872 protein-coding genes, 4 tRNA genes, 1 other RNA gene, 10 pseudogenes and 2 riboswitches (2 of these 889 cut by a window edge) are annotated in these 922,746 nt (G+C 41.5%); of the genes and pseudogenes, 414 read left to right on the top strand and 473 right to left on the bottom strand.

Going from position 1 to position 922,746, the window contains the following annotated elements; genetic code table 11:
- A protein-coding gene (gene rbtA / locus IEV39_RS08310) for a rhombotarget A (protein WP_005284562.1) crosses the window boundary here: on the top strand, nt 1-1,602 show its 3' portion. It extends 267 nt beyond the left edge of the window; only the last 1,602 of its 1,869 coding nucleotides appear in the window; its start codon lies beyond the left edge, outside the window; it ends in the stop codon at nt 1,600-1,602.
- Between the two features lie 14 nt (nt 1,603-1,616).
- Entirely contained in the window at nt 1,617-4,055 is a 2,439-nt protein-coding gene (locus IEV39_RS08305; RefSeq protein WP_005284564.1) for a CSLREA domain-containing protein, read from the top strand.
- Between the two features lie 55 nt (nt 4,056-4,110).
- Here the strand turns inward: IEV39_RS08305 and IEV39_RS08300 are convergent, their stop codons facing one another.
- The 5 genes from IEV39_RS08300 to IEV39_RS08280 form a co-directional block, all read right to left on the bottom strand.
- Entirely contained in the window at nt 4,111-4,500 is a 390-nt protein-coding gene (locus IEV39_RS08300) for a DUF3106 domain-containing protein (protein WP_005284567.1), read from the bottom strand.
- Nucleotides 4,490-4,813, bottom strand: coding sequence for a hypothetical protein (locus IEV39_RS08295; protein ID WP_005284570.1), 324 nt, complete (start codon nt 4,811-4,813; stop codon nt 4,490-4,492). The genes IEV39_RS08300 and IEV39_RS08295 overlap by 11 nt, the downstream gene beginning before the upstream one ends.
- Nucleotides 4,800-5,417 (bottom strand): RNA polymerase sigma factor, encoded by a 618-nt coding sequence (locus tag IEV39_RS08290; RefSeq protein ID WP_005284572.1) that lies wholly within the window; start codon nt 5,415-5,417, stop codon nt 4,800-4,802. Before IEV39_RS08290 ends, IEV39_RS08295 begins: the two co-directional genes overlap by 14 nt.
- Before the next feature lie 160 nt (nt 5,418-5,577).
- Nucleotides 5,578-6,354 (bottom strand): TrmH family RNA methyltransferase, encoded by a 777-nt coding sequence (locus IEV39_RS08285; RefSeq protein ID WP_005284576.1) that lies wholly within the window; start codon nt 6,352-6,354, stop codon nt 5,578-5,580.
- A gap of 59 nt (nt 6,355-6,413) precedes the next feature.
- Nucleotides 6,414-7,385: a class 1 fructose-bisphosphatase gene (locus tag IEV39_RS08280; protein WP_005284579.1), complete on the bottom strand. Its 972-nt coding sequence runs from the start codon at nt 7,383-7,385 to the stop codon at nt 6,414-6,416.
- Nucleotides 7,386-7,562: 177 nt separating this feature from the next.
- Here IEV39_RS08280 and IEV39_RS08275 point away from each other — a divergent pair, with 177 nt between their 5' ends.
- On the top strand, nt 7,563-7,742 hold the full coding sequence (locus IEV39_RS08275) for an NF038105 family protein (RefSeq protein ID WP_005284582.1): 180 nt from the start codon (nt 7,563-7,565) through the stop codon (nt 7,740-7,742).
- Nucleotides 7,743-7,806: 64 nt separating this feature from the next.
- Here the strand turns inward: IEV39_RS08275 and pal are convergent, their stop codons facing one another.
- From pal to IEV39_RS08215, 12 genes are all read right to left on the bottom strand, one after another.
- Nucleotides 7,807-8,373: a peptidoglycan-associated lipoprotein Pal gene (pal, locus tag IEV39_RS08270; RefSeq protein ID WP_005229441.1), complete on the bottom strand. Its 567-nt coding sequence runs from the start codon at nt 8,371-8,373 to the stop codon at nt 7,807-7,809.
- 22 nt (nt 8,374-8,395) lie between these two features.
- Nucleotides 8,396-9,679, bottom strand: coding sequence for a Tol-Pal system beta propeller repeat protein TolB (gene tolB / locus IEV39_RS08265; protein ID WP_005229443.1), 1,284 nt, complete (start codon nt 9,677-9,679; stop codon nt 8,396-8,398).
- A gap of 98 nt (nt 9,680-9,777) precedes the next feature.
- Nucleotides 9,778-11,229, bottom strand: coding sequence for a cell envelope integrity protein TolA (gene tolA / locus IEV39_RS08260; RefSeq protein WP_005284586.1), 1,452 nt, complete (start codon nt 11,227-11,229; stop codon nt 9,778-9,780).
- Nucleotides 11,230-11,232: 3 nt separating this feature from the next.
- Complete coding sequence (gene tolR / locus IEV39_RS08255) at nt 11,233-11,685, bottom strand: protein TolR (protein ID WP_005211482.1); 453 nt, start codon at nt 11,683-11,685, stop codon at nt 11,233-11,235.
- Nucleotides 11,685-12,383 (bottom strand): protein TolQ, encoded by a 699-nt coding sequence (gene tolQ, locus IEV39_RS08250; protein ID WP_004771450.1) that lies wholly within the window; start codon nt 12,381-12,383, stop codon nt 11,685-11,687. Before tolQ ends, tolR begins: the two co-directional genes overlap by 1 nt.
- Before the next feature lie 24 nt (nt 12,384-12,407).
- Complete coding sequence (gene ybgC / locus IEV39_RS08245) at nt 12,408-12,815, bottom strand: tol-pal system-associated acyl-CoA thioesterase (protein ID WP_004771451.1); 408 nt, start codon at nt 12,813-12,815, stop codon at nt 12,408-12,410.
- 132 nt (nt 12,816-12,947) lie between these two features.
- Nucleotides 12,948-13,856, bottom strand: coding sequence for a hypothetical protein (locus IEV39_RS08240; protein WP_005284593.1), 909 nt, complete (start codon nt 13,854-13,856; stop codon nt 12,948-12,950).
- A 91-nt stretch (nt 13,857-13,947) separates the two neighbouring features.
- Nucleotides 13,948-14,943 carry a Holliday junction branch migration DNA helicase RuvB gene (gene ruvB / locus IEV39_RS08235; protein ID WP_005229454.1) on the bottom strand — a complete coding sequence of 332 codons (996 nt, stop codon included), beginning with the start codon at nt 14,941-14,943 and terminating at the stop codon, nt 13,948-13,950.
- A gap of 7 nt (nt 14,944-14,950) precedes the next feature.
- A complete protein-coding gene (gene ruvA, locus IEV39_RS08230) occupies nt 14,951-15,556 on the bottom strand; it encodes a Holliday junction branch migration protein RuvA (protein ID WP_005284596.1) in 606 nt (201 codons plus the stop codon).
- A gap of 8 nt (nt 15,557-15,564) precedes the next feature.
- A complete protein-coding gene (locus IEV39_RS08225; protein WP_005284598.1) occupies nt 15,565-16,239 on the bottom strand; it encodes a hypothetical protein in 675 nt (224 codons plus the stop codon).
- Nucleotides 16,239-17,579 (bottom strand): deoxyguanosinetriphosphate triphosphohydrolase, encoded by a 1,341-nt coding sequence (locus IEV39_RS08220; RefSeq protein ID WP_005229461.1) that lies wholly within the window; start codon nt 17,577-17,579, stop codon nt 16,239-16,241. The genes IEV39_RS08225 and IEV39_RS08220 overlap by 1 nt, the downstream gene beginning before the upstream one ends.
- A gap of 257 nt (nt 17,580-17,836) precedes the next feature.
- Nucleotides 17,837-20,005 carry a tetratricopeptide repeat protein gene (locus IEV39_RS08215; RefSeq protein WP_005284600.1) on the bottom strand — a complete coding sequence of 723 codons (2,169 nt, stop codon included), beginning with the start codon at nt 20,003-20,005 and terminating at the stop codon, nt 17,837-17,839.
- Nucleotides 20,006-20,546: 541 nt separating this feature from the next.
- Between IEV39_RS08215 and purL the strand changes: the two genes are divergently transcribed.
- Together purL and IEV39_RS08205 are read left to right on the top strand one after the other, a co-directional pair.
- On the top strand, nt 20,547-24,377 hold the full coding sequence (purL, locus tag IEV39_RS08210) for a phosphoribosylformylglycinamidine synthase (protein WP_005284602.1): 3,831 nt from the start codon (nt 20,547-20,549) through the stop codon (nt 24,375-24,377).
- A gap of 75 nt (nt 24,378-24,452) precedes the next feature.
- Complete coding sequence (locus IEV39_RS08205; protein ID WP_005284605.1) at nt 24,453-25,649, top strand: multidrug effflux MFS transporter; 1,197 nt, start codon at nt 24,453-24,455, stop codon at nt 25,647-25,649.
- Between the two features lie 86 nt (nt 25,650-25,735).
- Here the strand turns inward: IEV39_RS08205 and IEV39_RS08200 are convergent, their stop codons facing one another.
- On the bottom strand, nt 25,736-26,656 hold the full coding sequence (locus IEV39_RS08200) for a DUF8370 family protein (protein ID WP_005284609.1): 921 nt from the start codon (nt 26,654-26,656) through the stop codon (nt 25,736-25,738).
- A 223-nt stretch (nt 26,657-26,879) separates the two neighbouring features.
- Here IEV39_RS08200 and IEV39_RS18610 point away from each other — a divergent pair, with 223 nt between their 5' ends.
- Complete coding sequence (locus IEV39_RS18610) at nt 26,880-27,011, top strand: KGW motif small protein (protein ID WP_005284612.1); 132 nt, start codon at nt 26,880-26,882, stop codon at nt 27,009-27,011.
- A 62-nt stretch (nt 27,012-27,073) separates the two neighbouring features.
- A complete protein-coding gene (locus IEV39_RS08195) occupies nt 27,074-27,388 on the top strand; it encodes a YqfO family protein (protein ID WP_005284614.1) in 315 nt (104 codons plus the stop codon).
- A 6-nt stretch (nt 27,389-27,394) separates the two neighbouring features.
- Here IEV39_RS08195 and IEV39_RS08190 read toward each other — a convergent pair whose 3' ends face one another.
- Both IEV39_RS08190 and IEV39_RS08185 read right to left on the bottom strand, forming a co-directional pair.
- A complete protein-coding gene (locus IEV39_RS08190) occupies nt 27,395-28,537 on the bottom strand; it encodes a glycerate kinase (protein ID WP_005284618.1) in 1,143 nt (380 codons plus the stop codon).
- 130 nt (nt 28,538-28,667) lie between these two features.
- Nucleotides 28,668-29,468, bottom strand: a complete 801-nt coding sequence (locus IEV39_RS08185) for an enoyl-CoA hydratase-related protein (RefSeq protein WP_005284621.1) — start codon at nt 29,466-29,468, stop codon at nt 28,668-28,670.
- Between the two features lie 107 nt (nt 29,469-29,575).
- Between IEV39_RS08185 and IEV39_RS08180 the strand changes: the two genes are divergently transcribed.
- The gene (locus IEV39_RS08180) at nt 29,576-30,148 is read left to right on the top strand and encodes a nicotinate-nicotinamide nucleotide adenylyltransferase (RefSeq protein ID WP_167510607.1); all 573 of its coding nucleotides are present in this window, start codon (nt 29,576-29,578) and stop codon (nt 30,146-30,148) included.
- A 13-nt stretch (nt 30,149-30,161) separates the two neighbouring features.
- On the opposite strand, the gene IEV39_RS08175 is transcribed toward IEV39_RS08180, so the two are convergent.
- The 8 genes from IEV39_RS08175 to dapD all read right to left on the bottom strand — a co-directional run bounded on the left by IEV39_RS08175 (nt 30,162) and on the right by dapD (nt 35,326).
- Nucleotides 30,162-30,524 (bottom strand): glyoxalase superfamily protein, encoded by a 363-nt coding sequence (locus IEV39_RS08175; protein WP_005284625.1) that lies wholly within the window; start codon nt 30,522-30,524, stop codon nt 30,162-30,164.
- Nucleotides 30,525-30,536: 12 nt separating this feature from the next.
- Entirely contained in the window at nt 30,537-31,103 is a 567-nt protein-coding gene (locus tag IEV39_RS08170; protein ID WP_005284628.1) for a CAP domain-containing protein, read from the bottom strand.
- 114 nt (nt 31,104-31,217) lie between these two features.
- A complete protein-coding gene (locus tag IEV39_RS08165) occupies nt 31,218-31,679 on the bottom strand; it encodes a peroxiredoxin (RefSeq protein WP_005284631.1) in 462 nt (153 codons plus the stop codon).
- A 19-nt stretch (nt 31,680-31,698) separates the two neighbouring features.
- The gene (locus IEV39_RS08160; RefSeq protein WP_005284633.1) at nt 31,699-32,385 is read right to left on the bottom strand and encodes a Dph6-related ATP pyrophosphatase; all 687 of its coding nucleotides are present in this window, start codon (nt 32,383-32,385) and stop codon (nt 31,699-31,701) included.
- 94 nt (nt 32,386-32,479) lie between these two features.
- Nucleotides 32,480-32,902, bottom strand: a complete 423-nt coding sequence (locus tag IEV39_RS08155) for a hypothetical protein (RefSeq protein ID WP_005229494.1) — start codon at nt 32,900-32,902, stop codon at nt 32,480-32,482.
- A 32-nt stretch (nt 32,903-32,934) separates the two neighbouring features.
- Nucleotides 32,935-33,603 (bottom strand): 7-cyano-7-deazaguanine synthase QueC, encoded by a 669-nt coding sequence (gene queC / locus IEV39_RS08150; RefSeq protein WP_199949367.1) that lies wholly within the window; start codon nt 33,601-33,603, stop codon nt 32,935-32,937.
- A 74-nt stretch (nt 33,604-33,677) separates the two neighbouring features.
- Complete coding sequence (gene queE / locus IEV39_RS08145; protein WP_005284637.1) at nt 33,678-34,388, bottom strand: 7-carboxy-7-deazaguanine synthase QueE; 711 nt, start codon at nt 34,386-34,388, stop codon at nt 33,678-33,680.
- A 116-nt stretch (nt 34,389-34,504) separates the two neighbouring features.
- A complete protein-coding gene (gene dapD, locus IEV39_RS08140; RefSeq protein WP_005229497.1) occupies nt 34,505-35,326 on the bottom strand; it encodes a 2,3,4,5-tetrahydropyridine-2,6-dicarboxylate N-succinyltransferase in 822 nt (273 codons plus the stop codon).
- Between the two features lie 556 nt (nt 35,327-35,882).
- Here dapD and carO point away from each other — a divergent pair.
- Nucleotides 35,883-36,632 (top strand): ornithine uptake porin CarO, encoded by a 750-nt coding sequence (gene carO / locus IEV39_RS08135; protein ID WP_005284641.1) that lies wholly within the window; start codon nt 35,883-35,885, stop codon nt 36,630-36,632.
- Between the two features lie 103 nt (nt 36,633-36,735).
- Here carO and IEV39_RS08130 read toward each other — a convergent pair whose 3' ends face one another.
- From IEV39_RS08130 to IEV39_RS08105, 6 genes are all read right to left on the bottom strand, one after another.
- Nucleotides 36,736-37,659 (bottom strand): CysB family HTH-type transcriptional regulator, encoded by a 924-nt coding sequence (locus IEV39_RS08130; RefSeq protein WP_005229503.1) that lies wholly within the window; start codon nt 37,657-37,659, stop codon nt 36,736-36,738.
- A gap of 74 nt (nt 37,660-37,733) precedes the next feature.
- Nucleotides 37,734-38,804 (bottom strand): sulfate/molybdate ABC transporter ATP-binding protein, encoded by a 1,071-nt coding sequence (locus IEV39_RS08125; RefSeq protein WP_005229505.1) that lies wholly within the window; start codon nt 38,802-38,804, stop codon nt 37,734-37,736.
- A gap of 11 nt (nt 38,805-38,815) precedes the next feature.
- Nucleotides 38,816-39,715 (bottom strand): sulfate ABC transporter permease subunit CysW, encoded by a 900-nt coding sequence (gene cysW / locus IEV39_RS08120; RefSeq protein ID WP_005284645.1) that lies wholly within the window; start codon nt 39,713-39,715, stop codon nt 38,816-38,818.
- On the bottom strand, nt 39,712-40,545 hold the full coding sequence (gene cysT / locus IEV39_RS08115) for a sulfate ABC transporter permease subunit CysT (protein WP_005229508.1): 834 nt from the start codon (nt 40,543-40,545) through the stop codon (nt 39,712-39,714). The genes cysW and cysT overlap by 4 nt, the downstream gene beginning before the upstream one ends.
- Nucleotides 40,546-40,620: 75 nt before the next feature.
- On the bottom strand, nt 40,621-41,223 hold the full coding sequence (locus IEV39_RS08110; RefSeq protein WP_005284649.1) for an RBBP9/YdeN family alpha/beta hydrolase: 603 nt from the start codon (nt 41,221-41,223) through the stop codon (nt 40,621-40,623).
- Between the two features lie 31 nt (nt 41,224-41,254).
- Nucleotides 41,255-42,262, bottom strand: a complete 1,008-nt coding sequence (locus IEV39_RS08105) for a sulfate ABC transporter substrate-binding protein (RefSeq protein WP_005284652.1) — start codon at nt 42,260-42,262, stop codon at nt 41,255-41,257.
- Between the two features lie 252 nt (nt 42,263-42,514).
- Here IEV39_RS08105 and pabC point away from each other — a divergent pair, with 252 nt between their 5' ends.
- The 3 genes from pabC to tmk are packed head-to-tail and all read left to right on the top strand — an operon-like array spanning nt 42,515 to nt 45,007.
- Nucleotides 42,515-43,327: an aminodeoxychorismate lyase gene (gene pabC, locus IEV39_RS08100; RefSeq protein ID WP_005229514.1), complete on the top strand. Its 813-nt coding sequence runs from the start codon at nt 42,515-42,517 to the stop codon at nt 43,325-43,327.
- Nucleotide 43,328: 1 nt separating this feature from the next.
- Complete coding sequence (mltG, locus tag IEV39_RS08095) at nt 43,329-44,408, top strand: endolytic transglycosylase MltG (RefSeq protein ID WP_005284655.1); 1,080 nt, start codon at nt 43,329-43,331, stop codon at nt 44,406-44,408.
- Nucleotides 44,408-45,007: a dTMP kinase gene (gene tmk, locus IEV39_RS08090; protein WP_005284658.1), complete on the top strand. Its 600-nt coding sequence runs from the start codon at nt 44,408-44,410 to the stop codon at nt 45,005-45,007. Before mltG ends, tmk begins: the two co-directional genes overlap by 1 nt.
- Nucleotides 45,008-45,260: 253 nt before the next feature.
- Here the strand turns inward: tmk and nadB are convergent, their stop codons facing one another.
- A complete protein-coding gene (gene nadB, locus IEV39_RS08085; protein ID WP_171067885.1) occupies nt 45,261-46,898 on the bottom strand; it encodes an L-aspartate oxidase in 1,638 nt (545 codons plus the stop codon).
- Nucleotides 46,899-47,270: 372 nt separating this feature from the next.
- On the opposite strand from nadB, the gene IEV39_RS08080 reads away from it, so the two are divergent.
- From IEV39_RS08080 to IEV39_RS08025, 13 genes are all read left to right on the top strand, one after another.
- A complete protein-coding gene (locus IEV39_RS08080) occupies nt 47,271-48,647 on the top strand; it encodes a Do family serine endopeptidase (RefSeq protein ID WP_005284665.1) in 1,377 nt (458 codons plus the stop codon).
- Between the two features lie 116 nt (nt 48,648-48,763).
- Nucleotides 48,764-49,222, top strand: coding sequence for an acyl-CoA thioesterase (locus IEV39_RS08075; protein WP_005284669.1), 459 nt, complete (start codon nt 48,764-48,766; stop codon nt 49,220-49,222).
- Nucleotides 49,223-49,448: 226 nt separating this feature from the next.
- Nucleotides 49,449-49,634 (top strand): hypothetical protein, encoded by a 186-nt coding sequence (locus tag IEV39_RS08070; RefSeq protein WP_005284672.1) that lies wholly within the window; start codon nt 49,449-49,451, stop codon nt 49,632-49,634.
- Between the two features lie 289 nt (nt 49,635-49,923).
- On the top strand, nt 49,924-50,037 hold the full coding sequence (locus IEV39_RS18665; protein ID WP_009514844.1) for a hypothetical protein: 114 nt from the start codon (nt 49,924-49,926) through the stop codon (nt 50,035-50,037).
- Between the two features lie 529 nt (nt 50,038-50,566).
- Nucleotides 50,567-52,384 (top strand): translation elongation factor 4, encoded by a 1,818-nt coding sequence (gene lepA, locus IEV39_RS08065; RefSeq protein WP_005229528.1) that lies wholly within the window; start codon nt 50,567-50,569, stop codon nt 52,382-52,384.
- A gap of 71 nt (nt 52,385-52,455) precedes the next feature.
- Complete coding sequence (lepB, locus tag IEV39_RS08060; RefSeq protein WP_005284675.1) at nt 52,456-53,319, top strand: signal peptidase I; 864 nt, start codon at nt 52,456-52,458, stop codon at nt 53,317-53,319.
- Nucleotides 53,320-53,343: 24 nt separating this feature from the next.
- Nucleotides 53,344-53,721: a DUF4845 domain-containing protein gene (locus IEV39_RS08055; RefSeq protein WP_005284677.1), complete on the top strand. Its 378-nt coding sequence runs from the start codon at nt 53,344-53,346 to the stop codon at nt 53,719-53,721.
- On the top strand, nt 53,690-54,385 hold the full coding sequence (gene rnc / locus IEV39_RS08050; RefSeq protein WP_004771512.1) for a ribonuclease III: 696 nt from the start codon (nt 53,690-53,692) through the stop codon (nt 54,383-54,385). The genes IEV39_RS08055 and rnc overlap by 32 nt, the downstream gene beginning before the upstream one ends.
- A gap of 4 nt (nt 54,386-54,389) precedes the next feature.
- A complete protein-coding gene (era, locus tag IEV39_RS08045; protein WP_005284681.1) occupies nt 54,390-55,418 on the top strand; it encodes a GTPase Era in 1,029 nt (342 codons plus the stop codon).
- A gap of 15 nt (nt 55,419-55,433) precedes the next feature.
- The gene (locus tag IEV39_RS08040) at nt 55,434-55,631 is read left to right on the top strand and encodes an NF038104 family lipoprotein (protein WP_005284684.1); all 198 of its coding nucleotides are present in this window, start codon (nt 55,434-55,436) and stop codon (nt 55,629-55,631) included.
- A gap of 9 nt (nt 55,632-55,640) precedes the next feature.
- Nucleotides 55,641-56,348 (top strand): DNA repair protein RecO, encoded by a 708-nt coding sequence (gene recO, locus IEV39_RS08035; RefSeq protein ID WP_005284688.1) that lies wholly within the window; start codon nt 55,641-55,643, stop codon nt 56,346-56,348.
- A gap of 55 nt (nt 56,349-56,403) precedes the next feature.
- A complete protein-coding gene (gene pdxJ / locus IEV39_RS08030) occupies nt 56,404-57,132 on the top strand; it encodes a pyridoxine 5'-phosphate synthase (RefSeq protein WP_005284691.1) in 729 nt (242 codons plus the stop codon).
- Between the two features lie 4 nt (nt 57,133-57,136).
- Complete coding sequence (locus IEV39_RS08025; RefSeq protein ID WP_005284694.1) at nt 57,137-57,793, top strand: MiaE family protein; 657 nt, start codon at nt 57,137-57,139, stop codon at nt 57,791-57,793.
- A 110-nt stretch (nt 57,794-57,903) separates the two neighbouring features.
- Here the strand turns inward: IEV39_RS08025 and IEV39_RS08020 are convergent.
- From IEV39_RS08020 to gloB, 10 genes are all read right to left on the bottom strand, one after another.
- Nucleotides 57,904-57,979 (bottom strand) — tRNA-Asn (locus IEV39_RS08020).
- A gap of 9 nt (nt 57,980-57,988) precedes the next feature.
- Nucleotides 57,989-58,064: transfer RNA gene (locus IEV39_RS08015), tRNA-Asn, on the bottom strand.
- Nucleotides 58,065-58,206: 142 nt separating this feature from the next.
- Complete coding sequence (locus IEV39_RS08010; RefSeq protein ID WP_005284697.1) at nt 58,207-59,433, bottom strand: multifunctional CCA addition/repair protein; 1,227 nt, start codon at nt 59,431-59,433, stop codon at nt 58,207-58,209.
- Between the two features lie 96 nt (nt 59,434-59,529).
- Nucleotides 59,530-61,800, bottom strand: a complete 2,271-nt coding sequence (locus tag IEV39_RS08005; protein ID WP_005284700.1) for an NADP-dependent malic enzyme — start codon at nt 61,798-61,800, stop codon at nt 59,530-59,532.
- Between the two features lie 191 nt (nt 61,801-61,991).
- Nucleotides 61,992-64,862 (bottom strand): bifunctional diguanylate cyclase/phosphodiesterase, encoded by a 2,871-nt coding sequence (locus IEV39_RS08000; protein ID WP_005284702.1) that lies wholly within the window; start codon nt 64,860-64,862, stop codon nt 61,992-61,994.
- 119 nt (nt 64,863-64,981) lie between these two features.
- A complete protein-coding gene (locus IEV39_RS07995; protein WP_005284706.1) occupies nt 64,982-65,698 on the bottom strand; it encodes a 16S rRNA (uracil(1498)-N(3))-methyltransferase in 717 nt (238 codons plus the stop codon).
- Nucleotides 65,699-65,720: 22 nt separating this feature from the next.
- Nucleotides 65,721-66,557, bottom strand: coding sequence for a methylenetetrahydrofolate reductase [NAD(P)H] (metF, locus tag IEV39_RS07990; RefSeq protein WP_005229551.1), 837 nt, complete (start codon nt 66,555-66,557; stop codon nt 65,721-65,723).
- A 73-nt stretch (nt 66,558-66,630) separates the two neighbouring features.
- Nucleotides 66,631-68,013: an adenosylhomocysteinase gene (ahcY, locus tag IEV39_RS07985; RefSeq protein ID WP_005284710.1), complete on the bottom strand. Its 1,383-nt coding sequence runs from the start codon at nt 68,011-68,013 to the stop codon at nt 66,631-66,633.
- 301 nt (nt 68,014-68,314) lie between these two features.
- Nucleotides 68,315-68,521: a hypothetical protein gene (locus IEV39_RS07980; protein ID WP_004771531.1), complete on the bottom strand. Its 207-nt coding sequence runs from the start codon at nt 68,519-68,521 to the stop codon at nt 68,315-68,317.
- A gap of 299 nt (nt 68,522-68,820) precedes the next feature.
- Entirely contained in the window at nt 68,821-69,552 is a 732-nt protein-coding gene (gene gloB, locus IEV39_RS07975) for a hydroxyacylglutathione hydrolase (RefSeq protein ID WP_005284713.1), read from the bottom strand.
- A 352-nt stretch (nt 69,553-69,904) separates the two neighbouring features.
- On the opposite strand from gloB, the gene IEV39_RS07970 reads away from it, so the two are divergent.
- A complete protein-coding gene (locus tag IEV39_RS07970) occupies nt 69,905-70,891 on the top strand; it encodes a hypothetical protein (RefSeq protein WP_005284715.1) in 987 nt (328 codons plus the stop codon).
- Complete coding sequence (locus IEV39_RS07965) at nt 70,885-71,754, top strand: arginase family protein (RefSeq protein WP_005284719.1); 870 nt, start codon at nt 70,885-70,887, stop codon at nt 71,752-71,754. The genes IEV39_RS07970 and IEV39_RS07965 overlap by 7 nt, the downstream gene beginning before the upstream one ends.
- A gap of 54 nt (nt 71,755-71,808) precedes the next feature.
- Here IEV39_RS07965 and IEV39_RS07960 read toward each other — a convergent pair whose 3' ends face one another.
- The 9 genes from IEV39_RS07960 to IEV39_RS07920 all read right to left on the bottom strand — a co-directional run bounded on the left by IEV39_RS07960 (nt 71,809) and on the right by IEV39_RS07920 (nt 81,206).
- The gene (locus IEV39_RS07960) at nt 71,809-72,504 is read right to left on the bottom strand and encodes a methionine ABC transporter permease (protein WP_004654491.1); all 696 of its coding nucleotides are present in this window, start codon (nt 72,502-72,504) and stop codon (nt 71,809-71,811) included.
- Nucleotides 72,501-73,529: a methionine ABC transporter ATP-binding protein gene (locus IEV39_RS07955; RefSeq protein ID WP_005284722.1), complete on the bottom strand. Its 1,029-nt coding sequence runs from the start codon at nt 73,527-73,529 to the stop codon at nt 72,501-72,503. The genes IEV39_RS07960 and IEV39_RS07955 overlap by 4 nt, the downstream gene beginning before the upstream one ends.
- Nucleotides 73,530-73,601: 72 nt before the next feature.
- On the bottom strand, nt 73,602-74,477 hold the full coding sequence (locus IEV39_RS07950; RefSeq protein WP_005284725.1) for a MetQ/NlpA family ABC transporter substrate-binding protein: 876 nt from the start codon (nt 74,475-74,477) through the stop codon (nt 73,602-73,604).
- A 609-nt stretch (nt 74,478-75,086) separates the two neighbouring features.
- The gene (gene purD, locus IEV39_RS07945; protein ID WP_005284728.1) at nt 75,087-76,373 is read right to left on the bottom strand and encodes a phosphoribosylamine--glycine ligase; all 1,287 of its coding nucleotides are present in this window, start codon (nt 76,371-76,373) and stop codon (nt 75,087-75,089) included.
- 179 nt (nt 76,374-76,552) lie between these two features.
- Nucleotides 76,553-78,127, bottom strand: coding sequence for a bifunctional phosphoribosylaminoimidazolecarboxamide formyltransferase/IMP cyclohydrolase (purH, locus tag IEV39_RS07940; protein ID WP_005284731.1), 1,575 nt, complete (start codon nt 78,125-78,127; stop codon nt 76,553-76,555).
- A gap of 80 nt (nt 78,128-78,207) precedes the next feature.
- Nucleotides 78,208-78,477: a DNA-binding transcriptional regulator Fis gene (fis, locus tag IEV39_RS07935; protein ID WP_001086304.1), complete on the bottom strand. Its 270-nt coding sequence runs from the start codon at nt 78,475-78,477 to the stop codon at nt 78,208-78,210.
- A gap of 374 nt (nt 78,478-78,851) precedes the next feature.
- Nucleotides 78,852-79,712, bottom strand: a complete 861-nt coding sequence (locus IEV39_RS07930; protein ID WP_005284735.1) for a DUF3426 domain-containing protein — start codon at nt 79,710-79,712, stop codon at nt 78,852-78,854.
- Nucleotides 79,713-79,726: 14 nt separating this feature from the next.
- Complete coding sequence (gene prmA / locus IEV39_RS07925) at nt 79,727-80,629, bottom strand: 50S ribosomal protein L11 methyltransferase (RefSeq protein WP_005284737.1); 903 nt, start codon at nt 80,627-80,629, stop codon at nt 79,727-79,729.
- Nucleotides 80,630-80,813: 184 nt separating this feature from the next.
- Nucleotides 80,814-81,206 (bottom strand): hypothetical protein, encoded by a 393-nt coding sequence (locus IEV39_RS07920; protein WP_005284740.1) that lies wholly within the window; start codon nt 81,204-81,206, stop codon nt 80,814-80,816.
- A gap of 251 nt (nt 81,207-81,457) precedes the next feature.
- Here IEV39_RS07920 and mnmG point away from each other — a divergent pair, with 251 nt between their 5' ends.
- Both mnmG and IEV39_RS07910 read left to right on the top strand, forming a co-directional pair.
- On the top strand, nt 81,458-83,338 hold the full coding sequence (gene mnmG / locus IEV39_RS07915) for a tRNA uridine-5-carboxymethylaminomethyl(34) synthesis enzyme MnmG (protein WP_005284743.1): 1,881 nt from the start codon (nt 81,458-81,460) through the stop codon (nt 83,336-83,338).
- 118 nt (nt 83,339-83,456) lie between these two features.
- Nucleotides 83,457-83,789: a DMT family transporter gene (locus tag IEV39_RS07910; RefSeq protein ID WP_005229577.1), complete on the top strand. Its 333-nt coding sequence runs from the start codon at nt 83,457-83,459 to the stop codon at nt 83,787-83,789.
- A gap of 226 nt (nt 83,790-84,015) precedes the next feature.
- Here the strand turns inward: IEV39_RS07910 and IEV39_RS07905 are convergent, their stop codons facing one another.
- Nucleotides 84,016-84,237, bottom strand: coding sequence for a DUF6500 family protein (locus IEV39_RS07905; protein ID WP_005284747.1), 222 nt, complete (start codon nt 84,235-84,237; stop codon nt 84,016-84,018).
- A gap of 316 nt (nt 84,238-84,553) precedes the next feature.
- On the opposite strand from IEV39_RS07905, the gene IEV39_RS07900 reads away from it, so the two are divergent.
- The 4 genes from IEV39_RS07900 to IEV39_RS07885 all read left to right on the top strand — a co-directional run bounded on the left by IEV39_RS07900 (nt 84,554) and on the right by IEV39_RS07885 (nt 89,997).
- On the top strand, nt 84,554-86,743 hold the full coding sequence (locus tag IEV39_RS07900; RefSeq protein ID WP_005284750.1) for a TonB-dependent receptor: 2,190 nt from the start codon (nt 84,554-84,556) through the stop codon (nt 86,741-86,743).
- A 308-nt stretch (nt 86,744-87,051) separates the two neighbouring features.
- Nucleotides 87,052-87,237, top strand: a complete 186-nt coding sequence (locus IEV39_RS07895) for a hypothetical protein (RefSeq protein WP_005284754.1) — start codon at nt 87,052-87,054, stop codon at nt 87,235-87,237.
- A gap of 329 nt (nt 87,238-87,566) precedes the next feature.
- Entirely contained in the window at nt 87,567-88,886 is a 1,320-nt protein-coding gene (locus IEV39_RS07890; protein ID WP_005229589.1) for an NCS2 family permease, read from the top strand.
- 112 nt (nt 88,887-88,998) lie between these two features.
- Nucleotides 88,999-89,997: an adenosine deaminase gene (locus IEV39_RS07885; protein ID WP_005284758.1), complete on the top strand. Its 999-nt coding sequence runs from the start codon at nt 88,999-89,001 to the stop codon at nt 89,995-89,997.
- A gap of 56 nt (nt 89,998-90,053) precedes the next feature.
- Here IEV39_RS07885 and IEV39_RS07880 read toward each other — a convergent pair whose 3' ends face one another.
- Nucleotides 90,054-90,611 carry a cytochrome b gene (locus tag IEV39_RS07880; protein ID WP_005284762.1) on the bottom strand — a complete coding sequence of 186 codons (558 nt, stop codon included), beginning with the start codon at nt 90,609-90,611 and terminating at the stop codon, nt 90,054-90,056.
- 225 nt (nt 90,612-90,836) lie between these two features.
- Between IEV39_RS07880 and IEV39_RS07875 the strand changes: the two genes are divergently transcribed.
- Nucleotides 90,837-91,220: a hypothetical protein gene (locus IEV39_RS07875; protein ID WP_004771561.1), complete on the top strand. Its 384-nt coding sequence runs from the start codon at nt 90,837-90,839 to the stop codon at nt 91,218-91,220.
- 36 nt (nt 91,221-91,256) lie between these two features.
- Nucleotides 91,257-91,829 (top strand): annotated as a pseudogene (gene rnhB, locus IEV39_RS07870) (ribonuclease HII); the annotation flags it as partial.
- Nucleotides 91,830-91,885: 56 nt separating this feature from the next.
- Here rnhB and csrA read toward each other — a convergent pair.
- The 3 genes from csrA to alaS form a co-directional block, all read right to left on the bottom strand.
- Nucleotides 91,886-92,149, bottom strand: a complete 264-nt coding sequence (csrA, locus tag IEV39_RS07865) for a carbon storage regulator CsrA (RefSeq protein ID WP_004771563.1) — start codon at nt 92,147-92,149, stop codon at nt 91,886-91,888.
- A 237-nt stretch (nt 92,150-92,386) separates the two neighbouring features.
- Nucleotides 92,387-93,667 carry an aspartate kinase gene (locus IEV39_RS07860; RefSeq protein WP_005229607.1) on the bottom strand — a complete coding sequence of 427 codons (1,281 nt, stop codon included), beginning with the start codon at nt 93,665-93,667 and terminating at the stop codon, nt 92,387-92,389.
- A gap of 66 nt (nt 93,668-93,733) precedes the next feature.
- Nucleotides 93,734-96,424 (bottom strand): alanine--tRNA ligase, encoded by a 2,691-nt coding sequence (gene alaS / locus IEV39_RS07855; protein ID WP_171067872.1) that lies wholly within the window; start codon nt 96,422-96,424, stop codon nt 93,734-93,736.
- Between the two features lie 257 nt (nt 96,425-96,681).
- On the opposite strand from alaS, the gene IEV39_RS07850 reads away from it, so the two are divergent.
- The 6 genes from IEV39_RS07850 to IEV39_RS07825 all read left to right on the top strand — a co-directional run bounded on the left by IEV39_RS07850 (nt 96,682) and on the right by IEV39_RS07825 (nt 102,343).
- Nucleotides 96,682-97,707 carry a type I glyceraldehyde-3-phosphate dehydrogenase gene (locus IEV39_RS07850; RefSeq protein ID WP_005284773.1) on the top strand — a complete coding sequence of 342 codons (1,026 nt, stop codon included), beginning with the start codon at nt 96,682-96,684 and terminating at the stop codon, nt 97,705-97,707.
- A gap of 39 nt (nt 97,708-97,746) precedes the next feature.
- Entirely contained in the window at nt 97,747-98,061 is a 315-nt protein-coding gene (locus IEV39_RS07845; RefSeq protein WP_005284776.1) for a hypothetical protein, read from the top strand.
- Nucleotides 98,062-98,131: 70 nt separating this feature from the next.
- Nucleotides 98,132-99,226 (top strand): hypothetical protein, encoded by a 1,095-nt coding sequence (locus IEV39_RS07840; RefSeq protein ID WP_005284778.1) that lies wholly within the window; start codon nt 98,132-98,134, stop codon nt 99,224-99,226.
- A 177-nt stretch (nt 99,227-99,403) separates the two neighbouring features.
- Nucleotides 99,404-100,570, top strand: coding sequence for an ATP phosphoribosyltransferase regulatory subunit (locus IEV39_RS07835; protein ID WP_005284781.1), 1,167 nt, complete (start codon nt 99,404-99,406; stop codon nt 100,568-100,570).
- A 57-nt stretch (nt 100,571-100,627) separates the two neighbouring features.
- Nucleotides 100,628-101,947: an adenylosuccinate synthase gene (locus IEV39_RS07830; protein ID WP_005284784.1), complete on the top strand. Its 1,320-nt coding sequence runs from the start codon at nt 100,628-100,630 to the stop codon at nt 101,945-101,947.
- Nucleotides 101,948-102,025: 78 nt separating this feature from the next.
- Nucleotides 102,026-102,343 (top strand): putative quinol monooxygenase, encoded by a 318-nt coding sequence (locus tag IEV39_RS07825; RefSeq protein WP_005284787.1) that lies wholly within the window; start codon nt 102,026-102,028, stop codon nt 102,341-102,343.
- Between the two features lie 327 nt (nt 102,344-102,670).
- Here IEV39_RS07825 and IEV39_RS18500 read toward each other — a convergent pair whose 3' ends face one another.
- On the bottom strand, nt 102,671-103,681 hold the full coding sequence (locus tag IEV39_RS18500; RefSeq protein ID WP_032883236.1) for a helix-turn-helix transcriptional regulator: 1,011 nt from the start codon (nt 103,679-103,681) through the stop codon (nt 102,671-102,673).
- A 202-nt stretch (nt 103,682-103,883) separates the two neighbouring features.
- Here IEV39_RS18500 and IEV39_RS07815 point away from each other — a divergent pair, with 202 nt between their 5' ends.
- Nucleotides 103,884-104,618, top strand: coding sequence for a proteasome-type protease (locus tag IEV39_RS07815; protein WP_005284795.1), 735 nt, complete (start codon nt 103,884-103,886; stop codon nt 104,616-104,618).
- Between the two features lie 48 nt (nt 104,619-104,666).
- Here IEV39_RS07815 and alr read toward each other — a convergent pair whose 3' ends face one another.
- The 3 genes from alr to IEV39_RS07800 all read right to left on the bottom strand — a co-directional run bounded on the left by alr (nt 104,667) and on the right by IEV39_RS07800 (nt 107,699).
- On the bottom strand, nt 104,667-105,737 hold the full coding sequence (gene alr, locus IEV39_RS07810) for an alanine racemase (protein WP_005284798.1): 1,071 nt from the start codon (nt 105,735-105,737) through the stop codon (nt 104,667-104,669).
- A gap of 59 nt (nt 105,738-105,796) precedes the next feature.
- Nucleotides 105,797-107,242: a replicative DNA helicase gene (gene dnaB, locus IEV39_RS07805; RefSeq protein WP_004771579.1), complete on the bottom strand. Its 1,446-nt coding sequence runs from the start codon at nt 107,240-107,242 to the stop codon at nt 105,797-105,799.
- 121 nt (nt 107,243-107,363) lie between these two features.
- Nucleotides 107,364-107,699, bottom strand: a complete 336-nt coding sequence (locus IEV39_RS07800; RefSeq protein ID WP_004654415.1) for a winged helix-turn-helix transcriptional regulator — start codon at nt 107,697-107,699, stop codon at nt 107,364-107,366.
- A 133-nt stretch (nt 107,700-107,832) separates the two neighbouring features.
- Between IEV39_RS07800 and IEV39_RS07795 the strand changes: the two genes are divergently transcribed.
- On the top strand, nt 107,833-108,387 hold the full coding sequence (locus IEV39_RS07795) for an NAD(P)H-dependent oxidoreductase (protein WP_005284802.1): 555 nt from the start codon (nt 107,833-107,835) through the stop codon (nt 108,385-108,387).
- Between the two features lie 90 nt (nt 108,388-108,477).
- On the opposite strand, the gene rplI is transcribed toward IEV39_RS07795, so the two are convergent.
- From rplI to ppsA, 10 genes are all read right to left on the bottom strand, one after another.
- Nucleotides 108,478-108,924 (bottom strand): 50S ribosomal protein L9, encoded by a 447-nt coding sequence (gene rplI / locus IEV39_RS07790; protein WP_005229629.1) that lies wholly within the window; start codon nt 108,922-108,924, stop codon nt 108,478-108,480.
- 12 nt (nt 108,925-108,936) lie between these two features.
- Nucleotides 108,937-109,164, bottom strand: coding sequence for a 30S ribosomal protein S18 (gene rpsR / locus IEV39_RS07785; RefSeq protein WP_000090661.1), 228 nt, complete (start codon nt 109,162-109,164; stop codon nt 108,937-108,939).
- A gap of 11 nt (nt 109,165-109,175) precedes the next feature.
- Entirely contained in the window at nt 109,176-109,559 is a 384-nt protein-coding gene (rpsF, locus tag IEV39_RS07780) for a 30S ribosomal protein S6 (protein ID WP_004638540.1), read from the bottom strand.
- Between the two features lie 381 nt (nt 109,560-109,940).
- Nucleotides 109,941-110,819 (bottom strand): heme o synthase, encoded by an 879-nt coding sequence (gene cyoE, locus IEV39_RS07775; protein WP_005284809.1) that lies wholly within the window; start codon nt 110,817-110,819, stop codon nt 109,941-109,943.
- A gap of 10 nt (nt 110,820-110,829) precedes the next feature.
- Nucleotides 110,830-111,159, bottom strand: coding sequence for a cytochrome o ubiquinol oxidase subunit IV (locus tag IEV39_RS07770; RefSeq protein ID WP_005229635.1), 330 nt, complete (start codon nt 111,157-111,159; stop codon nt 110,830-110,832).
- Entirely contained in the window at nt 111,159-111,779 is a 621-nt protein-coding gene (gene cyoC / locus IEV39_RS07765) for a cytochrome o ubiquinol oxidase subunit III (protein ID WP_005229636.1), read from the bottom strand. The genes IEV39_RS07770 and cyoC overlap by 1 nt, the downstream gene beginning before the upstream one ends.
- A gap of 4 nt (nt 111,780-111,783) precedes the next feature.
- Nucleotides 111,784-113,775, bottom strand: a complete 1,992-nt coding sequence (gene cyoB, locus IEV39_RS07760) for a cytochrome o ubiquinol oxidase subunit I (RefSeq protein ID WP_005229638.1) — start codon at nt 113,773-113,775, stop codon at nt 111,784-111,786.
- Between the two features lie 3 nt (nt 113,776-113,778).
- Entirely contained in the window at nt 113,779-114,831 is a 1,053-nt protein-coding gene (gene cyoA / locus IEV39_RS07755; RefSeq protein ID WP_005284813.1) for a ubiquinol oxidase subunit II, read from the bottom strand.
- A 298-nt stretch (nt 114,832-115,129) separates the two neighbouring features.
- Nucleotides 115,130-115,894 carry an RDD family protein gene (locus tag IEV39_RS07750; protein WP_005284816.1) on the bottom strand — a complete coding sequence of 255 codons (765 nt, stop codon included), beginning with the start codon at nt 115,892-115,894 and terminating at the stop codon, nt 115,130-115,132.
- Nucleotides 115,895-115,961: 67 nt separating this feature from the next.
- Nucleotides 115,962-118,340, bottom strand: coding sequence for a phosphoenolpyruvate synthase (ppsA, locus tag IEV39_RS07745; RefSeq protein WP_004771590.1), 2,379 nt, complete (start codon nt 118,338-118,340; stop codon nt 115,962-115,964).
- Between the two features lie 158 nt (nt 118,341-118,498).
- On the opposite strand from ppsA, the gene ppsR reads away from it, so the two are divergent.
- Both ppsR and IEV39_RS07735 read left to right on the top strand, forming a co-directional pair.
- A complete protein-coding gene (gene ppsR, locus IEV39_RS07740) occupies nt 118,499-119,335 on the top strand; it encodes a posphoenolpyruvate synthetase regulatory kinase/phosphorylase PpsR (protein ID WP_005229647.1) in 837 nt (278 codons plus the stop codon).
- 80 nt (nt 119,336-119,415) lie between these two features.
- Entirely contained in the window at nt 119,416-120,132 is a 717-nt protein-coding gene (locus tag IEV39_RS07735) for a hypothetical protein (RefSeq protein WP_005284821.1), read from the top strand.
- A 41-nt stretch (nt 120,133-120,173) separates the two neighbouring features.
- On the opposite strand, the gene IEV39_RS07730 is transcribed toward IEV39_RS07735, so the two are convergent.
- Complete coding sequence (locus tag IEV39_RS07730; RefSeq protein WP_167510609.1) at nt 120,174-121,175, bottom strand: LLM class flavin-dependent oxidoreductase; 1,002 nt, start codon at nt 121,173-121,175, stop codon at nt 120,174-120,176.
- A 143-nt stretch (nt 121,176-121,318) separates the two neighbouring features.
- Entirely contained in the window at nt 121,319-121,816 is a 498-nt protein-coding gene (locus IEV39_RS07725; protein ID WP_005229653.1) for a glycine zipper 2TM domain-containing protein, read from the bottom strand.
- 246 nt (nt 121,817-122,062) lie between these two features.
- On the opposite strand from IEV39_RS07725, the gene IEV39_RS07720 reads away from it, so the two are divergent.
- Nucleotides 122,063-122,776: a pseudouridine synthase gene (locus tag IEV39_RS07720; protein ID WP_005284828.1), complete on the top strand. Its 714-nt coding sequence runs from the start codon at nt 122,063-122,065 to the stop codon at nt 122,774-122,776.
- A 26-nt stretch (nt 122,777-122,802) separates the two neighbouring features.
- On the opposite strand, the gene IEV39_RS07715 is transcribed toward IEV39_RS07720, so the two are convergent.
- From IEV39_RS07715 to imm48, 4 genes are all read right to left on the bottom strand, one after another.
- Complete coding sequence (locus IEV39_RS07715) at nt 122,803-123,246, bottom strand: GNAT family N-acetyltransferase (RefSeq protein ID WP_005229658.1); 444 nt, start codon at nt 123,244-123,246, stop codon at nt 122,803-122,805.
- 98 nt (nt 123,247-123,344) lie between these two features.
- Nucleotides 123,345-123,653, bottom strand: coding sequence for a type II toxin-antitoxin system RelB/DinJ family antitoxin (locus IEV39_RS07710; RefSeq protein WP_005229661.1), 309 nt, complete (start codon nt 123,651-123,653; stop codon nt 123,345-123,347).
- Nucleotides 123,654-123,762: 109 nt separating this feature from the next.
- Nucleotides 123,763-124,677 carry a pseudouridine synthase gene (locus IEV39_RS07705; protein ID WP_005284833.1) on the bottom strand — a complete coding sequence of 305 codons (915 nt, stop codon included), beginning with the start codon at nt 124,675-124,677 and terminating at the stop codon, nt 123,763-123,765.
- Between the two features lie 38 nt (nt 124,678-124,715).
- A complete protein-coding gene (gene imm48 / locus IEV39_RS07700; protein WP_227554506.1) occupies nt 124,716-125,237 on the bottom strand; it encodes an Imm48 family immunity protein in 522 nt (173 codons plus the stop codon).
- Here imm48 and tsaE point away from each other — a divergent pair.
- From tsaE to IEV39_RS07675, 5 genes are all read left to right on the top strand, one after another.
- A complete protein-coding gene (gene tsaE, locus IEV39_RS07695) occupies nt 125,231-125,707 on the top strand; it encodes a tRNA (adenosine(37)-N6)-threonylcarbamoyltransferase complex ATPase subunit type 1 TsaE (RefSeq protein WP_005284838.1) in 477 nt (158 codons plus the stop codon). The genes imm48 and tsaE overlap by 7 nt on opposite strands.
- Entirely contained in the window at nt 125,697-127,667 is a 1,971-nt protein-coding gene (gene mutL, locus IEV39_RS07690; protein ID WP_005284841.1) for a DNA mismatch repair endonuclease MutL, read from the top strand. The genes tsaE and mutL overlap by 11 nt, the downstream gene beginning before the upstream one ends.
- 6 nt (nt 127,668-127,673) lie before the next feature.
- Complete coding sequence (miaA, locus tag IEV39_RS07685; protein ID WP_005284845.1) at nt 127,674-128,618, top strand: tRNA (adenosine(37)-N6)-dimethylallyltransferase MiaA; 945 nt, start codon at nt 127,674-127,676, stop codon at nt 128,616-128,618.
- 92 nt (nt 128,619-128,710) lie between these two features.
- The gene (hfq, locus tag IEV39_RS07680; RefSeq protein ID WP_005229674.1) at nt 128,711-129,226 is read left to right on the top strand and encodes an RNA chaperone Hfq; all 516 of its coding nucleotides are present in this window, start codon (nt 128,711-128,713) and stop codon (nt 129,224-129,226) included.
- Nucleotides 129,227-129,307: 81 nt separating this feature from the next.
- Nucleotides 129,308-130,165: an EamA family transporter gene (locus IEV39_RS07675; protein ID WP_005284849.1), complete on the top strand. Its 858-nt coding sequence runs from the start codon at nt 129,308-129,310 to the stop codon at nt 130,163-130,165.
- 34 nt (nt 130,166-130,199) lie between these two features.
- Here the strand turns inward: IEV39_RS07675 and nfsB are convergent, their stop codons facing one another.
- From nfsB to IEV39_RS07660, 3 genes are all read right to left on the bottom strand, one after another.
- On the bottom strand, nt 130,200-130,853 hold the full coding sequence (nfsB, locus tag IEV39_RS07670) for an oxygen-insensitive NAD(P)H nitroreductase (RefSeq protein WP_005284852.1): 654 nt from the start codon (nt 130,851-130,853) through the stop codon (nt 130,200-130,202).
- A gap of 238 nt (nt 130,854-131,091) precedes the next feature.
- Nucleotides 131,092-131,808, bottom strand: a complete 717-nt coding sequence (locus IEV39_RS07665; protein WP_005284856.1) for a UDP-2,3-diacylglucosamine diphosphatase — start codon at nt 131,806-131,808, stop codon at nt 131,092-131,094.
- A gap of 79 nt (nt 131,809-131,887) precedes the next feature.
- A complete protein-coding gene (locus IEV39_RS07660) occupies nt 131,888-132,397 on the bottom strand; it encodes a peptidylprolyl isomerase (RefSeq protein WP_005229682.1) in 510 nt (169 codons plus the stop codon).
- Between the two features lie 167 nt (nt 132,398-132,564).
- Here IEV39_RS07660 and IEV39_RS07655 point away from each other — a divergent pair, with 167 nt between their 5' ends.
- Complete coding sequence (locus IEV39_RS07655; RefSeq protein WP_005284860.1) at nt 132,565-134,292, top strand: glutamine--tRNA ligase/YqeY domain fusion protein; 1,728 nt, start codon at nt 132,565-132,567, stop codon at nt 134,290-134,292.
- A gap of 417 nt (nt 134,293-134,709) precedes the next feature.
- On the opposite strand, the gene IEV39_RS07650 is transcribed toward IEV39_RS07655, so the two are convergent.
- The 5 genes from IEV39_RS07650 to exaC form a co-directional block, all read right to left on the bottom strand.
- The gene (locus IEV39_RS07650; protein ID WP_005284863.1) at nt 134,710-135,423 is read right to left on the bottom strand and encodes a glutamine amidotransferase; all 714 of its coding nucleotides are present in this window, start codon (nt 135,421-135,423) and stop codon (nt 134,710-134,712) included.
- A 118-nt stretch (nt 135,424-135,541) separates the two neighbouring features.
- Complete coding sequence (gene eutC / locus IEV39_RS07645; protein WP_005284866.1) at nt 135,542-136,354, bottom strand: ethanolamine ammonia-lyase subunit EutC; 813 nt, start codon at nt 136,352-136,354, stop codon at nt 135,542-135,544.
- A gap of 12 nt (nt 136,355-136,366) precedes the next feature.
- On the bottom strand, nt 136,367-137,752 hold the full coding sequence (locus IEV39_RS07640; RefSeq protein ID WP_005284869.1) for an ethanolamine ammonia-lyase subunit EutB: 1,386 nt from the start codon (nt 137,750-137,752) through the stop codon (nt 136,367-136,369).
- A 23-nt stretch (nt 137,753-137,775) separates the two neighbouring features.
- Entirely contained in the window at nt 137,776-139,206 is a 1,431-nt protein-coding gene (eat, locus tag IEV39_RS07635) for an ethanolamine permease (protein ID WP_005284873.1), read from the bottom strand.
- A 260-nt stretch (nt 139,207-139,466) separates the two neighbouring features.
- Nucleotides 139,467-140,978 (bottom strand): acetaldehyde dehydrogenase ExaC, encoded by a 1,512-nt coding sequence (exaC, locus tag IEV39_RS07630; RefSeq protein WP_005229695.1) that lies wholly within the window; start codon nt 140,976-140,978, stop codon nt 139,467-139,469.
- 124 nt (nt 140,979-141,102) lie between these two features.
- On the opposite strand from exaC, the gene IEV39_RS07625 reads away from it, so the two are divergent.
- The gene (locus IEV39_RS07625) at nt 141,103-142,281 is read left to right on the top strand and encodes a sigma-54-dependent transcriptional regulator family protein (protein WP_005284878.1); all 1,179 of its coding nucleotides are present in this window, start codon (nt 141,103-141,105) and stop codon (nt 142,279-142,281) included.
- Nucleotides 142,282-142,300: 19 nt separating this feature from the next.
- On the opposite strand, the gene IEV39_RS07620 is transcribed toward IEV39_RS07625, so the two are convergent.
- A complete protein-coding gene (locus IEV39_RS07620) occupies nt 142,301-143,266 on the bottom strand; it encodes an alpha/beta hydrolase (protein WP_005284880.1) in 966 nt (321 codons plus the stop codon).
- A 195-nt stretch (nt 143,267-143,461) separates the two neighbouring features.
- Between IEV39_RS07620 and IEV39_RS07615 the strand changes: the two genes are divergently transcribed.
- The 7 genes and pseudogenes from IEV39_RS07615 to IEV39_RS07585 all read left to right on the top strand — a co-directional run bounded on the left by IEV39_RS07615 (nt 143,462) and on the right by IEV39_RS07585 (nt 153,114).
- Entirely contained in the window at nt 143,462-145,174 is a 1,713-nt protein-coding gene (locus tag IEV39_RS07615; RefSeq protein ID WP_005284882.1) for a DEAD/DEAH box helicase, read from the top strand.
- A gap of 12 nt (nt 145,175-145,186) precedes the next feature.
- Entirely contained in the window at nt 145,187-145,549 is a 363-nt protein-coding gene (locus IEV39_RS07610) for a 5-carboxymethyl-2-hydroxymuconate Delta-isomerase (RefSeq protein ID WP_005284886.1), read from the top strand.
- Nucleotides 145,550-145,774: 225 nt separating this feature from the next.
- Nucleotides 145,775-148,579: a type VI secretion system Vgr family protein gene (locus tag IEV39_RS07605; protein WP_005284888.1), complete on the top strand. Its 2,805-nt coding sequence runs from the start codon at nt 145,775-145,777 to the stop codon at nt 148,577-148,579.
- 9 nt (nt 148,580-148,588) lie between these two features.
- Nucleotides 148,589-150,382, top strand: a complete 1,794-nt coding sequence (locus IEV39_RS07600) for a hypothetical protein (protein ID WP_005284891.1) — start codon at nt 148,589-148,591, stop codon at nt 150,380-150,382.
- A gap of 9 nt (nt 150,383-150,391) precedes the next feature.
- Entirely contained in the window at nt 150,392-151,390 is a 999-nt protein-coding gene (locus IEV39_RS07595; RefSeq protein ID WP_005284894.1) for a PIN domain-containing protein, read from the top strand.
- 49 nt (nt 151,391-151,439) lie between these two features.
- Nucleotides 151,440-152,282 carry a hypothetical protein gene (locus IEV39_RS07590; RefSeq protein WP_005284897.1) on the top strand — a complete coding sequence of 281 codons (843 nt, stop codon included), beginning with the start codon at nt 151,440-151,442 and terminating at the stop codon, nt 152,280-152,282.
- A 19-nt stretch (nt 152,283-152,301) separates the two neighbouring features.
- Nucleotides 152,302-153,114 (top strand): annotated as a pseudogene (locus IEV39_RS07585) (DUF7738 domain-containing protein).
- A 224-nt stretch (nt 153,115-153,338) separates the two neighbouring features.
- Here the strand turns inward: IEV39_RS07585 and thiM are convergent.
- Entirely contained in the window at nt 153,339-154,154 is an 816-nt protein-coding gene (thiM, locus tag IEV39_RS07580) for a hydroxyethylthiazole kinase (protein WP_005284906.1), read from the bottom strand.
- A gap of 33 nt (nt 154,155-154,187) precedes the next feature.
- Nucleotides 154,188-155,348 carry a hypothetical protein gene (locus IEV39_RS07575; protein WP_005284909.1) on the bottom strand — a complete coding sequence of 387 codons (1,161 nt, stop codon included), beginning with the start codon at nt 155,346-155,348 and terminating at the stop codon, nt 154,188-154,190.
- Nucleotides 155,349-155,719: 371 nt separating this feature from the next.
- Between IEV39_RS07575 and IEV39_RS07570 the strand changes: the two genes are divergently transcribed.
- A complete protein-coding gene (locus tag IEV39_RS07570) occupies nt 155,720-156,193 on the top strand; it encodes a DUF2147 domain-containing protein (protein ID WP_005284911.1) in 474 nt (157 codons plus the stop codon).
- Nucleotides 156,194-156,404: 211 nt separating this feature from the next.
- Entirely contained in the window at nt 156,405-156,878 is a 474-nt protein-coding gene (locus IEV39_RS07565) for a DUF2147 domain-containing protein (protein ID WP_005284914.1), read from the top strand.
- 57 nt (nt 156,879-156,935) lie between these two features.
- Here the strand turns inward: IEV39_RS07565 and IEV39_RS07560 are convergent, their stop codons facing one another.
- The gene (locus IEV39_RS07560) at nt 156,936-157,193 is read right to left on the bottom strand and encodes a hypothetical protein (RefSeq protein ID WP_005284917.1); all 258 of its coding nucleotides are present in this window, start codon (nt 157,191-157,193) and stop codon (nt 156,936-156,938) included.
- Nucleotides 157,194-157,535: 342 nt separating this feature from the next.
- Between IEV39_RS07560 and pepN the strand changes: the two genes are divergently transcribed.
- The 6 genes from pepN (at nt 157,536) to IEV39_RS07530 (ending at nt 165,175) form a co-directional block, all read left to right on the top strand.
- Nucleotides 157,536-160,142, top strand: coding sequence for an aminopeptidase N (gene pepN / locus IEV39_RS07555; RefSeq protein WP_005284921.1), 2,607 nt, complete (start codon nt 157,536-157,538; stop codon nt 160,140-160,142).
- A gap of 112 nt (nt 160,143-160,254) precedes the next feature.
- Nucleotides 160,255-160,941, top strand: coding sequence for a dienelactone hydrolase family protein (locus IEV39_RS07550; RefSeq protein WP_005284924.1), 687 nt, complete (start codon nt 160,255-160,257; stop codon nt 160,939-160,941).
- A 64-nt stretch (nt 160,942-161,005) separates the two neighbouring features.
- On the top strand, nt 161,006-161,443 hold the full coding sequence (locus IEV39_RS07545) for an RDD family protein (protein ID WP_005284927.1): 438 nt from the start codon (nt 161,006-161,008) through the stop codon (nt 161,441-161,443).
- Nucleotides 161,444-161,754: 311 nt separating this feature from the next.
- Nucleotides 161,755-162,450, top strand: a complete 696-nt coding sequence (locus IEV39_RS07540) for a PA4824 family protein (protein ID WP_005284929.1) — start codon at nt 161,755-161,757, stop codon at nt 162,448-162,450.
- A 56-nt stretch (nt 162,451-162,506) separates the two neighbouring features.
- A complete protein-coding gene (locus tag IEV39_RS07535; protein WP_005229734.1) occupies nt 162,507-163,226 on the top strand; it encodes an MgtC/SapB family protein in 720 nt (239 codons plus the stop codon).
- A gap of 116 nt (nt 163,227-163,342) precedes the next feature.
- Nucleotides 163,343-165,175, top strand: coding sequence for a monovalent cation:proton antiporter-2 (CPA2) family protein (locus IEV39_RS07530; protein ID WP_005284934.1), 1,833 nt, complete (start codon nt 163,343-163,345; stop codon nt 165,173-165,175).
- 156 nt (nt 165,176-165,331) lie between these two features.
- On the opposite strand, the gene leuE is transcribed toward IEV39_RS07530, so the two are convergent.
- From leuE to aceR, 3 genes are all read right to left on the bottom strand, one after another.
- A complete protein-coding gene (leuE, locus tag IEV39_RS07525) occupies nt 165,332-165,982 on the bottom strand; it encodes a leucine efflux protein LeuE (protein WP_005284936.1) in 651 nt (216 codons plus the stop codon).
- A 74-nt stretch (nt 165,983-166,056) separates the two neighbouring features.
- A complete protein-coding gene (gene tal, locus IEV39_RS07520; RefSeq protein WP_005284939.1) occupies nt 166,057-167,046 on the bottom strand; it encodes a transaldolase in 990 nt (329 codons plus the stop codon).
- Nucleotides 167,047-167,149: 103 nt separating this feature from the next.
- A complete protein-coding gene (gene aceR / locus IEV39_RS07515) occupies nt 167,150-168,049 on the bottom strand; it encodes an HTH-type transcriptional regulator AceR (RefSeq protein WP_005284941.1) in 900 nt (299 codons plus the stop codon).
- 88 nt (nt 168,050-168,137) lie between these two features.
- On the opposite strand from aceR, the gene aceI reads away from it, so the two are divergent.
- The 5 genes from aceI to IEV39_RS07490 all read left to right on the top strand — a co-directional run bounded on the left by aceI (nt 168,138) and on the right by IEV39_RS07490 (nt 174,998).
- The gene (gene aceI / locus IEV39_RS07510) at nt 168,138-168,566 is read left to right on the top strand and encodes a chlorhexidine efflux PACE transporter AceI (protein WP_005229744.1); all 429 of its coding nucleotides are present in this window, start codon (nt 168,138-168,140) and stop codon (nt 168,564-168,566) included.
- Nucleotides 168,567-168,876: 310 nt separating this feature from the next.
- On the top strand, nt 168,877-169,281 hold the full coding sequence (locus IEV39_RS07505) for a hypothetical protein (protein ID WP_005284945.1): 405 nt from the start codon (nt 168,877-168,879) through the stop codon (nt 169,279-169,281).
- 138 nt (nt 169,282-169,419) lie between these two features.
- Nucleotides 169,420-172,878 carry a transcription-repair coupling factor gene (mfd, locus tag IEV39_RS07500; protein WP_032883145.1) on the top strand — a complete coding sequence of 1,153 codons (3,459 nt, stop codon included), beginning with the start codon at nt 169,420-169,422 and terminating at the stop codon, nt 172,876-172,878.
- A gap of 198 nt (nt 172,879-173,076) precedes the next feature.
- Nucleotides 173,077-173,511 (top strand): HIT domain-containing protein, encoded by a 435-nt coding sequence (locus tag IEV39_RS07495; protein ID WP_004771663.1) that lies wholly within the window; start codon nt 173,077-173,079, stop codon nt 173,509-173,511.
- A 50-nt stretch (nt 173,512-173,561) separates the two neighbouring features.
- Nucleotides 173,562-174,998, top strand: a complete 1,437-nt coding sequence (locus IEV39_RS07490; protein WP_005229749.1) for an adenylate/guanylate cyclase domain-containing protein — start codon at nt 173,562-173,564, stop codon at nt 174,996-174,998.
- Nucleotides 174,999-175,010: 12 nt separating this feature from the next.
- Here the strand turns inward: IEV39_RS07490 and IEV39_RS07485 are convergent, their stop codons facing one another.
- A complete protein-coding gene (locus IEV39_RS07485) occupies nt 175,011-175,466 on the bottom strand; it encodes an Rrf2 family transcriptional regulator (RefSeq protein ID WP_005284953.1) in 456 nt (151 codons plus the stop codon).
- Between the two features lie 112 nt (nt 175,467-175,578).
- Here IEV39_RS07485 and IEV39_RS07480 point away from each other — a divergent pair, with 112 nt between their 5' ends.
- Nucleotides 175,579-176,460 carry an NAD(P)/FAD-dependent oxidoreductase gene (locus IEV39_RS07480; RefSeq protein WP_005284955.1) on the top strand — a complete coding sequence of 294 codons (882 nt, stop codon included), beginning with the start codon at nt 175,579-175,581 and terminating at the stop codon, nt 176,458-176,460.
- 59 nt (nt 176,461-176,519) lie between these two features.
- Here IEV39_RS07480 and fdx read toward each other — a convergent pair whose 3' ends face one another.
- From fdx to IEV39_RS07440, 8 genes are all read right to left on the bottom strand, one after another.
- Nucleotides 176,520-176,858: an ISC system 2Fe-2S type ferredoxin gene (fdx, locus tag IEV39_RS07475; protein ID WP_005229757.1), complete on the bottom strand. Its 339-nt coding sequence runs from the start codon at nt 176,856-176,858 to the stop codon at nt 176,520-176,522.
- 17 nt (nt 176,859-176,875) lie between these two features.
- The gene (gene hscA / locus IEV39_RS07470; protein WP_005284958.1) at nt 176,876-178,735 is read right to left on the bottom strand and encodes a Fe-S protein assembly chaperone HscA; all 1,860 of its coding nucleotides are present in this window, start codon (nt 178,733-178,735) and stop codon (nt 176,876-176,878) included.
- 38 nt (nt 178,736-178,773) lie between these two features.
- Complete coding sequence (gene hscB / locus IEV39_RS07465; RefSeq protein ID WP_005284962.1) at nt 178,774-179,292, bottom strand: Fe-S protein assembly co-chaperone HscB; 519 nt, start codon at nt 179,290-179,292, stop codon at nt 178,774-178,776.
- An 86-nt stretch (nt 179,293-179,378) separates the two neighbouring features.
- Nucleotides 179,379-179,699 carry an iron-sulfur cluster assembly protein IscA gene (gene iscA / locus IEV39_RS07460; RefSeq protein WP_004661460.1) on the bottom strand — a complete coding sequence of 107 codons (321 nt, stop codon included), beginning with the start codon at nt 179,697-179,699 and terminating at the stop codon, nt 179,379-179,381.
- 29 nt (nt 179,700-179,728) lie between these two features.
- Entirely contained in the window at nt 179,729-180,115 is a 387-nt protein-coding gene (gene iscU, locus IEV39_RS07455) for a Fe-S cluster assembly scaffold IscU (RefSeq protein WP_004639432.1), read from the bottom strand.
- 91 nt (nt 180,116-180,206) lie between these two features.
- On the bottom strand, nt 180,207-181,424 hold the full coding sequence (locus IEV39_RS07450) for an IscS subfamily cysteine desulfurase (protein WP_005284966.1): 1,218 nt from the start codon (nt 181,422-181,424) through the stop codon (nt 180,207-180,209).
- A 1-nt stretch (nt 181,425) separates the two neighbouring features.
- Nucleotides 181,426-181,899: an Rrf2 family transcriptional regulator gene (locus IEV39_RS07445; protein WP_005284970.1), complete on the bottom strand. Its 474-nt coding sequence runs from the start codon at nt 181,897-181,899 to the stop codon at nt 181,426-181,428.
- Between the two features lie 107 nt (nt 181,900-182,006).
- Nucleotides 182,007-182,645, bottom strand: a complete 639-nt coding sequence (locus IEV39_RS07440; RefSeq protein WP_005284973.1) for a hypothetical protein — start codon at nt 182,643-182,645, stop codon at nt 182,007-182,009.
- A gap of 209 nt (nt 182,646-182,854) precedes the next feature.
- Here IEV39_RS07440 and IEV39_RS07435 point away from each other — a divergent pair, with 209 nt between their 5' ends.
- The 3 genes from IEV39_RS07435 to IEV39_RS07425 all read left to right on the top strand — a co-directional run bounded on the left by IEV39_RS07435 (nt 182,855) and on the right by IEV39_RS07425 (nt 185,762).
- Complete coding sequence (locus IEV39_RS07435; protein ID WP_004771675.1) at nt 182,855-183,310, top strand: phasin family protein; 456 nt, start codon at nt 182,855-182,857, stop codon at nt 183,308-183,310.
- 168 nt (nt 183,311-183,478) lie between these two features.
- Nucleotides 183,479-183,751: a non-specific DNA-binding protein Hbs gene (gene hbs, locus IEV39_RS07430; RefSeq protein WP_004639426.1), complete on the top strand. Its 273-nt coding sequence runs from the start codon at nt 183,479-183,481 to the stop codon at nt 183,749-183,751.
- Between the two features lie 139 nt (nt 183,752-183,890).
- Nucleotides 183,891-185,762, top strand: a complete 1,872-nt coding sequence (locus IEV39_RS07425) for a SurA N-terminal domain-containing protein (RefSeq protein WP_005284976.1) — start codon at nt 183,891-183,893, stop codon at nt 185,760-185,762.
- A 65-nt stretch (nt 185,763-185,827) separates the two neighbouring features.
- Here the strand turns inward: IEV39_RS07425 and IEV39_RS07420 are convergent, their stop codons facing one another.
- The gene (locus tag IEV39_RS07420; protein ID WP_005284978.1) at nt 185,828-186,682 is read right to left on the bottom strand and encodes a YbgF trimerization domain-containing protein; all 855 of its coding nucleotides are present in this window, start codon (nt 186,680-186,682) and stop codon (nt 185,828-185,830) included.
- Nucleotides 186,683-187,006: 324 nt separating this feature from the next.
- Here IEV39_RS07420 and ffs point away from each other — a divergent pair.
- An RNA gene (gene ffs / locus IEV39_RS07415) (signal recognition particle sRNA small type) lies at nt 187,007-187,103 on the top strand.
- A 10-nt stretch (nt 187,104-187,113) separates the two neighbouring features.
- Here ffs and IEV39_RS07410 read toward each other — a convergent pair.
- From IEV39_RS07410 to IEV39_RS07395, 4 genes are all read right to left on the bottom strand, one after another.
- The gene (locus IEV39_RS07410) at nt 187,114-187,596 is read right to left on the bottom strand and encodes a regulatory protein RecX (protein ID WP_005284981.1); all 483 of its coding nucleotides are present in this window, start codon (nt 187,594-187,596) and stop codon (nt 187,114-187,116) included.
- Nucleotides 187,597-187,642: 46 nt separating this feature from the next.
- Nucleotides 187,643-188,689, bottom strand: a complete 1,047-nt coding sequence (gene recA, locus IEV39_RS07405) for a recombinase RecA (RefSeq protein WP_005229770.1) — start codon at nt 188,687-188,689, stop codon at nt 187,643-187,645.
- 159 nt (nt 188,690-188,848) lie between these two features.
- Complete coding sequence (locus IEV39_RS07400; RefSeq protein ID WP_005229771.1) at nt 188,849-189,277, bottom strand: RNA-binding S4 domain-containing protein; 429 nt, start codon at nt 189,275-189,277, stop codon at nt 188,849-188,851.
- Entirely contained in the window at nt 189,261-189,965 is a 705-nt protein-coding gene (locus tag IEV39_RS07395; protein WP_005284986.1) for an HAD-IA family hydrolase, read from the bottom strand. The genes IEV39_RS07400 and IEV39_RS07395 overlap by 17 nt, the downstream gene beginning before the upstream one ends.
- Nucleotides 189,966-189,976: 11 nt before the next feature.
- Here IEV39_RS07395 and IEV39_RS07390 point away from each other — a divergent pair, with 11 nt between their 5' ends.
- Nucleotides 189,977-190,834 (top strand): 3'(2'),5'-bisphosphate nucleotidase CysQ family protein, encoded by an 858-nt coding sequence (locus tag IEV39_RS07390; RefSeq protein ID WP_005284990.1) that lies wholly within the window; start codon nt 189,977-189,979, stop codon nt 190,832-190,834.
- Nucleotides 190,835-190,885: 51 nt separating this feature from the next.
- Complete coding sequence (locus IEV39_RS07385; protein WP_005284993.1) at nt 190,886-191,617, top strand: histidine phosphatase family protein; 732 nt, start codon at nt 190,886-190,888, stop codon at nt 191,615-191,617.
- 138 nt (nt 191,618-191,755) lie between these two features.
- On the opposite strand, the gene IEV39_RS07380 is transcribed toward IEV39_RS07385, so the two are convergent.
- Nucleotides 191,756-192,172: a hypothetical protein gene (locus IEV39_RS07380; protein ID WP_005284996.1), complete on the bottom strand. Its 417-nt coding sequence runs from the start codon at nt 192,170-192,172 to the stop codon at nt 191,756-191,758.
- Between the two features lie 307 nt (nt 192,173-192,479).
- Here IEV39_RS07380 and IEV39_RS07375 point away from each other — a divergent pair, with 307 nt between their 5' ends.
- Together IEV39_RS07375 and IEV39_RS07370 are read left to right on the top strand one after the other, a co-directional pair.
- Entirely contained in the window at nt 192,480-195,278 is a 2,799-nt protein-coding gene (locus IEV39_RS07375) for a M66 family metalloprotease (RefSeq protein WP_005284998.1), read from the top strand.
- A 182-nt stretch (nt 195,279-195,460) separates the two neighbouring features.
- Nucleotides 195,461-196,729, top strand: coding sequence for a hypothetical protein (locus tag IEV39_RS07370; RefSeq protein ID WP_005285001.1), 1,269 nt, complete (start codon nt 195,461-195,463; stop codon nt 196,727-196,729).
- Nucleotides 196,730-196,776: 47 nt separating this feature from the next.
- On the opposite strand, the gene rpsT is transcribed toward IEV39_RS07370, so the two are convergent.
- Nucleotides 196,777-197,043, bottom strand: coding sequence for a 30S ribosomal protein S20 (gene rpsT / locus IEV39_RS07365; RefSeq protein ID WP_004771687.1), 267 nt, complete (start codon nt 197,041-197,043; stop codon nt 196,777-196,779).
- 213 nt (nt 197,044-197,256) lie between these two features.
- On the opposite strand from rpsT, the gene IEV39_RS07360 reads away from it, so the two are divergent.
- From IEV39_RS07360 to IEV39_RS07340, 6 genes are all read left to right on the top strand, one after another.
- Nucleotides 197,257-197,922: an NAD-dependent epimerase/dehydratase family protein gene (locus IEV39_RS07360; protein ID WP_005285004.1), complete on the top strand. Its 666-nt coding sequence runs from the start codon at nt 197,257-197,259 to the stop codon at nt 197,920-197,922.
- Nucleotides 197,923-197,934: 12 nt separating this feature from the next.
- Complete coding sequence (rraA, locus tag IEV39_RS07355; protein WP_005285006.1) at nt 197,935-198,447, top strand: ribonuclease E activity regulator RraA; 513 nt, start codon at nt 197,935-197,937, stop codon at nt 198,445-198,447.
- A gap of 12 nt (nt 198,448-198,459) precedes the next feature.
- The gene (locus IEV39_RS07350; RefSeq protein WP_005285010.1) at nt 198,460-199,248 is read left to right on the top strand and encodes a glutathione S-transferase N-terminal domain-containing protein; all 789 of its coding nucleotides are present in this window, start codon (nt 198,460-198,462) and stop codon (nt 199,246-199,248) included.
- A 116-nt stretch (nt 199,249-199,364) separates the two neighbouring features.
- The gene (locus tag IEV39_RS07345) at nt 199,365-199,718 is read left to right on the top strand and encodes a hypothetical protein (protein WP_005285013.1); all 354 of its coding nucleotides are present in this window, start codon (nt 199,365-199,367) and stop codon (nt 199,716-199,718) included.
- Between the two features lie 123 nt (nt 199,719-199,841).
- Nucleotides 199,842-200,129, top strand: coding sequence for a hypothetical protein (locus IEV39_RS18495; protein WP_005285016.1), 288 nt, complete (start codon nt 199,842-199,844; stop codon nt 200,127-200,129).
- Nucleotides 200,130-200,131: 2 nt separating this feature from the next.
- Entirely contained in the window at nt 200,132-202,345 is a 2,214-nt protein-coding gene (locus IEV39_RS07340) for a tetratricopeptide repeat protein (protein ID WP_227554505.1), read from the top strand.
- An 84-nt stretch (nt 202,346-202,429) separates the two neighbouring features.
- Here IEV39_RS07340 and IEV39_RS07335 read toward each other — a convergent pair whose 3' ends face one another.
- Nucleotides 202,430-203,965 carry an acetyl-CoA C-acetyltransferase gene (locus IEV39_RS07335; protein WP_005285023.1) on the bottom strand — a complete coding sequence of 512 codons (1,536 nt, stop codon included), beginning with the start codon at nt 203,963-203,965 and terminating at the stop codon, nt 202,430-202,432.
- A gap of 223 nt (nt 203,966-204,188) precedes the next feature.
- On the opposite strand from IEV39_RS07335, the gene IEV39_RS07330 reads away from it, so the two are divergent.
- The 3 genes from IEV39_RS07330 (at nt 204,189) to IEV39_RS07320 (ending at nt 207,833) form a co-directional block, all read left to right on the top strand.
- Complete coding sequence (locus IEV39_RS07330; protein ID WP_005285025.1) at nt 204,189-205,580, top strand: 3-oxoacyl-ACP reductase; 1,392 nt, start codon at nt 204,189-204,191, stop codon at nt 205,578-205,580.
- Between the two features lie 65 nt (nt 205,581-205,645).
- A complete protein-coding gene (locus tag IEV39_RS07325) occupies nt 205,646-206,500 on the top strand; it encodes a MaoC family dehydratase (protein ID WP_005285028.1) in 855 nt (284 codons plus the stop codon).
- A 79-nt stretch (nt 206,501-206,579) separates the two neighbouring features.
- Nucleotides 206,580-207,833: a serine hydrolase domain-containing protein gene (locus IEV39_RS07320; RefSeq protein ID WP_005285031.1), complete on the top strand. Its 1,254-nt coding sequence runs from the start codon at nt 206,580-206,582 to the stop codon at nt 207,831-207,833.
- Here IEV39_RS07320 and IEV39_RS07315 read toward each other — a convergent pair.
- Entirely contained in the window at nt 207,830-208,348 is a 519-nt protein-coding gene (locus IEV39_RS07315; protein WP_005285033.1) for a GNAT family N-acetyltransferase, read from the bottom strand. The two genes, IEV39_RS07320 and IEV39_RS07315, sit on opposite strands and share 4 nt — an antisense overlap.
- Nucleotides 208,345-208,944, bottom strand: coding sequence for a TetR family transcriptional regulator (locus tag IEV39_RS07310; RefSeq protein WP_005285036.1), 600 nt, complete (start codon nt 208,942-208,944; stop codon nt 208,345-208,347). Before IEV39_RS07310 ends, IEV39_RS07315 begins: the two co-directional genes overlap by 4 nt.
- A 126-nt stretch (nt 208,945-209,070) precedes the next feature.
- Here IEV39_RS07310 and IEV39_RS07305 point away from each other — a divergent pair, with 126 nt between their 5' ends.
- Complete coding sequence (locus IEV39_RS07305; protein ID WP_005285038.1) at nt 209,071-210,561, top strand: MFS transporter; 1,491 nt, start codon at nt 209,071-209,073, stop codon at nt 210,559-210,561.
- A gap of 41 nt (nt 210,562-210,602) precedes the next feature.
- Here IEV39_RS07305 and IEV39_RS07300 read toward each other — a convergent pair whose 3' ends face one another.
- On the bottom strand, nt 210,603-211,196 hold the full coding sequence (locus tag IEV39_RS07300) for a Maf family protein (RefSeq protein ID WP_005285041.1): 594 nt from the start codon (nt 211,194-211,196) through the stop codon (nt 210,603-210,605).
- On the bottom strand, nt 211,196-211,579 hold the full coding sequence (locus IEV39_RS07295) for a DUF2237 family protein (RefSeq protein WP_005229802.1): 384 nt from the start codon (nt 211,577-211,579) through the stop codon (nt 211,196-211,198). Before IEV39_RS07295 ends, IEV39_RS07300 begins: the two co-directional genes overlap by 1 nt.
- A gap of 140 nt (nt 211,580-211,719) precedes the next feature.
- Here IEV39_RS07295 and IEV39_RS07290 point away from each other — a divergent pair, with 140 nt between their 5' ends.
- Nucleotides 211,720-212,907 (top strand): phosphoglycerate kinase, encoded by a 1,188-nt coding sequence (locus IEV39_RS07290; RefSeq protein ID WP_005229804.1) that lies wholly within the window; start codon nt 211,720-211,722, stop codon nt 212,905-212,907.
- Between the two features lie 152 nt (nt 212,908-213,059).
- Nucleotides 213,060-213,314 carry a hypothetical protein gene (locus IEV39_RS07285; RefSeq protein WP_005285044.1) on the top strand — a complete coding sequence of 85 codons (255 nt, stop codon included), beginning with the start codon at nt 213,060-213,062 and terminating at the stop codon, nt 213,312-213,314.
- A 48-nt stretch (nt 213,315-213,362) separates the two neighbouring features.
- On the opposite strand, the gene IEV39_RS07280 is transcribed toward IEV39_RS07285, so the two are convergent.
- Complete coding sequence (locus tag IEV39_RS07280) at nt 213,363-213,746, bottom strand: hypothetical protein (protein ID WP_005229807.1); 384 nt, start codon at nt 213,744-213,746, stop codon at nt 213,363-213,365.
- A 255-nt stretch (nt 213,747-214,001) separates the two neighbouring features.
- Here IEV39_RS07280 and IEV39_RS07275 point away from each other — a divergent pair, with 255 nt between their 5' ends.
- The 18 genes from IEV39_RS07275 (at nt 214,002) to ahpF (ending at nt 232,861) form a co-directional block, all read left to right on the top strand.
- Nucleotides 214,002-214,580: a nitroreductase family protein gene (locus tag IEV39_RS07275; protein ID WP_005285047.1), complete on the top strand. Its 579-nt coding sequence runs from the start codon at nt 214,002-214,004 to the stop codon at nt 214,578-214,580.
- A gap of 48 nt (nt 214,581-214,628) precedes the next feature.
- Nucleotides 214,629-215,702, top strand: coding sequence for an NAD(P)H-dependent glycerol-3-phosphate dehydrogenase (locus IEV39_RS07270; RefSeq protein WP_005229812.1), 1,074 nt, complete (start codon nt 214,629-214,631; stop codon nt 215,700-215,702).
- A 75-nt stretch (nt 215,703-215,777) separates the two neighbouring features.
- Nucleotides 215,778-216,233 carry a phosphohistidine phosphatase SixA gene (sixA, locus tag IEV39_RS07265; RefSeq protein WP_005229814.1) on the top strand — a complete coding sequence of 152 codons (456 nt, stop codon included), beginning with the start codon at nt 215,778-215,780 and terminating at the stop codon, nt 216,231-216,233.
- Nucleotides 216,234-216,273: 40 nt separating this feature from the next.
- On the top strand, nt 216,274-217,413 hold the full coding sequence (gene gspL, locus IEV39_RS07260; RefSeq protein ID WP_005285052.1) for a type II secretion system protein GspL: 1,140 nt from the start codon (nt 216,274-216,276) through the stop codon (nt 217,411-217,413).
- Nucleotides 217,413-217,892 (top strand): type II secretion system protein M, encoded by a 480-nt coding sequence (locus tag IEV39_RS07255; protein ID WP_005285055.1) that lies wholly within the window; start codon nt 217,413-217,415, stop codon nt 217,890-217,892. The genes gspL and IEV39_RS07255 overlap by 1 nt, the downstream gene beginning before the upstream one ends.
- Nucleotides 217,893-218,323: 431 nt before the next feature.
- Nucleotides 218,324-219,331, top strand: a complete 1,008-nt coding sequence (locus tag IEV39_RS07250) for a quinone-dependent dihydroorotate dehydrogenase (protein WP_005285057.1) — start codon at nt 218,324-218,326, stop codon at nt 219,329-219,331.
- A gap of 1 nt (nt 219,332) precedes the next feature.
- A complete protein-coding gene (locus tag IEV39_RS07245; RefSeq protein ID WP_005229822.1) occupies nt 219,333-219,926 on the top strand; it encodes a CvpA family protein in 594 nt (197 codons plus the stop codon).
- Between the two features lie 24 nt (nt 219,927-219,950).
- Nucleotides 219,951-221,489 carry an amidophosphoribosyltransferase gene (purF, locus tag IEV39_RS07240; RefSeq protein ID WP_005229824.1) on the top strand — a complete coding sequence of 513 codons (1,539 nt, stop codon included), beginning with the start codon at nt 219,951-219,953 and terminating at the stop codon, nt 221,487-221,489.
- 101 nt (nt 221,490-221,590) lie between these two features.
- A complete protein-coding gene (locus tag IEV39_RS07235; RefSeq protein ID WP_165569296.1) occupies nt 221,591-223,480 on the top strand; it encodes a M48 family metalloprotease in 1,890 nt (629 codons plus the stop codon).
- Between the two features lie 124 nt (nt 223,481-223,604).
- Nucleotides 223,605-224,405 carry an undecaprenyl-diphosphate phosphatase gene (locus IEV39_RS07230; RefSeq protein WP_005229827.1) on the top strand — a complete coding sequence of 267 codons (801 nt, stop codon included), beginning with the start codon at nt 223,605-223,607 and terminating at the stop codon, nt 224,403-224,405.
- A 108-nt stretch (nt 224,406-224,513) separates the two neighbouring features.
- The gene (locus tag IEV39_RS07225) at nt 224,514-225,311 is read left to right on the top strand and encodes a PaaX family transcriptional regulator C-terminal domain-containing protein (RefSeq protein WP_005285062.1); all 798 of its coding nucleotides are present in this window, start codon (nt 224,514-224,516) and stop codon (nt 225,309-225,311) included.
- A gap of 125 nt (nt 225,312-225,436) precedes the next feature.
- Nucleotides 225,437-226,420 carry a fatty acid desaturase family protein gene (locus IEV39_RS07220; protein WP_005229831.1) on the top strand — a complete coding sequence of 328 codons (984 nt, stop codon included), beginning with the start codon at nt 225,437-225,439 and terminating at the stop codon, nt 226,418-226,420.
- Between the two features lie 63 nt (nt 226,421-226,483).
- Entirely contained in the window at nt 226,484-226,906 is a 423-nt protein-coding gene (locus tag IEV39_RS07215; RefSeq protein ID WP_005285065.1) for a PaaI family thioesterase, read from the top strand.
- Between the two features lie 174 nt (nt 226,907-227,080).
- Nucleotides 227,081-228,052, top strand: a complete 972-nt coding sequence (locus IEV39_RS07210; protein WP_227554512.1) for a putative solute-binding protein — start codon at nt 227,081-227,083, stop codon at nt 228,050-228,052.
- Nucleotides 228,053-228,227: 175 nt separating this feature from the next.
- On the top strand, nt 228,228-229,004 hold the full coding sequence (locus tag IEV39_RS07205; protein ID WP_005285071.1) for a hypothetical protein: 777 nt from the start codon (nt 228,228-228,230) through the stop codon (nt 229,002-229,004).
- A gap of 12 nt (nt 229,005-229,016) precedes the next feature.
- Nucleotides 229,017-230,141, top strand: coding sequence for a toxic anion resistance protein (locus IEV39_RS07200; RefSeq protein WP_005285074.1), 1,125 nt, complete (start codon nt 229,017-229,019; stop codon nt 230,139-230,141).
- Nucleotides 230,142-230,169: 28 nt separating this feature from the next.
- Nucleotides 230,170-231,084 (top strand): PepSY-associated transmembrane domain-containing protein, encoded by a 915-nt coding sequence (locus IEV39_RS07195; RefSeq protein ID WP_005285076.1) that lies wholly within the window; start codon nt 230,170-230,172, stop codon nt 231,082-231,084.
- A gap of 211 nt (nt 231,085-231,295) precedes the next feature.
- A complete protein-coding gene (gene ahpF, locus IEV39_RS07190; RefSeq protein ID WP_005285079.1) occupies nt 231,296-232,861 on the top strand; it encodes an alkyl hydroperoxide reductase subunit F in 1,566 nt (521 codons plus the stop codon).
- A 49-nt stretch (nt 232,862-232,910) separates the two neighbouring features.
- Here the strand turns inward: ahpF and IEV39_RS07185 are convergent, their stop codons facing one another.
- From IEV39_RS07185 to dnaE, 5 genes are all read right to left on the bottom strand, one after another.
- Nucleotides 232,911-234,935: an alpha/beta fold hydrolase gene (locus IEV39_RS07185; protein ID WP_005285082.1), complete on the bottom strand. Its 2,025-nt coding sequence runs from the start codon at nt 234,933-234,935 to the stop codon at nt 232,911-232,913.
- Nucleotides 234,936-235,059: 124 nt separating this feature from the next.
- Complete coding sequence (locus IEV39_RS07180) at nt 235,060-235,959, bottom strand: ABUW_2363 family tetratricopeptide repeat lipoprotein (RefSeq protein ID WP_005229843.1); 900 nt, start codon at nt 235,957-235,959, stop codon at nt 235,060-235,062.
- Between the two features lie 112 nt (nt 235,960-236,071).
- The gene (gene cysE, locus IEV39_RS07175; protein WP_005229844.1) at nt 236,072-236,884 is read right to left on the bottom strand and encodes a serine O-acetyltransferase; all 813 of its coding nucleotides are present in this window, start codon (nt 236,882-236,884) and stop codon (nt 236,072-236,074) included.
- Complete coding sequence (locus tag IEV39_RS07170; protein ID WP_005285085.1) at nt 236,877-237,716, bottom strand: RNA methyltransferase; 840 nt, start codon at nt 237,714-237,716, stop codon at nt 236,877-236,879. Before IEV39_RS07170 ends, cysE begins: the two co-directional genes overlap by 8 nt.
- A gap of 13 nt (nt 237,717-237,729) precedes the next feature.
- Nucleotides 237,730-241,293, bottom strand: coding sequence for a DNA polymerase III subunit alpha (gene dnaE / locus IEV39_RS07165; protein ID WP_005285087.1), 3,564 nt, complete (start codon nt 241,291-241,293; stop codon nt 237,730-237,732).
- Between the two features lie 215 nt (nt 241,294-241,508).
- Between dnaE and IEV39_RS07160 the strand changes: the two genes are divergently transcribed.
- Entirely contained in the window at nt 241,509-242,411 is a 903-nt protein-coding gene (locus IEV39_RS07160; protein WP_005285089.1) for a tetratricopeptide repeat protein, read from the top strand.
- Nucleotides 242,412-242,452: 41 nt separating this feature from the next.
- Here IEV39_RS07160 and IEV39_RS07155 read toward each other — a convergent pair whose 3' ends face one another.
- On the bottom strand, nt 242,453-243,883 hold the full coding sequence (locus IEV39_RS07155) for a pyridoxal phosphate-dependent aminotransferase (protein WP_005285092.1): 1,431 nt from the start codon (nt 243,881-243,883) through the stop codon (nt 242,453-242,455).
- Nucleotides 243,884-244,124: 241 nt separating this feature from the next.
- Between IEV39_RS07155 and msrB the strand changes: the two genes are divergently transcribed.
- The 4 genes from msrB (at nt 244,125) to IEV39_RS07135 (ending at nt 246,595) form a co-directional block, all read left to right on the top strand.
- Nucleotides 244,125-244,544, top strand: a complete 420-nt coding sequence (gene msrB, locus IEV39_RS07150; RefSeq protein ID WP_005285097.1) for a peptide-methionine (R)-S-oxide reductase MsrB — start codon at nt 244,125-244,127, stop codon at nt 244,542-244,544.
- Nucleotides 244,541-245,029, top strand: a complete 489-nt coding sequence (locus tag IEV39_RS07145; RefSeq protein ID WP_005229853.1) for a glutathione peroxidase — start codon at nt 244,541-244,543, stop codon at nt 245,027-245,029. Before msrB ends, IEV39_RS07145 begins: the two co-directional genes overlap by 4 nt.
- Nucleotides 245,030-245,095: 66 nt before the next feature.
- Nucleotides 245,096-245,899 (top strand): helix-turn-helix transcriptional regulator, encoded by an 804-nt coding sequence (locus IEV39_RS07140; RefSeq protein ID WP_005285102.1) that lies wholly within the window; start codon nt 245,096-245,098, stop codon nt 245,897-245,899.
- Between the two features lie 72 nt (nt 245,900-245,971).
- The gene (locus tag IEV39_RS07135; RefSeq protein ID WP_005285104.1) at nt 245,972-246,595 is read left to right on the top strand and encodes a LysE family translocator; all 624 of its coding nucleotides are present in this window, start codon (nt 245,972-245,974) and stop codon (nt 246,593-246,595) included.
- A 46-nt stretch (nt 246,596-246,641) separates the two neighbouring features.
- On the opposite strand, the gene IEV39_RS07130 is transcribed toward IEV39_RS07135, so the two are convergent.
- From IEV39_RS07130 to IEV39_RS07120, 3 genes are all read right to left on the bottom strand, one after another.
- Complete coding sequence (locus tag IEV39_RS07130) at nt 246,642-249,791, bottom strand: efflux RND transporter permease subunit (RefSeq protein WP_005285107.1); 3,150 nt, start codon at nt 249,789-249,791, stop codon at nt 246,642-246,644.
- Nucleotide 249,792: 1 nt separating this feature from the next.
- Nucleotides 249,793-250,983, bottom strand: a complete 1,191-nt coding sequence (locus IEV39_RS07125; RefSeq protein WP_005285110.1) for an efflux RND transporter periplasmic adaptor subunit — start codon at nt 250,981-250,983, stop codon at nt 249,793-249,795.
- Nucleotides 250,984-251,078: 95 nt separating this feature from the next.
- Nucleotides 251,079-251,531 carry an Lrp/AsnC family transcriptional regulator gene (locus IEV39_RS07120; RefSeq protein WP_005229861.1) on the bottom strand — a complete coding sequence of 151 codons (453 nt, stop codon included), beginning with the start codon at nt 251,529-251,531 and terminating at the stop codon, nt 251,079-251,081.
- A gap of 152 nt (nt 251,532-251,683) precedes the next feature.
- Here IEV39_RS07120 and IEV39_RS07115 point away from each other — a divergent pair, with 152 nt between their 5' ends.
- Both IEV39_RS07115 and IEV39_RS07110 read left to right on the top strand, forming a co-directional pair.
- Nucleotides 251,684-252,304, top strand: coding sequence for a LysE family translocator (locus IEV39_RS07115; protein WP_005285113.1), 621 nt, complete (start codon nt 251,684-251,686; stop codon nt 252,302-252,304).
- 193 nt (nt 252,305-252,497) lie between these two features.
- Nucleotides 252,498-254,702 (top strand): TonB-dependent receptor, encoded by a 2,205-nt coding sequence (locus IEV39_RS07110; RefSeq protein ID WP_032883146.1) that lies wholly within the window; start codon nt 252,498-252,500, stop codon nt 254,700-254,702.
- Nucleotides 254,703-254,745: 43 nt separating this feature from the next.
- Here the strand turns inward: IEV39_RS07110 and dapC are convergent, their stop codons facing one another.
- From dapC to IEV39_RS07090, 4 genes are all read right to left on the bottom strand, one after another.
- Complete coding sequence (gene dapC / locus IEV39_RS07105; RefSeq protein ID WP_005285120.1) at nt 254,746-255,915, bottom strand: succinyldiaminopimelate transaminase; 1,170 nt, start codon at nt 255,913-255,915, stop codon at nt 254,746-254,748.
- Nucleotides 255,916-255,940: 25 nt separating this feature from the next.
- On the bottom strand, nt 255,941-258,604 hold the full coding sequence (glnD, locus tag IEV39_RS07100) for a [protein-PII] uridylyltransferase (protein WP_005229869.1): 2,664 nt from the start codon (nt 258,602-258,604) through the stop codon (nt 255,941-255,943).
- 24 nt (nt 258,605-258,628) lie between these two features.
- Complete coding sequence (purT, locus tag IEV39_RS07095) at nt 258,629-259,846, bottom strand: formate-dependent phosphoribosylglycinamide formyltransferase (RefSeq protein ID WP_171067888.1); 1,218 nt, start codon at nt 259,844-259,846, stop codon at nt 258,629-258,631.
- A gap of 121 nt (nt 259,847-259,967) precedes the next feature.
- On the bottom strand, nt 259,968-260,357 hold the full coding sequence (locus IEV39_RS07090) for a tautomerase family protein (protein WP_005285124.1): 390 nt from the start codon (nt 260,355-260,357) through the stop codon (nt 259,968-259,970).
- 186 nt (nt 260,358-260,543) lie between these two features.
- Here IEV39_RS07090 and IEV39_RS07085 point away from each other — a divergent pair, with 186 nt between their 5' ends.
- Together IEV39_RS07085 and IEV39_RS07080 are read left to right on the top strand one after the other, a co-directional pair.
- Nucleotides 260,544-261,008 (top strand): hypothetical protein, encoded by a 465-nt coding sequence (locus tag IEV39_RS07085; protein ID WP_005285126.1) that lies wholly within the window; start codon nt 260,544-260,546, stop codon nt 261,006-261,008.
- A gap of 38 nt (nt 261,009-261,046) precedes the next feature.
- Nucleotides 261,047-261,520, top strand: a complete 474-nt coding sequence (locus tag IEV39_RS07080) for a hypothetical protein (RefSeq protein WP_227554504.1) — start codon at nt 261,047-261,049, stop codon at nt 261,518-261,520.
- A gap of 119 nt (nt 261,521-261,639) precedes the next feature.
- Here the strand turns inward: IEV39_RS07080 and IEV39_RS07075 are convergent, their stop codons facing one another.
- Together IEV39_RS07075 and IEV39_RS07070 are read right to left on the bottom strand one after the other, a co-directional pair.
- Complete coding sequence (locus tag IEV39_RS07075; protein ID WP_005285132.1) at nt 261,640-261,957, bottom strand: hypothetical protein; 318 nt, start codon at nt 261,955-261,957, stop codon at nt 261,640-261,642.
- Between the two features lie 203 nt (nt 261,958-262,160).
- Entirely contained in the window at nt 262,161-262,865 is a 705-nt protein-coding gene (locus IEV39_RS07070) for a Crp/Fnr family transcriptional regulator (RefSeq protein WP_005285135.1), read from the bottom strand.
- Between the two features lie 106 nt (nt 262,866-262,971).
- Here IEV39_RS07070 and IEV39_RS07065 point away from each other — a divergent pair, with 106 nt between their 5' ends.
- The 4 genes from IEV39_RS07065 to IEV39_RS07050 all read left to right on the top strand — a co-directional run bounded on the left by IEV39_RS07065 (nt 262,972) and on the right by IEV39_RS07050 (nt 268,940).
- Nucleotides 262,972-263,505 (top strand): Mpo1 family 2-hydroxy fatty acid dioxygenase, encoded by a 534-nt coding sequence (locus IEV39_RS07065; RefSeq protein WP_005285137.1) that lies wholly within the window; start codon nt 262,972-262,974, stop codon nt 263,503-263,505.
- Nucleotides 263,506-263,768: 263 nt separating this feature from the next.
- Nucleotides 263,769-266,633, top strand: coding sequence for a type VI secretion system Vgr family protein (locus tag IEV39_RS07060; protein ID WP_005285140.1), 2,865 nt, complete (start codon nt 263,769-263,771; stop codon nt 266,631-266,633).
- The gene (locus tag IEV39_RS07055) at nt 266,630-268,243 is read left to right on the top strand and encodes a glycoside hydrolase family 19 protein (RefSeq protein WP_005285142.1); all 1,614 of its coding nucleotides are present in this window, start codon (nt 266,630-266,632) and stop codon (nt 268,241-268,243) included. Before IEV39_RS07060 ends, IEV39_RS07055 begins: the two co-directional genes overlap by 4 nt.
- Nucleotides 268,230-268,940, top strand: a complete 711-nt coding sequence (locus IEV39_RS07050) for a hypothetical protein (protein ID WP_005285145.1) — start codon at nt 268,230-268,232, stop codon at nt 268,938-268,940. Before IEV39_RS07055 ends, IEV39_RS07050 begins: the two co-directional genes overlap by 14 nt.
- 160 nt (nt 268,941-269,100) lie before the next feature.
- Here the strand turns inward: IEV39_RS07050 and ychF are convergent, their stop codons facing one another.
- The 7 genes from ychF to IEV39_RS07015 form a co-directional block, all read right to left on the bottom strand.
- Nucleotides 269,101-270,192: a redox-regulated ATPase YchF gene (gene ychF / locus IEV39_RS07045; protein ID WP_005285148.1), complete on the bottom strand. Its 1,092-nt coding sequence runs from the start codon at nt 270,190-270,192 to the stop codon at nt 269,101-269,103.
- A 94-nt stretch (nt 270,193-270,286) separates the two neighbouring features.
- Nucleotides 270,287-270,946, bottom strand: coding sequence for a methionine ABC transporter permease (locus IEV39_RS07040; RefSeq protein ID WP_005285151.1), 660 nt, complete (start codon nt 270,944-270,946; stop codon nt 270,287-270,289).
- Nucleotides 270,927-271,997, bottom strand: coding sequence for a methionine ABC transporter ATP-binding protein (locus IEV39_RS07035; RefSeq protein WP_005285154.1), 1,071 nt, complete (start codon nt 271,995-271,997; stop codon nt 270,927-270,929). Before IEV39_RS07035 ends, IEV39_RS07040 begins: the two co-directional genes overlap by 20 nt.
- A gap of 11 nt (nt 271,998-272,008) precedes the next feature.
- Nucleotides 272,009-272,839: a MetQ/NlpA family ABC transporter substrate-binding protein gene (locus IEV39_RS07030; protein ID WP_005285159.1), complete on the bottom strand. Its 831-nt coding sequence runs from the start codon at nt 272,837-272,839 to the stop codon at nt 272,009-272,011.
- A gap of 27 nt (nt 272,840-272,866) precedes the next feature.
- Nucleotides 272,867-274,279 carry an LLM class flavin-dependent oxidoreductase gene (locus IEV39_RS07025; RefSeq protein WP_005285161.1) on the bottom strand — a complete coding sequence of 471 codons (1,413 nt, stop codon included), beginning with the start codon at nt 274,277-274,279 and terminating at the stop codon, nt 272,867-272,869.
- Nucleotides 274,279-275,502 (bottom strand): SfnB family sulfur acquisition oxidoreductase, encoded by a 1,224-nt coding sequence (locus IEV39_RS07020; RefSeq protein WP_005285164.1) that lies wholly within the window; start codon nt 275,500-275,502, stop codon nt 274,279-274,281. Before IEV39_RS07020 ends, IEV39_RS07025 begins: the two co-directional genes overlap by 1 nt.
- Nucleotides 275,503-275,515: 13 nt before the next feature.
- Nucleotides 275,516-276,727 (bottom strand): SfnB family sulfur acquisition oxidoreductase, encoded by a 1,212-nt coding sequence (locus IEV39_RS07015; RefSeq protein ID WP_005285167.1) that lies wholly within the window; start codon nt 276,725-276,727, stop codon nt 275,516-275,518.
- Nucleotides 276,728-277,086: 359 nt separating this feature from the next.
- Here IEV39_RS07015 and IEV39_RS07010 point away from each other — a divergent pair, with 359 nt between their 5' ends.
- Nucleotides 277,087-277,857: a glutathione S-transferase family protein gene (locus IEV39_RS07010; protein WP_005285169.1), complete on the top strand. Its 771-nt coding sequence runs from the start codon at nt 277,087-277,089 to the stop codon at nt 277,855-277,857.
- A 460-nt stretch (nt 277,858-278,317) separates the two neighbouring features.
- A complete protein-coding gene (locus IEV39_RS07005) occupies nt 278,318-278,788 on the top strand; it encodes an Lrp/AsnC family transcriptional regulator (protein ID WP_004771770.1) in 471 nt (156 codons plus the stop codon).
- Between the two features lie 44 nt (nt 278,789-278,832).
- Here the strand turns inward: IEV39_RS07005 and IEV39_RS07000 are convergent, their stop codons facing one another.
- Together IEV39_RS07000 and IEV39_RS06995 are read right to left on the bottom strand one after the other, a co-directional pair.
- Nucleotides 278,833-279,582 carry a YebC/PmpR family DNA-binding transcriptional regulator gene (locus IEV39_RS07000; protein ID WP_005285173.1) on the bottom strand — a complete coding sequence of 250 codons (750 nt, stop codon included), beginning with the start codon at nt 279,580-279,582 and terminating at the stop codon, nt 278,833-278,835.
- Between the two features lie 142 nt (nt 279,583-279,724).
- Entirely contained in the window at nt 279,725-280,270 is a 546-nt protein-coding gene (locus IEV39_RS06995; protein WP_032883237.1) for a 1-acyl-sn-glycerol-3-phosphate acyltransferase, read from the bottom strand.
- A gap of 278 nt (nt 280,271-280,548) precedes the next feature.
- Here IEV39_RS06995 and IEV39_RS06990 point away from each other — a divergent pair.
- Both IEV39_RS06990 and IEV39_RS06985 read left to right on the top strand, forming a co-directional pair.
- Nucleotides 280,549-280,625: transfer RNA gene (locus tag IEV39_RS06990), tRNA-Ile, on the top strand.
- A gap of 249 nt (nt 280,626-280,874) precedes the next feature.
- Nucleotides 280,875-281,276, top strand: a complete 402-nt coding sequence (locus IEV39_RS06985; protein WP_005285177.1) for a hypothetical protein — start codon at nt 280,875-280,877, stop codon at nt 281,274-281,276.
- Between the two features lie 460 nt (nt 281,277-281,736).
- Here IEV39_RS06985 and IEV39_RS06980 read toward each other — a convergent pair whose 3' ends face one another.
- From IEV39_RS06980 to IEV39_RS06955, 6 genes and pseudogenes are all read right to left on the bottom strand, one after another.
- Nucleotides 281,737-282,030: a hypothetical protein gene (locus IEV39_RS06980; protein WP_005285181.1), complete on the bottom strand. Its 294-nt coding sequence runs from the start codon at nt 282,028-282,030 to the stop codon at nt 281,737-281,739.
- A gap of 358 nt (nt 282,031-282,388) precedes the next feature.
- Nucleotides 282,389-283,371: pseudogene (locus IEV39_RS06975) on the bottom strand (DUF4882 family protein).
- Between the two features lie 153 nt (nt 283,372-283,524).
- Nucleotides 283,525-284,538 carry a fimbrial protein gene (locus IEV39_RS06970; RefSeq protein ID WP_005285190.1) on the bottom strand — a complete coding sequence of 338 codons (1,014 nt, stop codon included), beginning with the start codon at nt 284,536-284,538 and terminating at the stop codon, nt 283,525-283,527.
- Nucleotides 284,535-287,108 (bottom strand): fimbria/pilus outer membrane usher protein, encoded by a 2,574-nt coding sequence (locus IEV39_RS06965; protein WP_005285193.1) that lies wholly within the window; start codon nt 287,106-287,108, stop codon nt 284,535-284,537. The genes IEV39_RS06970 and IEV39_RS06965 overlap by 4 nt, the downstream gene beginning before the upstream one ends.
- 63 nt (nt 287,109-287,171) lie before the next feature.
- The gene (locus tag IEV39_RS06960; protein WP_005285196.1) at nt 287,172-287,906 is read right to left on the bottom strand and encodes a fimbrial biogenesis chaperone; all 735 of its coding nucleotides are present in this window, start codon (nt 287,904-287,906) and stop codon (nt 287,172-287,174) included.
- Nucleotides 287,907-287,986: 80 nt separating this feature from the next.
- Nucleotides 287,987-288,520 carry a fimbrial protein gene (locus tag IEV39_RS06955; protein ID WP_005285199.1) on the bottom strand — a complete coding sequence of 178 codons (534 nt, stop codon included), beginning with the start codon at nt 288,518-288,520 and terminating at the stop codon, nt 287,987-287,989.
- Between the two features lie 499 nt (nt 288,521-289,019).
- Here IEV39_RS06955 and IEV39_RS06950 point away from each other — a divergent pair, with 499 nt between their 5' ends.
- Together IEV39_RS06950 and IEV39_RS06945 are read left to right on the top strand one after the other, a co-directional pair.
- A complete protein-coding gene (locus tag IEV39_RS06950; protein WP_005229912.1) occupies nt 289,020-289,367 on the top strand; it encodes a hypothetical protein in 348 nt (115 codons plus the stop codon).
- Between the two features lie 135 nt (nt 289,368-289,502).
- Nucleotides 289,503-289,715, top strand: a complete 213-nt coding sequence (locus IEV39_RS06945; protein ID WP_005285202.1) for a hypothetical protein — start codon at nt 289,503-289,505, stop codon at nt 289,713-289,715.
- 45 nt (nt 289,716-289,760) lie between these two features.
- Here the strand turns inward: IEV39_RS06945 and bioB are convergent, their stop codons facing one another.
- Nucleotides 289,761-290,750 carry a biotin synthase BioB gene (gene bioB, locus IEV39_RS06940; RefSeq protein ID WP_005285204.1) on the bottom strand — a complete coding sequence of 330 codons (990 nt, stop codon included), beginning with the start codon at nt 290,748-290,750 and terminating at the stop codon, nt 289,761-289,763.
- Nucleotides 290,751-290,829: 79 nt separating this feature from the next.
- The gene (gene queG / locus IEV39_RS06935; protein WP_005285207.1) at nt 290,830-291,954 is read right to left on the bottom strand and encodes a tRNA epoxyqueuosine(34) reductase QueG; all 1,125 of its coding nucleotides are present in this window, start codon (nt 291,952-291,954) and stop codon (nt 290,830-290,832) included.
- 23 nt (nt 291,955-291,977) lie between these two features.
- On the opposite strand from queG, the gene IEV39_RS06930 reads away from it, so the two are divergent.
- On the top strand, nt 291,978-293,471 hold the full coding sequence (locus IEV39_RS06930) for a bifunctional ADP-dependent NAD(P)H-hydrate dehydratase/NAD(P)H-hydrate epimerase (RefSeq protein ID WP_005285210.1): 1,494 nt from the start codon (nt 291,978-291,980) through the stop codon (nt 293,469-293,471).
- Here IEV39_RS06930 and ruvC read toward each other — a convergent pair.
- Nucleotides 293,468-294,013 carry a crossover junction endodeoxyribonuclease RuvC gene (gene ruvC / locus IEV39_RS06925; protein WP_005229920.1) on the bottom strand — a complete coding sequence of 182 codons (546 nt, stop codon included), beginning with the start codon at nt 294,011-294,013 and terminating at the stop codon, nt 293,468-293,470. The two genes, IEV39_RS06930 and ruvC, sit on opposite strands and share 4 nt — an antisense overlap.
- Before the next feature lie 320 nt (nt 294,014-294,333).
- On the opposite strand from ruvC, the gene IEV39_RS06920 reads away from it, so the two are divergent.
- From IEV39_RS06920 to IEV39_RS06875, 10 genes are all read left to right on the top strand, one after another.
- A tRNA-Met gene (locus IEV39_RS06920) sits at nt 294,334-294,410 on the top strand.
- A gap of 189 nt (nt 294,411-294,599) precedes the next feature.
- Entirely contained in the window at nt 294,600-294,833 is a 234-nt protein-coding gene (locus tag IEV39_RS06915; protein ID WP_005229922.1) for a hypothetical protein, read from the top strand.
- 107 nt (nt 294,834-294,940) lie between these two features.
- A complete protein-coding gene (locus tag IEV39_RS06910) occupies nt 294,941-295,150 on the top strand; it encodes a cold-shock protein (protein WP_004661816.1) in 210 nt (69 codons plus the stop codon).
- A 479-nt stretch (nt 295,151-295,629) separates the two neighbouring features.
- Complete coding sequence (locus IEV39_RS06905) at nt 295,630-295,839, top strand: cold-shock protein (protein WP_004771798.1); 210 nt, start codon at nt 295,630-295,632, stop codon at nt 295,837-295,839.
- Nucleotides 295,840-296,317: 478 nt separating this feature from the next.
- The gene (locus tag IEV39_RS06900; RefSeq protein ID WP_005229924.1) at nt 296,318-296,530 is read left to right on the top strand and encodes a cold-shock protein; all 213 of its coding nucleotides are present in this window, start codon (nt 296,318-296,320) and stop codon (nt 296,528-296,530) included.
- A 529-nt stretch (nt 296,531-297,059) separates the two neighbouring features.
- Entirely contained in the window at nt 297,060-298,478 is a 1,419-nt protein-coding gene (locus tag IEV39_RS06895; protein ID WP_005285221.1) for an NAD(P)/FAD-dependent oxidoreductase, read from the top strand.
- 179 nt (nt 298,479-298,657) lie between these two features.
- Nucleotides 298,658-298,819: a hypothetical protein gene (locus IEV39_RS06890; RefSeq protein WP_005285224.1), complete on the top strand. Its 162-nt coding sequence runs from the start codon at nt 298,658-298,660 to the stop codon at nt 298,817-298,819.
- 34 nt (nt 298,820-298,853) lie between these two features.
- Entirely contained in the window at nt 298,854-299,339 is a 486-nt protein-coding gene (locus tag IEV39_RS06885) for a hypothetical protein (protein WP_005285226.1), read from the top strand.
- 160 nt (nt 299,340-299,499) lie between these two features.
- On the top strand, nt 299,500-299,934 hold the full coding sequence (locus IEV39_RS06880) for a putative hemolysin (protein WP_005285230.1): 435 nt from the start codon (nt 299,500-299,502) through the stop codon (nt 299,932-299,934).
- 186 nt (nt 299,935-300,120) lie between these two features.
- Nucleotides 300,121-300,693, top strand: a complete 573-nt coding sequence (locus tag IEV39_RS06875) for an FxsA family protein (RefSeq protein WP_005285233.1) — start codon at nt 300,121-300,123, stop codon at nt 300,691-300,693.
- A 47-nt stretch (nt 300,694-300,740) separates the two neighbouring features.
- Here IEV39_RS06875 and IEV39_RS06870 read toward each other — a convergent pair whose 3' ends face one another.
- Nucleotides 300,741-300,923 (bottom strand): hypothetical protein, encoded by a 183-nt coding sequence (locus IEV39_RS06870; RefSeq protein ID WP_005285235.1) that lies wholly within the window; start codon nt 300,921-300,923, stop codon nt 300,741-300,743.
- Between the two features lie 242 nt (nt 300,924-301,165).
- On the opposite strand from IEV39_RS06870, the gene IEV39_RS06865 reads away from it, so the two are divergent.
- Nucleotides 301,166-301,423, top strand: coding sequence for a hypothetical protein (locus IEV39_RS06865; RefSeq protein ID WP_005285238.1), 258 nt, complete (start codon nt 301,166-301,168; stop codon nt 301,421-301,423).
- A gap of 53 nt (nt 301,424-301,476) precedes the next feature.
- Here the strand turns inward: IEV39_RS06865 and metK are convergent, their stop codons facing one another.
- On the bottom strand, nt 301,477-302,643 hold the full coding sequence (gene metK, locus IEV39_RS06860) for a methionine adenosyltransferase (protein WP_004771809.1): 1,167 nt from the start codon (nt 302,641-302,643) through the stop codon (nt 301,477-301,479).
- A 383-nt stretch (nt 302,644-303,026) separates the two neighbouring features.
- On the opposite strand from metK, the gene tkt reads away from it, so the two are divergent.
- The 3 genes from tkt (at nt 303,027) to IEV39_RS06845 (ending at nt 306,140) form a co-directional block, all read left to right on the top strand.
- The gene (tkt, locus tag IEV39_RS06855) at nt 303,027-305,015 is read left to right on the top strand and encodes a transketolase (protein ID WP_005285242.1); all 1,989 of its coding nucleotides are present in this window, start codon (nt 303,027-303,029) and stop codon (nt 305,013-305,015) included.
- A 73-nt stretch (nt 305,016-305,088) separates the two neighbouring features.
- A complete protein-coding gene (locus tag IEV39_RS06850; RefSeq protein WP_005285245.1) occupies nt 305,089-305,622 on the top strand; it encodes a DUF3916 domain-containing protein in 534 nt (177 codons plus the stop codon).
- A gap of 17 nt (nt 305,623-305,639) precedes the next feature.
- Nucleotides 305,640-306,140, top strand: coding sequence for a hypothetical protein (locus IEV39_RS06845; RefSeq protein WP_005285250.1), 501 nt, complete (start codon nt 305,640-305,642; stop codon nt 306,138-306,140).
- Nucleotides 306,141-306,152: 12 nt separating this feature from the next.
- On the opposite strand, the gene IEV39_RS06840 is transcribed toward IEV39_RS06845, so the two are convergent.
- Nucleotides 306,153-306,563: an OsmC family protein gene (locus IEV39_RS06840; RefSeq protein WP_005285253.1), complete on the bottom strand. Its 411-nt coding sequence runs from the start codon at nt 306,561-306,563 to the stop codon at nt 306,153-306,155.
- A gap of 225 nt (nt 306,564-306,788) precedes the next feature.
- Here IEV39_RS06840 and IEV39_RS06835 point away from each other — a divergent pair, with 225 nt between their 5' ends.
- Nucleotides 306,789-307,367, top strand: a complete 579-nt coding sequence (locus tag IEV39_RS06835) for a YceI family protein (protein ID WP_005229947.1) — start codon at nt 306,789-306,791, stop codon at nt 307,365-307,367.
- Nucleotides 307,368-307,503: 136 nt separating this feature from the next.
- Here the strand turns inward: IEV39_RS06835 and IEV39_RS06830 are convergent, their stop codons facing one another.
- A complete protein-coding gene (locus tag IEV39_RS06830) occupies nt 307,504-308,181 on the bottom strand; it encodes a LexA family protein (protein WP_005285256.1) in 678 nt (225 codons plus the stop codon).
- A 136-nt stretch (nt 308,182-308,317) separates the two neighbouring features.
- On the opposite strand from IEV39_RS06830, the gene IEV39_RS06825 reads away from it, so the two are divergent.
- The 5 genes from IEV39_RS06825 to IEV39_RS06805 all read left to right on the top strand — a co-directional run bounded on the left by IEV39_RS06825 (nt 308,318) and on the right by IEV39_RS06805 (nt 312,033).
- Nucleotides 308,318-308,722: a hypothetical protein gene (locus IEV39_RS06825; RefSeq protein WP_005285259.1), complete on the top strand. Its 405-nt coding sequence runs from the start codon at nt 308,318-308,320 to the stop codon at nt 308,720-308,722.
- 162 nt (nt 308,723-308,884) lie between these two features.
- On the top strand, nt 308,885-309,433 hold the full coding sequence (locus tag IEV39_RS06820; protein ID WP_005285262.1) for a hypothetical protein: 549 nt from the start codon (nt 308,885-308,887) through the stop codon (nt 309,431-309,433).
- Nucleotides 309,434-309,636: 203 nt separating this feature from the next.
- On the top strand, nt 309,637-310,851 hold the full coding sequence (locus IEV39_RS06815; RefSeq protein ID WP_005285266.1) for a hypothetical protein: 1,215 nt from the start codon (nt 309,637-309,639) through the stop codon (nt 310,849-310,851).
- A gap of 177 nt (nt 310,852-311,028) precedes the next feature.
- On the top strand, nt 311,029-311,424 hold the full coding sequence (locus tag IEV39_RS06810; protein ID WP_005285271.1) for a hypothetical protein: 396 nt from the start codon (nt 311,029-311,031) through the stop codon (nt 311,422-311,424).
- Nucleotides 311,425-311,484: 60 nt separating this feature from the next.
- Nucleotides 311,485-312,033: a hypothetical protein gene (locus tag IEV39_RS06805; RefSeq protein ID WP_005285275.1), complete on the top strand. Its 549-nt coding sequence runs from the start codon at nt 311,485-311,487 to the stop codon at nt 312,031-312,033.
- Nucleotides 312,034-312,128: 95 nt separating this feature from the next.
- On the opposite strand, the gene IEV39_RS06800 is transcribed toward IEV39_RS06805, so the two are convergent.
- The 3 genes from IEV39_RS06800 to IEV39_RS06790 all read right to left on the bottom strand — a co-directional run bounded on the left by IEV39_RS06800 (nt 312,129) and on the right by IEV39_RS06790 (nt 314,319).
- A complete protein-coding gene (locus IEV39_RS06800; RefSeq protein WP_005285278.1) occupies nt 312,129-313,187 on the bottom strand; it encodes a bifunctional HD family hydrolase/N-acetyltransferase in 1,059 nt (352 codons plus the stop codon).
- 108 nt (nt 313,188-313,295) lie between these two features.
- Nucleotides 313,296-313,553, bottom strand: coding sequence for a YjhX family toxin (locus tag IEV39_RS06795; protein ID WP_005285282.1), 258 nt, complete (start codon nt 313,551-313,553; stop codon nt 313,296-313,298).
- Between the two features lie 232 nt (nt 313,554-313,785).
- Nucleotides 313,786-314,319, bottom strand: coding sequence for a lecithin retinol acyltransferase family protein (locus IEV39_RS06790; RefSeq protein ID WP_005285285.1), 534 nt, complete (start codon nt 314,317-314,319; stop codon nt 313,786-313,788).
- Nucleotides 314,320-314,489: 170 nt separating this feature from the next.
- On the opposite strand from IEV39_RS06790, the gene IEV39_RS06785 reads away from it, so the two are divergent.
- Complete coding sequence (locus IEV39_RS06785) at nt 314,490-315,227, top strand: phosphodiester glycosidase family protein (RefSeq protein ID WP_005285288.1); 738 nt, start codon at nt 314,490-314,492, stop codon at nt 315,225-315,227.
- Between the two features lie 44 nt (nt 315,228-315,271).
- Here the strand turns inward: IEV39_RS06785 and IEV39_RS06780 are convergent, their stop codons facing one another.
- The 4 genes from IEV39_RS06780 to putA form a co-directional block, all read right to left on the bottom strand.
- The gene (locus IEV39_RS06780) at nt 315,272-315,499 is read right to left on the bottom strand and encodes a hypothetical protein (RefSeq protein ID WP_004653128.1); all 228 of its coding nucleotides are present in this window, start codon (nt 315,497-315,499) and stop codon (nt 315,272-315,274) included.
- Nucleotides 315,500-315,748: 249 nt separating this feature from the next.
- Nucleotides 315,749-316,834: a tRNA (uridine(54)-C5)-methyltransferase TrmA gene (gene trmA, locus IEV39_RS06775; RefSeq protein ID WP_005285291.1), complete on the bottom strand. Its 1,086-nt coding sequence runs from the start codon at nt 316,832-316,834 to the stop codon at nt 315,749-315,751.
- An 83-nt stretch (nt 316,835-316,917) separates the two neighbouring features.
- A complete protein-coding gene (locus IEV39_RS06770) occupies nt 316,918-317,400 on the bottom strand; it encodes a GrpB family protein (protein WP_005285294.1) in 483 nt (160 codons plus the stop codon).
- A 119-nt stretch (nt 317,401-317,519) separates the two neighbouring features.
- Complete coding sequence (gene putA / locus IEV39_RS06765; RefSeq protein ID WP_005285297.1) at nt 317,520-321,281, bottom strand: trifunctional transcriptional regulator/proline dehydrogenase/L-glutamate gamma-semialdehyde dehydrogenase; 3,762 nt, start codon at nt 321,279-321,281, stop codon at nt 317,520-317,522.
- A gap of 120 nt (nt 321,282-321,401) precedes the next feature.
- Between putA and IEV39_RS06760 the strand changes: the two genes are divergently transcribed.
- A complete protein-coding gene (locus tag IEV39_RS06760) occupies nt 321,402-321,893 on the top strand; it encodes an Lrp/AsnC ligand binding domain-containing protein (RefSeq protein ID WP_005229968.1) in 492 nt (163 codons plus the stop codon).
- 44 nt (nt 321,894-321,937) lie between these two features.
- Here IEV39_RS06760 and putP read toward each other — a convergent pair whose 3' ends face one another.
- From putP to IEV39_RS06735, 5 genes are all read right to left on the bottom strand, one after another.
- Nucleotides 321,938-323,434: a sodium/proline symporter PutP gene (gene putP / locus IEV39_RS06755; RefSeq protein WP_005285301.1), complete on the bottom strand. Its 1,497-nt coding sequence runs from the start codon at nt 323,432-323,434 to the stop codon at nt 321,938-321,940.
- Nucleotides 323,435-324,094: 660 nt separating this feature from the next.
- A complete protein-coding gene (gene gcvH, locus IEV39_RS06750; RefSeq protein WP_005285304.1) occupies nt 324,095-324,469 on the bottom strand; it encodes a glycine cleavage system protein GcvH in 375 nt (124 codons plus the stop codon).
- Nucleotides 324,470-324,556: 87 nt separating this feature from the next.
- A complete protein-coding gene (locus IEV39_RS06745) occupies nt 324,557-325,582 on the bottom strand; it encodes an AraC family transcriptional regulator (RefSeq protein ID WP_005229974.1) in 1,026 nt (341 codons plus the stop codon).
- 128 nt (nt 325,583-325,710) lie between these two features.
- The gene (locus IEV39_RS06740) at nt 325,711-326,151 is read right to left on the bottom strand and encodes a MaoC family dehydratase (protein ID WP_005285306.1); all 441 of its coding nucleotides are present in this window, start codon (nt 326,149-326,151) and stop codon (nt 325,711-325,713) included.
- On the bottom strand, nt 326,151-327,998 hold the full coding sequence (locus IEV39_RS06735) for an ABC transporter ATP-binding protein (RefSeq protein ID WP_005285309.1): 1,848 nt from the start codon (nt 327,996-327,998) through the stop codon (nt 326,151-326,153). Before IEV39_RS06735 ends, IEV39_RS06740 begins: the two co-directional genes overlap by 1 nt.
- A gap of 195 nt (nt 327,999-328,193) precedes the next feature.
- On the opposite strand from IEV39_RS06735, the gene IEV39_RS06730 reads away from it, so the two are divergent.
- From IEV39_RS06730 to IEV39_RS06680, 11 genes are all read left to right on the top strand, one after another.
- The gene (locus IEV39_RS06730; protein WP_005285313.1) at nt 328,194-328,388 is read left to right on the top strand and encodes a hypothetical protein; all 195 of its coding nucleotides are present in this window, start codon (nt 328,194-328,196) and stop codon (nt 328,386-328,388) included.
- 94 nt (nt 328,389-328,482) lie between these two features.
- On the top strand, nt 328,483-328,788 hold the full coding sequence (locus IEV39_RS06725) for a hypothetical protein (RefSeq protein WP_005285319.1): 306 nt from the start codon (nt 328,483-328,485) through the stop codon (nt 328,786-328,788).
- A 545-nt stretch (nt 328,789-329,333) separates the two neighbouring features.
- Entirely contained in the window at nt 329,334-330,491 is a 1,158-nt protein-coding gene (locus tag IEV39_RS06720) for an OmpW/AlkL family protein (RefSeq protein ID WP_005285322.1), read from the top strand.
- Nucleotides 330,492-330,681: 190 nt separating this feature from the next.
- Entirely contained in the window at nt 330,682-331,011 is a 330-nt protein-coding gene (locus tag IEV39_RS06715; RefSeq protein ID WP_081401874.1) for a four-helix bundle copper-binding protein, read from the top strand.
- 259 nt (nt 331,012-331,270) lie between these two features.
- Nucleotides 331,271-333,133, top strand: a complete 1,863-nt coding sequence (locus tag IEV39_RS06710; RefSeq protein WP_005285325.1) for a non-contractile tail sheath protein — start codon at nt 331,271-331,273, stop codon at nt 333,131-333,133.
- Between the two features lie 206 nt (nt 333,134-333,339).
- Nucleotides 333,340-333,672 carry a hypothetical protein gene (locus tag IEV39_RS06705; protein WP_005285329.1) on the top strand — a complete coding sequence of 111 codons (333 nt, stop codon included), beginning with the start codon at nt 333,340-333,342 and terminating at the stop codon, nt 333,670-333,672.
- Between the two features lie 108 nt (nt 333,673-333,780).
- Nucleotides 333,781-334,065, top strand: a complete 285-nt coding sequence (locus IEV39_RS06700) for a hypothetical protein (protein ID WP_005285333.1) — start codon at nt 333,781-333,783, stop codon at nt 334,063-334,065.
- 80 nt (nt 334,066-334,145) lie between these two features.
- Nucleotides 334,146-334,595 (top strand): hypothetical protein, encoded by a 450-nt coding sequence (locus IEV39_RS06695; protein ID WP_005285336.1) that lies wholly within the window; start codon nt 334,146-334,148, stop codon nt 334,593-334,595.
- Nucleotides 334,596-334,736: 141 nt separating this feature from the next.
- Nucleotides 334,737-335,018, top strand: a complete 282-nt coding sequence (locus tag IEV39_RS06690; RefSeq protein ID WP_005229994.1) for a hypothetical protein — start codon at nt 334,737-334,739, stop codon at nt 335,016-335,018.
- 178 nt (nt 335,019-335,196) lie between these two features.
- Complete coding sequence (locus tag IEV39_RS06685; protein WP_005285339.1) at nt 335,197-335,448, top strand: hypothetical protein; 252 nt, start codon at nt 335,197-335,199, stop codon at nt 335,446-335,448.
- 215 nt (nt 335,449-335,663) lie between these two features.
- Complete coding sequence (locus IEV39_RS06680) at nt 335,664-336,440, top strand: hypothetical protein (protein WP_005285340.1); 777 nt, start codon at nt 335,664-335,666, stop codon at nt 336,438-336,440.
- Between the two features lie 102 nt (nt 336,441-336,542).
- Here IEV39_RS06680 and IEV39_RS06675 read toward each other — a convergent pair whose 3' ends face one another.
- The 10 genes from IEV39_RS06675 to IEV39_RS06630 form a co-directional block, all read right to left on the bottom strand.
- Nucleotides 336,543-337,793: a mechanosensitive ion channel family protein gene (locus tag IEV39_RS06675; RefSeq protein ID WP_005285342.1), complete on the bottom strand. Its 1,251-nt coding sequence runs from the start codon at nt 337,791-337,793 to the stop codon at nt 336,543-336,545.
- 118 nt (nt 337,794-337,911) lie between these two features.
- The gene (locus tag IEV39_RS06670) at nt 337,912-338,451 is read right to left on the bottom strand and encodes a DUF2058 domain-containing protein (RefSeq protein ID WP_005285344.1); all 540 of its coding nucleotides are present in this window, start codon (nt 338,449-338,451) and stop codon (nt 337,912-337,914) included.
- 3 nt (nt 338,452-338,454) lie between these two features.
- Entirely contained in the window at nt 338,455-339,135 is a 681-nt protein-coding gene (locus tag IEV39_RS06665) for a YoaK family protein (RefSeq protein ID WP_005285346.1), read from the bottom strand.
- 6 nt (nt 339,136-339,141) lie between these two features.
- Complete coding sequence (gene sstT, locus IEV39_RS06660) at nt 339,142-340,344, bottom strand: serine/threonine transporter SstT (protein WP_005285348.1); 1,203 nt, start codon at nt 340,342-340,344, stop codon at nt 339,142-339,144.
- Nucleotides 340,345-340,541: 197 nt separating this feature from the next.
- The gene (locus tag IEV39_RS06655) at nt 340,542-342,242 is read right to left on the bottom strand and encodes a SulP family inorganic anion transporter (protein WP_005285351.1); all 1,701 of its coding nucleotides are present in this window, start codon (nt 342,240-342,242) and stop codon (nt 340,542-340,544) included.
- 85 nt (nt 342,243-342,327) lie between these two features.
- Entirely contained in the window at nt 342,328-342,639 is a 312-nt protein-coding gene (locus IEV39_RS06650; protein WP_005285354.1) for an ArsR/SmtB family transcription factor, read from the bottom strand.
- A gap of 561 nt (nt 342,640-343,200) precedes the next feature.
- Nucleotides 343,201-343,767 (bottom strand): TetR/AcrR family transcriptional regulator, encoded by a 567-nt coding sequence (locus IEV39_RS06645; protein ID WP_005230011.1) that lies wholly within the window; start codon nt 343,765-343,767, stop codon nt 343,201-343,203.
- 478 nt (nt 343,768-344,245) lie between these two features.
- Nucleotides 344,246-344,758 (bottom strand): hypothetical protein, encoded by a 513-nt coding sequence (locus tag IEV39_RS06640; protein ID WP_005285358.1) that lies wholly within the window; start codon nt 344,756-344,758, stop codon nt 344,246-344,248.
- Between the two features lie 25 nt (nt 344,759-344,783).
- Nucleotides 344,784-345,839 (bottom strand): linear amide C-N hydrolase, encoded by a 1,056-nt coding sequence (locus IEV39_RS06635; RefSeq protein WP_005285360.1) that lies wholly within the window; start codon nt 345,837-345,839, stop codon nt 344,784-344,786.
- Nucleotides 345,840-346,050: 211 nt separating this feature from the next.
- On the bottom strand, nt 346,051-347,211 hold the full coding sequence (locus IEV39_RS06630; protein WP_005285363.1) for a cupin domain-containing protein: 1,161 nt from the start codon (nt 347,209-347,211) through the stop codon (nt 346,051-346,053).
- Nucleotides 347,212-347,403: 192 nt separating this feature from the next.
- On the opposite strand from IEV39_RS06630, the gene dnaX reads away from it, so the two are divergent.
- Nucleotides 347,404-349,473, top strand: coding sequence for a DNA polymerase III subunit gamma/tau (dnaX, locus tag IEV39_RS06625; protein ID WP_151027119.1), 2,070 nt, complete (start codon nt 347,404-347,406; stop codon nt 349,471-349,473).
- Between the two features lie 49 nt (nt 349,474-349,522).
- On the opposite strand, the gene IEV39_RS06620 is transcribed toward dnaX, so the two are convergent.
- The 3 genes from IEV39_RS06620 to IEV39_RS06610 form a co-directional block, all read right to left on the bottom strand.
- A complete protein-coding gene (locus tag IEV39_RS06620; RefSeq protein ID WP_005285372.1) occupies nt 349,523-349,966 on the bottom strand; it encodes an acyl-CoA thioesterase in 444 nt (147 codons plus the stop codon).
- Nucleotides 349,963-351,123 carry an iron-containing alcohol dehydrogenase gene (locus IEV39_RS06615; RefSeq protein ID WP_005285375.1) on the bottom strand — a complete coding sequence of 387 codons (1,161 nt, stop codon included), beginning with the start codon at nt 351,121-351,123 and terminating at the stop codon, nt 349,963-349,965. The genes IEV39_RS06620 and IEV39_RS06615 overlap by 4 nt, the downstream gene beginning before the upstream one ends.
- 325 nt (nt 351,124-351,448) lie before the next feature.
- The gene (locus tag IEV39_RS06610; RefSeq protein ID WP_005285378.1) at nt 351,449-351,706 is read right to left on the bottom strand and encodes a PAAR domain-containing protein; all 258 of its coding nucleotides are present in this window, start codon (nt 351,704-351,706) and stop codon (nt 351,449-351,451) included.
- A gap of 296 nt (nt 351,707-352,002) precedes the next feature.
- Here IEV39_RS06610 and IEV39_RS06605 point away from each other — a divergent pair, with 296 nt between their 5' ends.
- From IEV39_RS06605 to arsB, 3 genes are read left to right on the top strand one after another with little or no spacing between them, the layout of a single operon-like run.
- Nucleotides 352,003-352,326 carry an ArsR/SmtB family transcription factor gene (locus IEV39_RS06605; RefSeq protein ID WP_005230027.1) on the top strand — a complete coding sequence of 108 codons (324 nt, stop codon included), beginning with the start codon at nt 352,003-352,005 and terminating at the stop codon, nt 352,324-352,326.
- Between the two features lie 5 nt (nt 352,327-352,331).
- Entirely contained in the window at nt 352,332-352,805 is a 474-nt protein-coding gene (locus IEV39_RS06600; protein WP_005285380.1) for an arsenate reductase ArsC, read from the top strand.
- 7 nt (nt 352,806-352,812) lie between these two features.
- Nucleotides 352,813-353,865 (top strand): ACR3 family arsenite efflux transporter, encoded by a 1,053-nt coding sequence (gene arsB / locus IEV39_RS06595; RefSeq protein WP_005285382.1) that lies wholly within the window; start codon nt 352,813-352,815, stop codon nt 353,863-353,865.
- A gap of 215 nt (nt 353,866-354,080) precedes the next feature.
- Here arsB and IEV39_RS18490 read toward each other — a convergent pair whose 3' ends face one another.
- Nucleotides 354,081-354,416 carry a hypothetical protein gene (locus IEV39_RS18490; protein ID WP_005285384.1) on the bottom strand — a complete coding sequence of 112 codons (336 nt, stop codon included), beginning with the start codon at nt 354,414-354,416 and terminating at the stop codon, nt 354,081-354,083.
- Between the two features lie 547 nt (nt 354,417-354,963).
- On the opposite strand from IEV39_RS18490, the gene IEV39_RS06590 reads away from it, so the two are divergent.
- Together IEV39_RS06590 and IEV39_RS06585 are read left to right on the top strand one after the other, a co-directional pair.
- Nucleotides 354,964-355,413: a BLUF domain-containing protein gene (locus IEV39_RS06590; protein ID WP_005285387.1), complete on the top strand. Its 450-nt coding sequence runs from the start codon at nt 354,964-354,966 to the stop codon at nt 355,411-355,413.
- 39 nt (nt 355,414-355,452) lie between these two features.
- A complete protein-coding gene (locus IEV39_RS06585) occupies nt 355,453-355,920 on the top strand; it encodes a BLUF domain-containing protein (protein WP_005285390.1) in 468 nt (155 codons plus the stop codon).
- A gap of 46 nt (nt 355,921-355,966) precedes the next feature.
- Here IEV39_RS06585 and IEV39_RS06580 read toward each other — a convergent pair whose 3' ends face one another.
- From IEV39_RS06580 to IEV39_RS06570, 3 genes are all read right to left on the bottom strand, one after another.
- Entirely contained in the window at nt 355,967-356,227 is a 261-nt protein-coding gene (locus IEV39_RS06580; RefSeq protein WP_005285392.1) for a hypothetical protein, read from the bottom strand.
- 221 nt (nt 356,228-356,448) lie between these two features.
- A complete protein-coding gene (locus IEV39_RS06575) occupies nt 356,449-357,243 on the bottom strand; it encodes an alpha/beta fold hydrolase (RefSeq protein ID WP_005285394.1) in 795 nt (264 codons plus the stop codon).
- Nucleotides 357,244-357,731: 488 nt separating this feature from the next.
- Complete coding sequence (locus IEV39_RS06570) at nt 357,732-357,902, bottom strand: hypothetical protein (RefSeq protein WP_005285397.1); 171 nt, start codon at nt 357,900-357,902, stop codon at nt 357,732-357,734.
- 421 nt (nt 357,903-358,323) lie between these two features.
- Between IEV39_RS06570 and IEV39_RS06565 the strand changes: the two genes are divergently transcribed.
- From IEV39_RS06565 to IEV39_RS06535, 7 genes are all read left to right on the top strand, one after another.
- A complete protein-coding gene (locus tag IEV39_RS06565) occupies nt 358,324-358,833 on the top strand; it encodes a low molecular weight protein-tyrosine-phosphatase (protein ID WP_005285398.1) in 510 nt (169 codons plus the stop codon).
- Between the two features lie 13 nt (nt 358,834-358,846).
- The gene (murB, locus tag IEV39_RS06560; protein ID WP_005285400.1) at nt 358,847-359,881 is read left to right on the top strand and encodes a UDP-N-acetylmuramate dehydrogenase; all 1,035 of its coding nucleotides are present in this window, start codon (nt 358,847-358,849) and stop codon (nt 359,879-359,881) included.
- Nucleotides 359,882-359,889: 8 nt separating this feature from the next.
- Nucleotides 359,890-361,023 (top strand): YdcF family protein, encoded by a 1,134-nt coding sequence (locus tag IEV39_RS06555; protein WP_005285402.1) that lies wholly within the window; start codon nt 359,890-359,892, stop codon nt 361,021-361,023.
- Nucleotides 361,023-362,051 (top strand): alpha/beta hydrolase, encoded by a 1,029-nt coding sequence (locus IEV39_RS06550; protein ID WP_005230055.1) that lies wholly within the window; start codon nt 361,023-361,025, stop codon nt 362,049-362,051. Before IEV39_RS06555 ends, IEV39_RS06550 begins: the two co-directional genes overlap by 1 nt.
- 81 nt (nt 362,052-362,132) lie before the next feature.
- The gene (locus IEV39_RS06545) at nt 362,133-362,651 is read left to right on the top strand and encodes a DUF4124 domain-containing protein (RefSeq protein WP_005285405.1); all 519 of its coding nucleotides are present in this window, start codon (nt 362,133-362,135) and stop codon (nt 362,649-362,651) included.
- A gap of 59 nt (nt 362,652-362,710) precedes the next feature.
- A complete protein-coding gene (locus IEV39_RS06540) occupies nt 362,711-363,439 on the top strand; it encodes a hypothetical protein (protein WP_005285407.1) in 729 nt (242 codons plus the stop codon).
- Nucleotides 363,440-364,093 carry a hypothetical protein gene (locus IEV39_RS06535; RefSeq protein WP_005285409.1) on the top strand — a complete coding sequence of 218 codons (654 nt, stop codon included), beginning with the start codon at nt 363,440-363,442 and terminating at the stop codon, nt 364,091-364,093.
- A gap of 56 nt (nt 364,094-364,149) precedes the next feature.
- On the opposite strand, the gene IEV39_RS06530 is transcribed toward IEV39_RS06535, so the two are convergent.
- Complete coding sequence (locus tag IEV39_RS06530) at nt 364,150-365,820, bottom strand: FMN-binding glutamate synthase family protein (protein WP_005230063.1); 1,671 nt, start codon at nt 365,818-365,820, stop codon at nt 364,150-364,152.
- A gap of 294 nt (nt 365,821-366,114) precedes the next feature.
- Here IEV39_RS06530 and IEV39_RS06525 point away from each other — a divergent pair, with 294 nt between their 5' ends.
- The 3 genes from IEV39_RS06525 (at nt 366,115) to IEV39_RS06515 (ending at nt 367,988) form a co-directional block, all read left to right on the top strand.
- A complete protein-coding gene (locus IEV39_RS06525; protein WP_005285411.1) occupies nt 366,115-366,567 on the top strand; it encodes a hypothetical protein in 453 nt (150 codons plus the stop codon).
- A gap of 156 nt (nt 366,568-366,723) precedes the next feature.
- A complete protein-coding gene (locus tag IEV39_RS06520; RefSeq protein WP_005285413.1) occupies nt 366,724-367,203 on the top strand; it encodes a hemerythrin domain-containing protein in 480 nt (159 codons plus the stop codon).
- A 239-nt stretch (nt 367,204-367,442) separates the two neighbouring features.
- Nucleotides 367,443-367,988, top strand: coding sequence for a glycine zipper domain-containing protein (locus IEV39_RS06515; protein ID WP_005230070.1), 546 nt, complete (start codon nt 367,443-367,445; stop codon nt 367,986-367,988).
- Between the two features lie 163 nt (nt 367,989-368,151).
- Here the strand turns inward: IEV39_RS06515 and IEV39_RS06510 are convergent, their stop codons facing one another.
- Nucleotides 368,152-368,619 carry a hypothetical protein gene (locus tag IEV39_RS06510; RefSeq protein WP_005230071.1) on the bottom strand — a complete coding sequence of 156 codons (468 nt, stop codon included), beginning with the start codon at nt 368,617-368,619 and terminating at the stop codon, nt 368,152-368,154.
- A gap of 247 nt (nt 368,620-368,866) precedes the next feature.
- A complete protein-coding gene (locus IEV39_RS06505) occupies nt 368,867-369,049 on the bottom strand; it encodes a hypothetical protein (protein WP_005230073.1) in 183 nt (60 codons plus the stop codon).
- A gap of 325 nt (nt 369,050-369,374) precedes the next feature.
- Here IEV39_RS06505 and IEV39_RS06500 point away from each other — a divergent pair, with 325 nt between their 5' ends.
- The 5 genes from IEV39_RS06500 (at nt 369,375) to IEV39_RS06480 (ending at nt 371,132) form a co-directional block, all read left to right on the top strand.
- Nucleotides 369,375-369,536 (top strand): hypothetical protein, encoded by a 162-nt coding sequence (locus IEV39_RS06500; protein ID WP_005230075.1) that lies wholly within the window; start codon nt 369,375-369,377, stop codon nt 369,534-369,536.
- A gap of 91 nt (nt 369,537-369,627) precedes the next feature.
- Complete coding sequence (locus tag IEV39_RS06495) at nt 369,628-369,819, top strand: hypothetical protein (protein ID WP_005285416.1); 192 nt, start codon at nt 369,628-369,630, stop codon at nt 369,817-369,819.
- A 58-nt stretch (nt 369,820-369,877) separates the two neighbouring features.
- A complete protein-coding gene (locus tag IEV39_RS06490) occupies nt 369,878-370,144 on the top strand; it encodes a hypothetical protein (protein ID WP_005230077.1) in 267 nt (88 codons plus the stop codon).
- A gap of 273 nt (nt 370,145-370,417) precedes the next feature.
- A complete protein-coding gene (locus tag IEV39_RS06485; protein ID WP_005285418.1) occupies nt 370,418-370,846 on the top strand; it encodes a hypothetical protein in 429 nt (142 codons plus the stop codon).
- Nucleotides 370,847-370,904: 58 nt separating this feature from the next.
- Entirely contained in the window at nt 370,905-371,132 is a 228-nt protein-coding gene (locus IEV39_RS06480) for a hypothetical protein (RefSeq protein WP_005285420.1), read from the top strand.
- Between the two features lie 64 nt (nt 371,133-371,196).
- On the opposite strand, the gene IEV39_RS06475 is transcribed toward IEV39_RS06480, so the two are convergent.
- From IEV39_RS06475 to IEV39_RS06460, 4 genes are all read right to left on the bottom strand, one after another.
- On the bottom strand, nt 371,197-371,874 hold the full coding sequence (locus IEV39_RS06475) for a DUF421 domain-containing protein (RefSeq protein WP_005230081.1): 678 nt from the start codon (nt 371,872-371,874) through the stop codon (nt 371,197-371,199).
- Between the two features lie 102 nt (nt 371,875-371,976).
- Nucleotides 371,977-372,297 (bottom strand): hypothetical protein, encoded by a 321-nt coding sequence (locus IEV39_RS06470; RefSeq protein WP_005285422.1) that lies wholly within the window; start codon nt 372,295-372,297, stop codon nt 371,977-371,979.
- 94 nt (nt 372,298-372,391) lie between these two features.
- Nucleotides 372,392-372,589, bottom strand: coding sequence for a hypothetical protein (locus tag IEV39_RS06465; protein WP_005285424.1), 198 nt, complete (start codon nt 372,587-372,589; stop codon nt 372,392-372,394).
- A 243-nt stretch (nt 372,590-372,832) separates the two neighbouring features.
- Nucleotides 372,833-373,309 carry a CinA family protein gene (locus IEV39_RS06460; protein ID WP_005285426.1) on the bottom strand — a complete coding sequence of 159 codons (477 nt, stop codon included), beginning with the start codon at nt 373,307-373,309 and terminating at the stop codon, nt 372,833-372,835.
- A 230-nt stretch (nt 373,310-373,539) separates the two neighbouring features.
- Here IEV39_RS06460 and IEV39_RS06455 point away from each other — a divergent pair, with 230 nt between their 5' ends.
- Both IEV39_RS06455 and katE read left to right on the top strand, forming a co-directional pair.
- Nucleotides 373,540-374,949 (top strand): iron-containing redox enzyme family protein, encoded by a 1,410-nt coding sequence (locus tag IEV39_RS06455; protein WP_005285428.1) that lies wholly within the window; start codon nt 373,540-373,542, stop codon nt 374,947-374,949.
- Between the two features lie 10 nt (nt 374,950-374,959).
- Complete coding sequence (gene katE, locus IEV39_RS06450) at nt 374,960-377,149, top strand: catalase HPII (protein ID WP_289812224.1); 2,190 nt, start codon at nt 374,960-374,962, stop codon at nt 377,147-377,149.
- Nucleotides 377,150-377,201: 52 nt separating this feature from the next.
- Here katE and IEV39_RS06445 read toward each other — a convergent pair whose 3' ends face one another.
- The 3 genes from IEV39_RS06445 to IEV39_RS06435 form a co-directional block, all read right to left on the bottom strand.
- Entirely contained in the window at nt 377,202-378,170 is a 969-nt protein-coding gene (locus IEV39_RS06445; RefSeq protein WP_005285432.1) for a methyltransferase, read from the bottom strand.
- A gap of 54 nt (nt 378,171-378,224) precedes the next feature.
- Nucleotides 378,225-379,103 carry an SDR family oxidoreductase gene (locus IEV39_RS06440; protein WP_005285434.1) on the bottom strand — a complete coding sequence of 293 codons (879 nt, stop codon included), beginning with the start codon at nt 379,101-379,103 and terminating at the stop codon, nt 378,225-378,227.
- A gap of 147 nt (nt 379,104-379,250) precedes the next feature.
- Complete coding sequence (locus IEV39_RS06435) at nt 379,251-379,679, bottom strand: hypothetical protein (RefSeq protein WP_005285436.1); 429 nt, start codon at nt 379,677-379,679, stop codon at nt 379,251-379,253.
- 378 nt (nt 379,680-380,057) lie between these two features.
- Between IEV39_RS06435 and IEV39_RS06430 the strand changes: the two genes are divergently transcribed.
- Entirely contained in the window at nt 380,058-381,443 is a 1,386-nt protein-coding gene (locus IEV39_RS06430) for a KGG domain-containing protein (RefSeq protein WP_151027120.1), read from the top strand.
- Between the two features lie 251 nt (nt 381,444-381,694).
- Here IEV39_RS06430 and IEV39_RS06425 read toward each other — a convergent pair whose 3' ends face one another.
- Nucleotides 381,695-382,915: an iron-containing alcohol dehydrogenase gene (locus IEV39_RS06425; protein WP_005285442.1), complete on the bottom strand. Its 1,221-nt coding sequence runs from the start codon at nt 382,913-382,915 to the stop codon at nt 381,695-381,697.
- 507 nt (nt 382,916-383,422) lie between these two features.
- Here IEV39_RS06425 and IEV39_RS06420 point away from each other — a divergent pair.
- A complete protein-coding gene (locus IEV39_RS06420) occupies nt 383,423-383,665 on the top strand; it encodes a hypothetical protein (protein ID WP_005230111.1) in 243 nt (80 codons plus the stop codon).
- Nucleotides 383,666-383,711: 46 nt separating this feature from the next.
- Here IEV39_RS06420 and IEV39_RS06415 read toward each other — a convergent pair whose 3' ends face one another.
- On the bottom strand, nt 383,712-383,945 hold the full coding sequence (locus IEV39_RS06415) for a hypothetical protein (protein WP_005285444.1): 234 nt from the start codon (nt 383,943-383,945) through the stop codon (nt 383,712-383,714).
- A gap of 185 nt (nt 383,946-384,130) precedes the next feature.
- On the opposite strand from IEV39_RS06415, the gene IEV39_RS06410 reads away from it, so the two are divergent.
- The 3 genes from IEV39_RS06410 to hppD all read left to right on the top strand — a co-directional run bounded on the left by IEV39_RS06410 (nt 384,131) and on the right by hppD (nt 387,344).
- Complete coding sequence (locus IEV39_RS06410; protein WP_005285446.1) at nt 384,131-385,096, top strand: 5'/3'-nucleotidase SurE; 966 nt, start codon at nt 384,131-384,133, stop codon at nt 385,094-385,096.
- A gap of 11 nt (nt 385,097-385,107) precedes the next feature.
- Nucleotides 385,108-385,752, top strand: coding sequence for a hypothetical protein (locus tag IEV39_RS06405; protein ID WP_005285448.1), 645 nt, complete (start codon nt 385,108-385,110; stop codon nt 385,750-385,752).
- Nucleotides 385,753-386,288: 536 nt separating this feature from the next.
- On the top strand, nt 386,289-387,344 hold the full coding sequence (hppD, locus tag IEV39_RS06400) for a 4-hydroxyphenylpyruvate dioxygenase (RefSeq protein WP_005230119.1): 1,056 nt from the start codon (nt 386,289-386,291) through the stop codon (nt 387,342-387,344).
- 68 nt (nt 387,345-387,412) lie between these two features.
- Here the strand turns inward: hppD and IEV39_RS06395 are convergent, their stop codons facing one another.
- The 4 genes from IEV39_RS06395 to fahA form a co-directional block, all read right to left on the bottom strand.
- A complete protein-coding gene (locus tag IEV39_RS06395; protein WP_005285450.1) occupies nt 387,413-388,192 on the bottom strand; it encodes an IclR family transcriptional regulator in 780 nt (259 codons plus the stop codon).
- Between the two features lie 269 nt (nt 388,193-388,461).
- The gene (locus IEV39_RS06390; protein WP_005230124.1) at nt 388,462-389,010 is read right to left on the bottom strand and encodes a VOC family protein; all 549 of its coding nucleotides are present in this window, start codon (nt 389,008-389,010) and stop codon (nt 388,462-388,464) included.
- Between the two features lie 19 nt (nt 389,011-389,029).
- The gene (maiA, locus tag IEV39_RS06385) at nt 389,030-389,662 is read right to left on the bottom strand and encodes a maleylacetoacetate isomerase (RefSeq protein WP_005285453.1); all 633 of its coding nucleotides are present in this window, start codon (nt 389,660-389,662) and stop codon (nt 389,030-389,032) included.
- Nucleotides 389,649-390,953 (bottom strand): fumarylacetoacetase, encoded by a 1,305-nt coding sequence (fahA, locus tag IEV39_RS06380; protein ID WP_005285455.1) that lies wholly within the window; start codon nt 390,951-390,953, stop codon nt 389,649-389,651. Before fahA ends, maiA begins: the two co-directional genes overlap by 14 nt.
- A gap of 353 nt (nt 390,954-391,306) precedes the next feature.
- On the opposite strand from fahA, the gene IEV39_RS06375 reads away from it, so the two are divergent.
- Together IEV39_RS06375 and IEV39_RS06370 are read left to right on the top strand one after the other, a co-directional pair.
- The gene (locus IEV39_RS06375) at nt 391,307-392,695 is read left to right on the top strand and encodes an amino acid permease (RefSeq protein WP_005285457.1); all 1,389 of its coding nucleotides are present in this window, start codon (nt 391,307-391,309) and stop codon (nt 392,693-392,695) included.
- Nucleotides 392,696-392,989: 294 nt separating this feature from the next.
- Nucleotides 392,990-393,925, top strand: coding sequence for a dihydrodipicolinate synthase family protein (locus IEV39_RS06370; RefSeq protein WP_005285459.1), 936 nt, complete (start codon nt 392,990-392,992; stop codon nt 393,923-393,925).
- 71 nt (nt 393,926-393,996) lie between these two features.
- Here the strand turns inward: IEV39_RS06370 and IEV39_RS06365 are convergent, their stop codons facing one another.
- A complete protein-coding gene (locus IEV39_RS06365; protein ID WP_005285460.1) occupies nt 393,997-394,911 on the bottom strand; it encodes a DMT family transporter in 915 nt (304 codons plus the stop codon).
- Nucleotides 394,912-395,331: 420 nt separating this feature from the next.
- Here IEV39_RS06365 and IEV39_RS06360 point away from each other — a divergent pair, with 420 nt between their 5' ends.
- From IEV39_RS06360 to IEV39_RS06335, 6 genes are all read left to right on the top strand, one after another.
- On the top strand, nt 395,332-396,015 hold the full coding sequence (locus IEV39_RS06360) for a GntR family transcriptional regulator (RefSeq protein ID WP_005285464.1): 684 nt from the start codon (nt 395,332-395,334) through the stop codon (nt 396,013-396,015).
- A 187-nt stretch (nt 396,016-396,202) separates the two neighbouring features.
- Nucleotides 396,203-397,135 (top strand): 4-hydroxyproline epimerase, encoded by a 933-nt coding sequence (locus IEV39_RS06355; RefSeq protein ID WP_005285466.1) that lies wholly within the window; start codon nt 396,203-396,205, stop codon nt 397,133-397,135.
- Nucleotides 397,132-398,235, top strand: a complete 1,104-nt coding sequence (locus tag IEV39_RS06350; RefSeq protein ID WP_005285469.1) for an NAD(P)/FAD-dependent oxidoreductase — start codon at nt 397,132-397,134, stop codon at nt 398,233-398,235. Before IEV39_RS06355 ends, IEV39_RS06350 begins: the two co-directional genes overlap by 4 nt.
- The gene (locus IEV39_RS06345) at nt 398,236-398,466 is read left to right on the top strand and encodes a 2Fe-2S iron-sulfur cluster-binding protein (protein ID WP_005285471.1); all 231 of its coding nucleotides are present in this window, start codon (nt 398,236-398,238) and stop codon (nt 398,464-398,466) included.
- The gene (locus IEV39_RS06340) at nt 398,466-399,728 is read left to right on the top strand and encodes an FAD-dependent oxidoreductase (RefSeq protein WP_005285473.1); all 1,263 of its coding nucleotides are present in this window, start codon (nt 398,466-398,468) and stop codon (nt 399,726-399,728) included. The genes IEV39_RS06345 and IEV39_RS06340 overlap by 1 nt, the downstream gene beginning before the upstream one ends.
- 46 nt (nt 399,729-399,774) lie before the next feature.
- Nucleotides 399,775-400,557, top strand: a complete 783-nt coding sequence (locus tag IEV39_RS06335) for an AraC family transcriptional regulator (protein WP_005285475.1) — start codon at nt 399,775-399,777, stop codon at nt 400,555-400,557.
- 42 nt (nt 400,558-400,599) lie between these two features.
- On the opposite strand, the gene abaF is transcribed toward IEV39_RS06335, so the two are convergent.
- From abaF to IEV39_RS06320, 3 genes are all read right to left on the bottom strand, one after another.
- The gene (abaF, locus tag IEV39_RS06330) at nt 400,600-401,901 is read right to left on the bottom strand and encodes a fosfomycin efflux MFS transporter AbaF (protein ID WP_005285478.1); all 1,302 of its coding nucleotides are present in this window, start codon (nt 401,899-401,901) and stop codon (nt 400,600-400,602) included.
- A gap of 163 nt (nt 401,902-402,064) precedes the next feature.
- A complete protein-coding gene (locus IEV39_RS06325) occupies nt 402,065-403,645 on the bottom strand; it encodes an aldehyde dehydrogenase (NADP(+)) (protein WP_005285488.1) in 1,581 nt (526 codons plus the stop codon).
- Nucleotides 403,646-403,835: 190 nt separating this feature from the next.
- Nucleotides 403,836-405,407, bottom strand: a complete 1,572-nt coding sequence (locus tag IEV39_RS06320) for an APC family permease (protein WP_005285492.1) — start codon at nt 405,405-405,407, stop codon at nt 403,836-403,838.
- 353 nt (nt 405,408-405,760) lie between these two features.
- On the opposite strand from IEV39_RS06320, the gene IEV39_RS06315 reads away from it, so the two are divergent.
- Nucleotides 405,761-406,930 (top strand): MFS transporter, encoded by a 1,170-nt coding sequence (locus tag IEV39_RS06315; protein WP_167510600.1) that lies wholly within the window; start codon nt 405,761-405,763, stop codon nt 406,928-406,930.
- Nucleotide 406,931: 1 nt separating this feature from the next.
- Here the strand turns inward: IEV39_RS06315 and IEV39_RS06310 are convergent, their stop codons facing one another.
- Nucleotides 406,932-408,422: an amidase gene (locus IEV39_RS06310; protein WP_005285496.1), complete on the bottom strand. Its 1,491-nt coding sequence runs from the start codon at nt 408,420-408,422 to the stop codon at nt 406,932-406,934.
- Nucleotides 408,423-408,624: 202 nt separating this feature from the next.
- Here IEV39_RS06310 and IEV39_RS06305 point away from each other — a divergent pair, with 202 nt between their 5' ends.
- A complete protein-coding gene (locus tag IEV39_RS06305) occupies nt 408,625-409,104 on the top strand; it encodes a hypothetical protein (RefSeq protein ID WP_032869232.1) in 480 nt (159 codons plus the stop codon).
- Nucleotides 409,105-409,151: 47 nt separating this feature from the next.
- Here IEV39_RS06305 and accC read toward each other — a convergent pair whose 3' ends face one another.
- The 5 genes from accC to IEV39_RS06280 form a co-directional block, all read right to left on the bottom strand.
- On the bottom strand, nt 409,152-410,516 hold the full coding sequence (accC, locus tag IEV39_RS06300; RefSeq protein WP_005285498.1) for an acetyl-CoA carboxylase biotin carboxylase subunit: 1,365 nt from the start codon (nt 410,514-410,516) through the stop codon (nt 409,152-409,154).
- Between the two features lie 17 nt (nt 410,517-410,533).
- Nucleotides 410,534-410,956, bottom strand: coding sequence for an acetyl-CoA carboxylase biotin carboxyl carrier protein (accB, locus tag IEV39_RS06295; protein ID WP_005285506.1), 423 nt, complete (start codon nt 410,954-410,956; stop codon nt 410,534-410,536).
- Between the two features lie 27 nt (nt 410,957-410,983).
- Nucleotides 410,984-411,433 carry a type II 3-dehydroquinate dehydratase gene (gene aroQ / locus IEV39_RS06290; RefSeq protein ID WP_005285507.1) on the bottom strand — a complete coding sequence of 150 codons (450 nt, stop codon included), beginning with the start codon at nt 411,431-411,433 and terminating at the stop codon, nt 410,984-410,986.
- A 725-nt stretch (nt 411,434-412,158) separates the two neighbouring features.
- Complete coding sequence (locus tag IEV39_RS06285; RefSeq protein WP_005285510.1) at nt 412,159-413,181, bottom strand: ABC transporter substrate-binding protein; 1,023 nt, start codon at nt 413,179-413,181, stop codon at nt 412,159-412,161.
- The gene (locus IEV39_RS06280; protein ID WP_005285512.1) at nt 413,182-413,772 is read right to left on the bottom strand and encodes an ANTAR domain-containing response regulator; all 591 of its coding nucleotides are present in this window, start codon (nt 413,770-413,772) and stop codon (nt 413,182-413,184) included.
- A 535-nt stretch (nt 413,773-414,307) separates the two neighbouring features.
- Between IEV39_RS06280 and IEV39_RS06275 the strand changes: the two genes are divergently transcribed.
- The 5 genes from IEV39_RS06275 to IEV39_RS06255 all read left to right on the top strand — a co-directional run bounded on the left by IEV39_RS06275 (nt 414,308) and on the right by IEV39_RS06255 (nt 423,570).
- Nucleotides 414,308-415,660 (top strand): MFS transporter, encoded by a 1,353-nt coding sequence (locus IEV39_RS06275; protein ID WP_005230145.1) that lies wholly within the window; start codon nt 414,308-414,310, stop codon nt 415,658-415,660.
- A 28-nt stretch (nt 415,661-415,688) separates the two neighbouring features.
- A complete protein-coding gene (gene nirB, locus IEV39_RS06270; RefSeq protein WP_005285516.1) occupies nt 415,689-418,235 on the top strand; it encodes a nitrite reductase large subunit NirB in 2,547 nt (848 codons plus the stop codon).
- Between the two features lie 11 nt (nt 418,236-418,246).
- On the top strand, nt 418,247-419,866 hold the full coding sequence (gene nirD / locus IEV39_RS06265) for a nitrite reductase small subunit NirD (RefSeq protein ID WP_005285518.1): 1,620 nt from the start codon (nt 418,247-418,249) through the stop codon (nt 419,864-419,866).
- Nucleotides 419,867-420,184: 318 nt separating this feature from the next.
- A complete protein-coding gene (locus IEV39_RS06260; RefSeq protein WP_005285521.1) occupies nt 420,185-422,965 on the top strand; it encodes a nitrate reductase in 2,781 nt (926 codons plus the stop codon).
- The gene (locus IEV39_RS06255) at nt 422,962-423,570 is read left to right on the top strand and encodes an NTP transferase domain-containing protein (RefSeq protein WP_005285528.1); all 609 of its coding nucleotides are present in this window, start codon (nt 422,962-422,964) and stop codon (nt 423,568-423,570) included. The genes IEV39_RS06260 and IEV39_RS06255 overlap by 4 nt, the downstream gene beginning before the upstream one ends.
- A 15-nt stretch (nt 423,571-423,585) precedes the next feature.
- On the opposite strand, the gene IEV39_RS06250 is transcribed toward IEV39_RS06255, so the two are convergent.
- Complete coding sequence (locus IEV39_RS06250; protein ID WP_032883148.1) at nt 423,586-424,740, bottom strand: YbfB/YjiJ family MFS transporter; 1,155 nt, start codon at nt 424,738-424,740, stop codon at nt 423,586-423,588.
- Nucleotides 424,741-424,998: 258 nt separating this feature from the next.
- On the opposite strand from IEV39_RS06250, the gene IEV39_RS06245 reads away from it, so the two are divergent.
- Nucleotides 424,999-425,898 (top strand): LysR family transcriptional regulator, encoded by a 900-nt coding sequence (locus IEV39_RS06245; protein ID WP_005285530.1) that lies wholly within the window; start codon nt 424,999-425,001, stop codon nt 425,896-425,898.
- A gap of 110 nt (nt 425,899-426,008) precedes the next feature.
- Here the strand turns inward: IEV39_RS06245 and IEV39_RS06240 are convergent, their stop codons facing one another.
- Nucleotides 426,009-426,458: a hypothetical protein gene (locus tag IEV39_RS06240; RefSeq protein WP_005285531.1), complete on the bottom strand. Its 450-nt coding sequence runs from the start codon at nt 426,456-426,458 to the stop codon at nt 426,009-426,011.
- 594 nt (nt 426,459-427,052) lie between these two features.
- On the opposite strand from IEV39_RS06240, the gene IEV39_RS06235 reads away from it, so the two are divergent.
- The 4 genes from IEV39_RS06235 (at nt 427,053) to IEV39_RS06220 (ending at nt 431,319) form a co-directional block, all read left to right on the top strand.
- Nucleotides 427,053-427,268, top strand: a complete 216-nt coding sequence (locus IEV39_RS06235; protein ID WP_005285532.1) for a hypothetical protein — start codon at nt 427,053-427,055, stop codon at nt 427,266-427,268.
- Nucleotides 427,269-427,437: 169 nt separating this feature from the next.
- The gene (locus IEV39_RS06230; protein ID WP_005285542.1) at nt 427,438-427,887 is read left to right on the top strand and encodes a hypothetical protein; all 450 of its coding nucleotides are present in this window, start codon (nt 427,438-427,440) and stop codon (nt 427,885-427,887) included.
- Nucleotides 427,888-428,231: 344 nt separating this feature from the next.
- The gene (locus IEV39_RS06225; protein ID WP_005285544.1) at nt 428,232-429,686 is read left to right on the top strand and encodes a SulP family inorganic anion transporter; all 1,455 of its coding nucleotides are present in this window, start codon (nt 428,232-428,234) and stop codon (nt 429,684-429,686) included.
- A 442-nt stretch (nt 429,687-430,128) separates the two neighbouring features.
- A complete protein-coding gene (locus IEV39_RS06220; RefSeq protein ID WP_005285546.1) occupies nt 430,129-431,319 on the top strand; it encodes an MFS transporter in 1,191 nt (396 codons plus the stop codon).
- A 60-nt stretch (nt 431,320-431,379) separates the two neighbouring features.
- Here IEV39_RS06220 and IEV39_RS06215 read toward each other — a convergent pair whose 3' ends face one another.
- The gene (locus IEV39_RS06215; protein WP_005285547.1) at nt 431,380-432,816 is read right to left on the bottom strand and encodes a trehalose-6-phosphate synthase; all 1,437 of its coding nucleotides are present in this window, start codon (nt 432,814-432,816) and stop codon (nt 431,380-431,382) included.
- Nucleotides 432,804-433,664: a trehalose-phosphatase gene (gene otsB, locus IEV39_RS06210; RefSeq protein ID WP_005285555.1), complete on the bottom strand. Its 861-nt coding sequence runs from the start codon at nt 433,662-433,664 to the stop codon at nt 432,804-432,806. The genes IEV39_RS06215 and otsB overlap by 13 nt, the downstream gene beginning before the upstream one ends.
- A 253-nt stretch (nt 433,665-433,917) precedes the next feature.
- Between otsB and IEV39_RS06205 the strand changes: the two genes are divergently transcribed.
- From IEV39_RS06205 to IEV39_RS06165, 9 genes are all read left to right on the top strand, one after another.
- Nucleotides 433,918-434,106 (top strand): hypothetical protein, encoded by a 189-nt coding sequence (locus IEV39_RS06205; protein WP_005230176.1) that lies wholly within the window; start codon nt 433,918-433,920, stop codon nt 434,104-434,106.
- Between the two features lie 475 nt (nt 434,107-434,581).
- A complete protein-coding gene (locus IEV39_RS06200) occupies nt 434,582-435,457 on the top strand; it encodes a MaoC/PaaZ C-terminal domain-containing protein (RefSeq protein WP_005285556.1) in 876 nt (291 codons plus the stop codon).
- A 26-nt stretch (nt 435,458-435,483) separates the two neighbouring features.
- Nucleotides 435,484-437,760 (top strand): molybdopterin-dependent oxidoreductase, encoded by a 2,277-nt coding sequence (locus tag IEV39_RS06195; protein ID WP_005285557.1) that lies wholly within the window; start codon nt 435,484-435,486, stop codon nt 437,758-437,760.
- A 289-nt stretch (nt 437,761-438,049) separates the two neighbouring features.
- Entirely contained in the window at nt 438,050-439,081 is a 1,032-nt protein-coding gene (gene moaA, locus IEV39_RS06190; RefSeq protein WP_032883149.1) for a GTP 3',8-cyclase MoaA, read from the top strand.
- Nucleotides 439,082-439,105: 24 nt separating this feature from the next.
- Nucleotides 439,106-439,357 (top strand): MoaD/ThiS family protein, encoded by a 252-nt coding sequence (locus IEV39_RS06185; protein WP_005285560.1) that lies wholly within the window; start codon nt 439,106-439,108, stop codon nt 439,355-439,357.
- Between the two features lie 2 nt (nt 439,358-439,359).
- Complete coding sequence (locus IEV39_RS06180) at nt 439,360-439,875, top strand: molybdenum cofactor biosynthesis protein MoaE (protein WP_005285564.1); 516 nt, start codon at nt 439,360-439,362, stop codon at nt 439,873-439,875.
- 17 nt (nt 439,876-439,892) lie between these two features.
- Nucleotides 439,893-440,816, top strand: a complete 924-nt coding sequence (gene moaCB / locus IEV39_RS06175; RefSeq protein ID WP_005285565.1) for a bifunctional molybdenum cofactor biosynthesis protein MoaC/MoaB — start codon at nt 439,893-439,895, stop codon at nt 440,814-440,816.
- Nucleotides 440,816-442,045 carry a molybdopterin molybdotransferase MoeA gene (locus IEV39_RS06170; RefSeq protein ID WP_005285567.1) on the top strand — a complete coding sequence of 410 codons (1,230 nt, stop codon included), beginning with the start codon at nt 440,816-440,818 and terminating at the stop codon, nt 442,043-442,045. The genes moaCB and IEV39_RS06170 overlap by 1 nt, the downstream gene beginning before the upstream one ends.
- A 180-nt stretch (nt 442,046-442,225) precedes the next feature.
- Nucleotides 442,226-442,708, top strand: coding sequence for a winged helix-turn-helix transcriptional regulator (locus IEV39_RS06165; protein WP_005230190.1), 483 nt, complete (start codon nt 442,226-442,228; stop codon nt 442,706-442,708).
- Here IEV39_RS06165 and IEV39_RS06160 read toward each other — a convergent pair whose 3' ends face one another.
- Nucleotides 442,709-444,100, bottom strand: a complete 1,392-nt coding sequence (locus IEV39_RS06160) for an aminotransferase-like domain-containing protein (protein WP_005285569.1) — start codon at nt 444,098-444,100, stop codon at nt 442,709-442,711.
- A gap of 122 nt (nt 444,101-444,222) precedes the next feature.
- On the opposite strand from IEV39_RS06160, the gene IEV39_RS06155 reads away from it, so the two are divergent.
- Nucleotides 444,223-445,086, top strand: a complete 864-nt coding sequence (locus IEV39_RS06155) for a DMT family transporter (protein WP_005285571.1) — start codon at nt 444,223-444,225, stop codon at nt 445,084-445,086.
- Nucleotides 445,087-445,092: 6 nt separating this feature from the next.
- On the opposite strand, the gene IEV39_RS06150 is transcribed toward IEV39_RS06155, so the two are convergent.
- From IEV39_RS06150 to tusD, 4 genes are read right to left on the bottom strand one after another with little or no spacing between them, the layout of a single operon-like run.
- Nucleotides 445,093-445,404 (bottom strand): TusE/DsrC/DsvC family sulfur relay protein, encoded by a 312-nt coding sequence (locus IEV39_RS06150; protein ID WP_005230193.1) that lies wholly within the window; start codon nt 445,402-445,404, stop codon nt 445,093-445,095.
- Nucleotides 445,405-445,443: 39 nt separating this feature from the next.
- On the bottom strand, nt 445,444-445,728 hold the full coding sequence (locus IEV39_RS06145; RefSeq protein ID WP_005230194.1) for a hypothetical protein: 285 nt from the start codon (nt 445,726-445,728) through the stop codon (nt 445,444-445,446).
- Between the two features lie 11 nt (nt 445,729-445,739).
- Nucleotides 445,740-446,090, bottom strand: a complete 351-nt coding sequence (locus tag IEV39_RS06140) for a hypothetical protein (protein WP_005230195.1) — start codon at nt 446,088-446,090, stop codon at nt 445,740-445,742.
- Nucleotides 446,091-446,133: 43 nt separating this feature from the next.
- The gene (gene tusD / locus IEV39_RS06135) at nt 446,134-446,502 is read right to left on the bottom strand and encodes a sulfurtransferase complex subunit TusD (RefSeq protein ID WP_005230196.1); all 369 of its coding nucleotides are present in this window, start codon (nt 446,500-446,502) and stop codon (nt 446,134-446,136) included.
- Nucleotides 446,503-446,569: 67 nt separating this feature from the next.
- Here tusD and IEV39_RS06130 point away from each other — a divergent pair, with 67 nt between their 5' ends.
- The 4 genes from IEV39_RS06130 to IEV39_RS06115 all read left to right on the top strand — a co-directional run bounded on the left by IEV39_RS06130 (nt 446,570) and on the right by IEV39_RS06115 (nt 451,348).
- On the top strand, nt 446,570-447,577 hold the full coding sequence (locus IEV39_RS06130; RefSeq protein ID WP_005285574.1) for an SDR family NAD(P)-dependent oxidoreductase: 1,008 nt from the start codon (nt 446,570-446,572) through the stop codon (nt 447,575-447,577).
- 114 nt (nt 447,578-447,691) lie between these two features.
- The gene (gene fumC, locus IEV39_RS06125; protein ID WP_005230200.1) at nt 447,692-449,086 is read left to right on the top strand and encodes a class II fumarate hydratase; all 1,395 of its coding nucleotides are present in this window, start codon (nt 447,692-447,694) and stop codon (nt 449,084-449,086) included.
- Between the two features lie 119 nt (nt 449,087-449,205).
- A complete protein-coding gene (locus IEV39_RS06120) occupies nt 449,206-449,697 on the top strand; it encodes a hypothetical protein (protein ID WP_165569276.1) in 492 nt (163 codons plus the stop codon).
- 137 nt (nt 449,698-449,834) lie between these two features.
- Nucleotides 449,835-449,924: riboswitch (glycine riboswitch) on the top strand.
- 1 nt (nt 449,925) lies between these two features.
- Nucleotides 449,926-450,067, top strand: a riboswitch (glycine riboswitch).
- Nucleotides 450,068-450,103: 36 nt separating this feature from the next.
- Complete coding sequence (locus IEV39_RS06115; RefSeq protein ID WP_005230204.1) at nt 450,104-451,348, top strand: D-amino acid dehydrogenase; 1,245 nt, start codon at nt 450,104-450,106, stop codon at nt 451,346-451,348.
- Between the two features lie 51 nt (nt 451,349-451,399).
- Here IEV39_RS06115 and IEV39_RS06110 read toward each other — a convergent pair whose 3' ends face one another.
- Nucleotides 451,400-452,047, bottom strand: a complete 648-nt coding sequence (locus tag IEV39_RS06110) for an A1S_1983 family putative colistin resistance protein (protein WP_005285581.1) — start codon at nt 452,045-452,047, stop codon at nt 451,400-451,402.
- Between the two features lie 98 nt (nt 452,048-452,145).
- Between IEV39_RS06110 and ispF the strand changes: the two genes are divergently transcribed.
- A complete protein-coding gene (gene ispF, locus IEV39_RS06105) occupies nt 452,146-452,637 on the top strand; it encodes a 2-C-methyl-D-erythritol 2,4-cyclodiphosphate synthase (protein ID WP_005230208.1) in 492 nt (163 codons plus the stop codon).
- Here the strand turns inward: ispF and IEV39_RS06100 are convergent.
- From IEV39_RS06100 to glnL, 5 genes are all read right to left on the bottom strand, one after another.
- The gene (locus tag IEV39_RS06100; protein ID WP_005230209.1) at nt 452,625-453,149 is read right to left on the bottom strand and encodes a protein tyrosine phosphatase family protein; all 525 of its coding nucleotides are present in this window, start codon (nt 453,147-453,149) and stop codon (nt 452,625-452,627) included. The two genes, ispF and IEV39_RS06100, sit on opposite strands and share 13 nt — an antisense overlap.
- 145 nt (nt 453,150-453,294) lie before the next feature.
- Nucleotides 453,295-454,215, bottom strand: a complete 921-nt coding sequence (argF, locus tag IEV39_RS06095; RefSeq protein WP_005230210.1) for an ornithine carbamoyltransferase — start codon at nt 454,213-454,215, stop codon at nt 453,295-453,297.
- Between the two features lie 112 nt (nt 454,216-454,327).
- A complete protein-coding gene (locus IEV39_RS06090) occupies nt 454,328-454,969 on the bottom strand; it encodes a TetR/AcrR family transcriptional regulator (RefSeq protein ID WP_005285585.1) in 642 nt (213 codons plus the stop codon).
- A 138-nt stretch (nt 454,970-455,107) separates the two neighbouring features.
- On the bottom strand, nt 455,108-456,601 hold the full coding sequence (gene glnG, locus IEV39_RS06085) for a nitrogen regulation protein NR(I) (RefSeq protein WP_005285586.1): 1,494 nt from the start codon (nt 456,599-456,601) through the stop codon (nt 455,108-455,110).
- Complete coding sequence (gene glnL / locus IEV39_RS06080; protein ID WP_005285588.1) at nt 456,588-457,697, bottom strand: nitrogen regulation protein NR(II); 1,110 nt, start codon at nt 457,695-457,697, stop codon at nt 456,588-456,590. Before glnL ends, glnG begins: the two co-directional genes overlap by 14 nt.
- Nucleotides 457,698-458,025: 328 nt before the next feature.
- Here glnL and rimO point away from each other — a divergent pair, with 328 nt between their 5' ends.
- From rimO to lpxA, 12 genes are all read left to right on the top strand, one after another.
- The gene (rimO, locus tag IEV39_RS06075) at nt 458,026-459,369 is read left to right on the top strand and encodes a 30S ribosomal protein S12 methylthiotransferase RimO (protein ID WP_005230215.1); all 1,344 of its coding nucleotides are present in this window, start codon (nt 458,026-458,028) and stop codon (nt 459,367-459,369) included.
- Between the two features lie 52 nt (nt 459,370-459,421).
- Nucleotides 459,422-460,150, top strand: coding sequence for a UMP kinase (pyrH, locus tag IEV39_RS06070; protein WP_004772000.1), 729 nt, complete (start codon nt 459,422-459,424; stop codon nt 460,148-460,150).
- A 77-nt stretch (nt 460,151-460,227) separates the two neighbouring features.
- On the top strand, nt 460,228-460,782 hold the full coding sequence (frr, locus tag IEV39_RS06065; protein ID WP_004653307.1) for a ribosome recycling factor: 555 nt from the start codon (nt 460,228-460,230) through the stop codon (nt 460,780-460,782).
- A gap of 4 nt (nt 460,783-460,786) precedes the next feature.
- The gene (gene uppS, locus IEV39_RS06060; protein ID WP_005285589.1) at nt 460,787-461,536 is read left to right on the top strand and encodes a polyprenyl diphosphate synthase; all 750 of its coding nucleotides are present in this window, start codon (nt 460,787-460,789) and stop codon (nt 461,534-461,536) included.
- A gap of 2 nt (nt 461,537-461,538) precedes the next feature.
- Nucleotides 461,539-462,363 (top strand): phosphatidate cytidylyltransferase, encoded by an 825-nt coding sequence (locus tag IEV39_RS06055; RefSeq protein ID WP_005285590.1) that lies wholly within the window; start codon nt 461,539-461,541, stop codon nt 462,361-462,363.
- Nucleotides 462,364-463,560, top strand: coding sequence for a 1-deoxy-D-xylulose-5-phosphate reductoisomerase (gene ispC, locus IEV39_RS06050; protein WP_005285591.1), 1,197 nt, complete (start codon nt 462,364-462,366; stop codon nt 463,558-463,560).
- Between the two features lie 5 nt (nt 463,561-463,565).
- Nucleotides 463,566-464,921 carry an RIP metalloprotease RseP gene (rseP, locus tag IEV39_RS06045; protein ID WP_005285592.1) on the top strand — a complete coding sequence of 452 codons (1,356 nt, stop codon included), beginning with the start codon at nt 463,566-463,568 and terminating at the stop codon, nt 464,919-464,921.
- Nucleotides 464,922-464,955: 34 nt separating this feature from the next.
- The gene (gene bamA, locus IEV39_RS06040; RefSeq protein WP_005285594.1) at nt 464,956-467,484 is read left to right on the top strand and encodes an outer membrane protein assembly factor BamA; all 2,529 of its coding nucleotides are present in this window, start codon (nt 464,956-464,958) and stop codon (nt 467,482-467,484) included.
- Between the two features lie 44 nt (nt 467,485-467,528).
- Nucleotides 467,529-468,029, top strand: coding sequence for an OmpH/Skp family outer membrane protein (locus tag IEV39_RS06035; protein WP_005285596.1), 501 nt, complete (start codon nt 467,529-467,531; stop codon nt 468,027-468,029).
- Nucleotides 468,030-468,032: 3 nt separating this feature from the next.
- Entirely contained in the window at nt 468,033-469,103 is a 1,071-nt protein-coding gene (lpxD, locus tag IEV39_RS06030) for a UDP-3-O-(3-hydroxymyristoyl)glucosamine N-acyltransferase (protein ID WP_005285599.1), read from the top strand.
- Nucleotides 469,104-469,109: 6 nt separating this feature from the next.
- Nucleotides 469,110-469,595, top strand: a complete 486-nt coding sequence (gene fabZ, locus IEV39_RS06025) for a 3-hydroxyacyl-ACP dehydratase FabZ (RefSeq protein ID WP_004772011.1) — start codon at nt 469,110-469,112, stop codon at nt 469,593-469,595.
- A complete protein-coding gene (gene lpxA, locus IEV39_RS06020; RefSeq protein WP_005285601.1) occupies nt 469,592-470,380 on the top strand; it encodes an acyl-ACP--UDP-N-acetylglucosamine O-acyltransferase in 789 nt (262 codons plus the stop codon). The genes fabZ and lpxA overlap by 4 nt, the downstream gene beginning before the upstream one ends.
- 40 nt (nt 470,381-470,420) lie before the next feature.
- Here lpxA and IEV39_RS06015 read toward each other — a convergent pair whose 3' ends face one another.
- Entirely contained in the window at nt 470,421-471,359 is a 939-nt protein-coding gene (locus IEV39_RS06015) for an AraC family transcriptional regulator (RefSeq protein WP_005285603.1), read from the bottom strand.
- 189 nt (nt 471,360-471,548) lie between these two features.
- Between IEV39_RS06015 and IEV39_RS06010 the strand changes: the two genes are divergently transcribed.
- Both IEV39_RS06010 and gorA read left to right on the top strand, forming a co-directional pair.
- Entirely contained in the window at nt 471,549-472,793 is a 1,245-nt protein-coding gene (locus IEV39_RS06010; protein WP_005285605.1) for an alkane 1-monooxygenase, read from the top strand.
- Nucleotides 472,794-472,952: 159 nt separating this feature from the next.
- Nucleotides 472,953-474,305 carry a glutathione-disulfide reductase gene (gene gorA, locus IEV39_RS06005; protein ID WP_005285607.1) on the top strand — a complete coding sequence of 451 codons (1,353 nt, stop codon included), beginning with the start codon at nt 472,953-472,955 and terminating at the stop codon, nt 474,303-474,305.
- Nucleotides 474,306-474,383: 78 nt separating this feature from the next.
- On the opposite strand, the gene IEV39_RS06000 is transcribed toward gorA, so the two are convergent.
- From IEV39_RS06000 to paaZ, 5 genes are all read right to left on the bottom strand, one after another.
- Complete coding sequence (locus tag IEV39_RS06000; protein WP_005285609.1) at nt 474,384-475,583, bottom strand: acyl-CoA dehydrogenase family protein; 1,200 nt, start codon at nt 475,581-475,583, stop codon at nt 474,384-474,386.
- Between the two features lie 15 nt (nt 475,584-475,598).
- Nucleotides 475,599-476,885 (bottom strand): acyl-CoA dehydrogenase family protein, encoded by a 1,287-nt coding sequence (locus IEV39_RS05995; protein ID WP_171067890.1) that lies wholly within the window; start codon nt 476,883-476,885, stop codon nt 475,599-475,601.
- A gap of 388 nt (nt 476,886-477,273) precedes the next feature.
- Complete coding sequence (locus tag IEV39_RS05990) at nt 477,274-478,617, bottom strand: spinster family MFS transporter (protein ID WP_371873706.1); 1,344 nt, start codon at nt 478,615-478,617, stop codon at nt 477,274-477,276.
- 486 nt (nt 478,618-479,103) lie between these two features.
- Nucleotides 479,104-479,394, bottom strand: a complete 291-nt coding sequence (locus IEV39_RS05985) for a DUF1330 domain-containing protein (protein ID WP_005285614.1) — start codon at nt 479,392-479,394, stop codon at nt 479,104-479,106.
- Nucleotides 479,395-479,481: 87 nt separating this feature from the next.
- Nucleotides 479,482-481,584, bottom strand: a complete 2,103-nt coding sequence (paaZ, locus tag IEV39_RS05980; protein WP_005285616.1) for a phenylacetic acid degradation bifunctional protein PaaZ — start codon at nt 481,582-481,584, stop codon at nt 479,482-479,484.
- A 265-nt stretch (nt 481,585-481,849) separates the two neighbouring features.
- On the opposite strand from paaZ, the gene paaA reads away from it, so the two are divergent.
- The 12 genes from paaA (at nt 481,850) to IEV39_RS05920 (ending at nt 492,773) form a co-directional block, all read left to right on the top strand.
- On the top strand, nt 481,850-482,788 hold the full coding sequence (paaA, locus tag IEV39_RS05975) for a 1,2-phenylacetyl-CoA epoxidase subunit PaaA (protein ID WP_005285618.1): 939 nt from the start codon (nt 481,850-481,852) through the stop codon (nt 482,786-482,788).
- 34 nt (nt 482,789-482,822) lie between these two features.
- On the top strand, nt 482,823-483,113 hold the full coding sequence (gene paaB, locus IEV39_RS05970; RefSeq protein ID WP_005230234.1) for a 1,2-phenylacetyl-CoA epoxidase subunit PaaB: 291 nt from the start codon (nt 482,823-482,825) through the stop codon (nt 483,111-483,113).
- Between the two features lie 12 nt (nt 483,114-483,125).
- On the top strand, nt 483,126-483,881 hold the full coding sequence (gene paaC / locus IEV39_RS05965) for a 1,2-phenylacetyl-CoA epoxidase subunit PaaC (protein ID WP_005285620.1): 756 nt from the start codon (nt 483,126-483,128) through the stop codon (nt 483,879-483,881).
- A gap of 16 nt (nt 483,882-483,897) precedes the next feature.
- The gene (gene paaD, locus IEV39_RS05960) at nt 483,898-484,398 is read left to right on the top strand and encodes a 1,2-phenylacetyl-CoA epoxidase subunit PaaD (RefSeq protein WP_005285622.1); all 501 of its coding nucleotides are present in this window, start codon (nt 483,898-483,900) and stop codon (nt 484,396-484,398) included.
- 23 nt (nt 484,399-484,421) lie between these two features.
- Nucleotides 484,422-485,483 (top strand): 2Fe-2S iron-sulfur cluster-binding protein, encoded by a 1,062-nt coding sequence (locus IEV39_RS05955; RefSeq protein WP_005285623.1) that lies wholly within the window; start codon nt 484,422-484,424, stop codon nt 485,481-485,483.
- A gap of 10 nt (nt 485,484-485,493) precedes the next feature.
- Nucleotides 485,494-486,267: an enoyl-CoA hydratase-related protein gene (locus IEV39_RS05950; protein WP_032883242.1), complete on the top strand. Its 774-nt coding sequence runs from the start codon at nt 485,494-485,496 to the stop codon at nt 486,265-486,267.
- Nucleotides 486,267-487,058: a 2-(1,2-epoxy-1,2-dihydrophenyl)acetyl-CoA isomerase PaaG gene (gene paaG, locus IEV39_RS05945; protein WP_005285625.1), complete on the top strand. Its 792-nt coding sequence runs from the start codon at nt 486,267-486,269 to the stop codon at nt 487,056-487,058. Before IEV39_RS05950 ends, paaG begins: the two co-directional genes overlap by 1 nt.
- Before the next feature lie 2 nt (nt 487,059-487,060).
- Nucleotides 487,061-488,599: a 3-hydroxyacyl-CoA dehydrogenase gene (locus IEV39_RS05940; RefSeq protein WP_005285626.1), complete on the top strand. Its 1,539-nt coding sequence runs from the start codon at nt 487,061-487,063 to the stop codon at nt 488,597-488,599.
- A 12-nt stretch (nt 488,600-488,611) separates the two neighbouring features.
- Nucleotides 488,612-489,823 (top strand): 3-oxoadipyl-CoA thiolase, encoded by a 1,212-nt coding sequence (gene pcaF / locus IEV39_RS05935; protein WP_005285637.1) that lies wholly within the window; start codon nt 488,612-488,614, stop codon nt 489,821-489,823.
- A gap of 52 nt (nt 489,824-489,875) precedes the next feature.
- Nucleotides 489,876-491,165, top strand: a complete 1,290-nt coding sequence (gene paaK / locus IEV39_RS05930) for a phenylacetate--CoA ligase PaaK (protein ID WP_005285640.1) — start codon at nt 489,876-489,878, stop codon at nt 491,163-491,165.
- A 62-nt stretch (nt 491,166-491,227) separates the two neighbouring features.
- Nucleotides 491,228-492,193 (top strand): PaaX family transcriptional regulator, encoded by a 966-nt coding sequence (locus tag IEV39_RS05925; RefSeq protein ID WP_005285641.1) that lies wholly within the window; start codon nt 491,228-491,230, stop codon nt 492,191-492,193.
- Nucleotides 492,174-492,773, top strand: a complete 600-nt coding sequence (locus IEV39_RS05920; RefSeq protein ID WP_005285643.1) for a hypothetical protein — start codon at nt 492,174-492,176, stop codon at nt 492,771-492,773. Before IEV39_RS05925 ends, IEV39_RS05920 begins: the two co-directional genes overlap by 20 nt.
- A gap of 202 nt (nt 492,774-492,975) precedes the next feature.
- Here the strand turns inward: IEV39_RS05920 and IEV39_RS05915 are convergent, their stop codons facing one another.
- The 6 genes from IEV39_RS05915 to pobR all read right to left on the bottom strand — a co-directional run bounded on the left by IEV39_RS05915 (nt 492,976) and on the right by pobR (nt 499,369).
- A complete protein-coding gene (locus IEV39_RS05915) occupies nt 492,976-494,307 on the bottom strand; it encodes an APC family permease (protein ID WP_005285646.1) in 1,332 nt (443 codons plus the stop codon).
- 151 nt (nt 494,308-494,458) lie between these two features.
- Entirely contained in the window at nt 494,459-495,166 is a 708-nt protein-coding gene (locus tag IEV39_RS05910; RefSeq protein ID WP_005285648.1) for a cache domain-containing protein, read from the bottom strand.
- A 69-nt stretch (nt 495,167-495,235) separates the two neighbouring features.
- On the bottom strand, nt 495,236-495,955 hold the full coding sequence (locus IEV39_RS05905; RefSeq protein WP_005285650.1) for a FadR/GntR family transcriptional regulator: 720 nt from the start codon (nt 495,953-495,955) through the stop codon (nt 495,236-495,238).
- A 56-nt stretch (nt 495,956-496,011) separates the two neighbouring features.
- On the bottom strand, nt 496,012-496,782 hold the full coding sequence (locus IEV39_RS05900; RefSeq protein WP_005285652.1) for a nuclear transport factor 2 family protein: 771 nt from the start codon (nt 496,780-496,782) through the stop codon (nt 496,012-496,014).
- Between the two features lie 27 nt (nt 496,783-496,809).
- Nucleotides 496,810-498,240 carry a gamma-aminobutyraldehyde dehydrogenase gene (locus IEV39_RS05895; RefSeq protein ID WP_005285653.1) on the bottom strand — a complete coding sequence of 477 codons (1,431 nt, stop codon included), beginning with the start codon at nt 498,238-498,240 and terminating at the stop codon, nt 496,810-496,812.
- Between the two features lie 313 nt (nt 498,241-498,553).
- Nucleotides 498,554-499,369, bottom strand: a complete 816-nt coding sequence (pobR, locus tag IEV39_RS05890) for an IclR family transcriptional regulator PobR (protein WP_005285654.1) — start codon at nt 499,367-499,369, stop codon at nt 498,554-498,556.
- Between the two features lie 143 nt (nt 499,370-499,512).
- Between pobR and pobA the strand changes: the two genes are divergently transcribed.
- Complete coding sequence (pobA, locus tag IEV39_RS05885) at nt 499,513-500,721, top strand: 4-hydroxybenzoate 3-monooxygenase (protein WP_005285655.1); 1,209 nt, start codon at nt 499,513-499,515, stop codon at nt 500,719-500,721.
- Nucleotides 500,722-500,807: 86 nt separating this feature from the next.
- Here pobA and IEV39_RS05880 read toward each other — a convergent pair whose 3' ends face one another.
- Nucleotides 500,808-502,181 carry an ABC1 kinase family protein gene (locus IEV39_RS05880; RefSeq protein WP_005285657.1) on the bottom strand — a complete coding sequence of 458 codons (1,374 nt, stop codon included), beginning with the start codon at nt 502,179-502,181 and terminating at the stop codon, nt 500,808-500,810.
- Nucleotides 502,182-502,374: 193 nt separating this feature from the next.
- Nucleotides 502,375-502,680, bottom strand: a complete 306-nt coding sequence (locus tag IEV39_RS05875; protein WP_005285659.1) for a hypothetical protein — start codon at nt 502,678-502,680, stop codon at nt 502,375-502,377.
- A gap of 167 nt (nt 502,681-502,847) precedes the next feature.
- Between IEV39_RS05875 and ybaK the strand changes: the two genes are divergently transcribed.
- Complete coding sequence (ybaK, locus tag IEV39_RS05870; RefSeq protein ID WP_005285661.1) at nt 502,848-503,315, top strand: Cys-tRNA(Pro) deacylase; 468 nt, start codon at nt 502,848-502,850, stop codon at nt 503,313-503,315.
- A 92-nt stretch (nt 503,316-503,407) separates the two neighbouring features.
- On the opposite strand, the gene IEV39_RS05865 is transcribed toward ybaK, so the two are convergent.
- Nucleotides 503,408-505,636 carry a TonB-dependent receptor gene (locus IEV39_RS05865; RefSeq protein ID WP_005285663.1) on the bottom strand — a complete coding sequence of 743 codons (2,229 nt, stop codon included), beginning with the start codon at nt 505,634-505,636 and terminating at the stop codon, nt 503,408-503,410.
- 495 nt (nt 505,637-506,131) lie between these two features.
- On the opposite strand from IEV39_RS05865, the gene IEV39_RS05860 reads away from it, so the two are divergent.
- The 20 genes from IEV39_RS05860 to IEV39_RS05765 all read left to right on the top strand — a co-directional run bounded on the left by IEV39_RS05860 (nt 506,132) and on the right by IEV39_RS05765 (nt 530,898).
- Entirely contained in the window at nt 506,132-507,916 is a 1,785-nt protein-coding gene (locus tag IEV39_RS05860; RefSeq protein ID WP_005285666.1) for an IucA/IucC family protein, read from the top strand.
- On the top strand, nt 507,909-509,342 hold the full coding sequence (locus IEV39_RS05855; protein WP_005285668.1) for a lysine N(6)-hydroxylase/L-ornithine N(5)-oxygenase family protein: 1,434 nt from the start codon (nt 507,909-507,911) through the stop codon (nt 509,340-509,342). The genes IEV39_RS05860 and IEV39_RS05855 overlap by 8 nt, the downstream gene beginning before the upstream one ends.
- 22 nt (nt 509,343-509,364) lie before the next feature.
- Nucleotides 509,365-510,804 carry an MFS transporter gene (locus tag IEV39_RS05850; RefSeq protein ID WP_005285670.1) on the top strand — a complete coding sequence of 480 codons (1,440 nt, stop codon included), beginning with the start codon at nt 509,365-509,367 and terminating at the stop codon, nt 510,802-510,804.
- Between the two features lie 10 nt (nt 510,805-510,814).
- Nucleotides 510,815-512,656 (top strand): IucA/IucC family protein, encoded by a 1,842-nt coding sequence (locus tag IEV39_RS05845; protein ID WP_005285672.1) that lies wholly within the window; start codon nt 510,815-510,817, stop codon nt 512,654-512,656.
- An 8-nt stretch (nt 512,657-512,664) separates the two neighbouring features.
- On the top strand, nt 512,665-514,581 hold the full coding sequence (locus tag IEV39_RS05840) for an IucA/IucC family protein (protein ID WP_005285674.1): 1,917 nt from the start codon (nt 512,665-512,667) through the stop codon (nt 514,579-514,581).
- 6 nt (nt 514,582-514,587) lie between these two features.
- A complete protein-coding gene (locus IEV39_RS05835; protein ID WP_005285676.1) occupies nt 514,588-515,349 on the top strand; it encodes a (2Fe-2S)-binding protein in 762 nt (253 codons plus the stop codon).
- On the top strand, nt 515,346-515,963 hold the full coding sequence (locus tag IEV39_RS05830) for an RraA family protein (protein ID WP_005285678.1): 618 nt from the start codon (nt 515,346-515,348) through the stop codon (nt 515,961-515,963). Before IEV39_RS05835 ends, IEV39_RS05830 begins: the two co-directional genes overlap by 4 nt.
- Before the next feature lie 93 nt (nt 515,964-516,056).
- Entirely contained in the window at nt 516,057-518,249 is a 2,193-nt protein-coding gene (locus tag IEV39_RS05825) for a TonB-dependent receptor (RefSeq protein WP_005285679.1), read from the top strand.
- A 77-nt stretch (nt 518,250-518,326) separates the two neighbouring features.
- A complete protein-coding gene (locus IEV39_RS05820; RefSeq protein WP_005285681.1) occupies nt 518,327-518,620 on the top strand; it encodes a hypothetical protein in 294 nt (97 codons plus the stop codon).
- Nucleotide 518,621: 1 nt separating this feature from the next.
- The gene (locus IEV39_RS05815) at nt 518,622-520,145 is read left to right on the top strand and encodes a PepSY-associated TM helix domain-containing protein (protein WP_005285683.1); all 1,524 of its coding nucleotides are present in this window, start codon (nt 518,622-518,624) and stop codon (nt 520,143-520,145) included.
- Nucleotides 520,142-520,474, top strand: coding sequence for a hypothetical protein (locus IEV39_RS05810; RefSeq protein WP_005285684.1), 333 nt, complete (start codon nt 520,142-520,144; stop codon nt 520,472-520,474). Before IEV39_RS05815 ends, IEV39_RS05810 begins: the two co-directional genes overlap by 4 nt.
- A gap of 146 nt (nt 520,475-520,620) precedes the next feature.
- On the top strand, nt 520,621-521,259 hold the full coding sequence (locus IEV39_RS05805; RefSeq protein WP_005285686.1) for a GNAT family N-acetyltransferase: 639 nt from the start codon (nt 520,621-520,623) through the stop codon (nt 521,257-521,259).
- A gap of 235 nt (nt 521,260-521,494) precedes the next feature.
- The gene (locus tag IEV39_RS05800; RefSeq protein ID WP_005285688.1) at nt 521,495-522,805 is read left to right on the top strand and encodes an MFS transporter; all 1,311 of its coding nucleotides are present in this window, start codon (nt 521,495-521,497) and stop codon (nt 522,803-522,805) included.
- A 342-nt stretch (nt 522,806-523,147) separates the two neighbouring features.
- Complete coding sequence (gene mtlD, locus IEV39_RS05795; protein ID WP_005285690.1) at nt 523,148-525,277, top strand: bifunctional mannitol-1-phosphate dehydrogenase/phosphatase; 2,130 nt, start codon at nt 523,148-523,150, stop codon at nt 525,275-525,277.
- Between the two features lie 271 nt (nt 525,278-525,548).
- Complete coding sequence (locus tag IEV39_RS05790) at nt 525,549-526,172, top strand: 2'-5' RNA ligase family protein (protein ID WP_032883150.1); 624 nt, start codon at nt 525,549-525,551, stop codon at nt 526,170-526,172.
- Between the two features lie 2 nt (nt 526,173-526,174).
- The gene (gene cobU / locus IEV39_RS05785; protein WP_005285692.1) at nt 526,175-526,693 is read left to right on the top strand and encodes a bifunctional adenosylcobinamide kinase/adenosylcobinamide-phosphate guanylyltransferase; all 519 of its coding nucleotides are present in this window, start codon (nt 526,175-526,177) and stop codon (nt 526,691-526,693) included.
- Nucleotide 526,694: 1 nt separating this feature from the next.
- Nucleotides 526,695-527,765: a nicotinate-nucleotide--dimethylbenzimidazole phosphoribosyltransferase gene (gene cobT / locus IEV39_RS05780; protein ID WP_005285693.1), complete on the top strand. Its 1,071-nt coding sequence runs from the start codon at nt 526,695-526,697 to the stop codon at nt 527,763-527,765.
- On the top strand, nt 527,755-528,360 hold the full coding sequence (locus IEV39_RS05775; RefSeq protein ID WP_032883243.1) for a histidine phosphatase family protein: 606 nt from the start codon (nt 527,755-527,757) through the stop codon (nt 528,358-528,360). The genes cobT and IEV39_RS05775 overlap by 11 nt, the downstream gene beginning before the upstream one ends.
- 111 nt (nt 528,361-528,471) lie before the next feature.
- Nucleotides 528,472-530,055 carry a histidine-type phosphatase gene (locus IEV39_RS05770; protein ID WP_032883151.1) on the top strand — a complete coding sequence of 528 codons (1,584 nt, stop codon included), beginning with the start codon at nt 528,472-528,474 and terminating at the stop codon, nt 530,053-530,055.
- A gap of 99 nt (nt 530,056-530,154) precedes the next feature.
- Nucleotides 530,155-530,898 (top strand): adenosylcobinamide-GDP ribazoletransferase, encoded by a 744-nt coding sequence (locus IEV39_RS05765; protein WP_005285698.1) that lies wholly within the window; start codon nt 530,155-530,157, stop codon nt 530,896-530,898.
- 60 nt (nt 530,899-530,958) lie between these two features.
- On the opposite strand, the gene IEV39_RS05760 is transcribed toward IEV39_RS05765, so the two are convergent.
- The 5 genes from IEV39_RS05760 to IEV39_RS05740 form a co-directional block, all read right to left on the bottom strand.
- Entirely contained in the window at nt 530,959-532,422 is a 1,464-nt protein-coding gene (locus tag IEV39_RS05760; RefSeq protein ID WP_005285700.1) for a PepSY domain-containing protein, read from the bottom strand.
- A 3-nt stretch (nt 532,423-532,425) separates the two neighbouring features.
- Nucleotides 532,426-534,537, bottom strand: coding sequence for a TonB-dependent receptor (locus tag IEV39_RS05755; RefSeq protein WP_005285702.1), 2,112 nt, complete (start codon nt 534,535-534,537; stop codon nt 532,426-532,428).
- Nucleotides 534,538-534,612: 75 nt separating this feature from the next.
- Nucleotides 534,613-535,116, bottom strand: coding sequence for a hypothetical protein (locus IEV39_RS05750; RefSeq protein ID WP_005285705.1), 504 nt, complete (start codon nt 535,114-535,116; stop codon nt 534,613-534,615).
- A gap of 129 nt (nt 535,117-535,245) precedes the next feature.
- Nucleotides 535,246-536,337 carry a 3-deoxy-7-phosphoheptulonate synthase gene (locus IEV39_RS05745; RefSeq protein ID WP_005285707.1) on the bottom strand — a complete coding sequence of 364 codons (1,092 nt, stop codon included), beginning with the start codon at nt 536,335-536,337 and terminating at the stop codon, nt 535,246-535,248.
- 118 nt (nt 536,338-536,455) lie between these two features.
- On the bottom strand, nt 536,456-537,343 hold the full coding sequence (locus IEV39_RS05740; protein ID WP_005285709.1) for a sulfite exporter TauE/SafE family protein: 888 nt from the start codon (nt 537,341-537,343) through the stop codon (nt 536,456-536,458).
- 214 nt (nt 537,344-537,557) lie between these two features.
- Here IEV39_RS05740 and IEV39_RS05735 point away from each other — a divergent pair, with 214 nt between their 5' ends.
- Together IEV39_RS05735 and IEV39_RS18640 are read left to right on the top strand one after the other, a co-directional pair.
- Complete coding sequence (locus tag IEV39_RS05735; RefSeq protein WP_032883244.1) at nt 537,558-537,932, top strand: hypothetical protein; 375 nt, start codon at nt 537,558-537,560, stop codon at nt 537,930-537,932.
- A gap of 36 nt (nt 537,933-537,968) precedes the next feature.
- Nucleotides 537,969-538,157, top strand: a pseudogene (locus tag IEV39_RS18640) (hypothetical protein).
- Nucleotides 538,158-538,212: 55 nt separating this feature from the next.
- Here the strand turns inward: IEV39_RS18640 and IEV39_RS05725 are convergent.
- From IEV39_RS05725 to IEV39_RS05715, 3 genes are read right to left on the bottom strand one after another with little or no spacing between them, the layout of a single operon-like run.
- Nucleotides 538,213-538,491 (bottom strand): hypothetical protein, encoded by a 279-nt coding sequence (locus IEV39_RS05725; RefSeq protein WP_005285712.1) that lies wholly within the window; start codon nt 538,489-538,491, stop codon nt 538,213-538,215.
- Nucleotides 538,488-540,047 carry a PepSY-associated TM helix domain-containing protein gene (locus IEV39_RS05720; RefSeq protein WP_032883152.1) on the bottom strand — a complete coding sequence of 520 codons (1,560 nt, stop codon included), beginning with the start codon at nt 540,045-540,047 and terminating at the stop codon, nt 538,488-538,490. Before IEV39_RS05720 ends, IEV39_RS05725 begins: the two co-directional genes overlap by 4 nt.
- Before the next feature lie 2 nt (nt 540,048-540,049).
- Complete coding sequence (locus IEV39_RS05715) at nt 540,050-540,343, bottom strand: hypothetical protein (protein ID WP_005285714.1); 294 nt, start codon at nt 540,341-540,343, stop codon at nt 540,050-540,052.
- A gap of 248 nt (nt 540,344-540,591) precedes the next feature.
- Here IEV39_RS05715 and lpxB point away from each other — a divergent pair, with 248 nt between their 5' ends.
- Entirely contained in the window at nt 540,592-541,770 is a 1,179-nt protein-coding gene (lpxB, locus tag IEV39_RS05710; protein ID WP_167510601.1) for a lipid-A-disaccharide synthase, read from the top strand.
- A gap of 42 nt (nt 541,771-541,812) precedes the next feature.
- Here lpxB and IEV39_RS05705 read toward each other — a convergent pair whose 3' ends face one another.
- Nucleotides 541,813-542,682, bottom strand: a complete 870-nt coding sequence (locus tag IEV39_RS05705) for a DUF2797 domain-containing protein (RefSeq protein ID WP_005230343.1) — start codon at nt 542,680-542,682, stop codon at nt 541,813-541,815.
- Between the two features lie 38 nt (nt 542,683-542,720).
- Here IEV39_RS05705 and IEV39_RS05700 point away from each other — a divergent pair, with 38 nt between their 5' ends.
- Nucleotides 542,721-543,182: a DUF6231 family protein gene (locus IEV39_RS05700; protein WP_005285718.1), complete on the top strand. Its 462-nt coding sequence runs from the start codon at nt 542,721-542,723 to the stop codon at nt 543,180-543,182.
- A gap of 137 nt (nt 543,183-543,319) precedes the next feature.
- Nucleotides 543,320-543,940, top strand: a complete 621-nt coding sequence (locus IEV39_RS05695) for a YidB family protein (protein WP_005285721.1) — start codon at nt 543,320-543,322, stop codon at nt 543,938-543,940.
- Nucleotides 543,941-544,031: 91 nt separating this feature from the next.
- Here IEV39_RS05695 and IEV39_RS05690 read toward each other — a convergent pair whose 3' ends face one another.
- Genes IEV39_RS05690 through speB form a run of 3 tightly spaced genes read right to left on the bottom strand, consistent with a single transcriptional unit; the run spans nt 544,032 to nt 547,920 of the window.
- Nucleotides 544,032-545,537: a purine-cytosine permease family protein gene (locus IEV39_RS05690; protein ID WP_005285722.1), complete on the bottom strand. Its 1,506-nt coding sequence runs from the start codon at nt 545,535-545,537 to the stop codon at nt 544,032-544,034.
- A 52-nt stretch (nt 545,538-545,589) separates the two neighbouring features.
- Nucleotides 545,590-546,903: an MFS transporter gene (locus IEV39_RS05685; RefSeq protein ID WP_005285724.1), complete on the bottom strand. Its 1,314-nt coding sequence runs from the start codon at nt 546,901-546,903 to the stop codon at nt 545,590-545,592.
- Between the two features lie 54 nt (nt 546,904-546,957).
- Nucleotides 546,958-547,920: an agmatinase gene (gene speB, locus IEV39_RS05680; protein ID WP_005285726.1), complete on the bottom strand. Its 963-nt coding sequence runs from the start codon at nt 547,918-547,920 to the stop codon at nt 546,958-546,960.
- A 135-nt stretch (nt 547,921-548,055) separates the two neighbouring features.
- Between speB and IEV39_RS05675 the strand changes: the two genes are divergently transcribed.
- On the top strand, nt 548,056-548,973 hold the full coding sequence (locus IEV39_RS05675) for a LysR family transcriptional regulator (protein WP_005285728.1): 918 nt from the start codon (nt 548,056-548,058) through the stop codon (nt 548,971-548,973).
- A 53-nt stretch (nt 548,974-549,026) separates the two neighbouring features.
- On the opposite strand, the gene IEV39_RS05670 is transcribed toward IEV39_RS05675, so the two are convergent.
- The 4 genes from IEV39_RS05670 to IEV39_RS05655 form a co-directional block, all read right to left on the bottom strand.
- Nucleotides 549,027-550,121, bottom strand: coding sequence for a porin (locus IEV39_RS05670; RefSeq protein ID WP_005285729.1), 1,095 nt, complete (start codon nt 550,119-550,121; stop codon nt 549,027-549,029).
- Nucleotides 550,122-550,374: 253 nt separating this feature from the next.
- The gene (locus tag IEV39_RS05665) at nt 550,375-550,788 is read right to left on the bottom strand and encodes an HIT family protein (RefSeq protein WP_005230351.1); all 414 of its coding nucleotides are present in this window, start codon (nt 550,786-550,788) and stop codon (nt 550,375-550,377) included.
- Nucleotides 550,789-550,883: 95 nt separating this feature from the next.
- A complete protein-coding gene (locus tag IEV39_RS05660) occupies nt 550,884-551,153 on the bottom strand; it encodes a YARHG domain-containing protein (RefSeq protein WP_005230352.1) in 270 nt (89 codons plus the stop codon).
- A 707-nt stretch (nt 551,154-551,860) separates the two neighbouring features.
- Nucleotides 551,861-552,238 carry a hypothetical protein gene (locus IEV39_RS05655; RefSeq protein ID WP_005230354.1) on the bottom strand — a complete coding sequence of 126 codons (378 nt, stop codon included), beginning with the start codon at nt 552,236-552,238 and terminating at the stop codon, nt 551,861-551,863.
- A 403-nt stretch (nt 552,239-552,641) separates the two neighbouring features.
- On the opposite strand from IEV39_RS05655, the gene IEV39_RS05650 reads away from it, so the two are divergent.
- The 5 genes from IEV39_RS05650 (at nt 552,642) to IEV39_RS05630 (ending at nt 555,067) form a co-directional block, all read left to right on the top strand.
- Nucleotides 552,642-552,902, top strand: coding sequence for a hypothetical protein (locus IEV39_RS05650; RefSeq protein ID WP_005285731.1), 261 nt, complete (start codon nt 552,642-552,644; stop codon nt 552,900-552,902).
- A 387-nt stretch (nt 552,903-553,289) separates the two neighbouring features.
- Entirely contained in the window at nt 553,290-553,484 is a 195-nt protein-coding gene (locus tag IEV39_RS05645) for a hypothetical protein (RefSeq protein ID WP_032883245.1), read from the top strand.
- Nucleotides 553,485-553,553: 69 nt separating this feature from the next.
- Entirely contained in the window at nt 553,554-553,793 is a 240-nt protein-coding gene (locus IEV39_RS05640) for a hypothetical protein (protein ID WP_005285733.1), read from the top strand.
- Between the two features lie 343 nt (nt 553,794-554,136).
- Nucleotides 554,137-554,337: a hypothetical protein gene (locus tag IEV39_RS05635; protein WP_005230359.1), complete on the top strand. Its 201-nt coding sequence runs from the start codon at nt 554,137-554,139 to the stop codon at nt 554,335-554,337.
- 136 nt (nt 554,338-554,473) lie between these two features.
- Entirely contained in the window at nt 554,474-555,067 is a 594-nt protein-coding gene (locus IEV39_RS05630; RefSeq protein WP_005285736.1) for a lysozyme, read from the top strand.
- A 41-nt stretch (nt 555,068-555,108) separates the two neighbouring features.
- Here the strand turns inward: IEV39_RS05630 and IEV39_RS05625 are convergent, their stop codons facing one another.
- The 3 genes from IEV39_RS05625 to IEV39_RS05615 all read right to left on the bottom strand — a co-directional run bounded on the left by IEV39_RS05625 (nt 555,109) and on the right by IEV39_RS05615 (nt 556,608).
- Complete coding sequence (locus IEV39_RS05625; RefSeq protein ID WP_005285738.1) at nt 555,109-555,543, bottom strand: N-acetyltransferase; 435 nt, start codon at nt 555,541-555,543, stop codon at nt 555,109-555,111.
- Nucleotides 555,544-555,653: 110 nt separating this feature from the next.
- Complete coding sequence (locus IEV39_RS05620) at nt 555,654-555,971, bottom strand: DMT family transporter (protein WP_005285740.1); 318 nt, start codon at nt 555,969-555,971, stop codon at nt 555,654-555,656.
- 193 nt (nt 555,972-556,164) lie between these two features.
- The gene (locus tag IEV39_RS05615; protein ID WP_005285742.1) at nt 556,165-556,608 is read right to left on the bottom strand and encodes a BLUF domain-containing protein; all 444 of its coding nucleotides are present in this window, start codon (nt 556,606-556,608) and stop codon (nt 556,165-556,167) included.
- Nucleotides 556,609-556,864: 256 nt separating this feature from the next.
- On the opposite strand from IEV39_RS05615, the gene IEV39_RS05610 reads away from it, so the two are divergent.
- On the top strand, nt 556,865-557,077 hold the full coding sequence (locus tag IEV39_RS05610; RefSeq protein ID WP_032883155.1) for a hypothetical protein: 213 nt from the start codon (nt 556,865-556,867) through the stop codon (nt 557,075-557,077).
- A gap of 106 nt (nt 557,078-557,183) precedes the next feature.
- On the opposite strand, the gene IEV39_RS05605 is transcribed toward IEV39_RS05610, so the two are convergent.
- Nucleotides 557,184-557,636 (bottom strand): hypothetical protein, encoded by a 453-nt coding sequence (locus IEV39_RS05605; protein WP_005285744.1) that lies wholly within the window; start codon nt 557,634-557,636, stop codon nt 557,184-557,186.
- Nucleotides 557,637-557,718: 82 nt separating this feature from the next.
- Here IEV39_RS05605 and IEV39_RS05600 point away from each other — a divergent pair, with 82 nt between their 5' ends.
- Nucleotides 557,719-558,333 carry an isochorismatase family protein gene (locus tag IEV39_RS05600; RefSeq protein ID WP_005285746.1) on the top strand — a complete coding sequence of 205 codons (615 nt, stop codon included), beginning with the start codon at nt 557,719-557,721 and terminating at the stop codon, nt 558,331-558,333.
- Between the two features lie 66 nt (nt 558,334-558,399).
- On the opposite strand, the gene IEV39_RS05595 is transcribed toward IEV39_RS05600, so the two are convergent.
- The 3 genes from IEV39_RS05595 to IEV39_RS05585 all read right to left on the bottom strand — a co-directional run bounded on the left by IEV39_RS05595 (nt 558,400) and on the right by IEV39_RS05585 (nt 561,112).
- The gene (locus tag IEV39_RS05595) at nt 558,400-558,987 is read right to left on the bottom strand and encodes an RDD family protein (protein WP_005285748.1); all 588 of its coding nucleotides are present in this window, start codon (nt 558,985-558,987) and stop codon (nt 558,400-558,402) included.
- Between the two features lie 163 nt (nt 558,988-559,150).
- Nucleotides 559,151-560,023 (bottom strand): NAD(P)-dependent oxidoreductase, encoded by an 873-nt coding sequence (locus tag IEV39_RS05590; RefSeq protein ID WP_005285751.1) that lies wholly within the window; start codon nt 560,021-560,023, stop codon nt 559,151-559,153.
- A 3-nt stretch (nt 560,024-560,026) separates the two neighbouring features.
- Nucleotides 560,027-561,112: an alpha/beta fold hydrolase gene (locus IEV39_RS05585; RefSeq protein WP_005230371.1), complete on the bottom strand. Its 1,086-nt coding sequence runs from the start codon at nt 561,110-561,112 to the stop codon at nt 560,027-560,029.
- Nucleotides 561,113-561,247: 135 nt separating this feature from the next.
- On the opposite strand from IEV39_RS05585, the gene IEV39_RS05580 reads away from it, so the two are divergent.
- The 4 genes from IEV39_RS05580 to IEV39_RS05565 all read left to right on the top strand — a co-directional run bounded on the left by IEV39_RS05580 (nt 561,248) and on the right by IEV39_RS05565 (nt 564,885).
- Entirely contained in the window at nt 561,248-562,435 is a 1,188-nt protein-coding gene (locus IEV39_RS05580) for an O-succinylhomoserine sulfhydrylase (protein WP_005230372.1), read from the top strand.
- A 12-nt stretch (nt 562,436-562,447) separates the two neighbouring features.
- On the top strand, nt 562,448-562,777 hold the full coding sequence (locus IEV39_RS05575) for a YbaB/EbfC family nucleoid-associated protein (RefSeq protein WP_004772118.1): 330 nt from the start codon (nt 562,448-562,450) through the stop codon (nt 562,775-562,777).
- Between the two features lie 71 nt (nt 562,778-562,848).
- The gene (recR, locus tag IEV39_RS05570; protein ID WP_005230374.1) at nt 562,849-563,445 is read left to right on the top strand and encodes a recombination mediator RecR; all 597 of its coding nucleotides are present in this window, start codon (nt 562,849-562,851) and stop codon (nt 563,443-563,445) included.
- A gap of 297 nt (nt 563,446-563,742) precedes the next feature.
- Nucleotides 563,743-564,885, top strand: coding sequence for a ribonuclease D (locus tag IEV39_RS05565; protein ID WP_005285754.1), 1,143 nt, complete (start codon nt 563,743-563,745; stop codon nt 564,883-564,885).
- A gap of 24 nt (nt 564,886-564,909) precedes the next feature.
- Here the strand turns inward: IEV39_RS05565 and IEV39_RS05560 are convergent, their stop codons facing one another.
- On the bottom strand, nt 564,910-565,644 hold the full coding sequence (locus IEV39_RS05560; protein WP_005285756.1) for a class I SAM-dependent methyltransferase: 735 nt from the start codon (nt 565,642-565,644) through the stop codon (nt 564,910-564,912).
- A 170-nt stretch (nt 565,645-565,814) separates the two neighbouring features.
- On the opposite strand from IEV39_RS05560, the gene IEV39_RS05555 reads away from it, so the two are divergent.
- The 7 genes from IEV39_RS05555 to aroC all read left to right on the top strand — a co-directional run bounded on the left by IEV39_RS05555 (nt 565,815) and on the right by aroC (nt 572,075).
- Nucleotides 565,815-566,120 (top strand): YcgL domain-containing protein, encoded by a 306-nt coding sequence (locus tag IEV39_RS05555; RefSeq protein ID WP_005230383.1) that lies wholly within the window; start codon nt 565,815-565,817, stop codon nt 566,118-566,120.
- Complete coding sequence (locus tag IEV39_RS05550; protein WP_005230385.1) at nt 566,113-566,499, top strand: hypothetical protein; 387 nt, start codon at nt 566,113-566,115, stop codon at nt 566,497-566,499. The genes IEV39_RS05555 and IEV39_RS05550 overlap by 8 nt, the downstream gene beginning before the upstream one ends.
- A 35-nt stretch (nt 566,500-566,534) precedes the next feature.
- Nucleotides 566,535-567,386 (top strand): AAA family ATPase, encoded by an 852-nt coding sequence (locus IEV39_RS05545; protein WP_005230387.1) that lies wholly within the window; start codon nt 566,535-566,537, stop codon nt 567,384-567,386.
- Between the two features lie 12 nt (nt 567,387-567,398).
- Nucleotides 567,399-568,586, top strand: a complete 1,188-nt coding sequence (locus IEV39_RS05540; RefSeq protein ID WP_005230389.1) for a vWA domain-containing protein — start codon at nt 567,399-567,401, stop codon at nt 568,584-568,586.
- Nucleotides 568,587-568,628: 42 nt separating this feature from the next.
- Nucleotides 568,629-569,834, top strand: coding sequence for a tryptophan synthase subunit beta (gene trpB, locus IEV39_RS05535; RefSeq protein WP_005285759.1), 1,206 nt, complete (start codon nt 568,629-568,631; stop codon nt 569,832-569,834).
- Between the two features lie 125 nt (nt 569,835-569,959).
- Nucleotides 569,960-570,970 carry a 50S ribosomal protein L3 N(5)-glutamine methyltransferase gene (prmB, locus tag IEV39_RS05530; RefSeq protein ID WP_005285762.1) on the top strand — a complete coding sequence of 337 codons (1,011 nt, stop codon included), beginning with the start codon at nt 569,960-569,962 and terminating at the stop codon, nt 570,968-570,970.
- A 13-nt stretch (nt 570,971-570,983) separates the two neighbouring features.
- Nucleotides 570,984-572,075 (top strand): chorismate synthase, encoded by a 1,092-nt coding sequence (gene aroC, locus IEV39_RS05525; protein WP_005285763.1) that lies wholly within the window; start codon nt 570,984-570,986, stop codon nt 572,073-572,075.
- A 111-nt stretch (nt 572,076-572,186) separates the two neighbouring features.
- Here aroC and IEV39_RS05520 read toward each other — a convergent pair whose 3' ends face one another.
- On the bottom strand, nt 572,187-573,416 hold the full coding sequence (locus tag IEV39_RS05520; protein ID WP_005230393.1) for a GGDEF domain-containing protein: 1,230 nt from the start codon (nt 573,414-573,416) through the stop codon (nt 572,187-572,189).
- 297 nt (nt 573,417-573,713) lie between these two features.
- Between IEV39_RS05520 and IEV39_RS05515 the strand changes: the two genes are divergently transcribed.
- The gene (locus IEV39_RS05515; RefSeq protein ID WP_005285764.1) at nt 573,714-574,460 is read left to right on the top strand and encodes an iron-containing redox enzyme family protein; all 747 of its coding nucleotides are present in this window, start codon (nt 573,714-573,716) and stop codon (nt 574,458-574,460) included.
- 105 nt (nt 574,461-574,565) lie between these two features.
- Here IEV39_RS05515 and IEV39_RS05510 read toward each other — a convergent pair whose 3' ends face one another.
- The 3 genes from IEV39_RS05510 to IEV39_RS05505 all read right to left on the bottom strand — a co-directional run bounded on the left by IEV39_RS05510 (nt 574,566) and on the right by IEV39_RS05505 (nt 577,905).
- A complete protein-coding gene (locus tag IEV39_RS05510; RefSeq protein ID WP_005285765.1) occupies nt 574,566-576,794 on the bottom strand; it encodes a phosphocholine-specific phospholipase C in 2,229 nt (742 codons plus the stop codon).
- Nucleotides 576,795-576,821: 27 nt separating this feature from the next.
- Nucleotides 576,822-576,956 carry a hypothetical protein gene (locus IEV39_RS18605; protein WP_264821943.1) on the bottom strand — a complete coding sequence of 45 codons (135 nt, stop codon included), beginning with the start codon at nt 576,954-576,956 and terminating at the stop codon, nt 576,822-576,824.
- 250 nt (nt 576,957-577,206) lie between these two features.
- A complete protein-coding gene (locus tag IEV39_RS05505; protein ID WP_005285767.1) occupies nt 577,207-577,905 on the bottom strand; it encodes an NAD(P)H-dependent oxidoreductase in 699 nt (232 codons plus the stop codon).
- 128 nt (nt 577,906-578,033) lie between these two features.
- Here IEV39_RS05505 and IEV39_RS05500 point away from each other — a divergent pair, with 128 nt between their 5' ends.
- Nucleotides 578,034-579,059 carry a helix-turn-helix domain-containing protein gene (locus IEV39_RS05500; RefSeq protein ID WP_005285770.1) on the top strand — a complete coding sequence of 342 codons (1,026 nt, stop codon included), beginning with the start codon at nt 578,034-578,036 and terminating at the stop codon, nt 579,057-579,059.
- Nucleotides 579,060-579,062: 3 nt separating this feature from the next.
- Here IEV39_RS05500 and IEV39_RS05495 read toward each other — a convergent pair whose 3' ends face one another.
- From IEV39_RS05495 to IEV39_RS05465, 7 genes are all read right to left on the bottom strand, one after another.
- Nucleotides 579,063-580,007 (bottom strand): phosphatidate cytidylyltransferase, encoded by a 945-nt coding sequence (locus tag IEV39_RS05495; protein ID WP_005285773.1) that lies wholly within the window; start codon nt 580,005-580,007, stop codon nt 579,063-579,065.
- Nucleotides 580,004-580,654, bottom strand: a complete 651-nt coding sequence (locus tag IEV39_RS05490; protein WP_005285775.1) for a lysophospholipid acyltransferase family protein — start codon at nt 580,652-580,654, stop codon at nt 580,004-580,006. The genes IEV39_RS05495 and IEV39_RS05490 overlap by 4 nt, the downstream gene beginning before the upstream one ends.
- A 7-nt stretch (nt 580,655-580,661) precedes the next feature.
- Complete coding sequence (locus IEV39_RS05485; protein WP_005285777.1) at nt 580,662-581,084, bottom strand: hypothetical protein; 423 nt, start codon at nt 581,082-581,084, stop codon at nt 580,662-580,664.
- Nucleotides 581,081-582,451 carry a phosphatase PAP2/dual specificity phosphatase family protein gene (locus tag IEV39_RS05480; protein ID WP_005285779.1) on the bottom strand — a complete coding sequence of 457 codons (1,371 nt, stop codon included), beginning with the start codon at nt 582,449-582,451 and terminating at the stop codon, nt 581,081-581,083. Before IEV39_RS05480 ends, IEV39_RS05485 begins: the two co-directional genes overlap by 4 nt.
- A gap of 12 nt (nt 582,452-582,463) precedes the next feature.
- Nucleotides 582,464-584,212, bottom strand: coding sequence for a bifunctional alpha/beta hydrolase/class I SAM-dependent methyltransferase (locus IEV39_RS05475; protein WP_005285781.1), 1,749 nt, complete (start codon nt 584,210-584,212; stop codon nt 582,464-582,466).
- 10 nt (nt 584,213-584,222) lie between these two features.
- Nucleotides 584,223-584,858, bottom strand: coding sequence for a CDP-alcohol phosphatidyltransferase family protein (locus IEV39_RS05470; protein ID WP_005285783.1), 636 nt, complete (start codon nt 584,856-584,858; stop codon nt 584,223-584,225).
- Nucleotides 584,859-585,223: 365 nt separating this feature from the next.
- Complete coding sequence (locus IEV39_RS05465) at nt 585,224-585,460, bottom strand: VF530 family protein (protein ID WP_003651786.1); 237 nt, start codon at nt 585,458-585,460, stop codon at nt 585,224-585,226.
- 633 nt (nt 585,461-586,093) lie between these two features.
- Between IEV39_RS05465 and IEV39_RS05460 the strand changes: the two genes are divergently transcribed.
- From IEV39_RS05460 to IEV39_RS05435, 6 genes and pseudogenes are all read left to right on the top strand, one after another.
- The gene (locus IEV39_RS05460; protein WP_005285785.1) at nt 586,094-587,839 is read left to right on the top strand and encodes a ShlB/FhaC/HecB family hemolysin secretion/activation protein; all 1,746 of its coding nucleotides are present in this window, start codon (nt 586,094-586,096) and stop codon (nt 587,837-587,839) included.
- A gap of 56 nt (nt 587,840-587,895) precedes the next feature.
- The gene (locus IEV39_RS05455) at nt 587,896-594,150 is read left to right on the top strand and encodes a two-partner secretion domain-containing protein (protein ID WP_005285787.1); all 6,255 of its coding nucleotides are present in this window, start codon (nt 587,896-587,898) and stop codon (nt 594,148-594,150) included.
- A complete protein-coding gene (locus IEV39_RS05450) occupies nt 594,147-594,680 on the top strand; it encodes a hypothetical protein (protein ID WP_005285789.1) in 534 nt (177 codons plus the stop codon). Before IEV39_RS05455 ends, IEV39_RS05450 begins: the two co-directional genes overlap by 4 nt.
- 546 nt (nt 594,681-595,226) lie before the next feature.
- A complete protein-coding gene (locus tag IEV39_RS05445; RefSeq protein WP_005285791.1) occupies nt 595,227-599,144 on the top strand; it encodes an esterase/lipase family protein in 3,918 nt (1,305 codons plus the stop codon).
- A gap of 376 nt (nt 599,145-599,520) precedes the next feature.
- Nucleotides 599,521-600,673, top strand: a pseudogene (locus IEV39_RS05440) (IS3 family transposase).
- Between the two features lie 265 nt (nt 600,674-600,938).
- Nucleotides 600,939-602,033, top strand: coding sequence for a hypothetical protein (locus IEV39_RS05435; protein ID WP_005285796.1), 1,095 nt, complete (start codon nt 600,939-600,941; stop codon nt 602,031-602,033).
- A 1,013-nt stretch (nt 602,034-603,046) separates the two neighbouring features.
- Here IEV39_RS05435 and IEV39_RS18600 read toward each other — a convergent pair.
- The gene (locus IEV39_RS18600; RefSeq protein ID WP_264821945.1) at nt 603,047-603,160 is read right to left on the bottom strand and encodes a hypothetical protein; all 114 of its coding nucleotides are present in this window, start codon (nt 603,158-603,160) and stop codon (nt 603,047-603,049) included.
- 276 nt (nt 603,161-603,436) lie between these two features.
- Here IEV39_RS18600 and IEV39_RS05425 point away from each other — a divergent pair, with 276 nt between their 5' ends.
- Entirely contained in the window at nt 603,437-604,411 is a 975-nt protein-coding gene (locus tag IEV39_RS05425) for a phage exclusion protein Lit family protein (RefSeq protein ID WP_005285801.1), read from the top strand.
- 524 nt (nt 604,412-604,935) lie between these two features.
- On the opposite strand, the gene IEV39_RS05420 is transcribed toward IEV39_RS05425, so the two are convergent.
- Nucleotides 604,936-605,172, bottom strand: a complete 237-nt coding sequence (locus IEV39_RS05420) for a VF530 family protein (RefSeq protein WP_005285802.1) — start codon at nt 605,170-605,172, stop codon at nt 604,936-604,938.
- Nucleotides 605,173-605,449: 277 nt separating this feature from the next.
- Between IEV39_RS05420 and IEV39_RS05415 the strand changes: the two genes are divergently transcribed.
- Both IEV39_RS05415 and IEV39_RS05410 read left to right on the top strand, forming a co-directional pair.
- Entirely contained in the window at nt 605,450-606,196 is a 747-nt protein-coding gene (locus tag IEV39_RS05415; protein ID WP_005285804.1) for a hypothetical protein, read from the top strand.
- A 139-nt stretch (nt 606,197-606,335) separates the two neighbouring features.
- Nucleotides 606,336-606,881, top strand: a complete 546-nt coding sequence (locus IEV39_RS05410) for a hypothetical protein (RefSeq protein WP_005285807.1) — start codon at nt 606,336-606,338, stop codon at nt 606,879-606,881.
- Nucleotides 606,882-607,255: 374 nt separating this feature from the next.
- Here the strand turns inward: IEV39_RS05410 and IEV39_RS18485 are convergent, their stop codons facing one another.
- The gene (locus IEV39_RS18485) at nt 607,256-613,120 is read right to left on the bottom strand and encodes a dsDNA nuclease domain-containing protein (RefSeq protein ID WP_227554502.1); all 5,865 of its coding nucleotides are present in this window, start codon (nt 613,118-613,120) and stop codon (nt 607,256-607,258) included.
- Nucleotides 613,121-614,063: 943 nt separating this feature from the next.
- On the opposite strand from IEV39_RS18485, the gene IEV39_RS05400 reads away from it, so the two are divergent.
- Nucleotides 614,064-614,672 carry a hypothetical protein gene (locus IEV39_RS05400; RefSeq protein ID WP_005285814.1) on the top strand — a complete coding sequence of 203 codons (609 nt, stop codon included), beginning with the start codon at nt 614,064-614,066 and terminating at the stop codon, nt 614,670-614,672.
- Between the two features lie 274 nt (nt 614,673-614,946).
- Entirely contained in the window at nt 614,947-615,420 is a 474-nt protein-coding gene (locus IEV39_RS05395; protein ID WP_005285815.1) for an N-acetyltransferase, read from the top strand.
- Between the two features lie 158 nt (nt 615,421-615,578).
- Here the strand turns inward: IEV39_RS05395 and IEV39_RS05390 are convergent, their stop codons facing one another.
- From IEV39_RS05390 to IEV39_RS05360, 7 genes are all read right to left on the bottom strand, one after another.
- Complete coding sequence (locus tag IEV39_RS05390; RefSeq protein WP_005285817.1) at nt 615,579-616,016, bottom strand: hypothetical protein; 438 nt, start codon at nt 616,014-616,016, stop codon at nt 615,579-615,581.
- A 1-nt stretch (nt 616,017) separates the two neighbouring features.
- Nucleotides 616,018-618,336, bottom strand: a complete 2,319-nt coding sequence (locus IEV39_RS05385) for a hypothetical protein (protein ID WP_005285819.1) — start codon at nt 618,334-618,336, stop codon at nt 616,018-616,020.
- Entirely contained in the window at nt 618,326-619,906 is a 1,581-nt protein-coding gene (locus IEV39_RS05380) for a site-specific integrase (protein ID WP_005285821.1), read from the bottom strand. Before IEV39_RS05380 ends, IEV39_RS05385 begins: the two co-directional genes overlap by 11 nt.
- 6 nt (nt 619,907-619,912) lie before the next feature.
- Nucleotides 619,913-621,235: a tyrosine-type recombinase/integrase gene (locus IEV39_RS05375; RefSeq protein WP_005285822.1), complete on the bottom strand. Its 1,323-nt coding sequence runs from the start codon at nt 621,233-621,235 to the stop codon at nt 619,913-619,915.
- A 311-nt stretch (nt 621,236-621,546) separates the two neighbouring features.
- Complete coding sequence (locus IEV39_RS05370; protein ID WP_005285824.1) at nt 621,547-623,712, bottom strand: TonB-dependent siderophore receptor; 2,166 nt, start codon at nt 623,710-623,712, stop codon at nt 621,547-621,549.
- A gap of 153 nt (nt 623,713-623,865) precedes the next feature.
- Nucleotides 623,866-624,246, bottom strand: coding sequence for a Fur family transcriptional regulator (locus IEV39_RS05365; protein ID WP_005285827.1), 381 nt, complete (start codon nt 624,244-624,246; stop codon nt 623,866-623,868).
- A 142-nt stretch (nt 624,247-624,388) separates the two neighbouring features.
- Nucleotides 624,389-626,380, bottom strand: coding sequence for a TonB-dependent receptor plug domain-containing protein (locus IEV39_RS05360; RefSeq protein ID WP_005285829.1), 1,992 nt, complete (start codon nt 626,378-626,380; stop codon nt 624,389-624,391).
- A gap of 491 nt (nt 626,381-626,871) precedes the next feature.
- On the opposite strand from IEV39_RS05360, the gene dsdA reads away from it, so the two are divergent.
- Complete coding sequence (gene dsdA / locus IEV39_RS05355; protein ID WP_005285831.1) at nt 626,872-628,197, top strand: D-serine ammonia-lyase; 1,326 nt, start codon at nt 626,872-626,874, stop codon at nt 628,195-628,197.
- Nucleotides 628,198-628,292: 95 nt separating this feature from the next.
- Here dsdA and yddG read toward each other — a convergent pair whose 3' ends face one another.
- From yddG to gltS, 4 genes are all read right to left on the bottom strand, one after another.
- Nucleotides 628,293-629,177 carry an aromatic amino acid DMT transporter YddG gene (gene yddG, locus IEV39_RS05350; RefSeq protein WP_032883158.1) on the bottom strand — a complete coding sequence of 295 codons (885 nt, stop codon included), beginning with the start codon at nt 629,175-629,177 and terminating at the stop codon, nt 628,293-628,295.
- A 160-nt stretch (nt 629,178-629,337) separates the two neighbouring features.
- Complete coding sequence (locus IEV39_RS05345; RefSeq protein WP_005285837.1) at nt 629,338-630,138, bottom strand: SDR family NAD(P)-dependent oxidoreductase; 801 nt, start codon at nt 630,136-630,138, stop codon at nt 629,338-629,340.
- 154 nt (nt 630,139-630,292) lie between these two features.
- Nucleotides 630,293-631,456, bottom strand: a complete 1,164-nt coding sequence (locus IEV39_RS05340) for a zinc-dependent alcohol dehydrogenase (RefSeq protein WP_005285839.1) — start codon at nt 631,454-631,456, stop codon at nt 630,293-630,295.
- Nucleotides 631,457-631,741: 285 nt separating this feature from the next.
- Nucleotides 631,742-632,962: a sodium/glutamate symporter gene (gene gltS / locus IEV39_RS05335; RefSeq protein ID WP_005285842.1), complete on the bottom strand. Its 1,221-nt coding sequence runs from the start codon at nt 632,960-632,962 to the stop codon at nt 631,742-631,744.
- A 469-nt stretch (nt 632,963-633,431) separates the two neighbouring features.
- On the opposite strand from gltS, the gene IEV39_RS05330 reads away from it, so the two are divergent.
- Both IEV39_RS05330 and IEV39_RS05325 read left to right on the top strand, forming a co-directional pair.
- Nucleotides 633,432-634,073 (top strand): SOS response-associated peptidase, encoded by a 642-nt coding sequence (locus IEV39_RS05330; RefSeq protein WP_005285844.1) that lies wholly within the window; start codon nt 633,432-633,434, stop codon nt 634,071-634,073.
- Nucleotides 634,074-634,613: 540 nt separating this feature from the next.
- Nucleotides 634,614-634,967, top strand: coding sequence for a hypothetical protein (locus IEV39_RS05325; RefSeq protein ID WP_005285847.1), 354 nt, complete (start codon nt 634,614-634,616; stop codon nt 634,965-634,967).
- On the opposite strand, the gene IEV39_RS05320 is transcribed toward IEV39_RS05325, so the two are convergent.
- From IEV39_RS05320 to IEV39_RS05300, 5 genes are all read right to left on the bottom strand, one after another.
- Nucleotides 634,954-635,424 (bottom strand): BLUF domain-containing protein, encoded by a 471-nt coding sequence (locus IEV39_RS05320; RefSeq protein ID WP_005230460.1) that lies wholly within the window; start codon nt 635,422-635,424, stop codon nt 634,954-634,956. The genes IEV39_RS05325 and IEV39_RS05320 overlap by 14 nt on opposite strands.
- Before the next feature lie 140 nt (nt 635,425-635,564).
- Nucleotides 635,565-636,209, bottom strand: coding sequence for a glycosyltransferase family 2 protein (locus tag IEV39_RS05315; RefSeq protein ID WP_005285849.1), 645 nt, complete (start codon nt 636,207-636,209; stop codon nt 635,565-635,567).
- A complete protein-coding gene (locus IEV39_RS05310; protein ID WP_005285851.1) occupies nt 636,206-636,805 on the bottom strand; it encodes a class I SAM-dependent methyltransferase in 600 nt (199 codons plus the stop codon). The genes IEV39_RS05315 and IEV39_RS05310 overlap by 4 nt, the downstream gene beginning before the upstream one ends.
- A complete protein-coding gene (locus IEV39_RS05305; RefSeq protein WP_005285853.1) occupies nt 636,798-637,574 on the bottom strand; it encodes a PIG-L deacetylase family protein in 777 nt (258 codons plus the stop codon). Before IEV39_RS05305 ends, IEV39_RS05310 begins: the two co-directional genes overlap by 8 nt.
- Nucleotides 637,562-638,575, bottom strand: coding sequence for an acyl-CoA dehydrogenase family protein (locus IEV39_RS05300; RefSeq protein ID WP_005285854.1), 1,014 nt, complete (start codon nt 638,573-638,575; stop codon nt 637,562-637,564). Before IEV39_RS05300 ends, IEV39_RS05305 begins: the two co-directional genes overlap by 13 nt.
- 262 nt (nt 638,576-638,837) lie before the next feature.
- Here IEV39_RS05300 and IEV39_RS05295 point away from each other — a divergent pair, with 262 nt between their 5' ends.
- On the top strand, nt 638,838-639,071 hold the full coding sequence (locus IEV39_RS05295) for a DUF2171 domain-containing protein (protein WP_005230470.1): 234 nt from the start codon (nt 638,838-638,840) through the stop codon (nt 639,069-639,071).
- A 113-nt stretch (nt 639,072-639,184) separates the two neighbouring features.
- Here the strand turns inward: IEV39_RS05295 and IEV39_RS05290 are convergent, their stop codons facing one another.
- A complete protein-coding gene (locus tag IEV39_RS05290) occupies nt 639,185-640,117 on the bottom strand; it encodes an LpxL/LpxP family acyltransferase (protein ID WP_005285857.1) in 933 nt (310 codons plus the stop codon).
- Nucleotides 640,118-640,515: 398 nt separating this feature from the next.
- Nucleotides 640,516-641,691 (bottom strand): benzoate/H(+) symporter BenE family transporter, encoded by a 1,176-nt coding sequence (locus tag IEV39_RS05285; protein ID WP_032883160.1) that lies wholly within the window; start codon nt 641,689-641,691, stop codon nt 640,516-640,518.
- Nucleotides 641,692-641,785: 94 nt separating this feature from the next.
- Here IEV39_RS05285 and IEV39_RS05280 point away from each other — a divergent pair, with 94 nt between their 5' ends.
- A complete protein-coding gene (locus IEV39_RS05280; protein ID WP_005285862.1) occupies nt 641,786-642,355 on the top strand; it encodes a helix-turn-helix domain-containing protein in 570 nt (189 codons plus the stop codon).
- A 29-nt stretch (nt 642,356-642,384) separates the two neighbouring features.
- On the opposite strand, the gene IEV39_RS05275 is transcribed toward IEV39_RS05280, so the two are convergent.
- Both IEV39_RS05275 and mhpT read right to left on the bottom strand, forming a co-directional pair.
- On the bottom strand, nt 642,385-643,059 hold the full coding sequence (locus tag IEV39_RS05275) for a YjjG family noncanonical pyrimidine nucleotidase (protein WP_005285864.1): 675 nt from the start codon (nt 643,057-643,059) through the stop codon (nt 642,385-642,387).
- A 174-nt stretch (nt 643,060-643,233) separates the two neighbouring features.
- Nucleotides 643,234-644,490, bottom strand: coding sequence for a 3-(3-hydroxy-phenyl)propionate transporter MhpT (gene mhpT / locus IEV39_RS05270; protein WP_005285866.1), 1,257 nt, complete (start codon nt 644,488-644,490; stop codon nt 643,234-643,236).
- 163 nt (nt 644,491-644,653) lie between these two features.
- Here mhpT and IEV39_RS05265 point away from each other — a divergent pair.
- A pseudogene (locus IEV39_RS05265) lies at nt 644,654-645,089 on the top strand (hypothetical protein).
- An 85-nt stretch (nt 645,090-645,174) separates the two neighbouring features.
- Here IEV39_RS05265 and IEV39_RS05260 read toward each other — a convergent pair.
- The 10 genes from IEV39_RS05260 to IEV39_RS05215 form a co-directional block, all read right to left on the bottom strand.
- On the bottom strand, nt 645,175-645,624 hold the full coding sequence (locus IEV39_RS05260) for a YbaN family protein (RefSeq protein WP_005285868.1): 450 nt from the start codon (nt 645,622-645,624) through the stop codon (nt 645,175-645,177).
- Between the two features lie 25 nt (nt 645,625-645,649).
- Nucleotides 645,650-646,249, bottom strand: a complete 600-nt coding sequence (locus tag IEV39_RS05255) for a biliverdin-producing heme oxygenase (RefSeq protein WP_171067892.1) — start codon at nt 646,247-646,249, stop codon at nt 645,650-645,652.
- A gap of 32 nt (nt 646,250-646,281) precedes the next feature.
- Nucleotides 646,282-647,196, bottom strand: coding sequence for an energy transducer TonB (locus tag IEV39_RS05250; protein WP_005285875.1), 915 nt, complete (start codon nt 647,194-647,196; stop codon nt 646,282-646,284).
- Nucleotides 647,197-647,205: 9 nt separating this feature from the next.
- Complete coding sequence (hsmA, locus tag IEV39_RS05245; protein ID WP_005285876.1) at nt 647,206-648,696, bottom strand: hemophilin secretion modulator; 1,491 nt, start codon at nt 648,694-648,696, stop codon at nt 647,206-647,208.
- 82 nt (nt 648,697-648,778) lie between these two features.
- A complete protein-coding gene (locus IEV39_RS05240; RefSeq protein WP_005285878.1) occupies nt 648,779-649,570 on the bottom strand; it encodes a Slam-dependent surface lipoprotein in 792 nt (263 codons plus the stop codon).
- Nucleotides 649,571-649,755: 185 nt separating this feature from the next.
- Nucleotides 649,756-652,917 carry a hemophilin receptor HphR gene (gene hphR / locus IEV39_RS05235; RefSeq protein ID WP_276530027.1) on the bottom strand — a complete coding sequence of 1,054 codons (3,162 nt, stop codon included), beginning with the start codon at nt 652,915-652,917 and terminating at the stop codon, nt 649,756-649,758.
- Between the two features lie 195 nt (nt 652,918-653,112).
- A complete protein-coding gene (locus IEV39_RS05230; RefSeq protein ID WP_005285882.1) occupies nt 653,113-654,123 on the bottom strand; it encodes a FecR family protein in 1,011 nt (336 codons plus the stop codon).
- A complete protein-coding gene (locus IEV39_RS05225; protein WP_005285884.1) occupies nt 654,124-654,642 on the bottom strand; it encodes a sigma-70 family RNA polymerase sigma factor in 519 nt (172 codons plus the stop codon).
- A 296-nt stretch (nt 654,643-654,938) separates the two neighbouring features.
- Nucleotides 654,939-657,347 carry a TonB-dependent hemoglobin/transferrin/lactoferrin family receptor gene (locus IEV39_RS05220; RefSeq protein WP_005285886.1) on the bottom strand — a complete coding sequence of 803 codons (2,409 nt, stop codon included), beginning with the start codon at nt 657,345-657,347 and terminating at the stop codon, nt 654,939-654,941.
- A 107-nt stretch (nt 657,348-657,454) separates the two neighbouring features.
- The gene (locus tag IEV39_RS05215) at nt 657,455-658,147 is read right to left on the bottom strand and encodes a type 1 glutamine amidotransferase domain-containing protein (protein ID WP_005285889.1); all 693 of its coding nucleotides are present in this window, start codon (nt 658,145-658,147) and stop codon (nt 657,455-657,457) included.
- An 89-nt stretch (nt 658,148-658,236) separates the two neighbouring features.
- Between IEV39_RS05215 and IEV39_RS05210 the strand changes: the two genes are divergently transcribed.
- The 3 genes from IEV39_RS05210 (at nt 658,237) to IEV39_RS05200 (ending at nt 660,791) form a co-directional block, all read left to right on the top strand.
- A complete protein-coding gene (locus tag IEV39_RS05210; RefSeq protein WP_005285892.1) occupies nt 658,237-658,656 on the top strand; it encodes a MerR family transcriptional regulator in 420 nt (139 codons plus the stop codon).
- Nucleotides 658,657-658,765: 109 nt separating this feature from the next.
- Nucleotides 658,766-659,569, top strand: a complete 804-nt coding sequence (locus IEV39_RS05205) for a type 1 glutamine amidotransferase domain-containing protein (RefSeq protein ID WP_005285894.1) — start codon at nt 658,766-658,768, stop codon at nt 659,567-659,569.
- 184 nt (nt 659,570-659,753) lie between these two features.
- A complete protein-coding gene (locus IEV39_RS05200; protein WP_005285896.1) occupies nt 659,754-660,791 on the top strand; it encodes a hypothetical protein in 1,038 nt (345 codons plus the stop codon).
- A 309-nt stretch (nt 660,792-661,100) separates the two neighbouring features.
- Here IEV39_RS05200 and IEV39_RS05195 read toward each other — a convergent pair whose 3' ends face one another.
- Together IEV39_RS05195 and IEV39_RS05190 are read right to left on the bottom strand one after the other, a co-directional pair.
- On the bottom strand, nt 661,101-662,339 hold the full coding sequence (locus IEV39_RS05195; RefSeq protein ID WP_005285897.1) for an NADH:flavin oxidoreductase/NADH oxidase family protein: 1,239 nt from the start codon (nt 662,337-662,339) through the stop codon (nt 661,101-661,103).
- 173 nt (nt 662,340-662,512) lie between these two features.
- The gene (locus tag IEV39_RS05190; RefSeq protein WP_005285899.1) at nt 662,513-663,343 is read right to left on the bottom strand and encodes an alpha/beta fold hydrolase; all 831 of its coding nucleotides are present in this window, start codon (nt 663,341-663,343) and stop codon (nt 662,513-662,515) included.
- A 426-nt stretch (nt 663,344-663,769) separates the two neighbouring features.
- On the opposite strand from IEV39_RS05190, the gene IEV39_RS05185 reads away from it, so the two are divergent.
- From IEV39_RS05185 to IEV39_RS05175, 3 genes are all read left to right on the top strand, one after another.
- Nucleotides 663,770-664,666: a hypothetical protein gene (locus tag IEV39_RS05185; protein WP_005285901.1), complete on the top strand. Its 897-nt coding sequence runs from the start codon at nt 663,770-663,772 to the stop codon at nt 664,664-664,666.
- 35 nt (nt 664,667-664,701) lie between these two features.
- Nucleotides 664,702-665,946 carry a saccharopine dehydrogenase family protein gene (locus tag IEV39_RS05180; protein WP_005285903.1) on the top strand — a complete coding sequence of 415 codons (1,245 nt, stop codon included), beginning with the start codon at nt 664,702-664,704 and terminating at the stop codon, nt 665,944-665,946.
- Between the two features lie 99 nt (nt 665,947-666,045).
- A complete protein-coding gene (locus IEV39_RS05175; protein ID WP_005285905.1) occupies nt 666,046-667,038 on the top strand; it encodes an NAD(P)H-quinone oxidoreductase in 993 nt (330 codons plus the stop codon).
- A gap of 55 nt (nt 667,039-667,093) precedes the next feature.
- On the opposite strand, the gene IEV39_RS05170 is transcribed toward IEV39_RS05175, so the two are convergent.
- The gene (locus IEV39_RS05170) at nt 667,094-668,071 is read right to left on the bottom strand and encodes an NAD(P)H-dependent flavin oxidoreductase (protein WP_005285908.1); all 978 of its coding nucleotides are present in this window, start codon (nt 668,069-668,071) and stop codon (nt 667,094-667,096) included.
- 278 nt (nt 668,072-668,349) lie between these two features.
- On the opposite strand from IEV39_RS05170, the gene IEV39_RS05165 reads away from it, so the two are divergent.
- Nucleotides 668,350-668,652, top strand: a complete 303-nt coding sequence (locus IEV39_RS05165) for a DUF3817 domain-containing protein (RefSeq protein WP_005230555.1) — start codon at nt 668,350-668,352, stop codon at nt 668,650-668,652.
- A 70-nt stretch (nt 668,653-668,722) separates the two neighbouring features.
- On the opposite strand, the gene IEV39_RS05160 is transcribed toward IEV39_RS05165, so the two are convergent.
- The 4 genes from IEV39_RS05160 to IEV39_RS05145 form a co-directional block, all read right to left on the bottom strand.
- Entirely contained in the window at nt 668,723-669,754 is a 1,032-nt protein-coding gene (locus IEV39_RS05160) for a M20/M25/M40 family metallo-hydrolase (RefSeq protein ID WP_005285909.1), read from the bottom strand.
- Between the two features lie 176 nt (nt 669,755-669,930).
- A complete protein-coding gene (iaaH, locus tag IEV39_RS05155) occupies nt 669,931-671,394 on the bottom strand; it encodes an indoleacetamide hydrolase (RefSeq protein WP_005285911.1) in 1,464 nt (487 codons plus the stop codon).
- A 68-nt stretch (nt 671,395-671,462) separates the two neighbouring features.
- Nucleotides 671,463-672,194 carry a response regulator transcription factor gene (locus IEV39_RS05150; protein ID WP_005285913.1) on the bottom strand — a complete coding sequence of 244 codons (732 nt, stop codon included), beginning with the start codon at nt 672,192-672,194 and terminating at the stop codon, nt 671,463-671,465.
- A gap of 123 nt (nt 672,195-672,317) precedes the next feature.
- Nucleotides 672,318-673,337: an AraC family transcriptional regulator gene (locus IEV39_RS05145; RefSeq protein WP_005285915.1), complete on the bottom strand. Its 1,020-nt coding sequence runs from the start codon at nt 673,335-673,337 to the stop codon at nt 672,318-672,320.
- A gap of 114 nt (nt 673,338-673,451) precedes the next feature.
- Between IEV39_RS05145 and IEV39_RS05140 the strand changes: the two genes are divergently transcribed.
- The 4 genes from IEV39_RS05140 (at nt 673,452) to cueR (ending at nt 679,093) form a co-directional block, all read left to right on the top strand.
- A complete protein-coding gene (locus IEV39_RS05140; protein ID WP_005285916.1) occupies nt 673,452-674,984 on the top strand; it encodes a flavin-containing monooxygenase in 1,533 nt (510 codons plus the stop codon).
- Complete coding sequence (locus tag IEV39_RS05135; protein ID WP_005285918.1) at nt 674,985-675,827, top strand: SDR family NAD(P)-dependent oxidoreductase; 843 nt, start codon at nt 674,985-674,987, stop codon at nt 675,825-675,827.
- A 309-nt stretch (nt 675,828-676,136) separates the two neighbouring features.
- On the top strand, nt 676,137-678,623 hold the full coding sequence (locus IEV39_RS05130; protein WP_005285920.1) for a heavy metal translocating P-type ATPase: 2,487 nt from the start codon (nt 676,137-676,139) through the stop codon (nt 678,621-678,623).
- Nucleotides 678,624-678,634: 11 nt separating this feature from the next.
- Nucleotides 678,635-679,093 carry a Cu(I)-responsive transcriptional regulator gene (gene cueR, locus IEV39_RS05125; protein ID WP_005285922.1) on the top strand — a complete coding sequence of 153 codons (459 nt, stop codon included), beginning with the start codon at nt 678,635-678,637 and terminating at the stop codon, nt 679,091-679,093.
- A gap of 98 nt (nt 679,094-679,191) precedes the next feature.
- Here cueR and IEV39_RS05120 read toward each other — a convergent pair whose 3' ends face one another.
- The 3 genes from IEV39_RS05120 to IEV39_RS05110 form a co-directional block, all read right to left on the bottom strand.
- Nucleotides 679,192-679,380 carry a heavy-metal-associated domain-containing protein gene (locus tag IEV39_RS05120; protein ID WP_004653564.1) on the bottom strand — a complete coding sequence of 63 codons (189 nt, stop codon included), beginning with the start codon at nt 679,378-679,380 and terminating at the stop codon, nt 679,192-679,194.
- A gap of 164 nt (nt 679,381-679,544) precedes the next feature.
- Nucleotides 679,545-681,749: an OsmC domain/YcaO domain-containing protein gene (locus IEV39_RS05115; protein WP_005285924.1), complete on the bottom strand. Its 2,205-nt coding sequence runs from the start codon at nt 681,747-681,749 to the stop codon at nt 679,545-679,547.
- A gap of 247 nt (nt 681,750-681,996) precedes the next feature.
- Nucleotides 681,997-682,869, bottom strand: coding sequence for a LysR family transcriptional regulator (locus IEV39_RS05110; protein WP_005285926.1), 873 nt, complete (start codon nt 682,867-682,869; stop codon nt 681,997-681,999).
- An 89-nt stretch (nt 682,870-682,958) separates the two neighbouring features.
- On the opposite strand from IEV39_RS05110, the gene IEV39_RS05105 reads away from it, so the two are divergent.
- The 3 genes and pseudogenes from IEV39_RS05105 to IEV39_RS05095 all read left to right on the top strand — a co-directional run bounded on the left by IEV39_RS05105 (nt 682,959) and on the right by IEV39_RS05095 (nt 684,751).
- Complete coding sequence (locus tag IEV39_RS05105) at nt 682,959-683,858, top strand: DMT family transporter (RefSeq protein ID WP_032883161.1); 900 nt, start codon at nt 682,959-682,961, stop codon at nt 683,856-683,858.
- Between the two features lie 85 nt (nt 683,859-683,943).
- A complete protein-coding gene (locus IEV39_RS05100; protein WP_005285929.1) occupies nt 683,944-684,303 on the top strand; it encodes an ArsR/SmtB family transcription factor in 360 nt (119 codons plus the stop codon).
- A pseudogene (locus IEV39_RS05095) lies at nt 684,281-684,751 on the top strand (SRPBCC family protein). Before IEV39_RS05100 ends, IEV39_RS05095 begins: the two are co-directional and overlap by 23 nt.
- A 61-nt stretch (nt 684,752-684,812) precedes the next feature.
- Here the strand turns inward: IEV39_RS05095 and IEV39_RS05090 are convergent.
- The 6 genes from IEV39_RS05090 to IEV39_RS05065 all read right to left on the bottom strand — a co-directional run bounded on the left by IEV39_RS05090 (nt 684,813) and on the right by IEV39_RS05065 (nt 692,494).
- On the bottom strand, nt 684,813-685,976 hold the full coding sequence (locus IEV39_RS05090; protein WP_005285934.1) for a hypothetical protein: 1,164 nt from the start codon (nt 685,974-685,976) through the stop codon (nt 684,813-684,815).
- A complete protein-coding gene (locus tag IEV39_RS05085; protein ID WP_005285937.1) occupies nt 685,973-687,310 on the bottom strand; it encodes a TolC family protein in 1,338 nt (445 codons plus the stop codon). Before IEV39_RS05085 ends, IEV39_RS05090 begins: the two co-directional genes overlap by 4 nt.
- Nucleotides 687,307-688,893, bottom strand: a complete 1,587-nt coding sequence (locus IEV39_RS05080) for a GH3 family acyl-acid amido synthetase (protein ID WP_005285939.1) — start codon at nt 688,891-688,893, stop codon at nt 687,307-687,309. The genes IEV39_RS05085 and IEV39_RS05080 overlap by 4 nt, the downstream gene beginning before the upstream one ends.
- On the bottom strand, nt 688,890-689,678 hold the full coding sequence (locus IEV39_RS05075) for a hypothetical protein (protein ID WP_171067894.1): 789 nt from the start codon (nt 689,676-689,678) through the stop codon (nt 688,890-688,892). The genes IEV39_RS05080 and IEV39_RS05075 overlap by 4 nt, the downstream gene beginning before the upstream one ends.
- 186 nt (nt 689,679-689,864) lie before the next feature.
- Nucleotides 689,865-691,412, bottom strand: a complete 1,548-nt coding sequence (locus IEV39_RS05070; RefSeq protein ID WP_005285943.1) for a DHA2 family efflux MFS transporter permease subunit — start codon at nt 691,410-691,412, stop codon at nt 689,865-689,867.
- A gap of 20 nt (nt 691,413-691,432) precedes the next feature.
- Nucleotides 691,433-692,494 carry an HlyD family secretion protein gene (locus IEV39_RS05065; protein WP_005285944.1) on the bottom strand — a complete coding sequence of 354 codons (1,062 nt, stop codon included), beginning with the start codon at nt 692,492-692,494 and terminating at the stop codon, nt 691,433-691,435.
- Between the two features lie 718 nt (nt 692,495-693,212).
- Here IEV39_RS05065 and IEV39_RS05060 point away from each other — a divergent pair.
- On the top strand, nt 693,213-694,085 hold the full coding sequence (locus tag IEV39_RS05060; protein WP_005285946.1) for a bile acid:sodium symporter family protein: 873 nt from the start codon (nt 693,213-693,215) through the stop codon (nt 694,083-694,085).
- Between the two features lie 54 nt (nt 694,086-694,139).
- Here the strand turns inward: IEV39_RS05060 and IEV39_RS05055 are convergent, their stop codons facing one another.
- From IEV39_RS05055 to IEV39_RS05000, 12 genes are all read right to left on the bottom strand, one after another.
- Nucleotides 694,140-695,141 carry a 2-dehydropantoate 2-reductase gene (locus tag IEV39_RS05055; protein WP_005285948.1) on the bottom strand — a complete coding sequence of 334 codons (1,002 nt, stop codon included), beginning with the start codon at nt 695,139-695,141 and terminating at the stop codon, nt 694,140-694,142.
- Between the two features lie 155 nt (nt 695,142-695,296).
- Nucleotides 695,297-696,172 (bottom strand): glyoxalase III HchA, encoded by an 876-nt coding sequence (gene hchA, locus IEV39_RS05050; protein ID WP_005285949.1) that lies wholly within the window; start codon nt 696,170-696,172, stop codon nt 695,297-695,299.
- Nucleotides 696,173-696,280: 108 nt separating this feature from the next.
- Nucleotides 696,281-697,285: an NAD(P)H-quinone oxidoreductase gene (locus IEV39_RS05045; RefSeq protein ID WP_005285951.1), complete on the bottom strand. Its 1,005-nt coding sequence runs from the start codon at nt 697,283-697,285 to the stop codon at nt 696,281-696,283.
- Nucleotides 697,286-697,310: 25 nt separating this feature from the next.
- Complete coding sequence (locus IEV39_RS05040; protein WP_005285953.1) at nt 697,311-698,168, bottom strand: AraC family transcriptional regulator; 858 nt, start codon at nt 698,166-698,168, stop codon at nt 697,311-697,313.
- A 544-nt stretch (nt 698,169-698,712) separates the two neighbouring features.
- On the bottom strand, nt 698,713-703,566 hold the full coding sequence (locus IEV39_RS05035; RefSeq protein WP_005285955.1) for an RHS repeat-associated core domain-containing protein: 4,854 nt from the start codon (nt 703,564-703,566) through the stop codon (nt 698,713-698,715).
- 79 nt (nt 703,567-703,645) lie between these two features.
- Complete coding sequence (locus IEV39_RS05030) at nt 703,646-703,873, bottom strand: hypothetical protein (protein ID WP_227554501.1); 228 nt, start codon at nt 703,871-703,873, stop codon at nt 703,646-703,648.
- A gap of 317 nt (nt 703,874-704,190) precedes the next feature.
- A complete protein-coding gene (locus tag IEV39_RS05025) occupies nt 704,191-704,883 on the bottom strand; it encodes a GntR family transcriptional regulator (protein ID WP_005285959.1) in 693 nt (230 codons plus the stop codon).
- Between the two features lie 6 nt (nt 704,884-704,889).
- Nucleotides 704,890-708,495 carry an urea carboxylase gene (gene uca, locus IEV39_RS05020; protein WP_005285961.1) on the bottom strand — a complete coding sequence of 1,202 codons (3,606 nt, stop codon included), beginning with the start codon at nt 708,493-708,495 and terminating at the stop codon, nt 704,890-704,892.
- Between the two features lie 19 nt (nt 708,496-708,514).
- Complete coding sequence (gene atzF / locus IEV39_RS05015; protein WP_005285963.1) at nt 708,515-710,353, bottom strand: allophanate hydrolase; 1,839 nt, start codon at nt 710,351-710,353, stop codon at nt 708,515-708,517.
- A 248-nt stretch (nt 710,354-710,601) separates the two neighbouring features.
- Nucleotides 710,602-710,958 carry a winged helix-turn-helix domain-containing protein gene (locus tag IEV39_RS05010; protein ID WP_005285965.1) on the bottom strand — a complete coding sequence of 119 codons (357 nt, stop codon included), beginning with the start codon at nt 710,956-710,958 and terminating at the stop codon, nt 710,602-710,604.
- Between the two features lie 59 nt (nt 710,959-711,017).
- Entirely contained in the window at nt 711,018-712,127 is a 1,110-nt protein-coding gene (locus IEV39_RS05005) for an S-(hydroxymethyl)glutathione dehydrogenase/class III alcohol dehydrogenase (RefSeq protein WP_032883251.1), read from the bottom strand.
- 14 nt (nt 712,128-712,141) lie between these two features.
- Nucleotides 712,142-712,417, bottom strand: a complete 276-nt coding sequence (locus IEV39_RS05000) for a metal/formaldehyde-sensitive transcriptional repressor (RefSeq protein WP_004653592.1) — start codon at nt 712,415-712,417, stop codon at nt 712,142-712,144.
- Between the two features lie 296 nt (nt 712,418-712,713).
- Here IEV39_RS05000 and IEV39_RS04995 point away from each other — a divergent pair, with 296 nt between their 5' ends.
- Nucleotides 712,714-714,222, top strand: coding sequence for a phospholipase D family protein (locus tag IEV39_RS04995; RefSeq protein ID WP_005285971.1), 1,509 nt, complete (start codon nt 712,714-712,716; stop codon nt 714,220-714,222).
- 14 nt (nt 714,223-714,236) lie between these two features.
- Here the strand turns inward: IEV39_RS04995 and IEV39_RS04990 are convergent, their stop codons facing one another.
- From IEV39_RS04990 to IEV39_RS04975, 4 genes are all read right to left on the bottom strand, one after another.
- Nucleotides 714,237-714,860: a class I SAM-dependent methyltransferase gene (locus tag IEV39_RS04990; RefSeq protein WP_005285974.1), complete on the bottom strand. Its 624-nt coding sequence runs from the start codon at nt 714,858-714,860 to the stop codon at nt 714,237-714,239.
- Nucleotides 714,861-714,879: 19 nt separating this feature from the next.
- Complete coding sequence (locus IEV39_RS04985) at nt 714,880-715,470, bottom strand: uracil-DNA glycosylase family protein (protein WP_005285976.1); 591 nt, start codon at nt 715,468-715,470, stop codon at nt 714,880-714,882.
- Nucleotides 715,471-715,621: 151 nt separating this feature from the next.
- Nucleotides 715,622-716,545: a hypothetical protein gene (locus IEV39_RS04980; RefSeq protein WP_005285978.1), complete on the bottom strand. Its 924-nt coding sequence runs from the start codon at nt 716,543-716,545 to the stop codon at nt 715,622-715,624.
- A complete protein-coding gene (locus IEV39_RS04975) occupies nt 716,545-717,117 on the bottom strand; it encodes a DUF6932 family protein (RefSeq protein WP_005285983.1) in 573 nt (190 codons plus the stop codon). Before IEV39_RS04975 ends, IEV39_RS04980 begins: the two co-directional genes overlap by 1 nt.
- Nucleotides 717,118-717,302: 185 nt before the next feature.
- Between IEV39_RS04975 and IEV39_RS04970 the strand changes: the two genes are divergently transcribed.
- From IEV39_RS04970 to IEV39_RS18475, 4 genes and pseudogenes are all read left to right on the top strand, one after another.
- Entirely contained in the window at nt 717,303-717,521 is a 219-nt protein-coding gene (locus tag IEV39_RS04970) for an excalibur calcium-binding domain-containing protein (RefSeq protein WP_032883162.1), read from the top strand.
- 12 nt (nt 717,522-717,533) lie between these two features.
- Nucleotides 717,534-717,962: a hypothetical protein gene (locus IEV39_RS18480; protein WP_005285985.1), complete on the top strand. Its 429-nt coding sequence runs from the start codon at nt 717,534-717,536 to the stop codon at nt 717,960-717,962.
- A gap of 255 nt (nt 717,963-718,217) precedes the next feature.
- On the top strand, nt 718,218-718,466 hold the full coding sequence (locus IEV39_RS04960) for a CPCC family cysteine-rich protein (RefSeq protein WP_005285987.1): 249 nt from the start codon (nt 718,218-718,220) through the stop codon (nt 718,464-718,466).
- 30 nt (nt 718,467-718,496) lie between these two features.
- Nucleotides 718,497-718,583, top strand: a pseudogene (locus IEV39_RS18475) (SOS response-associated peptidase); the annotation flags it as partial.
- Between the two features lie 77 nt (nt 718,584-718,660).
- On the opposite strand, the gene IEV39_RS04955 reads toward IEV39_RS18475, so the two are convergent.
- The 11 genes from IEV39_RS04955 to IEV39_RS04905 all read right to left on the bottom strand — a co-directional run bounded on the left by IEV39_RS04955 (nt 718,661) and on the right by IEV39_RS04905 (nt 730,154).
- The gene (locus tag IEV39_RS04955) at nt 718,661-719,287 is read right to left on the bottom strand and encodes a glycine zipper domain-containing protein (RefSeq protein ID WP_005285989.1); all 627 of its coding nucleotides are present in this window, start codon (nt 719,285-719,287) and stop codon (nt 718,661-718,663) included.
- Between the two features lie 384 nt (nt 719,288-719,671).
- Nucleotides 719,672-720,265, bottom strand: coding sequence for a DUF4142 domain-containing protein (locus tag IEV39_RS04950; RefSeq protein WP_005285991.1), 594 nt, complete (start codon nt 720,263-720,265; stop codon nt 719,672-719,674).
- Nucleotides 720,266-721,364: 1,099 nt separating this feature from the next.
- The gene (locus tag IEV39_RS04945) at nt 721,365-721,706 is read right to left on the bottom strand and encodes a hypothetical protein (RefSeq protein WP_032883253.1); all 342 of its coding nucleotides are present in this window, start codon (nt 721,704-721,706) and stop codon (nt 721,365-721,367) included.
- A 379-nt stretch (nt 721,707-722,085) separates the two neighbouring features.
- On the bottom strand, nt 722,086-723,105 hold the full coding sequence (locus IEV39_RS04940) for a Csu type fimbrial protein (RefSeq protein WP_005285994.1): 1,020 nt from the start codon (nt 723,103-723,105) through the stop codon (nt 722,086-722,088).
- On the bottom strand, nt 723,096-725,555 hold the full coding sequence (locus tag IEV39_RS04935; protein WP_005285997.1) for a fimbria/pilus outer membrane usher protein: 2,460 nt from the start codon (nt 725,553-725,555) through the stop codon (nt 723,096-723,098). Before IEV39_RS04935 ends, IEV39_RS04940 begins: the two co-directional genes overlap by 10 nt.
- A 9-nt stretch (nt 725,556-725,564) precedes the next feature.
- The gene (locus IEV39_RS04930; protein WP_005286000.1) at nt 725,565-726,269 is read right to left on the bottom strand and encodes a fimbrial biogenesis chaperone; all 705 of its coding nucleotides are present in this window, start codon (nt 726,267-726,269) and stop codon (nt 725,565-725,567) included.
- A 71-nt stretch (nt 726,270-726,340) separates the two neighbouring features.
- Nucleotides 726,341-726,871 (bottom strand): Csu type fimbrial protein, encoded by a 531-nt coding sequence (locus IEV39_RS04925; protein WP_005286003.1) that lies wholly within the window; start codon nt 726,869-726,871, stop codon nt 726,341-726,343.
- A 615-nt stretch (nt 726,872-727,486) separates the two neighbouring features.
- Complete coding sequence (locus IEV39_RS04920; protein WP_005286005.1) at nt 727,487-727,933, bottom strand: hypothetical protein; 447 nt, start codon at nt 727,931-727,933, stop codon at nt 727,487-727,489.
- A 295-nt stretch (nt 727,934-728,228) separates the two neighbouring features.
- On the bottom strand, nt 728,229-728,546 hold the full coding sequence (locus tag IEV39_RS04915; RefSeq protein WP_005286008.1) for a hypothetical protein: 318 nt from the start codon (nt 728,544-728,546) through the stop codon (nt 728,229-728,231).
- Between the two features lie 375 nt (nt 728,547-728,921).
- Complete coding sequence (locus IEV39_RS04910) at nt 728,922-729,164, bottom strand: hypothetical protein (RefSeq protein WP_005230642.1); 243 nt, start codon at nt 729,162-729,164, stop codon at nt 728,922-728,924.
- A gap of 222 nt (nt 729,165-729,386) precedes the next feature.
- The gene (locus tag IEV39_RS04905) at nt 729,387-730,154 is read right to left on the bottom strand and encodes an AraC family transcriptional regulator (protein ID WP_005286011.1); all 768 of its coding nucleotides are present in this window, start codon (nt 730,152-730,154) and stop codon (nt 729,387-729,389) included.
- Nucleotides 730,155-730,255: 101 nt separating this feature from the next.
- Between IEV39_RS04905 and IEV39_RS04900 the strand changes: the two genes are divergently transcribed.
- Nucleotides 730,256-731,398: a multidrug effflux MFS transporter gene (locus IEV39_RS04900; protein WP_005286014.1), complete on the top strand. Its 1,143-nt coding sequence runs from the start codon at nt 730,256-730,258 to the stop codon at nt 731,396-731,398.
- A 74-nt stretch (nt 731,399-731,472) separates the two neighbouring features.
- Here the strand turns inward: IEV39_RS04900 and IEV39_RS04895 are convergent, their stop codons facing one another.
- The 4 genes from IEV39_RS04895 to IEV39_RS04880 all read right to left on the bottom strand — a co-directional run bounded on the left by IEV39_RS04895 (nt 731,473) and on the right by IEV39_RS04880 (nt 735,020).
- On the bottom strand, nt 731,473-731,688 hold the full coding sequence (locus IEV39_RS04895) for a hypothetical protein (RefSeq protein ID WP_005230645.1): 216 nt from the start codon (nt 731,686-731,688) through the stop codon (nt 731,473-731,475).
- A gap of 20 nt (nt 731,689-731,708) precedes the next feature.
- Nucleotides 731,709-732,815 carry a minor capsid protein gene (locus IEV39_RS04890; RefSeq protein ID WP_005286018.1) on the bottom strand — a complete coding sequence of 369 codons (1,107 nt, stop codon included), beginning with the start codon at nt 732,813-732,815 and terminating at the stop codon, nt 731,709-731,711.
- A 324-nt stretch (nt 732,816-733,139) separates the two neighbouring features.
- Complete coding sequence (locus IEV39_RS04885; protein ID WP_005286020.1) at nt 733,140-733,559, bottom strand: hypothetical protein; 420 nt, start codon at nt 733,557-733,559, stop codon at nt 733,140-733,142.
- Nucleotides 733,560-733,886: 327 nt separating this feature from the next.
- Nucleotides 733,887-735,020, bottom strand: coding sequence for an OmpW/AlkL family protein (locus tag IEV39_RS04880; RefSeq protein ID WP_005286022.1), 1,134 nt, complete (start codon nt 735,018-735,020; stop codon nt 733,887-733,889).
- 488 nt (nt 735,021-735,508) lie between these two features.
- Here IEV39_RS04880 and IEV39_RS04875 point away from each other — a divergent pair, with 488 nt between their 5' ends.
- The 5 genes from IEV39_RS04875 (at nt 735,509) to IEV39_RS04855 (ending at nt 739,037) form a co-directional block, all read left to right on the top strand.
- The gene (locus IEV39_RS04875; RefSeq protein ID WP_005286025.1) at nt 735,509-736,309 is read left to right on the top strand and encodes a hypothetical protein; all 801 of its coding nucleotides are present in this window, start codon (nt 735,509-735,511) and stop codon (nt 736,307-736,309) included.
- A 166-nt stretch (nt 736,310-736,475) separates the two neighbouring features.
- Nucleotides 736,476-736,712 carry a hypothetical protein gene (locus IEV39_RS04870; RefSeq protein WP_227554500.1) on the top strand — a complete coding sequence of 79 codons (237 nt, stop codon included), beginning with the start codon at nt 736,476-736,478 and terminating at the stop codon, nt 736,710-736,712.
- 252 nt (nt 736,713-736,964) lie between these two features.
- Complete coding sequence (locus tag IEV39_RS04865; RefSeq protein ID WP_005286032.1) at nt 736,965-737,372, top strand: hypothetical protein; 408 nt, start codon at nt 736,965-736,967, stop codon at nt 737,370-737,372.
- Between the two features lie 6 nt (nt 737,373-737,378).
- A complete protein-coding gene (locus tag IEV39_RS04860; RefSeq protein ID WP_005286035.1) occupies nt 737,379-738,200 on the top strand; it encodes a hypothetical protein in 822 nt (273 codons plus the stop codon).
- Between the two features lie 243 nt (nt 738,201-738,443).
- Nucleotides 738,444-739,037 carry a phosphatase PAP2 family protein gene (locus IEV39_RS04855; protein WP_005286038.1) on the top strand — a complete coding sequence of 198 codons (594 nt, stop codon included), beginning with the start codon at nt 738,444-738,446 and terminating at the stop codon, nt 739,035-739,037.
- A gap of 340 nt (nt 739,038-739,377) precedes the next feature.
- On the opposite strand, the gene IEV39_RS04850 is transcribed toward IEV39_RS04855, so the two are convergent.
- From IEV39_RS04850 to pyrG, 12 genes are all read right to left on the bottom strand, one after another.
- Complete coding sequence (locus tag IEV39_RS04850; RefSeq protein ID WP_005230671.1) at nt 739,378-739,638, bottom strand: hypothetical protein; 261 nt, start codon at nt 739,636-739,638, stop codon at nt 739,378-739,380.
- 172 nt (nt 739,639-739,810) lie between these two features.
- Nucleotides 739,811-740,908 (bottom strand): LLM class flavin-dependent oxidoreductase, encoded by a 1,098-nt coding sequence (locus tag IEV39_RS04845; protein ID WP_005286039.1) that lies wholly within the window; start codon nt 740,906-740,908, stop codon nt 739,811-739,813.
- 190 nt (nt 740,909-741,098) lie between these two features.
- A complete protein-coding gene (locus IEV39_RS04840) occupies nt 741,099-741,797 on the bottom strand; it encodes a histidine phosphatase family protein (protein WP_005286042.1) in 699 nt (232 codons plus the stop codon).
- A 189-nt stretch (nt 741,798-741,986) separates the two neighbouring features.
- On the bottom strand, nt 741,987-742,859 hold the full coding sequence (locus IEV39_RS04835; RefSeq protein ID WP_005286045.1) for an MBL fold metallo-hydrolase: 873 nt from the start codon (nt 742,857-742,859) through the stop codon (nt 741,987-741,989).
- Between the two features lie 2 nt (nt 742,860-742,861).
- Nucleotides 742,862-743,281: a DUF6691 family protein gene (locus IEV39_RS04830; protein ID WP_005286048.1), complete on the bottom strand. Its 420-nt coding sequence runs from the start codon at nt 743,279-743,281 to the stop codon at nt 742,862-742,864.
- Nucleotides 743,281-743,697, bottom strand: coding sequence for a YeeE/YedE family protein (locus IEV39_RS04825; protein ID WP_005286050.1), 417 nt, complete (start codon nt 743,695-743,697; stop codon nt 743,281-743,283). Before IEV39_RS04825 ends, IEV39_RS04830 begins: the two co-directional genes overlap by 1 nt.
- Before the next feature lie 134 nt (nt 743,698-743,831).
- Complete coding sequence (locus IEV39_RS04820) at nt 743,832-744,308, bottom strand: DUF6438 domain-containing protein (RefSeq protein ID WP_005230682.1); 477 nt, start codon at nt 744,306-744,308, stop codon at nt 743,832-743,834.
- A 158-nt stretch (nt 744,309-744,466) separates the two neighbouring features.
- On the bottom strand, nt 744,467-745,171 hold the full coding sequence (ispD, locus tag IEV39_RS04815; protein WP_005286054.1) for a 2-C-methyl-D-erythritol 4-phosphate cytidylyltransferase: 705 nt from the start codon (nt 745,169-745,171) through the stop codon (nt 744,467-744,469).
- The gene (ftsB, locus tag IEV39_RS04810) at nt 745,155-745,526 is read right to left on the bottom strand and encodes a cell division protein FtsB (protein ID WP_005230686.1); all 372 of its coding nucleotides are present in this window, start codon (nt 745,524-745,526) and stop codon (nt 745,155-745,157) included. Before ftsB ends, ispD begins: the two co-directional genes overlap by 17 nt.
- Nucleotides 745,527-745,651: 125 nt before the next feature.
- Nucleotides 745,652-746,941 (bottom strand): phosphopyruvate hydratase, encoded by a 1,290-nt coding sequence (gene eno / locus IEV39_RS04805; RefSeq protein WP_005286058.1) that lies wholly within the window; start codon nt 746,939-746,941, stop codon nt 745,652-745,654.
- Between the two features lie 45 nt (nt 746,942-746,986).
- Nucleotides 746,987-747,844, bottom strand: a complete 858-nt coding sequence (kdsA, locus tag IEV39_RS04800; RefSeq protein WP_005286061.1) for a 3-deoxy-8-phosphooctulonate synthase — start codon at nt 747,842-747,844, stop codon at nt 746,987-746,989.
- Between the two features lie 33 nt (nt 747,845-747,877).
- Entirely contained in the window at nt 747,878-749,509 is a 1,632-nt protein-coding gene (pyrG, locus tag IEV39_RS04795; protein ID WP_005230692.1) for a CTP synthase, read from the bottom strand.
- A 370-nt stretch (nt 749,510-749,879) separates the two neighbouring features.
- On the opposite strand from pyrG, the gene IEV39_RS04790 reads away from it, so the two are divergent.
- A complete protein-coding gene (locus IEV39_RS04790) occupies nt 749,880-750,386 on the top strand; it encodes a prolipoprotein diacylglyceryl transferase (RefSeq protein ID WP_032883254.1) in 507 nt (168 codons plus the stop codon).
- Between the two features lie 73 nt (nt 750,387-750,459).
- Here the strand turns inward: IEV39_RS04790 and IEV39_RS04785 are convergent, their stop codons facing one another.
- The 4 genes from IEV39_RS04785 to IEV39_RS04770 form a co-directional block, all read right to left on the bottom strand.
- The gene (locus IEV39_RS04785; protein WP_005286067.1) at nt 750,460-751,545 is read right to left on the bottom strand and encodes a YheT family hydrolase; all 1,086 of its coding nucleotides are present in this window, start codon (nt 751,543-751,545) and stop codon (nt 750,460-750,462) included.
- A 14-nt stretch (nt 751,546-751,559) separates the two neighbouring features.
- Entirely contained in the window at nt 751,560-752,279 is a 720-nt protein-coding gene (locus IEV39_RS04780; protein WP_005286069.1) for an SGNH/GDSL hydrolase family protein, read from the bottom strand.
- A gap of 39 nt (nt 752,280-752,318) precedes the next feature.
- Nucleotides 752,319-752,726 (bottom strand): nuclear transport factor 2 family protein, encoded by a 408-nt coding sequence (locus IEV39_RS04775; RefSeq protein ID WP_005286072.1) that lies wholly within the window; start codon nt 752,724-752,726, stop codon nt 752,319-752,321.
- Between the two features lie 67 nt (nt 752,727-752,793).
- Nucleotides 752,794-754,818, bottom strand: coding sequence for an NADPH-dependent 2,4-dienoyl-CoA reductase (locus IEV39_RS04770; protein WP_005286075.1), 2,025 nt, complete (start codon nt 754,816-754,818; stop codon nt 752,794-752,796).
- A 124-nt stretch (nt 754,819-754,942) separates the two neighbouring features.
- Between IEV39_RS04770 and IEV39_RS04765 the strand changes: the two genes are divergently transcribed.
- Both IEV39_RS04765 and IEV39_RS04760 read left to right on the top strand, forming a co-directional pair.
- A complete protein-coding gene (locus tag IEV39_RS04765; RefSeq protein ID WP_005286078.1) occupies nt 754,943-755,503 on the top strand; it encodes a PadR family transcriptional regulator in 561 nt (186 codons plus the stop codon).
- Complete coding sequence (locus IEV39_RS04760; RefSeq protein ID WP_005286081.1) at nt 755,503-756,423, top strand: alpha/beta fold hydrolase; 921 nt, start codon at nt 755,503-755,505, stop codon at nt 756,421-756,423. The genes IEV39_RS04765 and IEV39_RS04760 overlap by 1 nt, the downstream gene beginning before the upstream one ends.
- Before the next feature lie 47 nt (nt 756,424-756,470).
- On the opposite strand, the gene IEV39_RS04755 is transcribed toward IEV39_RS04760, so the two are convergent.
- On the bottom strand, nt 756,471-757,514 hold the full coding sequence (locus IEV39_RS04755; RefSeq protein WP_005286084.1) for a 3-deoxy-7-phosphoheptulonate synthase: 1,044 nt from the start codon (nt 757,512-757,514) through the stop codon (nt 756,471-756,473).
- 616 nt (nt 757,515-758,130) lie between these two features.
- Between IEV39_RS04755 and IEV39_RS04750 the strand changes: the two genes are divergently transcribed.
- A complete protein-coding gene (locus IEV39_RS04750; RefSeq protein ID WP_005286088.1) occupies nt 758,131-759,702 on the top strand; it encodes an ATP-binding cassette domain-containing protein in 1,572 nt (523 codons plus the stop codon).
- A gap of 55 nt (nt 759,703-759,757) precedes the next feature.
- Here the strand turns inward: IEV39_RS04750 and IEV39_RS04745 are convergent, their stop codons facing one another.
- The 5 genes from IEV39_RS04745 to argC all read right to left on the bottom strand — a co-directional run bounded on the left by IEV39_RS04745 (nt 759,758) and on the right by argC (nt 765,531).
- The gene (locus tag IEV39_RS04745) at nt 759,758-760,120 is read right to left on the bottom strand and encodes a YnfA family protein (RefSeq protein WP_005286092.1); all 363 of its coding nucleotides are present in this window, start codon (nt 760,118-760,120) and stop codon (nt 759,758-759,760) included.
- A complete protein-coding gene (clpA, locus tag IEV39_RS04740) occupies nt 760,120-762,405 on the bottom strand; it encodes an ATP-dependent Clp protease ATP-binding subunit ClpA (protein ID WP_004772396.1) in 2,286 nt (761 codons plus the stop codon). The genes IEV39_RS04745 and clpA overlap by 1 nt, the downstream gene beginning before the upstream one ends.
- Before the next feature lie 809 nt (nt 762,406-763,214).
- The gene (clpS, locus tag IEV39_RS04735; protein WP_165569270.1) at nt 763,215-763,628 is read right to left on the bottom strand and encodes an ATP-dependent Clp protease adapter ClpS; all 414 of its coding nucleotides are present in this window, start codon (nt 763,626-763,628) and stop codon (nt 763,215-763,217) included.
- A 22-nt stretch (nt 763,629-763,650) separates the two neighbouring features.
- Nucleotides 763,651-764,400, bottom strand: a complete 750-nt coding sequence (locus IEV39_RS04730; protein ID WP_005230716.1) for a DUF6776 family protein — start codon at nt 764,398-764,400, stop codon at nt 763,651-763,653.
- Between the two features lie 81 nt (nt 764,401-764,481).
- On the bottom strand, nt 764,482-765,531 hold the full coding sequence (gene argC / locus IEV39_RS04725; RefSeq protein WP_005286096.1) for an N-acetyl-gamma-glutamyl-phosphate reductase: 1,050 nt from the start codon (nt 765,529-765,531) through the stop codon (nt 764,482-764,484).
- A 295-nt stretch (nt 765,532-765,826) separates the two neighbouring features.
- Between argC and IEV39_RS04720 the strand changes: the two genes are divergently transcribed.
- From IEV39_RS04720 to IEV39_RS04710, 3 genes are all read left to right on the top strand, one after another.
- On the top strand, nt 765,827-767,338 hold the full coding sequence (locus IEV39_RS04720; protein ID WP_005286100.1) for a hypothetical protein: 1,512 nt from the start codon (nt 765,827-765,829) through the stop codon (nt 767,336-767,338).
- A gap of 146 nt (nt 767,339-767,484) precedes the next feature.
- Nucleotides 767,485-768,969 carry an alkaline phosphatase gene (gene phoA / locus IEV39_RS04715; protein WP_005286104.1) on the top strand — a complete coding sequence of 495 codons (1,485 nt, stop codon included), beginning with the start codon at nt 767,485-767,487 and terminating at the stop codon, nt 768,967-768,969.
- 120 nt (nt 768,970-769,089) lie between these two features.
- Complete coding sequence (locus tag IEV39_RS04710) at nt 769,090-769,701, top strand: CDP-alcohol phosphatidyltransferase family protein (RefSeq protein WP_005286107.1); 612 nt, start codon at nt 769,090-769,092, stop codon at nt 769,699-769,701.
- Here the strand turns inward: IEV39_RS04710 and IEV39_RS04705 are convergent.
- On the bottom strand, nt 769,698-770,393 hold the full coding sequence (locus IEV39_RS04705) for a M48 family metallopeptidase (protein WP_005286110.1): 696 nt from the start codon (nt 770,391-770,393) through the stop codon (nt 769,698-769,700). The genes IEV39_RS04710 and IEV39_RS04705 overlap by 4 nt on opposite strands.
- On the bottom strand, nt 770,393-771,064 hold the full coding sequence (gene rpiA / locus IEV39_RS04700; RefSeq protein WP_004772412.1) for a ribose-5-phosphate isomerase RpiA: 672 nt from the start codon (nt 771,062-771,064) through the stop codon (nt 770,393-770,395). Before rpiA ends, IEV39_RS04705 begins: the two co-directional genes overlap by 1 nt.
- A gap of 104 nt (nt 771,065-771,168) precedes the next feature.
- On the opposite strand from rpiA, the gene ilvA reads away from it, so the two are divergent.
- The 3 genes from ilvA to IEV39_RS04685 all read left to right on the top strand — a co-directional run bounded on the left by ilvA (nt 771,169) and on the right by IEV39_RS04685 (nt 774,852).
- Nucleotides 771,169-772,707, top strand: coding sequence for a threonine ammonia-lyase, biosynthetic (ilvA, locus tag IEV39_RS04695; RefSeq protein ID WP_005286113.1), 1,539 nt, complete (start codon nt 771,169-771,171; stop codon nt 772,705-772,707).
- Between the two features lie 155 nt (nt 772,708-772,862).
- A complete protein-coding gene (locus IEV39_RS04690; RefSeq protein WP_005286116.1) occupies nt 772,863-773,513 on the top strand; it encodes a potassium channel family protein in 651 nt (216 codons plus the stop codon).
- A gap of 1 nt (nt 773,514) precedes the next feature.
- Nucleotides 773,515-774,852: a TrkH family potassium uptake protein gene (locus tag IEV39_RS04685; RefSeq protein WP_005230730.1), complete on the top strand. Its 1,338-nt coding sequence runs from the start codon at nt 773,515-773,517 to the stop codon at nt 774,850-774,852.
- Here IEV39_RS04685 and IEV39_RS04680 read toward each other — a convergent pair.
- The 3 genes from IEV39_RS04680 to IEV39_RS04670 are packed head-to-tail and all read right to left on the bottom strand — an operon-like array spanning nt 774,840 to nt 779,494.
- A complete protein-coding gene (locus IEV39_RS04680; RefSeq protein ID WP_005286118.1) occupies nt 774,840-775,367 on the bottom strand; it encodes a cysteine peptidase family C39 domain-containing protein in 528 nt (175 codons plus the stop codon). The genes IEV39_RS04685 and IEV39_RS04680 overlap by 13 nt on opposite strands.
- Nucleotides 775,368-776,534: a phospholipase A gene (locus IEV39_RS04675; protein ID WP_005286121.1), complete on the bottom strand. Its 1,167-nt coding sequence runs from the start codon at nt 776,532-776,534 to the stop codon at nt 775,368-775,370. It abuts the gene before it with no gap.
- A gap of 20 nt (nt 776,535-776,554) precedes the next feature.
- Nucleotides 776,555-779,494 (bottom strand): insulinase family protein, encoded by a 2,940-nt coding sequence (locus tag IEV39_RS04670; RefSeq protein WP_005286124.1) that lies wholly within the window; start codon nt 779,492-779,494, stop codon nt 776,555-776,557.
- A 430-nt stretch (nt 779,495-779,924) separates the two neighbouring features.
- Here IEV39_RS04670 and IEV39_RS04665 point away from each other — a divergent pair, with 430 nt between their 5' ends.
- From IEV39_RS04665 to IEV39_RS04615, 11 genes are all read left to right on the top strand, one after another.
- Nucleotides 779,925-780,938 carry an adenosine kinase gene (locus IEV39_RS04665; RefSeq protein ID WP_005286128.1) on the top strand — a complete coding sequence of 338 codons (1,014 nt, stop codon included), beginning with the start codon at nt 779,925-779,927 and terminating at the stop codon, nt 780,936-780,938.
- A gap of 16 nt (nt 780,939-780,954) precedes the next feature.
- Nucleotides 780,955-781,260 carry a Rieske (2Fe-2S) protein gene (locus IEV39_RS04660; RefSeq protein ID WP_104021878.1) on the top strand — a complete coding sequence of 102 codons (306 nt, stop codon included), beginning with the start codon at nt 780,955-780,957 and terminating at the stop codon, nt 781,258-781,260.
- Between the two features lie 22 nt (nt 781,261-781,282).
- Nucleotides 781,283-781,894, top strand: a complete 612-nt coding sequence (locus IEV39_RS04655) for an OB-fold-containig protein (protein WP_005230735.1) — start codon at nt 781,283-781,285, stop codon at nt 781,892-781,894.
- Between the two features lie 553 nt (nt 781,895-782,447).
- The gene (cydP, locus tag IEV39_RS04650) at nt 782,448-782,639 is read left to right on the top strand and encodes a cytochrome oxidase putative small subunit CydP (RefSeq protein WP_004806751.1); all 192 of its coding nucleotides are present in this window, start codon (nt 782,448-782,450) and stop codon (nt 782,637-782,639) included.
- Nucleotides 782,639-784,216 (top strand): cytochrome ubiquinol oxidase subunit I, encoded by a 1,578-nt coding sequence (locus IEV39_RS04645; protein WP_005230736.1) that lies wholly within the window; start codon nt 782,639-782,641, stop codon nt 784,214-784,216. Before cydP ends, IEV39_RS04645 begins: the two co-directional genes overlap by 1 nt.
- The gene (gene cydB / locus IEV39_RS04640; protein WP_005286132.1) at nt 784,213-785,358 is read left to right on the top strand and encodes a cytochrome d ubiquinol oxidase subunit II; all 1,146 of its coding nucleotides are present in this window, start codon (nt 784,213-784,215) and stop codon (nt 785,356-785,358) included. Before IEV39_RS04645 ends, cydB begins: the two co-directional genes overlap by 4 nt.
- 14 nt (nt 785,359-785,372) lie before the next feature.
- Complete coding sequence (gene cydX, locus IEV39_RS04635) at nt 785,373-785,474, top strand: cytochrome bd-I oxidase subunit CydX (RefSeq protein WP_000270276.1); 102 nt, start codon at nt 785,373-785,375, stop codon at nt 785,472-785,474.
- 4 nt (nt 785,475-785,478) lie between these two features.
- Entirely contained in the window at nt 785,479-785,775 is a 297-nt protein-coding gene (locus IEV39_RS04630) for a cyd operon YbgE family protein (RefSeq protein WP_005230738.1), read from the top strand.
- A gap of 202 nt (nt 785,776-785,977) precedes the next feature.
- Entirely contained in the window at nt 785,978-786,235 is a 258-nt protein-coding gene (locus tag IEV39_RS04625) for a hypothetical protein (RefSeq protein WP_005286138.1), read from the top strand.
- A 1-nt stretch (nt 786,236) separates the two neighbouring features.
- Entirely contained in the window at nt 786,237-786,524 is a 288-nt protein-coding gene (locus tag IEV39_RS04620) for a hypothetical protein (RefSeq protein ID WP_005286141.1), read from the top strand.
- A gap of 2 nt (nt 786,525-786,526) precedes the next feature.
- The gene (locus IEV39_RS04615) at nt 786,527-788,179 is read left to right on the top strand and encodes a PepSY-associated TM helix domain-containing protein (RefSeq protein ID WP_005286146.1); all 1,653 of its coding nucleotides are present in this window, start codon (nt 786,527-786,529) and stop codon (nt 788,177-788,179) included.
- A 48-nt stretch (nt 788,180-788,227) separates the two neighbouring features.
- Here IEV39_RS04615 and IEV39_RS04610 read toward each other — a convergent pair whose 3' ends face one another.
- The 3 genes from IEV39_RS04610 to IEV39_RS04600 form a co-directional block, all read right to left on the bottom strand.
- On the bottom strand, nt 788,228-788,761 hold the full coding sequence (locus IEV39_RS04610; RefSeq protein WP_005286149.1) for a GNAT family N-acetyltransferase: 534 nt from the start codon (nt 788,759-788,761) through the stop codon (nt 788,228-788,230).
- A gap of 61 nt (nt 788,762-788,822) precedes the next feature.
- The gene (locus IEV39_RS04605; protein ID WP_005286151.1) at nt 788,823-789,512 is read right to left on the bottom strand and encodes a YccT family protein; all 690 of its coding nucleotides are present in this window, start codon (nt 789,510-789,512) and stop codon (nt 788,823-788,825) included.
- Nucleotides 789,513-790,694: 1,182 nt separating this feature from the next.
- Nucleotides 790,695-791,156, bottom strand: a complete 462-nt coding sequence (locus IEV39_RS04600; protein ID WP_032873215.1) for a hypothetical protein — start codon at nt 791,154-791,156, stop codon at nt 790,695-790,697.
- A gap of 425 nt (nt 791,157-791,581) precedes the next feature.
- Here IEV39_RS04600 and IEV39_RS04595 point away from each other — a divergent pair, with 425 nt between their 5' ends.
- Entirely contained in the window at nt 791,582-792,070 is a 489-nt protein-coding gene (locus tag IEV39_RS04595) for a pyridoxamine 5'-phosphate oxidase family protein (protein WP_005286161.1), read from the top strand.
- A gap of 208 nt (nt 792,071-792,278) precedes the next feature.
- Here the strand turns inward: IEV39_RS04595 and IEV39_RS04590 are convergent, their stop codons facing one another.
- The 5 genes from IEV39_RS04590 to IEV39_RS04570 form a co-directional block, all read right to left on the bottom strand.
- Nucleotides 792,279-792,875 (bottom strand): nitroreductase family protein, encoded by a 597-nt coding sequence (locus IEV39_RS04590; protein ID WP_005230755.1) that lies wholly within the window; start codon nt 792,873-792,875, stop codon nt 792,279-792,281.
- 132 nt (nt 792,876-793,007) lie between these two features.
- On the bottom strand, nt 793,008-793,598 hold the full coding sequence (locus IEV39_RS04585) for a tetratricopeptide repeat protein (protein WP_005286165.1): 591 nt from the start codon (nt 793,596-793,598) through the stop codon (nt 793,008-793,010).
- Between the two features lie 102 nt (nt 793,599-793,700).
- The gene (gene ftsY / locus IEV39_RS04580) at nt 793,701-794,816 is read right to left on the bottom strand and encodes a signal recognition particle-docking protein FtsY (RefSeq protein WP_005286169.1); all 1,116 of its coding nucleotides are present in this window, start codon (nt 794,814-794,816) and stop codon (nt 793,701-793,703) included.
- 116 nt (nt 794,817-794,932) lie between these two features.
- Nucleotides 794,933-795,262: a hypothetical protein gene (locus tag IEV39_RS04575; protein ID WP_005230763.1), complete on the bottom strand. Its 330-nt coding sequence runs from the start codon at nt 795,260-795,262 to the stop codon at nt 794,933-794,935.
- Between the two features lie 113 nt (nt 795,263-795,375).
- Entirely contained in the window at nt 795,376-795,735 is a 360-nt protein-coding gene (locus IEV39_RS04570) for a hypothetical protein (RefSeq protein WP_005286172.1), read from the bottom strand.
- A 226-nt stretch (nt 795,736-795,961) separates the two neighbouring features.
- Between IEV39_RS04570 and IEV39_RS04565 the strand changes: the two genes are divergently transcribed.
- The 3 genes from IEV39_RS04565 (at nt 795,962) to IEV39_RS04555 (ending at nt 797,477) form a co-directional block, all read left to right on the top strand.
- Nucleotides 795,962-796,195 carry an SEL1-like repeat protein gene (locus tag IEV39_RS04565; protein ID WP_005230766.1) on the top strand — a complete coding sequence of 78 codons (234 nt, stop codon included), beginning with the start codon at nt 795,962-795,964 and terminating at the stop codon, nt 796,193-796,195.
- A 334-nt stretch (nt 796,196-796,529) separates the two neighbouring features.
- Complete coding sequence (locus IEV39_RS04560) at nt 796,530-796,907, top strand: DUF2750 domain-containing protein (RefSeq protein WP_009512710.1); 378 nt, start codon at nt 796,530-796,532, stop codon at nt 796,905-796,907.
- 138 nt (nt 796,908-797,045) lie between these two features.
- The gene (locus tag IEV39_RS04555) at nt 797,046-797,477 is read left to right on the top strand and encodes a CBS domain-containing protein (RefSeq protein WP_005230768.1); all 432 of its coding nucleotides are present in this window, start codon (nt 797,046-797,048) and stop codon (nt 797,475-797,477) included.
- A 60-nt stretch (nt 797,478-797,537) separates the two neighbouring features.
- On the opposite strand, the gene IEV39_RS04550 is transcribed toward IEV39_RS04555, so the two are convergent.
- On the bottom strand, nt 797,538-798,752 hold the full coding sequence (locus IEV39_RS04550; RefSeq protein ID WP_005286176.1) for an aspartate aminotransferase family protein: 1,215 nt from the start codon (nt 798,750-798,752) through the stop codon (nt 797,538-797,540).
- Between the two features lie 164 nt (nt 798,753-798,916).
- On the opposite strand from IEV39_RS04550, the gene grxD reads away from it, so the two are divergent.
- Nucleotides 798,917-799,258, top strand: a complete 342-nt coding sequence (grxD, locus tag IEV39_RS04545) for a Grx4 family monothiol glutaredoxin (RefSeq protein ID WP_004772459.1) — start codon at nt 798,917-798,919, stop codon at nt 799,256-799,258.
- Between the two features lie 51 nt (nt 799,259-799,309).
- Here the strand turns inward: grxD and IEV39_RS04540 are convergent, their stop codons facing one another.
- A complete protein-coding gene (locus IEV39_RS04540; protein WP_005286180.1) occupies nt 799,310-799,633 on the bottom strand; it encodes a hypothetical protein in 324 nt (107 codons plus the stop codon).
- Between the two features lie 88 nt (nt 799,634-799,721).
- On the opposite strand from IEV39_RS04540, the gene IEV39_RS04535 reads away from it, so the two are divergent.
- Nucleotides 799,722-800,150, top strand: a complete 429-nt coding sequence (locus tag IEV39_RS04535; RefSeq protein ID WP_005286183.1) for a hypothetical protein — start codon at nt 799,722-799,724, stop codon at nt 800,148-800,150.
- Nucleotides 800,151-800,205: 55 nt separating this feature from the next.
- Entirely contained in the window at nt 800,206-801,126 is a 921-nt protein-coding gene (locus IEV39_RS04530) for a LysR family transcriptional regulator (RefSeq protein ID WP_005230772.1), read from the top strand.
- Nucleotides 801,127-801,157: 31 nt separating this feature from the next.
- On the opposite strand, the gene map is transcribed toward IEV39_RS04530, so the two are convergent.
- Nucleotides 801,158-801,952 (bottom strand): type I methionyl aminopeptidase, encoded by a 795-nt coding sequence (gene map, locus IEV39_RS04525; protein WP_005286186.1) that lies wholly within the window; start codon nt 801,950-801,952, stop codon nt 801,158-801,160.
- A 358-nt stretch (nt 801,953-802,310) separates the two neighbouring features.
- On the opposite strand from map, the gene brnQ reads away from it, so the two are divergent.
- Both brnQ and IEV39_RS04515 read left to right on the top strand, forming a co-directional pair.
- Nucleotides 802,311-803,612 (top strand): branched-chain amino acid transport system II carrier protein, encoded by a 1,302-nt coding sequence (gene brnQ, locus IEV39_RS04520; RefSeq protein WP_005286189.1) that lies wholly within the window; start codon nt 802,311-802,313, stop codon nt 803,610-803,612.
- 422 nt (nt 803,613-804,034) lie between these two features.
- The gene (locus IEV39_RS04515; protein WP_005230776.1) at nt 804,035-804,295 is read left to right on the top strand and encodes a hypothetical protein; all 261 of its coding nucleotides are present in this window, start codon (nt 804,035-804,037) and stop codon (nt 804,293-804,295) included.
- 13 nt (nt 804,296-804,308) lie between these two features.
- On the opposite strand, the gene IEV39_RS04510 is transcribed toward IEV39_RS04515, so the two are convergent.
- Nucleotides 804,309-804,764, bottom strand: coding sequence for a hypothetical protein (locus IEV39_RS04510; RefSeq protein WP_005286193.1), 456 nt, complete (start codon nt 804,762-804,764; stop codon nt 804,309-804,311).
- A 136-nt stretch (nt 804,765-804,900) separates the two neighbouring features.
- Between IEV39_RS04510 and IEV39_RS04505 the strand changes: the two genes are divergently transcribed.
- Both IEV39_RS04505 and IEV39_RS04500 read left to right on the top strand, forming a co-directional pair.
- Nucleotides 804,901-805,758, top strand: a complete 858-nt coding sequence (locus tag IEV39_RS04505) for an alpha/beta hydrolase family protein (RefSeq protein ID WP_005286195.1) — start codon at nt 804,901-804,903, stop codon at nt 805,756-805,758.
- A 647-nt stretch (nt 805,759-806,405) separates the two neighbouring features.
- The gene (locus IEV39_RS04500; RefSeq protein WP_005230779.1) at nt 806,406-806,870 is read left to right on the top strand and encodes a MarR family winged helix-turn-helix transcriptional regulator; all 465 of its coding nucleotides are present in this window, start codon (nt 806,406-806,408) and stop codon (nt 806,868-806,870) included.
- A gap of 50 nt (nt 806,871-806,920) precedes the next feature.
- Here IEV39_RS04500 and IEV39_RS04495 read toward each other — a convergent pair whose 3' ends face one another.
- The 5 genes from IEV39_RS04495 to IEV39_RS04475 all read right to left on the bottom strand — a co-directional run bounded on the left by IEV39_RS04495 (nt 806,921) and on the right by IEV39_RS04475 (nt 813,203).
- Nucleotides 806,921-807,586 (bottom strand): SOS response-associated peptidase, encoded by a 666-nt coding sequence (locus IEV39_RS04495; RefSeq protein ID WP_005286198.1) that lies wholly within the window; start codon nt 807,584-807,586, stop codon nt 806,921-806,923.
- 78 nt (nt 807,587-807,664) lie between these two features.
- Entirely contained in the window at nt 807,665-808,285 is a 621-nt protein-coding gene (locus IEV39_RS04490; protein WP_005230781.1) for a 2OG-Fe(II) oxygenase, read from the bottom strand.
- Between the two features lie 181 nt (nt 808,286-808,466).
- Complete coding sequence (locus tag IEV39_RS04485; protein ID WP_005286203.1) at nt 808,467-810,629, bottom strand: malate synthase G; 2,163 nt, start codon at nt 810,627-810,629, stop codon at nt 808,467-808,469.
- Nucleotides 810,630-810,919: 290 nt separating this feature from the next.
- Nucleotides 810,920-812,065: a cell division protein ZapE gene (gene zapE, locus IEV39_RS04480; RefSeq protein WP_009512745.1), complete on the bottom strand. Its 1,146-nt coding sequence runs from the start codon at nt 812,063-812,065 to the stop codon at nt 810,920-810,922.
- 118 nt (nt 812,066-812,183) lie between these two features.
- Nucleotides 812,184-813,203 carry an AraC family transcriptional regulator gene (locus IEV39_RS04475; protein WP_005286209.1) on the bottom strand — a complete coding sequence of 340 codons (1,020 nt, stop codon included), beginning with the start codon at nt 813,201-813,203 and terminating at the stop codon, nt 812,184-812,186.
- Nucleotides 813,204-813,358: 155 nt separating this feature from the next.
- Between IEV39_RS04475 and IEV39_RS04470 the strand changes: the two genes are divergently transcribed.
- A complete protein-coding gene (locus IEV39_RS04470; protein ID WP_005286212.1) occupies nt 813,359-814,873 on the top strand; it encodes a flavin-containing monooxygenase in 1,515 nt (504 codons plus the stop codon).
- A gap of 235 nt (nt 814,874-815,108) precedes the next feature.
- Nucleotides 815,109-816,335, top strand: coding sequence for a multidrug effflux MFS transporter (locus tag IEV39_RS04465; protein WP_005286214.1), 1,227 nt, complete (start codon nt 815,109-815,111; stop codon nt 816,333-816,335).
- A gap of 26 nt (nt 816,336-816,361) precedes the next feature.
- Here IEV39_RS04465 and IEV39_RS04460 read toward each other — a convergent pair whose 3' ends face one another.
- A complete protein-coding gene (locus tag IEV39_RS04460; protein WP_005286216.1) occupies nt 816,362-816,937 on the bottom strand; it encodes a TetR/AcrR family transcriptional regulator in 576 nt (191 codons plus the stop codon).
- Between the two features lie 208 nt (nt 816,938-817,145).
- On the opposite strand from IEV39_RS04460, the gene IEV39_RS04455 reads away from it, so the two are divergent.
- Nucleotides 817,146-818,063: a LysO family transporter gene (locus tag IEV39_RS04455; protein ID WP_005286218.1), complete on the top strand. Its 918-nt coding sequence runs from the start codon at nt 817,146-817,148 to the stop codon at nt 818,061-818,063.
- 12 nt (nt 818,064-818,075) lie between these two features.
- On the opposite strand, the gene pyrF is transcribed toward IEV39_RS04455, so the two are convergent.
- A complete protein-coding gene (gene pyrF, locus IEV39_RS04450) occupies nt 818,076-818,756 on the bottom strand; it encodes an orotidine-5'-phosphate decarboxylase (protein ID WP_005286221.1) in 681 nt (226 codons plus the stop codon).
- 113 nt (nt 818,757-818,869) lie between these two features.
- On the bottom strand, nt 818,870-819,418 hold the full coding sequence (locus IEV39_RS04445) for a helix-turn-helix domain-containing protein (RefSeq protein ID WP_005286223.1): 549 nt from the start codon (nt 819,416-819,418) through the stop codon (nt 818,870-818,872).
- A gap of 89 nt (nt 819,419-819,507) precedes the next feature.
- Between IEV39_RS04445 and IEV39_RS04440 the strand changes: the two genes are divergently transcribed.
- Both IEV39_RS04440 and IEV39_RS04435 read left to right on the top strand, forming a co-directional pair.
- Nucleotides 819,508-820,164: an AzlC family ABC transporter permease gene (locus IEV39_RS04440; protein WP_005286227.1), complete on the top strand. Its 657-nt coding sequence runs from the start codon at nt 819,508-819,510 to the stop codon at nt 820,162-820,164.
- The gene (locus IEV39_RS04435) at nt 820,161-820,487 is read left to right on the top strand and encodes an AzlD domain-containing protein (protein ID WP_005286229.1); all 327 of its coding nucleotides are present in this window, start codon (nt 820,161-820,163) and stop codon (nt 820,485-820,487) included. Before IEV39_RS04440 ends, IEV39_RS04435 begins: the two co-directional genes overlap by 4 nt.
- 83 nt (nt 820,488-820,570) lie before the next feature.
- On the opposite strand, the gene IEV39_RS04430 is transcribed toward IEV39_RS04435, so the two are convergent.
- The 28 genes from IEV39_RS04430 to IEV39_RS04295 form a co-directional block, all read right to left on the bottom strand.
- A complete protein-coding gene (locus IEV39_RS04430) occupies nt 820,571-820,936 on the bottom strand; it encodes a lipopolysaccharide assembly protein LapA domain-containing protein (RefSeq protein ID WP_005230795.1) in 366 nt (121 codons plus the stop codon).
- A gap of 14 nt (nt 820,937-820,950) precedes the next feature.
- Nucleotides 820,951-821,253, bottom strand: coding sequence for an integration host factor subunit beta (locus tag IEV39_RS04425; RefSeq protein WP_004653854.1), 303 nt, complete (start codon nt 821,251-821,253; stop codon nt 820,951-820,953).
- Nucleotides 821,254-821,409: 156 nt separating this feature from the next.
- Nucleotides 821,410-823,092, bottom strand: a complete 1,683-nt coding sequence (gene rpsA, locus IEV39_RS04420) for a 30S ribosomal protein S1 (protein WP_004639293.1) — start codon at nt 823,090-823,092, stop codon at nt 821,410-821,412.
- Between the two features lie 115 nt (nt 823,093-823,207).
- Nucleotides 823,208-823,888, bottom strand: a complete 681-nt coding sequence (gene cmk / locus IEV39_RS04415; protein WP_005230798.1) for a (d)CMP kinase — start codon at nt 823,886-823,888, stop codon at nt 823,208-823,210.
- A 9-nt stretch (nt 823,889-823,897) separates the two neighbouring features.
- Nucleotides 823,898-824,338, bottom strand: a complete 441-nt coding sequence (locus IEV39_RS04410; protein WP_005286233.1) for an SRPBCC family protein — start codon at nt 824,336-824,338, stop codon at nt 823,898-823,900.
- Between the two features lie 66 nt (nt 824,339-824,404).
- A complete protein-coding gene (gene tadA, locus IEV39_RS04405) occupies nt 824,405-824,914 on the bottom strand; it encodes a tRNA adenosine(34) deaminase TadA (protein ID WP_005230801.1) in 510 nt (169 codons plus the stop codon).
- A gap of 6 nt (nt 824,915-824,920) precedes the next feature.
- A complete protein-coding gene (locus tag IEV39_RS04400; RefSeq protein WP_171067740.1) occupies nt 824,921-826,045 on the bottom strand; it encodes an enoyl-CoA hydratase/isomerase family protein in 1,125 nt (374 codons plus the stop codon).
- On the bottom strand, nt 826,042-826,755 hold the full coding sequence (gene ung, locus IEV39_RS04395; protein ID WP_005230812.1) for a uracil-DNA glycosylase: 714 nt from the start codon (nt 826,753-826,755) through the stop codon (nt 826,042-826,044). Before ung ends, IEV39_RS04400 begins: the two co-directional genes overlap by 4 nt.
- Before the next feature lie 43 nt (nt 826,756-826,798).
- The gene (locus tag IEV39_RS04390; RefSeq protein ID WP_005286237.1) at nt 826,799-827,395 is read right to left on the bottom strand and encodes a 6-pyruvoyl trahydropterin synthase family protein; all 597 of its coding nucleotides are present in this window, start codon (nt 827,393-827,395) and stop codon (nt 826,799-826,801) included.
- A 107-nt stretch (nt 827,396-827,502) separates the two neighbouring features.
- Entirely contained in the window at nt 827,503-828,462 is a 960-nt protein-coding gene (gene gspK / locus IEV39_RS04385) for a type II secretion system minor pseudopilin GspK (protein ID WP_005286239.1), read from the bottom strand.
- A 4-nt stretch (nt 828,463-828,466) separates the two neighbouring features.
- Nucleotides 828,467-829,084 carry a type II secretion system minor pseudopilin GspJ gene (gene gspJ / locus IEV39_RS04380; RefSeq protein WP_005286243.1) on the bottom strand — a complete coding sequence of 206 codons (618 nt, stop codon included), beginning with the start codon at nt 829,082-829,084 and terminating at the stop codon, nt 828,467-828,469.
- Nucleotides 829,081-829,485, bottom strand: coding sequence for a type II secretion system minor pseudopilin GspI (gene gspI / locus IEV39_RS04375; RefSeq protein WP_032883255.1), 405 nt, complete (start codon nt 829,483-829,485; stop codon nt 829,081-829,083). The genes gspJ and gspI overlap by 4 nt, the downstream gene beginning before the upstream one ends.
- Nucleotides 829,486-829,651: 166 nt before the next feature.
- Nucleotides 829,652-830,200 carry a pilus assembly FimT family protein gene (locus IEV39_RS04370; protein ID WP_005286249.1) on the bottom strand — a complete coding sequence of 183 codons (549 nt, stop codon included), beginning with the start codon at nt 830,198-830,200 and terminating at the stop codon, nt 829,652-829,654.
- A gap of 11 nt (nt 830,201-830,211) precedes the next feature.
- The gene (locus IEV39_RS04365) at nt 830,212-830,820 is read right to left on the bottom strand and encodes a TetR/AcrR family transcriptional regulator (RefSeq protein ID WP_005230824.1); all 609 of its coding nucleotides are present in this window, start codon (nt 830,818-830,820) and stop codon (nt 830,212-830,214) included.
- Between the two features lie 41 nt (nt 830,821-830,861).
- Complete coding sequence (locus IEV39_RS04360) at nt 830,862-831,635, bottom strand: TatD family hydrolase (protein WP_005286252.1); 774 nt, start codon at nt 831,633-831,635, stop codon at nt 830,862-830,864.
- Nucleotides 831,636-831,659: 24 nt separating this feature from the next.
- On the bottom strand, nt 831,660-832,004 hold the full coding sequence (locus IEV39_RS04355; RefSeq protein WP_005230829.1) for a PilZ domain-containing protein: 345 nt from the start codon (nt 832,002-832,004) through the stop codon (nt 831,660-831,662).
- Nucleotides 832,005-832,362: 358 nt separating this feature from the next.
- Nucleotides 832,363-832,668, bottom strand: a complete 306-nt coding sequence (locus tag IEV39_RS04350; protein ID WP_005286255.1) for a hypothetical protein — start codon at nt 832,666-832,668, stop codon at nt 832,363-832,365.
- A gap of 204 nt (nt 832,669-832,872) precedes the next feature.
- Nucleotides 832,873-833,856 (bottom strand): DNA polymerase III delta subunit-related protein, encoded by a 984-nt coding sequence (locus IEV39_RS04345; RefSeq protein WP_032883256.1) that lies wholly within the window; start codon nt 833,854-833,856, stop codon nt 832,873-832,875.
- A 4-nt stretch (nt 833,857-833,860) separates the two neighbouring features.
- On the bottom strand, nt 833,861-834,622 hold the full coding sequence (gene kdsB / locus IEV39_RS04340; RefSeq protein WP_005286261.1) for a 3-deoxy-manno-octulosonate cytidylyltransferase: 762 nt from the start codon (nt 834,620-834,622) through the stop codon (nt 833,861-833,863).
- A 9-nt stretch (nt 834,623-834,631) separates the two neighbouring features.
- Nucleotides 834,632-835,639: a tetraacyldisaccharide 4'-kinase gene (gene lpxK / locus IEV39_RS04335; RefSeq protein WP_005286264.1), complete on the bottom strand. Its 1,008-nt coding sequence runs from the start codon at nt 835,637-835,639 to the stop codon at nt 834,632-834,634.
- Between the two features lie 2 nt (nt 835,640-835,641).
- Nucleotides 835,642-837,369 (bottom strand): lipid A export permease/ATP-binding protein MsbA, encoded by a 1,728-nt coding sequence (msbA, locus tag IEV39_RS04330; protein WP_005286267.1) that lies wholly within the window; start codon nt 837,367-837,369, stop codon nt 835,642-835,644.
- Nucleotides 837,366-837,794, bottom strand: a complete 429-nt coding sequence (locus IEV39_RS04325; RefSeq protein ID WP_005230836.1) for an ExbD/TolR family protein — start codon at nt 837,792-837,794, stop codon at nt 837,366-837,368. Before IEV39_RS04325 ends, msbA begins: the two co-directional genes overlap by 4 nt.
- Nucleotides 837,795-837,808: 14 nt before the next feature.
- Nucleotides 837,809-838,438 carry a MotA/TolQ/ExbB proton channel family protein gene (locus tag IEV39_RS04320; protein ID WP_005286271.1) on the bottom strand — a complete coding sequence of 210 codons (630 nt, stop codon included), beginning with the start codon at nt 838,436-838,438 and terminating at the stop codon, nt 837,809-837,811.
- A 47-nt stretch (nt 838,439-838,485) separates the two neighbouring features.
- Nucleotides 838,486-839,373, bottom strand: coding sequence for a ParB/RepB/Spo0J family partition protein (locus tag IEV39_RS04315; RefSeq protein WP_005286274.1), 888 nt, complete (start codon nt 839,371-839,373; stop codon nt 838,486-838,488).
- Entirely contained in the window at nt 839,370-840,152 is a 783-nt protein-coding gene (locus IEV39_RS04310; RefSeq protein WP_005286277.1) for a ParA family protein, read from the bottom strand. Before IEV39_RS04310 ends, IEV39_RS04315 begins: the two co-directional genes overlap by 4 nt.
- Nucleotides 840,153-840,169: 17 nt before the next feature.
- Nucleotides 840,170-840,805, bottom strand: coding sequence for a 16S rRNA (guanine(527)-N(7))-methyltransferase RsmG (gene rsmG / locus IEV39_RS04305; protein ID WP_005286280.1), 636 nt, complete (start codon nt 840,803-840,805; stop codon nt 840,170-840,172).
- Nucleotides 840,806-840,979: 174 nt separating this feature from the next.
- Nucleotides 840,980-841,669, bottom strand: a complete 690-nt coding sequence (murU, locus tag IEV39_RS04300) for an N-acetylmuramate alpha-1-phosphate uridylyltransferase MurU (RefSeq protein WP_005286283.1) — start codon at nt 841,667-841,669, stop codon at nt 840,980-840,982.
- Nucleotides 841,669-842,682 (bottom strand): aminoglycoside phosphotransferase family protein, encoded by a 1,014-nt coding sequence (locus IEV39_RS04295; protein ID WP_005286286.1) that lies wholly within the window; start codon nt 842,680-842,682, stop codon nt 841,669-841,671. Before IEV39_RS04295 ends, murU begins: the two co-directional genes overlap by 1 nt.
- Before the next feature lie 118 nt (nt 842,683-842,800).
- On the opposite strand from IEV39_RS04295, the gene IEV39_RS04290 reads away from it, so the two are divergent.
- Nucleotides 842,801-845,272, top strand: a complete 2,472-nt coding sequence (locus IEV39_RS04290; protein ID WP_005286289.1) for an LPS-assembly protein LptD — start codon at nt 842,801-842,803, stop codon at nt 845,270-845,272.
- Nucleotides 845,272-846,588 carry a peptidylprolyl isomerase gene (locus IEV39_RS04285; protein ID WP_005286291.1) on the top strand — a complete coding sequence of 439 codons (1,317 nt, stop codon included), beginning with the start codon at nt 845,272-845,274 and terminating at the stop codon, nt 846,586-846,588. Before IEV39_RS04290 ends, IEV39_RS04285 begins: the two co-directional genes overlap by 1 nt.
- Nucleotides 846,589-846,693: 105 nt before the next feature.
- Here the strand turns inward: IEV39_RS04285 and fba are convergent, their stop codons facing one another.
- The 3 genes from fba to IEV39_RS04270 all read right to left on the bottom strand — a co-directional run bounded on the left by fba (nt 846,694) and on the right by IEV39_RS04270 (nt 849,400).
- On the bottom strand, nt 846,694-847,731 hold the full coding sequence (gene fba, locus IEV39_RS04280) for a class II fructose-bisphosphate aldolase (RefSeq protein ID WP_005230849.1): 1,038 nt from the start codon (nt 847,729-847,731) through the stop codon (nt 846,694-846,696).
- Between the two features lie 203 nt (nt 847,732-847,934).
- On the bottom strand, nt 847,935-849,086 hold the full coding sequence (rhlB, locus tag IEV39_RS04275; protein ID WP_005230851.1) for an ATP-dependent RNA helicase RhlB: 1,152 nt from the start codon (nt 849,084-849,086) through the stop codon (nt 847,935-847,937).
- A 101-nt stretch (nt 849,087-849,187) separates the two neighbouring features.
- Nucleotides 849,188-849,400, bottom strand: a complete 213-nt coding sequence (locus tag IEV39_RS04270) for a cold-shock protein (protein WP_004653893.1) — start codon at nt 849,398-849,400, stop codon at nt 849,188-849,190.
- Nucleotides 849,401-849,757: 357 nt separating this feature from the next.
- Between IEV39_RS04270 and IEV39_RS04265 the strand changes: the two genes are divergently transcribed.
- The 6 genes from IEV39_RS04265 to IEV39_RS04240 all read left to right on the top strand — a co-directional run bounded on the left by IEV39_RS04265 (nt 849,758) and on the right by IEV39_RS04240 (nt 852,991).
- Nucleotides 849,758-849,997 (top strand): sulfurtransferase TusA family protein, encoded by a 240-nt coding sequence (locus IEV39_RS04265; protein ID WP_032883258.1) that lies wholly within the window; start codon nt 849,758-849,760, stop codon nt 849,995-849,997.
- A gap of 131 nt (nt 849,998-850,128) precedes the next feature.
- Entirely contained in the window at nt 850,129-850,998 is an 870-nt protein-coding gene (rpoH, locus tag IEV39_RS04260; RefSeq protein WP_005230860.1) for an RNA polymerase sigma factor RpoH, read from the top strand.
- A gap of 107 nt (nt 850,999-851,105) precedes the next feature.
- Entirely contained in the window at nt 851,106-851,471 is a 366-nt protein-coding gene (locus IEV39_RS04255) for a DUF423 domain-containing protein (RefSeq protein WP_005286299.1), read from the top strand.
- A gap of 9 nt (nt 851,472-851,480) precedes the next feature.
- The gene (gene thiS, locus IEV39_RS04250; protein WP_005286303.1) at nt 851,481-851,678 is read left to right on the top strand and encodes a sulfur carrier protein ThiS; all 198 of its coding nucleotides are present in this window, start codon (nt 851,481-851,483) and stop codon (nt 851,676-851,678) included.
- Between the two features lie 23 nt (nt 851,679-851,701).
- Nucleotides 851,702-852,487 (top strand): thiazole synthase, encoded by a 786-nt coding sequence (locus IEV39_RS04245; RefSeq protein WP_004639328.1) that lies wholly within the window; start codon nt 851,702-851,704, stop codon nt 852,485-852,487.
- Between the two features lie 177 nt (nt 852,488-852,664).
- Nucleotides 852,665-852,991 carry a hypothetical protein gene (locus IEV39_RS04240; RefSeq protein WP_005286306.1) on the top strand — a complete coding sequence of 109 codons (327 nt, stop codon included), beginning with the start codon at nt 852,665-852,667 and terminating at the stop codon, nt 852,989-852,991.
- Between the two features lie 71 nt (nt 852,992-853,062).
- Here IEV39_RS04240 and IEV39_RS04235 read toward each other — a convergent pair.
- From IEV39_RS04235 to yaaA, 3 genes and pseudogenes are all read right to left on the bottom strand, one after another.
- Nucleotides 853,063-853,676 (bottom strand): annotated as a pseudogene (locus IEV39_RS04235) (HD domain-containing protein).
- A gap of 9 nt (nt 853,677-853,685) precedes the next feature.
- Nucleotides 853,686-853,949: a hypothetical protein gene (locus tag IEV39_RS04230; protein ID WP_005286314.1), complete on the bottom strand. Its 264-nt coding sequence runs from the start codon at nt 853,947-853,949 to the stop codon at nt 853,686-853,688.
- 21 nt (nt 853,950-853,970) lie between these two features.
- Nucleotides 853,971-854,753, bottom strand: coding sequence for a peroxide stress protein YaaA (yaaA, locus tag IEV39_RS04225; protein ID WP_005286317.1), 783 nt, complete (start codon nt 854,751-854,753; stop codon nt 853,971-853,973).
- A gap of 126 nt (nt 854,754-854,879) precedes the next feature.
- Between yaaA and IEV39_RS04220 the strand changes: the two genes are divergently transcribed.
- Nucleotides 854,880-855,509, top strand: a complete 630-nt coding sequence (locus tag IEV39_RS04220) for an alpha/beta hydrolase (RefSeq protein ID WP_005230875.1) — start codon at nt 854,880-854,882, stop codon at nt 855,507-855,509.
- Between the two features lie 92 nt (nt 855,510-855,601).
- The gene (locus IEV39_RS04215; RefSeq protein ID WP_005286319.1) at nt 855,602-856,672 is read left to right on the top strand and encodes a DUF2157 domain-containing protein; all 1,071 of its coding nucleotides are present in this window, start codon (nt 855,602-855,604) and stop codon (nt 856,670-856,672) included.
- On the opposite strand, the gene rtcR is transcribed toward IEV39_RS04215, so the two are convergent.
- A complete protein-coding gene (rtcR, locus tag IEV39_RS04210; RefSeq protein WP_005286322.1) occupies nt 856,673-858,274 on the bottom strand; it encodes an RNA repair transcriptional activator RtcR in 1,602 nt (533 codons plus the stop codon). It lies immediately after the preceding gene.
- Between the two features lie 67 nt (nt 858,275-858,341).
- Between rtcR and IEV39_RS04205 the strand changes: the two genes are divergently transcribed.
- The 6 genes from IEV39_RS04205 (at nt 858,342) to IEV39_RS04180 (ending at nt 863,833) form a co-directional block, all read left to right on the top strand.
- On the top strand, nt 858,342-859,304 hold the full coding sequence (locus IEV39_RS04205; RefSeq protein WP_032883163.1) for a ribonuclease Z: 963 nt from the start codon (nt 858,342-858,344) through the stop codon (nt 859,302-859,304).
- A gap of 297 nt (nt 859,305-859,601) precedes the next feature.
- Nucleotides 859,602-860,870 (top strand): RtcB family protein, encoded by a 1,269-nt coding sequence (locus IEV39_RS04200; RefSeq protein WP_005286329.1) that lies wholly within the window; start codon nt 859,602-859,604, stop codon nt 860,868-860,870.
- Nucleotides 860,871-860,899: 29 nt separating this feature from the next.
- Nucleotides 860,900-861,457: a hypothetical protein gene (locus tag IEV39_RS04195; RefSeq protein ID WP_005286331.1), complete on the top strand. Its 558-nt coding sequence runs from the start codon at nt 860,900-860,902 to the stop codon at nt 861,455-861,457.
- 27 nt (nt 861,458-861,484) lie between these two features.
- Nucleotides 861,485-861,943: a DIP1984 family protein gene (locus IEV39_RS04190; RefSeq protein ID WP_005286334.1), complete on the top strand. Its 459-nt coding sequence runs from the start codon at nt 861,485-861,487 to the stop codon at nt 861,941-861,943.
- Between the two features lie 258 nt (nt 861,944-862,201).
- On the top strand, nt 862,202-863,251 hold the full coding sequence (gene rtcA / locus IEV39_RS04185) for an RNA 3'-terminal phosphate cyclase (RefSeq protein WP_005286337.1): 1,050 nt from the start codon (nt 862,202-862,204) through the stop codon (nt 863,249-863,251).
- Nucleotides 863,252-863,263: 12 nt separating this feature from the next.
- Nucleotides 863,264-863,833 (top strand): RNA 2'-phosphotransferase, encoded by a 570-nt coding sequence (locus IEV39_RS04180; RefSeq protein ID WP_005286340.1) that lies wholly within the window; start codon nt 863,264-863,266, stop codon nt 863,831-863,833.
- An 18-nt stretch (nt 863,834-863,851) separates the two neighbouring features.
- On the opposite strand, the gene IEV39_RS04175 is transcribed toward IEV39_RS04180, so the two are convergent.
- The 4 genes from IEV39_RS04175 to pheA all read right to left on the bottom strand — a co-directional run bounded on the left by IEV39_RS04175 (nt 863,852) and on the right by pheA (nt 869,521).
- Nucleotides 863,852-865,312 carry an aminoacyl-histidine dipeptidase gene (locus tag IEV39_RS04175; RefSeq protein ID WP_005286342.1) on the bottom strand — a complete coding sequence of 487 codons (1,461 nt, stop codon included), beginning with the start codon at nt 865,310-865,312 and terminating at the stop codon, nt 863,852-863,854.
- Nucleotides 865,313-865,415: 103 nt separating this feature from the next.
- Complete coding sequence (locus tag IEV39_RS04170) at nt 865,416-865,799, bottom strand: hypothetical protein (protein WP_005286345.1); 384 nt, start codon at nt 865,797-865,799, stop codon at nt 865,416-865,418.
- A gap of 287 nt (nt 865,800-866,086) precedes the next feature.
- The gene (locus IEV39_RS04165; RefSeq protein WP_005286349.1) at nt 866,087-868,336 is read right to left on the bottom strand and encodes a bifunctional prephenate dehydrogenase/3-phosphoshikimate 1-carboxyvinyltransferase; all 2,250 of its coding nucleotides are present in this window, start codon (nt 868,334-868,336) and stop codon (nt 866,087-866,089) included.
- A 75-nt stretch (nt 868,337-868,411) separates the two neighbouring features.
- The gene (pheA, locus tag IEV39_RS04160) at nt 868,412-869,521 is read right to left on the bottom strand and encodes a prephenate dehydratase (protein ID WP_004772565.1); all 1,110 of its coding nucleotides are present in this window, start codon (nt 869,519-869,521) and stop codon (nt 868,412-868,414) included.
- A 195-nt stretch (nt 869,522-869,716) separates the two neighbouring features.
- Between pheA and IEV39_RS04155 the strand changes: the two genes are divergently transcribed.
- Nucleotides 869,717-870,655: an alpha/beta hydrolase gene (locus tag IEV39_RS04155; RefSeq protein WP_032883260.1), complete on the top strand. Its 939-nt coding sequence runs from the start codon at nt 869,717-869,719 to the stop codon at nt 870,653-870,655.
- A 115-nt stretch (nt 870,656-870,770) separates the two neighbouring features.
- The gene (locus IEV39_RS04150) at nt 870,771-871,397 is read left to right on the top strand and encodes a hypothetical protein (RefSeq protein WP_005286356.1); all 627 of its coding nucleotides are present in this window, start codon (nt 870,771-870,773) and stop codon (nt 871,395-871,397) included.
- A gap of 50 nt (nt 871,398-871,447) precedes the next feature.
- Here IEV39_RS04150 and IEV39_RS04145 read toward each other — a convergent pair whose 3' ends face one another.
- Nucleotides 871,448-872,593, bottom strand: a complete 1,146-nt coding sequence (locus tag IEV39_RS04145) for an acyl-CoA dehydrogenase family protein (protein ID WP_005286359.1) — start codon at nt 872,591-872,593, stop codon at nt 871,448-871,450.
- 247 nt (nt 872,594-872,840) lie between these two features.
- Between IEV39_RS04145 and IEV39_RS04140 the strand changes: the two genes are divergently transcribed.
- Nucleotides 872,841-873,839: a glycosyl transferase family protein gene (locus IEV39_RS04140; RefSeq protein ID WP_005286361.1), complete on the top strand. Its 999-nt coding sequence runs from the start codon at nt 872,841-872,843 to the stop codon at nt 873,837-873,839.
- Between the two features lie 62 nt (nt 873,840-873,901).
- Here IEV39_RS04140 and IEV39_RS04135 read toward each other — a convergent pair whose 3' ends face one another.
- The 3 genes from IEV39_RS04135 to IEV39_RS04125 form a co-directional block, all read right to left on the bottom strand.
- Nucleotides 873,902-874,402: a hypothetical protein gene (locus IEV39_RS04135; protein WP_005286364.1), complete on the bottom strand. Its 501-nt coding sequence runs from the start codon at nt 874,400-874,402 to the stop codon at nt 873,902-873,904.
- Nucleotides 874,403-874,499: 97 nt separating this feature from the next.
- Complete coding sequence (locus tag IEV39_RS04130) at nt 874,500-874,772, bottom strand: YeaC family protein (protein WP_005230905.1); 273 nt, start codon at nt 874,770-874,772, stop codon at nt 874,500-874,502.
- Nucleotides 874,769-875,677: an NAD(+) kinase gene (locus IEV39_RS04125; protein ID WP_032869750.1), complete on the bottom strand. Its 909-nt coding sequence runs from the start codon at nt 875,675-875,677 to the stop codon at nt 874,769-874,771. The genes IEV39_RS04130 and IEV39_RS04125 overlap by 4 nt, the downstream gene beginning before the upstream one ends.
- A 234-nt stretch (nt 875,678-875,911) precedes the next feature.
- On the opposite strand from IEV39_RS04125, the gene mrcB reads away from it, so the two are divergent.
- Nucleotides 875,912-878,326 carry a penicillin-binding protein 1B gene (gene mrcB / locus IEV39_RS04120; RefSeq protein ID WP_005230907.1) on the top strand — a complete coding sequence of 805 codons (2,415 nt, stop codon included), beginning with the start codon at nt 875,912-875,914 and terminating at the stop codon, nt 878,324-878,326.
- Nucleotides 878,327-878,347: 21 nt separating this feature from the next.
- On the top strand, nt 878,348-878,893 hold the full coding sequence (locus IEV39_RS04115; protein WP_005286369.1) for a hypothetical protein: 546 nt from the start codon (nt 878,348-878,350) through the stop codon (nt 878,891-878,893).
- 2 nt (nt 878,894-878,895) lie between these two features.
- Here the strand turns inward: IEV39_RS04115 and IEV39_RS04110 are convergent, their stop codons facing one another.
- Nucleotides 878,896-879,807, bottom strand: a complete 912-nt coding sequence (locus tag IEV39_RS04110; RefSeq protein WP_005286373.1) for an NUDIX domain-containing protein — start codon at nt 879,805-879,807, stop codon at nt 878,896-878,898.
- Between the two features lie 176 nt (nt 879,808-879,983).
- Here IEV39_RS04110 and hemP point away from each other — a divergent pair, with 176 nt between their 5' ends.
- Nucleotides 879,984-880,154 carry a hemin uptake protein HemP gene (gene hemP / locus IEV39_RS04105; RefSeq protein ID WP_004661888.1) on the top strand — a complete coding sequence of 57 codons (171 nt, stop codon included), beginning with the start codon at nt 879,984-879,986 and terminating at the stop codon, nt 880,152-880,154.
- Between the two features lie 86 nt (nt 880,155-880,240).
- Here hemP and IEV39_RS04100 read toward each other — a convergent pair whose 3' ends face one another.
- From IEV39_RS04100 to tsaA, 5 genes are all read right to left on the bottom strand, one after another.
- Complete coding sequence (locus IEV39_RS04100; RefSeq protein ID WP_005286375.1) at nt 880,241-881,572, bottom strand: sensor histidine kinase; 1,332 nt, start codon at nt 881,570-881,572, stop codon at nt 880,241-880,243.
- 1 nt (nt 881,573) lies between these two features.
- Nucleotides 881,574-882,236 carry a response regulator transcription factor gene (locus IEV39_RS04095; RefSeq protein WP_005286378.1) on the bottom strand — a complete coding sequence of 221 codons (663 nt, stop codon included), beginning with the start codon at nt 882,234-882,236 and terminating at the stop codon, nt 881,574-881,576.
- Between the two features lie 103 nt (nt 882,237-882,339).
- Nucleotides 882,340-882,705: a NirD/YgiW/YdeI family stress tolerance protein gene (locus tag IEV39_RS04090; protein WP_005286380.1), complete on the bottom strand. Its 366-nt coding sequence runs from the start codon at nt 882,703-882,705 to the stop codon at nt 882,340-882,342.
- 87 nt (nt 882,706-882,792) lie between these two features.
- The gene (tfpB, locus tag IEV39_RS04085) at nt 882,793-884,571 is read right to left on the bottom strand and encodes a type IV pilus assembly ATPase TfpB (RefSeq protein WP_005286383.1); all 1,779 of its coding nucleotides are present in this window, start codon (nt 884,569-884,571) and stop codon (nt 882,793-882,795) included.
- Between the two features lie 47 nt (nt 884,572-884,618).
- Nucleotides 884,619-885,332, bottom strand: a complete 714-nt coding sequence (gene tsaA, locus IEV39_RS04080; RefSeq protein ID WP_171067895.1) for a tRNA (N6-threonylcarbamoyladenosine(37)-N6)-methyltransferase TrmO — start codon at nt 885,330-885,332, stop codon at nt 884,619-884,621.
- Between the two features lie 118 nt (nt 885,333-885,450).
- Between tsaA and IEV39_RS04075 the strand changes: the two genes are divergently transcribed.
- Complete coding sequence (locus IEV39_RS04075; protein WP_004772583.1) at nt 885,451-886,230, top strand: ferredoxin--NADP reductase; 780 nt, start codon at nt 885,451-885,453, stop codon at nt 886,228-886,230.
- 116 nt (nt 886,231-886,346) lie between these two features.
- Here IEV39_RS04075 and IEV39_RS04070 read toward each other — a convergent pair whose 3' ends face one another.
- Nucleotides 886,347-886,907 carry a TetR/AcrR family transcriptional regulator gene (locus IEV39_RS04070; protein WP_005230921.1) on the bottom strand — a complete coding sequence of 187 codons (561 nt, stop codon included), beginning with the start codon at nt 886,905-886,907 and terminating at the stop codon, nt 886,347-886,349.
- Nucleotides 886,908-887,355: 448 nt separating this feature from the next.
- On the opposite strand from IEV39_RS04070, the gene IEV39_RS04065 reads away from it, so the two are divergent.
- Entirely contained in the window at nt 887,356-888,210 is an 855-nt protein-coding gene (locus tag IEV39_RS04065; RefSeq protein ID WP_005286389.1) for a heme oxygenase-like domain-containing protein, read from the top strand.
- 174 nt (nt 888,211-888,384) lie between these two features.
- A complete protein-coding gene (locus IEV39_RS04060; RefSeq protein WP_005230925.1) occupies nt 888,385-888,840 on the top strand; it encodes a DUF441 domain-containing protein in 456 nt (151 codons plus the stop codon).
- A gap of 77 nt (nt 888,841-888,917) precedes the next feature.
- Here IEV39_RS04060 and IEV39_RS04055 read toward each other — a convergent pair whose 3' ends face one another.
- The gene (locus IEV39_RS04055; protein WP_005230927.1) at nt 888,918-889,838 is read right to left on the bottom strand and encodes a LysR family transcriptional regulator; all 921 of its coding nucleotides are present in this window, start codon (nt 889,836-889,838) and stop codon (nt 888,918-888,920) included.
- A 272-nt stretch (nt 889,839-890,110) separates the two neighbouring features.
- Between IEV39_RS04055 and IEV39_RS18465 the strand changes: the two genes are divergently transcribed.
- Nucleotides 890,111-891,004: a hypothetical protein gene (locus IEV39_RS18465; protein ID WP_005286393.1), complete on the top strand. Its 894-nt coding sequence runs from the start codon at nt 890,111-890,113 to the stop codon at nt 891,002-891,004.
- A gap of 121 nt (nt 891,005-891,125) precedes the next feature.
- Nucleotides 891,126-891,797 carry an epoxyqueuosine reductase QueH gene (locus tag IEV39_RS04040; protein ID WP_005286397.1) on the top strand — a complete coding sequence of 224 codons (672 nt, stop codon included), beginning with the start codon at nt 891,126-891,128 and terminating at the stop codon, nt 891,795-891,797.
- 52 nt (nt 891,798-891,849) lie between these two features.
- Here the strand turns inward: IEV39_RS04040 and IEV39_RS04035 are convergent, their stop codons facing one another.
- Complete coding sequence (locus tag IEV39_RS04035) at nt 891,850-892,641, bottom strand: DUF4198 domain-containing protein (RefSeq protein ID WP_005286399.1); 792 nt, start codon at nt 892,639-892,641, stop codon at nt 891,850-891,852.
- 262 nt (nt 892,642-892,903) lie between these two features.
- On the opposite strand from IEV39_RS04035, the gene IEV39_RS04030 reads away from it, so the two are divergent.
- Nucleotides 892,904-893,812: a nuclear transport factor 2 family protein gene (locus tag IEV39_RS04030; protein WP_005286402.1), complete on the top strand. Its 909-nt coding sequence runs from the start codon at nt 892,904-892,906 to the stop codon at nt 893,810-893,812.
- 230 nt (nt 893,813-894,042) lie between these two features.
- Nucleotides 894,043-895,257 (top strand): MFS transporter, encoded by a 1,215-nt coding sequence (locus IEV39_RS04025; RefSeq protein WP_005286404.1) that lies wholly within the window; start codon nt 894,043-894,045, stop codon nt 895,255-895,257.
- A 21-nt stretch (nt 895,258-895,278) separates the two neighbouring features.
- Here the strand turns inward: IEV39_RS04025 and IEV39_RS04020 are convergent, their stop codons facing one another.
- The 6 genes from IEV39_RS04020 to IEV39_RS03995 all read right to left on the bottom strand — a co-directional run bounded on the left by IEV39_RS04020 (nt 895,279) and on the right by IEV39_RS03995 (nt 900,852).
- Complete coding sequence (locus tag IEV39_RS04020) at nt 895,279-895,887, bottom strand: DUF2238 domain-containing protein (RefSeq protein ID WP_032883261.1); 609 nt, start codon at nt 895,885-895,887, stop codon at nt 895,279-895,281.
- A 93-nt stretch (nt 895,888-895,980) separates the two neighbouring features.
- Nucleotides 895,981-896,934: a siderophore ABC transporter substrate-binding protein gene (locus IEV39_RS04015; RefSeq protein WP_005286410.1), complete on the bottom strand. Its 954-nt coding sequence runs from the start codon at nt 896,932-896,934 to the stop codon at nt 895,981-895,983.
- A gap of 9 nt (nt 896,935-896,943) precedes the next feature.
- Nucleotides 896,944-897,708: an iron ABC transporter ATP-binding protein gene (locus IEV39_RS04010; RefSeq protein WP_005286413.1), complete on the bottom strand. Its 765-nt coding sequence runs from the start codon at nt 897,706-897,708 to the stop codon at nt 896,944-896,946.
- Nucleotides 897,699-898,655 (bottom strand): iron chelate uptake ABC transporter family permease subunit, encoded by a 957-nt coding sequence (locus IEV39_RS04005; RefSeq protein WP_005286415.1) that lies wholly within the window; start codon nt 898,653-898,655, stop codon nt 897,699-897,701. Before IEV39_RS04005 ends, IEV39_RS04010 begins: the two co-directional genes overlap by 10 nt.
- Nucleotides 898,645-899,601 (bottom strand): ABC transporter permease, encoded by a 957-nt coding sequence (locus tag IEV39_RS04000; protein WP_005286418.1) that lies wholly within the window; start codon nt 899,599-899,601, stop codon nt 898,645-898,647. The genes IEV39_RS04005 and IEV39_RS04000 overlap by 11 nt, the downstream gene beginning before the upstream one ends.
- A gap of 267 nt (nt 899,602-899,868) precedes the next feature.
- Nucleotides 899,869-900,852 carry an ion transporter gene (locus IEV39_RS03995; protein ID WP_005286422.1) on the bottom strand — a complete coding sequence of 328 codons (984 nt, stop codon included), beginning with the start codon at nt 900,850-900,852 and terminating at the stop codon, nt 899,869-899,871.
- A gap of 269 nt (nt 900,853-901,121) precedes the next feature.
- Between IEV39_RS03995 and IEV39_RS03990 the strand changes: the two genes are divergently transcribed.
- Nucleotides 901,122-902,579, top strand: a complete 1,458-nt coding sequence (locus IEV39_RS03990) for a DASS family sodium-coupled anion symporter (protein WP_005286425.1) — start codon at nt 901,122-901,124, stop codon at nt 902,577-902,579.
- Nucleotides 902,580-902,628: 49 nt separating this feature from the next.
- On the opposite strand, the gene IEV39_RS03985 is transcribed toward IEV39_RS03990, so the two are convergent.
- The 10 genes and pseudogenes from IEV39_RS03985 to IEV39_RS03940 form a co-directional block, all read right to left on the bottom strand.
- Nucleotides 902,629-903,129, bottom strand: a complete 501-nt coding sequence (locus IEV39_RS03985; protein WP_005286428.1) for a hypothetical protein — start codon at nt 903,127-903,129, stop codon at nt 902,629-902,631.
- Between the two features lie 10 nt (nt 903,130-903,139).
- Entirely contained in the window at nt 903,140-903,721 is a 582-nt protein-coding gene (locus IEV39_RS03980; RefSeq protein ID WP_005286431.1) for a hypothetical protein, read from the bottom strand.
- A gap of 93 nt (nt 903,722-903,814) precedes the next feature.
- The gene (locus IEV39_RS03975; RefSeq protein WP_005286434.1) at nt 903,815-905,239 is read right to left on the bottom strand and encodes a formylglycine-generating enzyme family protein; all 1,425 of its coding nucleotides are present in this window, start codon (nt 905,237-905,239) and stop codon (nt 903,815-903,817) included.
- A 408-nt stretch (nt 905,240-905,647) separates the two neighbouring features.
- A complete protein-coding gene (locus IEV39_RS03970) occupies nt 905,648-908,287 on the bottom strand; it encodes a bifunctional aconitate hydratase 2/2-methylisocitrate dehydratase (protein ID WP_005286437.1) in 2,640 nt (879 codons plus the stop codon).
- Nucleotides 908,288-908,546: 259 nt separating this feature from the next.
- Entirely contained in the window at nt 908,547-908,906 is a 360-nt protein-coding gene (locus IEV39_RS03965; RefSeq protein ID WP_005286440.1) for a hypothetical protein, read from the bottom strand.
- 104 nt (nt 908,907-909,010) lie between these two features.
- On the bottom strand, nt 909,011-909,472 hold the full coding sequence (locus IEV39_RS03960) for a DUF4124 domain-containing protein (RefSeq protein ID WP_005286444.1): 462 nt from the start codon (nt 909,470-909,472) through the stop codon (nt 909,011-909,013).
- A 127-nt stretch (nt 909,473-909,599) separates the two neighbouring features.
- Nucleotides 909,600-909,854, bottom strand: coding sequence for a hypothetical protein (locus IEV39_RS03955; RefSeq protein WP_005286447.1), 255 nt, complete (start codon nt 909,852-909,854; stop codon nt 909,600-909,602).
- A 94-nt stretch (nt 909,855-909,948) separates the two neighbouring features.
- On the bottom strand, nt 909,949-910,482 hold the full coding sequence (locus tag IEV39_RS03950; RefSeq protein WP_032883164.1) for a DUF4189 domain-containing protein: 534 nt from the start codon (nt 910,480-910,482) through the stop codon (nt 909,949-909,951).
- A gap of 396 nt (nt 910,483-910,878) precedes the next feature.
- Complete coding sequence (locus tag IEV39_RS03945; protein ID WP_005286454.1) at nt 910,879-915,384, bottom strand: translocation/assembly module TamB domain-containing protein; 4,506 nt, start codon at nt 915,382-915,384, stop codon at nt 910,879-910,881.
- A 48-nt stretch (nt 915,385-915,432) separates the two neighbouring features.
- Nucleotides 915,433-917,892: pseudogene (locus tag IEV39_RS03940) on the bottom strand (autotransporter assembly complex protein TamA); the annotation flags it as partial.
- A gap of 414 nt (nt 917,893-918,306) precedes the next feature.
- Here IEV39_RS03940 and IEV39_RS03935 point away from each other — a divergent pair.
- Both IEV39_RS03935 and coq7 read left to right on the top strand, forming a co-directional pair.
- A complete protein-coding gene (locus tag IEV39_RS03935) occupies nt 918,307-919,626 on the top strand; it encodes an MFS transporter (RefSeq protein WP_005286459.1) in 1,320 nt (439 codons plus the stop codon).
- Between the two features lie 3 nt (nt 919,627-919,629).
- On the top strand, nt 919,630-920,265 hold the full coding sequence (gene coq7 / locus IEV39_RS03930; protein WP_005286462.1) for a 2-polyprenyl-3-methyl-6-methoxy-1,4-benzoquinone monooxygenase: 636 nt from the start codon (nt 919,630-919,632) through the stop codon (nt 920,263-920,265).
- A 76-nt stretch (nt 920,266-920,341) separates the two neighbouring features.
- On the opposite strand, the gene IEV39_RS03925 is transcribed toward coq7, so the two are convergent.
- From IEV39_RS03925 to IEV39_RS03905, 5 genes are all read right to left on the bottom strand, one after another.
- On the bottom strand, nt 920,342-920,794 hold the full coding sequence (locus IEV39_RS03925; RefSeq protein ID WP_005286465.1) for a hypothetical protein: 453 nt from the start codon (nt 920,792-920,794) through the stop codon (nt 920,342-920,344).
- A gap of 137 nt (nt 920,795-920,931) precedes the next feature.
- The gene (locus tag IEV39_RS03920; RefSeq protein ID WP_005286468.1) at nt 920,932-921,483 is read right to left on the bottom strand and encodes a DUF2799 domain-containing protein; all 552 of its coding nucleotides are present in this window, start codon (nt 921,481-921,483) and stop codon (nt 920,932-920,934) included.
- A gap of 41 nt (nt 921,484-921,524) precedes the next feature.
- Nucleotides 921,525-921,959, bottom strand: coding sequence for a 2-amino-4-hydroxy-6-hydroxymethyldihydropteridine diphosphokinase (locus IEV39_RS03915; RefSeq protein ID WP_005286470.1), 435 nt, complete (start codon nt 921,957-921,959; stop codon nt 921,525-921,527).
- Nucleotides 921,916-922,296: a dihydroneopterin aldolase gene (folB, locus tag IEV39_RS03910; protein ID WP_005286472.1), complete on the bottom strand. Its 381-nt coding sequence runs from the start codon at nt 922,294-922,296 to the stop codon at nt 921,916-921,918. The genes IEV39_RS03915 and folB overlap by 44 nt, the downstream gene beginning before the upstream one ends.
- Nucleotides 922,297-922,322: 26 nt before the next feature.
- Nucleotides 922,323-922,746, bottom strand: partial view of an ABC1 kinase family protein gene (locus tag IEV39_RS03905; protein WP_005286474.1) — the 3' end only. Its footprint extends 875 nt past the window's final position; 424 of the gene's 1,299 nt are visible here — the last part of the coding sequence; its start codon lies off the right edge, out of view — the gene reads right to left on this strand; the stop codon is at nt 922,323-922,325.

Here is a 922,746-nt window from a genome sequence, read left to right as displayed (position 1 = left end):
GCTATCATGACTGCTCCAAGTACTGACTTTAATAATAATCAGAAAGGTCTGCATAATGCCACCATTAAAATGGCAGGGAACGATCGTTTATTTGTCATTAATGATGAGAATGTTGAAGAAACCTTGGTACCTGTAATTTTTATGGAGATAAATTTAAAGGGTTCTGGTTATAAAATGACCGATGGTGGGTTAATTTTTAATAGAGAGGCACTCAGTCTCCAGTATTCTCGTTTAACGGGAGGAAATGCAGTTCGAGGTGGCGCAATTTATAATGCAGGTACTGTAATAGATGAACAAAGAACAGCAAGTATCTTGAATATCAGTAATAGTTTGCTACAAGGTAATGAGGGGGATCAAGGCGCAGTCATTTATAGCGAAATGCCTTTATATTTAATTACGCAATCTGTGATTCGTGATAATGAAGGTGCAAAAGGGGAAACTGGCGCCTTACTTTACTCACAAACAGCATTTACAGATAAGACAACAGCGCAGGTGCTGGCTTCCCGTGTATCAGGTCTGCGCAATAGTACTGTTTTTCATAATAAGGGTGGCTATATAGCGAATATTCGTGGCGGGATGTTGTTAAATAACGTCACAATGATTAAAAATGCTGCAGGATTATTTTTACAGGCACCGATGAGAGAGGTTTCAACCACGACAGATGGTAAAACCACGACAAAACCGGAACCAAGTGCTTATATTTCCAATAGTATTATTGTTGCAAATGAAGCAAATAACTGTGCCAGTTCTGCCGATGACGAAGCGGTTATACAAAGTAATTTGATCACCCCGGAATGTGATCGTAATGCACCAAGTGGTAGCCCTAACTTTTTCATAGGAAATAATAAACTCATCGCAGGTGGAACTAATGATGAAGGCGAATGTGCTGCACCTCCTGCAGATGGCCTGTTATGCCCATATTACACACCAAAAGATCAAATGTTAGGTTATTTTAAGCCACGTTTATTGATGTCATATACCAAGCTTTCAGACTCTTTAATTGTGAACAAAGGGCGCATTTATAGTGATGGAACAACTGCTGGTTTTGCAAAAAGTTGTGAAGGTTCGGATCAGCGCGGTAAAAGCCGCAGTGGCTATGATGAATTGTGTGATCTGGGGGCAATTGAGCTAGTGATTAATCGTGCTGAAGTTCCTATTGCCGGGGAAGATATCTTATATGGAGAGATTGCCAAATTTAGTATTACTGATAGCTTGTTAGATGGAGAACTGCTTGATCCTGTTTCATGTGAAAAAGTTCTGGGCAAGCGTCAGGATGGTCTACCATGGCAATCAGGTTGTCTGGATATCCAGCAAAGACAAACGCCGTCCAAAGGTAAGTTAAGCATTGATCAGCAGGGCAATATTACATATGTACCCAATGGAAATTGGCACGGGTCTGATGAATTTAATATGCGGGTGATGACGACAACAACCCGTTTTAATGACATCTCAAATTATTACATTACGATCCCAACCACGATTGTTCAAGCTCCACCTAATAATTTTCAAAGTAAAACTGTCAATGTTGGTGGAGGCAGTTTTGGCATAGGTGCAATTTTTGCATTATTCGGGCTAATTGGATTACGTCGCTTTAAATCATAATCAGGGATGATGAGATGAAAAACTATAAAAAAACTTTGCTTGCGACCTTGGTGCTTGCGACGATGCCGCTTTTTGCAGCAACCAGTAGCGCGCCAATTCAGGTCACAACTTTTGTAGATGAAGATGGTGAAAATAACTCTGCCTGTTCATTACGAGAAGCACTTAAAACGGCAGCGGACAGAAAGTCTTATGGTGGATGTCAAGTCACAGATACTTCACCCGCTACCACTAAATCAATTCAATTAGATGCAGGTACTTATGTACTCGATAGAGAATTGGCCCCAAAGATTGATATTGTGATTTTGGGTAAAAGTCCTGTTGATTGGGAAAAAAGAAGTATTATTACTAATGATTATCCTGCACAAACAGCATTAAAGACCACAATTGATGTAAAAGGAAAAGACCGGATTTTCAATACCACAGGTAATAATAGTTCATTAACCCTGAATGATATCATTTTGAAAAATGGCAAAACCTCAGATCGTGGGGGAGCGATTTATGCAGGGGGCAATGTCAATTTACAAAATACTCAAATCCTAGATGGTCAGGCGGCGATCAGTGGAGGGGCAATCTTCTTGGCTGGGCCATCTTCCTCATTAAATATTAACAGTGGTCTACTGAAAAATAATAAGGCACCATTAGGTAGCCTACTTGCGATGAGTTGTATTAATGATAACGTGTATTCCAAACGGAATATTGAAGTAAAGGCGAGTAGCCTTATTGCAAATGGTGCAGCTAATTCAAGTAGTATGCTGGAGTTTTGTGGAGAACCTGTGGCTTCATTGAGCGCAAACACGATCGCTCAGAATACGGCTAGCTTATCAAATGGTAGCTTGATTAAGTTTACAGGTGATACTCAGGCAGGTACTACGCCTACAAATACTTCTAGTATTTTAAGTAACTTAAGTAGTATCAATTTACTTAGTAATACTATTGTGGAGAATAATGCTTACTCAGCTTTTCTATATGATAAGTTGGGATTGAAAGTCTTAAGCTTCAATGTGCTGGCCTATAATAATGGAGGTTATTCTTGCCGTTATTTGTTAGGAAACGTCACTGAAGAAAAGGATGTAGATATCGTCCCACTTTATAATGCAATCCCTTTGAGTGGAGCGAGTAAGTGTGATTTACCGACGCTGGCATTACCTGATAAGCATACCAATAAGGATATTAGTAATTTTAACATCCGTACGCTTTTAACTACCTTACAACCCGAATCAGAGTCTACAGCTTTCTTATCCTTATATTATCCGGTAGATACCAAGTCGAACACAGATTTGCTGAATACAGGTGTTACTGGTTGTAGTGCAAAAGATCAGCGCAATATTGCGCGTATTACGGATGGAACTTTACATTATGACCCGGACTCACGAAATTCCTGCGATATCGGTTCCGTAGAGTTGATGAAATTGACGGCGGGGGATGTCACTGATGTCTCCAATATTTCATTAACGACATTAGTCGCAAATTATAAGAACCAGCTAGACTTCTTTAACGATCTTGTTAAGCAGCCAAATAATCCTGATTTCTTAACTTATTATAAGGTGCGTGCTCAAGAGTACAAAAACCTGTATGAGAAGACCAAGAGTACTTTAAAATATAGAGCGATCTATATTGATTTAAAAAATTATCAGTTGCCGATTCCCCAAGAAACTCAGCAAGCTGATGGCACTTCTAAATTAGCATTCTTTAATAAACAAAATTATATTGTTACAACCAAGCCTTTAGGGAAAGGGCAAATCAATGCTGATGTTGAAAATATAGATGAAAGTGACGCTAAAAATCTGGTTTGTGAATGGAATGAAGATTTAGAGCAAATTATTTTCTATCGTAAAGATGATGGTATTACACAAGCAGGCGATAAAATTTTCTGTAAATATACCATTCAATATCGAGCAGATTCTTCAATTCATTCATCTGGATTGATAAGTGCAGCATTTTTAAATATCGCCCCGGAGGCAAAAGATACTTCGGTAACATTAAAGTATCAGAAGAAAGAAAAAGTTGCAGTTAATTTGCTGAACTTTGCCAATGATTATGGGGATATGGGAGAGGGTGGAAAAGGTCCGGAAAGTAACCCGAATAAGCCGCAATTCTGGAGAAATGCAGATGGGATTGAATTACCAATACGATTGTCGAATGTCCCATCAGAAAATATTAGTGTTACTGCTGATCGTAAAGGCCCTTGTCCCGAGCCTGATCAGCAGGAAACCTGCTATGGCGGCAATATCTATGTTCAGGAAATAAATATTTTTAACCCATTCAATTATTCATTTAATTATCAGGTTTATGATGCGGAAGGTTTAATTTCAAATACAGCGAATGTAAAAATTATAAGTACAGGTACGACCTCAGATGATACGCGTAAAGCTGGTGGGGGGGGCGGTAGCTTTGGTATCTACTCGCTCCTAGGTCTGTTTGGTCTATTAAGCTATCGTCGATTGAAAAAGTAAGTCAAAAAAAGAGCGCCAAATTAGGCGCTTTTTTTGGAATTGAAAATTAAAAAAATTAGTGTTCTGCGTATTTACTTAAATATTCTTCTCGGATATTGACGCGTTCTTCGGTACTCGCATTTTGCATACGTTTACGCAAGGTGGTGCGTTCCTGGGTACTCATTTTCTGCCAGACATCACGCATTTTCTGTTTTTCATCTTCCGGCAGTTGAGTAAACCATTCCATTCTTTGCTGGAGCTGTGAACTTTGTGTGGTTGGAATTTCCTTTAACGACTGATAGCGTTTAATTAAAACGCGTTGTTCTTCAGGAGTTAAATCATCCCACGCTTCTTCAGTCGTGGGTTTATTCTGTTTGGAAAAAATCCAGAAACGTTCTGAACCTGCAAAACTGGTTTGCAATAATCCAAGCGTACACACAACAAGTGCTAATCTTTTAGCTGCCATGTGGAACTTTATCCTCACCTAAAACCAGTAACATTTCCATATCTTCAACCATCTGAGGTGAAAGTTTCGGATTCACCACCACCTGATTCTGTGGTTTATCGATTAACTGTAAAGAACTTGGCAATACAGCAATGCCCATAATCGCGGCTGCAAAGACAAAGCCTGTCATTTTCCAGATACTGTAATAAGACGTTGGTTTCTTTTGTACGGTATCTAAAACATGATTCATCACCCGCATTTTATTGTGGTGCTGCTCTCTTGCAAGTTGATCAAGTTTGGAAGTCACTTGTTTAGCGAACTCATCTTTTTTCATCTGATGATCCTCCCGTATGTGGATTTAAGTGCTCTAAGGCAATTCTGAGTCCCTGAATTGCACGGTGATAATGTGTTTTTACACTACCTTCACTACAATCCATAATTTGCGCTGTCGTCATCGTATCAAAGCCTTCCCATGCTCTTAACATGAACGCTTGTTGTTGACGGACCGGTAGTTGATTGATTGCAGCCTGAATTTCCTCCATAGTCACTTCCTGATCAAGGAACTCAAATGGATTTGGAGTTGATTCATCGACTACATCAATGATTTCTTCGTCATCGTCTAAACTGATCTTTTTAAATAATGAGAATGGACTTGCCCGACGAGCCTCCTTTCTTCTCCAGTCCTGGAGCTTATTATTCAATATGGTATAGAACAGGGGATACCATTCATCGGTACTCTTATCGGCATAGGATTTATGCAATGAAATAAAGGCTTCCTGAACCAGATCCATTGCAATACCTTGTTGTCCCTGTGTCGCACTTTCCATCATCACAAGCGCACGACCAGTCACGTCTTGCATAAAGAAACGCAGACGTTGTTCAACCGTACTACGATCAGTACCGTTTTCTGTTCGAGCGTGTTTAGGTGCTAAATCCATAGAGATGGAAAATCCTGTCATGGATACCCACCATTATTATTTCAATTCATTAATCATATAACGTTGAAAATGGTGGGCGCGTTGACAACTTAAGCAATTATTTTTAGTAGTGTAATAGATTTTCCCAGTAAAAAACGCGTATTTAAAATAAAATAACGTTTTACTGACGTTGGCGCACCATTTCAAAGAAGCAGACGGAACCCGCAATTGCAACATTTAAAGACTCTTGACCACCCGGCTGAGGGATTGTAACCGCCTGAGCATGTTCTAGGGCGTAGTCACTCGCACCTTGACCTTCATTACCCAGAATCCATACACAAGGTTGGGTTAAATTTTGGGTATATAAACTGGTTGAACGATGTGAGCTGGTTACAAAGACAGGAATTTGAAACTTTGGAAGCAGGTCGTTGAGTTGGAAATTTTCAAAACAAATCAGACTGAAGTGGGCACCCATACCCGCACGTAATACACGCGGTGACCATAATGAAGCCGAGCCTTGCGTACAAATTACCTGTTTAATATTGGCAGCTGCCGCAGAACGCAACAGTGTACCGACATTTCCTGGATCCTGAACATTTTCAAGAATCAGTGTATCTGCTTTAAAATCAATGGTCACTGAGCTTTTTGGCAGATCAATAATGGCCAAGCAGGGCAAGGTTGTGCCTAGAGTACTCAAATCTTTATAGAGTACTTCGCTAATGACAAAAATATGCCCTTGGTGTAATTCAATCACCTGTTGTAACTCTGGGTGATTGAGTGCCTGTTCAGTGGTAAAGAGAGAAAAGATTTTTTTCTGCTGTTGTAACCAAGCCAGGCAAAGATGAGTACCTTCCAGAACCGTTTGCTGATGTTTTTTTCGGGCGCTGTTCAGCTCGATCAGCCCACGCAAATTTTTGATCTTTGCATTGTCTTTTGATTCTAGAAAAATAACTGCCATAAGATAAACATCCAAAAGGGCATTATAAATGGATGATAATGCCCTGATTATAAAATTAATTAGTGATAGCTGGTGACGCGTTCAACTTCATTCTTCGAACCAATAATCACTGGAACACGTTGGTGGAGTTCGGTCGGTTGAATATCCAGAATACGAACACGGCCTGTTGTAGATGCACCACCAGCCTGTTCAATCAACATGCTCATCGGGTTTGCTTCATACATCAAACGTAAACGACCTGCTTTTTTAGGGTCTTTCAAGTCATATGGATAAAGGAAGATACCGCCACGGCATAAGATACGGTGAATGTCACCCACCATGCATGCAACCCAACGCATATTGAAGTCTTTTTCACGCACCGAAGTTTTACCCGCAAGTAACTCATCAATATAACGTTTTACCGGATTTTCCCAATGACGTTGATTAGACGAGTTAATGGCAAATTCTTGTGTATCTGCTGAAACCTGAACTTTTTCAGAGGTTAATAAGAAGCTTTGTGTCTTCGGGTCAAAAGTAAAGAATACAACACCCGCGCCAACAGTCAGGGCGAGCATGGTTGATGGCCCATAAAGTACATAACCAGCAGCAACTTGCTCAGTCCCTGCCTGCATAAAATCAGCAGCTTGGGTGACTGCATTTTTTGCTGGAAGGATAGAGAAAATGGTACCGACACACATATTGATGTCGATGTTGCTTGAACCGTCTAATGGGTCAAATAACACCAGATATTTACCGTTTTCTTGAGCAGGGGTGAAGTCATCCAGTTCTTCTGAAGCCAAGCCACCTACTTGTGGATGTACTTTCAATGCATCAATCAGGTAATCATTGGAAATGACATCTAATTTTTTCTGGGTTTCACCTTGGACATTTTCGTTGCCCGCGCTGCCTAAAATACCTGCTAAAGCACCTTTCTGTAAGGCTTGGTCAATGGTCTGGCAAGTTGCTGCAATTGTTTCAATGACTTGTGCCAACTCTGGAGTCAAATTCCCATTTTGTTGTTCTAGGTATTGGGTCAAAGTAAGGTTTGACATATTGAATAGCTCCGATTTAGCCGTGTCAAAAATTGATAAAAATGAATGTGGCTATTCTAGATGAGATCGTCCCAAAATAAAAATTATCTTACTTTATTTATGTTGCTTTTATGATTACAACTAAGCCATTACATGCTATGTTGCATAGATACTAAACAGGATGTTTGGAGGCTAAAGATGACAACCAAGAATTTTGAGGCAACGCCCACGCCAAGTGAACCCATTAACTTAGATACGATTTCCAAAGAAAATGTGAAGGATGCATGGAAAGAGTATGAGGCCAAGCCAGAATATAAAGAGTTTAATAAGCATGATTTGATTGAGTCGATGCAAAATAAGCCTGACGCTCAATCATAGTCTTAAGCAATGAAATAAAAATGCTCACATGAAGTGAGCATTTTTATTTACAGCGAAACCACAATTATTTTAATAGTGGTGGAACTGCTTCGTAGTTAATTTCTACGCGGCGGTTTTCTTTCCATGCAGCTTCGTCATGACCTGCATTCACTGGAGATTCTTTACCGTAACTAACTGCTTCAAGCTGTTGCGGATTCACACCATTGGTGATCAAGAAGCTTTCAACGGCTTTGGCACGACGCTCACCAAGTGCCATGTTGTATTCACGTGTACCGCGTTCATCGGTATGGCCTGTAAGGGCAACACGAGAGTTCGCATTTGCAACCAGGAACTGGGCATGGGCTTGTAATGTTTGATAATCTTCGTTTGATAAATCACTGCTGTCATAGTTGAAGTGAACAACACGTTTTGCCAAGAATGCTTTATTGGCAGCAGTTACGCCTTTTGAAGATGCGCCAGCAAGATTTTGTGCATTTAAAGCAGCATCTTCACTTAAACCGTCAGTGCTGACTGATGATGCGCCATTCGGATTTGTGCCTGTGGTAATTTCAGCAGCAGGTTTACGGCTTGCACAACCCGTGAAAACCAGTGTCGCAGCAATCAGTGGCAGCGTTAGATATTTAATGTTCATATGATTCTCCAATCAATTAAATTTATTTTGGTGCCCAAGCAGGTTCACGAACTTCACCTTGTTCGCTTGGTAAATTCATGCGGAAACGACCATCAGTAGACATGACTGATAAAAGACCACGATTTCCTTCACGCGTCGCGTAAACCACCATTTGACCATTTGGCGAGAAGCTTGGTGATTCATCTAAACTGGTTGGCGTGAGAATATTGGTGATGCCTGTATTAATATCCTGAATCGCAACTTTGTAGTTACTGCCACTTGGACGATGCACCAGGGCAATCTTTTTACCGTCTGCGCTTAAGGTACCGCGCGCATTGAATGCACCTTTAAAGGTAAGACGCTTGACTGAACTGTCATCAAAGCTATAGCGGTAAATCTGTGGTGAACCGCCGCGATCCGAGGTAAAGATGAAGGATTTGCCATCTGGCGAATAACGCGCTTCAGTATCAATCGCAGAATCATTGGTCATGCGTTGTACTTGGCGGGTACTTAAATCCATTTGATAGACTTCAGGGTTGCCGTGCATCGATGCAGTAAATAGCATTGATTTACCATCTGGCGAGAAACTCGGTGCACCGTTTAAACCACGGAAGCTGGCTAGCACTTCGCGCTGGCCAGTCGCTAAGTCCTGTAGATAAATTGCAGGTCGTTTGGTTTCAAAAGACACATAGGCAATTTTCTTGGCATCAGGTGTCCAGGCCGGAGAAAGGATCGGATCACGTGATGACAGAACTGTTTTAGGTTGTTCGCCATCCGTATCTGCAATTTGCAAGGTATAACGTTGTGCAGGAGTCGCCTGATTACGTAATACATAGGCAATACGACCGCTAAAGTCACCTGCGATACCGGTTAAGGCCTGATAAATCGTATCACTGATCAGATGGCCTGCCTGACGCACACGTGAACGGGGTACAGTCAGGACTTCATTCAATAGATATTGTTGTTTTTGTACGTCATACAACTGGTAGTGAATTTCAAATGTATTGGCATCCACAGCCTTCATTTGGCCCACGACAACATAAGGCACACCCGCAGTTTGCCAATCGCCTGCCTGTACCTGATTAAGGCTGGCAGTTGCAGGTAGGTTCTGAGATGCACTGGTAAAACGGCCTGAACGATTCAAGTCGCTTTCCACAATTGGATAGATCGCATTGTCATTGGCAAATGGAATGATCGCGATTTTGGGTGCTTGTTCAGGTGCTTTAGCAATTTCTAGATGTAATTGAGCAAAAGTTGCAGTAGGAACAACTGTGCTAATTGCAGCGAAAACTGCTAAAGAGAGGAGGTGTTTACGAGTCTTGTCCATAGTTACAATTACTTGCGTCGTATTTTTGTGGCTGTTGATTATTTAACACAGTTATAGGCTTTGTGCTATTAAAAGCCTATAACGTTAACTATTCATTACTATTTTGCAGTAAAACTTGAAGTAAAGCTTCTTGCCTCACGGCGTGCAACAGGATCATCTGGCATTGGATAAGGTGCAGCAGCACGAACTGCAGCTTCTACACTTGCTTTCACGTCTGGATCGCTTGCAGAAACAACAACTGATAATACAGCACCGCTATCGCTCAAGGTAACACGTGCACTGGCACGCTGACCTGATGAACCAGCAGGCATATTCCATGCACGATAGATTTTTTGTTCAAAATCCCGTTTAGCTGTTGAGGCGATGCGTTTTGCATCGGCTTTTTTCTGAGCTGCATCCTGTTCCGCTTTTTTAGCAGCAGCGGCTTTTGCGTCGGCTTCTGCCTCAGCTTTACGTTTCGCGTCTGCCTCAGCTTTGGCTTTTGCATCGGCATCGGCCTTGCGTTTGGCATCCGCGTCAGCTTTCGCTTTGGCATCTGCATCAGCCTTACGTTTGGCATCGGCATCCGCTTTACGTTTCGCGTCTGCATCAGCTTTGCGTTTGGCATCTGCGTCAGCTTTTGCATCGGCATCAGCTTTGCGTTTGGCATCTGCGTCAGCTTTGCGTTTGGCATCTGCGTCAGCTTTTGCTTTCGCATCGGCATCTGCTTTACGTTTCGCATCTGCATCGGCTTTGCGTTTGGCATCCGCGTCAGCTTTGCGTTTCGCATCTGCATCCGCTTTACGTTTCGCATCTGTATCAGCTTTGCGTTTAGCATCTGCATCCGCTTTGGCTTTTGCATCTGCGTCGGCCTTGCGTTTGGCATCTGCCTCAGCTTTACGTTTCGCGTCCTGCTGAGCTTGAAGCTTGGCATTTTCAGCCGCTTTCTGCTGTTTTAACTTGGCATCTTGCTCTGCTTTCTGACGAGCTTTAGCATCTGCTTCAGCTTTCGCATTTTGTTCAGCTCTGCGTTTTGCTTCAGCTTCATTTTTAGCTTTTGCATCGGCTTGGCGTTTTGCTTCAGCTTCATTTTTTGCTTTCGTATCGGCCTGACGTTTTGCTTCAACATCTGCACGTTGTTTTTGTGCTTGTGCTTCTGCAAGTTTACGTTGTTGTTCCTCTTGCTGAGCGCGAGCAGCTTCTTCAGCTTTACGTTTTTGTTCAGCTAATTTTGCCTGCTGTGCTTGTGCTGCCTTTTGCTTCTCGGCTGCAAGTTGTTGAGCCGTTGGTGGTGGAGGGGCTACAGGAATATTTTCAGGTAGGGTCGGATCTACATTCGGACTGACCACTTCTGGTGCCTGTTTGTCAGCCGTGACCTGTTGTTCAGGCTGTTGTAGCGATGAAGGTAAATCTTCTGGCTTCACCAAAATAGTGGTGAGTTTTTTAGGCTCTTCTGGTGCTTTACTCAAGCCTAAAAACAGTAAGCCAACAATCGCGATTGCATGCACACCGAGTGTGAAACCCAGTGCAATCGCATTTTGTTTAAAAGGCGGCTCTTGAAATTTTTTCATAGCTTATTTTAACGGCTCAGTCAGTAAGCCAACTTGAGTTAGGCCGGCTTCTTGTAGACTCGCCATCAGTGAAACCACTTCACCATAAGGACGAGATTTATCACCATTCACCAGAACAGTCAGTTGCTTATTTTCTTGCTCGGCTTGAGTTTGTGCCTCACTTAAAAGGGTTTCAAGCTGGGCAAGTGATAGCGGTTCGCTGCCTTTGTGTTCTTGATATTGCAAAAAGATATCACCATCTTTACCAATCGTGACCATTGCTGGCATGTCTTTAGATTCAATTGGATGGTTATTGGCTTGAGGTAAATCCACTTTGATACCACTGGTAATCATGGGTGCGGTCACCATAAAAATAACCAGTAGCACCAACATGACGTCGATATAAGGAACCACGTTCATATCGCTTTTTAGTGGTTTCTTAATCCGCTCAAAACGTCCAGATCGTTGAATCGCCATTATGCATCTTCCTGTGTCGTTCCAATTGCTTGACGCTGTAAAAGAGCAACCATTTCTTCTGCAAATAAGGCACGGTCTGAATAGATTGATTCACCTTTGGCGGTATAGTGGTTAAACGCAAGTACCGCTGGAATGGCTGCAAATAAGCCGATTGCGGTAGCGATAAGGGCCTCGGCAATACCCGGTGCAACGGTGGCTAAAGTGACTTGATCAACTGCAGCCAGACCGATGAAGGCATTCATGATACCCCAGACAGTACCGAATAAACCGATATAAGGTGCAACCGAACCAATGCTTGCCAACGCACCTAAACCTTGCTCCAAACCACCTTGATCACGGCTTAAACCGACACGAAGGATACGTTCAGTTCCTTCGATAGTCTGGTTGGTATCTGCTTTACGTTTTTGTAATTTAAAAAACTCACCCAACCCTTGATAGAAGATATCTTCCAAACCACGACGTTTAGAGTTGAGTTGAGCATTGTTATAAAGGGTATTTAATTCGGCACCTGACCAGAACATCTTTTGAAAATGCTCATCATCTTGTCCTGCTTTTTTGAAGCCCATATGTAATTTTGCAATCAGATACCAGCTATAAATCGAAGCAAGTAATAAGATTAGCATGACCAGCTGTACAACAGGACTTGCTTGTAAAATAAGGTCGGAGATGTGTAGAGAAGATTCTAAATTAGTTGCCATAAGTTACTGTGCCGAAAGTTTATTTTAGTCCTGTGCCAATTCTTTTTGAATCAGGTCACGAATTTCATCAGGAAGTCGACGTGGCATTAACTCTTTGTTTAAACATGCCAACACAACCTCACCTGAAGCCAGCAAGATTTCACCACGATAAATATTTTGTTGCAACACAAATGATGCGGCTTTACACGAAATAACACGTGCTGTAACGGTAATTAAATCATCCATTAATATAGGTCGTACATATTTGACCTGAATCTGGTGCACTACAAAGTTGTAATCTTGTTGATGCCAGTAATGATCTACACCCGCAGCACGTAACCATTCAGTGCGCGCACGTTCCATAAAACGGATATGGTTGGCGTGATAGACGATACCACCTGCATCTGTATCTTCGATGTAAACGCGAATTTTAAATTCAAAATGATTAGCCATGTTTTTACCTATTTCCATGCTCAGTCGGCAGCAATCAGGGAATGATAGGGGGTCAATTCGAAGATGGAAATAGTAATAAATAACATATTGTTGAACTTGATAAAAAAGAAGCCCTCCGAGGAGGGTCTTTTTCTAATAATTTAAATCTTGCCAGTCTACAACTTTAGGAAAGCCAGTTACGCTTGAACCGTTAGAATAGGCACGCATTAAAGCTTTATAATCAGTGGTTCTGGTAATGGTAATAGAATTTCTACGGTTGCTACTATCCTCAATTACAATTTCAGCAAAACTTGGATAAAAAGCCAGTGCATCCTCAACACTTCCAAATTTGATTTGATTGTTAAAATTCACCGAGAATTCTTTGTTATTCGATATTCCGGTTAAGCTTCCTTTGGTGATAGATCCGGCAGGCCAAGGTTCAAAACTATAGTTAGTGAGTTTATAAATTTCTGTATAGTTTTTATCGGTCCAAGTAAAATCGATTTTACTGATGTCATATTTAAATGGACGTGAATCAGGGAAATAAGACAGGCTACTTTTGCTACCGCTATAGGTGGTTGTTTCGTTGTCCATTTCTACTTTAAACTGAGTGAGTGTCGTATCAATTTTAAAGTTATTCTCTACCCAATAACCCTGAGTATTAATCTTTCCAGATAAAAACATGGGTTCCTCAAAGATAGGCTGTGTAATTCCATCTTTTGTAAATTGGAGTTCACATTTATTGAGGGTAACACTTTGGCGATCTTTGCTGAAACTACCGCCTTTGTTACGGCAAGATGCCTTATAGCCGGATTGTTCTCCGCCTTGTATTAAATAAAAAACAGATTCAGCAAGCGTGATGGTATCAATCAGCTGATTTCCATTAATGCTTGATAAATTGATAATGGGTGCATAAATTATTTCAAGATTTTCTGGTTTGCTATAATCTAGTTTTTCTTTTCCTTGAAATGAATTGCTATTATCTGCATTATCATTTCCGCCCCCACAGGCTGCTAGAAATAAACTACTCACAAATACGGCAGTTAAAGTTTTAATTTTCATTTTTACCCTAAAAATAATGAGATGATTAAAATCATGGATATGCTATTCCAATCATCTCATTATATGAAGGGTTTAATTGAAAATATTTATATTACTCAGGTGGCGTCATACCAAATTGTAAATACGCCATATTGGTTGCAATACGACCGCGTGCCGTCCGCATCACATATCCTTGCTGAATTAAATACGGTTCAATCACATCTTCCAGCGTTCCACTGTCTTCTGCCATCGCTGCGGCTAAAGCTTCCACACCAGTTGGTCGACCTTCAAAACGTTCCAGCAACATACTGAGATAACGTCGATCGAGCGTATCTAAACCTGCTTTATCGACATTGAGCATGTCTAAAGCACGTTGTGCCATGTCTTGAGTCACTTCACCTGTGCCTTTGACTTGGGCATAGTCACGAACACGACGTAATAAACGGTTGGCAATACGTGGAGTGCCGCGTGCACGGCGGGCGATTTCGGTTGAACCCTCGTGGGTAATCGGCACGTCCATCAGATTGGCAGAACGTGTCACGATATGGGTCAAATCCTCAACTGAATAGAACTCTAAGCGTTGCACAATCCCAAAACGGTCACGTAACGGCGAAGTGAGTAGACCTGCACGTGTTGTAGCTGCAACTAAAGTAAACGCAGGTAGATCGAGCTTGATTGAGCGGGCAGCAGGGCCTTCACCGATCATGATATCCAGCTGATAATCTTCCATCGCCGGATACAGAATTTCTTCAATCACGGGTGAAAGACGATGGATTTCGTCAATAAACAGAACATCACCTTCTTCCAGATTGGTCAGCATGGCAGCCAAATCGCCAGCACGCTCTAACACTGGACCAGAAGTCGATTTTAAATTACCGCCCATTTCACGCGCGATAATATTCGCCAAGGTGGTTTTACCCAAGCCTGGTGGGCCAAAGATCAGAGTATGATCAAGTGCCTCACCACGACCACGGGCCGCGCCAATGAAGATTTCCATTTGCTCACGCACCACAGGTTGACCGATATAATCAGCCAAAGACGTAGGGCGAATGGCACGATCAAAATGATCTTCAGGTTTTTCTGTTCCGCTAATAAGACGATCTTGCATATATCTATTACTTCATCATGGATTTAAGCGCAGCACGGATAATGTCGGCTGACTCAGTATAATCTGCTTTAACGGCAGCAACGGCTTTTTGTGCTTCAGCCGGCTTATAACCGAGTGATTGTAATGCGGCTTCGGCTTCAGCAACAGGCGAGTTGGACATGAACTGGATTTGCGTTGCCGCAGCATTGCTTGAGCCACCTGCAGGATGGGCCAATGCTTTAAAACGATCACGTAATTCAATCATTAAGCGTTCAGCAGTTTTTTTACCTACACCCGGAACTTTAATCAGGGTATTTACATCGTCATGTTCAATGGTATGAATCAGTAATTCAACACTCAAGGTTGAAAGAATACCGAGTGCCATTTTAGGCCCTACACCGTTGACTTTGAGCAGTGTGCGGAAAATGGTTTTTTCCTGAGCATCGCTAAAACCATACAGTTGCTGCGCATCTTCACGAACCACTAAATGGGTCCATAACGTGACTTTTTGTCCTTTTTGTAATTGGCAAAATGTCGAAAGTGGGGTGTCAATTTCATAACCTACACCATTTACATTGAGTAATACGGTTGGGGCTTCCAGGGCAAACACTTCGCCAATCAAACATCCGATCATTGAATCTTTCACTTATTTGTTAATGGTTGAATAGTAGTAGCCATTTGTTCTAAACGCAAAATAGCTTTCAGGATTTCTTTGCGATTTCGTGCGGATTTTATCCAGGCAGGCAATCGGCTTAAGTAAGTTTTATTCTTATTGGTATAGCTTCTCTGTCTGAGCTCAGCAGAGATGTAAGCTTTCAAATCATTTAACTGTTCTGTGTTATACACGAAAATAAGACCATGCCTTGTTTCTGTGGTGAGATACAGCCGATAGTCAAAGAAAGGATCTTTATTGATTTCAAACCCGGATTTTCTCGAGATTTTATAGGTCAATGACGGATAAGGGGAATCATACACTTGCTCTTTTTGGCAGAAAGTACAATTCAGTTTGATAAAAGGGGGAAGAATACTGGGCCGAGCATAAGAGTGGGAAAAGTAATATTTCCCACGTTTACAAGTACAGGTTTGATTAATTTCTACGTTGATCTCGTCAAAATAGCCTAAGTTGTTTTGTTGCTGCTGGTCTTGATCAAAAGTTTTACAGCAGAATATACAACTAAAAATTATTTTTTTTTCAGTCTGATTATTTTGTTCGGGTTGAATTACTCGTGCATGACTCTGGCAGAAAGGACATACAACTAAAATAGGATACTTCGCAAAAGTACCCCAAGTCTTCCCGTCATCAAGAAACCGCTTCATTAAAAAAAGCCTATTTTATTGCCTTGCAACTCTTGCGCCAGACTATAAGCCTGATGGTCTGAGAACTTGCTAATAATATCAAGAACTTGCATAATATTATTATAATGGTTGTTTTGCAGATTTACGCCTGAATGTTGCAAAATTGACATCAATCGCTGCTCTTTAAAGCTGAGTGCCTTATGTGGCATGGTCAGGGGAATAAAGGCATCCAGAATGGTTTGCAAACTTTGATGTGCAATAATTTCTAAACCGGATTTTTGAGGATGTTCAAAGATACGGTCTCTGGCAAGATTCTTGGCGGTTTGAATACCGGCTTCAATATCCGGCGAACAATATTGTAACAGGCTACCTTTGAGCTGGCCTGTCAGAATTTCAAAGTGATGCTTGGCAAAAGCAGTGGTGACTTCATCGACCAAACGCTTCATGACGCGACCGCGTAAAGCTGCGATCTTCTGCTGCCAGGTGGTATGCGGTAAATGGAGTTCCTCGGGATAACCATAATCGGCAATCAGGTTCAGAAAAATCGGCTCAACTTCGGCATAGTTCAACATATTCAGAATAATGCCATCTTCCAGATCAATCAGCGCATAACACATGTCATCAGCAGCTTCTAATAAATAGGTCAGAGGATGACGGCAATAATGATATTCACCGAGTTGAATCAGGCCAAGCTGTTCAGCCAGTTGTTTTAAAATTTCTTTTTCAGATTGATAGCAACCAAATTTTGCCCGTTGATGGGAAGGCGTATCACCTTGTTCTTCAATGGTTTTGGATAGCCAAGGATATTTTAAATAAGCGCCTAGCGTGGCACAGGTCAGGCGCATTCCACCATCATCTGGATGATAATCAATCCGGCTAAGTAGGCGAAGTCCTTGGGCATTGCCCTCGAATTGACGCACATCGGCTTGTTCTTCAGGTGTCAGTTTGGTGAGGAAGTCCCGATGAGAGGCATCATCAAACCATTCACGAATGGCATATTCACCGGCATGACCAAAGGGTGGATTGCCAATATCATGGGCCAGACACGCCGCCTGAATGATCGCCCCGACATCGGCAGGTGAGATCCACATGGGTAATTCATCTTTAATTTTTTCAGCCGCAAGCATGCCGAGTGAGCGGCCGATACAAGACACTTCCAGTGAGTGAGTAAGGCGGGTATGAATACCATCGTGTTGTGTAAGCGGGTGAACCTGGGTTTTTCTATTCAGTTGGCGAAAGCTTTGGGAAAATATAATTCTGTCGTAATCTTTATGGAATGGGCTTCGAGCCAATTCGGTACTGCTTTTTTTACTGCCTAAACGAATTGCAGAAAGCAATTCTAACCAACGCATTTGTTCCATTTATCATTATTCACTATGAATTCAGTTTCATCATGCCAAAAAAAAGATTAAAGCACTAGAGTAGGGCGACATAAATTGTCTTGCTGCTTGTTTTAGGGGCTTAAGGCTATCGAAGCGACTTCTATCCTGCACAATAAACAGCCCACAAGCAGCAGGCTTATCGCGAAACGTCCTAGCAAGTCAGACAAAAGATCTGACTTATTCATACATTAAATAAAAACCTATAGATAAGTCTGACCAATGTCATTTAATTGAGCTTAAAAAAATCTGGAGAAGAAGCCCGGTTTTTTCCATGACTTCTTGTAGTGCGCAGCAATAGGGATATGGTCGCTATATGACAGGATATGATCCAGATGTTGGTGCGCCTGTTTGATCTGACCGCTGTTATAGTATGCTTCAGCTTCAAGCAGATAGATATATTCCATAAGGTCATTATAGGCCCAGGCTTGCTGTTTATAAATCATTCGAGACTGTTCAGCCAACTGATGTACCATTGCAAAATCACCCAATCTGAGAAAGCTTTTCATCAGGTATTGATTGAGCGAAGGAAAATCTTCTGGATCAAATTCCTGCTCTATTCTGGCTGCATGATGCTGATAAAACTGGATTGCTTGCTCATGTTGTTCAAGTAAGCAGTAACTTTTAATGATCAGGTAAATCGTCTTGTCCCAGTCCTGTTGTGCCATCATAAAACTGCGTTTCAACTTTAAATAGCGATAAGCGGATGCATTTATATTTTCATAATCCTCTAACTCATTATAGACCTGCATTAACACATAATGGGGTTGAGACGCGAGAGGGAAGCGCGTAGTAACACTTTCATAATAGTCTTTGCGAATCAATGCATCCTGATCTTCATACAGTTCATAAATCAGATTCTCTACGGCACATTCTGCCACCTGTAGGTTGCGATAATCTTCATCATGCAGATGAGGTTTCTTAGCAGCATATTGATATAGCTGAAACAGGACTTTTTCAGCTTCTTCCTGAATATTGTCGATTTTGCCTAATTTTGCTTTGCAGGCCACATACTCTGCCACCCGAATTTGATGTTCAGTAAATGGCACACAGCTTTCATCATATTTTTCAAAATATTCTGCTAAGGCATGCTCCATGTCTTGGTAATTTTGCGCCTCTTTATAAGCCCAGATTCGGGTAAAATGTAATTCCATAAACTCGGAGTAATTTAATCCTTCTGTAGCAATAGCAGCTGCCTGATCATAGTGTCCGGTTCTGATCAGCTTGATGGCATAGTTATTACAACACATCGCAAAATAATGGTAATTACCATGATAGTCGCTTGGGTATTTATTCTGCTCATAGTATTGTTTAAAGGCGTGATAAGACTGACGATAAATTTCACAATTTAAATGAGTCAGCTCGGATGTGATCTGATCATCGAAATCGTAATTTTCCTCATAAAACTCGTTTAGACTCACCCCTGCAGCATAGAGATCTCTGGGCAGGGCCGTGCTGAATACCGGCACATCCAGATTGATGGATTGTTGCAGCAGATATTTTGATTCCAGCCATCTACGCCAGGTCACAACATCCGGTTTTAAGGCTTGGGCTTTTTCCAGATAAGTGAATGCTTGCTGATATTGTTCGCTTTCATACAGATAAGTTCCAGCAAAATGCAAAGCAGCAGCCTCATCTGGATATTTTTCTATGGTGCTTAAACTGCGTTGGTAATAGGCAGATTCTGTCTTATTGAGTTGTTCATAATAGTTCCGCTCAATAATGATTTGGTAATAGCGCACTTCCGGATGCTCATAACCGTTGTTAATCAGCTCTTCAAAGCGGTGATACCAGCGGACTAGTCCGGTTGGGACTTCGGGTTGGTAATTTAATCCTTTAATCAGTTTTAATAATATTTTTTGCGCCAGCGTGATTTCTTGATGCTCATACGCAATTTCTGCCAAATGCAAATACTCGGTTTCATCTTCAACAGAGAGCAGATCAATACCATTTTCGATTTGCGTGATTAAGTCAGGATGTTGTTGTGACGCTAAAAAATACACTTTGTCGAGCCAAAGCTGTGAAATCATGATATCGCGACATTCACGGTTATGAGCATACTGTTGCTGATAAAGCTCAGTATATTCAGCATCATATTTTAAGAAATCGTTTACATCTTTCTGTTGTTTGGCGAGCAATAAATAATAACGCAGTGCTGCTTCTTTCTCATTTTCCTGCTGATAAAGGCGTTGTATCAGCGCTTTATATTGATCTGCATGTTCACTATTCAGCAAGGAGAGAGGTTGAGTTTTACTTTCCAAAGAGGCTTCATGCTCAAACAGATAGTCCAGCATGGTCTTGAGGGTATCCAGGTCGTTGGGATGTTCTGTTAGATATTCTTCAGCAGCTTCAATACATTGGGAAATTTTCTTTTGTTTAAATAGTTGCTCGATTATTTGCTTATTCATTGAAGCTCTCTAGGCCGTTCTAAGTTGTTAGGAAGACAGGTCTGTATTATATATTTTTTCAGGCAAGTTACTATCAAGCTATTGATCTGATCCGGGTCATGACCAATAGAGCTGAGAAAATTAAAGCTTAGCTATTGAGATAAACAGGAGATAGGCACTGGTGTAGGGTTTAAGCGATGCACCCATTCCACCGTATTTATCGAGTGGCTGAGCTTGTTGTGATCTCTGCTGAGATAGACCGGCGCATCAGCGTATAGAAAAGTCGTTTTATGGTCGGCTTGACTGGGTGTGTGGTATTTGCTGCCAGATCAGGAAACCAAATTTGGAATGCACCGATATTTTGTCCCTTGCAGTAAATGAATTGTTACGAATAAAGTAAAATGGATAAAGCTACAATAAATTAAGTCATTTGAAGCAGAAAACTCTGATTTTTAAGATGGATATGGCTAGCTGAAAAGCGCCTTTCACAGTAGAATATGCGCTCTCTTATAAGTCACATTGTGGTAGGTTCGTTAGACCCGCCCGTGGAGCCAAAGTCAACATGTTTATCGTGGCCGGTGCATCAGCACATTCTTCTTTCAAGAAAGCTCAACTCTTAAACCGATTAACGTCAATGAGTTCTGTTCAATCTTTTGACAGCCAGTGGGTTTATTTGTTTGATCAAGCGCTCAACGAGCAGCAACATCAATCGGCATTACAACTTTTAAACGATGGTCAATCTTTCGAACTTCGCCAAGCTGCAAGTGATGAAATCCAGATTTTAGTGACACCGCGTGTCGGGACAATCTCGCCGTGGTCATCTAAAGCAACAGATATTTTCAAAAACTGTAATACCCCGGTTCACCGTTTGGAACGTGGTCTGTTATTTACCTTGAAAGGGGTGAAAGAGATTTCAAACGAAGTGAAACTGGCCTTACATGACCGTATGACAGAAAGCGTTTTTGCTCATATTGATGATGCAAAAGCGTTATTCTCGGAAACCGCACCGAAGCCGTTAAACTCAATTGACATCTTGGGTCAAGGTAAAGAAGCATTAGTCAAAGCCAACAATGAGTTTGGCTTTGCTTTATCTGAGCAGGAAATTGATTACCTTACCGAAGCTTTTACCAAGCTCGGTCGTAATCCAAACGATATCGAATTGATGATGTTTGCTCAAGCAAACTCTGAACACTGTCGTCATAAAATCTTTGGTTCAGAATGGACAATTGATGGTGAGAAACAACCATTGTCCTTGTTCCAGATGATCAAGAATACCTATAAAGAATCGCCAACCGATGTATTATCGGCATATAAAGATAACGCGTCTGTGATCGTGGGTTATGACACCATGCGTTTTTATCCGAAAGCGGATGAAAATGGCCACTTCGTTTATAAATATAAGAGCCAGGCTGCTCATATCCTGATGAAGGTGGAAACACACAACCATCCAACTGCAATTGCGCCATTTGCAGGTGCTGCAACAGGTTCGGGCGGTGAAATCCGTGACGAAGGTGCAACCGGTCGTGGTGGTAAACCAAAAGCAGGCTTAACGGGCTTTACCGTTTCAAACTTGAATATTCCTGGTTTTGAACAACCGTGGGAAGAAAACTACGGCAAACCTTCACGTATGGCATCGCCATTACAAATCATGATTGAAGGTCCATTGGGTGGTGCTGCGTTTAACAACGAATTCGGTCGCCCTGCATTAAATGGTTATTTCCGTACTTTCGAACAGAATGTGAACGGTGAAGTGAAAGGCTTCCATAAGCCAATCATGATTGCAGGTGGTTACGGTAACATTCGTCCTGACCATGTTGAAAAAGATGCGATTCAACCGGGTGACTTGCTCATTGTATTGGGCGGTCCTGCCATGTTGATTGGTCTTGGTGGTGGCGCGGCGTCTTCTGTAGACAGCGGTACCATGGGTGAAAGTTTAGACTTTGCTTCTGTACAACGTGAAAACCCGGAAATGGAACGCCGTTGCCAGGAAGTCATCGATACTTGCTGGCGCTTGGAAGACTTTAACCCGATCGTGTCTGTACATGACGTGGGTGCGGGCGGTTTATCCAATGCCATGCCTGAGCTGGTGAATGATCATGAGTTAGGTGCGGTATTGAATCTTCGTAAGATTCCATCTTTAGAGCCAGGTATGAGCCCGATGGAAATCTGGTCAAACGAAGCACAAGAGCGTTATGTACTTGCGATTCGTCCAGAGTCTTTAGAACAGTTTGAAGAAATCTGTGCACGTGAGCGTTGCCCGTTTGCAGTGTTGGGTGAAGCGACTGAAGCGCGTCACTTAACTGTTGAAGATCCTTTGTTTGACAACAATGCGGTCGACATTCCAATGCAAGTGATGTTGGGCGGTACGCCACGTATGCAACGTGCCTATGAAACGATTGAACGTACTGGCAATGACTTTGATGCTGCAAAAGTTGATTTGAAAGATGCGATTTTCCGCGTCTTGAAAAATCCAACCGTTGCATCTAAATCATTCCTGATCACCATCGGTGACCGTTCGATTACCGGTATGGTTGCACGTGACCAGATGGTGGGTCGCTGGCAGGTACCTGTTGCCGATGCAGCAGTTACCACCACAAGTTTGCAAGGTTTCACTGGTGAAGCAATGGCAATGGGTGAACGTCCACCAGTCGCGTTGTTGAATCCGGCTGCATCTGCACGTTTAGCAGTTGCGGAAGCGATTACCAACATTGCGTGTGCCAACATCGAACAAATCAGCGATATCAAGCTTTCTGCGAACTGGATGGCAGCGGCGGGTCAAAAAGGTGAAGACCAAGCCTTGTTTGAAGGTGTGAAAGCGATTGGTATGGAAATGTGTCCTGCTTTAGGCATCGCAATTCCAGTCGGTAAAGATTCACTTTCAATGCGTACGACGTGGAACGATGGTGAAGAGAAAGCCGTGACTTCGCCAATGTCGGGTGTCATTACTGCATTTGCACCTGTATTGGATGTACGTAAAACTTTAACACCTGAACTTAAAAATTTAGAAGATTCAGTACTGGTGCGTATTGACCTATCTAAAGGCCAGTTCCGCCTAGGTGGTTCGATCTTGGCACAGGTGTATAAAGCCATTGGTTCAGTGACACCTGATGTCGATAGTTTTGATGACTTCAAAGCATTCTTTGCCCTGATTCAGGACTGGAACAATCGTGGTGTGATTAAGGCTTATCATGACATCGGTGATGGTGGTTTACTCGCGACTGTTGCTGAAATGATGTTTGCTTCACGCTTGGGTGTTGCTTTAGAAAATCAAAGCACTGAAAGCTTGTTTGCTGAAGAAATTGGTGCGGTGCTGCAAATCACAGCGGCGGATTGGGCACAGTTAGAAGTTGAGGTTGCAGCCTCTAGTCTGAAAGATGCCATTGCAGTGGTTGGTCGTGTAAATAGCACGGATCAATTGGCAGTCAATGGTTTAACGCTAGAGCGTGCTGAATTGCAACAAGCATGGGCAGAAGTATCGCATCAGATCCAACGCTTACGTGACAACGTAGAAACTGCGGATCAAGAGTTTGCATTAATCGCAGATAAAAACCATAAAGGTTTGATTGCACAAGCAACTTATGATTTGAATGAGCCTGTTGAAGCGCCGTTTATCAATACACGTCGTCCAAACATGGCCATCTTGCGTGAGCAAGGTGTCAATGGTCACGTTGAAATGGCTGCTGCATTTGACAAAGTTGGCTTCAATACCATCGACGTACATATGAGTGACTTGCTTGCAGGTCGTGTCAGCTTGAGCGATTTTGAAGGTCTAGTGGCATGTGGTGGCTTCTCGTATGGTGATGTCATGGGTGCTGGCGGTGGCTGGGCAAAATCAGTCTTGTTCAATGCCAAGTTACGTGACCAGTTTGAACAGTTCTTCCATCGTGAGAGCACCTTCAGCTTAGGCGTATGTAATGGCTGTCAAATGATGTCGCAACTTGCACCACTGATTCCGGGTGCAGAGCATTGGGGCCGTTTCCACCGTAATACCTCAGAAGTATTTGAAGCGCGTGCCGTGAACGTTCGTGTAGAAAAATCGGTGTCGGTCTTGCTTGAAGATATGCAAGGTTCGATTTTACCAATCGCGGTTGCGCATGGTGAAGGCCGTCTGGTTGCAACTGAACAGCAAATTGCAGCTTTAAATGCTGAGAACCAAGTGATCTTGCGTTATGTAGATAGCTTGGGTAATCCAACTCAACATTATCCGTTGAACCCGAATGGTTCACCTGAAGCAATTACAGGCTTAACCTCTAAAGATGGTCGTGCAACAGTGATGATGCCGCATCCAGAACGTAATTTCCGTGCTTTACAGCATTCTTGGAAGCCAGAAGACTGGGCAGAAGATGGTGCCTGGTTACGTATGTTCCGTAACGCACGTAAATTTATTGGTTAATCAATCCATGCCATAAGCCACCGTCAGGTGGCTTATTTAATTCCAAATACAATAATCTATCAATGGACAAGAAAAATGAAATCAAAAATCCATTTCCATGAATTTGCACTATTGATGGCATTACTGATGTCCATCGTCTCATTTTCAATTGATGCGGTTTTACCTGCACTGGGTGAAATTGGTCGTGTTTTTATCCTGCAAAATAGTAATCAGGCGCAATGGGTCATCATCAGTATTTTCTCTGGAATGACCATCGGTCAATTGATAGCAGGGCCATTGTCCGATGCGATTGGGCGAAAACGGATTTTATTTACAGGCATCGTGATTTACTTTTTAGGAAGCTTGTTGTGCTATTCCACCCAAAGTTTTGAATGGTTTTTGCTGGGTCGTTTTATTCAGGGTGTCGGTGTTTCTGGACCTTATGTCGCTTCGATTTCAATTGTGCGGGATAAATATAGCGGCGCACAAATGGCACGCATCATGTCGCTGATTATGATGGTGTTTATGGTCGCACCTGCGATTGCGCCGAGTTTGGGACAACTGATTATTCATTTCTTTGGTTGGCGCGATATTTTTGTATTGTATATGGTCTATGCCACGGTTGTGGGAGCATGGGTTGCTTTGCGCTTGGAAGAGACCTTAGTGCCTGAGAATCGTCTGCCAATGCGGGTACAAGCTTTTAAGGATGGCTTTAAAGAAGTAGTGAGCAATAAAACCACCATGAGTTATCTGCTCTGTGCAGGTTTCTGTTTTGGCGGTTTTATTGGCTACCTGGGCACTTCACAACAAATCTTTATGCAGCAATTCGGTAAAACAGGGCAGGAATTCAGTGCCTACTTTGCTTTATTAGCAGGTGTGATGGGGATTGCGTCTTTTACCAACTCTAGAATTGTGATGAAGTTTGGGATGCGTCCGATTTGTATTTATGGCTTTCTTGGCCTGTGTTTAATTTCATTGGTATTTTTGATCATCCAACTTGCAGGTGTAACCGTTTCATTCTGGATGTTTATGTTGTATGCCTGCATTCTGTTTTTATTGTTTGGTACGTTGTTTGGAAATCTGAATGCGATTGCCATGGAACCGATGGGGCATGTCGCAGGTATGGCTTCGGCGATTATAGGGGCATCTTCATCTGTACTGTCTTTAATACTCGCTTCGATTATTGGGCAGCTGTATAACGGTACTTTGATTCCAATGACTAGTGGCTTTGTGATTTTGTGTGGTTTGGCGTTTGCGATGACATTGTATGAGAAGAAAATAACTACCAAATAATTGCTATGAATCCTAGTCCAAAGTCTCTCTGAGAGATTTGGACTAAGTATAAAAATAATTTTCATTTTTGTTCTAATCTTCGTTTATTACGATTTCTTTCCTTTTCTTTTTATATATCGAGATCGTGCAACTTCTTTGTAATCTTTTAAAAGTTTTGGATTGCTTGCGATTAGTTTATCCATATTTTTTTTACCACCACGATATTCAGGATGCAGATTTCTCATGTCAGTAACATTAACTTTTCGCTCTTTAGTACTTTTTACTGAGTAGATAAATGAAGCTGTTGGTTGCTTTTTTAATACTTCCTTAACATAGAGTGGAGTTGCAATATTTGTAAAAAAGAATTGAGTATCATAAGAAATAATACCATCTAATATCTCGTTAGGGAGTAATACAATTGCACTGTGTACCTGTTCTTTTCCAAGAGGTACGTGAGGTAATTCAAATTTAGTTTTTTTCCACTCTTTATCTTGTTCGCAAAAATAATAGAAATTTTTTTTAGTGAGTTCTGTTGGAATATTGAGCTCTTTGCATTTTTCAAGTGTATATTGAGCAAAATGCTTCATACAAATATTTGTAGTAATATCTGAAATAGTGTCTGCACCAATACCTTCAGTAACCAAAATTAATTCTTCTAAATCCTCTAATAAACCAGTTTGAGCGGCTTTTGACTTTTTTAAAGAATGTAAAATCTTTTCAACTTTAATTTTTTCAGACCCTCTACCATTAAAACTCGCTGCTGAAAGACCTATACCTGTACATTTAGGTTCAGGAAAATGGTTGCATAACTCACTTGCTTTTTGATCATTACCATTTTTTAATGAAAGCATTAATTCTTCCATAAAAATTTTTTGGGTAGATAAAGCTTTTTGACAATAGATGTTTTTAGACCAAGTTAGATAATAACTATCAATAAATAAGGGAGTATCTTTTTCAAGATTAATATCCAAAAAATCTATTCCAGCATAGTTTTCTGGAATATTGAAGTGGTTTAAAAAAGTTTTCATAAAATCAGCCGTATAAAAAATATTCAAAAATAAAAAATACCATTATTTAAAATAATTTTTATATAAATTCTATATTGATGCGACATAACATGACGTATAATTTTTTCTAAAATAACCTTTAAATATCACTTTATTAACTTTCTCTTTTTGTGAAATAGAATTCACATGTGGTCTACTTTTTGCTTCTCATATTTCAACAATGAATAAGATATGCGAGAGCAATATGATGAAAAATGAAAACTATTTAAGAACAAGCTATTCAAAAGACAAAGGCTGGTTTTGGTTTGGCTTCACTGTGTTTATCCAATTGCTATTTATTGCGGTAAGTTATCTCATGATTAATCTTCCACTTTGATTGTTTAGCATTTATACCGTTATGATTGAAGCCAGATTGATTTTAATTTGAGCCATTTTACGATGTTAAAACTGATTTATTACGTGCCTGAATCTCATCTGGAAGCGACCAAACAAGCAATTTTTGATGCCGGGGCGGGTGGTATTGGAAACTATGAACACTGTGCTTGGCAAGTCAAAGGCATCGGGCAATTTAAGCCCGTTAAAGGTGCCAATCCGTTCTTAGGGCAACTGGATGAGTTAGAGCAACTCGAAGAATGGCGAGTTGAAACTATTGTTGCAGAAGAGAAGGCCAGTGCGGTGGCTAAAGCTTTAAAGGCAAGCCATCCATATGAAGAACCGGCCTTTGAGTTTATCCAGATTTTAGATATTCAATAAGCTTTATTATTTACCAGGCATCGTGCTTTGAATTAATCGGGCGATATCGGTTGTGCGTGTGCGGATCAACTCTGCTGCATTTTGACAGGCTTGTTCTAGCGTGCTTGGGCCGGAAGTTAAAGAAAAGGCAGCGGTAATGCCATGTTCGTATAAAGCTTGATAGTTTTGCCCAAGTGTTCCTGCAATCACAATCACCGGGATATTGGCAGCTTGTGCTATTTTGGCCACACCGAATGGGGTTTTGCCATTTAAGGTTTGTTGGTCAAGTTTACCTTCGCCAGTAATCACCCAATCCGCCCCCTGAATTTTATCGGCAAGTTGATTTAGTTCTGCAATGACTTCGACACCCGATCGAAACTCGGCCTTTAAAAATGTTTTAGCCGCAAAACCCAAGCCACCCGCAGCTCCCGAACCAGCCTCATGACGTTGATCAAAGCCAAAGTATTGAGCCGTAACGTCGGCAAAGTGGGAGAGGGCTTGATCTAAGGCCAACACTTGTTGAGGTGAAGCCCCTTTTTGCGGTCCAAAAATATGAGAAGCGCCATTAGGACCACATAAAGGATTGGTCACATCTGCAGCCAATAAAAATTTAGTCTGTTGAATTCGTGAATCAAAATTTTCCAGATCGATCTGTATCAGGTTTTGCAGGGCAAGACCACCAGCAGGCAAGACTTGATGATCCACATCCAGAAATCTGGCACCTAATGCATGGAGTAAGCCAGTACCTGCATCATTGGTTGCGCTACCGCCAATTGTCAGAATAATTTCCTTAGCACCTGCATCCAAAGCAGCCAGGATCAGCTCACCTGTACCAAAAGTACTGCTGCTACAGGCATTACGCTGAGAAGGTTTGAGTAACTGGATACCACTGGCTTGCGCCATTTCAATAATGGCGGTCTTTTCAGCCTCTAACCAGCCCCATTTTGCCAGTACCGATTCACCAAGTGGGCCTTGTACTCTTTGCTCTCGCCATTGACCTGAACAAGCCGCTAAAACTGCGTCAATTGTTCCTTCGCCGCCATCCGCCATGGGGCAATTCACGATTTCTGCATCAGGAAAAACCTGTTGCCAACCCAAAGCAATTGCTTCTGCTACATGCTGTGCGGATAAGCTGTCTTTAAATGAATCAGGAGCAATGATGACTTTCATAGTTTTAAAATTTAGTTTTGATCTGAGTCGAGCTTAGACGGTCTATTCTTAAATATCTATATGGATACGCAAAATAAAAAACCACTTAACTTTTAGGCTAAGTGGTTTATTTAAATGATTTAGGCAGTGATTAATTAAACTGAGAAAAATCAGGCTTACGTTTTTGCATAAAGGCTTGTACCGCTTCCATCATTTCTGGAGAACGTACACGTTGCATAAAGATTTCAGCTTCATCATCAACACACTGAATGATTTCAGCCAAGTCCTGTTTCATCAGTGCCTTACTTTGTTTGATCGACGCCAATGGTAATGCAGCTAAATGTTGCGCAGTTTGCTGTGCAGTAGCATACACATCTTCGACCACATCATTGACTAGATTGGCTTTTACCGCAGTTGCTGCATCAAATTTCTTCGCCGTGAATAATAACTCGGCTGCTTTCTGGTAACCTGCCTGTTTGACCAGTAAACGGCTAGCTGCACCTTCCGGAGATAGGCCAAGGCTGACAAATGGGATCTGGAACAGAGCCGTAGTGTCTGCAAACACCAGATCGGCATGTAATAAAATCGTAACCCCAATACCAATTGCAACCCCTTTGACTGCAATGATTAGCGGTTTTGAAAAACGGGCAGCTGCTTTTAATAATACAAATGGCGGTTGGTCGCCCGCTTTACCTTCATGCGGCTTTTGAATAAAGCCCATAAAGTCTTTCATATCATTACCCGCAGTGAAGTCTTGTTCTGCACCACGGAAGATCACCACACGAACGTCTTTATCCGCATCGGCTTCATCCAAAGCTTTTGCGATCCAAAGATAAAGTTCACCATAGAGTGCATTTTTTGCTTCTGAACGGTTAATGGCTAAGGTGAGTACGCCATCTTCTAAATTTGCTTGCAAATGTTGATGAGGTTGTTGAATACAGCTAAGTGTCATCGTACTATCCTTGCTTTAATCCAGATTGTTGTTAAGTGCACTCATTATGTCGCATATTTACCAGAATGGCACAACTGATGAGTTCACAAAAAAGTGAAATTAAGCCTATGTACACATTTGACTATCTTGTTTTTATTGGACGCTTCCAGCCATTTCATCTGGCACATATGCAAACCATTGAAATTGCGTTACAACAAAGTCAAAACGTGATCTTGGCTTTAGGTTCAGCTCAATTGGAACGGAATATCAAAAATCCTTTTCTGGCGGTTGAGCGTGAGCAAATGATCTTGTCGAACTTTTCTAAACAAGATCAAAAGCGAATTCATTTTGTGCATGTGGTTGACGTGTATAACGATGAAAAATGGGTCAAGCAGGTCAAAGATTTGGTCAATGGGATCATTCAACCAGATGCAAAAGTCGGTCTGATTGGTCATTTTAAGGATGAATCTTCCTATTATTTACGTTTATTTCCTGAGTGGCAGATGGTGGAACTGGAGAGTTTGAAAGATTCAATTTCAGCAACGCCCATGCGTGAAGCCTATTATCGTGGGGAGATTCAAACCGAGTTTTTCCCTGAAGGCACCATTCAGTTTTTAAATGACTTTCAGCAATCGGCGGTTTATCCAAAATTACAGCAAAAATTTAAGGACAATGACCGTTCCAATATCAATGAGTCTTGAGACAAAGGGAAGATTAAACATCTTCCCAAAAAATGATTCGATTTGAAAATGGATCGGTGATACTCAGTTCCAAGGTTTCCCAATCGGTTTTCTCTACTTGAGGCTTGTCAAATTTATAGTCTTTTGCATTCAGTTCTGCATGAAGTAAACTGAGATTTTCCCAGTAAATACGAATGGCACTGTGCGGGCTGGCATCTGCAAAATGCTCAGTTAAATGAATGATGCAATTCTCTCTGGAAATCTGTAGATAAAGTGGGAAGTTATCCCCAAAGCTATGTTGCCAGTCGAGTTGAAAGCCCAAATATTCCAGATAAAATGATTGGGCGAGTTCCACATCAAAAATACGGAGAATAGGGGTAATTGAGCCAGATTGCATGCTTATTCCTTTTTATCGAACACCAAATTGTTGAGTCCAATACGTTTTTTGCTTCGCGGATTGATCAACTGTACAGGCGATCGCATAATCTGTAAATTTTGGATGCATCAAATTGTGACAATGTACCGGACTGGCCAGCCATGTTGCCATCACTTCATTCAAGCTATTTTGTCCACGTGCCACATTTTCTCCACCGCCGTGGCCTTTAAATTGTGTCTTTAAGCGGCTTCTAAAATCGTGACCTGTGCTACTGGTGTGTCCGAGCATACTGTGTTGAGCCATATCCTGCGCATGCGCAAACGCACTTTGGGATAAAGCATTACTCCATTTTAACGGAGCTACGGCAGGGAAATGCTGACCACCACATTGCTGGGGATGCTGTCGAATTTCATTGATTGCATTCAGAATAGCCTGCTGATAAGCAGGGTTTTGTATATCCTGACAGCGTATTGAGGCGGTCGACTGATTAATTTGTGCGACAGTAAAGGACTGTTGTTGAGATGTCGCAGGTGTACTTGTACTACAAGCGGATAAGAACATGAGACAGCTAAGGCTAGAAAGTGGTTTTAGAGGATTCATTTTCAGTATCTTTTAATTATTTTTAATGTCCTTATCATACGCTAAGCAGCAAGTGAACAGCAATTTGCCTGAATAAAAAAGCGGATATGGAATCCGCTTTTTTACAGAATCGTCTTAAGCTGTTTGCAGGGCTTTTAAGTCTTCTAATACTTGTTCAGCATGTCCAGCCGCTTTGACTTTGCGATAGCTTTTTACTAACTGCTGGTTATGGAAAATAAATGTTGAGCGTTCAATGCCCATGACCTGTTTGCCATACATGTTTTTTTCTTTAATCACGTCGAAATGTTTACACAGCACTTCTTCTTTATCACTGATTAAATCAATACTGAGCGATTGCTTTTCGGTAAAGTTCTGATGTGCTTTAACTGAATCACGAGATACCCCGATAATCTGGCAGTTTAAGGCATCAAACTGATCTTTCAAGCAAGAAAAGCCTACTGCTTGAGTGGTACAACCTGGCGTTGAATCCTTAGGATAGAAATAGAGCACTAACCATTCACTGCCAGTTTCGGCCAGATTGATTTCACCTTGTGTGGTTGGGAATACATGATTGGGTAATTGAATATTCTCAGACATTGTTCATCCTTCGATAAAATTAGTTTTGCTCAAGCTCAAGCGGTAAAAAAGCATATTCTTCATGATAAACAATATCGCCGTGACGTACAGGAATAGCTTTGTTAAAAATTGGTCCATCAATCACGGTGGTGTGGAATTCACCGCCTTCACCACATGGATCAATGCCACGATCTTCCAATTCTTGGATGTATTCCAGCGTTAAAATCTTACCTAGATCTTCAACTTGCATACCCAGTTTCAGATTGATGGTGACGATGACACTTTTAAACCCCAGCTGAATAAATTCTTCGACCACTTCACGGTGAGGGCGTAACCAAAGTGGCATGCCCAGTTTCAGTCCCACTTGCTGGGTCACCCGATCATGCCAGCAGCCATGCTCCGGCATATCCAGATCACCGGTAACCAGCACTTCTGCGCCATGTTGTTTGGCTTGATCGAGCAGGGCAATGAATCTTGTCTCATAATCAGCCCAACTGGAAGAGGTCATATAAACGGGTAAAGCAACCGCATCTGCTTGTGCGCGGATAATATCCAGCGGCATGGCATGGGAACGAGAACGCTGACCTTGTTCTTCCAGCATGACAATGAGCCCAATCACAGTGCCTGTTTGCATGGCATGGTATAAGGCGAGGGAACTGTCTTTACCACCACTGAACGAGACAATAGATTGTCGTTGCTCGGCATTAGTTTTCCATTGATCTTGCATGGTGTTATTCAACTGATTCTAGATAAAGGGGATTTTAACAAAGCCCAATAAAAAAGCCTGCATAAATGCAGGCTTTGTTTTCAACAATACAGGCTTATTTTTTTGGAGCCTGTTGCTGTTGTTGAGCAGCTTTCATTGCTTCTTCAGTCAGTTTCTCTAACTTGCTGACAAGTGGAGCACCTAAACATGCTTGTAGGTCTTTATTTTGCTGTTGCACAAAACCTAAAGAGCTTGGGCTTTTCTTCGCATTGATTGCGCTCTGGATTTCCCATTTTTGCGCTTCAGTTACTTTACCTTGAGCATCAATTTGGCAACCACAGAACTTGCTAACTTCAGCCGCTGTTAATTTGCCGCCTTTTGCAGTCTGGTCTTTACATACGTTGACCAATGCTGCTTTTACATTGGTACTTTTATACGCAGTTTGTAATGGATTATCAGCTGCGTGAGTTGCTGTCGCAAAAAGTGCAGCAGCTGACATCATTGTAGAAAGAATAAGATTTGATTTAGAAAACTTCATATAATGTACCTAATTTTTTACCCTAATATCGATTATTCAGCGTAACGCGTAGGATCCGCAATACCTGCTTCGATAAAACCTTGTTGACGTAAACGACAACTGTCGCATTTGCCACATGCACGTCCTTGAGCATCTGCCTGATAGCAGGATACCGTTTGACTGTAGTCTACGCCATGTTCGATGCCTAAGCGTATAATATTCGCTTTGGATAAATGTAACAAAGGTGTTTCTATTTTAAGGGGTTTTCCTTCAACGCCCGCTTTGGTTGCTAAATGCGCAAGATTGGCAAAAGCGTCAATAAATTCAGGTCGACAATCTGGATATCCTGAATAATCAACAGCATTGATACCAATTACGATGGCAGCAGCGTCAAAAACCTCCGCCGCAGCAAGGGCATAAGACAAGAAAATTGTGTTACGTGCTGGAACATAAGTTACAGGAATCCCTTCTTGTAATTGTTCTGGGACTTCAATGTTATGATCTGTAAGCGCGGAACCGCCTAAATTGCCTAAATCAATATTAATGATACGGTGTTCAACGCCTGCACGTTGAGCGAGTGCTTTTGCTGCATCAAGTTCAGTGGTTGAACGTTGACCATACATAAAGCTTAGGGCGATACATTCATAATTAGCCTGTGCCCAGGCCAGACACGTTGTTGAGTCTAAGCCGCCAGACAATAATACGATGGCACGAGAACGCATATTATTTTCCATTATTCAACCTAAAATAAATTTGAGGAAACCATTTCTGTGGGAGATATGGTTTTCATAAGCTTTTAACGACCAGATTCATCATTCCATAACAGTTTGTGTAACTGTAGCTGGAAGCGAACAGGGAGATGGTCTTCTAAAATCCACTGGGCCAAGTCGCGTGCCAATGCTGGCAGGGCAACTGCACCTTTTTCCACTGCAAAAGCAGGTGAGAACCAAACCGTACTCACTTTATCTTGCAATTGGAACTGTTCCAGCTGTTGTTTTGACCATTCATAGTCTTCACGATTACAGATCACAAATTTAATCTGGTCATGCGAGGTGATATGGTCAAGATTGCTGAACAAATTACGGTGATCTTCTTTCGAGGTTGGTGTTTTTAAATCCAGCACTTTGGAAACACGTGGGTCAACCTTGGAAACATCCAAAGCGCCACTGGTTTCAAGAGAAACCTGAAAACCAAGATCACAAAGGCGTTGTAACAAGATCAGACAGTTTGGTTGTGCAAGCGGTTCGCCACCTGTAACACAAATATAAGGTGTTTTATGCTGGCTTGCGGTTTCGATAATCTGTTCCAGGGATAAACGCTCACCACCTTCAAAAGAATAGGTGGTATCACAATAACTGCAACGTAACGGACAACCTGTTAAGCGAATAAACACCGTCGGTAGACCAAAGGTATTCGCTTCGCCTTGCAAAGAGTAAAAGATCTCCGTAATGCGTAAACCAGCCGCAGGATCAGAGACAGGAATTGCAGAAGAACGTAAGGAAGCCATAAATAGTTACCACAGACAGGTGCCACACAAGCAGCATGCTACATAAAAAACAAAATCTCTACGACCATGACTGATCGTAGAGACGAGGAACCATTAAGTTCCGTATATATTACAAATTAGTCAGCGCGTAATAAATCGTTCAAGCTGGTTTTTGCACGTGTTTTTGCATCCACTTTTTTCACGATGATGGCTGCATATAAGCTGTAAGTACCGCATTTTGATGGAAGGCTACCCGCAACAACCACAGAGCCTGCTGGTACGCGGCCGTAGTGAATTTCACCCGTTTCACGATCAAAGATTTTGGTTGATTGACCGATGAAAACGCCCATTGAAATGACCGAACCTTCTTCAACAATCACGCCTTCAACGATTTCAGAACGTGCACCGATGAAACAGTTATCTTCAATAATGGTCGGGTTTGCCTGTAAAGGTTCTAAAACACCACCGATACCAACGCCACCAGACAAGTGAACATTTTTACCGATTTGTGCACATGAACCTACAGTTGCCCAAGTATCAACCATTGTGCCTTCATCTACATAAGCACCAATATTGACATAAGAAGGCATTAACACCACATTTTTAGCCTGGAAGCTACCACGACGGGCAACTGCAGGCGGTACTACACGTACACCCGCAGCTTTGAACTGTTCTTCAGTCCAGCCGGAATGTTTGGTATCTACTTTGTCATAGAAACGAAGATCACATGATTCGATCGGTTTGTTATCATTGAGTTTGAATGAAAGCAAAACGGCTTTTTTCAGCCACTGATGAACAACCCATTCACCATCGATTTTTTCGGCAACACGTAGTGTACCGTTATCTAATCCAGCCAATGCTTGTTCTACAGCTTGACGGATTTCAGTTGGGCAGTCCGCTGCACTATAGTTGGCACGGTCTTCAAATGCTTGCTCAATGATTGTAGAAAGCTGAGACATGATCTTCCTTCTTCCAAAAAAATTTTGAAGATTTTACACTAATTTTGTAGGGTCTGTTGCCATTTTATAAATAGGTTGCGTTATAAGCTAAAATTTTATCAGACGAGGTATGAAACGCAGGGAATGGCTATTCCCTTGCCAAGTTTCATAACGAAGTATGAGGGAGTTTTAGCTATAACCCTTTGGGACAAGGAGTTTTTTTGTCGCTACATCGTTATGTCTTGTTCATTTAGAAAGCCTAAACTTCACAAGCCATGCCTTGTATCGCCTAAAAAATCTCCATTGTCGCAACCATAGATAAAGTGGCAGCAGACCCTCAGAATCTTTGAAAAAAGTGGTTACAATATTTTGTTTTAAAATTGAGCAATAAAACTGTCATAAAAATGGAGCCTATTGTTTTTTATCTATAATTTATAAATACATAATTCCTTCGAATTTGTATCAAAAAATAACAAAAAATAATCAGTTTCTGTATAAAAAAATAGCGCTATTTATTTTATGCTGTGTCCACAGTAACAATTATACTTTAAATAAGAGCATTTTTGAGGAGACTTCAATGAAAGCTTTGCGTGTTATGTTAGCAGCAGGTGCATTAACAGCGATTGCAGGTACTGCATTTGCGGCAGATGAACAAGTTGTGCAGGAATCTGTGTACGCTTTTCCTTCATACTTAGATCCAGTTTCAGTTCGTGCTGAAGTGGGTACTACTGGTTACGGTGGGGCAATTTCATATAAAGTCAACCCATACGTTAGCTTAAGCCTTGGTTACAATGGTGGCGATATTTCTTGGTCAGATGACCTTAAAATTAATGGCTCTAAATATGACCTAGATATGGATAATAAAACAGCATATTTAAATGCTGAAATCCGTCCTTGGGGTGCAAGTGCCAATAACTTTGCGAATTCATTATATGTTGCGACAGGTGTTGGTTATTTAGATAATGACTACAAACTTGATCGTCGTGTAAGTCAGGGCCGTAACTTCAGTGTGAACAATACTGATTTTAATGCAACTTCTGATGTACATATCGCAGGTAAAATGAGTTATAAAGATGATATCGCACCATATGTAGGTGTCGGTATTGCACCGCAAGTCTATAAAAATATTGGCGTGTTTGGTGAGGTTGGTGCTTACTATACTGGTAATCCAACTGCATCTTTACGAAACGTAAATGGTGGTACAGCGAGTAATGGTAGCGGTGCTAACTTGAATGATGAAATTGCGAATGAAGAACGCAATATTGAAAACAAAAGTAAATATGAGTGGATGCCAGTTGCGAAAGTGGGTATGAGCTTCAAGTTCTAATCCATGCATTCCTTATAAAAAAACGAGCGTCATGCTCGTTTTTTTATGCCTGTAAATAGAGCAAATAAAAGGCGCATCATGCGCCTTTTATATTCAGGATCATTTATTCTTCGGGATAAGCGACTTTTTTCAAAGCTTTAATATCGGTTTCTGGGGAGCATAAGGAAATGAATTCATAACCATAGCCACGTAATAGATGTCCTTTACGTACTGCGATCCAAGTGGTATTCACACCAAACACATCAGTCTTAATCTGTTGTAGGCGATAATCACGTTCAGCATCATAAGCGACATCATTGACAATCCCGACGCCCATATTCAGTTCAACATAGGTTTTAATGACATCAGCATCGAGTGCTGACATTACGATGTCTGCATGAAGTTGTGCATCTTCAAAAGCTTTATCAATTTTTGAACGGCCCGTGAAACCGCCGTGGTAAGTAATCAGCGGATAGTCAGCCAATACATCCAGGCTGATTTTATCTAGTTTTGCCAATGGATGGTCTTTCGGGGTAATAATGCTATGGTGCCATTCATAATACGGCACACTGGCTAGATTTTCTTCTGTGGTTAATGATTCGGTTGCGATCCCGATATCGGCTTCACCCTGAAGCAGCATTTCTGCAATTTCAACAGGACTGGCTTGTTGTAAAACCAAATGAACTTTAGGAAATAGTTTCTTAAATTGATTCACAATCGGTGGCAACACATAACGCGCTTGGGTATGTGTGGTGGCGATGGTCAGTGTGCCTTCATCAACTTTATTAAAATCATCGGCGAGGCGTTTAATATTATCGGCATCGACCAACATGCGTTCCACGATGCTGAGTAAAGACTGACCTGGCTCGGTCAGACCCAGTAAGCGTTTGCCTTTACGTACAAATAACTGTACGCCGAGTTCATCTTCTAAATCTTTGATGTGTTTGCTGACGCCAGATTGAGAGGTATAAAGGGCCGCAGATGCTTCGGTTAAATTAAAGTTTTGGCGAACAGTTTCTCGAATAATTCTGAGTTGTTGAAAGTTCATAGTCTTTTTTCCACATAAGGTGAGAAACGGCTAAAGTCCTGCAAGGATAGTTTAACCGCCCTCAAAGTATTCTTCTAAGCAACTTGCGTTGATTGATCTGCAAATAAATGAAGTTGAGCAGCACTAATCCAAACGGTTTGATTTGGTTTGAATTGATGTAAATTCGCCTCTTCTACACTTAATAAAATTTCAATGGTTCGTCCACTACGATCTTGTAATTCAGCGACAACCCGGCCAGCAATCCATACTTCACGTAAGAAGGTTGCCTCAATGGTATTGGCTTGAGGCTGGGTATGAATATGTAATTCATTTGGTCGTGCAAATGCAATGACTTTGCCTTGCGGGGCCTCAAGGCTGGTTGGTAGCTGAATACGATCATCGCCGATACGGATAATACCGCCTGTATGCTCACCTTCAAAACGATTTGCTTGACCAAGGAAATCAAAAACAAAAGGCGTTGCCGGTTTTTCGTACACTTCGCGTGGTGAACCGATTTGTTCAACATCACCTTTGTTCATGACAATAATTTGATCTGCAACTTCCAAAGCTTCTTCCTGATCATGGGTGACAAAGATCGAGGTAATATGCAGTTCATCATGTAAGGTACGTAGCCAGCGGCGTAATTCCTTACGGACTTTGGCATCCAGTGCACCAAATGGTTCATCCAGCAACAAAACACGTGGTTCAACTGCAAGCGCGCGGGCTAAGGCAATACGTTGACGTTGACCACCAGAAAGCTGGGCCGGGTAACGATCTGCCAAGAAACCAAGTTGCACCAGATCCAGCAAGCGTGTCACACGTTTCTTAATTTCAGCTTCCGATGGACGTGTGGCACGCGGACGCACACGTAAGCCAAAGGCAATATTGTCAAAAACGCTCATGTGACGGAACAGGGCATAATGCTGGAATACAAAACCGACCTGACGTTCACGCACATGGATATCGGTTGCGTCTTCACCTTCAAGTAAAACCTGTCCGCCATCGGCAGATTCCAGACCTGCAATAATCCGTAATAAGGTAGTTTTACCACAGCCTGAAGGACCAAGTAGGGCAACCAACTCACCTTCAGGAAAATCTAAAGAGATATTTTTTAGCGCATGGAATGCACCAAAGTGTTTTTCAATATTTTTAACTTGAATACTCATGTGTTTATTCCTTAGTGGCTAGGTTGATCTTGAGTGGGCTGATGTTGATTTGCTTGTTCTTGGCGGACTTCGAGCCACGTTTTCAAGATCAAAGTGAGAATCGCTAAAAATGCCAGTAACGACGACACAGCAAATGCAGCACTAAAGGTATATTCGTTATAAAGAATCTCGACGTGTAGCGGTAAGGTATTGGTTTGCCCACGGATATGGCCAGAAACCACAGATACCGCACCGAACTCACCCATGGCACGGGCATTACACAAAATCACGCCGTAAATCAGACCCCATTTGATATTGGGTAAAGTGACTCTCCAGAAGGTTTGCCAGCCTGAAGCACCGAGTACAATCGCGGCTTCTTCTTCCTCGGTACCTTGTGCTTCCATCAATGGAATCAATTCACGTGCAACAAAAGGAACGGTAATAAAAATGGTGGCAAGAACAATCGCAGGCACGGCATACAGGATTTTGATGTCGTTATCCATTAACCAGCCACCCATCCAGCCTTGAGCACCAAAAATCAGCACCAGCATTAGACCCGCAATCACAGGAGAGACCGAGAACGGTATGTCTATAATCGTGGTGAGAATGGCTTTACCTCGAAACTGGAACTTGGCAACAGCCCATGCCGCTGCTACACCAAACACCACATTAATTGGAACTGCAATCGCTGCAGTGATTAAGGTGAGTTTGACTGCGGATAAGGTGTCCGAATCGGTCAGAGCATTGATATAGACTGCAATCCCTTGCTTGAACGCTTCAACAAAAACTAGAATCAGGGGTAACAGTAAGCAGCTTAAAAAGAAGATGAAAGCCACAGCAATTAAGCTATAACGTACCCAGATCGGTTCACGGGTAGCGTCTCTACTTTGCAGTTTGAGTGCCAAAGCATTGCTATTGGTATTTAAGCTCATTGTGCAACTCTCCCTGTACGGCGGCTTGCCCATGCTTGTACTAAATTAATTAAAAATAAGATGGCAAATGACAGAACAAGCATAACGACCGCAATCGTGGTTGCACCTGCATAATCATATTCTTCTAAACGAGAGATAATCATCAGTGGCGCGATTTCGGTTTTATAAGGCTGGTTACCGGCAATAAAAATTACCGAGCCATATTCTCCGACACCCCGGGCAAAGGCCAAGGCAAAACCGGTAAGTACCGCTGGAAACAAGATCGGCAAAATGATTTTAGTGATCGTCTGCCAACGATTTGCACCCAGGGCAGAAGCCGCTTCTTCTAGCTCGGTTTCAATATCACTCAATACAGGCTGTACGGTACGAACCACAAAAGGTAACCCGATAAAGATCAGTGCCAGTGTAATCCCGATTGGCGTATACGCTACTTCAATTCCAAGAGGAGAAAGATACTGTCCGATCCAGCCTGTTGGTGCATATAAAGAGGTAAGTGCGATACCTGCAACCGCCGTCGGTAACGCAAAAGGTAAGTCGACTAAAGCATCGATAATACGTTTACCAGGAAAGCTATAGCGAACCAGACACCAAGCCAGTAACAAGCCAAAAATAACATTCACTAATGCAGCAATTAGGGCTGCACTAAAACTAAGTTGCAAGGATTTTAAAATCCGTTCTGAGGTTAAGATTTCCCATAAGCCATCCCATCCAATCCCTAAAGATTTGATAAATACAGCAGATAAAGGAATAAGCACAATCAAAGACACGTAAGCGAGGGTGAAGCCTAATGAGAGACCAAACCCAGGCAGCACTCGGGAACGCTGCGACATGATATTTCCTCAAAGAGAAAGGTTTGCTAAAACCAGCAAATAAATAATGCGATAACTAAAAATATGGGGCGGAACTTAGGCAAACTTCAGATTAAAGTTTGCCTGACTCATTCGGGCAACGAACTGCGTCTTTTTTTCAGGTAACAGATAATTCAGGATTTCCGGAAAAGGACCGAATCCGGAAGCAACATTGACATGACCCACGGCGCCTAAATTAATCGGTGTCAGTTTCCATGCCTGGGCCAGTTGTAATGCATCGACATACCCCAGCCAAGGATCATTTTCACTAATCAATAAGGTGGTGGGTACCTCGATATTGAGCTGCTGAAAATACTGTTGATAGTCTGTCAAGCTATGACGTGCAAAGCCGGCTTCACCAAAACGTGCTGGATTGGCAGGCGCAACCAGAAGCAGGTTTTTAACTTTGGTCCGGAGTTCTGGATGTTCAGCAAGTGCAGCAACACTGGTCAAGCAGCCAAAGCTATGTGCCACGATTTGCACTGGCGCAGGCGCGGCTGCAACTGTTTTTACAAACTGGGCGATCCATTCACTTAATACTGGACGATCCCAATGTCTCTGTTCAACGCGAGAGCTAGACACGAGTTGCTGTTGTAACCAAGACTGCCAATGCTGCGCTTCGCTACCACCTACACCTGGAACAATTACCGTATGAATCATGTCCGCTCTCCCTATTTATCCGGCAAGTAAATTATTTGCCTGTGCTGTTCTGTTTGACGATCTGGTCAAAGATACCGCCATTATCAAAGTGGGTTTTTTGCACTTTGGTCCAGCCACCGAACTCTTGATCAATTGTCACCAGTTTCAACGGCTTAAACACATTGCTATATTTCTTTAATACCGCTGCATTACGTGGGCGGTAGAAGTTACGTGCAGCAATCTCTTGTCCTGCTGGTGAATACAGGTAGTTCAAGTAACCACGGGCGATTTGTAGATTGCCTTTTTTCTCGGCATTCTTTTCAACCACAGCAACTGGCGGTTCTGCAAGAATAGAAAGAGAAGGGGTGACGATTTCAAATTTACCTGGCTGCTCACGTACGGCTAGGTAGGCTTCATTTTCCCAAGCCAGCAATACATCACCGATACCGCGTTCAGCAAAGGTTGTAGTTGCGCCACGAGCACCTGAATCGAGTACTTTGGTTTGTTTATAAATTTGACGAACAAATTCTTGAGCTTTGGCGTCGTTACCGCCTTTCTGGTGTTTTGCCCATGCCCAAGCACCTAAGTAGTTCCAGCGTGCACCGCCAGAGGTTTTCGGGTTTGGTGTAATGATTTCTACACCTGGTTTAACCAAGTCACCCCAATCTTTGATTTGTTTTGGATTACCTTTACGAACCAGGAAAACAATAGTTGATGTGTATGGTGTAGAGTTATTCGGTAATTTCTTTTGCCAGTCTGCTGGGAGTAATTTTGCATTTTGAGCAATCTCATCGATATCTGCTGCAAGCGCAAGTGTAACTACATCTGCATTTAAGCCATCAATCACGGAACGGGCCTGTTTACCTGAGCCGCCATGTGACTGTTTAAAATCGATGTCCTGACCGGTACGCTGTTTCCAGAAGGTACCGAACTGTTTGTTGAAATCGGTATAGAGTTCACGAGTTGGGTCATAAGAGACATTTAAGAACTCTTGTGCCGCAAATGAAGAAACTGAGAGTAATGCAGCAATGACGCCGACTTTAACTTGAGAAAAACGCATGGAAAACCCCTTAAAAACTAAATCACTGTTTGGAATATGTACGCAGCATAACGCCAGTTTTTTTGCAAAAAAAATAATTAAAATCGAATTTGTTATGAAAAATATAGAAATAGATAAAACAGATAAGCTTTGCTGAATTATTGATATATAACACATTTTTAATTCACTTTTTTAATTGTTATAATTGTTTAAAATCAAATATTTATTTCTTTTTGGTCGTACGGTCTTGTTGAGTGAGTAGGTGCTTAGATCATGCAGTGTTATAAAAATGGACAGTTAATTGACGCCATTCCTTTACTAGATCGTGCTTTTCATTATGGTGATGGTTGCTTTACCACAGCACGTATTTTTCACGGAAATTTTGAGCTAAAAGAGTTGCACTTTGCACGTTTAAAACTGGCCTGTAATAGCCTAAGCCTCGATGCCGATTTATCCTTGATTGAAAAGTCACTTGTACATTTACAGCAGCAATATGCCATGCTGAATGGTACCTTAAAAGTGGTGATTAGCCGCGGTGAGGGAGATCGCGGCTATAGTCTACCGTTACATGCAGCCGATATTTATGTCTGGTATTACCCGAGAGTGACGCAGGTTTTTCAACCTGAATGGATTGAAAGTGGCCTGTTAAATCATGCCTTGGGGTTGAATATGCCACATCTGGTTGGATTGAAAACATTGAACAGATTAGAGCAGGTCTTACTCAAGCAAGAGGCAGATCAGCATGGCTGGCTGGAAGCATTGGTCAGTGATGTGCAGGGGGCTATTGTTGAAGGGGTGAGCAGTAATTGTTTTATTCGTATAAATGATCGGTGGATTACGCCTGAACTTCGCTATAATGGCGTCCACGGTGTGATGCGGGCTAAAATTCTATCGAGAATGCAGCAATATCAGGTTAAATGTGAGCAGCGTTGTATTGAGATGAACGAAATTGGTCGTATTCAGAGTTTATTCTTCTGCAATGCATTGCACCCGATGAAAGCGGTGATTCGATTTCATGACCGTTGTTTAGAGCAACAACCTTATCTTGATTTATTTGAAACGTTAAAACTTAGCCAGATTGATTAATATGCCAAAGCCGCCTAGTTCCAGCAAAAGTAAGAAAAAGCCAAAAGCGAAACCAAAATCCAGTTTTTCTTTTTTTAAAGCCTTTTTGATCGCCATTGTGGTTTTTATTTTGGTGATCTTTGGCATTGTATGGTCAAGTTTATTCAAAGCTTATCCAGTAGAAGGCAAGAAACAGCTTCTGGTCATCTCTTCTGGCGATACCTATTCACGTTTTATTGATCGTTTAGCCAAAGAAAATAATGTGAACTTTCCGATAGTTTTAAAGCTCTATCAGAAGTTTATGATTCATGACACCATGAAAGCAGGTGTTTATGAAATTACGCAAGGCATGACGGTCCGCCAGGTCATGGATATGCTGTCTGATGCAGATAATGCGCAGATGAACCGTGTTCTGGTGATTGAGGGAACCACATTTTCTCAGTTGATTCAGAATTTAAGAAAAGATTCGAATGTCACCAATACCTTGCTTGACCTTCCTCAATCTGAACTGTTAAAGCAATTAGACATTCCATATACGCATCCAGAAGGTCTATTTGCACCAGATACTTATTTCTTTGCCAAAGGTGAAACGGACAAGAAAATCTTAACTGATTTATATCGCCGTCAAATGAAATCATTAGATGAAGCCTGGGCCAAGAAAGCACCGAACTTACCGTACAAAGATAAGTATGAAGCCTTGATCATGGCTTCGATTATTGAAAAAGAAACCAGTCTGGATAGTGAGCTACAGCAGGTTTCAGGTGTGTTCGTCCGTCGTCTGAAAATAGGTATGCGCCTACAAACCGATCCAACCGTGATTTATGGCATGGGCGACAACTATAAAGGCAATATCACCCGTAATGACTTACGTACGCCAACGGCCTATAACACTTATACCATCAATGGATTACCACCAACACCTATTGCTTTGCCAAGTAAGAAAGCGATTGAAGCAGCGATGCATCCAGACGATGCCAAAAATATCTATTTTGTTGCTACAGGCAATGGTGGACATAAATTTACCGCGTCTTTAGAAGACCATAATCGTGCAGTGCAAGAATATTTAACTGTACTACGTTCAAAGAAAAAGCAGGGCGAATAATGTTTATTAGTTTTGAAGGGACGGAAGGCGTAGGGAAGACTACGCTGATTCGTAAAATTCATCAGTACTTTGAACAGCAAGGTAAAGAAGTGGTGTTGACCCGTGAACCGGGCGGCACCCCATTGGCTGAACAAATTCGTTCATTATTATTAGCAGTAAATCATGAAGAGCAAATGAGTCATGATACTGAGCTGTTATTGATTTATGCAGCACGTGCACAGCATTTACAGCAAGTGATTTTACCCGCATTAGAAGCAGGTAAAATTGTGCTGAGTGATCGTTTTACCGATGCCAGCTTTGCTTATCAATGCTCTGGACGTGGTTTAAGTCAGGAAAAGCTGCAACTGTTAAATCAAACTTTTGTGGCGAAAATGCCGAATATTACTTTTTGGTTAGATGCGCCGATTGAGTTGGGCATGACTCGTGCGCGAGAGCGCGGGGCATTGGATCGTTTTGAGCAAGAGAAATTAAGTTTCTTTGCTAAAGTTCGTGCGGGTTATGAGACCTTGTGGCAAGCAGAGCCTGAGCGGATCAAACGTTTGGATGCAACACAAAATGCGGGTGTTGTGTTTGAAGAAGCGCTGCAATATTTGAAATAGGCTTTAAACAATAGCTAATCTGAAAATAGTCTGATTTTTAGTATTTGAATCCAAGTTGTTATTTACTATCGAGATCGGCGGCATGGATGCCGCCAGTTGGACAGGGGTACCAAGGATGTACCCTCTGTCCAACAAGGGATTTTGATTACTTTGATCCTTCAAAGTAATGTATTGCCTATACAAACGAGATCTAATGATTCTGTTTATATGAGGCCATGCCAATCAAAAAATAATAGCTAAAATAAATTGAGTGTTATTCATTCACCAACGGCTGTTCTACTTTGAAATTTGGCGGTGTGAGCACCGTCTTACGAATCTCATTGGAGAGTTCAGGATAATCCAGTGTATAGTGCAAACCACGTGATTCCTTACGTTCCATTGCACAACGTACAATCATCTCAGAAACCAGAACCAAATTACGTAACTCAATCAAGTTCTTACTGACACGATAATCCTGATAATACTCGGTGATTTCATGCTTGAGCATTTCAATACGGTGTAAGGCACGTTGTAAACGTTTAGTGGTACGGACAATACCCACATAGTTCCACATGGTGGAACGTAGCTCATCCCAGTTCTGCAGGATCACCACATCTTCATCGGCATCGGTAACTTGCGTTTCATCCCAGGTTGGGACATCTGGAAATTGAAACTCAGCATCAAACTTCTGTTCAATATCTTCTGCTGCACTCATGCCATAAACGAAGCATTCTAGTAATGAGTTACTGGCCATACGGTTGGCGCCGTGTAGACCTGTATAAGAGGTCTCACCAATGGCATATAAACCATCGAGATCAGTCTGACTATGTTCATCGACCACTACACCACCACAGGTATAGTGTGCAGCTGGAACCACAGGAATCATATCTTTAGTGATATCAATGCCGAGTTCAAGCAGACGGGCATACAGTGTTGGAAAATGTTCAGTAATAAACTCTGGCGATTTATGGGTGATGTCTAGCCAGACATGACGAATCCCGAGACGCTTGATTTCATGGTCGATGGTACGTGCCACAATATCACGCGGTGCAAGTTCAGCACGTTCATCAAAACGCAGCATAAAACGTTCACCATCGGGGAGGCGCAAATAAGCACCTTCACCGCGCATCGCTTCGGTAATTAAGAACGAGCGTGCTTTCGGATGGTATAAACAGGTCGGATGGAATTGGTTAAATTCCATATTGGCGACACGGCAACCTGCACGATAGGCCATGGCAATCCCATCACCAGTCGCAATATCAGGATTTGAGGTGTAGAGATAGGCTTTCATTGCACCGCCACAGGCAAGTGCAGTAAATGGAGCTAAGAAAGTATGCACCTGTTCGCTGGCTTCATCTAAAGCATAGAGGCCGATCGCACGATTAGCTTGGTTTTGATGACCAAGCTTGTGTAGGGTAATCAGATCAATCGCAATATAATTTTCAAAAATTGTAATATTTTTTCTTTCTTTGGCGCGTTCAACCAGCGTGGTTGAAATGGCTTTGCCGGTTGCATCGGCAGAGTGAATGATACGGCGTTGTGAGTGACCACCTTCACGGGTGAGATGCAATTGTTCGTCTTCATCCAGCGTAAATTGCACGCCTTGCTTGAGCAGGAAGTCAACGGATGGTTTGCCACCTTCGACAGTATGTTTGACCGCATCTAGCTCACACAAATGACCGCCTGCAATCATGGTGTCATTAATATGTTGTTGAATCGAATCGGTTTCGTCTAAGACTGCCGCAACACCGCCTTGTGCGTAGAAGGTACTGGCTTCTGTCAGCGCCGCCTTTGCCAGAATTGCAATGTTATAATGACTTGGTAAAGAGAGTGCGAGGCTTAAACCTGCACCGCCACTGCCCACAATAATCACATCAAAATGGTGAATTGTTTTTAAATCAGGCATGTCAATCTGCTTCAGTTTTAAACGTTCGCTAATGACACCGCTTTTTTATCAAAAAGGCAAGGGCCAATCTGCCTGAAATTGAGTGAATTTTTAGCGAATGCGATTTATTTATTGATTAATTTGGCCTCATCTGTATGAATGAGAAAACGATTAACTTTCAGTACATGGTTTTAATCTAGCCTTAAGCTGTCCAAGATAAAACCTTAATTGAAAGGTGAACATCTGGAAAAGGCTCCATAATTTATTCACATTTCATTGTTCTATTTGGTTGTATGCATTGAAAATATAAACATTTTTTTACGAAAAGAATGCTAGGGTTATGCTACAAACATAGATCATAACTTTTATTTTAATCAACAGTATGTAGGTTCTTGCTTCATGAAAAGTCGCTATTTACAACAAGGAATGTATGCTGCGGTATTTACGGTAGCAGCTGCTCAAGTCAATGCTGCATCGCCAGTAGATTTTTCAAATCTCGTTGAGCAGGTCAGTCCTGCTGTGGTGAGTGTCAATGTGGTCAAGAAAATGACTCAGGAAGAGTTATTACAACAACAGGTTCCGGAAATTTTGCGTCGTTTTTTTGGTAATCAGGTGATTATCCCGCAACAACAGGGACCACAGGAAAAAACCGGCTACGGCAGTGCATTTTTTATTGGTAAGGACGGATACTTGTTAACCAATCGTCATGTGGTTGAAAATGCTTCCCGCATCAGTATTATCCTGAATGACCGCCGTGAAATTGACGCAACACTTGTTGGTAGCGATGAACGTACGGATATTGCATTACTTAAAGTCAATGGAAGCAATTTCCCGGAATTAAAAATTGGTAATGTTAACCAGCTTCGCGTTGGTGAACCTGTACTCGCGATTGGTTCGCCATTTGGCTTTGATTATTCCGCATCAGCGGGGATTGTCAGTGCCAAATCACGTAATATGAGTGGTGAAACTTCAGTACCGTTTATCCAAACAGACGCCGCACTGAACCCGGGGAACTCTGGTGGTCCATTGTTTAACCAGCGTGGTGAAGTGGTGGGGGTTAACTCGCGTATCTTCAGTGGTACCGGCGGTTATATGGGATTGTCTTTTTCGATTCCAATCGATGTTGCAATGGACGTGGTACAACAGTTAAAGACGACAGGTAAAGTAACACGTTCATATCTTGGTATCATGCTACAAGACATTGATCGGAACTTGGCCGAAGCTTATAAATTACCAAAACCGGAAGGTTCTTTGATCACGCAGGTTGCACCGAAATCACCTGCTGAAAAAGCAGGCCTAAAATCAGGCGACGTGATTTTAAAAGCCAATGGTGTGCCGATTTCACGCACAGGCGATTTACTTTATTCATTGAATCGCATTGCGCCAAATCAAACCGTGCAGCTCGAAATTTTACGTGATGATAAAACACGCACCATTTCTGCAACACTGGGTACCGCACCAGATGATACGGCTGCGGATGCTGAGAAAAATAATCCAACCAGCGGTTTGGGTATGAGTATTCGTGACCTGACTGCGGCTGAGCAAGCGCGTTTGGACATTCGCAGTGGTATTCTGATTCAGGATGTGAAACGTGGTGGCCTTGCATCATTATCAAATCTGGTCGCAGGGGATGTGATTGTTCAGGTTAATGGTGTAGCGATTACCAACAGTCAAATGTTCGCTAAAACGGTGGGTGCCTTGCCGAAGAATAGTGTTGCCCGTGTGACCATTATCCGTCAGGGCCAACGTGCAATTTTAGGTTTACGTCTGCCTTAAACCTGTTATGGTTGCTCAAAACCACTCTGAAAAAGGGTGGTTTTTTATTTTGTAATACACTGCAGTTTAGACTAGTGTATCTAGCTGAGTTTTGATTGATGAAAGAAGCCAGATAAATGAGTACGATTTTTGATTTGGAATTACGAGTTCAACCTGAGCATATCGATGTATTGGGCCATGTCAATAACGTGATGTATATCCAGTGGATGCAGGATGTCGCTGCAGCACATATCGAAACATTAGGATTGGGACTTGCTCAGTATCTGGAACTTAAACATGCAATGGTCGCGGTTGAACATCATGTGCAGTATCGCAAAGCCGCTCTGGAAGGTGAACACATCATCTTGCGTACATGGCTGGATGATATAAATGCCTTATATTCTTTCCGTCAGTATGCATTTTATCGTCCGAAAGACCAAAGTGTTCTGTTTATGGGAAATACCAAATGGGCCTGTATTGAAATTGAAACAGGACGTCCAAAACGGATGTCACCGAGTTTTACTCAGGCTTACCAACCAATTTCACCAGATTTAAATCCAATGGATTTTTCAATTTCATATCGGCAGTCTGAATAAATTCAGAAATCAGCAGCAAATGAATGATCCGAGGGCGGCATTTTACGATCAATTCATCAAACTAAGTTTAAAAATAGTGAATCAATTAACCTAAACTCGGATTAAATACTTAAAAAAACGTTTAATAACGTTGGCTTATGCGAAAAATTCAATAGATTAAGCTAATTGTATAATTTTTGTATATTGGTTATTTTGTAGCCTCTTAAATTGTGTTTTGGGGAACATGATGAATGACAACGTGGGGGTTGTTGTTTTTTATTTGCTGTGCTTGTTTGCAGGCATCGTACTTGTAATCGGAAGTGTTGTTTTTGATATGACCCTTCTCTTTGTGGGGCTAGGTCTGATTGCTTGCGCTTTTTTAATTAAATCCGAGTTTAATTTAACCGTGATGTTTTGGCATAAAATTGAATAATTAAAAAAAGATGATGAAAAAGCCGTACCGATCAAGTACGGCTTTTTTATGGGAGAAAATTTATCGCGATAGCTCAACCATTCATTTTGCGTTGAAGGCTGACATTGAAACCGAAATTTACGCAATTGAGCCTTTTTGATAGCTCTCACCGTGACTGTTTAATATCAAAAGGTGTGTAAAACCAAGCGAAAAAGCTGGTCGGATTAATTGATGCTTTTATCGGCGGTTATTTCACTGTTTTGAGTAAAATCTGTGATAATGGTCACAATGTTTTTAAAAATCATGAAGTATGGATATCTTAAAATTCGTAAAAAGCTTTAATACCGTGGGATGCTATTTAACTCTTGCCAGCATTTTGCTCGCGATTCTGATTTTTTATTTCTATTATGTAAACCCAAATTAATTTTAAAAATTAAATGGTTAAATAGGTTTAAAGTTATTCTGGAAGGGGGCTCATCCTGCTACTTTTAAATGGTTTAGTTTGTTCATTATCAGCATTTGCAACCATAAACCAAACATCAGGCGGAGAAGAAAATTTTTCTCAGGTTCGATATGCGCTTGTTGAACGCATATCGTGAGGTATCCTGTGGCTGTTTCGGATCATGCTCAACTCGTCATACAAGCTTTGCATTATCAAAATAAGGATGGAATGGCACGGCACCAAGACAGGTCATCCATTCTTAGCCTTGTACCACTCACAAACTCTGCAGCATTTTTTAAAGCGATTGTCAGGTTCTGGTGGGGGAAATTAATTTCTCGCTTAAATATTGCTTTCAGCATCGCGATGTAGTCTCGGTCACATATACTTTTAACACTATATTTTTAACATTGTTGTGCTTATACTGTGCCGAACTTTTTAAACATTATTTTTCGCAGCAATAGGCAATTATTTAATTGATTAGATTGCTGTGTACATATTCTTAAGGTAACCCATGGCGCAAGCTAAAAAATCCGTAGATATCAAAAATATACGCAATTTCTCGATCATTGCACACATTGACCACGGTAAGTCGACGCTGGCTGACCGTTTCATTCAAATGTGCGGTGGTTTACAAGATCGTGAGATGCAAGCTCAAGTATTAGACTCTATGGAGCTTGAGCGTGAGCGTGGGATTACAATTAAAGCCGCTTCGGTGACGTTGTATTACACTCATCCGAATGGTCAGGAATATCAATTAAACTTCATTGATACCCCAGGACACGTTGACTTCTCTTATGAAGTGTCACGTTCTTTGGCTGCGTGCGAAGGCGCATTGCTGGTTGTCGATGCTGCACAAGGGGTTGAGGCACAGTCGGTTGCTAACTGCTATACCGCAATTGAGCAGGGTCTGGAAGTTTTACCTATCTTGAACAAGATTGACTTGCCTCAGGCCGAGCCTGAACGTGTCATTCACGAAATTGAAGAAATTATCGGGATTGAAGCGACTGATGCACCAACCTGTTCTGCAAAAACTGGTCTAGGTGTTGAAGGTGTGCTAGAGCGTCTGGTTGATGTTATTCCAGCACCTGAAGGTGACCGTGATGCGCCATTACAGGCATTGATTATTGACTCATGGTTTGACAACTATTTAGGAGTTGTTTCTCTGGTCCGTATCAAACAAGGTCGCATCCGTAAGGGCGATAAGATGCTGGTTAAATCGACAGGTCAAACTCATCCGGTCACTTCAGTGGGTGTGTTCAATCCGAAACATACTGAAACCGACATCCTCGAAGCAGGTGAAGTTGGCTTCGTGATTGCGGGTATTAAAGATATTTTTGGTGCACCAGTCGGTGATACCATCACACTTTCATCTACGCCTGAAGTGGAAACTTTGCCTGGTTTTAAAAAGGTAAAACCACAGGTATATGCTGGACTTTTCCCGATTGATTCAAGTGACTTTGAACCGTTCCGTGAAGCATTACAAAAACTACAGATCAACGATTCAGCTTTATTCTTTGAACCGGAAAGTTCAGATGCATTAGGCTTTGGTTTCCGTTGTGGCTTCTTGGGCATGCTCCACATGGAGATCGTACAAGAGCGTTTAGAGCGTGAATACGATCTGGATCTGATCAGTTCTGCGCCAACGGTCATTTACGAAGCTTTGACCAAGAAAGGCGATATCATTTATATCGACAGTCCATCAAAAATGCCGGATGGTTCTACGGTTGAAGACTTGCGTGAACCGATTGCCGAATGCCATATCCTTGTGCCACAAGAATATTTAGGTAACGTCATGACGCTGTGTATCGAACGTCGTGGTGTTCAAAAAGACATGAAATTCCTGGGGAATCAAGTTTCTATTACTTTTGAAATTCCAATGGCTGAAGTGGTCATGGATTTCTTTGACAAATTAAAATCATGTTCACGTGGTTTTGCATCACTCGACTATAACTTCGTTCGTTTCGAAAGTTCAGCTTTGGTTAAGGTAGATGTATTAATTAATAGTGAGAAGGTCGATGCCTTGGCCATGATTTGCCACCGTCAGGATGCACGTCATCGTGGTATTGCATTGGTAGAGAAGATGAAAGATCTGATTCCTCGCCAAATGTATGATGTTGCGATTCAGGCTGCGATTGGTGCACAAATCATTGCCCGTTCTACTGTAAAAGCGATGCGTAAAAACGTACTGGCCAAATGTTATGGTGGTGACGTTTCACGTAAGAAGAAACTTCTTGCGAAGCAGAAAGAAGGTAAGAAACGTATGAAGCAAGTGGGAAGTGTTGAAATTCCACAAGAAGCGTTCTTGGCTGTATTGAAAGTCGATAGATAAAGAAATGAGGCTGGGGAAACCTCTGGTTTACCCAGCTGCAAAACGAGCAGTGAGACTGCAAGAGAGGGTTTGTGGATTTTGATTTTAATTTGATTCTGGTACCAGCGACACTGATTTTCTTTCTGGTGTGGTTGCTTGATAAATTTGTATTTAAACAACGTGCAAATAAAGGGCGGAATCAGGAAAACTTTCTTATCACATGGGCATATGACTTCTGGCCAGTGTTGGCAGTCGTGCTGATCCTACGCTCTTTCTTATATGAACCGTTTAATATTCCTTCTGACTCGATGGTACCGACCTTGGAGACAGGTGATTTTATTCTGGTCAATAAATTTGATTATGGTTTACGTCTACCTGTGGTCAATACCAAAGTGGTTAATGTTGGCGAGCCGAAACGTGGCGAAGTAATTGTGTTCCGTTATCCGCCACAACCTACGATTAGCTACATTAAGCGTGTAGTGGGTTTGCCAGGTGACCATATCCAGTTTAAAGCGGGTGAGTTGACGATTAATGGTCAGCAAATTGCAAAAGTTGCCACACAATTTTCACGTGTGAAAGACCAGCAAGACACGCCAACTGCTCTGTATTTTAAAGAAACCTTGGGTGAGCATCAGCATCTGATCCGCTATCTGGAAGGGCGTAACCCACTGGTTGAACAGTTCCAGTTTGCGCAGTTAAAAGGTGCTGAAGCCTTGGTGCCATTTGTTGCTAAAGCCAATGATGTCTTTATCAAAAGCAATGGACAGGATTGGGAAGTCACCGTACCTGAAGGTCAATATTTCGCAATGGGCGATAACCGGGACCAAAGTGCGGACAGTCGTTTTTGGGGCTTTGTACCTGAAGCGAATTTAACAGGTCGAGCTTTTTATATATGGATGCATAAAGAGCCAGGCTTTAATCTTCCAAGTTTTAACCGAAATGGTAAGATTGATTGATAAAAACATAAAGGAAATATAAAGATGCGTAAATCTCAACTTGGGACTTCGTATATTGCAATTTTATTTGGGGTGGTTTTATTTGCAGTTGCTGTAAAAGCAGCAATTGCAATTTGGCCAGCATACTGGGATGACAAGCTGATTAATAATCAGATTGAAAGCTTATTAAAAGATAGCCCAGCAAACATTACACCAAGTAAGTTTGCCTCCCAGATGGATCAACGTTTTGATATGAACGGGATCCGTGATCTACATTTTAAAGATATTGCGCAAGTGACTTATAAAGATGATCTTGTGGTAATCAAGAAGTATGAAATCCGTAAGCCTTTCATGCTAAATATTAGTCTAGTTATGACCTTTGAGAAGACTTTTGACCAAAAATCTGCAAAACAAGCTCAATGATACTCGGTTGCAAGGACGAATTGGTCACCAGTTTAAACAGATTGATTTGTTAAAACTGGCCTTAACCCATCGTTCTGTCAGCCATAAACACAATTATGAACGCCTAGAATTTCTAGGCGATTCGTTATTGGGAATGATCGTTGCGAATTATTTGTATAATGCCTATCCGCTGGAAAATGAAGGCCGCTTAACGCGAATGCGTGCAACGCTGGTTCGACAAGAAGCCTTAGGAAAAATTGCAAATGATTTACAACTGAGTCGGTCATTAATTTTAAGCACTGGCGAGCTAAAATCAGGTGGTCATCACCGTGAATCGATTTTGGCGGATACAGTAGAGGCAATTATTGGTGCTATTTATTTAGACTGTAATGATCTCAACCTGCTGGAACGCATTGTGTTAAAATGGTATGAACCATATCTTGATCATATCGAACCGACAGATCAACTGAAAGACCCGAAATCACGTTTGCAAGAGTATTTACAAGCACGTAAAAAACCTCTCCCAGTTTACGAGGTTGTAGATATTCAGGGCGATGCACCGAATCAGCATTTCAAAGTGGAATGTTTGGTCGATGGATTGCCAAAAATTCAAGGCGAGGGCTCAAGTCGTCGTTTTGCCGAACAAACGGCAGCGGCAGAGATTTTAAAATTATTGGAGCAATAACCTGATGTCCCATTCAGAAGAAAATAAGCTAGAAGCAGCAGCTGAGCAGCAAGACGGCAATAACTTGATTGATCAATTTTTTAGTTCTCAAGGAACCACGATTCCTTCAGATTTTAAAAGCGGTTTTGTTGCGATCGTTGGTCGTCCAAACGTCGGTAAGTCGACCTTAATGAACCATTTATTGGGTCAAAAACTGTCAATTACTTCACGTAAGCCACAAACCACACGTCATAAGATTGTTGGTATTGATTCTCGTGAAAAATCACAGGCAGTATTTGTAGATACGCCAGGGATGCACAAGAAAGAAGTCCGTGCCATCAACAAAATGATGAACCGTGCTGCTCACTCGGCATTGCGTGATGTGAATCTGGTTTTATTTGTGGTAGATGCACAGAAGTGGACTCAAAACGACGAACTGGTTTTGGAAAAGCTGAAAAATGCAGATATGCCCGTGATCCTCGTGATCAATAAGCTAGATACCTTCGAGAACAAAAACGAAGCATTGCCATTGATTCGTGAACGTGCCAAGTTAATGAACTTTGCCGAGATTGTTCCGGTATCGGCATTACGTGGCGCCAATCTTGAGCATCTGCGTGATACCATTGAAAAGTATCTGCCTTATCAGCCACCATTGTATTCACTGGACCAGATTACAGACCGTTCGGAACGCTTCCTTGCGAGTGAAATTATTCGCGAGAAAATCATGCGCCAGTTGGGTGAAGAACTGCCATACGATTTGACTGTACAGATTGAATCTTTTAAAACAGAAGAAGCGACTGTCAATGAAAAAACCGGTCGTTTAAAACCACCTTGTACTTATATTGATGCAACCATCTTTGTTGAGCGCCAAGGACAAAAAGCCATTGTAATTGGTGATAAAGGTGCGAAGCTGAAAAGTATCGGTATGGATGCACGTGCAGACATGGAAAAAATGTTTGAACAAAAAATCATGCTCACGCTTTGGGTGAAAGTCAAAGGCGGCTGGTCTGATGATGAGCGTGCTTTAAAGAGCTTGGGCTATAGCGATATTTAAGCAATGGAAACAGGTATGAAAACAACAATTCGTGTATTCGCAATCGTGACATGTATTTTCATGTTACAGGGCTGTATTCATAAACTTGTGACCGTACCTGTTAAAGTGGCTTATAAGACAACCAAAGGGGTGGTCAAAGGCACGGCTGCTGTGGTCGGTGCGGTTATTCCTGATGGCGATGATGAAGAAAAGGATGACAAGAAGAAGGACTAATCTCGTTCCATGATGCGTAATGAAGTCCTGCATGGCTATTTGATTCATCATCGTAAATATCGTGAAAAAAGCCATATTGTGCATTTATTTACACAAGAATATGGTCGGGTGGATGGAATCTTAAGACAGATTCCTCCACCGCAGTATCAACCTATTTGCTTGCAAGCGACAGGCAAATCCGAGCTTAAAAACTTCACTAAACTGGAAATTCTGAACCAGCCTGTTTTCTTTCATGGCGATGCTTTTTTTGCTGGGTTCTATCTCAATGAAATTGTGTTGCGCCTTTGCCCTCTGGAAGAAGCAATGCCTCAGACATTTGAGCAATATCAGTTGACCTTGTTGCAATTGCAGCAACTCGCCTCACATGAGCAAGCGTCCTTATTCTTGCGCCAAATCCTGCGTCAATTCGAGCATGTCTTATTGCAAGAGCTGGGCTATGCCATCGATTTTTCAGTGGATGCCAATCAGCAGCAAATCCTGCCACTTCGGCATTACCAGTTTCAGTTGAATGATGGCTTTTTGCCAGTTGCGCAAGCATCACGTTCGACACTTTCCGGTACATTGATTGCGTCTATGCAAAACTATGAAGATGGTCAGGATTTTTCTCACGAACAATTGCAATTATTGGGTAAACTATACCGTCAAATGATTAGCTCATTGCTGGGTGACCGGCCACTTAAAAGCCGTCAACTCTGGATTCAAAGTACACAAACTTGATATTCCTGATGTATTGAAAATCATTATTCAGGGCTCAACCGATAGGATATTTTTTATGGCTGCAATCTTGGGTGTAAACATTGATCATGTTGCAACATTAAGACAGGCACGTGGTACAACTTACCCTGATCCAGTTCAGGCTGCTTTGGTTTGTGAGCAAGCGGGTGCAGAGGGGATTACCTTACATTTGCGTGAAGATCGTCGCCATATTCAGGATGATGATGTACGTCGTATGCGTCCGTTGTTGAAAACGCGAATGAATCTGGAACTGGCTGTGACAGATGAAATGGTTGCATTTGCCAAAGAGATTCAACCGCAACATGTTTGCTTCGTCCCAGAGCGTCGCCAGGAAGTCACCACCGAAGGTGGTCTGGATGTTGTAGGGCACTTTGAAAAAGTGAAGGCAGCAACAGAAGCACTGACCGCAATTGGTAGTGATGTGTCGTTATTTATCGATGCAGATCTGGCACAGATTGATGCGGCTGTCGCATGTGGTGCGCCGACGATTGAAATTCATACCGGTGCTTATGCAGATGCAGAAACTGATGAACAGCAACAAGCTGAATTGGCGCGTATTATTAAAGGTGCAGAGTACGCAGCTGCCAAAGGTTTGGTGGTCAATGCAGGACATGGTTTAAATCTGGACAATGTCGCGGCGATTGCAGCGATCCCGCAAATTCATGAGCTGAATATTGGGCATTCGATTATTGCCGATAGCGTATTCGTTGGACTGGCTCAAGCAGTAAAAGATATGAAAGCAGCAATTCAGGCTGCTGCGAGATAAGTTTATGAGTAGTGTAAATTATGATGAGTTAATGCAACCCGTCATTGCGTTTTTGGGTTGTACAACACCTCAGGCATGGTTAGATGAAGCGGTAAATAACCTTGATATCTTGATGCAAGACCATGCCAACTGTGAAAAGAAAGCAGCAAGTACAGCCATGAATTTGATGTTCCGCTACAGCTTCTTTACCGATTTGCAAGTGAAATTGGCGCAATTGGTGCGTGAAGAGATGCTACATTATGAGCAGGTGCTGGAATTCATGAATAAGCGCGGCCAAGAATGGAAGGGCTTGAGTGCAGGGCGTTATGCAGGCGGGTTACGTAAAGAAATCCGTACTTACGAGCCTGAAGCATTGATTGATGTCATGATTATTGGTGCTTTTGTAGAAGCCCGTTCATGCGAGCGTTTCTATGCGCTGGCACCGATTGTTGATGATGAGCTGGGGCGATACTACCGTTATTTGCTTAAATCGGAATCTCGCCATTTTGAGGACTATTTAGCGTTGGCTTTAGATGTTGCAAAATCAGCGAAGCTCAAAGACCCGGAAGAAGATATTCAGCAGCGTATTGAATATATCCGTGAAGTGGAAAAAAATCTGATTTTAACTCCAGATGATACCTTCCGTTTTCATAGTGGTGTACCTGCAACAATGGCAGCTTAATCTGAATCTGAAAGAAAAAACCTCTGATCAGCAGAGGTTTTTTTATGGGAGTTTAATTTTATCATGTCATAAAAAAAGCCCCAATCAATGATCAGGGCTTTTTAGAATCTTGGCTCTCCCACCTGGGCTCGAACCAGGGACCTGCGGATTAACAGTCCGTCGCTCTACCGACTGAGCTATGGGAGAATAGTAGATTGGCTCTCCAACCTGGGCTCGAACCAGGGACCTGCGGATTAACAGTCCGTCGCTCTACCGACTGAGCTATTGGAGAATCTGATGCGCATTTTAGGCATGAAAAGCAGATGCGTCAACAACAATAATAAATAAAATTAATCGTTTGCTTGATTAATAATCTTTTCAGCGTAAACCGAGCAAAAAATGCGAGAAAAAGACCTTATTTACTTAAAAATTAATCAGTTAATGTGTTGTTCCTTGAACTTTGCCAATGCATCAATTCGATATTGAATCAGCATTTCTCCAATTTCAGGGCCGCTGACATGTTCGGGCAAATCCTGCGCACGTATATTTCTGACAATTTGCATTGCATCTAGCATATATTGGGCTTGCGGATAAGGACGTTGCTCTAAACCTAAACGACCTTTGGCATCACATTCACAGGCCTGTACAAAAGCCTCTACTTTTTCTGGTCGGCGTAGTACATCCAAACGCTGTAACAAACGCCATAAAGTACCCGGTTTCAGATTCTTTACCTGATGACATTTTAAATGCTCTTTACATACGATCAGGGCCAGATTTTTCAAGGCAGTCGGTACCTTCAAGCGGTCACAGATCTGGGTAACGGGTGGAATACCACGTTCTTCATGCATAATATGTCGTGGTAACTCGTCTACAGGGGTGAGTGCTTTGCCTAGGTCGTGTACCAGCACTGCAAAGCGCACTTCAAGCGCATAATTCGCTAAACAGGCCTGTTTTAGTGCCATCAGGGTGTGAATGCCGCAATCAATTTCAGGATGATATTCTGGACGTTGAGGAACGCCGAATAATGCATTGATTTCTGGGAATAAGACTTCCAAGGCATCACAGTCTTTTAAGATCTGGAAATACACATCTGCATGATCTTCCATTAAGGCACGAGAGGTTTCTTTCCAGACGCGTTCGGGCGTTAATGCACTTAATTCACCTGACTGGGCAATCTTTCGCATCAATTGCAGGGTTTCTTCAGCAACCTTAAAGCCGTAACTGGCATAACGTGCGGCAAAACGTGCTACGCGAAGTACACGTAATGGATCTTCGGTAAATGCATCTGAAACATGACGTAGAATTTTGTGTTGCAAGTCCTGCTGACCATCATAGGGATCATAGACTGTGCCATTTTCATCCATTGCCATTGCATTAATGGTCAGATCACGACGAACCAGATCGTCTTCTAATTTTACGCTGGTATCAGTGAAAAACTGAAAGCCATGATAACCCACACCAGATTTGCGTTCAGTACGTGCCAGTGCATATTCTTCTTTTGTTTTTGGATGTAGGAATACAGGAAAATCTTTACCGACAGGTTGATAACCTTCGGCCAATAATTGTTCAGGTGTTGCTCCAACCACCACATAATCTTTTTCGTGATAGGGATGGCCGAGCAAATGATCCCGAACTGCACCGCCTACTAAATAAACTCGCATGAAAAAACCTCGATTCTTCACACAATCATGCTACAGAATAGAGGTTTTCTCAAGCGCTAAGCGAAGCTTTTCCAGAAAAGCTTCGCTTAGGTGAACTTAGTTCTGGCTTTGTTGAATTTCAGCAACTGTTAATGCTGTCATATTGACCAGACGACGAGTCGTTGCCGTAGGTGTCAGAATATGAACAGGTTTTGCAGCACCGAGTAAAATAGGACCAATGGTCACATTATTCCCAGAAGTTGCTTTTAACAGGTTGAATGAAATGTTTGCCGAATCGAGGTTAGGCATAATCAACAAGTTTGCCGAGCCTTTGAAGCGTGAATTCGGGAATGCAAAATGACGAATATTTTCATCTAATGCAGCATCACCGTGCATCTCGCCTTCAACTTCAAGTTCAGGAGCCTGTTCAGACAACAAACGGTAAACTTCACGCATTTTTTGTGCGCTTGGATCGGTTTGATCGCTACCAAAGCTCGAGTGTGAAAGCAGGGCAACACGCGGTGTAATACCAAAACGGCGAACTTCTTCTGCTGCCAAAATTGTCATTTCAGCAAGCTGAGCCGCAGTTGGGTTGGTGTTTACATAGGTATCTGCAATAAATAAATTGCGATCTTCAAGCATCAAGGCGTTCAAGGTAAAGAATGTGCTACGACCTTCTTTTAAGCCAATGATATTTTTCACGAAATCCAAGTGAATGTCATAGCTTGAATAAGTACCACATAACATGCCATCTGCTTGACCAAACTTCACCAACATGGCTGCAATGAGTGTAGAACGACGGCGTGCTTCACGTTGCGCGTATTCAACCGTAACGCCTTTGCGTTGCATGATCTGGTGATATTCTTTAGAGAACTCTTCGTACTGAGGATTTTTTTCCTGGTCGACGATTTCAATGTTTACACCATGTTGTAAGCGTAAACCAAGCTTTTTGATATTCTCTTCAATCACGGCGGTACGACCAACAAGAATCGGTTTTGCCAAGCCTTCATCAACAGCAATCTGAACCGCACGTAATACACGTAGATCTTCACCTTCAGCATAAGCAATACGTTTCGGGTCGGTTTTTGCCTGTGCAAAGATCGGTTTCATCAAGAATGCCGAGTTATAAACGAACTCAGAAAGACGTTGACGATATGCAGAGAAATCTTCGATTGGACGGGTTGCGACGCCAGAATCTATTGCTGCTTTGGCAACGGCTGGTGCAATTTCCAGAATCAAACGTTGATCAAGCGGGCGAGGGATCAGGTAGTCACGACCAAATGAAGCTGATTTTTCACCATAAGTTGCAGCATCTGCTTCTACATGTGCCATACGCGCAATCGCGTGGACACAGGCAATTTTCATTTCTTCATTAATGGTTGTGGCACCAACATCCAGCGCACCACGGAAGATATAAGGGAAACAAAGTGCATTGTTCACTTGGTTCGGATAGTCAGAACGACCTGTTGCCATAATCACATCTGGGCGAACTTCGTGTGCATGTTCAGGTAAAATTTCCGGATCAGGGTTTGCCAAGGCAAAAATGATCGGGTTCTCAGCCATTTCCTTAACCATTTCTTTGGTCAAGATGCCTGCTGCTGAAAGACCGAGGAACATGTCTGCGCCTGCCATGACTTCATGCAACTGGCTGGCTTGAATGTCTTGAACATAACGTTTTTTAGACTCGTCCAGACCTTCACGCGCAGTGGTCAAAAGACCACGAGAGTCGGCAACAACGATGTTGTTTTTATTTACGCCTAATGCGCAAAGTAAATCTAGGCAAGAAAGTGCAGCAGCACCTGCGCCTGAGGCAACAATTTTAATTTCATCAATTTTCTTATTTACGATCTGTAAAGCATTGAGCAATGCTGAACCGACAATAATACTGGTTCCATGTTGGTCATCATGGAATACCGGAATTTTCATGCGTTCGCGAAGTTTCTTTTCGATATAGAAACATTCTGGCGCTTTGATATCTTCAAGGTTGATACCACCAAAAGTTGGCTCTAGGGCCGCAACGATATCAACGATCTTGTCTGGATCATTTTCATCAATTTCGATATCGAAGACATCAACACCAGCGAACTTTTTAAATAGAACGCCTTTACCTTCCATAACCGGCTTAGAAGCAAGAGGACCAATATTTCCCAAACCAAGAACGGCAGTACCATTACTCACGACGGCGACCAGATTACCACGTGCTGTATATTTTGCAGCGGTAGAAGGGTCACGTTCGATTTCTAAACATGGAGCTGCAACACCAGGGGAATAAGCAAGCGCTAGATCTCGTTGGTTAACGAGCTGCTTGTTTGGTGTCACACTGATTTTTCCAGGTGTAGGAAATTCATGGTAATACAAAGCGGCTTGTTTTAAAGATTGATCGTCCATCTGAGTCTCATTTGTTCCGATAATAATCAGACATATACAAGTCCAATTACTATATTAAGATAAGTGCACAAGAATATAGCACTAGTTCATGCTTTCGCACAGTCAAAAAAGCTTATTTTCACTCAACGTTACAGCGATTCACAGGCTAGATTTGCTGCGAAGAAAAGGACCAAAAAGCTTAAAATTTACGTTTAAATGGAATATCTTGCCGTTGACAGCTGTAGGTGCTGTTGCAGGTACTCCGTTGCAGCGGTCGCAGTTAATGGTTTCGAGAACAGGTAACCCTGTAATATGTCGCAGTTTTGTTTTTTGAGATAGTCGCGTTGCTGTTCGGTTTCCACACCTTCGGCCACAACTTTTAAGCCAATGGTTTTACCCATGGCGATCATGGCATTAACGATCGCATCCTGTTTCGGATTGCCAATTTTCAAAATAAAAGCACGATCAATTTTTAAAATGTCAATTGGATATTCGGTTAAGTAGGCCAGAGAAGAATAGCCGGTACCAAAGTCATCCAGTGCGATGCAAATCTGACGTTGTTTCAGGGCATTGAGAATGGTTTTAACATTTTCGGTATTTTCCAGAAAGGCGGATTCGGTAATTTCCAGTTCCAGATTTTTACCAGAAATGCCATACGTCATCAGGACATCATCAATATCATGCAGTAATTGACCGCGCAAAATCTGTTGGGCCACAATATTGACGGCAATATTGATATTATTAAAGCCAAGTTGCTGCCAGGCCTGTAACTGCTTGGCTGCTTCATGTAATACAAACTGTCCGATATCAGAGATCAAACTGGTACTTTCTGCCAAAGGAATAAAAATGCTTGGCATAATTAGTCCTTTGCTTGGATGTTTCCAGCGAATCAAGGCTTCAAAACCATTGATCTGGTCATCGATTGCGCTGATCTTCGGTTGATAGTAAACCACCAGTTCCTTGTTCTGAATGGCCTTTCGCAGATCAAGTTCCAGATCACTGTATTTGGCAACAAAATTGGCTCTTTCATTGGAATAATAATGGATGGTATTACCGCCTAAACGTTTGGCTTCATTCAGTGCCTGTTCAGCATGGGTATTTAAATTATCCACCTGACGGCCATGCTCTGGATAAATGGCCACGCCAATGGAAATGCTGACAAAATACTCCTGATCGGCAATATAAAAAGCCTTGCTAAAAGCTTCTACAATGTTATTGCAGAGTTGATGAATAGGCGGATGCAGATGGGATATCTCATAAATAATGGCAAAATCATCTGCGCTTAAATGCGCCACCAGCAGGGCATCAATATTACTGATGCGTAGACGTTGCGCCACCTGTTTAAGCAGCTCATTGCCGGCTTTATTGCTGATGATTTCATTGAGTGCGCGGAAACGGTCAATGTTTAGACGGATAACAGCCAAATGTTGAATGGCAGGTTCATTGACCAGATATTGATGCAGTTGCTGCTGATAATAAAAACGGTTGGGCAGGTCGGTTAGCGTATCGTAATTGGTCAAATACGATAAGCGCTGTTCCTGATGCTTACGTTCAGTCTGATCCGAAACAATACCGATATAATTAATAACGCGATCCTGTTCATCCTTGACCGCATTGATATGAATCCAGAGGAAACATGACTTATCTGAGATATAGGTTTCCTGAAATTCACCTTCATATTCCTGCGCTTCACGTAGGGTATCCAAGATGGAGAGATGGAAATTATGATGATGCTGTTTATTTTGTCTGGTAATTTCAAACAGCTGTTTGCCTACAACAGCTTGCTTATCCAGACCGGTCAGTTGTTCGTATTTAGGGTTGATCTCAACATAATTAAAGTGTTCATCCAGAATGAAAATACCTTCGGAGGCCTGTTCAAACACATTGGCAGCCAATTTCAGCCGTTCCTGATCTTTCTTTTCCTGATTGATATCACGGTGCACACCCACCATACGTAAGGCGTTGCCATTTTTCGGATCTCTTAAAATTACCTGACCGACAGCGTGAATCCAGGTCCAGTCGCCATTTTCATATTTAATACGAAAGGTTTCTTCATAACGTGGGGTTTGGCCGGATAAGTGTTGATGGAGCGTGTTTTTTACCCGTTCAACATCATTGGGGTGGGCAACCTCATTGAGCAGGCTATAAAGGTTCTGGGCGTTATGCTCAACTTCATGCGGTGGAGTTATATTATGAATGGTATTTTCAAGATTCCAGTCCCAATGCTGAATACCTGCAGTTTCGTGTGCCAATGCCAGACTCTGACGATTTTCCTCTAAACTTTCGTTCATCTGGGTCAGGTCAAAAGTACGCTCACGAACTTTTTGTTCGAGCAAATGATTATTGAACTGCAACTGGGCTTCGATATCTTTAGACTTGTTTACCTCATGCTGCAGTTGCTGGCACAGTTCTTCTGTCCAGTGGTTGTGCTGTTCTGCGACATCAATCAGCTGTTTATTTTTTTCAAGTACCAGTGCCAGATGCTTATGAATCTTGTAGGTGGCCTGGGCACAAAGTACGGTTGCGAAAAAAGATGAATAATAGGCCAGATAGAATAGATTATGTTCATGATCCCGTTGTATAAGCTGGGAAATAAATAATGGCGTGATACTCGGGATAAAAAATAAGAAGAAATAACGAATATGTTGGGTTAAAAAAGTCAGCGCAATAATATGAGAGGCAGTCAGTAATAACGCGGTAAGTGTTAAAACATGTGTGCCGATTAAATTCGGAACATCATTGCCTAAATAATCATTAATAATGACCGTATTGGCACCAATCAATAAACCGGTAAAAAAACAGATCAGCTGAAAGATAAGATGGGTGGTGTGGCTATAGCGAATCGCGGAGTAACGTTTTAATAAAAAATGACAAATACAGGAAAAACCAAACAGGATGGTAAGGGTTATACTCATCCAGGTGGTAAAAATATTGGATTCAAATGTATAAAAAGCGCCAAACAGCGCATAATCTAACAGACAAATACCAAACACACTTATGACAAATAAGCGAACATGATTCGGATAACTAATTTGATCCGTATAGATAAACTGTGGCAAGCTTTTGTCCTGTACCCCTAACATATAAAGCATAATCCTTTTCATTTTTTATCTATGTGCACAGTCTTTGTTTTTTTGTAAACATAGTCGATTTGCGCTTTAAATTAGCGCTAAATAAAATGGAAAGCAATGCTCAGGCATGATTAGGGAGCAAAGTGATAATTCAAAATGGATAAAGCCACAACCGGCGCGGTTTCTGTTCTTAAAACCCGATCTCCAATACACCAGTTTTTAAAATTATTTTGATTAGCAATGTTAATTTCTGCTTCACTTAGGCCACCTTCGGGACCAATCAGTAAGGCCAGATCCGGTGAACTATTTAACAGTACATTTTCCTGATCTTTATTCGGGGCAAGCACGAAACGGGATACAGGTAAATCGGACTCAACCCAGTCGCTGAGTGAAATTGGCGCAAGAATTTCTGGTACACGGTTCATGCCGCATTGTTCACATGCAGCAATGGCAACAGACTGCCAGTGATCCAGTTTCTTTTGATCACGATCATACTTTAAACGCATTTCGCAACGCTCACTGGTCAAAAGCTGAATGGTGCTCACGCCGAGTTCAGTGGCCTTCTGGATCGCATAATCCATACGATCCCCTTTACTCATGACTTGTCCTAAGATCACTTTAAAAGGGGCAGTACGATCTGCTGCATTAAATTGATCAACTGAAACAAAGGCATTTTTTTTGTTGATCTGAGTCAGTGTGACCACATATTCGCCACCTTTTCCATTGAAAAAGATGGCCTGTTCTTGTTCTTTGGCACGAAGCACGCGTACCCAGTGATGAAATACCGATTCTGTTAATTCAATGGTATGACCAGTATTTAATTCGGTTTCGATATAAAAACGATTCATGCTTGGGTAGGGCTCGTACAAATTAGTTTAAACCAAGATCAACAACCAGTTGTCGAGTCGGTTCGGTTTGGTTCATTGAGTAGAAGTGCAGGGTTGGTGCGCCACCCGCGATCAATCGCTCGCACAGATTGACAATCACTTCGTGACCGAAAGCTTTGATGCTTGCGCTATCATCACCATAGGCAGCCAGTTGCTTACGGATCCAGCGTGGAATTTCGGCACCTGTACCATCAGCAAAACGGATCAGGTTGCTTGCATTGGTGATCGGCATGATACCTGGTGCAACTGGAATATTCACGCCTGCTTTGGCAATTCGTTCAATAAAGTAGAAATACGCATCTGGATTGAAGAAAAATTGGGTAATGCCAGCATTGGCGCCTGCATTGACTTTCTCTACAAAACGCTGGATATCACCATCAAAACTATCTGCCTGTGGGTGCATTTCAGGATAAGCAGCGACTTCGATATGGAAATGGTCACCTGAATGTTCGCGAATAAAACGAACCAGATCCTGAGCATAAGGGAGTTCACCCAGGCCGACCTGACCTGACGGTAAATCACCACGCAATGCCACAATACGATCGATGCCTTGAGATTTATATAAGTCTAATAGCTCAGCGATACGTGCCTTATCATCCCCGATACAAGACAAGTGCGGTGCAACAGGGGTACCTTGACCATTAAAGTCATTAATCGCCGCTAAGGTACGTTCACGGGTAGAACCGCCAGCGCCATAGGTAATGGAGAAAAACTCTGGATTTAACAGTTGTAGTTCTTGGTGAACAACACGTAACTTTTCCGCACCCGCATCAGTTTTTGGTGGGAAAAATTCAAAAGAAATAGGAACACGCTTGGTCATTTCAAATCCTTTTTAACTCGCCTGGAAAATTTTAGAAAAAAGGGCAGTCCGTAAAACGTCTGCCCTGATGTTCTTAGTATTTATAAGCGTCAGATTTGAACGGGCCTTCTACAGGAACGCCTAAGTAATCTGCCTGTACTTGCGTCAACTGTGTAAGCACACCACCGAAGCCAACAACCATTGCCGCAGCAACTTCTTCGTCTAATTTCTTAGGCAGTACTTCTACGCGAATCGCCGCTTGTTTTTGATCGGCAGGCAAATCAGCAAATTTCTCAGCGAATAAATGCATTTGACCTAAAACCTGGTTGGCGAAAGAACCATCCATGACACGTGACGGGTGACCTGTGGCATTACCAAGGTTGACTAGGCGACCTTCTGAAAGAAGGATCAAATAGTTGTTTTCATCTTCTGAACGATATACTTGGTGGACTTGTGGCTTCACTTCAACCCACTTGTAACCACGGAGGTAAGCTGTATCGATTTCAGTGTCAAAGTGACCGATGTTACATACAACCGCACCCGCTTTTAAGCTATCTAACATGGCTGAATCACATACGTGATAGTTACCCGTCGTTGTTACAACAAGGTCAGTATTGCCGAGTAGGTCGTGATTGATGTCTTCTTTCTTGCCAGTTTGTACGCCATTTTTGTATGGAGAAACAACTTCGTAGCCATCCATACATGCCTGCATTGCACAAATCGGGTCCACTTCAGTAACACGTACGATCATACCTTCCTGACGTAAAGATTGCGCCGAACCTTTACCCACATCACCATAACCGATCACAAGTGCACGACGACCCGAAAGCAACATGTCAGTTGCACGTTTGATCGCATCATTTAATGAATGACGGCAACCGTATTTGTTGTCGTTTTTCGATTTAGTGATCGAATCATTCACATTGATGGCAGGAACTTTAAGTGAACCGTCTTTCCACATTTCCAATAGACGTTGTACGCCTGTTGTGGTTTCTTCGGTAATACCGTGAATGCGTTCTAACAGCTCAGGGTATTTTTCGTGAACAAGTGCAGTCAAGTCACCGCCATCGTCCAGAATCATGTTGGCATCCCAAGGCTGACCATTCACATTGATCTGTTGCTCTAGGCACCAGACATATTCTTCTTCTGTTTCACCTTTCCAGGCAAATACAGGCACGCCGCTTGCAGCAATGGCAGCAGCAGCATGGTCTTGAGTCGAGAAGATGTTGCATGAAGTCCAACGTACTTCTGCGCCAAGTTCAACCAATGTTTCAATTAAAACAGCAGTCTGGATGGTCATATGGATACAACCCAGAATTTTTGCGCCAGCAAGTGGTTTAGCAGCAGAATAACGCTTACGTAAGCCGATCAAAGCTGGCATTTCTGCTTCAGCAAGTTTGATCTCTTTACGACCGTAGTCAGCAAGGGAAATATCGGCAACTTTATAATCTGTAAATGAAGCATTCACCGCGTTCATCAGGATCTCCTAGAAAAAATAGTATGGATCATTCTGTTCGCGGATGCCGTTGTTGGCTAAAGCGAATGTTTAACCGATCGTCGAGCCTGGCAAATTGATCTTTAGTGCCGATCAATTGTCGCAGCATCCCTCGACTGGGCAATATGATACTTGGAAATCGGTTGCGTTCCAATGAAATTTTTATTGGAAATGGCTAGAAAATGAAGAATTAAAAAGGGAGATAAAGTTGGAACTATGTTTATCTTTATAAATCAAGGATTCCAAATCCCTTTGGAATCCTCGTGTTTTGGAAATTTTATCATTAGGCTTTTAAATGATCTTCGAATTCTTCACCCAACTGCATTGCTAAAGCATTACCAGAGAGATCGCCTGTCACCAAACCATATTCTTTTTTAAAGCTGAAGGTAAAACCACGGTTATCTGTAAGGTTTTTAACTGAATATCCCAATTTTTCTAACCAAATACGGAAAGCCAATACGTTTTTTGCTTTAACAACTCTGTTTTTCATGCCAGAGATCTCCTTGTGAACATGTATTTATTAATAAGGGTCAGCCAAATTTTTTTAAAGGGGCAATACATAGAATTATTTTGCCACGTGTAAGTAATGTAAAATTAGCGTAATTTTTCTAAGTATAATTTTATCTAGTGTTTTTATATCTATTTGAATTTAAATACTAAACTATTTTTAATTTTTGGGATTTAAAAATTATTTTTTAAATAAATATTTCATGACAAATGTAAAAAATGATTTCATTTTCTAGCTTAAATGAAGCGTAGAAAATGAATCGCTTAAATTAACATCAAACATTAAAACTGATCTTTCAGGCTACGGATGCGCGCGAACTCCTCAGCACTAACGGTACGTAAAAATGGATTGGTTGCAAGTTCCAGTTCAATAGTACTCGGCAAGGTGATTTGCTCTGCATCGCGTAATGCTTTGACCTGTCGCATCCGTTCTTGCAAGGCGACATTATGTGGCTCGACAGTCAAGGCAAACTCGCCATTGGCAAGGGTATATTCATGGGTGCAATACACTTTGGTCTGAATAGGTAATGCGGCCAGTCGATTTAAGGAATGGTACATTTGTTCTGCTGTGCCTTCGAATAAACGCCCGCAGCCCATTGCAAACAGGGTATCACCACTGAACAGGCTATCCATTTCTTCAATAAAATACGTGATATGACCTAAGGTATGACCTGGTGTTGCGATCACCTCAATTTTCAGATCATTAAAGTGAAAATGATCATTATTCTGTAGCGGATTTGAGATGAGAGAGATTTTGCTCAATTCATCTCGCGGCCCAAAGACTTCAATATTCTGATTGGCCAATAAGCCAGGGACACCACCGGTATGGTCTGGATGCCAATGGGTCAGCCAGACCTGTTTCAGCGTGAGTTGATGCTGCTGGCAAAAAGCGGTGACCAGATCGGCTTCTGTGGGATCGACCGCAACAACTTCTTTGCTGCGTGTATCTTCCAATAACCAGATATAATTTTTTAAGGCATTTTTGACGTCAATGACATGAATCTTATAGTGCATGACCGAATCCTGAATCTTTATTGCATGTGGTTATTGTGGGTGGGGGTACTAAACGTTTAGTGCCTGTCTCTAGTTTAAGTGCAAATGTCATTCAGTGCAAAAAAGCGCTGCATTTGTACAGTAATACTGACTTTTTAAGGCAGATTCTGACGTCGATATCCACGCAATTTATTAATAGTTGACAAGTGTTGTATTTTCAATAAAGATGAAAGAAAAGTTTTATAAGTGAATGATTTATATTCATCTTTAATCCTATAAGAAATACTTTATTAAAGCTAAACTATTTAAAAATTAGATTTAACAAAATAAGGATGAGATCGTTTAAATCATCATAACAAAGCAGGGGGAGCTTATGTCTGATGTGGCTGATCACGAAGTGGTCATGATTTTTAAAAAATATTTATTTCCGCTCTCTGCCAAACTGACAGAAATGTTGAATGAACACTTTAGCCATCAAACAGAGCGCAGAGGTTGTGGCTATACACAAGCGACGCGGGTGATTGCAGAGTTTGTTTCGCAGGTGCGTGATCCGGTTGGGTTTCAGGATTTACGCATTTTTGAAGATTATGAAAGCAAAGCGCTGAAAAATATTCTCAACCAATCTGCTTCTTATGGCCTGTCACTACAAACATGGCGTAATCTGGATATGAATGCGGATGTCCAGCAATATTTACAGCGTTTAGATGCACAAGAACCATTTACTCAATATTTGCGACAGGAAGTGGAATTCCAAGCCAAACTCAGAAATATTCATCAATATGCCCAGCTCGAAGAAAGTAAACTGATCTGTCAGTTGCTTGCCGATATTATCCTCCCTCATACAGCGCAGGATTTTGGCATGATCGAATGTCAGGCTTTGGCTGAAAAGCCGAAGGTAGGTTCTTGTCCCATGGCGGAAAAATTCTTTTTGCGCATTGCCCATCACCGTTTATTACGGCAGGGCGAAATCAATATTTTTGTGGACCAACATGATCAACCGGTTATGATGGAAAAGCTGAATATGGGGGATAACCATTCTTGTATCAGTCTGGTTCCTTTAATGATGAATGGGGTCCGATTACCGGCAGGCAGTTTATTCTCTACACATTATGAGATTGAACAACTCGAAAAGCATAAAAACAAGCAATATAAAGGTTATGTGATTCCGATTGCCAAAATGCATGGTTTCTGGTTTTTACGTCTAACCACCTTGGCTGTTTCGCCACAACATCGTGCGCGGGCATTTGGCTATCATTTTAAACAACAGGTCGATAATGGATTATTCAGACCGGATAGCACTGAGTTAAGTCAGCTGATGGATATTGCCAAAGATCAGATTTATGTAGGACATCCATGCTAAAGGCTTGTTACTCTCCGCGATACTTTGCACAGACGCATACCAATAGTATGGAAAAACTCACCGCTGTTGCCGATGTGCTGCGTACGCATCAAATGGCAGAGCTGGTTGATCCAGGGCTGATTGATATTGAGATCTTAAGAAAACTACATCATCCACACTACGTCGATGCTTTTCTATCAGGGCAATCGGCATTCGCCACCATTCAAGGTTTTAAGCCATGGAACGAGCAGTTGAGAGATGCGATTTTATCGGTTCAGGCGGGACAATTGCGAGGCGCTGAGATTGCCTTGAAAGAAGGAATCGCTGCCAATATTGCTCAGGGATTTCATCACGCCAGTTATGAATCGGGTGCCGCGTATTGCACTTTCAATGGTCTGGCACTGGTCGCGAAGCAATATCCTGAGAAACGGATCTTCATTTTGGATTGTGATCAACATGGGGGGGATGGTACGGCTATTTTTACCAACCGTATGACCAATCTGATTAATTTTGGCATTTTTGGTATCCGTTTTGGCTGCAAGGCGGGTGAACGTAGTCTGACCCGATATATTCATCCGAAACATGGAAATTTTGATTTGTATCGAGAGGCGATCTTTGAGGCTTTTCAGTATGCATCACGCTGGGAAGCGGATCTGATGGTTTATCAGGCCGGGATGGACTGTCATCAACATGATAAATATGGTTCCAGATGGTTGACCACTGAGTTGTTATTTGAACGGGATCGTATTGTCTTTGACATGGCCAAGAAAATGAAAATTCCGCTCTTGTTTGTATTGGCAGGGGGATATCAGGCGCTGGATGATTTGGTGCCTTTACATGTGAATACTTTTAAGGCCGCCAATGAAATCTATTTTTCCAACTAAAAGCTAAAAAAACAAAAAACGCTCAAGTTGAGCGTTTTTTTATGAACTCATGGATTAGCGCAATTTAGCCAACCAATCCCCAAGCATCTGTACCATTTGTACCAGTAGCAATAACACGATTACGGTTAAAATCACCACGCTGGTGTCGAAACGTTGATAACCATACGAAATTGCCAAGTCACCGATACCGCCTGCACCGACTGCACCTGCCATGGCTGTTGCGCCGATGAGCGAGATCGTACCCGTGGTTAAATTTAGAATCAAAGAGCTACGTGCTTCAGGGATAATAAACTTAAAGATAATTTGCCAAGGGGATGCACCCATTGCTTGAGCAGATTCGACAATGCCTTCATTCACTTCAAGTAACGAAGTTTCAATTAAGCGACCTAAATACGGACCGACATAAATGGTTAAAGGCACAATCGCTGCCCAAGTCCCAATTGATGTACCCACCAGCATTTTGGTGAGTGGAATCACAGCGATCAAAAGAATAATGAAAGGCAGGGAGCGCAGAGCATTCACAATTGGATTAAGGAAATAATAAATCGCACGATTTTGTAGGATACCGCCAGTGCGGGTCACGACCAGGGTAATACCCTGAATCAAGCCCCAAATACAACCAAATAGCAAAGAGAAGAATACCATCTGGAAAGTTTCTTGCAGCGCCGTTACAAACTGATCGATTGAGAGCGAGCTATGCCAAAAAGGAGCAGTGACTTGCGTGAGCCATTGTACAATTAAATCTCTCATTGGCTGACCACTCCAGATTGTTCTACTTTCACGCCTTGAAGTTCAAGGAACTTTACGGTTTCTTGAATGATCAACGGATCGCCCAGCAGTTGAATAAACATTTGTCCGATCACGGTACCATTAATCTCGGTCATGTTGGCAAACAGAATATTTAAGCTGACATCAAACTGTTTAATCGCAGCCTGAATCACGGTTTCCTGTGCTGAAGTACCTAGGAACTGCAGGCTATAGATACTATTGTGATGCTGGTGTTCAAGATTACTTAAAATATTGACAGGTAACTGCTGCTGCAAAACCGTTTGGATAAAGGTTTTGGTGGTTGGGTGCTGCGGCTGGCTGAAAATATCCAAGGTTGGACCGGTTTCAATCACATGACCTGATTCCATTACGGCTACATAGTCACATACCGATTCGATCACATCCATTTCATGGGTGACCATGACAATGGTAATGTTCTGCTCCTGATTGATCTTTTTTAAGAGTGCCAGAACTGATTTGGTGGTTTGTGGGTCAAGTGCCGATGTTGCTTCGTCACAGAGTAGAATCTTGGGATGATTGGCCAGCGCACGTGCGATACCAACACGTTGTTTTTGACCGCCTGAAAGTTCATCAGGGTAGGCATCTTTTTTATGTTTTAGATCGATAAAATCGAGCAATTCAGCCAGACGTTTATCCCGTTCAGCTTTACTGTGCCCCAATAATTTAAGCGGCATCTCAATATTTTCAGACACGGTTTTGGTCTGAAGAAGATTGAAGTGCTGAAAGATCATGCCAATATTTGCACGTTCTTGACGAAGTGTTCGTGCGTCCATCGCAGTAAAGTCTTTTTGATTGATAATGACTTGTCCCTGCGTCGGGCGTTCAAGCAAATTAATCAAACGGATCAGTGTACTTTTACCTGCACCACTATAGCCGATAATGCCAAAGATACTGCCGTCCGGGATCTCTAAATTGATCTGGTCCAGTGCATTGATCGTTTGACCTTTCAACTGATAGTGTTTCGAAATGTTTTTAAATTGGATCATGTTCGTCAGTACTATGGCAGAAAAGAAAAAACAGGCAAAATCACTTTGCCTGTTTTATTTGAGAGTATTATATTACGAATTCGCTTCGGTGAGATAGCTTGTTGGTTTGTTTACGTCAACTTTCGTACCCGCGAAGTGTTCTTGCACATATTTCTTCACCGCTTCAGTATGGTAAAGTGCGCCAACTTTTTGCAATACAGGATCATCTTTACGCGATTCTGCAGTGGCTAAAACGTTTACATTCAGCTTGGTGCTTTGATCTACAGGCTCATAGAAGATCGCATCTTTCAGAACGTTTAAACCACCTTCCATTGCCAGCGTATTGCCTAATAAAATCGCATCAACTTCGTCTTTAACACGTACAGCTGTTGCCATTTGAATTGGTTTGATCACAATTTTTTTCGGGTTTTCAGTAATGTCAGCAGGCGTGCCTTTTACCGGATCAAAGTCAGCTTTTAACTTGATTAAGCCCGCGCTTTGTAAAAGTAATAATGCACGTGATTCGTTCGCGCCGTCATTTGGAATGGCAATGGTGGCACCTTCAGCAAACTCTTCAACTTTCTTGACTTTGCTTGAGTAGATACCCATTGGCTCTAAATAGGTGGTTGAAACAGGTGCAATCTTATCTTTATTGGCAGCATTAAATGCCACAAGGTAAGCGTAAGACTGGAACGCATTCAGATCAACTTCTTTGTTTGCTGCTGCAGTATTCATTGCAACATAGTCAGTGAAGTTTTTAATTTCAAGTTTTAGACCTGCAGCTTTAGTTTCAGGTAAAGTTGCAATATAACGCCAGATATCGGCGTCAGAACCTGTAGAAGCGATTACAACAGTTTGTAATGCAGCAGCATCACCTTTTTGCTCGGTAGATGCGGTATCCGGTTGTTTACTGCAAGCTGCAAGTAATAACACCGATACACTTAAAAAAAGACTAATCAGCTTTTTCATGTATAAATCCTAATCGGAATAATGTCGAGAAAATCAGCCTTTCTCGAGCATTAATGATTGCAATAGGTTTGTATGTTGTAAATTGGCATCGCTCTTAAATAATCACGTGAATTATTCTTGAGGTTTTCGGTAGAGTCCTTTCCACAACACGCGAAAAATAAATGAATATTCATGTTCCCATTTAGTATATATACAGCGGGAAATAAGGTATTCATATCTTTTTCTAATCAAATTTGGATTTAGCTGCAATTTGTTTTGTTAGGCTAAATATTCTAATCATTTGAAATGAATGAAAAAGAATACTGATTTAACATAAAAACAACATCTAAAATTTCGGCAATCATAGCAATAATTTAGTGCAGGGGACAGAGCAACAGCGTGTACTATGAGGTATAAGACTATGATTATTTAAGAGAAATTGCAGCATAAGTAAATATAAATTGATGATAGTTTTATAGTTTTTTAAAAAAAATGCTGTAGCCGGTTGAATTAAAACATAAATATATATTTTTCTGAATTTTATATTTAAATAATGAATATAGAAGTGGAAATTATGCAATTTAAGGAATAAAAAAAGCCTTCCGAAGAAGGCTTTTTTACAGAATTTACTTATTCTGCTTTTTCACGGGCGATGGCGCGATAGCCAATGTCGCTACGGTATTGCATGCCAGTGAAAGTGACCTGACCACACACCTCTAGTGCATTGATTTGTGCTTCAAGTACCGTATCACCTAATGCCGTAACGCAGAGTACGCGACCACCTGCAGTAATCACATGACCATCAGCACTCATTGCTGTACCAGCATGGAAAATTTTGGTGTCTTCTGGAGATTGACCAAGACCTGAAATTACATCGCCTTTGCGTACAGTTTCAGGGTAACCACCAGCAGCAAGCACGATACCAATCGATTTACGCTCATCCCATTCAGCTTCCGCTGGCATGTTACCTGCAATACCTGCTTCTACCAAATCAACCAAAGATGATTTTAAGCGCATCATGATTGGTTGGGTTTCTGGATCACCAAAACGACAGTTGAATTCGATCACACGTGGTTGACCTTGTTCATCAATCATCAAGCCCGCGTATAAGAAACCTGTATAAACGTGACCGTCCGCAGCCATACCATCAACGGTTGGGCGCATCACTTCATTCATGACACGTTCAAAGACTTCCGCAGTCACCACAGGCGCAGGAGAGTAAGCACCCATACCACCTGTGTTTGGACCTTCATCGCCTTCAAAAATGCGTTTATGGTCTTGTGATGTCGCCATTGGCAAAATGTTGTTGCCATCGATCATGCAAATGAAGCTGGCTTCTTCGCCTGCAAGGAACTGCTCAATCACTACACGTGAACCTGCATCACCGAATTTGTTGCCTGCAAGCATATCGTCAATCGCAGCGAAAGCTTCTTCGTTGGTCATGGCCACGATCACGCCTTTACCTGCCGCAAGACCATCTGCCTTGATAACGATAGGTGCGCCATTTTGCTCTACATAAGCTTTAGCGGCATCGACTTCAGTAAAGACATCATAAAAAGCAGTTGGAATGTTGTGGCGCTTTAAGAAGTGTTTTGCAAATGCTTTAGAACCTTCTAGCTGAGCTGCATATTGGGTTGGTCCCCAGATTTTTAAACCAGCTTCGCGTGCTGCATCCACCACACCATTCACTAAAGGTGCTTCAGGGCCAACAATGACTAATGCCACATCATTTTCTTTGGCAAAAGCAATAATGGCTGGATTGTCTAAAATATCGAGTTCAACGTTCTTGCATTTGTCTTCAGTTGCAGTGCCTGCATTACCTGGCGCCACAAAAACCTGAGTGACTTTTGCATCTTGTGCGATTTTCCATGCAAGTGCATGTTCACGGCCACCGCTACCCAAAACTAAAATATTCATTATAAAGTTATTTCCCTTTTTCCGTATCTAAGAATATACCTGTTCAGAATAAAAAAGTCCCTCTGAATCTCCCCCAAACCCCTCTTTGTGAAAGAGGGGAGCAAGCTTATTCGGGTGAAAAAGTAAGTCCCCCTTTTTTAAAGGGGGATTTAGGGGGATTGCGTTGAGACTCAGATCATTTAGTGACGGAAGTGACGCATACCCGTGAACACCATGGCAATACCAGCCTCATCTGCTGCTGCAATGGTTTCTTCGTCACGCATTGAACCGCCTGGTTGGATAATGCATTTAATGCCAGCTTTGGCAGCGTTATCAATACCATCACGGAACGGGAAGAATGCATCAGAGGCCATGACTGCACCTTCAACCACTAAACCAGCATGTTCAGCCTTAATCGCAGCAATACGTGCCGAGTTGACGCGGCTCATTTGACCTGCGCCTACACCAATGGTTTGGCGGTTTTTCGCATACACGATCGCATTTGATTTCACATATTTTGCAACTTTCCATGCAAAGATAAGATCATCAATTTCCTGTTCAGTCGGTGCGCGTTTAGTCACAACTTTCAGATCATCTTTAGTGATCATGCCCAAGTCTTGGTCTTGAACCAATAAACCGCCATTAACACGTTTATAGTCAAGCTGTGGCGCACGTGCATCAATGGCCGGAAGTTCACCGCAGACCAGTACGCGTACATTCTTTTTCGCACCGGTAATTTCAAGTACACCTTCCGCAATGCTTGGTGCAATAATCACTTCAACAAATTGACGATCAACGATTGCTTGTGCTGTCGTAGTGTCTAATTCGCGGTTGAATGCAATGATGCCGCCAAATGCTGATTCAGGATCGGTTGCATAAGCAAGATCATAAGCTGCCTTGATGCCATCCAGTGAAACTGCAACACCGCAAGGGTTAGCATGTTTAACGATCACACAAGCAGGTTTCGCAAATGATTTCACACATTCAAGTGCTGCATCGGTATCTGCAATATTGTTATAAGAGAGTTCTTTGCCTTGTAATTGCTTGGCAGTAGAAACAGAAGCTTCTTTTGCATTTTCTTCTACATAGAAGGCTGCGTTCTGATGCGGGTTTTCACCATAACGTAAATCTTGTGCTTTATTCAGTTGCGTATTGAAGGTACGCGGGAAGAGATCCGCTTCGCCTTCTGCTTTACCCACGCGTGCACCTAAATAAGACGCAATCATGCCATCGTATTGTGCTGTATGCTCAAATGCTTTAACTGCTAAATCGAAACGTGTTTCATAAGACAAGCCAGCATTGGCTTTTAATTCAGCGATAACTGAATCATAGTCTGCTGCATTGACGATAATACCCACTGAAGCGTGGTTTTTCGCTGCCGCACGAACCATGGTCGGACCACCGATGTCGATGTTCTCAATGGCATCTGCAAGTGAACAGTTTGGCTTTGCCACAGTTGCCGCAAATGGATACAGGTTAACAATTACCAGATCAATCGGATCAATGTTGTGTTCTTGCATCACCGCTTCGTCCAGACCACGACGCGCCAAGATGCCTCCATGAATTTTTGGATGCAGTGTTTTAACACGGCCATCCATCATTTCAGGAAAACCTGTATGTTCAGAAACTTCTACGACGGCAATATTGTTGTCTTTAAGCAACTTATAGGTACCGCCCGTAGATAAAATTTCTACCCCTAGCGCTACAAGATTTTGAGCGAATTCAACGATTCCGGTTTTGTCGGATACAGAGATTAAAGCACGTTTGATAGTCATGATTTTAGTCAACAGTTTGAAGTCTACAGATTAAAACAAAGGCAAAAAAAATGCCCACGAGAACGTGAGCATTTTATCAATTATTCACTCATTAAACCGTGAGCTTTTAACTTTTTGCGTAAAGTTCCGCGGTTAAGGCCTAAAATCTCAGCAGCACGCGTTTGGTTGCCACGAGTATATTCTAAGACCACAGATAAAAGAGGTTTCTCCATTTCTGCTAAAACCATGTCATAAACTTGAGATGGTTGCTCACCTTGCAATTGTGCAAAATAATGACGAACTGCGCGATCTACATGGATGCGAAGAGCGACATCAGATTGAGCCGTAAAAATAGGAGATTTGCTATTCATGCGTGTTAATCCGAAAAATCAAAATATCACTTGGGTAAAGTGATATAAATGTGGTCTAAATTACTGAGCCCTGTTTTAGATCCTAAAACAGTGACTCTAAAACAAAAGGACTATTAGCTTGCCACAAATCCTCGAGTTGTGTAAAAAATAAGCGTAACAATAGTTAAATATTTGTTACCGCCTACTTTCAAAAACAAAAAAACCAACAATGCGCTTATTGGGTAAAAGCACAGTTCGTTTAACGATTTTATTGTCTGTAAATTACGAGGAGTAAGTGGGTCAAAGCATTCGTGGCGCGTATCATACCACTGTCAGCGAAAAAGTGAGCAAATTAACTGCACTTTTTTTTGTTTTTTTGTCACTTTTTTGAGCTTTTAGGGCTGTACAAATTCTAAACTATAGTCATTGAAGCTATTTTTGCTTTTTGGAATGGTAAATTCGAAGCGAAAAGGGCTATTGGATGGAATGCGTTGAATCGTTTTTAAACTGTCAACTAAATAGTCTTGCGGTTTTAAAACCGTAGATGAAATCGCTTCACCATTTTGTTTAAGTACCACTTTTATTGGAGGCAACACTACGCTATTGGCATCCTGATTAAGCAATACTCCTGAAAAACCTGTGGCATCCTGCTCAACCCGTTTCAATTTTACTTTCTCAAATGACAGCGACTGATATTGCTCATTGCTGATCTTGCAGTTGAAAACACCACAGACATAATTAAACATCTGATTTAATGCCGGGCTTTCATGCATGAGTTTCGGGTTAAACCATAAAATCTGGAAAGCAAACACCAGAATCAGGGCAATATTACCGATACCCCAAAGGGTGTAATACAACCAGCCATGTTGTTTGTCGTTATTTTCCTGCTCAATTAAAAGTGCATCTTCTGAAAGATTCAGGTTGGGCAGGGCGGTAACCGGTTCGGTATTAAAATAATTCAGGTTATTCAAATAGGTAAGCAGGTCAATATTGGAATTTTCGATTTTCTGGTCGAAGATGCGTAAGATCTGCATCTGTTTTTCTGCAAATGAGCTATCTGGCTGGATCGAGGAAAACAGTGAGCGATTAACGGGTGCTGGTGTCGCTTCACTGTCTGTTTCGAGCAAATTGGTTAATGCATTAAAGTTAATCACGCATTTTGGGCAACAAACCATGCCCTGTGCAACACTGAGTTGTGAAAGGGTCACTTTGTACACAGTTGAACATTTAGGGCAGCGGGTTTGTTTTTCACTCATAATTTATAAAATTCTCAGCTTGTTTTTCGTTTTCCTGAAATGCGGGACCAGTTTTCTTCACGCTTTTCAATTTCTAATATATCAAAAAACTCGGCGTAAACGCTAGAAACATCAGCAACTTGCTCTTCAATTACACCTGCTAGTGCGAACTCTCCCTCATTTTTTAATAAAGTTGAGAATTCAGGCGCAAGTGCCATCAGTGGGGCTGCAAGAATATTGGCAACCAGAATATCAGCCTGTTGAGGTTTGAATTCTTGATCAAACTCTTCAGGCAAGCCGACATATAGACGGTCAAGCACGCCATTTAACTCGGCATTCTGTTTGGTTGCGAGTACAGCTTGCGGGTCGATATCGGTTGCATAAACTTTTTTAGCACCTAATAAAAGGGCAGCAACGCCTAAAATACCTGAACCACAGCCATAGTCGATGACAACTTTATCTTTAACATCGGTTTTGCCTAACCATTGTAAGCATAAGAAAGTGCTGGCATGGTTACCTGTACCAAAAGCCAGACCTGGATCAAGCTTGATGTTGGTTGCATCGGCTTCAGGTGGTTCTAACCATTCAGGAACAATCCAGAATTTTTCACTGATTTGAATCGGTTCGTAATAATCCATCCAGGCACGTTCCCACACCTGATTTTCAAGGTATTCATGGCGCATCGGCACATCTGGAAGTTGAGCTTTAAGGAAAGTTTCCAAAGCATCTACATCAATCGGGTCATCTTCTTCTTGTTGGTAAATACCTGTAACGATGACTTTATTCCACAATGGTGTTTCACCTGGTAACGGCTCAAGCAGGGCCTGATCTTCTGCATCATCTAAAGTAACACTCACCGCACCTAATGAAAGAAGCAATGTTTCGGTCAGTTCAACTTGATTTTGATCAACAGTAATATGAATTTGTAGCCAGTTCACAGGAAAACCTAAATAAATGTATTTGTGGGTATTGTAATAGATTAAAACTTATTAAAGGGATTATAAAATAGACAGATTACAATTTTAAGAGCAAATATTTGACGGCGTGAGCGCTATAACATTGTTTTTAGATTTTATAGACAAAAAAAGAAGGTCATGAAGACCTTCTTTATTGTTGCTGCAATTATGGCGCAGTCTGCTCAACATCTGGAGCAACTGGCGGAGCCGGAGTTGCTGCCGGTGCATTCATCGCAGGCGCAGCTTCCATTGGAGCACTGCTCACTGGACGTGGCGCGGACTGGGTTTCAGAGAGACGACTTTGTGTGTCTACAGCAGCGTTAGAAGCTGGCATTGGCGGTTGGAATGCGAGTTTACCTGCTTCGTTCGGTTCACACGAACCGTTGAAAACAACGCCTTTATACGCAAATGAAACTGGGTCACCTTGTTTTTTGCCTTTACAAACCTGTTGATACTTTTTGGCTTGTGGGTCTTGGGTAGCTTTGGTATCCGCCGCATGTGCAGCTACGCTAAAACATAGGCTACAAATAAGAGATGAAAATAAAAGCTTTGTGTTCATATCATTTTCCTAAAGTATTTGTTATGCACTTTTTAGGATAAGAAATTCATCAAATAAAACAGTGGTGTTCGAGTTAATAGTTTAAGTAGCTCTGTTAAGTATAAGATGAAAATGCAACAGAACGTTTCTTTTTGTATGTTTTGTCAGCATAACTGCGGCTTAGAATCCAGCAGAATGTTGACGGTTTTTGCCAATTTGCTGCAAAACTCCTATATAATACTCTGTCATTTTTTGAATACATATTTACCACTATGCACTATCCTAAAGTTTACGACGTTATCGTAATTGGTGGCGGTCACGCTGGTACGGAAGCGGCTCTTGCTGCGGCACGTATGGGAAGACAAACATTATTGTTGACGCATAATATTGAAACTTTGGGTCAGATGAGCTGTAACCCAGCAATTGGTGGTATTGGTAAATCGCATCTGGTCCGTGAGATTGATGCCCTTGGTGGCGCCATGGCGCTTGCGGCGGATAAAGGTGGTATTCAATTCCGTATTCTCAATTCACGTAAGGGCGCTGCGGTTCGCGCAACACGTGCACAGGCAGATCGCGTACGTTATAAGGCTGCAATTCGCGATACGCTGGAAAATCAGGCCAATCTGGACATCTTCCAGCAAGCGGCAGATGACTTAATTGTTGAAGGCGATGCAGTGAAGGGCGTTGTGACCCAGATGGGTATTCGCTTTGATGCCAAAACTGTGGTACTCACAACCGGTACTTTCCTCGGTGGTGTGATCCATGTGGGTTTACAAAACTCGAGTGGCGGCCGTGCAGGAGATCCACCATCAATTGCACTGGCTCATCGTTTACGTGAACTTAAACTTCCTGTGGGACGTTTAAAAACAGGTACACCACCACGTATTGATGCTCGTTCAGTTGATTTCTCGGTCATGACGCCACAACCGGGTGATTTTCCATCTCCTGTCATGTCATTTATGGGTGACGCCTCAATGCACCCTGAGCAAGTCAATTGCTATATCACCCATACCAGTGAAAAAACCCACGAAATTATCCGTGGCGGTTTAGACCGTTCACCAATGTACACGGGTGTGATTGAAGGTGTTGGTCCACGCTATTGCCCATCGATTGAAGATAAAATTCATCGTTTTGCCGATAAAGATTCACATCAGGTATTCCTAGAGCCAGAAGGCTTAGATACCCATGAGCTTTATCCAAATGGTATTTCGACTTCATTGCCGTTTGATGTGCAGTTCAATTTGGTACGTTCGATCCGTGGTATGGAAAATGCACATATCCTGCGTCCGGGTTATGCGATTGAATATGATTATTTCAACCCACAAGCCTTGAAATTCACACTTGAAACCAAAGCGATTCAAAACCTGTATTTTGCTGGTCAAATTAACGGTACCACAGGCTATGAAGAGGCGGGAGCACAAGGTTTACTTGCAGGCTTAAATGCTGCACGCCGTGCTTGGGAACAAGACGAGTGGACCCCAAAACGCGATCAGGCTTACATGGGTGTGTTGGTTGATGACCTGATTACATTAGGCACCAAAGAGCCGTACCGTATGTTTACCTCTCGTGCGGAATATCGTTTGATGCTGCGAGAAGACAATGCGGATCAACGTTTAACCACGATTGGTCGTGAGCTGGGTCTGGTGGATGATGAACGTTGGGCGGCTTATAGCGAAAAAATGGAAGCAGTTGAGCGCGAAACATCTCGTTTACAACATTTGTGGGCTGCACCAAACAACCCAATGGGTAAAAAATTCGTTGAAATGACGGGTGCCGATCTCAGCAAAGAATGTAGTGCGGTTGATTTGTTGAAACGTCCAAATATCAATTTCAGTCAAATTGCGGAATTAACCGGTTCGGAAGTTTCACAGCAAGTCGGTGAGCAAATTGAAATTGCGGTGAAGTATGAGGGTTATATCAACCGCCAGCATGAAGATGTGGCGCAATTGAAGCGTCTTGAAGAAACCAAGATTCCTGCTGATTTTGAATATGATGGTATTTCAGGTCTATCACGTGAAATTACCTTGAAGTTAAAGACAGTTCGTCCAGAAACCTTAGCGCAGGCAAGCCGTATTCCAGGTGTAACACCAGCCGCTGTACAATTACTGATGATTACCATCCGTAAAAACAATATGGCCAAGAAGTCAGCCTAAGCTTTCAATTCGACTTGTTGAAATAAACACTAAAAACACCCTTTAACAGAAGGGTGTTTTTTTCTCTGAGTATTTTACTCTTATCGTCATAAATATAGACCTGCTGAGGTGCGGTGAAATGAAAAACTGGATTATTTTATTTATCGCAATTATCGCGGAAGTGATTGCCACTTCAGCATTGAAAAGCAGTGAAGGTTTTACCAAGCCGCTCGCTTCAATTGTGGTTGTGCTGGGGTATGTAATTGCATTTTACGGTCTCTCTTTGACGCTTAAAACCATTCCAGTCGGGATTGCCTATGCGATCTGGTCAGGTGTCGGGATTGTTTTAATTACCATAGTAGCCTGGTTCGTGTTTGATCAAAAACTCGATATATGGGGGATTATTGGAATTGCGCTGATTATGAGTGGCGTATTGATCTTGAATCTATTGTCAAAATCCAGTTCGCATTAACTTTTTTTAAAATAATAAAAAACCGAACTGGTTGAGTTCGGTTTAAAATCCTTTGGCTATTTTTATAACATCACTGCAATATTTTGCTTTTGATTCTGCTGCTCAATGTTTGTTTGGAGCTTAATTTGGCTATAAGCTTCTATTAAAAGAAAACATGTTGCTTAAAAACGCTTTGCTCCTTCAATTTATCATCCATATGACCCATGCATTTCCCATGACTCATTCTTTAAGTAGATTCACCCAGAATTAAGGCTTTAATTTTGGTAGCTTTCTCAAAATGATTAAGCTGATGCTTCATAATCCACCAGTGAGCAGCTTCCATTAAGCGTTCAGGATCATCATTTTTATTGGCAAAGAAAGCATAAAAAGAAAGCCCGACATCACTGCCTTTTTTGGCAATTTTTTCATTACAGACTTGAATGATTTTGGCTTGAAGTTCTTTTCTCATTTTTTATAGGAAAACAATTGAAGGCTAGATGGGCTGATTCTAGCACTTTCGAGCTAAGTCTTTATTGAATATTTGGGCAATTTCTCCTGTAGCTACACTTAGATGGTTCATGTCTTTTTAAGTGTAGAGTAGAGGGATTTGCGTCTGATTTAGGTTGAGTAGAGCCTTGGTAATTGTCTAGGTTGTTTAAGAAAACAACTAAAAAATTGGATTGGTAGAAAATATAGTGAAAATGAGAATGATTTTTATTAAAATTGTAATGTTTTATATTTTTTAATTTGTTTTTAATTTTTCGTCTGAATTTTTTGAGAGTTTTATGAGTAATTTTCACTTGGGTGGGAACAGCAAATCTGCTTTTAAGCTGAGTTTGTTAACCGTGATGATGTTGCAAGCGCATTATGCATTTGCAGATGAAGCAACAACGCCAACGGCAGTGATGCCTACCATTAAAATTGAAGCGATGAGTGAACTTGATCCGATCAAGAGCTATATCGATTATGAGCAGGCAAGTGTCACCCGTAATGGTTTGAAGAAAAAAGATATTCCGCAGACCATCGATACCATTGATGTGCAAAAGTACAAAATTTATGGTGCCAATGATCTGAGTGTCATGTTGCAAGGTACGCCAGGCGTTTCTACCAGTTATGACATGCGTGGAGATGGTATCAACTTAAGGGGATTTAATGCAGATACGGGCGATATCTATCGTGATGGTATTCGTGAAAGCGGTCAAGTTCGTCGTAGTACTGCAAATATTGAACGTATTGAAATTTTAAAAGGCCCTGCATCTGTACTTTATGGGCGTAGCTCGGGTGGTGGCGTGATCAATATGGTGAGTAAATTCGCCAATTTTGATTCTAAAAGTTCTGTTGGTGTTTATGCTGGATCATATGATAATTATGGTACCACAGTCGATTTCAACCAAGTACTGAATGACAACGTTGCGGTACGTTTGACAGGTGAATACGGAGAGTCGAATAGTTTCCGTTCAGGTATAGACAATAAAATCGAAATGCTTTCTCCAAGTTTTACTTATAAAAATGATGAAGGTTTAACTTGGACCATGCAATATACCTATGACAAGTTGCATCGAGTTCCTGATCGTGGACCGTCATATACATCGCTTCCAAAAGGTACCTCAATAAAAACTGGTTTTGCGCAACAGGGCGATTTTGTCAATGATGTATTGCAAGTTGCACGTTCTGACTTGAACTATGAGTTTGCACCAAATTGGAATTTCCATTGGGCGGTGAGTTATCGTCAGACTGAACAGAATTTTGATCATTTTTATTTAGGTGGCCTTTGCGCTACAGAAGATACCAAGATTTCAAATGCAGGTACTTGTAAAGGGCATGTTGGTGATATTTCACAAATTTATTACTGGCAAAAAACTGATAATAAAACAACAAGTAATACCTTTGATATTCGTGGTGAATTTGATACTGGGCGCATAAAACACAATCTTTTGGTAGGTGCAGATTGGACTTATGAGCAACGTGAACCTTTATTAGCGAACAAAAATAAAGATGGTTCTCCTATCTATGGTTATGTAAACCCTTTAACCGGTGAACGAACTAGCTCTAGAGGAACGGGTGATTTATTAATTAATACACATAACTATAACCAAGGTGAAGGTTATGGTTTATTTATCCAAGATCTCATCAGTTTTAATGATTATTTTAAAGTCATGCTAGGTGGTCGTTATGATTACTATGATACAACAACAACCAATCGACTTAAGGCAGCAGATGATATAAATCATAAACGTAGTATCGATGGTGAAAGCTTTAGCCCAAATATTGGCTTGGTGTGGCAACCAACAGAGCATCAGAGCGTTTATGCATCATATAGTAAGAGTTTTGCACCATTTGGTGGGCGTGTTGGTTTGAGCGTTGTTTCTGCTGATAGTAAATTAAATACTTTTGATGCAGAACCTCAATACAATGAACAGTATGAAGTGGGTATTAAAAGTGATTGGTTAAATGACCGTTTAAATACACAGCTTTCTGTTTATGATATCCGTAAAAATAATATTCGTTATTTACCTGATGCTGAAAAGCCTGATGATTGGGCTGTTGCAGGTCAACATGAATCTAAAGGGGTAGAATTTAGTTTTATTGGTCGAGTATTAGACAATCTCTTTATCCGTGGTGGCTACGGCTATACAGATGCTAAAGTGAAAAAAGATGTTAGAACACCTGCAAATGTAGATAATCAATTAGCACTTAATTCAAAAAATACAGGTAATTTGTTTGTTCGCTATTTACCAACAGAACAATTGTATGGTGAAGTTGGTGTGACTCACGTAGGTTCATATTATACAAATGTGAATAACCAAATTGCTGTTGATGGTTTTAACCGTGTTGATGCTGCGATTGGTTACAGTGCTAACCCTTGGAATATTACTTTAGCCGTTAATAACTTGACTAATAAAGAATATTGGCGCTCAGAGTCAATGCCGGGCACTCCACGCAACTTCTTGGTGCGTTTAAATTACCAATTCTAAATAAGTGGGTTGATTTTCTTTTAAGCATCTCTATGTTAGCAGAGGTGCTTTTTTATTGTCAGTCAATAAAATAGACCATGTAAATAAAGATGTAATCCATATCTATCTTATTGAATTATATAAAATGCTATTGCTTAAATTACGGTAATATTCTAATATCTAATTGTATGAAAAATAAGCGATAAAACTTAAAAATAACTGTATAATTGTGATGTGGTTCTCATTTTTGGTTTTATTATGCTTGTTTGTACCTGGTTTAATACTTTTTTGCTAGTATTAAAGAAAACATTAAAATAGAGATAATAATAATGAAGATTACACTTAGTTTGCTTGTAAGCTTTGCCATTGTCATTTTAGGCTATGTTGCCTATGTCGATGCACAAACCAAAAAGCGCCAAGAGCTCATGAAGATTGTACAGGATGCAGAGCATAGCCTGGATACGATTCAACACGATCCCCGCAACCAACTGTCTTCATATAAGCCAAATAATTAGTAGGCATTGATCAGGTATGGGGCTGGTAATGCAGTGGTTTACTTGGGATCGTCGATTAAATGGTCTTTTTTTGCTTGGCGATGCGCAAGTTTTAAATAGAATCTGTTAAAATATTTACCACTAAATAAAAAGCTGCATCAAGATATGCGGCTTTTTACGTTTTGATAGCGAAATTAAATTTATACATGTTGTCTATGTAACAAGTACCAAGCTGGCATATAGATTGCTTTCTAGCTTCGAGTACTCTTTTGTGCAAATTCAAAAAAGATTGCCGCACAAGAGTATAGATTTCACGTCCTACGATCTTAGATTTTAACAGGTGCTATGTTATGACAACGCCTAATGCTTCAGCTGGTTTGTTAGAACGCTTATTTAAATTAAGCGATAACAAAACTAACTTTAGAACAGAAGTTTTGGCAGGTGTAACCACATTCTTAACCATGTGCTACATCATTATTGTAAATCCGCTCATTCTTTCTGAAACAGGGATGGATCACGGAGCGGTGTTTGTTGCGACCTGTCTGGCTGCTGCAATCGGCTGTTTGGTCATGGGGATTATTGCGAATTATCCAATCGCACTGGCACCTGGTATGGGCTTGAATGCTTACTTTACCTATTCTGTCTGCTTAGGCATGGGTGTGCCTTGGCAAACAGCACTCGCTGCGGTTTTTGTTTCAGGGATTATTTTCCTTGCCATCAGCTTCTTTAAAATCCGGGAAGCAATTGTCAATGCGATTCCAATGTCACTTAAATTTGCCATTGGTGGCGGTATTGGCTTGTTTCTGGCTTTGGTTGCATTAAAGAACTCAGGCATTATTGTTGCCAATCAGGCAACTTTGGTTGGACTGGGTGATATTAAACAGCCAACCGTCTTGCTTGCCTTATTCGGCTTCCTGCTCATTGTGGTGTTGCATCAGTTTAAGGTACGTGGCGCTATCATTATCAGTATCTTGGCGGTGACTGCGATTGCAACCTTAATGGGCTTAAATGAATTTAAGGGCGTGGTTGGCGAGATTCCTTCGATTGCACCGACCTTTATGCAAATGGACTTTGAAGGTCTGTTTACAGCCAGTATGGTCGGCGTCATCTTTGTTTTCTTTATTGTCGATCTATTTGATAGTACAGGGACACTGGTAGGGGTTTCGCATCGTGCAGGTTTATTGCAGGATGGTAAATTGCCACGTTTGAAAAAAGCCTTATTTGCCGATTCAACTGCGATTGTTGCGGGTGCTGCTTTAGGTACCTCATCAACGACACCTTATATTGAATCTGCGTCAGGTGTAGCTGCAGGTGGTCGTACAGGTTTGACCGCTGTTGTGGTCGCATTCTTGTTTGTAAGCTGTTTATTCCTTGCGCCATTGGCTCAATCTGTACCAGGTTTTGCAACCGCACCTGCTTTATTGTTCATTGGTGTGTTGATGATCCAGGGGATCACCAATATTGACTGGGATGATATTACTGAAGCAGTACCTGCATTTTTAACCATTGTATTTATGCCATTTGCCTACTCAATTGCTGATGGTATTGCCATGGGCTTTATTAGCTACGCATTGGTGAAATTATTTACAGGTAAAGCGAAAACTGTACCGTATATGGTCTGGATCATCGCAGCACTTTGGGTATTTAAATTTGCTGCTTTTGGCGGCTAATCCAAGATTTATCATTTTTACATTATTCTTTGCTGCTATTGTTATTCCAGCAAAGAACCCGAAAAGGGTGTCCGTTTGGTAACACCCTTTTTTCTTTAGACGTGGAGTTTATATGAATCAAATCGAGCTGATTCGTGCCTTACCCAAAGCCGAATTGCATGTGCATATTGAAGGGACTTTCGAACCGGAACTGATGTTTGCAATTGCACAGCGTAATCAGATTCAGATTCCTTATCAATCTGTTGAAGAAGTGAAGCAGGCGTATAACTTTCACAATCTTCAATCTTTTCTAGATATCTACTATGCCGGCGCGAATGTGCTGGTACATGAGCAGGATTTTTATGACCTTGCTTGGGCATATTTTGAAAAATCTGCTGAAGATCGTGTTGTACATACTGAAATGTTCTTCGATCCGCAAACGCATACCGAGCGTGGGGTAGCGTTTGCAACGGTATTGGCTGGTCTTAAACGTGCTTGTAAAGATGCAAAAGAGAAGTTGGGCATTAGTTCCCAATTGATCATGTGCTTCCTACGCCATTTGAGCGAAGAAAAAGCGTTTGAAACGCTTGAGCAAGCATTGCCTTTCAAAGATGACATTATTGCTATTGGTCTGGACTCAAGTGAAGTGGGGCATCCTCCTTCGAAATTTGAGCGTGTATTTGCCAAAGCTCGTAAAGCAGGTTTCTTAATCGTTGCGCATGCAGGTGAAGAAGGTCCACCAGAATACATCTGGGAAGCGCTGGATTTGCTTAAAGTCAATCGTATTGACCATGGTGTACGTTCGGAAGAAGATGAACAACTGATGACGCGTCTGATTGCAGAAAAGATGCCTTTAACCGTTTGTCCTTTAAGTAATTTAAAGCTTTGTGTTGTGAATGATATGGCTGATCACAACATTCGCCGTTTATTACAGAAAGGTGTTCACGTGACAGTGAACTCAGATGATCCTTCGTACTTCGGTGGCTATATGAATGATAACTTCATTGCCATTCAGCAGGCGCTGGAGCTGAGCAATGAAGAATTAAAGCAGCTTGCGATTAACTCTTTTGAAGCTTCATTTATCTCGGATCAAGAAAAGCAAAAGTGGATTGCTGAAGTCAACATGCTTTAATTGTTTTCGTATAATAAAAAAACCGCTTTAAGCGGTTTTTTTATTATCTGGACATTTTATTTTTTAGGCTGGCGTAGCATGCTGAGTAGTACATTATCTTTATCAATTACATGATGTTTGATGGCCGCTAAAGCATGACCAGCAACCAATAGACCCGCAAACCATGAAAGATAAATATGGATGGGTTTAACAATGGCCATCAGATCAGGGTTGTCCTGTACTAAGCGTGGAATTTCGAATAAATACAGAACCGGTGCAGGGTGTCCGGCACTCCAGCTAAATAAACAGCCGGTAATAGGTAAAGCTAATAACATTAAATACAGCAAGAAATGTCCGACATGGGCCAAGCTTTTCATCATGGGTGACATGGTGTCTGGCAGTTGCGGAACGGGGTGGGTGTAGCGCCAGAAAATCCGGATCACCACCAAGAAAATAATAGTCGTGGCAATATTCTTATGTAGGGTGATGACGTCGCCTTTAAAGCTGCCATCAACCTCATAGCTCAGAAAATTACCACTGTAAAAACCAATCAGCCAGGCAGTGATAAAAATTGCAGCCATGAGCCAATGAATAACTTGTGCTGTACGGGTGTAATATTGTGATGAGGTTGACATTGCAACATCCTGGCATTTTTATAAATGGATATTTTAATTCTAATAACACCTTGTTATTTCTCATACAATGGAAATGTAACGGAGCGTTTTATGCTTAGAACGGTCATACAAAATTTTGCTCAGTTATAATTGTTATATTATGTAAAGTTTGCGCTGAGTCATATCATAAAGCCACTCATTTAGGCACAATACGCCTGCCAAAAATTTAGATACAGGTAAGAAATCATGAAAAAGTTGGTACTTATTGTTGCCCCTGTTGTTTTAGCCCTAACAGGATGTGTAACACCAGATGGCAGTAACTCGGCTGGCGCGACTTCTCAGCAATTGGGTATGGCGGCATTAAAAGTTGCGGTAAATGCGAAATGTATTAATGAGATTAATACCTTACCAGCTTGGAAAACAGCAACACGTGTAATGACTGCTGAACAACGTGAAAATATCCAGACTGAAGTCTGTGGTTGTGTTAGCGAAAAAGCACCAAACAGCGTAACAGCGGTTGAATTGGCGACAGCTGCCATTGATCCTACTGCTCGTGCAACCATTGTGACTCAAGTGGTTTCACAAACTGTAAATGCATGTGTGGCGGAAACGTTTAAAAAAGCAGGTTAATAAGATCAGGCTGAGTCATCAGCCTATTTTGAGAGAAGTAGTATGACAATTGCGGGTGTAGATGAAGCGGGACGTGGGCCTTTAGTGGGTTCTGTGGTTGCCGCTGCCGTCATTTTAGATCCAAATAATCCGATTCAAGGTTTAAATGATTCTAAAAAACTAACAGAGAAGAAGCGCGAAAAATTATTCTTGGAAATTCAGGAAAAGGCATTGGCATGGTCAATTGCTGAAGCAACCCATGCTGAAATTGATGAGTTTAATATTTTACAGGCGACTTTTCTGGCAATGCGTCGTGCGGTAGAAGGCTTGCATACCCAGCCGTTAAAAGTGATTGTGGATGGTAATCAGATTCCAAAAGGAATAACGATTGCGTGTGAAGCAATTGTCGGGGGAGATGCAAGTCATGCCGAAATCAGTGCAGCCAGTATTCTGGCCAAGGTCACACGTGATCGCCAGATGCAGGTGCTTGATCAGCAATATCCGGACTATGGCTTTGCCAAACATAAAGGATATCCAACCAAGGCTCATTTTGAAGCGATCGCGGCCCATGGTGTGATTGATCAACACCGCCGCAGTTATGGACCTGTGAAAAAAGCACTAGGTCTATAAACAATTAAAGCGACTATAAATAGTCGCTTTAATTGTTCAGAAAAGAATTCTGCACATTAACGGTTGAAGTTATTATGACGAGGGAACTCGTTATTATCTTCTTCATAAGAATGTTGATAATCTTGATCAAGATGTTGCAGATGCTCATGCATGGCACGTTCATGTTGGATACGTTGGTAAATTTCCTCACGATGCACAGAAACTTCTTTTGGAGCATTTACACCAATACGCACCTGATTGCCTTTTACGCCAAGCACAGTAACACTGACTTGATCCCCAATCATTAATGTTTCTCCGACACGACGGGTCAGAATCAGCATGTTTATCTCCTTGCTAAACGCTTAAACTTGCGACAGGGAATTCATTGTTCGAAAGCACAGCCTAATATACAGAAAATTCTAACAGAAATATGTAAAAAACATTCTTTTTCGTAAGTTCTGTGAGAATCTTCTTAAAAACCTCAGGGCTAATATAACAGAGCCACTATAAAAAAAACTATAGTGGCTCTGTTTTTTTTCTTATTTACTCACAAGTAAATATGTTTAAGCAGCTATTAATTAAGCACGAGCACTGCTTTCGCCGTGTTCACGGTCTAGGCCGAAAGCTGTATGTAAACAACGAACTGCCAACTCAAGGTAGTTTTCTTCAATGATCACAGAAACCTTAATTTCTGATGTAGAAATCATGAGAATATTAATGCTTTCTTCAGCTAGTGCAGTGAACATTTTGCTCGCTACGCCTGCATGAGAGCGCATACCCACACCCACGATTGAGACTTTTACGATGTCATCACGGGTTACAACTTCACATCCTTCAATGCTATTAGCAGTTTGGTCTAAAATCGCTTTTGCTTTCGCCAAGTCATTGCGGTTGACCGTGAAAGTGAAATCAGTCGTACCATCTTCTTCAACATTCTGGATGATCATATCCACTTCAATGTTGGCATTACTGATAGGTGACAAGATTTTAGAAGCAATACCTGGCTCGTCAGGAACACCCAAAATAGTTAATTTTGCTTCGTCACGGTTAAATGCAATACCTGCAATGATTGGTTGTTCCATGTCGTCTTCTGCCTCAGTCGTAATTAGTGTGCCTACGTTTTGTTTGAAATCTTCATCAAATGCGCCATCATCTTCATTATCAAAGCTTGATAATACGCGTAATGGCACTTGATATTTGCCTGCGAATTCAACAGAGCGAATTTGTAAAACTTTTGAACCTAAAGATGCCATTTCAAGCATTTCTTCAAAAGAGATACGGTCGACTTTTTTCGCTTTTGGCGCTACACGTGGGTCAGTGGTATAAACACCGTCCACATCGGTATAGATCTGGCATTCATCTGCTTTTAATGCTGCTGCAAGGGCAACACCAGAAGTATCAGAACCACCACGGCCCAGCGTTGTGATATTGCCATTGGCATCATAACCCTGGAAGCCAGCAACAACGATTACACGGCCTGCATCTAAGTCAGCCGTCATCACGTCAGTATCAATCGATTCAATACGTGCTTTGGTAAACGCGCTATCGGTTTTGATCCCAACCTGACGACCAGTATATGATTTAGCTTCTACACCAATTGAATTCAGTGCCATAGCTAACATGGAAATCGTTACTTGTTCACCCGTTGACACCATTTGATCTAATTCACGTGGGTCAGGAGTGCTGGTAATGGCTTTGGCAAGCGCAAGTAAGCGGTTGGTTTCACCACTCATTGCAGATACGACCACGACCACCTTGTGACCATGATCATGCCAGCGCTTGACACGACGAGCAACATTTAAAATGCGCTCAGGAGTACCCATAGAGGTACCGCCATATTTTTGAACGATTAATGCCATAGTTGTTCCATATAAGCCATGACCCTGAGAGGCATCAGGGTCAGTTACACAAAAGTGAAGTTTTGTTTATTGCTCAAGCCAGGCTGGTAATGCTGCCATCACTTGATCAAACTTCTCGTTAAGTGGCGCGCCACCTTGTGCTAAGTCAGGTTTACCACCACCTTTACCACCCAGCTCTTGAGCCAGGTGTTTGATGATGTCACCTGCTTTTAGAGTTGCAGCATATTGTTTAGCGACAGAGGCGATTAAACTCACTTTATCACCATCAACACCAGCTAAAATAATGACTGCATCTTCCAATTTTGATTTTACGCTGTCATGTAGATTGCGTAATGATTTGGCATCCAAACCTTGTACAGTGGTAATCAAAGTTTGACGACCCGCAATTTCTTTTACTTGATCCAACAGATCAGCCGCCTGGAAGCTGGCTAATTTTTGGTTTAGCTGCTCGATTTGCTTTTGCAGGCTAGAAGCGGTTTCGACAATCGCTTCAACTTTTTCAACGGTTTGATCTTTTTGTGCTTTTAACAAGCCATTGATGGTTTGGATATCAGTTTCAGCTTTTTGAACCACTTCAACTGCTTTGGTACCCGTCACGGCTTCAATACGACGAACGCCCGCAGCTACGCCACCTTCAGAAGTGATTTTGAACAAGCCAATATCACCCGTACGCTTCACGTGAATACCGCCACAAAGTTCGATTGAGAAGTTTTTCTCTTCAATCACTGAACCCATCGACAATACACGAACTTCTTCGCCATACTTTTCACCGAACAGCATCATTGCGCCTTTGGCTTTTGCTGTGTCGATATCAAGCAGTTCAGTGGTTACCGCAGTATTTGCAATTACTTCAGCATTAACTAAGCGCTCGATCTGTTGCAACTGTTCAAATGAAACAGGTTGATCGTTGGCAAAGTCAAAACGTAAAACGTCACTTGCAACCAAAGAACCTTTCTGTTGTACATGCTCACCAAGAATCTGGCGTAAAGCAGCATGAAGAAGGTGAGTCGCTGAGTGGTTACGCGCTGTTGCAGCACGGATGTCGGCTTTCACCGTTGCTTCAACATTTTGAGCTGCTTTTAGGTTACCCATGGTGACGATACCTTGATGGACAAAAGCACCACCAGATTTTTTGGTATCTTGTACTTCGAAGATACCGGTATCGTTCTTGAAGATACCTGTGTCACCGATCTGACCACCGCTTTCCGCATAGAAAGGCGTTTGATTTAGAACGATAAGTGCTTCGTCACCTTCGTTAATTTCATCAACCTGAACGCCATCTTTGTAGATCGCAACAATTTGACCTTGGCCTTGAGTCGCGTCATAGCCATCAAACTGAGTTTCGCCTTCAACTTTGACAATGCTGTTATAGTCAACTGCGAATTTACCTGCATCACGTGCGCGTTGACGTTGTGCAGCCATTTCAACTTCGAAGCCAGCTTCATCAATGGTAAGGTCACGTTCACGTGCGATATCAGCGGTTAAATCCGTTGGGAAACCATAAGTATCATACAGTTTAAATACGGTTTCACCTGGAATGACATTGCCTTTCAGTTGAGCCAATTCAGCTTCAAGTAACTTCAGGCCTTGCTCAAGTGTTTTCGCAAATTGCTCTTCTTCTTTCAGTAGTTGCGCTTCAATGCGTGCTTGCTGTGCAGCAAGTTCTGGATAAGCATCGCCCATCACTTCAATCAGCGGTTGCAACATCTTGTAGAAGAATGAACCGGTCGCACCGAGCTTGTTACCGTGGCGGACTGCACGACGAATAATACGACGCAACACATAACCACGCCCTTCATTTGAAGGATTAACACCATCAGCAATCAGGAATGAGCATGAACGTGCATGGTCTGCAATCACTTTTAAAGAAGCAGGGTATTCAACCGGTTTATTTTGTGCTTTCGCTTCAGCTTCAATCGCAGTGGTATCCAAACCAATGATTTCAGCCGCTGCTTTTAATAAGTGCTGGAACAAATCAATTTCATAGTTTGAATTAACGTGTTGCAATACTGCAGAAATACGCTCCAAGCCCATACCTGTATCGACAGAAGGTGCTGGAAGAGGGTGCATCACACCATCCGCAGTACGGTTGAACTGCATGAAAACGTTGTTCCAGATTTCGATGAAACGGTCACCATCTTCTTCTGGTGAGCCCGGTAAGCCACCCCAGATATGATCGCCATGATCATAGAAAATTTCAGAACATGGCCCACATGGACCTGTATCACCCATTGCCCAGAAGTTATCTGATGCGTACTGTCCGCCTTTATTGTCTCCAATACGGATAATACGATCTGCGTCTAGACCGATTTCTTTATTCCAGATATCAAAGGCTTCATCATCAGTGTGATAAACCGTGACATATAAACGATCTTTCGGTAAACCTAACCATTGTTCGCTGGTCAAGAATTCCCAGGCAAATTTAAGCGCATTTTGTTTGAAGTAATCACCGAAAGAGAAGTTACCTAACATTTCAAAGAAGGTATGGTGACGTGCGGTGTAACCTACGTTATCGAGGTCATTATGCTTACCGCCTGCGCGGACACATTTTTGTGATGAAACGGCACGGACATAATCGCGCTTTTCTAGACCTAAGAAACAGTCTTTAAACTGGTTCATACCAGCATTGGTAAATAGCAACGTTGGGTCGTTGGCGGGAACGAGAGAACTCGACGCGACGCGTGTATGCCCTTGCGATTCGAAATAACGCAAAAATGCTTCACGGATTTCAGCTGATGTCATAAAGCGAGTACTCACAACCAAGACACTCCATAATTTTGAATTTGGCTATATGCAACAAGGTACGTTGTTTTTAAAGTTTTACAATCGAACCCGGTGCGTGGCATAGATTTTAAAAGTGCTAAATTATAACGGAAAATACCCGCCTCACCAACGATTTTACAAGCAATATCATATAAAACTGTGTTTAAGCTAAAAATCTATATTCAATAGGGCAACTGATGTTTTACCATATAGCACAGAAAAGATGATGTTTTGATGAATAAGGACGCTACATGCAACGTATCGCTATCAATGGATTTGGTCGAATTGGTCGGAATGTATTACGTGCATGGTTTGAAAGTTCAAAACAGTTTCAATTTGAAATCGTTGCGATTAATGATGTGGCCGATGTTCAGACGCTGGTGCATTTATTTAAGTACGATACCACGCACGGTCGCTTTGCCGGACAAGTTGAAATTCTGATTGAAAATGAATGTATTTTTCTGAACATTCAGTCCAATCAACGCCAATTAAAACTACAAGTTCTGAAGCAAGAGCAACCTGAATTATTGCCTTGGGCAGATTTAAATATTGATGTAGTACTGGAATGTACCGGTCTATTCCGTTCACGTGTCGATGCAACCCGTCATGTCGAGGCAGGTGCGAAGCGTGTGATTATTGGGGCGGCGCCTTTTGACTCTGTAGATGCTGCGATTGTCTATGGTGTCAATCACAATGAGGTGAAAGCAAGCGATCAGATCATTTCCAGCGTATCGTGTACCACGCAAGCTTTAGTGCCGCTGGTTAAGATTATTGATGATGCCTTTGGTATTGATACCGCGTTAATGACAGAAATTCATGCGGTTACAGCCGATCAGTCAGTGCTGGATCATGCGCATCGGGATTTGCGTCGAGCACGTGCGTCTGGGCAAAATATTATTCCAACAACGTCGAGTGCATTAGGTGCGCTAAAACAGGTCATGCCAAAAATGGAAGACCGGATTGACGGTTATTCTATTCGTGTACCGACCATTAATGTGGCAGCGATTGATCTTACTTTTGTTTCGCATTCACCCATTACCGTACATAAAGTCAATGAAGTTCTCAGCAAAGCGGCTCAGTTTGATTATGCGCAGATTATGCAAGTGACAGATGAGGATCTGGTGTCGAGTGACTTTAATCATTCACCTTATTCTTTAATTGTTGATTTAACCCAAACCATGGTGGTGGGACACCAAGCGAAAGTTTTTGCGTGGTATGATAATGAGTGGGGTTATGCAAATCGTTTGCTGGATTTGTGTGAATCTTTTTGTACTTAATATTTTAAATAAGATATAAAAAATAATGTGGGGTATTCAATGACATTGATATTGATTTGGGGATTTATTGTTATTTTATTGGTGGCGGTGGCTTTTTTATTCTGGTTTCAGTTTAAAAATGTAGACGTACAAAACCAAGACCTTCAAGTTTTGCATCTTGAAGAAAAAGTTATGCATTTAGAGTTGCATCTTAAAAAGAGTCTGGAAATTATGCAGGACCTTGCCAAGAAAATGCATGTGCAACAGGAAGTGCTGGATCGGACCGTGGCAAATATGGCTGCATTAGAAAAGCAGAATGTTGAATTGGTGAATGTGTTAGAAATGATGGTTAAAGGTAGTAACAAGAGCCATTAAAATACATTTTGTATGATGTGGTTGATTTATATAATATGATTTTTATAAAAAAATAATATGAAGTGATTTTATGAAGTCGAATTTTAAAAACAAGGGTATCTGTATTCTCGCAAGCAGTCTGCTGCTATCGGCATGTGGTGGTGGAGGCTCTGGTCATAATGACCAATCTAAAGTTGAAGAAAAACCAACTCAGGAAGATGTGCTTTACCAAGTTTATTATCAGGAACCCAAACCTACTGACAATATTGTTGAAGACTATTTTGAGATAACAAACTATTTTATTAAGAATAATCAGATTAATTTTAATAAGTCACATAACGAGCCGTTAGAGCAGAAGATATTGACTGAAACAAAAGTGATAGCAAAAGGTACGCCACAATCGCATATCGTGAAACGGCTATCCTCTACACAATGGCTCTATGAACGGACACCTGAACTTAAGCAGAATTTAAACTTTCAACTGGTAAAATTAGAAGGTCAAAATATTTTTGATCGGGTAATGCCGGGTTATAGAGAGCATTTTGATTTAACAGCCAACCCTGAGCGACTTGACCAGAATTTAATTAAATTTTATTCCACTTATAAAGATGCTGTATTTCCTAAAGGGAGTTACTGTTATCGGCTAAAACAGAGCCAGTGGAACCAAGCTTATCTGGAGTCTTATTTTTCCTTCTCTGATTCTCCAACTTTTAATGAGCAGAAGCGGCAAATTGTCGATCGATATAATAGTCTGGGTGAAGATAAGAAATATTTCAGAATTTTGGATACTCAGTGGCATGGTTATAAACTGATTGGATTGGAAAACTTAGAGACAGCTGAAATAGACAGTAGATTAGGAAATAGTGAAAATCAAAGTACCAATAGCCAATTTTTTTCTAGTCATGTATGGGATGCGGACAAGCATTTAGCCTATGAAAAAAGTCATCCTTATCAAGGTGGAGATAGCCCAATTGATTTATGGATAAAGCAAAATCAACGATTGAATAATGCCAAATTAGAGAACGGCTGTTTTGCATTCAATACTCAGGCAGTCAACACACTCAAAAATCTGAATCTGATCAACTGGAAGCAAGGCGATAGTTCAGATGTTGGGCAGTTCTTAGGGATAAGAACAACGACGAGACTTTCAAATGTAAACACTCAATCTGTTGAATCTAATCATTAATTTTATATTCGAGTTGAGATAGACGGATTATGAAACTATAAAGATTTATGCAAATTCGAAGGTGCATCACATAAATCTTCGTGCTACACTACGCTGAATCGGGCATTCACCCGATTTTTTTATGTGGTTGCTTTTTGTGTGGATGCCTCCACATTGAACAGATTTTAGGTTTGGAACATGACCATTTCAGAGACGTGGTTGCTCCCTGACGGGGTAGCAGATGTATTGCCCGAACAAGCGCAAGTTGTTGAAACATTGCGTAGAGAAGCGCTAGATTTCCTCGCAGTTCGAGGTTATCAATTGGTGTATACGCCATTTATCGAATACATTGAATCGTTGTCTTTACTTTCAGAATCGAATCAAGATTTAGATCTAGTTACGTTCAAGGTCATTGACCAGCTGTCAGGCCGTTTGCTTGGCGTTCGTGCGGATATGACACCGCAAGTTGCACGTATTGATGCCCATGTACGTCCAGTCGAAGGCGTGGCACGTTATTGCTATGCAGGTTCAGTCTTGCATACCAAACCACAGAATTTTAATGCAACGCGTGCGCCTTTACAGTTAGGTGCAGAGTTGTATGGTCATGACAGCATCGAAGCTGATGTAGAAATGGTCAATGTGATGCTCGCTTTAATTGAGCACACGCATACGCTTGAAGGAGCGCATCTAGATCTGGGTCACGTCGGTTTATTCCGTAGTCTGGTGAAGTATGCGGGCCTGAATAAAAATACCGAAAGTGAACTTTCTGACTTATATCAGCGTAAAGCCTTGCCGGAGCTGGAAGAATTTACCCAGAGTTTGGCTATGGGTGCAGATTTTTATGCTTTAGGTCGTTATGCAAGTGATCTGGATGCATTGCAGGCACATTTAAGCCAGGAAATTTTAAACGATGTTGATTTCAAGATTGCCTTTGATGCATTGAAAACAACATTAGCGCAAATTCAGTCAAGCTGGCCGAATCTGAATGTAGGTATCGATGTGGTTGAACTACGTAGTTACCACTATCACACGGGCTTGATGTATGCCATTTATGCACCAAATCGTGCTGCGCCACTGGCTCAAGGTGGGCGATATGACGGTATTGGCGAACACTTTGGCCGTGCGCGTCCAGCAACCGGTTTTAGCTGTGACTTATATGCACTAGGTGCAACACAGTTTGTCGACATCGAAACTGTTGTCGCGCCAAAAGGTAATCAACAAGATTTATTCAATGCAATTGTAGATGCGCGTAGCCAAGGTTTACGTGTGGTGCAACTGTTAGGTAATGATGATTTAAGCTCAGTGCCCTATGCGACCCATCAGATGGTGTCTCAAAATGGTCAGTGGGTGATTGAAAAGATTTAATTGCCGGGTTTTAAGACTTGGTTTCCAATTTTAACAGCATGATGTAATGAGGCTATTATGGGCAAAAATGTTGTGGTACTTGGTACCCAATGGGGCGACGAAGGAAAAGGTAAAATCGTCGACCTGCTCACAGATCAAGCGGCTGCGGTAGTACGCTATCAAGGCGGTCACAACGCAGGACATACTCTTGTCGTAGGTGGTAAGAAGACTGTATTACACCTCATTCCATCAGGTATCTTACGTGAAAACGTATTGTGCTTAATCGGGAATGGTGTAGTTCTTTCTCCTGAAGCATTAATCAAGGAAATGGCCATTCTGGAACAAGAAGGCGTACCTGTTAAAGAACGTTTACGTATTTCTCCAAACTGTCCATTAATCTTGCCGAACCATATCGCGCTAGACCAGGCACGTGAGAAAAAACGTGGTAATGCCAAGATTGGTACTACAGGTCGTGGTATTGGTCCAGCTTATGAAGATAAAGTTGCACGTCGTGCAGTACGCGTCGCTGACTTGATCCGTGGTGGTGCGTTGCTTGAAGAAAAACTTCAGGAAATGCTTGAGTTGCATAACTTCCAGCTTTCTCAATTCTATGGCGTTGAAGAAGTTAAGTTTGAAGATGTACTTGCGCTTTGCAATGAATGGCGTGAAGTGCTTGAACCATTAGTGATTGACGTGACTAAAGTGTTACATGATTACCGTAAAGAAGGTAAGGCAATCATGTTCGAAGGCGCGCAAGGTTCATTACTTGACATCGATCACGGTACTTATCCATACGTAACAAGCTCGAATACTACTGCAGGTGGCGTAAGCTCTGGTTCAGGTATGGGACCACTGCATTTAGACTATGTCCTGGGTATTACCAAAGCTTATACAACACGTGTAGGTGCTGGTCCATTCCCAACTGAACTACACTACAATGCAGCAACCGATACTGGTGATGCGATTGGTCGTCACTTAGGTACAGTCGGTCATGAGTTTGGCGCGTCTACTGGCCGTCAACGTCGTTGTGGCTGGTTCGATGCAGAAATTCTACGTCGTTCAGTTGAAGTGAACTCATTGTCTGGTATTTGCTTGACTAAACTTGATGTATTAGATGGTTTAGAAGAAGTGAAAATCTGTGTAGGCTATGAAGATGTGGATTCAGGCTGTGCCGGTTCTTCTGATGCAATTTCATTCGAAAGCTTGAAGCCGATCTATGAAACCATGCCAGGTTGGAGCGAGTCGACTGTCGGTTTAACTCAAATCGATCAACTTCCTGTCAATGCATTGGCTTATGTACGTCGTATCGAAACGTTAATTGGTTGCCCAATTGATATCGTTTCAACAGGTCCTGACCGTGCAGAAACAATCGTATTACGTCATCCATTTTCAGCATAAGCTGAATAGATGACAAAAAAGCTCTCATGAATTTGAGAGCTTTTTTTATGCAAAAATTTCAGAAAAATAAGAGCCAATATGACCTTAAAACTGATTGTAGAAGACTTTATTCAACCCGAACACATTGAGATGGTTTTACCGCTGTATCAGGAACTGGTTGAAAAGACCAGATCTGAGGCAGGCTGTATTGCTTACGACCTTTATCATGATCATAAGCAGAAAGGGCATTTTGTTTTCATCGAAGAATGGGGTGATCGGGCTGCGCTGGATTTACATGTACAGTCTGAGCACTTTCAGCGCTTGGTGCCGCAAATTGATCAATATCAAACACAAGCTGGATGTTTTACGCATCTACATCGTTTTGAGACCTTGTTTGAGAATCAAAATGATCAGTAATATGGCTTTGATTTAGCAAATGGTGATAGCAAAAAATCAGCTTTGGATTCCAGACTTTGTTATTTCACAGCTTTAAGAATCCTCGTTATATTAGCTTTACGTTCAAACCAAGAGGGCTTTTAACTATGACGAAAAAGAGAATCCGTTACAATGGCTATGAATTGGCGTGCCGATGTTGATTTGCATTACAGCGCTAAAAAAGGTGCAAACCAATTTTGATCAAGGCGGGGAGAGAGGTTGGTTTGACGTTTAAAACAAGAATAATAATATTGAGTGATTAATAATAAAACCTATAAAAGTCAAAGAGAACCGAAAGGTTCTCTTTTTTTATTGCTCATTTTCTTCAATTTCTTTCACTGCATTATAAACAGCGGCAGGTTCGATATTCAGAATCTTTTTACCAAAACTTCTAAGCCACCACACCAGTTGTGAGGTAAAAGGAACGGTTGCAGAAACTTCAACAATATTCTCTTCCAAAGCTTGGATGACCTGATCTTTGCTAAGCTGACTTTCGTAGAAGCTTTTGGCGGTACTCTCGCTCATGGTCAGTTTTAACTGAATCTGTTCAGTTGGCTTGTTATAGTCGACCCGGAAGCCAAGAGCACCTGATTCAATATAATTATCAATATCAAAATTCACAGGATGCAATGCACGATTGTCCAGCACGGTTGCTGATTTAAAACGATGCAAGGCGAAGGTCTGGACTTCGGTTTTATCATTACGGGTACAGATCAGGTAAATCACGGCACCTTTTTGCACCAATGCCAATGGATTCAGGATATAGGTCTTATCTTCGCCCTGATGGGTTCTGGCACGGTAAATACATTCAATCTGTTTATCTTGTAATAAACCTTCGTAAATCGCCTGTTGGGCATGTTTGTCCACCACAGGTGGGATTAAAGGCTGTGTCGCAGGTACAATACGGACACGGTTAATCCATTGTCTTACGTTGTTCTGGGTCGAAAGGCTGCGCTTGGCAAGATCAAACCAGGGCATCATCTCTTCTAGCAAGCTGGGTGGGAGAAGGTGACGTAAATGTTCTTCTACCATCATGAAGGTCACCGCTTGCGAACTGGTCATGTGGGGCAAGCTTTGAATAGGCGCATCAGAACGCCAGCGCCAGCCTTGAGGGACGGTTTTATTACTCTCGATAGGGAAGCGTTGCGCAATCTGATTTAGATCGCGCTGAATCGTTCTCAGGCTAATATCAATGCCTTCACGTTCTAAAATTTCTTGTAATTCTCGGGTCCCCATCCATTTTCCGGTCGAAAGGCGGGATAAAATCTGCCACTGGCGATAAAGGCTATTTGAAGTTTCTTTTTCTTGTACGGATGACATAAGCGTAATACGTAATTCAATGGTCTGAAGCACACACAATAAAAAAACTATACCTATTTAGCAAGTCCATCCGATCCAGATTACGTATTTACGACTGAAATGAACACGCTTTTGCTTAAATATTTCAAATAAGGACAAAAAATATTCATTTATAAGGTGTCTACGCTTCAGGTTTGGGCTTGTTAAATGTAGAGAGAAAAAGATGACCTATTGTTGTGCTTTAAGACTGGAACAAGGCTTGGTACTAATCAGTGATACCCGCACCAATGCCGGGGTGGACCATATTTCCGTTTTTCGAAAGCTTCACACCTTTGGGGTAGATGGAGAGCGGTTTATTGCTTTGCAAACCTCCGGTAATCTGGCGACGACTCAGGCGGTGATTGGGCATTTGCAAAATGCGCTGACCTTACGGCAGGAACCGAATCTGAATACCGTCAATACCATGTTTGAAGTGGCTGAACTGATTGGTAAAACGTTACGTAAGGTGCTGGCAGATATTACTTCAGATCTGCATGAGCAGATGAATTACTCTTGCAGTATTCTGGTGGCCGGGCAAATTCAGGGCGATAAAATGCAGCTGTATAATGTCTATCCGCAGGGTAATTTTATTTGTGCGACCACAGATACGCCTTATTTCCAGATTGGTGAAAGTAAATACGGGAAACCGATTCTGGATCGAGCCTTGTATTATAAAATGCCTTTGGATGATGCATTGCGTTGTGCACTGATTTCATTTGATTCGACCTTGCGTTCCAATGTCTCGGTCGGCTTGCCACTCGATGCATTGGTTTACCACAAAGATAGCTTTAAGATTCCAACCGGTAAACGGATCAGTGAAAATGATCTTTATTTCACCCAGATCAGTAAGCAGTGGTCGGAAACTTTAAGACGTGGTTTACAAGAATTGCCAAAGCCGACAGCAGATTATGATTTATAAATCTAGGAAAATAAAAAATCCAGACATTGGCCTGGATTTTCGGTGTATTTAAATGACTTTACGCAGTGGCCGATTGCTTAAACGACACAATAACTCATAGCCAATGGTGCCGTTTGCAGTAGCAACATCATCCACGAGACGATGGGCGCCCCAAAGCTCTACTTTGGTACCAATCTCGGCTGTGATATTTGTCACATTAATCGCCATCATATCCATACTGACGCGTCCAACCACTGGAACCAGTTGCTGACCAATAGCTACAAAGTTTTGCTGGATATAGGCGCGTGGATAGCCATCTCCATAGCCAATCGAGACAATGGCAATTCTTGAAGGGCAGGTTGCTGCATAAGTGGAACCATAGCCGACACATTCACCTGGTTGAATCTGGTTCAAAGCCATGATTTCTGCGCTAAAAGTCATCACCGGTTTCAGATCGAGCTCATGCACATTCTTGTCAGCAAAGGGAGAGGCACCATATAGCATGATTCCCGGACGGACAAAATCAAAATGCAGTTCTGGATATTTATAAATCGCTGCTGAATTGCAGCATGAGGCTAATATTGGTGCGCATGCCTGTTTAACCTGCAAAAATTGTTCTATTTGTTGTTCGTTCAATGGATGATCGACATCGGCATTGGCAAAATGCATGGCAAGGACACAGGTAAAACCTTCTGCTTTTAAACGCTGGATGACCTCGATAATTTCGGTCACTTTAAAGCCTAAACGGTTCATTCCGCTATTCAGTTTGACCCAGACCTTTAATCCTAACGCATTATATGCTTGCTTGTGCTGGATCAGCCATTCGACTTGCTGGCTATGATGAACGATACATTCAAGTTTCTGTTCAATCACCTGTGCCATTTCATCTTCAGAAAATATACCTTCAATCAGCGTGATCGGTTGGGTGTATCCCAGTTGCCTGATCTCTAGCGCTTCTTCTAAACAGGCGACACCAAAGGCGTCTGTGGCGTCCAAGGCGGCTAAGCAATCTTTAACTCCGTGTCCGTAAGCATTGGCCTTGACCATACTGACAATTTTTGAATATGGAGCAAGTTGTTTAACGCGGTTGAAATTATATTGTAGTGCATCACTATCAATATAAACTGTTGCTTGGCGCACCCTGATTTCTCCTTTGGGACGACTTGGAAAGTAGATAAAGCAGCTAAATAGGGGAAGAATTATTCCTCATCATCATACTGGGCATAGAACTCAGGTGAGAGGTTACTAAAACGGGTATATTGACCTTCGAAGGCAAGGCGCACACTACCAATTGGGCCGTTACGCTGTTTACCAATAATGATCTCGGCGGTGCCTGCTTCTTTAGATTCCTTGTTATAGACTTCATCACGGTAAATAAACATGATCAAGTCGGCATCCTGCTCGATCGCACCGGATTCACGTAAGTCGGACATTACTGGACGTTTGTTTGGACGGTTCTCCAAACTACGGTTCAGCTGTGATAGTGCGATAACAGGACATTGCATTTCTTTGGCAAGCGCTTTCAGGCTTCGGGAAATTTCCGAGATCTCGCCGACACGGTTATCGCCCATACCGGGTACTTTCATCAACTGCAAGTAATCGACCATGATACAACCGATTTTGCCATCATGCATTTTGGCCACACGACGCGCACGGGCACGAAGTTCGGTAGGTGGCAGGGCAGAGGAATCATCGATATAGAGATGCATTTCCTGTAATTGCAGAATGGTCCCGGTGACTTTGGTCCATTCATCCGCATCCAGATTACCCGAACGTAAATGTCCTTGATGGACTTTACCCATGGCAGAAATCAAACGCATGGCAATCGAGTCGGCTGGCATCTCCATAGAGAATACCAGTGCTGGTAAGCGATTATATTGTAATACACTTTCAACCAGATTCATGGCGAAAGTGGTTTTACCCATCGATGGACGTGCCGCGACAATAATCAAGTCACCCGGTTGCATACCTGAGGTTTTATTATCCAGTTCTAGGAAGCCCGTGGTTAAACCAGTAATGTTGCCATCTAGTTTAGACAGTTCATCTAATTTGGTGATAACGTCCGCAGTCACAGAACTGATTGATTTTGGCCCAGAATCTTTTTTATTGTTGTTGTGCTGTTCCGCCAAAGAGAAAATACTGGTTTCTGCTAAATCAAGAATTTCACTGACTGGACGACCTTTGGTGTCATAGGCATTTTGTAAAATATCACTGCTGATCTTGATCATGTTACGTAGCGTTGAAAATTCCTTGATTTTATTGGCATAAATTTCAAGGTTGTAGAAGCTTGATGGCGAGTCTGCCATTAATTGCATCAAATATTCTTCACCACCAATGGCATCAAGCAGGTTTTGTTTGAGCAACCAGTCATTGACCAAAACCGCATCGTATGGCGAGTTTTCTTGAGCCAGTTTTTCAATGGCACGATAGATATATTTGTGACGCGTTGCATAGAAATCATTTTCTTTGAGTAAGTCACTGACTTGTTCAAAAGATTCAGCCACCGTCATTAAGGCTGCTAAGACTGCCTGCTCGATAGCGAGATTGTGTGGCGGGGTACGGAATTCTTTTAGCTGACCTGAGTCACTCACTTTACTCTCTGTGTTTGGAGAATTTTTTGTAAAATTGGCATTCGCCTGTGACATAACAAGACCTAATAAAAAAGATGAAACAATACCGAGTGACTATCTTAATCCAAATGAAGCTGATCTGGACAATTTAATTCAGGGAAAATTGTGTAAGTGGTGAAAAAGTGTGGTTCGAATTTTAGAGTCGATTTGAGGCGCCCCATTGGCACATCATATCTAACAGTGGAATTAAAGACAGGCCTCGCTCTGATAGGCTGTATTCAACTTTTGGTGGAATTTGAGGATATTCCTTACGAATAATCAATTGGTCTCGTTCCATTTCCTTCAAGGTCAGACTCAAGGTTTTAAAAGAAATATTACCGATGGAACGTTTTAACTCATTGAATCGCATGATGGATTTATGCTGATAAAGCCAATACATGATAATCATTTTGTATTTGCCGTTGATCAAGGAAAGCGTATATCCAAAATCTGTTTGCTCTAAGTCAATCTGGGGCGGGGCGCAAGTTTCCATAATTTTTTCTGACACTAACTTTTAGTCTAGTATATAACCATAATGACCGTACTTATATTATCTCTAGCATACTTCTATAATTAATTTCATATTGATTGCAGAAAGACTCAGATGTCTAATGGGATGCTTTGAAATGAAAAAAACACTCGTGATTGTCGCTCACCCAGATATTGATAACGCTGTTATTAATAAACGTTGGATTGAGGAGTTGAGCCAATATCCAGATGAATTCACTGTCCATCAACTTTATCGGCACTACCCAGATGGTGTTATTGATGTCACAACAGAACAAGCTTTGGTGGAAGCACATCAAAATCTGGTCTTTCAATTCCCGATCTACTGGTTTAACTGTCCACCGTTATTAAAGCAATGGTTAGATGATGTGCTGACTTATGGTTGGGCCTATGGCTCAGCTGGAAATCAGCTAAAAGATAAGAAAATAACCCTTGCAGTTTCCGCAGGTATTAAAGAAAAAGACTATACCACAGATGGTCGCTATCAATTTTCGCTACAACAGCTGTGTTTACCATTTGAATTAACCGCACGCTATGTGAAGGCTGATTATCAGCCGATGTATGCTTTTTATGGAATGGATACCAATCCGGAACAAGGGGAGGCTCTACCTACTGGGAATGAAATTAATCAGAGCGCAGTGAATTATGTGAATTATTTATTAGAGATGCATTAACTTATATTTTTAATAAGGGTTATTTGAGAAAACAAAAACAATAGACATAAAAAAAGAGCATGTAAAACATGCTCTTTTTCTTTGCAGAAATTACTCAGATACGATAGTAACGAGAACTTCAGCAACAACATCATGGTGCAATTGGATTGCGATGTTGAATTCACCAGTGTGACGAAGCGCACCGTTTGGTAAACGAACTTCTGCACGGTCTACAGTAAGACCAGCATTCGTTAAAGCATCAGCGATGTCACGAGTACCGATAGAACCGAAGAGTTTACCTTCATCACCAGCTTTCGCAGTGATAACGATGTTTACTTCGTTCAATTGTTCAGCACGTGCATTCGCAGCAGCTAATACTTCAGCTTCTTGCTTCTCAAGTTCAGCACGACGAGCTTCAAAAGCAGCAGTGTTTGCTTCAGTTGCAGCTACAGCTTTACCTTGAGGGATCAAGAAGTTACGACCGTAACCAGCTTTAACTGATACTTTGTCGCCTAATTTACCAAGGTTTTTAATGCGTTGTAATAAGATAACGTCCACAGCTCACCTCACTTACTTATGGTTGTCAGTGTACGGAATCAAAGACAAATAGCGAGCTTGTTTGATAGCTAACGCTAATTGACGTTGATAACGAGCTTTAGTACCTGTAATACGGCTAGGAACAATCTTGCCGTTTTCAGTGATGTACTGTTTTAAAGTGTCGATATCTTTGTAGTCGATGTACGCAACATTCTCAGCTGTAAAGCGGCAGAACTTGCGACGACGGTAAAAACGTGCCATTGATGTTCTCCTTATTCAGCTTCTTGAACTGCTTGTTGTGCTTCTTCACGTTGAGCTTTACGCGCACGTTTTTCTTCAGCACTCTTAGCAAGTAAAGATTCTTCAGTAATTGCGTGTTCACGACGGATGATGATGTTACGAATGATCGCGTCGTTATAACGGAACAATTCTTCTAATTCATCAAGAGTCGTTTGACCACATTCAACATTCATAAGAATGTAGTGTGCTTTGTGAATTTTGTTAATCGGGTAAGCCAATTGGCGGCGGCCCCAATCTTCTAAACGGTGAATTTGACCTTCAGCTTCTTTGATCTGAGAGATATAGCGTTCAACCATACCTACAACTTGATCGCTTTGGTCTGGATGTACCAATAGTACGATTTCGTAGTGACGCATTGTCAGCTCCTTACGGTTTAAGCAGCCCCTGATTATAAAAATCAGAAGCAAGGAGTCATAACTTAAAAAGTTATGTCGCAAATTGCGAAGCGGCGATTATAGTCAAATCAGCGTGATAAAGCAAATTTAGTGGGATTGTGTTTTTTAATTTTTTGTAGGGTCAGCAAAAAAGTAACAGCAATTTGTTTGGGAGATGAAATACAGTTTATGGAATTACAGCAAGGTACGAATAGGGTGAGAATTTTGGCTTAAATCAAGTGCAGAACAACTGAGGAGGGAGAATAAAAGAGAGTTCATTTAGGCAATAAAGAAGCGAATGTTTTTATTGCACGAAATGATTACAGCGAGGGAGAATAAAAAGATAGAGCGTTCTCTATCTTTTTAAAAAATAGGGAAGAATGGTGCAGGGCATTTGAAGCTAAAGCTAAAGCTTAAACTGATGACAGTAATCAGAATTACTGAAAAAAGGAAAAAGCGTTTTGCCCAAAGCTGATCGTCTTTAGCCTTAAATCCTAAAATACCAATGTAGAACCAGTAAATACAAAGTGCATTACAGATCACCAGGAAAATCATGTTGGTGTATTCATAAACATACAGTGCATTCATCGCAACAGTAAATAAAACCACATAAATCAGTGATTCAATCTTGGTTCTTAAAATCGAACGCGCTACAGGTAAAATCGGAACGCCTGCATTTTTGTAATCGTCAAAACGATAAATTGCAATCGCCCATGAATGTGGCATTTGCCATAAAGCATATGCAACAAAAATCAATAAGGCCGCCATATCGAACTGATGACTTACAGCCGTATAACCAATAACAGGAGGACTCGCTCCGGAAATACTACCAATGACGGTTTGATGGATTGTGGTACGTTTGGTCCACAAACTATAAAAACCGACATAGACCACAAAACCAATCACAGCGAATAAAAATGCATAAGCATTGACATAGAACCAGAGAATGCTAAAACCAATAATACCTAAGACCAAGGCATAGCACATGGCAACAGTAGGGGAAATGGTTTTAGTCACAAGCGCGCGGTTCATGGTGCGTTGCATTTTTTGATCGATGTCTTGATCAATTACATTATTGACGACACAACCAGAAGCAACCACAAAAGTTGTTCCAAGCAAGGTCAGTAATAATAAGAGGAAGTCTATAGAGCCTTGGGCGGCTAAGAAAAAGCCGCCCAAGGTGGTAATAAAATTACCGAAGAGAATTCCTGGTTTAGTCAGGAATAAATACTTTTTCCACATGACAATCAGTTTAGATCATCATGTTGTAGTGTAGGTAATTCATAATCCACACAGAGCCGACTAACAGTACAGCGATACATAAAATTGTGTAGATAAATGCAATAAGGTTCCAACGTTGGTCAGATGATGTATTCATGTGTAAGAAGTACACAAGTTGTACAAGCACCTGAGCAACGGCAGTGATTGCGATTACTGTAACTAAGACGCCACGACTGAAACCACCCGCCATCACCATCCCGAACGGGATGATGGTGAGGATAACAGAGAGGATAAATCCAACAGTGTATTGTTTAAAGTTACCGTGTGACGCACCTGCAGCATTATGCTCATGACTACTCATTAGAGAACTCCCAGTAAGTAAACGACGCTGAATACACAGATCCAAACGATGTCAAGGAAGTGCCAGAACAAGCTTAAGCAAGCAAGACGACGTGTATTCGGTAAAGTCAAACCATTCTTTTTGATCTGATACATCAATACCAGCATCCACACTAAACCAGAAGTTACGTGGATACCGTGTGTACCAACCAAGGTAAAGAACGATGATAAGAATGCACTGTGAGTTGGACCATGGCCTTCATGTACAAGGTGACGGAATTCGTAGATTTCCATCCCGATGAACGATGCACCAAAAAGGAATGTAATCAATAACCAAGTGATCACCTGATTTACATTCTTTTTATAAGATGCCAGTACAGCAAAACCAAATGTTACCGATGAAATCAATAAGGCAAATGTTTCAGTTAACACGAAGCCTAATGAATCATGGAACAGGTCATATGCACTTGGGGTTCCTGGTGGGATATGACTGCTTAATACAGCGAACGCGATGAAGAGTGATCCGAAAAGAATCAAGTCACTCATCAAGTATGTCCAGAAACCAAAGACCGTCAAGTCTGTATCATCATGCTCATGATGACCATCGTGGCCGTGGTTGTCGTGATGAAGTACTTCAGCCATTTCCTTAGTCCTTCTTCAAGTGTTTTTCAAGTAAAGCATAGCGTTCATTTTCAATACGCTCAACTTCAGCAGCAGGAACATAGTAATCCACATTCTTGGTGAATGAGCTTACGATCAAGCTAACAACAGCTGAAACAAATGAAACAACAACGAGCCACCAAATATGCCAGATCAGTGCAAAACCAAGAATGGTAATGAACATGGCAATGACGAAGCCAGCAGCACGATCAGTCGGCATGTGGATGTCTTCATATTTAGTATTACGTGCGTATGCTACACCATTTTCTTTGTCAGTCCAGAAACGGTCAATGCCGCTTGCATCTGGTTCATGCGCAAAGTTATAGAACGGAGCAGGGGAAGAAGTCGCCCATTCAAGGGTACGGCCATCCCATGGATCGCCAGTGTGGTCCATGTTGTCCTTACGTTGTAAGAAACCAACAATGATTTGCATCAAGAAGCATGCAATACCGATTGCAACAAGAACAGCACCGAATAACGCGATAGCCAAGTATGGATCCCATTCAGGGTTGTCATATGTATTCAAACGACGTGTCATACCCATGAAACCAAGGATATAAAGTGGCATGAATGCAAAATAGAAACCGAAGAACCAGAACCAGAACGCAGCTTTACCCCATGCTTCATTGAGCTTCCAACCAAACATTTTCGGCCAGTAGAAGATGATGCCGGCAAACATACCAAACACCACACCACCGATAATTACGTTATGGAAGTGAGCGATCAAGAATAATGAGTTGTGTACTAGGAAGTCCGCAGGTGGAACAGCCATAAGTACACCAGTTAAACCACCGATACCGAATGTTACGAGGAAGCCAAGCGTCCATAACATAGGCGTAGTAAAGGTGATGCGACCTTTATACATGGTGAATAACCAAGAGAAGATTTTCACACCAGTCGGAATCGCAATAACCATGGTCATGATACCGAAGAACGCATTCACGTTCGCACCAGCACCCATGGTGAAGAAGTGGTGAAGCCATACAACGAACGCAAGAACAGTAATCGCGATGGTTGCATACACCATAGACTTATAACCGAACAACGCTTTACGAGAGAAGGTTGCCACGATTTCTGAGTATAGACCAAATGCCGGTAATACCAAGATATATACTTCAGGGTGACCCCAAGTCCAGATCAAGTTCACGTAAAGCATTGGGCTACCGCCAAGCTCATTGGTGAAGAAATGGAAACCGAAGTAACGGTCAAGCGTCAACATTGCAAGGGTACCTGTTAATACAGGGAATGATGCAATGATGAGTACAGCCGTACACAGTGAAGTCCACGTGAAAATAGGCATGTCCATGAGTTTCATGCCAGGTGCACGCATTTTGATGATGGTAACAAAGAAGTTAACACCAGATAACAGCGTACCTAGACCAGAAACCTGAAGTGCCCAGATATAGTAGTCAACACCTACACCAGGAGAATATTGAATGCCAGATAGAGGAGGATAAGCCATCCAACCAGTCGCAGCAAACTCACCCAATACCAGTGAAAGCATCATCAAACCAGCAGCACCGGCGAATAACCAGAAGCTTAAAGAGTTCAATAATGGGAACGCAACGTCACGAGCACCGATCTGTAAAGGTACAGAGATGTTCATCATACCAACAACGAGACCCATGGCTACGAAGAAGATCATGATCACACCGTGTGCGGTGAAGATCTGGTCGTAGTGGTCAGGATGCAGGTAACCTTCACCGCCGCCTTTCGCGAGGAAAAGTTGTAGACGCATCATGATCGCATCGGCGAAACCACGCAACAGCATGACGACAGATACGATGATATACATGATACCAATCTTTTTATGGTCTACCGTAATAAACCACTCATTCCACAAATATCCCCATTTTTTGAAATAGGTGATACCGCCTAAAACAGCAATTGCACCAAGTGCCATAAAGACCATGGTGACAAGTACAAGGGGTTCTGTCGGGATCGAATCCCACCCAAGTTTACCAAAAATCATATCCATGTCTTATTCCCCTTGAGCAGCGTGTTCTGCTGCAGCATGAGTTTCTGCTGTTGCAAGTCCAGCAGAATGGTCAGCACCGTGATAGTTACTCATATAATGGTTGATAATTGTTTCAAACAATTTTGGTTCAACTGATGAGTAATAAGTCACTGGGTGTGGCTTAGTCGGGAACGGTTTCATCGCTTCAGCTTTAGCAAGCGCTTCTTCATCACCAGCAGCTTTAGCACGGTTGACTAAATGCTCGATCTGATGCTTAGAACGATCGCCATCTTTCAAAGTTGCTAATTCAGCTTGGTCAAGTGTACCTTTCTGAATTGCTTCAGGGTTAATACTTGTACCATTACCAGCTTTAACTGCTTCTACCCATTGCGCAAATTCCGGCTCAGTCACGCTGTGTGCTTTAAAGCGCATTTGTGAGAAACCATAACCTGAATAGTTTGCTGAGAAACCACGGAAAACACCTGGTTCATCTGCTAACAGGTGCAGGTGAGTTTGCATACCAGCCATTGCATAGATCTGGCCGCCTAACTGCGGGATGAAGAACGAGTTCATCGTAAAGTTAGAAGTGATCTTAAAGCTTACTGGTGTTTGCTCTGGGAAGCGTACTTCGTTTACCGTTGCAATGTTTTGCTCAGGATAGATAAAAATCCACTTGAACTGTTCAGCGACAGCTTGAATAGTTAATGGTGCTTTATCAGATTCTAACGGACGGTAAGGGTCGTACTTGTGGGAACCCCACCAAGTTAACCAAGCTAAAATACCAATAATAATGACAGGAACACCCCAAACAACGATCTCAATTGTCGTAGAGTGTGCCCAAGTAGGTTTATAGTCTGCATCTTTATTCGACGCGCGATATTTCCAACCAAACCACAATGCCATAATAATTGATGGAATTACCACCAATAGCATTAAATAGATCGCAGTCATCATCAAGTTACTTTGACCTTGACCAACTGGACCTTTATTGTTTAGAAGTACCATATCACCGCCACACCCAGTTAAGAGCGCGGCCATCGCAGATAAAGACAATACAGCTAAAATCGTTTGTCTCATTTTACAACCTCGGTGAAGAGTCCCATTCCCTAATTAAATTATGGGATAGCGATTAAAGTGTCGCGTGATTGATAAGAATTGTTTAAAAAATGCTTAGCAATCACGCGACACCGCTACGTTGTTGGGCATTATGCCTCATATTGAAGAACTAAGCTACTGATAAAGTGGCCTGAAATGCTTGTTTTAAAACCCGATTTATCTTGTAGGAATTAAGGTTGAGTTAAGTTCTTTTTGTATAGATATCAATTTAATATAAAAGAAAAGAGGATTAAATCCTCTTTTCTTTATCGAATTGTGACTACTGTTTAATTACCTTAGTTTTAGCCAATTTATCGTGCAGGGTTTGACGATTTTTGTTCAATGCGAAGAAAGCATAATCAACAATTGTAATAAATGGCATAAACAGTAAATTGAGAATAATAAAGAGAATGCTGCGCAACCAGAAAGCCCGAATTGAGCTGACCTGGGTCAATGTTTCAGCATCTACAATTTTAATTTTTGCAATTTTCTTACCAATACTCTGGCCTGATTTTGCAATAAAAAAGGCCTGAATCATCAACATGATAATCAAGTAGGCAAAAATACTCATCCAGGCTTCATTCGGGATGAGCTGCATCAGCTGTTGCTGTAATTCAACCGCTTTACTCGACGCCACTTGCGCTGTCTGTAATTGCTTTTGAATTTCAAATAATTCTTTATATTGAGCTTCATTAAAAAAGAATGAAGGAATGGCTGCCATTGGCAACCAAAGCATCAAGTCCAAGACTTTTGCCAGCGCACGAGAGTGAAAAGGCGCCAATTCAGGTTTGGCTTTTTGCTCCACCTTGATTTTAAAAGAAGACTCTTTGCTTTCGGTTGCAACGGGGGCAGCAAAAGCTGAGTAACCTACAGGTTCGTATACAAGTTTACCTTGAGTAAGTTCACCAAGTGTTTTCCATTCAGCCATACCTTCGTGCCAAGCCAGATCCGTCAATAAAACTTGTTGACTGGCAAGCATTTGGTTCACTTGTTCTAAACTATAGGGACCAGCTTGTTGATTGTTACGAGCCAAGTAAATTTGCATAAATAAAAATTCTCTATTCTAAAGATGAAAAAAGACCCTGCCAGAGAGGGTCTTTTTCTAAAAAAGATTAGGCTTTCTTGATTTGCTCTTCAGCAAGGAAGAACCAGGTGTCAAGGACTGAGTCAGGATTCAATGATACAGATTCAATCCCTTGTTCCATGAGCCATTTTGCAAGATCAGGATGATCCGAAGGACCTTGACCACAAATACCGACATATTTGCCTGCTTTACGGCACGCATGAATTGCCATAGAAAGAAGCGCTTTCACTGCTGGATCACGTTCGTCGAACAGGTGCGACACGATACCGGAGTCACGATCCAGACCAAGCGTTAACTGGGTTAAGTCGTTTGAACCGATCGAGAAACCATCGAAGTGTTCAAGGAACTGCTCAGCCAATAATGCATTGGTAGGAAGTTCACACATCATGATCACTTTGAGACCATTCTCACCACGTTTTAGGCCATTTTGAGCAAGTAATTCGATCACACGTTTAGCTTCAGAAACCGTACGTACAAATGGGATCATGATTTGAATATTGGTTAGACCCATTTCATCACGAACTTTTTTCAAGGCACGGCATTCAAGTTCAAAGCAGTCACGGAAGTTATCTGAAACATAACGACTTGCACCACGGAAGCCCAACATCGGGTTTTCTTCTTCTGGCTCGTACAGTTTACCGCCGATCAGGTTGGCATATTCGTTTGACTTGAAGTCAGACATACGCACGATCACAGGCTTATCTGCAAATGCGGCTGCAAGGGTAGAAATACCTTCAACCAGTTTCTCGACATAGAATTCGATTGGAGAAGAGTAGCCCGCAGTACGCGCCATCACTGCTGCACGTGTTTCGCGTGGCAAGCTGTCAATGTTCAACAATGCTTTCGGATGCACGCCGATCATACGGTTAATGATGAACTCAAGACGTGCAAGGCCGATCCCTTCATTCGGGATTTGGGCAAAGTCAAATGCACGGTCAGGGTTACCGACGTTCATCATGATTTTGAACGGTAATTGTGGCATAGAGTGAATTGAGTTGCGTTGCACTTCAAAGTCAAGCGCACCTTCATAAATGAAGCCAGTATCACCTTCAGCACATGAAACAGTCACTTCCTGACCATCAGCAAGTACTTCTGTAGCATTACCACAACCGACAATCGCAGGCACACCTAATTCACGAGCAATAATAGCTGCGTGACAAGTACGACCACCACGGTTGGTCACAATGGCAGCGGCACGCTTCATCACTGGTTCCCAGTCCGGGTCAGTCATGTCAGATACCAGTACGTCACCGTCCTGAACCTTATCCATTTCTTTAATTGAAGTCACAACACGAACTTTACCTGAACCAATGCGTTGACCGATTGAACGGCCTTCACAAATTACAGTACCACGTTGTTTTAACAGGTAGCGTTCCATTGTGCCGACATTCTGGCGGCTTTTTACTGTTTCCGGACGTGCCTGAACGATATAGATTTGGCCATCATCGCCATCTTTCGCCCATTCGATGTCCATTGGAGAGCCATAATGCTGTTCAATGATCAGGGCCTGTTTCGCTAATTCGTGAAGCTCGTGATCATTTAAGGCAAACTGTTGACGTTCCTGTTTCTCAACATCAACAATCACCACTGATTTACCCGCCGCACCTTCTTCACCATAAATCATTTTCTGGTGTTTAGAACCGAGGTTACGACGTAACACAGAATGTTTACCGGCGTTTAGCAGCGGTTTTGATAAATAGAATTCGTCAGGGTTAACCGCACCTTGTACGACCATTTCGCCCAAGCCATAAGATGCAGTAATGAACACCACATCACGGAAACCAGATTCGGTATCAAGCGTAAACATAACACCAGCAGCACCAGTTTCAGAACGAACCATACGTTGTACGCCAGCAGAAAGGGCAACAACACTATGTTCAAAACCTTGGTGTACACGGTAAGCAATGGCACGGTCATTATAAAGCGATGCAAATACTTCTTTTATTGCGATAAGAATGTTATCAATACCGCGGATATTTAAGAAAGTTTCTTGTTGCCCTGCAAATGAAGCGTCAGGTAAGTCTTCAGCAGTTGCCGAAGAACGTACAGCAACGGCAATGTCTGGGTTACCGTTTGAAAGTGCTGCAAAGGCATCACGAATTTCTTGTTCTAATGTCGCAGTAAGCGGAGTGTCAACAATCCATTTACGGATTTTTGCACCAGTCTCAGCAAGTGCAATGACATCATCAACATTGAGTTGGGTAAGTTCAGCCTGAATTCGAGCATTTAAGCCGCTTTGATCCAAGAACTCACGATAGGCAGCAGCAGTTGTTGCAAAACCACCTGGTACCGATACACCAGCATTGGATAAATGGCTGATCATTTCACCCAGAGATGAGTTTTTCCCACCTACGAGCTCGACATCGTGTTTTCCTAATTTTTCCAGACCGATTACGCGCGCTTCCAAAGTATTTACTCCACTTTTTTTGCAGTATGAATGACCATCATTGGTATGAAATTATACAAAAGTGCCTAGATTTAGTATTTTACTAAGCGACAGTCATGTTAGATGAGTTTACTATAAAGATTATAGAGCACTAAGACAAATGTTTAAGGAGAATTTTGATGCCCGTAAGTAAAGAAATTAAACGGAGCGTTTTTTTTATTTCAGATGGCACCGCAATTACTGCAGAAACCCTTGGACATTCACTACTTGCGCAATTTCCGAACGTGGATTTTGACATCCATATCATGCCTTATATCGCGACTGAAGAGGCCGCAATGGTGGCTGTGGCAGAGATCAATGCCTGCCAGTCTCGGGATGGCTCTTTGCCACTGGTTTTTGATACCTTGGTTGATCCGAATGTTCGTGAAATCATTAATACGGCCAAAGCGGTTAATCTGGATGTATTTGAAGGCCTGATCAGTAAATTAGAACAAGAAATCGGGGTACCGCCAACCACTTTGGTCGGGCAAACGCATGCGGTTACCGATTCTGAATATTATAAAGCCCGTATCGATGCAGTGCATTTTGCGCTGGACAATGATGATGGTGCCAGAACACGTCATTATGACAAAGCCGATATCATTTTGATTGGGGTATCGCGCTCTGGTAAAACCCCAACCTCGATTTATTTATCATTACAATTCGGGATTCGTGTAGCAAACTACCCTTTAACCGAGGAAGACCTGGATGACAACCGTTTGCCAAAAGTGCTGCGTGAACATAAGAATAAACTGTTTGGCCTGATGATTGATGCCGAGCGTCTGGTCGCGATTCGTAATGAGCGTAAGGCCAATAGTCGTTATTCAAGCTTTAGTCAGTGCCAGATGGAACTTCGTGCAGTTGAAGGCATCTATATCTCGGAAGGGATTAAATATCTCAATGTCACAGAAATGTCGATTGAAGAAATCTCAACCCGTGTTTTGCAAATGACCGGTTTAAAACGTCGTATTGGTTAAAGATGAGATTTAATAGAAAAAGCGTGGTCGATGTGCTGCGCTTTTTTCTATTTTGGCAATAATAAAAACAGGACAATAGAATGAAAAGACTGGTACTTCTTCTACCGCTTCTTGTGATTTCGCAAACGCATGCGGAAACCTTGGCACAATTTGAAAAAAAGCTCATTCAGAAATATGCAAATAAAGATTTTTATCAGGTCAATCAGGCAATCGAGTCGGAAATCGTCGAGAAAATCGAGCATGATCCAGCCAGCTTTAAATATTCCTTTCCTGCTTTGCAAGACCATTACCATATGCATATCCAGTTTTCGCCGGATCAGCAGTTGAGGTTTTATACTTTTGATGTCGGTGGTGGTGGAACCATGGGTGAATATTCTTCTTATGTACAGACTCAAAATGAGGGGAAGATGCGCTTAACACCTGTCGAGACAGGTTTTATTTTTGATGTAAAGCAAACGATATTGGCGAAGCAACCGGTTTATCTGGTTGAGAGCTATTATAAAGGTAGCAGTTGTGTCGGTGCTTATGCGATTGCTGCATTTCAGCCGACTAAAACGGGAGCGGTGCGGCCAATAAAGCTCTTCCAGACCAAAACAAAGCTGCTGGATCATATCCAGGTTGATTTTGACTGTAACAATCATGAAGGCCCGAATGATGTGCCTGACTATATTCGCAGTGATAAAAAATTAGAAACCATTGATATTATGCTGCTGGATCAAAACTCAAAACCACAGGCCAAGTATTTGCGTTATCGCAAAAGCAATACGGTTTATCAGTATGTAGGCGTCGTGAAGTAAGCATCATTTATGAGAAATAATGCTTACTTTTAGATAGCCATTTAGCTGTTTTTAAGGTCCATCAACAGGCTAAAGTTCTCTAACCGTTTCTGGGTGTCGTAAATATCACAGGTGAAAATAAACTCATCTACTTCATATTGACTGGCAATTTTATTTAAACCCGCTTTCACTGTTTCTGCTGAACCGATTTGCGCCATGGCATAGAAATTCTGAATGGCAAGTTGCTCAGAACTGTTTGCCAGACCTTGAGTCGATGCAATGGGTGGTTTAAGTTTTAGGCTATGGCCCCGGATCAGGTTCAAGATCCGTTGATAAGAACTGGTTGCCAGATGTTGAGCTTCTTCATCGGTTTCAGCAACCACGGTCGGGACACCCATCGATACATAAGGTTGATCCAAATATTCAGAAGGCTGGAAATTATCCCGATAGATGTCGATGGCCTGACCTAACATTCTTGGGGCAAAGTGCGAAGCAAATGAGTAGGGCAGTCCCAGCTTGGCTGCCAGTTGCGCACTAAATAAACTTGAACCGAGTAACCAGACTGGTACATGGGTATTTTGCCCAGGCGTTGCAATAATTCGTTGACCCGGTTGCGGTGCTTTAAAATATTGTAAAATTTCCTGCACATCTTGCGGAAATTGATCCTCTGTTTCCTGACGTCCTCGACGTAATGCGCGCATGGTCATCTGGTCGGTGCCCGGTGCACGGCCCAGACCCAGTTCAAAACGATCTGGATAAAGTGTTGCCAAGGTACCGAATTGTTCTGCCACCACCAATGGTGCATGATTGGGCAGCATGATCCCGCCTGAACCCAAACGGATCTTTTGAGTGTTTGCCGCAATAAAACCTAATAAAACCGCTGTGGCAGAACTGGCAATCCCATCCATATTGTGATGTTCTGCCAACCAAAAGCGTTCATAGCCTAACTTTTCGGCATGCTGTGCAAGCTCTAAAGCATGGCGTAGTGAAAATTCAATACTCTTATCATCTCTAACAGGAGCTAATTCCAGAATAGAGAACTTTATATCTTGTAGTGTTTTCATCATTACATCTCAAAACCATATATCGAAATACTACGATATATGTTTGAGTTTGTATATCGAATTTGTTCGATGTATTGTTTCAGCCTATAAAAAAAGCACCCGAAGGTGCTATAAAGGGTAAAACGAACAAGAAACCGACTGGATTAACGATTTTTGTACCAGCCACGATGGCGTCCATTGTCATGACGATAGTTATGACGTGAATTATAGTAACGGCGATCATCATAAGAACGGCGATTGTCATAACGGCGGTCATAGCGACTGTCTTCATCACGATCTTGGCCAACTTTTTGACCGAGCGCTGCGCCACCAGCCGCACCTAAGGCTGCACCAATATAACCGCCGTTGGAACCACCCATGTTACGACCTACGGTATATCCGCCGACGCCACCTAAACCACCACCAATGGCAGCTTCGGTACGGTTACGTTTATTACTGGAGGCAGCTGCACCACCAGCACCACCAATAGCGGAACCAATCATGGCACCTGTATCACCACCAAATTGTTTACCTAATGCGGTACCGACCACACTGCCTAACGCTGAAGTTGCCGCAACGCGGGTTGCATTGTCTGCATGTGCCACAGTCACCATTGACGAGGTTGCCAAGATAACGCTACATAACCACATATTTGCTTTCATGATGAAACTCCTTATCCATTCTTTTGGACAGTATTCTTTTTGCTTGGGACAAATGTAACAAGAGTTTTTAGTGAAATTATGGAGTGCAATATCTGGATTGAGAGTATTTCACGAGGGTTTTGTATGGGTTCTATTACAAGTGAAGAAATTGTGAATAAATTATAAAAATAAAGAATGAATAAGCAATGAACAACGGGCTTTGTGCTAATCAGGTACAATAGAAAAAGTTTGGTTTAGGATCTAGATATGCTGCTGGAAAAAATTTTGCAATCTCAAGGCTTTGGTTCACGTAAGTATTGCCAGCAGTTAATTAAAAATGGTTCTGTCCAGATCGATCAACAGATGTGTGATAATCCCAAACAGAATATCAATACCGATCAGTTGCTGTTTCAGGTGTTTGGTGAAGAATATCAATATCGTGAGCATGTTTATCTGGTTTTGAATAAACCGCAGGGCTATGAATGCTCACATCAGGCCACACATCATAAAAGTGTATTCAGTTTATTTCCTGAAATTTTACTGCATCGAGGTATTCAATGTGTGGGGCGGCTGGATCAGGACACGACAGGTCTGTTACTTTTGACTGATGATGGGCAATATTTACAAGCCTTGACTCATCCGCGCAAACATGTGCCTAAGGTGTATCATGTCACTACCGCAGATCCGATCACACCTGAGCAAATTCAGGGCTTACAGCAGGGTGTGGAACTTCGAAATGAAAAAGGAATCTTTGCTGCAACGGATGTTACATTATTTTCGGAACATCAGTTGAGCATGACCGTTCATCAAGGCGTTTATCATCAAGTCAAACGTATGCTGGCTGCCGTAGGGAATAAGGTTGAAGCATTACACCGACATCAAGTGGGTTTACTTGAACTGCCTGAGCTGCCAGAAGGAGAATGGATGTATTTAAGTGCTGAGCAAAAACAGTTGAGTCAAAATATTGTTGTAAACGGTTAAGCCTTGTCGTATTCCACAGCTCCTCATTATTTCAAGAAGCAATGATAGGTCTTAAATTCACTATCCTGAATAAATCCCATGTGTTCATATAGACGATGGGATTGGTAGTTATTTTTTTGAGTTTCCAGACTAATCCGTAGCGCATTTTCATGGCGTGCAAAAAGGATCGCGGTATCAATCAGTTGTTTGGCTGAACCCTGTTTGCGATAGCTTGGGGTGACATAAACATCATCTAGTATGTAATAGGTTTCACAGGCCACCGAAGAAAAAGCAAGGTAGAGTAGAACAAAACCTGTAATAACATCGTCTTTTACATGAATGAAAATGACACTTTCTTTATTGTCAAAACGTTGCTTGAGAAATTGATAAGATTGTTCAAGATTTGATGATGCACCGTAGAATTGACGGTATTCGTCAAACAAGACAGCAAGTTGATGAAGATCTTCCTTTGTGGCTCGCTTAACAATCATTCCAGCCCATCCTTACAGTTATAATTTTATTTGGACTGTCAGAATAGCGAAAAAAATTCAGCTTAAAAAATAAAAACTTGTTTATAAATGCAACATTGTTAAGTTTTGTCACTTTCACCCAATAGTGCATTTAGCTCTTCGAATAGATCTTCATGATCATCCTCAATCTCGATTGCAGACGGATTTTCGGCAGATGCAGCAGCTTTGGATTTACGTAATTTAAGCAATTGTTCCATATTAATGTTCTGGTTTTCAATTGCGAAAGGAATCGATTTGGTCAGGACAACCTGTTTGAAGAAAAGACGAACGGCTTGAGCAGGGGAGATACCCAACTGCTTAAAAACGGCAAAAGCCTGTTTCTTTTCCTGAGAATCAAGGCGAACCTGATAAACTTCTGTTTTACGCATAAAAAATGTAACCACATATTTTTAGTTATCGTCATGTATTTTAAACCATTGCAATGTAATTTCAATATTTTTGAGGTGAAAAAATAGAATTTTTGTCATTACGATGTATTTACAGTGTCAGTTCGAAATTAGATTTAAAGTGCATTTGCTGTTGTAATACCGGATCAACAAAATGAATCTCCTTGGCCAACAACTGTAATGGATGGCTGAAATCATCATCTGTTTTATGTGCGACCACTGGATAAAACGGATCATTTAAGATGGGAATGCCCAGAGAGTTGAGATGGACGCGTAGTTGATGCTGCTTTCCTGTTGTCGGTTTGAGCAGATATTTTGCAAGGTGCTGGTTGTGTTCCAGCAACTCGATCATTGTTTCCGTATTCGGGGTTTTATCGAGATTAATTTGCATGGTGTAAAAAGGGTTGCCTTTTTCCAGATGCAATTGCAAGCTTTGTGGAAAGTTGAGTTCTGCTCGATAGGCAGCAATGGCGTGATAGTTTTTTTTGACTTTGCGTTCGGCAAACAGCTGCTGATAAATGCCGCGGGTTGCAGGTGTTTTGCAGAATAAAACCACTCCCGCCGTTTCACGGTCCAGTCGGTGAATAGGTGTGAGCTCAGCATAACCGGTCTGCTTTTTTAATCTTACCAAAAGTGTTTCCTGAACATATTGTCCAGTTGGCGTCATGGTGAGGAAGTGCGGTTTATCGGCCACCAGCAAATCTTCATTTTCAAATAAAATTTCATGCTGAAAGGGCACATGGATTTCGTTTGCCAGAAAACGATAATAAAAGAGGTGGGTATTGGGTGTGTAGATGCTGTCGATACCGAGTTTTGTGCCATCTGCTGCATAGATCAGCCCATCGGCAAAGCGTTGTTGCCATTCTTCTGGCTGGATATGAGGAAAATGCTGGCAGAGATAGTCAAAAATGGTATTTGCACAACCATCATGAGGTAAAAAAACTTTACTGGCACTCACGCCATCGATCAGTGGCGGAGTAAAATCTGTATTTGAGAATTTATTCATTGAGTTAAATTATGCCCTTAAAAATCAAGATGCGCATTTTAAGGGCAAATCAGAGTAAGTATACCGTTGATGTTATTGCTTAGATTGACATAATCAGAATTGATGAATTGCCTGTGTCCATCAATTCCTCTATGAATGATTGCATGAGTGGTCGGGTGAAGCTCTTTGTCGCTAGCAACTTGAATAAGATGCTCTACGAAATCTTTAGCTTGTTGAGGGGTATATTTAAATTCTGCAGTCAAAATAAAAATGGCGAGTTTATGAATCTCTAAAGCGGGTAGTTGATTTAAAAAACATTGGGCATGAATGGCACCGAAACTAAAACTCGCAAGAATTTGCCTTTCTAGCTCAGTTGTTTTTTCAAAAGGTTTCCCAATGGATAAAAAAAGCTGATGCGTAAATTTCGAAATGAGTATCCGATGTTCTTCCACAACAGTTTCCTCAGAAAATAATTTAGAAGTTGTTTTAAAAAGTAGCAACTTCTTTCTATGGATTAGGCTTTGAAGCAGGGCAATGTTATCATAGCCAGCATCCCAATTTTGTTCTATTTGCCATGTCATATTCAGTGAAATTTAAATTAAATCATGAACAAGACACCCAACAGTTTGCACGCATCCTGTCTCAACATGTGCATTCAGGCATTATTTACTTGATTGGTGATCTGGGTGCTGGCAAGACGACCTTTACCCGTTATTTTTTACAAAATCTCGGCCATAAAGGGTCAGTAAAAAGTCCGACCTATACGCTGGTTGAACCCTATACCATTCAGGGTAAAGAAATTTTCCATTTCGATCTTTATCGCCTGGATGATCCTTATGAATTGGAGTTGATGGGAATTCGTGATTATCTGGAAACGCCTGACGCCTTATTTCTGTTTGAATGGCCATCCAAAGGTGGCGATGAGATTCCAAAGCCGGATATCGTGATTGATATTCAAAAATCAGAGGATGAGTTGACCCGGTCTGTCACCTTAACTACAGAATCAGAATCTTTAATTCAAATTTTGCAGGAACAATTGAATGGCGCATGATTCAACCCGTCGTATTCATACCCTTGATGCTGCATTAGCCAACCAGATTGCAGCGGGTGAGGTTATTGAACGTCCTTCATCAGTGGTCAAAGAATTATTAGAAAACTCGATTGATGCGGGCGCAACTGAACTGATTATCCGGATTGCTCAGGGCGGTTCAACCCTGATTGAAATCATTGATAATGGTAACGGGATTCATCCGGAAGATTTACCTTTAGCCGTGATGCGACACGCCACCAGCAAAATTCAGACTGCAGATGATTTACACGCGATTGTGAGTCTGGGCTTTCGTGGTGAAGCCTTGGCTTCGATTGCAGCTGTATCGCGTTTGACCTTGACCAGCAGTCAGGATGAGCAGGGTGTTGGCTATCAGGTTGAAGTGAACGGGACAGCATTTGATCATCAGCAGATTCAGGCGGTGGCTGCCCAGAAAGGGACGCATATTCGGGTGCAGGATTTATTTTTTAATGTGCCTGCACGCCGTAAATTCTTAAAAAAACCGACCACAGAATATAATCATATTGAAGAAATTGTGCGTCGTCTGGCTTTAACCCATTTCGATATTCGATTTGTACTGGAACATAACGATAATATCCGTTTAAACCTGCCGATCGCGGATAGTGGCGAATTACGTTATCAGCGGGTGCAACAATTATTGGGACAGCAATTTATCCAGAATGCCTACTGGATCGATTCGGATAGTATTAATATGCGTTTATCTGGCTGGCTGGGTCATCCATCCGATGCGCGGGCACAGGCCGATTTGCAATATGTCTATGTGAATGGTCGTATTGTGAAGGACAAGACCATTTCGCATGCCTTACGTATGGCCTATGACGGTATTCTGCATGGTCATCAACATTCATCCTATCTGTTATTTTTAGAAGTTGATCCTGAAAATATTGATGTCAATGTGCATCCGACCAAGCACGAAATCCGTTTTCTGAACCAGCGTGAAGTGCATGAGTTCGTACGGCATTATGCCAAAGCAACTTTGTCGCAATTCCAGACGGCAACAGCTGATCTGGCACAGGCCATGAAAACAGATGGGGCAGAGAATAATTTCAGTGCCCTAGCACAGCCAAAATATCAGGAACAATTTAATCTGCATCGTGCCGCTGTAGAAGCTGCACCACAGGCCGCCCAGTCTGCCGAGGTGTCGACCGATTTATTGACCGACTTTCATCAGAGTCGCCCGCAGGCAATACAGTACAATTCAGCGCAAACTCAGCAACCACGTTACAACGGTTCAGTTCAACTGAATAATGCCTTGAAAACCTATCTGGCACCTTTGCGTGATGATGAGCAAATCTCTCCAGCTCTTGATAAAGGGGGAGTAACAGATGATCAAGCAATGTCATCTCGAGTGGATGAGTTTCCGTTAGGTATTGCAATCGCACAGCTACATGGCATCTATATTCTTGCTCAGAATACGGAAGGCCTGATTATTGTGGACATGCATGCTGCACATGAGCGGATTCTGTTACAACAGATGAAATCGGCATGGGATAAGCCTGAGTTCTGGACCTCACAGCAATTGCTGATTCCGAAGGTGGTTTCGATCACCCGCATGCAGGCGACGCGGATCGAGGATCTACAGCCGCAATTGCAACGTTTAGGTCTGGAAATAGATCAATATGGCGATGAGCAGGTAATTGTACGTGGTGTTCCTGCGATTTTGCACAAGGCTGACTTTGCTAATCTGATTCCAGAATTATTAAATGATCTGGACCCCAATGATGAGGCGAGAGGTTTATTGCAAAAACGTGATGAGCTTTTGGCGGGCATGGCCTGTCATGGGGCAGTACGTGCCCATCGACAATTAAGCCTCTCAGAAATGAATGCCTTATTACGTCAAATGGAACAGACCGAATTCGCCAGTCAATGTAATCATGGTCGTCCAACCTGGCGCGCGTTTCCATTGCATCAACTAGATAAATTATTTGCTCGAGGAGAGTAGTTTTACATGTCAAATCAATTGCCCGTAATCAATTTAATGGGGCCTACCGCAAGTGGTAAAACCGCATTGGCATGTGAACTTTACGAGCGTGGTAATTATGAGCTGATTTCAGTAGACTCGGCTTTAGTTTATAAAGATATGGACATTGGTACGGCCAAGCCGACCAAACAAGAGCAGGAGCAGTATCCGCATCATTTAATCGATATTATTACGCCATTAGAAGTATATTCCGCAGCACAATTTGTAGAAGATGTATGTCCATTGATTGATGATATGCATGCGCGTGGCAAGACCCCGATTCTGGTGGGTGGAACCATGCTGTACTTTAAGTCTTTGCTGGAAGGGCTGGCTGATAATCTACCGAATGCAGATCAAAGTATACGCGATGCAATCAGTTCTAAAGCAGAGCAGGAAGGCTGGCAGGCGGTTTATGATGAGCTGGTTGCGGTCGATCCTGTGGCGGGACAAAAGTTTAAAGTATCAGATAAACAGCGGATTATTCGGGCACTGGAGGTGTATCGAATTACCGGTCAACCCATAACAAAATTACAAGCTGAACAACCTAAAAATCAACCATATCGTTACACATTTCATAACTACGCATTGATGCCAGATCGGTTAGAGTTACATCAACGCATTGAGCAAAGATTGCGCAAGATGTGGGATATGGGTTTTTTGAATGAAGTAGAGAGGTTGATTGAAAAATACGATTTAAATGATGATTTACCATCGATGCGGTCTGTCGGTTATCGTCAAGCTTTAGAATTTTTATTAAAAAGTGACTTGAGTCTCGAAAATAAAGTAGAAATGGAGAACAAAGCGCTATTTGCTACAAGGCAATTAGCAAAACGTCAATACACTTGGTTACGTTCTTTGCAAGAAATACACGATTTTAAAACTTACGTGACGATAAAGCAGGCGAAAGAAGACTTGCGAAACTTCTTTGGATAAAGCAAAATTCGCAAGCTGTCTTTTTAATAATTTTTAGTTGAAAAATAAAGATAGTTTTTTTGCGCTGATTTAAAAATTTTTTGGAGTTAAAAATGTCTAAAGGTCAAACTTTACAAGATCCGTTCTTAAATTCTCTCCGTAAAGAACGTATTCCAGTTTCTATTTTCCTTGTAAACGGTATCAAATTGCAGGGACACATTGAGTCATTTGACCAATATGTCGTTTTATTGAAGAACACTGTAAGCCAAATGGTTTATAAACACGCGATTTCTACAGTTGTTCCTGCGCGTAACCCACGTCCAGCTGGTGCTCAAGGCGCTGCAGGTGGCTTCCCGGCTCAAGGCGCTACTGGTGGCTTCGGTGGTCAAGGTTCTACTGGCGGCTTCGGCGGTCAAGGTGGCTTCGGTGGTCAAGGTGGCTTCGGCGGTCAAGGTGGCTTCGGCGGTCAAGGTGGCTTCGGTGGTCAAGGTGGCTTCGGTGGCGGTCAAAGCGGCTTCGGTGGTCAAGGTGGCTTCGGTGGTCAAGGCGGCTTCGGCGGCGGTCATCAAGGTGGCTTTGATGGCGAAACTAAATTTGAAGATGGTCAAGAAGACGAAAATAATCGTTAATTGATCGATGATCTTTAAGAAAATGCCAGTCTTTTAATCGACTGGCATTTTTTTGTGTTTTAAAAAGCTAGAATAAATATTATGGAAATGATTGTTGCTGCGGCATGTTGTAGTGTTCTCGTCTCGATTGTATTGAAATACCTGAAAGCCAAGGGATTCGATGTTTTTCAAATGATTGCATGGAATTATTTAAGTGCAAGCATTTTATGTTATTACTGGTTTAAAACCGATCTTACCCATATTTCTTTCAATCACACGCCTTGGTGGCTGATTTTAGTGCTTGCTGTGCTATTGCCGAGTATTTTTTTATGTCTGGCAAAATCATTGCAATTCGCAGGGATTCTTAAAACAGAAATTGCGCAACGACTTGCGGTGATTTTGTCATTACTCGCCGCTTATTTTATTTTTGGTGAGCAGTTTAGTCAGATTAAGTTGATTGGTGTGGTTCTGGGAATCATCGCAATTTTAGCCATCATTATTGGTCAGGCCACGGAGCAGGCCAGTAAAGGCATCAATTTAAAATCTGCGTTGTTTTTATTCAGTGTCTGGGCGGGTTATGCTGCAATTGATGTGCTGCTTAAATACAGCAGTAGTTTGGGGCTTCAATCGGCTGTTACGCTGAATCTTGCCTTTATTGGTGCTTTTATCCTTTCAATTGCATATATCGCGATTACACAGCCGAATTGGCAGCCTAAAAATATTTTTACGGGTTTAGTGCTCGGTGTACTGAATTTTGCCAATATCGCTTTATATGTCAAGGCACATATGCTGTTCAAGGAAACGCCTGCCATTGTTTTTGCGGGTATGAATATTCTGGTGGTGATATTAGGTGTATTGAGTGGGGTGATCTTCTTTAAAGAACGTTTACAGGCCTATACCTGGATTGGTTTGGTCAGTGGTATTGTTGCGGTACTTTGTTTGGCAAAAGCCATGATGTAAAAAGGGAGTAACCAATACTCCCTTTTTTGAATGCTTATAAACGTGTGAAAATCACGTCATCAGGGAGACGTGATTTAGGCAGTTTGGCATTAAAATCACTGTCACTGCGATAACCCAACGCCACGATGACCGAGGCTTTTAGACCCTTTTCGGTTAATCCAAATTCCTGATTGATGGTATCACGATCAAAGCCTTCCATTGGGGTGGCGTCGATGCCTTCCAGACCTGCAGCAAAAAGTAATTGTCCTAATGCCAGATAGGTCTGATTTTCCATCCAGGCAGGTAGATTTTTCAGTTCATTACGATAAAACTCGACATAGCCTTCGCGTGTCGTGCGTTGTCCCTGTTTGGCTGTTTCATCTTTAAAACGGCCACTGAGATCATCCTGTTGCAATAACTGTTCTAAATACTCAGCCGAGATATCAGTATGTGTACAAAAGATTAAAGTATGCGAAGAATGAAGCACTTTGGCAGCGTTATATACATAGTTGCCCGTCAATCCTGATGCGATACGTTGTTTAGCTTCATCTGTCTCAGCAATCAGAAAATGCCACGGCTGGATATTCACAGAAGAAGGGCTGAAACGTAAAATTTCTAAAAGCTTTTCAAACTGCTGTTTTGGAATTTTTTTCTCTGCATCATAAGCTTTGGTTGCATAACGTGTTTTTGCTGTAGCTAAGGTATCCATCCGTCATTCACTCAATTAAAAGTTTCATTTATTTTACTTGATCTTACTGCCGCTGAAAGTAGCTAAATGTGATTTTGATATCGATTTAAGTGGTATATGCGCTTGATCAGAATGACTAAACGCTGATCCAGCGTAAGAAGATTAAGACCTAATATCGCGCGGGGATTGAAATGAATTTAAACATTAAAAAGTACAGAAATAAGAAATAGATATTTTAGTAAGCAAGCTAGTTAAATACTTAATAATGCCACTGTTTAAAATCTAATTGATAATTTTCTTGTGGATTGAGCTCTAAGATCCAGGCTGTATCTTCACGCCAGTCGCCTAATACAATACGCTGCTTATTTTGCAGTTGATGGATTTCAGGACGATGAGTATGTCCATGAATTAAATAATCAACCTGTTCAATCACGGATTCTACGGCTTGAGCATTCACATCCATGATGTCATAACTTTTGAGCTGTTTGGTTGCACTACTTTTTTTACGGAAACCGTTGGCAAGTTTTTGCCTAAAACTGAGCGGCGTTCGTTTTATTAGTCCTAATAACACTGGATTACGAATCACTTTGCGGAAACGCTGGTAAGCCACATCATCGGTACATAAGGCATCGCCATGTTCAAGTCGGAATTTAATGTGATTAATTTCTAGGGTATAAACATCGGGCAGTAAAATAGCGTTGAATTGGTCCAAGAATTTTTGGCCTAAGGCAAAATCACGATTACCGACTTGGAAGTAAATCTGATTACCAGCAGCAGAAAAGGATTGTAGGGCAGTGACAATTTCATCCAACCATGGAGCAGTGTAATCATCGCCAATCCAGGCATTAAACCAGTCACCTAAAATATAGAGCTGGGTATTTTTATTCTTGTATTCGTCCAGTAAAGCCAAAAACCCTCGAACGAGTCGAGGGTGATCAGGTGACAAGTGTAAATCTGAGATAAACAGATAGGTCACATTTTTATCCTTTTTAATCTCCCTAAATCCCTCTTTAACAAAGAGGGACCTGCGTAGCGAGGCTACTCAGGAGAGATTATTATTCAGAAATAATTTTAGCAGATTCAATCACAACGTTTTCTAAAGGAACGTCAGCGTGGTAACCACGGTTACCTGTACGAACGCCTTTAATTGCTTCAACAACGTCCATGCCTTCAACGACTTTACCGAATACAGCGTAACCCCAGCCTTGAGCTGTTTTACCCGTGTGGTTCAAGAACGAGTTGTTTTTAACATTAATGAAGAATTGAGCAGAAGCAGAGTGCGGAGCTTGAGTACGCGCCATTGCAATTGTGCCTTCATCGTTGCTTAAGCCGTTGTCAGCTTCGTTTTCGATTGAATCACGCGTTGCTTTCTCTTTGAAGTTTTCGTCCATGCCACCGCCCTGGATCATAAAACCATCAATCACACGGTGGAAAATTACGCCGTCATAGAAACCGTCACGTACATATTCTAAGAAATTTGCAACCGTTTTTGGTGCTTTTTCAGCGTTAAGCTCAAGAACAATACGACCTTTGTTGGTGTTTAATTCGACTTGAGGAAAACTCATTACATTAATCTCCTAAACATGGGCAAATTGACCATGGGTTTTTGGTTGAGAGAAGCATAAGCAAACTGTAAACTACAAGGCAAGTAAAAAACGTTAAAATCTTTCATAAATAGTAAAGATTGCGTTTTTATTTCCCATTTTTAACTGTAAGAAGTGATTTACACCCTATGAAGCCAAATGATGTTGTTTCAGAACTGCCAAAGACCCCGACGCCGAATACTCAAGCCTCTGTCGATGCTGCGCAGCAAGAACAACAGGCAGGCTTAGATTTTGTTCGTCAAGTCATTACTGATGATTTAAAAGAAGGTCGTACCCAAAAAGTAGTGACACGTTTCCCGCCTGAGCCAAATGGTTACTTGCATATTGGTCATGTGAAAGCGATTTGTTTGAACTTTGGGATTGCCGAAGAATTCGATGGCTTATGTAATTTGCGTTTTGACGATACCAACCCAGATGCTGAAGAACAAGAATATGTTGATGGTATTGCCAACGACGTAAAATGGTTAGGCTTTAACTGGGATGGCGAGCCACGTTATGCCTCTGGTTATTTTGATCAGTTATATGCATGGGCGGTTCAGTTAATTGAACAAGGTGATGCCTATGTGGATTTGCAAACTCCAGAGGAAATCAAGCTAAACCGCGGTAATTTCGTTGAGCCAGGTAAAAACTCACCTTACCGTGATGCAACAGTTGCTGAGAACCTGGCACGTTTTGAACAAATGCGTAATGGTGAAATCCAAGAGGGCGGTGCTGTACTCCGTGCCAAAATTGATATGGCCAGCCCGAATGTGCATATGCGTGATCCGATTCTTTATCGTGTATTGCATTCAGAGCATCACCAAACCGGTGATAAATGGAAAATGTATCCAATGTATGACTATGCTCATCCATTGTCAGATGCAATTGAGGGCATTACCCATTCACTCTGTACCCTAGAGTTCCAGGATCACCGTCCATTTTATGACTGGATTGTCGAGAAAGTTCATTCGCAAGCAGTACCACGTCAGTACGAATCTTCTCGTTTAAATGTTGACTATACCATTACCTCGAAACGTAAATTGCGTAAACTGGTTGAAGGCAACTATGTACACGGCTGGGATGACCCACGTATGCCAACCGTGGTGGGGATGCGTCGCCGTGGTTTCACCCCTGAAGGCTTGCGTGACTTCTGTAAGCGTGTTGGCGTTTCAAAAACCGATGGTATCGTCGATGTGGCGATGCTTGAGTTCTGTATCCGTCAGTCATTGGAAAATGCTGCAGCACGCGGTATGGCAGTATTGAACCCACTTAAAGTCACGCTTACCAACTTACCTGAAGAATTGGAACTCACTCATGCACGTCATCCGAACGTGGATATGGGCGAACGCATTATTCCGTTAACGCGTGAACTTTATATTGATCGTAAAGATTTTGAAGAAGTACCGCCTAAAGGCTTTAAGCGTTTGATTCCTGAGGGTGAGGTGCGTTTACGCCATGCTTACGTGATCAAATGTGATGAAGTGATTAAAGATGCCAATGGTGAAGTGGTTGAGCTTAAATGTTCAATTGATCCGGAGACTTTAGGTAAAAATCCTGAAGGTCGTAAGGTGAAAGGTGTGGTTCATTGGGTTTCTGCGACCAAAGGTGTCCCGGCTGAAGTCCGCATTTATGATCGTTTGTTTAACGAAGCCGCACCAGATGCAGATGATGACTTTTTGGCTCATCTGAATCCAGAATCATTAAAAGTGGTTCAGGCCGTGATTGAACCTGCTTTGGCACAAGCAAAACCTGAAGATCGTTTCCAGTTTGAACGTGAAGGTTACTTTGTGGCGGATCAGCAGGATCATCAGGCAGAAAAACCGGTGTTTAACCGTATCCTTGATCTGAAAGACAGTTTTAAAGCCGACAAGAAGTAAGAGTAAAAAGGGCCTAAATAGATTAGGCCCTTTTTTAATTGGACATGATTAAAGCGGATTGATTTGATAAAAATAAACCAATAGCACAAGGAATAAAACAGAAGCTAGGAATAAATACGTATTCAGCGTATGAAAACTTTTGATGAATTTTAATATAACCATTTTTCTCAATCACAAAAATATTACCAATTATTTGGCAATCACTGCATATTCATTGAACATTAGAATGAATTGAATTCTCTTTCAATATTTCAGCCTTCCAAGGGCTATATTTGTCCTAAAGCGTATTTATTTTCTGTCTAAAATGTATTTATTTCTTTATTTTCATTCAGGGGGTTATTTGGAGGTGGGAGAAAAAGAAGTGCTTTAAAAATTAAAGCACTTGAGATGAGATGCTGTTTTTTGAAGCTTTGGAAATTAGGCATTTTCTAAGTTATTCAAAAAGTGTTGCACGACTTTTGCAGTCTGTTGTTCCAGTTGCATGGCATAGGTCAAATTATCTGCTCTGAGCTGAGGGATAGACAGGCCTGCATGATGTATTTCACAGGTATGGCCAATCAGCCATTTTTCAAAGTTCTCTCCGACCACTTCAAGATGGAACTGTAAAGCCAGAATATTATTACCGACAGAAAAGGCTTGATTAGGATAGATTGCTGAACTTGCCAATAAGGTCGCATGTTCTGGTAAATCAAAAGTATCGCCATGCCAGTGCAATACTTCTACATGCTCAAGTGATGCTAATGGATTATTTTCAACCGCTTTGATCTCTAGCTGACTCCAGCCAATTTCCTTTTGCTGCCCTGCATAAACTTTTGCACCTAATGCATGTGCAATCAATTGTGCGCCTAAGCAAATGCCGATGGTGGGTTTATTGGCTTTCAAACGTTGTTTCAGTCCGACAATTTCATCGAGCAGAAAAGGATAGTCTTCGGTTTCATATACCCCAATTGGTCCACCCAAGATTACAGTGAGGCCTTCATAATTCAGGGCCGGACTGAGATCATCGACACCTGCTTCAAAATAACGTACGCGAAAACCGAGCTGATAAAAGACATCTTCTAAAGAACCCAGATCTTCAAAGGCAAGATGTTGAATTACATTCACGGTTTTCATAAAGGTGGACTTTGTCATTATCGCGTACCAAGGATGGATAGAGGAAACTTAGGTATCTTAATGCATTTATACCGCAGATGGGCTCATCCTGTATCAAGTTACAGCAAGAAGGGCGGATTATTATTTAAAAAGCATGTCAAAATAGTAGCTTACGATTATAAGTCTCTTCCATTACAGGGACGACATGCTCATCTTTGAGATCAACGCCAGAACGTCCCAGCTGTCTGGAGTTATGCATCAAAGCCAGTAGGCGTTGTGTTGCAATAGGAATACTTAAACCCGCAGGGCGAATATTGGAAATACAGTTACGCTGTGAATCTAGACAGCCACTATGTGCTTCCCAAGTGTAATAAAGGCCCATACTGTCTGGAGAGCTAAGGCCGGGACGCTCCCCGATCAGCATAATGAGCATACGTGCTTGGAAAATTTCGGCAATTTCATCTCCTAAGGCGACGCGACTGCCAGTGGCTATAGCAATAGGGGCTAAAGACCAGTGTTGTTCAGAAAAAGGCTGAATAAGTGCCTGAATAAAAGGTAGTACATTTTCTTCAATGGCACGCGCAGATAAACCATCACCAATTACAATACAGATATCATAAGACTGGCCATCTGACTTTACTTGCTGAAGTTGCTCAATAGAGTGGCTACAAAGCAATCGCCCCAAATCCGGTCGTTTTAAGTAGAGTTCTTTATGCTCAGCCTGACTTTTTACATGTACTGGATTTAATCCCAGTTGTTGTAGCTGCTCAGCCAGTAATTCGACATTTAAAGACTGGAAAACTGCATCTTTTGCTTGAGCATGGCTCAATTGAAAATCGAGCAATGCATGAGTCGGAATACTGCATCCTGCACGTCCAATCGCGATGCGGGCATCAGTAAACTGTTTTAGCGTTTCCCACTGATCTTGATGAGACTGGGCTGGATATTGGATATCTTTTGAAAGTTTCATTTTTGCTCTTCCTTAATGCATGAACAGTTTGGAAAATTGAGTAGGGACTTGCTCTGCCCAATGAATCTGGTGCTGCTGTTGCCTCAAGATTCCTTGTTGTTCTAACCAGTGAGAAAATTCAGGTGCAGGTTTGAGTCCAAGTAATTGCCTGAGATAAAGTGCATCATGGAAGGAAGTGGTTTGATAATTCAACATGACATCATCTGAACCAGGGATCCCCATAATAAAGTTAATGCCTGCTGTCCCGAATAGGGTTAAAAGTACATCCATATCATTTTGATCAGCATCGGCATGGTTGGTATAACAAATATCGCAGCCCATCGGAACGCCAAGTAATTTGCCACAAAAATGATCTTCTAAGCCTGCACGAATAATCTGTTTACCATCATAAAGATATTCAGGACCAATAAAGCCGACGACCGTATTCACCAGTAAGGGATTATATTTACGCGCAACGGCGTAGGCTCGCGTCTCGATGGTCTGCTGATCAACGCCATGATGTGCATTGCTGGACAGGGCACTGCCTTGCCCGGTTTCAAAATACATCACATTGTGACCTACCGTACCGCGATTTAGCGCAAGTGTCGCCTCATAACCTTCTTGCAACATGGCAAGAGAGATACCAAAACCCTCATTGGCTTTTTGTGTACCTGCAATGGATTGAAACATTAGATCAATCGGGGCATTTCTTTCAGCCAGTTGAATACCTGAACTGATATGGGTCAAAACACAAGACTGGGTGGGAATCTGATATTCCTGAATGACATGATCGATCAGTTTTAGTAATTCAGATAAATTATGCAGATTATCTGTTGCTGGATTAATCCCGATCACGGCATCACCATTGCCATACATCAGACCATCTAAAATACTGGCAGAAATACCCAATACATCATCGGTTGGATGGTTGGGCTGCAAACGTGTGGATAGGTGACCTTTTAAACCGATGGTATTTCGGAATTGAGTAATCACCTCACATTTGCTTGCGACATAGATGAGATCCTGATTGCGCATGATTTTACTGACAGCGGCTACCATTTCGGGCGTTAAACCAGCAGCAAGCTGTTGCAGTTTTTCGGTCGTTGCATTTTCACTTAATAACCAGTTACGAAAATCGCCCACAGTAAAATGTGCAATCGGGGCAAACAGGTCTGCCCGATGTTCATCCATAATCAGTCGGGTAATCTCATCTGTTTCATAGTCCACAACTGTTTCATGTAAAAAGTTTTTGAGTGGAACTTCTGCAAGTGTCATTTGTGCAGCAACGCGTTCTGTGGCGTCTTGGGCTGCCACACCCGCCAACTGATCACCAGAACGTAAAGGAGTGGCTTTAGCCATCAAGGTTTTCAAGTCGGCAAAATTGTATTGTTGTTGAGCCACGATTTGACGATAGCGCATGTGATTCTCCTTAATCTGCTGATTTATTCCTGTTCATTGCTTTTGAGATGAGCAAACTCTTCCTCTGGTGTACCTTGTATTAAATGATGGCGACTATAGAACATGAAATAGCCAATAAATAGCACGTAGATTGTAGCTGCAATACACCAGACTTTTGGGTTGACCAGAAAACCCGCAATCACAGCAATAGCAGCAAGAATTAAAGCAATACCAGACGTAAAAATGCCACCAGGCGTTTTATAGGGGCGGTACATAAGTGGACGGGATAGACGCAATTTAATATGCGAAAGCATCATCAGCACGTAGGAGATGGTTGCTCCAAATACAGCAATTAAAATCAGTAAATCACCTTCTTTAGTTAAAGACAGTAAGAAACCAATAATGCCTGGAATAATAATCGCTAAATAAGGGGCTTTATTCTGATTGGTGAGGGAAAGTGAGGTTGGCAAATATCCTGCACGGGATAAGGCAAAGATCTGTCTTGAATAAGCATAGATAATTGAGAAGAAGCTGGCAACCAGTCCTGCAAGTCCTACAAAGTTTACAAAATTGGCGAGCCATGTACCTTGTCCGTAGACTTTCACTAAAGCATCAACCAATGGTGCACCAGAATGTTGCAAAGCGCTTGCACCAGCAGCACCTGCACCCAAGAATAAAATCAGCATGGCAAAGGCGGTTAAAATTAACATGGCTCCGATTAGCCCGCGAGGTAATGACTTGGCCGGATCTTTGGCTTCTTCGGCCGCAAGAGGAACACCTTCAACAGCCAAGAAAAACCAGATTGCATAGGGAACGGCAGCCCAGATTCCTAAATAACCATAAGGTAGAAACGAACTGGCACCACGTTGTTGACCTGCCGGAATATCAAACAGGTTATGCATACTAAAATGCGGGAACATGGCAAAAATAAAAACAGCCAAAGCAATTGCAGCAACCAGTGTAATGGCAAAGATAATTTTGAGGGCTTCTCCAGCACCTTTAAGATGAATACCCATAAAAATGAGATAACAGGCCAGATAGACTTGCCAGCCACCAATACCAAATAATGACTCACAATAAGCGCCAATAAAGGTGGCGATTGCAGCAGGAGCAATTGCATATTCGATCAAAATGGCCGTGCCAGTTAAATAGCCCCCTAGAGGCCCAAAAGCCGTACGGGCAAAACTATAACCACCACCCGCAGTTGGCAGCATGGTTGCCATTTCTGACATGGAAAGGCATAAGCATAAATACATAAAGGCGACAATTGTGGTGGCGACAAACATTCCGCCCCAACCGCCTTGGGCGATACCGAAATTCCAGCCGGCAAAATCTCCAGAAATGACATAGGCCACGCCCAGACCAATGAGTAATAACCAGCCTACAGCGCCTTGTTTAAGCTGTCTTTGTGCAAAATAATCCTCAGAAGAGCTTGGGGATACTGACAATGTAGACGTGTGTTCTTGATTGTTCATACAAAACTCCATGTATTCGATTTATCAGCAAGATGCAAAAGCAATGCCGATATTGCACACCTTGTGCAAATCTTGATTGTGAATATCGATGTTTTAATCTGTTGTCATAGCAATAAAAGGGAAATCACGGTTGTAAAAATGCTTTTTGTCTAAAAAGCTGCCAATAACGCTGTGTGAAGTGAATTTTCATTTTAGAAGCCAGCGTAGATTTTTAAAAAGAAACTTACGCTGGCTTGTTACAGATGCCTTGAATATCGGACTTAGAAAAAGCCCATTGCTTTTGTGGAATAACTGACAAGCAAGTTTTTGGTTTGCTGATAATGATCAAGCATCATTTTGTGATTTTCACGGCCTACACCTGACTTTTTATAGCCGCCAAAAGCAGCATGGGCAGGATAGATGTGGTAGCAATTGGTCCAGACACGACCAGCTTCAATTGCACGTCCAGCACGATAGGCGGTATGGGTAGAGCGTGACCAAACACCAGCACCTAAACCGTACATGGTGTCATTGGCAATCTGGATCGCTTCATCAAAGTCTTTAAAGGTTGTTACCGACAAGACGGGACCAAAAATCTCTTCCTGAAAGACTTGCATGTTGTTATGGCCTTTAAAAATCGTCGGTTCAATGTAATAACCATTACCTACTGCTTTGCGTTCATGACCACCTAGCAGTACCTCGGCACCTTCCTGTCGACCGGTATCAATACAGCGTAAGATTTTTTGTTGTTGTTCCAGTGAAGCTTGCGCACCCACCATCGTTTCTGTATCAAGTGGATGTCCCAGTTTAATGCGTTTTACCCGTTCAATTGCTTTTTCCATAAACTGATCTGCAATACTTTCCTGAATCAAGGCACGGGATGGGCAAGTGCATACTTCGCCCTGATTCAAGGCAAACATGGCGAAACCTTCCAGAGTTTTATCCAGAAAGTCATCGTCCTGATCCATGACATCAGCAAAGAACAGATTCGGTGATTTTCCGCCGAGCTCGAGCGTCACAGGAATGATGTTCTCTGTCGCATAACGCATGATCAGTTGCCCGACCTGAGTTGAACCTGTGAAAGCAATTTTGGCAATACGTGGACTGGTTGCAAGCGGTTGACCAACCTCAGCGCCATAGCCATTGACGATATTCAGGACTCCCGGTGGGAGTAAATCCTGAATTAACTCTGCCACCAATAAAATCCCAACCGGTGTTTGCTCAGCAGGTTTGATTACGACACAGTTGCCTGCTGCTAAAGCAGGTGCCAGTTTCCAGGCAGCCATGAGGATCGGGAAGTTCCACGGGATGATCTGACCCACTACACCCAGCGGTTCATGAAAATGATAGGCAATGGTGTCTTCATCTATTTCAGAGATACCGCCTTCTTGTGCACGAATACAACCCGCAAAGTAACGGAAATGATCAATGGCTAACGGAATATCCGCTGCAAGTGTTTCGCGGACTGGTTTGCCATTGTCCCAGGTTTCAGCAACAGCCAGCATTTCCAGATGAGCTTCCATCCGGTCTGCAATTTTTAGCAGTAAATTAGAACGCGTGGTTGGAGAAGATTTATTCCATTCCTTTTTGGCTTGATGGGCGGCATCAAGTGCCAGTTCAATATCTTCTGCACTTGAACGAGGGATACGTGTAAAACTTTTGCCATCGACAGGGGAAATATTGTCAAAGTACACTCCTTTGACCGGTGCTATCCATTTTCCACCAATAAAGTTTTCATATTGGGCTTTAAATTGTATTTTGGAATCAGGTTGATTAGGATCGATATAGCGCATAAACATATTCCTTTATGTGTAAGTTCATTTGAATAAAGTACCGAGTACGTTATTGAACAAAGATTAAATTGCCCAAGGTTGGGAAAAGGTTGGAACTGCCTGTAAATGGACAAGGAAATTACAAATGTTCACAAAGAAAGAGCTACTTCAGCAAAGGATGCTGGTCGAGCAATGTCGTACCCAAAGTGTTTTAAATCCAAAACATGCGGAGAAACTTGGACAGAGCATTGCGAGTTCATGGGAACGTTCCACGCAAGCCAATATTCCGAAAGAGCGCGATGCTGCGCCTTTACAAGATCAAAGTACTGAAAGTAAAAGTTCGTTGATGCAGGCATTGGAGTATTGCAAAGAAGACTTGAAGCATATTGCAGAACAATCTTCGATGGTGTTGGCGGTTGGAGATGTGGGAAGCACCATTATCTGGACAGCAACTAGTGCGCAAATGCGTAATGCAGCAGAACGGGTGCATTTTGTTGCAGGAGGACAGTGGCAGGAAGAGCTGGTTGGAACCAATGCGCTGGCTTTGTCTCTAAAAACCCGGCAATCCAGTTGCGTATTTTCTAATGAACATTACATGACTTCGGTACATGACTGGGTTTGTTATGCGGCTCCTGTAGTTGATCCTCACTCCAAACGGATTTTAGGGGTGGTAGATTTATCAACGACCTGGAAAAATCATAATAGTCTGGGGGTGCTGGCTGTTGAGCGGTGTGCTTCAATTATTCAAATGGCAATACAAGAGTTACAACAACAATCGCTATATTTAAGAACCTTTTCGGCCCCTCAGGCTTCATTTAATGGTAAAAATCTGCTGCTGACCCCGCGACAGATTGAAATCATGACGATATTAGCGTTATGTCCCCAGGGGATGAGCCTCGATCACCTGCATCAAGCACTGTATGGGGAACGCAAAGTCAGTATCGGAACTTTAAAGGCAGAGATGTTCCATTTGAGAGAGCGATTAGGAAATGCCTTGGGCTCACGACCTTATCAACTGAAAGTTCCAGTCGAAGCGGATTTTCTGCAACTGGAACAAGCACTGGATGCGGGCTATTTAAATAGCGCTTTACAATGTTATACCGGTATCTTTCTGGCGAAAACCGAGAGTCCATTTTTGTGTACATGGCGTGACTGCATCGAATCGCGGTTAAGTCATGCGATTTTTCAGGCGCAGGAAAGTGATATTTTATTCAAGCATCTGGCATACAATCCTGAAGCGATTGACGTTGTGGAAAGATTGATGGAATTATTACCTATAGATCATCCTGCAAAGCAGATGCTCAGACGCTATCGTGACTGCTGAGCATCGTAAACTCATGTGGTTATTTAAGTTTTTCTGCCAGCCAGTCAAACAGCGCTTGATAGACTTTTTCCCGTACCGGTGGAGCTGAAAGCACAAGGTCATGTAAACCATTGTGAATCGCTAGAGTTTGTACATCACCTTTCATTTTCTTGGCATTCTGTGTCATATCTTTGACATCCAAAATGACATCACTCTGCTGTGCATCAATACCCCATTTTCTCGGATTGTTGGATTGATGTGAGTGCATGATCAAGGTGGGCACACTTAAGCTCACGCCTTGATGAATTTCTTTTTGTGCTTCATGAATCGCCGTCACAAAACTTAAATTCACAAAGGGCATGGTTTTCGGTTTCCAGTCTAAATTGAAATCCCATTCCCCATAGAAATCTTGATGTAAGCTTGGGGTGTACCATGGGTTGAGACCACTTGGGAACTTCGCCTTTGGTAGTCGTTTACCAACTTCACTGAGCAAGGGAATGCCGAGTTTTTTCTCGATGGTACTTTTGTAGAAATCATAAAAAGGACTATTGGCCCAAACTGCTTTAATTAAACGGTGATCCGGATAATGTGCCGCATAAAGTGTCACAATCAAACCGCCAGTCGAATGCCCAGCCAATACCACCTGTTGATGATTTTCTTGTCCAATGATTTCTAGGGCTTTGCTGATTTCGGCATCGTATTCGCGTAAATCAAGTACATAGTAGAATTTCTGATGGGGCAGTCTGGAACGACCGTATTTTCTCAGGTCCAATGCATAAAAATCATAACCATGATGGTTAAACTGTTCTGCCATTTCTTTCTGAAAGAAATAATCGGCAAATCCATGAATATATAAAACTGCTTTTTTTGTGGTTTGAGCAGCTTTCTTGCGTACCAGCGTGGCTACAACTTTCCCATCATAATCATCAGCGAAATTTAAGGTTAGTTGCTGATAATCTTCACCTAGTATATCTGGCTGATAAGTATAAAGATTTGAAGTCGTCATTTTTATAGATCAAGTCTGAATTCATTAATAAATACCTTAAATGAAAACATCTGGATGTCAACGTAAATATACGATCTCAGCAGTTGAGTCACGGATCATCATTTCATGTTAGAGCGCAGATTGGTACTGGATTAGATTTTTATTTTTGCCAAAAAATCGTTAAGCTATGTGCTGTTGTTTTTGACTGAAGAAATTATGAAACAAGAGACTGCACTGAAGTTACTTAAAGCTGGGGAAAATGTTTTTTTGACGGGTTCAGCTGGTGCAGGAAAAACCTATACGCTTAATCAGTACATTCATTATTTAAAAGCACGTAAAGTTCCGGTTGCGATTACCGCATCGACCGGTATTGCGGCAACGCATATGAACGGGATGACGATTCATACTTGGGCGGGTATCGGAATTAAAGACAGCTTGAGTGATGATGACCTCAAGCGTATGAAAGAGCGTAAATATTTAAAAGAGCATTTGGAAAATGCCCAAGTCCTGATTATTGACGAGATTTCCATGTTGCATGCCAAGCAGCTAAATCTGGTCAATCAGGTCTTAAAATACTTTAAAGAAAGTGATGAAGCCTTTGGGGGCATTCAGGTGATTGTGGCTGGGGATTTCTTCCAGTTACCGCCTGTGGGCAGAAAAGATGAAAATAATCGTGATAAATTCTGTTTTATGTCCGATGCCTGGGTCGAAGCCAAATTCCGGGTCTGTTATTTAACTGAACAACATCGTCAGGATGACGAGATTCTTAACCAGATTTTGAATGCGATTCGGGCGCAAAATATTCAGGACAATCATATCTCGGCCTTACATCAGTCACGCCAGCATGACATTGGGGAAACCTTTACCCGGTTGTACACGCATAATATGGATGTGGATAATATTAACTATCAGCATCTCAATGAAATTGACAATGAAAGCCATCAATTTAATGCAGTGCTGGACGGTAATGAAAAGTTAATTGAAACCCTGAAATCTTCAGTCCGTGCGCCAGAAGAATTGACCCTTAAAAAACATGCCAAAGTAATGTTTGTCAAAAATAACTTTGATATGGGTTATATCAATGGCAGCTTGGGCGAAGTCATTGGCTTTGAAGAAGATGATAAGCAAGGTATTTTGCCGAAAGTCAAATTGACCGATGGCACCACTTTTCTGGTTGAGCCAGAAACATGGTCAATTGAAAATGAAGCAGGTAAGGTGATTGCCAGTTATCAGCAGATTCCTTTACGTCTGGCTTGGGCGATTACTATTCATAAAAGCCAAGGCATGACACTGGAAGCGGCAGAAATTAATTTAAGCCATACCTTTGAGAAAGGTCAGGGCTATGTGGCTTTATCCCGTTTGAAGTCACTGACAGGATTGAAATTATTGGGCTTTAATGAGCAGGCACTGGAACTGGATAGTCTGGCCATTAAAGCCGATCGCCGTTTTCAGGAACTGTCTGCCGAAGCGGAAGCCAACTTTGAAAATATTGATCTCACCACCCAGCACAATGCCTTTATTCGTCATTGTGGCGGTACGCTGAATGCGACTGAAATCGCACGCAATGAGAAGAAAATTGCCAAAGGTGGCAAGCAGAACTACGCTGCGGCGACCTTAGATGAAACCCGTGCTTTATTTGAAGGCGGTTATGAAATTGAAGATATTGCGCATGAGCGTGGTTTAACGCCTGCCACGATTATCAATCATCTGGCGCGACTGCATAAGGAGCAGGGGCTGGATATTTCGGTGGCCAATCCTGGTGATGAAGTGGTTGAAGAAGTGCGCAAGATTTATAAACGCTTGCATAAGCGTAAAAATCCGGAACATTTTACCGATGATGGTGCAATCAAGTTGCGTCCCATCGTGGAAGCCACCACCCCGCGTATGGCCTATGATCAGGTTCGTCTGGCTTTACTGTTTATTGAATAGGACAAATCAAACATGCCTCATCTCGTTGCCAACTATTCAGCCAATCTGACTGAACTGGATCAGCACACATTGCTCAGCAGTGTTAATTCGGCATTGATTGCAACCCAGCTGTTTAGCCCGAATGATGTAAAGTCGCGCATTTTTAAAGATGAGGCCTTTTTGATTGGAATGGGCGAAACACAAGATGCCTATATCCATTTAAAGCTGTATTTGCTCAGCGGTAGAACGGCGGCACAAAAGCAGGATTTAGGCAGCGTCTTATTGGCGATACTGGAACAAAAAAACTATCTGCCGGTAGCGAATCAATTACCGTTACAGCTATGTGTCGAAGTAATTGATATGCCAAGCGAATATTATTTTAAGACAAGCGTTTAATTTTATGTGAATCAACTGCACTTGATTGCAAAGGTGAAGTTGATTCGTTTTTGAATAAAAATTCCTGATTTTTAGACTTATCCGTACAGTGAGCTATGTTTTTATTTTCTCAGATGATTTTGTTCATGGGCAGAAAAGCTGGTGAGGGCGTAACATTAAAAATATAGACAAGTATGTATGCTGTTTATAAAATGCGCGAAATTTTATTAAATAATCTATAAAAAGATGCTGAAAAATATCTTTCAAGCTTTAGAGACTTTAGGGCTGAACGCGCAAAAACGTGCGATCCATGCTCAGTTCTCCAACTCATCTTTAAATGATCAAGTATTCTTACAATATGTAGAAGGCACTCATCAGCTCAATCAGGGTATTGAGCTTCAACTGCTCTGTCTTTCGACCAGTGCCGTCATTCCATTAAAAAGTTTTATTGGCAGTCAGGTTGCCATTGATATTGTGACTGATCGCGCTGAACTGACCCGTATCACCGGTATCGTGACCCAGGCTGATGTTGGGGCGAGCGATGGTTCGCTCACCTTGTATAAACTCGGTGTACAAGACCCGACAGCTTTATGGCAGCATCGACGTAATAGCCGTGTGTTTATGGCGAAATCAGTTCCAGACGTCATCCAGATCATCTTCAAGGAATGGCAGTCTAAAAGTCCGTTATTTGCAGCCAGTTTGACCCTGGATGTCAGCGGACTTAGCCAAGACTATGATGTCCGTCCTTTTATTATGCAGAGCAATGAAAGCGATTATGACTTTCTGACCCGTTTGATGCGGAGTGAAGGGATCAACTGGCTGATTGATGAAGCCCAGTTAAAAGTTGCCAGCTCAAGTGAGCAGATTCAGGCCCAGAAACTCAGACTGATTGATGATAATACTCAATATAACGCTTTGGATCGCCGTCATATCCGTTTTCATCGCAGTAGCGCCACGGAAACACAGGACAGTATCATGGCATTCGTCGCCCAGCGTACATTACAACCTGGCGCGGTACATGTACAACGTTGGCAAGCCGATGCTTTGCAACAGGAAGAAGGCGCGGGTAGTGTTCAGAGCAAGCATCAACATAGTGACCAGCATGATAACCAGCAACTGGCGCTCGAGCAGGCATGGCATTTTTCACCGGCCTGGATTCAGGACCTGAATGGTGAAGATGGCACCACCAAAGCAGGCAATGCCCAGATCGAAAAACTGAATCAGAATTTAGGACAATACTACGATGCTCAGGCCAAGCAGTTTGTTGCAAATTCGACAGTTCGGGATGCGCAGGTCGGTTACTGGTTTGAATTGAATGAACATCCTGAAATTGATCAGCATCAAGGCGCAGACAAAGAATTTTTAATTACCTCAAAACACTTTTATAACCAGAATAATTTACCCAAGGACCTGACGGATCAGGTTCATGCCTTACTTCAGCACAGTAATTGGCCGTTAAAAGGCCTGAATGCAGCACAGGCCGACGAACGCCAGGCGAATCAGCTGACGCTACAACGCCGTAATATGGCATTGGTGCCAGAATACAATCCTTTGCAGCATCGACCAGCAGCCCATCCACAACGCGCTCGCGTGGTGGGACCGAGTGGTAATGAGATCCATGTGGATGAATGGGGACGCATTAAAGTCCGCTTTTTGTTTACCCGTACAGAGGACCATAGCCACGATGGTGGTGCAGGTGCCAATGACAACGATACTGATTCTGCCTGGATCGATGTCCTAACACCGTGGGCGGGTGAAGGTTATGGCGCACGTTTCTTGCCCCGTATCGGTGAGATTGTGGTGATCAACTTCTTTGATGGCAATATTGATCGTCCCTATGTGGTGGGGAGGATTCATGAAGCACAACGGAGTCCAACCAAGTTTGACAATGTCGGCAAGCTGCCGGATACCAAGAAATTGGCAGGGATTAAATCTAAAGAATACCAAGGCGAAGGCTTTAACCAGTTACGTTTTGATGACACCACGGGTCAGATCAGTGCACAACTACAAAGCAGTCATGCTGCCAGCCAGCTGAATCTCGGTAAACTGAGCCACCCAAAGGACAAGGCTGAGAGTGAGGACCGTGGTGAAGGTTTTGAGCTGCGGACCGATCAATGGGGGGCTGTGCGTGCAGGTCAAGGTTTGTTGCTGAGTACGCAGAAACAGGATCAGGCCCAAGGCGAGCATCTGGATGCGCAGCCAGCCAAGCAACAGATCGAAGGCAACCAAAGCAATGCCAAAGCATTAAGCGAAGTTGCCAAGAACCAACAGACCGACGAAATTGAATCGGTTGAACAATTGAAAGCATTTGCTGAACAGATTGAAGCAAAAATTGCCAGATTTAATAAAGCTTTATTGCTACTGAGTTCACCGGCGGGGATTGGCCTGAGTACCAATGAAGATATCCATGTTTCTGCGGATGGGCAGATTAATCAGATTGCAGGCGATAGCATTAACCTGAGTACGCAAAAGAACCTGATTACGCATGCGCAAAATCGAATCAGTCTGTTTGCGGCGCAGAATGGCATCAAGCAGGTGGCTGCGAAAGGTAAATTTGAAGCGCATGCCCAATCGGATGGGATGGATTTACTGGCCAAGCAAGGCATCCAGATTATCTCGACCGAAGATCGTATAGAAATCATCAGTCCAAAAGAAATTGTAATTACAGCGGGTGGTTCTCAAATCAAGCTCAATGGCTCAGGGATTTTTCCGACCACAAGTGGCAAGTTTGAGGTGAAAGCAGGGCAGCATTTGTTTATGGGCGGGGCGAAAGCGAATGTACAATTACCCGCTTTGCCTAAATTCGATAATAAGAATTGGATTGCTTTGGAGTTACTGGATACCTTGGGTGAACCATATACTGATATTAATTATAAAATTCATTTTGAAAATAATCAGATTATTGAGGGTAAGCTTGACTCGGAAGGTAAAGCTCATCATGACAATGTTCCTCAAAAGGCGATTAAAGTGGAATACGAATTTGATCCAGGTGATGATCCTTGGCCAGATTTTGATGAATTATTCCAGGCAGTAGAAAGAAATATTAAGTAGAGAAAAAATATGTCGGATTTTTTAGATGATGTTGCAAATAGTGCAAAGAAAATAAAAAACACAATCACAGATACGATTTCTACTGGTGCTTCTAATGCACAAAAAACAGTTGCATCGGGATATGACACGGCTAAAAAAGGAATAAACCAGGCTCAAAAAGAAATTTCTGAGAATATAGATGCTGCTAAAAAGAAAGCGCAAGAAATCAGCACTGATATTTCTAAAAATTTAGATGAAGGTAAAAAGAAACTAGAGGCTGCAAAAAAACAGGTGCAAGGGGCTGCTCAACAGGCTGCGGATGCGGTTACTGATCAGACTATTAAAAATGCTTTAGCTTTTTTTTCAGCTGCACAAAAAGGTAGTGAGGCTGCTAAAAATGTTGGGATATGGCTATGGGAAGTTATAAAAGGTGACTTTCATGAAGATCCGACTACAGCACAAATTGCTACAGGTATGGTTGTTTCAATGATCCCTGTCGTGGATCAGATTTGTGATGTACGTGATTTCTTTGCATGTGCAATTCAAGTTAGAGAGAAGCCCGACGACAATATGCCTAAAATTATGATGGTAATTACCGTTGTTGGAATTGTTCCAACTGTAGGTTCTTTTGCAAAAGGTATGTTGAAAATTATACTTTCAACGCTTCGACGTAGTTTTAAAAATGTACCTGCCAATTTTCATCGTTTACCTGCATTCGAGAAAAAAATAGATGAAACGCTAGAAAAAGCTTTAAAACAAGTCAGAATATTTTTAAATAGGGCTGATGTTCAGAAATATATTCAATTTAAAAAAATTGGTGATCCTTATAAATTTGTAGCTAAAAAAATTGAAATAATAATTGCAGAAACAAGTAAAAATAGCTCATTTGCAATTAAACAATCAAAGTATTTATTGAGTAAATTTGATCAGCTGATTACTTATGTTAAGCGTCTGGGCGGAAATAATAAGCTAGTACAAGAAGCCTTGGAAGAGCAAAAAAAATTACAGGATTTTGTGAATAATAAATTACCAAAGCTGTTGCAAGATAATGAAGTCTTAGGAACAGTGATTAAAATGTTGAGAAAAATTCAACGTCGTTTAGAAATTGAAAGTGATATGGCTTTTCGGGCATCTGTAAATAAAACTAATCTGGATCGAGTCTGGTTTCCATATCTAGATGAACTAGAACAGATGAAAAAGAAAACTCCAAGTTGGGCTGACAGAAACGCAGGTAGATTAGTTAATAAAGCTCACCCAGATCCTGCACCTCCAGCTAATCAAGTTCAGTTTTTGAGTCAAGAATATCCAGATATTGGGGAGGGTTTTAAAACTTTTGCGAGGAATGCTGCAAAAGCGACAGAGTTTAAAGAAGGTGAAGTTTTATATCGAGTAATTTCTCCTGCTTCTATGGATAATTCAGTTTGCTGGATGCGGGAGTCAGAATTTAAAAAGCTCAAGAATAAGGATGACTGGCGTCGTAACTTTGCTGTATGGGGGAGCTGGAACAGCAATGGTGAATATGTAACCTATACTGTTCCTAAAGGAGGATTAAAAGCTTGGGAAGGAAAAGTGGGTGCTCAAGTTATGGATACTACAGGGAGAAAACCAGCAGGTCTGTCTGATGCAGAATGGGCAAAAAAGATGGAAGATGCAAAGGAGTTTTCCTTAGAAGGTGGAGCAATCCAAATTGTACTTGACCCTAAGATGCTGCAATCTTCTAATATTAGTGCACGCAAAGCAACAGGTTGGGGCTACGGTGATGATGAATTAGGTCATAAGGTTGATTTAGTTGGCGTACCAGTTCTTAAAAATAATGTTAAGTAGAGAGTAAAAATGATTGATCAGCAAAAATTAGAACTATTTCCAAAAGAAATTTATTTATTGGAACAATTTCTTTCGTATGATTATTACTATGAAACGGTAAAGTTATGGGAGGAGCTGATTCAATATGCTGAGGGATTATTAGACAAATATAGTGCTCATTTAGCACCCGATCATCGTGCCCAACATCCATCTCATCAAGCCGACTATGTGTGGGGAACCATCGTACTACCAAATTTTAAAGGCGTCCTCCATCATTTAGTTGATGGCTTGGATGACTTAAAAGAGGGCTTTTTGCCTATATTAAGAAGAATGAGTGGCATTCGTAATGCTCTTATTGCTCAATGGAGAGATTATCCCTATGACTGGATGGATCATGTTGAAAAAGGCTCGGCTGCTATTTATAAAGCTAAACAGGATATTGTATCAATAAGAGCTAATAATACCTTTATTGCAAGTGATTACTATGACTCGCAATGGGACTATAAAGATCTATTAAAAAATGATTTATATAAAAGAGATGTGGGTATAGAGTATCCTCCAATATTACCTAAATATTATTTAAATCCTAATATAAGTGTAAAAACTGATGAACCAATTATGGTGACAGGTTTTTATCGATCTACTGAACCATATTCAGCATGTAAGTTTCTGATGCATGAAGAAAAAATGTCAGCTAAGCATCCTGAAGACTGGAAATTAGCTCCAGCGGTTCAGTGTTTTAAAACGAATCCTGACCTTTTTACGACACCAGATACAATTGAAAATTCAGAAGAAGTAGAAACGACATGGATACTGGTGGAAAAAGTAGTTGAGGAGGGTGACGGCAGTTTGGTATTTAATGAAGAAAGAATATCTCAAAAAGGTGGAGAAAAAGTAAAGAAAGCTGGTTACTGGTCTACTCCCGCACAACCGGATACAAGGCTCTATTTTACTCAAGGTGCAATATTGCCAGTGCTTCCTGAAGCAGACTGGGGTGAGGTGTATTGGTATTGGGATGGTGACGAATAACTAATATGCCCTTCGGGGCATTTAAAATTTTGAGATTTATATAATTAAAATGATTGATTTAAAGAAGCTAGAGTTATTCCCTCAAGAGATCTATGCAATTGAACAATTTATTTCATATAACTATTACTATGAAACGGTAAAGTTATGGGAGGAGTTGATTCAATATGCTGAAGAACTATTAGATAAATATAGTGCTCATTTAGCACCCGATCATCGTACCCAACATCCATCTCATCAAGCCGACTATGGCTGGGAAACCATCGTACTACCAAATTTTAAAGGAGTGTTACATCATTTAGTTGATGGCTTGGATGACTTAAAAGAGGGCTTTTTGCCTATATTAAGAAGAATGAGCAGCATTAATAATGCTGCAATCGCACAGGGTAGAGATTATCCATATGACTGGATGGAAAAAATAGAAAAAGGAGCTGTCGAAAAATATGAGGCTAAAGAAAAAATTGTTCTAACTCGAGCAACGAATATCTATATTGCTAGTGATTATTATACAGCTCAATGGGATTATAAAGATCTATTAGAAGATGAGTATGTTGTGGGGATAGATTTTCCAGAGTATTTACCTAAATATCAGCTCAATACGAATATTATGGTTAAAACTGGTGAGCCGATCATGGTGACAGGGATTTATCGTTCAATTGAGCCATACTCTGCTTGTAATTTTATGATAAAAGAAGAAAAAATGTCAGCTAAGCATCCTGAAGACTGGAAATTAGCTCCTAAAGTTTTCAGCTTTAAAATGAATCCAGATCTTTTTACAACGCCAGATACAATTGAAAACCCACTAAGGGTTGAAACGACATGGATACTGGTGGAAAAAGTAGTTGGGGATGGTGATAGCAATTTGGCATTTAGTAAAGAGAAACTTTCTCAATAAACTTCATTACTGGTATAAAATGACAGATTACGCTAAAAAGATTCTATTAGGCTTTTTACCTATTATTTTATGTATGAGTTGCAGCAATGGTCAGCCAACTGCCCAGACAGATTCTGATACTGAAGGATTTGTAAAAAAATTAAATCCACAATATCGGTTTAAGGTGCATGGTTGTGCAATTAATTATAATGGTACAGATCTCTAGATGAACTCTGGTGTTGAGCTTTGGCTCAAGGCATTAGGAAAAAATTATAGAAAGGTGGACAGCACGGATGGAGCTAACTTAACCAATTTATATATCTATGATGATATAGGTGTTCGCTTGGTTGAGAGAAAGAATGACAAGCAAATCGATAGTTTGCGTTTCCGTTTAGAACGACCAGAGCATAATATAAAGAAAGAAACAGATGCAGAAATAGAAGAAGAGCTAAAGAAACCTGATACAGAGCAAGTGAGAAGTATCTTTAAAGATGCGATTGATGTAGATGGTGTACTTGTTGGTGCTTATCCAATGCATGATGAAATTAGAAGTAAATTTCATTCAAAAACACGGGTGAGCTACAATCTTACGTCGGTGTGTAATGAAAATCAAAAAGGTGAGGAATTTGGAATTGAGTTAAGTACCAGCTTTAATGATCCGGAAGTAATTGATCATATGTTTTTTTATAATTACTTAGATTCGATGACTGAGGAACAAAAAAAGGAATTAGGACGTAGAACTGATGAAAATGGCAGGGAAATTTGTGGCGAATATTTTGATGTAAAAACTATGAAAATTGTTCCAAGTTACTGTACGCCAGAAGAATTGGAAGAGGAAAAGAATAAGAAATAGTTTTAAGAAAATGACGTGTTCTTGGCAAAACTTTCCTGTGATTTAAATAGATTGTTTCTTATCTTTGTATGACTTAATAGCTGAACTTATTTTAATCAAGGTGATATATTACCATCGCATACTAAAGCAGATGGGGAAGCCTTAGGGTACTTGGATATTGAAAAATAATCTATCCCATAAAAAAACGCACTCATCAGTGCGTTTTATCTCGTCCATATGTTGCGTCAAACAACCTCAATATCAACATACTGCTGAATTAAATTATCATCAAGCATATGAACATAATCCAAAAATGCGATATTAAAACTACCGACAGTCTGCGCATGCTCAAAGGCCAGTTTTCCAGCAATGGCAAAATGAATATGTGCAGCCAGTGCTGCAATCGTAGCTGGAGCAACTGCATGATAGGCCGCGGTTAAAGCACCCAAGGCACAGCCAGTGGCGGTAATTTTAGGCTGTAAATGACAACCACCATTGACCTGAATAACCGCATCGAGCTGCTTGGATATGATGAAATCAGACTCGCCAGAGATCGCCACACACTCGGTGTGTTGCAATAAGCTTTTTGCCTGGGCATATACATCCTGACTGTTTAAGGTACTGTCTACACCTTTAGACTGAATCTGGTTGCCTGCTAATGTACTGATTTCAGAAGCATTGCCACGAATAATACTGGGGTGGAATTGCAGAAGCTGATCAACGGTTTCGCTACGCCATTTCAAAACTGCGCCATAACCTACCGGATCAAGTACCCAAGGCACCTGATGCTGCTGTGCCGTTTTCGCCGAAATTAACATGGCTTGGGTTTGCTCAGTGGTGGGTGTACCGACGTTTAGACTGAGTGCTGCACTGATTCTGGTGAAATCTTCAGCCTCAAAAGGATTATCAATCATGGCAGGCGAAGCACCTGCAGCCAGCAAAATATTGGCAACATAATTATTGGCAACGCTGTTGGTCATGCATTGCACTAAAGGAGCCTGTTGTTGTAAGGCACGCCAGGCTTCAATGACTTGATCAATCAGTTGTTGTTTTTGTGACATGACATATCCTTTATAGCAGCTTTAAGCAGGGCGTTAATGGGTGAAATAGTGATCTTGATGCTTACATTTACGGCAGATCAATGAGACATAATCCTGTGCATCATAATCTACGATCAGATCATTGGAACCACAATACATGCAACGTTTAACCGAATAAAAATTTAAACGGGGCTCGATTTTTCGCCAAGATTTCCAGACTGGCTGGATAAAAATACTTTCGTCATAACCCAGAAATTTAAACAATAATATTTCACTCATTTTACTGAATGGAATGGTGTAAGGGCGTGGCAAGGTGGTGGTTTCCCAACGTTCAGACAAAGCACGTTCACGATATTGTTCCAGCGTCTTTTTCAGCAAGTTGGTATTGATAAACTTGTCATTTCTCGGCTGTAAGGCTTTCTGTTTGTGCAGATATTCCAGTGCTGTCTGGATCAGATAGAAAATCTGCCCGACTGCAAGTCCTTCCATCAAGCGATAACAGAATGCCTGAAAAGGGCGGTTCCCCGCAATTTGAATACCCCAGGTGCGGCAAGAGAACTGCATGAATTGTACAATCTCTTGGTAGAGTACCAAGTACAGCACATCTTTGACTTCATCTGTACTTTTAAAGGGAATACCCAAACTCAGGTTTTCATAAAACCATTGACGTAATTGTTGAGCAATGCTGAACAGGCTTGGGTCCGCGTAGCCATCCAGCCGGATATTCAGATAAAAATGTTCAGTTTCGATATGGCTATCTTGCGATTTCAAGATCCCGGATTTCAGCAGTTCCTGGACAAGCTGGTGCTGAAACAGATAATTGGGAGTAAAGTCATGATATTTAATGTTTTGCCAATGAATCAGTTCATCATGCTGTACGTCTTCACGCGCGTAACCATCGAGCACACTCAGCAAAAATAGTTTATGCAAAAAACTGAGCTGATTAAGACCATAGACCACTTCATCTTTGACTTTATATTTACGTTGTTCTTGTAAAATGGTTTGTTGGGTCTGTTTCTTACGGCTAGCAGTACATTGGGCACAATGACAATTGAGTTTACTATCGCTTTTAAACACCCGATGCTGGCAATGACTACATTCATGAAACTGAAATTCTTGTGCATATTGTTCAGCTTCGACCCAGTTCATTGAGGCTTGGCACAGAGGGCAATGGCTACTTTCATCTAACTGTTTTTGTAGAATCTGTAAATCCATTGATGTTAAACCTATGACCATTTAAAAGGGAATTATACATACTCTGTAGGCAGAGTGATGCAAAGTTTATAGACAGTTAAGCTCTGTTATTCACATCAGCATGACGTTGCTGGATAGTGTCGTAATGACTGAATTCAACCAGATGTATAAAGCCAAAGTTAAATACCTTATACCTTTGTGGCGTTCAAAACGATGGGGTGAAATCTTACATGCTGTGCCAATCTGGCATCACTAATTCAATAATGTGTGAATTGATTAAAATTTTCTTTTATTTTAATGGATTAAATAATCATGCGTTGTGTTGACTGTTTGTAAACGATGGCATAAAAATGAAGTTATAGATGGATCTATTTTGCATTACGGAGATTATTATGCAAAAAAATGCACTCATGAAAGGAATCATGGGGAGTTGCTTGGCGGTATTCGCCAGCATGAGCTTTGCCGCAACACCAGAAGGCTTCTGGAAAAGTATTGATGACCGCACGGGTGAGCAACTTTCAATCGTTGAAATCAAGAAAAAATCAGATAATACCTATACTGGCACAATTGTATACCGCTATCCAGTGCCTGGCGGTACGGTCTTGACCCATTGTGTGAAATGTCCTGAACCATTCAAAAACAAACCTATTTTAGGGCTGCAAATTGCTTGGGGATTGAAAGAAGATCCGAAAAACCCGAATCAATATATCGATGGACGGGTATTAGAACCGAAAAGCGGCAATGTTTATAAAGGCAAAGCCCAACTCAGTGCTGATGGTAAGCGTTTACGTATGCGTGGGTATATGGGGGTTTCTGCATTGGGACGAACACAAGTCTGGCTGCGTACCGATAGTGCAAATCCATAACCGAGCCTGATTTTTAAGAAAGCCTAAACGACTGCTTTGGGCTTTTTTATTTGCCTAAAGAGTACTCATTCTCTTATGAAATTAATGCATAAAATCCGTTATTTCTTATACAAATGAACTCTGGCGTACAGTGTAACTTTATGAAAATTGTGATAATTTTCGTGCTTTAAACCTATCTCTTTGGATAGGTTGTTTTTTAGACGGGGTGAATATGCTAAATCGTATGCTCATGAAAGGAATCATGGGACTCACATTTGCTTGCGCGAGCGCAGCATCATTTTCAGCTTCAATTGAAGGTTATTGGAAAAGTATCGAAGAACGAACCGGTGAGCAACTTTCTATTGTCGAAATCCGTAAAGGCAATGACGGTCGTTATCATGGAAAGATTATTTATCGTTATCCAAATTCGCATGGAATTGCATTAACAAACTGTACCAAATGTGCGGCACCGAATACCAATAAACCGATTCTAGGATTGGAAATTTTGTCGGGTTTTAGAGAAGATCCAAATAAACCAGATTCTTATATAGATGGGCGTGTATTAGAGCCAACATCGGGTCGTGTCTATAAAGGTAAAGGTGTGGTCACGGGTGAAGGAAAGCGTTTACGTATGCGGGGTTATATGGGCGTTTCCGCACTGGGACGTACGGTGGTCTGGCTGCGTACTGATAGCGCCACGCCTTAAATGTAATAAAAAAACCTCGAATCGATTTCGAGGTTTTTTTATGGTTAAAGTGAATGGCTAAACAGGGCATGGTAAGTTTTCGTCCTCCTGTCCAATTTTTTTAGCGGCAATCAATGCCTGTACTTTTTTACTTGGCAGCTTTTCTTTGCCAAGCGCATCATAGGTATTCACAATATTGGTGACTTCTAGTGTGCTCAGCTCAATTCCTTCTGCAGTTAAAAAAACGGAAATGACATGATGATCCACACCTGCTTTTGCGAGATCATGGATTGCCTTGATATTTTCTAAACGGTAAAGATGTGCTTTTACTTCCATCGTCATCACCCTCTGTTATTTTATTGACCTAGATTGGCATAATTGATTAAGCAATAACCATGCACAAAATGTAAAACCCAATCAAAAAATGTAAGTTAGGCGATATAACGCAACCGGTTCTGTAGTTTTTATTTAAGAATGGAAAACTGTGTTGTAATTCTGTCTAAACGTCTAGGTTCTATCCGCATTCAATTTGAAAAGCGCGAGATCAAGCCCAATAAAACTGTTAAAACCAATGTATGCGTCTAAAGACAGGTTGTTCAAGTTGGCGTATGATCGATTGATCAAGAAGTCTTGCCAACAAGACCATCTAAACGACATGATGAAAGATAAGGAATACTGATGAATATTGCGGCACAGCCTCCTGTACAAACAGACCAAACCATTTATTTAAAAGATTATCAAAAGCCAGCTTTTTTAGTTGAATCGATCAACCTGGATATTCAGGTTTTTGATGAGCATACCCTTGTAGACTCGACATTGGTGATGAAGCGCCAGACTGCAGGTGATTTAGTCCTGCTGGGGCGTGATCTAGAATTAAAATCGATCCAGTTAAATGGTCAGGTGCTTAATGCGGATCAGTATCATCTGGACAGTGAACAATTGGTGATCACCGATGCACCAGATGAGGTCATTATTCAAACTCAGGTAGTGATTCACCCAGAATCAAATACCCAGCTTGAAGGTTTATACAAGGCGGGTGACTTGTTTGTGACCCAGAACGAACCTGAAGGTTTCCGTAAAATTACCTTCTATCCCGATCGTCCAGATGTGCTAGCTGAATTCACCACCCGGGTAGAAGCCGATAAGAAATATCCAGTATTGCTCGCAAACGGGAACTTATTGGAAACAGGTGATGCAGGTAATGGCCGTCACTTTGCGATCTGGCAAGATCCAACCAAAAAGCCCAGCTATTTATTCGCCTGTGTGATTGGTGATCTGGCGGTATTGAAAGATCGTTACACCACGTCTGAAGGTCGTGATGTGGCATTGGAAATCTATGCAATTGAAAAAGATATTCCTAAATGTCACATTGCGATGGAAGCTTTAAAGCATTCAATGCGCTGGGATGAAGAACATTATGGCCGCCCTTACGATCTTGATAACTACATGATTGTTGCGGTGAGTCAGTTCAACATGGGCGCAATGGAAAACAAAGGTTTAAACATCTTTAATACCTCATGCGTGCTGGCCGATGAAGAATACACCACCGATGCTGCGATTATGCGGGTACAGTCGGTAATTGCCCATGAATATTTCCATAACTGGACCGGTAACCGGATTACCTGTCGTGACTGGTTCCAATTGTGTTTAAAAGAAGGCTTAACTGTTTTCCGTGATCAGTCTTTCTCCGAAGATTTACAATCTGCTGCGGTACAACGGATTGATGATGTGGCGGTATTAAAATCGCATCAGTTCCCTGAAGATGCAGGTCCATTGTCACATCCGCCACGTCCGGATCATTTTGTCGAGATTAATAACTTTTACACCGCAACGGTGTATGAAAAAGGTGCTGAAATCAACCGCATGATGGCGACCTTACTGGGTAAGGAAAAATATCGTCAGGGTACCGATGAATACTTCCGCCGTCATGACGGACAAGCGGTTACGGTTGAAGATTGGGTGGCTGCATTGAGCGCAGGTTCAGGTGTTGATCTTTCTAACTTCCTGACCTGGTATAACCAGCCAGGTACACCAAAGCTAGAGGCCAAAGGTGAGTATGATGCAGCTGCACAAACTTATCGCCTCAGTTTTAAACAAAGTCTAAAAGCGCATCCTAAATATCCGGACTTGAAGGCAGTGCCAATTCCTGTCGCTTTGGCATTATTCAATGCCCATAGCGGTGAGCAATATACCTTGCACAGCGCAGATCTGTTTGTAAATGATGTCAAAGATGGCGTGTATTTATTTGACCAGAATGAAGCCACGATTGAATTTACAGGCGTGACTGAACAACCTGTTGTATCGTTATTGCGTAATTTCTCTGCACCTGTGAATCTGGTCTTTGATTATTCCGATAATGATCTGGCTTTCCTGATCCAGCATGAAACCAATGGCTTTAACCAGTGGCAAGCCACCCAAACCTTGCTCGAGCGGATTTTATTAGAAGATCATAAAGCCGATATTTATATTCAGGCCATTCAAAACACCTTGCCTGAGCTGGTCAATAAAGATCCTCTATTGGCATCACGTTTATTTGATGTGCCAAGCGAAAATTATTTAGGTAGCCGTATCGATCAGGACTATGAACCTGAGCTGGTGCTGGAAAAGCGCGAAGCCGTGTTGAATCGTTTAGCACGTGAGTTAGGCTCATTCTGGAAAGACACGTATCTGGCTCTAGATCCTGAATTGCAAAAAGAGTTTTCTCTGGCAATGGGGGTGCGTGCGCTGAAAAATATCATGTTAAATATGCTGGCGCGTAAGGGTGATGATGCGGTATTTGAGCTGGCTTATGCGCAATACCAGAACACGGGCAACATGTCTGAACGTTTAGGCGCATTACGTGTTTTGGTCTGGAACGATGCACCGCAGGCGCAAGCTGCATTAGCGGATTTTTATAACCGTTTTAAAGATGAAGCCTTGTCTCTGGATCAATGGTTTACCATTCAGGCCTCTAATCCAAATGCGACAGCTGAAACCATTGAATATCTCACCAAGCATGTGGACTATGATCTCGGTACACCCAACCGTATCCGTTCGGTTAGCGGCGGTCTGGCAGCCAATCCAGTAAATACCTGGAGCTTTGGTGTTGATCATTTCATCAGCTTGGCAGCTTATCTGGATGAAAAGAATCCAATCTTGGGTTCACGTTTACTACAGGTGCTTTCTCGCTGGTACACCTTGGCCGAACCACAACGCACTCAAGTCCAGCAAGCGCTTCAGGCCTTGCAACCGAAAGTAAAATCTAAAAATGTAGCTGAGACATTAAATAGCTTGTTAAGTATTTAATTCAAGTTTCAATTCCATTGCAAAAAGGATGTCGTCAGGCATCCTTTTTTATTTGACAATAATAATTGTCATAAATAGTATGAAAACGATTCGAATGCAATGGATGACTGCAATGGAAATAAAAACAATCACATTACCGACACGTCAAATTGAAGTAGAAGTGTATGCACCTGCACAGACTGCGGAAAATGCACCTGCAATTTTATTGCTACACGAGTTATTTGGCATACTTGATGTCTATCGGGAAGATGCTCAAGACTTAGCCGATCGCGGTTATCTGGTCTATGTGCCAAATCTGTTTAGTGGCGGCGCAGTGAAATACTGTATTCGCGCCATGGTAAGCAAAGCAGGTCGCAGTAACGCAGCTGATAGTGAGGTCAATCAGGAAATCCATGTATTGCTGGATGCGCTTAAAGCAGACCCAAGATCGAATGGTCGTTTAGGAATGTTGGGACAGTGCCTGACCGGGGGATACGTGATTCAGATGGCAAAACGTGACGATATGCTGGCGCCTGTAGTTTATCACCATTCTTTAGGGGTTGAAGGGGCTGGCATTCCGAAAAAAGAATCTCTGGATGAGGTGCGTATTTTACAGGGACATTGGTCAAACATCGATCCATTTTGTCCGGCCAGCAAACGCAATAAACTGATCCAGCAACTGGGAGATCGGGTAGAAGCCTATACTTATAACATGCCACATGGTTTCCGGAGTGTCAGTCGTGGTCTACCTGAAGCCAAACTGGTATGGCAGCGAACCGTTGACTTTTTTGATCGGGAATTAAAACAAAACATAATATAAATCATTGGAACAACAGGTTATTATTGCTAAATATTAACTTTTACAAATAAAAAGTGAGGGGAAAATGTCTGAGAAATACGAGTATGCCGGCTTCTGGATTCGTGTTGGTGCAGCAATTATTGATTCAATTATCGTACTGGTGGCCTTGATTCCATTAACCATGATTTTTGGTGGTGGTGAAACCACGGTCGCTTCTGATGGATTTTCATCGTTCCAGTTTATGTCTACTTCAGACTGGATCTGGCAAATCATTAGCGCCATATTTTATATTTTCTGCTGGATCAAGTTTGCTGGTACACCGGGTAAGCGTTTACTGCGTTTGAAAGTGCTGGATGAAAAAACTGGAGAAAATATTAGCGTTGGGCAAGGGGTAATTCGTTATATCGGTTATATTCCTGCAACGCTGGTGTTTTTTATTGGCTTGATCTGGGTGGCTTTCGATGCCAAGAAACAAGGCTGGCATGACAAAATGGCAAAAACTGTGGTGGTAAGAGAGCTTTAATTTAGCGTGAAATTTTATCATGTAATAAAAAATTCATGGGATAGGGCTTGTGAATCAGTTCGCATGTCCTATAATGCCTTTGAATTTATTCACGGAGATCCTAAATGGGTAGTTGTTCGAGGTTCGGGTTGATCAATCGATTAAACCAAAGCGAATACTGAGCAAGAGCGCCTTTTAGGTCGGCTGTCTTGCAATGAGATAGCTTTGAAATAAATTTTTTTAACCCTTCTGTATAATTTTGCTGTATTCACAAAATTTATTCTATTGACTGCAACCTGTTTAGTTTCTCACCTAAAATGGGGGAGAAGCCTATGTTCTTTCATGCGTCCATTCAATGGCTTGCTGTTATTCATGTATTTGTTTTATCTGGTTTATTGCTGACACAAAAAACCAAGGCGGGCCCACTGATCAATACCGATGATGTCTCGATTACAAAGGCACAGCATTGTCAGCTGGAAAGTACCTATACGCGTAATAAAGATGGCAGTTGGGGCTATCAAGTTGTGCCTGCCTGTAATCTTAATGAAAATTTAGAAATATCCTTAGGTTATCATTCCAGCAAGGATATTGATCAGATTCATGGTTTTTCAGCTCAGGCCAAAACCATATTAAAACCGATGGAAAATAATTGGGCGGTTGGCTCTAGTTTGTTGCTGTCACGAGATGATGTTTCACACCATGGTGGCCAACTGGACTGGTTTTTCAATGTACCTGTAAGTTTTGAATTTTTAGATCAACGTTTAGCTTTAGATACCAATCTTGGTTATCAACATGCCGATGAACATCTGGTTCGTTGGGGCGTGGCTTCAACCTATAACATAACGGATCGGCTGGGGTTAATTCTTGAAACCTACAATCAGGACCGTCAGGCACCGTTCTTTCAGACCGCAGTGCAGTACAGTATTATCCCCAATGTGTTAAGCCTGGAAGCATCCTTTGGTGATCGCTTACGTGCAGAGAAACAGCATTGGTTCGGCTTGGGGCTGAGTTTTACGCCGTCATCATAATTGCAGCTTTTCATAATATCCTTCATTCAAAATCATGAATAATAAAGAGGTGGAATATGCAATTAAAATTTCTGCAACATACAGATTTTTCTAATATTCTGGATACTTTAATCAGTCTTTCTGTCGCATTTATTTTAGGTGCGCTGATTGGTTTTGAACGTCAATACCGGCAGCGTACTGCAGGTTTACGGACCAATGTACTGGTAGCAGTCGGTGCTGCCATTTTTGTGGATATTGCGATTAATCTGACCGGCGCCGATGGGGCGGTTCGGGTGATTGCCTATGTGGTTTCAGGAATTGGCTTCTTGGGTGCAGGTGTGATTATGCGTCAGGAAGGTAATATTCATGGTCTCAATACCGCAGCGACCTTATGGTGTTCAGCAGCAGTCGGGGCGTCTGCGGGTGCAGATCTGGTGATTGAAGCGATATTGGCGACCTTATTTATTCTAGCGGCAAATACCTTGCTAAGACCGATTGTGCATGCGATTGACCGCCGTCCGCTGGATGATGATACTGAGGTCATGCATGTGATATATATTATTTGTGATCGTAGTCACAGCAAAGCCGTCATGGATGAGCTGAATCTGACCTTGATGCATCATCATTATCCTGCCAAAGATATTGAGGTCACACCTTTTGGTGAAAAAGAGGTCGAGATTGAAGTGACATTGATTGCCACCTCGATTGAAGCAGAAGAAGCGCAACATATCATTAACCACCTAAATGCCATGCCGCAGGTTCGTCAGGCCTTTTGGGACAAAAATACCATCAATTAAGTTTAGGAAAATCTTCCCCTAAAGCATCGAATTGGGATGCATTGTCCTATAAATGATATATATGGCCTGTATTGTTTCCTTTAAAATGAAACGCACATGATAACAATGAGAACAGTATGAGTTCAGAAGCACATTCTATCAGTTTAATTGCACCAGTGGTTTTGCTGGCTGCCGCTGTCGTTGCCGTCCCGATATTTAAGCGGATCGGGTTAGGTTCGGTACTGGGATATTTGATTGCCGGATTGATCATTGGGCCATTCGGGTTCGCATTTTTCCATGATTCCGCCTCGATTCTGCATATTGCGGAACTGGGGATCGTGATGTATCTGTTTGTGATCGGGCTGGAAATGCAGCCTTCTCATTTGTGGAGCTTAAGGCGGGAAATTTTTGGTCTGGGCACTTTACAGATCGTGGCATGTGGTCTGGCATTAACTGGGGTAGGACTGCTGTTTGGCTTTAGCTGGCAGGTGGCTTTCATCGGTGCTGCTGGATTTGTACTGACTTCAACTGCCATTGTGATGCAACTGTTGGGAGATCGGGGCGATATTACCCAGCCTCATGGGCAAAAGATTGTCGCTATTTTATTATTTGAAGACTTGTTGATTGTTCCTTTACTGGCCATTGTCGCCTTTATGGCACCAAACCATGTGGTGGAAAGTACCTCTACACGTCTTGAAAGTATCGGTATCGGTTTAATTGCAATTGCTGGACTGATAGCTGCGGGTTACTGGTTATTAAATCCTTTATTCAGGTTGCTTGCTGCTGCAAAAGCCCGTGAAGTCATGACAGCCGCTGCGCTTCTGGTGGTTTTAGGCGCAGCCTTGTTGATGCAGGTCAGCGGACTGTCTATGGCGATGGGGGCTTTCCTGGCAGGGGTATTATTATCGGAATCTACTTTTAGACATCAGATTGAAGCCGATATTGAGCCTTTCCGTGGATTATTGCTGGGCCTGTTTTTCCTGGGCGTCGGCATGTCGCTTGATTTATCTGTGGTTGTACAAAACTGGCAACTGATTCTGAGTGGCGTCATCGCCATGATGTTTGCCAAGGCGCTGATGATTTATATCGTGGCGCGTGTAAGCAAAAGCCCGCATACCGAAGCTTTAGATCGTGCGTTGCTGATGGCACAAGGCGGTGAGTTTGCTTTTGTACTGTTTGCCGCTGCAGTCAGTGCCCAGGTGATTGATAACACGGTCAAGTCTAATCTGACCGCGATTGTCGTGCTTTCTATGGTGTTGACCCCGATCGTGGGAATTCTGTTTAAACGCTTCACTGAAAGCAAAGATCCGATTAATCTGGATAATGTCACGGTTGCCGAAGGTTTGAGTGGCAGTATTTTAATGATTGGTTTTGGTCGTTTTGGTCAGGTTACCAGTCAGCTGTTACTGGCACGTGGTGTTGATGTGACCATTATTGATAATGATATCGACATGATACAAAACGCAGAGAAATTCGGTTTTAAAATTTATTATGGTGATGGTTGCCGTCTGGATATCTTGCATGCCTCTGGTGCTGCGACAGCACAAGCCATTGTTGTCTGCGTGGATAGTAAGGAAACCACCAACCGTATTGTCGAACTGGTCACACATGAATTTCCATTGGCAAAGTTACTGGTTCGCTCTTATGACCGTGAACATTCACTCTATCTGGTGAAACAAAAAGTGGATTATATGATTCGCGAAACCTTCGAGTCTGCAATCAAGTTTGGTGGCGTGATCTTGCAAGAGTTAGGGGTAGAGCAAGATGAAGTGCAACGGATTACCGATGAAATTCGTGACCGTGACGAAGAGCGTTTTGAAACTGAAATTGCCGCTGATGATGTATATGCAGGCGTGGGTTTACAATATACCCATGCACACCCACGTCCGACTGCTCCGTTGATTCGTCCTAAGCAGGCGGCCAGAATTTTAAATGACCAAGAGGCACAAAAGGATTTAGACGAAAAGTAGTCATCAAGACAATCTTGGTTGAGCCCTCATCCTGATGAGGGCTTTTTTATATTAGAGATAAATTAAATGAAATATCTCGAATAATGACCAGTGCTATGGGACTTCGATTTGAATATGTTTTGACTTAGCAACCGAATAGAGATCAGACTGAATCGATTAAGACAGGGTTGAGGTTGCCAGTCTTAAACCAAAACCAAAGAATAGAATCCCGACCAGACAAATACCTGCAGCTGCAATTTTATAATTATGTTTAAAGAAGTTTGCCAGTTTAATACCTGAAAAAATTAATGCGGTCAGATAACTGAAACTGACCAGTTGCAGAATGATCGCCAGAATTAAAAAACTTAAAGCCGGATAGGCATAACTTGGCTCAACAAACTGAACAAAGAAGGACAGGAAAAACAAGATTGCTTTCGGGTTAAGCAGGCTAATGCTTAACGCGGTACGGTAGGGATGAATCTGGTCCAAATTGGGTAAAGCCGCCAGCTCAGCATGATGCGGCGGCTTGTTCCATGTCTGGTAAGCACCTTGTAACAATTTAAAACCCAAATAGGCCAGATAAGCCGCTCCAGTAATTTTTAAAATCACAAACAGGATCGGAAAGGCTTTTAATAAGGAAGCTGCGCCCAGAACGGTACAGAGAATTAAAATAAAATCACCGGTAAAGACACCACAGGCTGCCGCATAGCCAGTACGGATGCCATAACGCGAGGCGACCGACATCACATATAATGAGTTGGGACCCGGTAATAACACAATTAAGATTGTCCCAATTATATAAGTGGTTAAATCTGTTATACCGAACACGATGAAAACTCATTAAAAAACCGATTTTCGCTAATATAGCAAAAATCGGTTTTTATGGGTGAAAATTCGACTAATTATGGCTTGATTTCAGCATCAATTCCAAAAGATTGACGCAGCAATAAACTCAGTTGATCTCGGGCTTTGATAAAGCCGTCGATACCGCCTTGCAGTAACTGGAATGCCATCAAATCCTGCTCAAGTTCAGCCTTAAAGCTTTCTTTGGTTTGCGCTGGACGCTCAATTTTTTCAGCTTGCTGGGCTGACTCAACGCTCAATTGGGCTTCAACCTTTTGCTGATCCTGTTCAAGTTGAGCCAACAGGTTTGGTGCAATCGTCAGTAAATCGCAACCCGCCAGACCCAATACCTGAGCGGTACTGCGGAAGCTTGCACCCATGACTTGGGTCTGAATACCTTGCTGTTTGTAATAATTGTAGATTTTCTTGACTGAAAGTACGCCCGGGTCTTGGGCAATTGGATATTGCTCAACACCTTCCGCTTTTTTATACCAGTCAAGAATACGGCCCACGAAAGGTGAGATCAGGGTAACGTTTGCATCTGCACAGGCTTGTGCCTGATGTAAACCAAACAGTAGGGTGAGGTTACACGGGATACCTTCGGCTTCGAGTACTTTAGCAGCCTGAATACCTTCCCAGGTTGACGCGATCTTGATCAGGATACGCGATTGCTCGATACCATACCCTTGATACAGCTTAGACAATTCGCGTGCTTTGGCAATGGTGGCGTCGGTATCATAAGACAAAGAAGCATCTACTTCAGTTGAGACCCTGCCTTCAATCAGTTTTAAAATTTCCACACCGAATTTTACGGTCAAGATATCAATGGTACGCTCGATTAACTCGTCGCTTTGATAACCTTCCTGTTTTGCTTGGGTATAGGCATCTTCAATCAGTGCACGGCTTTCCGGCAATTCCGCGGCAGCCGTGATCAGTGAAGGGTTGGTTGTTGCGTCGAGTGGACGAAATTTCTCAATTGCTTCCAAGTCACTACTATCGGCAACAACAGTGGTTAAATCTTTTAATTGGTATAAGGCATTCTGAGTCATTGATATAGCGTTCTTACTTAAACATATTATTGGTAATTTCTTTTATAACATAATCCAGCCCAAAGCAAAGCATCGCTTTTGTTGGCAGAGTTATTCCTTAAGGTTATCTTTTATTACTGGTGTGTTGACGTTGTTTCCGGATATGGTCAATCAGGAATCTTGCTGCTGCGCCGAGTTCACTTTCCCGGCTCCAGACCAGATCGACATAGTATTCAAATTTAGGTGTGAAATCATACAGATCCAGAATTTTTAGTTTTTTACGCAATTCAGGATTTTCATTAAACATCTCTAAAGGCAAAACCCCCCAACCCAGATTACGCACAATCATCATACATGCCGAATGATGATTGTCGGTACGCCAATAATCTTTGGAATAAAGTAATTCAGGTCGAATGGTGTTATCACGACTTGCCACTACAATTTGCCGGGTCTGCACCATTTGCTCAAAGGAAACCTTGTCCAGTTCTGCCAAGGGATTAATTTTTGCAATGACCGGAACAAGCGCTTCTCTTTTTAGCTCAACAAACTGTTCGCGACTGTCCAGTTGCTCCCGTTCAAACATCAGGGCGAGCTGAGCGCTTTGATCAAGCAACATTTGCAGAGCATCCTCTTGCGGTGCTGAAACCACATTCAATGACAGGCTCGGAAAATGTTGATCGAGCAGGGTAATGTAGTCTGTCCAGTTGGTATGTAGCAGCTCCGACACTACCACTATATTTAAGGTTGATTCCAGTCCCGTACTTAGCGCATGGGCATGTTGTTTCCATTGATTCATTTCGATCAATAATTGTTGGGTTTTTTCATATAAAACCCATGCTTCTGCGGTGGGCGTTGGTTCGCGGCCGATCCGTTCAAATAGTTTCAGATCGAGATCGATTTCCAGATTGGCAATCGACATACTGACCGCTGAAGGAACTTTACCTAATTTACGGGCAGCGGCAGAAAAGGAACCTGTCTCGATGACCGTCTGAAACATGAGAAGTTGTTCTTGATTAATATTCATTTGTCAAAAAAACTGAAAGAATCTGATTAGATTAATCAATATTATAAAAATAAAATAGCCACTATCCAAACAAGAGAGTGTTACAAAAATGTTGATTTCCAAAAGAAGACTCGTTCATGCGATCAGCTATGAAGTGATTTTATTGGTCATCATCGCGATTGCGTTAAGTTTTATTTTCAGTATGCCACTCGAAGTAACGGGTATTCTAGGTACGATCATGGCGGTGATTTCAGTATTCTGGAATATGATTTTTAACCATTACTTCGAAAAAGTAGAGCAGAAGTATCAATGGGAAAGAACAATCCCTGTCCGTATTCTGCATGCGATCGGATTTGAAGGCGGGCTGATGCTTGCAACCATTCCAATCATTGCCTATTTGATGAAAATGACCATCATTGAAGCCATCATTCTGGACTTTGGTTTGACCATGTGTATTCTGGTATATACCTTCATCTTCCAGTGGTGCTATGACATGATTGAAGGACGTTTCTTTCCAAATGCCAAACTGGCATCATAATTTATAATAAAGATTAAAAATGAAGCACTTTTCATTATTTGATGAAAGGTGCTTTTTTATTATTTGTAATTTATCTAATGAGATGATAAAAAATAGCCTAAGCAGGTTAAATGCTTTTAAACCGATCAAAATTACGATTTCACATGAATATAAAGGTCTTTAAACCGAAGAGATGATCTGATCTTGTTTTAGATGGAAAAGTAGGGACTTTAGGACTTTTAAAGCGCTTTTTGTTGAAATTTATTATGGTGATTATTCAAAAGAAATCATCTTAAAAAAAATCAATGAATACATAGAAAACAATGAAATTATGGAGATCGAATTTTTTGAACTACTTGATAGCGCAGTTAATCAGGCGTCTTTACTACTTCAATTGATACAAGCAACAGATACCAGCTTTTCAGCTGACTCCGTTGAAGCTGAAGTTCTAACGGCTCGTTATTTCCTAAAGCTTTTAGAGCATTACCAAAATGGACAGATAAGTCCTTTTGATTTATGTCGAATTTTTAATAATATCGAAATCGGTTTTATGGGAGCAGCAAGAAATCTTCCTGTAAACATCGCATATTATCCAACATGGTTGGGTAACTTATATAATGCATGCGACTGGTGTGATGAAACCTGGACACTTGAAGATAATCCTCATCTTCTTATCGAAGTAGAAAAGCAAATCCAGAACATTAAAGATTGGTTATCAAATCCGATTTTTAGGTAACATCGCTACTTTCTTGAAAATCGATGTGATCTTTTATAAAGATAATTTTGCATTCAGGATCAGCCAAAAAATTCCTATTCACAAAAAACATCATGCTAAAATAGGGGACTTATCTTTTTAGATTGCATGATTTTCTCTATGTTCCAACAAGAAATCTCTCAATTAAACCTACAACAATTTAAAGCGGGCGAGAAACGCTGGATCGGTTCCTTGCTGGGATCATCGGCTGCATTATTATTCAAAGAAATCGCAACTCAAAGCTCCAATCTCTATGTGATTGTGGCTCGAAATAATCAGCATCTGGCCCAACTGGAAAGTGAACTCGAGTTTTATGGGATTAAGCCGACGATATTTCCGGATTGGGAAATTTTGCCGTATGACCGTTTATCTCCGCATCAGGATATTGTATCTGAGCGTCTAGCGATTTTGTCGCATATGCCGCAAAAGGGCATTCTACTGATTTCGGCCAGTACCTTGGCCCAGCGTGTAGCGCCATATTCATGGGTGGTGGGTGAACACTTTGATATTAAGGTTGGGCAAAAGCTCGATTTAGAAGTACAAAAAAAGCAGTTGGTGCAAGCGGGTTATCGTCTGGTGGATACGGTATATGATCACGGCGAGTTTGCTGTTCGCGGTAGTATCATGGATATTTTTGCTTCTGGACAAGATCAGCCGATTCGGATTGACTTATTTGATGATGAAATTGAAAGCTTAAAATTCTTTGATCCAGAAACACAACGTACTACAGAATCATTAAAAAACTTCACGGTGTTACCTGCGAAAGAATTTCCTTTAAAACAAGGACGTTCTATTTTCAGAGACCGTTATGCGGAAAGTTTCCCAACGGTAAATCCAAAGAAAAATCCAATTTATCAGGATGTACTTGAAGGTATTTCGACCCCTGGATTAGAGTTTTACCTGCCATTATTCTTTGATAAAAAGGTGATGGAAGCGCAAAGTATGTTCACGACATACTTACCAAAGCATTGCGTTGTCATTACAAATAATGAAATTGAAGATGAATTAATCAATTTCTGGAAAGAAGTGATGCGTCGCTATGAAGACCGTCGCCATAATATTGACCAACCGATTCTGCCGCCTGAAGAACTGTTCTTGATGCCGAATCATGTATTGCAGGCACTCAATCAGTTCCCAAGAATTATAGCCTCAGCAGATGCATTTGAAGCAAAAGCAGGTGTATTAAATCTGGCTGCTGAGCAACCGCCAAAATTGCCCGTTGATCCGAAAAAGCCACAACCTTTCGACGCAGTTAAACAGTATATCGATCAGGCTAAACATCCTGTGCTATTGGTGGCAGAAAGTGCGGGTCGACGTGAAACCTTAAAAGATGCGCTACGTTCTGTGTTGGGCGAAATTCAGAATGTAGAGAGTTTTGCCCAGTTTCAGAAAGATAAATTAACGGTCGCCATTACCAGTGCCCCTTTAGATCGTGGTTTGTTGCTTACAGAGCAGTTATCGGTCATTTCAGAAAATCAACTGTATGAACATCGGGTGGTGCAGCGCCGTCGTAAGCGTCAGCAGGAAGTTTCAGAAGAATTTTTAATTCGTAGTTTAACCGAGCTCAGCATTGGCGCGCCTGTAGTACATATTGATCATGGGGTCGGACGTTATGCGGGCTTGGTGACGCTGGAAATTGATGAGCAGGATCATGAGTTTTTACAGCTGGATTATGCTGATGGCGCAAAAGTGTATGTTCCTGTCACTAATTTACATCTGATCAGCCGTTATAGTGGCGGGGACCCTGATCTGGCCCCGTTGCATAAGCTGGGTACAGATACCTGGAGCAAAGCGAAACGTAAGGCTTTGGAGCAGATTCATGATGTGGCGGCTGAACTACTGCACATTCAGGCGCGTCGTCAGTCCAAACCCGGTTTTGCTTTTGAGCTGGACCATACTGGCTATATGCAATTTGCCAGCGGCTTTGCTTATGAGGAAACGCTCGATCAGGCCAATGCCATTGAAGCGACTATTCATGATATGCAGCTGGCCAAACCGATGGATCGTCTGGTCTGTGGTGATGTTGGTTTTGGTAAGACCGAAGTGGCGATGCGTGCAGCATTTGTGGCGGTACAGAACAATAAACAGGTGGCGGTATTGGTGCCAACCACCTTGCTGGCACAACAGCATTATGAATCCTTTAAAGACCGTTTTGCCGATACGGCCGTGCGCATCGAGGTACTTTCTCGATTTGGTAGTAACAAAGCCCATTTAAAAATCATTGAAGATTTGGCCGACGGTAAGGTCGATATCGTGGTCGGCACACATAAAATCCTGCAAGAAAACGTGCAATTTAAGAATCTTGGCCTGATGATTGTGGACGAAGAGCATCGTTTTGGTGTGCGTGACAAAGAACGGATCAAGGCGCTACGTGCCGATGTGGATATGCTAACGCTGACAGCGACACCAATTCCGCGTACCTTGAATATGGCTTTCTCTGGCATGCGTGATCTCTCGATTATTGCCACGCCGCCAGCACGTCGTTTAGCGGTGAAAACCTTTGTTCAGGAGCATACCGATGATTCGGTGAAAGAGGCAATTCTGCGTGAATTGTTACGCGGTGGGCAGGTGTACTTCCTGCATAATGAAGTGGATACCATCGAACGGACAGCCGAAAATATCCGTCATCTGGTGCCTGAAGCACGTGTTGCGGTGGCGCATGGACAAATGCGTGAACGTGAACTTGAGCAGGTGATGCAGCAGTTCTACCATAAGGAATATAATGTATTGGTGTGCTCGACCATTATCGAGACCGGTATTGATGTACCGAATGCCAATACCATTATTATCGAACGTGCAGATAAGCTCGGCCTCGCACAATTACACCAGTTACGTGGTCGTGTTGGTCGTTCACATCATCAAGCTTATGCCTATTTGTTGGTGCCTTCTATCAAGCATCTGAAAGGGGATGCAGAGAAACGTCTGGATGCCATTCAACGTGCTTCAACGCTGGGTGCGGGCTTTATGCTGGCAACCGAAGATCTGGAAATTCGAGGCGCGGGTGAGTTGCTCGGTGAGCAGCAAAGCGGTTCAATGCAGGCTATCGGTTATAGCCTGTATATGGAAATGCTTGAGAAAGCGACCAAAGCAATCCAGAAGGGTAAAACACCAAACTTTGATGCCCCGCTGTCATTAACGGCTGAAATTAACTTACATATGCCGGCGTTGATTCCTGATGACTATCTTGGGGACGTACATCAGCGCCTGTTGTTCTATAAGCGCATCAGTAATACCGATAGTCAGGAAAAGCTCGATAACATCCGTATGGAGCTGATTGACCGTTTTGGGATTCCGCCACAACCGGTGAAACAGCTATTTAGCGTACACCAGTTGCGTTTAAAGGCAGAACAACTGGGCATTACCAAGATTGATATCAACAGCAATGGCGGTTATATCGAGTTTTCTCCAGACACACCTGTGCAGGCGATCAGTATCATTCAACTGATGCAGAAGCAGCCGACGTATTACCGGATGGAAGGCGGGCAACGCTTGAAAGTCATGGTGCAACTGGCTGAGTATGACAAGCGAATCCAGTTCATTATTGATCTGCTCAACAAGCTGGTGAGCGAGTTGAATTAGTATCTTGAAAAATGATCATTGAGTGTTAAATGAGCAAGTTTGGTTGTTTGCAAGATCGCGACATGTTTTTGGTCAGATGTTGCTGCAATAAATGAGGAAAATCATTGTTATTTGTAATCAAACGGGTGACTAAGAATATTCACATCAAAACTGATGTGATAGTATTGATCATCATTATTCTGCATCATTTATAAAGATATGTTTAGTTTGCATCCACAACTTGCTCAAGATACATTTTTTGTAGGCGACTTTCCGCTTTCAACATGTCGTTTAATGAATGATATGCAATTTCCTTGGCTGATCCTTGTACCGCGTGTACCAGGTGTTACAGAATTATATGAACTCAGCCAGGCAGACCAAGAACAATTTCTACGTGAATCAAGTTGGTTATCAAGCCAGCTTTCACGTGTGTTCCGTGCAGACAAGATGAATGTTGCGGCATTAGGGAACGTTGTTCCTCAGCTTCATTTTCATCATGTGGTGCGTTATCAAAACGATGTGGCATGGCCGAAACCTGTCTGGGGCACACCAGCAGTACCTTATAGTAACGATGTACTCGCGCACATGCGTCAAACACTGATGCTTGCGTTACGTGGTCAGGGTGATATGCCGTTTGACTGGCGTATGGACTGATCCAGAAAATAGAATAAAAACAGTATTCTATAATAAGAAAGGAGGACAGAGTGCCACTAGATAGGTTAATTGATAAAGAACCTAGACAGTTCGCTTATTTCCATCGTTTGATGGGATACTCGATTCTGTCACTGATTCTGGTAATTTATACATTTACCTCTACCAGTGCTAGCTACCAACTCTATCTCCTTCCATTATTATTGGCCTATTTTCTGTTTTGCCCGCGTTTGGAAAAATGGCTGCAATATAAATTTGATAAAAAAATAGAAAAAAACGTTCTATTTGCCAATGAAGCCATCCTTATTGCGCTGGTTCTTGCTGCATTACATCTAAGTCTGGTTCCAACATTTACCATCTTGTTTGCATTGCTCTATGTAGGGCTGAACAATAAGATTTCCTTGCCCGTCTCATGTCTGATCGGTTTGATTGGGGTAATGACTTTTTATTTTAGTACCTATGTCATTTTTGGGACTGAAGAGTATTTTGAACCGACCAATCCTGAACTGACTGTCGTGAGTCTGCTTGGCTTGATGATGTTTATCGTGATCGGTAACTATTACCAGCACCGTCGCCTGAATATTCTCGGGCAGCAACGCCAGCATTACCATAATCAGATGACTCGCTATATTGCTTTTGCCAATCAGCTCAGTCGCTATGCACCCTTGCAATTGTGGCAGTCGATCATGCGCGGCGAGGCGGAAGCGAAAATTGAATATAAGCGTAAAAAGCTCACGATCTTTTTCTCTGATATTCAAGGTTTCACGGAACTTTCAGAAACCCTGATCCCGGACGATTTAGCCTTCTTGCTGAACGACTATCTGAGTCATATGACCGAGATTGCCAAGCAATATGAAGCAACCGTCGATAAGTTTATGGGCGATGCGATTCTTATTTTCTTTGGTGATCCCAACTCACAAGGCGTTGAACAAGATGCAAAATCTTGTGTGGAAATGGCAATTGCGATGCGTCAACAAATGAAATTGTTACGTGAACGCTGGAAGAAAATGGGCTATCCAGCCTTGCACATCCGCATGGGGATCAGTACCGGTTATTGCCACGTTGGCAACTATGGCGCTTCACATCGTATGGCCTATACCATTGTCGGGCGTGATGTGAATTTGGCTGCACGTTTGCAGTCTGCTGCTGAGGTGGATGAAATCCTCATTGCCGATGACACCCATCAACTGATTAAAAACGAGTTTTTATGTGTGCCAAAAGTGCCGATCTATTTAAAAGGCATTCAAGGTCCAGTGAAAACCTGGCAGGTGATGGAAAAATTCACTGGCAAAAAGTCTGATACGCAACAATGGTTTGATTTTGATTATAAAGGCTTCCATTTGGTGCTCAATCTGGAAGAAGTGCAAAACTATGAATATCCAGAACTGGTCGAGATTCTGGAAAACATGGTGCAGCGTATCAAAACCCAGCAAAAAATTACCAATGCGCAGGGTATTCCTAAACTCACTTTAGATGATGAAGTGAGATAGACAATTCAATACTCAATGTTGAGTATGGCTATTCTGATGTTCATGCATCGCATATAAATGATCAAATTCTAAAGCCAGCGCTGCCAGCGTCGTGGATTTTAGCTGTCGGGTTAAAATGTACTGTGCATCCTGAATGGCCTGATCTAAAGCGGCGTTTACCACACGCTCAACTAAGCACTCTGGATCCTCTCTTTCATTACCGATTGCAAAAATAGTGGGTTCACCCACAGCTTGATAAATATCCCACAAGGTAATTTTTTCTAAATCTCCGGTTAGCTGCCAACCACCACCAGCGCCTTTTTCTGAGTGGACAAATCCTGCTTTTTTTAAACCTGACATGGTCCGTCTGACCACCACAGGGTTGGTTGATAGCATTTGCGCAATTTCTTCAGAGGTAAAAGTCTTCTGTTGTCTGGCCATATGTAAAAGCACATGCAGCATTCGGGAGAGTTTACTGTCAGTACGCATCTAATCAATCCAAACGAAATAAGCGAATGATTTAAATGTAACATCAAAAGTTGCAAATTAAAATAAAAAGTATTAACGTAACTTTAAAAGTTACATATAGGTGGTGAATCCTATGCAATATGATGTTGCGATTATTGGTGGAAGTTATGCAGGTTTGGCTGCGGCAATGCCATTGGCGAGAGCGCGCAGAAAAGTGTTGATTATTGATGCTGGAAAGCGCAGAAATCGCTTTGCCGAGTATTCCCATGGTTTTCTGACTCAGGATGGGACGCAGGCAAGTGAAATTGCGCAAATCGCAAAGCAGCAAGTTTTGGCTTATGAAACTGTGGATTGGCAGAATGGCAGTGTAGAGCGCGTAGAAAAAATTGAAGAGGGTTTTGTGGTAGGTATTGATGCAACACATTCAATTACGGCCAAGCGTCTAATCATTGCTGCTGGCATTAGCGATCAATTGCCTGATATTGCAGGTTTGACGGAACGCTGGGGCAAGTCAGTCTTCCATTGTCCTTATTGTCATGGTTATGAGTTGAATCAAGGTAAAATTGGCATTATTACCAGCTCAGAACATGCTGCTCATTTGGCAATGATGCTCCCAGACTGGGGCGAAACCACTCTGTTTATAAACGACTATCCGTTGGCTGATGAATTGCTTGAGCAATTAAAGGCGCGTGGCGTTGTAATCGAGCAGCGACTGATTCAGAAAATTATAGGGCAAAGCGATGTCTTGCTTGCAGATGGCGCTGTTATTCAGCTAGAGGGCATTTTTGCAACGACCAAATGTAGTATTGCTCAGGACTGGATTTTTAAGCTGGGCTGTGAGATGGAACAGAGTGCCATGGGTGAGGTGATTAAAACCAATGCCATGAAGGAAACTTCGGTTGCAGGAATTTTTGCCTGTGGTGATGTGGCGCGCTTGGGTGGTTCGGTATCACTTGCTGTTGGTGATGGTACTCTGGCAGGCGTCGCTGCGCATCGTTCTTTAATTTTTGTTTAATCATAAAAAAAGCTAGAGATTTACTCTAGCTTTTCTATTGCTTGAATCATGACTTGATCTTAATGATTTTCTGAAGCATGGTTGATGGTGTATTTAGGAATCTCGATTTCTAAATCTTCATCCACAATTTCAACCTGGCACGACAGACGTGAGTCAGGCTCTAAGCCCCAGGCACGATCAAGCAAGTCTGCTTCAACATCATTCATTTCTTCAAGGCTGTCAAAGCCTTTACGCACCACCACGTGACAGGTAGTGCATGCTGCAGACATATCACAAGCATGTTCAATTTTAATGCCATTTTTTAATAAACTCTGGCATAAATTGGCGTTTTGTTCGACTTCAAATTCTGCACCTTCAGGGCAAATTTGTGCATGAGGAAGAACTTTAATACGTGGCATATTGATCACCTATACCTTTAGTTTGAGTTTGACCAATCTTCAAGTTTCGTACCTTTTAAGGCATGGTCAATATGTCGGTTCATGCGAAGCGCAGCAAAGGCATCGCTGTGAATTTTAAGTTGCTGAACAGCATGTTCAATCGCTGCAAGCTCATCGGTTTTAAGACGAGCTTTCAACGCTTCAGCGGCAAGAATCAAGTCGCGCGCCTGTTGCTGAGAAAGTAGATCGGTATCTGCTTTCAAGGCTTGCTCTAAGGCTTCTAGCTCACGTTGTGCTTCAACTTTGGTTTCTTGCAAGTGGCGAAGCTGTTTATCTTCCTCCGCATGCTGGAAACCTTCTACCAGTAAACGTTCGGTATCTGAAGCGGATAAGCCATACGACGGTTTGATATCGATTTTCGCTTGCACACCAGAGGTGGTTTCTTTCGCAGACACAGTGAGTAAGCCATCGGCATCGACCTGGAATGTCACTTCAATACGTGCTTGACCCGCAGTCATTGGTGGAATGCCATGTAACACAAAACGACCTAAGGAACGGCAATGCTCAACCAGATCGCGTTCACCTTGAACCACATGGATCAACATCGCTGTTTGGCCATCTTGATAAGTGGTAAATTCTTGACGGCGTGCAACCGGAATAGCGGTATTACGTGAAACCAGACGCTCAACCAAGCCACCCATGGTCTCTAAACCAAGAGAGAGTGGGGTCACATCAAGCAATAATGAACCATCTTGGCTATTGCCGATGAGCTGGTTGGCGGTAATTGATGCGCCAATTGCAACCACTTCATCCGGGTTAATGGTACATAACGGTTCACGTTCAAACAGCTCACGTACCGCTTTTTGTACGGCATAAGAACGTGTTGAACCGCCCACAAGAACCACATGCTCAATATCATCGAGTTCAAGTTTGGCATCACGTAATACGCGTTTGCAGACACTCATGGTTTTGTCGAGTGCGACTTGAATAATCGATTCAAAAGTAGTGCGGTCGAGTGTTAAGCGATCATCCAGTAATTTTAATTCGGCCGATTCGTGATCGGTTAAATGTTCTTTGGCTTGACGTGCAGCAATAACAAATACCGCATATTCCTCATCGCTTAATGTTTCGATATTGAGCTGTTTTTTAGCCCATTTTACGATTAAACGATCAAGGTCATCTCCACCCAGTGCAGTATGTCCACCTGTAGCAAGGACTTCAAATACACCTTGGGAGAAACGCAAGATTGAAACGTCAAACGTACCGCCGCCGAGGTCGTAAATCACATAGTTGCGGTCTGTACTGAGATTGGTCTCTTGATCAAGACCATATGCCACCGCAGCAGCAGTGGGTTCATTCAATAAGCGTAAAACATTGAGTCCGGCAAGCTGAGCTGCATCACGTGTTGCCTGACGTTGTGCTTCATCGAAATAAGCAGGAACGGTAATCACTGCACCATTGACAGGATTATTCAGGCTGGCTTCAGCGCGATCTTTTAATTGTTTTAAGATCTCGGCAGAAATTTCGACCGGGGTTTTACGTCCGGCAGCCGTTTCAAATGCTGGCATTTCATTTTCTGCGCCAACAAGGGTATAGGGATGCTGGAATTTAATATCAGCCTGTGAACGACCCATAAAGCGTTTCACTGAAACAACTGTATTTTTGGGGTCGGTCATCATAAACGGTTTGGCTTCATAACCAAACGTTGTCAAATCTTTCGCGTAATGAACAATAGAGGGAAGTAGAACCCGATCTTTGTCATCATGTAGAACTTTCGGTTTTCCCGATAGCACTGTCGCCACTAAAGAGTGGGTTGTCCCTAAGTCGATCCCGATCGCAATACGATGTTCGTGTGGTGCGGTAGATTGACCTGGTTCAGCAATTTGCAAAAGCGCCATGCGTACGGTATCCCTTGAAAATAATCGGTAACAGCGGATTAAAAATCATCGTCTAGATCGAAGCTATCTTCTTCGTCCAGCATACGATCTTCAGCTTTATCAATATCATTCATGACACGTTGGAAAAAGCGTAGCTTACGAACAGTATCACGTGCCTCAGCCCAGTCTTCATCCGCATAATCGATTTTGAATTCGCGGACTAAACTATCAATCCATTGCTGAATTTCAACTTTTAAAGTACGGAGCTGCTCGGTTGAGGTCGCTTCATCCAGTTGCTCGCGCATTTCGAGTGCAGATTGCAAAAACTCAAAATCGTTGATGGATTGATCAAGATGATGATCTTGTTTTTTCAGGGCGAGCAGATAGGCAGCACGACTATCAACCAGTGACAATACTTTATAAGCCTGATTGATTTCGCTTGACTTGATCAGCGCCTGATCTTTGTCGCTGGCTTTATCCGGGTGATATTGCTGTTGCAAACTTAAAAACTGTTTTTTTAAAGCTGCTAAATCTATATCGAGTGCTTCTGGTAATTGGAACAACTCAAAATGATTCATGGGAGATGAATTCCGCTATTGATAAATACGTTAAAACAGTGCGGAACACACTGTTTTGACGAAAAGAAAGAGAGTAGTGGTTGGGGTTAAACAGTGAATGATTCACCGCAACCACATTCACCTTTTTGGTTTGGGTTGTTAAACTCAAAGCCTTCATTAAGACCATTTTTAACATAGTCCATCTCTAAACCATTGAGATAAACCAGGCTTTTCGGGTCTACAAAGACTTTAACGCCGAGTTGTTCAAATACTTGGTCGTGTGTGTCGATGTCATCGACAAACTCAAGTACATAAGCCAATCCAGAACAACCCGAAGTTTTCACACCAATACGAATGCCTTCACCCTTACCTCGGTTTTGCAGGTAATTGCTGATGTGAGTCGCAGCATTTTCAGTTAAATGGATCATGAAAACTCCAATGTTATTTCGGTCATCAATTAAGCTTTCGCTTTCTTACCGCGATAGTCTTCAATCGCAGCTTTGATTGCATCTTCAGCCAAGACAGAGCAGTGTACTTTTACTGGTGGAAGTGCAAGCTCAGTTGCGATATCAATGTTTTTGATCGCTTGAGCTTCATCAAGGGTTTTACCTTTTAACCATTCGGTTACCAGTGAACTTGATGCGATTGCAGAACCACAGCCATAAGTCTTGAAGCGAGCTTCTTCAATTACGCCATTGTCATCGACTTGAATTTGTAAACGCATTACGTCGCCACACGCAGGTGCACCGACCATACCTGTACCTACATTTTCAGCATTCTTGTCTAAAACACCAACATTACGAGGGTTTTCGTAATGATCAATTACCTTTTCGCTATAAGCCATGTCGCTTCTCCAAACCTCGGGGTCAGCCTAATATTAATATGAGGGTTAAAACATACTTTTCAATGAGATGCTCTATTGAGCACCTGATGAATTAGTGTTCAGCCCATTCAACTGTTGAAAGGTCGATACCTTCTTTGTACATATCCCAAAGCGGAGAAAGTTCACGTAATTTCTCAACAGCAGCTTTGGTAATGGTTAACACGTAGTCAATATCTGCTTCAGTGGTGTATTTACCGAAACTGAAACGGATTGAGCTATGTGCCAACTCGTCAGATAAACCTAAAGCACGTAATACATATGACGGCTCTAAAGTTGCAGAGGTACATGCAGAACCACTTGAAACAGCTGCATCTTTCAATGCCATCATCAGTGACTCACCTTCAACGAAGTTGAAGCTGACATTTAGATAGTTAGCAACATTTTGTGTTGGGTGACCATTCAAGAATACTTGTTCAAGGTCTTGTAAGCCATTCCAAAGCTTGTCGCGTAACTTGCGAATACGCTCTTGTTCTGCTTGCATGGTTTTGCCTGCAATTTCAAAAGCTTCGCCCACACCAACAATCTGATGTGTCGCTAAAGTACCAGAACGCATACCACGTTCATGGCCACCACCGTGCATTTGCGCTTTTAAGCGAACACGTGGGCTACGGCGAACGTAAAGGGCACCGATACCTTTCGGGCCATAGACTTTATGACCAGAGAAGCTCATCAAATCAATTTTCATGGTTGAAAGATCAATTTCAACTTTACCAGCGGCTTGAGCTGCATCAACGTGGAAGAATGTTTTGTTCGCACGTGTTAATTCACCAATTGCAGCCACATCAGTCACGGTACCGATTTCGTTGTTTACCATCATCAGTGAAACAAGAATCGTATCTGGACGTAAAGCCGCCTGAACCATTTCTGGGGTAATTAAACCGGTACGCGGTTCTGGCTCTAAATAGGTAATTTCAAAACCTTGTTCTTCAAGCTCACGGCAAGGATCCAACACTGCTTTATGTTCGATTTTACTTGTAATGATGTGTTTGCCTTTTGAACCGTAGAACTGAGCAATCCCTTTTAATGCCAGGTTGTCAGATTCGGTTGCGCCAGAAGTCCAAACGATTTCGCGTGGATCTGCTTTAATAAGATTGGCAACTTGCTCACGCGCATATTCAGCTTTTTCTTCGGCTTGCCAACCATAGGCATGTGAACGTGACGCAGGGTTACCAAAAGTACCCTCGAACGTTAAACATTCCATCATGCGTTCTGCAACTTCTGGCAGTACTGGCGTGGTTGCTGCGTAATCAAGATAAATTGGACGTTTCATGTCAAATACCTGTAACCGATAGAAGGGCTGAATCTAAACTTGGTGAATTCTGGCGTAATGCAACGGTTTGAACGTTGTCACGCGCAATCAAATCAGCAAGGGTGATTTTTGCAAGATAATCGGCAATATGGTGGGAGAGTTCTTGCCATAAGTCATGAGTCAAACACATTGCACCATTCTGGCAGTTACCCTTATGGTCACAACGCGTTGCATCAACAGTTTCATTTACAGCTTCGATGATTTCTAGCACAGTAATTTCACTTGCATGGCGCGCCAGGTGATAACCACCATTTGCACCGCGTACACTTGAAACTAACCCGTGACGCTTGAGTTTCGCGAATAACTGTTCTAAATAAGCGACTGAGATGGATTGGCGTGCTGCTATTTCCGCAAGCGTGATCGTTTGTTCAGTTGGCTGCAAAGCTAAATCAAGTAGAGCAGTCACTGCGTAACGACCGCGAGTTGTAAGACGCATGATTCGGTACACATGGTTAGACTAGATGTTTAAATTTTATGAATTCCGACTAAAATAGTCAAGTTTTAAATTGCCATTCTGAGCGTGAAAAGTGAAATATATTGGAATTATTGTATCCACGTATTATAAACAAAAAAGGCGATGAAAATAAAGCTTAAAACAGCAAAGCTAATATTGATCAGGCGTTGACGTTTTTGCAGACGATGAATGCGGTTTTGGTACTGCTTGACTTCAACCAGCAAGGTGTTGATTTCCGAACGCTGCTGATCGATTTTATCCAGTAGCGGAGCGATGCGTTGTTGTGAAGCAACCGCTTCAGCCTCATCACTAAACCATTGTTTCCAGTTTGCCAGAATACTGGACAGGGTAAGATGCGGGAGGACATCCAGAAATTCTTCGGCATGCGTGGCATCACCGAGAATACGCATATTGGCAATGCTACGCTGATTATTAAACACAAAAATCTTGATCAGGTCGATCAATGTGCTATTAATCTCAAGATCAATATTGCGATCTAGTGCCTTCATATCAAACAACAGACCTTTTTCGGTAAACTGGATATAAAAGTCGAAAAACGGAATGTAGCTATTAATCCGGATTGTGATTTTTTGATCGATTAACTTTTTGGCGTGCAGACGCAATCCTGCATCATGAGTCAGGATAAAAGAGAAAAAAGTCTCTAAAACAATGATGACAATATTGAGCAACAAATGCGGATGTTTATGTCTTTGTTGCGTATCATTCATAGGTCTGGTTTTCCTGGTTAATCAATCAATAAAAACAGAATGTCCGTAAACCTGAGTATCCTTACTCAATTGTTAAAAATAATTTACAGGACTTTCTTGCTTTGTAGAACAGTTTTTTAAAACGATCAAGTCCTAACTTTGATATTATAAAAACATTTTTATGGTTAAATACGACATACTGTTTGTAAAGTGCTTAGGAGTAAGGGTCAATGGATAACTCAAATATAGAAAATCCTAATGAAGAAGCTGAGGTAAAAACTAAGCCAAAATCAAAGAGTTCTAAAAAATCTGCGTTAGATTTCAAAAAATATACACAACAGATTTGGCTTGCTGGTCTCGGTGCTTTTTCGCGTGCGGAAGAAGAAGGCAACAAGTTGTTTGACTCGCTGGTCAAGGTGGGGGAAGAATTAGAATCAAAAACCGTCGATTTCGCCGATAACACGGTAGGCAAAGTCACCGAAAAGGCCAAAGAATCGGTAACGGATACCAAAGACAAGGTTGAAAAGATTTTAGATACCAGTGTGAATCATTCGCTTAACCGGATTGGACTGGTGACACCTAAGGATTTGCAGCATATCGAACAGTTGCTTGTACAGCTGCATATCAAGGTCGATGCCTTAATCGAAGAAAATAACCAATTGAAGGCCAAATTGAATAAAAAGTAAAAAAAATGCAGGTAACTCGTCTGTTTATGTCGTATTTCAGTATTTATTTTAATTAAAAGGCCTTTCTAGTATTGCGTTATCCCCCAAAGCATTGCTATAAAGGCGTCATGGCCTTTTAAACTATAGCCTTGGATCTTAACAAACGATATTAAGAGGATATTTTTTATCATGAATAAATCAGAATTAATTGATGCGATTGCTGAAAAAGGGGGCGTGTCAAAATCGGATGCTGGTAAGGCACTCGATGCGACAATTGCATCAATCACTGAAGCACTTAAAAAGGGTGATACGGTTACTTTAGTTGGGTTCGGTACTTTCAGCGTTAAAGAACGTGCTGCTCGTACTGGTCGTAATCCTAAAACGGGTGAAGAGTTACAAATCAAAGCAAGTAAAGTACCTAGCTTCAAAGCTGGTAAGGGTTTAAAAGATTCAGTTGCGTAATCTTTTTAAATCAATAAACGCACCATTTTGGGTGCGTTTTTTATTTATTGAATGAAAAAGTTAATTTGATCCTTATTCTGCATTCATTCACTTTTGTTTTTCAGTTAAAATTGCCCCGAAATAAAATATTGGAATTCTTATGGAATCGTTTCGTACTCTCATTAAGGGTTGGCTTGGCAAAGTCCTGTTAGTTTTGTTTTTGACTCCTTTAGCACTTGTCGGTATAGAAGGGTATTTTAGTGGTAGCAATAAAGCAGACGTTGCAAAATCAGTAAACGGTCAAGATATTTCTAATAAAGAATTAGAAAGTGCAACCAAAAACTATAAAGACCAGTATTTATCATTGGTGAAAGGTGATGAATCACTTTTGAACTTGCCTGTGATTCAAGAGAAAGCACTCGACGCCTTGGTGGCCCGTTCATTGTTACAACAGCAAGCTGAAAAGCTGGGAATGACACTTAGTGATGTGCAACTTGAGCAAATGTTGGCACAACAACCGAGTTTTCAGGAAAATGGCAAATTTTCTCAAACTTTATATGAAAACTACTTACGTTCTGTAGGGATGACCAATCAGGCCTTGATCAGCAGCTTACGCCAGGATCATGCGCTAAAAATGATTTCAACCTCGTTGATGGATTATGCTTTGGTCAGTAAATCCGATGTACAGCAATTAGCGAATTTACAGACTGAACAGCGTACTTTGCATTTGGCGAGTATTAAGCTGGATGACTATAAAAAAGGCGTAACGGCTTCAAATCAGGAGATCGCTGATTACTACAACAAGCATAAGAATGAATTTAAGCAAGTGGCCAGTGTTGATGTCGATTATGTGGTATTAACCCCGGCATTGTTGCCTAAGGCAAATCTTGCGGTGACTGAAGCTGATTTACAACAAGCCTATAACGCTTTTATCGATGAGAAGAAAAAAGCGGTTAAACCTCAGGTTAAACATATTCTGATTACCACGGATGCGCGTGACGATGCGGCAGCGCAGAAGCTTGCCAATGACGTTTATGCAAAAATTCAGTCGGGTATGAGCTTTGCAGATGCTGCTGCACAGTTCTCGGATGATCCAACGTCCAAGACGCAAGGTGGTTTGGTTGAGGCTTATGCACCAGGGGCATTCTCGGCTGATTTTGATAATGCAGTGAATGCATTAAAAAGCGGTGGAATTTCAAAACCTGTTAAAACTCAATATGGTTATCACATCATTGAAGCTGAAACGCCAATGTTGAAATTGCCATCATTTGAAGCTGAAAAAGCTCGTTTAACGGCTGAAGTCGAGAAAACTAAACTAGCGAATCAGTTCAGTGATAGCGTGAACAGCTTGAATGAAATGGTGGTCGGTAATGACTCTCTAGAGGCTGTGGCTGAAGAAGTGAAGGGTGCGCGTATTGAATCTGCAAATGGCGTGACTTTAGCCACTCAGAATCCTTATTTGAGTGATCTAGGCGTTAAAGCAAAATTATTCAATGATGATGTGAAGAATGGTGACCGTAACGCGTCTTCAAATATTCAACTGGCCAATGGTGATACCATCTGGATCAAAGTCCGTAACTATCATGCTGCCGGTGTTAAACCTTTAGAGCAGGCGACTGCTGAAGTCAAAGCAAAAGTGATCGAAGCGAAAGCCTATAAAGCAGCTCAAGCAAAAATTGCCAGCATCCTGAATGATTTTAAAACCCAGCCAGCGGCACAAGTGGTTGCCAAGTCTCAGGTGAACTTTGAAAATGCGGGTACTTTTGCGCGTTCTCAAGGTTTAAAACGTCCGATTGAGCGTGCTGCGTTCAGTATTCCGGCGCCAGCGAAAGAAGGCTTATGGTCTGCTACGACTGCGAAATTACCAAATGAATTGGTGATCGTGGCAGTTTCAAATGTCAACAGTAGTGTGGCCAGTACTTTGCCAGCAGAACAGGTACAAGAGTTGAATAAACTGTACCAGCAGTTCCGTGGACAACAAATCCTAGAAGATTACACTGAATATTTAAAATCAAAAGCCAAGATCAAATAATGATTTGATCTAGGTCATAAAAAAGCCAGTGGATATCCACTGGCTTTTTTGTTAAAGCAAAAAGCTTATTTTTTCTGGATAAATTTTGCTTCCTCTGATTGAGGATATTGGCTGATCAGCTTGCTTTTATATTGATTGGCTAAAGCTGTATTTTTATCAACTTCTTTGGCGATACTATAGAGTTGATACACTGCACGAGATGCTTTAGCTGAGTTTGGATAGCGTGTCGCAACAATATTATAGTTTTGTTTTGCCGCTTTATAATCCACAGGCTCAACAGCCAGATAAAATTCAGCTAGCCAAAAATAGGCATTCCCGACATAGATCCCGTTGGGATGGTTTTTAATAAAGTTTTGCATCGGCTGAATCGCCTTTTTTGCGCCACCTTGTTTATAGGCATCCAGGGCTACGGTATAGGCCGCTTTTTCTAATTCAATCTGGCTGCTGGCACTCTCTGTTGTTGCTGTATTGGTCTGCGGTTGTGCAGCCGGAGCTTGCGTGGTGGCCGGAGTCGTCTGTTGCGGTACCGGTGCTGCAGGTACGATCGCAGGCGCACTGGTGTCTGCATTGGTTGAGGCAGTTGCAGCCGATGGATCTTGTGCCTCAGGGTTGTCCTCAGGCGGATCAATTTTTTGTGACAGCAGTTCCAGGCGCTGATCCAGATCGGTATAACGGTTAGTTAACTCTTTTTTTAATTGCTCGATGGCATTGTCATGTTCTTCAAGCTGACCACGTAACTTGCGGATCTCTTCTTCAAGCTTTTGGTTCTTCTGCATGATTTCCCAGTTCAGGCTCGGCGTACCGGCAACCACATTACTGGCTTGTTGCTGGCTTAAAGCACGCGATTCAATAGGGACGTTGGCATATAAATGTGCACTACTGAGCAGGGCAATAAAAAGTACGGAATGCTTTTTTAGCATAAAAATTCATCCATAAGTTGAAATATAAAGCTGTGGTCGAACAAGTCTTCACTGTTTACTTGCAACACACCAGATATAGATTTTTGATTTAGCCATTAAAACAGCAACTCATTTAAATGCAATAAGCATTTACAATCTTCAAGCACTTTTGAAGAAAATTAATCGGTTGTTGTCGAATGTTTGCACATATTTAAAGTGAAATGATCAAAAATACAGACGGGTTGATGATGAATTAGGCAGTTGAGCTAAAAACTCACTGAAAAACAGAGACAAGTCTTGCAACTCAGGCAAAAATCTCTATACTTTGTCAGGCAATGGTAGCCCTGCTGGTAGCTTCGCAATTGTACTCTACGAACCCCGCCAGGACCGGAAGGTAGCAACGGTAGTAGAACTATGATGTGCCGAAGTCATGCTGGTAGGGCTGCCACCAGTTACTCTTCTTCGCTCGTTCGAGCAATCGCTTTCATAATCACACCCATATCAAAGCCACGGTATTGTAAAAACCGGATTTGTCTTGCCTTGATTTTCGGATCAGTTGCGACTTCTTCGCCAAATTTCTTTAGTTTCAGTTGATAGGCCTGATCGAGCCAATCCACTTCTTGCAACTCTTCTGTAATCAGTTCTGCATCCAGCTGTTTGGCTTTTAATGCCTGCTTAATGCGTTGTAGGCCTTTTCCTTTTCTTAACTGGCTTGCCAAAGTCAGCTCGGCCACACGCTGGTCACTTTGATAATTATTCTGCGCGAGTTCCTCTACCAGTTTCTCGACTTCTTCGGGATTGATCGCATATAGATTGAGCTTGGCAATTAGTTCTGCCTGTGAATAGTCGCGACGTGTGAGCAGGGCAAAGGCATAAGAGCGTAGTCGCGTTCCGGTCAGGGTTTTAGGTTTTTCTGTTTTTTCACTATTAAACAAAATCGATTTCCTCATGAAACAAAAACGCCCCGAAGGGCGTTTTAGCTTAACTTTCTAAAAAGTCTGGTTCTTCTTCATCTTCAGTTTGTGCAGCTTCAACATTGGTTTTAGTCAGAAGTTGCTCACGAATCTGTTTTTCAATCTCTTGGGCCATGGCTGGATTCTCTTCAAAATGACGAATCACATTGTTTTTACCTTGGCCAATTTTGTTGCCTTGGTAGGAATACCATGCACCCGCTTTTTGTACGATATCTTGCTGAACTGCAAGATCAACTACTTCACCTAGCTGATTGGTACCTTTGCCGTACATAATCTGGAACACGGCTTCTTTGAAAGGAGGCGCCATTTTATTTTTGACAACTTTAACGCGAGTTTCGTTACCGGTAATTTCATCACCTTCTTTTACTGCACCAATACGACGGATATCTAAACGCACAGACGCATAGAATTTAAGGGCGTTACCGCCAGTGGTGGTTTCCGGGCTACCAAACATCACACCAATCTTCATACGGATCTGGTTAATGAAGATCACCATACAGTTAGAACGCTTTGCATTACCTGTGATTTTACGTAATGCCTGACTCATCAAACGTGCTTGTAGACCCATGTGTGAATCACCCATTTCGCCTTCAATTTCGGCTTTAGGGGTTAACGCAGCGACAGAGTCGACAACGATCAGGTCAATTGCCCCTGAGCGTACCAGCATATCTGCGATTTCTAGCGCTTGTTCACCGTGATCGGGTTGAGAGACCAGCAGGTTATCAATATCGACACCAAGCTTACGTGCGTATTCTGGATCTAATGCGTGTTCCGCATCAATAAATGCACATGTACCGCCATTTTTCTGACATTGCGCAATGGCTTGCAACGTCATGGTCGTTTTACCTGATGACTCAGGACCGTAAATCTCGATGATACGGCCTTTAGGTAATCCGCCAATCCCTAATGCGATATCCAGTGTTAAAGAACCTGTAGAAACAGCTTCAACTGCCTGTACAGTGTTATCACCTAGACGCATCACTGTATTTTTACCAAATTGTTTTTCAATCTGGCTTAACGCAGCTTGTAACGCCTTGCTTTTATTATCATCCATCTCAAAACCTCAAAACTTTATTTCTTAACGACTAACCCAAGTGGATGTATTGAATCTCAACTTGTTGGGACTTGAGTATAGTGGCAGATTCTCGTTGTTTATTCTACATCTGATCTCTGTCTATGCGACACAAGATGACGCACCCAAAATTAGAAAATTTTATTCATCATGATAAGACCATGACTGTACATTTTCCTGCTTAAAACGATTGATATCACGACGATCTTTTTTGCTTGGTCGATGATCTGGTCGGGCTAGATTATGCATTTTTCGTTGTGATGCATGCAACTCCCGACGGGCAATACTTTCAGCTGTTTCTTCATAAAGCAGTTGTGCGGCCGGCGCGCCACCACGGACCGCTGAAAGAGCTTTGACTACCACGGTCTTTTTCTCGAAACCTTGCTGGATGGTCAGTTCCATACCAATACGCACGTCTCTGGAGACTTTGACGCGGTCATTATTGTGGTGGACTTTACCACCTTCTATCGCAGCTTTGGCAATTGAACGTGTTTTAAAAAAACGTGCAGCCCAAAGCCATTTATCAATACGCATGGCGTCCATGCTTTCTGGTTCATGCTGTCTTGGCATCTGTTACCTGTAGGTTGGGTTCAAGATAATCAAAAAGTTCAGTTAAGTGATCAAGGGCAGGATAAGGTAATTCGGTTGCCACTCTGGCAGTTTTACTGCTTGAAGGCTGTAAAATACTATAGAGCTGGCGAATACCGAAATCTTCTGCACTTTTGAGCACGGCAACGGTATCGTCAATAAAGACGGCCTGAGCCGGATCAAAGGGATGCAATTGCTGTAGTTTTTGCCAAAAAGCGGTTTCCTCTTTGGCGTGCCCAAGTTCTTCACTACTGATCATTACTTCAAAATAGGGGCGAAGTTCCACATTTTCAAGCTTCAATTGCAGGCCTGCACGATCGGCATTGGTCAGTAACCAGCAACGATAACCTTCGGCTTTGAGTTGTTGTAACAATTGATGGCAGCCAGCACGTGGGCCAATTTTCTGGCGATGCTGGTATTGAAGTTGCAGAACATCGACTCCGACTTTAGCCGTCCAGAACGCCGAAGAGTACCAAGATAGTGTATGCTTATGTTGTTGGTAAAACTGAAATAGTGTTTGCTGACTTTGTTCCAGGCTGCATTGATGCACTTGAGCATGTCGCTCGGGCAAACAGTGATTCCAGATAAAGTCGTCAAATGCTAAATCGAGTAAAGTGCCATCCATGTCGAACATGGCAATCGGCTGCTGCTGTAAATCTGAATATGACATAAGGTTGGTCTATGTTTATTAAAACGCTTGCCCCACAAAATCAGTTAATTTCACAACTTGTTCCGATCATGGCGCAGGCTAGTCAACTATTGCTGGAAGAATACCAAAGTTATTGTGCCGGGTGCGAGTTTAATATTCAGGAAAAGAGTGATGATTCTCCGGTAACGCAGGCGGATCTGAAAGTGAATCATTTTTTAATGAAGCATTTAGCGACCATCACCCCGCAACTGCCGGTATTGTCGGAAGAGAGTGATTATTCGGCGCGCGCAGCATGGCAACGCTGCTGGATGCTGGACCCTTTAGATGGCACCAAGGAATTTATCCATGAGCGTGATGAATTCACCATTAATCTGAGTCTGATTGAGGCGGACCAGACTACATTTGCAATCATTGCCGTGCCATGTGAGCAGGTGCTGTATATCGGCTATACCTCACAATTGCCTTATAAATATAGTTTTAGTCGACAAGAATGGTTTCAGTACCAGATTGAAGAACATGATTGTTCCGCACCTCTGCAAATTGGTCTGAGCCATAACAGCAAAAATCCGAAGTATAAAAACTTTATGCAACCGATCTTGCAACATCGTGCTATTGAGCGCCGCGAAGCGGGCAGCGCCTATAAGTTTTGTATGATGCTGGAAGGTGAAATCGATATTTATCCTCGCTTTCATCCCACCTCGGAATGGGATACCAGTTCAGGGCAGGCTTTACTGGAAAGCATTGGTGGTGGTCTTATGACACTGGATCAAAAGCCCTTTTTATATAATCAGCGTGAAACGGTTTTAAATGGCGGTTTTATCGCATTTCGAGATCAGCATTGCAAAAAAATTGCTTATGAGGCTCTGGCACTTTCTGGCATTTTGGATTGAGAGTGATTCCACTCATGCTATAGTGGATTAAATTCAAAGTTGTGTGTGAATATGGCCCTGCATTTATTGCCGAAAAGTATGTTCGAAGCAATTGATTTATTACCTGATGCTTCAACCCCTGTCACCTTGTTTACCCGACACTCCTTGCGTGAGTTGGTGGATGGGCAGGGCTTGGCGGGTTATGATCTGCAATTGACAGAACCCGGGCGTGATCTGGCTTATGCTTGGGGAGAGTATTTAAGCCAACATAGCGATCGGGCCATTCAGCATTGTATTTCAAGTCCAATTCAACGTTGTGTCGATACCGCAGCCTTAATGATTGAAGGTGCGGACCAGACCCGTAAGGCAGTGAATACTCATCGTATTGAAATTGTGGAACAGCGTTTATTGGTTGAGCCAGGAAGTTTCGTACTAGACATCAAGCAGGCGGCTCCCTATTTCCGTAAGCAGGGCGCTTTAGGCTTTATTAACAGTTTTGTGAATAATGCACTGCCAGGGATGAAACATCCGATCACTGGCGTATTTGATGTCTTGGAACTGCTGTACCATACTCATCCCACCCAGCAAAATAGCCTAAGTCTAGCAGTAAGTCATGACACAATTCTTGCGGCTATCATTGCCGTCATTTCCGGCAAAAACCAGATTGCGCAAACAGATTGGCCAGCGATGATGGAAGGTTTGTTTGTATGGTTTGAAGGTGATGATTTTGCCGAAAGCCAGTTAAAATGGATTTGGCGCGGCGAGAAAAATGTTTTGAATATAAAGCAGTTTTTAAATAGATAGAGGTACAGAAAATTTGGAACTGTAATGTATAAAATGAGGCAGGCGGGATTGCTCTAAATATGCCAACAATATCAGTGTTTACTAAAGCCCAAATATTTTTTTTTGGGCTTTGTTCTGAAGGCGATTGAAGAAAGGAAATTAGCGGCATTTACCGGTTTTTTGTCCTTCAATACTGCTTAAATTGGTTTGTAGTTTAGTGGATGCAGAGCACTGCAGATCCCCAGAAATAACCGATTTTTCTAAGTGAATCATGGTTGCGGCCTGCGCTGCCCGTACATCACCACTCACGCTTGAATTGATTAAGCGAACGGCTTTGGCTTGATGGGCTTGTATGCTGCCCTGAACGGATGAGCTGTTTAGTATCAGGCTGGCATCTTTTTGAATATTTACATCGCCTTCAATGGAGGCGTTATTCACGGTACAGGTGGTGCCAGCTGGAATAGTAAGATCACTGAGCGTATCGTTATCGATGGTGCTATTACATGTTGCTGCAAAGGAAAAGCTGCTGCATAAAGCAAAGGCAGTGGGAATAATAACTTTCCAGATTTTATTCATGATGCTCTCCAGCATGTGATATTTAATTATTTATATACACTTCAATTTAAATTAATTTTAATTTCATAAAGTAGAGCCTTTAAGTTGTAGAAATGTAGTTGGGGATTGGTCTGGTTGTGATCTTGTACCCGCGTTTATTATCCTAAAATTACAATAAATCAAGCATGCTATTTCAATATTAAAAATTAACCTCACATTCGATCATTTAAATTGTTACTATGATAAATACATGATTTATATTAATTTTAATTAATTAACAGAATTTATCATTAACGATAATCTGACAAGTTTTTCTTGGGGAAATGTGATGCAATTACAACTTAAACATTTAACGGCCTGTTTGCTATCTATGATGCTGGTGGCTTGCGGTGGTGGTTCAGATGACAGCAGTACAGCAAATCATACTGAGCCACCGAACAATGATAATACCACGGCGGGAAGTGGCAGCCTGGTGCCAGACGATGGAAGCAGTGAGTTGCCAGGCGATGGGACACCTGAGACACCGAATCAAGGTGGTGCTACGACAACAGAAACACCATCGATGCCTCCTGCTCTGGAAAAGTATCCTGAACCTGACAAGGATGTGATCGATGCAGCGGTATTGGGCTTTTATGATTACGATAAACTCGGACTGCCAAGAATATTACGCAATGATTTAAATGGCGGATTTGCGGCAATGTTGCAATTTGCACAAAGCCATGTGGTCAATCCTAACCAGAATGAAAAAGATTCGATGCCACGCTTAACCGCGGAAAAAGATGCGTTGTTACTGGTGACCCCATTGGCAGAAATGGGTGAGCTGCAGGCATTAAATGTCGAAATTTATCGGGATAATCAACTGCTACGAACGGTTAAATTGAAAGAACCCTCAAGAATTGCAGCTTCGGATCAATCCAATACCGATGGGCGTCCGCCTGTCAGTTATTCGACGCGGGCATGGACAGTCGCATTGAAATGGCATGAAATCCGCGCAGGTCTGCATCTTCGGGTAATTGATCCACTGAATAATCGTAGTGGTGATTTAACGGCAGACAAGATTGATCTGGCCGCACCAGGCGAGTTGGTGCTACAGAATATCCGTTTAGGCTTATTAACCGATCCGCCGAAATCAACAGGGCATTATATGCTGCTTGAGCCAGCCAAAGCGGGCACTGATTACTTCCAGACCATTCCGGCAGCGCGTATGATCGTTGCAAAATATGATGATTTAAAACTCGATAAGGTCATGGTCGCAAGTGGTGTTATTTATGATACAGCCAGTCCAACTACGGGTGATGTGTATAGCGGTGATATGCGTGAAAATACCGCCAAGTCGACTTTCGGTGTCGGCATTAATCTGGCCAACTGGGGTATCACCAGTGCTTCAATGGCCAGTCAGGAACAACCTCAGTTGACTCAAAGTGTGGTAGCGCATTATGCACGCGGGAAGTATAGCAATGGTGAGGCAACGCATGGCCTAAGTGGTGGTAATGGTATGTTGACCTTGATCGACTCTGTGGGCAATGAGTTTAGCCATGAAATCGGCCATCATTATGGGCTTGGGCATTATCCTGGCGCAGTGGGGAATAATATGTTCTGGGCTGCGCACCATGCGGACAGTGGCTGGGGGTATATCGCCTTTAGAAACAAAATGCGTGGCAATCTTAACTGGACCAATACCAATCTAGGCGATGGTGCCAATGGCATACCGAACTTCCTGAATAAATATGCCTATGGTTGGGATGCGATGTCGGGCGGTGCAACGGCCAGTAGTATTTCCAAATATACCCATTACACCGGTTATAGCACCTACCTAAAAATTCAGCCGGCTTTTGATCGTTATGTATGGGATGCGAGTTCGCCAACCGGTTATAAAAAGTGGAATGCCAGCACCCGTATGATGGAGGTTGCGCAACCTAAAACGCCAAATTCAAGTAATGTCTGGTATAACCGTGCCGATGGTAACTATCTAAAACCAAGAATGTTTGGTGTGCCTGTGTATACGATTTTAGGTGGTTACGATCCAGAGACACAAGTTGGTTTGATTTATCCGGCAGCAAAAGGGAACTGGGGGAATGTATTTGATCTACCGCAAGTAAATCCAGCTGCCGTAACTGCAAATTGCTGGCTCAATGTACAGTTTGCAAGTGCAACACAAAATATTGCTTTGGCACCGCAGCGCATGAATGGTAATGCCAATAAGTTCCATATTAATCTTGCTCAAACTGAGGCACCACAGCAGGTCAAGCTTTATTGTAAAAAGGCCAATCAGGCAGCAGTTTTATTGTCGAGTATGTCAATTCCTGTTAATACGCCTGCTTTAACATCAGCAGTTGATATTGGTAAAGAGGCCGAATATTCAGCTTTAAGAGCAATTGAGTTACCGCAGCTGGAACAGGCTTTGCTCGAAAATAAGAATAAGCGGGTTGTGAATCTCTCACCTGAAGCTAGATTGCTGTTTGATTCATATCGAAGCTTTAAGGATCAGTTATCCGCAGATGCACAAACCGAAATGATGCGTTATACCCAGCAGCAAATTAAGCTTTATCGTGTAAATCGCTGGATCAATGTCTATCGCTCGGATTTAAGCAATTTAAATCCTGATGTGGTAAATGCCTTTCAGGCCTTTATTGAAAAACTGGAACTGCAAGATGATTTGAGTTTTGCATCAAGCAGCAAACTTATAAACCGAACAAATTGTTTAAAAGCCGAGAAGCTGGCAAATGGACAGCTCAATGCCTTTATTAGTGGAGCAACGGGTTGTGTTGGGGATGATTCGGAAAAATGGGTTTATGATGCCTTGGGCAAAATCCATAACAAGCAATATATCGATCAATGCCTAACCACTACGGCTGGAAATGTGATTAATCTGATGCCATGTGGTACTGCAAATAGTCAGGTGTGGGAGATGGATACTGTTGCACAGGCAATAAAGCAGTCAAATCAGTGTTTTGATCTGGAAGGTGGGTATCTAAGCAATAATCGTGCACGCTTAATCCGTTATCGCTGTACCAATGGGGCCAATCAGAAATGGAGTATTCCGGTGATGAATCATAGTCTGCTTCTTGCAGGACTATCTGCCAGGAATTTACCAATCGCCGCTAAGGCTTTATCAGTAATACCTTAATTATTATAGTATTTAATTTGATTTTATAAATAAAAAATGAAGCTCTTGGGGGCTTCATATTTTTTCATCAATAAAATATCCTAAAAAGTTAAAAATAATAAAAACGGTACTTTTAAAATCAGTCTTTTTTCGTCATGATAGGAAAATAAAAAGAGAAAACCGACACATAATTGGATAAAAAGATGTTATCAAACACAATTTATTTATGGGAGCCTGAGATTTTTACAGGCAAAGTGCCCGCAGAAGATGATTCTCAACAGGTTGCTTTTGAGTTGCATCAGCAATATGGCAACATTTCCAGCCAAGGTAAAACATTACAGGCCTGGTTGGAGTTATTTTCAGATAAAATTTGCGATCCGCAATATCAAGCCTATTTCTCCGAGCCTACTCAACAATGGGTACAAGGGCTCAAGAGTAAGTTTGCTCAAGGATTATGTGCCAGTGTGCAAGTCGAAGTGCTGGCCAATGAGGCTCAAAATGATGCGATGTATCGGGTTTTTTATGAAACGGTTCAAGAGACCGGAGTCGGGTTTTATGAGCCGAATTATAATGTGTGGGCGATTGGTGAATTGCAGTCACCTGAAAATGCCGTATCAAATATGCTGCAACCGTATTTATTAGAGCCATTAGAGTTAAAACAAATTCAGCCTGTACAGGATACAAAATCGCTGTTGCAAACAGGTGATTTTGAGATGCCACATAATATGGCTGCCGCAGAGCAACTGATTGGTCAATGGTTTGAACAGCAGGAAGATACCCGGCATCTCAAGCTTGATGTGTTTAATGTAGCGCATGATTTTATTTCAAACTGGGGCAATATTGGTCGACCGGAGCTGGCGCTGGATACGGGATACCGATGTTTTTTATTGACCCAGAAACAGCTGGGTGTGTTTTATCAATTGAAGATGGTGTTGAGAAAACTGACCATCAGCCCCATGCTGTCTTTTGCAATGGATTTTACCGATCGTTTTATTCCTCATCACTTGCAGGAGCAGCTATCTGAACGCTTGATTTTCCGGCTGCGTTCGATGGATGTGCATCAGCGTGCTAATGGGGAATATAATCCAGAACCTTGTTTTGCATTAACGGGACGTTGGGAAAGCAAAGCCAATATTCAGGATTTCTTTAAACAGCTGGATGCTTATATTGCTTTTATCTTTACACATCTGGGGCAAGGTAAACTGGAGACACTGCAAGCGTGGGCCTATGGCGATATACCTAAAGACTTTATGGTGGATCTGGATTTTCGATTTGAGTTAATGATGATTGCGCTGAGTCAGGATCATGATTATCTAAATGAGCGCTATCAGTTTTATAAACGGTCTTTTACTCAGCACAATGCGCGTGCGCGTGATCTGGGATTGCTGGAGGAAAGTTATAAGTTCTGTCAGAAACTGATGCTGCTTGTAAAAGAGGCGGGAACAGGTTTACAGCCATATTTGAAAAACTGAAGACAATAAAAAAGCCCGAAAATTCGGGCTCTTTTATATGCATCAAATTAGTTAGCTAATGCTTTAACTTGAGCGTTCAAGCGGCTCTTATGACGAGCAGCTTTGTTTTTGTGGATGATGCCTTTATCAGCCATACGGTCGATTACAGGAACAGCTTTTTTGTAAGCTTCTGTAGCAACAGTATAATCACCAGCAGCGATCGCATTTACAGTACGTTTGATGTAAGTACGAACCATAGAACGCAAGCTTGCGTTGTGTTTACGTGCTTTAACGTTTTGACGAGCACGTTTTTTAGCTTGAGCAGAGTTTGCCACTCGTGCACTCCTTGAAAATAAGTTGGTCTGGGCGGGCTGAAGTTAAAACCAAAATAACATTGGCAACATTCACCAGCCCGTAAACAAGTGCCATATTTTGAGGAAACTAAGCCCCGAAGTCAAGTCTTGTGATACTTTTAAGTACATTTAACAGGTGATAATCGTCCAATAAAACGTTACATTAAGCCTAGTCATGGCTTGGAAGAATTAAAAATGAGAACAGGTGATAAAAAAGCAATTGTAATTGGTGCGACAGGACTGGTCGGTCAGGCACTGGTGGATGAACTGCAGCAAGCAGAAGATTTTGACACGATTACCGTAGTTGTTAGAAAAAGTTCAGAAACATTAAAAGCTTATAGCAAGGTCACTCAGCTGATTCTGGAAGACTTCCTGTTATTGAATGATGAAGATGTCAGTGCCTATACCCATGCCTTTAGTTGCTTGGGAAGCACCATTAAACAGGCGGGTTCCAAAGAGGCTTTCTATGCAATTGATTATGAAATTAATGCGCATTTTGCTGATTTGATTCAGGATAAAAATATTCATTTATTGCTGATAAGTGCGTTGGGAGCGAACGCAAATTCGCCAATTTTCTATAATAAAGTCAAAGGTGAACTGGAAAATTACCTGAAGAGCCTGTCAATTTATAAGCTATCAATTTTCCAGCCCTCACTTTTAATTGGCAAACGTAGTGAGGTTCGTCTGCTTGAAGATCTGGCACAGACAGCATTTAAACTGGTCGAAAAAACCTGGACTCGGCCGTTTAAACTTAAACCTGTTACCGCAGAACAATTGGCGCATACTATGCGGGTTGCAGCACAAACACAGACTGCCGCATTCAAACTCTACGATAACCTGAGTATACAACAAAGCAAATAATGGAGAATTTCAGTGACGACAATTCCTTTTGTAACCTGTGATTTGTTAGATGATAACCCGGAAAAAGAGCTACAAGTGGTCATCCCGTCTTTAGATGGTAAATTCTTTAAAAGCTATGGCGCGCGTAAAACCTTTGGCGGTCAAGTGGTGACTGTAAAGTGTTTTGAAGATAACTCACGTGTGAAAGAGCTGTTGGCAACCGATGGTACAGGGAAAGTACTGGTAGTCGATGGTGGTGCATCAATGCGTTGTGCCTTGATGGGAGACATGATTGCCGAGTCAGCAGTGAAACATCACTGGAACGGGGTGGTGATCTATGGCTGCGTGCGTGATGTGGATGCACTTGCAGAACTGGATTTGGGCGTACATGCGTTGGCTGCAATCCCGCAAAAAAGTAATCGTAAAGGCATAGGCGAAGTCGATGTCAGCTTGTATTTTGGTGGTGTGACAATCAACTCGGGCGATTATATCTACGCAGATAATAATGGCATTGTGATTGCAAAAGAAAAATTAGTCGACTGCTAAAAGGAGAGTGCGATGCTGAATAGGGTGAATCACCAGCTCAAGGTTTTACAATCGGTTATTGCCAGTGTAATCGAAGGCGGACGAGGGGCAATGGGAACACCATTTCCTAATCAGCCGGCAAAGGCAATAAAACTGTATGAGTTTGAAGGTTCACCATTTTGCCGCCGTGTCCGTGAAGTGATCACCTTACTGAATCTGGATGTGGAAATTTATCCATGTCCTAAAGGTGGGCAAAAATATCGACAGATCGTCAAAGCCAAAGGTGGGAAAAAACAGTTTCCCTTTTTGATTGATGAAAATACCGGTGACCAGTTATATGAGTCACAAGCCATTATTCATCATCTGTTTAAGCACTATGGCAAAACAGGGAAAACACCGAAAAAGTATAGCCATTATCCAAAACTTCCGTATGTGTCTACATTGGCCACAGTCGCTAACGCAGCGCGTGGCGTCTGGATTGATCCGCAGATTGTTGATCGTCCAGCACCAGCGCAGTTATTGGAACTCTGGAGCTTTGAGGCGAGCCCATATACTCGTTTGGTGCGTGAAGTCCTGACCGAGTTAGAACTGCCCTATATTTTGCATAATGTACCGAAAGAACGTTGGCAGGATATGGGGCCAGCCGTGTTGCGTCTAAAGCCCGGTAAGTATATTCCGTTGCCGAATGGCAAACGTGAAAAGGTGGTTGAGGTCATGGGACGCGATATTCAGGTGCCTTATCTGCTTGATCCGAATACAGGTGTGAAAATATTTGAATCTGCCAAAATTATGGAATATTTAAAGAAGCAGTACGGCGCATAATTGTTCAGAAAGCATCTTTTAACAGGTGCTTTTTTTATATCAACTGCGATGGCGGTTGCTTCAATTATGGGTTTAGCGGTTTAATACAGTTGAAAAAATAATGATGTGATCTTGAAATGTTAAGCCAACTGAGCAACTTATTTAAAAGTTCTAAACAAACACCCGAGCAACTATTTCTAAAAGAACACGCTTTGTCTTTTGATGCTGAGCAGGGGCCAATTTTAAATGGTGTGGTACTGAATGATTTGGGTTTTCGTCTGGCATATTTCTCGAACCGAAAATTAGAACGATTTGATGATTTAGAAAAGCTGTTCCGGATTGCACCGCAAATTAATGAAAAAATTGATCTGGAATTACACTCGCAACGTTTTGTTGAGCGGTTGGGAAATAATCAAGAAAATCTCAAACAACTCAAGCAAGCAATTAAAGTTTTAAATGATTATTATGTGAAGTTTAAACGGGCGAGATAGAGCAGTATAAGTGCAACGCCATCTATTAAGTAACCAACACATATAAGATGTGGCTACAAAAGCGTAGTCTTAGCCTATATTCGGGTATGAACTTTCATAAAGATAATAACTAGAGACAAATGCATGGCACATCGTATTTATTTATATAATGTTAATAAAGATAAACAGCATAGCGATTTGGGCTATTTAGGTGAGTGGAAATATGAAATTCCACAATTATTACTTCCGCTGTTTTTTGCACAGCCTTCCCGTAAGGGGCACTTGCTGTACTTTGACCGCCAAGGTGGTGTTGAGTACTTACAACGTTTTTACGATTTATTAAGTGAACAGTATCAATTCAGTGAACAGACGGGCTGTGTCGAGGCCCAGCAGACCATGTTCGAGCTGTTACATTGCCTTATGAACAGCTAGAAATGGATGCCACTGATGTCTTTAATATGAATGAGGACAGTCATCATCAGCAGGCACAGCAATGGCTTGAAGACATCCTGGAGAAAAAAGCCTTGTATGATCAGGCTCTGGAGCAGCGGGATCTAACTGTTCTGGATGCGGTATTGGCCAGAACGGGCTATGAAAACTTTCTGGATATCTTACAGACAGACTGGGTGCAATGGGGACTGGGCTATTGGGAAGAATCACTTTATCGCGATGCATCGGAAAGCTTTGAGGAAAATGGCTTATGGGGACTCAGAAACCGTCAGGGAGAAGTTGTTCTTGCGCCGCAGATGAGCGAGATCTGGGCATTTAATGATGAGGGAATCGCCGTATTTGAGCGCAATGCACAATATGGTTATCTCAATCATTATGGGAAGATTCTGCTCGAAGCACAGTTTGCAGATGCCTATGACAGTTTTCCGCTGGATGGTAAAAATTATGCAGTGGTGCATCCACAGGAAAAGCCGGAATTAGAAGGCCTAATCTGTGTGGAAGATGGTCAATGGATGATTCCCGCCTGCTACGAAGCAGTAGAGCAGCTACGTTACTCGGATGTTTTTAATGTATTTAAAGCAGGTCAGTATCGCCTGGTTAATCTCCAGCATCAGGCTATTGTCGCTGAATCATCGGACCATCCTTTCGATCTGGATTATTTAAATGAACAGGTTAAGCTGTATTACTGTGCTCAAAAAGGCTCGGCAAAAAGACGTTATTTCCTGAGTAACGGCAGCTATCTGGGAGAATATATTGAAGATGTACTGCAACCGCTCAGTAATGGCTATTTATGGGTCAAGCCGAATAAGTTCCAGCGCAAGATTTGTGTACTAAAACCAAATGGCGAGTTACTGATTGATGATATTGATCAGCTAAAGGAATGGTCGGGCTATGGTTATCTTAGTTTTGCTTATCGCAAAGACAAGCAATGGTATGTCTATCACACCGAAACCCATTGCTTTTTATTAGCGCAAGGTATGGATAAGCTGATTGAGGGAGAATATCTGCATGAACTCGAGGATATTTATCCTTTTGAACATGCAGGGCAATATGGTCTGTTCGATGCCAAGCAACAGCAATGGCTGATCCCGCTTGCCAATCAGTTTGAGCGTATCCAGCACGTCAGTCACGGCGTGTTCCAGTGCATCACGACAGCGGGAAGCTATTACTACGATGCAAAACAAAACATGCTGGCAACAACAAGTTTTGATTATATTGCGCCGGCAATTGAGCGTTATGACCCGGAACAAGGACTATTAACTTTATTCAAAGCGCTGAATGTATTTTTTATCAACCCGCAGCGTCAACTGGTACAAGCTGCCCCTGATCAGATTGCCCAATTTTATCTGCGGCGCTTTAATTTCCAAGGCAAGGATTTAAGATTTTTCGAACAGTTCTATTCACGCTGGAAAGCCGCCCAAGGCGATAGCTATTTTGGCCAGCTGAAGGCCAACACCTTGTTAAAAATGGCGCAATCTTTTGAAGAACATCATGATATTGCGCAAGCCATACAATATTATCAGGCTGCTGCGGATCAGGGGGATAGCGAGAGTATGGTGGCCTTGGGCCTGATTTATAATAACGGTGAAGGTGTGCAGCAAGATTATGCGCGCGCGCTGGACTATTACTGGCAAGCAGTGCAACTGGACAATTCGTGGGGCTGGAACAATCTGGGGTGTATGTATCTTAACGGACACGGGATTGAACAGGATGTCCAGCTGGCGATTGAATGTTTTAACAAGAGTGCACAATTGGGTAACGGGCAAGCCTGCAAAAATCTGGCAGGGTTTTATTATGACGGGATTGATGTTGAACAGGATCTGGCACTTGCCGCAACATATTATCAACGTGCCGAGCAGCAGTTTTATTTCAGTGGGGAACAGCTTGCTGATATCTACTATCAACAGGTGGCGTATGCTCAAGTTGCCAAGCTGATCAAGCGTGATAAAGGCGAGGCATATACGGCGATCTATTATGCACTGATGTATGAAGCAGGGCATCAGTTTAAACAGAATATTAAAAAGGCCATCCAATATTTTGAGAAGGCATTGCAGTATGCTGATTATCCTTATGCATTGAAGCAGTTACTGCATTATTATGCTGAATCGGAACAGTTTAAAAATCCTGAAAAATATCAGCATTGGCAGGAATATATCGAAAGCAATGATATACAACTTGATGAATCTGCATCTGATTAAGCAGGGTATAAGCCTAGTAAAGCACTGAGCAATAAAAAAGCTGAATCAAGTGATTCAGCTTTTTTTGCTTCGGTCGGTGAGCAATTATTTTTCAATAATCGCGGTTACACCTTGACCACCCGCAGCACAGATCGAAACAAGGATACGACCTGAACCTTTTTGGTTTAAGATTTTCGCAGCAGTCGCGATGATACGACCACCTGTAGCGGCGAATGGGTGACCCGCAGCTAAAGAAGAACCTTTAACGTTGAGTTTGCTACGATCAATTGAACCTAAAGGTGCATCTAGACCTAAACGCTCTTTACAGAACTTTTCATCTTCCCAAGCTTTCAGGGTAGAAAGCACTTGTGATGCAAATGCTTCGTGGATTTCATAGTAGTCGAAATCTTGAAGTTTAAGGCCAGCACGCTCAAGCATACGCGGAACTGCATAAGCAGGGGCCATTAATAAGCCTTCTTTCTTGCCCACGAAATCAACCGCAGCAGTTTCAGAGAAAGTCAGGTAAGCAAGTACTTCGTGACCATTGGCTTTCGCCCATTCTTCAGACGCTAAAAGTACACATGACGCACCATCAGTTAATGGTGTAGAGTTACCTGCTGTCATGGTTGCAGCTTCGCCTTTACCAAACACTGGTTTTAATTTTGCCAGTTTTTCAGCAGTTGAGTCAGCACGTAAGTTATTGTCACGGCTTAAACCCAGGAATGGCGTGATTAAGTCATCGAAGAAACCTTCTTCATATGCTTTTGCCATTTTTTGGTGAGAAGAAGCAGCGAGAGCATCTTGTTCTTCACGTGGAATACCCCACTCAAGCGCAGTGATTGCTTGGTGGTCACCCATTGATAAACCGGTACGTGGTTCACCATTTTTAGGTGCATCCATCAGGTCTTTTACATTGATTTTTGCTAAAGCTTTTAAACGGTCTTTACCTGTTTTGGCAATGTTAAGCTCAAGCAGGGCTTTACGTAAGCCATCACCGAAAGCGATTGGCGCGTCAGAAGTGGTATCAACACCACCTGCGATACCCACTTCGATTTGACCTAAAGCAATTTTGTTTGCGACCAGGAAAGCGGCCTGTAAACCTGTACCACATGCTTGTTGAATGTCATAAGCAGGGGTTTCTGGTGCAAGTTGCGTATTTAATACACATTCACGCGTCATGTTAAAATCACGGCTGTGCTTTAATACTGCGCCCGCAACCACTTCACCCAGGCGTTGACCTTGCAGATTGAAGCGCTCAACCAAACCGTTTAACGCAGCTGTAAACATGTCGATGTTAGAAGCTGTGAAATAAGCGCCGTTAGAGCGAGCGAAAGGAATACGGTTACCGCCGATAATGGCAACACGGCGCACAGTGTTTTGGCTCATGGTTTTATCCTGTTGAACAGAAGGTTTGGTTGTTTTAGCAGTCGCTGCTTTCGTCGTGGTAGAAGAAGCAGCGCTTTTTGCCGCGCCTGCACTACGTGTTGTAGAACGGGCACGCGTTGTTTTTGGTGTCGTGGTTGCTGCTTTTGGAGTTGTGCTCGCAGTTTTACGTTTCGTAGAAGCTGCTGTTGATGTATTTGACACAGTCTCCTGAGCAGAATTGTCGACTGCTGGATTTTCTTGAGTTGTTTTGCTCATAAGGCTTTTCCAAGCATAATTGCGATATTCTTGCTACAAACATACCATATTTCCCATACAGCTGTATTGACTAGAATGACGCTTGCGACCACATTCAGGTCAAGACATCCAGACATGAACTCAAGTATGATTTGTGATGAGTCAATCAGACATTGATTTCATGCCATATCCCAACATGATTCATGTGTTTGTAACAAATTCATTTGTATGAGAGATAATAACCATGACTGATCAATACCAAGCATTTACACAATCACCTTTAGGTAAATTTGTTGTAAAAAATTTAGGTCTGCCATCACCAGTGACGCTAGATCGTTTTGAAAGTGCCCAACCTGTTGTGAATGGGGCAGTATTGCTTGGCGCAGCACCATCAAGTACGGTTTCTGCTGCGATTGCTCAAGTTCTTAGCAATATTCATGCAGATAGTTATGTCGGTAATAATGTTGAGTTACAGCAGACTGCTGCAAAAGTCGGTTTAAATCTGCGTCCATTAAATGCCGATGATAAAGAATCTAAATTCAAAGCGGTTGTATTTGATGCCTCTGGCATTCAGGATTCTGAGCAGTTAAAAGAGTTGTATAACTTTTTCAATCCAATCGCTCGTCAAATCTCAAGTTCAGGTCGTGTGATTGTGATCGGTACCACACCTGAAACTGCAAAAACAGTCAAACAGGCGATTGCACAACGTGCGCTTGAAGGTTTCATCAAATCTGTTGGTAAAGAGTTCAAAAAAGGCATTACTGCTCAAGTGGTTTATGTCGACCAAGGTGCAGAAGCGAACCTTGAATCAACTTTACGTTTCTTGATTTCACCACGTTCTGCTTATGTATCAGGTCAAGTGATCCGTGTATCTAAAGCTGATGTGGCTGATTTAGACTGGGCGAAGCCACTTGCAGGTAAAACTGCATTGGTTACTGGTGCAAGCCGTGGTATCGGTGAAGCGATTGCACATGTATTGGCGCGTGATGGTGCGCATGTCATTTGTTTAGACGTTCCGCAACAACAAGCTGATCTTGAGCGTGTGGCAGGTTCAATTGGCGGTTCAGTACTAGCAATCGACATTACAGCTGCGGATGCGGGTGAAAAAATCAAGACTGCTGCTGCAAAACAAGGCGGTGTAGACGTGATCGTTCACAATGCAGGGATTACCCGTGACAAAACTTTGGCAAATATGAAGCCTGAGCTTTGGGATCTTGTCATTAACATTAACTTGTCTGCCATTGAGCGTGTTAACGATTACTTACTATCTCATGACGGTTTAAATGCCAATGGCCGTATCGTTTGTGTATCATCAATCAGTGGTATCGCGGGTAACCTCGGTCAAACCAACTATGCAGTATCTAAAGCAGGGGTGATCGGTCTGGTTAAATTTACTGCGCCGACATTGAAAAATGGTATTACCATCAATGCAGTTGCACCAGGTTTCATTGAAACGCAAATGACTGCTGCGATTCCATTCGCGATTCGTGAAGCTGGTCGCCGTATGAACTCAATGAACCAAGGTGGTTTACCTGTAGATGTAGCTGAAGCAATTGCGTGGTATGCATCTACTGGTTCAACAGGTGTGACTGGTAACGTGGTACGCGTCTGTGGTCAAAGCTTGTTAGGTGCTTAAGCATTAGGGTTTTGAAGAGGGGTGCTTGTGCATCCCTTTTTTATAAAAATATTGAAAGGTTTATTATGAATACACGTCATTTTAGTCAGTTGCCAAAACCTTATTTAGCTTATCCAAAAGTCATTCAAGGTCTCATTTTCAAAAAGCCAAAAGGTGAAAAAGTTCTGCCACAAGTTGAGTATGTGGTAGATGCACTTAAAATTGATAGCAAACATTTAGAAAGCTATAACGAGATTTGTGGTTTTAAAAATGATGGTGTCGTACCTGCAATTTATTTGGCAGTTTTGTCACAAAGTCTGCAAATGCACATGATGACCAGCGAAGCATTTCCATTCCCAATCTTGGGTTTGGTGCATATTCGTAACCAGATCAAGCAAATACGTAATATTGGCGTGAATGAGCAAATCACGTTGTCGTGCAAGTTTGGTGAATTAAAACCGCACGACAAAGGTTTGCAATTTGATTTCATTACCACTGCCAAAGTTGCCGGTGAAGTGGTGATGGAAAGTTTAACCACCTATTTATCACGTCAAAAAACTGAGAAAAAAGCAGGTGATAAGCCTAAAGATACGCAAGAACCCGCTTATCAACCACAAGCAGAATGGAATATTTCAGAAAATACCGGGCGCCGTTATGCGGTGATTTCAGGGGATTTTAACCTGATTCATATCCATGCGGTGACTGCAAAAGCGTTTGGCTTTAAACAGGCGATTGCACATGGTATGTGGAGCAAGGCCAAAGCTTTGGCGAGCATTGAGCTTCCAGCGGCTTATGAGGCAGATGTCTGGTTCAAACTACCAATGTATTTACCTTCAACGGTTGAGTTCCTTACCGCAGCTGAAGCAAAGCAAACAGATTTCCTGATCCGTAATCTGAAATCTAAAAAGCCACATGTGGCAGGTACAGTGAAGGCACTTTAATCCATTCTTAAATTGTAATGCTCCCTGTTGTGCGCAATAGGGAGACCATAAAAACATAAATATCATAAGGAATTGAGCTTTGATTAAAGAATTATTATTTGCGGATACACATCATTATCACGGTAGCGTTGATGAACGCTTTATTGATCTGGCTCACCAGTTTAGCCGTTTACAGGATGCACGTAGCCAGCAAGGTGGCGCGGCATTGGTGGTGTATTTTCAAGGGCAGAAAGTTGTTGATATTTTCACGGGGAAAAAATCTCAACATGAAGACTGGCAAGCCGATACCTTGGCCATGTGCTATTCAACCGGTAAGGGGATTCTTGCAACGCTGGCTCATATTTTAGTGAGTGAAGGTGTGCTGGATTATGAGCAACCGATTGCACATTATTGGCCTGAATTCGCTCAAAATGGCAAAGCCAATATTACCTTGCGTCATGTATTATCCCATCAAAGCGGTTTGTTCGATATTCGCAATATGATTGATACTGCCACAGAAATGCTGGATTGGTCGCATATGCTGGATGTGATTGCTGCAGCAACACCGCGTTTTGCGGCAGGACAAAGTTTTGCCTATCAACCCTTGACCTATGGGTGGATTTTGGGTGGTGTGATTGAGAAAGCAGCCAAACAGCCGTTAAGCTGGCTGATGCAACGTTATCTGGTACAACCGCTTGAACTGGATGGCGCTTATTTTGGAACGCCTGCTTCAGAATTAGATCGTGTTGCACGTTTATTGGAAAAACCCAAAACGGCATCTCAAGCTAAACCGCAGAACAAGAAAAACAGTCAACCCCGTAAAGCCTCTTTATCGGAACGCTTATTAGAGCTTTCAGGACAAAACCCGCAAGATTTTCAGGATGCCATGATTCCTAAAGGGATGCGCCATTTTAGCTTCTACAGTGATGAAGGATTACAGGCGGTCATTCCTGCGGCAAATGGGGTATTTACCGCAGGTAGTCTGGCTAAAGTATATGCCATGCTGGCCAATCAGGGGCAATGGCAAGGTCAGCAACTGATTCGACCAGAAGTGTTCAAGCAACTCAGTACGGTACAAAGCAAAACACGTGATCAGGTCATGCCGATTCCAATGCACTGGCGTTTGGGCTATCACCGTATTCTCACCCTGGGCAAACGTGCGCCCCACGGCTTTGGACATGTGGGCTTTAATGGCTCGGGGGCTTGGTGTGATGTTGATCGTGAACTGAGTTTTGCTTATACCCACAATTTTAATGTGACTTCAGCAACCGGTGATTATCGTCTGTGGGGCCTGAGTCAAGAAACATTACGTTGTGCCGATGCAATTTTAAATGGGCGCAAAGGCTGGTTTTAATTGCTCTTATTTTGATAGGGCGGAATATGATAAATCACTGCTTCATATTTACGTTCAGTCTTGTATGCAGCAATAGTGCCCCCTAAAAATTCAGCCAATTTACGACTAGGCTGATTATCCACTGCTACTGGATATAAGAAATATTGAGCGGATAGATGAGCAGAGGCCCAACGAAAAACCTCAAAGATCGCTTCTTTGGCAAAACCTTGATGGTGGCAATCTTCCCGAATCCATAATCCCAGTTCAGGTGTCGACGTCTGCATACCATGCACACCGATCAGGCCAATAAAACGCTGCTCTTGTTTATGGCGCAATACAAAGTGTTGGTCGCTATGCTTTGTTGCTTTGACTAACCATTGCTGAGCAATTGTTTCCTGCTCTGCAAAACTGTGTGCAGGCCCCCAACTCATATAGCGCGTTAGCGTTGTTGTAACGCATGGATAGATATCAGCAAGATCATCCAGTTGAAAGGTAAATAAATTAAGTCTTTGGCTTTGTAATAAAGGTGGTTTCATTGTTTGCTCATTTTAGTTTTAAACAATTCTGCCTGAATCATGGCTTCGGTATGACGTTTAAAGTCGATTTCATTTAAACCATTCAGCCCGAGTTTGTAAATTCCTTCCAAACCACATACAAATGCAATTAACCGCCATGCAATGTCATGGCTATTGCTCTCAAAATGAAACTCTCCCTGTGCCTGACCTTCATTGATCATATTGACAATGGAAAGATGCCAATCTTGCATGGCGATATTGTAGGCCCGTTTAATTTCTTCATCTTGGTCAATCAGCACTTCAGCTTCATTCCAAAGTCTTAAATAAGGCTGAATCTGTTCAATATTTTCGCAACCCAGCAGGAGGGAAAGACGTTGTAAGGCATTGGCTGTGCTGACTTGATTTTCAATTTCGTCCAGTTGTTGCATCAGTTTGATAAATGCTTCTGCTTTTAAATGCGAGCTGGAGGCAAAATGATGATGGACTTGTCCTGTCGAGGTTTGGGCTTCGGTGGCAATGCGGCGCACAGTCATCGCAGAAAAACCTTCGTTTAAGGCGACCTGCATGGCTGCCTGTAGAATCATTTCACGACGTTGTTCGCGATTTAAATAAGCCATTCTTTATTCGCACCTCTACCAAGATATAAATCGGGAACACACTACTCCAAATTTAAAAGTTGGACAAGTGTTCAATTTTGGTTATAATGACAGCAATTTGAACAATTGTCCAATTTAGAGGCATTTATGTCACGCAAGTGGTTGATTCTTGCAATCGTTGTATTGATCTATCTCCCAGTATCGATTGATGCAACCGTTTTACACGTGGCGACACCAACCTTGAGTGAGTCACTTTCTTTAACAGCAAATGAGTTGCTGTGGATTATTGATATCTATTCTCTGGTCATGGCCGGTCTGATTTTACCCATGGGTGCATTGGGTGACCGAATTGGCTTTAAACGCCTGATGATCATTGGCGGCATCTTATTTGGTCTGGCATCACTGGCAGCCGCATTCTCTTCGACTGCTTATGCCTTGATTGGTTCACGTGCCTTATTGGCAGTAGGTGCGGCCATGATTCTGCCTGCCACTTTATCTGCGGTCCGTAATACCTTCCTGGATGAAAAGCAACGTAACTTTGCGCTTGGCATTTGGGCAACGGTCGGCGGGGGCGGTGCTGCCTTTGGTCCGTTGCTCGGTGGTTTCTTATTGGAGCATTTCCATTGGGGCGCAGTGTTCCTGATTAATGTTCCGATTATGCTGGCTGTATTGGCTTTAACGGTCTTCGTGATTCCAAAACAGGCAGGGCAACCGAAACAGAACCTTAATCTGTTACAGGCAATTGTGCTGGTGATTGCGATCCTGAGCATGATCTATGCCGTGAAAACCGTGATGCATGGTTTTAGCATCTGGTCGGTGTTGATATTCGCAGTTGGTTTTAGTTTGCTGGTGGGCTTTATCCGTAAACAGCTCACCTCAACTTCGCCAATGATCGATATTCAATTGTTTAAACATCCGGTGATTGCAACGGGTGTAGTGATGGCAATTGTCTCCATGATGGCACTGGTCGGTTTTGAATTGCTGATTTCACAGGAACTGCAATTTGTTTACCAGCTTTCACCATTGGCTGCGGGTGCATTTATTTTACCGTTTATGGTGGCGATTAGTTTAGGTGGTCCAATTGCCAGTATGCTGGTCAACCGTTTCGGTCTGCGTTCGGTGGCATCGCTGGGCATGTTGATGAGCGCGGTAAGTCTGTGGGGCCTGGCCAATACAGACTTTATGCAGGCGAAGATGCAGGTCTGGGGCTGGATGGTTGTGCTGGGAATCAGCGTAGAAATTGCTTTACTGGCGTCAACCTCGGCCATTATGTCGTCAGTGCCGCCAAGCAAAGCCACGGCAGCAGGTGCGATTGAAGGAATGGCCTATGAATTGGGCGCAGGGCTAGGCATTGCCTTTTTCGGTCTGATGTTGTCATGGTTCTATGCCAATTCGATTGTGGTACCAACCGATGTGCCATCTAGCATCATTGAACAGGTGAGTAGCTCGATTGGAGAGGCGGTTCAAGCTGCCAAGCAATTACAGCCCATGATTGCTGAGCATGTGATTGCAGCTGCGAAGCAGGCCTTTAGCCAATCGCATCGTTCCGTGTTGAATGTAGCAGCCTTATTATTCTTGATCTTGTCGATCTTTATCTGGTTTGCTTTACCAAAGCGAGTCAAGGTCGTTGAGGAATAATGATTGACCCTGATCTAAAGTAGTTTGGATCAGGGTGTTTTTTAAGGAACGTTTATCCCAAACTGACGTAAGATTTTACACAACTGAATCATCGGTAAGCCCATCAATGTGGTTTGATCATCTCCCGCCATTCTTTCAAATAAGCTAATACCCAAGCTTTCACATTTAAAACTGCCGGCACAATGCAAGGGCTGGTCAATCTCAATATAGCGCTCAATTTCTGCCAAGGTCAGCTGACGAAATTTGACTTGGTAATGTTCGACCAGTGTCTTTTCAAAGCCAGATTGTACATGTTGAACACTGAGCGCGGTACTGAAAAACACGGTTTGATCCGAGTTGGCCTGTAATTGCTGAATGGCATTTTCAACACTCAGTGGCTTGCCAATAAAATCATAGGGGGCATGTTCACGCCAAGCGACCTGATCGGAACCAATCACAATCGCATCTGGATGTTGCGCAGCAATCACAGCTGCTTTCTCAAAAGCGAGACGTTTAGCCAAATCATCGGCATGTAATTCACCTGTTGCAGATTCATCAATATCAGGAGAGATACAGCGATACTCCAGCCTTAAACGATCCATGAGGTCTTTACGGGTCTGGCTGCCGGATGCCAGAATCAGTTCATATTGACGCATTACACTGCATATTCCACAAGAATATTGAGGGGTACATAGTGTAGAACTGCATTGTGACATGCATTCAGTTTGATCGGTGGGGCATGCCCAGCCTGATAGGCTTCAACCCAGCGCGTGACACAGATACACCAGAAGTCACCCGGTTTAAGCCCGGGAAAGCCGACTTCTGGTAAGGGGGTGATCAGGTCATTGCCGACTTTTTGTGAGAAATTCAGAAATTCAGAGGTCATTTGCGCGCACATGGTGTGTTGGCCTGAATCGGTGACCGCGGTGTGACAAAAACCATTACGGAAATATCCGGTTAAGGGATCATAACAACAGCTGGCTAAAGGTTCGCCAAGCACATTTAAACGATTAATTTTAGGATCTGGATGAATAGACATAATAATAATAAAGATCGAGTGACGCTGATTATCATAATCAAAAGTGACGGCTTCGGCAGCTTTTCTGCAAAAAAACTCACCTTTATTTCAGAGAATCATTTAAAATTGTGCCGTTTTTAAAATCAACTAGAGAGCCATCCATGAATTTTCAGCGCATGACTGATCTTGATTTAGCAGGTAAACGTGTCCTTATTCGTGAAGACTTAAACGTTCCTGTAAAAAATGGGGAAATTACCAGTGATGCACGTTTACGTGCGGCATTGCCGACTATTAAAGCTGCTTTAGAGAAAGGCGCGGCAGTGATGGTATTTTCTCATTTGGGTCGTCCTGTAGAAGGTGAGCCAAAACCAGAACAATCACTTGCGCCAGTTGCTGCTTATTTAAGTAAAGCTTTGGGTCAAGACGTTAAATTATTCACAGACTATCTAGATGGTGTGGACGTTGCAGCAGGTCAGGTGGTATTACTTGAAAACGTGCGTTTCAACCACGGTGAAAAGAAGAATAACGAAGAACTGGCAAAAAAATATGCAGCGCTTTGTGATGTATTCGTAATGGATGCATTTGGTACAGCGCACCGTGCAGAAGCATCAACTGAAGGTGCAGCACGTTTCGCACCAATCGCAGCGGCAGGTCCCTTACTGGCTGCTGAGTTAGATGCGCTTGGTCGTGCCATGCAAACCCCAGAAAAACCAATGGTGGCGATTGTTGCCGGTTCTAAAGTATCAACCAAGCTTGATGTATTAAACTCATTGTCTACCATCTGCGATCAATTGATCGTTGGTGGCGGTATTGCCAATACCTTCTTGGCAGCAGCAGGTTATAACGTGGGTAAATCACTTTACGAAGCTGATCTGGTTGAAACGGCAAAACAAATTGCTGCAAAAGTCAGTGTGCCATTGCCAACGGATGTTGTGGTTGCAGATGCTAGCCAGATCAACTTTGAGGACTTCCTGGGTTCATTGGCAAGCGCGCAAGCTGTTGTGAAAAATGTTGCAGATGTGACTGACACCGATATGATTCTGGATGTTGGTCCTGAAACGGCTAAAGCATTTGCAGAAATCCTGAAATCTTCAAAAACCATTCTTTGGAATGGCCCAGTGGGCGTATTTGAAGTGGATCAATTCGGTGAAGGGACCAAAGCACTTTCTTTGGCGATTGCTGAATCTGCTGGCTTCTCGATTGCAGGTGGTGGTGACACATTGGCTGCGATTGATAAATATGAAGTTGCTGACCAAATCGGTTATATCTCAACCGGTGGCGGTGCTTTCCTTGAGTTTGTAGAAGGCAAGACTTTACCGGCGGTTGCGGTTCTACTTGAACGTGCTTAATCAAGACGTAGCGCTTTGATTAAATAAAGAAATAAAAAAAGAGTCGATTTAAATCGGCTCTTTTTACTTTTGTATAACAGGGTCGTCATTAAAGTGTCATATATCTGAAATATGCTTGTCACAAGTTAATCAAGTTACTGTGGAAAGCCGTGATGAAATTTAAATTGACTCTTGCCGCGCTAATCATTGCTCCAATCATGCTGACTGCATGTGCAAAGAAAGATGAATCGAAGAATGCTGAACAGCAGGATCAGGCAGCTTCTGCTGTATCTACTCAATCGACACAGACCACTCCAGAACAACAAGCTGCAATTGATGCCATTGATAAGCCCAATCTAGATGAACATAATAGCGATGTTGCAGAGCATGGGGCGGCTTCAGAAGTTGCTGCGAGCCAAGCTCACTAAGCCATACATAAAATAAAAGCCGATGTAGAAACATCGGCTTTTTTGTATTTAGGCGTTGGCCTTGCAATAGAAGGTGAGGGTGGTCTGGTAATCATCATCTTTGGCTAAAGAGGCATTTTTACCTGTAATGGTGCCAATCACACCTGCGGCGGCTTCAACCATCTTGCCGGTTTGCTCATCCACCACACCTTTGAGTACGCCTTGATAGGCGGTTTTTTCATCTACAACAACAGGTGAGGTATTGCGGTTACAGGTTTTTTGAGCAGCACTAATCGCATTATTTTTGGCGATCAGGTTGGTTTTACCAATGCCCGTCACTTCAAACTGATTATTTTCTTTTTGAATGGCCAAGGTATTGGTCGGTGTAGATGCACATGCCGTTAGACCCAATGCCAGGCCGCCAAGTAAACTCATGATGAAGGTTTTTTTCATTGCTTGTTCTCAAGTGATTACATAATCATATTATTTGAACATATAATTTATGGGTGCTTTGGCAGGTTATGTACAGTTTGTGCAGAGACTCTGTTAATTTTGTCAAATGAATGATGAGCTTAGTAATCATGAGGTTTTCCATTTATTGACAAAAAAGCAATATAACCCATCCTTACAAGCAGGAATTAGGCATAGTGGAATTGATTCAGATTATGCTAATCTAGCGCCATCCTTGTGTTAGTTAGATTCATTTCAATGACGGACTCAAATATAGAGACAATTCATCAAAATATTCATCAACGTCAATCTATTGGGCAACTCATTGAGCCTGCACCGAATACAGAACAACTTGAAAAAGCAGTGCAAGCTGCGCTGACTGCCCCAGATCATCATCGTTTAAAACCGACCCGTTTTGTCATCGTTACTGCTGAGCAGCGCGCTGCTTTTGGTGAGCATCTGGCTAAGGCCTTGGCAGATATTGGAGAAACAGATCCTGCCCAGCTCGATCGGGTCAAACAGCACCCATTCCGTGCGCCGTTGCTGGTTCTTGCTTTAACGACCCTTCAGGATCATCCCAAAGTACCGCACTTTGAACAGATCCTGAGTACGGGCGCAGCGATTCAGAACTTCTTGTTATCTTTACAGGCCCAAGGGTTTGCCAGCATGTGGCGTTCAGGTGCCGTCGTTGAGTCAAACTGGTTAAAACAGCAGTTGGGTTTAAAAGAGCAAGATTTAATTTCAGGAATTATTTATATTGGCACTGCGGCAAAGGCGATTGCACCACGTGCAGAAATAAACAGTCAGGATTTTGTCAAGGTGTGGCAAGCAAACTAAGCTCGGTTTGCAATGATGAAAGAAAGAAAACAGGTTTCAGGATAAAAAATGACAGAGTTAAAATTTAGCGATTTAGTTGAGCCGGTGGCTGTAGATCAAAAAACAGCATTAAGAATTACAGTATTGGGTGGTGGTAGTTTTGGTACAGCCATGGCTAACCTGGCTGTGCGTAATGGCTGCGATACCATGATCTGGATTCGTGATGCTGCCGTCGCAGAAGAAATTAACCAGACTCACGTCAATAAACGCTATTTACCTGATTTTACTCTGGAAGCCGGATTGCGTGCAGTCGCCGATCTGGAGCTTGCAGTACGTGACCGTGACATTATTCTGGTGGCGATTCCGAGTCATTCATTTCGTGATGTGTTAAAGCAGATTGCACCGTTTATTACCTCTCAGGCTGTAGTTTCATTGACCAAAGGGATTGAGGCCAAAACCTTCAGTTTCATGAGCGATATTATTCGCACAGAATTGCCGGAAGTACCCTACGGTGTGTTATCGGGGCCCAACCTTGCCAAAGAAATTATGGCCGGGATGCCATCAGGCACGGTGATTGCTAGTGATTCTGAACTGGTTCGCTATGCCGTTCAGCATGCCTTACACAGTGCTTTATTCCGTGTGTTTGGTAGCGATGATGTGCATGGTGTGGAATTGGGTGGTGCATTGAAAAATATCTATGCCGTGGCGATGGGGATGGGTGATGCCTACAAGATTGGTGAAAATACCAAGAGTATGATCCTGACCCGTGCTTTGGCTGAGATGAGCCGTTTTGCGGTCAAGCAGGGTGCCAATCCTTTAACATTCCTGGGCTTGTCGGGCGTGGGTGATTTATTCGCAACCTGTAATAGCCCGTTAAGCCGTAATTATCAGATTGGCTTTGCGCTGGGTTCAGGTAAAACACTGGATCAGGCAAGCAAAGAATTGGGGCAGACCGCTGAAGGGATTAATACCATTGTTCAGGTGCGTACCAAAGCACAAGAACTGGATGTGTATATGCCGATTACCAATGCGCTATATGAAGTAATTTTTGAAGGTGCACCGCCCATGAATATTGCATTGTCGTTAATGAAAAATGGTCATCGTAGTGATGTAGAGTTTGTTTTACCTCATCATGAAGTCTAAGCAAAATCATGAGATGTATCAAAAAACTGTCATCTATTCGCGTTATGATACCGCTATAAAAAATAAGGTCGTTTTATGCAGTTAACTTTAGTTCGTCACGGTGAAGCGTCTCCAGCCATCAATGGAAACGATATGCAACGCCCCTTAACCCAGCGTGGTCATCAGCAGGCTGAGCAAACCGGGCAGTTTTTAAAAGATGTGATTCAGCCAGACATCTTTGTGGTGAGCCCTTTGTTGCGTGCTCAGGAAACTTTGGCCCATATCAAGGCACATTTTCACGGTATTCCCGTATTGATTTGCGATAAAATCAAACCGGATGATGATGCCAAAGATGCGATTGAATGGTTGTCAAAATTACCCTATGAGTCAATTGCAGTGGTCTGTCATATGAATGTGGTGGCGCATATTGCTGAACAGTTGACCCATGAAAACTTTAATCCATTTGCATTGGCAGAAGCCCGTATTTATGATCAAGCTGTGATCGCGAATGGACTATCGACACAAAACAACCGTTTTACGCCAACATTATAATTTTTATATATCCGCGTTAGGATAAGGGTACTGAACACCGATGCTGTATTTATGGATGCCCGAAACCAATGGAACATGGTATTGGTCGGCTGGGGAAAACTGGTTGCAGGCAGACAGTCTTGAGCAACTGATTCAAGACTTGCAGGCGCATAGCGGAAAAGAGACCGTGGTTTATTTTCCAAGCCGTCATGCGCAGATGTTGCAACAGGCGATGACCAAGGTACATTACAAGCAACTGGGTCAAGAAGGGATTAAATATCTTCTGGAAGAGTTTGTAAGCTTGCCGATTGACCAGATGAAAGTGGTCCATCATTTTCAACAGGATCAGGTCAGTATTCTGGGGGTAGCACAGTCAACTATTGAAACCTGGCAACATGCACTTAGTCTGTTACCTGTCCAGATCAGTGCCTTCTTGCCTGACTTTTTGATTTTGCCTGAACCCGCACAGCATGAAGTGGTGCTGGTCAATCTCTATGATCAATTACTGGTCAGGGAAAATGCATGGTTGGGGAACTCGGTGGATGATCTGGGTTTATTTCTTGAGTTCCAGCCAGCTGAAACGCAGTTTAAGTTTGCCAATTTAAATGCTGCCCAGATGGACAGTCTGGCAACGGCATCCAGCAAAGACCAGCGCACGGAATTCAGTTATCAATTTCAGCCCCTGTTAAAAGCAAAACAGCATCCATTTAATGTTTTGCCGAAGTCAAAACATGCCGAAACCCAATGGTCGGGTTACTGGAAAGCTGCCGCGGCAGTGCTGTTGGCTGTGATCGTGGTACAACTCGGCTATGATGCCTTGCGCTGGTCGAAACTGAAAAAAGTCGCGGATCAGACCGCTGCTCAAGCCATTGACCAATATAAACACTGGTTCGGCGAAAATATCAGGGTTACTGAACAAAATATCAAAAGCCAGTTTGAAAGCCAGTTACGAATGAGTCAGCTGGGCGATACCCAGGCACTTTCACTGTTGAGTCGTGTCGGGCCTATCCTGATGCAAAAACAGATTGTGGCCCAGCAAGTCAGCTATGAGGCTTCAACACTGGCCATGTCGCTCAAGGCAAAATCGGCAGAAGATCTGCAAGGGCTGACCCAGCAATTAAATCAACAAGGTTTTCAGGCTGAGTTAGGTAATGTGCAGGCGGACAGTGTCGGCGCAATCGGGGTGGTAAAAGTAAAATAATGAAAGCACTAACACGTTTACAAAACAGCTTCGACCAGAAAATTGAAGCGCTTAATGACTATCTGCAAGGTTTATCTGTACGTGAGCGCGTGATGGTTATTTTTACGACCATCTTTGTGATCGTGACTGTGATTGGTTTTTCCTTGTGGAAAATGCACGCTTTGGCCGATCAACAGCAAAAACGTTTAAATGAACTCAAGGATCTGACCGTCTGGATGCAGAGCAATGCTGCCACCATGAAGCCTGCCAATGATCTTGCACTGTCCGCTGCGGACAAGATTCAGCGTACTGCGCAGCAGCAGGGCTTGGCTGTCTCCTCCCAGCAAAATGGGGAACAGATTCAACTGGTGGCAGAACATCAGAACTATGCCGTTTTAGCTAACTTTTTAATGCAGTTGTCACAAATGGGCATTAGCATTCAAAAAATGGATATGGTGTCAAATAACAATCAGATTAAATTGACTGCAACAGTGCAATAAGATCAGGGTCTTGGATTTTTTACACAGTATGAGGGCTCAGCCTGAATGCGTAGCCTTTTTGTAATACTTGATCTTTCTGAGCGGGCGACACGGGAACTCAATCATAAACCGTAAACAAAGTCAGGGAAGGTCGGTTGTATGAGGAATAATACTGCATAGCTGCCTGTCTAGAGCAGTCCGGCGTGTCTTTACCTGAATATAAATAGGTCTTTGGGACTAAAGCAAAAAATCAGCAAACTGGCTTATAAAGTTTGCCAACGCGGTCTCCTTATCTACATTTGAGGTCTCGTTTGAATGGTTTTGTAGAAGTCAGGCAATATATGGCTGAAATGTCACCAGACCTTAAAAAATAACCCTATGTCAGGCATGGCGTTTTGATACGCCTATGCCTATAATATGCCTACTTGAAAAAACAGTAGACTGTGATTGGTATGTTATATTCATTGGCTCGCCCTTTGTTGTTTACTTTAGCGCCAGAGCGTGCACATGAACTTACACTTTCAATGCTGGATAAAGCCCATAAAATTGGCTTCATGCATCAGAAAGTAGCAGCAAAACCTGTGACATGTATGGGCATTGAATTCCCGAATCCTGTAGGTCTTGCCGCTGGTTTGGATAAAAATGGTGCGCATATTGATGCTTTAGCAGCTTTAGGCTTCGGTTTTATCGAAATTGGAACCATTACCCCACGTCCACAAGCAGGTAATCCTCAACCGCGTTTATTCCGTATTCCTCAGGCAAAAGCCATTATTAACCGTATGGGTTTTAATAATGACGGCGTGGATAAACTGATTGAGAATGTCAAGGCAGCAAAATTTAAAGGTGTGCTAGGTATTAACATTGGTAAAAATGCCGATACGCCAGTTGAAGATGCGGTTTCTGATTATCTGATCTGTCTCGAAAAAGTTTATAATTATGCTTCTTATGTTACGGTGAATATCTCATCGCCAAATACCAAAAACTTACGTAGCTTACAAAGCGGTGACGCACTGACAGAGTTGTTACAAACATTAAAAGATCGACAACTAGAGCTGGCAAAACAATATAATCATTATGTTCCTCTGGTGCTTAAAGTTGCACCTGATCTCACTGCAGAAGATATTGATTTTATTGCAGCACAATTATTGCAATTCAAGATCGATGGTCTCATCGTGACCAATACCACACTAGGCCGTGAAGGTGTCGAAAACCTGGAAAACGGTAATGAAGCGGGTGGCTTGTCTGGTGCGCCTGTATTTGAGAAAAGTACCGAATGTTTAGGTCAGTTTGCGAAAGTACTTGCGGGTCAGATTCCTTTGATTGGTGTCGGCGGTATTCTGGCAGGCGAACATGCGGTTGCGAAACAACAGGCAGGAGCGAGCCTCGTTCAGGTCTATAGCGGACTGATTTATACCGGTCCAACCCTGATTAAAGATTGTGTTAATGCGATGACATTGTGAAATGAACACGCTTGATATCATTATTCTGGTCATCTTGCTCATTGGAGGGCTGAACGGTTTGCGCCAAGGATTTATTAAAGCCTTTGCCAACTTGATCGGATGGATATTTGCATTGATCATTGGAGCAAAATATGCTGTGTTATTGGCCCCTGCGATGAGCAGTCTGAGCCAAGACCCGGTTGTGCAAAAAATTGCAGCTTTTGCTTTTATCGTATTGATCATCGTGGTGTGTACCTGGATTGTTTCGGCATTGCTCAACGGGCTCTTGAAAAGTTTAAAACTGGGCCCATTAAATCGTTTAGCAGGGGGGGCTTTTGGTTCGCTCAAAGGCCTTTTGATTGTGCTGATCACCATGCAAGGTCTTGGACCATGGGTTGAAAGTTCACCGCACTGGAAACAGTCTAAATTCGTACAAATTTTATTACCTTACGCACCTTTGGCAACTGAAATGTCCAAAGATGCGGCAAATCAAGCCTTACATCAAATGACATCCGAAGGTGCGCTATTACATCGCCCTTCACCAGAAATGGACGAATCAGAACGTGCATCAGTCACTGAGCGTTCTGATCATTCGACGAAAAATCCTTTTTATTAATCGCTAGCTTGTCGCGAGGTTGCTATGTGTGGAGTTGTTGGGATAGCCGGTAAATCACCAGTGAACCAAATGTTATTTGATGCCTTAACGATGCTGCAACATCGAGGACAGGATGCCGCAGGGATCGTAACCTGCCACCAAGGGCGTTTATTTCTCCGCAAAGATAACGGTATGGTACGCGATGTATTTCATACCCGTCACATGCGTGCATTGCTTGGAAACTACGGGATTGGACATGTGCGTTACCCAACCGCAGGTTCATCCAGCAGTGCTGAAGCACAGCCGTTTTATGTAAACTCTCCGTACGGGATTACCCTTGCACACAATGGTAACCTGACCAATGCCGCAGAAATTCATGATGACCTGTTTAAAACAGATTTACGTCATATGAATACGGATTCCGATTCCGAAGTCCTGCTCAACGTATTTGCGCATGAACTGCAAAAGCTTCGCACTTTAAATCCAACTCCGGATGATATTTTCCACACCGTTTCTCGCGTACATGAGCGTTGTAAAGGTGCTTATGGCGTGGTTGCCATGATCACAGGTCACGGTCTGGTCGGCTTCCGTGACCCGAATGGTATCCGTCCGCTGGTGTATGGTTCTCGCGAAACTGAGCAAGGCACTGAATATATTATCGCTTCTGAGTCAGTTGCGATTACCGCACTCGGTTTTAAAGTTGAGCGTGATATTGCACCAGGTGAAGCGATTTTCATTGATGAGAATGGTCAGTTGTTTAGCAAGCAATGTGCTGCAAACCCAGAATACCGTCCATGTATTTTCGAATACGTGTATTTTGCACGTCCAGATGCCACGATCGACGGGATTTCCGTGTATAAAGCCCGCTTGAAAATGGGTGAGAAGCTGGCGTACAAGATTTTGAAAGAATGGGGCGAGCAGCACGATATTGATGTGGTGATTCCAATTCCGGATACCAGCCGTACTTCCGCTTTAGAGTTGGCGAATATTTTAGGGGTGAAATTCCGTGAAGGGTTTATGAAAAACCGTTATATCGGACGTACCTTTATTATGCCAGGTCAGCAACAGCGTAAAAAATCGGTTCGTCAAAAACTGAATCCGGTCGAACTTGAGTTTAAAGACAAGAATGTATTACTGGTCGATGACTCGATTGTACGTGGCACCACCTGTAATGAAATTATCCAGATGGCACGTGATTCGGGTGCGAAGAAAGTATTCTTTGCTTCAGCCGCGCCAATGGTGAAATATCCAAACGTCTATGGTATTGATATGCCAGCCAAGGCTGAACTGATTGCATCAGGACGTACCGTGGAAGAAATCCGTGAAAATATTGGTGCAGACCGTCTGGTTTTCCAGGATCTGGAAGATTTGAAAAATGCCGTGCGTACCAGTAAAGTGCCAGATCTGACTGAATTTGACTGTTCTGTATTTGATGGTATTTATGTCGCAGGTGGCATTGACAAGGCTTACCTTGATAACCTTGAGCAAAAACGTAGCGATTCTGCCAAAAATAAACTGGATAGCTATATCGATGTGAATATTGATGCCGCTTCGGTAGATTTAACCGGTATCAAAGAAATGTAAACCTTTTGGTCCATAGAAAAGCGGGAATTTCCCGCTTTTTTATTTTATGATAGCGGATACGGAAGTCCTTACTAGAAACAATGTAATCAGGAAAATTTACATTGAGAGAAATGAGCCATTACTTAATCGAAAATAAGAATATTGCATGGTCAATGAGCTTTTGTTGGCTGGCGATGTTATTGACCGTTTTTATTCTTAATCTAATTTTAGGTTTGGTGGTTCATTTTTTTGATTATACCCAGCCCATCTGGTGGCATGCGCTCAGTCCCTATTTCATTTTATTGCTGATTTGTGTGCTGTTCTGGTCGGTCGGCGCAGAATTATATGTATTACGAGAAGGTGGGCATTCACTTGCCAAGCAATTAAAAGCCAGACGCCTGGTATTTGATGAAAGTACACCGGAAGAAAGTACGGCATTGAAAATTGTGGAGCAAGTTGCCAAAAGTTTTTCCATCGATCCTCCTGCTGTCTATGTATTACCGGATGAAGTCGGGGTAAATGCCTTAACCGCAGGCTTCAGATCACAGGATATTGTAATTATCCTGACCTGGGGGGCTTTGCAAAACCTGGATGAGCTGGAACTGTATGGCTTGCTCAGTTATGAGTTTAACCAGATTCTATCCGGTGAAGCCGTCGAAAATACCAAGCTAAAATTGTTATACAGTGGCTTAACCACATTTAGCCAATGGGGCAGTAAGCTGGCTCAAGCGGGTTATAGCCCTTATGCAACCTCTTATCGTAATAAGTTTGAAACCATTTTTGTCGCCATAGGGGGCGTGATCTGGCTGATTGGTAGTTTAGGTATTTTGATTACTCGTGCAATTAAATACCTTACCTTGAGTGGGCGAACCTTTCGTAATGATCTCAAGACCATGCGATTGATGAATAATAATGCCAATATTCAAACCTTATTGCGGATTTACGTGCATCATTCCGGTTCGCAAATTCATAGCGCCTATTCTGAATCCATTTCACATATGTGTTTTGCCAATTCATTGAGCCCGCAAAGCTGGATGAATATTCATCCCAGCATTAAAGATCGCATCTATGAATTGAACCCGACCTTATTGCAAGATTTGCAGTTGGAAAATCTCAGAAAACTGCGTAATCGTCCTTTGTTTAGCCTGTTTCGTTCGCTGGAAGAAGAAACCACCGACATTACCACGCCGTGGAGCTCACCGCAGCCTTTGCCGCTATTGCGTTTATCGCCGATTAGCTTTGCCTTGAACGATGCGATTAAGCCGCTTAACCCAGAGATACGTAAAAACAAGAAACGCCCTGAACTGATTCAGCGCGCCATGCAAACCGCAACGGGTTCGCGTGAGGTGATGGTGGCGATTTTGATGATCCGTCAATATCGCGAATTTATTCCACAGGATGCACCGGTCAGCCATGCCATCGTCGATGCCTTACTGAATCTGGATGGACGTATCCATGTGCAGATTTTCCATGATGCCTGCAAGAATATTGGGCACATGCCAGCCAGTATCGCCCGTCAATTTCTTACCAAGCTGGCCTGTATTATTCAGGAAGATGGGGAAGTGGGCTTGCTGGATGCTTTGTTGCTGGAACGCGTCAAACATGAACTGAATTTAATGCCGGCCCATTTACCTGCGGCTTTTGAAGATGTGAAATCCCAGATTGTGCATTTGATTGATGCCTTGTTGCATGTTCAGCAAATTAATAGTCCAAATCAGCTTGAGGTGCGGGAACGTATCTTGCAACTGCTGTTGACTGAAGATGAAATGCAAACTTATGCCGATATTTCGGATGAGCCACTGGATCTGGCGGAAATCCTGAATGATGTATCGGGGTTGTTATTGCGCGATCGTCTCAATATTTTGTCGATTGCAGAAAGATGTCTTTGGAACGACCGAATTATAACCCAGGATGAGTTGGATGTTTTAGAGCTTTTATATTGGCGTCTGGGTTTTGATACACACGAAGTGGTTGAGCAAATGCAAAAGAAAAATAGTCTGATGATTATTTAAGGGACATTCGCTTGCACGTGTTTTTTTGATAAAAACGTTACGTGACAAACACATAAAATGCTGCCATTTCAAGGTAAGCTTGCCATTTATTTTTATTCTTGTATTACCTGCTTTTGAGTAATTTATGGAACATATTGAAATTTTAAAAGCCTTGTTTTTAGGCTTTATTGAGGGTTTAACCGAATTCCTGCCCATTTCAAGTACCGGTCATTTGATTTTATTTGGTCATATGATCGACTTTCATTCCGATGACGGTCGGGTGTTTGAGGTGGTGATTCAGCTGGGTGCAATTCTGGCGGTGTGCTGGTTATATCGACAAAAGATTTTTGACCTGATCAAAGGGTTTTTTAGTGGCGATGCAGAAGCACGGCATTTTGCTTTTAGTGTTTTACTGGCATTTATTCCAGCGGTGGTGATCGGGGTATTTGCAGTCGATTTTATTAAGAGTGTCCTGTTTAGTCCGCTGGTGGTTGCAGTCGCTTTAATTGTAGGTGGTCTGATCATTTTCTGGGTGGAGTCGATTAAATTTGATCATAAAACTACGGATGCAACCAAGATTACCTATAAGCAAGCGTTTCTGGTGGGCTGTGCGCAATGTGTGGCCATGATTCCGGGAACTTCGCGTTCAGGTGCGACCATTGTTGGGGGAATGTTCTCAGGCTTGTCTCGTAAAGCCGCAACCGAATTTTCATTCTTCCTGGCGATGCCGACCATGTTGGGCGCAGCGGTATTTGACCTGGCACGTAATGCGGATGTATTGACGCAAGACAATATGCTGAATATTGCGGTGGGTTTTGTCGCGGCCTTTATCTCGGCACTGTTTGTGGTCAGCGCCCTGGTAAAATTTGTTGAACGCCATACCTTACGTGTATTTGCCTGGTACCGTATTGTACTCGGTATTATTTTACTGTTTGTTTTCCTATAAATAATAAAAAACTCTTCCTTTTGGTACATGCCAAAAGGAAGATTCTCAGTTAAGATTTCAATCTCTTATATCTCATCTTTCATATTTCCAGATCGGTTCGACTGCAACATGACAATAGCTAAAATGAATGCGCGTGATTTAATAATAGATTTACTGCTGGGCTTACAAGGCGGTGCAATTTCAATTAAGCAGATTATTGTGGCGGCCAGACTATTTGACATTAGTGAAAACAGCATTCGCGTCGCAGTGACCCGTTTGTCTAGTGATGGTGTGATTGAAGCAATTGAGCGCGGTATCTATCAGTTTACAGTGCAGTCGCATGAATGGGCTGATGTCATGTTAAACCGTAAACAGGGCATTAAACAGACCAAGAACTGGAATCATCAATATTTGGCAGTATTAACCGGAGCGTTGGGGCGTGTTGACCGTACCGCTTTAAATCGGCGTGAAAGAGCACTCAAGCATTTTGGTTTTAAAGAGCTGGAACAGGGGATTTATATCCGTCCGGATAATCTGGCAATTGGTTTTGATGCGCTTTTTTCCGAACTGAAGTCTTCGGGACTGGAAGAGTCTGCCAAGATCTGTCAAATCAATCATTTTGATGCGACAACTTTGGCAAATTTGCCAAAACTCTGGGCAACCCAGACCTTAAACCAGAATTATGAAAAATATGCCCAGTTGATTCAGCAGTGGTTAGCGACTGTATCGCAACTCTCCTTAGAGGATGCTGCCCGAGAGTCTTTATTGCTCGGGCGACAGACCATTTCTTTATTGATGAATGATCCTTTATTGCCAGAAGATTTTGTAGATGTGCAACTGCGCCAGCAATTCGCTGCAAGTGTACAACAGCTGGATCAGACCGGACTGGACGCATGGCGCAAATTTTATGAAAGCCATGTCGAGTAAATTCTGATTACAAATATTACATCTATTTTAATTTTAATTTATTGACAGAAATATTACTGGGTTTAGAATAAAAATATAAATTGTGTAGTTTTATAAAAATAGACAGCTCCAGACAGGGTGAACAGATGAATACACGTGTTGCAATTAGTGACTTATTCAGTAGAGAGGAAATTACTGAACTCACAGCAAAATCAGATTTGCATGGCGGTTGGGCGGTGTTCTCGACCTGGGCCGTGATTGGCGGAACTTTTGCTGCCGTAGCCAGTTCATGGCAATATTTGCCCGCTTGGGGTAAATTACTGATGTGCATAGCAGCACTGGTCATTTTGGCAGGGCGTCAGCTGGCCTTGGCGATTATCATGCATGATGCCTCACATCAAAGCCTGTTTAAAACCAAATGGCTGAATGACACATTCACTGACTGGTTGTGCGCGCGTCCGATCTGGAATGATTTACATAAATACCGTGCCCATCACATGCGCCATCACAGCAAAACCTCGACAGTAGATGATCCCGATCTATCACTGGTTGCGGGTTTTCCCACTTCTAAGAAATCATTGATGCGCAAATTTATGCGTGACTTAACCGGAGTGACCGGATTTAAGTTTGCGGTCGGTCGTGTGCTGATGGATATTGAGAAAATGGAGTGGACAGTTTCCAATGACCGTCGCTGGATTTCTCAGGAAGGCAAACACTGGACTGATTATCCTAAAGCCTTTTTAAAGAATAGTGGTGGGGCAATTGCCACCAATGCCGCGCTATTTTCAGCATTATGGGCAGCAGGCCATCCTAAACTTTATGCATTGTGGGTGGTGGCATATTTAACCCCATTTCCATTATTTCTCAGAGTCCGTTCAATGGCAGAGCATGCTGGCATGGAGACCAGTCACAGTGCCTTAACCAATACCCGGACCACCAAAGCGGGCTTTCTGGCACGCGCCTTGGTTGCTCCGATCAATGTAAACTATCATAAAGAACATCATTTGATGGCAGCGGTACCTTACTTTAAACTGCCAAAAGTGCATCAAATGCTACGTGAACGTGGACATGTGGCTGAACCGCCAAGCTATTGGCAGGTATTAAATCAGCTTTCCAGTCAGACGGATTAAATGAGCGTGACAAGCATGTCAGTTTCAATCAGGGATCAAATAACAGGAGCAAGGGAAGAACGCATGGCAGCAACAAAAGACCAAATCATGGGATTTCTGGCACAAGAATTTCCGCAAGCACTAATGAAAAGTAGCATTGAAGAAATTACACCCAGAGGAGCACAGCTGCTTTATCGTGTCGATACAGGTGATTTACGGCCTGGTCAGACGGTTTCTGGGCCGACCTTGATGCTGGTCGCGGATTACGTGCTGTACATTGCCATTTTGGGACATTTAGGTCTGGTTGCGATGGCCGTGACCACCAATATGACCATTAACTTTTTTCGTAAACCAAATGGCAATCGTGATATCCGGGCGGTGTGCAAACTCATCAAAGTTGGTAAAACCTTGGTTACGGGCGAAGTCTGGTTATATTCACTGGATGATGAAGAACCTGTGGCACATGTGATTGGCACTTATGCACTGCCACAAAAATCATCTGACTGAATATCTAGGACGGGTCAATGATTCAGCTGATCTGCAGGATCTACTCGGTTTTTATTGACTGCAAATCACTTAAAAAAATAAAACATGTCATAGGATCATGCGGCTCAATCAGGTGTGATCAATAGATAACCAATCTGATTAGGGAAGAACGGAATGATCATTAAAAACGGCTTGATGGCTTTGGCATTGCTAGGATGTGCAGTCGCTACACAGGCCAAGCAAACAGTATGTGTATTCGATCCTGTGGGTAAATCGGGCGATGCTTTTGCATTGGCAAAGGATTATGCGCTTGAAGCTAAGAAATGGGGGGCTGATATCGATTTACGTGCTTATGTCGATGAACGTGTGGCTGCAGAAGATCTGAAGGTCGGGCAATGCGATGGAGCAATTATCAGTGGCTTACGTGGCCGACAGTTCAATAAATATGTCGGTTCTCTAGATGCGATTGGTGCGCTGACCGATTTAAAAACGGCAATTTTAGCCTATCAAATTTTGTCCAAGCCACAAGCTGCAAAAAGCATGATCAATGGGCCTTATGAGATTGCCGGGCTTGGTACCATTGGGCCTGCCTATCTGTTTGTTTCTGACCGTAGCATCAATACCTTAGCCAAGGCTGCCGGAAAGAAGGTCGGGGTGTTTGCCTATGACGAGGCACAGCCGAAGCTGGTGGCTCAGGTCGGTGCCCAAGCAGTTTCGGTTGATGTGACCAATGCCGGTGCCAAATTCAATAATCACCAGATTGATATTGTGCCTGCACCGATTGTGGCCTATAAGCCTTTTGAACTTTATAAAGGTTTAGGCGATAAAGGCGGCATCGTAAAATTCCCGCTCACGCAAATCTCGGCAAATTTTATTATTCGCAAGGATAAGTTTTCGCCTGGTTTTGGACAAAAGTCACGTGAATGGGTGGCAGGTCAATTGGGCCGTACTTTTAATATTATCGCCAAATATGAAAAGGAAATCCCAGCCAGATACTGGATGAATATTTCCCCTGAAGAGCAGGTGAATTATATGAAAATGATGCGTGAGGCACGTATTTCCCTGACCAAGGCCGGGATTTATGATCCGAAAATGATGAACTTCTTGAAGAAGGTGCGTTGCAAGCAAAATCCAAATAGTTTTGAATGTGCACTGAATGATGAATAAATCATGAATTAGGCTCGGCATAACCTTCTTTATTGATTGTAATTTAGAGGGTTTTTGCTTTTTAATCAGGCCATATATTTTAAAAAACATAACAACAATGCTGTAGGCGAAACTGCCAGAACATGCTACAACTAAAGCTGTCCAAATTTATTTGTACCCACGATTTTTAACTTATATGACGATACCGCCCGACTTGATACCTTTATCGCAAATTGAGTCAAATCAAGAACATATTTTAGCGATCAAGCGTAATGATTTAGTGCCTTTGCTGAACGATCCACATCGTTTAAATCATTATGCAGATCATTTGGTACAAGCCCAGAGTGTTTTGCTCAATGGTGTTGATCCTAAACTGAATCAGCAATTGAGCGAAGTGATTAGCCAGATTATTCAGCAGCTTTCGCTTTCAAAAAAATATCTGGGTGGACGTCGTTTCAATGCATTGCAAAAATGGCTGGGGATTGATGTCGAATATGATGCGGGTCAAGTCAAATATCTCAAAGATTTAGACCGTCTGATTCATGAAGCCAATCACCTGAGTCAGCGCTTGCAGATAGAAATCCAGAAATCGCAGTCACGTCTGCAACAGGCATTGGGTTTGCGTGAGCAGATGGCAGCCTATATTCAGGCCGCGGATGAGTTTTTAAAAGAATATCCTCAATTTAGCAAGCAGCAAGTGCTGGACCATTTTGTCGAGCGCCTGTCAAAAAAAGTGAATACGCTACAAACCTTACAGAGCAGTAATGATATTGCGATGAAGCAGATGCAATTGTCCCAGCATTTGTCGTTTAGCCTGTTAGACCGTTTTAAGGAAGCGCAACAGGTGTTAATTCCTGCATGGCAATATCATTTGAAGCAAAGTCGTGAGTCCGGGTCATCGTCGACCATTGAGCAACTGGACAAGAGCCGAGAAAACCTGATTCAAAATTTGAAAAAATCATTACAGAAATAAGAGGGGAATACCATGTCAGATTCAGAACTTAGCAAAGTATCTCATGAACTTGAACTCAAAACTGAGCAACGTTTCGAGCAGCTTAACCTGAAAGAGCTGGGTTTACAGCCGCATGACCTTGCCGAGGTGATGGATGCGCATAAAGAGCTGGCAGAGATGAGTCCGACTGTTGTGGCGGAATATGGCAAAAATATTGCCAACAAGACCTCAACCTATACGGATGAATTACTGAGTCTGGTGCAGAATAAAGATCTGGATAACACCGGTCAAAAACTCAATGAAGTGGTGCAGGTCGCCCAGCAGCTGAATACGTCTAGCATTCTGAATAAATCAAAAAGCTCGGGTTTTTTGGGCGGTCTACTCAGCAAGTTTAAAAGCGCCAAGCAAAATTTTGATCAGCATTTTAATACCACCAAAGAACAGATTGATGTGCTGGTTAAGGAAATTGAAAGCTCGCAATCTGGCTTGAAGGCACGGGTTGGTACGCTCGATAAAATGTTTGATGCCGTACAGGATGAATACAAGCAGCTAGGTGTGTATATCGCAGCAGGTCAATTGAAGCAACAGGATATCCAGCAGCAGATTTCGGCTTTGACGGCTCAAGAGCAGGACCAGCAGACCACACAGCAGATTTATGATCTGAATCACTTAGCCAATAATCTGGAAAAACGGGTCAGTGATTTACAGGTGTTACAACAGTCTGCGATGCAAACATTGCCCATGATCCGCATTATCCAGTCGAATAACCTAATGCTGGTCGATAAATTCTATGCGATTAAAAACATCACGTTACCAGCTTGGAAAAACCAGATTAGTCTGGCAATTTCATTGCAGGAGCAAAAGAATAGCGTGCAGCTTGCCAAAGCCATTGATGACACCACCAATGAGTTATTACGCCGTAATGCAGAATTACTTCATCAAAACTCGGTTGATACGGCTAAAGCCAATCAGCGTTCAGTGATTGATGTGGAAACCCTTGAACATGTCCAAAACACCCTCATTAAAACAGTAAATGATGTGATTCAGATCCAGAAAGAAGGCATGCAGAAACGTGCTGAAGCCACCACACGGTTACGGGCCTTACAGGATAGTCTGAATCATCTGGTGCTGGAGAATAGCCAGCCACCTCAATCTTGATACGATTAATTTTTTGAAGGAAAGATCATTGTCATCGATAGACGATTTTAGTGTACAGCCGCTTGACCAGCGTTTAGATGTGTTAAAAAAACGTCAGCGTCATTTAATGATCTGGTTTTTTCTAAGTAGTACTCTGGTACTTGTTACCATTGCATCGCTATTTTTTCAAAAAGAATTGATCTATCGTTTCTTCGATCTTTCCATGCAGGTTCAGGTACTCGATTTGCCTTATCGTGTCCAGGAGCTTGTTCCACTTAAACAACCACTCGACTCTTTCTTTAATTTACTGTCATGGGTCGGCTGGCTGTTCCTGAAAATCCTGGTTTCATTTGTTGGGGCATTTTTTCTGGTCAGCTGGGCAAAAAAACTCAAGTTTTTTCAGCAGCGTTTTCAGGCTTGGACGCAACGCTTTCTGGCATGGATCATTGCATTTATCTTACTCTGGTCTGGTTTAAGCTACATTCAATATGACTGGAAAGATGAAACCAAACAGGCTTATCAGCAGTGGATGAGTTATCAAAATAATATTGTAGAAAGCCAGATTGCCCAGGATTTGCAGCAAGCCGAAATTTCTTCGACTGAAAAAGCGTATGTGCTGGCCCAAGTGGCCTTATTGCATCAGCCCGCCGATCGTAAGACCGCCAATGTCTATATGAATCAGCTGATTGATGCAGAAAAGAATGATCCGCTTTTATTTAAGAAATACGATTTTAAAGCTGAGCAGTTGTGGGTCATGCAACAGCAGCTTTACGGTAAAAGCATCACCGCACTTACACAACCGCTGGATTTACGGGCCCAGCAAGCCGAGCGTATTTCTCAGATTGTGAATGTGATCTTGTGCGGAATCGTTATTCTGGTTTTGGCTTTAACTGCCATTTTATACATGCTCGCCAAGCATTTAAAAAATCGTCGCAATCGGATCAGTCAAAAGCTTGAGTATTAATCTGTTTTTATGTTTAGAACGCCTGACATCGTACCGCACCGCGTTAACCTTCGTCGTTGCCGTAGTATGCTGTGCCGGTCGATTTGTTTTTGATAGATTTATTCGATTGAACTCATAAAAACATACTGTTTTACCTATTTATCATTTTTACGTAATATAGCCTTATTGAATGAATTGACCGATTTAAAAGTCTTAGGGTTTGGAGAAATACATGTTAGATCAAAATATTAAAACTCAATTAAAAGCTTATTTAGAACGTTTAGAAAGTCCGATCGAACTGGTTGCTGCTTTGGATGACTCAGACAAAGCAGAGAAAATCAAAGAACTGGTGACCGAAATCGCAGAACTTTCTGATCAGGTTACGGCGCGTTTTGACGGTTCAAACGCTCGCCGTCCTAGCTTCGGTGTCGCCAAAGCGGGAGAACAACCGCGTGTGTTCTTTGCTGGCTTGCCAATGGGCCATGAGTTTACCTCTTTGATTCTGGCATTATTGCAAGTATCGGGTTATGCGCCAAAAGTCTCTGATGAAGTCTTAGCCCAGATCAAAGGCCTCAACCTGACTGCCAACTTTGATGTGTTTGTGTCACTAAGCTGCCACAACTGTCCAGATGTGGTGCAGGCACTTAACCTGATTGCAATCAACAACCCGAACACCACCGCAACCATGATTGATGGTGCTTTCTTCCAGGATGAAGTGGAAGAGCGCAAAATCTTGGCCGTACCAATGGTGTTCCAGGACAATGAACATATCGGTCAGGGTCGTATGACTTTGGAAGAAATCGTGGCCAAATTAGATACCCATTCAGCTGAGAAAGATGCAGCGGCTATCAATGCCAAAGATGCATTTGATGTGTTGGTGATTGGTGGTGGGCCTGCCGGTGGTACTGCGGCAATCTATGCAGCGCGTAAAGGCATCAAGACCGGTATTGTGGCTGAACGCTTTGGCGGTCAGGTGATGGATACCATGGACATTGAAAACTTCACTACGGTGCAAAAAACTGTCGGTCCTAAGTTTGCTCAGGACATGGAAGCACATGTCCGTGAATACGGCGTGGATATCATGAACCTGCAACGTGTCAGCAAGATCACAGGTGCAGATCAGACCGCAAATGGTTTGGTTGAAGTTGAACTGGAAAATGGTGCCAAGCTGGAATCGAAAACCATCATTCTTTCAACTGGTGCACGCTGGAGAGAGATGAATGTGCCGGGTGAAGCCGAATACCGTACCCGTGGTGTGGCTTACTGCCCGCACTGTGATGGTCCTTTGTTCAAAGGCAAACGTGTTGCAGTGATTGGTGGCGGTAACTCGGGTGTAGAAGCAGCGATTGACCTTGCCGGTATTGTTGAACATGTCACACTGGTTGAATTCGATACCAAACTTCGTGCCGACCAGGTGTTACAAGACAAGTTAAACAGCTTGCCAAATACCACCGTGATCATGAATGCATTGAGTACCGAAGTGGTTGGTGATGGTGCTCAGGTGACGGCATTGAAATATAAAGACCGTGCTACTGATGTTGAACATACAGTTGAGTTGGCAGGGATCTTTGTACAGATCGGCTTGTTGCCAAACACCGATTTCTTAAAGAACAGTGCGGTTGAGTTGAGCAACCGTGGCGAGATCGTGATTAATGATCGTAACGAAACCAGCGTCAAGGGTGTATTTGCTGCAGGTGACTGTACGACCGTGCCGTACAAGCAAATTATCATTGCTACCGGTGAAGGTGCCAAAGCCTCACTGTCTGCCTTTGATTATATGATCCGTTCAGGTGTCTAAATAATCTGATAAAAAAGGCCCCAATGATTTGGGGCTTTTTTTATTGGGTTCAGTTTTTAGTCGGTTTATATAAGCCATGATCGACCAGATGTTCACGTAAAATACGGCGAAGTTCCAATACGGCTTCAGGTGTTTCCTGAATAGAGTGACCGCCAGTGAAAATCTTTTCCGATACCGCACCATCCAGATGGGCACTTTTATAAGGCACAATGCCATCGGTGATAACCTCTGGATCATTGCTTTTGGTGACATTTCCCATAATGGAATGGAAAACCAGCCCTTTTTCTGGCGGAATGGTAGCGGTTAATTCCATAAATTTGGATTTTTTACTCAGATCGCTTGGGCCATTCTGGATCACGTCATTGGTCAGGGTTTTAACAAACTCCTTAAGGTCCATGTCATCGCTAGTAAGTGTATCCGCCAAAGTGGTCAAGAACGTCGCAGGGAGCTTGATAATCTTTCGGGCTGCCAAGGTAAACCAGCGATCGGCGTAATCTGTACCACGATGCGGGGAGGCCAGGAAAATGGCACGATCAAAATTGGCAATCGGTTCCATTTTCAGTCGCTCGCCAATCACCGGATGTTTGCGCAAACGTGCCTGCTGGCGGCTATTCATCATGGTCAATGCCTCTTTGGAAATATCCGCATTGCTCACTAAAAGCCGGCTAATAATCCCACCCATACTATGACCGATTAAAACTGCATCCTGTGCAGCTGCATCTTTCGGGTTCAGTGAAGCAAAGGTTTGCTTTAACAGGGCATAGATTTGAAAACGGCTTTCCAGAATCGGCATATTGGTGGAGTAGAACACTTGCCAGACCTGATAATGCTCACGTAATACAGGGTCGCCCATAATATCGTTAGTCACCGCAATCCAGGCTTCAGGACTACTGGCCAGACCATGCACCAGTACAATCACTTTCTTGTTTGGATTATAAGGTTCAAGCATGTAGAGATGCGGCATGGTTAGATGCTGATCGCGGTCAATCAAAGTTAGGTAGGCAGCAGTGCCTAAGTTGTTTTCAGCTAACCATAGACCATAGGGTGCAGAGAAATTGGCTGCCAGTGAATATTCTTTTCCAGCAATACTTACTTTCTCGACACTATAGGGATCATAAACTTTGACTTCAAAGTTTGGATTATTTAAAACATCATTGATCGTTGCAGCCGCATTCTTGGGTTGAGCAATAATGGTGGCAGCCAGATAACGGGCTTTATGAATGTTCGGGTTAACACCATTGGGGTAGTCAAAGCTTAACGGATCAAGAATATATTTATTGTCTCCGTGGGCAGCATTCTCTGAGGAAGGGAATACCGCAACGAAATCCGAGCCGAAACCATCCCGACGGTTAATCGCTCTTAAGCCGGAAAAGTTCATGTTATAGCTGGAAATAAACTTTTCAAGCTGCATGTTTTGCAAGCGCTGATAAGACTGGATATCAATGGTATAGGTACTTTTACCAATTTTAATGGTCGGGGTAATGGTTTTAGCCGGATTTCTTAAGCTATGGACATTGACCAGCTTGGTCAAGGCCTGATTATAGAAATCCCGGATCTGAACTTGTCTGTTATCGAAAATACGCTCTTGCGGCTGGCGAGCAGTTTTAAATAAATAAGCATAACTATAACGGATGCTCTTATCGAGGGCTTCAAGCTCTTGATCCAGACACTGTTCATAGGTTTTCTGAATTGTTTTTTGTTCTTCTTCACCCTTATGTTTGCTGAGCTTGCTGACTTTACATTCAGACGAGTCAGACAGATTCATAGCTTTGGAAAGGTATAATTCACTGGAAGTTGATAACAGCTGCTCATCCTGAATCTGCGGAATTTTATGCAGATCTGCAATACATTCATCTGGTGTCTGCATGCAGACTTTTGCTTCTTTGCCTGACATTGACAACACATTGAGACTGGCTTCGCTCAATTTCTTCTGGGTCAGAATACTATTACGCTCGTTCGCAATCGTGACATTCAGGTCTTGCTGTTTCAGACTGACAACTTGGCAGCCACTCATTACCATCGCACTGAGTAGGCTAATCGCAAATAAACGTTGATTCGGGGTAAATGCTAGCATTATAAATCAGCAAGTTGGCTGGGAGTTGGTAGCTATAATACGAAAATCGAATGTTTTTTCAATCATCCATAAAAAAATAGACTGTACACGACAGTCTATTTTTCAATACAACACGGGCGAGTAATTAGTTCAATACTTGCCACACATTCCAGCGTTTTCCAGATTCAACTTCCTTGATCAGACGATCAGTGACTTCAGCTTCATCTGGGTAATTGATTTTGTAGTTCTTTAAGGTTTGAAGCGCATTTTTCTTTTGCTCTAACCAGAGATAATTGTTGGCAGCAGAAAGATAAGCTTCCTGAACACCACCTTTCATCGCCTTATCTAAATAAGGAATCGCTTCACGTTGACCGCCACCTTCAGACAGGCCAAAACCGAACCAGAAGTTTGTTTCAGCATCATTCGGGTTCATTGCCAGAATACGTTGCGCATAGTTCAAGGATTTGGTGGTATAAGCGGTACCCAAATCCATATTACGTGCCATTACACTTGCTTTAAAAGCACGTGTCAGAACATCAATAGACGCATTTGGTTTTTCTGCCAAAGCATCCAGTTTTTGCGTGGTTTCTTTTAACTTGGCTTCATAGCCCTTGCGTTCTTGACGGTCAGGGAAGCGAGGTGGATAGTGACGCGCTTTGCCTTCAACCAGTTGTAAGAAGTCATCAATCTCGGTCACGTCGACTTCGTTTTCACCAGCAAGAACCGCATATTTAACATTACGTTGTTTACTGTCGATGGTCGGAACGATCAGTTTATTGATATCTAATGTGGTTGTTTTTGACGGGTCATTCTGTAATGACACCACCATTTTAGTCACCGGCTGGGCTGCAGCATCTTTAAGTGCAACTTCAAAGCTTGGCGGCGCATCATATTTGATTGGATTTAAAGCATAGAACGGTGCGGTCGGTTCTGGCTCTTTGAATACAAATGGCTCAGAAGCTTTATCTTTTTTGACAGGGGCGACGCCACAAGCGGTTAAAAAAGAAGTTGAAAGTACAAGTAATGCCAAAGGCTTAAAATTCATGCTTACATCCATTAATTTTAGTTAAATGAGAAGTAGATCGTTGGTTTCACCAGTCTAGGAAAAGCAAAACCAACTTGCAATGATAAGCTTGTTACATTTCTTATATATCTGCTTATGTTGCCGAAGTTTTGTTCTGTGCTTCGCACTCACGTCTAACTTCTTCAATAATTTTCAGTTCTTCTTTACTCAATGGTTGATTTTTAGAACTTTGCGGAGCGAAACTCGGATCCAGTTCCGACAGGCGCTGACACAGCACATTCATCCGCTTTTCATTTTTTTGCATACGGTCCAGAAGGACACGAATACCTTCTAAAATAGGATCAGACTGATCCTGAGTGGTGGCATAAGGCTGGAAGCCAATACTTTCAGCATAGTCACGGCGACTGACTTCATCCTGTTCAACCTGACTTTTATCTTTGAAGATATATCGGGCAGGGTTACCAACCGCAGTCACATTTTCAGGCACTTCTTTCGTTACTACCGCATTTGAACCGACTTTGGCACCTTTATGCACGGTAAACGGTCCCAGAATTTTTGCGCCAGCACCCACCACCACACCATCTTCCAGCGTTGGATGGCGTTTGCCTTTATTCCAGGTGGTGCCGCCTAAGGTCACGCCATGATAAAGCGTGACATCATTACCAATTTCAGCGGTTTCACCAATCACCACACCCATGCCGTGATCGATAAAGAAACGTTTGCCAATTTTTGCACCCGGATGAATTTCAATACCAGTAGCAAAGCGACTAAATGAAGAAAGCAGGCGTGCCGTACCCTTATATTCTTTTTTCCACAATTCATGTGCCATACGATGCATGATCAGCGCATGGATACCTGGATAGGTGGTCAGCACTTCCAGCGTGTTTCGAGCCGCAGGATCACGCGCAAACACAGCCTCGATATCTTCTTTAAGCTGTTTAATCATTTGAACGATCCTCCGTGTTTGTTTTTTTCCATGAACCATTGGCCAGTGCCTGAACGCGACTGAAGATGCCGCGTAATAAATGATACTCCATACGATCTAATTGTATCCTGCCAAATAAACGACGCAAGCGTAATGGCAATAAACGCGGATTATTCGGGTCCAAAAACTCGATTTCAGTCAGCATTTTTTCCAGATGAGGATAGAATTCTTCCATCTGTTGCTGTGTCACCAGCGGTTCATCCCATTCCATGCTTTGCTGTTGTTTCAGTTGCATATGGTCATCTGGTGTATCTGTAACTTGAGTATTTTGTTCAAGTGCAGCCATTCTTAATTCATAACAGACCACCTGAATGGCTTGTGCGACATTCAGCACGCCATACTCAGGATTGACCGGAATGGTTAAGTGGTAATTGGCCAAGGCCAGTTCTTCGTTGGTCAGTCCACGATCTTCACGACCAAACACGATGGCAATATGTTGTGCTTTGCTAGCCGCTTGTAAGGCTTCTTTTGCCGCAGGCCGGACATCAAGCAATGGCCATGGAATAGTACGACTACGGGCACTGGTGCCGAATACAATATGACAATCCTGAATGGCCTGTTCTAAAGTCTCAACAATTTCAATTTGTGCAATCAAATCCTGTGCACCCGCTGCCAAAGCATCAATATCGGGATGCGGGTAGGTTTTCGGTGCAACCAGTACCAGCTTGGATAAGCCCATGGTTTTCATTGCACGTAATGCACTACCAATATTGGCGGGTAGGGTGGTATTGACCATGACAATACGGACATGATCCAAATGTTTGGACACGTTATTTGAGTCAAACTGGTTCATATATTATCCAGAATTAAGAGTATTGAGAGACTTCTGCCTGATAGAGATCAAGCGCTTCATCCATTGACATATTATCCGGCGGCGGTGCGATGTTTGCCACTTTAGGCGCTTCAGCCACTCTGGCCGCTTTAGATTTCACCTGATATTCGATCGCAATGGCTTCTTTACCGAAATAATCCCGCAACTTGCTGAGCAGCTCATCCAGTGGTGCAACTTTCCATTGTGGGCCAAGTTGTAGCTCGGCAGTTGCAAAACTCTGTTCAAGCTGGATGTGCAGTCCGATATGCTGGCACATATCCACATTACAATAAGGTAGAAGAATGGCCTGCAAGTCTTTCGCCAGCGTTTTGCTCATCAGCTCTTGAGCCAAGCGAACCTGAATGCTTTGGGCACGTTTCTGGCGAATTTCATTTAGACTGAATGCCTTGCTTAAGCGTGCCATTGGACGGTCAAAACCTTCACGTTCGTAGATTTCACCTTCAATCACCACGACTTGTTCTAAGCGAACCACCTCTTTATAGCGCTGGAAACGCTCGTGGTTGCAACTGATTTCGACACGGGCTGTACCATCATCCAGTGTGATCATAATCCGGTTCGGGAAGTTGGCAATATCGACCACTAAACCTGCAAAAACAGTGGTCACACCGCGACGTGTCGGTGTTAGCTCATTCAGTTTTGCTGAAATGAATGATTTTAATTCAGGACGATAGACATCAATCGGGTGACCTGTGAGGTAGAGACCCAGTGTGTCTTTTTCACCTTTAAGACGAACTTCGTCTGACCACGGTTTGACCGGTTTGGCCGGTTTACGCTGAACTTCTTCAACTTCACCAAACAAGTCCATAATTCCTGTTTCACGGTTACTACGCGCTTGTTCGGCTGCTTGTACGGCTTCTGGCAATTGTGCCATCAAGCTGGAACGTTCAATACCGAGACAATCCAGCGCACCTGCACGGATCAGGGCTTCCAGAGTCCGTTTATTAATCTTTTTCAAATCAATACGATGACAGAAGTCGAATAAGTCCTTATACGGACCTTCATTGATGCGTGAGTCGATGACCGATTGCATGGCCTGCTCACCGACACCTTTAATGGCACCTAGACCATAGACAATGGTGGCTTCATCGCTGGCATGGAAATGATACAAAGACATATTCACTGAAGGTGGCAGTACTTCGAGTTTGTTATTACGGCAGTCATCAATCAGGAACACGATACTGTCGGTGTTCTGCATTTCCGAAGATAAAACCGCCGCCATAAATTCAGCAGGATAATGGGCTTTTAACCAGGCCGTGTGATAGGCAACCAGAGCATAGGCTGCGGCATGCGATTTGTTAAAACCATAGCCTGCGAACTTTTCCATATAGTCAAAGATATGGTTGGCGGTGGCTTCATCAATATCTTTTTTCGCAGCACCTTCAATAAAGATCTGGCGCTGTTTAACCATTTCTTCTGGTTTCTTTTTACCCATGGCACGACGAAGTAAGTCTGCGCCACCAAGGGTATAGCCTGCACAGAACTGTGCAGCCTGCATTACCTGTTCCTGATAAACCATAATCCCGTAGGTCGGTTCTAGCACGCCTTCAAGTAGCGGATGAAGATACTCGAATTCTCCGCCATGCATACGATGGATAAAGTCGGGAATCAGGTCCATCGGACCCGGACGATACAAGGAAACGAAGGCAATAATTTCTTCAAATTTGCTTGGTCGTGCTTCCTTCAACATCTTTTTCATGCCGACGGATTCAAACTGGAATACCGCAGTCGTATTTGCTTCAGCAAACACCAGATAAGCATCTTTGTCGTCTAAAGGGACATTGGAAATGTTTAGGGGGATCTCGGATTTGATCCGTTTATTGATATTCTGAACGGCATCTTCAATTACCGTCAGGTTACGTAAGCCCAAAAAGTCGAACTTAACCAGACCTGCGGCTTCAACATCGTCCTTATCATATTGTGCAACACGGTTGGTCCCATCAGGATCACACAACACTGCCGAGTAATCGGTAATTTTACCCGGTGCAATGACCACACCGCCGGCATGTTTACCAGTATTACGCGTAATCCCTTCCAGCTTGAGTGCCATTTCCCAGATTTCGGCAGCATCATCGTTGTCCGGATTGGACGGGTTGGTGACGATATCCTTGAGCTGCGGTTCCATATCAATCGCAGTGGCCAGATCAACACCCAGTGGCTTGGTCGGTACCATTTTGGAAATACGGTCAGCCAGACCATAAGATTTACCCAAGACACGTGCCACATCCCGGATCGCACCTTTGGCCGCCATGGTACCGAAGGTGGCAATCTGTGAAACCGCTTGACGGCCATAATTTTGTGCCACGTATTCAATTACACGGTCACGACCTGCAATACAGAAATCGACGTCAAAGTCGGGCATCGAGACACGTTCCGGGTTTAAGAAACGTTCAAACAGCAGGTCATAACGGAGTGGGTCAAGATCGGTAATTTTTAAGCTATACGCAACCAGTGAGCCTGCACCTGAACCACGGCCCGGACCGACAGGCACGCCATTATTTTTGGCCCATTGAATGAAGTCCATGACGATCAGGAAGTAACCCGGGAATCCCATCTTGAGAATAATGTCGACTTCATATTTGATTCGCTCATCATACGGTTTGCGAATCTCAGCCCAGTCTTCGTCACGTTCAGCAACTGGATAAAGTACATTTAAACGTTCTTCTAAACCTTCACGAGACAAATGCTCGAAATAGGTGTCGATGGTATAGCCATCTGGAATCGGGAAATCAGGTAAGAAATAAGTCCCGAGCTGTAAAGCGACATTACAACGTTTTGCAATATGGTAAGTATTTTCAATCGCACTCGGAATGTCTGAAAACAGCTCAGACATTTGTTCGCCCGTTTTAAAATATTGTTCAGGGCTATAGTTTTTGGGGCGTTTAGCATCGCCAAGGACATAACCATCCGCAATACAGACACGTGCTTCATGCGCGTCAAAATCTATTTGCTCAACAAAGTGAACATCGTTATGGGCAACAACACCAATCTGATATTTGGCGGCTAGTTTTACGGCTTGCTGAATAAAATCTTCTTCACCGACACGTTCAGTACGGGTTAAGGCCAGATAAACGCGATTACCAAACTTCTCAATCCATGCTTCCAGTAAAGGTTCAGCTTTTTGTGGATTGGAAGAGCAGAGCATTTTGCCCACATCGCTATGTTGACCTAACATGACAATCAGGTCTTCAGCCTGTTCAAGTATCCACTCTTTTTGTACGCATGGAATACTTAACTGTTGGCCTTCGATAAAACCGCGAGACACGATTTCAGTCAGGTTACGCCAGCCGGTATTGCTCATGGCCAGCAGGGTGGCACGATGTTCGGCATCGTTAAGGCGAATGACACTGCCTAAAACCGGTTTAATGCCTTTTTTTAGGCAGGCTTCATAAAATTTTACTGCGGCATGCAGGTTGGATAAGTCTGTGAGTGCCAGCGCAGGCATCTCATCTTTTACGGCAGCCTTGACCAAATCAGGTATGCGAACAATCGATTCCGTGATCGAGAATTCTGTATGGATACCGAGATGAACAAACCGCATAGAAGGACTATCCTTTTTCAAACCAACGCATAGTTTAGCATGCAAACCGAAAATGGCATGCTTAATATTTTGGCAAACCGTATCTTTGCTTTGTTATTTCGCTGAAAAGATAAAAATTAGTTTTTGATTTCCTTACATATATCAATATCGATTTACATCATTGGTTTTATCGCTAGAATGTGATCGCATAAAAATATAGCAATATGAGTTAGATAATGAGATTTAAAAATATTGTGCTTGCAATATTGTTGACCAGCAGTTGGGTAAATTTATCTTATGCCGATGTCGCGCCAGCCCGACAAGCTTTAATGGTACAGGCTCAGTCTGGTGATGTGAATGCGCAATATGAGCTGGCCAAAGCCTACTATTTTGCTGAAGGCTTAGAATGGAATTATGATGAAGCCTTGACGTGGTTTAAAAGAGCTGCTGCACAAGGAAATGCGGATGCAATGTACCAAGTCGGTTATATGTATGATCTGGGAGAGGGTATTGAAGAAGATAACCTGACTGCCATGAAATGGTTTGCCCAAGCTGCAGAAAAAGGGCAATTACGAGCACAATATAGTTTGGGTTATCTTTATCTTTCTGATGAAGACGGGGTGGTAACTAACCTTAAAAAGGGCGTGGAATGGATTACGCGAGCTGCAGATGCCGGATTTGATGTGGCTCAGACGACGTTAGGGCGTATGTATGAGGCAGGGCTGAAAGGTCTGCCGCAAGATCTTGAGAAGGCAAGACACTATTTACAGTTGGCTGCTCAGCAAGGTGACGCTACGGCAATGAATGCCTTGGCCTTTTTTTATATTGAAGGGACGGGAGGTGTCGAGAAAGATAATAAAGAGGCTTTGCGGTTATTTAGCTTGGCTTCTGAGGCATCCGGTCTTGCTTCTTTTAGTGCAGGACTGATGTATGAGTATGGTGAAGGAATCATTAAAAATTATAAAAAGGCAGCCGAGTTTTATGAACGCGCCTTAGAGCAGGATAATGAGGATGGCTGGCAGGGACTTGCGCGTCTATATAAAACTGGTGGTTTCGGTCTGGCCAAAAACCTAAAAAAATCGCAAGAATATGAAAGGATATGGCGGGAAGCTCAAAGCGAGAACAATGCATCGGAATAAATATAAAAAAATCCCCCTTTATTGAGAGGGGGATTTTTTTATTAACGCATTTTTGCCAGGAAGCGACCGAGGCGATTGATTGCTTCACGCAGCTCATTTTCTGCAGGCAGAAACACCACACGGAAGTGGTCTGGTGTTGGCCAGTTAAAGCCGGTACCTTGTACCAATAATACTTTTTCAGCTTTTAGCAGATCCAGCATCAGTTTTTCGTCATCTTCAACTGGATAAACCGCTGGATCAAGTTTAGGGAAGCAGTACATTGCGCCATCAGGCTTCACACAACTGAGACCAGGAATTTCATTTAGCATTTCCCAGGCAATATTACGCTGCTCATATAAACGTCCACCCGGGCGAATCAAGTCATTAATCGACTGATAACCGCCTAAGGCTGTTTGAATTGCATATTGCGCTTGGTGGTTGGCACATAAGCGCATTGAAGCCAGCATATCCAGACCTTCGATATAGTCTGCAGCACGTGCTTTATTGCCTGTAATTGCCATCCAGCCCGCGCGATAACCGGCAATCCGGTAGGCTTTTGACAAGCCATTGAATGAAATACACAATTGATCGTCAGCCAATGCTGCGACAGCGACATGTTCAATGCCGTCATACACAATTTTGTCGTAGATTTCGTCAGCAAATAAAATCAGGTCGTGCTTTTTCGCCAATGCCACAATTTGCTCTAATACATGGCGTGGATAAACAGAACCGGTCGGGTTGTTCGGGTTAATAATCACGATACCACGGGTATTTGGCGTAATTTTGCTTTCCATATCCGCGATATCTGGATACCAGTAGTTCTCCGAATCACATTTATAATGAACTGCGGTACCGCCAGAAAGATTTACCGCTGCTGTCCATAACGGATAGTCGGGCATCGGTACCAGCATTTCATCGCCATCATCCAGCAGACCTTGCATGGCCATCACGATCAGTTCAGACACGCCGTTGCCGACATAGACATCATTCACATGCATATCGAAGATGCCTTTCTGCTGGTAGTACTGGCAGATGGCTTTACGTGCAGGGAAGATCCCCTTTGAATCGGTGTAGCCAATCGCATTCGGCAGGTTTAAAGCGACATCATTAATAATTTCTTGAGGGGCTTCAAAGCCAAACGGGGCAGGGTTACCGATATTCAGTTTGATAATCTTGTGTCCTTGCTCCTCCATTTCATTGGCGGCTCGTAGTACAGGTCCACGGATGTCATAACAAACATGCTCAAGCTTAGATGATTTTTTAATTTCTCGGCTTGATGGATGAGACTGGGGAACAACTGTACTTTTAGACATAGCAGGATTCACTTTTGCATATCGGTATAAATAACTTTTAAAGGTTTCCACTGTGACCAGATTGAGATCATGCTGATCTCTCAGCAATTCAACAATCTTTTCATGGGTAAAACCCGATTGTTGATATTGTCTGATGGTTGGTAATAAGTTCTGGAACACTACACTTTTCTTCTGAGACATTTCTTGTCCTATACAACCGTGCGAAACAAGAATATCACTATATTTGCTCACGCAAAAGACAATATTGTTAAAATTTGCTTACTGTTAAAATTTAATTTGCTTTCTTTTTGCTATTTTTAGGTTTGGATGCTTAAACTTCAACAAATTATACGATCTGAGACTAGAGTTTTTTTTGCGAATGGCGTAAATATAAAATCTGATCATCAAGATATTTTTAACATCAGAATAAAAGGTGCAGGTTATGGGAAAAGTGAATAAAACAGACCGAGAATGGCAAAGAGAGTTATCCGCAGAGGAATATCGCATCACCCGTCAAAAAGGCACTGAACCCGCATTTACAGGACAATATTGGAATAACAAGCAACAGGGTACCTATGTGTGTCGTTGTTGTGGTGCGGAATTGTTTTCTTCCGATACAAAATACGATAGCGGCTGTGGCTGGCCAAGCTTCTTTAAGCCGATTGATAGTGTTGCAATAGAAGAACATGAAGATTTATCGCATGGTATGGTCAGAACAGAAATTGTCTGCCATGATTGCGATGCACATTTGGGCCATGTGTTTGAGGATGGCCCACAGCCGACAGGACTGCGTTATTGCGTGAATTCGGCATCATTACAACTTAAAACAGATGAGAAGAATGACGAGGAAACTTATCCATGAGTAACATTTATCAGTTTGAAGCTGAGTTGTTAGAGGGAGAAACAAAAGCGCTCGCTGATTATAAAGGCAAGGTCATGCTGATTGTAAATACTGCAAGTAAGTGTGGCTTTACCCCGCAGTTTGCCGGATTAGAAAAACTTTATGAAAAATATAAATCTCAGGGACTTGAAGTATTAGGATTTCCTTGCAATCAGTTTGGAGGACAGGACCCGGGAACCAATAAAGAAATCGGGACCTTTTGCCAGCGTAATTATGGTGTCAGTTTTCCCATGTTTGCCAAGGTAGATGTCAAAGGACCTGAAGCCCATGTGATTTTCCGTTATTTAACCCGTGAGGCAAAAGGGCTTTTGGGTAGTCGTAATATCAAATGGAATTTCACCAAGTTTCTGGTTGGCCGTAATGGTGAGGTGTTGGAGCGTTATGCCCCAACCACTAAACCAGAGGCCTTAGAAGCAGATATTGAAAAAGCTTTAGCGCAGAAATGATCGGGATACAGGTTAAAGGTTTAAGTTATTTTGAACTCAAGCGTTGAGTTTTGGAGCCATCCTGACATGCCTTACGTTGAAACACGTAGGGCATGTCAAAGCCGGATCTGTTATAAATCGCATAGCCATCCTACCTTTTCAATCGGGGCTGTTGATGCGGGGCAGAGTCATTTTTCCAGTTCTTTTGCTTCCGAACAGTTGATTCAGGCGGGTAGCATCGTGGTTATTCCAGCCCATGTGGAGCATGCTTGTAATCCTTTACCACAACAGGCCTGGAGTTACCAGATGATGCATCTTGATGCAACATGGTTCGCTGGGCTGCTTGATGAGCTTCAACAGGAAATGGGTCTGCACTTGGATTTAAACACCTCCTATGTGCCGCAATTAAGACCTACAATTCTCCATGACCTCCATCTTTACACTGCATTTACTGCATTAAATCAGTTGTTATTTGATCCTCAGATTTCACGCTTAGAAAAAGAACAATACTTAATTAAGATTTTGACCGAAATGCTCATACCGAATTTTCATTGGGAAAATATTGAGGAGGCAAGTTATTTTCAGTCGTATTTACCCCGTTTGATCGAGTGTCTGGCGAGTGATATTGAGGATTTATCGCTCCAGCAACTGGCTGATGAATTACAGATCAGTCGCTATGCATTGATCCGGCTGTTTAAACAATATTTAGGTTTAACCCCACATGCTTATCAATTAAATCAAAAGGTCAATCAGGCGCGTTTACGTTTGCGTCAGGGCTGTGATCTGGCCCAGCTGGCACATGAGTTAGAGTTTACGGACCAAAGTCATTTTCATCGTGTATTTAAACAATATACGGGGGTTACCCCAAAACAATATGCTAAAAAATCCTAGTGCTCGCAATTTTGTACAAGAATAAAGCTTTAAGTTTTTTTAAGCTGGCTCTCCTTCATCTGGAGAGAGGCTATGGAGCTTTTTTTAACTATTGTTGTGACGCATTTTATTGCTTTGCTGACGCCTGGGGCTGATTTCTTTTTAATTTTAAAAACCTTGATGCAAAGCCAAATAAAGGCAGCACGCTTGACGTGTATGGGGATTGCACTGGGGAATGCCATTATTCTGCTGGTGATTTATAGCAGTCTGTTCTTGCTGGGCAAAGTCAATACCGAACTACTGGTCGTCATGAAATGGTTGGGTGTGCTTTATTTGGCTTATCTGGCAGTTCAATGTTTTCGCGCTGCACGTTCTGCACGGATATTGACTAAAACCGAACCGGAACATGATGCCGGACCACCAAAAAAAGCACCGTTTAGGCACTTTTTACTGGGTTTGGGTTCGAGTCTGCTCAATCCCAAGAACCTGATGTTTTATTCGGTGTTGGTGATCCTGATCTATCCTCAATACAATCTGATGCAAAACCTTCTGGTCTGTGGCTGGATGGTGGGCGTGGTGCTGATCTGGAATCTGGCGATGGTGAAATTGATGAGCGCAACCATGTATCTATCATGGTTAAATCAGCAGATGCATTATTTGTATTATCTGGCGGGCGGCAGTTTTATCTTTTTTATGCTGGCACTAATATTATCCTGAGCATAAAAAAGACGATCATTTGACCGCCTTTTTTAACTCCGACCTATTAAGAGGGTTCAATCGATGGAGGCTGGGTTTTCCTGAAACTGTGGATTTTGCGATTAATATCATCGATAAAAGTATATACCACCGGAATTACCAGTAAGGACAAGAAGGTACTGGTAATCAAGCCGCCAATCACCGAAATTGCCATTGGAGCCCGGAAACTTGGGTCTGTACCAATGCCTAAGGCAATCGGCAACATCCCTGCACCCATGGCCAACGTGGTCATGATAATCGGACGTGCCCGTTTATGGCAGGCATCCAGCAAGGCATTGAAGCGGGAGTAATGTTTTTCATCTCTGGCAATAATGGCGTAATCGACCAGTAGAATCGAGTTCTTGCTGGCGATCCCCATCAACATAATCAGACCGATCAGGCTTGGCATCGAAAAACTGCTTTTTGCCAATAGCAGCATCACAAATGCACCGCCAAGTGATAACGGTAGGGCCACCAGAATGGTAATCGGTTGCAGGAAGTCTTTGAATAACAGCACCAGCACCACATAGATACACAATACGCCGGTTAACATGGCCAGTCCAAAGCTGGAGAACAGTTCCTGCATGACTTCGGCATCACCAATATTGGTACGTTTCACCGTCGGTGGCAGATTCTTCATGGTTGGAAGCTGGTCAACTTTTGCGGCGATATCACCCAGCGGCTGATTATTCAGCTCGATGGTAAAGTTGATGTTGCGTAAGCGGTTAAAGCGGTCAATCTGCGATGGACCACTTTCAATATTGACATCGGCAATGGTACCTAACATGACAGGTCCATGACTGCCTTTGACCATTAGGCGTTTCATCAATTCCTGATCCTGACGTGCGGATAGCGGTAGCTTGATCACCACAGGAACCTGACGTTGCGACAGGTTTAACTTGGCCAGATTCTGGTCGAAATCACCTGCAGTCGCTATACGCAAAGTCTCTGCAATATCATAGGTAGTGACGCCTAAATCGGCTGCTTTGGCAAAGTCTGGACGAATCACCAGTTCGGGACGAATCAGGGCAGCACTTGAAGTGATACTTCCTACATTGGGAACAGTTCGTAATTCACGTTCAAGGCTCCGTGCGGTTGCCATGAGTGTATCTGGATCATCCCCAGACAGTGCGATCTGATATTGGCTATTGTTACCTGCAAGCCCGACCTGTATACGTGCACCAGGAAGTGGGGCAAGGCGTTGGCGCAGTTCATCTTCAATGTCTTGCAAACTGGCACTACGGTCAGAGCGTTCGGTGGTCTGAATTGTGAGGGTGGCTTTACGCGGTTCACTCGATGCGCCACCTGAAAACGGATCTGATCCTGCAGCACCGCCACCAATGGTGGTATAGATACTTTTGATTTCAGGATGGTCTTTAATCAGGTTGCGTGCATATTCGGCAGCTTTAAGGGTATCCCCGAATTGAGAACCGGGTGTTAGCTCCAGACGAACCTGTGTTTGACCTGTATCAGGGGGCGGCACAAATCCTGTCGGTAATAAGGGAATCAACATGACCGAGGCAATAAAGAAGGCAATTGCACCGCCTAAGGTGATCCAGCGATGATTGAGACACCAGGTCACCAGACGCATGTAGCCACGCATGACTTTGCCATCTTTGGCGCGGTCTTGGGCTAAACGGGCTGTGCCTTGGTCTGCCGCCGTTTTGGCATCTGAAGCATCGTCCTGTTGTTCGACCTTGCCGATCCACGGTTTCAGGATATAAGCAGACATCATCGGGGTAAGCAAACGTGCAACCAAGAGGGAAGCAAAAATTGCCAATGCTGCTGTCCAGCCAAACTGAACAAAGAATTTCCCTGCAATGCCACTCATAAAGGCAGTCGGCAGGAATACGGCAATCAGGGTGAAAGTGGTAGCAATCACGGCCAGACCAATTTCATCGGCAGCTTCCATCGCAGCCTCATAGGGGGTCTTGCCCATGCGTAGATGCCGTATGATATTTTCAATTTCTACAATCGCATCATCGACCAGAATCCCCACCACCAGTGACATGGCCAGTAGTGTTACGGTATTGAGGGTAAAGCCAAAGAAATACATGCCGATCATGGCAGGTAAAATGGACAATGGCAGGGCAGTTGCGGCAATAATCGTGGCACGCCAGTCACGTAAGAATAACCACACCACCAAAATCGCCAGAATAGCACCTTCATACAGCAGCGACATTGAGCCTTCATAATTGTCAACCACAGGATTGACGAAGTTAAACGCTTCGGTAATCTTGATATCCGGATGTGCCGTTTTCAGTTTATCTAGTGCTTCAGCGACACCTTTTTGAACATCAACCTCACTGGCCCCTTTACTGCGGGTGATTTCAAAACCAATGACGGGTTGTCCATTTAACAGTGCAGCTGAACGTCTTTCGGCAATCCCGTCACGAACCGTGGCCACCTGATCCAGACGAATATGCCGACCATCACTTAAGGCAATATCCATTGCACCAATTTCATCTGCTGTCTTAACCGTGGCAATGGTCCGAATCGATTGTTCACTGCCACCAATTTTGGTTTGGCCACCGGAAGCATCTTGCTGGACTAAACGCAGTTGACGGGTAATATCGGTCGCCGTTGCATTCAGTGCCAAGAGTTTTTCAGGGTCAAGTTCAACATCAACCTGACGTGTTATACCGCCAACACGTGCCACTGCACCGACCCCTTTGACCTGAAGCATGGCACGGGCAATGTCGTAATCCACAAACCATGACAGTGCTTCTTCATCCATTTTTGGCGACTGGATGGTATAGGTCAGAATCGGAGAGCCAGACAGGTTAATCTTGCTGACAATGGGGTCGCGTAGATCAGCGGGTAAATCGGAACGAACCTGCGACACTGCATTACGCACGTCATCCACCGCTTCCTGCAAGGGCTTTTCCAGCTGGAATTCTGCGGTGACCGTCACTACACCATCCTGAATATTGGTGTACTGGTTCCTGAGTCCTTGCAGGGTGGCAATCGAATTTTCGATTTTACGCGCCACTTCGGTCTCAAGTTGTGGCGGCGCGGCACCCGGAAGGGCAGCGGTGACCGTGACCATAGGCAGTTCAATATCAGGGAACTGCTGGATCTTCATCCATTTAAAGCATAACAATCCAGCCAGACCCAGCATGATAAATAACAGGATGCCGGGAATAGGATTACGGATCGACCAGGCAGAGAAATTCATATCATTTCTCCTGTGTGGTCACAAGTTGTTTGGTGAGTGGTGTGTCGGGAATGTCTTTGGCAATACTGACCAGATCACCGTCTGCCAAGAAACCTGTACCAGAAGACACTACTTTGACATTCGGGGCCAAATCTAAAATTTCGACCCGATCGCCCAAACGGCGTCCCACACTGACTTTCTGTTGAGTCACACGATTGTTGTCATTGACAATAAACACATAAGAAAAACCATCACGTAACAACAGCGCAGTTTGCGGAACGGTTAATGCGGCTTTCTGGCCTAAATCAAATTCACCTTTGACAAACATGCCCATGCGTACAGCCTGCGTGGTTGGAATATCCACATACACCAGTCCATAACGGGTCTGTGGATCAATTACGGGTGCGATCATTCTGACTTTACCTGTCACGGCAGGTTGAGCTGGATCGGGTGAAATGATATGCGCTGTCATGCCTTGTTTGAGCTTATACAAATCAGAGGTGGTCACTTCTGCGCGCCATTCCAGGCGGTGATCGCGAATCAGGCGGAACAGTTCCTGTCCGGTTTGGGCCAAAGAACCGACCGTGGCAGAACGTGCCGAAATGACCCCATTGTCAGGCGAGACCACTCTGGTTTGAGCTAAACGTAACTGATTACTTTCAATCTGTGCCTTGGCTGCATCCAGCTTGGCTTGCGCAGTGGATTGGGAGGTTTGATATTGGGTGGCTTCCTGAGCCGAGATTGCACCTGTATTTTTGAGTTGCTGAATACGTCTATTATTGGTCATGGCATCGGCAAGCACTGCCTGTGCTTCGGCATAACTGGCTTTTGCTGCGGCAAGGTCGGCACGAATGGTGTCGCTGTTAATCTCTGCCAGAACCTGACCACGTCGTACCTCATCACCGACGTTGACATTGACCCGAGTCAGACGCTGGCCTGAGAGTTCGCTGCCAATGACTACTTCCTGCCATGCCGCAATATTGCCATTGGCGGTAAATGTCTGTTTCCAGTTTTGCTGTTGAGGTGATACCACCGTAACGGTCAGCGCAGCTTTTTGTGCAGTGGTATCGGCATTTTTTTGCTGATTCGTCGCTGTAGATTTTTGAGCAGTTTTAGTCTGCCAAACCACAATCACAATAATTAAAAGTACAACCACGATTGCTAAAATGAGCCAACCCTTTTTCTTTATTTTCTTGGGATTTTGAGAAGTCATCTTTCCATAGTCATCAAGTCTTGATGGCTAATAAGTATAGTGTGAGTTTATTCACATTGATACATTTTAGGTTCACCTAAGAGGATAATGCCTTTTTATAAAGGCAGAAGCCGGTTAGACACCACATTTTTCATGACAATGGTCGAGGTCAGGCGTTGCACATTGGGTAGGGCGGAAAGGCTGTCATCATAGAGCTTCTGGAAACTTGCCAGGTCTTTTGCAACCACATGCAGTAAATAATCCGGATTGCCAAATAAGCGCTGTGCCTGAATGACATTGGGAATGTCGATGACTTTTTCTTCAAAGCTGGACAGGGCGGTTTTATCTCCGTCTTTTAAGGTCACAAAGATAATTGCCGAGAAATTAAGGCCGATTTTTGAGGCTTCAAGATCGGCATGATAGCCTTTGATCACGCCACTTTCTTCCAAAGCTTTGACCCGACGATGACAAGGAGACAGGCTTAAACCGATTCGTTCCGCCAGTTCTGTGATAGATAATCGTCCATTGGCCTGTAGTTCAGCAATAATTTTCTTATCAATGCGGTCCACTTGGAAGAATCTCCCTGTTGGCGTTAAATAAATAGAAGTATTTGGAATAACATTTTCACCATTAAAGCATATCCTTTCTCAACAATCTTCACCAAATGGTGAAAAAGCAGGCGATTAAAAATAGCGTTGCTGATGCAGGAAGGGCTTGGCTTATGGAACTCAGTGTAATTTTTGCTTTCTGGTGTGTTTCGATCTTATTTGTGTTAACGCCGGGTGCAGATTGGGCCTATGCCATTCTTGCAGGCATTAAGGGGAATTTTGTCTTAAATGCGGTAACTGGCCTGATTCTGGGACATTTTATTGCAATCTTGTGTGTGGCTGCTGGAGTCGGTGCATTACTGCAACATTATCCAATACTGTTAACCACCATGACGATTTTAGGTGCCTGTTATCTGCTATGGATGGGTGCAAATTTATTGATTCATCCTGCCACCATTTCCAGTGATCATAATGAAACACAAACACTAGATTCGGCACGTTCGTGGTTGCTGAAAGGTGTTGGAATTAGTGGGTTAAATCCTAAAGTTTTATTGCTGTTTTTTGCTTTATTGCCGCCGTTTATTCATCCTGAAATGTCTTTTGCACCCACAACCCAGATTATGTTACTGGGTATGATTCATCTATTGAGTTGTGCAGTCGTTTATGTGCTGGTGGGAATTGCAGCCAATAAATTGTTGGCAACACGTCCAATGGCTGTGAAAGTTGTGAGTTGGGTTTCTGGTGTCCTGATGGTGATGATCTCGATCATTTTATTTATCGGACAGCTTGGCTAAGGAAATAGTGGAATTCCTTAAGAATAGATGGCTTTAAATTTTATATTGATTGAATTCAGTCTGTTAATTTTAATGCCGTTTAAGACTGAAAAAATCATGAAATTATGGAATGGCACATATAGATAAAAAATAGTGTAAAACGTATTAATTCTCATTTATTATGCGGTTTTTTTAAAGTCGGCTGAAATAAATCATGGGTAGAAAACTTAAACCATTAGTATTGATGATGACATGCGCTTCAATGGGGACAACGGCCGTTTTTGCAGATGAACTACAACAGGGGCAAGCAGCGGATGTAAGCGTGACATTAAATACAATTCGTATTACTGCCAGTGCGGATGCATCAGCAGATGGTTTAATGGAGCCTTTTGCGGGTGGGCAAGTTGCCAGTGGTGGTCGGGTCGGGATCTTTGGTAATCAGAAGAATCTGGATACACCATTCAACTTAACCAGTTATACCAATGCATATATTCAGTCCAGGCAAGCTAAAAGTGTAGGGGATGTATTAAAGGCTGATCCAAGCGTTCGTGTTGGGCGTGGTTTCGGAAACTTTCAGGAATCTTATTACATCCGAGGTTTTAATTTAGGTTCGGATGATACCGCTTATAATGGTTTATATTCGATTCTGCCACGCCAATATATTCCAACAGAGCTATTTGAACGTGTCGAAGTGCTTAAAGGTGCTTCATCTTTCTTAAATGGTGCGATGCCGGGCAATGGCGGAATTGGTGGGGCAATTAATCTATTGCCAAAACGTGCAGGTAATGAACCGTTAAACCGTGTTACGGTTGGTACAGATTTTAACGGTGGCCAAATTGCCAGTGATATGTCTCGTCGCTTTGGCGAAAACCAAGAGTTTGGTGTACGTGTAAACACCGCTTATCATGGTGGCAATACCAGCGTTGATGATGAAAAAAACTCATTAGGTCTGGCTTCAATTGGTCTAGACTACCGTGGTGATCACCTACGTTTATCTGGAGATATGGGCTATAGCAATAATCGTTTAACTGCGACACGGCCTAATATTTCACTTGCGGGTTTGACTGAAGTGCCTGCTGCAATAAAGGCGAGTCGTAACTATGCACAAAAATGGACCTATTCCAACGAAGAAGATGTGTTTGGTAGTTACCGTGCAGAATATGATTTGAATGATGCAGTAACCGCTTATGCAGCTTATGGTTTCCGTCATGGTGAAGAGCAAAATAGTCTTGCAAATCCGACTCTAAAAAACCCTTCTAATGGCGATGCGAAATATTCACGCTTTGACAATGGTCGGGTCGATATGGTGAATACTGGTGAAATTGGTGTTCGTGGTAAGTTACAGACAGGTTCTATCCAGCATAATCTAGTGTTATCAGGCTCTGCATTTCAGCAAAATACCCGTAATGGCTGGGCCATGAGCGACAGTAATACCACTAATATTCTTCATCCAGATTATAGCAATGCACCTGAATTGACGATTGGTAATCCAGAGCGTGTTAATGATCCTAAGCTTGGCACCCGTACCCGTCTAAGAAGTATCGCGATTGGGGATAATATTTCTGCGCTTGATGATAAGTTGATTGTGATGCTTGGTGCGCGTTATCAAAAGATCATGCAGGAAACTTATAACTATCAGACCGATGGAAGTAAAATCAATCCAGCCTATAATGAGGCGAAATGGACGCCTGCTTTAGGTGTGACTTATAAACTAACGCCAGAATTTTCTGTATATGCAAACTATATCGAATCATTGGCGAAAGGGTTAACTAATACCACTGCGGATGCAACCACTACGCTTAAACCTTTTGTTGCCAAGCAAAAAGAAATGGGTGCTAAATACGAAAATGATCGTTTAGGTGCGAGTATCAGTTTATTTGACATTAATAAGCAGCGTGGTGTCTTGCAAGATGGGGTATTTAGTGATGCAGGTGAATACGTACACCGTGGTGTCGAGCTAAATACCTATGGCAAGCTGACTGATGCGATTACGGTATTGGGCGGTGCGTCGTGGTTACATGCCAAGCAAAAAAATACAGGATCTACCTTATATGATGGCAATAATGAAGTTGGCGTGCCAAAGTTCCAGGCCAATTTAGGTGCTGAATGGGCGTTGCCAGTTCCGCAAGAGATTTCCCTAAATGCACAATTGACTTATACAGGCTCGACTTATGCAAGTCTGGACAATAAGTTAAAAGTGAATGACTGGACGACGCTGGATATCGGTGCAAACTATAAAACCCAGCTTGGACAAACCCCAACGACGTTCAACTTTAAAGTGAATAATGTCTTCAATAAAGACTATTGGTCTTCTATAGGTCTATCTGACAATATCAATAGCATTGCAAACACCAATAATGGTTATGTGGTTGCAGGTCTACCGCGTACCTTTATGCTCAGTGCAAGTTTTGATTTCTAATTTATAGCGCTAAAAAATCCCCGAATATTCGGGGATTTTTTATTTATAGAATGGCTTTAAGGCGTTTTACCACTTCTTCACACTGACTTAAATCTGCAACCAGGGCCATACGCACATGACCTTCACCCGGATTTCCTTGTTCTGTGTCACGAGATAGATAACGACCCGGTAAAACTTTAATATGTGCTTTTTCCATCAACATCTTGGCAAAAGTTTCATCATTATCCACTTTTAACCAGTAGTAGAAACCCGCATCCGGTTTTTGTAATGGCAATACATGACCGAGTTCTGACTGGAATAAATCAAATTTGGCACGGTATTGCTGACGGTTTTCTTCAACGTGTGTTTCGTCATTCCATGCTGCAATTGAAGCCAATTGATTTTGTACCGGCATTGCAGCACCATGATAAGTACGGTATTGCAAATAAGGTTTTAATAAAGTTGCATCACCCGCAACAAAGCCAGAGCGCATACCCGGCAGGTTTGAGCGTTTAGAAAGTGAATGGAATACGATACAGTTTTTATAATCGTCACGACCCATTTCCGCACAAACTTCGAGTAGACCGATCGGTGCCTGATCAAACCAGAGTTCTGAATAGCATTCATCTGATGCAATCACAAAATCATATTGATCAGACAGGGCAATCAACTTTTTAAACTGTTCTTTTGACAGCACCGTACCCGTTGGGTTGCCGGGAGTGCATACAAACAGTAATGCTGTTTTTTCCCATACTTCCGCAGGAACCGCATCAAAATCACCCAAGTAACCATTGTCTTCGGTACAGTTGATGAAATAAGGTTTTGCACCTGCCAGTAAGGCTGCCCCTTCATAAATCTGATAGAACGGATTTGGCATCACCACATAAGGTGCATCTTCACGCTTAATCAAGGCTTGTACAAAAGAGAAAATACCTTCGCGTGTGCCAGAAACGGGCAGAATATGATCCTCTGCACTAATCTGGTTCAGCTTAAAGCGATTTGTAAGCCATTGTGCAATACTTTGGCGCAGCTCAGGTAAGCCTTTACTGTTTGGGTAGGTCGATAAATGGGCAAAATTATCAATAATTGCCTGCTTCACAAACTCTGGCGCTGGATGTTTCGGTTCACCAATTGACAGGGGAATCAACGGTAAATTGGCAGGTTGTATCTCTTTAAACAGTTGGTTTAACTTTTCAAAAGGATAGGGATGCAATAACGACAAGCTAGAGTTCATTTAAACAGTTACCAAACAATAAAATTTAAGATGGATTACAAATTTGATTCGATGCTTCATCCAAAGCGGCTTTTAGTGTTTCCACAAAAGTTTTGACTTCTTCATCGCTGAGCAAGACACCATTTTTCTTGGTGACAAAGAAAATATCTTCGGCACGTTCACCCAAGGTGGCAATTCTGGCCGAATGGATATCCAGACCTTGCAGCATGAACAAGCCACCGATACGCGCCAGCAGTCCGGGTTGATCCAGTGTGGAAATCTCGACCATATGTTGCTGTAAGGTCGGGTTCAACACGATATCTACGGTATTTTGTACATCAAAATGACGTAAATGCCGCGGGATACGGCGTTGCATGATCCCCGGATACTGGTCGGAATGACTTAAGGCATCGACTAGAGCGGCTTTCACTTTGCGTTCACGTTCTGGGTCAGTCAACAAGGTGCCAAAACGATCCAGTACCAGATAAGTGTCCAGGCTAAATGAGGTTGAGGCGGTAATAATACGTGCGTCCTGAACATCCAGATTCATACGGTCTAATACGGCCACCGTTGTGGCAAATAGGTTTGGCTGATCACGAGTATAGATAAAGATCTGCACCGCATCATCTGCTGCATTACGATGCGCACGTAATAACACCAAAGGTTCGGGATTATCGCCGTGTTGCAGAATGGCTTGGGTATGCCATGCAATTTCATTGGCTGATTCTTTGACGAAGTATTCATCGCCCAGCTCTTGCCAGACTTTCTCTACTTCAGCAAGGGAGAAGTCATTGACCAGGAGTTCGCTGGCCGCAAATTTGGTATCTTCAATCAGCATTTGATAGTCGACTGGACGACCCAAGCCCGAACGGATCACATCACGCGCATAGGTATACAGCTGACGCATCAATGATGCACGCCATGTATTCCAGAGTTTAGGATTCGTGGCATTAATGTCGGCGACCGTCAGGGTATAGAGATAATCGAGATGCTCCATATCCCCGACTTTTTCAGCAAAGTCTTTGACTTCATCCGGATCGGAAATATCTTTTTTCTGAGCCGTCAGTGACATCAACAGGTGATTGTTGATCAGCCATGCTACCAGCTTGCATTCACGTTCGGTAAAACCATGGGTGCGACAGAATTCAATGGCATCGATCGCGCCGAGTTCACTGTGATCACCACCACGGCCTTTGGCAATATCATGGAAAATCGCAGCCATATACACGATGTCATGGCGGGCAATACGCTGGAACACGGAACTGACCACCGGAAATTCTTTGGCAAATTCAGGTTCTTTGAAACGGCTTAAATTACGGAGTAACAATAAGGTATGCGCATCGACCGTATAAATATGGAACAGGTCGTATTGCATCAAGCCGGTGATCTGTCCAAATGCGGGAATGTAATTGCCCAACACGCCGTAACGTTTCATCGCCACCATGGTGTTATACAGATGCGGTGAACGGATAATCGACATGAACAGGGCCTGATGTTCCGGATTATCGCGGAAACGCTGGTCAATCCGTTTGGCAGCCAATACCAGCAGACGCAGGGTACGGGCACGAATCCCGGTAATTTCAGGACGATTTGCCAACAGATAGAATAATTCTAGGATGGCAATCGGTTCTTCTGAAAAAACTTTATGATGTTGAACAGCCAATTTCCCATCGACAATTTTAAAGCGCTCATTAATGTCGATAATGTGGCGTTCATAATCTGGCAGACGAGGCGTAATCACCGATTCATTGAAATAGGCCAGTAGCATTTCATTCAGGGTGGAGACCTGTTGCGCGGTACGGTAATAGCGCTTCATAAACTGTTCAACGGCAAAATTAACCGGTTGACCTTCTTCACGGACATAGCCAAATTTTGCGGCAATATCGCGCTGGTATTCAAACAACAGGCGGTTTTCATCGCGTTTGGCTAGACGGTGTAACTGGGTGCGGATTTCCCATAAAAAGCTTTCTGCTTCTTCAAGTACCCCAAGTTCAAACTCGGTAATAAAACCTAAATGCACCAGATCATAAATGCGATTGACTCGGAAATGACGTTTGGCAATCCAGCCGATCTGGTTGATATCGCGAATACCGCCCGGGGCATTTTTAATATCAGGTTCCAGATTGCTTTCCGTGTTGTTGTGTTGTGCGTAGCGTTTGGCCTGTTCAGCCATTTTGGCATCATAGAAGGTTTGATCCGTCCATGTCTGTGCCACGATACGACGCGGCCACTTTGCCAGTTGCGGATTGCCTGTGATCAGACGTGCTTCAATCAGCGTGGTCGCAACGGTCAGGTCATTAATCGCCTGTTCAACACAGTTTTGAATGGTCCGAACGCTGATGCCGGGTTTGAAATTACCGACATCCCATAAAGAAGAAATAAAGGTCGAAATAAGTTTTTCTTGTTCTTCACTGATTTCATCCTCAGACAAAATCATGATATCGGTATCTGAATAGGGCAGCATTTCATGACGGCCATAGCCACCCACTGCAAATAGGCCCAATTCAGTCTGGTTTAAACCCGCATGATTCCATAGAAAGATCAGTGCTTCGTCAATCGAGTCGGAACGCGCACCAATCACTTCACGAATGGGTTGCCCATTTTCATAACTCTCCTGTAATTGCTTTTCTACATCCGTTCGCCATTGATTAATGGCTTGAATATCATGATGACTGGTGACGTAGTTCAACAATGGAGATGTATTGATCATGAAAATGGGTCTACTCAATTCAGGTTAAGAGTTAGTGTGTACGCTCACTTGGTCTGCGGCATGTTGGGCCAATTCACGCGCAAGATCTGTGGTCTCAGCACGTGCAGTGGCAACACCCATACGACGGCGCTTAAAACCTTCCGGTTTTCCAAATAGGCGTAAGTCTGTATCTGGATTAGCTAAAGCAAGATTCAAGCCAGCAAAGCTGAGATTTTTGGCATCCACACCCGCATAGATCACTGCACTTGCCGCCACACTGTGACGGGCAGTATTCACAGGCAAACCTAAAATGGCACGGGCATGCAGTTCAAATTCGCTTTGGAATTGTGAAGCCAGCGTCACCAAACCGGTGTCATGTGGACGAGGAGAAACTTCACTAAACCAGACTTTATCGCCCTTAATAAATAACTCAACCCCGAAAATACCACAGCCACCTAATGCAACAGTGACCTTATTGGCAATACGCTTGGCTTCTTGTAGCGCAGCAGGCGTCATCGCTTGTGGCTGCCAGCTTTCGACATAATCACCTGCATCTTGACGATGTCCAATCGGATCACAGAAATGCGTTTCAACTTCGCCCGTTTCCGGATTTTTGGCGCGGACAGTCAATAAGGTAATTTCAAAATCGAAATCAATTTGTGATTCAATAATCACGGTACCCTGATTCACGCGGCCGCCTTGCATTGCATAATCCCAAGCGGCATCCACCTCATCAAAGCTTTTTACGCGAGACTGGCCTTTACCAGAAGATGACATCACTGGTTTAACAAAGTTTGGATAACCTATATCGTCACAGGCAGCGCGGAAACTTTCTAAAGTGCTGGCAAAGCGATAAGCCGAAGTCGGGAGGCCAAGCTCTTCAGCAGCTAAACGACGAATCCCTTCACGGTTCATGGTCAGGTTGACCGCTTTGGCCGAAGGAATTACGGTAGCGGTTTTATTTTGTTCAATTTCAAGCAAGACTTCAGTGGCAATCGCTTCAATTTCAGGAACAATCAGATTCGGTTTGATGTTCTCAATCAGTTGTTTTAATTCGGCTGGATCGGCCATATTCAGGGTATAAGCATAATGAGCGACTTGCATGGCAGGTGCATGATCATAACGGTCTGCAGCATGAACTTCGACACCCAGACGTTGTAAAGAAATCACCACTTCTTTACCCAGCTCTCCAGAACCTAACAGTAAAACCTTAAATGCAGAAGATTGAAGTGGAGTTCCAAGAGTGACGCTCATGCGAATAATCCTATCCTGAGTAATTTGTGTTTAAGCATAGCAGAACTTTTTACGGAATTAAGCCTATATATCACAAAAAAACCTGCTTTTTGTCAGACAAAAATAACGGTTAAACAGCCCTTTGATTGATTTAGACATTGACTTGGTAATTTAGTTTTAATTCATCAGCAGGCTGTCCACGAATGCCCCAGTTCACTTTTGGTGTTTCAAAAATGGTGATTTCAACGTCGTGGGGAGAGATTCCGCAGTGTTGTTGAATATAAGTAAAAAGTAACCGGATTAAACGTTTTTTTGCTTCATTGCTGCGGCCTTCAAACATGGAGATTTCAATGATCAGGTAATTTTCACTGCGATCTTGCGGATAAATAAAATCACGGGTCGCAAGACTGATGAAACGCTGAAATTTCTTTTCGACTGGGTAATTCAGACTGTCTACCAACGCTTGATGAATGGCATGGGAAAGCTGGTTTCTAAACTGCTCAATGGTTTGTTGTAAGGCATAAATTTTAACTTGCGACATGAATGTTTTGCTTCCTGAAGTATTGTTTATTTGACTGTTCACAATATAAAGCAAATAGGTCGCGAGAAAACCATGCCTCTGCATTGAATTAGCCCGCGTGCTATGCATGATTAAAATGTCACAATGATTGAGAATTATTCCCAAATTGACTAGCATAATGGCCTTATGTTTCATCGGCGATCTGATATGACGAATCTAAATACGCGTGTAACAGCAATTCTGTTGTGTAGTGCCTTTTTATTGGCAGCTTGTGGTAACTCAGGCGATGAGCCAAAACAGAAGGTAGAGATCAAGCCAGCGCCAAAACTGAATAATGATGCAACCAGCTATGCCAATGCTGCATGGAAACTGATTAATGAAATTGATCCAATTGTTTATAACAAGCAAACGGCTGAAATTGAAGAGAAGGTCAGAAAGCCATTACGCCAGCTCAGTACCGATTGGCGAATTAATGTCAAAATGACAGACTCGGTGACTGAAGGGAAATATGCGTTGTGCCGTAAGGCATTGACCAGTCTGGATACCTGGGCACGTGATGTTAAAGATAAAGACAATGTATCTGCCCAAAAGCAGGCAGACTATGAGCGTGATAAAGCACAATGTAAAGATGCGATTGATAATCCGGCTTTAGGGAATACTTCTCCAAAGTAGGAGTGAAAAATGTATTTTCGTATCTTATGGTTTTCTTGATGCTATTTGGTTTACTGGGAATAAATACCAGTTATGCGCAAGTAGAGTTCCATCTTGCCTATCAGCTGCAAATGCCGAAGACCAAGCCTGTACATTTTTCTAATGATAGTTCATTTCAATTTGTGAGTTTGTCTCCCTTTTTTACTGCCAATGAACTAGTCAATGCAAAGGCGATTCTTGTTGATGGAAGCGCAGTTGTTGAAATTGAAATTTCAGCTTCTGCACAGAAAAAGTTTAATCAGTTGGCCAACAAAAATACGCAAAGCCAAGATCAAGGTCTATTTAATCAGTTGATTGGTTTAGGCGTTATGATTGATGGACAGCCAGCAACGGTTATACAAGGGGTTTATAGACCTATTTCAGATCGAAAATTATGGTGTTACCTAGTAGATGATCGCTTGCCCGCCAAGGAGCAATTGCGTCAGGCTAATAATATTGTCAAAAAAATGAAATTGGCCAAAGCTCCACGTTAAAATCATCTCATTAGCAATTTATCCCAGCTTGGATTGTTAGCTCTGGATAGCAGAATGTTGTTTCAATAAAAAAGCGAGATCATTGATCTCGCTTTTTTATGGTTAAAGTCATCAAACGGTTATGAGGTTTTGACTGTTTTTGCGGCTTCTTGTTTAGCTTTGCTTGTTGTGATGCTGGCTACTTTTTTGCTGTCTGTTGCTGCCTTCATTGCATCATGTTTGCTCGTATCTTTCATTTTCGTCATGTCATGTTTAGCGGTTTGAGTGGTTTTAGTTGCTGCTTTCTTGATTTTTACCACACTTGTTGCAACACATTTACCACCTTTGTGATTTGGTCCTGTACCGCCCTGGAGTTGAGTTCCTTTCGGGCAGGCAAATGCGCTAGCGCTAAGTACGGTAAATAAGCCTGCTGTTAGAATCGTTGCAATTTTTCTCATGATTGTCATCTGCATCGGGTAAGCGATAGTGCTTAGCCTTAATGTAAGCGTGTTGATGAGAGGAAAGCAGACTGATTTTGTGAAATATTTTAGAGCATGCGTAGCATTTTATAGTGAGAGTTTGTCTTTTAATTTAGGTTTAAGTTTAAAAGCATATTGCAAAAAATGCGGTGCTTATCAATTTAAAATACAAAAGTTCAGGTTTACTCTTTTAGATAACCGACCGTGGCCAATTTTCTGAGACCTTCTAAATCGAGTACTGCAATTTTTTTAAAACCCAACTGAATCACACCTTGCTTTTCAAACTGATTCAGTTCGTGATTGATGGTTTGTCTGGAAACAGTCAGCATATTGGCCAGCTGGTCCTGTGAGATCTGAATGTTGAAGTCCTGAATCGATGAACGGTTACCATAACCTTCCAAAATAAATAACAGCCGCTGCGCCAGACGCTGGCCAATACTTTGGGTTTGAATCGCAATATGTTCTAAAAATACATAGCGTAATTTTTGACTGGTGAGCAGGGCAAAGTAATACCAGTAATAGGGGTTTTGGAGCAAGAAATCATTGAGCGGTTGCGCTGGTATTTGCAGTACCACACTTTTCTTCAATGCAATCGCGTCATGCGAGCGGGGTTGCCGGTCAATCAGGGAAATTTCACCAAACCACATGATCGGTTCAGCAATTGCAGCGATGGCTTCGTTACCATTGACATCGATATAACCCAGACTAATCGAGCCTTCCAGCACGCCATAGACCCCATCAAAACGATCTTGTGCGCTAAAAACAGCCGCATTTTTCTCAACAGTGTATTTTTTGCCATGTTCAAGAATAAAATTTTGAAAAGGCTCTGCTAAGTGGCTAAACCATGCGTTTTGTTTTAAATGCTGAATATAAAGCTGCTCTAACACGATTGTTCCTTGTTTAAAAAGATGTCCATTTGTCAGCTACGTGACAACTTGCTCACACTATTTGTTATAGATTAACAGCATAAACGAATGATATGAGGAAAGAAAAATGACAAATCTGGAACGTCTACTCAGCCAGTATGCAGCTTATCATCTGGATCGAAATAATATTGTGACCCATTTTGTGGGTATTCCTTTAATTGTTTTTTCTATTTTGTGTTTAACGGCACGTGCAGGTATTGAAATTTCTGGCTTTGCAATCACATTAGCCATGCTACTCATTGTAGTCAGTAGCATTTACTATATTTCACTGGATAAGCTGTTTGGTGGCCTGATGTTGATTCTTTTTGTCTTGGCTTATCCCTTGGCCGTAAAAATTGCGGCTTTATCGATGTGGAGCTGGCTAGGGGCCAGTATCGGTATTTTTGTGGTGGGCTGGGTGTTCCAATTCGTGGGGCATTATTTTGAAAAGAAAAAGCCTGCTTTTGTTGATGATGTGATTGGTTTAGCCATTGGACCGTTATTTGTGCTGGCTGAATTCGTTTTCTTGCTTGGCTTTCGTAAACCGTTACACCAGCGGATTTTAAAAGAAGCCCACATCAAGCGTGCTGAAATGGATATGAAGCCGCAGACAGTCGCTTAAGCAAATAGATTGCTTTATACAATTCAATCCTGAAAGTTAGACAGAAATTGTTTAACTTTCAGGTTTTTTTTAGATTTTATATATTTTAATTTTAATACGCTTAATCTCTTAAAAAATCAAAAAAGATTTCGAAGGGCCTATTTATCTCTGTTAGATATAATAAAGGCATAAACTGCTATTTAATATGATCTAAAGTGGTAAATAAAACACTGTTTCCTCATTTAAAATAAATAATTAAATCGTTTCATATAAAAAATATTAGGATGAAATTCAACAATATTGAGTATCTATTAGAAAAAATAGGACTAACTACCCAAAAGCGTGCCATTTCTATTCATTTTTCAAATCAGAATTTAAATACTCAGGTGTTCCTGCAACGTATTGATGGTCAACACCAACTCAATGCTGGATTCAAGGCAGAGCTGATCTGCCTATCCACGGATGCGGCCATTCCCCTGAAACGATTTATCGGCAGCCAAGCAGCGGTTGATATGGTGACGGATCAAGGTCAATTCGCCCGCGTCACAGGGATCATTACTCAGGCACTGCAAGGACAATCGGATGGTAGCCTGACGCTGTATAAGCTCACTTTAGAAGATCCAACCACGCTATGGAAACAACGACGTAACAGTCGCGTATTTATGAATAAGTCTGCGGTTGAGGTTATAGAAATATTGTTCCGTGAGTGGCAGCAACGTAGTGCTTTATTTGCTTCCAGTTTAAGTCTTGATCTGAGCGGGCTCACAGGAAACTACGATATTCGGCCATTTATGATGCAGTCGAATGAGCTGGATATCGAGTTTATTCAACGGTTGCTCTGTTCGGAAGGAATTAGCACCTTAATAGAAGAAGCAGCGCTTACTGTTCCGAATAGTAATCGCCAGATCCAGCCACAAGAACTTCGCCTTATTGATGACAATAGTCAATACCAAGCTTTAGACCGAAGAACGATTCGTTACCATCGCAGCAATGCCACGGAACAATATGACAGCATGACCAGCCTGAGGGCACAACATCGTCTACAGCCAACCGCTGTACATATCCAGCGGTGGCAAGCTGATACACTGGAGCAAGAAGACGGTGCGGGCAGTGTTCAAACCAAACATCAGCATAGCCAAGACCATGATGCAGCTTCCCTTGCACTCGAAGATGCATGGCATTTCAGCCCGGCATGGATGCAGGACCTCAACGGTGAAGATGGCGCAACTGAGTCGGGTAATGTACAGATTGAAAAACTCACCCAGAACCGAGTGCACTATCATGATCTGCAATCAAAACATTTTGTCGCCCATACCACCGTTCGCGACGCGCATGTTGGATACTGGTTTGAGCTCGCAGAACATCCTGAAATTAATCTGCACCCAGGCGGTGATCAGCAATTTCTGATTACAGCCAAACAGTTTTATAACCAAAATAATTTGCCGAAAGACTTAAAACAACAGATCAACCAGTTATTAACCGAAAGTGACTGGCATATTGAAGATCGTGAGGAACGTCAGGCGAATCAACTGACCCTGCAGCGCCGTAGTATCAAAATCGTACCTGAATATCATCCCTTCACGCTTAGACCGACTGCTCATCCCATGCGGGCAAAAGTGGTTGGGCCTGAAGGTGAAGAGATCCATGTGGACGAGTGGGGACGGATTAAAGTTCGCTTCCTGTTTACTCGTGCAGAGGATCATCAGCATGATGGTGGCGCAGGCGCCAATAATAATGATACCGACTCTGCCTGGGTGGATGTGCTGACGCCTTGGGCTGGCGAAGGCTATGGCGCACGCTTCTTGCCACGCATTGGCGAGATTGTGGTGATCAACTTCTTTGATGGCAATATCGACCGACCATTTGTTGCTGGACGAATTCATGAAGCCCATCGCAGTCCGACTAAATTCGATCATATAGGCAAGCTGCCTGACACCAAGAAACTGGCAGGAATCAAGTCCAGAGAATACCAAGGTAGCGGCTTTAATCAATTGAGATTTGATGATACTCAGGGGCAGATCAGTGCCCAACTACAAAGTAGCCATGCTGCGAGCCAACTCAATCTCGGCAAGCTTAGTTATCCGAAAGACACGGCTGAAAGCGATGACCGTGGTGAAGGATTTGAACTACGGACGGACCAATGGGGCGCTGTGCGTGCAGGTGAAGGTTTATTATTTTCGACGCACAAGCAAGAGCAGGCGCAAGGTGAACAACTGGATGCACAACCTGCCAAGCAACAGCTCGAAGACAATCACAGCAATGCTACAGCACTGAGTGAAGTGGCCAAGCATCAGCAGACCGATGAAATTGAATCATTAGCTCAACTCAAAGAATTCGCTGCACAGATCGAAGCAAAGATTGCCAAGTTCAATAAGGCGTTGCTGTTACTGAGTTCACCCGATGGCATTGGTTTGAGTAGCCATGCAGATATTCATATTTCAGCAGAGGGCCAGATTAATCAGGTTGCGGGCGAGAGTATTAACCTGAGCACGCAAAAGAACTTGATTGCGCATGTACAGAACAGGATCAGCCTTTTTGCTGCGCAACATGGGATCAAGCAGGTTGCTGCAAAAGGAAAATTTGAAGCGCATGCCCAGTCGGATGGTATGGACTTGTTTGCCAAACAAGGTATTCAGATTATTTCGACTGAAGACCGGATTGAAATCATCAGCCCCAAAGAAATTGTATTTACCGCAGGGTCTTCACAAATCAAGCTGAATGGTTCAGGGATTTTCCCAACTACAGGCGGTAAGTTTGAGGTGAAGGCGGGACAGCATCGGTTTGAAGGTGGGGCGAATATTGTAGTTCCAAAATTGAGCCTGCCAACAGCCAAGACATTGTTTAGCAATCAGGTGAACTATAACTGGAATATAGAATCTGAAGGAAAAAAAGAGATCTTTATTTTAGACCGAAAGAGTAACAACCTCATAAAAACAAAAATGGATCAACTTGATTCTGAAAATAAAGTGAGTTCACTACGCTTCTACACACCGCAAACAACCGACTTTACAGCACTGATCTTTAATTCAGATCTTCCACGCTTAAAGCTGGATCTGCCTGATAGTGAAAATATTGATGAACTATTAGAAGAAGCGCTTTATGAACAAGAAAGTGATGAAAGAGATACGGAAGAGGATGCCGACCAATGAGTAACTTAGTCACCATTACAGCCAAATTTTATGATAAATCTGGACAGTCTTTTGGTCATTTGGATGTTCAGTCTAGATATCAAGGTTCCTCTAAAGCCAATACTCAAAAAGCTGATTCTAATGGTTTATTTGTTTTTCAGGCATCTCCACACAGGAAGGTGGAATTATTAGCTAAACCGCAGAATCAAAAAGATTATACGGTATTCAAAACCATAGATTCCTCTATTGCGTCGTCAGCAGAGAATCCTGTTAAAGTTCAACTGCCTAAAACAATAGAGGAATATAAACAAAGTAAACAGCCTTCGTCGGCTAAAGGAATTGTAAGTACATTTTTTAAAGTAGTGGATAGTAATGGGAAAATTATGAAGAATTTCCCTGTTCAGTCTAGACCGAAAGGAAAAACCAGTGCTTATGAGCGTTATACCAATGAAAAAGGGATAGTTGAAGTCTTATCTTCGCCAAATCGTGATATCGAAATTCTAGTATTGACATCAAAGGATAACTTTATTTTAAAAAGTTCGGCGAATTCTGGCAATGAAATAGAGAGCCCTATTTTAGTTCAGCTGGATGAAGCTTACGATAGCTTTAAAGGTATTACCTTGATTAAAGTTTTGGATCGATTAGGTAATCATTATGCTGTTGATGATACTATTGTAGAAATGATTTTTGATAATAATCAGAAGCAAACCCTAAAGGTCAAAGAAGGTAAGTTAAAGCTGTATAATTGGGTTGGGCAAAAAATTAAATTAACGGTTTATAAGCCAGATGGAAAACCTTTAGATTCTGTGAATTTTACGGTTAAAAGAGTAAAAACAGAGTTTGTAGATTTACAACTAGATGTGGATGTATTAAACGGGAAAACTGCAGTAAATGAGCCGAGCATAACGAGAAGAATAGAAGATACAGAAAGAGGAGAAGTGGTCTCTCTAAGCTTTTTTAAAGAGGTTTATGGATCAGGGAAATTGTTTTCACACAAAAATATGGCGGGACGAACCACTCAGAATTCCTCGCCGGAGCAATTTGTTCCTGCTTTGAATAAGTGTCTCATTAAATATAAGATTAAGGATAAGTTAATGCTGTGTCATTTTCTTGCCCAAATTTATCATGAATGTGATCATTTTCGAACATTAATTGAATATGCTAGCGGACAAGATTATGATATTTCAAATTTCCCCCCCTCCGTATGTGAAATAGAAAAAAGCAGATCTTGTAAAAGACGTAAGCAAATATTAAAAGAAGGAAATACTTCTCCTGGTGATGGCCCTAAATATAAAGGTAGGGGGCTTATCCAATTAACTTGGAAAAGTGCATACGAAAAATATAAAAATTATTCAGGAATTGATGTTGTAAAAGATCCAGAACTTCTCTGTAATAATTTGTTCCATGCGGTAGAAAGCTCAGTATGGGCATTTAATGAGTTTAAAAATGCGGATGCTATTGTTAGTCAGAGTTATAGCGATTTGAATGGGTTTTATACAGATTCTGAACATTTAAGGGTTGTTGAAAAAGTCAGTAAGAAAATTAATGGTGGTTATGTAGGAATGGCGGAAAGAAAAATCTTATTTTTGAAAATTTTAAAAGAAGCGGAGAAAAGAAATGGATTTATATAGTAAATTTTTTTCTATAATTTTACTCTCACTTTCAATACACGCATCTGCAAATGATAAATTACTCCATGAGGGAAATAAAATTTTTTTCAAAACAGGAGGTTCTAAAATATTTCTATTTAATGATTCTGATTTTTGTTTTGAGGAAAATAGTTTTTTTATTGAAAACTTGACAAATGATAGTAGAAAGTATTTGTTTGTTAATTATACTGAGGATTGTAACCTTAGTGGAGAATATAAGATATTTGAGTTATATAAAAATTCTGTAAAAAAATTCTATTTGAGTTCCTTATATGATCCAGAATTTCTAAAAAAAGAAAAAACAATTTTGGAGCGTTTTAAAGATGGTGTAGTGAGTTATACAAGAGTTTATAAGATGAAAAATAATAAGTACTATTTAGTGGAAGAATTAAAAACTCTTGGAGATAATGTCCAGTTAAGTACAATTTTTTTCACTAAAAGTAAGAGTTATTTTTTGAAAAATGATGCTGGTGAAAAGGTTGAAAGAGTTTTAATCAGTGTAGATAAATCTATTTTGTATAATGAGGAATTTAAAAAAACAAACTCTTATCTTATTGAAGGAGATGTTGTTGATATAATTGGTGTTGAAAAATTTAATGACGATTTTTATTTGAGTGTTAAATATAGTGGACGAAAAGGTGTGGTTAATGGGTTTATTAAAATTTCTGATATTCTTTGATTATGGTTTGTAAAATAGATAAGAATTATAAATGTGCATCTTTATTGGATTGTTATCTATACACATAGGTATTGATAAAGTGTTTATTTAAAATGAATATTTTAAATAAAAAAACCGCCAATAAATTCCTCATTGGCGGTTTGGAAATCAAAAAAATGACTTAAACGTTAAAACGGAAGTGCAAGACATCACCGTCCTGAACGACATAGGTTTTACCTTCCAAACGCCATTTACCCGCTTCTTTGGCACCATTTTCACCGTTGAATTGAATGAAGTCATCATAGGCAACACATTCAGCACGGATAAAGCCTTTTTCAAAGTCAGTGTGAATCACACCAGCTGCTTGTGGCGCAGTTGCACCCACTTTAACTGTCCAGGCACGAACTTCTTGTACACCCGCAGTGAAGTAAGTTTGTAGACCAAGCAGTTTATAACCAGCACGGATTACCACGTTTAGGCCTGGTTCTTCCATGCCCATTGCTTCAAGGAATTCAGCGCGATCTTCATCTTCAAGCAATGAAATTTCAGCTTCGATCTGGTTGCAAAGTGGCACAACAATCGCGTTTTCTTCAGCAGCGAGCTTTTGTACTGCTTCAAGATGCGGGTTGTTTTCAAAACCGTCTTCAGCTACGTTGGCAATATACATGGTTGGTTTAAGGGTCATTAAACCAAAACCACGTACTGCTTTATGCTCATCATCAGAAAGGTCAGCGGCACGTGCCGGTTTACCTTCATCAAGTAAAGGCTGGATTTTTTCTAGCACTGCTTTGGTTGCAAGCGCTTCTTTATCACCACCTTTTGCCGCTTTAGTTAAGCGTAACAATGCTTTAGCAACGGTATCAAGGTCAGCTAGGGCAAGTTCGGTATTGATGGTTGCAATATCATCTAATGGATCAATTTTACCATTTACGTGAATGACATTTTCATCTTCGAAGCAACGAACCACGTGTGCAATCGCATCTGTTTCACGGATATTGGCAAGGAACTGGTTACCCAAACCTTCACCTTTAGATGCACCTGCTACCAGACCGGCGATGTCAACGAATTCCATCGTGGTTGGTAAAATACGTTGTGGTTTTACGATCGCAGCAAGTTTGTCCAAACGTGGATCTGGTACGGGTACGATGCCTGTGTTCGGTTCAATGGTACAGAACGGAAAGTTTTCAGCAGCAATCGCTGCCTTTGTTAATGCATTAAATAATGTAGATTTACCTACGTTTGGCAGACCAACAATACCGCAATTAAAACCCATGAAACCACTCACAAATGTGTAATATAAAAATTGCTGCTGATTTTACATGAAAGCCATGACAAAGTCATGGCTAGAGTGGATGATCCATTCGGGCTTAAACTTTACGTTTATCCAGTTGTTGGGCAATGTGATCGCCAGTGGCCTGCACCAACATGACCAAAACGATCAGAACTAAAATCACAGCAAGCATCACTTGCATATCAAAACGCTGATAACCATAACGGTAAGCAATGTCTCCTAAGCCGCCTGCACCTATTGCACCGGCAATAGCAGAAGAGCTGATCATGGTAACAATAGTCACGGTAAAACCTGCGATAATACCGGGTAATGCTTCCGGGAGCAGCACGTGCCAAAGAATCTGCTTGCGATTACAGCCCATTGCTTGTGCTGCCTCAATCAGCCCTTGATCGACTTCGCGTAGGCTGACCTCGGCAATACGGGCAAAGAACGGAATCGCGGCGATAGTCAAAGGTACAATTGCGGCAAGCACACCATAACTGGTGCCGACGATCCAGCGGGTAAACGGAATCAAAGCCACCATTAAAATCAGGAAGGGGACTGATCGAGTGATGTTAATGATCCAGCCTAAGGACTGATTGATTTTCTTGGACGGATAAATGCCAAAATCGGCGGTACTGACCAGAATCAAGGCAATCGGCAAACCAATCAAAAAGGCGAGAATCGCAGAAACACCAACCATAATCAGGGTATCGGTGGTGCCTGTCAGTAAAAGATCAATGAGTTGATTGTACATAACCGATCACCTCAAGTTGTGTTATTGCTGGATGTTTTGCAAATTGGGGGCTGTTCAGATCAAATTCGAGATTGCCAATCCCGATGACTAAGCAACCAATGCTATGCTGCTGAATAGTATCAATCTGACTGTAATACACCTGAACGGGGCTGTTAAATCTATCCAGTAATTCATAAAAATCAGGCACCGATTTCGATTCACTGACATATTTCAGTTTTAAAAGCTGATGGGTACTCTGAGGCAGAATGGTTGGACTCAGTTCAAAAGGTAAATTCACCTGTTCAAAATTGAGCAATTCCTGTGTGATCTGTTGTTGCGGATTGGAAAATACCGACCAGACTTGTCCAGACTCAACGATTTCACCCTGATCAATCACGACCACCTGATCACAAATTTCCTGGATGACCTGCATTTCATGGGTGATCAAAACAATGGTCAAACCAAGGTCCTGGTTAATCTGTTTCAGCAAAGCCAGAATATTGGTGGTACTTTCCGGGTCGAGTGCAGAAGTGGCTTCATCACACAGCAGGATTTCAGGTTGCGACACCAAGGCACGTGCGATACCGACACGTTGTTTCTGTCCTCCAGACAGTTGGGAGGGATAATCATGTCGCTTTGCATCCAAACCTACCAGTTTCAGGACATCACTGACCCGTTGCTCAATCTCAGCCTTGTCATAAGCTGCGATCCGCAATGGTAGAGCCACATTTTCCCACACCGTTTTGGCAGACATTAAATTAAAATGCTGAAAAATCATGCCAATTTTCTGCCGGGTCTTGATCAGCTCGGCATGGCTGAGTTCAGCAATATTTTGCTGATGAATCAGGATGCTGCCGGTATCAATGGATTCTAGGCCATTTAGAGTGCGGAGCAGGGAAGATTTACCTGCTCCGCTTTTTCCGATAATTCCGACAATTTGTGCTTTGGGAATATCAAGATGAATATCTTTTAAGGCATGTAAGCGTTGGCCCTGTACATCATAAAACTTGTTTAAACCGCGTATTTTCAGATGTGGAACTGAAAAATCGACTTGTGAACCAAAACTCACCATCATCGTTCTCCTTATTTCCAGCCAGGGAACCACAACGTTGGACCGAAATCGCTATCCAAGGCCGCTTTCACTTTTGGAGAGTTTTGATAAATCTCGACAAATTTCTGTAGCTTGTTGTCTTTGTCCTGATAGTCATCACGCACCACAAATAAAATTGCATAACGCTTATTGGTGTTGTCATCAAACAACAAGGCACTTTCAGGGTCAGCCGTTTTGGCCAAACGTAAGTAATGTGGATAGCCAAAAGCGAGATCAACATCGTCAATTGCACGTGCAGTTTGCGGTCCTTCAACTTCAGTAAATTTGAGGTTTTTCGGATTTGCGGTAATGTCTTTCAGTGCAGAAAGATGATTATTGCTATCTTTCAGTTCAATTAACTTGGCTTGCTGTAAAAGGAGTAGTGCGCGCCCTTGATTGACGGGATCATTCGGAATGGCAACAGTAGCGCCATTTGGCAGTTCATTAAAACTTTTATATTTTTTTGAATACAGCCCCACATGCGACGCTGCACCTGCAGCAAAGGATTTTAACTTAAAGCCGGTTTCTTTAATGGCATTATCCAGAAAGGGCTGATGCTGGAAAAAGTTGGCATCGATATCGCCATGACTTAAGGTGATATTCGGAGTATTCCAGTCGGAAAACTCGACCAGTTTGACATTTAATCCCTGTTGTTTGGCTTCATCCGCTGCGACTTGAAGCGGATGGGCAAAAGAAGGACTTATTCCAATTACCAGTTCACTATTACTGCTTTGTCTATGTTTATTCCAGACCAGTAAGGCAATAATCGCAACAACAACGACCAGGCCAATACCGAGCCATTTTTTAGAGGCTGTTTGAGCCATATATTTCTCCAATTCTTTTCTTTAATGTTAAGCACTAATTTCTTCAATTATTTTTAGGGTATCTGTGTTGTTATGCGTTCTACATCGGAACTGATCAGCAGGATGGCTGGCAGCTAAATGGTCCCCTTGGGCAAAAAGCTTATTGCGTAATGAACCTGTGGCATATTCAGTTTTATAACGTCCGCGTTGTTGTAACTCTGGAATGACCAGTCGAATAAAATCATGATGTGATTCAGGTGCAACCGTACGGGTCAGGTTAAAACCATCAATACCGGTCTGATCAAGCAGATCAATCAGGTATTCCGCAACCTCAGCACCACTCCCTACAATCAGGGGATAACGTCCACCCAGCACATGTTGGGCTTTTAGATCATTTTTGCTGATGCGCTGTTCTTTAAATTTCTCATTGACGGAAGCAATGCTATTGCTCTTTTGATACGGAATCGCTTCATCATCTGCAAACTTGGCAAGATCAATACCGACTGAACTGGCATAATGTGCTAAACCTGCTTCTGGGCTGGCATATTGACGATATTCAGCCAGTTTTTGCTGGGCAAGTTCATGTGTTTCAGCCACAACCACGGTAATGCCGACAAAGATTTTAATTGCATCTTCATCTCGACCTTGTTGCTGTGCTTGTAGTCGTATTTTATTGACTTGCTGACGAATCTTTTCGGGTTGATCACCGCCAATAAAAATACATTCTGCATGACGCGTGGCAAATTGTAGTCCTTTCGGTGAAGCCCCAGCCTGAAAAAGTGTTGGTGTGCGCTGTACCGACGGCGCAACCTGAAACACACCTTGGCTTTGGTAATATTGCCCTTGATGATTGATCGAGTGGACTTTATTTGGGTCAGTAAAAACGCGTTGTTGTTTATCTTTCTTTAAGGCGTCATTTTCCCAGGAACCTTCCCAATATTGATAGCAAAGCTGTAAGAACTCCTCGGCTTGATCATAACGCGCATCATGATCTTTTAAGCCTTTTTGTCCGATCAGGCGTTCGGCACTGTCCAAATAGCCGGTGACAATATTCCAGCCCAAACGACCTTGGGTTAAATGATCGAGACTGGCAAAACGCCGTGCAAATTGATAGGGCTGCTCATAGCTGAGATTGACCGTGACACCAAAACTCAAATTCTTTGTGACCAAAGCCATGGCTGAAATCAGGGTAGACGGATCATGGCTTGGCAGTTGAATTGACTCTTTTAATGTCAGCTCAATACCATTCTGATAGACATCATAAACACCGGTAATATCGGCGAGGAATAAGCCATCAAACAGACCCTGTTCCAAGGTCTGTGCCAATTCAGTCCAATAATTCAGCTCATTAAAGCGATGTGACTGATCACGCGGATGTGTCCATAGGCCATGATTGATATGACCGACACAGTTCATATCAAAGGCGTTCAGTAAAATTTTTTTTGCAGTGGTTTGCGTCATTACAATGTCCCCCGACGTGGAGGCAGAATGCCATTCAATACATAATTACCGATGAAGTAATATTTCCAGCGTGCAGCATCATGCAAGGTGTGTACACGCGCATTACGCCAGTGACGGTCCAGCCCATCGGCACGTTGACTGCCACGACTGCCCGCCAGTTCAATCAGTTTCGATGAGGCCTTTAATGCAGTTTCGCTACTATGCGCACGAACTTTGGCAACATCAATTGAGGCTTTGGCTAAGCTTTCTGAATTGAGATCCTGTTTGGCAGCATCAACAGATCGAGCTGCCTGTTTGAGGAGTAATTCACTGGCTTTAACATCGGTCGCGACACGACCCAATTCAGATAGAGTTAACGGATCTTGGGTTGCTGATTCAATATTGGCATCAATCCAGGGGCGAGCGACACGCACGCGTTGCAAGGTTTCCTCAAAGGCCGCGCGAGCAATCCCGACTTCGATTGCAGCATGCATGATTTGCGCAAATGGGCCGACCAAAGACAGTTGTTTAAAGGCAGTATCAAACGGAATCACATCCTCTTTGGCAACGTAGACCTGATTAAACTTGACTGTGCCGCTGCCTGTAGTCCGTTGCCCAAAACCAGACCAGTCATCAATCAGTTCCAAATCTTGACTGTCGCACTGCACAAAAGCCAGAAATTCGCGTCCAGATTCATCCACCACTAGGGTTGGAATACGATGGGCAAACAGGCTACCCGTGCAATAAAACTTTTCCCCTTGAATCAGATAACCATTTTCGCTTGGAGTTAGGGCGCTTTGTTTATGTGCTGAGGTACGGGTTTTAAACTCAGCCAGCGCATTACCAAACCGTGCACCTTGTAATACTTCCTGATAGAGACGCTGCTTTTGTGCTTCGGTACCGGTATTGCGTAATACTTCCAGTGCATAAAAATGGTTTTGTGGAATTTGACCGATTGAACCATCCGCACCACTAAATAGGGCAATCACTTTGGCAACGGTGTGGCTGGAAACCTCTGCACCGCCATACTGTTTAGGTACGGTAATTGCCCATAAACCTGACTGGCTATACGCTTCAATTTCGGTAAATGGCAAGTTTCGATTGGCATCACGTTCAACCGCAGATTGTTTAAACTGCTGACTGAGTTGCGTAGCAATCTCCAATGCTTCTGCATCGCTTTGAATGATATGTGCCGCTTTTAAATGGGGTTTGGCAAAACCTTGTAATTCTTGATATGAGGTCATGGTGATTTTCTCCTTAAATCCAGGCATGGCGGGCAGGGTGAGTACCATTCAGGTAATAGTCACCAATCGCATGGAATTTCCAACGCACAGGATCGTGTAGGGTATGCACACGGGCATTGCGCCAGTGCTGATCAAGATTATGTTGGCTCAGGCTGGCTCGGCTACCGCCAAGTTCAAGTAGTTTTTCGGAGATGTGCAGGGCAGCATCATTGGCATAGATTTTTGCCTCCGCGACCAAAATCGAAGCGCGAGCAGCTTGCTCGGCAGAAATCTCAGTGAGTTGATCCAGTTCATCCAGATATTCTGCTGCCTCATCCAGCAATAAAATAGCTGCATCGAGCAGGATATTGAGCTTGCCGACCTCTTGCAGGGAGTAATGTTCCTCACTGGCTTTTTCTACGCCTGCATCAATAACCGGACGCGCTTTACGCACGCTGGACAAGGTATCATCAAAGGCAGCCTCGGCAATGCCAACATCAATCGCGACTTGCAACAGTTGAGAATAAGCTCCACGGACATTTGGAGTATCGGCAATGATGCGTTCATCAAAAAATAAGGCCGGATCAGCGATGACATTGTGAAGTTTTACTGTTCCACTGGCTGTGGTGCGTTGACCGAAGCCGTTCCAGTCATTAATGACCTCAACGCCCGCAGCATGTCGGTCAATGATCGTCAATACGGTATAACCATCTGGATGTAAGGCACGAATCGCTAACCAATCTGCAAAACTGGTGCCAGTCGAGTAAAATTTTTCCCCGTTTAAAAGATATTGATCATTTTGCAACGTTAGCGTGGTTTGAATCGCTTTGGTATCTTTAGCGTTTTTTTCAGGCCCGCCATTGGCAATCCGTTTACCTGCAAGAATTTCATTATAGATAAACTGCTTTTGGGCATCTGAACCGGTGATATTGATAAAATTGAGTAGCCCGAACTGGTTTTGAGGAATCTGTCCAACATTGGCATCGGCTTTACTTAAAATACGGAACACGTGGGCCAAGGTTTTATTGGAGACAAAAGCCCCACCATACTGCTGTGGTACACGGATACCGCCTAAACCTTTTTGGCTAAACTGGATGATTTGTTCTGTGGGTAGTATACGGTTTTGATCACGTATATTGCGCTCTTCTAAGGCAAAGTCAGCAACTTGATAGGCAGCATTAAGGGCCTGCTGATCATTTGAAATCAGTTGTATTTGCGCGTGGATCACTGATTGATTACTGGACATGTGAGCACCTCTAATAGATAAGAGGAACTTTACAAAAGTTTTACTTTTCCACTAAACCATCAGTTATGGCTTAATTATCACAATAATTATTAAGCATTTTTTATGAGAAAAATAACAGAAAAACAGATATATAATATTGTTTAAAAACAGATTCTTAGTCGTGTTTGATTTTTTATTGCTCAAAGGGAAACCGTATTTTCTATGAAAGAAATGAATAATCTCAACAGGAATATTTATAAAGCAAACTCGCCAAAATTAAAAAAGATCGAGCAAAAAGGACATTGTATTCATTGGCTTTTACTTCTAAAGTATGAAAAACCTTATGTTTGATCGAGTAGAAAAATAAATCTGGAGAGTCTATGCGGGTTTTATACCAATTTCCTTTATCTCACTATTGTGAAAAAGCTCGCTGGTTGTTAGATCATAAGGAATTGGACTATGTTGCACATAATTTGATTCCTGGTTTTCATCGCGCCTTTACCTTCCTTAAATCGGGGCAGTATTTACTGCCGATGTTGAAGGATGATAAACACTGGATTGCTGATTCAACCCAAATCGCTTTATATCTTGATACGACCTATCCTGAACATGCATTACTCAGACGTGATGAACAGTTGCGTGAACAGGCCTTGGAGATTGACAAGCTGGCTGATGAGCTGGGTGTACATGTCCGGCGCTGGTCTTTGGCGCATGCCTTGTCAGTGGGTGATCATCCACTTGAAATCATGATGGGGGAGCAGGGCTATTTGCGGCAGTTTGAAAAAATTTCCAAGCCGATCTTAAAAAGTCTGGTGTCAACCAATTATAAGTTAAGTCCTGAAAAAGTAGCGCAATCCAAGTTACGCATGACCGAGCTGATTACGGATCTCAACCAGCGTCTGATTGATAATCAAGGGCGTTATCTGGTGGGTGATCGTCTGGGGCTGGCTGATATTGCAGTCTGTTCAATTCTCGCCCCTTTACTGATGGTCAAAGGCACCCCTTGGGAGCTGGAGAATGATGATGTTGAGCAGTTCAGTGGTGAGTTGAAACAATATTATGACGAATTGTCTGATTTACCGATTGGACAATATGTACAGCGTATTTATGCCACGGAGCGTAATGCACGCGTCGATTGGCGTGGGTTATAAGTAAATGATGCTGTAAAAAAGCCCTGATGCAATCATCGGGGCTTTTTTTAATGAGAAAGAAAATAGAAAAACTGCCGAAAAAGTAAAAAATTATTAGTGAATAAAATTAATTTTTAAAAGAAAATTCGTTTTAAGCTGAAAATAGTAGAAATTATTGCCAAATTTACTTTAAAAAAACTGAAAAGAGGGAAATAATTATAAAACGGCTTTGTTATCTTATGTTTCAGGGTGTGATGGGGATCGAAACGAGTTGTTCAGCTATTGGGAGATCAGTTGAACAGTTGCTCAAAAGGTCTTGTTTCGGCTTTGAGACAAAGATAAACCACAAGTTTATCGGAATCGTGTTTGCGTTATCCATGCAGCATTGTCAAAAGTTAAACGAATGTTTTCCCTTGACCCTTAAAAATTACTGGTGGTAAACAGTTCCGAAAAAACCGAGATAACACATGAGGACTGTAAAATGGAATTGGACCGTTTTGATAAACAAATTCTTGAAATTTTGACCCATGAAGATGTCAATCTGAATGAGCTATCAGAACGTATTAACCTTTCGGTTAGTTCAGTGCATAGACGCATTAAAAATCTGATCGAATCCCAAGTGATGGGACAGCTCAAACGAGAAATCAATTTTAATAAACTGGGCTTTAGCCTACATATTCTTTTGCAGGTTTCATTGAGCAAACACGATAGTGAAACTTTTGATAAGTTCTTGCAGGAACTGGAAGATATTCCGGAAGTGACCAATGCATTCCTGGTGACCGGACAGAGCGCTGACTTTATCCTGGAACTGGTGGCCCGCAATATGGATGACTATAGTGAAATCCTGTTGCGCCGTATTGGAAAGATCGACAGTGTGGTGGCGCTGCATTCCAGCTTTGTGATTAAGGAATATAATGTCTTTAACTGCTATAAACTTTTAAACAAGCTATAAAAAAATGCATCTAAACAGATGCATTTTTTACTCGGCAGAAAGGTTTAGGCATCAAGTTGCGCTAAAACCTCTTCAGAGAATTCAACGTTGGTATACACGTTTTGAACATCATCAAGATCTTCAAGCATATCAATCATCTTCATGATTTGTTTAGCTTGATCAATATCGGTGATTTCAGCTTTAGTCGATGGGCTCATCACAACTTCAGCGTTGTCAGATTTTAAACCTGCAGCTGTAAGTGCATCCTGAACGTCACCAAAGCTTTCCGGGCTGGTAATTACCAAGATACTGTCTTCATCAATCTCGATATCGTCAGCACCTGCTTCTAAAGCAACTTCCATGACTTTATCTTCTAAAGACACATCGTCAAAAGAAATTTCGCCACGTTTGGTGAACAGATAAGCCACTGAACCATTAGTACCCAAGTTACCATTGGTTTTTGAGAAACAGTGACGAACATCTGGCACGGTACGGTTCAGGTTATCGGTCATGGTTTCGACAATAACGGCCACACCGCCAACACCATAACCTTCATAGGTTACTTCTTTTAAATCATCATTATCTTCGCCGCCAGCACCACGCTGGATCGCACGGTTAATGGTGTCGCGTGTCATATTGACTGAAAGTGCTTTTTCGACAACAGCACGTAAACGTGGGTTGCTTGCAGCATCTGGTCCGCCTAAACGCGCAGCAGTTACGATTTCGCGGATGTATTTAGTAAAAACCTTACCGCGACTTGCATCTTGTTTAGCTTTACGATGCTTAATATTGGCCCATTTAGAATGACCCGCCATGGAAGTAACTCCAAAAAATTAAAACTCAAAAAAGTGCAGGAATATTAGCATAGGCAAGGTTTTGTTGAAAACTGCTCGAACTGATATTCAAAATTTAAAATCTTGCTCAAGTATCAAAGATTGAACAAATAGACAGGGGCCATTAGCTAATTTTTACGTCTATGTCGTATTCCGCATACAGCGCCTTGATCTTTTCCAGATCCTGTTGCAGTTCGGTCGGGTAGATTTTGCCCAGGATGCCGCCTTGTTTGGTTCGGGCATTGGCATACATCAGAATGATTGGAACATTGGCTGCTTTGGCGATATGCCAGAAACCGGTACGGATCGGTTTACGCGCTTCACCATCTTTAGCACGGGTTGCTTCCGGTGCAATCACCAGATTAAAACAATCATTCTGGTTAAATAGCTCCACCATTTGCGTGACAATATCTTTACTGGCTTTGCGGTCTACAGGAATGCCACCTAAACGTTGTAAAATTGGTTTTAATGGGCCTTTAAATAATTCTTTTTTAATAAGCGTATGAATTTTAATCTCTAAAATATCAAACAAAGCCAGAGAAAGGATGGTATCGAGATTAGAGGTATGCTCAAAACCGATAATGACTTGTTTATTCTCTAAGATTGCTGGATCAACATTATATGTCCAACCTGTTGCTTTAAAAATAGATTTTCCTAAAAACTTTTTCATATCCATGATCATTGGCTGTGCGTGGTCGCAGTTTAATACGAGTTTTGAGGAAAATACATATCCGAAAACACCAGATGACAGCAATTTGGATGGCTTTAAAATGATCAAAACCGTGCAATATTTACTTTACTCATTATAGCGAGATCAGATAGAATCAGCGCAGTTTATGATTTTTAACACTTTTTTAGGTGGTTTGATAAAATCATCTGCTTGTAATTGAAGTTAAATTTGACTAAGATCAGGCAGCATTCATCATATCAATATGATTGAAATTTATAGGGCCTATAGCTCAGTTGGTTAGAGCAGCGGACTCATAATCCGTTGGTCCACAGTTCAAGTCTGTGTGGGCCCACCATATATATCAAGCACTTACATGTATTTATTGTAAGTGCTTTTTTAATGTCTAAAAATTAATGGTCGCAATAGCAATAAAACAATAGGGCAAGACCTGTAGTATCTTCTTGAATTATCTTAAGACTATATAAGTCCCATCATAATTATGCTCAGACGGAGGTATTATCCTTTGTCATATTTCATTATTTTTGATATCTTATAGTTTTTATTCTTATAGATTATTAAAGTGAAGAATGTCTTAGCTTTCACCATGATGTTATTTTTATTCGGGTGTGAAAGTTTTGAAGATTATAAGAGTAAAGACTCTAATATAATGACGGAGTTTGATTCTTATATTATTGAGAATGATAATCAAGAAAATATCAGAGATTTGAGTAAAAACACTTCTTATATTCGAAAATCTGAAATTAATTTAAATAAAGAAAAATTGATCCAAAAGTGCAAAAAACTTGTGCTGGCCAATGTAATAAAGAAAAAAAGCGTGAGTTTTAACGATAATTTGCGTGGGAATTATTATATAAATCAAAAAAGTGGAGACGTATATCTTTATCTGGAGTTCTGCGCTGAAAATGAGCTGGGGAATGCACAAGAATTTAAAGGCAAATGTATATTTTCAATAGATGGTCAGACTCAAGTGAGTATTTTTGAGTAGAATCGCGCTTGAAGACTTGTATATGGTTTAGCATTGCCCGCAGAGCAGAATATCGTGAGAAATAGATCAGAGCATCCTAGCTATTTCTTCAGCTTAAAGGACTAAACTAAATAAGGGAATGTCATATTGTAAAAGAGGGCAGCTACAAAAATTTTTTAGATCAGTTGTACTCAAACCGCTGAGCTCTATGCTTGCTTGGGATTTGTTAAAGTATCCGCCATTTTTGCTTTCTATCTTCAATCTACCCACGTAAGAACGTGCAGAGTAAATGTCTGCTCGTTATGCCCGTAACTTAATCAAAATATTGAATAGCTCGTTTTTCATGCTGATAAAAATGCAATAAATAAATTTTAAGTATTTAATACTAACAATTAAATCTAAAAAAGTTTTTTGATTATTAAAAAGATGTGAATCTGTTATTAATGTTAACTGAATCACATCTTGATAATAAATATATTAACTAGTAGTAGTTTGCAATAATAATGGCGTTTTTATGATCTGGAAATTGCTCAAAGCTAATCTCAGTCATGGTGTTTTTTTGAGGTGAAGTATTTAAATCGCTTAATGAAATAGTTTGGGATTCAATTTTTTGCCGTAACATGTTCAATTGTTCGCATTCATTGATTTGCAGTTGTTGAGAACAGGTATCTTCTACAATACTTCCATTCAGCTGGATTGTGCTTGCAGCATAACTAACCGAAGCAAATGCCATTAATGATAAAAGTAGGGCAGATTTATAAATATAGTTATACATATTTATTGCCTTTTATAAATGTATTAAGTATTAATTAACATGGAATTTATTATCGAGGCAATATTTAAATAAATTTTTAATTAAATATTTATTTAAAGTGTGATCTATTTAAGGTTTTATTTTTAAATTGATAATTAATATAATAAATTTATTTTGTTAATCGTGTCACATATTTTTGTTTTAATGCGAATTTAAAAACCTGATCTTTCTAGTATACATTATGCGACTGTTGTAGCATATTTTAAAACTCAAATATGGAACTTAGGCATACCATTGTTACGGGAGAATTATGCGATTGCTATTTTGGGTAACAAAAAAAGCCTAATCGTCGATTAGGCTTTTGTGACACTAAGCTAGACTAAATTACATTACCGCAGATGTCCGTTGTGCCTTGAGGGTAACTGAATTGTAGTGCATTGCGGTCAGTGATCAGCTCAGATGTGAATTCTAGTCCCGCAAGTTTGTCTGAGAATACACCATCCTTATCAGAACCAACCCAGCTACGAATATCAAAACCTATATTTTTCAATGGAGCAGGGAGTGTTCCTTGATACCCCTGATCAACACCATTAACAATAAAGCCAACCTGTTTGGTATTTTGGTTGATATAGATACCTACGCGATGATATTTACTTTGATAGTCGGTCATTTTATTGTAGTAATAAGCAACTGAAGTATACTCAGTCTCATCACTATTTGGGTAACCAAGCATAAATAATACGGATGGTGGGTTTTCACCGAAATCAGGATCAGCGGCACCTGCCATGAAACTATATCCTGACCTTACAACATATCCATTTTCAGAGATTCCACTAAAATTAATATCTGCGAAATAAGATGAACCTGGTTCTCCGTAATAACCCCCACTTAGTGGGGCGCCAGGTATATAGAGTTGCATTTCCAGTGCAAGAATCCCTGTTTTTGGTAAGTTAAAATCTCCTAAACCATCTTGTAAGTATGGAAAGTATGGAGAATTTATTGCCGAATAAAACCTTGCTTTACTGGTAGCTAAGTATTGTAAGTAATTAAAAGTACCGTACTCAGGGTCGCTATTTGAAAAATAAGGGGGGCAACGGTTAAGCTAAACTTTTGACCATTGATTGCTGGAAATATACCCATCAGATATTCTGAATTTTGATTGTTCCATAAAGCATCATAATCTTGTTGTGTGGCATCAAAGTTATACTGACATGTTTGTGGCTGGCTAAAACTACGCAAACTAAAGCTTGAGGATGGTGCTGCTGTTGATTGAGTAGAAATAGCATTTTGTTGTGAACCATTTTGATTTTCACCACAGCCGAGTAAGGCTAGGCTAAGTGCAAATATGCTCAGTTTTTTCATTGATTATTCCTCTGGTGTGTTATTTACGGCTTTTATCAAAAATTAAATGTGAGTATTTTTTGAGTTATTGATTTTAAAAATTAATAACTTAATTATATTTTTTGAGTTTTTATAAAAAAAGACCTCTTGTTTGGGAAGAGGTCTTATAAAAGGTTAATCGTATTGGATCGTCACTGTAGCCATAGCGCGGACTTTACCCGCAGTGACATTGGCTGCAGTTTGATAATAACGAGCTGTTAGTGGAACATTGTATTGAACGGTTTGGTTCGATTTCACTGTTCCTAGCTCTAATTTATTACCTAAGCCAATAACTTGATTTTTATTCTGATAATTCCACACAAGTTGAACGCCAACACCATTCGCTTTAGTCGAGTTTGGCTCAAGATTCTTTAAAACCTGAGTGTTATTGCCTTCTTGTTGGTAATCAAAGGTTAAACTAATAAGGTTCTTTTCTTCATAACCTGTTTGGTTTTCACCACCATTACAGAGAATATTTAGTTCAAAAGATTGCTCTCCTTGAGTAGAACCAATTCCTTTAAAGCCTGATTTCATCACAGTTGGAAGTTGTACCGCTTTATTAATATCACCTCTCCATTCACAAGAAGAAGAAGCAATCGTAATAGCGTTACCGTAAACAGTACTGGTTAAGAAAGGGCGATCATTCCTGTTTCCAGCATAATAAGTACTATAAACACCAGGCACTAATGTTCCTGAGCCTGTATTTTCTGCTGTCTTCACAATTTCAACAACGAAATAGCCCTCGGCAAGGCTAATACGAGTACTTGGTACAGATCGGGTATAAGGATAATATCCTGAGAAATTCGTTGCGTTAAAAGCTTCTCGATAAAGACGAATTCCAATACCTGGGATATTGGTTGAATAGATATTATCGCCCAGTGGACTAATTGCATAATTTTGTAGTAACCGTGCGACCATCATATCGCTACTATTACAAGTATATGTTGTTCTAGAATCAGGACGAATTTCAAAAAGAGATTTAACTAAGATTTTACCAACGGGGTCACTTGGTCGAACTACAACTCGACCAACTTGCATGGAGACGTCAATTGTTCTGAAACCCGCGCTAGTTGAACAAGCAGCTTGAGCTGCTGTATTGATACCAAAACCTACAGCAACCAAGGCACTGCTTAATAGTAATTTTTTCATTTGCATACGGCCTCAGACATGATCATGCTTTGCTGATCTTTAGAAATTTGTGCGCTAACATCATAACTGAATTGGCACTGTTCATTGGCTTCATCGCCCCATTTTACATACAAATCACCTTTTGGCTCTTGGGTACGTAAATACACCATGCTGCCTTGGGCAACAATACCAACAGATTCATCTTTAGCATTAAAAACTTGCGATGCAAACGGTAAGCTTTCACCTGTTGCTGTTTTGGTATTGATGTAGATGGCATAGCCCTTCTTGGTCGAGAAATCAACTTTTGCAATCGCGCCCGCAAATGGGGCAATACGCTGGCTGGTTTCTTCCAATTCAACATTGGTTGACATTTCTTGCGGATCAAGTGTGATGTCATTCAAACGGTAAGGTGTGACATAAGGAATCACGGCATAACCAGCCTTATTTACGCTGAGTCCAACGGTATTGTTAACTTTGGCACCTGCAGCATCTGGTGCATAGACCAGCACCATAGTTTGCCCTTGTTCCGGACCAAACAGGATACCTTTTTCATGGGCAACGATACTGCCACTTACACTGAGCATCGCCTGTTGATAAGCATCAGCGATGCTATATGAGCCACCTACGGTCGCAAAGTTCGTACGATAACGGCTATTCACGTTAAAACTTGGATTCTGTCTGTCTTGATGAGATACAGAAGCACCATAATTGAAACGATCACCAACCATTCCGCTCATACCCACGGTGCGGCTATTTTCAGACGCGGTCGCATTGACGTTGACAGAACTCTTTCTGAAATTGATCGGGAAAGAAAGGGTCATCAAATATTCAGTATCACGGGTTTGATTTCTTGAACCGTATTCAATCTCACGATTGGTCGCAGAAAGACCATAGGTCAAACCATGGTAATTATTGCTGTAACCGATTTGATATTGGCGACTGGTCTCATTACGGTTCCAGTAATCATTCCACGAGCCGACCATATAAACATTACCCCAGCCCTCAGGCAGGCCTTGGTTCAGGGTAATCTGGAATTCACTACGTTGTTTACCGACCGCAAAGGTATTCACACCTTTATCTTCAAGGTCACGAATGAGCAGGGCATCACGTAATTTATAATAGTTTTCCGTCGAATAACGATAGGCTGCCAAGGTTAAGTTGGTATTGGTCGGTGAAATCAGTTTGCTATAACTGAGACGGAAACTTTGCCCAGATTGTGAACCTTGCTTGTCAAAGTCAGTATTGGACTGGGTCACGTCAAAAGAGACCGCACCAATAGGTGTTGCTACCGCGGCACCTAATAGTAAGGCACTGTAGTCTTCAGCCAGTTGAAAGCCGGTATAACCGGTCAAGTAGTTGTTAATACCACGTTGGTATTTACCTTGCGTCACCCACGGCGTTAAATCAATATCACGATCACGGAACTCACCAGCAGTGATAGAGTAGCGGCTGAGTCCCGGGCGCAGCATTTGCACAACAGATGCATAAGGAACCGCTAGCTTTTGTATTTCACCATTCGATTCAATAATCGAAACTTCAAGTTCACCACCAAAACCTGTCGGGTAGAGATCATTAATTTCAAAGCTACCTGGCGCAACCGTGGTCTGGTAAATCAACTGACCCTGTTGACGAACTTCTACTTTCGCATTGGTTTTGGCATTACCACGAATACGGGGCGCATAGCCGAGCATACTATTCGGCAGCATGCGGTCATCGCTGGAAAAATCTAGGCCGCGATAACCGAATGAGTCAAATAACTCACCATTGGTAAAGCTATCACCTAGGGTTAAAACCCCGCGATATTGAGGAAAGGCACGTTGTAAATAAGTGCTGGTAGATTCGTAGTTAGATTTCTTCTTATTCGTTGGGTCTAGTTCACTTTGAGCGCCATCTTGCCATTGCCACTGACCGTTATGGCGAAGTTGCCATCCTGCAATGTTTGCACCCGCTGTAATTGCCATAAAGGCATTGGTAGTCTCTTTATTATCATTTAAACGGTTAAAAGTTTTGTAAGCACTACCGCTATACGATAAAAATCCGGCATTAACACCGCGATCCCAGATACTTGGGTCTACATAGCCCTGGGCATTTTTTTGTAATGCAATTTGTGGAATCGAAATGTCGATACGCAGGCGTGAGGTATCGAAATCGTAATAGGCATTTTCAATCCATTCTTCGATTTTATAGCATGCATTTGGCGCATTCGATTCAGTACGGTTGACCAGAACTTCTTGCTTTACACCATATTCAAGTAAAGAACCTGAAGTAAAACAGGTAAAAGCATTCTGGTTTTGTTCCGTTGAACGAAACATCATTCTTCTTTTGCCAAACCAGTTGCCATTGATGTAGACATCAACGTTATATTCGCCCGGTAAAACAGGGTTGCCGTATTTAAAGCGGGAAATATCAACTTTTTGTGCATCACCGATTAAAAAAACAGAGTCGAATTCCGCTTCCATAGGTGCTGCTTGTTCTGTTGTCTGTTCTACTGCATAAACAGCCATAGGCAGCGTTACGGTGATTACCCCTGAAGTCAGGTAATAACAGATACGACGCTTCAAGAATTTAGCTGTTGCATTTTTCTTTGACATAATCGGTTCGCCTATTCAATGATAGGTACAAAATCATTTATGGATTGGGAATAAATTTGTTTGTTATTGAAGCTTGATCTGGTGTTCGATACGACCGCCGTAATCATTAATGCTGACATAGCTCATCTTTTCAGTATTTCCCGTTTTTAACTGGACTTTGTCTTCTGAAAAAGGTGAGAGCATTAAACCTTTGGGTAATAGATCCACCGGCTTTCCAGCATTTTGCTGGTAGATCGCCGTCATGGTGACGTGAAACGGCGTTGGATTTTTTATAATCAGCGTTTGTCCGCTTTTAGTCCATTGCAATTTTTCACCTGCAAGATTGGCATCAGTTTTAATACTTGCCGGGCGATAGAAAAATTTAATGCGTGAACGAATCGCAAGCTGTAAAAAATTATCAGGAACAGCATCTTTGCTATTCGCTGTTGGTCGTGGTGGAATGTCCAGAACATTTAGCCAAAAAACAGTTTCTTGTTTTTGATTTAACTGAGCTGCATTAGGTAATGCGGTAATACGAAGGGATTGACTCTTCGTTGGATCGACACGCGAAATCGGTGGGGTAATCATAAATGGAACTTTTGACTGGTCCGGTGTACTTTTAGCATCACCTTCATCAATCCATGCCTGAACAAGCGATGGTTTAGAACCATTGTTACTCACTTGCAAAGTTACTTCACGTGCATCAGACGGGTAAATCACACGAGTGCCGTGCAAAATAATTTCTGCATGGGTGTGACTTGCGACAAATGCTGATGATAGTGTTAAACCAAGCAAAAAATTGTAACCGTTCAGTGCCATTTAAATTTACTCTATGATTGCGTGAAATTTACAATTGCGAATTCCTAGAAGCCTAGAAACCCGCAAAGTCTATCAATAGATTATTGATAAATAATTGTATATTGAACTGAAGTGTTTACTTCACCAGCAGATGAAGCGCCAGTTGCATAATATTCAGCATAGTAGTTAAGATCAGCAGTACCGCCTTCTACCACATCAACCCATTGAGAGTTCGTTTGAGCACCATTGCTGCCTGCAGCAAGCACTGGGATTACTTGGTTGTTGTTACCAAGTAATTGAACATCAACATTTTTAGCACCAGCAGCGTTTTGGTTTAATAAACGACCGGTGTTGAAATCAACAGTCGCGCCTGGTTCGAAGTAAGTTGCAACTTTACCTTCTGAACAGTTACCTAAGTTGATTTGGAATGGAGTACGACCAGCAACATCACCTGATTTTGCAAGTGTTTGTTTAGATACAGTTGGAAGTGTTACGGTAAAGTCTTTACCCGCTGGAGTTACGATGTCACAAGTTTTGTCTGTGACTAGACCATTAATTGTAATCGTTCCATCAGCAGCTTGAGCGTTAGCAATACCTACAACTGAAAGAGCAGCGATCAAAGCAAGTTTTTTCATAATAATTTCTCGAATACATCAGCTAAAAGTTTGAATTAAAATTACTTTTCAGTTGAATTTTTGCGCTGAACAAGTAATGCGCAAAATATATCGCAATTAATTTAAAAAGTGCAAATTACGTCACATTTTTTCTATTTTTTTAATCTAAAATTCCGATTTAAAATAAGTTTGTGATATATATTATATTTTTGTATTTTATAGAGTAAAAATTCAATTTTTTTAATCTTTTTTTTTAATATTTCTAAAGATTGATTGATTTTTCCTTTAGAAAAAAAGAATAGATTGTTTACTTTTTATGCAGAATTATGGGGCTGACTGAAAATGCTTTGCCGAGAAAAAATGTAAAACAAATGCTTTTTTGTAGTTTTTGATTAACAATTTTGAAGAAAAATGACAATCCATTAACAAAATATGCGTACTGCTTTTAAGAATTTTTTAAGGTTCAATCTTTAGTTTTTTAGTCATGATTAGATGAAAAAAACCTCAAGAGGAGCTTTCAATGAACATGCTTTATACCCATAAACCGAATTACTATTTCTTTGCACATAAATTGGTTTTATTTCTGGAAAGTCATCTGAAAAGCCATCCATTGGAAAAACAAACCAGCTTTAATCTGCAAACCATCTACGATCTGTTTGGTCACGACCGTGCCTCAAGTACGACCAATCTGGAAGGGATTTTAAATATTGCCGATGAATATGTGCTTGAAACAGATGAAGGGCAGCAGTCATTGATTCGTTCGTATCACGTCCACTTAGACAATCACGTGTTGACTCTGGAGTTTAACCCGAAAGCAGTTGATAGTTTGAAATCAGGTCAGACGATTGTGAATCCAAAGGCTGCTTAAACCCAAGCTTAAAACGACCAAGCCTTATTGAGACATTTAGCGAGCATTGATATCGCTAAATGTCTTTGACTTAGCTGATTTAAAGCTGTCTATTCGCTATGATAGCGTCATGTATTCAATGATTAGATTGGCTTAATGAATAAGGATTTTAAATCAGAAACCTATACTGTCGATGACAATATGGCAGATACAATGATATGGCTAATGCATCATCAGGAGGTTTTCGATTCATTACATTTTGATGTGCATACTCAGGAACTATCAGTTTCACATGCAGCAGGCGTGGATATTATTCGAGTCGGCATGTATCTAACTGCCAAGTATGGCATTCTGGTGACATCTATCTGATTTTTCATCTAAAAAAAGCCTTGTCATTTGACAAGGCTTTTTCATTTATGCACTCATGGCATCGACCGAAAGTTCTGCAACGGTCGGTTTTGGCTTTTCTGCGGTTAAACCTAATTTAGCAAACAGGATCTGATCTTTGCCTTCGCCAGCATTTGGTGTGGTTAATAATTTGTCGCCGGAGAATAATGAGTTTGCACCCGCCATAAATGCAAGTGCCTGATCAGAATCACTGAGTGATTCACGACCTGCTGAAAGGCGGATATAACTGTGTGGCATGATGATACGTGCAACCGCAATGGTACGGATCCATTCAGTAACATCTAGTTTTTCGACATCAGCAAGTGGTGTGCCTTCGATAGGAACCAGCATGTTGATTGGCACTGATTCAGGATGGACAGGCATGGTTGCCAGTTCATGTAATAGACCAATACGGTCATTACGGCTTTCGCCCAACCCAACAATACCACCACTACAAACTTTCATGCCTGCTTGACGAACGTGATCCAAAGTATCCAGACGATCATCAAAAGTACGCGTGCTAATAATATGAGAATAGTATTCGCGGGAAGTATCCAGGTTATGGTTGTAATAATCCAGACCTGCATCTTTTAAACGCTCGGCTTGTGACTGGTTCAACATACCTAAGGTCATGCAGGTTTCAAGGCCTAATGCTTTTACTTCACGTACCATTTCAAGCACATAAGGCATGTCACGTTCATGCGGATTACGCCATGCAGCGCCCATACAGAAACGTGAAGAGCCTGATTCTTTGGCAGACTGTGCTTCACGAATGACTTTATCAACCGCAATACGTTTTTCAGCTTCTAATTTTGAATCGTAATGCGCCGATTGCGAACAGTATTTACAATCTTCAGGACATTTACCCGTTTTAATGGAAAGAAGGGTGCTGACCTGAATCGAGTTGGCCTGGAAATATTGACGATGTACGCTTTGCGCTTCAAAAACTAAGTCTAGAAAAGGTTGATCATATAGAGCTTGGATTTCATCACGAGTCCAGTCATTACGTAAGGTCATTGTTATATCCATGATGATTGATGACAAACATTGAGACTAATCATACAGAAATCGTGCCAAAGCCAAAGGGCAAAAAACATCATTTTTCTATTTGGGGCATATCTGCTTGTTGCAATTGCTGTTGAATTGCCCAGTCAATATGCACATTGACAATCTCGTCGTGCCACGTTTTTGCGTCTTGCAAGGCCGTGACAATTTCAGCTGAGTATGGAGCATTTCCAAGGCCGATTGCAATATTACGTTTAAAGGATTGATATCCAGTACGGCGGATCGGGCTGCCCTCGGTATTGGTAAGAAAAGTGGCTTCATCCCAGCGCCAGATCTCCAGCAGGCTGATATTATCCAGACCATGCCTTGGATCGAAATCCGGAATGGAGGCAGTTTTGGCAAAGCTGTTCCATGGGCAAATCAGTTGACAGTCATCACAACCAAAAATTCGGTTACCAATACCAGAGCGTAATTCTTCAGGAATGATGCCTTTATATTCAATGGTTAAATAAGCGATACATTTTCGTGCATCCAGCATGTAGGGCTCAACAATGGCTTGGGTCGGACAAATGTCGATACAGGCGGTACATGAGCCGCAATGTGCAGTTGCAGGTTGGTCAAAAGGCAGTTCCAGTGAGGTAAACATTTCACCTAAGACAAAGAAAGAGCCTGATTTTTTATGAATGAGTAGGGTATGTTTCCCGGTCCAGCCCATGCCTGCACTTTCAGCCAGCGATTTTTCAAAGATCGGAGCAGAGTCAGCAAAGGGGCGCGATTCAAAATCCCCGACTTTTTCCCGGATACGCGTGGCTAAAGTCTTTAACCGTCCACGCATCACTTTGTGATAATCACGGCCCCGTGCATAACGCGCAATAATGGCTGAATTGGGTTCAAATGGAACATAACGGGGCTTCGGTGATGCCACAAGATAGTTCATGCGCACACAAATAATGCTTTTTGTACCAGGCACAAGTAAGGTGGGATCTGCACGTTTTTCCAGATTTTCTTCTAAATAGTGCATGTCTGCATGGTATCCGCGTCCTAAATATTCTTTAAAACGCGGCATTTGATCTTGAGCATCTGGTTTGGCAATGACACAATCAGAAAAACCCAAATCCAAAGCTTGTTGTTTAATCCAAGCCTTCAGTGCTTGTGGATCGAGCTGCTGTAGTTCAATCTTTTGAGATTGCGTCTGAGATGAAGAGGTTGAAGCCATAAACCAAGAATGAGGGAGAGAACATGCAAGGTGTAGTTTACCATAGCCAGAGTATCCAAGCATGGGAACAGCGTTGGTTTGCTCAGCAAAATTCATCATTAGGGCTTATGCAGCAAGCCGCCTGGGTGATCTCACAGCAGTTAATTCCGCAATTTAAGTCAAAGAAAATTCAAAAGATCGCAGTCTGGTGCGGACAAGGCAATAACGCGGGAGACGGCTACTATATGGCTGCCTATCTGAAGCAGCAGGGAATAAAAGTGACCGTGTTTGCGACAAAACTCGGACAATCAGCGGATTTACAACAAGCTGCAGATTATGCGCAGTCTTATCAAGTCGATATTCAAACCATCGATTATTTATTAACAGAAACAGCAGTCCATCAAGAAATTCCAAGTTTTGATTGTCATATTGATGCCTTATTTGGCATTGGCTTGAATCGGGAACTCGACCAACATTGGCAAGAGATTATCCAGCTCTTTAATGCCCAGGCAGGGTTAAAAATCTCGATTGATATTCCGAGCGGTTTGCAGGCCAACACAGGCCAGGCTTTACCCATTGCGATACAGGCAGATCAAACTTTTACAATTTTGGGTTATAAGGCTGGTCTATTCACAGGTCAAGGCAAGCAATATGTTGGCGAATTACAGTTAGTCAGCCTGATTCCGCCAGATACACAATTAAAGCCGTTGGCTTATTTATCTCCCGAAACAGTGGTTTTGCCCAAGCGGCAAGCCTTTGGACATAAAGGCAGTTATGGGCATGTATTGGTGGTAGGCGGTCATGCCGATATGGGCGGTGCCGTTATCATGTCGGCTGAAGCCGCTTTTCATGCTGGAGCTGGCAAAGTCAGTGTGGTCTGTCATGCCAAACACCATCAGGCTATTTTGGCACGATCACCTAATATTATGGTTAGAGATATCAATCTTCTGGATCAGAAGGGCATCGAGCAATTACTTGAACATGTCGATGCGGTAGGTTTGGGTATGGGCTTAGGGCGGGATCAATGGGCTGAACAAATTTATCAGCAATGGTTTGTGCGACTGAATCAAAATTCTCATTTAGACGTGGTACTTGATGCCGACGCGCTCTGGTTTTTGGCAAAAGATCCACAAAAGTTAAATAATCATGTGTATGCCACCCCGCATCCCGGTGAGGCGGCGACCTTGTTAGGTTGTAGCGCCAAGGAAATTGAACAGGACCGCATTGGTGCCATTCAGCAGTTGCAGCAAAAGTACGCTGGTCAATGGGTACTTAAAGGCGCGGGCAGTCTCATTTTAGAGAAAGAATTAGTCATTTGTACCCAAGGCAATGCGGGCATGGGTACAGGTGGAATGGGTGATGTACTGGCAGGCATGATTGCCAGTTTAAAAGCGCAGTTTCATCAGCAGATTGCTTTGCATGAAATCGTGAGCTTACATGCACAGGCAGGTGATCTGTTGGCTGAAAAGGGGATGCGCGGATTACAGGCGCATGAAATGGGCAAAATGATTTATCAGGTGGTCAATCAAAATGACTAACGGCGTCTGCTGCTGACACGGCTGCGGCCACGAGCCATGCCACCTAATGCATTAAGCACAGCCATTTTACTCATACTGCCCGAAGCATGGGCATGGCAAATGGCGGCAGCTAGGGCATCGGCAGCATCAGACTGTGGTTTGATGCTCAGGTTCAATAAACGCATCACCATCATCTGGACCTGTTCTTTATCTGCTGCGCCGTAACCGACCACAGACTGTTTAATTTGTCGTGCGGTATATTCAGCCACCTGTAAATCCAGATTAACTAGAGCGGCAATTGCAGCACCGCGTGCCTGACCGAGTTTCAACGCCGAATCAGGATTCTGCGCCATAAAGACTTGCTCTACCGCAGCTTCAGTTGGACCATGAAATTTAACAATCCGTTCAACCCCGGCAAAGATACGTTTTAAACGTTCTGGCATTTCTTGGGTTTCGGTACGAATGGTGCCTGCATCTACAAAACGTAGTTTATTGCCATCTTTTTCGATAATTCCGTAACCTGTTAAGCGTGAGCCGGGATCAATACCAATAATTAATGACATGTTGAAATATAACAATAGAAGATTGTTGATATTGTTACATAGCAGGCTTTTCGATGCATATTATTTTTGTAGGATTTTGAATTATAACAAAATAGCAGATTTATTAAGCAAATTCGGTTTGTTCGGTTAATTATCCTGCAATTCGGTCTCATTTCAACAGTTCGATCGGCATGGCTTAATCTGAGGGGATTTTGATCAATTTGTATTTAATTTGAGCGTTAGAGCGTAAATTATGTGATTTTTCTAAAAAAAATTTGCATTGTGGGGGAGATGGGCGTATAAAGCATCTCATTGATCGAAGATGTTGATCAATATGTTGTTGCGGGATGGAGCAGTCTGGTAGCTCGTCGGGCTCATAACCCGAAGGTCGTTGGTTCAAATCCAGCTCCCGCTACCACTTTTAAAGTTAATCGAATATTAGCTCTGTGATTATTGAGTTGTTGTTATCTGAAAGATTAGACAGCAATTAAGTTAGCTGAAATAACCCTAAAGAAAGCTAAAAATTATTAGATTCTAGAATTGTAGTTTGCCTCTCTCCATATATCTAGCGTTATAGTAAATCCAAATCGATCACTTGAGCTCAGGAATGAGTGATTTTGTGTTGAAAATTATTAATGAATGGCGTGTAGCCAAAGCCAGCAATGGCAATGAAATTTGTGTGCAAATTATCCCGATGAAACGTCAGCAAAATACGTTGGATGGTTTCAAATGGGTAGAAGTTGGAAAGAAAATCCAGCTAGAGTCAGGTCGGGAAATCGATTTTAATCTAGATGGCAAAAGCTTCTATACTGATGTTAATCAGCTTTATCGATTAACATAGATGATTTACGCACTTGAAGTATCTATTGGTTAAAGATAGATTGAGTTAAATCAATATTAATAATTTGATTTAACTCATAAATGAACAAAGTTTAAAGGTTTAAAAGTATGTCTGATACAGTTACTGGTACTGTTAAGTGGTTTAACGAAACTAAAGGTTTTGGTTTCATTCAAGCTGATTCTGGCCAAGATGTTTTTGCTCACTTCAGCGAAATCCAAAGCAATGGTTTCAAAGTATTAAACGAAGGCCAACGCGTTTCGTTTGTACTTGGTCAAGGTAAAAAAGGACCACAAGCAACAACAATTAAAGTTATCTAATAAGATTGCTTGAAAATGAAGCTCACTTTAGGTGGGCTTTTTTTACATCTGAACAAATTGTCGTTTGAGGCTTTACCCATAGCTGTGCTGAAGTAAATTGTAGGGCTAAAAATTTGAATTTTGCATAAGAAACCAGGCTTAAATTTAAATCTTGATGCAAAAAAATATCTTGAGCAGAAAAAACAAAAATATTTTTTATTTGGCTAAACCTCAGTTTTTAGATGCTAGATCGCTTAGCCTCTACAGGTAATTTTTTGATTTAGCAGTGAATGTTATTTGCAAATGATTTGGTTTATTAAAGTCCAACCTCATCTGTTTAGGGTATAAAACTATCTATACTTCTCTCAATCTACTATCTCGTATGGCTTAAAGTTTGGTATGCTTGCAGTATCTGTCAAATAAAGATAGATTAAGTTAAATCATAATTAATAAATTTTGATTTAACTTATAAATGAACAAATTTTAAAAGGTTTAAAAGTATGTCTGATACAGTTACCGGTACTGTTAAGTGGTTTAACGAAACTAAAGGTTTTGGTTTCATTCAAGCTGATTCTGGTGAAGATGTTTTTGCACACTTCAGCGAAATCCAAAGCAAAGGTTTTAAAGTATTACAAGAAGGCCAACGCGTTTCTTTCGTACTTGGTCAAGGTAAGAAAGGACCACAAGCAACCCTTATCACTGTTATCTAATTTTTAGACCAGTAAAAAAAAGCTCACACACGTTGTGGGCTTTTTTTGTGAAGAAAAATAGGGTGGAGGAACGGTCTGAGCATTTGATAATAGGCTGCTTGTTTCTCTTTGTAGCCTAAAATTCGATGAAATAATATGTTAAAAATTTATATCATTATTTTAAGGTATAATTTTTAAAGCAAAAAAGACTTATAATTATTTGAAATGTATTATAAAAGTTATAGGGATAGCAGTAGGGGAATCGCTGTGCCGATCAATAAATCAGGCTATCTGGGTGCGATCAATAAATATTCATTGTGCCTAAAAAGTAAACTGGTGTATAGTAAATTACAACGAGAAGAATAACGCTGCTGATTCAGTAAATCTTGCATTTCATCATTTGAATAAACCTTTCGTTTTATCAGATCTAATCTCAGAGTTTATGATTCCAAGTTACGTGCTAGCAAGCACCCCAAAATTTATTAAATAGGTTAAATATATGTCGAATACTGTGACGGGTACAGTGAAATGGTTCAACGAAACCAAAGGTTTTGGCTTTATTCATGCTGATTCTGGACAGGATGTTTTTGCTCATTTCAGCGAAATCCAAAGTAGCGGTTTTAAAGTTTTACATGAAGGTCAACGTGTGACATTTACCATTACCGATGGTAAAAAAGGCCCACAAGCAACAGGGATTACGGTTGTTCCTTAGAACCCTAAAAAAACCATATAAAAAAAGCTCACCTTCGTGGGCTTTTTTGTATTCCTGTTTTTGCATTGCTCTAAATTAAATATTTAATTATTTTGTGTTAAGCGCCTATTTTTGTCATAAAACAACTTTTTTGTGCAAAATTTGTGCTAGTCAGGACTACGACTTTTTGCTAATTTTATAGTGTTAATTTATTAGGCAAATTAACAAGTGCAGTACATTTAATGAGCGTTAGGGTTATGGAAAACTTGGAGTCATATGCTCAAGGGTTTGAGCAGGAAGTTCATGTACATTGTAAAAGATCTTTAGGCACGTTGTTGTTTAGCTTTATGGTTTTAATTGCAACCAGCCTATAGAAATGAAAAGCACCTTCGGGTGCTTTTTTAATGTTTTTAAAATTTGTCGCGATAGGGCTTTTCTAGAGAATAAATTATCAAAAATATTGAAAGATTCTGGTTTTATTAATCACTGTTTTGGCGGTAACCTTGTCTTATTGTGAAGTAAGAAAATTTATTTTTTGGGTGAATTTCAAATGTTTAACGGTATTAATAAACCAATCCATTTAGATGATGTGGTCTTTAAGGAAAGTAAAGCATCTCAAAATTCGAATGAGTGGAGCTGGGTCAATCCTAAGCATGGGGAATTTGAACATCCGGCCAATTATTATGAGAGTTCTTTGGGCGACTGGCATACCTTTGATGCACTCAATTCGGACCAAGTATGCGATGTTGTGGTGATTGGTGGGGGCTTATTGGGCGCTTCGGCAGCGTTGCATTTGTCGGAACAGGGTGTGGATACGATTCTGGTGGAGAAAAACCGCATCGGTTCATCTGCTTCTGGCCGAAATGGTGGACAACTCACACCTGGTTTGGCCCGTTGGGAAGCGGAAGAAATGATCAAGCGTTTTAGCTATGAAGATGCGAAAAAGCTTTGGCATTTTACTTCTACCGAGGCAATGTCATTAATCGACCAGATCAGTGGAAAATATGATGTTGAGCTGGCGCGTAAGCGTGGACATATTACCGCTGCGGTACATGAAGGGCATCTTATTGCTTTGACGCAAGGCGCAGACGCCAGAAAGTATTTAGGTGAAAACAACACCACGGTGATGGGCGAATATGAACTGAAACAATTGATCAAATCTGACTTGTATAAAGGTGGACTGGTCGATGATTTGGGTGGTCATATCCAGCCGCTGGCTTTAAACCGTGCTTTGATACATGGCTTTTGTAAAAATGGCGGTCAAGTATTCGAGCAGACTGAAGTATTGTCTATTTCTGAGCAGGCTGACGGGGTCTATGTCAATACGAGCGGCGGTACCATTAAAGCGCGTAAAAGCGTTGTGATTGCCGTGCATCACAATGCTTTTAAATTGCTGCCTGAGAAAAAACAGACAGCGATTCCATTTCATACTTATATTGCGGTGACCGCACCTTTGGAGGTGCCATTGACCGAGTTATTACCGCAGGATCATCCGGTCTATGATACGCAGTTGCAGATTGACTATTATCGTGGTGTTTCGAAAAACCGTTTATTATTTGGTGGGCAAGGAACCGGCACCAGCTGGAGCGTAGGCCGTATCAATCAGTATTTGCTGGGCCGAACCCATAAAGTGTTTCCGCAGCTCAACCAGGTAGAGATGGACTTCTGCTGGAGTGGCGTCAGTGATCTGACCGTAAACGGTGCGACGGATAACCGTAAATTTGGAGAAAAATATCCAATTTATGCAGTGCACGGCTGGAGTGGTCATGGTGTGGCTCAAACCGTACGGATCGGTAAGGCCATTGCTGATGATTTTTCTGGTTTAAATACCGATTATGCAATGCTCACCAAAATCCAGCATAGCGATATTTTATTTGGACGTTTGCTGGCACCGCTGGCGATTCCCATGTCAAAAGGTTGGTATGGTATGACAGGTATGTTGAATCCCGGAAAAATGGTTTCTTTCTAAATAACAATCTATCTTGTCCCTAAAAAGTGCCTCTTATCTAGAGGCTCTTTGCATCTTGGTTTTGTAATGTTGGGCTATTGAACATGGCCGTATAAAAATCTATTAATGAATCTGGCCAGATTTTATGCTTTAGTAAAATGCGCTGGGTGTGCTAGGCTTGATAAAAAAGAGATCAGCTCATGGATATCATACAAGTCAAAGATTTTCCGGCATTCATTGGCTATACTGAAGCGATTCTGGCGATGGATGCGTGGATTAATACGCGACCTTATTTCTATATCATCAAAGAGCACTATTTGGTCGATGAGGCGATTCGGTTGGAATATATTATTATTCAATAATCATAATTAGGATTTGAGAAAAGGAGATTCTGTTTTGAATCATGATGCAAGAATAGATTCATTCTGGGAGGACGTGAATATTGCGGATCAAAACAAAGTAACGTATTTGTTAGAAATGTTTGAGCGTGGTGTTCAGCAAAATGAGACTGATACACTTGAATTTGTAGTCGACGTGGCATTTAAAATAGAGAATCTGGAAATCAGAGCTTCGGCACTAAATCATTTATTATTGTTGGATGGACATGACCAGCATCAAATGATAGCCAAAGAATTGCAAGGTCTTGCTCATCCATCAAGCGTCGCAATTATTGCCAGAATCCTTGAACAGGATTTTAAGCGTTTTGAATATACTGCTTCTGATGATAGTGTTATTGCAAAATGGTTTAGTCATGCTTTAGCAGATATGGGTACGCTAGATGCAATGGCTGTGTTAAAGCGCTATGCACAAAGTCAAAATCAAGACATTGCACAGGAAATGCAATATCGCTTAAGAAAAATAGCAAATGAACAAAAATTATAGGCAGATGAGTAGGTCAGGAGATTAAAGTCTTTAAAAGGCTTATAAGTACTTTTAAAAAATTATGGACCGAATATAAGTTTTCATCTTGTTTCAAATCATTGACATAAAAAGTTAAGTTATTTTGTTATCTTTGCTTTTTCACTTTATCAGAATTCAAATTATGAAAAAGATCTTACTTTTAGGTGCAATTGTCGCTTCATTAGCAGCGTGTTCAGCAACTCCAAATAAAGATATGACGCCACCAAAAATTGGTATGCCTAATCCAGCAAGTAAATTCTGCGTAGATCAAGGTGGACAACTGGAAATTCGCAATGAAGCCAATGGTCAGGTAGGTTATTGCAAATTACCAAATGGCCAGGTGGTTGAAGAGTGGGAGCTGTTCCGTGCAAGCCAGCCAAAATGTATCGCTGACGAAGCAACCAAGTTAATCGGTCAGTCGGGTTTAACAGAAGCACAGATTAAACAAAAAACCAAATCTGAAATTGTTCGCAGTGTGGGTCCAAATCAGCCTGTTACCATGGATTACCGTGAAAATCGTGTGACCGTAACGATTGATCCTCAATCGAAGAAAATTACCCAAGCAACTTGTGGCTAATTTTTAAAGACGCTTTGGGCTCTCAATTAGATCAAATTTAATTGGGAGCTTTTTTATACAAGCTTTTTTACAAGACTTGATAAATTTGAAAATGTACCCATCATTAACTTTATTGGGTTTATTTTATTTGTTGTGTCAGGATTGATTCATCAATATTGCACAAGGTTTTAATTTTAGAGATTTGACATGAATCTACTTCTTATCGTGGTATTTGGCACAATTGCCGAGGTTTTGGTCTGGATTGGCGTGGGTGACCTCGTTGGAAGTATGTGGTATGTCTTTTTCTGGTTCATCATCGCATTCTTTATTGGTTTAAACCTGTTGCGTTCAAGTGCTTCAACGATCATGCCGCAATTACAGCAAATGCAGATGACAGGTCAGTTGGGTGGTGATCCTGCTGTCACCAAGAAACTGGCACTTGCGATGGCAGGTTTCTTATTGATGATTCCTGGTTTGATTTCTGATGTGTTGGCAGTATTGGTCTTGATTCCACCAGTTCAAACCGCATTCCGCAATGCCTTGATGAAAACTATGGCCAAGCGTCAGCAAGCCATGATGGATAAAATGATGGGCGGTATGGGTGGCATGAGCGGTGGTGCAGCAGGGCAAAATCCGTTTGCTGATCTGATGCGCCAGATGCAAGATATGCAAAACCAGCAACAAGGTGGTGGTCAGCATCGTGACTCAACCATTATTGATGGTGAAGCACGTGAAGTAAAACCGGATCAGAAGCAAATTGAATTTAAAGATGTGAATTAATTCATTTCATTTTTTATAAAAAGCACACTTTATTTGGTGTGCTTTTTTTATGTTTGGTCTTTTGGGCTGGCTGGATCGGGTGATTCTGGATTGGTAGACGTAGCTGTTTCTTTGGAAGGTGGCTGATATTGGCTCGGTGGCAGGGTGGTCACTTCATTTTCTGACTGTTGGTACTTGCGACTACGATTGGCGCGTTCGCGGAATCCACCTTTATTGATCAATTGGGCCATGCATTACTCCACACTGCGTAAAATCTTATTTTATCAAATTACATGAAAGATCAAAATAAAATGAACAGCTTAATCATTGAGTCAAACTTGAGATTCTAATCAAATTGTCATAAAAATTTGTTAATTTGAATGTGTAGGTCAGAAAACGTGATTGAATTATGGTTTTTTTTCTCATAGGATAAAAGTGTGACATATGAGTATTTGTTGTAAAAAGAAAATAAAAAAATAAAGAGGAGGTATGAATGATGTTATATCAATATCATTGTGCATGTTGTGACAAGGTCGTTGCATCAACAGATAAAGAGTGCCCTTATTGTGGTTCTCAGCATATTCGCAGCCCGTATGGCATGTGGATGTTTTGTGTTGCTGCCTGTCTGGTAGTGGTGGTTGTGATTAAACTTGCACATTTATATAGTCAGCATCATCAAGAAGATCAGCCAGTGCAAAGCAATTCGCTACTGGAGATGTTCAAACAGGACAATACCAATTCGAATAAATAATTTCTGGGGCAATAAAAAAGCTCGCCATGGCGAGCTTTTTTACAGTAATGGAATTACAGTCCAGCAGCATCCTTAAGGATGTCAACTTTATCGGTTTTTTCCCAGGTAAATGCAGAATCAGAACCTTCACGGCCAAAGTGACCATAAGCCGCTGTTTGCTTATACATAGGTTGAATCAGATTCAACATACGGGTAATGCCATATGGACGTAAGTCAAAATGTTCACGTACAAGTTGAACAATCAGCTCATCCGATACTTTGCCGGTATTAAAGGTATTAATTGAAATCGAAGTCGGTTCAGCAACACCGATTGCATAGCTCACCTGAATTTCACATTTATCTGCCAAACCAGCTGCAACAATATTTTTTGCTACATAACGGCCCGCATAAGCAGCTGAACGGTCAACTTTTGATGGGTCTTTACCAGAGAAAGCACCACCACCATGACGCGCCATACCGCCATAGGTATCTACAATAATTTTACGACCTGTTAAGCCACAGTCACCTACAGGACCGCCAATGACGAACATACCTGTCGGGTTGATATGGAACTTCGTGCCTGCATGGAACATTTCAGCAGGAATGATCGGTTTAACGATTTCTTCAATCACAGCTTCTTTTAACTGGATTTGAGAAATTTCAGGATCATGTTGCGTTGATAATACAACTGCATCTAAACGAACAGGTTTGCCATTTTCATAAGCAAAGGTCACCTGGCTCTTCGCATCTGGGCGTAACCACGGTAATGCACCTGAACGGCGTAATTCTGCTTGACGCTCCATTAAACGGTGCGCATAAGAGATTGGGGCAGGCATCAGTACATCGGTTTCACGGCTTGCATAACCGAACATCAAACCTTGGTCACCTGCACCTTGATCTTCTGGCTTTTGGCGATCAACACCTTGTGCAATCTCAGGAGACTGTTTACCGATCATGTTGATCACGGCACAAGTTGAACCATCGAAACCTAAATCAGAATGGTGATAACCGATTCCATTGACGGTTTGACGTACAATCGCTTCAAAGTCCACATTTGCTGTCGTTGTGATTTCACCAGCAAGAACAACCGCACCTGTTTTTACTAATGTTTCACAAGCGACACGCGCATACGGGTCTTCTCTTAGGATTGCATCTAAAATTGCATCGCTAATTTGGTCAGCCATTTTGTCTGGATGACCTTCGCTTACAGATTCTGAAGTAAAAACAGCATACTCGCGCATGAACGTCCTATCATTGGTATTTTCAAAAAGACAGAGTATGTTACATCGACTTGGCGCATAGGACTAGCACAAGCTGACTAAAAAGCGTGAATTTATTTCATTTTCATGATGTTTTTATTGATATGTGTATCAGGGAAATTGATATTTATAGTTTTTGATATGAATAAATCTGTAATTTACTGTTTAACTTTTTTACAAGGAAGCACAGACGTCGCCTATCGTATGAACATTTACACATTTAATGTTAAATGATTGCGTGAAAAACAAGAAATATCGTGTATTGGACTTTACCCCTTGGCGTTTTTTTAAGACAATAGTCTCAGTTTTTGAAAGATGATTTCTCATCTTCTCTCATCTTATTTGATTTAATCGGATTCTGACTTATGACAACCCCTTTAAATGAACGTCGTATTGCAAACGCAATTCGTGTCTTGGCAATGGATGCTGTGCAACAAGCAAACTCAGGGCATCCAGGTGCACCAATGGGGATGGCAGATATCGCTGACGTTGTTTGGCGTGAATTTTTAAATCATAACCCGACCAATCCGCAATGGGCGAACCGCGACCGTTTTGTCTTGTCGAATGGTCATGGCTCGATGTTGCAATATGCATTATTGCATTTGACTGGTTATGATTTATCTATTGAAGATTTAAAACAGTTCCGTCAATTACATTCTAAAACACCGGGCCACCCTGAATATGGTTATGCGCCTGGTATTGAAACTACAACTGGTCCATTGGGTCAGGGGATTGCCAATGCAGTCGGTTTTGCGCTGGCTGAAAAAACGTTGGCTGCACAGTTCAATAAAGATGGCTTAAACGTTGTTGATCACTTTACTTATTGTTTCCTTGGCGATGGCTGCTTGATGGAAGGTATTTCTCACGAAGTATGTTCACTTGCAGGCACATTAGGTCTGGGTAAGCTAATCGCATACTACGATGACAATGGTATCTCGATCGATGGTGAAGTTGAAGGCTGGTTCAGCGATGATACTGAACAACGTTTCAAAGCTTATGGTTGGCAAGTGCTACGTGTAGATGGTCATGACGCTGATGCAATTCGTCAAGCGACTGTAGAAGCGAAAGCTGAAAGCAATAAACCAACCATCATTATCTGTAAAACAGTGATTGGTTTGGGTTCACCAAATAAACAAGGTAAAGAAGACTGTCACGGTGCACCACTTGGTAAAGACGAAATCGTTTTAACCCGTGAAGCATTAGGCTGGAAAGAAGATTCATTTGTTATCCCTGAAGATGTTTATGCAGCTTGGGATGCAAAAGCAAAAGGTCAAACCTCTGAAGCAGCTTGGAATGAATTGTTTGCTCAATATCAAGCAAAATATCCAACTGAAGCAGCAGAATTATTACGCCGTATCAATGGCGATTTACCTGCTGAATTTGCAGCACAAGCAGATGCTTTCATTGCTGAAACCAATGCTAAAGCTGAAACCATTGCAACACGTAAAGCAAGCCAAAATACCTTACAGGCATTCGGTCCATTACTTCCTGAATTATTAGGTGGTTCGGCTGACTTGGCGGGCTCTAACCTGACACTTTGGAAAGGTTGCCAAGGCGTTCAAGAAAACCCAGCGGGTAACTACGTGTACTATGGTGTGCGTGAATTCGGTATGACTGCAATCGCGAACGGTGTGGCTTTACACGGTGGTTTCGTTCCTTACGTTGCAACATTCTTGATGTTTATGGAATATGCGCGTAATGCAGTACGTATGTCTGCATTGATGAAGCAACGTGTGATTCATGTGTATACGCATGACTCAATCGGTTTGGGTGAAGATGGTCCTACGCATCAGCCAATCGAACAAATTGCATCATTACGCGGTACACCAAACTTAAATACTTGGCGTCCATGTGATACGGTTGAAGCAGCTGTTTCTTGGAAATCTGCACTTCAACGTAAAGAAGGCCCATCTGCGTTAATTTTCTCTCGTCAAAACTTGCCATTCCAAGCGCGTAATGAAGCTCAAATTCAAAACGTTGCAAAAGGTGGTTATGTACTTGCTGAAGAAAAAGGTGAGTTGAAAGCAATCATCATCGCAACAGGTTCTGAAGTTTCATTGGCAATGGAAGCATATGCACAACTTGAAGGTGTGCGTGTCGTGTCTATGCCATGTGCCGAAGAGTTTATGAAGCAAGATGCTGCATATCGTGAAGCGGTATTACCTGCGCATATCCGTGCACGTGTAGCGGTTGAAGCGGCTCATGTAGACTACTGGTGGAAGTTTGTTGGTTTAGACGGCAAAGTGATCGGTATGACCACTTACGGCGAATCTGCGCCAGCAAAAGACTTGTTCCAGTTCTTCGGTATCACCACTGAAGCGGTTGTTGCTGCGGTTAAAGAATTGACTGCTTAATTGAATTAAGTGGTGTAAAAAAGCGCTCTGATTAGAGCGCTTTTTTTATGATGGTTAAATGGAATATAAAAAAATGAGACGATTTGCATTTTCAAATAAAAAAGAACGGGGAATTCCACGTAAATTAAGAAATCTTAGGTGTTGGAGTGAAAGTTTTAAAGGGTATTTCCCTAATTTAGAGGGGTATGAAGAGCGGTATTATAATTGGAAGATACCTGTACCCATGAATATGGTCCAAGGAAAACATACTCAACAAGGCATAAAGGCTGAGTGTGCTCAATATCTTATTAATGCTTGTCAGTATTTAATTGAGGCTAAGCCCGTTAGGGCAAAATTTTGTAAAGTGGCATGTGTCATTGTGCAACCAGATATGTTTGCGAGTGAAATTTGTTTATATCTGGATGAAGATTATTTTAATGCCCATACCTTGTCGACAGGATGCTATGATTCCAAATATCTTTTAGGAGATGAAATGAGTCTGGCTCGTAGCTGGGGATTAAAAATTCCTGAGAAAATGAAAGAGCAAGGAGTACATATTCATTATATTGACCCGAAAAATGAAACAGATAATTATATAGCCGATTACTGGTACTTTATTGAAAATTAAAAGATTAAGGTGTTAGGATGAAAAAAAAATTTGTACTTGGTGCTTTTGAAGAAATATTAAATGATATTAAATATAGGTATTTGAAAAATTTAAATAAAAAAGAAATGTTTTGGTTGTGCGCACAATATAATTTTTTATTTCTCGCATTTCAGGAAAGTTTTAAAAATAAAAATGGTGACCCAGTATTTGGTGGTGATTATGCTTATCGTATGCAGACTTATTTTGAAGAGGCTATTCAAGCTCGAGTGAAATATCATCACATGCCAAGTTGGACAAAGTTAAAGGGCAAAATATTAGTATTTGATGTGTACTCATCAATGTTTGACTGTTTAGGTGAAAAAGAAACAGCTGGCTTTATAGATGGTTCTGATACACCACCTCCTGAATTTTGGATTCATTTCGATGGGGTAAATTTATATTCATTTATTCCAAATGAGCTCACAAATATTGTCGACCTAGCAATAGATATTTCGATGAGTGGCTCATTGGAATGGTATACAAATGTGATTGAAATTTAGTGTAAGGGCTACTTACGCAATATTTAATTCACTCTGAATTGAAATATTTGACGTTAATAACTTATGAATCGGGCAGCTTTCCGCAACTTTTAACAAACGTTTGTGCTGGTCTTCGGTAAATTCACCTTTTAAGATAATTTTACGTTCAATATTGTTGTGTCCTGATTCAGGTTCACCATTGGGATTTAAGGCTAAATCGACCTGCACATGCTCAAGCTTGATGCCTTTATGATTGGCATACATTTCTAAGGTAATGGTCGTACAGGCACCTAAAGCCGAAAGTAATAGCTGAACTGGGTTGGGTGCAGTATCTTGACCGCCTTTATCGGCTGGCTCATCTGCATACCAGCTATGACCAGAAGAATCTGTCAATGTAACGCGATAAGGTGTTGACGTACTGAGTGCTTGAGCTGTATGTGTCATGTTTTACCTTGTTGTTTATCTTTAAGAATTTAAATCTATATATGAACTGATCTTGTTACTTCTCAGATCAATTGTCGAGTAGCGAATAGTCTTATGATAGGCGTTTTACATAATAACTGTAACGCTTTTATTGTTGCATGGATGAAACATATCGTTTTATAAAGACTAGTGAATAAAAATACTTGATCTATACACTAATGGCTATATCAAACAAGGATACGAAAAATGCAATTTAAAACATTAAGCCTCGGTTTAGCAGTCGCGTTAGCTAGTTCTGTAACTTTGGCAGCGCCAGTCGATTATAAAATTGATCCAACACATACTGCGACAGTATTCAGCTGGAACCACTTTGGTTTCTCTACACCAAGTGCAAACTTCACAGATATTCAGGGTACAATTAAAGTTGATAATGCAAAACCTGCAAACTCATCCGTTGAAGTAACGATTCCTTTAAGCAGTGTCAATACTAATGTGCCTGCCTTAGACAAAGAGTTCCAGGAAGAAGCTTGGTTTAACGCTGCAAAATATCCAAACATAACTTTCAAAAGTACTAAGGTAGAAACCAAAGACAAGAAACACTTCAAAATTACAGGTGATTTAACGGTTAAAGGTGTAACTAAACCTGTGGTATTAGATGCTGTACTGAATAAACAAGGCGAGCATCCAATGGCAAAAGTACCTGCAATTGGCTTTAATGCAACCACAAGCTTTAACCGTTCAGCATTTGGTATTGGTAATTACGTTCCAAACGTAGGGGATAAGATCACTGTGAATATTACAACTGAAGCAACTGCTGCAAAGTAATATCGAAATTGATCAAAAAGCCTGAATGACTAGCTTATTCAGGCTTTTTTATTTGCTTATTATTCATGTTTTATTATTAGTTTTCTAATATTTATTTATTATCAGAATACTAATTTTTTATACTAATACGTGACCATTAACTGTGTTTTATCTTTGAACGACGTTTGGATTGGTAAATATAACGAATCGAATCGACTACTTCACCCACGAAAATACATTCTTCGTCCAAGGGAATAATATTCGGTTTAAATTCCGGATTAAGCGCCTGTAAGTATCTCGAATTATCAGTCTCGATCACCAGTTTCTTGAAGGTGGCATCTTCATGTTTTCTCACCACAATCATGTCACCTGATTGCATATCACTATACTGGACGGTTGGATCAACCAGAATGTAATCACCTTCATGAAATACAGGATAATTACTTAGGCCTTGAACTTTAAGATAAAAACACTGATCACAATCATCGGGTAGCGGTAACCATTCTTCAACCTGAGCCATATCAACAGCTTGCACATTGGTAAAAATACCTGCTTGTACCCATGACAATACTGGTGCCATCTTGGCCTGAACCGGAGAAATATTAATTGCATGTTCGGGCTGGGATGGATCTGGATCGGCTTGTCCTTGACCAGTTTGCAGCCAGTAAGCATCGACACCTAAGTATTTGGCGATAGAGGGAAGATGCGAGGATGAATTCACTAATCCTGTTTCCAGTTGACTCAAAGCGGACTGGGTTATTCCGACAGCGGCAACCACATCTTTTTGAGACTTCTTTGCTCTTTTTCTAGCTTCTTTGAGCCTATCTTTTAGCATTTCAATCGACCTGAATATTATTAAATTCAGAATATTAGCAAACTAATGTGAAGTCAAATTAGTATTCTTATTGATTTAATATTAGTTTGCTAATATTATGGTCGTATTACTTAAATTTCAATGTGAGAGGTGGCGTATGGGCAAAGCAATAACTCCAAACATGTATATCAAACAAAACTTAAATGCTGAAATTGAAGCCTGGTTGGCAAAAGGCAATGCAATCACCCAGATTCAAACTAAATTTCAGCCACGAAGAGTGGAATACAGTAAAAAACTAAAAGCAATGCGACTGGAAGATGAGCAGAAACAGCTCAAAAAACAAAAGCGTATCGACAATCAGGCTACGGAACAACAGATTACGATGCTCAGCAACTGGCTCAATCAACACAAGGGTAGAGCCAAGGCCTTGGTTGAAGTGCTCGGCTGTGCGCATAGCTATATTTCTCAAATCAAGAGCTTTACCCGGCCATGTAGCAAGAGCCGATTTGAAGAGATCAAACAGGCCATGCACTGTGTGGAGCAAACAGAAAAATATCATTAATTCAAAGATGAAAAGAGAAAGCAAGGTAGCGTCAGGTCGTAAATAAAGTCATGACATGCACAAGCAAGCATGAACATGATGATTCAAGTTGGCAAAGGATCTATTACTTGAGGGACAACATAGATCAAGCCAGAAAAATAAATAATGAGATGAGGTGAAAATATGAATGCGATGGTAACTAAATTTGAAAAATTTGAGTGGTTAACACATGGTTTAACGGTAAGTTCTCCAGGTTTTGATCCTTACGTGCGTGGCACAGGCGAGCGTTTAAGCTATCAGGATCGTTTAGGTGCGATTGCTGCAATGGATACGCAGTTGGCCAAGTCCGTGACCGCATTGATTGTGTTTGAAAATAAGTCAGCTACAGATTATGACTATATCCGTCAGCATTTGGCAGATATTTTTATTAAACAGGCTGAACGAGATAAAAAGCGTGAACCAGAACGGATCGCCATGTATCACTTGGCCTGGTTGGTATCTAGAATAGTGTTGGATTTCGTTTTAAATCCGGAACTGGAAGAAAATTACACAGCGAAAGGACGTTTGGCCTATGCTGGAATCCATCGCCATCAACTTAATGTAGAGAGCTATCGAAAGACTTGGAAAACTTATGAAAATTTGATGGTTAAAGCATTAGAGACAGCTATTGAAGAAGCAGAAATCGTGATTGAGCAATATCGTAAAAACACTTACAAAAATATGCATAACTAAGGATTCCATTATTTCGGAAAGCACGCTATAGTTTTACTATACTGGTCGTATTAAAGATTAAATATGACAAAACTTGAAAGCTCATCATAGATGGGCTTTTTTGTTGCCTAATGAAAACTCGGTTCCGTCATGGAGACCGAGTTTTTTTATGCCTAAAACCTGGAATGGGTTTGAAATTTATAAAGAATTTGAGGTATTTGAAAATGAAGAGTACAAATAATATTAGCTATTTAAACCAAGATTTAACGCGTTTTTCTCCCGCCGCTATTGCCCCGTCTTGTATGCAGATCACACCAGATGCGGCGGGTGTGACCTTAATGGAATCTAATCCATATCTAGGTGCCTTAAAAGTTGTTGAAGATATGCAGGAACCCGCTCTTAGTTATGATGATTATCAGCTCATCCAGTCGCGCAATATGCTTGCTGTGACGGAAGCCAAATTTATACCGGATATTACTGCATTCCGTCCTGCAAACATGCAAGGAATGATCGAGCCGCTACAGGCAGATCGTGACTATAAAATTATGATTGGTGAGCAGGCTGAAACCCTGATTCTTTTTAAGAATGATCATGATCATGTCACGCTTAGTATCGAAGCTAAACGAGTTGTGATGTTCAGTAGTACTGATTTGCCCATCACCCTAAATGATTTTAATAAAATTGAGAATCTGGTGATTCGGGTAACAGCAAACGCTGTACAGTTGTTAAAAATCAATGATAAGACTGTCCATACACAGGCCTATCAATTAGATATGGATTTCGAATATGTGCAACTGGAGGCAACTGAACTGCCTTATGATCTGTCCAATGTCTTTATCCAGTTTGGATGGGCCGAGCAACTGACCAAGGTACCGTTCTTATCGGCTTATTTTCAGGTAGGTCAGGGTAGTTTTTCCTTGAGTAACTCAAATGCATCTCAGCATGCTTTTATGCTTGCTGGACTTGCCTATCCACCAGAAAGAAAGCTGATTGCTGATCAGGTGAAGCAGGGATTTGTCATTTACAGTTTGTTTGTGGATGAGAAGTTCACGGTGATATTAGGGGATTATGGCAGTATGGATAATGTCACTTTTACGCAAGATGAGCCTTGTTTAAATCCAGTTATCACTTTTGAAATCACAGGCAAGCATTCGATGAATGTCTATATTGATGGAAAACTGATGGGGGGCTGGGTTTCAAGTCATGGATTAGAGTTACCAGAATTTTATCAAGTTATTGCATTGGATGGGCTGACTCAACTGGATTTTGACTTAAGAGCAGCCTATGCAGCAGTTGAAGAAGAGATCTATGCTGTAAATACAAACAATGCAAAAAATTATGACTCAGTGCATAAATACAAGCTTTCGCCTAAGCGACTGAGAACAGGTCATTATTTACCTTTTTCTCATTCGCAGTATTTGCCGCTTTATCCACTGTGACTTTTTTAATGAGTTGACCTCCCACGCGGGAGGTTTTTTTATAGATAAAACATGTGCTGTGATAGGAAGTGAATAACAAGAGTGATGACTTCAATAAGGATAACGGCTGCTTTATAAAATTACCTTATTTAAATAATGCCCTGTATCTCTCAGGGCTTTTCTTTTTGGAGGAGGAAAATGGTAGACCTCGTTTCAGCGGGTGCAGACATTGCAGCCGCAATAAAATCTTATGGTGTGTTTTTTATTATCTTGATGGCACTCACCTTCATGCTTTTGGCCTGGATTGTTGTTGTGATGACACGGTTGCCAAAATCTAGGCGTGAGTGGGTGGTTTCATTAATTTCAACTTCGGTCGGAAGCATTGCGGGTGGTGGTTTTATGATCCAGCATTTTGATTTGCAAGACTGGAGTAAGAATATGTTTGGCGCATTTGCCCTCGGTGGCTTGTATTTCCTTTGTGGCTTACCTGTGTGGGCACTTATTCGCTGGACTTTTAACTATATCAATGCAAGAGAGGATTCAACGATTCTAGATGTTGCAAGAGAAGTAAAAGACTTTAAAGACAAATTTTAAATAATAACTTCAGTTTAATGCCGCCTTCGGGCGGTTTTTTATTATAAAGAGGAAAAGAACATGACAATTACACAAGATGGTTTTGATATTTTGCGCAAAAATTTTGGCAAGTTGGCACAATCTCAGGTCGATGGCATTAACTTTCTTGTCTCGGTGCTGGCTGAAGATACGGCCATTATAACTACACAGGCGGCTTATATCTTGGCAACGGCCTGGCATGAAACAGCAAAAACCATGCAGCCAGTGATCGAGTACGGCTCTGAAAAATATTTAAAGTCTAAGCAATATTATCCCTATATTGGTTATGGCTATGTGCAACTGACATGGTTGTCCAACTATAAACGCATGGGCGATTACTTAAAAATTGATTTAGTCAAAAATCCAAAATTGGCTTTACAAGCTGATATCGCGGCCCGTGTCATGATTGTCGGTATGAAAAAGGGCATGTTCACAGGTAAAAGACTTTCTGATTACATCAATCAGCATAAAAAGAATTATGTGGGCGCACGCTATATTGTCAATGGAACAGATAAAGCTGAACTGATTGCGAGCTATGCCGAAATCTTTGAACAGGCTTTAGAAGCTTCTGAAGAGGTTGTTTGTCATTAAGCGTATATTCAATCTATTCCCTTTGGAATTCTATACTCACAAATATAAGCGCTCAGCGTTAACTGAAGCTGAGCGCATAAGACTATGCAGTCGCATTAATTAAATGCATCTGCATAGACCACGTTACCTGATGGGACATGTTCAGTAAATGGCAAAATTTGGAAATACGCTGCTGGCACACCTTGTAATACAAGTCTTGCATCTGCTTTAAAACCAAATTTACCGTAATAGTCAGGATCGCCGAGTAAAACACAGCCAACAGCATCTAAATCCTTGAGAGCTTCAAGGCCTGCATGCATCAGTTTTGCGCCAACGCCTTGACCTTGATATTCAGGTAAAACTGAAATTGGCCCTAAGCCATACCAGCCTTTAGTGCCATCTGAGATTTTCACAGGGGAAAATGCAATATGTCCAATTAGTTTATTATTACTGATCGCAACCAAAGATAAACTCAATTGGCCTGAATTACGTAAAGTATTCACAATAAATTGCTCTGTATGACTCGAATGCTCTGCATCGGCGAAAGCCGCTTGCGTTAAGTCAAAAATAGCTTGAATATCGTATAGTTTTTCATCACGAATCTGTATGTTCATCTTTATTTTCTCTTGTGTTTCCTGATTTAGGATGGCCCGAATCTGCTTGAGAGTGGGGTTGGCTTGAGTGTATTTTTCACCGTAACTAAGATTAAATGCATAATCGAAATTAACAGGGTTAATACCTTGATTATGTTGCAGAATGGTCTCTAACTTATCCAGAGCTTTAACCAATCTGGCTTCAGTTGTTTCTGCATCTTCATATTCTTGCCAAAGTGATCGAATCAACATTTGAGGTTGATCATCTAAACATTCGGTTAATTGATAAAGATCCTGTTTCTCCTGCTGATTCTTCGCTGGAAATTGATCTTTCATAATGGCTGGAATATCACCATGAAGAGCTTCACCTAAGTCATGAATCAGGCACATTTTTAGTATTTTCTCGAGATTAATGTCTTCGAATTGATCTGCAAAAATCATCGCCATTAAGCATAAACGCCAACTATGTTCAGCAGTACTTTCTTGGCGACCATTGGAAGTATGTGAAAATCGCAGCACATTTTTTAGTTTTTCCGCTTCTCGTAAAAAAGCTAAGCGGTTTTGAATTACGTCTAGTTCCATTTTCTTTCTCAAAATAAACCATATGTAATTTGGACAAACCCGATCTAAGATTAGATTGATAGACATCATCAAAGTACAACCAAGGATTTATCCAAACCTATGGTTGTGTTAACGATTGTCTAACTGTGGGCGTACTGATCTAAGCCCATGTAAATTAATTTGATAGGGCTGTCCATTAATGGATTTAATCAGTTTTTTCTTTCTTAGCTTGTTAAAAACGGCAAGGTCGCAATCGGACAGCAAGAAACCTTCTCGGCTATAGCACTCTACAGCGATGATTTGACCTGAGTCATTACGAAGTTTTACGATTTTTCCGCCTTTTGCTAAGACGTGCAGTGTCCGTTGTTCGGACTTAGATAAGTTCATGTTGTTATCCAGATAGAAATAATCAGAGGCAAAGTTAGGCTTAACGCCCAAAAAATCGCGCAGATAACCAATTTCAATGTGCTATTGAAATTTAGTTACCAGATTACTGCTATCTCCAACATAAAATCCTCGATATGGATGCGATACGATGTGTATCGCTGAAAATACTAAAGCAAGATAAATTAAAAAGCAATAATTGTGTGAGAAACACTATTTGAAGTGCAGGCAAAGCTTATCTTTTCGGGCGCTTTTCTTTGAGCTGTAAGTAAGCTGGAACCGATTTTTTAGCTTGATGGCGCAACAGTATTTTAATATACAGCACAATCGCGAAGCAGGCTGTCGCAACCGTCAGCATCAGGCCATTCATATAACTCATGACCGAGCTGACATAACCGATCGTGGCTAAACGGCGTTGCATGCGTTCGACCTGAGTACTGGATTCAACACCGGTAATCGCCCAGGTACATAAGTGTTCGCAGTTGTTAATGATGAGATGGTAGTGATTTTCATGCATGCGTGAGCGCATACGCCGTACTACGGTTCTGGCCTTGTAGCGCGGGGAGTGATAGTCCCTGATATAAATAGGCTTTCCTCGCGCAAAACGCTGGATAGAGGTCATTTCAATCGGATGCTTTTTAAAGATATGGGCAAAACCGGAATAATGAATGACTCGGCCACGTCCTGCATAAATGCCGTGGTGACTATAACCAAAGTGTTTTACGATCAGATGGGCGCCAATTGGAAAGCGCGGATGTCTTTGCTGCATGTTGATACAAGGTTATTGTATTTACACGCTTATTTTAGTGAAAAAATGTGAATCAATCGAGCTTATTTATACACTCAATCCGATGATTATGTGTGGAGTTTGTATCTGTCATTCAGCATGATTTGCTGTTGTGAGAAAATAGCCAGATCTCATCTTAAATATATCGCATAATGAAAATCTGGTTACTGTTCGCCTTTACATTTTTAGCTGTTCCATCTGCATATGCGATGCAGCAGCAAGCTATTCAATTTAATCAGAACAGCTACGATGTCATTAAAGTCGACCACCTGGATCAACTGGAATTATTTTTAAAAAATCCTGAAAGCAATCGCTACTATCAAAAGTTTGCAACTTTACAAAAAGCATTGCCGCCTTGTGCCCAACTCAATTTTGCCATGAATGCGGGAATGTATCATGCTGACTTTCAGCCCGTCGGATTATATGTCGAACAGGGCAAAGAGCTGCGCCAGTTAAATCAGACCCAAGGATTTGGTAATTTCTTTATGCAACCGAATGGAGTTGTGGCGTGGAATGATCGCCGTGCCGTTATCAAAACCACGGCCGATTATGCACATTCAGGTTTTCAGGCACAGTTTGCGACCCAGTCAGGGCCGATGCTGGTCTATCAGGGTAGAATTAATGATCAATTTTTACCTGACTCAACTTCACTTAAAATCAGAAATGGGGTGGGCATAAAAAATAATGAGCTGTATTTTGTGATTTCACAACAACGGGTAAGTTTTTACCAGTTTGCGCAGTTTTTTAAGCAACAGTTGAAAATAGATCATGCGTTATATCTGGATGGATCGATTTCAAGTATGTATTCAATACAAAACAAACGCCATGATAAGCGATTTAATCTGGGACCGATGGTGGCAGAAGTGAATCGGGAAAAGTGTAAATCTTGATGACACCCTCATCTCCTGATTTTAAGGAGATGAGGGGCTTATTTTTATTGAATCGGTGGTTTGATCATCGCAAGTAACTCTTTGCGGCTATAACCCCGAGAAATCAGTACTTTCTTAATGCCTTTAATGACATCCTCATCTGTTGCTTTGACTAAAGCATCGAGTAGCTGTTCATTGGTTTTGCAAGAACAATCGTTTTCAACGCAAGAAGTCTGGTTCTTGTGTTCGTTATATTGTTCGTCTGCATTGAACAATTTTTGCCAAAAACTCATAGAGCCTTCATTAACAACCTAACATAGCTCGAAATATAGCCACTTTAAAATAAAATACAAGTCAGCTTAAGTGATAAAAGCAGCAGTTGAACTTCAATTTTTTCGATGAGTCTGCTCATCTCAAACGAAATTATGACGGTATCATGACTTGACCTTTGAAAAATATCACTTTTTTATTCATATACTTTGAGCAAAAATAAAGGGTTATTGAAACCCTTTATAATTTATTGTTACGTTGAAATAATTTGTTTAAATCTTCTCAAGTAAAACACCCGACTCAACATGATGGGTAAAAGGGAACTGATCGAACATAGCGAACTGCACAATGCGATGGGTTTGAGTCAGTGTGTTGAGATTGTCATGCAGGGTGTCCGGATTACATGAGATATAGAGAATACGCTTGAATCCCTGTAGCAGTTTCAGCGTCTCATCATCAATGCCTGCACGTGGCGGATCGACGAAAACTGTATCGAAGTCATAGCTTTGAATATCAATTTCAGCTTCTTGCAGGCGTCTAAACTCACGTTCGCCCTGATAGGCTTGGGTAAACTCTTCCGCAGATAAACGCGCTACCTGAATATTCTCAATTTGGTTTTGCTCAATATTCCATTGCGCCGCATAAACCGAAGATTTAGCCAGCTCAGTGGCAAGGACACGATTGAATTTTAAAGACAACGGTAGGGTAAAGTTACCGTTACCACAATACAATTCTAAAAGATCTTGTTGAGATCCTTGTACAGCATCACATGCCCATTCCAGCATATGCTGGCACACTTGCGCATTTGGCTGGGTAAAACTGCTTTCAATTTGTTTGTATTTAAAAGTACGACCATGAACATTGAGCTGCTCAACCACATAGTCATCGCCAATAATCACTTTTTGGCCACGGCTACGCCCCATGATCTTGATATTCAGTTTTTCAGCTAACGCTTTTGCTGCCGTTTCCCATTCTGCATCCAGTTTACGGTGATAAATCAGCGTAACCAGCATTTCTCCGCTTAATGTTGCAAGGAAATCCGCTTCAAAAATACGTTGCGATAGAGTCGGTACTGCTTTTAATTCTTCTAATAGACGCGGCATCAAGTCATTGATGCTTTGGTCGGCAATCGGAAACTCATCCACACGAACAACTTCTTTTTGCTTTCCATCTTCAGCACGTTCAAACATGGCATAGAACAGATCATCTTCGGTATGCCAGAGACGGAATTCGGCACGCATACGGAAATGTTGTTCGGGTGATTGAAACACTTCTAAAGCTGGTGGATTGAACGGGGCAAATTGTGCGGTGATTCGTTCAACTTTCTCTTGAAGTTGCTGCTGGTAAGAGATGGTCATAAACAAGAAAACTATAGGTGAAATCTAAACAGGAATGGTATCAAAAAAAGTGCTACAAGGTGCAGGGAAATTATCAAATTTGCTTATTTGTAAGCTGGATGGGGATTCAGCACATTCTGTATAAATAGTGCTTTAATCTGACGATACTGCTCTGGTGAAGTACCTGAACAACTTTGTTTGAGTTGGTTGTATTGCTGAACCAGCTCTGGGTGACGTCGTAGTTGATCCCGAAAAGTAAGAAAATTTTGAAATTCCGAGCCCGTCATAACTATTTGCAAGGCGACATCATGCGCTTGTGATTGCAACATACATAGCTCATGAGTACGTAATGTATCCAGCTTTTCTTTAAAATTAAGTTGTTGCAATTCTTTAATGGCATCTAAAAACTGTTGAGCGGGGACTTCAATATAAATATCGAGATCACCCTTTGAGATTGCATTGGGGATCGCGGATGAACCAATATGTTCAACAATGGCAAAAGGGATAAGCTGCTTGATCTTCGTTTTATAATCTTCAAAAAGCTGGGCACAGTGAGGCTGATATTCAGTAGCGGGGAAAAACTGCATTTTCAGGTTCTCATTTTTATAATTGCAATAAAGATCAACTAAAACATAATAAAAAACCCGAACCATGTAAACATGATTCGGGTCAGTGAGAGACTTAATATTTCTCGAAAAGGCGAATATTAGTCTTCAGATAAAGTCATCAAGCTTGCGTTACCGCCAGCTGCTGCAGTATTCACGCTGATGGCACGTTCAATCACAAGACGTTCTAAAGGAATCTGCTCATTGGTTTGCAGCTGGGTAATGCCAACAATCGCACCTGAACGGGCAGCAACTTTAGTTTGCAAATCTTGCAACTGTTCAACAGAACCATGATGAAGCACGGCATCAAAGGCATCTTTTTCAACGCTTGAAATCACAGTGATTGCATCCAAGACATCTTTTGGTAAAGACGCTTTGTGTTTTACCAAGAATGCATTGTCTTTCAATACCGCCGCTGTACTACTAACAGCGAAAATCGCAAGCAATTGTTGAAGCTGGCTAGCATCATCATTGGCAATCGAAAGCACACGATGACGAGGCAGGATAATGTACTGGTTACTTTCGCCAGTCGGACCTTGCAACTCGTAGAATTTACCTACGCCAAATGCTGGAATTGTCGGTACTGCTTGAGCCATGTGTTGTTTTGCCCAAGCCAGCAAGCTTTGGTAAGCCACATTAGATACGGCATCAAACTGAGAGATTTCAGCTTTTACCGCAAATGGGGTCGCCAATACTTTCTCTGAACAATGTTCCATCAAACGGTACATATAAAGTGGACCACCGGCTTTCGGACCAGTACCAGACAAGCCTTCACCACCAAACGGCTGTACACCTACCACTGCACCGACGATGTTACGGTTGATGTATAAGTTACCCACTTCAGCACGTTGAATAACCGTATTAATGGTTTCATCGATACGGGTATGTAGACCCATGGTCAAGCCGTAACCTTTGGCATTGATACGATCGATCAACTGCTCAAGTTCACCGTACTTATAGGTGATGATGTGTAGTACCGGACCAAATACTTCACGCTCAAGGTCATCAAGGTTTGGTAATTCGATTGCTGTTGGCGGAACGAAAGTACCTTGTGCAAGTGCCTGTTGGCTTGCAGCATCGTTGAACATCAATTGATGAACAGGGTAACCCTTAGATTTCATCTTTTGAATGTGCGTATCGATGGTTTGTTTCGCTTCAGTATCGATCACAGGACCAATGTCGGTTTTTAAGATCGCAGGGTTGCCGACGATCAACTGTTGCATCGCACCTTTCAACATTTTGATGACGGTTGCAGCGCTGTCTTCTTGTACACATAAGATACGAAGTGCAGAACAACGTTGACCGGCACTGTCGAATGCAGAACTGACAACATCGAGAACCACTTGTTCAGTCAACGCAGAAGAGTCTACGATCATCGCATTTTGACCACCGGTTTCCGCGATTAACGGAATAGGTTGACCATTTGGAGATAAACGTTTTGCTACCGTTTTTTGCAAGATTTTTGCAACTTCAGTCGAACCTGTGAACATGATGCCTTGGATGCGGTCATCCTGGCTCAATTGCGCACCGACTGTTTCACCACGGCCTGGAACAAGCTGTACAGCGCCGTGTGGCACGCCAGCTTCCCAAAGCATTTGCACCGCTTGTGCTGCAATGAGTGGTGTTTGTTCCGCTGGTTTGGCAATAACACAGTTACCGCTTACCAATGCAGCTGCAATCTGACCCGAGAAAATTGCAAGAGGGAAGTTCCATGGACTGATACACAATACGGTACCTAATGGCTTCACCTGTGCATTTGCAGGCAGGTTTTCAATTTGAGTTGCGTAGTAACGTAGGAAATCGACCGCTTCACGAACTTCTGCAATCGCATTGGCATAGGTTTTACCACTTTCGCGGCAAAGTAAAACCATCAACTCTTGAATACGGGCTTCCATCAAGTCAGCAGCACGTTTTAAGCAAGCAGCACGCTCAACTTTATCGGTTGCTGCCCAGCTTTGTTCAGCTTGTACCGCAGCTTCTAACGCCAGTTGTACATCAGCGCTGGTTGCTTCATTGACATAACCGACAACTTCACTGTTTTGTGCAGGGTTTGTAATTGCAAGCGCATTACTTTCATCGTGTACTGCTGATTCAAAACCAAGTAAAGGGCCACTTTTCCAAATCTGGTTACGTAGCTTCTGTGCGGTCGCATCCAGGTCTGCTAATGGTTGATCGTTATTGAGATCAAAGCCACTTGAGTTTGGACGTAATGGATAAAGATCATGCGGAAGCGGAATCGCTGGGTGTTTTAAACCAAGCTGGCCTTCGTCTTTCGCTGAAGTTTGAATGTCTTTGATTGGAGATTGAATTAAATCTTCAACTTTTAAAGTTTTATCCGCAATACGGTTGACGAATGAGGTATTGGCACCATTTTCAAGTAAACGACGGACCAAGTAAGCCAACAAAGTTTCATGGTTACCCACAGGTGCGTAAACACGACATGGCACACCAAGTTTATTGTCTTCTTTAGAACCAACCACTTGTTCGTACAATGGCTCACCCATACCGTGCAAGCATTGGAACTCGTATTGACCTGGATAATATTTGCTTGGATCAGCCAAGTTGTAAATCGTTGCAAGCGATTGCGCATTATGTGTTGCAAACTGCGGATATACTTGATCTGGTGCAGCAAGTAATTTTTTCGCACACGCAATGTAAGACAAGTCAGTGTGAACTTTACGGGTAAACACAGGGTAGTCGGTCATGCCATCGATTTGCGCTTTCTTGATTTCGCTATCCCAATACGCACCTTTCACCAAACGGATCATCAGGCGTTTGTTACTGCGTTTTGCAAGATCAACGATGTAATCAACCACATAGAAACAGCGCTTTTGGTAGGCCTGAATCACGAAACCAATACCTTTCCAGTTGGCAAGTTTCGGTTCGAAACATAGGCGTTCAAGCAATTCAAGTGAGATTTCCAAGCGCTCAGATTCTTCAGCATCGATGTTTAAACCGATATCGTATTGTTTTGCCAAGCACGCCAGTTCAAAAACTTTGTTGTAAAGTTCATGATGAACACGGTCAATTTGCGCACGTTGGTAACGTGGGTGCAATGCAGAAAGCTTGATTGAGATACCCGGACCGTCATAAACACCACGACCGTTCGATGCTTTACCAATGGCATGAATAGCTTGGGTGTAGTCGTTGTAATAGCGCTCAGCATCATGTTCAGTTAGGGCTGCTTCACCCAACATGTCGTATGAGTAGCGGAAACCCTTGTGCTCAAATGGTTTCGCATGTTCAAGCGCTTCGCCGATGGTTTCGCCGGTAACGAATTGCTCGCCCATCATACGCATGGCAACGTCAACGGCTTTACGGATGATACCGCGACCACTGCGTGCCAAGAGGCCAGTTAAGACACTTGATAAACTGGTTTGCTTCGGCGTTTCCATTAACTTACCAGTTAACATCAAACCCCAGGCAGCGGCATTGACGAACATCAGGTTACTTTGACCAACGTGTTCTTTCCAGTTGCCTTGGTTGATTTTGTCACGGATCAATAAATCACGTGTTGCAGTATCTGGAATACGAAGCAAAGCTTCTGCCAAACACATCAGGGCCACACCTTCTTGTGAAGAAAGTGAAAATTCTTGAAGTAAACCTTGAACGATACCAGCTTTACCCGCTGAACTTTTACGCTCACGCAAATTGTGCGCTAAGCTAAATGCGAGCTCATAAATTTTATGGTCAAGTTCAGGGGAAATATTGGCTGCTTCAGCAAGTACAGCGACTGCTTCAGGCTCTGCACGGCGCCATGCCGTATTGATGCGTTGCTCAAACTCACTTTTTTCTTTAAATTCGGTGATATAACCGTCTGCGTGAGCTGTGTCCATTTGTGCGGGAGTATCCAATGTATTCATGCTAAATTCCAATAACAATCTCTAAAACATATTGAGCAGAGAGGTTTAGATAATTTATGATTACAGAATAAATCCCGAGTAACTCACTATAATTTGCTTATTTTTTAGAGGAAAATTCAGTTGAATGGCCCTATTTATACATTAGATCGAACTGATCTGAAAATTCTGGATATTCTTCAAACAGATGGAAGGATTTCCAATAGTAAATTGGCAGAACTCGTGAACCTGTCACCGACTGCAGTGATGGCGCGCGTGCAGAAATTGACGAAGGATGAGTTTATCTTGGGGTATGAGGCGAAACTGAATCCGAATAAGCTCAATGCCAATTTTCTGGTCTTTGTGGAAGTGCTGCTGGATAAGACCACACCGCATGTACTGGATGATTTTATTGACGCAGTCACGCAGTATCCTGAAATCGTGGAATGTCATATGGTCAGTGGCGGTTTTGACTTTCTGATTAAATTGCGTAGCGCGGGGATGGAGGAGTTCCGTCGCATTGCAGGACAGATTTTATGGCAGTTGCCAGGGGTGAAGGAAACCCGTAGTTATCCGGTGATGCAGGTGGTGAAAGACAGCTCGAAAATAAAAATTAAATCACGGACAAAATTTTAAATAAAAAAAAGGGGCTCGAAAGCCCCTTAAATTTTTCAGCAAAATTATTTCATTTCGCGTGCATAAATTTCATCAGCTTGTTCGAAGCGGCTGGTTACAGCAGCATTTGGCGCTTTACCGAGTAAGCTCACCACCACAATACTGATCAAGGCGAAAACGAAGCCCGGAATAATTTCGTAGATGCCAGTAGCACCGAAGAAGTTTTTCCAAAGGATAACGGTTACAGCACCCACAACCATACCTGCCAATGCGCCGTTCAGGGTCATACGCTTCCAGAACAATGAAAGAATAATCAATGGACCGAATGCTGCGCCAAAACCAGCCCAGGCGTAAGCAACGAGACCAAGTACTTTACTGTCTGGGTTCTGAGCAAGCACCAGTGCAAGCATTGCAACTGCAAGTACCATGGCACGACCAATCCAAACCAGTTCTTTTTGTGACGCGTTTTTACGGATAAAGCCTTTGTACAAATCTTCAGTTAAGGCACTCGAACAGACCAGTAACTGACAGCTCAAGGTACTCATGACTGCCGATAAAATTGCAGCAAGAATGACGCCTACAACCCAAGGGTTGAATAAGATCTTGGTCAATTCCATGAACACAGTTTCAGGGTTAGCTGTTACTGCTGCCGCAAATTCAGGATGCATCTGGAAGTATGCAATACCGATAAAACCTGAACCGACTGCACCCGCCAAGCATAAAACCATCCAGGTCATACCAATACGGCGAGCCGCTGGAATTGATTTCACAGAATCAGCAGCCATGAAGCGGACCAGAATATGTGGTTGACCAAAATAGCCTAAGCCCCATGCAGCTGCAGAAAGAATCGCAACAACACTTAAATTTGTCGCAAAATCAAAGGCATGTGGGCGAACACTTTCAACAACAGCAGTAAACTCTTCCATGCCGATACCTAAAGACATGTAGGTCACAATTGGCAGGAGTAATAATGCGAAAATCATTAAGCCAGCCTGGAAGGTATCGGTCCAGCTGATCGCAAGGAAGCCACCGATACAAACATAGCCGATGGTTGCAAATGCACCGATCCATAAAGCTGTGCTATACGGCAATTGGAATAATGTTTCAAACAAACGTGCACCAGCGACCATGCCAGAAGCACAATAAATTGCGAAAAATACCAGAATAATCAATGCAGAAGTGACGCGTAAGATTTTCTTCTGGTCATCAAAACGACCAGTAAAATAATCAGGTAAGGTGAGGGCATTGTTTTGTACTTCGGTATGGACACGTAAACGTCCAGCCACCAAATACCAGTTCAGCCATGCACCGATAATCAAACCGATCGCAATCCACGATTCAGATAAACCCGTCAAGTAAATAGCGCCAGGTAGGCCCATGAGTAACCAACCGCTCATGTCTGATGCACCCGCAGATAATGCGGTTACAAAACTGCCTAAACTTCGGCCTCCAAGAATATAATCATCAAGATTTTTAGTAGAAAAATAGGCGTATAAACCGATGCCAAGCATGGCCAGGATATACACCACGAATACAACAACTGTGGGATTCGAAAAATTCATAATGGATGCCTGTCCTTACATATCCATAATTTGCAATCACAACTGAATAGCTAAAAAAATGAATGACTATTCTTGGGATTGATAAGGTCACAGATTCAAGCACAAATGATTTTTAAAATACTGTTATGTTTGTGTGTTTTATTTGTATATTTTATGTAATTTAAAATAACTCTATGAATCTTAATTTTTTTATTAAAAAAAGCGCGTTTTTTTTCAGCAAAAATGCTCGGGTTGATGATTGAAATTTACGCACAATGTTTTCAAAAGTTACAATTTATAAAAAGTACAGATGTAGATTAAATTAAAGCAGTCAAAAACTAGGCAAAAATATTGACACATGATGTTACAAAGGTAACCAGCCAGAGAAATTTGACATTAAAAAAATATAATGTTGAGTGCTTTTCTACATAAAAAAGTAGCAGAAATTTTGATTATTTATTTATCGAATTTTCAAGATGACGGTTTGGCGAGAAAAGAAAAAATGATTCAGCCAATTGGCCGAAAAGATGCTTCAAGGATTAAGCTGTGAGTTGATCGCATGTGTGTCGTCAAATTCAGATTTTAGACGCAAGTATGAGCGCTGCAAGGTATCACCACATGCATTCATTTAAAAAAAAGCCCGGTCAAATCTACCGGGCTTTTTTGTTCAGATCTATTCGATTATAAACCTGACTCGTATTCACTATTTGAAAGTAGTTTTTCTACATCTGCCATATTGTCCGGTTTGATCTTGTAAATCCAGCCCTTGCCATAAGGTTCATCATTGACAAAATCAGGATCATCTTCAAGATCACTATTCACCTCAACGACTGTACCTGAAACAGGTGCATGAATATCTGAGGCAGTTTTAACTGATTCAACAATACCGGCTTGTTCAGTTGCCGTGACATGACTGCCCACTGCTGGGGTTTCCACATAGACCAAATCACCCAACTCATCTTGTGCATGGTCGGTAATACCAGTCACAACGAGGTCACCCTCGATTCTTACCCATTCATGCGTACGTGCATATTTCAATTCTGCTGGATGATTCATGACAACTCCTTAACAATCTGTCGTATCATTTTTATTTGGTTTATACATGCTTTTCAATAAAAACAAAAGCTTTCGCCGTTGAACTTATTATAAGTATGGATCTTTGCGCCAGTTACTTGGGCTACGGCCACTCCAGCGCTTAAAGGCACGACTGAAGTTTGCCACGTCAGAATAGCCAAGCTCATCTGCAATCTGTTCCAGACTATAATCCGTTCTGGAAAGTAAAGAGGTCGCATGACGATAACGTACTTCATCCACTAAAGTGGAAAAAGAGGTGCCTTCTGCTGCTAACTGACGCTTCAAGGTACGGTCGGACATATGCAGGCGTTCAGCCACACTTTCGATACTGAGATAATGCTGCTCTGAATTGGTCAGAATATCCCGCACCCGCATCGCTAAACGCCGACGTTCGCCAAGTGCTGACAATTCTGTTTCACACTGGTTAATAGCAATCTGGCTGGCAATCGGATCGGCATTGACCATTTTCAGGCCCAGATATTTTTTATCAAAGCTCGAGATCAAATGCGGTTGATTAAAACGAATGCTGCTGCTGAGTTTGTCCCGATATTTTTCAAAGCCTGCCGGTTCAGGGAAATCCAGATCCACTTCACCACTTAAATCTTCTATGCCAGTAAGCGCTCTGGCCATGGTCATGATGCCAATGGTCAGACCTAGAATAATTTCGGTGCGCAAAGGTTCGACTTCGATATCACACTGCAGTTGTAAAGTGGCTTTAGGGCCGAAGGTCGAAAAATATAACTGTAGAAAGGGTAGGCGTAATTGAATAAAGCGGCTGGCTAGTGCAATGGCATCGGTAATATCATGTGCCGTCATAATGGCATAACCGATAAAGCCATGAATGGAAATCCGCATTTGCGTACCGAGATGAAAACCCAGTGTACTTTCACCAGTCAGGCGCAAAGAATGCTTCACCAATTCATTGGCAATCGGTGTTGGAATTCGATAGTTCGGATCAGCCAGCTGTTCACTCGTTAAATGAAATGGAGCAAATAAAGTTTCATCGCTATATCCCCAGCGAGAAACTACATCTAATAGCAATAAGCCATAGACGCCTGGTATTCCTTGATCTTGACGAGTTGTGCTTGTTTTCATGGGCTTTCCGTGGCGCTCATCAATTTTGCCAATATCTTTTAAACATTAAAGTCTTAATCATCTTTACATGAAATAAAATAATCAATCATAAAAATTGTTGGACAAAACAGTCACTGAATGTCCAAGTCTTAAGTTGCTTTTCTAAACACCATAATTTTGGTTGTTGATATTAATAGCACATCACCATGCTGGTTCAAAGCTTGGGTTACGTAGCTGACGATACCGCGATCTGGTTTGGTTTTAGACGGCACGATTGCGGTAATTTCAACTTCAACGTGAATTTTATCTCCTGCACGTGTCGGTCTTGGCCAGCGTAAACTCGATTCTGTTCCCAGTAAGCCGCCAGCAACCGGAAAGCATTCCGTCCAAAGTCGCATGGTCACGGCTGAGGTGTGCCAGCCACTTGCTGCCAATCCTTGAAAAATAGGATGCTGGGCAGCAGCCTGCTCATCGGTATGAAAGGGTTGTGGGTCGTATTGATTGGCAAACTGCTTAACTTCTTCTAGTGTCATTTCATATTCACGGCTGATGAAACGATCGCCAATATTAAGGTCTTCTAAATACAACATTATTCTGTGTCCTGCGTTACCCGTTGTTCAACCAGAAAACCGCCTGTCTGGCGTTTCCATAGTTGAGCATATAAACCATTCTGAGCAATCAGCTCCTCATGTGTGCCTTGTTCTGCGATTCTGCCCTGATCCAGCACAATGAGACGATCCATTTGAGCAATAGTAGATAAACGGTGGGCAATTGCAATGACCGTTTTGCCAACCATCAAGTCATTTAAACTGCTTTGAATTGCGGCTTCGACCTCGGAATCAAGGGCACTGGTGGCTTCATCCAATATTAAAATCGGTGCATCTTTTAGGAAAACCCGTGAAATGGCAATACGTTGACGTTGTCCGCCCGACAGTTTCACGCCACGTTCACCCACATAAGCATCAAAACCAACACGACCTTTCATATCTGTTAGCTGCGGAATAAACTCTTCCGCTTTGGCTTTTCTGACCGCCTGTTGAATTTCAGCTTCAGTTGCATTCGGGCGACCGTATTTAATATTTTCAGCGACGGTGCGATGTAGCAGCGAGGTATCTTGCGTTACCAAGGCAATATTGGCACGTAAACTATCTTGGGTCACATCATGAATATTTTGACCGTCAATCAAAATACGACCCTGGTTGATGTTATAGAAGTGCAGCAACAGTTGAATCAGTGTCGATTTCCCCGCACCGGAACGACCGACAATCCCAATTTTCTCACCCGGTTTGATGGTCAGGTTAAAATGATCAATGACATTCTTCTGGTTATAAGCAAAGCTGACATCTTCAAAACGAATCTCGCCGTGCTGTACCTGTAACTCAGAGGCATTTTCCTTGTCCTGAATCTGGATCGGTTTGCCCAAAGTTTTCATCCCGTCCTGAATGGTACCGACATTTTCAAACAGCATGGTAATGTGCCACATGATGAATTCGGCCAGACTGTCCAATTTTAATACCATCGCTGTGGTTGCAGCAATCACCCCGATTGCTGCCTGACCTTGTGTCCAAAGCCAGACCGAGGTTCCAATCACACTAATAAACAGGAATGCGCTGAGTACACGAATACTGATCTGGTATTTCACCCCCAGACGCATTTGCTTATACACGGTCACCATAAATTCCTGCATCGACTCTTTGGCATATTGGCTTTCACGACCCGCATGAGCGAAGAGTTTTACTGTCTGGATATTGGTATAGGCGTCGGTAACTCGACCGGTCATGACGGAACGCGCATCGGCCTGTTGCTGGGAGATTTTGCCAAGTCGTGGAATAAAGTAGCTGGCAATGCCAATAAATAAGGCTAACCATAAAATCAGCGGTACAATCAGCACTGGCGAAATTGCACCCATGACCAGACTAATGGTCACAAAATAGACCAGTACATAAACCAGCATGTCCCCGAGAATCATCCAGAATTCGCGTACCGCCAGTGCAGTCTGCATGACTTTGGCAGAAAGACGTCCAGCGAAATCGGTATGGAAGAAGTCCAGGCTTTGTTGCAGTAATAAATTATGAAAACGCCAACGCATACGCATTGGAAAATTACTGAACAATACTTGGTGTTTAATAATCGATTGCAGGCTGACAAAGAAAATATTGGCAAACAGAATGCTGATCAGAATGGTTAAGTTCTGTTGATTGGTTTGTAAAAAGGTGCTGGGTTGACTTTTGGTGAGCCAGTCGACCAATTTACCAATATAGGAAAAGAATAAAGCTTCAAAACATGCTGCAGCAGCAGTACATGCAATCAGTAAAAATAGAAAAGGGCGAATGCCTTGAGTCGATTGCCAAACGAAAGCAAAAAAGGTCGTAGGTAATGGTTTGTTTAAGTCTTTGGTGGGGTATGGATCGACTAGCTTTTCAAACCATCGCAGCATTTCGGTTTCCTCTAATATCAAGTACTAATTCAGCTTGTTCTGTAGCATAGCAGAAAATCAGCAATAGAGAGGAGAAAAGCTCAGGTGCAAGGATGGGGGCTTATTGTGATGTATCGGTTGTATAAAAGCAGGTATCTTGATCGAAATGCTAGGCGTATACTGATGAAGTGTACTGACAATTATATAGGATCAAAAATGCTGATTAAATTTGCAGTTCGATTCATGGGTGTATTGTTGAGTGTATTGGCGTTGGTGGCCATGGTTATCCATTTCTTCTTTTCAAGTCATATAACGACGGATTTATGGATTATCATGGTGCCGGTGATCTTGGGAATTCCGATGCTCACTTCGGTCGTGATTGCCAAAGATGAAGAGTTAAGCCTGCACTAGTCATACCAATTTAATACTATAAAAGTCCATCAAAAGGTGGGCTTTTATAGTTTTCTATGCGATAACAGGTGTTCCAATAATAAAGGAGTCTAAAGTGGTTATTTCCCAAATCATGACACGTTTAGATCAAGAATATGATTTATTCCTTCAGTCCCAAAGTTATCAGGCGCACAAGAATAGTGAGATAGCGCTTAAAGCCTTATTCTTTAGCGAAGCGCTAAAAACGCTCAAATATCCACACAGCGATGTGGTTGCTTTAGGCGGCGGGAGCTATAAATTTATTAATTTTAATCATTTTGAGTTGAATGTAAATTTATTCGATACTCCGCAGTTTAAGAATAAAACAGGCTTTATCCACTGGCTTTCAAGCACATTACATAAAAATATTTATGAGCACTAATTAATCTTCATATATTGATCTCTCTTAACTGTAAAGCGCTCATCTTCATCAATGATTTTGAGCGCTTTATTTTATCTTGATGAAGAGAGAAGTAGTTTTTATAGTTTTAGATTTATCAATTAAAACTTTAGAATTAAATGCTTTTTATCTCCGAATATTTGCTGAAAATGCTGAAAGAGTTTGTACATAATGAACTTGAATATTTCTAATTGTTAATATTTTCTAATATATGGGATTAATATGTTAAAAATACTAATATTTACAGATTATAAAAATACCTTAGAAGCTAAGAAAATAAATGATTCATGAAGTTTGATCAATAATTTTCGCTAGTTAAAACTCTCTTTCTATATATTTTGTGATTTTTATCACTACAATTATGTTTATTTTATTTATAAATATATCTTTAATTTTTTTTGAGAGTATTTTTAATTTTTCTATATTTATGAGTAACTAAAATTTACTTTTTGATAAAAATATTATCGTGCTATATTTAAAAAGCATATTGCCAGATCGGATAATATGAATTTCAGGATGAAAATAAAATGAAAAAAACAGTAAAAATAATTGTAATAGCAACAAGTCTATTAGCTTTTACCAATATGGGCTATGCGCAGGAATTTAAACGTTATTCTGTTTCTGCAGGGTGGTTACATGTGATGCCTCAGGGTAAAGCGAATCGTTTTAATATTAATACTAATGTTAAAAACGGAACGGTGGCAGATGTCGGTATGATTTCTGGAGATACAATCCTCAAAAATGTAGATACCGCAAAATATGCTGAGTTAGAGAAAACAGACCCTAATAGTTTTGATTTGACTATCTACAATAGTATTATCAAAACAAAATATTTAGATGAAATCATAAAGATGAATCTAGATGGAAGTGAAACACCTGAGGAGAGGGATGTAATTTTAAAAACTATAACGGGAGATGCGCAAATTTCAGGAATTGAAAATTGGCAATCAGATGCTGGTCTTGAAGCTGATGATATTGATACCTTGGGGTTAATGTTTGATTATTATGTGAATGATAATGTTTCATTGAAACTGATTGGCGGTATACCCCCTAAAGTAAAGTTAAAAGGTAAAGGAACGGTATATGCACCTTTTGAAGCAATTGGCCATCCATTACCAAATATCCCAGGTACCCCCGACTATGATCCGAACGCGCCGGATATAAATGTCTATCTAAAAAATGGATTATTGATTACGGATTTAAATAAATATGATAAGGCAGCCACAGCTACGGCATGGACGCCGGCAATTCAGGCAACTTATCATTTTGGAAAAACCGGGGTGAATAAATTTAGACCCTACATTGGTGCAGGTTTACTGTATGCGCATTATAGTAATATTAAAATCAATAATGGTGTTAAGAATGACCTGATTGCTGCTGGACATATGATTCAAAATATTCATGATGGTCAAGCAGGTGCGGCATTGGAAGGACGTCCTTCTAGCGGGAAAATGATTGTTAAAGTTGATGCGGATGATGCAATTGCACCAATTGTTTCACTAGGGTTTAACTACGACCTGAATGAGTCTTGGTTCGCTACTGGTTCATTGTCCTATGCCAAACTGAATAATCAGGCAACCATTAAAGTAATCAACCAAAATGCCAATAGCCAACTTATTCATGCAACCACTAAAATCGATATTGATCCACTTATTACTTATCTAGGTGTGGGTTATCGCTTCTAATTTTATGATTTAAGTTTACATGTCCTTAAGTCTGTTAAGTTTAAGGACATGACTTTTAATAGTCTTTTTTAATACGGTTACCGAATAAAACATGGCTTACTTTTTATAACCGAATCCCTATGTTTTGCAGCACTTTATCTGGTTAGCTTATTTACTAAGCATTTTTGAAGATTTAGCTAAGGAGAATAAGATGGACTCTATCCAGTTTTCAGATTGCGCCAAAGCTTGTCTGGTTTGTTCATTGGCCTGTACTACTTGTGCATCCGCATGTTTACAAGAAGAAAAAGTCGAGATGATGCGGGAGTGCATTACCCGATGTCTGGAATGTTCGGATATCTGTATGTTATGTGCCAAAGCTGAGCAACGAGAATCAATCTTTCTGGCGGATATGTGCCAGATCTGTGCAAAAATATGTGACTGGTGCGCTGAAGAGTGTATCAAACACGCTTCTGAACATTGTCAACAGTGTGCCGAAACCTGCCATCAATGTGCCATAGAATGTAGAAGAATGGCTGCTTAAGCTGTTCACTGCCTAGCTTGAGATAAGCAGCTTATTTGAGTTGCATATAACAATACCGGACTGCAAGGATCGGTATCAATATGGAGAGGTTATTGCAAAGCTTATCGATAGATAAGCTTTTTTTATGCATTCAAAAAATCAAGTTACATAAACTCCATGTAAGTGCTGGGTTTTTGATCAACGATTACCGATGCAAACAGCCAAAAATAACAAGATTATTTAACATGAAAACTTAATTATTAAATGAGAGCATTATCAAATGACGAATAAATTTGAAAAAAACTTTAAAAAATCTCCTAGCTTAACTGTTACAACTTCGAGCATTGATCGGTTTAGCCCAAAGTTTTGGCGAGTTGATGGCCCGCAAACCATGTCTTTTGCCATAACCAGTTTTAGTAACGGTTTTGAAGCCTTTTTCCGTTCTCGTACCAGCACTGATTTGGTAGGGATTAGCTGGGATTCTTATGATGCAAAAGATCATCAGTTTCTTGCCTATGAGACCAAATATGATTACAGCGGTACAATCTGGGATTTTGATATTGAATTGTCGGCCAGTATGCCAACGTTAAATAACCCCGCTTTAACCCCGACCTTGACTGTGCAATATCATGAAAATGGAGTAGATAAGGTCGCCTATATCGTGCTGTTTAATTATGCCGATCAGCCTGCTTCACGATCAGCCCATATTCATATCAATTGGGATACTGTCAAGGCGGGCTTCTCTGCAACAGATCCATTTCCTGTCAGTAACATTCAGCGTATTTCTTTCTCTGGATTTACCCTGAGTTATAACGGGCATTCAACTCTGCCATTAGCACAGGCAGAAGAGGGGTACATTCGAGTAACCAACTCCGTAACTACCGGCCCGAATGCCAAGCTGGCTTTAAATCGGGTCTCAGTACCTGCGCATGAGTATGGTCTATGTACCAGTTATGATGATCATTATGATCTCAACCCACAGCGACTGGTCGATAATATGGCGGCTTTGGGTTATCACGGACTGATCAATCACTATTGTGGCATGTCGAAATATCCTGAAATGGCATGGAATGCTGATATCAATAAATGGCAGATTCCTGATCCGTTACTCAGCAATGCCAACGTCGTTAATCCATGTACCCGAAAATGGCACGAACATTTTGCCCAGGCACTCCATTGTGCCAATATGCAGCCTATCTTTGGGGTGAGCTTTGAAATGTATTCCTTGGGTGCCAATGAATACTGGGCACAGCGGGACTGGAATAATAATCTGGGTCGAACAGGCTATGAGCCACCAAGTTACTTCTTTAGTCCATGTGATCAAAATGCGCAGGCTTATTTACATAAAGCCTTTATTGAGTTTGCCGATACCATGGTTGCCGGTGGCTGTGAAGTGAATATGCAGATTGGCGAACCGTGGTGGTGGTATAACCAGGGTACAGATCTGCCATGTGTCTATGATTACCCAACCAAACTGGCTTTTAATGCGGATACTGGTTTATATGCGCCAGATTTAGGCACCATTTATGAAGCGATGAATAAGACCGGAACGCCGTATGATCAGTTTAAAAGCTGGTTAAGAAACAAATTAGGGCAAACCTGTCAGGATATTCGGTCGGTGGTTAAGACAAAATACCCACAGGCAAAAGTATCTCCGCTGATTTTCTTCCCAACCATTCGCACCCCAATTGAAACTTTGGTGACGGATATCAATTATCCACGTGAACATTATGCATATCCGAATTTTGATTACCTGATGACGGAAGCTTATGACTGGATTTTAGAAGCGCGTTTGGGATTGGCACATCAGGCTGTGGCTGAAATCCCAACTCAGGATTTGAACTATCCGGAAGATAAGGTTGCGTATCTGGCTGGGTTTGTGCCTGACTCGTCCATTGCACATTTATATGGATTTGACGCGAGTAAACCTTACCAAACACCGATCTGGCAGCGTATCTTTGGTGATATGCAAAATAATCAACCTTTGGGACTGATGAAACAGTTCATCTGGGCCTATCCTCAGGTTATGGCCGATTCAGTCACCATTGATATTGCACAGGCTCCAAACGGTTTCTTTATAGGGCAGAGTTTATATTCCCCAATTAGTGACGACATGCCGTATCCACCTGAAATTTATTTATAAAATTAATCTCATAACGAAAAAGGCTTTGAGCTGCAAAGCCTTTTTTTGAGATAGATGAATGACAAATATAAATAGAATGGAGCCAACAAAAGCCGAAGACTAAACTTTACGAAATAGACAAGAAACTGAAAACGAAATTGTCACTTATTCAAATGAAAACTGATATACACTCACTTGTATTACTTTCCAGAATTTAAAAGATCCTTATGAAAAACAAGATTCTATTCTTTGGTTTGATTGCAATCCTTTTTACAGGTTGTAATAAACAGCCTGAAGTAAAGAGTGAAAAGGCTCAGGAAAGCTTCGAGAACGTAGACAATAAAATTTCCGAGTACATGGATATTCTGGATAATCCTGACACACCTAAACAACAGCAGACCCAAGTGCTTTGTGAGGACTATCCGAAGTTATATGAATCGAAATATATTCCAGCCTTGTTAAAGGTGGCGCCAAAAGATTACACCAAAGAAAAATTGATGAATGATTTGAAGATTTCGACAGATTACTATGCTGAAAAGCTGGATATCATCTGTAAATAAACAATAACGAACTGCAATAAAAAAGCTCCAATATGGAGCTTTTTCTCTCTATATAATTTGATATATTCATCACATAATGTTAATCATTAGGCCTATTCAGGGGACAATATGAGCGAGACCCAACCCCAACTGAGAGAAAGCACAACCAATACGTTTGTTGCCTGGGTTGTTATGGTATTAGGATGTATTGCGGGCATTGCTTTTATTATACTTTTTGGGCAAATCGAAGTCAGAAATGAGAATCTGGATATTGTTCAAGTCTGGTCTGGAAAAATTATTGCTGTTGGGCTCGGCATTATTATGAATGGATTATTGTTTGGTTATTTGCTGCTTAAGGTGAGTAGTATTTTGCAATATTATGAGCAAAGAAAAATAACAAATCTTGCAGACTAAATGCGATCCGTATACAAACAATAGAAATTTATCATAATTTACACATGCTATATCTACCTCTAAACATTGGGGAGATTTTTATGTGGACAATAATAATTACGCTGGTCATTGGTTTATTGATCATATTATTTGCCAGAAAATTTCAAAATAATGAAAGTTTATCTACCTCTGCTTCAGAAGATGCCTCTTTTGTTGATAATGTCTTATATACGTTCGAGATTGTGAGTGAATCTTCTTATCAGACTAATTTAAAAACAATTGTAGAAAACACAGATCCTGCATCCAAATTGATTGAAGTCGCGGCGAGAGTTCTGTCTGAACCTTCCAATCCATCTGATCAGCATGCCATAAGGGTGGAAGTTCAAGGTTTAACGGTCGGTTATCTCAATAGTCAGGATGCAAAGCAATTGGCTGGACATAATATTGATAAAAAAGTGTCAGCAGCAATCACGTCTCGAAAACAAACTAATCCTGATCAAGTAAATTACACGGTAAAACTTGCTTTAAAACAGTTAGATGATTTGCGTTAAGCTGTACTTATCAATCAAGCTGCATACAGAATTTCTTGATATGCGCCAAAATATGTCGTTTAGTTCAATTTTAACACTTGAAAAAGTGGAAATAGAACATATTATATTTTTTTCTTATTCTGATATCACAGGCGGAATACAGTGAACGAAGAAATTTTGTTACCTGCATCACGAGCTACTGCAATTTCAAATGCCAATGTTAAAAAATTAACTGTAGATAAAATTCTCTCCAAGATTTCAAGTACCATTAAATTAAGAGCCAATGACGGCGATCGCGATGCCTTACAACAATTTTCTAAGCATGAAGTCAGTAGTGAGGACGCAGACATCGTAGTCTCTGAGTTAAAAGCCGCAGGTTACCGCGTGTTTTTGAATCCTAATTTTACCAATACCAATATTCAGTTTCAGCTAGAGTGGGACTGAATACGAAGATCAAAAAAGCCCTAAATTTTTAGGGCTTTTTTTATGTGATTTATAAAATATTGTTGGTTATATAATGTGAAAAAGGAGCCAGAGCTCATTGAGAAGATAAGATTCTTTTATCCTAAAATGTTAATAAAATATGATTATAATGTTGAAAAATAGGCCATAGAGCAGAACAATGAGCTTAAAAGGGGTGATGCTTGTAATTTTGGGGATCATATTATTATGTATGGGCTACCTGTATCTGGACTATAGACAAACAGGAGGCTATCAGCGCAATAGTGACGGTTATTATGGTTATACTTTTCCAGCGGACAATGGCTTAAAAAAGGTAGAAGATTGTAAGCTGGCAAATACCGAATACCCCCCTGAAGCACCTGTGTCTAAAGAATGGATGGAAGGGTGTAAGCGATATTTTGAGATTCATTAAAAGTAGTTTATGACTTTTTTTTATATATCAGTGGATTATAGGAATATAAGAAGATTAGGCTGTAATTTTTTAAAAATAGACCGAAATTTAATAATCTCTAGAATATGTATGACTTGAAATTTTTGAGAATAAAAATTAAATTTGATATGGTTTTTTGTATAATTCTAGTTTCTTAGATTATTTAGTTGTATGACAATAGAAAAGTGATTTTTAAAATGAAAAATTTAGTTGGCGTGTTTTTTTCTAGCGTCCTTATACTTTGTTTAAGTACTCAAACATCTGCAAATATTTATATTCCTATTTCTCTTTTTAAGAAGGCAAATAAATCCCAATTCGTTAAAGCGCAAGCCTTGAAGACAGAAGAGTTTAATGTATCAACAATACAACTATTAGAAGAAGGTTTTGTACCAATTAAATCGCAGAAATTTAATGGGAGAGATAGCTCAAAAGGATATGATTACATTGTTAATGAACTCGAAAAAAGAGCAGACTCTCTTGGAGCCCAGATTGTATTGTTTAGCAATAATCAATCAACAGAATCAATGGGATACTATAGTTTTTTGACGTCAGCTCCTCATAATCCTCAGAATCAAGGAGAAAACAATGGCAATGGATTTGGTAGTGTTAATACATCCAATAATATTAATGGAGCCTTAACGCAATCAGCTCCTATCTATCAACCACAAAAAGAATATACGGTCAGTTATTTTTATAGATTTGAATCTGTTACAGGAGTTTATCCAATTGATTTATCTGATTCGGACAAATCTCGAACTGGTTATTTGGAAGGTGTAAAGGCTAAAGTGATATCCAAAAAATCTCCTGCTTTTGGGGAAATATTAGAAGACGATATTATTTTAAAAATGAATGATATTGTAGTGAGAGACGTAAGTCATTTTGTGGATATATCTAATTATTTAAAGAAAGAGACTGTGAAGTTTGAAATTTTGCGGAAAGGCCAAAAAATGACTAAAGAAATATCTATCACTTAAGATTTCCTCAATCACGGAAGACATTGTCGAACTTACCTAATTTAAGTTTGTAGAGTATCAAAAAATAAAAAAGCACCCGAAGGTGCTTTTTTAATATTTTATTTAAACTTTGTTTTCATGCTCTGGCGTAAGTAACTGAAAGTCATGACCTGATGGTGCTTGATAAATTCTCAGACCAAACTCCGGAATAATCGCAATCAGATGATCGAAAATATCTGACTGGATGGCTTCATAAGCGGCCCAAGCAATGGTATTGGTAAATGCATAGATCTCTAGTGGCAGACCTTCACTTGTTGGCTGCATTTGACGTACCAGAATGGTCTGGTTCTGTGCAATGCCTTGATGCTGACGTAAATAAAATTCAACATAAGCACGGAATGTACCGAGGTTGGTTAAACGACGCTGGTTATAACGCGACTGGTTACTTAAGTGATTATTGAACTCTTCAATTTCAGATTTCTTGGCATCCAGATATTGATCCAGTAATAGAAAATCTTTTAGCTTTTGCTGCTCTTCATCACTCATGAAGTGAACGCTACTTTGATCGAGGAAAAGAGAGCGTTTAATACGACGACAGCCGGACTCACTCATACCACGCCAGTTTCTAAAGGTATCTGTCACCAGTTTATTGGTGGGGATGGTGGTAAAAGTCTTGTCAAAGTTCTGTACGGTCACCGTATGTAATGACATATCAATGACATCGCCATCCGCATTTAACGATGGCATTTCAATCCAGTCCCCGATACGTACCATGTCATAAGAAGCAATCTGTACGCTGGCAACTAACGAAAGGATAGTGTTCTGAAATACCAGCATCAGCACTGCGGCCATGGCACCAAAACCGGCAAGCAGGGTAAACACATCTTTTTTGAGGAAAGTTCCCAAGATCATCAAGCCACACACCACAAACAGGATCAGCTTAACCAGCTGTAGATAGCCTTTGATGGGCTTGTTTCTTGATTTTGGATTGCGCTGATAAATCAGGTTGAAGATATTTAAAGCTTCACTCACGGTCAGTGCAAGTGTGAGGAAGATGAATGCCTGTGCACCCATTTGAACCAGACTTACGATTTTTGCAGGCAGATGAGGAATGGTGCTGATCCCATTCATAATGACAATGGCAGGAACAATATTTGCAAAACGGCGAGTAACACTGTGTTGTGCAAATATAGATTGGTTTGGAGACTTAAATTTTGTAATGAGATGGCGAATGCCACGAACAATAATTCTTTTCGCAATAAAGTTCGCAAGCGCTGCAAATAAAATTAAAACAGCTAAGGACAATATCATCTCAAGCCAGGGATAATGACTTAACTCAACCCGAATATCACGGATAAAACCTAAATAATCCAAACGAATACACCTTACATTTCTTTTAAGACAGAATTGTAAGGTGTATTTGATATTTATAATAATCTGATCACAGTTTATATACGTTCTGTAAGGCGTTTTTACATAACGCCGTGGTGTTTTACCACATCAAGTCATCAGGAATCACATAAGCTGCGTATGGATCTTCCTCATCGGTGGCCTGATCATTGTTTTCGCTATTGTTATTCACCAAGATAAAACCTGACATTTTCTGGTCAATCTTGTCAGCCAGCGCTTTAGGCAGATAAGCATAACTGTCCTGATCTTTGGCAATCACCAGTGAACCTGAAACAAGTGCGTTATAAACCTGTTGTGAAAGATAGACTTTCTTGATTTTGCCTTCATCAATAAATTGATAGGTCACATCACCCTTAATATCCTGTACTTTATGCTGCTTGATCATCTGGATAATCGAAGCTTTTAGGGCTTTCTCTTCCAGAATCTTTTGCTTTTCCAGATTCAGCGCCTGATCTTTGGCTAATTTTTCTTGTTTGGCACGATCAATCTCCGCTTTCAGAGTCGCATCATCATTTTGTCCGGTCCGTTGCCCGTGTTGAGCCTGTTTGGTCAGTTTTTTCGCTTTTTTATTATCCACCAAACCAGCTTTTAATAATTGGGCCTGCAATGCATTTTTAACCATAATTCAATCCAGATGTGAGTTTGATGAAGAACGAAAATAAAAAATCCAGTATGTCATACTCATCCCTAAACTTAAGCCGGCAGGGATGAGAAAACTATTTAATTTTAAATAAGGATAAAGTGCACTCGCAATGAGTCCACCCAATAAAAAACCGATAAAGATAAGCAGATGTAGAAAAATCCGGCGTTTTTCTACATGTAAGCCACGGGCTTTATATCCTAAAGCCAGCCCAATATCGGTGAGAACGCCTGAAAGGTGCGTTGTCCGAATAATCGCACCTTTGTAATGACTGACCATGGCATTCTGCACGCCCATGGCTACACACGCCCAGAGCAGGCCATAACGGGGGAAGTAAGGCAGCAACAACCAGGTCAGAAATAGAAAGATAGCCACTAGGCTGAGAGGAAGGCCGTAACGACGACCAAAGGCCAGATTGCCATTCCCCAGAATCAGGCCACTATAGAATGATCCTGTGATAAAGCAGAGAATGACCAGAGTGAGATAGATAAAATGTTCAGGCTGCCAGTCCAGCAAACTCATGGCCAGAATGCTGACATTGCCTGTCATGTGTGAAACAGATTGATGCAACACGGTAAATAAGCCTAAAACGTTTACCATTCCTGCATTCAGTGCAAGAAAAAAAGCACCAAGTTGAATCCAGTTGGGTAAACGTTGAAGTGGCATATATACCTATGGGTTTTGACGGTCTCTAAAATCTACAGCAGCGGTAAAGAGGACATCGGTTGATGAGTTTAGCGCTGTTTCTGTTGAATCCTGCAATACACTGATAATCATACCAATCGCAACGATTTGCATTGCAACTTCAGATGATATACCAAACAGGCTACAAGCAACAGGGATCAGGAGCAAAGAGCCACCCGCAACGCCTGAGGCCCCACAGGCAGAAATAGCAGCAACCACAGATAAAATAATCATCGTGCTTAGGTCAACAGGAATACCTAAAGTATGCACGGCCGCAAGGGTAAGTACCGTAATGGTCACGGCAGCACCTGCCATGTTAATAGTCGCACCAAGTGGGATAGATACACTTGCTGTTGCCTCGTTTACGCCTAAACGTTGTGCCAGATCCAGATTCACCGGAATATTGGCTGCAGAGCTACGGGTAAAGAATGCGGTGATGCCACTTTCTTTGAGACAGGTAAATACCAGCGGATAGGGATTGGCTTTCATGGTAATCGCAACCAAGATCGGGTTGATCACCAGCGCGACAAACAACATGGTCCCAATTAATACGAACAAGAGATGTGCATAGCTTTGTAATGTCGCCAAGCCTGCATCTGCGAAGGTCACCGCAACCAGACCAAAAATGCCGATTGGGGCAAATCCAATCACGGTATGAATGATCTTATTCACCGCATCGGCAACATCAGTCAATACCTGTTTGGTGGCATCCGAACTATGACGTAAAGCTAGGCCTAAGCCGATTGCCCATGCCAGAATACCGATAAAGTTGGCTTCACCAATGGCTTGAACAGGGTTGGCAATAAAACTTAAAAGTAAATTCTTTAAAATTTCTGCCAGGCTACCAGGCGCCTGAAGTCCACTTTCAGCAGGTAAGTGTAAAAATAGCTGGCTTGGAAACATCACGCTTGCTGCTACTGCACTAAATGCCGCCAGCAGCATTCCCACCAGATACAACACCAGAACAGGTCTGATATTAGAGTGCTGTCCGATCTGGAAATTTGCAATCGAAGAAAGGACTAAAACAAAAACTAAAATCGGTGCAACAGACTTTAATGCTTTAATGAATAATTCACCCAATAAACTTAAATAGGGTGTAAAGTTAGGAAAGAGCAGAGCTACTCCGATCCCTAGAAAAATAGCGATAATAATTTTGCTAACTAAACTCAAGCGAGACAATACATTAAACATATAAAGGCCTTATAAACCTATGCACGGTTTAAGGTTAAACAAGCGCGGTATTCTATACCTAAGAACCGTGAATAATAAAATTTTTTTTGCAATTCAATTACTTTAAAAATATTGAAAAAATTAAGACAATGTTTTTAAAAAAAAATTAGGAAAACATGACACATCCTTTTGTATAAAAAATAATCCGGTAAAATTGTTTATTCTACAAGCATATCAGGCGAAAGTGTTTGTATTGCTTGATAATGTGATAGAAAAATCTGGCCTGTGAGTTGCGTGGTCAGTTCAGATTTAACCAGCCGGTCCATCACAAAACTTTTCACTTCTGACAAATGCAGTTGAATATTTAACTGTGCTAATTCACGGTTAAGATCTTCCAGCATTTCTAAAGCACTCAGGTCAATATTGCTAATACTTGAGCAATTGATTACCACATGTTGTAGCTCTGCATTTTGACTGACTTCTGTAATCACATGACCTTTTAACACATGTGCGTTTAAAAAGGTCAGATTTTCATCTACACGAAAAGCCACCACGGTTGGGGTCGTAATGACATCATAGCGTGACACATTTCTGAAATGCTGGGTCCCTTCAATCAGACCAATCACTGCAATATGCGGTCGGCTAATTTTCCACAGTAATAGAACAAAGGTTAAAATAATACCAATAATCAATCCTGTCGAGATATCAATACAGGTGACGCCAAAAAATGTTGCCCACATGGCGAGACCATCGGCTTTTGAATATTTCCAGGTTTCAATAAAGGGGCTCAGGCGAACCAGCTTCCAGATGGAAACAAAAATGGTTGCAGCCAGCACAGCTAAAGGTAAATTTTGGAAAAATCCCGTAAAATATAAGCTCACAGCGATCATGAACAATGAAGAAAGTACACCCGCAATTGGGGTCTTTGCACCTGCATCGGCATTGACCACAGTACGGGATAAGCTGCCCGATACCGCAAAACCTGAATTTACACCAGCAACAATATTTGCCAGACCTAAAGCAATCAGTTCCTGATTACTATTTAAATCATCGCGTTTTTGCAAAGCGGTGGCTTGAGCAATGGCCAGTGATTCAACAAAACTAATCATGGCAATCATAAAAGCGCTGGGTAACAGTTGCTGGACTAAACTGAGGTTCCATGTTGGAAACTGTAAGCCAGGTAAACCTGTCGGAATGATCCCTACGGTTTGAATGCCCAGATTATTTTCACTCCAAAGGCTGAGTAAGACAATGGAGCAGACGACCAGAAGCAGAGGCAGGACTTTGTTGAGGAATTCCGAGCGGATAAATTTGGGAAGCAAAAAAAGTAACAATACCGAGAGCAGGCCAAAGCTCATTCCTGAAACTGTGATCCGGTGAAAATTTTGAGATAAGCTGACTATAAATTCTGGAATGTTGGTGGCTTTTAAGGGAATGTCGAGTAGAAACTTGAATTGTCCCAAAGCGATTAACAGCGCCGATGCAATGATAAAACTCTGAATCACCGGATGACTAATTAACTGGATTAGGAATCCGAAACGTAATAGCCCCAGAATCATCGAAATGATACCCACCAAAAGCGCCAGTAGGCAGGCAGCTTCAATATAAGCGGTAGAGCCTACGGGAAATAGTGGATTTAATGCAGCAAAGACCATCATGGAAATAATGGCAACGGGCCCTATGGACAGCGTTGTACTGGTTCCGGTAAAGGCATAAACAATCATGGGCAATATACTGGCGTATATCCCCATAACTGGTGGCAACCCAGCCAGCATAGCATAGGCCATACCTTGGGGTACCAGCATTGCCAGCACAATAAGCGCGGCAATTAAGTCCGACTTAAAGCTTGAAAACTGATATTCACTTAGCCATTTTCGTGCAGGAAAAAGTCTGGAAACATTTTGGTTGAACAATTTCATGCATCATAGTCTAAATCATAAATTCATATATATTATGCAGAAAAAATGCTAAAGAAACTGATGCTGATTGTAATTTCCTCAAAAATTATGCTTGAGGGCAATAATGTTCATACAAGGTATTTAAAATTGCTTTTAATTTCGGATCGAGAATGGAGTAAAAAATTTGTTTACCATCACGGCGGGTAGACACTGCATTGCTTTTCCGTAGCATCATTAGCTGTTGAGACAGGGTAGGTTGGAAGATTTGCGTAATCTCCTCAATCTGTGAAACATTCAGCTCTTGTTTAGCTAAATGACACAAAATAATTAACCGATCGGTATTGGCGAGAGATTTAAGTACATTGACGATTGTACCTGCTGATTCTCTCATTGCGTCGATTTCAAAATCCTTTTGCATACTTACACTCGTTACGTTACAGCCGTGGCTAGTATAAAGTCAGCATAGGAGAAAATTGTAGTAAAACTGCATAATTGCAATGGTTTTTAATGAAAATACATATAAGTAAAATTGATAAAGCAATTCAAAATGTGGTGCTTTTCTTGATTCTTGGGAATAGTGTGCTTTAGTTATTTTTATGGTGATTAAATGTGTTTTTTGTCGCATTTTGAGAATTAGGCCAGTTTTTAGGCCAAGCTATTCTTTAGTTAAACTGTAAAATAAAATTAAGTGCTTAATATATTTAACAAATATAAAAATATTGAAAAAAAGATTGTGCTTTAATAGAAAGTATATATAATAGAAAACAAGACAGAACGATCTGTCTGCATAAGAAGGATTGGGAGTACGAAAGTACAACCTCCAGAGGGTAATAATACTTATTATTCTTTTTACACTCAGACGCAAGCGTGAGCCACAATAATAATTATAAATCACGCTTTATTTTTTTCAATTCTTTATTCAGATTCTGCTTAAATTTAATGAATGATTATCCCCTTATTCATAAAGGGATAACCAGGCTTATGCAAATTCTTTTTCAAAATTGATTAGATGCTCAACACGCTTCCAGTATTCATTCATCTCAACGGAATGTCTGTTGACATGGGCTTGAATCGTCATCCCATCCAGAATGCTGACAATCAGCGTGGCGAGATGAGTCGGATTGTGAATTTCGAGATTGGTCAGCAAGTTTTGCACCAGTGCAGTTAACCAGATCTTGTATTGGGTTGCAGGTTGCAAGGTCGATGGATAGATTTTGATGACTTCTTCTAAAGCTTTCTGGAACATGCATCCATTGAAGTCTTCACTATTGAACCATGCAGCATACCATTGAAAAATCGCCTTAAGCTGGCTCAGGTGATCTGACTGGTCACACTCCGCCAAAGTTGCATTCAAAGAGGCCTGAAGGTTGATATTACGTTGTATCAGACACTCTTCAATCAGCTTTTCCTTTGATGGAAAGTATTTATAAAAAGTCATCTTTGCAACGCCAGATTCACTGATAATACGATCGACGCCAATCGAGTTGTAACTGTGCGAATTAAAAAGTCTTAATGCAGTGTTAATAATATCTTCTTTTTTTGACATATAACGCCTCAAGTTAGCCCATCACCAAGAGCACCAAGTTGCATTTCATCATGCAATTTTCGCTGGGATTCTACATGGTATTTAAAAAATATCATAGGGAAAAATAATATTATTTATTTAATTGATCCTTCAGGCTTTCTTTTCAAGGGTAGTATAAAAATTAAAGATATGAATATTTAAGAAATAATCTGGAATTAGTTTATTTAGACGAAGTTTTAAATAAAATCAGGGAGGGTAATGAATGGGTGATAATTCATCTAATTGTTTTTACAAGATATGTGCTGTGATACAAATAATCTTTATCGTTTGGAAAATAATGAGAAGAGTTTAATTGTTGTTTGATATGGCTTATTTAATTCTCACAGAGATCTTTTTGAAAATTGATTCTGAATCCGAATTTTTAATAAAACTGTAATATTTAAAAGTCAGTTATTTTAGTTAAAATAAATAACTGACTTTAATCGTATAATTTTCTTTTTTACGATTTGTTAGCAGACGTTGGTAGACCAGCGATCAACTTGACAAAATTTTGATAGAGCATTGATGGCTGGTTTGGTGCATAAACTGAACGCTGAATATTCCCTTTGTCGGTTTCGATTGAAAGCTCGACCTGTTGAGCTTTGCTGAGTTCATATAGAAACGAGCTCGGAACAATAAAACTGTTTGAAGAGCGTCTTGGAATTAGGCGATTAATATTTTTCTGCTGGGTTGGGCCAGTCGCCGGATATGAAAATGCTTTGCCATCAAGCAGGAAGGTAATCGCTTTAATATCATAGTAGTCATAGCTGCTGTTGAGCACCGTCTCGACTCTTAATTGTTGTTTCTGTTGCTGATCCCATTCCACAAAGACATTGGGGCAAAGTTCGTTTGCTTTACAGTTTAAAGAGCCTGCTGTCGCCAAATTACCTGTTGATTGTGTAGTAGGGTCGGGCAAGGTCGAGCATCCGCTCATCACAAGACAAAGGCTCATTAAACTTAAGGTTTTTTTCATGTTTTCAACTCTCTAGGATTTAGTATTAATGGTGTAGTTGTGGGCCAAGAAATTCAAATGGTTTTGATATTTTAAATTGATTGGTGGCATCACCAGCAAAGGTATTTTGTTGATCTTTTCCAAGATCAAGTTTACGCGTTAAACCATCTTTAAAGTTGATTTTCTTTAAATCTACCCAGAACACATTGGGTGAAACCGCAGATTCAAAGAAGTAAAGTTGCTGTTTATGGTCCGCGACCGTTCTCCAGCGGGTAGAAGAAATATTCGGTTCTTCTACGGTATTTAGTCCATAAGGTACGGAGGCATTACGAATAACACTAAACACCGAGGCAATAGCATCTTTAGGATTGTCATTTTTGGGAATGGCATTGATATAAAAAGAGGCACGGGCAAAACGGTCAGCTGCGCGGTTAGTACCAGGTAGCATCACCGTTCCTCCAATTTGCTGCCAGTAGCTGTTTAATGCAAGTTGTTGATCAAAGGTGGGTGAATTGGTCATAACCTGATATTTTTTATTATGATGAATCACTTGTTTGCCACCAATGTACTCAATGATTGCACTGTCTCCGGTCTTATCTGAAATGGATAAATGCAAGGTGGCAAGACGCTGTTCACCTGGCACACTGTCGGTAATCAGGTCAAAAGGTTGTTTTTCTAATGCGTTGACAGCCTCGGCGACAGTCGCATAATTATCCAGTACATATTGCGCCCAGGCAGAAATGCTCAGCTGCGGTTTATTCGAGTGTTTGGTATCGGGATATTCAGATTCAACCAGCCATAAAACATTAGCGACCAATCCGGCTTCATTCATGCCGTCTGTAGTGGAAATATCATAGCCTGTGGCAATCACACTGCCATACTTGGCTTTCCATTTCAGCGATTTAGGGCCGGCATTGCTGTCTCTAACTACGCCGCTGGGTAAAATCCACAGGTTGGTACCGACATCCACTTTCCAGTCCATCGATCGGGCAGTAATAATATGATCATTATTTCCGAGATAAACCGCACGGGTACAGGCATGGCTCGTTTGCAAGATCAATGCAGTGGCAAGAAAAGAAAAACCTAATATTTTTTTAAACACAAGTGATACTCCTTGCAGTTATATAAGCATGGTTTCTATTCAATATTTTTTTGTAATGAATTAATTTGAGTCTATTTAAAAAACGACTTTATTCAAGCAGTAAAATGTAATCAATATAAAAAGTAGGGATTTATTTTTAGGGGCTTTCATTGGCGTCGCCCGAAAGAGAAAAGGCTTCTCTATCGGGCCAGAATGTTTGAGGAGATATGGATTAATTTGGCGGTAATAGCATTACAATGGCATTGTTAAGTAACAATGCGATGTCTACCAGAATATCTGCTTCATTAAAACGTTCATCCAGTAATAGGCTTTCACCATCTGCAATTTGTTTTAAATAAGGCATGAACGCTGCCGAGATACAAACCGTATCGCCATTGGCCCAAAATTCAAAAGAATCGCCTTGTTTCCGGTAAAGCAATCTTGAAGCAGGTTCTAAAATAATCTGGTAATCTGCATCAATCACTTCCGCCACATCATTCGCATCTACTTCTTCAGGTTCAGGAATATTGTTTGGATAGCTTGCTTCACTCATGTAGGCCATGATGGCGGCATCAAACTCAGGTGCTTGAGTGAGGTAGTCTAGGAGTTGGGTTTTTAAATAAGCAAACTCAGTGCTATTAATTTCACCTAGATGTGCTGTCTGTTGACGTGAGATATCTGCCAATGGATTCTTGAGCAGGGTGTTTTCTGCAAATTTATCGCTGACCTGATCAATCATTTCAGAAAGATTTGGCATACGGAAACCAAAGGAAAAGGTTAAGCAATCATCTTCAGCAACGCCGTAATGTGATAGACCGGGTGGGACATAAAGTAAGTCGCCCGGTGCGAGTACCTCATCAAAATGCACATCCATGTCAGCCAAAAGCTTTAACGGCTGGTCAGCAATGAACTGGGTTGATTCGTCACACATCTGACCAAGTTGCCAGCGACGGTGACCGTGACCCTGGATCAGGAACACATCATAAAAATCGAAGTGTTTTCCAACAGAACCGCCTTTGGGCGCATAAGACACCATGATGTCATCACGACGCCATTGCGGGATAAACGGAAATTTTTTCCATAACTCAGCAATATCGAAGGAGTAATGGTCAACGGCTTGAACCAGTAGTGTCCATAGATTAGGTAATTTCTGGAAGTCGCCTTTGGTGAGTGGTGAAGACTTGACATGCCATTCATTTGGATTCTTGTTTTTTTGACGAATCAGACGGGCCGTGACATGTTCTTCCAGCGCCAGCTCTTGTACGTCCGCTGGTTCTAATAGGCCAATAATTTCAGGCATGGCGTTACGAACCAGTAAAGGTTTTTTTTGCCAATATTCATTAAGAAACTGTTCTGCGGTAATGCCGCCGAGTACCGCTAAAGATTGAGACATGGGAAATGAAACCAACAACATTTAAATTGGTGTGTATTGTCCCTTGAGTTGAATATTGGTGCAAGTCTTGTATGAAAGTGATGAAAACCACAGAAAAGATCAGATAAAGTACTTAATCTTGATCAATTGAACGCGTATTCGTTCACAGTCTTTCAAAAAAACAGTATGCTTAACAGGCGAAAAGGAGCATACATGTATCAAGTACTGGCAAGAAAATACCGTCCACGTAATTTCAATGAGTTAGTGGGGCAAAACCATGTTTCTCGTGCGTTAACCAGCGCATTGGAACGCGGTCGTTTGCATCATGCTTACTTGTTTACAGGAACGCGTGGCGTGGGGAAAACCACGATTGCCCGTATTTTGGCCAAATGCTTAAACTGTGAAACCGGTGTCACCTCAACGCCGTGTGAAGTATGCACCACTTGTAAGGCGGTGAATGAAGGCCGCTTTATCGACTTGATCGAAATCGATGCGGCGTCACGGACCAAAGTGGAAGATACCCGTGAGTTACTCGACAATGTTCCTTATGCGCCAACGCAAGGTCGTTTCAAGGTCTACCTGATCGATGAAGTGCACATGCTTTCAACGCATTCATTCAATGCCTTGTTAAAGACTTTGGAAGAACCGCCTGAGCATGTCAAATTCCTGTTCGCAACCACAGATCCACAAAAATTACCGATTACCGTGATTTCGCGTTGTCTGCAATTTACTCTGCGCCCGTTAGCTGTCGATGAAATTACTGAACATTTAACTGCAATTCTGAATAAAGAACAGATAGACGCGGATCAGGATGCGATTTGGCAAATTGCCGAGTCTGCACAAGGCTCCTTACGTGATGCACTGTCATTAACCGATCAGGCAATTGCCTATGGTCAAGGCGCAGTCCATCACCAAGATGTTAAAGACATGTTGGGCTTGATTGACCGAACCATTATTTACGACCTGATTCTGGCGATTCATCAAAATCAGCAAGCGCGTGTCAGTCAGCTACTTCTACAATTTAGACAGCAAGCCCTCGATGTATCTCTGGTGCTGGATCAACTGGTTTCAACCTTACATGAACTGGCTTTGTTGCAATACTTGCCAGATCTTGCGCTGAAGTATAGTGAAGAAATCAATCAGAAAATTTTACAGCTTTCTAAGACGGTTTCTGCCCAAGACTTACAGCTTTATTATCAAATTGCATGCAAAGGGCGGGCAGAATTACAGCTGGCGGTGACGCAAGAGCAAGGCTTTGAAATGACAGTGTTACGCTTATTGGCATTTAGACCGATGAGCTTGAATGAAGTCACTGTAAGTGCAACGCCTGTAACCCAGATTGCAGCAGAAGTTCAGCAACCAGTACAACATGTAAATACAGAAAATCATCTTGCGGTTCAGCAAGAAGCGGTTAATGCTGAACCTGAACCTGAACCTGAACCTGAACCTGAACCTGAACCTGAACCTGAACCTGAACCTGAACCTGAACCTGAACCTGAACCTGAACCTGAACCTGAACCTGAACCTGAACCTGAACCTGAACCTGTTGCGCAAAAACCAGATAGTAATCTGAAATCAGATAGTAACCTGATGGTGTTTGATGCAGAAGCGGGCCAGTTGATCGGACTGGAAACTTCAGTACAGACAGAAATGGTTCAATCGAGTATTACCGATTCGGAAGAAGTTCTGATTTTCCCGGTTGAAGAAAATGTTGAAACTTCTGCTCCCGTAGATGAGCTGCAGCTTGAACCGCAACCTGTAGTGGAAGCAGAGTCTTCTGTTACCAAGCAACAGGTTGTAGACACTGTGGTTGCAACAACCACAAGCGTAGTGACTGCTGCTCCAGCAATATCAGACGATTTAATGCCACAAGAGATTCTCAAGTTGCGTGAGCAGACTTTGGAGGATGAGTGGAATCTGGAAAAATGGGAATACTGGTTTAGAACCAGCCAGCTTTCACCTGCCGTACAGGAGTTGGCACAGCATGGGGTAATGCAAGGGCAAATTAACGGCGCCTGCGTTCTGGTGATTCCTCAGGAATATGAAGGCATGCTGTCACAGTTACAGCATGGATTGGAAGATGCCTTAAAAGCGCAATGGCCACAAACCCATTTTAATGTGCAATACGGTGCAGTGGACTCAAATACGCCGTTGTTGATGCAGAATCAACGTAAGCAAAAAGCCTTTAATCGTGCTGTCGAGTTGTTACATCAAGAACCGACGATTAAAAGTCTGGTAGACACTTTTGATGCGGAATTGCACAATATTCAATTGAAGCCTTAGGTCTTAATAAAAAAGCAAAGCTTAATCGCTTTGCCTTTTTATATTAACTTTATTCACTAGGCAGCAAATATTGCTCGAGAACTTCCCGCATTTTCTCTGGAATGGCAGTACTTTTTCGATTTTCACGATCAACGAAAACATGCACAAAATGCCCTTGTGCAGCCGCTTGCGGCTGACCCTGTTTAAAAATCGCCAATTCATATCTAAGAGATGAATTTCCTATTTTGCCAATCGCCACACCCACTTCAATCATTTCCGGAAATGAAAGTTCCTGTAAAAAGCTACAGGCCGAATCGACGACCAGACCAATAATTTCACTGGTGTGAATATCAAATCCGGTTTTTTGAATCAGTAATGAATTGGCAGCCGTATCGAAATAACTATAGTAAGTGACATTGTTGACGTGACCATAGATATCGTTATCAGCCCAACGGGTCTGAATCGGTAAAAAGAATTTAAATTGTTGGCGGGTTTTTAAAACGGGTTTACTCATGCATAAATCGCCTGATAAATCTGTAAAGCATCTTGTTCGGTCATTTCTCTTGGATTGTTTTGCAAGAGGCGGGTTTGTAGCATGGCATCTTTCGCCAATTGGGCCAGTTTGGCCTCTGGAACATCCAGATCTTTTAATTTCAGAGTCAGGCCACTTTGATCCAGATGGTTTTGCATATGATCAATAAACAGGTCACATAAGCCATCGGTACATCCCGTACTTCGTGGATCTAACAGTTGCATGAGCTCGGCATAATGCTGTTTGGCTTTGGGCGCATTGAATTTTAACACTTCTACCAGAACCAACGCATTGGTATGCCCATGCGAAAGATGAAAATGTCCACCTAATGGATAAGCAAGCGCATGCACTGCGCCAACGGGTGCATTGGCAAAAGCCTGACCTGCCAGCATTGAACCTAGCAGCATATTCTGGCGTGCTTCCAGATCGGCACCATTCTTGAGGACTTTTGCCAGATTCTGATTCAGTAATTTGAGTGCATTCTTCGCCAGCATATCGGCATAAAAGTTTTTCTTAATATTCGAGGTATACGCTTCAATCGCATGCACCATGGCATCGATACCTGTTGCCGCCGTGATATGGGCAGGGAGTCCTTGTGTGAAAGTAGCATCTAAAATGGCAACATCGGCATACAGAATCGGAGAAACCACGCCCATTTTGGTGGTGGCTCCTGTGGTGACAATCGAGATGGGGGTCACTTCTGAACCGGTACCTGCCGTGGTTGGAATCAAGATAAGAGGTAAGCGCGGCACTTTTGCCTGGTTTACGCCATAGATTTCACTCAGCTGCTGTTGCTGCGCTGGATGTGCAAGCAAAGCGATAATCTTGGCCACATCCATGGAACTGCCACCGCCAAAACCTATGATGACATCGATCTTTTCCTGTTTGGCAAAATCCACGGCTTCCAGAACAATATGTTCAGGTGGATCGGCCTGAATATCTGAATAGATGAGATGTGCCAGATCAATTTCTTTTAAAATCTCTAGAATAGGTTGATGCAACTGATGCTGAATCATGCCGGCATCGGTCACGATCAGGGCATTATGATAGTTGTGTTGGGTTAAAATATTTTTAAGTTCTTGTATCGAACCTAGCCCCGCAATGATGTTGGGAATGGTTTGAAATTGAAACGGGTTCATACATACATCCTTATTTTTTCATCATACATACATCATTTTTTATAATGTGACTCTAGGTCATTGCTCCAATAAATTAACATAAGATGCGTTTGAACAGTGTAATTTTAAACGCTACCTGTCTTCCCGAATAAGAAATATGGTTTATAAGTTTAAATTTTTAAGCAATTGAAAAATATTTGTTTTTTCATATTTGTAGTGTTTCTGTGGCTGAAAAACTGGCTGGTTCGAATAAAGAGTAGTCTATTCGATAAATGAGAGCGATAAGCGCATCTTGTTCAGGATCTTGCTTGGTCGTGAAATTGAGAGAGGTCTCAGCGCCTTTACATCAAGATGGGGCATTTTCAAGCTGTAGCAACTTACAACCACAAGAAAGTGAGTCATGAATACGAGCAACCGATCGGCCACCAAGCTGAGTTGTGGCGTCACCTGTAATAATGATAGATACACAACTGTGTTTGGGGCAGGTTGCTTCATCGCCAATACAGGCAATCGCTTGGCCATTGATTGAAAAGTTAGGATTGCCTGTGATGACTTTACCGCCACCAGTTGTAGGACACCCTACAACGATATATCGCGTTGGCATAATAAACTTTACTCACAGTGGCAATTTTCCACGGCATATTATCAAATAAATATAGACAGTTCTGTCTATTGACCAGCCAGTCTAGAACAGTCTTATTCGAGTAGATTTGAGGTTGATGGACTGTAATCGGGTAAATAGCTGAGATTTAATCATTTAACTTTTTAAAAGAACATAAATTTAAAAAATTAATGTTAAGCAGTGGGCATTTTATGAAAGCAAAATATTTTAGCTTAAATGACTTGTTTGAATATATGGATATGCGTATATTTATATAAAGGTATGTGTTGAGCTTGAAAATGAATCAAACTGATTTTTTTAAATGTCTTTCAGATCAAACCCGCTTGGATATTTTGAGGTTAGTTGTTGCTAAAAACAGTATTTGTGTCTGTGAACTCACAGAACAACTTGAACTGAGTCAACCGAAAATTTCTCGACACTTAGCCCTATTAAGAAACCTTTCCATATTGCTAGACGAAAGAAAAGGGCAGTGGGTGTATTACAGCTTAAATCCGGATCTGCCTGAATGGGCAATGTCTGTTCTAAGCATTATTGCGAATCAGGAGGGTGAGAAAATGATGAATACAAACGTTAATTCGCCTCTTTTAATTCAATGTGAGTAAACATAATGAATTTTTTATTTCTATGTACCGGTAACAGTTGCAGAAGTATCCTTTCAGAAGTTTTATTTAACCACCGCGCAGCTGATGGTTGGAAGGCATTTAGTGCGGGCAGTAAACCATCCGGACAAGTTCATCCTTTAACCATCGAAACGCTTGAGAATATGGGACTTTCAACACAGGGATTGTGGAGTAAAACCATAGATGACTGTGAGCAATATCAAGCTGATGTGGTCATCACAGTTTGCGACGCAGCAGCACAGGAAGCTTGTCCGCTTTATTTGGGTGGGGCAATCAAAGCACATTGGGGCTTGGCTGATCCTTCACATTTGGATTTACCGAAAGAACAAAAGCTAAAAGCATTCCAAGTGACTGTGGATCATATCAATCGTCGTTTAGATGCTTTATTTAAACTGGACACAGCAAATATGACACGCCCTGAATTGATTTACGCAATCAATCACATCTCAGATATTGAATGAGAAGCTCATGGCTCAACCCAGATTATCATTTTTAGATCGTAACCTTACGCTATGGATTTTCATTGCCATGGCCTTAGGGATTGCAATAGGTGTGTTGTTCCCACAAGCTTCCGTTACTTTGAATCAAATGAGTGTAGATTCAGTCAATATCCCGATTGCAATAGGATTAATTCTGATGATGTATCCACCTTTGGCCAAAGTGGACTATGCGGCTCTACCACAGGTCTTTAAAGACAAGAAAACATTGACACTCTCCTTAGTGCAAAACTGGGTGATTGCACCTGTTTTAATGTTTTTATTGGCTATCCTTTTTTTGCATAGTTATCCTGAATATATGACCGGCTTAATTCTTATTGGATTGGCACGCTGTATCGCCATGGTCCTGGTATGGAACGGTTTGGCATGTGGTGATAATCAATACGTCGCTGCCTTGGTGGCTTTTAATAGTATCTTCCAGATTTTATTCTTTAGTACATATGCTTGGTTGTTCTTGACGTTGTTACCACCTTATTTTGGCGTGGCAGGGCAAGTGATCAACGTCGATTTCTGGACAATTACCCATGCTGTACTGGTTTATCTGGGTATCCCTTTTTTCCTTGGCTTTATTACGCGATTAACTCTTGTGAAAGTTAAAGGTCTGGAGTGGTATCAGCAAGTCTTCTTACCTAAGATCAGCCCATTAAGTTTATTGGCTTTATTGTTCACGATTGTGGCGATGTTTAGCTTGAAAGGTGGGGAAGTTGTGAGTCTGCCTTTAGATGTCATTCGTATTGCGATCCCGCTCACAATCTACTTTGTGATGATGTTCTTTATTAGCTTCTTTATGAGCAGGTGGATGGGGAATGACTATGCTAAAACAACAGCAATTTCTTTTACGGCCGCTGGGAATAATTTTGAACTGGCTTTGGCTGTCGCAATTGCAACCTTTGGTTTAGCTTCACCTGTGGCATTTACCACGGTGATTGGCCCTTTAGTGGAAGTACCTGTTTTGATTGCATTGGTTAGCGTATCGCTTTGGTTAAGAAAAAAATATTTTAACGGGGATGAAATCATAAATTGATGATTTTAAATTCATTGTTTAAACGCTCTTTTCAATCTTATAAGAGCGTTTTGATTTTAATTATTGATGTTCAACAATTCGCCCTATCTACATGGATTTTTATTTAATTTATCTGTATGCATCCATCACTTCTATTGGCTACGAAGTAGCGGGTCTTTATCTATCTTTAGCTAATCCCGTAGGGGCGATGGGATTGATTGACATGTGGATAAAATTTATAAGCTATTGGTCTTATAAAACGATATGAGGACATCTTTCTTGAGTTTTGGCATTACAAATTCAATTAAAATGCATGTCGAGAGTGAAGTTAAAAGCATCCAAAAAACTTCTAATGAATCAGTCAGTAGGAATAATAGCGAGTAATATGCAAACACACATAATAAACTGATGGCAATATGCTTAAAATATAGGGTAATAAAAACTGAATATAGAACGGATGAAAATAACAGATTGAAGTTTTTATTCATTCCGATTTTATCAAACAAGATGATCAATACAGAAATAACGATTACAGAAACAGCAAAAATAAAAAAATTCTTGATGATATTCATCGTTTTGCCTCTATTGCTGAGCATAAGAAAATCCCTACCTTTAAGGGCTTCATCTCAAAGGTAGGGCGTGGGTCTACACCATTATTTAAAATAAGCCTTTATATGGGTTTTTATCGTTTAAAATGATCATGGCTATTATCTTAAACTCAATAAAAATAATGGATTATCGAAATGCTGGTGTATGAGAAAATTATAGGGATTGGAAAATGGATCGGTATAAGCTTTGGCGTACATGATTATGAGAAATATCGTACATTTGATTAAAAAATAACCATAATGTTTCATTAAATATTCATTAATTCATAGTGAAATCAATTTTTTATTTTTAATCGATAAATTTCTAAAAAAAATCGATTAATATTTTTTAACAGAAGGCTGGTAGATGACATACAGAAAGCTGGAAAAAATAAAAATAGCATTAAAAAACAAAAGCCTGTATGGTGGTTATTAAGCTTTGTATACGTGGACATAAAACACTATAACTCCCTCATTTAAGTGAATTATTTGTCTATCTCCCTTTAATTTTTTAGATGTGAGCACGTCCCAGATGGAATTCGTTAGAGTTTTATATGCAAGTAAGGCGACAAATATCTATCCTGACCTGAAACAGGATTTATTAACAATTCTTGATACAGCAGTTGATTTTAATTCTCGTAATGATATTACGGGTGTTCTTTACTATGGCCATGGATATTTTGTTCAATGCTTGGAGGGGCGTAAAAGTAAAGTAGATGAACTTTTTTATCAGAAAATTTTAAAAGATGATCGCCATAAAAACTGCGAAATTTTATTTTATCAAAACTGCGATTTCGGACTATTTAAGCACTGGAATATGAAATTTGCACCCATCAATAAAAGATTGAGTGATTTTTTCCTGGAACATCATAGAGACGATTTTAATCCATTTCTACTGACCACAGACTCAATATCTTCATTCATAACGCTTCTTGCTGCCGAATATGCAACCGAACCCTATGCCTTTGAGTTAAACGATTAAAAGTCAATTGATTCATAGCATGCAATAGGTGAGAAAAACATGAAAATTCAATTGTGCTATGCAAGTTCACGACAAGGTCTGGCTGATAATTTGATTGATGATCTCAGTAATATCCTGACCAGGGCCAGAGACTTTAATGCAAAAAATCTGGTGTTTGGCGTACTGTATTATGCAAATAATGCATATTTCCAATGTCTGGAAGGGGAAGATTTTATTGTTTTACCTCTGTTTGAAAGCATCAAAAGAGATCCAAGACATCAGGATATTGTTGAATTTGAAATCAAAAAAATTAGGAAGTACAGCTTTAAGAACTGGTCGATGAAGTATGTTCAAAAAAGCTCAAAGGTCGATATTTTCTTTCATGGTTTAGGCTGCGAAGAATTCATGCCTTCAGTGCTGAATGAGCAAAATGTGCAGGGCATGCTAGAAGCACTTCTGCATGAAAATCAAAGTTATATTCGTAAAAGAGTAGGACTAAACCAGCGCGGTATTCATCCTTATCTTTGAAGTGATTTTTATTACAAGCCGGGAAGTTTCCGATCAGATGGAGGGTTCAAGAATAACGGACCTTATCTGTCGGGTCGATTTCAATCACTTTGTAAAACTTGTTTTTATAATGAATGACTTTATTGAGATAAGCATTGTCTAGCTCTTCCCAGATATGGAAATTGAAAAATTCTGCTGTTTCAGCATAAATCCATAGCCAGGTTGAGACTTTGCTTTTTTTGGCAGAATCATAAACTGAATCTTGAACTTTCCGGAGTTTATGTAATTTTAATTCTTCGTCCTGAAGAACAACCGCTTTAATCTTCAAAAATAACACCTTTAACAATAGCTGAGCTGCTTAGTTTGTATTTTATACAATTCAAGCGGCTGCTCACATTTCAGAATGTAAAGTTAATCTAATAAAAGTTAATGCTACACACTATTTTATGCTGCACATACTTTAATAGATCAGATCAAGATTCATAATTGTCAATGTGTAGCCAGTCATTTGATTTTTTAACTCTAGATTCTGTTTGTTAATTCTACTGATTATGTATCCTGAGTGAGGGTGTTAAGGAAATTATCTATGACCTGATTGACCTGTTCGGCATGGGTCAGATTCGCTGCATGCCCAGCTTCCGGAATCACGGCCAGTTCTGAATTTAAGCGTAAAGCCATATCTTTAGCGCGGTCTAGCCCAATTGCGATATCGTTTTCTCCATGAATAACAATTGCGGGCAGCTTAAGCTTTGCAATATCTTCAGAAATATCTTTGCGATCTAGCAGCGCATTAAAGGCAGCGGCTAAATTATGCGGTTGCCAGCTTTTCCACTTTTCCTGCCATACAAATCTTTCAGGTGCATCTGCTCCGAGTATGACATGGGCGATAAAGTCAGCGATATCTTGTGTCAGGCCATGATCAATCCACTGCTCAAACAAAGGTTTGTAATTCATTAATTTTTCAGGGTCTTCTAACTGGGCCTGTGTATCTATCAACACCAGAGCACTTACCCGATTACGATGCTTTAAAGCACAGCGCAGTGAAAGATAGCCGCCCTGGCTCATGCCAACAAGGATGGCTTTCTGTATATTTAATTCATCCAGAATAGCAACCAGATCATCTGCCGAATCATAGTAATTGAATGCTTCAATTGAATCACTGGCTGTTTGACCATGCGCTCTTTCATCCCAAGTTATACAACGATATTTCTTTTTAAAGAATTCAATCTGCTGATTGAACATTTCATTGTCCATCAATAAACCGTGGGAAAATATCAGGGTGATCGGACCGCGGCCTGAATCTGTATAGTATAACGATTGGCCATTGTGTATCAGCTTTGGCATGGTTAATTCTCTTGGTGGCTAGATCATATATAAATAAATGAAACTTATGCTTTGATTGTCTTTTTGGGTGTTTGACGAGGGGTAAAAGCCCTCTAATGAGGGCCTTTACTGGCTGTGCTGAGGTTGTATATTAATTTTAGATGTTAGTGGCCACAGCTAAAGCCACAACCGCCGCCGCGAATCGTGTCATGCTTCGGACTGAGATCAGTTGCCATTGCACCAGTAGAAATTGCTAGTAATGTAGTGAATGTAAGCAGTATCTTTTTCATGGGAAACCCTCAAGTTTAGATTTTTAAAGTAATAATCAGATTTATAAAAATGTATAAATCATGTGATATATATTGCAATTAAAATGAAATTGTATTGTTACATTTTATGGTAATTGATGATTGGGTTTGTATACAGACTTGTATGTATATTTAATGATTTAGTCAGGGCTTTACTTTAACTTTAATCTTATAAATACAAGAGCAGGACGTTTTTAGTACTTATCTCAGATAGAAACCAATTGCCAAGCTCAATACGCCGGGCAGCATACATAAAAAGCTCATGGCTTTGGCTTCCTGGATATTTGTTATGTGCTTAACAAATAGATGCGGTCCAAAGATCATTCCGGACAAAGCCAGAATAAATCCAATAATAATTAAAAATGCTGACATCTCTGCTATATCCTTTTAGTTTTTTTTGATCAAAATAAGAACTCAAAGACCTAGCCTTATTTGGCTTAACTCAAGACATATTTTCTGAGCATAAAAGTGATTTCTTAAGCTTTCAGATGGGCATACCCGATCTTTAGAAATAAAATTGGTTGATCTGTCTGGTGATTAAGAATGGCTTATGCAGACTGGTTGATTGCGATTGTGTATTACTCATTCAGAAAAAGAACATATTCATACAGAATATTCAAAAGAGATCAACACTATTTCCTTTCAAATCAATGCAATTTTTGACAGAATAGCCAGAGATCAACGTGGTCAACTCATGCAGAATCACATTGAACAGGTTTGCCTTTATTTTGCAGGAATTTTACATGCAATATTTTAATCTCCTTATAGAACAGTATGTTGGAATGTATAACTAATGACAGCACAATATAAGGTGTTATGTGTCTGTTTAGGCAATATTTGCCGATCTCCCACTGCAGAGGCAATTCTCAGACATTATTGTCATGCCCATGGCTTGGACGTGGTGATCGATTCGGCAGGCACCAGTAATTATCATCCCAACAAGGCACCTGATGCACGCAGTCAGCAACATGCAATGCAACGTGGTTATGATCTGTCAGCATTGCGTGCAAGACAAATCCAGTTGAATGATTTTGTGGAGTTTGATCTGATTCTGGCAATGGATCATGAGAACCTTGATGATATTCAGGCACTCATGCAAAAAGCAACCCAGCAATTTGGTGCAGCGCAGATTCGGGCAAAAATTGCCTTGATGAGTGAACATGATCCTCAATTTGGCCAGCAGGCAGTTCCAGATCCTTATTATGGCGGTGCAGACGGTTTTGATCGGGTGCTGGATCAGTGTGAATCGAGCAGTCAGGCATGGGTCGATATTTTTAAAAAGCAATTAAAAGCAGGGTTATAGGATTTAATTTAACATGCAAGTACAACAGCAGGTTTCGCTTAAGCGTTTAAATACATTAAATCTTAATGCTATTGCTTCACATTATGTCCAGATCAATCAGGCCGATGACATCATTGCAGCGCTGGATTTTGCTGAGCAGCACGGGCTCAATGTGCTGGTACTGTCTGGCGGGAGTAATGTATTACTGCCACAGCATATACAGGCCCTGGTGGTTCATTTGAATATTCAGGGCATTGAAGTTGTTGCTCAGGATGCCGATACGGTTAGTGTTAAAGTGGGTGCAGGTCAGGTCTGGCACGACTTTGTTTTATATAGCACCGAGCAGCAGTGGTTCGGTTTACAAAATCTGGCTTTGATCCCGGGTCTGGTCGGTGCCTCGCCAGTTCAGAATATTGGTGCTTATGGGGTTGAAGCAGGAGAGTTTATTGACTCTGTTCAGGTTTACGATCGTCAATTGAAGCAGTTTGATTCGATTCCGGCTCAGGCATGCCAGTTTGCCTATCGTCATAGCATTTTCAAAGATGATCCTAACCGTTACATCATTGTGAGTGTCACTTTTAAATTACTGAAAAAAGCAGATCTCAGATTGAATTATGGGGATTTAAAACAGGCAGTAGGTGATCAGCTCAGTGCAGAAAATTTGCAAAATCAGGTCATCCTGATTCGTCAAAGCAAATTACCCGATCCTAAAGAATTTCCTAATGTGGGCAGTTTTTTCAAAAACCCGGTCTTGTCGCAAACCGAATTTGACAAAATTACTCAACAATTTCCAAACATACCGCATTATCCACAGCCGAACAGCAATGTTAAAGTGGCAGCAGGCTGGTTGATTGACCAAACAGGCTGGAAAGGTAAGCAATTAGGGCCAGTTGGCATGTTTCATAAACAGGCTTTGGTCTTGGTCAATTATGCCGACGCCGCCCTCACTGACGTACAAAAAACCTATCAGGCTGTACAAAGTGATGTAAAACAAAAGTTTAGTATTCAGCTAGAGCCTGAACCTGTGTTATATAGTGAATGTGGTTTGATTCAAGCCCATCGTGGATGAGGAGATTTATGGCTAAAGTGCATTGGATGGTCAGTTTAGTACGGGTAATTACCATACTCTTCGTGCTATTGGGCTGTTTTGTACTTTTTTTATATTCGCCTTTTTATTCACAACTGGTGGTGAAAGGGCTGAACCGCTTTGTGCCTGTCGACGTGAATGAAGTCGCTGCACAAAGCCAAAAGCCGGCCGCTTTGAGTGAACATGAGACTTTGGAACCGGGTTCGAATCTGTGGATTGCACGCCAAGCCTACCTCAAGCTGATGGAAAAGTCCTTTCAGTCTGAACAATCTGAAGATTTAAGACTAATTCAGGCCCGTTATAAATTGCTTCAACAGCTGATTGCTGAAGAGCAGGAAAAAGAAAGTGCTGAAGAAAAGAAGCAGCCAGCTATTCCATTGATGGGGGAGCGAACTGATCAGGATCAGGCCAGTTCAGCGGTGACCATCACTACACCATTAGACTTTTTACAGTGGAATACCCCGGACAATCAGGCGCTGATGGGTAAATATATGGCTTTTCTTGAGACCTATCCTATTGAGTTGCCCGTGAATGAAGAGGATAAGGATGAAACCAATAAAGATCTGGTTGAGCTGAAAAAGAATAAAGACGGTGTACCTGAACCACAAAATATGTCTCAGCCCAATGCCATTGTGGTGCTGGGTGGTGGTTTAACACTCGGCGCGAACGGTAAAGATATTGTGGTCAACAATTACACCCGTTTGCGTCTGGAGAAAACTCTTGAAGTCGAAAAGCAATATGCTCTACCAATTGTCTTGAGCGGCGTTGAAGCACCCTATATGCAGGCATGGCTCAAAGAGCGCGGTATAGAAGCCAAGCTACTTGAAAATAGAAGTATGAATACCTGTGAAAACACCAGATTCAGCTCGTTATTGCTACAAAAGAAAGGCGGTGCACCAACGGTGATTCTGATTACCGATGAATATCACATGCCGCGTACCCGCCGTTTATTTGCCTTAAGCGGTATTGAAACGGTTCCTGTGATTGCTCCTATGCCAACCACCTTGACCGACTGGCGTCCGAGCGAACAAAACTATGATCACAGTCGCCGAGCAAACTACGAAATGCTGGCTACAATTCGTGATATGTTGATTGGTTCAAGTGATTGTCGAGAGATACCCTAATGTCCAATATTCCATTTTTAAATCCGACAATTCTAAAACAACTGGATTTACCTGTTCCAAATCGGGAAACCACGCCGCAGGTGCTGGAACCCTTGGATTTATCCGTTATTGCTGAACCATCTAAACCACTACAAGCCTATCGTAAACTCTATGGTTTAAATGTGCTGGATTGCGAGCATTGGCAGGGTTATGTGGAAATGCCATTGTTCCGTTTACATGTACAGGTGTTCCAGCCGAAGCAGCAAAAGATACAGGGCACCGTATGCCTGCTGCATGGTTATCTGGAACATAGTGGTATCTATCAGCCGATTATCAAGGAAATTCTGGATCAGGGCTTTAGCGTGCTGACCTATGATCTTCCTGGGCATGGGCTGAGCAATGGTTCACCGGCCAGTATTCAAAACTTTGATCATTATCAGCAAGTCTTGCATGCGGTTTATGATGCAGTACGTGGCGCCAGACAATTACCGAAGCCGTGGCTGGGAATCGGTCAAAGTACGGGGGGGGCCATCTGGATGCATCATTTACTGGAATTTGCTGAACGGCGTGAAGACCCGATTGTTGATCGGGTGCTATTGCTTTCTCCGTTAATCCGGCCTGCGAAAACGGCATGGTGGCATAACTCGGTCGGGCTGGGCATTATTCGCCGTATCAAGAGTCAGGTACCACGCCATTTCCGTCGTAATAATCACAATCCCGAATTTCTACGTTTTATCCGTTTAACCGATCCTCTACAGCCTCGTATGATGGGTATGGACTGGATTCTGGCGATGTCGAAATGGATGCTGGAAATGGAGCAACGACCTGCTTGCCGTATTCCGGTGTGGCTGGCGCAGGGAGCGCTCGATCAAACGGTGGACTGGCGTTATAACATTGAATACATCCGCCGTAAGTTTAGACTACAGACCTTGCTGATGTTAGAGGAAGGCTCACATCAGCTGATCAATGAACGGGCAGATATTCGTGCCGCGCTCACAGGGCTGATTCCGGCATTTTTGCATGCCAAACCTAACCACTATTATTATTGATTTCGCTTTTTTAGCCATTATTTAAGTGATAGAATCTCGAATATTATAAAAATATCAATGAATTAGATATTCGGGGAAATCATGAAAAAAGGTACATTAAGGGGTTTTTGTGTCTTGTTTCTGCTCGGTGCTACCTTTCCGGCTGGTGCCCAAGAGCTGTATAAATGTGTAACCCGTCAGGGTACAACCTATCAAAGTCGGCCATGTGCGATTCAGGCAAGCCAGAAAACAGCATGTACCGGTTCGGCGGCTGATGGCTTTAGCGGTGATTGCCGTCAGCTGCAACAACAACGGCAGCAAGCCATCACGCATGAGAACAATGCTTATACGCAGGATCTGGCAAGCAATACAACCAGAACAGTGACCTCTAGATCCGAATTTCAAAAAACCATACTTGAGTTCAGCCAATGTAAACAACGCATTCAGGCATTGCAGAGATTCGCCCGTTATACAGATCGACCAGCGCGATTACTGGAAAATAATCCTCAGCGGTATGCCGCAAGCGTGTGTACTGAAGATGGGGGAATTTATCTCAGTTGCAATGCTGCTACCAATACTTTGGTGACACAGACCAGTTCCGCCTGTTCAATTAAACGTTAATGACGTTTTGATCTTAAAGTACTTTATTTTCACATATTAAAATAACAAGGAAATGCGCAATGAGAGCAGCATTGATGGTCATCGGGGTAATTTTCGCCGTTTTCTTATTGTTAAATCGTTGTTCACAGCACGAGTTAACATCAGGACAAGTTGTACAGAACAATCCAGTTGAACAACGTCAGAACCTTCTGGATCAGATTGTTTTACTGCAGCCACTGAAACAACATGCAATTAAAGATTACGAAACGATTCAGCAAACGGCCAATGCGACCGTTCAACCTGAAGAAATGCTGACTGCAGTTAGCAGCACCTTGTGGTGGAAGCTTCGAGAAATAGTTGAAAAGCAGGCAGATGATGAAGGGCAACGGTTATGGACAAAAGCTTATTTACAGCAACTTTATGATGCCAAACGCAATGGTAATTGCTTTCCTATCGCATTTCCTCTGTATGCTAAAACCACAATCGATGAACGAAGAAATTTACTCAGTATTGCTACGCAGCAACAGACCGCTGCCGCACTGAATTATATTTTAACCCATCAAGGTTCACGTTCAGTGGTCGATCGTATGCAAGCGCCACCAGAATGGATTGAAATTGCAGAAAAGTTAAGACAGGATTATGCGATTGATGCCGATCTGCTCAATGCCGGTGAGACTGCGCCAGACAAAAATAAACAGTGTGAAGTCGTGATACGAACGTTCGAATATATTTTGTCTTTACCTGTGGAAAAACAAGGCCCGGTGGTTCGCTGGATGCTGGATCGTCATATTGCGGTGAGTGTATTTTAAATGCAAAGATTTGGTAAACATGCTCATCTCAATTTGCAAATGAATTGGATTCGAATTTTATTAATAGTGAGTATCAGCGTCATTATCACTGCATGCGGTCAGGTGAAGCATGCGCCTAAAGCTGGAGAATATGGCGAAAAGCTGGTGAACTCGATTCTATTGACTCCGAGTGAGATTCAGACCTTAAACAAGGCAGTCAGTGATCCTCCAAAAGACACCTTTAAAAGACCGAATGTCGGAATCAGCTTTCAGGCTGATGCAGCCCAAAATCCTTATCGTTTTGTTCTAGTTGTGAAAGGCAGTACCCTGCAAGCCGGAGAAACCGTGTTGAAGTGGATTGGGGGTGTTCAAAGTGAAAGTTCAAATGGCTATCATCCTGAAGTTTTTCAGAGCAATGATTCGCATCATTACGATGCCAATGAGCCGATATTGCTGGTGATGAGCTCAGATCCATTTTCAGTAAGTGAGTCAAATAACGGAAGCAATTATGCGGCGCATGCCGAATTGATGGAAGTCTCAAACCTGCAGTTCCAGTCTGTAGAAGTACAAATCTGGCAGGGTAAGGGCTCACAATACAACTGGACTGCTTATCTGAAATTTCTGCTGATCCTGATGCTTGCAATCTTTGGCATTTATCGCTTGATTAGCCGGTAATTGATTTTTATACAAGTCATAAAAAAGCCACTCTTGAGTGGCTTTTTTTACATAGATTAGAAATGATTTGGATCTGCAAGTTTCCACATCCGATAGTAGAAATTGTCTTCATCTTTCAAATCGCCCAGCAACAACTCGTTTTCTTTTAAGAAGAAATGGATCTGTGCATAGTTTTTAATTTCACGATCATTCATACGTTGAGCTAAATGGTGTGCCTTGATTTCTGAAGGGTGATTTAGACCGGCAGCTGCAATCATTTCAGAAAGAGCATGCAGGGTATTTTTATGGAAGTTAAAAACACGTTCGGCTTTACTTGGTACATCCAGTGCTTTTTGACGGTCTTTATCTTGGGTGGCAACGCCAACTGGACATTGGTTGGTATGACAGCTTTGTGCCTGAATACAGCCTACCGCAAACATGAAACCACGTGCTGAATTGACCCAATCTGCGCCCAAGGCAAAAGTGCTGGCAATATCAAAGGCACTGATCATTTTACCACTGGCACCGATTTTGATCTGATCACGTAAACCGGCACCGACCAGGGTATTATGTACAAAACGCAAGCCTTCTCTTAACGGTGTACCAATATAGTCGCTGAACTCGATTGGTGCGGCACCGGTACCGCCTTCTGAACCATCAACCACCACAAAATCAGGAACAATTTTAGTTTCCAGCATGGCTTTGACAATGCTCATAAATTGCCACGGCTGTCCGATACATAGCTTAAAGCCAACCGGTTTACCACCCGACAGTTCACGAAGCTGCTGGATAAAATGCATCATTTCAATCGGGGTGTTAAAGCTTGGATGCTTAGACGGTGAAATACAGTCATGCTCACGTGAAATACCACGGATCGCAGCAATTTCCTCAGTAATCTTATGCTTTGGCAAAATACCGCCATGACCCGGTTTCGCACCTTGAGACAGTTTCACCTCGATCATTTTGATCTTCGGATTTTTTGCCTGTTCAGCAAATTTTTCCGGTGAAAACAGACCTTGTGGAGTACGGCAGCCGAAATAGCCGCTGGCAATTTGCCAGACAATGTCACCACCATTTTCTAAATGATAAGGACTTAAGCTGCCTTCGCCTGTGTCATGATAAAACTTACCCAGCGCGGCACCTTTATTGAGGGCACGAATTGCATTGGCACTTAAACTGCCAAAACTCATCGCAGAAATATTCATAATCGATGCGCTGTAGGGCTGGCTACATTGTGCATTACCAATCTGTACGCGGAAGGTCGCTGGATCAGAGGGAGGACAAGGTGCAATCGAGTGAACAATAAAACGGTAATTGGGATCATACACATCAATGATGGAACCAAAGGGTTTATCTGCATTCTCATTCTTGGCACGTTGATAGACCAGACTACGTTGCATGCGTGAAAAGGGTAATGCATCTTGATCGGACTCAATAAAGTACTGACGGATTTCCGGGCGGACATCTTCAAAAATAAAGCGGAAATGCCCAAGAATCGGATAGTTTCTTAAAATGGCATGTTTCTTTTGTAATAAATCATGTAGGCCGACCAGGCTGAGTAAACTGCTTACCAGCCAGAGTCCGTTTAACAAGGTGTCTGAAATAAAATAATAAATACTATGCGGGGTATAAATTGTTTTGAACCAGGTAATACTTAAAGCAATGAAAATACAAAGAAACCAAACAGAATGTCTTGAAAAGAAAGTGTTAAGTAATTTATGTCTTATCGCTTGTGCTGGACTAGCCATTGGCAGGAGATTCCTAAAAATAAAGCAACTGACAAACGATGCCAAGAACCTGCCTGAACCACAAGTAACGAATTGTTAGATATGAGAATTATTCTCTTATAAAATAAGTGCGATACCTCTTTATTTGAAGATAAAACGCAAGCTTTAGTAAAGCTAAGATGACTTATTTATGACAAAATATGAATCTGTAGCAAAGCAGCAATAAACAACACAATAAATGTAAGAATGATTACAAATAGAAAAACTGAATTTTAGATAATAAGCAAGAATACAAAAAAGTGGAGGACCCTCGAAATGCCACAATATTTGCGTATTGCTGAAAAAGTTTATAAGAACCTTAAAGACGAAAAAAAGTTTACGCAAGCTCCAGTCGAATATATCAATGATTTACTCAAACAAATCCGTAAAGAGCTGAAGGGTACCGATATGAAGCTTATTTACAATTTTATTGAGTTTAATTCTGGTTTTAAGAACCAGCTTATAGATGGTTACCTGAATATCGATGTCAGTCTGATTCCAAATTATAAATATCAGGATGAATATGTGCTCTGGCTGGCAGGATTTATTGAAAAAATTACCGTCGGTGGGAAAAAAAGGATTCCTCCTATCGTCGATAATATTCCGCCCGAATTTACCGTGACTAGTGATCTCAGGCAGATCGATGTGATGAACACAGATAAAAACAGTAAGCAGATTATCTCCTATTTCAAGAGTGGAGATTTTCTAAATGGCTTCAATCAACACTAACTTAAGTGTTACGATCATCAAGGAGTATTGAATCCGTTCAGTACTCCTTTCATACATAAAAATCAGTTCCAGATAAGAAATAAATTAAACTTGTACAATTTTATATCTGGCTGATTTTTAGTTTAAATTTTTCACTATAGCCCAAAGAGACCAACAATGCCAAAACGTGAAAAAGTATTAACCATATTTGAAGCTTTACGAGAAAGCCATGAAAAGCAAAGAGAATTTTCTGAAAAGTTAGTGAAAACTTCGGGCGATAGCCCTGAAAGAAGAGAGCTTTTTGATTTATTAAAAAATGAACTGTTTGCCCATGCGGTTGCTGAAGATCGCTATCTCTATATTCCTTTAATGATGTCTGATGCAGGGCTGAATATTACCCGTCATGCTTTAGCAGAGCACCATGAAATGGATGAGTTGCTCGAGCAGCTAACAGAGACCGAGTTTAGTAATCCGGGATGGCTGGCGATAGCCAAGAAATTATCTGAAGTGGTTCATCATCATCTTAAAGAGGAAGAACATAGTTTTTTCCAGCAAGCGGGTAAAATTTTAGCAGATGATCAAAAACTGGAGCTGGCAGAAAAATATCAGGCCGAATATATAAAATATTTAAATAAAGACAAAGATAGTCTGACCTAAATGTAAAAAGTTAATGTATGAAGACCCTCTTTATTAGGGTTTTTATTTCATTAAGTTTCTCGATCTATTTCAATATATTTCCTGCTTTACTTTAAATCATCGTCATTAACTTAAAAAAAATTCTTATAACGGTTTTTAACAAAGAAGTTATCTAGTCTAAAACTGTAAAGCGTACATGAATTGAAACTTCTATTTAAGCATAAGGTTTCAAGTAAATTATTTTTTTAAGGAGAATAACCATGACAAATAATGACCAATATGATCGTGAGCGTATTAAGAACTCATCTGATGAAGTAAAAAAAGAATTAAATGCTGATCCAATTACCGGTGAACCGGGTTCGCATCCGGTTGGAACAGGTGTTGGTGCAGCAGGCGGTGCGGTAGCAGGTGCGGCAATCGGTAGTGCAGGTGGTCCTGTGGGTACATTGGTGGGTGGCGCCGTAGGTGCCTTTGTTGGTGGTTTAACCGGTAATGCGGTGGGTGAGGCGATTGATCCGACTGTAGAAGATGCCTACTGGCGCGAAAATTACCTGAATCAGCCTTATTATAATGAGGCCAAAGCCAAGTATCCTGATCTGGACTATGATCGTGATTATCGTGGCGCTTATCGTGTGGGCTATGAAAAACGTTATGGCTATGAGCCAGACGTGGCCTTTGAAGATGTTGAACCAGAATTAAGAACACACTGGGATCAAGAAGGGAAAGCGGACTCGCGCTTATCTTGGGATGAAGCACGCCATGCTTCACGAGATGCATGGAACCGGACGACAGATCTATCCAAATAATAGTTTAAAGTTGAAGTCTCCAAGCCCTGTTCTTTAAGAACAGGGTTTTTTATATAAAGTGCTATGTGTAGAAAAAGAAAACCGCCCGTACAGGCGGTAGCTGAAACTGGTCAGCAAATCATAGAAGTGTGAACGGTCAAGAGCCCACTTCTATTTTCTTGAATTAGTGGCTTTTATTAAATGCTTCCATAAATTCATCTGATTTAAAATATGAATTAATCAGCTCGCCACTTTTAGAGTATTCTGGCTGGACAGGTGCAGTTTTCTGCGGTGCTTTGGGTAAGGTATATTTAAATTCTGGAGGAATCTCTTTACGAATAGGCGGGAGCTTTCTCTTTCCATCCGTGGTAATTCTCTGAATAAAACCTGCTAACCACAAGATGAATTCACCTTCATTTTTTATCGCCGGAATAAGGCTCACATCCAGTTTAACCTTGCATTCAGCATTAGGCCTGTTCAGACATTCTTCAAAGTCAATAAAGTTATAAAGTAATTTTAATTTAGACCCTTTGAGTTCTTTTCGAATCTCAATCATTAAATTATTTAAATTTTCTAATGGATCCTGCTGGAAGTCTTTATTTTCCTTTACTTGTCGATAAACTGTTTCAGCTATACGTAAATATTGTGGCATATCTTACTCTCCCGAAATCCAAGCTATGTAGAGATTATGAAGAGTTTTAGGTTTTTTATTGTGAGTGTTGTGCCTGTTCTTGTGAGTAATAGGAGCTTTATGCAACTAAATAGCAGTATTGGAAGAATAACTTAGGTTTGCTCAAGGTGCTGTTCTGTTTTTATCTGTTATCTAGCTTTTTATAATATATAACCCAACAAGATCCAATATTATTTTTAAAAATATTAGACCTTGCGTTTGTGCTTACTTAGCAATATTCATAAACAATTAATGCTGTAAACTTTTGGTCATTTTCACTGCCATACGAATGACTCATAAATTTAATATTGACCTGATGATTATTCTGGGTAAGTTCATTTCTCAGCCAGTCATTGATGGTGTGTTCTAATGTTTGAATTGAACCCGCTTCAAAAGCTTTGATTTTAGCCATTATTATTTCTCCTTTCCCAAATAATTATGAAAGTATGAGCATATATGCATCGAAATTAATTTCTTTATATCATTTGTCTTGGTTTTGAAAGTTTTTATACCTTTCTATTAACTTGTTTCGAGATATATATTGAATAATATCGAAACACATAGGTGCTAAATTTAAGATATATTTTTCAATAAGTTAAAGAGATATTTAATCGTTAGACGTATTTTTTATAATTACATAAGATTGCATTTCTTAAGAAAAGTAAAAAAAGTAACAGGGAAATTTACATGATTAATCTTCAGTATAGAGGTTGCTTAAATACATTAAGAGGTGCCACATGTTAAAAACGATTTTGACTTTAGGAACTGGTGTTGCTCTAGGTTGTTATTATAAGTCTCATAAAGATAAAAATAAATTATCTGATGAGAAAAAAGATGATGATCTGAGCATGGACGATAGCGTAAAAGGCAAGAAAGTGCTGAGCAAGTTCCTGAAATAATCTGAAAGGGAAGCTTGTGATCAAGCTTCCCTTATATTAAGCCTAAATTTTGCTAAATATAAAGTCGAGTATAAGTATAAGGAAATAAAAGATGAGTGCCAAAGATAATCAATTGATCGGTTCCAAGCCCCCTTATAACGCTGAATATGTCCTGGACAGCATGATGGATATCGATGAGTGGGAGCGAGATTCAGCTAAACATCACAAACATTTATCTGAGCGTCGAAAAAGCCGATTGCAGCAGGAACGTAAAAAGAAGTGTGTGTGGATGATGGATGAATAGAGCAGTTCTTTAAGATTCATCTGAGTTACTCAATTAACCAAGTGAGAGGTAATGAAAAATGAAGAATTTATACGTGAAAAGTCTAGCATTATGTTGTGTATTTGCCTTTGCTGGCTGTGATAAAAATCGGGATGCCGATGATCCAATGACCAAAGGTGAAACCACCACACCTCATTCTATGGAGGCAGCACCTGTAAGCCCTAATAATGAAATGCATGATGATATGCAGCATTCATCAGCACCAGCAATGATGAACGATCAAGGTACATCAGGTGTGCAGACAGGTAATACGACTTCAAATTCAGGACAATCCCCAGCGTCGTAAGTCAAAAGACCCGTTGGGAAAAATGACTAAAGTACCGAGCTCATACTTTAGTCATTTTTATTATTTATAGCGGATCAAAAATTAAATAATAGCCTAGACAGTTTTTATTGTGATTTTAATCACATTAAATTATAGTAATGCATTTTAACTCACTTATCATGTAGTGTTTATGTATATGAAGCTTAAGGGCTATTTCATAACTTAAAACAATATTAACAATTGATTACTGTAAATACTGCAAAATTCCTAAATAGAATATAAAGGAATAATGTCATGCATCAATATTTAAAAATAGCAGAACAAATTTATGATCAGGTTCAAACAAAATATGGGTTTACTGACGAGCATGTAGAAGATCTTAATAATTTAATGATTGAGTTAAGGAATTCTGCCAAAGATTCAGATTTTAAAATGCTTTATAATTATATTAATTTCGAAGACTTATTAATGAAGTCTAAAGCATTATCGATTGATTTGGATGTGAGTATTTTGCCGAAAAGTAAAAATAAAGGTGAATACATACTATGGTTATCAGGCTTTGTAGAAAAGCTGATCGTTTCTACCAAGAAGTCTGAAACAAAACTAAAAAATAAAGTGGTTATGCCGAATTATTATTATGATGATTCAGGTAATATTGTGAGTAAAACTAAAAATAGTGGTGAAGAAATTATTTCATATTTTAAAGATAAAGAACCCATTTAATGAAATAAAATAATCTTTCGTATTTTGCCACGATTATTTTGAAACAGGAGTTTTTAAGATGTCGAAACAATATATGTTAAAAGAAGTTGATGCGAGTAGTGAAGCAGGAGATAAAATTATTGTGGAGCAGATTTATGAAAAGCTGCCCCCGATAGATGTAAATATAAATGATTTTTCCTGGTCACCTTTATTTAAAGTGGTCATTACCGATAAAGTGATCCCGCTGAATGATGACTTAACCTTTACCCATCCACGGACTGGAAAAGTTTTTCGTATTGGCAGCTGAAAAAATGTGCTGCGCCGTACCGTAAACGAGGCGCCACATTGCAAGCCAGTGTGAAGACTCTTTGCTAGTTGATGTGAGGCGTATTTAAAGCCTCTGCCCAATCTTTTCCTTTGCAACGTGGGCATTGTTGCTGCAGATGATTTAAATGTTGGGTCATACCACAGTACATACACGAATAAAAAAGTGCCGGATTTAATTGATCTGTCTTTTTATAATGGTTTGGAAAGAGTGGCAATCCCCATTTTGTGTCGTCATTGGCATAGAACAGCAGACTTAAACAGCCATCAGTTTCAAGCAAAGCGACTTTGACTTGTCCGAGATGTTCAACACTTTGCTGGCGCATTTCTGCAAAAAATTCATCATGGGAATATTTTTCTTTTCTCATATCCTGTATCACCATCAAGCCATCTTCGACAATACAAAGTGGTTTTCCTTCCAGCAGGATTTCCACTTTCTTGCTTTTCATCATGGCCCAAGTCACTAGGCGATATAAAATAATGATGGTACACATGACCACGAAAGCTTGGGCAATCGGTGCATCATCAACAAACATCGGATCGCCGGCGGCACTGCCTAAACTCAGAATGATAGCGACTTCAAAGATTGAAAGTTGTCGGATGCCGCGTTTCCCGGACAGCTTTAAAAAGATCAGGATAAGCAGAAACATGACACAACAGCGAATGATGATTTCTACGACCAGTTCCCAAGTCGTATCGTGGATGAAAACACCGATAAGATCCATTATTGATTTACTCTTTCTTATAATTTGTAAGTGCTTATATTCTACGCAATAAAAATGAGCTTATGTTTTAAATAAGCTCATTTTTTTATAGGAGAGCAGGGACTACATTTTATCCCAGGCATCTTTGATGGCTTGTTTGGCCTGTTCCCATTTTAATCTTGATTCGGCTTTCAGCTCTTCCCAAGATTCTTTAAGATTGCCTTCTACGTCTTCGAACTGGGTATTACGATCATGTTCAGATCGTGCGCGGCTGCCTAACTCATATGCTTTGGAAAAGTCCCGGTCGTAATCGAGGTCTGGTGTATCCAGTGAAGCTTCCTGATAATAAGGACGGGTCACATAGCTTTCACGCCAATGATCATTTGGATCGATACTTACACGTGAACCTTGATTATTTTGATCAGTAATATTCTGATTTGTCATTATCGTTCTCCAGCAAATTTTCCAATGTATATAAAATTTAGGAGAATATTAATTTATTCTCCTAAATATTTACGGATCTCAAAATAATCAAAGCTTATTTCTGCTGATTATTTTGGTTTGATCCTTGGTTGTTAGAATCTTTTTGATTAGATCCTTGTTGCTGACGGTTGTCATTTTGCTGCTGTTGCTGCTGACGGTTGTCATTATTTTGGTTTTGCTGATTTTGCTGGTTTTGTTGCTGCTGCTGTTGGTTATTGCGCTCTTGATTGCTTTGATTATTTGTATTACTCATGATCGTACACCTCATTTGGTTATTGATATTATCTGAGTAAATCAGATGGTTTAATTAAAACATATTTTTATCCGAAGAATAGGGCAAGCCTGTTTCACTTTATTTAAATGTAATATACAAATTTTCATTAAATAATGCTTTTTTAAGAGCTTAATGGTTGTAATCAAGTTTTGATGAAAACAGTATTAATATAAGTTGATATCAACGTAACATAAAGCAACATAAAATAGGGTTTCTCCTTTCTTATATATCTTTTTTCTTGATAATTTTAACAAGATTTGTGCATATATCTTTGAGTAATCTTTCCAGCTTTTTTTCAGGGCTACCTTTATATAGATTTCTGAAATTATAGTTTTTATTTTTATAGTTTATGCAGTAAAAGAATGTTCCAACTGGCTTTTGTTTGGTTTCAGATCCTCCTGGCTTAAGCAAGCCGGTACAGGAAATATAAATATCAGATTTAAAGATATGTTTGCCTTTATTAATCATTTCTTCAGTAATTTCACTTGATTCGGCGCTATATTTTTTAATCATCGCAGGAGAAATTTTAAGTACTTTTTCTTTTACTTTAAGGTCATAGCAAACCAGACTACCGGTCAGAATATCCCCAGAAAATGGACTCAAAGAAAACTGGTAAGATAAATAACCAGCTGATGCACTTTCCAGAAAGAAGATAGAAAGTTTTTTTTGTGCGAGTAATTCACAGGATTTCTTAAACATGGCTTTCTCGAATAAAACTCATTCATTAAATTATTAATTATTTTGAAATCTATTTTATGGATAAATAATTCAAAATATTAAAATGTAAAAATATACTTTTTCTATATGGTTGATATAAAAGGTTTTTAAATTTTATGTGTTTCAATATTAACCTGTTTTAACAAAATGTTGGTAGGAATAAAGGATGAGCAAAGTAAGGTGATTTTATAGTTTCGATTCGGAGAATGGAAATGTCTGTTGTCGTAAAAAAAAGATTACTTGATTTGTTGCAGGACGATCATAAAAATTATTACGAGTTAGTTTCTTTCTTCCTCGATGGGGATATATCTAACTTTGAAAAAGAGAAAAAAGCCGTTAATTTTTTAAAACAAGAATTTGAGATGATGAAACCGAGCAAGATTTCTTTGCCCAATCAAATTGAAGAAATCCGTGCTTGGTATAACAATGAAAATCGAAAAGTATGTCAAGACTATCAGGAATATTTGAGCCAGCGTAATGCAGGAGGCGAGCGAGAATATTTTAAAAATATCGGGCAGGCCTTTGAATTCCTACTTAAAGTTGCCCCAGTTAAAAAGGTAGACGGTTCCTGGCTATACAGCATTGTCAATTACTGGAATGATCCGGTCTTTCATGATCTGATTCTGATCTATCTGGAAGAGCTTGGCTTAGGGCAGGCAAAAGCCAATCATGTCTGCATTTATGATGATTTATTGCGTGTATTGGGACTGGATGATTTTGAGCTGTTTCTGGATGATGAATATTACCATCAATCTGCGGTTCAACTTGCACTCGGTTATGCTCCGCCAGAGTATATTCCTGAAATCATTGGCTTTAATCTCGGCTATGAGCAGCTGCCTTTACATCTTCTTATCACCAACTATGAACTTAAAGAGTTAGGAATCGAAGCCAAGTATTTCAATTTACATATTACCATTGATAATCTAGACAATGGCCATGCACATAAATCCCTGAAAGTCTTTGAAAATGTTTATAAAAAATATAAAGATAAAGATGTTTTCATGCAGAAGGTAAAACGTGGTTATGCACTCAATCAGCAAGGCATATCCTCCCGGCAAATTATTAAAAACCTGAATCTAGAAAACTTTGTTTATAAAATCTTGAAGCGTAAGGCACTCATCGGACAACTGGTGCATAACGAAAAACAGTTTGTTGGGTGTAAATCCATTAATCAGTGGTTGGCTAATCCTCAAGAAATTGGCAGCTTCATCAATCAACTGGTTGAAAAGCGGTGGATTAAATTTAATTGTGATCCGGAAGAAAGTGTGTTCTGGCGCATGATCAGCCATGAAGACGGAAAAATGTATGGGGTGTTTACTCCGGCCGAAAGACAGATTATTCACGACTGGATTGCAGGCGAACAATACTCAACCCATGTATTGCCGTATAAGAATAGCCTAAGTAAAGAACAACCCTTACATGACTATTTATTTAGTTATATCTCGGATGGCGAACTGGAACATTTACAAAACAGAGTCAGCCAGACAGACAATTTTGCACTCAAGCTTTGTAAATTGACGCCTTTTCTCGCCCCCGAATCCCATCACAAAAGCATCGGTTTATGGAGTACGCAGAAATATGCAGAACTTTTATTTCCTTATTTAACCGCTTCGCCGCGTTAAGTGAGGAAACATGAGCAAAACATCTCATCATTTTTATATAGCCAACAATAAACAGGGTAGCCCAATGAATGACGATCTTAAAGAGAATAATAGCCAAAGTGCTTTAGCTGGGAATACACCAGATAAAATGAATCAAACTGACAAGACCAGACAGCTTGATCAGGTCAGAAGTGATGCGACCAATGAAGCGCTCACCACCAATCAAGGGGTCAAGATTTCAGATAACCAGAACAGTTTGAAAGCGGGCGTACGCGGTTCGACTTTACTTGAAGACTTTATTTTACGTGAGAAAATTACTCACTTTGACCATGAGCGCATTCCGGAACGGATTGTACATGCACGTGGTGTGGGTGCGCATGGCTATTTTCAGGCCTATGAAGGCAATGAACGTTTTACCAAAGCCGGCTTCTTGACTGACCCGAGCATACAGACGCCTATTTTTGTGCGTTTTTCTACCGTTCAGGGACCTCGTGGTTCAGCTGATACGGTACGTGATATTCGCGGTTTCGCCATCAAGTTCTATACCCAAGAAGGTAACTTTGATCTGGTGGGGAATAATGCCCCTGTATTTTTTGTTCAGGACGGGATTAAATTTCCGGATTTTGTTCATGCGGTTAAACCGGAACCACATAGAGAAATTCCGACTGGCGCTACCGCCCATGATACCTTCTGGGATTTTGTCTCACTGGTGCCTGAATCTGCGCATGCAGTCATGTGGGCCATGTCAGACCGTGCGATTCCGCGCAATTTACGCTCGATACAGGGCTTTGGTGTGCATACCTTCCGTCTGATTGATGCACATGAAAAAGCACGCTTTGTGAAATTTCACTGGACGCCTAAACAAGGTTTAAGCGCGCTGGTCTGGGATGAAGCACAAAAACTGGCAGGTAAAGATCCGGATTTCCATCGACGGGATCTGTATGAAGCCATTGAGCAGGGCCTCTATCCTGAATGGGAACTGGGAGTGCAGATTGTTGAAGAAGAAGATGAAATGAGCTTCGATTTCGACCTGCTGGACCCGACCAAAATTATTCCCGAAGAGTTGGTCCCGATTACCCCGATTGGAAAGTTCGTATTGAATCGTAATGTCGACAACTTTTTTGCGGAGACCGAGCAGATCGCATTTTGCCCGGGTCATATCGTGCCAGGACTTGATTTTACCAATGATCCGTTGTTACAGGCGCGCTTATTCTCTTATACCGATACCCAGTTAAGTCGTTTGGGTGGGCCGAATTTCCATCAGATCCCGATCAATAAACCGGTCTGCCCATTCCATAATAACCAGCGTGATGGCATACATCAGCATCAAATTCATAAAGGTCAGGCCTCTTATCAACCTAATTCGATCGATAATAACTGGCCAATTGAGATTCCGCCTGCCGCGCAGAATGGAGGCTTTGAAAGTTATCAGGAGCGTATTGATGGACATAAAATTCGCCAGCGCAGTGAATCTTTCTCGGATCACTTCTCACAAGCCCGTTTGTACTATCAAAGCCTGGCACCGCATGAGCAAAAACATGTGATAGATGCCTATACCTTTGAATTGAGCAAGGTCCAGCGCCCACACATCCGTGAGCGTGAAGTTCAGGAAGTGCTGGCCAATATTGATACTGATCTTGCCAAGCAAGTCGGGCAAAATCTCGGGATTGAAGTGCCAGACTTAAAAGAAAACTTCAGGCATGCCAGCATTGAAAAATCTGAAAAACTATCTATGCAGGCATTTATTCCAGAGGATATCAAGGGCCGTAAAATAGCGGTACTGATTCATGATAAAGTCCATGCCGAGAGCTTACGTAGCATTATCAACTGGTCGATTCAGGAAAATGCCATTGTGCATTTACTGACACCAATGCTGGCGCCTGTAAAAGGCTCACGTGATGAAGTGATTCCTTCAGATGGTATGCAGAAAGCCGAACCCTCGATTATCTATGATGCGGTGGTGATTGCCGATGGTGACAATCTGGATGCCGTTTTAGCCGATGGTGTGAGCAAGCATTACTTGCTGGAAGCCTATAAACATTTAAAACCGATTGTGTTGCTGGGTGACAAAGCTGAGTTACTGGATCAGTTGGGTTTAAAACCGGATGAAGGCACGCTATTACAGGATGATTTCCTGCAGGTGGCCGACACGCTTAAACACTTACTACGCCATCATCGTGTTTGGGACAGGGAAGCCGTAGCCGAAGCCATACCTGCCTAATATAAAAAAAGCTCCTATATGGAGCTTTTTTTATATCCGTTTAAAATATTGCTCAGGCAGCAGAAAGCTTGACCAGGACTATGGCAATGCGCTCAATATGCTGATAGGCAGGTTGCTCCAGCTCTTCTCCGAACACATCTGGATCAATTTCTTCATAACTGTATTTAAAGTCTGGATAATGTTGCATCCAGTGATCGACGGCTTGTAAAAATTTATTGCCGTCTTGGCTTATTGCAATTCCTGTATATAAAAATAACGTGCCTTGAGGCGTAAGCCTTTTTATGCCTTCTGTGAGAATGTTAAAGGATAGGTCCGTGCCATCCAGTGTATTGCCGCCGTGGCGGTATTGACGTTCATGCAGATCCATCAGATAAGGTGGATTGGCAAAAATCAAATCGAAATCACCTTCCAGAGCAGAGAACAAATTGCTGTGAATGGGAAAAATATTATCGATACCTAAAAATTTTTTATTTATCTGGCTATAAAACAGAGCTTTGGGATTGATGTCGGCCGTGAAAATTTCTGTCGTTTCAGGAAATAAGCGGGCAACTGCAATAGCCACCGGAGACGCACCACAACACAGTTCTACACTGCGTTTTACCGTCTGGGGCTGGGTAAGCAAATATTGTTTAAGATGATAATGAAAGCGATAGGTGTCGGGACCAAAGAATACCGCATCGGTTTCAACGGTTGGAAAAGCGGAATGAATAAATAACTGATCATCCAGAGAAGCGACCCGAACAAGACTCAACCACTGCTGGTTTTCAATACGGATCAGGTGAGCATTTTTTAATATCAGAAACAGACGTTGATCAAGATCTTGTGGATAAAAGGGCAGATTCCAGCCAAAGATATCCTTTAAGTTTCGAAGTTCATTGGGTAAATTTTGCTTACGCATAAAAATCCGTTCATGGCTGAGCGGAGTAATCACAGTGAAACGGTAATGTTTTTGTTTTAGAAAATTAAGTAAATACAGTAAAGCCCTCTGCTGTACAAGTTCCATATTCACGTGCTGATCCATGTTTTAGCCTCTTGTTTTTATTAAAAAACCTCCCGAAGGAGGTTCTGTGCTCACTTAGCCATTCACGATTTCACCACCATTGACATGGATGACCTGTCCGGTGATATAACTGGCATCATCAGACGCCAGAAACAAGTAGGCTGGCGCAACTTCACTCGGCTGGCCCATTCGTCCCATTGGCGTGTCCTGACCGAATTTTGCGACAGTTTCTGCATCGAAACTACTTGGAATCAGGGGCGTCCAGATCGGGCCAGGGGCAACACCATTGACTCGGATGCCTTTTTTCTGCTTCATCAGATTATTGGATAAACTACGGGTAAACGTGGTAATTGCGCCTTTAGTACTGGCGTAGTCCATTAATTCATCATGTCCATGATAACTGGTAATACTGGTGGTATTAATAATACTGTCTCCTTCTTTTAAATGAGGCAGTACGGCTTTGGTTAAATGAAACATTGAAAATATATTGGTTTTAAATGTTTTTTCCAGCTGTTCGGTACTAATATCGCCAAGATCTTTTTGTTGATACTGTACACCCGCATTATTAATCAGAATATTAATCTTTCCGAACACCTTAAGGGTTTCTGCGACACATTTTTCTGAACTTTTGGGATCGCTAATATCTTCCTTGAGCAGTAAACAATGCTGACCTTCTTGTTCAACCAGTTGTTTGGTTTTTTCAGCATCTTGTTGTTCTTCAAGATAAATAATTGCGACGTCTGCACCTTCACGGGCAAATAACACCGCGATGGAACGGCCTATACCGCTATCGCCACCACTAATCAGCACCACTTTATCTTTAAGTTTATGACTACCCTGATGGGTGGATTTAATGATTTCAGGTTCTGGATGCATAACTTGTTGCTCTCCAGGCTGGTGTTGTTGTTCTTGCGCCGGTGCAGCTGTTGGATATTGGTTCGGGTTATTGCTCATCTCTAACGTCCTTTGCTTCGATTATTTTTCATCATCTTGGAAAAAGATGTTATTTTCGGTAAGGACAATGTTTTGATAAGTTGGAATTGTATTTTTTCCGTAGAAGGTGGTAAAAAAATATAAATTCTAACGATTATAAAATGACATTTAGACAATCGCTAAAATCTTAATATGGTTACTGGCAATAATATCTTCAACAAGTGTTCTGTTTTCTGTATCTTGAGTCCAGTTTTCAATGGGTGTTGCATCTGCCAGGTTGAGGATTGCTCGAATTATTTTTTCAGCTGTTGCTAAAGTACTGTTACTGACAGCAGCTTGTTGAACGTCTAACGCCTTGGAATACTCCTGTTCATTACTGCAAATTTCAATATTTTTCATATTGTTGGTCATGTACAGGATGCGCTGTAACGGCAAGGCAATATCTTTTTTTTCTACCTTATAAAACCAGTCCGAGTCATAGGCAATCCAGTCATTATGATTAATGTCGAGATGAGCCAGCAAAATTTCAGGACTGAGCAAACGGATAAAGGTCGATTGCAGTTCTATCACTAAATCTGTCTCTTGTTTTTTATTCATTTTAACTCTCCTAAAATTTTTTCTCTGCTCAATTTTTAATGTCTTCAATTCAATTGTTTTTTTAAACATATGCTTTGTATTTTTTTATGTAAACTTTAACTATTTAGATGAGGGTTGTAAATGAATGTTTATTTGTTGACTTTATTAATGCTTTTATCTCTGTGTGATTTAAAGCGTAAAAATCAGCGGGTAATTTTAAAATATATAATTTAAAAAAATCACAGATAACATGAACATATGAATTTCAGAAAAATATAACTGAGAAACATTTAAAAGTATTGAAACATAGCGGGGTTAGAGCAAAAGCATTTTATCTCTTATGGTGAATATAGCCGCTATATAACGGCCTATATAATTTTAATAGAGGAAGAGATAATCATGGCTAATCAAGATTCTAGAAACGATGATCAAGATAATAACTCAGGTACCTCAAACCGTGGATTCGCGAGCATGGATCCCGATCGATTACGGGAAATCGCAAGTAAGGGCGGACGTGCAGCCCATGCAAGCGGAAATGCGCATGAATTTACCACAGAGGAAGCCCGGGAGGCAGGACGTATTGCCCATTCCCGCGGAAATGCGCACGAATTTACCTCTGAAGAAGCACGTGAAGCAGGCTCTCTAAGTCACAGAAATGGTCGTCGTTCTAGCAGTCGTGACGATGAGGATGACGATTATGAGGATCGCGGTGGTCGCGGCCGAGGTCGTAGCCGCAATGACGATGACGACGATGATTATGATGATCGCGGCGGTAACCGTTCTGGTGGCCGAGGTCGCAGCCGTCGTGATGACGATGATGAAGATGATCGTGGTGGCAGCCGTTCCGGTGGTCGTGGCCGTAGCCGTCGTGATGATGACGATGAAGATGATCGTGGTGGCAGCCGCTCCGGTGGTCGTGGTCGCAGCCGTCGTGACGACGATGATGAAGATGATCGTGGTGGCAACCGTTCCGGTGGTCGAGGCCGTAGCCGTCGTGACGACGATGATGAAGATGATCGTGGTGGCAACCGTTCTGGTGGCCGAGGCCGCAGCCGTCGTGATGATGACGATGAAGATGATCGTGGTGGTAACCGCTCCGGTGGCCGAGGCCGTAGCCGTCGTGATGACGATGATGACGATGATGAAGATGATCGTGGTGGCAACCGTTCTGGTGGTCGTGGTCGCAGCCGTCGTGATGACGATGAAGATGATCGTGGTGGTAGCCGTTCCGGTGGTCGTGGTCGCAGCCGTCGTGACGACGATGATGAAGACGATCGTCGCGGTAACCGTTCAGGTGGTCGTGGCCGCAGCAGCAATGACGATGACGACGATGATTATGATGATCGTCGCGGCAACCGTTCCGGTGGCCGAGGTCGTAGCCGTCGTGATGACGATGATGAAGATGATCGTGGTGGCAACCGTTCTGGTGGTCGTGGTCGCAGCCGTCGTGATGACGATGAAGATGATCGTGGTGGTAGCCGTTCCGGTGGTCGAGGCCGCAGCCGTCGTGATGATGACGATGAAGATGATCGTCGAGGTGGCAACCGTTCCGGTGGTCGAGGCCGTAGCCGTCGTGATGATGACGATGAAGATGATCGCGGTGGCAACCGTTCCGGTGGCCGAGGTCGCAGCCGTCGTGATGATGATGAAGACGATCGTCGCGGTGGCAGCCGTTCTGGTGGCCGAGGCCGTAGCCGTTATGATGACGACGATGAAGATGGTGATCGTGGCAGCCGTGGGCGCGGCAATCAAAAACGCGATGAATACGGGCGCTTTACCAGCTAAATCCAGCGGTTTGATTGCATTCAATAATGGCCAGTGCTTTTTTAGCCTAAACCATTATTGAGTCACTCTTAAAGGATATTGAGTAAGTCTTTTACTCAATATCCTTTTTTAATGGGTATTTCATTTTTTGGCCGCTCAACAGCTTCTAGCAGCTCTAAAACTTTCGATCGAACTCAATATTCGCAGATCAATGATTGATCGCTTATTGCATAATCGTATGGCAGATAAGCGATCATGCTCAGCCTTTTAGATCAGTTATATGTGTAGCTTTTTTCGGTAAGTTTATTCTCGTAAATCAGTGCTGGTTTTGGTTCTTGCCAAAGTTGTTGGTAAAGCGTGATGATCTGTTCAATTGTGGGTACAACTGGATTATTTAACGGTGAACCTGAAGCCAATGCTTGCTCAGCCATAGTCTGTACCACCTGATCAAAATCACTTTTACTGACGCCAAATTCAGCTAAGCTGGGTACCGCCAAATCTCGATTAATTTCAATAAGCGTAGCAATGAGCTTTTGATTGGCGACCTCATCCGAGTCATCATAATCCGCACAGCCGATCGCTTTGGCACATTCTGCATAGCGTTCAGGCGCGGCTTGAACTGAAAATGCTGTGATGCTAGGTAACAACATGGCATTCGACAAACCATGAGGGACATGGAAAAAAGCACCAATTGGGCGGCTCATGCCATGCACTAATGCAATAGAGGCATTGGAAAAGGCAATGCCTGCCAACGTTGAGCCAAGCATCATCTTTTCACGGGCAGATTCATTGTTAGGCTGGTGATACGCTTTTTGCAAATTTGGGCCGATCAGTTTCATTGCAGCGATTGCTTGCGCATCACTATAGGGACTGGCTTTTTTACTCACATAGGCTTCCATGGCATGGGTCAGTGCATCAATTCCTGTATCTGCCGTGGTTCGGGCAGGCAGTGACATCGTCAGTTCATAGTCGATAATCGCTGCAACAGGTAAAAAGCCTAAACCCGCACAAAGCATCTTTTCGCTGGTCAGGTCATTGGTAATGATGGTGAAACGTGTACATTCAGAACCTGTTCCTGCTGTGGTCGGGATGGCAATAATCGGAAGGCCTATTTCATTGACTTGGCGGGGAAATTTATAATCAGCGATGACACCACCGTGTTTGCTTAAAATGCTGATCGCTTTTGCACTGTCTATCGGGCTGCCGCCACCAATCGCGATAATGGCATCATAAGCATGGTTTTTGACATGCTCAACACCTGTTTCAATCGAGCTCGACGTGGGTTCGGGAATGGTTTCATCAAAGTAATCACTGTCGATCTGTTCAGCCTTTAATATTGCTTGAATCTGTGCGATGTATCCTAGTGAAACCATCATCTTATCGGTAATGATCAGCGGTTTTTTTGCACCTAAACTTTTCAGAATCAGCGGAAGCTTGCTTCGTGCATTTTTGCCAATTTCCATAATCCTTGGCAGATTAATTTGATGAGACATTGTTATAAATCCTATTCTTGATTCTTGTATTTTTATATCGTGATACAACCTGTATCATTATTTATGTATATATTTTACCCGTACGCAAGTCAAACAAAAAAAGGCGTGGACTTTTCTAGAAACCAATCCTATGTACTCACTTCTATTTTTGACCTTGTGATTCAATTATTCATTATCTTGATCATTTAAAGCTGGAAAAAATTCATCTACAACTGCCTTATAGCAAAGTAATTTATCTGGAAAAGAGTCATCAATGACCTCATCGCATACCCTCAAAAATGCTCAACAACATCGTGTAGAAAGCTAAGCTGATGAAACGGGAATGGAAAGGCATCTGATCCGTCATAGAACTGTCATCACCTCAGACTATGCTGGTTCTACAACAACAAGAAACAGTTGGTTAGAGCATAAAAATAATAATTTTGATGTTTTCTAACACAACATTCTGATGGCTTCTGAACCCACTTCGGTGGGTTTTTATTTCCGAAGGAGTAAGGTCTAAAGTATATGTTTGAGCTAGAAAATAAAGTGCGCTTGAGACGGCAAAAAATGCGTAAAAGTGAGCAACTGTTTATCGCATATAAAAAGTTCCTGCAAGAAAAGAAGCGTCAGAATGATGAAAACAGTCGCCTGATTTTTATTGTCAATTATCTGGAAAAAATCAATTTTGCATTCTATGGCATGGATGGCAAACAACAGTTGATTACTGAACTGGAAAAATATTATAACGAAAATGAAATTCTGATCTAAGCCCATACATTATAGATAGAACCACCTGCCTCTTTAGGCAAGAACATTATTCCAGCTCAAGTTGATAGTCATCTTTGGTGACTTTGATTTTTATCTTTTTATACCTTCTTTTATTTGGATTTAAGGCTGAATCGGTGACTTCTGTGGCGAAGTTTGAATTTCCCATAAGATGATAATAGGCCTTATAACCAATTAAAATTTTTTGCGGTCGGGCACCATGTTCATGACTATACGCATCCAGCAGTTGGGTCAGTTTTTCGAAGGTTGATATCTCGGTCATGGTTAATGCTCTATTAAGGCCTTATTCATTATTTATTTAAACTAATCGAAGTTTGTTAAGAATTTAAGACAGTCACTCACATTTGAAGCCGCTTGTTTTCTAAAGCATTTAAGAGGGCTGGGTCATAAAATTTTCATATTCCAGCACTATTGTTTCTAGCAAATATTTTGCATAGTGATCGAAGGATGAAAAAGCGTTTTTGGGGTGGACTAATTTTAGCGGGCTGTAGCATGCAGACCTTTGCTTTAAATATTTTAATCGTCAACGATGATGGTTTAACCAGTAATGTCAAAGCGCTGTATGACGAGTTAAAGGCCAATGGTCATAGTGTGCTGGTCTCTGTGCCATGTTCACCGCAAAGTGGGCGTGGCGGGGCGATCGTGATGTACAGTGCCAGCGTAATTTCAGCAGACAATGATAAGCAGATTGCGGCTGAAAACGGCTGCCATAATGGAGCAGCAGCGATTGGGGCACCAGCCGCAGGCCCATTTAGCAAAGCCGGTTATAACAATGGCGACTGGAACTATGTGCACGGTACACCGGTTATGGCCACTGCGTATGGTCTGGATGTGGTTGCCAATAAGCGCTGGGGCAAAGCCCCGGATCTGGTCCTGTCTGGACCCAATGAAGGGCAGAATGTTGGTCGGGTGGTGGTTCATTCTGGCACGATTGGCAATGTACAGTTTTCGGCAGCCCGAGGCATTCCATCGATTGCCTTAAGTGCAGACTCCAATACGGTGGATGACAAGACCTTAAATAATGCCAATTCCGTGATTGTGGCAAAACAGACAGTCGTATTATTGAAAGAGCTGCAAAATAAAGCCGGACAGGGTACTTTGTTACCGAAAGGCATTACATTGAATGTCAACTTTCCAAAGAACTTAAGCACCAGCACGCCGTTCGCCTTCTCGAAAATTGGTAGCTATGACCTGTACAACTTTAATTTTAAAGTCAGCAAAGATGATAAAGGTGCTAATCAATACGGTTTAGGTTTTGGCATAAATTCCAGTGCCCCGACAGCAGCTCAGGCAACAGATGAAAGTGCGGTGGTGCAAAGCAAGATAGCAGTGACTGCAATGCAAGTGGCCTATGACCATCGTCCTGCAGCGCAACAATGGCTCAAGATCCGTCTTAAAAACCTGTTTAAATAAGGGGAAGGCCAATGCAACGTTGTTTATGGATATTACTTCTTGGCTTAGCCTTGAGCGCTTGTCATGATGACAACCATGACCGGCAAGAACAGCCCGTCGAGAAGCCTGAGCCAGTGCCTGCTTTAGCGGTGGGTACTTATTCGGTCAGTATCGAAACCGATCAGGAATTGCCGACAGTGGGTAAATACTATTCAGGCGCGGATGGCAGCAAGCTGCTGGTTTTGAATGATGAACAGGACCGTGCTCAGATCGTAATGCATTATGATGTAGCAACTAACACCTGGCATAGCAATCAAAGCGATAAAAATCTCAAGCTTGAGTTTGCCCATTATGAAAAAATTGCTGATCAAAAGCTAAGTGTGAATGAGCTGGTGGGACGCTATACCTTATCTTTGGCTGACGGCAGTTCAATTCCAGTTGAAGTGAAAGCGCAAGGACAAATGCTTTCACTCGATCAAAACTGTCGCTTTACAGCAAAAATCAGTGAAAGCGCATTGGCAAATACCGCGAGTTATCAATTCACTGAAAATAAATGTTCAGCCTTAAAGAATAATGAAAAAGGCTATATCGTGGTCGATCAGGAGCTGGAACCGGCTGCTTTCAGATTGTTATCAGATCGCATCGGTGCTCAGGATCTTTGGGCATTTCCATCCTAAAATGCGAGCATACCGATAAATGTGTGTTATCGGTATGCCTTCATCTTCTATATTCCTTATTTCTAGACCTTCTTGATTTTTATTCAAAATAATATTCTGCTTTTGAAGCGCTAATTTTCTGCTCTTGAGACCAATGTCTGATTTAGTTCATGGCATTTTTCTTTTTAAATTCTGTCTCCTGCAAGAATGAGCCCGAATGGAGCTTAAAAACAGCTGATGTTGGATAAGAAAAAACCTATAAAATTACACATAACATAATTTAATTATGTATTGCATAAATTAAATCTTTCTTGTAGCATGAATTTATGGTTGAGGGCCTATGCAGAAAAAGTTCATACTTTACGATTGCATGGGCTTACTTATGGAAGGAAAGGTTTCAACACGGATGCTTTTGACATACTTATAAAAACACCGGTGACCTTTTCTAAACGTAATGCATCGTAGTACCAGTTTGTTGAGTCAGCTTAGCTTAGCCAACACAAAACATGGGAATTTGCATTCACAACGGATGAATTAATCTAAATAAGGGAAACTAGATGGACATTTTAGATAACCCATTAGAACTATGTGGTTTTGCTTTTATTGAATTTGTTTCGACGGAAAATGGATTAGACCAGATCTTTGAAACAATCGGCTTTACCAAGGTGGCGAAGCATAAATCTAAAAAAGTTTATTTATGGCGCCAGGGTAATATCAATATCATTTTGAATTACCAGCCAGAATCCTATGCTTCATTCTTCTTTAAAGAACATGGTCCATCTGCATGTGCAATGGGCTTTAGAACCCGTGATGCAGCCAAGGCATTTAAAAATGCAATTGAACTGGGCGCAGAGCCGATGTACTCACAAGCGGGTCCAATGGAATTGAATATTCCTGCAATCAAGGGTATTGGTGGTATGCCAATCTTCCTGGTAGACCGTGATATTTATGAAAATGACTTTGTTTTCTTTGATGATGTCGAGCGTAATCCAAAAGGCGCAGGCTTAAATGAAATCGACCATTTAACCCATAACGTTTATAAAGGACGTATGGAATACTGGGCGAACTTCTATGAAAAAATCTTTAATTTCCAGGAAATCCGTTATTTCGATATTAAAGGTGAATATACCGGTTTAACTTCGAAAGCCTTGACTGCACCTGATGGCATGATCCGTATTCCATTGAATGAAGATTCAGACAAGGGTAACGGTCAGATTGCCGAGTTCCTTGCAGACTTTAATGGTGAAGGCATCCAGCATATTGCCTTTATTACCGATGACCTGATTTCAACATGGGACAAGTTAAAAGGTTTAGGCATGGAGTTTATGACAGCACCGCCTGAAACCTATTATGAAATGTTGAAAGAGCGTTTACCGGATCATGGCGAGCCAACTGAAGAGCTGCAAAAACGCGGTATCTTGCTGGATGGCAACACCAAAGATGGTCAGAAAAAACTGTTATTACAGATTTTCTCGCAAAACATGCTCGGGCCTGTCTTCTTTGAATTTATTCAACGTAAAGATGATGATGGTTTTGGCGAAGGCAACTTCAAGGCACTGTTTGAATCAATCGAGCGTGACCAGATTCGCCGTGGTGTATTAGAAGCAAAATAAGCTAAAACTGGCAGAAACGAAAAAAGCCAGAAAGTGAACTTTCTGGCTTTTTTTTGACTGTCTAAAAATTAACGGGTTTGAATATATTGATTGATGGCAGCCACTTCGCGTTTAAACAGTTCCAGTTTTTCACTACCTTCCTGTACCGAGAAAAACATTTCACTATCCAGCGCCACGATACAGAACTCCATCGAGTGATGGGCATTAAAAATTGGTAAACCGACCGCATTGATCCCGACCAGCAGATCGCCTTGTGCGATCGCCATACCGTGTTGCAGTGTGGTCTGTTTAAGGGCAAGGAACTCATCCCAATTGCTCGGTTTGATCGGGTAATGGTTCTGTGCAGCTTTATCCCATTCAGCCAGCATCAGCGGCTTAATGATTGCCTCTGGCATATAAGAGGCAAATACCCGTCCCGCAGCGGAGTTGATCAGAGGCATAACCGAACCCACTTTGGTGACAATTGAAATCGGGTGGTTTGACTCAATGGACTGCACCACGAGCGGGCCTCTAGGTGACCATTTACTGATCTGGATACCGCAACCAATCTTGTTTTGTAATTCGTAAATCAGATGCTGTACCAGTTGTAATACATCGGTATGCTGAATACAGTTTAGACCCAGACGCCATGCCTGATCACCCAAGGCATACTGACCATCTTCAAGCTGTTTGGCATAATTCATGCGGATCAGGCTGACCAGATAACGGTGAACCTTGGCAGGGTGCATATCCAGTCGGCTAGACAGTTCTTTTAATATAATCGGTTTGTTATGTTCCAAAAGGGCATTGAGTACGGCTAAACCGACCTCAAGTGATTGAACCCCACCAGATAACTTTTCTTCAATCATTCATTAACCCTTAATCTGCATACGTTCGCGATCCGTATTTCGTTTTACTGCAGTACATAATGCCTGAGCATGAGCTAAAATAGAAATCACCTTTTTAAATGATTTAAATAGGTGAATTGTATAAGCATACAATTGTTTTTAATCAGCTTACACGATATTTGTATGGCAAGCATCGATCGGCCATGAACAGCCGATACCTGACTTAAATTCAGGCAATAAAAATCGGCATTGAAGCGATAGATCCCCAATGCCGAACGCATGAAGATGAATTAGGCGCCTAATTCATCTTCATGTAGGAAGTGCGTATGGTGTGGGGCACGTTTGGTTCGGCTCCATTCGTCCAGCATTTCCAGTTTCATTTCTTCGGTAATGCGTGCAATTTTTGCATCAGCATGCACATCATTGTAGGTCAGCTCCAGACGGTGACCATTAGGATCAAAGAAATAGATCGAATGGAAAATACCATGGTTGGTGACACCGAGCACCTTGACCCCGTTTTCTTCCAGATGTGCTTTTGCTGTCATCAAGGCATCTAAGTCTTCAACTTCAAAGGCAATATGTTGCACCCATTGTGGTGTATTTTCATCACGTCCCATTTCAGGCTGGGTCGGGAGTTCGAAAAATGCCAGTACATTGCCTTGTCCGGCATCGAGAAAGAGATGCATATAAGGATCGAAGGCTTTGGTAGACGGCACATGGTCTTCTGCAAAGGCCAGAATGAAATCCATGTTGAGCATTTTTTTATACCATTCCACGGTTTCTTTGGCATCTTTACAGCGATAGGCCACATGGTGAATTTTTTTAATTGCAAAGCTCATGATAAAACTCCTTTTATCGCTATTCCCAATCTGGTTGTTGTTCTGGTGCAGCATGTAAAAATGCTGGAAGGGTTAGACAATGTTGATAAATCGATTCAATTTTTGGAAAAGCGCTTAAATCTATTTTGAAGCGCTTGGCGTTATAGACCTGAGGAATCAAGCAACAGTCAGCAAAAGTGGCTTGTGTGCCAAAACAGAATTGCCCATTGGAATGCTGCAACTGTTTTTCCAGACTTTTAAAGCCTTCAATAATCCAGTGCTGATACCATTGATTTTTTTGCTCATCGCTGACCGCAAGATCATTTTTGAGATATTTCAACACTCTCAGGTTATCCAGCGGATGAATGTCACAGGCGATGACCTGAGCAAAGGCCCGTACTTGAGCGCGCTCAATCACATCTTTAGGCAACAGTGGCTTTTCTGGATACTGTTCTTCCAGATATTCCAAAATACTGAGTGACTGTGAAAGCGCCTGATCCTGATCAATCAGCGTAGGAACAAGTTGGCTTGGATTCAGCGCAACATAATTTGCCTGTTGCTGTTCATTTTTGACTAAATGAACAGGCTGAGTTTCATAGGCAATCTGTTTCAGGTTCAGCGCAATACGGACACGGTACGCGGCCGAGCTACGAAAATAGCTATACAGTTTCATAGCGCTCGTCCTTTTGTTCATTAAAAGCAAAGTGACGTGCGGGTAAAATGGTATTGGCAACTTCGCCAAAGCCCACGCGAATGCCATCTTTTTCACAATAACCTTTCATGACCACACGATCGCCGTCTTCAAGGAAACCACGTGTTTCACCGTTGGATAGCTGAAGTGGCTTGGTGGTATTCCAGGTCAACTCAAGCAAGCTGCCGTAAGAGTTTTCAGTTGGCCCTGAAATAGTACCAGAGCCCATTAAATCGCCAACCTGAACATTACAGCCTGCAATGGTGTGGTGGGTCAGTTGTTGTGCCATTGACCAGTACATATATTTAAAGTTGGTCTGGCAAATCACTTCTGCTTGTTGTGCTTGAGGGGTTTGCACTTCAACACTCAGATGAATGTCATAGCTGTTGGCAACATTTTCCTGTAAGTAAGCAAGAGGTTGCGGTTGTTGTTCCGGGCCTTGCACTTTAAATGGCGTTAGGGCTTCCATGGTGACGATCCAGGGAGAAATCGCGCTGGCAAAAGTCTTGGCATTGAACGGGCCCAGCGGAACATATTCCCATTGCTGGATATCACGTGCTGACCAGTCGTTTAAGAGCACCATTCCAAAGATATGATCCCATGCATTTTCAATCGCAATCGGTTCACCCAGTTCAGTCGCTTTACCCACCACAAACGCCGTTTCCAGCTCAAAGTCGAGCTTGCGTGTTGCTGAAAAAACAGGACGTTCTTCATTCGGTAACTTGATCTGACCAGAAGGGCGGACAATATCTTTACCACTGACGATTACAGAGCTGGCACGACCATTATAGCCTACTGGCAGTTCGCTCCAGTTAGGGAGCAGTGCATTTTTCGGGTCTCTAAACATGGTGCCCACATTGGTGGCATGTTCTTTAGATGAGTAGAAATCGGTGTAACCAGGCACATGCACAGGTAAATGCAGGGTAATGCTGTCTTGTTTGAATAAGGCTTTCTGGCGTAAGTCTGTGTTATCGCGTAATGCAGGATTTTCAGCAGACAGTAAGCTTTGTAAGGTTTTACGAACGGCTTGCCAGTTTTGTTTACCGGTCTCGATAAATTTATTCAGTGTGGTTTGATTAAAACAGTTCGGCACACTGCTGTGGAGTAGGCCATCTGCTTCCAAAGCTGCAAGATCGAGTACCCAGTCACCAATCGCAACACCAACACGCTGATCTCCTTGGGCTGTTTCGCTAAAGATTCCGTAAGGCAAATTATGAATTGTGAAATCTGATTGTGGATCAATCTCAAGAAAAGAGTTTAATTGTTGCGCCATGTTGTACCTTCCTTGTCTCTCATTCTGTGAAAAACGTTTAAATTTTTATCTTGCTATGTTCAAGCTTTTGAAAAAACGATACATATTTTTCGTCTTATCCATTGAGCTGTCTTGGCTCAAGCAAGAAATATCGACTTTATGATTTCTATCATACTGAAAATAATTAATTACGCAATACATAATTTAATTACATTATTCATAATATTTGTTATTTATTGAATTTTCTGTTTATATGCGCGGTTATCTGAAAAGTAAATCAAATATTTTTTGATTAGAGGTAGGCATTGGTGATTAATTTATGATATACGTAATTTTAGATAAAAAAATTACGCTACAAGGACGAGAATAATCATATGTCAAAACAGGAGCAAGGAAACCTGAAACATGGTTTAAGCAATCGGCACATCCAGCTTATCGCGCTAGGTGGTGCAATTGGTACAGGTCTGTTTCTCGGGATTTCCCAATCAATCAAGTTGGCAGGCCCCTCGGTCATATTGGGTTACGCGATTGCAGGACTGATTGCATTTTTAATGATGCGTCAGTTAGGTGAAATGGTCGTACAAGAGCCAGTGAGTGGTTCATTCAGTCATTTTGCCTATAAATACTGGGGCTCATTTGCAGGCTTTATGTCGGGCTGGAACTATTGGGTACTCAATGTTCTGGTGTGTATGGCAGAGTTGAGTGCAATTGGTCTCTATATTCAGTATTGGTGGCCTGAAATACCGACCTGGGTTTCAGCACTGGCTTTCTTTATTTTAATTAACGGTATCAACCTGTTACACGTCAAATTTTTTGGCGAAATGGAGTTCTGGTTTTCCATTGTCAAGATTCTGGCAATTCTGGCCATGATCGCCTTTGGTTCCTATTTGCTAGCAACCGGCACAGCAGGGCCACAGGCCAGCATCAGTAACCTTTGGGCATTAGGTGGATTCTTCCCGTTTGGTGTTGAAGGTTTAGTCATGGCGATGGCAGTCATTATCTTTGCCTTTGGTGGCATCGAGTTGTTTGGGATTACTGCAGCTGAAGCGCGTGAACCGGATAAAACCCTACCCAAAGCCGTCAATCAGATTATTTACCGTATCCTGATTTTCTATATTGCGACACTTTTCATTCTGTTTGCATTATTTCCTTGGAACCAGATGGCACAAGGTGGAAGTCCATTCGTGATGGTGTTTGCCTCACTGGATAGCCAGGGTGTAGCGACTTTACTTAACTTTGTGATTCTGACCGCAGCCGTATCAGTTTATAACGGGACCAGTTATTGCAGCAGCCGTATGCTATTAGGTCTGGCTCAACAAGGCAATGCACCGAAATTCCTCAAGCATATCAATAAGCGCGGGATCCCAACCAATGCTGTTTATCTTTCAGCTTTTGTAACGGTTTTGTGTGTATTGTTGAACTATGCATTTCCTGAAAAAGCATTTGGTCTATTGATGATGCTGGTGGTGGCTGCCATTGTGATTAACTGGGTGGTGATTTCGTGGACACATCTCAAGTTCCGTAAAACCATGCAGGCTCAAGGCGTTACAACCAAATTTCCAAGTATTGCCTATCCATTTAGTAATTATCTTTGCATGATCTTTATGCTGGGAATCTTGGTGGTCATGTCATTAACACCAGATATGCGTATTGCGGTGATGATGATTCCTGGCTGGATTCTGTGTTTAATGCTGGCGTATTATTTGAAGCAGCGTAAGTTGAAAAATGCGCAACCCAGTGTTGCCTTGAATACAGATGCATAAATTTTGAATAAATGATGTAAATAAAAGGGCTGAATTTTCAGCCCTTTTTGTTAAGAAAAATAAGATTGAATTTAAATTATTTTTAGAAAATTCTCTTTGCAAATAACGGATCAGATCTTGTCGATGGATAAATGAGTGAGATTCTTTTTTAGAAAGGGCTTTTTTTATTCATGTATATCGTATACGATATTCAAAATGTAGAGTAAGCCAATTTATCTAATATTCGTTTTTAAATTGGAAGCACACGAATGCATAACCATGAATGGTTTTAATCTTGATGATAGAGGAATAATTATGAGCAATATTTTTACAGGATGTATCCCGGCGTTGATGACTCCATGTACACCTAACCGTGAGCCTGATTTTGATGCGCTTGTGAAAAAAGGGCACGAACTGATTGAAGCTGGAATGAGTGCGGTTGTATATTGCGGCTCAATGGGGGACTGGCCGTTATTGACCGAAGCTCAGCGTCAAGAAGGTGTCGCTCGTCTGGTAGCTGCGGGTATCCCGACAATTGTGGGAACTGGTGCAGTGAATACTAAAGAAGCAGTCTCTCATGCGGCACATGCTGAAAAAGTGGGTGCGCACGGATTGATGGTTATTCCTCGAGTGTTGTCACGTGGCGCTTCTCCAGCCGCACAAAAAGCCCATTTTTCTGCCATATTAAAAGCTGCACCAAATCTGGCTGCGGTCATTTATAACAGCCCATATTATGGCTTTGCTACTCGCGCTGACTTATTTTTTGAGTTACGTCGTGAATTCCCGAATTTAATCGGTTTCAAAGAATTTGGCGGTGCGGCTGATATGCGCTATGCGGCGGAGTTTATTACTTCGCAAGATGAGTCTGTCACCTTGATGGCGGGTGTGGATACCCAAGTCTTTCATGGTTTTGTGAACTGTAATGCAACAGGGGCAATTACAGGAATTGGCAATGCATTACCGAAAGAAGTTTTACAGCTGGTGGATTTAAGCAAAAAAGCTGCAGCAGGTGATGCGAAAGCACGTCGCTTGGCTCAAGAGCTGTCTGGTGCTTTAGAAGTACTTTCATCATTCGATGAAGGAACAGATCTGGTTCTTTATTATAAGTACTTAATGGTACTGAATGGGGATAAAGAATACAGTTTGCATTTCAACGAGACAGATGCATTAAGTGAATCTCAGCGCAAGTATGTTGAAACGCAATATGCATTGTTCCGTACTTGGTATCGTAATTGGTCTGCTGAGATCTGAGTAAGCTCTGTTAATTTTAAAAAAGGCTAGGAAATCTAGCCTTTTTTAGTTCTGATAAGCTGGTTTAGATCTCAGTCCTTTTTTTTAGTCAGCACGATCACGCATAGCAAAATCAAGACTAGTCCTAAATAGCTATTAAACGTCAGGCTTTCCCCGACTAAATAGACAGCCAATAAGGTGGCCACCGGAATTTCTACCAAAGCTAAAGTCATGGCTTGGCTGGCAGGAATACGTTTTAGTCCAAAGCTAAAAAATAAATACCCCAGAAACATGGGAACAAGGGGAATATAGAGTGCTACCCAGATATTCGTTGCATAATCGAATAAGTGAGTTGCTGTAATGAACAGGGTTGGAAATAAGAGAACCGCTGAAATACCAAAAATAACGCCCATTGCAGCCCTTGAATCCACCCCTTCATGAATGAGGTTTTTCATGATCCAGGAGTAAGTCGCATAGCTGAGACTGGAAAGCAGCCCAAAAAATATACCTAGGATATGCTCAGAAGAAATAACCTGATCTTGAGGGCGATGGTCACTGGAAAAACAAAGAAAAACAATTCCAGTGAAACCGAGAACAAAGCTGATGAACCATTGCAGAGAGAGCTTACGTTTGTCGAAAAACCATTCCAGCAAAACTGAAAATAAAGGAGCGCAACCAATTGAAATGACAGTTCCGACCGATACTCCTGCCAAAGAGACAGAGGAATAAAAAGCAAAAGGGCAAAGGATTGAAACAATAACGGCGATGCAAATCTTGGTCTTGAAATTAAACAGTTTTAGGTAATTTTTTTGAATTGCTTTAAAACTGAGACATGCGTGAATTAAGCCGCCGAAACATACTGAAAGGCTGGCGATGACGATTGGGCTGATCCCCTTAGCAAAAGAAGCTGCTGTGCCTGCGCTTCCCCATAAAAAAGCAGCAAATAATACAGATAGGAAACCAGTGTAATAATTGAGGGAAAAAGCTGGTTTGGTTGGCATATTCATAAAGATTGGCTCAAACGTGAAAGCTTTTACGCAGACATTGTTGTACAGGGTAAAATGGTTTACCGTGCATAATTAAAGACTGAGTTGAGTGCTAAGAGAGAAGTTGACGTTTTCCCGTCATAAGAAATTAGAGTATGCCTGTGTATTACGATTTTAACTTGAATAAAAACTTCATCTTGATGACGATTTCAGCATAGTGAATAGTCATTTTGTCAATAAAATTGTATAAGGTATACTTTAACCAATGGTTCATTTTTTAAAAAATCTGTTCATGTCGCAGGTCAAAATGATTAATAAAATTGATTTGATCAATGCTAAACTAGATTGAATAAATATGTTTATAAAAAGCTATGATTTCAATATATTGGATGAGTTCAAAGCTTTTCTTTTTTGTCATATCTTGAGGTAAAGAGAATATCCGTGACGCTACCATCTTTTAATGTATCGGATTTAGGTGCACTACCTTCAGTGTCTGAAGTGATTGTGAAATATATTAGAGAGGCAATTATTGCTGGACATATTGCTGAAGGTGAACCAATTCGTCAGGATGAAATTGCCAAGCTTTTTAATGTCAGTAAAATCCCGGTTCGTGAAGCTTTGAAGCAACTTGAGACAGAAGGTCTGGTTGAGTTCAAAAAGAATCGTGGTGCTATTGTTACCCGTATTTCTGAAGAGGAACTGGCACAGATTTTTGAGGTACGGGTGATGCTGGAAACCAAACTGATCCAGTTGGCTGTGCCGAACATGACCGAACAGACTTATCGGAAAGCAGAAGAAATTTGTAATGCTTTTATTGACACGATGGATATCGGAAGCTGGACCACACTAAACTGGCAATTGCATGCCTGTCTGTATGAACCAGCACAACGTCCCTATATGCTCAGTTTGATCCGTTCGATTTACGACAAGATTGAGCGTTATCTCAGGCTACAAATGAATGTCTCATCCGGTAAATCCAGAGCCAATGATGAACATAAAGAAATTGTGAAAGCCTGCAAAGCGAAAGATGTTGATTTGGCGGTCAGGTTGATTGAAGAGCATATTAATGGTGTGTGTCAGTCATTATATGAACATCTGCCACATTACAAGGCGAACAAAAAATAAGTGTAGTTGATGTTTGTCCCTTATTGCTATGAGTTAAATTAGGTCCAATGACCTAATTTTTTTGTCTTTGATTTTTAAAAAAGTTCTCGTCTAAAACTATGCCGATTTCGTCATATTTTAAGTCGAAAATGATCAAGCCTGATATGTTCTGTTGAGTCATCCTAGAAAAAAATGAAAGGATATTCGGATGAAAACAGTAAAGGTTTTGGATTCACATACAGGTGGAGAACCGACCCGATTAGTGCTTGAGGGTTTTCCAGATCTGGGCTCAGGCGATATGGAAAGCCGCCGTAAGATCTTGTCAGAACAATATGATCATTTCCGTACAGCAACCATGTTGGAACCACGGGGTAATGATGTTCTGGTTGGTGCTTTATTATGTAAACCTGTTAACCCTAAAGCCAGTGCTGGCGTGATTTTTTTTAATAACACAGGTTACTTGGGCATGTGTGGTCATGGAACCATTGGCTTGGTGGCTTCCTTGGCACACCTGGGACAAATACAAGTAGGCACCCACTTAATCGAAACGCCTGTAGGAGATATTGAAGCGACCCTGCATGAGGATGGTTCGGTCAGTGTCCGCAACGTACCTGCATATCGTTACCAAAAAGCGGTCGAAGTTGAAATAGCACAGTATGGAAAAGTGACTGGCGATATCGCTTGGGGGGGAAATTGGTTCTTCCTGATCAATGACCATGGTCAAAGTGTTACAAGTGATCATCTAGAACAACTGACTGAATACGCATGGACCGTGAGACAAGCACTAAACGCGCAAGGGATCACAGGCAAGGATGGACAGGAAATCGACCATATCGAGTTATTCACAAGTGATACCGAGGCGGACAGTAAAAATTTTGTGTTGTGCCCTGGAAAAGCTTATGACCGTTCACCCTGTGGAACCGGAACCAGTGCAAAAATTGCGTGTTTGGCGGCCGATGGCAAACTCGAGCCAGGAACGTTATGGAAACAGGCCAGCATCATTGGAAGTCAGTTTGTTGCGTCTTATGAACAGGCTGGGGAATATGTGATTCCGACGATTCGGGGTGAAGCTTATATGAGTGCCGAAGCCATTTTGTTTATGGATGAAAAGGATCCATTTGCCTGGGGCATTCAGCTATGAGCACCGATGTAATTGTCATTGGTGCAGGTATTGTCGGAGCGGCCTGTGCTTATGAGTTGGCACGGCAAGGACTAAGTGTCCTTGTTTTAGATGCGCGTATAGGAGGTGCGACAGCCGCAGGCATGGGGCATTTGGTGATTATGGATGATTTGGAAGCCGAACTCCAACTCAGTCATTGGTCGGTTCAGTTGTGGCATACATTGGGAAAGCAGCTTTCAGAAGAATGTGCCTATCGTCAGATTCCAACCTTGTGGCTTGCGAGCAGCGCTGAAGAAATGCAGGTTGCCGAAGAAAAATACCAACGACTTAGCGCACAAGGCGTCAGGTGCCAGCTCCGGTCTAGCGAAGAAATTCGCCAGCTTGAACCCCATTTAAAACAGGGTGTTTATGGTGGATTAGAAGTGTTGGATGATGGGATTCTATATGCACCCTGTGCTGCCGAATGGTTACTAAAACAATTTCCACAGCAGATTCAGTACCAACAAAGCAAAGTGACTGTCATTGAAGAAAATCGGGTTCAAGTGAGTGATGGAATCTGGTTGGAAGCAGAACATATTATTCTGGCAAATGGCATTCATGTGACAGATTTTTTCCCCGAGTTACCTATTGAGCCTAAAAAGGGGCATTTGGCTATTACCGATCGTTATCCTGAATTAAAGGTACAACATACACTGGTGGCCTTGGCCTATGCTGCCAGTACACAAGCCACCAGTGGTATCTCAGTTGCTTGTAATATCCAGCCTAGGCCGACAGGCCAGCTGTTTATTGGCTCATCGCGCCAGTTTAATACTGTCGATCCGACAGTCGAGCCAGAAGTTTTTACTCGTGTACTTAAAGAAGCGGTGGACTATTTTCCAGCATTGGCCGATCTCAATATTATTCGGGCATGGACGGGTTTTCGTGCAGCAACACCAGATGGCATTCCAGTCATTGGGCGGCATCCGGCTTTTCGGTCCGTTTATTTAGCCGTAGGTCATGAAGGACTCGGGGTGACCACGGCTACAGGTACGGCAAAGCTGATTGCTTCACATATCTGTAGATTGCCTTTCGGTATTGATCCTGAACCTTTTTTACCTGATCGTTTTATTGGAGCTGTATAAATGATCCAGCTTTTTATTAACGGCAATTGCTTGACTGTGATGGATGGAATGACCGTTGCTGCTGCTTTGGCGCAGGCAAAATCCTATAGCCGTGTGTCTGTTCGTGGGGAGCAACGTACTCCTTTTTGTGGCATGGGCGTTTGTCAGGAGTGCCGTGTCAAGATTAACGGGTTTAGAGTATTGGCTTGCCAAACATTGTGTCAGCAAGGCATGCAGGTGGAAACGCAATAATGAAAACAGAATATGATATTGTGATTGTCGGTGCCGGTCCCGCAGGCTTATCCGCTGCCATTGCAGCTGCTGAAAGCGGGGAGCGTATATTAATACTGGATAATAATCCTCAGGCCGGCGGTCAGATTTGGCGGGCAGGGCCGATTTTTCCAGATCCAGAACTGGCGCAACAAACATATAGGCAGATCCAAACCAAACCTAATATTGAGTTTATGTTTGGTGCCAAGATTGTCGCAGCACCTTTTACTGGCCAATTACTGGTTGAGCGCGCGCATGACAGTCTGAATGTGACTTATCGCCAGTTGATACTATGTACAGGTGCCAGAGAACTCTTCTTACCCTTTCCCGGCTGGACATTGCCGGGCGTAACAGGCGCAGGTGGTTTGCAGGCTTTGGTCAAGGCCGGTACGCCTGTACACGATGAGCGTATTGTTATTGCCGGATCAGGCCCCTTGTTATTGGCTAGCGCTGATACAGCTAAAAAAGCTGGAGCGCAGGTATTATATGTCGCTGAGCAGGCGAATCATTCGACAGTACGAAAGTTTGCTCTACAGCTTTGGCGTTGGCCTGCAAAAATCTTTCAGGCATTGTCATTACCTCATCGCTTATATCAACCTGACAGTTATGTTGTGGAGGCCATTGGACAAGAACGCCTTGAACGCGTACGACTGCAAACTCCAAAAGGCATTATCGAGGTTGAGTGTGATCGTCTGGCTTATGGTTTTGGCCTGATCCCAAATATCCAACTCGGACAGTTGCTGGGATGTCAGATCAAAGATCAGGCCATCGTTGTCGATGAATATCAGCGTAGTTCACAACCACAGGTTTTTGCGGCAGGTGAGTGTACCGGTTTTGGAGGGAGTGAATTGGCTATAGTTGAAGGGGCTATTGCCGGTTATGCTGCAATTGCTCAATATGAAAAAGCAAGGCAGTTCTTTGCCAAAAAACAGCGTTATCAACGATTTGCCACTTTGCTTCAGAAAAGTTTCAAGTTACGTTCTGAGTTAAAAACATTGGCCCGTCCACAAACGATTTTTTGCCGCTGTGAAGATGTAAGGTTTGATCAGGTTGCTGAAAGAGCGAACTGGATCGATGCAAAGTTGCATACACGTTGTGGAATGGGTGCTTGTCAGGGAAGTACCTGTGCGACTGCAGCAGCTTGCTTATTTGACTGGCCACTTTCTAGTGCTCGACCACCCTTACTGCCGACACGGGTAAAAAGCTTAATGTCGATGACGACATGTTCTTTAAATCAAAAATAAAATGTTCTAGAGTAGGACAGTGATTATTTCGGTTCTGCTCTAGCTCATGTCCTTGGCTCATATTCCTCAACTCACTTCAACATTAGACGATTTTCTAAAGAATCTGGAAAATATAGAACCTTTATTCGATGCTTTGTCTTCAGTGGTTTTTTTTATTAAAAATACGGAAGCACGCTATGTGTTTGTCAATCGAACTCTGGTCAATCGGTGTGGGTTAAAAGAGAAAGCAGCCTTGCTGGGGAAAACTTCGGAAGAGGTTTTCCCCCATTCACTCGGTAAAATATATACATCACAAGATCTGCAAGTGATTCGCCGTGGCAAAAAACTTTCTGAGCAGCTTGAACTTCATTTGTATGCGAAAAACCAGTCAGGATGGTGTTTAACCTATAAAGAGCCTTTATTTGATCCTGCTGGCAAGCTGGTGGGGATAGCTGGAATTTCCAATGATTTGAATGTGCCAGAAAATACCCATCCCGCATTTTATAAAATGGTGCAAGTTGAGGAATATATCAAGAAAAATTATGCTGAAACAATTACTTTGGCTCATTTGACTGCAATTGCCGGGGTATCAGTTGCACAGTTAGAACGGTACTGTAAAAAAATTTACCATTTAACGCCACGGCAAATGATTAGCAAGATTCGTTTGCAAGTCGCAACAGAACTATTGGCAACAGATTTAGCCATTACCGAGATTGGCTTACGCTGTGGTTATACCGACCATAGTGCATTTTGCCGTCAATTCAAACTACATACAGGCATGTCGCCGACTTTATTTAGAGGTACATATAAAGCCACTAAATCGTACGGAAAGTTGATAAACGAATCCTGAAATAGGCCTGTTCAGCGAGACGGCCTATTTCATCAACGTGTATTAGCAAGAAGTTTTTTTATCCTCGAATGCCAAAGAGCGACCTTTTGTTTCTTTGACCAGCAGGATTGAAATAATGGAAATTAGACTTGCTGCAACCAGATAAAGTGAAATAGGAGTCGAGCTATTAAATTCTTTCAATAGACTAAGGGCAATGAGTGGAGCGAGGGAACCCGCCATGATTGGTGCAACCTGATAGCAAAAAGACAGAGCGGTATAACGAATATGTGTTGGGAACAATTCTGTCATGAGAGCTGAATAGGGTGAATAAGTCATTGATTCAATAAACAGGCCAAGCACAATCGCCAACATGATGAGCCAATCATTGCCTGTATCCATTAAAGGAAAACCGATAAATCCCCAAAATGCCGTAAGGATTGCACCAATCAGATAAATTGGTTTACGCCCGAAAACATCACTTAAATGTCCCATCAGTGGAATAATGAAGAAATGAATCAGATGTGCTCCAAACATCAAGAGCAAAATCTGGGAAGTATCTTTATGCACCACAAGCTTTAAATAACTGATCGAAAAGGTCACCACCATATAGTACAAGATGTTTTCAGCAAATCTGGCTCCAATCCCCGCAATCACTGATTTCTTATGATATTTTAAGACTTCAATAATCCCCAGTTGCTGATTCTCAATAAGTTGCTGTTTTGCTTGTGCCTGCTTAAATACGTCGGCATCGTCAACATTCTTACGAATCCATAGACCAATCAGTACCACCACGGCCGAGAACCAGAAGGCACAGCGCCATCCCCAATCTAAAAATTGTTCTGGGGACAGGTTTTTAGATAAAAGCAGGAGCACCAGCGTTGCGACCAGATTTCCCAAAGGAACTCCGGTTTGGGGCCAGCTAGCCCAATATCCGCGTCGATCATCAGGACTATGTTCGGAAACCAGAATAACTGCGCCGCCCCATTCACCGCCAAAAGCAAAGCCCTGAATTAAGCGTAGGATCACCAGTAGTGTCGGGGCCCAATAACCAATTTGATGAAAACTTGGAATGCAGCCCATTAAAAAAGTGGTTATGCCCACAATAATCAGGCTGATTTGTAATAGTTTTTTTCGGCCAAATTTATCACCATAATGACCGAATACTAAACCACCAATAGGCCTAGCCAGAAAGCCAACAGCATATAAGGCAAAGGCAGCCAAAATACCATCAATAGCGCTGCCTGTTTGTTGAAAGAACAGTTCGCCAAAGACCAGTGCTGAAGCTGTGCCGTAGAGAAAAAATTCGTACCATTCTGCAACGGAGCCAACCATAGAGGCGGCAACCACCTTTTTTAAAGTTGTCATAGATTAATATCCTTATTCAAACGCTTCTCTACTGATGAGAGCTGTATGGGTTTGAGTCTCTTGTTTTGTATTTTTATTGGTATACAGATGAATCACCTGTAATTCAGATTTTTAGATTGAAATAAAAAGGAGTTCATTGTCGGCAATGAACTCCTGAATAATTTTAAAGTGCAGCTGCGGTCATTGCTCCATTGACCAAACGCAGAATCCCAAGCGGATTGGCATTTTGCAGGGCAGGTGGTAGTAAATGATCAGGGTAGTTTTGATAACACACCGGGCGAAGGTAGCGTTCAATAGCCAGAGTACCGACTGAAGTTCCGCGTGCATCTGAAGTGGCTGGATACGGTCCGCCATGTACCATTGCATCACAAACTTCAACACCCGTTGGATAACCATTAAGCAGCAGGCGCCCAGCCTTTTCTTCTAATAATGGAATAAGTACGGAGAAGTCATTGAGATCTTGTGCTTCAGCGATTAAAGATGCGGTAAGTTGACCGCGCAAACCAGCCAGAGCAAGGCTCAGTTGTTGGGCAGATTCAACTTCAATTACAATCGTTGTTGGTCCAAAGACCTCTTCCTGCAATAATTCATCCTGTTCAAGTAGCAGGGATACATCTGCTTTAAACAGCTGAGGATGGGCCTGGTTTCCCTGTTGTGCCTGCCCCGCTAAATGTTGGATTTTAGCATGGGCAAGTAATGCATCCAGTCCCTGTTGATAGCTCTGTAAGGTACCTTTGTTCAACATGGTTTGTGACGGCTGCTGTGCCATATGCTGAGTGAACTGGATTAGGAACTGACTAAATTCAGGCGATTTTATACCAAGAATTAAACCCGGATTTGTACAGAATTGACCGCAACCTAAAACAACCGAAGCACTCAGCTCTGCCGCAATTTTATCACCACGGACCTTTAAGGCCTCAGGGAGCAGAATCATCGGGTTAATGCTCGACATTTCTGCGAATACTGGAATCGGCTCAGGGCGTGCAGCTGCAAGATCACATAAAGCTTGCCCTCCTTTTAAAGATCCTGTAAAACCCACAGCTTTAATCAGTGGATGTTTAACCAGGGCCTCACCTACACCTTGCCCATAGATCATGCTGAATATCCCGTCTGGTAAGGCACATTTTTTAATTGCAGTACTAATGGCCGTTGCAATATATTCTGCAGTTGCCATATGGCCGCTGTGCGCTTTGACAATAACGGGACAACCCGCGGCAAGCGCCGAGGCAGTATCTCCGCCAGCTGTCGAAAATGCCAGTGGGAAATTACTTGCGCCAAACACCGCAACCGGGCCAATACCAGTTTTGTATTGGCGTAAATCTGGACGGGCTAAGGGTTGGCGTTCTGGCAAAGCCTGATCGATACGTGCTCCTAAATAGTCGCCACGACGTAGCACTTGGGCAAATAAACGTAACTGGCCTGTGGTTCGCCCGCGTTCACCACGGATACGCGCTTCAGGTAAGGCAGTTTCCTGACAGACGATGCTGATGAACTGATCATCTAGTGCATCTATTTCATTGGCAATGCTTTCAAGTAAATGGGCACGTTCAGCGGGAGAGGTTTGTTTAAATACGGCAAATGCGACATATGCGGCTTGAGCTGCTTGATTCACTTCTTCTGCTGTAGCCTGAGCAAACTGATAAGGTAGGCGCTCACCAGTACTTGCATCATAACTGAAAACAGCTTTCTCGCCTGCGCTTGAGCGTTGACCTGCAATAAAGTTCTGACCTGAAAGATTAAACATATTCTTCCTCATGTGATGGAAATGAAAATTAATACGAGGCCTTCTTTTAAAATAAGTTTGAAAGTAGGCTGTGTTTATGTTGACGAATCGATTGAAAATTTTTGAGAGGCAGGTTTGCTCAGCGTATTTCATATACAATGCTTGGCAGCTACAACATCTCGACAATTGGCTTTCTCTGTAAGGATCGTTATTAAGCTTCGTTGTCATCTTTGATCATGGCTTTTGGCAAACCTGAATTGATACCCCAGTAGTAACAAGCGATCGCAATCACCATAACCAGTAGGGTATCCATAGGTGCTACAAGCACATGGGAAGCACCTTCACCAAAACTACCTAAATAGGATGCAACGATCATTAAAATGTAATAGCTAATGAGCCAGCCAGAAGATTTCAATTGTTGAGCCAAACTGACTTCATGTGTTGGTACATAGCGTTTAAAGAGCACATAAAGAACGAACAAGACAATTTGTGAACCAAGTAACCACGAAATCACATTCCAGCCAGACCAATACACAATAAATGAAGCAATGATGAAAGAAACCGGACCAAGAAATGTAAAGCCTTTTACGAAGAATGGGCGTGGTAAATCCGGTGCATTACGGCGTAAAGCACCGACAGTAATTGGGGCAAGCGCATAACTGAGAACCAATGCGGCTGAAACTACAGAGATAAGCTTTTCCCAAGAAGGAAATGGCATGGTCCAAAACAGTGATAATGCAAAAGTCAGCCATAATGCATAACGCGGAATACCTGATTTCGGGTCCACTCGAGTAAAGATACGGAAAAATGTATTACTGTTTGACCAGGCATAGATGACCCGTGGCGTGGCTGCCATATAGATATTACCGCAACCGGAAGGTGAGATAATGGCATCGGATACGACCAGCATGGCTAGCCATCCTAAACCCAGTAACATGGCAATATCACGATAGGGAAGCGGGAACTGATTGCTTAGGCCTTGCCAACCATGATTTAACATATCTGTTGGTACTGCCCCTAGAAAAGCAACTTGTAATACCACATAAATCACGGTGGCCAGGACAACAGATAAAATCAAGGCAAATGGAATGGTGAATTGTGGGCGTTTTACTTCACTTGCAACAGAAATAATAGGCGTGAGACCGAGATATGCAAAAATAATCCCACCTGCTGAAACAGCGCCTTGTACGCCTTGTGCTCCCATTGGTGCAAATTCAGTCATGCTAAAATTTGCAGGTTTAAAGTGATACAGGAGGGCTACAATGACTAAAACGGGGACTGCAAACTTCAAAATACTAATAATATTATTGGCGACAGCAAAAGTCTTGATACTGAAATAATTGAGCGCAAAAAACAGACATAACAGTGCAAATTGAAATAGCCAACCGATAACACTCGGTGAGCGGATACCATCATGGATAACTGTCAGTGAGGGAAACCAGGCGGCTGCATATTCACGGGCTGCAACCACCTCAATGGCGATCAGGCTTGAAAATGCAATGACCGTAATTGAACCAAGCAGGTATCCTTGTAAGGGGCCATGGGAAAATACCGGATAGCGGATAATCCCTCCAGCTCTAGGCAGAGCAGCGCCGAGTTCACAATAGATAATTCCTAAAATGAGAACGGCAAAACCGCCAATCAGCCAGGAAATAATACCTGCGGGACCAGCTTGTGCCGCGACATGGCTGGCAGAAAATAACCATCCTGAACCAAATATGGCACCTAAACCAATGAAGGTGAGATCCATGAGTGAGAGTTGTTTCTTAAATTGACCTGACATCACGTTTTCCTTAACGGTATTGCTCTAGTTATTTTGAATATCGTATACGATATAATTTTAATGGTAAATAGAAATGTATTACATTTTTGAATTTGATCATTAATAAATAATTAAGTAATTGAAATTTATTGTTAAATTTACAAGTAGATCAGAGTAAGGTTAATCGGCTAAGCTGGTGTTTTAGAGCAATGGCAAAAAAGACAAATAAATTTGCTGTAGCAAAAGTTTAGAAAGAATCTGAAAGAGATAGGGCATTAGCGCATTTCAAGGTATCATGCACTTCCTGAAGCCGATTAAAATAAAAGCATTTTTATTTCATCGGCTGGAATTTTTAGCTTAGTGTCCCTAGTTCAATGCCATCACTTACAATCAATACTCGGCTGTCAGGCTTCTATTTTTTCTACTATTCCATCGTTGGGACTTTCATGCCGTATTGGAACCTGTATCTACAAGATCAGGGGTTCAACTATCAAGAGATCGGCATTCTTTCGTCAATTGCCATTATTACCCGTTTCTTTGCACCGCTGATTTGGGGCTGGATTGCAGATAAATCAGGTAAACGAATGCTACTGGTACGTATTGCTACCTGGATGGAAGCCTGTATCTGGTTCGCTATATTTGTGATTCCAAATAGCTTTCAATCGGTTGCATTATTGATGCTGATTTTTAGCTTCTTCCAGAATGCTATTCTGGCGCAGTTTGAAGGGGTGACCTTATTCTGGCTGGGTGAGAAACGAGCTGAACTGTATGGCAAAGTACGGAAGTGGGGTTCAGTCGGGTTTATTGTCGGGGTATTTGTGATTGGTGCCTTACTGGAGATTATTCCGATCGCCATGCTGCCAGTTTTACTTTTAGCGATTTCATTTCTGGCCTTTCTTTGGTCATTTAGCATTAAGGAACCAGAGCATGCGCCGAGCTCGCAAAAAAAATTACAACCCTTGTGGCCTGTTCTAAAAAAACCAGTTGTAGCGGCATTCTTTAGTATTGAATTTATTTTATTATTTTCATTGGCACCTTTTTATAGTTTCTATAGTAATTTTCTCAAAGAGATTGGATTTAGTACCACACAAATCGGTAGTTTGTGGGCGATGGGGGTGATCGCCGAGATTGTCATGTTTGCGGTCGCGCAAAAAGTCTTTTTTACCCGCTTTTCTTGGCGGACACTGGTGGTGATTTGTCTGTTGCTCACCAGTCTGCGCTGGTGGCTGGTGGGGATATTAGAGAGCAATTATATTGGACAATTACTCACACAATGCTTACATGCCTTTAGTTTTGGCCTGTTCCATCTGATCGCCATGAAAGTCATTTTCCAGAATTTTTCGGCAGAGCAACAAGGCCGTGGACAAGCGCTGTATAGCACCATGTGGGGCTTAGGCGTAGCGTCTGGCAGCTTACTGGCAGGGCACTACTGGCAGATGCTTTCAGGCATGACCATCTTTTTCTGTGCCAGTGCTGTAGTGTTATTGGGGCTATTATTGGTGGTATGGCTACCGAATCAAGTGGAAACAGCAGCCAAAAGCTAGTCTAGAGCCGGATATGCTGATATTGAGGCATCCACGGTTGTGCCTGTTCAAGCTGTGCTGCCAGTTGTAGCAAGCGATCTTCCCGTCCAAACGGCGCGATAAACTGACTACCCAACGGCAAGCCTTGTTTATTCCAGTAGAGGGGAACGGACATGGCCGGCAAGCCGGTGAGATTGGCTAACTGGGTAAAAGGGACCCAGCTCAGGTTGTCCTGTACCATTTTTTCGACCAGTTTACCTTGAGCGAGATAATGTGCTTTGCCCAGTTTTAACAAGCCTTTCAAAATAGGTTTCTGCCACGTCGGTGTGGCAACTTCACCGTTCTTTGGCGCCACCGAAGCGGTGCTAGGGGTAAGATACAGGTCATATTGTTCAAAGAAAATATTCATCTGGGTGCTATAGAGGCCCCAATTATCAAGGGTATGAATATATTCTGTTGCCGTAGTTTTGGCTCCAAAAGCGGCTAATGCGATTGAATCCAGTTCAAAGTCCTGATCGGTTGCCCCATATTGCTGTTTGATTTGTGCCTGCATATAAGAAAACTGGCTAAACCATGTGGTCACGAAGTCTTTTGCCAAGGCCAACCCATCAATTTGGGGTTGATCTTCCACCACCATATGTCCCAATGATTCCAGCAATTTTGCAGTTTGTTGCACTGCTTGAATAGCATCTTGAGATACTTTGGTGCCAATCGGGGATTGAGTATTAAACGCGATTCTGAGCTTTTTAGGTGCTTGTTGAATGATGTCACTGTATTTTTGTGCTGGCGCTTCAATTCTAAAGAGTGAGGTTTGTTCAGGGCCTTGCTCGGCATCAAGCATGGCCGCACTATCACGTACAGTTTTGCTTAGAACATGCTGCATGGCTGCGCCGTGCATGGCCTCACTGAATTGTGGTCCCCACGGCGTACGTCCGCGACTAGGCTTTAAGCCAAATAGACCGCAATAAGAAGCGGGGATACGGATGGAACCACCGCCATCACCTGCACCCGCAATCGGGACAAGACCTGCCGCTACCGCAGATGCTGAACCGCCTGAAGAACCGCCGCTATTATGCTTTAAATTCCACGGGTTATGGCATGCACCCCATGCATCAGGTTCGGTAATGCCTTTAATGCCAAACTCTGGCGTATTGGTCCGGCCAAAAGTGACAATACCGGTATTTTCCCAGCGATTGACAATTTCAGCATTAAAATCAGGGATGTAATTGCGATTTTTAAGGGCATGACTACCATAGGAGGTCGGAATGCCTTGGTATTCCTGAAACAGATCCTTCACCAGAAACGGAACACCTGCAAATGTGCCAGAACGTTGTTGGCTTGCGCGCTGTTTTGCCTGTTCATACATGGGAATAATCACAGCATTGAGCTTGGGATTGACCTGTTGGGTGCGTTGTAGTGCAATGTCCAGCAATTCGGAAGCCTGGACTTGTTTTGTTTTGACTAGTTGGGCGAGGCCAAGACCATCGTATTGCACATATTCTGAAAACTTCATGGCTTTTATCCCTAAAGCTAAATTGTTATAAAGTAAAAATAAATATAAGTTGTAAAATAGAATACCTGAAAAAATAACAGAACAATCAATTAAATTACATGCCAAAAATATTGTGTTTATATGGTTATGAATGCGTGTTTTTATCAAAAAATATGCTAATTTAAGCGCATGCACCGTTTTAGATGACGACTTAATTAAATCTATGAAAAATATTTATATTATTGGATTATTATGGGCTTGCTCAACATGGACTATGGCCGAGACGGTCGTAAATAACAAGACAGCACCAACGCCTCAGCAAGTGGCTAAAGCGAATGCGATTCGTGTAACCACGCGCCCTGAAATTATGGGGTTATGGGGAATGGAAATTCCAAATAATAAGAAATGCGTGGAATACTATAATTTTCGTGGTTCCAGCGATGTAGTGATTAAAAGCGGACAGGAGTGGTCGTACGGTTTATATGATTATCAGCCTTCTGAGGATCATCAAGAGCGTTTACCTGCACTGATCTTGCAGATCAAGTATGACAATAATGAAAAAGATTGCTCTGGCCAAGCGCAGGATCAAACAGGCGAGGTTTCCCAATATTTCGTAAAATGGTCAAACGATCACACCATTGATTTCTGTGCCAGCGAGAAGGGCGATAAATGCTTTGCAACCTTACGCCGCGTATTACCTTAATCAATAAACAGATATAAAAAAGCCTCTTAAATAAGAGGCTTTTTTATTTAGGCTTTTTCAGCTTGCGGTTCAAGCTGTTTGAGCAAATGCTTTTCGAGGTAATGAATATCCATTGCCTGTTCACAGAAGTTCTTATCTTGCAGGATAAGATCTTTATGCAATGGGATATTGGTTTTAATTCCTGTCAAAATCATTTCATCTAAGGCTTGGCGCATACGGGCCAGAGAAGTTTCACGATCTTTACCATGGGCAATCAATTTTGCAATCATTGAATCATAGTAAGGCGGAATGCTATAACCTTGATAAATATGTGAATCTAGGCGAATGCCCGCACCACCCGGTGCATAGAAGCTTTCAATCTTGCCTGGTGAAGGCAGGAATGTAGTCGGGTCTTCGGCATTGATACGACATTCAATCGCATGACCTTTAACTTCGATTTGTTCCTGTTCAAGCGCTAAGCCTAAACCCGCAGCAATACGAAGTTGCTGTTCAATAATGTCGACGCCTGTCACCATCTCAGTCACAGGATGTTCAACCTGAACACGTGTATTCATTTCAATAAAGAAGAATTCACCGTCTTCAAACAAGAACTCGAATGTTCCCGCGCCACGATACTGCATCAATTTACAGGCATTGACACATGCTTCCAGAATATCCGCACGCGCTTGTTCTGGTAAGTTTGGCGCAGGTGCTTCTTCTAGCACTTTTTGATGGCGGCGCTGTAACGAGCAGTCACGATCATATAAGTGAATCGCATGACCATTCCCATCACCGAGAACCTGTACTTCAACATGGCGAGGTTTCTGTAAGAAACGCTCCATATACACGGTATCATCACCGAACCACATTTCAGCATCACGCTGTGCAGCCTGAACTGATTCCAGCAGGGTATCGACACGTTCGACAATACGCATACCACGACCACCACCACCAGAAGCGGCTTTTACGATCAATGGAAAGCCAATTTCTTTGGCTTCAGCAAGTGCGTTGTGAATGGTAACCGCATGGTCACAACCCGGTACGGTTGGAACACCCGACTTTTTCATGGCAATAATGGCAGAAACCTTATTTCCCATGAGGCGGATATGTTCAGGGCGAGGACCAATGAAAATGAAACCTGAGCTTTCTACAATTTCGGCAAATTCAGCATTTTCAGACAGGAAGCCATAACCAGGATGGATTGCATCTGCACCTGTAATTTCTGCAGCAGTAATAATTGCAGGAATATTTAAATAGCTTTCACTTGTGGTACCTGGCCCAATACATACTGCTTCATCAACGAAGCGTAAATGCATTAAGTCTTTGTCGGCATCTGAATAGATACCTACTGTTTTAATGCCAAGAGTTTTACAAGCCCGAGTAATTCGTAAAGCGATTTCACCACGGTTTGCAATTAATACTTTTTGCAACATCGGAATCCCCAGACAAATTAAGCACGGTAGCGGAAAAGTGGTTGACCGAATTGGATCACTTCGCCGTTTTTCACTAAAATTTCTTCAATGACACCGCTCTTGGTTGCTTCGATCGGGTTCATGATTTTCATCGCTTCGATGATACCGAGTGTTTCACCGGCAGAAACTGTTTGACCTACATTTACAAATGGTGCTTCACCCGGGCTTTGTGCGGCATAGAACACACCAACCATTGGAGAAGTTTCAACAGCACCACGTGGTGTTTTTGCTGCTGGCGCTGCTGGGGCAGACGCTGCTGGCGCTGTTGCAACCGGTGCTGCTGCATAAACAGGTGTAGGACGAGTTAACGAGATGGACTGGTCACCCTCCTTAACTTCAATCGCCTGTAAGTCAGATTCAATCATCAAGTCGATGAGCTTCTTGATTTTACGGATATCCATGAGTGAGCATTCCTAATGTGTTTAAAATTAGTTAGAAGATTGAATTTTTTCGATAGCGTAATCGAGTGCAAAGGAATAACCCTTCGCACCTAAGCCACAAATCACGCCAATGGCCTTATCTGATAAATATGAGTGATGACGAAATGCTTCACGCGCGTGAACATTTGACAAATGAACCTCAATAAACGGGATCGCAACGCCGAGCATGGCATCGCGTAAAGCAACCGATGTATGGGTCAGGGCAGCAGGGTTGATAATGATGAATTTCACCCCTTCAGCTTGTGCCTGATGAATGCGATCGACAATCGCACCTTCCCAATTGCTTTGAAAAGAATCTAGTGTGAGTGATGCGTGTTTAGCCTGAGCAGTGAGTTGCTGGTTAATATCCTCTAAAGTGAGATAACCATAAACTTCTGGTTCGCGCTTTCCTAGCAAGTTCAAATTCGGTCCGTGAATCACCAAAATGGTTGAGCTCATTCAGCCTGCTCCAATTCTAAAACTGCAAATGTTTTTTGCAAGATGTCTGCAAAGTTTGCTTATTATGGCATAAAATTCTGCAATTTTTTTATAATTTGTTTTAATCAATGAAGAATGTTGCATACCAAGCATGGTGCATATAATGAAAACTTTGCAAGGAATTGGCAATGTTAAAATATGACAAATTTCAGCGTATTTTCGTTTTTTTGTATTTTAAACTGAATTACCCCATTTCGTTCATGGGATTTGTGTAACTCAGCAGTCAATCTGGCGGCTGGCTGTTGATTTTTATATCGTATTTTAAACACTAAGGGATAGTCGGATTGCTTTGAAAAGCTGAATGCAGCTTTGGTTTTTATTTGTTTAAGTTTATGTTTTTAAAATATTTAATCTGAGTGTTTGGTCGTGAATTTTCCTGCTATGGGATCAGATAAAGATTGATTTTTCATATAAACAGCTGGGCCTGATCAAGTTGGAGATAAAGGTAGGATTGTTGGTAGGCATACTGCTTATGGATTGAACATTAGGGTTGTGATGACCATTGGCAAAAATGATGAAAACACGGGTTTTAGATGGCAGTTAATGACATAAAAATGTCCGAAAAAGATATGCATGAGTTCCATATCATAACAATCACTTAAGAGCTGACTTTTGATTGGCGTCAGTTCTTATGGGTCTTTCAATGCTGTCTTGGAACTTCAAGACAGCTTTTTTTTGTCTGGGATTTAACTTGCTTGGGCTGCCTGATAAATCGAGCCTAAGATACAGTGCTGTGCCTGCTCAAGATAAGTGCTTGGTTTTGGCTCCAAATCATTCCATTTATGCATTTGCTGAAACAGCCTTTCAAAATCTTCTACTTTAGGTTCAGCGCTGTTTTGCACTAAATTACGGATAATCTTCTGAATGCTAAAATATTTCTCGACATGAATCTCCGCTGAACATGGAAATTGAATCACATCAAACTCAACCAGCATTTGCCATACCTGCCTAAAGTCTTGCAGTTCCCGTAATTCCTGTTGGGCTTTCAGAATGGCACGGCTGAGTGCAATTAACGTATTGGGATGCTGTCTGGCCCAGTCCTGTGTTACGGCAAGCACCTTATCTGCAACACTCGGGATGATCTGTTGGCTGGAGCAGACAATATGGCTCAGGCCCTGAATTTCAGCTTGTGTATTCCAAGGTTCACCCACACAAAATCCATCGATCAGATGATTGCTGATGGCTTCTACCATATACGGTGGCGGTAAGATTTTCAGCTGAATGGATTGTGCCAATTCAGGACTGGCCAAGGCCAACCATTCTCTTAAGCCGTAATGATGAATTGAATACTGAAATACATGCGCGAGGGATAAAGGGTGATTATTCTGGATATATTCAACGATTTTTTGCGCAGAAGACTCGGCCGAATCGTGAGAATCAATATTCAGTTGATAGCAGAGTTTTTGGCTGATGCTAATAAAAGCGCGATTTTCACTCAGTACCAAAGGTGTTTGCAACGGAATGCCAATCTGGTCAGCCCCGATGGCCGCCGCAGGAAGCATTGCCGATAAGCAATGCGCTGCATCCAGCAGGCCAAAGGCCAGTCGATCGCGTAAACTGGCCCAAGAAGCTTCTTTGACCAGATTTACTTCTAAGCCGATTTCAGCAAAAAAACCACGCTGCTTGGCCCACAGCAGGGCAACACAGTCGAGTAAAGGAATATAGCCCAGTTGTAATTCAGTTTTTTCTAATGCGACAGAATGAATCATTTACTCATCCTTTAATTGATTATTTAACAGTTGCTGGGCATCGAGCAGGCGCCGTGCCATTTCTCCGATGGTCATACGATGGCTCATGGCATTTTTTCTGAGCAGTTGAAAGGCGGTATCTTCAGTCAGCCCATGCAATTGCATCAGCAACACTTTGGCTTTTTCAATATCTTTGCGGTCAGCCAGTTTGGTCTTGGCATCTTTGAGGTCACCCTCCAGCTTTTTATGTTTCTTATATTGCTCAATTGAAATATCCAGAATGGTATGTAAACGACTGGGGTCAATACCATCAACGATATAAGCAGTAATACCTGCATCAATGGTTTGCTTAATGGTGTCCTTATCTGCATTTTTGGTGAACAGCACGGTCGGAAGGTCAAAGTTGCTGACACAGCTTTCAATCACATCGCGATGTGGATGCTCCATATCCAGCAGAATCACATCTGCTTGGAGGTGTTCCAGTTTAAATAAATTGAAGTGATCCAGCGTAAAACAAGCCACCACATCAAAGTCATGTTCAATCAAGCATGCTTTTAGGTATTCAGCCCGAGCCTGGTCGTCATCAATAAGAGCGATCTTGAGTTTCGGCATAAGTATAAAGGTCAAAGGCTAAGTCAAAGCACATTTAAGGTCATGTGCGGTATAGGATAGAGACGATTGTTTTGAAGCAAATTTAATGCCAGTCAATAACGGGTTAAATCTGAAAATGCATTCATTGCCAGATGTTGCATAGATAGGAGTGTACTGCAATTAATAGAAAGAAAAATGAAAAAGCATTGACTCGCTAATACAAAATAAATTTGCACATTCGTGGTGCAAAAAAAGAGTTTTTTTGAAGCAATTTCAATGCTGCGTTAAAACAGTTCATTTCTTGTTTTTATAAATGGAGTGACAAAAAAGAATCAATTTTTAGAAGAGTGATTGTATTTTTAATCTATATAAAACAAATACTTGTATTATTAACAAAGTTCTATTATTAAAAGTTGGCATAGCAATTGCTGAATATTCCATGAGTCAAAGATGACTTATAAATGTTTAAGACGGCCAACGATGTCCGATCTGATCGATTTGTTGACACAACCTGATGTGTCAGCAAAGCAAATTACGTTCAGTATGGGAGATGGCAATGTCTATAGATTTATCTGCTAAAAAAGCAACTTCAATCAAGTTATTTAACTTTTCTGCACCAGCAATGCGGGCATTCCACATGAGCTGGCTGGCTTTCTTTGTTTGCTTCTTTGCCTGGTTTGCCTGCGCGCCGTTAATGCCGGTGATTGCTGGTGAATTTCATTTAAGCAAAGACCAAATCGCAAATATCAATATTGCTGCTGTCGCCATCACCATTGTGGTTCGCCTTATTGTCGGGCCACTGTGTGATAAATATGGCCCACGTAAAACCTATACTGCTTTGTTGCTCATTGGCAGCATTCCAGTATTTGGTGTGGCCGCTGCTAACAGTTATGAGTCTTTCCTGTTCTTCCGGCTGCTGATTGGTGCCATCGGTGCCAGCTTCGTGATCACGCAATACCATACCAGTATTATGTTTGCACCCAATGTGGTGGGAACCGCCAATGCAACTTCTGCGGGTTGGGGCAATGCCGGTGGTGGTGCTACACAAGCATTAATGCCTTTGTTATTGGCTGCATTGGTGATGTTTGGTGTTGAGCAAGCGATGGGTTGGAGAATTGCGCTGATCGTCCCGGGTGTGATGATGGTGATTGTCGGTATCCTTTACTGGAAGCTGACCCAAGACAGCCCTCAAGGCGACTTTAAAGCATTGCGTGCACAAGGTGTGGTGGTTGGAAATGATAAAAAAGGCGGTGTTGCGATCTTGATGCATGCTGCACGCAACTATCGTGTCTGGATCCTGTTTGCCTCTTATGCCGCGTGTTTCGGTATCGAAATTTTCATGCACAACATCATTGCGATGTATTACGTCGAGCACTTCAATTTTGGCTTAAAGGAAGCGGGTCTGGCTGCGGGAATCTTTGGTTTATTGGCGCTGTTTGCCCGGGCGCTGGGTGGGCTGGTTTCAGACAAAGTCGCACTGAAAAAAGGACTGGATGGTCGTACCAAAGTGCTATTTATCCTGATTTTGGGGGAAGGCTTATTCCTGATGCTGTTTTCACAAATGAATAGCGTTGCGCTTGCCATGATCAGTATGACGGTTTTTGCGTTGTTTACCCATATGGCTTGTGGGGCAACTTATGCCTTGGTTCCTTTTATTGATCGTGATGCTTTAGGCGGTGTAGCAGGCATCATTGGGGCTGGCGGGAATGTGGGGGCCGTTGCAGCGGGCTTCTTGTTAAAAGGTATGGTCGATATTCAAACCTGCTTGATGGTGTTAGGTGGTCTGGTGGTGTTTGCCGCAGGTTCAGTCATGTTGATCCGCTTCTCAGTTGAACATAAAGAAAAAGAACAACGTCTGTTTGAACAGGCTGTTTTAGAACGTGGCTCAGAACACAGCAGCATAGCTTAATCATTGGACAGATTTTGGGAGAAACACAATGAAATTAGTGATGATTGGTCACGGTATGGTGGGACATAAATTCATCGAAGCCATCCTGGAGAAAGCGGATGATGAACTGGAAATTACCATTCTTGCTGAAGAACCACGTATTGCCTATGACCGAGTTCATTTGACTGAATATTTCTCTGGTAAGACAGCAAAAGACTTATCACTGGCGCGTTTTGACTTTGCCGATGCGCATGGGATTGACCTCCGGTTAAATACTAAAGCGGTGGAAATTAATGCAGCTGAGCAAACGGTGACCACCAATTACGATGATGTGATTCATTATGACAAATTGGTCTTGGCGACAGGTTCATATGCCTTTGTTCCACCGATCTCTGGTAATGACCGTGAAAACTGTTTTGTGTATCGTACTATCGAAGACTTGGATGCGATTCGTGCTGCAAGCTTAAATGCGAAGACAGGTGTGGTGATTGGTGGTGGTTTATTGGGTCTGGAAGCAGCCAAAGCGCTACGTGATTTAAATCTGGAAACGCATGTGGTGGAATTTGCGCCACGTTTAATGGCAGTACAGATCGATGATCTTGGTGGCAAAGTTCTACGCCGTAAAATTGAAAATCTTGGGGTTAAAGTTCATACCCAAAAAGCGACGCAATGTATTGAAGCGGGTGAAAGCGCAACACATGTGATGAAGTTTGCGGATGGCAGCGAGCTGGAAACAGATATCATTTTATTCTCAGCAGGGATTCGCCCACGTGATGAATTAGCGCGTGTCAGTGGTTTAGCGTTGGGTGAACGTGGCGGGATTAAAATCAATGATTATTGCCAAACCTCAGATCAACATATCTATGCGATTGGTGAATGTGCACTGTGGGACAATAAAATTTATGGCTTAGTCGCACCGGGCTATGACATGGCACGTATTGCAGCAAAACATATTCTAGAAGAAGAAACCCATTGTTTTGCCGGTGCAGATATGAGCACCAAGTTGAAGTTGATGGGGGTTGATGTGGCATCTGTGGGTGATGCGCATGGCATGACCCCAAACTCACTTAGCTATTTTTATGCGGATGAGGATGCACTGGTTTATAAAAAGATCGTGGTCGATGCAGATAAAACCAAGTTACTCGGTGCAGTCTTGGTCGGTGATGCCAAAGAATACAATGACTTGCTACAAATGATGCTGAATGGCTTGACGCTTCCTGAAACACCCGAAAGTCTGATTATGCCTGGCTTTGCCGATTCAGGTACCAAAGCAGGCGGCAGTGGTGTCGATTTATTGCCTGATAGTGCCACCATTTGTTCATGTAATAACGTCTCTAAAGCCGATATTTGTCAAGCGATTTGTGATGGCTCAACCTCACTGGGTGCTTTGAAGAAATGTACCAAAGCAGCAACAGCCTGTGGTGGTTGTGCACCTTTAGTCACACAAGTGTTGAAGTCTGAACTGCAACGCCAAGGCGTTACGGTGAATAACCATGTCTGTGAACACTTCCCGTATTCACGCCAAGAAATTTATCACTTGGTTCGTGTCAATGAAATCAAGACCTTTGATGATTTGATTCAGCAACATGGTCATGGTCTAGGCTGTGATATTTGTAAGCCAATGGCGGCCAATATTCTGGCATCGTGCTGGAATGATTTCGTACTTAAACCCAGCCATGCGGGTCTACAAGACAGTAACGATTACTACTTGGGTAATATTCAAAAAGATGGTTCTTACTCGGTTGTGCCACGTATGGCAGGCGGTGAAGTCACACCAGATGGCTTAATTGCCGTGGGTCAAATTGCCAAAAAATATAACCTGTATACCAAAATTACCGGTGGACAACGGGTCGACTTATTTGGTGCACAAATCCATCAACTGCCGTTTATTTGGGAAGAGCTCAACGCAGCAGGTTTTGAATCGGGTCATGCTTACGGTAAATCCTTACGTACCGTGAAATCTTGTGTCGGTAGTACCTGGTGCCGTTATGGTGTTGATGATTCTGTGGGTTTGGCGATTGAACTTGAGAATCGCTATAAAGGCTTACGTTCACCACATAAACTAAAAATGGCGGTGTCGGGCTGTACCCGTGAATGTGCTGAAGCGCAAGGTAAAGATGTCGGGGTGATTGCCACCGAGAAAGGCTGGAACCTATATGTTTGCGGCAATGGTGGCATGAAACCACGCCATGCCGAGCTACTGGCATCTGATCTGGATACTCAAACCCTGATTCGTTATATCGACCGTTTCTTTATGTTCTATATCCAGACTGCCGATCGTTTACAACGTACCAGCGTATGGCGTGACAATATGGAAGGTGGCCTGGATTATCTCAAATCAGTGATTGTGGATGATTCCTTAGGATTGGCCGAAGAACTCGAAAGCCGTATGAGCCACGTGATTGGGACTTACCAAGATGAATGGCGTACTGCGGTTGAAGACCCTGAAATCCGTAAACGTTTCCAAACCTATATCAACGCCAGTGCAGAGGAACAAGCTGATCCACATATTCAATTTACTCAAGTACGTGATCAGATTCGCCCTTTGAATGATGCTGAACGTTCAGTCGATCGTATCCCCATGGTTGAAGCATAAGGAGCACTCAAATGACCAGTTTAAAGAACATCAATATGCTGCCAGAAAATCAATGGGTTGAGGTCTGCGCGCTAGATGACATCACACCAAATACAGGTGTCGGCGCATTGATTGAAGGTCAATCGGTGGCGCTGTTTCGTGTCGGTCACGAAAAGCGCATTTATGCGCTTAGTAATAAAGATCCATTCAGCCAAGCCAATGTAATGTGTCGCGGCATCATTGGCGATTTACAAGGTGAACGCGTGATTGCATCGCCGATTTATAAGCAACATTTCAGTTTAGCGACGGGTCGTTGTTTGGAAGATAAAGATCAAAAGCTGTTGGTTTTCCCAACCAAAATTGAAAATGGTCGGGTGTGGGTCGGGGCTGTTCCGCAAAAGACTTATATTACCAACAATGGCGTTGCTCAAGAAAAGCTGAAACTGGTGTTGATTGGTAATGGTTTGGCGGGGATGCGCTGTCTGGAAGACTTACTGGATATGGCACCAGAGCGTTATGACATCACCGTGATTGGCGAGGAACCTTGGGGCAATTACAACCGGATTATGTTGTCGCCCGTACTTTCCGGTGAAAAAACCATTGATGACATCATGCTGCATCCACATGCGTGGTATCGTGACAAAGACATCAAATTTATTGCCGATGACCCTGCAATCAAGATTGATCGTACTCGCAAAGTGGTACATACCGAGAAAGGTGAAAGTGTTGATTATGACCGTCTGATCATTGCCACAGGTTCATCGCCGTTTATTCCACCTGTGCAAGGTGTGGATTTAAAAGGCGTGATCAGCTTCCGTGATATTTATGATGTCAACACCATGATCAAATATTGCGAGAGCAAGAAGAATGCTGTGGTAATTGGTGGCGGTTTATTGGGTCTGGAAGCGGCCTATGGTCTGAAACAACGTGGCATGAATGTGACTGTTCTGCACTTGATGGATCGAATCATGGAACGTCAGTTGGATGGACGTGCCAGCCGTATGTTACGTCATAGTATTGAGCAAAAGGGTATCAATATTATTACCGAAGCCAATACTGAAGCATTGCTTGGTGTAGACGGTCATGTCAGTCAAGTCCGACTTAAAGATGGAACGGTACTGGACGCAGATTTAGTCATTTTTGCGGTCGGGATTCGCCCGAATATTGCATTGGCTCAACGTGCAGGACTGCGTTGTAACCGGGGCATCTTGGTGAATGACACCATGCAAACCTTTGATCCAAGTATTTATGCCGTGGGCGAATGCATTGAGCATCGTAATCAAACTTTTGGTCTGGTTGAGCCACTGTGGGGACAAGCCTTTATTTGTGCAACGCATTTGGCTGAACATGGCAGCTTAACCTTTAAATCACCGACTGTACCAACACAGTTAAAAGTCAGTGGGGTGGATGTATTCTCGGCTGGAAACTTTGAACCGAAAGAAGATTATGAAGACATCATCCTCAATGATGACAAGCGTCAAATTTATAAACGTATCATTATCCAAAAGGACAAAGTTATTGGTGCGGTTCTGTTTGGTGATACCGAAGATGGTATGTGGTATGCCGAGTTGATTGCAGATCAAACTCCTGTTTCTAGCTTTAGAAACAAGCTGTTATTTGGTAAGGATTTTGCAATGAAAAAGGCAGGGTAAAAGCTAACTTTTTCGTGAAGAATAGGTTATGCATTAATGGCATTGCCGCATATTTCATGTATGGGCTGATGTTATTTGTAAAGGCATGGCCTTACTTTTCAAGGATGAAAAGTAACAAAAATCCTTTGTTGAGCTGACGGTACATCCTTGTTACCGCAGCTCAACAAGGCGGCATCCATGCCGCCTGTCACGATAGTGTGTGATGAGAAAAATCTAGTTTTAGAAAGTTTATCCATAAGCTGAAACTGGAGAAGAACTCAGAATGATTTTTTAGTTGAGTGTAAAGTTCAGCGGATTAACTAGGTAAAAGGGGCAGTCATGAACAGTATTCAAAATTTAGAACACAGTCGCTCCGATCAAGCAGAAACAATTATTACCAAAACAACCTGTCCTTATTGTGGTGTAGGTTGTGGTGTGGATGTCAGTGTCCAACATAAAACGCATGGCACGACGGTACAAGTTGCAGGAAGTCTGGATCATCCTTCCAACTTCGGACGGCTCTGCATTAAAGGCAGTAACTTAGCCGATACGCTAGGCTTGGAAACCCGTGTCTTGCATCCGATGTTTGGCCGTAAAAACCATCGTCAAGTCACAACATGGGATCAGGCGATTGAAAAAATTGCAGACCAGTTCCAAGCTTGTATTGATCAATATGGCGCTGACAGCGTTGCATTTTATGTTTCAGGTCAGTTGCTGACCGAAGATTATTATGTGGTGAATAAGTTTGTAAAAGGCTATTTAGGTACCGCCAATATTGATACCAATTCACGCCTATGTATGTCGTCTGCAGTTGCAGCGCATAAACGTGCCTTCGGTGAAGATATCGTCCCTGCCAGTTATGAAGATTTTGAACATACAGACATGGTGGTTCTGGTTGGTTCTAATACCGCTTGGTGTCATCCTGTCTTGTATCAACGCATCATGCAGGCCAAGAGCAACAATCCTGATTTATTTGTGGTGGTGGTCGATCCCCGTTTTACCAGTACCTGTGAACAAGCGGATTTGCATTTGCCGATTCTACCCGGTCAGGATGTGGCTCTATTTAACGGCCTTTTTCAGCATCTTTATCATCATGATTACACCGACCATCATTTTGTAGAGACCTATACCGAAGGTTTAGCGGCATTGGTAGCTGCAAGTGAAAGCGAGCAAAATGTTAATGCTTTGGTGAAACGTACCGGAATTTCTGCAGAAAAATTACAACTGTTTTTTGATAAGTTTGCGCAAACTGAAAAGGTGATCACACTCTTTTCAATGGGCGTTAATCAGTCCTCTCAAGGCGTCAATAAAGCCAATAGCATTATCAACTGCCATTTACTCACTGGAAAAATTGGTAAATTAGGTGCAGCGCCATTTTCCATGACCGGTCAACCCAATGCCATGGGTGGTCGTGAAGTGGGAGGATTGGCCAATATGTTGGCTGCGCATCTGGAGCTGGACAATCCTTCGCATCAACAACTGGTACAAAGCTTTTGGAACAGTCCTGTGATTGCCAAGCAAGCTGGCTTAAAAGCCGTTGATCTATTCCAAGCGGTAGAGAGCGGCAAAATCAAAGCCATCTGGATTATGGCAACCAATCCAGTCGTCAGTTTGCCCGATGCAGATCAAGCCAAACGCGCCTTGGAAAAGTGTGAGTTTGTGGTGGTCTCCGATATTTGTGCAGATACAGATACCACAGCCTATGCCGATGTATTGTTACCTGCATTAGGTTGGGGGGAGAAAGATGGCACAGTCACCAATTCTGAACGCCGTATTTCACGCCAGCGTGCATTTTTAACTCCACCCAAGCAAGCCAAAGCGGATTGGTGGGCGGTAGCAGAGGTTGCAAAAAAACTCGGTTTTACGGGTTTTGATTTTAAGCATGCCTGTGACATTTTTAATGAACATGCGGCTTTATCGGCTTATCAAAATGCCAGTGTTGACCAACGTGAGCAAGTTGAAAATTTCCGTTATTTCAATTTAAAAGGCCTCATGAATTTAAGTCTGGACGAATATAACCATTTACGTCCAACACAATGGCCTGTGTGGGAGAAAGGGCAAAGCATCGCGGTGGAACAGTTATTTGATCGTGGCAGTTTTAGTCATAAAAACCAAAAAGCTAAACTGATTCCAACCGTTGCCATCGATCCAGTGCATGCGATCTCCGAAGATTATCCATTGGTGTTGAACACGGGACGGATTCGTGACCAATGGCATACCATGACCCGTACCGGTTTATCGGCAAACCTGACTACGCATCGTGCGGAACCATTTTGCGAGATTCATCCGAATGATGCGTTAAAATTCGGTATCCGTGATAAAGCTTTAGTGGAAGTCCGATCACAATGGGGTCGTTGTGTACTGCGTGTGACCTTGGCACAAGGCGTACGCCGTGGTCAAATTTTTGCGCCAATTCACTGGACTGAGCAAGTCGCTTCGGATGCGCGGATTGGTAAAGTGGTCAATCCAGTAGTGGATGCGATTTCAGGTGAGCCTGAATTTAAACATACCCCTGTGGCGATTCAGCCCTTCCATACCTCTTGGCAAGGGGTGCTTTATGTCCGTGAAGGTTTTGAACATCAGATTAAAGCATCTTTACAACGTTGTGCATGGTGGACCAAGATCAAAACGGCAAAAGCCATCCGTTATGAACTTGCTGATCGTCACAGTCTTGATGAGACCCAAAAGAATTTAAAAAGCTTGTTGCCTTTTGTCGATGAAACCTATGAATGGTTAAGCCTTGAAGATATTTCATCGCAACTCAGTCATAGTGTGATTTTAAAAGAGGGTATCCTGATTGCCAGTTTATATATTGCACCGGCTGAGTTATTGCCAAATCGGGATTGGGTGGCGAGTCTATTTAAACGTGAACGTTTGAGTGCCTTACATCGTAAAGCCTTACTGGCGGGTATGCCTATGTCCACTGCAAATAATGATGGACCACTGGTTTGTAGTTGCTTTAAAGTGGGTAAAAACAGGATTATTGAAGCCATTAAAACGCAAAATATCACGCATGAAAAACAAGTCACGGCCTGTTTAAAAGCGGGTGGAAATTGTGGTTCTTGTTTAGCTGAGATACGTGGCTTGATTAAAACCTGTCAACTGGAGGCAGAAGCATGAATATCGAATATCCCGCTACAGATCTGGTGATCCTGGCGGGAGGGCAAGCGCGCCGTATGAATGGCGTGAACAAGCTGCTGCAACAGTTTGATGATCAGATTCAACTGTTAAAAATTTCTGAGCACTTTAAGTATCAGGTCCAGCAAATCTGGGTGAATAGCCATCGTGACCGTTCGATTTACCAGCAAATTGCAACTGATATTCACTGTTATGCGGATGATCAAGCCGGGTTTTTAGGTCCATTAATGGGCATGAAAAGCGCGTGGTCACATGTCAAAACAGATCATGTATTATTTATCCCCTGTGATGTGACTTATATTCCCAATCAGGTTGTGTTGAAACTGCATCGGGCTTTAGAAAAAGCTCCTCAAGCACAAGTAGCCTACGTCACCATCAATGGAGATGGGTTATATCCATTTTGTCTGCTAAAGCGGGATAGTTTATCGGTGCTGGAACAAGCAATCGCTGACAACAAGCTCAGCTTGCGACCTTGTTTCCAACAACTGGAGGCGCAGACGGTGGCATTTCAGAAGCAAAGCTTGTTTTGTCATAGCATTAACTCCTTGGATGAGTTGCAACAATACAAGCAGATGAAGGTTTTTTAAATCCTCTGTTTCCGCTTAATGAATCGACTCAGCTGATTTTAGACTGATCAGTGTTGCAATCAATAATGCAGTCGCTGCGGTGATGAGTGAGCTATCGAGGGTGTGATACATTGAAAATAGGGTGTTTGCTATGATTGGCCCAATGATCTGACCGAGGCCATACACCACGGTCATGATGGCAATTAAATTAGTTTTGCTTTGACGTGTGATTCGCTGTGCCACCGGCATGGCAATGGTCACCGTTCCCATAAAGGTTCCACCTACCAGTAACGCGCTTAACAGATAACCCCATGCGGTTGGGATAATGATGGGTAATACTACACCGATGGCCTGTAATCCCAGATTAGAAGATAAAGCGACTCGTGTCCCCAGTCTGTCATGGAGATAATGCCAAAAAAAACAGGAAGGAATCGCACCTAAACCGAAGATTGCCCAGATGTGTGCCGCCTCAATATTTGGTAGAGCCTGTTTGACCAGCAAGGGTAAATAGGTCGCCGTGATAATGTAGCCAAAACCTGCCAGGGCATAGATCATAATCAATGCTATAGCTTTGGGTGCTTTAACATAGCTATGAGATAGATTCGATTCGAAAGCTGATCGGGGCTGAGCTCGGGATAACCCTGCAATAGCAACCAAACCCAGTATCAAACTCGATGCGCCAAGAAATAACCATAAGCTTTTACTCTGCCAACCCAGTTGTGTACCAAACACCAAAAGTTCAGCGGACAAGGTAATCCCAAGCCCTACACCAGCATATAAAATAGGGGCTTGATGGCTTTGTTTCTGTTGTTGTAGCAGCCATAACGAGGCTGAAACCATGGCGAAGGCACTCAATACACCGGCAAGACCACGAATAAAAATAATCACCGAAGCTGAATCCACATAAGCAAGCAGGATGAGGCAAAGTGTCGTACCTATAGTGGCAAATACTGAGGTGGCATAGCTATGCTGTGACTGAATCTTAATCGCGAATAAAGCCCCGAATAAATAGCCTGCATAATTGGCCGATGCCGCGATACTGGCACTATGTAAACTCAAGATGCCTTCCGCGATCATATGTGGATAGACTGCCGTAAATGCAAAGCGGCCAAAACCCATGCCAATCGCTATTATCAGTGCTGCACTGAATGCTGATTTAAGCGGGCCTTGCTTGGAGATTGCTGTATTCATCCTGCTCATTTTTTCAATACCACGATTTAATCACGAGAGTTGAGGTGATCTAAGGGCCGTGCTTTGCCAAACACTTTGGTGTCCACTAAAAACAACCCATAGCTCAAACTGCTTAAAATACAGATTAAAAATATAAGTTTAGAAGCGTTCATGCTGTATCTTCTCTAGATCCCGAAAAATTCAATAAGATTTAAACAATAGATGTTAATCATGTAAAATGATTTGAATTGATACCAACTATCTTTAATAGTGATAGCGATGCAGATTAAGTCTTTAGAAATATTTATGCGGGTGGTAAAGCTAGGTAGCTTTTCTGAAGCGGCGAAGGTCCTGCATACGGTGCAGTCCAATGTCACCAGCCATATCAAAAAACTAGAAACAGAACTGAAGGTTGAGCTGTTACATCGGCAAAATCCGGTGCAGCCCACCCGAGCGGGTATGCAGTTATATGGCTATGCAGAAAAAATGCTCCACTTACAAAAAGAGCTGCTGGATACATTTGCTCATCATCAGCTTGCTGCCAATTTCCCTTTAGAGATTGGCAGTATGGAGACAACGGCGGCGGTCAGGCTTCCAGCCTTATTTCGTGACTTACAAGAATCTACGCCTGATTTCCCTTTTGCATTATCAACTGCACCCAGCAGGGAACTGATTGATTTGGTGAAAGCTTCAAAGCTGGATTGTGCATTTGTTGCCAATCACGCCCCGATTGAAGGCATGTTTAATTTTCATGTCTGGACCGAGGAACTGGTGTTAATTTCTTCAAAAAAAGCACCCCCACAACTTTCTAAAGAATATCTGCTGCAAAAGAAATTTATTGCCTTTAAGCAAGGTTGTAGCTATCGAAAAGCAATAGATTTATTTCTGTCTTCATGGCATCTTCCGGCAGTCAACATTATTGAAATGGGGAGTCTGGATGGCATTGTGAGTTGTGTCAGTCTGGATGTGGGACTTGCGATTTTACCGATCAGTTATGTACAGCAATCGCATTTTGCCCAGCGGGTGCACATTCACGCTATAGATTTGCTTGAAGACATGCACACTTACCTTATTGCCGATCTTGATACAAACAAATGGGCAAGCAACATGCATCAATTTTTTGAGCATTTACAAATGATGTCTTTGCCGGATCAGCAAAGTGAAATAGTTCGCTTTTAGCTTGGCGCTGATATTTGTTTTTAATCAAGCTTTGAATAAGTTGAGGGTTGTTCGAGTATAAAATAACATCATCCCGTTTTATACTCGAATCGCTTATTTGAAATTTCAAGCTATTTTCTTTCCAGATATTTTACCACCTGGTCATAAATAGACTGTAAGTAAGGATTTAATGGAATTAAATCCTGTCCTGATTTGCTGCGAACATATTTAAAATAAGGGGTTAAAGGATACTGCGCACTTTCACAAACAATCACTTTAGGGAACCATTCCTTATGAAACTGATCGGCGGTAATATCGAGAATGACCCCATTAACCACCAGGTAACAGTGCGCGATTTCTGGTGTACGTGAAGAAATCTGAACTTTTCCCACCCGATAATCAGACTTGATATAATGGACATTAAGTAAATAATACTGCAACAGCTCACAAGCATCTGAACCACATTCCTTGGGAAATTTACTAAACGCACCAGTAATAAAGCCATTGGTTACGTGATCCAACGCTTCGCGAAAGGTGGTAGCAAGATGGGTTAAAGTCTGTATTTCATTTTGATATGTCATTGGAGCTTATTCTTCAAGTCATCAGCATTATCTCTAGTAAAACCTGAATAAATGTAAGATTTAACTAAATTTATTTATTAAATTGTTAACACTATTATCACATGTAACTTCAAAGTTATTCCGGCAAATTCTTTGTTAGGTGCTACTCAGCATTGAGCGAGAATTAGCTTATTTGTCTCATCTTTCTATAAGTTATACGCTTCACTATGTGTTTTACCCAGACAGGAGCGGGATTGCTTTGGCTTATTGTTTGCCAAAATTTTTGCTGATTTTAGAGCAGCTGTTGCAGGTACTTCAACAGTGGCAGTAATCGGGTTTTAATAAACGTATTTATTATCAATCTGACTTTACGAATATAAATTATGTTTATAAAAAATTAAAATCGTTATGTGGTTTTGTTGAGGCTCCCTTATGGCCGATTTAAATAAATATAAAAATTATTAGACTAATTATTTAAAAATTTTTTTTGTAAAGTTACACGTTCTATTGATTATACTTGAATATGAGTTGTTAATAAAATGTACAAGCCGTATTTTTAATTGATCTCTATGTCATATTATATAAATAAAGCTGGTTTATGGATTGGAGAGGACAATGAATAATATACAAAAGCTTGAACAGAGTATAACCCGGCTGGGTATAGGTGAGTTTTTATTCATCGGATACGGCTATGGCATCGATGAGATGCAAAATATTCTTCATTTTCTAAAAAATTTAGAAAGTCAGCAAATATTACAAATTGTTTATCAACATAAAGAACAGGAAAGCGGAAATAACCTAACCGATATCATAAAGATTCAAAAGTGTTAAAAGAGTCACTATTTAAAGTGCGGTTCTAGCCGAATCCTGAGTCAGCAACTCAGGATTTTCCTTATACATTACAGTTACATAGTAAAAATAAAACTAAACAATCATTACAAATGATAACTAGGATATCTCCATAATTTACCCTGTGTAGAAAATATGGAGGAGATAACAAATGCCACAATATTTGCGTATAGCGGAAAAAGTGTATAACAAGTTTAAAGATGAAAAAAAATTTACGCAAAAACCTGTTGAGTATTTAAATTTTTTAATTAAAGAAGTGCGCGAGGAAATCAAGGGGACAGAAATGAAATTGCTGTACCAGTATATCGATTTTCAGGAAGGTTTCCAAAAGCCGCTACGTGAAGATGCCCTGAATATTGATGTTAGCCTGGTGCCACATCATCAACATCGGGATGAATTCATTTTATGGTTAGCAGGTTTTATTGAAAGAATCACCATTGGCGGTAAGAAAAAGCTTCCTCCAATTCTGGAACATATTCCACCTGAATTTACGGTTCATTATGAAATTCAGAAACTGGTTCGTCCGCAGCCAGAGGATTGCTATGACGAATTGGTCTCCTATTTTAAAAGCGAAGAATTCAAACAACATTCAATGAGTTAAACAAGTTGTGCTAAAGAAGTATGAGGCTCCGAACCCCTCATACTTCTGCAATCGCTGGACTGCAGCGTACCGTCTTTATTGGCGGTATTTTTTTGCTTAAATAGACAGGAGATGGTCATTTAAGGATGTGAAGATACGGTTAGACATCATTTTATCCCTATGTTAGGCTAGCGCCACAATTCATTCTGATCTGTTCATTCATCTTATGCAGCTTACGCCACCCTAGTTGATTTCTCTTGCTTGAAAATTAACTCATCACTTTGACTAGTGATGTGGTGTAGTCGTGTGCATGTATATATCACATCACTGGCCTTTATTTAAAAATATACCAATAGGCTATTTCTATGTTATCCAATGTTCGGGAACAGTGGTTCTCCAATATTCGCGGGGATATTTTGTCCGGGCTTGTGGTTGGTCTGGCTCTTATACCAGAAGCGATTGCATTTTCCATTATTGCGGGTGTCGATCCAAAAATTGGCCTGTATGCTTCTTTCTGTATTGCGGTGGTGATTTCATTTGTTGGCGGTCGTCCAGCCATGATTTCTGCTGCAACAGGTGCCATGGCTTTACTGATGGTCACGTTGGTCAAGGAACACGGATTGCAGTATTTACTGGCAGCCACCATTCTGACAGGTGTATTCCAGATTATTGCGGGCTATCTCAAACTGGCCAAGTTGATGCGCTTCGTTTCTAAATCTGTGGTTATCGGTTTCGTCAACGCCTTAGCCATTCTGATTTTTATGGCCCAGTTACCGGAACTGATGCATGTGACATGGCATGTATATGCTTTTGTTGCCCTCGGTTTAGCCATTATCTATTTATTTCCCCTGATTCCGAAGCTCGGAAAGCTGCTGCCATCGCCGTTGGTGTGCATTATCATCATTACCCTGATAGCAATGTCTATGGGGCTGGATCTCAGAACCGTTGGCGATATGGGTGCATTACCGGATACGCTGCCGGTGTTTTTGTTACCTGATATTCCTTTAAATCTTGAAACATTGATGATCATCCTGCCTTATTCCATTCCCATGGCGGTCGTCGGCCTGCTGGAATCGATGATGACCGCCACGATTGTCGATGAAATGACCGATACGCCCAGCGACAAGTTTCAAGAGTGTAAAGGGCAGGGTATTGCCAATATTGCCTCGGGCTTCATGGGCGGCATGGCCGGTTGTGCCATGATTGGTCAATCCATGATTAATGTAAAATCAGGTGGACTGACCAGATTATCGACCTTTTGTGCGGGTGTGTTTTTACTCATTCTGGTGGTGTTTCTGAGTGACTGGCTCAAAGTCATTCCGATGGCGGCTTTGGTGGCTGTGATGATCATGGTTTCGATCAGCACCTTTGAATGGAAGTCGATTACCCAGTTCAGTTCCAATCCAAAGAGCAGTAATGTGGTGATGATCGCAACAGTTGGCGTGGTGGTGGCCACGCATAATCTGGCTTTAGGGGTATTAACCGGTGTGCTGCTATCGGCATTGTTCCTGGCCAATAAACTGGAAAATGACATTCATGTGAAGACCTCATTTGAAGGTCCGGCACGCTTATATGTACTGCATGGACAAATCTTTTTTAGTTCATCCGAAAAGTTCTTACATTGTTTTGACTTTAAAGAAGGGGTAAAACAGGTGGTTATTGATTTAACCCATTCGCATATCTGGGATGTGACTTCAGTGGCAATGCTGGATACTGTAGTGAGTAAATTCCAGAAAAATGGCGTCGATGTCACCGTCCGCGGACTGAATGAAGCCAGTTCAATCATGATTGATCAATATGGCACCCACTCCAAAATCTAAATGGGGGGGGTTAAAATAAACAAATAAAACCTCTGCGCTGGCAGGGGTTTTTGCTTTTCAGCGGCAGTTTTTTATCTTTTAGAAAAATGAAGCTTTGTAAGGTTGATCTGAAACTTTTCTTATACAAACAACATGCTTCACAATTTTATATAAATGCTGATTAAGCCATGAATATGCTTCGATTTATGATTGAATATGTTTAGGAAAATCAAAAAAGCCTTAGAAATAAACATTTTAATTTTATTGTAAATATGAAATTAAGTATTTGAAATTTAATAACTTTATATTTGTAAAAAAAGATGTTTTTCATGTAATTTTGTGTATAATTTCGCCATAAAAGCCTCTGTGAATTTATAGAACTGCTCTATAGATCCACAGGGGTTTTTCTATGGAGATTTATCTGAGATGGAAGATCTGAGTTAATTTGTGTGGATGGTATTAAATGATCCTTTTTTCCAGAGCTGCCCTTGTTGATCCTGAAATTCAATTAAGTGCTCAACGTCTTTCAACTCGCTTCAGCTTTTTCGGCTTGGGTTTTGCTACGGCTGCCTGGGCACCGCTGATCCCTTTTGCGCAACAGCGTCTGCATTTTAATCATGCAGATTTCGGCTTATTGTTATTATGCGGTGGCTTAGGTGGCATGCTGGCTATGCCTGCGACGGGCAAAATCGTCCAGCGTATTGGCTGCCGTGTACCGATTGGCTTTGCTTTATTGTTGCTCGCCGTTTTGCTGCCTAGCCTGAGTTTATGCAGTACCCCTTTAATGATGGCCATCTCCTTATTCTTATTTGGTACCGCCTCAGGAAGCTTGGGCGTTGCGCTTAATATCCAGGCTGTGGTGGTCGAGAAGAACAGCCTGAAATCGCTGATGTCCGGCTTTCATGGGATGGCCAGTCTGGGCGGATTGGCCGGCGTACTGACCATTACTGCATTACTGGCCTTGAGTGTTTCACCGCTGGTGAGTGCGCTGGCAGTGAGCTTGCTGTTGGTACTTATCGCCGTTCTTTTAGCGCCACTCAGTATAAAAGCGGTGGAAAATACAGTACCAGAAGCATCCTCGACCGTTAAAAAGTCGCTTCTCCAGCGTTTGCCACAACCTTTGATTGTGCTGATCGGGTTGGCTTGCTTTATCATTTTTATGATGGAAGGCGCAGCAATGGACTGGAGCGGGATTTATTTAACCCATGAATATGGGGTAAATGCTGCCTTTGCAGGATTGGCCTATACCTTTTTTGCGATTGCCATGACCACAGGACGTTTTACCGGACACACCCTGATCCGCTATTTCGGTGAGAAAAAACTGCTCAGCTATAGCGCGATTTGTGCCGCCTTGGGTTTGGCGCTGGTCAGTATTGCACCGCATTGGTGGCTGGTATTACTGGGCTATACTTTAGTTGGTGCAGGATGTTCCAATATCGTACCGATCATGTTTTCACGTGCCGGACGTCAGACCGTCATGACAAGCGCAATCGCACTGTCTTGTGTGTCAACATTGGCCTATACAGGCATACTGGTCGGGCCTGCTATGATTGGAATGATTGCTGAGCTGTTCGGTTTAAGTACGGTTTTTATGGCCTTATCAGGCGTATTATTGCTGATAGTAGCATTAAATCGTTGGACTTACGTGAAATAAGATACAGGTAAAATTGAACTGGCAATATCTGGATATTGCCAGTTGCTTGCTAAATGGCTGTTATAAATTTTGATAAATCGGATTAACGTTACGCATTCCCATAAATCTGAAATCCTGTAAAGCGGTTTTGTAATGTAAGTCACTAAGAAATGCATTGCGCCAGTCATTAATATCAAAATCTTTTAAACCTTTCATCAGTTGTTTGTAGCGTGAAATACGTTCTTGACGCGGCATTTCCAGCGCGGTTTTTAAGGCATTGACCATCGCCGTTTTATCGGTCGGGTCTACCAGAATTGCTTCTGACATGTGTTCCGCTGCACCTGCATATTTAGACAAAATTAATACGCCTGGATTAGACGGATTTTGTGCCGCAATATATTCTTTTGCGACCAGATTCATGCCGTCACGAATTGAACTGATCCAGCAGACATCGGCCTGACGATAGATTTGCATCAAGTGATGATGTTTCATTGCATCATAGATACATTCCACCGGTTGCCAGTCTTCTTGGGCAAATTCCTGATTAATCATCTCGATCTTAATTTTAAAACGCTCAAATAAACGTTGATAAGCAGGGACTTCCAGACGACACGGGCAAGCAATCTGCAAATGTTGAATATGTTGATGATATTCAGGATATTGCTCTAAAAATTCTGCATAGGACAGGAAGCGTTCCAGCAAACCTTTTGAGTAATCGATCCGGTCGACGCCAATAATGGTTTTCGCGGCATTCAGTTCCACAGGACGGGTAATGAAATCCTGAACATCGATAAACTGTTGGGCTGCTTTTTGGATGGCTGTTGGATTGATCCCAATCGGATAGCATTTAATCATGGTCAAACGTTGATGGTAACTTAATAAAGTTTGCTGAATCTTTTGTACTTTCAATAAGGATGTGCAGACTTGCATACATACTTTCTGATCTTTTTCGGTTTGCAGACCCACCACATCGTACTGACACAAGTCTTCAATCAATGCCTGTGCACACGGAATTTTTTGCCAGATAAATAAAGGAGCAAAAGGGATATGCAGGAAGAATCCAATCTTGTTTTGCATACCCAATTCACGGCAGTATTTTGCCACGCTCAAGAAGTGGTAGTCATGCACCCAGATGGTATCGTCGGGTTCTGCAATTTCTGCAAGTTTTTGAGCGAATAAATAATTAACTTGCTGATAACCTTCATACTCCGATGATTTATATTCAATTAGGTCAGAACGATAATGCATGGCTGGCCAAAGTGTATTATTGGCAAATCCGGCATAATAATCTGAATATTGCGACTCAGTTAAAGGGCAGGTGATATATTCAACGTCATCTTTACGAAGTAAATTAAACTGTACCTCATCTGGTGTATCGACTCTTTCTCCGTTCCATCCAAGCCATACACCGCCAATATCATCTAAAGCATCTTGTATTGCCACAGCAAGTCCACCTGCCGAAGCCTTTTGCCCGTTTGGAATACTGACACGATTGGATAAAATAATTAATTTAGACATATTTTCTCTCCACCTAAGTTGTTGTTGCCCTTAATGTTGTTGATATTGTTGTCATGGTTTTGAACATGCTCTAAAAATAATTCTAAAAAATCATGAACTTGTTTTGTGTCTTCAAGTTGGTATCTGGCATGGGTCAATCCTTGGCCTACTTTGATTGAAATGCCTTGTTCAATCTGATTGACAACATAAAAGCCATCTTCATCCGTAACGTCATCGCCAATAAAAATGGGTGCATAAGCATCTTGTTGCTTGAGGTGCGCTAAAACTTCCTTAATTGCCAGACCTTTATTGGCTTGTGCGGGAATTAACTCATAAACGAATTTGCCTTGAATTAATTTCAGCTGAGGAAATACTTGCTGGGTTTCCAATATTATTTTTTTTGCAATATTTTCCAGTTCAGGCGCTTTTCTATAATGTAAGGCGATTGAAGAGCTCTTATTTTCAATCAGTAAGTCAGGATAAGAGCTACATGCTTTAGTTAATATGTTGTAAATATAGGAAATTTCTAAAAAATTCTTCGATGTTTTTAATTGTTTTTCTTTACCTAGATATATTTCTAAGCCATGTAATGCAGCAATCGGAAGATCAATCGTTTCAAATAGTTTACGTGCAGATTCAATATCTCGTCCAGTTACTGCGACCACCGGAATTTGTTCTAATATTATTTTATTTATAATATCTAAAGTGCTCGATGGAATATAGCAATCATTAGGATCTAATTGGAAATCCGATAAAGTCCCATCTATATCCAGAAACAGGCATGGCTTATTATTATTCGAGCTAAGCTTATCTCTCAGACAGGTTAAATAATCTGATGCTGAACTTATTTTATCTGTTCTATTGTTCAATTTTAATATCTCTTATTACCATTTTATTTTATTATAGAGCGATAAAAAATTTATAATAGTTGAGTTGTCAATAAGCAAACATAAGCAGAACGTAATTTACATTAGTAATGTTTGTAATACATCGTAAATTTTTCTTACATTTCTCATATAGAATGTTTTGGTATTTAAGATTTATATAGTGCATGGCTCTGTTGTAGTACATACTTCAATATATTAATTTTTAATAAACTGTATTGAGTCTTAGGAGATGAATATGCAAAAAGTATCTGACTATTATGATGATTTTCCTGAATTTAATCCTGCAAATTATGATCAGGAAGGAAATTACAAACCTGAATATATGATTAAAAGAAGCAAAATGTTTCAATCAAAAGATATTAATGAAAAGCTATATAATGAGAAAAAAGACCTCTTGGTAAAACATAAGAAGTTAATATATTGATGAGCATTTTGTGATTGAGTAATCATTTTTAGGTCAGTTTGTTATTATATGTCTCATATAAAAGGGCTTTTACATAAAGATGAAAAGCCCTTTTTATTTTGGATTAAAATACTTTTGTGAAATTGTAATTGTATGAATTTTAATAAAATTTTATTTCTAAAATGCTGAGTTGAGTTTTGTTTTATTTAAATTTTTATAAAAAAGAATAAACCTCAATATATTAATACGTGGTTTGTTATCATAATTGTAACTTAAATTGTCTTATATTAAGTTGTTATAAGCTTGTCATCTCAAAGTCATGCGGCTATCCATAGATTTTTTGAATTCAGATAAAAGGTCTTGACCTTCGGCTTAACGAGTTCTATTTTAGAACCTGTTTGAAATTTAAGCACGGCGAGAGTACTGCAATTCAGGTAATCTATTGCCTTATTGTCGTTTACCTCATGAAAAAAATAACAGGAATAAGGAGTTGGAGATGCGGACAGTTCATTATCAGCAGATTCCATTGCAATTTTTATTTGAGCATCAGGCAACCTTGACTGGGCTTGGAAAAATATTCTTACGAAGCTTTAAAAGAGCCAAAGCAGTGCAAAGTGATTGGCAAGCACTTGCACCCATTAAAGAAATTATTAAAGCGCCGAGTGATGAATTGGTGAATCACTACATTCAATGGAGCGGAGCGCCGCTCAGTAAATATTCCAATACAATTCCGGCACATATGGTATCCCAGTGGGGGCTGTCATTTGCGACCCGTCTACTGTTACAGACTGCTTATCCGCTCAGTCAGGTGATTAATCAAGGAGTGAGTTTAAAAATTTATGGTGATATTCCAAGAAATGAAAAGCTGCTGATTCAGGCCAAAATCGCCACGGTGGACGAACGAAATGGTCTGGCACGTCTTTCCGTGCAAATCATTACCGGAACGATTACCCAGCCAGAATTAGTCGAAACGGTATTACACATGGTATTTATGTTGCCGCATTTTAAGAAAAGCAAACGTACAGAATCTCGTGATGACAAAACCTGGCAATCTGTGGGAGAGTGGTCGGCGACAGCGGATGATGGTTTTAAGTTTGCCTTGCTGACGGGTGACTTTAATCCAATTCATTGGATCGGGCCGTTAGCGAAAATGTCGAGCTTTGGACAAAAAGTTTTACATGGCTTTGGTATGTTTGCACGCAGCTTTGAATTACTTCCTGAACCGATCCAGCAAATTGATGTGCGCTTTTTAAAACCGGTTAAATTGCCTTCAGAACATAACCAAGTCGAAATCAGCAGCGAGCAGGGGCAGAATCATGTCCGTTTAGTGGGAGCAGCAGGACAAATCTGCTTAACAGGTCAATATTCATAAAACAATAAATATTAAGGTGAAAAATAATGACTGGCATGGTACCCAGACAGGATGTCACAGCTTGCATACTATGTTCACGTAACTGTGGGCTGAGTGTGGACATTGAAGATAACCAGTTTAAAAAGATCAAAGGTGATGTAAACCATCCTTTTTCACAAGGTTATATCTGTCAGAAAGCAGCGCGATTGCAACATTATCAGCAACATGCAGACCGTTTGACAGCACCATTAAAGCGTCAAGCTGATGGTTCCTTTCAGCAGATCAGCTGGGACCAGGCGATTCAGGAGATTGCCGAACAGCTGGTCCAGATTCGGGATACCCATGGTGGAACTGCATTCGCTACTGTCGGTGGCGGTGGGCAGGGCAATCATTTGGGCGCTGCTTATGGTCGGCAACTGTTATATGCCATGAAAAGCTTTTATGCTTATAACTCCTTAGCTCAGGAAAAAACAGGAGATTTCTGGGTCAATGGTCGTTTATTTGGTAGCCAGGCCTGTCATACCACCGAGGATGTGGAGCATGCTGATTATGTGCTGTTTATTGGAACCAATCCCTTTCAGGCACATGGCATTCCCAATGCCAGAGATACCTTGAAACAGATTAAAAAAGATCCGGATCGCACCATGGTGGTGTTCGATCCGCGTGTCACCGAAACAGCCAAACAGGCGGATATTCATGTACAGCTGAAACCGGGAACGGACGCTTATCTGATGTCTGCCATGATTGCGATCCTGTTGCAGGAAAATCTTTATGACCAGCAGTTTATAGATCAACATACTCATGGTTTTGATGAAGTAAAGCAGGCTTTTGCGGCGGTTCCGATAGAACAATATATCCACAAAGCAGACGTTCCGGTTGGGTTGATTTATCAGATCGTACGTGACTTTGCTCAAGCCAAACGTGGTTGTGTACGTATTGATTTGGGAATTCAACATACCTTAAACACCACCTTGAATGGCTATTTAGAGAAACTTCTATATCTCCTGACAGGACATTTTGGACAGCAGGGAAGCAATAATCTGCATAGTATGTTTATTCCAATCCTGAGCCATACCGATGAGCGCAATCCCAAGTATCGGCGTACAGTTCACCATAAAATGTTTCCGATTTCGGGGTTCTTTCCGCCGAATATCTTGCCAGATGAGATCCTAAAGGCAGGAGAAAAACGGATTCGTGCCGTATTTGTGGATAGTTGTAATCCTTTACTGACTTATCCTGATACGGCAGCTTATGAGCAAGCCTTCCGGTCACTGGAGCTTCTGGTCGTGGTGGACGTTGCGATGACAGAAACTGCACGTCTGGCCGATTATATTTTGCCGGCGCATAGTCAGTTCGAAAAATGGGAATTTACCGGATTCAATTTGGAATTTCCTAAAAATGGCTTTCATTTACGCCATCCACTTTTTAAAGCCCAAGGTGATACTTTGCCTGAGGCCGAAATTTATACCCGATTACTGGAAGCCATGCAGGTGATTCCGCGACAGTTTCCCATCCTGAGCAAAATTGCGCAAAAAGACAGTGCAAAAACGGCTTATCTTGCCTATTTCGGAGCGCTGGGGGCCAGTTTTGTTCAACATAAGCAACTGATTCCTTATGCTGCCTCTATCGTTTATCGAACTCTAGGTAAAACATTACCAGACGATGCAGCTTCGACCGCTTTATTGTTGCCCTTATGCATGCAATATGCGGCACAGCATTTTAAAGCGGTGAAGCGAGCGGGCTATGCAGGCAATCGTCTTAATCTTGGGGTCAAGCTGTTTCAGGCCATTTTGCAACAGCGTTCAGGCGTGGTGCTGTCGCAGCATGATTATGCCGATGTCTGGGAGCTGATCGCCTATAAAGATAAAATGATCCGTTTAGCAATTCCGGAAATGTTTATCGAGCTGGCGCAGTTACAGCATCAGAAATTTGCAGCCACGGCAGACTATCCTTTTATCTTGCTGGCTGGTGAGCGACGTAGCTACAATGCCAACCAGATCTATAGAGATCCTGCCTGGCGTAAAGTCGATGCAGAAGGGCGTTTAAGAATCAATCCTGATGATGCGGTGGCGTTAGGTGTTGAAACAGGGCAAATGCTGCAATGTATTTCTGAGCATGGCCAGATTCTGGTAATGGTGGAACTGGATGAAGGGATGCGCAAAGGCGTGGTGTCATTACCGCACGGTTATGGTTTAAGTTATGCTGGTGCTGCACCGGTTGGACCACAATTGAACCGTCTGACCTCGACACGGCATTGTGACCCGTTGTCCAAGACGCCCTACCATAAATATGTACCTGTACGTTTGCAGCCAGTAATGGTTTAGACGATCAGGGTATTGATTTTATTATAATGATGCACCAAATTTAATCACTGCTGAGCAAATTGCTTGAAAATAGTGCATGCAATTTTGAACAAAAATATGCAAGACATCAGATATTTTTATGCGTAAATTGAATGTGTTGCTGATTTGTATGAATCAGCAGCAGCAAGCTTGAACACAGGATGTGATTGGAATAATTATTGCTGTAATAAAAAATACTTTGATTCAATACATCAACAAACCTGCACAGAACTTGTGCTGGGCCAGTTAAAAGATCTACAAATGAGTGCGTATGATGAAGCATGAAAAACTTGAAACGACTTTACCGGTTCTTCAGGACCAGTATGGTCGTATTAAGCGTAAGTTACGGATTTCCGTGACGGATCGCTGCAATTTCAAGTGCATTTATTGTATGCCTGAGCATCCTGAATGGATGAAAAAACAGGATTTGCTTAGTTTCGAAGCCTTATTTGCCTTTTGCCAATATATGGTCGGGCAAGGGATCGAGAATATTCGTATCACGGGTGGCGAGCCGTTAATGCGTCAGGGCGTGGTGCATTTTATTGCTGATTTACAACGGCTAAGAGCGTTCGGCTTAAAACGGATTTCAATCACTACCAATGCCCATTATCTGGCGAAGTATGCACAAGCTTTGAAACAGGCGGGTTTAGACGATCTTAATATCAGTCTGGATAGCCTGAATCCGGCCCAGTTCAAGCAACTAACCAAAAAGGAACTTGCACCCGTACTCAATGGTATAGAGGCTGCAAGAAAGGCTGAGCTGCCATTTAAACTCAATTGTGTGTTAATGAAAGGTCGAAATGATGACCAGATTGTGCCGATGGTACAGTGGGCAAAACAACAGAGCATCCCATTGCGCTTTATCGAGTTTATGCCACTGGATGGTGATCGGCACTGGACGAATGATACGGTGGTCACTGAAGCGGAAATTTTAGCGCAACTCCAGCCACATTATGAGGTTCAGCTTTTACCACAGCAGCATGAGCCTGCACGGATCTATCAACTCGATGGCAATTATCCACTTGGTATTATTTCGACCATTAGCCATTCATTTTGTGGCGATTGCGATCGAATCCGTTTAACGGCTCAAGGTGAACTGTATAACTGTCTATTTGCTCAACAAGGCTTAAATATCAAGCCTTATTTACAGGATATACTTCAACAGAATAATGAATTAAAGCAGCTTGCATTACTGCAACTCGAACAACAGCTTAAACCTTATATCTGGCATAAAGCCCAAGGTTATCATGCCATACAACAGCAACACACCCGTAAAATCAGTATGCATATGCTGGGTGGTTAAACCCGCATGTGATCTGGAGTAAATATGCAAACCATTGAGATTAAAATTGAAGCTTTTGGCGCAATTGAACGATTGTTGCCCAAGGCGCTAGCATTCGTGTTTGCAGAAAATCAAAGTGTCAAAGATGTATTGACCCGTATAGTAAAGCTCTATCCTGAGGCTGATCAGGCCATGGAAAAATGTGCCTGCGCAATAGGAGAAGATATGGTGACGCGTCAAACCGCATTAGATAGATCTTGTACTTTAGTACTGTTGTCGCCAGTAGCAGGAGGCTAAATATGCGTGAATTTGCCCGAGTACAGGATCAGCCGCTAAGCCTTGACAGCTTTGATCCCATTCAATCCTTTCCTGAATGTGGGGGGATTGATATTTTTATCGGCACAGTGCGTAACCATCATGAAGGTAAAGCGGTCAAGGCCTTGAAATATACCTCCTATACGCCCGTTGCTGAAAAGATGATTCGTGAAATCGAACAGCAAGTCAAAGACAAATATCAGGTTTCTTATGTTCGGGTGATGCATCGTATCGGTTATCTAGAGGTCAGCGAAACGGCAATTATTGCCATTGCCTATGCCGCTCATCGCCGTGAAGCTTTTCAGGCCTGTGAAGAAGCTGTAGAACGGGTCAAACATGAGGTTCCGATCTGGAAAGAAGAGTTTTTCATGGATGGCACCAGTCACTATGTGGAAGGCTGTTGTATCCGCAAAGATACGGCTGAATCAACGTCTCAGGCTGAGCGGCATCAACATGTTCATCATTCAGAAAATTGCACACATACGCATACACACGAATAAAGTCTCAGGAAGTTAAAATGAAAAATGTTGGGATGAAACCCGAAAGTTACCGTGTAGCAGAAGCTCAAGCAATTTTACATGCACCCGCCCATTGTATTCAGTTACTTCGTGATGGAAATACCGAAAAAGGCGATGCCTTAAAAACCGCGCGAATTGCAGGCATTCTGGCAGCGAAACGCACAGACGAGCTGATTCCGCTGTGTCATCCCTTACCGATTTATCGTGCTGATGTGGAATATGAGCTGCAGGATGATCATGTGGTGATCTTAACCACAGTTGAAACCATCGGACCGACAGGTGTTGAGATGGAAGCTTTGACGGCTGCCAGTCTGGCCGGATTAACCCTGTATGACATGCTGAAACCGCATTGCGAACCTGAAGAGCTGTGTCTGGATCAATGCAAGTTACTGAAGAAAAAGGGTGGTAAATCCCACTTTAAACGCACTTTGCGTCAGCCTGTTTCTGCTGCTGTGATTGTGCTTTCGGATACTGTGGCTTCGGGACGTAAACCGGATACGGCAGGTAAGTCCGTGGTTGAGACCTTGACCGAAGCGGGCTTTGATCCGATTCATTATCAAATCCTGCCTGATGAAGCTGACCAGTTAAAAGATCTGGTTCTGGAGTTAACTAAATCTTATGCTTGCATCATGACGGTTGGTGGAACAGGAATTGGCAAGCGTGATATTACGGTGGATACGCTTGAGCCGCTGCTGGAAAGAAAACTGGATGGTCTGATGGAAGCGGCACGTTCATTTGGTCAGAAGCGCACGCCTTATGCGGCGATGTCACGTGGTGTTGCAGGGTTTATTGATCGTTCGTTGGTGGTGACTTTGCCGGGCAGTCGCGGCGGTGCCAGTGAGTCCATGGCAGCGATTTTACCTGCATTGGTACATATTTTTGATGTCTGCCGAGACTTACCACATCCGGGAGGTTATGAATAATGTCTGGATGTGGTGCTGAAAAAGGCTTGATCAGTATTGATGATGCATTCGCACTGATTCAAGCTCAAACCAAAATCTTAGCCACTGAGACCTTGCCTTTGGGCGAGTGTCTCAATCGTTATCTGGCTCAAGTGATCACTTCTCAGGTGAATTTACCCAGCTTCTCACAAAGTGCAGTGGATGGCTATGCAATCCATAGTGTAAGTGAAAATCTGCAAGAGGCGACTTTCTCGGTGATTGGTGAAATTAAAGCGGGCAGTGAGTCTGATGTAGAGCTTAGGGATGGACAAGCCGTTCGTATTTTTACTGGCGGGAAAATCCCTGAAGGAACCACCCATGTAGCTCGGCAAGAAATTGTACATGTTGAAAGCGAGCATCTGATCCGTTTGACTGAGCATATCAAGGCTCAGGCCGATATCCGTTTTACCGGAGAAGAAGTGCAGCGTGGGCAACAACTGGCGGAGCCTGGTCAACGCATTAATATCGGTGCTTTGGCAGCTTTAAGTATGGCGGGTGTGAAAACGCTTAAAGTATTTAAACAGCCCAAAGTTGCCGTGGTGATTACCGGTGATGAAGTTGCTGAAACTCCCGATGATCTACAGGCTGGCAAAGTGTTTGATGCCAATGGTCCGCTGTTAAAAGCCTGGTTGCAAGACTATGGGCTAGCGGTAGAAATACGTCATATAGCAGATGAAGCAGAACAGGTGACACAATGCTTTGAACAGCTCAAACCGCATTATGATGTGATTATTACCACAGGCGGTGTTTCTGTGGGGGACTATGATTTCGTCCGTCCTTGTGCGTTTGAAGCAGGTTTTGAGCAGGTGTTCTGGAAGGTCAAGCAAAAACCAGGCAAGCCTTTATTTTTTGCTGAATATACGGCTCCCAATCATCACTGCTATATACTCGGTTTGCCTGGTAATCCGGCAGCCGTGTATGTGTGTATGCAAATGTATGGCAAGGTTCTATTCGATGCCTTACAAAACCAGACTCAATCTCTGGAATGGTTTAACGCAATACTGACCCATGATTTGAAGTCGGATGCACGTGAGCGATTCTTACGCATGCATGCCTATTTTGAACAAGGTCAACTCAAGCTGAAAAGCCTTGCCAAGCAGCAATCGCATATGCTGAGTAATCTGATGCAGGCCAACTGTCTGGTACGTATTCCTGCGCATATCCAGCCTGAAGCAGGAATGGAAATGAACGGAGTATTCATTCGTAATTAAAGGTTCAGCAGAAATGAATGAAATTTGTGAATATTGTCACTTTTCGCCAAGTGCCAATATTGCATCTGATGGATAAGGTAGTTTAGTGTATATTTTATATTGTTTAGTTTCTAAACATGACGGTTCAAGACATAGATTCCATGTCTGCAAAAACTTTAAAAAAATGATTAGGTGATAATAATGAAATGGGAAGAAATTGGCGATCAGCCATGTTCAGTAGCTCGGACGCTTTCAGTATTAGGTGATCGTTGGACAATGCTCATCTTACGTAATGCATTTATGGGTGTACGCCGTTTTGATGACTTTCAACGAAGTCTGGGCTTAACCCGTCACGTTCTTTCAGAACGCTTAAAACGTCTGGTCGAGCACGAGATTTTAATCAAGGTGCCGTATGTCGACCGACAGGAACGCTTTGAATACCAACTGACTGAAAAAGGTTTGGATCTGTATCCGATCCTTCTGGCGATGGTGCAATGGGCAGATAAATGGATGGATATGGGACTGGGCAAGCCACTTGAATTTACGCATAAAAGCTGTGGCAAGAAAATTAGCCCGAAAGTGATCTGTTCAGAATGTGAAGAGCCGATCCATGTCAAAGATGTGCGGGTGGCTGCTGGTCCGGGCTATTTTGCTTTTATCGAACAGAAACAAAAAAGTGCATAATCAACCATGCTGATGTGCTATCTGAATCGCATGCGATAGCACCTCGAAAATTTTTGGGTTCTGGCATTGCGCCACATTAAAACGAATAAAATTTTTAAACTTCTGGCTTTGACTAAAGGCATTGCCGGGTGCCAGAATCACGCCTTGTTCCAGACAGTATTGAGCAATTCGTGCTGTATCCAGATGTTCAGCTAATTCACACCATAGAAATAGACCTGCCTGAGGTTTCACCCACGGCTTGATGCCCAGTTTCTCTAACTGTTTGATGGTTGAATCCATGGCTTTTGCCAGATCTATTTTCAATTCATCCAGATATTTACGATAGCTACCATCCGTTAAAGCTGAAAATAAAATTTCTGCGCAAAGGTTATTGCCGCCAAAGCTGGTCGCAATCTTGATGTCCGTTAAATCCTCGATCCACTCTGGTTTGGTTGCGATATAACCTGTGCGGACTGCACCCGACAAAGTTTTAGAAAAACTGCCAATATGAATGACACGAGACAGGCCATCCAGTGCTGCGAGTCGTGGCGCCGTGTGGAGTTCCAAATCTGCAAAAATATCATCTTCAATCACAATCAGGTTAGATTGCTCAACCAGTTTTAACACCTGATAGGCTTTGGATGCGGTGAGTACGGCACCGGTCGGATTATGAATGCCTGAATTGGTAATATATAAGCGGGGATTATGTTTGTGAATGGCCTGAGCGAATGCCTCAATATCAGGTCCGGTTTGCGTATAAGGCACGCCAATGATCTGAATCTGGTGAACTTTGAGTAAGGCGTGAAAATTAAAATAACAAGGATCATCCACCAGTACCACAACATTGGGTTTTAGAAAATAGCGGCAAATTAAATCAATGGCCTGGGTGCCGGAGTCTGTCAATAGAATGTGATTAGAAGTCGCTTCAATTCCTTTGGTCAAAATTTTACGCGAAAGCAATTCACGTAACGGTGCCAACCCTAGAGGAGTTGAATAATCAGTCAGAATACTTGAACTGGCTCTGGAGACTTTGCGCATTGCTTTGCGTATATTTTCATGCGGCATCCAGTTATCTGGTAACCAGCCACAGCCTGGTTTGAGTACCCCTTGTTTTGCTTCCAGTGCTTGTCTGGAAATCCAGAGCGGGTCAATATTGCGGTCAATTTTAGGGTGAATTTCCGAGATTGATAACGGTGCCAGTGGTCCGGCTACAAAGAAGCCTGAACCTGTTTTTGCTTCGATCAGGCCTTGTGCCGCCAGACGTTCATATGCTTCTACTATGGTCGAGACAGATAGGTTTAAAACAGCAGCCAAGGCGCGTACGGAAGGAAGACGCGAGCCAGGCACCAAGGAGCGATTTTTAATCTGATCATGAATATGTTGTATCACAGAATCAATTTTCGTGCTTTTCATAGGTTTGAGCCTGACTGTGTTGGATTTTATACCAGTACAGTTATTTGAAATTGTACTGTAGTGTGTATGGTGCATTCACCTTAGCACAGTTTAAATTCTGCATATAGATCTGGAGAATTTAAATGAAATCTTTAAGCAGTGGCTGGATCAATGGTTTTATTGGTGTGGTCATATTTGCAGGTTCTTTACCTGCCACCCGTGTGGCGGTCATGGATTTTAGTCCGACCTTTTTAACTGCGGCAAGGGCTGCGATTGCAGGACTTTTAGGCTTGGCACTGCTTCTATTGTCACGACAAAAATTGCCTGAGAAAAAACACTGGCTACCTTTATTGTATGTCGCCCTTGGCGTGGTGGTTGGATTTCCATTATTTACTGCACTAGCTCTTCAATATGTCAGTGCTGCCCATACCATTGTATTTGTGGGGTTATTGCCGTTGGCGACTGCGATTTTTGGTGTATTGCGGGGTGGAGAAAGCCCCAATCTCGCATTCTGGTTGCTTGCTGTTTTAGGCGGAGCGCTGGTTTTTGGTTTTATGGTGTTTCAGACCGGTGTCTGGTCATTTGGTTATGGCGATGTTTTCATGCTATGTGCCATATTACTCTGTGGTTTTGGCTATGCAGAAGGTGGGCAGCTATCAAAGTATTTAGGGGGCTGGCAAGTGATTTGCTGGGCACTGATCATAACCTTACCGATCATGTTGTTACTTTCCTATCTCTACTTACCAGTCAACTTTGCACAGGTTTCAGTTTCTGCAAAGCTGGGTTTAGCCTATGTCTCGTTATTCAGTATGCTGATCGGTTTCTTTTTCTGGTACAAAGGTCTGGCGCAAGGCGGGATTGCCACTGTAGGCCAATTACAACTCCTGCAACCGATATTTGGCCTAATCATTGCTGCGGTGCTGCTGCATGAACAGGTCAGCATCGCGATGTTTGCAGTCACAGTTGCAGTGATTATATGTGTAGCCTGTGCCAAGAAATTTGCTTGAAGGTGATTATAAACAGTTTGCCGGTTTGGGTACGCCCGCTAAACGGCTTAAATGACGGGCAACCAGACCGGTATTAAATCGTTGCTGTAACTCGGCATTATTAATCTCGGGACCGACCGTCTTCATTAAAAACTTAATCAATGGGCGGGTCGCGGGTGAATGCCCAAATTGCTGATAAAACTGACGTACGGCATGGAGGACCTCAAAATGCCAGTCGGTCAGTTCCAAATCCAGTGTTTTCGCTAGTTCCTGAGCCACTTCAGGGTTCCAGATGGTGTAATCGACCAGATGACCGTCTTGATCTAACTCTAATTGCATAAATAGCCTAAGTAAATTTTAAATAAATCCGATTAAAAATTATTTTAAGGTGATACAGCGTTTAAATTGCAAAACTAAATCTGCAAATGCTGCGTAATCAATCACTTTAACATGTTCCTGATTCTCATTACTCAACAGGCTCAGTTCATTTTCCAGGCAGTAGAGATGAGCATAGCGGCTAAAAACTGTCGCTGGAATAGCCAAGCTAGCATCACCCATAATCACGATATGGTCATCAGATTGTGCCATTTGTGCTAACTGCTCCCAGATTTTATCGAGATTGTTATAGGACGATTGGATTAAAAATAAAGCACTATTTTCCATAGTAAAAGTCCTTACCAATACAAGACATGATCAAAAGAATGGATGAATTCAGGGCTCATATTGATAAATTCAATTTCCTGATCGGTGTTTTCTATGATGCTAAGTTGTTGATTTTTATATTCAACCAAAATTGGGGTTAAATCATAGAATTCAAAACTGTCGACCATGTTGGCGGCGATTTTAAAGGCGTGTTTGAGCTGGTCAAATTCTAATTTATTATTCAATAAACTCAATCCGGCATCTCTTAATAATACTTTGACAGAAATACCAAAGGTTGCTAAAACCATAGTTGCAGACAGACTTTCATTGGTCTGCAAATTCGTTAAATTAGGCTGCGTTAGGATGACAAGTACAGATTTCACACAATTTACCTTTTTAAAGCAACACTCTATTAAAGAACTTAAATTAAAATTGAATTAAACGAGAACAGCTTTGCACTGCATCAGCAAGCTCTCCAAGCCCAACCAGCTCAAAACCTTGTGCCAAGTTGTGATGTTGAAGTGAATGACGCTGTGCATTGCCAGCATCAGTGATACCCCGAGCAAGGGCAGCACTGACACAGACAGGGAGTCGAATGCTCAGTTTTTGCCATTCCTGTTTCAGGTTGCGTTGATCATCAGGAAACCACTGTAAATCATTCGCAACGTGAACACCGTCTTGGTAAAAGAAAACACGAAAATCCTCATGCTTATTTTGTAATGCTTGGGCTAAACCGAATGCATGCCATGCAATCACAGACGTAGGCGGAGAAGTAATTAACAGTAGTGTACTCATTGAACATTCACTATGGTCATAGTAGGCAAAATGATGATGGACAGATTAAAAAGAAGGTAAGTATACAATGATTTTGGTGACAGGTGGTTTAGGCTTTATCGGTTCACATATTGCCTTGAGTTTATTGGCTCATGGGCAAGAGATTGTCATTGTTGATAACCTGGCTAACTCAACTTTACAAACTCTGGAACGTCTGGAGTATATTTCAGGCATGTATATTCCTTTTGCGAAACTGGATGTACGGAATACGCCTGCATTAAATAAAGTATTTGAACAATATTCAATTGATACCGTCATTCATACGGCAAGTTTTAAGTCTTTGGAAGAATCTACTTTAAAACCACTCGAATATTATAATGATAATGTCAGTAGTATCATGAGCTTATTACGTGCGATGCAACGGATGGGGGTGAGACAGTTAGTCAATCTTTCCAGTCTAGCCGTCTATGGTCAGTCTGATCCAGCACTTTCAGAAGAAACAGCATTTAATTATAACTCTGCCAATCCTTATATCCGCTCACAGCAAATGGTCGAAGATATTATCGCGGATACCTATAAGGTCGATCCTGAATGGAAGATCGTCAATCTACGTTTATCTAATATCGTGGGTGCATTCGAGCACGGCGTTCTAGGGGAGTATGTCACCCAGTTACCTAAAAATATTGTACCTTTGGCGCTACAGGTGGCTGCTTTGCAACGTGATTGTATTGAACTGCAAAATCAGGCTCAAACGCAGGATGGCACGGTTGAACGTAGCTTCTTACATGTTCTGGATGCGTGTGATGCGATTTTAATGACCTTGAATTGGCTAAAAGCTCAGTCTGGATGCCTGGAATCATTCAATATTGCGCATACACAACTGACCTCAATTCAACGTTTGCTAGACGAAATTTTCACGGTCACTCAGGCTGAGGTCCGTATACAGCCTGCAATCTATCAACATGATGAATTAGCTCAGCTGGGTGCCAATATTGAAAAGGCACAGCGTATTTTAAACTGGACACCGAAACGGTCTTTGGCACAAATGATTGAAGATGAATGGCGTTTTTATCTGAATACTCTGAAAGGTAATTAAGATAATGATTCTTATTTACATATTTGACTGGTTTGATTAGGATAAGCTGACCAGCCAAAGCATTACTTTGCTTCAGCCCGTGAAAATTTTAACCAGATAGAGCAGAGGTTGTTTATGCAAATGCGAATTGAACACGACACCATGGGTGAAATCGAGGTCCCGAACGAAGCCTTGTGGGGTGCGCAGACGCAAAGAAGTTTACAGAACTTTAAGATTGGTCAGGAGCGTTTGCCACGTCCGATGATTCGTGCGATGGGCTTGGTCAAAAAAGCGGCCGCGATCACCAATGCTGAATTAAAACAACTTCCTGAAGATTTAAGCCAATATATTGTCGGTGCTGCTGAAGAAGTAATTGCTGGGCAGTGGGATTCACAATTTCCACTGGTAGTCTGGCAAACCGGTTCGGGTACGCAAAGCAATATGAATTGCAATGAAGTGATTGCCAATATTGCCAACCAGAAATTAGGACAGGTATTGGGTGCACAAAAACCCGTTCATCCGAATGATCATGTCAATCGCGCACAATCAACCAATGACTCTTTTCCGACCGCGATTCATGTTGCTGCCAGTCTGCAAATCAATGAACTCCTGATTCCTGCGGTTGAAAAGTTGAAACAGACCTTACAGCGCAAATCAGAAGAATTTGATGACATTGTCAAAATTGGTCGTACGCATTTACAAGACGCAACGCCTTTAACTTTGGGTCAAGAGTTTAGCGGCTATGTATCGCAACTGGAACATGGTTTAAAACGCTTGCAACAAGCATTGGCTGGACTGTACGAGTTGCCTTTAGGCGGTACCGCAGTTGGAACCGGTTTAAATGCTCATCCTGATTATGCGGTGAAAGCGGCTGAGCAATTGGCCATCTTGACGGGTCTGCCGTTTGTGACCGCGCCAAACAAGTTTGAAGCTTTGGCTGGCCGTGATGCAGCGGTATTTGCATCGGGTGCATTGAAAACCTTGGCTGCAAGTTTAAATAAGATCGCCAATGATATTCGCTGGTTAGCGAGTGGGCCACGTTGTGGTTTTGGTGAAATCCGTATACCTGAGAACGAACCGGGCTCAAGTATCATGCCGGGTAAAGTCAATCCCACCCAGAGTGAAGCCATGACCATGGTGGTTGCTCAAGTTTTAGGAAATGACACCACTATTAACGTTGCGGGTGCATCTGGCAACTTCGAGCTGAATGTGTTTATGCCCGTGATTGCTTATAACTTATTGCAATCGATTCAGTTGCTGGGCGATGCATGTAATAGCTTTAATGATCACTGTGCAGTGGGAATTGAACCGAATCGCGACAAGATTGATCACTTCTTACATAACTCTTTGATGCTGGTGACTGCGCTAAATCCTGTGATCGGTTATGAGAACTCTGCCAAAGTGGCGAAAACCGCTTATAAGGAAAATAAAACCTTGAAACAGGTTGCTGTGGAGCTGGGTTTGGTCACGGCAGAACAATTTGATGAAGTGGTTAAACCTGAAAATATGGTTTCTCCAAATAGTAAATAAAAATCTTTAATCAATAAGATAAAAAATCCTTCTGCTCGTGGAAGGATTTTTTTATGAGTAGTTTTTATAAACTGAACTGCGTACAATACAGTTTTGATTTATCTGACTGTTGCTTCATTATGCTCAATATTTATTTAACGGATACTAAAACCAACATCCAATTTTCTGATTTACCCAATGAAAATCCTGTTAAGTTTCTGTTGAATTTAAAGAAAATTTTTCCAAGTACCGCTGATTTACTATTACCGGTATTGCCAGAAGACAATAATCTAGAAAATGTAACCTGGGAAGCAACCTCAAAAGATTTTGACGTGTTTAAAAAGTTACTGGAAGGTTGGGGTGTGATTGAGCTTCGTTTGAGTGCAATTACCACCTATAAAGATAAGAATTTTGCCAATGAGCTGGTGAAAAAAGCACAAGTTAAGCGTAAGCAGATTGCCCAGACACAACCTCAATTGTCTTTAATTGCACTGGATTATGTGCTAATGCATGAGATTCATGCCTTGATTGATGCTGAACTGGTGATGATCGGTGAAAAATTCTATTTGCCAACATTGCGCGAACTTTGGAAAGGTCAATTCTCCGAGCAAATTTTGCAATGTAAATTCTAAGATTTAAAAGCAGACTTCGAGTCTGCTTTTTTATACTCGATGAATAAATGCAGACGTATAAATCTTGATCTACAAACATTTACAAGATTTTAGTGTGCGTATTTTGGAGCGGCATATATATTGCTTATAGGAATATAAATATTATTGCGGGAGAGAAGTTCTTCAATGAACTCGCCGAAGGAGCAACGACCCCGGAAACTCTCAGGCAGAAGGACTGTAATAATAGACATAAAATCTGGAGAGCAGTGCTCAATTTGTAGGAACACAGGACTAATTTCTTCTACGATAAACACTCACCGAAGGGGAAGGCTTCATGATTAATTGGTAATCATCTGCCGAAACTCTCAGGTACCATGACAGATGGGGCTAAGCATTATGAAATGTTATGCATTTCAGGGAGTTTGCTATGCCACATGTTGTTGTAATTGGTGCGGGGATTACGGGTGTAACGTCTGCTTATGAATTAATTAAACTGGGCTATGAAGTGACGGTGATCGATCGTCATCTTTTTCCAGCCATGGAAACTTCATTTGCCAATGGTGGACAATTGTCTGCCTGTAATGCAGAAGTCTGGAACCAGAAAGCCACAGTGCTAAAAGGCATTAAATGGATGAGTAAAAAAGATGCACCGTTATTGCTCAACCCATCCTTTAGCGCCCATAAATATCGCTGGTTGATTGAGTTTTTAACCCATATCAAAAATTACAAAGCCAATACCATTGAAACCGTGCGTTTAGCATTGTTAGCCCGACAACGTCTATTTGAAGTGGCTGAAAAAGAAAGTCTGTCTTTTGATCTGGAAAAGCGTGGCATTTTACATATGTATCACACCAGAGAAGACTATGAGATTGCCAAGAAGGTCAATGATGTGCTGGTTGAGGGTAAACTGGAGCGTAATGCGATTACCCCTGATGAAATGAAGGCGATTGAACCGACTTTAACAGGTGACTATTTCGGTGGTTATTATACCGCGGGGGATGCAACAGGAGATATTCATAAATATTCCGTGGGGCTGGCAGAACGGACGCAACAATATGGGGCAAAGTATTGTTTTGGCCTGGATGTGGTTGATATCCAATTCAATCAAGATAAGGCAATTGTTCACTGCAAGAACAGTTCAGAAAATGTAAATCCAACTGCGGATGGGATTACCGAAATTATTGCAGATGTGGTACTGGTCTGTGGTGGAGTTGGCAGTTATCAATTGGCAGATATGTTAGGCGATAGTGTCAACGTCTATCCGGTAAAGGGTTACTCGATTACAGTGCAGCTTAAAGATGAGCGTAGTGTCAATAATGCACCTTGGGTCAGCCTACTCGATGAGAGTGCAAAAATTGTTACCTCGCGCTTAGGTGCAGATCGCTTACGGGTTGCGGGAACAGCTGAGTTTAACGGTTATAATCGTGATATTCGTGCTGACCGTATTCAACCGCTGATTAACTGGGTCAACCAGAATTTTGATATTTCGACTGAACATGTGGTGCCATGGGCAGGATTACGTCCAATGATGCCGAATATGTTGCCTGTGGTTAAACAAGGCAAACAACCACGTGTATTTTATAATACCGGACATGGGCATTTAGGCTGGACCTTATCGGCTGCAACGGCAGTGCTGATCAGTCAGGAAATTGCGCAAAAATTTCCAAGCTAAAACTAAAAAAGCTGGTGTGATCACATCGGCTTTTTCTAAACGGTTGATAGCTTAGTCGTAAGGACGGTAAATCCCGGTAAAACGTTCACAGCCTTTTTGCGTAGATTTGATCACCAGTAATGCTTTTTGAAAATCAAACTGATATTGGCACTTTTTTTCATTATCGGTGATCTGATTGCGTTGTTCTGTCGTGCTATAAGCAAGTAATGATAAGGTTTGAGTTTCTGGTCGGTTATTCGGATTGCGGTAAGTGATGCCTTCAATTTTTAACTTGTCTTTATCCAGTTGATGAATTTGCAGATGAACAGGTTGAGCTGCGATTTTGCCATGTTCATATTTTAAATAATGTTGGGTCAGGGTCTGGTTCATCGAGGTATAAAAATTCAGGTCATCCAGACGCACCTCAAATTGCTGTTCATAGCAGGCTTTGCTTTTGCATTGCTGAATCTGGGTGAGCCACTGGGTCTGTGTATCATGTAACAATTGCAGAGGCGCATCCGTCACCAGATACGCCGTTAAGAATTTGCTATTCAGCTTTTGGCGCTGTTCTTTGTATTGCTTGGTGCATATTTTTTGTGCTTGCAAAGCAGCGCTATTGCAGTCAATAGATTCCGCATAGGCAAATGTTGAGCAAAAACAACTCAATGTGATGATATAACCAGATTTCTTTAATTGATTTCTTACAGTGTTAAACAGCATAATCACTTATACTTTCAGTCTAATTTGCTCAACGTACTATAGCGAAATAGAAAGCCTGAATACAAGATTAGTTCGGTATATTGTAAAAGGAAAATCATATGGTTGCTCAAATCCGTATTGGACAAGGGATTGATGTACATGCATTTGAAGACGGTGACTTTGTTACTTTGGCGGGGGTTAAAATTCCGCATACGCATGGTTTAAAAGCGCATTCAGATGGAGATGTGGTATTGCATGCGTTGAGTGATGCTTTACTGGGTGCTTTAGCACTCGGGGATATCGGACAGCATTTTCCAGATACAGATCCAGAATATAAAGGTGCAGACAGTCGTCTGTTGCTGAAACATGTATACCAGCTGATTTTAGATCGTGGTTATCATCTCAATAATGCAGATATTACAGTGGCTTGTGAACGTCCAAAGTTAGCGAAACATAATCTGGAAATGCGTCAAAGTATTGCAGATGTATTAAAAGTGGATGTGACTCAAATCAGTATTAAAGCCACAACCACAGAGAAACTTGGGTTTACCGGCCGTCAGGAAGGCATCTTGGCAACGGCAACCGTATTGGTTTCACATCAGGCAAAATGATTACTATTGATGAGTGACTGTTCTAATTCTTGTGTTGCTTTACGGCCTTGCAGTTGTAAAGTCAGACTATGAATGAGTCCAGTCCAGGTCTCGTTCGGCTCCCAGATCTGGTGAAGTAATTCTTGCGCGCTAGGCAGATCCACATTCATATAAAACTGGCGATATAAATACATCAAGCTACTGACCCGCTTGTTTTTAGCACAATGCAGCCAGACGATCTCGTTTTGAACGAGATGGTCAATCAGGTCCAGAATCAGTAAGCATTGTTCAGAGCAGGGCATATCCCAGTCAATCGGGATGTGAATATAGTTCAGGCCTAAATCCAGACAGATTTGATCCTGTTTGGCCAAGTAATTTTCTGATTTGCTGGTTGCAAGGTTAATGACCGTACTGCAACCATATTCCTTGATCTGTTGCAGTTGTTCAGCCGATGGTTGAGCTGAGCTAAACAGATGCTCATGCACCAAAGAGAAACTTGGTATTTGAGATAATGCTTGTTCGAGTGAAGTCATGACGTCCGCTGTGTATTGAGTGAGGTTCTCATATGATGAGAAACTTATTCTAAAAGGCTTAGCCTACTATAATTGTTTTTATTTTACTGTTCAATTTGGAATACATAAATAAAAACAGCATCATTTGATGCTGTTTTGGGATGACTTAATCTTTTTTGAGATTCTCATTGAGTAAGAATTCCATCAATGCTTTTTGTGCATGTAAGCGGTTTTCAGCTTCATCCCAAACCACAGCATTTTTGTGATCCAGCATGTTTTCTGAAATTTCTTCACCACGATGCGCTGGTAAGCAATGCATAAACAGGCAGTCAGGATGTGCCAAGTCCATCAGTTTTTCATTGACCTGAAAATCTGCGAAGGCTTTCTCACGCAGCTTTTGTTCTTCTTCCTGCCCCATGCTTGCCCAGACATCGGTCACGATCAGGTCGGCATTGACAGCAGCATCTTCGGCTTTATTGAAGACTTCAACACAGTCTGCAAATTCAGCTAAAAATTCAGGTTTTGGTTCATAGCCTTCAGGCGAAGCAATTTTAAGTTTGAAACCCATTAAATGTGCAGCTTCAATATATGAGTTACACATATTGTTGCCGTCACCAATCCAGGCAACGGTTTTGCCTTCGATGCGACCACGATGTTCCTGGAAGGTTTGCAAGTCTGCGAGTAACTGGCAAGGATGATGGTCATCAGTTAGACCATTGATGACAGGAACTTTTGAATATGATGCAAAACGTTCGACGATGTCATGGCCGAAAGTACGGATCATCACAATGTCCAGCATGCTTGAGATGACACGAGCCGAGTCTTCAATTGGCTCACCACGTCCTAATTGTGTATCACGTGGAGAAAGAAAGATTGCACTACCACCAAACTGGCAAATGCCTGCTTCAAAAGAAATACGGGTACGGGTACTCGATTTCTCGAAAATCATTCCTAAAACTTTACCTGCAAACGGCTGATACAGCGTATGACTATGCTGCATGCGTTTCAGTTCTTGCGCACGATCTAAAATGCGTTGCAGTTCTAGAGTGGATAGGTCACGTAAAGTTAGGAAATGCCGAAGCGCCATAGCTACTCCCACAATAATTATTGAGAGAAATCAATAATTAATTGTTGTTTGACGAGTGGTGGATAAAAAAGAATTGACTACTATACTATAGCTTCAGAAAAATGCAAAAGAATTAGACCTTCTGATGAGCCTTTAAAAACAGGTCTACAGAATAATCAATATAATCAATAATTTCGATATCATCTTTTGGTACATCCAAGCCCATTAAATTGCGCCATTCAACATCTCTGAGCGTGCCAAAATACATCATGGCAGAGAATTTGGGTTGGGCACAGAAAATTTCATTGTTGGCGTGGGCATGCTCTAAGGCATAGGCAATGGTGTTCTGGATATTTAAGGCGCATTGATCATAGAAATAATGAGCAAGCTGGATATCTTTTTGTGTTTGTTCGGTAAACATGCGCATAAAGGCAATGTTTTCAGGCTGAATAATATGTTGATAAAACCGGTATAGGGTCTGGGTCAGATAAGTCCTGAGATCGGTTTTTTCTGGGGTGTAGGGTAAGCACACGCCCTTAAAGAAAACTTCACGACGATAATCACAAATGGCAGTGAAAAGCCCTTCTTTATTACCAAAATATTTATAAATCGAGGTTTTGGAACCTCCGGCATGATTGACAATATCATCCAGAGACACTGCCTCATAACCTTTCTCAAGAAATAAATCGGTTGCGCACAATAACAGGGCAAGACGACGTTCTTCTCCACGACGAGTTTGAGGTTTGGCACAGCCTGAATAGCAAATATCAGTCATTATCTACTTTGAGGTAATCGGGTTGTGCTTAGTATAACAAAAACCATATCACTTGTATGGCTATGAAATTTCGGAGTGTTTCAAAAGATCTCAAAATGATTAAAAAAGCGAGTCATTTTAGACTCGCTTTTTAGAGGGTTAAGCCGTGCGACTTTCTTCTTCTTCATCGTCATCCGCAGAATCCATACCCAGCTCTTTGAGTTTTCGGGTCAGGGTGTTACGTCCCCAGCCTAATAGCTCTGCTGCATGGCGTTTACGACCGCGGGTCTGCTGGAGTGCTGCATTAATTAGCGTGCGTTCAAACATAGGGGTGGCAATATCAAGAATTTTCATTTCGCCATTTTTAAGTTTCTGGATGGCCCATTGACCTAATAATTCATCCCAATGATGGACTGCGATACGTTCAACGAGTGCAGGGCTAGTACTTGGTGCAGCTTGAGCATCACTGGTCTTGTGGACAGAGGCTTGCTTAAGTTCTGCTGGCAGGTCTTCAGGATAAACTTCACGCCCCGTAATCATAACGGTTAACCAGCGGCAGGTATTTTCTAGTTGACGTACATTTCCCGGCCAAGGCAGTTGCTGCATATAGTCAGTGGTTTCAGTACGCAAGATTTTTGGACTGACACCAAGCTCTTTGCCTGCGCGTGCCAAGAAATGCTGCGCCAGCATCGGAATGTCTTCGCTACGATGCGCCAGTTTTGGAATGTGAATACGAATCACATTCAGACGGTGGTAAAGGTCTTCGCGGAAACGGCCTTCATTGACCAGTTTCTCAAGATCTTGATGGGTTGCCGCAACGATACGTACATCTACCTTAACCGGAATATGTCCGCCGACACGATAGAACTCACCATCTGCCAAAACTCGAAGTAAACGTGTCTGGGTTTCAAATGGCATATCACCGATTTCGTCCAGGAATAAGGTACCGCCATTGGCTTGTTCAAAACGACCTTGATGTTGGGTGTTGGCGCCAGTAAATGCACCTTTTTCATGGCCAAATAATTCGGTTTCGATCAGGTCTTTGGGGATTGCCGCCATGTTCAGCGCAATAAAGGGTTTGGCCCGTCGCGGTGAATGCTTGTGTAAGGCATGCGCCACCAATTCTTTACCCGTACCGGATTCACCATTAATCAGGACAGTAATATGTGATTGCGACAAACGACCGATGGCACGGAACACTTCCTGCATGGCAGGCGATTCACCGATGATTTCGGTCGACTGCAATGGTGAAGCGGCTTTGGTGGCTTCTTGTTGCTGTAATTTATTAATGTGCAAAATGGCACGATTAACCAGCGCTAAGGCTTCATCAATATCAAAAGGCTTAGGTAAGTATTCAAATGCACCAGTTTGGTAACTTGAGACAGCAGACTCTAGATCTGAGTGTGCAGTCATGATAATGACGGGTAAGTCAGGATGGGTATTTTTAACCTTCGATAAGAAGGTTAGACCATCAATCCCTGGCATGCGAATGTCGGTCAAAATGACATCTGGCGCATCGTCATGCAAGCGTTCAAGTGCAGTTTGGGCTTCTTCAAAGTTGGTGACATCGAAACCTTCCTCTTTAAAGGTTTTCTCCAGTACCCAACGCATGGCACGATCGTCATCTATTACCCAAATTTTATTTCGTGACATGGTTTAACTCCCAAGGTAGATATAGGCTAAATACGGTTTTTCCCGGAACTGACTGACACTCAATCATTCCGTTGTGTTGATGCATAATATTTTGAGCAATACTGAGTCCCAGTCCTGTCCCTTTAGCACGCCCTGTGACTAATGGATAGAAAACCGATTCCAGAATACTTTCGGGTACTCCAGGGCCATTGTCTTCAATATCAATACGTACGGTTGAGCGATTGAGGACGCCGTTAATCGTGACTAGACGCTGGATGCGGGTTCTCAGCAGCAGTTCTGGTTCTGAGTCAGTAAAAAAGTCTTTATTTTCGGTCATGGCTTGCACCGCATTGACGCTAATATTCAGCATGACCTGAATCAACTGATCTCGATCAGCCATCACATCGGGTAAAGACAGGTCATAATCACGGGTAATCTTGATTTTCTTTTTGGTCTGGTTAGCAATCAGCGAGCGAACCCGTTCCAGAGGTTCATGTACATTGACATGTTCATAGCTCGGTAATTGACGTGAACCGAGCATGGTATCCGCCAGATTGGTCAAACGATCGACTTCACTAATAATAATGTCAGTAAATTCGCCGTAACGGTCATCATTTAAGCTGCGTGCCAGTAACTGGGTTGCACCGCGGATGCCCGCTAACGGGTTTTTGATTTCGTGCGCCACGCCACGCACCAGTTGACGTGCTACTTGATGTTGTTGTACCAGATTTTCTTCTTTGGAAATCTTTAACATGCGGTCAATCGGGTTTAGTTCAATCAATAAAAGCGGGTGATAGCTTTTGCCTGCATTCAGTTGAGAAGCCGTATAATCCACATGAATCGCTTTAAAGTTTACATTGATGACAGCCTCACGTCGGGTGTAGTGTTGGCCGCTTTCTAAAGTGTTCAATAACGCTTCATGTGTGTTGAAGGTATCGTCGTGTGAATGTAATAAGTTAAGAACAGGCTGGCCTGATGCGCGCAGCAGACTGATATCAAATAATGCTTCACAAGCAGAATTTAAATAAAAAATATTCAGCTGACTATCGACCAGTAAAATGGCAGTGCTCAAATTATCTACTAAGAGCCGATAGTCGATAATGTTCTGTTGATCCATTTGTGAATCATCCTGTTTTAAAATGGCGCAATAAATATAAATTTTAATGAATAGCCATTAACTTCTAAAATGTACTTTATGCAAAATACAAGCCAACTTTGTATTAATGAAATTTCAACAACTTAATTCTTAAAAAAGGGATTTATGCAGTATTTTTCACATACATGCAGGGATTTCAATAAATTATTATGTTCCAAAATAGTGCGCTTGTGGATTTTATTTAAAATTTTGGTCGTATTTTGGTGCATTACACAAAGAGATGGCTTTGCAGCTATGCGTAAGCCAAGAAAAGTCATACAATACGCCGATTCAAGTGGAGCGCAGATTCATGAAGACCCCCAAAGTCGGTTTTGTATCTTTAGGTTGTCCTAAGGCATTGGTAGATTCTGAACGAATTTTAACTCAGTTAAAGACTGAAGGTTATCAAGTTGCATCAGATTATGATGGTGCGGATCTGGTTGTTGTAAATACCTGTGGTTTTATTGAATCTGCAGTACAAGAGTCTTTAGACGCGATTGGTGAAGCCATGAGCGAAAATGGCCGAGTTATCGTTACAGGCTGTTTAGGTAAAGACGAAGACAAAATTCGCCAGATGCACCCAAATGTCCTTAAAGTGACAGGTGCAGCAGCTTATCAAGATGTAATGGAAGCAGTACATGAATATGTACCGGCACCGCCAAAACACAACCCATTTATTGATTTAGTCCCTGAGCAAGGTGTTCGTTTAACACCGAAGCATTATGCTTATTTGAAAATCTCGGAAGGCTGTAATCACCGTTGTACATTCTGCATTATCCCAAGTATGCGTGGCGATCTTGTGTCTCGTCCGGTCGGAAAAGTGCTGGATGAAGCCGCTGCACTGAAGCGTGCAGGTGTAAAAGAAATTCTGGTGATTTCTCAGGATACCTCAGCTTACGGTGTGGACACCAAATATAAGCTGGATTTCTGGAATGGCCAGCCGGTTAAGACCAAATTCTATGACATGTGTGAAGCGTTGGGTCAGTTAGGCATCTGGGTGCGTTTGCATTACGTTTATCCATATCCACATGTGGATGCTGCCATTGATTTGATGGCGCAGGGTAAAATCCTACCTTATTTGGATATTCCTTTTCAGCACGCCAGTCCGCGCATCTTAAAATTGATGAAGCGACCAGCGCATAGTGAAAATACCTTGGAGCGCCTTAAATTGTGGCGTGAAAAATGCCCTGAATTGGTGATTCGTTCTACATTCGTGGTGGGTTTCCCGGGGGAAACTGAAGAAGATTTCCAAATCTTGCTGGAATGGTTAAAAGAAGCGCAGTTAGATCGTGTTGGCTGCTTTACCTATTCACCAGTTGAAGGTGCAACCGCAAACGATCTTCCTGATCATGTACCAGAAGAGATCAAGCAAGAGCGTTATGAACGCTTCATGGAAGTGCAACAAGCCATTTCAGCAGCAAAACTGCAAAAACGTATTGGTCAGAAAATGACAGTACTGGTGGATAGCCTGGAAGATGAGTTTCCAGTTGCAGTTGCCCGTTCTTATGCAGACGCCCCGGAAATTGATGGCAACGTTTTTGTTGAAGATATTGATAAGAGTGTGATTAAAGCAGGTGATCTGCTGGAAGTCGAAATTACCGATGCAGATGAATACGATTTATTTGCAAAGTTAATCCAGATTAAATCTGCTTGATGTTGAATTAAATTTAAGAAAATTTTGAGATTGGTCGGTTTGGAGTAAAAGTATGTCAGCTTCTAAAAATCCACGTTATGCACGAATCTTGCTCAAGCTTTCTGGTGAAGCTTTAGCAGGTAATAAAGATATGGGTATTGATGCCCAAGTATTAGATCAGATGTCACTTTCAATTGCACACTTGGTTGGTTTGGGTGTGCAGGTCGGTATCGTTGTCGGCGGTGGTAACTTATACCGTGGTAGCCAGCTTCAAAAAGACGGTCTGGTTGGACGTGTAACTGGTGACCAGATGGGTATGTTGGCAACTGTGATGAACGGTTTGGCAATGCGTGATGCATTGGTGCGTCGCAATATCAAAACCCGTTTAATGTCAGCGCTATCAATTGGTACAGTGGTTGAGCCATACTCAAGCCGTGACGCAATTCGTCATTTAAGCCAGGGTGAAGTATGTGTGTTTGTTGCGGGTACAGGCAATCCATTCTTTACCACAGATACTGCAGCATGTTTACGTGGTATCGAGATTGAAGCGAACCTGATCTTGAAAGCAACTAAAGTTGATGGCGTTTATAATAAAGATCCAAGCAAATACGATGATGCAGTTAAATATGACAATTTAACTTTCGACCAAGTGCTTGATGAAAAACTTGGTGTGATGGATCTTACGGCAATTTGTTTGTGCCGTGACCACAATGTGCCATTACAAGTTTTTGATATGAACAAATCTGGCGCATTACTTTCTGTCGTCATGGGCGAAAAAGAGGGTACTCACGTAACGAATTAATGTACGTGAGCCAGAAAGCTCTTTATACTATTGTTTAAATATTTTGTAATACCTAATGAATAAGTAAGGAAGATCATATGATTAACGATCTCAAACAAGATAGCGAACAGCGCATGCAGAAGTCGCTTGACTCTTTAGAGTTAGGCTTTGCCAAAGTTCGTACAGGTCGTGCGCACCCATCTATTTTAAATGGTGTGATGGTTTCTTACTACGGCTCTGATGTTCCATTGAATCAAGTGGCAAATATCGGGCTTGAAGATTCACGTACACTGTTGGTTCAACCATTTGAACGTTCAATGGTTGCTGCGATAGATAAAGCGATTCGTGAAGCAGGTTTGGGCTTGAATCCTATTACTGCTGATGCAATCCGTGTACCAATGGCTGCGTTAACAGAAGAAACCCGCCGTGATATGCAGAAAGTTGCGCGTGCCGAAGCTGAAAATGCCAAAGTTGCGATTCGTAATATTCGTCGTGATGTATTAGGTGATCTCAAAGCATTATTGAAAGAAAAAGAAATTTCTGAAGATGATGATCGCCGTGCATCGGATGATATCCAGAAAATCACTGATAAATATGTTGCAGAAGTTGATAAACGTCTTGCAGCAAAAGAAGCAGAATTGATGAAGGTCTGATTTTATGACCTCGCAAGAAGAACAGCTTCTTCCTCAACATGTTGCCATCATCATGGATGGCAACAATCGTTTTGCCAAAAAAAATCAAATGCAAAAAGGCGATGGGCATCGTGAAGGCAAAAATGTCCTGGATCCGATTGTCGAGCATTGCAAGAAAGTTGGCATTCGCGCTTTAACCGTTTTTGCATTTTCAAGTGAAAACTGGAACCGCCCTCAATACGAAGTAGATTTGTTAATGAAATTGTTGGAAGAAACAATTCATGAGCAACTGCCGCGTATGGAAAAGTTCAATATTGCACTGCGTTTTATTGGTGACCGTTCTCGGTTGTCCAGCCAACTACGTGATCTGATGCAATATGCCGAGCAAAAAACAGCAGCCTATGGCTCCATGACCCTGACTATTGCGATTAGTTATGGTGGAATGTGGGATATGGCGCAAGCTGCGAAAATGATTGCTCAGGATGCGCTTGCAGGAAAGCTTCAAGCAGATCAGATAAATGTTGATTTATTTGATAAATATGTCAGTCTAAATGATCTTCCAGCGGTTGATTTATTGATCCGTACCGGTGGGGATTATCGTTTGTCTAACTTCTTACTCTGGCAAGCTGCTTATGCAGAACTGTATTTTACCGATACTTTATGGCCAGAATTTAGCATAGAAGAGCTAGATCATGCCTTTCGTGTTTTTTCAGGACGTGAACGACGCTTTGGCAAGACATCAGAACAGATTCAACAAGCGAAAATAGAGAATTAATAATGTTAGAGCGGATTATTACCGCATTGGTGTTAGTTGCTGTTGTTTTAAGTTGCATGTTTGCAACGCAATCACATTATCCAATGTTTATGCTTATGATTTTAGCTGCAGGGGTTGCAGGCTACGAATGGTTTAAGCTTATGCCACGTAGTGTAACCGCTGTTTCAAAGCCGAAGGCTTGGGTATATGGGGGCTGTGTTGCAGCAGTATCAACACTGGCATTATTTTTTGATGATGTTGCGCTTTTACTTTGGGCAGCATCGATTCTTACATGGCTGGGAAGCATCTATTGGGTCAAGAACTATCCTGAATCGGATAACTGGTACAACCCGTCTCTGCATCTGATTGGATTTATCCTGATTTCTGCTGCCGTCACTTCGCTCTATGCAGTCTGGCATAGTTCGCCTTGGTGGCTCATGTATCTATTCCTGCTGGTATGGGGCGCGGACAGTGGTGCTTACTTTGTTGGACGTAAGTTTGGCAAGAAAAAACTTGCTCCTTCTGTGAGCCCGAATAAATCGGTTGAAGGCTTTTATGGTGGTGTGGCAACAACCGTGATTATTATGCTGTTTGTGCAATATTTCTATTTAAACTTAACCGCAATACAGCTAATCTTATTCTTAATTCTTTCGATCATTACCGTGTTCGCATCTGTGCTGGGCGATTTGTTTGAGTCCATGATTAAGCGCCGCGCTGGAATTAAAGATTCTGGTCGCGTACTTCCAGGACATGGTGGTGTGCTTGATCGTATTGATTCTTTACTTGCTGCTGCACCGATCTTTGCAACAGGTATGTATATATTAAAACTTATTGGTGTAGATCTTTAAATGACTCAAGCTGTTTGTATATTGGGTGTTACTGGTTCAATTGGTCAAAGTACTTTAAAGGTGTTGGAACAGCACCCAGACCAATACACCGTATTTGCAGTCTCTGCATATAGTCGTTTAGATGAACTTTTAGAAATTTGTAAAAAATATCATCCAAAAATTGTTGTTGTGCCCAATGAAAAAGCACTGGAGTTGCAACAACGTCTCAAACAAGAAAAATTAAACCATATTGAAATCCTCACAGATGAGGCTGGCCTAATCGCAATTGCCGAACATGCTGATGTTGATATCGTTATGGCTGCTATTGTAGGTGCGGCCGGTTTGTTACCGACGTTGGCCGCAGTAAAAGCGGGTAAACGTGTCTTATTGGCCAACAAAGAATCATTGGTGATGTCGGGTGACATCATGATGCAGGCAGCACGCGAGCATAATGCGTTATTGTTGCCAGTGGATTCTGAACATAATGCGATTTTCCAGTCTCTACCGCATGACTATCTCAATGCAGAACGGACGGGGCAGCCACAATTAGGCGTGTCCCGTATTTTATTGACGGCATCAGGCGGACCTTTTCTCAATCATTCTTTGGCACAATTGCATGAGGTTACACCACAACAGGCATGCAAGCACCCAAACTGGTCAATGGGACAAAAAATCTCGGTTGATTCGGCGACCTTAATGAATAAAGGTCTGGAATTGATCGAAGCTTGCCATTTGTTTTCAATATCAGAACATTTTGTTACAGTTGTTGTTCACCCACAAAGTATCATTCATTCCATGGTGCAATATGTGGATGGATCAACTTTGGCACAAATGGGTAACCCAGATATGTGTACGCCGATTGCACATGCATTGGCATGGCCAAAACGGTTAGCAACAGATGTGCCTGCACTCGATTTATTTGAGACGGCTCAACTGAATTTTCAGCAACCGGATATTATCAGGTTCCCGGCTTTGGACCTAGCGCGTCAGGCAATGCGGGCAGGTGGTTTGGCACCGACGGTATTAAATGCGGCCAATGAAATTGCAGTTGCTGCATTCTTGCAACAACAGATCCGATTCACCGAGATTCCTCAAGTGGTGGATCATACTTTGCAAGCTGTACAAAATGCTAAAGCAGAAAACATAGACATCATTTTACAGACTGATATGATCGCTAGACAGATTGCAGAAAAGTATATTGTGAGTAAGGGAGGCTAAATCGTATGAATGCACTATTTATGATTGTTGCAGCGATTTTATTGCTTGGTCCTTTAATCGCAATTCACGAATTTGGTCATTATTGGGTGGCACGTAAACTTGGTGTCAAGGTTCTGGTCTATTCAATTGGTTTTGGTCCAACTTTATTAAAATGGCAGTCTAAAAAATCAGGGATTCAATACCAGCTTTCTGCTTTGCCACTTGGTGGCTATGTCAAGATGCTGGATGAGCGTGAAGGTAATGTTGCTGAGCAAGATTTACCGTATGCCTTTAACCGGCAGTCTCCTTGGAAACGTATTGCCATTGTTGCTGCAGGTCCATTGATTAACCTAATTTTTGCAGTGTTCCTGTATTGGATTTTATTTTTGCCGGCACAAGAGCAGCTGAACACCCGTATTGGTAAAATTATGCCAAATACACCGGCTGCTCAAGTTGATTTGAAGGTGGGTGACAAGATTGTCAATGTTGATGGACAAACAACGCCAACATGGGAAAAACTGAATTATGCGCTGGTAAATCGTGTTGGTGAAACCGGGCGAGTTTCGATCATCGTTGATCGTGCGGGCACTGAAAAGCAGGTGAGTCTACCGATTAAAGATTTCCTGAAAGACCAAAGTCAGTCTCCTTTGGATGTGCTAGGTTTCTTGCCTTACCGTCCGGTTATCCCGGCTAAAGTGAAAGAACTGAGTGCAGATGGTGCAGCAGTACGTCAAGGCATGAAAGTGGGTGATCAGATCGTTGCAATCGATAATGTTGCAATGAAAGACTGGTTTGATGTGGTGAATGTGGTGCAAAAATCACCAGAGAAGCTTTTAAATATTGAGGTGATGCGTCAAGGTCAATTGGTCCATCTACAAGTGATGCCTCAAGGGCAACGCGATAATATGGGCAATACCACGGGTGTACTGGGTGTGAAGAGTGATGCAGGCAAGATCACGATTCCAGCTGAATATAAACAAACCATTCAATACTCACCGATTGAAGCTTTAGGTGTTGCCGTCGATAAGACCACTCAGCTCTCAGGCATGATTTTTAATTCAATTATCAAGATGGTACGTGGCTTAATTGGATTGGATAATCTATCTGGCCCGGTTACGATCGCAAAAATGGCTGGTCAAAGTGCGGAAATGGGATGGCAGACCTTTATCTCGTTTATGGCGTTGATGAGTGTCAGTCTGGGAATCCTGAATTTGTTGCCGATTCCGATGCTGGATGGTGGTCACCTCGTGTATTACTTTATCGAAGCAATTCGTGGTAAACCTGTTTCTGAACAAATACAGATGTTTGGTCTAAAAGTTGGTATGGTACTGCTCGGTAGCATGATGCTTTTGGCTTTATTTAACGACTTCATGCGTTTATAACAACGCAAATGGAATTTAACTTACTGGAAAATATATGGGCATGCGTCACACACATTTATTAATGCCTTTGGCACTGGTTAGTGCGATGGCAGTGGTACAACAAGCATACGCTGCAGATGAGTTTCTTGCGCAAGATATACGAATTGATGGCTTAGTGCGTTTAACACCTGCAAGTATCTATTCTATGTTACCAATAAATAGTGGCGATAGAGTAAGTGATCCGATGATTGCTGAGGCAATTCGCACTTTGTATGCTTCTGGTTTATTTGATGACATTAAAACATATAAAGAAAATAATGTTTTAGTCTTTAAGGTTGTTGAACGTCCAGTGATTTCAAAGCTGGAGTTCAAAGGCAATAAACTGATTCCTAAAGAAGCCTTGGAACAAGGCTTGAAGAAAATGGGAATCGCGGAAGGTGAAGTCTTCAAAAAATCTGCCTTACAGATTATTGAAACTGAGCTGGAGCAGCAATACACCCAGCAAGGTCGTTATGATGCTGACGTCACCGTTGAAACAGTTGCACGTCCAAATAACCGTGTCGAGTTGAAGTTAAACTTTAACGAAGGTACTGCGGCAAAAGTTTTTGATATTAACATCATCGGTAATACCGTATTTAGCGACAGTGATATCAAGCAGGCTTTTGCAGTGAAAGAAAGCGGCTGGGCTTCTGTCGTGACCCGTAATGACCGTTATGCACGTGAGAAAATGGCTGCCAGTCTGGAAGCTTTACGTGCTTTATACCTAAATAAAGGTTATATCAACTTTAATATTATCAATTCACAACTGAACATCAGCGAAGATAAAAAACATATCTTTATCGAAGTATCCGTTGATGAAGGTAGTCAGTTCAAGTTTGGTGAAACCAAATTCTTGGGTGATGCACTTTATAAACCAGAAGAGCTCACGGCACTTAAACTGTATAAAGATGGCGAAACCTATTCACAAGAAAAAGTAAATGCAGTTAAACAACTTCTACTGCGTAAATATGGTAATGCAGGATATTACTATGCTGAAGTGAATGTTGTACCTGAAATCAATAATGAAACAGGTATTGTTAACCTGAATTATTATATCAACCCAGGTCAGCAAGTGACGGTACGTCGTATCAACTTCACAGGTAACAGCAAAACTGCAGATGAAGTGTTGCGTCGTGAAATGCGTCAAATGGAAGGTGCGTTGGCGAGCAATGAGAAAATTGATCTTTCTAAAGTTCGTTTAGAACGTACCGGTTTCTTTAAAACAGTTGATGTCAAACCTGTTCGTGTACCAAACTCTCCTGATGAAGTTGACTTAAACGTCAATGTTGAGGAGCAGCATTCAGGTACGACTACACTGGCTGTTGGTTACTCACAGAATGGTGGTGTAACCTTCCAGGCAGGTTTGAGTCAAACCAACTTTATGGGTACAGGTAATCGTGTCGCGATCGATCTGTCTCGTTCAGAAACTCAAGATTACTATAACTTAAGTGTGACAGATCCGTACTTCACCATTGATGGGGTGAGTCGTGGCTATAACGTTTACTACCGTAAAACCAAGTTAAATAAAGACTATAACGTTAATAACTATGTGACGGATAGTATTGGTGGTAGTTTAAGTTTTGGTTATCCAATTGATGAAAACCAGAGTTTAAGTGCATCTCTAGGGGTGGACCAGACTAAGGTCCGTACAGGGCCAAGTGTTTCCACTTATATTCGTGACTACTTAAAAGCAAATGGGGGTAAGGCGACAAATTCTGCTCAGCGTTGTCTAAGTGATGAATATGAAAAAAATGAGGATGGTACTGTAAAACTTGATGAGAATGGTCTGCCTATTTGTAAAGGCGGTTACGATACTTATGAAAGTGCTTTCGAAGGTACCTTCTTAACCTATATGCTAAATCTTGGTTGGTCTTATAACACACTCAATCGACCAGTTTTCCCAACCTCAGGTATGTCGCACCGTGTTGGTCTAGAAGTTGGTTTACCAGGTAGTGATGTTGATTATCAAAAAGTCACTTATGATGCGCAAGCCTTTAAAACACTTGGTGCCGGATTCGTACTTCGTGGTTATGGTAAATTAGGTTACGGTAACGATTTACCATTCTATAAGAACTTCTATGCAGGTGGTTATGGTTCGGTCCGTGGTTATGACAACAGTACCTTAGGTCCAAAATATCCAAGTGTCATTTTCCAGGAAACCAATAAGAACGATCCAGATCCTGAAGAAGTTGGTGGTAATGCACTGGTTCAGTTCGGTACAGAGTTGGCGTTGCCTTTACCATTTAAAGGGGATTGGACTCGTCAGGTTCGTCCAGTATTGTTTGCTGAAGGCGCACAAGTTTTTGATACTAAATGTGATGTCCCAACTGGAAAAATGCGTATGAATGGTGGGGATATCGATATCAAACAATATTGTAATGACAACTACAAATTTGACTTTGGCAATATGCGTTATAGTGTTGGTGTGGGCTTTACTTGGATTACCATGATTGGTCCATTATCACTGAGCTACGCATATCCGTTAAATGATAAGCCTGGTGATGATACTAAATCGATCCAATTCGAAATCGGTCGTACTTTCTAAGTACGGCCTTGCTTAGCGCTGTAAAAGATATAAAGGATGCAATAATGAAAACATTGACAAAGCTGATCTTAGGTTTGGGATTAACGGTTTCTGCAACAGTAAATGCTGCAGGATTGGCTGTAGTTGATTTGGCTAAGGTTGTAGAAAGTAGTACTTATCTTAAGCAACAAAATGCAAGTTTGAGCCAGTCAGTCAAACCGACTTCAACCCGTCTTGAGCAATTGGGTAAAGAGCTGGAGTCTTTACAACAAAAAGCACAGACTGAAGGCCAAAAAATGAATCAGGCTGATATTCAGAAGTTAACTGCTCAATATCAGTCAAAATTAAGTGAATTCAATTCAACTCAGCAAGGTTTGCAAAGCAAAGTTCAGTCGAGTTTGCAGGCGATGAACACAACTTTTGAAACACGTGTGAAGCAAGCTGCTGAACAATTGCGTAAAGAGAACAACTTAGACTTTATTTTGAATAAAAATTCTACGATTGCCTCTGACGCTCAGTATGATTTAACTGATAAAATGATTCAAAAGGTTAATTCAATTAAATAATCAATGAATAGACGTAGTTATCGTTTAGAAGAAATTGCTCACCTTGTCAAAGGTGAGTATTTCGGTGCACAAGATTTTCAGATCTCGGGCTTGGCAAGTTTAGAACATGCGCAAGAAAATCAGATCTGTTTCGTGAATGGCGAAAAATATCTAACTCAGGCTGAAGCCAGTCAAGCGGGTGCCTATATCGTCACAGCCTCGCTGAAATCACAACTGATCGATAAACAAAACTTTATTGTTGTCGATAATCCTTATCTCGCATTTGCGACTTTAACGCATATATTTGAAAAAAAGATTAGCCAACGCGGTATTGAAAGTACTGCCAAAATTCATCCCTCTGCAATGATTGCCGATGATGTATATATTGGTCACTATGTTGTAATTGGTGAGAACTGTGTGGTGGGTAACAATACGATTATTCAGGCACATGCTTTTATTGATGATGAAGTCGAGATTGGACAAGACTGTTTTATTGATGCACATGTCACCATTACCGGTGCTGCAAAACTGAAAGATCGTGTGCGTATCCATGCCAATACGGTTATTGGTACAGAAGGTTTTGGTTTTGCACCGTATCAAGGCAAGTGGCATCGTATTGCACAACTGGGTTCGGTTCGGATCGGAAATGATGTACGAATCGGTTCAAATTGCAGTATTGATCGTGGTGCACTGGACGATACAGTTCTGGAAGATGGTGTCATTATTGATAACCTTGTGCAAGTTGCTCACAATGTGCATATTGGTGAAAATACCGCCATCGCAGCCAACTGTGGAATCGCAGGCAGTGCACGGATTGGCAAAAACTGTATCATGGGCGGTGCCTCAGGGGTGGTTGGACACCTTACAATTGCAGATAATGTGACACTTACTGCAATGTCAATGGTCACAAGAAATATTTCTGAGGCTGGAACGTATTCTTCTGGCATGGGACTTTTTGAGAATAGTCACTGGAAAAAGACGATTGTGCGTCTTAGACAATTAGCAGATGTGCCATTGACCCAAATCACTAAAAGGCTTGATCATATGCAAGCTCAATTAGAGTCCCTTGAATCAACCTTTAAGTTACGTAAATAATTTATTATGACTGAGTCTACATCTCCAGCATTTACGATGCCTGAATTACCCATGGATATTCTTACCATTCGTGAATATTTACCCCATCGTTATCCATTTTTATTAGTTGATCGCGTTACGGAAATAACTGAGAACAGTATTGTCGGTTATAAGAACGTCTCGATTAATGAAGAGTTTTTCCAAGGGCATTTCCCGACTTATCCAATTATGCCTGGTGTTCTAATGATTGAAGCATTAGCACAGGTTTCTGGAATCTTGGGTTTTGTCTTAACTAATCAAAAGCCGAAAGCAGGTTCACTGTTTTTATTCGCAGGTGCAGAAAAAATCAGATTTAAAAAACAGGTTGTTGCAGGTGACCAGCTTGTCTTAAAATCTGAACTTGTGATGCAAAAACGTGGCATTTACAAGTACAATTGTACTGCTAGCGTTGATGGCATTGTTGCTGCAACGGCAGAGATTATTATTTCACACCAGAAAATAGAGCAGACATGAGTAGTCAAAATTTAATACATCCCACAGCAATTATTGACCCGTCTGCAGAAATCGCATCTGATGTACAAATTGGTCCGTATTGCGTTGTGGGTCCAAATGTAAGTATTGACTCTGGTACAAAATTACATTCACACGTTGTTATTGGCGGTTTTACGAGAATTGGTAAAAATAATGATATTTTCCAGTTCTCGAGTATTGGGGAAATTTGTCAGGATTTAAAATATCAGGGCGAAGAAACCTGGTTAGAAATCGGTGATCACAACTCGATTCGCGAACATTGTACCTTGCATCGCGGTACGGCTCAGGATCATGGCCTGACCAAAATTGGTAGCCATAACCTGTTAATGGTAAACACGCATATCGCGCATGACTGTGTGATTGGGAACCATAATATTTTTGCCAATAATGTCGGTGTTGCAGGACATGTCCATGTTGGCGATCATGTGATTGTCGGCGGTAATGCGGGCATTCACCAATTCTGCAAAATCGATTCATATAGCATGATCGGCGGCGCAGCGCTTATCCTTAAGGATGTACCGGCTTATATCATGGCCTCTGGTAATCCTGCACGCGCTTTCGGTATGAATATTGAAGGAATGCGTCGTAAAGGATGGTCTCGTGATACGATTCAGGGTTTACGAGAAGCTTATAAACTGATTTATAAATCGGGCTTAACCACTGAACAGGCGATTGAACAGATTCGTAATGAAATTCTGCTCAAAACACCTGAAGCCCAGCTGTTCATTGATTCATTGGAACAATCCACACGCGGTATCGTGCGTTAATCAATGACGAGAAGGAAAAAAGACACATGAGTGTCTTTTTTTATGCCTGATTTTCTTCCTCGATAAATAGCTGCCGATATTGTTTGGGGGAATGTTCGAAAGTACGTTTAAAGGCCTGACTAAACGCAGTTTCTGAGGAGTAACCGACTTTATTGGCAATTTGTTGTATCGAATAGTTACTTTTACGTAGGTATTGGCTGGCCAGACGCATACGATGTTGTTGCAAATAGGCCAGAGGTGATTCACCAATCACCTCATGGAATAAGCTGGCAAACTTGGAACGTGACATACAGCATTGTTCTGCCAGTGATTCCACTGTCCAGGCATCCTCAGGATGGTTGTGGATGGCTGCCAGACTATTACTGAGTTCTGGATGATTTAAGGCACTAAGCCAGCCATGCTGGCTTGAGATTTGCTGGATATGATCACGGATACATTTAATGAGCAGGATATTGACCAAGTGATCGATAATAATATCGCGACCGGCCTGAATATTCTGTGTTTCTAAAGCCAGGAAATGTAAGCCGATTTGTAGCCATTCAGGTGCATTGGTATCTCCATGTTGCAGATGGATGATTGGAGGTAAAGCCTGAATAAAAGGACGTGCCATGATGGTATCAATCTGGCAGCGTACTGTCAGAATGAGATTTTTCTCAGATGAATGAGTACCGAACTCGATGGCTTCTTCTTGATGTCCATCAAACAATTTTGAAATATCTACCGCATCAACCAGTTTGGTAATCGCATTGTCTGCACCGGTATGGGCTTTTCCGGATGGAATAACTACAATTTCACCCGCATGGGCAGTTAAACTATTTTGTGCATCAATTTGAATAAAAACAGAACCTACCAGAACAATATGAACAAGCAAAGCCGTTTGATCTTGGCAAATGAAACTCCATTCTCCTTGAGTTTTCAAGTAGATATATTCAGTGTGATTTAAATGAATATCCGCAAATATTTTACTTAAAGCATCCATATGATTTTTTAACGATGTATTCATTTAAATTATAGAGAGCTGCGCCAATAACTCAATATGTGTTTATAGGACAAAAACAGGGGGGATGATGCCAAAGACTTTGACATAGCTTTTTTGGACGCTTGCAACTGTCATGAATTCCATAATTCATCAAAATATACTTATATATACAAAGACATGGATAAGATGATGAATGCGCCAGTAAATGTTGAGCAAGAACTTACACCAGTAAGCATTCCAAAGTCAAAAACTCAGTTGGATCGTAAACGTTATTTATGGGCGATTAGCCCGGCTCTACCTGCCATTGGGATTGGTATTTTAGCAGGTTATCAATTTGCACCACGTCCATTGAAAAAAATCTTTGCTTTAGGTGGTCCAATTGTTTTACACATTGTGATTCCAACGATTGATACGATTATTGGAAAAGATGCAAATAATCCAACAGATGAAGATATTAAACTGCTGGAAAAAGACCCGTATTATTCTCGTTTGGTGAAAAGCTTTATTCCCTTACAATATGCCGCCAATGTCTATGCCTGTTATTTAACCAGCCGTAAAGAAACTTCCTTCTTAGACAAAATCTTATTGGGCATCTCAATGGGAGCCGTCAACGGGATTGCAATTAATACCGCACATGAGCTGAGTCATAAACATGATCGTATTGATCATATCTTGTCACATCTTGCATTGGTGCCAACGGGTTACAACCATTTCCGTATTGAACATCCTTATGGTCACCATAAGCGTGCTGCTACGCCTGAGGATCCAGCATCTTCACAAATGGGTGAAACCTTCTATGAGTTTTGGCCGCGTACCGTAATCGGATCTTTCAAATCGGCAATTGAGATTGAAACCACACGTTTAAAACGTAAGGGCAAAGAATTCTGGTCAACTGAAAATGAATTGCTCCAAGGCTGGGGCATGAGTGCTGCATTTCATGGTTCAATGATTGGTTTGTTTGGTAAGGGGGTAATTCCTTATCTGGCAGCCCAGTCTTTCTATGGGATTAGCTTGTTCGAGATTATTAATTATATCGAACACTACGGTCTAAAACGTCAAAAAGACAAGAATGGTAAATATGAACGTACCATGCCTGAGCATAGCTGGAACAATAATAATATTGTGACCAACCTGTTCCTGTATCAATTGCAGCGTCATTCAGATCATCATGCTTATCCAACCCGTCCATTCCAAGCCTTGCGTCATTTTGATGAGGCTCCAGAACTGCCAAGTGGTTATGCAAGTATGCTATTGCCTGCCTTGATTCCACCGCTATGGTCAAAAATGATGGATAAGCGCGTATTTGATCATTATAAAGGTGATTTGAATAAAGCGAATATTTATCCAAAGCGTCGTGCCAAACTGTTTAAAAAATTTGGTGTAGTGGATCAATCTCTACAACAAACTTCGGTTGCGACTGAAACGACTGAATAATTCATAAAAGCATGTTCAAAGCAGGGCACTGGTGAGTCATCATCAGTGCCTTTTTATTTTCTTGTATTAAAACTTTAAACAAGTACGGATTTTACATATTCTTGCTGTATATCTATGTATAACTTAAAAATAATTTTATCAGCGATGTATGAGGCAAAGATGACAAAACATTATGATTATATTGCGATTGGTGCTGGAAGTGGCGGAATTGCCTCGGTAAATCGTGCTGCCATGTACGGAAAAAAGTGTGCCTTAATTGAAAAAGCCGAGCTTGGGGGAACCTGTGTCAATGTAGGCTGTGTACCTAAAAAAGTGATGTGGTATGCGGCGCATGTAGCTGAGGCCATCCATAAATATGGTCCAGATTACGGTTTTAACAGTAAGGTTGAATCTTTCGACTGGCACACCTTAATTAAAAATAGACAAGCATATATCGATCGGATTCATCAGTCCTATCAAAATAGCCTAAGCAATAATAAGGTTGACCTTATTCATGGCGCGGCTCATTTTATTGATAAAAATACCATTGAAGTCAACGGTGAGCGATTTACTGCCGATCATATCCTGATTGCAACAGGGACCCAGCCATCATTACCCCACATTGAAGGGGTTGAATATGGTATTGATTCAAATGGATTCTTTGAACTGACCGCTTTACCAAAGACCACTGCAGTGATCGGTTCAGGCTATATCGCGGTTGAGCTGGCGGGTGTACTCAATGCTTTAGGCTCACACGTCGGATTGTTTATTCGTAAGGATTTACCAGTAAGACGTTTTGATGCATTTGTGAGTGAAACCCTGGTAGAAGTTATGCAAACAGATGGCATTGCGGTTCATACTCAAGCTGTGCCAATGAAAATCACAAAAAATGCCGATGATTCCGTTACTTTATATTTAGAAAATGGTGAAAGCCATACGGTGGATTGCTTGATCTGGGCAACTGGACGAGAGCCAAATACTGCGAGTTTAAATCTGGATAAAGCCAATGTTCAGCTGGATGAGCGAGGCTATATTCAAGTCGACAAATACCAGAATACCTCACAGCAAGGAATTTATGCGGTGGGTGATATTACTGGGAAAATGGAGCTGACTCCGGTTGCTGTGGCTGCGGGGCGTAGACTGTCTGAACGTTTATTTAACCATAAACCGGATGAGCATCTGGACTACGACAATATTCCGACCGTGGTGTTTAGCCATCCTCCGATTGGAACAGTGGGGATTACGGAAAAAGAGGCCATTGAACAATACGGTCAACAAGCGGTTAAAGTGTATAACTCATCCTTTACTGCGATGTATAGTGCCATTACCCAGCATCGTCAGCCAACCAAAATGAAACTGGTTTGTGTCGGTGAAGATGAAAAAATTGTCGGTATTCATGGGATCGGCTTTGGCATGGATGAGATTTTGCAAGGTTTTGCTGTGGCTCTAAAAATGGGTGCCACCAAGCAAGATTTTGATAATACTGTTGCGATTCATCCTACCTCTGCCGAAGAATTTGTGACGATACGGTAATAGAAATCTTATTCATTAAAATAAAAAGGACATGATCAACACGTCCTTTTTATTTTGATTATTTAGATGAAACAGCAATTACTTCAATTCACTGGATGATTTACCTAATTCACGACGGGCAATGATTAACTGCTGGATTTGTTGTGTACCTTCAAAAATATCCAGAATTTTTGAGTCACGCGCCCATTTTTCCAGTAATTCATCTTCGCCATAACCGACACTGGCAGCCAACTCGACACATTTCAGCGTAATTTCATTGCCTACACGACCTGCTTTGGCTTTGGCAATCGACGCTTCCTTGGAATTTGGCTTTTTATTGTCTGCCATCCAGGTTGCCTTGATCATCAATAAGCGCGCAGCTTCCCACTCGGCTTCCATACGATAGATTTGTGCAGCCAAGTTTGAGGTTTGTAAGTAGGGTGTTGCATAGTCAGGATCAAGCTGATCTTTAAAAATTTCCTTGATACGCTCTAAAGAGGCTTTAGCACATCCAATTGCCATTGCAGCGACCAGCGGACGAGTATTGTCAAAGGTTTCCATGACGCCTGCAAAACCTTTAGCCACATCAATTTCTGGATTCCCCAATAAATTGGCAGCAGGAACACGGCAGTCAATAAAGCTGATCACCGCAGTATCAGAGGCTTTAATGCCCAGTTTATGTTCCAGACGCTCGACCTTCATTCCTGGCGTACCTTTGGGTACCACGAAAGATTTAATGGCAGCACGCCCTAACTTTTTATCTAATGTTGCCCACACCACCACAGAGTCAGCACGTTCTCCTGAGGTGACAAAGATTTTTTCACCATTCAGGATATAGTCATCGCCATCTTTGGTCGCCGTGGTCCGGATCGCAGCAGAGTCAGAACCACAACCCGGCTCTGTAATCGCCATTGCTGCCCAGGTTCCTTTGAAGCGTTCAAGTTGTTCATCATTGGCGACTGCCGCGATAGCAGAGTTCCCCAAGCCTTGACGCGGCATACTCAGTAACAGGCCTGTATCGCCATAGCACATTTCAATAATGCCGAGCGCTGCTGACATATTGCCGCCATTCACCACCGTATCCGGGTTTACCGTACCACGTTTGCTGGCATTGGCTGCACCGACACCTTCACCACTTTCATTCATACCATCCAGTAAAGCCGCCAGCATATCCAGCTCTTTGGGATAGGCGTGTTCAGCTTTGTCATATTTACGTGAAATAGGGCGTAAAACATTCAGCGCAGTTTCGTGTGCCTGATCCACCAGCATTTTGAATTTTTTCGGATTTTGTAAATTCATTATTGTTCTCCAAAATTAAGCATGTAAGCCAGAATGCAGGATTGCAGTCGCACGCAGGTCACGATACCAACGTTCAACAGGATGCTCTTTGGTAAAGCCATGACCCCCCAGAATTTGTACGCCATCCGTTCCGATTTTCATTGATTTTTCAGCACAGAGCAGACGTGCCAGGTAGGCTTCACGATGGAAGGGCTGTCCGGCTTCTGCCAAGCTTGCAGCATTGAGCACCAGCATGCGCATGGCATCAATTTCTATCGCCATATCTGCGATCATAAAGGCCACACTTTGACGATGCGAAATAGGTTCGCCAAAAGCTGTACGTTCATTGGCATATTTAATACAGTACGCTTTAATCGCTTCGCATGTGCCAATCGCCATGGCACACCACATCAGGTTGCCCAGATCGACAAAAGCAGTGTAATCAAAATCAGCATCGCCTAAGCGTAAGGCTGGCGTTTGATTGAATAAAAGGGTTGCTGTTTCAGCAGCTTTGAGTCCCATTGCAGGGTTGGCTTTGATGGCAATCGTTTCATTGGTTTGCACCACAAAAATGTCAGGCTGGCCATTGAACTCCGCACTGACCAAGAAAACATCAGCAATGTCACCTAAAATAACCAAGCTTTTTTCACCGGTGATATAGAACTGTCCATTGGCTTCAGTGGCCGTGGTTTTTAACTGGTAGGGGTTAAAAGCAGGTGTTGCTTCCTGAAATGCGAAAGTTGCCGTAACATCAGTATCTTCTGCAAACACACGTAAATACATCGATTGCACTTGGGTTGAGCCCCAGCGTGTGATGGCATTGATAACACTGAAGGTGCTGAGTAAACCTGCGGTCAGACTGAAATCCCCCTTAGCCAAGCTTTCTGCAATCAAAATATTACTGACAATATTTTGTTCTGCTGCCACACCGCCCAATGCCTCTGGCAAAGCGTAATAGTTAAGTCCCAAATCAACCAAATGTTGCCACAACTGTTCAGGGAATTGGGCCTGATGATCTGCCTCATGCGCCAAACTGTATAGGACTTCTTCAGCAAATTGTGACATCGCGTCAACCGTCATTTGTTGTTCTTCAGTCAGGCTCAGATCAAACAGATTCTTGTTGGTCTGGGTGGGAAGACGCTGTTTGTCGATCGGTTGTGGCTTAAATGCTTTTTGTGTTTTATTCAGTACCTTAAAGCCTGTTTTTGAACCCTGATATAATGATTTTTCTACAAATTTTCTTAATTTGAGTTGATCAAGCATTTCGCTTCCTGCGAGTTTGGTGATCAAAGATAGCCCAAACCCTTGAGCCTTATTCATCATGTTTGACATGGTTATATCCTGGAGGATGGTTGTAAATTTATGCTGACATGCTCCTGATCAAAAGACTATGTCCTGTTTGACATGTGGACTGGAGAAAGATAAAGAGTAAAGTGTATAGTTAAAGTTTTATAGGTTTTTGTTTTTTATATGTTTAAAAAAATATCAGGAAAATAATTTTTAAAAAAATTGACCAAAATGACAAAGTTTAAGTTTAGCTGATTGAAGATTGGCAAAAGTTTTGGTCTGGAATCATTTAGTTAGATAGATTTGCCAGTCAAATTTTTTATCCAGATTTAGAAATATGTTATTTCAGATAGCGTTTTTATTTGAGCACTTAGATTTAAGCCTTCCTTAAACTACGAATAAGGGAGGCTTAAAGTAGACTGTTTTAATTCAGTTTTTCAAGCAGGATGCTTTCCCGATAATATTTGCATCCTTTAAACAGCAAGAAAACACCAATTATTCCTGCAATCGCATTCACAATCGAAATGGAGTTTCCAACCATCAGTGTATTTTCAAAATATTTATCAGTTAATAACGCGACTGCTGTTGTGCCAACACCTAATGCAATTAGATTAGAGATAAGCAAAAATTTGGCTGAAACCTGAGCGCGTAATTGATTTGGAGTGAGCATTTGGGTGGCCGCTGCCGAGGCGGGAATTGGAAAAGTTGAGAAGAACATGGCGATAAAAATTAGGCCAAAGGATAGATACATATTGTCAACTTGAGTGAATATAACACTTGGTAGTACAAGCGCGGCACAGCCGATCATACCTGCTCGAATGGCAGCATCGCTATATCCTTTTTTAGAAAAGTAATCGATGAGCCATCCACAAAATAATGCGCCCGCAGTGTTGGCAATTAAAATGATACTCCCGAGAATATAACCTGTTTGGCTGGCATCTAAACCAAAGTGACGCATATAGAATGCAGGCGCCCAGCCAAGCAGTGAGTACAGCATCATGGTATAGAAAGAAAAACCAATAAAATGACAAAAGAAGGTTTTTTTGTGAGTTTTAATAAATGCAATGGAGTTTTTAAAGGACGCCTGTATGACCTGTCCATTCTGATCCAGCTTTAAACCTTTACGTTTAGGTTCTTTCACCGTCAGAATCATGACTAAAGCCAGTAAAACACCTGGTAATCCTACGATGAAAAAGGTGAGTTGCCATGTTTTTAATTGTCCGATCACAGGCAAAACCACCATATCTATATTTTTTAATAGGCTAATCACATAACCGCCAATTAGAAAGGCCAGACCTGAACCAATGAATGCCCCAATCGCATATAAACCTAGAGCACGTCCCAGTTTTTCTTTGGGGAATAGGTCTGTAACGATCGAATAAAATGCTGGTGATAAAGCGGCTTCGCCCGCACCGACACTTAATCGGGCAATAAACATCTGGATAAAGTTTTTACTCAAGCCACATGCTGCTGTAGCAAGACTCCAGAAGGCGATGCCAATAGAAATAATTTTGATTCGTGATTTTTTGTCTGCAAGCGCAGCAATCGGAATGCCCATAAAAGCATAAAATAAAGAGAAAGCCAGACCTTGTAATAAGCTGAACTCCGTGTCAGTTAACATGAGATCTTGTTTAATCGGTTCGATCATCAAGGACAGAATCTGGCGATCTACAAAAGAAAGAATATACGCCACCATACAGATCACGACGACATACCATTGATAGCCGAAGCTTTCTTGGGTATGAAGTTCCTGCTCTTTCTGTACCATGTGCTCGGGTGAGTGGTTGGTTTCGTGCTCATTCCTGCCGAGCACATTTTCTAGGTTGTTATCATTCATTTGCATCTTCCTATGATGACTGGGATTTTAAACTTGATACTTTTTTATTGAATTATTTATTTTTTAGTATCGTCTTTTTATTTATATAAAGTTTTAATTAATCAAGCAATACACAATTAGAACAAAAGTGAAAATTAATCAAAAGAATAAAGAAAATGGATAAATATTTTATAAACAGGAAGGTTGAGGAAATGGTTTTATACAAAATAGGATTTATTTATTAAAGGGTTATCATGGGGATGGTGGGTTTAATACTTTGTTGTTATTATGAGTTTTAAAATAACTGTATTATGAATTTTGCTATATTTTTATTATGATGCATACAATCTAACTCCTCCCGTCTATAATAAAAGAAGGATAATTAAAAATATGATTCTATTTCTAAATTTTAGATAATTTTTTAGTTTTTTAATTAAATCAGCTTAAACCTTCTGTCAAAATCACAATATATTCGCCTGCCAAATCACGATGCTTTTTGGCTTGCTGATAGGCATCGCTGTGATACCAGTCCTGAGCTTCCTGCATCGTGCCAAATTTAATGATGGCAACGCCGTCGCTTTCAATATTTTCCAGAGCAATCGCTTGTCCATAAAAAACAATCGGTTCAGCTGAAAAACCTTGACTCGCCTGGCGTGCCAAAGTGGTGTAGGTTTTCATTTCATCTTTATTTTTTAATTCTTTACGAATCAGAATGATATAAGCGCTCATGGATTTTCCTGCATTAAACTGAGGGTGAACATAGCCTATTTTGAATGGGCTTGATGGATCGTTAAGGGTATCCATCAAGCGCTAATTTTAAGCTGCGCGGGCAACCAAAGTTAAAATATCATAGGTTGCCACCAATTCATCTCGTTGATTTTTCACCTTGATATCCCAGACCACGACGCCGTGTTCAGGTTGGGATGGATCTTTTTGCGGTTTAGGTGTTTTTTGCTTACAGGTCAGTTCAACACGAATCGAATCACCAATTTTAACCGGCTCAACAAAACGTAAGTTGTCCATACCATAATTGGCAATCACAGGGCCTTGGGCTGCATCGACAAATAATCCCGCTGCTGCCGAGACAATGAAATAACCATGGGCGACACGCTCACCAAAGAACGAATCAGCCGCAGCAATTTTATCGGTATGCGCATAAAAATAGTCACCGCTGAGGCAGGCGAAATTGACAATATCTGCTTCGGTCACGGTACGGCGTGCAGTCAGTAAACGCTCGCCAATGACCAGCTCATCAAATGATTTTTTGAATGGATGAACGCGGTCTTGATTGATATTTGCACCTGCGGTCCATGAATGGGTGACGTGAGTCAGGCTATTAGGTGAACCTTGAATTGCGGTACGTTGCATATAGTGTTTGACTGCACGGATGCCACCCAGTTCTTCACCGCCACCAGCACGGCCTGGGCCGCCGTGAACGAGGTGAGGTAGTGGAGAACCATGTCCGGTACTTTCTTTGGCTGACTCTTCATCCAGAATATGGACACGCCCGTGCCACGGTGCAATTTTCTGGATGATCTGTTCAATATTTTCATCCGTATTTTTTACTACTGAGGCCACCAGACTGCCTTCACCACGTGCCACCAGATCAGCCAGTTCATCGATGGATTGATAAGGCATCAAGGTACATACCGGGCCGAATGCTTCCGTGGTATGCACTGAGACGGCTTCTAATGGTTTTTCGCATCGTAAAAGTGTTGGTGGAAAGAAGGCCCCTTTTTCTGGATGGTCCGCATTAAATTTGTATGCGCTATCTCCACCAAATACAATTTGGGCTTCTTTTGCCAGTTCAGCCACTTTGGCTGCCACATCAAGCTTTTGTTTCGGGCTGGCCAATGCGCCCATCGTCGTATCTGGTTTTTGTGGATCACCCACCACGACTTTTGCCAGTTTAGCGCTCAGTTTTTGCTGGACCTGTTCAAGTAACGCCTGAGGTACAAAGGCACGGCGAATGGCAGTACATTTTTGTCCAGCTTTGGTGGTCATTTCACGAAATACTTCGCGTACAAACAGGTCTAGGGTTGCTTCATTCGCTTCTGGACTGAGAATCGCGCTATTGACTGAATCTGCTTCCATGCTGAATGGAATTGAATATTTGTTTAAATGCGGATGATTACGCAGCTTTTGCCCGGTATAGGCCGAGCCGGTAAAGGTCACGCAGTCCTGCGGGCCTAAATAATCAAATAGATCATTAATTTGACCACAGATCAGTTGTAGTGAACCTTTCGGTAAGATGCCTGTTGCAACAATCGCCTCAACAACCGCTTGGGTCAGTTGGGCACCCTCAGTCGCGGGTTTGACAATACATGGCACGCCAGCCAATAAGGTTGGTGCAATTTTTTCCAGCATGCCCCAGATCGGGAAGTTAAAGGCATCGATATGAACAGCAACACCAGCTTTAGGGCTTAAAATATGCTTGGCACCAAAAGTGCCGTTTTTAGAGAGCTGAATCCAGCTATCTTCGGTAATGATTTTTTCATCATTGAGTTCACGGCGCACCAGACTTGAATAGGCAAATAAGGTCTGAATCCCGCCTTCGATATCAATCCAGGCATCTTTACGGGTTGCACCAGTGGCATGCGCCAAGCCGTAGAACTGTTCTTTTTGTTCAAGTAAATGCTGGGCAATTTGTTTTAAGGCATGGGCACGTTGATGAAAAGTCCAGTTGGCCAGTTCAGTACCATTCTGCTTGGCATACTTGACCACTTGCTGCATATCGATGCCATGACTACTGACGGTATAGATCGGCGCACCCGTAATCGCATGGACAACAGTACGCGTATCTTCATGGCTGGAATGCCAGGTTCCATAGACATAAGACGCCAGTCTGGTTAATGGCTGGCTTGAGCTTTGTTCATCAATATCCTTGGCTGTTTCTTCTTGGTGTGCTTGTTCAAGCATGATCAAACTCCATTTTTATGTGATACATCAATTCTAGAAATATTAAAAATATGATTCATAATTTCATGTTGAACGCGTTAAAAGTCAACCTTATTTTGTTTTAAAGTCGAAATAAAATTTTTAATAATTTAATTAAAATTAAATAAATCAATATCTTGAATTCTGTTTTGTGATTGATTTTAATTTGATACAAAAATATTGATTGACTTTGTTTTGTGTGTATCGAAAAATAGATTCATGGATGAAATCCTCAAGGAATTGACACATGGAAAATAATTATCAGAAATTTGAGCACAATATTGCCAATGACATCACCATCGAAGCCAAGGATGAAATGCCTGAGGCCTATCGTAAAACCTTGATTCGCCAGATTGGACAACACGGTCATTCGGAAATTGTCGGTATGCTGCCAGAAGGTAACTGGATTACCCGTGCACCAACCTTAAAACGTAAAGCGGTATTACTGGCGAAAGTTCAGGATGAGGCAGGACATGGTCTCTATCTTTACAGTGCGGCTGAAACCCTGGGTGCAGACCGTGATGAGATGATGGAAAAACTGATTGATGGGAAAATGAAATATTCATCGATCTTTAATTATCCAACGGTGAGCTGGGCTGATGTCGCGGCGATTGGCTGGTTGGTCGATGGTGCTGCAATTGTCAATCAGGTGGCCTTGTGTCGTACTTCTTACGGGCCGTATGCGCGTGCCATGGTGCGAATCTGTAAAGAAGAAAGTTTCCATCAACGTCAGGGTTTTGAAGCCATGATGGCATTGGCCGCTGGTTTACCAGAACAGAAACAAATGGCGCAAGATGCGGTGAACCGTTTTTGGTGGCCAGCTTTAATGATGTTTGGTCCAAGTGATGAGCATTCCCCAAACAGTGCGCAAAGCATGGCCTGGGGAATCAAGCGTTTTAGTAATGATGAATTGCGCCAGAAGTTTGTCGATAACACCGTGCCACAAGTATTACAGCTTGGCCTAACGGTGCCTGATCCTGACTTGAAATGGAATGAAGCAACCGGTCATTACAGCTATGGCGAGATTGACTGGCAAGAGTTTAATGAGGTGATTGCGGGTCGCGGGCCTTGTAACCATGAACGCATCGAGGCACGCCGCAAGGCTTGGGAAAATGGCAAGTGGGTGCGTGATGCAGCCGTGGTCTACGCCAAAAAACAGCAACAACAGGTCGGTAAAGTTGCTTAAAACAGCATTGATGGAAAAAATTAAGGATATCGCAATGGAAAATAAGAACAACTGGTCGCTTTATGAAGTGTTCGTGCGCAGTAAACAGGGTTTGAGCCACCGTCATGTGGGTAGTTTAAGAGCGCCTGATGATGAGATCGCCCTACAACATGCACGTGATGTATATACCCGCCGCAATGAAGGTATCAGTATCTGGGTGGTGCGTTCGGAACTGATTAAATCTTCACAGCCTGATGAAAAAGCCGAGTTTTTTGAACCTGCATTGGACAAAGTCTATCGTCATCCGACTTTCTATCATATCCCTGATGGCATTGAGCACATGTAAGGGAGTATGAAAATGAATAACCCGATTTTATCGAAGTTTTTATTACATATCGGCGACAGTCAACTGGTGTTGGCACAACGTCTGGCCGAGTGGTGTGGTCATGCGCCTGAACTGGAAATTGATATTGCATTGGCCAATATCGGTCTGGATTTGCTCGGTCAATCCCGAAATTTCCTGACCTTGGCTGGGCAATATGAAGCCGAAAAGCGTGATGAAGACCAGTTGGCCTATTTTCGTAATGAACGTGAGTTTCTGAACTTACTATTATGCGAACAACCGAATGGTGATTTTGCGCAAACCATCGTGCGTCAATGGTTAATGGATCATTACCATGTGCTGTTATTAACCGCTTTAGCTGAATCGGCAACGCCAGAAGTCGCGGCATTGGCGGTGAAATCCTTAAAAGAAGCCAAATATCACATTCGTTTCTCTACCAGCTGGATGGAGCGTTTAAGCCTCAGCACAGCAGAGGCGCATCAACGTGTGCAACAGGCATTAGACAATTTGTGGCGTTTTAGCGCTGAACTGTTTGAACTCACTGCGGAAGAACAGCTACTGGTTGAGCAGGGCATCATTGCTGATTTATCTGGCGAAAAAGCGCAATGGGACCAGGTCGTAGCTGCTGAGCTGAAGCGTTTTGAATTGAGCATTCCTGCAAATGGTGCCTACCGCCGTGGTGCTAAACAAGGTTTGCATACCGAACATCTGGGTTATCTGCTGGCTGAAATGCAATCCATTCAACGCAGTTATCCTGAAATGACCTGGTAAGGCAAGGAGTGTCGCCATGCAGATGATTCGTCATTGTATTGACCAATGTTGGGATGTTTTACACAAGGTCAGCGACCCAGAGATTCCAGTGCTGTCGGTGGTGGATTTGGGCATGATCCGTGGCGTGGAGTTGAATGAACAGCAAGAAATTATTGTTCGATTGACACCAACTTATAGCGGTTGTCCAGCTACTGACTTGTTAAAAGCACAGATTGTCGAAGCACTGGCAGCAGAAGATTTGATTCCCGCAAAAGTCATGATTGATTTATCAGAAGCATGGACCACGGACTGGATGTCGGACGCCGGCAAACAGAAGCTGCAAGCCTATGGTATCGCCCCACCAGAAGGTACGGCACAACAGTGCGGAACGCATGTGCATCTGAGCGATGGTGTGGTTTGTCCTCATTGCAAGAGTCGAAAAACCCGACTGTTAACCGAGTTCAGCTCCACCGCTTGCAAAGCACTTTACAAATGTCAGGACTGCCTTGAACCCTTTGATTATTTTAAATGTATTTGAAGTCTTGGATAAGGAAATCAGCCATGAGCCAATTTATTCCATTAAAAGTAAAAACAATTACACCACAGACCGATCAGGCGATTTGCATTGCCTTTGATCTGGCCGTAGAACAAAAGAAACAGTTTCAATTTCAGCCAGGGCAGCATCTCACCATTCGCCATTTAACCGAAGCTGGGGAAATTCGCCGATGCTATTCAATCTGTAGTTATGCGCCAAAAGAAGACATCAGTATTGCCGTGAAAAAGATTGAGCAGGGTCAATTTTCCAATTGGGTCAATGAGCATTTAAAAGTAGGTGATGTGCTGGAAGTAATGCCACCGCAAGGGGTGTTTTTTCAGAAAGCGGCGCGAACCGGCGGTCAGGCGTATTTAGGTATTGCTGCGGGCAGTGGCATTACTCCGATCCTGTCAATTATCAAACAGGTGCTGTTCGAGCAAGACTCGGCGAATTTCACCTTGTTATATGGCAACCGTTCGTGGAAACAGACCATGTTTGCCGAGCAGATCATGGACCTGAAAGACCAGTTTAAAGAACGTTTTCAGCTCATCAATATTTTCTCTCGGGAATTCAATGACAGCGAGTTGCTGAATGGCCGGATTGATGAAGACAAGCTCAAGCAGTTATTTGAACATGACGTGTTAGAACCAGACTTTGACCATGTCTTTGCCTGTGGTCCTGATGACATGATGGACACAGTTGAACGCCTGTTACCGGATTACGGGGTGGCTAAAGAGTGCATTCATACCGAGCGTTTTAATACTGGGCATGTCCGTAAACGGTCAGTGGAAGCCGATGCCAATCGTAAGGAAGAAAAAGTCAATATCGTACTCGATGGGCGAGAGTTGATTGTTGCGGTTGGACAAGAGGATGAAAGTATTCTGGATGCTGCCTTACGTGCAGGTGCAGATTTGCCTTATGCCTGCAAAGGTGGCGTCTGCGCAACCTGTCGCTGCAAGGTACTGTCAGGTGAAGTGGATATGTTCCTGAATTATAGCCTTGAACAGGATGAGGTGGAAAAAGGCTATGTACTGAGCTGCCAGACCTTACCCAAAGGCGCAAATGTGCGTTTGAGCTTTGATGAGTAGAGAAACAGCGATGCAAACATTGATTCAGGTTGAAACGCCGCTTGAGGGTGTCATGCTGTTGAGCTTAAACCGTCCAGAAAAACGCAATGCCTTGAACAATGCCACCTTACAGCATCTATGTGATTTGCTGGAACAGGCTGAACACGATGTCCAGGTGAAAGTGGTTGTGCTAACCGGCAATAGTAATTGCTTTGCTGCGGGTGCAGACCTGAGCGAGTTGGCGGCAATGGATGCAGTGTCTTTACAACTCGATATTCGTCCAAAGCTGTGGCAAAAAATTGACAGTTTTAGCAAACCTATCATTGCAGCAGTGAATGGTTATGCCTTGGGTGCAGGTTTTGAACTGGTTCTACATTCGGACATGGTGATTTGTGGAGATAATGCCAAATTTGCCTTGCCGGAAATTGGTTTAGGCATGTTACCCGGTGCGGGCGGAACACAGCGTTTAGCCCGTCTGGTGGGACAGCAACTGACCATGCGCTGGGCCATGACGGGTGAAATGATCCCAGCTCAGCAGGCACAGCAACATGGCATCTGTAGTGAAGTGGTACCGGCTGCGCTCACCGTGGAATATGCCATTCAACTGGCAAGCAAGATTGCCAAACAGGCGCCTTTGGCAATTCGGGTGATCAAGCAATCGATCAAAAGTATCCATGAAACCACATTAAGTCAGGGCCTGAAATCCGAACGGCAAAACTTTGTCTGGTTGGCAGCCACCAAAGATCGAAATGAAGGCATTAATGCATTTTTTGAAAAAAGAAAACCAGTATTTAGAGGTGAGTGATGGACTATAACAATATTATCGTGGAAGAAAAAAATGCGGTGGGCTACTTAACCTTTAACCGTCCACAGGCCTTGAATAGCTTTAATGTAGACATGCACCGAGAAGTCGCAGAAGTTTTGAATCTCTGGGCGAAAAAAACGGAGGTTCGCTGTATTGTGATCAGCGGCGAAGGTCGTGGTTTCTGCGCAGGACAGGATTTGGGGGATCGTGTCGTTGATCCGAACGCTGCGGCACCCGATCTGGGATATTCGATTGAAACTTACTATAACCCGCTGATTAGAACCCTTGTGAATATGCCAAAGCCGGTGATCTGTGCCGTAAATGGCGTGGCGGCGGGTGCCGGAGCAAATATCGCCTTGGCCTGCGATCTGGTGATTGCCGCCAAATCTGCCAACTTTGTGCAAGCCTTTTGCCGTTTAGGTCTGGTACCTGATTCGGGCGGAACCTGGTTCCTGCCACGTGCAGTCGGTCATGCACGTGCCATGGGACTGGCGTTGCTGGGTGATAAATTGCCTGCTGAAATTGCCAAAGAATGGGGCATGATCTGGGATGTGGCTGAAGATAGCGAATTAAAAAGCAAGGTCACAGAGCTGGCGGAACGTCTTGCCAAGCAACCGACTTTTGGTCTGTCACTGATTAAAAAAGCGCTTCATCAATCCAGTAACCATAGTTTTGATGAACAGATGCATTTAGAACGCGATTTTCAGCGTATTGCGGGCCGTTCAGAAGATTATCGTGAAGGAGTCCAAGCCTTTATGAATAAGCGCGAGCCAAACTTTCAGGGGCGTTAAGCATGATGAGTTTCGATTTATCCCATGCCAAAATCGCCGTGATTGGCTCGGGGACCATGGGAATTGGGATTGCCCAGTTGGCGATCATTAATGGTCACGCTACGATTCTTTATGATCTTGATCGTGAAAAGGCTCAGCAGGAGGTTGATGGATTACATCAGACTTTTGCTAAACTGGTTGAAAAAGGCAGGATAACGCATGAGCAGGTTCAGCAGGCATGTTCCCGTCTAAGCATTGCCAACGGTATAGACGATTTAGCAGATGTGGATCTAGTAATTGAGGCCGTGGTTGAAAAACTGGAGGTCAAGCAGGCATTGTTTCAACAGCTTGCAAGCATTTGTAGTGAACAGACTGTTTTTGCCACTAATACCTCTTCAATCTCAGTCACTGCGATTGCAGCAGGGATTCCGCAGCCTGAACGTGTGGTGGGTTTGCATTTCTTCAATCCTGCACCAGTAATGAAGTTGGTCGAAATTGTCCAAGGTTTAAAAACGCCAGTTGCCTTATGTCAGGCCTTAAAAGCCTTGATGCTGGTTTGGAAAAAAATCCCGGTACTGACCAAATCGACACCTGGTTTTATTGTGAACCGGATTGCCCGTCCATTTTATGCAGAAGCGTTTCGTGCCTTGCAAGAACAGGTCACCAGCTATGATCAACTGGATTATGCCTTAAAGCAGTGTGGTGGTTTTGCCATGGGGCCATGTGAGTTAACCGATCTGATTGGGCAGGATGTGAATTTTTCTGTGACCCAAAGTGTTTATGAAGCGTTCTTTTATGAGCCACGCTACCGTCCGAGTCTGGTGCAGAAGGAACTGGTCGATGCTGGCGCATGGGGACGCAAGTCAAAGCAAGGTTTCTATCACTATGATGCAAGAAACCAGTATTCGACATTTCAACCTCAAGCCCTGAGCACCACACCTTTTCAAGCACAGATACAGGTTAAAGGTACATGGTCTCAGTTACCTGAGTTATTCACACGCCTGGCACTCAATAGCGGGACTGAACATGAACAAAATATCATTCAGATAGACGATATTGATCTGCGTTTCAGTCAGGGTGAATCTGCCCACCTGAACTATCTAAGCCGTAAAACGGTATTGATGGATTGGCATCATGATTTTGCGCAGGCGCAAGCGGTGGTCCTGAGTCATAACCCGTTATGCCAAGCCGATGATCTGGCAAAAGTTGAGGCATTTTTTGCCCAATATCAGATTCATGTGATCTGGATTAAAGACCATCCTGCACTATTAACCTTGCGAACTATTGTCCTGTTGATCAATGAAGCCTGTGAGGCCAGCCTGCACGGGATTGCCACTATGGAAGATATTGATAATGCCATGCGATATGGGGTCAATTATCCTAAGGGGCCGTATCAATGGATGATGCAATTGGGCGCAGCGTATGTGCTACAAACCCTCAATAATTTATATGCCATCTATGGCGAAGAAAAATATCGTGCAAGTCTTTATCTCAAGCAATACGTGGCAAAGCAACAAAGCCTGGCGCTCGATGATTCAAAAGATTTAACCGCATGTGCATAAAAAGGAGTGATCATGGAAGACGTGTTAATTTGTGATTTTATTCGCACCCCGATTGGCCGCTATGCTGGTGCGCTCAGCTCGGTACGTACGGATGATCTTGCGGCATTGCCTATCAAACATTTAAAAGAAAAACATGCGCATCTGCCGTGGCAAGATTTAGATGAAGTCTATTTGGGCTGTGCCAATCAGGCGGGTGAAGATAACCGTAATGTGGCACGCATGGCAACCTTGTTGGCGGGATTACCAGAGGCAGTTCCTGCCATGACCGTGAATCGTCTTTGTGCTTCAGGACTGGATGCCGTAGGCTTGGCGGCACGTTCGATCAAATCGGGCGAATCACAATTTGTACTGGCGGGCGGGGTCGAGTCGATGAGTCGGGCACCTTTTGTGCAAGCCAAGCCAACCGAGGCTTTTGGTCGTAGCCCTGAAATTTTTGATACCACTATTGGCTGGCGTTTCATCAATAAAAAGATGAAAGCTGACTATGGGACGGACAGCATGCCTGAAACCGCTGAGCATGTGGCTGAAAAATACCAGATCAGTCGTCAGGATCAGGATGCATTTGCGCTTAGGAGTCAACAAAAAGTGGCTGCGGCACAACAGGCCGGCTTTTTTGAAGGTGAAATACTGCCTGTTGAACTGGCCGATCGTAAAAAGAAGATCACTGTCTTTTCAAAGGATGAGCATCCGCGTGCCGATACCAGTCTGGACAGCTTGGCAAAACTGAAAGCTCCATTCCGTAAAGAAGGTGGTTCGGTGACGGCGGGTAATGCATCGGGTGTCAACGATGGCTCGGCGTGTGTCTTGCTCACCAATCGTCAGTTTGCCGATACACATGGCTTAAAGCCCTTGGCACGTGTGGTGGCGATGAGCAGTGCCGGGGTTGAACCGAAATATATGGGGATTGGACCAGTGCCTGCAGTACAAAAATTGTTGAAACAAACAGGGCTCAGTCTGGACCAAATGGATGTGATTGAGCTGAACGAGGCTTTTGCCGCGCAATCCTTGGCCTGTATGCGCGAGTTAGGTCTTCAGGATGATGATACCCGTGTTAATCCGAATGGTGGTGCGATTGCACTCGGCCATCCGCTTGGGATGAGTGGCACGCGTTTGGTGATGACCGCAACCAGAGAACTGAAAAGACGCCAAGGTAAATACGCGCTTTGTACCATGTGTGTCGGTGTTGGGCAAGGTGTCGCCCTGATTTTAGAAAATATAGCTTAATTCAATTGAAACGAAACGGTTCGAATAATATAACGAAACAGGAGAGACGGCAGTGGATAGCCTCATCACAGAAGACGTAGAAAAAATGACGCTTGCGGAGTTGCGAGCGCTTCAAACCCAACGGTTAAAACAGACATTGACTTATGTTTATGCCAATAGTCCGGTCTATAAGAAAAAGTTTGATGATGCTGGTGTGCATCCCGATGATTTCGTGACACTGGATGATCTGGCCAAGTTTCCATTTACCACCAAACAGGATTTACGTGACAACTATCCCTTTGGCATGTTTGCCGTTCCGCAAGAGCAGATTGTGCGTTTACACGCATCTTCAGGTACGACAGGAAAGCCAACCGTCGTGGGTTATACCCAAAAGGATATCAATACCTGGTCGGATATTGTGGCGCGTTGCTTGCGTATGGCGGGCTTGAGTGCCAAGGACATGATTCAGGTGGCGTATGGTTATGGCCTGTTTACCGGTGGTTTAGGTGCACATTATGGTGCTGAACGCTTGGGTGCCACCGTGATTCCGATGTCAGGCGGTCAGACTGAGAAACAGGTACAACTGATTCAGGACTTTAAGCCAACCGCAATCATGGTCACACCATCGTATTGTGTCAGTATTATTGAAAAACTTGAGCAGCAGTTAGGCAGTGCGCGTAATACCTCGTTAAAGGTGGGTATTTTTGGTGCAGAACCCTGGTCAAAAGAGTTGCGCCGTGAGATCGAAGAGCGCCTGAATATTAAGGCACTGGATATTTATGGCTTATCGGAGATTATGGGCCCGGGCGTCGCCATGCAATGTCTGGATGAAGGTGAAGGGCTGACCATCTGGGAAGATCATTTTTATCCTGAAATCATCAATCCTGAAACCGGTGACGTGTGTAAGGATGGCGAACTGGGTGAACTGGTATTTACCACGATTACCAAAGAAGGTTTACCGATTATCCGTTATCGTACCCGCGATTTAACCCGTTTGCTGGCAGGTCAGAATCTGGCGATGCGCCGTATGGATAAAATTGTAGGGCGCAGCGACGACATGCTGATTATTCGTGGCGTAAATGTATTCCCGACCCAGATTGAAGAACAGATTTTGCAAGTCCCAAGTCTGGTGCCGAACTATGAAATTCTGGTTGCCAAGCAAGGCCATATGGATACCTTGCATATTCGCACCGAGATGTGCCATAACTGCGACATGCAGGCGCAACAACTGGCTCAGCAACTGATGCAGCGGATTAAAACCATGATTGGTATTTCCGTGACAGTGGAAGTGGTGAATGAGCTGACTTTGCCGCGCTCGGAAGGGAAGGCAAAACGGGTCATTGATATGCGTCAGATTGCTTAACATTATGAACATTCAGGGTATAGTATCGTCTATATCCTGAATCTAAACGCCAAGATAAACCTATGAGTGTAAAGTTACAGCAAATTATTGATTCGATCATCCAGAACGAAACCTTAAGTGGTACGTCTCTGATTACAACCATTTTTGGGGATTCAATCCTGCATCGTGGCGGTAATATTAGTCTTGCCAGCTTGATCCAGTTGATGGAGCTGTTCAATTTTAATGATCGTGCTGTCAGGACTTCGGTTTTCCGTTTGGTCAAAAATGAATGGTTGGGTTCAGATAAAATTGGTAGAACCAGTTTTTACCGGATTACAGATGCCAGCCGTTTCAAATACTTACAGGCTGAGCAACGGATTTATAATGACCAGATGAAAGAATGGGATCATTGTTGGGATCTGATCCTGATGTCGAGTCTGGATACGGACAATAAGGCTTTTCTCAAGAAAGAACTGGAATGGCTGGGCTTTGCCAATATTTCGACCAACCTGATGGCGTACCCGGGTTCGAATCGACTGCAATTGCAAAAACTGCTGGTTGATCTCAACATGAGCGAGCAGGTGGTGGTGTTTAAGGCTGAGACCTTACAGCTGTTTAATAACTCGACTGACACCATAAGCCGTATGTTAGAGACCAACTGGCCGATTGATGAGCTGCGTCAACGTTACCTGCAATTTCTGGATATGTTTCGGGAGATTGGCGCAATCTTGATGCAAGAGGATGAACGTATTGAACCGATTCAAGCCTTCCAGATCCGGACCTTGCTGATTCATTATTATCGCCGGATTTTACTCAAAGATCCTGCTTTGCCGTTAGAGCTGTTATCGACAGACTGGCCTGCAGTCAAGGCACGAACTTTATCCATGAATATTTATAAAAAAGTCTTTGAAGCTGCAGATGAGTATTTCTTGTCGGTTGCGGCAACCTCGGAAGGGCCTATGCCCAATGCGACTGCACATTTTTGGCGGCGTTTTGGTGGCTTGAGCCAAAATAATGAGAGAGTGGCTGATGCCTTGTTACAGTATTGATGGGGTAATTCCTGTCGTTCATCCTGATGCATTTGTTCATCCGACCGCTGTTTTAATTGGTGATGTCATCATTGAAGCTGGTGTCTATATTGGTCCTTTTGCCTCATTACGTGCTGATTTTGGCCGGATCCATATCAAGCAAAATGCCAATGTCCAGGACAATTGTATTATTCATGGTTTTCCGCAAAGCGTCACCCTGATTGAAGAAATGGGACATATTGGTCATGCTACGACCTTGCATGGCTGCCGTATCGGCAAGAATGCCTTGATCGGCATGAACAGTGTGATACTGGACTATGCCGAGATTGGCGAAAACAGCATTATCGGTGCAAACAGTCTGGTGAAAACCAAGGATCATATTCCAGCCAATGTACTGGCCATGGGGAGCCCTGCAAAGGTTGCGCGTGATTTATCAGAACAGGAACGTGCATGGAAAATCAAAGGTACGCAAGAATATATTCAGCTGACACAGCGCTGTTTAGACAGCATGGCCGAGGTTATGCCCTTAACAGCCGATTCATCTGAACGTAAAACCTATCAGGATTTTCAGTCGGAGCATCAGATTAAACCCGGTACCTAAGTCATTAGCTTGAGTTTAATGTATTCAGATGTTTTTATCTTAGAGATCAGCCAATGGAGAATTCTCCAGATTAGCTTCATGAGGGTCCATAAATTGTATGCAAATATAAATGGTATTTCAGTAAAAAGTTACCGAGTCTCTCAGTAACTTTTTAACTTCTTCGTCATATTGAATAGGTCATTTTAAGATCTAAAGTTGATATTCAATATGCATTGCTTAAGCGAATCTTTTGTTTTCTGAGAACTTTGTAAATAAACAGAAAAACACCCATCGCTAACCAGAAACTGCCAAATTTTAAGGCGGATGAATCAAGGTTAATCCACAGACAGGCAAGGCTAATGACCGAGAGTAGTGGTAGGAAAAGATTGAAAAATTTATTTCTAAATCCTGAACGCTGTCTTTCTTTAATGTAAAACCTGACAAAGACTGACAAATTAACAGCGGTAAAGGCAACCAGAGCACCAAAGCTGATCAGGCTGATCACTTGAGCCAGGTTCAAAAACATGGCACTTAAAGAAATAAATCCAACAAATAACACCGAGAAAAATGGAGTGCCAAGTGAGCCATGCAGCGTGCCAAAATACTTTTTAGGGAAAATATTATCTTTACCCATGATGTAGAGTAAGCGAGAGGCGCTGGCATGTGAGGCAAGACCAGAAGCCAGCGTATTCATAATCTGTCCGCACAGGAAAATTGACTGAAATAGTGCACCGCCGACATAAAGGACGATTTCTGGCAATGCTTCTGACGGATGTTGGAAACGTGCATTGGTAGGATAATACAGTTGAATGAACCAGGAAGCGCTAAAGAAGATCATGCCACCAAAAAGTGTGGTCAGGAGAACCGCATAAGGAATCGTCTTGGTGGGATTCTTGGTTTCATTTGATAGCGTGGTCACCGCATCAAAACCGAGAAAAGAAAAACACAGTACCGATGCGCCTGCAACCAGCGGCAATAACTCCTGTGGACCTGTCCATAAAGGATTTAAGGTCAGTACATATTCATAACCTTGCGTGCTTCCAATCCCTTGAATCACCAGATACACAAAAATGATCATCAGGATAATCGGTGCAAACACAAAAATCAGACTGAGGTTGGCGAGTAAACGAATCCTGAAGCAATTGACTAAGGTGACCAGACCAGCCGAGACCATGACCCAACACCAGTACGGGACACCAGGAATGAGGGCGGTTAAATAAAGGGCTGCCAGCAAGACATTGATTAAAGGCAATAATAAATAGTCGAGTAAGGTACACCAGCCGACAAATAAACCACTTTTCGGTCCTATGCTTTCCGCGGTGTAGGTATAGGCAGAACCTGCTTTTTCAGAGTGTTTGCTAAATCGTGCATAACTAAAAGCTGTCAGCAGCATGGTGGTCAATGCCAATAAATAAGCCAAGGGCACATGGCCATGAGTGATGCCTGACACAATGCCAAAGGTATCAAATACTGTCATCGGGGTCATATAAGCAATGCCGATCACAGTCACTTGCCATAATGAGAGTTTTTTAAATGAAGCAGATTGTTGTTCCATAATGTTGCAACCTGATCTATTGTTGTTTTCTATCCAGAAAAGCACATGTAATTTTTAGGCAAAAAAATCCCCTGGCTCGTTGTAGCAAGCCAAAAAATTAGAGATTTAGAGGAACGTGGGCGTTAAACCTTGAATTGAGGTTTGATTAACGCTAAATCATGACTAACTGGAGCGACTGACTCGGTAAGCTATTTAAAGACATATGAGTCAGGTTCTTGAGAAGTGTTCCAGTTCTGATGCTGATGTCATTTGAGGTGATGACGCGGGCAATATTATTGGTAATGGCGGCTTTTTGTTTGATATTTTTTAGTTTTGGAAGCAGCACTTTTTCCAGTGCAGAAACCAGTACATCAATTGCAATAACACCAACGAACTGATCCTGTATCATCACAGGATGAGCCATGGTAATGGTATAAGCGCCATTGCAGATATAGTCGACATAAGGCCCATAAGTACAGGGTTGTTTATTTTTCGCAGGTTGCTGGAACCATTCAAAAGTACGGAAATCCAGAAAACGTTGGGCATTCTGGTAGTTTTCAAGCTGTGCTTGCTGTAATTGATTTTCTTTTTTATACCACCATTCCAGTGTCCAGTATTCCTGCTCGGTGCTTGTTGCGGGACTATAGCTGGCAAAGCCCATACCTTGACTATACTGGCTTTGATGCAGGGCAAGCTTGATTTCCTGCTGCAGTTGTTTACGTTCAGTGGTAGACAGTTTGATGTCTTTAAGCTTTGCTGTTTTATCTTTGGCTAGAATTTGACTTGCTTTGTTGGCAAGACGTTCTGCCAGAGTAGAAGTCTCTTGAGTGACTTGCTCAAGCAGCGTTTGAAGCTCTTGTATTGGTGTCTGTTGGGTCATTCCGATAACTCCTAAAATTCCATATTTTTTGAGATCTATGCTTTTTAGATATCCCTTTTTTTATTGTTTTTAATTGATTGATAACTTGTATTGGAGCATTTGATCCGTTTGCATGGTGATGATTTTTCTCGCCTGGAGAACTGCTTCATCCTCATTTCCCTGAGTAAATGATGACAAAATTTTATGGTATTGATCTACAACTTTTTGGTGAAAGACATCATCTTGGTACAAAACAGCAATAAGTGGGGCCCATTCTGCCTGTATCGAAAGTTCCTGATTGGCCAGTCGCGCTGATTGGGCAAATGAGGTCAGGGTGAGCAGACAGCGTAAATCCAGTTGCGCTCGTATGTCTGCTTCGCTGGCCTGATGAAATTGTTCAACCATTTCCTTGATTTTAGCCAGCTCATCTTCGGTGGTTCTTTGTGAGGCCAGATAAGCACTATGACTTAAAATCGCACTATGAAATTCACCAAGATCAGCCAGATATTCACTGGAGGCCTGACGTAAAGGATGTAGGCTTAGACGTAAATCAGCAGGTAATTCACACACAAAACTTCCGCCATTTCGCCCACGTCGTGTATCAATTAAGCCTTTTACCCGCAAGGTCGTGAGCGCTTCACGTACCGTGATCGGCGAAACGCCCATTAAACGAGCTAGGTCAGCTTCATTCGGAAGCTGTTCCTGACTTTTGAGCAGTCCAGAGATAATCGCATTCTCCAAACGTTCAACCACCTGTTCAGAACGGGTCGATTGTGTGATTGGTGCAAAGATTATCGTATATGCTGACATAGCTAGTTCTCTAAAAGCGAAGCTGAATGACTTCGCTTAATGATACGGATCATGAATTAAAACACGCCAAAGCTGTGTATTGCCTTTTCATCTTCTGGAACAGCAGGAATTGCATCCCAAAGTTCCGCAATTTTGCCATTTTCGAGACGCCACAATTCAAAATAGGCATGTCGGTTTCCTGCAATACTACCTTCTGAATGAGTCAGCACAAACTGACCATCGGCAATGCTTCGGTGCGTTTTGGAGTATACCAAACCTTCACCTTGATTACGGATTTTGTTCAGGAAATCAATGACTGAATTTACCCCGTCACCAATATCAGGGCTATGTTGCAGGAAATGATCGCCGTCCGTATAGGTTCTGAATGCTTCATAGTCCCCATCAATCAAGGCCTTTTGAAAAAAATCTCGGATGATTTTACGGTTTGCTTCACGGTCGGCATGGTGATCCATCTGGGTTGGGCCATCCAGTTGGGTACGTCCGCTGATATTGGGCTGTGCTTCAGGCACCAAACCGTCCCAATGCTCAACGATCTTGCCATCTTTAACCCGATAGATGTCAAAACCGACCAAAGGTGTTTCATCTAGACCATGAAAGCGACCGTGAATTGCCACCAAATCACCGTCACCCAATACACGAATCGGTTCGTGGCGAATGTCTAGACAATCCTGAATCAGTTGACGAAGACCGGACAGGCCATCTGCAACCAATGGTGAATGCTCGATAAAGTCTTTAGAAAAATAACGATCTAAAGCACGAGGATCATGTAAATTAAACAAGACATGATGAGCCTGACTAACAAAGCGTTTGGCTTCCTGAATATCCATTCTATGCTCCTATCTGTAGCTTGTGTCTTAGTCATTTGAACTCATAACATGTTTGATACGCGTGTATTCTTCAAACCCATAACCTGACAAGTCTTTGCCATAGCCAGATTTCTTGAAACCACCGTGTGGCATTTCAGCAGTTAAAGGGATATGGGTATTGATCCAGACTGTACCAAAATCTAACTCGCGTGATAGACGGGTTGCGCGGGCATGGTTGGTGGTCCAGACACTTGATGCAAGGCCATAGTCAATATCATTGGCTTTATCAATGGCATCCGCTTCATCTTTAAATTTCTGCACCGTGATGACAGGGCCAAAGATTTCATTTTGAACGGCTTCATCTTGTTGCTGTAAACCGCTAATTACAGTGGCTTCGAAATAGAAACCTGGACGATCGGCATGTTTACCGCCAGTTTCTACTTTTGCGTGTCTAGGTAGTTTTTCAATAAATGACTGCACATTTTTAAGTTGATTGGCGTTATTTAATGGGCCATAAAGTGCATCTTGGTCATCAGGCTCACCAAAACGTGTATTTTTTGCTGCTTCGACCAGTTTTGCTAAAAATTCATCATGCACAGATTCTTCCACGATCACACGTGTCGCTGCGGTGCAGTCTTGACCCGCATTAAAGAAACCTGTCATGGCAATCATTTCTACTGCTTTATCAATATCTGCATCGGCAAATACGAGGACTGGTGCTTTCCCGCCCAGTTCAAGATGTGCTTTGGCTAAGTTGGCAGCGGCAGAAGCAGCAACTTGTAATCCAGCGCGTACCGAACCTGTAATTGAAACCAGAGCAGGGGTTTTGTGTGAAACCACTTTAGCGCCAACATTGGCTTGACCTAAGAGTACGTTGAATGCACCTTGCGGGAAAAATGGCGCTGCAATTTCTGCCAGAAGCAGGGTGCTTTCAGGTGTGGTGTCGCTTGGTTTCAACACCACAGTATTACCAGCCGCCAAAGCAGGCGCAATTTTCCAGACCGCCATCATTAATGGATAATTCCAAGGCGTTACCTGACCCACCACACCGACAGGTTCACGACGGATACTTGAGGTCAAGCCTTCTAAATATTCACCTGTTGCTGAACCATTGAGTAGACGAGCAGCACCTGCAAAAAAACGAATCTGATTTGCACAAATTGCCACTTCCTCAGAGGCAATCAAATGCTTGAGTTGTCCAGTATTGCGGCTTTGCGCTTCGATTAAACGTTCTGCATTTGCTTCCACCGCATCTGCTAAATCAAGTAAAGCCTTTTGACGAACAGCGGGCGTACTGCGACCCCAGATTTTAAAGGCCTGTTTTGCTGCTGCATAAGCAGCATCGACTTCTGCGTCAGTTGCATTGGGTGATGCAGCATAAACTTGACCTGTTACCGGACTGACCAGATCGAAATAATCCGTTCCTTTTGCTTCTACATATTCGCCGTTAATAAAATGTTTGAATTGAATTTTAGACATCTGTCGTTCCTTGTCTTTAGGTTTTAAAATATAACATATAAAACTATATGTATTATGTTTTAAAATTCCTGTCAATTTTTTTTATGCGTCAAATTTGAAAAAGGATTAAGATTTTAAAAACTGAGAATGCTAAGCCGCTGATATTTATTTAAATCTAGCTTGGTGATTTTTTTTACTAAAAATGGACGCTTTCCCATTTTGTTTAAAAAGGCTTGATTTGATGAGTGAGCAATATTTAGACAAGATTGATGACCACAATAAACTTGATTGGGTTTTTTGTGAGTAAACAAAGAAGGGGGTAAGGATTTGATTTTTATATTACATTGCGCAGCTCATTGGCAGTATTACGTAACAAAGGTAGAATTTGCTGAACCAGATAATCCTCTTGCACCCGATTGGTTTGTGACATGCAGTTAAGCGCCGCAATGGCTTGACCTTGGGCATTCAGTACCGGTACTGCAATCGCAATCACACCCAGCTCATGCTCTTCTTTTGATAAACAATAGTCCGACAATGAAATGCTTTTCAGCGCCTCTATAAACGTAGTTTCATCGATAATGGTGAAAGGCGTTAAGCGCTTTAAGCCATAGTTTTTGACCCAATCGCGCTGAGCCTGCTCAGACAATGCCGCCAACAACACCTTTCCTGTAGAGGTGGCATGTGCGGGTAGGCGGTTGCCTAGATGCATGCCATAAGGACTGACCCGCAGGTTGTCATGTTGGGGAAGATAGCTACGGGCAATCGGAACTACCTCATTATCATCCAAAACGACCAAAGAAAAAGTCAAAGAGGTCTGGGCACATAAAAGGTTGAGAAAAGACTGGGCAATTTTAGGCAGATGGGCAGAACTCAGATAAGAGCTGGAAAAACGTAATACCCGATGGGTCAACCAGAAATAATGCTCATCGGTATCTAAATAGCCTAAGTATTTTAAGGTTTTTAAATGTCTACGTGCGGCTGTGCGGCTAATACCTGTCCGTTCTGCGACCTGTGTGACATTCAAACGTTGGCGATCAATGCCAAAGGCTTCAAGTAAAGCCAGACCTTTGGCCAAACCCGCAATATAGTCTTCCTGACGAATACGTTCATGAGAACTCGGGTGCTCTAAAAAAGCATTGGTAGAGGACATCCTTCCTTTCCTTATTATTTTGCATGTTTTGTCCGCTAATCGGACAAGTTGAATGATAAACGGTTCTTTTTGATTTGCATACATCGTATCCCTCATTGAAAAGCAGTAGTTTAAAAGTCAGGACATATAACAAGGAAGATGTAATGGATATTTTAAAGACGCAAGTTGCAATTATCGGTTCTGGCCCAGCGGGTTTGTTACTGGGGCAATTGTTATATAAGGCTGGCATTGAACATATCATTGTTGAGCAACGTAGTGCTGAATATGTCGCTTCACGCATACGTGCTGGCATTTTAGAGCAGGTATCGGTTGACTTACTGAAACAGGCAGGCGTCGATCAACATTTAAAAGAGAAAGGCTTACCGCATTCAGGGATTGAGATCCTCACCAATGGGCAGAAACATCGTGTTGATTTGTCTGCACTGACAGGCGGTAAACAAGTCACGGTTTATGGACAGACCGAAGTCACCAAAGACCTGATGGCTGCGCGTGAAGCTGCACAGCTGACCTCGTTTTATGAAGCGCAAAATGTGCAGGTGCACGGTTTTTATGATGCGCCAGAAGTTCATTTTGACTATCAGGGCAAAGCCTTTCAAATCCAATGTGATTTTATAGCCGGTTGCGATGGCTATCATGGTATTTGTCGAGCCAGTGTGCCTGAGGACAAGATCAAAACTTTTGAAAAAGTTTATCCATTTGGCTGGTTAGGCGTATTAGCCGATGTACCGCCAGTAGCAGATGAGTTGATCTATGTACAGTCTGAACGTGGTTTCGCATTATGTAGTATGCGTTCAGAAACCCGTAGCCGTTATTATTTACAGGTACCATTGACGGATCATGTTGAAGACTGGTCAGATGAGCGATTCTGGGAAGAATTGAAATGTCGTCTAGATTCCGAAAGCCGTGAACATTTAGTCACTGGCGCATCTATCGAAAAAAGTATTGCGCCGTTACGTAGTTTTGTGACTGAGCCAATGCGTTTTGGGAATATGTTCTTAGCTGGAGATGCGGCGCATATTGTTCCACCAACAGGCGCGAAAGGTCTTAATCTGGCGGCTTCGGATATTGCTTATCTATCGAGTGCGTTGATTGAGTATTACACTGAGGGTTCGAGTCAGGGCATTGAGGAATATTCTGAGAAATGTTTACAACGCGTCTGGAAAGCTGAACGTTTTTCTTGGTGGATGACCCACTTGCTCCATCGTTTCGAAACAGAAAGCGAGTTTGACCATAAAATTAAACAGGCAGAATTAAGCTATATTTTAGGATCGACAGCAGGTAGAACGACTTTGGCAGAAAACTATGTTGGACTGCCATATGAAATTAAAAAAATGCCAGAAACCTGTGCTTAAAAGCATAACTTTCTGATCAATAGAGCTCAAAAAAGCCTGTGCATATGAATGGACAGGCTTTTTCTCATTTCACCGGAACTGATTAATTAAGCAAATTGACGAATCATTTTGCGGACATTGGTTTTTGCATCAATTACGGTCATAAAGGTGTAGGCACCAATGAATTTACGGCTAATAAACATAAATTCTTTTGGTGGAACCGAGAAATAACGGGAAGCCATCGATTGTCCAGCCTGTTGCATCACACGGCTATGGAGCTGGCTTTTTTTCCAGTCATAACGGTCTTGATCATCCATAATCCCCGCAGGCATATCTGGATTATTTTCTGGACAGCTAAAGGCTTCCGTTGCAATCAGGAACACATCTGCCATACCCGGTTTGATGCTTTCTGGCATACCATCAAAGAATTCATAACCTTTCATGGCTTTGACCATCGCGGTTTTGTCATGATCATAGCCCGCTTGGATCAGGTTACGTGCGACTGTCAGCAAGTTATTATCGAACTGACGAATTGCACCAAAGTCGAGTAAAACGATTTTATCGTTGACTTCACTGCCATCACCCAAACGAACCAGATAATTACCAAAGTTTGGATCGGTCTGCATTTCGCCCCATTCAAACAACTCACGCACTGCAATTTCTAAAGAAGCTTCGCCCAACTGATTGCGGCGTTCTTGCGGCAGAGAAAGCATTACTGGGCTATTCACAGGGACGCCACGTTCAAACGTCATACACAGTACTTTTTCAGCGCAGAACTCGTCCACAATTTGTGGAACGATATAACGCGGATCATCTTTCAAACGTTCAGCGAAACGACGCGTAGTCGCTGCTTCAATCGCATAATCCACTTCGCGATGCATCATGTCGCGAACTTCGTCAAACCATTGATCAAACTCACGGGTTTGCGGCACCATCCGAGTCAGTTTCAGCATATTCTTGAACAGATTCATGTCTGAGTCGATCGCTTCTGCCACACCCGGATACTGGATTTTAAGCACCAGTTCCTGACCATCTGATTTACGGGTCGCACGATGAACCTGAGCCAGTGAAGCGGTGCCAATTGGTTCATGATCGATAGTTAAATCGTCAAGTTTTGAACCTAACTGATCTTGCAAATGTGCTTTGATTGCAGGCCAGGCGAGGGCTACGGTCTGATTATTCAGGGTATTTAATGCTTGGGTAATTTCTTCAGGCAAGAAATGTTCACCATATAAGGCCATCATCTGGCCAATCTTGACGATTGAACCTTTAAGTTTGCCGATTTCAGAAACCAAATAATGAGCCTGTTCAGCCATGGCTTTTTTACGTTTCTTCTCTTTTTCTTCTTCACTGGAGAAAAGAGAAGTTGCACTTGCAGTTGCCCAACGTGTTCCAGCAAGTAAAGATGCTTTTGCGATAGATAAGCGACGATCCACCGAGGAGGTTTTTAGATTCTTAAGCTTATCGTTCTGATCTGACATGAAAGAAAAATCCTATGCTGAAATCGGAGGGTTGAAAGCCGAGATATGAATTGTAGCGGATATTACCGCTTTTGAACGTATTAAAACAGTTCAATCTCTTGAATTATCAGTCTAAATTTGTGAAATAGGGTAATTGTATACAAATAGCCTAAGCATATATCTTATTCCTATTTGGTATTCATATACATATGTCCTAAATTTTAAACTGAATTTTTAATGTTGCCCGTTTCATCAGTGTGGCTCGATGGGTATGAATATGTTTAACCAGCATTCGTTTAACCTGACTGTTGTGAAAACCGAGTGCATACGCCTTCACAATAATAATACTGGGCAGGGTAAAGAAAAAATACTTGGTGTCATCTGGCGTTGCTTCTTTAAACACACCTTCTTCTATCAGTAGATCCTGCAAGAACTGTTTTTCAGCTTGCACAGTAGAAGAAGATTCGTCATCCCAATAATTCTGGCGCATCGCCATCAAATTGTTATGTTTATAACTCATGAATTATTTGAGCCTGTTCATTGCATCTTTAGCCAATATATGAGGTTGTCTCAGGATTTATCAAGAAGAGATTTATATCCAAAATAGCCTAAGCAAATTTAAACTTTTATTTTTAAAGTGCTACACTTATCCTACTTTTATTCCGAAAGCAAAAATACTGAATAGATATGACACCCGCTTGTAAGTTACTGGAAAAAAATAAAATACCATTCTCAATTCATGAATATGAACATGATGTCAATGCAAAAAGTTTTGGACTGGAAGCCGCAGAAAAGTTGAATCTCAAGGTTGAAGAAGTATTTAAAACCTTAATGGTGACAGATGAAAAAAACTATTTCATCGCAATTTTACCGGTCCATCATCAGCTTAATCTGAAAAAAGTAGCAGCAGCAGTCGGTTGTAAGAAACTGCAAATGGCAAATCCAAAAGATGCTGAACGTTTAACTGGCTATCTGGTCGGCGGGATTAGTCCTTTGGGACAAAAGAAACGTCTTAAAACCGTGATCGATGCCACGGCGCAAAGTTTGGCTAAAATTTATGTCAGTGGGGGCAAAAGAGGACTGGATATTGGATTAAATCCTCAGGATCTGGCCCGATTACTGGGCGCTGAATTTGCTGATATATTGGATGTTTAAAAATAAGGCTATTCGCAATTTAATCCTTAAAGGGCTCATGCTTGAAACAACGATAGATATCAGCCGATATCTATCGTATTTGATGTTGGAAATTACCACTTGTGCATATAAGAGACTTTCGCGGTTACGCCACTCGCTAATAGGTGGCTGGTGTTGTTGCTATTGCGCATGAGCTGGCTATAAAGCGGATAGTATTCACGATTGAACATATTCTCGATACCAATCGTCATCGTATCCTGTTTATTGATGGCAAAACTGCTGATTAAATCCGCTGTGGTATAGGATTTGACATCATAGCGTCCAAAGCCATTGTTACCATTGAGACGGTAGTCTTCTGCACCAAAATACGTCGCCTGAATACGGTTGGTCCAGGTATCGGTCGGGCTATATGAAATATAGGCGGTCACTTTTAACGGCGGAATACGGAAACCTGTCATATCCTGTTCAGTATGACTATTTTGCGGGGTCTCACGTCCTTTCATCCAGGTCACACTCCCACCAGCACCCCAGACTTTAGCATCTTCAAGATAATCCAGCGTCGCTTCAACACCTGTCACTTTTTCCTTGGTTCGGATAATTTCCAGACCGTTATTAGGGGATTGCACACCGCCAAGATCGGAAGTTGAGTGGAATACGGCCAGACTGGAACTGAAATTGTTGAAATGGCCATTCCAGCCGAGTTCATAATTGTCCACTTTGACGGGTTCTAAGTAAGAAGAGCGCAAGTCGAAATCTTTTTTGGCATTTCGGATGACAATTCCCACATCAGGCAGCTGGAAGCCTTGATTAAATGAGGCGTAAATCGAATGTTCATCGTTTGCTGCAAAGGTAAGATTGGCATTGTAGAGCCATGCATCCGCCTTTACTTTTCCACCCTGAACAGTATAAGGAATGGATTCTTTTAACTGGGACAAGGGCACAAAGCTGTTAATTTTGGCAAAACTGTCTTCATAGCGTGTGCCAACTTCAGCCAACCATTGATCGTTAAAACGATGCTTCAATTGCACAAATCCACCCATGCTCTGGGTGGTGAGTTCAGGTAAATAAATCAGCTTTCCATTTTTGACGAATTCCAGCCCACCGGATTGGACATAGATGTCACGATCGAAAGTATCTAATGGCATTTCACTCTTTTCATGGCTAAAATCACCGCCCCAGACCAGTGAACTGTCACCCAGAAACTCAAGCGGCGTTGTAACGGTTAAGCGGCTACCCAGCACTTTATTGTTTTGGTAGACCTGATCGACCTGTCCTCCGCGGGTCGGTACTTCACGCGCATCAAAAGGTGCAAAGCGGGTGAAAAAGTCGCGGTAATAAATCTGGGCATCAAGTTTATGTCCAAATAAATCTTTATGGCTATAAGTCAGATTATAAATCTGGTTTTCATTTTTATTTTGTTGTTTTAATTTCAATCCCTTAATGGCTTTTGCCGAGACACTACCAGGCGGTAATTGGGCTACACTCGGATCGGAAGCATAGTCGGAATCCTGTTCGGCATTATAATAGTTTGCAGCCAGTTGTAGATACTGATTATCGTCCAAGTGATAGCCAAGTTTAGTGCCGATACTATAGGCATCAGCATCAAACAGATCGCCCTGACTAGGTTCGGGTGCAACCCGTTTTCCTCTTGCATCATAAGGGCTACCAATTCTTTGATAGCCAAAATCCAGTGCATAATCGAAGTCATTCAGACTGCCTGAAAAATATTGATGAATATCGCCACTGAAGGCATCGGAACGGATATTGGTGAGCGGACTCTGTAAGCCGATCACGGTTTTAGCAGCAGGTTCACCGCCAGCCGCTTTAGTAGTGATTGAAATGGTTCCACCCGCTGCGCCGCTGCCATAAATCGCATTACTGCCGCGTATGACTTCAATGCTACTGATACTTTGCGGATCAATCGCAGAAAGTCCTCTGGATGTGTCCCGCGTTAAATTCATCGGCACGCCATCGACCAGAATCAATGCATTACGTCCACGCAGGGTTTGTCCGAAATCGGTAATGGTGCGGCTTGAATCGGATAAGCCGGGGACTGCCTTGGCCAGCACAGTCGCGAGATTGCCTGATGAAGCATTTTTTAAAAGTTCAATTTGCTGTTCATCCAGTCGTGTGACTTGTTTGGCAGAAGAGGAGAGCTCATCGGAACGTGAGGCTTGCACGGTAATGGTCGGTAGTTGCTCTGGTTTTTCGCCAGAGAGAGTTGCTTCAGTGGAAGCCGCTGCAAAAGATGCATTGGAAAATAAAATGAATCCCCCGATCGATAGAAAGGGAATAATACGTTTCACGTCTGCGTTTTTATCTAAGCTTTTATAGCGCTTCATCATCGTTCCTGTGATCTCAGCCTGAGATTGTTTTTAAATTTTCGGCATTATAGTGGAGAGAATAGTGACCAGCGCAATAGGTGAAATCATCATTTTATTCTTTAACGTTGTTAGTGGGAGTTGTTGGATCTGCGGAACATAGTTTTTGATAATACAGGCACACAAATGCATTATTTTGGGATATATTTCTCTAATATGCTGTAATTTAAGAAATTTTAAAATCACAAAAAACTATCAATATTGAGTGAATCATCATTTTATTAAATGAAAACGATTATTATCTTTTTGTATCTGATTTCACTTGAGAATAATAAAAAGCAAATCATTTCAATGCATTGAATTGTTTTATAGCAGCAAAATATAGAATTGAAAATATAAATGATAATAATTATCATTAGCTACATCTTAAACGGACCTAAGTTCCGTTCAGGATATGTTTATGGCCTAAAACATTTCGAAAAATAAATCAGATCTCTGGATAGAGGAAACAATCGGATGCAATCACTTGCCAATCGGTTGGCGATACAACATTTCGTCAACGCCTACACGCAAGAAACAGGCAAAGGTCACTTGCTTAATAAAAATCAGCAGAGTCCACAACAGCAAGCGTTTAGCCAAGGTTTGACGCTGTTAACCATTCCGATCCACTCCATTCAAGCACAATGCTATTTCCCGTTGGCCTATGTCAGTCGAGTCGGGCGACATCGCTTAGCCGATTTTCCGCAAATTATTGTTCATGGACAAAGTAGAACCTTTAGTCCCGTTGCTATTGTTGGCCTGTTACTGGAAGAACTGGTTTTTGAGTCCGAGCTTGCACTAGATGCCGCTTCTCTAGTGGAAAAATGGATTCAGAGCCGCGATGCTTTACAGCAGTTTTTAGTCCAGCGTGAACATGACTTCGATGATCTGGTCAAGGCAGGTCAGAATTTCATTGAATCTGAACAGGCTTTAGTCCTTGGGCACAGCATGCATCCTGCACCAAAGAGCCGGACGGGTTTTGTACATGAGGACTGGTACAAGTTTTCTCCGGAAAATAAGGGACAAACTCAACTGCATTACTGGTTTGTGCATCAGGATTATATTGCTGAAGGTAGCGCGACTGATGAAGCCATTTCAGCCCAGCTTAAAAGTGCGTTGCAATGGTATTTGTCTGAACAGGATCTTAAGCTGCTCAACACTCATACCGAATATAAATTACTGCCTTTACATCCTTGGCAGGCACGTTATCTGCAAAGCAAGCCGTGGTTTGAGCGTTTGAAACAAACTGGACAGCTGATTGATCTGGGTTTACGTGGCTGGCAATTTGCACCGACAACTTCAATTCGCACGCTGGCAAGTTTTAATGCGCCGTGGATGGTGAAACCGTCACTGTCGGTGATGATTACCAATTCAATCCGTGTCAATCTGGCAAAAGAATGTCACCGTGGTGAACTGACCCATCGTTTATGGCACAGTGAGTTTGGCCAGAATATCTTAAAAAACTGCCCAACTCTGAAAGCGGTCAATGATCCTGCATGGATGGCTTTGCAAATTGATGGTGAAGTGGTCAATGAAAGTATCTGTATTTTCCGTGATCAGCCTTTTGGTCCGCAACAGCAAGTCACCTGTATTGCCTCATTGTGTCAGGACCATCCGGGCAAGGCTTTAAATCGTTTTAATGCGCTTTTCGCAAACATTGCCAAAGCACATCCTGAAATGGATCTTTCCGAGATTGCACTGGACTGGTTTAACCGCTTCCTTGAGGTGAGTTTGCAGCCGTTGATGTATCTCTATCACCGTTATGGAATGGCATTCGAATCGCATCAGCAAAATGTACTGCTGGAAATGGAGAATCATTTTCCCAAGACCCTGTGGTTACGTGACAATCAGGGCTTTTACTATATTGAAGAATTTGCTACTGAAATTTTAAAGGCCTTACCTGAGCTAAAAGAAAAAGCATTTGCAGTGGGGCCGAAAGATTTCGTTGATGAGCGTTTCAGCTATTATTTCTTTGGCAATACCTTATTCGGTATTATTAACGCGATTGGTGCAACGGGCCATATGAGCGAAGATGTGCTGCTTGAGCATTTGAAGGTGTTCTTGCAGGATTTATTGCAGCAGTATCCTGACAGCACCTTGTTACAAGGCTTATTGTTTAATGAAACCTTGCCATATAAAGGTAATTTGCTGACACGCTTGCATGAGCTGGATGAATTGATCGCGCCTGTTGAGCATCAATCTGTGTATGTGCAATTGCAAAATCCGCTGTTTATTGAGCAGAAGGATGTGAGCTATGCTTGATTTTATCGGCATTGGCTTGGGGCCTTTTAATTTAAGTCTGGCCAGTTTGCTGCAAAACAAAAGTGACCTTCAATATCATTTTTTTGAGCAAAAGGATGGCTTTGACTGGCACGCGGGTATGCAGCTACCCAATGCTTTACTGCAAGTGCCGTTTATGGCGGATCTGGTCAGTCTGGTTGAACCGACCAGCCCTTATAGTTTTCTCAACTACTTAAAACATCAGCAGCGCTTATATAAGTTTTACTTCCGTGAAAATTTATATATTCCACGTCAGGAATATAACCACTATTGTCAGTGGGTGGTGCAGCAGCTCGAGCATATCCGCTTCAACAGCCGTGTTCTGGATGTGCAACCGATCAAGGGCGGTTTTGAGGTCGAAGTTCTGGCGAATAGTGAACAGCAGCGCTATCAGGCACGTCAATTGGTCTTGGGGATTGGTACAGTTCCGCATTTACCTGAAAGTTTGCAGCAGGCCTATCCAAAAACAAAGCAATGCTTACATTCGGCTGAGTATTTAAAGCACTGCCCAGCGCAGCTAAAAGGCAATGTGGTATTGATTGGTTCAGGCCAGTCCGCTGCGGAAATTTTTATTGATCTGTTTGATCGTCAATATGCGCAAGGGAAAACAACGCCTGATTTCCATTTGCATTGGCTGACACGCTCTGCGGGTTTTTTCCCAATGGAGAATACGCCATTAGGACTAGAACATTTTAGTCCTGACTATATGCAGTATTTCTATCATTTACCTGCAGGATTAAAGGCTACATTACCTGCGCAACAAGCCAATCTGTATAAAGGCATCAGCAGTAAAACCATACGTGATATTTACGAACGACTGTATCACCGGAGTATCGGTGGTCAGCAGACTGATGTGACCTTGGCTGGACATCACCAGTTACAACATGCTGAAGTGCTGGAAAACCAGAAAATCCGTTTACGTTTCGAGCACCAGCAGCAAGGCGAGCATTATGTACTGGATGCAGATAGTGTCATCGCGGCCACAGGTTATCGTTATCCTAAACCTGCTTTCCTGGACAACTTGCAAAACTTGATTCGCCTGGATCAAAACGAGCGTTGGCAAGTCAGTGCCGATTTTGAGGTGGACTATCAGGGCGATGGACGGATTTTCTTACAAAATATGGAAGTTTTCCATCATGGTGTCGGGACGCCAGATCTGGGTTTGGGCGCGCACCGGGCCGCTACCATTGCCAATCAGTTATTAGGCAAAGAGCTGTTTAAGCTGGATCAGGCCCAGTCTTATCAGCAATTTGGTGTAGCACCTGCTGCACAGTCAGATCAACCTGCGCGAAATCCTGTGCAACTGGCCGATTCAGGATTAACCCGTGTTATGCATAAATCCGGTCAGCTTCGGCATACTTCTCCCGCTTTTTATGCACAAGTAAAGTTGTCAGAGCACATTGACTAAGGTCAACAGAGGAATCGCACATATGGAACGGTCTTCTGTACCCATCAATCAGGCAGCACACGTGGGCTTGCAGCGTTATGTTTTACTCACGGTCATGTTAGGTACCGGTACCGTCAGTTTAAACAACAGTAGTTTTAATCCAGCCATACCTCAACTGATGCAGTATTTCCAGATTGGTGAAGTCTGGGCAAGTTGGGTGGTGGTCGCGTTTTTACTGGCGATGAGTATCAGCTTGCCATTGGCGGGGTATTTCAGCCAGCGTTTTGGTAAAAGGAAAACTTATCTAACGGCATTGTTTTGTTTTGCCTTGGCATCAACATTCGGTGGCTTATTCAACCAGTTTGAGTCGGTCCTGATTGCAAGAGCGCTGCAAGGCTTTTGTAGTGGCCTGATGATTCCATTGTCACTCGGTCTGATTTTTTCAGTCACGCCAAGCCAACAACGGGGTGGGACCACAGGTTTGTGGGGCGCCATGATCATGCTGACTTTGGCGATTGGGCCGATGTTAGGCGCACTGGTTCTGGTCTGGCTCGACTGGCAGGCTTTGTTCTTTATTAACCTGCCTGTTGCCTGTATCGCATTATGGTTGGGATATCTGTACCTGCCTAAAGAACAAGGCGATATCAACCAGTCTTTTGACTGGATCGGTTTTGGTTGCCTCAGTCTGAGCATTATTTTGTTATTAGGTACTTTGAGTCAGATTCATCGACTTGAAGATATCGCACAGCCGTTCTATTGGTTATTACTTGCATTGAGCGTTTTAACATTCTGGCTATTCGCCAGAAGGCAGAAAAATCAGACCAGTCCATTGATTGAGCCGGCATTATTTGCGGCAACAGGTTTTCGATTCAGTTTGATGATCTGTGTGGCGCAAACGGTGGGCCTGTTTATTGGCATGTTACTGGTGCCGTTGTGGATTCAGCAGAGCTTGCAACTTAGCCCACTCTGGACAGGGTTTGCCTTGATGAGCAGTGCCTTGGTCACCGGTTTATGCAGCCAGCCTGCTGGTAAATATCTCGATCGTTACGGCGCTGCAAAAATTATGAGCTTGGGCTTGCTCATTACCGCATTGGCTTTTGCCTTGCTGGCATGGGCACCGGTTAAAAATGTCTGGTTCATTATCTTCTGCATGATGTTGCATGGTCTGGGCATGGGACTGTCCTATATGCCATCGACCACGGCAGGGCTCAACAGCTTACGTCAGCAACAACAGCATCTGGTTACTCAGGCGGCGGCCTTAAACAATCTGTTTCGTCGGATCTTTGCCGCAGTTGCCGTGGTACTGGCTGCCTTGTATCTGCAATTACATCAGGATCTTTTGCAAACCAGTCCTCATACCGCACTGGATTCATTTAAGGGCATTCAGGACATCTTTATTTTTTGTACGGTCCTGATCCTGTGCGCTTTGCCCTATGCATGGCGCTTTCCAGATCAACACAAAATGAATGAATTCAATAATTAGGAAGACAAATATGGGACAATTACATCCAGTTTTATCAAATACACATATGCTTCAAAATACCTTTCAAGCCTGGCAACAGCCACAACCGGAGCAGGCGAAAGAGGTTGAACAACGTGTGATCAAGCAACTGTTACAAGCTTTGATTTTTGAAGAAATTATTTGCGCTGAGCATGATGGTGACAATTTTGTGATTCAGGTACAGGATCGCCAACAGCAAGCGGTTCAGTATATTGCCAAAGGGCAACGTCAATACAGCTATAAGCTGGTGCGACTGGCACGTGATCAGGAGGTACTTCGTCAGGATGCTCAGGGCAATACACAGCCAGCACGTCTAAATCAGGTCATTGATGAGATCCTGCGCTCGATTGCCGATGCTGCCAAAGTCGAAGATTTTATTTTTGAATTAAAGCGTACCTATATTCATGACCTGCAATCACAAGTCTGTTTTGAAAACTACAGCTTGCCTGCAATTCAGTATCCATACGATATTCTGGAATCTTATTTGATGGATGGGCATCCCTATCATCCATGTTACAAATCACGTGTCGGTTTTAGTCTGCAAGACAATGTCCGTTATGGGGTGGAGTTTGCCCAGCCGATGGCATTGGTCTGGTTAGCCGTACACCAGAAGCTGGTTGCGCAAAACCATTCCAGTCACCTTGAAACAGAGGCATTTTTTAAAGAACAATTGAATGAATCGGACTTTATCCTGTTTCAGCAACAGCTGAATGAGCGAACTCAAAATGCCACTGAATATGTCTGGATTCCGGTCCATCCTTGGCAATGGGAAAATCATCTGATCTCGATTTTTGCAGAAGAAATTGCCGATCAGGACATCATTTATTTAGGGCATAGCCATGATCGTTATCTGGCCCAGCAGTCATTGCGAACCGTCACCAATTTACAGCACCCAGAAAAACCATACATCAAGCTTTCCATGAGCTTGACCAATACCTCAAGTTCACGGGTATTGGCAAAACATACCGTGATGAACGGGCCCATCATTACCGACTGGCTGCAACGTCTGATTGATCACAGTGAAACGGCGCAGCAACTGGATTTTGCGGTATTGCGTGAGGTTTACGGTCTGAGTGTAGATTTTACCCGTTTACCGGCTTCGCATGCCCAACAGGCCTATGGCACCATGGGTTGTTTATGGCGTGAAAGCGTGCATCAATATCTACGTGAAGGCGAAGATGCAATTCCACTGAATGGGGTGAGCCATATTCAAAAAGATGGTCAGGCTCTGATTGCACCGTGGTTACAGCACTACGGAGTTGAGCAATGGACACGTCAATTGTTGAAAGTGGTCATTACGCCATTGATCCATTTGCTATTTGCCGAAGGGATTGCGACAGAGTCGCATGGGCAAAATATTATTCTGGTGCATCAACAAGGTTGGCCAACCCGGGTATTGCTCAAGGATTTCCACGATGGTGTACGCTACAGTCCAGCACATCTGGCTCATCCGGAACTGGCACCTGAACTGGACCAGTTACCGCCTGAACATGCTAAAACCAATAGCATGTCCTTTATCTTGACGGATGATCTGGATGGAATTCGTGACTTTAGTTGCGCCTGCCTGTTCTTTGTGGCCTTGACCGATATCGCAATTTTCCTTAATCAGACCTACACCGTTACTGAACAGGATTTCTGGCAATGGGCTGCCGAAGTCATTCAGGACTATCAGCAACAACATCCTGAACATCATCAACGCTATCAAATCTTTGATGTCTTTGCCGAAAAGCTACGGATTGAGTCATTAACCAAACGCCGTTTATTTGGTGATGGTCGCATGCAGATCAAGTTTGTGGATAACCCGTTGGCGCCGTTTAAAGCGCAGGGCAAGTGAGGTTATTGATGAATGCACTTCAACCTGTCTATCAATTGACTGACAGAACCATTTTACAAGACTTTGTAAATGCCTTACTGGTGGAAGCCCTGATTCCTGAACAGTATATTGTGGATGATTCAACCGCACAGTCCAAACTGGATGTATTCGATTTTGACTTAAAACAGCAGTTTAATCATAGGCCTGAGCAGCAGTACGTGGTGCTGTTGCCTGAGCAAACATCACACTACTGTGTTGTTTTTGCTGTACAGTCAGGCATTACCCAAGCGTGGTCTTTTGCGGCCGAGTCGGACATTTTACGAATTACAGCAGGCAATCAGCATATGCAAGTTCACCCGATTGAATTATTTGAGCTGTTTGAATGTCTGCAACAGATTGGGTTATTTCAACACTGTCAGGCCGACAAGCTTCAAATCTTTTCAGAGCAAATCCAGAAATGTTTAACGCAATATCGTTTGCTGCAACAGCATCAAGTCGATGCTCATGATCTGATTCATCAAAGCCCCGCGCAGGTGTTTCGTGTTTTAGAGCAATATGCGGGCTATCGGGATCGGCCTTATCATGCTTTATCCAAGTTAAAGGAAGGGCTGAGCCAGCAAGAGTATCTGCAATATTGTCCTGAATTTGCACAGGAACTGATTATTCACTGGGTAGCGGTGCATAAAGACAAAATGATGTTTGGTGCGGGTGTCGAGGATATTTTTACCCAGCAGCCGAGCCAGATTTTCATTAACCGTGCCGAGCGCTATCAACTGAAACAGGAAATGTTCCAGCGCGGATTGAGTGAAACGCATATCGCCATGCCTGTGCATCCGTGGCAGTTCCAGCATTTATTTCAGCAATTCTTTGCTGAAGATATTGCGTCAGGCATCTGTCAGCCTTTGAATTTTGTCTCAACAGGCATGTATGCCAGCGCTTCGATGCGTAGTCTTTTGTCTGAGGATATTCCACAGCAAAGCCTGAAACTGCCGATTGGCATTAAGGCGCTGGGTTCATTGCGTTTTCTGCCGATTGTAAAAATGATTAATGGTGAAAAAAACCAGAAATTATTGCAGCAGGCACAGCAAAAAGATCCCGTTTTGCAGCAAAAATTATGGCTGTGTGAGGAGACGCAATGGTGGTCTTATTTGCCGGAAAAACAAGATGATCGAAGTGCGGACAATGAATGGCTATTTGTAGAAAAGCCGACTCATCTGGCTGCTCAACGCCGTCATATTCCAATTGAACTGCTGCAACAGCCTTATCAACTGATTCCGATGGCCAGTCTAGGACACATTATTCCAGGGCAACCTGCCGTGTTTGATTATATTTTACAGCTGCAGCAGCTGGAAAATCATCAGGAACATGTGCTTGAGCAATTTGCCCAATTATGTGCCTGCTTCTTTGAGGTGAATTTACGTCTGTTCCGTCTCGGCTTGATGGGTGAAATTCATGGTCAGAACCTGTGTCTGGTGCTTAAACATGGTCAATTTGAAGGCCTGATGTTCAGGGATCACGATTCATTGCGTATTTACCTACCGTGGCTGCTACAAAATGGTCTGGATGATCCAGATTATTTAAGCCCGCATGATTTTAGAAATACGCTTTATCATGACTCGGTTGAAGCCTTGCTGTTTTATATCCAGACGCTGGGGATTCAGATCAATTTAGGTTGCATAGTCGAGGCGTTAGCAAAATATTATCAGATTGCAGCAGATCAACTCTGGCTTGTCTTAGCTGAACAATTACAGCAGGTGCTAAACAGTCTGGATATTGAACCTGAGATTCTCAGTCAGTTACAGGCCTTACTGGTTGAGTCACCAAACTGGCCTTATAAACAGCTGATCCGGCCTTTGCTTGAGCAGGATACCCGTATTGGCAGTATGCCGTCAGGAATCGGGGAGACCCGAAACCCGCTTTGGCATGTTTTAGCTCAATCTGCATAAAATGCAATGAATACGTGTCAGTATTTTCAAGCAGAGTTGGAAACTTCTTTTTCGGTGCTGCAACAGCATCTTAAACTGGAAATACATGGTTCCAACCAGCAGGCAATCACACTTGCTGACCTGTTCGATGACTCGATCTGTCGGCAGGTGCTGCAGGATTTTGCGACACGTATTCATGCTACGAACCAGAGATGTGCCACCTCATTATTTATCAAATACTGGGCCACGCTCTGGGTGTTGCCTTTTTTATACTGTCAGGCGGCATCGCTTCCTTTTGTGAAATGGCAACCTTCGATCTTTATCGTAGAGCTACCTGAAACATGGAACTGGGAGCGACGAATCCAACTGGCTGATTCGGCGGGTTACGCCTGTCACAGCATGTCTCTGCCGGAGCTTGATACCATGTTGCTACAGTTCAATGGCCTGTTACAGCAGATCGCCAGTGTGGGGCGTGTGTCGTATGCCTTGCTCTGGGAAAATGTTGCTGTGCGCATGCTGCAGTTTTATCGTTCTTTAGCGCAGCAAGATTTAGACAATGACATGCGTAACCGGTTGCAACAGCAACAACAGCGGTTAAAAGCAAAATCGGCACAAAGTTTTAACCTGCCAGAAAATCCCTTTCTCAAGTTATGCAATAACTGGCATCCCGAATACAACACCTATATGCGACAAAAGTGTTGCTTCTATTTTCAACTAGAGGAAGCCAGTGGGGAGTTATGTCGAAATTGTCCCTTGCAGCTGAAAAAAACAACAGAGATGAAATCATGAATCAAGTTATCCAGCCCGAATGGCTGGTTCAAGCCTATAAAAACATTGCCACTTCGACCATCGGGCATGTACTGGATCTGGGACATGTCCCGCAGATTTTTCCGATGTCCCCACAACATCATCTGGTGGGTCTGGTCAGAACCGTGCGCTTGCAATCCAAGAATGCCAGTCAGTTGCGACAGGTATTGCTGAGCTGTCGGCCCAATGAAGTCCTGCTCATCGACGCCAGATATGAGTTGCAACGGGCATGCTGGGGAGAGCAGAGAAGTGTCGCCGCGATTCATTGCGGTTTGGCTGGTGTGGTGGTGTTGGGTGCGGTCACTGACCGTCAGGCATTACTGCAGCTCAAATTGCCGGTTTTCGCTCAATCCGTGAGTTGTCTCACCACACGAAATGAAGGGGAAAGTTTGGTCGAAATGGATATCGGCATCGAGCTCAATCAGTTTACGGTGCAATCCGGTGACTTGCTGATTGGTGATGCAGATGGAGTTTTTATCTTAAAACCAGACATGGCGGAAGCCTATCTGGAACAGTTCCAGCAGCTGGAGCAGGCAGAAAAAAACAGGAAAAACATTTTTTTTAAACAAGAGAAGAAAGAAGATTATTATTTTTAATAAAAATCATTCTCATTAAAAATTAAATTTAGTATGATGACGTGCCTTTTGGATATTTTTTGAGTGATAGAAGGGCTCTGGAGAAAAGAGAAAATGAAAGTCAATAATGAGTTTAGGGCAAAACAAGTACTGTTTAAAATGACACCATGTTGCCTTGCTGTTCTGGCCATGTTTGCACAGCATGCCCATGCTGAAACTGCTGTATCGGGGGATATTGCAGTAAGCGCAGCGCCCACACAGAAGCCTGTTGCACAATTAGAAAAGATTGTCGTCACAGCAACGCGTACACCAAAAAATATTGCAGAAATTGCCGGTACGGTTCAGACCATTGACCGTCAGCAGATTACGCAACAGGCAACCGCGGGACGTAAGGTGGCCGATGTTTTGGCTCAACTGGTACCTGCATTGGGCGTAAGTAGTGGTACATCGACGAATTATGGTCAAACCATGCGTGGTCGTGATGTCATGATTTTGATTGATGGCGTATCACAAACGGGTTCACGCGATGTAGCACGTCAACTGAACAGTATTAGTCCAAGCATGATTGAACGTATTGAAGTACTTTCAGGTGCAACTAGTATTTATGGTTCCGGGGCGACAGGCGGTATTATTAATATTGTGACTAAACGCGCTGATCCTTCTAAGCCATTAAGTTTTGAAACAAAACTTGGTATTACATCATCAAACAAATTCCGTGGTGATGGTTTGGCTTATGAAGTAGGCCAATCGGTTTCATTTGCCCAAGATAATCTTAACGGGATGTTGGGAGCTAATTTTACCAGCCGTGGTTCTCAATTCGATGCACATGGTAACCGTATTGCTCTGGAACCGTACCAAACCAGTCGTCAAGATACAGATACCATTGATGTAAATGGCCGTTTAAATATCGACTTAACTGATATGCAATCATTAAGTTTTGGTGCGCAATATTATAAAGATAAACAAGATACGGATTATGGCCCTGATTATGGTGCAAATTATGGTTTAACTACAGACAAGCCTCGTTCATACGTTGCTAAAAAAGGCTTACAGTTACCTGATCAGCCTTTTACAGAACGCTATGCATTCAATACACAATATCAAAATAAAGATGTATTGGGACAAGTGGTTAATTTAGAAGCTTATTATCGGAAAGAAAATGGTCGTTTCTTTCCGATTTATGTCGGTAAGCCAGCTGTCAAGCAATCTCAATCAGAGATTGAAGTAGCAGGACTTCGTTCTACCGTGCAAAGTGATCTACAAGTCGCTCAACGTGATTTAAAACTGACGTATGGTTTGGATTATGACCATGAAAAAGATCATCAATATTATGATGGGCTGATTGCTTCAAATAATGGATTAAGCTATGTGCCAACAGGTATTAGAACAGATGCTGGGCCTGACACAACAATTCAAAGTGCAGGGGCTTTTTTACAAGCGGACTATACATTAACAGATCGTTTAAATGTGCAGGCTGGTACGCGTTACCAATATATTAAGGCTGAAACAGATGCTTATAGTACTGCTAAAGGTCAGCAACCGAAAGGTTCTGTCAGCGATAATGATGTGCTCTTTAATCTGGGTACAGTCTATAAACTGACTGATGATCAACAAGTCTTTGCAAACTTCTCACAAGGTTTTAGTTTCCCAGATGTACAGCGTATGATGCGGGATGCATTTAACTTGACCACCGCTGATATTCAACCCATTCGTGTCAACAGCTATGAACTAGGATGGCGTTTGAATAATGATGAAGGACTAAATCTTGGTGTGACTGGTTTCTATAATACTTCTGATAAAGTTCTTCGCTTCGTGGATAAAGTCGCAAGTATTGTAGATACTGACCAGCGTATTTACGGTGCTGAATTAACAGCAACTTATCCTTTTATGCAAGATTTTAAAGTGGGTGGTACATTGGGTTATACCCGCGGTCAGTATAAAGAAACTGATGGTAAATGGAAGGAATTGAATGCACTTCAAGTTTCACCAGTCAAAGGGACTGTGTTTGGTGAGTGGAACAATGATGAAGGTTATGGTGCGCGAGTACAAATGCTTGCAATCAAAGGGACTGATAAAGCGGTCAAAGATGATTCCGCAGGCGCTGTAGATATCAAAGGTTATACGACAATGGATGTGTTAGCACATTTTCCAGCATGGAAAGGTCGTGTAGATTTTGGGGTTTATAATGTCTGGGATAAAGATTATCGTTCGGTTTATGCTCAGCAAGCAGTCGTGACCTATGCACCTGTTGCAAGTATTCCTGCTGAAGGGCGTACCTACGGCTTAAGCTATACTTTTAATTACTAACTTTGACCGAAGAAATATCTGCTTTTGCAGATATTTCTTCATTTTTATTCTGGATTTGACAGGCTAAGGCAATACCGATGCGCCGTACAGAACAACAAGAACCTTTTAACTTAACTTATCGCAGCGTTTTTTTTATCTGCCTGGCTGCCTATTGTTATAGTTCCTGGCTCAGTCTGGTTTTAGCGGATTGGCTTCCTTTTGCCAAAGCTGAAAATGTCTATTTTGCAGTTTTTATCAGTTTCATCTTTTTTATCTTTTACGTGATATTGACCAGTGCAATTGTGTCTAGACGCTGGTTCTGGATCATCAATAGCTCAGGCATATTATTACTGGCAAGCTACTGGCTCATGCGCAAGTGGGGAGTCGGTTAAGATGAATTTTCGTCAAATACAGGCCATTCTGCATCGCTGGTTTGGCATTATGGTGTTATGGGTCATCTTTTTTATTTTCTTAACCGGGTCGATTGCCTATTTTCGTACAGAAATTAATGTCTGGGCACAACCTGAGTCGCTCAGCCAGATTCAGAGCCTACCGACTCCCCAGACTTCGGCACAAACGGCATTTAACTATCTCAACCAGCACGCCGCTGATGCAAAAAGATGGCGTGTGACTGTTGCCAGTGAACGTATGCCGGTCAATTTACTGCAATGGCAGGATCAGACAGGCAAACACCAACAATTACAAAATCCCGTGACAGGAGAATTACTCCATCCCGTACGGCAGACTCTGGCGGGCGATTTCTTTTTTAAATTGCATTACACCTTATATCCTCTGCCGAGCAAGATCGGCAGTTTCATCGTGGCCATTGTCGCCCTGATCTTATTAATCAGTTTGATTACAGGGGTGATCACGCATAAAAAGATCGTTAAAGAATTTTTTGTGTTTCGTTCCTTTAAAGGCCAGCGTTCCTTGCTTGATCTGCATCATATAACGGGAGTGATTACATTTCCTTTTTATCTGGTGATGGCATTTACCGGGCTACTGATTTTATTTTATCTGGTCTTGCCGTGGGGGCTATCCAAACACTATACGCAAGACGGTATACCCCAGTTCTATAATGAAATGCAGTTTGTAAAGATGGCAAAACTGCAACCATCTTCATCTCAGGGCAACATGCAGCCATTTGAACGCTTTATTCAACAATTGCCCGCGCAGGCACAAACAGGCGCAATACTCGATAAATTTGAAGTACAGAAACCAAATACGCCAGAGGCGATGATCACCTTTGATTATAATTATAAAAATATTATTACCTTAAATACGCCACAATATATTTTTGCAGCCCATACTGCCGAACCACTGGCTCAACCCCGAAACTTATCTGCCATTGCTCAACTGGCTTCATCTTCTTACGGAATTCATCTGGGTTATTTCGCCTCGTACTGGATGCGTTTGATCCTGTCTGTGATGGGAATTATGGGATGTGTAATGTTGGCCGCAGGTGCCTTGCTGTGGCAGAAAAAACGCATGAAAGAAGCGCATGCTTTTAGCTATAAGCTGGTCCAGCATCTCAACTTTTTTACTTTCCTTGGACTGCCGCTGGCCTGCGCCAGTTATCTATTGGCAGGACGACTGTTACCTGCAGCATTCGAACCGAGGGGGAGTTATGAAGTTTCTGCCTTTTATCTCACCTGGCTGTTGAGCTTGCTTATCAGTCTGCTGCTGCGTACCCGAACGGCTATGTTACTGGTATTGGCAACGACAGCGACGGTTCTGTTCTTGATTCCTGTTAGTAGTTTTGTGATGGTACCAGAGGCTGCTTTATGGCAGAGTCTCAGCCATTCGCGTTGGTCACTGGCTGGGGTAGATTTGGTGCTGCTCGTGATGGGTGGACTTTATCTCGGCGCAATTCATTTTTATCTGTCCAGATTTAAACCTGCAGGAGCCTCGACATGAGTTTTGCAGCACTTTGCTGGGCCTTGGTTGCTTTTATACAAGCCTGCATGCTGAGTCAGTATGGACAGAAGCAACTGCAATATGCCTGGTTGAATGCAAGCAGGAGAAAGTTGTTGGGTTTTTCGGCCATTATTTTTCTAGCATGCTCTTTGGGACTGAACTGTTGGTCTGAAGGTAGCTCGGTTGGGCCACTCAGTTGGATATTTGTGATCTTACCCGCGGCCTTCTTTTTACAGGTGCTGGGTTTTTATCTGTTTAGAAAACACTTTGTACAGATCTGGTGCTGTGCAATGCTGGCTGCGCTTATTTTTACTTTAACTGGCAATTAAAGGTGTGGCGTATTGAATGGCTGAGGGCTATTTAACGATTTTTTACTGGGTTCAGTTCATTAACAAAAAACAAGAAAAACAACGGTTGCTGTCTTAATAAAATTGATTATCATTATCATCTAATATTAAAGGCAAGGAATATCTGCATGCTTACATTGTCACAAAAACTTCCTGATTATTTTGAGTATTATGAAGACGGGACACAATATTACTTACGCCAGGTTCAATATCCGCAGGATATTCCTTTATTGCATCAATGGATGCATGAACCCCATGTGATTCCACAGTGGCAACTGAACAAGACTGAACTTGAGCTGCAGGTCTACTTTGACAAAATGCTGGCCGATGACCATCAACGCTTACTGATTGTCGGCGTCGATGGGAAGGATGTGGGTTATACCGAAATTTATGAAGGGAAGCGTGATCGTTTAGGTCGTTACTATGAAGGTGATGATAATGATCTGGGCTGGCATTTACTGTTCGGTGATAAGTCGGTTTTTGGTAAAGGCTTTTTAAGACCAACCATCCGTTTATTGAGTTTCTATATTTTTGAAAATTCGCCTGCACGCAAAATTGTAGGGGAGCCAGACCACACGGTAAAACCTTATGCAGCGGTTGTTGCTGATCTTTGTTATGAAAGTCAGCGTCTCATCCCGATGCCTGAAAAAACAGCCATGCTCTATTACTGTTTTAGAGAAACGTTTTATGACAAGTTTGGCGAGTATTATACCGCCTCAAAACAACAGCATAGCCTGCAGCAGTCTCAAGATTTAAGCCTGACTTAAACTGAATTTAAGCGTTAAATTGAAGATAAGCCTCAACGGATGTTGAGGTTTTTTTATGTAGAAAACATCATTTTAAAAATAAACAATATATTGATATATAAAATTAAAAAGTATTTTTGATGAATAAAACAACATATTGTTATTTGCTGAATTTACGAATATCATAACTGAATTACGAATAAAGTAATAATTGATTGAAAAATTATAGTTAAAGCAACATGGAGAAGGAATCACCATGAAAGAAGTTGCATTAAATGATTTGATTGACCAGCAACGTGTCGGACCTTATCAAAAATTTATTCTATTTACCTGCTTATTGCTGATGATCATGGATGGCTATGACATTCAGGCCATGGCCTATGCCGCGCCGATGATTATCGAGGCGTGGGGTGTCGAAAAAACCATGTTGGGTGTGGTGTTTAGCGCCAGTTTGTTTGGATTGTTTGTGGGTTCATTTGTTTTAAGTTCACTGTCGGACCGCTATGGCCGCCGTCCGATCTTGTTGATCTCAACGCTAGTATTCTCTGTACTGATGTTATGGACACCCCATGTTGCCAATATTGAACAGCTTGCGGTCATACGGTTTATCACCGGCATTTTCTTGGGCGGCATCATGCCGAATGCCATGGCTTATAGCTCTGAAATTGTGCCCAATAAATATCGTATTTTGACCATGATGGTGATTTCCTGTGGTTATACAGTCGGTGCCATGCTGGGTGGAGGAATTTCCGCTTTACTTACGCCCATAGGCGGATGGCAGGCCATTTTCTATTTTGGCGGTATTATTCCGCTGGTCATTTTCTTTATCATGCTGTTTAAGTTACCAGAATCACTGTATTTCTTAGGCGAAAATAAAAAGAATGAGCAAACGATTCTATTCTGGCTGAAGAAGTTTTATCCGGCATTGGAACTCAACACAGCAACTCAAATAATTGGCAATAGCGGCCCTAAAATCAAAAAATCACCATTAGAGTTATTTAAAAATAAGCGTGCTTTTTTTACCTACTCGATCTGGGTGATCAGTATCTTGAATATGATCAGTCTGTATTTCCTTGCCAACTGGTTACCGACCTTATCCAAAGAGTCAGGACTTTCCTTGAATCATGCCCTGATGATTGGTTCAACCTTGCAACTCGGCGGGACCATTGGCAGTATTGTGATGGGCTTAAAAATTGACAAGATCGGTTTTTATAAGGTTTTAGTTCCAGCCTTTCTGGTCGCCGCTGTCAGTGTGGCCTTGATTGGTTATTCGGTTACTCATATTGCCTTGCTCTATGTGGTTATTTTTATTGCCGGCTTTGCCATTGTCGGCGGACAACCCGCCATTAATGCCTTGTCTGCCAGCTATTATCCAGTTTCATTGCGCACTACAGGTGTGGGCTGGAGTATTGGCATTGCCCGATTAGGCTCAGTGATCGGGCCTTTATTCGGTGGATATCTGGCTAAATCACTGATCATCACTCATTTATTTGTGATTGCAGCAGTTCCATCTGTCTGTGTGATTGTGATGTTACTGGTTCAAGCCAAATATCGGGTAGAGGTCTGAATTTTGAGGCCGCCAGGTGCGCTTTTTATTTCCCAACTGAATCCAGTTATTTGGAGCAGGATTAAATCTTCATCACTCATAAGTAATATTCGACGTTCTGTATCTCATGGTTGAGTGGTGATTGTTTTGGTGGATGTCATCTTATAAAACAAGTTGAATAAAAAACGATCACTATTTTGTAGCAGATGCAAGTAATCTTTACAAATTTAGTCAACAATACGCCGAAAAAAAATAACTTTAGGTTGATTTTTGATCAAATTTATTTCATTTGTTTACCATCGCCAATTTGTCATGTTTTTTTGGTTAACCTAAGGAACGCAAGAACAAAACAAAGGAGTAAAGATGCTGATTTTTCACGATTATCCTGTTCAGGGAGCACTTTTTGATATGGATGGCACAATGTTTGATACTGAGCGATTACGCTTTCAGACATTAAAACAGGCCTCTCAAGAGCTCATTGGACAGGAATTTTCCGATGAATATTTAATGCAGTGTCTTGGACTCAGTGCACAAACAGCCGAACAGCTTGCCCAGCGCTTTTATGGGGAGGATGTTCCGTATAAAGCCATCCGAAAACGAGCAGATGAACTTGAACTAGAATCGGTTCGTCATAATGGTGTACCCATTAAGAAAGGTCTGATTCAGGTACTGGAACGACTACGCAAATCTGGCCTGCGTATGGCTGTAGCAACATCCAGTCGCCGGGCAATTGCCGAAGAATATCTGATCAATGCCAATGTCTATAAATTTTTTGATCTGCTGGTCTGTGGTGATGAAGTCGAAAAAGGCAAACCGCATCCTGAAATTTTTATCAAAGCCGCACAAAAATTAAATTTGCAACCGCAACAATGTCTGATGTTTGAGGATTCGGAAAACGGGATCTGTTCAGCCTGTGATGCGGGCGGCATCACGATTTTATTTAAAGACATCAAAGAACCGAATGACAGCATGCTGGCCAAGGCAAATTTCTATTATCAGGATATGTATGAATGCCTGAATGCGCTGGACCAGTATATTCCTGAAATGGGCATGCCGCAGTTGCAAGAACCATTTCCGCAAAGTATCAATCAACTCACTGTCGGGATTCATGGTTTTGGCGCCATTGGTGGCGGTTATATCGCACAGGTATTGTCACATTGGGATGGGTTTACCCGACCCCAGCGTATTCTCGCTTCGACCAGAAACCGATTATATCTGGAATCGGTCAACAGCTTCGGTAGTTACAGTATTCGTTATGGACAGTCCTCCTATGATGAACGGATTGAAAATCTGACGGTGATTGATGCTGACAATGAACAGCACATGCTGGAGATGTATATGCATTCCAGCCTGATCGCGCTGTGTTTGCCTGAACAGGCCATTGCATCCGAAGCTAGAACAATTGCGAGGGGATTATTGGCACGCTTCATGTCGCAGGATACGCAGCAGCATGAGCCGATTACCTTTTTGATTATTCTGAATAAAGTCTGTGCAAAATATCTGGTCCTGAAAAATATCCGTGAAGCTTTGCTTGAAATCACCGATGAGGATATCGCAGAGCACATTCTTAGTGAGCACTATTTTTGCGATACCGTGGTCAACCGAATGGTTGCCAAGCTTTCCGATCAAGCCTTATATCGTCAGCTGAATATCAAGCATCGTTTATTCAAACAATACCAATCTGACCTGAATGAAGAAGCCATCGAGCTTTCAGATGAAACCGCACTGACCGAGAAACAGGAACAGCAAATGACTGACTGTTTATCGGATATGCGTGGACAGTTTCAGGCGGGGCAGTTTTTGCAGAATATGGATCTGATCCTGTTCCATAGCGAAACCGATATGCCGATTTATGTGGAAAACCGTAGTCCGATCTTGAGTAAAATGCGGCAAATGATTCTGGTGGAGCAAATTTCTGATATCCAGATCATTAAAAACCGCTTATGGAACGGCTGCCATGCCATGACCGCCTGGTATGCCAGCATGCATGGCCATGACATGATCGGGATTGCACTGGCAGATGCCAAAATCAAGAAATATGTAGAACAGCTGGTTGAGGAAGTCAAACTCGGTTTAGCCAATATTGTGCCCAATCAGGCCAAAGAGCTGGACCGAATGGCAGAAAGTTTTCTGCATTCCTGTCGCTCCGCCTATAAAGATACCTGTGAACGGGTGGCACGCGATCCGCTTAGAAAACTAAGCTTTAATGAGCGCGTATTCGGTAGTCTGGAAAATCATATCCAGCAGCAATTGCCTTATCAAAAGATTGTGCAAGGTGCAATCTATGGATATGTCTATGCCTTAAAACAGCTAGAAATTGAGGAGCTGGAGATTGTGCAGCATATTGGTAAAAATATTGAAATGATGGATATCAATACCAGTCAAAAGAAAGCATTATTAGATATGCTGTATCAAGGTATTCAGGCCGAATTGCATGACGATACCTTTCGCTATGATCTGAATGAAAACCGAGCCAAGTCTGCGCTGGTTTAGCATTGCAATCCATAGACATAGACATAGACAAGCCAAGATCGTGAGCCCTAACACAGCTTTAAACCTATAAAGTTGTGTTAGCTTTACGGCACTAGCTTTGTCAAGTTGAACGTTGGGCCAGATCATTCAACTGACCGCGCACGCACATATGCTTGATTGACGTTATTTCTAATAAAAACTGTGACAATATTGAAAGAGATGCACAAATATTCCATTTTTTCCTAAGCTTATGTTTTAATCCTAAACTCTATATTCTTGACTGCATATTGTTGTGTTATTGCAATCCGCTACCCAAATGTGTCCGACCATAGTTCGGGATTATCCGGAATGGCATCTGGGACGTTCAGACTATGCACTTTGGTATATTGAAGTTGATCAGCCCGAGCTGATTCAATATTTAGATGAAATTCAAACCCGGTTTTCAGACCTGCTTCTGCCGAAACAACAACGCCAATATCATATTACCTTATTCGTCTGCGGTTTCTTGCAGCCTTCCGTTAAACAATACGATGACGATTTTCAGATACAACAATTACAACAGCAGATCAAACTGCTTGAAGCATTACCGCTCACAGCTTTTCAGCTGGAAATTACACAGATCGATAGCTTTAGCAGTGCTTTGTTCTTACAGATCCAAGATCAGCAGGGCGTACTGGCCCAAATTCGCCAACAATTTGCCCAAGTCTCCGCAGAGATCGCAGCACTTGAATATTGTCCGCATATCACTTTAGGTTTGTATCGTGAAGCGTGGTCGGGTGATAGGGTATTGCAGCGGATACAACAACTTCCGCTCAAAAGCATCAAGATTCAGGTCAAAAAACTGACTTTCGGCTATTATAAGGCACAGATTTTACAAGGATTACTGTATCCTTATCAGCAAATTGAACTAGGTTAGATATGTTGCAACTGATTTTAGGTGGGGCACGCTCAGGTAAAAGTCGTTTGGCAGAACAAATCGCCAAAGATTCGGGGTTAACCGTCATTTATATGGCGACGGCGCAAGCCTTAGATGAAGAAATGCAGCAGCGGATTGCCCATCATCAACAACAACGTCCTGATCATTGGCACGTCTATGAAGAACCGATTTATCTTGCCGACCGGCTTTTACAATTGGATCAGCCTGATCAGCTGATTCTGGTGGATTGTCTGACTTTATGGTTGACCAATCTGTTGTTGGCTGAAGACCCAGCCTTGCAGCAACTACAGATGCAAAAATTATTCGAGGTCTTACCGCAACTCCACTCGCAAATTGTTCTGGTCAGTAATGAAACCGGGCTTGGGGTTGTACCGATGGGAGAAATCAGCCGCCGTTTTGTCGATGAAGCAGGACGTCTGCATCAGACTCTGGGTCAGCTCGCCCATAAAGTCATGTTCTGTGTCGCAGGCTTTCCAATGATTTTAAAAGATGAGAAATAACATGACTGAACAAGCACAATGGTTTTTAGCTGCCGTACAACAACCTAATTTAGATGCCAAACAACACGCTGAACAACGTCAACTGCAATTGACCAAACCTACAGGGGCGCTAGGGCTGCTTGAGCAGCTCGCCATTCAACTGGCAGGCTTACAGGGCACAGTACATCCACAGATTCAACAGCCTTGGATTACAATTTTTGCAGGCGATCATGGGGTGGTTGCAGAAAATATTTCGGCTTATCCGCAAGCGGTAACCCGTCAGATGCTTCAGAATTTTGCTTCAGGCGGTGCAGCCATCAGTGTCATTGCCAAACATCATCATGCACATTTACAGGTGGTGGATTGTGGTACGGTGGGTGAAGCCTATGAGTATGCCGGTGTTGAGCGGCATTGTATTCGTGCAGGCACTGCCAATTTTGCCCAGCAGACTGCAATGACGGAACAGGAATGCTTAGCAGCCTTGCAATTGGGTAAAGACAGCGTTGACCGCGCCAAAGCTCAAGCTGCCGATATTTTTATTGCAGGTGAAATGGGGATTGGAAATACCTGTTCAGCTTCAGCACTGGCGTGTTTATTGTTGAATGAAGATGCTGCCCAACTGACGGGTGTGGGGACAGGCATTACGAATCAACAGTTGCAATATAAAATCTCGGTCATTGACCAAGCGGTGAAGCGGCATCAAGTAAATGTTGCCGATGATGCTTTAAAAATCTTGGCTGCAGTTGGTGGTCTGGAAATTGCTGCAATGACGGGGGCTTATATCCGTTGTGCACAACTTGGTTTGCCAATCGTGGTAGATGGTTTTATCAGCTCGGTTGCCGCTTTATGCGCGGTACGCATTCAACCGCAAAGTCGAGCATGGATGTTGTTTGGACATCAATCGGCTGAATATGGTCATCAGCGGGTGCTAAAAGCCTTAGAAGCTCAGCCTATTTTAAATATGAATTTGCGTCTTGGCGAAGGCAGCGGTGCCGGAGCCGCACTGTCGATGCTGCAGCTGGCTTGTGTACTGCATAATCAAATGGCGACCTTTGCTGAAGCTGCTGTGACCGGTGAAAAAGTTGCACCTTGATTTACTGCGGCATGGTGAAACCACACTGAGCCATACCTTGCGTGGGCATCTCGATGATGCCTTGACCGAACAGGGTTGGTTGCAAATGCAGTCCACCATTCAGCAGTATCTTGATGCTCAGGTACACTGGGATGTGATCATCAGCTCGCCCTTGCAACGCTGCCAAAACTTTGCGGTAGCATTAGCTAAACAACTCGAATTGCCCTTATTATTCAATGCTGAAATCAAGGAAATGTATTTTGGTGATTGGGAAGGCATGTCCACTCAAACCATTTATGAAAATGAGCCTGAGTTATTGGCTAATTTCTGGCAATTCCCAACTCGATATCATGCTCCGAATGGAGAGTGGTTGCACCAATTTCAACAACGTGTCATGCATGGTTTTAATGAAATTTATGTTCAAATGCAGCAACACAACTGGAACAAGGCATTGATTGTGACACATGGCGGGGTGATTAAGTTGCTGACTTGTCTGGCCCGTCAGCAAAAGCTGGATGATCTATTAACCATGCCCGCAGAGTTAGGCAAACTGTATGCTTTAAATCTAACTCAGGTTGACGCTCAACTTCATTTTTCTGAACGGACAGCAACTTAGTAGTCATAAAATCTTATTTTATTTCCAGTATTTGCTTGGTTGATGTAATCGAACTGTCATTGCCACTGCCTATGATACAGGACAATTTCTTGAGCAATAAATCGATCATTCATGAAGATATTATTAAAAAGCAGCATGTTATGCGCGAGCATTTTATTGGCAGCCTGCAATAACGATGACCAGCAACACCACCCGACATCCCCTGAAACCAGTAGCCCATCAAAATATTATCAAACTAAAACCCCTTATCAGCCTCAGCAAGACCTAAACAAATACCAAGCGACTCCACCAGGCTTTCAGCCTGTATTTACTGAATTGGTTGCACGTCATGGTTCGCGCGGTTTATCCAGTATTAAATATGATTTAGCGTTGTATAACCTTTGGAAACAAGCCAAAGCTGAAAATGCACTCACACCTTTAGGTGAAAAGCTGGGGGCAGATTTAGAAACCATGATGAAAGCCAATATTCTGCTGGGTTATGGGGTAGAGGGCATTCGTCAGTTTGGCTATGGTAACGAATCCATGACCGGTATTCAGGAGCATCGTGGAATTGCAGATCGCTTATTAAAACGCTTACCCGATCTATTTAAAGCTGACTCGACCCAACCAGCTTCAATTTTAGTGCAAAGTTCAGGCGTAGACCGTGCGGTGGACAGTGCAAAGTTCTTTACTGCTGAACTGATTCAACAGCAACCACAATTAAAGACCCACATCACCCCAATTTCATACACCAGTTTAGCCAGTAGTAGTGTGCCATCGATTGAAGATGGTGGGGTGGATCGTTTTAAGCTTTATTTTCATAGTTTGAACAAAGATCAAGATTTAGCACAGCCTTTATTAGCACAACAACAGGCCATTTACGATGCCAGTCAGGCGTATCAGCATTTTGAAGAAGAGGATACAGATCTGGCCAATAAGCTGGATGAACTTGCGAAAAATAGTCGTGCTGAACAAGTGGCAAAGAGCGTATTGAATCCACTGTTCAAAGCAGAATTTATTCAAAAACTGGGAAGCACTGGCTATGTGTTTAGTAATACCGGTTCATATAGCGTCATTTCACCTAAAGGTGAAACCATCACTGAAAAAGGCAAGGGCAAAAATAGTATTGCCAGTGCGGTGGATGCTGCAGCCTATGTCTATGAGTTATATTCAATCTCAGGTGGTATGAAAACCGAATTGAAAGGTGTAGATTTTGATCGGTATATGCCTGTAGATGCAGCAAAATTTTATGCTGAATTTAACGATGCCAATGATTTTTATAGTAAAGGGCCAAGTTTTACCGAGTCGAACAACGTCACCAGTGCAATTGCGCAAGGTCTAAAGCAGGATCTCTTTAAACAGGTTGATGCGATTGTAGATCAGCAGCAAGCACATCGTGCGGTATTACGTTTTGCGCATGCCGAAATCATCATTCCATTGGCGACTAGTTTAGAGTTGCACAACATGATGCAGCCTTTACCTTTACGTCAAACCTATAGCTACAACAACAGCACTTGGCGAGGTGAGGTGGTGTCACCTATGGCAGCAAATTTACAATGGGATATTTATCAAGACAAGCAAGGTACAACCTTGGTAAAAATGTTCTATAACGAGAAAGAAACCTTGTTTAAGCCAAGTTGTAACTACGCACGTTATAGTACGAACAGTTTTTATTATGATTATTTGAAGCTCAAACAATGTTATCAAATTCAATAATCTAAGATATTCAGCTTTTCATTTGGGAATCGCTTGCTATTCCCAATTTTATTTCTTCATAATTCAGGCATGATGAACCCGTTGTCATTGAGAGGTTGCATGACACCTTTTTGGATTGCCTTGCAGTTTTTGACTGTTTTACCCATTGAACTCAAAACGATGCCAAGCGCAAAGCAGAATGCTCAGGCCATGCTGTTTTATCCTTTGGTGGGTGTATTACTTGGTCTCATTTTGTTTGCATCTGCCATGTTACTGGCAAAGCTTCCGATCATTTTGAGTGCAGCACTGATTCTCGTACTCTGGATTTGGCTGACTGGTGGATTACATCTGGATGGTTTAGCGGATACGGCAGATGCATGGGTCGGTGGGTTTGGTGATCCTGAACGAACCTTGAACATCATGAAAGACCCTGCATGTGGCCCAATCGGGGTGCTGAGTTTAGTTGTGGTCTGCTTGCTAAAATTTGTGGCCTTATACGTTTTGCTTGAACAGCACATGGCTGCTTTTTTAATTGTCTTGCCCATGCTTGGGCGCAGTGTGCCGCTGTTTTTATTCCTCATCACACCTTATATCCGTGCTCAAGGCTTAGGCCGTTCTATCACCGATTTCATGCCAAAAAAGCGACTTTGGATGGTTTTTGTCATTACAATTGCATTGCTTTGTATGTTTAAATGGCTTGGCTTAATTGCCTTGCTGGTTTTTTTAGTGATGCTCTTTTATATGCGATCATTATTTGTTAAACGAATCGGCGGGATTACTGGGGATACTGTAGGCGCTGCAATTGAGCTGGCTGAAACAGGTGTGCTCCTCAGTACTGTGATAGCCTCGTTCTATATCATTTAAAAAATTACTTGCCTGAGATGGCGTGATCCTCCCTAAAAAAGAAGGATCACTTGAGTAATATTAGCTTTTACGCAATTGAACTCGGAAACCAAGTACAGCGAGTAAGGCAACTAGTGCCGCGATCGTAGCCAGAATGATATCTCGAAGCGTTTTATCTATTGGCAACCATGTCCATTTATGCAAATAAGCAAAACTAAAGCCTTCCAAAGCATCTTGTTGTGTGACCTGAGCTGCAATCACACCGCTGCTCGGTTCAATATACAGTCTGAGTTGATTCTCTAACCGAGTTTCAACCTTAATCACCGGTAGCCGTTTGTTGATAAACCCATATTCTCCAGCAAAACTTGTCACCCATGAGGCCTGTTGAACCTGTTTGGGTTGTAAAGCTAAATAGCTTGCAGCTAATTGTTTGCTTTGTTCAAGAATATCAAGCGGTTCACCATTACCCGCATCTACAAACTGAATCGCGGGAGCTGCTGTATGAGATGCGTGATGATCATGCACTTTGCTTGCCGCCCTCATGCTGCCTTGTAAAGGGCTTTGTCCAATGGCTTGAATCATCCAGGCAGCACGAGTATGTGTCTGGCTAAAGGTGGTTGGAACCAGATCAAGACGCTGAATGGGCTGCTGAGTGACCTGCTGCCAAACCTCAGTACTTAAATCGGCAGTATGAAAAACAGGTTGAATATTTTTTATATCAGGCTTTTTTTGCCAGATATGATAGAAACCACTGAGCACCCAAAGCAGAATAAATACGCTTAAACTGATGCCTAAATAACGATGTAGAAAGCGGAGCGGTTTTTGCCCTAGACGGTGATTGCGCCGATTATGAATCTTAAAGAATAGGCCAATGCCCATAACAAGCATGCACAGTATGCCAATCAAGGCGATCTGCATGAGGACAGCTTGGCCGGTCCAGGCCTGATCACCCCAGGTCCAGGTATGACCTAAGCGGAAGATTTTTGCCATCCACATCTTTTGATCATTAGACAGCGTGGCCAGTCGTGCTTGTGCAGGATCGACATAGGCACGTAAACCATTTTGAAAATCAACACGCCAAACAGGCAGTAATCGATTCACGCTCGGATAATCATCACTAAATCCGGTGATCAGCTGACTGGATACAATTTCCTGTTGAGAGAGCCCCGTATACCAGCGTGCCAAACGCTCGGCATCGTGTTGTTCCGCATCACTCAGCAATTGGCCGGTCTGACTGTCATAGTATTCCGCCATCTTTTGATTGGGCTGTAATATGCGATAGGAAATCTGCTGGGTTTCTAATTCAATCACCTGTAAGGCCGAAAATTGCGATATCTGATATTGCTTCAGAACATCCGTTGCTGCTAGGGCGTGTGTTAAATCCAGTTGTTGAGGTGGCGGCATTCGTTTTACAGGCTGGGGTTGTGTTGCACTCATGATTGGATGCAACACACCTGTTAAAGACCAGAGTAAAACGAGAACGCCCAACACCATCCCAAAACTACGGTGTAATGACAGTAGCTTTTTCAGTTGCTTGGCATTCATTGCTCATTTCCCAAAATGGTAACTTAAACCTAATAAGTAGGTGCGTGGTGCAGCCGGGGTATAACTAACTTGGTTATTACTAAACGACGTACTTTCCGCATAATGCTGATCTGTGGCATTCAGAATTTGCCCATAGATTTCATAAGCATTTTTACGGTAGTTAGCACGTAGATTTAGCAAAGTATGGCCATCATACTTTTCCGTGTTGGCATCGTTAATCCAATAAGAACCGACATAAACCGCTTCTGCAGAAAGTAATAGCTCAGGTATGGGCTTGATCTGGTATTCAAGCGTACCAAATGTTTTCGGCGCACTTGGCATGGTGTTGCCGTTATAATCTAAAATACTCGACGGTTGAAACTGCTGATATTCATGTTTGGCCACACTGCCTGAGAGTTTTAAGCGCTGATCATATAAATCACTGAGCTTCCAGGTTCCTCCAATTTCAATTCCCTGATGTAAGGTTTTACCTGTGTTGCGTGGTTCGCGTGTGTTATCTGGCTTGGTATAGCTCATCACTTCATCTTCGCCTTCTAAGCGATATAAGGTGATTTCACCCTCTAAGCGATCATCCAGTAATTTAAAGCGCAGACCTGCATCGATATTATTAAATGTGGCTTCTTTCAAGTCCGGTGTCACCAGATTCGCCCCGTATAAACTGCTGACTTCGGGTGGTACAAAGCCTTGTGACCAATTGCTATAAAGGTCAATCGCAGGCGTCAGGTTCCAGACAAAACCGAGTTGAGGACTGGCCTTATGAAAATCGCGTTTTTCATTCGGTGCGCCCGTGGTTTTTGACGGAGTTAATTTGTTTTCATAGTCATAACTGATCCAGTCATAGCGTGCACCACCGACGAGATTTAAAGTCGGTAAAACTTGCCAATTGGCTTGTGCATAAACCGCCTGATTATTGACGTCTACATTAAAGTCACGTAAGCGTTGGCGTTGTTGATAACCGGTATAAACCAAGCTATTTGGATCACGAAATACTTGGATATCATTGGTTCTGGCTTGGTTGGGAGAATGGTCAACCATCGCCCCAACAATCAGTTTGACCTGATCCAATGTAGCCGAATGCTGGGCATTTAAACCATAGGACTGAAAAGCGTTATAGGTGGTTTGTCCGCTATAGGTGCCCGTCGGTTTGCCATTTTTAACATCGGTACGGATGTTATAACTTGGGTTTTGCTCGGTAGTATTGTCTCGATAATACAAGGTGACTTGGCTTTGTTGCTGATCATTCCATTGATGGTTAATTTGAGAAGAAAGCCGTGTAGCATCCACTTCACGATAGGTAAAGGTTTGGTAGCTGTATCCTGGACGTTTGCGATAATCATCCAGATTTAAGCTACCGGTCATATCCGCTTTTAAATGATTATAGCTGACGATATTTTTGATTTGGGTGGCATCAGAGATGCGCCAGTCATGTCTGAGCGTCATACTCTGTTTATTGCTTTCAGCATGGTCTTGCCAGCTATCACCACGATCACTGGCATAGGCTGAAACTCTTAAACCATGCTCGCCCCAGTCGCTATCAAATGTATTGGATGCACCGACATCGACACGGCGATATCCTTCAGAACTGGCACTAATCCCAAGGTCGGCTGTGGGTGTAGCACTCGGTGCTTTGGTGAGGAAATTAATTGTTCCACCAACCGCATTGCTGCCATATAAGCTACTGGCCGGGCCGCGTAAAATTTCGATGCTATCAATACCCGCCAGATTCACTTCATATAAGGCATTGTGGTTAAACACACCCACAGGGCGAATCGAGACACCATCTTCTAAATATTGATAAACGGCTGCTGTGGTCATCGGTTGGCGAATAGACATCATATGCTGTTCATTGCCCAAGTCGTTCATTAACACACCTGGAGTTTGATTCAGCACCTGTCCAATAAAAGTTGCATGTTTATCTTCGATGTCCTTGCTGTTAATTTTACTAATCGCAGCAGGGGTATTATTAATCGATTCACCTTCACGACTTGCGGTGACCACAATGGTGGCTAAGGTTTTGGTGGTCTCAGAAGGCGAAGTCTCAGCAAAAGCAGCGGAACTATAGCCAACAGACAGGCATGCAGCCGTTAATACAGACAAACGGAATTGAGTATTCATGTTGAACTCTATAAAAAAAGCAAGAACTAAGGACGTACCAACGTTATTTACGGGGCACGAAGTAAAATTTGCGATTTATAAAGCGAGTGGCGGGGCTTGTTTGATTGGAAAAATATAGAAGATGCGGGCGATGTGCAGATCTTCTGTCCACGAATGGCACAGGCTGCGAACGCGACTGAACCAAGCCAGTAGAAATATAATAATGAATGCAATCAGCGGGACGATCGCAGCAGCATCGAGGCCATGGGAACATAAAGGACAATGCTTCATGATCTGGCTTGCAAGCGCAAAAACTTGCTGTGCATATTCACTCAGTTGGGCATGTTTTGCATGCTGGAGCTGCGGTCCGTGATGCATGTCGTGCATGCTGTGTTGATGATGACCGGAATGGGTTTGAGACATCAACGAGACATTTTGTATTTCTGTGACCTGGCAATGGCTTGGCATTGCATAAAGTGCAGGTACGATGCCTGTATGGACCATCGTTGGTAAGAAGATATGCCAGAGTAAACATAGCAAAGTCACCGCGCCAAAATAGGCACGCCACTTAAGCAAATGTTGACGAAAACTGGACTTCATATCAGCGATACGTCGTAGGAGAAATGTGGCTGCAGTATAATGAAAATAAGAGCTTAGTTCAAAACATATCCGTGTAGTTCAAAACAAAAAAACAGGCTCATAAGAGCCTGTTTTACATCTATTTAAAGATTAACGATTAGGTAAAACATCTTTTAATGCTTCATGCATTTCGAGTAGGGCTTTTTCTGTAGTTTCCCAGTCAATACAGCCATCAGTCACTGATTTACCGTATTCAAGGTCAGATAGGTTTTCAGGAATATCCTGACGACCACCTTTTAAGTGACTTTCAACCATAATACCAACAATGGATTTGTTACCATCCAGAATTTGCTCTGTAATGTTTTTCAACACCAAAGGCTGTAAGTAAGGGTCTTTGTTTGAGTTGGCATGACTGGTATCAATCATGATCTTGTTGCTGACTTTGGCTTTTGCCAAAGCTGCTTCAGCTTCTGCAACAGATGTTGCATCATAGTTCGGCTTGCCATTACCACCACGTAATACCACGTGTGCATAAGGGTTGCCTTTGGTATTGATAATCGCAACCTGACCATTTTCATTCAGGCCCAAGAAGCTGTGACCATGTTTAACTGACTGCATCGCATTGGTTGCAACGGTTAAGCCGCCATCAGTACCATTTTTGAAGCCGACAGGAGAGGAAAGGCCAGAAGACATTTCACGGTGAGTCTGGCTTTCAGTGGTACGTGCGCCAATCGCAGACCATGAAATCAAGTCTTGATAATATTGTGGTGAGTTCGGATCAAGTGCTTCCGTCGCGCAAGGTAATCCTTTTTCATTCAAATCAATCAATAAGCCGCGACCAATATGCAAGCCTTTTTCAATATTGAAAGAGTCGTTCATGTCAGGGTCATTGATTAAACCTTTCCAACCTACTGTGGTACGCGGTTTTTCAAAATAAACACGCATCACCAGATATAAGGTATCTTTTACTTTTTCGCTCAGGACTTTCAGGCGATCAGCATATTCATGTGCAGCTTTAGGATCGTGGATTGAGCATGGGCCAATCACGACAAACAAACGTTTGTCATTGCCATCTAAAATGTTGCGTACAGTTGCACGTCCTTGTAACACAGTTTGAGACGCAGCCTCAGATAATGGAAGATCAGCTTTCAATTCTGCTGGTGTAATCAGCGTTTGAATGCTTTTAATGTTTACATCATCGATATCGGGCTGAGAAACTGGATTTGACTGTAGAGTATTCATTGCTGTCACAAATTCAATCGAAAAAAGAGGTTATTTTGTCTGCGAATATAGCATGAAATGCCGACCGGTTAACTAGCAATAACGATAATTTATGCAGAAAGCAGCGGCATTTGTTCGCTTAAACAATTGTTGTTGAATGACTTGTCTGCTGTACAACGACAGCCTGATGCGTCTCAACTGGCTTCGGTTTGGTTTTTACCGGGTTCACAATAAAGTTCACGCCCAAAGCAAATAAGGTAATCCCTAAAATTTTACGAATCAGTCTTTCTGGCATCCGTGAGCTGATTAAAGTCCCGACAATAATGGCCGGGATCGAACCGACCAATAACCACATCAACAGGCTAAAGTCGACATTACCTGAAGACATGTGGCTAAGGCCTGCAACTGCTGTCAGTAATACCGCATGAACCACGTCAGAACCAATGATACGGATCATGGGTAAATTCGGGAACATCAGGACCAATGCCATGATACCAAAGGCACCGGCACCCACGGATGACAGGGTAACAAAGATACCTAATACGATTCCCATAATGACAATGTAATGACGTTTGTGTTGCAAAGCATGTTGCTCGCTTTCCATATTCGCTTGCTCACGGTTACGGAAACGGTCAAACAGCTTTTCAATTTTTGCACGGAAAACAATTGAAATACCCGTCAACGTCAACATAAAGCCCAAGACCATGGTCAGCACAGCTTTATAATGCGTTGATTGGCTTAAGTAATGTTCGAGTACCCAAGACGTCGCAAATGATGCAGGAATACTGCCTAAGGCAAGCCAGAGGACAATAGGCCAGACAATATTCAGTTTTTTGGCATGAACAACTGAACCGCAGAATTTAGAGATTGAGGCATAAAGTAGATCGGTACCAATGGCAATATGAGGTTCGATCTTAAACAGACTGATCAGGATAGGGGTCATGAGTGAACCACCGCCGACACCTGTGATACCGACACAGAAGCCAACCAATACCCCAGCCATAATAAATTCTATAGGACCAAACATCGACAATATGCCTAAATATGCAAAAATCAGCATATCTTATGCTTTTTTGAGATAACTCGTTGTGATGAATAATGATTTGCTTATGCAAAAAAAAGCTAAAGAAAGCTAATTTTCTAGTTTTTAGGCCATCTTTATGCTGATCAGCTTGCGTTCTGAACTGCGAGTGGTTTATTTTGAGATTTATACACGGATTGTATGTTTGATCATTTCGCTTATGTCTATTTTCATTCGAAGTCTTATTTCATTGCTGATTGCTATGGGTTTAATCACCAATAGCTATGCGATGGCTGTGTCTATGAATGAGGTGAATCAACCTGTCGTAGAGCACGTCATTGCAAATCACGATGCAATGTCAGATTGTGGAATGTCTAGGATGACGGAGCATGACCGGATGGACAGTGGCAAAATGGATACATCACACTGTCAAAAGAGTCTGTGCTGTGTTGCTGCAACATTTGAATACAGCCATCATTCCATTGAACGAAGCATACAATCCATTAAAACAGCAAATTCAGCCTATGTAGATCAACTGACTTTAGGCATTTATCAGTTACCTTATCGTCCTCCAAATCATGTCCTGTTTGTATAAATTCAAATTTCTTATTTTTATTTCAAGGACATGACCATGTTTAATATTAAAACCGTATTGCTTTCAACACTATTATTGGCCACGACTGTACTTGCTTTTGCTGCAACTGATTGCTGTAAAGAAAAACAGGCCACCCATGAAAAAGATTGATGTGAAAAGATGAAATGTTGTGATGACAAAGATAAAACGGCTGCTCAGGAAGAGCATAGCCATCACGGGCATTAATTTTTAGCCATAACGCTATCCTTAGCAAAAGTTAAGGATAGCTGTTGTATCAAGATTATTTAAATTTTTTAGCCGGTTTAAGCTCATTAACCCACAACACCAATAAAAAAGTGACGGGGGTCGCGAAGATCCACCAACTGATAAAGCCAATTGAACTGCCATAGCTAAAGCAGAGCAAACTACCTGCGGTCAAGAAGCAGGCATAAGCTAAAGTTTTCAACTGTGTTTTAAAGCGTATGAAAGCTTGTTGTTTGGTTTTGCTGATTTGCTTGGCGCTACATTTATACAGCAACATCATCCCGATCAGGATCAATACAAGGCTCAACAGAATCATGCGTTGACCTCTTGCTGCTTTGCTAACTTGGTCTTGATTTTCTGGGTAGATTTGGCTTGAATCGGCTGAATATTTCTAAAAATAAACACCGCAAATAGGGCGCAGACCAGTAGGAACAAATCAATCCGTAGAAATAGCCAGTAACTTGGCCAATCCGTAATGAGCTGGTGATTGATTAGATAAATCAGGTTATAGATCGGTAGAAGCAAGGCTACTAATCCAAACATGAAAATCTGTGATTTCCATAAATATTGCTTTTGGGTGAATAATGCGATGATAAAGCTTAATCCCCACACGCTAAAAAACGTATAAATTTCATAATTGGGCGTAGTGTCGCTCACCTGTACAAAGCGATTGGCAAATAGATAGCCCAGCATTGCGGTCGGAAGACCGACAAAAGCTGCAATATTTAAGCGGTCCACCAGATAGTAGCCAAAATGGAATTGATCCGATTTATTTTGAATCTGACGTTTTAAGCTCCATAACAAGAGGCCAGACGCAATCATCAAGCAACCTAAAATGCCTGAACAGAAGAAAGCAAAGCGTAATAACGGTTGTGCAAACGTCGCCATATGCAGGCCATAAACACCTGCATTTAAGATGGCAACTGCACTTTCATTTCGGGTATTGGCCAATATCTTACCCTGTCCATCAAAGGTAATTTGTGCCTGATTCAAGGTAATCGAACGATCTTCCAATTGTTTAAAGGTAATGATGGCTTGGTCTGTATTAGGATTTTTGACCTCAATGGATGCTAAGGCTTGATCTCCCCATTGTTGTTTAACTTGTTCTAATACAGTGCCAATCGGCAACATCTCCGCCTTTTGCGGTTCAGCTTGATGAAACGTGCTTTTTTCCGTGGTTCGAATCTCGGTAAAGTATTGAAAAGGATTGTCTGGATAAAGTTTCTGCATGCCCCACGGCAAATACAGATAAAAGAAAATCGCCAATCCGGTAAAGGTAATGGTCAGGAAAAAGGGTAGTGCCAGTACCGAACACACATTATGAAAGTCCAGCCAGGAACGCTGCGATTTAAAGGTTCTGAGGGTAAAGAAATCGGTAAAGATCTTTTTATGGGTAATGATGCCAGAGACCAAAGCGATCAGCATAATAAAGGCAGCAAGACAGGCAATCAGCCGTCCAACCATGATAGGAACGCCATACAGTTGAAAATGGAAGTTATAAAAGAAATCGCCGCCTTGGGTAGCCGACAATTTTAACTCTTGCCCTGTATTGGCATCCAGACTACGGCTTTCATAAGCCCCACTGGCTTGTTGCCAATACATTTTATTGACCGGTTCTTCATGATTGGCCACCTTGAGATACCATGATTTGGCATCTCCCGCATGCGTTTGCAGATAATTGGCCGCTGTAGTGATGGCAGTATCCTGATTGACTTGAACCTGCGCCAGTTGCGGTTGCATCCATAAATTAATCTGGTGACGATAGTACGAACTGGTGCCCATTAAAAAAATAGCAAACAAAAGCCAGCCAAAAATCAGACCCGTCCACGCATGTAACCATGCCATTGATTGGCGAACACCTTTATTTTGCATTTTTAATTTAAACCCACAGATAAGCCAAACATTGCGCCGGTCAACACCAGAGTGGTCAAGCTGAGTTTCCACAGTGAATGTGCGCAAAAACTCAGAATGATAAAGCCCAGATAAAACAGAATCGAAATAAATGCGGCAAGATAGATTGCTTCTGCCTTGTCTAATATGTGGCTAAATAATGAACCGAGTCCGAGGCTTAAATACATCATGCACAGATAACCCACTACAAAGCTCAGTACAAAGCGATAAAAAATGCTCAGTCGGTAGACAAGCGAAACAGATGCAGATTTAGCCATAACGGGTCTTGAAGCAAAAGGAGAGAGAAATAAATCACATATGGAAATGATTCTTGTTTATATTAAGTCTTCGTTCCATCTCAATCAATTCTTCATTCATCGTAAATCTAGATTGTGTTTTTAATAATAAATGCCATCTTAGATCAGAATTGATTTTCACCAATCATGAACAATTTGCATGGTTTGGGGTGATTCGATGTAAAATCATTCTGTTAGAATCTTTTAAACATTTCTGTGGGGCGTGGGTCTTGTTAAAGCAAAAACTAAAAATTGGTATCGTGGTGGGGGAAGTTTCTGGAGATACTCTAGGCGTGAAACTCATGCGCAGTTTTCGCGAACAAGGCATCGATGTTGAATTTGAAGGGATTGGCGGTCCACAAATGATTGCGGAAGGTTTCCATAGCTATTATCCCATGGAAATCCTGTCGGTCATGGGAATTGTGGAAGTTCTCAAAGACCTGAAAAAATTATTTGCTGTGCGTGATGGTCTGGTCGAACGCTGGACCGAGCATCCGGTTGATATATTTATTGGTATTGATGCGCCAGATTTTAATTTGCGTTTGTCCAAAACCATTAAAGAAAAGAATTTACCGATAAAAACCGTGCAATATGTCAGTCCATCGGTATGGGCATGGCGGCAAGGCCGTGTACATGGCATTAAACGCAGTATTGATCTGGTCCTTTGTTTATTTCCATTTGAGAAAACCTTTTATGAAAATTATGAGGTTGCCGCTGCATTCGTCGGTCATCCTTTGGCGAAACAATTACCGTTAAAAAATCCAATTACGGAAGCCAAACATCAACTGGGATTATCGGCGCATAGCACCCACATTGCGTTATTACCGGGTAGCCGCCGTGGTGAGATTGAACGATTACTGCCGCTATTGACGGGTGCTGCAGAAATCCTGCATCGCAAGCATCCTGAGCTCGAGTTTTTAATTCCTGCAATTAATGATGCGCGCAAGCATCAGATTGAACAGGGCATTCAAAATCTAGATGCGAGCCTGAAAGCTAAAATTCATGTGCTGGAAAATAGCGACGCAGAATCCAAGATTGGCCGTATGGTCATGAATGCCAGTGATATCGTGGCATTGGCTTCTGGTACGGCAACACTTGAAGCAATGCTATTGCATCGTCCAATGGTGACTTTTTATAAGTTGAACTGGTTGACCTATATCATTGCCAAATTGCTGGTCAAGATTCCCTATTATTCTTTGCCCAATATTATTGCCGGCAAAAAAGTGATTGAGGAGCTGATTCAGGCCGATGCAACACCTCAGCATTTAGCCACTGAAATTGAACGTCTCATGGATCATGAAACGGCGCATATTCAGATGATGCAACATTTAAGCATGCATAAGCAGTTGATCTCGGGGAATACCGAGGATCCGGTACAGGCAATTTTGAACTGTTTAACAACTGGATAAACAAAAAAGGTGGCAATTAAGCCACCTTTTTTATGGTGTGGATTATGCGCGAAGAATCAGCTCATAGCCTGTGTACTTACGGATATTGATCACCCCAATATCCATTAATAAATACTGGCCTTTAATGCCTTGCAACACACCACGAATTTTAGGCGTTTTATCCAGATTCAGCGATTTAATCTTTTCAGGATAAGCTTCGACTGGATAAATGAATTCCTGCTGTTTTTCGTTTTCCAAAAATTCCAGATTTTCATTGAACTCAAGATTCTGGTTAAACTCCTCACGAATACTTTGAATCTTTGGTGCAAATTCTTCCAGAATCTGGTCACGTTTTTCTATCAGGTTTAAGGGTTCAGCTTCTCCTTTAAGAAGTTTACGCCAGTCGGTTTTATCTGCAATCTGGGTACCAAACAAGGTTTCCAGATGCCCTGACAGACGGCGCGATCCGACTTTTAAAATCGGTAGCGCCTGAGTTGCACCTTGATCCAGCCAGCGGGTCGGCATGTTGACGATACGAGTGATGCCGATTTTCAAGGCGCTGGAATTAGCTAAATAGACAATATGCGGCTGGAAGCAAACACTATGGGCAAACTCATCTTCACGGCAGGTGCCCAAGTGATAATGGCAGGTTTCTGGCTTCATAATGCACAGGTCGCATTCGGCCTTGGTTTTAAAACATTTAAAACAATGTCCTTGTGAATAAGACTTCGGTGTTTTTGAGCCGCACGAGGTACAAAAGATATTACCGGTCCATTCGATCTCGATTTCCTGTCCTAACACAAATGGCAGGTCAGTTTCTGTACGATCCAATATAAATTTATATTCAACATTTGCCTTGCTTGTTGATTGATCAGTTACACTATGCGTTTTGAGCGCTGCATGCATTTTATGACAAATGCCTTGTAGTTCCATGAATAAACTCTCATCTTTCTCAATCAAGGGTTGCAGTTATGGCTGAACAAAATGTCATCACTTCTATGCTAGACGATTTATCTCAAGAACAGCCCATTCATACTGCACTTTGTATCGGTCAGCAGATTGACCAAAATGCTTCAATTCAATGGCATTATTTTAACGTAACTGACTTTTTAAGTCTGCCATTTACGCAACGTTATGATTTAGGTTTTGTATTATTTGATACAGAAGAAATGCAAAATCTGACTGAAACGCAAAAAGCACAGCTGTTGGTGAAGTTACGTGACCTGATGGCAAAGCGAATCGTGGTGGTGAGCAAGCGTGAAGATGAAAAGCTATTACGTTCGCTCGGGTTTACCCAGTTGATTGATAAGACGACGCATAACAGTGACTTTGCACTGTGGCAGTTTAATATTTTGACTTATAAGCATGTGCCGGACTGGTTCAATTCCAAATTCTGGGCCAATCCGGAAAACTGGGATAAATTCCGCTGGTAAGTGCTTCATGCTGCGCTTTTTATCAGATCATTATTTCAGGGCAAAGCCTTGCAAAATTTAACAATTTATCTTTGTGCTGTATTTTCAAAGCAGCGTATGCTTTTGGGATAAATAATTCCAAAAGGAACGTTTAGGTTATGACAGATTTAACCAATATTGTTGAAATTTTAGCGAAGCAAGCTTTAGGCGGTGGTCAACAACAGTCAGGTCAGGCTGGTGGTTTAGGTGGGATTTTAGGTTCGGTACTGGGTCAACTGGGTGGACAACAGCAGAATACGCAAAATCAGCAAGGGGGCCTAGGTGGTATCTTAGGTTCGGTGCTGGGTCAATTGGGCGGTGCCTCAGGTTCAACCCAAAGCAATGCAACTGGTGGCGGTAGTACAGCGCAAACTTTATTGATTGCCGTGTTACCTCTGGTTTTAGCCTGGATTCAAAAACAAGGTGGCTTACAAGGTGCCTTGGATAAGCTGAAAAATGCCGGTTTAAGCAATCAGGTACAAAGCTGGGTCGATCCACAACAGCAAAATGCCGAAGATGTTCCTGCGCAGAATATTCAAAGCTTATTTGATGATCAGGATGTTGAGCAGGTTGCTCAGCAAACCCAAGCGCCTAAACAGGCGATTTACGGTGCGATCGCTTCGGTTCTACCACAAGTGATTGATTCATTGACGCCTCAGGGCAGCAATACCAATCCTCAAGAAGCCAATCAGGATATTCAGCAAGTGCTGAATCTGGTCAGTGGTTTTTTAAAGAAATAATTTTTCCTTTAAAAAAGCCTGCTTGATCTAAGCAGGCTTTTTTCTGGGTCAATGTTGATGAGTTCAGCTTCTATATCCAGTCAAAAATGGCTTAGTTTGAAATAAATGATGAATGACATTGTTGCTTTGAGCTTTCAGTCGTGAATGTGGGGCCATACACCGAGCTTGGTTCAGGAAACAGTTTGAGTAGTAAAATATAAAGGAGTGCTGCGAGTACAATACTAATGGGTAGACTGAGATCCAGACCGTTAAATAAATTCCCCCAGATCCCGATAAACTGATCCGGTAAATGCACAAAGCATAAGCCAACCAGGGCACTTGGAATCCATGCAATGATGCCACGCCAGTTCCAGCCATGATGAAACCAATAGGCACCGCCTTTTATAGCAGTTGCAAATACATGTAAATCATCATTTTTATAATACCCTCGACGCGATATAAATCCGATAATCATAATGATGATCCATGGACTGGTACACACCACAATCAGGGTGGCAAAAGTCATGACGCTTTGAGTCAGATTCGCTGCAAAACGGCCTATAAAAATAAACAGGATCGAGAGCAAGCCAACACAGATGGTCGCTTTAACACGGCTGAGGCTTTTTGGAAAAATACTCGACATATCCAAACCTGTACCATAGAGCGCCGTGGTGCCTGTAGATAAACCGCCAATCAGCGCAATCAGACATAAGGGGATAAAATACCAGGCCGGTGCAATCTGAATCAGCCCGCCAATGTAATTATTCTGCTGCATAAACATCGGTGCATCAGTTGCGACAATGGTGGCTGTCATAAGACCAAATAAAAAGGGAATAAGGGTTGCAAGCTGAGAAGCAAAAACTGCGACCATGATTTTGTGTGACGGAGTCTCTTGAGGGATATAACGGGACCAGCCACCTAAAAAAGTTCCAAAGGAAATGGGATTGCTAAATGCAATCAATGACGCACCAATAAAGGCAGCCCAAAATCCAGCTTGTCCCAATTGGATTTTTCCTGCATAGGCTGAATCGAATTGTTGAGAAAAAGCAAAAATACCTAAAAAGAACAATAAGCTTGAGGCAATCACCGCAATTCGGTTTACCAGTAGCATGAAACGGAAACCATAGATACAGATCACCATTACAAGTAAGGCAAAGCCGTTATAGACCAGCGCGTAACGCCAGTTGCTTTGAGAAGAATGATCGAATAAGCGTTGGGTGGCTCCAATCAATGCGTCACCGGAGCTCCAGACCGATAGTGAAAAAAATGCAATGGCGGTAAGTAAGGACAGGAACGAACCGACAATTCTGCCATGCACACCAAAATGGGCAGCGGAAGCTACGGCATTATTGGTTCCGGTACGCGCACCAAAAATTCCCATGGGTGCTAAGATACATGCGCCAAATACAACGCCACATAAAATTGCCAATAAACCTGCCTGAAATGAAAGACCCAGCATAATCGGAAAACTTCCTAATACACAGGTCGAGAAGGTATTGGCACCGCCAAAACTCAGGCGGAACAGATCGAATGGTGTCGCCGTACGGGCATATGCAGGTATTTCTTCGATACCAAAACTTTCAATGTGTGTGATTGATTTAGAATTCTGTTTGTTCATATTGTTTTTCCTGCTTTATCTAAGGAACTTCCCTGGTCCTAAAATTTATAATTTAGGCGGCATCTCTTGAAACCTGCTGTTCCTGAGTCAAAGAGCTATGCATTTGCTTCTTCCTGAGATGTGTAATGCCACAAATACCAATCAGAGAAAGCAAGGATAAAAAACTAAATAAAAGCGCCAAGGGTAACCATTCACCTGCATAACGTTGTGCAAGCAATGTTCCAATTAAGGGTGTAGTGCCACTTGTGATCGCTGCAATCATTTGATAGGAAATGGAAATACCGGAATAGCGTACTTGTGCAGGAAAAGCTTCAGCCATAAAACCAGCCACAACGGAATAGAGGGAAGACAGCGCAATTACGGCTAAGGTAATGCCTAAAACGATCAAATAAATATTTTTAGTGCTGACCAGCATAAACATGGGATAAGGAACGGCGATACATAAAATGGCCGCCCAGAACAAAAAACGATGCGAACCAATTTTGCTGGCATACCATGCAGCCACTGGCATCGCAATAAATTCAAATACAGTTACCCAAAATAAGGCATCCAGAATGGTTGGGCGACTGATGCCTACATATTGGGTGACATAGGTCATCATAAAGGTATTGGTAAAAAAGAAACCCGCTGTGCCGATCGTGATTGAGAGCCCTGCAAAAAGTACCTGAGGCCAGTAATGCTTGAGTAACTCCTTGATGGGAAATTTTACAATTTCCTGTTTTTCCTGCATTTGTTTAAATTCTGGCGACTCTTCGACACCTAAACGTATTGCAAGGCCGATCAACATAAAAACAAAACTGAGCAGGAAGGGAATACGCCAGCCCCAAGTGAATAAGTCCTGTTCATCTAATGAAGTAATGGCCCGAAAAACTAGCAGACAAAGGATCAGGCCCGCTGGACTACCCATTTGAGCAAAAGAAGCAAAAAAGGTTTTCTTGTGTGCAGGTGCATGCTCACTGGCCATTAACACTGCGCCGCCCCATTCACCACCCACGGAAAGTCCTTGTAAAAAGCGCAACACAATTAATAGCACAGGTGCCCATATTCCAATATGGTGATAACTCGGAATCAAGCCGATGCCTGTAGTGGCCAAACCCATTAACAGCATGGTAAATAGCAGCATCTTCTTACGGCCCACTTTGTCGCCCAAATGTCCGAAAATGACCGCGGCCACAGGTCGGGCAATAAACCCAACCACAAAAGTGGCAAATGCAGCCAGCGTACCGGTTACCGGGTCAGTTTCAGGAAAAAACACCAGACCCAGAACCAGTGCGGCGGCAGTGGCATAAACATAAAAGTCATAAAATTCGATGGTTGTACCCACGAAAGCTGCAGCAGCAGCCCGTTTTGATTGATCTATTTTCATCCTCTGAAATCCTTGAGTCTGTCTTTATTTGATTCCTATCTTTTGTGAATACAATTACTTATGTATGGTGACTCCGGGTAGAACACATAACATTTCATACAGGAGATTGGCACCTAATAGAGAGGTATTGCCCGTCGTGTCATAAGGTGGAGAGACTTCAACCAGATCACATCCCACCAGATTTAAACCTTGGCAACCGCGGACAATTTCCATGGCTTGGATGGTAGTCAAGCCGCCAATTTCTGGTGTGCCTGTACCAGGTGCCCATGCAGGATCAATCCCGTCAATATCAAAGGAGAGATAGACCGGCCCGCCATCGACTTGCTGTCTGACTTCTTCCATCAACGGTGCAAGTGATTTGTGCCAGCATTCTTCGGCCTGTACCACGCGAAAACCTTGACGTCGGCTCCAGTTAAAATCATCTGCACTATAGCCTTGAGCCCGTAAACCAATCTGGACAACGCGCTGGCAATCGAGTAAGCCTTCTTCGGCTGCACGGCGGAAGGTGGTGCCATGCGCGACTTTTTCGCCAAACATTTCATCATTGACATCGGCATGCGCATCAATATGAACGAGGCCAACAGGGCCATGCTTTTTATAGATAGATCTGAGAATCGGTAAGGTCAGGGTATGATCGCCGCCAAGTGTCAGGGGAATAATCGGATGTGCCAGAATACGATCATAATGTGCTTCAATAATGCGTACGGCTTCAGCCAGATTAAAGGTATTAATCGGAACATCCCCCAGATCGGCGACATTCAACGACTCGAAAGGCGCAGCGCCGGTTGCCATGTTATAAGGTCGAATCATCACGGACTCAGCACGGATTTGACGTGGGCCAAAACGGGTACCGGACCGTAATGAGGTACCAATATCTAAAGGGATTCCGATAAAAGCTGCATCGAGGTCTGCAAGGCCTGCATCATTGTCTACCACGGGCAGACGGAGCATGGAGGCAATCCCCCCGAAACGAGGCATTTCATTTCCACCGAGCGGTTGATTTAACGTCTTGTTCATGTATTTCTCCTTTTTCTTATTTATTCACCACCCGCAAACTGGGTTAAATCCTATTTTTAAAAAACTTAGTTCAGATTTTTCTAAACTAATCTGATCCGGGATGTTTTAAAATGAAGCAGGGAAATAAGGAAAAATATGATGGAAGACGTGGCCTATTCTGATATTAAATTAATTCGGATTTTTGTCAGCGTGGTAAGGAATAAAGGCTTTGCCAATGCCCAGCAGGAGTTAAATCTTTCCACCTCTGCGATTAGTACCTATATGACTCAACTCGAACAAGTCGTGGGTTTTAAGTTATGTGAACGGGGACGTGGCGGCTTTTCATTAACAGAAAAAGGAGAGATGTTTTTACAGGAGGCTAAGCGTATCCTGCATGAACTGGAAAACTTTTCCAGACACACGGCCCAGATTAAGGGAGAGTTAACCGGGACGCTGCGAATCGGTATGTTGGATTGTATGGTAACCGATCAGAATATTCCTCTGGATCAGATGATTAGCCAGTTTTCAAAGCAATATCCGCAGATCTATATCAAAATCCAGGTGCAGTCGCCTTATGAATTGCAAATGGGGATTCTGGAAAACCGTTTTGATGTTGCGATTGGTTCTTTTTTTATGAAAATGAATGGAGTCATGTACCAGCCTCTGCATCAAGAACAACAATGGTTATTTTGCAGTGATCAACATCCCATGTTCGCACAACAGAACCTGACTGCGGACGTTATCCGGCAGGGCAAAATGGTCAGTCGAGGATACTGGAGTCATACCGAATTGGCAAAACAGGGATTTAAGCATTCATTTGCGACAGTTGATTCCATGGAGGCTCAACTTATTTTAATTTTATCTGGACAATATATTGGTTATTTACCGGAACATTTTGCCCAGCACTGGGTGGAACAAAAACGTTTAAAAGTTTTACTGCCTGCAACGTTTGGTTATAACGCGCCATTCTCGCTTATTTTTAGACGCGGTAGAACACAGGAGCAAGTGATTCAGAATTTTCGTAAAGTGGTAAAAAACTTTTTTAATAATCAGCCGGTCCGGCCCAAAAAATAAAAGGGCAGATCCATTGATTGCCCTTTTACTTTTATTGAAGAACTAACTTCAGATTAGAAGTTATATTCCATACCTAAACCGATGGTTGTTTTCTTATCATCTTTTACTAACCAATCACGTTTTTGTTGACCTACCACACCATAGAAACGTGTTTGTTTGTTGATTTGATAGTCAGCACCTACACCATAAAGATCTTGTTTACGATCATCACGGCCATTAACTTCAGTTGTAGAAGAAATATATTCTGCTTTTAACTTCACCGGTGTTGAAGGGATGGTATAGGCTGCTGTTACACCATAGGCGTCTTCTTGTAAGCCCTTGTATGAAACAGCTGGTGAGCCTACCATCACTGTATCATCTGTTGGTTGAGCTGTTTGCCATAATGCACCAAACACAAGACCGTCAACGCCAGCTGGTGTCAGGTCGACAGAACCTGTAACACGGATTGCATCAGAATAAACACTATTGTCGCCGCTTAAGTCACTATAAGCATTGTATTTAGAAGCAACCCCAAAGTTACCCGCAACTGCTGCTGCTAGACCCCAGTCTTTATTTTCATAAGTTAAAGAGGTTGACACACCATCGCCAAATCCATCACGGCTGCCTTTTTGGCCCTTAACATCGTTCTTAACAGCTGATGATTCTTCACCTTGCTGGAACATGATGTTAAATCCTAAACCACCCAGCAGTTTTTTATCTGTTTCAAAACCAATCACGTTCTTTAAACGATCTTCACCCACAAGAACTTTGGTCATATCCAATTCATTGTGATCGTTAAAAATATCCTGATTATTGCCGGCAGCAGTTTTGAAGTATGAATCAAACTGACCTACTTTTAAGGTACCGATCCCATCAGATTTAAGACCTACAAAACGGTTACGGTTGCTGAATGATTGATCGCCATCACCATCCGCATTAAATTGCCATTCAATCAAATAAACTGCAGAAAGTTTATCAGTCAGTTTTTCTTCACCTTTTACACCAATACGAGAAGCGTTTGAGTTTACTTTAGTTACGCTTTCGTCTTTAAAGCCATTTTTATCAATTTGATCCAAAGTCACATTGAGCTTACCATACAATGTTGGTGCTGCTTGCGCTGCGTTCATGGCTAAAGTTGCTACAGTAGCAGCAAGAAGCAATTTTTTCATTGATATTTCTCCAAAACACTTTTTTGTAAATGGCCGATGCCTTAGTTACTGTTATAAGCTTGCTTGTGTACATAAAGTTACACAGCTCACTGACTTGTATGCAGTATCGGTAAACTTTGTGACAGAGAAGTGAAAGAAAAATGACAGTTTGATGACGATTCATATTTGGTAATAATTATATTTCTTATTTATTTTTAAAGAGTTAGAAAATAAAAAAACGGAGTAATAACTCCGCTTTTGACTAAACTGACATTTAAAGCTCAGCTTTGATCTTTTCAGCAAATGCCTTGATTTTTTCCTGATCACCCATTTGTGCCGCATGGCGACCCAGCTCATGCACAGAACTTGGAATCAGATGAAAGTGGACATGGGGTACGGTTTGACCCGCTGCGGCGCCAGACAGTTGCATCAGTACAATACCTTCAACATTCAGGGCTTTTTCAATCGCGCGTGCAACTTTTTGTACAACTTGAATGGTATAAGCCGCTGCTTCTGCAGGCAAGTCGAGTAGGGTAACTGCAGGAGTTTTTGGAATAACTAAAGCATGACCATCAGCTTGAGGCATGATATCCATGAATGCGAGTACCTGATCATCTTCATAGATTTTGATTGCAGGTAATTCACCACGCAAGATACGTGCGAAAATATTTTGGTCATCGTATGCCATGATTCATCCTTAAATAGGGAGTAGGTGCTTTAATATTGAAAATGCAGACTCTTGTTTAGAGTAAAGCGGAGTGCTTACACTCCGCGCAAACTTGCTTATTTACAGTTCAGTTCTTTTTGACGCGCCTTGATGTCATCTAGACGTTGCTGCTCTTTATCAGAGAATTTTGGCTTAGTGGTATGGCAGTTCTCGTTACCATATTTTGCTTTTGCATCAGCATCTTTAAAACAGAATCCTTTAGATGCATAGATGAGGTTATAGTCATCTTGTAACTTTTTACATTCTTGTTCTGGGGTTGCAGCGTGTACACTAACACCAGTAAGGGTAATTAGGCCTGCAAAAACTGCAACAGTTAACTTATTCATGAGGTGTTCCTCTAATCAAAAAGGTATAAACCAATGCTGTATGAGAATAGATTCATATGGCTCTTGGTCGCTACGTATATACCAATATAAGGTTTCTTAATAAAATTTCAATAAAACTCTATTATTTGAGTGTAATTTTACTCCACAATTTATCCTTATATTGATAAAAATCCTTTAATATCAATGGTGTTCATGAAATACCATATAAAATAAACAATTATGAGGATAATAATCGAACATTATTGCACTTAACTGAGTGCTATATAGCTATTTTTATTGAACTATTTGGATATTTACCCAGACACTGATGTAGTAACAAATCTAATCCTAAATATTCAATGAAGTATTTATTCAAATCACGATGAAAGGCTATAAAATCATTCAATCTCTAGTCTCCAGTCATCTGAAAAAATGATCTATCCGTGGATAAACTGTTTGGGTGACTTTCTATGCATGGACTTAGAATATAAATCAACAAAAGAAAATTAATCTTAAAAAATGGCCTGAACGATCAATAAAAATTGAATTACCCAACACATTAATATCGAAATGAGAAGGTATTGAATATTCAATCAAGAGATTATATCCGTTATTATTTTGAACAGTGCTCATCTGACATGATGATGATACTCCCAAAGGCTGCGAGTACAGCCTTTGAAAGGAAAATGGTTAGGCAAGGAAGAGATACGCTACTGCCTTGATCGGGCTTAAGTCGCATTATATTGCGCATTACGAAAGTCGATACGCTGTTCTTTGCTGTAGCGCATTGTTTGGCTGTCAGCATTGCGCTTAATGGCACGATGGTAGTTGATAATCCTTTTCAGATTACTCTTGAGCCATTTCATGGCCAGTTCATTTGAGTGAATCGGGCGAGGCTGACTGTCTATGGTATCTTTGACCAGCACCGTATTCCAATCAAAAGGCGCAGCCTGAATACCTCCAAAAAACTCGGTATCAAATTCAGGAGTGTAGTTCAAAGAAACTTTGAGCAGATAAATTTTGGGTCCTAATCGGACATTGTAAAACCCATTTACATCTTTGCCCATATATTGGGCGAAAGGGGTTGTATAGCGTTGCTTTTGCATCACATGCTCCACAAAAATAAATTTTGAGCGGTGTGAGTTCGAAAAATGATGTCTTAAAGAAAAATAAAGTAGGGAGAGAGGAATATATTTCAGAACTCACCTTATTGATATGGTGATGGGCTGGTCATATTTACAGCACTTTGAAGTGATAGTGCGTCACAACTTGTCGGTTGGATTTTATCCGGTTAATAGTAAAATTGTCGGGCTAAAACATTGAATTTGAAGTTTCATATGGTCTAGGTCAATAGAAAGAAATTATAATTTATCTAATTGAAATAAAAACAAAAACATTTCATATTTTGGGGTTGAACAAATCTTATATGTCTATTTTTAGGCTATAATGATGCTATGCTCATTAAAATTAGTACGCTACTAAACATTCAATTTCATCAAGAAATTAAAAATGCTGACATATATTAAAAATAACTTTCCTGTTTTTATACTGCTGGTCATTGTTGTTGCTGGGTTGGGTTCCCCTTTTTTCACTGGACGATGGATTCTGGCTCCCAGATTAGTGGAAGTGGATAGTGAGTGCTACGGTGTAGATGTTCCGCAAACGATTGAGTATTCTAAAGTACTGCATTTTTGTTCATGTATTCATACCATTGCCATTGAAGATAAAGCAGAAAAGTATCGATACTGCACACATTCCATAGAAAAATAATACAATGCGCTTAGGCGATGAAATGATTGGCTTAATGGTTTATCATAAGCTAAGTATTTATTTAAATTAGAGTTTATCTATGTACATTGTATTTATTATTTTAACGATATTTTTGGTCCTAGGCTGGATAGCGAAGATGACTAGAAAAAAATAAGCTTTGCTAGGAATCGACTAGACAGTCAAAGTTTATATTGTGTAGCTGGGCTTTAAAGTTGCAGGCTTATTTGCATATTTTTGTTGATATGCGTCACACTTTGCTCTATATTCGCTTTGTTGTTTCATTATAACTAAACAACAATAACCCTCATTCAGCGCAAAAGAATAAAGGGCAAGCCTACTCCTCTGGAGTGGGCTTTTTTATTGATCAAAATAGACTAGATTATGGGAATGAAAAGATCCCGCCTTAAACCGATACTCGTCACCTCGAACTGGACCACCGAACAGGACTGTTTTCTGATTGAAAATAGTGGCTTGCCTATGGAGAAATTAATTTTAGATTTACCTTTTTCAGAGGAAGAAATTTGGGCACGTAAAGCAGTGCTGGGATTGGTCCGTAGACAGAGACAAATGCAAAGAATCTAAAATAAATATTTAATTTATCAGTATTTTTTTATTGTATATGCTATAACAGCTCTTTATCAGGGGATGGATATGGCAATTATCACATTAAGAGATATCGAGGCGAATAATAACCTCCGGGTCAAGTCAGTGATTGATCCAGGCATCAAGTTTGACGCCAGTGGGAAATTTGAAATTATTAAGAATATCAAATGGATGTTTGAAGATACGGAACTTGAAGTACCCACGGAATTTCATGATACCTTGAATCACGCCAAACTCGACCAATATGTAGGTTTGCAATATGTGATAATCAAGATTGAAACAAATTAATTACTGTGTTTTTCATCTTCTGCAAGCCGTATTTTTAGCTCGGATAGCCAAAAAGTCAGCTTGTTTATCAAATTAAGTATTCGCTAAATTAGCCGCAAGCTTAGGACCAGCTAAGTAATTTTATAAACCAGCAAGGTGAATTGTCGATATATAAAATTTCTATTCACCTGTGAATGTAACAAACTTATAGCAAATACAGTAAAACAGGCGCGCAGGCGCCTTTTTTTATCGCTTAAACATACATTCTGAAGCATTGGTTACACAAATGATGTGTGTTCACTGTTGAATCTCCTGATCAATTATTCAAGCATGACAGGGTGAGTGTTAATAAAGGATAGAGATCATGATTGATGAAAATAAGCCTTTGAATTTTGATGACGATAATGAAGCGCTGGATTTTGAAGATGAAGAATTCATTGATGATAAAAAAGAGGATGAGTTATACAACAGCATTACCAAAGATGGTTCGAGTGTAGATCCGGCAGATGACGGTGAAAAACATATTCGCCCTGAAGATGGTGATCCGATTGAAATTGAGGAATAAACGGGCCCGCTTCGGCGGGTTTTTATTGGGTTATTTACCTCGCTAAGCTGTTGTTCATGTTAGGCGTGAACGTTAATTATAAAATTTTAGTATTGAGCTGAAGCAAAAGATGGCGTCAAAGCGTGGAAAATGCAGCATGAAAACAATTTTTGATTATTTAAAAAAGATTTTTGATTACAGGTCAGTCCAACATCGTCATCACAATCCAAGTCAGGTTTCCAATATTGCTACAGCAGGGGATGTTGATGCATCAATTGGTGTGGCGGTCGATCTGGATTATTTGGAAAGATCTGTAAGTCAGGTGGGAGTTGATTTAATTACCGGTTTTGAAGACTTGAAACTAACGGCTTATGACGATGGAACAGGGACATGGACCATTGGTTTTGGTACGACAGTTTATCCTGACGGCATTCGGGTCAAACCCGGTGATCATTGCAATAGAGAACAGGCAAAACTGTTTTTCCAGCATGATTTAAAAAGTTTTCAGACGAGTGTAAATAATGCGGTGCTGGTCCCTCTATCTCAAAATCAATTTGATGCATTGGTTTCCCTCAGTTATAACATTGGCCAAAATGCGTTTAAGAACTCTACACTGCTCAAGTGTTTAAATACCGGAGATTATCAAGCCGCAGCAGAGCAGTTTCTCGTCTGGAATAAAGGGGGAGGACAAATTCTTAAGGGACTGGTACGCCGCCGTGAGGTGGAAAGGGCGCTTTTCCTAAAAGGATAAAATCAATTTTAGATCATCGATGCCTAACGTTCATATGGATTCTATGACTTCTCCCACACCATGATATATTCCTTTGAACCTGTGGCTGTATCTAAGCTTTCATTTAAAATCCTGAACCCATGGGCTTGATAGAATTTCACACTATTTTTATTGTCTTGATATACATTTAATTGCAGACGGTTTCTTATTTGTTGGGCGTATTGAATCAGTTGTCTGCCTATACCTTTGGCCTGATATTCAGGGGAGACAAAAATTGCGGCGACGGTATGGTCTAGCAATGCAATAAAACCATAAATATTGTGAATATCTTCAGCTAGATAAACTTCGGACATGGGCAGATAGTTGTCTTGCATTCTGGAACTATTACTTTGCCAATAATCTGCAGGAATAAAATGATGCGCCTTAATGGAAGCGGCTAGCCATATTTCTGTTAATACGCCGAAATCATGCGCGCTTGCTTTGCGAATCTTATACAACGTATTGCCTCTGCTAAAAGATATAAAAGGCTTTTTAGCATAACATAGCTTGAAAAATGCAATTTAATGGCATTAAAAAAGCCCTAAAAAAGGGCTTTATCAAATAAGCATTAATTGGTGGTGATTTTCATCAGTACCACACCAAATACGATTGAAGCTGCTGCCAGAAGACGTAACAAGCCCATCGGTTCGTTTAAAAAGAATATTCCTATTAGGAATGCACCAACTGCACCAATTCCGACCCAAACGGTATAGGCTGTACCCAAAGGCAAGGTTTTCATTGCCACGGCGAGCAGGCCAAAACTCAGGATCATAAAAACAATGGTAACGATGCTTGGCGTGAGTTTGGTAAATCCTTCGGACATTTTCATGGAATATGCCCAGATGATTTCAAAGATACCCGCCAAAATAAGATAAGCCCAAGCCATTACAGACACCTCTTTAATAATATTTTTAGGTCGTCCTAAAGCTTGAAAAATGAAAAAAGAGGTCGTCCTCTTTGTTTTATATATAAGCACTTCTCAGAAAATGCTGCAAGTAATTTTGAATTAAAAAAGTGTTTCGATCCGTTAAATGGCATTCCTGATCAAGAATGCCATCTTGCTAAAAAAGTAGATTTATTTAAGACACATAGGCTTGTACATCGTACTCGGGTTCGCCAGCCAGAACCGCCACAAATTTCTCTACAGTTTCAGCCGTTAACAGGTAAGGATTAAACTCTTCTAAATGATATTTCATGAAAAAATCAGTAATATTTTGATTAATCGGTGAAAATTTCATAGACCATTGGGAGAAAAATTTATCTTCACATTCAATGTAGTAGAGAATTTCACAATTGACATGACGTTCATCTTTGACAATGCTGTTATAAAACAGGTCATCAATAGCTGTTTTTGCACCTTCCAGACATTGTACGAAATAACCATGACCATAATATAAAACGCCCGTAATATTATGGCGATAATTAAAGTCTACAGCCTCATCAAGGATTTCAATCAAAGTTGTTTTTAAGTTTGAGTCAATATTCTTAATTTTACTCACGTATAAAAGTCTGACAGACTCCATGACTGATATGCTCGTTTGTTAAGGATGAATACCTCTTATATAGAAAAAACAATGATTTGTATATTCTGTTGTGTAATGAACCGCAGTCTTTTGTAAGGATAAATTGACAAGCAAACACAGGTCTGAGCCGTTTTAAATTTCTAATGGGTTTTAAAGTTTCAGTGTCTTAAATGAAGCATTTTATAAAGAGTGGTTATAAGTTGTGCTTGAAATGAGGTGCTAAATTATGTGATTTTTATAGTAATTGGTGGGATTCATGACAAAATTATGGCTTGCAGGAGTATTGGGACTAGGACTGGCTGGGTGTACCTCAATAGATTATGACGCTAATACCAAACCACCGATTGTGCCTAAAAATGAGGCACATAACACTTCCAAAGTGCCTGAGCACGGAATAATGACAGATCAGGACATACACAATGTACCAGAGCAGGCGGAATATAAGAGCAAGTACAGCATTAGTTTCTAAATCAAGATAGCCCAAAATCAAAACCTAATCTCCTTGAATCATAGGGTTTGAGGAGAGGCTGAGGTGTTCTTTGGATTAGTGGGTTGGTTGTTTTTTATAGGGTAAATTATTCAATGCATTGAATGTTCTCTATTTTAAAATGTTCAAGGTATTCTCTAGATTGTAGAAAAATAGGTTTTGCATCTGGTTGTTGTAAAAGTTTTGGGTAAAGGGAGAGGTATACAGCTAGAATTTTTTTTGCATCTGCTAAATAGTCACATTCAGCTTGAAATCTTTCTTGCTTACTTTTCGCTGCAATAATTCTTGATTCGTGTAGAGACTTAAACTTATCAACACGGGTTTTCATTCTCTTATCAAACTCGTTATTTGATACTCTTTCTCCATCTTTAAATAAGACAGACTCAATTTCCAGCCCATTCCATCCTAAAGTATTCTTAGCTTGTGCATACACTTTTTGTTGAGCATAGAGGGTGTTGGAAAAGATTAAACAAGAGAGGGCAATACTAACTCTAATTAAAATATTTATGGAATACAGCATTTTATATTCACTATCCTGCATCTGAATTTTTATGAAAACCTTTCATAAATAATGGGTGGGTATAAAATTTTATTATTTAATCATAACCTTAGAGATAAATATAATGAAAGAATTCTGTAAAAATAGTTTAGGTTATAAAAAAACTACTATTTCAACTCAACAGAATAATGCAGACGCTTTGATTGTGATTGATGTACAACGGGCATTTGTCACCGGTACAGAAGCTGTTCCTGCATCTGAGTCATTGATTACTGCCGTGGATCTTTTAATTGCTAAAGCGAGAGCTGCAAATGCCCCCGTGATCTTTCTGCAAAATGACGGAGAAGCTGGATCGGTAGATGAGCCCTATCAGGCAGGTTGGGAATTATTTTTTGCTCCTCAGCCTAATGAATACGTGGTTCGAAAAAGTGAGGACAATGCTTTTGAGGGAAAATCACTCCAGCACATTTTAGATGATCTTAGAGTTCAGTCTTTAGTCATCTGTGGTGTTTTATCAGAAATGTGTGTGGCTGCAACAGCACGTGCTGCTTTAGCTAGAGGTTATTCGGTATTGTTGCCCCATGATGCCCATGCCACCTATGATGTGCCGGCTGGGCCCGGATCAGAAGCTGTTCCTGCTGCTATGGCGGCCAGAGCAGCGGAGTGGTCGCTGGGTGATGAAATCAGGATTTGTGCCTCAGTGGAAGAGGTTAGCTTTATTAAAAGCAACCTCTGTTAAGGGTTAACTGATAAAACTTTTAAAATTAATACCTGTTTACTTGTTTCTTGTTGAAATAGCTGTTAATCAGTAGGTTAGTTGGTCTTTTGCATATTGCTTTTTTATGACAACTGTACCTGCCATAAAGTCGTGAATAGCCCGTTTTCTTTTATTAAAAAGTAAAACAATAAATTCACTCCACCACCAGACTTGGCTTAGGGTACTTACTAGGCTATACCAAGCTGGATATAAAACAAGAATGTATTTTGCTCGATCAGTAAATCCTGCATTTAAGTATATTTCTGAATCAGCATATTTCAATGCAATAAGTTGCGCGATAACCGCGATTAAAGAAAAACAGATATCGACGGAAGATCTTAATAAAGCTTGTTTGAGGTTAATCGGAGTTCCATCAGGACATGTTATTTTTATACCAACTGCCATTTTTCCAAGAGTAGCTCCAAATCGATAATGGAAGTAAATGACATAAGCCGTAAATAATAAACATGAAACAACTAATGTAATCATCGAGCTGATTATCGATATACTTTGTGTAAGATGAACAATAGCCATCAAAGGAATCATTAATAGCGAATCAATAAGAGCGGCTGCTAGTCGTTTCCAAAATCCTGCGTAGACTTTTTCACTATCCATTTCAACTGGTAAAAACTCCATTTTTCCCTCAAAAAATTATGAATTATTAAAATTAATATAAATAATTGTAAATAAACTAAAGAATTTGAACAATCTAATTTGCTCATAATAATGAGTTGGTCGTAATTTAAAAAACCGCTCAAAAGAGCGGTTTTAACATTACTTTTTACTCTGAATTTTTTCCTTATTTCAGCGTAATTTTACTCCATGATTCATACAGTTTGGCTGCTGCGGAAAAGTCACTATTGGGTTCCGCAGTTAAATTTGCAGTTTGAATCAGGCTCTGCGTTAAAGCGAGCAGAGGTGCCGGTAATTTGGCATCCTTAACCAGATCCAGTGCAATACCAGTATCCTTTGCCAGTAAGGGTAGACCAAAGGTCACTGGAAATTCACGGCTCAGGACACGTTGCGGGAAAATATTTTCGGTCACAAAGCTTTTGCCACTCGATGCATTCACGCAGTTCAATGCCGCATCCAGGTTCACACCATGCGCTTTTAAGGTACTGAAACCTTCGGTCACTGACCATAAATTTACGGCAAGCAGCATATTATTAATGGCTTTTACCGCAAACCCAGCGCCAGGTTCACCGACGTGCTGAATCAATTTACCTAATGCTGCCATTGCAGGATAAGCACGTTCAAATGCATTCACATCACCACCGACCATAAAGGTCAAGGTTGCATTTTCAGCACCGACTGTTTGACCACTGACAGGTGCATCCAGAAAATCAATATTTTGTGCTTTCAAATTTTCAACCAGACGGCGGGCTGAATCTGGTACGCCACTGGTGCAATCAATCCAGATTGAACCTGATTTAATCGCAACACTTTCAATCAACTGCTCAACGTCATCGCTGGTGGGTAAGCAGGAAAATATAATGTCAGCCTGTACTGCCTGAGCAAGTTCTACTGCGGTGGTGCCATATTCTGCTGCATGTTGTTCTGCCTTGCTAAAATTTCGGTTCCAGACCAGAACTTTCTCAAAATATTTAGGAAGATGCGCCGCCATGCGATAGCCCATAGCGCCTAAACCGATGAATGCAACAGATTGAGTCATACTTTACCTTTTTATTTGCGTCGATCGTTCGGCTAACCATGTGGTTAAAGTTGGCCAGAACTCAATTGAACTGTTTTGACTGGACATTAAACCTAAGTGTCCACCCGGGATAAGAGTAAACGTGACATCCTGACTGCTTGTCAACTGGGTCAGCGGAAAGGCAGACTCGGAAGTTACCAATTGATCACCTTTGCCTGCACCGACAAGAAGTGAGCAATTAATATTTTTAAGTTCAATGGTTTTGTTCTTGAGACGAATCGCGCCATGTTTTAAAGGATTTTGCAGCCAGACATTAAATAACATGTCCTGATTTACGCCGCCCGGGTAATCAATCATATTATTCAAGAAGTGACTGAGTGTGGCATCTTCCTGTACCAGCTTCAAATTATCCAGATTTTTCAACAACTGAATATTACCATCAATCCAGCCTTTAGGGTCCAACAACTTGAATCCTAAAGAATTAAGGAAACCCGGTGAATGGATCATCAGTTTGGGCAAACGGTTATAGATATAGTCTTTAATGGTTGGGTTACGGTTGGTGAGATAAGCCAATGTTTTATACAGTTTGCCGATATAACCTGAAGCGTAACTGTCGATTGGGCTACCCAAAACCACCAGATTTTTCACGACACTTGGTTGATGGCGTGCGGTATAAAGCGTGACAAAAATGCCTGCCATACTCCAGCCATGCAGTGAAATTTTTTCCGATTGGGCATGCTGTTGAATGGCTTCAATACATTTTGGAATAAACTTATCAATAAAAGATAGAAAGTTAATCTGATAGTTTTTATAAGTAAGTTTGCCCCAGTCAATCAGATAGACATCAAAACCGCTGTCCTGAAAATGTTTGACCAATGAACGGTAAGGATACAGGTCATAGATATCCATATTAATCGCTAAGGGGGCAACAAAAACTAGTGGTTCCTTATAACGCTTATTCTCGGAAGCGTAGAAACGGACACGCGTTTGTTTAAATTGCGCAATCACTTGATACGGCGTTGATTGAGACAAAACCAGTTTGTCGGCATCGAATACACGCATAGCCAGATGTTTAAAATTTATTTTTTGCTGTTCCACAAGCGATTTCATCTTATAAAGTCTCGTCATGAGTCAAGATTGCACGAAGTCTAAGCGATAATTTCATCTTACGCCTTGACCTTAAATACCTTAGGCGATCAAAATATTGGCATATTTCCTCATTATGATCATAAGGCATACAAAACGATGAATCCAAGCGATGATTTAGAATACCAATTAGAAACACTGGCAATTCGCACAGGGCATGATCGTACCTCGGAAGGTGAACATAGTGAGCCGATCTTTTTAACCTCATCATTTGTGTGTGACAGTGCGGCGGATGCTGCTGCAAAATTCTCTGGACAAATTGCAGGTAATACCTATTCACGTTATACCAATCCCACCGTTCAGGCTTTTGAAAAGCGTCTAGCCGTATTGGATGGTGCAGAACGTGCCGTCGCGACCAGTTCAGGTATGGCGGCAGTCCATGCCATGTGTATGGCCTACTTAAAAGCGGGCGACCATGTGATTTGTTCTCGCGCAGTATTTGGTTCAATCATTGCCTTATTTGAAAAATATGTGGCGAAATTTGCGGTTGAAGTGACCTTTGTTGATCTGGGTGATCTTGAGGGCTGGAAACAGGCGATTCGTCCAAATACCCGTATCTTATTTATCGAAACGCCGTCGAATCCTTTGGCACAAGTCGGTGATATGCAGGCGATTGCCGATATTGCCCATGCCAATGGCGCTTTATTTGCCGTTGATAACTGTTTCTGTACCCCTGTATTACAACAACCGATTAAGTTTGGTGCGGATTTAGTGCTTTATTCAGCAACCAAATATATCGATGGTCAGGGCCGTGCGCTTGGTGGTGCAGTAGTCGGTAAGCATGACTTGCTTGAAGAAGTAAACGGCGTGATTCGTACTTTGGGTAATTCCATGAGTCCGTTTAATGCATGGATTTTCTTGAAAGGCCTTGAAACGCTTAGCATTCGTATGAAAGCCCATTGTGAGAGTGCGCAAAAGCTGGCTGAATGGTTACATCAGCACGAAAAAGTGGAAAAAGTCTATTACGCAGGTTTACCTGATCATCCTGGACATGAACTCGCGAAAAAACAACAAAAAGGTTTTGGCGGTGTCGTATCCTTTGTGGTGAAAGGTGAACGTGAAGGCGCATGGACAGTGATCGATAATACGCGCTTCTTGTCGATTACCAGTAATCTGGGTGACGTTAAGTCAACAATTACACATCCAGCAACCACCTCACATGGTAGAATGTCGGCAGAAGCTAAACAAGCTGCAGGAATTGAAGAAGGTTTAATTCGTGTGTCTGTTGGTTTAGAAGACATTGATGATATTATTCGCGACTTATCACGCGGTTTAGATTTAATTTAACGAGAGAAACTTATGAACATTAATATGCTCATGCAGCAAGCTCAGCGCATGCAAAAAGATATGGAAACTAATCTTAAAAAAGCCAAAGAAGAGCTTGCAAATACTGAAGTTCATGCGGAAGCAGGCGGTGGTTTAGTTAAAGTAACCATGACGTGCCGTAATGTCGTTAAGCGTATCGAAATTAGTCCTGACCTGTTACAAGACGAAGCAGACATGATTGAAGATTTGATTGCTGCGGCAATGAATGATGCTGCACGTCAGGCAGAAGCAATTTCAGAAGAAAAACTTCAAGGTGCAAACTCAGGTATGGGCTTACCACCAGGTTTATCTGGCCTATTCTAATTGAGTATTCCTCAAGCACTCGATCAGGGTGCTTGGGGAATCTTTTTTTCTACAAATAATCGAGTTAATTTGTGTTTAGTGAACGATTTGAACAACTGGTTCAAGCATTACGTATTCTGCCGAGTGTTGGCCCAAAATCAGCACAGCGTATGGCATTGCATTTATTAATGAAAAATCGCGAAGGTGCCTTTGCACTGTCTTATGCTTTACATGAAGCTTCCAGCCATATTCATGAATGTCGTATCTGTCACTCTTTAACAGAACATGATGTCTGTGATATTTGTGCTTCGGTAGAACGTGATGAGCAATTGCTGTGTGTGGTTGAATCACCAGCAGATGTTATGGCGATTGAGCAAAGTGGCAGTTTCCGCGGTAAATATCACGTTTTGGGTGGACATTTGTCACCTCTAGATGGAATTGGCCCAGAAGAAATCGGGATTCCTTACCTGATTCAGCGTTTGAGCGAAGGACAGATTCAGGAAGTCATTCTGGCGACCAACGCGACAGTAGAAGGCCAGGCAACCGCACATTATCTGGTTGAAGCGACCAAACATTTACCGATTCAGATGACCCGAATTGCACAAGGCGTACCGCAAGGTGGTGAGCTGGAATATGTCGATAGTCATACCTTAAGTCAGGCTGTACACAACCGAATGCGCATGAAATAACAGCTTTCTTGGCATTTTCTTATATTTATTTTAAATTCATGCTGTTAATTTAAACAAATAATTAAATTTTACATTTTGTCTAACATTATCGTAGATCTATTTACGATGATTTGTGGCACTATGAGCTGGCGAAAAGGATTTTCGTTTTTTGATGAAATGGAGAGAGGAGTAATTTCATGTTTTATATGTGGAATACCAATTAAATTTTTTTTGTATTTTGTTTTTAGTTAAGCAATGCCTGATCTTGGTTAGATCACTCTATTGCGTATGGTTCTATATTATTTTACTTGAGCACACATGTTTCAGTTTATCCAGCAGCAACAAGATTTAGCTGTTCTCCTTAGCCAGATGGAACAGTGTTCTGTCTATGCACTTGATACCGAATTTATCAAGGTCGATACCTTATATCCCAAACTTGGTGTTTGCCAAATCAATTTAAATGGCCAGATTCTGTTACTGGACGGTGCAGCATTGGATCTGACCCATTTCTGGCCAAAGATTTTTGCTGCTCAACAGAACATTTTCCATGCCTGCAGTGAAGACATTGACTTGATCTATCATTATGCAGATCAGAAACCCTTGAATAATGTGTTTGACACCCAGGTCGCAATGGCATTTCTGGGGCATGGTTTACAGGTCAGTTATCAGAATGCATTAAAGACCTGTCTTAATATCGATATTGAAAAAGACCAGACCCGTTCAGACTGGCTGGCAAGACCACTGTCGCAGGAGCAAATGAGCTATGCGGCAAATGATGTCATCTATTTAAGCAAGCTAGCAGATACCCTCAAAACTGACCTGAAAGCGAAAGGGTTGTATCAATACGTACTGGAAGACTGTCAGAATCTCACCAAGGAGATTGCAACGGAAACACCATTGCCAGAACTTTATACCGACATTGGTAACTACCGCCATTCACGCCGTGAGTTGATGCAACTGCAGCAGTTGAGTATCTGGCGAGAGCAGATTACCAAGGCCTTAAATCAACCACGCAGCTTTATTCTTCGCAATGGCACCATGATTGATCTGGTTGAAAAGAATCCGCGGAATACCTTTCAGCTTGCCCAGATCAAGGATATCCGGCCGAATGTGATCCGTGAGCATGGTAAAACCATTCTGGATTTATTGAAATTCTTACCGCCTGAGAATGAATGGCCTTTACGCATGGCACGTCCCGTCAAGAGTAATTCAAAAGAAGTGGCACCTAAAATCGATGCTTTAATTGCAGATGTTGTGCTTCAGACCGGAATCCCGAAAGAAGTATTGCTGCGTAAGAAATGGATGAATGCCATCTATGATCATGTGGTCTTTCATCGGGATGAGCAGAGCTTGCCGCATTATCTGATGGGCTGGCGCTATGATCTGCTGACTCAACCCTTGATTGCCTTATTACGGGAAGATATTGAGTATCTGGCTACTCAGATGAAAATTGCCCGTTAGTGTTTTGAAAAAAGAGCTAAGTGATTAGCTCTTTTTTTTGGCCTTGATGATCAGCATCATGGGCCGTCTTCGTTCATCCTGCCAGCCCATCTTTTCAATCATTTCATCGCTAGGCAGTGGTTCAATCAGGGCGGTGATTTCAAAACCTGCTTTGAGTAAAGCCATGACATGGGTTTCGAGGGTGCGGTGATATTTCACCACAGGGGTGCCCAGAAACCGTGTTTCTCTTTGGCCTTCTACAAAATAATGGTCCACCGGCCAATACAGTGGCTGTTTCTCATGACTATAAATCCAGTCTTGCTGCGCACGTGCGGTAAAAATCGGGTGCTCGACAGAATAATAGAGTTCGCCCTGTGGCACGAGCAGTTGAGCCGCTTTTTCGAATACAGCATCCAGATCTTGCACGTAATGCAAGGCCAGTGAACTGATGATCAGGTCAAATGATGCTGCTTCAGCGATAAAAGTTTCAATCGAGCTATGTTGGTAAACCACATTTTTTGCTATATTTAACTGACGTGCTTTTTCTAGCATTTTAGTGGATAAATCAATTCCGGTCACAGAGCTCGCACCTTGATCAGCAGCATGTTGACAATGCCAGCCATAGCCGCAGCCCAAGTCCAAAACCGTTTTATTGTTTAACTCTGGTAGGTGTGCTTTAAATGCCGACCATTCACCAGCAGCGTGCAGGCCATATACCGAACGAGGCATTTTTGAATATTCAGTAAAAAATACAGGATCATCATATTTGTTTTGTTGCATGACTGTTCCACTAAAAAATCAGTGTTTGATTATGGCATTCTAAGACACGGCATGGAAATAAGGGCTAAGGTGGCGAAAGAAAAAAGTCGACTCTGGCGTTAACAATCCTTAATGTATCCATTTTTATTTTCATGTATGCTGTCTTTGATTGTTAATAGATGTGAGTAAACATGCACTGCGATATTTATAGATCGAGCAAGAAAGATGAAATGTATATGTACATTGCTCGTCCAAATTATCCTGATGACAAGGAACAAGAGAACCCGTTTGAAGGTGTTCCAGAAAGCGTTTTACAGGCCTTCGGCAAAGCCACCTTTGTGATGCATTTAGAACTTCATAATGAGCGAAAACTTGCACGTGCCAACGTTTTACATGTTTTAGATTCATTGAATACCAAAGGCTTTTTTATTCAAATGCCGCCTGAAGGACTCATCAATCCAAATGCGGTAGAACCAGAGGGCTTACGCGGTGCTTGAAACTTTAACAGCAATCTGGTCGAACATTCTCTCGGTACTGGATCAGTTTCCTGAAGAAAATGTCGCGATCATTGTTTATGTTACGGGGACGCTCATTGCATTGTGGTGCTGGTATCGTTTGATGTCACGTCTGCCCAATCCGATTGGTGGCATCCTGTGGATCGTGGCTTTTGCAGTTCTTGCAACGCCAACGATTTCAGAAGGTCCGAATTCAGCCCTTGCCCCTGCAATTTTTGGTCTGATTTTTGGTGTGCTGACCAAAGAGCATGTCTTGATCTGGTCAAATCTATCATTGATTTTATTTGTCATTGGTACAGGGCTACTGATTGGCTTCTGCTGGTCAAAATACACTGCAAATAAAACTGCACGTTCAGTTTAGATACTAAGTTAAATATAGAAAAATAAGGTTTTTAAATGTCTGCTGATACACAACACTTCGCCGGTACAGATCAATATATCGCGACCGATAGCTTAAAACTTGCAGTGAAAGCTGCACGTGCCCTACAAAAACCATTGCTGGTCAAAGGGGAGCCGGGTACAGGGAAAACCTTGCTTGCAGAACAAGTGGCTGCCAGTCTGGGTTTGAAGCTGATTACCTGGCATATCAAATCGACCACCAAAGCCCAGCAAGGTTTGTATGAGTATGATGCGGTGTCGCGATTACGTGATAGCCAGTTAGGTGATGATCGTGTCTATGACATTAAAAACTATATCAAGCCGGGTAAATTGTGGGAAGCATTTACCAGCGAAGAGCGTTGTGTCTTGTTAATTGATGAAATTGACAAGGCAGATATTGAATTCCCGAATGACTTGTTGCATGAACTCGATAAAATGTCGTTTTATGTCTATGAGACAGGCGAGACCATTACTGCCACACAACGCCCGATCGTGATTATTACCTCGAATAATGAGAAGGAATTGCCAGATGCTTTCTTGCGTCGTTGTTTCTTCCACTATATCGAATTCCCTGATGAAGCGACCATGCGCGACATCATTGCAGTCCATTTTCCGAATATCTCCAATACACTGGTCAGTGAAGCGTTGCAGGTGTTCTTTAAATTACGTGAAATCCCGAATTTGAAGAAGCCACCATCAACCTCAGAGCTGATTGACTGGTTAAGCTTGTTGATGGCGGATGATATGCCGGAAGATGTACTGCGTAATCATGACAAATCGAAAGCGATTCCACCATTATATGGTGCCTTGATCAAGAATGAACAAGATGTGCAATTACTTGAACGTTTAGCCTTTATGTCACGTCGTTAAGAGTACTGAGCAATGTTTGTGCGACTGTTTTACACCTTACGCAAATATGGCGTACCGGTCACGACACGTGAGCTCATTGATCTCAATCAGGCAGTAGCTTCAGGTCTTGTGTTTGCAGATCAGGACGAGTTCTATCAGTTGGCGAAAACGGTTTTAGTCAAAGATGAACGCTTCTTTGACAAGTTCGATCGTGCCATGAAAGATTACTTTGATGGTATCGAAACCTTTGATCTGGATGAATTGCTGAAACAGGTTCACAAGTTACCGAAAGACTGGTTCGATCTTGAACTGCTGGAAAAGCATCTGACGCCTGAACAACGTGCGGAATTACAAAAAGCCGGTTCTCTGGAAGAACTGATGAAAATGCTGGAAGAGCGTTTGCGTGAACAGCATAAGAAACATCAGGGCGGCAACCGTATGGTTGGCACAGGTGGTACTTCACCTTTTGGCGCCTTTGGTGATCATCCTGAAGGTGTTCGCATCGGTGGACCTGGGCGTAAACGTTCGGCGGTGAAAGTATGGGAACAGCGTAAATACCAGAATCTGGATGATGATCAGGTGCTGGGAACCCGCCAGATGCAAATCGCCTTGCGTCGCTTACGTAAGTTTGCCCGTCAAGGGGCTGCTGAAGAACTGGATGTGGATGGCACCATCCGTGAGACCGCCAAACAGGGCATTCTGGATGTACAACTGGTGCCTGAACGTCGTAACCGTATTAAGGTATTGATGCTATTTGATGTCGGCGGTTCGATGGATGCCTATATTGCTGAATGCGAGAAGCTGTTTAGTGCAGCCAAATCCGAGTTTAAAACGCTGGAATATTTCTATTTCCATAACTGCCTGTATGACTATGTCTGGAAAGACAATCATCGCCGTAGTGCAACTCGTATGAATACCTGGGATCTGTTTCATACCTATGGTCGTGATTATCGCGTTATTGTGGTGGGTGATGCCAGTATGGCACCGTATGAGTTAAAGTCGGTCGGTGGTTCGGTTGAGTATATGAATGATGAAGCGGGTGAAGTGTGGCTGAGACGTTTACGCCAGCATTTCGATAAAACTGCTTGGTTGAATCCTGAAATGGAAGGCTATTGGCATTACACCCAGACCATTCACTGGATTAAAGACATTTTTGAAAATCATATGTTTCCGATGACGCTGAAAGGTATCGAAGACATGACGCGCTACTTATCGCGTTAATATTTATATTAAGACGACAACTTTATAAGAACAGGAATAATGATGGAACATCAAATAAATGGCGTTGCATTGCCTAATGAAGCGGGTTTCTTTGGAAATTTTGGCGGTCAGTTCATTCCACCTCACTTAAAAGAGGCGATGGATGAGATCAATGCGGCCTATGAAGAGATTCGCCATACGGCCGAGTTTCAGGATGAGCTGAATGACCTATTCAAAAACTATGTCGGTCGGCCAAGTCCATTGTTTCATGCCAAGCGTTTATCTGAACAACTGGGTGGCGCACAGATTTATCTGAAACGTGAAGATTTAAACCATACCGGTGCGCATAAGATCAATCACTGCTTAGGTGAAGCTTTACTTGCCAAGTATATGGGTAAAACCAAAGTCATTGCCGAGACAGGTGCAGGACAGCATGGCGTGGCGCTGGCAACGGCTTGTGCCTTGGTCGGTATTCCGTGTGAAATTCATATGGGACAAGTGGATATCGAAAAAGAGCATCCCAATGTCGTAAAGATGAAAATATTGGGTGCAAAACTGGTTTCGGTGACTCAAGGAACAGCCACTTTAAAAGATGCAGTCGATAGTGCCTTTGAAGAATATTTAAAAGATCCGAAAAGCTATATCTATGCGATTGGTTCAGTAGTGGGTCCACACCCGTTTCCTAAAATGGTACGTGATTTCCAGTCAATTATTGGCAAGGAAATTAAAACCCAATCTAATGAGCATTTTGGTCAGAATCCTGATTATGTAGTGGCCTGCGTCGGTGGTGGCTCAAATGCGATTGGTGCATTTACTGCATTTTTAAACGAAACTGATGTCAAACTGGTGGGCGTTGAGCCGGCAGGTCATGGTCTGGATACCGATAAGCATTCTGCAACACTGACTTTGGGTAAGCCGGGGCAGATTCATGGTATGGCGTGTTATGTACTGGAAGATGAGCACGGTGAACCGTTACCAGTGCATTCGATTGCATCAGGACTGGATTATCCAGGTGTCGGGCCACAACATAGTTACCTGAAAGAGCTGGGCCGTGTGCACTATGAAACGGCGACGGATCAAGAATGTCTTGATGCATTTATGACCCTTTCACGGGTGGAAGGGATTGTACCGGCACTGGAAAGTTCACATGCCGTGGCATGGGCTTTACGTGAAGCCCCTAAAATGGAGAAGAACATCAAGATTGTGGTCAATCTTTCGGGCCGTGGCGATAAAGACTCGGACTATGTGGCAGAAAAGCTAGGCCTATAAGTTCTGACTGAATATCTCATGTTAATAGACCGCTTCTTGTAGAGAGGCGGTTTTTTTATTGTTAAATCAATCTTAATCCCGTTAGAATAAAGCGTTTTGCAATTAGCACTTTTGGAGACGCCTAAGTGGAGCGACCGACAATCAGCCCTGAACATTTACAAGAAGCGGCTGAAAACCTAGTAACCATTCGAGATTTTATCCGTTTTGGGGTAACCGCAATGCGTCAATATGACGCACACTTAGGTCAAGGGACTCAGGACTATTTTGCCGAGAGTGCTGCATTGGTACTACAAACATTGTCACTTGAGTGGAAAGCGGATGCTGAGATTCTTGATGCGAAGTTACTACCAAGTGAAAAAGCGGAATTCCTGAGCTTATTAGAACGTCGTATCAATGACCGTATTCCAACCTCATATTTATTAAATCTGGCGTATTTCTTCAATAAGCCATTTTATGTCGATGAGCGCGTGCTGATTCCACGTTCACCCATTGCCGAGTTGATTGAACAGCGTTTTGCACCATACTGCCTCAATGAGAATGGTCGTATGCTGGAAGCGTTAAACAACTTACCTGAAAATAATAATCCAAAAACGCCGCAACGCATTCTGGATATGTGTACGGGTTCAGGTTGTATCGCGATTGCCTTGGCTTATGCTTATCCGGATGCCGAAGTGGATGCAACGGATATTTCCAAAGAAGCGTTGGAAGTGGCTTCAATTAATACCGAGCATCATGATAAGCAATATCAGGTGGCTTTACTTGAATCAGATTTGTTCTCGAAAATTCCAGCTGAAAATCAATATGACCTGATCGTGAGCAATCCGCCATATGTCGATGCCGAAGATATGGCTGATTTGCCGGAAGAGTTCTTGCATGAGCCTGAGCTTGCCTTGGCTGCGGGTCAGGATGGTCTGGATCTAGTTCGTAAAATGCTCGCTCAAGCGGCAGATTATCTAACAGAAGATGGCTTGATTGTAATTGAAGTGGGTAATTCTGAATGGGCAATGCGCCAGAACTTCAACACCGTTGACTTCCATTGGCTGACTTTCCAGAAAGGTGGTTCTGGTATTTTTGCTTTAACTGCTGAACAATGCCGTCGTTATAAAGAATTATTTCAGCAATCCGTTCAAAATTAAGAGGCGATAAAACATGGCAGGGAATAGTATTGGGCAACTGTTTCGAGTAACAACCTGTGGTGAGTCACATGGTGTTGGCTTGATGGCAATTGTCGATGGGGTGCCACCTGGTCTTGAGCTTTGTGAAGCCGATTTGCAAAAAGATCTTGATCGCCGTAAACCAGGAACGTCAAAGTTTGCCACGCAACGAAAAGAACCGGATCAGGTCGAGATTATCTCGGGTGTGTTTGAAGGTAAAACTACAGGCACATCAATCGGTTTGTTAATCCGGAACACCGATCAGAAATCCAAAGACTACGGCAATATTGCCCAAACTTTCCGTCCGGGCCATGCGGACTATACCTATACGCAAAAATACGGCTTCCGTGACTATCGTGGTGGTGGTCGTTCAAGTGCGCGTGAAACTGCAATGCGTGTTGCTGCGGGTGCGATTGCCAAGAAATATCTTGCTGAAAAGTTTGGTATTGATATTCGTGGACATGTCACCCAAATTGGTAATGAAGTTGCAGAAAAACTGGATTGGGCGGAAGTACCGAATAATCCGTTCTTCTGTGGCGATGTGGATGCCGTTCCGCGTTTTGAGCAGCTGGTCACCGCTTTACGTGAGCAAGGCACCAGTTGTGGTGCCAAACTTGAAATCGTGGCTGAAAAAGTACCTGTGGGTTGGGGCGAACCTGTATTTGATCGCTTAGATGCAGATATTGCCCATGCCATGATGAGTATCAATGCGGTTAAAGGCGTTGAGATTGGTGACGGTTTTGCAGTTGCTGGGCAGTTTGGTCATGAAACCCGTGATGAGCTGACCACAGACGGTTTCCTTGCCAATCATGCTGGCGGTATCTTGGGAGGGATTTCCAGTGGACAGACCATCCGTGTTGCGATTGCTTTAAAGCCGACTGCAAGTATTACCACGCCAGGTAAAACCATTACCATTGATCGTAAAAATACCGATGTATTGACCAAGGGTCGTCATGATCCATGTGTGGGTGTACGAGCAACGCCGATTGCTGAAGCGATGCTGGCGATTGTATTAATGGATCACTTTTTAAGACATCGTGCTCAAAATGCCGATGTGGTTGCTCCCTTTAAACCCATCGAACCTTAATATAAAAAAGATTAAGCCACACAAATAATTTATTATATGTGTGGCTTAAGTCTCATTATCATTCAGTTTAAAATTAAAGTAATTTAACCTGTATTTAATAATATACATCCATTATAAAGTTTCGGAAATTATATTATTAGTTGACGCAATATGATATTGATTGCGACCATTACTTTTCGCGATATATAACGCATGATCCGCTTGCGCAATAAACTCTGACAGGCTATCTCCAATTTTCGGCATCATGGTAGCAACCCCCACACTGATGGTCACATATTTGGAAACCTGACTTTTGGGATGGGCAATCCCAATATTATTAATAATTTCCATCAATCGTTTGACTTGTACTAGTGCCTGTTCGCGATCTGTCATGGCAAACAGTAGCAAGAACTCTTCTCCACCATAACGCGCTGCCAGATCACCACTACGTGAGGCGATAGAGCCGAGCATGATCGCAATGCGCCGTAAACATTGATCACCCTGGATATGCCCCAGCGTATCGTTATAGAGCTTAAAGAAATCGATATCGATCATCATGATGGTGATTGGTAATCCATGGCGTGTGGCACGTTTCCATTCATTCTCCAGCACCTCATCCAGATAGCGGCGATTGGCCAGACCGGTTAAGGCATCCTGTTGAGACAGAATCGAAAGCTGCTGCGCCTGTCGCATCAGTTCTAAACGGTTGAGCTCAATCATGCAGTTTTGCAGATAGTTTTCACGGTGTTGCCGATCGGTGGCGTAGGCGAGAGCCATGCCCAGAAAACTGCTGAAGGTATAGGTGCGGTTCAGGAAGGTCCAGTCGATGGCACCACTGAGCCAGGTACTGGCAATAATCCCGATCAAACCGCCGACCCAGCCGGCAATAATCGCCGTATAGAAGCGCATACCAACGAAACCATAGATGATCACCACGGCATACATCATGGCGGCATGGAACAGAACGTTGTTTTGTCCTTGCTCGAGTACGTTAATGATCGTAAACGAAATGGCCACGGCGCCCATGGAACCAATGCAGACATAGTGATCAAACCATTTATTCATCATGGGCAGGAAAGACAGCATCCATGCCAAGGTAATAATGATCCCAACCCAGCCATAGGTTGCCATCCAGGTGATCCGCAGGTCTGTCGGTAGGACCTGATAGATACCGAAGCTTAGAAATAGATATAAACCTAAAATAATAGGGGCGCGATAACGGAACTCATGCGCAGCCTCATTTCTGTACTGATCACGATAGATCACTTCTAATTCTTTAGGAAACCAAACTAAATTTAGCCCGCGAGAAATTAACAAGTCGATTTGTTCTTGTCCCAATATATTGGAAGCTTTCAACTTCATCTTATCTCTCACCACTCCCAAAAATGTTCTTATAAATGTCAAAATAGGGATTATTTTTTTACTACGTTACACTGATTTAAAAGGAATGTGTATTAGATTATAAAAAAATATTAATTTTTAAATAATAAGCATTGCCTAAAATAATGATTCAAGCTTAAATTAGATTCAAGAAATAAAAAGCTGTTACAAATTAAACGGCAATCGATTGTATCTTGCGGGTATTGAGCTACAATTTATAAAAAAGCATCGATCATGGTCAATGATTGAATTAAGTCATACGAAATAGGATGCATCGCAATGACTGCTATGAATCAATATGGAACAAAACTGGAAATCACACCTCACTCCGAATGGGCGCAACAGTTCTGGGATGACCTGTTACCTGCGAAAGAGCGAGTAAGCAAACACCCACTATTCACGGATATGGCCAATGGCTCATTAAGTCTGGAATGTTTTCGTTCGGCCTTATTGAATTTTTATCCTTTGGTGGCCCATTTTCCATCCTATATGGCCGGATCATTGGCGAAGGCCACCTCATTTGAACTGGATGGGGTAACTGAAACCCGAGACTGGCTGATCCAGAATATCAAGGTGGAAGAACGGCATTTAAACTGGTATCAGGACTGGGCGGGGGGCTTTGGTCTGACAGTTGAGATGTTGAATCAAGTAAAGCCACCTGTGGCCATGAACGCAGTCAATCACTTTTTGTGGGATGTTAACTTCCGGGGGACACTGGCTGAAAGTATTGCAGCAACCAATCTTGCGATTGAATGGGCAACAGGCGACTGGACCATTCAGGTGTATAAAGGGATTCAGGTATACACTCAACATCCGGAAGTCAATATCAACAAGCGCTCTTTAGCGTGGTTAAGAGCGCATGCGCATTATGATGATTTGCATCCCTATGAAGCGATGGAGCTGATTAAACGGCTATGCGATAAAGACCCTGTACTGCAGCAAAAGGCTTTTCTGGCTGCTCAGGAAGGTCTGGCCTATTATGAGTTGGCTTTGGATGAGTGCTATAAGTTACAGCATAAGAATTAAAGACTGTTGAGTATTCAGTTTTATAAATAATGGATATCCAGAAGTGAAACCTCCTCGGTTTTGCCTAAAACCGAGGAGGTAACAGTCATTCTTCGAGGAAAAGTCTTAAACCATCGCAGGGTCACTGACCGAATCTTCACCTGTTTCGACTCGACCTGCAAAGCGACGATAAAACTTGGCTTCCTGTGTGCAGGTTACTGCGAAGTCGTACCAGTGTCCGGTATCAGCCAAGTCCCAATGTTGAGTAGAGCTCTGTCCTGCTTTTACGGCGATTTTGAGGGCAGGGTCAGTGCGATATGCCACAGGGCTAATCACCAGTTCAATATCCTGCGTTCCTGAATTATTCAGGTCGACATAAACATTGCCATTGGCAATATCATAGCAAACCCGAATCTCGGGATTGATGCGTAAATCCTGATTACGATTCAGGTCACCTTTGAAATGTCGATGAAAGCCATTGGGGCCCAGCACCCACAGATCATATCGCCCCTGATTGTCTTTTTGCGCATTCCAAACATCATCCAGACTTTTACCTGCTTCTACAATATAACGGCGCGGAACCCGATTTAAATTTAATGTGTCGTAGACATGAAAGACCGCACCTTGGCTGCCTGTATTTGAAAATAGTAGCTTGACCGTTCCATCGTTCAGGCAACGTGCACTGGTATGTAGTTCATAAGGCAGTGCTTTAGAACGACGAATACCGCTGACCTGAATGGGCAATTGTAAATTGCTGGGAATAGGTACATTAGGTAGTTTTTGTTGTGCATCACGGAGTTGATCGGCTTGCTCTCTGGTTTGTTTGCCGTTGAGTTGCGGTAACACCTCTTCATTCGGGGTTTTAAAGTTAAAGGCGGAACTGAGATCACCACAGATGGCCCGGCGATACGGGCTGATATTGGTTTCTTTAACACCAAAACGTTTTTCCAGAAACATCAATACCGAGGTATGGTCAAATACTTGAGAGTTCACAATTCCCCCACGACTCCAAGGTGAAATCACAAACAGGGGAACACGAGGACCTGGCCCATACACCCCCTTGTCTTTTTCAGGTTGGCTAGTACTACCCGGTGGAGCATCATGCACATAGTATTCATGACGCATATCGGTCTGGCTTAGCGTTGATTTACCTGCATACGTGTTATCCGCTTGTAATGTCGGTGCTGAGGGAGAGGGAACATGATCAAAATAACCATCATTTTCATCAAAATTGATCAGGAATACGGTTTTGCTCCACACTTCAGGCACTGCTGTTAATGCATCTAAGATTTCCTGAATAAACCAGGAGCCTTGTACTGGGCTAGATGGGCCAGGATGTTCACAATAAATGGACGGGGCATTGATCCAAGATACCTGTGGCAATTTTCCAGTTTTGATATCATTTTTAAACGCATTCAGGAACTCTTCAGGCGTATTACCCGGCAAGGTATTGGCAATGCCTTTATACAGTGGATTCTTGGCATTATCGGTTGTTGCATCATAGGCTTTGTACGGCAGTTTTTGTGCAGCCTTGTTATAAGGACTATTGGGTGCGCCACCACTGGAAACCGGATAGCCCGACTCGATATTGGCTTTTCTAAAGGTGCGGAATGCACCTAACATGTTATCGCCCCATTCATCAGGCATATTTTGATAACAAATCCAGTTGATTCCAGCTTCTTCGAGTCGTTCCGCATAGGTTTTCCATGTATAACCGACATCAACCGTTTTGGGATCACCATCAATCCAGTCCCATTCATTATTCACAAATGCGGTACTGGTTGGGACTGCACCATTGGTTCCGGTCAAATGGAACGAACGATTGGCATCTGTACCGGTATGCATGGAACAATGGTAAGCATCACAAATCGTAAACGCATTGGCCAAGGCAAACTGATAAGGAATTTCCTGTTCCTTAAAATAACCCATGGCATAGTCCGTTTTATAGCTTGGCCAGTTGGTCATACGACCATTGTCCCAGGCTTTTTGGCTATCGACCCAAGTATGGTGAGTGCCGGGCGCACGTTGGGCATTATTGCTGGAACCATCTAAATGGAATGGAGTTAACAGGGCACCATTACTGCGTTGTTGCTGCCAAACTGTACGACCATTCGGTAATGGAATGGTGAGGCGATCAGCAAAGCCCCGGACCCCTTTCAGTGTGCCAAAATAATGGTCGAATGAGCGATTTTCCTGCATCAGGATCACCACATGCTCAACGTCCTGAATCGTTCCGGTTTTATTGTTAGCCGGAATCGCTAGAGCTTTTTGAATACTTGCTGGAAAAGTGGTTAAAGCGGCAGCACCAAAACCTGTTTTAAGTGTGTTTGCTAAAAATTGACGGCGATTAATCACGCGATTTCCTCTTATTGTTCTTTATGGTTATGGTGCACAGCGCATCACAGGTTTTTTGGCATCATCAGGTTTCGCTGCAACCTGATCGTCATTTGAATCATTACAGGCGGTGAGTGCCAATAGCACGGGAACAATTGCAAGGCAGGGGAGCCATCGTTTCATTTTTTGTAACATCTGCTTCATCCAGAATAAAGATGTCAACACTCTAGGCAGTGCTGATGACAGCATGGTGTCATCTAGATGAAGATTCCTTGACGTTTCATCGCTATATGAATGAGGAATAGAAGATGGAGCATGCGAATTTAGATGGGGGGAATACTCACCCATCTAAAGTGATAGGGATTTGATCAATGCCAGCCATATGATGGACAGTCAACTGCTTTGACTGTCCATGGAGAGCTGAATTTTTGAATTAAAGCGGATGCATCTTGTCATCAAAATTTTCGAGTATTGGAAACTCAAGCGGCTGTAGCGCATCGAGTTGAGACACATAGTGCTCAAAATCAATTAGCAGTTTTTGTCGGGCTTCGTTGCTGATATAGGGTACGTGATAAGCGATAAAGGGCGGTAACACTTCAAACCCGGCATAAGCCAATGTCCCACGCTGGATCGGTGCAAGATAATGTTCAATCGGCCCGTGAATGGCATTTTCACCAAACATATGCTCACGACCACCTAACGTTAAACACAGCATGGCTTTTTTCCCACGCATACCGCCGTGGTTGTAAAAGCGTTTTCCGCCATAAAATAGTCCTGATACAAATACACGGTCAATCCAGCCCTTTAAGATGGCGGGAACGGAAGTCCAGTACAAAGGAAAGCTCAATATTAGCAGGTCTGCACGTTGTACTTTTTCAAGTTCGGTCTGGATATCCGGTGAAAACTGCTGATGCTTGAAGGCATGACGCTGTTCTAAGGCATAATTTAGGTAATCAGGCTGGTTTAAGCTTTCAAAATCATCTTGAGAAGCCACAGGGTTAAAATTCATGGCATACAGGTCAGAAAGTTCAACGTGATGGCCGAGTTTTTCAAATGTTTCCTGTGCTTTATTCTTTAACGCTGCGGTAAACGATAAGTTTTCTGGATGGGCATGAACAATCAGTATATTCATTGGTAAGTCACATTCATAAACACATTTTAGATAAATCAACTATGCCGAAAAGCTTAAAACTGGCATAGTTCATAAGCTGCCAATATTTACCATTTCACGCCAATTTATCCTTAAGTCATGGAACGAGAATGAATCCAGAATTACCCGGAAGCTATGTCAACTTATTGGTTGATGTCGTTGGAAAGTGGAATGTTTCACCTCAGCAAATGCTGGCTGGTACAGGCATTCAGGTCCAAAAACTGGATGCGCCATTTTGGTATGTTGACCTGAATATCTTCAATTATTTACTAGAGAAAGCAGCTACATTAACCCGGGAACCTGCAATTAGTTTATACCTTGCCCGAGACATGCGGGTGTCTTGCTATGGCAATGTAGGAATAGCGGCGACCACCGCACCTACCTTAGGCGATGCGATCGAGATTTTAGAGCAATTTATTGGTTTACATTGTGCCGTTTTTAAACCTCGGCTTAGGATTGATGGGGAGAGAGTGCATTTATATTTTGCTCAGCCTTTATCTCAGGAGCGATTAAATCAGCATGCCACTTGTTTTCTGATATTTGGTTTTGGACAAATTCTGCAAAATCTTGCTCAAGTTAATCTGGAAATTGATTATAAATTTCAGCAAGATCAGCCTGATTTTTATAAAAGAATCCATCCAGACAAGAATTCAAACGTAGCGTTCTCTACTGAAGCGGATTGCCTGACTTTTAAGCAAGAATACTTACATTTACCCCTCAAAACTGCAGATGCCATGCTTGCGCGTTTAAGCAGACAACAGTGCCTGCAGGATGCACAGAAACTGGCAAAAAAAAGGATGGATAAGGATCGTCTGGATGCTGTGATTAAGGCCATGATTTATGATGAACATGAGGGCTTTTTATCGATCAAACAAGTTGCAGGGAAACTGCATATTTCAGAAAGATCATTGCAACGGCAATTGGCACAGCAGCAAACAACGTTTCAGACGTTATTGGCTGAAGTGCGTAGACAGCAGGCCGAGTATTTATTAAAACAGCCAAAGATCACTATTCAAGAGGTGGCAGATCATTTGGGCTATGCGGATATTTCTCATTTTTCACGTGCATTTAAACGCTGGACCAATGTGACGCCTAGGTTCTATCGGGAAGTAAGCATTGGTCATTCTTCGTATTAAGAGTTAGCTCCACCAATAGCGTAGAATATGGAAAAAGATCGGCGCAGAGAAACAAATTGAATCGATACGATCTAACATGCCGCCATGACCTTGAATCAATTGTCCCCAATCTTTTACACCCCGGTCACGTTTGATGGCTGACATTACCAGCCCTCCAAAGAAACCAAAAATACATATAATCAAGCCGATCAAAGCTGCTTGCCAGTAATTAAATGGGGTGAGTGATGACATCAATACACCCAGAGCTGTTGCCAGAATGATACCGCCAATCAGGCCTTCTACGGTTTTTGATGGAGAAAGTGTCGGCGCTACTTTATGTTTTCCAAAAAGTTTGCCACAAACATATTGCAATACGTCAGAAGCTTGAACCACCATAATCAACCAAATCGCCAACCAAATTTTTTCACCTTTAAATTCGGGTAAATCGAGGTTTAACAGGGCAGGGACATGGGAAATACAGAATACGCTTACCATTAAACCCCACTGAATCTTGGCACTCCTTTCCAAAAAGTGTGTAGTATCTTCGAGCTTTAGACTGGCAATGGGAATAAGTAAAAAGACATAAAGCGGAATGAAAATCGAAAATAGTCCGTACCAGTTGGTATAGACCAGATAGTATTGATAAGGAATAACAAAGTAGAACGCGATCAGCAAAGGCAGATAGTCACCACGCCGTGTGGGTAATAAGCTAATAAATTCGCGTAGCGCAAAAAATGAAATGACACCAAACAAGATAATAAAAGCGGTTTTACCCAATAGAATGGCTACCGCCAAGACAATCAGCATGATCCACCAGGCATTGATACGGGCATTCAAGTTATCAATCACTGGGGATGGCTTTGTTCCAGCTTTTTGTTTGAGAATAAAGCCAATACTTGAGGCAACGATTAAAATCACGGCAAAGATTGCAAACAGTAGATAGGTTTGTTGTAGGTTGTCCAGACTCATTGATTCTCTGCCTCTTTTAATTTTAATAATTGCTGCTGAGCATGTTTTAAAAACTGCTCTTTATCTGAGAATTGATTGAGCACTAAAGGTTTGCCGAAGATAACCGTAGAAAGTAGGGGTAAAGGAATAAATGCACCTTTGGGCATCACCCGTTTTAGGTTGGAAATCCAGACAGGTACGACTTCAACATTGGGGAACTGTTGGCTGAGATGATATAGACCACTTTTAAATTCAAGTAGTTCGATATCATCATTTAAGTTCCGAGTTCCTTCTGGAAAAAAAATAATGGAATAGCCTTCCGTCAAGACATCTTTCACCGGCTGTAACGGATCTTGCTGATCACTACGATTACGTTGGATGGTCACACCGGAAAATGTATCTTGGATTAAAAAACGTCTAAATCCATCTTTTAGCCAATAATCAGACGCTGCAATTGGACGAGTTTTTCGACGAATGTGAATTGGTAAGGACGACCATAATAAAATGAAGTCAATATGACTATTATGGTTAGCATAGTAGATACGTTGTTTAAGTTCGGGCTCACAACCTACCCACAAGCTTCGTGCGCCTGTCAGTAAACGAGCACCGCGACGGGTAAGAAATGCGATAAAACGAGCAACGGTTTGCGTGATTATATTTTTTTTCATTCAAGCTTCATCTATGCGCTAATTTATAAAAAAGGATAATAAATAGAGAATATTGTATTAAGACAATAGCAACCTGTATTTTCAAGAGTCTTAAGCAACCTTTGAAGCGTTCAGGCCAATCACGACCTGTTTTACTGGAGGGCACCAATTTCAAATTTAATAGCGATTGATCCAGTTGCTGAGTAAGACTTTCTATCTCCTCAGACCGCTCAATCATATGCTGTACCAGACCGCGATCAAACTCAATCCGAATAAATAGATAATGGTGAAGCGCCAATAAAGCACTAACAAGTAAAAGAGGAATTATGATCTGCATTTTCGAAAATAAAGATAATGCGATGATGGAGAAAATAAAAGCTAAATATCCTGATTTTAAGAGACTCTGACTTTGCTTGAGTAATTGGTTAACTACGACAAAATTCATTTTCATTGCTGTATCTCCTGAGCGAGCAGCTCTTGGAAACATTTAATTTCAGTAATATGTATCTCACTCAAAACAATCCAGGGACGCGATCGTTGAATTAGAGTAATGGCTTCATCAACTCCAGAGACATAGTTTTGCTGTAATAACCATGCAATCAATACACTACAACTACGTGAATAGCCAAGCGCGCAAAAGATCAGAACTTTATGTGTTCGATTGGTTTGTATCAAAGGTTGCATAAAACGGTCAAATGTTTCTGCGGCTAATAGTAATTGTGTGCTCTGCATAGGGATTAAATCTAAGGTCTTCAATTTTTCATAGTGTTGTACATGCTGATTTACCGCCAATTCAGCACAGCAGTCAAATAAAGCATCGTATTGTCTGGTGTGTTTCGCAGATGGGATACGACCAAGATAAACCTCTACGCCGTTGAGCTGCAGAACCAGAGAGTCTTGTGGGTGACGACGGGTCCACAATCGACTATTCAACCATGCAAATAGAAAATAGGGTGCCAATAACATCCATGAGGCAACCGTCATTTGACCGTTTCGTTGTTTTTGAAAAATATGAGGCCGAACTGTGAAATAGGCCAGGGCTACCAAGAACAGGGAAATGGCTGGATATAACATCCATAACCAAATATCTTTAAATAAAAATGCAGGTATAATACACAGCAAGGCACCGATTAGATAAAAAGTACCTAATTTTAAGTGTTTAGGTGTAAATTGCTGTACAGAATCTTTCTGATAAGGTGCTTTCACTGAGAGTGGAAATAGCCATAAACATAGCGAACCAGCCAATAAACCCAAAGGTATATCAATAAAATGATGCTGCCATGTGGTTAAGACGGACAGTCCGATTAACAACGACCAAATATGAACTAACCAACGATATTTCGGATTGATATGACGACGATAAAAATCCCACAGAATAACCAGTAAGACGATATGCAATGACGGCGCTTGGTTAAAGGGTTTATCAAAACCCATCAGCACCTCGAACCACAATCCAAAAAAACCCTGTAACTCCGCACGATCAAAACTGAATTTTAAGGGGTAAATTAAAAAGCAGCTGATAGAAATAACCTGAGCTGTAAATAGCCTAAGCATATGTTGTCTTAATTCAAATTTATTCCAGCACAATAGCAAAGATAAGCCATAAAAAAGGTCAATCGACCAATAAGGCACAATCGTCCAGGCCCAAAGAGGAATATGATGCTCCCATGAAAAAACAATACTTGGAACATCGTTTAGGCTGGATGCATATTGATTTGCAAAACCATAGGTTAAAAAGAAAAATGGAGCTAAAAAGACTAAGCAGAGTAGTCCCCATTTCCATGTACCTGATTGGCGGTCTAAAATATTATTTTGCATAAAAGTCTTTGTTTAAATTTTTTGAGCAACCGAAACTGTAAAAATTCCAAATTCATCAATACATTGATCTACTTTTTTAAAGCCCGCCTGTTCAACCAGTGCATCCATTTCAGCTTGTGAGCGTAAACGCATGACCCAGGCATCACCTTGACGATGCGAGGTGAGAGCACGTGCAATAAACTCTTGTTGTGGGTGCCAGATTTGCCCCGTGTAAATCAGGAAGCCACCTTGTAACATGGCCTGATGAATACCTGAGAGTGATTGTCTTAATAAGTCATTATCACTAAACAGCTCATAAAGTCCGGATACAATGACTAAATTTGGCTTGGGCTTAACTTTGGCCAATGATGCAGTATCAAACGCATCGCCTAATTCAAATTGAGCAATATTGTCCAGTTTCCGTTCTTGAATCAATGCTGTGCCTGATTCGACATTTAACTCACTATAATCTCGCAATAATACCGATTTAGGTGGCGTTGCGAGCTCACTGACTGCATCTAAAATATATCGGCCATGACCAGCAGCAATATCCAGAATTCGCACATCCTTACGTTGTTTAGTCAAAATTTTTGCATATTTTGCCAATAACTGCTCAATATGCTGTTTACGCACGCGGATACCACGCCAACCAATTGCATTCAAATACTGCTGGTCAATGATATTGCCCAGAATATTCTTGCTTTCACCTTGATTTCGATAGACAAAATCTAAGGTGCTGCCGGAGTCATAACCCGTATCTTCACCAATCTTCAGGCCATGTGAGAATTTACTGCCGAGTTTTAAATTGCGTTTGGTTAAGTTCCAAAACAAATTCTTGATTGAAGAAGCGGGCAGTGGACTACTGAGTTGCTCGGCAGTTGCACAGCTTGAACCAATTTTATCGGCATTCAGTACATCTGGAGCCTGATAATCTTCTGAAAAGCTTTGCAAAATAAAACGGCGGATTTTTTCGATTGCAATATGACGATCTTTTTCACCTAAGGTATCGTGATAAAAACCTTCCAGAATATGAAACTCTTTACGTGGATGAGGAAGTTTTTCATAAAATTGTTGTTGTGGCTTACGGAATACGACAAAGTCTGATCCAGAACATAAAACTTGAGTGGGAACAAAGATATTCTGTGCGTCATTTATGATACGTTCCGATGCTGCATATAAGCCTAAAAGCATTCTTACAGAAATGGCCTTGGCGATCTGCGGATCTGTATCGTAGGTTTTTGCACGCTCAATATCATGCGTTAACATGTTCGCTTTTACATAACTGGTAATAAAGAAATTACCTTTAAGTTTGCTTAAGACCGATAAACCTGTTTTTGCAAATGGTACATAGAGTTTAATGTCAAATGCAGGTGAAGCGAGACATAAAGCTCTGATTTTTGGCGCATAATCATGCACCCATGTTGCAGCCAAAACAGCCCCAACGCTTTGACCAATGACGGCGATATTGGTTGATAGAATGTTATACGTCGATTCAATATGTTGTACAAAAGATTGAATATCTTTCACACAAGCAGAGAAACTTGGTGCATCACCACGTAAACCAGGTGAGTCTCCATGTCCGCGTGCATCCCATGCAAAGAAATCAAACTCTGGCAAATTAAGCTCTTTGACTAAATGTGCCATACGTCCCGAATGTTCATGGCCGCGATGGAATAAGATAATTGCTTTTTTAGTGTCATGTTCTATAGCAGCTGGCCAATATTGATAAGCTAATTGGTTATCATCATGAGTAGTAAATACATGTTTTTGTGAGACTTGCATCTGATTTTCCTTAGATTTTAATACTATTTTTAATCCGGTTATAAATTGTCAAAATCAACAGTACTGCAATAAAAAGAAGTATTCCATTGCAGAAATAAAATATTGAATTTAAATAGTTATTTTCTTTTAAATACGAACTGAAACTGACACATAGTGCAATTAAACTAAACCAAAATGCACGATCACTTTTACCCATAGGACCATCATAACGGCGTTCCTGACCAATTAAAGGTGCCATAACACCCGCATATTCACTCAGAATCGCCAGAAATACAACCACTCCCAATAGGAAGGAATTAATAAAGGCTAAGCCCAAAAAACATAGGTAAAGTGCTGAATCGGAGATGACATCGCAGATTTCATTTAAATAAGCGCCAAGTTTTGTTTGTTGATTAAACTCACGTGCGAGCATGCCATCAATGGCATTAAATCCCATACGAAGGAGCATCCATACCGGAAATAACAAAAACAGGATTACAGGCTGGTGGTTGATAGACACATAGTATAAAGCGATTGCTAGCATTACAGAGATGAACATCGCTGAAAGGGTAATTTGATTGGCTGTAATTTTTTTTAAATAAAGCCATTTCACAAATGGACGAAGTAGGTTTTGAAATGTAGGTTTAAGTTGGTAAATTGAAGGCATTGTTATTAATTTAGACATATTTATATAATGAAAACATTGTGTTTAATATTTAAGATTATGTCAACAAACATTGTAATCTAAGACCAAAAAGTAATTATAAAAGTGTTTAGATATCAGTTTGTTGAATTAATTCTACTGCACTTATATCCACCTGAAATCTAGTTCAAAATTTAATTTATGTTTAATAAACAACAAATTTAATTACTTAGAGCATTAAAATTATAACTTATAAAATATTTGGTTCATGAACCTAGCTATGAATACATATTTTCCTACTAAAAAGATCTTAAGAATAGACTAATTTTTTTTAGGAGAGTGGTGGCAGTCCACCACTCATTAAAATGCTGAAGTCAGGGTTTTGATAACTATGATTTCTGTTTGGCTTTTTGGCGTAAGACATATAAATATAAGCTTTCTACTTTTTCACGCGCCCATGGCGTGGTACGCAAGAATCGTAACGATGACTTAACACTTGGATCTATACAAAAACATCTAATTTCAATTTTACGACTTAAGCCTTCAAAGCCACCGTAATAATCCAATAACTCATCCAAAATATCAGCAAGTTTTTTGCCGTGTAGAGGGTCATTGGAGGCATTCATAATAGATCAACTATATTTGGGGAGACCATCATTATAACCTGAGCTAGTTGAAAAATGAGAGGGTTAGCATTTAAGCGTAATTTACATAGAAAGTTATAGCTTATCTTTTCTATTAATGTGTACTGAAATAAGCAGGAGACATTCACTTGGGCGATTCTAGTCAGCCGACTTGTAAAAATCTTCTGCCATTTAATTTAGTGTCTTAAAATCTAGACCTTTGTTTTTATGGAATGAGAACTCGAAGTCAGCAACGTGAATATCTACGATCATAATTCACGTTGCTGAGTTGTAGCTACAAACAATGACTTGCGTAGCAGTGCTACTCAGGCTACAGCCTTTAGATACTCTATTTAACTTATGTTCACCTAAAATCTAGTTCATAAGTTATTTTTAAAATATATTTATTAATTTCAATGTATTAAATAAAAATAATAGTAGGTTATTAAAATCAAGTTCATGAACTTAGGCAAAATCATAAATATCCAATAAATTTATATTCCAAAATCAAATAAAAGACTGTTCTGTATATTTAACACCCACTTGATAATGATTTTCATTTGTATGTATTGTGAAATATGTAAATATTGTATAAATTTCGCATGATTTTTTGTTAAATTTAGTTAAACAATAGCAATGTATAAAAAAGTAATCCTTGGCTGTTTGTTGGGCTATATTCCTATTCTTAGCTTTGCAGTAGAAGACGTTTCTCTCCCAGAAGTAATTCGACAAGATCAACGCTTAAATGAATTAAAGAAACAACTTCTTGAGCAAGATCCACAAATAGCACCGCAACAGAAACAATCTCATCGTTATACGATACAAGATATAGTTGTAGAAGAAACTCCTTGCTTTCCGATTAACAAGATCACACTTTCAATAAAAAATAATCTTAACCAACAGTACCAAGCTGATGATTTTTCTTACTTAATAAAAACGCTTAACAATCATAAAAAGGGAATAATTGGTAAGTGTATAGGTACGCAAAGTCTTCAAAATCTCGTTCGCTATTCTCAAAATGAATTGATGAAACGGGGGATGATTACTAGTCAAATTACAGCTCTACCTCAAGATTTGAATACTGGCCTTTTAGAACTACAACTAGAACTTGGTCGATTGCATAGAATTATTAGAGCAAATGAACAACCCTCAAAATTAGAACTTAATAGCGCATTACCGTTTAAAGAAAATGATGTCCTCAATTTACAACAATTAGATCAAGGTTTAGAAAATCTAAAACGTACCACAAACCGCACTTTAGATATTCAAATTATTCCAGCCTCAACTGAAGAACAGACAGAACTTAATGGCTATAGTGATTTACTGATAAAGGCAGAGCCATTGAAAAAGCTCAACTTTAATATTGGTGTAGATGACTCGGGTAGTGAGACTACAGGAAAATATATTGGAAATATTGGTATTGGCCTAAATAGCCCATTTCATCTCAATGATGCTTTTAATCTGAATTTTAGTCATTCTTTGGATGATTTTAAAAAGAATAGGAACCAAAACTATTTTATTAGTTATCAAGTTCCTATTCACAATTATGAATTAAATGCCAGCTTTAACCAATCAGAATATGACCAATATGTGGCAGGTTATAACTCACCGATTCTTTATAGTGGTAAAACGCAGCAGAGTAATTTGACACTATCACATCTTTTAAGTCGTGGGAGCCATTATAAGACTAGTCTTTATGGAAAAGCCTATCATAAGCGTAGCCAGAACTTTATTGAAAATATTGAGGTCGAAGTACAACGTCGTCAAACCTCAGGCTGGAATATTGGATTACAACATCGTCAATATTTTGGCGTGGCCTCATTAGATTTTGGTCTGGATTACCGTCATGGTACAGGGGCTCTTAATGCAAAACCTGCAGCAGAAGAGCAAATTCGAGATATCTATGGCAACTTACGTCCTTCCGAAGGTTATGCACGGGCTCCACTTTGGAGTGCAGACCTACGTTTAAATTATCCCTTCCAAATTTTAGATTATCCAGTGCAATACCGTTTGAGCTGGAAAGGTCAATACGCGCCAAAAATCCTAGTTCCACAAGATCGTTTCTATATTGGTGGAAGGTATAGCGTAAGAGGATTTGATGGAGACATCATGCTTTCTGGTGATAACGGACATTATCTACAGCAAGAGATGAGCTTTAACTCCTCAATCCCCAATACACAGTTTTATTTCGGTATTGACCAAGGTTGGGTCAATGGTCGAAACAGCATTCCTGACAATAGACATCTACTTGGTACTGTCTTTGGATTAAGAAGTTATTACCAAGGTATTTATTTAGATGCTTTTGCAGGTCATGGGCTCATTGCGCCCAAAAATCTTGATAAGGATTGGGTAACGGGCTTTAGCCTGAGTTACTCATACTAAGTTATTAGATTTACTGATTTATTTAAACTATCACTTTAGAATATAGCTGAACCCAAATGAACAAAAATCGTTACCGTATTATCTATAACAAAGCTCGTCAAATGTTTATGGCTGTAGCTGAAAATGCAAAAAGCCAAACAAAAACTTCGGGGCAATCGACGAGTACTGTTACTGAAACAAAAGATCAAGCATTTCATCAACTTTGGCATGTAAAAGCTTTAGTGGCGAGTATGAGCCTGTGGATGCCACTTTCAACCGTATATGCAGGGATGGTGGCTGATCCAGGAGCGAATGCTGCGAACCGTCCTGTGATTGGAGTTGGACAAAATACGCAAAAACAGAATGTACCTGTGATTAATATCCAAACACCAAATGCTAGTGGTGTATCACATAATATTTATAAAGAGTTCGATGTTCCAACACAAGGAGCCGTGCTCAACAATAGCCGTGCTGGGGCTGCTTCAAGCATTGTCGGTAGTGTGGGGGCCAATCCATATCTTCAAAAAGGTGAAGCGCGTGTCATTCTTAACGAGGTGAACTCAGCAATCGCCTCAAAATTCGAAGGAAATCTAGAAATCGCGGGTCAGCGAGCTGATCTTATCATTGCAAACCCTGCTGGAATCAATATTAAAGGTGGCGGTTTTATTAATGCAAATAAAGCCATTCTTACTACCGGGAAACCGCAATTTAATGCAGATGGGTCAATTAAAGAGTTCATCGTTGATCAAGGTAAAATCACAATTTCCGCAAATGCTGGTTCCAATCTTGGCTTAGGTGGTACAGCAAATAACAATGCAAACTATGTTGATATTTATACCCGTGCATTAGAACTAAATGCTCAAGTCCATGCTAACGATGATATTCAGGTTATTACAGGTGCAAATACCATTAGTGCGGACTTAATGAAAGTTGAAGCTAAAACCTCCACTGTCGCAGCACCAAGCATTGCAATTGATGTTAAAGCTTTAGGTGGTATGTACGCCAATAACATTTATTTGATGGGAACAGAAAAAGGTTTAGGTGTAAATAACGCAGGAACATTACAAGCCGTAAATAATCTTGTAGTTACCAGTGCTGGAAAAATTGAGCATAGCGGAACAATCAGTTCAACCAGTAAAACTCAAAGCCTGGTGAATATCCGTACGACGAATACAGGTGCCGCAGGTGATATTAATTCTTCTGGTAGTATCAATGGTTATGGGATTTTAAATATTGATGCTGGAAATGACATCAATGTTAATGCAAAAGGTATTACCCTGAATTATGAGGGTGTTGCGTCATCACCTTTAATACTGAGTGCAAAAGGAAACTTTAATTTAGCCGCGGGCACAAAGGTTGCCAATTTAGGTGCTTTAGGCGATTTGTATATCGATGCTGAAAATATCACATTAGGCGCAGATACGGAGCTTCGAAGTAACCGAGGTTCAGCGGTGGTACAAGCCAATAACAGCCTTGTTTCAAATAAAGCTGGTTTTGTTGCTGCAAAAGATTTAACGCTTAGTGGCAATGCGAATTTAAAGCTTACAGATACCCGACTACATGCATCAACGGGTGATATCTATTTACAATCTACTTCAAAAGACAATGTTAGCAATGATATTAATGTCCAAGGTGGTTCTGTTTATGCAGCTAAAGGATTAACTGTCTATTCAGATAAAGACGCGATCATAAATAATCTTAACTTTCTGAAGAAAGCGAATAGTACACAAGCACAAGTGAACAGTATTAATGTCTATGCAGGCAATAATCTGACCTTTAGTACGACGAACCAGGAATTTCCTTATACTAGTGGCAAGATCCAGTTAGGTGCTGGCAATCTGTTGACGCTAGAAGGTAAAGACCAAAACTCTAAGTTGTCTGGCGGTGGTGGACTCAAACTTTCTGGAAAGAACATCACCACCAAGAGTATTTATATGACGGGTTCTGGGGCGAATGGTGTTGATATTATCAGTGATGGAGGAGATATCCTCTTGGATCAAGGAAGCCGAATTTGGGGTAATACTGGGGATATTAATATTAATGCCTTAAATGGAAATATTACTGCGAATAGCCTCAAAGCAACAACGGGCGGCAAGATTGCGATACTTGCCAATAAGAATGTTGAACTTAACTCTTTACAAAAAACTGCGACGCCTGTAGCTGGAAAAGATACCTTAACCACTGATAAAAGCGTAATTGGTGGTCAGAAAGGCGTTACCATCGGTTCAATTGGTGAGGGTAACGTTAAGATAAATGCCACTAATTTAACTGCTCAACAAGGTGAAATTCAGCTTACCAGCCAGAATGGCCTTACTCTCGATAAGAATGTAGATGTCATTCTAAAAAATGATACTTTAAGCAATGGCGTTGTAAGCAGTGTTTTAAATGGACAAGCCATTTCAATAGATAATAATAAATCCAATATCCAGATTGCAGATACACAGTTAACTGCAACAACCGGCAAGCTTTTGGTCAGTAATAAAGTCGGCATGACCACAATAAAAGATAGTGTTTTGACTTCAAAAGGCAATACAGAGCTTCATGCAAAAGATTTACTTACCTTGCAGGGTGTAACAGCTACTTCAGATCAACACTTAGCCGTGAACTCAGGTCGTACAGTTTATATTAATGCAGAGTACACACCTTCCACGGTATGGATCCCAAATAAAGTCACCAACTTAACTTCTAAAGGCGTTACTTCTGTAACAGCGACAGGTAATCAAGTATTACAAAATGCCAATATCACAGGTGGTGCTGTGTTAATGGAGGCTGGTGGTTTTATTCTTGGTCAAACAGGAATGAACTATAACGCTACAGGCAGTGACTTACTGAAAAATGATGCAAAACTGAATAATTTAAATGGTGACTTGAGTATCCAGACAGGTAGTGATCTGACGATCGATCCGACAAAACATAAGTTGATGGCGGTTGGAGATATTGATTTAGTTTCGAAAAAAGGAAACTTAATTCTAAAAGGATACGGAGGCACTGCTGGCAATGGCTCGGAAAAAGTTGTCTCTTTAAATACAGCAAATGGAGGAATCAATTTACAAGGAAACAAGATTGAGCTGCAAGGTTCAAAATTAAGCGCCGATAAAGATATCTCGATTGTTTCAACCAGTGGTGATTTGACTGTTGATGGGGTCAAAAATAGTATAAATGGAAAAAACTCATTATTTAAGATTAATGAATTAAATGCTGATAAAAATACTCTATTAAACTCACAAAATAAAATTATATCATCAGCAGAATATAAGCAAGCTATAAAAGATATAGATAGTACAGTCAATAAATTTAATTCATTCTTATATGATGACACTAAAGGTGGAACAAGAGGATATACAGATTTAAAAACAGCAGATGAACTAGAAAAAAAACTGTATGATAAAATTAAAGATTTTGAAAAAAAATATCCAAATAACGTGAAGGTTAGTTGGGGTATTGATGACAAATATGTTGAATATATTATTGTTGATGTAAACATGCCATATTCAAATTTGATTGATGATTTAAATGATAAATTAAATTTTTTCAATCAATATTTGAACGGCTATGAACACCAGGGAGCTGCAATTACTAGTAATAATGGGAATATTAATCTTGTGTCATTTAAAGGTGCAAGTATTAGTGGTGCAACTATAGATGCTAAAAAAGGTTCAGTTCTGATTGAGGCAGCAGGAACATTAGCTAATCAGGAATATCAGATTCAAGGTGAATATAAGAGCGATAAGTTAAACAGTGTCAAACAAGGAAAAATTAATGGAAGTATTATCATTGATGCAACCCAAGACTCTTATGAAATTGGTCAAGCGACTGATGATAACTACAACTGGCGTAGCCCATTAAACCCAACGTCGATAAATGGTGACAAAGGCGTTAAAATTAAAGCAACAGGTGAGACAGCAACTGATAATCTAATATTGCAAGGTGTTGGTATTACATCGAATAATGGTAATGTTGATATTGAAGCTTATAAGAATATCATCTTTGATGTTGCTGTTGAAAACAGCTATGACAAGAGTAAGAAAACAGAAACCAAACGTAAATGGTATGGTAAGAAAAAGACCATAACAACTATTACAACTGCTGAACGTGTTGGTGGGGTTTCTGTTGATATTGAAGCAAAAAATATCAATATTAAAAGTAAAGAGCCTAAAGTTGGAGAGCAAACTGGACCGCATCGTACCAGTATTGATATGTATTCGAGTCAATTAATGGCAAATGGTGGTAAGGTTACGATTTTAGCAGGCGGTGATATTAACCTTTTAACTGCTAATAATGTTTCTAAAGATACTCTTGATATTAGTAAAAGTAGTTCATGGGCTGGCATTAAACTTAATAAATCCAAATATACTAGCACCCGAAATATCAAATCAGAGTTACCTGCTGTTTTAGAAGCAAGTTATATCGGTGCCCAAGCAGATGGGAGTATTGTCTTAAAAGGCACTGAGTTTAATTATTTGGAAGGTGCAGAGATCAAAGCTGGTGAGACAATTTCATTGCAGACTGCATCAAAACTCGTAGAGGAAACACTGAATAAAACAAGCAACAGTGTTGTTTGGCAATCAATGCAAGATAAAGGTTCAGTTACTGAAACCGCAAAACTACCAAACTTTAATGGCCCTTCGACTCCTGTTTTTAAAGCAGCTGGTGGGCTAGTAGTTCAAATTCCACTTGGGGAAAAAGATCAAAATAAAGTTCAACTGAAAGATGAGATTTTAAAACTTGCTAATCAACCCGGTAATCAATACCTAAAAGACTTTGTAAATAGGAATGATGTCGATTGGCAAAAAGTAATTCTTACCCAAAAAGACTGGGATTACAAGTCTCAAGGATTGACCGCGGCAGGCGCAGCGATTTTGGCGATTGTGATTGCTGCTGTATCTGGAGGCGCTGGTTTAGGTGCTTTATTGGGGACCACAGGAACAGTGACTAATGCAGCTTTATTGAGTTTAACAACACAAGCTTCGATTAGTTTAGTCAATAACGGTGGTGATATTACTCAGACCCTGAAAGATCTAGGAAGTAAAGAGTCGGTAAAAAGTTTAGCTGCGACGGTAGTCACTGCTGGCTTGATGAGTCAAGTAGGCTCAGCTTTAAATTTAAAACCAGATAGTGCAGTACTTACAGATCGTCTAATTAATAACTTTACAAGTTCAGTCGGCTCCACATTAGTGCAAACAGCTATAAATGGTGGAAACTTAGAAGATAATTTGAAAGTTGCTTTATTGTCTGGTTTAGCTGGAACTTTACAGGGGGAAATGGCAAATAACATTAAAGGTTTAGAAGATGTCAATTATATTGCCCATAAATTGGCTCATGCATTAGCAGGTTGTATTGCTGGTGCAATACAAAAGCAATGTGAAGCAGGAGCGATTGGTGGGGCTGTGGGCGAAATTGTTGCTAGTTTAAGTCCTCCTTCCAATGGTTTGTTATATACAGAAGAAGAAAAACAAAAAATCCTATTAGTTGGGCAACTGACATCAGGTGTTATTGCTGCTTATGCTGGATATGATGTAAGTACTGCATCTAATTCTGCAAATATTGCACTCACAAACAACGCATTCAATGAAAAGAAAGTTAAGCAGTTACTAGAGCAAGCAAAAGGATATATGGGGGAAAAAGGAGGAGAAGCATTAGATGCTGTTAGTAGAGGCATTGCCAAAGGTGATATAAAAGCTTTAAAAAATGCTCAAACTCAGATAGCAGAATATTTATTAAAAAAAGCAGATTCTGGTGGGTTATCGCAAGCTGAAATGGTTACATTTGGTACCTTATATGCATTGAATGAAGCTTTATTTCCAACAAATATTCTAGATGTCATTCCTGGCGCAGGTAAGGCCGTTGGAAAAGGTAATGATCTATTAAAAGGAATTAGAGCTACTGCACCAGTTTCAGCAGCGTCAGCCACTGCAAGATTAGGTTTGCGAGAAGACTTAGCAAAATTGGCAAATATCCCTCGGAATATTGACAGTCAACCAGCAAATATATGGGGTAAAAGTCTTCAAGATATTAAATATTCATTTGAAATGGATGGTGCAGTACTTACGCTAGTACCTCCTAAATCAGGGACCTCAGGTTTAGCACAAGTCTATAAAGTTGAAAAGAGTGCAACAGGTATCAAAGAAATTGAATATCATCCTGGTGGTGGGCAACACTCCAAAAGCGGAGACATGTATTATAAAATGGTTATGAACGATGGAACACAAATTAGAATCATTGATCCTAATAGTTCTTTTAAACCAGGTACTATTGCGTCAAATCAGATTTATCTGAATCAAAACGGGCAAAAATTGAAATATCAAAGTGGCAAATGGGAAATTTGGAAATGAAGAATTTAACCCCTGATCTATATGCGCCAATTATCCCCAATAAAGGTGCTGCTGGGCTTAGTTTAGGAATGCAATATGCTGATTTTCTGAAGCAAACTGGACATCTATTTATTGATGATTATCTTGAAGAATCTATATTTGATAATGTTTGGAGGGTTTATGAACAAAAAGAATTCAATGAAATCACCCAGATCCAGTATAACTTTAACTATTGTTATTGGAATGATTCAGTAGTATTAGTCTTTAATGGAGATAGTTCTGAGTTAGAATCTATCCAATTGTATTCTGGCTATAAAGGTGCACTTTTTGACGAATACCATATTGGCGATAAATTAAGTAAGATTCATGAGGAATTTAATTTTTACTTTTACGCTGATGTTCACTATCTCATAGATAATAACGCTTATATTGACAGTGAAGAAGATCCTGTTCTAATTGAAGGAATAGCATTGAAGACAGACTATTTAATTGAATATTCAAGTACTTACTCTGATCATGTAGTCGAACAAATAAATGTTTTCAAGGTTTAATATTTAAAAAATTTTAACAAGGCCTTCAATATATTTGGGGGCCTTTCACTAAGAATTGCATTGTTACTTATATGCTCAGATTTCTTAACCTTGACTAAAAGCAGGTTGAGCTTTAATCTATATCAGAAATAATGAACAAAGTGGCAGGTGTTATTTATTTAACTTATGTTCACCTAGAACCTAGTTCACAATTAAATTTATATTTAATAAAGAATAAATTTAATTACTTAGATTGATAATGCGGTAACTTATAAAATATTTGGTTCATGAACCTAGCTATGAATACATACTTTCCTATGAGAGTGGTGGCAGTCCGCCACTAATTAAAAGGTGGCTACAAAATCGGTAGCTATTCAGTCAAACGATATTTGATAAGCTCATAAGTCAAAAAATTAAATACTTAACGCGCTGTATTGTATTACTCTTATTACCTAACAGCCATTGCATGTAGCCTGTATTCTAAGAAATTGTTAAATAAATGTTGGTAAAATTACGAATTTATAAATACTATTAACTCAATTCAAATGCAACTGAAAAAATTGATTTATGAGTAAATATATAATTTTTGTTCATGGTTTGACTGGCAGAGTTGGTACCACATGGGGGAAATTTTCAGAATTTTTAGAAACGGATAAATCAATTGAATACACAGTAAAGGAGTTTGGGTATTACTCCCCTTTACTTGCATGGTTTATGCGTGCCCCAACCATTGGAAGTATTGCCAATGGCGTTATAAGCGATATCAAAGCTCATTGTGATTTAGAAAATGATGACATAATTTTAGTTGGGCATAGCATGGGGGGGATAGTCATTAAAAAAATGTTATTAAGACTAAATGCTCAGGGCGTGAAACATAATATTAATAAAATATGTTTTTTTGATGTACCTCATGATGGTTCAGGCTTCGCTAACATTGGTAAATACATTAGCTGGAACAATCAACATCTAAAGTCCTTAGTTAGTAACTCTGCCGAGCTAGATGATATTAATGAACAATGGGTAGATAAAAAAATTGATCACAATTTAACTATATTAAGTATTATAGATGCTAATGAAACTGTAGTTTCAGCCATGAGCTCCAAAAGCATTTTCAGACATCATCAGATTGAAACTATAAATAATGTAAACCATTCTTCAATTGTCAAACCTAAAACCGAAATGGATAGCGTAGTTATTCATTTAAAAAAATTTATAAAATCAAAGTCTTCATTAGGAAAATTTAATTCGCAAATTGGTAAACCTATATATCAATGGCTTAAATACGACGAACGCAAACACGAACTATCTTACAAAACTGATAATGCTCGACAATCAGCATTTGAGGCATTAACTAATGCTCTTGAGTCTCAAACACCTTATGTAAGGATCACTGGTCTGTCTGGTTTAGGTAAATCCAGATTAATTCTAGAATATAAAAATGATAAAAAAATTGATGATGAAGAGTTTTTAGTTATTAATGGTGCGGATCTCAAATCGACTATACAAAGTGAGATATTAAGACTCTCTGAGAGTGCGATAACAGGGTATATTATTATTGATAACTGTAAGGTTGAATTACACAATTATGCAGTGAATGCAATTGAAATTAATCACTCTAATCTTAAACTGATAACTACTTATTTTTATCATGATGAGCCAATACATCTTAAAAACAGCATTTCCATTAAATTAGAAAAGTTAGCATCAGAAAAAATTGATGAAATCATTCACGAACGGTTACCTCAATTGGATCCACCTTTAAGGAAACAGTTAGAAGTATTTATTGAAGGATTTCCATTATTAGCACAAATGGCTACACATGAATTACAAAAAAATGGGGCTTTAACAACACACTTCACCGAGCCCGAGCTAGTTGAAAAATTAATTAATGGCGATGGCACTCTTACCCATGAGTCTAAAGAACTCTTAACTGTTTTTTCGCTATTTGATTATTTCAAATTTCAAAAAGACAGTGATCAAGCTTCTAATATTGATGCAGATTTCATTAATCGAATAGCTCAAACAGACCAAAAGTGTTTTGACAGAACCATAGCTATTTTTAGTCAAAAAGAATTAATTAACTGCACTAGCAACTTTGCCCGAATAGTTCCAAAACCACTCGCTCTTAATTTAGCTATGCAATGGTGGAATAATAGTTTATTCGATACTCAATCGGATTTAGTACGTCAACTCCCCCCATCAATGTTAGAAAGCTTTTGTAAGCAAATTAAATATCTAGATTCATCAAAGAATGTTAACGAGTTTATTGAAAACTTTTGTGAATCTCATCGCCCTTTCGGCCAAGCGGAACTGTTGCTTACTAAAGCGGGTTCAAGACTGTTTCGCGCACTAGTTGAAGTGAACCCTATTGTTACAACTCAACTTATATATCGCATTATTAATAGTTTAAATGATACTGATATATTATCTATCTCTGGAGATGTTAGACGTAACTTTATCTGGTCATTAGAAATGTTGGTATTTCATGATTCTTGTTTCGATAAAGCTGCATGGTGCTTATTCAAGTTTGCTCAATTTGAAAACGAAAGTTATGGTAATAATGCTACAGGACAATTCGCACAATTATTTAGAACAAACTTGTGTGGTACTGAGGCAAGCTTTGAAAAAAGATTAGCTTTAATAGATAAAGCTATGGAAATTAATACTGAAAAATCGCACTTTGTCATCCTAGAAGCTGTCAAATCAGCTATTAGTACCCAAGGAGGCACTAGACTAGTTGGAGCCGAATATCAAGGTACTAAGCCAGAACTGATAGAATGGCAACCGAAAACATACTCAGAAATATATGTTTATTGGCAACACCATCTGAATATACTAATTGAGCTTATTAAACATGACAAGATAACGGAGCAAGTTAAGAATGTATTTGGACATGAACTCAGAGGATTAATAACGTACCCTATTCAGCACCAATTAGATTCTGCATTTAAAGAAGTAATTAGACTTTCAGGGAAGTATTGGCCTTCAGCTTCACAAGCAATTACTCATGCTTTTCAATTTGATTCTAAAAGTTTGGAAACTAAACAAATTGAGCTTTTGAAGTCTTGGCAAAAACTATTATCTCCAGATGATAATAACCTTGAAGAAAAATTGAAATTAATTGTTCTCAACCCTTCTAGAGAATATGTTCAAGATTCAAATGGTCATTATATTGATGTTGCAGCTGAGGATGCAAAAGCTTTAGCAGAATCTATTAGAGAAAATTATTATGATTTAATCCCTCATCTCAAAATATTATTAACCTTTCCAGAACATAAACAAAGCTGGATCTTTGGTAAACATCTAGCCATGCAATTGGATAATGATGCCATAGATGTCATTTTGGACAAACTTTTAAACTTTTTACGAAGTGATACGCCAAACAACATAAAATTTCTTGTAGGATTCTTGAGTGGTATCAATGATAAGAATATCAACAAATGGAATGAAATAATTGAGCTAATTGCTGCCGATGAAGCTTTAGTTAAATACTATCCAGACACAGTGGTAACAGGTGAATTCGACTCACATCATTTAGGTATTTTTATTGAATTAATAAGTACAGGTAAACTACCAAGTAACTCTGCATCAGTATTTATTTATGGAAGTGTAACCAAACATCTTACTGAAACAGAGATTACCGATTTTTGTTTATCTCTAGAAAAAATTGATGCTATCGCAGTCTGGGTTGCTTTAGATAACTTAAGCATGTACATATTTGGACGTAAAGATCTTGATTTTCAAATAATTAATCGAACTTTAGCTATTTTAGTTCTTAATGTATCTTTTAAGAAAAGTCACAATTTATATCCGTTTGATAATAATCATTGGCTAGATTCCACAGAAAAACTGTTAGAAATCGAAGATAAAGAGTTTGCTCTAAAATTATGTCTTCATTTGATCGATCAAATAAATAAAAATGACATTAATTATAATGATTTAAGTTATATTTGTGAAGCATTCTATAAAGCATTCGAGCATCATGGAGAATACTTATGGCCTAGAGTTTCATCCAAGTTCTTAGAAGAGAACAACGCGAAATCATATAAATTATTAGATTTACTAGGAAGTGGCAAATCATATCATAAGCGTGACAAAAGTATTCTTGATGTATTGGATGCAGATATTATCGTTGATTGGTGTAAAGATGAAATCGCTTTGATAATTACTACCCGATCAATAAAAATGTTTATTTCAGATGGTGATAATCGAGTTTTTAATCCTTTACTTCTACGCCTAATAGCTGAGTACAGTGATAATGAGTCTTTTAAAAGAACAGTTTCAGCAAATTTTCATAGCAGATCTTGGATGAATTCTCTTATACCTTATTTGCAAGAGGATAAAAAAGTGATAGAAATATTAATCAAGCATGAGAATATAAAAATTAGAAATTGGTCAAAGCTATTTGTTGACTCTATTGACAGGCAAATTGAATTAGAAACTAAACGAGAGGCTGAAGAAAAAATGCTAAGAGGATTTGACTAACTCTCAAAAATTAATATCTATAAAGGAACATAGGAAGTTAAGCATATTAAAAAGTATGGTAACTTCCTTATGTACTAGCTCAAACCTGATCTGAAAGTTCCCCATTTTTTATTGTGCCTGTCAGGTTAAATTTGAGCTAAATTTCAATCGTTAATTCTTCAAATTGAAAGTCATTATAGTCCCGTTCTTTTGAAGCAATATTCACCTTACATACATATTTAAATTCAGTTTCAGTATTTCCTAAATATTGAAAATATTGTGGAGAAAGCAATGTGTAAGTCGCACATTTAGGTTTCAGTTTAGACGGATATATGAATAGCTACCAATTTTGTAGACATTTTTTAGTTAGATAAAATGGCTAATTAACGAGGTGCTTATGAGCAGTAAACGATACCCTGAAAAATTCAAAATTGAGGCAGTAAAACAGGTCACAGAGAAAGGTCATAGTGTTGCTGATGTCGCAGCACGTTTAGGTACGACTACACACAGTTTGTATGCTTAGATTAAACGCTATGATCCTCAGCAACCCAAGACAAGACCACAGAAGCTAATGATCCAAGTGCAGAATTAGCAAAGTTAAAAAAATAACTCCTAAGGGTCACTGAAGAAAGGGATATTCTAAAAAAGGCCGCGGTGTACTTCGCAAGCCAGTCCAAATGAGGTACGCCTTTATTCAGGACAATCAGCACATATGGCCTATCCGTCGTTTGTGTTCAACTCTGGATGTTCATCAAAGCGGTTATTACGCATGGTTAAAGCAACCACTCAGTAAAACTGCGAGTAAACGGAAACAGCTTTCAGGATTGATTAAACAGTTCTGGCTGGAATCTGGTGGAGTCTATGGCTATCGCAAGATTCACTGTGATTTGAAAGATATTGGTGAAAGTTGGGGGATCAATCGGGTACATCGGCTCATGAAGGCGAATGGTCTTAAATCACAACGTGGCTATCGTAAACCTAGAGCTTACGCTGGTACTCCAGTTGTCATTGGCGAAAACACGATAGACCGATAGTTTAACCCAACTCATCCTAATCAGCTGTGGGTGACTGACATCACCTATATCCGTACTCATGAAGGGTCGCTATATCTAGCAGTTGTTATTGACTTATTTTCACGTCTTGTTGTTGGCTGGTCTATGAAGTCGAGAATCACAACAGATTTGGTGCTAGATGCATTACTGATGGCTTTGTGGCGAAGGAAACCAAAGAACAAGGTGCTGATCCATTCTGACCAAGGCAGCCAATACACCAGCCAAGAATGGCAGACATTTCTCAAGCATCATAGTCTTGAAAGCAGTATGAGCAGACGAGGCAACTGTCATGATAATGCTGTTGCTGAAAGCTTCTTTCAGTTGTTAAAGCGAGAACGTATCAAGAAAAAGATTTATTCAAACAGATCCGAGGCTAGAACCGATATCTTTGAATATATTGAGATGTTTTATAATTCAAAACGTAGACATGGTTCCAATGCTCAGCGTTCTCCGTTAGATTATGAAAAAGTCCATCAAAAGATCGTTTTTTGTGTCTAGAATTTTGGTGGCTATTCACCTTGTCGTGGAGCCGTTTAACATTACGATACAGAATAGGAGAATGCTTGCTGACAGTGCTAGTCATAAGTGTACTAATTCTAACTGCAAAGTAAGTAGCAAGTAAGTAACTTAAGGTGATTAAAATTAAATTATGTGGAGCGTGAAAATATCAGTAAATTCTTATCAAATGGTATAATAATACCAATTATTTTTCTAGTTTTTATTGTAAAATAAATAAAGTGGTTTTATTTATTAGGGAGGAATTATGGATAATTTACAATTATCAAAAAAAATTAAAGAAGATATTTTACAAAAAATTAAAAGTATTAATCTTTTGGATAAGCAACGATGGGGGTTAAGAAAAAAATGCATTAATAATTTTCTAAATATTAATATTGGAATAAATAATGATTTAAAATTAGAGAGCCAGACTTTAAGTGATGCAATATTAAATGCAACAGCTACTTTAATAGATTATTATTTTATTTATTGTACATTGGCTATAGGAGCTAATGTTGAAAAAATAAGAAAGGTTCAATATCGAAGTATAAATAAAAAATTTATATTAGATCATCGTAGTTTTGATAAAAAGATTAAAGAAGATACTTCTTTAGAATGGTATAGGGAAAAAATAAATTTAAAAATTAAAGAGGCGTCGGGTTTATCTAGCACTGAAATAGGTCTTCATGATTATTGGTATTGTTATCTAGGAGATGCATTGTCATCTACGCTTTATGAGTATGGTGTAGACATTCCTAAAACAATTTCATTTGATTTTGATGAATCAGATCTCACTTTTAAAATACCTGAAAAAATTACTGATTTTGCTGAGTGTATCTTACCTTTTTACTGTAATCCACAGATGAACACAGGTGTGAAATATAGTATTTATTTGGATATAAATAATTGCCTTAAGCATAATACAATACCATATGTAATATATAAATCAGAAACTTTTAAAAATCCAGTTGAAACTAGGATTTTCGAATATTTTGAAATTAAAAATTATAAAAATGTTTTTTTGAAAGATGGTTTTTTAAAAGATATAGCTACAATAAGCTTTGATGAACTTAAAGAAAATTTAAAATTTAAAAAAGTTTATGGGAACTTTGAAATATGTTCATTAGAAGAGAAGTGGGAGATTGGTAAAGTTATAGATATTGATCTTAAAAATGGATACATTGATGAGGATGGAAATAAACTTTATTTTTATCTAGGTAGTGTTTTGATTAGCAAAACAAGAGATTCCATTTTGGTAGATGCTAACTCTAGCTATCGAGATACGTTATCTAGATTAATTTCCGATATAAAGAGAGGTATAGAATACCTTGAAAATAAAAATTTATATAATTATAAGTAGACGCTCTATTGGTTAAATATAATTAACACTTTCGGAATTTTATTTAAAAAAAGCACCAAATTTGGTGCTTTTATGTCTAAAAAAACTGAATCTTTAATATAGGGTTGCTAAATTCGAAATTACTTAAGAAAAACTTCCCTTGAATCTTTGCAATGAGACATCGAAGAAAACTTATTTAAATTAAATAAACATAAAAGTGCATTACTAATTTGACAGTTAATAAAACCTGATTTAATTTTTATCAAAAATAATTAACAAATTGATATGTGTTATTTATTTAACTTGTGTTTATTTAATGTCTGGAATTATAAATACTTTTTTAAATTTAGCTATAAATATCATAATTTTATTTAGATATATTAATCTTTATTAATAATAAAATTTCATAAATATAATGGATTTAGTAGTTCATTTGATAAAATTTCTTAACCAAGTAGTGACTGTCAAAAAAATAGAATGCTCATCTATTTGATGATTTTATCTTTTCCTTAATTAAAAATAACGTAGGAAAATAGAAATTTTCTAACATAAAGCTGTATTTAAAGTTTTTATTTACCTAAAAATAATATGGAATGATTTTAATCTCTCCAAGCATCAGAATTTTTTTCTACTTTTAACTTTAAAATGTTTTTTGTAGTCCAATCATTAGCGCTTTAATGGTTTGTTCTTTCAGAGTAGTCGGATTTCCCCACGGGTACTCAGCGCAAGTCGATTTCTAGCTCAATCAACCTAATGATTGCCGAGCGATTTTCTGGATAGAAGATCATCCACAATATTCGGATGATCATTATATTTTGTAGAGAACTCTCAGGCAATTCCACAGTTAGAAGTTTATACGCGGGCAATTACCGAAGCGCAGTTACGTGGTGAAATCAGAGCTTGTGATCTGCCGAAATTAAAATGTTCTACACTGTAGTATTTTAGGTATTGCCTTAAGCTTGATTGGGATACCTGAACAAAGCTTTTCCAGACGTTATGCTTAAGGACTACTTTTATAGCACGCTTCCAATTCCTTAATTAAATCTAAAAAAATAACTTCCCAGATATGATGCAGTAATTGTCTTTAGTTGGAAAAAAGCGTGTAGAGCAGCAGGCATACAGTCTGCTTGAGCCACGATTTTACGCATGGATACGCCTTCGTAGCCATGTAATGCAAATAAGTCTTTAGCCGCCTGAATAATTACATTTCGACTAGCTTCAATTTGTTCTTGACTGCGCGGGGGCATCAGCTAACAATGTTGATAATCTTTTAGACTATGTGAACACAACATTAAAAGGCCCTGTAACAGGGCTTTTTTTTTGGCTCACTAGGTACTAGCTTCATTGACTTAACAACAGCGCCAAATCTTAGAATAAGAATCAGGCTTTTTAACAACACACACTTACAACAGGAGGGCTGAATTGTGGATACAACATCACCAATTGAAGTGCTATGGAATAATATTATTCACACCTTTGAGAACATTGATCCGAATTGGCTCGAAAATCACAAGAAAGCAGTAGCGAAAGGACTTGTAATACCTGAATTGGATTATGATTATTGTTGTGAAAACGGTCTAAAGCCACCATGCGCTGATCCAGAAAAACGCAATATTTACCTTCAGCAAGCTCATCTTGAACATTTATGGGCATTTATTTATTCAGTGCTTGTCGTGTATGAGGAGAGGGTGATTAACCCTATGCAAAAGGGTAATTTTGATGGTGAAATTAAAATCAATAATGCGTTGTTAGTAAGGGCAAATCAATTGTTTGACTGGTCCATTTCACTGTCGAACAAGGTGACACAGTGGGATACCAGTCTGCCAAATCCTGCTTATCATCACAATGACCGTGAAAAATTTTATGCGGAAAAAACCAATGGGCTATTTCAGTCTGCAGTGGCATATCTGCTCTATCATGAATATGCACACTTGGTTTTAGGTCATGATATTTACTTCTTGGGCAGAACCAAGGCTGATATGGAGAAACTGTCTGATGATGAGTGCAGTACGCTGATCCAACTTGAGCAGGAAGCTGATCTGTTTGCATTAAATCGGGTAAATGGTTCGACTGAAACGGACTGTGCTAAACTGGTTGGTGGGTTGCCCGTATTCATGACCATTTTTTCCTCGCTATTGATGGTTAAATACAAGAGCAATATTCAGCAAAAGCGTCATCCAGACTTGGATACACGTTTAGCTAATTTGCTTATTGAGTTGGATCTGAATGAGGACGAAAACAGTCACTATATCTATTACTACGGCTGCTACGCGATCATCATGTTCTTAAGGAAACACAAGATCTTTTTAAAGCCAGAGACCCATGATACCGCTGAAGAATATTTCCATGATCTGCTTGCCAAATTGGATGAGATTAAAAATCCAAAGGAAGAAGCATAATTACTCTAAAGGTATCATATATCGTAAACCTAGAACTCACGTTAGTACTCCAACTATCATTGCCGCAAATACTTTAGACAGACAGTTTAACCCAACTCAGCCCACATCAGTCAGGGTATTGCTTTGATTATTAAACGCATGAATAGATTCAGTTTTATTACTCATATCTAAGCACAAATAGATAGAAGTGAATTTGAAGAAAATTCGCTTCTAATATCTAAAATAAATTGACAAAGGACGGTAAGGAAATTAGTCTATATCAATATTAATACACTAAATAACAGGTGTTATTTACTGCATTTATGTCCACCTAGAATCTAATTCACAATTAAATCTATGTTTAATAAACAATAAATTTAATTACTTAGAGCATTAAAATTATAATTTATAAAATGTTTGGTTCATGAACCTAGCTATGAATGAATATTTTTCTACTAAAAAGGCCTTAAGAATAGACTAAATTTGTCTAGAAGAGTGGTGATAGTCCACCAACAATTAAAATGCTGAGGCTAGGGTTTTGATGACTACGATTTCTGTTTGGCTTTTTTGCGTAAGACATACAAATATAAGTTTTCTACTTTTTCACGTGTCCATGGTGTGGTACGCAAAAATCGCAATGATGATTTAACACTTGGATTTATACAAAAACATCTAATTTCAATTTTACGACTTAAGCCCTCAAAGCCACCGTAGTAATCCAATAACTCATCCAAAATGTCAGCAAGTTTTTTGCCATGTAAAGGGTCATTGGAGGTGTTCATAATAGATCAACCATATTTTGGAGGTCATTATTATAACCTGACCTAATTGGAAAATGAGAGGGTTGGAATTTAAACTTAATTAACATGGAAAATTACAGCTTATCTTCCTATGTACAACAGTGCTGATGCATAAAATATTTCAAATAATTAATAATTCAAAGAAAACTTTTTAATATATGCTACCGTTAAAAACCTACAAGAAAATGACCTCTTTCAAGTGTATCTCATTTAACATAAAATGAAGTTATGTGACTTCAGAATGACTTAAGAATTTAATATGACTGACCAGAAACTTAAGAGAATTATTCCAGCAATTTTTAGACAAAGTGAAATTCTTAATAGCTTACTTCCTCCAAAACCTAAAAACTACTCATCAGGTATGACCTTGGATATGTATGTTGGTGGTTTTTTTGGGTTTAAACATGAAGAATTATGCTCCGCTCATGTTGCTTCATATCTTCACTTATCTAAAGAGTTTGAACTATTTGATAAAAAAATTAAGAAATTACATGAAACAGCAGATAGTATAAAAAAAGATATGGGTGAAAATCCATCTCAAGAAGATATTGAGGGCTTTAATTATACTTACTATAAACAATTGGATGAATTTGTTTCACGTGAACATTTCTTAAATAGCGTGAAGTCTTTTACAGATCAACACTTTGTAATTGGATTATGGGTTTTAGTTGAACAAAATATAGCTAAACTATTAAATGTATATAAAGAAAAAACAGGAACAGTTTTTAAAATTCCATATAGTTGGAATGAAACTATACCCTTGTTAAGCTCTCTAGGGATAAATACAGATGAGAACTTACCAATTTATCAAAATATAAATGAACTTCGTGTATTAAATAATAAATTAAAACACTTGAATATGGTTGATAGTAAACTGTCTGAATTTCCTTACTTTCATGATAAGGAAGGTAAGGATTTAGACAAAATCACTTTAGAATTACAGCGCTATTCAGATAATGCTTTTGCGTTTATATATTTTATTGCTGAGCAACTTGTTGTTGAGTAAAAAAAGAGTCCACGTTATCTAATGGACTCTAGTCTGGTACTAAGCTGTAGCACCAACAGTGTTGTGTAGGCTACAGTCTTAGATATTCTATTTAACATAAAATGAAGTTATGCGACTTCAGAATGACTTGAGCTTTGAAATGCAATTAACCTTAGAACAACGTTCAAATTACATGCACGCATATTTAAATAACACATTACTTTGTGTTTATGCTTATTACACTAAGCTACAGGACTTTGCTGAAAATTTTGGGCAACGAAGCTACGAAGATGGGGTTTTACAAAAAACTCTTATCAACACCCAGCTTGATCACATTTATTTAAGATTAGCAAATTTAGCAGATCGTGATGAGCGTGTTTGTTCATTTCCACAATTGAAAGAAGCTGTTCTAGAAACTATTACAGACATTGAGCTACGTAATAAAATTGAAGAAAGTGCTCAAAATTTATATTCAAATCACTTAGAAAAACTTAACAAAGATGTTCGAAATCAATATGTAGCTCATATTGGACATGAGTTTGAGGGCGTTTGGTCATTATTTAAAGGTGACAAATATGATTTACCTCAAATTCTAACGGAAGTGTTAGATTATTATGATTTACTAACTCAAAAGAAAAATACATTTCCAACAAAATTTGGTAGCCATAATTTAGAATTTGATATGAGAGCCAAACTGTTTTCTTAATAATAAAAAGAGTCCACGCTATCTAATGGTGGACTCTTGTCTCAAATTTAAGACTTTTATCAAAAACTACTTCATCAATTCTTTGCTTTTGTTGTGAACAATCATCATGTGTAGCATGTCTTTCAATTGCTCTAGCTCTTTACTATCAAAGAGTTAAACTTCACGAAAGAGAATTTTAAGGTCGCCATTCAAACCTCATTCCTTTACGTTAAATAAAACGGTAATCCCCCCTAAAAACAATAGGAACTCAAAATAGATTCACCCAAGCCTTTGGAGTTTAAGTAACTATTTGGACTGTTGTTCAGCTAATTCCGTAAATATATTCAGCAAATATGGTATGTGATTTCATATTAAACCTACTTTCCATCAAATAATTAAATTACAATCGTTAATTCTTCAAATTGAAAGTCACTATACTTCCGTTCTTTTGAAGCAATACTTACCTTACATACATATTTAAATTCAGTTTCAGTATTTCCTATATATTGAAAATATTGTGGAGAAAGCAATGTGTAAGTCACACATTTGGGTTTCATTTTTGAAGGATATGACCTTTTCCATTCATCATTCCAATAACCTGATACTCCAAACTCCATATCATTTAAGAGATATTTAATAAGATTATCATCTGACTGACCTATAATTTTCATTTCAGTGTCAGGGATGATAGGGATGTATATACCTCTTGAATCCTGTTCAACAAACCAATGACCATATCTATGATAAGGGAAAGCTGTTCCAATAAAAGAAAAATTATCAGAAGTTGTAGTCTTAGATTTAAGATATCTGAATTCTAAATTTCTTTCTAATTCCAGGCCAATAGAAACTATTTGAGATCTTTCAGTTGCCTCATTTTTATCATTCATTATTGTGCAAGTGATATCTAAGTGCAAATTAGGACTAATTTCTATTGGGAAGGATAAAGCTCCCAGAACTTGACCTTTATTGCTTGTATTGCAAACTTGAATTAAATTTCTAAGATAATCTTTAAGAGATTCAATACTGTATTCGTCTTGTGAATTCCACTTTGTAAACCACGGTACTCTAAATGGTAAGAAACTTAAATATGATGTTTCAAGTGGCAAAGCTTTTATTGAATAGAAATTAGTATAGTCATTGGGCATTCCATAACGACGTTTAGCAACCTCAAATACTCTTAAATATGCAGATCTGGCTCTATGGCTATTTAATGTGTAAAACTGACCAGTGTTATCTCTTTCTAAAAAATATTGATATGTGTCATGAAGCCTAGGCTCATGAATAAATGTTTTGTTCCATTCATGCTGAAAATCTTCAGTCAAGGGAATAAAATATTTTTCTTCGAGATCTTCACAAGTACTTAAATACATAAGTGGAAATTCAGATCCAAGGTTTTTTCTGAAATTAGATTCTCTTTCAATCAAGCCCGAATCAATATCAAAGTTTCCTTGGTAATAACCGTAGTTGCAGTTTTTAGAGTCTATAGCATTCAATAATTGATCAGATAAACAAGATCTAGAAAAGACATATTCTCCGAGAACAATAGTTGGATGATAGCCTTTCTGACAAGCCATCCAAAATACACACAAAATTTCAACAACTTCAGATTCTAATTTCTTAGACTTCAAACTTTCTAATAATTTAGCTTCGACAATTTTTTGAGTGTCATTTACAGTTAACAAAGTAGACAGTTCACTTGCAGTCCATTGCTTAATACTCGTGAACGGCCACTGTAACCTAGTAACAAGTAAAGCTATAGCTATTTCATGTTCATCTAAATTCTCGTTCCAATTCCAACGTGGTATCTGCAAATTCAAATTCCGAGTTTCTTCTTTTAGAACCTCAATCATTACTTCAATAAATGATTTTGCTTCTTCTATACGATCAAGTTGTATTAGCAGATAAACTAATCGGGACGATGGAATCACAAGTCCTGTATTTAAGACCGTGTTATTCTGAGTAGATAGTTGGATGAAATCATCTGCTTTTTCTTTATATTCTTTAGCAACAATATCTAAACGTTTGAAAGTATGTTCAGTAGACTCAAACCAATGATTAAACCACCCCCCTTTATTTGATTGGGCTTTAACAAGAACGTCAAACGCAAAATTTTTCCCCCTAGTAGATTTCGCAATTTCATAGATAGGGTCAAGTAGTAAATTTTCATCTTTGTTTTGTAGATCATTATCTTTGATATAATTCCAAACATATTTAATGAAGTCAGATTTTTTTACTTTGGGTTTCCAATATTCCATCCATAGTAGTAAATGGTCTCTGTTTTTATAATCTGACTTAATCCATGTCAAAAAATCAGGAAATTTTTCTAAAGGAAAGTCCTCATAACTAATAGTATTGGGAATTTCATTTGTAGATGAATTTTCAGTCTTCTTAATATATTTAGGAAGATTTTCCATTCCATTGTGATCTAATGCGGTATTAATTAACTCTTTCGCACGGTCTACATTTGAATTATTTTGTAATGCATATAGATCATCTTGTGAAAGTCCAGTTCGGCACACTGACTCCCAAATGCAGGAAGATAAGTTTGGTAAATTACTTAGTATTTGATGAAAAGAATCTTCTGCATTATGCCAATCACCATTTCGTACTTCCCATTCAAATTTAGAAGTCAAACACGATAAATTAAGGCTGGATAAAAGTTTTGTATATTGAGGTAGAGCATGTCTAGTCTCTTTACCATCAGTATATTCCAAAATTTGTGTTACTTCTGAAGAGATTTTCTGTAAGTAGAAAAGAGCATCTCTTGGATTATTTTGAGATAGATACTCAATTGAATCAATTACTTCAAAAATACCCACATCTTTACGCCAACCATAACCTAAGATGAGATCCCAACATTGATAAGAATATCGCTTGATATATTCTGGTTTCTGATGAAGTAATGCGATTTTTGCTAAATTTGAAAAATAATCGCATCTTTCATTAGTCTCCTGAATCTCGTGAGCAAATTTTTTATTTATAATTTCAAATAAGTATTCGATAGTCTCATTATCGAAATACTTAATATTTTGCTCGGCATACCACTCAATAAACCAATAAATATTAAAATATTCTTTTTCTTCTACATCTTTAAAATTAGATAGGCTAATACTTTTTTTATTAATGATTAAATTTAGAGTTAAGCAAATCTCAAACCAATTGTTTTTAAATCTGTTTAACTCTCCTTCATCTTTATAGTTTTCATGAATAGGAAGATCTGAGCTATTTAATAATGAATATATTTCTATAAATTTAATTTCTTGATTATATTCAATAATTTTTACGATATGATCACCCATTTCAACTAATAAGTTATATAGAGGGGCTTTTACAGAATTACTATAACTTAATATAGAAAGATGGCAGAAACTTCCTTGAGATGCTAAGTGTTGGAAGAAGTTCTCAAAAAAGTAATCTTTATAATTAAAGACTAGTTGATCACTTTTAAATATTAGATAGTGTTCTTCATCTTCATCTTCATCTTCATCTTCATCTTCATCTTCATCTTCATCTTCATCTTCATCTTCATCTTCATCTTCATCTTCATCTTCATCTTCATCTTCATCTTCATCTTCATCTTCATCTTCATCTTCATCTTCGCCAATTAAATAACTTTGCTTGAATAAATTATTTTCTAAAATTTTAACAACTTTTCCTAGAGAAGATGCCTCAAACAACTCTTCATTTTCTAAACATCCAAGTTCAACTTCTTCAATAGAACCTAGAATTATTATTTGCTCTGCTAACATCTTCTGGATGTCTTCATTCTCTACTACATTAAAAACATCTATCAATTGTTCAAAGTTATTACTCAAACAATTAGTCTGACATAAGAGGGTTATCCATTCCTCATCCCATTTTTTAATTTTATCTTTTTGAATGAGGCTATTTATATAAACTTCATCACATAAAATTTTAGCAGCAAGTGTGAGACGAATATTTTGATTATAAATTTCATCATGTTCATGACCATTATATAATCGCTCCTCACTAAGGAATCTTTTAAAACATAGATTTGCAGTTGATAAAGCTTGAGGCTTTTCATTTCTATACCATAAGGCTATAGATAAAATTGCCAAACCAGCCACTGAAAGCTGATGATGTAAAGAAATTAACTCATTGATTGCAGATTGAGGAGCAGTTGTTAGAAAAATAATTTTTAACTGGTTAAAATCAGTTAGTTGATATTGAGGACCGTTTAATAAACGTGTTTTTATCGATCTATGTTTGTATGCCTCAGCATACTGTCGTTCTTTAAAAGCAACCGTTTCAGCTTGTGTTAGTAAGTCGATAAAAATTTGGGGATCATAACCCTCTACTAATCGCTTGATAATCCAATCACGTGTTAGGCCACTTCTTAAAGGATTAGTATTACCAAGTAAAGCATGGCAATGCCATAACCATCTCTGTTTTAATGACTCAGGTGCATCATACTCAAGCCAACTGCATAGAGGTAACAATAATGATTCAATGATTTCATCATGGTTATCTCTACTTTTGACAAAAACACTCAAGCTTTCATGAAATGGCCTTAAACCAGATAAAGATTCATGTAGTAAAAAAATGACTGAATTTATATCTAACAATGAATCAGAAAAAATTTTATTAAAAGTAGTTCTCGGCCAGAAAAAATTAAAATTCACAATAAGATGTAGTATATTTTTTTGCTTATGATTTAGCGTATGCCAAATCGATAGATAATACTCTTCGATATTCCCACCACTATGCATAGGAAGCTTATTGATTTGCCATTCATTAATAGGAAGTAGGTTAGTTCTTAGATATTCACAAGTATAGATCAGTTGTAACGGATAACCATGTGTAGAATTTAATAGTGCTGAAGAAGCTTTAGCTATGATTTCATCTTTATTTCTAGAATCATTGGTTATTAATGCTCCATCTTTTATTCTTTTAGTTACATAAGCTAAAATGGCATTCCCAGACATAGGGGGAAGGTAAGTCCAGTTTTTCTTAGGACATAGAGTTAAAAGTTTTTTTGGTAGATATTCATCATCTACAGGTTGCGTACCAACAATAATTTTAAGATTATCTGGTAATGGCAATAGTGTTTTAAAAAGTTCATCTAATGGGTTGATGTTTCTATTATTATCTCGCCAAACATGATCCAAACCATCAATAATAAGTATAAAAGGTTTTCCAATTTTTTTATAGTGACTTCCACATCTCTCAAGAATATTAGTTAAATGTTCAGGTTGTTCATGAGATGAAATATTAATTTTATGATGAAATTGTCTGATTTGTGTGTAAAGGGATTCAGAAATAACTCTTAAAGAAAGTCTATCCTGTGTTCTATCACGGGTAGAAATAAAATAATGATGTCTGATATAGGGAATTTTCTTATCTTCTAATTCATTACAAAGATAACTCAGATATGTACTTTTACCTAAGCCCGGGCTACCAGTTAGAACATGTATATTCGTTTTTGCTTCACCAATTATTTCACTAACAAAATTTTCATGAAAACTTTGATCTGGCAACACATAATCATCTGAAATATAAAAACTCTGAGGTATAGGTTCAGGTCTTTTTGTATAGATAATTGAACGTAATATCTCTAAAGTAATCCAACCTTGGGGTGCTGGATAATTTTGAATTGTTGCCCATTTCTTAGCCTCATATAAGAGGCGTAAACATCCTATTTCATCACTAACTTTCATTAGAGAATCTTGTACCTGATTTTCGAGTACTAAATATATGGGATCATCATAAGCAACTTTTAAATTCTCAATAAAAGTTTTAGCTTCACCTTTACTACCTAACTGCGTTATGATCTCGTCCTGAATATTTTTAGGTATTAATTCAAATTGAAGATAGGGAGTTTCTTGAAAACAAGGCTCTACGTCTCGTGCAAGACGCTTGTTTGTTACTAAATTGATTGAATTTATTTGATCTAATGGTATCCGTTTGTAGGCATCATATATTTTTCTTAAAATACTTTTTGAACGTTCCGTCTTTCCTGACTTTTTAAGAATCCAATCCCAAGAAAATTCGTTTTCTTCTTTTTCTGGAGAAGGTGAATATTTGACTTGATAGTAGTCATATTTATTATCTTTTCTGACACAAATTACGTCATCTAATGCCTGCGGGGTATCGTCAGTATCATCAGTCGCTTCAAATAAAACCTTCTGGTATTTGTCTGGGAAATTCAACCAGTCAGCAAGAATACTTATGCCGAATAAAGTTTGATAATCATAGCCTTTATATGTAATCGCAGTACTTTTAATATTATCTTTTGACATAAGCTTATAGATTTCATAAGTATTTTATCTATTGTATATCCTAAAGTTCAAACTTAGTTAAGAGAAAATATGATTGAGTAAATATTAATCAAAAAATTGGATCTTTAGTTAATTATCGTGTTCTAAAAAACTATCAACGACTTCATAGCATTCACTTTTACTTGAAAGTTACTAATTTCTCTGCTTTTTATTGCTTTAACTTGTTCAATTTGAAACTGGATATCAGGAAATTGTCCTTTTAAATCTTCCAATGCTTTAACTTCCCCATGTTTTTGGAATCTACTTGTGATTCCTTCTCCAACTAGCGTTAGTCGCGAAAATCTAGAATATCTAGATCAAGAAAAGAATTTTGCTCAGTTAACTCTTCTGACAGTTATTGAAATGTTTTTTGAAGGGCATAACTATGTTTGAGATAATACAAGGCCGTAACTAATTGTCTAGATTTTAGTGCAGGTAAAATTGACTAAAACGTTAGATGAAATTAATATGGGCTCGCTGGCCTACATTGCCAGTCGGTTTTGACAGACCGTTGATCCAGCACAGAAAATAGCTCGCCTATTTTTTGTGGACCTTCTCGTCCCCCTTTTATCTTTATGGTAGGACAGAAGGGGGACACCTTCGGGTGTGCTGGTTCCTTGGATCCCAGTCTGTCAACCCTCTTTTGTTCTGCCACCATTATTTGACAGTGATATGGCAGAACTTCTTAAGATTCAAGGAGCTTCACATGTTGTATCTATCTTTTCTGATTTTTGGCTCACCCCATGTTCAACCTTGTTGTAATTTTCAACGAGGGCTTGACGGCTAATCTTATTATTCGTCTCTATTAAAACATCATTTTTACAAGAACAATCCAACGGTGGATGGCTAAGTCACGCCTATAAAAAATAGAACTTTTTATATCTGCTGGTGATTGTGAATTGCATTGAATATGCGGGAAACAACCATGACTGAATTAACGAAACCTAAAATCATTCCAATCGAAAACCGTCCACAGAAATCCAAACTATTTTTAAAATGTGTAGTTTTGCCAATTGTGATCTTTCTGATTGTTGCCAAAATCTTTTCTTTTGGTGCTTTCGCTTATATCTTCTTTGGCTTTGACCTGTTTTGGTTTGTGATCATTTACTATCTCTATCAATATGGAAATACATATTTTGATGGGATGACCGAGCAACTGAAACGCCAAGGGGAAACTTTTAACTATCAAAATCGTGGTGTCTGGATTAATAGTCAGGACAAAACCATCATCCTGTTTGATCAGCCGGATCAACGCCTAGTCAAATATTCTTTTGACTACATTACCTCTGTAGGACATTACAACTTGGTTGAAGATCGCTTCAGAACTACGACCACTGTGATCAGTAATCCGATGATGGGAATTCATGTTAATCAGCAAGAGCATCGGACACCGATGAAACGAGAGTTTCAAGTCAATATCGGCACACGAGATCCATTCAAATCAAATTACAGTCTAAAAGTACTATTTCCTTGGCGTAGTCCACAAATGGCCAGTGAAATCCGTCAGCTGCTTTCAGCTGAACATTATCAATAATCGATGTGAAGCGATTAAAAAATCAATAAATATTTTACACGAGCACTTCTTGCGGGCAGCAAAAGCCCGTAGAAGATGCAAGGATCATTAAAATGAAATTTCGATTTAAACAATTACTGATCAGCAGTACGACATTGTTGCTGATGCAGTGCGTGGTTGTACGAGGTACCGCCTTACCTGTTTATGTCTATAAAGTTGCAAAGAGCTGGAAGCATAATTCTAGAAGAAGACATCAGTATCATAAACAAGATATAAAGAAAGGACTTATTGTATTATGAATAATAATATTGTGAATGATGATACTGAACGGAATGCTATTTCAGAAACTCTGGAAAGCTTCCTTGTTGATAGGCTTAAATACTCAAAGAAAAAAACTCATTTTACTATAAGGGAGTTGGACGGAAAAACTAAATGTTTCACAAGTTTTTTTGCAGGGAGGTCATCAATTGGAAAACCTAATGAATTTTATATTCGATTTGGAGAGCATGGTTATAAGAAGGCTAACAGCAAATATATTATTGTTGCCCGACTATCATTTCATCATAGAAATAAAGGACATGGAACAGCCTTTCTTAAATATTTATGCTTATTTGGTGAAAAATTTGGTTATGAGTTTTTAGAAATAGAATGTCCTAATTCTGATTGCAGGGCATTCATGAAAAAAATAGGCTTTAAGGATCAGCTGTACCTTCCAATTTTAGAACTGAAGCAATCTATTCAAACATATGAAGCTCAAAAATCAACTTGAATAGAAAACAAAAAATAAGCTTTAGATTTTCATTATTTGTAATAAATTGGCTTTGTTACACAAATCTATTTTAGAAGAAATCTTCAGCCTTTGTTGGTTTAGTTCATATTCAAATAGACTTTTAGTGTGTCATTGAACAACGTTATTCACCAAATAAATTATTTATTTTCTAAATATTTCTTCAACAAATGTGGTGCCAAAAGATGATCTACTTTTAAGTTCGTTCTTAGTTTTACTTCTTCGATAATATTTATAAGTGTTTCTGTATTCTGATGAAGTTGTGATTCCAAATTATCAATCTGTATGCGTAAATTTTTATTGGTATCAGTAAGAGCCTGTCTTGTCTTTTTATTCACATAAAGTTGCTGCTCTTTAGTCTTCAGGTACAGTGGCGAAATCTGCTCAGATACATACAGAGATATGAGCTTCTTCCGTTCCGCTGAACTTAAAGTACTTAACCCACCTGATATATACCCCTTAGCTGTTAAGCGACTATGAAGAACTTTATGTGAAATAGGGGATTTCTCAAAACCTTCAACCAACATCATTTGTAATTCTTGTTCGATAACTTCATCCAATTGTTTACCACGTAACATATCAAGCTTCCTTAGTTTCAATTTTTTGCTGTTCTATAGCGAATAGTTCACTTAAGGTTGTTGGTAATTTAGTGATCGTATCACCATAAGGAAAAATAGGAATAGGAGTTAAACTATTCTGTCTATTAAGTGCTTTTGTCTTTAAGTCACTTAAAAAAAGTATTTTTTGACGTAAATCCTCAAGCATTTCGCTATAAGATAGATCATGAACTACTATTTTCTCTATATGTGAAAATTCGCCAAGTAATTTATCTAACGTATGCTGCAAGGCTTGTAATTCTCCTTTACGACCAGTCAATGCAAAGTTTCCACATTGATCACCTGATTGGCAGGATAGACGTTTAGGGCAATCATGGACTGCTATTTCACGCATACAGCCGCCAAAAGGTAAGGGATGTAAATTTCCATGACGCTGGACTAACTCTTCTGCATCTTTTTCATTAGTCTTCGTTAATTCATTGAACGATTGAGTGATGTCTTCAAAGTATTCATCAAAGAATGATTTTTTAATGTAATTAGCAACTTCATTCTTTGAATCAAAAGACTGTAAATTCATTTTGATATTGTTTTCCAGGTCTAATTTCTCTGAAAAAAACATTAACCCATCTTTTTTAATGGTATCGACTGGAGGCTCTATTTTGACTTCTTGTGTATTTTTTCTATAACTTTCTAGTTGATATTTTTCTAAAACACTTGTTGCTATTTTACGTTGCTTTAAAGCTAGATGATGATAATATTGATTTTGCTTTATATCAACACGTCCCATAAGCATGGCTTGCAAATGTTCAGACAAACCACTGAGGGCCAAAAAAGTATTAATATTATGCCGTGGAATATGAGAACCTAACCTAGAATATTCTTTATCATTTTCTAGTAAATTATACTTCTGAAATATTGACAGGCTTTCACCACCGCCTAAAAAGTTATTTATATTTATAGTTTGAAAAGGAATTACATTAGCTTTAAAGCTAAAAAATCTTTTTAATGAAGTTGATTTAAATTCATGAATAAAAAGTAAATCTTCAAAAGCAATTTTTTCTATTCTTCCTTCATAGTTAAATACATGATCTATTGGAAACTCAGAATCATAATTTGCTATATTTTTTATAAATTCATTTATGTCTTTCTTTAAATAATACTTATCAGTTTTGTTGTTTTTTTTGACATAAACTTCTTTAAAAATTGGAATATTTTTAGCAGCCGTAGTAATGTAGCTTCTGGTTTTTTTATGAATTGCAATATTAAAAATTGAACCGACAAAATCGTCTAACTCAATAAAATCTTCTCTAATCTCATCAATTAGTTTGGGTAAAAAATCAGAGCAATTTTTTGATCTAATATATTGAAGATGCTCTCTAGACTCTTTTGTTAGTTCTATCACCGATTGAAAAATTGTTTCAACAAGGCTTACAGCTAGTGGCTCAACCCAATGTATTCTAAATCCTGCACCTTTTGCTCCATGATATTGAATCCCTAATGTATATTGCTTGATACCATCTAAAGTTAATTGTTCTTTAGTTATTGGATCTAGTAGAGGCTGTTTAATCAATGCATCTGTTTTTAAAAGAAGTACTTCTGTTGATCTCATACCCGTAACTATAAGTAATAATAAAAAGTTAAGAATGATTTTCTCGCTATTTCTTTCGCATAAATTTATTAGTGAGGCAATATTGATAAATGTACGGATAGAAATGAGTTTTTCCTTATCAATATCATCCTCATCTAATTCCAACTGGTCTATTAATGCTTTTGTTTTCTTTGCATTTGGTGTTCTATTTTTTGCATTTATATATAGATATTTTTGAGAAAATTCCAATGTTTTTTCGGTAAAAGCATAGTGATTTAGCATTTCTTGTAATCTAAGATACGTACCCGCATGATCAGGAAGGTTTGTTTTGCTCGAGTTTTCAGCTAGTACTTTAAATGAGTTTTCTAAAGTTAATGTGGATAAGAAGCAGGGGTGAGTGTTCACTGGATTCGTTTTACATAATTCACTATACCAACGCTTGAGCACCAGAACTTCGGCATATAATTTTTGTGGTGAAGTTTTTGAATTAGCTTTTCTATAACTAAGAACCATTATGGCTTTAATGAACTCTTGGTATGTTATATCTATTGAAAGATCTTCAATGCCTTTCATCCTTTTCGTTGTTTGAAATGAAAAGTGTGTTTTTCCACTACGTGAAAGTAACCAGCCTGAACCAATAGTACCTCCAGCCCATTCCGGATCACTCCATAACCATTTAAACTTTGGTTTGATATTTTCCTCAAAAAAAACTTTCTGTTCTTCTATAAAAGCTTGATATTTTTCAAGATTCATAAATATCACCCTTGTGTATTGCACAACGAGCAATTACGGATTCAATTTCAAATTTAGTTGATTCATGAACTCTAATCAATGGATTCCTAGATACACCTATACCATCAGATAGTTTAATTAAATCATTAATTTCGTTTTGAATATCTTCTAAAACTTTGCTGTGATTAGCATCGATAAAGGGATGAAAATACATACAACCGTAACAGTTCCGAACAGGCTGGAATAAACACTTTTCTACATAAGAGCACCCACCAATATCGTAATGAATTGTACTACCAAGATTACCTAAAACCTTTTTTTGGTTCCAATCTTTCTTATAAACTAGTCTTCCTGTGAGGAGTATAGCGATCATTTGTCTGTATAAAGAATTTTTGCCAAGCGCCTGTGCTCTAATTTGTGCTAATTCTGGCGTAGAAAAAATATAATGCCTAGCGGTTACAAGAGAAGAATGGCCTAAGATATATGCTATTTCTTCAGCTGAAGATCCTGCCATGGCTAGACTATATCCAACATGATGCCTAAAATCAGAATAAGAATACTTTTGTCTTATCATTTCACCCGCCTGAACAGCATCTCTATAATTTTCTGGGGAAAAATCGAATAACTGTGTATTAATAGCATTTGAGCAGAAACGAGCAGAATTTTCGCCAAGATCAAATAGCTTATCATTTGGATTTAACTTAAATCTTTTAATATAGGCGAAAATAATTTCAGCTATTTCTTCTGGTAATTTTACAGATATTTTTTCATGTACATATCTTGCTTGCTTTGCATAAGGGATTAGTATGCTATAGCGCTGGAAATTATCTATTTCACGAGTCGTATCTATTTTAAGGTTTTCTACTGATAATTTAGCTAATTGTACAGGTCTCAGTCCTGTAACATACACTAATCCTAGTATTGATGAGTATAGAAGTGTTTGATTAGTTATGTTTTTTCTAGATTTATCTATTTCCTTAATTAACTTAGAAAAACCTTGTTGAATCATAGAGATAAGGGCATAATCAATACAATCCTCATATTCTTGATAGAATAATTTTGAATTAAAAGACTTAGGTCTAGGAATAAACTCTAGTTCATAATCATCAGCAATATCAAAATGCGGAAAGTCTTCTACTATTAAGAGTTTCAATAAAAATTTAGTATGAGAACATGTGTTATAATTTTTTTCTTGTTTTACAAATTCAATCAATGTTTTTTTTAAATTTTCATAACTAAAAACTAACTTATTTTTTTTTAAATATTTAATTAAGAATCGAAAAGAATAAAATATATTACTCAAATTAGATGGTGTGTTCTTTTGAATGTACATTATAAGGAAAAATTTAGCTAATATAACCTCACTTTCATAAAGGGCTGAAAAATCTATTTTTTCTTTTGTTCCAGAATAATGGAAATGCCAAGTGTTATCTGTTGAAATTATAAATTTATCATCAAATTTATCAGCAGTTAAAAATTTGACAATCTTAGGTAATTTTTTATCAATACTTTGAAGGGCTGTCAGCTGTTTCTCATTAAAAATTGAAACAGGAAGAAATTCCTGTTCTGTAAAAAGGTCAAATTGCACCATTTTTTATCATTCCAATAATTCTTCAGATATACGTTTTAAATTTAAGAGGTTTGCACTATCTACAATAAAGCGTTTAGCGTAATAGCTTGGCATTATGCTATTAGCACTCCAACCCCCTAATACACGCAGATCTTCTTGGGCTTGTTGCATATTTTCGTCATTGTCGATTAGACCTTTAGCTTGATACTTTTTTATTGCAAAAGCTAATGTGATATAAGCCCAGGTATGTCGGCAAACATGAGGCGTGATCTTGTGGATAGAATCAACCTTATTGTTATCAAAATATATAGGATGTAAGTACCTGAAGACTTTATCAATTTTGTTAAAAATTATATTAATTGCAGAGTAACTTAATGGGGAGTAGGGTGGTTTCAAAGAGGTAAACAAGATATCAGATTCACCACAACTCCTTATGTAATTGATATACATAACTAAAAAATTATAATCCTTTTTATTCAACTTTATAACTCTATATGACTGTTCATTTTTAATACTTGGCTTTCTCATCCTAGTATCATTTTCATCATCAGTATTTGTAACTATAAGGCTATAAGAATCAGAATTAATTGATTTTTTAATTGATTTCTCTGTCAATAACATTAGCTCACCAACTCTCAATCCGTAATTCAGCATGAGATGTATGATTAAGAAATTACGAAGCTGATGTGGTTGAGTTGAAAAAGGATTGTTAGGATTAGTTTTGTTTTTTTGATCTGGCCGAATTACTTCATAAAGACTAGCAACCATATCATTGCTTAAGCTTTTAAAACTATGATTTATAGTGTTTTTTACAGTTAAGCTTCGTTGAGAAAACTTTCCAAATATCTTTTTTTTATTCAATAAGAATCTATCTATTTTTTTCCTATGGTTCGTTATTTCTTTAATCGTAAGGTCCTGATTTCTAATATTCCAATACTCATCTAAGAGAAAAACAAAGAACTTAATTACAGACCTCAGACGTTGTGTAATAGTCTTATAGTTGACATCAGTATTTGATCTAAGTCGAATCAAATTCATTTCTAATTTTTTATTATTTTCTAGAAAAACAATAAAATTATCTATTTCATACACATAGACTTCAGGAGTGTATCCAGAAGAAAAAAATGACTCACAGAACAAAGTTGAATATTTTAAAAACCAGAATTCATACCAAAGCTTTATTGCGAGCATATCAGATTGTTGCGTAGCAAAACTTTGAAATCTTAAAGCAGTTAAGGAATAGAGTAGCGGATAAAGACATGGCGAAGTGGTAGTGGTATCAAACAGCAAGACTATCCGATTTTGAATAAACTTCTTTTTTGAAAGCTGAATTGTTTTTATGAAAAGCATGAGCTGTTTGTAAACTTTGTGAAGTATTTAAGATATAAACATAACTAAAAAAAGTCTGTTTTAATTTGTACTGTAAGTAACTGAATTATAGTTGAGGGAACAAGTTTATGAACTTAATGCCACCTGTATCAAATTTAACATAATATACATTATGCGAAATAATATTAATTTATTAAGACCACGACTTGTTCCTCACCAAACTTCAGTTTTGCAGCTTAAAATGTTCTTATACGAATCTAAATAAAACGGCGTAAACTTAAATGACTTAGAGTTTACACCGTGAAGTATCTTTCTAGCTTTTCTATCTCAAGTTAAAAATTAACAGTCCATGACAGCTGTGCTGTACGTGGCGCACCTAGGAATAAATAATTATCCCCAAGAAAATTGCCGACATCGCGCCAGTATTTCTTATTGAATACGTTGTCTACATTCAATCTCAGTGTGTTGTCATAACCATAGGCATGAAAATTATATGCTGCACCAGCATCAAATACGCTATAACCTGACACCTTCACTGTACCGGTTTTATTGGCATATTTACTGCTGCTGTACTGCATACCTGCCAATAAACGTAATCCATCAATTTGCGGCACTTGATACGATAAATGGCTGGCAAAACGTACATCTGGTACATTTTGAGTCTGGTGTCCTTTATATTCAGCTACTTGAACATCTGTGAGTCGTGAACGTGTCAATGCCAGACTTGAGGTAATATCCAGATTATCACTTAAACGGCCTTGCAAGCCGAGTTCCAATCCCAGGTTGTGCTGTTTACCTTCAGCCACATAGTTATTGGCTGCATTGGTATACTGATTGTCCTGTTTTAAATCAAATATTGCTGCGGTAAAAAGTAAATCCTGCCATTGTTGTTTAATACCCAGTTCATATTGAGCTGAATGGATTGGCGCTAGCGTTACAGATGTATTGGCGGCAGATGCCGGCGCTTGGCCACCATCACTTAAACCTTTGGCATAAGACGCATAGACATGTGTATCTTCCCAAGGCTGATACATCACTGCAACTTGCGGTAAGAAACGGTTAAAATCGGTCTCCCGAATGCGGGAACCATCTGCTTTGTAGGCATTTTCATCTAAATGTAGCAGCTTTCCACCCGCTAAAACTGACCAAGCTGTATTGAAATCAATCTGGTCGATCAGCGTTAATGCGGTTTGCTGGCTTTGTAAGGATTTATAGTGATTACCCAAACGCTTATCAGTGGGTTGATACGCTACGCTATCCTGATAAATATTGCCTGAACCAACCATTTCATTTATTGGATCATATTGCGAATGACGTTTAGCTGTATGTGACAATTCTGCACTAAGGTTGTGTAGCCATGCACCGGTCTTAAATTTACCGTTTATGCCTGCCTTAAATTGATTAGTGAGATAGCTGTCATCTGGGTTGCGAAAGTCATAAATATCGTAATTACCATTCGGGTCAAAACTATTACCTTGCGTCTGACAAGTTTCACGATAACACCCCCAGGCAAAGGATGAATAATCATCGACCACCACACGGCTTTGTGAAGCACTTAAATACGATGTCCAACTATCATTGATCTGATAAGTATATTTTAATCCGGTATTTAAGCTGTCACTGCTTATAGGTTTACTCCAGCTTTGATAACCCAGTAAACGATCCCATTTCACACCATCGGGTACGGCGTTGCCACCCAATAATTGATAACCTGGTACAGAACGCTGACGCTGATGCTGTGATTCAAGATCAAATTCGAGCTTGGAACGATCAGAGATGTTCCAGTCTAAAGCGACGGAGCCAAATAAACGACGTCCATTGGCATGTTCCACATAAGGATGAATTTCTTCACTGGCCAGATTAATCCGGTAACCCAATTGTTGCTGCTCACCCAACAGTCCACCCAGATCTGTTGCGATACGATAGCCCCCTTCACTATCTGCACCCACGGTCACTGACCGTATATCTTTAGGTCGTTTAGTGACGTAATTGACCACACCACCGGGTGTTGACATGCCACTTTGAATCGCACTGATTCCTTTGAGGATTTCGACCTGTTGTTTATTTTCAAGCGCTACATTCTGCTCACCGCGAATCACATTGCCATTGAGCAAATAACTTGAACCCAGATTCAGGGCAAAACCACGCATCACAAAGTTTGGATAATAGCCAATCGGTGCATAGCCGTCCCCTACTGCTGCATCATTCTTTACCACATCGGTGAGTGTTTTTGCATGTTGATCTGCAATACGTTCAGCCGTAATGGTACTGATTGATGCAGGTATTTCAGCCAGATGGTGTTGATTAAAACCGGTTAAATTGACTTGTGGCTGATAATAAGTATTTTCTGCAGCCTGAGCATTGACAGTAATGGTGGCAAGCCGAGTAGCTTCACTTTCAGTTTCGGCCTGTGTCGCTGTGGAAATCAGTCCTAGACAGGAAAATGAGCCAACGGCCAGTAACGCTGTTTGTAAACGAGAAAATGGAAAGGTTTTCACAGTATTTGCCGAGTCCTAAAAATTAATTTTACAGTCCGAATTTGCGGCACGAGTATTCACAATTTCTTTCGATTGGACAAGCATATTTTCCATCTATCTACGACTTTTTCATATTTAGCCGACAAATTGAATTTAACTTGCGATCCAAAGGCCTTATTTATATAAAATCAGTTCTGCCGTTGAAAACTCATCTCCAAGTTTGTCCATGATTTGTTCAAGTAAAGTGTTGATTTCAGGATTACTGTAGGGATGCATGCTGCCGTTAATGGTTTCTCGCACATTACAATTGATTCTATGTTTAAGTAGCTTATAGATACTTTTATTGCGACCAAACAGGATTCGTTGAATCAGGTGATGCTTTTCCAGATCAGACAGGACTCTGTAAATGGTGCCTATTTTGAGACCACTCTGTTTATTGGCAATCATATAGATATCATCTGCGGTAAGACCGTTATGTTGCGCAAGGACTTCGAGTACAGAAACTCGGGCAACGGTTGGCGTTAAGCCTTTATTGGTTAATAATTTTGCGTACATAAGAAACCTGTTAATTAAAATAATAACAACAATATTTTTATAAAAATAAATAACTTGGAATTGAATAAATGTTTAAAAATTGAAGTGAATAATGCCTTGAAAATGATTTCTCAAGGCATCTTGTTGCGGTTAATATTCAAAATTAGAAGGTATAGGTCACACCAACATAATAGTTACGTCCCAGTTCTTTTTCATTGAATTTAATTCCCGCATCTTTGCCCTTTTCTTCCAGATCGACATCGGTCAGGTTACGGATACCTGCTCGTACAGTCACTGCGGGATCTACTTTGGCAGAGAGACCAAGATTGACCAAGGTATAATCAGGTAGTTTTTTCTGGTTAATGACCTGATCACCGATATAACTTGCACCCGCAGTTAGAGTTAACCATTCAAGCGGTTTTAAATTAAGATTGGTATTGGCTTGCAGGCGTGGACGCTCATCCAGACGTTTATGTGTTTCACTGTTTTTAGCATCAAGATAAGTGGCATTGGCATCAACAGAAAGCATAGGCAATAAATCAGCCTGTGCTGCCAGCTCTACTCCTTTGATCTTGACCCGGCCTAAGTTCACCCAGGCAGCGCCCGTGGGGCTGGATTCACCATTCGGATCAACGCTATAGGTAATATCACGGCTAATCATATCCTTAATTTTATTCTGGAATACGGTGACATTACCGTTCCAGCTTGCTTTACGGATGGATGCACTCATTTCATAGTTGTCGCTGGTTTCTGGCTCGAGGTTAGGATTGCCCCATAAGGTACACCCGCCGCCACAACTGACAATACCATAATCTTTGGTCATTTGTGCCAGAGACGGCGCCTTAAAGGCTTGCCCATAGCCTCCCTTAAGCACAATATCATGTGATAATTGATAAACCAGATAGGCTTTTGGGCTGAAATGCTGACCAAACACCTCATGATCATCATAACGGCCAGACAAGGATAAGGTCAGCGGATCGGTGATATGAATGTCATCTTGTACAAACACTGAAGATGTGCCAACTGAGGCCTTACCGGAGTTTTGATAGCTTACGCCGTCTTTGACTTCCTGATGATTGTATTCAACACCCGCAACAACGCCGTGAAGACTGACATTAAAATTACTATAGGCACGCAAGTTGGTATTATTTTCTTTCAAAGTACGATGCTTGGGCTCATCAAAGTCTGAATCATAGTCTTTAATTTCACTATTTTCCTGTTGCGCTGAAACGGTGGTTTTCCCCCAGCTCCAGTCACCACGATGTGTTAGTCCAACGGAATGGCGTTCAATCTCCTGACTGGCAAAGCCCTCATTTAAATGACCAGTAGCGGGATAGTACTGATAATCCGTCTGACCATACGGACGTTTATCCTTGTTATATCCTAAGTCAAGATCAAGATTTTGCTGATCATTGAGCTCATAGCTCAGGGTTGAACGTAAGTTTTGGGTTTTCTTGCCTTCGATATAATAGGCTGGCGTGGCTTGTTTGCCCTGTGAGAACCACGCATCACGGTCATATTGCTCTGCTGAAATCGATAAACCCAGTTTGTCGGTCAATGCACCGGATGCAGAAGCGCCCAAGCGATATTGCTGTTTTCCTGCACCGCGGTCGACCAGATGATATTCAGCATTGATTGCCCCCTGCCACTCATCCGTTGGCTTTTTGGTGATAATGTTAATTACACCGCCAATCGCATCCGAACCATAGAGCGCAGACATTGGACCTCGAATCACTTCTACCCGCTCAATACTGGACAATGGAATCGAGCTAATATCCAGATCGGCATCGCGCCATAAGGCACCTGTAGAAGAAATACGTTTGCCATTGACCAGAATCAAGGTATATACCCCGTTTGATTCACGTACCCCACGGATGGTCAGTTTCTCGCGGCCCCCGCCATTATAATTTTGTACCCCGACCGTTTTACCCAAGACTTCCGCTAGACTATTTGCCGCGGATTGTTCGATCTGTTGTTTACTGACCACTGTGATTGAAGCAGGCGCCGTATCAGGGCTCTCCTCTGCCAGACTGGCAGTGACCACGATCGTGGGCAAGGTTGTGTCTGCTTGCTCGGTCTGATGCTGTTCTGCCCATACTGCAAACGGCGTCAAGGCTGCAATTGCAAGCACTAATTTGTTCTTTGCCAAGACCATGTTGTCGCATTCTCCTTATTAATAACAATTTTCATTTGTTAGTTGTTATCATTTGTAAAGTTTGCGCATCATAGCCATTTATTAATCATCATTCAATAGTTGAAATTAATAATCATTCTTATTTGTAGCTTTGTTTATCATTGACCATTTGAATCGTGGAATCTTCCCCTATTGTTTAACTTGTGTTTTAGTCGGTAAAAATAATGCTCCTCCATTTTTTATTTATCCACTTGTTTTGTATGGGGATCGTGGTTTTTATACTCTGTTCTTAGTCTGGCGCTAGTGTATCGCATTGCTAAATATGCGGTTGAGTGATACGCATATCGCGTGCTAGAGATAAACCACGATCACGATTTATAACTTTCATTATTTTTTATCGCTTAAAGCTCTTTTTCTTGTTTTAATCTGAATTTGACTGAAATCATGAACCAAAAATAAAATTGCTTTAGCCAACGACTATGACCCATTATCCAAATTTTATGAGAAACTGAATGGATTCGAATCAAATTCAAGACCTTGTTACGCATTATCCGATTGTAAAAGACCTGATTGAACTGAAAGAGACAGTCTGGTTTAACCCATCATTCACTACGCTCGAGCAAGGCTTACCCTATGTCGGGTTAACACAAGCGGATATTGATGATGCACGTGACCGCTTACAACGTTTTGCACCCTACCTCATGGCAGTATTTCCAGAAACCCGTGTCAGCCATGGCATTATCGAATCGGAGCTAAGCGCCATTCCAGAGATGCAGCAATCGCTTGAAACGCACTTCGAGCAAAAAATTGCAGGCAAACTCTGGTTGAAAAAAGACAGCCATTTGCCTATTTCAGGATCAATTAAAGCACGTGGAGGCATTTATGAAGTGCTTTTCCGCGCGGAGCAGCTCGCGTTACAAGCCAATCTACTTAGTCTTGACGATGATTATGCCAAACTGAATAGCCCAGAATTTAGAGCCTTTTTTAGTCAATACAGCATCGCGGTAGGCTCAACGGGTAATCTTGGACTCTCCATTGGCATCATGAGTGCAAAGCTCGGCTTTGATGTAACGGTGCATATGTCAGCCGATGCACGACAATGGAAAAAAGACAAGTTACGTGCTCATGGCGTAACGGTCATTGAGTACGAACAAGACTATGGCATTGCGGTGCAAGAAGGCCGGAAAGCAGCGTTGAAAAATCCGAACTGTTTCTTTATCGATGACGAAAATTCTAAGACCCTGTTCCTGGGCTATGCTGTTGCGGGTGAACGCTTAAAGAAACAGCTGGATCAACAGCGGATTCGCATGGATCAGCAACATCCCCTCTTTGTTTATTTGCCTTGTGGCGTAGGTGGCGGCCCTGGTGGCGTAGCATTTGGCCTGAAAATGGCGTTTGGCGATCACGTCCATTGTATTTTTGCCGAACCTACCCATTCCCCGTGTATGTTACTCGGTGTCGCGACGGGGCTACATGATGAAATCTCAGTTCAGGATATTGGGATTGACAATATTACGGCGGCAGATGGTCTCGCTGTAGGACGTGCTTCGGGCTTTGTTGGTCGTGCCATGCAACGATTATTAGATGGTTTTTATACACTGGATGATCAAACCATGTATCGCTTGCTCGGAATGCTCAACCAGTCCGAAAACCTGAAACTTGAACCGTCTGCACTGGCAGGTATGCTGGGGCCAGTTTTAGTCAGTAAGTATCAAGATTACAAGGATCTACATCAATTGACTGAACAGCAGTTACAGCATGCCAATCATATTGTATGGGGAACAGGTGGTGGCATGGTACCTGCAGAAGAAATGCAAAATTATCTGGCAAAGGCTTAGCATACTGCCTTGAACTATCAAACAGCATCGTGGATAGGATGCTGTTTGTTTTGGCTGATCCCTTTAGATGCTGGGAGTGCAGACATAAGGCCTGTTTATTTCTGACGGGTTGCCACCCAACACAGCACGGAACCGATACAGACCATGGCTGCACCTTGCCAGAACGACAAGGAAAGAGAGGTTTGTAAAACAAAGGCTGCCAGTGCAGCTGAAAATACGGGAATAAAGTAAGATGCACCCGCAAGCAATGTAACATTGCCATGTAGAATCCCGACGTTCCATGCAGCATAGCCAAAGCCCATCGCGGCAGCAGCAAGCACAAGATAAATCAGGGTATGCAGATCAAACTGCATCGGTTCGGCCCCCATGAGCATATATTTGACCCATAATGCCGCTGCCGTCAGCATAAAGAAAAGCGTGACACCATTTTTGCCATTGGCAATTCTGGCGGTGACTGTACAATACGCAGCCCAGATCAACGCACCCATAAAAGCCAAAGCATAGCTCAACGGATTATCTTGAATATTGGCTGTGATACTGGCGAAATCAAGTCCCCGCTCCCCTCCAAGTACCCAGCAAATTCCCATCAGGGCAATGATAAAACCAGGAATAATCAAAAAATTTGTTTTTTGGTGATTAAAGACAATTGCGCAGACCATGGTCAGTGCGGGCCATAAGTAGTTCACCATACTGACTTCAATCGCTTGCTGACTGCTATTGGCATAACCAATAGATAAGGCCAGACAAAGCTCATAGGACACAAACAGTAAGCTGCCCCAGAACAGGTAGGTGCGCGGAAATTCGCGTAGCTTGGGAAATCCGACACTCAATAATAAAAACACCGAAGCCACGCTATATATCATGGCCGCTCCACCCGTTGCGCCCAGACTTTCACTGACACCACGAATTAGCCCGACAATTGAACTCCATAACAGCACCGCCATGAGTCCTATTAGGGTTGCATTTCTTTTGCTTATCATCCACTTAATCACTTATCAATTTTCATATTCTAATCAGGAAGAGCTCAATATTGATTCTTCACTTGAATATTAGAGTTTATAAGGATTCACTTTTTAGCATGACTCGTCTGTTTTGCACAGCAATCATGCTGAATTACTTAGAAATTCTATCGATCATTTGCTATGAATTTATGGTCGCACCCGCAGTCACATTGACAATTGTGGCGGTCATTGCACTGGCATGATCAGAGGCCAGAAATGTCACCGTTTCGGCAATTTGAGCCAGCGTCGGCAATCGTTTTAACATGGTACTTTGTGCAGCGCCATTGAGCCATTCATCCAAGGTGATGCCCATCGCTTGTGCTTTTAAGCTAAATAACTCGCGCGTATAAGAGCCTGCCTGAGCCGCATCCGCAATGGCATGGGAACGTACCCCAAGCACCCGAATATTCTTTGGACCAAGTTCACTGGCGAGTGCTTTGATAAATGCTTCGCTCCCGGCACAACCGACAATATGTCCCAAATGACCCGGGATCGCCATTGCGCCAGAGGGTGCAATGACGCTAATCATTGCTCCGATCGACTTTGTACCCATATAGGGGACGATGGCTTTTGCAATATTAAATTGAGCAGTTAAAAAAGGTGTGATGCCCTGCATAAATTCATGCTGGGTGAGTTCTGAAAGTTCCTTACCTTGGTTATGCATAAAACTTGTGGCATTGATCACAACATCGATGCCACCCGTTAGCTCAGCCAACTGTTTTATCGCTGTTTGGGTCGCCTGTTCATCCAATACATCCACAATAAAGGTTTGTATCTGGCCTTCCACGTGATGAATATGTGCTGCAACCTGATCCAGTGTGTGCTGGTGCCGGGCGCCTAAATAGACAAAAGCACCTTCTCGGGCCAAGGTATCAGCGATCGCGTGACCTACGGCGCCACTGCCTCCAAAAATCACAGCAATTTTATTTTTAACTAACATGGAAGATGCTGCCTGTATTTTTTATTGATTATTTATTGTACGCCTTTTAGTTGTCTTCAAGCGATTTCGAATTCTCTGTTTCTTATTTAAAAGTTAGTTGGAGTATAAAAAAACCTCTAATATGACTTAGAGGTTTTTTACGTTTAAACAGTTTTTAAGGCGTAAGAATGACCTTACGACATTCTTGTTCCCTGTTATCGAAAATACGATAACCTTCAGCTGCATCTTCTAGCTTCATCCGGTGGGTAATAATCGCTTCAGGCGCCAGTTTACCATCCTCAATCAGCTCTAAGAGTTGAGGTAAAAAATGATGGACATGGGTTTGTCCCATCTTAAATGTCAGACCTTTATCAAAAGCATCGCCAAACAGAAAACCGTGAATAGGTCCTGCATATACTCCCGGTACACTGACCACGCCTCCACGGCGCACAGCGGCAATACATTGGCGTAGTACCACACCACTTGAGCCTTCAAGTTTTAGATTGGTCAACAACGTTTCAATCACACTTCCCTTTGCCTCAAATCCAATCGCATCAATCACGGCATCAACACCACGATAATTGTCGGTATGCTGAATAATGTATTCAGCAGCATCAACCGCTTCAAAATCGACAGGAATGGCGCCATAGGCTTCTGCGGCATATTTCAATCGATATTGATTATGATCAACCATGAAGATCTTTTCTGCGCCCAGCATTTTGGCGCAGGCTGCACTGAGCAGACCTACCGGTCCGGCCCCATAGATGGCTAACGTGGAACCTTTGCTAACTTTTGCATTAGTCACTGCCTGCCATGCAGTGGGTAGAATATCAGTAAGAAAAAGCACTTTTTCATCCGACAATGAACCCGGGACTTTAAATGGTCCTGCATTGGCCTTGGGAACACGTACATATTCTGCCTGACCACCGGGAATACCACCATAGAGATGGCTATAGCCAAATAATGCAGCACCTGAAGGAATCTGCTTTTTATTGATGATCGCACCTCGTCCGCTATTGGTGGTTTCACAGGCCGCGGTCAGATTTAACTGGCAAAAGAAACATTCGCCACAGGCAATCACGAAAGGAACGATAACCCGATCCCCCTTTTTGACCTGAGTGACGGCCGAACCCACCTCTTCAACAATGCCCATGAATTCATGACCAAAAATATCACCCTGCTCGGTTTGAGGGATTTTTCCCCGATACAGATGCAAGTCTGAACCACAAATTGCAGTAGCCGTCACCCTTAAAATAATATCGTCAGCTTCCTGAATGATGGGATCTGCTACCGTTTCAACACGGACATCTTCAGCACCGTGGTAAGTAAGCGCACGCATGGTTATTCCTTTAATTTATAAGATGTCATTTGATTATGGGCAGTGTTTTTTTACCGTTTGCAATAATTGTTAGCACTCACGTAAGCCATATTATGAATATGCAAAAGGATTTAAGGGTTTGTAACCAAACATGAAAAATAAAGGCACACATTATAGGGATGGTATTCGTCTCTCTTGCTTTGAAGACAATAAAAAATGCCAGTTGATCAACTGGCATTTTCAATATAAATAAAAAGTTTCAGCAGAAATGCTCTTTAAACCATCAAATAAAGTTACAGCACTGTGCTAGAAAAAATTAATCAGGGTCTGGATGACCAGCGCATTAATAATATCCACAAAAAATGCCCCCGTCAGTGGAATAATCAGGAAGGCTTTATGCGAAGGTCCATAACTATTGGTAACGGCCTGAATATTGGCAATCGCCGTAGGTGTGGCCCCGAGGTTGACGCCACATTGTCCCGCACAAAGTACTGCTGCATCGTAATTTTTACCCATAACTTTAAAGGTGACAAAAAACAGGTAGAGTGCCAGAAACAAAGTTTGAGCAATCAGAATAATCAGCAAGGGACCTGCCAGTCCTGCCAATAGCCAAAGTTGTAACGACATTAATGCCATCGACAGGAATAAGGCTAAAGAGGCGTTACCAAATACGTCAATACAGCGGTCAAACAGCTTGATATTAAAGACATATTCCAAGGTATTACGGATGAATACACCACAACCTAAAGCCCAGACAAAAGTCGGTAATTCAAACCAGTAGCCTTTGGCAAAATCAGTCATAAAGTTGGCAAAGAAAATACACAGCGCAAACATGCCCAGGGTTTTTACCGCATCGTCTGCAGTAATCAGTCGGGTTTTTTCCGGATATTCAAACGGCGCTGTTTCATTTGCAGGAGGCGCTTCAGTGCGTTGCTGTGTTGGTGCAATCTCTTCAGCCAGTTGATAGCGGCGAATCAGAAGTTTGGCTACAGGACCTCCCATCATGCCACCAATGACCAAACCAAAGGTTGCACTTGCCATACCCAACACTACGGCACCCTGAATGCCATATTCATTTTCGAATATGCTGCCCCATGCGCTTGCAGTACCATGACCACCGGTTAAGGTCACCGAACCGGTAATCAGGCCAATCAATGGATCAAGACCTAAAGCAGTTGCCAGACTTATGCCCAAAACATTCTGTAGTATTACAAATGTAATCACACAGAACATAAACATAATCAGTGTTTTTCCGCCTTCTTTAAGTTTTGACAGGCTGGCACTTAAACCGACTGAAGTAAAAAATACCAGCATGAAACTACGCTGAATGTCAGTATTAAAGTTCACCGTAATATTGAGCTGTGTGAACAGAAAATACGTGACAATTGCCGCTACAAGTCCCCCGATTACAGGTTCAGGCATATTGTAGCGTTTTAAAATACTCACTTTATTTACGAGGAAATAACCGATAAACAGTACAAAGACTGCAGTGACAATCGTACCAAAGATGTCAATATCAAAATTCATTGTTCACCAAATCAAAAACCTTGAGCAATGGGGCTGACGAAGGAAAACCTTGCCGTAAAGATAAAGCGAGCGATGGTAAAGCAATTATCCTGCTTTGTTTGTTACGCTTAGTAATTATCTGGCATTTTTGAATTAAAAAAATTGATATAAATACAATGATTTAATAACTTTAAAAATTACGAATGGAGAAACTTTTAAATCCATTCATAAAATATTCCCCTTTCTGGCAATTTCTGTAATTGCATTATCATCATGAGATAATTTTCCAAAGCGACCCTCATTTAGAAAGTCTTAAACTTATTTGCTTCACCTGATATCCGCCGTTTCAATTTTTTTAAGTCTCATGCGCTTAGCATTAACCACCAAAACTTAACGCAGAGATGCAATCAAAATACAAAAAGTGCCTCATAAATAACCTGAGTTTGATGAACACTGAATGAATGTTTATTGACCAATTTTTGGTGAAGATATGTGTGCGAATTATCGACCTATTCATAAAAGCCGGGCTCACTTATTGGATTTATTCGAACCGACATTTGATTATAAAATGGATATTTATCCCGGGGACAGTAGTCCAATCCTGATCTCATCGAATGAAAAAGTACAATGGCGCTCTGCCCGTTTTGGACTCATTCCTTTTTGGGCCGAAGACTTGAAGCTGTCTCAACATACCTATAATGTACGCGCTGAAACAGTGGCTGAAAAAAACAGTTTTAGACATGCCTGGAAGAAAAATCAATTTGCTTTGGTACCTGTTGATGCGATTTTCGAGCCTAAATATATTGATGGCAAGGCACATTGGTATGCTATTTATCGGCAGGACAAAAAGCCTTTTACGGTGGCTGCCCTTTATGAACATGCGAGTGTGGACGGTCAGGAAATTCTTTCCATGACCATGCTGACCATCAATGCAGATACTCATCCTTTAATGAAACAGTTTCATTCGCCAGAACATGAAAAAAGATCTGTTGTGATCATTCCGGAAGGTCATCGTCTCGACTGGCTAAATACACAACATGCGCAGGCTGTAGAACTGATTCGTGAGTTTTCAGCTGATGAATTTACTGCTGCACCGAAACACCAGATCAATAACTTTTTCTTCCCTGACTGAGGATAAACTTAATTAGAATTTTGATGGTTATTTGGTTTTTATTAATAAGAGGAAATAAAAATATAATAACGTCTTTGGGGTGAAGATAATCCCATGATCGAGTTTAATTAATTTTTTTTATAATCCTCTCCTTATTAGACAATACTGTATGTTGCGTTTTGTTAAAAATGTAAATCCAAGGGAAATGTTAAAAATAAATAAGTGATTGATTTTAAATAATTATTGTAAAAATGAAAATGTAATTTTTGAACAAAAAATATGCATTTGTAGGCAATATCTTACAAACGTGTAAGCCAAAAGCTTATACACCAACTATTTGATTTTTTTAATAATTAGCTCGGTACATTTAAGCGCTCTTTACTATTCAATAGAAAGCTGAATATTAATGAAGAGATCCCGTAAAATAAAAAAGGCATCTTTATTAATATAAGAAATCTGAATAATAGAAAAGAATCTCAAATAACGTCTCAATATGTACTAATCTTTCCTCTGGTTACAGAGGAAAGATTTTTAAATTAACTTCAGGATAGGAAATAGAATATGTTTATTGCAAAAAATATCTTTGTCTTTTTACTATCAATGCTAGCCTTATGCCTGGTAATCATTTTCTTTAATTATCTTGGCTTCAATGAAACAGTTAATCTGATACTGTCCTCGTCCTTATTTGGCATGTTCATTACCTGGTATTTTAAAGGTACGGAATTATGTCTGGCCTTATTTAGTTTTTTCTATTGCGCCATGCTGATTATTAGCCAGAGTATGGAAGTGATCCTGATGTTTGGTACTTCCATCTCTGTGTATTTGTTCATGAGCAAACTGTTACCTAAGCTTAAAAATCTGAATTTTAAACTTGGCAGTAAACAGTTAGATAGTGATTCGCTTAGAACGGATTAACACCACGATTGACCATCCCCACTTTCTTAGCGACCGGCAGCGTGGTCTGTTCTGCGAGCAGCAACTCCTCGAGAAAAGCATTCAGGCTATTTGGCTCTAGACAGCCTGGATTAAAACTGTTTTCTCCCAAGTTCAGAAAGAAAGTCTCAATATTGGTATTTCGCTGTACATATTTCATTGACCAGCGCTTAAACGTATATTGGTCAATGGGATCTGTGCCGAAATGTTTGACTTCAAGATGTCTTGCATCGGTTTTTATTTTTTCAAATAAACTTTCAACGATGGCTTGCTCTCCTTCCAGACATTGAAAAAAAGCATTATCGGCATAGTACAACACCCCATAGATACAATGTTGAGTATTGAAATCCCGGGCTTCGGTAAGAATGTCGCGTAAATCTTGCAGCAAATCATCGCTATTTTCATTGCGTTTGCTGGCATAACACAGTCGTATATTCATTAAGATTTCCGCAAACTATGAAAGTTTTTGTGAAGAAGAATTTTAAAAACTATCATATATTTACAGAATCACGAATATTTAATTTTTTTATTTTCTCATTTTATTTTTTACCGTTTGATCAATTTTATCTTAAATACCCATTAGAGTTGTTTTAAAAAGTGCGATAAGCCTTGTGGTGCACGGCCATGCAAGCGGCTGCTGGTGGTGACCCGGACCAGATTACTCCAGGTGATCTTGCAACATTGGGTCATGAATTTTTCAATTAAGGATACATCCTCATGGCAAGGAATCGGCTCAAATCCGCCAGCCTGAAGATAAGCATCTACACTAAAGCTTAAATTTGCTCCATGAATATGTTGATGATCCATGCTGTCCTGATAATGAGCCAGATATTTTTGCTGTTGTGATACGGATAAGGGATCGAGATCATCCAGCACCACGATTCCACAAATTGCATCTGTAGGTTGATGTTGCATCTGGCACAATAACCAGTCTGGATCAACAATCGTATCGGCATCTGTACAGGCAATCCAGTTCGCACCCTGCTGAATCAGATGACGGATTCCTAAGTCCCTAGCCTTGCCTACACACGCATAATCACATTCAATCCAGTTCACCTGATGTGCCTGTACAATCGAGCGGGACTGATCCGTACAACTGTCTAAAACCACCAGGATGTCGACCTGATCTTGCGGTATATGCTGAGTTGCCTGTTGAATGGATTGCAAACAGGCAGATAAAAACATTTCTTCATTATGCGCTGGAATTACAATACCGATTTTCATATTAATCCCTGTTGTTTGGCTAGAGAAGAAGGATTCACTGTCCAGATATCAATCATGAAATCTGGATCATTCAGACTTAAATAATGAGCGAACGGTAAAGACTGTTTTAAATGATGGTGAACTTGCAAGGCATCCAGTTCGAAATCCCGAATCTCATGCCGCCAGTGGCAACACAGGATTTCCCCTTGTGGCGTCAGGCTATGTTTGAGCTGACCGATTAACTGTTGTAACTCTACAGATGATAAATAATAGGCCACTTCACTGATCACAATCAGGTCAAACTTCTGTTCAGGAAAATTTTCGGGTATTTTGTGCTGTTGAACACTGACATGGTCCAGGTTCTGTAAACGTTGGGCAGCCAGTTGAACCGCATGCGCAGAAACATCTACACATAACAGCTGATGGCAACGTTTTGCCAGATGGATACTTAAATGGCCGTTGGAGCAGCCGATTTCCAGTACACTGGGATAATGTTGCTGGGTCAGAACAGCCAGACAGATCTGCCTTTTACGTGCTTCATACCAGTGTTGATCGTAACCCCACGGATCATTACTCTGGTGATATAACACTTCAAAATATTGACTGAAATCATTCACAAAGATAAACCTCCCACGGCATCAACAACCGGTCGATGATCGCTGGAGATAGAACGGCCGCCTGACCGGTACTTTCATCCGCCTCAATCTGGCTTTTAAATTGCATAATGGCCTGACCTTTTTTGATTAATTGCGGTTCGGTTAAACGGTAAGCACGAGCCTTTTGCCAATCGATACGGGGATCCAGAGGCCGAGCCCAGTGCCAGGCCCAGATCAGCACGTGTAAACAGCACTGATCATGAGCTGAAGCAAAGGTTTGTACGGTTTTACCAACGGCTTCGTGATCGGGATGCCCATCCTGTGCATAGCTACAAATCAGGATATCTTCCGCTTGAACCAGCTTGTCCAGTTGTTGCCATAGTTGCTGCTGGTGCAAATGAACCTGTCCATCGGGTAAATTGAGTGCAATGCGTTGAGCATGGTCAGCAACACCCAAACAGTCTAAAGCCGCTAAACTTTCTTGCGGACGAATCTGATCCAGCTGTTCTGGAGTGTATTTGGTAGAGTGTGGATGACTTTGTGTGCCATTGCTCACTGCGAGGATCAGCAGACGGCAATTCAGTGTGATCAGCTGTTGCATTAAGCCCCCACAACCCAGAATTTCGTCATCAGGATGCGGTGCAACAATCACGATTCTTTTGGATTGAAATTTTTCAAGATTGAGCGGCGATAACGGTTGTTGTTCAAAGCTGTGTAGCCATTGTGCTTTTGAAGTTCCTAACCCCTCAATGATGCGATCCTCAACCAGAGGATGATTTAGAGTTCCCACGACACTTGCTCCTCTAAACATCGTTCAGCAATCTGCTCATTATCAAATGCCGCATGACTTTGCCGAATAAATACCGGTAAATCTGCCATTAATCGGGCAAAGCTTGCCTGTTCACAAAATGGCCGCGCCCCCAGTGCCTTGCCAACGCCTTCTATAACGGCCAGACAACACTGTTCGGTTTGCGCACGCAGAATACGTACTTCGCGTTCATGACTAAGCTTGGGCTGACTGTCGATCAGTTGTGCCACGTGTTGAAAATATTGTCGGGTCACGCCCAGTTGAGCTGCCAGTTGACCCAAATACATTTTTTTAAAGGGATTGGGCGTAGTCAGGCAGCTGTGTTGCAGTTCGGCCATTAAGCGGACTGCTGCCCCATACCAACAAGCTGCGACACCGGCAGCCCCGTGCCAGAAACCTGGCCGGTCAAGATAGGCATTGGGGCTGGCGATCATGTTGACTGGGGTGTCCTGAAAGGTGACTCTGGCTGTCTGTGTGCCTTGCATGCCTACGGCGTGCCATTGGTCTAGCTCAATCTTGAGAGAGACATGATCCAAGTCAGCAACGCAAAGTTGGGATTGTCCCTGTTGATCTTTAAAGCTGATTAATGCTTTTTGAATAAACTCGGCACCAGAGCACCACGGTTTAATGCCATGACAGCGCTCATTTTCGACCTGTAACGGTGCCGGCCCACCCTCTGCAGCCCAAATAGCCCACATTTCTTTATCATTTTCTTGGGTATAACCCAGTTCATGCAGAATGCTTAAGGCATCACAATGTGATTCAAACAGCTTGGCTAAACTTAAATCACATCCCGCAATCTGGGCAAAGATTTGCCAGCGTTGATAAGTCTGTCCTGAAGCGGGTTCTGGCAAGCGCCCTAGTGTTTGAATCAATTGCTTGAGTACTCGTGGACGTTGCTGTTGTTGCTCTTCAGCTGAGTACTGCGCAAAGCAATTTAATATGTCAAAGGTTGATCTTTTTATCGATATTTTACTATTCATTGTTAAAATATTAATTCATGACAGTTTATTTAAAAGTAAATGAAAAGTTACGTTTATTTAAATAGATGAATTGTAATAAAAAGATAATTCTTCATTAGTATTGAACTATTTATTTCGTTTTGTTTCATTGTTAACTAAAAGGTAGATTTAGGTGAAACTATAAAACCATCCTGTAAGGTTTATTTAAAACCCAACAATTACCCGAAAATATGCAGTAGCTTAGTGACTACCGTGTTGTGATACTTATAGAAGAGGTTTAGAAATGAGTACTTTAAATATTCAAGATATTAAAAAACATTCTGATGTAATCGCGTCTTGTGGCACCAAAGTGGGAACAGTTGACCATCTCGAGGGTGACAGCCAACTTAAATTGACGCGTGATGAAAATGATCAGCATCACCTGATCCCGACAGCCTGGATTGGTGAAGTCAAAGATGACAAAGTCATTCTGATTAAAAACTCTGAAGAAGTTAAGCAGCAGTGGCAAGCGATATAAGCCACTTGATGATCTAAAGTATTTGAGTGTGCTTATAAAAAACCGACCGCCATAATGGATTGGCGGTCGGTTTTTTTATTGTTGATATCAATAATAAATTAGAGACGACCCGATTATGAATATAGCGTAGCCTCGCCTAATGCTCTGGTTTTAAATCTTCGGTGAAACCACATATACTGGGTTGGATACATGCTGATCTGGTTTTCAATAATCAGATTCACTTTGGTGGCATCGGCAACTTCATCCCGACTAGGAAAATTTTCTAAGCGAGGTTCAAGTAAAATGTGATATTGAGGATTACGAATATCACCTTTGCGATAGAAAAATAAAGGAATCGCGGGGACTTTGGAAATATTCATCAGACGGCGATGCGCCGTTACAGTCGCGGCCTGAACATTAAAGAACGGTGCCATTACGCCTTGTTTTAGACCGAAATCCTGATCTGGGCTATACCAGATTGCCCGCCCCTGTTTCAGATTGCTAATCAAACCTTTCATATCATTTTTGGAGATTTGATTTTTATAAATGGTGGCACGTGAGCGGCTAATCAGCATATCTAACAAAGGATTGTTTTGTGGACGATACACTACATCAAGATCGAAGAAGCAACTGCTGACATAACCTCCTGCATCCAGCAAAGTGGTGTGCGAACCCAATAACAGAATACCGGTCTCTCGTGCTTGTGAAATGTGCTCCAAGCCATGAATATGAATGCGGTTTCGATACCACTTCGGGCTGTACCAGGCATTCAGGGCCTCAAACAAGCCGATCATCATATTCAAAAACACCTGCTTCGCTTCAGCTTCTCTTTGTTGCTGGCTTTTTTCAGGAAAGCAGAGCTCGAAATTTCTTAAGGTGGTTTTTCGTCTGGATTTTAAAACTTTCCAGGCCAGTTTTGATAAAGCGTCAGCGAGTCGCCATTGTACCGCCCAAGGTAATATTGCAAATAACATTAGAATAGTCAGGCAAATCCATATCGCCCAGTATCGCGGTAATAAAAATGACCAATAAAACCGGCCTGTTTCATACTTCTGCTTTAAATCCATTTGAACGCATTTCTTAAGAAAAACTAAACAGCCTAGCATATAAAAAACTTTTATGTCGGACTGCTGCTACAAATACAACAATTCAGTTGTTTTAATTTATATATGTACCGCAAAATGATATAAAAATATCAATAAAATATCGATTGTATGAAATAAAATAAATTAAGCAAGATGGTATACATAATTAAATTATTGTGTGAAGAAAGTCTTATTTAAGCTCTTTATATTTTAAATTATGATAATCGAGTTCATTTTTCCTAGCGGTATTTTTTATAAAATTTAAAAAAATTCTATAACTCTATCATCACCTATTCAAACTGAGATTGCATAGTAAAAAAGCGATTATAATCAATTAATAATCGCTTTTTATATAACTTATCTTGAAACAATATCCGATATTAGCGGGCAGGTTTCACCAGAATCTGATAGGCCAGAATCCCGCCGACCAGGCCCCAAAAAGCTGAACCAATTCCTAGTAAGGTGATGCCTGATGCGGTGAGAAGAAAACAGATCATCGCTGCATCGCGGCCCTGTTCGTCTACTAATGATTGATGCAGACTGTTCATCAAGGTCGTCAATAATGCCAGTCCAGCCAGGATATGGATTAATACGCTTGGTAAGCCATTAAACAATATAAAAATGGCGCCGCCAAAAATCCCGGCGATTAAGTAAAAAATACCGGCCCAAGTCGATGCAATATAACGTTTTGCTGGATTAGGATGAACATCAGGCGCCATACAAAGCGCTGCGGTAATGGCTGCAATACAGATACTAAAACCACCCCACGGCGCTAAAATAATCGCGGTTAGAGAGGTACAGACCATCAACATAGAGGTTTTAGGTGTATAACCACTGGCCTGCAAGATCGCAATACCCGGTGCATTTTGCGATGCCAGCGAAACGATAAAAAATGGAATCCCCACACCAATCAGCGTGGTCATGGTGAACTGCGGCTGGACGAAGGTGGGCAGCGTGAACACATTACCGGTCTGGGTAAAATGCAGGTCTCCGCTGATCCCGGCCACAACAATCCCTGTAATCAGCGTTGCAATAATGGCATAGAGTGGGAACCAGCGTCGGGTCAATACAAACGCCGCCAGCATGGCAAGACACAAGGTAAAATTGACCTGTAAGGCTTCGAATGTACTTAAACCAAAACGTAACAGGATGCCTGCCAGCATGGCAGAAGCAATCGAGCGTGGAATGTAATTCATCAGCTTGGCAAAAATACCTGTCGCGCCACATAACAGCATCAGACCTGAAGCAAAGATAAACACACCCACCACTTCATTAATACTGACTCCAGTCAGGCTGGTGGCAAGCAAGGCAATCCCGGGTGTCGACCACGCCGTTAAAATCGGAGTACGATAATAAAGTGACAATCCGATACTGGTGATTCCCATGCCGATACCCAGCATCATCAGCCAGCTTCCTGTTTGCGAAGCATCCAGTCCCGCCCTTTCCAGCGCCTGTAAAATAATGGCCAAAGAACTGGCATAGCCGACCAGCACTGCCACAAGCCCGGTCATAATCATGGCTGGTGAGGAAGACCTAAAAAATGCTAAGTTACGCATAGGAAATACTTTACTGAAGAATGAAGGTAGAGTGACTAAAGTATCATCGTCTGTTATAACGGACAATCATTTTTATTCAAGAAGACGTCTATTTATGCAGGATATTCCACCCAATGTTGCTGAAGCTTTAAAAAGCTTGAGAACCGAGCGCGGTTTGAGTTTAAGCCAAACTGCTGAATTGACCGGTGTCAGTAAAGCAATGCTCGGTCAAATCGAGCTGGGCAAGTCGAGTCCGACGGTAGCAACGCTCTGGAAAATCGCGACCGGATTCAATATTGCATTTTCGACTTTTCTTGAAGGTGGACGAGCTCAAACCGCACCGGAAATCCATCATTTCAGAGACTTGCCTGTTTTTGAACAGGGGCATTCAGGCATGCGGGTCAGTCCCCTGATTGCTTTTGATGAGCAACTTCGCATGGATGTGCTAAAGATTGAATTACTGCCCGGCGCAAGCAGTGAATCCAGCCCGCATGAAGCAGGCGTGATTGAACATATCATTGTGTTTGCTGGGGTATTGCAGCTACAGCTTGAAGGGATTAATCACACGGTGGCAGCTGGAGAATCGATCCGCTTTCACGCCGATATTCCACATACCTATGCCAATACGGGTGAGCAGAGTGTGATCATGCACAATATTATTCACTATCCACATCCTGCCCCATAAACCTTGAACAGCAAAGGCAGGTTTCTGTTTTATAGAATCTGAGTCAGGTCGGACAGATGTTGAATGGTATACGTGATATTCAGATCCTGTTCATTCTTGATTTGTTTGGGATTGTACCAGCAGGTTGGAATTTCACATGAAGAGGCACCTTTGATGTCTGCTTCAAGACTGTCGCCAATAAAAAGAATTTCTTCTTTGGCAATCTTACTTCTGGCTAAACAGGTCTGGAAAAAACGCTGATCAGGTTTTTCATAACCGACATCATCAGATACATACAGATCAGAGAAATGTGGCAATAGACCGGCCAAGTGTAAACGTGCCTTTTGCTGAAGCAGAATGCTATTTGAGGCGGCGAAGAGTTTATATTTTTGGCTTAAATATTGAATTGCTTCTGCTGCACCCTCTTCAAGGGTATGTTCTTTGGCCAGATTGCCCTGAAAAGTATCGCGAAAATGATCATGATTAATCTCCACTTTCAAAGCAGTAAATAGTTGTTTAAAGCGGTTATTAATTACGTCCTGTACTGTAATTTCGCCTAACTTCTGTCTTTCCCATAAAAGATGGTTAATGTGTTTATAGGTGCTATAGGTCAGATCATCATGATGTAAATTAAATTCTCCGAAGGATTTTACAAATGCCGAGCGATTGGCCACGCTAAAATTCAGCAAGGTATCATCAATATCAAAGAAAATCGCCTTATACATCCTACTTTTCCTATCGGTTCATCCTAAAATCGGCATTATTTTATTATACCGATACGCCAAAATACAATGTAATGCCACATTATGGAGGTACTGCAATTAAACGGGCTAAAATAAAAAAGGAAATAGCATGGCTATTCCCTGATATTGCGGAGATAACAAAGTCTAAAAATCAAATCACGGGGTCACGACCTTAAGTGCGTCTTTGTCTTCGGTTGAATGTGTCGGTTTACGAAGTAAGATCAGTGCTGAGATGGCAGCCAATAAAATCATCGGAATACTTGAGGCAATCACCACAATTTCACTTTGCCCGGTTCCCAATAAATAGCCTGCCACTAATGGACCGGAAAAGGCACCGATCCGGCCAATCGCAACAGCAGCACCGACGCCGCTTCCCCGCATTTCTGTTGGATAATACTTGGCTGCCAAAGTATATAAAATCGACTGGCAACCAATCACAAACATACCGCATCCACTAGCGAATAAGGTAAAACTAAACGCACTATTGGAATAAGCCAGTCCGATCAGTGAAATCAGAATACCGGTATAAACACCTGCAACAATCAGGAATTTATTTAACCGGTCCAGCATAAAGCCCAAAATCAGGATGCCAATCGAACCGCCCAGATTAAAGCCAATCTGGATATAACTGGCCTGTTCTTTATTCAGACCTAAGCCTGAAATTAAAGTCGGTAACCAGTTCTGGAATAGCGCTAATACCAAAAGTGTGCCGAAGAAACTCAACCATAAACTGCACGTAATCAGTATACGGGGTTTTGCAAATAAGACCGTCACCAAACTTGGGCGTGTTGCCGGGCTGTTTGCTGTTTTATTCAGATAGGCTTTCGATTCAGGTAAAAAGAAAATCAGAACAGGGACAAGTAATAAAGGTGCGATGCCACCGAAATAAAAGATATGCCGCCATTCATGATCTGCAGTCAGAGATAAAGCCACCACAGAAGTGAGAACGCCACCAATCGGCATGCCACAATACATGGCACTGACGGCAGTCGCTTTATATTTTTCACTCACAGCTTCAGACACCATGGTAATTACAAGCGGTAATGCCCCACCCATGCCTAATCCGGTCAGAAATCTCACCAGAAGCAAACTGTTCAATTGCTGAGTAAAAGGTGTCAGTAATGACATCAGGCCAAAAATCAGAATACAGCTAATGAATACTTTCTTTCGCCCAATTGAATCGGCCAGTCTTCCTGCAAGCATGGCGCCAGGTAAAGTACCGAGCACCGCTGCACTAAACACCCAGCCCATCTCGGTACTGCTCAGTAACATTTCTGCTTTCATTCTGGGTGCGGCAACGCCCATCGACTGCAAATCAAAACCTTCGATAATGGCAAACAGAAAACAAAGTAGTAAGGTGATCACTGCTGCTTTTTTTGAGGAATGCAACGTGGCGTGCGTATCCTTGAACATGTCCATATTCCTTATGATTATTCGATTTTTTAATCTCTTGTATATTATCCTGAGTTGACATATTTTGAGAGAAAGCGAAAAAAGACTAGCAGAGCAAATAGCGTTACGCAATATGTATTAGAATTATGCAATACGTAACCTTGAGGCGGTCGAGGGTGTTTGATTGAAATATAAGACAAAGACCATAGTGTATGCGCTTTTATTGGCGCCGATTCCTTTATTAGTGTTTATGGCCTTACTGTTTATCTTGCTGAATAGTGAATTTAAACCTTATTCACTATTTATGATTTTTAGTTGGACATTTTCTGGTTTATCTCGCCTATTGCATTTTAACCGTTCCTTTCTCCTTGTTATTGTCACTCGGCTTAAACCACTATCGGTGCCTGAATTTTTTTACGATTTGTCTAAGTGCATTATTGATTGCAGCCCCTTTGTTTATTGTTCTGGAATGGAGCCATACCGGCCAACTGCCAAAACAATGGGGCGTACTTTATGATGATATCTTTGCGTTCTTTATCGCCTTGATCCCCGCAGTGTGCTACTGGTTGATATTAATTAATCTGAAACCGAATCACTCGGTAAACGAGTTGGAGCGATAAAATTGTGTCGAAGCAGTTAAATGCGGCATCCTCTGAGCCAGATGTTATTTCCTCAGGCCAGATAGAACATTTGGATAATACCCGATTAGCGACCATGATCCCTGCTCCACATCCAGATCAACACCGCAGCCATACAGGCAATTAAAGGATAGACCAGCCACGGATGTGGAATGGTCCAGAGCATCATGACTGCAGCAATGCTCATACTCACGGTTGACATGTATTTGGCTTTTTTGGGAATGCGGCGGTTGTGCTGCCATTCTTTGAGCATAGGCCCGATAAAGCGGTGATTAAGGAACCATTGATGCAGTTTTTCTGAGCCTCTGGCTGCAAAGAAAACCGCCAATAATATAAAATCAACCGTCGGCAGACCTGGAATAAAAATTCCAAGTATGCCGAGTGCAATACATAACCAGGCCAGACAGATAAAGAGTAATCGCCACCAGACTGAGCGTGCTAATTTGCTTGCCGGCTGTGAGGGTTGGGGCACAACCTTGCTATTCACATCATGATTCATGCGATCAATATTCGCCATACCTGCTCATCCTTAAGTCATCTGCTTATTTTAATTCGTCCAGCTGGTTTAAGGCCTTTCCAAAATAGCCAAATGCATCCAAAGCACCTTGCACCACGCGATCCTGTAATGCTGGGTCAAAATCCGCATCGTCGAGTGCCTGGACAAAACGTTTCCAAACCTTGGCACGTCCTTCCGGATAAGCAGCCAAATTACGGGCAGCAAAGGTTTCAGAGAAGCCTAAGCGTTTTTGCGCTTCTTTAAATAAGAAAGCGGCGCCCAAGGTTGACCCTTCCGAGACATAAATCCAGCCTAGGGCTTCAGGTAATTTGACTGCTGCACTTTGTAGCGCTTGTCCTGCCGGTTGAATACCCAAGTCCTGCAAATCTTCAAAAGCCTGTAAAGAACGACCACGAATACCGAGGTCTGGAATAAGTTCAGCCACACCTTCCTGTTCAAAAAGATGTTCAATTTCCTGCTGGAAATAGTATTGTGACAAGGTGAATTGCGCATATTTTTCCTTGTTGGCAAATACATCGGCCTTCGCCATCAGGCGATGCATCCGTTCATGCTCTGCTGCCGTTTCTTGCTTTAAACGTTGCGAAAGGCTGTTGGCGACCATTGGTTCTGTGACTGCGTTCATAATCATTCTCCTGAAGAAAGAATATTGCTCATCGGTTAACGATCCCGACTGAGTTTAAGTTGCACTGGAAAATCGACGACAATAGCCACTGCTCGGCCATTGACTGTGTAGGGTTTGAATCTGGACTGACGGGCTGCGTTTAGAACGCGCTGATCTAAACTGGTGATACCTGAACTTTGTTTTAACTGAATATCGATTGGCTGCCCGTTTTCATTGATGTGTAAACGTAACTCCACCATGCGGGTTTGTTGTCTCAGTTCCCGGTCGTCGTAGGCAAACTTGCCAAAACTGAGAACCTCGACATGACTGAGTTGCATAGGTGCATCACGTTCAACCTGGCTGTCAGGTGCCCGGCTAAGCTGCTGTTGTGGTGCAGGCGCTTTTACGCCAGCAGAGAAGTCGTGCTTTTCTCCCGCATCTGCTTGAGGTATTTGCTGATGTGAATTAACGGCAGCAGAAGATGGTTCAGGCTGTAAATGTGATTTCGCCGTTTTATTTTCTACAGTTTGAACAGCAAGCGGTTGTGTTGGTTGGGATGCGTCAGCATGTTGTTGTTTATTCAATTGTTTGTTGGACACGCTATGCGAAGTATTATGACTGACCAGAATCTTCTGCTTGTTGCTGTCCTGTTTATCTATGTGAGGACGGGTAGATTGTGGTTTTACATGTTGCGCTGCTGGTGGTTGAGCACGCGCAATTTGAGCCGATGTATGAGGAGACTCTTGTTCTGCCGGTGACAAGGAGACGAAGTGCACCTTGAGCGCATTCACTTTGGGTGAAGTTGCCAAGCTATAAGGTTCAATAAAATGGCTGAGAAACCATATGGCTAGAAGATGCAGCGCAATGACTAGCAAGCTAATGACTGATTTAGGGTATGAATGAATCAAGGCCGCTCTGGAGGCGAATGTTGAAGTCCATGCATAAGAGAGCGACTGGGATTTTGGTTTCATCACGCTCTCCTAAAAACGATGTTCCAGCTTTAAGCTGATATTGTGTTTATCGTAGGAATAGAGCCAGTCGACATTACTGTCATTATGGTTGTAGCGATAGGTCAAATTCGGCGTCATACCATAAAACTTAAACCGTGGCATTTGTACAACCAGGGTATAGTTCTGTTCAAAATCATGGCGACGTGCAGCAAAGGTCTCGACATAGCGGTCAAACTGCCGCCAGCGGTATGAGGTTAATAGCGTGGTATTTAAACCTGCTTTCCAGGATTTGCTCAGTCCTAGACGGATGCCTTGTTGCTGATAAGCCGCCATATATTTTTCCTGGGTGTCATGATCCAGTACATCCAGTCCGCTAAAAAGTGTCCATTGCTGCGGTAGAATTTTCCAGAATGTAAACATTGCCGAGCTTTCTTTACCATCTAGGTTTTTATATTTTTGATAGCCCAGATCTTTGATTTCAGCTTCAAGCTTGAAGGCTTTGTCTGGTGCTAGAAATCGCATCCATTCAGTACGTGCCCCCCATGCATTGTATAAACCATCATTGGCATAACGTTTATGTTCAAATAGCGGTGCAATGGTGATTTGATTTTTTAAATCAAAAAAACTATAGCCTGCATTGATATTCAGGGTGGATTCGTTATAGAGCGCATGATCAGCATAGGATTGACCATAGGCTAACCCGCGTAAAGAAATCCCATGATTGCCGTAGAGAGAAAAGCGTTTCATTAAACTGGCTTCATAGTCTAGACCGGTTGCTGATGTTGCTTGGGGGCTGCCACGGGTAATTTCTCGAATGGGAGTCACATTGCCCTTATCATCAATGCCATACAACGTCCATGTTTTACTTTGTTCCGAAGAACTATTCAGATTTGTGGCATAGGACGGACCAATCGCGACACTGCCTTGCCATGAATCGCGCTGATCGAGCGCTTTGACGAACAGATTAACCGTTTGCTCTACTTCTGGCGGTATCACCGCACGATCGCTTTGTCCTAACCTGCTCTGAATTGATGTAAAAAGGCGTGCTGCTTCTTTATTCTTCTGCTGTTCAAACAGCACGCGCGCTAACTCTAGTTCACAAATAAGATTATTCGGTTGTTTATTGAGACTGCTTTGAAATTTTTGCTCGGCTAATTTGAGCTGTCCCTGAGCACGTGCTAACGCACCTTCGGCAAAATCCATTAAAGCCTGATCATAGCCTTGATATTGCTGATAATGCTTTAAATAAACCGCAGCATTGCCCCACTGTTTTTGCATGACAGCCAGATACAGGGCTTTGGCCAAATCATCCTGATTTTTTTCTACTGCATAAACTTGACCATTGATACGGATACTGGGGAGTTTCCCGGTATCACGAATTGTGCCTTGTTGTTGTAGTTGATGCTGCTGTTGCAATAAATTCTGATCCAAATTTTGATTCAGGCGAAGTTGAGTATCATCATCTGCATAGAGTGATGAAGCAGCCAATAGAGTCAGATAGCACAACAATGTTCTTTTCATAAAAACCGCAAAACAAAAAATAAAATCATTAAGTCTTAAGCAAGAAAAAGGAACCTACAGTTGTAGATTCCTTTCGCTATAATTAGTTCTTCGCACCACCAAAGGCAGTGTTATAAGAAACATTGTCAAATTTCGCGATACCTGCTAATGCAGCAGCATTTGCACCAAAGAAATGACCTTGAACAGCACCAGAATCATTTAACCCAGCGGTACCATTTGCGATCGCAAATCCGCTAAATGCAGCCGAACCGGGATTAAATGTCACACCATCAAGTGTCAAGTTTGAAACGGTTGTACCTGTTCCAGTTAATGAACCTTCCAAAGTACCCGTACCAAAGTTCGCAGTGAAATTACCAGTTAACAGATTAGTTGCTGAGCCATTAATCCCTGCAACCGTATATGTCGCAGTACCTGCAGTTGGTACTGTGGTATTGGTATTGTCACCCGCGTAATAAACGGTATGGCTTGCGCTGGCAGGCGTATCACCTGCTTTCCACCATTCACCGAAATAAACTTCCTGTGTGCCGACTTGACCAAAATTAAAATTACCTAAGGCACTGTGTGAAGGTGGCATTGCTGATACTGGAATATGGGAGATATTAAATGTCTTGGTACCGACAGTAACATTGCTATTACTTGTACCTTGCGCAGCAAATGCTTGCGCTAGACCTTTGAGTGAACTAAAGCCTGTAAAAGCGTTATATGGCGCACCTGCCGCCTGCACCGAAACTGCAGCCGCACCACCTGGATGACTGGCATTTGCTGCCGCACCGACTTTGATATTTGCTTCATTACTTGAAGCACCTTCAATACCTGCATGAGCAAATACAGCAGAACATGCAACAAGACCGATGAACAGTTGAGAGATTTTCATTTATTGTTACTCCATTTTTCTAAAGCTAAGTTATTGTTTCAATGTAGATAACGATATCGTTATCTGTTTAGTTGTATGAGCAGTTGGATTTTTAACTGCTCTTGATTTTGTAAATAATAATCATTCAATCTTATTATTTACGTCTATCTAATTTCCGCTTTGAAAAGAGGAAATTAAATTCTGTGTTAAAACTTAGTTGTCCAGCTGACTTTCAGCGTACGGCCTGGTGCAGCCATTGCACTCCGAGTGAGAGGATCGATATAGAATTGGTTTGAAAGGTTATTGCCAACAAATTCAACCGTGTTATAGGTGTCGACTTGATAGCGTGCATAGGCATCAAAAATCCAGGTGTCATCCCAAGCTAGCGGTACGTTGAGGTAATAGCCTTTATTGATCCCCGCATCGTTATTTTTACGTAGTGGGCTTTCATAACCTTTGTAGAAGGTTGCACGAGCACCCAGTTCCAATCTTTCATCTAGAAAACGTGCACCGAACAAGGCATGTGCACTGAGTTCTGGTGTCGACATGGTGACGAGATAGCCATTGGGAAAACCATCATCGACACAACGTTGGTAAGCATCACGGAACTGAATCCCTTGCTCAGTTTGTACAGTGCCGCTATTAATCATCTTGTCGATGGCACTATTGGTGTCACAGACTTGATTCTTCAGGTTATAAGCCAAACTTAAATCGGTAAAGAAAGCCCCATTATCAAAACGGCTTTGCAGCTCTAAACCAGAAAGTTTTTGCTCATCCATATTGGTAAAAATTAGATTTTGATTTCGCTCAATCACGTTTTTGGTTTTGTTGTAGTAATAGGCCAGTTTAAGGTCGGCATTTCGTGCTGAACTCAACCAGTCACGCATGTCGTAGACATATCCCACTTCATAATTAAACGCATGTTCGGGTTTAATGGCCTGATAGGGCATCAGGGCGGAAAAGCCAACCGTGCTTTCAAACAGGCTGGGTAAACGGTACTCTTCTGCATAACGGACATAGAGCCGGTTATTGTCAGTTAAATGCAAGGAGGCGCCAAGCTGAGGTGCCCAGCCACTGTCTTTTACTTTTTGCGCCGTTTCAATCGGAACCTGTTCAATCACTGCCGGGCTTAGGTTGCCACTGCCGGTAATCACATATTTTTGACCTAAGGCATTCAGTCGTTCTAATACATTATCGGCCAAATTTAGCTGACCGTTGTCATCTGCTTTCCAGGTAAGCGTATTTTTCTGTGACCAGATCAGGTTATATAATGTACTTTCTGATGCAGGAACCGTTTCCAGTTTGCCATCCCAGTCTGGATTTCTGCTGGCATAACGTTGAGTGAACCGGTCCAGCATGCGTTGCTGCTGAGCGCTATAACTTTCAGGCATGGTCTGATATTCAAAACTGTATTCCTTGAGCTTGCTTTTCTTGGTAAATAACGGATTTAAGGCAGGATCAACTCCCTCTCTCAGGGATTTATTCAAGAAATCATCAAAAGCCCAGTAGGAGCGATAACGCATCCCTGCATCAAAACTTAACCATGAAGCGGGACGATAGTTAAAATTAAAATCAAAGGTTTTTTCTTCACGGCGGCCTGCACGCGGTAAGGCTTGATATAAGGAATAGCTTGGGCCATATTCACCATAAATATCATCAGAACTGAGTTTTTCTTTTAAGAAACTTCCACCCAGTGTTAAATCAAGTTGTTGGGACAATCTGGCTTTGTTGCTGATCGTGATGCCCTGACGCCGGTTATCAGAATGACTAATCGCGGTATTGATAATGCGGTTGTCTCGAAAATCAATCGTGGTTGGCCAGCCACCGCGTGTATAGGTCTGACTTTCGGTATCGGTCTGCCAGATATTGGCATAGAAATCGACCCACTGAATATTTTCGGGTTTAAATTTATATTCCAGACTATAGGCTTTAGAACGAATGTTGCTGAGTGGCCACTGCGGTACCCCAATATCAGGTGTTAGCCCCCATTCAATCCGTGACGGCATAATTTCACCAAATCTATTTTTGGTGTCTCGATAGGTCAGTTTCAGTGCCTGATCATCAGTTGGGCGATAGTTGGCTTTGAATAACCACGATTCCATTTGGCTTGAGGTGTTGGGTACTTCATCGCCCGGTTTATATGAATGTGCAAAATAAGGAATAAAATCAAGGCTATTACTCGGTTCTGCCCGTTTATAATAGCCTGCCCCATGTGTACCTGAAAAATAGTTGCCACGTTCGCGTACTGCATAAACTGCCAATAAATCAAATTTGTCCTGCTTCATTGCCAGTGCCAGTCGGCCCGCGAGATCATCGCCAGAGAAGTTAGAATTATCATTTCTGCTGCGGTTCTTTTTATAGATATCCGGATCGTACTTTTTCCCGTTTACATCGTTCCACGGCGTCGTATCATCATAATTTTTGCCGACTTTACTCATGTCTGGAAGCAGTGGGTCGATTGAGTTGTTTGAGCCTTCAACTTTGAGCTCGGCACCAAATGTTTTACCGGGGCGAACGATATCATCCGCTTCCAGGGTTTTGACCACCACACCGCCACCGACTGAGGTCGTGGTATTACGTTCTAAGGACGGGCCTTTAATTACTTCAATGCCCGCGATCAGGTTGGGATCGATATAATTTCGGTTATTTACGCCATTATAGCCACGCCATACCGCAATTGACTGTTCCGTTCCATCAATGGTCAAAGGTACCCGACCCACGCCTTGCACACCACGTACACTCGGGTCCAGTGCGCCGCTATTTCGGGCATCGCCACTATAAACACCGACCATCCCTTGTAATACATCAGCAGGATTGGTGCCTTTGAAGCGCTCAATATAGTCTTTGCCTGCATAGACTGAAGAGCGGTTGGCATCATACACCCTGTTACTGCCCTGAGTATCACGATTTTCCTGACCAAAGACTACAAGCGGAGTCAAGCGAACGGCTACTTCATCATTCTGAATCTGCTGAGAAGTTGTATTATTGATTAATGTCGTTGTGGGCGCAGCGATACGATGGGTATTTTGAGTCGTGTTAGGCGCCAGCGTATAGCCTTGGCCGACTTTCAGGGCATGAAATGTTGAAGAGGCTAAAATGTGTTGAAAGCCTTGTTCCAGTGCAAAGCTACCTTTTAAACCCGAACTGCTTTGTCCTTTTAACTGTTGCGCATCAATGGCAATTGAAGTACCGGATTGTTCTGCAAACTGGTTCAATACATTAGCCAGGGATCCTGCCGGAATATCGTAGGTCTTTATATCCGCAGTTTCCGCATAGGCGTGTTGTAAAGGCAAAGTCAAACTACCTATACACACCGTATGTATTGCAAATGCGAGTGTTGAAAATCGAAAGAAGTTCCGATTTTGCATTTTCCCTTTTCCAGTGTTGTTCATTGTACCGCCCCGGTAAATCGAAATAAGAATCATTTAACCTGTTTGAATAAAATGATCCAAATGAATTGCTTCTACTTACTATGACGAACAGCTTTGAAAAAAGTGGAACCTGAATTTAAAAAAAATTTAATTTTTTTGAAAATGAATAGATAAATGCCCGCCATATTCCGGTCATCGGGTATTTTTTGTGGTAACGACAACCAGATAAGGCGTAATTTGATACATCTCTATCTCTGGAAAAACGCTTGCCAATAATTTGAGTGAATCCTGGGTCTGGTCCAAAGGCAAAACGGCATTGACTTGAATCTTATGTAATGCCGCTGAGTTAAATAGGATTTTGCCCTTATAGTTTTGATCCAGTTGTTTTAACACCTGATCAAGCGGCAAATTTTCTACCATCAGCTGATGTTTCTGCCACTTTTGTTGTTCATTATAAATATTGACTGTGGACAGTGCTTGTATGCCGTGCTGATTCAGACTTACAGCCTGCCCTGCGTTGATAATGACAGAGGGTTGGGAATATGCATTGGCCGCATGTACCCGTACCCGGGAATGTAACATTTTTAACTGCGTCGCTTCAGTTGAGTAGTCCACGCTGAACGCCGTACCTAGCGCCTGAATCTGGCCATGCGGCGTTTTGACAATCAATGGCCGGTGCGCATCTTTGGCTACATCGATATAGATCTGCCCTTGTACTAATTCGATCACACGTTGCTTGCCCTGAAAATTGACGTTGACGGCGCTCTTTCCACGTAAAATCAGACGAGAACCATCTGTCAGGGTTTGATCCGTCCATTGGGCCGTATTCCCTTGAATATCTGCCGTCAAATAAGCCACAGAATAATTCGTTAAAAATAATATTCCGCAACTGAATGCAAATAAGGCAAGCGAAAAAGCACTTCCTGCACGCAGGTATTTATAGGTTTTGCTAGAGCCCAACCCCGCCTTAAGCGCAGATTTCACCAGCTTTTTATCAGGCGTGGCTTGAGATACGATCTGAATCGAATAGATGCATTGCTCAATATCTGCGGCTATTTTCTGATGATGCTGACTGCGCTGTTTCCATTGGTTAAACTTCAATTGAGCATGATGGCGTGTCGATTCGTCATCTGAGCTGAGTTGCACAATCCATAGTGCCGCTTCTTCTACCAGTTGACGCTGATCAGGTTGATCTATCGCCATTTATACCGCATCCATAAGCAGTCGTGTCTGATAGCACTGGACCAGACAGCTTGCCAGATACTTTTGGATCATTTTGCTTGATACACCCAGTTGCTGTGCGGTTTCTTTATGGGTGTAGCCTTCCAGATAGTGCAGAATAAACGCCTGCTGGGCTTTGGCAGACACTCCTTCCAGTGCCTTGCACAGTTGTTCAAGCGCCTGAATAATCTGCATCTGGTCTTCTGGTGAAGCAACGGCGTCCAGCATGTATTCCATCTGGCTTAAACCATCCAGATATGCTTGCTCGATGCGCTTGCGGCGAACCTGATCAATCAGTAAGTTCTTGGCAATAGAGGTCAGATAGGCACGCGGTTCTTTGATCCCTAAAAGTTCATCACGGGTCTGTAGAAGTTTAATAAATGTATCCTGAACCAGATCAGCCGCTTGTTCGGTATTGCCCAGTTTTTGCCTCAACCATTGGTGAAGCCAGCCACGATGGTTTTTATATAATTCATCTATAAGCAGCGGGGTTCTGTTCACAATGATCCGACTCAAACAATGTATACTTAAATGATAATAATTATCATTAACAAAAGTCAAGATGGATTGATGCTTTCTCTGATTTTTATGTTAACTAATTGATATGTTGATGGAAATATTAACGAAAACTAAAATTACTAGTGAATTTTAAAAAAGTAAAAATCTTGTCTATTGGTTAATTAATAGTTTTAAGCCAGCAACCACTTCATCTGATTTATACAGCGCCACATGCTGGTTGAAGCGCTGTACGGTTGAGTGATGCATTCAGCTTTAATGAGTGTAGTCTACAGAGACGGTTAAAATTTCTGGGAAATACTGAATTTATAATCCCGGCCTGTGCCAGTCATATATTCACCCAGATACATCTTGTAGTCTCGATTAAACAGGTTATCAATCGACATATTTAAGGTAGGCCCTTTCTGCCCTACAGGTTGCCAGTCCACATAGACACCATGCAATGAATAACCCTTGGTTTTCGGCAGCGAAAATGAAGAGGCAGCGATAGATTTGTCATTGTCCGAAAGACTACGGTCTTGTGCCGCCACAAAAATCCCGCGCCAGCCCATTGTCAGGTGATGTTCAGGTACATTCACGCCCAAAGTTGCTGTGGCTTTTCTCGGTGGAATATCGGTCATCCAGGTTTTCTGGTCAAACCATGGGTTGACTGGGGAGTTATCCCTTTGTCCACGAATATAAGAATAGGTTAATCCGGTAAACCACATGGGCTGGTTATAGAAAATCTCGGCTTCATAGGCTTTGATCGTATAATCATTCACATTACGATAAAAACCATGAGGATATTTTCCATTGCAGTCATTGATGCTGCCATTGCCGCCGTTGGCATTGTTTTCAGCTTGTGCTTTGCAGAAGGTGGAACGGTTACGGAAGATTTCATCCGATCCACGATTACGATGATAGGTCAGGCGAAGTTGTAAATGGTCATCTTCGGCGAATACATCATCGAAGTTCATTTCATTGCCTAAGCGAAGCGCGAACATTTTTTCAGGCAATAAATAACGACTGGTTGAAGGTACAGATGTGATCGCGGATTGCACATAATATTGTTCATCGACACGGGGCGCACGCCAGGTTTTACTGATATTGGCAAACCAGGTTAGATAATCGGCCTGCTTCCAAGCCAGTGCTAAACGCGGCGACCAGCCAGTGTAGGTTTTGCTTGAATAATCATGTCCCGCTTTAGGGTCGTTATAGCGTGACGCACGGTTTGGTTTACCCGTGTTGGTAATGTGATCGTAGCGAATAGAAGGCGTAATGGTGAAATCATTGATCTGATATTGGTCCTCTACAAAGGCACTCAGCATCTGCTGATCCCCTGCCGGCATATAATTTGGCTCATAATAACCAAAATTATAATCTGGCTTTTTCGAGTTGGTTTTATCGTAAATCAGGGAGTTCTGTTCCATTTTCTGATATTGTGCACCGACTTTTAATTTATGTGTGCCATAGTCAGTATCAAAATCACTGAGGTTACTGAGCTTAAGGGCCGTGTTGGTATAAGTGACCCAGCTTTCATTGCCCAAGGTTGCAGCTGATCCATTCACACTTGGTAAGCGCTGGTCATGTTGATCTGTCTTGGAATACGAAGCCGTGGCTTTAAAGTTTACATAAGGATTGGATGCCGGATTGAACTCATATCCGATGGAATAGCTGCTATCTTTCTGGTCACGATAAACCAGACGGCGTTTCCATGCCTCTTCATAGCCATATTTCTTAATATCGGCTTCGGTTGGTACTGCATCCTGATCACGCATGGCAGCAAAAGGTTCCCAGCCATCATGCCCACTTTGCATGGCATTGAAAGTGATTTTCTGACTGTCGGCTGGATGGAAATTCAGCTTGGCCAGATAGGTGTTTTGTTCTTGGGCGGAGTATAAAAATTTTGTGCCGTCTGGGCGGGTCACATTGCCACTATCACGATTGGTGTAATAAAACATGCCATCGACCAGGCCATTGTTGCTTTGAGCATAAACCGCACCGGTATAAGTATTTTGCTGGTTATTGGAAAAACGTGAATACTTTAAAAATGCACCGACCTGCTGATCATCTTCAAGTAAATCCGTTGCATCTTTGGTTTCCAGTGTTACTTTACCGCCAAAACCACCATTACCGACTTCAACATTATGCGGCCCTTTATCGACCGTAATTTTCTTTAAAATTTCGGGTTCAATAAACACTGAGCCCTGCCGATATTTATCAAAACTTTTAACCGAGTCATCCAGGGTAATCGGTACATCCTCGACACCGCCCATCCCTAAAATATTAATGGTCTGCCCACCTGGTCTTGGAGAACCCGCAGATCCTACACTGGGCATATGATCCAGCAATTGTGCGACATTATTGGCTTGATAACGGTCAATGGCTTTCTGGTTCAATACGCTCTGACCAAACTGGATGGTATCGTCTTTTTCGGCCTGTACCACGATCGGTGTCATCTGATAAATCTGGTTCTGGGCATTACTTTGGGCCGAACTCTGAAGTGATTTATTTGATAATGACGTTGTGCTTTCGACATGGCCTAACGGCTGCACTGCAACGCTTTGGCCCGCATTTAAATTCATGGATAACGCTATCGCAGTTGCCAACAACAACGGTTTACAGATCATACCCTGTGTAAGTGGCTGATTCAGAGGTGATTCACCAAGAATTGCACTGTGTTTCTTGGTGAAATTAAGGGAGTGTGTCATTCAATTAAAAAAATGTTGCTTAATTGATAATAATTATCGTTTACATTTGCGGTTTTGTAAACAAAATCATGTTATTTTTCTATCAATTAAGCTGTTTATCCGCTCATTTAAGCTTTTTCTAATGCTTCAATGATGGCTAAAGCAGTCACACGTGCTGAAAAAGGATTCTGCCCCGTAATCAGTTTGCCATCCTGAACCACATTTGGCATAAACGGAATCAGTTTCTTTTCATATTTCGCGCCACGTTGTTTAGCAAGTTGTTCGGCATTATAGGGCACTTTTTTCGCCACCCCTGCCAGTACTTCTTCACACCAAGCAAAACCGGTCAGTTTTTTATCGGCAATCAGATATTGTCCATTTGCAAGCTGAACATTGAGCAATCCACAATAACCATGACAGACACTGGCAACGATGCCACCATGCTCATAAATATTGCTGGTGATCTGTTGCAGTTCAGGATTGTCTAAAAAATCCCACATCACGCCGTGCCCACCGGTGTAATAGATCACATCGTAATCTTGCCAGTTGATCTCGGCAGGTTTTTTGGTGGTTTCCAGCAACTGCATAAAGGCAGGATCATTTTTGCGCTTTAAAACAGATGCATCAGCAACGAAACGCTCCAGTGATTTGGGTTCAATTGGAGAATGACCTCCCAAAGGGCTTACAATATCCTGAATATAACCCTGTTTTTCAAATTCATCGTAGGCATGGGTCAACTCCCCGAGCCATAAACCTGTGGGACGATCAACTGCTTCATATTGAGCAATATTGGTCACCACATGCAGGATACGTTTAGACATTTTTCACCTCAGCTTTTACATTATTTTTAGTCTTGCTTTTAACCCACTATAAGTCTAAAGTTAGCTTTAATGTCAAGAGGAAATCAGTAATGAATATTAGCGAATTATCAAAACAAAGCGGTTTAAGTACGCCTACGATTCGTTATTATGAACAGATCAAACTGTTACCCAAGGCTAAACGTAAATCTAATGGCTATCGGGAATATAGTGAAAATGATCTGAAACAATTATTCCTAATCCAGCAAGCACAACAGGTTGGCTTTTCCCTGACAGAGATCAAGGCTTTTTTACCGTCGAATGTGACGACTTGGGATCACGATATCTTGATCGGTTTGCTGGAAAGTAAAATTAAGGATATTGAAGAATTAGAACAGAAACTGGCCATGAGTAAACTCAATCTTCATATGATGATTACGGCGATTAATAACAAGCCGGATGAAATTACCTGTGAAGAAAATGCACAGCGCCTGCTCAATCTTTATTATACCGCTGATAAAGCTGAAAAATAATAATAATCTTTTCTAATGGTTTTCCGCTGAGCAACGGATAGGAAGCTATTGACCTTAAAGCCTACTTTAAGCATAGGATGATTGACAGGTGATTGATGAGGAACCTGTCATGTTGCAACGTTGGAATCTTCAAAAGTGGTGGATCAGCCTATTTATGCTGGTCTTTTCGGTTAACCCCGTCTTTGCTGCTGAATCTGGGCAAAATGTACACGCCCCGTCCTTAGGCAAAATTCTGGTGGTCATGACCAACCACTCAGCTTACCCCACCCGTTCAGACCATACTGGCTTATGGCTAACCGAACTTACCCACTTTTATGACATTGCCCAAGCCGCTGGTTATGACATGGATTTTGTCAGTCCGCAAGGTGGTGCAGTTCCACTGGATGAGCGTAGCTTAAAACCAATTTATCTGGATAAATCTGCCAAAGCTCATTTAGCCGATCCTAAGTTTATGCAACGTTTAAACACCACGCTTGCCCCGAAAGCGATTGATCCATCCCGCTATAAGGCCATTTATTATACTGGTGGTCACGGCACCATGTGGGATTTTCCAAACAATGAGGACCTGAAAAAGATCAGTGAGCAGATTTACCAGCAAGGTGGTGTGGTATCCGCAGTTTGTCACGGTGTGGGAGGTTTATTGTCACTTCAAGACAATCAGGGCAAAGCATTGATCGCAGGTCGAACTGTAACAGGATTTGCCAATATTGAGGAAACACTCTCAGGCATTAAATCGCAAGTCCCTTTTTCATTGCAAGATGGACTGGTACAACGCGGCGCACATTATAAGCGTGCGTGGGTGCCATTTACGTCTTATGTGGTTGTGGATGACCGCATCATTACAGGACAAAATCCGCAGTCGAGTAAGGAAATTGCAGAAGCTGTGGTCAAACGTCTCGCTACTTTAAAATAAAATATCGCTTGAAAAGCCAGATTCTTGAATCTGGCTTTTTAACATCCCCTCCCTTGTTCAGTGAACTAATATCTCCCTACTGATCCATTCTTCCCGTGCATGGCTTGCATAAAATCCTGCAAAAATGCTTGACCTTAAAGTGAACTTTAATCTTAGCATTTCAAATACGAACTGGAGGAATCTCATGAATTTTAATCATCGTTATTTAAATCGCTCTATCCCAGCGATAGCCGCAAGTGTGTTACTCAGCACTGCAACTTATGCCATTGAGCCGAAGCAACCTGCCAATACCTCACAGAACACAGCGCAAACCACAGTGGTCGAATTTGGTCCGTACAAAGTCAATGTCCCTAAAGGTGGTTATTACGATCGTTTTCGCATGAATCCGGATCTAGATGAAGTGGCGAAAGACCCGGCAGCAGGAAATATTGATTATTTCCGTACTATTCCTAAAAAGCTGGTGGAAACACGTGTGGGGAAAGTATGGTCACCGAATTTTTACTATCGGACCAGTAATGTGCAATTGTTGATGCTTGCCCCAATCGCAAAACTCAAAGCCAAGCTTCCTGCACCCCTTGAACCTTTACAGCCTTTTCCTGGCTATGGTCTGGTTTCACTGACCTTCTTTTCTTATGCTGTGGGTGATGTTGATCCATACGATGAAGTTTCAGTTGCCATTGTGGTTCGTCAGCCTGGTGCCCATCATTTCAATAGCACCGAACTATTGAGCTCAATGCGCAGCCATAAATACTATGGTCATGTACTGGCTTTACCTGTCGATACGGAAATAGCCCGTGTCCGTGGTGTCTATGGCTACCAGTTGCCCAAATGGCTGACACCGATTGACCTGAATATTGGCAGTCAAACACTGAAAGCCCAGATTTTTAATACCGATGGCACCCCAGATCTAAGCCTCAGCGCAGCTTTGCCAAAAATTAAAACAGTAAAGCCACAGTCAAGAATTGAAACCAAGACCATGTATCAACTGGTTGACGGGAAATGGCACAGCACTTCAGTAGAATCAAATACACTGGCATTTGGACAAAAGTTATTTCCAAAGGATGTGCAACTGGTGCGCAGCGGCGGCCCACTGACGAAACTTCTGGATGATTTAGGTACAGCGAAGATTTTACGTCTGGATGTGGTGAAAGATGCCCAATTGGCACTGAATATGCCAGTTGCTTATCCTGCACTGGATCAAGCCAGTCAGCATAAAAAGTAAATGTAATGCCTGATCAGCACCCGCTTTCAAGCTGAAAGTGGGTGTTTTTTTATTTGAGTTAAGCTAGTTATGGTTCTAAGCAGAAAACAAACTTGAGAATTACCATTTTAATCCATGATTTTTCTTTAGTTTTAAGTCAAGCGAATCATCTTATTCACGACAGCATAGGGTTGTAACGCATTTGCTTTTCTCATTATCTGCTTATATGTTGCAAAAAGAACCATAATTAAAAAAAAGCCAATGGCAGAGGACTGTCATTGGCTTCAGCTTAAGGATACACACGATAACAACATGTATAAGCCGTATCTTTTAACAGGCTGTGCTGTAGTGACGCATCCGGTTTTTATAGAGACGGGTGCGGCGTGCCATTGCAGCTTGTTGCAGAATCAGTGCCCATGCTGGAGAAACTTTAGGATTCGGGCGTTTTCCAAGGCTGAGTTTACGCAACTGAAATTTTACTGTAGCCATATTGGCCAAAGACGCCAGCGTTTTGTTTTTCCAGTGGATAGGCTTTAATTCAGGTGCCGTGTTCTGCCCTTGCTGCCATTGATGAGGAAGATTCGGCTCGATGGCCAAAGCAGTGGCAATCCCGACCATATCCACGCCGCTTTCAATCACCTGTTCCGCCACCTGTATACGGCGAATTCCACCCGTGACCATCACGGGCATCTTGGCGACCTTACGAATCTCCTGTGCAAATTCCAGAAAATAGGCTTCGCGGGCCAACGTGCGGCCATCGCGTGCCTGACCTTGCATGGCTGGTGCTTCATAGCTACCACCAGACAACTCGACCAGATCTACAGCCAATCCATTTAGCATCTGCACCACTTGCTGCGCATCTTCGGCACTAAAACCACCACGCTGGAAATCTGCCGAATTGAGTTTTACTGCAACAGTAAAGGTATCAGCAACCACAGCGCGTACTGCTTTGACGATCTCGATCAGAATGCGCGATCGATTTTCCAGAGAACCACCCCATTGATCCTGACGTTTATTGCTGAGTGGTGAAAGGAATTGGCTGAGCAGATAACCATGCGCTGCGTGGATTTCAACACCGGTAAAGCCGGCTTTTTCACCCAGACGTGCGGTATTGGCAAAGCGGTCAATCACTTCCTGAATCATGGCCTGATTCATTTCAATCGGTGTATTAAAACGATCTGACATTTTGCCCAGATCTAATGCAACCGCCGAAGGTGCCCAAGTCTCTTGACCTAAATTGGATTGCATCTGACGCCCCGGATGATTGATCTGCAACCACACTTGTGCGCCTTTAGAACGACCGATTTGTGCCCAGCGTTTAAAGCTTTCCAGATGCTGTTGATCTTCCAGCACCACACCGCCAGGTCCGGTCATGGCACGGCGATCGACCATCACATTACCGGTAATGATTAAACCAACGCCGCCATCCGCCCAGGCCTGATATAAACGCATCAGTTCTTCCGACGGTGCATGATTTAAGTCTGCCATATTTTCTTCCATAGCAGCTTTGGCAATGCGGTTAGGGATCTCGGAACCATTCGGGAAAACCAGTTTTTCAAATACTTTCATTATTGTGACCTCATTGAGTATGGATTTACTTTAAGATTAAAGCTCACTTTAATGTCAATAGGTTTATCAAATGGAATAAGATATTTTTTATAAATATTTTTAGATTCAGTTGCTTAGATCATAAAAAATAGAGGCACGTAGGCCTCTATTTTAATTGGGTTGAGTAAAATGGATTATTGACGGATAAATGCCAGTAAATCAGGATTAATCACATCCGCATTTACGGTGAGCATACCGTGTGAAAAACCTTTATAAGTCTTCAAAGTCCCGTTTTGTACCAATTTGGCTGATAAAACACCCGAATTTTCATAAGGTACAACCTGATCATCATTGCCATGCATCACCAGTACGGGCACTGAAATCTTTTTCAGATCTTCTGTAAAATCGGTCTGGGAAAAAGCCACAATGCCATCATAATGTGCTTTGGCACCGCCCATCATGCCTTGGCGCCACCAGTTCCAGATCACAGGCTCAGATGGTTTGGCATCAGGGCGATTAAAACCATAGAAAGGACCAGCAGGCAAATCGTAATAAAATTGCGATCTATTCTTGAATAACTGGTTTTGCAGGTCATCAAATACTTCTTTCGGTAAGCCGTCAGGATTATTCGGCGTTTTCACCATAATCGGTGGCACGGCACTGACCAGCACGGCTTTGGCAACATTTTCTTCGCCATGACGCGCGATATAATGCGCTACTTCCCCACCTCCGGTGGAATGTCCGATATGAATGGCATTCTTGATGCCAAGATGTTGCACGACCGCAGCCACATCATCGGCATAATGATCCATATCATGTCCATCCCAAACCTGGCTGGAACGACCATGCCCACGACGATCATGTGCGACGACACGGAAACCTTCGTTTAAGAAAAACAGTAACTGGGCATCCCAATCATCTGAGCTCAGTGGCCAGCCATGATGGAAAAAGAGGACCTGTGCATCGCGTGGACCCCAATCCTTATAAAAAATTTCTACACCATCTTTTGTCGTAACGTACGCCATCTTTGTTTCTCCTGTGTAAGATTTACACTGTCGAGTCATGATCTATGTTGTAATTCATGTCAGTAAAATCACATTATTTTTAAGACTATCTGTATGGATAGCCACTCTATACTAAGATTAAAGTTCACTTTAAGGTCAATGGTTTTAGTCCCATTCTGATAATAAAAATGTAATTTTACAATTTAGAAATAAAAGACAAAATCGAAGATGAGCTATTGAAATTCAATGTTTTATTAGAAATTAAAAAATATTTATCTGCCTATTCTGTTTACATACATCTAACGAATACAGCGTCTGTTTTTCGAAACAGAAATTTTAGGGCTTGACTTTAAAGTTAGCTTTAATCTTATAGTGATCTCAGTTGAAAAGTGCTTTGGGTTGCATACAGGCATTTTGAATGACTCGATCAATCAAAGGTTAACCAATATGAACAGTGATAAACAGTTTACTGAAGTTGAGTTTGGCACACATAGGATAAGCGTTCCTAAAGGGGGCTATTATGACCGTTTTAGGATGAACCCGAACCTTGATGAAGTTACTCAGGATCCTGCTGCCGGGAATATCGATTTTTTCCGCAAGATTCCAAAGAAGCTCGTCGAATCGAGAGTGGGGCCGGTCTGGGCACCGAATTTTTATTATCGTAGCAGCAACGTGCAGGTTCTCATGCTTGCACCACTGAAGCAACTCAAAAAACAGCTACCCGCTCCTTTGGAACCTTTACATGCCTTGCCAGGTTATGGATTGGTCGCACTCACCTTCTTCCATTATTCTGTTTGCGATAACGATCCTTATAACGAAGTTTCAGTTGCAATTGTGGTGCGTAAACCCAATGCACATGGGCCACATATTCTGGAGTTAGCAAACTCGATCCGTCAACGTCATTTCTATGCCCATGTATTGGCCCTGCCTGTTGATACCGAAATCGCCCGCGTGCGTGGTGTCTATGGCTATCAACTGCCGAAATGGCGCACCGAGATTAATGTCGAGATCGGTCCCGAGCAAATTAATGCCAATCTGACCGACACTCACGGTAAGGTTGATCTCAGCCTGACTGCGGTGACACCGCCTTTAAAACGGGTGAAATCTGAATCCCGGATGACTGAAGCGACCATGCTACATCAGGTTGATGGCAAATGGCATCAGACACTGGTGCAATCCAATCCCCTTTCATTGGCACAGCAGTTATTACCAGAAAAAGTCGAACTGATTCGTCATGGTGGACCTTTAAGCCAGTTACTGGATCAGCTGGGTGCCTCCAAGATTCTTCGTCTGGATGTGGTTGAGGATGCCCAGGTGGTACTGAATTTGCCAAAACCGCTTTAAATTTCAAACAACTTAAAAATCAAGGAAAATAAACAATGACACAAAGCAATTATGATCTTGTGGTATTCGGTGCCACCAGTTTTGTTGGGCAGATCCTGACCCGATATCTGGCAGAATATTTTTCAACCCAACAGGAGCAACTGCGCTGGGCAATTGCGGGTCGCTCTCAACATAAATTACAAGAGGTTAAAAATGGTTTAGGGGCTTTGGGTGAATCGTTGCCTATCCTGATCGCCGATGCGAGCAATCAGGCTGACCTAAACGCGTTGTGCGCACAGACACGTGTGGTGGTTTCAACAGTTGGTCCTTATGCGTTATATGGTGAACCGCTGATTCAGGCCTGCGTTAACAACGGTACAGATTATTGTGATCTGACCGGGGAAACCCAGTGGATCAAAAAAATGATCGAGAAATATGAATCTCAAGCCCAACAGTCTGGCGCCCGTATTGTGCATTGTTGCGGTTTTGACTCGGTTCCATCGGATATGGGGGTTTATTACTTACAGCAACAGGCACAAAAACAGTTTCATGCACCTGCAACCCAAGTCAGCATGCGGGTCAAGACCTTAAAAGGCGGTGCATCCGGCGGTACGGTTGCAAGTCTCATCAATGTCATTCAGGAAGCTGCAGCCGATCCTGCCCTGCGTAAAGATCTAGTTAATCCTTATGTGCTTTGCCCACCTGATCATGGCAACAGCCAACGACAAATTTATATTAAAACCGCGAAATTTGATCCTGATTTCAATGCATGGATTGCGCCCTTCGTGATGGCGGCAGTCAATGAACGTGTCGTGCATCGTTCTAACGCTTTATCCGGTAATGCCTATGGTCGCAATTTTAGTTATAACGAAGCCATTTTAACGGGCGAAGGCTTAAAAGGACGTTTCAAAGCCTTAGGCGTGGTTTCTGGCTTGGGCGTCTTCATGCTCGCAGCAGTGACTAAACCAGTGAGTCAGCTCATGGAACGTTATATGTTACCAAAACCAGGTGAAGGTCCGACACCACAACAGCAGCTTGCAGGACGGTTTGATTTACGTTTTATCGGGAAAACCGAGGCAGGTCAAAGCCTCAAGATCAAAGTAACGGGTGATCGTGATCCGGGCTATGGGTCGACCGGAAAAATGTTGGGACAGGCTGCCTTGAGTCTTGCGCTTGATCATTACAAAGAAGGTCAAAAGACGGGGCGCTCAGGGGGCTTCTGGACACCAGCGACCATGTTTGATGCGCAGTTTATTCATCGTTTGACTGAGCATGCAGGACTTGCCTTTGAACAAATTTGAATGATCTTTCCTCCTTATAGGGAGATATTCCTCATTTTTAAACTTGAACATAAAGCGATTAAATCAAGTTCCCAATATGATCATTAAGGAAATAGCTACATGAAATGTATTACCTTTAACGGTGCGGGTGGCCCCGAAGTTATTACGGTCAGTGAAAGACCAATGCCCGAACTGACCGATGACGGTGTCTTAATTGAAGTGGTTGCTGCCGGAATTAATGGGCCTGATGTCATGCAACGTCAGGGTTTATATGCACCTCCACCGGGCGTGACCGATATTCCTGGACTGGAAGTCTCAGGTATTGTCAAACAGGTGGGGAAATCGGTCAGCAAATTTAACGCGGGTGACGAGGTCTGTGCACTGGTACCGGGCGGTGGCTATGCTGAATATGTGGTTGCTCATCAGGACAATGTACTCTTTATTCCCGAAGGACTGTCTTTGGTAGAAGGCGGTATTTTACTTGAGACCTTTATGACAGTCTGGTCGCATTTATTCCAGCATGCCAAATTCCGTCCGAATAGCTCGATCCTGATTCATGGCGGGACATCAGGTATTGGCACAACAGCCACCATGTTGACCCGGGCATTTGGTGCAACGAAAATTTTTACCACGGTTTCAAGTGCTACACAACAGAAGGCAAGTCTGAGTATTGGTGCCGATGTTGCCATTAATTACAAGGAACAGGATTTCGTTGAAGAAGTTAAAAAACATACCGATGGTAAAGGTGTGGATTTTGTTCTGGATATTATTGCAGGCGATTATATCCAGCGAAATTATGAAGTTGCTGCGATGAATGGTACGATTTTACAAATTGGTGTCTTAAAAGGCCTCGCACAGAACCTCAATATTTTTCCGATGCTGGCAAAACGCCTTACCCATACCGGCGCAACTTTACGTTCACAATCACCCGAAGCCAAAGCGGAAGTCATGTCAGCCTTGCAGGAAAAAGTCTGGCCTCTAATTTCTAAAGGCCAAATCAAACCATTACTTTATCGGTCTTTTGATCTGGCACAAGCGCGTCAGGCACATGAGTTTCTAACCCAGGGACAACACGTGGGCAAACTGGTATTAATTGTTAAAAAACAAAGATGAGAGTGCTTTGAAAAGCGCTAAAATTATGATTTTCAGCGCTTTATTTCAACAAAGACTAACCCAGCATTAAACGTTGTCTGGCTGCAAGATATTCTCTTTCAAGACGATCAACCAGCTCGGCAACTGAAGTTGTTGCTTTCACTGCATTTAAACCTTGACCACATCCCCAGATATCTCGCCATGCTTTCACTTTATGCTGTGTACCATCTTCGCTGGAGGTGCTAAAGTCCATGTCTTTTAGGTTGCCTTCTGGCAGATTGGCCGGATCAAGCCCCGCTGCACGAATACTGGGGGCCAGATAGTTACCGTGTACGCCGGTAAACAGGTTGGAATAGACAATCTCATCTGAGTTATGGTCTACGATAGCCTGTTTATAAGCAGCCGTTGCATTGGCTTCATGGGTTGCAATAAATGCAGAACCGATATAACCAAAATCAGCGCCCATTGCCTGCGCGGCCAAAATGGCATCCCCTGTCGAAATTGCGCCTGATAAGGCCAAAGGTCCATCAAACCATTCCCGGATTTCCTGAATCAATGGAAATGGATTTTTCACGCCTGCATGTCCGCCTGCGCCAGCAGCCACCGCAATTAAGCCATCTGCGCCCTTTTCAATCGCCTTTTGGGCAAAGCGATTATTAATCACGTCATGCAAGACTACGCCACCATAGCTATGCGTGGCCTCATTAATTTCGGTACGGGCACCTAGAGAAGTAATCACGATCGGCACTTTATATTTAACGATCAGTTCCATGTCATGTTCGAGGCTATTATTACTTTTATGCACAATCTGGTTAATCGCAAATGGCGCCGCAGGACGCTCTGGGTGTAAAGCATTGTGCTCCGCAATTCCGTCAGTGATTTCCTTGAGCCATTCCTCCAGTTTTTCTGCCGGTCGCGCATTCAAAGCTGGCATTGAGCCCACCACACCCGCTTTACACTGGGCGAGCACCAGTTGCGGTGTACTGATGATAAATAATGGAGAGGCAATCACAGGAAGTCTGAGGTTGTTGAACACTGCTGGAATTTTTGACATGACTTCTACTCTTTTAACGATACATTATTATTTCCGTAGACTCAGCCATTCAAAATCATGAAGGCTGCGTTGTTGATTCAGTTGATCATATCGGGACAATAATTTTTATGCAACAAGTTGCATAAAATCAATTAATGAAATGATTTTATCAATCCTGCTGGAGCAACGGGAATGAAGCCATTCCCAAGCAAGTGACTCAGTTGCGCAAGCGTTATGACCGATAAAGATGTTATGCTTCAGTCATTTTTACGTTTTTATTCTTCTCCTGAGACGATGTTATGAGTATTACCACCCAAAAACTGCAACGTTTGCGCTTGGCTTCCATCCTTGAAGCGGTAACTTTATTACTTCTGTTTGTGGTTGCCATTCCTGTTAAATATGCTTTTGATCTGCCTGTAGCGACCAAAATTATGGGACCAATCCACGGCGTGGCATTTCTTTTCTATTTGTGGAATCTGATCAGTACGGCTGCGGTATGGTCGAAAGCGGAATTACTGAGATTATTTATTCTGGCATTTATTCCTTTAGGTGGTTTCTTTAACGAAAAATATATCGCCCAGCGACAAGCCAAGCTTAAATAGGACTAGATGCCCTGACGTAAAAAAGGAAATCCTGAGATTTCCTTTTTTATCATTCACAATAATTTTAGAATTATTTTTTATCGAGTGACTGGAGTAAGTAAACTACCGCATCACCTGCCAGTTGCATCGATTTTGGATCGACCTGCTCAATGGTATCACAGGCTTTGTGATAGCACGGCGCGAACTCAAGCTCATCGCCTTTCATTTGTTCATTAAACAAGATGACAGAGGTCACAGGCACTTTACCTAAAAATGGAGCCGTATCACTGGCGGTTAAAGTGGCGACATCCTCTTTAATTTTTAAATTTTTTGCTTTAAAAAATTCTTTGAGCGTATTCTCCAAGGCTAAATCACCGCTATGGCTTGGTATACTGCGTAAACCATCGAGTAATGGCTTATAGTCCTGCTCCTGCATGCCACGCTCTTTTAACATTTTTTCCATCTCGTCTACAGATGACTTATCACCATCTGCAATCAGGATTTCAGGGTCTTTGGTGCCCACCATATCCACATTGATATAAGCCTTAATCGCCTTTAACTGTTCAGCAGACAGTTTTTTCACATAGGCTTGAGACCCTGCGATTCCTACTTCTTCCGAATCCCAGAATGCCAGATGAATGCTATGCTTGGGCTTTATTTTCTGTTGAGATAATTGTGCCATTAACTCAAGTAACAAGGCGACGCCGGAGGCATTATCATTGATTCCAGGCCCCATTTTGACCGAGTCATAATGTGCCCCTAGTAGAATAATGTCTTGTTTCGATTCTCCCGGAATCTCTACAATAATATTCTGTCCTTTGGTTTTTTCACGATTTTCGAAAGCCTGAAGCTCTGTGGTAAAGCCTGCTTTCTTGGCGTGATCTAAAATATAATCTGCACTCGCCAAACCACCTTGCGTCCCCACTGCGCGATTGCCACCCTGCTGTTTGGCAATTTGTTCAAAAGCATGTAAATGCGTCATCATCTGTGCCGCATCCATTTTTAAACCCGATTGACTGACATCTTCAATTTTTTCTTTGGAATCTTGCTCGTTTTTTTGACAGCCACTGATTGCGAACATGCTACTTAATACACAAACAGCTAAAATTTTCTTTAAAAACATAAAATAAACGTAAACCGATTCTTATAAAGTCAGTCTAATACTAGGGTTGCACACGCGGATTTGCCATTTCATTTTGTATCCTTTGCAGTTATTGATTGAGTCAGCTAGTAATTTCAAAAATGACAGACCAAGCCCGTTTTCAATGCAACGGGCGATGTATTGCGGCTCTGGTTATTTTAGAGAGGATTTAAACTGCTTAAAATCTGTTCCAAGACCTGTCCGATGGCTAAGAGTTGATGATCCGTATGCGGTAGTCCATCGATTTCCAGCCCTACAGGAAGTTGTGATTTTTTTCCTAAACCAATTGGTAAACTGAGCCCAGGCAAGCCAATATTACTCCCCGTATCGGTATTGCGGATCAGTCTCTGGAACTGATCAATCGAACTGACCTGCTCATCCACGAGTGGTGCCACAATTGGCGAGGTGGGAAAGATCAAGGCATCAAGTTGATGCTCCTGAAACACTGTCTGATAAAGCGCCAGCAGTTGTGGTCGAGCTTCCTGTATGGCTTTTTGATATAACGGTTGTACGGGTAGTGATTGCCCCGTCTCATTCATGAGCATTTCCGGCAATATATTCTGCTGAAAGATATGTTTTACATCTGGACTTGAAATCTGCTCGACCAGCGCTTCCAGACCGAGATTGATCTGCTGATGTTTTAAATAGTCAATCAGGTCATATTTACCTTCATAAATCACCAATGGGAATGAAATACGTTGGTTGATTTGAGCTAAATCCGGCATATTTACGGGAACAATTTCGATGCCTGCGGTTTTTAAGCAATGCAGTGCCGCATGTGCCTGTTCATGCACATCCTCATCCAGATTCTCCCAAAAATAGGCATTGAATCCAAGCCTGATCGGTCGGGTCGGCAATGCAACAGGCTGAGCTGATGGTGCAATCAACTGGTCCACCAGAATAATATCGGCCATACAATGTGCCATTGGCCCCGCGGTGTCCCGTGTATGTGAAATCGGGGTGATATCTGCTTGAGCATAGCGTCCAACCGTTGGGCGAAAGCCAACACAACCATTTAAGGCACTGGGTAATCGAACCGATGCACCTGTATCCGTCCCCATTGCAATCGGCACCATGCCTGCAGCGACCGCAACGGCACTGCCAGAAGAAGAACCACCCGCAATATGTAAAGGATTAACCGCATTACGCGTACCGATCACATCGTCAATATGCATGGCGGTGTTATAACCCGTCACCCCGAATGCCAATTCATGCATATTGGCTTTGCCCACCACAATTGCACCTTGATCAATCAGGGCCTGAATCACGGGAGCCGTCGTTTTAGGCCGGAAATCAGTCAAGGCTGGCGTTCCTGCCGTATTCGGAAAACCGGCAACATGGATATTATCTTTCACCGCAAGCAATATCCCCATCAAGGCGGGGCAAGCTTTCCCATCCGCCATATGTTGATCCCAGAACTGCGCTTGTTCAAGGGCCGCTGCTTTATCGACATTAATAAAGGCATTTAAGCCTTGCTGCTGTTCAATCTGGTCAAAATGAAAATGGACGAGCTGTTCACAGCTGACTTTGCGCTCACGTACCAAACGGGTAACTTGGTCAATGCTGGCTTTATTCAGGTGAATGATTTGATCCGCATTTAGTTTCTTATTGATATTGAACATGGTGACTTAAAATCCATTTAAGTAATTGTTGTGCTAATTTAGTACAGATATAAAGTCACGCGATATCCTCAAAATTGAGGAGTTGATTGACAATGGATGAGCCGTGCCATTTCGGTACGATTATGACAGCCCATTTTTTGCATGGCATTTTTAAGATGGGTCCTGACCGTGGTAAAACCAATCTCAAGTAAATTGGCAACCTGTTTATCGCTTAGTCCCTTCGCGACTAACATTACGACCTCCTGCTCGCGTGGCGTTAAAACATCAGGGCAAGATAAATCCATGGCTAAGGCTTGGGTCAGATAAGGTTCCAGCAGGTTTAAGATCCTTTTCTCACGTTCACTGAACATGACTGAATCTTTGGCGCGCCAGATACGCAGGTCTCCAAGATCCATGCCATTTCCAACAAAATAAACATTCAGGCCATGATAGAGACCATAAGGCCGTAAAAATTCATTGTAGTAATCTGTTTTTTTAAGCGCGCTTGCAGAAATGATTTCATTCACAAAGGTGGGATGTTGCCGCTGGCGAAGCTGTGCCGTGATCGGATCATTGTGCTGCCAAATGGTGTCATATTCCAACATGGCTTTGGGATCAATTTGCCACATGATGCCTTTTCTGGACAAACGCTGTTTTGCATCCCAGATATAGGATGCAGCAAAATCTGCACGTAACAAGGTCGCAATGTCTGCAATAAGGTTTTCGCGTAAACTTTGCTGTCCTTTTCCCGAGCCTAATTTCCAGAGTATTTCGGAAAAAAGACTAAACTCCGCTGGACTTAAATCCTGTTCTAAAAGCATGGCTTGCTACCTTTATCTTCCTGATACCTGTCCACGCTACAATCAAGCTGAACAGTGATTCCCTTTTGTTTATTTTGCTTTCCTCTATCTTTTATATGCCACGGAATCGTTATTTTCTACACTTTATTTTTTTAATCGGCTTGCATGAGGTGTTTTACCATACCAGCGTTTGTAGGCATGAATGAAACTGGCAGGCTCAGCATAACCCAGCCATTCGGAAATTTGCTCAATAGACGTTTGGGTCAAAGACAGATAATAGTCTGCAAGAATTTTTCGTACCTCCTCTCTGATCTGGAGAAATGTCACCTGCTCTTGGGCCAAATAACGACGCAAGGTACGTGAGTTTAAATGCAAGTAATCGGCGACCTCCTCCATCGACGGAATTTCACCTTTGTTATTCATCAAGACTTGCTGAACCTGATGGGTATATTTCTTTTGGGTTTGTCGTTTATCCAGCATCTGTCGGCATTGTTGTTCCGCAGCCTGTAGCACCAGCTCATTGGCCATACTGAGTTTCTGGTCTATTTTTCCGGCATTTAATACAATCAGGTTTTTTAATGCGCCAAATTCCGGGCTAATTCCAAATAGCTCAACATAAGCCTGAGTTTCTCCAGGAGCTTGAAATGAAAACATGACCTTTTGACAAAGTTGATCCTGAATTAAATCGCGTTGCACGGTCATCAGTGCAGCCACATCCCGCTCAATAATAAATTGCCATAAATTTTGTGGTATTGCTTCATCCACCAATATCTCAATTTGAATATTCTGTGTATCAAGCTGTTCTGATACAACAAACTGGCTAAATGCAAAGGACAAGGGAAAATAGGCCAAGGCAAAATTTAAGGCTTCACGAATATTGGCACTACTGATCAAAGCCAGTCCTAATGAACCAAAGGTGGTAAAGTGATAACGGGTTCCGATTTCCAGCCCGAGCAAAGGTCGATGTCCGAACAGCTCTACCAGATTACGGATCAGTTGCAATTCTTGCTGCCCTGTCACCAGCATATTCGGATCAAGTAACTGGTGTTGCTCTATACCAGTTCCGGTCAGAATCTGGCTATGACTAGTTCCGAGCTCTGCGGCAAAATCAGCCATCAGGCGAACACTATGGATACTTCGTTCGTAAGTCCATAAGTACTTCAAGCGTCTTCTCCGTGTCCGCTAATCACAATATTTTGTCCTGATCCATCCTCTAAATCAATGCATGAAACGATTATTCTGCATGCAGTACATGATATTTATTCACTTGAGTCGGTTATGTCTAAACAACAATTATCTTCAAACAACAATATACGTATCGCCATTATCGGAACAGGCTTTGGTGGTTTAGGGCTGGCGATTCAGCTCAAACGTGCCGGTTTTGAACAGTTTACCTTATTTGAAAAAGCCGGTGATGTGGGTGGTGTCTGGCGTGACAATACCTATCCCGGTGCTGCCTGCGATGTGCCTTCCCATCTATATTCCTTTTCCTTTGAGCAAGAACTGGGCTGGAAAAATCGCTATGGTTCATCACAGGAAATTCATCAGTATTTGAAGCATTGCACAGAAAAATATCAGCTCTATCCACATATCCAGTTTAATACTGAAATTGCCAGCGCTGATTTTGATGCCAGCCAAGGTGTCTGGCAGATCCAGAGCTTAAGCGGAGAAAAATTTGAGGCAGAATTTCTGATTGCCGCCGTCGGTCAGCTCAACCGACCTGCTTATCCCAAAATTAAAGGCTTGGAGACTTTTAAGGGTAAGACTTTCCATTCTGCACGCTGGGATCATGACTACGACTTAAATAACAAACGTGTGGCAGTCATTGGGACTGGTGCCAGTGCGATCCAGTTTGTTCCTGAGATTGCCAAGCGAGTGGCGCATTTAGATATTTATCAACGTTCTGCTCCTTATGTGATTCCTAAACCAGACCGTATTTATTCCAGTCTGGAACGCAAAGCATTTCAAAAGCTTCCGGTTTTGCAAAGCCTTGATCGTGTCTTTCAATATAGTTATAACGAAATTCGTTTAAAAAGCTTTACCGCCACGCTGAACGAAATTCCATTAGCCGAATATATTTTCCAGCGGCATATCCGTGCAGAAATTAAAGATCCGTATTTTCGCCACCGTCTGATGCCTGATTATCCGATTGGTTGCAAGCGTATCCTGATCTCCAATCACTGGTACCGCAGTCTGGTCCGCCCCAATGTCGAGGTTATTGATAGCGCGATTCAAGAAGTCACTGAAAATGGTATTGTCGATAAAGAGGGTAAACACCGTGAAGTCGATACCATCATTTATGGAACAGGGTTTGCGGCAACCGAGTTTATGGCGCCCATGCAAATTACAGGACTCAATGGCAAAAGATTAAAAGACCAATGGGCCGATGGCGCAGAAGCGTATTTAGGATTAACCGTCAGTGGCTTCCCGAACTTCTTTATGCTGTATGGCCCCAATACCAATCTTGGGCATAACTCCATCGTCTACATGATTGAAAGCCAAGTGAATTACATCTTAGATGCACTTCAAGCCCATATCCAAAACAATTTAGCCTTTACCGATCTGAAAGCTGAAATCCAAGTACAGTTTAATCAGGAAATTCAGGAACGGATGAAGTCCACCATGTGGTCGCAAGGTTGCACCAGCTGGTATCAAACTGCGACAGGAAAAAATACCAATAACTGGCCGGGTTTTACACTGGAATACCGTCAACGTACTCGTCGTTTTGATCTGGAAAACTATCATCAGTTGACCCGGTCATCCCATCCTCAAGGGCAGGTACAAGCTTTAGAACAACAAATGGCGGTTTAAATGAAAACATTCAAGAATAAGGTGGCTGCGATAACAGGTGCGGGTTCAGGTATTGGTCAAGCCCTTGCCGTTGCGTTGGCAAAACAAGGTTGTCATCTGGCTTTATCAGATGTCAATGAGTTGGGGCTAGCCAAGACTCAGAACTTGTTAAAAACCTATCCTGTCAAAGTCACCACGCAAGTGGTTGACGTGGCCAAGCGTCAGGAAATGGCAGATTGGGCGAAAACGATTGTCGAGCAGCATCAGCAAGTCAATCTGATCTTTAATAATGCAGGTGTTGCCATGGGCAGTACCGCAGAAGGTGTCAGCTATGAAGATCTGGAATGGCTGATCGGGATTAATTTCTGGGGTGTCGTGTATGGGACCAAAGAGTTTTTACCTTACCTGAAACAAAGCGGTGACGGACATGTAATCAATGTCTCTAGCATGTTTGGACTGACCGCACAACCGACGCAAAGTGCTTATAATGCCAGTAAATTTGCAGTTCGCGGTTTTACCGAGTCCTTACGTCAGGAACTGGATCTACAAGGTTGTGGAGTCAGTGCAACCTGTGTACATCCAGGAGGCATCCGCACCAATATTGCCAAAGCAGCGCGTATTAACAACAGTGTTGAGATTCTGGGAATGGACCCGCTAAAAAGTCAGGATGCTTTTGACAAGATATTGAGAACCCCTGCAGAGCAGGCTGCCCAACAGATTCTCACTGCTGTGCTGAAAAATAAACGTCGTTTATTGATTGGTGCTGACGCAAAAGCAGTCGATGTATTGCAACGGATTTTACCCCAGGGATATCAGAAGATTTTTGCGACAGCCACTGCCCTACAAGCCAGATTCTTGTCATAAAGCCTAATCTAGGGTGATCGACCATTTGTTCAATAGCCAAATGGTCGATCGATGATTGCACAATCTTTTCCCGATTCTTTTTATTCAAATCCTTTCGCTGACGATAAAATATCATCATTTCAATATCTTCATTTAAAACAGTCGGTTTTATTCCGACATCACTTCGCTTGCTTGTTAAATTTTGACCAAAACGAACAATTTGTCTGGCTTAAGCAATAAAACAGTCCATATTGAAAATCCCCTCTTGACCTTCCCATAATGTTAAGGTCTATGCTGAAAGCAATCGGATTATCTCTATAGGTCTATCTTATGGAAACGCAAACAAAAACATCGTCTAATAATATGAATGTCAGCCTTCAAGTCGAAGGCATGACTTGCGCCAGTTGTGTTGGACGCGTTGAAGCAGCACTCAAAAAAGTTGACGGCGTTCAGTCTGCATCAGTGAATCTAGCTACAGAACGTGCCGATATCACACTTGCCAAGCCCGTAGACCGGCAAGTGCTGATTCAGGCCATTGAACAAACAGGTTATGATGTTCCTGCATCGACAGTAGAACTCTCTATTGAAGGCATGACCTGCGCTTCCTGCGTCAGTCGTGTCGAAAAAGCCTTAAATGCGGTGAATGGCGTAAGCACTGCCAACGTCAATTTAGCAACAGAACGCGCCACTGTAACAGGTACAGCCAGCATTGAAAGCCTGATCGCCGCAATTGATAAGGCGGGTTACGATGCCAAACAAATTCAGGCTGCTGTACCAGACCAAACTGAACAACTGGAGAAAAAGGACCAAGAACGTGCAGAACTCAAACGCGACCTGATTATTGCCACAGTTCTAGCATTGCCTGTGTTTATCTTGGAAATGGGTTCGCACTTGATTCCGGGTGTTCATCAACTGATTGAACAGACTATTGGCATGCAAAATAGTTGGTACTTACAATTCGTTTTAACCAGCTTAGTCCTGTTTATTCCGGGACGTCGTTTTTATCTTAAAGGGCTTCCCGCTTTAGTCCGTTTAGCCCCAGATATGAACTCCTTGGTGGCAGTCGGTACCTTGGCAGCTTACCTATTTTCACTGGTTGCAACCTTTGCACCAAAGTTCTTACCTGCAGGCACGGTCAATGTTTATTACGAAGCTGCAGCAGTGATTGTAGCTTTAATTCTACTCGGTCGTTTTCTCGAGGCAAAAGCCAAAGGACGTACTTCCGAAGCCATTCAGCGCTTGGTCAGCTTACAGGCCAAAGTTGCTCATGTTTCTCGTAATCATCAGTTTATTGATATTCCAATTGAGCAAGTGGTAACGGGTGATCTGGTTATCGTGAAACCGGGTGAACGAATTCCTGTCGATGGTGAAGTCATTGAAGGCCAAAGCTTTGTGGATGAATCGATGATTACGGGTGAACCGATTCCTGTTGAGAAAAACATTGGCAGCCAAGTAGTGGGTGGAACCATTAACCAAAATGGTACTTTAAGTTTTAAAGCCGTCGCTGTCGGTGGCGACACCATGCTGGCACAGATTATCCGTCTGGTCGAGCAGGCACAAGGCTCTAAAATGCCGATTCAAGCCGTAGTCGACAAAGTGACCTCATGGTTTGTACCCGCAGTGATGATTGCAGCCTTACTCACCTTTCTGGTCTGGTTGGTATTCGGTCCAGCACCTGCGCTAACTTTTGCCTTGGTCAATGCCGTAGCCGTACTAATTATTGCTTGTCCATGTGCCATGGGCTTGGCAACCCCGACCTCGATTATGGTCGGTACTGGACGTGGTGCAGAACTGGGTATCTTGTTCCGTAAAGGTGAAGCACTACAACTGCTAAAAGATGCTCAAGTGGTTGCCGTTGATAAAACAGGCACCTTGACCGAAGGTCATCCCGTACTGACTGATTTTGAAGTGGCGTCAGGCTTTGAGCGTAGTGATGTGCTCAGTCTTGTTGCAGCAGTCGAATCACTTTCCGAACACCCGATTGCCAAAGCAATTGTCGATGCGGTAAAAAATGAAGGTTTAGATTTGCCAAAGGTTGAGCGCTTTGATTCAGTCACTGGGATGGGTGTCAATGCCACTGTAAATGAAAGCCAAAATATCTATATCGGTGCAGATCGCTATATGATTCAGCTTGGCCTAGATATCAGCCCATTTTCCCATACAGCACAACGTTTGGGTGATGAAGGTAAATCTCCGCTTTATGTGGCAATTGATGGCGCTTTGGCAGGGATTATTGCAGTTGCCGATCCAATCAAAGACACCACACCTGCCGCCATTCAAGCACTACATCAACTGGGTTTAAAAGTAGCAATGATTACCGGTGATAATGCCCGTACCGCACATGCCATTGCCAAACAACTAGGGATTGATGAAGTGACTGCCGAAGTGCTACCTGAGGGTAAAGTCAATGCCGTGCAGGAACTGAAAGCAAAATATGGCAATATTGCCTTTGTGGGCGATGGGATCAATGATGCACCAGCACTGGCGCAGGCAGATGTCGGCCTTGCAATTGGCACTGGTACAGACGTGGCGATTGAGTCTGCGGATGTGGTATTGATGTCTGGCAACTTGCAAGGTGTTGCAAATGCAATTGCCTTATCTAAGGCAACCATTGGCAATATTCATCAAAACCTGTTCTGGGCTTTTGCCTACAATACCCTATTGATACCAGTGGCTGCGGGTGTGTTATACCCTGCTTATGGTATCTTGATGTCACCGATTTTTGCTGCAGGTGCGATGGCACTTTCAAGTGTATTTGTACTGGGTAATGCGTTACGTTTACGTCGTTTTCAAGCACCATCTGTGCATAAAGGCTAATGGAGAACCTTATGAATATTGGTAAAGTTTCTCAAGCTTCAGGTGTAACCGCCAAAATGATTCGTTATTACGAACAAATTGGTCTGATTCCTGCGGCAGGACGCAGCAATGCAGGCTATCGTTCTTATTCAGACAATGACGTGGAACGTTTGAAATTTATCAAACGCAGTCGTGAACTGGGTTTTTCGGTTACGGAAATCACCGATTTACTGGATTTATGGAGTAACCGCAATCGACAAAGTGCCGATGTAAAACAACTGGCTCAGGCACATATCCAAAAGCTGCAAGAGCGTATCCAAGACCTGCAGCAAATGGCGCAAACACTCCAGAATTTAGTCGATTGCTGTGCGGGTGATAATCGTCCCGACTGTCCGATTCTGGAAGGCTTAAAAGAGCCAAGTCATGAAATCAAGGACATCCATCATCATAATGATCTGCTCTCGCTGTCTCCACTCACTGGGCGCAAGTAGAACACAATAAAAGGCGATCTTGTGATCGCCTTTTATTTTTTTCCATTCTTTTGACACAAAAAAGCGGCTGTTTTAGCCGCTTTTGATTCCAGAACAGATTAACGTGGTGGAAAACCGGCTTCAGATAAAGCCTCGACCACTTGTTGTTGTGAGGCTGTCGTTTCAACCTTAACACTACGATTTGGTGGATCTGTAATGACTTTTGCATTGGCATCTACCGCTTGGATTGCACGGGTTACGCCACGTGCACAGCCACCACAAGTCATATTTTCAACGTGAAATTCCATTGCAAAACTCCATTCGGTTATTTAACAAGATAAACACACTATAAAGCTTCCTATCATTGTAAGGTCAAGCGTTTTTTCTTAAAATTGCAATTTTACTCAGCATTCTCATCATTAAAAAAAGTGCATGATCAACATGCACTTTTTAAAACAATATTTATTGAGTTTTAGCCATTTAAACCGACTGCCTTAGCACGTGCTTTATGCAATTTCTTATAGCTGTCGATCAGACGTAAATGACGGTCAAGCCCTTCCAGTTTCATACTAGTTGGTGTGAGGCCATAGAAACGGACCGTACCTTCAACAGAACCAACTACAGCATCCATACGCTCATTGCCAAACATACGGCGGAAATTGGTTTCGTAGTCTTCAAGCTCCATTTCATCATCGAGTAAGACTTCTAACACCACATTCATGCATTGATAGAACAAACCACGTTCTACCGTGTTGGTATTGTATTGCAAGAAGGTCTCAACCAGTTCTTTCGCTTCTTCAAACTGCGCTAAAGCAAGATAGATCAACAGCTTGAGTTCAAGCAGGGTTAATTGTCCCCAGACCGTATTGTCATCGAACTCAATCCCGATCAAGGTGGTGATTTCGGTGTAATCATCCAGTTCGCATTCTTCTAAACGCTCAACCAAGGCTTCCAGTTGCTCGTTATCTAAACGATGTAGATTAAGAATATCTTCGCGGAATAAGATCGCTCTGTTGGTATTGTCCCAAATCAGGTCTTCTACCAAATAAATTTCAGAATAATCAGGCACCAAGATACGACATGCAGTTGCACCTAAGTGCTCATACACTGCCATGTAGACTTCTTTGCCCATTTCTTCGAGGATACCGAACAATTCTGCTGCTTCTTCAGCATTTGAATTTTCACCTTCATTGGTGAAGTCCCACTCGACAAAATCATAATCCGATTTGGCACTAAAGAAACGCCAAGAGACCAAGCCGCTTGAATCAATGAAGTGTTCAACAAAGTTGTTTGGTTCAGTGACTGCATTACTTTGGAATGTCGGTTGCGGTAAATCGTTTAAACCTTCAAAACTACGACCTTGCAACAATTCAGTCAAACTACGCTCTAATGCCACTTCCAAACTTGGGTGCGCACCAAATGAGGCAAATACACCGCCTGTACGTGGGTTCATTAAAGTTACACACATTACCGGGAATTGACCGCCCAATGACGCATCTTTCACAAGGACTGGGAAGCCTTGCTCTTCCAAGCCTTGGATCCCTGCCACAATACTTGGGTATTTGGCCAATACTTCTTGTGGTACGTCTGGCAATGCAATTTCACCTTCCAGAATTTCACGTTTAACCGCACGTTCAAAAACTTCAGAGAGACATTGAACTTGAGCTTCTGCCAAGGTATTGCCCGCGCTCATCCCGTTACTGAGATATAAGTTTTCAATGAGATTCGATGGGAAATAGACAATTTCATCATCAGATTGGCGTACGAATGGCAATGAGCAAATACCACGTTCTGTATTACCTGAGTTGGTGTCATATAAATGCGTTCCGAGCAACTCATCATCAGGGTTATAAATTTCTAGACAATATTCATCCAAGATTTCTTTTGGTAACTCGCCATTTGGTCCCGGTTTAAACCACTTCTCATCTGGATAATGCACAAATTCGGCATTGGCAATGTCCTCACCCCAGAATTGGTCGTTATAGAAGAAGTTACAGTTTAAACGTTCAATGAACTCACCTAAAGCCGATGCCAAAGCACTTTCTTTGGTTGAGCCTTTACCATTGGTAAAGCACATTGGCGATTGGGCATCACGGATATGCAAGGACCAGACATTCGGTACGATATTGCGCCAAGATGCGATTTCAATCTTCATGCCAAGACCTGCCAAAATCCCTGACATATTGGCAATCGTTTCTTCTAATGGCAGGTCTTTACCTGCAATATAGGTGCTGCTTTCCGAAGTCAGGCTTGGCATCAATAAAGCTTGTGCATCGGCATCAATGCTTTCAACTTCTTCGATTACAAATTCTGGACCGGTCTGGATCACTTTCTTGACCGTACAGCGATCGATTGAACGCAAGATGCCCTGACGGTCTTTTTCAGAAATATCAGCGGGTAATTCAACCTGAATTTTAAAAATCTGCTTGTAGCGATTTTCAGGATCAACAATATTGTTCTGAGATAAACGGATGTTATCTGTTGGAATATCACGTGCGGCACAATACACTTTGACAAAGTAAGCTGCACATAACGCAGATGAAGCAAGGAAATAATCAAATGGCCCTGGTGCAGAACCATCGCCTTTATAACGAATCGGCTGATCGGCGATTACCGTAAAGTCATCAAACTTCGCCTCTTGTCGAAGATTGTCGAGATAATTAACCTTGATTTCCATGCGAGCACCTAAATATTCTTATGTGTTGCAAGTACATAAGATTGAAAATAATAATCGATAAGCCGAATCGTGGATCACAAATAGACTTAAAAAACTGTGGCTAAGGTCGTCTTATGACTCTATCTAAACACTGACCTTAGTAATGATGGGCGCTATTATAGAAGTATTTTGTGTAATTGATAACTTTTGTCTGTTTTTCTAGCCTATTTATGAACAATTAAGCAGGTTTTAGCATACTGACCCAAAGCTAGAGTTGCACGGCAAGCTCAACAAAGGCTTTTGCAGTCGGTGACATCTGCTGTTTATTCTTTACTGCCAGGCCAATAGAACGCTTGATATTGGGAGATAATGGGCGTTTGACTACATTGGGGTAAAGCGAAAGAATATTTGTGTCGAGTGCTAAATCTGCCACAATTGAAACCCCTGCACCCTGATTGACCATATTTAAAATCGACAGGATTTGCGACATGTTATACTTAATTTGTGGGGTGAGTTGTGCAGCCTTAAACAGTTCCATGACATGGTTTTGACTGCCCGCACTGGTCATTATAAAAGGATGATCAAGCAGCTCTTGTAATTGTACCGCTGGCTTTTGTGCGATCTCTAAATCGTTTGGCAATAAAGCAACAAAGATATCCTCCAGCAAAGCAAAACTATCAAAGCGGGTTTCAGGCAGTACCACAAACCCAAGATCAACTTTGCGTTCACCTATCCATTGCAAGACTTCCTTATCAGTTCCTTCCATAACCAGTACCTCAACCTCAGGATAGTGCTGTGCAAACTGTTTTAAAATCAGCGGGATCAACACATTGGAAGACGATGCACCAAAAGAACCGATCCTCAAGGTTCCTGTTTTCAGACCTTTGAGATCCATCACTTCTTGTTGAATCATGTGAGCAACATTCAGGATTTCATTCACATAAGGTAGTAAGCGTTGTCCTGCAGGGCTCAGCTCGACTTCATTATTATTTCGATAAAACAGTTGGGTGTGCCACTTCTTTTCCAATGCTTTGAGTGCATGCGAAATCGCTGACTGTGAAATATTCAGTAGTTGTGCAGTATGGGTAAAATTTTTTAGTTCCGCGAGCTTGGAAAATATTTCGAGTTGAGTCAGGGTCATCACGACGTATTCATGAGTAAAAGCTCATTTTACTATAAAAATAAATTAGTTTTACGATCTGATTCAATTCCATGTTGATTGAAAATTTCATGCGTCACTTCGCCATTGCGCTTTCGAGTTCCACTGTTTATTTGAAGCTGATTTGTGTTGCCCTAATGTGGGGTGGAACCTTCATTGCAGGACGCATTGTTACAGCGGAACTCTCCCCAACCCTCTCTGCATTATTACGCTTTGGCTTTGCTGCCATCTTACTGGTGTTGATCTTATTGAAAAGCACGGGAAGATTTCCCCATCTTTCTGTACAACAACATGTCTATGCCATCTTGATGGGATTGACGGGGGTATTTGCTTATAACTTATTTTTCTTTGCTGCTCTGTCCAGAATTGAAGCAGGCAGAACTGCACTATTTGTGAGCTTATCCCCTATTTTAACCATCTTGGCCATGCGGATATTCTTTCACGAAAGGCTACAAAGAATAAATTATTTAGGTGTCTGTCTCGCTTTAATCGGTACACTTATCGTGGTGAGTAAAGGTGAATTTTTTGCTGCCTTCACTCAATCTTTCGGAACGGGTGAAATGATGATGTGCGGTGCAGTTTTGAGCTGGGTCATTTATACGATTTGTTTTAAACAGACCCAAACCCCTGCTTTAACCATGACCACCTATTCGTTACTATGGGGTACAGGTTTTCTTTTACTCAGTGCATGGCCGCAATTACGTTCTAGCGGGTTGATGGATATTTCGTGGAGCAGTTGGCTATCCATTCTTTATTTAGGTGCTTTTGGCACAGTTCTGGCTTTTATCTGGTATGCCGAAGCAATTCATCACATTGGAGCATCTCGAACCATTATATTTAATAATCTGGTGCCTGTATTTGCAGTCTTGCTGGCATTTCTGATTCTGAAGGAACCCATCACCTGGTCTATGCTGCTTGGTGGTAGTCTAAGTTTTATTGGGGTTATTTTAACCAATAAACAAGAAAAATAGAGCGATAAAAGTTGTAATAGAAACTTAGCTTCTTAGCTAAGTTTTTTGATGACAGCTGTCTATTTTGTGCGCAATACTTAGCTTTATGGCTAAGTATGATTCTAAACTCGATGTGTTATTCAGTGCTCTCAGTGATCCAACGCGTAGAGATATCTTAACGCGACTGTCTTTTGGGGCAGCATCGATCACCGAACTGGCTGAACAACATGACATGGCCCTGCCATCTTTTCTAAAACATTTAAATAAATTAGAACAAGCAGGACTTATTCATTCAGAAAAAAATGGACGAATCAGAACTTGTGCCCTGACACCCGAAGCTTTCACCCCCATGCAAAATTGGTTAAGTGAACAACGGGCAATCTGGGAACAAAGACTTAATCAATTTGATCGTTATGCACTCGAATTAAAAAGGAAAAGAGAAAATGAAACTAGATCCAAAGACTGATTTAAAACTGGAAAGAGTGATAGATGTTCCGCGTGAGCTGGTCTGGGAATGCTGGACCACACCTGAACATATCCAACACTTCTTTATTCCTCGCCCTCACTCGATTAAAGCCTGTGAAATTGATTTATGAGTGGGTGGAAAGTTCAATACCATCTTTGATGTTGATGGTAATGAAATCAAAAATGAAGGGGTTTATCTGGAAGTGATTGAAGGCGAAAAACTGGTCTTTACCGATACCTATACCGAAGACTGGAAACCTGCTGAAAATCCATTTATGACCGCAATTCTGTTGCTTGAAGATGCAGGCGATGGTGCAACCAAATATACCGCAATTGCCAGACACCGTACTGCCGAAACTCGTCAACAACACGAAGACATGGGTTTCTTTGAAGGTTGGGGAACGGTGATTGATCAACTGGTTGAGTATGCAAAAAGCCTAAAGCTATAACCTGCTTGCTCTACCTAAAAAATTCCTCAAGCTTTAAATCGCTTGAGGAATTTTTTATGACTCAAATGCGTCCCACTTCTAAATACGGAATTAGATGCTTATTAAAGTTGGGACGTGGATCACTCTGAAAACTAATAAAACCGTGCATGCCTGTTAAGCGTTCACCTTTATAAAACTGATTGAGCTGGAAACGAGGATCTTGATGCGACAAGGTAAAGCTCACAACTCCTACACCTCGCTGCTTAGAGATTTTCTGTGCATCTTCAAGCATTAAATGATGCAGTGCTAACTGCTGGGGATGGCACAACAGGCTATGTAATACATGATATCTCACCGAGTCGCCAAGTTTAGGTAATGGCATGCCTTTAGTCACTTTGGTCAATACATTATAGATTGGTCGTACAAGCCCAATCGCTGAACTGTAATGCAGGATTTTGGTCTGTTTAATGGTATGTTGATCCCATAATCCAAACATTCCCACAAGTTTTCCATCTTGAAAGTAAAGCTGAAAGTCCGAGAGTTGTAGTCCCGAAAAATAAGGGTGTCCTGCATGTAACTCGGCAAAATTATAAGCCGGGATAAAATTATAATGCTGCGACATTTCGGCAATAAACCGGTTCATTGCAGTAATATGTTCGGGTCGAGCCTGACATGATTTAATCTCACTCATCTCAGTTTCAGTCCTGTGATTTAAAAAGGCTTTAATTGTTCTCTTGTTTCCCAGATGCGTTAGTGTCAGTGTTTCGATTAATCCTTCATCATAATAATCAGGAATCCCGCTTTTTCCGGTTTGTATGGCTGCTCGTGCCGCATAGTTATCATTAAAGATAATCATCTGGCTAAAATCAGGTTCATGCAGGGTCTGCTTGACATGCGCACCCAATACTTTGACTAAGGATTTGCCACGATAGTTTGGATCTACACGCAAATCACTGGCATAGCGCACATTCTGTATTGCCTTATCGACATAGCACGGGCGATGACCATTGCTATAACAGGCAACATTCTTTTGATGTTCAGTATCTTCAATAACCACATGCAGCTTATGTCGATACAGAATATCTGAAGCTTTAAAATAACTCGGTTCACGCTGAAAACTGATTTGTACGCTCTTGGTGGTCATCGGCACCGCAATCAGCGCTCGCAAGGCCTGATCATCTGCCAAGGTTGCTTCACGGGTAATCAAGCTGTTTTGATTAGGGGATGTCGGTGGGTTTGTTTTCATTGATTATTCACCTGTGTAGCCGTCTGGTCTGGAACCAGCTGATTTAATTGTCCCATCTGATCCAGGAGTTGATAGACATACACGACTTCGTCCTGTTCATTGACGGTTTTTTGGGTCTGTACGTCCAATAATTTTTGTTCGGTATTGAGCAGATCAAAGGTGGTTTTGGTGCCTAAGTCGAACTCTTTTCGGGTGTAGACAAATGCAATCGATGCTGCATCTATGGCATTTTGCAGTGCTTCTTTATTTTGTCGAATGCTTTGCAGCTGTGCATATGTGGTTCGTGCCCGCTGATTTAAATCAAGCTCAAGCGTCCGGATCTTTTGCTTAGCCAGATCGACATCGGCCTGCGCTTTACGAGTATTGGCCCGGTTCAGGCCATCATCAAACAAAGGCACATTCAGTTGTACGCCCACCATGTAATTGTTACTTTCAGAACCGATATAACTTGCTTCATGCTGCTTGCCTGCTCGGCTGGTCAGCATGACTGTCGGCCAGAGTTCCCGTTTGGTTAGGGCGTATTGTTTCTCGGCAGCCTGTTTTTCATATTTGCCGCGCATCAATGCAGGATGATGGTTAGTTCTCGCTAAAACTTCCTCCACGCTGTTTGGAATTGTAGGCAACTGTTTGATGGCAACAAGATTATCTGCGGTTAAACCAGTAATTTGATAAAACTGTGCTTCACTCACCGTAAGATTGGATTGAGCCTGTGTAATATCAGCTTGGCCTTGGGCCACTTGGGCCAAAACCTGAGCCAGATCGGCACGGGTAATCATGCCCACGTCAAAACGCCGTTGTGATTCATAGAGCGAACGCTGCAGATTTGACATGGTCTTTTTCCGTAGCTCTAAAATCGCCTTTTTCTTTAATACATCGGTATAGACCATCACCGTATTCAGAATGGTTTCCGATCTTTGGTCAGATAAACCCTGCGCCTGTGCAGATAACTGGTTTCTCGCTACTTCAACGCCCAAACCATGCCGTCCGGACGTATAAACGGGATAGTCCAGCTGCAATTGTAGACTTCGGCCTTTGCGGTTGCCTTCGGTTGGAAACATGACCTGAGCAGGTGTTTCCACCCGCTCATAATCAAGTTGGCCGACCAGATTAACTTTTAAGCCATCCCGCTGTTTAGCCTGCTCCAGCATGGCAGTGGATTGACTGACACTTAAGCGGCTGACTTCGAGTTGACTTTCATGCCTTAAACTTGCTGACAAAGCCTCGTCTAAAGTCATGGCACTGACTGCATTTGAAGCGGATAGCAGTCCCGCGCACAGTGCAAGGTACGTGGGCGTTAAAAACGGCTTACTAAATTGCGTCTTCCCTTTCTTCATAGTTGTTCCAAACTATTCAGGGTAATTTTCTTTAAGGGTTCAGGCTTGATATTGCCTTCGATAATGCCATCAAACATCACCAGCTTTTTATAGGCATTCCAGCCATTCGGTGCTTGACGAATCTGTGGTTGATCTAGCTGACCTAAGTTACGGGCAAGTTCATAATGAAAATTCTGACGCAAAATACGATCAATATATTCATCGTTAACACTGTGATGAATTTCCCCTTCAAACAGAACGCAATAAAACGGTTTAACCTGCTGCTCGGTATCAATCGCCAGCAAGGAGATGGCTTTAGAGTCAGTTTCGTTTAGTTGTGAAAGCAATTGCTGTGCTGTCTCTGGAGCAAGCTTTTCACCGACCAGATCGACACCAAAACGGCGTCCCTGAAACTCAAAGCAAGGAATCTGTTGCAGAAAACCGGTAACACGCAAACAATCATCAAGACAATAACGTAGTAAACCATTCCCCGATGTGATGATTGGACTCACCACATCACCCACTTTAAGTTGCCATGACGGGATAATCTGGCCCTGTTTCTCTCCCTCAAGATATTCAAACTCATAAAAATGACTTTGATAAGCCAACGGATATTGATCGTTATACGGAATGGTCACCACACCTTCAGTTGCCCACAGACCTTTGCCCTCGAACTGCACATCAGGCAGTCTCTGCTTTAATTTTTCAGCCCAGGCTTTAGAGCCCGCGGTATCCCAACTGGAGACCAGACTTAATTTTGGCCAAAGCTGCTTAAAATCAATGTGTTCGCCATTAGAACTGTTGATTAAGGCCTGTGCACTTTCAGGACTATAAGGTGCTGTGACGTCTTTCAACGAATTTTGGCGCATACCCCATAATCCACTTTCCAGCACTTCAATCACTTCCTGTTGCAGCGCTTCCAGACGTTCCAGCAACTGTAGTGCAAAGGTTGGACTCCATACCGAGATCATGGCCAGATTTCGATTAGCCACCAGATAACAAATGGTCGCAAACAATGCATCATCGGCATTTGCAGCAAAGGCCACATTACTTGGAACAGCTTGGGTAAACTTGGATAAGATCCGTTTACCCAAGCCTAATAATGCACTGTCATCATTCAGGTTTTTGTCTTTTAAAACTTCACGCTGGCTTTCCGGCAACCATGACACGGACCAATAGTGAGTTCCTGCGCGCAATTGAGGACACTTGCGGTACATGCTGGCTAACCAGGGAGCAATGGCATGATCGAGTTGATCTAAAAACAGTTTGGTATAAGGAATAAACTTAATCTGTTCACTTGAACCACTGGTTGGCTGAAAACGCACCAGCTTGCTGCTGGAAAGCGCAAGCTTTTGTTCTCGATAGCGCTGGATATCTTCTCGCCAGGCGCCGTAACGCGTGGCTGGGAATGATTTTACAAACTGTTCATAATTTTGCACCTTCTGATTTTTGGCCAAAGTTGAACTTTGTAAGACCGAATGCAAAATTTGACGCTGAGTCGCTTCTAAAGCATTAAAGCGTTTGATAAAGTTACGATCAGAGGCATCACACCATTGTTTTAAAATAAGATGCGAGCCGGTTGTCAGCCATTCAGCAGCTTTCATTGGATCGCCTCCCGACGGTTGGTTTTAGAGATTGAAAGCGCCTCACATTTGCCTTTACTGGTCGGCTTTGTCATCAACTTTACCGGAAAACGGGCAATGTCTTTCCAGCCCATACGTCCGATGCATGGGAGTTCTGTGCCAATAGTCCAGGTCGGATTTTTCTGCTCAAAGAAATCAATATTCGGATTTTTCTCTCTCATTTCAGCCGTGATCGGGGCAATTTCGCCTTTTAATGGCTGATAATCCTCGCCGAAATTTAATAATCCTGCTTCTTTATCATAATATTCGCCAAAGAAATTTTCACAGTAATGTTCAATCACTGAAGAGAGATGCTGGTTTTCATCTTTAATATTGGGGTAATACACATAATAATTATTGGCAAGTAGTAAATAGGTTTTATAACCTTTAGAAATCAGTAACCAATACAGCTCATTAAATGGATATCTGATTCTTAACTTGATCATCAGTTTGAGCATGGTGCTTTGAAGGGAGCGCGTTCCCCAAAACTCTTTTAAAATAACGGTATCGCCACTAAATAAAACGGTATAGTCCTTACCATTTAGATAGAAATGTTGCACCACGACGGTAGAGAAACCAACAATTTCATTGGTCTCTGTATTAAAAACCAAGATTGCTCCGCTTTTCTTTTTAAAATCATCCACAAAAATAGAAAATCTGGTGTTTTCATAATATTGCTCATAAATCGAGTACATCACTTTTAAGCGATCAAGATCGATTTGCTCTTTTTCAAAATATTGACCATAGGTACGTTCTTTCTGGTTCAATTTTGAAATTAGTTTATATGTTGTATTAATCATAATACTTAACCTTCCACATCTAGATACGCGAGTTCCCCGACCTCATACAGAGATATTCAAAAACTCATCTAAGTGTTGTTTTTATAAAGGGATCTTTTTTATATAAGCCCTATTGTTTTTGATTGTTTAAAATTACCCTCTCTTTTTGGATTTCTACATATTCATTTTTTTCCCCCGATCCATAAATATGGTTAAAAATGCGGTCACAAACATAATGATTGCGAGCATACGTAATAAATCATTAAAACTTGATGTCAGCGCCTGATAATGAATGTCACGATAAATCACGCTCAGCGCAATTTGCTGGGCGTTTGAACCAACTTCCTGATATTGCGCCGTAAGCTGATCCAGTCTTTCGACGAAGATCCAGTTATGGGGATTCATATACTGATTAATTTGAGTGACATGTAGCGCTGTCAGCCAATCCAGTGAAGAATTAATCAGCGCCAATCCCACTGCTCCGCCAATATTACGCATCAGGTTGTAAATCCCGCTGGCATCAGCAACCTTACTCAGCGGTAAAGTACTCATGGCCAGATGTGAAACCACAATCAGGCAGATCATCAGGCCTATTCCGCGATAAATTTGCGGCCAGAACATAAAGTCATAATCGCTGTGAATGCTGAGATGTGAATTCAGCCATACACCAAAGCCCGCCAGAATCATGCCGACGAATACGGTTTTACGGGTATCAAAATTAGGAATCAGCCAGGCAAGGAATGGGGCAAAAAAGAACATCACCACGCCGGTGACCATCATGACGTGACCAATCTGGCTACTGTTCATTTCTCTTACCTGCCCAAGAAAGACCGGAATCATATAGCCCAAGCCATAAAGTGCCATGCCGATCACAAAGGTGGTAATTGCGCTGAGGGTAAAATTCTTGTTCCTGAATACGCTTAAATCGAGTAAAGGTTTAGGCTGAGTAAAGCTTCTGGAGAAGAAAATCATGCCACCGATCAGACAGACCATAAAGGCGATACGCACACCCGAGTCTGCCAGCCAATCGTGCCGTGCACCTTCATCCAGAAAATATTCCAGTCCACCCAAGAACATCGCCATACCAAGCAGGCTCAGCCAGTCCATAGTTTTAATCAGTGAATAATTAGCGCGGTCAATATTGGGCCCTGAGTAAATCACGGTGGCAATAATAATTCCGGGAATGATGTTAATCAGGAACATCCAGTGCCATGAAAAATTATTGGTGAGCCAGCCGCCTATGGTTGGACCAATTGCTGGACCTAGAGTACTGACCATGCCAAAGGTCACCAACGGTAAGGAACGCTTTGCCTCAGGGAACAGCAGATATAATGCCGTCATTGAGGTTGGAATCATGCCACCGCCCATAAAGCCCTGAATCGCACGAAACACCAGTAAACTTTCCAGATTCCATGCCAGTGCGCAGAGTAAGGAACTAATGGTAAATCCCACTGCACAAAGGGTGTAATAGACACGGGTCGAGAGAACGCGCGAGACAATGCTCGACATCGGAATGGCAATGATCTCTGCAATCAAATACACCGTTTGAACCCAGGTTACTTCGTAACGGCTCGCACTCATCCCTGCCTGAACTTCATTTAAAGAACTGGCGACGATCTGAATATCCAGAATTGCCATAAAATTGCCAAAGATCATGGCAGCGAAAATTGCCCATGCGGTTTTCGGGGGGAATTTCCACTCATTTTCAACAGCCTGATTCATCACTTATACCTGATTTATGTTTAAGTTCTGAGATCAACGGTCGCACTGACCGACATGCCTGGCTTAATCAGATCGATGTGCGGACTTGAATCGATACTGATGCGTACCGGAATACGTTGTACGACTTTGTTAAAATTCCCTGTTGCATTGTCAGGAGGCATTAGCGAAAAAGTTGCCCCTGATGCTGGCGAAAAGCTTTCGATTTTTCCGGTATAAGTCAGGCTTGGATAGGCATCTATTTTGAGTTTAACCTGCTGTCCAATATGCATTTTTTCTATTTGTGTTTCTTTGAAGTTGGCCTGCACATATAAGCTTTTGTCAGGAATAATTGCCATCAAACGCGTTTGCGGTGAGACACGTGAACCTTTCTGAATAGCAAGACTGCCAACTTTACCGGTCACAGGACTGACTACTTTGGAGGAAGCCAGATCAATCTGATAAAGGTCCAGACTGGCATTGGCATTTTCAATGTCGGCTAAAATCTGGGCTCTACTTGCCTGCAAGCTGCCCAGTTGTGCTTCAGCAGCATTGACCGCGGCTTGCGCCTTGCTTAGTTGTGCCTGTGCGGTCAAATATTGGGACTGAATGCCTTCAAAGTTTTGTCGGGTAATCACCCCATCTTTTAACAGGTCTTGATAACGTTCAAAATCTTTTTTCAAGCGCGATAGATCAGCTTGCGCTGCAATAACACCACTATTTGCTTCACTGATGGATGACTTAGCTGATTTTTCATTTTGTTGCTGCACTCCAAGTGCTGCTTGTTTTAAGGTCACCATAGAACGGGCCTGATCATAACGGGCCTGATAGTCGCGATGATCCAGTATTGCCAAGGTTTCGCCTTTTTTAACAACCTGATTGTCTTTAATGATCAACTCAATAACTTCACCCGATATCTTTGGCATCACCCAGGTCAGATCTGCCTGAACATAGGCATTATCGGTAGACTGATAATATCGATATACAAAAAGATAATATATAATGCCGATGAGAAGTAATAACAGCAGCACACTAAAAACTGCTCCTGTTATTTTTTTTCGACTTTGGAAATTAGTGTCAGTTTCTAGCTGAGCGACGTTATCCATATTGATTCCGCTTATTTGTCATACTCAATTTTTTATTCTCACCAATAAAATATTGGGATCTTTTTTACTTAACTTTTCACCTGTTTTTATTCAAAAATCGTCACAGGGTAAAATTGCTGCTGATTATCATTCTTAAGTCAAATAAATATCATTGACCATTTTGACATGCATCTTTTCTATTTCTGTCAGTAGTACGAATCTTATAAAAACTATATTTAAAAATGATGTAATTTAAGATATGGCCTATTTTGTTGAGTTAAATTTGTTTTTTATAAGGTTCTATTCTATTGTTAATGCTATATATATTTTATATAAGTGAGTTAAGAAAAAATTTCTACTGAACAGAACAGGTCTATACATTTGCTTATTTTGTATACACAATCTGCTTTTTGTAACCGATTTAAAATAACGTTGTAAAAATGTAAAAATGATGCAAATAATTTTTATATCTTATTTTTGTATAATCTAATTTTGGATCATTTGACAGATTTATGACAGTAAAACAAATAAATTATTTAATAGTTATAAATATTTAGAATTAATAAAATAAATTTATTGATTGGTTATTTATGATTGATAATAATTGGATTTGTTTGTGTGGTAGTTATTGTATTGGCTTAATTTTGCCAAATGCATCAAAAACTATAGGTAGATATTTTTATAGTCAATAATATATAAATTTTTTTAATATAAATTTAACCTAAAGGAATAAATAGTAATGGATTCTGGATTAATTACCCTTTTCTTACCCATCGCACTGGCGATTGTCATGGCTGGTTTAGGCTTGGAACTCACTTTAAAAGATTTTGCCCGTGTCACCAAACACCCCAAAGCCGTCATCATTGCCCTATTTTGCCAGTTGGTTTTATTGGTCGGGATTGCATTCCTGATTTGTAAACTACTGTCTCTTCCTCCATTACTTGCTGTCGGTTTAATGCTGCTGGCTGCCTCACCCGGTGGATCGACTGCGAACCTGTTCAGTTACTTATATAAAGGCGATATTGCTTTAAACATCAGTTTGACCGCCATTAATGCATTAGTGGCAGCCCTGTTCTTACCTTTTATTGTCAACTTCGCCATTTTGCATTTTATGAATGAAGGACAGCAGCTTGGACTACAGTTTTCTAAGATTCTGCAAGTTTTCCTGATTATTTTGGTACCTGTGGCAATCGGTATGCTGGTGCGTCATTTTGCGCCGCATATAGCAGAAAAGTTAAATCGGCCAGTCCGAATTTTTGCAATTGTTTTCCTGCTTATCATCATTGCTGGGGCGATTTTTACAGAACGGACTAATTTGTTAGCTTATTTGGGGCAAATCGGTTTCGCCACCGCATTATTCTGTGCAATTAGCCTCGCGGTCGGTTATTTTGTTCCCCGATTGTTTGGTATCAGTTCCTATCAGGCCCGTGCCTGTGCCTTTGAAATCGGTATTCATAATAGTACTCTTGCCATGACCATCGCGCTTACCGTCATGGCCAGTACAACCATTGCGATGCCAGCCGCGGTGTATTCCATTTTTATGTATATCTTCGCAACTATCTTTGGCATTTTGATCACCCGCTTCGGTCCACCCATGACTGAAAAGTCTTAAGTACTTATTATCGTCACTAGCGTATGACTGATTTTCAGTGATACGCTATTTTAATTATGAGACTTCTAGCTGTTGTTTAAGCGCTTGTGCTGACCATGCCTTGGGCGATGTTTCAGCCTGTTTAATCAATTGAATCAGTTTGGCATTGACTGGTGCTTTCAAATTGAGTTGTTGTGCTAAACCAACAACTTCCCCATTAATCCAGTCAATTTCTGTGCTTCTCCCTGCCATGAGATCATCGGCCATCGAGGAACGTGCCAGCGGATCAATCGCTAACATATTTTTGCTAACGGCATTAAAAATAAAATCTGGCAGGCTTAATACCCTAGGAACAATCTGCGCTGGCAAGGCCGTCAGTTGAGCAGGTTTAATTCCTGCAATTTTAAGCAGTTTTAACGCTTCCATCTGTGCCATTGCCAGACATTGACGATATCCCCGAATAGAAAGCTGTTGCTTTAAAGGAAGTTGTGACAAGGCATTCACTGAATTATTCAGATTAAGAATTAACTTGGTCCATTGTACTGCCTGCATATCAGATGCAAGTTTGAGTTCCAATCCAGCAGTTTTAAATGCACTTATCAACTCATGCATTGGCTCGTGCTGCTGGGTATATAGAGCTCCTTCTGTACCTTGATGAAACCTACCATTTCCCAAAGCCGCGACATTAAAAGGAACCATGCCTGCAAGAATGGTTTGGTTGGGCAGAATCTGTTTTAAAATCTCCGCATTTCTTAAACCATTTTGAAAACTGATAATCAAGGTCTTGTTTGTTAAAACAGATTTTAACTCATGCGCAACTTGCTCAGTGGCGGCCGATTTAACACAGACAAAAATAATATCTGCTTGCGCTGCAAGCTGTGGATCATCACTCAGTTGCAACTGGTCTGCTGCAATGGTGTGTTGATACCCAAGATAGTCCGAAACGGTCAGGCCGTATTGTTGTAATTGCTGGCGAATTTTGGGGCGGACAATCAACTGGACATTGCATCCTGCAGCGACCAGTCGACCACCCAGATAACATCCAATATTACCCGCCCCATAAATACATATTTTCATTTAACATCCTGTTCAGTTCACATCCATGTGAGTGACTTTAACCTTAAGTCATAATAGAGATTGTCAGTAAATTGACAATTGATACAGCTATATAGATTTAAAAGTTAAAAAAGCCCAACATTAGATGTCAGGCTTTCATTTTTGATCTCAAGCAATTAACGTAGCTCTGGATCGGCCAATAAAGTGCTTGCTGCCAATTTGCCTAGGTTATTGGAAGCCAGCGGACTATCACCCGTCAGTAATTTTCGGTCCTGGTGCACCTGACCTGTAATTCCTGTGTTCAAAATTTTAACGCCAAGCTTTTGCAGATTTTCACCCACCAGCCATGGCAGTTTTCCTGGCATATAACCAATATCAATATTCGCGCCTTTATCTAAGGAATCTGGGAAAACACAAAGCTGATAGTCTTTGAAAATATAGTCTTGTGGATTTTCATCAACCGCTGCGGCAAGTAAAGCTGCTGGTCCATGACATAGCGTAATTACATATTTATCGTTGGCAAGCGCCCACTTTAAGAGCTGTTTGACTTCCGTACTGTGTGGAATCTTCGCCAGTACACCATGCCCACCGGGAATAAAGAGTCCTGCATAAGGAGAATCAGCACTTAAGGCTTGTTCGAGTACATCAGCAAGTTTTAAGGGTGCCTTGAGCTGTTTCTCATATTTTTTATAGGTGTCTAATACCACTTGTTCTTCGTTGGGCATCGCCCACATTTCCAGCTTGACCGGATTGCCTGACAGTGTTGCCACGTCAAAGGCAAAACCTGCATTATCCAGATGGAACATGGGCAATAGCATTTCCACTGGGTGATTGCCGGTAGAAAAGAATTTTTCATTTTGCATCAAGATATAACGTTCGTCTGTCGCGATCATCAAAATCTTTTTATCGCCCTGATACGGCTGTGAATAGGTTATACCATCATAATCCGTTTTAGCAGAAGTATACTGGCTCAATGAATACGGCGATGGAAAGAAGGCATTATCTTCCGCACGGTCTGGTGTTGGATTACGATCATCGGTATTTGTTGTCATTTCAAGTTTCCTCATTGCATCGTTTTATTTATAAGCATATTGCGTGAGCAACCTGCCATACTCAAGGACTGAGTACGAACAGGCATAGAATGAATATAATCAGGCAAATTAAGACTTAATTTCGAGTACCACCTTGCCAGTATGCTGGCTGCTTTCCAGACATTGGTGTGCCTGTGCGACATCCTCAAAAGCAAAGGTTTTATAGATGATTGGCTTACATTGCCCTGTCTCAATCAAAGGCCAGACAAACTGTTCAAGATCCTGAGTAATTTTAGCCTTTTCTTGATTTGTTCTGGCACGCATGGTTGAGCCAGTGACCACTGCACGTTTGAGCATTAATTCCTGTATATCAAAGCCGTCAACTTTACGCCCGCCCATAAAGCCAATAATCACCAGTCGACCGTCACGCTTTAATAATCTCAGGTTTTGGTTAAAGTATGACGCACCGATAATATCCAGAATCACATCTACGCCGTGCCCGTCAGTCAGCGCCAAAACTTCTTTTTCAAAATCCTGAGTTTTGTAGTTAATGACCTGAGACACAGCAGATAATTTTTCAACTTTGTCATCACTTCCCACCGTGGAGAAGTTTTTAATGCCCATGGCATGACACAAGCTGATTGCTGTTGAACCAATCCCACTGGCACCGCCATGAATCAGCACGGTTTCATCTTTCTTTAATTGACCAATCTGGAACAGGTTTGCCCAGACGGTGAAATAAGTTTCGGGAATTGCAGCGGCCTCAACAAAATTGAGATTTTTTGGAATCTTCAAGCTTTGATTTGCGGGTACGGCACAATATTCAGCATAGCCACCGCCGTTGGTGAGTGCACAGACTTTATCACCTACTTTAAACTGAGTGACTTGAGCCCCTACCTGTGTGACCACTCCTGATACTTCCAGTCCGGGAATAGGCGTAACGCCTTTTGGCATCGGATATAATCCTTGGCGCTGTAAGATATCCGGTCGGTTAATTCCAGTTGCGTAGACTTCAATCAGGATTTCATCTGCTGTAATTTCTGGGCGTGCTCCCTCGGCAAGCTGTAACACTTCAGGACCGCCTGCTTGAGTAATTTCGATATATTTCATTTGCTCTACGCTATTTTGATTCATCTGATCATGACTCCGTTTCAGTATTCTATTCAGCATGTTTGGGCGGAAAACCAAACTGCTTTTTAAATTCTCGGCTAAATTGAGAAGAGCTCTGATAACCAACAGCATAAGCCGCCTGAGCCACACTTTGGTCTGCGTTTTGCAACAATTGTTTTGCCTTATGCAACCGCACGACTTTTAAATATTGCAGCGGCGAATGTTGTGTCACCTGTTTGAAGGCTTTATGAAATGCAGAAGTGCTCATATTGGCTTGCTCTGCTAGCATGTCTACAGTGAGCTTTTCGGTAAAATGGTGCTGGATATATTCGCAGATTTTATAAATGGGTCTGAGATTGCCTTGTGCCACCAAACCTTTTAAGGCATCTGCGCCTGCATGTTGTATCACTCGATAAAGCAATTCTCTTTTAATCTGCTCGCCTAAAACCAGCACATCCTGTTCCGAGGTCAATGTCTGTAATAAACGATTCAGCACACTCGAAATGGCCTGATCATATTCGATCACACTCATTCCTGTGGTGAGTGGCTTAAACTGGTAATTCTCGAAATAGGTTTTTGCAAGTAGCTCATTGACAGTGTCTGCTTCCAGTTTCATGCTAATCGCAATCATCGGTGCTTCCGCACTGGCAATGGTGTCACAATCAAAAGGCATTGACACCGAGACAATCAGGCATTGACCTTGTTGAAAGGAATAGGTTTCTGTGCCGATATAACCGCGCTTTTGGCCTTGTAAAACAAATACTAGGGTTGGTTCCTGCAATACCGCGATCGGTGGTGTATTGTGGTCTACGCGCATCAGCACAATGCCATCAATGGCTGTAGCAAAAAAGCCTTCTTTCTGAACCAGTTTTAGAAATGAGTTGATCAGTGTTTGGTCATTCATCATGTGTCATCTGATGATTGGAAATGTGATTTTTATTATTAAATAGCAAACAGATAAAAACTGTTAGTTTTATGCAGAATTAGGCATGGAAAAGAGAGTTTTGTGAAGCTCAATGGATGTAAGATTGAATGTATTTCTAATTTAACTGAACATTCCTACTTATCTTAGGAAAAATAAAAACCAATTACTCACGAATGAGTAATTGGTTTAAGAAGCTGGATGAAGATTTTCATAAATACTAAAAACAGATATTAAAAATACTATACATCAATATTATTAAAGAAATAATAATTAACCCCCACCTAGAGACTATATCATAAATGTTACTATCGTTATTTATACTAGGAGCATAAACATAACTAACATTCCATATAATTGTAAGAAAGAAAAGCCATGCAATTATTAAAACTATAATCTCATTTACACTTATTGAATTAAAATTACATGCATAAATAATAGACAAAAAAACAATTGAACCCGTAGATATCGTGCAAAAGAGCTTATATCTTCCAAGCAAAATTAATAGAGCATTTTTCATAAATTCACCTTAACAATTTTTCTTTTGCCTACACTCATAAACACTATCGATTGTTATTCCAGTTATTTTATCAACAATTGTTCCATAAGCATCCGCAACTTTTTGGCTAATAGTTGGGTTAGTGACGACTCTTGAACCAATTTTGCCAGCAATATTTGGTACAATTAATCCAATAGCTTTTTGTTCGGTCGTTTTCGTCTGATCAAGAAGAGTACCTGTTGTACCAGCACCAAAACCAACCAAGGCTATAGCTGGAGCTGCTGGCGAACAAATCACACTGAATGTACAGGCAACTGCCCCTACATCTGCTACGTTCCCCATAGTTTGTAAACCATTAGCTATATCCTGTTGCGATAATGGTTTACCAGGCTGAGTAGGATAAACTTGCGAGGCAGTTGTAATACCATTAGGGCCTAATCGTAATGGTAAATTTCTAATATCCATTGCAACCATTCCACTCAATGAGGAGTCATAAGTTACATAATCTTTAGTACCCACCCCATTATAACTTAATCCTATACCAATATTTGCAGACGCTCTTTCAAATGATATCTGTTGCTGATTCATCCACATTAGATTATCCAAATTATTTACCCAGATGTTTGATAAACCTGCATTATTAAGCATATCCAAAATTAAACCTGTCGAATCTGTATTCATCACAGGATTACTATTTGCATAGATATAAGGATTCAAACCACCCTGAAGCCCAATTGGGTCTGGTTCCATATAACGTCCCAATTCAGGGTTATAGAAACGGTTGTGGTTATAGAACTGATTTGTACCTAGATCATAGTACTGTCCTGGGAAGCGTAAATTAAAAGTAATAGAACCGGTCGGATTCCCTAAACCAAAAGCTGTCGAATCCCATGCCCATACTACCGCATGATTTGCACTGTCGACTAAACGTCTTGGTGTGTTTTGGGTATCACTGATAATGTAATAGATTTTGGTTGCTGCACCACTGCCATAAATTGCTGCAATTGGTGTATCACCTAACCATACATATTCAATGACTAATCCATTCTTGTCATATTCACTAATTAAATGACTTTGTTCATCATAGATAAACTGGGTCATTATAGTAACAGTATTACTTACGACATAATCTCTAAAACTACGCTCGTTTTTATGGTTATAGTTCATGTAATAGTAGCCCGCACTAGAACGGTCTACTTTACGTCTTCCACCATTATCATACGTTGGTAAGAATGTACCAAAATTCAATTCAGCATTAGCAGTATGACTAATAGTCTGGCCCACTCCAGCTTTGCTTAAACTGGCAAGTTTATTTCCTGTATAAGTATAACTTACACTAGCTGCTGGCTGCATATGCTGACCAGTGGCAGTTAAACTGGTACGGTTACCGTTTTTATCATAGGTATAGCCTATACTATAAGTGGCTGCTGTACCTGTAGTACGCGCTTCACTAATTAGACGATCAACATTGTCATAAGTATAGTTGTCTCTAGTGCCATTATTCCTTGTGATTTGGGTAATTCGCCCATCTTTATCATAAGCATAGGCCAATGAGTAATTAACTGCTCCTCCACTATCTTTATTGTTGAGTGTATTGATTGAACCATCATTGTTAAAGCTTTGCGTATAAGCGGCATTACCTGATGCCCCCCATTGCCAGCCTGTGATGCGGTTAGCCCCATCATAGCTAATCCCACGAATTAAGGCACTACCATTGAGGTTAATACCACTCAATACTCCAGTTGCCGTATAGATATAACTTACACTGCGCCCTGAAGGTAACGTAATAGATGTGTTTTTACCTCCTACACTGTAGCCATAGTTAACATTGAGTGTTTGGCCAGCTGTTGCTGCATACCGATTAAATAGTTGGTTAACTGTTCCTTTTTGAGTAATTCGATCATAAGCATCATAGCTATAAAGGGTATCAACATCATAGCCAGTCACACCCGTACTGACTTTATCTAAACGACCAAAACGGCTTTGGTCATAAGTATAATTGTCAATAATTTTATATTCATTAGCTGCCGATCCACTGCTTGTGTTACATGCAAATGATCCATAACGCCCTAACTCATCTAGATTGTTATAGTTACACTTTCTAGTTCCATGTAAGCGTTGGGTGAGTTGATCTGCTTCATTATAACTATAGGTTTTAGTGCCATAATCGCTATTTACTTCCTGCGTTAAGGTATTACCATTACGATAATTATAGGGATTGGTCCCGGCATTAAGCGCATCTTTTGCTAGAATGACGTTATCATTTACATCATAACCTGTTGTATCTATATTGCCTGCACCATCAGTATGGCTGGTCACACGATTGAGCGCATCATAACTCCATTTCTCAATAACGCCTTCAGCACTCGTAGTTTGTAACAGGTTGCCATTATTATCATAACTATAGGTGATGTATTGACGCGTAGGATCATTACCTTGTTGAGTTTTTGATACAAAACCTTTGCTATCTAAATACTGATAGCTTTCAGCTGCTACTACTCCTGCACTTGTCAAACTCTTTTCACTGGATACGATACCAACTGGATAATAATTTTTTTGAACACGATTACCATTTGGTAAAGTCGTTTGTATTAATTGTCCTGCTAAATCATAAGCAAATTGGGTCACTTCTCCATCTGGACTGGTTTCACTAATTTTCTGTTTTAAAGTATTGTAGGTATAACTTGTGGTTTGACCGGTAATCGCTCCTGTTGTACCACCTACACCAGTCGTCTGACTTTTTAAAGTACCATCTGCATTATAAACAAATTGATTTACCAAGCCTGTTGGATTAACCGTTCGTTCTGGTGCTCCAAATGAGTTATAACCCAAGTACTGAGTTGTACGAGCGGCTCCATTTACGGTTTGTGACTGGCTTGCCAAATTACCAAAGTTGTCATAACTATATGTGATTTTGTCTGCTGTACCACTACGTGGACCGTCTACACTGAGTAAACGAGCAAAGTTTTTACTGGTTGTAGTTTCATCGTAAACATAACTTGTCACTTTACTGGTACTGCCAGACTGAGTTGATGTTTGCGTTTGTGTAACAATTTGCCCTCTTGGGTTAAGCACATTATTAACAGTGATATTTGGTGTAGCTATGCTCGTTGGGGTTAAAAATGTATTGACTGTATTGTTACTCAATACGTCATAGCTATATACCGTCTTACGGCTTAATGTTGTATCAGCAGCCTCTGTAATCCCTGTGACTCGGTTAAGATTGTCATATTCATAAGTCGTCGCAATATTATTTCCATCCTTAATTTTAACCAAGCGACTTCGATCTGTTGAAAATTCTGCTGAACTAACAGGCTTGCCATTAGACGTTAAACATGGGTAACCTGATGCAGTAATACTTAGGCTTTTATCTGAGTTTACTGTGCTTTGAATTGAACTCGAGACCAGACTGCCATCTAGCAATAATACAAAATTAATTGTTTTAGCTATATCATCATAATAAGTCGATGTATCGTGTACAGGACCAGTTGATAACAAGGTATATGATCTTAACAGCGTAAGTGCTGTCGTATAACGAGCATCTACACCACTACCAGTAACAACATAATTCTGAGTTATATCCCATTGTCGAATGACCTGACCTAAACTGTTTTTTACTTGCCGTAAAACTGGATAATAATAACTTTCATCTGCTGTTCTTCCCCAACGTGCAACAAAAACTTTAACCGCTCCCAACTCTGTCATTTCATTGACATAACTTTGAGATCCTGCTGCTGTTGAGCTAGAGCTAATTAGAGCAAATACAGTTGTATCCGAACCTGTACTTGGGACTTTATTTGAGTATGCTTTGTAGTTAAAAGTCGCAACCTGACTTCCACCTTGTGCTGCTGTATAAGTCACTTTAGTTACTAAACGAGATTCATCAATAGTTTGACTAGTACCAAGTGTTGCATCATGAAAGGTTCTTTCGAATACTAGTTTATTATTATATTGATCACTGACTTGTGTCAGATTCATTCTATTATCGTATTGTAGATTAACGACCTTGCCTTGATTGTTATCAATCGAACTAACTCTATATAAATCTATGGATACGGTTGTAGTTGTCCGAACAGCTGTAGCTGTATTTGATATCGCTCCACTTGGTGGGTAAAACCAAGAAGCCATTGTTGTTCTAAATGCTCCATTAGAATCGATATAAAGATTTGCGGATACTGATGAGGACTGGCTAGGAGCCATATTATAAGCATCTGTTGAAATGCTATATTTCACGCCATTTTTTACAACAATTAATTGTCCATTAACTCGGCTTAATTGATATTCACCTAAGTCAGAGTTCCAAGATAAATTTCTAATCCCGTAATAACTCAAATCATTAATCGCATCCGCCGAATAGACACGACTGAAATTTCCGCTTTGTTCTTTAAAAAGAGTATCTACACTTTCGCCAGGCAAACGGATACGAATTATTTTTGCAGTATATTGATCTACAACGACAGGATTTGAAGTAGTTAAGTAATAACCATTAAACCAAGTAGATGGAGCCCAAGAAGCTTGTTGATATTCTTGAGTCTCAGAGCTGTAGTTTTGTATTATGACATGAGCTTGATAATTATCAGTCCAACCTAATGACGTTTCTTCAGGTTGCGCAAAAATTTGGGCTGCTGAAAGGTTTTGTCGTAAAGGCGCGCGATAGTTAAGGCTATAAGGTAAAGCTCCATTAATCAGAGATTGTCCGTAATTAACATCCCCAGACATCAGATCATAACCTGCAGTACATGATTGTATTCCTGGTGAACGCGCTGAAGCATAGTTTTGTGCAACAATATCAGGTGCAGCATAAACGATTTGGCTGAATAAGGTCAGCAACCCCCATAAGCATAGCCAAAGACTATACCTATATCCTTTTATAGTCGTATTCATTATAAATTCCATGAAATTTTTTATATAAGTATTTCTATCTATTTAAAGACTAGAAAATTTTATTTAACTAATTAGTAAATTATTCTTTAAGATTTACTGTCTGTTTTGTACCATCTAATACCACTTTGCTTTGTGGCAAAGGATATTTTTTTAGATATTCTTGGTTCGTTAACTCGGCCTGTTCCTGAGCCTGGATCTTGGCATAGCCAACCATACCATTATTATTTTTAGAAACACTTTGTTCAGTCTCACAACCGACACAAAGTGTTACTGCTCCCAATAAAATAATTGATATAAGTTTAGACATTAAGTTTTTACTCATACTTTTTCCTTAACTTAAAAGAAACTTAATTCTTACCCATTTAATACAAATTGTATAGTAAATATTCATAATTATATTTATCTTGAAAGGTAAAAAAATTGTCATTTAAGTCAAAAAAAGTTTCTTATAAATAGTCTTTTATTTAAAAAACTTAATAATAGTCTTGTATATGTTCACTTTGCTCTTCTAGTCATCAGCCAGCCTTGTTTTAAAGAACTTTATGAAATAAGTAATAACAAAAAATATTTACAAAAAACTGACTGCTCTTATCCAATATGATTAATTTAAATTATTGAAACTAATTAATAAAACTGACTCGAATCCAACATCTGTAGAGTAATTTTTTTCACTTCATCACGACTTTGCATAATATGCGCTTCAATCGCACTGATCGCTTGCTCTGTCTGTCTTTCAAAAATAAAACCTAAGATTTTTTGATGTTCCTGATAAGTCGCTTCAACCCGATAATCCTTAGAAAAATCCAGACGGCGGATAATCCGGATACGCTCACTCAAATCACGATGAATCCTTGCCATTTCATTGTTTCCCGAAGCACGGACCAAGGCACAATGAAAATCTTCATCCTGCTGAGACAATTGTTTAATGTCCTTTAAATACTCAGAAGGTTGTATCAACCACAGTGCTTTTAACACCGACAACTCGACTGAATGATGGTGATCCATCTGACAGAGTTTTCGAATCGAATCTTTTTCCAAAACAATCCGCACATCATACAGCTCTTCATAATAACGAAAATTGAGCGGTCGAATCTGCCAACCGCTCCGAAAGCTCACCTCGACATAGCCCTCTTGTTGCAGGCGATACAAGGCTTGTCGGATGGGGGTACGACTTACCTCATAGGCCTTAGCAACTTCAGACTCAGTGAAGCGTTCACCTGGCATCAACTTGAAATCAAAGATGTCATTCTTGATGCGCTGGTAAACCAGCTCAGACAAATTGTCTGAGCTTTTTGTTGTTATTTTTGTTTCTTTCATTCAACACTATTCCATATATACCAATGGTTCACCACTGTGTACGGTTTGTCCTGCCCTGCAAATAATGGCTTTGACGATGCCATCTTCCTCTGCATAAACCGGCAGTTCCATTTTCATGGCTTCAATAATAGCAATAGTCTCTCCTTTTTTGATCTCTTGGCCATGTTCAACAAAAATTTTCCAGATATTGCCGGTCATTGATGCATTTAAAGCAGAAAGATGACTGTAATCGACCTGATTGGCTTGTTCTACCTGCTGCTCAGGTTGCACTGCAAACTCTTCTTTCCAGCGGCTGACTTCGGTACTAAAAGCCTGTTGCTGCTTCTCTTTAAACGCGGCAATGCTTTCCGCTTCATCCTGCAAGAACTGTACATAGTCAGCATAGTCGAACTCGGTTTCTTCAATTTGAATCTGAGCGCAACCATTTTCAAAATCTGCACGCCATTGATTGAGTTCCGCTTCAGTGACAGGGAAATATTTAATCTGATCAAAGAAGTGCAAAAACCATTGTTTATCACCAAATTGCTTGTTCTTTTTAAACTTGTTCCAGATCGGCAGCGTCCGTCCAATTAACTGATAACCACCTGGTGAGTCCATGCCATAAATACACATGTACATCCCACCAATACCGACGGTACCTTCTGCGGTAAAAGTACGCGCTGGATTGTATTTGGAGCTGAGCAAACGATGACGTGGATCGATTGGCACAGCACAAGGTGCTGTCAGATAAACGTCGCCTAAACCCAGGACCAGATAGTTAGCATCAAAAATGATATCTTTGACTTCATCACGATGCGCTAGACCATTAATACGTTGGATAAAATCAACATTATTCGGCAACCACGGCGCTTTGGCGCAGACACTTTCCTGATAGCGTTCCACTGCACCTAAAGTCGCACTATCTTCAAATGCCATTGGTAAATGCACAATACGTGATGGAATTTTAAGCTGGCTTAAATCCCCCATTTGTTCTTCAAGTTTAAGCAATTCTTGAATCAGCTTAGCTTGAGCAATCACTAAACCATCATATTTAATCTGTAGTGAACGTACACCGGGTGACAGTTCTAAAACTCCAGCAAGATTGGCAGCGCGAATCATTTGAATCAATTGGTGCACACGTAAACGTAACGCTAAATCCAAAACGTTTTCACCATATTCGAGCAAGATATAGCTATCTCCAGCTTGGCGATACACCGTTTTTGGCGATAATTCAGTTTGTTCACGTTTTGCCAGAATGGTGGTAAAGACATCTTGAGCTGGCTCAATGGTTTCAACGACTTTGGCAGCGGCAGCAAAGTTCTGGATATTGTCAATTTGTTTACGTTCTAACTCGTTGGCCTGCTCGATTGTAATTGGATAAAAACGGATTTTATCATCGGCTTTCAACTGGCCTACTTTCCATAGTTCTGCTTTGGCAATGGTCACCGGACACACGAAACCACCAAGGCTAGGACCATCTTTTGCTAAAATTACAGGGAAATCGCCGGTAAAGTTGATCGCACCAATTGCATATTCACAATCATGCACGTTGGATGGATGTAGGCCTGCTTCACCGCCATTCTCTCTTGCCCAGCTCGGTGTCGGTCCTGAAAGTCTGACGCCTAAACGGTTTGAGTTAAAGTGAACAGTCCACTCAGAAGCAAAAAATTCTTCCACATATTCAGGTTTAAAGAAATCAGGCGCACCGTGTGGACCATACAGCACCGCGATTTCCCATTCATTGCTATATTCAGGAATAAGGTCTTTGGATAAGGCTCGAGGCTCATCAATCGCAAGCGGTAATTCCGCACTGGCAAGTTCTGCATCAACCATTTTGATCATATCACCAACACGTAAAGTACGTCCTGCATGACCACCGAAATTACCCAATGCGAAGGTTGAACGGCTACCCAAATATAGGGGTACATCCAGTCCATCACGCACGGCTAAGTAAGTACGGCAGCCTGATGCCACCTGTCCTATTTTTAAAGTCTGGCCTGCTTTGACCTTAATCGGTTGCCAAAAGGCAATCCGTTGATCATCCAACACGGCAGTACAACTTGCACCTGTTAATGCAATGATGGTATCGGCATGGAACTTCAAGCTTGGTCCCACCAAGGTAAATTCGAACCCCGCGGCTTTTGCGTTATTACCTACAATTCGATTGGCAAGTTGGAATGCATAATCATCCATAGGACCCGATGGCGGCACACCGATATCCCAATAGCCTGTTCGTCCCGGATAGTCTTGAATTGAGCTCAATGTACCCGCTTGTACCACTTCAATGACTTTTGGTGAATAATCAAAATCATCCAGCATGCGTGTCCAGATTTGCATGGATTCAAAACGTTGGTCTGAGACAATCGCGCGTGCATAATCCAGATTGGTGCTGATACCATTTAAACGGGTTTCAGCCAGAACTGTTTTTAATTTTTCGATTGCAGTAGCACGATCGTCAGCATGCACAATAATCTTGGCAATCATTGGATCGAAATACTGGGAAATTTCGGTGCCTGTCTTCACCCAGGTATCGACACGAATGCCTTCTGGGAATGACACTTCGGTGAGCACACCCGGGCTTGGCTGGAAATTTTTAACAGGATCTTCGGCATAGATCCGAACTTCAATCGCAGCACCTTGCGGTTGGATATTGCTGAGGTAGTCCCAATCCAACGCATCGCCCGCCGCGACTTTGAGCATACACTCAATCAGGTCGAGACCTGTCACCATTTCCGTTACCGGATGCTCGACCTGTAAACGGGTGTTCACCTCAAGGAAATAAAACTCATCCCGTTTGGCATCATAAATAAACTCAACCGTTCCTGCACTGCGATAATTGACGGAACGACCCAGTTCAACTGCAGCTTGATGGAGCTTTTTACGGGTTGCTTCAGGCAAGTTTGCTGCGGGGGTTTCTTCAACCACTTTCTGGTTACGGCGTTGCAATGAGCAATCACGCTCACCAAACGCGACTACTTGACCTTTGCCATCGCCAAAAATCTGTACTTCAACATGACGTGCTCGATCAATAAAGCACTCAATAAACACACCTGCATCTTTAAAGAACTGCTCACCAAGACGTTTTACACTTTCATACGCTTCAGTTAATGCTTGCGGGGAGTCACAACGGGTTAAGCCAATTCCACCGCCACCTGCAGTGCTTTTGAGCATGATTGGATAGCCAATCCGTTCAGCAGCTGACAATGCTTCTTCAAGGCTATCAAGCAGTCCTGTGCCCGGTGTCATTGGTACATTCGCTGCCGCAGCCAATTCACGTGCGCGATGTTTTAGGCCAAACTCCAGAATCTGTTCTGCAGTTGGGCCCATAAAGGCAATGTTGTTTTCTTCACAGGCACGAGAAAAATCGGCACTTTCAGACAGGAAACCATAGCCCGGGAAAATCGCTTCTGCCCCAGTTTGTTGAGCAGCTTGAATCAATTTTTCAATACTTAAATAGGTATCGGCAGGTTTTAAGCCTTCCAGTGCAATGGCAATATCGGCATCCTGCACATGTTGCGCATAACGATCGCTGTCTGAATAAACTGCCACACTGGTAATACCTAATTTTTTCAGTGTTCGAATTGCCCGAACAGCAATTTCACCACGGTTTGCAATAAGTACAGTCTTAAACATGATGATTTCCCCCTAAAAATTAATTGGCTGTATTGGCGAGTTGCTGATCTGCTTGACTGTTCCGATGCTGGATATATGCTCTCCAGCCGCCAAAATGGCTGATATTCTCGGCATCGCCTAAGCCATAGGGTTCACAAATAAAGCCTTTCACCCAACGGCCATCTTCAAGTTCGACATTGCCCATGCCCAATGGGGGTGGAATTTCTGCCACAAACTCACCGAAGCGTGCTGCAGGTACATCCCAAAGCTCGACAATGATGCTTTGCCCATCTTGCTGACGAGCCAAACCCGGTTTTGGTGGAACTGTGCCATTCAATGCATACAGTGCATAATCTTGAGAAGTCTTGGTGGTTTCGACATGAACCGCACCACGTGTGGTGAGTTGGAAATTTAATGGCATCCCGGTTAGATGCGCCCCTACAACTGCGACCCGAATATGATGAGGAGACATTAAGGTTGGCGTATTTGTAGATAAAGGCTTATCTAAAGCACCGAGTTTCAGTGCTAAATAGTTCTGCCATGCTTTGCCGAAGTGCACCAGCGCTGCATCGTGCCAAGCCGGTGCAATCAAGGTGATACCAAAGGGTAAATTGTCTGCTCTAAAGCCGGCAGGTAATGCCAAGGCAGTTAAATCAGCGAGGTTGGTGAAATTGGTATAAGTCCCGAAATGTGCGTTATATTCAATCGGGTGCTGTTGCATTTGTTCAATGCGATAAATCGTCGGTGACGTTGGCACGATCAAGGCATCAAACTCAGCCAAGCTCGTTTGAATTTTTCGGCTTAAGTCCTGCTTTAAATATTCCGCATTGTAGGCATCCACCGCAGAATATTTTTCACCTTGTTGAATGATCTCTAAAACGGTCGGATCAAAATCAGCCGCATTGGTTTTGAGTAGACTGGCAGCCGCAGCGGTACGCTCTGCCACCCAGGCGCCTTGATAAAGTTGTGCTGCAAGTTGCTCAAAAGCAGAAAAATCAATCGGCGTGATTTCTGCATTTAAACTTTCCAGTAATTGGATGGTGTGTTGAAAGGCTTTCTCTGACAACTGGTCACCAAAGAAGTTCAATTTATCTGGAATGGCAAATTTCAATTTGCTGGAAAAACGTGCAGGTACATTTTTCGGGTGCTGACGTGAATAGCTATCGAAAGCATCATAGGCTTCGGCCTGATTCGCCACCAATTCCGCATCAGAAACCGTCAATGCAAAAATAGAAATACAATCAATACTCTTTACCGCAGGTAATAAACCCCGATTGGAAAAACGACCTTTGGTTGGTTTTAAACCCACAATATTATTGAAGGCTGCTGGCACGCGCCCAGATCCCGCAGTGTCGGTTCCCAAAGAAAATGGCACCCAACCTCTGGCCACAACACTGGCAGACCCCGAGCTTGAACCGCCACTGACATATTCTGCTTTAAAACTATTCGGTACTGCCCCAAATGGTGAACGTGTGCCAACCAGACCTGTGGCAAATTGGTCAAGGTTGGTCTTGCCAATGACAATGGCACCGGCCTGTTTCAGTAAACGGACTGTCTCGGCATCTTGCGTAGCCACCGTATTGAGAGCCTTGCATGCCGCCGTAGTAACAAAGCCAGCCACATCAATATTGTCTTTGACGGCAAATGGCACACCGTATAACGGAAACTGTTTATGCAAATGGTCAGCATCTTGAGTCAGTTGCGTTAAGGACTGAATCTGTTGTTCCAATAGTTCTGGGCTGACAACAGAAATCCAGGCAACATCATGAGGATCAATTGCTGCAACCAGTTCTTTTAAAATATCCAGCTGAATTTCTTTGTTTAAATACGCGGCTTGCCATTCAGAAATTGTCCAGCCTAAAGTTTTTAGTTGATGCATTTTATGAATCCTATCTTGTATACAAGTTTGAATAGATAAATGCAGAAACTGTGCCAATTTTATTTTTATATATAAATTAATTACTTAATATCTTATATGAACATGAGTGAACTTCTAGGGTTTCGTTGTGGTGCTAAAGAATATGTTGTGCGAATCAATGTGCGCTATAAATCAGCAGATAATTAGAGTGACATCAAAGCTTGAGGAAATTGTGGAATAAGGCGTATTAATTTTTTATGCTTATCGGATTATTTATTTACTTTTAGATAGTGTGCGAAATCTTCAAACTCAGTTGCGACAGCCTGAATCGCTTGCTGCTCCATGGTTCTAAATTTTTTAAGTACCTCTTGCCCTAATTCAGTCACCACTGCACCACCACCATGCGTTCCGCCGGTTTGGGTATCGACTAGATGAGAATGAAAGCATTGATTCATGGTGCCCACCAATTGCCATGCACGGCGATAACTCATCTGCATGGATTTTGCCGCTTGGGAAATTGAGCCTGTACGCTGGATCGCTTCAAGTAGCTCCACTTTACCGGGACCAAAAGCAATCTGCTCCTCTGAAAAAATCCTGACATGCAGTTTTAAACGTGGTTTTGACATCAAGATCCACCCAAGATTTGATGATGCATTTCACATCATCAAATCCTATCATTATAAAGTTAGAAATGAATCACGGTACGAATCGACTTGCCTTCATGCATTAAGTCAAAGGCTTCATTAATATCATCCAATGGCATGGTGTGCGTTACGAATGGTGCCAGCTCAATCTCGCCCTTCATTGCATCTTCCACCATTTTTGGTAATTGGCTACGGCCTTTTACACCACCAAAAGCAGTTCCCATCCATTTACGGCCTGTCACCAACTGGAATGGACGGGTTGAGATTTCCTGACCTGCACCTGCAACCCCGATAATCACCGATTGTCCCCAACCACGATGCGCACATTCCAGTGCAGAACGCATGACATTGGTGTTGCCGATACATTCAAAAGAATGATCAACGCCCCAACCAGTCATTTCAACAATCACTTGCTGAATCGGCTGTTCATAATCTTTTGGGTTAAGGAAATCGGTTGCACCAAACTGTTTTGCCAACTCAAATTTATCAGGATTGGTATCAATCACAATAATACGGCCAGCTTTGGCTTGACGTGCACCTTGTACCACAGCAAGGCCGATACCGCCTAAACCAAATATAGCAACACTGTCGCCCTCTTGGACTTTCGCCGTATTATGTACTGCGCCAATACCAGTGGTCACACCACAACCCAATAAGCAGACTTGTTCATGATTGGCTTCAGGATTGATTTTTGCCAGAGACACTTCTGCAACCACGGTATATTCACTAAATGTTGAACAACCCATATAGTGATAAATCGGTTGCCCCTGATAAGAGAAACGCGTGGTACCATCTGGCATCACACCTTTACCTTGGGTTGCACGTACTGCCACGCATAAATTGGTTTTACCCGATTTACAGAATAAGCATTCTTTACATTCAGCGGTATACAACGGAATCACATGGTCGCCGACTGCAACACTGGTCACCCCCTCACCAACTTGCACTACAACCCCAGCACCTTCATGCCCCAGCACTGCCGGAAAAACACCTTCCGGATCATCACCTGATAGAGTGAAAGCGTCAGTATGGCAGACCCCCGTATGGGAAATTTTAATCAGGACTTCCCCTTTCTTGGGTGGTTCAACATCCAGTTCTACGATTTGTAATGGTTCGCCTGCGGCAAAAGCAACGGCTGCACGAGATTTAATCACAATGACACTCCTTACTTTAAATAAGATTTAAGAATTTTACTGACTTGAATGAGCTCTTGACTGCGTTGTAACTCCGAAGATTCGCCAACGACCAAGGTATCTTTTAAATGAATTTCGAGAAGTTCGGTCATCAAACCATTTAATGCGCCACGAACTGCACAGATTTGCTGCAAGATATCAGCACATTCTGTGTCATTTTCCAAAGCACGCTCTACACTTTGAACTTGCCCCTGGATTCGTCTTACACGTGTGAGAATCTTTTTTTTATCCTCTAATTGTTTAGGCATAATGTCGACCACATTAAATCTAAAAATATACTATACACCAGTATAGTAATAGAACTCAATGTTTGCTCATTGATAAACTTAAAAGGCTCGCTTTTAAGAAGAATTGAGATAGAAAAATTAAGTTTTTAAAATGATAAGATATTGATTATATTTATTATTACATTTAAACCTTGGAACCCAAAAGCGTTTAGAGATATAACAAAATCAAACATCTATACATTATTGTTGGACTGGCACGCTTGATCAATAAAATCATAAACAATTCATACCATTTTAAAATCATGGCTCTTGTTATTATGTTTGGAATGGGCGGCTGTTCTTTGCCCTCTAATCAGAACTATGATCGGAGTAACTCCTTGAATACTAAAACAAAGTGGATGAATGATCCACAAGCCGATCTTAATATTGAAAACGGTTTAACGGCTTTTTTAGCTTTGGATGATGCCTTTTTAAGTATGGCCTCACGGATGCATTTGATTCGAAATGCCCAGCATCAGCTGGATTTACAATACTATATCTGGAATGATGATGTCATCGGCAACATGATGTTGCATGAATTGCTCAAAGCAGCAGACCGCGGGGTAAAAGTCCGTTTACTGATTGATGATCAGAATGGCATAAAACTAGATAAAACCTTAAAAGCCCTCGCCCGACATCCAAATTTTGAAATCCGTATTTTCAATCCCTATAAGTTTAGACATTTACGTTTTATTGATTATGTATTCAGGCTGAAACAGATTAATCATCGTATGCATAATAAGCTTACCATTGCCGATCATTCGATTGCAGTAACAGGTGGTCGTAATATCAGTAGTGAATACTTTGATGCAGGCGAGCAATTCCAGTTTAGCGATATGGACATTTTATTCTACGGTAAAGCAGTCGATCGCGCAGAACAGGTGTTCGAAGAATTCTGGTCCGATCAACTCAGTTATTCAACAGAACAGTTAATGGGTGCGGCTTCGCCGCAGCAACTTGAGGATTTAAGAAATAGCTATAAAGCCTTAGATCAGGTTGATACCCCGACCGAAGATAAACTCGAAGCCGCGCAAGATTATTTAAAACTTCGCCTACAAAACTATCCGGTGCAATGGGCAAAAGCGCATTTTGTCGCTGATCACCCGAGTAAGGCCTTAGGAAAGGCCAAAAATCAGCAGCTTTTGTATGCCCAAGTTCTGAAAATTATGGGCAAACCTGAACAACATATGGAGCTGGTCTCCGCTTATTTTGTACCGACTCAACAAGGAACTGCCTACCTCAATCAACTCTCTAAAGACGGGATAAAAGTACGTGTCCTGACCAATAGTCTGGTAGCCAATGATGTCGCAGTGGTGCATTCTTTTTATAGCCAATACCGAAAACCACTGTTACAAAGTGGTGTGCAACTGTATGAGTTTAAACCGAATATTGAACGTAAAAAACGAACATGGTATGAAATTGCGACTGGGAGCGTAATCCCGGTGAAAGGCAAGAATCGCTCAAGTCTGCATGCTAAATTTTTTGATGTCGATGGAAAGGTGTTTATTGGTTCATTTAACTTTGATCCGCGCTCTGCGCATTTAAATACCGAGGTTGGTTTAGTAGTCGAATCTGATCATTTACAAGACCAGATTACGGCTATGCTGGATCAGCATTTGCTACAAGTGGCCTATCAGCTCAAACTAGATCAAAATGGCAATATTGTCTGGTATGAACATAAGCCAAATGGTGAAGTGGTTGAACATCATCATGACCCTGAAAGCACCAGATTCCAGCGCTTTACCATGCATGTTGTGTCTTATTTTCCAGTTGAATGGATGATGTAACGAAGCTTGTTTAGTTAAACCCAATTGATCTCAAATAAACATAGCCCTTCTATCTCTAACGGCATCTTGATTTGTGTAAAAGATGCCTGTTCAAGTGCATTCACATGCTCTTGCCTGGTCATATAAAGCTGATCATTCTGCATTGCATGTGCTGCACACAAATGATCACATACTAAATAATGGCCTTGAGGTTTTAACAAGGTTTTTGCGATTTTATGAAAATTGGTTGCATAGCGTTTATGTCGCAACTCGTGTAATGCTTGATGGATAATGATCAGATCATATTGCTGAGTAAAAGTATTTTGCCAGCCCGTCTCTTTAAAATTTCCAACAATATAGGTTGCCCGAGCTCTCTCAGTATTATTAAGTTTTTCTTGTGCCAGCTGATGCATTGCTTCTGAAAAATCAAAAGCGGTATATCGAAGATCAGCAAGTTGTGAGAGCAAATGTTGAGCTAAAAATCCAGGTCCAGAACCAAGTTCCAATACATGACATTGTCCAGACACATGCTGTCTAATTAGATTGACATAATATTCAAAGAAATCCTTTCGCCACGGTCTTTTCACATTCGCCGTTTGTTGCCATTCCAAAGCATCAGCGAAAATTCTTAAATCAATTGGGCTCTCAACATCCTTCATTTATTTCCCTTTTATATAATTAAATTAAACCAATTTGTTTAAAAAATTGCTGATATACCTCTGCTTTTTTTTCCAGTGCTAATGGATATGCACGTGATGACGACGGTAAACGATATAAATTCAGTTCCCGATCGAGATGTTTAACCTGTACAGATTGACCAATCAGCGGTTTGATCGGCTGATCGGGGAAATGCTGCATTAATGTATCTGTGGCCTTATCTCCCGTGGTCATGATGGTATGACACATGGGAATCTGTTCAAGTAACTTTGATAAATCTGTCGGTGTGACAATTTCTAAAAATTTATCCGAAGCATTCCCTTGTAAGCGTTTTATCTGATACGCCGTATCAAATATTCCGACACCAATCTGAGTCAGAAAATCCTGAATCAGTTGCTGTTTAAAGTTTTTATTAGGTAAATCTAAAAAATGATTTTTATCTTGAAAGAAAATCAGACCAAATATCCGCCACATATCGTTCTGATAGTTAGGATAGTAAAAATTCATCTTCCAGCGGCTTTGCGGCGGCGGAAAACTACCGAGCATCAATAGTTTGGCATTGGAAGGTAAAAACGGTTGTAATGGATGTGTTTCTATTTCTATATCAGTCATTTATATCAAAAACCAAATTTTAAATTGAGTGAATCATTTTGTTTATTTTATAGAATTTTCCAGTTTTTTGCTTGGATCTTTTGTTGGTGAAAATTTCGCCTCAATAAAATTTTTTCATAAAAAACCCACCTTTGGGTGGGCTTAATAGTATTTATTGATTTAAGAATATATTATCTATAGATTTCAGAATAAACTTAGGTCTACTATTTCCTATAGTTGCGACAGCAAAATTAACTGTAACTGATTTAAATAACCATTTAGGATTAATTAAATCCTTATGAGGAATATCAGAACTGATCTTACCCTTAATCAAATCACCATCAATCTCTGTCCTAAACTCAAATGAATGTGTTGATGGTAAAATCCCTTGAAAGATACCTCTATATGGAATTATTTTTTCTAAAAAATTATCTTCATTTAAACGAGATAGCGCAAAAGAAATTTGTTTACTATCCTGAAATCTGAAAAAGTGATTATCGAATTCCAATCCACATCTTGCATCTTGTTCATCTAAAAAACTTAGAAACTCATGAATTTTTGATATAGCTCTTGGATGTATCTCTTCAAGAATATCAATTAATTCATCATCTGTCCCAGTAGCGGCTAACTCAAATAAGGTCCTAATATTATTAATCGCCTTTTCAGTAATTGAAACTTCAGGACATAAATCAGTTTGATCTGGTCTTGGTAGCTCTAACTCAAAACCAAACGATCCAATGGCAGTTCCAGTGATCATAAGCTGATTCAAGTTGCTATGTGGTATTTTACCTTTAAAATGGAACTCACCAGTTAATCCTGCTGATATTGCAGAAACAGCATCAGAGAATATCTTTGTGGCCTTCGTTGCAAAACTAGCGGAAATAGCTTCACTACCGATAACAGGATTACCTCGAAACGTTAATTTCGCTCTTTTTACGATATGGTAAGGATTGGCTGATTCCAAACAGTTCTCGACCTCTTCAAGCCTATTTTCCAATCCATATCTATCAATAACATTCTCTTCTGGAATATTTGCTAATAACTCTTTAAGAGTATTTCTTTCCGCAGTAAGGTTAGCATACATAAGAGCATTCATTACGCTATACCTCCTTTGCAATTAAGTAAAACTATAGCTTGTTGATCTTCCTCATAATTAAGTGGCACTTCTAGAAATCCTTTCCATAAATTATCACTTTTACGATGTGACCACATGCTATACCAATAAGTGATGCGTTGAATTAACTCATAAGTTAAATTTTGCCCTAAAATCACTGGATATGCATCAACTTTAAAGTTCAACTTAGTAAGTTTTGTTGTAAATAAATCTTTTGTTTTTGGCAAAAAACTTAGTTGTGTTTCACCATTTGGAAGATGAAAAAAGGTAACAACATCAATATCATTAGGAGGCCTATTTTCCAAAGTTTCTATGTTAGTTGTAAAACTACCATTTAGCCATTGATAACCAGATGCTAAGCCCGCTTTATATAATTCTGCTCGATATCGTAATAAACCGTCTAAAATTGCTCTTCTTTCTTCTTTGTATGCAAATAACTCAATCAAATTAACAATAGAAATTGTATACGGAGATCTATGAGGACTTGTTCCATCATTTTCATCAATAGGAGGAATTACACCTGCCATGTTAAAGATTTGAGGTTTAGTATCCATAATTACTTATTATTCCTTCCCAATACTCTGAATTAATACGGCTTTACAGAGTAATTAACTTATCTAATCCATTAAACTATAACTCATATTGGGGTATGTTGTGCTACCATTTGGCGCATAAATTATGGCATTTTAATTCACCAAACTATTTTTAGTAAAATTTACACTGTGTTTAAGTGGTAATAATGAATTTTATTCTATTAGTAATATTTTTATTTATTCCTTTTTCTTTGCAAGCTAAAAATTGCTCTGACTTTGGAACTCAAAAAGAAGCACAAGCTTGGTATGAGCAAAGAAAAAAATCTGGGCAAACTGGCTGGAAAAGCTTAGACCACGATGGAGATAGTAAAGCATGTGATTGCTTACCAGGTGGGAATGGCAAGAATTACCCGAAGAAGAAATAAAAAGGAAAGAATATGAAGTTTAATTTTTCATTGGATACAGCAATCATTATTTCTTTAATTGCTATTTTTCTATTTGTATCTGGGCAAGCTTATTTAGGTGGTTTATTACACACATTCTATGTTGACCCTATAGTTCTAGGATTTAGCGTTCAAGACAAAATTTACTGGGGTTACATTAAAGGATTGAACCCAATTGCATATTCCCTTCTAATCATTTTTTGCTATTTTTTTATTCGTTATATAGACACTTCTTTGGAAATAAGATCTCGAATGTCTGAGAAAATTGCCAATTTTGTTCGTAAGAAAATTGATTTCCGTCTTGAATATAAACCATATATTCACAATCAGATTTCAAAAACTGAGACTGAAAATGGCTTTTTTTCATCAATCATGCTTATGGCAATTATTTATGGTTTATTTTTATCAAGTTTACAGGCTTAAATCATCTAGAGAAAAAAGGTTCAAGTTCTGGAAAACTTATCCTTAATAATATTAAAGATTTACCATTAGTAAGAATAACTGGTGTAGAAACCAACCTAAAACATTACCGCATCTTATGCGGTTCTACCCTATGTGCTGTGATAGATGAAGAGAAAAATGTCTCTTTGGTGGAGCCAAAGAATGTAGTGTATTTGAGTTCTAATTTTGCTGAAAAGCTTGAGAAAAAAAGCTCATAAGAATTAATGGAGAAATAGAATGCTCTACCCGTGTTTATGCTGTGGCTATTTAACCAGAGATGAGCCATCAAACGGCGACTATGTTATCTGCTCTGTATGCTTCTGGGAAGATGATCCTGTGCAAGCAGAAGACCATGATTACGCTGGCGGTGCAAACCTACCTTCGCTAAACCAAGCCCGTGAGAACTTTAAAAAGTATGGTGCCAAGGAAAAACGATTTGTTAAGGATGTGAGAAAGCCGAGAGATGAAGAGATTCCGAAGGGTTAGAGTGTGTTATTTATAAAAATGGAGGTTGTAATGTGCGCAAGCTACGAACCAATAGCTCGAAATCGGGCACAGTTACTTAATCTACTTGAGCCAACTTTCAACTATAAAACCGATCTTTAAAAATAAAAATTAGCTTAAAAATATAGCATCGCAAAGTCTCCCCCATAGAGGAGACTTTCTAAGTATTAAATGACTTAAGGAGTAATTTTGTCCCATCCATCTTTTACAGCAAATTTGGCTTCCTCCCACTGTAAACGTGAACTGCCTTTAACTTGCTCCCATTTAGTTTTCAATGTAGATTCAACCTCGGAAAAATTAATTTCTGCATTATTATGCACGCGATTTTCATAACCTAAACGATAAGCCGCACGATAATCACGATCATATTCTAGATTCTTGCTTTCAGTATAATATGGCATTTTTTTATAGTTTTCTCGCCAATAATTATCATCTTGCCAGTAATCACTATCATCTTGTTTATTATCTGTTTGGGCTATGTCATTACCTGCTATTGCCCCTACCACACCACCAATAATCCCCCCAACAACAGCACCTGGAGGGCCACCAACAACACCAAATGCAGCACCTACCGCCGCTCCTCCCAAGGTTCCTGCACCTGTAGCAACCAAATTCTCTCCCCCTTCATTCATATCGGGTACATGATTGTTATTAGCCGGTGGAGAGTTTAAATCTGGACGAGCATTATCAATTGTGGATGAAGTGTCTTGTAACGGTTTGCTATTTGATACATTACCATTAGAAGATGGCTCTTTTTGAGTCGTATGATTACCATCTAAATTTGATTTTTTTGTATTTACCATTTTCTTACTCCTTATATTTTAAAATCTCGTGTCTTTCAAAAGAGCTAGAATATTAAAATAACTTTTGAAATATGCTTAATGATTATTAGTATAATTCACCTTTAGGTTAGCTATGTTTCACAACTGTCGCTATTAAGTAAGGAGATGTTATTAATTAAAAAATATTTATCATCAATAAAAATTCTTGTTGAAATAGTCTTCACGATTATATCGTCCTTCACCCCATAATCATTATATTTCTCTAGATTAAACATTACCCATAATATTCAAGCTTTACACTACCCTGCTGGAAATAATGATTTTATGTATACGCAATTTTAAAAAGCCTAGTTAATTAATACTAGACTTTTTAAAAATATTTTTAAAAGATATTGTGATTGTATATTACTTCATATTTTTAAATGTATCTTCAGCCGCTTTTAGGTGTTTCGCAACGGCCTCACGTGTTTGTACGAGCATATTTTTTAATTCAGAACTTTTCGTGTTTGGTATCAACTGCTTATTAATGATCGTCAAAACTTTACGGTGACCTTCAACTTGACTCATCATATAATTTTTATCAGTATCTGATGTTGTTTGATTAAGCTTACTAACAATTTTATCACTATCATTTTGCAATGATTTACTAAGATGGCTGGCTTGTGAACTCAACTTTAAACGACTTGCTAATGCTTGTGCATTTTTTTCATTGGCTGAATGTTCATTAATCATCATTTCAGCATATTTCTTAGCTTTATCCGTTTTTAGCTTTGGCAATGCAGTTTTCGCCTGCTTAATTTCACCATTGTTAGCTGTACTTAATATCTTAAAAATTTGACTATCAGTCAGATTTTCATGGTTTTCATTTAATATTTTAGAGTGATTCTTTTCATCATTTATAGTTTGTGGATTCGCTGCCATACTCTCAAATGTACTAAAACTTAAAATACCACTAACTGCGACACAGCTAATAATTTTCTTCGTTAAAATAGCTTTCATACTAATATCCTTTAACTTAATTCATGAGCATTCCCACTTATGGGAAGCTTTTTCATATTTCCATTCTATATCCCTACTTGTAAATTCAAGAGTGGGGTCATTTGTTCATAATTTTAAACAGCCATACTTATGCCACTCGTGAATATTCTTCGTAAAGGGTTAATAGCTCATTTAAAGTAGATGATATAAATTCAATAAAGAATCATACATCTGTATCCAATATTATTAATGTAAATATAAAATATATATAATTTTAAAAAACATAAACTTAAAAATATTTTTTATTTTTTATTTTTACAAAATTAACAATAAAGTTCGTTGTATTTACTTATAGATACTAAAGCTTAAATTAAACATATCTAAATAAAATTTAAATCAATTCAACATATTAGTATTTATATTAAAACATTCTCCTATCTCCTAAAGACTTTAATTCACACACTGCACACAAACAGTGACATGCATTTTTGTAGATATCGAATGAGCTGTGCATGCTGAAAATAGAAAACATTCCAATTTGAAGTTACAAATTAAATCATCTAAGAATATAGGAGAAATCAAATGCTCTACCCGTGTTTATGCTCCAACTGCTTAATCAGAGACCAACCATCAAATCAATAAAAAAAGCCCTGAGTGATCACACTAGGGCTTACGCTATCAAACCAACCGAATTATGCCTGTTCTTATCAAGTATCAGTATTGGCAAAATCAAAATAATGTTTCTATCACAGAACTCTTGTTATACAAATGTTGTTTTTTATTACTAAGGTTTCTTTATTTGTCTTTTCTGTATCCAAAACAGAAAAATAGCGACAAGCTTTATCAACTTGCCGCTATTTTTTACTCAAATAAATGTAAAGCAATAACACTCAAGATCAAGCTTGGAGTTGATCTTTTGCAATTTATATGTAGAACATCATTTTTATTTTCTACCACAAATTTTTACTCCTACACTTATGTAGCCCTATAATTTTCTAATGATTTATGTGTAAGTAATGTATGGTTCACTGCATTATTTCGTTCCATATGATTTGAATGAGTTAACTCCCTGAAATAAGTATTTCTAAATAGCTTTTATAGATGACACTGAAAAATTGAATTATTTATCTAACTTGTAGCAGATATTCATACTTCCTTTTTCTTGCTTATAACAATTCCAATCACTGTGTTTATAGCTTTTTGCAACCAATACATCTTCTGGTGTAGTGCCTAAGTAAGGCTTACATACTCCTCCACAAGAAGTTGATTGCTCAATCAAATATTCTTTCTGATCAAATTCGATATATACAAACTTTCCGCCGTAACTTTTACCTTTTTGAATTGAGCAGGAAAACGTTTTTTTATCATTTTGCAAAAAACATTTGCCTCTATGCTCAGTAATTTCATAAGCAAAACTTGTGTTTGATATGAACAAAAAAGTGAATAAAGAAATCCATTTCATCAGTAGCATGTCCCAAAAAAATACCCACAAGAGGTTTTTGTGGGTTTTGAAAGAAAATGATTAAACTTGCTTTTTAAGCTTAGTTTGACTGAGATCAATATTTCATATTTATCAATTATATGCAAACCTTTTCATTTTGATTGAGCAACATCGCGTGCTTTTTAATTGCAATTTTTAGTTGCGCTCACTGTATTAACAATAGAACACCCATAACATGTATATCAACAGGCCTTCTGGTAGCAAAATCTGCTTAGTTGGAACGTTTAATGTTCGAACTGACAAAAATAGATTGAGTGAAAAGCTGCGCACAAGACCTTAAAAAACCGCTTCAATAAGCGGTCTTTTAGAAACGAGTTGAGTTTTGAATTTTTGAAATGGCTTAATACGTGACCGTAACCACCACACTATCCGAGTAATTCCCTGGAGTGCTTGCAATGCTGGTACCTTGCGGAATTTTTCCATAAACAGGAGTACTTTGCGCGCTACCCGTACCAGTTTTTGAGACGCCTCCTGCACCCCCAACATTGGTGACACCACCTGTAGCATCCCATACCGTACTATAACTAGAATCTTTATAGAGCTGATACGGAATAAATCCATTATTACCGTTGCTCATGCGCCTAAATCCACCACTTATACGGTTATTACCATCGCCTAAATAAATACTATAGGGTGTTCCATAATTACACGTGGTATTCACAGCCCCTTGAGTTATGTAGTCTCTTTTTGTCACACCTATATCACTAATATTGCCAAAATCAACATTTGAGGTTGAGTTTAATTGACACAAACTTGGAACCACGAAGTTAGCTGTGAGCAGTGTATCACCTGAATCCCAGCCACCGATTAAATCACCGCACACTAAGCCCAACGCATCCATATCCCAATACAGACGGACTGTAGCCGTATATGTTCCTTGTGGATAGGCGACAAGCGATCCTGTTCGGGCAGGCACTTTCACGTTCACTGAGTAATTAATGATATTGTTTGAAGCCACGGTTCTTACGGGCCCATACCAGACATTAGAGGTTTGGTTAGTGGTGGTAGACCCTGCCCCACCTACTGTAGCGGCTACCGTATAAGGGAGTGAAACATTATTATGGCTATTGGTTGTTCCGGTAAAAACGGTTTTCATGCACATATAAGCAGAAGTCTGGGGAATTCCCAAAGTCGTACAAGTTATTGTTCCTGATAGGTTTACGGTGGCATCACTATTAATATTTGCTGCGGTATAGGTAAAAGTATTGTTGGTGGTCCCAGTTACCGTACAGTCAGCATGGGCTGGACTAAAAAATGCGTAAAACAGATAAAACAAGCAAATACCGAGGAGGTATTTTAAAAACCATGGAAATTTCTTGTCGCTCTCTATTTGAGTCTTATTAAAAATTCTTATCGACATATATAAGGTCCCAATTTCTGAGTTGAGTACTGATTGCTGTTATAGCTGAAGTCAACTTGGCACGAGCCATGATCCAGAAGATCAACTTCAAGTTTGTTTTGCTTTAATAGATTTTGAATAAATACTTCACCGTCATAACCCACTACACTCTGTTGTTCTCCATTAATCCGGACCGAATAGCCGGGCAATAACGGTGAGTTGTTTTGATCCACAAGTCTGACTAATCCAGAAATAACCTGATGCGCACCAAAGTCAACCAAGGTTCCCTGGCGATAGCCGACCACGGTTTTTTGGTCTGTCGCTTTAACACTCCAATTTAAAGGAAGATAGGATGGATCTAAATAAATGTGATTCTCCTGATATGGCATGAGACTAGGAATGAGAAACCGACCGGCCTTATCGGTAGAACCTAAATTAACCCCACCATTTAGAATCTGGCTTTGCGGTCCGGCATTGGTCACAACTGCATAACCTTCGCCAATTTCATTGGCTGCAAAGATGCGTCCCGCTGCCGCAACCAGTGAGCCCGTCGCTGAAAGTGCCACCTGGTCGTTATCTCCAGAGCGGTTATAACGTCCGGTCAGGTAGGCTGCACGAGCACGGTAAGAAGCATAGAGTGAAGCATTATTTTCTTTGGCATCCTGATCTCGTTCCACATAACCGCCCCATCCAAATGAACCGATTTGCGGTTCTGACAAACCAAATATTTCCTGGCGATAATTCAAGCGGCCGCTGTCACTGGATATACTCGTGATTGCATTGAATTTGCTAGATGGTGTATAGCGCAGCGCAAAGTAAATGCCATAGTCTTTATTATTCTCATAGTCTTTATAGGCAGAGGTATAAAATCCCCAGTTCTTGTTAATACTTCCGCTTAAATTGGCAGACAGCAATTTGTAGGAATTATTGCTATATTTGATCTGGTTATACCCGAGATAAGCGCCATAGCCTGCATAAAAGTTATAGTTAATCCCTGCCCTGAAAATTTCATCTGCCAGTGCGCTATAGCTCAGATAGTTTTGTGATTCAGCATTGATCTGGTTATATTTTAAATATCTGACTTGAGAAACACGGGCAAGGTCAAAATAATTATCGAATACTTTGCGGTAACTGCTGTTAAATGAAATATTCTTGCTAATTCGTCCTTCCAGGCCAAGCAAGGCCGAATAGCCGTTTTCATCTTTATACTGGCTTGCTGCGATATCCGCATTAATTACTGCAACACCCAAAATATTCTTGGCAAATCCTGTACCGAGATTCGAAAGACCATCTGTGGAAGCTTCCACACCACCGCTTAATGTCAGTGAATTACTGTAACCGTATCGGATCGCACCGGATGCAAAGGTAGCATCATCATATTGGTTTGATTTTAGCCCATAGTTATAACGTGGAACCCCGACGTCTACTGAAAATTCATTAATGTTTTTTGCCAGAATTTTGGAGGAAAAATAGTAAGGTTTTTTGGTAATACTTTGCTGTCCGGTTGCATCGGTAGTCACCAGCGTAACTTCATTCCCGGAAATAAACGGAAGCTGTTTAATATCAAATGGTCCTGAAGGCACCCGTCCTGAATAAATCTTTTGCTGGTTGACGTATAAATCAAGTGTTGAAGGCAGTGCAGCCGAACCGGAGAATTGCGGCAATGCCGAGGTCACAATATCACCGCGCTGGGTATAGGCGCTGGACCACTGGAAACCGGCAAGACGTACACTACTACCCCAGTCAGGACTATTGGAAATAAAGTCACCCAGGGTATATAGCCTGATCTTCTCAGGATCGACATATTGCCACTTTGTTTCCAGACGTACCCATTTTTCATGGCGATCACTATTGTCATTGCTGCCATTATATAAAGCGCCTGAAGAAAAATTACCGATCGCACTGTTAAAAATGCCCTCAACGGACCCGGAAAAGGTATTTTCGTCATTGATGATGCTGTTATACAGGCTGTAGTTGAGAATAGCCGCGTTTAAGGGTTTCATCTTGAGCAAATCCGGACTGGTGATCTGTTGGCCATTGAGGTCCACTGCATAGCCTGTCAACATGCTCGAAGGAACCTTTAACTTTAGAGCCTGCTCATTCTCAAGGTATTGAAACTGGATGCCTTGTAGATCATTAATACACACCCATTGGTTTTCAGGCGTCTGTTCATCTATTTTCAGTCTTAATGCTTTTAAGTCACGGGCACGGATATACAACTTGCCCTGCTTAGATTGTTTCACTGCAACCAAGTCTTCGGACGCATTGGCATTCATAGAAATATTTAAGAAAAGCTGAGTAAAGTTAAGATCTTGTTCCGGTCCGGCATCCTTTGCTTGTGCAAACTGATTATTGCGATTAATCGCATCTGGCACATGAGGAGTTGCGGTATTGGTATGATCTTGAAGTTGCTCAGCAAAACAATATGCAGGAAGATATGCAACACATAAGACACCTATAATGTATTTCATATAAGCCTCTTAAAATGTTGTTTTCTTACCATTTATTGTCAGAGATATATTGTATTTATGAGTTGGCTGATATGTAAAATTATCAATCGGGTAACTTCGGCTCTGCTGGCCAAGAATATAACCATTTACGGTGTTTACTTTTATGGGATAACTTTTTCCTGCGGTCGTATCAACAAGCGTTAAATCATTTAAAAGCGCATGTCGATTTCCAATATTGCTCATCTTTAAAGACGGCGTCTTCTGATCAGGATCTATTTTCCAGTTCAGTTGAGTAATCGCGTCTTTATCTACCACGAAAACGGGTAATGAAGAGCGAAGTAATACATTTAGGCCTTGCGCGGTTTTACGGCTATCCATTGGCTTGGGTAACTCATCAATAATAATACGATAGGTTTTTTCACCAGAAATCGCTGCCGGATTAATTCTGACTACACGCAAGTTATAAGAATCATTCGCTTTTAATTTTAAAAAAGGCGGGCTAATCGCAATCTCATCGGTCGGAATTAACTCATCTTGTCCATTGTTTTGTATCCATTTAAACACGCGAATCTGCAAATCAGTACTTTCATTCGACTGGTTAAACAGACTGATCGAAGAAGCATTTTGATTACTCAATAATTCTACATTCACAGGTGAAATTCGGATTGTAGCTGCATTCAAAGTGCTAGATAGAGATAAGAATAAACTTGTAATAATAATGATGTTTTTTTTCATGACTTACTCAAATAAATCTTTTAAAGCATTAGCCCTTTCAAAGGGCTAACAGTAGTTCTTGTTTATAAACATTAATAAGTTACAGTCACTGTTACTGTGTCTAAATAACTTCCAGCGCTTGGTAAAGTGGTGCCGGCTGGAATACGGCCATAGACGTTAACAGTTTGAACATTACCCGTCCCTGTACCACTGTAGGCAGTTGTGGCAATACCGATTGCTGTTGCGCGACCCGTGTCCGAGAAAAGGTTATAAGGAATATATTCGGTCGTGGTTGCTCCACCGATCATACGACGTTGGGTTGATAAAACATTCTGTCCACCATCAAATGACAAGGTCCAAGGTACGGTGTTATTGCAAAGGACTCTGATCGGGGTACCGCCTGTGGTTGTGGTGTCTGCGTCTACATTGCCCGCAAGTGAACTTAATGTGCCAAAGTCTAAGACTGCATTTGAAGTGGTACCTGTGGCTGAGGTATTTAAAACACAGCTATTGGTTACTGTCGCTCTAACAGTCAATGTACCCGTTGCTGTAGCGGCATTTGCTGTATTGAGAGAAAATAACCCAACAGCAATTGCTGATAAATAATAAAAAGTCTTTTTCATGGTTTAAACCTTTTTACATTAAATTGTTGGAATGAATAGATGTGAAAAAACTAACCCTTAACATTACAATCGTTTTAATTTGACTGCTCTTTTAGAGCTTATTTTTTTACCCTATTTTTGGCATAATACATAAATAACTTTTATTAAAGCACTACTTTTCATTTAAAATTGCTATAACAATACTGTTTTCACCCAAATTAACCAATTACTTACATCAAAAAAACAATAAATTTAAATATTTGTTTTTCCTATATTTTAATTAAGATGAAATATAGTTATTCTCAAGTCATCATGCATAAATTTATTCTTGAATTTTCAATGAAATAAGATTAGGTTATTTAATTCTTTATTATTTAAAAAATATATTAAAAGTACAGTTTTATTATTTCCTAACACAAGCCTTTGATGATTAACTAAATATTTTTTTAGAAAGTTTTAATGTTTTTGTATACCTAATGATTGATTGTTTAGCCATAATAAATTAATCCGTCTACTATTCTCACTTATTATTTAAATATTTATTTACATATTAATATACTCTACGACTAATCAAAAAAATGATGACATGTATTCATTTTAATAAAAAACTGTGACCTGACTAATGATTTGATATATTTATTGGTCGCTTAACTTACCTTTTTGAATAAATAGTTTAAGAAAAATCCCTGTGTAGAGAGCAAATGAAAGGCACCACAAGATCAGGTAAATATTATGATCAAACTTGACCGTATTTATAATAAGTTGATTCAGAGGATCGCTATCTGTCATGAGTGTACATAGAAACAAGGATACATATGCAAAGAACCCCATACTCAGAACATAGGTAGTATTCTTTAGAAGATACATTATGCTGCCAAGAAAAATGCTTATGATCCCGAAGAACCACAACAGTACGCTTTCGTCTTCATTTGAGCCTTGCATTTCTCTCAAGTAAACAAATTCACCACCGCCATACGGTACATAGGTGACAAAGCCTTTTGTAAAGGATTCAAAGCAGATCGCAGAAATGCCCGAAAGAGCTAGAGTAAGCGCCAAGTAATGTTTTAATTTTAAATTTTTCATGGTCTGGAGTAGCTCTTACAGGGAGCTCAATATTTATCTAATCTGCACGGAGTAGCAGTACAAACCTTACAACTGGCTGATTTAGAATAAACGATTTCCCGTAAAGCTTATCTGTTTGATGCTTGCAACTGCTTAGATAAGTTTGATCGCTGGACATGCTGCATAGCAGTAATAATCTCCAAAGAGTATAAACGTCCTGATCAGAAGGAAAAAACTGAGACAATGCGACAAATTATTAATGACCAGCAATAAATCATTAAGAGAAAAAGCCCACATCTCGTGGGCTTCTCATTTCTTACTTCGCTGAATTAACACCAACTACAAACTGACTACAGTTTGAACCTTCTGATGCATTCGCTAAATTCTTTTCAGAGAATTTAAATTTCGATGCAACCGATGCATAATCTTTCTTTAAGCTCTGACCAGTCAATGCACCTAACTGTTTCACCTGTTCAGTAGTTAAAATTTGATGTTCCACTGCCTGATTAACCATTACACATGCAGTAGTCATTACATCATAACGTGCAGCAGTTTTAGAGTAGCCAATAGCGCCAAGAATACCACCAACAATTAAACCAATAATTACGGAAAAAATGACATGCATTTTATTCATTTTAAGTTACCAACATTTAGCTAAGTTTTGATATTCAACACATAGGTTGAAGTCATCTCTACGTCGCATACAAAAATAAAAGACCAAAACACTAAGCGCGTAAAAAACAAAAAAGGCACATTTCTGAAGTAATGTACCTTTCTTTTAATTCTGTAAAATTAATCGAGATTATCAATAATTTTATGCTTAGTTTTGATTAGGATAAGGTCATACGGATGAAAGAAAAAGTTAGGAACTATCAATTTTATTGATGATTAAGTGATACATCACAAGAAAAATCGTATATTCATCTTAGTTTTGATGTGTAGGGCTTTTTATAAATTGTTTAATGCTCAGCTCTTTTCTTTAGACAATAAAAAACCGCCTTGCAGCGGTCTAGGGTTGATTGTCTATCTTATAGATGAGATAGCGCTCATCTATCATCTGGTTAACTATGGGTTTTTTCAATTTGTCTTGCAGCTTATCTGGTAGTAGGTCCCCGTTTTCCAGATACAACCATTTATAGACTGGGATAATTTTAACTTGACAATTTATGTCCATCCCAACTTTAGGATCGACAACTTGCCTAATTTTGATCATCTCTCCTGAATCAATATCTTGTAGGGTGATGATGGGCATTTAAGGCTCCTTTGTGGAAAAATATTATACCACTTCAACCAACAAGATTTGAGATTAAACTATTGATATTTCATTTTTTATATGAGAAATCCTGATATAAAAACTGTACTTAACAATGACTACTTTTCTCCTGCTCAGAACGCACAAAATAGAAACTACACGTATTGTGAAAATCCTCGCGATAAAACCTGTTCCAGTCTTGATTATTTTGCTCGTTTTCTCTCAATAGGTTTTATTCAGGTATCGGCTTGGAGTTGTCCCGATATGCTGCCGAAAAAAAACGATAAATGCACTATCACTGACAAAATCGAGGTGCTGGGCAATCTGACTTATTGGCAGCCCTTCCGACAGCATCTCCATCGCTTTCAATAATCGCCACTGCTGTCTCCAGCTTTGGTAATTCATTCCTGTGTCCCGGATAAATATTCGGCTAATCGTACGTTCACATGCACCGACCCTTTGCGCAACTTGGCTCAACCGTGGCGGTAACTCGCCCATACGAACATTGTCCAGCCATAAATCAAGTCGTCCATCTAAAGGATAGCGTAATTGCCAGTTTTCAGTTTTTGCCGCCTGTATTTCTTCAGTAAAAACCGTGATTAGACTGGTTTGTTGTTCTACCTTCATGCCCCAGGGCCAAAATGCCATCCTTTCGATAACTTCAAAAAATAAAGGATTGACCTCAACGATCTGCAATGGCAATTGAGCGAAGGTCTCTGTCGGTGAAAAATACAATGAGCGATACGCCATCACCCCACGCATGATTGCGCGATGTGTTGTGCCGGCAGGAATCCAGGCTGCACGGCGTGGTGGAAGCAAACACAGCGTTTGATCTAATTCTATGGTGATACTGCCGGCCGCCGAAAAAAGTAACTGATGGCGACGGTGACTATGCCGACCGGAATCATGTACCCCCATCTCAGAGGCAATCCCAATGACGGGATCAGAAAAAATATCCGGATCAAAAAGAGCATCCGCTGCAATTTTCACACCTTGTCCAATAATAAATATATCTAGTCCTTATTATTGTAATCAGACATCTCGGTTTCAACAATAATGCCCAATCAATACTTTTAGAGATAAGACATGGCATGAAAGTTTCAGCACGTCCCCCATTATGGTTATTAACCCTGCTGATTATGTTTCCGCAACTGGTTGAAACTATATACAGCCCTGCACTACCGTACATTTCCAGTTCGTTTGCTGTCAGTCATGAACAAGCGGCGCAAACCCTTTCCGTTTATTTCATCGCATTTGCAATAGGTGTCGCAGTATGGGGCTGGGCCAGCGATAAAATTGGTAGACGCCCTGCCATGTTGTTAGGGCTGATCTGCTATGCGGCCGGAACCCTGTTCGCAGTCATAACAACAGAATTCAGGATATTATTAATTGCCCGTATGTTTTCCGCCGTTGGCGCGGCAGCAGGATCTGTGGTCGTTCAAACCATGCTTCGGGATAGTTATGAATCGGTAAAATTAGCCCGAGTATTTTCACTGATGGGCGCAGCACTGGCCCTCAGTCCTGTGTTTGGTCTGGTTAGTGGAGGATGGCTGGTGAGCCATTGGGGGTATATGGGGGTATTTATCGCCTTATCCTTACTCGCCCTGTTTTTGCTGATTCTCAGTGCTACTTTGCTCCCTGAAACCCGTCCTGTTCATTCACCCCATATTCGGATAGGAACATTAGCTGTAAAAATGTTTCATGATTCCTCACTATGGCGAAATGCCATGTTGGTTGCTCTACTTAATACAATGATTTTCAGCTACTACAGCCTAGCGCCATTCCTGTTTAACAATCTTGGCTGGAGTTCTGCAACATTTGGATGGACGGGATTATTACTGGCAATCTCTGCCCTGATGGGTAGTTTCATTAATGCAAAACTGCTTGCCTCGCAGATTAGACCAGAAAAACTGGTTGTTCAGGCCTGTAAGCTGGCGTTGCTCGCTAGCCTTATTGCCTGGGCTTTACAAACAACAGCATGGATTCTAATCCCTGTTGCAGGCATTGTTGTTGCCTATGGCATTGCTATCCCAAATATTTTGAGTCAGGCACTACGACATTATCGAGAACATGCTGGTAAAGCAGGCGCCTTATTTGGACTGACTTATTATTTACTGTTGGGTTGCATGCTTGGCCTTGCAGGTCTGGTGCAACAATTAGGACTGGTACTTAGTGTCTGTGCATTAGCTGCTTTATTTTTTAAGCCGCAGTTAGATTCAAACTCATTAAAATAAGCGAATAAACAGCATTGTGACAATTTTCTCAGTTAATCAGATTGATAAAAGCCCTTTGAATTTGATCAATCAGCTTAGTCAGATTCCTGCGTTCTGACCGTAACACTGGTAAAAACATATTTATCTGGACGGTCGATCTCAGACACATCGGTAAAATTCAGGTAAATATCTTGAATATTTACTCCGGTCTCAATTTCAAACTGATTGACCAATTCTGCAATCTGAACAGTGAGCGCCTTTTCCAACGCTTGCTTGCGTTTCTTACATTCCACGACTGATACTTTTGACATTTTAAACACCTCAATTTGCTTTAAATTCCCAACACTTTAAAGGTCTGCTCATCCAGAAGCCTTAATTGCTCCAAGCTATACAGCTCGCCTTCAGGATCAAAGAATTTATCAAAATCAAACTTTCCTTCTTTGTAGAGCTTATAACGTTTCGGGCCAAGCCATTCTTTTTGAAAGAAGTCATCTGTTTTGTTAAAAAACTCCTTGAACGTGATATTTGCATCTAACTGGCCAGTCAACTGCGCGCGTTCATGTTTAGGAATATCCTTCAGTTTACGCTCATCCATTACATAAGGACGTTGCCCTATAAGTTGCCCATCTTTATCAACCGGTACCAACGTACTCCGACAATTCGGATGTAATGGCGGGATACGTTTTGTTGGATCATTAATTTTCCAGACTGAACCATCCAGGACGGCACACAGTTTTGAAGTTCGCCCATCCAGTACACTGATGAAGCGGATATATTGAATATCCAGTTCTTTAAAACTGTTTAAATAAGCCTGATTGGAGACATGACTACGTATGGTTCTTACCGTACGTTCAATATCCGTTCTGCTGCTATTTAAAAGCCCGTCTTCATATTTCAACCGTTTGGTTCCACGAAGCCGTTTAATAATCTGGTGATTGCTTATGCCAGTATTCATGCCATCCCGAATTGCATATTCCACTCTCTGACGCGCAGTTTCAGCAATTTTAGATAAAAGTTCATCTACCAGCGCACCGCCTGCCAAAGGTATATGTTTTGCTTCTATATAAAGCTGTTCGCCTTTATCGACCTTCTTGGCGTAACCGAAAAGTTTGGCTATATAATTGGCTTCATAACCGGCAAATGAAATGGCTGATACTGTAAACCTTTCAGATATAGCAATATCAATTGAATTAAACCATTGCTGAATCAGTTTCTGGATCGCACGTAGATTTGCGGTGGTGTACTGACCACCCGCAACAGCAATCTTTTCAACAGTATTTAATTGATCGAGTAGACCATTTAATCTGCTCAGCATATCCATCGTTTCATCATTAAAGATGCCAAGCAGCTCATTCACAGCGCGTGAAGCGGCACGATATAAATAGGCCTGATGCTGGGTCAGAATATTAAACAGAATTTTTTTATCATGATTGGCCATAAACCGTTACCTCTATAGCGGTGAAGTCTCCTGTTCTACTGCTAGACGTTCTAATTCATCTTGATCTTCAGATTGTGGTAATTTTCCGATCACCAGATATTTTCTTTCAGTATGTCCAGAATGAATTCTTGCCCGCTAGTACAGCTTGGTAAAGTTATTTAGCAAGATTGAAACTCAGCATCAACCGTATATGAGAATTTTGATGATCTACGAATTCTAGCTATTAAAAAACCCACCGAAGTGGGTACAGACCTTAAAAGCAATTTGAATAGAGCATCTTTAATTTTGAAAAATATATGGAGATAGATGCTGATTGATCAATGATTAAAATATAAAACCTCTTTCAACGTAATGCGTTTTTCTATACTGCTCCATTTGTTGCTGATATTCTTCTTCTGAAATTACCTGTCGATTTGGTGTTGGCTCAATGTGGGGAGAAGAGCCTTTGAAGTTTGAAAATTTATTTTCCCTAGAATACTGGGCTTTATCATAATCACTTAGATTAGATGTTTGAAATATCACATCTTTATCTTTTTCGGCCTGTTTAAAGAGCTGATTGGTGCGGTATAATTTTTGTTGTTTCGATAAATTGAAAAAATCAACGACCTCACTACTGTTTTTAGGATTTTGGAATTCTTTGTCTTTAAGTATCAGGACAGAAGGTTTTTTGTCAAAAAAATCTTCAGCACTGTACACTAAACTTGCAATTACAGAGCTAAGAAGAAGTATTAATATTCTATACATAACATGAAAATGCTTAAATAAATTATTGGAGTATATAAATTTTATATAATTTTAACAAAAAATCTAGTTATGTATTTATTATTGCCAGCTCATAGCTGTAACAGAGAACTCTTATTACTTTCGCACAACAGTCCATTCAAGCAGATGAAACTATATATTTTATAAAAATTGCTTAAATCCTAAATCATGGCTATAACCTAAAAAACCATAACTTTTAAATTATGGTTTTTTATTACTAATTTGTCTCTAACAAAACATCGGACTTAGATCTATTACTAGACTTGAAGCACTAATCGGTCAATCCGAGCCTTCTTATTTATGGGCTAACTAAAAACGATATCCCACACCTAAAAATGTAATCAAGGGATCAATATCTACTTTGGTTGAGGCGTGAATCAATTTTTTCCCAGTATTTTTATCGATTACATCAATATTCGCCTTATTGTTTAACTTGGCGTAGGACACTGAACCAACTGCATACCAGTTTGAATTGAAATCATAGGTCGCTCCCAAGCTAACTATAGGTGCAATCGCATCGGTTGTTTTTACTTTAACATAAGGATTTGCACTAGAAATTTTCCCATCTAGAGCCGCACCGGCTTGACCATCCAGAACATTCTGAATCATATGCCCCGCAGCGATTAAATCACCGTGAATTTGATGATTTAGCTTTATATCAGTGAAGCGTGAATACATGATTCCAGCACCAATATATGGCCGTAATTTATTTACACCTGATTTGCCGAATTGATACTGAGCTTCTAATGCAGGCGTCCAGGCACGTACTGAAGCAGCTTTAGACTTATTGCCAAGATTAGTGATGGGAATATCCTGTAATAAATCTAACTTATCTCCAATCACACCAGCGGCCAAACCTTCCGGATTTGCAAAACCGGATAACGGCGCACTAATTTCACCTTTCCCCTTAATATCGACTTTGGGTGGTATGCCGCCAATTAATTGTAAAGACACATTGTCATTAATATAATAATTAAACATGAGTCCCAAAGTATCTACATCCTCAGCCTCCAGCCCAGTTCCTTGTGCCTCCCATCGTTCTAATCCGTTTATCGTGGCAGTACCGGTGATATCAGGCGAAACCATATCATTTTCATCAACAAGGCCTAATATCTGACCTATCGATTGTTGTGGGTTACCGTCCTGATCGACAGGATGACTGAACACCATATCCAGAATTTCCTTGGCATTTTCCCCGGTTGCCAGTGTAGCATTTGGATCTATGGATTTCATAAAAGCCGTTGTAGAAATGGCGCCTACTTTAGCCCTCGTTCCATTCGCAACTGCAGTATTGATATTAAAGGGATTTGCCTTACCTTGAGGCATGACATGCAACCAACCCGCTGAGACAGAAAACCGCTTAAATTCTGCATGTACTGTCTGTGTTCCCGCAATAACTGCGAAGGCGAGTATATTTCCGCCGACTATTTTTAATATTTTCATTTCTTTTCCTTGAGTTATTTAAAAGGGTTCCCGTTAACCCTCCTTTACTATATTTAGATTTTTTAACAAATGGTAAAATTTCGGACAGATAGCATTTACACATAATCAATGCGGGAAAGAGAAAAAGTCGAAGCAGAATGTATCAGTTAAGAATGATTATTATTTATTTAGTTGGGGAATAAAATACAATGGCTTAACCTAGGCTTTAGCAGCCATCGCATACTTATAAGACCTCATGCGTATCCCATAGAGTATGGACAGCGATTAAGTAATCTTTTTGAAGTCTTAGAGTCAGAAGGAAGAAGTTAATTTTAAAGTGTTGGTTTATCAATAAAAACATAATTTTAAGTTATATGAATTACGAAAATGAACAATATCTACGATTGAACTCTATTTCTGATTACAAAAAATGAAAATATTTCTCATTTAGAGGGTAAAGAAGAATCCTATGATTTGCGCCTTTAAAATATTTGTATCACTTGATTCTAATGACCAAACTTTTCATTCCATTATTATGTTTTACCACCCTATTCGGCTGTTCAACAAAAGATACAGAACTATTGCAAGCCTATCAGCCTCTCACAGCAGCAGAACTGACAGAGGAAGAAAATTATGAACTATGTTCTGATTCAGCCTATTCATTATGTAATCATCAATTTCAGTTAAAAAAATTAGGATCTTTAATGGTAGATACAAACCAGGCACCTGCGCCAACAATTGGTGTTGATATCGGATCGGAAAGTATTATGGGTTATGCTCACCCCTACCATTACACTGCCTCAATGATACGGGATGGCAGAAAAGTACATTTTAATTCTATTAACTTTCATAAAGTCAAAGCGATAGCAAGCTATAGTGTTGCTGAGGAATTTCAAAAAGTCATTGAACAAACACGAAGTTATAGCCTTGAAGGAGAGATACTGCGTTTTTATAATGCGCAAGGAAAAGAAATCGCTGAATTTATCAATAAAACGCCCACTTTACTTGAAGATGAATGGGCGGGATATTGTAGCGCTTTGGGTACTGAGGCTGAAAAAGTTGTTGAAAGATTTCAGGATGGCTTAAGCATTGGAAAAGCCAAAAGTCTGGTCAACACAGAATATAAAATTAATCAGGAAGTTACAGCCAGCATTTTCGAAAAAATCTCTTCTAAGCCTTTTGCGCAATGGGATGAAATCCCCGATGAATTGATGGAAGACTGCAAGATAAATTATTTACCTCGAGATATCGCAGAAATCCCCCGATTTGATAGAGAAAAGAATATCTTACTCAGCAAACTTTTAAATTAAACTTTGATTCTTTTCGTTTTTAAGATATTCGAAAATTTGAACTTGGGCGGTTAAGTTCATTTTTTCGAATTCCACTCCCTATCTAACGTTTTAAGGCGAAACCATGAGATTTTTATTTGCAATCTTAGGCATAGTTATCGCATTTATAGTGTCAGCATGTGCTGAAATGACTTACTTTCAACTGACCAAGCGGTTTTATCCGCTTGATCATGGTGTGAGTGTCTTTCATTATGTATATTTTACCGTGTTGTTGCTTTCCCCACTTTTGGGCGCGATATACGGCTATAAATACTGGACCAGTAAACGGAAAAAGTTGTTATGGTTTTTTCCTGTTTATTTTATCGTGATGTATCTGTTTCACTGGTACTCCGCTGTTTATGCTGGCTTTCCCTTCTCTGCATGATTCAGTCATTATTTAAAGCAATTACTCTACTGTTCACATAAAAATTAAAAATATTCAGCGGTTAGATATAATAAAACACGATTAGCAAAAAAATGTGTTTTATTATATTTTTCAATATATTAACAAAATAATGGATCTAATAAAATTTTCTAAACCTTTATTTATTTACATTTTATAAAAATATATAAGATGAATTGGAAAACAATATTCAGTATAAGCCTTCTATCCAGTCATAAATTATAGGTAAAATAAATGGTTTTAAAAAACCTACTTCTTTTAACCTGCTTAATTGTAGCAACGCCCTGTGTATTTTCCGCTACCGTTCCTGCCGAAACATTTAGTCGAGGCAACTGTAAATTCTATGTTCCAAAAATTGGTTATGGCTGGTACAACGAATCCATTTCTTATGATGCTTTAACAGGTAAACATAAAAATATGTATGCCAAGACGGATCAAAAAGCAACTAACGGGAATATCCGTACCGATCACTCAAGCAATCCGGACGGCTATCGGGTAAGAGCGGGTTTTGTAGACTCTACAACAGATAACAGATTCTGGAATGTCTCGGGAACGCATTATGAAACACTAGACAGTGGTCGTGCTGTTTCACAATATACATCAGCAAAAGACTGTAACGGCAAAATTGGTCAAATTTTATAAGATATTATGAATAAACAAAAAACTTTTCTTATCCTTGCATTCATCATTGTGGCTCTTGTATCTATTGTGCTATTTATCCAGTCTCAAAGCGTTGTAGAAACCCAAAGATTAGGGAATGGTAAACAAGACGCCATACCTTCGGAAAATACTGCTTCGACAGAAATGAAAAGCTTAAATCATGAGCGAGAGACGGTAGTTAACACTCAAGCACTTCCTTCGACACGTTCTTCCATTTTATCTTTCGAGCGGGATTTGAAATCTTTACGTCAGAGATACCCAGATGGTGTTTTGTATATCACCCTTGCTGAATCAAATTTACCAAAAAGTCAGAAAGAAGCCCTTGCTAAAGAATTTGATAACTTAAACCGTTATGGCAGTTTCAGCGGCGGTAAAATTACGCATGAATTTTCTCATCTCGATAAGAAAAGAGCAGCGTTAAAGCAAGAGAAAGCTTTAGACTTTGTACCGACCAATACCGATAATTTGTTACCCGGTATGGATCTGACTGGTAAATGGTATTCTGGGGCAATTAATGAAGGTAAATACAACTCTTTGTATCGCCTGTATGAGGGTCAAGGAGAACAGAAGTTGGAAATTACTGAAATGTACCTGAATCCTAATAATAGTTCGATTGTTGAGGTGTACAAAGAAAGTCTGAACTATAACATCAACAATGTTCCAATGACCATAGAAACACTAAAGACAGATAATAATGCCGATATCTACAACGTTCACTTCAATTATAAAGATAGATACTATTCGTTATCGACACTGAACCTCTCTCGCAATCAGGTCGAAAATATCCTGACGACTTTAACCCAACCTTGATCGGTCAAAAGTTAAATCCTATCAATGATGCCACTGGCTAAACCTTGGCATCATTCTAATTTATAGTAGGTTCAATAGCCTCATCTCCCATTCATTCCTTAGAGTCAGGGCGAAACTACACTGATCAAAATAGTGCTATGACCGTTCATGCCAATTTCGGTTTTTAACAAAGACACAGCAATCCTCTTCCGAAGTGAGCCCCCGAAATTGATATACTTTTCCAGTTTTGTTTAGGTGAATTGTATGTCTTTAGAGCGTTTAAATTTAAGTTTATTTCATTCATTAAATGCCCCGGAAGTGGCTTCTGACTGGACGATTAAAACGGCTATATTCATAGCAAATGACTTGTTTTATATCGTGGTTCTATTTTTCCTTATCTGCTGGTTTAAAGGCGGCCTCAATGTAAAAAAACAAATTATAAAAGCAACTTTTTTTACCCTATTGGCCTTTGTTATTGGCAAAATAATTTCTGGCTATTTCTACTCTCCACGCCCTTTTGTCCTGGAAGTCGGAAGAACACTGATCGACCATGCACCAAGTGGATCATTTCCAAGTAGTCATATGCTCTTTTTTAGTACGATTGCTTTTTCACTGTTATTTTCAAAAAGAGCTGTCGGTTTAATATTTTTAGGCCTGGCCTGGTTGGTTGCATGGTCTAGAATTTACTTAGGTGTACATTTTCCTCTGGATATGCTTGGCGCATTTACCATCGCATTTTTACTTAATCTCTTAGGCATGCCATTGTGGACATCATATGGACAATATATCGTTAAGCCGCTCATACATCTATACAATTTAGCTTTCTCAAAATTATTAAAAAATGGATATATTCGTTAATAATTCAAAGTTAAAAATCTATCGTTTTTATATCCTCAATCAATATTAAACAAAAAGCCCTCTGTCGAGGGCTTTTTCTATACAAGTAGTTTTTAAATATGAAATTAAATCCACTTTTTCAACCCCTAGTTGAAACTCTCTATTTATACAAATTATTCAGGCAGTAAAAAAAGTGAAAACTTTCGACTTAAATTTATAACTATTTGTTTACTTCCTACTGCTTTTGACCAACCATAACTATTTGGGTAGCTATAAAAGACTGCTATTTTTTCAAACACATTCATATTAAGAGGGTGTTTAAAAAGAATATTTAAAAAACACATCAGACATTTCTAAGGCTTTAAGCATTAAACTGAGTTTGAGTCATCTCCCCCAGATAACAAATTGACATGGCAAACAAGTTCACAGGTTGGGTTGAAGGATCACTTTTCTTGATCCATTCGGCTCCAATCGCATTCAGTTCATTCAGCTTTGTTTTGGATACAGGCGGCAGAAATGACTCTAAGGGCAGCTGAATGTTGAAACTTCTAGTATTACCGTTATGGCTTGCATCATTAAAAGTATAACCAATCAAGTACCAATGATATTTTTGTTCAGACATTTTTTATTCTCAAGTTGAATAATTGAGATATTTTTATACCACAAAAAATCAAAAAACAAGCTCAAAAATCATTCAACTGCTTGTTTTTTGATATAGAAATAAATTAAATAAAGAGTAGTATTTAACGTTTGAATAGTCTTTACCTACAAAGACTATCCAGTCTCTCCAGAAATCAGCAAGCTGCTCGAAGCAGTCCTTTTTCTTTTAAAATTGGCATAACCTGATCCCTAAAATATGGGAATTCTTGCGTATAGTTTAAAAATGATAAGGTACTGCCAGAGAAACCTGTTTGTTGTAAAGAAATTAATCCGTCCGCAACCTGTTCTGGTGTCCCTACCAGCGGGTAACCGCCGTGGCCCACTACGATTCGTTGGCGCAGGCCTTCAAATAAGTCAGGTGGAAACGATTTACAAAAGGCGAATAAAGTATCAATTAAATGTTGTACCGCAGCTTCATCGGCATTATTCAATTGTCGATCCCATTCCGCTTGCGCTTCTTCTTCAGTAGGACGACAAATCACATGTGAAAAAGTTAATACTTTAATATTTCTATCAAGTGCTTCGGCTTCTTTCTGAAGCTGTTTAATTTCTATCACGGAACGTTCAAGATCGGATGCGGGGGTGAACAAAAAATCTGAATTTTTAACTGCAAATTCTCGGCCCTCTTTCGAACCCGCTGCATTAAATAACGGTGGAGCTGGTATCAGATTCGGCTTGCCATAGGTTCCTTTGGTTTGAAAGAATTTTCCATCCCAGTTAAATGGCTCAGAACTGTGCCAGATTTTTTTAACCAGTTCACACCACTCATCGGCATACTCATATCGGGTTGCATGATCATCGGGTAACTTCAATCCCATTGCATCGTATTCTGGCTTATTCCAACCAGCCACGATGTTTAATCCAACCCGATTCCCGCTGATTTGGGCCATGGTTGCAATTTGCTTAGCGACTACGACGGGATGATTTAGTACAGTATGTAATGTAGCAAATACATGAATATTATTGGTTTTAGCTAATAAAGCTGATGTCCAGGTCACAGTTTCCAGCACGGTACCATGAAAGTCCTTTTCACCGCCGTGACCGATAAATCGCGCAGCGGATAAAAGAAAATCGATCCCGGCTTCATCCGCCATTTGTGCCAGTTCCAGATTTTTGGCCCAACTGGCATCCCAACCATCTTCCAGCGTAGAAGCAGTCAGTCCACCTGAACAATTAGAGGCAAAAATACCCAATTTAAAATGATCTGATAAATTAAAGTCATGTTGAGACATATTTTTTCCTATTTTTAATGTAACTGAATAAATTAAATTCTTTGTTTATCAAGTAAAAAATTAGAGCTTAGCAAGTATTTAAAATTTTTAAATCATGTGAAATATAATTTTTTCTCAGCGCTTAAGACTTTCTATTGCTTCTGATGATGATTACCTTAAATACAGAATCAATATGATGCCCAGCTCTTGTTTAGAGCCAGGTTAACAAGTCCGGATTTTTTGATTTAATAAATTGATGTTCATTCATACTGATGAGTTGAAGTTGATCATTATTCAGTTTTAATGTAGTCACGCTCGTATTTGCAATCGACCAGCTGAGTGCGAAAGTACGTTGTACGCTTAGTTCAAGTAATTTTCCGATAATCACGGAAATGACACCACCAGACGTATATACGATCGCTTCTTTAGGCTGCTGTTCTGCTAATTCTATACATAAATTCTGTAAGGCCTGATCTACTCTGGTTTTAAAAATAGGCCATGATTCATCGTATTCATGATGAAACGCGTCATCAGCCCAGCGCTCAATCGCCTTATCAAAGATTTGTGCCAGATAAGCTCTAGGGTCGACCTCTTTAGAGATATCCTGCTTTAATACTTCTGGCTGGGAAAATCTGGGTTCATACAATGAAAAGACCTGATGATGATTAAACTCATTCCATAAACTATCTATTTTATACAACGCTTCAGGAAAACACTCGCGTAAAGAGATTTGTGTGGTTTGCTGATGACGTTTCATACTGCCTGAAACGATAAAAGGCTGTTCAGTAAAAATATTCTTAAAATATTGACCCAAAAGTTTGGCTTGTGCTTCACCATTTTCTGACAGCTCATCATAATTAGTTTTGCCAAATGAAGCTTGGCCATGTCTGACTAAATAGATGGTGGTCATTTTTATATCCTAACTACTACGAGTTCCAAAATAAGAGCTAGTTTTAACATAGCACTTTCATAAAGTACAAAATTTTTGTTTTGATTTTTATTGACGATTGCTTGTGCTGTTGTTTAAATCTTTATATTTGCTTAGGCTATTTTGAGTCTAAATATCAAGGTGGCAATGCTTTGCCACCGTTTCCATGCATCAGGATTTGAAATAATTTAAAGGAAGTTTTAAATAACGAATTCCATTGGCTTCTGGTTCAGGAAAACGCCCTGCATCCATGTTGACCTGAATTGCAGGCAAAATTAGCTTGGGCATCGATAAAGTTGCATCACGCTCCTGCCGCTTACGCACAAACTCCTGTTTCCGGGTGCTGGCATTTAAATGAATATTGGACTGTTTTTGTGCTTGAATACTGGTTTCGCAAATATATTCTTCGCGTCCTTCGGGTTTATAGTCATGACAAAGAAAAACCCGGGTCTGTTCTGGTAATTGATAAAGTTTTTGTATCGAATCAAATAACTGGTCTGCACTGCCTTTAGGGAAATCACAACGTGCTGTACCATAATCAGGCATAAACAGGGTATCACCGATAAAAACGGTATCCCCTATCACATAGCTCAAGCATGCCGGGGTATGACCTGGCGTTGGAATATTGTATGCCTCTAACTGCCCAATCTTGAAAGATTCATTATCCTTAAATAGATGATCAAATATTTGTTGGGAATTAAAATGCTTTATATCAAGATGATAGATCGCACTGAAAGTCTCCTGAACCACGGCAATTTTCTCACTCATGGCAATCTTTCCGCCAAGTTGTGACTTTAAATATTGCGAAGCAGTTAAATGGTCCGCATGTACGTGCGTTTCCAGAATCCATTGTACTTGAAGCGCATGATGCCGAATATAAGCAATGATTTCATCCGCATGTGTAGTGGAAGTTGTCGCAGAAGCTGCATCATAATCCAGTACACTATCGATAATTGCACAATGAAGAGTTTCTGGATCAGTCACAACATAGCTAAAGGTATGACTATCGTCATCAAAAAAAGCTTTCACTAGTGGATTTGACATTGCTACTCTCCTCGCGATTTAGCCCAAAGACGATGAATAAACACACCGACTAACATGGCAATAATGAAATACCAGATTTGGGTATAACCCAGCCCGATCAAGGTGATCGCGGGTGCCGGGCAGATCCCTGCAATTCCCCAGCCGATTCCAAATAGTACAGCGCCAACAATAAGCTTTTTATCAAGCTGGCGATTTTGAGGTAAGACGATGGTTTCGCCCGAGATCGTTCTAGGATGACGGATTGCTTTTTGAAAAGGAATGAATGCCACAGCAATTGCACCAAGCATTACAAACATTAAACTGATATCCCAATCACCAAAGATATCTAAAAAACTTAATACTTTTGCTGGATTAGACATGCCGGAAATAATCAAACCTAATGCAAATATACTGCCAAAGATAAAGGCAAATAAGTTTTTCATTATATTGCTCCGAATAGATGGCGTAAGACATAAACGGTTAACATTCCTGCCAACATAAAGGTCATAGTTGCAATCATTGAACGTAGAGATAAACGGCTAATTCCGCAAATCCCATGGCCGCTGGTACAACCGGAACCTAAACGTGTACCAAAGCCCACCAGTAAACCTGCTACCATCAACATCACCGGAGAAGAGTTCAAATCAATCTCTGGTTTTAAGAATAGTTGATACATGAAAGGCGTACCCATGAGTCCCAGTAAAAACCAGAAAGCAGAACTTCCGACAAAGGATTGAGGATGTAAAACTTGCGAAATTAAACCACTGATGCCAGCAATTCGGCCATTTATATACAAATAGCCAACAACAGCCAGACCAATAAGAGCCCCACCTAGGAGCGCCATAATAATGCCAGACATGTGTCACCATAAAATCATTATATATTTTTATAATATATTATTTACAAAACTAATTAAAGCAATTAATTTACTTTATAAAAAAAGGCTTAACTACTTTAAGTAATCAAGCCCTTTTAACTAAGCCAAAAACCAGCTTAACGTACTAAATCTTCAATACCGATCAATTTAGGTAATTTTTCAATCACTTTGTTCAACTCAGCATTTGCCGGTGAAATACAGCCGGTGTAATGGCTCAGCTTTGTTACCGTACCGTCCGCTTGTTTCCATGCAAAATATGCACTTTGCTGGTCAGTTGCAGTTTCTGCACAACCGGTGGTTTTAACACTTGCACCTGTGGCAGGACGATAAGTTTGAAGCTCTTGCTGAAGCTTTTTATAAACAGAAGGATCAACTTTTAAATCCTGAGTTCCAGTCACTTTGGTGTACTGTTTACCATCAAAATGAACAGCGCCTTCAGGAGTAATCTCAACAGAATAGATTGGACATGCGCCAAAGCATGGACTGGTAGAGTAACGAATCGTTTCTTGAGCAGTCTCTTGTGGTTGTTGAGGAGTTGTTGCACAGCCCACTAAAGAAAAAGTAAAAAGGCCCGCAAGTAATAATTTTTTCATTTATTGATCCATTGTTAAGTATGTTATTCAAATTTAACAAATCGTCAGTTTTTTGTCATTTAGGTTAATGTAAAAAAACAGTAAACTTCACTTAAGTTTACTTAGGCTATTTATGAAAATAGCATCTTAACCCTGCCTTTTAGTTAAAAAATTAAAATCTAAGATGGGATTTGAGATAGCAGAATCAGTCGTGCCAGTTCCAGATCATCGGCATAGGTGATTTTAATATTATCCGATCTTCCCTGTACCACTTGCACAGGTTGCTGTGTATATTCCAAAGCACTGGCTTCATCTGTTATCACAATATGATCAGCCAAGGCCTGCTCAATAGCATTTTTTAGTACCCCCAATCTCGCCATTTGCGGAGTTTGGGCTTGCCATAACAGTTCACGGCTTACCGTTTTATCAATCAGATTTTGCTGTGCAACCTGCTTTAAGGTATCACGAACAGGAATGGCCAGAATTGCACTTTGATTTGAATGCTGTGCAGATTCAACCAGACGGGTTAAACAATCTGTCGTTACACACGGACGTGCCGCATCATGAACCAGTACCCAGTCATTTTCATCTGCGATTTCAGATAAATACATCAAAGCATTTAAAACAGAATGCATCCGCTCTGCACCACCTTCACAAAAATGCAGTTTATTTTTATGTTGAAATGCTAGTGTCGCGGCAAAATGATCTTGCTCACCAATGGCCAGTACACATCCGGCCAGATCAAGTGTATGAAGGCGATTAACAGTATGCTCAAGCACAGTATAATTTTGAATATACTGATATTGTTTTAATTCGGTTTTGGAAAAACGACTGCCCGATCCCGCTGCTGGTACAACCGCCCACAGCTTAGTCTGGGTTTTCATTGGTTGCCGTATCTTCTTTTGCGTTTGGATCAATATAAATCGGTTTGTAATGGGTACTAATTGTACTCATTTGTACAAAGGTTTCATTTGGCTTAATTAAACCTAAGTCTAGACGGGCATGCTCTTCAATCGCTTCGCTGCCATTTTTCAAATCAAACACTTCGGCTGCCAAAATACGATTACGTTCTTTTAATTCAGTATTAATTTCAGCTTGCTGACTGATTTGCTGAGTTAAGGCTTGGTGAGGGAAATAACCACCCTCACCTAACCAGAATTGGTACTGTAAACTTGCAACCAAAACGACTGCAAGCAACAGAATCAATTTACTCGAGGTCGATCGAAATATCTCTAACATGAAAAAGCCCCTACATCCTTCTGAAAGGAAGATCATCTGCGAATTCTATAGGATTATGAATTTGCAGAGTTTCTCTCTTTTGTAAAGAAAGATGATCAGAAGTTTTCAACATAGATTATTTGACCTTATTTTAGACCTTTGAATTCAGCTTTACCGCGGTAAGCTGCTTTCGTTAACTCTTCAATACGAAGCAATTGGTTATATTTCGCGACACGGTCAGAACGGCAGAGAGAACCCGTCTTGATTTGACCCGCTGCTGTACCAACTGCCAAGTCAGCAATTGTTGAATCTTCAGTTTCACCTGAACGGTGTGAAATTACAGTGCTATAGCCATTTGCTTTCGCAAGGTAGATTGCATCTAGAGTTTCAGTCAATGTACCAATCTGGTTGTATTTGATCAGAATCGAGTTACCGACTTTCTCATTAATACCACGTTGTAAAATCTTAGGATTGGTTACGAATAAATCGTCGCCAACTAACTGGATTTTGTCGCCCAGGATTGATGTTAAGTAGCTCCAGCCTTCCCAGTCAGATTCATCTAGACCATCTTCAATCGAAATGATTGGGTACTGGTTTACAAGACCAGCTAAATAGTCAGAGAACTGGTTGCTTGTGAATGCTTTATTGCCTTCACCCGCAAGGACATATTGACCATTTTTGTAGAATTCTGAAGAAGCACAGTCAAGTGCCAGCATGATATCAGAACCAGCTTTGTAACCCGTTTGGCCAATCGCTTCAAGAATAACAGTGATTGCTTCTTCGTTTGAACGCAAGTTTGGCGCAAAACCACCTTCATCACCTACAGCAGTGTTTAAACCTTTTTTGTTTAAAACTGATTTAAGCGAATGGAAGATTTCTGCACCTGCACGTAATGCTTCAGCAAATGATGTGAAACCTACAGGCTCAATCATGAACTCTTGAATATCAACATTGTTGTCTGCATGCGAACCACCATTGATGATATTCATCATTGGTACAGGCATCGTCAAAATCGTTTGACCACGAAGATCTGCGATATATTGGAAAAGAGGAATTTTCTTTTCTTCAGCAGCAGCGCGAGCAGCAGCCAATGACACAGCTAAAGTTGCGTTAGCACCTAATTTTTCTTTGTTTTCAGTACCATCAAGTTCGATCATCGTATTATCGATGTCTTTTTGTTCAAATACTGATTTGCCCACTAAAGCGTCACGGATAATCGTATTTACGTTATTAACCGCAGTTTTAACACCTTTACCCAAATAACGTGCTTTATCGCCATCACGAAGTTCTAAAGCTTCACGAGAACCAGTTGAAGCACCAGATGGTGCACATGCACGACCAACAACACCAGATTCTAAAATAACGTCTGCTTCGATGGTTGGGTTACCACGAGAGTCCAAAATTTCACGTGCACGGATGTCAACGATTTGGCTCATGAACAATTCCTCTGTTGAATAAAAAACAAGATGCAAATTATTGCATCAGTGGGTATCTAACTTTTTGAATCCTTTAACTAAAGTATCCAATTCTTTTAATTGTGCCAAGAATGGCTCAAGCTGAGATAAACGCAATGCACATGGTCCATCACATTTTGCAATTTCCGGTTCCGGATGCGCTTCCAGGAATAAACCTGCTAAACCGGTTGCCATACCCGAACGTGCTAAGGTTGTGATTTGCGCACGACGGCCACCCGCAGAATCAGCACGTCCGCCTGGTGTTTGTAAAGCATGGGTTACATCAAAGAATACTGGCACATTCATTTCTTTCATGGTGTCAAAGCCAAGCATATCTACAATCAGATTGTTGTAGCCAAAAGCTGAACCACGTTCACAAAGAATGAGTTTGTCATTCCCGGCTTCCAGACATTTATGCAAGATATGACGCATTTCATGTGGCGCTAAGAACTGTGCTTTTTTGATATTGATAATGGCTTGGGTTTTTGCCATTGCTTCAACAAGGTCAGTCTGACGACTAAGGAAGGCAGGAAGCTGGATAATGTCTGCGACTTCAGCGACAGGTGCTGCCTGGTAAGGTTCATGGACATCGGTAATGATTGGCACATTAAAATGCTTTTTAATATCTGCCAACCATTCGATGCCCTTTTCCAGACCGGGGCCACGGAATGAATTCAAGCTCGAACGATTTGCCTTGTCAAAGCTTGCCTTGAACACGTAAGGAATATCTAAGCGTTTGCAAATATCAACATACGTTTCAGCAATTTCAAATGCTAAATCTTTCGATTCAAGTACGTTCATTCCGCCAAATAATACAAATGGCAAATGATTTGCCATTTGTATATCGCCTAAACGTACAACTTCTTGTGGTTTTAATTGTGACATTTAAACTATCCCAGTTTATTTAAAACTCAGTATTTACTTTTGGTGCTGATTTTTAGCAGCCCCGATAAAACTAGCAAATAATGGGTGTCCATCACGTGGTGAACTTGTAAATTCCGGGTGGAATTGTACAGCAATAAACCAAGGATGTTCAGGAATTTCTACAGTTTCAACTAAATGTTGTACTGATGAATAACCTGAAATTTTCATACCAGCTTGTTCAAGTGCCGGGATAAAACGATCGTTCATTTCATAACGATGGCGATGACGCTCAGTAATTTCAGCTTTGCCATAGACTTCACGGGTCTTGGTGCCTTCAACCAGTTCAGATTTCTGTGCACCTAAACGCATGGTACCGCCCAAGTCAGACTCAAGGCTACGTTGCTGTAACTCACCACGTTCATCTAACCATTCAGTAATTAAACCAATGAGTGGATATTTAGTTGAACGGTTAAATTCTGTTGAACTTGCTTCTGGCATGGCTGCAACGTTACGTGCATATTCAATCACGGCCAATTGCATACCTAAACAGATACCAAGGAATGGAATCTTGTTTTCACGTGCATACTGAATCGCTTTCATTTTGCCTTCAGTACCGCGCTCACCAAAACCACCTGGGACCAAGATCGCATCAGCTGTACTTAAAACACTAATGTCTTGCTGTTCAAGCTCTTCAGCATTGACATAATCAATCTGAACTTTAACGCGGTTCTGGATACCTGCATGTAGAAGTGCTTCGTTTACAGATTTATAAGCATCTGGAAGTTCTACATATTTACCGACCATTGCAACACGTACGGTATATTCTGGGTTCAGTAATGCTTCAACCACATTATCCCAATCTTCAAGATTTGCTTCTGGAAGATCATTAAAACCAAAACGTTCGCAAATCAAGTCATCAACATTCTGTTCGTAGAATGTACGTGGAATTTGATAAATGGTTTTAGCATCTTTACATACCACAACGGCACGCGCTTCAACATTGGTGAACAATGCAATTTTACGTTTCGTATCAACATCGACATCGTATTCAGTACGGCAGATCAGGATATCTGGCTGAATACCAATTGAAAGAAGTTCTTTCACAGAATGCTGGGTTGGCTTGGTTTTCAATTCAGCAGCAGATTTGATATATGGTAATAAGGTCAAATGCATCAGCATTGTGCGTTTATGACCCAACTCAACCATAAGCTGACGGACTGATTCCATAAATGGAAGTGATTCGATATCACCAACAGTCCCACCAATCTCAACGATTGCAACGTCGTAACCTTCACCTGCGCGAAGTACGCGTTCTTTAATGTTATCGGTAATATGTGGAATAACTTGAACCGTACCACCGAGGTAGTCACCACGACGTTCTTTGTTCAAAACGTCCTGATATACACGACCGCTGGTAAAGTTATTCAGTTTGGTCATTTTCGCACGACGTAAGAAACGTTCGTAATATCCCAAATCTAAGTCAGTTTCAGCACCATCCTCTGTGACGAAAACTTCACCATGCTGAAATGGACTCATGGTACCTGGATCGACATTAATGTATGGATCCATTTTTACCATAGTGACTTTTAAGCCACGAGCTTCCAAAAGTGCAGCAACAGAAGCAGCAGAAATACCTTTACCTAGTGATGAAACCACACCACCAGTGACAAAAATAAAATGGGTCATTGAGTTTCTCGTACAATCGAGCCGAAATCGGCCTACAATGTTGGGCAATTTTACTGTACTCTGCCCCTATAAAGCAAAGTCAAACCGCATCAATTCAAAGAACTATAAACAACTGGTTATTCTATCAGCATTTTCGATAAAAATTTACGGGATTTATCGATTTTTCATCCTTAAATTACGTTTCATCGCGCAAATTTGTCCTCAACGCCGTTAAAAATCTGTTTTTCAATTCCTACAAATGGGCCATACGGCTGACGACAATTTGCAAGCAATTATAAAATATAAACAAACTCAACAAAGCATGGGGATTTCTTCACTTACTTTTACTGTTATAATTGCGGCTGTCCTTATTCAATATGTTGTTTTAGCAATGGCAAATAAAAAACTTTTAATTTGTGCAGCACTGGCGACTGGTCTTTTATTAACTGCGTGCGTGAAAAAAGAAGAACCTAAAAACGAAGAGCAGCAAGACCAGACCACGACTGAAACTCAAACTCAGCCACAACCTGAACCTGAAAAAATTCAGGAGTTTGAATCGCTAGAAAGTGTTGATAAGCAAGAAGCTCCTGTGGCGACTGTTGAAACAACGCGTGAACAAACTGAAAATACCACCACTGAAATTCGTCGTGAAATCCGCCCTGCTCAGACTGAAACACCTGCTGCAACCGAGACGCCACGTACTGAACAACCAAAACCGGCTAAGACAGAACAGCCGAAAGCTGAGCAATCTGTAAAAGCTGAACCAAAACCAGCGAAAGTAGAGCAGCCTAAAGCTGAACCAACTGCAAAAGCGCCAAAATCATCTACACCAGCTCAAAGTGAAGATGATGCTGTTGCCGCCGCGATTGCTGCTGCTACGCCTGCATTAAACAACTAATGTTTTAATCGCGTGCTGTAAAAAGCCATGAGCTGACTCAATTGTAGCTCATGGCTTTTTTATTTCTACAACATTAATAGTTCTTAAAGAAATCAGCCATCAAACGTGAAGCCCACGATTTCACACTCAACGTTTCATAGAAACCGCAATGACTACCCTTCTTGGTGGTGACCACTGCTATATTTTCCATCTGCTGAATGGCTTCTTTATACGGCTCCAGATTCTTGATTGAGCATACTGGATCATCTTCGGCATTCAAAATCATCAATGGAATTTTGACATTTTCAAAAACATAGATCGGGTTGATGGCCTGACAATAACTTTGATAATCCTGAAATCCCGCCATTTCAAAATATTCTTTCTCAAACTCTTCCAGGCTGGTTGTGGCAAGCACTTTTTCTATAGATGCAAGTTGTGTCCATGTGTTTTGATAGGGATAAATGAAGTATTTAAACAGCTTCTTGGTCATCATCTTGCTATAAAACGGATGAACATTCTTAAAGCCAATTTCTGTGTTATAGCCTGGACACATTGCAAATGCAGCTTTGAACGGTGTATCTGCACCTTGCTCACCGAGATAGCGCACTAACAAACCGGTACCCGCAGAAGAACCAACGGCATATAAGTCTGAGTCCGGAAATAAACGTTGAATATGGGCCAATTGTTCTTTTAGATCACTGGTCGAACCAAATAGTGAAATGCGTGGCACAGGCATCGGTAACCCCGCATGGCCACGGCGCAAACACAGCGCAATTCTCCATCCGGTATATTCATGCAAGTCTTTGACCAGTTCGCGCATACTCTCAGGTGTACCAGTAATGGTATGCATGATCACAACCGTCGGCGTATCTGCCGGTAAATCATAGCCATACCATGCAATTGCCGTTACCCCACCATCCTGCATGTGCAATTGCTCGATTCGATCATATTCGAGTTTGACCATCTTTTTACGAATCACATCAAAATACAGAAGATGGAGATGGGTATTGGTCAGCCACGGTGTTGGACGATATTTTTGCTTTAATTGCGGTAATTTTTCTAGAACATCTTTAATTTTCCCTTTAGGGTCATAATACATTTTCGGTTGTTCGGCACCGAGCACTGTATCAAAAAGTTCTGAACCTAAAACTTTGATTTTATCTAAAGCTGATATACCCATATCTAGTACCGCCTCTAATGATGAGTAAATGTTTGTCGCACTAAAGTAGCGACCTGTTGTCCCCAGATGGTATAAATTTCTTTGCCAGGATGAAAACCATCGCTGGCCATTGGCAGATTCATCGCCTGAAAAGTTTCTACATCATATTGAATGAAATGAAATTGCGACTGCGGCGCCAGCCATTGTTGTAATGCTTGATTCATCTGTTCTGCATATTGCCCAAATAACCAGGCCAAAGGATTCGGCAAGGCTGGAAAATGCTGTATCGGTGGTACACCAGACACAATAATAAGCTTGGGCTGAAACTGTTGTTGGATATAACTGAAAAGTTGTTTTTGCTGTTTCAACCAAGACTTTGCCGAAGTCAGTTTGGTGACGTCATTGACACCCATTGAGGTGACGATTACATCATAACATTGCTGATCTAACTGTTGTACTGTTTGGTAAACTTGTGCAGTGGTATCGCCTGTTTTTGCTTGCAGTTTCCATTGTAAGCGATATTCATTTTGCAACTCGGAAATGATGGCGCCCGATAAAGCCTGTTGTTGGGTTTCCACTCCCACGCCAGCAGCAGCTGAATCTCCGATAATCAGCAGAGACAATGGCTTGCCTTGGCCAATAATACCTTCGCGCGCGCCATCGGCCTCTAAAAGTCGTGGTGTATTTTTACGAACTTTCGTACCTTGAATGAGTAATACAGGCAATAAAGCCAAAGTTGAAAGTTTTAACCACATTTTAAATCTCTTTATGTTACTTAGGCTATTTTTAGCGCTTTAGTTGGGTTGATACTTGGCAAATCTTGCACCCATTTTCTCTGCTAATGCTGCCAAACCACTCATCGGACGGATCATGACTTCAAAATCAATGATTTTTCCTTGCGCATTAAAACGAATCATATCAATGCCCTTAAGCGATTTCCCACTGACATTGGCACTAAATTCCAGCACTACATTCTCACCATCTTCAGTATAAAATTCACGGTGATAAGTGAAGTTCTCAAATACCTGAATCACATTGGTCAAAATAAAAAAGACCACATGTTTGCCTTCATAAGGTTTATAAGCAACCGGTGAGCGGAATACCACATCTTCTGCGAGCAAGTCATTCAACGCAGACAAATCGCCAGCTTTGATCATGTCATGCCAGATTGCTAAGGCTTGTTTTGTTGTTTCAAGTGTCATTGTTATTTTCCTTCATATCTAAAAGTGAATGAGCACTTCCTCTCATGAGAAAATGCTCATTTCCACCTTATAAAACAGCTGCTAATTCAGCACCTTGACGAATTGCACGTTTAGCATCCAGCTCACCTGCTTCTTTCGCACCACCAATCAGATGAACATTTTTACCATCAGCTTTAAGTTGGTCGAACATTGCAGTATAAGATTCCTGACCCGCACAAATCACCACATTATCCACTTCAAGCACTCGGCTCTGACCATCGACGGTAATATGTAGACCTTGGTCGTCAACCTTGTCGTAGCTTGCTCCTGCAATCATTTTCACATCACGATGTTTTAAGCCAGTACGGTGAATCCAGCCCGTAGTTTTACCTAAACCAGCGCCAACAGATGCTGTCTTACGTTGTAATAAATAAATTTCACGTTCTGACTTTTCCAATTCAGCTGCTTTTAATCCACCGACATGCTGGTAAGTTGTATCAATTCCCCACTCTGCATAGAACTTTTCAGGATTTAAGCTGCCACTATCCCCTTCGTGGGTTAAGTATTCTGCAGTATCAAAACCAATACCACCGGCACCAATAATGGCAACACGCTTACCGACAGGTACACGCTCTTTTAGGACTTGGATATAGCTCAACACTTTTGGATGATCAATACCTTCGAATTGTAATTGACGCGGTGTTACACCTGTTGCAATCACGATATCATCATAGTTGGCCTGGCTTAGCTCTTCATAAGTTGCCGTATGATTCAGTACCAACTCAATATTCGGCTGTAATTCAATCTGGCGTTTGAAATAGCGTAAGGTTTCGTAGAACTCTTCTTTACCCGGAATGGTTTTGGCGATATTGAATTGACCACCAATCTGGTTGCTGGCATCAAAGACTTTTACTTTATGACCACGACTGGCCGCATACACCGCAAAGCTCAAACCTGCTGGACCAGCACCAATCACGGCAATATTTTTGACTGCATGGGTTTCTTTAAAAATTAGTTCAGTTTCATAACACGCACGCGGGTTGACTAAACATGTCGCAATCTTCATTGAGAAAATATGGTCTAAACAAGCTTGGTTACAACCGATACAGGTATTGATCTCATCACTACGGCCTTCACTGGCTTTCAATACAAACTCAGGATCGGCCAGCATTGGACGTGCCATAGACACCATATCTGCATGACCAGAGGCCAATACATGTTCCGCCATTTCAGGAGTATTGATACGGTTTGAAGTGATCAAAGGAACTGAAACTTCACCTTTAAGCTTTTCAGTCACCCATGTAAATGCTGCACGTGGTACTTTGGTTGCAATGGTTGGGATACGCGCTTCATGCCAGCCAATCCCTGTATTAATAATGGTTGCACCCGCTTTTTCAATTTCTTTCGCCAGTTGAATCACTTCTTCCAGCGTTGAACCACCTTCAACCAGATCCAGCATCGACAAGCGATAAATAATGATGAAGTTCTCACCGACCAACGCACGGGTCCGCTTTACGATTTCAATCGGGAAACGAATACGGTTTTCATAACTACCGCCCCATTCATCATCACGATGGTTGGTACGGGCTGCAATAAATTCATTGATCAGGTAACCTTCCGAGCCCATGATTTCAACCCCATCATAACCTGCGTATTGTGCAAGCTTGGCGCAGTTGGCAAAGTCATCAATAGTTTGCTGCACTTCGGCTGAAGTGAGGGCTTTGGGTTTAATCGGGTTAATTGGCGCCTGAATCGCAGAAGGTGCCACAATCTCAGGCTGATAAGAATAACGGCCAGTATGCAAAATCTGCATGGCAATCTTACCGCCTGCCTCATGCACAGCTTGGGTAATCACTTTATGTTTGTCTGCTTCGGCAATACTATCGAGCTTAGACGCATGCGCGAAAGTCAGGCCAGCATCGTTTGGTGAAATTCCGCCAGTGACAATTAATCCAACATCCCCTTTGGCACGTTCCGCATAGAATGCAGCCATACGCTCATAACCTTGAGGTGCTTCTTCTAGGCCAACATGCATAGACCCCATAAGCACACGGTTTTTTAAAGTGGTAAAGCCCAAATCAAGTGGCTTTAATAAATGTGGATAAGCTGACATATTTTCTCCTTTGGCTCGCATTCTGCTTGCTAATGCAACTTGTTGCATAAAGTTATAAACAAGATTTGATTTTTATGCAACATATTGCATAATTCTGATGAGTCATTTTTTATTATGGAACATCATGTCACTCGCCCATGTTTTATTGACCAGCCTATTAGAGAAGCCAAGCACAGGTTTTGAATTGGCTCGTCGCTTTGACCGTTCAATGGGCTTCTTTTGGAATGCGACTCATCAGCAAATCTATCGTGAACTCAATGGTATGCTGAAAAAAGGATGGATTTCGACATTAGAAGAACAAGCTGCAAATAGCCGAAAAAAGACCTATCAAGTGGAACAACTGGGTAGAATACAACTGGCTGCATGGATTGAACAGCAAAGCGAACCTGCACAATTACGCGATGATCTTATGGTCAGGTTAAGGGCTGAAGCTCAACTGGGCGGCAATAGCATTTTGCCGGAGCTGGAACGCCATCTATCGCTTCATAAGGAAAAATTAAGCCTTTATCAAGCCATTCATGCTAAAGATTTTGACAATAACGAACCCACCAACCGTGTGTTGTTCATCCATAAAATGATTCTTGAACTTGGTATCATTACAGAAAGTGAATGGATAAAATGGTTGGAACAGATGATCCCTCAATTGAGAAAGTTTGAGGAAGCAAACGAGACTGGAGAACAATAATGCCATTTTATAGCATGCCGGATCAGGAAAAATTATTTGTACGACGTGTCGGTGAAGGTGAACCTGTACTGGTGTTGTCAGGTCTGGGCATGCAAAGCTGGCAATGGCTGCCTTTCTTATTTGCCAATCGCAAACAATATGAATTTATCATTCCGGACTGGCGCGGTTTTGGCGGTTCAAAACATTGTGCGATTCCGGATCTCGATGCAATTTCGAGCCACTGGAATGATGTAAATAGTCTCATTGAGCAATTAAAACTGGATCAGTTTATCCTGATGGGCTATTCCATGGGAGCGACCACAGCTATGCATGGCATGAAGCATGGTAATTTGGCCGAGAAACTCAAAGCATATTTACATATTGACCAAACGCCAAAGATCTCTGTCGATGAATCCTGGCAGTATGGCTTATTTGGTGAAAAGCATCCGCAATTTAAAAGCCTCCTGCTCGATATTCAAACCTTGTTGCTCGAGTACAAATACGCACAGAAGCTTGAAGATTTACCGAATGATATTCGCTATAAGCTAGTGAGCTTATGGGGCGCCTTTATTGAGCTACAAGGCAGTAATAACTATAGTCCGAAAATTTTCAAACTGGCGCTCAATCGTCCTTTCCTACAAAAGTATTTACTCCCGATTCAACGTCTGGATTACTTGCTTTGGTATGTAGAAAACTATCTTAACCATGATGAAGATTATCGCGATGCAATTCGCCAGTTAAATTGCCCGACCACCTTCTTTATTGGTCGTGAATCTACCCTGTACCCTGAAATGGGACAAACCCTGATCGCAGAGAGCTTGTCAAATGCGACAGCAGTTTATTTCGAACGCTCTGGGCATACACCTCTGATTACTGAACCAAGAAAGTTTAGTCAGGAAATTGGTCATTTTCTTGCAGCTCATTCCATTCAGGCCGCTTAAATTAAGCTGAATAAAAAAAGCCAGTCTGATGACTGGCTTTTTTAGCTTTAGTTTTTATGTCGCATTTGTTCAGCCACATCCAGCAAAGCCTGTGCTGTTTTATCCCAACCCAGACAACCATCAGTAACTGACTGACCATACGTCATATCACAGGAAATTTTTTGATTACCATCCACCAGATGACTCTCAATCATGACACCGCGTACTTTCGATTCAGCACGCTCTGCAATAATTTGCTGCAAGACTTGGGGTTGTTTTAGCGGATCTTTGGCACTATTGCCATGACTACAATCAATCACCAATGCTGGCAAATGCTTATGTTTGAAATGCATTGCCTGAATTGATGCCAGATCATAATTGGTGCCATGATTTGAACCACGTAAAATCAGATGTGGCAATGGATTACCTGTACTATGCAGAATCGCAGGCAGACCTTGTTGAGTCATACCGAGGAATTGATGCCCGTTCATGGCAGACTGAATCGCATCTAAAGCGATCTGGATCGAGCCGTCGGTGCCATTTTTAAAACCAATGCTGTATGGCATGTGACTGGCAATTTCACGGTGAATTTGTGACTCGCTGGTACGTGCACCAATTGCACCCCAAGCCAGCAAGTCATCAAAATAACCTGTCGCCATTGGACTTAAGATTTCACTGGCAATCGGCAAGCCTTTTTCCACCAGTTGCAAATAAAGCGCACGGGACTTTTCTAGGCCCAGTTGTAAATCTGATGATCCATCTAAATTTGGATCGTATAAAAAACCCTTCCAGCCCACTGTAGTACGTGGTTTTTCAATGTAGGCACGCATCACCAGGAAAATCTGATCTTTGACTTGTTCTTGGAGTTGTTGCAGTCGATCAGCATATTCGAGTACTGCGACAGGATCATGAATCGAGCAAGGCCCGGTAATCACCATTAGGCGATGATCTTGTCCTGATAAAATATTTTGAATCGTTTGACGATGTTTTGAAATTTGCTGCGCAAAAGTTGCAGACAAGGGATACTGCGCTTTGAGTTGTGATGGCAAGCTAAGCATTGATTCTTTTGTGTGTGTTTGTGGTTGTGTCAAAGCAGTATTTAAAGCATTCATTTTTCAATTCCTTTGGACTGGCCTTCTTCGCAGTCCTTTTCATTTATTTGAGCAAGAGTGATCTAAGCGATGTTGATTTTTTTGCAAAGTAAAACCAGGTGATCTTGCTAAAATATGAATAATTAAATGTGTACATGCTATTTCTCCTAAAATGATGATTGTTAAAGCATAAAAAAACCTGATCGGTGTTGCCGATCAGGTATTAACTGGTTGGGCAACCCTTTTTGCTGCCCGAAACGCATCAGGCAACGATTAATATTGCCAAAAATAAAAGTATGCGTTTGTGTTTACAGTATGCTTTAACATGTTTATTTCAAATATCTAAAAAACTGTGTCTAAGTATTAAATTACGCACTATTTCAGCATTTGACAAGCATTTTTTATGTTTTTTTAATCAGCACTTCAAAATCCTGAAATTTGACCTTTGCTCGCTTAACTCATAGAATAGATGAAAAATACAGCAACCCGAGATCACGCCAATGAAGTAAGTCCTATTTTTATCATCAAAATCCATTTTTATTTTTGATGTGCAAAATAGACTTATCTATCATTTAGCAATACCGATTAAAATTATCTATATTCTTCTATTTTGCATATCCTGTTTATGAGGTTTCTTATGACTCAGCAGGCATGTATCGTTTCAAACCTATCGCTTGAATTGGCACAGCACAAACTCTTTGATCAGCTTTCATTCCAACTGCCCTTACATCAGTTTTGCGGATTGATTGGACGTAATGGTCAGGGTAAATCACTATTGATGTCTCTACTTCAGGGTGAATCGACTGAACTTGCTTATTCAGGCCAAATTTCATGGCAATGCCCACATCAGCATCTTGCTCAGCTTCAGCGTGTACAAGCCCATACCATTGCTCAAGCGTTGGATATTGAAGATTTATATCAATGCTTTGAACGGATTCAGCAAGGTACGGCTTCATTCTCCGATTATGATCAAGTTGAACAGCTCTGGCATTTACCCACCGAATGGCAACAACTACTAGAAAGTGCAGGCTTACCTACAGCACTGGATACCCCGACTCAACATTTGAGTGAAGGCCAGAAAACCAAGCTTGCGCTTTGTCGGTTATTTCTTCTTAAAGATCACTATCTTCTTCTAGATGAACCGAGTAATCATTTAGATATTCAGGGACGACACTGGTTGATTGAGCAAATGGCGCAACATCCTACGGGTGGTTTAATGATCAGTCATGATCGTCAGCTGTTGTCTCATGTGCAGGGTATTTTTGCCTTAAATCAACTGGGGCTACATTACTACGGTGGCAATTATGCACTCTATCAGCAGCAGCATCAGCGACAAGTCGAAGCATTATCAAATGCAGTGCAGCAAGAAAAACGCGAATTAAAACAGCTGAAAGAGCAACAGCATCAGAGTCAGATGAAAGCACAAAAGCGTAAAAAAACAGGTGAAAAATTAAGAGTCTCTGGTTCTCAGGCTCCTATTTTATTGGATGCCAAGAAAGAACAGTCTGAGCAATCGCTTTCACACCTGCGCAAACAGCAGAGTAAACAGCTTGCAGATGCAAAAGATGAGCTGCAGCAAAAACAAACGCAACTGGAACACTTTAAATCCCAGTCTTTTGAGTTTACTCAAACGACAGGTAAATCAGGTGAAATCTTACGTTGCCAGCAATTGCAACTGGCTTACACAAAGACCAAGCCGATTGATCTGGCTCTATCAACGGATGAAAAATTACATTTATGTGGCGCAAACGGTACGGGCAAATCCACTTTACTCAAAACCCTTCAAGGCTTAATCCCATCACTTGCAGGAGAAATTTATTGCAAAGCCAGTGTTGTCTATCTGGATCAGAATTTTTCATTACTTAATGAAGATCTATCTGCCGTTGAATATCTATGTGGTTTAGATTCAAATCTGACCGAACAACAGGCCCGTACCCTATTAGGCAACCTACAAATCCGTAGAGAGAAAGCCCTGAGCCCTTTAACAACATTGAGCGGTGGAGAACGTTTGAAAGTGGCATTATTGGGCTTAAAACAACAAGCAGTTGAGCTGTTACTTCTCGATGAACCAGAGAATCATCTCGATATTGAATCTCGTGAATTACTGGCCCAAGCGATCCGCTCTTTTAATGGCGCTGTGATATTGGTATCGCACGATGAAAGCTTTGTTGCAGAATGCGGGATCCATGCAAGCTATGTACTCAGTTAATAATTAAAGGACTAAATATCAGCATACTGATCATTTGCACCATGCTGATATTTATTTAACGAATAAAACCTTGCGGCTGCAAAATGATTAAGCCAGCCCCACACAAAACCACAAGACCACCTAGGATATCCCAACGTGTCAGCATGATTTGATCAACATAACGCAGCCACAATAAGGCAGTGAAAATATAGATCCCACCATAAGCCGCATAAATACGACCCGATGCAGCCGGATGTAGGGTTAGCAGCCAAACAAATACAGCCAGACTTAAGGCCGTAGGAATCCATAACCAATGTGATTTTCCTTGATTTAAAATCAAATAAGGAAAATAACAACCTAAGATTTCAGCAATTGCTGTGACGAAAAATAACCCAAATACTTTAAGTACTTGGGTTATTGAGAAAGAAAGTTCAAACATTAAGCAGGTTCAGCACTCGGGTTAATATGATCTTCAAATACTTCCAGTTTTAAACCGACTTCTTTGCCATTTTCTGTTTTCACAGAAACCGCAACGTTACCGCCATGCTCAGCAAGTTCACCGAATAGAATCATCTCGGCAAGTGGTTTTTTCAGATGTTCCTGAATCAGACGTTGCATTGGACGAGCACCCATCAGACGGTCATAACCATTAGTTGATAACCAGTCACGTGCACTTTGATCGACATCCAGCACCACCTGTTTCTCATCCAGTTGCGCTTGCAGCTCAGTCAAGAACTTATCGACCACTGAATCAATAATCGTGGTTGGAAGTGCTTTAAATTGTATCACGCCATCTAAACGGTTACGGAATTCAGGTGAGAATGCACGTTTCATTGCATCCTGATTGTCTGAACTATGATCTTGTTCGGTAAAGCCAATGCTAGCACGGACTATACTTTCAGCACCGATATTGGTGGTTAAAACAATAATCACATTTCTGAAATCAGATTTTCGACCATTGTTATCGGTCAAAGCACCATGGTCCATGATTTGCAACAACAAATTAAATACATCTGGATGTGCTTTTTCAATCTCATCAAGCAATAGTACACAATGTGGATTTTTATGAATCGCATCAGTCAGCAAACCACCTTGATCATAGCCCACATAGCCCGGAGGTGCACCGATCAAACGGGAAACCGCATGACGTTCCATATATTCCGACATATCGAAACGAACCAGTTCGACACCTAACAACTTGGCAAGCTGTTTGGTAACCTCGGTTTTACCTACCCCTGTTGGGCCAGCAAAAACAAAACTACCGACTGGTTTATCTGGTGCTTTCAAGCCTGCACGAGACAATTTGATCGCTGATGAAAGTGCCGTAATGGCTTCATCTTGCCCAAATACCACACGTTTCAGATCACGTTCCAGATTCTCAAGTACGGACTTGTCATCTTTAGAAACCGTCTTCGGTGGAATACGGGCAATTTTGGAGACGATGTCCTCAATATTTTCAACAGAGATGGTGGTCCCATCTACTTCCGCTTTTAAACGACGTTGCGCACCTGCTTCATCAATCACATCAATGGCTTTATCTGGCAAGAAACGGTCATTGATAAATTTCGCAGACAACTCAACAGCCGCAACTAACGCTTTATCATCGTATTCAACATGATGGAAATCTTCGAACTTGTTTTTCAAGCCACGTAAAATTTCAATCGTTTCATTGATACTCGGTTCATTCACGTCAATTTTCTGGAAACGACGAGACAATGCATGATCTTTTTCAAATACCTGACGATATTCCTGGAAAGTGGTTGAACCAATGCAACGCAAGCTACCATTTGCTAATGCAGGCTTGATCAGATTCGATGCATCCATGGTGCTGCCCATGCTCGAACCAGCACCAATAATCATATGAATTTCATCAATGAATAGAATCGCATTTGGATTCTTTTTCAAAGCATTCAACAATTGTTTTAAACGCTTTTCAAAGTCACCGCGATATTTGGTACCTGCAACCAGCGCACCGATATCCAGACTATACACTTCAGCATTTGCCAATGGTTTTGGCGCTTTCCCGTTCACGATTAACCAAGCCAGACCTTCAGCAATTGAAGTTTTACCCACACCTGGGTCACCCACTAAAAGCGGGTTATTTTTACGACGACGACATAAAATTTGTGCCGCACGCTCAATTTCTTTTTCACGTCCAATTAAAGGATCTGTTTTACCCTTTTGAGCTTCAACATTTAAGTTAAGGGTATATTGCTCCAATGGGCCTGCATTGGCAGACGCCGCATTTTCACCTTCAATATCTTCAACTTCTTCTTCAACCTGAATCTCATCTTTACGTGTGCCATGAGATAAGTATTGAGTCAGCGTCAGACGGTTAATTTGATGACGTTTAAGCAAATAAACGGCAAAAGAATCACGTTCCGAATACATTGCAACCAGTACATCCGCACCTTCAACAGTACGATCGCCGCCACTGGACTGAACATGAAAAATGGCACGTTGCAGAATTCGATCAAAACTCTCTGTCGGATGAGGCGCCTGTTCACTATTATCACCAAGTTTCGGGGTATGTTGCTCTACATATTCCTCTAGTTCTTTACGCAAAGTAACGATATCAGCCCCACAGGCTTTTAACGCATTCACGGCTGAATCATTATCCAGCAAGGCAAGCAACAAATGTTCAACTGTCAGAAACTCATGTCTCTTTTGACGAGCCATGCTAACAGCCAAACGTAACGATACTTCTAATTGACGACTGAGCATGTAACCCCCTTATATCTTGGGCTCTATCAAAAAAAGAGAATCTTTTAATGAAAAAGCAAATTATTAACTTGATCCGCTGAGCTTCTGTAAACGTGGTTGAATCTACATCTACAAGTCTCTTTGCTTCATATTCTACTGTTAGCATTAGTTGACTATCTTGGTCAAGTTTCAAAACAAAGTATTGTTGTAAAAATTCAATTACAAAGTGGATAAAACCCACTTATTTGACTAAATATTCAACAAGTTTGATGATTTACTTAATAAATATCAGAATAATGTAGTTAAAGTGAATTTTTCAAATATTCATTGTGTCTCTTAAGAATTAAGCCAATTTGATTTAATCCTTTAAGCTGAATAGCTCATCCCCATCTAATCAGCATACGCTAAACTCCCAAGAAGCCTACAAACCTCTCAAGTGTTTTGCTATGCGTTTATAGAGCAGGAATAAGTTTTAACGTCTTCACTCACAGCATATGAGCCATAACATGGCGCAAGGTCTTACGCTCGGAACAAAGCTTCGCTTTTCTTAACGTCTGCACTCGCAACATATGAGCCATATCATGGCGCAAGGTCTTGCGCTCGAAACAAAGCGTTGCTTTTCTTAACGCCTTCACTCACAACATATGAGCCATATCATGGCGCAAGGTTTTGCGCATGAGGAATGAAATTCCGCAAGAGCGTTGCTTTTCTTAACACTTACACTCACAGCGTAGCTGTTCGTCTTGCGCAGCTAAAAAGCGTTGCTTTTCTTAACACTTACACTCACAACGTAGCTGTTCGTCTTGCGCAGCTAAAAAGCGTTGCTTTTCTTAACGCTGCTCAGGTTCGATCTGGCATAACAATGGATGGCCTTGCGCGCGGGCATAGTTATTCACCTGATTAGCTTTAGTTTCAGCGATATCACGCGGGTAAATGCCTGCTGTTCCCTTACCTTCATAATGAACGGTCAGCATCACCTGACTGGCCTGATCAAAGTCCATACCAAAATAACTTTGTAGAACTTCAATGACAAAATCCATTGGGGTGTAATCATCATTCATTAAAACCACCGCATATAATGGCGGACGCTTTAATTCAGGTGGGGCTGTCTGTACAACCACTTCACCTTCATGATCTTCCTGCGAATCACTTAAACGTGGATTTAAGTGCCAATCGACATAACCTGATTGATGAAAAGAGTTTTTCACTTCACTTAAATTCATTTGACGCTTGTATCTTCGCATATCCAGTTCTTAATCTAAAAAATTATTGAGCATTCGCTTCGGCTTGAGGAATTTCTGACACAAAGGCAGAACTTACATCCACAGGCTTACCACGTTGCCAGCTAAAACGTTTAATGATCGGTGTACCTGATCCAGTTAAGCGCACTTCAATAAATTGCGGTGTAAAGCCTTTTGGCATGGTCCAACGGCCAGTTAAACGCTCAAAATCTTCAAAGTTGAAGTTTTTATCTTCTAAAGGTACGACTAAAACTTCAGTGTCTTTAATCAGACGTAATTCGACTGAACCTGAAGCACGGCGTTTGTTCGGGCTGACCTGAACAAGATCAATCTGATATTCATACGCATTTTCAGGTAATGACTTAATTGCCATATTTTGAATCGTTAAGCTTACACCACCACGTTGTCTGAGGATTTCACGATAAATCGCATTCATTCCCTCAAACTGGGCTTTGTCCGCATTGGCCTGATTCACAGATTTGAATAGATCATCTGCGTTGCCTACTGCCATATCACGCTCTTGTACAGCCGCATTTAAGCTCTTACTCACAGCATCCAAAGCGGTCTTCTGTTTCTGGACAACATCGACCAATTGTTCCGCATCAGCATCGTAACCAACCACGGTTAAACCCTGACGGTGTCCGACAGTATAACCCAGCATAAAACTACTACCGATCAGAACGGTAGCACCAATAATCAAAGGTAAATTCGTTTTTAAAAACTTATTTTTTTCAACGGAACTGTCTGGTGAAGTAGTCGGTTCAACGTTTTCCATCATCATCTCTATCGTTATGATTTGCATCAAAGCACACATTAAAATCGAAATTTAAATGTGTGTGAAGTAAAAAAGCGTTTTTTATGGTAATAAACCAATGCCTTCTAAGCCAGCAGCCTCATCGAAACCGAACATGAGATTCATATTTTGAATCGCCTGTCCCGCTGCCCCCTTCACTAAATTGTCCTGAGCCACCAACACAATCAGCTTATTCGGCTGTGGGCGATAAAGTGCAATTCTGAGCTCATTCGCACCACGAACACTACGAGTTTCTGGTGAGCTATTTGTAGGCATCACATCAACAAAACGTTCATCTTTATAGAAATCTTCATAAAGCTTCTGCAAGTCTGTTTGCTGCCCCTGTTCTGTTAAATCCACATAAATCGTGCTCAACATGCCACGAATCATCGGAACCAGATGAGGCACAAATATTAATTGATCAAACTGACCTTTTTGTCCTGAAATATTTTCCAGTGCTTCAACTATTTCAGGATGATGACGATGTCCAGCAACACCATAAGCCTTGAAATTATCTGCATTTTCACTGTAGATCATACCTAGACTGGCTTTACGACCAGCACCGGATACACCCGATTTTGCATCCACAATGATACTTTGTGTATTGATTAGTTGCGTCGCCGATTTTAGCAATGGCGCTAAACCCAATTGTACTGTGGTTGGATAACAGCCAGGATTACCAATCACTTGCGCCTGTTTGATCTTTTCGCGATTTAATTCAGTTAAACCGTAAACCGAGTCTTTCAAAATCGCTGGGCAGCTATGTTGCATGCCATACCATTTCTCAAATTGCTCAAGATTTTGCAAGCGAAAATCAGCTGCCAGATCAATCACTTTAGTACCAGCAGCCGTTAAGGCTTCTGCATGCTGCATGGCAACGCCATGTGGTGTAGCGAAAAACACCACATCACATTGTTTCAACTGTTCTAAATCCAGATCTGAAAACTCAAGTGTCGTGTGGCCACGTAAACTTGGGAACATATCCGCAACACGCTTTCCTGCTTCTGTACGAGAAGTGAGAATACGAACTTGAACCTGTGCATGTCTAAGTAATAGACGTAATAGCTCAACCCCTGTGTATCCAGTTCCACCAACAATACCAACAGAAATCACGTGTGACACCTCTAGCTTTCATTTAGGCCAGTAGTATGGCAGTTTGCCCTGTTTTACACAATCTTCAAGTCTCTAACTTTTAACAAAATAAAGATGGGTTAGCTAAAAAATTGATAGGCTGGCCTTCATTCTTTATGTTTCCTGAATGTTTAATAAAGTTCAAAACAAACGGCTTAGACCAAAATGATTTCACCATTGGTCAAGAAATACTATTGTTTCCGTGAGGGATTCGAATAGAATAAAAAACATTGCGGTAATAATAAATTTCATGGATGCAAAATTTTGGAGAGCTGGAATGCCTTCTTTGAAACAAAAACAAAGATTAAATCACTATATTTGCTTGGGACTCAGTACCCTGCTATTAAGTTCAACATTGGTTGGATGTGGAAGTGGTGAAAGTGAAGCTCCGCTTCCGACTGAAACTCCAACGACACCGACACCCAGCCCAAGAACCTTAAATGTTAAAGTACCGGTGGAGATGCGTAATATAACGATTAAGGTTTATGACAATACAGAAAATACTTTAATTTTAGAACAAAAAGCCAATACCACTACCAACCTTGTGCTTACCTTACCTCAAAACATCCAGAACCGGATTTATAGAGTTGAATTAACAACCCAGCCAACTGCACTTATTTATAATCCATTATCAGGTCAATACGATAACGTATCTACTACTTTAAACGCACTCATTGAATTTAATCTCAACTCAACAAGTAAAAATGTTTTTATTAATCCAAACTCAGAAGCGATTTATCAAAGAGCGCTTATTCGTTCGGGTTACCTTCCAAGTGATACAAAAATTGATCCAACAGGGATTAGCAGCTTACACCTTAAACTGGCTTCCAATGATGTGAATACCGCTTTATTAAGTGCTTTTAATAGTATTGATCTACCTAATTTAAGTCCTGCCTATTCACTCAGTAGTTTTACAACCCAAGATGTCGCTGATTTCCCCGCACTTTATACAAGTATTTTTTTCAGTTTTGGTTATATTCAACAATGGGCTAACACCTTCCCAAACGACTTCTTTAACGAATTTACCAAAAATTTGGCAGTCGATTTAAGAGATGGGCAACTTGATGCAAAAAAAGTTCGGGGTGATAAAACAACTTTAAGAACACTGATTACCACCGCACCAGAAAATGTCGATCCCGCTCAAAATACGCTGTTAAAAATCGCTGCCAACCAGAAAACAATTCGGGATCAATATGGTGCCTCTCTAAAAGAAGCGACCTTAGAACTGGCAAAGAGCTATCAGCAAGATTCAATCAACCTACCAGGCTATAATTTATTACAACAAAAAGTTTATGCTTTCGATCCTCAAATAGAATCTAACGATTCATTTCGCGTTTCTGGCGCTGGAGATTATCGTCGCGCAGTTGGCTTTGTAGATACCACTGCCACCTGCAATGGCTCTGCTTATCCATGTAAGCAAGGCTTAACTGGCATTAATCTGGTGAATGTGAATTTGCCTTCTATTGAGTATTTAATTGGTCATTATGACGATGGTAATGGCTGTCAACTTAATGTGCGGGCAAATGGTGTACTTGAACTGATTAAAGGTTCTCAAAACTATCGCTCAACTCTTGATGCCGACAGTACTGATAATCTATTACAAGTCGATAAAACCACTCATGAATATCTCCTTAATAGCAGCTCATCTCAGCCGACTAACCCGACCTTCCAATATAATTTTATTCAGATCAGAATCAAAGCCAATCAGGTGATCAGTGCAAGTGCTGGCCTTGATAATCGCAAAGCCCCCGATCAACTACAAAGCACTCAATTACAATGTAGTTTTTAAATCACTTAGCGTATAAAACCAGGCACTGGAATTTTAGTTCTGGTGCCTTTTTAAAATAATATAAAGAAAATCAAAATATAATTTTAACCAAACCTTAACATTTTATTATTACTATCCATTTCAACTAATATTTAGGTTGAAATTAAGTGAAACTTAAACCATTACTTTTACCAGCCCTTATTTCATTGCTTGTTGGTTGCGGAAGCGACAATGATTCCGCTAATAATAACCAGCCATCCCCACAACCCAAACCACCAACAACAGAACCTCCGATTTCCTCTCCCAACCCACAGCCCGGAGAATTATTAGAACCGGGTGCAAACGGTGATATTCGTCAGTTTGGTGGTGCAACCCGCTTAAAACAAGAACGTACCCAAGCTTTAAAAAATTCTTTAAGTGACAAGACCGTAAAAAATATTATTCTGTTTATTGGCGATGGCACCAGTGATTCCGAGATTACCTCAGCCAGAAACTATGCCGAAGGCGCTGCGGGTTATTTTAAAGGTTTAGATGTTCTCCCTTTTACCGGAAGTTATACCACCTATGCACTGGATAAGAATGGTGCGATTGATTATGTAACAGACTCGGCAGCTTCAGCGACAGCATGGGCTTCAGGTGTTAAAACTTATAATAATGCGCTTGGCGTAGATATTTATCAAAAACACCATGCAACTATCTTGGAACTTGCGAAAAAAGCTGGTTTTGCGACAGGTAATGTCACGACGACTGAACTACAAGATGCAACTCCAGCTGCTTTGGTCTCTCATATCAGCGCACGTAAGTGTTATGGACCAAATGAAACCAGCAAACGTTGTCCTGAAAGTGCGCTTGAGCAAGGTGGATTAGGCTCAATTACCGAACAGCTTTTAACAACTCGAGCAGATGTGACTTTAGGCGGCGGTAAGAAAACATTCTATGAAGTAGCAAAAGCAGGTCCTTTCCAAGGTAAGACATTACTTGAACGCGCAAAATTAGAAAATTATCGTATCGTTGAAGATCTGAACTCGTTAAAAGCCGTTGATAGCGCCAATCAAAACCAGCCTTTACTCGGTTTATTTGCAAATGGCAACCTTCCTGTGATCTGGACAGGTCCAACAACTCAATTGAATGGACATAAAAAAGAAGCGGAAAGTTGTAGAGATAATCCTGAATTTACGGCATCTACACCACGCTTGGCACAAATGACTGATAAAGCAATTGAACTGCTTAAACCAAATCCTAAAGGTTTCTTCTTACAAGTTGAAAGTGGTTCAATTGATAAAAGAAATCACGCTGCTGATCCATGCGGTCAGATTGGTGAAACCGTACAACTCGATGAAGCGATTCAGGTTGCTTTAAAATTTGCAAAACAACATGGTGATACCCTGATTATTGTTACAGGTGATCATGCGCATACCAGTCAAATTATTCCAATAGATGGTGACAGCCCGGGTCAAACGGCGGCGCTTAAAACTAAAGATGGCGTCGCAATGGCAATCAACTACGGTACTGCACCTGAAGGTAAGAGCCAGCATCATACAGGTGCCCAAGTTCGTACAGCCGCTTATGGCCCGCGTGCTGCCAATGTATCAGGTTTACTCGATCAAACTGATTTATTCTTCATTATGAGAGATGCTTTAGGCATTAAATAAAATTTAACACGACAGCAGCCTTTCGAGGCTGCTGTTATTTACATGAAATAGATAATTTTAAAATTCATTCATTTACTCGGATGCTATACTCAAAATAAATAATGTTATTCCACTTCTTGAATGTCTCTAAAATATCAAATTCCGACCTTACTTATTTATTCCCGAGTCGTTCTCGGTTTTCTTATCGTCGCAGTGACGTTATTCCAACCGGAATTTTATCCGATCTATACCGTCATTTTTCTCACAATGGGTCTGCTTAGCGATATCTTCGATGGCATACTTGCCCGACATCTCGGGGTTTCAAATGAGCGCTTACGCCGACTTGATTCCAATGTTGATCAAATCTTTTTTATTTGTGCAATCGTTTCAATTTACCTGCAACAATCAGCTTTTTTCCAACAGCATCTCTATCCAATCATTATTTTAGTTGCATCTGAAATTGCAATTTATGTGGTCAGTTTCATTAAATTTCGCAAGGAAGTTGCCACCCATAGTCTCGGTGCCAAAATCTGGACTTTATTTTTATTTGCACTGTTGGTACAAGTGACGCTAACAGGACATTCTCATATTCTATTCCTGATCGTATTCTGGTTAGGAATTCTGACCCGTGCGGAAATCATTGCCATCATCCTTGTGCTGAAACACTGGCAGAATGATGTTCCAAACCTTAAACAGGCTTGGCGTATCCGAAAAGGTTTAGCTGTGCAACATAACCGCTTTTTTAACGGTTAGTCCTTTTTATAGTACCAACCTGGTAATTGAATTTGCTTCAGTTGCTGACGATGGATCAGATAATTTTCATCATATTTGGCAACTTCATTCCAGAATGCCGCACTATGATCAAAATATTTTGTATGTGCTAATTCATGCACGCACACAGCTCGGACATTGTGTTCAGGCATCAGCGCTAATGCGGCACTGAGCATAATGCCATGTTTGGAACTACAACTCCCCCAACGGGTTTTCGGATTTCGAATACTACAAGATTGATAAGCCAAGCCGATTTCCTGACTGACCTGATCCAGATAATCAGGTAAAAATTGCTTGGCATAAGCAATGACGGCTGCCTGTAACGCTTTCTCCGACGCCATATCTCGTATAAAGATCGTTTGCTGTTCCCAATCAAACTTAAAAATATGTCGTTGTGTTTGTCGAATGATCTGAAACGGTTGAGAATGAAAAAATAATGAAAGTTGCTCAGGCAAATCCACGTTCAGACTAAATTGTTTTTGTTGTCTACTCCAAGTTTCAACCAGCCATTGCTCAGAATGAGTTAAAAACTGCTGGATCTGTTTTTTACTGCAAAATAGCGGAACCGTTAAACGAATACCTGTGGGCTCCACACGCAAGCGCAGATTCCTCGCCCTTGCATGTCGAACCACCTTAATTTCAGGTAATAACGTTTCTAATGAAACTGCCTGCATTATTGTGCAGTACGCTCTTCGATACCATTATTGGTTGCAACAATCGCAATGCTTGCTGCATTTAATGCAAAGATACCGTTCGTGACAACACCAGGAATGTCATTAATGGTTTTTTCCAGTTCAAGTGCATTAAGAATGTTTAAGTTAAATACATCCAGAATCACGTTACCGTTATCTGTTACCACGCCTTCACGGTAAACCGGATCACCGCCTAAAGCGACGATTTTACGTGCTACAGCAGAACGTGCCATTGGAATCACTTCAACAGGAAGTGGAAAATCACGACCCAACTGGTCGACCCATTTTGAATCATCAACGATACATACAAATTTCTTTGCGATCGAAGCAACGATTTTTTCACGGGTTAATGCAGCGCCGCCGCCTTTAATCATATGCATATGACGGTCGATTTCGTCAGCACCGTCCACATAGGCATCCAGGCCACCTACCGAATTCATATCCACAACTTCAATACCGAGCTTCTTCAAACGCTCAGCGGTTGCATTGGAACTAGCGACAGCTGCTTCTAATTGCAATTCAGGCAATAAATCAATTAAAAAATTAACGGTACTTCCTGTTCCTACGCCCAAAATGCCGCCTTTAGGCAAATGTTTCAAAGCTGCTTTTGCCGCAGCTTGTTTTTTTTCATCTTGGGTTGCATATAGACTCATGACTTCACTCAACTATTTTGACATTTGCTGCAAGAAAACAGCGCAAATGCACAGGGGTTTGCTACAATGATCGTCTATTTTAAACTGTTATAGGGAAGAAGAACATGCTGTCTCGTGTGGTACGACAAATTTTACAAGCAACGGTTTATGATGTTGCAATTGAAACACCGCTTGAAGCAGCTCCACGAATTAGTCAAAAAATTAATAATAACATTCGATTTAAGCGTGAAGATTTACAACCTGTGTTCTCTTTCAAACTCCGCGGTGCTTATAACCGTATCAGCCAGCTTCCTAAAGACCAGCTTGATCGTGGTGTTATTTGTGCATCCGCAGGTAACCATGCGCAAGGCGTGGCATTGTCTGGAAAAAAATTAGGTATTCCTGCGATTATCGTTATGCCAAGCACGACACCTGATATTAAAGTCCAGGCTGTTAAACGCTTGGGCGGTCAAGTGGTGTTATACGGCGATAGCTTTGATGTTGCCAATAAATATGCAAAACAACGTGCGGAAGATGAAGGACTGGTTTTCATTCCGCCTTATGACGATGAGCTGGTGATTGCCGGTCAAGGCACAATTGCCAATGAATTACTGCGCCAATGGCGTGATGTTGAATATGTTTTCGTTGCTGTTGGTGGTGGCGGACTCATTGCGGGCGTTGCGGCCTATCTCGGTGAAGTCGCACCACATGTCAAAGTAATTGGTGTTGAATACGAAGAATCAGCATGTTTAAAAGCGGCACTCGAATCCAATGAACGCGTGGTATTGCCGCATGTAGGTCTATTTGCTGACGGTACAGCGGTCGCTCAAATTGGTGAATTACCTTTTGATGTGATCCGTTTACGTAAATCGGATAATTCAGGCCCAATCGTTGAACCTGATATCGTAACGGTTGATACAGATGAAATCTGTGCTGCCATTAAAGATACCTATGATGAAAATCGTAGTATTGTCGAACCGTCCGGTGCAATGGCCTTGGCTGGCATCAAGAAATATGTTGCAGAGCATCAATTGACTGATAAAAACATGGTCTCGATTGTATGTGGCGCCAACATGAACTTTGATCGTTTACGTTATATCGCAGAACGTACCGAGCTAGGTGAACGCCGTGAAGCAATTTATGCCGTGACGATTCCTGAACAAAAAGGTGCATTCCTCAACTTCTGTCGCGCATTGCAAGGTCGTAACATTACTGAGTTTAACTATCGCGCGAGCTCAAGCAATCTGGCGCAAGTCTTTGTCGGCATCAGCCTCAAAGGTGGCGAAACCGAACGCCATGAAATTCATGAGATGTTGAAACAGCAATATGAGGTCGATGATCTGTCTGATGATGAAGTGGCAAAACTGCATATCCGTTATCTGATTGGCGGTCATGCCAATATTGAAAATGAGCGTTTGTTCCGTGTTGAGTTCCCGGAACGTCCAGGTGCACTACTCACCTTCCTTGAACGTTTAGGCCCAACCCATAACATCACCCTGTTCCATTACCGTAATCACGGTGCAGCAGAAGGTCGCGTACTGGTCGGTCTGGAAGCCACGGATGCCAAACAGAATCCCGATGGTCTGATTGAAACACTGGAACAGATCACTTATCCATATGCCGAAATCAGTAACAATATTGGTTATCAACGCTTCCTTAAATAAGCAATTTAATGACTTAAAGCCGGCTTGATGTCGGCTTTATTTTTTCGTCTCTGTTGATGGGTTGCGCGACAACAACACAAAATCATTACAAACGGAAAACCATTCCATTTTAAAATGAACAAAAAGACATTTTTATCATTTAGTTAAGGACAGTTATGGCACAGTTTGCAGTCATTGGTTTAGGCAGTTTTGGGGCAACTGTTGCGTTAGAACTCACCCAACTGAAACATGATGTCATCGGGATCGATACCATCAAGCGCAATGTGGAAAATCTGGCAGATCGTATTACACATGCAGTGATTGCCGATGCTACAGATGAGCATGTTCTGGAAGAACTGAATATACAAAATTGCGATGCCGTGGTCGTTGCCATTGGCGAAGATATTGAGGCCAGCATTCTTTGCGTACTCAACCTGAAAAATTTAGGCGTCGAGAAAATTCTGGTGAAGGCCAAGACCAAGGCCCATCATACGATTCTTTCCCATTTAAATGTCAGTAAGATTATTCATCCAGAAGAAGACATGGGGGTTCGTGTTGCTCAGGCATTAAACTATCCAATGGTGAGCCGCTATATGGCACTGGATGACGATCATTATATTGTCAAAGTTCCAGTCAATGAAAAGCTCAATAATGTCAATTTATCAGGGATTTTGAAGCAAGAGCCCAATATCAAACTGTTATTACTCAAACGCGATCAACAGATTTTTTATGACACTGATCCAAATTTCACCTTAAAAACAGATGATGTACTGATTTTGGAAGGCTCGCTTAGCCACCTCAGAAAACTTTCAGGATGTTTTGCATAACATGGCATTGAAAATAAACTCCCAAAAAATTTTTAATCTGAGCCCACCTTCTTTGCTGGCGATCGGTTTTTTAAGTTTTATTGTCATTGGCACATTATTACTGAAACTCCCGATTGCCAACAAAGGCAACGTGAGCTGGATGGATGCCTTATTTACTGCGACATCAGCGGTGACCATTACCGGTTTGTCCGTAGTGAATCTAAATGAGTCATTCAATCATTTTGGGCAGTTTATTATTCTGTTATTGATTCAGTCTGGTGGTTTGGGTTTTATGACCTTTGCCATTCTAGCCGCATTGAGTCTGGCTCCGAAGCTTGGTCTTAAACAGCAAATGATGGCACAGGACAGCCTTGGCCAAACCAGCCTGTCTAAAGTCACTTTTGTCGCCAAAGGCGTAGTGTTATATACCCTATTGTTTGAGTTGATTGGTGTTGTGATTTTAACCGCCTCGTTTGCACCAATGTACGGATTTGCCCGCGGGCTTTATTACGCTATCTTTTACAGCGTGTCTGCCTTTAATAATGCTGGCTTTTCCTTATTCGACAACAGTCTGATTAATTTCCAGAGCCATTACCTGATCTGTTTAACCATTAGCCTGCTGTATACCTTAGGCGGGATTGGTTTTCTGGTCTTAATTGATGTTAAACAGAATAAGCGCTGGAGCAAACTGACACCAAACAGCAAACTGATCCTGAGTACCATCGCGATTCTGAATCTGGTCGCGTTTATCCTGATCTGGTTATTAGAGTCCAATAATCCGCTGACACTCGGCTCGATGAGCTTGGGTGAACAAGCCATGAATGCCTGGTTTCAGGCCACCGTTCCCCGATCTTCTGGGTTTAATACCATCGATACTGGCGCAATGGAACATAGTACAGCCTTACTGACCATGTTATTGATGTTTATTGGTGGTGGCTCTCTGAGTACTGCAGGTGGCATTAAAGTCGGTACGTTTGTGATCCTGTTGCTGTGCGTGCTTTCTTTTTTACGGCGTAACGAAGAAATCCGGATCTTTAATCATTCCGTTTCAGCAGAAACAACCTATAAAGCACTTGCTGTGACGGCAATTACAGGCATGCTGGTGTTTGTAGGTTGCTTTATCATTTTCTTGCTTGAACCAAAACTGGATGTACTGGACCTGATGTTTGAAGTGGTTTCTGCCGCCTGTACTGTCGGTTTATCACGTGGCGCCACAAGCCAGTTACATGACGGCAGTTTGTTTGTACTGAGTCTATTGATGTTTACAGGTCGATTGGGGCCTTTAACCCTTGCCTATTTGATTGCAACACCGAAAAAGAGCCGTTTAAAACATGCCAATGCCAATATTCAGATTGGATAAGCATGAGTAGGCTGCTCAATTACGATCACCTGCTGACAGATGCCATCAGCTTGGCGTTGTTGTTCGAATACGGCTTTAGACATCACATCAAAATGATCACAGAAACTGACTTCCTGTTCATCAATTGAATACAGCAAGGACTGGTTGCCCACTCCTTGCAAGGTGTCGTAAAACACAATCACAAAATGACCACGTTCAAAAGCATGCTGAATTTCAGCATATGTTAAGGCAGCCTCAACAGGAATACCGAGACGCTGTGCCTCAACATAATACTGCTCTTCATTTTTATCGATATTGGGATCAGGTGCACTATAAAAAGAGACGGTATAATCTAATTTTTTCATAGCTACAGCCAACGCAATCGTGAATGTGCCATCTATACGATCATGACCACACAGTTGGATCAGGTCAGCAATATCAATATGAGTTTGATATTGCTTTAAGATCAGCCATAGGGCAAACACCCCACAATTTGCTTCAAGCTGTAATAAGGGTTCTGGAATATGTAAACTCATTTAATACCAGTTCATCAAAGAAACACCCAAGCCCGCATAGGTTGCACGATGGTTGTAATCAATCAGACTTTCACCATAACCGTCAAATAGTTGCAAATGACCACGCAACTTCCCTGTGATCGGGAATGCCCAGTCAAACTGCACCGCACCGTGTGAACGATCACCACCTTTTAAGGAGTGACGCAACATCAGAGAAAAGTCGTTATCGCCCTTCCGGTAAAATGCGGTTAAATCGCCACGACCAATATAATCTTTAATATCCGGGTTATTGTCATCTTTAGCATCTTCTTCAACGCGATACCAAGGACGCAACATCAGTGCAAAGTTATCTTTTTCAAAACCAAGATTAAAAATCACACGGTTCCAGCTCCGCGATAACGGATCAGAACGGCCATTGGACTGGTGATTCAAGGTCACCCCAAGCAAGCGCGCATTCAGACCCAAAATTTCATAATTGGTTCTAAACATCAAGCTGGCTTCAGGCTCGTAATTGGTCTCACGGAAAGGTCGCGACTCATCCGAATTATAGACTTGCCAACGTGAGGACTGGGTATAGCCTAACCAGAGATCGCCATTATCGCCAAAGATATTTTCCCAGGCCTTGGTCTTGAATGAGATCTGAAACTTGGCTTCGCTCGAAGTGAGTTCTTGCTTGTCTTTGACCGTATTTTCAGGATTTGGACTACTCGGAAATTCATTTTTGTCGCTGGTCCAGAATACAGGCAACAAATACACAGGTTGATAGGCACGGATATTCCATGTACCCAACTTGCTGTCTTCTGAGAGTTCCCAACGGCGATCCAGCAAAGAGACATTCGGATCAAACTTTGGCGCAGCGCCCAAAATATGCAGATCACTCACCTTCTGAACCACTTTTTCTTTTAAAGATTCAGGTTGAGCTCTCACCGTACTGGCTGCAGCTGGTGCGGCCGCCACAGCGACCGCGGGTTCTGGCGCCTGCAGTTGTGACTGGATCACCACCGGTGCCTTAAAAAGTGCATCATAACATGCCAGACGCTCAGCATTTGAAGCCAAGGCCACACACGCATCCGCGGTTGCAGGACTGGCAGGTGCAGTCGCTTCCGCGTGTGCCAGCGATGTAGTCAAGCCAAGTATCGTCAGGACACTTAGCTCCAGATAACTACGCTCAAAAGATTTGAACGCCATAGATTTCTCCAATTTTTCTTTTAATTGACTTGCTTGATGCTAAACCCAAGTTTCTGCAATTCTTCACGTTTCGCAAATGGCGCCACCACAGCTTTCACAGGTTTTTGAGCCAATAAGTACTGTTTGGCAACGCGTTGTAAATCATCCAGATTCACATTTAACAAACGTTCACGCAAAATCTTGCGGAATTTTGGCGTACGTGCATGTAGCAATGCATAACATGCCGTAATTGCTTCACCCGCCGGAGAACCAGGTTTATCCATACTTGCAACTAAGCCCAGAATCGCTTCTTCAAGTTGATGTGGCTGTTGCTCGGTATTGATTAACCATTGCACACTGGCTTCAAAATCATTAAACGTTTCAGCTAAGCGTGGATCACGGTAGCTATAGAAACGGAACGAACATGCGTTACCATCATAGCTTGCACCACCGCCATAGGCACCGCCTTTTTCACGAATGGCACTATGCAGGAAGCCATTGCGTAAATAAGCAGCTAACACCATTAATGGTGCAGCATCCGGGTGTGCAACATCCACAGCCTGATAGGCTGACGCGCAGAATTGAACATTGGCTTGAATCAACCAGGCTTCATCGTCTGAAGTATTGACCTGTTCAACTGCCGTTAAACTTACAGGTGCCTGATCAACAGCCAGTTTGTCCCAGACATTTTGCACTTCTTCAACCAAACGGTCTGATTGATGTTCTTCACAGACCAATAGGAATTGTTTAGGCGCTTGTAGTAACTTGCGGTGAATCGCCTGCAACTCGCCAATCAATGCTTGATAAGCTGCATCATCCTGATCAATTTTGGTCACCAAGTCACTGAGCCAGTTTAATGCACCCAAGCCGGTGTTATGATAATCACGGCGCGCCAAGGCACTCATTTGTCGAGAAGCAGCCTGCATCGCATAGCTATGACCAGAACCAGACAAACGTGACTGCCAACGCGTTTTACGCTGCTGTAATAATTCAATAATGCGATCTTTTTCATCAAAACGGAGCTGCTCAAAAGCAAGTTTCAATAATTGAATGGCATCCAGTTTTTGTGTTAACGATTTGGTAGTTAAAGTGAGCCATGCACTGATCCGGTCTTTGTCGTCGACCTTACTGCGCAAAGAAGCGCCCATGCCCAAACCGCCACTGACGGCTGTCTGAATCTGCTGGAATTCAAGATAATCATATTCACCAGCACCGACCTCACCCATCAGGATAGACAGCAAGTTGAAGTAAGGTGACTGAACAATCTCATCCGGGATCTGAATCAATACCTGTTGATAGTAAATCCCATTGGTACCCGCATGATATAGGTTTAATGGGGTATCCAGACCATTACAGATAATTTCACGCAACTGGCCTTGAACGATCTGCAACTCGGCCGGGACATCTTCCAGACCGACTTTTGGTAGTAGCTCAAGATTATCGGGGGTATCCTGACGCTGTTTTAATGCTGCGGTTTTTTCTTCAATCTCGACTTTCTGTGCATCGGTTAAAGTTGCAGTAATGTCAGCCAGTCGCGCCTGTTCTGCCTGTTGCTCTTTCACCGATTTGGTTGCATCCGGAACCAAGGTCATTTGTACACGGTGCAGATTATCCAGCAAGTGCGTTTGAATCAGGTTTGATAACCACATCGGGTCTTTCAACTCTTCTTTGACTTGTTCAATCGCAGAATCCACGTCCCAGACATGCACCGGATCACTATGGTGAATGGCACTGCCCAATCCATTTAAGATCAGGCTGAGTCCATACGGCGTACCATCACCATTAATTTCACGTTGATGTAATTCGATTTGATGCAGGATGGCATCGACAAAATCAGTATCAACCGGCTTGGAAGCCACCTCTTTCAGAATATCCAGAATGCCATTTTTAAAGGTTTCTGCATGTTCAGCATTTGAACCTTGAACACCACAATAGAAGGTCATTTCAAAATTGCTGTCATCAACGCCCATTAAAGGACCTGTTGATTGTGCATAACCACAGGTTTCCAGATAGTGACGTAATGGCGAAGCCGAATTTTCTAATAAAATCCCTTCAACCAGACGCATCCCTAGACGTAGTTTGGTATCACTGGTTTCAGGCAACAACCATGACATCACATGGTAGGTTTTATCTTTTAGGTCTTCACTATCAACCGCATAGCTTTCAGTTACTTCGACTGGAGCCGTTAAACGCTTCTCAGGTTTTGAGTATAAGGTTGTACCTTGAGAAAATTTATGTAATGCCAACGTCTCAAACTGTTCTTGCAGGTCATATGCACTTTGGTTACCAAAGGTCATGAATACGGCATTACTTGGGTGATAATGGGTTTTATAGAAATCAACCAGTTGCTCATAGCTTAAATCTGGAATGTCTTTCGGATCACCACCAGAGTTATAGTGATAAGTTGTTTCCGGGAACAAATGGTGCGCAAGTTGATGATAGAGCTGATCGGTTGGAGAGCTCATCGCGCCTTTCATTTCATTAAAGACCACACCTTTGTAAACCGCCTGATCATTTTCAAGCTCGATGCGGATCCCTTCTTGAGCAAAGTCTAAAGGGTTCAGATTGGCAGCAAAAGCGGCATCTAAATAAACAGACAGTAAGTTTTGAAAATCTTTTTTGTTTTGGGTTGCAAAAGGATAAGCGGTCCAGTCTGCCGCAGTAAAAGCATTCATGAAAGTATTCAGCGAACGACGGATCATCAGGAAAAACGGATCGCGTACCGGAAACTTCTCGGAACCACATAATGCGGTATGCTCTAAAATATGTGCCGTTCCTTTTGAATCCATAGGCTGGGTTCTAAATGCCACCAAGAATACATTTTCATCGTGATTGGTGGCCAAATGATAGTGAACTGCACCAGTTACTTTATGCTTATATTCTGAAACTTGAATATCGAGTGCTTCTACATGGTGTTGACGTAATAGCTGAAACGCGGGATGAATAGTTTGGGTAATGCTTTCAGTAACATCTACAGTCATGTGATCTCCAATTTATCTCTATTAAATCATTACGATTGATTATAGAGAGTCTACCGAAGAATACGTATCGATATCCATGTAAATTACTCTATTTTTGTAGAAAAATGCAGCGCCTAAGCGAAAACAGCATTTCCTAAAATCTTCTAGAAATTACCCTGTGCTATTCCAACAGATTGATCACCCTGACTTTAATAGGAATCAGCGGCTGGTGCAGTATCTGTGAATAGATTAAGTCACTCAAAATAAGCCATTATTTATGATTGGCTCTACTCCTAGAAAGATAGATCGGTTCTCTTGAAGCCAATCTTGCTCATCTGATTATCTTGATTTGACTGTAATGCCACGATTTGCTGAATTTTCTTCAACAAACTATTGTAATCCTGAGCATTGGTGTAAACTTTGCTTTTTGATTTTTACTGTGATGACAAACATGGCAACTGTTGATCTTTTTGCAATTGGTAATGCACTCATTGACCAGGAATTTAAGGTTTCAAATGAGTTTCTAACGCAACAAGGATTGCCAAAAGGCACAATGCATTTAGCCGATGGCGAAACACAGGCAAATTTATATCAAAAATTACAAGCGACCCAAAGCTATAAAGGCCAAGCCAGTGGCGGTTCGGCAGCGAACACCAGCGTTGCTTTTAGTGCTTTAGGCGGTACTGCATTTTATGGTTGCCGTGTCGGTAACGATGACCTTGGTTCAATCTATTTAAGCGGTTTAAACGAAGCAGGTATCCAAACAGCCACCCAATCTATCAGTGAAGGCGTAACAGGCACTTGTATGGTACTGATTAGCCCAGATTCTGAACGCACCATGCAAACTTATCTCGGTATTACTGCTGAACTGACCGCTGAACAGATTGACTTTGAACCGTTAAAAACAGCGAAATGGTTATATATCGAAGGTTATTTATCGACCAGTGATTCGGCACGCATCGCCGTAAAGCAGGCACGCGCGCTGGCCAAAGCACACGGTGTTAAAATTGCCCTGTCGCTTTCTGATCCTGCAATGGTGCAATATGCACGATCAGGTCTGGAAGAACTACTCGATGATGGCGTTGACTTGCTGTTCTGTAACGAACAGGAAGCACTGATGTTCACCGAGACAGAAAATCTTGAAGCTGCAATCGAAATGCTGAAATTAAAAAACCAGCAGCTTGTGATCACGCAAGGAGCCAAAGGTGCAGTGATTGTAGATGCAGCCCATCAGTTCCATGTCAATGGCCGTGCAGTGGAAGCCGTCGATACTAACGGCGCGGGTGATGCATTCTCAGGTGCGTTCCTGTATGCAATTAATGCAGGTTTAAGCTTGGAAGCTGCCGCTCAACTTGCTATTTTAATCTCTAGCGAAGTTGTAGCACAATTTGGTCCACGTCTAAGTGTCGAAAACTACGCAGAACTTTTAGAACAATTTAAAAAAGCTCAACAGGAATGTGCTTAACATGGAAAAGATTTGCATGACTGAAGAAGTCCCGGAGCGTGAGTCTCGTGCATACGATACGATGAAAGGGACCACCATTTTCATTACTCAAAAAGATGGCAGTTTTTATGCCTATCAGAATGTTTGCCCGCATTTGCAAACAGAACTTGAGTTTTTGGAAAACCAGTTTCTGGATCAGGATCGCGAATATATCCAGTGTTCTACTCACGGTGCATTATTTTCTGTCGAGACAGGTGAATGTATTTCAGGTCCCTGTCTGGGTGAATTTCTTGAAAAAGTAAATCTGGAAGTGCACTCGGATGGTGGTATCTATATTGATTGATGCTTAAATCATGAATTCTGCAATGACTGAGTTTTTTCTCAACTACTACCTGATGCCATTTCATATGAGCGTCGTGGCTTTGATTGTGCTCAGCATTGCAGAAACCATTGGTATCTTTATTGGTTTACGTCCAAGTCATCTGGTGAAGAAACTGACACCGGAATGGTTACTGCACTCACCTTTGCTGGATGTAAAGTTTTCCAAATACCTGATTTTTGTTTTCTTACTGATTAACTTTAGTTTTGCAGGCTATTTTCTGGAACTGTCGTTCTTCGCCTTACAACATTACTTTATTTCACCCTATTATTTATTTGTTCCTGCGCTGGTCATCGACATCTTCTTTACCGTGTTTATGATTCACTGTCTGGATCAGGTCATTAAACCCAAAGTCATCCATACCCATACCAATCTGGTGGGCCGGCTCGCAACGATCTCAACAGGTAATGCCCGTCCAGGTTTTTCAGCTCAGGCGCGTGTTCGTGATGAATTCGGACAACTGTATTATGTACAGGTTGAACCCGAATACGGCGAACTTGAATTGCAGTCACAAGTGTTGCTGATCAGTCAAAAATCAAATTCGCACTATCTTGCCAAGAAGATTTCGCTTTCCAATAATCTGTTTACTCCAGACTAAAACTCCCCCGATAACGTTTAAAACGAACTTTAAGCGCAAACCAAACACATTGTTACAAAAGTACACAATAAAAAGTTTAGATTTGTACCTTCCTTTTTTAAATGATTCGTGATCTAGAAATCCAAAAAAAACAAAAGTGATGTTGATCACATTTTTGCAAATAAATCCAAGCTAAATACTAGGTTTTATAAAAATGAGATCGTAAAAATATTTTAAATTGATCACTAAAATGATAAGCCTATGTATATATTATATATTTTATATTCATACTATTTTAGTTGGTTTAATTTTTATTTAATTTATTTTAAATCATAGCTTTTTAATCAGGTTTAATATTATAAATACAACTGTTTTAATCAGATTTAAAAGTTAATTCCAATTATTTTAGTCGGTTAAATAAAATATTTTAATTTTTAATCAAAAATAAATATAAGTTATTGTTTTTAATATACTATTTAAAATAAATTATTTTAAAATACTTAAAGGTTTATTTTTAATACTTTTTATTTAATAATGTTTTACATCTTTTAAAATGTGTATGAGGCTAAGTTCTATGAACACGAGTTCTCAAGATCCAAATCGGCGGCTCATCCGAGAAATCACGATTATTCTTATTATTAAAGTTGTACTTCTCTTGGTGATTAAACACATCTGGTTTGACGCCCCTACGATTCCAAAAGATTTTAACAATGAAGTTGCCGAGCGTATTGCTGGTGACATGTCTAAAACTCAGGAGACACGTTGATGATTTCTGAAAGCGTGGTCGATCTTTCGCGGTTCCAATTTGCAATGACCGCAATGTATCACTTTCTTTTCGTCCCTCTTACTTTAGGTCTGGCTTTTATCCTTGCCATTATGGAAACCACCTATGTGATTTCTGGCAAGGAAATCTATAAGGACATGACCAAATTCTGGGGGAAACTCTTCGGGATTAACTTTGCCCTAGGTGTAACCACTGGTCTGACCATGGAATTCCAGTTTGGGACCAACTGGGCCTATTATTCTCACTATGTCGGCGATATTTTCGGTGCCCCGCTTGCCATTGAAGGTTTGATGGCCTTCTTCCTTGAATCCACCTTTATCGGTTTGTTCTTCTTTGGATGGGATCGCCTGTCTAAAGTCCAGCATTTAGGTGTGACTTGGCTGGTTGCAATTGGTTCGAATATGTCTGCCTTATGGATTCTGATCGCCAATGGTTGGATGCAAAACCCGGTCGGTGCTGCATTTAACTACGAAACCATGCGTATGGAATTGGTGGACTTCGGTGCGTTGATCTTCAACCCGGTTGCTCAGGTGAAGTTTGTGCATACCGTTTCAGCGGGTTATGTCACAGGTGCGATCTTCGTCCTTGCGATCTCGAGCTACTACCTATTAAAGAAACGTGACTTACCGTTTGCACGTCGTTCATTCGCGATTGCTGCCATCTTCGGTTTAGCGTCAACACTTTCTGTAATATTGCTTGGTGATGAATCAGGCTATGAACTCGGTGATGTTCAAAAAACCAAACTTGCTGCAATCGAAGCTGAATGGCATACCGAACCGGCACCTGCTGCATTTACCTTATTTGGTCTCCCAAATCAGCAGGAAATGCGTACCGATTATGCGATTAAAATTCCTTATGTGATGGGGATTATTGCTACGCGTTCTACAGACAAAGAAGTGACTGGTTTACGTGACTTGATGAAAGAACATGAAGTGCGTATCCGTAACGGTATGGTGGCTTATAGCGAGTTAGAAAAACTGCGTGCGGGTGACCGTTCTCCTGACTTATTGGCTTCATTTGAGAAAAATCAGAAAGACTTAGGTTATGGCCTACTCTTGAAAAAATATTCTCCAAATGTGGTTGATGCAACTGAAGAACATATCCAAGCCGCGACCAAAGATACTATTCCAAATGTCGCTGCTCTGTTCTTCTCCTTCCGTGCGATGGTGGCTTCTGGCTTCCTGATGTTATTGCTCTTCCTTTTAGCAACCTGGTCCGTGGCAAAACGGAATGCCGAAGATAAACCTTGGTTACTCAAATTTGCTTTGTTTGCTCTCCCGCTCCCATGGATTGCAGCTCAAACAGGTTGGTATGTAGCTGAAGGCGGTCGTCAACCGTGGTCGATTGGTGAAATCTTACCAACACACCTGTCTGCTTCAAGTATCAGTACAGGCGATGTATGGGGTTCAATTATTGCGCTGGCTGCGTTCTATACCGTACTGCTGATTATCGAAATGTACTTAATGATCAAATTTGCGCGTTTAGGTCCAAGTTCGTTACATACAGGTAAATATCACTTCGAAAAACTCGAAGCAAAAGCTGGGGAGGCTCAGTCATGATCGAATATGAACTCCTAAAAATTATCTGGTGGGTACTGGTTGGTGTTCTGCTGATTGGCTTTGCCCTCACCGACGGTTTCGATATGGGCTCAATGGCACTCATGCCATTCGTAGGTAAAACCGATTCTGAACGCCGTGCTGCAATCAATACGATTGCACCGCACTGGGATGGTAACCAGGTCTGGTTCATTACCGCTGGTGGTGCTTTATTTGCAGCCTGGCCAATGGTTTATGCCGTTGCCTTCTCCGGCATGTACTGGGCCTTGCTTCTGGTTTTATTTGCCCTGTTCCTGCGACCTGTCGGCTTCGACTATCGCTCTAAATTAGAGAATACCCAATGGCGTACTTCTTGGGATTGGGGGCTATGTATCGGTGGTGCAGTGCCTGCACTGGTGTTTGGTGTGGCATTCGGCAACCTGTTCCTCGGTGTACCCTTCAGCCTGGATGACACCTTACGTTCACAATATACAGGTAGCTTTTTTGCCCTATTAAATCCCTTTGCACTGATTTGCGGTATTGTCAGCTTATCGATGCTGTGTGCACACGGTGGCGCCTGGTTGATGCTACGTACCGATGGCGATTTACATAATCGTTCTGCCAAGGCAACACAAATCATGGCAATTGCTTTCCTTGTATGCTTCTTGGCTGCGGGTGCTTGGTTATTCTTCGGCAATATCTCTGGTTATAGCTATGCGACTGCGGTGAATACCAATGCTGCGCTGAATCCGCTTGCCAAAGAAGTGGTGACCAATGCCAATCATGGTTGGTTCAATAACTATGCCACTTATCCGATTACGATGGCTGCACCTATTGTTGCAATTTTAGGTGCGCTATTGGTCATCATTAGTGCAGGCAAACATAAAGCGGCTGCAAGTTTTACAGGCACAAGCTTAATGATTGTCGGTGCAATCCTGACTGCCGGTTTTGCATTATTTCCGTTCTTGTTACCATCAAGCATTGATCCAACATCAAGCTTGACCATGTGGGATGCTGTTTCCAGTCATAAAACCCTCGGGGTAATGACGGTTGCTGCATGTATCTTCGTACCTCTCATTTTGATCTATACCTCTTGGTCGTATTACAAAATGTGGGGCGTCATCACCAACAAACATATTGAAGAAAACTCACATAGTTTGTACTAATCAGGAGATGTGACATGTGGTATTTTGCATGGATTCTAGGCATTTTGATGGCATGTTTTGCAGGTGTGCTCAGTGCACTGTATATCGAACACCATCAAAATTTAGATGAGGAATAATAAAATGGCTGAAGCAATGACAACACCGAAGAATCGTAAAGCGCAAGTGCTTGCAATGACCATTTCGTTTTTGTTGGCATTGCCCCTTGCTGCTATTTTACTGGTCCATCCATCACTGATGCTGGATGCTAACGGACACTATAATCATAGCCTGCTGATGCTGGTGATGATTGGAATCTCCGGTGGCTTCGTGCACGGGGTTGGATTTGTGCCAAGATTCTGGTTATGGAAATGGTTATTTAGCCCTTATATCGCCTGGCCTTTGATGATTCTCGGGTACTTTATCTGGTTAGGCCAGTAAGTTATTTTCCATTGCTGTATCTTTTAAAAAAAGGCTGCCAGATCTGGTGGCCTTTTTTAATTTAGACCGTAAATAAAATTCTTATGAAGTAGCCTGATAAATTGCTCTTTGCTAGTACGATCTTAATAAATTTCTATATTGGCTCTAATTCTGCTAAAATTTAAATAATAATTATTATCATTCCTATTTGCAGATTTTACCTATGTCTTTAAAACTACTCGGAATCATAATTTCGCTTCTATCTTGTCTGGGTCTTTATCTCAGCCATCCCAATCAGATTTTCTTAAAAACCCAACTGGGTCGTTATTCTTTTTATATAGCCCTCATCGGTTTATTGCTCGGTTTAAGCATGTTGCTTTATGCGTTGCCTTTACTCGTGGCAATCTTGATCTGGCTTGCAATTGCGACACTGGTCTGGTCGTTCGCACCTCTGCTGATGCTCATGAGAAGGTCGAAGTGAAATGAATCTACTCAAACAAAAACTTCAACCAGACTGGTGGACAAAAACGCTTACGGGTTGTTTTCTTGGCTTGAGCTTTGCGATGGCGATCGGTGCAATCATTGTTCTACTCAGTAAATCTCATACAGATTCTTCCCTAGCCCCTCAGTTAGGTATGTGGTCGATCCCGTGGTTCTGGCTATTTAGTTTCTTTATGGCCTATTTCATCCCGAAAGGTTGGCAAAGTATTGTGATTTTCAGCATTGCGAATGTGCTTGCTTATGCCCTGTTGTTCTGGTTGAGAGGTTAAAAATGAAAGTTCGCGCAGATATCATTAAAACAGGTAAAAATCTTCATACATGGGTCGGAGTCAGTGCCGGTATTCTTCTCTTCATCTGCTTTTTTGCCGGTGGACTAACCATGTTCCAGCACCAGCTGAGCCAATGGGCAACGCCTCCTCAACAAAAACTAGCGGCCATTCAACCTAACCAATATAACCAGCTCGTTGCACAGGTACAGGCACAATATCCAGAGACAAAGCAAGCCTTTACCCTGAGTTTTGGCTCACCAGAAGGACATAATGCGCCGATTCAATGGCAAGCAGCACATGAGCCAGCGGAAGATCATCATGGAGTTGATATCGCTCAAACCAGTATGTTGGCAACACTCGATGCCAATGGTCAGTTGATTGCACAACAAGAGAATGTATCTAAATTAGGTTGGCTGATTGAACAACTTCATGAAACTGCAGGTATTCCCGGCATGATGGGACATCATACTGCGGGTGTTATGGTGATGGGTGTAGTTGCAGTTCTCTACTTTCTTGCAATCATGTCCGGTCTGATCGTGTTATTGCCGACATTGATCAAAGATTATTTTGCGATCCGCCCAGGTAAAAATAAGAAACGTTTTTGGTTAGACACCCATAATGTCATTGGCATCACCAGCTTACCTTTTCATATCATTATCAGTGTTACCGTCGTTGTTTTTGCCTTTCATGATATTTTCTATAGTGCACTTAGCCAGCTGGTCTCAAAAGACAAACCACTTTTTGAACGACCGCCTGCGGTAAAAATTGTTGATCCAGCTCCACAGCTCGATGTAGAAAAGATTTTGCAGAATATACAGAAAGCTGCCCCTAATTATCGCATTGATGGTATCCGTTTCAACCAGCTGAATCATCCTGAACGGGCCTCTGCATTCGTTGCACTGTATCATCCGGATCGCATGCTACGAGGTGATACTTTTGATTATATGAATTTTAATCCTTATCAAGATTCACCATATCCAACTAAAACCCTCTCAACAGAAGAAAGCCCGGCTGCGTCACTGATCCGTTCTATGTTCGCACTGCACTTTGGCAATTATGGTGGCGAACCTATTCGCTGGATTTATTTAATCTTCGGTTTAGGTGGGGCTTATTTATTTTATTCTGGCAATATCCTATGGATTGAAACGCGCTTAAGGAAACAGAAAAATCCTAATCTGCCCGCTCCACAACAACGTAAGGATGTGATGTTTATTGCTAATCTTACGATCGGTGCGTGTCTAGGCTGTATACTGGCAATATGTGTGAGCATGCTGGCTGGACGATGGGCCTACGTCATTCCAATGCAATTACAAAGTCATAACCATGTATTTATGTATAGCTACTATTTTGTATTTATTGCTTGCATTTTATACAGTTTTCTTATTGGCGCAGCCAAAGCATTAGCTCAACTCTTCTTTGCCATTGCGGTAATTTTATTGCTGATTCCATCCACCTCTATTCTCGCTTACCTATTTCCTATTCAAGGGTTATGGTATTCAACAGGATATTTAATCTGGATAGATATTGTTGCGATATGCTTCTCTTTACTGTTTTTACGCTTTTACCAACAAGCAAGAGATCGAGCACAAAGTGCACCAAATGGTTCGATCTGGTCTATTCAAAAATTGGATCAGGCAGTTCTGACCGAGAATTAGCCTTCTTGATATCTATGATCAAAAGTACCCTGATGATACTCATATCAATCAAGGTATTTGTTTTGAGAGATCTTTTTTCATTTCTAACAACTGAATAGGTATTAATGGTAGACCAACATTGGCTTCTAGAGGATATGATGCCACCTGTCCTGTAAGTTGATATCCACAACGCTGGTAATAAGCTAGTAATTCTGTGCGAACATCCAAAACGTACATCACTAAAGTATGAATAACTGGATGATATTGTTTCACATAGTGCTCAGCATACTCGAGTAATTGGCGACCATAACCTTGATTCTGAACAGCTGGTGATATTGCAAAAGTCCCAATTTCCATTTTATCCCCATAAGAAGTTAATCCAATACAAGCAATAATTTTCTCATCATCCTGAATCCCCACCAATAACTCAAAATAAGGTTGCTGCAAGTCATCTGCTAACTGTTCTTCTGTGATACGGTTGCCTTGCACCCACTGCTTTTCTGATGTCCAACTTCTTCCTGTTTGAGTGCGATAAGCAGTATTAATCAGATGAACCAATGGCTGTAAATCACCACTCTTCACTTTTCGGATATTCAAGCTCATTGTTATTCTTCCTAAGCATAAAAAGCCGATGAGATCATCGGCCTTTTTATTGATATGAAATTTAGTTGCTTTGACCAGCTAACCATGCCATGAATTTTTGACGTTCAGCCTTAGATGCCTTTTGCCATAAATCTGCCATTTGCTGATCGGTCGTCTTTGCTGTTCCCGTTGGGGCTGTCGTTGTGACCGCAACTGGCGCAGATGCGGCAACCGCTGCTTGTGAGGTAGCTCCTGAATAAACAGGTGCTGGCTGGTTTACAGTATTGTTTTTATTTTTTTGAGTTAAATCTAGGGTCCGGCTTAGGAAATTATTTCCTGTAAACCAAGGTTGCGCTTCATTGTTCGCACCGGTTTGTTGTACTACAAGTTTTTTGTTTTGGTCATATAAAGCAACTGTGGGTTGATCAGCATATTTTTTGGCAGCATCAAAGTCTTTTGGTGCATTTACAAGCGCCAGACTATAAGACTGATTATCCTGCAAATTAGCTGCCTGAAGCGTGACCACACCGGATTTAACGATGTCATGCTCACCATTCAAATGCTCGAAATATTCACGATAACGCACATTGACCAGCAAATTACCAGGATCGACCTGATAATTATTTTTCTTCGAAGGAATTAACCCATTGTTTACTTCCTGACCATTTACAGCAAGAATCACGATTTCTTCAGGTGCAGTGATTGTGACTGCTGAAAAAACTAAACTACTTGATAATAACCCTAAAGCAGCAACACCAACTCTTAAAGACATTAGACTCTTCTCGTTATAAACAATTTATGAAACCGTATGCACTATGCAATGCGATTATGACGATTTTATGACAAAAATTAAAACTGTCTATTGCAACAATTTAGCTTTTTTTCAGATATCTACAGCACAAAATCAACATAAGTCAATAAATAGATTTAAGCTATTATTTATAAAGAGAAATATTACATGATTTAAAAATGCCTACAAAATCTTTCTGCAATTTTTCACATAAGTTACCTAGCCTTTGATTTTGCTATAGTTTAAACAAGTATCATGGCGATTAAAGGTTTATTCCAATAAGCTTTGTTCTATTGTTATGAATGTGAGCGAAAAAATATTTCAAGCCTTTTACATCATCATATCTCATCAACAGGATCAACCTTGCAATGTGGGCGTCTAAAAACGCCAGACATCACTTTTGCCAGATTAAGCCTCATCTCAATTCGGGCTTACAATATAAAATAAACATATCAGTACTGCGAGCATAATGCTTGCAACCACCAAATAGAAATCTACCGTATTAAAGCTTTTTAAAAACTTAAAAATATTCATAATTATCAACCTCTTTTTATTAAAATTTTTATATCAGATTAGATGTAACGCTTTACAATAAGTTTGTAATTAGAATGTTTCAATTGTTGCCAATAGGTAAATAAAACTGTGTAATTATATCTAAATCAAAAAATATCCAGCATAAAAAACCACCCACAGGTGGCTAAAGACAGACTTTGATAGTTAATTGGGGTTAATAAAATAAAAATATACAATCAACATCAGCAACACAATACTTGCCAGTGTTAGATAAAATCCCGTTGTATTAAAGCTTTTTAAAAATTTGATAATATTCATACTTTTCAACCCCTTGAAAAGTAAATTAAAGTAGCACAAAAAGTTAGATTTTTAACCTATTTTTATACCAAACAGTAAAAAATAATTGTTCAACCTTCAGCTCACCTGAACTGCTTTTATAAAATAATTTCACCTATGCAAACTTGATTCTCAACGATCTCAGCCACGCATACGAATGATCTTTTCATCAGCTTATTTATCAATAATACATTAACCCGCCTATAAAAATAGCGATACTCTAACTCTACGACATGAGAGTTCGCTTCTTAGAGAGCAAAGATGTGGGTAGTTCAATAAACTGTCTACCCCATCTTTTAAGACACAGGGAACTTTTTACTCTCCGATCGGAATCGTTAATTTAAACTGGTCGCTTCGATGGGCTATAGGCGAAGGATTGTATTTTACAATTTTCTGTTGATAGTCCCGATTTGAAATTACTCCTCTATTACGGGCTTTTTCTAATGAACTGAGTTGTTGACCATTTCCATGCGCATCTAAAGCCCCATAATGTCTATGCTCCAGATAATACTGGGCTCTATCATGCGGACTCATGTTAGCGGTATTTGCTTGAATTTCCTGTAAACTCTCTAAATCTTGAATGCGTTGATTGATCTGATCCTGTTCTTGCTGTTTAAATGACTCAAAAAAATCGACCTGCTGATCGTTTTTGAGCTCCAATTGGGTATCCTCCTTCTGCAACACCAATATAGACTGAGGTTTAGCCAATAAATCATCAGCACTGAACACCGAACCAGAAGCAACCGTACTTATAGAAAGAATTAGTATTTTTTTCAAAAAAAGCCACCCGTTAAAAAAACAAATAAAGACAAGTGTATATTTTACACTTTTCACATAATTATTTCAAATTTAGCATTATAAAACAAAAACTTATAATTAAATACACAAATCATAACCAGTTATAAAAATGAGCAGGACTTAGTAATTCCAGCTTCCCAATCTCATACTTTTCAATGGAATTAATTCACGCGTTGATGTTTGTGCCCAAGCTCAGCTCTCATGGGTTTAATTATCTTTTGACACGTTTTAAACCATTTTTTTTTAAAAGATATTGAGATCATTCGATTTAAATATTTTTTAATAATTTCATTAACAGGAAAACAGCATTTCTAGCTGGATAAAACAAATAGCGCACAAACCGAAACCCTTAACTCTTTTATTTTCAGGGATATTGAAAAAACAAACTTTAGGAGAATTTCGTCATGAACAACTTGAATAGTGAATATCAAGAATTAAATCAGCTACTTAAAGGCATTAAATTTGCCATGATCACGTTTATTACTGAAAAAGGTCATTTGCATTCAGCACCAATGACCACACAGGATACTGATTTTGATGGAGTGGTCTGGTTTTTAGGCTCTAAAAGTTCTGAACTTGTAAAAAGTATTCCTCAAAACAATCAAGTCAATTTAGGTTATAGCAATATATCAAATAATGACTACGTCTCGATTAATGGTGTGGCTGAGTGTGTAAATGACCCTGCAAAGCTGGATGAAATATGGTCTTCGGCTTATGAGGCATTCTTTGAACAGGGTAAAACCGATCCTGACATTCAACTGCTTCGTGTGAATTGTAATGGAGCCCAATACTGGAAAGGTTCAGGTAAAATAGCAACCCTTTTTAAACTGGCTAAAGCTTCGGTCACAGGTGAATCGGAACAATTGGGCACAACCAAAAGCATTTCCCTGTAAATTGCTTGTGTTTATTCAAGATAAGCTTCATTTAGTCATGCATTCCAGGTAACGTCCTGTCCTTCATTTTAACTGTTAGACCTCTTACTTCACGTATAAATGATGTCTAGGCTATCCCATTGGGATATACAGGATAAATGCAATCTGCATATTTTATGCAAACAAAAAAAGAGCACTCAAGGTGCTCTTTTTACTGCGCAGTTTTTACTTAGTTAAAAGTTTTGAAACGTGCTGCATCATCCATATATGTTTTTTCACCCGCAGCAGCTTCGATAGAACCGAATACCAACTGAGCGCGTAATTTCCAGTTCGCAGGAATATCAAATGTTTCTGCAACTTCAGCATCAATAATTGGATTGTAATGTTGTAATGACGCACCAACACCAATTTCAGATAAAGCAGTCCAAGTGGCAAACTGTGCAATCGCACTTGAATGTTCTGACCATACCGGGAAGTTATCTGCATATAACGCAAATTGTTCTTGTAAACCTTTCACAACATCTTGGTCTTCATAGAATAACGCTGTACCAAAGCCTGCTGCAAAGCTATCAATTTTCGCACTTGTATTGGCGAAAGCTTCTGCTGGAACCATTTTACGTAATGTTTCACGTACGATTTCCCAGAACTTAGTATGAGATTCACCATATAAAGTCACAACACGAGAAGTTTGTGAGTTAAATGATGATGGGCTTTGTTTTACAGCTTCACGGATCGTTTCTTCAATTGTGGCTTGGTCTACGGTCAGGTTTTTACCAATTGCATAAATTGTACGACGTGATTTAATACTATTTAAGAAGTTGCTCATGTTGTTATTCCTACCTTGTGCCCTGGGGCGTTATCTTGGATTGAATGTAGTGTATAACGACATATTTTTTAGGAATAGTCTAAAAAACATGACAGATCGTTTTATTTTTGAAACAATTAAAATCCTGTTGCATTAATCCGCTTCTGCGCTCGCTTCTTCTGCCTCAACCACAGGAATCACCCAGTCTTTTGAAATCATTTTGTATTTCTCCTGTTCTGCTTGATCAAGTTGCTTGAGTAAATAAGACATCCTTAAATAATGCTGTGCATCCAGATCTCCCTGTTCGGCTGCCTTAAAATACCATTGATGGGCTTTATTATTATCTTTCTGCACACCCCGCCCATGCGCATACATCACCCCCAGATTATATTGTGCATTACGATCTCCTTGATTGGCTGCACGTTGATACCACTCAAAAGCTTTTTTATGATCCTGTGCGATCCCTTTGCCATTTTCATACATCCAGGCTAAATTATTCTGAGCGTTTACATTTCCTTGATCTGCAGCCATAAGATACCAATGTACTGCTTTAGCATTATCTTGTTCAACTCCGTCGCCATCCGCATACATCGTCGCTAAAGAATATTGTGCTTCACTATCGCCTTGTTCAGCACTTTGGATGAGTGTGTTTATGGCATCAGTATCGCCTAAGGCTAATACCGGACTTGTGCCTAAGAAACTGGTTAACATCATAAAGGCTAAAGGTTTTAATAAAAAATTCATGTTAAAGGCTCTTTTTTAAATTATTCATGTATTTTTTTAACCGCTTATTTTTAAACAAAATAAAAGCCGAAAACTCGGCTTTTATTACATAGAAAAAACGATTTATTTATCTGTTTCAAATAAAGCAGCAACGAATGATTTCGCTGAGAATGGACGTAAATCATCAATCTTCTCACCTACACCAATATAGCGAATCGGCACATGAGTACGACTTGCAATATTGAACAAGACGCCACCTTTTGCTGTGCCATCCAGTTTGGTAATGGTGATACCGGTGAGACCAACAGCCTCGTCAAACAGCTGTACCTGATTAATCGCATTTTGACCGGTGCCCGCATCTACAATCAGCATGATTTCATGCGGTGCGGTTGCATCAATCTTTTGCATGACACGTTTTACTTTTTTCAACTCTTCCATCAGGTTGGCTTTGTTTTGCAGACGCCCAGCGGTATCTGCAATCAAGACATCAATGCCTTTGGCGCGTGCACTTTCAAATGCATCAAAGATCACCGACGCACTGTCAGCCCCATGGCCCTGTGCAACGACTGGAATGTCATTACGCTCGCCCCAGATTTGCAATTGTTCAGTTGCGGCTGCACGGAAGGTATCACCCGCAGCCAGCATGACTTTCTTGCCTTCACCCTGTAAACGCTTTGCCAGTTTACCGATGGTTGTGGTTTTGCCTACGCCATTTACACCCACCATCAAAATCACATACGGTGATTTATTCGGATCAATATGTAGCGGTTTAACACGGGGTGCCAATAAAGCAACCAATTCTTCTTGTAACGCCTTGTATAAAGCATGTGAGTAGATTAAATCTCCACGTGCAGTACGTTCAGTCAGATTCGCAATAATGGTTTTGGTCGCATCCACACCAATATCTGCCACTAAAAGCTGCTCTTCAACTTCTTCCAAGAGCTCATCATCAATTTCTTTACCGCCAATCAGAATGTTGACCATACCATCCGTAAAACTACGGCGGGTTTTGGTCAATCCATCTTTCATACGACCAAAGAAACCTGTTGATTTGGTTTCTTCTTCAACCACTGGTGCAACAGGTTCTACCGCAGCAGTAACAGCTGGCTCTACTGGCTTTTGTACTGCAGGCTCTATAATGGGAACATCGACAGCAGGTAAACTTGGTAAGGTGACATCATCATCACCGATGTCAGCATTTATCAAGAATTTATTTTGCATATTCGATTGCTGTTGCATGTCGATTCCTTGAAAGTAAAGCAGCTTTTAAAATGGGGCCAGTCTAGCATAAATTGCTATTCTTTTCCCGAATAAGGCAATGCATTCATTTATAATGGAAATGAGTCGATTAAAACTCACTCATCTTCTTTTGCCATCGCTGGATATTGTTTAATCCGGTTCGATTCAAATTGATAAGCATTTAATAATTTTAAATAATTAATACGGCGAATGGGAGTCTGCTCTAACACCTCAATGGCCATATGCTGGGTCCGCGGATGGCTGGCCTGATGAGCAAACTGCACCACTTGCTGATATTGCAATGAACTGACTGGACGTAATAATGCGTTATACGCAAGTATAAAAATGGACAAAATAATAATAGCGACCAAAATATTATAAAATTGGTCGAGTTTGAATCCTACTCTGGATTGCATCAATTTATGTTTAGAAAGTATAGACAACATAACCTACCTCGAATTAGAGGTAGTGTATGTCTCTGATTCGCTTAGGACAAGTACCACGTTCAATAAGTCACAATTCCACAACCTATTGAACGTGCAAATAACTTTAGCCGTGATTAACTGACCAGCGAACGTACAAAAGCAAAGTACAGGATAAATGCGATCATCACCAAAACAATGAAAATCGCAAACATGCCGACTCCACTTTCTGCATCAGCGGGATGTAAATCATCATCGTCTGCAATATTCCTCAGCTCTCCATCATAAATTTTATAAAAACGATCTTTCTGCTCAGGGCTTAAATGGCTAGCAAAGTCATACACACGTTTGCGTTGTGCCAGACAATAGTCACCTAAATGAATTTCCTGATGAAAGATCGCTTCATCCAGTAATTTACGGTGATGATGCGCTAGCGCAATGATCTGGCTTTCTAATGGTGGAACATCAACATTCACACCATCAATGACATTTGACATGTTATTCTCCTTTTCTCTTATTCTCACTTTGATTCTACTTAAAATTATTTGTGGTAAATGTTTAATCGTGTAAGCTTTTATTTACGCAAAATTGCTGAATATATTTGACAATTCCATCAATTTGTCATATTACTTTAATAATTCTAAGTTAAAGTAGCTTAAATTCGAAGTAGTATAACTTTGGATAGAATTTGCGGTAATCATAATTAAAATAAGGAGTTATTATATGATTCAACATGTTACACACCATGAACTAGAGCATCTCTATGCAAATGCGGTCAATACAATTCAATCGCAAAAAAACTTCCAAGATGCAGTAAAAGAGCTTGAGGAAGTTGCTAAAGCAGGCCACGGCAAAGCGGCACTATTTTTAGCAGAATTGTATTATCAAGGCTTCCGAGTAGAACGCGATTCCTTAAAAGCCCAGTATTGGCAGAAGATGGCAACCCTCCAAGCTTAAAGAAACGTCCTTGCGCTATATCAAAGCTTTTATCGCTTTGATTTGCTCAGGTGGCGTTTTTTTAATGCCTGTTAAATTATAATTTATAAAATGATCTCTACTTATCCATTCGTACTGCATTAAAACATTAAGCTACCCAGATCAAATTTCCTGATTACTAAAAACACAATAATTCTAATTTATCCAACGTCTTAGCTTACAAATTCAAAGAACTTACCAAGCAATTATCTAAGCAACTACAATATTTGCTTACGATTTTAGTCAATTGTTAAACATAAATGACATCTAGATTTCTTATAATGAGCTATAAGTTTAAGAATATTAGTTCAATAACATGTATCGCTTTAACCATTTTCAGCCGGTTTCACGAGAGTTGATGATTAAAATTTCAATTCTAAAAACAATGATGTACTGTGGTGCACTTTGGGGCCTTTACCATCAAGGTTGGGCAATCAAATCAGATCAGGACGGTCATGTCTTCCCTTTCTGGCTCAATGGGGTTCAAGCCCATCGTTATGCCAAGGCCAACTGGAAACACTACACGCCACGGAAAATTACCCCCAAGGACTTTCATGAGTCCTTGCTTCCCACCTTAACCCGTTTACAGGTTGAACCTGCATTATTCAACTCATCACACCGCAAATTTAAGCTTTCAACCCAGCAAATGCAGCATTTCTTTTTTATGCCACGCGAAGCGGTCATACCTGCTTAAAACATACCTGCAGACCAATGATGACTTTTTGAACATTTATGCGCAAAAGTTATCATTGGAATGAAATTAGCGCTTTGCAATTAAAAAAAATACCGTTAAGTTAAATGAAAACGACAATACAACACAGGTGGATAAACAATGACAATCGTTGCTCAAGTCATCAAGAATAAAGCAGTACAATCCATTTTTACGATTTCACCCAATGCGACTGTACTTGAAGCAATTAAGATCATGGCCGAGAAAGGTGTTGGTGCCTTGGTTGTTGCTGAAGATGAAAAAGTCGTTGGCATTTTTTCCGAACGTGACTACACCCGCAAAATTGCCCTGATGGAACGTTCTTCCAATAATACGCCTGTTGCAGATATTATGACCTCAAAAGTGATCTCGGTCAGCCTGAATCATACCGTAGAAGAATGTTTACAACTCATGACCGATCGACACTTACGTCATCTGCCAGTACTGGATCAGGAAAAGCTGGTGGGCTTTATCTCGATTGGAGATCTGGTAAAAGCAGCGATGGACGATCAACGTATTCTGATTGAACAGTTACAACAATATATTTCTGGTTGATTTTAATCAAACATAAAAAAAGGGCAAATGAATTGCCCTTTTTTTATGAATATTAGCTACTTAAGCTTTAAGAAAATTCTGGATGGCAGGTACCAGACGTTTAAGCAATTCATCTGCTTGTGCTTGAGTCATATTCAAAGGTGGGAGTAAACGCACCACAGAACCCGCAGTCACATTAATAATCAACTGATATTGATCACGTGCAATAGCAACCAACTCGGCACAGTCTTTTGGCAATTGAATCCCGATCATCATGCCGAAACCACGCACCTGAACATGATGATCCGCCAATTGCGCGCTTAACTGATCAACAATATATGCCCCTACGGTTGCCGCATTTTCAACAGCATTCTCTTTTTCCAGTGTATCCAGCACCGTGTAAACCACACGTGATCCCAATACCGTACCGCCATAGGTTGAACCATGACTGCCTGCACCCAGCAAGCCTACCGCTTTACCTTGGGTCATCACAGCACCTACAGGAAAGCCATTCCCCAAACCTTTTGCCGTGGTCATGACATCAGGAATGATATTGGTATGCTGATAGGCAAAATATTTACCAGTACGGCCATTACCCGTCTGGATCTCATCCAGCATCATCAGCCAGTTATGCTGATTACATAAAGCACGTACCTCTTCCAGATAGCTAAAGCCCTGAGGTGCAGTATTTACCCCACCTTCGCCTTGAATAGGTTCAATCAGGATCGCCACAATGTCAGGATGAGTAATGGCTGCTTCCTGAATTGCTTCAACATCGCCAAATGGCACACGAACAAAGCCGTCTACCAAGGGAGCAAAACCTTCCTGTACTTTCTTGTTACCTGTTGCAGATAAGGTTGCAAGTGTACGGCCATGGAAAGATTGTTCTGCCACTAAAATTTTAGGATTGGCAATCCCTTGTTGCGATCCGAACTTACGCGCAATTTTAATCGCACCTTCATTGGATTCCGCCCCGCTATTGGAGAAGAAGATTTCCTGCATTCCAGAAACTTCAGCCAGTTTTTGTGCTGCCGCCGTTTGCCAAGGAATTTCAAATAAATTACTGGTGTGAACCAAAGTTGCAGCCTGTTCAGCGATCGCCTCAGCAATTACCGGATGAGCATGCCCTAATCCACATACCGCAATCCCGGTTAATGCATCTAAATACTCGGTTCCATCTGCGGTATATAAATGCGCCCCTCGCCCTCGTACAAAGCTGATCGCCTGACGACCATAGGTCGCCATAAGATGTGTGGGTTGATCAGGTTGCACGGGAGCAAGAGTGATATTAGTCATAACAAACTCAATCTATCAGTAGTTGTAGTGGAAAAAGTTATATAAGCAAAAACTTGCATAGATTGAAAGCTTAAAGTCACTTTTATACAAGAAAAATCTTTTGCAATCCTCCGCCACGCTTTTTTTTAGGTATAATGCAGAAAGATTAGTAGAGGATCCTATCTATGACGGAACAAGCGCGTGATACAGTAGCGTTAATTCGTGATCAAATTGCGAAACACCCTGTTTTACTTTACATGAAAGGCACTCCACAATTCCCGCAATGTGGTTTTTCTGCTCGTGCAGTAGAAGCACTTAGCCAAATTGGTCGTCCATTTGCCTACGTAAATATCTTGGAAAATCAAGATATTCGTGCAACTTTGCCGCAAATTGCAAACTGGCCTACTTTCCCACAACTTTGGGTCAATGGCGAGTTGATTGGCGGTAGCGATATTATGCTTGAAATGTTCCAGAATGGTGAGTTAAAGCCATTGGTTGAACAGTACAGCCCAGCGCCTGAAGCATAAGCTGTAAAGCAAAAAGCCAATCACATGATTGGCTTTTTTATTGAAAGGGAGTTAGTTTTGACTAAAGCCCACATAGCGAAACATACCTTCTATCCCCAAATCGGCTTTAAAAATTTGCATTTCAGGATAATTTGCCTGACTCACCGTGGCGAAAATATTCATATTCGGATCTTCATGAATTTCATCAACCGATTGTGACAAAACCTCGTCGAAACGATCGGCGATAAATTCAAAGCCTAAGTCCATGGCCATAAATAAGGTATGTTCACAAGGTTGGATATACTGTTCCTGTTCCCAGTCTAAAACAGCATGCTGACAAAACGGACAGGTAATATTTTGAGTTGCATCGGCAATATGAATAAGTTGATAGGACATAATAATAGAGCATCAAAAATTTGATCCAGTTTAAAAGAATATGATGCCTGAATCTATCGTCTATACTTTGAATGAGAGGATTTCAATCATGGCAACACTTGAACGGGCGATTTCTCTTGCAGCAGAACGGCATGCAGGCCAAGTAGATAAAGCCGATGCCCCCTACATTCTGCATCCCTTGAGAGTGATGCTCAACATGCCGGATATTGAGCACAAAATCGTTGCCGTTTTACACGATATTTTAGAGGATACCGCCACCACGACGGATGAGCTATATGCGCTTGGTTTTCCCATGCATCTGATCGAAGCGATTGTTGCCCTGACAAAACAGCAAGGCGAATCCCGTATACAGGCTGCGCAGCGCACGGTACAGAATCCGATTGCACGTATTGTGAAACTGGCTGATCTCACTGACAATATGGACTTATCACGGATTCAGTCTCCGACAATGAAAGATTTTGAACGATTGAAACAATATCAACAGGTTCGAGATATCTTATTATCCCAAAATGTTTAATAATTACATTTATACTGTTTTAACCTGAACACAATAAGCTGGAGTTTATAGCGTAATGCTAACGGATTTAGATGATTTTTATTGCTTTGCGCTGGTGGTTGAACACGGCGGTTTTAGTGCGGCAGAACGTGCAACCGATATTCCTAAATCTAAACTCAGTCGTCGGGTATACAACCTCGAAGAGCAACTTGGCGTACGTCTGATTCAGCGTAGTTCGCGTCATTTCGCCGTGACCGATATCGGCATGGATGTATACCGCCATGCACAAGTCATGATGAATGCGGCGCAAGCAGCGCATGATGTGGTCAATCATTTAAGTAGCCAGCCGCGTGGTGTGATCAAAGTCAGTGTGCCGGTCGATATTGCCCAAAACCAGATGGCAAAAATCCTGCCAGCTTTCTTGAAAAAATATCCTGAAGTACGTGTTCAGATGATGGTGAGCAATCGCCGTGTAGACGTGATTAATGAAGGTATTGATCTGGCCTTACGGGTGCGCTCTAAACTGGACGATGATCCGAATCTGGTGCTCAGACAGTTTGAAGCGATTGAACAACGGCTTTTTGCCAGTCAGGCTTATTTAAATGAGTTTGGCAATCTCACTACACCAGAACAGCTCCCTGAACATCGGATTATCAGCATGGCTGAAGATCATCTTGATCAGCAATTTCTGTTAACGGGTCCAGATCAGCAGCAGAAAAAGATTAAGGTCAACCCGGTCATTATGGGCTCGAATCTTTTGATGCTGGCCGAGCTGGCAACACAAAATTGTGGAATTGCCTTATTACCGGACAGTATTGCACAAGACTTTGTTAAAACAGGACAGCTGGTGACCGTACTACCAGAGTGGACCGCTCCACATGGTATTTTCCATGCCGTCTATCCATCCCGTCGTGGCTTGTTACCTGCTGTACGTGTCTTTATTGACTATCTAGTTGAGCAACTCACCCAATGCTCAACAAAGAAAAGGCCCGGTTGATTTCCGAGCCTTTTCGACATCACAATAATAATTAAACGGCAGGATAATGCCCTGTACCTTCCGGCCACGGGGTAAGTAATTCAAAACCATCATCCGTTACCGCAACCATATGTTCCCATTGCGCCGACAGTGACTTATCTTTGGTGACCACTGTCCAGCCATCGTTTAGCTCTTTGACATGAGGTTTGCCTGCATTAACCATCGGTTCAATAGTAAAGACCATGCCCTTTTTCAGGACCATACCTTGGCCCTTTTGTCCGTAATGCAAAATATTGGGCTGTTCATGATAGATACGACCGATACCATGCCCACAATATTCACGAACAATGCTATAGCCGGCATTCTGGGCAACGGTCTGGATTGCATGCCCAATATCCCCCAATGTTGCACCCGGTTTGACGGTATGGATGCCTGCCAACATGGCTGCATAAGTGGTTTCGACCAGTTTCTTGGCCTCAGCGCTTGGTTGGCCGACAAAATACATGCGGCTGGTATCACCGAAATAGCCATCTTTAATCACGGCAACATCGATATTCAAGATGTCACCGTCTTGCAAAATCTTTTTGGCAGAAGGAATCGCATGACATACTTCTTCATTCACAGAAATACAGGTCGTCTTGGTAAAACCGTGATAGCCAACGTTGGCCGGAATCACCTGCAAGGTATTCACGATATAATCATTGCAGATATCATCTAAATATTCAGTTGAAACACCCGGTTTAATATACGCACCGATCATTTCTAACACTTGTGCCGCCAAACGACCTGAGATTCTTAATTTCTCAAGATCTTGTTCAGTTTTAATGGTCACAGTAGAAGCTCTCATTCGAGATTTTCCTTATTCATCTATCAGATTAATTTCACATGCAAGCAAAAGATATGAGGGCTGCATAAAGTATTTCAATAGTTGTACGCCCTTGCATAGAAATCTTCAATCTTTTTAAGACTAAAAGCGTACTTTTATTTTACATTTAATTTCGATTGTGCTGATTGAGAAAAGACATCAGCACTTTTTATTTTCTGAGTTTTAAAAACCTTTTCAATGCATTAGCTTTACCACAGCTAATTATATGATTTTCATAATTTCTTTTTAGTCAAAAAACAGACAATTTTCACATAAATTAGTTTCAAAAGAACGCTTTTTTATTCTAAAATTTGCACTTTTATTTTATGCCTCCCTCTTTATGAATCAACTTCGTACAGGAGATATCATTGCTTTAGGGTTTATGACCTTTGCGTTATTTATTGGCGCAGGCAATATTATCTTTCCTCCTATCGTTGCGCAGCAGGCTGGTGAACATGTCTGGCTGGCCGCTTTCGGTTTCTTAATTACTGCAGTTGGTTTACCTGTGATTACGATCATGGCTTTATCTCGCATGAAAGGCTCGATCGAAATCATCAGTTCGCCGCTTGGCCGTTTCTTTAGCTTACTGCTTACCATTGCTTGCTACCTGACTGTAGGACCGCTATTCGCGACACCTCGCACAGCTACCGTTTCTTATGAAATTGGCTTTGCACCTTATTTTGGTACTTCAGGTAGCAGCCTTTTTATCTATAGTATTGTTTATTTTGCTTTTGTGACTGCAGTTTCGCTGTATCCCAACAAACTGCTTGATACTGTAGGCCATGTGCTGGCACCTTTAAAAATCATTGCCCTCGCTATTTTAGGGATTGCCGCTTTTGCTATTCCAACCGGTCTGATTTCACCTGCAGTGAATAACTATGTCAGCAGCCCAGTATCTGAAGGTTTCGTCAGTGGTTATCTCACCATGGATACCTTGGGTGCTTTGGTATTCGGTATTGTGATTATTCAGGCGATTCAATCTCGCGGTGTCACAGATACCAAGCTCATTACCAAATATGCCATTATTGCAAGTTTGATTGCCGGTGTAGGACTGACCTTGGTCTATATCAGCTTATTTAAACTGGGTTTAGGCAGTCACGAAGTTGCGCCTGATGCAGCCAATGGTGCCATCATCCTCCATGCTTATGTACAGCATGCATTTGGTGATTACGGTTCTTACTTCCTCACCTGTCTGATTTTCCTTGCGTGTATGGTGACTGCGATTGGCCTGACCTGTGCTTGTGCAGAATATTTTAATGAATTAACTGGTTTATCTTATAAATTGCTTGTTTTCATTCTGACTGGCTTCTCGTTATTAATTTCCAATCTAGGTTTAACCAAGCTGATTGCTTTCTCTGTACCTGTACTGAGTGCCATTTACCCGCCAGCAATTGTTGTGATCATGCTCAGCTTTTTCTGGAAACGTTGGAATAATCCTTCTATTGTGGTTGGATCAGTTACCGCTATTGCGTTCCTGTTCGGTATTGTTGAAGCAATTAAAGCTGCCGGCTTTACCGCACAACTTCCAGCATTTATTCAGCACTTACCTTTAAATGAACAAAACCTTGCATGGTTACTCCCATCCTTGGCTGTTCTGGTAATTGCGATTGTGATTGACCGAGCGATGGCTCAGAAAAAGTAAAATGATTTGTCGTTAAAATGATGTTTTACCCAAACATGATTTTAGCTATACAAAAAATGTTCTTTTATCCAATGTTCATTTTTTGTTTACGACAAATCTTTCCTTTTTGATCAGGCAAGGATAAAAATTACTTATTTACATTGATGTGGTGATAGTAGATATTTTACGATAAAGTGATATCACTCACTTTATATACCCCTTATAAATATTTCATATTGTAAAAATATCGACCAATATTTAACTAAAAAATACTATAAATTAATATAAAAAATACTTTAAACCTTTATAAATCAATACATTCAAAAATTTATTTTCAAAATCCCCCTTTTTGCTCTTGAAATGCTCAGAAAATACCAGTACAACTTAAAAAACAATTCAGACAAAAACGCATGGTTTTGTCGTCACAACAAGGAGGGATGGAGATGTTATCAATACATTTCAACAAGCAAGTCTTCATTAACGCTCTGAAGGCAAATGATACAGTAGTATATGCAACCACAACGCTCGCCTTAATGGTTACGTTGTTATTTCAAGGCACAATTAAAGGTAATTTAAAACCTGAATATTTTGCATATGCATTGATTGTCTCTGTTGCCTTTTGTATGTGGGCGATCGTCGATCGAAAGTTTCGACAGTTAAGCGTAGCACGCCAAAAAAATTCTCTAGGGAGAATGGATGAGTAATCATCCATTTTTTTTAATTTAAAAACTTCGCTATTGTTCCCCATAACAACACTGTTGTAGCGCCTAACTCGACCATAATTAAAGTTAACATCATCAACGACATGCACCATACTGGCAAATTCAACCGCCCCACTTTATGCGGTTGCTTAAACTGATTGGTGGTGTCCTTTAATACACCATGCAAGATATAAATCAAAATCGACATCGCAAAAAAGAATAAGTTTGCAACCACACAGAATAAAACAAGCTGATCAGATAAAACCGTGAAATAGCTAAGTGCAGCTAAAATCAGGCTTGCAGATGCATATAGCAGACTACTCCGATGAGCGATATCCACATAATAGTGTGCTCTGGCCAGTTCAGACTGTCTGATCTGATAATACTTCCAGACCCCGGTTATCATCCCCACCCAAAGAAAAATACCACTGAATACAATAGCCAATTGCGTTGCTGTATTTAATACATACATGTTCTTTCCAGATTTCCTATACTTTGTTTTATACGGTTATATAACATAAAGTTTGACTTTTAAGTCATTTTTTAAACGGGTTTCTTTTTGGAACTTATGTAAAGTAATCCTATATATACATCAGAGTATCGTTTCCATGAATAGCGTTGAATCTTTCTGGATCAGTTGCAAGGACGGCTATCAACTTGCTGCTCAATTCTATCCAGTACTCAATTCCGATAAGCCCTACCCGATTCTAATCTGCCCAGCAACTGGTATCACCAAAAATTTTTATCATGCATTTGCCCAATGGTTGAATCAACAAGGTTATCCAGTATTGAGTTTTGATTTCCGCGGAATTGGGGAATCCTTACATGGTGCATTAAAAGACTCCACAGCAAGCATTAATGACTGGGGAATTTATGACATTCCTGCTGCAATTGAGGCATTGTTGAATCGTACACAAGCGGAAAAAGTCATTATTGTTGGCCATAGTGCCGGAGGACAACTGCTTGGCATCGCTTCAAATTATCACAAGGTTGCCAAAGTATTAGCAATTGCGGGCTCAACAGGCCATGTCAAAGGCCTCAAAGGTAAAACCAAGGTACTCGCACCGCTGATGTTCAATGTCATTTTCCCAGTTTCGAGCTTTGTTAAAGGTTATGGCGCAACTCAATTTATCGGGATGGGTGAAAACCTGCCTAAAAATGTTGCAAAACAATGGGCTGAGTTTTGTAGTAAGCCCGGTTATGTCATGAATGCCATAGGAAAAACTATTTTTGAAGATTATCATCAGCAAATTCAATGCCCTATCACATCGTTCTGGGCAACCGATGATGAAATTGCGACGCACAGCAATGTCAAAGATTTACTTCGTTTGTATCCGAATGCACAGACCAAATTAATTGAACTGAATCCGCAACAGCTTGGATATAAGCAGATTGGACACATGCTGATGTTCAAGAAATCACATCAAAAGATCTGGCCAATATTGGAAAGTGAATTACGGATTTAATCTGGACCGTTAAAAAGGTTTAAGGTTTAAGTTCATTGCCTGTTCTGCTTTGCGCATCTCAACCTGTAATCCTGTTGAGGTGCGTTTTTTTGTATGCTGTTTCTAAAAAATACAACACAACCTGATTGCCCTAAGCATCTTTTTATAAATTTACGAGAAAAGTGTGACAAAGAATGTATTTATTCATCTTTTAAAAAAGATTTCACAAGTCACATTTTAACCACTTGTTCAAAGCAAACTTATGTATTCGCTATTTATTTAAGCTTTATTTATTTTATAAATATATTGATTTTGTATATTTATGACATTTTAGACAGAAATTTTTATAAAAATGTCACGTCAAAATTCGTATTTTTTTTCTACAATACAAATATTCTATAGTCCAGCACAGCTGTAAAACTGTAGAATCCCGTTAGGGGTTAGACGACTGGATAGTTCATCTTTAATAGCTGATTTATGTGACTTTTATGATGACTTCTCTATTCAGAACAAAGATAATTTACAAATTATCTTCGGACAAAGATGTTAAAAATGGAATGTTAAAAAAATCAGGAAAGGGATTTTTGTTAACAGGCAAATTGTAGACATTTCATGGAATCTTAGAGCTAAATTGGATTAGCTCCTTGTGCAAGCATAGGAAATAAGTAATGCCAAAAAAATATGCGCGTTTTTTACCTACAGCCGATTCATTTAATCTGGAAGACTTCCCTTTTTACTGGATTTCTCAAGTAAATGCTCAGTATGTCCAAAACATCGATAATGTACTGAAAAAGTATGGTCTAGACAATTCACGTCGCCGTATTCTGATTGCCTTGCACGTCAAACCTCATGCCAGCGTATCTGAACTTTCTGAGATGGTCATTTCAAAAATGTCGACCACGACCAAGATCGTATATCGCCTCAAAGATGAAGGCTATATTGATACTTATTCGTGCAAGGAAGATGGACGTATTACCCGTGTTCATCTGACTGAAAAAGGTCAGGAAATGATTACCAAAATCAATGATCTGACCGCCATAATCCTGGAACAGTCTTTTGACGGTTTGACACCATTACAAATCGAGAAGACCATGGAAATCCTGCGACATATGTTTAAAAATCTCGCACGTTAATACAATGATAAAAAAGGCTTCATCAGGAAGCCTTTTTTTGATTTGAAAAATTATAAATCAAACATATTTAGCTGGGGTGTGACTTTTTCTATTTTTGCCTTTGGTACATGTAGGCACTCAAACTCTTCCACCGGAAAACCTTGCATAAACTCATACAGCTGATGAGGTTGTTTTAAGCTTAACCATTCATCTAAGCGCTCATGCGGAATCACCACGACCGATCGTTTAACATCCCCCGGTTCATGGAAATCCTTCATCATCGGGTGGTCTATGGCATTCATGGTCAGCATGGTGGCCGAACGGATCACCTGATCATTCAGTTTGCGGATCTCATATAAAGCAGCGATAAAGAAAGCTTTTCCATCTTTGCGACGGACTGCCCAACGTTGCGGCTTATTGTCAATATATTTACTTTCATAAAACTCGGTCACTGGAATGACGCCGAATTTACATTTTGAGGCAGCTTCCAGAAAACTCGGTTTTTGAAACAGTGTTTCATGTCGGGCATTATAGGTATGCTTGGAAATATTGGTATCTTCCGACCATTTCGGCACCAAACCAAATAACACCTCACGCCATTCATAGCCGTGGTCCGATTTAAATAGCAACGGGGTTTTATAGCTCGGATAGACCTCTTCCACATATTCGAATGGAATCGGAGGCAAGCCCAACTGCAGCGCTTGTTCAATGGTCAAGGGTTTAAAATTGGCACACATGACTGTTATATGGGTGTAACTCGCAAAATTTAAAGTTAAAAAAAGGAGGTTTATTCACCTCCCTTTTTATGGAAAAATTTATCCAAATAATTTTTTCATTTTTGCACTTAAGCCATGAATAAAGCGATGCTTGGCATTGGCTTTATCGCTGGTTAAAAAATTGATCTGGATTGATTGACGCTGTCCTTCATAAGGAACATAGCCATGCCAGCCATTATCCGTGACTTTAAAGGCAACTAATGTCCCTGGACCCGCATCAATCTCAGCCACATAGTCATCCATGTTCTTTTCATCATTCAAGATACGTAGACGGCCAGTAGGTGCATCCCAAGATTCATTTAAATAAATCAGGATAGTCAGCAGTTTGGTTTTTGAATCCGAGTGAATCCGGCCATCTTTTTGACGTGAATAACCACGTAACGTGATCATCATCGGATGTTCCATCACATCCACATCAAATTTTTCAGTTAAAATCTGACGAAATTCTTTGGTATCTAATGATTTTAAGAAACGATCAAAATTAGGCTTAATTTCAACATCTTCAATGTTATAGCTTCCACCTTGTTCAATCTTTGGAAAATCCTGAATCACAGCTTTCACTTCGCTGTCTACAATTGAATTTTCCACCACAAAGTAAGGATATGGCGTAGTTGAAACCTGCGCCTGTTTTAAAGCATCTAATTTTAGAATTTGTGACATCGCTATGATTCGGCTAAATGATCAAACTGCGATAATTATAACAAATATTTCAGCGCTAATCTGTTTAATCCTGTTTTTAACAATATTTGATCCTCACCCAAACAAAGCAAGCAGATACCTTGTTTTTCTGAATCGCAGCTATAAAAAAAGCCTCCGAAGAGGCTTCTTTATTCAGATGAAATTAATCACCGGTATAACCTTTTAATTTTAAACGTGCGGCATGGAGTAATGGCTCTGTATAACCCGATGGCTGCTCTGCACCTTTAAAGATCAGGTCAGACGCTGCCTGGAATGCAATACCATCGAAGTTAGGTGCCATTGGCGTATAAAGTGGATCATTGGCATTTTGCTGGTCTACAATCACAGCCATGCGCTTAAGCACTTCTTCAACCTGTTCACGCGTTACGATCCCGTGACGCAACCAGTTTGCAACGTGTTGAGATGAAATACGTAATGTTGCACGGTCTTCCATCAAGCCTACATTGTTGATATCTGGCACTTTAGAACAGCCAACACCTAAATCGACCCAGCGAACTACATAACCCAAGATACCTTGACAGTTATTTTCAAGTTCGTTGTTTAACTCTTCTGCAGTCCAGTTGGTTTCTGCTGCAAACGGCGGTGTTAACAAGTCATCTAAAGACAACATGTTTTCAGCAGCCAATTCGTCTTGGCGTGCTTTTACATTGATCTGGTGATAATGCAAGGCATGAAGTACCGCACCTGTTGGAGATGGAACCCATGCACACGATGCACCTGCATTTGGATGCGCAGTTTTAGTCGCCAACATATCTTTCATGCTGTCTGGTTTTGGCCACATGCCTTTACCAATTTGCGCTTTGCCTTGTAAACCGCATGCCAAACCAATGGCAACGTTACGGTTTTCGTAAGCAGCAATCCATTTTTGTGTTTTAACTGCTTCTTTACGAACCACTGGTGCAGCTTCCATAGAGGTATGGATTTCATCACCCGTACGGTCCATAAAGCCCGTGTTGATGAAGATAGTACGGTCTTTTGCAGCAGCAATACAGTTCTTCAGGTTGACAGAGGTACGGCGCTCTTCGTCCATAATGCCGATTTTGAGCGATTTTTCTGGTAAACCAATCGCTTGTTCAGCACGTTCAAACAATTCAACGGCAAACGCAACTTCTTCTGGACCATGCATTTTAGGCTTAACAATATACATTGAGCCTTTACGAGAGTTTTTATTCTCGTTTTGACCACGAATATCCGCAACGGTAAGTAACGGCGTGATTAGTGCATCCATGATGCCTTCAAACACTTCTTCGCCATCTACAAGGATCGCAGGGTTTGTCATCAAATGTCCAACATTACGAAGCAACATCAATGAACGACCATGTAAAGTGGTTGTACCACCAATCAGGTTTTGAACGGTACGGTCTTTATTTAAGGCACGGGTAATGGTTTTACCATTTTTCTCGATTGACTCTTGCAAGTCACCTTTCATCAAGCCTAACCAGTTACGGTAGCCTTCAACTTTCTCTTCTGCATCGACCGCAGCAACCGAATCTTCCAAATCCTGAATCGTGGTTACAGCAGCTTCAAGGGTTAAGTCTTTGACACCCGCAGCATCAGTTTTACCTACCGGGCTATTTGCATCAATCTCAATGATTACATGCAAGCCATTATTTAATAAAACGATTTCTGCAGGAGCCGCAGCATCGCCATTGAAGCCAACAAATTGAGATGGATGCGCCAAAGTAGTGGTTGAACCATCTTTTAAAGTCACAGCCAAAGCGTTGTTTACTACCGCATATTGGGTTGCATCTGCATGTGAACCTTGTGCCAATGGGAAAGTCTGGTTTAAGAAGTCCTTAGCAAAAGCGATAACCTTGTCACCACGTACCGGGTTATAGCCCTTACCTTTTTCTGCGCCGCCCTCTTCAGAGATGACATCTGTACCGTAAAGCGCATCATATAACGAACCCCAACGCGCATTGGCTGCGTTTAGGCAGTAACGTGCATTACGTACAGGTACAACCAATTGTGGGCCTGCAAGTAAAGCAATTTCTTCATCTACATTTTCAGTGCTGACTTTGAAGTCTGCAACTTCAGGTACCAGATAACCGATTTCGGTCAAGAATGCTTTATAAGCATTAAGTTCAAATTTATTATTACGATGCCATTCATCAATCTTCGCTTGAAGATCATCACGCTTAGCCAATAATGCCTTGTTCTTTGGGCTAAGGTCGACAACGACTTGCTCGAAGTTTTTCCAGTAAGTTTCACTCTCTAAACCAGTCCCTGGTAAAGCTTCATTTTCGATGAAATCATAAAGTTCTTTAGCAATCGCTAGCTTGCCTTTTTGAATACGTACAGTCATTGTCTTTCCTGATGGTGCTAACTTTTTATAACAAGAATTCTAGTATACTGATTTATACTAGCCTGAATAGTAATATCACATTCCTAAATAGTAAGCATTTTCCCTATTAGACGTATTGACAAACAAGATTTTTTATATTCATCAAAATATCAAATACAGATACTTTTCTTTTTAGTTATGCAACATACTCCCTTTTCAAACTCATCTAGTTATAACAAAATTCAATCAGGAATAAAGTGTTATGCACGTAACTTTATAAAAAAAGGCATTCCGAAGAATGCCTTTGTGATTTATGAGGTCTGTGCGACCTGAATCTGCCGATGCTCTGAATGCAGATAATCATCCGATTGCATTTCCAGTAAACGTGAACGCGTCCGTTCAATTTCAAATGCCAGTTTCTCACCTTCATACAGATCAATGATTGAATCTTCAGAGGTAAGAATCAGTTTTACACCACGGTCATAAAATTCATCGACCAGATAAATAAAACGACGTGTCCCTTCAGACAGGAAATCAGTCAAATGCGGAACATTACTCACCAATACAGTATTGTAAATGTTGGCAATTTCAATAAAGTCGGCCGGGCTACGCGGTTTAAAACATAGTTCCGAGAATTCACACCACAATACATCTTCAGTATGACCTAAAGTCTCTACTACACGATTATTGATCATGATTGGAGAATTAGATTGTGCCTGCGTCTGGGTCAATGCTTTAAAACGACCTGATAACCAAGCTTGGGCATCATCGGTTAATGGATACTTGAACAGTTGCGCTTGTTTCAAGACACGTAGACGATAATCCACGCCGGCATCTACGTTTAAGACTACGCAGTTTTTCTTGACCAGCTCAATGGTTGGCAAGAAACGGTCACGATGAATCCCGTTCTTATATAAGCCATCTGGTGCAATATTTGAAGTTGCAACCAGTGTAATGCCACGTTCAAATAGCTTCTGGAATAAATCGCTCAGGATCATTGCATCAGTAACGTTCGATACGAAAAATTCGTCAAAGCAAATTACAACAGCATCTTTATAAATCTGATCTGCAACCAAATCTAAAGGATTGCGTTGACCTGCAAGCTTATTCAACTCTTTGTGGACATGTTGCATAAAGTGATGGAAGTGCATACGCATTTTACGGCGGAATGGAACAGATTCATAAAACTGATCCATCAACCACGTTTTGCCACGACCTACACCACCCCACATATAAACGCCTTTCGGATAGGTTTGACGACGGAAACGTCGAAACGCCTTCTTGGAAGCCTTATAACGGGTGAGTAACTCTTTCCATACTCGGTCTAACTCTCGCACAGCCTGAGCTTGTGCTTCATCTGGCATGAATTGTCCTGACTCAAGTGCTTGAGTATAACGCTCAGCAGGTGACGTTGGGATAAATGCAGTGCTATGTGAGTCTGGTTTAGAATTTGACATAAGGTGTTATTGCAATTTTAATTGGTGAAAATTATATCGAACATTCTGTTCAATGACATTAGATTTTAGGCTTAATTATCATGGAGTTTAAACATCATAATGTACCATTTTTAATCATTTAATGATGGCGGTTATATTGTCTTGGACTCAGTCCAAACCATCTTTTAAAGGCATGATTAAACGCTGCCGGTTCAGAATAACCTAACATTTCGGCCACCTGTTCAATCGAATATGAACTGTTTTCGATGAATTTTATCGCCTTCTGTTGAATCAGCTTTTCACGAATTTCCTTATAGCTGGTCTGCATTTGCTGCAATTGATGTCTTAACGTGCGCTCAGGAATATGCAAGGCACAGGCCGTTTCCGCCATGGTCGGAATGACACCGTTTTGCATTTCCAGATAATCCTTCACATACTCCACCACGGTCAATTTCAGACTGGCACTTTTTTCTAGATTTTGAATATCCGCTAGGCATTTTTCTTCATAAATGCGATAGGTCAACACATCAGCAGAGGGAATTTTAATGTTAAGTATTTGGGTATTTTCTAATATGAAGGCAGCCTCTCTGCATCCAAATTTGACATCCTGCCCATAATAATCCTGATACGCTGCAAGCAAATTTAAGTCTTTCGGGCGGGTAAATGGCAATTCGATCCGGATATTCGGAATCTCCAGCCCCATCATTTTAAAAATATCTTGTAAGAACTTATAGGTCCCTGAAATTTCACATTGCGCGCGCAATTGCCCTAAATGTGTATTTAGATCAACCGGCTGATAGAACAGATAAATAAAATCTTCTTTAATTTCGAGATGTAAAGAACCAAACAAATGGGTTAATTGCTGAAACTGCACACCATTCAACAATGCCTTATGTAAGGTTTCACTGGTCACCAACAGCATCAGGAATGGCCCATAACCTGCCAGCGCATAATGCTGCCCGATGAACAGACCTTGTTCAGGTGAAATATCCTGACTAATATGTTGCAAGATATCCCATTCGATCTCATCAGGAATAATTGAACCTGGATCTAAGGCATCGGCGTGTATACCCATGTTGGCTAAACGTGCATCCACATCAATGCCGACATGACGCATGCCCTGAATCAAATACATCAATCCGAGGATAGATCTCTTCATAGTTCCTAATGCAGTTCTCAAAACTTTAATGTTTTACTATAAAAACCTGAGCAAATGAATTGCCGAAATGGTCAAGTTTTACGTCGGTACAATCATATTTAATCTCGATAAAACCGTTAAACTGGCACAAAATTTAGCTGTACAGGATATAAGCTATGGGTAATGTAACCAAAAATGCGATTCAAAAAACAAAAGTGGCAATTATTGGTGCAGGTTTTGGTGGTTTAGCGATGGCCATTCGCCTGTTGCAAAGTCAAATTAATGATTTTGTAATTTTAGAAAAAACCAATGACGTCGGTGGTACATGGCGTGAAAACCAATATCCGGGGGCAGCATGCGATGTGCAGTCACATATGTATTCCCTGTCTTTTGCGCCAAAAACCGACTGGTCAAAACGTTATGCAGAAGCAGATGAGATTTTTACCTATATTCAGGACATCACAGCACAATATCAATTAAAAGACTATTGCAAATTCGGACATGAAGTGACCAAAGCCGAGTTTGATGAAAACCGCAATGTCTGGACCCTAGACTTTAAAGATCAGGCCACCCTCGAAGCTCAATTTGTGATCTTTGCTTCTGGCCCGCTGCATGTTCCACAAATTCCTCATGTCAAAGGCATTGAAAGTTTTAAGGGCAAAGTCTTCCATTCGTCCCAATGGGATCACGATTATGATTTAACAGGTAAATCCGTTGCATCTATTGGCACAGGTGGTAGTGCCATTCAGTACATTCCAGAAATCGCACCCGAAGTTAAGCAGCTCTATGTATTGCAACGTACTGCTGCCTGGGTCATTCCGCGTGATGAACGTAAATACTCGCAGCTCAGCAAAACACTCTTTAAAGCGTCGAATATTTATCGTCAGATTCACAGAACCCGCCTGTACTGGACCAATGAATCTCGTGTTGTACCGATTGTGCAGCCAAAAATCATGAAATACGGCCAAAAACTGGCAGAAGCTTTTATCCGTTTGCAGGTCAAGGACAAAGAACTGGCGAAAAAACTGACCCCTGATTTTGTCATGGGCTGCAAGCGTATTTTGATTTCTAATAAATACTTCCCGACCTTTAACCGTGACAATGTTGAACTGGTGACGGATGCTATTCAGGAAATTACAGCGAACGGGATCATGACCAAAGATGGTAAAGAACGCCAAATAGATTGCCTGATTTATGGTACGGGCTTCATTACCGATCCACGCATTTATTTAAAGCATTTCAACTGTATTGGTCGTAATGGCATTGAACTGAAACAGGCATGGAAAGATGGTGCGGAAAGCTATTATGGTATCAGCACCAAAAACTTCCCGAATTTGTTCCAGTTACTTGGACCCAATACTATTCTTGGTCATAACTCTGTAATTTTCATGATCGAATCACAAGTGAACTATATTCTGCAACTGATTCAAACCGTCGATCAAACCAAGACGCAAGCTGTCGAAATCAAGCAGGATGTTCAGGATCAGTTCAATGAACGTGTACAAGAGCAACTGAAAGGCACGGTCTGGCAAGCGGGTGGCTGTAGCAGTTGGTATCAAGCTGCTGATGGCAAAAACTTTTCATTATGGCCTACCTATACCTGGAGATACTGGCTTGAGACACGCAAAGTAAACGTGGCTGATTATAATTTTATTAGTCACTCAACTTCTGCCAAATCCGATGCTGCATAATTAGCAAAATACAGCTAAAAAGCCCTTGAACGTCTCAGGGGCTTTTTTATTTTAGAATGATACAACGACTTACACCTCCTACTTGTCCTCTTTTATTTCTTTATCATTTCCAATTTAAAACTGCATTTCTTTTTATAGGCAAAAACGAAAAATTCATGCTAAGATTTTAACTACCTATCGTTAGGTAGTCAAATAATGTCTGTTCACTTCCTTCTTGCCCTAGAGTCTAAAAGATATGCAATCTGCTCCGCCAATCTCTAAAATCAGTTGGTCTTTGTTACTACTGATGTCCTTATTTACCGCCTTAGATGCACTGGCAATTGATATTTATTTACCTGCATTTCCACTACTTGCCGAAAGCTTTGCAACCACACCCGGGCATATCCAGCTCACCCTGTCGGTGTTTCTAATTGGTCTTGCCATAGGTCAAGGGATTTATGGGCCTTTGCTGGACCATTTTGGTCGACGCAAACCGTTATTAATCGGTATTGCAATCTTTATTTTGGGTTCATTACTGGCTGCAATTGCACCGTCGATTGAATGGTTACTGGCTGCGCGATTCTTACAGGCCATAGGCGCATCGGCTGGATTAGTGGTACCCAGAGCAATTATTTCCGATATATGTGATGCGCAAAGCAGTGCCAAAAACTTTTCGATCCTGATGCAAGTGATGATGATCATTCCCATCATTGCACCTTTATTCGGTAGCTTTATTCTTCGATTCGGATCATGGACGCTTATTTTCTATATATTGGCCGTACTCGGTACACTCTTATGGTTGTGGGGCAATTACGCCATACCCGAAACCTTAAAACTTGAGTATCGCCAGCCACTCCAGCTCACCACCATCAGAACCAGCTATCAAACATTGAGCTTAAATAAAAGCTTTATGGCCTACACTCTTGCGGGTGGTTTTATCTTAGGTGCTTTCTTTGTTTACCTGAGCCAGTCTCCTTTTATTTTTATTCAGCATTATCATATTCATAATGAAACCTTTAGCACCTTATTCGCGGCCAATGCGATTGGGCTAATCATTTTTGGACAGGTTTCAATCTTGCTCTTAAAACGCTGGTCGGCGCAACGCTTGCTGGTCCTCGGTATGTGTATATTTAGTGGGGCCAGCTTGGCGCTCTTATTGGGAGTGTCTTTTTATGATTTAAACTTATGGCAATACATTGTACTTTTGGGACTGAGTATCTGGTCGACCGGGTTTATCTTTGGTAACGTCACCGCACTGACTATGCAACAAAGCCCGCAGCATTTGACTGGCGCAGCATCATCCTTGATGGGCTTACTCCAATATGCGCTTGCGTCACTGATTGGTTTTATGGTGAGTTTGATCGAGGTTAATATCAGCCTGCTTCCCGCGAGTTTATTCATCTGTGGCAGCATCGCACTAGGGTTGTCTATCTTTGCCGCCTCAGGGCAACGGGCTAGCTTTCCTGTCGCAGAAGCTGAATAACGATATTCAACAGTATCAGTACCCTTTTAAATTGAGGTACTGATCAATACATTCAATGCCTTTAAGATGGCATCCAGACGAAGTCGAAACTTTTCTCGACCGCCATAGATCAATTCACTTTGCAAGGCATCCACAAAACTCATGCATACCCGAGCAAGGGTCTGAGCGTCGAGTTGATGCTGATTTTTAATGACTTCAGAATTCTGAATTGCTTGCGAAAATAGCTGTTCCAGATCAGCCATGAATACATGCATCGGCTCAATCACCTGATCATACAAATGCACAGGTGGACTGATCAAGGCATTCATCCAGAACTGAACCGCATAAGAGGCGTTAAAGCGCTGTTCAATACTGATAAAATAATCATGCAATTGCTGCTGGAGCTGTTCTCCACCTTGCAAAACCGTTTGGGCATAGCCCAGCTCTTCATCAATCATGATCGGAATCAGGCTAAGATAAAGTTCATCCTTATTCTTGAAATGAGCATAAATCGAAGGTTTCTTGATACCAACATCGGTTGCAATTTCATTTAATGACGTGGCTGCAAAGCCCTGTTTTGCAAAACGTTGTAATGCATATTTTTGAATCTTGGCTGCTGTCACAAATCATCTACCTCTTGTACTGATAAAAGTATATTTCACCTGATGCGATATGCATAGCTGAATCAGCGCATTCAATCTGCATATCCCAATAGCATAAGAATTCCAGAAGCTTTACAAGCCTAAACTTTCTTGATCAAATGATATATAAACCTACCCAAGTATAAGATTTCCCTGCATAATAAATCAGCACTGTAAACGCTCTGATTGTATGACCTCTTTCGTTCTGATTTTCCAGATTTTTGTTTGTATTGGCTTAGGCTATTTTGTAGCACCACATTTATCTCCGTCGCTAAAAAAATTCGTCTTTAAAATTCTTCCCTATTTTTCTTATATTTTACTGGTCAGTGTTGCCTTTGAACTGACTCAGGCACTGAATCATATTCAGAATCCAGCAACCATCTTGCCACCTGCGCTACTCATTGCATTTACCACGTCAATTGGTTCTTTTTTCATTTGTTTAATGACCTATAAGCTGATTGATCGGCAAAGTGTGCAAGGAAAAATCTCACTGCACCTGTTTCTCAATGCGCTAAAGAATATTGGCAAAGCCTTTCTGGCCTTGGCGGCCGGGATTGGCTTGGGGATGCTCATTCAAAGCTTAGACCTGCAGATCGCCTTTAATAGCTGGTATTTATTACTGATCTTTATTTTCTTGATTGGCGTTGAGCTGGCCTTTACTCAATTCGATCGTAGCTGGTTAAGCTGGAGAATTTTACTGGTGCCTGTGGCTGCATTCATCGGATCTTGTCTGGCAGCAATTCTGAATTATTTTATTCTATCGAAGCATTACAGCCTAAATGAAGTCATGGCCCTAGCACAAGGTTATGGCTGGTATTCAATGTCTGGGATTTTATTTACCGAACTGCACTCGGCCAAACTGGGAGGTATTGCCCTGTTAACCGATCTATTTAGGGAAATTTTTGCAATTTTATTGATGTATTGTCTAGGTTGGCGCTTTCCACGCTCGGCGATTTCCAGTGCGGGTGCGACTTCAATGGATGTGACGCTTGCGATGGTGAAACAGTCATGTGGCACACATTATGTCCCACATGCCATGATGAGTGGATTGATTCTATCGCTGCTCGCACCACTCTTGATCAGTTTATTTCTTAGTATGAGGTTTTAACCTTCGACTTCATTAAATCGAAGCCAAAATTGATTTCAACATCTCAGTCGGTTTTTCCGCTTTAGTGATTGGACGACCTATCACTAAATGCGTTGAACCATCAAGGATTGCCTGTTTTGGGGTTACAATACGTTTTTGGTCATCCGCATTTGAACCCTCTGGACGAATACCCGGAGTCACCAATGCAAACTGCTGACCTAACAGATCACGAAGGATTTTCGCTTCTTGGGCTGAACACACCACACCATCCAGTCCACTTTCCTGCGTAAGTTTGGCTAAACGCTTCACCTGTTCAACTGGCTCGATATCCAGACCGATATCGAGTAAATCTTCACGTCCCATTGAGGTTAAAACAGTCACTGCAATCAGTTGAGTCTGATAGTTACCTGCTTTCAATCGCTCAACACAGGTTTCCATCATCTTGCGGCCACCTGAAGCATGCACATTGACCATCCATACCCCTAAGTCGGCAGCAGCACATACCGCTTGAGCTGTGGTATTGGGAATATCATGGAATTTTAAATCAAGAAAAACGTCAAAACCTTTGTCTTGCAAGTTCTTCACAATTGATGGGCCTTCATGAGTAAAAAGCTCTTTGCCAACTTTTACACGGCAAAGTGACGGATCAAGCTGATCAACAATTGTTAAGGCGTCATATTGGCTTTTTGCGTCTAGGGCAACAATAATACTCACGAATCTAGTTCCATCACATAAAAATCAGTTAATTATAAAGTGATTCACCCCATGAACAAAGTAACAATCTACGCATAATGCAAAAAAGACTTTATAGCACAGGGAAATCATCGCTATCTTTGTTCAGAGATCAGGATGGCTCTGGTATCCGCTTGTAAAGCTTCAAAGATATGCGGTTGATCGGCAGGATAACAAATGTAGTCTCCTTCATTAAGCAAGATCGGCTCGGAAATTAAGCCGACTCTGGCCTGACCTTTCATAATCACAATATGCTCAATGCTGCCGATAGAATGCGGCTGACTACAACGCGGTTCACCAGGTTGGGTGGTGAGCATATACACATCTCGTCGGGCACCCGTTGGGCAATTGGCCAATAGAATAGCCTGATAATGGGCAATTTCAGATGAAACGGATGGCCCTTCACCAAAACGTATGACTTGAGTTTGTGCAATATTACTTTCCATTAACTTGGCAAATGGAATATCCAAAGCCACACACAAGGCCCATAAGGTTTCCAGACTTGGATTGCCTTGTGCGGCCTCCAATTGCGATAAGGTTGATTTGGCTATACCTGCACGACGTGCGACCTCAGCCAACGACAATCCTGCTTTTTGTCTCTCTCTTTGCAATCCTTTTGCAACAATTTCAATTGGCAACGCCATAACCCACCATAAAAAACGAATGTTCGTTTTGACGAACGATATAAGATTAATCTATTATAACGTACGGTCGTTTGATATAGAAAACAAAGATGCAAGATAAACAGCGGTATCACTTAATCAAAGCCATTATTCTCATCTCGGTCGCAACAGGAATTGTCGGAATTTCTCTCGGCTCGGTTGCGGCCAGTTTTAACCTGCCCATGTGGATTCCTTTAGCGCTTTCCTTAACGGTACTGGCAGGTGCAGCGGAATTTACTTTTATTGGCATGATTGCGACAGGAGCCAATCCGGTATTTGCAGCATTCACAGGCATACTTATCAATTTGCGTCATTTACCTTTTGGATTATCTGTCGCAACCTTCATTGAGAAGAATGTCTATCACTTTATTGCCTGTCATATCATGAATGATGAAAGTGTCATGTTCGGGCTAAGTCAGCAGGAAGCACATTTAAAGAAATGGGCTTACTGGATGTGTGGTGTAGGTATCAGCATACTTTGGCCGCTCGGCGTGTTTACTGGTTATCTGTTGAGTAAAAATATTCCGGATATTTATGTCTTTGGTATTGATGCAGCATTCCCGGCCATTCTTTTTGCCTTGATTTTGCCCATGCTCAAGAATAAGACCACACGCAATCGGGTATTTCTGGGTACCTCCCTTTCCCTAGCTTCTATTCCCTTACTTCCAACAGGCCTTCCTGTTTTAGTGTCTATGCTTGGTTTAATGTTAGGTCGGAAAACGAAATGAAATACAGTGAGAGTTATATATTTATCGGCGTTGTCGTTCTTGCTTTAGGGACCTATCTGATCCGTTATTCAGGCTTTTATCTGGCAAATCGCATCGAGATTAAAGAACATCATAAGCAGTTACTGGCAGATTCTGCCTGTGTTTTGCTGTTCACCTTAGCGGTATTCAATACCCTTTTTACGGAAGCCCATTTTAGCGGGATCAGCAAAATAATAGGTGTTTCGGTTGCGATCATTTTTGCATGGAAAAAATATTCGCTTATTGTGGTAATTTTAGTGGCGATGCTGCTTACGGCTACGTTGAGATATTTGGGTCTGCCATAAAACAAAAAAAGCTCTTTAAATGATAAAGAGCTTTTAAATGCCTTATACAATCATCAAGATCTTATAAGGCTGCAATATAAAGATTATAACGGATTACGTGGATGGCTTTCCGGGTTAATATCCAGAATGGTTTTCTCATGTCTTACATTTGCAGCAGCTTCTGCGGCAGCTTGCTGTGCAAGTTGAATTTGCTCTTTACGTAGATGATCGATATCTTTACGTAATCGCTTAATTTCCCAACTGGTTTGGAAAACGCGGAAAACCTGGACGCCAAGAAGGAGCCCAACAACAATACCTAAGACCAAAGTCAATAAAAGTAATAACCCCAAACGCATTGCTGGAACTTGAGTAAATAACAAGTCTACTTGTAGCTCAGCTGGGTTTTGAAGCACCAAAGCAAGTGAATAACCAAAAATGGCAACGAGTAATGCAATTAGAACATAACGCATAAAGACCTCAATACTTATTCAGCAGATTCGTTTACTGCGTCACGAAGTGCCTTACCAGGTTTAAAGTGTGGAACTGCTTTTGCTGCAACATCAACCGACTTACCTGTTTTAGGGTTACGCCCTAAACGCGGCTCACGATGATGCAAAGCAAAACTACCAAAACCACGAATCTCAATACGATCACCGCTTGAAAGTGCTTCGATCATTTGATCAATCATAATCTTAACTGCGTCTTCAACTAAAGGTTCAGCCAAGTGTGGGTTTTTAAGCGCAATCCGTTCAATTAAATCAGATTTATTAAGTGCTTCAGTAGTCATTGATGACCTCTTTAATTATTGCTACTTCCAATGTTTTTAATAATAACCTGTTTAAATACAAAACGGTAGCGCAGTACATGATTACTACGCTACCGTTTACAGTATTTTTGTATAAAAAAGTACGTCTCTGTTACAAGAAACGTACTTTTTAACAAATTACTTCATTTGAGCTTTAATTAAGTCACCAATAGTCTTAGGACCATTGCTTTCTGCAGCTTGAGTCGCAGCAGCTTGGCGAGCATTGTTCACAGCTTCTTTCTCTTCAGCTTCGTCTTTCGCTTTGATAGACAAGTTGATAGAGCGAGATTTGCGATCAACGTTGATGATCTTCGCTTCAACTTCTTGACCAACTTCTAGGAATTTAGTCGCATCTTCAACGCGGTCACGGTTGATTTCAGAAGCTTTAAGTGTTGCTTCGATGTCATCAGCTAATTTAACTGTAGCACCTTTAGCATCAACAGCAGTTACAGTACCTTTAACTAAAGCACCGCGCTCATTCGCAGCCAAGAAGTCATTGAATGGATCGCTGTTTAATTGCTTGATACCAAGGCTGATACGGTTACCTTCAGCGTCTACAGACAAGATAACTGCTTCAACTGTGTCGCCTTTCTTGTAACGACGAATCGCTTCTTCGCCTTGTTCGTTCCAAGAAATATCAGACAAGTGAACTAAACCGTCGATACCACCGTTTAAGCCGATGAAGATACCGAAGTCAGTGATTGACTTGATTGTACCAGAAACTTTTTCGCCTTTTTCATGTGCTTTAGCAAACTCTTCCCATGGGTTAGCACGAGTTTGTTTGATACCCAATGAAATACGACGACGTTCTTCGTCAACTTCAAGAACCATAACATCAACTTCGTCACCGATCTGAACAACTTTAGATGGGTGGATGTTTTTGTTCGTGTGGTCCATTTCTGAAACGTGTACTAAGCCTTCAACGCCTTCAGCGATTTCAGCGAAGCAACCGTAGTCAGTTAAGTTAGTTACACGTGCTTTAACGATAGAACCTTTAGGGTAACGGCTCATGATCGCTAACCATGGATCTTCGCCTAATTGCTTAAGGCCTAAAGATACGCGGTTACGCTCGCGGTCAAACTTAAGTACTTTAACTGTAACTTCTTGACCAACTTCAACAACTTCTGAAGGGTGCTTGATACGCTTCCAAGCCATATCTGTGATATGTAGAAGACCGTCAATACCACCAAGATCAACGAACGCGCCGTAATCAGTAAGGTTCTTGATCGTACCTGTAACTGTTTGACCTTCTTCAAGTTGAGCAAGTAATGCTTCACGGTCAGCTGAAGATTCAGCTTCCATAACTGCACGACGAGATACAACAACGTTGTTACGTTTAGCATCAAGTTTGATTACTTTGAACTCTAACTCTTTACCTTCAAGGTGAGTTGTGTCACGGATAGGACGAGTGTCAACTAAAGAACCCGGTAAGAACGCACGTACAGGACCGATGTCAACAGTGAAACCGCCTTTAACCTTACCAGAGATAACACCAGTAACGATTTCGCCGTCTTCAAAGATTTTCTCAAGTTTAGTCCAAGTTTCAGCACGTTTCGCTTTTTCACGTGATAAAACTGTTTGACCCATACCGTTGTCAAGCGCTTCAACAACTACGTCAACAGTATCGCCAACTTGAACTTCAAGTTCACGTTGTTCATTTAAAAATTCAGCACGGTCAACAACGCCTTCAGATTTAAGGCCAGTGTCAACAGTAACCCAGTCAGAATCGATACTAACAACAGTACCTTGGATGACTGCACCCTTTTCAACGTTGAGGTTTAATTCACTTTCTTCAAAGAGGGCTGCAAAAGATTCGGTCATGATATACCTGATAAAGTCCGCGGTCTTGGATCAGACAAGGCCGGTTTAGTTAAGTTGTTACATTGTCCAAAAAATCTGATCAAGCAATGCTTCAACTGAAAATAAAATGGTCTATCTATTGAATACGGCTATCGATATAGTCCACCATTAACTGAAACACTTCATCGATACCTATTGTAGAACTATCAATGACATACGCGCCTTCAGCTGGCTTGAGCGGAGCAACAGTTCGCTCCATATCTCTTTTATCTCTAGCCTGTATGTTAGATAAAATGTCGCTTATTTTAGCATCAAGACCCATACCCTGCAACTGTTTTACACGACGCGCTGCACGAGATTCAGCCGATGCGGTTAAATAAATCTTGGCTTGGGCTTCTGGAAAAATCGAAGTTGCCATATCACGACCATCAGCCACCAGACCAGGTGGCTGAATAAATGCGCGTTGACGTTCGAATAAAGCTTTTCTCAACTCCGGAACAGCCGCAACTCTAGAAGCGTACTCACCGACCTGTTCGGTACGGATAGTATTGGTGACATCAACCCCTTCCAGAAAAATCAGTGTCGCTGCTGGTGTCGATTTAAATTCAATATCGAGCTGGGTCGCATATTTAACACACTGCTCCAGCTGGGTATCCAGTTGATCGAGTAAGCCATGCTGAAACAAAGACAGCCCAAGTAAACGATATAACGCACCAGAGTCTAATAAACTAAAACCATAATGTGCGGCAATTTTTGCAGCCAATGTGCCTTTACCAGAACCACTTGGACCATCAATCGTAATAATATGAACTGTCATTCCCATCTCTTATGAAGCAACTGATTTGGCTAATTTTGAAAAACCTAGTGTAATCGCTGCTTTGAGTTGTGCAAGAATTAATTTACTTACAAAAGGTGCTTTTGCTGTAAATTCAATCTTATAAGTGACCAAAGTTACAAAAGGTGTGATTTCTTTAAAGTCAATTTGCCCTAAATGGTGTTTTACCAAAGGGTTATTGATCAACTTATATTCAATTCGTTTATTCTCTTCCAATAAGGTGATTTCTTCTTGTAGCGGTTTAATCGGTCCAAATCCCATGCGGCGAACTGAACCGATTCCGTCAGGACGTTCTGGATCAGCCGAATCCTTCACACGAACCACCTGTAACGGTGCAAATGCCTTGTTATAGGTAGCGTGTTTTGACAACAAGTCAAAAACCTCAGAGATCGGTGCATTGAATTCTTTTTTTATCGTGATTGCATTACGCATAACTTCGCCTTTTGATTTTACCCAAAAATATTGGAGGCTTAGTGTGCCACAACTCATGAGACATTTTTAATCATTTAAGGACGTTTTTGACGAACGGATTTTTTTCTTTTCACTTCTTCTCTGTTTGAAAAATTCACTCAGCTGCAAGGAACACTGCGCTTGCAGACATCCTTGTTCAAAAACAAATTTATGATTGTAATAACCACTTTCAAGCAATTGACGGGCACTGACCAGAGAACCAGCTTTGGGCTCTGTAGTAGCAAAAACCACCCGCTTTACCCGTGCATGCACTAGAGCGCCAACACACATGGTGCACGGTTCAAGCGTGACATAAAGCGTGGTATCTTCAGGTAGGCGGTAGTTATTCAATGACGCGCAAGCGGCACGCAACGCCTGTATTTCTGCATGTGCAGTGGGATCTGACAGTTTGATCGGCGCATTGTAGCCCGCACCAATGACCTGCTCATTACTAACCAGAACGGCACCGACAGGAATTTCTCCCTGTGATACCGCTAATGCAGCCTGCTCATAGGCAAGCTGCATCCAGTATTCATCATTATGATTTTCTACAGTCATGGCAACTTAAGCAATTACGCCATAGTGCTTTAATAACGCATTCCAGCTCTCAATATTGGTTACAGGCGCACAGTCAGCCAAGATGCCTTTAAGCGTTAACTGTTCAGTTGCTTTCCATTCAGGTGACAAATCTTTATCGACCAGACGGGCGCGCACACCTTCAACAAAATCAGGATGGCGGATTTTCCATTCAGAAATTTGCGCTTCCAGGGCAAATACTTCATCCCAGGCATGACCCTGTTTACCCCATTGCCATAACAACCAGGTAATCGCCGCCGTACTTGGTGAACCCTTTTGCAGGTTCTCACTGGCCTGACGTAACCAGTCACTACTTGCATCACTGAGGCCAATAATCGATTGATAGTCATATTCAAAGCTCTGACCACGACAAACGCTATGAATCACATCAATGGAATTTTGCAACGGCCCTGCAGCAACAGGACGATGTAAGCTATTCAAGGTATCGTCAATGGCACGGAATGCACCCGCTGGATAATGGTTCCAGTCGACATTTAACACTTTTTGCAGCACATTATCACGTTGTGCTTCGCAGATATGCGTCGCCCAACCGACACTGAACGCACCTGCTGCAGTCATGATAGAACCGGTTAGACCTGTAAACAAACCGATTTGACCACGGTCAGCCAGAAAACGGCTTGCACCGACATCTGGATATAAACCAATATTGATTTCAGGCATTGCCAGACGCGAATAAGGCGTTACCAGACGGAAAGGTGCTGCCATAAACAGGCCAAGACCACCACCCATGACATAGCCTTCGCCCCAAACCACAATTGGCTTTGCATAATTATGTAACAATAAATCCAGTGCATATTCTTGCTGGAAAAACTGGTTTGCTGTTTCTACTTCCTTATTGATGACAAGCTGACGTAATTTACGCACATCCCCGCCTGCACAGAAAGCCTTTGGTGTGGTCGAATCGAACCAGATTGCCTTGACAGTTTCATCTTCATGAAAATGTTCAAATACTTTCAGTAGCGCACTTACAATCGGTTCATCTAAAGCATGTAATGATTTAGGGCGATTAAGACGAATGATTCGCCAGCCATTTTGTGCATGTTCAATAACCAAATCAGGATGATAGCTATTTAAATCGGGAGAAGTCATTATGCGTCCAATTGCCAGTCTATAGGCTCAATGCCATGTTGTTTCAAATATTGATTGGTTTTAGAAAATACTTTGCAGCCAAAGAAACCACCACGGTTTGCAGCAAGTGGTGATGGGTGAGCTGCACTAAGCACAAGATGCTTGTTACGATCGATACGTTGCCCTTTACGCTGTGCATAAGCACCCCATAAAATAAACACGATATGTTCACGCTGCTCATTCAATACATCAATGACCGCATCGGTAAAGTCTTCCCATCCCTGTTTTTGATGTGAAGTGGGCTGTCCTGCTGCCACTGTCAGTACACTGTTAAGCAATAACACGCCCTGTGCTGCCCATTTACTCAAGTCACCATGACGAGAAACCGGAACACCTAGATCGGTATTTAATTCGTGAAAAATATTACGCAAAGACGGAGGCAATGCAACCCCTCTTTGTACAGAAAAACTTAAACCGTTGGCCTGATTCGGACCATGATAAGGGTCCTGTCCCAAAATCACGACCTTTACTGCATTTAACGGTGTGGTATTTAATGCATTAAAAATCTGTTTGCTTGGGGGATAAATGACTCTTTCTGCGAGTTTTTCTTGTTGTAAAAACTCACGTAAATTATCCATTTTAGGACTCAGAAGAAACTCTGACAATGAGATTTTCCAAGACTCGTCCAACTGAACTTTATTAAGTTTGTCCTGTTGCTGTTCAGTAAATTGCATCAACATTCCTTGAAATAGATTCTTTTATTTAAGTGAAAATTACTTAAATATTAACTTGTAATTCTACATTCGGATTCTGGAATTTTGTTCCTTTTTTCAGGTTTTCATACATCTGAACATCACTCCATTCAGCCTGTACCTGCTCTGAAAAGACAATCTGTTCCAGACTCAACTCACCCATTTGTATATTTTCAATATCTTCCTGAAAACTCTGTGCATAGCCCGTATCAGTTTCATGAACAATGACGGAGTAAACCTCAACATCACCTTCACCATTCTGGGTTACGGTTGAATTTAACACTTGCTGGGCGAGAAAGAAAAAGATACGCGAAAACTGTTCTGCCGAAGGCGAAACCGGCAAGGAAATCCAGCGTGCACTAAATGTTTTACATGCATCAATATAAGCAGGATCATCTTTCTGCCAGAAACAAATGGCATGGTCGAAGCTATCATATAGCTCTTTAATCACGCCTTTAAGCAGGCCAAAATCATAAACCATTTGTCCATGATCCAGCTTTGACGCTTTTAATAATAATTCAACTTTATAACTGTGCCCATGAATCGAACGCTTACAACGGTCCGATGTACAGTTACGTACAATATGAGCATTCTCAAACTTAAACAATTTACGAATTAACATGCACCAAGCTAATCTTTATCTGCAAACGGATTTTATTATAAAGCAAAAAAACATGGATTGGGATTGATTTTAAACCTTGTCACCATTTGACAAATCAATCTACACATTTACTGGAAAGGTGAAAGACTTCTTGAATAAACAGTCACTTGCTTATCCTTACGCACCAAAGCACTGGTAAATTGACGCTTCCGTTCGCTTAAAACCACTTCAATCTGTGCGGTAAAATAATTGGATTTACTGTCCAGCAAAGCTGTTGCATCGGCTTTGTTTGCTTCATCTATTCCAGAAAAAACACTTAATTGCCATAAATCATCCACATTATTGAAATAGGTCAGGTTGGCCTGTTTGGTCTTTAATGCTTGTTCAAGTGCTTTGACATCAATCTTTGGATCAATACTGGCCAATAACAGGGCTGGTGCTGTATTCATATTAACCTTGGTGTACTCTGGTAATGCCGTGACATAAGCTTTAATCAAATCATAATTTTTGCCTTCAAAGCCTCTGACCAGCTTCAATTCTTCCACACTATGAAACTTGGTATTTGGTGTCAGATAAGCGGGATCCAAACCTTGATAATAATTACTTTCCGCACCCATCGCACCTGTAGTTTCATCATCAACATCCTGCCAGTCAATCACGGCCTGACTGAGCTCTGCGGGCAGACCAACCCGTTGCAGCAGCTTTTCAAACCAGCGTCTCGAAGCTTCATCTACTTGGGTTCCATCCGCCTTGACCAGATTGTTCAGGTTAAATTTGCCCGATTCATCGACTAACCGCCCCGCAACATAGCCATCATCCACAGGAAATGGCGGCATTGGTTTGGCCCAGTTTTCCTGTAAATGATCAATGCTTTCACCATTATCACTGTCCTGAATCAGCAATTCCGAAAAAAATGCTTCTGCACTTTTGGCATATAGTAAGGACTGATTCTGACGCATCAAATAGCCGGTATTCTCGGCAGTATTGGTCTGTCGTTTGGCAATGGTTGCCGCCAGAATTGTGGCTAAGGCCACCATCACCAGAATGGTTAATAATGCGATGCCATGTTGAGATGAGTGATTTTTCATGGCATTACTGACCGCCCATATCTGAAGTATTATTTAACAGACTATAGATCCACTCATAATCGGTCCCCGCAACCGTTAACTGAATTTTGATACCACGGGGTAATTTCTTCAATTCAGCAATATTACTTGGATCACTGTTTTCAGGCCATTGCGTCAATTCTTGCGGGTTCAATACCGTCAGCTTAAATTGGTCGACATTTTCCAGCAAAGTACTTGAAACAGGTTGTACACGATTGGGAATATTCAGATTCGAATATTTCAGGCGATAGACTTTCTTTTGAGCAGCATCATAGCGATATTCAATACGCTCGTAAGGAGACAAACCCTGTTTCAATGGATCAGAAACACCTGCCTTGCTAAATGCAAAGTGCTGATCATTCAACACCAGCGCCGCTTGCAACTGTCGGCCATCATTAGCAGTTAAAGGAATCATCTGCAGACTGTCTCTTAGCACCTGCTGATAGGCGTCCTGCAAGGCAAATAAATGCATTTCATGCTCGGCATTGCGATCTTTGACTTTTAATAAATAGTCAAAAACTTTCCAGCCCAGCATCGAAAGTACTGCAAAGATTGCAATGGCAACCAATAATTCGACCAGGGTAAATGCGCGTGTGTATTTCATTGTGTTCTGGCCTTTGCAGGATAGTTAAAGAACACAAGATTGGTAATGCCCGCTTCGACCTTGCCTTGTTCATCATTAAATAAGCTGACTTGCAACTCGATGCGCTGGATCTTCGGGCTAATTGTCGATTGTGCTTTTTTATCTATTTGCCACGTTTCACCTTGAGATGTGATTTGCTTGGATTGCGTACCGTCCAGCCACTCCTGGTTCATTTCCATCATCGCCACTTCATTCATCGCCACAAATTGTGCTTTGGTTCTTAAAATGGCATTCGATGTTGACTGGGTGTATTGCATTGCGACCTTGGTTAACGCAATTGCTGCAACTGCGAAGATCGCCAGCGCCACCATCACTTCAAGTAAGGTAAATCCTGAGCGAGGATGAGTGAAACAACGTTTCACCCTGAGAAGCCCAGCTTCGCAAGAAGACGGAGAGCTATGCTCGATGTGAACACGATTAAATCGAGCAACGCTCGGCCCTGCTGCAAGACCGAAAGCTATGCTTGAGGTGCAAGCTTTCTGTGCTTTCACAAGACAAAAAGCATTTTCTGGAAGACCTGTTAAAGACTTAATTTTCATTGACCTTACCCAAATGATCCAGCTCTAACTCATGTCCAATCGGCTGTTGCTCATAATAAAACTGGATTCGAACAGGTTTGGCTTCACCGTTTCCGAACCAGATGAGTTGAGGCGCCTTACCCCCCAGCAAATCTTCATTTTTGGCTTTGTTATAACTTGCTGTATCTAAACTTTGAATCGTTAAAGAAACATTATTGGGCAATTGACGGGTCTTAAATTCTTTATAGAGTTGCCAGGTGCGATCAGCCTGCTGAATCTGTTCACGGCTCTGGTCATGATATTCAAACAAGTTATAACTAAAAGGTGCGACATCTGTTGCATTTTGAGTATTTAAGGCAAAGACTTTGGCCTGATCAGTCGCTTCTTTATTGATTTTCTTCAGATCAAGAATAAACATCTCTCGGGCTTGCATGGCCCTGCGCTGGTCAACGCCACCGATATTCAAAACCACGAGAGATGCCATGATCGTCATAATCACGATCACCACCATCACCTCAATCAGGGTAAAGGCTTTTTGCGAATGCTGTGGTGATCTCATGCGTTTTTCAACTATGCAAGAACAGGTTCGACCAGCTTCGGCAATGCCAAAGCCTGCTCAATATAAGCAACACGTAAAGTGTCTCGAGAACCTAAATAGCGTTGATAAAAACTCGAATTCAGAATCACCGCTGCGCCATAGGTCAGAGACCAGATTGAAGCAAGATAATCACGTGTCGTCATGGTACTGTTTATATCCAGTAAATAACTTTCCGTCATACGGATAATGATACGCAGACGCTGCCTACGCACTTTATATAATTCACTGAATAATAATTGAATACCTTGTCCTGTAGTAGAAAGCCGTTCTTCGATCTGATGAAAGAGCGCAGTACGCTCCGGATGATGTAAATGGTGCAACATAAAGAAAGCCAGATGTTCAGGAAATGCTTTTTCGGTATCCTGAATCATTTCCAGCAACATGCGCTCATTACGAATAATCAGCAACATATAGAGTTCATCTTTACTTTGAAAGTGCTTATATAACGTGCCCTTTGCAAGATCCAGCTCGGCAGCCAACGCATCCAGCGTCATGCCTGCCTCACCATTTTCTAATAGGAGTTGCTCCGCGATTTGAAAAATTAATACTTCTCGTGCTCTAAACTGAGCTTGACGATCCATTTTCACGTAATAACTCTCTTTCCTAGTACAACAAAAACCGTTTATTTCAAATTTAAGAGATTTTCAAAATTTTGTGTTGTAATCATGCCAATCTCTTCAACCGATTTATCATATACATCACTTAATGCTTTTGCTACAAAAGGAACATATTTCGGTTCATTGCTTTTACCGCGATAAGGCACTGGCGCTAAGTAAGGACTATCCGTTTCGATGAGCAAGCGATCAAGCGGTACCTGTTTAGCCACATCACGCAAGTCCTGCGCATTTTTAAAAGAAACAATTCCGGAGAAAGAAATATAATAACCACAATCCAGAACAGCTTTTGCTGTTTCCCAATCCTCGGTAAAACAATGCAAAATACCATGGGTAGACTGCTCTGCACGAATAATATCAATGGTATCGTGCTTGGCTGCACGGGTATGCACAACCACAGGCTTTTTCACGATTTTTGAAGCTTCAATGTGTCGCGCAAAGCAACGTTTCTGTTCTTCAACAAAATCCGTACTGTGATAATAGTCCAGACCGGTTTCACCCAAAGCCCACACTTTATCGGACTGTGCCAGATTGACCAGATAGTCTGTTGTTGCACGCGCCATGACCTGTTCATCCTCACAGGGATGAACACCCACCGAATAGCCAATGTCTTTATGGCGGGCAGCAATTTCTGCCAGCTTGACATGATCTTCAAGATCAACCGAAATTCCCATGAATTTCGACACACCGGCAAGACGGGCTTGTTCCAGTGCCTGATCCAAGTCGCCTTCATAAGGACTTAAATCCAGCATGGTTAAATGGCAATGCGTATCAACAAACACTCTTCTATCCTATTTACTTCATTACTACATGGTATAACTTGGGCGATCCAGACCTTTAGATCCCGCCAGCAATTTCTCAGCTTCATTTTTATAATACACGCCTTTTTCACCTGCGAGCTGTATGGCAAAACCTTGTGGCTTAAAATGCGTCTGTTTATGCGAAATCCAGATCACTTTTCCCGTTAATGGAATCTTTTGCGCTTGCTCCGGCAGTGTGGCCAGTACAAAAACCTCCTGTCCCATTTTTACTGCTTGCTTGGTTGGCACAAATAAACCACCGCCTTGGACAAAAGGCATATAGCTGGATTGTAAGGTCGCTTTGTCTGGAATATTGACCTGTATAATTCCGCCCATCATTTGTGGTTGCATAACTTTCCCCTGTTCAATACTAAATCATTAAAATACAGAACGTGTACTTGCGATTTATCTATAAAACTTCAAACGATATTTATCGGATTTATAGCATCATCTTTCATCTTCGTTCATTTAATATGTATACGTCTTTTATGACTGAATTATAGAAAACAATCCAGCAAACAACAAATGATGTTTAGGAAAATTGTGTTTTAAATACAGAAAATGAAATTTATTTACCGCTTTCCGGATCATGCACGCGTTTGGTTTAGAATAGATGACAATTGAAAAGAAATGACATGAAATTTAAGGACTTGATTAAAAAACCGCTGTCATCAGCGGTTTTCAATTCAATCATGCAAAATAAAGTGGTTTATTTTTCAGTACACTTATAATCAAAGTCTAATTTACTGATCATTTGATCAGTATTTCTGGCAATGACCGAAATATTATTGGCTCCAGCTTCAATATAGAATTTGCCACTAAACTGACTGACACCTGAACCTCGGACATGATTAAAAGAATAACTGTACACACATTCGTAAGCCTGTGACCCTGTATTGGAGGCATTAATCTGAAAAGACGACCCATTAATATTTGAAACGAACTTGGGTTCAGCCACTGCCATAGCTGGTAAAAGCATACAAGACAATGCAATCGCGATAGATTTGTTTTTCATCTCGATATTCCTTATTTTTTAATATTATTGTGAAGTGTTTCACATTTTATATTCTTTTTTGATCAAGGATTAAAGAGCAATGTACATTTTAGATACAATTTTTATATAAATCTCGCCAAGCAGGATAAGGTATTTATTTTAAAACATTTCCTTTACCCTGCTGTTTTACTTAGATCAGAAATCAGCAGAATGATTTAGATAAACTCAAGCCACATTCATGAGCTGAATAAACAACTCATCCATGACCAGTTGTGTTTGAACATTCTGCTCAACCATGCGTTTTTTCTGTTGTAAGTCCGAATAGATGGTAAACAGCTGCTCAAGGTTATAACACTCAACCAGCTGACTAAAATCCAGATCATCATTCTTAAGTGACTGATTGAGTTTCAAACTCACCAAATCCCCCAGCAGATATTCAAACATAGTCAAGAATTCAGAAAAACTGAGCTCTTTCGACCACTTATTTGAGTAATGCAAAGGCATGTTTTTTTCCCCAACCAACTTCAGCCAGTCGGCAAGAAAGAGAGTACGTTTCTGCAGCCAGTCACTTTTTTCAATTTCAATCGCGGTCAGCGGCATATCATTAGCAAGATTTAATAATAATGACACTTGTTGCGATGAAATTTCTGGAATTTGCTGTTTGACAAAAGTCTGCGCATCCTCAAGCGTTAAACGATCTAATGCAAAATGCTGTAATCGACTGCGAATGGTAGCGGGTAATTTCAAATAATGATCAGCAAGTAAAATTAATACGACGCGCTCGCCGGGTTCTTCCAGTGTTTTCAATAAAGCATTTGCCGAAGCCGTGTTTAAGGCTTCTGCAGGCTCGATGACCACAACACGCCAGCCTTCCCCGGTTTGTTGCACAAATGGCAGTAGATCGCGTATTTTCTCGATCTTGATTTTTGCGTTTTGTTTTTTATTTTCTTCGTCTGTGGTGATATGTACATAATTCGGATGCGTATCCGATTTCAGCCACTGACAGCTAATACATTCACCACAAGCCGCTTGCGCCTGTTTATTTAAACAAAGCACCCAAGCGACAAAACGTTCTGCAAACTCTTTTTTGGCGCAGCCTTGTTTGCCATAAAACAGTAGCCCATGTCCAAGATGAGGAAATCGTGTACTGAGCAGTTGCCAGGTCTGTGCATGCCAAGGATAAAGGGTTTTTTTGTGTGTATCGACCATCATCTTATTCAAATGCACTCACAGGTAGAGTATTGAGACGATCTAAATCTGCCTGTGTGTCTACGCCCGGGGGTAAATTCGCTTCTGCAACATCAATGGCAATACGATGGCCATTTTCCAAAACCCGTAATTGCTCAAGGCTTTCCAGCTTTTCCAGATTGCCCTGTTCCCACGTCACATATTCTTGTAATAATTTCACACGGTAAGCATATAAACCTAAATGGCGAAATGCCTGAGTATGTAATGTAGATACGGCTTGCTTGGCGCCATCACGATCATAAGGAATAGTCGCACGACTGAAATAAAGCGCCTCATTACGCTTATTCATCACCACTTTAACGATGCTGTCACGTTGAAATTCATCTAATTGATGAATCGGTTCACACAAGGTCGACATTGAGCATTGCGGATGATCAAGCAAAAGCTGTGTGACCTGCTGTACCAGTTGAGCTGGCAATAAAGGTTCATCCCCTTGTACATTGACAATCACATCATCTGCTGCCCAGCCCTTAATGCGCGCAACCTCACTTAAACGATCGGTACCAGAGGGATGTTCAGGATGGGTTAGAACCACATCTACGCCTTCTGCCTGACAGACTGCTGCAATACGCGGATCGTCTGTTGCAACACATAAATCATCAAAACCAGCAACTTTTTTCGCCTGATCCACCACACGCAAAATCATTGGTCGGCCATGAATCAGGAGTAAGGGTTTTCCTGGCAAACGAGAGCTCGCAAAACGAGCAGGAATAACAATATGCTTCATGATAGATCTCTAAGAAATTTGAATGCCAACCTGTTTTAATTGCTGTTTTAACAACTCATAACAGTCAGGCGATAATACGGCTTCGACGGGGACCACCCAGATCGGAATATTAAATTCAGGATGTTGCTTTAATAATGCCTTAAATTTTACCGCATCTTTTTCAGTGGTAATGATTGCATCAGGATTATCAAAGCTTAGATCAGCGATTTCATAATCATGATGATCGGGAAATTCATGTGCCTGATACTGGTTAACATCTAACTTGTTCAAGGTCTGATAAAACCGTTGAGGAAAACCAATGCCGACCACCGCATTAAAATATTGCTTTGGATCGAACCAAGGCGTATCCAGATGAGGATTGAGCAGATAAGGCTGACCCACTTCCAGATGCATATTCTGCCGAGGTTGTGCCGCTTTGGTATGTTCAATCACCGTACTGTGGTTTAAGCGAGATTTAGGCTCTCTTAAATAACCTTCTGGCAATAGTTTCTCATTGCCCAGACCACGATGCTGATCCAGCACAATCCATTCTATATCGCGAGCTAGAGCCCAATGCTGTAAACCATCATCACTAATAATCAGATCAAGCTGCTCATTTTGCAGTAAGAGTTCAATTGCAGCCTGTCGATTGGGACCAACAGCCATAGGCACCTGAGTCGACTGGACGATCAGACAAGGTTCATCGCCAGCAATATCAGGTTCGGATGTTTGGCTAACCAAAAGCGGAAACGGCCCTTCAGCTCCATAACCCCGACTAATTACACCGACCCGAACACCCTGCTGTTGCAAGTATTTGACCAACTGGATCAGCAAAGGAGTTTTGCCACTACCGCCGACCGTGATATTGCCAATCACCATGATCGGAACAGGTGCTTTATAGACTTTTTTTAATCCACTTTTATAAAGTGCCTGATTGGTACAGAAGCCCAATCGATACAACCATGACAGTGGGCGCAACACCACCAACCATGAAGCCTGTTCATTCCAAGCATCCTGTATACGTTGCGCCATCGACATGCTTAGTCTTCCTCAAAATTGCGTTGATGTAATTGATAATACATACCATGCTTGGCCAACAGCTCAGCGTGGGTACCTTGCTCAATAATCTGGCCTTTATCCATTACCACAATCAGATCGGCATTCTCAACGGTGGATAAACGATGGGCAATCACGATGGTAGTACGACCTTGCATTGCTTCATCAAATGCTTGCTGGATAAAATATTCAGACTCATTATCCAGTGCACTGGTTGCTTCATCAAGAATCAAGATTGGCGAATCTTTAAGAATCGCACGGGCAATCGCAATACGTTGACGCTGACCACCAGAAAGGTTTAGACCCTGCGCCCCCAGAATGGTGTCATAGCCTTGTGGCAGATTCATGATAAAGTCATGGGCATAAGCTGCTTTTGCTGCCGCAATCACCTGCTCATCACTTGAATCCTGTAATTGGCCATATGCAATATTGTCACGTACTGAACGGTTAAATAGTACAACCTGCTGATTCACTGTGGCAATTTGAGAGCGTAAATAAGCCAGCTCAATTTCTTTGACCGCAATGCCATCATAATAGATCTGACCTTCACTTAGCTCTTGAAAACGTGGCAACATGTTAACCAATGAGGTTTTACCTGCACCAGAACGCCCCACCAGCGCGACCGTTTGGCCTGCTTTTATGGTTAAAGACAAATCTTTAATGGCATGAGTACCATCTTCATAACGTAAGTTGGCATGATCAAATTGGATATTGCCTTTTAAAACCGGTTTCAACTGACCATTATTCACTTCTTCAGGTAAATCTAATAACTCAAATACCGAGTGTGCTGCAGCCAGACCGCGTTGCAGTTTTTCATTGATATCGGTCAAATTCTTGACTGGTTTAGAGATCAGGCCCGCAGCGGTAATGAATGAAATGAATTCACCCGCAGAGGTATCACCAAACACCTGTGGACGGAGTGCCAACCAGAGGATGATTGCCATCGCCATCGACAACAACAGCTGAATGATTGGGCTGTTAATATTTTGCACCACAACCATTTTCAGGCCGCGACGTAAGTTTTCCTCAGAAGACTTATAAAAACGCTTCTGCTCAAATTCTTCGCCAGTAAAGCTCTTTACCACCGAGTTTGCAGTAATGGTTTCTTGTACCACATGGTTTACATCACCCATGGTATTTTGCACCTGAATCGAGAGCTTACGCATCTTCTTCGATGCGATTCTGACCAGAATACCAATAAACGGCATGAAAACCACGATACACAGGGTTAAGCGCCAGTTGGTATAAAGTAAATAACTCAACAGGCCAAGAACAATCAGACCGTCTTTAATCAAGGTCTGCAAAGACTCAGAGGACGCTGCGGTAAGCTGCTCAACGTTATACATCAGCTTTGCGCTGATATGACCAGCACTGTTATCGAGATAATACTGAGCTGGTAGTCTTAAAAGCTTTGCATAGACTTCCTGACGAATACTGAATACCAGACTACGTGAAATCACCGCAGAGAAATATCCACCGAGGAACAAACCCACGCCACGGAAGAACATAAGTAAGACAATCAGTGCAGGAAACCAGTCCAGATTCTCTCGACTACCATTTTGAATTGCATCGATAATGTATTTCAGCAACTTTGCCACAGAGACTTCTGTGGCAGCATTGATACCAAAACCAAGCAAGACAAATAAGGCAACGCCCCAATAAGATTTTAAATATGATATTAAGCGGACATAAACCTTAAAATCTTGATTCACTCAGTAAAACCTCTAGTTGGAACTTTAGTGCTGATATTGACGTTGACGAAGCCGAGCTGACCAGCCACATCCATCACCCGAATCACATCTTGATGAGTGGCTTTTGCATCAGCAGCAATAATAAACATCAAATCGCGACGATCTTGTGCCACCTGCTTGATGGCCGTACTTAAATCAGCAATATCTTTACTGGATAAAGCCTGGCCATTCACAGAATAATGCCCTGTGGAGTCTACCATGATTTCAATTTTATGATCGAACTGTTTAGGTGGAACACCTTGCGCATCAGGCAGTGTCAGATTTATACGACTTTGCTGACTAAAAGTCGTGGATAATAATAAAAACACCAAAATAAATAACAAACAGTCAATCATTGGTGTCAAATTAATATGAATATCTTCAACTTGAGAACGTTTAAATTTCATGATGCCACCCCGGCTCAGCTTGCGCGACGGTGTTCTTGTAAAGGAGACGCTTTTTTATAGAAAAGCGCAGCATGAAACAAAGTCGATTGCTGTTCCAGCTCTGCAATATATTCATGCACGACACGTTGAAAATAACGATAGGCAATCATGGCAGGAATCGCAATCAGCATCCCCACTGCTGTGGTAATCAAGGCTTTTGAAATGCCGGGCATCATCATGCTGGCATTACCCGCAGAGCCCACATCAATCACCAGGAAAGATTCGATAATTCCCAGCACCGTACCCAGTAAACCCAGTAAAGGTGCTATTGCACTTAAAGTCCCAAGAAAATTAATATTTTTTCCGAGTGCGCCGATCTCTTGTGAAGCAGTTGCTTCCATTTGTGCACGTGCAAATTGTTCACCTTGTGTCCGATGATCATAACCTGCTTTTAAAATACGTCCGAGTGGACTTTTTAAAGCTTCATCTTGCTCAAGCTGGGCAATTACCGTGTCAGCATCTGTTGCATTGACCAGTAAGGCCTGAGGTAAAACTTGTGATCGCTTTAAACGAATATAGCGTTCAATCGTAATCGCAACCGTAAAAATTGATGACAGAATAAGGGGCAGCATTAACCAGCCACCCGCTTTCACAAGTTCCCACATATTATTCCCCAATAATATTTAAAATATAAAAGGACGTATCCTAAATATTAGTTAGGTAAACAAATATTGAGGATTCCATCCAACTCATCCAATGAGTGATAGTGAATGACCATTTTTCCTTTACCTTTCTGGTTATGGTCAATTTTGACATTTGCTCCGAAACGCTCTGAGAGTTTCTGGGTCAATTGTTCAATGTCAGGAGAAAGCCGCGCCTTTTCCTTTTCAGGTTTTGGTTCACTCCACTCACGTACTAACTGTTCAGTTTGACGTACCGACAAGCCTTTTTCAATCACGATTTGCGCCACTGAAATCTGGTCTTTGGTTTTTAACGCAAGAATGGCACGTGCATGTCCCATATCGATTTGACCCTGTTGCATCAGGTCTTTAATCGGATCAGCAAGGCTTAAAAGGCGTAATAAATTACTGACCGTGGTACGCGCCTTGCCAACGGTATCAGCGATTTCCTGATGACTTAAACCAAACTCATCATGGAAACGCTGTAGAGCCATTGCCTGATCAATTGGATTTAAATCCTGACGCTGAATGTTTTCAATTAACGCCAAGGCAATCGCCACCTGATCATTCAGATCACGGACAATTGCCGGAATTTCAGTCAGACCAGCCAATTGCGCTGCGCGCCAACGACGCTCACCGGCAATAATTTCGTATGGATGCTGCTCATCCTCAACAGGACGAATCACAATCGGTTGCATGACACCATGTTTTTCAATCGATGCTGCAAGCTCTTGTAGATCTTGTTCCTGAATAAAGCGACGTGGCTGATATTCACCACGCTTTAATAAATTGACATCAATCTGCTTGAGTTGACCATGGTCCAAGGCCTGTGCTTCAAGTTGCAATTTCTCTTTCTGAATTGAACCTAATAGCGCATCTAAACCACGACCTTTAGCCAATCCGCGTTTTTTGATGCTCATACAGCACTTCCTTTTTTCACTTTACTTTTCTTCAATATTTCTGCAGCGAGATTCAAATATGAAACTGCGCCTTTAGAACTTTTCTCAAAATAGATCACAGGTAAACCATGAGCTGGCGCTTCCGCCAAACGGATATTCCGCGGAATCACGGTCTCGTATAGTTTTTTACCAAAATATTGCTCTAACTCGGCAGACACATCACGTGTCAATGCGTTACGAGCGTCATACATGGTACGTAACACCCCTACAATTTCCAAGTTTGGATTCAGAGCTTTTTGTATTCGGTCAATGGTTTGTGTCAGGTCAGCCAAGCCTTCCAGTGCATAGTACTCACATTGCATTGGAATAATCACGCCATTCACGGCAGCCAAAGCATTGACTGTAATCAGACTTAAGCTTGGTGCGCAATCAACAATAATATAGTCAAAAGCAGAAGCGACTTCTTGCAGTGCATTTTTCAGAATAAATTCACGTCCTTCCTGCTCTGCAATTGCCAGTTCCACCCCAGCAAGTTCACGGTTCGCACCTAAAACCTTATAACCGACTTCTGCTTTTTGAATTGCAGTTTCAACCGGCACTTCACCCAGCAACACATCTGTCACCGAGTACAGTAAATCATTCTTTTGAATGCCAGACCCCATGGTGGCATTCCCTTGTGAGTCCATATCAACCAACAAGACACGTTTTTTCAAGATCGCCAAAGAGGCAGCAAGATTGACTGCTGTCGTGGTTTTCCCTACACCACCTTTTTGGTTTGCAATCGCAATAATTTGAGCCATGATTACCCTTAATATTTTTATTGAATACGTTGAAGTAAAAGTAAATGACGTTGTTCATCTAATCTCGGGACACGAAGTTCAATGATCTTACATGAATACTCATTTTTCATTTGCTCAATTTCATCAGCTGGAATCAAGCCTTTCATTGCAGCAATAATACTCTGCTCATGCATATATGGTTGTGCTGCATCGACAAAGTCGGTCAAAGATGCAAATGCTCGACTTGTAATGACATCGAACTGACCAAGCTCACCAATACTCTCTTCATTTTCAACACGTGTCTGAACGGCAATGACATTTTGCAGTTTCAAATCAGCAATAAACTGCTTCAGGAACCGGATCTTTTTCCCGTTCGAATCCAGCAGCACGCAAGCACGTTCTGGCTGACATAATGCAATGATCATGCCCGGCATTCCACCGCCAGTCCCTACATCTAATAAACGACCTTGTGGTAAATCATTCAGGATACTTAAGCTATCTAATAAATGTTTAACCAGCATTTCCTTCGGCTCACGAATCGCCGTTAAATTATAGGCCTTATTCCACAGCACCAGCGCATCTTGATATTTCAATAAGAGTGTTAGGGCGTCCTCACTCAGGTTCAGACCCAGAGCTTGACTACCTTGCTTTAATTCTTGAAAAAAAGGATGCATAACAGTGCAACATCTCGATAAATTTGCTGTGCAGTATACCGATTTCTGATACAAGGCACAGTAGGACTTGTTGAACGATTATGCAGTTAATCATTTACAGACATGATAAACTGCACAATCCATTAAGTTTTTGTCTTTTCTTAGGCAAATCCAAGATAGACAAAGCAATTTTTATTATGCAAACGCACCTTGCTTGATCTGCTGATCAAGCTGTTCTAGACGCTCAGGTGTCCCGACGTCGACCCAGATCGCCTGCATCTTTTCTGCTGAAACTTGCTGCTGTTGCATCGCCTCTTTCAACAACGGTGCTAAAGGTCGCTTGCCATGTTCTAGCCCAATAAACATGTGTGGCGCTAAAACAGCAACACCGCTATAGGTTAAGGCTTCGCCCAACTGCTCCTGCTCAAAAGTATAAGCTAAATCATTTGCCAGGATGAAGTCTCCCTTTAAATGTTGAGGCGGGTTTTCGACCAAGACCAAATGCGCCTGCTTATCTTCTAACTGAACATTTAACAGCGTTGAAAAGTCCATCGTTGTCCAGACATCCCCATTCACCAGAATGAAAGGCTCATCACCCAGTAATGGCAAGGCATTGATGATACCGCCTGCCGTTTCCAGACCTTCACCTTCGTGCGACCACAAGATCGTCACACCAAACTGAGAACCATCACCCAACGCAGCAACCAACTTATCACCTAACCACGCGGTATTGATCACAATTTCGGTGACACCAATTTTCTGTAGTTTTTCAATGTGCCAGACAATCAGCGGTTTCCCACCGACTTCTAGTAGCGGCTTTGGTGTATGCAACGTCAGTGGACGCATGCGATTACCTAAGCCAGCGGCAAGAATCATCGCTTTCATTATGCTGCAACCTCGTAATCACCGTATTTGGCAATAAACTTAGGCATCACCACATCATTGATAAATTGCATAAACTCATTCAATTCATCATAGCCTTGGCTTTCTTCAAGTAAGTACCACATTACACGTGGTAAATCTTTTAAATAGCCTGATTTACCATCACGTTCAAACAGACGTACAAAAATGCCTAAAATCTTGATATGGCGCTGAATCGCCATCAGGTCGGCATCACGTTTAAACTGCTCAAAACTACGATTTTCCTTGGCAGAAGCTGGCAACAAGTTATAGAACACTTCAAACCATTGATACACACGTTCAGCATTCCACTGCACATAGGCGTCACGGGTAATCGAAATCAGGTCATAAGTATCCGCACCAATCACCGCATCCTGAAAATCAATCACCCCCAGTTCCTGTTCACCTTCAATTTTCATCAGATTACGACTGTGAAAATCACGATGTACAATCACTTGTGGCTGTTGAGTCGCTTCAATTGCCAGAAAGTCAAACGCTTGCTCAATGGTTTCCAACTGCTGCTCTGTCGGTTGAATGTCTAATGACGGTAACATCCACTCGGTCAGCAAACGCATTTCAGCCATCAACTTGTCGTAAGAATAAGCAGGTAAATGAGCCTGCCCATCCACCTGTTGCAATTCAATCAGCTGTTTAAAACTTTGCGCATAGTAGTCATCTACTGTCTTATCATTCAGTAAGGTGGATAGCACCACATCACCAAAATCTTCCAGTAGCAATAAACCCAATGTCAGGTCTTTGGCAACGATATGCGGAACACGCACACCATTTTTATCAAAGAACTCATCGATATTTACAAATGGTGCACAATCTTCTTTTTCAGGCGGCGCGTCCATGAGCATATATGTTTTGTTTTGTAACTTAATTCGCGCATAACGACGAAAGCTTGCATCTCCTGCTAAAAAGTTGATCTCGAACTGATCGGATTGGAGAGTGGCATGAAGCCAAGTTTGTATCAATTGTTCACGTTGTGTATTCATTTGCAATAAAATCTAAAACTAGCTGAGATTTTGAAAGCTTAAGTGTAGCCACTTATCAACTTTTTCTCTATGATGCGACAATAATTAATTGTGAATTAGCGTACTGGTTAATGAGACAATGAAACATCAGTTTAAATTTAATCCTTTAGCAACAGCTATTTTGACACTCTTGTGCGGCGGCTCGATTCAATCCAGTTTCGCGGCACCAGCTGATGCTGTCTCTACGCTTGACAACAAACAGCTCAAAGCAGCCATTCGAAATCAAGGACAGCAAGACCAGGAAAGTTATCCTGGAGAAAGTTTTTTCCAGCAATATTACGTAGACAAATCTGCACCAGAAGCACAATTGCGCGACAACCGCTATTTAAGTTCCTCTTTTTGCCAAGGAACCTGGGTTACGCCGATTAATCCCGAAACCAAAGCAGGCGATGCAAGTACTACCACCTCGGTGATTACAGCGGATTATGGACACTACAATCCAGCGGGCGACTCTGTGCTTCAGGGTAACGTGGTTATCGATCAGGAAGGTCGCACTATTCGTGCCGATCAGGTGACTATTGATTCGACTCAAACGCATGCCAATGCTGAAGGCCGAGTACAACTTGCGCAATCTGGCCTGCTCACCCAAAGTGATGCGATTAACTATAATTTAAAGACCCAGACCGGGGATTTAAATAACAGTTTCTATATCTCAGAACAACAACATGCACATGGTCATGCCAGTCAGATCAAACGTGCCAATGAAAATCTGGTGATCTTTAAAGATGCGAGTTATACCGCATGTCCACCAGAACAAAAACCGGCATGGAAGATTCAGGCCAAAGAAATTGAGTTAAATCAGGATACAGGTCGTGGTGTGACCCGTGGTACAAAATTTTACGTAAAAGATGTACCCGTCCTTGCCGTTCCTTATTTCAATTTCCCAATCGATGACCGCCGCACCACAGGTTTACTCAGTCCAAACTTTGGCTACAGTAATGATGGTGGCGCTCAACTTGCTGCGCCGGTTTATCTCAACCTTGCACCGAATTACGATCTTACGCTTACGCCAAGCTTTATGAGTAAACGTGGTGCAAAGTTAGATGCCGAATTCCGTTATATGACTGAAAACTTCGGTTCAGGTCGTATTTGGGGTGGTTATATTGCTCAAGATAATCAATATGATGATCAGGATCGTGAAGATCTTCACTTTCTTCATAATTGGAAGATTGATGACCAATGGTCGACCAATCTGGAATATAACTACGCATCAGATAAAGATTATTTTGCTGACTTTAATAACAACCCCAACACCCGTACTGATCTGAATTTACGTCGTGCCTGGGAACTTAACTACGCGAATGGAATTCCTGGTCTTAAAGCGCAGTTAAAAGTCGAAGACTTCCAGACGCTAGATAAAACCATTAAAGATGCAGACAAGCCTTATGCCCGACTGCCACAATTCTTATTAAATTATGTCACGGGTGACCCACAAGGTCTGCAGTATGAATTTAATAACGATACCGCATACTTCAAGAAATCAATTGAAGATGGTTCCGCACTCGAATCCAGTGGTACCCGTATCTATAACCAGTTTGCAGTTCGATACAACTACCTGACGCCATCATGGTTCTATGTCGTACCAGAAGTTTCTGTGCGTAGTATCAACACCTTCTTCGATCAGGATTCAAAAGAAGGACGTGGATTATCAGCTTCTGATGATTTAGAAAAATCAGTGGTAGTACCACAGTTCACCCTAGCAACAGGGATGACCTTTGAAAAAGACGGCAAGTATTTACAAAGCATTTCACCTCGTGCTTTTTATGCTTATTCGCCTTATAGAAAGCAAGACGATCATCCAAACTTTGACTCAACTTCTGCGTCAATCAATTACGATCAACTATTTAACCCCTATCGTTTCTATGGGCATGACCGTTTAGATGATAATAATTTCTTGTCACTGGGTGTAACTTATAGCCTTTTAGATACCGAAGGTTTAGAACGGATTAAAGCCAGTGTCGGACAAAGTTATTATTTTAGTGATCGTCGTGTCAGCCTAAATGAAAAACTGGATGAATTTGACACCCAACGCCGTACCGGCCCTATCGTCAGCCTGTCTAGTCAGCTTAACCAGAACGTCACCATTAGCTCGAATGCAGCCTGGATGTCCAATGGTGAGAATGCGCAACGTGATTTCCAAGCCTACTATACCGGCGACAAAGGCAATCTATATAACTTAGGCTACTTCTACCGCAAAGATATTCCTGATCGTCAAAACGCTTATGACCAAGTGGTTGCATCCTTTATACAACCTGTAAAAGACAATTGGCGTATTATGGGTCATGCTCAATACGACATCGACAACAACGTGATGCGCGAATACTTACTTGGCGTAAATTATGAATCTTGTTGTTGGGCTGTGTCAGTCTATGGCCGCTCTTACTATAACGATCTGGATGATCCAAATATGCCAGACGTTCGTAAAAAGAATGCAGTTATGGCTGAATTCACGCTAAAAGGTCTTGGTGCTTTAAACAATAAGCTCGCTTCACTTCTGGAGAATAGAGTTTTAGGTTTCAACAAAATTAATCAATCTTGGACACAACGTTAATGAAGATAAAACCTTTTCAACATATCTTTAGAGCCACTGTTCTCGCTGCCCTAATTTCTTCATCAATGCAAAGCTTTGCTCAACCAACGGATGAGGTTGTGGCAATTGTGGACAATAGTGTCATTCTTAAAAGTGATTTAGAACAAGGTGTTGCTGAAACAGAACATCAATTAAAAGCACAAAACAAAACAGTTCCACCGCAACAGTACTTGCAAATGCAGGTTTTAGATCAACTGATTGTCCGTCAAGCCCAGCTTGAACAGGTCAAACGTTACGGCATTAAAGCGGATGAAAAAACCTTAAATGCTGCAGTGCTAAAAGTTGCCAATCAATCAGGTGCCAACTCACTAGAAGCTTTTCAGCAAAAACTAGACGCTATTGCACCTGGTACTTATGAAAACTTGCGTAACCGTGTTGCAGAAGACCTTGCTATTGGCCGTTTACGTCAACAGCAAGTGATGTCACGCATCAAGATCAGTGATCATGACGTTGAAAACTTCCTGAAATCTCCGGAAGGTCAAGCCGCACTCGGCACACAGGTTCACGTCATCCATATGCGTATTTCTGGTGACAATGCCGATGCCGCTCAGCAAGTTGCTCAACAGGTTAAACAATCACTGTCAACCAGTGATGATCCTAAAGCCATCAGCAGCAAACTTTCCACTGCAGCTGTAAAAGTCGATGGTCTTGATATGGGCTTCCGTTCACTGTCAGAGATTCCAACCGAACTGGCAGCGCGCATCACTCCACTTCAAGTGGGACAAACAACTGAACTGATCAATGTTCGTGATGGCATACATGTCTTAAAGTTACTCGAACGCAAACAGAATGATCAAAAAGCACTGGTTCCACAATACCAGACCCGTCACATCCTGATTCAGCCTTCTGAAGTGGTGAGTCTGGATCGTGCCAAGCAAATGATTGATAGTCTCTACAAACGTGCTAAAGCGGGTGATGATTTCGCGACCTTGGCTGCAACTTATTCAAATGATACAGGCTCGGCACGTGATGGTGGTAGCTTAGGTTGGGTTAGTCCTGGTGTGATGGTACCTGAATTTGAAAAAGTCATGAAAGAGACTCCTGTTGGTCAAGTCAGCCAACCGTTCCAGAGTCAATTCGGCTGGCATATTCTGCAAGTAACCGATACTCGTCAGCAGGATATGACCAAAGAAGTGCAAGAACGTATGGCACGTCAAATTCTAGGTGAACGTCTGTTTGATACTGAAGTCGATAGCTGGATGCGTGAACTTCGCGCCAACGCTTATGTTGAAATCAAAGATGCCAACCTGGACTCTAAAGCGCAGCAAAAAAAGTAATTTAAACTCAAGTAGAATGCCAGCCATGTGCTGGCATTTTATTTTTCCAAAAATGACATAAAAAAATAGCGGACTAGCCGCTATTTTTTGTGCATTACAAATAAATTATTTGTAACGATCAACCATTTTCTCTAAAGAAATTGGACGAATCTTGTCTGCATGCCCTGCGGTACCAAATGCTTCGTAACGCGCAACACAGATTTCTTTCATTGCTTCAACAGTTTCGCCAAAGAATTTACGTGGATCAAATTCACTTGGTTTTTCTGCCATCATACGACGCATTGCACCCGTAGAAGCCAAACGTAAATCGGTATCGATGTTAATCTTACGCACACCATGTTTGATCGCTTCAACCAGCTGATCTACAGGCACACCATAAGTTTCTTTAATATCACCACCGTACTGGTTAATCACAGCTAACCATTCTTGCGGCACAGAGCTTGAACCATGCATTACAAGATGCGTGTTTGGCAATGCAGCATGAATTTCTTTGATACGGTCAATTGCAAGAATATCGCCTGTAGGTGGACGAGTAAACTTATACGCACCGTGTGACGTACCAACAGCAATTGCCAAAGCATCTACATTGGTATCCGCCACGAACTGGGTCGCTTCTTCAACAGAAGTCAGTAATTGAGAATGATCGAGTACGCCTTCAGCGCCTACACCATCTTCCTCACCTGCCATACCAGTTTCAAGGCTACCCAGGCAACCAATCTCACCTTCAACAGAAACACCGCAAGCATGCGCCATTGCAACCACTCGACGGGTTACATCAACGTTATAATCATAGGTTGTTGGTGTCTTACCATCCGCACCCAGTGAACCATCCATCATCACTGAGCTGAAGCCCAACTGGATCGAACGTTGGCAAACATCTGGACTTGTACCATGATCTTGATGCATTACCACTGGAATATGTGGCCACTCTTCAATCGCAGCTAAAATAAGGTGACGTAAGAAAGGTGCACCTGCGTATTTACGCGCACCAGCCGAAGCTTGCACGATGACAGGTGAATTTGTTGCATCCGCAGCGAGCATGATTGCACGCATTTGTTCTAAGTTGTTTACGTTAAACGCTGGTACGCCGTAGTTATATTCTGCAGCGTGATCCAAGAGCTGGCGCATTGAGATTAGAGCCATAATATCCTCCCAGGTAATGCGCCATATTCTACATGTTGATTTATTTCAATTCAGCAACTAATCACAGGAATTATAAAAAAATCTTTAGTGTTTTGTGTAATTAGGGTCGCAAATCTTACTAAATAATCAAAAAGACCAAATCACGGAATGATTTGGCCTTTTTTCGGAAGCAATCATTTAGTCTTAATCAAAGATATTAAGACTTAGCAATAACCCTCTAAACGCGTTAAAGGCAATTTCTTACCAATTGCTTTTTCAATTTCAGGCAAATAGAAAGCATCATCTTCCGATAAGAAGCTGATACTCACGCCTTGTGCACCCGCACGACCTGTACGGCCAATACGGTGAACATAATCATCAGACTGTTCAGGCAAGGTAAAGTTAATCACATGCGAAACACCATCAACATGGATACCACGCCCCGCAACATCGGTTGCGATCATGATATTGTTCTTACCCTGCTTGAATTGATCTAGCATCTTCAGACGCTTATCTTGTGCGATCTCACCCGATAACATCCCCACACGATAACCATCACGTTTCAAATGATCATACAAACGACGCACCTGATCACGACGGTTGGCAAAGATCATGACTTTATCAATCGGTTCTTCACGCAAGATTTCTTGCAACAGTTTGTATTTATCTTCTTTAGCAACCACATAAACCCGCTGTTCAACATCGTTATTGGTTTTTTGCTCAGGCTCGATTTCAACTGTAACCGGCTCAAACAACCATTGACGGGCAAGATTAAGCACATCATAGCTAAATGTTGCAGAGAACATCAGGGTTTGACGCTGCTCTTTAAACGGTGAAAAACGAACAATTCTCTTCACTGACGGGATAAAGCCCATATCGAGTAAACGATCCGCTTCGTCAATCACCAGGAATTCAATTTTGTCTAACCAGACTTCTTTTTGCTCGACAAAATCAATTAAACGGCCTGGTGTAGCCACAATAATATCGACAAAATTACGGTCCAGCATTTTCTTTTGCTTTTCAAAATCCACACCGCCCAACAAAGTGACCAGATGCAAATTTGAAAATTTGGTTAATGCTTGTGCATCACTTTCGATCTGTAACGCTAACTCACGAGTTGGCGCTAAAATTAACGCACGTGGCTCACCACGAAAACGCTGTTCTTGAACTGGATTATTCAACAGATCATTGATCACGCTAATCAAGAAGGCAGCCGTTTTACCAGTACCCGTTTGTGCCCGACCAATGGCATCATGCCCTGCTAATGTATATTTTAAAACCTTTTGCTGAATTGGGGTCATTTTTGTAAAACCCAAAGCATCAATCGCTTTCTTCAACTGCGGATGTAAATTTAAGGTTTCAAAACCAGTCGTCATATATGCTCTCGAACCATCAATGACCAAAAGAAAGTGGCTATTATAAACAAAAACGCCCCAAATTACATTGGAGCGTTTTTATATTGCGTTAAGGCAACAAATTAGTCTAAAGGCTGAACGTTTTCAGCTTGGAAACCTTTTTGTCCTTGAACAACACTGAATTCTACACGTTGGCCGTCACGTAAAGAACGGTGGCCATCGCCCATAATTGCGCGGAAATGAACGAATACGTCATCACCACCATTACGCTGAATAAAACCAAAGCCTTTAGTGTCGTTAAACCACTTTACTACGCCTTGTTCACGAGCTGTCATAAGTCAATCCTCAGATATTGAAAGATAAGGACCTTCCGGTGTTGCAAACAGCAGAGCCAACAAGGTTTTAAAATTTTTTATAATTTTAAAGCTTGTAATCATTCTGTAAAACTATCAACAATTTCCGGTTACATCCATTTGTTATAGGGTTTATTACATTAATATTGTATTAAACTCTTCCTAAAACGCATCGAGCTTATCACGGGTTTATGACAATTAATAGGATTATTTTTAGTTATTTCCATCTGTTCTATCTGTTTTTTTCAATAATTTAGCTGTTTTTTTAATGAAATTTTTATCATAAAAATTACGCAAAAATTTGTTAAGATAATTCTGAATGATGTGATTTAGATGAATATGACAGATAAAGTGAATCCCCCTGAGATCATTGATGCATTAGGTCAGCCCTGTCCGATGCCCTTGCTGATGCTGAAACGAGCCCTGAAAAAAAATTCAGGTTCAAAACAGTATTTACTGAAATCATCAGACCCGCACAGTGAAATTGATGTAACACGATATTGCCAAATCCAGCAACTTCAATGCCAGACACAAAAAATTTCAGAGCATGAATTTCACTATTTAATTGAATCTATGTAATTCTTTGCTAAACTCTTGGTAAAGATAAAATAGTTTACTTTACATTTCTATACTCAAATTTCCTTAGTGATGAAGAGCATTCGCATTAAGATGAAATTGTTGACTCAAATACCATCCTATAAGGAGACTCCATGACTACTGACAGCAGCAATCAATTGATGCCCCTGTCATTGTCTGCGCCAGGTGTAAACCTTGGTGCATATATCAGTACTGTCAATCAAATTCCAATTTTAACGGCCGAGCAGGAAAAAGAACTTGCTGAGCGTTATTATTATGATCAAGATCTTGATGCGGCCAAACTATTGGTCATGTCGCATTTACGCTTTGTCGTACATATTGCACGTAGCTATGCCGGCTATGGGTTGCCACAAGGCGACCTGATTCAGGAAGGCAACCTGGGGTTGATGAAAGCGGTTAAACGCTTCGATCCGAATATGGGGGTTCGCCTGGTTTCCTTTGCCGTGCACTGGATTAAAGCTGAAATTCATGAATATGTGATTCGTAACTGGCGGATTGTCAAAATTGCGACCACTAAGGCACAACGTAAACTGTTCTTTAACTTGCGTAGCCTCAAGAAATCGAGCAAGCGATTGACTTTGGAAGAAGCCAAATCGATTGCCAATGATTTGAATGTTACACCTGAACAGGTGTTAGAAATGGAAGGTCGTTTAACTGCCTATGATGCTGCGTTTGAAGCTCAAGGCGATGATGATGACGATACTCCGCATACTGCACCAGCATTGTATCTCGAAGATAATCGTTACGACCCTGCACGTCTGATTGAGGAAGAAGATTACGAAGAGCAAAGCACTTCTGCCTTGCATGAAGCAATGGATCAGCTCGATGACCGTTCACGTAATATTCTGCAACGTCGCTGGTTAGATGATGACAAATCTACCTTGCATGAGTTAGCAGCCGAATATAACGTTTCTGCTGAACGTATTCGCCAGCTTGAAAAAAATGCAATGGAAAAGATCAAGACCGCCATGTCTGCGAGTTAAAATCACACCAAACACAAGGGCTTTCATGCCCTTTTGTTTTATCTGACTTTGTTTAAACACCCGAATATGTTAAGTTTGTTCATCAAGTTTCTAGTTCCATTCTCATTATGTGGATAGCAATCTCGGCGCTTAATCTTGCGCTTGCAGTGATGTTAGGCGCTTTCGGTGCTCATGGCCTCAAATCTTTTGCCACACCAGAACAACTGGCTTGGTGGAATACAGCAACCCAGTACTTTTTCTATCATGCGATTGGGTTACTGATTTTAGGCGTCCTACATAAAACCACTGCAACATTCCCTATAAAAATTCCTTATATTTTGATCCAAATTGGCATCATCTTTTTCTGTGGTTCGTTGTACATTATGGCGCTTGGTCTGCCTAGAATCTTAGGTGCCATCACCCCGATTGGCGGTGCATTTATGATCGCGGGCTGGGTCATGCTCGCATGGCAAGCGATCAAGCATGCGAAATAAGGATTTATCATGCATATCTATTTAAACGGCGAGTCAACAGACACGTCATGTGAAAATCTGCAGCAACTCATTCAAAGCCTGACGCTTGAAGGCAAACGTTTTGCTGTAGAAAAGAACCAACAGATTATTCCGAAAAGTAGACTTGAGCAGACATTGATTGCTCCTGAAGATCGTATTGAAATTATTCAAGCTGTTGGTGGCGGCTAATTGGCTAAAAATGGAGTAAGCCCATGCAAGATTCCCCTTTAATTATCGGTTCTCGTACTTTTCAATCACGTTTATTGGTTGGAACTGGTAAATATAAAGATTTAAATGAAACCGACTTAGCCATTCAAGCAAGTGGTGCAGAAATTGTCACCGTTGCGATTCGTCGTGTGAATATCGGACAACATGCCGATCAGCCGAATCTGCTTTCAGTGATTCCACCAGAGAAATACACCATTCTGCCGAATACTGCAGGCTGTTTTGATGCAGATAGCGCGATTCGTACCTGTATGCTGGCTCGTGAGCTACTTGATGGTCACAATCTGGTAAAGCTGGAAGTACTCGGTGATGAAAAAACTTTGTACCCGAATGTGACTGCAACGCTTAAAGCAGCGCAAACCTTGATTGATGATGGTTTTGAAATCATGGTTTACACCTCGGATGACCCGATTGTTGCGCAAGAACTTGAAAGCATGGGTTGTGTCGCGATCATGCCTTTGGGCAGTTTGATTGGTTCTGGTCTCGGTATTTTGAATCCACATACCATTTCTATCATCAAAGAAAACGCCAAAGTTCCTGTATTGGTGGATGCTGGTGTGGGTACTGCCAGTGATGCAGCCATTGCAATGGAACTCGGCTGTGACGGTGTGCTAATGAATACAGCCATTGCTGCTGCTCAAAATCCAATTTTGATGGCTTCTGCCATGAAAAAAGCAGTTGAAGCAGGTCGTGAAGCGTTTTTAGCGGGTCGTATGCCGCGTAAGCGTATGGCCAATGCCAGCTCGCCTGAGACAGGTTATTTCTTTAAGTAATTTGTTTAACGAAGGGATAAATATTATTCCTTCGTTACTTTTCTTTTATGTACTACACTAGTATGACTAAATTTTTTCATCTTAACGCTAGTGAAATTAGCGCATTAGCTAAAATTTATTGCCAAATAAATATTAAACTCTTTCTTCTTATTCAATGCTGATATCCAAGAGTATAAAATGAAGTTAAATATAAAAAAAATTCTAACATTTTTAGTGTTCGCAATTTGCTTAGCATTCTTTTCTACGTATATGACAAATAGGGATTTCAAGAAAAATGAGAAACATATTGCCCAAATATTTCAACAAGATCCTGAATTATATAAAAAATATGGAACAATAGAAAATTATAGACTAAGAAAATCTGGCTGGTATTCTGGAGATAGTCAAGAACATACCCCATATTATTACTATCATTTCTATATAAAAGGAAATCTAAAAGATGGAGTGATTGAATTAAAAATCTACGAAAACCAAGAAAAATATGCAATAACATATATTCAATAAAATTTCAGATTAGATATATCCTTAACTTTAATTATTTATTCAGAATATCATTATTAAATAGCGATCTAATTTCAAATAACCTTCCTCAAATTCTTTCTCGCCCTTTGCTCAAAATTCTGTTGAAAATATTCCGTTTGATACAACGGTTCCACTTGATAAAAATGTTCGAGAACTGTTTTCTTTTAATCAAATAAATATCTGGATCTACCCAAGCATATTCCTGCTTAATCTGCTGTTCATATTCTTCAAAACGCTCTGGCGAAGCTGCTAAAATCGCCAAATCAATATCCAGTAAAAATTGCAAATCCAACTCATTCGTCGATTCGTGCTTTTGCGTGGCAACAATCCATTGCTTTATCTTCTGAACGATATCAATTGATAAATCTTGAGCCAAATACTGTTCAAATAGCTCTGCACTTTTCAGCTCATTATCTTTTGCTTGCGGATCATAGATCGCATCATGAAACCAGAGTGCTAACTCAACTGAATAAGCATCTTTTAAATCAGGTCGAATTGAATCAAGTAAAACCAGACATTCATACAAATGTTGCAGCGTATGATAAGCCCGCTGTTTTTCACTATAGGCGGCAATCAACTTGTTAAAAATTTTCTGCGGTTCAGAGAAATGATAATGCCGATGCAGCTCAAACCATGATTTTTCTAATAAGCTTAAATATTGCTGCATTGCTCATCCTCATTGAATTGCTTTATTCAGCCACTTTGCCAAGGATTCAGCATCTTTACGCTCCAGAAAAAGCTGGTACAAGGTACAGGAACCAAACTCATGTTTCAGTTCCTGTTGACGGACAGGATGATTACCAAACCGGAACCGTCGAGTGCCATCCGTATCTAAAGGCAATGCATACACCCCATAACTCCGAGGTTCTGTTAGATGCCCTTTGATTCGGACTTGATCAGACGATATCGCGTATTTTAATAAATGTTGTTTGGTTAACATCCCACCCTGCCTAGGGTAAAACTAAGCTGCGTGCTGTTCATCTCGTTTAAAGACCAATTCTTTATCCGATGAACTTTCAGCATCAAAGTAATACCCTTCACTATCAAATGCTTTTAATTGTTCTACTTGGCTTAATTTATTTTCAATCAAGTATCTCGCCATTAGCCCACGCGCTTTTTTCGCATAGAAACTAATGACTTTATATTTTCCGTTTTTCTGATCCAAGAATACAGGCTTGATGATTTCTGCCTGAATTTTCTTTTCATTCACAGATTTATAATATTCATCAGAGGCCAAATTTACCAATACTTTTGCATCAATTTCAGCTAAATCCCAGTTAATTTGATCAGTGATAATACTGCCCCAGAATTCATATAAATTATGACCACGGCTATTTTTTAGTTTAGTTCCCATTTCCAAACGGTACGGCATCATCAAATCCAATGGACGCAATAATCCATAAAGGCCAGACAACATACGCAAATGCTGCTGTGCAAAATCAATATCCTGATCGTTTAAGTGATAAGCATCTAAACCGGTATACACATCGCCTTTAAATGCAAACAAGGCTTGACGTGCATTGGAAAAATCAAAATCTGCATTCCAGTCACGGAAACGTTCTACATTCAAGGTGGCAATTTTCTCGCTCACGGTCATCAACGATGCGATTTCACTCGCAGAAAGCTTGCGACATACATCAATCAACTGCTGTGATTGTTCTAATAAACGTGGCTGAGTATATGTATCCGTAGGTAAAGCCGTTGTGTAATCAAGTGTTTTCGCTGGAGAAATTAAAGCAAGCATAATCAATCAAAAAATAAATTTAACTTGATGAAACTATAACAGTTGATAATTTTTAATGCCAATTCGTGTTTTCATTCTTCATTATCGGTAAAATAGTGGATTCTTCCATTATCCATTGCGTATCTTATGTCTGAGCAATTATTCATCCAGGGTCCTGTTGGTCAAATTGAAATGTTTGTCGATCAACCTCAAGGTGAAGTCACAGGTTTTGCTGTGGTCTGCCATCCACATCCCTTGCAAGGTGGAACACCAAATCATAAAGTCCCTGTACTGCTGGCTCAGATTTTTAATGAAATGGGCTGTGTCGTGTATCGTCCTAGCTTCCGTGGTTTAGCTGGCAGTGAAGGTACCCATGATCAGGGACACGGCGAAACGGATGACATTATGGCTGTAATTGAATATGCACGTGCAAAACATGCAGGTTTAACCTTCTATGCAGGTGGTTTCAGCTTCGGTTCTCACGTATTGGCAAAATGCCAAGCCCAACTCAGCGAAGAATTACGTCCCAAACAACTGGTGTTATGTGGCTTACCTACGGGTTCGGTCGTCGATTTACGTCATTACAAGACCCCGGCTATCGACGGCGATATCCTGTTTGTTCATGGCGAGCAAGATGATATTACCCTCCTCTCAGATATGATCGCGTGGGCAAAACCACAAAAACATCCGATCACGATTCTCCCAGGCGCCAACCATTTCTTTACAGGTTATCTAAAACAATTGCGTCAAGTCATTGCCCGTTTTTTAAAACTGTAGACTTAACAACAAATTACTAAGAAAAATATACGTGTTTTGAATCCAATGTCTGTTATATCAGTAGAGATGTACAGACATGGGGTTCTTTAATAATGAAATTCAATAAAAAACAGGGACTTTTTTTAAAACAAACCATTGAACAATGGCAGCAACAAGGCACGATTACGCCCGATGTGGCCAATAAGTTAAAGCATAGCTTTTCGATTCGTCCATTTGACTGGGAACGAATGGCAAAATACTCATTCTGGATTGCAATGATTTGTGCCGTGATTGCCATCGCTGCAGTGACTGCCGATCAGTTCTTGATGGAGCTGATTGAAAAAATCTTTATCGATTCCAAGATTATCCCATGTCTGATTTTTGCTGTGGTGGCGGCCGGCTTTTATGGCTTTGCCTATCGTCGACGTAGAACCAAACCCCAGCATCAATTTAGCAATGAAGCGATTATTTTCGCAGGCGTGCTATCTACCGCAGCGTCCGTCGCCTATTTCGGACAAGCGATTGATACAGGCAGTGGTCATTTTTCTTTGTTATTTCTACTCTCCACTCTTATTTATGCAGCACTTGCGTTCTGGTTCCCCTCAAAACTGATCTGGGTGTTCTCGCTGCTTGCACTCGGCTCATGGTTTGGGACAGAAACTGGCTATATGTCAGGTTGGGGTGCCTATTATCTAGGCATGAACTTCCCGTTACGCTTTGTATTTTTTGGCGGTGCCTTGATTGGCTTAAGCCTGCTGTTTAAACGCTATGCATATTTTAGAGACTTCGCCCATCCAACTTATGTCATGGGACTGCTTTATCTGTTTATTGCCTTATGGATTCTCTCGATTTTTGGCAATTATGGTGACTTAGGTAGCTGGTATAACGTTAAACAATACGAGTTACTACATTGGGGCGTTTTATTTGCCTTTATTGCCATCATCGCGATTGTTTATGGTTTAAAACATGATGATGCCACCTCACGCGGTTTTGGTATCACTTTCCTATTTATTAACCTCTACACCAAGTATTTTGAGTTCTTCTGGAATGGCATGCACAAAGCCATTTTCTTTATCTTGCTCGCTGCATCTTTCTGGTGGATTGGCCGATATGCCGAAAAACTTTGGAACTTAGAGTTTCTACCCAACCAATCCAAAATAAAGAAAGATCATCCAACTGAATGATTACTGAAAATCACGCCAACTCAAGCCAAACCGGGCCAAATACTTTTTGACCCGGTCGCTGTCATTGGTGGTGTTACGTTGCTGGCGTGAAGCAGCAAACAGTTGGCGTCCAGCATCTGCCATCGATTTGGCATGTTCACAGACTTGCAGCACGCCACGCAGTTGAATCTGATCAAACTCATCAATCTCGCTCAACTGGGTTTGATCTAAATATTTGAGGAGAATATCGATATCTTTAGATTGGTTTTGTGTGGTTTGAATCGACCACAGTTGCTTTAAACGCTGAATCTCTTTTTCCACCGTTTCCGAACGGATCAACTCACCACTGGATAATGTCGCTAATCGGGTCACACTGGCGGTTAAATCCCGGAAATTCCCCTGCCACGATGCTTCTTTAGACTTGGCAAATTTCAAATACACATCAAGTGCATCACGTTGAAAACGCAATTGACGTTGATGATTCGCTGCAAAACGCTGCAACTCAAACTCAACATTCGGGGCAATATCTTCAATTCGATCTTTAAGATTCGGTAAAAAGAAAGTCCAGGTATTCAATCGTGCCCATAGATCCTCACGGAAATGCCCCGCTTGCACTTCGGCTCTCAGGTCTTTATTTGTCCCTGCAATCAGTTGAAAATCGGCCTGAACCTCTTTATCACTTCCAACAGGAAAGAAAGATTTATCTTCGAGTGCCTTAAGCAACATTGCTTGCTCATCTAGCCCAAGCTCACCAATTTCATCCAGAAATAAAATACCCTGATCAGCACTTTTTAATAAACCTGTTCGTGAAGCCGCTGCACCTGTAAATGCCCCCTTGATATGCCCAAACAAACTCGACATGGCACTATCACCACGAAGCGTCGCACAGTTCACATCAATAAAACGCCCACTCAAATGAAACTTGTCTTTCTTTAACTGAAAGATTTGTTTGGCTAAATGCGATTTACCTACACCTGTGGCACCCATAATCAAAATCGGTGCACTCGAACGTGTCGCCACCAACTCAACTTCCGTGATCAATTGATTAAATTCGTGGTTATAGGTTGAAATATTGGCTTTTAACTGTTGCCAGTTTTGTTGCTGTTCATCTTCAAAACGTTGCTTGAGCACATCATAACGTGACAAGTCCAGATCAATGACGCGGTATTCACCTTCTGGCGTTTTTTGTTGGTTGGGTGCACTTTGAATCAGCTTGGCAGGTAGGTAATTGGCATCGACCAATAGATACCAACAGATTTGCGCAACATGAGTACCTGTGGTGATATGCAAAAGATAGTTATTATTTTCCGTATCAAAGGGATAACTTTTCACAAAGTCATACAGCGCACCATAGACCTCGGCAAAATCCCAAGGATCACGAATACTGACACGCTGGCCTGAGACAGTGGTCGATGGTGATAGCTGCTGGGCATCTTCAGCAATAAATTTAACTAGATTATGGTGTTGCCGATCATGCAACAGTACCAGTTCATCTACCATCAGATCTTCATGCATCAGAAGGCTCAAGGTTGGACGCCAGCGTTGCCAGCGGTCAGGACGCTTTCCCTGATCTAAAGTAGAGCCGACAAAGCCAATCACGACAGTTTTCTTTGCATTCAGCATAATTTCTATAATATTTTATATATGACTATCATATACAATACGCATTTCAATGAAAAATTCCAACAATATGCTTCATTTTACTTTTTTAGGCACCTCTTCTGGTGTGCCCACACTCACACGCAACGTCTCTGGCCTAGCCATCCGTAACAGCAAGAATAAAGACTGGATCTTGGTCGACGCTGGAGAAGCTACACAGCATCGTATTCAACAGGCCAAACTTTCATTGCAAAGCCTAGTTGCCATCTGTATTAGCCATGCGCACGGCGATCATTGTTATGGATTGGTTGGCTTATTGGCCAGTGCAGGTATGAATGCACGCACTGCGCCTTTAACCATTATTGCACCCAAAGAAATTCAACAATGGATTGAGGTTACAGCACAATTAACGGATTTACATTTGCCCTATCCACTCAACTTTATCGATGTGACTGAAGCAACTCAGATTCTATCGTTAACTGATGAACTCTCGATTCAAGCTCATCCACTGAGTCACCGCGTACCCAGTTTTGCATTTAGTATTATTGCGCATTACACCCAAAAGAAACTAGATACACAGGCTTTAGTTCAACTCGGCGTACCCAAAGGTAAAGCTTGGGGAGACTTACAACACGGTCAAGATATTCAGTTTAATCAACAAACGTTGAAAGCAACTGATTTCACTCAAATCCAGACGCAACGTATACATGCCATCGTGGGTGGAGATAATGATCGTCCTGAGCTATTGGAAAAAGCCTGCCAAGATGTCCAACTCCTTATTCATGAAAGCACCTACACTCAAGCTGTTTTAGATAAAGTGGGATCAGGCCCCATGCATAGTTCTGCAAAGAGAGTTGCTGAATTTGCTCAACAGCAAGGGCTAAGTAATCTGATCTTGACGCACTTTAGTCCACGCCATCAGGACTATGCCGGGCAACAAGCAATTGCTGAAGAAGTTAGAAAATTCTATCAAGGCAACTTCTACTTAGCTCATGATTTTGATCAATTTAGCTTAGATGATATAGGCCAACTTACAAAAATTGAAAAATCTTAATAAGTTTGCAGTATGTGGGGAGACAGATAAAACTCACAACAACACCTATATCTTTTAGGATACTTTTATATCTTAATAAATATAAAAAATTTACTAGAACTAGGCCTTGATTGCAGTTTAAAAGATATTTAAAAATTTTATTTTAATTATTTATCAATGTTTTACTAATTATAAAAATTAAATTTAAAAAAGTTGGCACAGACAGTGCAATAGTATAGACACACAATATCATTGGGATCTTGTGAATATCACCTGCCTGCAAACGCTTGGCAGGCAGGCTTTGAAAGGAAAATGAAAATGTCTGTCGTTGAACAAATCAACCAACAAGCTCAATTTGAACAAGAACAGCAACAACGTGCTTATCAAGTTTTAAAAAATGAAACGAGTATGCCAGTAAAAATGTGGACCAATGGTGTGCTTGTTGATGACAACTCCAAACAACAATTACTACAAACCGCACAAATGCCGTTTATTTATAAATGGATGGCCGTAATGCCCGACGTTCATTTTGGTTTAGGCGCAACCATCGGAAGCGTGATTCCAACCAAAGGAGCAATCATCCCTGCTGCCGTCGGTGTTGATATCGGCTGCGGGATGATGGCGACGCGTACCAGCTTAACTGCCTCTGATTTACCCGATAATTTATATGCTTTACGTACTGAGCTGGAACGTTTGATTCCGCACGGAATGACCAAACGTGGACGAGATAAAGGTTCTTGGGAAACTCCACCTGAAATGGTAGATCAGGCCTGGGCTGATTTAGTAGCAGACTTTGAATTGATCTGTGCCAAGCACCCTCGCCTAAAAAATACCAACAACCGCAAGCAGTTGGGAACGTTAGGTACCGGAAATCACTTTGTCGAAGTCTGTTTAGATGAACATGATCATGTCTGGATTATGTTGCACTCAGGTTCTCGTGGTGTCGGTAATGCCATCGGTAATCATTTTATCGAACTGGCGCGTAAAGATATGCAAAAGCATTTTATTAACTTACCTAACAAAGACTTGGCATATTTAGTCGAAGGTACTGAGCATTTTGATGATTATTGGTTTGCTGTCGGTTGGGCACAACGCTTCGCCATGAAAAACCGTGAAATCATGATGCAGTCTGCCATTAAAGCCTTAGCAACGATTATCCCAAAACCGTTCCAAGCACGATTAGAAGCCGTGAATTGCCACCATAATTACGTGGAAAAGGAACAGCATTACGGCGAAGAAGTGATGGTGACCCGTAAAGGCGCTGTGCGGGCACGTTTGGGAGAATATGGAATTATCCCTGGTTCAATGGGAGCCAAGTCTTTTATTGTTCGTGGGCTTGGAAATCAGGAATCGTTCTGTTCATGTTCGCATGGTGCAGGTCGTGTCATGAGCCGTGCTGAAGCAAAACGTCGCTTTACCGTAGAAGATCAGATTGCGCAGACCGAAGGTGTTGAATGTCGCAAAGATGCAGCCGTGATTGATGAGATTCCGTCGGCTTATAAACCGATTGAAGATGTCATGAAAGCACAGCAGGATTTGGTTGAAGTGGTGTATACATTAAGACAAGTGGTCTGTGTTAAGGGCTAAATACCTGAGCACAACCAGAAGGTGCATATATGTTTGTCCATTTAGATCATTTGAAGAGCAAAGGATTACAATCTAATCTTGATGCCATACAAGCCGTATTTGAAGTTTTTTTGTTTGATGTCATACATCAAAGGGAATCTTTGAATACGCTGACTATTCATCAACAGATGCTATTGAATTGTGAAAGTTTAGCGTTGGAAAAAACGTTAGACTTGAACTCACTAGCGATAGAGCAATTAGATCGCAGCCTTATAAATCTTGATCGTTTGGACAGACCCGATTTATTTTCTGGACATAATTGGTTTTTGAGCTTGTTAGCGGCAATCATTGATCCACCATATGGCACAACCCTTGCCCCGTCTCATCGGACAGCATTCTTCCGAGCATTCTTGCAGCTATGCCTTTTCACGGAGAAAGACTGTGAAATATATGATTGGGTTGGCTACCCAGGTAGTGCTCGGGAAGAAAGTTCTGAATGGAATGATTATTTTGAACCTGGCCGAGAATGGTGGGGTAATTGGTGCTTAACCATTTATTCACCAGAGCAAAATAAAGGCTGCTTACTACTTGCCAGCTCAACAGATTAAAGAATAAATTTTTTAGGAAAATAAAAGATGAAACTCGCAGAAGCATTGTTACTTCGAAGCGATCAACAAAAAAAGCTCGCTTCATTAAAACAGCGGATCAACGCCAATGTACTGGTACAAGATGGTGATGAACCGAGCGAAGATCCAAATGAACTGATCAAACAGGTGTTTGCTTTAATCCAAGAAAGCAATCAATTGATTTGTCGTATTCATTTGACCAATGCGCAAGCAAAGCTGGAAGATGGCAAAATTCTGCTGTCCCTATTAAGCTTGCGTGATAGTTATGCTGAACAGCATAAGATTCTGGTTGAGGCGATTGCTAATACCCATCGTGAGCCTGATCGTTATAGCTCACGTGAGATTAAATGGAAGAAGGTTATCCCTGTTTCTAGCTTGCAAAAACAAGCCGATGATATCAGCGCGAAATTACGCGATTTAAATATCAAGATTCAGGCTGCCAATTGGCAAATTGATTTAGTTGAGTAAACAACAAATTTTGTGAATTTAGTTCACAAGCACAGTTTGGGCATACTGGGCGAGTACAAGATCCTGCGTTACTCCGATCTGAGGGATTGAAAATAATTCAGGCGGCTATGGCAGCATGTGAGCCGTGCATCAATCTTCACTGATTAGGCTTAGCACCATGTACCTAGCAAAACTTTGCCGAAGGCAAAGTCACACGTTACTTCGCATTACCATGTACTGACAGTATGTTCATTAAATTACAAAATAAGGAAAATAGAAGTGAATAAAGCTTTGGCAAATATGCCAGCAACCATCCAGATTGATGGTTCACAAGGTGAAGGTGGAGGACAAATTTTAAGAACCGCCCTTGCCCTTTCGATGATTACAGGTCAGGCATTTGAATTAATCAACATTCGTGCTGGGCGTAAAAAACCAGGCTTAATGCGTCAGCATCTGGTCTGTGTACAGGCATCTCAACACATCAGCCAAGCCTATGTGCAAGGTGCTGAACTTCATAGCCAGCGTTTGTTCTTCGCACCACAGCATGTACAAAGTGGAAAATACCAATTTCAGATTGGTTCGGCAGGAAGTACGACACTGGTTTTACAAACGCTCTTACCAGCTTTGTTATTACAAAATGAAGCGAGTGAGTTGACTATTTCTGGTGGCACACACAACCCGCTTGCGCCTACGGCAGATTTTATCGAGCAGTGTTTTTTACCAGCATTAGAAAAACTTGGAATAGCGGTCGAGTTTAAGTTAAATAAAGCAGGCTTCTTCCCGATTGGTGCTGGTGAAATTCAAATCAAGATTCAACCTTGGCAACATCGAAACAAGTTAAATTTATTAGATCGTGGTACTTTGCAAACAACAAAAGCTTTTGCGGCAGTACTCAACCTTTCCGAAGAGGCGCAAATTGCACAACGGGAATTGGCAACCTTAAATAAAAGACTAAAACTGGATACACAACAGCAGTTTCATTTAAACGGCATCAGCCAAGGTAATACGGCCTATGTCAAAGTTGAACATCAGCATCATATCCAGCTATTTACTGCTTTAGGTGAAATGCGCAAAAGTGCAGAACAGATTGCCAATCATTTGGCCGAACAGGTGAAGCAATATCTGGAATCTAATGCTTCAGTCGATGAGTATTTAGCGGATCAGTTGTTATTACCTTTGGCATTGGGACAAGGGGGTGAATTTACCGCACAATGTATTAGCGAACATACCCTTACTCAGGCCACAATGATTGAAAAATTTATTGATTGTGAAATTGAGTTTATCGAACTCAACCAAAACCTGTTTCAGGTCAAAGTAAACGTAGAATAGTGAATATTAAATATGAAAGAACATACTCAAATAAGCAAATTTTTAAGCCTGATATTACGACATAAGCCTGAACAAATTGGGCTTCAACTTGATCAAGAAGGTTGGGCAAAAATTGCTGAGCTTATTGAAGCCGCACAACAACACAATGTTCCTCTAGATGAAGCATTACTCCAAGTCATCGTAGAACAAAATGATAAAAAACGCTTCCAAATCTCAGAAGATGGTTTGATGATCAGGGCTGTGCAAGGCCACTCAACAAATATGGTACAACGGCAAATGATTGCGCTTGAGCCACCACAATATTTATATCATGGCACAGCGAGTCGATTTATAGATTCAATTCAGACGCAAGGCCTAATCGCTGGACAGCGCCATTATGTGCATCTAAGTGAAAATAAAGAAACGGCTTTGAATGTAGGCCAACGCTATGGTAAGCCTGTGCTATTCTTAATTAACACACCACAAATGTATAAAAATGGCTTTGAGTTTCATCAGGCAGAAAATGGTGTTTGGCTAACAATACATGTACCAACACAATATTTATCATTGATTGATCAGACCAAGACAGGATCATTGGTCTGATCTGATTACAACATTAAATTAAGCTACACTCTCCAAAGCCGTCACCAACAACTTCCAGCATTTTTCTACGGTATCCACTTTAACCCGCTCTCCCGGTGCATGCGCACCCTGAATATCCGGGCCAAAAGATACCATCTGCAAATCAGGATAATGTTCCGCAATAATGCCGCATTCCAAGCCCGCATGAATCACTTTCAAGTTTGGCTCAATCTTAAATGCAGATTGATAAGCTTGTTGTAGACATTTCAATGCAGCTGAATCTGGATTCGGTGTCCAACCTGAGACTAACGGCGTTAAATCTGACTGAATTTCAAAGCTGGCAAAATGCTGTTGAATATTATGTGCGAATGTCACTGCTTCTTGGTTCACCATCGAACGAACCATAATCAAAGTTTTAGCCTCATCTTTGGTCAGTTTGACCACACCAATATTATTCGAGGTTTCAACCACACCGGGTAAGGCACTACTCCACTCTGCTATGCCATAAGGACACGTTGCCAATGCTTTTAACCAAGCTTGTTGTTGATGCAGCGCAATCACTTCATTGATCTGATTGGTATTTTGCTGTGCGGTGATTTGCAACTGATCATCAATACCCTGCAGTTTCTGCTGCCATTCAGCTTGTATTGCTGCAACCGCTTGTTCTAAATCTGCCAGTTGTTCCGCTTGAATAGCAATGGTTGCTACAGCTTCACGCGGGATGGCATTACGCGCTGTTCCACCTATAAATTCAACCAGTCGACCATCGGATTGTGCCAAATACTCATTGAGGAAATGGGCTAGAATGACATTGGCATTACCACGCCCCAGATGAATATCAACACCAGAGTGTCCACCTTTTAGTCCTGACACCAGCACATCTACATAAATTAAATTAGCGGGTGCTGTTTCATATTCAAGTGGCTGTCCTACTTCTAAGTCAATACTCCCAGCACAGCCAAGATAGAGTTCGCCCCATTCCTCTGTATCGATATTAAATAACCATTGTCCAGTTAAAACGCCTGTCTCAAGTAAACGGGCACCGCTCATTCCCGCCTCTTCATCAATAGTGAGTAGGACTTCAATCGGACCGTGCGCAATATCATTTGATTCTAGGACTGCTAACGCCAGTGCAACTCCAATGCCATTATCGGCACCCAATGTGGTATTTTCAGCAATCAGCCAGCCGTCTTTTAATACAGGTTGAATGGGATCTTTGAAGAAATCATGTTGGGTGCCGCGATTTGCCTGAGTCACCATATCTAAATGGCCTTGCAGAATCACACCTGCAACGTGCTCTTTACCTGCTGTAGCAGCTTTTCGAATAATTAGATTACCAATGTCATCCACATAGGTTTGCAAGTTGCGCTGTTCCGCCCAATCTTTTAGATGTTGTCTTAATTGTTGTTCATGTTTGGAAGGTCGAGGAATCGTACATAAGGTCTCGAAATGTTGCCAAACCACTTGCGGAGATAATTTAGAAAAATCGACCTGTATCATGCACCTATACTCTCAAATAAAGCGTTTAAATCAATATACACCATACACCTAAACGGTCTTGATGTTAAATCACTTCATTTAAGATTGTATTCGTAAAACTGTCTTAGCTTTTCCACACAAACTGGGAAAAGCTATGTTCTGCTTTTAAGCTATTTTCCACGGCTTGGGCCAATTGGCGAATAATACTTTGTGTCTCAATACGCTCAAACCAAGCTTGTTCTTGCTGTGGATTGGCTGAGATTTCACAAAGAATATGTCCTTCGGTATCCTGTTGCGAACATAAAATCGAAAGCGGCAATTGGTGATTGTCGATACATACTTCAATTTTTTCATGTTCATGACGAATATGCTGTGCATCGAAGCCATATTGTTCTAATTGTTTATACAACAATGCCGCCACGTATTCTTGCGTGATATAGCATTCATTCGGTGGATGATCGACCACTCCATGTTTTGGGCAATCTGCGATAAATTGCAAGGTTTTCATGCTATTCCCTCTATTTTTATATTGTAGCGCTGTACCACAACCCAAATCCAACGCATATACTCTGAATTATTATATATACAATTGTCTATAAACGATTAGCTGATTGTCTTAGTTGTATTGTTAAATTGATAAATTTCGACCCGATTAGATATGTACATCAGCAAAGTCATCATTTTAAGTATTTAAACGCTGAGTGAAGGCATTTAACAAATTATTTTTAACGATAAACACATAAAAAAAGCAGCATTCAACCGTCTTGAGCTGAATGCTGCCTTACTCAAATCAGATTACTGATTGACTACACTTAAATCCAATCCGGCCGAATTTGCAAGCTCGGTAAAGGTTGGGAAACTTGTCGCTACGGTTTCGGTTCCATGAATGGTGATTTCACCTGAAGTACGTAGACCCGCCATGCTAAAACTCATGGCAATACGATGATCATGATGTGATTCAATTTCACCACCTGTAAAGATTGGTGACCAGTCCCCAGACTTACCTTTACCTTCGATGATAATGCCATCTTCGGTTGGGGTGCAGTCGATACCCATGATTTTCAAGCCATCTGCCATCACCTGAATACGGTCAGATTCTTTGACACGAAGCTCAGCAGCACCCGTCAACACGGTTTGACCTTCTGCACATGCAGCAGCAATGAACAATGCTGGGAATTCATCAATGGCCAAAGGCACTTGATCTTCTGGCATGTGAATGCCTTTCAGGGTTCTTGAACCTTTGATATGAATATCTGCAATCGGCTCACCACCTGCGATACGTTCATTCTCAACCGTCAGGTCAGCACCCATTTGCTTGAGGATTTCGATCACACCTGTACGCGTCGGGTTAATCCCAACCGCTTCCAGCACCACATCGGCGCCTTCGGTAATCGCAGCACCGACCATAAAGAAAGCAGCTGACGAAATATCCGAAGGCACCTGAATATCAGTACCCACTAATTTGCCACCACCGACAAGCGAGATTTTATTGCCTTCAGTTTTTACATCATAACCAAAGGCACGTAACATACGTTCAGTATGATCACGGGTTGGTTCAGGCTCAGTCACCGACGTTTCACCTTCAGCCCATAAACCAGCCAATAAAATACCTGATTTCACCTGAGCTGACGCCATCGGTAAATCGTATTGGATTCCTTTAAGTGCCTGACTGCCGGTAATGCTCACAGGTGGCGTACCTTTCTCACCTGTGGTCTGGATGAGTGCACCCATTTCACGAAGTGGCTTGGCAATACGCTCCATTGGGCGTTTAGACAATGAGGCATCACCCGTCATGACTGAATCAAATTTTTGCGCAGACAGCATGCCTGATAACAAACGCATACTGGTGCCTGAGTTACCCATATACAAAGCGCTTGCTGGCGCTTTTAAGCCTTGCATGCCCACACCATGAATAGTGACTTCACCATTCTTCGGTCCTTCGATGCTCACCCCCATGTCACGGAATGTCTGCAAAGTCGCGAGTGCATCTTCACCTTCCAGAAAGCCGGTCACATGGGTGGTACCTTCTGCAATCGCACCAAACATAATCGAGCGATGTGACACAGATTTGTCACCCGGTACGGTAAATTTACCTGTAAATGTTTTCTTTCCCGGTAAAATGCTAAATTGCTGTGTCACCTTGTTTTTCTCCATCAAAGGTTTTTTGGCTAACATATGATTAAAATGTTGGCGTGCTGCCTGCGCGTGGCCCAATAGCCCCATCAACGCTTGCGAATCTTCCTGTTCAATCAATTTCTTTAAAACGGATAATTGCTGTTCAAAGCCATTAACCGCATTCAAAATTGCGGTTTTATTGGCAAAGAAAATGTCATGCCACATCTGCGGATCACTGGCTGCAATGCGAGAGAAGTCCCGAAAACCACCGGCTGCATAACGGAAAATATCTAGATTATCTTCACGATTTGCCAGTTGTTCCACCAGATTGAATGCCATTAAATGCGGTAAATGACTGGTATGTGCCAACACTTCATCGTGTTTAGCAACATCCATGCAAATCACTTCGGCTTTGGCTGCCGACCAGAGTTGAACCAGTTTTTCAACCGCCCACTCCGCGCTGGTCGGCAGTGGCGTTAGAATCACTTTGTGATTGACGAATAAATCAACTTTACCCGCATGCACGCCAGTATGTTCTGCACCTGCAATCGGATGACCCGGTACAAAACCGGCTGGTAGCTTTTCTCCAAACACTGCTTTTGCAGCTTCAACCACATTGCCTTTGGTACTGCCTACATCGGTAATAATGGCATTGTCTGCAAGATAAGGCTTGATCTGTTCCAGCACTTTTTGTGTTGCACGCACAGGCAAGGCTAAAACAATTAAGTCTGCATCCTGAACTGCTTCTTCTGGCGTTGCATAACCGTGTTGAATCAGACCGAGTGCCTTGGCATCTTCTAATGTTTTTTTTGAGCGTGTTGACGCCACAATTTGAGATGCAAGTTGTTCTGCCACAATCACACGGGCAAGACTCGATCCAATCAGTCCAAGCCCAATAAATGCAACTTTTTTAAATAATGGTTGAGACATAAAACATATTTGCCTAATGAGACGACATTGATATGGATAGATACCGAAGTCATCTATCCATTCGATAAAACGGGATTATAAAACAGCGATTGGATATGAACCGAGTACACGTAACTCTTTCACCATTGGACGGATTTCTTCCAATGCCGCTGCAACATTTTCCTGTCCGATATGTCCTTCTAAATCGATAAAGAATACATAGGCCCATTTTTCAGGCAATGCCGGACGTGTTTCAATGCTGGTCAAGCTGATTTGATGTTTGGCAAATGGCGCAAGAATTTCCAGCAAAGCACCCGCACGATCATGCGCAGAGATCAATAACGAGGTCTTGTCATTACCGCTTTGAGGAATCTTTTCACGACCAATTACAAGGAAACGTGTAGTATTTTCAGGGTTATCTTCAATATTGCTATGTAAAATCTCAAGATTGTACATGCTTGCCGCAATATCAGAGGCAATCGCAGCAGAATGCCATTCGTTACGAATACGGCGTGCCGCTTCTGCATTTGAGTTCAGTGCAACACGCTCAACGCCCGGATAATGTGCATCTAACCATTTACGACATTGCGCCAGGGTTTGCTGATGCGCATAAATCTGTTTAATACTGTCTTTACGGGTATTTTCAGATACCAGGAATTGGTGATGAATACGAAGTTCAACCTCACCAATCACATTCACTGTCGATGCTTTAAAGCAATCCAGGGTATGGTTCACAATCCCTTCAGATGAGTTTTCTACAGGAACAACACCATAGTGCGCGCTGCCCGCTTCAACTTCACGGAACACTTCATCAATGGTCGGTAATGGACGCACAACCGCATCTTTACCAAAATGCTTCAACACCGCAGAATGGGTATATGTCCCTTCTGGCCCTAAGAATGCAATGCTTTGTGGTGCTTCAAGCGCCAGACATGCCGACATGATTTCACGGAATAAACGGGCCATGGTTGCATCAGACAAAGGGCCCTGATTACGCTCCATGACTTTACGCAGCACTTGCGCTTCACGTTCCGGACGATAAAACAGTGGATTTTCTTCGGATGCAAATTTCGCTTTAGCTACCGCTTCTGCCAGTGTCGCACGGCGGTTGAGTAACTCTTGGATTTGTTGATCAACACTATCAATATCGTTACGAATTTGTTCTAAATTAAGTGAATTCGATGTGTTTTGTCCATCGTTTACCATTGAATGCAGCCTCAGCAAAATCATCTATAAGAATGGATTACAATCTATCTATGAATCGATTATCCGAGCTAGAGTATAACAATACTTTTAGGCATTAAACACGCTGAGTTTTAACTCTTTTTCTGATTAAACTTTATTGATAATGATTTTCATTATATATTACTTGTCAAAATTTTGATGGGTGTAAATAAAGTGATGTTTAAACATCTTGGGATTTTGACTTTTTCTCTGCTCATGGCAACACCACTGGCTTTTGCTCAACCCAATACCTCCAGTTCTAATAAAGCGCCTCTCAAAGCACAGTCCAATATTCAGCAAAGCTTTGTAATAGCATCCAAATATACAAAACATGATTATTTGATCCAGATCTCTGTTCCTGCTGGTGAAGCTCCACAGGAAGGTTTTCCTGTACTGTATGTACTGGATGGTAATGCCGCATTTGATAGTGCCGCCAATATCGCTAAATCTGTGGGTGGTGGTGCCAATCGTTTAGGTTTGAGTCCGGTCGCCATTGTTGCGATTGGTTACCCTAAACAAAGCACTTTTGATGTAGAAAAGCGCGCTTTAGACTATACACCTCAGGCATCGGCTGAGTTTCAAAAGCAAGCCAAGTACACTTATGGTGGTGCAGACCAATTTATTCAATTTATAGAAAAAGAGCTAAAGCCTGCGATTCAAACCAAAATTAAAGTCAATTCACAGCAACAGAGTTTATTTGGGCACTCCTTTGGTGGACTGTTTGTTTTACACACTTTCTTTAGCCAACCACACATGTTCCAGCGTTATATTGCCGCCAGCCCTTCACTTTGGTTTGATAATTATGCACTGCTCAACAAACAAAAGGATTGGTTAAACAATAAAGCAAATCGTGCTCAAGAGATCATGCTGATGACCACAGTGGGTACGCATGAACATGGACGAAGCCCAACACCAGATGCTGAATCCTTGCAAAAGCAGAACAACTTCTATCAAAACTTTAATCAGCAACGTTCAAAGCATTTCTTGTTCTGGAATTACCGACATCCTGCCGAACAGCATCTCACCAATATGTATGCCAGCTTGCCGAAAGCGATTATGTTGGCAGGTTGTCAGCCGCAAAGTTGTTCAAATCTATTTGATGAACCAACGCCATAAAATCTGGAATAAACACCGCTGAATTTAAGCGGAGAATTGTCCGCTTAAATTCAGACCTTTTGATAAGATAGATTGGTTATACTGCGAAAAGATCTCATAACAATAGTTAAATACAATGCATAAGATTTCCAGCTTAGGTTTACTTGGCTTGATCAGTATCGGTTTAACGGCATGTGGTGGCTGCCCTATGATTGCAGGTTGCAATGGCGCTGACCGATCGCCTTACTTTATCACCCCGCTAAGCAATCAAGTTCGTGGAATATCTGTCCCGTCTCAAACCAAACTGACTTATCAATCACAACACTTTAGACAGATGCATCAGCAAACTCATGCCTTAAAAGAACAGAACTTAACAGGCATCACCTTGCCAGAAAATGCTGCAATCCTTTGGGGAGGTATGCCCGTTGATAAGTTTTTTCAATTTTCAAATCCCGAAATGAAAGGTTTTCGCGTTTACCCTGCAATGGGATTTAAATCAGAACAATCGAATGTGTTCTTAAATTTATGGAAAAGTTGTGAAAGTGACTTAAGCATTTATCTAAAAAACCCAAATGACTGGTCATTTAATCCATCTAATATGCAAATACGAGGCTGTGGGCGCTTTCAACAACGCAGTGAATATACGGAAGATATTTTTCGGCAAGATGAAGCCGATGAGTTTCTGAGAAAAATTAATCAAGCCTTACAGCAATTGCCTAAACAGCAAAATTATCCGGTTCTTCATCAATCGAACAAAGAGTGAAAACAAAACAGCCCGCTTTCAAGCAGGCTGTTTGATGAGATAAATGCGGATTAAGCTTTACCGATAATGCCACGCGCCACGATTTCTTTCATGATCTCGTTGGTTCCGCCATAAATACGCTGGATACGTGCATCAACGAAGAAACGTGAAATCGGGTATTCAGTCATATAACCATAACCACCAAATAACTGAAGCAAGTTATCTGCAACTTTCATTTGCATGTCAGTACTGAAGCTCTTCAATGCCGCAGCAGTTTCTACATCCAGTTTACCTTCGTTATATAGCTCAACATTTTGGTTATAGAAAGCAGCAGTTGCCAACTCATCAATCTTCGCTTGTGCCAAGACAAAACGGGTATTCTGGAATTGTGAAATTGCCTGCCCAAAGGCCTGACGCTCTTTGACATACGCCGTTGCCAAGTCAATTGCACCACGAATTGCGCCTAAAGCAGTAGCTGCAATCGCAGTACGTTCGCGTGGAAGCTCCTGCATCAAATAAGCAAATCCTTGCCCTGCCTGACCCAACAATTGATCTTTCGGTACTTTGACATTATCAAAGAATAACTCTGAAGTATCTTGTGAATGTAAACCGATTTTGTCGAGGTTGGTGCCCTTTTTAAAACCTTCCAGATGCGTATCCACCAGCATCAAAGACACACCTTTGGCACGTGCTTGAGGATCAGTTTTCACTGCAAGCACCACCAGATCTGCATGCTGACCATTTGAAATAAAGGTTTTCGAGCCATTTAGCACATAGTGGTCATCTTGCAAAATGGCACTGGTCCGCATTGCCTGTAAGTCTGAGCCTGCACCTGGTTCAGTCATGCCAATGGCACCAACCACTTCACCCGATACCATTTTTGGCAACCAGTACTGTTTTTGTTCTTCTGTTGCAATGTGCTGGATATAAGGCGCAGCGATTTCAGAGTGGCATGAAATTGCAGTTGATAATGCACAGTAGCCCGCACGCGCCGACTCTTCGACCAACATCAATGAATAATGGGTTGGCACACCATAACCGCCGTATTCTTCCGGGACATCGACACACAAGAATCCATTTTCGCCCAATGCCGTCCATACTGAACGTGGCATGATGCCTTCGCGTTCCCATTGGTCATAATGCGGTGCAATCTGCTCGCTCATAAAGCGCTTAAAGTTATCACGGAAGAGTTCCAAATCTGCATCGTAAGCTAACATCATTATTTCCTTTCGCTTTCTTTGTTCTTAAAAATTCGTTCGCAGTCATGCTAATAACTTTTAGATAGGATGTCATGTCCCGTTTACATCAAATCACTAGACTGATTCGGTCAATAATTTTGTTTGCATCTTGGTTCTTTAAACCACAGTTGCTTATTGATTAAACAGCTTGCTGGTTTTTTTATGCTACCGGACCCGATTTTATGTCATATTGATCTCATTCTCAGTGACAATCCTCAATACGGCCATGAACACAAAACGAAATATCTATAAAACTGCAGAACATCCATTTGCTCAATATGTTCGTATTTTGGGTAAAGGTAAAACCGGTTCACGTTCGCTGAGTTATGAAGAGGCCTATCAGGCTTTTAGCATGATCTTGCAAGATGAAGTACTGGATGTTCAGCTTGGCGCCTTCTTGATGTTGTTACGTGTTAAAGAGGAATCCGTTGATGAACTGGCGGGTTTTGTACAGGCTACTCGCGACCAACTCAAATTTCAGCCTCTTGAGGTCGATCTGGACTGGTCGTCTTATGCAGGCAAGCGTAAGCATTACCCATGGTTCTTGCTGGCAGCCCTAACGCTTGCACATCATGGTTATAAAATTGTGATGCATGGTGCAGCGGGTCATACCATTAACCGTGTTTATACTGAGCAGGTTTTGCAATACTTAGGCTATTCTATTTGCCAGAATCAACAGGATGTCCGTCAGCAACTTGAACAGCACAACTTTGCCTATCTGCCACTGGAAGCAATTTCACCAATTTTAAGTGACCTGATTTCACTACGAAATGTGATGGGCCTACGTTCTCCAATCCACACTTTGGCACGCCTGATTAATCCCTTTAATGCCAAAGCCACTTTACAGGCCATTTTCCACCCTGCTTATCGTAGTTCACATCAGCAGACTGCTTTCCGTCTAGGTTATCAAAACAGTGCCGTGATTAAAGGTGAAGGTGGTGAGTTTGAACGTAATCCTGATGCCAAAACCTTGATTTGCGGGATTAAAAATGGTGAGTTGTACGAATACGAACTTCCAAAATTGACACCAGACCGTAGTCCGATTGAAGAAGAACTAGATCTGGCTGTATTTAAAGCAGTCTGGCTGGGTGAGCAGACGCATGAATATGGTGAATTGGCAGTCGTTGAAACCATGGGAATCGCGTTGTATACCATGGGTGTAGTCAATAGCTATGATGAAGCGATGGATAAAGCCAAAACACTATGGGAAAAGCGTCTGAACTAAGTCAAAATGGCGATTTCAAGTAAAAGAAATCGCCATTCATTGAATAAAATATACAGACTATTTTATAAATTTTTCGATTCAAGGATTGAATCTCTCGTAATCACAATAGAATCAGCAATAACTTTACTTTTTTTGAAAAGCCCCCCAACAACAAGCCGGCACGAAAGATTATCTGTTAATAACCCCTCAATCTGCGTCTTCCTGAGGCAGGTATTCATGGATTCATCTTCACAGACTTTAAAAAAACCCGATGAAATATACATCCCATGTTCAACATGCTCTTCATCAATCGAAACAGATCCGATGACGACATAATCTTGTATTGGCGTGCATCTAAAATATGAATATTTATAGTTTCCCTGGACATAAAAATGGCGAAGGCTTCTTTCAGCCACCATATTAAATGTAAAAAGATCACCACTCATCCCGCTGATTTGAGAAGCCGTTAATTTGTCTAAATGAACATGTTGAACAATTTCATCATCTGCAACTATATATGGGGCACAGGCTGAAATGAATAAGCAAAGAAATAACGTTAAGTATTTTTTATTATTCATCGTCATACAATTAGAACCTTCCCATTAAAACTCAGAATCGATTAATCAATAGTATTATAAAAAATGCCCCGATCATCGGAGCATTCTAATCATTCCATTCATCTTAAACAAAACGAATCGGCTTAAATTCAGGTTCATTTTTGTGATGATCGTCATCACACTCTTCACCGTCTTTTTTAGTGCCACGGTCGATATAACCACTACGTTGTTCTTTTGGTAAATTTTCCATTTCCCAGGCATAAACGGCTTGCATACAGGTTTCACGCTGTTCTTTGGTGAGTGCAACGCCATTTGGCCATTTACCAATTTCAACAGCGGTACGAAGACGCTCAACAATTTCAGGATTTAAAATAGCGAGCATTTGTTCAATATTCATGAGTCATCCTGTTGAAAAGATTCAAAATCTTGATTCCACCCTAATTTGGTACGACATGCCATATAAAAGTCATAACCTGGTGGATGTAATAAGCTTAGTTTAAACGGATGTTTGCGGATATGCACCGTGTCACCTACATTTAATGCAACACTATGTTGACCATCGGCACTCACCATCGGCAGAACACGATTTTCACGGATGGTAATCTTGATTTCACTTTGTCCACCCACCACGATAGGACGTGATGACAAGGTGTGCGGATGCATCGGCACCAGTGCGATCGCATCCATACTTGGATGCAGAATCGGCCCTCCGCCTGAAAGTGCATACGCTGTTGAACCCGTTGGGGTTGAAACGATCAGACCATCACTGTGCTGACGATAAACATATTGCCCATCAATATTTAGTTCAAAATCGATCATATGTACCGATTTACCTGAGTGCAACACCACATCATTCAATGCAATCGCATCATAAATGGTTTCACCATTGGTACGTACTTCCATTTCCAGTAAGAAACGGCGGTCCAGCTGGAACTGGCCTTGTAATACCTGATCCAGTTTAAAGATGGCTTCGGCGGGCTTAATATCGGTTAAAAAGCCGAGTCTCCCCCGGTTAATGCCGAGCACAGGCGTACTATAACGTACCAAAGCACGTGCAGCATGGAGCAATGAACCATCACCGCCCACCACAATCACTAAATCAACGACTTCACCCAATAAGTTTCGGCTCACGGTCTGACCATGACTATAGGGGACAAGTTTTGCTGTTTCCTGATCAAAAACGGGGTTTAAGCCTAAATTGATCAAATGATCATGAATTAAACATAACGTTTCTACTACAGAATACTTGTCTGGTCGTCCAATGAGACCAATATTTCGAAAGGATTTATGTGAAATTTGCACGAATAATTCAGCTCCGTCGCGGTTATCGACTATCATATCATTAACAACCTATGTTGCGTTGATGATTGATTAAAAAGTATAAAAATGTCTATCCGTTGCTTTTTTATACCTTTAATGTCAACACATGCTTAAACTTTTTATTGCATGTTGCTATTTATTCACAGTTTTATGATTGCAAAATGACAATAAGCTATCGCATCATTACCGTCATTGTTTTGGTTTTAACGCAAATCTATGAAGTTTGAACGTGGTATTGGTTTTCTAGCACTCATTTTCTCAATGTTAGTGATAGGTGTCTTTGTTGCCTTTAGTATCTATCTGATCCGATTGGATAATATTATTCGTGACAAGTTTGAAGGTCAGCGTTGGGACATCCCTGCCAAGGTGTTTGCACGCCCATTGGAAATCTATGCCAATGCACCGATTACTCAGGATAATTTTACCCAAGAGTTAAAATTACTGGGATATAAGAATACGGCTAACTACGACAAGTCGGGTAGCTATGTGGTTCAGGGCAACCAGATGTATGTGCATACCCGTGGTTTCGACTACGGTGATAGTACCGAACCTGAACAGGTGCTGGAACTGGCCTTTGCCAATGGCGAAGTCAGTGAAGTGCGCTCTACCAAACCCTCAAATACAGGGATTGCTCGCTTAGAACCTTTATTGATCGGTGGTATCTATCCACAACATAATGAAGACCGCGTTCTCATTAAACTGAATAAAGTACCTAAAACCTTGATCGAAGCCTTGATCTCGACGGAAGATCGTAACTTCTATCACCATCATGGTCTTTCAATCCGTGGTACCGCACGTGCTGTCGTCAGTAATGTAACGGGTGGTCGTCGCCAAGGTGGTTCAACCTTAACCCAGCAGTTGGTCAAGAATTTTTATCTTTCACCGGAAAAGACGCTGAAACGTAAGGTCAATGAAGCCCTCATGGCGCTATTGATTGAATTACATTACAGCAAAGACGAGATTCTGGAAGCTTACTTAAATGAAGTGAACTTAGGTCAAAATGGTAGCTATTCGATTAATGGATATGGCTTGGCATCACAATTTTACTTCGGTCTACCATTGCGTGAACTGAATATTTCCCAACAGGCCTTTCTGGTTGGTCTGGTTCAAGGCCCTTCTTTGTATAATCCTTGGCGTAATCCTGAGTCGGCGAAAAAACGTCGTGATGTTGTCTTAAATAACATGAAAGTGATGGGTTATTTGACTGATGCAGAATATGAAGATGAAATTGCCCGTCCATTAAATGTGGTCAGCAAGCCAACTTTAGGCCCTGCAAAATTCCCTGATTTCCTGGATATTGTGCGTCGTCAACTTCGTACCGAATATCAGGAGAGTGATATTACCAATCAAGGACTGAGAATTTTCACAACCCTTGATCCAATCGCACAGACTCAGGTACAGAACGCATTTAAGAGTACCGTCAGCCGTTTAGCCAATGCCAACCCGGGCCGTTTAAGAAACCTGCAAGGTGCGGTACTGGTTGCCCATCCTGAAAATGGTGAACTGGTTGCAGCCGTAGGTTCAACTCAGGACTTTACTGGTTTTAACCGGGCGCTCGATGCCAAACGTCAAGTCGGTTCTTTGCTTAAACCGATCATTTACCTGAATGCAATCGAATCAGGCCGATACACATGGGCCAGCCCGATTGAAGACAGTGCGGTCAATATTCCAATTGATGGTGATAAGAGCTGGACCCCGAAAAACTATAGTGGTGGTGAGCATGGTGTTGTACCAATGCAACAAGCTCTAGCCAACTCATACAACTTATCCACTGTCCGTTTAGGCAATGAATTTGGTTTATCTGCGTTCAGCAATAAATTAAGACAGTTTGGTGTGACTTCAGATATTCCGGCCTACCCTTCGATCTATCTGGGCGCAGTGAATATGTCACCGATGGAAGTCTTGAGCATCTATAGCAACTTCGCCACAGGTGGCTTTAAATATCCGCCTCGCTCGATCCGTACGGTGGTGGATGCCAAAGGGCATTTGCTTGAGCGTTATGGCTTGAATGTACAACAGACCATTGACCCTGCCGCAGCCTATATTCTGAACTTTGGCTTACAACAAGTGATGCGTTCTGGTACTGGTCGCTCTGCCTATAACAGCTTACCTGAGTCATTAAATCTGGCGGGTAAATCTGGGACCACCAATGACACCCGAGATTCATGGTTTGCAGGTTATTCAGGCAATCATGTGGCAGTGGTGTGGTTAGGTCTGGATGATAACAAAGTCACTGGCTTAACCGGTTCATCTGGTGCATTACCAGTCTGGACCAATGTGATGAAACAGCTTCGTCAAGAGCCTGTTAATCTGCGTCAAACCGATAATGTGCAATGGCAATGGATTGATAGCGCCAGCGGTGATTTATCTGCACAAGGCTGTGATGGCGCAATGTATATTCCTTTAATGCGCCAAACTGTGCCACGTCGTGCCACGCTGTGTGGCCAGTCTCATTATGAAGTGGAACCGACCTATATTCCACAAACAGATGAAACACAGGGTGATCAGCAGGACGATAGCATTGGTAACTATATTCGTGAAAGTGAAAACCAGATGGATACAGACTTGTCCAATCGCAGCCCGGCACGTGTGATTTCCAGCGGTAGCTATAACGGTAACGGTGAGAACTAAGCCTCAAAAGGATAATTGAACATGATCAAGAAAACAGCAGTTATTATTGGAATGCTTATACTGGCGGGTTGTACCACGGCACCTGAAAAGGCGCCCACCAAGACCACGCCAACTCACCCACCGAAAAAGGAAAGCCAATCCTCTTCCGGAGTGAAAATCACGCCTTATGATCAAAAAGAGATTAAGCGTCAAAGCGTTCCTGTGGTTGTGCCGCAACAAAAGGTGCAGCAAAAGTTTAATGATGGTAGCCAACTGCCGGCATTTAAAACCTTGATGCAAAAAACCCAGGTCGCTTATAAACAGCAGCAACTGGCAGAGGCTGAACGTTATGCGCTTCAGGCACAACGTATCGCGCCACAGGCCACGGAAACCTATTTGTATCTGGCTATGATTGCCGATCAACGTAAAGAATATGCCAATGCAGAAGCATTGGCCCGCCGTGGCTTAAGTTATGCGCAAAGCAATGCCATGAAAAAGCAATTGTGGTTAATTATTCTGAAAGCCAGTGAAGCCCGCAATCATTCGGTGAAGGCTCAAGAAGCGCGTAGAGCCCTTCGGGCACTTTAATCCTAGTCAATTGCACTAAACTGACGAATCCCCGCAAGCCCATAAGCATGATGCTTTTGGGCTTGTTTTAATTCAGCAGGTGCAACCCCCCCTAAGGCAAAAACAGGAATATCACTGGTTCGGGCGAGTTCTTCAAAACCCTCCCAGCCCAATTCTTTCGCATCAGGATGCGTTTCAGTGGCCTGTACCGGACTTAATAACACCGCATCACAACCAATATGATGGGCATGTTGCAAAGAGACCGCATCATGACAAGCTGCGATAAAGCGCTTCCCAACGACCAAACCAGCTTTACTTAAACTCATCAATTGTGATTGCTTTAAATGAATGGTTGAGATTTTATCTCGCAATTCAGCATCCAGTTGCTGCCAGAGATCGACATTGATCATCAATTTCTGCAATTGCGCATCGCTCAAGCTTAAAAGCTGCGACTGGATCTGATTAATATCAGCAGCATCAGTACGCCAATATAAGAGCGCCTGTTGTTGCGGCAAGGCATTAATTTGATCACTGATCTTGATGAGATGAGGCCAGATCAAACGTTGTAAAATGGCATCATTGGCTTTTGGAAAATTTAACTCGGCCAGTTGCTCACGTTTGTACCAGCCCCACGGTTGATGAATCAGATCGAGCAATTCATCGGGCACATAGGCATGAAACAAATGCAGATTCACAATAATGTCGTCATATTCATGACGGATCACATCAAAAACATGCCAGTCCTTTAAACCGATGCCTACTTCTTCATAAATCTCACGGCGGCAAGCCTGCTCTGGTGTTTCACCGGCTTCAACTTTTCCACCAGGAAACTCATGTTTATTGCCCTGATGCTGGCTGGCCTGTCGCCAGCCGACCAATACTTTGGTTTTGTGTAATAAAATTGCGATTGCAACATCAACTGTAGCTTTGGTCATAACAGACTAAAATCTCTCATCTTTTATCCAGATTTTAAGGTGTTTAAACACGAATTCACATGACTAAAAACAAAATTAATCACTGATTTTGTAAATTGTTAAAATTTCCGTTGACAGGTCTATTCGATAATGATTATCATTTAAAACGTTAAAGAACACACCACGGAGCATAACAAATGAACGCACCATTCAACCTATTTACTCGTAGTACAGATGCAGCCCAATCATTGCCAATGTTGCATTCAAACAATCTTTTCGCCTTGGGACGCGAAATCCGCATTATGCATGCGGGTGAGGAATACCGTTTACGTCTAACGCGTAATAATCGCCTGATTTTAACGAAGTAATATAATAACAACCGCATAATAATAAACGTGGGAATAAGCAGTATGTCAGCGCATGCTGCTTTTTTTTATGTTGCTTATGAGAAAATTTATACAGGCAGCTGAATACTCACCTTGAGTCCGCCATAGCAGGATTGGGAAAACTTGATTTTGCCCTGATGCAATTCAACAATTTTTTTACAAATCGACAGACCTAAGCCAGAGCCCTGTGTTTTGGTACCTAAAGCGCGATAAAAACGTTCTCCCAATCGTTCTAGTATATCGTTGTCTAAGCCTTGCCCTTCATTTTCGATCACGAGTTCTATCACATCATGTTGCTGCTTCAAACTGATATAAATCTGTCCGTGCTCAAGGCTATAGCGGATCGCATTATCAATTATGTTGCGGATACAGGTAAATATCAGTTGTTGATTAGCATGCAACATCTTGGGCTGTGTTGAGACATCCAGCTGTATTTGAATCTGCTTTTCCTGCACAAATAATGCCAAGGCTTGCATTGCCTCTTGTATTACCGTATTTAGGTCAAACTGAGTTTTCGGCAGATTATTGGCATGCTCAGGATCGAGACGCGCCAACAGCAGTAAATTTTCCAGCGTTTGAATGCCGCGATTGACATCTTGCTGCATCTGGACAAAATCACCCGCCCGTTCAGGATACTTACGTTGTAACAACTGCAATCGAAGCTGAATTGCAGACAAAGGCGAACGCAATTCATGGGAGGCATCCGCAGTAAAACGCTGTTCTGCATGCAAGGATTCTTCGAGGCGCTGTAACAGGCGATTGAGCTGACCCAGCATGGGCTGTAACTCTTTCAGCTCTACCTCTCCAGTTGATAGCGGGCTTAAATCATCTGCATTCTTTGCTGAGATTTCTGAAGATAACTGATGCATTACTTTAAATTGTCGTTTAATCAGGAAATGCAACAAGATCCATTGCATCAGCCATACCAGCAGCAAGATCAAGCTATAACCTGCGAAATGATTCAGCGAATCTTTAAAACGTTCTCCTAGGGGTTGTAGAAGCAATACCTGCATAGGCGCATGCTCATCTTCGCCCGCATAACTCCGCCATAACTGTCCTTTTTGCCAAATCAGGCCAAAGTTACCCTGCCTGGCTGTAATCAAGCTGTAATGCTGTGGATCAAGCTGAAAATCTGTGGATTGGGTCAACACCTGCTGCGAATTGCGCAACTGGTATTGGATATCAAATTCATCACTCAGTTCATCAATCTGCTGTCCTGAGGGTTGGGTTAAGTCGGTTATCTGCAACATATCTGAAATCTCGTCCATGATCTCATCTTGCATCTGCATGGTTTGATACACCGAAATTACCGCGAATAAAAGTAAGGCCACACATCCAGCAATGATTGAACTGATTAATGAAGTTTTAACCAGTCTGGTTTGTAATGACACGACTTTCATCCTATTCCCCCTGATGCATGCGATAGCCTAGACCGCGAATGGTCTTGATATATTGCCCGCCAATCTTTTTACGAATCTGATAGATAAACACCTCGATGGCATTACTTTCAATTTCATCACCCCATGCATACAGGGATTCTTCCAGTTGTTCCCGTGTCACAATATGTTCAGGTTGCTGCATTAGCTTATATAGAATCTGAAACTCTTTGGCAGTCAGATTCACCGCTTTCCCCTCCTGAATCAGGGTTTTGGCTTGGGGATCAAGTTGTAAATCGGCAAAATAAAGATATTGACCTGCTTGGGCTTGATGCTGACGCAATTGGGAACGAACCCGGGCAGATAACTCTTCCAGATTAAATGGCTTGACCAAATAGTCATTCGCCCCTAGATCCAGTCCCTCGACCCGATCATGGATGTGGTCTTTGGCGGTAATAAAAATCACCGGGGTTTTGCTATTTTGCCGGCGAATGCTTTTCAGAATTTCATCTCCTGACGCTTGCGGTAAGCCCCGATCCAGCAGAATACAGTGGTATTGATGCTGTTCGGCTGCCAGAATCGCATGATCGCCACGTTCCACCCAGTCAACGCTATAACCATCCATTTCCAGCCAAGCCTTGATACTTTCTGCCTGCGAGGCATCATCTTCAGCCAATAAAATTCGCATAAAACAGCCCACTGTATTGATCTTTCACATGATCTTAAAATAAATCATTAACAAAAAACCACATGATGATCATGTGGTTTTTTTTATATTGATGGCTCAATATTTAGAATTGAACCTGATCGACATCTACTTCAACACGTTTCGCTGGTTTATAGTCGATGTCGATTTCACCAATTAAGGTTACCGGTGTTTTTGCTGATATCGGCTTACCTTGCCATAAATCATCATCAATATCGACCGTCATAGAACCGGTCTGGTCGCTAAACTGATATTTCTCATCACCTGTGGATTTGACCACATAACCTTTCAATCTGACTGGGGTATCATCTTTCAAGGTCAAAGCCTGTTTGACTGTGGTGATTTGAGTCGGCGCCAATGCTTGCTGATTTACGGCAGTGGTATTGGCTACAGCAAAAGTAGTTGCGCCAACCAAGCCAGCAACAACTGCACATTTAGATAATACATTCATCTTGTTTCCCCTCATTGTGGTTTCATCATTTCGATGCAGTCATTAAAACAAACCAAGATGAGGTGAATCTGAAGATGATGCTGTAGCTTAATTTAATGGTACCACGCGCAATACTTCTTCCAAGGTGGTCACGCCCTCAATCACTTTACGCGCACCCGCAATCCGCAAGGGCTCAACGCCTTCTTTTTTGGCTTGTGCTTTTAAATCATTGAGTGTGCCATGCGCACTAATCAGTGACTTGAGCTCCAGACTAACCGGCATAAATTCGTAAATCCCGACTCGGCCCTTATAGCCGGTATGTCGACAAGCTTCACATCCCACAGCTTTATACATGCTGGTCGGCATGTCCATCATATAATCAAAGGTCAGATGTTCCCACTCTTGCTCATTAATTGGCGTTTCCTGTTTACAATGCGGACAAAGGCGACGAACCAGACGTTGGGCCAGAACACCGAGAATTGTGGCAGCCGTGAGGAATGGCTGCACGCCTAGATCATGTAAACGCGTCAAACTGGACGGTGCATCATTGGTATGTAAAGTAGATAATACCAGATGCCCTGTTAATGCAGCCTGAATCGCCATATTTGCGGTGTCATGGTCTCGGATCTCACCGACCATGATAATGTCAGGATCTTGACGCATTAAGGCACGTACGCCATCTGCAAAGCCTAATTCAATGTTTGGATTGACCTGCATCTGGTTAAAACTCGGCTCCAGCATTTCAATCGGGTCTTCAATGGTACAGACATTGACCTGTTCGGTCGCCAGCTGCTTTAAAGATGAATATAGCGTGGTGGTTTTACCCGAACCTGTTGGTCCTGTGACCAGAATAATACCGTGACTGTGCTGCGTCAGCTGCTGCCAGCTCTGCAATAAATGGCCTTCAAAACCCAGTTGCTGGAAACTCCGCACCAATACTTCCGGGTCGAAAATACGCATCACCAGTTTTTCACCAAAAGCGGTCGGCAAAGTCGAAAGACGTAATTCGGTTTCCTGTCCTTTCGGGGTACGGGTTTTTAAGCGTCCATCCTGCGGTTTACGCTTTTCCGCCACATTCATGCGGCCAAGAATCTTGATACGGGAAATTACCGCGGTCAGTGTATTGGCAGGCATGTTATAGATGGTATGCAGCACTCCATCGATACGGAAACGTACCTTACCTTTGTCTTTACGTGGTTCCAGATGAATATCGCTGGCACCTTGCTCAAACGCAAATTGCAGCACCCAGTCCACCAGTTTGACAATATGCTGGTCATTGGCATCAGGATTCTGGGTATCGCCTAACTGTAATAAAGCCTCAACGCCTTTATTCTCCCTATCATAGATACTGGCATTTTGTGAGGAACTGACTGCTCGGCTAACCTGATAGTACTCAACAATATAACGTTGTAACTGTTCAGGATTGAGCAAAACTTTTTCAATCTTTTTAGGTGCCAGACTCCGTTCCAGATTGTTCAACCATTCGCTGATAAAGGGTTGGTCGGTGCCAATCAGAATCCGGTCTGCGTGTACTTCTACCGCCAAAATATGATTTCTGGCGGCAAATTCTTGTGACATGACGCTGGTTAACGCCGCAACATCGGCTTTAAGCGGATCGATGATAAATAAGGGAAGATCGGCTTTTTCAGCCAGCCATTGACACAAACGATTCAACGATAAGGTACTACCTGCATTCAGCTGGTCTTTGAGGCTGAAATTGGCAATCCACTGCAAAGGATGCCATTTCAACTGATCCTTTTGCCGATGTGTGGTCTGTACCAGCAGTTTGTCCCGTTCCGTGATACGGCCATCCTGCACCAATTGTTCCAGACACCAGGTCACATCGATCGTAAAAGAAAAGTTTGCGAATTTTGCCTGAGCTTGCATCACCGTTGATTCCCCAAATTTTTAACGAAATTTATATTTTTAAAGTTTTAACTTTGTTCCACTGCAACAATGGTGACGTCCTGTTCACCCACCGTAAAACGTACATTCAACATGGCAAAGCGCATTCCATACACGCGTTCAGCATCATGCTGATAGGCAGGTCGAGGATCTAAAGATAACACTTGTTCAAGTTCATCGAATATCTTTTTATGCAAAATCCCCTGCTTTAATAACTGCTGTTGTTGCTGTTGTGCATTTTCCGACCAAACCACCGTTTTACGCTGTGGCTGCTCTTGGGCATAACCACTGACCGCCTCAGTCACCGCATCTGAATATTGAATATACGGCTTGATATCTAAAATCGGGGTACCATCCAGCAAATCACTGCCCGTGACATAGACCCGTACCGCTTTGCCATGCTTTTCAACGCGTAAAAACTGTACCACCGATAAACCAATCGGAGATGGGCGATACATGCTTCGGGTCGCAAAAACCCCTATTTTCTGGTTGCCTCCGAGCCTAGGCGGTCGTACTTGTGCACGAAATTTAGGCATTTGATTCAAGGCGTTATCTGAATTTTTATTCTCATGAAACTGCCATAGCAGCCATAAGTGGCTAAAATCTTCAATGCCTTCAAATGCCAGAATATCGCTATAAGCCGCCGTCATCTCTATATATGACTCGACCTGCACCAGATTTGGCTGGCGCGGGATACCGAATTTCTCACGATAAGGCGAACACATATGACCAATGATTGGCATCACTACTGAACTGTTCATCACTTTTTCTTATAAACACAATTAAATATATTCAGTTTATCGAGAATGATTTTAGATTAGAATAGCGATCTGTTTCTTTTAACTGTGATCGAGACCTTTAATGGCTGCTTTTAACGTTGAACGCATTACTCATGTTCACCACTGGAATGACACACTTTTCAGTTTTAAAACTACACGCGACGTCAGCTTACGTTTTAAAAATGGTCAGTTTGTAATGATCGGCCTTGAAGTGAATGGTAAGCCTTTAATGCGAGCTTATTCGATCGCCAGTGCGAATTATGAAGAAGAACTTGAATTCTTCTCTATTAAAGTACAAGACGGTCCATTAACTTCTATTTTACAAAAAGTACAAGTGGGCGACGAAATCCTGATTTCTAAAAAGCCTACAGGCACTTTGGTACACGACGATTTACTGCCAGGTAAAAATTTATATCTGTTATCTTCTGGTACTGGCCTTGCTCCATTCCTTTCTTTGCTTCGTGACCCGGAAACTTACGAGAAGTTTGAAAAAGTGATTATGGTGCATGGTACACGTTATGTGTCTGAACTTGCCTACCAAGATTTAATCTTGAATGAACTTCCAAATCATGAATTCTTTGAAGAGTTAGGCATCAAAGACAAGTTGATCTACTACCCGACTGTGACACGTGAACCGTTCCACACTCAAGGTCGTGTAACTACGGCAATTGAGACTGGCGAACTGTTTGAAAAAATTGGTTTACCACGTTTTAACCGTGAAACTGACCGTGCCATGCTCTGTGGTAGCCCGGCGTTCCTGAAAGACGTCGCTGCGTTGCTCGATCAACACGGTTTGGTTGAATCACCACGTATGGGCGTAATGGGTGATTATGTAATTGAACGCGCATTCGTCGAAAAATAATATTGCCCTATAAAAAGAACCGAGGATAAATCCTCGGTTTTTTATTTTAAGTTTTATAAAAATGTAATTTTATTTATCTAAAGGTTATTATTTAGCATAACTACAATAATAAGTTATTATGCTGCATCTAAATGGATTAATCGCTCGATATAATACCAGCACTCTTCGATCTGGGCATGATCTTTATTTACTTTTGCATACGAGGTCATCCCGTCCAGAATATTAATATACATCGCTGTTAATACATGAGGCTGATAAACCTGTGCCTTTACAAACAAGTCTTCTACCAATGCCATTAACCACTCACGATATTCCATGATTGGACGAATAATGGAAGGATACTGTTGTAAAATTTCTAATGAAGCTTTTTGAAACATACAGCCATGAAAATCATCTGAATTAAACCAGCCGAGATGCCAAAAATAGACGGCTTTAATTTTACCTAAATAATCATCTGCTGCTTTCAGGCTAATTTCGTTTTCGATAGACGCCTGGATACTTTTATTCCTTCGCGACAGACACTCTTCAATCAGGTTCTCTTTAGAAGGAAAGTATTTGTAGAACGTCATTTTGGCAACGCCCGACTCACTGATAATTCGATCCACACCCACAGAGCTGTAGTTATGACGGTTAAAAAGGTCTAGAGCCGTTACAATGATATCTTCTTTTTTTGACATTTTATTATCCTTTTAGAATTCTATCAAAAAACTTAACATATTATTAAGACATAGTTTACATGCTGGAAATTTCTGGCCACTATGTATATTTATCTTATTTTAAGAGCAGTATAGAAAAGTCATACTTTCTTTATTGTTCCTGTTATAGGGTATGAAAAAAACGGCTGCTACACAAGATGATTTGTAAAAAAATCTTTCTATTTTTTAAATAAAAAAATATACCGTGAATTACTTCACCTTTTATTTACAGTTAAGTTAAATAATAAGCTTTCTTGCGATTTTTTAGCCGCTTTAATAAATTGATTTCACAAAAAAATAATTTTATATTTAAATCATCCAATAAAAAGATGTTTGGCTGAAACAATAGTTATATTCATAATCAGCCAAAGAAAATCTAACTAAATAATTGGAAAAGCAATAATATTATTAATTCATCGAGTACAAGACTATGCCAAAAAAATTTGAAAACTTTAACAACCCGAGACAGAAAGCTATTGAAGGCATGAAAAATAGTATTTCTGCGGATCTATGGAACAAGAACCTGGATTTTCTGAACAAACTAAGAGCAGAAATTTCAAATCATCCTGTTTCAAGACATCCTGCCATTCAACTTTTAAATGACGGTGTAATTGACAAAGAAACGTTAAAACATATTCATCTTGAATATCGCCATGCCATTGTTCAGGTATTTACCGATGCCTTATTGATGGCTCAATTCCAGACCAAACAGTTAGAACCACGTTTATTGTCCGGTTCCAAAATGTTCCCGCGCTTTTTATTGAACCTGAATATTCTGGACGAATTTGGTTTCCGCCCTGGTCTGGATCAGGAAGGTTATTATTCCGGCAACCCGGAATATGCACATTATCCATTATTTGAAGATGTGCTCAATGACTTTGATTTGAGCCAGTCTGAGCGTAATGACTATCAACCTTCGCTGATTGCACAACGGGTACGTCATTATCTGGAAAATTCGTTTAACAGCTATCAGGCAGTTTCAGCTTTGCTCGCCGTTGCAGAAGAAGAAGTGATTTTATTCAGTCCTGCGCTACGTCAGGCCACCAAGGCGGTCGGTTTCGATGTGGATAGTGGTTATTACTATGTCCATGGTGTTTCACATGATGCGACTGCCGAAGCGGCTGATGACGACCATGAAGATGATTTATGGTTTGTACTGGCACAGGCCTGCGTTGAATCTGAATACGTTTCAATCCGTCAAATCTGTCTTGAATACTGTGATTTATGGGAACAGTTCTGGGATGAACAAATTGCTTACTACGGAACCTTCAAAAAACTGGCCTAACTTTCTCAGGAAAAGCCATTTCTAATTTTGGAAATGGCTTCCTTTATTTTTAATAATTTTCAAATACTTACCAACTTAAACTTGTATCTACAGATGAGAAAAAAGCGCTTTTTAAAATAAATCTCGATAAATTACGATATAATTCAACTTTATTTCCCTTCCCCATGCCCTGCGATGTTCTCTCAATTCGATATCAATTTAGTGGTGCTGCTGGTCTTATTAGGTTGCGGTATCTTTAGTCAAAACACGGCCGTCACTGTAGCAGCAGCGTGTCTGATCCTGGTCAAACTGACTCCTTTAAACCAGTTTTTTCCTTATATTCAGAGCCATGGACTGAATATTGGCATCATTATTCTTACTATTGGCGTACTTGCACCGATTGCCAGTGGCAAGATCAGCGGAGAAAGCATCCTTAAATCATTTATCAGTATCAAATCTCTGGCGGCAATTGCCGTTGGCCTGCTGGTGGCATGGCTGGGTGGACGAGGCGTTAAGTTAATGAGTAATCAACCTGATGTGGTTGCCGGCCTTCTGATCGGTACAGTAGCAGGTGTCGCCTTATTAAGAGGCGTTCCGGTTGGCCCACTGATTGCGGCAGGGATTTTGTCACTACTGATCGGGAAATCTTAACGCGTATTTCATCTGCATAATCACCTCATAAAAATAAAGGTAGCGCATGGCTACCTTTATCATAAAAAGACCTTGAATTAATTTTCATAATACACGGCACGCATCTTGGAAAACTTTTCCAGTTGCTTAATAAAGCCTTCAAAATAGTTCTTCTCTTTATCCTCGACCCGATAACCCGCATACAGTGTACGTCTCAGACCTTCCGGAGCGACACAATCCAGACGGCGACTGACCACCCAGCCTTTTTGCTCATATTCATTGACCACCCAATCTGGCAATGCCGCAATGCCGCGTCCACTTGCCACCAGCTGGATCAGCATTTGGGTCAGATCTGTAGTGCGGATGTGCTTCGGATAGACATTGGCTGGAATAAACAGATGTGCCATGATATCCAGGCGATGCTTATCAACCGGATATGTAATCAGGGTTTCTTCTGCCAGATCCTGCACGCTCACCTGCTCGGCACGTGCCAAAGGATGCGTGCTAGAAAGAACCAAGCGTGATTCATATTTGAAAATTGGGAAATACTCAATTCCCTTCAATGCAATCGGATCTGCCGTGATCAATAGATCAAACTCGGCATTTTGCAACAGCTCGTGAGGATTCGACTCAAAACCCGCGGCAAAGTCCAAATCTACATCCGGATACTGATGACGATACTGATTCAATAACGGCATCAACCAGTCAAAACAACTGTGACATTCTGAAGAGAAGATAATCCGTCCTGTCTGGCCGTGCACGATACGGGTAATATCGGTCTGTGCGATCTGAACTTGCGGCAATACATCATCTGCCAGTTTAAGCAGACGTTCCCCAACATTGGAGAAACTGACAGGGCGACTACGACGATTCACCACTTCTACCCCATACCAATGATCAAGTTCTTTTAACTGGTGAGAAATTGCAGACGGCGTCAGGCATAGATCGGTCGCGGCAGCCACCAGTGAGCCATGTTCTCTTAGCGCAAGTAATGTTTTTAAATGACGGAGTTCTAGCACAACAAAAACCAAAATTGAATTTATTTCATCTTAACACAAAATTAATTAGCAAGTCTCAACACCTATTGTTTAAAGTATACAATTCATTAATCAAGAATCACTCGAGTAGTAAGCACAAAGCCAAACACAGAGTATCACTTAATAATAAATTATATAATTTCAGAATAAATATTTTTTTAATGTAAGTATCCTCCCAATTAAGTCAAATTCTATATTGTGTAATCATTACTAATCTCTTAAACTCAGGTATTTATTTTAATAGGGAATACTTTGTGTCTAACTCTGAAATATTTACAGTCGACACCGAATACGAAATTTATTATACGAATAAAAACTTTATACCTATTGATGAAATAATATCCAGCTTAAAAGCTTTGGAAAGTAATATACATCATACCTCCAAGTTTATTGAAAAAGCTTACCCTGATTTTAAAGTTTTAGATTCTGAAATTTTTATTGAAAACTTACAGAGTGGAAGTCTAAACCTTAAATTAATCATAAGAAAATCTTTACATGCAGCGAAAGCAAATGCTAAAAAAATCACCCATATAGCGCCGTCAAAGGAAACAATAAAAGATATTGTTAAACAAGCAACGATTGCTTTAATTGTGGAAGGTACAAAATTAGCTACTGCTAGCCCCCAAGTTCCTGTTACAAATCAAAATATTACGATAAATAATAACATTACCAACATTCAATCAATGAACTTATCTGAAAGTGACTATAATTCTATAATAAGTAAAATTTCTCAAAAAACATTAGCAGAGAATGCTATTAATATTACTAAACCAGCAAAACTTGAAGATGATGCCCAAATTAAGTTTAACCATAAAGATAAAGAGGAAGTTGTTTTTGACCGAAAAGTTCTAGATCCTATGCCTTCAACTTATACTCCACCTGTACAAGAGGAACGGGAAACTTTTCATCAAGATATTAAATTATCAATTTATGCTTCTGATAAGGATAGAAGAGAAAATGGATGGGCTGGATCTATCCATTCTCTAAACCATAATCGTGTAACACTAAAGCTTAATAATAGTGTTAAACCTGAACAATTGCATGGGCGCACAGAAGTTATAGCTAGTGTATTAGTACATGAGAAATTTAATTCATTGAAAAAGAAATATGAAATTTCATACATTGAAATTTTAGGATTTAAATCTTAGTTAAATATAATTAATGTTTTCTCAATATGAAATAATTTCATTTTCATGTGAAATTATTTCATATTTTTTTTGAATAATTACTTCATAATTCACTATAAAATTTTACTCAATATTTTTATCTATGTTAAAACTTCAACGCCAAAAACTGAGCTTACCCGAAGGACATGACAAGTTACTGCTGCACTCATGCTGCGCACCATGTTCCGGTGAAGTTATGGAAACCCTGATTGAATCAGGAATTGACTTTTCGATCTTTTTTTATAATCCGAATATCCATCCGGTGAAGGAATACCTCATTCGTAAGGAAGAAAATATTCGCTTTGCCGAAAAACACAATATTCCGTTTATCGATTGCGATTATGATACCGATAACTGGTTTGCGCGCGCTAAAGGCATGGAAAATGAACCTGAAAAAGGTATTCGTTGCACCATGTGCTTTGATATGCGTTTTGAACGGACTGCCCTTTATGCCTATGAACACGGTTTCAGCCTGATCAGCAGTTCGCTGGGGATTTCGCGCTGGAAAAACATGCAGCAAATTAATGACTGTGGTCTACGTGCTGCCGCGCATTATCCAGACATTCAATATTGGGATTATAACTGGCGCAAACATGGCGGTGCAGTGCGTATGCTGGAAATCAGCAAACGTGAAGAGTTCTATCAACAGGAATATTGCGGCTGCGTCTATTCACTCAGAGATACTAACCGCTGGCGTATGAGCAATGGCCGTGACCGGATTCAACTGGGTGTGAAATTTTATAGTAAAGCCATGGATGATGAATCTAGTCAATAACAATGCAGTCGAAATAAAAAGGCTAATTCTAGTGAATTAGCCTTTTGACATTTTAATGTACAGCTACACTGATAATGCTGTAGAACTGATTGCCTGGCTTTTGTTTCATATCCACCGTTTCGCTGACTTCAATCAAGTATTCCGCCGCTTTTGGAAATAACAGTTCAGCACTGCCATCCGCCGCTGTTTTCAAGCTGATTCCTTGCTTATCGGTTGCACCTTTAGCACGAATCACCACTTCAGCATTGGCTAAAGCTTTATTGGCTTTCGATACTTTAATTTTTACCGCCTGATTGGCTTTTAATTCATTTGGATGGGTGAAAAACTCCACCTGAATCGGGGCTGTGCTTGCCTGAACGGGTGTATGTTTCTCCTTACTGACATAAGTCAATAATGTCCATTCGCGCGTGATTTCAACTGGCTTGATATTCTTGCTGTTTAGATCGGCAGGAATCACAAAATCGCGCTCAGCTTTTGCAGGCGCTTTATCGGCCGGCATATCAAAAAACATCTTCCATTGTTTTTGATCTTGCACGTATTTCAATGGATATGAAGCCTTGGTTTGCACCAGATAAGTCCCTGCTTCAGGCAGTTTCAAATCAAATACGGTCGCTGAGTCCAGTTTAGTATTCGCTTGAATGGTGGTTTTGGTATTGTTCGGCAGCGTGATCTCGAATTTTGCATCTTTCAAGGCATATTCACTGTTTAAGGCCTCTTCTGCATAACCGGAAATAATCGCGACCTGAGTCTGCTCGGTCTGATAAGCAATCGGCGCCACATAGGGTTCATGTGCAGCGCTATAGCCAGAAACAAGTAGCAATGAACTGATTAATAATTTTTTCACTTTTCCACCCCGAAAGTTGTCATTTAAAATGCATGACCTGCAGTATACACAAATGTAAATAATTATCATTAATATTATTATGATCATCTATTAATTTCACACCATGTGCTGGCTATTTATATTGCAATACCTCCATTTTTTACGGTTTCAGTAGCACCGTCACCGGTTACCAAGTCTTTACAAAATATGTCGTGATTGTTCAGAAGCCAGTGAAGCTTAACCCTATGCTTATTATTCGAGTTCTAACGATGGATTCATAATAATGAAGAAACTTTTTATTTTAACTGCCCTTCTGCTTCCTTTAGCCCTCAGCGCCTGTAATGACGATTCAAAGTCCGAGCAGGATTCGCAACAAAACAGCAGTGAGGCCCAAACACAGCAAACCGAACATAATAGAACACAAGTAATCACCTATTTTGAAGGTGTATTTAAAGATAAAAAAGTCAAGGAATTTTCTGACCGTTACCTCGCTGAAAACTATATTCAACACAATCCATTTTTACCCGACGGCAAACAGCCATTTATTGACTTCTTTGAGAAACGCTTTGCGGACAACCCTGATGCCCAGTACAACATTGTCCGTAGCCTAGCTGAAAATGATCTGGTACTTTTACAGGTCAAGGGTAAACTGAATACCGATGCGGCCACCAATGCGGGCTTTGACCTGTTTCGAGTTGAAAATGGCATTATCGTAGAACATTGGGATGTCAATCAATCTGTACCCGAAAACGAACGCACCACAACCAATCCGGAAGTAATGTTTGATGGAGCCAATAAAACAAATTTATCACCTGCCGAAACAGCAGCCAATAAAGAATTAGTGACTGCTTTTGTCAAAGGTGTGTTTGAGCAACACAAGGTCAGAGAGTTTTCCGACCGTTATCTTGCCGATCATTACATCCAGCACAATCCATGGATTGGAGATGGCAAAGCGCCTTTTGTTTCATTCTTTGAACAATTGTTTAAAGATGATCCATCTGCTGAATATGAAGTTAAACGCGTTATTGCTGATGGTAATTTGGTTGCTGTTCATCTACGCAGTCAACAAAGTGGCCAACCTGAAAATGCAGGTTTTGATATTTTCCGGGTCGAAAATGGCAAGATCGTTGAACACTGGGATGCAAATCAATCGGTTCCAGAAAACAGCGCCAATAGTAATACCATGTTCTAAGTTTCACCCGTGCCGCAACGCGATAACTCAGGATAAAGCTCATTTTCACAATGGGCTTTATTTACCTGTAATTCCTCTATATCGCTACAATAGCTACCTTATTCATGCCGCACCTAGCTTTTATGCCGCGCCTCCCTAATTTTATTTGAAAATTCCACTTTTCTCTCTATCGGTTTTGACAGAGGTATGAAAAAATAATCCCTGCTCCAGATATTATTTTTTAGAGACTCATGACCTCTCCAAGTTCTCCCACACCCATAACATCCCACTACTCCTTATTTCTGGTGATTTTCTCACTCGCCGTCGGTAGTTTCTGTATTGGAACAACTGAATTTGTGGCGATGGGACTAATTCAGGAAATCGCCACGGACTTAAATGTCAGTGTCCCGCATGCAGGCTATTTTATTAGTGCTTATGCATTGGGCGTGATGGTCGGCGCACCGATTATTGCTATCCTCGGCGCTAAAGTTCCACGTAAGACCTTATTGCTGGGCCTGATGCTGTTTTATGGTCTGGCCAATGCAGCGACAGCGTTTGCCACAACGCCAGAAACCATGTTGCTGTCCCGCTTTATTGCCGGTTTTCCGCACGGGGCTTACTTTGGTGTAGCGGCACTGGTTGCAGCTGAACTGGCAGGCAAACAACGCCGTGCCACGGCGATTGCCCAAGTGATGATGGGCTTAACCATTGCCAATGTGATTGGAGTACCCATTGCCACATGGCTCGGTCAGCAATTTGGCTGGAAAGCAGGATTTGAATTTTCTGCCGTGATCGCCTTTATTACCCTGATTGGCGTTGGCTTATTTGTTCCGAATATTCCATTGCAAAAAACCGCCAGTATCAAGGGTGAACTGGCAGGTTTAAAGAATATCAATATGTGGCTGACCCTTGCCGTGGGTGCCATTGGCTTTGGGGGCATGTTCTCGGTATATAGCTATGTTTCTCCGATTCTCACCGAATATACCCATGCCAATATCAGTGTCGTGCCGATTGCTTTAGCGATTTGGGGCATCGGTATGGTCATCGGTGGTCTGGTGGCTGGCTGGCTGGCCGATAAAAACCTGTTTAAAACCATTATCGGGATTCTGATCAGCTCGGCCCTCGCCTTTGTAGCGGCTAGCTTTATGATGTCTAGTCTGTATACCGCGATTGCAGCCTTATTCCTGATTGGTTTTACCGTGATTGGTCTCGGTGGTGCCTTACAGACCCATCTCATGGACATTGCGGGTGACGCACAAACGCTGGCAGCTTCCCTCAACCATTCGGCATTTAATCTCGCCAATGCTCTGGGTGCTTTTTTGGGTGGATGGGTTCTGAGTCATGATATGGGCTGGTTAGCACCGATCTGGGTCGGCTTTGTCTTAAGTCTGGGTGGTTTAGCCATTTTATTGATTGCCTTGGCTTATGCCCGCTATTCACAGAACAATGAATCTGCTGTGTCTTAACAGCAGATTCCGCTATTGATATTAATGCATTAATTTCACAATCTGTCGATCATGCCATTTTGATAAGAATAACAAGGCCGTGATCGACCCGATCAGGGCAAAAAACATATCCGATTGTGTATCCCACTCATCCCCTTGAGTTCCAAGGAATTCTTCTGCGCTCTGTCCCAATAATAATGCTGCTGCCCATTCAATCAGCTCATAACTGGCACTGATTGCCAGTACAATACAGATCACAATAAAGCTCAGCATCTTAGCTTTAGCTAAAATATGCTTCCGAATCAGGATTTCACGCGCAACCATAGCAGGTACAAAGCCCTGCATAAAATGCCCGATCTTGTCATAAGGATTGCGGTCCAGCCCTAACCATTGTGCAATTTCAAAACCCAACGGTACACGCGCATAGCTGTACGCCCCACCAACAATCAATACAATGGCATGCAAGAAAACAAGCCCATATAACAACGGACTGAGTGGAAAAGCTTTATGTGTCGCATACAATATCGGTATCACAATCAATACCGGTGTGACTTCAAGCCACCATGTGGTCTGGTCAAAAGGCTGAATCCCAGAAATGACCAATAAAGAGACTAAAATCGCCGTGCCCAAATACAGTAAAGAAATACGCATCATCTTATAAGGTCGTGTTTATTTCCCTTTATCATATAAAAAACCCGAAGCGAGCGCTTCGGGTTTGTTGTTATCACGCTGACAGACTGGATTTTACTTCACCGCATCGGCAACTTCTTTCAGCATGGCTTTCATGCCATCCAGACCATTATTCATCAAATACCAGTTACTCGAATCCAGATAAACTATGTTGCCGTTTTTAGCCGCTTTAGTCTGGTTAATGATCTGGTTATTTAACACCTGTTTTGCACCTTGCTGATTTTCAGTAATGGCTGCACCACGGTCAATCACAAACAGGTAATCAGGATTTTTCTGGGCAATAAACTCATGTGACACCGCCATACCATGCAATCCCACCTTGATTGAAGGATCTGCTGGGGTAAAACCATAGAGGTCATGAATATTGCCAAAGCGCGAACCTGGGCCATAGGCCGCAATCTTGCTGTTATTGACCAAAATCACCAATGCCGTTTTACCTTTGGTCTTGGCTTTTAAGGCCACAATATCTTTTTCCAGCGTTTGTAATTGCTGCTCCGCTTCTGGCTTCTTGCCTACCATTTCAGCGATATTCAAAGTTTGCTGTTTAAACGAATTGAACTGATCATTGTAATCCACATCAACAAAGTAGGTCGGTGCAATCTGCTTGATCTGACCGACCAGATTTTCCATGCGACCACTTATCAGAATCAGTTCAGGCTGACTGGCTGCAATTTTTTCCAGATTTGGTTCTTTCACGGTCCCTACATCCAAATATTTACCTTCACTGAAATTTTGCAACACTTTCGGTAACGGCGTTCCTTTTGGCAAGGCCACCACTTTGTCGTCTGCGCCCAAGGCATGAATGGTATTGAGGGCGCTGGTATCCAGTACAGCAATACGGGACACATTCGCAGGAATGCTAATCTGACCGGCCTTACTGTTAAAACTTAAGGTATCCTGTGTAGCTGCAGTATGACTGTCCTGATTTGCCGAAGGTGTACTGGAATTACCACATGCAGCCAAGGCTACACTTAACATCATGACTGGCAATGTTTTTTTGAAAAGCATAACAAGCTCCTAACTAATAAAATACAAACCTAATTTATGTTGCTGAACCTGCTGGATCGGAATATGGAAATCGAAAATATCTTGGAGAATACGTTCATCCATCAACTGTTGTGGATGCCCTTGATACAGCAACTCACCTTCTTTCATGGCAATGATATGATCGGCATAGACGGAAGCAAAGTTAATGTCATGAATCACCACAATGATGGATTTGCCATGATTCTCGGCCAAATCTTTTAACACCCGCATAATCTGGGAAGAGTGCTTCATATCCAGATTGTTCAAGGGTTCATCCAGCAAGATATAGTCCGTGTCCTGTGCCAAAATCATGGCAATATAGGCACGTTGTCGCTGTCCACCCGACAATTCGCTGATTTGTCGGTGGCGTAAGGCATCTAAATCCATATAGGCAATGCAACGGTCAATCACTTGAAGGTCTTGTTCAGTCAGGCGTCCTTGTGAATACGGAAAGCGGCCAAAAGCGACCAGATCCTCGATACTGAGACGCAACTCGGTATGGTTGGACTGCTTCAAGATCGCCAGTTTTTTGGCAATATCGGCACTTTTCATCTGTTGCAAGTCTTGACCATCGAGTAAAACCTGCCCCTGATCCGCTTCGATTAAACGACTCATCATCGAAAGCACGGTACTTTTGCCTGCACCATTCGGCCCAATAAATGCGGTAAATTGCCCTTTGGCAATATTCAGCGATAGGTCATTCACGACCCGCTGTTGCTGATAGCTTTTACTTAAATGCTTGAGCTCTATTGCCATTTTTTATTTTCCTTCAATAAAATCCAGAAGAAATAAATTCCACCGACAAAGTTAATAATCACACTGAGCGTGGTTTTGAAATTCAGCACATGCAGCACCATGAACTGTCCAAGCATCAGACACAGAATGCTGACCAGAATGATGCCCAGCAGTAAGATATGATGTTGATGGGTCTTGAACATTTCCAGGGTAATGTTGAGTACCAACAGACCCAGGAACATCATTGGGCCAGCCAAAGCTGTTGCAGAAGCCAGTGCCAATACCACCAGAATCAACAACAAGCGACTGGTCTTGTCATAATCCAGTCCCAGATTCAGCGCATGATCTCGTCCCAGCGCCATCACATCGAGCGTGTGATAATGCTTTAAGCTATACAACAGAATCGGCACAATGGTGAGTAAGGACAAGCCCACCGTTTCCAGCTTCACCACATTAAAACTGGCAAAGCCGGCATAGGCAGCAATCTGGAATTCATCCGGATCGAGCAAGACCTGAAAAAAAGTGCTCATGTTGTCGAATAAAGTCGAACAGATCAGCCCTACCAACAGCAGGAAATAAATATTTTGCTGCGCCACTTTCTGGAAAATAAAGCGATACAGCAGCAAGGCAAAAGTCACCATGAGCAGCAGACTGATCAGATAATCCGTGACAAAATTCAGTGACAATAACGTGCTGGCACCAAAGAAATAGATAATCGCCGTTTTAGACAGTTCATATAATTTATCCAGTCCCAATGCCTGCGGCGTCACCACCCGATTATTGACAATGGTATGGAAAACCAAAGTCGAAACACCAACCGCAGTTCCCGCTACCACGATGGCTGCAACCGTTTTTAAACGCAGATTTAAGACATACTGCCAGGCCACGCCCAGATTCCAGCCAAGATAGAGTGCAATACTTGCAATCACAGCTACAGCTAAAATCATTAACTTGGTTTTATGAGGCATAGCGGTATCTCCTAAGCAGCAGCCACAAGAAAATGACACTGCCCACTACCCCCATAATCAGACTGACAGAGACCTCATAAGGGAAAATCACCACCCGACCAAATACATCGCAAAGCAGAACCAGCAAAGCACCCAACAATGCAGTATGAGAAAGGGTTTTCCGGATATTGTCACCGAGGTATAAGCTCACCAGATTCGGTACAATCAAACCGAGAAATGGAATCGCCCCGACGGTCACAATCACCACTCCGGTAATCACTGACACCAGTAACAGGCCAATAAAAAGCGTCTGTTTATAATTCAGCCCCAGATTGGTGGCAAAATCCTGTCCCAAGCCAGCCAGAACAAAACGATTGGCAAAGAAATAAATCAGGATCAGAACGGGCACGCTGAGATAGATCAGCTCGTATTGCCCATTTAAAATGGTGGAAAAGTCGCCTTGTAACCAACCCGCTAGGTTCTGTAATAAATCCAGTTGTAACGCAATAAAGGTGGTAAAGGCTGAAATGATACTGCCAAAAATCATCCCCACCAGTGGCACAAAAACCGTATCACGATGCTTGAGCGTCGCCAGAATACTCATAAAGGCCATCGCACCAATAAGCGTTACCGCAATGGCAAAACCTGTTTTAATAAAAATTGAAGCACTCGGCAGTAAAATGATTGAAACCAGAACACCTAAACGGGCACAGTCATATAGACCTGCGGTGGTGGGAGACACAAAGCGGTTACGACTCAACGACTGCATGATCAGACCGCAGACACTCAGCCCCGCACCCGCCACAACAATTGCCATCAGACGCGGTAAACGGCTAGTCCAGAACAGTTGCCAGTCTTGAGGGTTACCCGCCCACAAACCCGCAAGACTCATCTCGCCTACGCCGACAAATAAGGAAATCATTGCCAGTGGCAGTAACAATAAAATCAGATAACGCCGCTTAATCATGTCAGGAGAACTTCATCAGTTACATAAACTTAAAATAAGCTTAAAAATTACAATTTAATTACTAGAAAAGTAGCATAAATGAGAAAGATTATTGTTAACTTTTTTTAATCATGCTTAAAACTAATTTAAGCAGATCAGAATCAGAAAAATTTATGCAAAAAAATTAAAATAATTCATGCTTCCTTACCTGCTTCTTCTTATTATTCAGATAAAAATAAATTTCTATGAAATGAAGTCTAATTTTAGGCGCTGTCTTTATAATTCAATTTATTCCGTCAGCTTTTCACCACAATGCGGGCAAAAACGGTAATGCTTTTTTTCCTGTTCCTGATCTTCAAGCAACTTTTCCCTGACCAGTTGCATGATAATTTCATGGGTCTGCTCTTTGGGTAAACCGACTTTCTTGCGAATCCGTTCAATTTCCACCTGATCATGCAGCAAGTCCAGCCCCTTGGCTTGCAAGACTTCGCGAAACTCCTGTTCCAGTCGCTGATTTCGCATATTCAATTCATTGGCGAGACCCGAAGCCAGAATACCCGCGGGCAAAGCGGCAATACCGACACCGAGAATGGTAATAAATGCACCCAGTATCCGCCCCAAATTAGTTACTGGGGTCACATCACCATAACCGACTGTGGTGAGGGTGACCACCGCCCACCACATCGATTGCGGTATCGAACTAAAGGCTTCAGGCTGGGCTTTATTTTCAACCACATAAATCGCAGATGCGGTCATGACAATCATAATGACCAGAATAAAAATGACCGCCTGAAATGAACCTTTTTCACGCTGGATGACGCGTAATAGAATTTGCAGGGAAACAAAGTAGCGCGTCAGCTTCAATAAACGGACTAAACGTAAGACTCGTAAGAAACGTAAGTCAATCGGCACAATAAAGTTGAGATAGGCAGGTAGAATCGCCAATAAATCAATAATGGCCCCGCCACTTTTCATCCAGCGAATACGTTGCTTCCAAGCCGCCTCTTGTGGCTCTTGCTCAACAATACTCCACAGCCTGAGTAGATATTCGCCACTAAAAATCATGATCGAGAGATTTTCAAAGATATCGAAATACGGCTTATACAGTTGATAAAACTCGTTCACAGACTCCAGCAAAACGGCAGCAACGTTACCGATGATCAAGGCAATCAGCAGATAATTTACGCAGGTACTGACGGTACTTTTATAGTCATCATTATGCAGATTGTCATATACAAAACGTCTTAATTGCTGCCATGAAAGTTGAGTCATACCGTACTTATTGTCTGTTCAAGCAAGCTCAAAATGTAGCATGTTGTTTTCAAATTTGATAAGGGATTTTCACTTGAAGCCCTATTTTTAGGTTTAAAACAAGATCATTTGCCAATACATTGAGCTATCTGACGCTGTTTCAACAAAACTTTCTTTGCAGTTGGGCCTCCGCTTCAACCATAATAAAAGCTTCGTGGTTATTTCTTTAACGATTCATTCATAAAGAACTATAAATTTTATTAAACCCGTGACAACAAGGGGAATTTAACATGGGATTTAAAGCTCTCCCGACGCTGATCTCTTTATTTATTGCATTGATTATCTGGTTCGTGATTCCTGTACCTGCTGGCGTCGATCCTGATGCATGGCATTTATTGGCGATGTTTGTTGGTGTGATTGCCGCCATTATTGGTAAAGCCATGCCGATCGGTGCAATTGCGATTATTGCCATTACTTTGGTCGCTGTGACCGGTGTTACCAACGATAGCCCAAGTGGTGCCATTCAGGATGCGCTCAGCAGCTTTGCCAATCCACTGATCTGGTTAATCGGTATTTCGATCATGATCTCCAAAGGCTTGCAAAAAACCGGATTGGGCGCACGACTGGGCTATTTATTTATCGCGGTGTGGGGCAAGAAAACCATTGGTATCGGTTATAGCATGGTGCTGTCTGAACTGATTCTTGCACCGGTTACCCCAAGCAATACGGCACGTGGTGGCGGGATTATTCACCCGATTGTCCGTGCAATTTCGACCAGTTACGACTCTGACCCTGCCAAAGGCACTGAAGGACGCATGGGGAAATATTTAGCCTTGGTCAACTACCAAGCCAATCCGATTACCTCTGCCATGTTTATTACCGCAACCGCCCCTAACCCTTTGGTGGTGGATCTGGTAGCGAAAGCAACCAACAGTCAGATTTCATTGAGCTGGAGTACCTGGGCACTGGCCATGTTATTACCGGGCTTAATTGCCTTGATCATCATGCCGTTAATCATGTACTGGATGTATCCACCTGAAGTTAAGGAAACCCCAAACGCAGCGCAGTTTGCCAAAACCAAGTTGCAGGAAATGGGGCCTGTCAGCAAAAATGAAATCATTATGCTGGGTGTATTTGGGATTTTACTACTGTTATGGGCAGGTATCCCTGCCATGATTTTCGGTTCAGCTTGGGCGGTTGATCCGACCACGACTGCCTTTATTGGTTTGGGCTTGCTGCTAATTACAGGTGTACTGACTTGGGAAGATATCCTGACGCAAAAAAGCGCATGGGATACCATCACTTGGTTCGCAGCTTTGGTGATGATGGCGACTTATTTAAATAAGCTCGGTTTAATCACATGGTTCTCAGGCGTACTGGAAACAGGAATTGGCCATTTGGGTCTCAGCTGGATGCCTGCCTGTTTATTGCTGATGCTGGCCTATCTCTATGCACATTATATGTTTGCCAGTACCACGGCACACATCACTGCCATGTTTGCAGCCTTTTATACAGCTGGACTGGCGCTGGGTGCTCCACCGATGTTATTTGCCTTAATGATGGCAGCAGCTTCTAGCATCATGATGACCTTAACCCATTATGCGACGGGCACATCGCCTGTGGTATTTGGTTCGGGTTACACCACACTGGGTGAATGGTGGAAAGCTGGCTTTGTCATGAGTGTCGTCAATATCATCATCTTTGTGGTGATTGGCGGACTTTGGTGGAAAGTGTTAGGTTATTGGTGATTTAAAAAGCAGAGGAACATTCTGTACGATTAGGAATGTTCCTCTAAATTTAGATTCCCAAATGTAGAACATATAAACTATTATTAGAATCAATGACCTTCTGCATAAGTTCTGCCAATATTTCAATTTTTTGTATAACTTCATTCTTTTGCATAATGATTTTTTCATAACCTGCTGTTTGTCTTAAAATACGATCAACATTTTCATTTGGGTCAATCACATTATCATATGCATGAATAAAAGTATACTCGCCTGTTAAGGTTAAAACTTGTGGCGATAACTTTAAAATATTAACTAGACTAGAAAACAATTGAAATGCTTCTTTAGCTCCATCTCCATCAATCACTGTTACACCATAATAATTTAAACCAGTATGCCTAACTTTTAAACTTGGATTATAGGTAGGTATCCATTTTAAAAAATCATTAAAATAAATAATAAGATCATCATGGATTGAAACATCATGAGAAACCTTACCGACTAGCTCGCAGCAATCATCATAAGAGAATTCATTTTTATTTAATAAAACAAAATCATGTAGTAATGCCATAAATAGAACCTCAATTTAAATGGTAGTTATCTCTATCTATGAAAGCTTTCCACTCTTCATGGCTATAAAGTTTAAGATTTTCTAGCTGAGTTCCTACCAACAAAAAACGATCATCCCATGTAAGAACCTCCCTATCATCTTCTAGTTTTCTTTCTGAAAACTTTGGACAAAAATTAGCATCAAAATCCATTATACCTATTTCAAGTAAATGTTTAATGTCTTTAGGATTTTCAGGAATAGAATGAAATACGGGTATATTCTCTATTAATTTACGAGCAAATTCATGAGGTTCAGAATCTAAATCATCCAAATACCATTTTTGGTCATCACACCTCCATAAATAAGCAGTAAAACCATTTTGCTCAATCAATAAAGTCTCTGTAATTGCATTTGGTTCCTGATACCAGACAGAAAATGCTAAGGTTTTTGTCGGAATAATTAAAAATTTTGGCGGTTTTAAATAAGGATAATCCTTTAATATTAGAGAAACCAAACCTTTAATTGCTGTTGCTAAATCCTCAACCTTATGATTTTTATGGATAATATTAACTAGTTCATAAATATTACCTTTTATATTCAAAATACTTTTCATTTTATAAAAAATAAGGGCTGATTACTCAGCCCTGATTTTTAGCAAAAACAATCGATTAGGTCAATTGAACAAATTCAGGTTTCTTATTCTTTATCAAATTTCCCGCACTACACGAAAGCCCCACATGGTTGAGCTGGCCTGAGATGAATAATAAGCATTACGATAAGCAGTACGGACGTTATGCACATTGTAAATCCATGCTCCACCACGTAATACAGGGAAATGACACAAGCCATTATTCTCGGCGCCCCAACGTGCCTGAGTAGTCGGTGCACCTTGATAATTGGCATGCCAACAATCATCTACCCATTCACGGGCATTGGCAAGGACATCATATAGTCCAAAAGCATTCGGTAAAAATGAACCTACAGGTGCGGTATAAGCATAGCCATCACTACAGTTAAATGAACGCCATGCCGCAGTATTCTTTTCGGTTGAAGTCGTGGTTATATCCAGAACATTGGCATATTTACAAGCTTGATCACGCTCAGGATCGTTACCCCAATAAAAGGTCGTTGATGATCCCGCTCTAGCCGCATACTCCCATTCTGCCTCAGTTGGCAAACGATAGGTTTTTCCTGTCTTTTTAGAAAGCCATGCCGTGAATGCCTGACCATCTTCGCGGCGTACACACACGACCGGATCTTGGGCAGTTTGAGCAAATCCCGGGTTACTCGGACTTAAATCATTGCGATACCACATATTAAAGTCACCATCACGGACCTCCCAATTGCGGCACCCTTGCACCTCCCAGCCTGTTTCTTTCTGGAATTGCTGAAACTGGGCCACAGTGGTTTCGTGGGACGCCATTGCAAATGGCTGGGTAATATTGACCTGATGTTGTGGCAATTCATAGGGTCTTGCCTGATCTGGTACCTCTTCTCTTTCATGCTCAGCTGACGAACCTCCCATCTGATAACTGCCCTTTGGAATAACTGTCAGCTCTGGACAAAATTGATCTGCGCAGTCCTTAAATTTAAATAAGGCTGCAGTATTCACATTTACTTCAGTATTTGTCAGTTTTGCCAGTTGGATTGGCTTATCCATTTGAGGAGGATTATTTAACTGCCGGGTTAATAAGTTAATGGTACCCTGCCACTCACTGACCATTTCACGCAACATGGCTGGGCGCTCCATACTGACGCCTGAACCATCATAATCTGGTGCATTACAACGTTGCTGCAGGAAGCTGGATTCTGACTCAAGTTGTAATAATTTAGGTAACATTCGCTGATCAATAAAAGCAGCGAGATTATTTTCGGAACTGGTTAATGATGCCCTCAGTTTCTGTAAAGCCGTTTTTGCCTTAAGGTTTTGATCAAGAATTCCTGCATATACTGCATCACATTGATTATTTTGCCATACCAAACGTTCACTTAAAGCCTTTAACGCAGTACTGGTCGCCTGTTGCTTGTATTCCGAACTAATTTCATTTTTATCATCATTGCACGCAACCAGAAAATATCCTAAAAACAAGATACCAGCTGCTTTGAGATAGCCTGTAGATAAAGTCTTCATGCGAAGCTCCATTTTTTTAATTGAATACGTTCTTTATAAGCTCAAGAGAATGCACATAAGAATCATCTTTTTAAGCTGAAAAGGCCTATTTATTATTAATAAAAATTAATAATATTTTTAGAATTACGGGCTCTTAATTATCATAAAAAATAAGCAGGTTATAATTTTGCCAATAAAAAATACAGATTAAAGTTATTCCGAAAAGTAAATCTTCATTTTTAATACATTTGCTTTGCCTAAATTGTTAAGTCTTATCTGGCATTACACTCATGTACAGGATCAAAAAAATAAGGGCTGATTAATCAGCCCTTATTTTCAGCTTTTGCCCAAGCAAATCATGGATTTGCTCTTCTTGCGAAGTGATACTTCTCAGGGAAAAGCCCTTCGGCTTTTCTTGATCCTAGCTCATTAAGTCAATTGAGCAGCTTGGATTTTCTTGGTATCAACTTGATCAGCTTCTTTTGTATATTCGCTCATCTTGTCGAAGTTCAAGTATTTGTAGATGTCAGCAGAAGCGCTGTCGATTTGCGACGCGTACTGTTGATATTCTTCTGGGCTTGGTAATTTACCAAGAACCGCAGCGACAGATGCAAGCTCAGCAGAAGCCAAGTAAACGTTTGCACCTTGACCTAAACGGTTCGGGAAGTTACGAGTAGACGTCGATACACATGTTGTGTTCGGTGCTACACGTGCTTGGTTACCCATACACAATGAACAGCCTGGCATCTCGGTACGCGCACCAGCACGACCGTAGATGTTGTACATGCCTTCTTCCATCAATTGATGCTCGTCCATACGTGTTGGTGGAGCCAACCATAAACGAGTAGACAATGAACCACCAGGTACTTTGTCAAGTAACTGGCCCGCTGCACGGAAGTGACCAATGTTAGTCATACATGAACCGATGAATACTTCATCAATCTTGTCGCCTTGAACGTCAGAAAGAAGTTTCGCGTCATCTGGATCGTTCGGGCAGCAAAGAATTGGTTCTTTGATGTCAGCAAGATCGATTTCGTAAACTTTTAAGTATTCTGCATCAGCATCTGCTTTTAACAGGCTTGGGTTATCTAACCACTTCTGCATGTTTTCAGCACGGCGTGCAAGTGTACGTGCATCGCCATAACCTTCAGCGATCATCCACTTCAACATGGTGATGTTAGAACGTAGGTATTCAGCAACTTTCTCTTCAGAAAGCGTGATTGAACAGCCAGCAGCAGAACGTTCAGCAGACGCATCAGAAAGTTCGAATGCTTGCTCAACAGTCAAGTCATTTTCCATTTCTGAAAGATCGATCTCAAGGATACGACCAGAGAAGATGTTTTTCTTACCTTTCTTCTCTACAGTCAAGTCACCAGCCTGGATTGCGTAGTAAGGAATTGCATGTACAAGGTCACGTAAGGTGATACCAGGTTGCATTTTACCTTTGAACTTAACAAGTACAGATTCAGGCATATCCAGTGGCATAACACCAGTCGCAGCTGCGAACGCAACAAGACCAGAACCCGCCGGGAATGAAATACCGATTGGGAAACGAGTATGTGAGTCACCACCAGTACCAACAGTATCTGGAAGTAGCATACGGTTTAACCAAGAGTGGATAATACCGTCACCTGGACGTAAAGATACACCACCACGGTTCATGATGAAGTCAGGTAATGTATGGTGAGTTGTTACGTCAACTGGTTTTGGATACGCAGCAGTGTGACAGAAAGACTGCATTACTAAGTCAGACGAGAAGCCCAAGCACGCCAAGTCTTTTAACTCGTCACGAGTCATAGGACCTGTTGTATCTTGAGAACCAACAGTCGTCATCTTAGGTTCACAGTAAGTTCCTGGACGGATACCTTGACCTTCTGCTAAACCACATGCACGGCCAACCATCTTCTGAGCTTGGGTGAAACCTTTGCCTGTGTCAGCAGGTTGTACTGGAGTACGGAACAATGTAGAAGGTGCAAGACCTAGTTCTTCACGTGCTTTTGCAGTTAAACCACGACCAATGATCAGGTTAATACGACCACCCGCACGTACTTCGTCTAAAAGTACTGGTGTTTTAAGGTCAGCTTCTGAAATTTGAGCGCCGTCTTTGAATGCAGTTACTTTTGCAGCAGCGTGATCAATTTTCAATACAACTTCGTCGCCCATGTTCATGTTGGCAACGTCGATTTCTACAGGTAATGCACCTGCATCTTCCATTGTATTGAAGAAAATTGGTGCGATTTTAGAACCTAAGCACACACCACCGTCTTTTTTATTTGGAATGTGTGGAAGTTCGTCACCAAAGAACCAAAGAACCGAGTTAGTTGCAGACTTACGAGAAGAACCTGTACCAACAACGTCACCTACGTAAGCAACCTGGTTGCCTTTCGCGATAAGTTCTTTAATTTGGCTTAATGGGCCAACTTCACCTGGTTTTTCAGGGTTGATACCATCACGCTCGTTTTTCAACATAGCGTTTGCGTGTAACGGGATGTCCGGACGGCTCCAAGCGTCTTGAGCTGGAGACAAGTCATCGGTATTGGTCTCACCAGTTACTTTGAACACAGTGATTTTGATTTCTTCTGGAACGTCTGGACGGCTTGTGAACCATTCAGCATCAGCCCAAGATTGTAAAACAGCTTTAGCTGCAGCATTACCTGCTTTGGCTTTGTCTGCTACGTCATGGAATGCATCAAATACAAGAAGTGTTTTCTTTAACGCTTCAGCAGCAAGCTCAGCAAGTTCAGCATTATCAAGGAGCTCAACAAGTGGCGCTACGTTATAACCACCAAGCATCGTACCGAGTAAGTATACTGCGCGCTCTTTGGTTACGAGTGGAGAGGTTGCTTCGCCTTTTGCAACGGCAGCTAAGAAAGCAGCTTTTACATATGCAGCTTGGTCAACACCTGCTGGAACACGGTTTTCTAGCAAATCAACCAGGTATGCTTCTTCACCTGCTGGTGGATTTTTTAATAGGGCTACAAGTTCAGCAGTTTGAGCATCATCAAGCGGCTTCGGTGGGACTCCGAGTGCGGCACGTTCTTCAACGTGTTGGCGGTAAGCTTCTAGCACAGTGTTATTCCTCTTTTTTAAAAAATTACTTGTAAGTTCCAGCTTTGTACAAGCTTTACAAGCAATGTGGACAGCAAAATTTTACTAGACTTCGCGTCAAATGTTAATGCAACTACCGTATTTCTACGTGATGTCCATTATTTTATAGCGAAATGATCCCCTCTTTTAAATACCGCTTTGGTCTAAGGTTAATGTCTAATAAAACAATAAATTACATCTATAAAAAAAGACAAACGATGTTGTCTTTTTTATGAACACATTAAAAAAGTTTATAGTTCGGTAGCTTGTCATGTGGTGTAGCCAAGCATTCTTCCATAAATTTTTTCTTTAAATTTTCACGTAATGCTTCTGGATCTTTTTTCAGTTCATCAACCGGGATTGCATAAACTTTATCCAGAATATTAAAGATAAACTTACGTGTCATTTCATCTTCAATTTTGCCCGCATGTTCCGTTGCCTGCTTTTGGTCAATTCCATTTTGACGATCTAAAGTGATTGAGCGTGCAGCGTTCCCGACACTGACACAGTAACCGTGCCATTGTTCTTCAGGGGTTAACGGCTTTTTCTCAGCACAACCAGCCAAAACTAAACCTAGTGCAATCAACAAAACTTTTTTCATCTTCATACTGCGGCTAATTTGATGCCCACCATCATACTGAAACTTGTTTATTTTGCAAAAAGGAAGCAGCTAAAAGCTTGCTTTCCGTAATAAAAACATACAAATCATTTATTACATTGCATGTTATTGGCGATCTTTTGACACTTCCCTCCATGTGCTGAAAGATAAGTCGTGCCCGCCACTAAATTATAAGACTTGCCTTTTGTATCCCAGCACCTTACGCCATTACAGTTTTTTACGGGAATGAGTACTCCTCCGCTTGCTGCCGTCAGATGGCTGGCTGTAGCATTGCTTACAGGTTTGGATGTCGTTGCTAGAGTTGCGGTCAGCGTGGTCGCTTTGGGCTCTTTAGGTGCAGTTGACTGCTGTACTTTAGTATTGCTGCTGTTCTTGACCGGATCGAGTTGCGGTTCGGTTTTTTGTGCAGGTGGTGGCGTTGCTGAATAAGTAGTGACACCTTTGGCATCGACCCATTTATAGTATTCCTTGGCATTGACTTGGAGTGTGGAACTGAGCAGTATCAAGCCAAGCACTGCCCAAAGCTGACCGAAAGTGACAGTTTTCATGTGTTTTCTCCAAAAAATGTCCTAAATTCATTTATTATCAATATCTTATAAAAATTCTATCATATTTTATCTATTCGAACCTTTGTTTTAAGTAGCTCGCTATGCCTATAGATCAAAACCTTAAAAATTATTGGTTGATCTTAAAGTATTTCTGACACCCCTCCATCCATTCTTCAGATACAGGAGGGTCATTTGGAAATTGAGTATTGGCTTTGTTGCAATCCTTTATATCTTCAAATCCCTTAGCGGCTGGATAGGTATACCCGTAAAATCCATCGGTATTTTCATCATACCCACCTGTTCGTTTATACTCTCTACATAAATAAACGATAGAAAATAATGTGATCGCTAAAATAGCGATTATTAGTCCTTTAAACATCATTCTTATGCTCTTTTATTTAATTTTGGATGCTTGCTTACCCTTTAAAAATCAAATTAATCGTCAATGAACAGATTTAAAATACCGTGTTAAGCCATTAATACTTAACAAACCGTGGTTCGGTACAGGCAGAATAATAAACGCGGCAGTTGGTATCCCCCCATTTCTTGCACGTCTGGATTCCAAGTTGCGATGCCTCTGGAATTGAACCAGCACTTGCCAATCTATAATTAGTTTTACCTGTAACCATCACTGAACATTGATTATGATAAGCCAACTCGACTTCACAAGATTGACCACCTTTCTTTTTACAATCTGCGAGTGCCAAGCGTTCTGCTTCTGCTTTACTATCTGCTCCCACTGCTGTTCCTAGTACACCACCTTTTGGTGATGGTGCAATCGCTCCCCACGTCTTTACCCAATAACCTGTAGGTTGTAGCGGTAATTGCGGTGCTGCTTGTTGTACAGCCCCACTACCTTGATAGTAAGGTGAAAGAGGATCATTTGGTGGAATGCAGCCAAGATTATTCGCTACGGGAATGCCTGAAGGACATGCTTGAACATTTGTATGCGCATTGAGTGCAAATAAACCTAATCCTAACCACATTAACTGTCTTAAATATTTATTCATTTCAAACTCTCTTTTTACACCCCTCCCACTATTATGCAGTTGTACAAACATCAAAACAGATGCACTCAAAAAGTGGATTTATCTATTCAACTATAAAATCAACATCACTCAGAACAGTAATTTTAATTTTGGATCAAGAGCTGAAATGACTTAAAAGACACCTATAAAAATCTAAATTACTATAATAAAACAATGACTTGAATATTATATTTTTAGCATTATCCTTAGCATAGCCTCTAAAAAATTGGCATAGACTGTTAATAGATCTGTCCTCATTATTTCTTTGTGACGATCAGATCTTAAAGGTTTCAGATGTGATTTTAGCCCATAAAAAAAGAGGAACTATTTCAGCGAAATAATTCCTCTTTCCTGTTCTAAGCCTAGCTTAAAGAAAGCTTAGAAACGCCAGTTATAGAATACGTCAATTGCACGTTCTAAGGACTGACTTGCTTCCAGATATAAACGGCGGTTCATCTGATAACGCAAGGTCAACTTGTTCACTGGGGTAAACACACCAATACCATAACGAATAAACAGATCTGGCGTGATATAGCCTGTCAGGCTGACCTGCGTATCATCACCGGTACCCTGTGCATCCAGCGCCAGACCACTTAACCCGAAGGTTCGGCCAATCTGGTTGGTCAAGGCACGTGTACCACCCAAGCCCATACTGATCCCTGCGGCAGCAATGGTATTGTTTACATCCGACTTAAAGCCCTCAGTATTACTTAAACCGCTGTTACCTTCATTAATACGGCCAGTCAATAAGGCATTCAATGCTTCCTGTTCAGATAAGCCAGCATCGTTATAAATCTGAATATTCGGCACGGTTGCGGTACCTGTAACACGGACACCGACCATGCTGCCCTGAACCGGTTTATTGGCATCAATATCCAGTGTCGGGTTTGCCAACGGTCCGTTAAAACGCGCAATCGCACGATTCAGGTCAAGGCTTTGACCATAGGCTTCGATCTTCACCTTCTGGCTGACACCAATGGCACCATTGGCACGCATGGCTGTTTCCAGACCACGTTGCGATAAATGTAAACGTCCGACCAGTGGAATGGTACTTTCGAAGCCCTGGAAGATTACCTGATTTCCAAGTGTCACGGTCATATCTGCACGAATATCCCAAGGCTTGGCCGCTTTCAGGGTAGCCAGCAAATCTTGTCCCTGTTGTACTACACGCACATCCGGTGAAAGATTGACGACACTTTCAGAGGTTTCTGGCATGGAAATACGCGCACGCGGGACATCCACCGTGCCTTTCAGGCTTAAACGCTTGTCAAATGGATAAACATCCAGACTCAGATCAGGCTTCACAATTGCCGTAATCATAGGTGCCTGACGCACCAGCAAATTATCGCCTTTCAAAGTCAGGTTTAAATGTGGATCATTCTTCCAGTCAAAATTACCCTTTAAGCGCCCCACACCTTGTCCGCTGTTAAATGCACCATCAATCGTGGCATAGTCTTGGCGAATCGATGAATATAGCTGGATGTTGCTTAAATTGACCGGCAGTGAAATCATGCTGATCGCACCATTTTTCAAACGCATCTCACCGGTAATCTGTGGCTGGGTCAAAGTACCATTAACTTTTCCGGCCAAGGACAAGGTGCCCGCCATCGAACGCACATCCTTGATAAATGGCTTGAATACTTTGAGCTGTACATCATCAAATGCTACTTCACCACGCATCGGCATATTGTTCTGGAATGGATCAATAATGACATTGGCATAACCCGTTCCAATATCCGGTGTCTTCATATCGACACGGAATAACATGCCTTCGCTGATACTTTTGGCTATCAGACTCAATTCATCATAAGTCACTGTCGTGGCAGGATCTTGCGGATCATCCGCGGCCAGACCAATCTCACCTTTACGTGTGACTAAACGCGCATCCAGTTTTGGATGACTGCCGTTCGCCCACGACGCTTTGGCATAACCGTTGAGCTGACCTGTAACCGCCAGACCTTCTGGCATAAAGGCGGTAAAGTCTTTTAGATCCAGATTTTTGGTAATCAGCGAGAAGTTACCTTTGGCCTTACTGATACGGGCCGGCTGATCCAGACACAACTGACTGTTTGAACTCTGCCAGCAGTGCTGCCCAATATAGAGTTGCTGCTGTGCTGCGGTATAGATAATCGGCGCATTCTGGTTTTGCACCAGACTGATATTACGCGAGGTAAAGTTACCTTTCTGCACCAGTCCTAACCAGTCATTGTTTGGATTAAAACCACCCGCCAGTTGTACATAGAAATTAGATTGTCGGTTTTTACTTTCAACCTTCAATACATGCGCTTTACGCGTTCCGGCCAGATTTACGGTGGCATTCTGGATTTCACGATTACCGTTACGTAACTGGGTTAACGTCGCCGTTAACTGGGTTGGAGTGGTTTCAGATGTCGGCAGTTCACCTTGTACACGTAATGACTTGATACTGACCAGATCATTAAAGGCAAAGTTATCGACCGCCATGTTCGCGGTTGCTCTTAAACGTGGTTGTGACTGGACGTTTAGGCTACCATAGGCACGGCCACGTAAGCCCGGATATAACTCATATAATGCAGGAGCATTGAGTTTAATTCTCAAGCTTTGTGCATTGCCAGTGGCCTGTAACTGGTTCTGTGCATAAGCCAGGAATAGGTCGTTGGCCTCAAATTGCTGCGGTAAAAAACCTTGCTGATTTGAATCAAGTAACAGGCTGAGATTACCACGACCGCGAACTGGCTTATTGTTGATGAAACCGGCTGCGTTAAGTTGGCGAATATCAATCCGTTTCAGCTTGTCTGACCAGACCCCTTGTGTTTTCACATGCCCGGAGACTTCACCTTTAACCGTAGAAACAAAGTATTGCGGTTTAAAACGTACCAGTGAGGCATCAATATCCCAGCCCAGCTTGTCTTTCAGATTCACTGACCCGGTCGCAAATACTTTACCTGCAACCCCATCGTGTTTTAATTCTTTAATATTAATGTATTCAGGCGTTCCGGCTACATTAATCTTTAATAAGCCATCCCCCTGATTCAGGGCGTTAAGCGAACCGTCATAGTCCACTGCAAAGCTCTTGAATCCGCCACCCGCTTTTTCATCATGGAAAATTAAAGCGGCAGTACTTTTACCTTTCAGTGCAATGGTTTCTTTCTGGTTGGCCTGTGCCAGCTGACCTTTTAAATCAATCTGTTCAAACTTGATCACTTGCTGATTCGGTTTGGCAAAGCCATTGGCTTTGATTTCCCCATTGAGCACATTGACCGGTGCAGCTGCCGCAACCGTTTGCGGATTAAAATCTTGTGCCTTAAGCTGCGCTTGCCAAGACAGCTGCTGCTTTTCAGTTGGTAATTTTACTTTGGCCTGACCAGACAAACTGCCTTTTTCAGCCAGATAACGGAAATTTTCAACATTTAAGAGATTGTCTTTTAAATCCAAACGCGCTTCATATTTACCCGTTGGCAATAAACCCTGTTCATGCGGACGTACCGTGGTCGCAACATAAATATCCTGTTGACCCTCTTTTAACGCCACATTGGTATGACCTTCTTCACTGCTCAACCAGCCGATATAAGGCATGGCACGGTCAATGCCTTTCCATGAAATATCCAGCAACATAGGCTGAGCTTTGTTATTTTTTTCTTCGGCCTGATCCAGCTTGAGTGCCCAGCTTTCATATTTGTCAAAAGCCACTTGAGCAGTCAGTGCCAGACCTTTTTGTAAGGAACCGGAAGAACTGATATTGGCATCTAGTTTCGGCGGTAAAAAGTCCTGTGCGATCTGCGGTACCGTAGTATTTTCAGGATCCAAATGGTCCAGACGCCCTTTCAGATCCCAGGTGACATGCTCATGCCAGTTTACAATACCGTTCAGGCTCACTGCACCTTTCATTAGCTGGCCATTTAAATCACGGATATTTAACTGATGCGTTAAATCGGTATCCATCAGTGCCGTATATTTACCTTCCGGAATCTGCTCACCTTTTAAATCCGTATCAAGATTCAACACCAGTTTTTGTATATCACCGTTAAATTTGACCACACCATCTTTGGCAAACAGCTTCTGGTCTTTCAATAAAGGCAAATGATAATTTTTTAAGAACAATTCGCCCTGCATCGGCACATGTTCACGAACCGGATGCAGAATCGCCCGACCTGTGAGCAGATCAGGAGTGGTGGTCGCAACCCCCAGTCTTAAGGTATCTAAAGAACCGCGCGCTGCCACCTTAATGGTTTCGATATCCAGACTTTTTAATGCAGGAATGATCAGATCAGCCTTGGCATTTAAAGGATATTTCCCACTGAAATCCATATGACCTGAAGCATTCTGGACGGCGAGATAACCCATATCCATGCGCGAGTCTTCAAACTCCAGCTTGGTCTCAGACCATAGGGCATCTTTCAGATAGACATCGTTAAAATCAACTTTTGAAGTTGCGGTCTGGATTTGCAGATGATCCAGACTGGCTTCATCAATCCGTAAGACAAAAGGCAGCTTGATCGGCTCGAATCCAAAAGGTTCATCCGAAGGTGGTTTCTTATTGATAATTTTTAGATTACGGACATCGGCATGACTCAAATGTACTTCTTTATTTAGAATCGCGCGCCAGCCCAAAGAGACATCCGCCCGATCTAAAGAAACATCTACCGCCTGTAACTGCACCAGAATATTTTTCAGGATAATACCCTTGAGCAGATTACCGCCTTCATATTCATATTTAATAATTTTCTGGCTTTGCAATACGCGATCCAGTAGAAAGCGGCTACCTTTATCGGTAGACATCATCACAATTAAAGAACTGACCAATAACAAAAGAATGATCAGCACGATCAGCGCAATATTACGACCAAGGTGCCGTTTTTTTCTTGGTCCAGCGGGAGGTGTCAGTTGCTGTTCTACTTCCGTCATAATCAACCTGAAATTGTTTTGCCGCGTTAGCAGGCTAAATAAAAGTTTTTAAAGTTGTGGACCAATAAAGAAATGCAATCGAATCGGATGATTCTCATTGGAAATACCTGAAGCAACATCGAGACGAATTGGCCCAATTGGTGATCTCCAGCGGATACCGACACCCACGCTATATTCTGTTGGATTGCTAAACTGTTTGTCATAAGCATTACCAAAATCCGAGAACACGGCTGCACGCCAACCATCTTTAAACTGGTAGTTATATTCAAGCGAGCCAACCCCTAAAGCTTGTCCACCCAATTTATAGCCATTTTCTTCTGGTGATAAGCTCTTATAGTCGAAGCCCCGTAGTGACTGATCCCCACCAGTAAAGAAGCGCAAGTTATAAGGTACTTTATTAAAGTCATCGGTAAAAATATAGCTGGCATCGCCACGACCGACAAACTGGTGATTGTCATTTTCACCCAGTGAATAGATAAAGCGCCAGCCGGCACTCACAATCGCCATATTGGCGTCAGACAACAGCGATTCTGTGCCCAGTTCAACTTTATAGGTCTGTTTAAAGCCTCGGGTTGGATTCAAACGGGTATTACTATTGGTTTTAGAAGCCTCGTATCCCAACAGTAAAGACTCTTGTTCCGAATCAATTCCGGAAACCTTGAAAGCATCCGGTAACTCATCAATATCAACATCGCCTTTTTGAGTTAAACGGTCTAGGCGGTAACGCAGGCCAAAGGTATGTTGCCAGTCACCCAAAGGATTCTTGATGACACGTTCGCCACCCAGTACGGCCGACTCGATCAGCAAGTTGACATCCGGGCCAATGTCATCACGCGTTTCACGCTCATAACCACCCACAAGGTTGAAATAGTCATTTAACGGATGTTTATAAGGAATGCTGTAACGACCATCAATCGACTGACGAATTTCGGAAACCTCGACGTTGGCATCAAAAGAATGACCATATTTATTGACAATAGCACGACGGTACTGGCTACGAATACGCGCCCCGGTATCGGTCCCATAACCAATACCTGTTTCCAGACTGTTTAAACGGTCAGCATTCAAGGTCACCACTACCGGAATCTTCTGGTCAATACGCGCTTGCTCTTCCTGCTTCTGACGTGTCTCGTCATCATCCTCATGCGTTGGCATCGGCATTGACCGTGCTAACGAATAGGTCTGTGCCTGTTCGGCCCCCGAGAATTGCGATTCGTCTACAACATCCTGAGTGACTTCTTCAGCAGAGGTAATTTTCGCACGGGCAAGATCCGCCTTTTGCTGGCTATTTAACAGCTGGGACTGTTCAATACGTTGCTGGTCGACCAAAGCTTGCAGATCAGGCGGCAACTCCAGCGGAGGCTGGATAGCATCCGGCTTAATGGTATCCACCAGCGTATAGTTAAAATAACGGGTATTGGTTAAGTTATTTGCCAGGGCATTTACACGCCAGAAGGCATAATCATCATCTTCATTCCACGGTGCCAGACTATCCAGCACTTTTTGGGTCAAAGGCAATGGCTTGCTCGGATCACTCATCCGGTATTCGACTTTCTTGAGTTTGTAACGCTCACCGGTTTCATATTTCAGGTTAATATCGGCGGTCTTTTCCGGCTGGCTGATCTTCACGTCATGCAAACGCCAGAACGCATCAAAATAACCGTTATCTGAAGCGACTGTGGTAATTTTGTTCTTGGTCTCTTCATATTTGCCGTGGTTAAAAATATCACCTTCATCTTGTTCCGGAATCAAACGGATGACCTGGAACTGCGGAATGTTAGCCCCTGCACCGGTAAATTCGATATTCTGTTCTTTGATTTTTACCGGTTCATTCGGCACCACAATTACCTTGACCTTGTTGTCACTTTCTTTAACAAAGGTGTAAGTGGCATTGTAATAACCGACCGCCTGTGCTGCCTGATTGGTTAAAGCACGCAATTGCGGTAAGGCGACATTGAATTCCTCAAAAGATTCCTGGGTAAAGCTGGATAACTTGGCCTTGATATTTGCGGCCAGAACAGGTGGTGCCCCTGTCACATCGGCGGTAATACGCGGCACCTTATCTGGATTAAGCAAATTCTCTGGACGGAACCGATGCCAGATACGTTTAAAGAAACCTTCTTTTTCAGCATCCTGCTCAGTTTGAGTCTGAAATTCAGGTAAGGTCCGACCAGCCTCGTTGGCTTCAACAACAATTTTACTGTCGGTCTGAATGTCGTGCATTAACTTGTCAATGTTGACGGGTGCACTTTTAATCTCGGTCAGTTCGGTTTGAGAAACATCGCTCACCGAAACTTCAGGTGTTTTGGCGGTATTTTCACGATAATTTTTTGCTTCATTTTTTGCATCTTCTGCTACACGGAAGATTTCATTGGCCATGCCTTGATCCACCGGAATCACCGGCAGATCTTCCAGATTATCGTCGAGCTGAATCGGTTTTAACTCATCAATCTGGTTGGCCGCCTGCTCCTGATGTTTTAAGGCAGACAAACTGTCCTGCACAGACAACGGATTCTCCGGGCTATTGAGAAGCGCTTGCCGTTGTTTCATCAGTGCAGCGGCGGCATCCGCCTGCGGCTCAGTCTGATCCGCTGTCTGATTTTCAGGCGAGTCCGGAATTTGCTCTTGTGCACAAGCAACTGATATACAAGAACTAATTAAGAAGCCGCTACAAATAAGTTTAGGAAAACCCTGCATTTTAAAGATTAAATGCATAGAATGAACCAGTGTTGACTGTTTAAACTTCGATTTAGATGGCATGTAGAACTCTAAACTTATTTTTTAATTTATCGTTTTTGATGGCTGAAATAACTTCAAATCTTTGATTTTTCATCCAATCAGACAGGGATATCATACATGCATTTCATCACATTTTTACAGTTCGTCACATTTTTTTATAAAACACAATGAAGTGAACACACGATGAAACAAGATGAGCGCTTAATGACATCACGTCGGTTTGCACCGATGTTTTTCACGCAATTTTTTGGAGCACTGAATGATAATGTTTATAAACAAGCGCTCTTATTGGTCATCACTTATGGCTGGATACAACAACAAAGCGCACCAGTCAGTACTTTAAATAATTTAGCAGCTTTACTGTTTATTCTGCCTTACTTTTTCTTTTCGGCCACAGCCGGGCAAATTGCGGATAAATATGAACGTTCCCAACTGATTCGCTTCATTAAAATATTAGAAATCGTCATTATGCTGATTGGTACTGCAGGTTTCTTGCTGGGCAATCTGTGGTTATTGTTATTTGCGCTGTTTTTGATGGGAACGCATTCCACCTGTTTCGGGCCGATCAAATATGCCATTTTACCTGAGATTTTAAAGCCACAAGAGCTAATGTCTGGTAATGCCTTATTCCAGTCAGGTACATCGATCGCGATTTTACTGGGCATGATTCTCGGCGGCGCGGTAATCGCTTCTTCTGAAGGCAACCTGCTCTGGATCAGTGTAACTGTGGTGACTATTGCTTGCTTAGGCTATTTATGTAGCCGTTTTATCCTGCCGCAAAAAGTTGCTGCGCCTGATTTAAAAATTGACTGGAACTTTTTCCGCACCAGTTTCCAGACCATTGGTTATGCCAAAAGCATCCCGGTTGTGTTTGTGATTCTGTTAGGTAATTCTTGGTACTGGTTCTATGGTGCAACCTACCTGACCCAGATTCCGCAACTGACACAACAAAATTTACATGCCTCAGAAAATGTGGTCAGTCTGCTGTTAACCTTCTTTTCGGTCGGAATTGGTGTTGGTTCTCTGTTATGCCGACGTATTGGCGGTACGGAAATCAATATCAAGATGGTGCCCTATGGCGCAATTGGCCTGACGGTTTTTGCCCTTTATCTCGCTGCCAGTCTGGCATTTGTACCTGAACGTACAGGTGATCTACTGACGTTGAAAGATATGTTTAGCCAAGGTGCAGTCTATTATCATGTGATGCTTGCCGTGACCTTATTGGGCATCAGCGGCGGTTTTTATATCGTACCGCTTTATGCCATGATGCAGGCCTATTCACCACGTTCTCATCGGGCGCGTGTGGTGGCAGCAAACAATATCCTGAATGCTGTATTTATGGTCTCTTCAGCAATTTTTTCAATTTTAATCTTAAGCATTTTAAAAATTGATATTAAAATCTTATTCACTATTACTGCTGTTTTAAGCGCAATTTTTTCGTTCTGGTTATTAAAACGACTCAAACCGTTACTGCAAAATGCGCCCAATACTCTAGAGGATTAATATATGCGTCAATACACAGGTCTCGATAAAGTTATTAATTCTTTTGATCAGGCTTTACGTAGTCTGGTACCGGGCGCGACCAGTGCCCAACGCGCCAATCCAGCCAGCGATGAACCTTCACAGCTGTGTGTCAGCGATGCACGCCATGTTGCAGGTTTGATGCGCGTTAACCATAGTGGCGAAGTGTGTGCCCAGGCGCTTTATCACGGTCAGGCATTGACTGCAAAACTGCCCCATGTGCGTGAAGAAATGCAGCAGGCGGCGATTGAAGAACAGGATCATCTGGCCTGGTGTGAAGATCGTTTAAAAGAACTGGATAGCCATACCAGTGTCTTGAACCCGATCTGGTACGGCTTGTCTTATGGCATGGGTGCAATTGCAGGGATTGCAGGCGATAAATACAGTTTAGGTTTTGTTGCAGAGACAGAACGACAGGTCAGCCAGCACTTACAGGAACATATCCAGCAATTGCCAGCGCATGATGACCGCTCCCGCAAAATCCTTGAGCAGATGAATGAAGATGAGTTGCATCATCGTGATACCGCATTGAGTGCAGGTGGTGTGGATTTACCAGTGCCTGTACGGATTACCATGACCGCGATTTCAAAATTAATGACAAAAACCAGTTATTATCTATAAATCATTCAAGGGAATTATGAATCTGTAATTCCCTTTTTTCTGTCTAAATTCATCATGAAAAACGCTTGTTCAAAGATCAGCGAAACACAATTTTTCCTTTGTCTGTGGAATAACGGTCCGACCAGAAACTTTGTGGCTGCTTTTCCAGATCAGTAAAAATCGTATAGTTAATCTTGCCTTGCCTAAACTCAAACTGGCCATTTTTCTGAGTGGCTGCCACCCGGGTATCATTCACCCAGACACGTTGCTGCGGGTCAATTCGGATGGTTGCCAAGGTCGAGCCATCTGATCTTTCAGCAATCCATTGCGGTTGATTGACCGCAGGTTCCGGTGTTGCAACTGCATCAGGTATGCTAAAGCCAGCCTTGATATTTTCTTCTGAGGTCTTATTGATGTCACAGCCTTGCGCTTCACTGATTTGCGTACAGCCTGAACGTTCGAGTTGTTCTCTATATTTGGCATCAATGGCATAAGCGGAGTTCATGACTACATAGGCCATCACTCCAACCGTAATAAATTTGATGTGCATGCTGCATCCCTTGCGGTTGATTCAATTGAATATTTAAACATTGATCTCGGCATGGGTCTGTAATTTAAATGTTTAATTCACAAAGCAAAACGCCTGTGACTAAAATCACAGGCGTATGAGAGCAAGATACTTGTAACTTAATTGAGGCCATGTTCAGCCTTAAAGCGCTCCATATTGCGGACTGCATTATGATAACGTGACTGGACACTGCTGCTATTGATACGTAGATCATATAAACGCTTCTTATAATCATCCCGGACTTTAGAGGATAGATCAGTACGCTCCAGTTCCTTTAAGTAACGGTTCATCTCACTCTGTGAGCGACTGAACTCTGAATCAGCCAGATAATATTCATTGGCAGCCTGATAATAAGGTCTTAAAGTCTGGCGCTTTTCCGCCGGACAAACCCTGTAATCACCTCGTCCATCCAAGGCTTCACTAAAGATATTCTCAGGCTGGCAGTAATAGCCCAGACCTTGTTGATAGCCTTTTTCATACAGGCTTTGATTGGGAACAATATTGGCTTTCTGACAAGAAGAATAATACTTATCTAGACGCGATTCATGCCCGGCCGAACCGTCTTTTTCTCCCACACTCAACCAATTGGCCGTTTTACATTGCTCAACACTCATGGCTGCACAACCAGAAAGTAATACCGTCAAAGCCGATAAAATTAAAATACTTTTCATGAACAATGGTCCTAATTATTATGAGATTACATTCAAACAAATTACATTGTAATGACAGGATAGTTTATCTTTTGATCATAGCTTAAATCAGCATGTGGCCATAAATCAAATAAAGGAATTTTCACATCCAACGCCAGTGGTAACTTCTTAGGATTAAACTGCATAGTGTCTAAATCCTTTCCCCAGGCAATTACATCAATATCTAGCGTGATCTGGTGTGATGGTCGAATCCGTCCCGATTGCTGTTCCAGCCTTTTAAGCAATTCGATGACTTCATCAACGCCGAGTCGACTGCTTAACAGACATGCCGAGTTCCAGTAATCTGCCCCAATTCCATCCCGACAAGGAATTTCATAAATCGGAGAAAACACCCCTCTACCGAGCTGGGCAATCTGCTCATAAGCAAAAGTGAAATTTTGTTGCTGCTGAAGATTACTCGCCAGTGCGAGCGCAAAAATTGTTTCTGTTGCGTTCAAGGCGAATTCCTACTGCATTAGCTTGAGCAATAATGGCGGGTTTGCGAATGGTGATAGTGATCGATTCGATCGAAGGAAAAGTGCTAAACAGACACTCAAGCACCAGTTGAGCAGCATGCTCAATCAGTTTGGGTTGCGCCTCTTGAATGACTTGAGCTGCAAGCTCGCAAATTTGAGCATAGTTGAGCGTGTCTTCCAGCTCATCCGAGTGTGCAGCCTGGGATAGATCATTATGAATGGTGAGATCTAGCATTAAAGGTTGAATAATCTGGCGTTCCCAGCTGAAACAGCCAATGACCGTATCCACCTTTAACCCTTCAATGATAATGGCATCCATAATGACCTATTGAACCGATAAATAAATTAATGCTTTAAAAACGAAGCAGGTTCAATATTGTGAACCATTTTCAAACGCTGGTCAGCATAAATATCGGTATAAGGTGCGAGAACACGCATGAAACGATCAAAATATAACATTTGCTTGAATAATAACGCGAAGTCACGCGGGAATTTGATGCCATGACGTTCACCCACAGCCACCATATCCATCATGATGTCATTCAGATCTGCCGGATTCGAACTCAGAATTTCTTGCGGATCTGCCAGCAATACCCCACTAAACAAACGCTCCAGATCATCTGCCAATACCTGAGTATCAATTTTCTGGTGGGTCATGCCCATCTTGAGCATATTCTCAGCCATTGCCACATAGTTGGTATGCTGTAACGCATCCATAAAGGCCATACATGCCGTCCAGACTTCCGGCTTTAACTGACCGACAATACCG

It is taken from the genome of Acinetobacter courvalinii (genome assembly GCF_014635545.1).
Taxonomy (GTDB): Bacteria; Pseudomonadota; Gammaproteobacteria; order Pseudomonadales; family Moraxellaceae; genus Acinetobacter; species Acinetobacter courvalinii.
Note: the sequence above shows the minus strand (reverse complement) of the source record. Positions and strands in the feature narration are given on the sequence as shown.

What these genes read in the sequence shown, in the direction of transcription:
- IEV39_RS05950 (WP_032883242.1), top strand. Translation starts at nt 485,494, where the DNA reads ATGCAAACATTGATTCAGGTTGAAACGCCGCTTGAGGGTGTCATGCTG.
- IEV39_RS04625 (WP_005286138.1), top strand. Translation starts at nt 785,978, where the DNA reads ATGTCTTTAAAACTACTCGGAATCATAATTTCGCTTCTATCTTGTCTG.
- IEV39_RS07420 (WP_005284978.1), bottom strand. Translation starts at nt 186,682, where the DNA reads ATGCTAAAAAAGCATTCCGTACTTTTTATTGCCCTGCTCAGTAGTGCA.
- IEV39_RS05765 (WP_005285698.1), top strand. Translation starts at nt 530,155, where the DNA reads ATGACACCTTTTTGGATTGCCTTGCAGTTTTTGACTGTTTTACCCATT.
- IEV39_RS05100 (WP_005285929.1), top strand. Translation starts at nt 683,944, where the DNA reads ATGGCTAAGTATGATTCTAAACTCGATGTGTTATTCAGTGCTCTCAGT.
- IEV39_RS07725 (WP_005229653.1), bottom strand. Translation starts at nt 121,816, where the DNA reads ATGAAAGCAAATATGTGGTTATGTAGCGTTATCTTGGCAACCTCGTCA.
- iscA (WP_004661460.1), bottom strand. Translation starts at nt 179,699, where the DNA reads ATGATCCATTTAACTGAAAATGCTGCGACTCACATCAGCAATTACCTG.
- eat (WP_005284873.1), bottom strand. Translation starts at nt 139,206, where the DNA reads ATGAACAATCAAGAACACACGTCTACATTGTCAGTATCCCCAAGCTCT.
- IEV39_RS07060 (WP_005285140.1), top strand. Translation starts at nt 263,769, where the DNA reads ATGAAATTCAACAATATTGAGTATCTATTAGAAAAAATAGGACTAACT.
- bamA (WP_005285594.1), top strand. Translation starts at nt 464,956, where the DNA reads ATGGGCATGCGTCACACACATTTATTAATGCCTTTGGCACTGGTTAGT.
- speB (WP_005285726.1), bottom strand. Translation starts at nt 547,920, where the DNA reads ATGAACAAGACGTTAAATCAACCGCTCGGTGGAAATGAAATGCCTCGT.
- era (WP_005284681.1), top strand. Translation starts at nt 54,390, where the DNA reads ATGTCCCATTCAGAAGAAAATAAGCTAGAAGCAGCAGCTGAGCAGCAA.
- IEV39_RS07530 (WP_005284934.1), top strand. Translation starts at nt 163,343, where the DNA reads ATGAGTTCAGAAGCACATTCTATCAGTTTAATTGCACCAGTGGTTTTG.
- IEV39_RS05445 (WP_005285791.1), top strand. Translation starts at nt 595,227, where the DNA reads ATGAGTAAATATATAATTTTTGTTCATGGTTTGACTGGCAGAGTTGGT.
- IEV39_RS04925 (WP_005286003.1), bottom strand. Translation starts at nt 726,871, where the DNA reads ATGAAAAAGACTTTTTATTATTTATCAGCAATTGCTGTTGGGTTATTT.
- IEV39_RS05285 (WP_032883160.1), bottom strand. Translation starts at nt 641,691, where the DNA reads ATGCGTAACTTAGCATTTTTTAGGTCTTCCTCACCAGCCATGATTATG.
- IEV39_RS04900 (WP_005286014.1), top strand. Translation starts at nt 730,256, where the DNA reads ATGAAAGTTTCAGCACGTCCCCCATTATGGTTATTAACCCTGCTGATT.
- IEV39_RS06475 (WP_005230081.1), bottom strand. Translation starts at nt 371,874, where the DNA reads ATGGATCTTATCGGTGTTTTCATCCACGATACGACTTGGGAACTGGTC.
- IEV39_RS07160 (WP_005285089.1), top strand. Translation starts at nt 241,509, where the DNA reads ATGAGATTTAAAAATATTGTGCTTGCAATATTGTTGACCAGCAGTTGG.
- IEV39_RS06795 (WP_005285282.1), bottom strand. Translation starts at nt 313,553, where the DNA reads ATGAACTTATCTAAGTCCGAACAACGGACACTGCACGTCTTAGCAAAA.
- IEV39_RS06785 (WP_005285288.1), top strand. Translation starts at nt 314,490, where the DNA reads ATGAAAATCTGGTTACTGTTCGCCTTTACATTTTTAGCTGTTCCATCT.
- IEV39_RS04180 (WP_005286340.1), top strand. Translation starts at nt 863,264, where the DNA reads ATGAAAGAACATACTCAAATAAGCAAATTTTTAAGCCTGATATTACGA.
- IEV39_RS05295 (WP_005230470.1), top strand. Translation starts at nt 638,838, where the DNA reads ATGAGTACTTTAAATATTCAAGATATTAAAAAACATTCTGATGTAATC.
- IEV39_RS07830 (WP_005284784.1), top strand. Translation starts at nt 100,628, where the DNA reads ATGGGCAAAAATGTTGTGGTACTTGGTACCCAATGGGGCGACGAAGGA.
- IEV39_RS03980 (WP_005286431.1), bottom strand. Translation starts at nt 903,721, where the DNA reads ATGAAAAGTATTTTGAATATAAAAGGTAATATTTATGAACTAGTTAAT.
- trpB (WP_005285759.1), top strand. Translation starts at nt 568,629, where the DNA reads ATGGAACATCAAATAAATGGCGTTGCATTGCCTAATGAAGCGGGTTTC.
- IEV39_RS06530 (WP_005230063.1), bottom strand. Translation starts at nt 365,820, where the DNA reads ATGGCTAGTCCAGCACAAGCGATAAGACATAAATTACTTAACACTTTC.
- IEV39_RS06555 (WP_005285402.1), top strand. Translation starts at nt 359,890, where the DNA reads ATGGCTAAAGTGCATTGGATGGTCAGTTTAGTACGGGTAATTACCATA.
- IEV39_RS05495 (WP_005285773.1), bottom strand. Translation starts at nt 580,007, where the DNA reads ATGAGTCTGGACAACCTACAACAAACCTATCTACTGTTTGCAATCTTT.
- IEV39_RS04660 (WP_104021878.1), top strand. Translation starts at nt 780,955, where the DNA reads ATGACTGAAGAAGTCCCGGAGCGTGAGTCTCGTGCATACGATACGATG.
- cyoC (WP_005229636.1), bottom strand. Translation starts at nt 111,779, where the DNA reads ATGGCTGAAGTACTTCATCACGACAACCACGGCCACGATGGTCATCAT.
- IEV39_RS05230 (WP_005285882.1), bottom strand. Translation starts at nt 654,123, where the DNA reads ATGGCGATAGATCAACCTGATCAGCGTCAACTGGTAGAAGAAGCGGCA.
- IEV39_RS07245 (WP_005229822.1), top strand. Translation starts at nt 219,333, where the DNA reads ATGAACACGCTTGATATCATTATTCTGGTCATCTTGCTCATTGGAGGG.
- map (WP_005286186.1), bottom strand. Translation starts at nt 801,952, where the DNA reads ATGAGAGCTTCTACTGTGACCATTAAAACTGAACAAGATCTTGAGAAA.
- IEV39_RS07970 (WP_005284715.1), top strand. Translation starts at nt 69,905, where the DNA reads ATGTCTGATGTGGCTGATCACGAAGTGGTCATGATTTTTAAAAAATAT.
- pabC (WP_005229514.1), top strand. Translation starts at nt 42,515, where the DNA reads ATGCAGTGTTATAAAAATGGACAGTTAATTGACGCCATTCCTTTACTA.
- IEV39_RS06250 (WP_032883148.1), bottom strand. Translation starts at nt 424,740, where the DNA reads ATGAATACAGCAATCTCCAAGCAAGGCCCGCTTAAATCAGCATTCAGT.
- IEV39_RS06110 (WP_005285581.1), bottom strand. Translation starts at nt 452,047, where the DNA reads ATGCTGTTTAACACTGTAAGAAATCAATTAAAGAAATCTGGTTATATC.
- IEV39_RS04975 (WP_005285983.1), bottom strand. Translation starts at nt 717,117, where the DNA reads ATGGATACTAAACCTCAAATCTTTAACATGGCAGGTGTAATTCCTCCT.
- IEV39_RS05035 (WP_005285955.1), bottom strand. Translation starts at nt 703,566, where the DNA reads ATGAATACGACTATAAAAGGATATAGGTATAGTCTTTGGCTATGCTTA.
- IEV39_RS04755 (WP_005286084.1), bottom strand. Translation starts at nt 757,514, where the DNA reads ATGAATGCTTTAAATACTGCTTTGACACAACCACAAACACACACAAAA.
- IEV39_RS05895 (WP_005285653.1), bottom strand. Translation starts at nt 498,240, where the DNA reads ATGTCTAAAATTCAATTCAAACATTTTATTAACGGCGAATATGTAGAA.
- IEV39_RS04690 (WP_005286116.1), top strand. Translation starts at nt 772,863, where the DNA reads ATGGCACAGTTTGCAGTCATTGGTTTAGGCAGTTTTGGGGCAACTGTT.
- putP (WP_005285301.1), bottom strand. Translation starts at nt 323,434, where the DNA reads ATGAATTTTTCGAATCCCACAGTTGTTGTATTCGTGGTGTATATCCTG.
- IEV39_RS04470 (WP_005286212.1), top strand. Translation starts at nt 813,359, where the DNA reads ATGGGTAATGTAACCAAAAATGCGATTCAAAAAACAAAAGTGGCAATT.
- IEV39_RS05715 (WP_005285714.1), bottom strand. Translation starts at nt 540,343, where the DNA reads ATGGCTAAATCTGCATCTGTTTCGCTTGTCTACCGACTGAGCATTTTT.
- IEV39_RS06440 (WP_005285434.1), bottom strand. Translation starts at nt 379,103, where the DNA reads ATGAGCAATAACCCGAACCAATATCCAACAGCTGCACCGGCGCAAGAA.
- IEV39_RS04095 (WP_005286378.1), bottom strand. Translation starts at nt 882,236, where the DNA reads ATGCGAATTTTATTGGCTGAAGATGATGCCTCGCAGGCAGAAAGTATC.
- IEV39_RS06845 (WP_005285250.1), top strand. Translation starts at nt 305,640, where the DNA reads ATGAAAAAAAAATTTGTACTTGGTGCTTTTGAAGAAATATTAAATGAT.
- IEV39_RS04985 (WP_005285976.1), bottom strand. Translation starts at nt 715,470, where the DNA reads ATGACTGATATAGAAATAGAAACACATCCATTACAACCGTTTTTACCT.
- IEV39_RS07930 (WP_005284735.1), bottom strand. Translation starts at nt 79,712, where the DNA reads ATGAGTGAAAAACAAACCCGCTGCCCTAAATGTTCAACTGTGTACAAA.
- IEV39_RS07605 (WP_005284888.1), top strand. Translation starts at nt 145,775, where the DNA reads ATGCTGAAAAATATCTTTCAAGCTTTAGAGACTTTAGGGCTGAACGCG.
- IEV39_RS04230 (WP_005286314.1), bottom strand. Translation starts at nt 853,949, where the DNA reads ATGTTAACCAAACAACATTTATTAAAATACGCGATATCGTCTGATCAA.
- metK (WP_004771809.1), bottom strand. Translation starts at nt 302,643, where the DNA reads ATGCGCGAGTATGCTGTTTTTACTTCAGAATCTGTAAGCGAAGGTCAT.
- IEV39_RS04515 (WP_005230776.1), top strand. Translation starts at nt 804,035, where the DNA reads ATGTTATCAATACATTTCAACAAGCAAGTCTTCATTAACGCTCTGAAG.
- IEV39_RS06905 (WP_004771798.1), top strand. Translation starts at nt 295,630, where the DNA reads ATGTCTGATACAGTTACCGGTACTGTTAAGTGGTTTAACGAAACTAAA.
- IEV39_RS07890 (WP_005229589.1), top strand. Translation starts at nt 87,567, where the DNA reads ATGACAACGCCTAATGCTTCAGCTGGTTTGTTAGAACGCTTATTTAAA.
- IEV39_RS05065 (WP_005285944.1), bottom strand. Translation starts at nt 692,494, where the DNA reads ATGGATAACGTCGCTCAGCTAGAAACTGACACTAATTTCCAAAGTCGA.
- IEV39_RS04630 (WP_005230738.1), top strand. Translation starts at nt 785,479, where the DNA reads ATGGCTGAAGCAATGACAACACCGAAGAATCGTAAAGCGCAAGTGCTT.
- IEV39_RS07275 (WP_005285047.1), top strand. Translation starts at nt 214,002, where the DNA reads ATGACGGACTCAAATATAGAGACAATTCATCAAAATATTCATCAACGT.
- IEV39_RS05490 (WP_005285775.1), bottom strand. Translation starts at nt 580,654, where the DNA reads ATGAAAAAAAATATAATCACGCAAACCGTTGCTCGTTTTATCGCATTT.
- IEV39_RS05875 (WP_005285659.1), bottom strand. Translation starts at nt 502,680, where the DNA reads ATGAGTTATAAACATAACAATTTGATGGCGATGCGCCAGAATTATTGG.
- IEV39_RS05260 (WP_005285868.1), bottom strand. Translation starts at nt 645,624, where the DNA reads ATGGCGAATATTGATCGCATGAATCATGATGTGAATAGCAAGGTTGTG.
- IEV39_RS08130 (WP_005229503.1), bottom strand. Translation starts at nt 37,659, where the DNA reads ATGAACTTTCAACAACTCAGAATTATTCGAGAAACTGTTCGCCAAAAC.
- IEV39_RS07340 (WP_227554505.1), top strand. Translation starts at nt 200,132, where the DNA reads ATGGATGCCACTGATGTCTTTAATATGAATGAGGACAGTCATCATCAG.
- IEV39_RS04680 (WP_005286118.1), bottom strand. Translation starts at nt 775,367, where the DNA reads ATGAGTTTACATATTCCAGAACCCTTATTACAGCTTGAAGCAAATTGT.
- IEV39_RS07655 (WP_005284860.1), top strand. Translation starts at nt 132,565, where the DNA reads ATGAAGCCAAATGATGTTGTTTCAGAACTGCCAAAGACCCCGACGCCG.
- accB (WP_005285506.1), bottom strand. Translation starts at nt 410,956, where the DNA reads ATGGATATCCGTAAAATCAAGAAGCTCATCGACTTGATGATTGAATCT.
- IEV39_RS05920 (WP_005285643.1), top strand. Translation starts at nt 492,174, where the DNA reads ATGCCTTGTTACAGTATTGATGGGGTAATTCCTGTCGTTCATCCTGAT.
- IEV39_RS06850 (WP_005285245.1), top strand. Translation starts at nt 305,089, where the DNA reads ATGAGACGATTTGCATTTTCAAATAAAAAAGAACGGGGAATTCCACGT.
- tmk (WP_005284658.1), top strand. Translation starts at nt 44,408, where the DNA reads ATGTTTATTAGTTTTGAAGGGACGGAAGGCGTAGGGAAGACTACGCTG.
- IEV39_RS05275 (WP_005285864.1), bottom strand. Translation starts at nt 643,059, where the DNA reads ATGTATAAGGCGATTTTCTTTGATATTGATGATACCTTGCTGAATTTT.
- IEV39_RS05845 (WP_005285672.1), top strand. Translation starts at nt 510,815, where the DNA reads ATGGGACAATTACATCCAGTTTTATCAAATACACATATGCTTCAAAAT.
- IEV39_RS08220 (WP_005229461.1), bottom strand. Translation starts at nt 17,579, where the DNA reads ATGGAACAAATGCGTTGGTTAGAATTGCTTTCTGCAATTCGTTTAGGC.
- IEV39_RS04910 (WP_005230642.1), bottom strand. Translation starts at nt 729,164, where the DNA reads ATGCCCATCATCACCCTACAAGATATTGATTCAGGAGAGATGATCAAA.
- IEV39_RS04605 (WP_005286151.1), bottom strand. Translation starts at nt 789,512, where the DNA reads ATGTCTTTAAGAGTTGGTGTTGCTGCTTTAGGGTTATTATCAAGTAGT.
- IEV39_RS06870 (WP_005285235.1), bottom strand. Translation starts at nt 300,923, where the DNA reads ATGGCCCAATTGATCAATAAAGGTGGATTCCGCGAACGCGCCAATCGT.
- dnaX (WP_151027119.1), top strand. Translation starts at nt 347,404, where the DNA reads ATGTATCAAGTACTGGCAAGAAAATACCGTCCACGTAATTTCAATGAG.
- maiA (WP_005285453.1), bottom strand. Translation starts at nt 389,662, where the DNA reads ATGAAACTGTATAGCTATTTTCGTAGCTCGGCCGCGTACCGTGTCCGT.
- miaA (WP_005284845.1), top strand. Translation starts at nt 127,674, where the DNA reads ATGTCAAATCAATTGCCCGTAATCAATTTAATGGGGCCTACCGCAAGT.
- IEV39_RS08240 (WP_005284593.1), bottom strand. Translation starts at nt 13,856, where the DNA reads ATGAAAATTAAAACTTTAACTGCCGTATTTGTGAGTAGTTTATTTCTA.
- IEV39_RS05345 (WP_005285837.1), bottom strand. Translation starts at nt 630,138, where the DNA reads ATGTTAGTTAAAAATAAAATTGCTGTGATTTTTGGAGGCAGTGGCGCC.
- ispD (WP_005286054.1), bottom strand. Translation starts at nt 745,171, where the DNA reads ATGAAAACCCAGACTAAGCTGTGGGCGGTTGTACCAGCAGCGGGATCG.
- IEV39_RS04325 (WP_005230836.1), bottom strand. Translation starts at nt 837,794, where the DNA reads ATGAAATTTAAACGTTCTCAAGTTGAAGATATTCATATTAATTTGACA.
- tolB (WP_005229443.1), bottom strand. Translation starts at nt 9,679, where the DNA reads ATGGACAAGACTCGTAAACACCTCCTCTCTTTAGCAGTTTTCGCTGCA.
- IEV39_RS05860 (WP_005285666.1), top strand. Translation starts at nt 506,132, where the DNA reads ATGCAATCACTTGCCAATCGGTTGGCGATACAACATTTCGTCAACGCC.
- IEV39_RS04390 (WP_005286237.1), bottom strand. Translation starts at nt 827,395, where the DNA reads ATGTTAATTCGTAAATTGTTTAAGTTTGAGAATGCTCATATTGTACGT.
- IEV39_RS04875 (WP_005286025.1), top strand. Translation starts at nt 735,509, where the DNA reads ATGACCAAACTTTTCATTCCATTATTATGTTTTACCACCCTATTCGGC.
- IEV39_RS05340 (WP_005285839.1), bottom strand. Translation starts at nt 631,456, where the DNA reads ATGCGTGCGCTTACTTACCACGGTGCTGAAGATGTCCGTGTTGAAACG.
- IEV39_RS05210 (WP_005285892.1), top strand. Translation starts at nt 658,237, where the DNA reads ATGAATATTAGCGAATTATCAAAACAAAGCGGTTTAAGTACGCCTACG.
- IEV39_RS05480 (WP_005285779.1), bottom strand. Translation starts at nt 582,451, where the DNA reads ATGCAAAATAATATTTTAGACCGCCAATCAGGTACATGGAAATGGGGA.
- IEV39_RS06805 (WP_005285275.1), top strand. Translation starts at nt 311,485, where the DNA reads ATGACAATTACACAAGATGGTTTTGATATTTTGCGCAAAAATTTTGGC.
- IEV39_RS07900 (WP_005284750.1), top strand. Translation starts at nt 84,554, where the DNA reads ATGAGTAATTTTCACTTGGGTGGGAACAGCAAATCTGCTTTTAAGCTG.
- IEV39_RS04750 (WP_005286088.1), top strand. Translation starts at nt 758,131, where the DNA reads ATGACTCAGCAGGCATGTATCGTTTCAAACCTATCGCTTGAATTGGCA.
- fabZ (WP_004772011.1), top strand. Translation starts at nt 469,110, where the DNA reads ATGACTGAGTCTACATCTCCAGCATTTACGATGCCTGAATTACCCATG.
- IEV39_RS05575 (WP_004772118.1), top strand. Translation starts at nt 562,448, where the DNA reads ATGAACATTAATATGCTCATGCAGCAAGCTCAGCGCATGCAAAAAGAT.
- IEV39_RS07835 (WP_005284781.1), top strand. Translation starts at nt 99,404, where the DNA reads ATGACCATTTCAGAGACGTGGTTGCTCCCTGACGGGGTAGCAGATGTA.
- IEV39_RS03990 (WP_005286425.1), top strand. Translation starts at nt 901,122, where the DNA reads ATGGGATTTAAAGCTCTCCCGACGCTGATCTCTTTATTTATTGCATTG.
- IEV39_RS08000 (WP_005284702.1), bottom strand. Translation starts at nt 64,862, where the DNA reads ATGTTAGGGGTACAGGACAAAAGCTTGCCACAGTTTATCTATACGGAT.
- IEV39_RS07250 (WP_005285057.1), top strand. Translation starts at nt 218,324, where the DNA reads ATGTTATATTCATTGGCTCGCCCTTTGTTGTTTACTTTAGCGCCAGAG.
- IEV39_RS04760 (WP_005286081.1), top strand. Translation starts at nt 755,503, where the DNA reads ATGCCATTTTATAGCATGCCGGATCAGGAAAAATTATTTGTACGACGT.
- cysW (WP_005284645.1), bottom strand. Translation starts at nt 39,715, where the DNA reads ATGAGCTTAAATACCAATAGCAATGCTTTGGCACTCAAACTGCAAAGT.
- IEV39_RS04320 (WP_005286271.1), bottom strand. Translation starts at nt 838,438, where the DNA reads ATGTGGGAACTTGTGAAAGCGGGTGGCTGGTTAATGCTGCCCCTTATT.
- IEV39_RS04655 (WP_005230735.1), top strand. Translation starts at nt 781,283, where the DNA reads ATGACTGAGTTTTTTCTCAACTACTACCTGATGCCATTTCATATGAGC.
- IEV39_RS05610 (WP_032883155.1), top strand. Translation starts at nt 556,865, where the DNA reads ATGACAAAATTATGGCTTGCAGGAGTATTGGGACTAGGACTGGCTGGG.
- IEV39_RS05605 (WP_005285744.1), bottom strand. Translation starts at nt 557,636, where the DNA reads ATGCAGGATAGTGAATATAAAATGCTGTATTCCATAAATATTTTAATT.
- IEV39_RS06220 (WP_005285546.1), top strand. Translation starts at nt 430,129, where the DNA reads ATGATCCTTTTTTCCAGAGCTGCCCTTGTTGATCCTGAAATTCAATTA.
- IEV39_RS05825 (WP_005285679.1), top strand. Translation starts at nt 516,057, where the DNA reads ATGAAAGTCAATAATGAGTTTAGGGCAAAACAAGTACTGTTTAAAATG.
- IEV39_RS06910 (WP_004661816.1), top strand. Translation starts at nt 294,941, where the DNA reads ATGTCTGATACAGTTACTGGTACTGTTAAGTGGTTTAACGAAACTAAA.
- IEV39_RS04025 (WP_005286404.1), top strand. Translation starts at nt 894,043, where the DNA reads ATGACCTCTCCAAGTTCTCCCACACCCATAACATCCCACTACTCCTTA.
- IEV39_RS07860 (WP_005229607.1), bottom strand. Translation starts at nt 93,667, where the DNA reads ATGGCATTAATCGTTCAAAAATATGGCGGTACCTCTATGGGTACTCCT.
- IEV39_RS04960 (WP_005285987.1), top strand. Translation starts at nt 718,218, where the DNA reads ATGCTCTACCCGTGTTTATGCTGTGGCTATTTAACCAGAGATGAGCCA.
- IEV39_RS07220 (WP_005229831.1), top strand. Translation starts at nt 225,437, where the DNA reads ATGAATACACGTGTTGCAATTAGTGACTTATTCAGTAGAGAGGAAATT.
- IEV39_RS06695 (WP_005285336.1), top strand. Translation starts at nt 334,146, where the DNA reads ATGTGGACAATAATAATTACGCTGGTCATTGGTTTATTGATCATATTA.
- IEV39_RS07135 (WP_005285104.1), top strand. Translation starts at nt 245,972, where the DNA reads ATGGAGCTTTTTTTAACTATTGTTGTGACGCATTTTATTGCTTTGCTG.
- ychF (WP_005285148.1), bottom strand. Translation starts at nt 270,192, where the DNA reads ATGGGTTTTAATTGCGGTATTGTTGGTCTGCCAAACGTAGGTAAATCT.
- cmk (WP_005230798.1), bottom strand. Translation starts at nt 823,888, where the DNA reads ATGACAGTTCATATTATTACGATTGATGGTCCAAGTGGTTCTGGTAAA.
- IEV39_RS08215 (WP_005284600.1), bottom strand. Translation starts at nt 20,005, where the DNA reads ATGAATAAGCAAATAATCGAGCAACTATTTAAACAAAAGAAAATTTCC.
- IEV39_RS06370 (WP_005285459.1), top strand. Translation starts at nt 392,990, where the DNA reads ATGAGCAATATTTTTACAGGATGTATCCCGGCGTTGATGACTCCATGT.
- IEV39_RS06325 (WP_005285488.1), bottom strand. Translation starts at nt 403,645, where the DNA reads ATGTTTAATCTTTCAGGTCAGAACTTTATTGCAGGTCAACGCTCAAGC.
- moaA (WP_032883149.1), top strand. Translation starts at nt 438,050, where the DNA reads ATGATGAAGCATGAAAAACTTGAAACGACTTTACCGGTTCTTCAGGAC.
- IEV39_RS06960 (WP_005285196.1), bottom strand. Translation starts at nt 287,906, where the DNA reads ATGGCACTGAACGGTTACAATTTTTTGCTTGGTTTAACACTATCATCA.
- IEV39_RS07480 (WP_005284955.1), top strand. Translation starts at nt 175,579, where the DNA reads ATGCAATATGATGTTGCGATTATTGGTGGAAGTTATGCAGGTTTGGCT.
- IEV39_RS05725 (WP_005285712.1), bottom strand. Translation starts at nt 538,491, where the DNA reads ATGATTCTGTTGAGCCTTGTATTGATCCTGATCGGGATGATGTTGCTG.
- IEV39_RS06180 (WP_005285564.1), top strand. Translation starts at nt 439,360, where the DNA reads ATGCGTGAATTTGCCCGAGTACAGGATCAGCCGCTAAGCCTTGACAGC.
- IEV39_RS07310 (WP_005285036.1), bottom strand. Translation starts at nt 208,944, where the DNA reads ATGGCTTATTTAAATCGCGAACAACGTCGTGAAATGATTCTACAGGCA.
- IEV39_RS08110 (WP_005284649.1), bottom strand. Translation starts at nt 41,223, where the DNA reads ATGATTCATACGGTAATTGTTCCAGGTGTAGGTGGTAGCGAAGCGCAG.
- IEV39_RS05200 (WP_005285896.1), top strand. Translation starts at nt 659,754, where the DNA reads ATGAATTTTAATCATCGTTATTTAAATCGCTCTATCCCAGCGATAGCC.
- queC (WP_199949367.1), bottom strand. Translation starts at nt 33,603, where the DNA reads ATGCGTTCTCGTGCCATCGTATTATTGTCTGGCGGCTTAGACTCAACA.
- IEV39_RS04995 (WP_005285971.1), top strand. Translation starts at nt 712,714, where the DNA reads ATGTTTGGAATGGGCGGCTGTTCTTTGCCCTCTAATCAGAACTATGAT.
- IEV39_RS07445 (WP_005284970.1), bottom strand. Translation starts at nt 181,899, where the DNA reads ATGCGTCTTACAACTCGCGGTCGTTACGCAGTGACTGCTCTACTTGAT.
- IEV39_RS05645 (WP_032883245.1), top strand. Translation starts at nt 553,290, where the DNA reads ATGAAAAGATCCCGCCTTAAACCGATACTCGTCACCTCGAACTGGACC.
- ftsB (WP_005230686.1), bottom strand. Translation starts at nt 745,526, where the DNA reads ATGTTAGAGATATTTCGATCGACCTCGAGTAAATTGATTCTGTTGCTT.
- IEV39_RS03960 (WP_005286444.1), bottom strand. Translation starts at nt 909,472, where the DNA reads ATGAAAACTGTCACTTTCGGTCAGCTTTGGGCAGTGCTTGGCTTGATA.
- IEV39_RS06670 (WP_005285344.1), bottom strand. Translation starts at nt 338,451, where the DNA reads ATGGTTAAAAATGCATTGCAGGCCCAATTATTAAAAGCTGGTTTGGTG.
- IEV39_RS08180 (WP_167510607.1), top strand. Translation starts at nt 29,576, where the DNA reads ATGTACACATTTGACTATCTTGTTTTTATTGGACGCTTCCAGCCATTT.
- IEV39_RS04665 (WP_005286128.1), top strand. Translation starts at nt 779,925, where the DNA reads ATGGCAACTGTTGATCTTTTTGCAATTGGTAATGCACTCATTGACCAG.
- IEV39_RS04270 (WP_004653893.1), bottom strand. Translation starts at nt 849,400, where the DNA reads ATGACAGCTCGTGAACAAGGCGTAGTAAAGTGGTTTAACGACACTAAA.
- IEV39_RS05320 (WP_005230460.1), bottom strand. Translation starts at nt 635,424, where the DNA reads ATGAATATACGACTGTGTTATGCCAGCAAACGCAATGAAAATAGCGAT.
- IEV39_RS07505 (WP_005284945.1), top strand. Translation starts at nt 168,877, where the DNA reads ATGGAGATCGAATTTTTTGAACTACTTGATAGCGCAGTTAATCAGGCG.
- IEV39_RS04505 (WP_005286195.1), top strand. Translation starts at nt 804,901, where the DNA reads ATGAATAGCGTTGAATCTTTCTGGATCAGTTGCAAGGACGGCTATCAA.
- IEV39_RS07325 (WP_005285028.1), top strand. Translation starts at nt 205,646, where the DNA reads ATGAATACACGTCATTTTAGTCAGTTGCCAAAACCTTATTTAGCTTAT.
- lpxK (WP_005286264.1), bottom strand. Translation starts at nt 835,639, where the DNA reads ATGTCGATGGCGCAACGTATACAGGATGCTTGGAATGAACAGGCTTCA.
- IEV39_RS07995 (WP_005284706.1), bottom strand. Translation starts at nt 65,698, where the DNA reads ATGAATCGTTTTTATATCGAAACCGAATTAAATACTGGTCATACCATT.
- IEV39_RS04205 (WP_032883163.1), top strand. Translation starts at nt 858,342, where the DNA reads ATGCTTCATTTTACTTTTTTAGGCACCTCTTCTGGTGTGCCCACACTC.
- IEV39_RS04165 (WP_005286349.1), bottom strand. Translation starts at nt 868,336, where the DNA reads ATGTCTCAACCATTATTTAAAAAAGTTGCATTTATTGGGCTTGGACTG.
- cysT (WP_005229508.1), bottom strand. Translation starts at nt 40,545, where the DNA reads ATGTCGCAGCGTTCCCGAGTGCTGCCTGGGTTTGGTCTCTCATTAGGC.
- IEV39_RS04860 (WP_005286035.1), top strand. Translation starts at nt 737,379, where the DNA reads ATGAATAAACAAAAAACTTTTCTTATCCTTGCATTCATCATTGTGGCT.
- murB (WP_005285400.1), top strand. Translation starts at nt 358,847, where the DNA reads ATGCAAGTACAACAGCAGGTTTCGCTTAAGCGTTTAAATACATTAAAT.
- IEV39_RS04265 (WP_032883258.1), top strand. Translation starts at nt 849,758, where the DNA reads ATGACAGATAAAGTGAATCCCCCTGAGATCATTGATGCATTAGGTCAG.
- IEV39_RS08225 (WP_005284598.1), bottom strand. Translation starts at nt 16,239, where the DNA reads ATGAAGCGGTTTCTTGATGACGGGAAGACTTGGGGTACTTTTGCGAAG.
- gltS (WP_005285842.1), bottom strand. Translation starts at nt 632,962, where the DNA reads ATGAATTTTGATATTGACATCTTTGGTACGATTGTCACTGCAGTCTTT.
- coq7 (WP_005286462.1), top strand. Translation starts at nt 919,630, where the DNA reads ATGCGTCAATACACAGGTCTCGATAAAGTTATTAATTCTTTTGATCAG.
- IEV39_RS05940 (WP_005285626.1), top strand. Translation starts at nt 487,061, where the DNA reads ATGATGAGTTTCGATTTATCCCATGCCAAAATCGCCGTGATTGGCTCG.
- IEV39_RS05900 (WP_005285652.1), bottom strand. Translation starts at nt 496,782, where the DNA reads ATGGATATTCAGGAAGCCAAACGCTTTGTTAGTCAGGCTCATCATGTC.
- IEV39_RS05205 (WP_005285894.1), top strand. Translation starts at nt 658,766, where the DNA reads ATGTTGCAACGTTGGAATCTTCAAAAGTGGTGGATCAGCCTATTTATG.
- IEV39_RS08105 (WP_005284652.1), bottom strand. Translation starts at nt 42,262, where the DNA reads ATGCGTTTTTCTCAAGTTAAAGTCGGCGTCATTGCTGCATTACTCTCA.
- IEV39_RS04745 (WP_005286092.1), bottom strand. Translation starts at nt 760,120, where the DNA reads ATGTTTGAACTTTCTTTCTCAATAACCCAAGTACTTAAAGTATTTGGG.
- IEV39_RS04430 (WP_005230795.1), bottom strand. Translation starts at nt 820,936, where the DNA reads ATGCGTTATGTTCTAATTGCATTACTCGTTGCCATTTTTGGTTATTCA.
- IEV39_RS04790 (WP_032883254.1), top strand. Translation starts at nt 749,880, where the DNA reads ATGGCAAATAAAAAACTTTTAATTTGTGCAGCACTGGCGACTGGTCTT.
- IEV39_RS08025 (WP_005284694.1), top strand. Translation starts at nt 57,137, where the DNA reads ATGAGTAGTGTAAATTATGATGAGTTAATGCAACCCGTCATTGCGTTT.
- IEV39_RS06740 (WP_005285306.1), bottom strand. Translation starts at nt 326,151, where the DNA reads ATGTTGTATTTAGAAGACCTTAATATTGGCGATCGTTTCATCAGCCGT.
- IEV39_RS07640 (WP_005284869.1), bottom strand. Translation starts at nt 137,752, where the DNA reads ATGCGCTATCGTCAAATCGTGGCTCAACAACAATACAATTTTGCCGAC.
- IEV39_RS05470 (WP_005285783.1), bottom strand. Translation starts at nt 584,858, where the DNA reads ATGCCTTCAATTTACCAACTTAAACCTACATTTCAAAACCTACTTCGT.
- IEV39_RS06605 (WP_005230027.1), top strand. Translation starts at nt 352,003, where the DNA reads ATGAATCAAACTGATTTTTTTAAATGTCTTTCAGATCAAACCCGCTTG.
- IEV39_RS06610 (WP_005285378.1), bottom strand. Translation starts at nt 351,706, where the DNA reads ATGCCAACGCGATATATCGTTGTAGGGTGTCCTACAACTGGTGGCGGT.
- IEV39_RS05040 (WP_005285953.1), bottom strand. Translation starts at nt 698,168, where the DNA reads ATGATGAATGACCAAACACTGATCAACTCATTTCTAAAACTGGTTCAG.
- IEV39_RS06035 (WP_005285596.1), top strand. Translation starts at nt 467,529, where the DNA reads ATGAAAACATTGACAAAGCTGATCTTAGGTTTGGGATTAACGGTTTCT.
- IEV39_RS06650 (WP_005285354.1), bottom strand. Translation starts at nt 342,639, where the DNA reads ATGCAAAAGGATTTTGAAATCGACGCAATGAGAGAATCAGCAGGTACA.
- IEV39_RS05135 (WP_005285918.1), top strand. Translation starts at nt 674,985, where the DNA reads ATGAAAACATTCAAGAATAAGGTGGCTGCGATAACAGGTGCGGGTTCA.
- IEV39_RS06620 (WP_005285372.1), bottom strand. Translation starts at nt 349,966, where the DNA reads ATGAGTAAACCCGTTTTAAAAACCCGCCAACAATTTAAATTCTTTTTA.
- IEV39_RS06995 (WP_032883237.1), bottom strand. Translation starts at nt 280,270, where the DNA reads ATGAAAAAGTTTTTAGGAAAATCTATTTTTAAAGCAACAGGTTGGACA.
- IEV39_RS07370 (WP_005285001.1), top strand. Translation starts at nt 195,461, where the DNA reads ATGTTATCAAACACAATTTATTTATGGGAGCCTGAGATTTTTACAGGC.
- IEV39_RS05175 (WP_005285905.1), top strand. Translation starts at nt 666,046, where the DNA reads ATGAAATGTATTACCTTTAACGGTGCGGGTGGCCCCGAAGTTATTACG.
- sixA (WP_005229814.1), top strand. Translation starts at nt 215,778, where the DNA reads ATGCAGTTAACTTTAGTTCGTCACGGTGAAGCGTCTCCAGCCATCAAT.
- IEV39_RS06585 (WP_005285390.1), top strand. Translation starts at nt 355,453, where the DNA reads ATGAAAATTCAATTGTGCTATGCAAGTTCACGACAAGGTCTGGCTGAT.
- dapD (WP_005229497.1), bottom strand. Translation starts at nt 35,326, where the DNA reads ATGTCTCAGCTTTCTACAATCATTGAGCAAGCATTTGAAGACCGTGCC.
- IEV39_RS06745 (WP_005229974.1), bottom strand. Translation starts at nt 325,582, where the DNA reads ATGAAAACAAGCACAACTCGTCAAGATCAAGGAATACCAGGCGTCTAT.
- IEV39_RS05000 (WP_004653592.1), bottom strand. Translation starts at nt 712,417, where the DNA reads ATGCCTAAACAATTAGAGGATAAAAAAAAGATTCTCACACGTGTAAGA.
- IEV39_RS07750 (WP_005284816.1), bottom strand. Translation starts at nt 115,894, where the DNA reads ATGCAAATTTACTTGGCTCGTAACAATCAACAAGCTGGTCCCTATAGT.
- IEV39_RS04950 (WP_005285991.1), bottom strand. Translation starts at nt 720,265, where the DNA reads ATGAAAGCTATTTTAACGAAGAAAATTATTAGCTGTGTCGCAGTTAGT.
- IEV39_RS07795 (WP_005284802.1), top strand. Translation starts at nt 107,833, where the DNA reads ATGAAAAAAACACTCGTGATTGTCGCTCACCCAGATATTGATAACGCT.
- IEV39_RS05070 (WP_005285943.1), bottom strand. Translation starts at nt 691,412, where the DNA reads ATGAATCAGGCTGTTGAAAATGAGTGGAAATTCCCCCCGAAAACCGCA.
- IEV39_RS08075 (WP_005284669.1), top strand. Translation starts at nt 48,764, where the DNA reads ATGAGTACGATTTTTGATTTGGAATTACGAGTTCAACCTGAGCATATC.
- IEV39_RS07905 (WP_005284747.1), bottom strand. Translation starts at nt 84,237, where the DNA reads ATGAGAAAAGAACTTCAAGCCAAAATCATTCAAGTCTGTAATGAAAAA.
- IEV39_RS04475 (WP_005286209.1), bottom strand. Translation starts at nt 813,203, where the DNA reads ATGAAGAGATCTATCCTCGGATTGATGTATTTGATTCAGGGCATGCGT.
- rseP (WP_005285592.1), top strand. Translation starts at nt 463,566, where the DNA reads ATGAATGCACTATTTATGATTGTTGCAGCGATTTTATTGCTTGGTCCT.
- IEV39_RS06255 (WP_005285528.1), top strand. Translation starts at nt 422,962, where the DNA reads ATGAATATCGAATATCCCGCTACAGATCTGGTGATCCTGGCGGGAGGG.
- pcaF (WP_005285637.1), top strand. Translation starts at nt 488,612, where the DNA reads ATGGAAGACGTGTTAATTTGTGATTTTATTCGCACCCCGATTGGCCGC.
- IEV39_RS04065 (WP_005286389.1), top strand. Translation starts at nt 887,356, where the DNA reads ATGCCAAAAAAATTTGAAAACTTTAACAACCCGAGACAGAAAGCTATT.
- uppS (WP_005285589.1), top strand. Translation starts at nt 460,787, where the DNA reads ATGACCTCGCAAGAAGAACAGCTTCTTCCTCAACATGTTGCCATCATC.
- IEV39_RS07535 (WP_005229734.1), top strand. Translation starts at nt 162,507, where the DNA reads ATGCAATTAAAATTTCTGCAACATACAGATTTTTCTAATATTCTGGAT.
- IEV39_RS07675 (WP_005284849.1), top strand. Translation starts at nt 129,308, where the DNA reads ATGGAAATGATTGTTGCTGCGGCATGTTGTAGTGTTCTCGTCTCGATT.
- IEV39_RS07895 (WP_005284754.1), top strand. Translation starts at nt 87,052, where the DNA reads ATGAAGATTACACTTAGTTTGCTTGTAAGCTTTGCCATTGTCATTTTA.
- IEV39_RS03965 (WP_005286440.1), bottom strand. Translation starts at nt 908,906, where the DNA reads ATGAAAAAAGTTTTGTTGATTGCACTAGGTTTAGTTTTGGCTGGTTGT.
- IEV39_RS18480 (WP_005285985.1), top strand. Translation starts at nt 717,534, where the DNA reads ATGAAGTTTAATTTTTCATTGGATACAGCAATCATTATTTCTTTAATT.
- fumC (WP_005230200.1), top strand. Translation starts at nt 447,692, where the DNA reads ATGCAAATGCGAATTGAACACGACACCATGGGTGAAATCGAGGTCCCG.
- mutL (WP_005284841.1), top strand. Translation starts at nt 125,697, where the DNA reads ATGGCGCATGATTCAACCCGTCGTATTCATACCCTTGATGCTGCATTA.
- IEV39_RS06120 (WP_165569276.1), top strand. Translation starts at nt 449,206, where the DNA reads ATGCTCAATATTTATTTAACGGATACTAAAACCAACATCCAATTTTCT.
- IEV39_RS04110 (WP_005286373.1), bottom strand. Translation starts at nt 879,807, where the DNA reads ATGACCAAAGCTACAGTTGATGTTGCAATCGCAATTTTATTACACAAA.
- zapE (WP_009512745.1), bottom strand. Translation starts at nt 812,065, where the DNA reads ATGTCAAATTCTAAACCAGACTCACATAGCACTGCATTTATCCCAACG.
- IEV39_RS05660 (WP_005230352.1), bottom strand. Translation starts at nt 551,153, where the DNA reads ATGAATAAGTTAACTGTTGCAGTTTTTGCAGGCCTAATTACCCTTACT.
- hfq (WP_005229674.1), top strand. Translation starts at nt 128,711, where the DNA reads ATGTCTAAAGGTCAAACTTTACAAGATCCGTTCTTAAATTCTCTCCGT.
- clpA (WP_004772396.1), bottom strand. Translation starts at nt 762,405, where the DNA reads ATGCTCAGTCGTCAATTAGAAGTATCGTTACGTTTGGCTGTTAGCATG.
- IEV39_RS04845 (WP_005286039.1), bottom strand. Translation starts at nt 740,908, where the DNA reads ATGTCTCAACATGACTTTAATTTATCAGATCATTTTAAATTGGGTATT.
- aceR (WP_005284941.1), bottom strand. Translation starts at nt 168,049, where the DNA reads ATGAATATTAATCAAGAACAACTTCTCATGTTTCAGACGGTCATCGAG.
- IEV39_RS04595 (WP_005286161.1), top strand. Translation starts at nt 791,582, where the DNA reads ATGAACAACTTGAATAGTGAATATCAAGAATTAAATCAGCTACTTAAA.
- IEV39_RS08175 (WP_005284625.1), bottom strand. Translation starts at nt 30,524, where the DNA reads ATGCAATCTGGCTCAATTACCCCTATTCTCCGTATTTTTGATGTGGAA.
- IEV39_RS04145 (WP_005286359.1), bottom strand. Translation starts at nt 872,593, where the DNA reads ATGTTAGCTTACGATGCAGATTTGGAACTCTTCCGTGATAACTTTAAG.
- IEV39_RS07040 (WP_005285151.1), bottom strand. Translation starts at nt 270,946, where the DNA reads ATGTACAATCAACTCATTGATCTTTTACTGACAGGCACCACCGATACC.
- recO (WP_005284688.1), top strand. Translation starts at nt 55,641, where the DNA reads ATGATGCGTAATGAAGTCCTGCATGGCTATTTGATTCATCATCGTAAA.
- ilvA (WP_005286113.1), top strand. Translation starts at nt 771,169, where the DNA reads ATGCTGTCTCGTGTGGTACGACAAATTTTACAAGCAACGGTTTATGAT.
- IEV39_RS05365 (WP_005285827.1), bottom strand. Translation starts at nt 624,246, where the DNA reads ATGTACGCAAAATTATTAACCAATAAAGGCTTAACGCCAACCGTTGCC.
- IEV39_RS04530 (WP_005230772.1), top strand. Translation starts at nt 800,206, where the DNA reads ATGCTAACGGATTTAGATGATTTTTATTGCTTTGCGCTGGTGGTTGAA.
- IEV39_RS06435 (WP_005285436.1), bottom strand. Translation starts at nt 379,679, where the DNA reads ATGAATAAAAAACAAGAGACAGATTTAGTGATAGAACTGCAATCGACC.
- IEV39_RS04190 (WP_005286334.1), top strand. Translation starts at nt 861,485, where the DNA reads ATGAAACTCGCAGAAGCATTGTTACTTCGAAGCGATCAACAAAAAAAG.
- IEV39_RS06235 (WP_005285532.1), top strand. Translation starts at nt 427,053, where the DNA reads ATGAATAATATACAAAAGCTTGAACAGAGTATAACCCGGCTGGGTATA.
- IEV39_RS06800 (WP_005285278.1), bottom strand. Translation starts at nt 313,187, where the DNA reads ATGGAACTAGACGTAATTCAAAACCGCTTAGCTTTTTTACGAGAAGCG.
- IEV39_RS07025 (WP_005285161.1), bottom strand. Translation starts at nt 274,279, where the DNA reads ATGACGCAAACCACTGCAAAAAAAATTTTACTGAACGCCTTTGATATG.
- IEV39_RS05030 (WP_227554501.1), bottom strand. Translation starts at nt 703,873, where the DNA reads ATGTCTAAACTTATATCAATTATTTTATTGGGAGCAGTAACACTTTGT.
- IEV39_RS04425 (WP_004653854.1), bottom strand. Translation starts at nt 821,253, where the DNA reads ATGACTACTGAAGCACTTAATAAATCTGATTTAATTGAACGGATTGCG.
- IEV39_RS05915 (WP_005285646.1), bottom strand. Translation starts at nt 494,307, where the DNA reads ATGGAACAACAATCTGCTTCATTTAAAAAACTCTCATTATGGCAAGTG.
- IEV39_RS05600 (WP_005285746.1), top strand. Translation starts at nt 557,719, where the DNA reads ATGAAAGAATTCTGTAAAAATAGTTTAGGTTATAAAAAAACTACTATT.
- IEV39_RS05955 (WP_005285623.1), top strand. Translation starts at nt 484,422, where the DNA reads ATGAGCCAATTTATTCCATTAAAAGTAAAAACAATTACACCACAGACC.
- purL (WP_005284602.1), top strand. Translation starts at nt 20,547, where the DNA reads ATGTTTATCGTGGCCGGTGCATCAGCACATTCTTCTTTCAAGAAAGCT.
- IEV39_RS06365 (WP_005285460.1), bottom strand. Translation starts at nt 394,911, where the DNA reads ATGAATATGCCAACCAAACCAGCTTTTTCCCTCAATTATTACACTGGT.
- IEV39_RS05855 (WP_005285668.1), top strand. Translation starts at nt 507,909, where the DNA reads ATGCTTGATTTTATCGGCATTGGCTTGGGGCCTTTTAATTTAAGTCTG.
- IEV39_RS07200 (WP_005285074.1), top strand. Translation starts at nt 229,017, where the DNA reads ATGTCAGATTCAGAACTTAGCAAAGTATCTCATGAACTTGAACTCAAA.
- IEV39_RS07570 (WP_005284911.1), top strand. Translation starts at nt 155,720, where the DNA reads ATGCAAAAAAATGCACTCATGAAAGGAATCATGGGGAGTTGCTTGGCG.
- IEV39_RS05215 (WP_005285889.1), bottom strand. Translation starts at nt 658,147, where the DNA reads ATGTCTAAACGTATCCTGCATGTGGTGACCAATATTGCTCAATATGAA.
- IEV39_RS06840 (WP_005285253.1), bottom strand. Translation starts at nt 306,563, where the DNA reads ATGACACATACAGCTCAAGCACTCAGTACGTCAACACCTTATCGCGTT.
- IEV39_RS06350 (WP_005285469.1), top strand. Translation starts at nt 397,132, where the DNA reads ATGAGCACCGATGTAATTGTCATTGGTGCAGGTATTGTCGGAGCGGCC.
- IEV39_RS07130 (WP_005285107.1), bottom strand. Translation starts at nt 249,791, where the DNA reads ATGAATTTCTCTGCCTGGTCGATCCGTAATCCTATTCCCGGCATCCTG.
- rimO (WP_005230215.1), top strand. Translation starts at nt 458,026, where the DNA reads ATGAAGACCCCCAAAGTCGGTTTTGTATCTTTAGGTTGTCCTAAGGCA.
- IEV39_RS07910 (WP_005229577.1), top strand. Translation starts at nt 83,457, where the DNA reads ATGAAAAACTGGATTATTTTATTTATCGCAATTATCGCGGAAGTGATT.
- IEV39_RS05120 (WP_004653564.1), bottom strand. Translation starts at nt 679,380, where the DNA reads ATGGAATTTCACGTTGAAAATATGACTTGTGGTGGCTGTGCACGTGGC.
- IEV39_RS07800 (WP_004654415.1), bottom strand. Translation starts at nt 107,699, where the DNA reads ATGGAAACTTGCGCCCCGCCCCAGATTGACTTAGAGCAAACAGATTTT.
- pobA (WP_005285655.1), top strand. Translation starts at nt 499,513, where the DNA reads ATGGATATTTTAAAGACGCAAGTTGCAATTATCGGTTCTGGCCCAGCG.
- mtlD (WP_005285690.1), top strand. Translation starts at nt 523,148, where the DNA reads ATGCTGATTTTTCACGATTATCCTGTTCAGGGAGCACTTTTTGATATG.
- IEV39_RS08280 (WP_005284579.1), bottom strand. Translation starts at nt 7,385, where the DNA reads ATGTCAAACCTTACTTTGACCCAATACCTAGAACAACAAAATGGGAAT.
- rpiA (WP_004772412.1), bottom strand. Translation starts at nt 771,064, where the DNA reads ATGAGTCTATATGCAACCCAAGATGAAAAAAAACAAGCTGCGGCAAAA.
- IEV39_RS08165 (WP_005284631.1), bottom strand. Translation starts at nt 31,679, where the DNA reads ATGTCTGAGAATATTCAATTACCCAATCATGTATTCCCAACCACACAA.
- IEV39_RS05130 (WP_005285920.1), top strand. Translation starts at nt 676,137, where the DNA reads ATGGAAACGCAAACAAAAACATCGTCTAATAATATGAATGTCAGCCTT.
- pdxJ (WP_005284691.1), top strand. Translation starts at nt 56,404, where the DNA reads ATGGCTGCAATCTTGGGTGTAAACATTGATCATGTTGCAACATTAAGA.
- hphR (WP_276530027.1), bottom strand. Translation starts at nt 652,917, where the DNA reads ATGCAAAATCGGAACTTCTTTCGATTTTCAACACTCGCATTTGCAATA.
- IEV39_RS05540 (WP_005230389.1), top strand. Translation starts at nt 567,399, where the DNA reads ATGTTTGTGCGACTGTTTTACACCTTACGCAAATATGGCGTACCGGTC.
- IEV39_RS07495 (WP_004771663.1), top strand. Translation starts at nt 173,077, where the DNA reads ATGTTTAGTTTGCATCCACAACTTGCTCAAGATACATTTTTTGTAGGC.
- gspK (WP_005286239.1), bottom strand. Translation starts at nt 828,462, where the DNA reads ATGAAAAATCACTCATCTCAACATGGCATCGCATTATTAACCATTCTG.
- IEV39_RS05190 (WP_005285899.1), bottom strand. Translation starts at nt 663,343, where the DNA reads ATGGCGTACGTTACGACAAAAGATGGTGTAGAAATTTTTTATAAGGAT.
- IEV39_RS06155 (WP_005285571.1), top strand. Translation starts at nt 444,223, where the DNA reads ATGAAATCTTTAAGCAGTGGCTGGATCAATGGTTTTATTGGTGTGGTC.
- IEV39_RS08080 (WP_005284665.1), top strand. Translation starts at nt 47,271, where the DNA reads ATGAAAAGTCGCTATTTACAACAAGGAATGTATGCTGCGGTATTTACG.
- dnaB (WP_004771579.1), bottom strand. Translation starts at nt 107,242, where the DNA reads ATGTCACAGGCGAATGCCAATTTTACAAAAAATTCTCCAAACACAGAG.
- IEV39_RS04780 (WP_005286069.1), bottom strand. Translation starts at nt 752,279, where the DNA reads ATGTGGTTAAAACTTTCAACTTTGGCTTTATTGCCTGTATTACTCATT.
- IEV39_RS06980 (WP_005285181.1), bottom strand. Translation starts at nt 282,030, where the DNA reads ATGTATAACTATATTTATAAATCTGCCCTACTTTTATCATTAATGGCA.
- IEV39_RS04070 (WP_005230921.1), bottom strand. Translation starts at nt 886,907, where the DNA reads ATGTCAAAAAAAGAAGATATCATTGTAACGGCTCTAGACCTTTTTAAC.
- IEV39_RS05675 (WP_005285728.1), top strand. Translation starts at nt 548,056, where the DNA reads ATGATGGAAGACGTGGCCTATTCTGATATTAAATTAATTCGGATTTTT.
- paaB (WP_005230234.1), top strand. Translation starts at nt 482,823, where the DNA reads ATGGAAAATAAGAACAACTGGTCGCTTTATGAAGTGTTCGTGCGCAGT.
- IEV39_RS04855 (WP_005286038.1), top strand. Translation starts at nt 738,444, where the DNA reads ATGTCTTTAGAGCGTTTAAATTTAAGTTTATTTCATTCATTAAATGCC.
- IEV39_RS05690 (WP_005285722.1), bottom strand. Translation starts at nt 545,537, where the DNA reads ATGAACAAACAGAATTCTAAATCAATCACACACATTGAAAGTTTTGGT.
- IEV39_RS07375 (WP_005284998.1), top strand. Translation starts at nt 192,480, where the DNA reads ATGCAATTACAACTTAAACATTTAACGGCCTGTTTGCTATCTATGATG.
- IEV39_RS07565 (WP_005284914.1), top strand. Translation starts at nt 156,405, where the DNA reads ATGCTAAATCGTATGCTCATGAAAGGAATCATGGGACTCACATTTGCT.
- IEV39_RS07435 (WP_004771675.1), top strand. Translation starts at nt 182,855, where the DNA reads ATGGATAACTCAAATATAGAAAATCCTAATGAAGAAGCTGAGGTAAAA.
- IEV39_RS07955 (WP_005284722.1), bottom strand. Translation starts at nt 73,529, where the DNA reads ATGATCCAATTTAAAAACATTTCGAAACACTATCAGTTGAAAGGTCAA.
- IEV39_RS06245 (WP_005285530.1), top strand. Translation starts at nt 424,999, where the DNA reads ATGCAGATTAAGTCTTTAGAAATATTTATGCGGGTGGTAAAGCTAGGT.
- IEV39_RS07035 (WP_005285154.1), bottom strand. Translation starts at nt 271,997, where the DNA reads ATGGTGAGTTTTGGTTCACAAGTCGATTTTTCAGTTCCACATCTGAAA.
- IEV39_RS04285 (WP_005286291.1), top strand. Translation starts at nt 845,272, where the DNA reads ATGAAGATAAAACCTTTTCAACATATCTTTAGAGCCACTGTTCTCGCT.
- IEV39_RS05815 (WP_005285683.1), top strand. Translation starts at nt 518,622, where the DNA reads ATGAATTTTCGTCAAATACAGGCCATTCTGCATCGCTGGTTTGGCATT.
- IEV39_RS07840 (WP_005284778.1), top strand. Translation starts at nt 98,132, where the DNA reads ATGAAGTCGAATTTTAAAAACAAGGGTATCTGTATTCTCGCAAGCAGT.
- IEV39_RS07590 (WP_005284897.1), top strand. Translation starts at nt 151,440, where the DNA reads ATGATTGATTTAAAGAAGCTAGAGTTATTCCCTCAAGAGATCTATGCA.
- IEV39_RS07015 (WP_005285167.1), bottom strand. Translation starts at nt 276,727, where the DNA reads ATGTCCAGTAATCAATCAGTGATCCACGCGCAAATACAACTGATTTCA.
- IEV39_RS05630 (WP_005285736.1), top strand. Translation starts at nt 554,474, where the DNA reads ATGAAAACAATTTTTGATTATTTAAAAAAGATTTTTGATTACAGGTCA.
- lpxA (WP_005285601.1), top strand. Translation starts at nt 469,592, where the DNA reads ATGAGTAGTCAAAATTTAATACATCCCACAGCAATTATTGACCCGTCT.
- IEV39_RS04155 (WP_032883260.1), top strand. Translation starts at nt 869,717, where the DNA reads ATGTTTAAACATCTTGGGATTTTGACTTTTTCTCTGCTCATGGCAACA.
- lpxD (WP_005285599.1), top strand. Translation starts at nt 468,033, where the DNA reads ATGAATAGACGTAGTTATCGTTTAGAAGAAATTGCTCACCTTGTCAAA.
- hppD (WP_005230119.1), top strand. Translation starts at nt 386,289, where the DNA reads ATGGACATTTTAGATAACCCATTAGAACTATGTGGTTTTGCTTTTATT.
- IEV39_RS06170 (WP_005285567.1), top strand. Translation starts at nt 440,816, where the DNA reads ATGTCTGGATGTGGTGCTGAAAAAGGCTTGATCAGTATTGATGATGCA.
- IEV39_RS06420 (WP_005230111.1), top strand. Translation starts at nt 383,423, where the DNA reads ATGTTTGAGCTAGAAAATAAAGTGCGCTTGAGACGGCAAAAAATGCGT.
- IEV39_RS07255 (WP_005285055.1), top strand. Translation starts at nt 217,413, where the DNA reads ATGAAAGCACTAACACGTTTACAAAACAGCTTCGACCAGAAAATTGAA.
- IEV39_RS08285 (WP_005284576.1), bottom strand. Translation starts at nt 6,354, where the DNA reads ATGGCAGTTATTTTTCTAGAATCAAAAGACAATGCAAAGATCAAAAAT.
- IEV39_RS06260 (WP_005285521.1), top strand. Translation starts at nt 420,185, where the DNA reads ATGAACAGTATTCAAAATTTAGAACACAGTCGCTCCGATCAAGCAGAA.
- IEV39_RS04830 (WP_005286048.1), bottom strand. Translation starts at nt 743,281, where the DNA reads ATGAAAAACTTATTTGCCTTTATCTTTGGCAGTATATTTGCATTAGGT.
- abaF (WP_005285478.1), bottom strand. Translation starts at nt 401,901, where the DNA reads ATGACAACTTTAAAAAAGGTGGTTGCCGCCTCTATGGTTGGCTCCGTT.
- paaD (WP_005285622.1), top strand. Translation starts at nt 483,898, where the DNA reads ATGCAGATGATTCGTCATTGTATTGACCAATGTTGGGATGTTTTACAC.
- hscB (WP_005284962.1), bottom strand. Translation starts at nt 179,292, where the DNA reads ATGAATCATTTTGAGTTGTTCCAATTACCAGAAGCACTCGATATAGAT.
- rpoH (WP_005230860.1), top strand. Translation starts at nt 850,129, where the DNA reads ATGACTACTGACAGCAGCAATCAATTGATGCCCCTGTCATTGTCTGCG.
- atzF (WP_005285963.1), bottom strand. Translation starts at nt 710,353, where the DNA reads ATGCATCAACTAAAAACTTTAGGCTGGACAATTTCTGAATGGCAAGCC.
- IEV39_RS06570 (WP_005285397.1), bottom strand. Translation starts at nt 357,902, where the DNA reads ATGTCAGCATTTTTAATTATTATTGGATTTATTCTGGCTTTGTCCGGA.
- IEV39_RS07615 (WP_005284882.1), top strand. Translation starts at nt 143,462, where the DNA reads ATGAAACAAGAGACTGCACTGAAGTTACTTAAAGCTGGGGAAAATGTT.
- thiM (WP_005284906.1), bottom strand. Translation starts at nt 154,154, where the DNA reads ATGTCACAAAAACAACAACTGATTGATCAAGTCATTGAAGCCTGGCGT.
- IEV39_RS08070 (WP_005284672.1), top strand. Translation starts at nt 49,449, where the DNA reads ATGAATGACAACGTGGGGGTTGTTGTTTTTTATTTGCTGTGCTTGTTT.
- IEV39_RS05565 (WP_005285754.1), top strand. Translation starts at nt 563,743, where the DNA reads ATGTTTCAGTTTATCCAGCAGCAACAAGATTTAGCTGTTCTCCTTAGC.
- cyoB (WP_005229638.1), bottom strand. Translation starts at nt 113,775, where the DNA reads ATGGATATGATTTTTGGTAAACTTGGGTGGGATTCGATCCCGACAGAA.
- nirD (WP_005285518.1), top strand. Translation starts at nt 418,247, where the DNA reads ATGACCAGTTTAAAGAACATCAATATGCTGCCAGAAAATCAATGGGTT.
- IEV39_RS06215 (WP_005285547.1), bottom strand. Translation starts at nt 432,816, where the DNA reads ATGTCTAAATTAATTATTTTATCCAATCGTGTCAGTATTCCAAACGGG.
- IEV39_RS04355 (WP_005230829.1), bottom strand. Translation starts at nt 832,004, where the DNA reads ATGCAACCACAAATGATGGGCGGAATTATACAGGTCAATATTCCAGAC.
- IEV39_RS04020 (WP_032883261.1), bottom strand. Translation starts at nt 895,887, where the DNA reads ATGCGTATTTCTTTACTGTATTTGGGCACGGCGATTTTAGTCTCTTTA.
- IEV39_RS07280 (WP_005229807.1), bottom strand. Translation starts at nt 213,746, where the DNA reads ATGAAAAAAACCTTCATCATGAGTTTACTTGGCGGCCTGGCATTGGGT.
- IEV39_RS04535 (WP_005286183.1), top strand. Translation starts at nt 799,722, where the DNA reads ATGGCAACACTTGAACGGGCGATTTCTCTTGCAGCAGAACGGCATGCA.
- IEV39_RS04675 (WP_005286121.1), bottom strand. Translation starts at nt 776,534, where the DNA reads ATGGCGTTCAAATCTTTTGAGCGTAGTTATCTGGAGCTAAGTGTCCTG.
- IEV39_RS07735 (WP_005284821.1), top strand. Translation starts at nt 119,416, where the DNA reads ATGAAAAGACTGGTACTTCTTCTACCGCTTCTTGTGATTTCGCAAACG.
- IEV39_RS06000 (WP_005285609.1), bottom strand. Translation starts at nt 475,583, where the DNA reads ATGAATTTACAAAATCCGAAAAAATTCAAAATGCTGGTGGATCAGGCA.
- IEV39_RS07295 (WP_005229802.1), bottom strand. Translation starts at nt 211,579, where the DNA reads ATGTCTATTCATCCAGATCCTAAAATTAATCGTTTAAATGTGCTTGGC.
- IEV39_RS03925 (WP_005286465.1), bottom strand. Translation starts at nt 920,794, where the DNA reads ATGCACATCAAATTTATTACGGTTGGAGTGATGGCCTATGTAGTCATG.
- carO (WP_005284641.1), top strand. Translation starts at nt 35,883, where the DNA reads ATGAAAGCTTTGCGTGTTATGTTAGCAGCAGGTGCATTAACAGCGATT.
- IEV39_RS06830 (WP_005285256.1), bottom strand. Translation starts at nt 308,181, where the DNA reads ATGCTAAAAGATAGGCTCAAAGAAGCTAGAAAAAGAGCAAAGAAGTCT.
- IEV39_RS05695 (WP_005285721.1), top strand. Translation starts at nt 543,320, where the DNA reads ATGACAGATTTAACCAATATTGTTGAAATTTTAGCGAAGCAAGCTTTA.
- IEV39_RS07920 (WP_005284740.1), bottom strand. Translation starts at nt 81,206, where the DNA reads ATGAACACAAAGCTTTTATTTTCATCTCTTATTTGTAGCCTATGTTTT.
- pyrH (WP_004772000.1), top strand. Translation starts at nt 459,422, where the DNA reads ATGTCAGCTTCTAAAAATCCACGTTATGCACGAATCTTGCTCAAGCTT.
- IEV39_RS06405 (WP_005285448.1), top strand. Translation starts at nt 385,108, where the DNA reads ATGCAACGTTGTTTATGGATATTACTTCTTGGCTTAGCCTTGAGCGCT.
- gloB (WP_005284713.1), bottom strand. Translation starts at nt 69,552, where the DNA reads ATGCACTATAAGATTCATGTCATTGACGTCAAAAATGCCTTAAAAAAT.
- ruvC (WP_005229920.1), bottom strand. Translation starts at nt 294,013, where the DNA reads ATGTCATTAATTATTGGTATTGATCCCGGCTCACGCTTAACAGGTTAC.
- IEV39_RS04915 (WP_005286008.1), bottom strand. Translation starts at nt 728,546, where the DNA reads ATGAATAAAATGCATGTCATTTTTTCCGTAATTATTGGTTTAATTGTT.
- IEV39_RS06780 (WP_004653128.1), bottom strand. Translation starts at nt 315,499, where the DNA reads ATGAGTTTTTGGCAAAAATTGTTCAATGCAGACGAACAATATAACGAA.
- IEV39_RS05735 (WP_032883244.1), top strand. Translation starts at nt 537,558, where the DNA reads ATGTCTATTTTCATTCGAAGTCTTATTTCATTGCTGATTGCTATGGGT.
- IEV39_RS07305 (WP_005285038.1), top strand. Translation starts at nt 209,071, where the DNA reads ATGTCACGCAAGTGGTTGATTCTTGCAATCGTTGTATTGATCTATCTC.
- IEV39_RS06230 (WP_005285542.1), top strand. Translation starts at nt 427,438, where the DNA reads ATGCCACAATATTTGCGTATAGCGGAAAAAGTGTATAACAAGTTTAAA.
- IEV39_RS06335 (WP_005285475.1), top strand. Translation starts at nt 399,775, where the DNA reads ATGTCCTTGGCTCATATTCCTCAACTCACTTCAACATTAGACGATTTT.
- nirB (WP_005285516.1), top strand. Translation starts at nt 415,689, where the DNA reads ATGAAATTAGTGATGATTGGTCACGGTATGGTGGGACATAAATTCATC.
- iscU (WP_004639432.1), bottom strand. Translation starts at nt 180,115, where the DNA reads ATGGCTTATAGCGAAAAGGTAATTGATCATTACGAAAACCCTCGTAAT.
- IEV39_RS06115 (WP_005230204.1), top strand. Translation starts at nt 450,104, where the DNA reads ATGCCACATGTTGTTGTAATTGGTGCGGGGATTACGGGTGTAACGTCT.
- IEV39_RS05315 (WP_005285849.1), bottom strand. Translation starts at nt 636,209, where the DNA reads ATGAAAATCGGTATTGTAATTCCAGCGCATAATGAAGAAATGTTTTTA.
- IEV39_RS05395 (WP_005285815.1), top strand. Translation starts at nt 614,947, where the DNA reads ATGAATAATAATATTGTGAATGATGATACTGAACGGAATGCTATTTCA.
- kdsB (WP_005286261.1), bottom strand. Translation starts at nt 834,622, where the DNA reads ATGAAGCATATTGTTATTCCTGCTCGTTTTGCGAGCTCTCGTTTGCCA.
- rpsA (WP_004639293.1), bottom strand. Translation starts at nt 823,092, where the DNA reads ATGACCGAATCTTTTGCAGCCCTCTTTGAAGAAAGTGAATTAAACCTC.
- IEV39_RS18485 (WP_227554502.1), bottom strand. Translation starts at nt 613,120, where the DNA reads ATGTCAAAAGATAATATTAAAAGTACTGCGATTACATATAAAGGCTAT.
- IEV39_RS06810 (WP_005285271.1), top strand. Translation starts at nt 311,029, where the DNA reads ATGGTAGACCTCGTTTCAGCGGGTGCAGACATTGCAGCCGCAATAAAA.
- brnQ (WP_005286189.1), top strand. Translation starts at nt 802,311, where the DNA reads ATGAATCAACTTCGTACAGGAGATATCATTGCTTTAGGGTTTATGACC.
- grxD (WP_004772459.1), top strand. Translation starts at nt 798,917, where the DNA reads ATGACGGAACAAGCGCGTGATACAGTAGCGTTAATTCGTGATCAAATT.
- IEV39_RS05080 (WP_005285939.1), bottom strand. Translation starts at nt 688,893, where the DNA reads ATGAAAGCTGCTGAATGGCTGACAACCGGCTCGCATCTTATTTTAAAA.
- IEV39_RS04365 (WP_005230824.1), bottom strand. Translation starts at nt 830,820, where the DNA reads ATGGATCGTCAAGCTCAGTTTAGAGCACGAGAAGTATTAATTTTTCAA.
- IEV39_RS05280 (WP_005285862.1), top strand. Translation starts at nt 641,786, where the DNA reads ATGCAGGATATTCCACCCAATGTTGCTGAAGCTTTAAAAAGCTTGAGA.
- IEV39_RS07185 (WP_005285082.1), bottom strand. Translation starts at nt 234,935, where the DNA reads ATGCTAGCATTTACCCCGAATCAACGTTTATTTGCGATTAGCCTACTC.
- IEV39_RS06415 (WP_005285444.1), bottom strand. Translation starts at nt 383,945, where the DNA reads ATGACCGAGATATCAACCTTCGAAAAACTGACCCAACTGCTGGATGCG.
- IEV39_RS07845 (WP_005284776.1), top strand. Translation starts at nt 97,747, where the DNA reads ATGACATTGATATTGATTTGGGGATTTATTGTTATTTTATTGGTGGCG.
- IEV39_RS07020 (WP_005285164.1), bottom strand. Translation starts at nt 275,502, where the DNA reads ATGACCTCATATCAAGAATTACAAGGTTTTGCCAAACCCCATTTAAAA.
- IEV39_RS18490 (WP_005285384.1), bottom strand. Translation starts at nt 354,416, where the DNA reads ATGAATATCATCAAGAATTTTTTTATTTTTGCTGTTTCTGTAATCGTT.
- glnL (WP_005285588.1), bottom strand. Translation starts at nt 457,697, where the DNA reads ATGGATCAACAGAACATTATCGACTATCGGCTCTTAGTAGATAATTTG.
- IEV39_RS04370 (WP_005286249.1), bottom strand. Translation starts at nt 830,200, where the DNA reads ATGAGATCACCACAGCATTCGCAAAAAGCCTTTACCCTGATTGAGGTG.
- IEV39_RS07090 (WP_005285124.1), bottom strand. Translation starts at nt 260,357, where the DNA reads ATGTCGCAAGTTAAAATTTATGCCTTACAACAAACCATTGAGCAGTTT.
- IEV39_RS04825 (WP_005286050.1), bottom strand. Translation starts at nt 743,697, where the DNA reads ATGTCTGGCATTATTATGGCGCTCCTAGGTGGGGCTCTTATTGGTCTG.
- IEV39_RS05360 (WP_005285829.1), bottom strand. Translation starts at nt 626,380, where the DNA reads ATGGTCTTGGCAAAGAACAAATTAGTGCTTGCAATTGCAGCCTTGACG.
- IEV39_RS05840 (WP_005285674.1), top strand. Translation starts at nt 512,665, where the DNA reads ATGAATGCACTTCAACCTGTCTATCAATTGACTGACAGAACCATTTTA.
- IEV39_RS05805 (WP_005285686.1), top strand. Translation starts at nt 520,621, where the DNA reads ATGCTTACATTGTCACAAAAACTTCCTGATTATTTTGAGTATTATGAA.
- rpsR (WP_000090661.1), bottom strand. Translation starts at nt 109,164, where the DNA reads ATGGCACGTTTTTACCGTCGTCGCAAGTTCTGCCGCTTTACAGCTGAG.
- sstT (WP_005285348.1), bottom strand. Translation starts at nt 340,344, where the DNA reads ATGTTTAATGTATTGTCTCGCTTGAGTTTAGTTAGCAAAATTATTATC.
- IEV39_RS06965 (WP_005285193.1), bottom strand. Translation starts at nt 287,108, where the DNA reads ATGTCAAAGAAAAATGCAACAGCTAAATTCTTGAAGCGTCGTATCTGT.
- IEV39_RS05615 (WP_005285742.1), bottom strand. Translation starts at nt 556,608, where the DNA reads ATGGAGTCTGTCAGACTTTTATACGTGAGTAAAATTAAGAATATTGAC.
- IEV39_RS05435 (WP_005285796.1), top strand. Translation starts at nt 600,939, where the DNA reads ATGGATAATTTACAATTATCAAAAAAAATTAAAGAAGATATTTTACAA.
- IEV39_RS07815 (WP_005284795.1), top strand. Translation starts at nt 103,884, where the DNA reads ATGACCTATTGTTGTGCTTTAAGACTGGAACAAGGCTTGGTACTAATC.
- pal (WP_005229441.1), bottom strand. Translation starts at nt 8,373, where the DNA reads ATGAACATTAAATATCTAACGCTGCCACTGATTGCTGCGACACTGGTT.
- IEV39_RS06630 (WP_005285363.1), bottom strand. Translation starts at nt 347,211, where the DNA reads ATGTCTCAATCTTTAGCGGTACTCGGCGGCATTACCGCAGAACAGTTT.
- IEV39_RS05925 (WP_005285641.1), top strand. Translation starts at nt 491,228, where the DNA reads ATGAGTGTAAAGTTACAGCAAATTATTGATTCGATCATCCAGAACGAA.
- IEV39_RS04455 (WP_005286218.1), top strand. Translation starts at nt 817,146, where the DNA reads ATGACCTCTTTCGTTCTGATTTTCCAGATTTTTGTTTGTATTGGCTTA.
- IEV39_RS05760 (WP_005285700.1), bottom strand. Translation starts at nt 532,422, where the DNA reads ATGAATGCCAAGCAACTGAAAAAGCTACTGTCATTACACCGTAGTTTT.
- IEV39_RS06470 (WP_005285422.1), bottom strand. Translation starts at nt 372,297, where the DNA reads ATGACAAATCAGAATATTACTGATCAAAATAATCAAGGTTCACGTGTA.
- IEV39_RS06375 (WP_005285457.1), top strand. Translation starts at nt 391,307, where the DNA reads ATGTCAAAACAGGAGCAAGGAAACCTGAAACATGGTTTAAGCAATCGG.
- IEV39_RS06825 (WP_005285259.1), top strand. Translation starts at nt 308,318, where the DNA reads ATGGGCAAAGCAATAACTCCAAACATGTATATCAAACAAAACTTAAAT.
- IEV39_RS05170 (WP_005285908.1), bottom strand. Translation starts at nt 668,071, where the DNA reads ATGTCAAAAATTCCAGCAGTGTTCAACAACCTCAGACTTCCTGTGATT.
- IEV39_RS04170 (WP_005286345.1), bottom strand. Translation starts at nt 865,799, where the DNA reads ATGAAAACCTTGCAATTTATCGCAGATTGCCCAAAACATGGAGTGGTC.
- IEV39_RS07055 (WP_005285142.1), top strand. Translation starts at nt 266,630, where the DNA reads ATGAGTAACTTAGTCACCATTACAGCCAAATTTTATGATAAATCTGGA.
- IEV39_RS07730 (WP_167510609.1), bottom strand. Translation starts at nt 121,175, where the DNA reads ATGAAAACACTACAAGATATAAAGTTCTCTATTCTGGAATTAGCTCCT.
- IEV39_RS05045 (WP_005285951.1), bottom strand. Translation starts at nt 697,285, where the DNA reads ATGAATCAAAATAGCGTAGAGCAAATGAAATATATCGAAATTACTCAA.
- IEV39_RS06900 (WP_005229924.1), top strand. Translation starts at nt 296,318, where the DNA reads ATGTCGAATACTGTGACGGGTACAGTGAAATGGTTCAACGAAACCAAA.
- IEV39_RS06515 (WP_005230070.1), top strand. Translation starts at nt 367,443, where the DNA reads ATGACAAATAATGACCAATATGATCGTGAGCGTATTAAGAACTCATCT.
- IEV39_RS05325 (WP_005285847.1), top strand. Translation starts at nt 634,614, where the DNA reads ATGTTTATTGCAAAAAATATCTTTGTCTTTTTACTATCAATGCTAGCC.
- IEV39_RS05545 (WP_005230387.1), top strand. Translation starts at nt 566,535, where the DNA reads ATGTCTGCTGATACACAACACTTCGCCGGTACAGATCAATATATCGCG.
- IEV39_RS06525 (WP_005285411.1), top strand. Translation starts at nt 366,115, where the DNA reads ATGCCACAATATTTGCGTATTGCTGAAAAAGTTTATAAGAACCTTAAA.
- IEV39_RS04315 (WP_005286274.1), bottom strand. Translation starts at nt 839,373, where the DNA reads ATGAGCATCAAAAAACGCGGATTGGCTAAAGGTCGTGGTTTAGATGCG.
- IEV39_RS05220 (WP_005285886.1), bottom strand. Translation starts at nt 657,347, where the DNA reads ATGACACACTCCCTTAATTTCACCAAGAAACACAGTGCAATTCTTGGT.
- IEV39_RS05835 (WP_005285676.1), top strand. Translation starts at nt 514,588, where the DNA reads ATGAATACGTGTCAGTATTTTCAAGCAGAGTTGGAAACTTCTTTTTCG.
- ahcY (WP_005284710.1), bottom strand. Translation starts at nt 68,013, where the DNA reads ATGAACGCGGTGAATGCTTCATTTACAGATTATAAAGTTGCCGATATT.
- IEV39_RS07385 (WP_005284993.1), top strand. Translation starts at nt 190,886, where the DNA reads ATGGCCCTGCATTTATTGCCGAAAAGTATGTTCGAAGCAATTGATTTA.
- IEV39_RS05390 (WP_005285817.1), bottom strand. Translation starts at nt 616,016, where the DNA reads ATGTTACGTGGTAAACAATTGGATGAAGTTATCGAACAAGAATTACAA.
- IEV39_RS05465 (WP_003651786.1), bottom strand. Translation starts at nt 585,460, where the DNA reads ATGAATGCCTCCAATGACCCTCTACACGGCAAAAAACTTGCTGATATT.
- IEV39_RS04090 (WP_005286380.1), bottom strand. Translation starts at nt 882,705, where the DNA reads ATGAATGTATTATCTAAATGTGCAGTTGTTGCTGGCTTGGTTGGCGCA.
- IEV39_RS04410 (WP_005286233.1), bottom strand. Translation starts at nt 824,338, where the DNA reads ATGCGTAATGCAATCACGATAAAAAAAGAATTCAATGCACCGATCTCT.
- IEV39_RS06645 (WP_005230011.1), bottom strand. Translation starts at nt 343,767, where the DNA reads ATGTCAAAAAAAGAAGATATTATTAACACTGCATTAAGACTTTTTAAT.
- hsmA (WP_005285876.1), bottom strand. Translation starts at nt 648,696, where the DNA reads ATGAAAAGAACATTGTTGTGCTATCTGACTCTATTGGCTGCTTCATCA.
- IEV39_RS07145 (WP_005229853.1), top strand. Translation starts at nt 244,541, where the DNA reads ATGAGTAACATTTATCAGTTTGAAGCTGAGTTGTTAGAGGGAGAAACA.
- katE (WP_289812224.1), top strand. Translation starts at nt 374,960, where the DNA reads ATGAGCAAAACATCTCATCATTTTTATATAGCCAACAATAAACAGGGT.
- hscA (WP_005284958.1), bottom strand. Translation starts at nt 178,735, where the DNA reads ATGGCGCTTTTGCAAATTGCTGAACCAGGTCAATCTACCGCACCACAC.
- IEV39_RS06310 (WP_005285496.1), bottom strand. Translation starts at nt 408,422, where the DNA reads ATGAAGTTTTCAGAATATGTGCAATACGATGGTCTTGGCCTCGCCCAA.
- IEV39_RS04880 (WP_005286022.1), bottom strand. Translation starts at nt 735,020, where the DNA reads ATGAAAATATTAAAAATAGTCGGCGGAAATATACTCGCCTTCGCAGTT.
- IEV39_RS04465 (WP_005286214.1), top strand. Translation starts at nt 815,109, where the DNA reads ATGCAATCTGCTCCGCCAATCTCTAAAATCAGTTGGTCTTTGTTACTA.
- argF (WP_005230210.1), bottom strand. Translation starts at nt 454,215, where the DNA reads ATGGCGCTTCGGCATTTCCTAACTTTACGTGACCTATCCACTCTAGAA.
- IEV39_RS06280 (WP_005285512.1), bottom strand. Translation starts at nt 413,772, where the DNA reads ATGCCGAAACTCAAGATCGCTCTTATTGATGACGACCAGGCTCGGGCT.
- trmA (WP_005285291.1), bottom strand. Translation starts at nt 316,834, where the DNA reads ATGACCATCTCTTACCAGCAGCAACTTCAAGAGAAAGTTGAACGAATC.
- IEV39_RS07610 (WP_005284886.1), top strand. Translation starts at nt 145,187, where the DNA reads ATGCCTCATCTCGTTGCCAACTATTCAGCCAATCTGACTGAACTGGAT.
- IEV39_RS05150 (WP_005285913.1), bottom strand. Translation starts at nt 672,194, where the DNA reads ATGCTTTTAGAACAGGATTTAAGTCCAGCGGAGTTTAGTCTTTTTTCC.
- IEV39_RS08155 (WP_005229494.1), bottom strand. Translation starts at nt 32,902, where the DNA reads ATGAAGTTTTCTAAATCAAATCTTATTCTTTCTACAATGATGTCAGCT.
- IEV39_RS06410 (WP_005285446.1), top strand. Translation starts at nt 384,131, where the DNA reads ATGAAAAAGCGTTTTTGGGGTGGACTAATTTTAGCGGGCTGTAGCATG.
- IEV39_RS04075 (WP_004772583.1), top strand. Translation starts at nt 885,451, where the DNA reads ATGGCTGCTTTTAACGTTGAACGCATTACTCATGTTCACCACTGGAAT.
- rpsF (WP_004638540.1), bottom strand. Translation starts at nt 109,559, where the DNA reads ATGCGTCACTACGAAATCGTACTATTGGTACATCCAGACCAAAGCGAT.
- IEV39_RS06195 (WP_005285557.1), top strand. Translation starts at nt 435,484, where the DNA reads ATGACTGGCATGGTACCCAGACAGGATGTCACAGCTTGCATACTATGT.
- ruvB (WP_005229454.1), bottom strand. Translation starts at nt 14,943, where the DNA reads ATGCAAGATCGTCTTATTAGCGGAACAGAAAAACCTGAAGATCATTTT.
- IEV39_RS04865 (WP_005286032.1), top strand. Translation starts at nt 736,965, where the DNA reads ATGGTTTTAAAAAACCTACTTCTTTTAACCTGCTTAATTGTAGCAACG.
- IEV39_RS04555 (WP_005230768.1), top strand. Translation starts at nt 797,046, where the DNA reads ATGACAATCGTTGCTCAAGTCATCAAGAATAAAGCAGTACAATCCATT.
- lepA (WP_005229528.1), top strand. Translation starts at nt 50,567, where the DNA reads ATGGCGCAAGCTAAAAAATCCGTAGATATCAAAAATATACGCAATTTC.
- IEV39_RS06275 (WP_005230145.1), top strand. Translation starts at nt 414,308, where the DNA reads ATGTCTATAGATTTATCTGCTAAAAAAGCAACTTCAATCAAGTTATTT.
- IEV39_RS05185 (WP_005285901.1), top strand. Translation starts at nt 663,770, where the DNA reads ATGAACAGTGATAAACAGTTTACTGAAGTTGAGTTTGGCACACATAGG.
- IEV39_RS05410 (WP_005285807.1), top strand. Translation starts at nt 606,336, where the DNA reads ATGCAATTAACCTTAGAACAACGTTCAAATTACATGCACGCATATTTA.
- IEV39_RS07880 (WP_005284762.1), bottom strand. Translation starts at nt 90,611, where the DNA reads ATGTCAACCTCATCACAATATTACACCCGTACAGCACAAGTTATTCAT.
- IEV39_RS08195 (WP_005284614.1), top strand. Translation starts at nt 27,074, where the DNA reads ATGTTAAAACTGATTTATTACGTGCCTGAATCTCATCTGGAAGCGACC.
- IEV39_RS05585 (WP_005230371.1), bottom strand. Translation starts at nt 561,112, where the DNA reads ATGAAATCGCTTGTGGAACAGCAAAAAATAAATTTTAAACATCTGGCT.
- IEV39_RS04550 (WP_005286176.1), bottom strand. Translation starts at nt 798,752, where the DNA reads ATGACTAATATCACTCTTGCTCCCGTGCAACCTGATCAACCCACACAT.
- IEV39_RS07205 (WP_005285071.1), top strand. Translation starts at nt 228,228, where the DNA reads ATGACGATACCGCCCGACTTGATACCTTTATCGCAAATTGAGTCAAAT.
- IEV39_RS06490 (WP_005230077.1), top strand. Translation starts at nt 369,878, where the DNA reads ATGAAGAATTTATACGTGAAAAGTCTAGCATTATGTTGTGTATTTGCC.
- aroC (WP_005285763.1), top strand. Translation starts at nt 570,984, where the DNA reads ATGGCAGGGAATAGTATTGGGCAACTGTTTCGAGTAACAACCTGTGGT.
- IEV39_RS03975 (WP_005286434.1), bottom strand. Translation starts at nt 905,239, where the DNA reads ATGAAGACTTTATCTACAGGCTATCTCAAAGCAGCTGGTATCTTGTTT.
- IEV39_RS05520 (WP_005230393.1), bottom strand. Translation starts at nt 573,416, where the DNA reads ATGAAGTTGAAAGCTTCCAATATATTGGGACAAGAACAAATCGACTTG.
- IEV39_RS18665 (WP_009514844.1), top strand. Translation starts at nt 49,924, where the DNA reads ATGGATATCTTAAAATTCGTAAAAAGCTTTAATACCGTGGGATGCTAT.
- ispC (WP_005285591.1), top strand. Translation starts at nt 462,364, where the DNA reads ATGACTCAAGCTGTTTGTATATTGGGTGTTACTGGTTCAATTGGTCAA.
- IEV39_RS04030 (WP_005286402.1), top strand. Translation starts at nt 892,904, where the DNA reads ATGAAGAAACTTTTTATTTTAACTGCCCTTCTGCTTCCTTTAGCCCTC.
- IEV39_RS04765 (WP_005286078.1), top strand. Translation starts at nt 754,943, where the DNA reads ATGTCACTCGCCCATGTTTTATTGACCAGCCTATTAGAGAAGCCAAGC.
- IEV39_RS06495 (WP_005285416.1), top strand. Translation starts at nt 369,628, where the DNA reads ATGAGTGCCAAAGATAATCAATTGATCGGTTCCAAGCCCCCTTATAAC.
- IEV39_RS04990 (WP_005285974.1), bottom strand. Translation starts at nt 714,860, where the DNA reads ATGAAGGATGTTGAGAGCCCAATTGATTTAAGAATTTTCGCTGATGCT.
- IEV39_RS07660 (WP_005229682.1), bottom strand. Translation starts at nt 132,397, where the DNA reads ATGAGTTTTCCTCAAGTCGAATTAAACACCAACAAAGGTCGTATTGTT.
- IEV39_RS04560 (WP_009512710.1), top strand. Translation starts at nt 796,530, where the DNA reads ATGTATCGCTTTAACCATTTTCAGCCGGTTTCACGAGAGTTGATGATT.
- IEV39_RS06315 (WP_167510600.1), top strand. Translation starts at nt 405,761, where the DNA reads ATGCCATCACTTACAATCAATACTCGGCTGTCAGGCTTCTATTTTTTC.
- IEV39_RS04770 (WP_005286075.1), bottom strand. Translation starts at nt 754,818, where the DNA reads ATGTCAGCTTATCCACATTTATTAAAGCCACTTGATTTGGGCTTTACC.
- IEV39_RS06240 (WP_005285531.1), bottom strand. Translation starts at nt 426,458, where the DNA reads ATGACATATCAAAATGAAATACAGACTTTAACCCATCTTGCTACCACC.
- IEV39_RS07065 (WP_005285137.1), top strand. Translation starts at nt 262,972, where the DNA reads ATGACAAATCTGGAACGTCTACTCAGCCAGTATGCAGCTTATCATCTG.
- IEV39_RS04000 (WP_005286418.1), bottom strand. Translation starts at nt 899,601, where the DNA reads ATGATTAAGCGGCGTTATCTGATTTTATTGTTACTGCCACTGGCAATG.
- IEV39_RS06015 (WP_005285603.1), bottom strand. Translation starts at nt 471,359, where the DNA reads ATGGATGCTTTAAGTAAAATATTTGCGGATATTCATTTAAATCACACT.
- IEV39_RS06505 (WP_005230073.1), bottom strand. Translation starts at nt 369,049, where the DNA reads ATGGCTAAAATCAAAGCTTTTGAAGCGGGTTCAATTCAAACATTAGAA.
- IEV39_RS05505 (WP_005285767.1), bottom strand. Translation starts at nt 577,905, where the DNA reads ATGAATATACTGATTGTTCATGCCCATCCAGAAAACTTATCGTTTACC.
- IEV39_RS04785 (WP_005286067.1), bottom strand. Translation starts at nt 751,545, where the DNA reads ATGGGTATATCAGCTTTAGATAAAATCAAAGTTTTAGGTTCAGAACTT.
- IEV39_RS05385 (WP_005285819.1), bottom strand. Translation starts at nt 618,336, where the DNA reads ATGAATCTTGAAAAATATCAAGCTTTTATAGAAGAACAGAAAGTTTTT.
- IEV39_RS04970 (WP_032883162.1), top strand. Translation starts at nt 717,303, where the DNA reads ATGAATTTTATTCTATTAGTAATATTTTTATTTATTCCTTTTTCTTTG.
- IEV39_RS07315 (WP_005285033.1), bottom strand. Translation starts at nt 208,348, where the DNA reads ATGAAACCACCTTTATTACAAAGCCAAAGACTTAATTTATTTACCTTT.
- IEV39_RS06655 (WP_005285351.1), bottom strand. Translation starts at nt 342,242, where the DNA reads ATGAAATTGTTCAACCAAAATGTTTCCAGACTTTTTCCTGCACGAAAA.
- IEV39_RS18600 (WP_264821945.1), bottom strand. Translation starts at nt 603,160, where the DNA reads ATGCGTAAAATCGTGGCTCAAGCAGACTGTATGCCTGCTGCTCTACAC.
- IEV39_RS05595 (WP_005285748.1), bottom strand. Translation starts at nt 558,987, where the DNA reads ATGGAGTTTTTACCAGTTGAAATGGATAGTGAAAAAGTCTACGCAGGA.
- IEV39_RS08055 (WP_005284677.1), top strand. Translation starts at nt 53,344, where the DNA reads ATGCGTAAATCTCAACTTGGGACTTCGTATATTGCAATTTTATTTGGG.
- IEV39_RS04040 (WP_005286397.1), top strand. Translation starts at nt 891,126, where the DNA reads ATGTTAAAACTTCAACGCCAAAAACTGAGCTTACCCGAAGGACATGAC.
- IEV39_RS05460 (WP_005285785.1), top strand. Translation starts at nt 586,094, where the DNA reads ATGTATAAAAAAGTAATCCTTGGCTGTTTGTTGGGCTATATTCCTATT.
- IEV39_RS05995 (WP_171067890.1), bottom strand. Translation starts at nt 476,885, where the DNA reads ATGATGAATAAGGCTCAAGGGTTTGGGCTATCTTTGATCACCAAACTC.
- IEV39_RS04130 (WP_005230905.1), bottom strand. Translation starts at nt 874,772, where the DNA reads ATGAATATTGAACAAATGCTCGCTATTTTAAATCCTGAAATTGTTGAG.
- IEV39_RS05195 (WP_005285897.1), bottom strand. Translation starts at nt 662,339, where the DNA reads ATGAAAGTATTTGAAAAACTGGTTTTCCCGAATGGTTCCGAGATCCCT.
- IEV39_RS04775 (WP_005286072.1), bottom strand. Translation starts at nt 752,726, where the DNA reads ATGACACTTGAAACAACAAAACAAGCCTTAGCAATCTGGCATGACATG.
- IEV39_RS07715 (WP_005229658.1), bottom strand. Translation starts at nt 123,246, where the DNA reads ATGATTGTTAAGCGAGCCACAAAGGAAGATCTTCATCAACTTGCTGTC.
- IEV39_RS05300 (WP_005285854.1), bottom strand. Translation starts at nt 638,575, where the DNA reads ATGAATAGTAAAATATCGATAAAAAGATCAACCTTTGACATATTAAAT.
- cueR (WP_005285922.1), top strand. Translation starts at nt 678,635, where the DNA reads ATGAATATTGGTAAAGTTTCTCAAGCTTCAGGTGTAACCGCCAAAATG.
- moaCB (WP_005285565.1), top strand. Translation starts at nt 439,893, where the DNA reads ATGAAAAATGTTGGGATGAAACCCGAAAGTTACCGTGTAGCAGAAGCT.
- IEV39_RS08005 (WP_005284700.1), bottom strand. Translation starts at nt 61,800, where the DNA reads ATGGACGATCAATCTTTAAAACAAGCCGCTTTGTATTACCATGAATTT.
- gcvH (WP_005285304.1), bottom strand. Translation starts at nt 324,469, where the DNA reads ATGAATCATCCAGCAGAATTGAAATATGCACGTACGCATGAATGGGTA.
- IEV39_RS05880 (WP_005285657.1), bottom strand. Translation starts at nt 502,181, where the DNA reads ATGTCAGATCAGAACGATAAGCTTAAGAATCTAAAAACCTCCTCGGTG.
- IEV39_RS06720 (WP_005285322.1), top strand. Translation starts at nt 329,334, where the DNA reads ATGAAAAAAACAGTAAAAATAATTGTAATAGCAACAAGTCTATTAGCT.
- IEV39_RS06955 (WP_005285199.1), bottom strand. Translation starts at nt 288,520, where the DNA reads ATGAAAAAACTTGCTTTGATCGCTGCTCTTTCAGTTGTAGGTATTGCT.
- IEV39_RS07050 (WP_005285145.1), top strand. Translation starts at nt 268,230, where the DNA reads ATGGATTTATATAGTAAATTTTTTTCTATAATTTTACTCTCACTTTCA.
- hemP (WP_004661888.1), top strand. Translation starts at nt 879,984, where the DNA reads ATGAACGCACCATTCAACCTATTTACTCGTAGTACAGATGCAGCCCAA.
- IEV39_RS08160 (WP_005284633.1), bottom strand. Translation starts at nt 32,385, where the DNA reads ATGCAAGATCAATGGAAAACTAATGCCGAGCAACGACAATCTATTGTC.
- IEV39_RS06710 (WP_005285325.1), top strand. Translation starts at nt 331,271, where the DNA reads ATGACGAATAAATTTGAAAAAAACTTTAAAAAATCTCCTAGCTTAACT.
- IEV39_RS06770 (WP_005285294.1), bottom strand. Translation starts at nt 317,400, where the DNA reads ATGCAGTTTTTCCCCGCTACTGAATATCAGCCTCACTGTGCCCAGCTT.
- IEV39_RS07000 (WP_005285173.1), bottom strand. Translation starts at nt 279,582, where the DNA reads ATGGCGGGTCATTCTAAATGGGCCAATATTAAGCATCGTAAAGCTAAA.
- IEV39_RS04310 (WP_005286277.1), bottom strand. Translation starts at nt 840,152, where the DNA reads ATGGCTCAAATTATTGCGATTGCAAACCAAAAAGGTGGTGTAGGGAAA.
- IEV39_RS06200 (WP_005285556.1), top strand. Translation starts at nt 434,582, where the DNA reads ATGCGGACAGTTCATTATCAGCAGATTCCATTGCAATTTTTATTTGAG.
- IEV39_RS07390 (WP_005284990.1), top strand. Translation starts at nt 189,977, where the DNA reads ATGTTTATTAAAACGCTTGCCCCACAAAATCAGTTAATTTCACAACTT.
- IEV39_RS04835 (WP_005286045.1), bottom strand. Translation starts at nt 742,859, where the DNA reads ATGTCAAATCCACTAGTGAAAGCTTTTTTTGATGACGATAGTCATACC.
- purF (WP_005229824.1), top strand. Translation starts at nt 219,951, where the DNA reads ATGTGTGGAGTTGTTGGGATAGCCGGTAAATCACCAGTGAACCAAATG.
- IEV39_RS05635 (WP_005230359.1), top strand. Translation starts at nt 554,137, where the DNA reads ATGATTGATGAAAATAAGCCTTTGAATTTTGATGACGATAATGAAGCG.
- IEV39_RS07210 (WP_227554512.1), top strand. Translation starts at nt 227,081, where the DNA reads ATGGCTTTGGCATTGCTAGGATGTGCAGTCGCTACACAGGCCAAGCAA.
- IEV39_RS06510 (WP_005230071.1), bottom strand. Translation starts at nt 368,619, where the DNA reads ATGCCACAATATTTACGTATAGCTGAAACAGTTTATCGACAAGTAAAG.
- IEV39_RS06895 (WP_005285221.1), top strand. Translation starts at nt 297,060, where the DNA reads ATGTTTAACGGTATTAATAAACCAATCCATTTAGATGATGTGGTCTTT.
- IEV39_RS07720 (WP_005284828.1), top strand. Translation starts at nt 122,063, where the DNA reads ATGCTGCTGGAAAAAATTTTGCAATCTCAAGGCTTTGGTTCACGTAAG.
- IEV39_RS05380 (WP_005285821.1), bottom strand. Translation starts at nt 619,906, where the DNA reads ATGGTGCAATTTGACCTTTTTACAGAACAGGAATTTCTTCCTGTTTCA.
- aroQ (WP_005285507.1), bottom strand. Translation starts at nt 411,433, where the DNA reads ATGAGCTCAACCATTTTGGTGATTCACGGACCGAATTTGAACTTGCTA.
- IEV39_RS04870 (WP_227554500.1), top strand. Translation starts at nt 736,476, where the DNA reads ATGACTTACTTTCAACTGACCAAGCGGTTTTATCCGCTTGATCATGGT.
- accC (WP_005285498.1), bottom strand. Translation starts at nt 410,516, where the DNA reads ATGTTGCAAAAAGTATTAATTGCAAACCGTGGTGAAATCGCTTTACGA.
- IEV39_RS07155 (WP_005285092.1), bottom strand. Translation starts at nt 243,883, where the DNA reads ATGTCTCAGAAGAAAAGTGTAGTGTTCCAGAACTTATTACCAACCATC.
- IEV39_RS04240 (WP_005286306.1), top strand. Translation starts at nt 852,665, where the DNA reads ATGAAGTTAAATATAAAAAAAATTCTAACATTTTTAGTGTTCGCAATT.
- iaaH (WP_005285911.1), bottom strand. Translation starts at nt 671,394, where the DNA reads ATGTTCAATATCAATAAGAAACTAAATGCGGATCAAATCATTCACCTG.
- IEV39_RS04175 (WP_005286342.1), bottom strand. Translation starts at nt 865,312, where the DNA reads ATGATACAGGTCGATTTTTCTAAATTATCTCCGCAAGTGGTTTGGCAA.
- IEV39_RS07180 (WP_005229843.1), bottom strand. Translation starts at nt 235,959, where the DNA reads ATGAATTTTAAGCCTTTGGCATTACTTGTACTTTCAACTTCTTTTTTA.
- fdx (WP_005229757.1), bottom strand. Translation starts at nt 176,858, where the DNA reads ATGCCACGTATTAAAGTTCTTCCTCATGCACAAATTTGCCCTGAAGGT.
- hchA (WP_005285949.1), bottom strand. Translation starts at nt 696,172, where the DNA reads ATGACAACAAATACCGATGATCGTAATCCAACACCAGACCGTGCGGAA.
- IEV39_RS04620 (WP_005286141.1), top strand. Translation starts at nt 786,237, where the DNA reads ATGAATCTACTCAAACAAAAACTTCAACCAGACTGGTGGACAAAAACG.
- IEV39_RS06835 (WP_005229947.1), top strand. Translation starts at nt 306,789, where the DNA reads ATGCAATTTAAAACATTAAGCCTCGGTTTAGCAGTCGCGTTAGCTAGT.
- IEV39_RS06445 (WP_005285432.1), bottom strand. Translation starts at nt 378,170, where the DNA reads ATGGATCAGCACGTGAATATGGAACTTGTACAGCAGAGGGCTTTACTG.
- IEV39_RS05060 (WP_005285946.1), top strand. Translation starts at nt 693,213, where the DNA reads ATGGATTCTGGATTAATTACCCTTTTCTTACCCATCGCACTGGCGATT.
- IEV39_RS05010 (WP_005285965.1), bottom strand. Translation starts at nt 710,958, where the DNA reads ATGTCAAAACCACGTTTAAAACTGCATGTCAGGATTTTTTCAGAGGAG.
- IEV39_RS06875 (WP_005285233.1), top strand. Translation starts at nt 300,121, where the DNA reads ATGAATCTACTTCTTATCGTGGTATTTGGCACAATTGCCGAGGTTTTG.
- IEV39_RS07350 (WP_005285010.1), top strand. Translation starts at nt 198,460, where the DNA reads ATGCTGAATAGGGTGAATCACCAGCTCAAGGTTTTACAATCGGTTATT.
- IEV39_RS06865 (WP_005285238.1), top strand. Translation starts at nt 301,166, where the DNA reads ATGATGTTATATCAATATCATTGTGCATGTTGTGACAAGGTCGTTGCA.
- IEV39_RS07625 (WP_005284878.1), top strand. Translation starts at nt 141,103, where the DNA reads ATGTTCACAAAGAAAGAGCTACTTCAGCAAAGGATGCTGGTCGAGCAA.
- IEV39_RS07600 (WP_005284891.1), top strand. Translation starts at nt 148,589, where the DNA reads ATGTCGGATTTTTTAGATGATGTTGCAAATAGTGCAAAGAAAATAAAA.
- IEV39_RS07595 (WP_005284894.1), top strand. Translation starts at nt 150,392, where the DNA reads ATGATTGATCAGCAAAAATTAGAACTATTTCCAAAAGAAATTTATTTA.
- IEV39_RS04510 (WP_005286193.1), bottom strand. Translation starts at nt 804,764, where the DNA reads ATGTATGTATTAAATACAGCAACGCAATTGGCTATTGTATTCAGTGGT.
- IEV39_RS06545 (WP_005285405.1), top strand. Translation starts at nt 362,133, where the DNA reads ATGAAAAAAGGTACATTAAGGGGTTTTTGTGTCTTGTTTCTGCTCGGT.
- IEV39_RS04885 (WP_005286020.1), bottom strand. Translation starts at nt 733,559, where the DNA reads ATGTATAGAATATTAATACTTCTTCTTAGCTCTGTAATTGCAAGTTTA.
- IEV39_RS04565 (WP_005230766.1), top strand. Translation starts at nt 795,962, where the DNA reads ATGATTCAACATGTTACACACCATGAACTAGAGCATCTCTATGCAAAT.
- yaaA (WP_005286317.1), bottom strand. Translation starts at nt 854,753, where the DNA reads ATGCTTGCTTTAATTTCTCCAGCGAAAACACTTGATTACACAACGGCT.
- IEV39_RS07075 (WP_005285132.1), bottom strand. Translation starts at nt 261,957, where the DNA reads ATGAGAAAAATTGCAACGATTCTAACAGCAGGCTTATTTACCGTACTT.
- pobR (WP_005285654.1), bottom strand. Translation starts at nt 499,369, where the DNA reads ATGTCCTCTACCAATGCTTTTTTAGAGCACCCGAGTTCTCATGAACGT.
- IEV39_RS04720 (WP_005286100.1), top strand. Translation starts at nt 765,827, where the DNA reads ATGCCTTCTTTGAAACAAAAACAAAGATTAAATCACTATATTTGCTTG.
- IEV39_RS04135 (WP_005286364.1), bottom strand. Translation starts at nt 874,402, where the DNA reads ATGACGATGAATAATAAAAAATACTTAACGTTATTTCTTTGCTTATTC.
- tsaE (WP_005284838.1), top strand. Translation starts at nt 125,231, where the DNA reads ATGTCATATTCAGTGAAATTTAAATTAAATCATGAACAAGACACCCAA.
- gspL (WP_005285052.1), top strand. Translation starts at nt 216,274, where the DNA reads ATGCTGTATTTATGGATGCCCGAAACCAATGGAACATGGTATTGGTCG.
- IEV39_RS07770 (WP_005229635.1), bottom strand. Translation starts at nt 111,159, where the DNA reads ATGAGTAGTCATGAGCATAATGCTGCAGGTGCGTCACACGGTAACTTT.
- IEV39_RS07980 (WP_004771531.1), bottom strand. Translation starts at nt 68,521, where the DNA reads ATGAAAAACAGAGTTGTTAAAGCAAAAAACGTATTGGCTTTCCGTATT.
- IEV39_RS07545 (WP_005284927.1), top strand. Translation starts at nt 161,006, where the DNA reads ATGTCTGAGAAATACGAGTATGCCGGCTTCTGGATTCGTGTTGGTGCA.
- IEV39_RS08205 (WP_005284605.1), top strand. Translation starts at nt 24,453, where the DNA reads ATGAAATCAAAAATCCATTTCCATGAATTTGCACTATTGATGGCATTA.
- IEV39_RS05400 (WP_005285814.1), top strand. Translation starts at nt 614,064, where the DNA reads ATGACTGAATTAACGAAACCTAAAATCATTCCAATCGAAAACCGTCCA.
- rsmG (WP_005286280.1), bottom strand. Translation starts at nt 840,805, where the DNA reads ATGCATCCTTTTTTTCAAGAATTAAAGCAAGGTAGTCAAGCTCTGGGT.
- IEV39_RS04570 (WP_005286172.1), bottom strand. Translation starts at nt 795,735, where the DNA reads ATGTCAAATGTCATTGATGGTGTGAATGTTGATGTTCCACCATTAGAA.
- IEV39_RS18610 (WP_005284612.1), top strand. Translation starts at nt 26,880, where the DNA reads ATGATGAAAAATGAAAACTATTTAAGAACAAGCTATTCAAAAGACAAA.
- IEV39_RS04955 (WP_005285989.1), bottom strand. Translation starts at nt 719,287, where the DNA reads ATGGTAAATACAAAAAAATCAAATTTAGATGGTAATCATACGACTCAA.
- IEV39_RS07140 (WP_005285102.1), top strand. Translation starts at nt 245,096, where the DNA reads ATGCCTTACGTTGAAACACGTAGGGCATGTCAAAGCCGGATCTGTTAT.
- IEV39_RS06640 (WP_005285358.1), bottom strand. Translation starts at nt 344,758, where the DNA reads ATGAAAAAAACCTTAAGTTTAATGAGCCTTTGTCTTGTGATGAGCGGA.
- pheA (WP_004772565.1), bottom strand. Translation starts at nt 869,521, where the DNA reads ATGGTAAACGATGGACAAAACACATCGAATTCACTTAATTTAGAACAA.
- IEV39_RS04945 (WP_032883253.1), bottom strand. Translation starts at nt 721,706, where the DNA reads ATGAAATGGATTTCTTTATTCACTTTTTTGTTCATATCAAACACAAGT.
- ftsY (WP_005286169.1), bottom strand. Translation starts at nt 794,816, where the DNA reads ATGCAACAGCAATCGAATATGCAAAATAAATTCTTGATAAATGCTGAC.
- IEV39_RS06520 (WP_005285413.1), top strand. Translation starts at nt 366,724, where the DNA reads ATGCCAAAACGTGAAAAAGTATTAACCATATTTGAAGCTTTACGAGAA.
- IEV39_RS05655 (WP_005230354.1), bottom strand. Translation starts at nt 552,238, where the DNA reads ATGCAAAAGCAACGCTATACAACCCCTTTCGCCCAATATATGGGCAAA.
- IEV39_RS05500 (WP_005285770.1), top strand. Translation starts at nt 578,034, where the DNA reads ATGAATCCAGAATTACCCGGAAGCTATGTCAACTTATTGGTTGATGTC.
- metF (WP_005229551.1), bottom strand. Translation starts at nt 66,557, where the DNA reads ATGACCAAGCGTGTTCCTATTTCTTTTGAATTTTTCCCACCAAAAACT.
- IEV39_RS07485 (WP_005284953.1), bottom strand. Translation starts at nt 175,466, where the DNA reads ATGCGTACTGACAGTAAACTCTCCCGAATGCTGCATGTGCTTTTACAT.
- IEV39_RS07885 (WP_005284758.1), top strand. Translation starts at nt 88,999, where the DNA reads ATGAATCAAATCGAGCTGATTCGTGCCTTACCCAAAGCCGAATTGCAT.
- mltG (WP_005284655.1), top strand. Translation starts at nt 43,329, where the DNA reads ATGCCAAAGCCGCCTAGTTCCAGCAAAAGTAAGAAAAAGCCAAAAGCG.
- IEV39_RS06735 (WP_005285309.1), bottom strand. Translation starts at nt 327,998, where the DNA reads ATGCTGCGATGGTTTGAAAAGCTAGTCGATCCATACCCCACCAAAGAC.
- IEV39_RS04350 (WP_005286255.1), bottom strand. Translation starts at nt 832,668, where the DNA reads ATGAAAAACAAATCTATCGCGATTGCATTGTCTTGTATGCTTTTACCA.
- IEV39_RS18495 (WP_005285016.1), top strand. Translation starts at nt 199,842, where the DNA reads ATGGCACATCGTATTTATTTATATAATGTTAATAAAGATAAACAGCAT.
- ybaK (WP_005285661.1), top strand. Translation starts at nt 502,848, where the DNA reads ATGACACCCGCTTGTAAGTTACTGGAAAAAAATAAAATACCATTCTCA.
- IEV39_RS04220 (WP_005230875.1), top strand. Translation starts at nt 854,880, where the DNA reads ATGTCTGAGCAATTATTCATCCAGGGTCCTGTTGGTCAAATTGAAATG.
- cobT (WP_005285693.1), top strand. Translation starts at nt 526,695, where the DNA reads ATGACTGAACAAGCACAATGGTTTTTAGCTGCCGTACAACAACCTAAT.
- IEV39_RS05560 (WP_005285756.1), bottom strand. Translation starts at nt 565,644, where the DNA reads ATGCAACAAAACAAATATGATGATCCTGTATTTTTTACTGAATATTCA.
- IEV39_RS06425 (WP_005285442.1), bottom strand. Translation starts at nt 382,915, where the DNA reads ATGTCTCATCAAATTAATCTGCCAAGGATTATGGAAATTGGCAAAAAT.
- glnG (WP_005285586.1), bottom strand. Translation starts at nt 456,601, where the DNA reads ATGTCACGAAATAAAATTTGGGTAATAGATGACGATCGTGCCATGCGT.
- IEV39_RS07080 (WP_227554504.1), top strand. Translation starts at nt 261,047, where the DNA reads ATGCTATTTGGTTTACTGGGAATAAATACCAGTTATGCGCAAGTAGAG.
- imm48 (WP_227554506.1), bottom strand. Translation starts at nt 125,237, where the DNA reads ATGACATGGCAAATAGAACAAAATTGGGATGCTGGCTATGATAACATT.
- IEV39_RS05620 (WP_005285740.1), bottom strand. Translation starts at nt 555,971, where the DNA reads ATGGCTTGGGCTTATCTTATTTTGGCGGGTATCTTTGAAATCATCTGG.
- IEV39_RS06985 (WP_005285177.1), top strand. Translation starts at nt 280,875, where the DNA reads ATGATGTTATTTTTATTCGGGTGTGAAAGTTTTGAAGATTATAAGAGT.
- IEV39_RS08190 (WP_005284618.1), bottom strand. Translation starts at nt 28,537, where the DNA reads ATGAAAGTCATCATTGCTCCTGATTCATTTAAAGACAGCTTATCCGCA.
- IEV39_RS05985 (WP_005285614.1), bottom strand. Translation starts at nt 479,394, where the DNA reads ATGAGCGCTTATATCATTCTGATTCGTAAAGAATTAAAAAATAAAGAT.
- IEV39_RS04895 (WP_005230645.1), bottom strand. Translation starts at nt 731,688, where the DNA reads ATGTCAAAAGTATCAGTCGTGGAATGTAAGAAACGCAAGCAAGCGTTG.
- IEV39_RS07620 (WP_005284880.1), bottom strand. Translation starts at nt 143,266, where the DNA reads ATGACGACTTCAAATCTTTATACTTATCAGCCAGATATACTAGGTGAA.
- tal (WP_005284939.1), bottom strand. Translation starts at nt 167,046, where the DNA reads ATGACTCAGAATGCCTTATACCAATTAAAAGATTTAACCACTGTTGTT.
- tfpB (WP_005286383.1), bottom strand. Translation starts at nt 884,571, where the DNA reads ATGCAAGCTCAGGCAAAATTCGCAAACTTTTCTTTTACGATCGATGTG.
- IEV39_RS06705 (WP_005285329.1), top strand. Translation starts at nt 333,340, where the DNA reads ATGAAAAACAAGATTCTATTCTTTGGTTTGATTGCAATCCTTTTTACA.
- IEV39_RS05375 (WP_005285822.1), bottom strand. Translation starts at nt 621,235, where the DNA reads ATGCTTTTCATAAAAACAATTCAGCTTTCAAAAAAGAAGTTTATTCAA.
- eno (WP_005286058.1), bottom strand. Translation starts at nt 746,941, where the DNA reads ATGAGCCAAATCGTTGACATCCGTGCACGTGAAATTTTGGACTCTCGT.
- IEV39_RS07650 (WP_005284863.1), bottom strand. Translation starts at nt 135,423, where the DNA reads ATGACAAAGTCCACCTTTATGAAAACCGTGAATGTAATTCAACATCTT.
- IEV39_RS05640 (WP_005285733.1), top strand. Translation starts at nt 553,554, where the DNA reads ATGGCAATTATCACATTAAGAGATATCGAGGCGAATAATAACCTCCGG.
- rtcR (WP_005286322.1), bottom strand. Translation starts at nt 858,274, where the DNA reads ATGCTGAATGCAAAGAAAACTGTCGTGATTGGCTTTGTCGGCTCTACT.
- IEV39_RS04005 (WP_005286415.1), bottom strand. Translation starts at nt 898,655, where the DNA reads ATGCCTCATAAAACCAAGTTAATGATTTTAGCTGTAGCTGTGATTGCA.
- IEV39_RS04670 (WP_005286124.1), bottom strand. Translation starts at nt 779,494, where the DNA reads ATGACTGTAGATGTTACTGAAAGCATTACCCAAACTATTCATCCCGCG.
- cydB (WP_005286132.1), top strand. Translation starts at nt 784,213, where the DNA reads ATGATCGAATATGAACTCCTAAAAATTATCTGGTGGGTACTGGTTGGT.
- IEV39_RS05475 (WP_005285781.1), bottom strand. Translation starts at nt 584,212, where the DNA reads ATGCAAGTCTCACAAAAACATGTATTTACTACTCATGATGATAACCAA.
- IEV39_RS07330 (WP_005285025.1), top strand. Translation starts at nt 204,189, where the DNA reads ATGACTGATCAATACCAAGCATTTACACAATCACCTTTAGGTAAATTT.
- ispF (WP_005230208.1), top strand. Translation starts at nt 452,146, where the DNA reads ATGGTTGCTCAAATCCGTATTGGACAAGGGATTGATGTACATGCATTT.
- mhpT (WP_005285866.1), bottom strand. Translation starts at nt 644,490, where the DNA reads ATGTTCAAGGATACGCACGCCACGTTGCATTCCTCAAAAAAAGCAGCA.
- recA (WP_005229770.1), bottom strand. Translation starts at nt 188,689, where the DNA reads ATGGATGATAATAAAAGCAAGGCGTTACAAGCTGCGTTAAGCCAGATT.
- IEV39_RS07170 (WP_005285085.1), bottom strand. Translation starts at nt 237,716, where the DNA reads ATGAACCAGTTTGACTCAAATAACGTGTCCAAACATTTGGATCATGTC.
- IEV39_RS05450 (WP_005285789.1), top strand. Translation starts at nt 594,147, where the DNA reads ATGAAGAATTTAACCCCTGATCTATATGCGCCAATTATCCCCAATAAA.
- IEV39_RS06480 (WP_005285420.1), top strand. Translation starts at nt 370,905, where the DNA reads ATGTCGAAACAATATATGTTAAAAGAAGTTGATGCGAGTAGTGAAGCA.
- paaC (WP_005285620.1), top strand. Translation starts at nt 483,126, where the DNA reads ATGAATAACCCGATTTTATCGAAGTTTTTATTACATATCGGCGACAGT.
- IEV39_RS05290 (WP_005285857.1), bottom strand. Translation starts at nt 640,117, where the DNA reads ATGGATTTAAAGCAGAAGTATGAAACAGGCCGGTTTTATTGGTCATTT.
- cydP (WP_004806751.1), top strand. Translation starts at nt 782,448, where the DNA reads ATGAACACGAGTTCTCAAGATCCAAATCGGCGGCTCATCCGAGAAATC.
- IEV39_RS07285 (WP_005285044.1), top strand. Translation starts at nt 213,060, where the DNA reads ATGAAATTTAAATTGACTCTTGCCGCGCTAATCATTGCTCCAATCATG.
- purH (WP_005284731.1), bottom strand. Translation starts at nt 78,127, where the DNA reads ATGACTATCAAACGTGCTTTAATCTCTGTATCCGACAAAACCGGAATC.
- IEV39_RS05090 (WP_005285934.1), bottom strand. Translation starts at nt 685,976, where the DNA reads ATGAAAACAAACCCACCGACATCCCCTAATCAAAACAGCTTGATTACC.
- tolA (WP_005284586.1), bottom strand. Translation starts at nt 11,229, where the DNA reads ATGAAAAAATTTCAAGAGCCGCCTTTTAAACAAAATGCGATTGCACTG.
- IEV39_RS04435 (WP_005286229.1), top strand. Translation starts at nt 820,161, where the DNA reads ATGAAATACAGTGAGAGTTATATATTTATCGGCGTTGTCGTTCTTGCT.
- ahpF (WP_005285079.1), top strand. Translation starts at nt 231,296, where the DNA reads ATGTTAGATCAAAATATTAAAACTCAATTAAAAGCTTATTTAGAACGT.
- IEV39_RS07270 (WP_005229812.1), top strand. Translation starts at nt 214,629, where the DNA reads ATGACAGAGTTAAAATTTAGCGATTTAGTTGAGCCGGTGGCTGTAGAT.
- cobU (WP_005285692.1), top strand. Translation starts at nt 526,175, where the DNA reads ATGTTGCAACTGATTTTAGGTGGGGCACGCTCAGGTAAAAGTCGTTTG.
- IEV39_RS06575 (WP_005285394.1), bottom strand. Translation starts at nt 357,243, where the DNA reads ATGCCAAAGCTGATACACAATGGCCAATCGTTATACTATACAGATTCA.
- IEV39_RS06430 (WP_151027120.1), top strand. Translation starts at nt 380,058, where the DNA reads ATGGCTAATCAAGATTCTAGAAACGATGATCAAGATAATAACTCAGGT.
- IEV39_RS06355 (WP_005285466.1), top strand. Translation starts at nt 396,203, where the DNA reads ATGAAAACAGTAAAGGTTTTGGATTCACATACAGGTGGAGAACCGACC.
- IEV39_RS07960 (WP_004654491.1), bottom strand. Translation starts at nt 72,504, where the DNA reads ATGAGAGATTTAATTGTACAATGGCTCACGCAAGTCACTGCTCCTTTT.
- IEV39_RS06010 (WP_005285605.1), top strand. Translation starts at nt 471,549, where the DNA reads ATGAATGCGCCAGTAAATGTTGAGCAAGAACTTACACCAGTAAGCATT.
- paaA (WP_005285618.1), top strand. Translation starts at nt 481,850, where the DNA reads ATGGAAAATAATTATCAGAAATTTGAGCACAATATTGCCAATGACATC.
- IEV39_RS05830 (WP_005285678.1), top strand. Translation starts at nt 515,346, where the DNA reads ATGAATCAAGTTATCCAGCCCGAATGGCTGGTTCAAGCCTATAAAAAC.
- IEV39_RS06790 (WP_005285285.1), bottom strand. Translation starts at nt 314,319, where the DNA reads ATGCAGCAAAGACATCCGCGCTTTCCAATTGGCGCCCATCTGATCGTA.
- IEV39_RS07965 (WP_005284719.1), top strand. Translation starts at nt 70,885, where the DNA reads ATGCTAAAGGCTTGTTACTCTCCGCGATACTTTGCACAGACGCATACC.
- IEV39_RS03935 (WP_005286459.1), top strand. Translation starts at nt 918,307, where the DNA reads ATGAAACAAGATGAGCGCTTAATGACATCACGTCGGTTTGCACCGATG.
- IEV39_RS05115 (WP_005285924.1), bottom strand. Translation starts at nt 681,749, where the DNA reads ATGGAAATCAAGGTTAATTATCTCGACAATCTTCGACAAGAGGCGAAG.
- msrB (WP_005285097.1), top strand. Translation starts at nt 244,125, where the DNA reads ATGGGAAAAGTGAATAAAACAGACCGAGAATGGCAAAGAGAGTTATCC.
- IEV39_RS06185 (WP_005285560.1), top strand. Translation starts at nt 439,106, where the DNA reads ATGCAAACCATTGAGATTAAAATTGAAGCTTTTGGCGCAATTGAACGA.
- IEV39_RS04820 (WP_005230682.1), bottom strand. Translation starts at nt 744,308, where the DNA reads ATGAAAAAATTATTACTTGCGGGCCTTTTTACTTTTTCTTTAGTGGGC.
- tolR (WP_005211482.1), bottom strand. Translation starts at nt 11,685, where the DNA reads ATGGCGATTCAACGATCTGGACGTTTTGAGCGGATTAAGAAACCACTA.
- IEV39_RS05025 (WP_005285959.1), bottom strand. Translation starts at nt 704,883, where the DNA reads ATGAAAGAAACAAAAATAACAACAAAAAGCTCAGACAATTTGTCTGAG.
- IEV39_RS08300 (WP_005284567.1), bottom strand. Translation starts at nt 4,500, where the DNA reads ATGGCAGCTAAAAGATTAGCACTTGTTGTGTGTACGCTTGGATTATTG.
- folB (WP_005286472.1), bottom strand. Translation starts at nt 922,296, where the DNA reads ATGGATGCCATTATCATTGAAGGGTTAAAGGTGGATACGGTCATTGGC.
- IEV39_RS04935 (WP_005285997.1), bottom strand. Translation starts at nt 725,555, where the DNA reads ATGAAATACATTATAGGTGTCTTATGTGTTGCATATCTTCCTGCATAT.
- IEV39_RS07300 (WP_005285041.1), bottom strand. Translation starts at nt 211,196, where the DNA reads ATGCGTCAATATGAACTGATTCTGGCATCCGGCAGCCAGACCCGTAAA.
- IEV39_RS06715 (WP_081401874.1), top strand. Translation starts at nt 330,682, where the DNA reads ATGGACTCTATCCAGTTTTCAGATTGCGCCAAAGCTTGTCTGGTTTGT.
- tusD (WP_005230196.1), bottom strand. Translation starts at nt 446,502, where the DNA reads ATGAGTACACTACTGTTAATTACTTCTCCGCCTACGTCTGTGATTGCA.
- IEV39_RS04710 (WP_005286107.1), top strand. Translation starts at nt 769,090, where the DNA reads ATGTCTCTAAAATATCAAATTCCGACCTTACTTATTTATTCCCGAGTC.
- IEV39_RS06590 (WP_005285387.1), top strand. Translation starts at nt 354,964, where the DNA reads ATGGAATTCGTTAGAGTTTTATATGCAAGTAAGGCGACAAATATCTAT.
- IEV39_RS05180 (WP_005285903.1), top strand. Translation starts at nt 664,702, where the DNA reads ATGACACAAAGCAATTATGATCTTGTGGTATTCGGTGCCACCAGTTTT.
- IEV39_RS04010 (WP_005286413.1), bottom strand. Translation starts at nt 897,708, where the DNA reads ATGGCAATAGAGCTCAAGCATTTAAGTAAAAGCTATCAGCAACAGCGG.
- IEV39_RS03920 (WP_005286468.1), bottom strand. Translation starts at nt 921,483, where the DNA reads ATGAAAAGTATTTTAATTTTATCGGCTTTGACGGTATTACTTTCTGGT.
- IEV39_RS06090 (WP_005285585.1), bottom strand. Translation starts at nt 454,969, where the DNA reads ATGACTGATATTTGCTATTCAGGCTGTGCCAAACCTCAAACTCGTCGT.
- thiS (WP_005286303.1), top strand. Translation starts at nt 851,481, where the DNA reads ATGCATATCTATTTAAACGGCGAGTCAACAGACACGTCATGTGAAAAT.
- IEV39_RS08200 (WP_005284609.1), bottom strand. Translation starts at nt 26,656, where the DNA reads ATGAAAACTTTTTTAAACCACTTCAATATTCCAGAAAACTATGCTGGA.
- eutC (WP_005284866.1), bottom strand. Translation starts at nt 136,354, where the DNA reads ATGAAACTTTCAAAAGATATCCAATATCCAGCCCAGTCTCATCAAGAT.
- IEV39_RS08010 (WP_005284697.1), bottom strand. Translation starts at nt 59,433, where the DNA reads ATGCGAGTTTATTTAGTAGGCGGTGCAGTTCGGGATCATTTGCTCGGC.
- tadA (WP_005230801.1), bottom strand. Translation starts at nt 824,914, where the DNA reads ATGACTGTAGAAAATCATAATGATGAATACTGGATGCAGCTTGCCTAT.
- IEV39_RS04645 (WP_005230736.1), top strand. Translation starts at nt 782,639, where the DNA reads ATGATTTCTGAAAGCGTGGTCGATCTTTCGCGGTTCCAATTTGCAATG.
- IEV39_RS05420 (WP_005285802.1), bottom strand. Translation starts at nt 605,172, where the DNA reads ATGAACACCTCCAATGACCCTTTACATGGCAAAAAACTTGCTGACATT.
- IEV39_RS05740 (WP_005285709.1), bottom strand. Translation starts at nt 537,343, where the DNA reads ATGTTTGGTCCTATAGAATTTATTATGGCTGGGGTATTGGTTGGCTTC.
- dnaE (WP_005285087.1), bottom strand. Translation starts at nt 241,293, where the DNA reads ATGCGGTTTGTTCATCTCGGTATCCATACAGAATTCTCGATCACGGAA.
- IEV39_RS04940 (WP_005285994.1), bottom strand. Translation starts at nt 723,105, where the DNA reads ATGTCGATAAGAATTTTTAATAAGACTCAAATAGAGAGCGACAAGAAA.
- IEV39_RS05770 (WP_032883151.1), top strand. Translation starts at nt 528,472, where the DNA reads ATGAAGATATTATTAAAAAGCAGCATGTTATGCGCGAGCATTTTATTG.
- IEV39_RS06055 (WP_005285590.1), top strand. Translation starts at nt 461,539, where the DNA reads ATGTTAGAGCGGATTATTACCGCATTGGTGTTAGTTGCTGTTGTTTTA.
- IEV39_RS07010 (WP_005285169.1), top strand. Translation starts at nt 277,087, where the DNA reads ATGCGGGTTTTATACCAATTTCCTTTATCTCACTATTGTGAAAAAGCT.
- IEV39_RS06970 (WP_005285190.1), bottom strand. Translation starts at nt 284,538, where the DNA reads ATGAAAAAATTACTATTAAGCAGTGCCTTGGTTGCTGTAGGTTTTGGT.
- IEV39_RS05670 (WP_005285729.1), bottom strand. Translation starts at nt 550,121, where the DNA reads ATGAAAAAATTGCTTCTTGCTGCTACTGTAGCAACTTTAGCCATGAAC.
- IEV39_RS07290 (WP_005229804.1), top strand. Translation starts at nt 211,720, where the DNA reads ATGAATTTTCAGCGCATGACTGATCTTGATTTAGCAGGTAAACGTGTC.
- IEV39_RS06460 (WP_005285426.1), bottom strand. Translation starts at nt 373,309, where the DNA reads ATGTTTAAGAAATCCTGTGAATTACTCGCACAAAAAAAACTTTCTATC.
- IEV39_RS07345 (WP_005285013.1), top strand. Translation starts at nt 199,365, where the DNA reads ATGTTAAGCCAACTGAGCAACTTATTTAAAAGTTCTAAACAAACACCC.
- IEV39_RS07395 (WP_005284986.1), bottom strand. Translation starts at nt 189,965, where the DNA reads ATGTCATATTCAGATTTACAGCAGCAGCCGATTGCCATGTTCGACATG.
- IEV39_RS04290 (WP_005286289.1), top strand. Translation starts at nt 842,801, where the DNA reads ATGAAACATCAGTTTAAATTTAATCCTTTAGCAACAGCTATTTTGACA.
- IEV39_RS07550 (WP_005284924.1), top strand. Translation starts at nt 160,255, where the DNA reads ATGGAAATAAAAACAATCACATTACCGACACGTCAAATTGAAGTAGAA.
- IEV39_RS04575 (WP_005230763.1), bottom strand. Translation starts at nt 795,262, where the DNA reads ATGTTGTCTATACTTTCTAAACATAAATTGATGCAATCCAGAGTAGGA.
- IEV39_RS04490 (WP_005230781.1), bottom strand. Translation starts at nt 808,285, where the DNA reads ATGTCACAAATTCTAAAATTAGATGCTTTAAAACAGGCGCAGGTTTCA.
- IEV39_RS05685 (WP_005285724.1), bottom strand. Translation starts at nt 546,903, where the DNA reads ATGAAAATAGATCAATCAAAACGGGCTGCTGCTGCAGCTTTCGTGGGT.
- IEV39_RS07225 (WP_005285062.1), top strand. Translation starts at nt 224,514, where the DNA reads ATGACAATAGCTAAAATGAATGCGCGTGATTTAATAATAGATTTACTG.
- IEV39_RS06485 (WP_005285418.1), top strand. Translation starts at nt 370,418, where the DNA reads ATGCATCAATATTTAAAAATAGCAGAACAAATTTATGATCAGGTTCAA.
- IEV39_RS06820 (WP_005285262.1), top strand. Translation starts at nt 308,885, where the DNA reads ATGAATGCGATGGTAACTAAATTTGAAAAATTTGAGTGGTTAACACAT.
- IEV39_RS06305 (WP_032869232.1), top strand. Translation starts at nt 408,625, where the DNA reads ATGAAAAATATTTATATTATTGGATTATTATGGGCTTGCTCAACATGG.
- cydX (WP_000270276.1), top strand. Translation starts at nt 785,373, where the DNA reads ATGTGGTATTTTGCATGGATTCTAGGCATTTTGATGGCATGTTTTGCA.
- IEV39_RS06915 (WP_005229922.1), top strand. Translation starts at nt 294,600, where the DNA reads ATGAGTGATTTTGTGTTGAAAATTATTAATGAATGGCGTGTAGCCAAA.
- uca (WP_005285961.1), bottom strand. Translation starts at nt 708,495, where the DNA reads ATGTTTAAGACTGTACTTATTGCAAACCGTGGTGAAATTGCTGTTCGG.
- IEV39_RS05800 (WP_005285688.1), top strand. Translation starts at nt 521,495, where the DNA reads ATGAAAGAAGTTGCATTAAATGATTTGATTGACCAGCAACGTGTCGGA.
- IEV39_RS07115 (WP_005285113.1), top strand. Translation starts at nt 251,684, where the DNA reads ATGGAACTCAGTGTAATTTTTGCTTTCTGGTGTGTTTCGATCTTATTT.
- gorA (WP_005285607.1), top strand. Translation starts at nt 472,953, where the DNA reads ATGACAAAACATTATGATTATATTGCGATTGGTGCTGGAAGTGGCGGA.
- IEV39_RS05755 (WP_005285702.1), bottom strand. Translation starts at nt 534,537, where the DNA reads ATGAATACTCAATTCCGTTTGTCTGTATTAACGGCTGCATGCCTGTCT.
- IEV39_RS06945 (WP_005285202.1), top strand. Translation starts at nt 289,503, where the DNA reads ATGAATAAGGATTTTAAATCAGAAACCTATACTGTCGATGACAATATG.
- IEV39_RS04440 (WP_005286227.1), top strand. Translation starts at nt 819,508, where the DNA reads ATGCAAGATAAACAGCGGTATCACTTAATCAAAGCCATTATTCTCATC.
- IEV39_RS04500 (WP_005230779.1), top strand. Translation starts at nt 806,406, where the DNA reads ATGCCAAAAAAATATGCGCGTTTTTTACCTACAGCCGATTCATTTAAT.
- kdsA (WP_005286061.1), bottom strand. Translation starts at nt 747,844, where the DNA reads ATGTCACAATTAAAACCACAAGAAGTTGTACGTTTAGGCGATATACAA.
- IEV39_RS05250 (WP_005285875.1), bottom strand. Translation starts at nt 647,196, where the DNA reads ATGAAACCAAAATCCCAGTCGCTCTCTTATGCATGGACTTCAACATTC.
- IEV39_RS05910 (WP_005285648.1), bottom strand. Translation starts at nt 495,166, where the DNA reads ATGACCCAACAGACACCAATACAAGAGCTTCAAACGCTGCTTGAGCAA.
- IEV39_RS04115 (WP_005286369.1), top strand. Translation starts at nt 878,348, where the DNA reads ATGATCAAGAAAACAGCAGTTATTATTGGAATGCTTATACTGGCGGGT.
- IEV39_RS08305 (WP_005284564.1), top strand. Translation starts at nt 1,617, where the DNA reads ATGAAAAACTATAAAAAAACTTTGCTTGCGACCTTGGTGCTTGCGACG.
- IEV39_RS05555 (WP_005230383.1), top strand. Translation starts at nt 565,815, where the DNA reads ATGCACTGCGATATTTATAGATCGAGCAAGAAAGATGAAATGTATATG.
- IEV39_RS05160 (WP_005285909.1), bottom strand. Translation starts at nt 669,754, where the DNA reads ATGTTTTTAAAGAAAATTTTAGCTGTTTGTGTATTAAGTAGCATGTTC.
- ruvA (WP_005284596.1), bottom strand. Translation starts at nt 15,556, where the DNA reads ATGATCGGATGTTTGATTGGCGAAGTGTTTGCCCTGGAAGCCCCAACC.
- IEV39_RS07825 (WP_005284787.1), top strand. Translation starts at nt 102,026, where the DNA reads ATGACCTTAAAACTGATTGTAGAAGACTTTATTCAACCCGAACACATT.
- IEV39_RS05165 (WP_005230555.1), top strand. Translation starts at nt 668,350, where the DNA reads ATGAGTATTACCACCCAAAAACTGCAACGTTTGCGCTTGGCTTCCATC.
- IEV39_RS07085 (WP_005285126.1), top strand. Translation starts at nt 260,544, where the DNA reads ATGACGAATCTAAATACGCGTGTAACAGCAATTCTGTTGTGTAGTGCC.
- IEV39_RS04060 (WP_005230925.1), top strand. Translation starts at nt 888,385, where the DNA reads ATGTTCTCTCAATTCGATATCAATTTAGTGGTGCTGCTGGTCTTATTA.
- IEV39_RS07575 (WP_005284909.1), bottom strand. Translation starts at nt 155,348, where the DNA reads ATGGATTTACAGATTCTACAAAAACAGTTAGATGAAAGTAGCCATTGC.
- clpS (WP_165569270.1), bottom strand. Translation starts at nt 763,628, where the DNA reads ATGCGAAGATACAAGCGTCAAATGAATTTAAGTGAAGTGAAAAACTCT.
- IEV39_RS03995 (WP_005286422.1), bottom strand. Translation starts at nt 900,852, where the DNA reads ATGACTCAACTTTCATGGCAGCAATTAAGACGTTTTGTATATGACAAT.
- IEV39_RS06455 (WP_005285428.1), top strand. Translation starts at nt 373,540, where the DNA reads ATGTCTGTTGTCGTAAAAAAAAGATTACTTGATTTGTTGCAGGACGAT.
- ung (WP_005230812.1), bottom strand. Translation starts at nt 826,755, where the DNA reads ATGCAATTTACTGAACAGCAACAGGACAAACTTAATAAAGTTCAGTTG.
- IEV39_RS07560 (WP_005284917.1), bottom strand. Translation starts at nt 157,193, where the DNA reads ATGGAAGTAAAAGCACATCTTTACCGTTTAGAAAATATCAAGGCAATC.
- IEV39_RS06950 (WP_005229912.1), top strand. Translation starts at nt 289,020, where the DNA reads ATGAACATGCTTTATACCCATAAACCGAATTACTATTTCTTTGCACAT.
- IEV39_RS05700 (WP_005285718.1), top strand. Translation starts at nt 542,721, where the DNA reads ATGGCTGAACAAAATGTCATCACTTCTATGCTAGACGATTTATCTCAA.
- IEV39_RS08185 (WP_005284621.1), bottom strand. Translation starts at nt 29,468, where the DNA reads ATGACACTTAGCTGTATTCAACAACCTCATCAACATTTGCAAGCAAAT.
- IEV39_RS04850 (WP_005230671.1), bottom strand. Translation starts at nt 739,638, where the DNA reads ATGTCTGAACAAAAATATCATTGGTACTTGATTGGTTATACTTTTAAT.
- IEV39_RS05750 (WP_005285705.1), bottom strand. Translation starts at nt 535,116, where the DNA reads ATGAAGTCCAGTTTTCGTCAACATTTGCTTAAGTGGCGTGCCTATTTT.
- IEV39_RS06700 (WP_005285333.1), top strand. Translation starts at nt 333,781, where the DNA reads ATGAGCGAGACCCAACCCCAACTGAGAGAAAGCACAACCAATACGTTT.
- IEV39_RS06890 (WP_005285224.1), top strand. Translation starts at nt 298,658, where the DNA reads ATGGATATCATACAAGTCAAAGATTTTCCGGCATTCATTGGCTATACT.
- IEV39_RS06130 (WP_005285574.1), top strand. Translation starts at nt 446,570, where the DNA reads ATGATTTTGGTGACAGGTGGTTTAGGCTTTATCGGTTCACATATTGCC.
- IEV39_RS05415 (WP_005285804.1), top strand. Translation starts at nt 605,450, where the DNA reads ATGACTGACCAGAAACTTAAGAGAATTATTCCAGCAATTTTTAGACAA.
- IEV39_RS06500 (WP_005230075.1), top strand. Translation starts at nt 369,375, where the DNA reads ATGTTAAAAACGATTTTGACTTTAGGAACTGGTGTTGCTCTAGGTTGT.
- IEV39_RS06535 (WP_005285409.1), top strand. Translation starts at nt 363,440, where the DNA reads ATGCAAAGATTTGGTAAACATGCTCATCTCAATTTGCAAATGAATTGG.
- IEV39_RS06345 (WP_005285471.1), top strand. Translation starts at nt 398,236, where the DNA reads ATGATCCAGCTTTTTATTAACGGCAATTGCTTGACTGTGATGGATGGA.
- IEV39_RS06100 (WP_005230209.1), bottom strand. Translation starts at nt 453,149, where the DNA reads ATGACTTCACTCGAACAAGCATTATCTCAAATACCAAGTTTCTCTTTG.
- dsdA (WP_005285831.1), top strand. Translation starts at nt 626,872, where the DNA reads ATGGATTCGAATCAAATTCAAGACCTTGTTACGCATTATCCGATTGTA.
- IEV39_RS06285 (WP_005285510.1), bottom strand. Translation starts at nt 413,181, where the DNA reads ATGATTCATTCTGTCGCATTAGAAAAAACTGAATTACAACTGGGCTAT.
- IEV39_RS18500 (WP_032883236.1), bottom strand. Translation starts at nt 103,681, where the DNA reads ATGTCATCCGTACAAGAAAAAGAAACTTCAAATAGCCTTTATCGCCAG.
- IEV39_RS07440 (WP_005284973.1), bottom strand. Translation starts at nt 182,645, where the DNA reads ATGAATGATACGCAACAAAGACATAAACATCCGCATTTGTTGCTCAAT.
- IEV39_RS04890 (WP_005286018.1), bottom strand. Translation starts at nt 732,815, where the DNA reads ATGGCCAATCATGATAAAAAAATTCTGTTTAATATTCTGACCCAGCAT.
- IEV39_RS07400 (WP_005229771.1), bottom strand. Translation starts at nt 189,277, where the DNA reads ATGCCAAGACAGCATGAACCAGAAAGCATGGACGCCATGCGTATTGAT.
- IEV39_RS04930 (WP_005286000.1), bottom strand. Translation starts at nt 726,269, where the DNA reads ATGAAAAAAAACATCATTATTATTACAAGTTTATTCTTATCTCTATCT.
- IEV39_RS18605 (WP_264821943.1), bottom strand. Translation starts at nt 576,956, where the DNA reads ATGAAACGATGGCTCCCCTGCCTTGCAATTGTTCCCGTGCTATTGGCA.
- IEV39_RS04150 (WP_005286356.1), top strand. Translation starts at nt 870,771, where the DNA reads ATGCATAAGATTTCCAGCTTAGGTTTACTTGGCTTGATCAGTATCGGT.
- ppsR (WP_005229647.1), top strand. Translation starts at nt 118,499, where the DNA reads ATGCCCGTAAGTAAAGAAATTAAACGGAGCGTTTTTTTTATTTCAGAT.
- IEV39_RS08170 (WP_005284628.1), bottom strand. Translation starts at nt 31,103, where the DNA reads ATGAATCCTCTAAAACCACTTTCTAGCCTTAGCTGTCTCATGTTCTTA.
- queG (WP_005285207.1), bottom strand. Translation starts at nt 291,954, where the DNA reads ATGGCTTCAACCTCTTCATCTCAGACGCAATCTCAAAAGATTGAACTA.
- yddG (WP_032883158.1), bottom strand. Translation starts at nt 629,177, where the DNA reads ATGATAAGCAAAAGAAATGCAACCCTAATAGGACTCATGGCGGTGCTG.
- IEV39_RS04215 (WP_005286319.1), top strand. Translation starts at nt 855,602, where the DNA reads ATGAAATTCAATAAAAAACAGGGACTTTTTTTAAAACAAACCATTGAA.
- IEV39_RS05850 (WP_005285670.1), top strand. Translation starts at nt 509,365, where the DNA reads ATGGAACGGTCTTCTGTACCCATCAATCAGGCAGCACACGTGGGCTTG.
- exaC (WP_005229695.1), bottom strand. Translation starts at nt 140,978, where the DNA reads ATGCGCTATATCGATCCTAATCAACCTGATTCCAAAATACAATTTAAA.
- IEV39_RS04585 (WP_005286165.1), bottom strand. Translation starts at nt 793,598, where the DNA reads ATGAATTTTTTATTAAAACCTTTAGCCTTTATGATGTTAACCAGTTTC.
- IEV39_RS06390 (WP_005230124.1), bottom strand. Translation starts at nt 389,010, where the DNA reads ATGAGCTTTGCAATTAAAAAAATTCACCATGTGGCCTATCGCTGTAAA.
- IEV39_RS06930 (WP_005285210.1), top strand. Translation starts at nt 291,978, where the DNA reads ATGCAAGGTGTAGTTTACCATAGCCAGAGTATCCAAGCATGGGAACAG.
- IEV39_RS03985 (WP_005286428.1), bottom strand. Translation starts at nt 903,129, where the DNA reads ATGGCATTACTACATGATTTTGTTTTATTAAATAAAAATGAATTCTCT.
- IEV39_RS06600 (WP_005285380.1), top strand. Translation starts at nt 352,332, where the DNA reads ATGAATTTTTTATTTCTATGTACCGGTAACAGTTGCAGAAGTATCCTT.
- IEV39_RS04730 (WP_005230716.1), bottom strand. Translation starts at nt 764,400, where the DNA reads ATGGAAAACGTTGAACCGACTACTTCACCAGACAGTTCCGTTGAAAAA.
- IEV39_RS03945 (WP_005286454.1), bottom strand. Translation starts at nt 915,384, where the DNA reads ATGACGGAAGTAGAACAGCAACTGACACCTCCCGCTGGACCAAGAAAA.
- IEV39_RS06680 (WP_005285340.1), top strand. Translation starts at nt 335,664, where the DNA reads ATGAAAAATTTAGTTGGCGTGTTTTTTTCTAGCGTCCTTATACTTTGT.
- IEV39_RS08275 (WP_005284582.1), top strand. Translation starts at nt 7,563, where the DNA reads ATGACAACCAAGAATTTTGAGGCAACGCCCACGCCAAGTGAACCCATT.
- IEV39_RS04495 (WP_005286198.1), bottom strand. Translation starts at nt 807,586, where the DNA reads ATGTGTGCCAATTTTAAACCCTTGACCATTGAACAAGCGCTGCAGTTG.
- IEV39_RS05085 (WP_005285937.1), bottom strand. Translation starts at nt 687,310, where the DNA reads ATGAAGAAAGGGAAGACGCAATTTAGTAAGCCGTTTTTAACGCCCACG.
- IEV39_RS06225 (WP_005285544.1), top strand. Translation starts at nt 428,232, where the DNA reads ATGTTATCCAATGTTCGGGAACAGTGGTTCTCCAATATTCGCGGGGAT.
- csrA (WP_004771563.1), bottom strand. Translation starts at nt 92,149, where the DNA reads ATGCTGATTCTGACCCGTCGTGTCGGAGAAACATTAATGATTGGGGAT.
- IEV39_RS07710 (WP_005229661.1), bottom strand. Translation starts at nt 123,653, where the DNA reads ATGCGTAAAACAGAAGTTTATCAGGTTCGCCTTGATTCTCAGGAAAAG.
- IEV39_RS06150 (WP_005230193.1), bottom strand. Translation starts at nt 445,404, where the DNA reads ATGCAATTAGAGTTAGATCAAGACGGTCATCTGGTCGATTACACCATC.
- fahA (WP_005285455.1), bottom strand. Translation starts at nt 390,953, where the DNA reads ATGGCGCAACAATTAAACTCTTTTCTTGAGATTGATCCACAATCAGAT.
- IEV39_RS08040 (WP_005284684.1), top strand. Translation starts at nt 55,434, where the DNA reads ATGAAAACAACAATTCGTGTATTCGCAATCGTGACATGTATTTTCATG.
- IEV39_RS06540 (WP_005285407.1), top strand. Translation starts at nt 362,711, where the DNA reads ATGAGAGCAGCATTGATGGTCATCGGGGTAATTTTCGCCGTTTTCTTA.
- tkt (WP_005285242.1), top strand. Translation starts at nt 303,027, where the DNA reads ATGACAACCCCTTTAAATGAACGTCGTATTGCAAACGCAATTCGTGTC.
- IEV39_RS05330 (WP_005285844.1), top strand. Translation starts at nt 633,432, where the DNA reads ATGTGTGCGAATTATCGACCTATTCATAAAAGCCGGGCTCACTTATTG.
- IEV39_RS06145 (WP_005230194.1), bottom strand. Translation starts at nt 445,728, where the DNA reads ATGGAAAATAGTGCTTTATTTTTAATCCAATCGTCCTATAACAATCTC.
- IEV39_RS06665 (WP_005285346.1), bottom strand. Translation starts at nt 339,135, where the DNA reads ATGCCACTTCAACGTTTACCCAACTGGATTCAACTTGGTGCTTTTTTT.
- IEV39_RS04615 (WP_005286146.1), top strand. Translation starts at nt 786,527, where the DNA reads ATGAAAGTTCGCGCAGATATCATTAAAACAGGTAAAAATCTTCATACA.
- IEV39_RS05665 (WP_005230351.1), bottom strand. Translation starts at nt 550,788, where the DNA reads ATGGCATACGATGACCAAAATATTTTCGCACGTATCTTGCGTGGTGAA.
- pyrG (WP_005230692.1), bottom strand. Translation starts at nt 749,509, where the DNA reads ATGACCCATTTTATTTTTGTCACTGGTGGTGTGGTTTCATCACTAGGT.
- IEV39_RS05515 (WP_005285764.1), top strand. Translation starts at nt 573,714, where the DNA reads ATGACTGCTATGAATCAATATGGAACAAAACTGGAAATCACACCTCAC.
- IEV39_RS05055 (WP_005285948.1), bottom strand. Translation starts at nt 695,141, where the DNA reads ATGAAAATATGTATTTATGGGGCGGGTAATATTGGATGTTATCTGGGT.
- IEV39_RS07380 (WP_005284996.1), bottom strand. Translation starts at nt 192,172, where the DNA reads ATGAATAAAATCTGGAAAGTTATTATTCCCACTGCCTTTGCTTTATGC.
- IEV39_RS04345 (WP_032883256.1), bottom strand. Translation starts at nt 833,856, where the DNA reads ATGGTCGATACACACAAAAAAACCCTTTATCCTTGGCATGCACAGACC.
- IEV39_RS05650 (WP_005285731.1), top strand. Translation starts at nt 552,642, where the DNA reads ATGCTGACATATATTAAAAATAACTTTCCTGTTTTTATACTGCTGGTC.
- IEV39_RS05105 (WP_032883161.1), top strand. Translation starts at nt 682,959, where the DNA reads ATGCGTCACTTCGCCATTGCGCTTTCGAGTTCCACTGTTTATTTGAAG.
- IEV39_RS03950 (WP_032883164.1), bottom strand. Translation starts at nt 910,482, where the DNA reads ATGAATAAATATTTAAGACAGTTAATGTGGTTAGGATTAGGTTTATTT.
- glnD (WP_005229869.1), bottom strand. Translation starts at nt 258,604, where the DNA reads ATGATCAATACATCTCCATTGTTGAACTACGTCACCAGTCATCATGAT.
- IEV39_RS05720 (WP_032883152.1), bottom strand. Translation starts at nt 540,047, where the DNA reads ATGCAAAATAAAGGTGTTCGCCAATCAATGGCATGGTTACATGCGTGG.
- IEV39_RS06550 (WP_005230055.1), top strand. Translation starts at nt 361,023, where the DNA reads ATGTCCAATATTCCATTTTTAAATCCGACAATTCTAAAACAACTGGAT.
- hbs (WP_004639426.1), top strand. Translation starts at nt 183,479, where the DNA reads ATGAATAAATCAGAATTAATTGATGCGATTGCTGAAAAAGGGGGCGTG.
- paaG (WP_005285625.1), top strand. Translation starts at nt 486,267, where the DNA reads ATGGACTATAACAATATTATCGTGGAAGAAAAAAATGCGGTGGGCTAC.
- IEV39_RS06160 (WP_005285569.1), bottom strand. Translation starts at nt 444,100, where the DNA reads ATGAAAAGCACGAAAATTGATTCTGTGATACAACATATTCATGATCAG.
- IEV39_RS04195 (WP_005286331.1), top strand. Translation starts at nt 860,900, where the DNA reads ATGTTTGTCCATTTAGATCATTTGAAGAGCAAAGGATTACAATCTAAT.
- aceI (WP_005229744.1), top strand. Translation starts at nt 168,138, where the DNA reads ATGTTGATTTCCAAAAGAAGACTCGTTCATGCGATCAGCTATGAAGTG.
- IEV39_RS05865 (WP_005285663.1), bottom strand. Translation starts at nt 505,636, where the DNA reads ATGAAGCGCTATAAAAGCTTAGATAAAAACGCAGACGTGAAACGTATT.
- IEV39_RS05905 (WP_005285650.1), bottom strand. Translation starts at nt 495,955, where the DNA reads ATGTCAGCATATACGATAATCTTTGCACCAATCACACAATCGACCCGT.
- pepN (WP_005284921.1), top strand. Translation starts at nt 157,536, where the DNA reads ATGAATATTGCGGCACAGCCTCCTGTACAAACAGACCAAACCATTTAT.
- IEV39_RS08295 (WP_005284570.1), bottom strand. Translation starts at nt 4,813, where the DNA reads ATGAAAAAAGATGAGTTCGCTAAACAAGTGACTTCCAAACTTGATCAA.
- IEV39_RS07125 (WP_005285110.1), bottom strand. Translation starts at nt 250,983, where the DNA reads ATGACTTCTCAAAATCCCAAGAAAATAAAGAAAAAGGGTTGGCTCATT.
- IEV39_RS04705 (WP_005286110.1), bottom strand. Translation starts at nt 770,393, where the DNA reads ATGCAGGCAGTTTCATTAGAAACGTTATTACCTGAAATTAAGGTGGTT.
- nfsB (WP_005284852.1), bottom strand. Translation starts at nt 130,853, where the DNA reads ATGGATACCTTAGCTACAGCAAAAACACGTTATGCAACCAAAGCTTAT.
- IEV39_RS08125 (WP_005229505.1), bottom strand. Translation starts at nt 38,804, where the DNA reads ATGAGTATTCAAGTTAAAAATATTGAAAAACACTTTGGTGCATTCCAT.
- putA (WP_005285297.1), bottom strand. Translation starts at nt 321,281, where the DNA reads ATGAATACATTGGATACTCCCGCACAAATGGACACAGCTCACGCAGAC.
- IEV39_RS04140 (WP_005286361.1), top strand. Translation starts at nt 872,841, where the DNA reads ATGAACACAAAACGAAATATCTATAAAACTGCAGAACATCCATTTGCT.
- fba (WP_005230849.1), bottom strand. Translation starts at nt 847,731, where the DNA reads ATGGCTCTAATCTCAATGCGCCAGCTCTTGGATCACGCTGCAGAATAT.
- IEV39_RS07425 (WP_005284976.1), top strand. Translation starts at nt 183,891, where the DNA reads ATGGAATCGTTTCGTACTCTCATTAAGGGTTGGCTTGGCAAAGTCCTG.
- IEV39_RS05810 (WP_005285684.1), top strand. Translation starts at nt 520,142, where the DNA reads ATGAGTTTTGCAGCACTTTGCTGGGCCTTGGTTGCTTTTATACAAGCC.
- IEV39_RS04295 (WP_005286286.1), bottom strand. Translation starts at nt 842,682, where the DNA reads ATGAATACACAACGTGAACAATTGATACAAACTTGGCTTCATGCCACT.
- IEV39_RS07540 (WP_005284929.1), top strand. Translation starts at nt 161,755, where the DNA reads ATGTTCTTTCATGCGTCCATTCAATGGCTTGCTGTTATTCATGTATTT.
- IEV39_RS05820 (WP_005285681.1), top strand. Translation starts at nt 518,327, where the DNA reads ATGCGCCGTACAGAACAACAAGAACCTTTTAACTTAACTTATCGCAGC.
- purD (WP_005284728.1), bottom strand. Translation starts at nt 76,373, where the DNA reads ATGAATATTTTAGTTTTGGGTAGCGGTGGCCGTGAACATGCACTTGCA.
- IEV39_RS04485 (WP_005286203.1), bottom strand. Translation starts at nt 810,629, where the DNA reads ATGACTGTACGTATTCAAAAAGGCAAGCTAGCGATTGCTAAAGAACTT.
- IEV39_RS04100 (WP_005286375.1), bottom strand. Translation starts at nt 881,572, where the DNA reads ATGAAAGTCGTGTCATTACAAACCAGACTGGTTAAAACTTCATTAATC.
- IEV39_RS07360 (WP_005285004.1), top strand. Translation starts at nt 197,257, where the DNA reads ATGAGAACAGGTGATAAAAAAGCAATTGTAATTGGTGCGACAGGACTG.
- fis (WP_001086304.1), bottom strand. Translation starts at nt 78,477, where the DNA reads ATGAATAGCAAATCTCCTATTTTTACGGCTCAATCTGATGTCGCTCTT.
- rhlB (WP_005230851.1), bottom strand. Translation starts at nt 849,086, where the DNA reads ATGACGACTGGTTTTGAAACCTTAAATTTACATCCGCAGTTGAAGAAA.
- dapC (WP_005285120.1), bottom strand. Translation starts at nt 255,915, where the DNA reads ATGAACTCTAGCTTGTCGTTATTGCATCCCTATCCTTTTGAAAAGTTA.
- IEV39_RS06465 (WP_005285424.1), bottom strand. Translation starts at nt 372,589, where the DNA reads ATGAGTAATACAAATAATCAAAGCAATCAAGAGCGCAATAACCAACAG.
- queE (WP_005284637.1), bottom strand. Translation starts at nt 34,388, where the DNA reads ATGGCTTCCTTACGTTCTTCTGCAATTCCTGTCTCTGATCCTGCGGCT.
- mrcB (WP_005230907.1), top strand. Translation starts at nt 875,912, where the DNA reads ATGAAGTTTGAACGTGGTATTGGTTTTCTAGCACTCATTTTCTCAATG.
- IEV39_RS04540 (WP_005286180.1), bottom strand. Translation starts at nt 799,633, where the DNA reads ATGTCCTATCAACTTATTCATATTGCCGATGCAACTCAAAATATTACC.
- IEV39_RS05240 (WP_005285878.1), bottom strand. Translation starts at nt 649,570, where the DNA reads ATGAAAATCTCTCAACTGTTCATCGGTCTTGTTGCATGTTCTGCTGTA.
- IEV39_RS07215 (WP_005285065.1), top strand. Translation starts at nt 226,484, where the DNA reads ATGGCAGCAACAAAAGACCAAATCATGGGATTTCTGGCACAAGAATTT.
- IEV39_RS05990 (WP_371873706.1), bottom strand. Translation starts at nt 478,617, where the DNA reads ATGGTACAGAAAGAGCAGGAACTTCATACCCAAGAAAGCTTCGGCTAT.
- IEV39_RS06340 (WP_005285473.1), top strand. Translation starts at nt 398,466, where the DNA reads ATGAAAACAGAATATGATATTGTGATTGTCGGTGCCGGTCCCGCAGGC.
- IEV39_RS06165 (WP_005230190.1), top strand. Translation starts at nt 442,226, where the DNA reads ATGAAATGGGAAGAAATTGGCGATCAGCCATGTTCAGTAGCTCGGACG.
- IEV39_RS06880 (WP_005285230.1), top strand. Translation starts at nt 299,500, where the DNA reads ATGAAAAAGATCTTACTTTTAGGTGCAATTGTCGCTTCATTAGCAGCG.
- IEV39_RS05110 (WP_005285926.1), bottom strand. Translation starts at nt 682,869, where the DNA reads ATGACCCTGACTCAACTCGAAATATTTTCCAAGCTCGCGGAACTAAAA.
- IEV39_RS07875 (WP_004771561.1), top strand. Translation starts at nt 90,837, where the DNA reads ATGAAAAAGTTGGTACTTATTGTTGCCCCTGTTGTTTTAGCCCTAACA.
- IEV39_RS05140 (WP_005285916.1), top strand. Translation starts at nt 673,452, where the DNA reads ATGTCTAAACAACAATTATCTTCAAACAACAATATACGTATCGCCATT.
- IEV39_RS05485 (WP_005285777.1), bottom strand. Translation starts at nt 581,084, where the DNA reads ATGAAAATGAATTTTGTCGTAGTTAACCAATTACTCAAGCAAAGTCAG.
- mnmG (WP_005284743.1), top strand. Translation starts at nt 81,458, where the DNA reads ATGCACTATCCTAAAGTTTACGACGTTATCGTAATTGGTGGCGGTCAC.
- IEV39_RS04015 (WP_005286410.1), bottom strand. Translation starts at nt 896,934, where the DNA reads ATGCTTTTCAAAAAAACATTGCCAGTCATGATGTTAAGTGTAGCCTTG.
- IEV39_RS08290 (WP_005284572.1), bottom strand. Translation starts at nt 5,417, where the DNA reads ATGGATTTAGCACCTAAACACGCTCGAACAGAAAACGGTACTGATCGT.
- IEV39_RS04245 (WP_004639328.1), top strand. Translation starts at nt 851,702, where the DNA reads ATGCAAGATTCCCCTTTAATTATCGGTTCTCGTACTTTTCAATCACGT.
- IEV39_RS07950 (WP_005284725.1), bottom strand. Translation starts at nt 74,477, where the DNA reads ATGAAAAAGCTGATTAGTCTTTTTTTAAGTGTATCGGTGTTATTACTT.
- IEV39_RS06685 (WP_005285339.1), top strand. Translation starts at nt 335,197, where the DNA reads ATGAGCTTAAAAGGGGTGATGCTTGTAATTTTGGGGATCATATTATTA.
- IEV39_RS05705 (WP_005230343.1), bottom strand. Translation starts at nt 542,682, where the DNA reads ATGGAACTACAAGGCATTTGTCATAAAATGCATGCAGCGCTCAAAACG.
- IEV39_RS06205 (WP_005230176.1), top strand. Translation starts at nt 433,918, where the DNA reads ATGCAAAAAGTATCTGACTATTATGATGATTTTCCTGAATTTAATCCT.
- IEV39_RS05745 (WP_005285707.1), bottom strand. Translation starts at nt 536,337, where the DNA reads ATGAATACTCTACAGTCAAATCCAGTTTCTCAGCCCGATATCGATGAT.
- IEV39_RS06320 (WP_005285492.1), bottom strand. Translation starts at nt 405,407, where the DNA reads ATGTCAGGTCAATTTAAGAAACAACTCTCACTCATGGATCTCACCTTC.
- paaZ (WP_005285616.1), bottom strand. Translation starts at nt 481,584, where the DNA reads ATGCTTGAACAAGCACACCAAGAAGAAACAGCCAAGGATATTGATGAA.
- murU (WP_005286283.1), bottom strand. Translation starts at nt 841,669, where the DNA reads ATGAAAGCGATGATTCTTGCCGCTGGCTTAGGTAATCGCATGCGTCCA.
- IEV39_RS07005 (WP_004771770.1), top strand. Translation starts at nt 278,318, where the DNA reads ATGGAATTGGACCGTTTTGATAAACAAATTCTTGAAATTTTGACCCAT.
- IEV39_RS07030 (WP_005285159.1), bottom strand. Translation starts at nt 272,839, where the DNA reads ATGGCTCAAACAGCCTCTAAAAAATGGCTCGGTATTGGCCTGGTCGTT.
- IEV39_RS04980 (WP_005285978.1), bottom strand. Translation starts at nt 716,545, where the DNA reads ATGAATGCTCTTATGTATGCTAACCTTACTGCGGAAAGAAATACTCTT.
- IEV39_RS04255 (WP_005286299.1), top strand. Translation starts at nt 851,106, where the DNA reads ATGTGGATAGCAATCTCGGCGCTTAATCTTGCGCTTGCAGTGATGTTA.
- IEV39_RS07230 (WP_005229827.1), top strand. Translation starts at nt 223,605, where the DNA reads ATGGAACATATTGAAATTTTAAAAGCCTTGTTTTTAGGCTTTATTGAG.
- mfd (WP_032883145.1), top strand. Translation starts at nt 169,420, where the DNA reads ATGTTCCAACAAGAAATCTCTCAATTAAACCTACAACAATTTAAAGCG.
- IEV39_RS06615 (WP_005285375.1), bottom strand. Translation starts at nt 351,123, where the DNA reads ATGAACCCGTTTCAATTTCAAACCATTCCCAACATCATTGCGGGGCTA.
- IEV39_RS06730 (WP_005285313.1), top strand. Translation starts at nt 328,194, where the DNA reads ATGCTGATTAAATTTGCAGTTCGATTCATGGGTGTATTGTTGAGTGTA.
- arsB (WP_005285382.1), top strand. Translation starts at nt 352,813, where the DNA reads ATGGCTCAACCCAGATTATCATTTTTAGATCGTAACCTTACGCTATGG.
- ybgC (WP_004771451.1), bottom strand. Translation starts at nt 12,815, where the DNA reads ATGGCTAATCATTTTGAATTTAAAATTCGCGTTTACATCGAAGATACA.
- IEV39_RS05590 (WP_005285751.1), bottom strand. Translation starts at nt 560,023, where the DNA reads ATGACTCAATCTGTTGCATTCATCGGTTTAGGCGCTATGGGCTATCGC.
- IEV39_RS07705 (WP_005284833.1), bottom strand. Translation starts at nt 124,677, where the DNA reads ATGAATAAATTCTCAAATACAGATTTTACTCCGCCACTGATCGATGGC.
- frr (WP_004653307.1), top strand. Translation starts at nt 460,228, where the DNA reads ATGATTAACGATCTCAAACAAGATAGCGAACAGCGCATGCAGAAGTCG.
- IEV39_RS04685 (WP_005230730.1), top strand. Translation starts at nt 773,515, where the DNA reads ATGGCATTGAAAATAAACTCCCAAAAAATTTTTAATCTGAGCCCACCT.
- IEV39_RS06395 (WP_005285450.1), bottom strand. Translation starts at nt 388,192, where the DNA reads ATGATTGAAGAAAAGTTATCTGGTGGGGTTCAATCACTTGAGGTCGGT.
- IEV39_RS07850 (WP_005284773.1), top strand. Translation starts at nt 96,682, where the DNA reads ATGCAACGTATCGCTATCAATGGATTTGGTCGAATTGGTCGGAATGTA.
- IEV39_RS04920 (WP_005286005.1), bottom strand. Translation starts at nt 727,933, where the DNA reads ATGAAAAATTTAAAATTAAAACATTACTTGGCGCTTACTCTAGCTCTT.
- IEV39_RS04610 (WP_005286149.1), bottom strand. Translation starts at nt 788,761, where the DNA reads ATGAGCTTGAATATCCGAAAAGTGAAGAGTGGTGATTTACAGCCATTG.
- IEV39_RS05580 (WP_005230372.1), top strand. Translation starts at nt 561,248, where the DNA reads ATGAATCCAAGCGATGATTTAGAATACCAATTAGAAACACTGGCAATT.
- IEV39_RS04445 (WP_005286223.1), bottom strand. Translation starts at nt 819,418, where the DNA reads ATGGCGTTGCCAATTGAAATTGTTGCAAAAGGATTGCAAAGAGAGAGA.
- cyoA (WP_005284813.1), bottom strand. Translation starts at nt 114,831, where the DNA reads ATGAGACAAACGATTTTAGCTGTATTGTCTTTATCTGCGATGGCCGCG.
- IEV39_RS06565 (WP_005285398.1), top strand. Translation starts at nt 358,324, where the DNA reads ATGACAGCACAATATAAGGTGTTATGTGTCTGTTTAGGCAATATTTGC.
- cysE (WP_005229844.1), bottom strand. Translation starts at nt 236,884, where the DNA reads ATGATTAAACAGCTTAAAGAAGATATCGAGGCTGTGTTTGCGCGTGAT.
- IEV39_RS07110 (WP_032883146.1), top strand. Translation starts at nt 252,498, where the DNA reads ATGGGTAGAAAACTTAAACCATTAGTATTGATGATGACATGCGCTTCA.
- IEV39_RS04840 (WP_005286042.1), bottom strand. Translation starts at nt 741,797, where the DNA reads ATGACCACCATCTATTTAGTCAGACATGGCCAAGCTTCATTTGGCAAA.
- IEV39_RS06815 (WP_005285266.1), top strand. Translation starts at nt 309,637, where the DNA reads ATGAAGAGTACAAATAATATTAGCTATTTAAACCAAGATTTAACGCGT.
- bioB (WP_005285204.1), bottom strand. Translation starts at nt 290,750, where the DNA reads ATGACCTTACGTAATGACTGGACTCGTGATGAAATCCAAGCTCTATAT.
- cyoE (WP_005284809.1), bottom strand. Translation starts at nt 110,819, where the DNA reads ATGTGGAAAAAGTATTTATTCCTGACTAAACCAGGAATTCTCTTCGGT.
- IEV39_RS05455 (WP_005285787.1), top strand. Translation starts at nt 587,896, where the DNA reads ATGAACAAAAATCGTTACCGTATTATCTATAACAAAGCTCGTCAAATG.
- IEV39_RS04590 (WP_005230755.1), bottom strand. Translation starts at nt 792,875, where the DNA reads ATGAGCAACTTCTTAAATAGTATTAAATCACGTCGTACAATTTATGCA.
- tolQ (WP_004771450.1), bottom strand. Translation starts at nt 12,383, where the DNA reads ATGGCAACTAATTTAGAATCTTCTCTACACATCTCCGACCTTATTTTA.
- IEV39_RS04200 (WP_005286329.1), top strand. Translation starts at nt 859,602, where the DNA reads ATGTCTGTCGTTGAACAAATCAACCAACAAGCTCAATTTGAACAAGAA.
- IEV39_RS07335 (WP_005285023.1), bottom strand. Translation starts at nt 203,965, where the DNA reads ATGAGCAAAACAACTCAAGAAAATCCAGCAGTCGACAATTCTGCTCAG.
- gspJ (WP_005286243.1), bottom strand. Translation starts at nt 829,084, where the DNA reads ATGAAATACACACGCGCATTTACCCTGGTCGAATTATTGGTTGCCATT.
- IEV39_RS03955 (WP_005286447.1), bottom strand. Translation starts at nt 909,854, where the DNA reads ATGATGTTTAAAGGACTAATAATCGCTATTTTAGCGATCACATTATTT.
- tsaA (WP_171067895.1), bottom strand. Translation starts at nt 885,332, where the DNA reads ATGCCAATCATTGGTCATATGTGTTCGCCTTATCGTGAGAAATTCGGT.
- IEV39_RS07450 (WP_005284966.1), bottom strand. Translation starts at nt 181,424, where the DNA reads ATGAAACGTCCAATTTATCTTGATTACGCAGCAACCACGCCAGTACTG.